This is a genomic window from Micromonospora sp. NBC_00362 (assembly GCF_026342155.1).
GTDB classification, from domain to species: Bacteria; Actinomycetota; Actinomycetes; order Mycobacteriales; family Micromonosporaceae; genus Micromonospora; species Micromonospora hortensis.
The window spans coordinates 1,826,967-2,749,712 of the sequence record NZ_JAPENH010000001.1 but is presented as its reverse complement, the minus strand read 5'-3'; the positions used below and the strand labels follow the sequence as shown (position 1 = coordinate 2,749,712).

The following is a 922,746-nucleotide window of genomic DNA, read 5'->3' as shown; positions in this document are numbered from 1 at the left end:
GTCGCCGGCAGCGCGTCTGGTCAGCTCCGGCACCGGCGGTGTGGACCGCCCGGCGACCAGCACCAGATTGCCGTACCGGCGTCCACGCAGCACCGCCGCGTCCCCGACCAGACAGGCCTGCGGCAGCACCGAACGGACAGTGGCGACCTGCCCGCGAGCGTGCCGCAGCGGCGGACCGTCGGCCAGGTTCGCCAGGTACCAACCGGCGGGGCGGAGCACCCGGGCCACCTCGGCCGCGTACTCCACCGACGTGAGGTGGGCCGGCGTACGCGCACCGGCGAACACGTCGGCGACCACCACGTCGTAGCTGCCCTCCCGGGTGGACGCCAGCACCGCCCGGGCGTCCTCCACCCGGACCCGCAACCGGGCGTCGGACGGCCACGGCAACGCCCGACGGACCAGCTCCACCAGCGCGCCGTCCACCTCGGACACCCGCTGGGTAGACCCGGGTCGCGTGGCGGAGACGTACCGGGGCAGGGTCAGCGCGCCGCCACCCAGATGCAGCACCCGCAGCGGCGCACCGGCCGGCGCGATCAGATCCACTGCGGCGGCCAACCGCCGCACGTACTCGAACTCGAGGTGGGTGGGGTCGGTCAGGTCGACGTGCGACTGCGGCGCGCCGTCCAGCAGCAGCGTCCACGAGCCGGCCCGGTCCGGAGCCGGCACCAGCTCCGCCAGCCCGGTGTCCACCTGCTCGACGACCCGGTCACCCACCCGTTTACGACCCACCGGAACCAGTATCCGCGCTCATCGGGCGGCGCGGGCCGCGGCGGTCAACGCACGGTGCAGCAGCCGGGAATCGCCGAGCAGGGCCCGCAGCCGGCGCTCCAGGCCGGCGATCGGGATCAGGTTCTGCGGGGCCCGCGGATCCTTGTACGGGGTGGAAGCGAAACGCGGCAGTGTCACCAGCGACAGGTCGGCCAGCTCGATCGCCGCCTCGACGGGCAGGTCGGCGGAGCACTCCACCCGAACGACGCCCGCCCACGGCGCGCCGATCGCCACCGGCAGCCGCAAATACCACGACCAACCACCCCAGGCGGTGCCGAGCCGGAACACCGGGGAGCGCTCACCCGACGCCATGCCCGTCACCACAGCGGTCAGCCGGGCATCCAGGTACTGACTGTGCTGCGTCTTGATGTAGCCCAGGGTGCGCGGCAACTGCCGACGACTGCGCAGCGGGCCGTCCACCACCAACAGGTCACCGTCGACCCGGGCGGCGTCGGACACCGCCACCTCCAACGCGGTCAGCGGGCCCTGCACGGCGGCCGGCAGCTTCGCCAGCTCACCGGTGCCACCCACCCGGTGCACCGGGTAACGGATCGCGCCCGCCACCACATCCCGCGCCGACGGGCTCGCCGTGAACAGGCCCCGACCAACCCGGGTGCCCGCCAACTGCGCCGCACCCCGCCCCAGGTCACACCGGACCACGCCGGCCGCGTACGAGGCGGCCAACCCGGGGAACGACAGGCCGTCGGTCTCCGCCGTCCAGATGCTCGCGTCGATGCGGCGAACCCCGTCGACCAGCAACACCACGTCGGGTGCCCGCACCCCGGGGCGTACCCCGATCGCCCGCCAGTCCACGGCGGGCAACTCCACGTCCGCGTCGACCTGCGCGCTGCTCGGCGCGGCCGGCCCGGCGGCGGACGCCTCGAACGACGCCCCGTACGCCGGGTCCCACGAATCCACGAAGAACGCGGGGTCGCTCGCGCTCACCGGGCTGGTCCTTCGTTCGCGGCTGCGGGGCTCCGCTGCGCTGCGCTCCTCGCGCTCACCGGCCCGTCCGCTCCACGCGCGCGGACCGGGCATCCTTGCGCACCTCGAAGCGGACCGGGATCCGCTCGGCCAACGCCGGCACGTGGGTGACCACGCCGACCATCCGATCGCCCCGGGCCGCCAGGTTCTCCAGGGTCGCCGCCACCGTGTCCAGGGTGGCGGCGTCGAGCGTGCCGAAACCCTCGTCCAGGACGATCGACTCCAGACTCGCCGCCGTGGTGGACATCCCCGCCAACTGCTCCGAGAGCGCCAACGCCAGCGCCAGCGACGCCTGGAACGTCTCACCCCCGGAGAGGGTGCGCACGCCGCGACGCAGCCCCGCGTCGTGGTGGTCGACCACCACGAACTCGCCCTTGTCGTGCACCAGCTCGTACTGCCCGGAGGACAACTCGCGCAGAATCCCCGACGCGCCGTCGACCAGCAGGTCCAACGCCTCGGCCAGCAACCACCGCTCGAAGTTGTTGGCCCGAAGGTGCCCGGCGAGCGCGCGCGCCACCTGCGCCTCCCGCTCGTGCCCCGCCCGCTGCTCGCGCAACGTCCCGGCCTGCTCGCGACGCTCGTGCAGCCGCCGCCGGTCGGCGTCGGCCCGCTCCACCGCCACCGTCGCCGCGTGCACCGGATCGTCCCCGACCGGCACGTCGGCGGCGGCGAAGATGCCCGCGATGGCCCGCTGCACCCCGTCGGCCACCGACTCGGCCTCCGCCACAGCGGCGGCCCGACCGGCCCGCTCGGCGCGGCGTCGGTCCGCCTCGGTGGTCGCCCACTCGGTCAGCGCCGCCCACGCGGCAGCCACGTCGTCCCGATCGGTCGCCGGTGGGCCGAACCGCGCCAACCCGTCCCGGGCGGTGTCAAAGGCCCGCCACGCCGCCCGCAGCCGCTCCTCGGCGGCATCCACCCCGGCCCGGGCCTGCCGAGCGGCCTCGCGGCCGGCCCGGACCGCCGTCGCCGCCTCCTCCAACGCGCGTCGCAACCGGGCGTGCTCGGCCAACTCCCGGCGCAACACGGCCGGCTCGGCCGCACCGGAGAGCTGCCCGTCCAGCTCGGCCAGCCGGGCCTCCATCTGCTCCTGCCGGGCTCGCGCCTGCACCAGCAGCCGCTCCAACTCCCGCGCCGCCGTGTCCCGCTCCTGCACCGTCGCCTGCGCGGCCTTTGTCGCGGCCCGCGCGGCCTTGCCCGCCGCCGTCGCGGCGGCCACCGCCGAATCGGCAGGCACCGCCGGCACCTCGGCCACCGGCTGCTCACACACCGGGCACGCGGCACCGGCATGCAGGTGCACCCGCAGACTCACCGCCAGGTCGGTGGCCTTCGCCTCCTCGTGCGCCCGGAAGGCCGCCTCCAGCTCGACGTCGGCCCGCTCGGCGACCACCCGTGCGGCGGCCAACGCCGCCACCGCGGCGGCGTGCTCCTCATTCGCCGCGCGCACCGTCGCCCGGACCGCGTCGGCCTCACCGGACAGCCGATCCCGATCGTCGTACGCCCGCAGTTGCAGCCGCAGCGCGCTCTCGTCACCGGCGGCGGCCAGCTCACCGCGCAGCTTGTCCTCCCGCTCCTCGGCCAGCGACACCCCGGCCGCAGCCGCCTCGGCGTCGGCCCGCGCCGCCGCGACCGCGCGAGCGACAGCGGTCACCCCAGCCGGCGCGCGTACCCCGGTCAGCACTGTCAGCTCGTCGTCCAGCGCGGTCAGCGCCGCGGCGGCCTCCCGTGCGGTGACCCGGGCCGCAGCCAGCTCCGGCACCGCCTCGGCCACCGCGGCCGCCAGCTCGGCCATCCGCTCCACCCGGGCGTCGGCCTCGGCCAACGCCTCGTCGTCCACGCCGGTCAACCCGGCGAGCACCTGATCGACCGCCTCCAGCCGGGCCTCCGCCTGCGCGGCGCGCGCCGTCGCCTTCTTCTGCACGTCCTCGTAGACGCCGAGGCCGAGCAGGTTGACCAGGATCTGTTGCCGAGTCGCCGGCTTGGCGTGCAGGAAGTCGGCGAACTGCCCCTGTGGCAGCACCACGCAACTGGTGAACTGCTCGTACGGCAGCCCGACCGCCTCCAGCACCGCCTGCTCCATCTCGGCGGGGGTGCCGGCCACCACCTCGCCGAGATCGTCCGGGCTCAACCCGGTGTCCAGTTTGGTCACGTCGAAGCCGGCCGGCATGAGCTGCAACCCGGCGTTCGCGGTCTTCACGTTGCCCCGGCCGTCCCGACGGACCACCCGGGTCGCCACGTACCGGGCGCCGCCGGACTCGAAGACCAACCGCACCCGCGCCTCGGTCGCCGACGGCGCGAGCGCGTTCGCCAACCCTCGGGCGCCACCCCAGCGGGGCACCATGCCGTAGAGGGCGAAGCAGATGGCGTCCAGCACCGTCGACTTGCCCGAACCGGTCGGGCCGATCAGCGCGAAGAAGTCGGCGTCGGTGAAGTCGACAGTGGTCTCGTCCCGGAAGACCGTGAACCCGGCCATGTCCAACCGCATCGGACGCATCAGTGCTCGACCTCCTCGAAAAGCTCGTCGAAGAGCTCCCGGACACCCTCGTCGGCGTGGCCCCGGCTGTCCAGGTAGTCGGCGAACAACTCCCGGGGCGAACGCCCCGAGCGCTGGGCGATGCGCGCGCCGCTGCCCGGGGCGGCCAACAGCTCCGGGTCGATCCGGATCTCCAGGGCCCGGGGGAGCAGCTCCTGGATCTCCTCGCGCAGGCCGGCGCGGGGTTGCTCCCGCACGTACACCCGCAGCCACGCGTCCGGTGCCTCGATCTCGGCGAGCTGGGCGAGGGTGCCCCGCACCGTGCGCAGCGCGCTCGCCGCCGTCACCGGCACCTCCCGCACCCGGGCGGCGGTGCTGGCCGTCACCTCGACCATCGTCACCGAGGGGATGTTCTCCTGCTCACCGAAGTCCACAGCGAGCGGACTGCCGCTGTACCGCACCGGGCAGGGGCCCGTGACCCGCTGCGCCCGGTGCAGGTGACCCAGCGCCACGTAGTGCGCGGTGGCCGGAAAGACGGTGGCCGGAACGGCGTAGCCCAACACGGTGTGCGCGTCGCGCTCGCCACCACCGGTGGCCGCGCCGGTCACCGTCAGATGCGCGGTGACCAGGTGCACCCGGTCCGGTTCGGTGAAACCCTCGGTCAGTCGCCCCAGCACCCGGCCCAGGTGGTCGGCGTACGTCTGGTTGGTCTCCGCGGCGGTCAGCTCGTACATCTCCAACGCGCGCACCGCGTACCGCTGGGACAGGAACGGCAACGCGGCCAGCCGCCACCGCTCGCCACCGGCGGTGGTGCCGTCGATGACGTGCTCGTCCGGATTTTCCCGCACCCCGCCGCGCAGGGTGATGCCGGCGGCATCGGCCCACGGGCGCAGCGCGTCCAGCGCCGGGCCGTTGTCGTGGTTGCCCCCGATCGCCACCACGTCCGCGCCGGTCCGCCGCAGCGCCGTCAACGCCCTGGTGACCAGGCGGGTCGCCTCCGAGCTGGGCGCGGCGGTGTCGTAGAGGTCACCGGCGACGATCACCAGATCCGGCTGTTCGGCACGGGCGATCTCGATCACCCCGGCCAGCACGGCCTTGTGCTCGTCGGCCCGGGACTGCCCCTTGAGCACCTTTCCCACGTGCCAGTCGGAGGTGTGCAGGATCTTCATTGCTGAGCTGGCCTTCCGTTCGCGACTGCGGGGCTCGCAAGCTCACTCCTCGCGCTCACCTGTGCCGGCCCTCCCTAGAACGGGATGTCGTCGTCGGTGCCGCCGCCGGAGCCCACCACGGCGAACGGGTCGGCGGACTGGGTGATCGAGCGCAGCGTCTCCGATGGTGCCCGGCCCGCCTCGGAGACCCGGGTGGCCCAGGCCGGGAACGGGAACTCCAGGCAGAGCGGCACCGGGATGTCCGGCTGGTTGACGAACATGGTGCCCGGCTTGGCCAGCAACGCCCGCTGGCGCTGTGCGGGCGGGAGGAAGCCGTACTCCGGGCGGGACGCCTCGGCCGGGTCGAGCCGGCCGACCACCCGGATCGCCGAGTTGGTGACGATCCGCCGCTCCACCTCGCTCGCCGTCTGCTGCGCGCCGATCAGGATCACCCCGAGCGAACGGCCCCGCTCGGCGATGTCCAGAAGGACCTCCTTGATCGGCGAGGAGCCCTCCCGGGGGGCGTACTTGTTGAGCTCGTCGAGGACGACGAAGAGCAGCGGCTTGGCGGTGCCGGACTTCTCCTTGCGCTCGAACTCGCTCTTGAGCGTCACACCGACCACGAACCGCTGCGCGCGGTCGGGAAGGTTGTGCAGGTCGACCACAGTGACCTGGGCCGACTCGCTCGTGTTGATCGAGTGGGGGCGGCGGGTGGCGAGGTCGCCACGGATCAGCCGGGCCAGGTCCTTCTTGCTGCCGATCAACCGCCGGGCGAACGCGTTGACGGTGCCCAGCCCCACCGCGCTGCCCGCCCAGTCGGAGCGGGTCTCGTCGTCGTTGAGCTGATCGACGATGTGGTCGACCAGATCGCCGTAGGAGCCGAGCCGGACCCCGTCGATGCTCACCCCGCCGTCGGCGGGCTGGGCGTAGCGGGCCAGGTGCGCGGCCACCGAGTGGACCACCATCGTGTACTGCTGGCGCTCGTCGTCGGCGTCGGCGAAGACGTACGGCAGCAGGCGGTCGGTGCAGAACTCGCTCAGCGTCCAGTAGAAGCTATCGACGCCGGTGAGCCGGCTGCTCACATCCGGCGTGCCGGCCGAGTCGCCGGGGCGCGGCGGGGCGTACACCCGCACGTCGGGGAACGCGCCGGCGCTCAACCCGAGCTTCGCGTACGCCGCGCGGGTGGGCTCGTCGAGGCGGGTGTTGGGGTGGTCCAGGAAGAGCAGATCCTCACCCTTGACGTTGAAGATCAGCGCCTTGGCGTTGACCGCGTCGCCGCCCAGCACGCCGGAGCGGAACACCGAGTAGAGCAGGAACGTGGCGAAGCTGGTCTTGGTGGCCACACCGGAGATGCCGGAGATGGAGACGTGCGCACCCCGACTGCCGTCGAGGAAGTCGGCGTTGAGGTAGACCGGGACCCCGTCGCGACCCATCCCCATCGGGATGCGCCGCTCCATCCGGTCGAAGTGCAGCGCGCGGGCCCGGGCATCGCCCTCGGCCCGGAACACCACCGCGCCCGGGGTCGGCGGCACGTACAGCTCGGGATCGACCCGGGTGGTGGTGACCTCGGCCGCCTCCTGCACCTGCGCGGGCAGCGTGCCGTCGGCGATGGCGAACACGTCGGAGTCGAACTGGGCGCCCTCGTGCCGAGCGCGGACCTGGGTGACCACCCCGGCGATCGTCACCGGCTCCCGGTCCGGCAGCTCCCGTCGCGTGACCACCACGTCGTCGAGCTGGAGGTAACTGCCGGGCGCCACGGCCGTCCAGAACTGCAACGGGGTGGCGTCGGCGGTGCCCAGCACCCGCCCGACAGCCTCGCCCGGGCTGTCGAGGTCGGCGTCGGTCATCGGGCGACTCGGGTCGGTCGGGCATCACGGTCGGCGCGCATGCCCTGCATCCTGCCCGAGGAGTACGACAGGTCGCCACGCGACGCGGCGGACGACACCATGCGCCGTCACACTCACGACGGTGGGTGTGCGACCGGGCGACGGCGGGTCACGGGCGGGCGTGGCGGAGCAGGAGGACGCCGTCCTCGGCGGCGAGCACGTGGCGCAGTGGCAGGTGCCGGGGCGGTGCGGCGTCGCCGGCGGTGATCCGGCCGGGGCCGGGCCCGGCCAGCAGCGGCGAGACGGTGAGGCACAGCTCGTCCACCAGGTCGGCGGCGGTGAGCGCGCCGAACAGGTGTGGGCCGCCCTCGCAGAGCAGCTGGGTGAGCCCGCGGCGGTGCAGCTCGGCCAGACCGGCGGCCAGGTCGACCCGCTCGGCGCCGCAGCGCAGCACGTCGGCGACGTCGGTCAGCCCGGGCGGCGGATCGGCGTCGGCATGGGTGAGCACCACCGGGCGGGTCGGCGCGTCGGCGAGGGCGGCCTGTGCCGGATCCAGGTCGAGCGAACCGGAGACCACCACCAGCGTCGGGTACTCGGCCAGGCCGTTGGCACGGCGCCAGGCGCGGCGGCGCTCGTTGAGCCGGACCGCCCGGTACTCCTCGTGGCGGAGTGTGCCGGCGGCCACCACCAGGGCGTCGCAGGTCATCCGCAGCAGGCCGAACACCCGCTTGTCCGGTTCGCCGGAGAGCCCGGCCGAGTAGCCGTCCACGGTGACCGCGCCGTCCAGGCTGGTCACGAAGTTCATCCGCAGTCGGGGCTCGTCGGCGCGGCCGTAGAGGGCGGTCAGCGCAGCGTCGTCGAGCGGCTGCGTCGACGGCTCCGGCCAGAGCCGTCGGATCGGAATTCCGACGGTCATTCGCCGGCCGGACCGGTGACCGGAGGGGTGGGTTCGGCGGTACGGTGCTGGCAGTCGCACCAGTTCCGGCCCGGGCAGTCGTCGTGTCGCCGGGCCCGGCACGCTCGGCAGATCATGCTGGCAGCCTAAGCCGCGGGAGGACAGGACAGCATGTCGCGTCAGATCTTCCAGCTGAAGATGTCCCTCGCCGGGAGCCGCCCGCCGGTGTGGCGCCGGGTGCTCGTGCCGGCCGGCTACACGCTGGACCGGCTGCACCGGGTGGTGCAGCACGCGATGGGTTGGCGGGACTGCCACCTGCACTCGTTCGAGATCGACGCGATGCAGTACGGCGAGCCGGATCCGGACGGGGAGTTGGCGTTGCACGACGAGCTGGACGTGCGGCTCGACGCGGTGCTCGGTAAGGGCAGCCGGTTCTCCTACACGTACGACTTCGGCGACTGGTGGGAGCACGACCTGGTCGTGGAGGACGCGTTGACCGCCGACCCCGACGAGCGGTACCCGGTCTGCCTGGCCGGCGAGCGGGCCTGCCCGCCGGAGGGTGTCGGCGGGCCGTTGGGCTACCAGGCGCTCCTGGAAGCCCTGGACGACCAGGACGCCACGGCCGACCCCGCCGGTTCCCGCCACGCGATGCTGCGCGACTGGGCGGGTTCGACCTTCGACCCGTCCCGATTCGACCCCACCCGCGCAACCACCCTCCTGCGCCGCTTCTGCTGACCGCCCCCGCCCGGCCCTCCGGGGCCGGGTGGTTGTTGATCAAGAAGTTTGCGTCAGCGGCGCCACCTTTCCTGACCGAAACCTCTTGATCACCGAGGTGGGGCGGGGGGTGTGGTTGGGGTGGGTGCGATGGGAGTGGTCAGCGGTAACGATCTGGGAACGCTCCCAACGTCCTATTGACACTCCCGTTACCCGCCGGCAATCTCATGGGAGCGCTCCCGGAGGTGGTGTGTGTCACTCACGGACCCCGGCCCGGCGCGATGAGCAACCCCCACCACACACATCAGCCTCACCACCGGAAAGAGGGGTCAGCGAATGAGTGTCACCACGCGGCGTACCCGCCTGGCGGCCGCTGCCCTGGCCGCGATCACCGCGGTCAGCGGTCTCGCAGCCTGTGGCAACGACGACGACAAGCCGGCGGCCGGCGAGAAGCCCGCCAAGCTGGTCGTCGACACCTTCGGCGAGATGGGCTACGACGAGCTCGTCAAGCAGTACGAGAAGGACACCGGCATCAAGGTCGAGCTGCGCAAGACCGCGCAGCTCGGTGAGTACCGGCCGAAGCTGGTCCGCTACCTGGCCACCGGCAAGGGCGCGGCGGACGTCACCGCCCTGGAAGAGGGCATCCTCAACGAGTTCAAGCCCAACGCGCGCAACTGGGCGGACCTCACCCCGCTGGTCGCCGACCACTCGAAGGAATACCTGCCCTGGAAGTGGGAGCTGGGCAAGGCGCCGGACGGCCGGCTGATCGGCCTGCCGACCGACGTCGGCAGCCTCGCCGTCTGCTACCGCAAGGACCTGTTCCAGGCGGCCGGCCTGCCCACCGAGCGCGACCAGGTGTCGGCGCTCTGGCCGGACTGGAAGGGCTTCCACGACGCCGGTCTGAAGTACAAGCAGGGCACCGGCGGCAAGGCGTTCATCGACTCGATCACCGCCGTCTCCAACGGTGTGCTCTTCCAGGGCAACGGTGACCTGTTCTACGACAAGGAAGACAACATCATCGCGGACACCAGCCCCGCGGTGAAGAACGCCTGGGACACCGCCACCTCGATGGCGGACATCTCCGCCAAGGCGTCCACCTGGTCGCCGGAGTGGTCTGGTGGCTTCAAGCAGGGCACCTTCGCGGCCACCTTCTGCCCGTCCTGGATGCTCGGCATCGTGTCGGACAACTCCGGTCCGGCCAACAAGGGCAAGTGGGATGTCGCGTCCGTGCCGGGCGGCGGCGGTAACTGGGGCGGCTCGTGGCTCGCGGTTCCGGCGCAGAGCAAGTACCCGAAGGAGGCGGCGAAGCTCGCCGAGTACCTGACCAACGCGAAGAGCCAGGTCGAGGCATTCAAGCTCAAGGGCCCGCTGCCGACGAACCTGGAGGCGCTGAAGAACGACGCGTTCATCAGCTACACCAACGAGTACTTCAGCAACGCGCCGACCGGCAAGATCTTCGGGGAGAGCGTCGCCAAGATCCAGCCGACCCACCTGGGTCCGAAGCACCAGGCGGTCAAGGAGAACGCACTCGAGCCGGCCCTGCGGGCGTTCGAGAACGGGCAGGCCGACAAGGCGAAGGCCTGGGAGCAGTTCACGAAGGACGCCAAGACTCAGGGTGCCTTCTGAGTGATTCCCTGCCGGTGGCGTTCGGGGTTTCCCGGACGCCACCGGCCGGTCCCCTCCGCGTAGCGCCCTGCGCGAGGGCCCCCGGGCCTCGCCGGAAAAGGAAATTCGCATGAGCCTGTCGGCCACGACGGCACGGCCGTCGCCAGCAGCACCGCCTTCTCCCGACGTCGATCGCCGACGTCGACGGGGAAGGTTACTCAACCGCCTCGATGTCAAGTACTCGCCGTACCTCTACATCGCCCCGTTCTTCCTGATCTTCGGCATATTCGGGCTGTACCCGATGGTGCGTACCGCCTGGATGTCGCTGCACGACTGGGACATGATCGGCGAGCACACGTTCATCGGCTTCGACAACTACACCCGGCTGGTGTCCGACGAGTACTTCTGGAACGCGCTGGTCAACACGTTCGGCATCTTCGCCCTGTCGACCATCCCGCAGTTGTTGCTCGCCCTCTTCCTGGCGAACCTGCTCAACCGGACCCTCCTGCGCGCCAAGACCTTCTTCCGGATGGCCATCTTCATGCCGAACGTGGTGTCGGTGGCCGCGGTCGCGATCGTCTTCGGGATGTTGTTCCAGCGGGAGTTCGGCCTGTTCAACTGGCTGCTCAGCTTCGTCGGTGTCGACCCGGTCGACTGGGACGGGCACCGGTGGAGTTCCTGGACGGCCATCTCCTCCATGGTCAACTGGCGGTGGACCGGGTACAACACCCTGATCCTGCTCGCCGGCATGCAGGCGATCCCGAAGGACCTCTACGAGGCCGCGGAGATCGACGGCGCCAGTCCGTGGCGACAGTTCTGGCAGATCACCCTGCCCATGCTCAAGCCCACCTTCATCTTCGTGGTCATCCTGTCCACGATCGGCGGCATGCAGCTCTTCACCGAGCCCCTGCTCTTCGGCAACGGCAACATCATCGGCGGCAACCAGCGGGAGTTCCAGACGCTGGCCATGTACATGTACGAGATGGGCATCGTGAACCTGAACACCGCCGGCTACGGAGCCGCGGTCGCCTGGGCGATCTTCATGATCATCATCGTGGTGTCGCTGTTCAACTTCCTACTCGTCCGCCGCTCGGCGAAGTGAGGAGAGATCGATGATCTCGGCTTCCCAGCGCCTGTGGCGCACCAGCCCGCTGACCTACGTGGCGCTCGTCCTGGCGGCGCTGCTATCGATCTACCCGTTCTACTACATGCTGGTGATCGGCAGTCGCAGCCTGGACAACATCAACGACGTGCCGCCGCCGCTGACCCCCGGCGGCGCGTTCGGTGACAACTTCGGGCGGGTGCTCGACAACGACGCCGCCAACTTCCTCACCGGCATGATGAACTCAATCATCGTCTCCTCGGTGGTCACCGTGTCGGTGGTGCTCACCGGTTCCCTGGCTGGGTTCGCCTTCGCCAAGCTGAAGTTCCGGGGCAGCAACGTCCTGCTGCTGGCGATCATCGTCACCATGATGATCCCGACCCAGATGGGGCTCATCCCGCTCTGGTCCATGATGCAGGACCTGGGATGGTACGACACCCTCTACGCGGTCACCGTGCCGTTCCTGGTCAGCGCCTTCGGCGTGTTCATGATGCGGCAGTACGCCAGCCAGGCCATCTCCGACGAGCTGATCGAGGCCGGCCGCGTCGACGGGGCGAGCACGTTCCGGATCTACTGGAGCATCGTGCTGCCCGCGCTACGTCCCGCCGCCGGCGTGCTCGGTCTGCTGACCTTCATGGAGACCTGGAACTCGTTCATCTGGCCGTACGCCATCCTCACCCCGGAGAACCCGACCCTGCAGGTCTCGCTCTCCTTCCTCTCGTACGCCTACTACACCGACTACTCCCAGGTGTTCGCCGCCACGGCGATCGGCACCATCCCCCTGGTAATCGTCTTTCTCGTGTTCGGCCGCCAGATCATCGGCGGGATCATGGAAGGTGCCGTCAAGTCGTGAGCAACCCCGCCAGCCCACCCGCCGTCGACGTCCTCGACGAGCGCCCCGGGCTGACCTTTCCACCCGGATTCCTCTGGGGGGCCGCGACGGCGGCGTACCAGATCGAGGGGGCGGCGGCCGTGGACGGCCGCGCCCCGTCGATCTGGGACACCTTCAGCCACACCGAGGGTCGGGTCGTCGCCGGGCACACCGGGGACGTCGCGTGCGACCACTACCACCGCCTCGGCGACGACGTCGCGCTGATGGCCGAGCTGGGCCTGAAGTCGTACCGTTTCTCGGTCTCCTGGTCCCGGGTGCAGCCCACCGGCACCGGCGCGGCCAACCCGGGCGGCCTGGACTTCTACCGGCGACTCGTGGACGAGCTGCTCGCCAACGGCATCGAGCCGTGGCTCACCCTCTACCACTGGGACCTGCCGCAGCCGTTGGAAGACGCCGGCGGCTGGCCGGCGCGGGACACCGCCGCCCGCTTCGCCGACTACACGACGCTGGTGGCCGACGCGCTCGGTGACCGGGTGCGCTACTGGACCACGCTGAACGAGCCGTGGTGCTCAGCGTTCCTCGGCTACGGCTCCGGCGTGCACGCCCCCGGCCGCACCAACGGAGCGGACGCGGTGCGTGCCGGACACCACCTGATGCTCGGTCACGGCCTGGCCGTGCAGGCACTGCGGGCCGCCCGGCCGGCCGCCGAGGCGGGCGTGACCGTCAACCTCTACCCGGTCGACCCGGCCAGTGACAGTCCCGCCGACTCCGACGCCGCCCGGCGGATCGACGGGTTGGCCAACCGGTTCTTCCTGGACCCGCTGCTGCGCGGGTCGTACCCGGAGGACCTGGTGGCCGACCTGAGCACGGTGACCGACTTCGCGCACGTGCGCGACGGCGACCTCGCGACCATCTCCACGCCGCTGGACCTGGTCGGGGTCAACTACTACAGCCGGCACGTGGTCGCCGCGCCGGTCGAGGGCGTGGAGGCCGACCCGGCCCCCTCGTGCTGGCCGGGCAGCGAGGACGTCCGGTTCGTCACCCGTGGCGTTCCGGTCACCGACATGGGCTGGGAGATCGACGCCCCGGGCCTGACCGAGACGCTGCGTCGGGTGAACGGTTACACCGACCTGCCCCTGTACGTCACCGAAAACGGTTCCGCGTTCGTCGACTCGGTGGTCGACGGGCAGGTCGACGACGTCGATCGGCTGGCCTACTTCGACGCCCACCTGCGCGCCGCCCACGAGGCGATCGACGCCGGAGTGCCCCTGCGGGGATACTTTGCCTGGTCGCTGATGGATAATTTCGAATGGGCCTGGGGTTACACCAAGCGGTTCGGCATGATCCACGTCGACTACGACAGCCAGGTCCGCACCCCCAAGTCCAGCGCCAAGTGGTACGCCTCGGTGATCCGGCGCAACGGTCTGGCCGCACAATAGGCTCGGGCCAGCCATCAGGACGGCCCCGGCGTCCACCTCTCGCAGGTGGCGCCGGGTCCGCCCGCCGTCGGAGGAGCAGACGATGACAACGCAGCGCACCCGGTCGCTCGGGCGCCCGACCCTCGACGCGGTCGCGGCGCGTGCCGGCGTCGGTCGGGGCACGGTCTCCCGCGTGGTCAACGGCTCGCCCCAGGTCAGCCCCGAGGCCCGGGCCGCTGTCCAACAGGCCATCGCAGAGCTGGGGTACGTGCCGAACCGGGCCGCCCGTGCGCTCGTCACCCAGCGCACCGACTCCGTCGCGCTGGTGGTCTCCGAATCCGGCGAGCGGGTCTTCACCGAGCCGTTCTTCGCCAGCATCGTGCGGGGGATCAGCTCCGGGTTGCTGGAGACGCCGATGCAGCTCTGGCTGGCCATGGCACAGTCGCCGGTGGAGCGGGAACGGGTCGAGCACCACCTCACCAACCAGCACGTCGACGGCGTACTGCTGCTGTCGTTGCACGACTCCGACCCGCTGCCGACGCTGCTGGAGGAACGTGGCCTGCCCGCCGTGCTCGGCGGTCGGCCCGCCCGGATGCTGCAACCCGGCGCCCAACCGGCCTGGTTTGTCGACGTGGACAACGTTGGCGGGGCCCGGCAGGCGGTGGAGTACCTGGCGAGGCAGGGGCGGCGACGCGTCGCCACCATCGCCGGTCCGCAGGACATGGGTGCCGGCCTGGCCCGGTTGGCCGGCTACACCGACGCGGTCAAGGCCACCGGCGCCAGCGTCAACCCCGACCTGATCGCGTACGGCGACTTCAGCGAGGGCAGCGGCGCGGCCGGAATGCGCCGGCTACTGGACGCCTGCCCGGACTTGGACGCGGTCTTCGTCGCGTCCGACCTCATGGCGTTCGGCGCGCTGCGTACCCTGCGCGAGGCCGGCCGCCGCGTGCCGCAGGACGTCGCGGTGATCGGCTTCGACGACGCGACCATCGCCCGACAGGCCGAACCGCCGCTGACCACTGTCTTTCAGCCGGTGGAGGAGATGGGCCGGCAGATGGCGCGCCTGTTGGTGGCCCGGATCCGTGGCGAGGAGCTACCCGCCTCCCACATCCTCCTGGACACCCAACTGGTCCACCGGGCCTCCGCCTAACCCCCCGGGTACCCCCAGGGGGTTAGGCGAACGGCGCGTGTCGATCATGGGGTTGGCCTGGACGATTCCGGCATGGCGATCCGCCACCATCATGATCAATGAGGTTGGCAGGCAAGATCGCGCTCGATCCTGGATCGAGGGGCCTCCCGGCGACCGCACACCCCCACATCCAGGATCGAGCGCGATCGTGGGGTGTGGGGGTGTGCGGGCCCGGGGTGTGAGTGGGGCAGGTTTTGTTGCCCGGCGGTCAGGCGGGGGTGGGGGCCCAGCGGCGGAGTTCGCGCTTGGCCAGGGAGTTGCGGTGCACCTCGTCGGGGCCGTCGGCGAGGCGCAGGGTGCGGGTTTGCGCCCAGAGGGCGGCCAGTGGCGTGTCCTGGCTGACACCGGCGCCGCCGTAGGCCTGGATGGCCTTGTCGATCACCCATTCCGCCATCGCCGGCGTGCCGATCTTGATGGCCTGGATCTCGGTGTGCGCGCCCCTGTTGCCGACGGTGTCCATCAGCCAGGCCGTCTTGAGCACCAGCAGCCGGGCCTGCTCGATGCGGACCCGGGACTCGGCGATCCACTCCCGGACCACGCCCTGCTCGGCCAGCGGTCGGCCGAACGCGATCCGCCCTAGCGCCCGCCTGCAGAGCAGCTCCAATGCCCGCTCAGCCATTCCGATCAATCGCATGCAGTGGTGGATCCGGCCCGGCCCCAGCCGGGCCTGGGCGATGGCGAAGCCGGTGCCCTCGGCGCCGATCAGGTTCTCCACGGGCACCCGGACGTCAGTGAAGTCGATCTCGGCGTGCCCGCCGTGTGAACCGTCGGTGTAGCCGAAGACGGTCATGCCCCGGCGCACTGTCACCCCGGGGATGTCCCGGGGGACCAGCACCATGCTCTGCTGGCGGTGCCGGTCGGCGGTGGGGTCGGTCTTGCCCATCACGATGAAGATCTCGCAGCGCGGGTCCATGGCCCCGGACGACCACCACTTGCGTCCGTTGATCACGTACTCGTCGCCGTCCCGGGTGATCCGGGTGGCGATGTTCGTGGCGTCGGAGGACGCGACCTCCGGCTCGGTCATGCAGAACGCCGAGCGGATCTCACCCTCCAGCAGCGGCATCAGCCACCGCTTCTGCTGCGCCTCAGAGCCGAACTCGGCCAGCAGCTCCATGTTGCCGGTGTCCGGTGCCGCGCAGTTGACCGCCTCCGGCGCGAGGTGCGGGCTGCGCCCGGTCAGCTCGGCCAGGGGGGCGTACTGGAGGTTGGTCAGGCCGGCTCCGTAGCGCGGGTCGGGCAGGAAGAGGTTCCACAGGCCGCGCTTGCGGGCCTCCGCCTTCAGTTCGGCCAACACCGGGGTACGCGACCACGGGTCCCCGACGGCCACCTGCTCGGCGTGCACGGCCTCGGCCGGGTAGACGTGCTCGGTCAGGAACCGGGTCAGCTCGTCGCGCAGCTCCTCGGTCCGGCTGTCGTATGAGAAGTCCATCACCGCTCCCTGGCGGCGGTCAGCCCGTGCGCGACCAGCGGTGCCACCATCTCGCCGATCCGGTCGAAGCCCTCGCCGAGCGTCTGCCCGAGCGTGTGGCGGTAGTGGATGCCCTCGCAGATGACAGCGAGCTTGAAACAGCCCAGCGCCACGTGCCAGTGCAACGGCCCGACGTCGACATCGCTGCGTCCGGCGTACCTGTCGATCAGCTCGCTGCCGGTGGGGAAGCCGGCGCGCGGGCCGAGCCCGTCGGCGACGGGGTTGCCCGCGGCGGTCTCGCTGCCACCGAGCACGTCCCAGTACGTCAGCAGCAGCCCCAGGTCGGCGAGGGGGTCGCCGAGGGTGGCCATCTCCCAGTCGAGCACCGCGTGCACGGTGACCGGGTCGGCCGAGGCGAGGAGGTTGTCCAGTCGGTAGTCGCCGTGCACGATCCGGCCGGCGTTCGCGCCCTCCGGGGCGGTCGTCGCGAGCAGATCACGCAGCTCGTCGATGCCGGGCAGTGGGCGGCTGCGGGAGCGGTCGAGCTGCCCGGCCCAGCGGCGGACCTGCCGGGCGAGGTAGCCCTCGGGGCGGCCGAAGTCAGCCAACCCGACGCTGGACGGGTCGACGCTGTGCAGCGCGGCGAGCGTGTCCATCATCGCCATCGCGAGGGCCCGGCGGCGCTCGTCGCCCAGCGGGTCGGTCTGCGCGCGGGTGCGGAACACCTCGCCGGGCATCCGCTCCATGAGGTAGAACGGCGCGCCGATCACCTCGGGGTCGGTGCAGAGCAGCAGCGCCCCCGGGACCGGCACCTCGGTCGGTGCCAGCGCCGAGATGACCCGGAACTCGCGCGCCATGTCGTGCGCTGTCGCCAGTACGTGGCCCAGCGGTGGGCGGCGCAGCACCACCTCGCGGTCGCCGAGGCGCAGCAGGTAGGTGAGGTTGGACTTGCCGCCCGCGATCAGCGTGGCACGCAGCGGCCCGACGGCCAGCTCGGGTCGGTGCGTTGCCAGATGATCGGCGAGACGGTCCAGGGCCAGCCCGGCCGGGGAGACGGGAACGGCCCCCGGCCGTGACGCGTCGACGGCCGGATCGCTCATCCGACTAGTTGATGGCAGCCCGCTCACGTTGTCAAGGTCGGAATTTCCGCTCGGGACATGCCCCTGCAACAGGGACGAAATGGTCAACTACCAGGCTGGGTTCAGCCTGCCGGCCGATCTTTGCCGGCCCGCCGAGCGGAGGGACAGACATGTTGCTGCGAGTTCGGGTCACCCTGCCGGACCGTCCGGGCACCCTCGGTCAGGTCGCCCGTACCTTGGGCGTCTCCGGGGCGGACATCGTCCAGGTGGTGGTCCTCGAACGGCTCGGCGGGCGCGCGGTGGACGACTTCACTGTCGTCTGGCCGGGTGCGGCGCGGGTGGAGCGGCTGCTGGCTGGCCTGGCGGCGATACCGGGTGTGCGGGTGGACGGCGTGTGGCGGGCGATCGGCGCGCCCACCACCACCGGCCAGGACGCGGAGCTGCTGGCCCAGGTCGCGGCCAACCCGGCCGACGGGTTGGCCACCCTGGTCGACGCGGTGCCCGGGTTGTTGGCGGCCGACTGGGCCGTGGCCGCCATGGTGCCGGTCGACTGGGCCTCGCGGAGCGGGGGCGGCGGGGCGACTGTGGGGCACGCGAGCTGGCGTGCCCCCGTACCCCCGCGGTTGCCGGAGGTGACCCCGCTGCGGGGACGGTCGATGACCACGCCCGACGGCACCCACCACGCGATCGCGCCGTTCGGCCGGGCGGGTCTGGTGCTGGTGGTGGCCCGCGAACGCAGCGAGACCCTCTCCGCCGCGGCGTTCCACAGCACCGAGGTGGATCGGCTCACCCAGCTCGTCCGCGCCTGCGCGGTGATCCTCGGTGATCGACTCGATCTCGTCGGTGCGCCGCCGGTGGTCGCCGGCCCCTGAGCGGCCCGAGGAGTTCCCGGGCCGACACCGCCGGGCAACCGGGCGGCAACAGGCGGGGGTGAGGCTCTTACCGGGGAAGGGAGCCAACCATGACGTTGTGGCGGATCCGAGCGACTGTGGACGACCGACCGGGTTACCTGTCGGTGCTCACGGCGAGCCTGGCGCTGCGTGGGGTCAACATCCTCACCGTGCAGGTGCAGCCCACCGAGCAGGGCGCGGTGGACGATTTCCTGGTCGACGCGCCGGACGCGCTCGACGAGGCCGAGCTGATCGCCGCGGTCGAGCGTGGTCGGGGCCGGGACTGCTGGGTGGCGCGCAGCGAGGCGCGTGGTCTGGCCGACCAGCCCACCCGGGTGCTCGGGCTGGCCAACCGGTTGGTGCGTGACCCGGACGCGACGGGTGAGGCGTTGCGCACCCTGCTCGCCGCCGACGTCGTCAGTTGGCGGCCGGCGACGGTCGGCGGCGAACGGGGGATCACCGGCGCCACCATGCTGTTGGCCGACCCGGCGGGTGGTTCGTTCGCGCTGCGCCGGGTCGCGCCCGACTTCACCCCGGCGGAGTACGCGCGGGCGCAGGCCCTTGTCGAACTGGCCGCCACAGTGGCGCGCCGGGCCGCCGAACAGGTCACACTGGTGCTGCCCGACGGCGCCGAGGTGGCCGTCCGGCCGGCCAGCGCCCACGATCTGTCCGGCGTGGTGGAGCTGCACGAGGCGTGCTCACCGCGCAGCCGGCAGCGGCGTTACCTGGGTGGGGCGTCGCTGCCGCAGCCGGCCCGCGTGCGTCGACTGCTGGAGCCGAGCCGAGGGCTGACGCTGATCGCCAGCACCACCGGTTCCGACGGCACCGCCGAGTCGGTGGTCGCCATGGCGAACCTGCTCGGCGAGGGCGACGAGGCCGAGGTGGCGCTGCTGGTGCGGGACGACTGGCAGCGGCGTGGGCTCGGCTCGGCGTTGCTGCGCCGGGTGGTCCAGCACGCCGACCGGTCCGGGTACGCGGCGCTGGTGCTGCACGTGCAGGCCACCAACGACCCGATGCTGCGCACGCTGCACCGGCTGGGCCGGCCCGCTGCGGTGGAGCGCGACGGCGGGCTGCTCACCCTCACCGTCCCGCTCGCTGTCGCCGCCAGGGCGGACCGAGAGGACGTGTTCTCCACGCCTGGCGTCTAGGGCCCGACGGGGGCCCCTTGTGCGCGGCGAACGTCCACAAGGGGGCCTCATCCGATGTGACTGTCAGGTGGTGGGGTAGCTGTTGTAGTCGGGGAAGTTGCCGTAGAGCCGGCTGTTCCCGCCGACTGTGACGGCCTGCACCAGCAGGTCACCGCCGACGAACGCGCCCTTCCAGGAGGCCCCCCGGCCGCCGAACGGTTCGTCCCGGTCGCCGCGTGAGCGCGGTTTGTTGATGCCCACCTTGAACGCCTGTAGGTCCACGGCGAGCTTGCCGGCCTCGTCGGTGTCGTCGCAGGCCAGCGAGGCCACCAGCGCGCCGTTGGAGGCGTTCATGGCGGCCAGCAGCTCGTCGGTGGTGTCCACCACGACGATCGTGTCGACCGGCCCGAACGGCTCGGCGTGCATGAGTCGGGACCGTCCGGGCGGGGCGAGCAGCACCGACGGCGCCACGTACGCCGAGGTGTCCTGCCCGGGAAGGAACGGCGCGCCGGAGAGCTTGCCCCGGTGTAGTGGGATCGCGCCGCCGCGGACCGCCTCGTCGACGGTGCGGCGTAGCTCGTCGGCCTTGGCGGCGCTGATCAGCGGCCCGAAGTCCAGCTCGGGCAGCGGGTCACCGGCGGCCCAGTCGTCGCCGACGGCGAGCGGGTGACCGAAGCGGACCGAGCGGACGACCGGCAGGTACATGTCGAGGAACTCGTCGACCAGGTCGCGCTGCACCACGAACCGGGGGTACGCGGTGCAGCGCTGCTTGCCGTACTCGAAGCCCTTCCTGAGGTGAGTGGCGAGCAGGTCCCACTGGGAGAAGTTCCAGATGCCCCAGGCGTTGAGACCCTCCTGTTCGATGAAGTGCCGCTTGTCGCTGTCGAGCAGCGCGGCGGCCACCTTGCCGCCGTTGGACCGGCCGCCGACGAACGCCACCGCGCCGATCTCGGGCGCCCGGACCAGCACCTCGGACAGTTCCCCGCCGCTGCCGGAGACGAGCGTGGCGGGCAGGCCGGCCCGGTGCATCAGCGCGTGCGCGACGGTCAGGCACACCGCGCCGCCCTGGGAGGGGGTCTTGGCGATGACCGCGTTGCCGGCCAGGAGCTGCACCAGTTCGGCGTGCACCAGCACGCTCATCGGGTAGTTCCACGACGCGATGTTGCTGACCGGGCCGGGTAGCGGCTCGCGGCCGTCGGCGAGCATTCGGTCGATCTCGCCCGCGTACCAGCGGACACCGTCGAGCGCCCGGTCCACGTCGGCGCAGGCCAGCCGCCACGGCTTGCCGATCTCCCACACCAGCAGCAGGGCGAGCAGGTCGCGGTGGGCGGTGAGCGAGTCCACTGCCGCGTCGACCCGGGCCTTGCGGTCGGCCAGCGGGGTCTGGGCCCAGGCCCGGTGCGCGTCGGCGGCGTGGGCGACAGCGGCGCGCGCGGTGGCCGCGTCGACCCGGGGCAGGTTGATGAGGATGGTGTTGTCCACCGGGGTGCGGACCGGGGCTGGCTGGCCGACAGCTCGCCATTCGCCCTCGACCAGGTTGTGCAGTGTGGTGACGCCGTCTACCTCGGCGCCGAACGCCTCCGGGGTGGCGGCCACCGCGCGGGCCAGGATGTCGGTCCAGGCGGTGTCGTCGGCGAGTCGTCGTGCCATCGCTTCTCCTCAGGGTTGACCAGGGAGCGGCGGCGTCGACGGCACCGCTGGTGAGCGGTACTGTCTCGCGCTTCGTAGTGGGTCAGCAACAGTACGTTTGTCTGGCTGGCCTTCGAAGCGCTCGAATGGCGCGAGGATTTTTCCGGAGGCTTCCGTCGTGACGTGCGCAAACGTCGAGCACGGATCGACCTGTGTCGATGGTGTGAGATGCTCCGCAATGTTACTCGCTAGTACGAGAGCGGCACGGCGCGTGTCCACCCCGATCGGCGGGCTTCCCAACCGCCGACCCGCCCATTACATTGTCGGTTATCCATGGGAGCGCTTCCATGACCCGTGGTCACACCGCCACCCCGCTGTCGCCGGTGGCCGTGCCGCCCGTACGCCGTCCCGCGTCGGTGCGACCGCCGGCGGCGCCTCCGACAGGAGTCCGCCATGCGCCACCTGACCCGGCCGTTCAGCGGCCAGCCCGGCCGGTCGCCGGCCGCCGACCAGCCCTGGCCGCGGCGGCTGCTGGCCCTCGGCGTCGCGTTGCTCACCGGCGCGTCCCTCGCGGTGACCGCGCCACCGTCCGGGCCTGCCTCGGCCGCGCCTGCGGCCACCTACAACTACGCCGAGGCGTTGCAGAAGTCGCTGCTCTTCTACGAGGCGCAGCAGTCCGGCCGGTTGCCCGACTGGAACCGGGTCTCCTGGCGCGGCGACAGCGCGCTCACCGACGGCGCCAGCGCGGGCGTGGACCTCACCGGCGGCTGGTACGACGCCGGCGACCACGTCAAGTTCGGCTTCCCGATGGCGTTCAGCGCCACGATGCTCGCCTGGGGCGCTGTCGAGTACCGCAGCGGCTACACCTCGTCCGGGCAACTGCCGCACCTGCTCAACAACCTGCGTTTCGTCAACGACTACTTCATCAAGGCGCACCCGTCGGCAAACGTCCTCTACGGGCAGGTCGGCAAGGGCGACGACGACCACAAGTGGTGGGGTCCGGCCGAGGTGATGCAGATGGCGCGGCCCGCGTACAAGATCGATGCGAGCTGCGGCGGCGCGGACCTGGCGGGGGAGACGGCGGCCGCGATGGCCGCGTCCTCGATGGTGTTCCGGCCCACCGACGCCGCCTACGCGGACAAGCTGCTCGGGCACGCCCGGCAGCTCTACACCTTCGCCGACACGGTGCGGAAGGCCTACCACGAGTGCATCACCGACGCCACGAGCTTCTACCGCTCGTGGAGCGGCTGGCAGGACGAGCTGGTCTGGGCCGCGATCTGGCTGCACCGGGCCACCGGCGAGGCCAGCTACCTGACCAAGGCCGAGAGTGAGTACGACAAGCTCGGCACCGAGAACCAGTCCACCACCCGCTCCTACAAGTGGACCATCGCCTGGGACAACAAGCAGTTCGGCGCGTACGTGCTGCTGGCCAACCTGACCGGCAAGCAGAAGTACGTCGACGACGCCAACCGGTGGCTGGACTACTGGACCGTCGGGGTGAACGGGCAGCGGGTTCCGTATTCACCCGGTGGAATGGCGGTGCTCGACTCCTGGGGCGCGCTGCGCTACGCCGCGAACACCTCCTTCGCCGCGCTGGTCTACAGCGACAAGACCACCGACACCACCCGCAAGGCGCGCTACCACGACTTCGCCGTCCGGCAGATCAACTACGCGCTCGGCGACAACCCGCGCAACTCCAGCTACGTCATCGGGTTCGGCGCCAACTCTCCGAAGAACCCGCACCACCGCACCGCGCACGGCTCCTGGTGGGACAGCCAGACCGTGCCGGTGGAGACCCGGCACACCCTCTACGGCGCGCTGGTCGGCGGCCCGGCCTCGGCCAACGACGCGTACAGCGACAGCCGCTCGGACTACGTGATGAACGAGGTAGCCACCGACTACAACGCCGGCTTCACGTCCGCGCTGGTTCGGCTGACCTCCGAGTACGGCGGCACGCCACTGGCGAACTTCCCGGTCGCCGAGACGCCGGACATCGACGAGCTGACAGTGGAGACCACTGTGACGCAGGCCGAACCTCGGGCCACCGGGCTCAAGGTGATGGTCTACAACAAGTCCGCGTTCCCGGCCCGCGCGCTGACCGACGGCCGGTTCCGGTACTACTTCCGGCCCGACGGCACCGGCCCGGTACAGGTCACCGCCGGCTACACCCAGGGCTGCCCGTCCCCGACCACCGCCAAGCAGTTCAGCGGCGACATCTGGTACGTCGAGGTGGACTGCGCCGGGCACACCATCGCCCCGGCGGGCCAGTCGCAGCACCGGATGGAGGTCCAGTTCAAGATCGGCGTGCCCGAGGGCGGCACCTGGGACCCGACCAACGACCCGTCGTACCAGGCCACCGCCGGGCCCAACCGGAAGGTGCCGCTCTACTCCGGCGCCACCCGCGTCTGGGGTGAGGAGCCGGGCCCTGTCGTACCGGACACCACGAAGCCGACCGTCCCGGGTACCCCGGTGGCGTCGAACCTCGGCCCCCGCACCGTCACCCTGACCTGGGCGCCGTCCACCGACAGCGGCGGCAGCGGCCTCGCCGGGTACGACGTCCGCGAGTTCATGGTCGGTAACGACGTGGTGGCGACCCGACGGGTCACCGAGAACTCGATCACCATCACCACCCTGCTACCGGAGCGGACGTTCGAGTACACCATCGTGGCGCGCGACGGCGCGGGCAACGAGTCGGCCGCCTCGCCGAAGCTCAGCGTGACCACGCCACCGGCCGGCACCGCCGACACCACAGCGCCGAGCACCCCCGGCACGCCGGTGGCCTCGGCCGTCACCGCCACCGGGCTCACACTGGCCTGGACCCCGTCCACCGACAACGTGGGCGTCACCGGTTACCGGGTCTACCGTGAGGCTGGCGCCACCGACGCGCTGGTCGGCTCGCCGACCGGCACCACCCAGGCGGTGTCCGGGTTGACCGCCTCGACGGCCTACCAGTTCTACGTGGTGGCCGTGGACGCGGCGGGCAACGCCTCCGCGGCGTCCACGCCGGTCGCGGTGACCACCGCGGCACCGCCGGTCGGCGGCACCTGCACGGTGGGGTACGCCACCACCGACTGGGGCAGCGGCTTCACCGCCAACGTGTCGATCACCAACACCGGCACCACAGCGATCAACGGCTGGGCCCTACGGTTCAGCTTCCCCGGTGGGCAGAGCGTCGGTCAGGGCTGGTCGGCGACGATCAGCCAGAGCGGCGCGGCGGTCACCGCCACGAACCTGTCCTACAACGGCACCATCGCCCCGGGCGCGTCGGTGAGCTTCGGCTTCAACGGCACGTACAGCGGCGCCAACCCGAAACCGACAGCCTTCACCGTCAACAACACCCAGTGCGCCATCGCCTGACCGGTACCGCGACGAGATCGTGGACAGTTGCCGTTCCGCGCGGAACGGCAACTGTCCACGAGCTGCGGTGATGCTTGCCTACGGCAGGTGTTGTGGCACGAGTTGACGCAACCGGTCGTGCAGCCGCGGGGCGAGGCTGCGGGCGTACGTGGCGGTCAGGTGATGCGCGTCCCGGTAGACGAGCAGCCCGTCGATCACCGCGGGGCACGGTTCGGTGGGGCAGATGGCGTCGTTGAGGTCGGCCAGGCGCACGCCGGGCACCGCTGCCGCGGCGCGCTCCTGCGGTATGCCCCAGGTGAGCGCGCGCTCCCGGGGCTGCGCGCAGGCGGTGAGCCGCTCGCGATTCGCCGAGACGCACTCGGCGATGTCCACGGTGAACGACGGGGTGTCCCGGATGACCACCAGCGGCAGGCCGGCCCTGGTCATTTCCGACCACGTCTCCGACAGCGCGGCCGTCTGCGCGTCCGTCGTCGCCGGGCCCGGTGGTGGAGGGCTGCCGTCCACCAGCGGAATCTGGGTCACGCTGGAGACGATGAGCAGCCGAGGCCGTCGCTCGCCGGTGAGCGCGGTGCGGAGATTGCGGTTCCACTCCGTGCAGCTGGGATCCGGCCGCCCGGCGATGCTGATCGGCGCGGTCAGGAAGGAACAGGTCGTCTTGATGTAGGTGACCAGCCGCCAGCCGCGCTCCGCGGCGATGACCTGTAGGGCCGGCACCCAGTGCGCCGCGTGGGAGTCGCCGGCCAGCGCCACTTCGACCGCCGAGTCACTGTCGCCGTAGGTACAGCTGCGCAGGCTTGCCTCCTGCGCCTGCGTGACGCAGTCGTCCCGGTAGACGTCGGGCAGGTCGTCGCGGGCCTCGAGCGGATCGGGTGTGATGCGGGCGAACCGGTCCACCGGTGCCGCTGCCCGCTCGCCTCCGGATGACGCGCCCGGCGGGGCGGCACCGGCGAGTGGTGCCTGGGCCGAGACCGGTGGCCGGACCGCCAGTTGCAACCCGATTCCGGTGAGGACGGTGACGCTGGTGGCTGCCAGTCCCATGCGCAGCACGCGGGCCTTGGAGAACTGCGCGTACCGGAATGGATTCTCCACCAGGTGGTAGGTCAGCACCGCCGGGACGGCCGAACAGAGGATCATCGCGAGGCCGGCGGTGGTTCCCAGCGGCCCCCACCGGGCTTCGGCCACCACCAGCAGCGGCCAGTGCCACAGATACCACGAGTACGACACGGCACCGACCGCGCGCATCGGCCGCCTGTTGAGCAGGAAAGCCGGTCCGTATCGTCCGGCGCCGGGCCCGGCCGCGATGATCGCGACCGCGCCGAGGGTGGGCAGCAACGCCAGATATCCCGGGTAGGCCGCGGTCTCCGGTCGGATCAGCGTCGCGGCGAGGCCGACAGTGGCCATACCGGCCCAGCCGAGCGTTATCGCGGCGGGACGCGGCAGCCGGGACAGGTGTCCACCCAGGATCGCCAGACCGCCGCCCAACGCCAGTTCCCACATCCGGGTGGTGGTGACGAGGTACGCCCGCGCGGGTTCGGTCTGGCTCAGGTGGATCGACCAGGCCAGCGACGGGATGCCGACCAGGGCGAAGGCGGCGAGCAGCCACTGGGACATCCGGTCGCCGAGGAACGGTCTGCGGTGTCGGCCCGGCCGACCGCCCGGGATCGGACGCCGCGCGTCGGCGTGCCGGGACGTGCGGCGCGAAACCTGGAGGGCGACGACGAGCAGGAGCAGCGGCCACACCAGGTAGAACTGTTCCTCCACGGCGAGCGACCAGAAGTGCTGGAGGATGCTGGGGGCCTCCTCGGAGCGCAGATAGTCGGTCGACTGCTCCACCAGACGCCAGTTCATCGCGTAGACGGCGCTGGCCAGGGCGTCCCGGGCAGTCTCGGACCACCGGATCGGGGGCAGGAGGAGGTAGGTGAGCAGGAGGCTCGCCACGAGGACGACGGTGGCTGCCGGCAGCAACCGCTTGGCACGTCGGGCGTAGAAGTCGACGATGCGGATTCCGCCGGTCCGGCGGATCTCGTCGACGAGGAGTCCGGTGATCAGGAACCCGGAGATCACGAAGAAGACGTCAACGGCGACGAACGCGGCGGGGAGCGCGGAGATGCCCGCATGCCCGACCAGCACCAGCACCAGCGCGAGCCCTCGCAGCCCCTCGATGTCGCCACGGAACCGGCCCGCGAGGATCGGGCCGGCGCTCGTGTCTGGTCCCCTCGTCTCCACTCTCACCTCAGGCACGATAAGCCCGATGTGGCTGTTATGGGATAAATGCCGCAAATGGAGCAGTATCGGGCTGCATCCCGGGGCCCGGCCCGCGCCGGCGCAACCCGGGTGGATAGGTTGGCGGGATTTCGGGCACGTCACGATCGTGCGGGAGTTGCTGACCGTCGGGCATGGCGCCGCCGATCGGGGCCGGCTGGGAGAGTTGCTGGCCGGGGCCGGGATCGCCCAGGTGGTGGACGTCCGGCGATACCCGGCCAGTCGCACCAACCCGGATGTCCGCCGTGAGGAACTCGAACTGTGGCTGCCCGAGTGGGGCGTCGACTACCGCTGGGAGCCGCGGCTCGGTGGACGACGGCACGTCCCCGCCGGGGAGCCGGAGCCGGACACCTGGTGGACGGTCGCGGCGTTCCGGGCGTACGCCGCCCACACGCGGACGGCCGAGTTCGACGACGCGCTCGCCGAGGTGCTCGCCGCTGCGGATCGTCGGACCACCGCGATCATGTGCAGCGAGAGCGTGTGGTGGCGCTGCCACCGGCGGTTGATCGCCGACGTCGCGACGCTGGGCGGCGGAGTCCCCGTGGCGCACCTGATGCCGGACGGCCGCCTCAGCCCGCACCGGCCGGCCGAGGGCGCCCGCCGACTGCCCGACGGCCACCTGCTGTGGGACGGCTGAGTCACTCCACCAGGTCGTCGGCGAGCAGGTCCATCAACAGGCCGTCGTGCCAGCGGCCGTCCGCGCCGCGCTCGTAGCGGCGCAGCACCCCCACCGGACGGAAACCGACCTTCGCGTACGCCCGGATGGCGGCGCTGTTCGCCGCGGCCGGGTCGATGGTGAAGCGGTGGTGACCGTACTCGTCGATCAGGTGTCGGGCCAGGGTGCGGATGGCGTCACCGCCGAGACCCGCGCCGCGCTCCGCCGGGTCGAGGAAGACGTCCAGGCTGGCGTGCCGGTAGTCCGGGTCCGCCTCGGCGTACCACTGGATCGCGCCGATCACCCGACCGTCGTGCTCGATCGCGTACACGTGCAGGTCGTCGTCGGCGAGGTCGGCGCGCACGGAGTCGGCCAGGTCGTCGCCGCCCCGCCACCACCGGCGTACCTCAGGGTCGGCCCGGATCGCGGCGAGGGCCGGCACGTCAGCGGCCGTCGCCGGTCGTAGGGTCACCGCCCGCCCTCGCAGCACCGGCTCAGCCCCGGATCTCGCCGTGTTCGACGCAGATTGCCGCCCAGCCCACCGGCAGCACCTGCACCTTCATCCGGCGACGGCAGCGGGGGCAGAACCGGGGCGGCTCCAACTGGCGGGCCGACGCGCAGGCCGGGTGGGCGGTGGCCGTCGTCGACTCACCGCACCGGTCGCACCACAGCTCCGTCGTCGTCATTGTCGTCACAGCGTGGCGGAGAGCGCCTTGACCGGCATCTTCAGCTCGTCCAGCAGCTCCAGGTCGGCCGTCGCCGGTCGACCCAACGTGGTCAGGTAGTTGCCGACGATCACCGCGTTGATGCCGCCGAGCAGACCGTCACGGGTGCCGAGGTCGCCGAGGGTGATCTCGCGACCACCGGCGTACCGCAGGATGGTGCGCGGCATGGCCAGCCGGAACGCGGCGATGGCCCGCAGCGCGTCCTTGCCCTCCACCACCGGACGGTCACCCAGCGGGGTGCCGGGACGCGGGTTGAGGAAGTTGAGCGGCACCTCGTGCGGGTTCAGCTCGGCGAGCTGCGCGGCGAACTCGGCCCGCTGCTCGATGGTCTCACCGAGGCCGAGGATGCCGCCGCAGCACACCTCCATGCCGGAGTCGCGCACCATCCGCAGCGTCTCCCAGCGCTCCTCCCACGAGTGCGTGGTGACCACGTTGGGGAAGTACGACTTGCAGGTTTCCAGATTGTGGTTGTAGCGGTGCACACCCATGTCGACCAGGTCGTCGACCTGCTCCTTGCTGAGCATGCCCAGCGACGCGGCGACCTGGATGTCGACAGCCGCCTTGATGGCGGCGACGCCCTCGCGCATCTGCTTCATCAGCCGGGCGTCCGGACCGCGGACCGCGGCGACGATGCAGAACTCGGTCGCCCCGGTCGCTGCGGTCTGCTTCGCCGCCTCGACCAGCGACGGGATGTCCAGCCAGACCGAGCGCACGGGCGAGGTGAACAGGCCCGACTGCGAGCAGAAGTGGCAGTCTTCCGGGCACCCGCCGGTCTTGAGCGAGACGATTCCCTCGACCTCGACCTCCGGGCCGCACCAGCGCATCCGCACGTCGTGAGCGAGCTGGAGGGCGGCGGGCAGGTGCTCGTCGGGCAGGTTCAGCACGGCGAGGATGCCGGCCTGATCGAGGCCGACACCGTCACCCAGGACCTGGGTCCGGGCCTGGTCGAGGATCTCTGGCATGGCTCGTACCCTACTAGGCCTGTGCGAGAGCCCTCGATCAGCCGGAATGACCTGGCGGCCCGGTCGGCACCTCGCACCGAGTGGAATCGTCGGGCTGGTGGCGGCGGGTGGTAATTTCGCCCGGCGGGTGTCGGGCTGACCGGCACGCACAGCGGGGGAGGGTGACGGTGGCGGACTGGCTGGCGGCGCTCGACCGCCGCGCGGAGCTGCGGGCGAAGGCCGGGCTCACCCGGCGACTGCATCCGCGTCCGGCCGACGATCAGATGACCGATCTGGCCGGCAACGACTACCTCGGCCTGGCCACCCACCCGGACGTCATCGCCGCGGCCACGACGGCCCTGTCGGCGTACGGGCTGGGGGCTACCGGCTCGCGACTGGTTCGCGGCTCCACCGACGCGCACCGGCTGCTGGAGGACGATCTGGCCCGGTGGCTGGGCACCGACGGCGCCCTGGTCTTCTCCTCCGGCTACCTGGCCAACCTCGGCGCGCTGCGGGCGCTCGTCCAACCTCGGACGCTGCTCGTCTCCGACGCGCACAACCACGCGTCGCTGATCGACGGCTGCCGCATCTCCGGTGCGGAGACGGTGGTCACGCCGCACGCCGACGTCGACGCGGTGGCCGCCGCGCTCGCGGCCGCTCCCGGCCGCCCGGCGGTGGTGGTGACCGAGTCGGTCTTCTCGGTCGACGGTGATCTCGCCCCACTGGCTCGGTTGCACGCGGTGGCCCGCCGTCACGGCGCGCTGCTGCTGGTCGACGACGCGCACGCGCTGGGCCTGACCGGCCCGGCCGGCGCGGGCGCGGTGGCGGCCGTCGGGCTGGCCGGCGAGCCGGACGTGGTGGTCACCGCCACCCTGTCCAAGGCGCTCGGTGGCGCGGGTGGCGTCGTCGCCGGCCCGGCCGAGTTCGTCAGGCATCTGGTCGAGACCGGTCGCACGTTCATCTTCGACACGGCACTGCCGCCGGCGGTCGCCGCCGGTGTGCACGCGGCGCTGCGGCTCGCCCAGGCCGGCGACGACCTGCGCGCCGAACTCTCCGACCGGGTGGGACTGGCGGTCGGTCGACTGCGCGCGGCCGGGCTGACCGTCTCCGCCCCGGACGCGGCGGTGATCTCGGTGACCGCCCCGGGGCCGGAGGCGGCGACCGCGTGGGCCGCGGACTGCCGGGACCGGGGCGTCGCGGTGGGCTGTTTCCGGCCACCGTCCACCCCGGACAGCCGGTCCCGCCTGCGCCTCACTGTGAGCGCGGGGGTGACCCGGGCGGCGTTCGAACGGGCGCTGGACGTCATAGTGGACTCTGCGCCGTGAGCGCGAGGAGTGAGCCGGGTTTGCGAGCCCCGCAGTCGCGAACCGAGGTGCCGCTATGACCGGGTGGGCGGGGTCGGTGCTGGTCACCGGGACGGACACCGAGGTCGGCAAGACGGTGGTGACCGCGGCGATCGCGGCCGCCGCGCAGGCGGCCGGGCTGCGGGTGGCGGTGGTCAAACCGGGTCAGACCGGTACGGCTGGCGGTGAGCCCGGCGACGTGGACGCTGTCAACCGGCTGGCTGCGCCGCTGACCGGTCGGACCCTGGCCAGCTACCCGGATCCGCTCGCCCCGTTGGCCGCCGCGCGGGTCGCCGACCTGCCGCCGCTGGAGTTGTACGCGGCGGTGGACGCCGTCCGCGCGGAGGCCGACAAGCACGACCTCGTGCTGATCGAGGGCGCGGGCGGGTTGCTGGTGCCGATGGGGCTGCGACCGTCGGGGGAGCCGTGGACGATGGCCGACCTGGCGGTGTCGCTCGGCGCGCCAGCGGTGGTGGTCGCCCGCGCCGGGTTGGGCACGCTCAACCACACGGCGTTGACTCTGGAGGCGCTGGACCGTAGGGCGGTGCCGGCCGGTGTGGTGATCGGTGCCTGGCCGGCCCGGCCGGAGCTGGTGCACTGGACGAACCTCACCGATCTGGTGCCGAACCTGCTCGGCGCGTTGCCCGATGGCGCCGGCGCGATGGACCCGGGGGTGTTCCGGCGGTCCGCGCCGGGTTGGCTCACCCCGGCCCTGCACGGGGTGCTGGACGACTGGCGGGTCTGGGCCGAGGAGAGCGGCTGAACACCTGACTTTCGTCGGTGTCCGCCCAGGTCGGGCGTGGGTAGCCTGACCGCCGTGCGGATCCTCGACTCCCCGCCGTCGGCTTGGCTGCACCGGCGGCGTCACCTGCTGCTGGACGTGCTGCTCTTTGCGGTGGTGGCCGCCCCGGTCGGCTACGCCGAGGCCAGCCCGCCCTATACGCGGTACACGTTGCCGCTGTTGGTCGGCAAGCTGCTGCTGCTCGGTGTGGCGGTGGCGGCGAGTCGACGTCAACCGTTGGTCGCCCTGGTGCTGGCGGTGCTCGGGTCGTTGGTCGATGGCAACTTCGTGTTCGCCATACCGGTCTTCAGCTATCTCGCCGGGCGGCGCAGCGCCACGGTGGGACCGGCGATCATGGTCTTCGTGCTGATCACGGCCGGTGGCACGGCGCTCAACCTGGGGTTGCTCGGCGCCGGCGCGGCCACCTGGTTCCTGCTCGCCTCGGTGCTGCTCTTCGCCGCCGTGTTCCCCTGGTTGGTCGGCCGGTACCGGCGCCAGCAGCAGGAGTTGACCGACGCCGGTCGCCGGCACGTCGACGCGCTGACCCGCGAGCAACGGGGTGCCGCCGAGCGGATCCGGCTGCGGGAGCGGGCCCGGATCGCCGGGGAGATGCACGACTCGCTCGGTCACGACCTCAGCCTGATCGCGTTGCGCGCCGCCGCCCTGGAGGTCGCCGCCGACCTGGACGACAGGCACCGGGCCGCGGCGGGGGAGTTGCGGGCCAGCGTCTCCGCCGCCACCGAGCGACTGCACGAGATCATCGGGGTGCTCCGCGAGGAGGCTGGCGCGTCGCTGCGTCCGAGCGGGGAGACCGTCGCGGACCTGGTCGACGGGGCCCGGGAGGCCGGCATGGCGGTACGGCTGGACGCCGCCCCGGTGGTCGCGGACCTACCGGCGATGACCGGTCACGCGGCGCACCGGATCGTCCGGGAGGCGCTGACCAACGCGGCCCGGTATGCCCCGGGCGCCCCGGTCGACGTGCGCCTCGCCCGCGACGGTGACCGGGTCGAGGTGACAGTCGTCAACGACGCTCCGCCGGCCGGGCCGCTGCCCGCCCCGCCGTCGCAGGGCAGTGGGCTGCTCGCCCTCGCCGAGCGGGTCCGCCTCGCCGGCGGGACGCTCGACGCCGGCCACCGGGCCGACGGCGGGTTCGCGGTACGGGCGGTGTTGCCGGCCACCGCACCGCCGCCCGAGGCGATCGGGTCGGTGGTCGAGGCCGGGCCGACGCCATGGTCCGACGAGCGACAGGGTCCGGCGGAGCGGCCGGTGGACGCCGAGCGGCGGCTGCACGACGCCCGGCGGCGGGTTCGGCGCAGCCTGCTGGTGGCGCTCGTCGCCCCGGTCGGTTTCGCCCTGGTGCTCTCGTTCGTCTACTACCCGGTGGCGACCGCCGGGACGGTGCTGGACCGGGCCACCTTCGACCAGCTGCGCGTCGGCGCGGCCCGGTCCGAGCTGGTCGGGCTGCCCCGGCGGCAGTTGGAACGCCCGACACCTCTCGACCGGGCCGGCTGCGAGTACTACACCGACGGCAACTTCCCCCTCGCCGCACCGACCTGGCGGCTCTGCTTCACCGACGGCCGACTGGTCAGCAAGGAGTGGATCGCGTAGTGGACACCGACACGACCGGGGCGCCGCCGATCCGGGTGGTGCTGGCCGACGACGAGGCGATGATCCGGGCCGGTGTCCGGGCCATCCTCGCCAGTGATCCCGGCATCGAGGTGGTCGCCGAGGCCGGCGACGGGCACGCGGCGGTGGAGCTGGTCCGGGCCCACCGACCCAGGGTCGCGCTGCTGGACATCCGGATGCCGCGGCTGGACGGGTTGGCTGCCGCCGCCGAGATCCGCCGGGTCGTGCCGGACACCGCGACGATCATGCTGACCACGTTCGGCGAGGACGACCACGTGGCCCGGGCGCTCGGGCACGGTGCCAGCGGGTTCCTGCTCAAGGCCGGCGACCCGCGTGAGCTGATCGCCGGTGTGCACGCCGTCGCCGACGGCGGGGCGTACCTCTCGCCGAGGGTGGCCCGCCGGGTGATCGAGCTTGGGGCCGACCGGCTGGCCCGCCGACCCGCCGCCCGGGAACGTGCCGCCGGGCTGACCGAGCGGGAACGGGAGGTGCTGGCCCTGGTCGGGGCGGGCCTCTCCAACGCCGAGATCGCCCGCCGGCTGCACCTCGTGGAGGGCACGGTGAAGAGCTACCTGACCAGCATCTTCACCCGGCTGGACGTACGCAACCGGGTGCAGGCGGCGATCCTGGCGTACGAGGCGGGGCTGGTCGACGGCTGAGCGGGGACCGGTCGGCCCCCGCCCAGCTCGCCGGCCCTACGCGTCGCGGCGGCGCAGGGCGGCCCGGCCCAGCAGCAGCGCGGCGCCCGCCCATCCGGCGAGCAGGAGCAGCCCGACCACTGGCGGGTACGGCTCGGTGTCGCCGGCCAGGAAGTGCCCGCCGGCCACACCGGGGAACACGTCGGCGATGCGGTTCAACACGTCGATGTCCGGCTCCTGGAGGGACAGCGGCACGATCATCAGGGTGGCGAGAAGCACTGTGAGCGTGAGCACCGCGCTGCGCAGCGCGGCGCCGAGACCCAGGGCGAGCACGCCGATCAACGCCAGGTAGGTCGCCACCGCCACGATGTCGCCGATCGTGTCGGCGGCGGGGGCGCTGCCCCACTCGCCGAGCACCGGTCGGGCGACCAGGGCGCCGACGCCGCCGAGCACCAGCCCGAGCGCGAAGGTGACCGCACCGGCGACCGCGGCCTTGGCCAGCAGCACCCGACCGCGCGACGGGGTGCACTGCAACGTCGTGCGGATGGTGCCACTGGTGAACTCGGCGGTGATCGCCAGCAGGCCCAGCGCCAGCACCACGTACTGGGTCAGCTCGACCGAGTCGATCAGCACGCTGCCGACGGTGACGATCCCCCGGTCGTCGGTCGGGTCGTCGTTCGTGTTGTCGTTGGCGACGTAGATGGCCAGTTGGCCGGCGCTCGCGAACATCACCAGCAGCCCGGCCAGTGCCGTCCACCAGGTGCTCCGCACCGAGGAGAGCTTGGTCCACTCGGCGGCGACAGCCCCCCGGAAGGTGGCCGACGCACCAGCGGCCGGCGTGCTGGCGGGGCGGGTGCCCGCGTCGGTCTGCGTGCTCATCGTTGCCCACCCTCGGTCGGACCGCCGGCGTACTCGACGCTGTCGGCGGTCAACTCCATGAACGCCTGCTCCAACGACGCGGCGTGCGCGCTCAGCTCGTGCAGGCGTACCCCCAGTTCGTGTGCCAGGTCGCCGACCTGGTCGGCGGTGGCGCCGGTGACGGTCAGCGCGTCGCGGTCGGCGCTCTCGACGCTCGCCCCGGCGGCGGTGAGGCGCGCGGCGAGCGCGGCCAGCCCGTCCGGGTACGGGCTGCGGACCCGGACCGCTACCGTGCTGCGGGCGATCACCTCGCCGATCGGCGAGTCGGCGAGCAGTCGTCCCCGGCCGATCACCACGAGCTGGTCGGCGGTGAGCTGCATCTCGCTCATCAGGTGGCTGGAGACGAAGACCGTCCGCCCCTCGTCGGCCAGTGAGCGCGTCAGCTGCCGCACCCAGCGCACCCCGTCCGGGTCGAGGCCGTTCACCGGCTCGTCGAACATCAGCACCGGCGGGTCGCCGAGCAGCGCCCCGGCGATGCCGAGTCGTTGACCCATGCCGAGGGAGAGGGCCCGGCCGGGCTTGCCGGCGGCCCGTCCGTCCAGCCCGACGGTGTCCAGCACCTCGTCGACCCGGCGGGCCGGGATGCCGTTGCTGTGCGCCATGGCACGCAGGTGCGCCCGGCCGGACCGGGCCGGGTGGATGGCCCGGGCGTCGAGCAGCGCGCCCACCTCGTGCAGCGGTCGGCGCAGCTCCCGGTACGCGCGCCCGCCCACCAGAGCCTGCCCGGCGGTGGGACGGTCCAGCCCGAGGATCATCCGCATGGTGGTGGACTTGCCGGCGCCGTTGGGGCCGAGGAAGCCGGTGACCCGGCCGGGCGCGATGTCGACTGTCAACGCGTCGACAGCGACTGTCGGGCCGAACCGTTTCGTCAACCCACGTAATGTGATCATGTGCTGACGCTAGGCGAGCGGCCGGGCGCCCCGCCGCGCCCGAACGGCACCACCCGCCCCTGACTTTCGTCAGGTCGGCGACGGGCCGATCACCGTACGTACTGCTCCAGCAGTGCCGGGGTGAGCCCGGCCCGGTGAATCGCCTTCAGTGCCGCGAGGAGGTCGTCCATCAGCGCCGGGCGAAAGTGCATCAGTAGCACATCGCCGGGTTGGACCACCTTTTCCGGGGTCTGGTAGCGCACCTTCCCCTCGTGGACGGTTTCGGTCCAGTGGAAGACCGCCTTCGCGCCGCAGTCGTGCGCGGCCTTCAGCGTGGTGCTGTCATGCTCGCCGAACGGTGGCCGGAACAGGGTGGGCCGCTTGCCGAACAGCCCCTCCAGCTTGTCGGCGGCGCCGCAGATCTCCTGCTTCTGGTAGTCGTACGACCGGCCGGCCAGCGAGTTGTGCGAGATGGTGTGGTTCTCCACGACCCCGCCCACCGCCTCGATCTGCCGGAAGTAGTCGGTGTGCTCCGCCGCCGCCGGCGAGTTGAGGAACATCGTCACCGGGATACGCGCCTCCCAGATGAAGTCGATCACCCCCGGCGGGCGGGCCAGCCCACCGTCGTCGATGGTGATGAAGGCGACCTTCTGGTCGGTCGGCAGTCGGTGCCAGAACGCCGCCGAACCGGTAGTGGGCAGCGCCACCGGTTGCGGCTGCGGGGCCTCGGGAAACGTCGGCACCTGGGACACGTACCAGGCCAGGCTCTTGAACGCGGGTTTCGCGGTCGGGGACGGCGAGGCCGAGGGGGTGGGTGCCGAGGCGGACGGAGTCGGCTGGGCCGCCGTGACCTGCCGAGCGTGCGCCGGGTGGCTGGGACCGACTGTGCAGGCAGTCAACGCCAGCAGGGCCAGAAGCGTTACGACGGCAGGGATCCGACGGGTGGGGATGGCTGACACGCCCGGAAACATACCGAGCGGATGTCAGGATCCGGTGACCCCGGGGGAGCGGCGGACCACGAACGCGTCCGGCATCCGGAAGGTGAGATTGTCCGGGCACCAGGGCGGACGGAGCACCGTCACCCCGTCCAGCAGCGGCGCGGCCTCGGCCACCACCACGGCCGCCTCCATTCGGGCCAGCACGTCCCCGACGCAGCGGTGCGCCCCCGCCCCGAACGCCAGGTGCCGGCGCGATCCACGCTGACCCGGACGGAACTCGTCGGGCGACTCCACCACCGCCGGGTCCCGACCGGCGCGGCCCAGCCACAGCACGAGACTGCTGCCCGCCGGCACCCGTGTGCCGCCCAGCGTGCTCTCCGTCGTCGCCACCCGCCGCCAGGTGACGATCGGTGGTTCCAGCCGCAACCCCTCCTCCACCACGTCGGCCACCGCTACCTCGCCGCTACGCAGGCCGGCCCGGACCACTGGCTCGCCGGCCAGCCGGTGCAGGAGCAGGGTGAGGAACTGCGAGGTGGTCTCCTGCCCGGCGACCAACAGGAAGAAGAGCGCGCCGACCACCACGTCCGGCGGGTGCCCGGCCGCGCGCAACTCAGCGGCCAGACCGCCACCGGTGGCCGCGAAGTCCCGCAGTACCCGGTGGAACCGGCCGACCTCGGCGGCGAGCGCCACCTGCCGGTCGGCGTCCAGGGGTGCCCAGAACAACTCCAGCGCGGCGCGGGCGAACTCCTTGACCGCGCCGACCGGCGCGTCCGGCAACTCGACAAGCCGGGCCAGCACCAGCAGCGGCAGGTCGGCGGCGAGGTCCGCGTACAGGTCGACCGGTTCGCCGGCGTCGAGCGCGGCGCCGATCCGGGTGACCCGGTCGCGGACCAGTGCGGTGAGCCACTGCCGCTGCGCGGCCACCCGGGCCGGGTGCAACGCCTCCGCGACGATCGCCCGGATCTGCGGATGGCTGACGCCCGAGTTGTTCGCCAGGGTCGGCGGCAACCGGAACCGGTGCCCGGCGAGCACCCGCAGCGCGGTCACCGGCATCGGTGTCACCGCGTCCAGCGCGTTGTCCGGCCGGTAGGTGACCGGGTCGGCGAGGACCTGGCGGACCAGCGCGTGCCGGGTCACGACCAGGTGGGTGCCGCCGACGTGGTCCGGCACCCGGGCCACGTCCGGCCATGCGGGGTCGGCCACCTGCGCCCAGCTGCGGAACAGCACCCGGACACGCTAGCCGGAGGCCCCCGGCAGCCCGGCTCGCAGCCGCCAGACGGTGGTGCGCTTCACCCGCACACTCTCCAGCGCCTCCGGCACCGGCACGTCGTACCCGGCCACCTCGTCGAAGCGGTCCCGGGGCAGGAACGCCCGGCCGGGGTCACCGACCAGCGCCGGCGCGCCGGCCCGGGCGGCGCGCAACAGGAACCGCAGGACCCGGCGGGCCATCGCCTCGCTGTAGAAGACGTCCCCGGCGAGCACCACCTCGGCGTCCCCGGCGTCGCCGTCGAGGATGTCGCCGAACTCGGCGTCGACGCGTACCCCGTTGGCCTCGGCGTTGAGGGCGACGGCCGCCACCGCCAGTTCGTCCACCTCGACGGCCCGCACGGACGCCGCGCCGGCGCGGGCGGCGGCGATGGCCACCAGGCCGGAGCCGGAGGCGAGGTCGAGCACCCGCCGGCCGGCTACCAGCTCCGGGTGGTCGGTGACGTGACGGGCGAGGGCTTGCCCACCGGCCCAGGCGAACGCCCAGAACGGCGGCGGCCGGTCGGTGGAGAACTCGCCCTCGGTCAGCTCCCACAGGCCGATCGGCTCGTCCGCCTGGTGCAGCAGCACCTCGGGAACGAAGGGGACCGGGGCCAGCCGGGCGTGCAGCCGGACGAACGTGCTGGAGAGCTCGGACACGGTGTGATTCTCCCAGCGGCCCGACTCCCGGCGTGTCGCGGGGGAGCGGTGACCGGTTCACCACGGGCGGTGAAAACCCACCCCGTCCTTGCCGTCCGGTGCGAACACACCCGTCTGGTCGGCGCGGTGCCCCGCTTCTAGCGTTGCGGGGTGGAGGCGACCGAACGGCGGACGGCGGTGGTGACGGTGTGGCGGTATGCGCTGAGGGCAGGGGTGGTGCTGGCCTGTCTGAGCGGGGTGGAGCTGGCGGTGGCCGCCCCGGCACAGGCGGCCTTCACCACCGAGATGAGCGGCCTGCCGGGTCGGTTCACCGCCGGTGAGCAGGTGCGGACGATCTCCGCTGTGGTCTCCCAGACGGATCGGCGTGCCAGGTGCGCGAAGGTGCGCTGGTCGATGGTGCTCACCGTGCAGGGCGGCCTCCGGCTCGACCAGGTGAAGATGGATCGGGTGGAGGAGAACGGCGACTTTCCGCTGGAGATCCGTACCGAGGGTGACGTGGCCCGGTTGACCGACCGGCAGCTCGACCCGGGAACGCTCTGCCCCGGCCGCACTGTCACGGCCCGCTACCGGGTGGCCTTCGCCGAGGACGTCACCCAGGGGCGGGTCACCCTCGCGGCCGAGGCGTACGACGCCAACCTGCGCCTGCTGGCCCGGCAGACCGCCACCCGCTCGGTGGTGGGAGTGGGCGGCGCCCCGACCAGTACGCCGAAGCCGACGGCGACCCCGCCGGAGCCCACCGAATCCGCTAGCGCGCCGGCCGAGGGCGAGAGCACGGCGACGGAGGAGCCGGTCGAGGAGTACCCGGCCGACGCCGCGCCACCGGCTGCCAACCGCCCGGTCGCGCAGTCCGGCGCGTTCGGCGTGGTGCAGCTCGCCTTCCTGCTCGGCGGGCTGCTGCTCTTCCTCGGGGTGGGGCTGTTGCTGCGGCTGCGGCACCTGACCCGGGCCGTGGCCGGGGACACCGACGAGGCCGACGACCCCCCGGTGGACCGGCGCTGGGAGCGCCCGGCCGCCGCCGATCCCTGGCGCCGAGCGCACCGCTGATCGAGGGCAGTGGGGCCGGCGGACACCCGCCGGCCCCACTGTGTCACTTCGAGAACGCCTGGAACTCGGCGATCCTGACCTGGCTCCGGGCCGGGCTGGCGGTCGCGCAGTCCGTCGTCGTGGCCGGGTCGTCGTCCTGCTCTCCCGCGTAGTGCGGGCCGCCGGTGCACTGGCTCGCCAGCACCTCGAGGCGCAGGTGGGTGGCGAGGGTGGTGGGTACCGCGAACGTCCGGAGGTTGATGTCGCGGCTGTACGCCCGGTACGCCCCGCCGGGGAACGCGTCCCCCGCACTGGTGTAGATCCGCTGCCAGCGCGTCGCATCCGCGCAGTCGGTGGTCGTCGCGTTGCAGGCGGACACCGCGAACGAGCGCAGGGCAGTGAGCGCGTTCTGGGCGCCGGTGTCGGGGTCGCCGGTGATCGCCGGGCGCAGCATCGCGCTGACGTTCACCCGCTTGACCGTCCGCGGGGCGTCGCCCGGCAGCGCCACCGTGAGCTGCCGGCCGGCGACCCCGTCCAGGGACGCCCAGTTCGTCGCCTCGGTGTCGTCGACGACCCGGTCCAGGTTGACACCGTCGCCGGTGACTGTGGCGCCGGACGCGGCGGAGGCGAGGTTGCGGCTCAACCGCAGGTCGACGTATCCGTCCTGACCGGACTTGGCCACCACGCTGAGCCGCTGGTGCCCGAACCCGGGGGCCACGGCGAGCAGGTCGTACGTGCCGGCCACCATCTCCACGGTGTCCGGGATCGGCGTCGCCGGATCGGTGTCGGCCACCGGCACGGCCCGTGCCTCGTACGCCCCCACGTACAACCGGATCGGCGCTTCGGCGCTGTCCCCGCGCGGGCGCAGGGTGAGCGTCGCGTTGCCGCCGCTCGGTGAGGCGAAACTCGGCGTCGGGTCGGTGTCGCCGGCACCGTTGGTGGCGGCGTCCCGGCCCATGCCGGAGCGCGCGAACTCGGCCCAGATCAGGTCCTGGTTCGCGCCGCCGAAGCGGAGCAGGTCGGCGGTGAGCATGTTGTCGCGCATGTCGAGCATGCTGACCTGGCTGGCGGCCTGGAGCAGGAACGAGTCGAAGACCAGCTGGGACCAGCGCCGGTTTCCCGGGCACTGATCTGCCGCGACAGTGCCCGACGCGCAGTCGAGCTGCCGTTGCGGGGTGCCGAGGCCGTACCGCTTCACCAGGGCGGAGCGGACCCGGAAGTTGGTGGCGCCCCAGATCTCCCCGTCGGCGTGCACGGCCGGGCCGGCGGTGTTGTAGCCGATGTCGGAGTAGTTGAGCGGGCTGCGGCTCAGGTCGTAGTTGCGGATGCCGCTGACCAGGTTGCCGGTGACGTAGCCGCCGGTGATGAAGGGCGTCTCACCGGGCGCGCGCAGTCCGTGCTGGAAGAGGTACTCGGCGGCGAGCAGGTCGCCCCAGGACTCACCCATCGCCCCGCCCTGGTGGCCGCTGATCCCGCTGTCCGGGCCGGCGATCATCCGGTTGGTGATCGCGTGGGTGTACTCGTGACCGATCACCGTCATGTCGTAGTCGCCGTCCACGCACGGCGGGTACGGCCCGCCGGCCTGCGGCTGCCAGAGGTACATGTTGGTGGTCGGCGGCAGCCCGTCGCGCGGAGTGCCCTGGTTGGCGTTGTTCCGGTTGCCGGTCAGCGCGCCCTGCTGGGCGCGGCCCTGCTCGGCGTCACCGCCCAGGCCGGACGGGGTGAGGTTGACCGCCTGGAGGTTCCACGCCGACTCGCTGAAGCCCAGCTGGTACGACCAGTCGTGCATCCGGTTGTGCATGGCGAAGAGGTTGGCGATCGACGCGTCCGCGTCGTTGCGCTGTGCGGAGGTGAACACCCCCGGGTTGCACCGGGCCTGGTGCCACTGGTCGGTGAAGGGGTACTCATAGTGGCGTTCCGGGCTGGTGGGCGCCGGCACGACCGGGGTGCCGGCACCCCAGGACAACACGGTGTTGGCCGAGTTGCCGCGCGAGGTGAAGGTCGGCGTGCCGGTGGCCGCGTCGACGTCCCACGGTTGGCCGGTGGCCGGGTCGCGGAAGGCGGCCTGGCAGCCGGGGGTCGGGTCGCCGCACCAGCGCACCCGGGGGTCCTGCCCGGGGCCGAGGTCGCGGGGCGGGGTGGCCGGGAAGACCGCCCAGCTCGGGTTGTCGGAGTCGAAGTCGACGAGGTCCTCGCGGACCAGCACCTGCCCGGTGCTGCCATCCACGTAGCTGGTGAACGCGGCCGGGTGCTCGGTGTCCGCGCCGATCATGGTCACCTCGTAGGCGGCCCGTGGCCCGTCCAGCGGAGTGGGCACGGCCACCGACCGGATGGTGTGGCTGGCCACCGCGTCGGCGGTCAGTTTGGCGTCGGCGAGCGCGGCGGCGTAGGCCTGCTCGGCGGTGCGGGTGGCCGGCGTCGGCGTGCCGGTGTTGCGGGCCAGCGAGGAGTTGACCGACAGCACCGCGCCGTCGGCGACCGCGAGGGTGACGAGGCCGTCCGGCCCGGCGGGCAGGTCGCCGAAGCGTTGCCGGAGGGTGACCACTGTGCCGTTGCCGATCGGCCGGACCAGCACCCGTTCCATGCTGGCCACCGTGGCGGCGTCCATGCCGAACAGGTGGTGGTTGGCGGCCAGGTAGGCGCGGGCGGCGGCCTCCGGGTCGGCGGGCAGCCCGCTGGCCAGCGGGGTACGGCCGGGGCCGAGCGCCTGCGGGGTGCCGAGCCGGTTCCACCGGACGTCGGGGTCGACGGCGCGGGCCAGGCCGCGTTGGCGGGCGTCGGGTGCCGCCGTACCGGTGCGGTTGTCGGCGTCGGCGGGCGCGTGGCCCTCGGCGAACGGCCCGGACCGGCGCTCGGCGGACGCCGCGCCGCCGGTGGGGGCCGCGGTGCTCACGCCGGTGGGGAGCAGCGCGGCGACCGTCGCCGTCGTCGCCAGGATGGCGATGAGCCGGCGTCGAGGCCGGCTCATCGGGGGTGACCACTCCGGTTGTGGCACGGGACCTCCTCGTGGGAGCGAGGTGGTCGGCCAGTCGCCGACCACAGATGCGCGGTGACGCATGCGCATCTGTGGATATCAGTCTCCCGAGGTCGCGGCAAGGTCCCGAGCCGCTATCGCACCAACAGATCGGAGATTCGCTCAGTCGCTCGGCGCCCAGTCGGGGTCGCGGCCGAACGCGGCCAGCAGGTGGTCCTGCTCGTCGGCGTCGTCGGGCACCCGTACGCCGGTGTGGACCAGCTTGTTGCGCCGGTAGGCGTCGATCTGACCGGCGAACCACTGGGCGGCGGCGTGCACCGCGTCCGGGTCGAGCCGGGGCTGTGCGCCGATGGCCACCGCCACGTCCCAGCCGTGCACGAGGTGCTCGGCGAGGAGTTGCCGCAGGTACTCGGTGGCCGGGGTGTCGCCCGCGGAGAGGTGCACTGTGCGATCGATGGTGCCGGGGTGGGTGGCGGCTATCTCGGCCTGCGCGGCGGCCTCCCGGGCCGTCGCGATCGGGTCGGCGCCGAGTTGGTCACCGTCGAGCCGGTCGCCGACCTCGTCGATGGTCCGGCCGGCGAGCAGCGGAACGCTCCACCGGTCCTCGGTCACCACGTGGTTCACGAGCGTGCGGACGTCCCAGTCCGAGCAGGGTGTCGGATCGGACCACTGGCCGGGCTCGATCTGATCCACCCGGTCGATGAATTCGGCCAGGCTCCGGCGGTACGCCTCCAGGAGGTCCATGCTGCCGATTGTTCCGGTCGACGGGGCGGACTGAGTCCGTTTTGCCCGGCCCGGTGCGGGGGATCGCTGCTGGGTTGCCCAGCTCAGTCCAGGTCGGCCGGGTCCAGGCCGAGCTCTCGGGAGGTGACCAGCCGGACCCACTCGCCGAACTGGCGGCGGGAGATCACCCGGTCGTGCACGGCGAGTTGGACGGCGAGGCCGTCCATCACCGCGCTGATCCGCCAGGCGGCCCCGTCGGGGTCGGCGCACTGGAAGGTGCCGTCGGTCACCCCTGCGGTGATCACCGCGGCCAGGTCCTGCCGCCAGCGCAGGTCGAGCCGCCGGGAGACCTTCTCCAACTCGGGCGTACGCAGCGACTCCGACCAGCCGTCGATCCACATGGACCAGGAGGTCGCCCGCCCAGCCGGGGTGTAGAGCTTGAGGATCCGGCGGAGCTTGGTCAGCGGTGTGGCCGAGGAGCGGGTCACCGCGTCGAGTCGGGCCAGATCCTGCTCGACCGCGTACGCGAAGGCCTGCGCGAGCAGCCGCTCCTTGGTGGCGAAGTGGTAGAAAACCAACGCCTGACTCACGCCCGCGGCATTCGCCACGTCCGCTGTCCGGGTGTTGGCCAGACCGCGCTCCACGATCACGTCGCAGGCGGTGCGCAGCAGGGCATCCAGGCGGATCTCGGCCGCACGTCTCGTCACGACCGTTACCGTAGCCCATCCGAGTGAACACGAACAGTTACCACCACGCGCCGATCCGCGCGGTGACAGTCGGAAGCCGGACACTTCTTTCGGGTGTCGTCTGTCGTTCCACGGAGAGTGTTCATCGAGGTCCGCTGCCCGGTGCCGGGTGGTGGAGACGTCGATGGTCGGGCATGCGACGCGATGATGACGATCATTGCCGAGGAATGTCGGAGTGTGACGGTCCGTGCTGGATTCAGCCATCAGGCCAGCCCCCTAGGAAGCCGGCCGAGAGTGACTCCGCTCCAGCCCCGGCCACCCCTGACGCGCCGAGGCGACCCCGAGTTGGCAGTCAAACACCCACTCGGCTAAAGTTCTCATCCGTCACCCGGGAACGTCCGGGGGCGTGCGGACGTAGCGCAGCTGGTAGCGCATCACCTTGCCAAGGTGAGGGTCGCGGGTTCGAATCCCGTCGTCCGCTCGGAGCTGCCGCCACGTATGACGGGGGCAACCTCGGTGGGGTGGCCGAGAGGCGAGGCAACGGCCTGCAAAGCCGTGTACGCGGGTTCAAATCCCGTCCCCACCTCGGCAACAAGCACGGGCGATTGGCGCAGTGGGAGCGCGCTTCCTTGACACGGAAGAGGTCACTGGTTCAAACCCAGTATCGCCCACCAGCAGGTGAACGGCTCGTTACCGGAAGTCCGGTAACGAGCCGTTCCGTTTGTGTGGCCTTGTGTCGAGAGCCAGTAGACGCCCGATCGAGACGGTTTCGTCCCGACCGGGCGTCCGGCCATCCGGATTATCCGGCCCGGAGGCTCATCGCACCAGCCCGCTGCACTCGAGTGGCCCGCCGTTATGCGTGTCGTCGAAGCACACCGAGAATGTCCAGCCAAGACCCCGGCCGTACATCGAGGTAAATCCGGTTTGACCTCCGAGGAGGTAATCCGATGAGAACTGGTCTTGGATGACGCGGTGCCAGTACCGCTGTATCAGGACCTTTCTGCCAATATTGATTCCCTGGCCGGCTGTCATCCGACCCCAATTGGAATTGCAGGTAGATGAGTAGTGCAGGGTGACCCGACTGCTGTTGACAGTGAAGTCGACTCGAACCTGCGAGACGAGCCCGCACCCCATGGTCTCCGGGTTACGTCCCAGGCAGCTATCCTCGTAACAGCCAGCGTGATAGATCCGCTGAGCGTTGGTCTGGTTGCAGCCCCAGATCTGCAGGATCTGCCCGCTCGAAAAGTTACTGGTCGGGACATCGACGCAGTACTGGTTGTCGCTGTGCGTGACCAGGCCGAAGGCGTGGTCGTACTGGAAACCCTCGTGCCAGCGTTGGGACGCGGAGCCGTTGCAGTTGTTGACCTTGAGGGTTGCTCCGGCCGCCCGGTCGCCGTCGAAGTCGAGGCAGAGCCAACGGTTGAATCCGGGATGCAGGTAGAAGCCGCCCTGGTCGGCTGCCTCCTCCACCCAGACCTGGGTCGGTGCGTTACTGGAAGACCACAGGTGAACAGGCGTTCCATGTCCGCCCCCGTACTGCACGTCCAGGCGCAGGTTCGACGGAATGCCTCCGGCGAAGAGCGCACGCCGGCGCCACTCTGATGGCATCGTCGGATCCCACTCGGCTGCGGAGGCGGGAGGCGCCATCACCGTCAGCCCGGTGATCACCGTGGTGATCACGAGCGTGAGCACCGCCACGACTCTTCGGACCGTTTTGAGCATGATTCTCTCCTCTGGCTGGTTGATCAGCAGACGTAGAAGGTGAACGGCGCCTGGGAGGGCGGGTCGGTGACGATCGGGATGGTCAGATAGCCGCCGCCGACCGTCAGTGGTTGGCCACCGTTCGCGGAGCCGACATATGTTCCGGTCGGTATGCCGCAGGTCGGGTAGAACCACCGCAACGCGCTGCCCTCGGCTCTGTTCTCCGGCGCCGGGATCATCTTGAGTTTCGTCGAGCTGGGTGACGTTTCGCCCTCGATGAAGTCCCATGCGGCGGCGAGCGCGCTGGAGTAGAAGGGATACTCGTCGCACTGGTGGCCGGTGGGCACACGCGGATCCGGGCAGGCGCTCTGGGCATATGGCGCGGAGTCCATCCAGTCCCGGCTCTGCACCTTTTCCATCTCGGTGTTGCTGACGAAGTTGAGGTGAACCCAGGGCGGGTTGGCGACGAGTGCGTCGAGATCATTCTCGGCTGCGCCGGCTGCGTTTCCGGTCGTGGGAAAGATCAGGGGAAGATCCATGCACGGGTCGCCGACGACTCCTCCGTGGGCGCTGAGTCGTAGGCACGTCTCGGCGGCGTGCAGCGCCTGCGCGTCGCTGACCACCCAACGTCCGTTTTTCGGTGTCCGGGTGGCGACGTAGTCGAGGATCCGCTGCTTCACGGTCGCCGCCGTACTCACACCGTTCAGTTGCTTGTTGACGATCGCCGCGAGTTGCTGTTGTCCCTCCGCGGTGGGATGGAAGCTGCCCCTGCCCGGCACCTCCTGGCCACTGCCCGGGGAGGCAGTGGCGATGACGCCGTTGCTCCACTCGATGGTCATGAAGGAGCACGCCCAGTGGGCCACGCCCTCCCGCCAGGTCTGGGTCGAGTTGAGGAATCGGATGTTCACGCCGTCCTGCCGTACCTTCTCGACGGTGTTCGCAATGGCGATGTTGAGCAGGTCGCCGAGGGTGTTGAGGAAGTGCAGGGAGGTCTTCTCGATGCCGATGCAGCCGCTCGAGGCGGGCTTGTCGGGGAAGAGTTGCGGATATCCGAGGACGAGGATCTGCGCGTTGGGGGCCTTGGCGGCGACGGCCCGGTAGGTGGCTTCGAGGTGTTCTCCCAGCCAATCCCGGATGATCTTCTTCCCGTAGACCCGCAGTGCTTCGGGATCGACCTTGCCGTTGCCTCGGGTGAGCTTGTGCGACGGCGAGTAGCAGGAGTCCTGGGATGCGATGCAGCTGCGCATGACCTCGGCGAACCGGGCGTCGTTTCCTCCGATGGTGAGCGTCACGAGGGTGGTGTCGACGTCGAGCCACCCCTGGTCGACCTGGATGACCTCGCCGCTCTTCTGCGACTTGCGCCCCCACGTGCCACCGACGTCACCCCACACCGTGTGCCCAGCGACGTCGCTGGATGCGGGCGGGTCGTTGGCGGCGTCGAGACTGACCTCCGGTGAGATCGCGCCGGAGCAGGCGATGAAGCCGAACGAGGCAGTGCCCTCGGCGGCCTGTTGCGCGATCGTCTTGGTGTGGCCGGGCAGCTTCACCTGGGTGGGAAAGGCCCCGGTCCGAGAGCGGTGGCAGTCGTTCACGTCGCCGTTGGAACGCTTGTAGTCACTGTTGGTGAAGTACGGTGCGACGCCCTCACCGGACGAGTAGGAGTCACCCATCGCCACGTAGTTGGCCAACGGCTTCGTGGTGGGCACGAAAGCGACCGCGTCGAAGGCCACCGCGTCCTCACCGTCACCGTCGACGGTTTCGGTGCTCAGCCGTACCCGGGCATCGCCGGCGAGCGGGAATACCCCGAGGTCGACCCAGGTGAGTGCCTGGACCGCCTGATTCACCACCCGGTGACGGGTCTGCCCGTTCCCGAGGTCGATGACATAGTCGGCCTGCCGGGTCCACGCACCCTGCTGAGGCAGGTGGACCATGACCCGGGTCCAGCCGTGGATCGGCTGGCTGAGTGCCCAGGTGCCGGAGACCTTCTGCTTGCCGTCGCGCATGTCCCGGTGCCGGGTGTGCGCCATCCAGAAGTGGCCGCCGAAGCCACTACCCAACTGGTGGAAGTCCACCTTCGAGGGGAACAACCCTGCGGTGTCCATCGCGAAGTTCAGCGTGAAGGTACCGGCCTGGGGACCCGTACCGGGACAGTTGGGGCGGATGGCGGGGACGTCGGCCGGGACGTCGTCGATGACCAACGCGCCGGTGGGTAGACCGTCACGGGTGCACCGTGGCGGGTAGGAGGTGCCGTCCTCCTGGTAGGCGTATCCCTCGTCGAACCGGATGAACTCGTAGCCGCAGGTGTCGAGGCAGTTCGGCTTCCAGCTGACCGCCTTGTTGTACCAACACTTCAGGTCGAACTGGCCGGCGGCGTTGCGGTGGGCGCACGGCCCCGGCGGTTGCTCTTCGAGGCCGGGCGCGGTCGGTTCGTGCTGCGCGCCGGGCTCGCAGTTGTTCGTGGCATCGCAGAACAGGTTGACCGGCGGCTTGACCCCGCGTCGGTTCACCGGACCGGCGACGGGACCCCCGTTCCACTGCGCCGGGCGGAACTGCGCGACGAGGACGTTCGGGGCCTCCAGCACCTCGTTGGGGCGAGCCGCGAAGCCCAGCACCTTCTCCTGGTAGGGCCATCGCTGTGGGTTGGAGGCGTCGGCCGCCGTCGAGTCCATGAACGGCAGCCGGTTCGCCGGGTAGATCGGGTTCGCCGGGTTGTTGATCCACCCCACTCCCCAGGCGCCGTTGTTCTGGGCGGCAGTGCTCTGTGGGTGGAACCCCGAGTTGTACGCCCACAACGCGAAGAACCAGTTCTCCAGGAAATGCGCCTGGCCGCCGTGGATGATCAGACCGGCTCGCCGGGTCTCGTTCCACTTCTCCTGAACGATTGTCATCCCGGCGGCGATGTTGGCGGCGAAGTCCAACGCGACGGCGCGCTGCGTCTCGTACGGCAGGGCGGGCCCGTCACCAGGTCGTTCCCGACCTGCCCGGCGCATCCGGTCGGTGACCTGCATGACCCCGTACCCGCAGTCGGCCTCGGCGAAGTCGACGTCCCAGTCGTTCCCGGCGTCGTCGTCGTAGACCTGGCGGCCGTAGAAGTTGCCGATCAGGGGATTGCCGGTGACGCCCGGGGCGGTGTTGCTGGACGCCTGCCAGGTGTTGGACTCCTGGGCGGCGATGCCCAGCAGGATCTGCGCGGGTACGGCGCCCCCGCCGTCGAGCGGCACCGGTGGGAACAGCCCCTGCGGCGTGTACGCGGGCATGCCGAGGCTCTTCCAGTTCGCCGGCCGCGCGACAGTGAGTGCGTTCTTCACCGCCTGGTTAGCCGCCCACTCCACCTGGCGTGGCTTGGGCTGGAGCGCCTGGTTGCGTGGATCGTTACGCGGTACCGAGCAGGTCCGCTCCTCCTCGACCGGATTGCTCGGGGAGCCGGCCGCGGTGGTCGTGGACGACTTGCGAGCGTTTGCGGGTTTTCCCGCGACCAGTGACGGGTGCATGTCCCGGCCGGCGGCCGCGGTCCGGTCGGTGCCGGGGTCCACTGTGAACGCGGCCTGTTTGCCGGTGGAGGTGAAGGACAGGGTCAACCCGACCGTACGGGCTGCCGAACTGTCACCACCGTGTTCGGGGGTCCAGGAGTTGGTGATGGTGGCAGCCCCACCGAGGGTGGACAGCTCGGCGCCCTTCGGTACGGGCAGTAGCCGCACCGGGCCTGCGGGACCCGCATCGTCGGGGCGCCGTGCCGCACCTGTGACGAACGTGCGCCCACCGGCTCCCGGCGCCAGGTCGATCTCGGTGAGCCTGCCCCTCGCGACGGTGTGCACTGGTCCTGCGGGACGGCGCTGACCGGCTCTGGCCCGGGTCACGGTGGTGGCGCCCACCCGCCGGACCGAAGCGACGTCGCCCTCGCGGTCGAGGAAGGACACACCCCCGTCCGAACCCGCGACCAGCCGGAACGGCACCCCGCTCGTGCCGGCGACCGCGACCCGTCTACCCGTGCCGTCGATGCGGATCAGCCGATTGGCGTCGACCGCGACGATCTGCCCGTTGGCCATCGGAACGGCGGAGGTCACCTGACCATCCAGGGTCAGTGGCGTGTCGGTCCTCCCACTGGCCGCGTTCACCCGGATCAGCCGCGTCCGGGTGGCGGTGTCTCCGGGTTGGTCGGCCGTACGCGCCTGGGTCAGTACGGCGCTCTCGTCGACCCCGCAGGCCGGGCTGAAGTAGGCAAGCGACGACAGCACCGGCAGCTTCACCACCGCCCCTGTGGTCAGGTCGACCACCGCCGTGAACGCCCCCCGGTCGAACAGCGCCGCCTCGTTGGTGAAGGTGCGTGGCGCGTAGGCCACGACGAGACGCCGGCCGGAGCCGGTCACGCACGCGTTCCCGATCCACCTGTCGGTGTCGAAGCCCGGCTCGGACAAGGTCGCCGCCGTGCGCCAGCGGTAGCCCTCCCGCGCGTCGGCCACCAGGACGTGCAGCCCGTCCGCGTCCCCGGAAGTGACCCAGGCCCGGTCTTTCGAGGTCCGCCACCGCGGCCCCAGGAGTGCGGCGCGTTTGCCGGGGGCCACCTCCGACGGGTCGGCCGCCGGGGAGTCGGGCGCCGGTGGTGGTGCCTTCGGGTCTGCCTGGGTGGGAGTCGCGTGAATCAGGGCGGCGGTGGACAGGAGGACGACCGACGCCGTCAGCGTCGCCAGGAGTCGGCGCCAGCCGGCGCCGCGCGCCACAGTGGTCCGGGCTGCCAACGGCGTGCGTCCCATACGGGTGCCTCCCTCGAGAGTGGTCCCCGAGAGGGCAACGGGCGTTCTGCCCAACCCGTCAGGGGATCAGAGGGATCGTCACGAGCTAGGCCGGGCGCTGGGAAGGGCTCGCCGTTGTTCCGAACAGGACAGTCCTGTCCGGGCTGGTCAAGGCATCGCTCGGACAGGAACTCGAACAGGCGGGTCGGTCGTCGAACAACCGTCCCGGTCCGGAGATCCCCGCCTGGTGGATGAAGGTCGGAGGTTTCACCGGAACGCGTCGGAGGCCCCAGGCCATCAGTCGACGCTGAGCCGGTAGCCGATGCCTCGCACGGTGTGCACGCGCAGTGCGTCGTCGACGGCGTGCAGTTTGCGACGTAACCGCTTCACGGCCGAGTGCAGGATCGACGTGTCGCCGAGGAACGCGCAGCCCCAGACCGATTCGAAGAGCCGCTGGTAGGTCCAGACTCCGACCGGTGCGGTGGCGAGTTGGGTGAGCAGGTTGCGCTCGAGTCGCGTCAGGGCCAGCGGTTGTCCGCGCCACGTCACCCGATGGTCGAGCGGGTCGATGGTGAGGTCACCGAGGTTGATCTGGCCGGCCACGCCGACGGCTGGAGCGGCTGCGGCAGCGGCTGGAGCGGGGGCGGACGCGGTGGTGGGGAGCCTCGCCGGCCCGCTGATGACCGGCCCGGCGATCATCGCCTGCAACTCCGCGAGGTCGGTGCAGATCACCAGGGTGCCGAGTCCGTCCAGGCGCCGCACCATCCGCTCGCGCACCGACACGTCGGCGGTCACACAGAACACGAGGGACACATCGTCGATCACTGTCGTACCTCCCCAGGCGCCAGTAGAAGACAACGCTGTCTGAACCCCGTAGTCAATGGTTTCCGGCGGGCGGCCACCCCGTGATCCACTCGGGCTCGCCGGGTCGTTCGTTCGCTTTCAGAAGGTCAACAGGCGGAACTCGCCCACCGGCCGGAAGCCGAGGCCGTGGTAGACCGACTCGCCGACGGCCGACGAGGTGAGGGCGGCGGTGCGGGCGCCCCGCTCGGCAGCCAGATCGAGCGCCGCCCTGGTCATGGCCGCTCCGATGCCCCTGCGGCGCTGCTCTGGCTGGGTGCCGACGAAGTAGAGGGTGACCAGACCATGGCTGATCCAGGCGACGGCCGTCGCGACGATCCGGCCGTCATCGAGGCGACCGGCCAGGCGCAGCACGGTGCCGTCGCCGGTGAACGCCTTCTCCCGTTCGATCGTCGCCGCCACACCGTCCGCCGGGATTCCGGACACCCTGGCATAGGCCGGGACGAACGCGGCGAGGTCGGTCGTCTCGGCGATCTGCATGCCGGCGGGAGTCGGCACCTCGGCCACCGCCCCGATTCGCACGGTCATGATCGGCATGCGGGCGACCTGCACCGCGCCGAGGGAGACCAGGCCGTCCGCGGTGCCGGCGTCGCTGTCCGGGCCGACCCACCAGATGCGGGGTACGCCGTGCAGGCGCTTCCGGGCTGCGACGAGCGCGTCCCGTGGTGTGCGCCCGACCACCCGCAGCACACCGTTGAGGGGTGCGTGCGGCACGTCACTGCGGTAGGTCGGAAGGTCCGGACCCCCCGCGACACCGATGTTCCAACCGAGCAGGTACGCCCGGTGCGCGGCCAGCACCGTGTCGAGAGGCTCCATGATCTGGATCGTAACGCGGGCCGGCACACCCTTCGGCCAGCGGAAACGGCTCTCGGAGCGGCGGCTGTGACCGGCGGTACTTTGTCGATCGTTCCAGATAGCGGGTAGCGTTCAGCCATGGCCCGCACCCGTGAGTTCGACCTCGACGCCGCAGTCGACGCTGCCATGGACGTGTTCCGGAGCAAGGGCTACGAGGGCACCTCCATGCGGGACCTCTCCGAGGCGACCGGCCTGGGCAGCGGCTCGATCTACGCGGCGTTCGGCAGCAAGGACGGCCTCTACCTGGCGGTGCTCGACCTGTACCGGCAGCGCTACGCCACACCGATGGTCGATCTGCTGCGCTCGGGCAACGACGCGCGGGCGGTCATCCGTGAGGTGTTCATCGGCACGGTGGACGACATCACCGGCGACGGCCGGCACCTCTCCTGCCTCATCGTCGGGGCGTCGATGGAACGGGCGCACCAGGACGTGCGGGTCGCCGAGCGGCTTCGCTCGACCACCCAGTCCCTGGAGTTGGCGCTCTACGACCTGCTCGCCGAGGCGCAGCTGCGGGGGCAGATCACCACCGACCGCAGCGCCACCGACCTGGCCGGCTTCCTGGTCACCAGCCTCCAGGGCCTGCGGGTGATGGGTGCCATCAACCCGGACCGGGCGGCGCTGACGCGTTACGCCGAGGTCGCGCTCACCTGCCTGAACTGACCGCCGGACACGGTGGTCGGCCGTTCACCCGAATGAGGAGTCGAGCATGAGAGCGGTCGGACTGCTGCGCTACGGCGGGCCTGAGGTGCTGCGGGTTGTCGAGCTCCCGACGCCGCACGCGGGCCCGGGCGAGGTCCGCATCCGGGTACGCGCCGCGTCGGTCAACCCGGCGGACACCCTGATCCGGGCCGGTATGACGCCGGTGCGACTGCGCGGCAGCGACCCGCTGCTGCCCGGCCAGGACATCGCCGGCACCATCGACGAGGTGGGTTCCGGCACCAGTGGCGCACTCGCCCCGGGTGACCCGGTGATGGCCATGGTCAACCCGACCCGGGCGGCCGGCGGCGGATACGCGGAATGGGTCGTGCTCCCGGAGTCCTGGGTGGTGCCCGCTCCGGCCGGCATGTCACTCGCCGAGGCGGCCACGCTGCCGTTGAACGGGTTGACCGCCCTGCATGCCCTGGACCAGTTGCGGCTGCCGCCCGGCAGCACCCTCGCGGTGACCGGCGCGGCCGGTGCCGTCGGCGGGTACGCGGTACAGCTCGCCAAGGCCGCCGGTCACCGAGTGTTTGCCGACGCGGCGCCGAATGACGCCGAACTGGTAGCGGCGCTCGGCGCCGACGTGACGGTGACCCGAGGCCCGGGTGTCGCCGACCGCTTCCGGGAGCATGCCCCGGACGGGGTGGACGCCGCTGTCGACACCGCGTTGCTCGGTGGCGCGTTGTTGCCCGCCGTGCGCGAGGGTGGTGCCGTGGCGCTGCTGCGCGGCGGGCCCGATCCGGTGCTGCGGGCGCAGGCCGACCAGCGGAGGATCGACATGGTGTCCGCGTACGTGCACGAGTACGACGGGCGCCGCGACAAACTCGACCTGCTTCGGCGACTCGCCGAGGAGGGTGCGCTGACCCTGCGGGTCGCCGGCCGGTTCCCGCCGCAGGAGGCGGCCCGCGCGCATCAGCTCCTGGAAGCCGGAGGGGTACGCGGCCGGTTGGTCATCGAGTTCTGATTCCACCGGCAACGCCGGAGCGCGATGGTCCACTCACCGGCGGCGGCGACGCCTACCCGGCGTCTGCTGCCTGCGGGGTCACGGGCGCGAGAGGCCGGCCGCCTTCGGCGAGGCGGCCGGCCCGGAATCACTGTGGTCTGGCGGCTCCGCCAGCTGTGGGTCTGGCCGGGTCACAGCGGCGGGGCGATGTCCCGCCGCTCCTCGACCTGGCGGTACTCCACCGGCTGCTCGGTGGTGGTGACGACCTGGCGGCGGCGACCCCAGATCAGCGTGGTCATGATCAGGCCGAGCACGCCGGCGCCCATCAGGATCCAGCCGACCACGTCGAGGTTGATGCCGCCGACGCTCGCGTCCAGTGCGAAGGTGAGGATCGCGCCGAGCGCGATCAGGAAGATGCTGGTGCCGATACCCACGACAGCCTCCTTAAGGGGGTGTGGTGCGCTGTCGAGCCCTTCAGTACCCCGGCGGGGACCAGCGCAACCGCGACCAGTCAGGGTGCCGTTCCAAGCGATCTTGGCATCGGGTAGAGTTCACCTGTCACCGGCGCTTGCCGGAGACGTGCGGACGTAGCGCAGCTGGTAGCGCATCACCTTGCCAAGGTGAGGGTCGCGGGTTCGAATCCCGTCGTCCGCTCGCGATGCGCCCCACGGGGCCGCCACGGGCGATTGGCGCAGTGGGAGCGCGCTTCCCTGACACGGAAGAGGTCACTGGTTCAAACCCAGTATCGCCCACCATCCATGCAAGTGGATCAGAAGGCCCGTTACCGGATCTCCGGTAACGGGTCTCGCCGTTTCTGCTTCCCGCACCGGGAGACCCTCGGTCACTCGCCGGCGCGAAGTACCTCGCTCAGCCGGTCGCGTCGCCGCAGCGCCGACTCGACAGGTACGACGGTGGCGGCCGTCGCCAGCAGTGCCACACTCACCAGACCCAGCAACCACCACGGCAGGACAGCCGTCGGGTCGGCGGCCTGGCCGGTGAGCAGCCGCAGGTCGAGCGGGCCGAGCGTCAGACGTGCGAGCAGGGCCCCGAGTAGCGGGCCACACACCGCGGTGACCACTACCGGCGGCAGTAGTTCTCCGGCGGCGACCCAGCGGGCGTCGCGTGGCCGCAGGCCGAGGGTCCGCAGCCGGGTCAGGGTCTGCCACCGCTGCGACGCACCGGCGGCGGCGGAGAGCGTGAGGCCGAGCAAACCCAGCGCCAGCAGCACCGCGGCGACGGTCCACGCCAGCCGTACCAGCCCCGCCGTCAGCGGAGCCACCCGCTGCGCCCGCAGGACGTCCGCACGCAGCACGACGTCGGAGGCGATTCCGGTGTTCGACACGGCCTGCGCCGCGCCGGGGCCGGTGACCCAGACGGTATTCGGAACGGCGGGCAGCCCGGCGACGGCGAGGGTCGCGGCGTCCACGATGACGACGTCGTCGACGCCGCCGACGGAGGGAGCGGTACCGACGGCGGCGAGACGGATCGCCGGGGCGCCGTCCCGGGGTAGCTGCAGCCGCGTGCCGGTGCGCAGACGGCCGTCAGCCGAGCGGACCAGCGCTGGGACCTCCCCGGGGCCAGGACCGGGTGCCGTGAGCCGGGCCAGCGCCGGCGCGTCGGGCAGCGGAGTGGTGGCCAGCAGGCGCTGGAACGCCGCGGTGTCCACGACGACCAGGCGTGGGGTGAGCAGCGTCGACTCGGTGAAGACGCGTGCGGAGTCGGTCACCTGCGCGACGACGACGTGCCCTACCCCGGGTGCGGCGGCGATGCGCTCGCCGAGCGCGGGCGTGGCGGCCTCGGCGTCGGCGCCGACGTCGAGGCGGGCGTCGGCGCCGACGGTGCTCCACGCGCCGTCGGTCAGGCCTCGGGTGACTGTGGCGCCGAGGATGAGCGCGAACGACGCGAGTGCCGTGGTGCTGACCAGAACCAGCAGCGGCAGCGCGCGCCCGGCCGTTGTGGCCGCCTGGGCGGCACTGAACACGGCCAGCGGGCGGCGCGAGCGTAGGGCCTGTCGGAGCGAGAACCGCGCCCCGAGGGGCAACAGCCGGAGCAGGACGAGCGCGCCGACGAGCGCGCCCAAGGCGAGGGCACTGATCGGCAGGATGAGGTCACCGGTCAGCTCGCCGTTGTCCCCGTCGGAGGCCAGGGGCAGGAGCCCGCGCTGGTGCAGTGTGACGAAGGCGGCGACCGCGGCGATCAGGACGGCGGCCTCCGCTGCGGTGCGGCGCAACTGGCCGGTGGCCCGGATCCAGCGCCGAGCGGCCGGGTTGGCGGGTTGGCGCCGGTCACGGCTGGCGCGGGCGGCGGCGAGGGTGCCGAACGCCGGCCCGGCGACAACACCGGCCAGGACCACGGGAACGGCCCAGGACCAGGAGACGCCCGGGGCGGCCGCGCGGGCGAGCGCGAGCCCGACGGCGGCGGCCGACACTGACACCACTGTGGACTCGATGATCAGTTCCGCACCGAGGTCGGGTAGCGCCGCCCCGCGCTGCCGGGCGGCGCTCAGCACCGGGGTACGGCGGCGGACCAGCAGGTCGGCGGCGAGCAGCAGGACCAGCACCGTGGCGGTCAGTACGCCGGCGAGCAGGACGGCGGCCTGTGTGGAAGCGGCGCTGTTGCGGGCACTTGCCTCGCGTAGGGCGGCGTCGAGCTGCGATTCCCACTTCAGGGATTGCTCGCGGTCGCTCGACGAGCCGGAGGTCGCCTTGAGCTTGACCACCTGGCTGGCGAGCGCCGCGGTGGCGTCCCAGGTGAGCGCGTCGGGGACGGGGGCGAAGTGGATGGTGCGCCGCAGTTGGTCCTCGTCGACGGCGAGCCGGGCGTCCGGTAACGACTCTCGCGACAGGAGGCCGGCGAACCGGGTGGTCCCCACGCCGTCGGCGCCGGGCACGGGGCGCAGGAGCGCCGGGGCGAGCCGCCAGGCTGGGTCGTCGCCGTCCGTGGGTCGGTAGATCCCGCTGATCCGGACGTCCTTGTCGCGACCCCGGCCGTCCTTGAGCGGAATTCGATCGCCGGGACCGAGGTCGAGTGCGGCGGCGTCCGCCTCGGAGAGGCCGACCTGCACCGGCCAGGGCGGCCCGTCGTAGGGGATTTCGACGTACTGGTCGGAGACGGCGGGGCCGGGTGGGCTGCCGGCGATCCAGGTCACGTCCGGGCCGCCGTTGTCGCCGGCCAGGTAGGTGAACTGGAAGGTACGCGGCGCGCTGCCGCCGGTGATGTCGAGGATCGGGCCGTTGGCAGTGGCGAGGGGCGGGAGCAACGCGGCATCGAGATCGGGCCCGAGCTCGGATGTCGCCCGGGCGCGGAAGTTGTCGAGGGCCTCGGCGAGGCTGGGCATCCGGACCCGCCCGCCGGTCGGCCCGTCGTCGCGTTCCCAGTTGGCGTGTACGAGGACGTTCGAGTCGCTGCCGGCGCGGCGGACCGTGTCCTGGACGGCGTTGTCGGCGGCGGCGCGCAGCAGCGGCGGCGCGGCCCCGGCGAGCAGCGCGACGGCTGCGATGACGGCGGCGGTGAGCAGCAACGGTCCGGCGTCGGTACGGCCACGGCCACGGACGCTGGGCCAATGCAGCGCCGGCCGCCAGCGGGTCAGCCACCGGTTCACGGGGCCACCCGCAGGTGCGCGGCGTCGGCCCGGCGGACCTGGACGGTGACCACGATGGCGACCACCAGCATGCATCCGGCCAGCAGTACGGCGAGCAGTGCGGCCTCGGCTGGCCACGGCCAGTGTGGCTGGGTCGCCGGGATCGGCGCGGCACCGGTTTCGGAGCGCACGAGCAGGGGAGCGACGACGCGGGTGGCGAGCGCGCCGACGGCCGCGCCCGCCGCGAGCAGGGGCAGCAGAACGCCGGCGTGCTGGCCGAGCAGCACGGCCCGGATGCCGCGCCGGGTCATCCCCAGGCCGCGCAGTCGCGTCACCTCGACGGCGCGGACCTGGAGGTCACAGGTGACGTGCAGGACGACACCGGCGAGCAGGAGCAGGGCCGCAGCCGGGACGATGAGGCGGAGTGCCGCCGGCAGCCCGGCGAGCAGCGGGCCGCCGGTGAGGCGGGCGGTCTCCGCCTCACGGGTCGCGACGGTGCCCAGGTGCAGGGCGGCGGCCCGCTCGGCGGCACCGGGGCCGGCCGGGTGGCCGACCCACCAGGCGTCCACCGGGAACGTCAGGTCGCCGGTGACGGCACGTGCGCGCGACAGCGTGTCCAAGTCGGCCAGGACGGCGACGGCGCCGGGGGCGGACGGCACGGTCGGCACGACCTCGGTGACGACGACCGGGACGGGCGTGATGCCGACAGTGACGCTGAGCTTGCTGCCGTTCTCGGCGCCGACCTCGCTGGCGAAGCGGGCGGAGACGGCGACGGGCACCGGGCCCGGGTTCGGGAAGGCGGTGGCGACGAGGGTCCGGGCGGCGTCCTCGGCGCCGCCGAGGTCGACGGTCGCGGCCATCCGCAGCGTGGTCCCCGTCGGGGTGGCGGACACCGTGACGGTCGGGTCGCTCAACCTGCTCGGGACCGGCGGCGCGGACGTGGCGGTCCAATCCGATCCGTCAGTGGGCCTCTCGGCCGACCCGGCGGGCGGCACTGTGAGTGTGACGGCGACAGCGACGGGTCCGCCGACCGCGTCGGCGGTGACCGGCAGGGCGACCGCGACGAGGCGCAGCCCGTCAGCCGTCGCGCAGGCGGGCAGCCGGAACTCCTGGCCGTCGAGCGGTATGGCGGGACCGGTGCAGGACGTGCGGAGGCCGGTGGCGTCCTGCAGCATCAGCCGGGGCGTCACGACGAGCGGAATGTCGCCGGCGGCGGTCCCGGTCAGGACGAGTGGGGCGCCCGCCGGAACGGCGAAGCCGTTGACCCGGGTGCGTGGTGCCAGCGTGGCGCCCACGTCCGCCCATCCGCTGTCGTTGTCCAGCCGCCCGCGTAGCAGCGCGTCGGCGCGGGTGGTGTCGACGGCGACCAGGCGCGGCGCGTCGCCGGCGTTGCCGAGCCACTGACCGACGGCGGTGCCACGGTCGAGGGCCGGACTCACGGCCCCCGCGGTGGCCGCGCTGACGATCGCGCCGTCTCCGGCCACCGGCGCCGTGCTGAGGGTGAGGGCCAGGTCGGTGCCGACGGCGAGCGCGGCCTGGTCGCGCTGCGACTGGTGCCACGTGTCGTCGAAGGCGAGACCGAAGGTTCCGGCCGCGCAGGCCAGTCCGACGAGCAGTCCGGCGGCGACCGCCTGTGGCCGGCGGGCGGCCTCGGAGACCGCCAGCGGAAGCGCCAGCCCTCGGGCGCGGTACGCCAGCCGGTCGGCGCCGCGAAGGGCGGGCAGTACCACCCGGAGAGCCAGGGCGGCGCCCGCGATGAGCAGCAGCGCCGGCGCGAGCACCCGGACCGCGTCGGCGCGTGGGCTGGCGGCGGCGGACTGCGCGTACAGCTGCCACCATCCGGCGGCGGCGAACACCGCGAGCATCAGGTCGGCGCCGGATCGGGCCAGCAGTTCGCGGCGGGTTCGCTGGTCGCCGGCTGTCGGGACGGGCCGGATCGCCAGGACGACGAGCACGGCGGCGAGCACCAGCGCGCCACCGGCGACCGCGAGGACCTGGGCACCGGCGATCGCCGGCCGGACGGTAAGGCCGGCGCCGTCCAGAGGCGGCAGGTGGGTCAGGCCGGCGTGCAGGGCCGACGAGGCCGGTATCGCGATCGCGGCGGCGACGGCGGCGACGAGCCCGGCCTCGAGTGTCGCGGTGGCGGCGAGTTGGCGACGGCTGGTGCCCAGGGCGGACCGCAGGGCGGTCTCGTCGGCGCGTATGCCAGTGGTCAGACGGCCGGCGAGGACGAGTGCCGTCGCGGCCAGGACACCGCCGAGGACGGCGATGGCCAGCACGACGGCGGCGGTGACGTGCCGTTGGTCGTCGGCGGCCCGCAGGGTCAGTGGCAGTTCGGAGGCGACACGTGCGAGCCGGACGCGCTCGCCGAGGGTGCCCGCCAGCCGGCCGTCGGCACTGCCGACGGCCCCAGCCACGGTCTCCAGGTCGTGGCGGTTGCTGTCGGACAGGTCCGGATGGGCGGTGACCTCCAGCCGGTCGACCGTGGCGCCGGTGGTGACCAGGTCGGCGAGGTCGACGAGGAACGGGCCGTAGGCGTTGACCGGCTGTTGGAAGCGGCCGTCCCGGTAGCCGGTGGCGGAGCCGGCCGCTGCCAGCGGGTCGCGGTCCCAGCCGCGGCCCGGCAGCGGGCGCACCACACCGACGACGACCACGTCGACGGCCGGGACGGGCGCGTGGGCCAGCTCGGCGCCGAGGCGTACCCGGTCACCGGGGGTGAGGCCGAGCAGTTGTGCGGTGGACTCCAGCAGCACCGCGTCGCCAGGGTGCTGTGGCCAGCGCCCGGTGACCAACTCGGCTCGGGTCGGCAGGTCGTCCAGCCCCGACAGGTACGCCTGGGCCGGCACTGTGGTGCCAGCGGCGAGCGCGGGCGGCAGCGCCCGCAGCACCGTCGACGCCCGCGCGCTTGTCGTCACCGGAAACGGTGCGAGCGTGGAGGCCACCACGGTGCGGGTGTCGGCGGCGACGGACGACGTGTCCCGGCCCTCGACGGTGCCGGTGTAGACGGTCACGTCGACGGCGGCCGGGGCGGCGCGGGCCAGGGCGACCTCCAACGCCCGCTCGGCGGTGTGGGTGACCAACAGGGTGCAGGTACCCAACAGGGTCGCGCCGATCGTGACGACCCCGAGGAGGGCTGCCAGCAACGGCCACTGCGCGCGGGCGCGCCGGCTGACCAGCCTCATCGTCGCGTCACCCGGCGTCTGGCACTGGCGCGTGCGACTGCCCGGCCGCCTGTTCGTCGAGGTGCCCGTCGTGGATACGGATCACCCTGTCGGCCAGGGCCATCATCACCGCGTCGTGCGTCGACACCAGTACGGTGACGCCCTCGGATTCCACTATCCCGCGTAGCAGGGCCATCACCGACAGACCTGTCTCGGCGTCCAGTTGCCCGGTGGGCTCGTCGGCGAGCAGAAGCTGGGGCGAGGCGGCCAGCGCGCGGGCGATCGCCACCCGCTGCTGCTGGCCGCCGGACAGCTCGGCCGGCCGCTGCCCGGCGTGGTCGGCCAGGCCGATCAGCTCCAGCAGCAACTCGACCCGCCGCTCACGCTCGGCCGGGGCGACGCGGGCCATCCGCAGCGGGGCCGCGACGTTCTCCGCGGCCGACAGCACCGGGATCAACCCGAAGCTCTGAAAGACGTACGACACCTTCTCCCGCCGCAGCCGGGACAGGCCATCCTCGTCGAGCGCCGTGACGTCGGTGCCGTCGACCCGCACGGTGCCGGCGTCCGGACGGTCCAGGCCACCGATGACGTTGAGCAGGGTGGTCTTGCCCGAGCCGGACCGGCCGACGAGCGCCACCATCGAACCGGCGGCCACGTCGAACGACACGCCGTTCAGGGCGTGTACGACTGTCGGCCCGGTGCGGAAGCGCCGGTGTACGTCGCGCACGCTCAGCAGTGGCTCGCTGCTCATTCGCCGCTTCCCGAGTCGGGGTGGATCGTGATGTGGTCGGGTTCCAGGGCCAGCCGGACCCGTCGGGTCAGCGCCAGCGCCTCGCGGAACTCGCGGGGCACCTGGACCCGCCCGGCCCGGTCCATCACGGCGTACTCCTCGGCGATCGTGTGCGTGTCGCCCTCCGCGTCGGTGGTGGTGCGGCGCAGCACCTCGCTGCTGGTGCGTCCATCCCGGATCGCGACGGTCCGTTCGACCTGGCCGCTGACCTCCGGATCGTGGGTCACCACGACCACTGTGACGCCGTAGCGCCGGTTGACGTCCCGCAGCACGCCGAAGACCTCCGCGGACGTGGCGGCGTCCAGCTCGCCGGTGGGCTCGTCGGCGAGCAGGACCCGCGGTTGGTTGGCCAGCGCCACGGCGATCGCGACCCGCATCTGCTGCCCTCCGGAGAGTTGCCCGGGGCGGCGATCGGCGCAGTCGGCGACACCGAGGCTGTCCAGCAGCTCGGCCGCGCGTTCCCGGCGCTCCTGCTTCGCGGTACGGGCAGCCGTCATCGGCAGGTCCACCATCTCGCGTGCGGTCAGGTAGGGGATCAGGTTGCTCGCCGTCTGTTGCCGTACGAACCCGACGGTGTGCCGCCGGTAGTCGACCCGGTCCGCGCGGGACATCGCCAGCAGGTTCCACCTGTCGACCCGGACCCGTCCGGCGGTGGGGGCGTCGATGCCGGCCAGGATGGAGAGCAGTGTCGACTTGCCCGATCCGGAGGCACCGACGACGGCGACCAGCTCACCGCTCTCCACGGCCAGGTCCAGGCCCTGCAGTGCCTGGACCTCGATCGAACCGGTCTGGTAGATCCGCACCAGGTTTTCGCAGACGATGAGCGCGTCCCGGCCGAACTCTGGTGCCCGCGCGGTTGGCTGCGGCAGGGACAGCGGTGTGCTGGACATTCCCTGCTCCGTCCGGGTTGTGCTGATGCAGATTGAAGCAGTTTCGCAATCGGCGCCTCCGTTGACCATGCCCGGGGTGGCTTTCCTGCATTCTGGACGAGGGTCTACCGCCGCGACCTCCACCCGCCGGGAGCCGGTTTTCGCTGTGGCGGGTCGTGAACCTGCCGGGCTCTGACGCCGACTGAACAGGCGAAGGAGGGCCGATGAGCGATGAGTTGCTGGTGGTCCGCTGCCAGTTGGGTGAACGGGAGGCGTTCGCCGAGTTGGTGCAGGGCTGGCATCCGGCGGTCGAGCGGTACGTCGGGCGGATGCTCGGTGGGTCCGACGACGATGTGGTGCAGGAGATCTGGTTGGCGGTCTTCAAGGGGCTGCCGAAGTTGCGTCAGCCGGACCGGTTCACCCCGTGGCTGTTCATCATCGCCCGTCGGGCGGTGATGAACCGGTTGCGGGACGCGTACGCCCACCCGGAACCCGAACCGATCGACGACCTGCCGGGCGCCGACGAGGCGGAGGAGGTCGTCAACCGGGAGACGCTGGCCGGGGCGTTGGCGGCGCTTCCCGCCCGGGAACGGGAGGTGCTGCTGCTGTTCCACCTGGAGGATCAGCCGCTGGAAGCCTGCGCGCAGATCTGCGGCATACCCGTCGGCACTGTCAAGTCGCGGCTCAACCGGGCCCGCAGGTTGTTGCGCCACGAACTGGTACGGAAGGGGTACGAGGCATGACTCCGGAAGAGGTGCTGGCGCGACTGGACGCGCCGTTGTCGCTGCGCAGGCGGGTCGGCTATCTGGCACTGGCCTTCACCGGTCTCACCGCGAGCGCCCTGATCGGGCTGCTCTGGGCGACCGAGCCCGGGTTGCCGACGCGTACCAATGTGGCCTTCGCCGTCCTGGTGGTGATCGGCTTGTGCTGGGCGGTGTTCGGTGGTTGGGCCGTGACTCGACGGACTCCGTTGTTCGCCCGGGACCGGGTGGTCGCCGGCTGGCTCGGCGTCGGGGCCTGGCTGGCATTCAGCGGTGGCGCGCTGATCATCAGCCTGCTGCGTCACGAACTGGAGCCGGCGCTGCTGGGCGTTGTGCTCCTGCTCGGCGCGGTGGCGGCCCTGAACCTGCGGGCGGCCCGTCGGGCGCGAGCGGCGCTGCTGCGCCGCAGGAACGTGCTGGCCGGACCGGCGACGGGCAACAGGTGAATGGCGGCACGATCGTGAGGTTCTGCCACGAGCAGATCCGCTGCCGGTGAACAGGGGTGCCCTTGCCCGGTCGACGCCCGCACTGTGGAGCGCATGAGACTGCTGGTGCTGGGCGGTACGGGCTTCGTGGGCGGGGCCGCTGTCGCCGAGGCCGTGCGCCGCGGCTGGTCGGTGACGGTGTTCAACCGAGGGCTCCACGGCACGGTGCCGTCCGGCGTGCTCCGGTTGCGGGTGACCGCACCGCGCCGGACGGCCTGGCCGCGCTGGCCGGCGGCGAGTGGGACGTCGCTGTGGACACCTGGGACGGTGCGCCGCGGGCCGCCGGCGACGCCGCCCGCGCCCTCGTCGACGGGGTCGGCCACTACGTGTACGTGTCCAGCGGCTCGGTCTACACCGACCATGCCGAGGCGGGGTTGCATGAGGACTCCCCGGTGGTGGACGCCGACCCGGGTGCCGTCGACGGCGACTACCCGCAGCTCAAGGCCGGTGCCGAGCGCGCCGTGCGGGAGGTGTTCGGTCGGCGTGCGCTGGTCGCCCGGGCCGGCCTGATCCTGGGCCCGGGCGAGGACATCGGCCGGCTGCCCTGGTGGCTACGGCGCATCGAGCGGGGCGGGGACGTGCTCGCCCCCGCGCCGGCCGACCTGCCGGTGCAGTACGTCGACGTCCGCGACCTGGCGGGGTGGATGCTCGACGCGGGCGCCCGGCGGGTGGGTGGCACGTTCAACGCCGTCGGTCCTCCGGCGCAGACCACGATGGGCGAGCTGCTCGACGGGTGCGTGGTCGCCACCGGCTCGGACGCCCGGCTGCGGTGGACCGATCCGGCGTCGATCCTCGCCGCCGGGGTGCAGCCGTGGAGCGACCTGCCGATCTGGCTGCCGCGCGGGCACCCGTACCGGGGGTTGTTGGAGCAGGACGTGACCCGGGCACTGGCCGCCGGGTTGACCTGCCGGCCGGTGACCGAGACCGTCGGCGACACCTGGCGCTGGCTGCGCGAGGTCGGTGCGGTTCCCCCGCGCGCCGGACGACCGCAGCGCAGCTCGATCGGGCTGGACCCGGCAGTGGAGGCCGCCGTGCTCGCCGCCTGACCGACGCCGCCGTCGGCCGAAGGGCACGTCGTGATCAGCGTTCGCGGACCACAGCGACCGGGCAGTGGGCGTGCTGGATGAGTTGCTGACTGACCGAGCCGAGCAGCATTCCAGCCAGCCCGCCCCGGCCGCGGCTGCCGACCACCACCAGCCGCGCGTCCCGGCTCGCCTCTATCAGCATCGCCGCCGGGTTGGTCGACTCCAGGTCGACGGTCACCGCCAGTCCGGGGAACGTCCGCCGCCACGGCTCCAGCGCCTGCTCCACGGCGGCCCGCTCGTCGGGCACCCCGGCCGCCCCGCCGGGGCCCGGTGTCCAGGCGTGCAGGACGCGCAGCGGCAGCTGCCGCTGCGCCGCCCGTTCGGCAGCGAAGCCGAGCGCCACCAGCGAAGGCTCCGAGCCGTCCACCCCGACCGCCACCGGGCGGCCCGACGCGTCGGTCACGGCGCTGTCGGCCCCGTCCCGGACCACCACGACCGGGCAGTGGGCGTGCGCGGCGACCGACACCGCCGTCGACCCGGCGAGCAGGCCGCCGAACCCGCCGTGACCCCGGCTGCCGAGCACCAGCATCCCGGCGTCCGCCGAGCGTTCCTGCAACACCAGCGCGGGCGGCCCGTCGTACACCTCGCCGGTGATGGTCAGCCCGGGGTTCGCCGCGGTGGCGTCCGCCGCGGCCCTGCGGACCAGGTCCTCGACCTGCCGGCGGGCGGTGTCGTCCGGCCACACGCCGGGGGCCACGCCCGGACCGACCCAACTGGCCACTGTCAGCCATTCGAAGACGTACGCCAGCCGCACCGGCTGGCCGCTGTGCCGCGCCTCCTCCATGGCCCAGTTCAAAGCCACCGAGGCGTCGGTGGAGCCGTCGTAGCCGACCAGGATCTCCGCGTCGCGCACGTCGTCCTCCTTCAGGGGGTGGTCGGGTCGGTTTCGCGGACCCAGCGCCATTCGGCGACCTGTGGGTCGTCCTCGCCGTACTCGCGGGTGTAGTCGCGGGCCGCCTGTCGGGCGTCGACCATTCGTTGGCGCAGGTGCGCGGCGCTGGCGGCCAGCCCGGGCACCCGGTCGATGACGTCGATGACGAGGTGGAAGCGGTCCAGGTCGTTGAGCATCACCATGTCGAACGGAGTGGTCGTGGTGCCCTCCTCCTTGTAACCGCGCACGTGCAGGTTCTCGTGGTTGGTGCGGCGGTAGGTGAGTCGGTGGATCAACCATGGGTAACCGTGGTACGCGAAGATGATCGGCCGGTCCTGGGTGAAGATGGTGTCGAACTCGTTGTCGGTCAGCCCGTGCGGATGCTCGGTGTCCGGCTGGAGTCGCATCAGGTCGACCACATTGACCAGGCGCACCTTCAAGGTCGGCAGGTTCTGGCGCAGCAGCTCGACGGCGGCCAACGTCTCCAGGGTGGGCACGTCCCCGCAGCAGGCGAGCACCACGTCCGGTTCGGTGCCGCCGTCGTTGCTGGCCCATTCCCAGATGCCCAGGCCACGCCGGGTGTGCTGGATCGCCTCGGTCATCGTCAGCCAGTTCGGGGCGGCCTGCTTACCGGCCACCACCACGTTGATGTAGTGCCGGCTGCGCAGGCAGTGGTCCATCGTGGCGAGCAGCGTGTTGGCGTCCGGCGGCAGATAGACCCGCACCACCTCGGCCTTCTTGTTGACGACGTGGTCGATGAAGCCCGGGTCCTGGTGGGAGAAGCCGTTGTGGTCCTGCCGCCAGACGTGGCTGGAGAGCAGGTAGTTCAGCGAGGCGATCGGCTGCCGCCAGGGGATGGCCCGGGTCACCTTCAGCCACTTGGCGTGCTGGTTGAGCATCGAGTCGACGATGTGGATGAACGCCTCGTAACTGGTGAACACGCCGTGCCGACCGGTCAGCAGGTAGCCCTCCAGCCAGCCCTGGCACAGGTGCTCGGAGAGCACCTCCATGACCCGCCCGTCGGGGGAGAGGTGGTCGTCGCCGGGCACCGTGGCGGCCACCCAGGCCCGGTCGGTCACCTCGAACGCCGCACCCAGTCGGTTGGACGCGACCTCGTCCGGGCCGAACAGCCGGAACGTCTGGGGGTTGGCGCTGATGACGTCGCGGATCCAGGGGCCGAGCACCCCTGTCGCGCCGGCGATCGGCGTACCCGGTTCGGGAACCTCCACGCCGTAGTCGCGAAAGTCCGGCAGGGTCAGGTCGCGCAGCACCACGCCGCCGTTGGTGACCGGGTTGGCGCTCATCCGCCGGTCACCGCGCGGCGGAAGCGTCAGCAGCTCCTCCACCGGCGCGCCGGTCGCGTCGAACAGTTCCTCCGGCCGGTAGCTGCGCAGCCAGCGCTCCAGCTCGGCTCGGTGCGCCGGGTTGTCGCGTACGCCCGACAGGGGCACCTGGTGGGCGCGGTAGGTGCCCTCCACCTGGGTGCCGTCGACCTCACGCGGGCCGGTCCAGCCCTTCGGCGTCCGCAGAATGATCATCGGCCAGCGGGGACGTTCGACGTCGCCTCCGGAGCGTGCCCTCCGCTGGATCTCGACGATCTCACCCAGCACACGGTCCAGCGTCGCGGCGAGGGCCCGGTGTACCCGGGCGGGCTCGTCACCGGCCACCACGTACGGCTGGTAGCCCGATCCGCGCATGAGGTCGAGCAGGTCGGCCTCGGGGATCCGGGACAGCACTGTCGGGTTGGCGATCTTGTAGCCGTTGAGGTGCAGGATGGGCAGCACCGCGCCGTCGCGCGCCGGGTTGAGGAAGACGTCGGAGAGCCAACTGCCGGCCAGCGGCCCGGTCTCCGCTTCGCCGTCGCCGATCACGCAGGCCACCAACAGGTCCGGGTGGTCGAACGCGGCGCCGTAGGCGTGGCTCAACGCGTACCCGAGTTCGCCGCCCTCGTGAATCGAGCCCGGCACGTCCGCCGCGACATGGCTGGGGATGCCGCCCGGGAAGGAGAACTGGCGGAAGAGCCGGGACATCCCGGCCTCGTCGCGGGCCACGTCGTGGTAGCGCTCCGACCAGGTGCCCTCCAGCCAGGTGTTGGCCACGATGGCCGGTCCGCCGTGGCCGGGGCCGGTGACCAGCATGGCGTTGAGGTCGCGCGCCACGATCACCCGGTTGAGGTGGGCGTAGATCAGGTTCAGGCCGGGGCTGGTGCCCCAGTGCCCGAGCAGCCGGGGTTTGATGTCGTCGGGGGTCAGCGGCTCGCGCAGCAGCGGATTGTCCAGCAGGTAGATCTGCCCGACGGTGAGGTAGTTCGCGGCGCGCCAGTAGGCGTCCAGCCGGCGCAGCTCGTCGTCGGTGAGGGCGTGGTGCACGTCGAGAGCGGTCTCCATCATGCTGCCTCTCGCGGGTAGGAATGGGGCGTCCGGCGTCCAGCCTGGCCGCTGCGTACGCCACGGGTCAGGGCCGTTGGTCAGGCTCCGGGTGGGCGCCGGGCCCGGTCAGCGGCGCCTCGGCCAGGCCGCGGACGACGACCACCGGGGCCGGGGAGTGGTAGAGCAGGGACTGGGCGACGGCGCCCAGCATGGCCCGGCCCGGTTCGTCGCCGCGGGCGGCGACCAGCGCCACCTGCGCGTTGCGGGACGTGTCGATCAGCACGTCGGCGGGGTCACCGCGTACCACCCGGCACTCGGTCGGCACCGTGTTGTCGCGGCCGGTGTGCCGGTCCAGTGCTTCGGTGAGCTGCTCGGCGACCGCGTCGGTGTCCTCGTCGTACTCCACGACCCGCAGCGCCAGCAGTCGGGCGCCCCGGCGGGCCGCGCACCGCACGGCCCATTGCAGGGCGAGGTGTGAGCTGGGCGAGCCGTCCACGCCCACCAACACCGGGCCCTGCGGCGGCGGCTCACGTCGGACCACCAATAGGGGACAGCCGGCGCGTGCGGCCAACTGCACGGCGGTCGTCTCGGCCGGAACACACTGACCGCTGCCCGCCATGCCGCTGTCGCCGACGGCCAGCAGGAAGGTGCCCTCCGAGCGGCGGATGAGGGTGGGCAGCATCGCGCTCTCGACGATCTCCCCGCGTACGGTCAGCCCCGGCTCGGTCTGGTGGGCGAGTTGCGCGGCGCGGGTGATCAGTTTTTCGGCCTGGTCCCGGGGTGCGGCGACGGTGTCCGCGGCGAAGGCCGCGCGCCAGTCGAAGGTGTGCAGCAGGTGCAGTGGCCGGCCGTGTCCGGCGGCCTCCTGAGCGGCCTGTTCGACGACCGGGAGGTCGAGTTCCGACCCGAGGCCGACCAGCACCGCTGCGTCGGCGGGTGCGGCCATCCGATATCACCTCCCGGGCGTCGCGCCCGGCACGACCAAGCTGTCCCTGACCGAGGGTAGTCGGATGTGCCCGGTGGCGGGTCCGATCCGCCGCGTCCGACGCTCGTCAACCAGGGTTGACAAGCCACCAGTTGTCAACGTATGTTGACGGCATGAGTCAGGCGACAGAACTCGCGGCGGCAGCCGGCAGCACCGACCCCCGGGTCGGGCTGCGTGCCGTCCGCGCGCTACGCCGGCTCCTTGAGCGGCTCGAGGTGGTCCAGGTCGACAACGCCCGACGACAGGGCTGGTCCTGGCAGGAGATCGCCGACACGCTCGAGGTCAGCCGGCAGGCAGTGCACAAGAAGCACGCCGGGCGACCGGCGGTCAACTCATCCTGGGAGGCGTGATGTTCGAACGGTTCACCGACCGGGCGCGCGACGTGGTGAAACGGGCACTGGAGGAGGCGCGGGTCGAGGGCCAGCGGCCGGTCGGCACCGAGCACCTCCTGCTCGCCCTGCTCGCCGACGACGCCGGGCTGGCCAGCCGGGTGCTCGCCGACGCTGGCGTACGCGCCGACGACCTGCGCGAACGCGTACGCCGGCACACCGTCACCGGCGGCGCGGGCCTCGGCGACGCGGACGCCGCGGCGCTGCGGGAGATCGGCATCGACCTGGCCGCGATCGTGGCCCGCATCGAGCAGTCCTTCGGCCCGGACGCGCTACGGGAGGCGGTGCCGGCGCCACGCCGCCGCTGGGGGCGGAAGCGGTACCTCGGCGGGCCGTTCTCGCCCCGCTCGAAGAAGGCGCTGGAGCTGTCCCTGCGGGAGGCCCTGCGCCTGCGCCACCGCCACATCGGCACCGAGCACATCCTGCTCGGGGTGCTCAGGGAGGGCAACGGGCTCGGCGCGTTGGTGCTCACCGAGTCCGGGGTCGACCTCGATGATCTGCGCCGACGGGTGGAGCTCGCCCTGCGGGCGGCGGCCTGACGGGCGAGGCCGGGTTGAAACCTGTCTGTGGCACTTCCGACGCGCGTCGGTCGCCGGGTCGCTGAAGGCGTCCGGGTGCTGCACACTGGCGCCGTGGATGCTGGACAGGACAGGCGGCCCTCGGGCGGCGACGGCGGGTTGCGCTCCGCTGTGGTGGTCAACCCGGTCAAGGTCGACGATCTCGACGAGTTGCGCCGGACCGTCGACGACGCCCTGACCGCGGCCGGCTGGCCCGCGCCGCAGTGGTACGAGACGACAGTCGACGATCCGGGTCGCGGCCAGACCGAGAAGGCCGTCAAGGACGGCGTAGACCTGGTCTTCGCCTGCGGGGGCGACGGCACCGTGATGTCCTGCGTCAGCGGGTTAGTCGGCACCGACGTGGCCCTCGCCGTGCTGCCGCAGGGCACCGGCAACCTGCTCGCCGCCAACCTGGGGCTCTCCACCGACCTGGCCGCCGGGTTGCAGGTCGCCGTCGAACGCGGCCGACGACTGCTCGACGTCGGCGCTGTCGAGGACAAGTACTTCACGGTGATGGCCGGCATGGGCTTCGACGCCCAGATGCTCGAAGCCACCAACGAGACCACCAAGGCCCGCATCGGCTGGCCCGCGTACGTGATGGGTGCCGCCCGCCACCTCCGGGACCGGCCGATGCGGGTGCAGATCCGCATCGACGACCGGCCGCCGGTGCGCCGTCGGGCCCGTTCGGTCCTGATCGCCAACGTCGGCCGGCTGCAGGGCGGCGTGACCCTGCTGACCGAGGCCGAGCCGGACGACGGCTGGCTCGACGTCGCCGTGCTCACCCCGCGCAACCTGCGGCACTGGCTCGCGCTCGGCTGGGCGGTGATCCGCCGCAGCGGCCAGGTGCCGCAGCTCGAGATCTTCCGGGGCCGGCGGGTGGTGGTCACCAGCAACCGGGCGCAACCTCGGGAGTTGGACGGCGACCTGATCTCCCCGGGCCGGCAGTTGCGGGCCGAGGTTCGGCCGCAGGCGCTCTGGCTCTGCGTCCCCCAGCCCGAGGACGCCCCCGACCTGGCCGTCGACGCGCAAGGTGCCGGGGAGCGGGGCGAGCAGCTGATCGAGGAAGCCCGCAGTGAGTAGTACCCGGATCGTGCCGGAGACCCGGCTGATGGCCGACGAGGAGCTGTCCGCCGACGACGCCTGGCACACACTGCGCGGGCAGGGTGGCTGGCACCTGCTGCGGGACGCGTTCATCCGGTTCCGCTACGGCGACGGGTTCAGCCACTCCCGGGCCTTCGCGCTGCAACTCTGCCTCGCCGTGGTGCCGTTCCTGATCGCCCTCACCGGCCTGATCAGCGAGCTGGGCGTCGAGGAGGGCGGCCGGGTGGTCGCCGACACCGTCCTGGCGCTCACCCCCGGCCAGAGTTCGCAGATGGTCGGCGAGCTGCTCGGCGATGGCGAACGCGTCGAGGACGCGGGGGAGCTGGCGCTCACCCTCGGTCTGCTCACCGGCCTGTTCGCGCTCACCACCACGATGGCCCAGATCGAGCGGGGCGCCAACCGCATCTACGGCGTCGAACGGGACCGCCCGGCGCTGCGCAAGTACCTCCGGGCCGCCGTGCTGGCCGTCACCGCCGGCCTGCCCGCGCTCGCCGGCTTCCTGATCCTGGTCGGCGGCGGCGCGATGGGCGACTCGGTCCGCGAACACTACGAGTGGGGCGAACTCGCCAACGGCATCTGGGACGTGATCCGCTTCCCGCTGAGCCTCGGGCTGACCGTCGTCGCCGTCGCCGTGCTGTTCCGACACGCGCCGCGCCGCAACCAGCCCGGCCTGTCCTGGCTGCTGTTCGGCGCCGGCATCGCCACGGCGCTGTGGTGGCTGGCCAGCCTGCTGCTCGCCGCGTACGTGCGGTTCAGCGACGGTTTCGGGCAGACCTACGGCGCCCTGACCGGCATGATGGCGCTGCTGCTCTGGGCCAACCTGACCGGGATGGCGCTCTTCGGCGGGCTGTCCTTCGCCGCCCAACTGGAGGCGCTGCGCATCGGTGCGCGGGAGCCCGCCCAACCGGATCTGTGGGAGCCCGACCCGGACCGCGCCGAGCTGTACGACACCGGGGACATGTCGGCGCTCTAGCGGCACCGGCGTGTACGACGGACGCGGATCGGGTAAAGCGCCTCGCCAGAGTCGACAAGGGAGGTGCGGGGTGACCGCGGTCAAAGAGGTGGCGCACCGTCCGATCGGTCATTTCGCCGAACGGAGCATTGCCGGTCTGGTGGCCGTCACCGGTGCCGGGGTGGCCTTCGGGCTGCTGTTGTTGCTCGTCCGGGTGCGGTGGAGCCCGTTGCAGGATGTCGACCACGGGCTCGCCGAGTGGTTCAACGGGCTCGTCGCCCCGCACCACGCGCTGGTCACAGTGCTCCAGGCGGTCACGGACCTGGGCGGCCGGCCGATCCTCATCTGGCTGGTCACGATCGCCGTGGTCGGGCTGCTGATCCGGCGGCAGCCCCGACTCGCCGTCTACCTGATCATCACGGGGGTCGGTGGCCTGATCCTCGACCCGTCACTGAAGACGCTTGTCGGCCGGCTCCGCCCGGTCGTGGACGTGCCGATCGCCAGCGCGCCCGGCAACAGCTTCCCGAGCGGGCACGCGCTCGGCTCGTTCGTCGCGTACGGAGCGCTGCTGCTGGTGTTCCTGCCGGCGATGGCGCCCCGCTGGCGCAAGCCGGCCATCGTCGGCGTCGGTGTGCTGGTGGCACTGGTCGGGCTGACCCGGATCGCGCTGGGCGTGCACTTCGTCTCCGACGTGCTGGCCGCCTGGCTGCTCGGGGCCGCCTGGCTGGGCGTCACCGCGTACGCCTTCCGGCTGTGGCGGCGGGAGCGGGGGCGGCCGGTGCCGCCGCTGACCGAGGGCCTGGAGCCGGAGGCGGGGCACGACATCGCCCCCGCCCCGGCCGAGGAACACGTGCTGGCCCATCCCCGCTCGGCGGTGGCCGAGCTGCTGGTCGGCTGGGTGATCGTGTTCGGGGCGCTGTACGGCTTCGGCACGTACGTCAGCTACCACGCCAAGGGCACCTTCTTCGACACGCTCGACACGAGGGTGCCGCAGTGGTTCGCCGAGCGGCACACCGAGGTGCTGACCGACGTGAGCTGGTGGTGGAGCAAGTTCGGTGACACCCACGCCATCCTGCTGATCTCGCTGGTGTTCTGCCCGCTGGTGCTGGCGGTGTGGCGGCGCTGGCGCCCGGTGCTCTTCGTGGCGCTGGCGATGGTGGGGGAGTTGACCCTCTTCCTCGCGTCGGCCCGCGCGATCGACAGGCCGCGTCCGCCGGTGGAGAACCTGGACGGGCAGATGCCCACCTCGTCGTTCCCGTCCGGGCACATCGCGGCCACGATCTGCGTCTGGCTGGCGATCACCCTCGTCGTCTTCCCGCGTACCGACCGGTGGTGGCGTTGGATCTTCGTGGGGCTGGCAGTGCTCATGCCGGTCGGGGTGGCCACCTCCCGGATGTACCGGGGGATGCACCACCCGACCGACTTCATGGGCGCGATCCTGCTCTCCGCGCTCTGGATCGGCTTGCTCTACCTGGTGATCCGCCCCAACGAGGACCTGAAGGAAGGCAACCGACCGGCCATCGAGTCGGAGGACGTGGACAGCCTCGACGACGAGCTGGCGCGGGCCGGCCGAGCCGACTAGGCGTCGCCGTCGTGCTGCGGGTGATGACCTGGAACATCCGCACCGGCGGCCGGGATCGCGGCGGCCTCGACCGGCTGGATCAGGTGGTCCAGCTCGTCGACGAGCAGGCACCGGACGTGCTGGCCCTGCAGGAGTTGCGCGGCTTCGACCGGGACGGGCTGATGGCCGGCGTGGCGGGCCGGGTGGGGATGATTCCTCACCTGGCCCGGTCCTGCTTCGGGCAGCCGGTGGCAGTGCTGGTCCGGCCCCCGTACCGGGTCGTCGACGCGGGGTCGGTGCGCCGCCCGTTCCACCACGCCACCGCCCGCGTCGTGGTGGCCACGTCCGCCGGCCCGTTCACGGTGCTGGGGACCCACCTCTACCCGTACTCCGGGGGTCGGCGGCGGATGGAGGTCGACTGGTTGGTCGCCGCGATGCGCCGCGACCGGGGGAAGCTGACGCTGGTCACCGGTGACCTCAACTCGCTCGACCCGACCGTCGACCACACCGCCCGGCTGGCCGGCATGCCCACCCTCTACCGGCGGCGGCACCTGCGTCGCTCCGGTGACGCCGTGGACACCCGCGCTGTCGCCCGGCTGCTCGCGGCCGGCCTCGTCGACCTCTGGCCGGCGGGCAACGTCGGCGCACCGGAGGCCGCCGGCCACACCGTGCCCACCCGGCTCGGCGGGGCCGAGTTCGCCGGGATGAGGCTCGACTACCTGCTCGGCAGCCCGGCGGTGGCGCGGCGCACGCACGGCTGTCGCGTGATCCGCGACGGCGCGGCGGCCACCGCCTCCGACCACTATCCGCTGCTCGCCACGCTGGAGTTGTCTCCCGGCTGACGCCACCCGTCGGCTCGCGCTGCCGGTGCCACCCAGGGCCGTGGCGCGCATCGATTACCGTGCCACAGTGACCGACCGCCGCACCCTCCGTTCACCGCTGCCCGGTCCGCCGAACGATCACCGGGCCGCGCCGGCGAGGGCTCGCTCGGCCGCCGACTCAACGGTCTCGGGCACGGCGCGGCCGGCCGCCGTCGCGCCTCCGCTCGTCGCGGCCGTCGCGCGTGGTGTGGCGCTGGTCGTGGTGCTGCCGGTACGCCTGCTCTGGGAGCTGATCGTGGCTGCCGGCCGACTGCTGCACCGGTACCTGTTCCGCCCGACGGGCCGGTTCCTGCGCCGCTGGCTGCTGGCCCCGCTGGCCTGGGTGCTGCAGCGGCTGGTCTGGCTTCCGCTGGTCTGGTGCGTCCGGCATCTGCTGTGGCTCCCACTGCTGTGGGTCGCCCGCACGGTGATCTGGCCCGTGCTGGTCTGGTTGACCCGTCATGGGCTGCGCCCGGCCCTCGTGGTTCTGGGGCGCGTGCTGATCTGGCTGGCCAAGTACCTGGTCCTGTGGCCGCTGTACTGGGTGGGCACTGTGCTCACGCCCGTCGGTCGGCTGGTCGCCGCCGCGGTGGTCGGCGCGTGGCGGACGGCCGGACGGGTGCTGCGACTGCTTCACCGGCTACTGCTGCGCCCACTCGGGCGAGGCTTGCGCTGGCTGTGGCGGGCCACCGTCACGCCTGCGGCCCGCTGGGCCCGCCGTTCGGTGCTCGACCCGGCCCGGCTGGCTGTCCGGGAGGTGCTCGAAGGCCTGGGCCTGCGCCGTTGAGACGTGCGGGGCTCAGAGCACCAGATTCAGCAGGATGGTCAGCACCACCGACGCCACGATCGAGAAGAGGATCATCAGGAGGCAGCCGAGGCCCCCGCCGAGCGGGCGGATCTCCGTGTTGCCGAAGCGCATGACGTTCACCTGTCCGTGAGTGCGGGATGAGGGGCGAGCAGGTGCCGGATCACGTCCGCGACGGCCGTCGGGGTGGTAGTGACCACGTTGTGCGCGGCACCAGGAACGACCACCAGGGCTGCCTTCGGCACCAGCCGCGTCGCCTCGTCCCGCCACCGTTGCGGCACGACCGGGTCGCGGTCGCCGGTCACGACGACGGTCGGCGCGCTGACCCGGACGAGGTCCGCCTCGATGGCGTTGCGCACCGAGTGCGACAGCGTGGCGAGGACCCGCCAGGGCCGGGCGTTCCAGACGTCCCGCACCAGGATCGGGGCCTGCAGCGGCGCCTCGCGCAGGCTGTCCACCAGCCAACGACCGAACTGGTCCCGTCGGGACCGGGCCGCCGGGTCGCTGGTCGGCCCGGCCAGCACCAGCGCGCGTACGGCGTCGGGGTGGGTCGCGGCGACCGCGGCGGCCACCTCCGCGCCGAACGAGTGCCCCAGCAGGCAGACCGGCGGCAACTGGTACGCGGCCAGCCAGGCGGCCAGGTGGTCGGCGTGCCGGCGGACGTCGTACGCGCCCTGGGAATGTTCGCTGAGCCCGAAGCCGGGCAGGTCCGGCACGTACACCTGATGGGTGGCGGCGAGCGCGACGGCCAGCGGGGTGAGATAGCGGTGCGAGACCGCCAGGCCGTGCACGAGCACCACGGGTGGCGCCCCGGTCCCCGGGTCGGCGCTGCGGCGGGTGTGGGTGCGCAGTCCGTCGACGACCCGCCACTCGCTGGTCAGCCCGCCGGCTGCCCGGGGAGCGGCCATGGCGAGTCGCAGCTCGGCCGGCCCGAACCCGCCGACGGCGCTGCGGCCTGTCGACCCGGGCGGTCGAGGTGCCGCACCTCGGTTCACAGCTCGCGCAGCCGGGGCAGCAGTTGTTCCTGCGCCCAGTCCAGGAACATCGGCTGGCTCTCCCCACCCACCTGGATGATCGCCACGTGGGTGAAGCCGGCGTCGACGAACGTGCGGAACGCCTCGACGTGCGCGTCCACGTCCGGACCGCAGGAGATTCCCTCGGCGACGTCCTCCTCGCGGACGAACTGGGTGGCGGCGGCGAAGGAATCCGGGCCGGGCAGGTCGGCGTTGACCTTCCAACCCATTCCGAACCAGCGGAACTGGTCATGCACGATCTTGCGGCACTCCGCCTCGTCGGGGCCGTAGCAGATGGCCACCTGGCCGTAGCGGGGCTGGCCGGCGCCCCCGGCGTCGTCGTACATCTCGATGATGTGCCGGTCGGGTTCGGTGGAGATGAGGCCGTTGCCGTACTCGGCGGCCAGCGTCGCGGACTGTCGACCGGACGCGGCGATGGCCATCGGCACCGGCCGTTCCGGGCGGTCCCAGACGTAGGCGTCGGGCACGTCGAAGTGGTTGCCGGAGAAGGTCAGCGTCTCCCCGTTGAGCAACGGCCGGATGATCTGCAACGCCTCCTCGAACATCTCGTGCCGCTGCTGGACGTGCGGCCAGCCGCCGACCACGTGCTCGTTCAGGTTCTCCCCGGCCCCCAGGCCGAGGGTGAAACGGCCGTCCGAGAGCGCGCCGATGGTGCTGGCCTTCTGCGCGACAACGGCCGGGTGGTAGCGGCGGATCGGGCAGGTCACGAACGACATCAGCTCCGCGCGGGAGGTGGCGTGGGCGACCGCGCCGAGCACCGACCAGGCGTACGGGGAGTGGCCCTGGGAGTCCAGCCAGGGGTAGTAGTGGTCGGACATCACCAGTTGGTCGAAGCCAGCCGCCTCGGCGCGTACCGCATGGTCCACCAGTTGCTTGGGCCCGGCCTGCTCGCTCATCAGGGTGTAGCCGACGCTGACCATCCTGGTATCCCCTCTCGCTGACGGATCGTTCCCGGGATACCCCGGTGCACGCCGGTCAACCCTCCCGTCCGGTTCGGCTGTCCTCGTGTTTGACGGATCCCAGCCTCCTGCCTACCGTCGCTCTTAACCGGTTAAGAGCCGGGCATGGCGACACATCCTGTGGTGGGGATGACCGCCCCGTGACGGCCCGCGTCCGCGTGGGCCGTTACGGCTGTCCGGGCCGCGGGCCCGTCAACTGAACCGGTTGCGAGGACCAATCCATCGTCCTACGCTGATGCCTGCGCCGGGAGCCGCGCGCGGCTGCCGGGCTGCAGCCGCCTTCCCCTGTCACGTCCCCACCCCTGTCGGGCACCGGGGGTCCTCCCTGAGGAAGGCCATGAAGACTCGACTCTCCGCCGCCGGCGCGACACTGCTCGCGTTGCTCGTCACAGTGCTGGCGTTCGGCCAGCCGGCGCACGCCGCGGCTGGTTTCTCCGTCGCGGGCGGCAAGTTGTACGACGCCAACGGTGCCGAATTCATCATGCGCGGCGTCAACCACGCGCACACCTGGTACCCGCAGCAGACCAGTTCGTTCGCCGACGTGAAGGCGCTCGGCGCGAACACCGTGCGGGTGGTGCTGTCCAGCGGCGACCGGTGGACCCGCAACACCAACGCCGACGTCGCCAACGTCATCTCGCTCTGCAAGGCCAACCGGCTGATCTGCGCGCTGGAGGTGCACGACACCACCGGGTACGGCGAGCAGAGCGGCGCGATCACCCTCGACCGCGCCGTCGACTACTGGCTCAGCCTCGCCGACGTCCTCGCCGGCCAGGAGAGGTACGTCATCGTCAACATCGGCAACGAGCCGTACGGCAACCAGAACTACGCCTCGTGGGCCACCGACAGCGCCAATGCCATCAAGCGCCTGCGGGCCGGCGGATTGACCCACACGATCATGGTGGACGCGCCGAACTGGGGGCAGGATTGGTCGTTCACCATGCGCGACAACGCCGCGTCGGTCTTCGCCGCGGACCCGGCCCGCAACACCGTGTTCTCCATCCACATGTACGGGGTGTTCGACACCGCCGCGGAGATCAGCGACTATCTGGGCCGGTTCCGCGCTGCCGGGCTACCCATCGTGGTCGGTGAGTTCGGCTTCAACCACTCCGACGGCAACCCGGACGAGGACGCCATCCTCGCGTACAGCCAGGCCAACGGGATCGGCTGGCTGGGCTGGTCGTGGAGCGGCAACGGCGGCGGCGTCGAGTATCTCGACCTGGCCACCAACTTCAATCCGGCGAGCTTGACCGACTGGGGACAGCGCCTCTTCAACGGAGTCAACGGCATCCGGCAGACCGCCCGCGAGGCCAGCGTCTTCGGCGGCACCCCACCGCCGACCACGCCACCCCCGACGACGCCCCCGCCAACGACCCCACCGCCGACCACGCCGCCACCGACGACGCCTCCGCCGAACGGTGGCTGCACGGCGACGTACACGGTGACCAACCAGTGGCAGGGTGGCTTCCAGGGTGAGGTACGGGTGACCGCCGGCGCGAGGGCGATCACCGGCTGGACCGCCGGGTGGACCTTCGCCAACGGCCAGCGCGTCACCCAGTCCTGGAATGTGGCCCTCACCAGCAGCGGAACCACGGTGACCGCCCGCAACACGGACTACAACGGACGGCTGGCGGCCGGCGCCAGCGCCAGCTTCGGCTTCCTCGGCAGTTGGACCGGCACCAACAGCCCGCCGGTGGTGAGCTGCACGGCGAGCTGACCGTCGGACCGGTGGCCGGGTCCGCGCCAGACCCGGCCACCGGAAACCGTAGTGCTCAGTGCTCCCCGGCCAGGTTCACGATGACCACCCCGGCAATGATCAGTGCGATGCCGGTGAGCTTGGCGAGCCCCACCGACTCACCCAGGAACACCGCCCCGATCGCCACGATGGCCGCGGTGCCCAGACCCGACCAGAGCGCGTACGCCACCCCCACGGGGATCTCCTTGACGGCCTGGGCCAGCAGGAGGAACGCCAGCGCGTAGCCGCCGAGACACGCCACCGTCGGCCAGAGCCGACTGAAGCCGGCGGTGCTCTTGATCAGGCTGGTAGCCACCACCTCGGCGAGGATGGCGATCCCCAGCAGCACGTACGCCATGCGTCCCCTCGGTCCTTCGTGGTCGATGAAGCCCGTCGCCACACAGGCTAGTGCCGGCGCTGCCTCCGCCCGGCCGGCCCGCCCACGTCCGATCGACGTCGAGTCGACCCGTCGCGCGACGTCGGTGCGGCCCGTGAAGTGGCGTCCGTACGACCTCGGCATCTGTCACAGAACGCCTTTGGAGCTGATGTCACAAACGAATCGGTCGTGGCGACGGATCAGCCTTCGCCAACGACGCAGATCCCCATCGACGAATCAGACTTCGTCATCGGATCGGCCCCGCGCTCCGCGCCCCGCGCTCCGCGCCCCGCGCTCCGCGCCCCGCGCTCCGCGCCCCGCGCTCCGCGCCCCGCGCTCCGCGCCCCGCGCTCCGCGCCCCGCGCTCCGCGCCCCGCGCTCCGCGCCCCGCGCTCCGCGCTCCGCGCTCCGCGCCCCGCGCTCCGCGCCCCGCGCTCCGCGCCCCGCGCTCCGCGCCCCGCGCTCCGCGCTCCGCGCTCCGCGCTCCGCGCCCGGCACCCGGCCTGGTGGATGAATCGTTTACAGCATCAGCTCCAAAGGGCCCAGAACACACACCCACCCACCACCCACCGACACCCGCGCCGCCGCTGCGGGCAGTACCGCCGCCCTCGGCTGTGCCGCCGGTTCCGCGCGCTGTCGCCCCGGTAGAGGCGACGTAGTGGGGCTGGCAGGGTAGATCTTGGACACTTTCCGTTCCGCGCTGACGGGAAGTGTCCAAGATTGCCCGCTGTGGCGGGTGAAGCTGCCGGGGTCGCGCCGCGCGGGACTAGCAGTTGATCTCTTTCGTCACGGGAGATCTACGGGCTCGGCGGCCAGTCGGGCAGCTCGCATGGTCAGGTAGAGCTGCTCGGGGCGGCTGCTCGTGCGGGCGGCGGCGACGCGGTAGTCGACGATCGCCCGGGCCTGGTCACCGGCCATCTCGTGCAGGTGGGCGCGGGCGGCGGTCAGCCGGTGGTGTCCGGCCAACTGCGGGTCGTGGGCCAACGCGTCGAGGGCGGCCAGGCCGGCGGCTGGTCCGTGCACCATGGCCGTCGCCACGGCCCGGTTGAGGGCCACCACCGGGCTGCCGACCAGGCGTTCCAGCACCTCGTAGAGCGCCAGGATCTGCGACCAGTCGGTCTGCTCGGTGCTTGGTGCCTCGTCGTGCAGGGCGGCGATGGCGGCCTGTATCTGGTACGGACCGACCGGCCCGCGTGGCAGGGCTCGGGTGAGCAGTGCGACGCCCTCGGCGATCGCCGTCGCGTCCCAGCGGCTGCGGTCCTGATCGGCCAGTGAGATCAGCTCACCGGAGGGCCCGGTCCGTGCCGGCCCGCGTGCCTCGGTGAGCAGCATCAACGCCAGCAGTCCGGCCGATTCGCTGTCGTTCGGCAGCAGCGTGTGCAGCGCGCGGGTCAGCCGGATCGCCTCCGCCGCGAGGTCGACGCGGCGCAGGTCCGGGCCGGTGGTGCTGGTGTGCCCCTCGGTGAAGACCAGGTAGAGCACCTGTCGTACGGCGACCAACCGGTCCGCCCGCTCCGCCGGCTCGGGCATCCGGAACGGCAGCCCGGACGCCCGGATGCGCTGCTTGGCCCGGCTGATCCGCTGCGCCATCGTCGCCTCGGGTACCAGGAACGCGCGGGCGATCTCGGCGGTGCTCAACCCACCGACGGCGCGCAGGGTCAGTGCCACCGCCGCCGTCGGTACGAGCGCCGGGTGGCAGCAGAGGAAGAGCAGGACCAGCGTGTCGTCCCGCTCGGCGGTCAACTCCTCGTCCGGGGCCGACGCGTACCGCTGGTCGTCCGGATCCTGGCGGGCGACCAGGTCCTCCCGGCGGCGTCTGGCCTGCTCACCGCGGACCAGCTCGATCATCCGCCGGTAGCCGACCTGGATCAGCCAGCCACGGGGGTTCGCCGGTAGCCCCTCGGTCGGCCACTGGGTGGCGGCGCCCAGCAGTGCCTCCTGCACCGCGTCCTCCGCTGTGGCGAAGTCACCGAAGCGACGGCTGAGCACGCCGAGGACCTGCGGCGCCAACTCGCGCAGCAGGTCCTCGATGCGGGGATCGGTGTTCAGCCCTCACAGCTCCTGTGCCGGGGCGGACATCACCGGGTGCACCTCGATCGGCATGTTCAGCGGTCGGCCGCCGGGGCCGGGCGCCGTGGAGATCTGCGCGGCCAGCTCCACGGCCCGCTGCGGGCTCTCGCAGTCGACGATCCAGAAGCCGGCCAGGAACTCCTTCGTCTCGGCGAACGGCCCCTCGGTGACCACCGGCGCCCCGCCCTCACCGGCCCGGACGATCCGGGCCTGCTGCGGGCCGCCGAGGCCCTGCCCGTCGACCCACTCGCCGGCGGCGGTGAGCTTGGCGTTGACCTCGCCCATGAACGCGACGTGCGCCCGGACCTCGTCCTGGGTCCAGGTGTCGATGCTCGGGAAGTCGGTCCCGGTGGTGCTGAACTGCATCAGCAGCATGTACTTCATGGTTGGCTCCTCACGCCTGCGCACCGTCCTCGGTGCCCTCACAGTGAGGTAGAAGCAGGCCCGGCCGTTCTCGACACCCCGGCCGAGGATTCTCCAGAATCTTTTCAGTCGACGGCGTCGACCTCCAGCACCAGGCTCTGCTCCGGGTGCAGCGAGGGCAGCTGCACACCCACGCGGGCCAGCGCCGCCCCGCTGAGGGTGAGACCACCCGCCAGCCAGGTGGGCGGGGACAGGTCGATGCTCGCCGGGGCCGGTACGCCCGACACCGATCGCACCCGGTACCGCCGGCCCGGGTCGAGGCCGGGCAGCCGCACCGCGCCGGGCACCTGCGTCACCGAGGTGGCCAGCCGGGCCACCGCGTACACCGCTCGGGTGTTGTCGTGATCGACCACGCCGTGCGCCCAGACGGCCGGGTCCGGGTGGTCGACCCGGACCACCCGACCAGCGTGCAGCAGCGGGCGAAGCCGCTTGTGCAGCGCCACCCAGGCGGCCAGCTCGGTCTGCTCGGCGGCGCTGATCGACGCGATGTCCCACTCGATGCCGTGGTGGCCGAAGAGCGCCGTCGCCGCCCGGAAACCCAGGTCGTGTACGCGGTTGGTGGTGTGCGAGCGCTCCGGACCGACGTGGGTGCCGATCAGCTCCGGTGGCAGCAACAGCCCCGTCCAGCGCTGGATGCTGAGCCGCTCCAGGGCGTCGTTGCAGTCGCTGGCCCAGACCCGGTCGGTGCGCGCCAGGATGGCCAGGTCCACCCGGGCCCCGCCGGACGAGCAGCTCTCGATCTCCACACCCGGGTGCCGACCGCGCAGCTCGTCGAACAGCCGGTAGACCGCCACTGTCTGCCCATGCACCCCGGGGCGGCCATGGTGTCCGGCCTCGGTGAGGTCGCGGTTCTGGTCCCACTTGAGGTACCGGATGCCGGGGTGGTCGGTGAGCAGCGTGTCGAGACGTTCCAGCACGTAGTCGTACGCCTCGGGGCGGCCCAGGTCGAGCACCTGCTGGTGACGCCAGGCCGGCGGTAGCCGCCCCGGCACGGCGAGCACCCAGTCGGGGTGCGCGCGGAACACGTCCGAGTCGGGGTTGACCATCTCCGGCTCGACCCAGAGGCCGAACTGGAGGCCCTGGCCGGTGACGTGCTCGATCAGCGGTTGCAGGCCGTCCGGCCAGACGCCGTCGTCGACGTACCAGTCGCCGAGCCCGGCGGTGTCGTCGCGCCGGCCCCGGAACCAGCCGTCGTCGAGCACGAACCGCTCCACGCCGATCTGCGCGGCCCGGTCGGCGAGCGCCCGCAGCCGGTCCAGGTCGTGGTCGAAGTAGACCGCCTCCCAGACGTTGAGGGTCACCGGGCGGGGGGAGCGCGGGTGCCCGGGGCGGGCCCGGAGGTGGGTGTGCAGCGCGTCGCTGAGCCCGTCCAGCCCGGCGTCGGACCAGACCGCGTAGAGCAGCGGGGTCTCGTACGACTCGCCGGGGCCGAGCCGGATCTCGCCGGGGGCCAGCAGCTCGCCGCCACCGAGGGTCGACTCGCCGGTGGGCCGACGTTCGGCGAAGGTGACGTGGTCGCCGCTCCACGCGGTGTGCACCGCCCAGACCTCGCCGTGGCCGAACCCGAAACCGGTGGTGCCGGCCACCAGCAGCAGAGTGGCGTCGTGCCCGGTGCGGCCGTGCCGGCCCTCACGGACCCAGGCGCCGTGCTGCCACGGGTGCCGCTGCGGGGACCGTTCCCGACACCATCGGCCGGTCAGGTCGAGCAGCTCGGTGGCGACCGCCGGCACCGGCAGCACCGGCGTCAGCTCCCGCAGCTCGTACGCGCTGTCGCCGTCGTTGCGCAGGCGGTGCCGAACGGTCAGCAGGCCGTACGGGTCGAGCGTGATCTCGATGGTCACTGTCAGCGCGGCGGCCGGGTCCGACGCCCGGACGGTCACCCGCGCCGGACCGTCGGCGGGCTGGTCGACGTCGAGACCGTCCAACCGGAACGCCGTGGACCAGTCGGCCCCGTCGCGGTGCCCGGCCAGGCCGGGCCGTCCACTCCAGCCGGCGCTCGCCTCCGGCAGCACTGACAGCACTGTCGGCTCGTCGAAGCTGCTCGGCACCACCGGCGGTACTGTCGCGTCGGTGAGCTGGCGCAGGCCGTCGTCGTCGAGGTCGCCGACGTCGCCACCCCAGTGCACGACCCGGGGCAGCCCCGGGCCGCGCGCGTCGAGCACCAGGCTGGTCCGCGCGCGGCGCAGGTGCAGGATGGTCATCCTTTGGAGGCTCCCAAGGTCAGGCCCCGAACGAAGTGCCGCTGGAGCATAAAGAAGATCACCAGGGTGGGGATCGCGACGAGCACGCTGCCCGCCGAGACCAGGTTGTTGTCGGTGAAGAACTCACCGCGCAGGTTGTTGAGCGAACTGGTCACCGGGAACTTGTCACCGGTACGCATGAGGACGGTGGCCCAGAAGAACTCGTTGTAGATCCAGGTCACCTCCAACGTCGCCAGCGCGGCCAGGGCCGGCCGGCACAGCGGCATGGTGACCTGCCAGTACTGTCGCCAGATGCTCGCCCCGTCGACCATCGCCGCCTCGTACAGGTCACGGGGCAGCGCCTTCATGTAGTTGCTGAGCACGAAGACACAGAAGCCGCACTGGAAGGCCACGTTGATCAGGATCAGGCCCCAGTAGCTGTCGTAGAGCAGCTCCGAGTCACTCATGAACTCCGGCAGCGGTACCTCGGTGAACAGCCGGAACAGCGGGATGAGCAGCGCCTGCTGGGGCAGCAGGTTGGCCGCTGTGAAGATCCCGAGCAGGACGAGGTTGAGCTTCCAACTGAACCGGGCGATGACGAACGCCACGCAGGAGGCGAGGAAGAGGGTCAGCAGCACCGCCGGCACGGTGATGTACACCGAGTTGAGGAAGTGCTGCCCGAACTCCGCCGTCCGCCAGGCGGTGACGTAGTTGTCGAAGGTCCAGCCGCCGAACGAGACGTAGCCGTTCGCTGCGGTGTAGTCGTACGAGCGCAGGGAGGTCAGCACCGCCCAGGCGATCGGGAAGAGCCAGGCCAGCGAGACGACGATGAGGAAGCCGTGCAGCAGGATCCGTAACGGGGTCAGCTTGCGCCGACGAACCGGAGTGTCCACCCTCATTCCCGGTTCTCCCTCATCACGGTCGCCAGGTAGATGGTGATGAAGACCAGCGAGACGACCAGCATGATCGTTGCCAGTGCCGAGCCGAAGCCGATCCGGCTCGCCTCACCCACCACGTTCTGGGTGACCAGCGCGGAGATCAGCTCCAGCCCGTTGCGGCCCTTGTTGACCACCCAGACCAGGTCGAACGCGCGCAGCGACTCGATCACTGTCACCACCAGCACGATGATGTTGATGGGCCGCATGACCGGGAACACGACCCGGAAGAACGCCCGGCTCTCCGAGGCGCCGTCGACCGCGGCGGCCTCGCGCAGCGACGGATCGACGCCCTTCAGGCCGGCCAGGTAGAGCAGCATGATGTACCCGACGTGTCGCCACCCGGAGGCGACCATCACCGCCCAGATGTTGACGTTCGAGTCGCCGTACCAGTCGATGCTGCTGCCGAAGACGGCGTTGATCAGCCCTTGGTCCCGGGAGTAGAGCAGCTGCCAGACGAAGCCGATCAGCGCCAGCGAGAGCACCACCGGCAGGTAGAGCGCGGTCTGGTAGAAGCGGCTGCCGCGCAACTCCTTGTCTAACAGCACGGCCAGGAACATGCCGAACGGGGTGGCGACCACGAACAGCGCCGCCAGCCAGAGCAGGTTGTGCTGGACCGCCGGCACGAACGGCGGGTAGATGTTCACCACGTCGCTGTAGTTGCGAGCGCCGACGAACTCGATCTCGTTGAGGGGGCCGATGCCGTCCCAGTTGGTGCCGGAGAGCAGCACGGTGGCCGCCGCCGGCATCCAGACGAACCCGGTGACGAGCAGCAGCGGGACGAGCACCATCAGCGTGATGACCACGCGGTCGGTGCGGGACAGGAGCCGTAGCCGCCGACGACGACCACCGGTGGAGGTGGTCGTGGCCGGCGGCGGCACGGCGCGATCCGCTTGGATCAGGGGCAGGTCGGACACGATGTCCTCCCCCTTCCGCCGTCAGTCAGTGAAGATCGACTTCTTCTGGTTCTCGATGGACGAGGTCAGGCCGTCGATGTCCTTGGGGCTCTTGATGAACTGCTGGATCGCCGGGATCATCACCGTGGAGGCGAAGTCCGGCCGGGTGTCCCGGTCGAGGAACTGGGCGATCTCGGTGGCCGACCCGACCAGTTCGGCGGCCTTCTTCTGCAGGGCGGTGTAGCCGCTGACGTCCGCGCTGGTGTTGGCGACCAGGGTGGCCGGGTCGTTCTTGACGGTGATGTCGCCGGCGTCCTTGCCGCCGAAGTACTCCAGCAGCTTGCGCGCGTTGTCCTCGTTCTTGGGCTTGCGGGCCATCATGTAGCCGTCGATCGGAGCGTCCAGCGCCTTGGCGCCGATGGCCGGGTCGATCTCGGGGAAGGTGAAGAAGTCGAGGTCGCTCTGCTCCTCGTTGCTGAACTGCTGACCGACGAAGAGGCCGAGCATGTACATGCCGCTCTTCTTTTGCTGCAACGACTGCGCGGCCTCCTGCCAGGTGCGGCCGAGGCTGTCTGGCTGGTGCAGGGGGAGTAGGCCGGCCCAGGTGTCGAAGACCTTCTTGACCTTGTCGGAGGTCCAGGCTTCCTTGCCGGCCATCAGGTCGACGTGGAACTGGTAGCCGTTGATGCGCAGGTTGAGGATGTCGAAGGTGCCCATCGCCGGCCAGCCGTCCTTGTCGGCGAAGGCGATGGGGATGAGGCCGTCCCTCTTCATCTGCGCGCCGAGAGCGGTGAGCTGGTCCAGGGTGGTGGGCACCTGGTAGCCGTACTGCTGCCAGACCGACTTGCGGTAGAACATCGCCCAGGGGTAGTAGGACGCCGGTACGAAGTACTGTTTGCCGTCGTCGCCGGTGGATGCCTTCTTGAAGGCGTCGGAGTAGCCGGAGAGCTTGCTCCACACGTCGCTGATGTCGCTGGCCAGGCCCTTTTGCGCGAAGAAGCGCATCCGGTAGCCGGCGAACCAGGTGAACACGTCGTCCGGTTTGCCCTGCAGGTAATTGTTGATGTTCTCCTGGAACGTGTTGTGGTCGACCGTATTGACCGCCACCTGCACGCCGGACGAGGTCTTGAAGCCGTCGGTGACCTTGACCAGGACGTCCTTCGGCTTCGGGTCCGACTGGTTCGAGCCGAGCGACACGTCCTTGCTGGACCCCCCGGAGCCGGAGTCGTCGCCGCAGCCGGCGAGCAGGCCGGTGCCGAGCAGCGCGCCCGTACCGGCCGCGCCGGCCAGCAACGATCGTCGGTTGATGCCGGCGACTGAGGGCGGTACGAGCCGAGCCAGGTACTCGGCTTGGGATTGGGGACGGGACATCTGTGCCTCCTGCGAATGAGAAGGAGCTACGCCCAAGGGCCTCAGGGGTGGTGAAGGCAGGTCCAGCGTCGTGATCACACATTGAGATCCACCGAGAATCCACATTGGCGAACACGAACGGCCATTGGGGCCTCAAGCTACCCTGCGGTCGGGCGCTGTCAAGAGGGCAGTTCGCCTCTGATAACCCAGTCGTGACACGGCCGTTACCTGGTAAACGTTGGAAAGAAGCGCGATGTTGGAACCTGTTGACTTTCGCGGTCCGGCGGGTGCACCCTCAGCTGTCATGCGGCGATGGCAGGGTGACAGCATCTATTTCGGCGGCGACTACAACCCCGAGCAGTGGCCCGAGGAAACCTGGTCCGAGGACGTCGACCTGATGCGCCAGGCCGGGGTCAACCTGGTCTCCGTCGGCATCTTCTCCTGGGCGTTGCTGGAACCCACCCCGGGGCGGTTCGAGTTCGGTTGGCTGGACCGGGTGTTGGACCTGCTGCACGACGGCGGCATCCAGGTCGACCTGGCCACCGCCACTGCCAGCCCACCGCCGTGGTTGGCCCGCGCGCACCCGGAGATGCTGCCCCGCCGGGCCGACGGCACGATCCTCTGGCCGGGTGGACGACAGGCGTACTGCCCCAGCTCACCGGTGTTCCGCAAGCGGTCGCTGGAGCTGGTGCGCGCGGTCGCCAGCCGGTACGCCGAGCACCCCGCCGTGGTCATGTGGCACGTCTCCAATGAGCTGGGCTGCCACAACGCGCACTGCTACTGCGACGTCAGCGCCGAGGCGTTCCGTGGCTGGCTGCGGGAGCGCTACGGCGACCTGGACCGGCTCAACGACGCCTGGGGCACCGCGTTCTGGAGTCAGCGCTACGGCGACTGGGCCGAGATCAACCCGCCGCGCACCGTGACGGCCTTCGCCAACCCCACCCAGCAGCTCGACTTCCTGCGCTTCTCCTCCGACGAGCTGCGCGCCCAACTGCGCGCCGAGCGCGAGGTCCTGAAGGCGCTGGTCCACCAGCCGATCACCACCAACTTCATGATCGGCATGGACGTCAAGCACATGGACTACCAGTCCTGGGCCGACGATGTGGACCTGGTCTCCAACGATCACTACCTGACCGCGGCCGACCCGCAGGCGCACCTCGGTCTGTCGCTCGCCGCCGACCACACTCGGGGCGTCGCCGGCGGCGATCCGTGGCTGCTGATGGAGCACTCCACCAGCGCCGTCCAATGGCAGCCGCGCAACGTGGCCAAGCTGCCCGGTCAACTGCGCCGCAACAGCCTCGCGCACGTCGCCCGCGGCGCCGACGGGGTGCTCTTCTTCCAGTGGCGTGCCTCCCGTGCCGGCGCGGAGAAGTTCCACTCCGCGCTGGTGCCGCACGCCGGGCCGGACACCAAGGTGTTCCGCGAGATCTGCCAGCTCGGCGCGGACCTCAAGGCCCTCGCGGAGGTACGCGGCAGCCGGGTGGACGCCGACGTGGCGATCCTGTTCGACTGGGAGGCGTGGTGGGGTGTCGAGTTGGATTCGCACCCCAGCGTCGACGTCACCTACGCCGACCGACTGAACGCCCTGTACGGCTCGCTCTGGCGGGCCGGCGTGACCGCCGACGTCGTCCACCCGTCGACCGACCTCAGCGGCTACCGGCTGGTCCTCGTGCCGACCCTCTACCTGGTCCGGGACGACGACGTCGCCGCGCTGCACCGGTACGTCGAGGCCGGTGGCACGGCGGCGGTCACCTACTTCAGCGGCATCGTCGACGCCGACGACCACATCCGGCTGGGCGGCTACCCGGGCGCGTTCCGGGAGTTGCTCGGCGTTCGGACCGAGGAGTTCTTCCCGCTGCGCGAGGGCGAGCAGGTCCACCTCGACGACGGCAGCGCCGCCGACGTGTGGACCGAGTGGGTGCACGCCGACGGCGCCGAGGTGCTCGCGTCGTACACCGATGGGCCCCTGCCGGGCGTGCCGGCACTCACCCGGCACCCTGTGGGCGACGGCGCCGCCTGGTATGTCGGCACCCGGCTGGACGAGCCGGCCACCGACCGACTGGTGGCCCGGCTGCTCGCCGAGGCCGACGTTCGCCCGGCGGCGTCGGCGCCGTCCGGGGTGGAGGTGGTCCGCCGCCGTGACGGCGACCGGACCTGGCTGTTCGCGATCAACCACACCGACACCGAGGTACGCCTGCCGGCGCGCGGCGTCGAACTGTTGACCGGAGGACACTGCGCCGGTGAGCTGGCACTGCCGGCCGGTGAGGTGGCGGTGGTCCGTGAGGATCGGACCTGATTCTGACGACGGTCACGGCGCGAAGGAGGTTCCCCACATGCTCGCCCAGCAGCGGCAGACCGCCATCCTCGATCTGATCCGCCAACGCGGCGGGGTGCGGGTGAGTCATCTGGTCAGCCGATTCGGCGTGTCCGACATGACGATCCGGCGCGACCTGGAGGTGTTGGCCGAACGCGGCCTGGTCGACAAGGTGCACGGCGGCGCGACCCTCGCCGGGCCCGGTTCGGCCGAGGAACCCGGCTTCGCCGCGAAGTCGATCCGCCAGCAGGCGGAGAAGCGGGCCATCGCCGTTCGGGCCGCGACGATGGTCGAGCCGGGGATGGCCATCGCGCTCTCCGCCGGCACCACCACCGCCGCGCTGGCCACGCTGCTCTCCGACGTACGCGGGCTGACCGTCGTGACCAACTCGATCCCGGTGGCCGACGCGCTCTACCAGAACCCGCGCGCCGACCAGACCGTCGTGTTGACAGGTGGCATCCGCACCCCGTCGGACGCGTTGACCGGGCCGGTGGCCGAGGCGGCGATCAGCGCGCTCAACGTCGACCTGCTGTTCCTCGGTGTGCACGGCCTCAGCCCACGGACCGGGTTCACCACGCCCAACCTGCTGGAGGCCGGCGTCAACCGCTGCCTCATCGGCGCGGCCCGCAGGCTCGTGGTGCTCGCCGACCACACCAAGTGGGAGACGATAGGCATCGCCACCATCGCCCCGCTGGAGGCCGCCGACGTGCTGATCACCGACCGTGGGCTGCCGCCGGAGGCACGCACCACGATCGGTGAACAGGTCGGCGAACTGGTAATCGTGGAACCCGACTGAGCGCCCCCGCGCCCCCGCGCCCCGCGCGCCCCCGCGCCCCGCGCGCCCCCGCGCCCCGCGCGCCCCCGCGCCCCGCGCGCCCCCGCGCCCCGCGCGCCCCCGCGCCCCGCGCGTCCCCGCGCGCCCCGCGCGCCCCCGCGCCCCGCGCGTCCCCGCGCGCCCCGCGCTCCCTGCGGCGATCTTGCGGTTTCGGTTGCCGAGATGCGTGGATCGCCCCTTAAGTCGGGACAGAAAGTGCAAGATCGCGGAAGGCTGCGGTTCGGAGGGTCGAACGTCTGAATCGTTTGCGACATCAGCTCCAAAGGCTGTTCGACGGACACCCGCCCTTCCGCTGACCCAGAACGGGGAGAGGACAAGCTGGGCTGGAAGGGCCGCCGACGTCGACGAGCCCGGGTGCCGGCGCGGCACGACGACGCTGGCGCTTCACAGCCATCTCACAGGGGTGCTGGATAGGGTGCCGTTCGAGTCAACGTCCGACTCCAGCCTGGAGCGGTCGGCGTCGCACAGGAGTTCCGATGGTCTTCAAGAAGATGTTGAGCGCGTTCGGTGTGGGCGGTCCCAGCGTGGACACCGTGCTGACCAACCCCAACACCCGGCCCGGCCTGACCCTCGACGGGCAGGTCAACCTCGTTGGCGGTGACGCTGAGGCAGCCATCGAGCAGGTGGTGATCGGCCTGGTCACCCGGGTCGAGGTCGAGGGACACGACACCGAGTACGCGGGCACCATGGAGTTCCACCGCATGGCGGTCAGCGGGTCGCTCGTGCTCGCCCCGAAGCAGCAGCTCTCGATCCCGTTCCAGTTGCCGGTGCCGTGGGAGACCCCGATCACCGACGTGTACGGCCAGCGCCTGCACGGTATGACGATGGGTCTGCGCACCGAGCTGGCGATCGCCCGCGCTGTCGACAAGAGCGACCTGGACCAGGTGGCGGTGCACCCGCTGCCGGTGCACGAGCGGATCCTGGAGGCGTTCCAGCGGCTCGGCTTCCGGTTCAAGCACGCCGACCTGGAGCGTGGTCACATCCGGGGCGTGCAGCAGACGCTGCCGTTCTACCAGGAGATCGAGTTCTTCGCCTCCCCGCAGTACGCGAGCACCATCCGGGAGGTCGAGCTGACCTTCGTGACCAGCCAGCGCGGTGTGGAGGTCATCCTGGAGTGCGACAAGCGCGGCGGGTTCCTCAGCGCCGGGCACGACGCGTTCGGTCGCTACCAGGTGTCGCACACCGACATTGACCGGGTGGACTGGGCGCAGGTCGTCGACGGCTGGCTGCGCGAAACCACCTCCCGCTATGGCAGCCTGCGCTCCCAGTACGGCCCGAGCCACGGCCACGGTCACAGCCGTGGGCACGGCATGGGCGGCATGGTGGCCGGCGCCGCGCTGGGTGTCGCCGGCGGCATGATCGCCGGCGAGATGATCGAGGAATCGTTCGAGGGCGATTTCGGCGACTTCGGTGGCGACGAGTAACCGCTACAGACACCACAGTGGCCTCCGGGAGGATCTCCCGGAGGCCACTGTGCACTGTCAACGTCAGTGTCGGGCCTTGCGCTCCTCGCCGCTGCGCCAGTTGCTGCCAGCCTTCGAGAGGCCACGGCTACCGAGGTAGCCAAGCGTCAGCAGGGTGATCAGGAACCAGGCGTTGTCGGCCCGGAAGATGTCCACCCCAGCGGAGTTCTTACCGACGACCTGCGACGCGCCCAGTACGGCGGCCACCGCGATCAGGTAGATCCAGAACTCGGTGGTCTTGAACGCCTGCTTGGTCTCCGTACCGGGTGCCTGCATGTCGTTGCGGCGCCCGTCATGCATGACCGGCATCTGCTGGGTCTGCATGTCCCGCATCGACGCGGGGTTCTGCGGGTCGTTCATGGGCCGGTTCATCGGCCGGGTGGAAGCAGCCTGCGTGCTCATCTGGTCCTCCTCAGGATGCGATGAGTCGTACCTGCATTCCCTCGCCCCGCTACCGCGTTTCGGCCACGGCACGGTTCGCTTTCGTGGCGGGGACAACCCCCGACTACCCGAGGCCCGGCAGCAGGTAACACCGATCGCCGGCCGGAAAAGTCCGGCCGGCGATCGGGTGGTCGACGGGTCAGCGCAGGCCGTTGCGGGTCGCCACGCTCACCAGAAGGTCCGGGTCGTCGGTGATGATGCCGTCGACGCCCAGGTCGATGACCCGCTGCATGACCGTCGCGTCATCCACGGTGTACGGGATCACCTTCAGGTCGTACCGCGTCTGCAGGGTCCGAACGTCCGGTCCGTGGAAGTACGCCGGGTTCTCCCGCAGGTACCAGTCGGTCGAGGCGACAGTGCCCTGCTTCGGGTCGTGCACCTGCCAGTTGGCGGAGACCGTGCCAGCGCCCGCGGCCCGGGTCAGCTTGCCCAGGTCCTGGTACTTCCACCAGTCCAGTCCACCGGTCCACGGGCTCTTCACCGACGGGTTGCCGTAGACCGCCTCGAGCGAGCACTCGTCGGCGAGGGTCGCGCACTCGGCCGGACCGTACTGCCAGACCAGGCCGACAGTGCCGATCCGCCGGTCGAGCTGCCGGGCGTACGTGATGGTGCGCCAGTCGAACGACTGGATGGTGGCCCGGCTGGTGAAGCCGGCCCGCTGGATCGCGTCGACGAGCTTGCGGGTGAAGCTGCGGTACGGCTCGGTGTCGTTCACCACCGGGCTGATCTTCGTCTCGATGTTCATTCCGATGTCGGTGCGGCCACTCGCCTTCACCAGGGCGAAGACCTCGTCCAGCGTCGGGATCCGGGCACCGGGCGCGGGCACCTGGGCGGGCAGCTCGGGCAGCGTCTTCGTGCCGCAGTCAACGGTCTTGAGCTGCGCCAGTGTCAACTCGTGCACCGACTTGCCCACGTACGGGAACTTCCGGTCTCCCGGGCGCACCGGGGCGGTGTCGACGCAGTGCGACTCGTTCACTGTGCGGTCGTGCAGCACCACCAGCTTGCCGTCGGCGGTCACGTTGGTGTCCAGCTCCAGGGTGGAGATGGCCCGGTTGGACAGCGCGTTCGCGAACGCCGGCAGGGTGTTCTCCGGTCGGGTGGCCCGACCGCCCCGGTGTGCCTGGATGTCGAACGGCGCTGCGTACGCCTTCGGCAGCCGGTAACCGCGCTGCGCCAGCAGTCCGCGCAACCGGTCCGGGTAGTCGGTGATCATGCCGTCCACACCGTCGTCGATCAGCTTGGTCATGGTCGGCACGTCGTCGACCGTCCACGGGATCACCTTCATCCCGTAGCGGTGCGCCCGGGCGACCATCTCCTTCGTGACGTACGGCTTGTAGCCCGGGTCGGTGACAGTGCCGTTCTGCGGCATCCCGTGCACCGGCGAGAAGGCGCTCGCGCCGAAGCTGCGGATCGCCGTGATCGGGTCGCCGCCGAAGTCGTCGATGTCCAGCCCGCCCAGCCACGGCGACTTACCCGGCTGCCCGGTCTGCAGGAAGTCGTAGTTGGTCAGGGCGACCAGCGGCAGCTTCGGCTCGACCTGACGCATGCGCATCAGCGCGCCCCAGTCGAAGCTCTGGATGGTGACCTGCTTGAGCAGCCCGGCGGCGCGGATCTCGGCCGCGGTGACCCGGACGAACTGCTCGCGGGGGGCGGTCTCGGTCGGCGCGCCAGCCTCGACCTTGGTCTCGACGTTGAGCTTCACGTCCTTCGCCCGGTAGCGGTTGACCAGCGCGAAGACCTCACGCAGCAGCGGCATCCGGGCACCGGGGACGGCGAGCTGGCCGGGCTTGTCCGACAGCGTCTTGGAGCCGCAGTCGAGCGAGCGCACCTGGGCCAGGCTGAGCGTGTTGATGTACTTCCCGACGTAGGGGAACTCCGGGTCGCCGGGCGTCACCGGTGTGGTGTCGACGCACTTGGTGCCGGTGACCTTGCGGTCGTGGGTGACGACGGCCTGGCCGTCCTCGGTGATCTGCACGTCCAGTTCGAGGGTGCTCACCCCGAGCTGGAGGGCGTTGCCGAAGGAGGCGAGGGTGTTCTCCACCCGCAGCCCGAGGCCACCCCGGTGGGCCTGCACGTCGAATGTCCGGTCCGGTCGTGGCTTCGCCTGGGCGGGCACCGCGAGCCCGGTCGTCACCGTCGCGGCCACCAGGGCCGCGACGGCGGTACGGCGTACTGTGCGCACGCTGTCATCCCCTCCTGCCGGCGGGCATCTCCCACCGGTCGCGGGACAGCATGGACATCTCGGGCTGCGGGAAGACGGCCAGCGGGCGGCGTGCCGGTGAACCGCCGTGGACGACCTCCCGGTCACGCCGGGTTTGGTCGGCCGGTGGCCGGGCACGCAGTCAGTTCCACAGCTTCTGCGAGGTGATGGACGTGCGTGAGGACGACATGCGGCAGGATGCCGCCCGCGAGGCCGAGGATCGGATCGCCGGTGGCGTGTACGGCAAGGGCGCCCTCGACGAGGTGACTGTGCCCCGCACCGATGTGGAGAGTCAGATTCAGCGCGATGACCCGTTCGACCCGGCGAAGGAACGGATCGACCCACAGGTGCTGCGCGACGGCGGCCCCGTCGGCGGGCAGGGCGCGGTGACCACCACCGGTGGCACCGCCGGGCCGGCGAGCGTACGCCGGGTGGCGCGACAGCCGGAGCGACACCCGGGCAAGGTAGCGCCGACCACCACCGGTGATGCCACCACCGGCGGCCTCAGCACCCCGATGGGCGGCGGCACCAGCGACCAGTCCACGTCGGCAACCGGCCCCGCGAAGTCCATCAGAGACACATCCAACGACTGACCCCACCCGCCGTCCCCGCCGAGCGACAACTCGGTGGGGACGGCGGGTTTCGTGGTCAGCTCGCCGGGCGGAGGACGCCTAGGCGTTGGGTGGCGCGCGTCAGGGCTACGTACAGGTCGCTGCGTCCGCGTGGGGACTCGGCCACCATCCGGTCTGGGTCTACCACCAGCACCGAGTCGAACTCCAACCCCTTGGCCTGCGCGACGGTCAACACCACCACCCGGCTCTCCAGCTCCGGATGCTCGCCGACGGCGGCCTCGGGCAGGGCGGCGGTCACCGCCGCACCCAACTCGCCGACTCGGCCGGCCGGCACGAGCACCCCGAGCCGCCCCTCGGTCAGCCCGGCCGCCTCCCGGGTGGCCTCGGCGACCAACTCCGCCGCCAACCGGCCGTCGGGCACCGTCCGGTCCCACGGCGGTACGCCGCTCTCCCGCACCGAGCGCGGCGGCCGCAGTGCCGGGTCGATGTCGGCCAGCACCTCGGCGGCGACCGCCATGATCTCGGCGGGAGTGCGGTAGCTGACAGTCAGCTCGGTGAGCCGCCACCGCTGCTCGACGTACGGGGCGAGCGCGTCCGCCCAGGACGGGGTGCCGCTCAGGGCGCCGGTCTGTGCCACATCCCCGACGATCGTCATCGACCGGCTCGGGCAGCGGCGCATCAGCAGTCGCCAGGCCATCGGCGAGAGCTCCTGCGCCTCGTCCACGATCACGTGGCCGAACGCCCAGGTGCGGTCGGCGGCGGCCCGCTGCGCGGTGGTCAGCCGGTCGGCCTCCTCCTGCCGCTCCAACAGCCGATCCGCGTCGATCAGGTCGGTCACGCCGAGGATCTCACCGCCCTCGGCCTCGTCCTCGACGTCGATCGAGCGGGAACCCCTGGCGATCTCCAGCACGCCCTCGGCGTACTCCCGTTCCATCATCCGGATGCGGTCCCGCCGGGCGGCGGCGGCGCGTTCGTCCTCGCCGAGCAGTTCGGCGGCCTCGTCGAGCAGCGGCACGTCGGCCGGCGTCCAGCCACCGCGCTCGCGCCGCAGCAGCGCCCGCTCGTCCTCGCTGAGCATCGGCGCGGCGGCGGCGATCCGGTCCGGGTCGGCGTACAGGTCGGCGAGCAGCCGCTGCGGGGTGAGCACCGGCCACAGCCGGTCCAGGGCGGCCTGGATCTCCGTCTCCTCGCGCAGCTCGCGGCGGATCTCGGCCCGGTCCGCCTCGTCGAGGAGGTTGTCCCCGCCGAGCGGGTCGGCGCCGATCCGCTCGGCCACCTGGTCGGCGAGCGCGTGCACGATCTCCACGTCGAACAGCGCGCGGGACAGGTTGTGCGGTCGGTCGGCGCGGCGAACCCGGTCCCGGGCGGCACGGACGATCTCCGGGTCGAGGGTGAGCGTCTCCCGCTCGACCTCGATCTCCAGCGGCTCGTCCGGCACCCACTGCCGGTCCCTCACGGCCAGCGCCAACACCTCCGCCAGCACCGCCCGGCCCTTGAGCGCGGCGGTCTCGGCCGGCTCGCTCCGTTGGGCGCTCACCCCGGGAAAGAGATCACCCTGGGTACGCAGCAGCACGCCGGTCTCGGCCAGGGTCGGCAGCACCTGGGAGATGTAGCGCAGGAACGTCGCGTTCGGGCCGACCAGCAGCACGCCACGGCTGGAGAGTTCCCGGCGGTGCGTGTAGAGCAGGTACGCCGCCCGGTGCAGCGCGACAGCGGTCTTGCCGGTGCCGGGCCCGCCCTGGACCACCATCACGCCCGGGAGTTCAGCGCGGATGACCTCGTCCTGCTCGGCCTGGATGGTCTCGACGATGTCGCGCATCCGGCCGGTGCGGCCCGCGTTGAGCGCGGCGAGCAGCGACGCCTCACCGGTCAGCTCCTCGTGGGCGCCGGGGGAGGCGCTGTCGATGTCGAGCACCTCGTCGTTGAGCCCGGTCACCTTCCGCTGCCGGGTACGCAGGTGCCGGCGACGGCGTACGCCCTGCGGGTTCGCGGCGGTGGCGAGGTAGAACGGGCGGGCGGCGGGCGCCCGCCAGTCCATCAACAGCGGATCGTAGTCACCACTGGTGTCGAAGATGCCGATCCGGCCGATGTAGTGGCGGGAGTCGTCGTCGCCGTCGAGACGGCCGAAGCAGAGCCCGTTCTCCACGGCGGAGAACTGTTCGACCTGATCGGCGTACATAGCTACCGAGCTGTCGCGCTGCGAGCGGTCCTGGAGCGTGCCGCCGGTGTTGTGCAGCTCGGCGGTGAGCCGGTGGGCAGCCTGTTCACGCAGTTGGTCCAGCCGGTTGTAGAGCATCGAGACGTACTCCTGCTCGCGACCGATCTCGTCGTCGAGCGGCAATTCGCCGGAACCGCCGGAGTGCCTTGACAAGCCGTCTCCCTAAAGATTAGAATCCTTTGCAGGAACGGCTTTTAGCCGTTCTTTTTTGTGCCTTCGAACTGTTGAAGATAGCGCGTTCCGCCGGTTCTCACCAAGCCGTGCGGTCCGGCGCGCCGGTGATCGCGAGGTGGCGGCGGATGATCCTGCGGACCGGGCAACGGGTGGTCTTCATCGGGGACAGCATCACCGATTGTGGTCGACGCGACGTCGCCGCGCCCTACGGCAGCGGATATGTGAGTCTCGTGCGCGCCCTGGTCGACGCCCGGCACCCGGAGCTGGAGTTGGAGTGGGTCAACCGGGGTGTGGGCGGCGACACCGTGCGGGACCTGGCCGCCCGCTGGGAGGACGACGCCATCGCCGAGCGCCCCGACTGGCTCGCGGTGATGATCGGCATCAACGACATCTGGCGGCACTACGGTGACCGGCCGGATGAGGCCGTCGGCATCGAGGAGTACGAGCGCACCCTGCGTGACCTGCTCCGTCGGGCGGTCGACGCCACCGGCTGCCGACTGATCCTCGGTGACCCGTTCTTCATCGAGCCCGACCGGAGCGTCCCGCAACGCGCCGACACGGACCGGTACGCGGCGGTCGTGGCGGTGCTGGCCACCGAGTTCGACGCGGTGCACGTGCCCAACCAGGCGGCGTTCGACCGGGTGCTGGCGGTGAGTCCGGCGACGCGTTGGGCCGACGACCGGGTCCACCCGTACCTGCCCGGCCACGCGGTCCTCGCCGACGCGTACCTCAACGCCCTCGGCGTCTCCTGACCTCGGCCTGACCCACAGCGAAGCGCCGGGCCGACCGTCAGGTCGACCCGGCGCGAACATCGCGGAGATCAGCCGCGCGCGGCCTGGTAGAGCCGCTCCGGCGTCACCGCTCCGGCGAGCACGCGGCCGTCGTCGGTGAGCAGCACGCTGAACAGCTTGCTGGTGAGGAGCCGACCGCTGCCCCAGTCACCACTGACCGCCGGCAGCCCGCCGAGCAGCTTCGACATGTCCAGGTCCGGCTCGGCGCCGGCCGGGGGAGCGGCCGGCTTCGCGGCGGGCTTCCGGCCCGCATCGGCCCCGTCGAGGCGGCCAACCAGCACTGTCGTCCAGCCCTCGCCCACGGCGCGGACCTGCGGGTCACTCGCCGGCTCGACGTGACCGGGCTTGCCCATCGGGCGCTCGGCCTTTTCCTCGTCGACGGTCACGCCGGGCGGCGGGTTGAAGCGGAACTGGTCGGCGTCCGGGCGGCGGTAGTCGACCTGGGTGAAGGCCACCTCGAACGCCGGCCGGTCGCTGCCCTTCGCGAGCACCTCGAAGCGCAGCGGCACGTGCTGCTTGGCGTCGATGGCGATCCGCAGTTGGTGCACCAGGGACTCCTGGTCGCGCGGCTGGAGCACCAACTCGTACGCGTCCTGGCCGGCCACGGTGGCCGACCGGCCCACGCTGACCTCGGTGCTCGGGTCGATCGCGCCCAACGCCAGGTCGGCGGCCTGCTGCGGGGTGGCTGGCAGGCTCGCTGCCGGTTCGGGGGCGGGCTTCCAGGCCCCGGCGTCGCCGCCCAGTGTGCGGTGGGTGGCGGTGTTGCTGCGGCTCTGCCACGTCCACAGGTCCCGGCCGTTGCGGATGATGTCCTGCTCGCCCAGCGTGTCCATCAGCGCGACACGCTGCTGGTCCGGCCCCGAGTACCAGACCCGCAGGGTGTGGGTGCCGGTCAGCAGGGTGGTCAGCTCGTTGCCGGGTACCAGCCCGACGAGGGGCGGCAGGCCGAGGTCGGCGCGTTGCACGACGGTCCCGGACAACCCCTCCAGCCGGGATGTCTGCAGGTCGACCAGGAGCTGAGCGGCGGTTCGGGGCGGCAGGCTCGGCTCGGCCTCGGCGGCGAACGTGCCGATTGCCGCGCCACCGCCGATGACGGTGACGGCCGCGGCGGCCGGAACCAGCCAACGAAGGACGGGACGGCTTCTCAGGACGGACATGGTGGCACCTCCTGCGGCCATCTTGCCTCGTCCGTGCTGTGAACGCGCTGAGGACACCGAACCGCGCCGATTGACCCGGGTGGCACCCTTGAGCTGTGCGAGTGCTAGTGGTGGAGGACGAGGCCCGGTTGGCGGCTGCCCTGCAACGCGGTCTCCAGGCGGAGGGGTTCGCGGTGGACGTGGCGGCAACCGGCCCGGCGGGCCTGGACGCGGCCCGGCACGGCGGGTACGACGCCATGATCCTCGACGTGATGCTGCCCGGCCTCTCCGGGTACGAGTTGGTCCGGCGGCTGCGCGCGGAGCAGCACTGGTTGCCGGTGCTGATGCTCTCGGCCAAGGACGGCGAGTACGACCAGGCCGACGGCCTCGACTGCGGCGCCGACGACTACCTGACCAAACCCTTCTCGTATGTGGTGCTGTTGGCCCGGCTCCGGGCCCTGCTGCGTCGGGGCGCGCCGGAGCGCCCGACCGTGCTGGCGGTCGGTGACCTGCGGCTGGACCCGGCCCGCCGGCGGGTGACCCGGGCGGACGCCGAGGTGGCTCTGACCGCGCGGGAGTTCGCGTTGTTGGACTACCTGATGCGCCGGCCGGGCCAGGTCGTCTCCAAGGTCGAGTTGTTGGACCACGTCTGGGACGCCAGCCTGGAGACCGCGCCGAACGCCGTCGAGGTGTACGTCGGCTATCTGCGCCGCAAGCTCGGCCGGGACCGGCTGGAGACGGTCCGGGGTGCCGGCTACCGGCTGGCGACGTGACCACCGCCGGCCCGGCCCCCGACCGTCGGGCCAGGCCCGGGTGGATGCCGGTCCTGGGGCTGCGCGGGCGGCTCATGGCGATCGGTGTGGTCGGCCTCACCATCGGGCTGGCCGTGGGCGGGGTGGTGCTGCTCGGCGCGCTCGGCTTCGTGCTCCAGCGCACTGTCGACACCGAGGCGTTCCGCACCGCCGACGCGGTCGCCCTGCTCGCCGCAGAGGACGCGCTGCCGGACCCGCTGCCGGTGGCCGGGGGGCAGGTCCGCGTGCAGGTCGTCGACGGGCAGGGACGAATTCGGGCGGCCTCGATCGATGCCGACCGTCTGGTCCCGATGGTCCGCCCGGAGCGGCTCCACCGCGACGGTCGACAGCGGCTGGAGGTGCCGGCCGAGCGGGTCGGGCTCGTCGGCCCGGTCCGGGTGGTCGCCGTACCCGCCGGCACCGCGGCCGACCCGCTCACCGTGCTGGTCGCCCGCTCGATGGCCGACGTGCGGCACAGCACCCATGTGGTGCGGACGATCCTGCTGGTGGCGTTCCCGCTTCTGGTGGCCGTGCTGGCCGGGGTGGCGTGGCGGGTGGTGGGCGCGACCCTGCGGCCGGTCGAGGCGTTGCGTCGAGGTGCCGAGGAGATCACCGGGAGGGCCGGCGCCGGCCGGCTGCCGGTGCCGGCGTCGGCCGACGAGATCCACCGTCTGGCGGTCACCCTCAACGGCATGCTGGGCCGGCTGGAGTCCGCCCGCGTCCGACAGCGGGCCTTCGTCTCCGACGCCGCGCACGAGTTGCGCAGCCCGTTGACCAACATCCGGACCGAATTGGAGGTGGCCCAGCGCCTCGCCGACCGGACGGACTGGACGGCGGTGACCGCCAACCTGCTCGCCGACACCGACCGGTTGAGCCGCCTGGTCGACGATCTCCTGCTGCTGGCCCGCCTGGACGAGACTCCGACGGCCCGGGGGACCGGCCCGGTGGAGCTGGGCGCGTTGCTGACCGAGGTCGCCGCCCGCTACCCGTCACCGCCGGTGCTGGTGACGCCGCCGGCCGGCCCGCTCTGGACGGTCGGCACCGTCGAGGAGTTGCGTCGCGTGCTGGCCAACCTGGTCGACAACGCGGTACGGCACGCGCACGGCAGTGTCATGCTCGCGGCGTCGGCGGCGGCACCGACGGTGGGCTCCACGGTCACGCCTGGCGTCGGGGCGTACCACCTGGTGACGGTGACCGACGACGGCCCGGGGATCGCGGTGGCCGACCGGGAGCGGGTCTTCGACCGCTTCACCAGGCTGGATGACGGACGGGCCCGCGACGACGGGGGCGCCGGCCTGGGGCTGGCCATCGTCCGGGAGTTGGTTCGACGCGCGGGCGGCGGCATCACCCTGACCGACGCGCCGGAGCAGCGAGGGTTACGGGTGTGCCTGCTGCTGCCGGCGTTGCCGGCCGAGGACCCCCCAAGTTAGACGGGCCGTGACGGCGACCTCCCCCCATCGACCACCGATGCCCCCTTTGCTCTGCACCCGCGGATGCGACAGCTACCCAACGTGATGCTCGCCGGCGCGCGCCGAAGCGACGGCCACGACGTTTCATCTGGTCACCCCAAGTGGTGCGTATAGGTAAGCAGAGCAAAGCCTGAAAGGGACCGTGGGCTGGGGCGTCGGGTGTGACCGCGCGTCACGGCAGGTTGGTCAACAGGTACGCCCACGCTGAGTGAGGTCTGTGGGGGTAGCGGCCGGGCGGTGAAGGCGGGGCGTAGCGGGCAAGGGCAGTGGGTGGCAGGCAGTGGCGGGCGGGGGCAAAGCTGGCGGGTCAGCGGCTGGCGGGTCAGCGGCGGCGGGTGCAGACCTGCTTGGAACGCGCCACGGTGTCGGTGGACCAGGCGACGGCGACGGTGAAGCAGAAGTCGTTGGTGCGGTTGAGCGCGTAGATGACGAAGCTGGTGGTGCCGGCGGGCAGCGTCGCGAAGATGTTGTGGGTCTGGCCGGTGCGGCCGCCCGCGATGACCACCGGGCCCTCGCCGCCGGCCGGATAGGTCCAGTTCAGCGCGATGCTGTCCCGGGTGTCGCGCAGGGTCACCGCGCTGGGTGGGGTGCCGGGCGGCGCCGCGGCGGCAGCCGACGTGGGTGCCGAGCCGCCCGGGGCGGGCGCGGCGCTGGCCGGCGCGCCGGTGCTGGGGGAGGCGCTGGCCGGCGGCGGGGTCGGTTCGTCGTCGCCGTCGACCCGGGCCACCCCGGCGATCACCGCTGCCGCGCCGAGGAGCACCACGACCACGCCGGCCACCAGCACCGGGACCAGCCGGTTGCGCTGCTCCGGCGGCGCGCGGTGCACGGGCACCGGCAGCAGCCGCGACGGCGTGTACGGCTCGACCTGCCCGTACGGGTCTGGCCGCGCGTACGGGTCTGGCCGCGCGTACGGGTCTGGCCGCGCGTACGGGTCGGACGGTTGGTGCTGGTCGGACGGCGTGTACGGGTCGGGCGACGTGTACGGGTCGGCGGGTCGGTGCAGTCGGTAGACCCCTGGCTGCTCCTCCGTGCCGCCGGCCAGCCCGACCACCGACGGGGGCACCGGAGGGTCGGTGGGGTGGGGCGACGGCTCGTCCGCCGATTCGGTCGACCACCTGCCGCCCGTCGACCCGACCGCCTCGTCGGAGGGCAGCCGGGGGTTGGGCACCGCCCCGGCGTGGTGGGTTGCGGCTGCCTGCGGGTGGTAGCCGGATTCGGCTGGCCCGTCGCTGTGCGGTGGGACGCGGGCGGCCGGCACTACCGGCGTGTCTCGAGCCGTGGGCGGGTTGTCCGCGCAGGCGTGGTCGGGACTGGCCGCCGCCCGGGCCAGGGCCGCCACCTGGGTGGCCAGCGGGTCGTCGGCGGGCAGGTGCTGGCGACACAGCTCGCGGGCCAGTGCCAGGTTGTCGTGTGCCTCGGTGAACTGCCCGCAGTCGCGCTGCATCGCCCCGAGCCGCGCCAGCATCTTGATGCCGCTGGGGTGCCCGTCGCCGTACACCTCGCGGTGCAGCTCCCAGGCGTCCTGGAGGCGGTCGCGGGCCACAGTGCACTGGCCGCGCGCGTACTCGACGGTGGCCAGGTCGGCGTGCGCGGCGAGCACCCGCAGTGACTCCGGGCCGTCCTGCGCGGTCAGCTCGATGATGACTTCCTGGTAGAGCCGCGCCGCCCGGGAGTGGCTGCCGACCCGGTGCAGCACCGCGGCCAGGGTCGCCGCGGCGGCCACCGTGCGCGGGTCGGCGCGGCCGTGCAGGCGGGTGGTGGCCGCGTACGCGAAAGCTGCCCACCCGCGGGCCGAGTGCGGCTCGCCGAGGGCGATCAGCACCCGCGCCTGGAGGCTGGCCGCCTCGGCCAGCTCGGGGGTGGCGTTGGCCGGGCGGGGGTCGGCGTCGGTGAGCGCGTCGGACAGCAGTTGCTGCGCGCCGGCAAGATCGCCGGAGGACACGAGGTGGTGCGCCTGATCAGTCAGTTCACCGAAGCCGGAAGACACGCCCCATCGTGCTCATCCGACGACGGTAAGTACAAGACCCGCGCCGGTGTCGATTGGTCAGGATCCGGTCAGGTGCTCGGCCAGGGTCTCGCTGATCCGGCGTAGCTGGTCGACCTGGGCGGGGCTCAACGCGTCGAACAGGTGTCGGCGTACCCCCTCGACGTGGCCGGGTGCGGCGGCCGCGAGGGTGGCGAAACCCTCGTCGGTGAGCAGCGCGATCTGCCCGCGCCGGTCGGTGGGGCAGTCCTCACGGCGCACCCAGCCGGCGGCCTCCAGTCGGGCCACGGCGTGCGAGAGCCGGCTGCGCGACGACCCCGCGGCCTGCGCCAACTGGCTCATCCGCAGTTGGCGACCGGGGGCCTCGGAGAGCTGGACCAGGATCTCGTAGTACGCGTGCGGCATGCCCGCGTCGCGTTGCAGCTCACGGTCGAGAGTGTCCATCAGCACCCGGGAAGCGGTGAGGTACGCGCGCCAGGTGCGCTGCTCGTCGGGGTCCAACCAGCGGGTCATGACCGCCATCATACTCCGGATGGTTGAAGGTTCAACTAAACTGCGTTAGTCTCGGGTCATGGGTATCCACCGGCTCAACCACGCGGTCCTCTACGTCAGTGACCTCGCCCGCAGCGTCGCGTTCTACAGCGACGTGCTGGGCTTCCGCCCGGTGGCGATGACCCCGGACGGCTTCCGGGGCGCCACCTTCCTCCAGGCCCCCGACTCCACCAACGACCACGACCTCGGCCTCTTCGAGATCGGCGCGGGCGCCGGGCGGTCGACCGCCGGCCGGTCCACCGTCGGCCTCTACCACCTCGCCTGGGAGGTGGACACGCTCGACGACCTGGCCGCCACCGCCGAGCGGCTCGCCGCGGCCGGCGCCCTGGTCGGCACCTCCGACCACGGCACGACCAAGAGCCTCTACGGCAAGGACCCGGACGGTCTGGAGTTCGAGGTGGTCTGGCTGATCCCGGCCGACCTGCTCGACGACACCGCGCTGGCCGCCCGCAAGCAGATCGGTCGGCTCGACCTGGACGCCGAGCGGCAGCGTTACGGCGGGCAGACCCGGGGCGGGGTGGGGATCTCCGTCCCGGCCTGACCGGCCGTACGGTAGAACGGACCGATGCCGACCGACCGGACCACTGATTTCCTCCGCGACCTGCTGGTCCGCCAGTTGACGACCTGGCTGCCCGCGGCCCTGCACCGCTCCCGGCGGGCCACCATAGCCCTCGCGGGCGCCGACGCGGGCAGCGCGGAGGCCGCGCTACGCCTGGTCGCCACGCACGGCGACCAGGTGCGCGGCCGGCAGGTGACGGTGCTGGTCCTGGCCGACGCCGCCGCCGACCTGCCGGCCCGACTCGGCCCGATCGAGGCGGAGCTGCCCGCCGAGGTCACAGTGCACCTGCTTCCTGGCGAGCCGTATCGGCTGCCGGTCGCGGTGAAGGCCGCCGGGGCGGCCGGCGCGCCGCTGTTCTCCTTCGTCGACCTGCCCGGGGCGGTGACGCCGAAGCTGCTCACCGCCACGACCAACGGCCGGACCGGAGAGCTGCTGCTGCACACCGGCGACAGTGCCCGAGACGTGCTCGTCTCCGCCGGCTTCCCCCTGGTCGCCGAGGTGGCGCCGGTGCTGCCCGGCGGAGAGGCCGCCGGGGTGATCGCGTTCGGTAGCCGCTCCGACCGGAGTCTGGAGGCGGTCCGTGACGCGCTCTGGGCGGTCGGCGCGGACCTCGGCGTGCGCTACCGCGACCCGCTGGACCCGACCGGCACGACTGTCGACGTGGTCGGTGATCCCGACCTCGAACCGTTGGCCCACGAGCTGTTGGCCGAGTTGCGGGCGGGCGGGCCACGGCCGGTGACCGAGCTGCGCCGGCACACCCTCACCGCGACGGTCTACCGTGCCGCCGACGCCAACCAGGCGCTCGTCGAGCTTCTCGACGCCGGCGCCGTGCGACGCGATCGCGAGTCCGGGCGGCTGGCCGGCGACGAGATCATCACCCTGGCGCGCTGAGCGCCCCCCGTCGCGCCCCCCGCCCACGCGATCTTGCACTTTCTGCTCCGGCATAAGGGTTATTCCACGCAAAACAGCGACAGAAACTGCAAGATCGCCGGGGCGGGCCGGGGCCGGGCCGGGCCGGGGCGGGGTGGGGCGGGGCGAAACGCCGAGCGGGGTGCCGGTGAATCACCGGCACCCCGCTCGACTCCCGGGATGCTTACGACCGGGACTTGTCCTGCTTCCAGCTCAGCGGACCCGGCAGGTCGACCCGGTGCGCGCGGGCCTTGGAGTTCCAGGACCAGCGACCGATCTTGATGCTCCACGAGGAGAAGCCGTTCTCGGTGAAGTTCAGGATGATCGGACCGTACTTCTTGCGCTTGCGAAACATGAGGCCCATCGGAGGTCTCCCCTCGTCACCGTTCCCTGCCGTGTCGAGATCGAACATGCCCGAACCGACAACTTTTGAAACCCTCTCACCGTCCGTCCTGGACGGTCGCCCATCGGGCATCGCAATCTCTATCCAACAGATAGGTGTTGCGGCGTGGTAAACACTGGTTGGGGTGCTCCGTAACATCGTCAGCGATAGAAGTCTCATCTTCTGGAAGGCCGTTGACCGCTCGTTCCGATCCCGGGCAGCATGGGGTCATGTCGCAGCGGGATGAGCTACTCCTCACCGCTCGTGTGCACGTCGACCTGGTCCGGCACGCGAGCGCGCTCTGTTGAGCTGACCGGTCCATCCGGCTCGGCTCCAGCGCCGCACTCTCACCGCCCGCCCGCTCAACGCGGAGCAGCGTGCCCGCACGCCCTCATCCGGGCGTCCCCGCTCCCATCGTGGACAGATCAGGAGACTCCTCATGTCCCCACCCCGTCGTGCAATTCTGCGTACCCTCGCCGCCGTTGCCGCGCTGGTAGTGCTCACCGCCACCGCCGGCTGCGGCGGTGACGCGGCAGCCGACGACGCCCAAGCCAGCGAGCTGCGCTACCAGGGCTCGGTCGGTCAGGTCACCCTCCCCGAACTCGCCGCCGACCTCGGCTACCTCGGCGACGTCAAGCTCACGTGGATCGGCAACGTCACCGGTGGTCCGCAGGACATTCAGGCCACCGCCACCGGGCAGAGCGACTTCGGCGGCGCGTTCAACGGCGCCATCGTCAAGCTCTCCACCGCCAACGCCCCGATCACCGCGGTGGTCAGCTACTACGGCTCGGACGCGCAGACCTTCCAGGGCTACTACGTGCTCGACGACAGCCCGATCCGCCGTCCTCGTGACCTGATCGGCAAGAAGGTCGGCATGAACACCCTCGGCGCGCACGCCGAGGCAGTACTCAAGACCTGGCTCGCCCGAGGCGGCCTCACTCCCGCCGAGGTCAAGCAGGTCGAGCTGGTCGCCCTGCCACCGGTCAACACCGAGCAGTCGCTGCGGCAGCGGCAGATCGACGTCGCCGTGCTCGGCGGGGTGATCCGCGACAAGGCGGTCGCCAGCGGCGGCATCCGCACCATCTTCACCGACTACGAGCTGCTCGGCGCGTTCAGCGGCGGCACCTACGTCTTTCGCGACGACTTCATCAAGCGCAACCCGGAGACCGTCAATGCCTTCGTCACCGGGGTCGGCAAGGCCATCGAGTGGGCCCGTACCCAACCCCGGGAGGCAGTGGTCGCCCGGATGCGGGACATCATCGGCAAGCGAGGCCGCAACGAGGACCCGTCCCTGGTCGCGTACTGGAAGAGCAGTGGGGTCGCCGGCCGTGGCGGCGTGATCGGCGAGCAGGAGTTCGGCACCTGGATCGACTGGCTCGCCGCCGAGGGCGAACTCAAGGGCGACCGCCCGAAGCCCGGAGACATCTACACCAACCGATTCAACCCGTTCGTGGACGGGGGGAACGCGTGAGCACCGACAAGATCGTCTTCGATCGGGTGAGCAAGACCTTCCCGGTCCGCGCGAGCCGGCGTGGCGGCGCCGGCGCGGTCACCGCGCTGGACGCTGTCACCCTCGGGGTACGCCCCGGCGAGTTCCTGGTCGTCGTCGGCCCCAGCGGCTGCGGCAAGTCCACACTGCTCGACCTGCTCGGCGGGCTCACCGAGCCGACCGCGGGGCGGGTGCTCGTCGACGGTCGGCAGGTCACCGGTCCCGGCCTGGACCGGGGCATCGTCTTCCAGCAGTACGCGCTGCTGCCCTGGCGCACCGCCGCCGGCAACGTCGCGTTCGGCCTGGAGGCCAAGGGGGTGCCCCGCGCCGAGCGCGCCGCCCTGATCGAGCACCACCTCGACCTGGTGGGCCTGCGCGGGTTCGCCGACCGCTATCCGCACGAACTGTCCGGCGGGATGAAGCAGCGGGTGGCCATCGCCCGCAGCCTCGCGTACGACCCGGACGTGCTGCTGATGGACGAGCCGTTCGCCGCCCTGGACGCGCAGACCCGCGACTCGTTGCAGGACGAGCTGGTGCGGATCTGGGCCCGTACCGGCAAGACCATCGTGTTCATCACCCACGGCATCGACGAGGCCGTCTACCTGGGTCAGCGGGTGGCGGTGCTGACGTCGCGGCCCGGGCGGCTCAAACAGGTCATCGACATCGACCTCGGCGACCGGGACGCGGTCGAGGACGTCCGTTCCACCGACGCGTTCCGCCACCACCGCCACCAGATCTGGACCCTGCTGCGTGACGAGGTGCGGGCTGCCCAGGCGGCCGAGGGCACCGGCGTCCGCCACACCGAGGAGGCCCGCGTTGGTTGACATCGCCGAACGTCCCGCCCGACTCGCCGGACCACCCACCGTGCCCCGCGCTGCGGCCGACAGTGCCGCTCCCGGTCGCGCCGGTCGGCTGTTCGGCATCGGCACGAAGGTGCTGCACCGTACCGTCGCCATCGCCGCGCTGGCCGCGATCTGGGAGGGCGCACCCCGGCTCGGGCTGGTCGACCGGGTCTTCCTGCCCCCGCTGTCGGAGGTGCTGGTGGCCTGGTGGGAGTTGCTGCGCAGCGGGCAGCTCGCCGAGCACGTGGGCGCGAGCCTCACCCGGTCGTTGGCCGGGCTCGGCCTGGCGGTGCTCACCGCCATCCCGCTCGGGTTGCTGATCGGCTGGTACCGGCCGCTCGCCGAGCTGCTCAGCCCGCTGCTGGAGGTGTTCCGCAACACCGCCGCGCTGGCCCTGCTGCCGGTGTTCGTGCTCATCCTCGGCCTGGGCGAGACTTCCAAGATCGCCCTGGTGCTGTACGCGTGCTCCTGGCCGATCCTGCTGAACACCATCGCCGGGGTGAAGGGCGTCGACCCGCTGCTGATCCGGTCGGCCCGCTCGATGGGGCTCAACCACCTGCGGCTGTTCCAGAAGGTGATCCTGCCGGCCGCGGTGCCGACCATCTTCACCGGCGTCCGGCTGGCCGGGGCGTACTCGATCCTGGTGCTGGTCGCGGCCGAGATGGTCGGCGCGAAGGCCGGGCTCGGCTACCTCATCAACTACGCGCAGTACAACTTCGCGATCGCCGACATGTACTCCGGGATCATCACGATCTCCGCCATCGGCCTGGTCGTCAACCAGCTCCTCGTCGCCCTCGAACGTCGCTTCTCCACCTGGCGCGTCGACGTCTCTGCCGGATAGGACGGACACCAATGACCCGCACCCTGCACCTCAACGCGTTCCTGATGGGCGTCGGCCACCACGAGGCCGCCTGGCGGCACCCCCGCACCGACCCGCGTCGGGTCACCGACGTACGGCACTTCCAGGAGCTGGCGCGGATCGCCGAACGCGGCACCCTCGACTCGCTCTTCCTCGCCGACGGTCTCTCGGTCGGCCCGAACCCCCGACACAACATCCAGGCCGTCTTCGAACCGCTGACCCTGCTCGCGTCGCTCGCCGCGGTGACCGAACACATCGGTCTCATCGCGACGGTCTCCACCACCTACAACGAGCCGTTCCACGTCGCCCGCAAGTTCGCCTCGCTGGACCACCTCAGCGGCGGTCGGGCCGGCTGGAACATCGTCACCTCCGCCCAGGAGCGGGAGGCGGTCAACTTCAACCGGGACAGCCACCCCGAACACGCCGACCGTTACCGGCGGGCCGCCGAGTTCGTGGACGTGGCGGTCAAGCTCTGGGACAGCTGGGAGGACGACGCGCTGGTCTTCGACACCACAGCCGGGGTGTTCGCCGACACCGACCGGGTGCACGAGGTGGCGCACCGCGGGCCGGAGTTCCAGGTCCGTGGCCCGCTGAACATTCCCCGGGGGCCGCAGGGCCGACCGCTGCTGGTGCAGGCCGGCTCGTCGCCGGACGGGATAGCCTTCGCCGCTCGCTACGCCGAGGCGGTCTTCACCGCGCAGCAGACCCTCACCGACGGGCAGAGCTTCTACGCCGAGCTGCACCGGCAGGTCACCGCCGCCGGCCGCGACCCGGAGCTGGTGAAGGTCCTTCCCGGCATCGCGCCGGTGATCGGCGGCACCGAAGCCGAGGCGCTGGCGCTCGCCGCCGAGCTGGAGGAGCTGATCGTCCCCGACTACGCAGTGGCCCAGCTCTCCGGGATGCTCGGCATCGACCTGACCGGCCTGCCGCTGGACGGGCCGCTGCCGGAGCTGCCGGCCGCCGGCACCGTGCAGGCCCACCAGAGCCGCTACCAGCTCGTCACCGAGCTGGCCCGCCGGGAACAGCTCACCATCCGCCAGCTGATCGGCCGACTCGGCGGCGGCCGGGGTCACCGGGTCGTCGCCGGCACGCCGGAGCAGATCGCCGACCAGATCGAGTTGTGGTTCACCCAGCGCGCGGCCGACGGGTTCAACATCATGCCGCCGCACCTGCCCGGCGGGCTCGCCGACTTCGTCGACCACGTGGTGCCGGTGCTGCGCTCCCGAGGGCTGTTCCGCGCCGAGTACACCGGTCGGACGCTGCGCGAACACTACGGCCTGCCCCGACCGGCCAGTGCGTACGCCGCGTCGGCCCTGGTGCCGGCGTGACCACCGTGGAGCGCCCCTCGGCGGACATCGCCGAGCTGCGACCGGTGAACCGGGACCTGTTCCGCGCTCTGCTGCGGCGGCAGGCCAGCAGCGTCACGGTGGTCACCGCTGTCGCCCGCGCCACCGACCCCACCTGCCTGGGTGGGATCGGCGCGCCCATCCGGGCGGGCTTTACCGCGACGTCGTTCACGTCGGTGTCGCTGGACCCACCGCTGGTCTCGTTCTGCCTCGGGGTGGCGTCGTCGAGTTGGCCGGTGCTCGCCCGCGCCGAGCACGTCGCCGTGCACCTGCTGGGCGCCGGGCAGCGGGAGGCCGCCACGGTCTTCGCGACCAGTGGCATCGACCGGTTCGCCGCGTACCCGGACTGGACGTCGGGACCGTTCGGGGTGCCGCTGCTCGACGGGGTGCTGGCCCGGCTGCTCTGCCGGGTGGTGCACCGGGTCCCGGCCGGCGACCACACGCTGGTGATCGCCGAGCCGCTGGCGCTCGGCGACTGTGGCGACGGCACGCCACTGGTCCACCACCGGGGCGGCTACACCACCGCCGTCTCCCCGTGAGCGCAGTCACCACGGCCGATCTGCTCGCGTTGGACCGGGCCGCCCAGGACCTGCTGTTCCGGGCGGCCCGCACGGCCAACACGTTCACCGACGAACCGGTCACCGACGCCCAGGTCGCGGCGATCCACGACCTGATCCGGTACGGGCCGACGGCGTACAACGGTCAGCCGTTGCGGGTGCTGCTGCTCCGTTCGGCGGCGGCGCGGGCGCGGCTGTTGCCGTACGTCTCGTCGAGCAACAGGGCGAAGACGGCTACGGCGCCACTGGTGGCGGTGCTCGCCGCCGACGTGGACTTCCACGAACGGCTGCCGGAGCTGTACCCGCACCGGCCGCAGGCCCGCGACTGGCTGAGCGACCGCCCGTCCCGCGCCGAGCAGGCCCGCTTCAGCGCGACCCTCCAGATCGGCTACCTGCTGGTGGGCGTACGGGCCGCTGGGCTGGCCGCCGGCCCGATGGCCGGGTTCGACGCGGCAGGGGTTAGCCGGGAGTTCTTCCCCGACGGCCGGCACGAGGCGCTGCTGCTGCTCAACCTGGGCCGCCCCGGCCCGGACGCCTGGGATCGGCGGCTGCCCCGGCTCAGCACCGAGGAGGTGGTGTGGGCGCTGTGAGCCGACCCGAGGTCAGCGCGGCTCCCACGCGTCGGGCAGTGCGGTGAGCTTGCGGACGTGCGCGGGCAGTCGACCGCTGACGATCTCGGCGAGGCTCACCTCGTCGACGACCCGCCGCACGGCGGCGCGCACGGCCACCCACAGGCCGGGCAGGTTCTCCGCCGACCCCTCGTACCGGGTTTCCTCGGGGCGCAGCCCGCGTACCCCGGCAAGTGGGCCTTCGACGGCGCGCAGCACCGCGCCGACTGTCACCTCGCGTGGTGGACGCGCGAGGGTGTAGCCGCCCTCGGCGCCACGTTGGGCGCGGACGATGCCGGCCCGGCGCAGATCCGCCAGGACCGCCTCCAGGAACTTGCGGGGCATGTCCTGCTCCGCGGCGATGGCCTGGGTGGACAGCAGCGAGGGGTACGCGGTGGCGAGGCTCAACGCCGCCCGTACCGCGTAGTCGCCGCGCGCGGAGATCTGCACAGTGCCATCATGCCCGCCCGGTGCCGCCGGGCCCTCCGGCGGGCGGTCCGGGTCTCGTGGCGTGCCCGCCGTTTGTGGGTTCGCCCGGGGTGCCGGGGCGGAACCAACCGCCGTTGACGCCCGTCGACTCGGCCGGCGGTCGAGGTCGGACCACCCGGCCGGCCACCGGTTGATCCCGGGCGGCCCGGAACGCGCCCGGGCTGACCCCGATCTCGCGGGTGAAGAAGCGGCCGAAGTTCGTGGGTTCGGAGAAGCCGAGCCGCCGGCCGATCTGGGCGATCGGCTGATCCGTCGCGGCCAGTAACCGGCTGGCCTGCAACGCGACCCGCTCGTCGATGACCTGTTTGGCGCTGCGACCGGTAACGGCCAGGCAGGCCCGGGTCAGGGTCCGCACCGAGCAGCCGAGTTCGGCCGCGTAGTCCTCCACCCGTCGGGTGTGCGGGTAGCCATGTTCCACCTCGCTGCGGAACCTGTGGAACGTCTCGTCCTCGGGGCGGGACGGCGACCGGTCGTCGTGGGCCACTGCCAGCCGGAGCAGCAGCACCGCCAGTTGATGCCGGAGCAGCGCGCGGGCGGTCGGGCTGTCGGGGTGCCGCCGACAGTCCACCGCCAACTGGCTCACCTCGCTGATCACCGCGTCCTCGTCCTCACCGGCCAACTGCCGCCAGGTCGCTGTCGTGGTCAGGTCGACGTCGAAGCCGTGCAGCGCCTCGGGCTCCCAGGCGACCACTGTGGCGTCGAACTGGGGGCCGGCGCAGCGCAGCACCTGGCCGGGGCGGACCCGCAACAGCGTGCCGGGCCGGCACGGCAGCAGGTGAAAGTCGAGTTCCGCGTCGCCGTGCCCACGCGTGGTGAGAATCAACAGCTCCCGCTCGACGATCACCGGCCGACGCCAGCCCGGGGCACCGGCAAGATCGGCCAGCGCGAACGTGGCTATCTCGTCGGTGACCGGAGACGCCGTTCCGATCGATGGCGCGGGGGAGGGATCGGTGGAGACCATCGCCTGCGACGGTAGCCCGAACCGCAGGTCACCGCATCCCGATCGACGTTCGCAGCGGAATCCGCGGCAAGCTGCGGGCTTGTCGCGGTCCCGGCGGCCGGGCTACGTTACCCGGCGGTAGCGCCGCCGGTCAGCGGTCCACCCGGTATCCGCCGGTCACCCGACCGGCCGGCGGCACCCGCCGACTCGCGATGGGATGGGCATGACGCAGCTGTTCTCGGTCGAAGGTAAGACGGTCCTGGTCACCGGCGGCTCACGGGGGATCGGGCTGATGATCGCTCAGGGCTTCGTCCGGGCCGGCGCACACGTGATCATCTCGTCGCGCAAGGCGGACGTCTGCGAGGCGGTCGCCACCACCCTGTCCGCCGAGGGCCGCTGCGAGGCAATCCCCGCCGACCTGAGCGACAACGCCGGCGCCGAGGCGTTGGCCGCCGCCGTACGCGAGCGCTTCGGTCGCCTCGACGTGCTGGTCAACAACGCCGGCGCGACCTGGGGCGCACCGCTGGAGGACTACCCCGAGGCGGCGTTCGACAAGCTCTGGGCGGTCAACGTCAAGGCCGTCTTCCGACTCACCACGGCGCTGCTGCCGGCGTTACGCGCCGCCGCCAGCGCCGACGACCCGGCCCGCGTGATCAACATCGGGTCGATCGACGGCATCCGGGTGCCGATGATGGAGGTGTACGCGTACTCGGCCACCAAATCGGCCGTGCACATGATCACCCGCAGCCTCGCCCACCAGCTCGCCGGTGAGCAGATCACCGTCAACGCGATCGCGCCCGGCCCGTTCGAGAGCAAGATGATGGCGTTCGCGCTCGACGACCCGGCGAGCCGGGCCGCCATCGAGCAGCAGGTGCCGCTGGGCCGCATCGGGCGCCCCGAGGACATGGCCGGCACCGCCATCTACCTCTCGTCGCGCGCCGGCGCATACCTCACCGGGGCGGTCATTCCCGTCGACGGCGGCATCACCACGCACGGCTGAGCACCGGCCGACCCGGGGAGCGCAGTGCGCGTACTTCCTGGGTGTGTGCCGGGGCCGCGCGGATTCGGCAGATCCGCGCGGCCCCGGTATGGCCGGTGTTGCAGGTTCGGGCGGTCAGCGACCGGCGAGCAGTCGGTTCACCGCCGTGTCGACGTCCAGGTGCTCGGCCTCACGGCCGCGCGGGACGACGACGTAGGTCCGTCGAAGGAAACGCACCAGGACGCTGCGCGGCACCTCGAAGAGGGCGTTGCCGTCCGGTGACGAGAGGGCCAGCGCGACGAAGTCGCCGCGCGGTGTGGCCCAGGGCCAGACCCGCACATCCCCGATGCCGGCCGGCTCGTCCAGGCCGGTGACCAGAAGTTCGCGAGCGAACGACCAACTCACCGCCTCGCCCCCTGCCGATTCGGCATGGAACAGGACATGGACCGCATACGGGTCAGCAGGGTCGTAACGCAGACTGGCACGCACCGGCAAGGCGGTGGCGTCAGGTGCGACGAGCCTTAGCGACGTCTCGACCTCTACGGTCGTCGGTCGGATGACACTCATGGACGTTCTCCCCCCGGCACCGCTGCGGAACGCGCGTGTCCCGCTTTTCCCATACTCAGGTGCTACTCCTGGCTACGCTCCGCCATACGCTGACTTCACCCAGTGGTGGGAAGGGGGACGGAAAGGCCGCGTGAATGTGAGCATTCATGTAGGATTTCCGGTTCTGCCCAGTGCGTGATCCCGCCCGGTATCGGGTGGCTCAGTCGTCGACTTACTCCGGTAACGTCCAGTCGGCCGTTGCAGTGACGGGCCCGAGCGACACTGGGGGGTGAAATGGTGACGAAGCAATCCTCAGTGGATCCGGCGGCGGCGCCCGGCCCGCCGAACGTCGCGGTCCGAGCAGCCGAAAAGCGGGGGTACGGAGTGCCGATGGAGCAGCCCGAGCGGGCCGGTCGGCCGGCGTCCGACGCCGGTCGTCCCGGTGGTGATGGCACCGATGGTGGCGGCGGCAGCGGTGCTGGTCGCGGCAGCGATGCCGGTGCTGGTCGTGGTGGTGGAGTCGCGGTGCAGGACCCGCCGCGTCGTCCTCGCTGGCGTGAGCGGATCTCGCTGACCCTCGACCTCATCCGCGCCAACCCCACCGGCCGGATCGCACTCAAGATCTTCATCGCGATCGCCGGGGCGCTGGTGGTGACCATCGGCATCGCCCTCATCCCGCTCCCCGGGCCCGGCTGGCTGCTGGTGATCGCCGGCCTGGGCATCTGGGCCGTCGAATACCACTGGGCGCGCCGGCTGCTCGGCTTCACCCGCCGCCACGTCCACGGATGGACACGCTGGGTAACGAGACAGTCGCTGCTGGTGCGAATCGTGCTCGGCTCTGTCGGCCTGGTCTTCGTGGCCACGGTGGTCTGGCTGTCCCTCAAGTACAGCCTCGGCATCGACGTGGTGGCCGAGGCGATGCACTACCTCGCGACCCACTGACCCCGGATTTCCGGTCCGGTTCCACGATCGGGTAGAGTCAGTGGCGCTGAGGGCGATTAGCTCAGTGGGAGAGCGCTTCGTTCACACCGAAGAGGTCGCTGGTTCGATACCAGCATCGCCCACTCTCAGTTTCCGCAAGTCAGAGGCCGCTTCCCGGGTTCGGGAGGTGGCCTTTCTGCTTGTGTGGAGTAGCCGCGGTCAATGTGTCTGTGTGGCGTGGCCGGAGGATGGTGAACGTGACGGACGTGCTGAAGGTTGACGACCTTCGCCGGGTATGCGGCGTGCTGCTGGACATGGTGGAGGAGCGGTTCGGCGCGGAGATCGACCTTGCGAGCGTCGGTGTCGATCTCTACTGGAACGTCGACCTGGAGACCGCGTTCGACCTGAGAGACGTTCCGGGATCGGGAATCGACGTCGGGCAGTGCGGTGACGACGTGGCAGAGCTACATGCACTGCTGCGCCGTCCGGCAGACCCCGTGCCGACGCTCTGGCACGACCTGCAACATCTCGCCGGTGTCCTGAGGCTGCTGGCCTACCTCGACCTGCCAGGTGTCAACGCCAGCGAGAGTTGAAGGAGCACCAGCGGCACCGCTGCCCGGCCTGGCCGACTGGTGTGTCAGTAGCCGAGAGAATCGCCGAGCCGCTTGAGTGCGTCGCGGGTCGCCCTCGACGAGACCTGGTTGCCGCAGGCTGCCCCCACCCGTGTAGGTGTGCGAAACCGGGCCATCGTGGACGGCAATGCTGCGGTGCTGGGCCGCTCAGTGTATTCGGAGAACCGGCACAGCGGCCGGTGCGATCGAGAGCCGGCGGGACGTGACCCGCATCAGCGGCAGGAAGGCCACGCTGGCGTGCTCGACGAGCGCCGGAGTAGCGCCGGGTGCCGACGCGTCATCCGGACGTAACCCCGGAGTCTGAGAGGCCGTGCGGCCAACCAATGACACGCTCGGCGGTGACGCCTCGAAGGTCGGTCCCGTTCCACCGGGCCCCGGTAACGTCCGTTCGTCCATACTCCGGATCGTGCGTCAGGACGTAGCTGAACCGCGCGTAGGACAGATCCGTGTCACGCAGGTCGGCATCCCGTAGATCACAGCCAGAGAAGCTGGCACCGCGGAGGGAGGCGCCCCGGAGGTCGACGCCACGGAAGTCACACAACTTGAATGAGTATCCATCAAGTGTGCGATGCCGAAGATCGCGACCCGCGAACGACTTCTTCGTCGCGCCGGGCAGGATGCTCATCCGCGAACGGTAGCGTGGTCGTCCACTGCCGAACCACCGGCTTTCTATTCACTGACCTGCGAGGCATTCGGCAGGGCAGGCGCCCGCTGGTGTCTAGTCCCACCATGCTCGACAGATCCGTCCCAGCACATACTTTGACGAGGCGCCTAGATCGTTCGGGGGTCACGTCATTGTCGGTAGATGTTCCCGTCGGCCTGAGGGAGGCCGTGATGCCGCTGGATTCTGGCTCGGTCGGTTGCGGGGTGGCGTAGCGACTTGCAGCGCTGGCTCGCCGTCGGGACGTAGGCTCCCGGCGTGACCGTGTACGACATCGCCGCGCGGCTGCCATCCATCGACGTGTTGCGCGAGCGCTGCAAAGCCCTAGCGATGCTCGATGCGATCGTCGAGGGCGACTACTATGCCTACGACCGCGAATGGGGCGAGGACGAGGCAGCGTCGATGCGTAACGGCAGCGGCGAGGAGTACGACATAGTCTTCACCGCCGACGGCGTATTCGTCCGGGGTATCTACCACGAGTCGTCGATGTTCAACTACAGCGACGGGCGGCTGTGGCCGGGCCTCCTCGACGGAATGCCTGAGCAGTTCCAGACGCAGGTACACGAGCCTGCGTTCTGCCGGCAGGACGGCACCCTTGACGCCACCTTCGTCCTCTGGCGGCGCACCAACGACGAGCGGTGGCATGCCGGCAACGACATCGACTTCTCACCTGCCGACGACGATGAGGTCGACCCAGACGGCTCATGGCTGCTCGACATCCTCTGCGACGACATCGTCTCGGAATACATCGAGCACGCCAAGGATGTCTACGAAATTGAACTGGATCACGCTGTGGTTGAACACGTCGTTGCGCTCCGTCCACTGACCGACGCAGCCGTGAGCGCGCTCAACCCGGAAGTTGAACTGGCCGACCTGCGCGAGAAGGCAAAGGAGTACGGCTACCCGACCACGGCGGCGTAGAGCCCCGGGTCAACCCGCACGAACCTGCCGCAATTGCGGTCCTGTCACCGTAGGTGAGGGCTGCGGCCAAGCGGTGGAATCGCCTTTCAAGCACCTGGTGGGACGCCACTGTCAAGCATGTCCCGTGACGAGGCAAACAGCCGCCCGCTGATGTATGGGAGGACTTCTGTACGTCCATCAAGGCGGCCCGAGACGGGCCGCAAGCGCCGCCGCCTGTCGCTCCGCTGGCGCTCCGACTCCGGCCACGCAACATGCCCCGGCGGCTGGCGCGAAAGCGAAGGCTTCAGGGGCTGCCGCGGCACGACAGACCGTTGACGAGCGAGGTGGTGGGCCGTTCGGATCGTCGCGGGCGCCGGCTGGGCCCAAGATCGTGCCGTTTCCAGGCCGTCAGAGGGAAACGGGCGACGCCCAACGTTGAACATCAATGCCAGGCGTAACAGCCGCTCACAAGGCAGAGAGCCCGCTTTGGTCGATTACGCCCCCGCCGCTGATCATCACAACGCCAAGTGTTGAACGCTTACTCCTGTGGCGGGGGAGTGAGCCAGGCCAGGGGTTGTCCGCTGAGGGCGGCGTCGGCAAGGCGGTGGGCGCTGGCGGTCTTTAGCGCGGCTCGTGAGCTGTCGATCCAGCGCTGGACGTTGTCGATGCCTTGGTGGCGGTACTCGACGGCTTGGACGAGGCATTCCAGCTTGTCGGCGTCACGGGCGACGACAGCTTCTAGTGTCTCGCCGGCTTCGTATTCGGCGACTGCGGCGGTGATGACGTCGGCGACGGCTGGGGGGCAGGCGGCGACCTGGTCGGCGGTGACGGCGGTGTTGGGTACGGCGGTGAGGTAGCGCTTGGCGATGTGTGGGATGTCGGTGATTCGGGTTTCCTGGGTGTCGTGCAGGGTGCAGAGCATCGACACTCGGGCTGGGTCGGCGCCCTCCATGGCGGCGAGCATCATTCCGATGAGCGCCGTTCGGAAGGAGTGCTCGGCGATGGATTCGGGTTGCTTAACGCCGGCGAACCACCAGCCGGTGCGGGCGGCGCGTTTGAGGACGCCGGCTTCGAAGATGAAGTTCATCGCTCCGGCGGCGTCGTGGTCGTCGGTCATCTGCCCGTCCCTGTGCCGGTGAGTCCGTCCGCCCGCAGGCTGTAGACGATAGAGGTTAGTTCCTGCCGCGACTGGGCGGAGATCCGGTCACTGTCCAGGAGCGGGACACTGTGGTCGAGGAGTGTTCGAGTCGCGGCGGGGTTGTCGAGAGCGAGACCGCGTCGTGCGGCCAGCAATGCCCAGACGTTGTGGATGTTGAGGTCGACGAAGGGATGCCCTGGATCGATGCGCTCGACCAGGTGCCGAAGAAGGATTGAGCCATGCCAGTCAGCGAGCGTTTCGGGCATGAAGGAGTCGTCGCGGTGGCGGTACGGGATCTCGCCCACCCAGTACGCCGAGTAGTTGAGGGCCGCTCGCTCGCAGGCGTCGTCGGGGTGTGCGCGAGCGATGAAGTCTCGTAACGGTTCCGGGTCTCCCTGGTTGGCGAGGGACGTGACGACGGAGCGGGCGTCGGGCCACAGCGGTGACCAGGTGCGAAAGATGGTCGTGCGGCGTGCTCGGGCGGTGGTCTGGGTCAGCCAACCTGCTGCTGCCCTGGTGGGGTCCATGCCGGCGAGGAAGCAGGCTTGCCGGTGCAGCAGCACATTGCGATGCCGTCCGGCTGCGGCCCGGTCGGCGAGCACCTGGAGGTGAGCGAAGAACGCACGTTGCTCGTCGACGGACAGGCTCGGCCCGGACGCGACGGGACCGCGTCGGGGATGGGCGACGGGTAGCCCCCTGGCGAAGGCCGGTGTCTGCCCGAGAACGGCCCAGAGGATCAAGTCGGTCAGGCGGTGGGTGAGTACGGACCAGCCAAGCGGGTGTTCGGCGATGTCGCAGCGGCCCACATGTTCGTTGAGGACGGCGGCGAGGATGAGATCCGCCTCGGCGGCGTCGTCAAGTGCTGCGAGCAGGAGTGTGTTCGCGCCAAGCCGTCCGAGCCGGCGTCGGACGGCGATCGACTGCCCGAGCGGTACCGCGGTGAATGGCCGGCGCCCGGACTCCCAGCTTTGCACGGTCACGCGATCGACGTTCAGGTCGACGGCGAGCTGCTCCTGCGTGAGCGGGATGGACTCCCGGATCAGCTTGAACAGGTAGCCGGTCACCTCGCCGCGATGCGGTGCTGATCGTCCGTGACCTTTCATGCGTCATCCCTACGTTGACCCGTGGTCGACGTTCCGCTGTGGAACCGATGCTGCGGCAGCTCATCTGGCCTGCTCACTCGTACTGCGGGTGAGTCCCACCGCCGTCGCCGTGATCGTAGCGTCGCAGTTACCGAACGTTCCAGATCCGGTCCCGTCGTTTCGGGGTCGGCCGTGGAGTGCTGCCCAGCGGAGGGAGCCAGTGATGCGGGACAGGACACCACCATGGCGACGAGTGACCTACGACCAGTACCTGATCGCCGTCGCGATGACCCTGGCACGGCGACACCGCCCGGCTTGGTCGTGGCGGAAGTGGAGCTGGGTCTGCCGCTGTGGGGCGGAACTGCCCTGTCGCAGCCGACACCGCATTCCGATCAACCGGGGGCACTGGCCCGCCGAGGAGGAGCAGTGAGCAACGCGGCCGAGCGGCAGATCCTGGTCGTACACCTGCTCGCTCAGGACGGCCTGGGCACCGGTTGCCGGGCGTGGTGGTCGCGGCTCACGCCGTACCCAAGCTGGCAGGTGGACTGGGCGACGAGCCGGCAGGCGCGGTCGATGACGGCGGCGCTGCTTGGAGGCCGCGCATGACCACGCACGGCCCGGTGCTGCCGATCTGGAGCTGCGGCGGCTGCGCCGCGCCCTGGCCCTGCCGCACTCGGCAGCGCGAGCTACGCGCCGAGTTCGACGACGCCCCGATCTCCCTGGCCCTCTACCTCGGTGCGCAACTGGTGCGGGCCTCCGAGGACCTGACCTGGGTGCCGGCGGGTGCGCTGCACAGACGCTTCCTCGGCTGGCTTCGGTGAGCATCCTGCGGACCTACGATCAGTCCTCGTCGTACTCGGACTCGTCGACCAGGCCCATCACGAAGGTCTCGAAGTCGGGGGCGAGGACGGTGATCTGGTAGTTCCACTCCTGGTCGACGTGCACTACGGCAGGCTCACCGGGCGAGCGGTAGTCGAGGGCGATCATGTCGTGACCCGCCGACGGGCAGTCGGCGATGTAGATGCCGATGTCGGGGTAGCCCCATTCCGCCACCCAGAAAGCGCTGCCGATCTCGCCACAGAGGCTGAACCCGGCAGTTCGACCGACCGAAGCCAACGTGTACACGCCAACGTGGTCATCAGCCCAGGAGGTTCGGCTGGGTGCGGGGTAGGCATCACGGGCGAAAGAGCCGCCGTTGTGTCGACGGGCCAGGTCGACGTACGCGGTGGGCAACTGGTAGCCAAGCTGCGCTTCCACCGTCCGCAGAACCTCGTCGGTCAGCGGGGGGCGGAGCGCGGAGTGGGTCAAGGCAGTTCAGTCGTCTCCGTATTCGTCCACGTCCAGCTCGGCCCTTGTGTGGTGTAGGAACTCCAGGGCTCGGCGATCGAGGTGCCAGCCGAGTCGTTGATGCTGGTCGCCATCGTCGTCATTGAAGTAGCGCACCACCTGCAGTGTCGAGGTGATGCCCTCCCCCTCCGCTTCATCGATCACTCTCACGAGGGCCGCGATCTGATCAGCGATAGGCCCAAGGCGGTCGATGATGCGGTCGATCTGCTCATCGACCGTCAAGCCGCTGTCACGACACACAACCCTCCACGAGTGGACGGCCGGCACCGGAGGGTTCTCCCTCTTACTCCCCTTGACGCTGATCTCGTCTGGCTCCATGCCTAACCGTGTCGCCATCTCGCGCGAAGGGAGACGGTCCGAACGCAACGAGAAGTAGACGTACTGATGTACCCGCATGGCCCGATCATGGCAGCGCGCCAGCGCGACAGACCAGCGTCACCCTGGCGACGCGAATTCGCCGTGCAGCCGTCAGTTATCGTCGGAGAACGACCTGAGAGGGAATCGACATGCCTCCGTCTCCAGCGCTGCGATGACCCGGTCCGGACGACATCAGATACTGCGGTGGACGGCCGCTGTGCTCACAGTGCTCGTCGGCGTGGTCCTCGTGGTGACGGTTAGTCGGTTCATTCCGGCCTACCGGGCCGAGCCGACGCTTTCCGGTCAGTCCGGCTACCTGGGCACGATCCTTGGCGCGGTGGCTCTGCTTGTCGTGATGGTGCAGTCCCTGCGCTGGCTGGCCCGTCGAGAGGAGCCACTCGGGCTGCTCGCGCGCCTGCAGTTGAAGGTCGCCAGCGACGTCGCCGCCCGGGCCGCGCAGATGCGCCGGACCGCGGAGGACATCGACCTGGCGTACGGGGCGGGTGGCGAACCCGATACGACGCTGCACGCGCTCGCCGATGGGCTGCGGCACCGGCAGACACGGGTGGTCCTGGTCGCCCACCCCGGCCGCGGGAAGTCGTACAGCACGCTGCGGATCGCGCTGGAGTTGGTGAACGACGATCCGCAGGTGCTTCCACTGGTCGTGCCGTTGAGCCGCTGGACCGGTCAGAGCGACATCACGACCTGGCTGGCCGGCTTCGTCGCTGTCGAACTCAACGTGTCCCGCCGATCCGCCCGGGAGCTGATCGAGTCGGGCGACGTGCTGCCCCTGCTCGACGGACTCGACGAACTCTGCAGCACGGAGGAGGCTGTGGAGCCGGCCGAGTGGTTCCTCCAGCGGCTCGTTGACTGGCGGCTGCGCGGCAAGCGGGCGCCGTTCCTCCTCACCTGCCGTCAAGCCACCTGGCGGGCGATCCGGGCGGACCTGCGCGAGCATCACACCTTGACCTCGTACACGGTTCGGCCGGTCGGCTACGCCGACGCCACCACCTATCTGTCGCGCTCCATCGGCGGCACCGACCGCTTCCCGGTGGCGGAAAGCCTGGCCGAGTCGTTGCGGGACGCCGGCCAGGTGAGGGCGCTGAAAAGCCCGTGGCAGCTGAGCATGGTGGCGGAGTTGGCCCGCAATCGGCGGTCGATCGGCGGTTCATCTGAGCAACTGGTCACCGGCGCGGAGGCGGCTGATGTCCGGTCGCTGGTGGCACGGTACGTGGAGTCGGTCGTCCTGAGCGGCTCGATGTGGCGCCGTCTCCGCAACGTCGCCGACCTGTACTGGCTGTCGCGGTATGCACGCTACTTGGAGCACAATCGCGTGACCCAGGCCAGCTTCGCAGGACGGGCCCTGCCGTCGCACGACATCGTGCTGCACCGACTTTGGCCGATCGCCGGCCGTCGGGTGCCTCGCCTCGTGGACCTCGCCATCTGCGTACTGATGTCGGCGCCCGGCTTCGTCTGGCTGACTCTGTTCCTGTGGCCACGCGGGTGGCTCGGTCGCGGTGTCCTGCTCATCGGCGCTCTGACCTGGGTGGCGATGCTCGCGCGCACGAGCACGAAGCCGTGGGTGCCCGCGGCCACCCCAGACTGGTCCCGCCTGGGCAATCCACGGTTCTTCTTGCCACAGGCAGCAACGGCCCTGCTCATCGGCGCGGCCGCCTGGGTGCTCGTTGACCCGTTGGTCGGGCTGATCGGATTCGCTACGTCGTGGCTCGCGATCGGGCTGACCGTGGGGTTCGGACAGACCCTGGCCACCGATGCCCGCCCGGAAATCGTCGGCCCGCTGGGCGTCCTGCGCCATGAGCGCACGGTATCCCGGCTCTCCGCGGCGGTCGTCTGCCCGGCAGTGGTGTGGGGCTTCAGCTACACGTGGGGTTTGTGGCCCGGCGCGGTGCTGGGTATCGGCTATTGCGTGATCGTCGGCGAGACGGTCGCCTGCGCGCTCTGGCGGCGCTACCTCGCGATGATCGTCGCCTCGGCGTTCCGGATGCCTCCGGCACCGGCCCGCTGCCTGCAGCGGATGTGCGCGTTCGGCTTCCTGCGCCCAGCTGGCATCTCGTATCAGTTCCGCCACGACGACCTGCTGTCGCACTTCGCCCACCGACACGACGCCCGTGAACACCTGAGTCGCGTGAGAGCCGGGGCGGGCGCTCGTCAACAGGCCAGACCGACGGTCGAGTGAGCCAGCGTGATTCCCCAGCGAAAGCTCGAATTCCCCGGCCGCTACGCGCCGCCCTTGACCCCGGATCCCTCTGCTACCCCTCGGGCCAGCGTTGCCGGTAGGCCAGGGCCTGCCCGTGGTGCACGCGCCGCATTCCCACCACTGTCTCATCGTGACGTGCGGCGTCAGTTTTCGCTCGACGTCGACAGGGTCTTCACGACCGCCGCCGCCAGGCTCATTGCCTTCTCCTGAGCCGCTGCGGTGATCTCGGCAGCGGAGTTCTGCTGGCGTGGCCACAGCGCGAGCGCCTCGATGCTGATCAGCAGTGGTCCGTGCGCGAAGACCAGCCGGGCGTCGCCGGGCAGATAATCCACCCCTGCGTCGATTGCCGGGTCTACTCGTTCAACCGTCGCGGTGGTTAGCCGCGCGCTCGTCGAGGCGATGGTCACCGCGCCTGACCCCCACCGTGCAGTCGCCTGGCCGATGTTGAGGCGGAACTCTTCGCTCGGGCAGCGGGCGGCTCGCGCCCTCGTTGCGCCGGCGACGGCAGCAGAGGCATCGGGCAGGTGAAACACCCGGACATTCAAGAGGGTCATCGGGGGCTGGATGTTCTGGAAAGACGGCACGGGGTTGACCTCGAGGCCAGCGGACCACACTGCGTCAAGCTGCAACCCGGTGTTCTTTGCGCGGTCTGGATCGGCGATGAGCAAGTCGCAGGGTTCGTACCACGCCTCGCCGGTCTCGATCTCGCCCTGCCGGATGTCGTCGCCGACACCGGTCTGCTTGACCAGCCCTCCAATAGTCGCCATCAGGGCCTGCGGCTCGTTGGGCAGGGCCGATCGGGTGGCGCTCACCGACGGCGTCGGCGGGGCAGGCTGTTCCACGCAGCCGGCAAGTCCCGCCAATACCAGCACCCCTGCGATAAGAGGACCGCCGCGCATTCGCCCACCGACAATCATTGATACCCCGCTTCCATTCGGGCCGCAGCATAGTGTTCTTCGCCTCCGGCGGCTGCCCGCGCCGAGGCAATGCCTGTGCCCTAGGTGTACTGGTGGGACCAGCGGAGAGCCGAGGGTGATGGCAAGATCGGTCCGTCGCTCGGCGCTTCCCCCTGTCAGCCGAGAAGCCCGTAGGAGGAGTCGTGCCGACCGCGCTGGACTTTCTGGCGGGCCCGCTCTGCCTCGCACTTGGCGTGGTGTTCACGCTGCACGCGGTTCGACGCTTGCGAACAGAGAGGCGGCGGGGCCAGCGGCCGCGTCGCAGAGAACTTCTCAGTGGACGCGAGTTGCTATGGGAGGGCCTCGCGGTCGCCCTGCTCGGGACCGCCAACCTGCTCGATAGACCGTGGACTCTTCTGGCCATTCCAGCCGTGGTCGTGCTCGGGGTGCTCGCGGTGCGCATCCTCCTGCGCTTGATTCGGGAACATCGGTCATAGTGCCTGAAGCGACCCTCGCCCATGGCCGGGACGCCACGTTGGCGCACTCGGCGACTGCGGCCTGCGCACGCAAGCAGTGAGCGCCGGGGACTGTCAGAATCGTGTCGACGGAGCCGATGCGCGGGGCGAGGAGAAGGCATGAGCGACTTCAACGACAAGATCATCGCGGAGTTTCGCGCCAACGGTGGGCAGGTCGGCGGTCAGTTCGCCGGCGCCCCGCTACTGCTGTTGCACACGGTCGGTGCCAAGAGCGGCCAGCCTCGCGTGAGCCCGATGATGTACCAGAAGGTGGACGGCGGCTATGCCGTGTTCGCGTCCAAGGGCGGCGCGCCCAGCAATCCCGACTGGTACTACAACCTGCTCGCTGACCCGAAGGCCCAAGCGGAGATCGGTACGGACAAGGTCGAGTTGGTCGCCAGAGTCGCCGCGGGGGACGAACGGGAGCGGATCTGGAGCGCTCAGAAGGCCGCGTATCCAGGCTTTGCCGACTACGAGCGGAAGACGACCCGCCAGATCCCAGTCGTCGTATTGGAACCCGCGCGGTAGGCACGTGACGTCACGTCGGTGCACCCGCGGGGTGCTCGCCCGCATGGCGTGAGCGATCTCGCCCACCCGCACCAAAAGGTGGCCCGGTCGCCGAAGCGACGTTTCATCCGCGAAAGTGGGCGGCGGCATGCCGCACGACAGTCCATTAGCAACGCATTGAACAGCGTTGACGTAGATCATCTTGCTGACTAGGGTGAGCGCGCTATGACGTTCTGATGATACGGGGGCTGGAATGTTCGTCGGATCAACGTTGGGTGCGCACACCCGTCTCACTCGCCGTGGTGTTGCCGCGTTGGCCGCATCGCTGGCACTGGCCGCCGGTTCGATGCTGGTGGCGCCGCCTGCATCGGCGGCCGTCCGAGGACCGTCCGGGACGAAGGCGCCTCTGCAGCCGGCAATCAGCTTCCCGGGCGGGGACAGCGCCGCCGAAGGTGGCCAGATCGCCATCACGTTCGCCGCGAACGGCGACACCCGGGTGACCAAGTTCCGCTACAGCGTCGACAACACGCATCTGGACGGCGAGGTCCAAGCGGCGTCGGACGGTACGGCCAGTGTGACGATCGACGTAGGCAGCGTGACGGGTGAGCGGCCGGTGTACGCGGTGGCGGTCGACCGCCGCGGCCGGCTGAGCCCCATGACGCAGGGAAGCTTCACGGTGTCTGCCATCTGGAGCCTCCAGGGCCAAGCGTTCGACACCACCACCTGGCTGCCGTTGGAGGGGGCGACGATTCGGCTGGAGCCGGCCGGGATCGAGGTCGTGACTGGCCCCGATGGTGCCTTCCAGTTCGTTGTCGACCCGGGCCTGTACAACCTCATCGGCACGTACGCCGGCCCGCCCAGCCTTTACGGCAGCCAGCAGTTGGAGCTTGACAACCAGGGGATGCGGTTCGACCTTTACCTGTTCCCGGACTCCGGGAGCTGATGTCCCAGCCTCCGCGTGATCGATTGGGAGGCCTGGCCCTGGCGCTCAGCGCCAGGGCCATCTTCCTGCCGCCAGGCTGAGGACAGCGGCTGGACGGCCGAAGCGGACGGCAGTAGCCGGGGTGGGTCTGGCCGCACCACGTACGGGGGACTGGCGGCCTTGTTCTCGCCGGGGGTCAGATCCGACGCGGCGAGTCCGTCGGCGGGGCGAGCTCCCGCCGACGGACCTCAACGTGAGACGCCGCCTACGGTTTGCGGGCGAGGAGCCCGACGAAGGTGTGATAGGTGTCGGTCTGCACCGTAGCCGGTGCGTCCGGCTCTGGGTGCCACTCGGCCAGCGGCACCAGCCCCGGCTCCAGCACCGTCAGCCCGTCGGCGAACGAGAGGATCTCCTCGTCGGTACGCCAGCGGCCGGTGCCCAGCGACTCGTTGAAGACCCGCTCGACCTCGCGGGCCTTGCGGGAGCCCTCCGGGTCTCGCTCGCCCGGGTCGCGGAAGTGCGAGATCGCCACGTAGCTGCCGGAGGGCAACGCATCGATCAACGCGGCCGCCACCGCCTTCGGGTCCTCGTCGTCGCCGAGGTGGTGCAGGATCGCGAAGAGCAGCAAACCGATCGGCCGGTCGAAGTCGAGGAACCGGCGTACGTCAGGGTGGTTGAGGATCGCCTCCGGCTCACGGATGTCCGCCTGGATCACCGTCGCGGTGCCCTCCGCGGCGAGCAGGGCCCGTCCGTGCGACAGAACTATCGGGTCGTTGTCCACATAGACCACCTGAGCCTTCGGGTTCTGCTCGGTGGCGACCTCGTGCACGTTGCCCTGGGTGGGCAGCCCCGAACCGATGTCGAGGAACTGGTCGATGCCGGCCTCGCCGACGAGGAAGCGAATCACTCGACGCAGAAAGGCCCGGTTGGCCTGGCCGGCTGCCGGCCCGTCCGGTGTGATCCGCAGAGCATGCTCGGCGACCTTCCGGTCGGCCTCGAAGTTGTCCTTGCCGCCGAGGAAGAAGTCATAGACCCGGGCCACGCTGGGAATGTTGGGGTCGATACCGGGGGGTGCCGCCTTGTCGCGGGTCACAGGCGTCTCCATTCGATGGGGATTGGCGCAGGTCGAGGTCTGCGGCGGTGCCGGCGTTCCGGCGAGTGTAACGATCGGGAGGGTCGAATTTTGCCCCACTGGTATCGCTCCCAGTGAATCGTCCCCTCGATTTTGGCGACACACCGGGTCGCGGCCGGCAGCCGGCCGCGACCCGCCCCGCCCCGAGCGACGCGGCCCCGGCGTCAGGAGCAGCTCTTGCCCTTGTTGATGCAGGTGGCGATGCGCTGCATCGTCTGGGCGGAGTTGACGTTGACGAAGTCGTTGTGGTCGGAGAAGGGGTTGTGGTTCTCCTCGGGGAAGGAGTCGAGGGCGTACTGGCCCTTGACCTGCACGTCGCGGGCGATGTCGTAGGCCACGGTGATCCGCAGTTGCGGGATCGCCCGGAAGCCCTGTGGGCAGGCGCCGGTGGCCTTGTCGGCGAACGCGACGTGGTTGCGGTGGTTGTCGCTGTCGACGTTCCGGCCGTCCCAGCAGCCGGGGAAGTCGTGGACGCGCTGCACCTGACTGCCGGCGGGGCAGATCGGGTACTTGTCGGAGAGCCGGTCGGTGAAGCCCGAGCAGGTCCAGGTGGCACGGGCGTTGGCCGGGCCACGGCTGGTGGGCTTGGCGTCGCCGGTGAGGGCCCGGAGGAACTTCGGCATCGGCACCACAGCGCTGACGGGGTTGCCGCGGTACTCGATCAGCACCTGCGCCGGGCGGACGATGCCGCCGGTGTTGCCGGGCAGTTCAAGGTTGGGTCCCTGCGGGTCGGGGAGCGCAGCGGCGGCGGTGGTGGGCGCGCTGCTCGGTGCCGTCGGGGTGCTGGGGGCCTGGTCCAGCGTGCAGCCGGCGAGCGCTTCGAGACCCTGCGGGCGAGGGGCCTGCCGCCCGATCGCGGTGGCGATCCGGTTGAGCACGGCGACCCGCTTGGCGCGTAGCGGTCCGAGGATGGCGTTGTCGACGAACGCCGGGCCGCCCTGGCCGCGACTGGTGACGAGGCGTTCGTTGGCTTCGGAGATCTGCCGGTCGAGGTCGTCGAGGTTGCGGTTCACCTCGGCGAGCGCCCGATCGGGTACGCCGGGCAACCTGTCCCGCACGGCCGGGCACTGGATTCGCGGATTCGCGGCCTGGGCTGCCTTGACGCTCTCCCGGTGGGCACTGCCGGGCATCCGGGCGTGCATGTCGTCGTAGCTGACGTCACAGTCGACAAGCGAGACCAGGCCAGGCTGGCTACCGCCGGCGGTGGTGATCGTGGTGCTGATCTGCTTGATCATCGCGGCGCGGCGGGCCCGGAGAGAGTCGATGACCTCCCGGTTGAATGCGGCGTCGATGCGGCCCCGGCTAGCGGTCATCCGCTGGTTCGCGGCGGCCTGCTGGCGATCCAACTCGGCCAGCAGACGGTCGACGGTGCCGCGGGCCCCGATGGGGACGGCCCGCAGCCGTTTGCCGACCGAGGGGCAGACGACCATCGGCTGGGTCTGGGCGAGGGCCTGCTGGACCTGCTTGCCGCCGCGGACGGTCTTGTCGATGCGGACCACCGGCCAGAAGTAGGACGACTTGTCGCCGTTGCGGCAGGTGGTGCCGGAGGCGTCCAGATCGGCGTCGGAGGAGTTCGCGGTGATGGCCAGGTTGCCGACGAAGTCGTGGACGTGTTCGGCGCCGTTGCGGATGCCGGGCTGGGCCACCGGATTGTCCGGGCTGAACTTGCCGTTGCCGTTCGTGCCGCAGTCGACGGTGAACCGGCCGGTCGACGCACCGGCGGCCGGCCTCGGGTTCTGCACGTTCGGCGGCACGTTCTCGATCGACACGAACTGGTCCAGGCTGGTGGCGGCATCCGCGGTGCCCTTGCCACCACTGGAGACGAAGGTGGCGGTGAGCGCGCCGGTGGCCGCCAGCACGAGCGCGGCCATGGCGATTCGGGCCGGCCGGGTCTGGACCAGTGCGGTCCCGTTCTTTCTGCGGTTCATCGGAATCTCCTCAAAGCCGGAAAGGGCTCCGGTGCTGTGCTGTCTCCCCTCGGTACGGGCCAACGGGCGGTCAACGGTCAGCGGTCACCCTGCACGTCATGGTTCGGTAAGAAGTCGGGCATGAGCCGGTCCGGTTGTCGGCCGAGGCGTGAGACACGTTGGCGATCGTCGATGTCTTGCGGCATCGTCGACGTATGACAGGCGTTCGCTCGTCCTCGCCGTTCCGCCGCCTGCGGCCGGGTCTGCTGACCGCCGTCGTGCTGTCGACTGCGGTGCTCGGCACCGCTCTGAGCGTCGCACCGGCGGCCGACGCCGGCATCGTGACGCCCGCCGCGTACCCGGGGGTCGCCCCAGCGCCCGGAGGGGCCGCGGTGTCCGTCGCAGCACCGGCCGGAACCGCGTCGCCAACGCCGTCCAGTACGCCGAGCACCTCGCCCGTCCCGCCGAGTGCGCCCACGAACCTGACCGCCAGCGAGGTCCGGAGCGCGTCGGTCACCCTCACCTGGACGGCCGCCACGTCCGGCTGCTGCGCCATCGCGGGGTACGACATCACGTACTACCAGGAGTTCGGCGACATCGTCTTCAGCGCCAGCGTCGGGGCCGTCACCAGCACCACGATCACCCGCTCCCTCGGGCCGGGCCAGCAGTACACGTTCCGATTGATCGCCCGGGACAGCCTCGGGCAACGCTCGAACTGGTCGAACGCGCTGACAGTGGTCACCCCGGTGACGGACATCAGCCCGGACACCACCCCGCCGACCGCGCCGCAGAACCTGACCGTCGGCGAGGTGACCGCCTCGACCGGCACGTTGTCCTGGTCGCCGTCGACGGACGACGTCGGCGTGCTCGGGTACAACGTCTACCGATTCGACGGCTGGTTCACCTCGCAACTGGTCGCCACCGTGCCGGGTACGACGTACACGACGCCGCTACCTGCGTCGACGCCGCTGCGGAACCTGTACTACGTGCGGGCCCGCGACGCGGTGGGCAACGTGTCGATCGCGTCGAACACTGTCACTCTGCCCACGACGACGACCACTCCGACGCCCCCGCCGCCCTCGACCTGCCGGGTGACCTACCGCAACCAGTCCGAGTGGCAGGGCGGCTTCGTGGCCACGGCGACGGTCCACAACGCCGGGGCGGCACCGATCGACGGCTGGGCCGTCACCTTCAACTTCCCGGGAGACCAGCAGGTCAGCTCGGGGTGGAACGCCACGATCGGCCAGAGCGGGACCACAGTGACCGCTCGTAACGTCGACTGGAACCGCGTCCTCGCGCCGAACGGCTCTGCGACCTTCGGTGTCCAGGGGCGGTGGAGTGTCAGCGACGCGCCGCCGACCGGCTTCTCGCTGAACGGCGCTTCCTGCACAGTGGGCTGAAGGAGCCTCGTGAACACACATCCGGCCACACCCCACCATCGCCGCGCGCGGGCCCTGCTCGGGGCTGTCGCGGCCGGCATCGTCACCGTCGCCACCACGCTCGCCGCTGCGCCCGCGCCCGTCTCCGCAGCGAACACGCTCACCATGCGCGGTGCCGACGTCTCCTCGTTGCAGCGCAGCCTGGATCTCGACGCCAGGTACTACGACGCCGGTGGGGTAGCCCGCGACCCGCTGGACATCCTGAAGTCCGTCGGCGTCAACTACGTCCGGCTGCGCGTCTGGAACAACCCGATCAGTGGCTACAACAACAAGAGCGCGGTGTTGGGTCAGGCGAGGGCGGCCAGGACGAAGGGCCTCAAGGTGCTCGTCGACTTCCACTACTCCGACACCTGGGCCGACCCTGGCAAGCAGTACAAGCCAGCCGCCTGGGCCGGCCACAGCCTGAGCCAACTGCGGACCGACGTCTACACCTTCACCTACGACGTCTGCTCCAGCCTCCGGGGGCAGGGCACCCCACCGGACAGTGTGCAGATCGGCAACGAGATCAACGTCGGGATGCTGTGGAACGAGGGCAAGGTCGTCAACAACGACTTCGCCCCGCTGGCCGGGCTGCTGAAGCAGGGCTACAACGCGACCAAGGCGTGCGGCAGCGCCATCCCGGTGATGATCCATACCGCGAACGCCGACAGCAACGCCAACGCCCGATGGTTCTACGACGGCATCCGCGCCCAGGGTGTGCAGTGGGACATCACCGCCCAGTCGTACTACTGCATGTGGCACGGCAGCCTGGCGAACCTCTACAACACCATCGTCGACCTGCGCGGGCGCTACGGCAAGCCGGTGGTGATCGTGGAGACCGCGTACCCCTTCACCCGCAACAACGCGGACAGCGAGCCGAACGCCATCGGCGACGCGACCTGCGACGGCATCAGCGCGACCTGGTCCGGGCAGGCCCAGGAGTTCGACTGGGTCCAGAACACGGCCCGCAACGCGGGTGCCATCGGCGTCTTCTACTGGGAACCGACCTGGTACGCCGTCCGTGGCAACGGCTGGGACCCGGCCAACATCAACGGCACCGGAAATCAGTGGGACAACATGGCCGTCTTCGACTGGTCCGGGCGGGTGAACCCGGGCGTACGGTGGACGCCCTGACCCTGCACCGGACCTGCGGCGACGGTTCCTGGCTCTGCCAAGACCGCTCGGGCAGCGGCCACGATCCGTCGCCGAGCACCTATCGGGCGGCGGGCGCGAATCAGCAGGTGACTACCGCAAGGAGTGGCGTCCCTAGCTGCGCAGAGGTCGTCACCGGTGAGGCGGATCGAGACGCGCGAGGTGCGTCTCCTGCTGGGTGACAAGGGGGGTACGCACTCGCTCTCTGGCTATCCCGATCGAGCTGACGCGATCCACGGATGCCCGGGGACAACGGCGCTCTCCAGCGTCCGTGGGTCGGTACTCCACTGACCAGCGAGCGTGAGCACGGTTTCCTCATCCGGCCACGGCGAAGTCTCGTCATCGTCGTCCCACGGTTCGTCCTCGTCGGAGACGGCCCCGACTCCGAGCGCTTGCTCCTCCAGCGTGCGTTCGCCGACGTCGAACAGCACCTCGCCGCGCTCGCCGAGGTAGGCGAATGCTCGCTCCACCACGCCGCCCCGGGCGCGCCCCCACCCGTGGTATTCGACGACGCGATGAGTGCCGAAGTACTGCACCTCACCGAGCAACTGGCTGAGCGCCGCCAGCCAAGGGGTGAATCGGTCGTCTTCGGGTACGGGAACATCTCTCGAAGCGGCGAGCGTCCACCGGTCAAGCGGCGGCGTGAGCAGCCACTGGCCTTGGTCGTCATACGCAGCCGTGACCGCATCACGCCAGGTGGCGGGAGTGGGACGGCTGAGGTTCAGCGCGGCCGCGACGGCATCGGCGTCGCGGTCACGTGTGGCGAGCCAATCAATCTTGTAGCCGAAGCCGAGCGCTGCGTCGGGTGCCATCAGCGGTTGAGGTAGGCGGTCAGGCCACCGAGTTCCTCGCTGGCGATGAACACCGACCGCACGTTGAGGATGGCCTCCTCGACGTGGGCCGGGCAGCCCCACGCCGCGTCACCCCACGAATCGGCGATCTTGACCTCGGCCGGCGCGGTGCACCCGGCGGCGCCGCCGAGCTGGCAGTGCTCGGGGTGCGGCGCGGCGGCCTGCGCGGCCGCGGCGGCACGCATCTGGGTGGCGAGTTCCGCGGCGACGGCGGCGCGTTGCTCCGCCTCGGCGCGCAGTTCCCGCTCCACGCGCAGCACCTTGGCCAGTTCGTCGTTGGCCGCTTTGGCGCGTGCCTCGGCGGCGAGCTTCGCCTGCTCGATGTGGTGGCGTTCGATGGCCAGGGCTGCGGTGCCGGCGAAGAGCCGGGTGAGGGCGAGGTCGGTGTCCTGCGGGATGCGCGGGGTGCGGTGATACATCGCGAAGGTGCCCAACAGGCCGCCGTCGCGGGCCAGGATCGGCGTGGACCAGCACGCCGCCAGTCCGGCCTGGTCGGCCAGGTCCCGGAAGTCGTCCCAGAACGGATCGGTGGCGATGTCGGTGACGATGACTGGTTCCCGCCGGTGGGCGGCGGTGCCGCACGAACCGACACCTTCGCCGGTCGCGATGCCGTCGATGGCCTGGTTGTAGAAGTCGGGCAGGCTCGGCGCGGCGCCGTGGCGCAGGTGTCGGGCGTCGGGATCGGCGAGCAGGACGGAAACCAGCACCTCCTGCGGTGCGAGGTTCTCGATACAGCGGGCCATCCCGTCGAGCACCTCGGTCAGGGGTGCCTGACGGGCGATCTGCTCCAGCAGGGCACGGTGTTCGGCCATCAGCCGTTGGGCATGCTTGACCTGTGTGGTCTCCACGCCGAGCACGCGGATCCCGGTCACGTTGCCGTCGGCGTCCCGCCGCGGCTCGTAGGTGAAGTCGAAGAACGCCTCCCGCGCCTGCGGGCCGCTGCCCAGCACGACCCGGACGTCACGGCCGGTGTACGGCTCACCCGTGCGGAAGACCTGGTCCAGGAGCGCGATGAATCCCTGACCGGCCAGTTCGGGCATCAGCTCGGCGATCGCCACCCCGACCCGGGCCCGCTCTTCGCCGATGCTGGCGAAGAACGCCGGGTTCGCCGTCTCCACCAGGTGCGACGGCCCCGCCAGAGACGCGAAGACGGCGATGGACTGCCCGAACAACGCCCGCAGGTCCTCCTCCGCTGCTTGCTCGGCAGCCGCCGAACCCACAGCAGCAGTAGACCGTTGGCCTGGTACGGCGGTCATGGTGTGGGTCTCGCCTCTCGTCTGCGAATACGGGAACGCCGGTGGTGCCACCCGGGCGGTGAGGGTGGCAGTGGTGCGGAGGTGCTTGGCCGAGGCCACCGCCAGTGCAGCGTACCCATCTGCCCGACACTCAGGTCCTACCCACCAACCAGGCACCGCAACCAGGCACTCGAACGGCCACGAGAGCAAGCGAGCCCGGTCCGGCCGGCGGTGTTCGTCAGCCCAACTGAGGTGTGCCCTCTGTCGGGGCGGGATGGGGTTGCTGTTGCCAGGGATCACCGGAGGCGCCGGCGGCGAGGTGCTGTTCGTAGCTGGCCACTTTGCCGTTGATGAGTTCGAGGGTGTCGTGCAGCTGCGTGAGCTGCTCGGTGATGTGGCGCTGATGTTCGCGAAGCAACGTGAGCCGCTCGGCTTCGTTGCCGCTGCCCTCGCGTACGAGCTGGGCCAGGCGGCTGATCGTGGTGAGCGGCATCCCGGAGGCACGGAACTTCACGCAGTTTGCCAGCCACTCGACGTCCCAGGCGCTGTAGACGCGCCTGCCGGACCTGTCGCGCCGCACCTCGCTGGCTAGCAAGCCCTCACGCTCGTAGAGCCGCAGGGTGTGCACGCTCAACCCGGTGCGCTGCGCCACCTGCCCGATGCTCAGGCCGCCGTCCGCCATGGCCTCGACCGTAGCCATTGACCTAGACCTCGGTCTAGCACCTAGCGTCCGCGGCATGACCAGCGAAACGACCCACACCAGGTTCGGTGCCCACAGTACGGCCGGAGACGTCCTCGCCGGGCTCGACCTCACCGGAAAGACCGCCCTCGTCACAGGCGGCTACTCCGGTCTCGGTCTCGCCACAACCCGCGCGCTCGCCCGAGCGGGCGCTCGGGTCGTCGTCCCAGCTCTCCGTCCGAATGCAGCGCAGCAGGCACTCGCCGACGTACCCGGGGTCGAGGTCGACCAGCTCGATCTCGCCGACCTCACCTCCGTCCGCGCCTTCGCCGTACGGTTCCTCCGCAGCCACCCCGCGCTCGACATCCTGATCGCGAGTGCGGGCATCATGGCCTGCCCCGAAACCCGGGTTGGACCCGGCTGGGAAGGGCACTTCGCGGTCAACCACCTTGGCCACTACGCGCTGACGAACCTGTTGTGGCCCGCGCTCACCGCCCCCGACACGGCTCGCGTCGTCTCGGTGGCCTCCGGGCGCAACCCGGCGTGGCGTATCAGGTGGGACGACGTGCAGTTCGAGCGCGGGTACGACAAGTGGGAGGCGTACACCCAGTCCAAGCTCGCGAACATCCTGTTCGCCCGCCACCTCGACCTGCTCGGCAGGCCGCACCGCGTCCGTGCCTTCTCCGTCAACCCCGGCTGGATCCTCACTGCCCTGCAACGGCACCTCGCAGCCGAGGAGATGGTCGCCGCCGGCTGGATCGACGCTGACGGCACTCCCGCGCCGGGCCTGTTCAAGACCGTCGAGCAAGGCGCGGCGACCCAGGTCTGGGCCGCCACGTCACCCCACCTCGACGCGAACGGCGGCGACTACTGCGTGGACTGCCGCATCACCGACGGCAGCCCCACGGACAGCAGCGAGGCAGCCCGCCTGTGGGCGCTGTCGGCGGACCTGACCGGCCTCGATCTCGTCGGGCGAGTCTGAGCGGTGTCGCGGCCACCAATCTCAACCCTGAAGCGCCGCGGTCAGCAGTTCGCACGTGGCGTCGTCGAAGGCGACCCAGGCATGGCTCGACGATGCCACCAGCCGGTCAGACCCCACCCGTCATCCCGGCGCAGCGCCCTTGCCTGCCAGGAGAGCGGTCAGTTGGTGCCGGTCCACATGGTTGACGGCATCCGAGCCGCGACGGCGGCCGACGGTGCCGCGATTTTCGGAGGTCAGATCAGGGCTGCGGCGAGGGCGCGGAACGCGTCGGCGGGGAACGCCGTGTCGTCGCCGCCGTTGAGCACCTGGATCGCCACCTCGTCCGCGCCGGCCTGGTAGTGCTTCTCCAACCCGGCCACCACCTTCTCGACGCTGCCCCACGGGATCAGGGCGTCGACGAGGCGGTCACTGCCGCCGTCGGCGAAGTCCTCGTCGGTCCAGCCGAATCGCCGCAGGTTGTTTGTGTAGTTCGGCAGTGCGAGGTACCCGCTCGTGTACTGGCGGGCGGTGGCGCGCGCGGTGGTGGCGTCCGCGTCGAGGACCACAGCGACCTCGGGGGCGAGCAGCCGGTCGGGCCCGATCGCCGCTCGGGCTTCCGCGGTGTGCTCGGCGGGGACGAAGTACGGGTGCGCCCCGGCGGAGCGGTCGCGGGAGAGTTCGAGCATCCGCGGGCCCAGTGCCGCCAGGATGCGTCGCTCGGGCGACAGCCCGGCCGCGTCGAGGCCGTCGAGGTACTGCACCATCCGCGAGTACGGCTTGCGATAGTCGGTGCCGCCACTTTCCACCACCACCGCGTGGCTGGCGCCGAGACCGAGCAGGAACCGGCCGGGATGCGCCTGCTCCGCGTCCTGCGCGAACGCCGCCGCCTCGGGTGGCGATGAATGCCAGATGCTCAGAATTCCGGTGGCGACCCCGATGCGCGTGGTCCCGTCCAGGAGTTCCCGGAAACGGCTGGCGACGTTCTCGCCGAAACCCCCGGAGAACCAGATACGTGAGTAGCCGAGATCCTCCAACTCGGTCGCGGCGTCGATGGCCGCGCCCCGACTCTCGCTAGCAAGGAAGAACGGTTGCCACACGCTGACGAGTCGTTGTGCCATACGACAACCCTACGACCGATCGGCCGCGACCGCGTCAGCTAGCGCTCCCAGCCCCATGTGAACCGGCCGACAGGGCCGCCGGCAGAGTCTGTGGGCCCCCGCGCCGATCCCTGACTCACGGCGTCAGGCCGGCCTGGATCGCCAGAATGGCGGCTCGTACGCGGTCGCGGCTGCCGGTCTTGGCCAGCACGTTTGTCACGTGGGTCTTGACGGTGCTCATGGACAGGTAGAGGCGCTCGGCGATCTCGTTGTTGTTGAGCCCGGCGCCGATCAGGGCGAGCACGTCGGTCTCCCGAGCGGTGAGCTGGTAGGCCGCCAACTCCACGCGGGTGGCCGGCCCGGTCGCGCGGACCCGGTCGAGTACGGCACCGGTGACCTCGGCGGAGAGGACCGCCTCGCCGGCCGCGACGGTGCGTACCGCGGCGATCAGGTCACGGGCACTGGACCGTTTGAGCAGGAATCCGCGTGCGCCGGCGGCGATGGCGTCCAGGACGTAGGCGTCGTCGTCGAAGGTGGTGACGACGATGACAGCGGGGGCGTGGGGAATCGTGGCCAGCTCGCGGGTGGCTTGCAGGCCGTCGAGCACCGGCATGCGGATGTCGACGAGGGCGACGTCGATGCGGGAGTCGCGACGTACGGCGTCGAGGAACTGCCGGCCGTCGGCGGCCTCGGCTGCTACCTGGATGTCGGGTTGGGACCGCAGGATCAGGCTGAAGCCGTCCCGGACCAGCTCCTGGTCGTCGGCGATAGCGACGCGGATCATCTGGTCGCCACCGGCAGGTCGGCCTGCACCACGGTGCCGCCGCCGGGGCGCTGGCTCAACTCCCAGCTCCCGCCGCGCGCGGCGACGCGCTCCCCGATGCCGAGCAGGCCCGAGCCGCTCGTGGGTGCCCGGGGCGGCCCGACGCCGTCGTCGCTGATCCGCAGGCGGGCGTGGTCGCCGACGCGGACCAACTCGACCCAGGCCTCCCTGGCCTTCGCGTGGCGGGCGATGTTGGTGAGGGCCTCCTGGGCGATGCGGTACGCGGTCAACACACCGATCTCGTCCAGGCCCGGCTCCGGGTCGAGTTGGACCCGCACCGTCACGCCCTGCTGGCGCAGCGGCTGGGCGAGCAGCTCGTCGATGTCGGACAGGCGCGGCGGGGCGCTCACCGCGATCGACGCGTCCGGATCGCGCAGGTGCACGACGAGCGTGTCCAGCTCACTCAGTGCGGTGCGGCCACTGCCGGCGATCGCCCGCAGCGCCGCGCCCGGGTCGTCACTGAGCTGCCCCGCCTCGGCCTGCACCACCATCGCGGTGACGTGGTGGCCGACCACGTCATGCAGCTCACGGGCCAGATTGGTGCGCTGTTCGAGCCAGGCGGCCTGGCCGCGCAGGTCGTCTGTCTCCCGGGTCAGGGCACGGCCGCGTGACCACGACCGCATCAGGATCGCCAGCAGGTAGCCGGCCGTCACGAAGAAGAACGGCTGCTCGTACACCCCGCGCTCGTTCAACAGCGCGGTGGTGAGGGCGCCGGCCGCGCCGATCAGGCCACCCACCCACCCCAGCCACGGGTGTCGGGCCGGATCCTCGCAGACCGAGACGAACACCAGGCCGGCGGCCGCGAGGCCCAGCTGTACCGACTCGCCGGTGCTCACGATCGCCACGAACCCCGCGCAGACCGCGAAGACCGCGGTTCGGTAGCGGGGGCGCAGCGCCGTGGCCCCGAGGCCGACAGGCAGCACCAGCCACGCCCAGCCGGCCGGGACGGACACGCCGTCCTCGACTGTGGTGACCACGGCGGCGATGATCAAACCAACCGCAGCGTACGCGAGCCGGCGCACTCGCTCGGGGTCGCGCAACCGTTCGCGGATTCCAGTCATCACCCGCACAGTCTCCGTGACCAGCCGGAAGGCCGGCCAGTACCCAGGTACCGGATCGGCCGGCACCCCGGTACCGCCCTCGGAACCACTTCGGCACCCTGGCACGTTCCGCGAAAACGCCTGCCGGACGACTCTGCGGAGGTGACTCTCGTCGACTCCCGCGCCGCCATCACCGTCGGCCCGCTTCGTACGGTTCCCAACTACATCACCGCCGTTCGCACGGTCGCCGCCGTCACCGTCGGTATCGTGGCCCTCGTCTCCGGATCGGTGGCATTGATGGCGGTATCGTACGGTATCTACTGGCTCGGTGACGTGCTCGACGGCTGGGCCGCCCGCCGGCTCGGACAGGAGACCCGGGCCGGGGCCGTCTTCGACATCGTGAGCGACCGCGCCTGCACCGCCGTACTCTGCGTGGGCCTGGTCTCCCTCGTGCCGGACGTCGCCGTCGTGGCGGTGGTCTTCCTGCTCTCGTTCCTGGTGCTGGACACCATGCTGTCGCTGGCGTTCCTGTGCTGGCCGGTGCTCAGCCCCAACTATTTCCACCTTGTCGACCGGCGGGTGTGGGCGTTGAACTGGTCGCCAGTGGCCAAGGTCGCCAACACCGCCGGCGTCATCGGCGCCATCGCGTTCGGGCAGTACCTGCTCGCGCTGGGCGTCGCCGTCGCCGTCGTCGTGGTCAAGCTGTGGTCGGTCGCAGCGGTGGTCCGGCTGCTCGAACGGGACGGCCGGGCATGAGCAGCCTCGCCGAGGCGGTGGTGGCGCTCGGCTACGGTGTCGCTTCGGCGCTCGTCCCGATCGTCAACGCCGAGGCCTTCGCCGTGGTCGCCGGGCAACGCGGCGGCCACGCTCTCGTCGCCGTGGTGGTCGCCCTGGCGCTCGGGCAGACCGCCGGCAAGCTGCTGCTGTTCGAGTCGGCGCGTCGCGGGTCGGGGCGACTGGCCCGCAGGGTCGCGAAACGGGGAAAGTCAGGGCGCGCGGCGGCTCGGGCCGCGCGGTGGACCGAACCGATCCGACGCTGGCTCTCCCGCCGCCGCACCGCCCTACCGACGGTGTTGGCCTCCGCGGCGGTGGGGGTTCCACCGTTGGCAGTCGTCAGCCTCGCCGCCGGCACCGCGGGCCTTCGACGCTGGGAGTTCGCCGTCGCCTGCCTCTCCGGGCGGGTGATCCGTTTCGCAGTGCTCGTCCTGCCGGCGGTGCTGGCCTGACCGGCTCCCGGTCAGAGGAGTCGACCGTCGTGGGCGAGCAGGGCGATCTGGGTGCGGTTGTCGAGATCCAGCTTGGTCAGGATGTGCGACACGTGGGCCTTCACCGTCGTCACGCTCATCAGCAGCTCGCTGGCGATCTCGGCGTTGGAGCGCCCCTGCGCGATGGCCAGCACGACGTCGCGTTCCCGGGGTGTGAGCAGTGTCAACCGCTCGTGCGCCTGCTCGTAGGACTCGGCCCCCGACGCGACCCGCTGCATCAGGCGGCGCGTCACGCCCGGAGACAGCATCGGGTTGCCGGCCGCCACCGCACGGACCGCCTGACTGATCTGCTCGGGCGGGGTGTCCTTGAGCAGGAAGCCGCTCGCGCCGGCTCGGAGGGCCCGCACCACGTGCTCATCGGTGTCGAACGTGGTGAGCACGATGATCTCGGGTGGCCGGTGGCGGCGGCGCAGGCGCTCGGTGGCGGTGATGCCGTTGACGCCGGGCATCCTGATGTCCATCAGCACCACGTCGGGCAGGTGCCGGTCCACCGCAGTGATCGCCGTGGCGCCGTCGGCGGCCTCGCCCACCACGACGATCCCGTCGGCGCCGTCGAGCATCAGCGTGAGCATCCCCCGTACGAGGGGATCGTCGTCGACGATGACGACCCGGATCGGACCCGTCACGTCGGCCACGGCAGCCACGCGGTGAGGTGGAACCGGCCCGCGGCGTCGACCTGGTGGGCGACCCGACCACCGGTGAGCGCAGCCCGTTCGGCGAGGCCGATCAGGCCGGTACCGGCGCTACCGGTGGCACCGCTGTCGGGCGTGGTCGGGTTGCTCACCGCGATGCTCAGGCCGGAGCCGGGCGCGCCGCCGAGCACCAGCCGGACCGGCTGACCGGCCGCGTGCTTGCGGGCGTTGGTCAGTGCCTCCTGCGCGATCCGGTACGCGGTGCGGCCGACCGTCGGGGGGATCTCGACCGACGGGCCGAGCGGGTCGTCGACCTCGATCTGTTGCCCGGCGGCCCGCGCCTCGTCCACCAGGCGCGGCAGGTCGGCGAGGGTCTGCCCGGGTGGTGCGTCGGTGGGCGACTCGGTGTCGTCGCTGCGCAGCAGGGTGATGACCTCGCGCAGCTCGTCGAGGGCGTGGTGTGCGCTGGCCCGGATCACCCCGGCGGCCGCGCTGAGCCGCTCGGGCGGCGCGTCCGGTCGGTACTCCATCGCGCCGGCGGCCGCCGCCAGCAGGGACAGCCGGTGGGCCAGCACGTCGTGCATCTCCCGCGCGATCCGGTTGCGCTCCGCCGCCCGCGCCTCGTCGACCCGCCGCTCCTGCTCCTGCTCGGCCCGTCGGGCCCGGTCCCGCAGCGCGGCCAGCAGGGCGTGGCGGGCCTGCGCCCAGGTGCCCCAGCCGAGCAGGGCCGCGTAGGCGATCGTCATCAGCACCAGCCGCCACCCGTACGTCAGGCTGGGCACCGGCCGCCAGAACGCCTGCGCCGCCTCGCCCGCCACGCCGACCGCCGCCACCGCCGCCGCCTGCCGAAACGGCCGGTTGCGGGCGACGAACAGCACCGCGAAGCTGGCCACCGGCGTGGCCACCGGAGACAACGCGACGAGCAGGCCGGCCAGCACGCCACCGACCTGCGGGCGGCGGACGACCACCGGGACGAGGGCCAGGGCGGTCACCGCCAGCGCGACGTCGACGCCGACCAGGCCGGCGGAGCTGGACCGGGTAGCCGACCACAACATGGTCGCGACGAGGACGCCGATCGCCACTGTCGTCACGACCACCGGAACGGAACGCCACGTCCGCGGCGGCTCGACCTCGCACGTCGCCGCATCCACATGGCGCACGCTACTGGGCTCGCGGTCGGCCGGACCACCTCCTTTGGTAGTACGCCGACGCGCCGGCGGACGTACCCGCCGCGGCGTCTGGACCGACGCGTCCGGCCCGGCCCGGTCCACAGACTCAGACCATGACGAACAACCTTTTCCTGGGACGGGCCGCTGTGGCGGCCGGCGCGATAGTGGTGGCGGTGGTCGAGTTCGTGCTCCTGCACTCGGCGGCCGGCGTCGACCTGGCGGTCAGGTCCGCGAACTCGACCCGGCAGGTCACTGTGGCCGCGGTCATCGTGGCCACCACAGTCGCGGCGCTGGCCGGTTGGGCGCTGCTCGCGGTGCTGGAACGCCGTACCAACCGTTCCCGCGTCTGGTGGACCTCGACAGCGGTCGCCGTCCTGCTGCTGTCACTCGTGATTGGGCCGCCGAGTGGCGTCGGCGGGGGAGCGAAGGTGACCCTCGCACTGCTGCACCTGAGCGTCGGCGTCATCCTCATCGTCGGCCTGCCCCGGTCGCGCCCGGCGAGGGCGAGCCGATGACCACGCTGACCGTCCGCGAACAGGACGGGGTCTTCGTCCTCGGGGCTCCGGGCCAGGTGCTCAGACGATGCGACGGAGCACCGTCTCCACGGCGTCGATGAGCGGATCACCATCGGTCCGCGGGTGCCGGGCGAGACCGAACTCGACGTCCGGCAGGACGGGCAGGGCAGCCGTGTCACGGCAGATCATGACCGGTTCGAGGTTCGCGGGCATAAGCGCCGCCACGCCGAGCCCGGCCCGTACCGCGGCGAGCACCCCGACCAGGCTGTTGCTCTCGAAGGCCACCCGCCAACGTCGATCGGCACGCTCTAGCGCGTCCAGCACCGACGTACGCCAGGAGCACGGGTTGGAGAACAGCACCACCGGCAGCGGATCGGCGCTCACGTCCACACCCTGCCCGGTCGCCCAGACCAGCGGGGCGCGCACCGTCCAGCGCGGCGGCCCGGGAATGTCCGGTACCGCGTCGAGCACGAGGTGCACGCGGCCCGCGTCGTAGGCCTCCCGCATGGCGGCGTTGGAGCAGCTGAGCACCTCCAGCGTCGCCCCGGGATGCAGCCGGGCGAGGTCGGCGAGGGCCTGCGGAAGGTGGGCCGCGGCGAGGTCTTCGAGCAACCCGACGCCACAGTGGCCGGTGAGCGCGCGTCCGGTTTCGGCGAGTGCCTGTGCGGAGAGCGAGAGGATGCGTTCGGCGTACGGCAGGAGTTCTTCGCCCGCCCCTGTCGGCGACACACCGGACGACGACCGGTGCAGCAGCGGACGACCGACGACGCCTTCGAGCTTGCGTAGCTGCTGGCTGAGACCGGGCTGGGTCTGCCCGAGAGCGGTAGCGGCACGGCTGATGCTGCCCTCCCGCACGGCGGCGACGAACGACCGCAGCAGGGCGGTCTCCAGGTCCCTTGCCATAAGCAGTCATTATGCCAGCCTCAACGAAATGGCGTCTTCTTATGACGTACGGGCGGAACTAGCGTCAACCGGGTGACCAGCTACCGGCAGGTGCTCGCCGTGCCAGGGATGGCACCGCTGCTGGGTGTCTCGTTGCTCGCCCGCACCGCGATAACGGCCGACGTGATGGCGCTGACCCTCGTCGTCGTCCTCGGCCTGGAGCTGAGCTACGCGGCAGCCGGTGGGGTCGCGGCGGCCCTGACGGCTGGAGTGGCGCTGGGCGGGCCGCTGCTCGGCCGCATGATCGACTCGCGGGGCCTGCGCCTCGTCCTGCTGGTGACCGCCACCGCGCAGGTCGTGTTCTGGCTGGGCGTGCCCGTCCTGCCGTACGGGTTCCTGCTGGTCGCCAGCTTCGCGGCGGGCCTGTTGATGGTGCCGGCCCAGGCGGTGAGCAGACAGGCGATCGCCGCGATGACGACGGCGCAGCAGCGCCGGGCCGCGTTCGCGCTGGAATCGGTGCAGGGCGAACTGTCGTACATCGTAGGGCCCGCGGTGGTGATCCTGGGCGCGGCGACGGTGTCCCCCGACGTGGTGGCGTGGGGGGTCGGCGCCGCGATCCTGGCCGGCGGTGTCGGCATCGCCGTGCTCAACCCACCGATGCGCGCCCAGGACGAGGTGGACGCCGCCGCTGCGGAACGACCCCCACGCCGGCAGTGGCTGGACGCCAGGATGATCGCCGTGCTGACGATGGCGTTCGGGACGACGACGCTGCTCAGCGGCGTCGACCTCGCCATCGTCGCCACCCTGCGGGAGGCAGGTCAGGTGTCCTGGGCCGCCGTGGTCGTCGTGGTGTTCGGTGTCTCGTCGGTCATCGGCGGGCTGATCTACGGCGCGTTGACCCGGCCACTGCCCACCTGGCTGCTGCTCGCCCTGCTCGGCCTCGTGACGATCCCCGCCGGCCTGGCCCACGAGTGGCAGTGGTTGTGCGTGGCCGTCGTCGGCAGCGGACTACTCACCGCGCCGACCCTTGGCACTGTGGCCGACGCGGTGAGCCGCCTGGCGCCGCCCGGTGTGCGCGGCGAGGTGACGGGTCTGCAGTCGTCGGCGCAGAGCGCCGGTTTCGCGCTCGGAGCCCCGCTGGTCGGCGTGGCGATCGACCTCTCCGTGCCGGCGGGCGGTTTCGCGACGGCCGGCCTTGCCGGGCTCGCCGCCGCGGGCACCGGATACCTGCTGTCCCGCCGCTCACCCGCACGGACGTCAGTGCGGTCCTACCACCCGGGCCGGGGCGACGGTCGGCTCCGGCGCGACGACGCGGCCGCGACGCGCGTCCACGGCGAGCAGCGTGAGCGCGGCCAGCGCCAGCAGCCCGCCCGCGAGCGCCAGCGGGCGTGCCCCCGAGGTGGGCAGGAGGGCGCCGCCGAGCAGTGATCCGCCGGCGATGCCGGCGTTGAAGGCGATACTGACTCCGGCCGACGCGATGTCGGTGCTGCCGGGGGCCAGGTGCAGCATCCGGTTCTGCACCGCGGAGCCGAACGCCGCGTACGCGAGGCCGATCCCGGCGAGAAGCGCGACCACACCTGGCTTGAGCGCGCCGAGCGCGTACAACCCGAGCAGCGACGCCGTGCCGATGCTCAGCGGCGTCAGCAGCGAAGCGATCGGTCGGGTGTCCAGAGTCCGGGCCGCGACCAGGGTCCCGACGACGCCGGCCGCGCCGGAGACGAACAGCAGCGGCGCCAGCACCGCGTCGGCGAAGCCGCTGACGTCGAGCAGGAACGGTGTCACGTAGGTCTGCAGGGTCATGAAGCCGCCGATGCCGAGGGCGGTGGCGATCAGCAGGACGGCGAAGCGCCGCCCGTCCGGTGCGGTGCCCCGGGCAGCGCCGCCGGCGGCCGGGGGATAGGAGGGAAGAAGGAGCAGCACAGCGGCGGCGATCGCCACACCGATACCGGCCAGCACCGCGAACGCCGCGCGCCAGCCGGCTTGCTGCCCGAGCCAGGTGCCGAGAGGTACGCCGAGCACCGGGGCGAGCGTCGCCCCGGTCGCGAACAGCGCCACCGCCCGACCGCGCACCGCGACCGGGAACGGACCGATCACTGTCGCCGTGGCGACGGACCAGAACAGCGCCTGGGCGAGGGCGGTCACCAGGCGGGTGCCGGCCAGCACGGCGTACGTCTGCGCGAGCGCGGCGGCGGCGTTCGCGGCGGCGAACAGGAACATCGTGGCGCCGAGCAGGTGCCGCCGGGGCACCCGCTGAGTCAGTCGGGTCAGCGGCACTGACGCCAGCACCACCACGACTGCGTACCCACTGACCAGCAGGCCCACCTGTGAGCGGGACCGGTCCAGATCGGGTGCGATGCGGGTCAGCAGACCGACTGGCAGCAGCTCGGTCGTGATGAACGCGAACGCGGCGAGGGAGAGCGTGACGAGCACGGCCCTGGCCCTTCGCGGCGACACCTCCGGTGTCATGGCCCACCCCCCATTCCAGGGGGTCACCGTAATGGAGGGCCCGACCCCTCACGCCGCGCGTGTGGTCAGGATCGCGTTCGGAACGGGGCCAGGACGGCGCGGATCTGATCGGCCGCGCCCCAGTCGTCGTCGAACTGAGCCAGCACCGCGAGGTGTTGTCGTAGCTGGATGACCGGCATCCGGGCCTCCCAGTCGGCGTCGAGCGAGGTCAGCTCGGCGTAGACCTCGAACATCCGTCGCGCCTCGGGCGGGGGCGAGGTGGACCACACGTGCGCGAGGTCGACCTCGGCCCACACGTACGACACGGCTGGGTCGATCAGCGCCGGCTCTCCGTCCGCGGTGGCCAGGACGTTCTGTGCCCACAGGTCGCCGTGCGTCAGACACGCCGGACGCTCCGGCAGCAGGTCGGGCAGCCGGTCGCAGAGCCGTTCCAACGCCGACCGGTCCTCCGCGTCTAGCGCCGCCTCGACGCGCGGCTCGTCGAGCCACCGCAGCAGCCGGTGCTCTGCGAAGAAGGCGAAGCCGTCGTCGTTCCACGTGTTGACCTGGCGGCGACGGCCCAGCCAGTTGTCGCGGTGCCAGCCGAAACGGGGATGGGTGGTGCTCAGGTGCAGGCGGGCGAGCAGGTGTGCGAACTGCTCCCAGAAGGCCTCGCTGCGCGGCCTCTCGCTCAACACCGACAACACCAGGACGTCCCGATCCGCCAGGATCACCTCGGGTGTCGCCACACCGCCCAACTCGCCCAGGGCGGCCAGCCCTTCGGCCTCGGCGACGAAGACGTCGTCGGCCGGAGGGTCGTCGAAGCCCTTGACGAACACCGGTGGGGCATTGCGGCGGGTGGCGATGCCTGCGAGAGCCGCGAGCCCGCCGGTCACCGGCTGCACCGAGACGACCTCACTCATGCCGGCCAGGTGCAGACGCTCCAGCAGGGTCACCTGACGCTCCTCAGGTCCGGCGTACGAGGTCGCCCGATCCTATGTGCCTGGTCATGGCTCGCCCCGCCGGTGGTGGGGGTGTTGGACACTGCTGGGCATGGGTGACGCGTCGGTGGATCAGCAGCGGCTGGAGCGGATCGTCCGGGAGTTCGGCGCTCGGTGGACGACGGCCGCCGCCGACATCGAGACCTACCAGGCGGCACAGGTCTCCGACGCCAGTCACCGCGAGGTGGTCGGTCCGCTGCTTGCTGCCAGTGGGGCCAGTGGAGTTGTCCGGGTCGGAAATCGGGAGGTCGCGGCCTGGGGCGACCCGGACGTCCCGGAGATGGCGTTCAGCGTCACCAAGTCGGTCGTGTCGGTGGTGGCCGGCCTCGCCTTCGACGACGGGCTGTTGGTGCCGGACCAACCGGTGCACCAGGTCGTCGACGTTCCCGAGTTCCGGGGGCCGCACAACGAGCAGATCACCTGGCGTCATCTGTTGCAGCAGTCGAGCCAGTGGGAGGGCGAGCTGTGGGGTAAGCCGACGGCCGTCGACGCGCAGAGCTTCCGCGAGCGGACCGAGGTGCACGGCACACCCCCGGGCCAGGGATGGGCGTACAACGACGTACGGATGAACCTGCTCGCGTACGCGCTGACGCTGCTGCTTCGCAGGCCGCTGCCGGAGGTGCTACGGGAGCGGATCATGGACCCGGTGGGCGCCTCCGACCGGTGGTCGTGGCACGGGTACCGGACGAGCGTCGTCGACCTCGACGGCCGCCGGGTCGAGGTGGTCTCCGGCGGCGCGCACTGGGGCGGGGGACTGATCGTCCCGGCCCGGGACCTGGCCCTGATCGGGCAGCTCTTCCTGGACCGGGGGACCCATGCCGGGACCCGGCTGCTCAGCGCCGAATGGGTCGACCAGTCCTGGGCCCCGTGCCCGGTCAAACGGGAGTACGGCTACCTGTGGTGGCTCAACGATGAGCAGGTGCCGTGGCCCGGAGCCCCGACGACCGGCCGCAGCGCCCGAGGCAACGGCGGACGACACCTGCTGTGGGTCGACCCGGCCCGGGAACTCGTCCTCGCCTCCCACTGGACCGAAGAACCGCTCGATCTGATCCGGGAGGTCTCCCGTAGCGTCACGAGCCCCACCGGCTGACGGGAGTTGATCCACCGGTGGGCGCCGTCGACAATCGACGTCGTGGATTTGCCTCAGGACTGGGTCTCGCTGCTGGGCGAGCTCGACCGGCAGGTGTCGTCCGGGCGGCTCTCACCGGACACAGCGTCGTTGCCCGAGCTGATGAGCGGCTACGACGTGCCGGGGGTCAGCATCGCCGTCGGCCACGTGAGCGGGCAGGTGTGGGCGGCAGGGTTCGGCGTCACGGCGGTCGGAACGTCGACTCCGGTGACCGCGAGCACCGCCTTCGCGGCCTGCTCGATCAGTAAGCATGTCGCGGCGTTCGGCGCGCTGCTGCTGGTCCAGGGCGGTGCCCTGGATCTCGACGCCGACATCGGCGAGTACCTCACCTCGTGGCACCTGCCCGGCCGCGACGACCAGCAGGAAGTCACGGTACGACAGCTGCTGGCGCACACTGCCGGCCTGTCCGACACCTGGTACCCCGCTGGCCATGGCCGACAGCAGCTTCGACCAGCAGTTTCCGCACCAGCGACCGGATCAGGTGGCGCATGGCCACCACGGCGGCGGCACGAGGATTCCGGACGGCTGGCGAACGCAGCGCCGAGCGTCGGCGTTTCGGTCACACCGGGTCGAACGTCGGTTACACCTGCTTCTCCTACGTGTGGCCCGACAGCGGCGCCGCCGTCGCGGCGATGACCAATTCCGAGGATGGCTGGGAGCTGCTGGTCAGCGTCCGCGCCGCCGTGGACCGTCGGTACGCCATCACGAGGATCACCCCCGCGCCGCCTGCCGACGTGACGGGCCGCTACGTCCTGCGCGACGACTACCCGATCGACATCGCCCTCACCGACGGCCAACTGACCTTCGCCGCCTCGACCCAGCAACCGGTCGTCCTCTCGGCGGCCCCGGACGGTAGCTACCGACACCCGGACCTCGATCTGGAGGTTCGGTTCGTCCAGACCGACGACCAGCCCCACGTCCTCGAACTGCGCCAGGAAGGGGTCACGCAGACCGCGAGGCCAGCGACCGGGCAACCGACGTAACCGGGCCTGTCAGGGCCGATTGTGGATGAACCACGCGTCACCGGCCGGTAGGGCGACGGCGACCTCCCATTGGCTCAGTTCGAGGTCGGGAGCGAGCGCCTTGAGCTGACCAGCGGCAGCCCACGCCTCGTCACCCGGCGTCGGGCGACGGCCCACCTGAAACTGGAGCATGGTGTCCCACGACGCGACCAGGCGGGCGTCCCACCGGTGCCGCCACTGGGCCAGTACCTCGGCGAGCCGCTGGCGGTCCTCCTCGGTGAGCGCACCGTAGAAGTCAACCCAGTACGCCGAGCCGCGGACGTCACTTGTCGGCAGCAACATGAGCAGGACGCTGTCCGGCGTGTACCAGTACTCGGTCTGCGTCACGAGCCGCACGTTGCCAAGCACCTGGGCGTGCAGGTCGGCGTCGGCGAGCAGCCGGTCGTACAGCGCCCGCTCCAGCACCGGGAGTGAGGTCGGCAGCGCCACATCAGGCATCAGGGCGGTCAGGTCGACGCCGGTCGTGCCCCGCGCGTAGAACTCGATCTCGTCCTCGTCGACCTGTTGGTCCTCGCTGTAGTGGCGGTAGGTCAGCCAGGGGTCGGACGATGCCGCCACGTCGACGAAGGCGCGCAGCTCCGACTCCGACGGACCCTGCTCGGGCTCGGACCGGATCGTCAGTGCGTCGTCGAAGTCGTCGGTGACCATGACGGGCCGGCGTCCGATGACCGGCACCAGCGCCTCGGCGGCCCGCCAGACCTCGTGCAGACGGTCGGGGTCGACGTCGGCAACGAGGATGGTGCCCGACGGGCCGTGCCCGAGCGGCAGGCCGGCCAGTGGCGTGCCCAGGAACGCCGCTTCGATCTGGGGGAGGTCGTCTCCTACGCCGACAGTCTTGTCGATCATCAGAACTGGTCGGCCAGCTTCGTCAGCTTGCTGACGTAGGCCGGCCAGTCGTAGTCGTCGGGGATGTTGGTGTTGGTCCGCCGGAGGCCGATCGCCGCGTCGTGCTGTTCGCGCATGATGTCGACGTGACCTGCGTGCCGGGCGAGATCGCAGGTCACGTGGATGATGATCCGTTGTAGCGTCACGTCCTGCCGACCTGGCCGCCACCACGGCACCTGCCCCGGCGCGTCGAGGGGCAACTGGTCGATCGTCTGGTCAACGAACGCGCCAACCCGGCGATACAGGTCGATCAGCCCGTCCTTCGTCTCGTCCTCACGGGCGTACCAGTCCGCCTGCGGGTCCTCGTCGTACGCCGCCAAGGGGACCAGCTCGTCGGGCGTCGGGAATTCGCGACCGAAGGTGGGCCCGAAGTAGCCGGCTTCGACGTTGAGGCAATGCTTGAGCGCACCCAGCAGGTTGTTGCCGGTCGCCGTGCGGGGCAGCCTGACCTCCCGTTCGCTGAGCCCGTCGAGCTTCCAGACGAGGTTTTCGCGGCTTTCCCGGAGGTAGTGGTGAAGCGCGGCCTTCGCATCGCTCAGATCAGCCATGCGCGCCAGTCTTCCCTATCGGCCGTGCCTCGGTGGGCCGGTGCCGGGGCACCGGCCCACCGAACGACTCGATCTGCCGGGGGCGTCAGTTTCCGGTGCAACTCGCTGTGGTTCCGCTGCCGCTGCCGGTGCCCTGGAAGCCGAAACTGGTGGCCTGACCTGCGGCCAGTCGCCCGTTGTAGCTCTGGTTGGCGACCGTGATGGTCCCGCTGGTGCCGCTGCTGACCCCGTTCCAGAGCGAGCTGACCGACGCGCCGCTGGGCAGGGTGAGGGTGACCCGCCAGCCGGTCAGGGCTGTTGTTCCCGCGGTGACGCTGACGTTGGCGACGAATCCGCCGTTCCACTGGTCCTGGACGGAGTAGACAGCGGTGCAGCCGGTGGTACCGGTCGGCGGCGGCGTGGTGGGAGGCGGGGTGGTGGGAGGCGGGGTGCCGTCGTCGAGCGTCAGGTTCTTCTGCTGGACGCTCCACTGGCTGCTACACAGACCGCAGTCGGCGCCGACGAAGGTGCGGCCGGCGGTGGTGTCGCCCTTCAGGCGCCACTTGAGGTAGAGAGTCGCCACCCGGCCGAACTCTCCGCCGTTGGCCTGGTCGTAGGTGCCGCCATGCCCGACGTTCAGGTTGCCCATGAAGGCGGGCAGGCCCGCGGGCAGCTTGCCCCAGTCGTCAATGGCGTTCGGGTAGGCGATGTCGCTGGGCCCGCCGACGAAGTAGGCGATCGGCTTGGTCAGTCTCCTGAGCTGGTAGTCGTCGGCGTCGTTCAGCAGACCGCTGCTGAAGATGCCGGTCGTGGTGACGCGCGGGTCGTTCGAGACGGCGTACGCCTCCAGGCCTCCGCAGGAGAAACCCGCCACAGCGACCTTGCTCGTGTCGATCTTGTTGTAGTACTTGCTGCCCTGCCGGGAGTTCTCCGCGACCGCCCAGTCGATGGACTGGGTGAGCATCTGGGAGGTGGTGGAGCCGGACCCGTTCGGGGCGCCGTTGGCGATGGCGAGGAAGCCGTGGGAGGCGATCTCGCGGAGGAAGTTGCCCTGGGAGAGTCCGTTGGCCGAGCAGCCGCCGTTGCCCCACACGACGATGGGCAGGCGTTCGGACGGGAGGGTCTGCGGCCGGAAGATGGTGTGGTTGGCCAGGGTGGCCGAGGTTTCGTAGTCGGCGGGGTAGGGGCCGGAACCGCCGATCGCGGCGGACGCCGGTGTCCCGCCGAGTGCCATGATCACGGAGGTGACCGGAACGATGGCGGCCAACAGCCCCGCGTAGATCTTTGCTCGCCTTCTCATTGAATCCTCCAGGAACAGTCACTGTGGCGCTCCCAACGGTGGCGGTGGTGTCACTCGCGCCCCGACGAGAGTGCTCGGCGCTGGCCACGGGTGTGGTCGACGTCGGCGCGTCGCCGCCTGAGCGGCGGCCGTGCCCTCGGTCGCCACTGCCCGCCCATTCAGCGCCGGCGACCGCCCGGCCGCGGTCCCTACAGGCGCTCCGATGGGAGCTGTATGCAGTTACTATCACTGTCGCAATGAAAAGTGTCAATGTCTTGCTGGCTCTGACCGGCCGCTCCGTCGTCAGCCGGCGAGTGGGCCGCTGCAGTGCTTTCCGCCGGTCGGCTCCGGCCGCGAGGGATCCCTCGACGCCTGGAAGTGGGTGATCCACGAGGCGGCATCCGGCCAGTGCGGCGTCGCCACCTCGACCAGACGCGCCTGAGCGAGCGAGCCGAGCGTGGTGTGGATGTCCAGGAAGGTCTCCCTGGCCTCCCGGCGAGGCCAGGACCCCGGCAGCAGGTGCGGGGGGAGGTCCGGGTCGATGTCGGCGAACTTCCGCCAGGAATCCATCGCGGAGGTCCGAGCCACCAACGCCCGGGCCGGGTCCACCTCCCCGTTGCGCGCGGCTGTCCGCAGCTCCGCGTACTGCTCGATGAAGCTCGAGTACGCGGACGCGAGACTGGTCAGGTCGTACGCGGAGGCCGGCCCGTGTGGCCCTGCCTCCTCGTCGAACCGGACGTGCAGGACCGACCATCGGGCACCCTCGACGCGGTGCAGCAGGTCGTGCAGCGCCTCCCGCGCCGGCGCGGCGTCGGATCCCGGCCGGATCCACACGCTGTCGTACAGGCCCACGAACCCCAGTGCGGTCAGCGACCTGCGGAGCGCATGACGGGACGCCTGGCCGGTGTTCGGAACAGAGAAGGAGGCCAGCACCCATTCGCCGGTCCAGGGCACTGGGTGAGAGCCGAAGTTCAGGAAGTGCCGCATCCGGGAGCGGTGCTTGGCGATCGCCTGCGGCGTGAGGTGGTAGACCGGCGACCGGCCCTTCCTCCTTGTCGCGATGAGACCACGCTTGACCAGTCGGGACAACGCGGCACGGGCGCTGGACTCGCTGATCCCGAACTCCCGCAGAATCGCGATGACCGCCGTCGACGGCAGGTCGGCGTCGGAGGAGTCGAGGTACTCGCCGAGCACTGTCGTCAGCAGATGCTGCGGGCTCGACCCCGCCTGGGCCCGGGGCACTCGGACGTCGTCGGCGTTCACCTCGTCAGACTGCCGCACCCGGATGCCCTCGCCGTGTCAGGTGGGGCGGGGCAAGGCGCCTTCCGGGGCGGGTGGAGGCACTATCGTTCTGGCGTGCAGATCCGTTTTGACGTCCCCGCCGATCCCGCCTACCCGAGCCGGGTGGCCGCTGCGCTCGGCAACGCCCGGCTCCGCAGATTCGGCTACATCGGGGCGGTCCTGACGGCAGTCGGGGTCATCGGTCTCGTCGTCTCGCGAGGGTTCGGGTGGGGCGAGCGGAGTTCGCCGCTGTGGACCGCGCTGGTCGTGGCCGGCGTGCTGTCGATGCTGTACCGGCCGTGGGTGCTGGCGCGCGCCCGACGCCGCTCCGGTAACTACGCCGTCGAGGGCGCCTACGACATCACCGATGACAACATCATGATGCGCAGCGGCTCGGAGTCCGGCGGCATCGCCTGGGACGGGGTTGCCCAGGTGCGGGAAACCGGAGATTTCTGGGTCGTGTACGTCGGCCGAATGCCCGCGACCGTGATCCCCCGCTGGCTGATGTCCGCCGAGGATGCCGAGACGTTGCGCGCCCACATGACCGATCGAGGGCTGCTGCCTCGTCGGTGACCTCGGCTGCAGCGGGCCGCCGCCGGATCGGACTACCGCGTCCGAGTCGGTCGCGAGGGGGCGCCGAGGAGTACCTCGTACCGGTAGAGATCGTCGTTGGTGCCGGTGTGCCGGAAGCCGGCACGTTCGAGGGTCCGCCGGGAGGCGACGTTGTCGCCGGTGGTCTCGGCGACAACGCAGGACAGCCCGTGCGCGGTCGCGAGGTCGAGCAGGGCGGCCAGTGCCTCCGCCGCGTAGCCGTTTCCCCGGGCTGACGCGGCGAGGCCGTAACCGACCTCGATGCGTCCGTCCTCCGGCTGGCCCTTGAAACCGATTCCTCCGATGGCTTTTCCGTCGGCGGTGCGGGTGATCCGGTAGTGCCCGAACGGACGTCGGTCGCCGTAGGCAGCGGTGGCGGCGAGAAAGCCCCGCACGCCGAGGACGTCGCCGTCGAAAGGGAAGTCCTCGGCCCAGTCGTCCCCGGCCCCGGCGCGCTGCCCGACGATGCGTTCCCCCTCTGCGGTGTCGATGGGGTGCAGGCGCAGTCGCGGCGTACGAAGCTCGGTCACGGGCAACAGCGAAGCAGTCCTCAGGGAACAGCACAAGCCGAATTACGCGCCCGGCACAGGCCCGCTTCGCGGAATCGGACCTCCGTGTCGGCATCCCCGCCCCCGATCGTCTGTGACTCCCTATTCTCGACGGGGATGCACCAATCCGAGTAATGGCCGTCGGCCCGACGGCTAACAGGAGGCCGTCATGAGCACCAAGGATCGACCCGAGGGGATCAGCCCCACGGCGGTGGAGTCAGCACCAGGGCTGTGGCGGATCGATCTGCAACGGCACGACCTCAGCATCCCCGGGCGAGAGGTCATTCAGACGCGGGTGGAGTTCACCCCGGATTCGCCACCGTTCAAGCATTTCCACCCCGGCGAGGAAATCATCTGTGTTCTGCAGGGAACGCTCGAATATCGGCTGGAGGGGCAGCCACCCATTGTGTGCAATCCCGGCGACGCGCTCACGGTCCCGTACGGTGTGCACCACCAGGCCCGCAACGTCGGCGATGGTGTTGCTGTCGAATTGGCCACGTACGTCGTCGAGAAGGGGAAACCACTTCTCACCAAGGTGGAGTGAGATATCCGCAGGCCGTGGTCAGACGGTGGCTGAGTCGCCGGGTCGCAGGTCGACGAGCACGTCCGTCAGGCCCGCGGCCTCGAAGGCCCGCACGACGTCGTCGGCGCCCTGGGTGTAGTGCCCCCAGCCGTCCTGATGGACCGGGATGACCGCCCGGACGCCGAGCACTGTCGCCGCTCGGGCCGCCAGTTCCGCGGTCAGGGTGAGGAACGCCTCGCCGCGGGCCGCGATCTGGGCCGCGCCGAGGTTGAGGATCGCGATCTCTATCGCCGGAAACTGCTCCGCGACGACCGCCACCACATCCAGCGAGGCGTTGTCGCCGCTGACATAGACGGTCGGCCAACCGGCCGCCTCCAACACGAACCCGATCACCGGGCCGTTGACCACGCCGATCTCCGGAGAACCGTGCAGCGCCGGAACCGCTGTGACGCGCACGTCGCCGACCTCGGCGTACTCGAAGGGCCGCAGGCCGGTCGCCAGTGGCCCGAGATTCGGCGCCCCCGCCGTGGTGGTGAACACCCGTCGGGCCCGGCGGGCGTACTCCCGCCCGGAGATGTCGAGGTTGTCGATGTGGTGTTCGTGCGACACGAGCACCACGTCGACCGGGTCGAGGTCCGTGGGCGCTGCGCTCGGGCCGGTGAACTTGGTGGCCGTGACCGGCCCGTTCTGGTACGTCCGCGGATCGTCGAAGGTCGGATCCAGCACGACGCGTTGGCCCGCGTAGTCGAGGACGGCAGTGGGGCCGCCGACGGTGCGTACGGTCAGCTTGTTCATGGTGTTCTCCCTGGTTGTTGACGCGCCTGCTCGCGCAGGGCCTGGTTCTCGGCGCGCAGGCGGGCGAGTTCGTCGCGTACCGGCGCGAGCGCGTCGGAGAGTTCCGCCTCGGTGAAGCGGGGCGTGATGTGTTGGGGGCAGTTCCAGTCGTAGCCCTGCACCGTGACGGTGATCAACCGTTCGACCCGGCCCGCTGGTCCGGGCGCGCTCAGCCTCGCCAGCAGCTCCTCGAACCCGCTGTCCCGCGCGTCGGTGACGTGCGCCGTGCCGATGATTTTGAGCCGGCGCTGGTGGGCGTAGTCCATGAGCAGCAGCGAGACCCGCGGTGACGTGGCGAGGTTGCCGACCGACAGGTACTGCCGATTGCCGCGCAGGTCGGCCCAGCCGAGGACGCTGTGCCCGTCGACGGGGTCGAGGACGTGCAGGAAGCCGGGTGGGCCGCCGCGGTGCTGGAGGTACGGCCAGCCACCCTCGCCGACGGTGCCGAGGTAGAAGTTGTCGCGTTCGGTGATGAAAGCGGCCTCATCGTCACTGAATGTCGCATCCGTGTCCCACCCGGCGGTCATGCGCTGCATGGCGGGCCGGCTGCCGTAGCGCTGTTGCGCGGCGACCACCGACGCGGTGGTCAGTTCCTGCAGGTAGCGGTGTGGCATGACGAGCACCTTCCAGGGGTCACCTAACCATCGTTACGACTTTTACCGGTAAGAAGATACGTCGCGACGACTAACCTGTCAAACGGCGGACGGTGGTAAGGTTGGTGACATGACACGTCGGCCACTGATGGGCGAACCCCTCGCACTGGACCTGGTCAACACCCAGTGGGTCGAGCGGGGCCGCCGGGTCGACCTGTTCGACGAGCCGGACGGGCTGCGGGGATGGCTCGCCGAACACCATCTGGAGGGTGACCCCGCAGCGGTGGAGACCCCGTTACGGGAGACGCGGTCCGCGCTGCGCCGCGTCCTCGAACAGCCCGACGACGCCGCCGAACGGGGGGTCAACGCGATCCTCGCCCGTGGTGCTTCGCGCTACACGCTCCGTGCGGGGGCCGCGCATGAGCAGCCTGACGTCGACCCGGGCTGGCTCCCCTCCTGGCGAGCGGCCATCAACTACCTGGACCTGCTAGGTCAGGAACCCCACCGCATCCGACGCTGCGGTAACCCCGCCTGCGTCCTGCACTTCTACGACACGTCGCGCAACGGCACCCGACGCTGGTGCTCGATGGACGGCTGCGGCGCTCGCGCCAAGGCCGCCCGCCACTACCAACGCCAGCGCGTCACCTCCTAGCACCTGGGGCGCGAGGACAGCGGCGGCAGCACGACTCATAAGGTGAACGGATGTTGGTCAAGCAGGTCCAAGTGACATTCGACTGCGCCGAGCCCGTGCGCGTCGGTCGTTTCTGGTGTGAGGTGTTGGGGTACGTCCCGCCGCCGCCCCCGGAGGGGCTCGCCACCTGGGACGATGTCAGTTTCGAGCAGGGTTCGTGGTTCGCGTGCAGTGACCCGTCGGGGGTGGGCCCACGGCTGTACTTCCAGCGGGTGCCCGAGGGCAAGGTCGTCAAGAACCGGGTGCACCTCGACGTGCGGGTCGTCACCGGGCTCGTGGGCGAAGAGCGCCTGGCCGCCCTCGAGGCCGAATGCGCGCGGCTGATCCCGCTCGGCGCGGTACGCGGGCAGTTGTTGCTCGCCGACGGTGAGAACGAGTCGTGCCTCAACATGCAGGACGTCGAGGGCAACGAGTTCTGCCTCGACTAGTGCCGCCGAGCCTGATGGGGGCCGGGCGAAATCGCCTGGCCCCCACCGTGTGGGCTCGGTCAGCCCAGGTACTTCTCCCACGGACCGGTGATGGCCAGGGTGAGGCCCGGGTCCTGCATGTTGACGAAGAGCACCTTGCCGTCCGCGCTGAAGGTCGGCCCGCAGAACTCCGAGTCGTTGAGCTGGTTGCGGGCGATCGCGTACGTGGGCCCGCCCGGGATCGTGCTGAGCACGTGCGAGGCTCCCGTGCCGTCCTCGGCGAGAACGAGGCTTCCCCACGGGGTGACTGTCACGTTGTCCGGGCCGTCGAAGGTGAGGTCGGTGTACTTGACCGCCGTACCCTCCTCGGAGGCGGTCTGGTGCGGGAAGTACGTCACCAGCTGGATGGTCTGGTTCTTGTAGTTGTAGAACCAGACCATTCCGTCGTGCGGCGCCGCGTCCGCCGGCAGGTCACCCTCGTCCCAGGCGTAGGAGTTGACCACGTACACGCCCTCGTCGGTGGCCCACACGCCCTCGAACTTGCGTCCGCGGGTGACCTGGCCGTCGGCGAACTGCTCGCGTACCGACGTGGTGCGCGCGTCGCGGTCCGGTACCTCGATCCAGCGGACCGGGAAGGGGCGGCCCAGCTGGGCGGAGGTCAGGTAGGCGACGTCCGGCAGCACCGAACCGTCATCCATGATGATCTGCATCGCGGCGAGAACGCCGGCGTTCGGCGCGAGGCGGGTGAGCACGCCCGGGCCCAGCTTGACGCCGTGTGGCGCCGTCCAGCGGTAGAAGAGACCGTTGGGCCCGTCGGCGTCCTCGGAGAGGTAGACCCGGGTGCGGTCCTTGTCGACGGCAAGGGCCTCGTGGGAGTAGCGGCCCAGGCACTTGATCGGCTTCGGGTCGGCGCTGCCGTCGGCCCACACCTCGAAGACGTAGCCGTGGTCCTTCTGGTAGACGCCGGACCGGCCGCCCTCTTCCCACGTGTCGCCGGCCCGGTCCTCGGTCTCCTCGCAGGTGAGCCAGGTGCCCCACTGGGTCGGACCGCCGGCGCAGTTGGAGATGGTGCCGGAGAGCGCCACGAACTCACCCAGGTTGCGGCCGGCGAGGTCGGTCTTGATCACGGTGCAACCGCCGGCGTCGACGGCGCCCGCGTCGTAGACAGTTCCCTTGACGTGCGGCACGCCGAACTCGGCGCCCGGGTCGATCTCGTGGTTCTGGATCAGGGTGTACCGGCCGTGGCCGGCGTCGTAGACGGCCATGCCGTCATGGTCGGACGGGGTGGTGCCCTGGCCGCGGTCGAGCCGGGTGACACCGGTACGCGTGACCACCGTGTAGCTGAAGCCCTTGGGCAGGGCCAGGATTCCCTTGGGGTCGTCCACGAGCGGCGGGAAGGGCACGTTACCGGGCTTCACCGGCGGGTGCGGCCGGGCCGGGCTGGCCTGCGCCAGGGACGGCAGGCCGCCCGCGACGGCAAGGCCGACGCCGGCGGCGGCGCCGCTGGCGAGGAAGGTACGACGAGAGGAAGGCACGTGGATCAACTCCTGGTCAAGACGTAGTGCGACGACTGGCAGCCAACTCCTTCCGGCGGACGGCGACACGTCACCAGTGGGATCGGGTGATGACATCGGAGTTAAGAGTCAGGGTCGCGCACGCGTCTCCGACAGCAGCGCGGGCCAGTCCTGAGCGAGGGCCCAGTCGGCGAAGCTGTGACAGCCGACCTCCGAGTAGTCCCGGTGCAGCGCGGCGACGTCGACGGCCAGACCCACGGTGCTGAAGTAGCCGAACATGGCCGCCAGGTCGGTGGACCGCTTGTCGCACCTGGGCCAGCGGCACCTGCGCGTGAGTGATCAGGCGGCTGATGGTGTCGGCGAGGATCTCGGCCAGCTGGGTGGGTGTGCGTTCGTCGGGGGCGATGTCGACGCGGCGGTCGGCGTGCGCGACGGTGGTCAACACGAGGTGACCGAGGCCGGCGGCTGCCGCGGCGTCAATGAGGGCCCGGCCCTGCCGGACCCCGGTGGCGAGCGCCGGGTGTTGGTCGCCCCGGTCCCGGATCGCCTCGACCGGGTCACCGCGGTCTGGGACGACCTCGGCCAGTCCTGGCAGGCACTCCTCGACGAGCACACCGACGAGGAGCTGGAGGTGATCACGCGCCACATGGACCGAGCGCACGACCTCAGCCACGCCCAGATGCGTCGCCTACGGTCCCAGCCGAAGCCCGACTGAGGCCTGCGGCTTCGGGCTTGACCCTGACGCTGCGTCAACCCTCCATGCTGCCGCCATGAGCAATTCGCACACGCCAGCTCAGGCCGAGCAGCCCGCGATCCACGTGCATGGCCTGGAGAAGTCGTTCAAGCAGCTGACGGTGCTGCGCGGCGTCGACATCGACGTCGCGCTGGGCAGCATCTTCGCCCTGCTCGGCTCGAACGGTGCCGGCAAGACCACAGTGGTGAGGATCCTGGCCACGCTCCTCAGGGCCGACGGCGGGACGGCCCGGGTCGCCGGCTTCGACGTGGCGACCCAGGCCGCCGACGTACGACAGTCGATCAGTCTCACCGGGCAGTTCGCGGCGGTCGACGAGATCCTCACCGGGCGGGAGAACCTGATCCTGGTCGCCCGGCTGCGGCACCTCAAGGAGCCCGGCGCAATCGCGGACGACCTGCTGAGGCGCTTCTCGCTGACCGAGGCGGGCGCCCGGAGGGTGCGGACGTACTCCGGCGGCATGCGTCGCCGTCTCGACATCGCGATGAGCCTGATCGGGAACCCGCCGGTCATCTTCCTCGACGAGCCGACGACCGGGCTGGACCCGGAGGCGCGCATCGAGGTGTGGCAGGCGATCAAGGAACTCGCCCGCGGCGGCACGACGGTGCTGCTCACCACCCAGTACCTCGACGAGGCCGAACAACTCGCCGACCGGATCGCGATCCTCCACGAGGGACGAATCATCGTGAACGGCACCCTCGACGAGCTCAAGCAGCTCCTGCCACCCGCTGAGATCGAGTACGTCGAGAAGCAGCCGACCCTCGAGGACGTCTTCCTCACCCTCGTCGGCGCCAAGACCGAGAAGGAACAACGATGAACAAGCACTTCCTCGGCGACACCACTGTCCTGCTGGGACGCTCACTGCGCCACATCGCCCGCAGCCCGGACACCATCATCACGACCGCCGTCATGCCGATCGCCTTCATGCTGCTGTTCGTCTACGTCTTCGGCGGCGCGATCGAGACCGGCTCCGACTCGTACGTGAACTATCTGCTCCCCGGCATCCTGGTCATCACGATCGCCTCGGGCATCTCGTACACCGCCTTTCGGCTCTTCCTGGACATGCAGGGCGGCATCTTCGAACGATTCCAGTCCATGCCGATCGCACGATCGTCGGTGCTCTGGGCGCACGTGCTGACCTCGCTGGTCGCCAACCTGATCTCGTTGGTCGTCGTCGTCCTCGTCGCACTGCTCATGGGCTTCCGCACCGGAACGAACGTGCTGGGGTGGCTCGCCGTCGCCGGCATCCTGGTGCTGTTCACGCTGGCGCTGACCTGGATCGCCATCATCCCGGGCCTCACCGCCCAGTCGGTGGACGGCGCGAGCGCCTTCTCGTACCCCCTGGTCTTCCTGCCGTTCGTCAGCTCGGCCTTCGTGCCCACCGCGTCGATGCCCGGCCCGGTGCGCGCCTTCGCCGAGCACCAGCCGGTGACCGCCATCGTCAACGCGATCCGAGACCTCTTCGCGCAGAAGCCGGTCGGATCGGGCATCTGGACCGCCCTCGCCTGGTGCGTCGGCATTCTCGTGGTGGCCTACCTGTTCGCCACCCTGACCTACCGCCGCAAGATCTCCTGACCCGATGTCGGCCAGGGCTGGGCAAGGTAAGGGCAGGATCAGGGCATGCTGACGATCAGTCAACTGGCGGCGTACACCGGGGTCACGGTGCGGGCGGTACGGCACTACCACCAGATCGGCCTGCTGCCGGAGCCCGAGCGGGACTCCTCGGGCTACCGGCGGTACAGCGCAGGGGCGGTGGTGTCCCTCATCAGGATCCGGATTCTCGCCAACGCCGGCGTACCGCTCTCCCAGATCGGTCAGATGCTGGACGCCGACGCGTCGACCTTCGCGGCCGCGGTCGAGGAGATCGACAGGCACCTGGGCGACGAGATCGCACGACTGGAGACCAGCCGGAAGCAGATCGCGCAACTCGCCTCCGGGGATCGTCTGGCGCTCGCACCAGAGGTGACCACCTACCTCGACCGGCTCCGGGACATTGGCGTCTCCGAACGGGTGGTGGCGGGTGAGCGGGACAGCTGGATCCTGATGTCGGCTCGCTGGCCCGATCGCGTCCGCGAATGGATGCCCAGCAAGATCGCGCAGCTCGACGACCCGCAACTCATTCGGCTCTATCGGATCCTGTCGGAGGTCTTCGAGAGCGACACCAGCGACGACGCGCGTCTGGTGGAGGCCGCCGACATCTTGGCCAGCCTTGCCGATCAGGCATACCGCTCTGGCGAGATCGACCTCGGTGAGGTGGCGCAGGACGATCTACCGTTCGACCTTCTGGACGCGCTGGCCGTCGAGGCGGACCCGCGGGTGAAGCGGCTGCTGGGTCTGATGCGCGAGCGCGGCTGGGATGGTCTGGCGCGGCTGGAGCGGCTGGCAGGGCCGTCCACCTGATCGACTGTCAGCTCTGTTGGTAGTTGACCGGGACGCTCAGCGTCCCGCTGCCGGGGCCGGCTGAGGTCGACGATCCGTGGACCTGTCGGGTGTGTCGCGCCACCAGCGGCGGGATACCAGCGCCGCCAGCCCGGCACCCGCGGCGTTGAGCAGGACGTCGTCCACCGACGACACCCGGTCCAGCCGCAGGACGTACTGGGCGGTCTCGACCAGGACCGAGCAGCCGGCCGCGAGGGCCAGGATCCGCGGCACCGATGCCAGCGCCGGGAACCGCAGCGGGGCGAAGAACCCCAGGGCCGCGAAGACCAGCAGGTTGCCGACGATCTGGAACGTCGCCGTCACCGGACCCCCGTCGGAGAAGATCGTGAGCAGGTCGCGCAGCGGCACCAGTGTCACCCGGCCGGAGACGGTGCCGGCCTGCTCACCCGGCAACATGATCATCCAGATCCAGGGGACCGTGCCATAGACAATGCCGACGTCGGCCAGCGACGTCCGCCACGCCGACGCGTCGCCGGTGGCACGGCGGCGACGCGCCAGGGCCCACACCGCAAGGGCGGCCAACGGCAGGACGACCACAGTGATGAGGACGACGCCGTTGAACGTACCGAACCAGCCGTGCCAACCCTTGACCATCCGACCCCCGCTTTTCGCCCAGTCCCGAAACCTACCCGGCCCGGGTCGCGGGCGGACGCGGTGTTGAGCGGTATACCTCAGAGGCATATTTATGCCGCTGAGGTATACCGCTCCTCACAGATTGACACTGCGGGCCAGTTGAACGGTGCAGGCCGCCAGGTAGCTCACGGCCGTGCCGCCCACGGCCGCTCAATCGGGTGGTGGGTCAGCTGCGGGTGGACCACCGCTGGTTGGTGCCGCCGTTGCAGGCCCAGAGGATGAGCTTGGTGCCGTTGGCGGTGGCGGCCGCGTTGGCGTCGAGGCAGAGCCCGGACTGGACGCCGGTGATGGTGCCGTTGGAGTTGAGGTTCCACTGTTGGTTGGTGCCGCTGTGGCAGTCCCAGATGATGGCCTGGGTGCCGTTGGCGGTGCCCTGGCCGGAGGCGTCGAGGCACTTGTTGCCGTACACCTGGAGTTGTTTGCCGGCGGTGTAGGTCCAGCGCTGCGCGGTGTTGCCGACGCAGTCCCAGAGTTGGACCTGGGTGCCGTTGGTGGTGCTGCCGTTCGGTACGTCGATGCAGCGGCTGGACTGTGCGCCGACGACCTGGACGTTCTGCTGTGGGTTGCCGCCGCCGGCCGGCGCGTAGGCGGCGGCGTTGATGTTGGCCTGGACGGCGTTCTCGGTGGCCGCCGTCGGGTAGCCGGAGGTCAGTACACCCTCGAAGAAGGTGCCGCGACCGGTGATGCTGTTGTCACCGCCGATGCCGAGCAGGATGGCACCTTCCTTCTTCATCGGGTGGTAGCCGTTGGGGCGTGGCCCGTCGAAGTAGGTCGTCAGGCTGCCCGACTGGGCGTTGCCGCCCCGGATCGCCCAGTGGTTCGGCTCGCCCTTGACCATGGCGGTGACGAAGCGGTGGTTGATCGACGCGATGTTGTTGTAGCCCGCGTTGACGCCGGAGAACAGCCCCCACTCCAGGTCGGCCATGATCCACGGGCCGGCCCCCGCCCCGTAGCCCCACTGCTTGTTGGCGCCGAAGTAGACGGTCTCCATGATGGCGCGCTCGTCGGCGAGGTTGTTGGTCTGCGCGTTGCCGTAGTCGAAGCAGCACCACTGGTTGTAGTGCGTGCCGTCGACGACCGCGTAGATGCCCTCGGGCTGGTCGCCGGTCGCGACGCCGTTGGTGTTGTTGTTGCGGTAGCCGGTGCCGGGGGCGATGTAGACGCCGTACGCCTTCTGGCCGCCGACGGTGACCGGTGCTGCCTTCGCGTCGGCGAGGTTGTCGAATCCGCCGGGAGCGGGGCCGACGAAGTAGCCGGGGGGCGCCTGGGTGAGACGGTTGTTGCGGCCGGACTGGTCGTAGATGATCGTGATGACGCAGTTGGTGTTGGCGCAGAACGTGTCCTGGGTGGCGGCGTTGGCGTAGCCGCCCTCGCTGAGCACGCCGACGTCGCGGGTGGTGTTGTCCGACGATCGTCGGACCTGGTAGAGCGGGCCGTTGTACGCGCCGTACAGCGCGCGGGTGGTGCTGTGCGCGGCCACGCACGGCGTGCCGCCGGAGGCGTAGATGTCACACGGACCCGTGCCGGCGGCGTGGGCGACGCCCGGCGCGTCCGAGACCACATAGGCGCCGGCGCCGACGACGAGGACGAACAGGGTCCCGGCGGCGGCCATCAGGCGACCCAGTTTTCTCTTCACATTCATCGGATCCTTTCGGTTGCGTGGCGGGGTGGGGCGATGGAATTGACGTCACACGTCATACCTGTGACATTAATGGGCGTCCATCTATGAGCGCTAGTTGACACACGTTGGTCATCGATCGATGAGCCTGAGGACGGATATGCTGGTCAGCGGAGCAAGGTGCGTCCCCGTGTCGGGGCAAAAATCGATTCGAGGGCGATTGATGAACATCGGGGAGATCGCTCGCCGGGCGGGGGTGTCCCGCAGCACCGTTTCCTACGTGCTCAGCGGAAAACGCAGCGTGTCGGAGGCGACCCGGCAACGGATCCAGTCGGTCATCGACGAGTTGGACTACCGGCCGAACGCCAGCGCCCGTGCTCTCAAGGAGGGGCGCACCCGCACCCTCGGGCTGGTCATCCCGCCAGCGAGCCAGCGGTTGACCGACATGCAGCTGGGCTTCGTCGCCAGCGTCGTCGAGGCCGCCGCCCGCCATGACCTCGACGTGCTGCTGTCCCCCTCCGGTGGCGACCATGACCGGTCGTTCGAGCGGATCGTCACCGGGCGTCGGGTGGACGGCGTGGTCCTGATGGAGATCCGGTTGGCGGACGACCGGGTGACCCGACTGACCAAGGCCGGGCTGCCGTTCGTCACCATCGGCCGGACCGCCGAGCCGCACGGGATGAGTTGGATCGACATCGACTACGCCGGGCTGATCGCTCGGTGCGTGCAGCACCTGGCCGACCTGGGGCACCGGCACGTGGCACTCGTGAACCGGTCCGCCGAGTTGGTGGCCGCCGGGTACGGCCCCAGCCATCGTGCCCTGACCGGCTTTCGGGCGGCGGCGGCGGAGCGGGGGTTGACCGGCGTGGAGGTCTGCAGCGGCGACGACACCGCCTCCGGCGAGGCGTGCATGGAGCAACTGTTGGCGACGCACCCGGAGGTCACGGCGGTGGCCACCATCAACGAGGCCGCGCTGCCCGGAATGCAGCGCGCGTTGACCGGCGCCGGGCTGTCAGTGCCACGCGACTTCTCCGTCACCGGAGTCGCCGCGCAGCACTGGGCGGAGGATTTTCGTCCGCCGCTGACCGCCGCCGACGTGCCGATGGTCGAGATGGGCGCCGAGGCGGTGTCGCTGCTTCTGGAGATCATCGCGGCCCCCGGCGCCGTGCCACGACACCGCCTCTACAGCCCGCCCATCTCGTTGCGCTCCAGCACCGGCCCCGTCCGCGGCCGCTGATCCGACAGGCTTACCCGCCCCTGACCCGCCGCTCCTCCTGGGCGGCGGCGAGGATGAGATAGCTGCTGGCGGTCCAGGTGTAGGCGCGGTCCCGCAGCCCGGTGCCGGTCTCGGCGTCGAAGTTCTCCGCGAAGCCGGACTTCTCACACAGCGCGAGGAACCGCCGACTGATGTCGTCGGCGATCCTGGTCTGCCCGGCCCGGCGCAGGCCGTCCTCGACCAGGACGGTGGAGGGCGCCCAAATCGGGCCACGCCAGTAGCCGTCGGCGAGGTAGTGGGCCGAGTCGGTCGGCTCGGTGGCCAGCCCGTGCGTGGTCAGGTGGGTTTCGACGCCGCGCGCCAGTGCGGCGGCGACCGGCGCCGGCAGATCGGCCCCGAGCGCGACGGGCATCAGGTCGAGCAGGCTGCGGCTGGGTCGCCGGCGCCCGGTGTGGGGGTCCCGGGCGCAGAAGCGTTCGCCGTCCCACAGGTCGCGCAGCATCGCCCCGTGGATCCGGTCGGCCTCCTCCGACCAGCGGGTGGCGGGCTCACCCAGTTCGGTGGCGAGGTCGGCGAGGCAGCGGAGCTGCGAGACCAGGAACGCGGCGAGGTCAGCCGTTTCGAGGACCCGGTTGTCGTCGAAGGTGGTGGCGTTGTCCCAGCCGCTGTCGTTGCCGTGCTGGTAGTGCGGCAGGTCATGGCCGGGGGCGCGTCGCGCGTCGAGCCAGAACCCGGTCCAGCGGGCGAGCCGGTCGTACGTCTGCGCCAGGGCCGCCCGGTCCGGCGGCTGGGGGAGGCGTCGGCGCAGGTGCCGGAGGGCCCAGCCGTGGATGGGAGGCTTGACATAGTTGTGCAGGACCTCCGAGTGGGTGACCGAGTCGGGGAGGGCCCCGGCCTCGTCCTGGTGGTCGAAGGGCAACTGGAACTGGTGCCAGGCCAGCTCCGGCTCGCCGGCAGCCAGGGCGATCGCGTTGAAGCAGTGGTCCCAGCTCCACACCTTGTCCATCCAGTGCTTGGACATCAGGACGGCCGGCCGGGTGACGAAGCCCGCCGGGGCGACAGTGGCCGACCACAGGACGTACGCGGCCAGTTCGGCGGCCGGGGTGTCCGGGCCGCGCCAGGGCGCGATCGCGTCGACGAACGCGGTGAACTCCGCGAACCGGTCGCGGCACAACTGCTCGAAGGTGACGGAACCGGCGTACGGGCGGCGGGCGGTGGCGTACTCCTCGATCGCGATCTCCCAGGGCTGGTCGCCGGGAAAATCCAGGGAACGGTCGGCGGTGCCGAGCGCCTGCGAGCCGTCGGTCCGCGGCAGTGCGCCGGAGAGCACTGTGATCCGGTATCGGCGACCGGTCTCGTACGAGGTGAACACGTGTGATCCGTCGACCGGGTCGGCGTACAGGTAGGTGCCGCTGAACGGGGTGAGGGTGTGCGCGGCAGCGGCCACCCGCAGGCCGAGCCGGTGGCCCCGGACCCGCAGGGTGTCCGGCCCGTCGTAGACGGCTTCGATCCGGTCGGCCCCGTTGCGCCAGCTCAGCAGGGCGGGCGTGGCGACGACTGTGGTGCCGGCGACGGTGGGGGTGAACCGCAGTACGGGGTGCAGCCCGGTCTGGTGGGAGACCAAATGGAGGTCGTCGGCGTACGTCTTCTCGGCTACCACTGGGGAGATGTTGAACCAGGATCCGCGGTAGCTGAACGGGATGTCCTGGATGGAGAACTCCGGACCGGACGGGGCGACGGTCATGGGTGACGGGTGCCTTTCTGTGGTGCGGGTGGTCAAGCCTCGACCGCCGCGGATGGTCAGTCCTTGACGGCGCCGGCGGTCACACCCATCGAGACGTACCGCTGGGCCAGGATCAGCAGGACTGCGGCGGGGATCGAGGCGACGACGGCGGTGGCCATGATGGCGTTCCACTGCTGGTTGTTGTTGCCGATGTAGTGGTAGATGCCGAGGGTGATCGGCTGGTGGTCGCCGCCGCCGGCCAGGGTCGAGGCGAAGATGAAGTCCGACCAGGACCACAGGAACGCGAAGAGCGACACAGTGACGATCGAGTTGCGGCTGACCGGCAGCACGACCGACCAGAAGGTCCGCAGCCGACCGGCCCCGTCGACCACGGCGGCCTGGAGCAGTTCGTCGGGGATGCCGGACATGAACGCCGTGAAGATCAGGACAGCGAACGGCACCGCGAGCGTCGTGTCGGCCAGGATCAGGCCGGGCAGCGTGTTGAGGACGCCGAGGGTGAGGTAGATGGCGTAGAAGCCCATCGCCATGATGATCCCCGGGATCATCTGCGCGATCAGCAGCAGGAAACTCAGCGCCGGACCGCCGGGTGGCCGGAGCTTCGCCAGCGCGTAACCGGCGGGGGCGGCCAGCGCCACGGTCAGCACCACAGTGCCGAGGCCGACCAGGAAGCTGGTGCCGAGGTAGGGCAGTTGCTGGTCGAGCACCGCCCGGTAGCCGTCCAGGGTGCCGTTTGTGGGGAACAGGTGCGGGGGACTGGCGCGCATGTCCTGGTCCCGGGTGAAGGACACATTGATCATCCAGTAGACGGGGAAGAGCATCAGCCCGGTCAGCACCAGGCCCACGCCGGTCTTCCACCAGGCGCGAGGCGTCGAGGTGGTCATCGCAGCTGCTGCCTCCGCTCGATCCGGATGTAGACGAGGCCGGCGACCAGAGCCAGCACGATGAGCAGGTTCCCGATGGCCGCGCCCGGGCCGAACTCGGGCAGCAGGTTGCCGAAGCCGAGCCGGTACGACCAGGTGGCGAGTGTTGCCGAGGAGCCGGTCGGGCCGCCCTTCGTCATGATCCAGATGATGTCGAAGACCTTCAGCGTGTAGATCAGCCCCAGCAGCAGCGTGATCAGGGAGACGGGGCGCAGCAACGGGAAGGTGATTCCCCAGAACCGTTGCCACCCCGTCGCGCCGTCGAGCGCGGACGCCTCGTACATCTCGGTCGGGATCGCCTGTAGGCCGCTGTAGAGCACCACCAGGTTGAACGGGATGCCGATCCAGACGTTGGCGATGATCACCGACGTGAGTGACCAGCCCGGTGAGGTGAGCCAGTTGACCGGGTCGATCCCGACGACGCCGAGCGCAGCGTTGACCAGCCCCGAGTCGCTGTTGAGCAGCCACGACCAGGTCGACGCGGAGACGATCAGTGGCAGCAGCCACGGTACGAGGATCAGTGCCCGCAGCGTGCGCGACAGCGGGAAGTGCTGGTGGAAGAAGAGGGCCAGGGCCATGCCGATGGTGAACTGGAAGACGAGCGAGGCCGCTGTGAAGACCACTGTGTGCGTCAGTGTCGGCCCGAATGCCGGGTCGGTCAGGACCGTTCGGTAGTTGTCGAGGCCGGCGAAGGGCGCTCCGCCCTGCACGAACGACCGGACTGTGTACTCGCGCAGGCTCAACTCGACGTTGCGGTAGAGCGGGTAGGCGTAGAAGGCCGCCAGGTAGATGGTCACGGGCGCCAGGAAGCCCCACGCCCACCATCGGCTGGGCCGGCGGGCACGGGATGGCGGAGGCCCGGGCGGGACGGCGGTCGCCGCCCCACCCTGGTCTCGTACGGCGGTGGAGGTCTCTGTCGTGGAGGGCATGGTGTCGGTTCGGATCGCTTACCTGGTCGTGGCGGCGGTCTGCGCGGCGGCGAGTGCCTCCTGTGGCGACTTTCCGCCGCTGAGGGCCGACTGCACAGCGGTCCACAGGGCCTCGGAGATCTTCGGGTACTTCGTGCCGAGGTCGTCGCCGGTGCGGCCCTTGGCTGCCCGGACCGCCTCCACCCAGACCTTGAGCTTGGGGTCCGCGGTGGCCTGTCGCTCCTGCACGGCGGCGACGGGCGCGACGTAGGAGAGCGTGGTGTCGGTGGTGAGGAGGTTGTCGGCGTTGGTCAGGCAGGTGACGAGCTTCTGCGACGTCTCGTACCGGCCGGTCTTCTTCTGCACCGGAATGGAGACGAACTCACCGCCGGTGGGCGCCGGGGCCGGGCCGCCCGCACTGGCCGGGATCGCGATGGTGCCGTACGAGAAGCCGAGCTTCTCCGCGTTGGCCAGTTGCCAGGTGCCGTTCTCGGCGAACGCGTAGTCGCCGGTGGCGAACTCCTGCCAGCTCGTGGTCTGGGTGTTGTTGATGACGGAGTTCGGGGCGTGGCCCTGCTTGAGCCAGTCGGTCCAGAGCGCCAGCGCGGACACCGCCTGCGGCGAGTCGAGACTCGTCAGTTGGGCGCCCGATCCCCAGAACCAGGGCAGGAACTGGAAGCTGCCCTCCTCAGTGCCGATCGCGGAGAAGGTGATGCCCTTCTTTCCCTTGGTCTTGACCTTGGTCAGTGCCGCGGTCAGGGAGGTCCAGTCCGTGACGGCGGCGGGATCGACGCCGGCGGCGGTGAGCACATCCTTGTTGTAGTAGAGGGCGAGGGTGTTCGCCCCGATCGGCACCCCGTAGGTCTTGCCGCCGCTCTGGCCGGCGCCGAGCAGGTTCTTCTCCATGGCCGAGACGTCCAGCTTGTTGTCGTCGGTGGTGGTGAGCGCACCGGCTTCGGCCAGAGTGGAGATGACCGGGTTGTCCACGATCAGCACGTCCGGTGAGTTTCCCTGCTGGGCGGCGAGCAGCGCCTTGTTGGTCAGGTCGGTGGTGTCGTAGCCGGTGCGCTCGACAGTCACCCCCGCGGAGGTGCCGCACTTCTTGAGCAGCGCTACCCACTCGGAGTCGTCGGCGAACTGCGGATACGGGTCCCAGACGAGGTAGGCGCCACCGTCGGCGCCACCGTCGGCGGACGACGAGCAGGCGCTGCCCGTCACTGCGGCGAGAGCTATCACGGCGACGGCGGCCAGGCGCCGCCGACGACTGAGTCCGGTCATGTGGTGCCTCACTTCACATCGATCGTCAGGTGGGGTGTGTCGGTTGATCGTCGCGGCGTGGAACAGTCAAACGTGCTGCGAATCGATTCGACGAATCGGTTCGCCCGAAGATAGGTCTGGCCATAGCCGGGGGTCAAGGGTCAGTTGGTCGCGCCGTGAGGATCGCTGGGCAACGTGGACGTCACCGCGCCGTCACTTCATTGACATGGTTCAGTTCCCGGTCCTACGATCCGTGCGAATCGATTCGCAAGTGCTGCCCTCCGGAGAGCGTCCCCCGCGCCCCACCAAGGAGCCGCCCGTGAAAACCCCGTCCCGCAGCAGGTCAGGCCGAGCCCGCGTGTCCGTGGCCCGACTCGTCGTCGGCCTGCTCGCCGCCGCTGCCGCCGTCACCGTCGTCCCGTCCCCCGCCCAGGCCGCCGACGAGTCGATCAGCGTCAACTTCGCCACCACAAACGGTGCGCCGACCTACCGCGCCTCCGGCTGGATCTACGGCATGACCGAGAACGCCAGCGGTCCGGCCGACCACTTCTACCGGGACGTCAAGTTCCAGTACATGCGCGCCGGCGGCGCGCAGCTCCCGGGCAGCGGCTGGGTCGGCGGAACTTACGACCGCCGCTGGAACTCCACACTCGCCCAGGCGCGTCGCACCACAGCCCTCGGCGGGAAGTTCATCCTCCTGCCGCACGACCTCTGGGGTGCCGACGGCGCCGGAATCTCCCGCTTCCCCGGTGACAACGGCAACTGGACCGACTACGACAACTTCCTGACCCGCCTGATCAACGACGTCCGGGCGTCCGGGCTGTCTGTGCAGTGGGACATCTGGAACGAACCCAACATCACCATCTTCTGGAACCGGCCGATCTCCCAGTACCTCGAACTGTGGCGGCGGACCTACCAGCGCATCCGGGCGGAGTTCCCCAGCCAGCTCATCGTCGGGCCGAGCTGCGCCTGCGTGCCGTCGACCAACCACGCCTTCTGGAACCAGTACCTGGACTTCGTCCGCTCGACGAACACGGTGCCGGACATCATCAGCTGGCACTCGCTGCCCGGTGACCCGGTGGCGAACGTCGCTGCCGCCAACGCCACCCTCGACCCGCGTGGCATCGCCCATCCGCGTCCGTACCAGATCAACGAGTACGGCGCGCCCGACGAGCAGAACCCGGCCGACGGCGCCTGGTACATCGCGCGCCTGGAGCGGGCCCGGGCCGACGGCCTGCGGGCGAACTGGGCCAGCGGCGGCAGCCTGCACAACGATCTCGGCAACCTGTTGATCCGTAACTCGGCCGGCCAGCACCAGCCCAAGGGGGAGTGGTGGAACTACCGCTACTACGCCTCCCAGGTCGGGGAGATCGTCGCGGTGACCCCCAGCCAGTCGTACGACGCGTACGCCACGAAGGCCGCCGGGGTGGCGAAGGTGCTCATCGGCGGTGGTCGTACCACCGGGAACCTGACAGTCAACCTGCAACGCCTGGACACCACGAGCGGCATCGTGCAGAACAACCAGGTCCGGGTCCTCACCCAACGCATCCCGCACAACGGTGGCGGCGCGGTGGCGGGGCCGGTCACGGTCTCGAACAGCGTGGTCGGGGTGTCGAACAACAACGCCACGGTGACGGTGCCGTACACCAACCAGACCGACACGTACACCGTCACGCTGCTGCCTCCCTCGGACGGTGGCTTCCAGTCGGTGGCGGTGGCCCAGCACTCCCAGCAGTGCCTGAACAACGCCGGCCTGAGCACCGCCGACGGCAACGTCCAACAGCAGAACTACTGCGACGGTGGTGACCAGCAGCTCTGGAACTTCCGCCCGGTAACCGGAGTGGCGAACACCTTCACGGTGGTCAACCAGCAGAGCGGCAAGTGCCTCGACGTCAGCGGCGTCTCCACCGCCGACGGTGCGGCGGTGCACCAGTGGACCTGCCTGAACAGCCTCAACCAGCAGTTCACGCTGCGAAAGGTGACCTACTCGGGCAACGACTCGCACGACTACCAACTCGTCGCCCGGCACAGTGGCAAGTGCGTCGATGTCAACGCGGTCTCCACGGCGGCCGGCGCGCTGGTCCACCAGTGGACCTGCAGGGCGGTCAATCAGGGCAGCCCGTTGAACCAGACGTGGCGGCTCCTGGGGCGGTAGGCGTCCCGGGGGGAGGTGGCGTGCCGGTCGTCCGCTCAACGGCCAGCGCGCCACCCCGCCACCGCATTCATTGACATAAATTAATTAAAGGTCATACGATTCGCTGCGAATCGATTCGCCATCGCCACCGCCCCCCCTGGCGCGTCGACGAACCCACCGCGCTTCCACGACTTCGAGGAGCCACCTCGTGCGAACCCCGTCCCCCACCGGGCCAGGAACAGCCCGTGATCTCGTCCCGAGACGTCCTCGCACCCGACGTCTGGCCGCCCTGGCGACCGCGCTGGTCGGAGTGCTCGTCGGCGTCGGCGCTCTACAAGGCACATCACTGTCCGCCGCCGCGGCACCCGTCTCGGCTGCCGCCATCGTCGTCGGTCAGAGCACCCCGATCGTCGGTACGCCATCCGGCCGCTGCCTCGAAGTGCCCAACTCCGGCACCACGAACGGCACCCAGACGCAACTCTGGGACTGCAACGGCAGCGCCGGCCAGAGCTGGACCTGGACGTCCACCAAGCAAATCCAGGCGTACGGCAACAAGTGTCTGGACGCCTCCGGCCGCGGCACCGCCAACGGCACCCAGGTGATCATCTGGGACTGCAACGGCCAGAACAACCAACAGTGGAACGTCAACAGCAACGGCACCATCACCGGCGTGCAGTCCGGGCTGTGCCTCGACGCCAACGCCGCCGCCACCGCGAACGGCACCAAAATCATCCTCTGGGCCTGCAACGGCGGCGCGAACCAGCAGTGGGCCTCGCCGACCACCACCCCGCCGCCGACCAACCCGCCGACCGGCGCGCGTCCGTGCGACATCTACGCCTCCGGCGGCACCCCGTGCATCGCGGCGCACAGCACCACGCGGGCGCTCTACGAGGCGTACGCCGGAAACCTCTACCAGGTCCGACGCTCGTCGGACAACACGACCCGCAACATCGGGCTCACGGGCACCGGCGGCACCGCCAACGCGGCGACGCAGGACTCGTTCTGCTCCGGCACCGCCTGCGTGATCACTGTCGTCTTCGACCAGTCCGGGCGCGGCAACGACCTCTGGTACCAGGGTTCGAGCGTCGTTCCGGGCTCCCCGCAGAGCAAGCCGGCGATCGCGACCTCGGAGTCGCTCACCGTGGGCGGCGCCAAGGCGTACTCGCTCTACATCAACCCCGGTAACAGCTACTGGCGCGATGGGCACCTCACCGGCGTGCCGACCGGCGCGGCACCCGAGGGCATGTACATGGTGACCAGCGGAACCCACGTCAACAGCGGCTGCTGCTTCGACTACGGCAACAGCGAGACGACCAGGAAGGCCGACGCCGCCGGCGCGATGGACGCCATCAACTTCGGCAAGCAGTGCTGGTTCGGCGGCTGCTCCGGCAGCGGGCCCTGGGTGCAGGCCGACCTCGAGTGGGGTCTCTTCCCGGGCGGCAGCAGCTCCTGGAACCCGAACCAGCGCGCGTTCACCAGCAAGTTCGTCACCGCGACGCTGAAGAACAACGGCACGACCCGGTTCGCCATCAAGGGCAGCGACGCGCAGGTCGGCAGCCTCTACACGCTGTACGACGGCTCGCTCCCGCCGGGCTACAGCCCGATGAAGAAGCAGGGCGCCATCATCCTGGGCAGCGGCGGTGACTGCTGCAAGCCCGACGGCGGCGCGAACCTGAGCGCCGGCACCTTCTACGAGGGAGCGATGGTCGCGGGCTATCCGTCCGACGCGACCGAGAACGCCGTGCAGGCCAGCGTGGTGACCGCCGGTTACCGCTGATCCCGGCCACGCCGTACGAGTCGTGCGCCGGTCACCACCAGGTGGTGACCGGCGCACGCGCGGGTGGACGTCCACCCGGTCTCAGGCGACAGTGCAGGACGCGCCGTTGAGGGTGAACGACGGCGGTCGGGCGTTGTTACCGGTGTGGGTGGCCTGGAAGCCGAAGCTCACCGAGCCGTTGGCGGGGATGCCGCCGTTGTAGGCGACGTTGCGGGCCGTCACCTGCCCGGAGCTGGGCGAGTAGGTGGCGTTCCAGCCCGAGGTGATGGTCTGCCCGGCCGGCAGTGTGAAGACCACTGACCAGCCGTTGACGGCGCTGGTGCCGGTGTTCGTGACGGTGATGTTCTCGGTCAGCCCGGTGTTCCAGGCGTTGACGTCGACTGTCACCCGGCAGGCGCCGGAACTCGGCGGCGGGGTGGTCGGCGGTGGCGTGGTCGGGGGCGGCGTGGTCGGGGGCGGCGTGGTCGGCGGCGGCGTCGTGGGATCGGTCAGTCCGAAGAACGCGATGGCCGACGCGGCCATGCCACCGGAGGGCAGGCTGTGCCCGGCCCCCTGGATGCTGTACGCCTCGACCTGGACGGTGCCGCCGCTGTCGGCGTACCGGCGGCGGTTCCAGTTGGCCTGGGGCGTGTCGGTGGAGGTGGGTGTCTGGCTCAGCCCGAACACGTTGGTCCACTGCTCGATCGCCTCCTGCAACAGCGAGTACGGCACGAGCGTGTCGTTGGTGCCGTGCCACAGCTGCAAGCGCGGGCGGGGCCCGGAGTAGCCGGGGTACGCCTGGCGGACCGCGTCACCCCACTGCTGCGGCGTCCGGTTCATGTTTCCGCCGGTGCACTGGCTGCTGGTGGGCGGGAAGTCCGCCGCGTTGGCGAAGCAGTTGAACGGCACGCCCATGAACGCGGCGCCGGCCTTGAACAGGTCGGGATAGAGGGCGAGCATGTGGTTGGTCATCATGCCGCCGGACGAGCTGCCGGTGGCGTAGACCCGCTCCGGGTCGGCCGCGTACTGCTGCTGCACGTACCGGACCATCGAGACGATCGACACCGGGTCGCTGCCGCCGCCACGTCGCTTGGCGGCGTCCGACCAGACGTCGAAGCAGTTGCCGAACCCGGCCTGCTGGGTGGCGGACGGGTAGATCACGATGTACCCGTAGCGGTCGGCGAGGCTGGCGAACTCGCTCCCGGAGTAGAAGCCGGGGCCGGACCCGCCGCAACCGTGCATGGCCACCACGACAGCCGGTCGGGTCGGCCGGTTGTCCGGCACGTAGACGTGCATGCGCATCCGGCCCGGGTTGTCACCGAAGCTGGTCACCTCGGTGAGTGACGCCGCGTACGCGGGCCCGACAGTGGGGGCCACCAGGCCGACCGCCACCAGTGCCGTGGCCAGGACGAGTAGCAACTTCCTTCTGATTCTCAACTGACGACTCCTTCGATTGCCTGTGCAGGCTGGATTGACAGTGCGATCCGCTCGCGGTGTGCCCGACTGCCGCGGTGATCGCACGATGCCCGCTACCTGTGGCTCGCCCAGCCCGGCTTCGGATGGCGTCGCGTGGCAGTTAGTGTTCCCTCCGGGCCGGTAAGTGTCAATCGAGGGTTCTCGATTTATAGGGGAGTGGCGGCGGTCCGTCTACAGTCGTCATGCCGTCCCCGAGGAGCGCGGAGCGCCTGTGGCAAGCCCTTTCGACATCGACGAGATCTATCCGGACGACGGAGACCAGCCACTGCGGCTGCCCCGCCGGCAGGTCGGCAACTCGCCGCAGGGTGTCGCGGTGACCCTGTTGGCTGACTACACGCTGCGGACCCGGGTCGCCCTTCCGTCCGCGGCCATCGTCGCGCTGCTCGGCGAGACCGGCGTGACGCCAGCCGGAGCGCGGACCGCGATCAGTCGGCTGGCCCGCCGGGGTGTGGTGGAGGGCAGTCGACTGGGGAGGCGCAGCTCCTACCGGCTCAGCCGCGCCGCCGCCGCCAACCTTTCCGCCGGCGGGCAGTGGATTCTCGCCTCCACCACCTCGACGGCGCTCTGGGACGGGCGGTGGACGATCGTCGCCTTCTCGCTGCCGCAGGATCGCAGTGCGCAGCGCCGGGCCCTGCGGGCGCAACTTCGGTGGCTCGGTTACGCGCCGCTGTACGACGGTCTGTGGATCTCGCCGCTGGAGCTGACGTCAGCGGCTCGGGCTGAACTCGACCGACTCACCCTCGGCGCCGTGACGGTGTTTCGCGGACGGCAGAGCGCGCTCGCCTCGGCCATTCACCGCGCGCCGATCGAGGCCTGGGACGTCGAGGCGATCGGTCGGAGCTACGACGCGTTCCTCCGGCGGTGGACGCCGCTGTCGTCCGAGGTGCTGTCCGGGCAGATCGACGGCGCCGCCGCGGTGCGGGCCCGTACCGAGGTGATGGACACTTTCCGGCGTTTTCCCGTCCTCGATCCGCAGTTGCCAGTGGAGTTGCTTCCACGGGACTGGCTCAGGCGTCCGGCGCGGGAGTTGTTCGCGGCCGTCTACGACGGCCTCGCCACACCCGCCGAGCGACACGTCCGAGCGGTCGTTGAGCGCTTCGCCGACGCCGCGCAGCCCGATATCGCGGCCCACACCACAGCCGACCTGCTCGCCGGGGTACGCGCCGACGTGGATCCGGCGCAGCCGTCTCCGAGTGGCTCGGCCACCGGCTGCTCGTGAACGGCCAAAAGCCGCGGCCACGACTGTGAGCGATAACAGGGTCGCCCTCCGGCGTGGCCCGAGCGGTGCGGTGGTACGACTCTTCCGCTGGTCGCGCGGCGGTTGAGCACTGTTGCTCTGGGCGTTTGGTACCTGGCGAAACGCGGCGTTCCGGGAGATCGGCGTGAACGGCCCGTTACGTCTTGACGAACGGCATGTTATCGCTCACTCTCGATATAGAGGGCGATCGTTCCCGTGGCTCACCGGGCGAGCCGCACGGGTCGTACCTCGGATCACGACGTCCGCAAGGGCATGCGGCCGTCACCTCGGGACCGGCAGTTGCCGGCGACAGCCCTCTCGGACCAACCGCGCGTGCTGATGCCGGGTGGCCAGGAAGACCGTTCCGATCGGTCGCCCCGAGTGAAGTGGCACATCACCACCACCGATGCAACCACTGAAAAGGAACGCCATGAAACCCATGAGAACGATGCTGGCGGCGGCGACCATCGCCGTCGCCCTCACCACCGGTATGACGGTGGCGCTGACTCCCGCATCCGGTGCCGGCACGACCTTGAAGGCGGCCGCCGCCGAGAAGGGCCGTTACTTCGGCGCCGCCGTCGCGACCGGCAAGCTCTCCACCAGCGCCTACACGACGATCTTGAACCGTGAGTTCAACAGTGTCGTGGCCGAGAACGAGATGAAGTGGGACGCCACCGAGCCGCAGCAGGGCCAGTTCCGGTACACCGGTGGTGATCGTCTGGTCAGTCACGCGCAGGCCAATGGCATGAGTGTGCGAGGCCATGCGTTGTTGTGGCACCAGCAGGAGCCGGGCTGGGCGCAGAGCATGTCGGGCAGCGCGTTGCGCAGCGCGATGATCAACCACGTCACCCAGGTCGCCTCGTACTACCGGGGGAAGATCCACTCGTGGGATGTGGTGAACGAGGCGTTCGCCGACGGTGGTAGTGGTGGGCGTCGGGATTCGAATCTGCAGCGCACCGGTAATGACTGGATCGAGGCGGCGTTCCGGGCGGCGCGGGCGGCGGATCCGGGTGCGAAGTTGTGTTACAACGACTACAACACCGACGGGATCAACGCGAAGTCGACGGGGATCTACAACATGGTGCGGGACTTCAAGTCCCGTGGCGTGCCGATCGACTGCGTGGGGTTCCAGTCGCACCTGGGCACCTCGCTGGCCGGTGACTACCAGGCCAACCTCCAGCGGTTCGCCGATCTCGGTGTGGATGTCCAGATCACCGAGCTGGACGTGATGACCGGTGGCAACCAGGCCAACATCTTCGGCGCCGTCACCCGCGCCTGCCTGGCCGTCTCGCGCTGCACCGGCATCACCACCTGGGGCGTACGGGACTGCGACTCGTGGCGTGGCTCGGACAACGCCCTGCTGTTCGACTGCAACGGCAACAAGAAGGCCGCGTACACCGCCGTCCTGGACGCCCTCAACGGCGGCTCGACCCCGCCGCCCACCACGCCTCCGCCGGGCTCCGGGGTGGACACCAGCGCCTGGTACGTGTTGCTGAACCGGAACAGCGGCAAGGCGATGGACGTCTACGCCTCGGCGACCAGCGACGGGGCGCGGATCAGTCAGTGGACGCGCAACAACGGCGTCAACCAGCAGTGGCAGTTCGTCGACTCGGGCGGTGGCTACTACCGGCTGAAGGCGCGCAACTCCAGCAAGGTGCTCGACGTCAGCGGCTTCTCCACCGCCGACGGCGGCGCGATCGTGCAGTGGGCCGACCTCAACGGCACGAACCAGCAGTTCCGACTCGCGAACTCGGCCGACGGCTACGTACGCCTGATCAACCGCAACAGCAACAAGGCCGTCGAGGTGCAGGGCGCGTCCACGGCCGACGGTGGGAACGTCGTCCAGTACGCCGACTGGGGCGGCAACAACCAGCAGTGGCAACTGGTCCGAATCGGCTGACGACCGCCGTCATCGACTCGGGGGAGCGGGAGTTGCCGGCCGTACGGGATCCGGCCGGCGCCTGCCCAGGCGAGGTGTGACGAGCGGCGGCCCGCTCCCTCCGGGGCGGGCCGCCGCGACCGTCGGGTTGCCGCTGCCGGACATCTGCTCGGATCGACGCCAATCGTTTGACGTATGACGTCTTACCCGCTAATTTTCACCCCGCGGGCCACCCGGCCTTCGGGAGCCACGACGTCGCACTGCGGGGGTTCGGCGCGGCCTGCCACGAAGCCCGGATCGTGGCATCGCCATCGCCATCGCCATCGACGTACGCCGTTGGCAGCGGGTTGCCCGCACAACACCCCAGACGTGCTGACGCCACCACCACGACGCCGGCACGCACGCCAGGGCACGCGCGGGCGCTCCCGCTCGTGGGTGACCCCGATCGAAGGAGTGGACCATGGAAGCCCTCGGTGAGGCTCGTCCCGCCTCTCGACAAAGATCTCGCTGGCGGTCAGGGTTGGCCGCGGCGGCGGCCGCGGTCATGGCAGCCAGCACACTCGTCGCCGTCAACGCGGCGCCCGCGTCAGCGGCGACGGTGGACACCAACGCCTCCTACGTGTTGGTGAATCGCAACAGCGGTAAGGCGTTGGACCTGTACGCCTCGGCCACCAACGACGGGGCGCGGATCAGCCAGTGGACGCGTAACAACGGGGTCAACCAGCAGTGGCAGTTCGTGGATTCCGGGGGTGGCTACTACCGGATCAAGTCGCGGCACTCGGGCAAGGTGCTCGACGTCAGTGGTTTCTCCACCGCCGACGGTGGCGCGATCGTGCAGTGGGCTGATCTGAACGGGACGAACCAGCAGTTCCGGTTGGCCGACTCGGACGGTGGCTATGTTCGGTTGATCAACCGCAACAGCAACAAGGCCGTCGAGGTGCAGGGCGCGTCCACGGCTGACGGTGGGAACATCGTGCAGTACGCCGACTGGGGCGGCACCAACCAGCAGTGGCAGCTCGTCCAGGTGGGCGGCAGTAACCCGCCGCCGTCGGGTGGTAGCGGGTGCGGCAAGGCGCCGACGCTGGCCAGCGGCACGCACACGATCCAGAGCAACGGCAAGAGCCGGACCTTCATCCTCCGGGTGCCGGCGAACTACAACAACAGCAACCCCTACCGGCTTATCTTCGCCTTCCACTGGCGCGGCGGCACCATGCAGGAGATCTCCTCCGGCGGCACCAGCGGGACCCCGTGGTCGTACTACGGGCAGCAGGAGCAGTCGAACAACAGCGCGATCCTGGTCGCGCCCCAGGGGTTCGGCAACGGCTGGGGCAACTCCGGCGGTGAGGACATCGTCTTCGTCGACGACATGATCAGCCGGATCGAGAGCAGCCTCTGCGTCAACCCGAGGCAGCGGTTCGCGCTCGGCTTCAGCTGGGGCGGCGGCATGAGCTACGCCGTCGCCTGCGCGCGGGCCAACGTCTTCCGCGCCGTCGCCGTCATCTCCGGTGGGCAGATCAGCGGCTGCAGTGGCGGTACGCAGCCCATCGCTTACTTCGGGCTGCACGGCATCTCGGACAACGTCCTGGGCATCTCGGGTGGCCGGGCGTTGCGCGACACGTTCGTCCGGAACAACGGCTGCACCGCGCAGAGCCCGCGCGAGCCGGCGGCCGGCAGCCGCACGCACGTCACGACCACCTACTCGGGTTGCCGGGCCGGATACCCGGTGCAGTGGGCCGCGTACGACAACGGCCACATGCCCGGCCCGGTGGACGGCACCTACGCCGAGAGCGGCATCACCACCTGGACCAAGGGTGAGATCTGGAGGTTCTTCGCCCAGTTCTCGTGACTCTTGTTGGCCACAGCTGGCGGCGCCTGCTCCCGTACCTCGGGGGCGGGCGCCGTCCGTTGCTCGTGACGGTCAGCGTTCGAGGCGGACCGGGCTCCCCGAGCCACTGCGACGGACCAGCCAGGCCTCGGTGATGTGGGTGAACATCGCCTCGGCGGCGCCGTTGGGGTCGTGGGCCGCGATGCGTTCGTAGATGCGCCGGTGACCTTGGTTGGACGCCACGCACAACGCCCGTTCGGTCCGGCCCATGTACCGGGCGGTGTTGATGACCTGGCTCTCCAGCGCGCGTACGACGCCACGGGCGATCCGGTTCCCGGATGCCTGCATGATCGTGTCGTGGAAGGCCCGGTCGTGGTCGTGGTAGGTGACGTGGTCGTCGACGAGTTCGTCCATCCGGTCCACCATGGCCCGCAGTCGATCGACCGTCCCGCTGTCGGCGAGGCGGGCGGCGACGTTCGCCATGTCGGACTCCAGCACCCGCCGGGTGACGACCAGGTCGTCGAGTATGGCGAGGCTGTCGTCCACGGCGATGGTGGCCGCGAGGACGAGCTCGTCGAGCATGTCCCAGTGTGACGGTGGGGTGACCATGGTGCCGGCGCCCTGACGGACCTGCACCAGCCCCTTCTCCTGCAGGATCTTCACTGCTTCCCGGACGACGGTCCGGCTCACGCCGAAGGTCTCGCAGAGGATCGGCTCGGGAGGCAGGGACGACCCGGACGGGTGTACGCCGCGGACGATGCGCTCCACCAGTTCGGCGGTGACCGCCCTGGCGAGGTTGGTCGGCCGACGCACCCACGCCGGGGTCGCCGGGCTGTTCAGGGCTGTCTCCTGCGGTGGCGTCATGTCCCCCTCCGAATGGCTCGCCGTGGCACGACGTCTGGGTCAGTGTACGGCCGACTGTTGACGTCACACGTCATACGAGTTACCTTCCGGTCAACATTTGGCTCGCGGGACACCCGCCGGCCACCCCCCATATAGAGGTGACAATCGATGAGACAGCGCGCAATATGGTCGGCCGTCCTCGTTGTGGGCCTGGCCCTGGCCGGTTGTGGAAGTGCTAGCGATTCGGGCAAGTCAACCAGCTCGGACGGCAAGTTGGTCGTGTGGGACTGGAAGTCCGGCGAGCCATTCGCCAAATCCTATCTGGAGAAGGCCAAGGCCGACTTCAAGAAGAAGCACGCCGACGTCGAGGTCGAGTTCGTCGCGCAGCCCTTCGACCAGTACTACACCCTGCTCGGTGCGGCGATCCAGTCCGGTAAGGGCCCGGACGTGATGCTGTTCAACGGTGGCGGCCAGATCCGCGACCGGGTGGACGCGCTGGTGCCCCTCGACGACTACGTGGCCGAGGACAGGCAGCGGTTGGCCGGCTGGGAGGCGTTCGGCAAGGACGGCAAGACCTACGCCGTCCCGGTGACGCTGCAGGGCTACCCGATCTACTACAACAAGGCGATCTATCAGAAGGCGAACCTCGACCCGGCGAGCCCGGCCACCACGTGGGACAAGTTCGTCGCCGACTGCGCCGCCATCGCCAAGGCCGGCTCCAAGTGCTTCGCCCTCGGCAACAAGGAAGGCGTCGGCATCCAGTTCTGGCTCTCCAGCCTGGGCTCGACCACCCTCACCGCCGCGGAGTACGACGCCTGGATCGCCGGCAAGCGCGATTGGAACTCGCCCAACGTCAAGCGGATCTTCCAGACCTGGAAGGAGGCCGGCGACAGGAAGATGAACAGCGACGGGGCCAACTCGACCGCCATGTTCAACGACTCCTTCGCGCTCTTCCAGTCCGGTAAGGCCGCCCACGTCATGGGTCTGATGTCGGACGTGGGGCACTGGCAGGACTTCAACGAGTTCCTGACCGCGGAGAAGCTCGGCGTCATGAAGGCTCCCGTCGTCACCGCCGGCACCACCCCGAGCCTCCCGTACGACGGTGGCATCGGCTACGCGGTCGCCAAGTGGACGAAGGACCCGAAGGTGGCCGCCGACCTGGTGCGCTCCCTGAGCTCGGCCGACGCGTTGAAGGCCTTCTACGCCGACGCCGGCGCGATCGCCGCCGACACCACCATCGACGTGTCGCAGGCCGGGCCGGCCGTCGGCACGATCGTCGGTGAGCTGAAGAGTGGCAAGCCCGCTCTGCACGTGGCGCTCTCCTCGAAGACGCTGGACCTGATGGGGCGCCTCTCCCAGCAGCTGCTCAGCGGGTCGATCAGCGTCGACGAGGTGGTGAAGCAGTTGGCCGCTTCCGACCAGGCGGGCTGACCTCGTGCCGATGGGAAACACGCAACCGTCGGTCCGTCCGGCTTCGGCCGGACGGGCCGGCGGGGCGGCGGTCACCCCCGCCGCGCATCGGAGTGGCGCACGACCCCGTCGCACCCGTGGTGGCCTGAGGGCCGAGCGCTACGCCCCCTACATCCTGGTCCTCCCGGCCGTCCTGATCATCGTGTTGCTGCGGCTCTACCCGCTGCTGCTGGGCGTCAACTTCTCCTTCACCGGCGACGGTGAGCAGAACGGGACGGCTGTCGGTTTCGGCAACTACCGTGAGCTCTTCGCCGACCCGTTGTTCCAGACCGCGCTGAAGAACGTCGGACTGCTGGTGCTTCTGCTGCCGGTGGCGGTGGCGATCCCCGGTCTGCTCGCGACGTTCATCTACCTTCGGGTGCCGGGCCACCGCTTCTACCGCAGCGTCTACTTCTTCCCGGCGGTGCTGTCGCCGGTCATCGTCGGTGCGATCTTCAACCTGTTGCTCGCCTTCGACGGCCCGCTCAACGCCGTGCTCGGGTCGTTCGGTGTCGGTCCGGTGGACTGGCTCGGTGACCCGGACATCGCGATGTTCATGGTGGTGGGCGTGCATATCTGGGCCACCTTCGGGATGGCCCTGGTGGTGTTCCTCGCCGGCTTCGCCACGCTGGACGCCGCGCTCCTGGACGCCGCCCGGGTGGACGGGGCGACGCTGCGCCAGGTCGTCTGGCACGTGATCATCCCGGCCCTCTCGCGCACCATCCAGTTCGTCTTCGTGACCACGATGATCGGGATGCTGACCTCGATGTTCGGCCTCCTCTACATCATGACCAGTGGCGGGCCGGAAGGGTCGACGTACCTGCCGGAGTTCTACATCTGGAAGCAGCAGGGCCAGATGAACCGGCCGGCTCTCGCGTCGGCGGCCTCGACGATCCTCTTCATGATCATGCTCGTCGTGGGGCTGTTGCAGATCAAGCTGCTCGAACGATCCGGAAAGGAGGACTGATGTCTCGCCTCCGCCTGGGACGGTGGTTGGTCGCCATCCCCATGTCGCTGCTCGCCCTGGCGACGATCTACCCCCTGCTGTTCACCGCCAACGTCGCGATGAAGACCCGGCGTGACTACATCCTCGACCGGTTCGGCCTGACCGACGCCCTGCGCTTCGAGAACATCAGCACGGCGTGGAACAGCGTCGGCATGGGCCGCTACTTCATCAACTCGCTGTTCGTGGTGACGGTGTCGGTGCTCCTGCTGCTGCTGTTCGGGTCGATGGCCGGCTTCGCCCTGAGCCAACTGCGGTTCCGCGGCTCGTCGGCGTTGTTCCTGGGTTGCCTCGCGGGGCTCTTCATCCCATTCCAGGTGATCATGGTGCCGCTCGCCCGGATCATGGCCGACACCGCGCTCATCGACACGTACCCGGGCCTGATCCTGGTCTACGTGGCCCAGTTCCTGCCCTTCACGGTCTTTCTCATGACGAGTTACTACAAGGGCATTCCGCCGGAGATCGTCGACGCCGCGCGGATCGACGGCAGCACCGTGTACGGCGTGTACCGCCGGATCATGCTGCCGCTGGGCACCCCGGCGCTGCTGTCGGTCGGGATCCTCAACGCCCTGTTCTGCTGGAACGACGTCCTCATGGCGTTGGTGATGATGCCCTCGGCCGATCACCGGACGCTCATGATCGGGGTGACCTCGCTGCGCGGGCAGTACTCCGACAACATCCCCACCTTCGCCTCCGGGGTGCTGATCGCCGCGATACCCGTCCTGTTGGTCTACCTGTTCCTCCAGCGCCAAATTGCCGACGGCGTGGCCGCCGGTTCCACGAAGGGTTGACATGCGGATCACGGGATATCGGACGCTCTCCACGGTCCAGGAATGGGGCCGACCAGTCGGCGACGCCAACGGTGTGTTCGCCGACGGGGTGGTCCCGGTCTCGATCGTCATCGTCGACACCGACGAGGGCATCTCGGGAGTCGGCCTCGGGCCGCACGTCGAGATCGAGCGGATCTTCCCAGCCATCGAGGGTGAAGACCCCCGGGCCGTGACGTCCCTGTACGACCGCATGTTGCGGCACACCTTCAAGGCTGGCCACGCGGGGCCGGTGTTCGGCACCATCGGCGCTCTGGACACCGCGCTCTGGGACATCAAGGCGCAGGCTGCCGGCGAGCCGCTGTGGCGGCTGCTGGGCGGACGGGACCGGCGGGTCACCGCCTACGCGTCCGGGCTGGACATCGGGCTCACCGACGACGAACTCGTCGCGGAGTACGAGGTGTACGCGAGCCACGGCCTGCGAGCGGCCAAGCTCAAGGGCGGCCTCGACATCGAGCGCGATCGGCACCGTCTGGGCCTGGTCAAGGAGGTCCTGACCGAGGCCGGGCACGGTCGACGGCCGGGCCTGATGCTCGACGTCAACGAGGCGTGGACCCGCAAGCAGGCGGTCCGGCATGTCTGCGAGCTGGAACGCACCCTGGATCTCATCTGGATCGAGGAGCCGGTCCGGCGCTGGGACGCCGAGGGTCTCGCGGCGGTCAGCCGAGGCGTGTCCGCGTCGGTCGCCACCGGTGAGAACCTCACCGGGCTCGAACAGTACCGTCCGCTGATCGCCGCCGGCGCGGTCGACATCGTCCAGATGGCGGCCGTCTGGGGGGTCACCCACTTCCTGCGGGCGGCCGCCCTGGCCCACGCTCACGACCTGCCGGTCAGCCCGATCGGCAACAGCCCGGTCGGGCTGCTGCACGCCGCGACCTCGGTGCCGAACCACCTGACCAGCGAATTGCAGGACCTGCACTCACCCGTTGGTGTCTCCATCGACCTGCACGTCGAGGACGGCGCCTTCATCCTCGGCGACGCGCCAGGGCTTGGGGTCCGGGTGGACGAGGAGCGGATCCGGGCGGTCAACCGCCGCCCGCAGGCGCAGACGGCCGACAGCCCCAACGTCCGGCCGGAGCGGGCCGGACGACGGCTGCTGGCCGGAGTCGACGGGGTGATCCCCACCCGCCAGGTGCCCGTCGTGTCGCTGAACTCCCGCAACGAGGTGTCGCCGACCGTACGGCACTGAGCTGACAACCAGAACAGGTGAGGCGTGGGTGCATCGCGACGGCGGTGCACCCACGACCATGCCCGGTCGGCACGATCGACGTACCGACCGTCGAGACGGAGGAACGATGAAGGCAGTCGTCTACCGGGGAGCGCGACACCTCGGAATCGAGAACCGCGACCCGGAGCCACCGGGCCCCGGCCAGGTACGGATCGAGGTGGCGTACACCGGCATCTGCGGTACGGATCTGCACATCTACCACGGGGACATGGACGCCCGGGTTGGTGACTCAGCGATCATCGGGCACGAGATGTCCGGGCGGATCGCGGCCGTCGGCGAGGGCGTGACCGGCTGGAACATCGGTCAGGCCGTCACCGTGATGCCGACCCGGCCCTGCGGGCGCTGCGCCGCCTGCCAGCGGGGCAACTCCCACGTCTGCCACGCGATGAACTTCCTGGGCATCGACTCACCGGGTGCCATGCAGTCCTCCTGGACGGTGCCGGTGGAGCTGGTTCTGCCGCTTCCGGAGGAGCTGCCCCTCGACCACGCGGCGCTCGTCGAGCCGGTGGCGGTCGCCGTGCACGACGTCCGCCGGGGCAACGTGACCGCCGACGACCAGGTGGTAGTGGTCGGTGGCGGGCCGGTCGGCGTCCTCATCGCCACCGTCGCCCGGGGCCGTGGCGCGCGGGTGCTCCTCGTCGAGCCGGACCCGTTCCGACGCGAGGTGGCGGAGGGCATCGGGATCGAGGCCGTCGACCCGCGAGCGACCGACGTCGTGGCGCTGGTCAACGACCGTACCGATGGCGCGGGCGCTGACATCGCCTTCGAGGTGTCCGGTTCACCGGCCGGCGTCACCACGGCGGTCAACGTCCTCACCACTCGTGGGCGGCTGGTCATGGTGGCGATCCATCCTCAGCCCCGCGAGGTCAACCTGCACCGGTTCTTCTGGCGTGAGCTGGAACTCCTGGGCGCCCGGCTGTATCAGCGCGACGACATGGTGGAGGCGATCCGGTTGGTCGCCTCGGGTGCCATCCCGGCAGAGCAGCTGATCTCCCGGGTCGAGCCGGTCGAGGCGGTCAGCGCGGCCTTCGAGGCGCTGGAGGGTGGCGGCGTCATGAAGGTGCTGCTCGATGTGCGGGAGGGTAACCAGTGACGACGTCGTTCGACCTGTCCGGCCAGACCGCCGTCGTGACCGGGGCGCGGCGCGGTATCGGCCTAGCCATGGCCGAGGCCCTGGCACTGGCCGGCGCCGACATCGTGGGGGTCTCCGCCCAGCTCGAGGCGGAGGGCAGCGAGGTCGAACGCCGGGTGCGCGCCACCGGCCGCCGGTTCACCGCGCTGCGGGCGGACCTCGGCGACCGGGCGGCCGTGCACCGGTTGGCCCGCGACATCACCGCTCTTGGGCCGGTCGACATCCTGGTGAACAACGGCGGCACGATCGCCCGGACCCCGGCGGCGGAGCACCCGGACGAGATGTGGGACCACGTGATCGAGGTCAACCTCAGCAGCCAGTTCATCCTCAGCCGGGAGATCGGCCGGACGATGGTCGAGCGCGGCCGAGGGAAGATCATTTTCACAGCGTCGCTGTTGAGTTTCCAGGGCGGCATCACCGTCCCCGGTTACGCCGCGTCGAAGTCGGGCGTGGCCGGCCTCACCAAGGCGCTGGCGAACGAGTGGGCGGCCCACGGAGTGAACGTCAACGCCATCGCGCCCGGCTACATCGCTACCGACAACACCCAGGCGCTGCGCGACGACCCCGACCGCAACCAGGCGATCCTCGGCCGGATCCCGGCCGGGCGGTGGGGCCGGGCCGACGACCTCGGCGGCGCCACCGTGTTCCTGGCGTCGAGCGCGTCGGACTACGTCAACGGCGTCGTGCTGCCCGTCGACGGCGGCTGGTTGGGCCGATGACGGGCGCACAGGAGCCCGGGCGAGCCGGGATCGTCGACGCGCACCACCACCTCTGGGTCCGCGCCCGGCACCCGCAGCCGTGGATCGACCCGGTGACCATGGCGGCCATCGACGCCGATTTCGAACCCGCCGATCTCGCGCCGCTGGCCCGGGCGGCCGGGGTCACCGCGACAGTGGTGGTGCAGTCCATCGCCTCCGACACGGAGACGGTCGACCTGCTGGAAGTTGCGGCCGACGACACACTCGTCAGTGGGGTCGTCGGCTGGGTGGACCTGACCGCCGACGATGTTGCGGAGCGCCTCGACGGTCTGCGGGCAGCCCGAGGTGGGGAACGCCTCGTCGGCATCCGCCACCTCGTGCAGTCCGAGAGCGACCCGGCGTACCTGGACCGTCCCGACGTCCGTCGGGGGATCGCGGCGGTCGGTGCCGCCGGCCTCGTCTTCGACCTGCTGGTACGCCAACACCAGCTCCCCATGGCCGCGCGTCTCACGCGCGACCTGCCCGAGGTGAGCTTCGTCCTCGACCACCTGGGCAAGCCCGCGCTCGGCAGTCCGGAGATGGCCGAGTGGAGCCGGGACCTGCGGTCGTTGGCGGCCTCGCCCAACACGACGGCGAAGCTCTCCGGGCTGGTGACCGAGGTGCCGCTCCCGCACTGGACGCCGGACGACCTCCGGCAGGCCGTCGAGGACGCCCTCGACGCGTTCGGGCCGGATCGACTGATGTTCGGCTCCGACTGGCCGGTCTGTCTGCTCGCCAGTTCGTACCAGCGGTGGGTCGACACCCTGGCGGAGCTGCTGGAGGGCCAGGACGGGACCGGCCGGGCGTCGGTCTGGGGCGGGACGGCACGCCGCGTCTACGGGCTGGGGCCGTCATGATGGCGCGCGCGCTGCCGCGCCGCCCGCAGCTACGGCTCACCGAGCTGGGCTTCGGCGCGGCGCAGGGGGGCAACCTGTACCGGACGACGACAGACGAGGAGTTCGCCTCGGCGGTCGACGCCGCGTGGGAGGCGGGCGTCAGGTACTTCGACACCGCGCCGCACTACGGTCTCGGGCTGTCCGAGCGCCGCCTCGGCGCCGCGCTGCGCCACCGGCCGCGCGACGAGTACGTGGTGTCGACGAAGGTCGGGCGACTCCTGGTGCCGTCGCCCCAGGACGCGCACCTGCGGGACTCCGACGGGTTCGATGTGCCTGCCACCCACCGGCGGGTGTGGGACTTCAGCCGCGACGGCGTGCTCCGCTCCATCGAGGCCAGCCTCGATCGGACCGGGCTGGACCGGATCGACATCGTCTACCTGCACGACCCGGACGACCACTGGGAGCAGGCCGCGCACGAGGCCGTACCCGCCCTGATCGACCTGCGGGACGAGGGCGTCGTGGGTGCCATCGGCGCCGGCATGAACCAGTCGGCGATGCTGGCGCGGTTCGTCCGGGAGACCGACGTCGACGTGATGATGTGCGCCGGGCGGTACACCCTGCTCGAACAGGGCGCGGCGGCCGACCTGCTGCCGGCCGCCGAGAACCGGGGGGTGGGCGTGGTCATCGCGGGCGTCTACAACTCCGGGCTGCTGTCGCGGGACCGGCCGCCGGCCGACGCCGTCTACAACTACCAGCAGGCCCCGGAGGCGCTGATCGAGCGGGCGCGGCGGATCGCCACTGTCTGCGAGGCGTACGGGGTGACGCTGCCGCAGGCGGCCCTCGCCTTCGTCCGCCGGCACCCGGCCGTGGTGTCGACGGTGGTCGGCGTCCGCAACGAGGCGCAGGCGGTCGAGACGGTGCGACGGTCCGGGATCGTCGTACCCGAGGAACTGTGGGATGACCTGGCCGCGGCCGGGCTGCTCGCCGCGCCGCCCGGTCGGCCTGCCTGACCAACGACGACGTCCCGGCCGGGACCGGCTCCGTTACTCGGACACCGGTCCCGACCGGGACGTCAGTTGTTACCGCGACAGCCGCGGGGTCACACCGCGGTGAACCGCCACTGCTGGTTGGCCGCGCTGTGGCAGGTCCACTGCAACAGTCGGGCGCCGTCGGTGGTGGCAGCACCGTTGACGTCCACGCAGAGGCCGCTCAGCACACTCTTCACCGTGTACACGCCGGAGGTTCCCGTCGCGGTGGCGGTGAACTTCTGCTGGTTGCCGTTGTTGCAGGTGGCCTGCTGGAGGAAGGCACCCGCCGCGGTCGAACTGCCGACCACCTCGACGCACTTACCGCTGTGCACCGCCTTCAGGTAGAGCGCGCCGCTACCGGCGTCGACGGCCTGCCACCTCTGGTTGTTGGCACCGGTGTTCGCCCACTGGGTGATCTGGGCGCCGTCGGCGGTGGAGACACCGCTGACGTCCATCAGCTTGTTGCTGTGCTGCGCCGTGACCGTGTAGGTCTTGCCCGCCAGGCCACCGCCGGTGCCGGGCGTGCCGACGCCGTTGCCGCCGAAGGTGTGCGAGTCCAGATCGAACGAGTTGCTGCTGTTCTTGAACACCATGTAGAGCGTCTGTGTCCCGCTGAGCGCGGCGACGCTCACCGGAGTCGTGGACTGGTAGTTGTCCCAGCCGCCCGTATTGGGCACCGTGGTGGTGGCCAGCAGGGTGCCGGTCGGCGAGCCGGCGCGCAGCTCGATCGATCCGCCGCCGGAAGGCGACGACACCCGGTAGCTGACCGTCGAGATGCCCGACAGGTTCATCGGGTTGAACGCGATCCAGTCGTTGGTGGAGATGTCACCGATGCGCTTGGTGCTCTCCGCGGCGGCCTGGTCGACGACCCGGATGCCGGACTGGCTGCTGAAGTACTCGGACTGCTTGTGCTTCGGTTGCAGGATCGCCTGCGCGGTGCCGGTGAGCGGGGACCCGCCTCCCGAGCCGCCGTTGTCGGTGTACCGCGCGTTCAGCACGTAGAACAGGTTGGCGCCATCCGGATGCCCACCGAGCAGGTCGGTGGAGATGGTGCCCGAGCAGCCCGGGTACTCCGTGGTCTCGTGAGCGTGGTCGTCGTGACCCAGCGCCGGATTGAGGATGACCTTCGAGCAGTCGACGGTGCCGCCGTCCGGATCGGTCACGGTGATCTGGTACGACACCTTGTCGCCGAAGGTCAGCATGCCTCCGTTGCCCGGTGTGGTGATGGTGACCACCGGGGCGCTGTTGCCGACGGTGATCGGGACGTTGGCGAAGCCGGTCTTACCGGTGCTGTCGGTGACCTTCAACTGGGCCGTGTAGTTGCCGTTGGAGGTGTACGTCTTCGACGGGTTGGCCGCCGTCGAGGTGGTGCCGTCGCCGAACGTCCACAGGTAGCTCAGCGTGTTGCCGTCCGGGTCGGACGTGCCCGCGCTGCTGAACTGGACGGTCAGCGGCGAGGAGCCGCTGGTGGGTGTGCCGGTGGCCTTGACGATCGGTGACCGGCCGCCCTGGATGTAGTCGATCCGGTAGAGCCCGGAGTCGCTGTTGCCGCCACCGAAGTTGGTGCCCCACTCCAGCAGGTAGAGCGAGCCGTCCTTGCCGAACTCCATGTCCATCGGCTTGTTGAACCCACCGCTGGGCAGGAACGGGTTGGTGCGGGTCACCGCCGTGGAGGAGTCGAAGTGCACCTCCTTGATGTAGTTGCGCGACCACTCGTAGAAGAAGTGCACGCCGTCGTAGTAGGGCGGGAACTTCGTCTGGGACGGGTTCGACGCGTCGTACCGGTAGACCGGGCCGCCCATCGGGGCGGAGCCGCCGGAGCCCAGCTCCGGGAAGGTCGTCGAGGTGGGGTAGCCGTACCAGATGTTCGGCATGACGACCGGCTTCAGACTGGTCAGGCCGGTGTTGTTCGGCGAGTTGTTGACAGGCGCCGAGCAGTTGAACTTCGAGCCGACGACGCCGGTGTCCGGGTTGAACGGCGCGTAGGGCTGGTTGTTGCCGTGGCAGAACGGCCAGCCGTAGTTGCCGGGCGTCTTGATCACGTTGAGCTCGACCAGGCCCTCGGGACCACGGTTGGTGGTCGGCGGGTTGCGGTCCGGTCCGTAGTCCGCCAGGTAGACCCAGCCGTTGGCGGGGTCGATCGAGAAGCGGAACGGGTTGCGGAAGCCCATGGCGTAGATTTCGGGCTTGGTCTGCGCCGTGCCCTGGGGGTAGAGGTTGCCGCTTGGGATGGTGTAACTGCCACTGGCCCCGGGACGGATACGCAGCAGCTTGCCGCGCAGGTCGTTGGTGTTGCCGGCGGTCCGGGCGGCGTCCAGGTTGGACTTGCCCGAGCGCCAGTCCAGCGGGGCGTAGCCCTGCCAGTTGGGGTCGAGGTTCGGCGGCGTGTCGTCGCCGGTGCCGATGTAGAGGTTTCCGTCCGGGCCGAACTCGATGTAACCGCCGGTGTGGCCGGGCTCCGGGAACGTCCGGTCCCGGTACGCCGGGATGTCGATGATCGTCACCCCGCTGGACGTGTTCAGCGTGTCGCCGCTCATCGTGAAGCGGGAGACCCGGTTGACGTCGGTCGAGCTGCTCGCCGGCGAGTGGTAGAGGTACACGTACCCGTTGGTGGCGAAGTTGGGGTCCAGCGCCATGCCGGTGAGGCCGTCCTCACCGCCGGTGTAGACGCTCAGCGTGCCGGCGGTCACCGTGCTGTTCGTGGAGGGCTTGAAGATCTTCAGCTGCCCGCCGCGCTGGGCGTAGAACACGCGCCCGTCAGGGGCCACGGCCATCGCCATCGGGTCGACGGTGTTGTCGTCCAGGGTGCGCTTCTCGAAGTTGCCCCAGACGGTGCCGCCGCAGTCGCCGGCAGCGTTCCCGGCGGCCCACTTGATGCCACCGAGGACGTGGTTCTGGAAGTTCGTCTCGCTGTAGGAGGCGATCGCGTGGCCCATCGCGGTGGCCCACACCCGCCCGCCGCCGGTGTCCCGACACCAGGAGATCGGGTGGTCCGGGCCCATCGCCCGGGATCCCGGGTTGTAGGTGCGCTCGTCGGCGGTCACCAGGACGTGCACCTTGCCGCGCGGGTTGGCGTCGAAGTTGTACCACTCCTCGCTGCGGGTCCACCGATCCGGCAGGCTGGCCGTCGACGGGTGCTTCTTGTCCGCGACGATGGCGGTGCCCTGCAGCACGCCGGGGGAGTGCTCGGGCATGTGGGCGCCGCCGTTGATGGTGTTGTCCCACCACGGGTACTCGGACTCGATGCCCATGTCGGTGGCGTTGTGGACGGCCACGATGCCCTTGCCGCTGGCGAGGTAGCCCTCCACCGCCTGGCGTTGGGCGGCCGAGGTCCAGACCATGCCGGAGGTCTGGAGCATCACGATCACGTCGAAGGTCGCCAGGTTGGCGGCGGTGAAGACGCTCGAGTCCTCGGTCGCCACCACCTCGAAGTTGTTCGCGGCGGCCTGCTGCTGGACCATGGAGATCGCGGCGGGGATCGAGTCGTGCCGGTAGCCGGTGGTCTTGCTGAACACCAGGGCGCGGAAGGCCGGGGCGGCCGACGCGGGTGGAGCGAGTCCGAGCGCCAGTAACAGACCGGCGATCACTGAGATGAGCAATGTGTTACGACGCATGCCGTCTCCTAGTTGGGCGGGCGTTGGGATTGCGGACACGGGTCCTACGACGCGTCAGGTTGACCTGGACACGCGAGGGACACGGGCGCGCTGGTCTGTCCTCATGCCGTTCGCCGCAACGGCAGTCAGACCTGCGGGACGTCACACAGCGTGATGGTGGCTGTGGTTCTTGTCCCGTGGTCCACGAGGTCAGGATGAGCTAGAGATCGAAGACTGTCAATGCACGAAGTAACGTCCGACGTCCTGCCCGGTGGACGGCGGTCGCGCTCGGCCCCTCGTTGCGGCACCGCCCGCCGATCGCAGCCCGGCCTGGCGGTCGGGCTTGATCGAGGATTGCGGAGCCGCATCCAAACATCTATCTTCATACGTGTGATGTTTCGCCGGTGTCAAGGAAATGTTTGCACCGCAAGAACGTAAGCCCTCGCTGTTGGCACGAAAGTTTGTTGTTCAGCGCCTCGAAGCCGCCGTAGTGTGGCATTTAACCTTGTCGATCATTACTGTCTGTGAGGGCTTTCGGGATGTCAGATCCGCCGCCGACGCCGCTTCTCACCCTTCGGGGCATCGGCAAGTCATTCCTCGGAGTCCGTGTTCTCGACGGTGTCGACCTCGATGTCGCGCCGGGCGAGGTGCACGCCGTGGTCGGTGAGAACGGTGCCGGGAAGTCGACCCTCATGAAGATCGTCTCGGGCGGGTACGCCCCGGACGGGGGCACTGTCGAGTTCGCCGGTGCGACGCGTACCTTCCGTGGTCCGCGCGACGCGCAGCGGGCCGGCATCGGCATCATCCACCAGGAGTTCAACCTGCTCCCGGAGCGCACCGTCGCGGAGAACGTCTACCTGGGACACGAGCCGGTTCGACGCGGGCTCGTCGATCGTCGGGGGATGCTCGACCGCACCACTCGGCTGCTCGCCTCGATCGGCGAGACCACGTTGCCGGCCGACGCCCGGGTGGGGCAGTTGGGTGTCGCGCAGCAGCAGGTCGTCGAGATCGCCAAGGCGCTCGCCCTGGACGCGCGGCTGCTCATCATGGACGAGCCGACCGCCGCGCTGGCCGACCACGAGGTCGAGTTGCTCTACGGGCTGGTGCGTCGACTCCAGGAGCGGGGCATCGGGCTGCTGTACGTCTCGCACCGGCTCGCCGAGGTCTTCGACCTGTCCAGTCGGATCACAGTGCTCAAGGACGGCCGACGCGTCACCACAGTGGACACCGCTGACACCACCGCCGACGCGTTGGTGCGGCACATGGTCGGCCGGGAACTGTCCAGTTACTACCCTGACCGGGCCGTCCCGGAGGACCGGGGCCCGGTGCGGCTCAACCTTCGCGACGCCGGAAACCGGAAGCTGCGAGACGTCAACCTCCAGTTGCGCGCCGGCGAGGTGCTCGGCATCGGTGGCCTTCAGGGCTCCGGGCGCTCGGCGCTGGCCCGCGCGATCTTCGGGGTGTCGCCGTTCACGACCGGCGACGTGACGCTCGACGACCGGCCGATCCGACTGCGCTCACCCCGCACCGCCATGCGGGCCGGCATCGCCTACGTCACCGAGGACCGCAAGGGTGAGGGGATCGTCCCCCGGCAGTCGGTGCTGGACAACGCGCTGCTCGCCAGCCGGGCCGTCTTCGCCGCCCGGTCCGGCCGGGCCGCGAGGACCGCCCGCGTACGCGAGCTGCTGGCCGCCGTGGAGATCCGCGGCGCCGGCGACGACCAGGAGATCCGCTTTCTGTCCGGCGGCAACCAGCAGAAGGTCGTGCTGGCCCGATGGCTCGCGCTCAACCCGCGGATCCTGCTCTTCGACGAGCCGACCCGGGGCATCGACGTGGGCGCGAAGTCAGCCATTCACGACCTCGTCCGCCGCCTCGCCCGTGATGGCGCGGCCGTGCTGATGATCTCGTCCGATCTGCCGGAGTTGCTGGGGATGAGTGACCGGATCGTCGTCATGCGGGACGGCCACGTCGCGGGCGAGCTGCCCGCCGGCGCGACCGAGGAGGAGGTCGTCGCGTTGGCGGTCGGCACCGTTCGGGAGACGGCCCAGTGAGCGCGAGGAGTGAGCCGGGTCTGCGAGCCCCGCAGTCGCGAACCGAGGTGGCCCCAGTGAGCGCGAGGAGTGAGCCGGGTCTGCGAGCCCCGCAGTCGCGAACCGAGGTGGCCCAGTGAGCGCTCTGTCGCTTTTGCCCGCCCGGCGTTCCGTACCGGGCGTGTTCGTGGCCCTGACCCTGACCCTGACGATCGGCTGGCTGGTCGTCCTGCTCGACGGGGGTCAGCTCTTCAACCAGTCCACGACGGTGAGTCTGCTGCATGTCGCCGCCGGCCTCGGGCTGGTCGCGGTGGGTCAGACCCTGGTCATCCTGGGGGGCTCGCTGGACCTCTCGGTGGCGTTCGTGATCAGCCTCAGCACTCTCGTCGCGGCCGAGACGATGAACGGCAGCGACGGCGCGGTGCTGCCGGCGATCGGCCTGGTGCTGGTCGTCAGCGCCGGCGTCGGGCTGCTCAACGGGCTCCTCGTCACCAGGTTCCGGGTCAACGCGTTCATCGCGACCCTCGGCGTCGGGCTGCTGCTCAAGGGTTACCTCGACAACGGCTACGACGGCCCGGCCGGCACCACAGCACCCTCACTGGTGCAGGCGCTCGGTTATCAGCGCGTCGGTCCGGTGCCGGTGTCGTTCCTGCTGCTGATAGCGGTCACCGCGGCGGCCTGGTTCGCGCTCTCGCGGACCCGCTTCGGCCACCACCTGGTCGCCGTCGGCGGGGATCCGGAGGTGGCAAGGCTCTCGGGCGTCCGCAACGACCGGGTCCTCATCACCGCCCACATGCTGTGCTCGATGTGCGCGGGGCTCGCCGGCATCTACCTCGCCAGTCGGCTCGGCTCGGGCGCTCCGCGCGTCGGCACCGAGGGCCTCTACGACCTGGAGTCGATCGCCGCGGTGGTGATCGGCGGTACCGCCCTCGCCGGTGGGCGCGGTGGCGTCATCGGCACCGTCGGCGGGGTCCTGCTGCTGGCCAGCATCGACGCCATCTTCAACCAGCTCGAGGTCGACGCCTTCTTCAAGCAGGTGATCCGGGGCGTCATCATCATCGCCGCGGTCGCCGTCTACGCCCGCCGGGCCATGCGAAAGGCGGCCTAGCCATGCAGACCGTCCAGCCCCGTTCCCTGCCGCTGCGTCTGCCGCGGGTGCGTCCCGGTGGTGTCCTGCCGATCCTCGCGATCCTCGCGGTGCTGTTGGTGCTCGTCGGCATCCGGCAGCCCGACTTCCTGGCCCCGCAGTCGCTGATGTCCTTCCTCGGTCGTTCGGCGCCGATCATCCTGCTCGCCGCCGGCCAGTACTTCGTGATCGTGTCCGGCGAGTTCGACCTCTCGGTCGGTTCCCTGGTCACCGCTCAGGTGGTGGTCGCCGCCCGGCTGATCGACAGCGACCCGGCGCGTACCTGGCCGGTGGTGCTGCTCCTGCTCGCCTTCGGCGCACTGGTCGGGCTGGTCAACGGCCTGATCACGACACGGCTGCGGGTGCCGTCGTTCATCACCACCCTCGGCATGTTCCTGATCCTCGTCGGCGCGGTCTACCTGTGGTCCGACGGCGCCCCGAAGGGTGGGCTCTCCGAGGAGTTCCGGCGGTTCGGCCGGCGGGCCTTCGAGGACGTGCCGGTGCTGGGCCGCGTGCCGTACGCGCTGCTGGTCCTGGTGGTCCTGGCGGTGGCGGCCGTGCTGCTGATGCGGTCCGACTTCGGCCGGACGCTGGTCGCCGTCGGCGACAACCCGCGCACCGCCGAGCTCAGCGGCGTACGCGTGTGGCGTACCCGGACCTTCGCCTTCATCCTCAGCGGGCTCGCGGCGGCGGTGGCGGCCATCCTGCTGGGCGGCTACAGCGGCGTGTCGTTCCAGGCCGGCGCTGGTCTGGAGTTCGGTGCGATCACCGCTGTCGTCCTCGGTGGGGTGGCGCTCGGCGGGGGGCGCGGCGCCGTCGTCGGGGCGATGCTCGGCGCGCTGACCCTCGAACTGCTGTTCGCCCTCATGAATTTCTACGGCGTCTCCGGCGCCCTCAGGTCGACCGTCCAGGGCGGGATCATCCTGCTCGCCGTGGCGGTCTCGGCAACGCGTTCTTCTTCGAGATAAAGGGGAAACCATAGTGCGACGTTCCATGGCGGCTCTTGCCGCCGTCACCCTGCTGTCCCTCGCCGCCTGTGCCACCGACGAGCCGGCCGCGAGCCCGTCGGGAAGTGCGTCCGCCGCCACTGGGTCCGGCACCGGGGACCAGTCGAAGTTCTTCGTGCAGGCCGACTACGACGCCGAACTGGCGCTGCTCGACGCGGCACCGACAGGCCCGGCCGACAAGCCGTGGGAGCAGGTGCTCAACCCGACGATGGTCGACACCGCCAAGTTCAAGAAGAGCGGCCCGCACAAGATCTGCTTCTCGAACGCGGCCCTGAACAACCCGTGGCGGCAGGTCGGGTTCAAGACCATGCAGGCCGAGGTCGAGGCGCAGAAGAGCCGCATCAGTGAGTTCGTGCACGTCGACGCCGAGGGCAAGGACCAGAAGCAGATCGCGGACATCAACGATCTGCTCGGCAAGGGCTGTGACGCGCTCATCGTCTCGCCGAACACCACCGCCACGCTCACCCCGGCCGTCGAGGCGGCCTGCAAGGCCGGGCTGCCGGTCGTCGTCTTCGACCGTGGTGTCAACACGAAGTGCCCGGTCACGTTCATCAACCCCATCGGGGGTTACGGGTTCGGGCACGTCGGGGCCGAGTTCGTCAGCCAGAAGATGAAGCCCGGTGGCAAGGTCCTCGCCCTGCGGATCCTTCCCGGCGTCGACGTCCTGGAGACCCGCTGGTCGGCGGCGAAGGTGGCGTTCGACAAGGCGAAGGTCGACGTCGTCGGTGTCGAGTTCACCGATGGCGATCCGGCCAAGACCAAGAAGATCGTCGACGACTACATCCAGCGGTACGGCACGATCGACGGGGTCTGGATGGACGCCGGAGCGGTGGCCGTCGCGGCGGTCGAGGCGTTCCAGGACGCGGGCAAGCCGGTTCCGCCGATGAACGGTGAGGACCAACTCGACTTCCTGAAGATCTGGAAGGACAAGAAGCTCACCGCCATCGCGCCGACCTACCCGACCTACCAGTGGCGTACGCCGGTCATCGCCGCGCTGCGGATCCTCGACGGCCAGCAGGTGTCCAACCCGTGGAAGCTGCCGCAGCCGACAGTCACCCAGGACAACCTGGACCAGTACCTCGACGCGGGCATGCCGCCGCTGCACTACGCGATGTGCGGCTGCACCGACCTGCCCGGTTACCCGCAGCGCTGGAAGTAGGGTCCGATGTACGCCATCGGCGTCAACCCCTGGGTCTGGGCCTCGCCGGTCGACGACAAGGCCCTGGCCGAGCTGATCCCGCGGATCGCCGCGTTCGGTTTCGACGCTGTCGAGTTGCCGATCGAGCAGCCCGGCGACTGGGACCCGATCCGTACCCGGGACCTGTTGGCGGCGCACGGCCTCGTCGCCGCCGGCGTCTGCGCGGTCACCCCGCCGGGGCGGGAACTGGTCGACGCCCCACCAGCGGTCGTCGAGTCGACGGTGGCGTACCTCATGGGTTGCGTGGCGAGCGCGGCGGCCGTCGGCGCTGGTTGCGTCGGCGGTCCCGCGTACGCCTCGGTCGGCCGCACCTGGCGGATGTCGCCGGCGGCTCGGGCGGCCTGCTACGCGGACTTCCGGCGGGCCCTGGCGCCGGTTGCCGACCAGGCCGGCGAGTTGGGCGTGAGCATCGGTGTCGAGGCGTTGAACCGCTACGAGACGAGCGTCGTCAACACGATCGAGCAGACGATCGAGTTGATCGACGGGCTTCCGTCGAACGTCGGCATCATGATCGATACCTATCACATGAACATCGAGGAGGCCGACCCCTACGCGGCCCTCGCGGTCGCCGGCCGACACATCAAGCACGTCCAGGTCAGCGGCACCAACCGGGGCGCTCCCGGTGCTGACCACTTCGACTGGCCCCGCTTCTTCGCCGTCCTGCGGGACACCGGCTACCAGGGCGCGATCTGCATCGAGTCGTTCACCGCGGAGAACGATGCGATCGCCACCGCTGCGGCGATCTGGCGTCCGTTGGCCCCCTCGCAGGACCGTCTCGCCACGGACGGCCTGCGCTATCTCCGGGAGATCCTCGGATGACCGCCTCGACCGGCCACCCCCACGCTGGTCGAGGCCGTTGCACCACCCCCACCCCGTTCTCACGTCAGGAGCACCGTCCCGTGTCCTCGTCCCTTCCGGCGCTGCGCCGACTGCTGGCCGGCGCCGCCGCGACAGCGGTGACCGCAGTGGTCGCGGTAACCGCCTCGGCGTCCCCGGCCCTCGCGGCCACCACCACCCTCTACGCGTCACCCTCCGGCACCGGCACCACCTGTTCCGCCAGCCAACCGTGTTCGCTGAGCGCCGCCCAGACGGCGGTGCGAGCGATCAACAGCACGATGTCCGGTGACATCGTGGTGGAGTTGGCGAACGGCACCTACCGGCTCTCGTCGCCGATGCGGTTCACCGCGGCCGACTCGGGCAACAACGGCTATCAGGTGATCTGGCGGGCCGCCACCGGGGCGCGTCCGACGATCACCGGCGCCCGGGCCGTCACCGGCTGGTCGCTCGTCGACTCCGCGAAGAACATCTGGCGGGCCAACGTCGGCGCCGGGCTCGACTCCCGACAGCTCTACGTCAACGGGGCCGTCGCCACGCGGGCGCGCACCGCTATGACCCGCTCCAACTTCACCTTCACCACGTCGGGCATGCGGTTCACCAACAGCGCGCTCAACTACCTCAACAACCTCGGCAACCAGAACCGGGTCGAGGTGGAGAGCGTCGGCTCGTTCACCGACCGGTACTCGCCGGTGCAGAGCATCAGCGGCAACTTCCTGACGATGCAGCAGCCCGCCTGGAACAACAACACCTTCGGGTTCGACACCCTCTCCAGCCCGCACCGCGCCGGCCCCTTCTACCTGACCAACGCGTACGAGTTCCTGGACTCGGCGGGGGAGTGGTACCTCAACCCCAGCAACGGTCAGCTCAACTACATCCCCCTCGCCGGGCAGAACATGAGCTCGGTCAGCGTCGAGTTGCCGCAGTTGCAGTCCCTGGTCAACGTGGGCGGCACTCTCGACACGCCGGCACACCACATCTCGTTCAGCGGCATCACCTTCACCGGGACCAGCTGGCTCGGCCCGAGCAGCAGCAACGGCTTCGCCGACCAGCAGACCGGTGCCCACATCACCGGCACCTGGTCCCGGCCGTCCGACGCGCTGACCTCCTGCCAGGCCGGCTGCCCCCAGTTCGAGGCCACCCGGCCGAACTGGAACCAGATGCCCGCCGCCGTGCAGGTCTCCGCGGCCAACACCATCACGTTCAGCGACTCCCAGTTCGTCAACCTCGGGCAGACCGCGATCGGCATCGGCAACGACGCCAACGCCCACGCCAGCGGTGTCGGCCTGGGCGCCAGCAACATCACCGTCACCCGCTCCGAGATCGCCCGCAACTCCGCCGGTGGCGTCGTGGTCGGTGGCGTACGCGCCGACGCCCACCACCCCACTGACCAGCGGATGGTCAACCGCAACATCACCATCAGCAACAACCGCGTGCACGATCTCGGCCTGGAGTACCGGGGCGTGGTCTCGATCCTGACCACCTACGTGAACACGGCGACGGTCTCGTACAACGAGGTCTACAACATGCCGTACACCGGCCTGTCGGTCGGCTACGGCTGGGGCGCCAACGACGCCGGCGGCAGCCAGCACTACGCGAACCGGGGTCTGTACAACTACCAGCCGCGCTACACCACGGCGACCACCGCGGCCAACAACCAGGTCATCGGCAACTACGTGCACGACGTGATGCAGCAGATGACCGACGGCGGGTGCATCTACACGCTGTCGGCGAACCCGGGCGGGACCATCAACCAGAACTACTGCCTGCGGACCAACGGCTGGTTCGGGCTCTACTTCGACGAGGGCTCCCGCTACTACACCGCCCGTAACAACGTGTTCTCCTCCACCGGTACCTGGGCCACCGCCAACTACTGGTACGCGGAGAACATGGGCAACTTCACCGTCACCAACAACTGGTCGACGAACAACTCCACGAACGTGACCAACGGCGACCGCGGCAACGTGGTCAACGGCAACGTCACGGTCAGCAACGGCAGTTGGCCGTCGGGCGCCCAGACCGTCATCAACTCGGCTGGCGTGCAGAGCGGTGGCGGCACCAACCCGACGAACGTGCAGATCGTGGGTGCCCAGTCGGGCCGGTGCGCCGAGATCGGCAATTCCAGCACCACCAACGGCACGCAGGCTCAGATCTGGGACTGCATCAGTGCGGCCACCAACCAGCGGTGGACCCACACCGCCAGCCGGCAGCTCATGGTGTACGGCACCAAGTGCCTGGACGCCTCTGGCCAGGGCACCAGCAACGGCACCACTGTGGTGATCTGGGACTGCAACGGCGGCGCCAACCAGCAGTGGAACGTCAACGCCAACGGCACGATCACGGGAGTGCAGTCGGGTCTCTGCCTGGACGCCAACGGCGCCGCAACGGCGAACGGCACGAAGCTGATCCTCTGGTCCTGCTCCGGCGGTACGAACCAGCAGTGGCAGCTGCGTAGCTGATCCATCAGCTGGACATTGACAGGTCCGGGCCGGGCGCGAGACGCCTCGGCCCGGATCTGTTCGCTCTACCCCGCCACGTTCGCCCTCGCCGGGTCCACTGTCAGCCCGGTCGCGGCCTGGTAGCGGACCGGGACGGGATCGGTGAGTTCCCCGACGAACGTCTCGTCGACGTGGTCGAGGAAGCCGATGAGGGACCAGTCGTGGGCGGGGCCGGGGACCAGCCGGGGCGCGTACAGGTGCGGGTGGGCGAACGGCTGGGCGGAGGCGATGTCCCACGGCCCGAGGGTGGTCTCGCCGGTCACCACCCAGATCCGGTGGTCGTCGCGCCGAGCGCTGCCGGTGGCCTCGGCGGAGAAGAGCAGCAGCGGCTGCCCGTCGACCACCGCGACCTGGGGCACCTCCAGGTGACCGAAACCGGCCGGAGTCGACAACGGCGGCGCGACGGTCCAGGTGACGAGGTCGGTGGAGGTGGCGTGGCCGACGACGCCACGGGTGTCCGCCGGACCGGTGTTGGCGCGGGCGGTGATGAGCATGTGCCAACCCTCGCCGTCGGGGTCGGGAAACACCCACGGGTCACGCCACGCCTGCTCGTACCACAGCTCCTTGTCCAGCAGCTCGTACCAGGCGGGGTCCGCCTCGACGATCGGTTCGGTGCCGTGCCGGTGCCAGGTCATGAGGTCGTCGGAGACGGCCAGTCCGATGCGTTGGACGAGCCCGTCCTCCGCACGACCGACGCCGGTGTAGAACAGGTACCACCGTCCGTCATGCCCGCGGACGGTGCAGCCCGTCCAGGTCGCCAGGTCGTCCCAGCTGGGCGCGTCGGCGGGCACCACGGCGTCGGCGACCAGGCGCCACGAGCGCAGGTCCGCCGAGACGGCGTGGCCGATGGTGGCCCGGCGGTGGCGGCGGTGCGGGTCGTGCAGGGCGCGGGACGCGCGCAGGAAGAACACGTGCCAGAGGCCGTTGTCGTCCCGCGCGTACCAGCTGTCCCACACCCAGTGGTCGGGTAGACGAAGCATGGTCGGAAACCTAGCACTAAACCGTTTTAGCGTCGGCCAGTGCCAACCCTGCGGCACGGATCGGAGGGCCTGTGGTCAGCCGGCCGGAGGCGCGAGGGACCGGCGTCGGCGCAGGGGCATCGGAACGAGCGAGGGTTCGGTGGCGCCCCCGTCCAGGAGCAGTTCGACCGCTCGCCGCCCCATCTGCTCGTGTGGCAGCGCCGTGGTGGCCAGGCTCGGACGCAACCAGGCGGCGATCGGGTCGTCGTCGAACGAGATGACCGAGATGTCCTCCGGGACGGTCAGCCCCGCCTCGCCGAGTGCCTGGTAGGCGCCGAAGGCCAGCCGGTCGTTCATGCAGATGATCGCGCTGGGTCGCTTCGGCTTGCTCAGCAGGCTGCGCATGGCGGCGTACCCGTGCTCGGGCAACCACTCGGTGCAGAAACACTCGGCCAGGAGGCCGACCTTCGCCTCGTCCAGCGTCTGCCGGATGCCGTGCAGGCGGGCGCGGGCGGCGAGCGAGACCTCCGGGTCGTCCTCCTTGAGTCGGTTGCGGCCGATGAGCGCGATCGCGTCGCGGTGGCCAAGCTCCAGCAGGGCCGTGGCGACGGAGCGCCCGGCGCCCTCGTCGTCGGGGACCACGCTGGGTAGGCCGTCGGGGCTGGTGGCGTTGAGCAGCACCACCGGGCCGCCGAGGATGGCCGCGGGCACCATCAGCCGTCGGGTAGCCATCGCCGCGTAGATCACCCCGTCGACCTGCCGATCCAGGACGGCCTCGATGGCGTACTGCTCGAAGGTGGCGTCGCCCTGCGTCTCGGTGATGAGCAGGACGTGGTCCCGTTCACGGGCCGCGTCGAGGGCGCCGCGGATGAGGTCGCCGGCGAACCGGGTGGTGGCCACGATGTCGGAGACGAACGCGATGGTGGCCGTCTTGCGGGTGCGCAGGCTGCGCGCGGCGAGGTTGGGCCGGTAGCCGAGCTCCTCGGCGGCGGCGAACACCCGCTGGTGCGCCTCGGCCGAGAGTCGGGTGCCCTCCCTGCCGTTGAGCACCATCGACGCGGCGGTCTTGGACAGCCCGGCTTTCCGCGCGACGTCGGCGAGTGTTGCTCTGTTGCGGCCCATCAGTCCTCCGAATCAGGCGCGGTGCCACAGGCACCGCTCCCGCCCATCATGATGCGTCGCCGCCCGGGATCCAGGACCGGTCGCGTCGGCGTGGTGTGAACCCGACGTTTCCGCACCGTTGCCAAGTTGTCCTTGACAGCTCCCCGTGCCGCGCGCATGCTCTGCTAAATCAGTTTAGCGACCACTTCTGGTGCTTCCAGAGAGGCGCCTTCGGTGGCCGTGCCGGGTTCTTTATCTGCTGACGGTACGGGTGCTGCGCCCGGGCGACAGGTCACGGCGTACGTGTCGTGGCGGCCACCCGGTCGCGGTGGTCCCGGTGGAGCCGTCGCGCGGCCGTGGGTCGCGGGACGCGTGGAGATGTCAAGGAGTCATGAAATGGCAGAATTGCTGACAAAATTTCCGCGACGGAGAACAGTGCTCCTCGCGTCGCTGCTGGCGGTCGGGATGACCGCGACGGCCTGCAGCGCGCCGGGCGAGGACCGGTCGTCGACCCAGAAGTCCGATGCCGCCGTCAAGACGGAGCTGGGCACCGACCCGATCACCCTCGACATGTACGCGGAGACCGGCTTTCCGCTGGCCAAGGCGTTGGCCGACGAGTTCTCCAAGCAGCACTCGAACGTCACGTTCAACATCCGCGAGGACCAGTTCACTGTGATCGTGGAGAACGCGCCGCGGGTGATGGCCTCGGACAACTCGCCGGACATCATCCGGCTCCCGACCATGGTCGACCTGGTCAAGGACGACCTGCTCAAGAACCTCGACCCGTACTTCACCGCGTACGGCTGGGACAAGTTCCCCGCCTCGCAGCTCATGCAGCTGCGCGTCGGCGAGAACACCCGAGGCACCGGATCGCTGTACGGGATGGGGCTCGGCTACAGCGTCACCGGCGTCTTCTACAACAAGAAGCTGGCCAGCCAGATCGGCATGACCCAGCCGCCGGCGACGGTCGCCGAGTTCGAGGAGCTGCTGGCCAAGGCGAAGACCGGCGGGGTCCAGCCGATCATGCAGTTCAACAAGAACACCGCTGGCATCAACTTCCCGCACCAGGCGCTGCAGAACCAGTTCGGCGACCCGACCCAGGTCGCCGACTGGATCTTCCAGAAGCCGGGGGCCACGTTCGACACCCCGGCCGCCCTGAAGGCCACCCAGACCATCCAGAAGTGGGCCCAGGCCGGCTACTTCACCAAGGACGCCAACGCCCTCGACTACGCGGGCATGGTGGGGGAGTTCCAGAAGGGCAACGGCCTGTTCATGTTCAACGGCGACTGGGAGTCGGCCAACCTCGACAAGTCGATGCCCGGCAACGTGGGCTTCTTCCTCTTCCCCACCGAGTCCGCCGGTGGAAAGCACGTGGCGATGTCCGCCCCCAACACCTTCGGCGTCTCCGCCAAGGCCAAGAACCCGGACGCCGCCGCGTACTTCCTGAACTGGGTGCACACCAACGCCAAGGCCCGCGAGATCTCGGTGACAGTCGGCGGCTCCAGCCCCGGCGGCCCGAGTGACCTGCCGGTGCCGAGCGCCACCCCGAACACGGTGCTGGCCGAGACCCTGAAGGCGTCGCAGCAGCTCGGTGCGGAGAACGGCGCTGTGGACTTCACCGCGAACGCGACCGGCGGCATCTTCGCCGCCGCGATCACGCCGGAGATGCAGAAGCTGATCGCCGGTCAGCAGACGCCCGAGGGGTACGTGAAGGCGGTCCAGGCCGAGTATCAGAAGGAACTGTCCCGATGACGTCTGCCCTCGGCAGCGCACCAACCGGGCGCGACGATCGTCGCGCCCGCCCCACCCCGACGCGGGCCCACCGATTCCGGTGGGCCCGCGCGGCCGGGACCGGCTGGTTGTACGTCCTGCCCGCCCTGGTGATGTACGCGGTGTTCGTCCTGCGCCCGCTCGTCCTGACCCTCCAGTACTCGCTCTACGACTGGAACGGCATCGGGGCGGCCCGCTGGGTGGGCCTGGACAACTACCTCACCGTCTTCACCGACAGCGACCTGCTGAAAATCATCGGCAACGCGATGGTGCTGATCGTCTTCTTCAGCTTCATCCCCGTCGCGCTGGGACTGTTGGTGGCGAGCATGGTCCGCCGGATCACGACCGGCGCGTTCGGCACCGTCGTCCGGACCATCCTGTTCCTGCCGCAGGTCATCCCCCTGGTGGCGGCGGGCATCGCGTGGAGCTGGCTGCTCTCGTCGAACGGTCTGGTCAACCAGGCGCTGCGCGCGGTCGGGCTGGGTGGCGTCGCCCGCGCCTGGCTCGGCGACTTCGACACGGCGCTGCCCGCCGTCGGCGTCATCGGGGCCTGGGTCCTGCTCGGCCTCTGCACGATTCTGCTGGTCACCGGCATGAGCAAGATCGATCCGGCGCTGTACGAGGCCGCCCGCCTCGACGGTGCCGGTCCGGTCCGCGAGTTCCTCGCCGTGACCCTGCCCAGCCTGCGCCAGGAAATTGGGGTCTGCCTCACCGTGACGATCATCGCCGCGCTGGCGAGCTTCGACATCGTCTACATCTCCACCAGCGGCGGCCCCGGCCTCCAGACCACAGTGCCGGGCCTGGAGATCTACCGGCTGGCCTTCTCGCAGCGGCAGGTGGGGCTCGCCTCGGCGCTCGCTGTCGTCCTCATGCTGCTGGTGCTGGCGTGCGTGCTGCCCATCCAGCGCCTGAGTCGAGGGGAGAAGCCGTGAACCTGAGCCGACGCGAACAACTGACCGGCCGGGTCTTCCTGATCGCCCTGATCGTCGTCACCCTGCTGCCGTTCGTGAGCATGCTCTCGGCGGCGTTGCAGCCCCGGGGCACGGTGCCCAGCGGGCTCGAGTGGCCGTCCGACCCGCAGTGGGGAAACTTCGCCGACGCCTTCACCGCCGCGAACATGGGCGCCCTGCTCCGCTCCAGCCTGCTCATCGTGGCCGGCGTCGTACCGGTGTCGGTGCTCATCGCGACCATGGCCGGCTTCGGGCTCGGTCAGCTGCGGGTGCCCGGTGGCCGACTCGTCTTCGGTCTCTTCCTGCTGGGTCTGACCCTGCCGTTCGAGGCAGTGGTCACGCCGCTCTACTACCAGATGCAGGACCTCGGCCTGCTCAACACCCGCTGGGCCATCATCCTGCCGCTGATCGGGCTGTACATGCCGTTCGCGGTGTTCTGGATGCGGGCCCACTTCACCAACGTGCCGGTCGAGTTGTCCGAGGCGGCCCGGGTGGACGGCAGCAGCACGTGGCAGTTGTTCTGGCGGGTCCAGGTGCCGCTCGCCCGCCCGGCGATCGCCTCGCTGACGATCCTGATGTTCCTCTGGACGTGGAACCAGTTCCTGCTCGCCATCGTCCTCGTGGACGACGCCACCAAACGCACGATGGCCGGGGCGCTCGGAGCGTTCCAGGGCCAGTGGGGCACCGACCTGGTGCTGCTGTGCGCCGGGTCGCTGCTGATCCTCACTCCGACCCTCATCGTGTTCCTGATCTTCCAGCGACAGTTCATCAAGGCCCTGATCCAAGGGTCAGTGAAGGGGTAGGCAGTGGTCACACAGCCGCAGATCCACGGCGACGTCGACGATCGCTTCGGGCGCGTCGCCGACGTCTTCCGCGACAACTTCACCTCCCGGGGAGAGGTCGGCGCCGCGGTCACCGTCTACCTGCGGGGCAGCAAGGTCGTCGACCTGTACGGCGGGGTGGCCGACACCCGTACCGGGCGGCAGTGGGACGCGCACACGCCGGTCGTCGTCTTCTCCTGCACCAAGGGGATCCTGGCGATCTGCGCCTACCTGCTGGTCCAACAGGGTCGGCTCGACCTCGACGCTCCCGTGACGCGCTACTGGCCGGAGTTCGGACAGCACGGCAAGGCGGGCATCCCGGTGCGCTGGCTGCTCACGCACCAGGCAGGTCTGCCCGCGGTGGACCGACCGCTGACCCTCGACGAGGTGTTGGCGTGGGGTCCGGTCGTCACGGCGATCGAGGAGCAGGCCCCGCTGTGGAAACCGGGCACGGCGCACGGGTACCACTCGATGACCTACGGCTGGCTGGTCGGTGAGGTGATCCACCGCATCACCGGCCAACTACCCGGCGCGTTCTTCGCCGACACCGTCGCGGGCCCGCTCGGGCTGCACACCTGGCTGGGGCTCCCGGCCTCCGAGAGCGACACCGTCGCCTGGGGCCTGGCACCGCCCCCGGACCCTGACCCGTTCGTGGACCCGGTGGCCAAACGGGGCATCACCATGGGGGGTGCTTTCGCCTTCCCCGCCGACGCCGACGGCCTGGTCAGCTTCAACGACGACGCCATTCGGGCCGCCGGTGTTCCCGGCGCGGGCGCGGTGAGCACCGCCGAGAGCCTCGCGCGCCTCTACGCCGCCTGTGTGTCGGAGATCCAGTGTGCACCGCTGCTGACGGCGGCGTCGGTGGACGACGCGGTAGTGGTTCGTTCGCGTGGCCAGCAGCGGCACGGGCCGCCGGACACCGGGCAGCGCTGGGGCACCGGCTTCCTGCTGCACTCGCCACCGGCCCGGCCCCTGCTGGGTGAGCGCAGCTTCGGCCACGACGGCGCGGGCGGGAACCTGGCCTTCGCCGACGCCGAGCATCAGGTGGGCTTCGGCTACGTGGTCAACCAGATGCGCGGGTTGGGCGACGAGCGCGCCAACCGCCTAACGGCCGCCGTCCGCGCCTGCCTGAACGACTGAGGCGCTCGAGCCGCCGCGCTCCCCGGTGATCATGAAGTTATTACCGTCAATGACGGCGTGTCATGGCAATAACTTCATGATCACCGGGGTCGGAGCTGCGGTGTGAGTGTCCACTGTGGAGGGCCGGCGGTGTTACGGGGATACTTCGGGCGCGTTTCATCGATAGTCTTGACAGGGGTTGTTAGCGATAACACGATGGCCTTCACGCCGCTCTCGCGTTTGGAGCTCGCCTTGGTCGTGTCGGTCCGCTCGCGTGTCCTGAACATCGCCCGCGCATCCGCTGTGAACAGCCTGAACGCCGCCGCTCGCCACGCCACCACCACGTTGACCCGCCTGGCGTCCACAGTGCTCCCGGATCGCCTCCGTTCACTGTGTGCGCTCGCATCGGCGGCCGTTCTCGTCGGTGCGGGCCTGGTGGCCACCCCCGCCGCCGCGCACGCCGCCGACGGATGGTCGCCCCGATCGTCGTACACCTCGACCGACACCGGCGCCGGCACCTACTCGGTGCCGCTGCTCAACGCCGACGTGCCGGACATCAGCGTCGAGCGGGTGCCAGCCGCCGAGAACGACGAGGGCCGCGACGTCTACTACATGATCAGCACGACAATGCACCTGAGCCCGGGTGCGCCGATCATGAAGTCGTACGACCTCGTCAACTGGGAGATCGTCAACTACGTCTTCGACCGGGCGAGCATCGGCGACTCCTTCTCACTGCGCAACGGCCAGAACTCGTACGGCCAGGGCCAGTGGGCGTCGTCGCTGCGTTACCACGACGGCACGTTCTACGCCGTCTTCAACACCAACAACCTCAGCGGGGCGTACCTCTACCGCACCGACGACATCGAGAACGGCCCGTGGCAGCGCACCGCCCTCGGCCGTGGCCTGCACGACCCGTCGCTCTTCTTCGACGTCGACGGCACGCCGTACATCTTCTACGGCTCCGGCGGCACCAGCGCCGTCCGCCTCAACGCCGACCTGACGGCCATCGCGCAGGACTACCCGAACATCTTCACCGCCAACAACTACGCCGGTCAGCCGTTCATCGGTGGGCTGTTCGAGGGCGCGCAGGTCTACCACATCGACGGCTGGTACTACGCCGTCATCATCACCTGGCCTTCCGGTCAGGGGCGCCAGGTGGTCATGTTCCGGTCGAAGGACCTGCTCGGGCGCTACACCTCGGCCGGCGGGGTCAACACCTACGAGGCGCGCGGCGTACTCAACTCCAACGGCTTCGCGCAGGGCAGCCTGGTGCCGATCAGCCGCGCGGGCGGCGGGACGGACTGGCACGGCATGTTCTTCCGGGACACGTTCCCGATCGGCCGGATCCCGGCGCTCATCCCCGCCACCTGGCAGAACGGGTGGCCGACCTTCGGCACCAACGGGGTCGTACCGGTCAACGGCCTGTTCGACAAGCCGATCCGGCTCAGCCCGGCCGAGGAGCTGTTCGAGCGGCAGAAGAGCATCGTCGCCTCGGACGACTTCGCCAACGACGCGCCGCACAAGGCGTACCAGGACGAGCAGTGGACCGTCCCCGCGCCGCTCGACCCGGCGGAGATCGCCCCCAACGGCTCACGGCTGGACCTGGCCTGGGAGTGGAACCACGCCCCGGACAACCGGTACTGGTCACTCACCGACCGCGACGGCTGGCTGCGGTTGACGGCCGGCAGTGTGGTCACCGGCCAGTACGTCTACACGAAGCTGTCCAACCGGGCCGAGCTGGCGTGGTTCGAGGAGGCACGCAACACGCTCTCGCAGCGGACGTTCGGGCCACGGCAGTCGGTCCAGACCCGAATGGACGTCTCCGGGATGAAGAACGGCGACGTCGCGGGCCTGGCCGCCTACAACCGCGGATTCTCGTACGTGGCGGTCAAGCGCGTCGGTGACGTGAACACCCTCGGCGTCGTGAACCGGTCGCAGCCGTTCGCTGTCGATCTCGACCAGTCGACGCTGGAGAACTTCATCGCCGGCACGACGGTGTCGCTGGGCGACGCGACCGAGGTGCACGTGAAGGCGGACCTCGACTTCTCCGCGCCGGTCGGCCAGCTGTGGACGACGTTCTACTACAGCCTGGACGGGGTCCAGTGGACCCGGCTGGGCAACCGGGTTGGCCCGCAGGCGCTCGACGGTAGCCTCGCTCACTTCATGGGTCACCGGGTGGGCCTGTTCACCTACGCGACCCAGGAGACCGGCGGCCACGTCGACTTCGACGACTACCTGCTCAGCGACGTGCTGACCGCGCAGGCCCGGCCACTGGACACCACAGCCCTCGACGCGGCCATCGCCCACGCGCAGACTCTCGATCCGCGCCACTACCCGGCCGACGCGTGGGCCGCGACGCAGTCCGCGCTCGCGGCGGCGACGTCGGCACGGGCCGGCCAGTTCGGCACCCAGAACCAGATCGACGCGCCGGAGCGGGCACTCAGCTACCAACTGGCCCGACTCGGAGTGCTGGCGGCGCTGCCCGTGACGGCCACCGCCCAGGTGCGCTGCCTGAGCGGCAAGACGTACCTGGCGGTGCAGGCGCGCAACGACTCGGACGAGCCGGTCGACATCACCGTCGAGAGCCCGTACGGAAACCGGTCATTCACCGCCGTGGCGCCGGGCTCGAACGTCTACCAGTCGTTCAACACCCGCGTGTCGTCGGTGCCGGCCGGCTCGGCGAATGTCCGGGCCACCGGGGCGGTCGCCGGCCGGGACGTGACCACCGTCCACGCCGTCGGGCACCCCGCCAACGCCTGCGGCGGATAACCCGACCACGAGCCCTCGGCCCACCGACCAGCACCACCGGCCACCGGCCGGGCGGCGCGGTACACCCGACCAGCCCCGCGCCGCCGCCCACTCTCGGACCGGCGGCGGCAGTCGACCCCTGATGTCCGGACCACCCACGGAAAGCGCACCCACCGATCCCCCGTACACCGATGACCGCACGTCAGAGATGAAGGAGGATGTCTCGTGGAACAACGAATGCGACGGGCGACCCGAGGACGGGTCGCAGCGCTCGCGACGGTCGGCCTGATGCTGGCCACGGGGTTCGTCGCCCCGGCGTCGCCGGTCCAGGCCGCCGACACGAACCTCGTCGTCAACGGCGGGTTCGAGGACGGGCTGACCAACTGGTTCGTCAACAACGGAAACGCCTCCGACGGCGCCCAGTTGTCGGCCACGTCGGACGCCCACTCCGGCGCGAACGCGGCGCTCGTCACCAGCCGGACGACCGCCGGGTCCGGCCCGATGCAGGACCTCAGCGGCAAGGTGCAGGCCGGGCAGGCCTACACCCTGACGGCCCGCATCAAGTACGAGAACGAGAGCGGACCGGCGACGAAGCAGTTCTTCGCCACGATGCACTACGGCGGTGGCACCTACACCAACCTCGTCAGCGTGACGGCGACGAAGGGCCAGTGGGCACAGTTCAACGGAACGTTCACGATCCCGACGACGCAGAGCGTGTCGACGGCGCGCCTGTTCTTCGAGACCCCGTGGACGAGCGCGCCGTCCACCGACCCGGCTCTGCACCTGATGGACTTCAAGCTCGACGACGTGTCAGTGGTCGGCGCCGCGCCGCCCGCGCCCGCGTCGAAGACCATCGAGGTCGTCGGCAAGCTGCCCGGGGAACACAACCCGTTGATCGGGCACAAGTTCGGGGCTGACGGTTTCGGCCTCGTGCACGACGGCCGGGTCTACATGTACATGACCAACGACACCCAGGGCTACGCGCCGAACCCGACCACTGGCGTCTCACCGGGGATCAACTACGGCGACATCAACCAGATCACGGTGATCTCCTCGGAGGACCTCGTGAACTGGACGGACCACGGTGAGATCCAGGTCGCCGGCCCGAACGGGGTGGCCCCGTTCACCGCCAACTCGTGGGCTCCGGGCATCACCAAGAAGGTGGTGAACGGAGTGGAGAAGTTCTTCCTCTACTACGCCAACGGCGGTGGCTCCAGCAACGTGATCACAGGTGCGTCGCCGCTCGGCCCGTGGACCAGCGAGCGCACCAGCACGCTGATCGACGGCCGTACCCCCGGCGCCGAGGCCGTCGCGTGGAAGTTCGACCCGGCCCCGTTCGTCGACGACGACGGCCAGCCGTACCTCTACTTCGGTGGTGGTCCCGCGTCGACGAGCATGCCGCCGGCCGAGCGCTTCAACAACCCGAAGAACATCAGGTCGATCGAACTCGGCGATGACATGGTCTCGACCGAGGGGACGGCCGCTGTGGTCGACGCCCCGGTCGCCTTCGAGGCGGGCCACGTCTTCAAGCGCCAGGGCAAGTACTACTTCTCGTACTCCTCGCACTTCGGCGGGAACGACTTCGGTGGCAGCCAGCAGCCGCTCCCCGGTTACCCCGGGGGTGGCCAGATCGGCTACATGATCTCCGACGGGCCGATGTCGTGGCCGAAGGAGACCTACGCCGGTGTGCTCTTCCCGAACCAGTCGCAGTTCTTCGGGGCCGGCACCGGTGGCAACAACCACCAGTCGGTGTTCGAGTTCGGGGGTAAGTACTACTTCACGTACCACGCCCCGACGCTGAACAAGCGCATCAACGGCAACACCACCCAGGGATATCGCAGCCCGCACATCCAGGAACTGGCCTTCAACCCGGACGGCACCATCCAGCAGGTCGTCGGCACCTACGCCGGCGTGGACCAGGTCCGCCACTTCGACCCGTACCGCGTCTTCGAGGCCGAGACCTTCGGCTGGAGCAAGGGCGTCGCGACCACGAAGGTCGACGGCGGCTCCGCCCAGTTCGGTGGCGCGGCACCCAACCTCGTGGTCCGCGACATCGACAATGGGGACTGGTCGGCGCTGTCCTCGGTGAACTTCGGCGACAGCGGCGCGCAGAGCCTGACGGCGCGGGTGCGTGCGCTGGCCGGCGGCGGGCAGATCCAGGTACGGCTGGACGACGTCAACGGTCCCGTCGTCGGTACGGCCACAGTGGACAGCCCGGTCGGACAGTGGGCCGAGGTGTCCGCCGAGCTTGACGGCGTCAGCGGCGTGCACGACGTCTACTTCACCTACACCGGTCCGGCCGGTGTCGACCTCTTCGAGATCGACAACTGGGCCTTCGCGGCGGCCAGCCTCGACCTGCCCGTCACGCTCACCGCGTCTGCGCGGTGCGTGGGCGGTAACGCGTACGTGGCGGTGCAGGCGCGCAACGACCACGATGCGCCGGTGGGCATCACCCTCGAGACGCCGTACGGCGAGCGGTCGTTCACTGCCGTCGCGTCGGGCGCGAACGCCTACCAGTCCTTCAACACCCGTGCCGTGTCGGTGCCGGCGGGTTCGGCGACGGTCCGGGTGACCGGGGCGATCGGCGGACACGACGTGACGACAGTCCGCACCGTGCAACACCCCGCCGGCACCTGCGGCGGATAACCCCTGATGGCGGAGAACGGAGATCACATGAACACATACAAACGGCGGCAGACGCTCGCGGCCGGCGTCGTCGGCGCCGTGCTGACCGGGGCGGCGGTGCTGCCGTCGCCCGCACTGGCCGAGCCCGGTGACGACGCCAGCGTGCGGGTCACCGTCGACATCGACGAGATCAGGGAACCGGGCGTGCTCGCCCTGTCGATCGCCGGCGACGCCGTCGCGCTGTCCGAGGACGGCTCGACCCTGCTGGTCCGCCAGTTCGTCGGCACACTGCCGACAGTGACGGTCACCGACACCCGCGTCGCCGACGAGGTCCCCGACGGCGCCAACTGGGCGGTGCTCGGCAGCGCCTCCGACTTCGCGGGCGCCGCCGGCCAGGCACCGATCACCGCCGACCACTTCGGCTGGAAGCCGCGCCTGCTCGACGGCGGGGAGACCGGCCTGGTCACCGAGGGCGAGGAGGTGGTGACCAGCCTGGACGAGGCGACCCAGCCGGGCAACAATGTCGGCCTCGTCGACCAGGAGCTGTTGGTCTCGGCCTTCGACTCCGAGGCCGTCGCCAGCGACTCGTACTCGGTGAACGCCGACCTGTACCTGCGGACCCCCGCGGAGGTCGCCGCAGGCGAGTACAGCTCCACCCTCACGCTCTCACTGTTCGAGTAGTGGCCTGGGCGGGGGCCCGGATCAGGCCCCCGCCCAGCCCCGTGCCGAAAGGCCGTTTCATGACCGTCACCCCGCTGCGCCGCGCGCTCGTCGTCCTCGCCGCCGCGTCCCTCGCGGTTGTGGCCGCGCCGAGCGCGGCGGCGGCGGAACCGGACCCGAAGGCCCTGACCTGGACGGTCCAGCCGGCTACCGCGACCGGGCCGGACCAACGCCGATGGATCAACGCCAGCCTCGACCCGGGGCAGGCCGTCACCGAGCACCTGGCGGTACGGAACTTCAGCCGCACCGCCGTCGCCTTCTCCCTGAAGGCCGCCGACGGCTACCTCACCGACAAGGGCCGCTTCAACATGCTGTCGTCCGACCGGCCCTCGGTCGACGGCGGCACCTGGATCGACGTGCAGGAGAAGGTCACCGTCGGCCCCAACGAGACACGGGTGGTGCCGTTCACGATCACGGTGCCCGTGGACGCCACACCGGGCGACCACCCGGCCGGCATCGCCGCGACCGTCACCAGCACCGGCGGCACTGTCAACGTCGAGAGCCGCGTCGGCTTCCGGGTGATGCTGCGGGTGAACGGCACCGCGCGGGCGGCTTTGGCCGTCCGGGGCCTCGGCGCGACGTACTCCCCGTCGTGGAACCCCTTCGCCGGCGGCACGGTGCGGGTCCGCTACACAGTCGAGAACGACGGCAACGTCTGGGTCAGCGGAACGAGTCGGGTGGCGATGTCCGACCTCCTGGGCCGGAGCAGCCACGACGCCACCAGCGAGGTCGAGGAGTTGCTGCCCGGCGGCGCTCGGACGGTGGAGACCCGGGCCGGCGGCGTCTGGGCCCTGGGGCGCCTCCGCACGACAGTCAGCACGTCGCCGAAGCTGCTCGGCGACGGCCAGGCCGGGGCCGACCTCCGACCGGCCTCCGCGACCGTCACCACCTGGGTCGTGCCGTGGGCGCAGCTCGCACTGTTGGGTCTGCTCGCCGGCCTGCTCCTGGGGCTGCGGGCGGCGGCCCGGCACCGGCGGCGTCGGCTGGCCGGGCTGCTGGCCCGCGCCAGGCAGGAGGGCCGGCAGGAGGGGCAGGAGTCGGTGCTCGTCGGGGGCGCGGCCACTGCTGGCGAGTCCGACGCGGGCGACGCCCGCCGGTGACCGGTCGGCGCGAGGGAGTCGCGCTACCGGATCACGGTGAGGGCGTCGCCCGGCCCCAGCCTCAGGGCTTGGACTGGTTGAGCAGCCACCGCAGGATGCTGGCGTCCTCGTAGGTCGGTCCGAACGCCGCGTGGTAGTCCGGCACCGAGAAGGCAGCGTCGGCGTACTCGGTGTAGCGCACCAGGTCGGCGGTCTGCTCCGGCGTCTTGCCCCGGGCCGCGTACGCCTGCCGCAGCACCGCTGTGGAGTTGCGCGCGCCCGAGACGTTGAGCAGGTGGTCGTGCTCGCCGTGAGTGATCCACACCGGCACCTCGGCCGCCGCGATGGCGGTCGCCTGGGTGGCGTTGACCGGGAACCCACCGGTCACCAACCCGCCGGCGAACAGGTCGGGACGCTTGGCGAACGCCTCCCAGAGCAGCTGCGAGCCGTACGACACGGTGGTCGCGTACACCCGACGGGTGTCCACCGCGAACTGGCCGGCGAACTGGTCGAGCAGCTTGACCAGCAGGTCCGCCTCGGCGACCCCACCGACCCGCTGGTGCTGGGGCGCCAGGACGATGACGTCCTCGGGGGTGCCGGTCCAACTCGGTTGAAGCCACGCGGTCGCCGGGATGTCGGCGGCGAGTTGGACGCCGAGGTTGTCACCGTCCCAGCCCATGCCGTGACCGGGCAGGACGACCATCAGTGGGTACGTGCGGCCCGGCTGGTAGTTCTTCGGCAGGTGGTAGTGGTACGGCAGCACCATTCCGCCACTCAGGAACGAGCCGTAGGTGAACTCGTCGACCAGTTGGTTGACCGGCTTCTCCGTGACGGGACGGGAGTCGCGCGGGGTGGCCCGGGCTAGCACCGGCCCCTTGCCGGCCCCACGGCCGGGCTGGCCGTGCACGTCCTTGCGTTGCACGACCCGGGTCGGCAGCTCGGGGTTGACCTTCACCGTGCAGAGGAACGTCGGGCACTTCGAGACGATGACCGTCGAACCGCCGGTGTCGGCGGGGTCGAGTTCGACGATGACGTACCGGCCCGGCGCCGACCGGTGGTCGGCACGGGTGCCCGGTGTTCCGTTGGTGTACGTGTGGGTGACGGTCCGGTCGGCGAGCTTCGGCAGGTCCTCGATGGGGTTGAAGCGGAAGTTGTAGATGGTGTCCGTCACCGAGAACGTGGCGGTGTCGAGGGTGCGCGGGTTGACAGTGGCCCCGTACTCGATCGCCACCGCCGAGACCTTCTGGCCGTAGGTGTAGACCGTGGTGATCGGGGTGATGCTGCGGATTCCGTCGGTGGCGCCCCGGCTGTCGCTCGCGCTGCCGTACGCCGTGCCGGAGGCGCCGGCCAGGACGAGGGTGGCGGCGAGCGGGATCAGTCCTCTTCGCAGTCTCATGCGTGTCCTTTCTCGGGGGTGGAGCTCTCAGCCAGCGATCCCGCCCGGGGACCGGGAGTGGGACGGGTCGGAGCGAGCCGGTCGCTAAACTGATTTAGCAGAGCATCGATGGCGGGCCTGGCGGTGTCAATACCGAGCACTGCAACAAACCTGCAAGCGTCAGCTATTGCCTTCAGGGAAACCGCTTTCCTACGATTGCGTTACATCGATGTTCCATTTGATGGTCGGGCGAGCGATGGCACCGGGCGCACTCCGCTCGCACGACACAACCCTGCTTCCACCAGGGCACGAGAGACCTCGATGAACTCTTCGCGATTGACTGTCGCCAATTTCTGAATGACGTCCGTCGGTAGGTGTGGTCGCGATGTCCGTCGGGGCGAAGCCTGGAACGAGACGAATGCGAAGGTGAGGCGACATGAGACGACCAGTCGTGCTGCGACGTCAGGCGGTGTTGGCCGCGGCGGCTGCGGCGGCGGTGGCGATCGCGGTCGGGGTGGTCCTACCGACCCCGCAGGCATCGGCGGCGGTCGGCAGCGCCACCGGCTACGCCACCCAGAACGGCGGGACCACCGGCGGCGCGGGCGGGCAGACGGTACGGGCCACCACGGGCACTGCGATCCATGCCGCGCTGTGCGGTCGGACCAGCAGCAGCACTCCGATCACCATCGAGGTGACCGGGACCATCAATCACGGCAACACCAGCAAGGTGTCGGGGTCGAGCTGCAACACCGCCGCGGGCGTGATCGAGCTCAAGCAGATCAGCAACGTCACCATCATCGGGGTCGGTAGCGCCGTCTTCGACCAGCTCGGCATCCACATCCGCGACTCCAGCAACATCATCATCCAGAACGTGACCATCCGGAACGTCAAGAAGTCGGGCTCGCCCACCTCCAACGGTGGGGACGCCATCGGCATGGAGAGCACGGTCCGCAACGTCTGGGTCGATCACGTCACCCTGGAGGCGTCGGGCGGGGAGTCCGAGGGGTACGACGGCCTCTTCGACATGAAGGACAACACCCAGTACGTGACGCTGTCCTACAGCATCCTGCGCAACTCCGGTCGCGGCGGCCTCGTCGGGTCCAGCGAGAGCGACCTGTCGAACGGCTTCATCACGTACCACCACAACCTCTACGAGAACATCGACTCCCGGACGCCGCTGCTGCGCGGTGGGGTCGCCCACATCTACAACAACCACTACGTGAGCCTGCACGAGTCCGGAATCAACTCTCGGGCCGGAGCCAGGGCCAAGGTGGAGAACAACTACTTCCGCAACTCCAAGGACGTCCTGGGGACCTTCTACACCAACGAGCGCGGCTACTGGCAGGTCGCCGGCAACGTCTTCGACAACGTGACCTGGTCCAGCGCCGGCAGCGAGAACTACCCCGCCGGCCCCAACCCGACCTCCACCACCACGGTCAGCATCCCGTACTCGTACAGCCTCGACGGGGCGAGCTGCGTGCCGGACATCGTCCGTCAGACGGTCGGCGCCAACACGGGCCTGAAGGTGTCCAACGGTAGTTGCTCGCCGCAGACCCCGCCGCCCACCACCCCGCCGCCGACCACGCCCCCGCCCACCACGCCTCCGCCCACGACGCCTCCGCCCACCGGCGGGACCAACCTCAGCCTCGGCGCCGGCGCCGACGGCTCCAGCAAGGCCAGCGGAACCAGCTACGGCAACGTGCGCGACGGCAACCTGAGCACCTACTGGTCACCGGCCGGAGCGACCGGCACGATCTCGATCAAGTGGGGCTCCGCGACCCAGGTGTCCCGGGTGGTGATCCGGGAACCGTCCGGCACCCAGGGCTCCATCGGGTCCTGGCAGTTGATCAACAACGACAACGGGGCGGTCCTGGCCGCCGGCAGCGGGGCCGGTTCGATCACCTTCTCGGCAACCGCGACGAGCAAGCTCAACTTCAAGATCAACAGCTCCGGCGGTACGCCACGGGTCGGTGAATTCGAGACGTACGCCAGCTAGGCGAGTGTCGCTCGGCCGATCGCCGTCGGAACCTTCGTCGGGGCGGATGCGGTTCTGAGCGGTATACCTCAGAGGCATATTTATACCTCCGAGGTATACCGCTCCTCGGCGGATCGGCATGGGGAGGCCAGCCGAGCGCGTCCGTCAGGAATCCGTGGACGGCAGGGTGTCCATGAAGGAACTGACCGAGAAGACCGCTCGCCCCGGCCCGGCGGGGCCGTACCCGGGCGGGCTGGACAGACCGTGGGCGTCCATCGTCGCCCGGTAGGCCTCCAACAGACGGACGTGGTATTCGAGCGGCGCGCCCTGCGGGTTCGTCCGGCCCAGCGGGGTGGTGGGCTCCGGGCACCAGGTGGTGAACCGGGGCGTGATCCCCCGGGACATGAAGTAGTCGAGCCCCTCGGTGGTGGAGGCGATTGCCTCGTCGACGCTGGTGAAGCCGTGCGGGGCGGCCATCTCCACGCCCGCCACGAAGTTCGGGATCACGTTGCGCGGGCCGAACACCTCGGCCGAGTCGAGGATGCGGCGGTGCCACTCCTCCCGACCGACGTACCGCTCCTTGCCCGGGCAGTACAACTCGAACAGCCGCTTGTCCCACACCTCGTAGTTGGGGTGGTAGATGCGGATCCCGTAGTCGTGGAACCGCTGCACATCGGCTCGGGGCAGCGCCTGGGCCACGACCTTGCCGATCCACCGACCCGGAAACCGCTCCTCGATCGCCTGCGCGTACTGGCCGTAGAAGTCGGCCTCGGCCAGCCCGTTGACCTGCGAGGTGATGCTGCCACCGGTCAGCGTGTACGCCTGCGACGCGCGATCGACGTCGTGCCGGTTGATGATCTCCAGAGCCTCGAGGACCTCGTCGACCGGCTTGACCCCGGTGTAGGGCCGGCCGGCCTGCTTGTGCTGCCGCCAGTTGTGGTTGATGTCGCAGTACTGGCACTCCTCCTTCGCGCCGAAGTACTGGCAGACCCGGAACGCGGTGAGGTAGATGAGGTAGCCCCACTGGATCGTCGGGGCGACCTCCATCACCGACTTGCCGTTGGCGAGCGTGTGGCGGTAGTACGCCGGCATGGGGGGCAGCCCGACGTCGGCGATCGGCCGTCCGTCCAGGAAGAGGCGCAGTCGACCGTCGTTGTCGGTGCCGACGCGATACGGCGAGCTGGGGTTGGTGCGGACCGAGACGACGGTACGACGCAGGTCGTACGGGCCCCCGGTGAGCACGATCTCCTCCGGTGGCCGGCGCAGCGCCGCCGTCCCCAACTCCGGCAGCGTCCGATGGTCGAAGGAGAAGATGAAGTACGACTTCGGCTTGATGTCGCCGTGCTCGTTGTCGGTCAGTGCCGCGTCGTCGAAGGCGAGGCCGCCCCGCAGCAGGTCCTCCTTGAGGACCGCCTCCTGCGGCACGTGTGGAAAACGGCCCATCAAATCTTCGACGAGGTCGGTGCGCGACGTCATGCGGTTCCTCCCGAACGCGGTACGCCGAACCGGGTGGCGGGTGCCACCCGGTGCCGGCTGATCAGCTCTGCTTGGTCTCCCAGAAGATCTTCGAGATCTCCTCGATCTTGCCGAGGAGCTGCTCGGCGACCGCCGGGTCCGCGGCGCCCTTCGCGCCGCCGGCACCTGCCAGCTTCGTCGCCTCGTTGAAGAGGCCGTGCAGCTGGGGGTACTTCTCGAAGTGCGGCTGCTTGAAGTAGTCGGTCCACAACACCCAGAGGTGGTGCTTCACCAACTCGGCGCGCTGCTCCTTGATGAGCAACGCGCGGGTGCGAAACTCCGGGTCGTCGCTGGCCTGGTACTTCTCGGAGATCGCCTTGACCGACTCGGCCTCGATGCGGGCCTGCGCCGGGTCGTAGACGCCACAGGGGAGGTCGCAGTGCGCGCTCGCGACGGTACGCGGGCGGAGAAGGCGGGACAGGAACATCGGAATCCCTTCGATGGTGGTGCTCGTCTGACGTACGGCCGGGCACTGTCGCCCGGACGTGATCATCTAGGGACGCTAGAACTTCAACCGCACTTCATGTCAAGGTCGGGTCTATCGCGAGCGCTGTTTCCGGATGAGCGTCAGCAGGGCGGCGTGCGTCCGCTCGTCCGCGGCCACGACGAGGCCGTCCCCACCGGCGTGCAGCGGCTGGCCGTCGAGCCCGGTGAGCACGCAGCCAGCCGCCTGACAGAGCGCGATTCCGGCCGCGAAGTGGACGCTGTTCCGCAGGTCGTGACGGTCCGTCACATAGGCGGCGCGGCGACCGGCGGCGACCCAGGCCACGGCCAGGCTGGTGGAGACCACCCGGGGCCGAAACTGTGCGAGAAAGCCCTCGTCGGTGAGCATGCGGGCGGCCAGGAAGACGTCCCGGTTGGGGAAGGGCGGGTCGAGGTTCAGGTCGACAAGCGTCGACTCGGCCGACGGGACGAGTCGCTCGTCCGTCCTCGCGCCCCGGACGTACGCGGCGGTGCCGTCGGTCCAGAACACCTCGGCGGCGAACGGGTCCGCCGAGGCCGCCACTGTGACGTCCGACCCGACCCGCAGGGCGACGTTGACCGAGGCCAGCATGGTCCGCGCGGCGAAGTTCAACGTTCCGCACAGCGGGTCGACCAGCCAGGTGCGCCCGTTGTCGCCGGCACCCGTGCGCCCGCTCTCCTCGGCCACCACGGCGTCCTGCGGACGCGCCGCGCGCAGGACGTCGAGGATGGCCTGCTCGGCCTCGACGTCGGCGGCGGTGGCGAAGTCGCCGGCGGTCTTCATGACGCGCGTCAGTGTTGAGCCGTACCGGGAGCGGACGACTGCGGCTCCCGCTTCCGCCGCCTCGATGGCCAACGCCTGGTCTGTGATCGACATGCCCGAACCCTAGGAGCCGTGGGCAACGTCGATGACGGCCCCGCACCCGGGGGTCACCGGGCAGGTCAGTCCGACAGTTCGATGATCGATAGTTGACTGACGACCGCCGTCATGATCATGGGAGCGTCGCCGTCACACTGGTTGACCGAGACCGCCACCCACCGGCCGTCGGCCACCGTCGGCCCCCAGACGGTCAGGTCGCCGTAGCAGTCCAGGTCGCAGAGCGACTGGAACAGCGCCGGCATGGGTTCACCGGCCTGATCCCGAAACAGCGGCACCCGCATGGAGACCGTGCGGTGCGCGCCCCACCTCTGGTCCAACTCCGCTACGACGAGGGCCAGGTTCGCCTCGGCGGCATCCTCGGCCTGGTTCCACTCGGCACCGTACACACCCGTCAGGGCGTCGCTCTCCCAGAGCGGAACGATCTGGAAGCCCTCGCCTCGGGTGCCCGTCCACTCACCGGTGGCCGGGTCCCCCTCGCTGACCGGTACGCCGCCAGTGGGCAGGTCCGTGGCGAGCAACGACTCGATGTCGGACACCGCCCGACCGGTGTCGAACACCTCACCGGCCCGGCTGGTCATCGGGCGACTCGTCGTACCACCGGAGGCTCAAACCGCATCGTCCCCACCACCTGTCTCCATCGGCTCCGGCCCTCGATCATCGCACCGTGAGCGCGCCGACGAGGGGGCGGGCGTCGGTCAGGAGACCGCTCTCCGCACCAGCTCGGTGATCTTCTTCTCCACGGCCGGGCTCCACTGCTGCAACGCGTACGCCACCGGCCAGAGATCCCCGTCGTCGAGGTTGGCCGGGTCCTGGAAGCCCAGAGTCGAGTACCGGTAGTTGAACTTGCCGGAGTCCTGGAAGAAGACGACGATCTTGCCGTCCTCCTTCGCGTAGGCGGGCATCCCGTACCAGGTCTTCGGCATCAGGCCCGGGGCGGCAGCGGTCACCGTCACGTGCACGCGCTCGGCGAGCGCTCGGTCCTCCGGCTCCATCTGCGCGATCCGGTCGAGGACCGCTTGCAGCCCGTCCGCCTTCTTGGCGCCCTTCTTGCCCTCCGCGCGCAGCTCGTCGGCGCGCTCCTTCATCGCGGCCCGCTCCTCGGGGCTGAAGCCGTCGGACACGGTGGTGGTCTTCGCGGACATTCTCGGGCTCCCTCTCGTCGTCCAGTTCGGCGTGCTGCCGCTCACCTGGGGAAAGGCTAGGCCGCTCGGCCTCTGGCGGGCTTCTCGATTCCTGATCGGTTCGAAGCCGGACAGCAGGTGGTGGTCCTCGCGCCCGTGATTTGCTGGTCAGCGTGATCGGTGGCTAGGTTGACGACCGAAGCAGAACGACCGGTCTAGGGAGTCCCGAAATGAACATCACCGCCGATCGGATGGCGGCGGCGTACTTCGACGCCTTCGAGACCCTGTGCAGGATGACCCCGAAGGGTGGGTACGCCGAGCGGGGCACCGCCCGCGCGGGGGTGACGCAGGCCGGCGTCGCGACGCTCAACGCCGCCTACGACAGGTCCACGGAGCCCGACCTCGGGGCCCTCGACGAGATGGCGACCGAGGTCGGCGGGCAGGCCGCGCAGTGGTCGATCATCGTGAGGGGCGAGGCGGACGATCAGGTCGCTGAGCTCGCCGCCCGGCACGGCCTCCTCGAACGCGCCGAGCTGCCAGTGCTGGCCTGCGCGGCGGACGACCTCACCTTCCGCGCCGGCTCGGCAGAGCGTTCCTTGGTTCGTCAGGTCGGCGCCGCCGAGAACGATCTCTACACCGACGCCCTCACCCGGAGCTTCGAGGTTCCCGAGGGCCTCTTCGGATCGCTGATGGGTGGTGCGGTGCTCGACGCCGACCCCATCACCGGCTACCTGGCCGAGGAGTCGGGCCGGCCCGTCGGCACCGGGCTCGGAATGCGGACCGCCGGGGTGATCGGCGTGTTCAACATCGCCGTCGTTCCGTCCGCCCGGGGTCGTGGCCTGGGCCGGGTGATCACCGAAACGGTTCTGCGGGACGGCATCGCGGCCGGCGCGGACGCCGCCTACCTGCACACCAGCGTGATGGGTCGGCCGCTCTACGAGTCGATGGGCTTCACGCTCGTGGAGACCTGGACCATGTTCCACGCGCGGTGACGGACGATGTCGACCGGGCGGAGTCAGTGACGGGGGAGAGGGTCATGACCTTCAGTGAGAGCGTGCGCTCGGCGTTTCGCCGAGGCGAGACCGACGCCGTGGTGCGGATGAGCGAGGCCGAGATCGAGCGGGCCCAGGCGGCCGGCGATCCGGCGGGCGAGGTGGAGGCCCGGTACAGCCTCGCCCGGGTCGCCATTCGCGGCGGTGACCTGCCGGGCGGAGAGGCACGGGCCCGGGAGGCCCTCGCGGTGGCGCTGCGCTCCGGCGACCGGGCCCTGGAGGAACGACCGCGGCACGTGCTGGCCGGCGTCGCGAGGATGTCCGGTGACCTGCTCCGCGCTCGGGACCTGTACCGCGAGAGCATCGCGCTCAACGAGGCGCTCGGCCAGCCCAAGACGGTCAACTCCGAATATCACAACCTGGCGTTCTGCGAGTTGGGGCTGGGCAACGTGGAGGTGGCCCGGACGCTGTTCGCCGAGAACCGCGAGCGGGTGTTCCGCAACGGCTGGGCGGACTTCGTGCCGTACGTCTGCGTTGCTGGCGCCGCGCTCGCGACTGCCGAGGGGGACCACGCCCGCGCGGCGCGGATGATCGGTGTCGCCGATGCCGCGTTCGCGGCGCTCGGCCAGGTGCCGGACCCGGACGACGCCGCGGACCTCGCCCGGATGCGCGCCGCGGCGACCGAGGCGCTCGGCCCGACCGACTTCGACCGGGAGTACGCCGTGGGCCAGCACCTCGAACCGCGGGCGGCGTTCGGCAACGGCTGAACCGCGGGAACTGTTGCCCGTCGTTCGACAGCGGTCTTCCAGCGTTCGGAACGAATCCGCACTGTTCCGTACACCCTGATGGCTTGTGGGGCTCGAGTGGCGATGATGGGTTCGCCTCATGTCAGTCAAGAGAGCAACGCGACCAGCTTTCATCGTGGCCCTGGCGGCCCTCTTCGTCCTACTCGCCGGCGCGCCGGCCGCGGCTACCATCGCGACGCCGGCCGGCTGGCCGCCCGACGTCGTGGACTGCGTCGACGCGCCGGGCCCTTCCTCCAGTTCGTCGTCGCCAGCCCAAGCCTGCTTCCGGGCCTACGGTGACCAGATCTGGGTCTACGACCGCGACACGCCGTACGCGGCCATCGGGGAATGGCAAAACCAGCTCTACTACGGCGAAACCTGGCACAACTACCGCAGTGGCGACTGCCAGAACCTCGAAGGCGAGGGTGCCTGGGGAGTGTGCAACTACGACTTCTACGAGGACGGCACGACTCACCGCTACCGAGATCAAGGCAGTCGGGTGCGGTTCCGGGCCTGTGGCGCCTGGGGCTGCTCCGGATGGTCGCCCTGGTGGCGTAACAACAACTAGCTCCGGGGCACGATGACGATGATCGGGTCGGCGGGCGGGTTCGGAGACTCCCCGCGACCCGATCATCTCTGACCTGAGCGGCCCCAGGTGACGGCTACGACGCCGTGCGTGCAGCCGTGATGATCCGTCCCCGCTCCGACTCTCCGAAGCGGTCGAGCATGGCGCGTACCTCGTCGGCGCTCACGTTGGCGCCGAACAACTCGCTGCCCGGTTCGAGTCGTACCCCCTCGGCCAGCGGGCCGGCGACGACCGGATCGAAGCCGAGCGCGTCCACCAGGGCCGCGACCTCGGTGAGGTCGGCGTCGTCGTCGCCGGCGACCGCGATGGCCTTGCGGCCTGTCGCCCCCGCCGGCCGGGCCTCGTCCTCCAGGTCGTGATAGCCCATGTGGTTGAACGCCTTCACGACGCGTGAGCCGGACAGGAACGCCTGGACGGTCTCGCTCGACGAGGTACGCGGGTTGGTGAGGTCGTCGCGAATGCCGTCGATCTCCCACCAGTAGTTCATGGCGTCGACCACGAGCTTGCCGCGCAACGCCTCGGCGGGAACGCTGCGGTACTTGCCCAGGGGCAGGGCGAGGATGACGACGTCGGCGTCGGCCGCCGCGTCGACAGCCGTCGTGGCCTCGGCACCCGGGGCGAGGACCTCGACGGTGAGGGCGATCTTCGCCGGGTCGCCGGAGCCGGCCACCCGTACCCGGTAGCCGGCGGCGACGGCGAGCCGGGCGAGCACCGTGCCCACCTTGCCGGCCCCGAGGATGCCGAGGGTCGCCGGCTGGCTCCGGTCGTTGTCGTTCATGTCGTCCTCTCGCTGGGAAAGCGCTGATCAGGCCAGCAGTTCGCGGACCATGGGGATCACCTTCGAGCCGTAGAGTTCCACGGCGCGCATCCGGGCGCTGGCCGGTTGCGCTCCGGCCGAGTAGATGAGGTCGAACCGGCCGACGCCGAGGCTGCGGATCGCACGGGCCATCCGGCGGGCCACCGTCTCCGGTGAACCGATGTAGAGGGAGCCGTTCTCCACCTCGGAGTCGAACTCCTGGCGGCGGATCGGTGGCCAGCCCCGCAGTTTGCCGATCCGGTCTCGCATGATCCGGTAGTGCGGCCAGTAGATCTCCTTGGCCTGCTCGTCGGTGTCGGCGATGAAGCCCGGCGAGTGCATGCCGACGGGGTGCGCGGTCGTACCGAGCTGGTCGGCGGCCCGCCGGTACAGGTCGATGTAGGGCGCGAAGCGCTCGGGTGCGCCACCGATGATGGCGAGCATGAGTGGCAGCCCGTACTGGGCGGTGCGGACGACCGACTGCGGCGAGCCACCCACACCGACCCAGGTGTCCAGGTGACCCGATTCGGTCTTCGGGAACACGTCGGCGTTCTCCAGCGGGGCACGCAGGGTGCCGCTCCAGGTGACCGGCTTCTCGTCCAGCAACTTGACGAACAGTTCGATCTTCTCCTCGAACAGGGTGTCGTAGTCGCGCAGGTCGTAGCCGAACAGCGGGAACGACTCGGTGAACGAGCCGCGACCGAGGATGACCTCGGCCCGGCCGTTCGACAGCGCGTCCACTGTGGCGAAGCGCTGGAACACCCGTACCGGGTCGTCGGAACTCAGCACTGTCACGCCGGAGGCCAACCGGATCCGCGAGGTGCGGGTGGCGATTCCGGCCAGCACCGTCTCCGGTGTGGAGACCGAGTACTCCGGTCGGTGGTGCTCGCCCAGGGCGATGACGTCGACCCCGAGTTGGTCGGCGAGCACGGCCTCGTCGACGACCTGCCGGATCGCCGCCGCGTGGGAGACGAGCTTGCCGTTGTCGTCCTCCGGTACGTCGCCGAACGTGTCCAGGCCGAACAGCAGATCAGACATGGTTGGGCTCCTTAGCCAGCAGCTCCCGGACCCGCGGCGCGACCTCACTGCCGAGCAGTTGGATGGTGCGCGCGCGTGCCTCGCGGGGCAGGTGCATGATGTCGTACTTCAGGTCGAAGCGGCTCAGCCGCAGGTCGCGAGCGACAGTGGCGATCTTCTGCGCCACCGTTTCGGGTGAACCGACGAAGAGTGCTCCGTGGTCGATTTCGGCCTCGTAGCGCGCGCGGTCCGGTTTGTAGAAGCCGCGTTCGGCGGCCAGGGCCGCCACGACCGGCTGCCAGTATCGCCACCACGTCTCCACCGCCTCCTCGTCGGTGTCCGCGACAAGGCCGAGTGAGTGCTGCCCGATTGGCTGCAGGGTATGCCCGAATTGTTCGAGCGCCCTGGTGTACAGGTCGACGTGGCCGGTGAAGCGCTGGGGGCGCCCGCCGATGATCGCGAGCATGAGCGGAAGTCCGTGCCGGGCGGCGCGGATGACCGAGTTCGGGCTTCCCCCGACACCGATCCAGGTCGGGATGCCGCCCGGCTGCATCAGTGGGTGCAGCCGCTGCGCCGTCAGTGGGCTTCGTACCGTGCCGGACCAGGTGACCGGTTCGTCCTGCTGAAGCCGCAGGAAGAGGTCCAGCTTCTCCTCGAACAACCGCTCGTAGTCGGCCAGGTCGTAACCGAACAGCGGGAACGACTCGGTAGCGGACGCGCGTCCGAGGACGATCTGGGCGCGGCCGTCGGAGACGGCGTCGAGGGTGGAGAACTCGTGGTAGAGCCGTACCGGGTCGTTCGTGCTGAGCACTGTGACCGAGGTGCCGAGGCGAATTTTCTCGGTCGCCGTCGCGACCGCGGCCAGCAGCACTGGTGTCGCCGAGTCGTTGTGGCCCTCGCGGTAGTGCTCACCGACGCTGAACACGTCGAGTCCTGCCGACTCGGCGAGCCGTGCCTCGTCCACGAGCAGCCGTACCGTCTCGGCGTCGCTCAGGACCCGGTCGCCGTCGGTGGCCACCTCCCCGAACGAGTTGAGCCCCAGCTCGAAGTCTGCAGCTGCCATCGTCTCCTCCTCGGTGCAATCCGCCGGCGATCCACGGAGAGCGGGACCTACCGGTTGACGTGTCAATGATGCTAACTTCGAGATTGACACGTCAATTCCCAGGAGAGTGAGATGACGGAGGCCACACCCGGCCGGCGGGGCGGACGCCAACTCCCGACCGCCGACGAGCTGCGAATCTGGCGGGACTTCATCGAGACGACGGCAGCGCTCGGCTCCCGGCTCGAGTCCCGCCTACAGGGCGACTCCTCGCTCTCGACCGGGGACTACGCAGTGCTCCTCGCCCTCAGTGAGGCGCAGGGCGAGGTGATGCGGTCGTCCGAACTCGCCTCGCACATCGGGTGGGAGCGGAGCCGGCTCTCCCACCACCTCGGGCGGATGGAGCGGCGTGGCCTCATCCGCCGCCAGGAGTGCGCCACTGTTCCCCGCGGGGCGCAGGTGCTGCTCACGGCGGCCGGCGCCGACGCGTTCCGGGGAGCCACCTTTCCGCACCTGCGCGCCATCCGGGAGCTCTTCGTCGACGCCCTCACGCCGGAGCAGATCGTCGCGGCGGGCGAGATCGCCACGGCGCTGAAAGCGCGCCTCGACGCTCCGCGCACACAGTGACGCACCGGGACGCCTTCACGGCGACATCGCATCGATAACGGCGAGTGTTCGGGCGATTGCCGAGAGCTATCTTCGGGTGGTCCAATCCTCCAGAAAGCCGCCACCCGCCGCCCCGCCAGCCCGGCAGGGAATGGCGACGGCTGCGCCGCCCGGAGGTACGTCCATGAGCGAGACCGCCACCGCAGAGGCTCACCGCACCAATCCCGGCACGCCTCACGCTGGGCGTACGGAGTCGGTGCTGCCGGAGCTGCGGGAGATGTGGTGGGAGACGGGGGTGCGGGCACGGGCGGAGGCCGGCCTCTTCGCCGTCTTCGCTGAACTGCCCAGGCTCGTCCGGACAGCCCTCGGCATCAGTTGGCGCGCGGACCGGTTCCGTACCGGAGTGGTGGCCGCGGCCACTGTCGGCGCGGGGGTGATGGCCGCCTTCGGCCTGCTGGCCACCCAGCGGGTGTTGGTGGAACTGTTCGCCGGTGGACCGACAGCGGACAAGGTGCGGGCGGCCCTGCCCGCGCTGGCCGTGCTGGCGGCGACTGTCGCGCTCCGCGCGGGGATGGGCATCGCCACCGGGTACGCGCAGAACGGCTTGACACCCCGGGTGAGCCGTGAGGTGGAGCGGGGCCTGTTCGAGGTGTCCACAGCGGTCCGGTTGGAGGCGTTCGACGCCGACGCGTTCGCCGACGACATGGAACGCGCCTCGCGCGGCACCGAGTCGACGATCGCGCTGGTGCAGGCGTCGATGAACCTGCTCGCCGGGCTGGCCGGGCTGCTCGCCGTGGCGGCCGCCGTCATCGTCATCCATCCGCTGCTGCTGCTGGCGCTGCTGGTTGCCACTGTGCCCAACGCGTGGGCGTCGCTGCGGGCCGGTCACCTGCGTTACCAGACGTACAACGCCGGGTCGGTGCGCCGACGTCGCCTGTGGTTGCTGCACAAGCTGATGGCCGAACGGGCCTCGGCCCCGGAGTTGCGCTCCTACGGGCTGCGCCGGTTCCTGCTCGACCAGTACGACCGGGTGATGCAGGTGGAGACCGACATCCAACTCGCCCTCGCCCGGCGAGTCACGACGACCACCACTGTCGGAGCCATCGTCGGCGGCCTCGCGACCGGCACCGTCTACGCCCTGCTCGGGTTGCTGCTCCTCGACGGGCAGATCCCGCTCGCCGCCGCGGCGACCTGCGTCATCGCTGTGCAGTCCGCGCAGCGGTCGCTGTCCATCGCCACCTTCCAGGTCGACCACGTCTACACCCAGGGGCAGCACTTCGGCGACTACACCGGTTTCATGGCCCGCGCCGACGCCTACCTACCGACCAGCACCGGACCCGCTGCCGCCGCCGATCCTGACCGGCTGCGGGAGTTGACAGTCAACGAGGTGAGCCTGCGCTACCCCGATCGGGACGACCCCGCCGTCGACGGCGTCACGTTGACGATCACCGCCGGGCAGACTGTCGCGTTCGTCGGGGAGAACGGTTCGGGTAAGACGACCCTCGCCGCGATGATCGCCGGCCTTCGCGCTGCCACCGAGGGCAGTATCGAGTGGAACGGTCGGCCGTTGTCGGACTGGAACGTCGACGGGCTGCGCGCCCGGATCGCCGTGGTGACGCAGGAATACCACAAGTGGCCGTTCACGGCGGCCACGAACATCGCCATCGGCGACGTCGACAGCGACGCCCGGCAGGACCGCATCGAGGCCGCCGCCGGCCGCGCCGTCGCCCACGACATGATCAACGAACTTCCACACGGGTACGAGACGCTGCTCGACCGGACCTTCGCGCGGGGCCAGGACCTCTCCGGTGGGCAGTGGCAGCGCATCACCGCGGCTCGCGGGTTCCTGCGCGACGCCGAACTGCTGATCATGGATGAGCCGTCCTCCGCGCTCGACCCCCGCGCCGAGGACGCGCTGTTCCAGACGATCCGGGACCGCAGAGGTCGTGCCACCACGATCCTCATCACGCACCGGCTCGCCAACGTCCGGCACGCCGACCGGATCTTCGTCCTGCACCACGGCCGGCTCGTCGAGGCCGGCACACACGCCGACCTCGTCGCCACCGGCGGCCGGTACGCCGAACTGTTCGCCCTCCAGGCCGCCGGCTACGACGCGAACCTGGCCGAGGGTCACCGGCACAACCCGACCTCCCGTTGAGGACTCGCACTGGCGGCCTCGGCGCGCGAGCTAGCCGCGCCGCCGTCGGCGCGATCGTCCTGGTCGTGAGCTTCGGCCTGGGCCTCTACCTCGCGTTCGGCCGTTGACCCGACGATGGGGATTCACCCTCTGATCTGGGCTCCAGGATCACCACTGTGGTTTCCGACGATCGCCGCGCCGCGTGGGCGTCGAAGTTCTTGTCGGCCTCGCGCCAGCGTGGCCACAGTCGTGACCGCTCGTCGTCGGTGGCGGCCCGACCGCGCACCAGCCGCCGCCCGTCGGCCAGCTCGACTGACGCGTCCGGGTGGGCCTGGAGGTTGAGCCACCAGGCCGGGGCGCCTTCGCCCCACCCGTTCATCGCCACCCCGGCCAGGTTCGGGCCATCCTCGAAGTACGCGATGATGACACTGCGCTGCTGACCGGTGCGGCGACCGGTCGTGGTCAACCGCAGCGTGCCCCACCGGTGCTCGCGCGGTCGCCACAGCCCAACTTTGCTGCCGGTGACCCGGTACAGGCCCCGGTGCACCGACCAGGCCAGCCGGATGAACCACCGCGGCGGAAGCCACGGCGCCTTCGTTCCCTGACCGTCCGACATGGCGAACCTCCCGTAGCGACGGATGATGATGGGTTGGCGTCACCTGTGACGTGCGGCGTACGCCGCGAAGTGATCGGCCCAGCGGCGGGTGACGACCTCGGCGGGCTCGAGCCACTGGGTTGGTTGAGCGGGCAGTGGTAGGCCGACCGACTCCAGGAAGCACTCGACCGGGATCATCGACCGGGTTCGCGACGTCAGCCGGCTGAGCTCGTCTCGTAGTCGCTCCAGACGGTCCCGGTCGCGGTCGATCAGTGCGGTGCAGGACTCGGCAAGTCCGTAGCGGTAACCGATCTCGCCCATCGACGCCTCGTCCAGGGTTCGTAGCCGGTCGATGGCCAGCGCGATGTCCGTCGGTGCCGAGTGCCCCAGCAGGACAGTGGTCAGCAGCGCCGAGCGGGTAGCTACCAGGTGGCCGGACAGGTCGGCCTGCTCGGCGAAGTCGAGCATCTCGTCGGCGCTCACATCGCCGCGGAAGAACGCCCGCCGCATCAGCAGTGTGCCGACCTCTTCCAGGTACTCCCGCTGGCGACCGGCGCCGCGCAGCTTCGCCATGTTGTCGGAGACCTCGGCGAAGTAGCGTTCCGGCCGGCCATGGGCATACTCGGCCACCCTTGTGATGTGGCTCCGCACCGGGAGCCCGTGCGCGGCCTGGTCGGCATCTGTGAAACGTCGCGCCAGGCTCAGCACCTGTGGACGCTGCCCCAGGTGCAGTGGCGTGGGCTTACGTGCGACCAGCTCGTCGAAGACGGCGAGCGCCTCGTCCCAACGCTGGTGCAGCCGCAGGGTGTAGCCCAGATGCCGGCCCGCGGGCGTCCAGAGCGGGTGATCGGAGTCGAAGATCTCACGGAGCAGACTGAGCCGCTCGTCCACGGGCGTCTCGATGGACTTGGCCGCGATGAAGTTCAGGACCAGGCGGCCGTACCCGGTGCGGCTCGCGGCCGGCACCCGGGACCGTAGGCCCTGCACCGAAGGACTGAACACGATCGCGCGTGACAACCAGTCCGCGTAGTTCTCGCTCGGAGCTGGCTCCAGCGTCGTGCCCTGCTCGCACACCAGCACGACCGCGACACCGATCAGGTCCAGGACCTCGCGATTGTCTTCACGATCCTTGGCGTCGTCATGCAGACGTCGGACCGCCGCTGCGGCCCGGCCGGCGGCCAGTTCCCAGTCGCGCTCGGCCCAGCCGCCGGAGATCTGGTGGTCGGACCGGCGGATCGCCTCCCGGACGGCGTCGTGAATCCGGTACGGGAAGCGGTCGCCGTGGTGGTGGTCGATCATCGGACGCCGAACGGCCCGCTCGGCGCACCCGTGGTCGACGTCCGCCGCGGCCGCCATCAGGTGCGTGTCGAAGACCCGGAACAGGCACGCGGCCCGGATGGCCCGTTGCTCGTCGGCCGGAACGTCGTCGAGGATGCGCATCACCAGCGAACCGAGGGAGCCCGTGACGTCCTGGGCCTTCACCTGGCGTCCAACCCCGGCATCCTTGATCGAGATGGCGACCTGCCGGGCCAGTTCCAGATACTGCGGCAGCCCCGCCGACGATCGGACGAGGTGCTCGACGACGTCGTCGCTCATCGGCAGGTCGAGTCGGGTACGTCCGCGCAGGATCAGCGCCCGGGTGTCCGAGGGGGAGAGGTTGCCCACGAGATGCTGCCGGGGATTGTCCGAGGCTCCCGGCACGAGCCCCGGCCAGGTCCAGGCACCGCGGTGCGGAAGGTCGACGCGGCTCTCGTCGTACCAGTCCAGCAGATCGCGCCCGGTCAGCACGAACAACACGTTCGGCATGCAGTGGATCAGCCGGTTGAGGTGCCCCTCCGAGACCCGTCGCGGGTCCAGGGCGAGCCGCTCGGTCGTGTCGACGAACACCGCCACCAGGGGCGACGGAACGATCTGGGCCAGCTCCCACGACAGAGCCGCGGCGAGTTCGCAGGCCAGGGCCGGCCGAGGCTCGGTGGGGCTCGGCTCGTCGGCGCAGCGGAGCAGGAAATCCTCGAAGCCCGGGAACCCGTCGACGGCGAGCCGCAGATCACGTCGGCGCCGAAGTACGCCGACGACCTTCCGGACACCACGCACTCCGAGCGAGGCGGCCGTGCCACCGGCGAGGTCCGCCAGCGAGCCGAGGTCTTTGAGCACCTCGCCCGCCGTCTCCGCCACGGAGTTCTCCAGCTCGTCCCGCCCTCGGAAGCGTGGCAGCGGCTCACCGGGACGGAGGGCCGACCAGTAGGCGGTGAACGCCAGGTCGAAGACCGGCCAGCGGCGGCGGATGCCGGCCGCACCGGCCCTCAACGCGAGCAGTGCGGCCGGAAGGTCCATTCGACCGGCAGAGCCGTGCAGGTCGATGCGGGCCGTCGCGTCGACGGTGGTGGCCGGAGGTGGACCCCAGCCGTTGACGAGCGGGAGATCGTGACGGACCCAGGCCTCCAACCGTTCCGAGAGAGCGGTCTTGCCGATGCCGCCCAGGCCGTAGAAGGTCAGTACGTTGTGGCGGGCGACCCCGACCTCGTCGTCGCTGTCGAGCAGCTGGCGAAAACGGTTCAGTGTCGACTTGAACGCCTGGGACTCGCTCTCCCGGTCGGTGAACAGCTCGCCGGCGTGCGGTGGACCGTCGCGGTGCTCGCCACTGCCCGGGGGAGAAACCTTCATCAGCCGCCACATCCAGGTCGTCGACGTCACTGTGGACCGAGATCCTCTAGTCTCCGGGCGCGAGGGCGGCTCGGGTCGAGGTGTCCATGATCCGACGGAGAACAGGACCGGTCGGTGGAAGCCGTTGTGGCGGCGGCCTCGGGGTTACCGCTGCCAGGCGTCGATGGTGCCTACGCCGTCGCGGACGACCCGGTCCAGGATGGCGGGGTTGCCGCTGGTGCCCTCCCACCCCTGGTCGTCGAAGACCGTCACCGCGCTGTCGACGCGGGCCACAGCGATCTGGCTGGACGCGGTGCCGCCGGTGCGTTCGCCGTTCAGGCTCGTCTCGGGCCACGTCCGGGTCAGCAGCAACGCCTCGTCGCCGACCCCGGGCAGCGCCTTGCTCTTGACGGTGACGCGGCTTCCGGACTGGTCGTACGAGGGGCACGTCTGTAGGGCGGTGCGGAGCCGGCTCAGGTAACCCGCGGCGCCGTCGCCGTCGAAGGTGAAGATGGTCTGGTGGATCATCCCCTGCGGCACGTTGCTGGAGGGCTCGCCGGCCTTCTGGTAGGTGACTGTCATGGCGGCGCTCGCGGTGACCTGCCGGCCGCCGGTGCCGAACTCGTTGCCGCAGAGCTTCGGCAGGGCCTCCTCGACGGGTGTCGTCCGTCGCGGAGACTTGCGCAGCTCGGCGGGCAGCTCGACGAAGGCCGAGGTCGGGATGGTTACCCGGGTGCTCGCGCTCGGCGATGGCGGGTCTGTCGGGGGCGCTGACGCCGACGCGGTGACCGGTGCGGTGGTTGCCGGGGCCGAGCCGGGCGAATCCTCGGTGGCGGTGCAGGCAGCGGTCAGTGCGACGGTGCCGAGCAGCGCTAGCGCGCGTCGCGTACGGGCCATCGACAGTGGTGTGTATCGGCTCATCATCACCCCTCGTTTGTCCCGAGGACGTTCCCTGCCCCGAGTCGACCGAAACGACAATGGGCCCCTCGGGCATCGGCGGGACCGCGGAATTGGGGTGTCGTCGCCTCGGCCGGGTCGCTAGGCTGCCCCGCATGACCAGCGTGATCGCTCAGTGCACCGGACTGTCGTGTGACGTCCAGGTCGGTGCGGGGCGACGCCGGCGATCCGTCGCCCGCCCGCGCTGACCTGTTTCCTGCGACCGGCGGATCGAGCCGCCGGTTGTTCGCTGGTCGTCCTCGGTCCGCCCGTATCTCCCCGTCAACGGCTCACGTGGCAGCGTGGGTCCGAGCGAGATCGGCGTACTCATGGATCTTGAAAAGTTGTTGTCCGACCGGCTGGCACCGGCGTTCGCGGCGGTGGCCGGCGGCCCGGTCGACCCGCTCGTGCGGCGGTCCCCGCGCGCGGACTTCCAGTCCGACGCGGCGCTGGCGCTGGCCCGGCGGCTCGGCCGCCCGCCGCGCGACATCGCCGCCGCGGTGCTGGCGCACGCGGTGCTCGATGACGTCGGCGTGTCGGCGGAGGTCTCCGGGCCGGGCTTCCTCAACCTGACGGTTACCGACCGGGCCCTGGCCGACCTGGTCGCCGGGCTGGCCGGTGACGCCCGGCTCGGCGTGCCGCCGACCGCGACGCCGCAGACAGTGGTGGTCGACTACTCGGCGCCCAACGTGGCCAAGGAGATGCACGTCGGGCACCTCCGCTCCACGGTCATCGGTGATGCTGCGGTCCGGCTACTGGAGTGGCTCGGACACCGGGTGGTGCGGGTCAACCACCTGGGTGACTGGGGGACACCGTTCGGCATGCTGATCGAACACCTGATCGACCTCGGTGAGGCCGAAGCCGCGCAGAACCTGTCGATGGGGGACCTGGACACCTTCTACCGGGCGGCCCGGGTGGCGTTCGACGCCGACGAGGCGTTCCAGGAACGGTCGCGGCTGCGGGTGGTCGCGTTGCAGGGCGGTGACGAGCGGACCCGCCGGTTGTGGCGGCTGCTGGTGACGCAGTCAGAGCGGTACTTCCTGACCGTGTACGACCTGCTCGACGTGACGTTGTCCGCTGCCGACTTTCGGGGCGAGAGCGCCTACAACGACCTGCTCGCGGGCGTCGTCGACGACCTGGACCGGTTGGGGCTGCTGCTGCCCAGCGGCGGGGCCGAGTGCGTCTTTCCGCCCGGGTTCACCGGCCGCGACGGCGAGCCGTTGCCGCTGATCGTGCGCAAGAGCGACGGTGGGTACGGCTACCCGGCCACCGACCTGGCCGCGCTGCGGCAGCGCGTCGGCGAGTTGGGCGCCACCCGGCTGCTGTACGTCGTCGGCCTACCGCAGCGGCAGCACTTCGCGATGGTGTTCGCCGTCGCCGAGGCGGCCGGCTGGCTCTGCCCGCCGGCACGGGCCGAGCACCTCGGCTTCGGGTCCATCCTCGGTGCCGACGGGCGGATGCTGCGCAGCCGGGCCGGTGAGTCGGTGAAGCTGGTCGGGCTGTTGGAGGAGGCGGTCGCCCGTGCCACCGACCTGGCCCGGAGCAGGAACCCGGATCTGGACGCCGGGACCGCCGAGGAGATCGGCCGCGCGGTGGGCATCGGCGCCATCAAGTACGCCGACCTGTCCGTCGACCGGACCAAGGACTACGTCCTGGACTGGGAGCGGATGCTGGCGCTGGACGGCAACACCGCGCCCTACCTCCAGTACGCGTACGCCCGGATCCGGTCCGTGCTGCGGCGGGCCGGGACCGCCGTGCGGCCGGACGTCCCCATCGTCGTCGCGCAGCCGGCGGAGCGGGCGCTCGCGGTCGAGCTGCTCGGCTTCGCGGCGGTGGTCGGCGAGCTGGAGCAGAGTTTCGAGTTCCATCAGCTCGCCGGTTACCTGCACCGACTCGCGACAGTGTTCAACGCGTTCTACGAGCGCTGCCCGGTGTTGCGTGCCACGGATGAGCTGCGGGAGAGTCGGCTGCTGCTGGCCGAGTTGACCGCCCGGACCCTGCGGCAGGGGCTGCGCCTGCTGGGCATCCGCACAGTGGAGCGGATGTGACGAGCCGCCTTCCGGCCCGGTCAGCGGGCCCTCTTCGTCGCCCGCTTCCTGGGCGGCGTCAACAGGTCGGCGATCTGCGCGATCGCGGAGGGCACCAGGCGGTAGTACGCCCAGACCCCGCGCTTGTCGCGTTCGAGGAGGCCGGCCTCGGTGAGGATCCGAAGGTGATGACTCACCGTCGGCTGGGAGAGGTTGAGCGCCGCGGTGAGGTCACTCACTGACGCCTCACCTTCCGGCGCGGACTGGATCAGGCTGAGCAACCGGAGTCGCGCCGGATCGGCGAAGGCCTTCAGCACCCCCGCTAGCCGTTCGGCATCGGCCCGCTTGATGGGATCGCCGGTGAGCGGCGAGATCGCAGGCATGGCAGTTTTCGCAGTTCCCACGCCTGCCATAGTGACACCAACACCATCAATAAACCGGCAGATCCGGCACCAGCCCTCCGATGGCGTCCGGATGGCGACAGCGGAACCACCGAACGTGAGTCGAACGTCGACGTCCGTGGTGGCACACGGGCCGTGTGGAGCTTCGGGAAGCTCCACACGGCCCTGGGCGTCAGCGGCGGGGTCTGGGTGCGATGCGGGGCAGGACGTACGGCGGCCCTGCGAAGATCAGATCAGACTTCAACTCCTGGTACGCCCGCTTGGGCTGGTAGTTCTCGTCGTAGATGGTGGCCAGGCCCTCCGGCGGGTCGTCGAACCAGCCCGGCACCCACGAATGGTTGTCACTGAAGCCCCAGACGGTGTACGACAGGCAGCTCCGCACGGCGAGGCACGCCTTCATCAGCACGCTGAAGTTCGCGGCCGACGCCTGGAGCCGAGGGTTGATCTCCTCCGCGTTGCCCGCCTGGACGCCCTCGGTCAGCTGGCTGCGGACGTCGACCTCGGTGAACGCTGTCGCGACGCCGAGCCCGCTGAACTTCTTCAGCGCGGCGGTCACCTGGAGGGTGTCGAAGTTGCCGTACTGGGTGCCCAGGTGCCCCTGGGAGCCGACGCCGTCGATCGGGACGCCCTGGGCGCGCAGGCTCTTGGTCATGTCGTACACGAACTGGGTCTTGTCGTCTGCCGGGTTGCCCGAGCCGAAGGCCTCGATGTTGTAGTCGTTGTAGAACAGCAGGGCCTTGGGGTCGGCGGCCCGCGCCCAGCGGAACGCGTCGGCGATGTAGCCGGGCCCGAGGTTCTGCGCCCAGAAGCCCTTGTAGTGCAGGGTCGACGGGGTGTCCCACGGGTCGCTGACCGCCTCGTTGACCACGTCCCACTGCCAGATCTTGCCCTTGTAGCGGTTGACGACAGTGGTGATGTGGTTGCGGAGCAGTTCGCGCAACTCCTGCTTGCTGATGGAGCCGTCGGCGACGCCGCTGGTCAACCAGGCGGGCAGTTGGTTGTGCCAGACCAGCACGTGACCGCGCACGCTCTGTCGGTTGCGCTTGGCGAAGTCGACGAACTCGTCGGCCGGCGCCCAGTTGTAGGCGCCGCGGGTTGGCTCCAGGCTCTCCCACTTCATCACGTTCTCGGCGGTGACCGAGGCGAACTCGGAGGAGGCCAGCTTGCGGTACTGCGGGTCGCTGGCGTCGTTGAGGGCAGCCATGTCGACCGCGGTGCCGACGTGCAGGCCGTGGCGCAGGCCGAGGGTGCCGAGGCTCTGCGTCGTGGGGTCGTACGGTCGACTCGCGGTCGCCGGCACCGTGTTCAGCGTGGCGATGGTCGCGACGGCGACCAGGCCGACGGACGACCACTGTCTTAACTTCATGTGCCTTCCCTTCCAGACGATCAATAGATAGATGTCGATCTAGGAGGTGAGGGTCCGGTGGTGGTCGGGGGAAACGCAAACCGATGGAGGACGCCGGTAGTTCCGGCCGGAAACCGGAAACTTGCTCGAAACGTTAAGCCGATCTATGTCTGGGCGTCAACGCTGAAAACTTCCGGAAATTCATCACATGACCTGCCCAGCGTTGAGGGGCTGGCGGTCGAAACTTTCGGCGGCCGGTTCGCGTGGTGAGGTCACGGCGGCGCACAGCGCAGGCATCGTCGACCCAGTGGCCGACGATGCCTGGTGGCGTTACGGAAGAGCGATCAGCGCAGACCGGCGAAGAGGTCGTCCTCGGGGGTCGGCGCGCCCGTCCGGTCCCGGACCCGTACGAAGGTCTCCACGCCCATCAGCTCGGTGAACCGCTCCTGGCCCAGTTGCAGGAAGAAGATGTTCTCGGTCTGACTGGCGTGCGTGGCCAGCGCGTCGAACTTCTGCGCGCCGTACTTGCTCGTGTCGACCCAGGTGGTGATCTCGTCGTCGGGCAGGCCGAGCTGCGGGCCCGGCTCCGCCGCCGCGTCCGGATCGGCCCACTCGACGCCGAGCTCCTTCATGATCCGGCCGAACTCCGCGAACGCCGTAAGCGGCACAGTGGTCCAGTAGACCTTCGCCGGGACGTCCGTCTGCTCGACGGCGGCCATGGTGATCCGATGGGCCTGGATGTGGTCCGGGTGGCCGTAGAAACCGTTCTCGTCGTACGTGACGATCACATCCGGCTGGTACCGCCGGATCAGCTCGGCGAGTCGGGCCGCCGCCTCCGCCACCGGTGTCGTCCAGAACGCGCCGGGCAGGTCGTTGGTGGGCCAACCCATCATCCCGGAGTCGGCGTAGCCGAGGGTCTCCAGGTGAGTGACGTTCAGCGTGGCGCAGCTGGCCTCCAGCTCGGCCTGGCGCATCGCCACCACAGCGGCCGGGTCGTGCCCCTCCTCGCCCGGCTTGACCCCACCCGGGCCGTCCCCACAGCGCCCGTCGGTGCAGGTCACGAGCACTGTGGTGACCCCCTCGGCGGCATAGCGGGCAAGCACGCCACCGGTGCTCGTCGCCTCGTCGTCGGGGTGGGCGTGCACCGCCATCAGGGTCAGAGGTCGCTCAGCCATGCCATCACCCTACGGTCATCCGGTTACGACCCCACGACCTCCACCGGGAACGTCGCAGGACGTGGTCATCCTAGCCAGTTCGGCATCCGTCGAGCGGTCCTTGTGTGAACGGTGCTCAGGCTCCCGGTGGGTCGTTAGATTCGGGCGTGATCGGCACATCCGAGCAGGTCCGGACGCGGGGAGAAGTCGATGGCAAGGGCTGCTGGCGGGTTCACCGACCTGCGACAGGTCGAGGCCGGAGTGCTGAACGTCGGCTACGTGGACGCCGGGCCGCCCGACGGGGACGCGGTGATCCTCCTGCACGGGTGGCCGTACGACATCCACAGCTTCGCCGACGTCGTACCGCTGCTCACCGCCGCCGGTCACCGGGTCGTCGTCCCGTACCTGCGGGGCTATGGCACGACCCGGTTCCTCTCCGACGACGCCATGCGGAACGGCGAACCGGCGGCCATGGGGCTCGACCTCATCGCCCTGATGGACGCCCTGAACATCGACACCGCGAAACTCGCCGGGTTCGACTGGGGCGCGCGGACCGCCGATGTCGTCGCCGCGCTGTGGCCCGATCGCTGCCGGGGACTGGTCTCGGTCAGCGGTTACCTGATCGACGGGCAGAAGTCGGGCACGGTCCCGCTGCCGCCGAAGGCGGAGTTCGCGTGGTGGTACCAGTACTACTTCGCCACCGAGCGCGGTCGGGAAGGGTACGACAAGAACCGGCGCGACTTCGCCAAGCTGATCTGGCATACCGCGTCGCCCAGATGGACGTTCGACGACGCGACGTTCGACCGCAGCGCGGTGGCGTTCGACAATCCCGACCACGTCGACATCGTCATCCACAACTACCGCTGGCGGCTGGCCCTCGCCGACGGCGAGCCGCAGTACGCGGAGATCGAGGAGCGCCTGGCCGCGAAGCCGACGATCACGGTGCCGAGCATCTCGCTGGAGGGCGACGCCAACGGTGCGCCGCACCTGGAGCCCACCGTCTACGGCAAACAGTTCGCCGGCCCGTACGAGCACCGGACCGTCGGGGGCGGTGTCGGACACAACCTGCCGCAGGAGGCGCCGCAGGCATTCGCGGACGCGGTGCTGGAAGTCTGAGTCGCTGGGCCTCCCGGTCACCGGGGCGTCGGACGTTCCACCCGCACCGGATCGCCACGAACCAGCCCGTCGTGGATGCGCCACCGGGCGGTGGTGACGGCCCGCCGCGCCGCCTCGTCGCCCTGCTCGATGCGTTGGCGCAGCAGGTCCAGGGCGATCCGACGGTTGAGGCTGAACTGCCGCTCCTCGTCCACCACGACCACCAGGCCCGAGGGGCGGTGCGTCGCGCGTACCGCAGTGCTGGCCTTGTTCCGGTGTTGACCACCCGGCCCGCCGGTGCGGCAGGCGACGATGTCGACGTCCACCTCGCGGAATGTCGTCGGCCGAGCGTCGCGCTCGGGCGGCTGGGCGGTGACGTACCAGTTCTTCCGACCGACGCCCGACCGGTACGGGCTCGGGGCCTGCCAGCACAGCGTCCCGGTCCACGAGGCCGCGAACGCCTCGGCGTCGACGCCGGAGATCCGGATCAGCGCCGACCGGTAGGTGCCGGCGGGGTCACCGGGCACCGCCTCGACCTGCTGGACCGTCAGACCTCGGCGGACGCCCTCGTCGCGCAGCCGGTGCAGCAGGTGGCTCAGTGCCCAGGCGCACTCCTGCGGCCCACGCCCGGCCGACAACAGCAGGAACGTGGTCATGAGCGGCCTCGCCGGGCGCGGTGGCCCCGCCGCTGCGGGCGTGCGGCGGACCCGAGGTCGGGCGTCTTGTAGGTGACCACTGGCGTCGTGCTGACCACCGGTGTGGCCAGCCGGTGTTCGACCAGGTCGGCGATCACCTGCTCGATGCGCTTGTACGCCGTGGGTGCCTCCTCGAAGAGCAGTTGCCGGTCACCACACACCACCAGCGAACCCACCGGGGTACGGCGTAGCTCCTCGACCGTGTGCTTGGCCCGGCCCCGCCGCAGGGCGTCGGCGCGCGACATCTTGCGGCCAGCGCCGTGGGCCACCGAATGGTTGGCCTCCGGCCCGGCGTGCGCGGCCACCAGGTAGGACGCCGTTCCCCGGGTGCCGGCGATCAGGACATCGCACCCGTCGCCCGGCGCCGCGCCCTTGCGGTGCAGGTAGACCCCGTCTCGGACCTCGACCAGGTTGTGACACTGGTCGACGATCGGCGCGGTGGGCTCCGCCCCCAACGCGTGCGCCACCCGGGTGGCCAGCACCCGGCGGTTGAGCGAGCCCCAACGCACCGCCTCGTCGTGCATTTCGAGGTAGGCGGCGGGGTCGGGCGCCGCTCCGGCGCCGTGGACCTCGGTGTGTGCCCGCAGAATCCGCTCGCCCAGACCACGGGAACCGCTGTGCACGATGAGCACGAGATCGCCCGCGTCGAGCCCGAGCCGGCCCGCGTGCCGTACGTCGAAGACGGTGTCGACGCGGGCCAGCTCCACGAAGTGGTTGCCCCGGCCCACCGTCCCGAGACCGTCGAGGTGGCCGGCCGGAACGTCACGGTCGACAGCGGCCCAGGCGGGGTCGTCTGCGTCGCGTACCAGGTCGAGCGCCTGGTCGAGGTCGGGGAACCGGGCGGCGAGCCGTTCCGGTACGGCCCGCTTGAGCGTGATCGGAAACACGGCGATGCCGCAGCCGATGTCGGAGCCCACCAGGAACGGGTACAGCACTGTCGACGCCATGGCCGCGCCGATGGGCGCACCCTTTCCGGGGTGCAGGTCCGGCATCGCGGCGACGTGCCGCATGCCGTCCAGGGCGGCGACCTGTTGGCACTGCGCGACCGCATCGGACTCGATCCAGCTCGCGGGAGAGGCGAACACCGTGACGGTGGCCGGGGCGGACGGAGGCAGGGGCTCCCGAGGGAGATGGTGCTGGGACAAGGAGGCTCGTCTCTGGCTGCGAACGTGAAAGCGGACGGCGTCACGGCCCCCGGGAGGCATCACCGGTGGCGCGGAGCAGGGGGTGGAGTCCGTCAGTACGTCATGGACGTCACTCTGGCCGAGGCGCGCCGGGCACGACAACCGATTTTTCTTCACGACGTACGCTGCCGCGATGAGCGCACCGCGTCGCATCCTGGTCTACGGGGTGTACGGCTCCGGCAAGTCCACCCTCGCGGCGCGGTTGGCCGACCACCTCGGACTGCCCTGGTATCCGGTGGACGACCTCCTCTGGCAACCGGGCTGGGTCGAGGTGCCGGTCGCCCAGCAACGCGCCCGGATCGAGGAGGTCTGCCGACGGGACCGCTGGATCATCGACGGGGCGTACCACGGCTGGCGGGACGTCCCGATGGCCCGCGCCGATCTGGTCGTCGGCCTGGACTATCCACGATGGTTGTCGTTCGGGCGGTTGCTCCGCCGTACCGTCCGCCGGGTGGCCACCGGCGAGGTGATCTGCAACGGCAACCGCGAGTCGCTGAGCAGTGTGCTGTCCTCGGACTCGATTCTGGTGTGGCACGTCGCCGCCTTCGGCCGGGCCCGACGGCGGATGCGGGCCTGGCAGGCCGACCCGTCCGCGCCGCCAGTGGTGTTACTGCGCTCCCCGGCGGAGCTGGACGTCTGGCTGGCCGGGCTGCCCCGCCGGTGAGGTCACGCGGACACTCGCCGAACTGAGAGGACCGAGGATGAAGTCGACGGAGACACCGGTACGCGACGAGATCATCGCCTTCCTGCACGACTACGCGAGGGCCGTCGAGACCGGCGACAGCGCCGCCGTTGCCGCGAGCTACGCCGAGACGTACATCGAGGGCGACCCGGGCGGGGCGGCGGCCGTCACCAACGACGCCGGGTACCGGGCCGCTCTCGACGAACGCCACGCGGCGATGACCGAGCAGTTTGGTCTGACCGGAGCGCAGGTGGCGGTTCTGGACGTTCTCGATCTCGCACCGGGGTACGTCCTCGTGCCGACCAGGTGGACGTTGGACTTCGCGCCGCCCCGGGGCACGGCCGGCAGCGCGCAGTTCGCGCAGACCTACGTGGTACGCCTCGGCGACCCCCGGCCCCAGATTCTGCTCTACCTGTCCCACGAGCGGGAGGACGAAGCCATGCGCGGGTTGGGGCTTGTCGACTGACCGTCCATGGCGAACGCGTCGTCGGCCCGCTCCCGGTGGGGAGCGGGCCGACGACGTGACATGGCCCGGCCGGGATCACACCGGCCGGGCCACCGATCAGGACTCCAGGCGTCGACGCCGGGCCAGGAAGAACGCGACAGCGCCCAGCACGACCATCACACTTCCGACGCCGGTCATGGCCGGGATCGCACCGCTGCCGGTGACAGGCAGGATGGGGTGCTTGCCGCCGCCACCAGGTCGACCGGGAGGTCCGGGGGGTCCGGACGGACCGGGCGCTCCGGGGCTACCGGGCGCTCCGGGGCTACCGGGCGCTCCGGGGCTACCGGGCGCGCCAGGGGCTCCCGGCGCTCCCGGCGCTCCCGGGCTTCCGGGCGCTCCCGGGCTTCCGGGCGCTCCGGGGCTGCCGGGTGCTCCGGGGCTGCCGGGTGCTCCGGGGCTGCCGGGTGCGCCGGGGCTACCGGGCGGACCGGTGGGCCCGGGTGGGCCGGTCGGTCCGGGCGGGCCCGTCGGCCCGGCGCAGATCGGTGCGGTGATGGTGTTGGTCTGCAGGGTGACGGCCTCGGTGCGCGCCAACGCCCGGCCCTGGAGGGTCGCTCCCGTGGCCATCGTGATCGCGGCCTGGGCCATGATGGTGCCCACGAAGGTGGTGCCGGTGCCGATCGTCGCCGAGCTGCCGATCTTCCAGAACACGTTGCAGGCCGATGCCCCGTTGATCAGGACGACGCTGCTGTTCGACGCCGTCGTCAGCGAGGAGTCGATCTGGAAGATGAACACGGCCGACGGGTCGCCCTGGCCGTTGAGCGTCAACGGTCCGGTCAGTTGGGCGGCCCCGATCCGGTAGACCCCTTCGTTGAGCGTGTTGCCCCCCAGCTCGGCCGGGAGGTTGGTGAACGGGGTCCGGCCGGCGGCGTCGTTGAAGGCGATGGTCAGGTCGCTCTGAGCTTGGAGCGCGACAGCGTCGCCGAGGTGGATCTCGCCGCCGATGGTTGCCGTTTCGAAGCCGGACGAGGTGTTTCCGGGGAACCGCCCGAGGCTCTGGGCCAGGAAGCTGGGGCCGGTGTTGGTGGGCTCCGCTCCGGCCAGGACGGAGAAGTCGGCCGCCGTCCCCAGGTTAACCGGCGCTTCCTGCGCGTTGGCGGCGGTCGAGCTGAAGAGCAGCAGGCTGGCTGCCACAGTGGCGGCTGCGCCAGCCGCGAGCGACGGCAGGACAACTCGCCGCCGTAGCCAATTCTTGGGTTTAGCTGTCACAGAACACCCTCCGTGGGTACTACTCGCAGGAGACGGCCAGCGAGTGGCGTCCTGCGTGATACGGCCTGTATGGCGCCGATGAGCGCGCTGACCACCACATCACGCCAGGTGTTCAAATGAGAGCAAAACGGGCCAATAGCCAGGTTGCAACTATCTGAATTGGATCGACCTTCGCGTTCGTGTTTCGCCGCTTCCACGGATGGCGGGTGGGCGCGGCGAAGCGGTCGAGCCGATCTCGACCTATTGCCGGACCGTCGGGACCGGCCTGACCGCGCGGCCGAGGACGCAGGGGGAGGAGGGGCTGTTGCTGGTGGCCGGAAAACGGAACCTGCGCAGCTCCTCGACCTCGAAGCCGGCCGCGCCGATGGCCGCGACGGTGTCGCGATTGGTGTGGCAGCCGGCGAACAGCTTCGGCCACAGTGTGGCGTCGAGGAGGCGTTGAGCGCGGTGCAGACCGCTGGCCTCCTCGGCGGCCACGTGCTCGAAGAACCGCACCTCGCCTCCGGGGCGCAGCACCCGGCTGATCTCGGCCAACGCGCTCGCCTGATCGGGCACTGTGCACAACACCAACGCGACCACCGCCGCGTCGAACTCGCCGTCCCCGGCGGGCAGCGCCTCGGCCAGACCGTCGACGACAGTGACCGGAACCGGCGCGGCCGACGCGGCGCGCTCGGCGGCGGCCCGCAGACGCCGCTCCGGTTCGACAGCGAGGACCTCTGTCACCCCCGGCGGGTAGTGGGCGAACATCCGTCCGTTGCCCGCGCCGATCTCGATCACCCGGCCGGAGAGGCCGGCGACCAGGTCCCGCCGGAACGCCGCAGTGCCGGCACGGTCCATCGCGACGCTGAGCCGCTCGTAGACCCGAGCGAACACCGGGTGGGACACCGTGGCCACGTCGACCTCCTGATCTCCGTCGAACTGTTCTCCCGATTGTCCTGCATCCGCGCACGCTTTCCGTCTTACTGGTTGGCAGCACGACTCAACCCAGTGCAGACAGGACGTGGTGCGACCATGAAGATCGTCGTGATCGGGGGCAGCGGCCTCATCGGCTCCAAGCTCGTGGACCGCCTCGGCGCCCAGGGCCACGAGGCGGTGCCGGCATCGCCGAAGACCGGCGTGAACACCCTGACCGGCGAGGGAGTGGCCGGCGCGCTCACCGATGCCGAGGTCGTCGTCGACGTGTCGAACTCGCCATCGTTCGAGGCCGCCGCCGTACTGGAGTTCTTCGAGACCTCGACCCGGACGCTTCTCGCCGCCGCGTCGGACGCCGGGGCGAACCACTACGTGGCGCTCTCCATCGTGGGGTGCGACCGGATCCCGGACAGCGGGTACATGCGCGCGAAGGTCGCCCAGGAGAAGCTCATCGTCGCGTCCGGACTCCCGTACTCGGTGGTGCACGCCACCCAGTTCTTCGAGTTCCTCCAGGGCATCATCGACACCGCCACTGAAGGCGACACCGTGCACCTCGCGCCGGTGCTCATTCAGCCGATGGCCGCGGACGACGTCGCGGCTGCGGTCGCCGAGGTCGCGCTCGGCGCGCCGACGAACTCCGTGGTCGAGGTCGCCGGCCCGGAGCAGTTCCGCCTCGACGAACTGGGCCGCTCCCTCCTCGCCGACCAACAGGACCGTCGTTCGGTGGTGGCCGACCCCGACGCCCGGTACTTCGGCGCCAAGCTGGGCGAACGCTCGCTCGTCCCGGCCGACGGTGCCCGCCTCGCCGGCACCGCCCTGGACGCCTGGCGTACCCGGGCGGGCCGGGAACGCTGAGCCGGCCCGCTACCCCGGCGTCCCGGGCGGGCCGGCCCGCCCACCGAGGCGCTGCACCAACTCCTGCACCGCCTCGGTGAACGGCTCGTCGGACTCGCCCGGCCAGTGCCCGTGGATGGCTGGGGCGACGCTGTCCCCGGGGGGTGTCACCACGTCACAGGGGTCACGCTGTCGACGATCCACAGCGGCGGCCGGGTCACCGGTGGTGGCCGGCCCGGGTGCGGGATGCGGCGAGAAGATCCAGCCCCCGATCGGGTCGGTGTCGCGCCACAGGTTCACCCAGCGCCAACCCACCCGCCGGCCGATCTCGTGCAGTGTCGCATCGTCGACGTAGGCGGGGAAGAGTCGTGCGTAGAGGCGGCGCAGCGGTGATCCGTGGGTGAGCAGGGCGACCCGGTCGCCGACCTGCGGCGGCAGTTGGAGCACAGTGGCGGCGAGCAGGACCGAGCCGTGACTGTGCCCGGTGAGCAGCACCGCGTCGCCGCGCTCGACGAGGTAGGTGATCCGGCGGACCAGTTCCGGCACGGCCCGCTCGGCGTAGCAGGGCGGCGCGAACGGGTGGGCGGCCCGGGGCCAGAAGGTGCCGAGGTCCCAGAGGACACCGATGTGCCGGCGGTACGGCTCGGTCCGGTACGCGAAGATGCCGCCGATGATCAGGCCGAGGATGATCGCCGCGATCACCCAGCTGGCGAACACGATGGCGAACGTGGTCGCCGCCGCCGGCAATCCAATGTTCCGCTCGATGACGTCGCCCGGGAACTGCCCGAGCAGGCCGATCGTGGTGGTGGCCGTGCCGAGTCCGGCGAGGCAGCCGTAGACCACTGCCAACGGCACCAGTTTCTCGGTGAAGCGAGCCCGGGCTATCGCGTCTCGGACCTGCCGCAGTCGGGGCCCTGCCTCGGCCGGCGGGTTCGGGAAATCGCGCGCGACGATCCCCGCGGCGGCCCGGCGTCGACCGCGACGGGAGATCAGGATGACGAGGCCGGCGACGATCGCGGTGATCAGCACCGCGCGGAAGAAGCCGTAGATCGCCCAGACGAAGGCCCGGGGTGGGCCCGCGGCGACGCCCTCCACGGTTGGGGCGTCGCGATCCAGGAAATCCGCCACCCGGCCGACCAGTTCGGCCGAGTACGCCACCGCCATGCTGATCCCGGTGGCGGCGACGACGAGAGCGCCCAGCCCGAACAGCGGGATGGCGCTGCGCTCCCGGCGCTGCTGCCAGAGCAGCACCACGCCCAGCGCGGTCAGCAGCGTCGTCTGGGCCACGAACAGACCAGTCAGCGTCGAGTCGTAGCCGGGGAGCTCCCGCTCCACTGGCCAGGGTTGCGAACTGGTCAGCACGTGCGCCACGACGACCACGGTCAGGATGATGGCAGCGGTCCGGAGGGTGCGGGTGACCCGGTCGAGCCGCCGGTCGTCGGGGGCCCGGTCGATCAGGGGCGGAGTGCAGAGCAGCCCCACGCAGCCCGCCAGGATCACCCCCGTGACCGCGGTCAGCGCGATCGTGGCCGCCGAAGCGCCACTCGCGCCGCGAGCCAGGAGCAGGGCGAGGTCCAGCGTCGCGAAGGCCACCGCGACATGGATGGCGCGCAACCGGCCCACCAGTGGCTCGGCGTCCCACTGACCGAGGGTGCCGAGTCGGGATGTGGAGATGTCCTCATCGGGTGCGCGAAACGCCTCGAACGTCCGCTCCGGTCGGCAGCTGACCCGCCAGATCAGGCCGATCGCGGCGGCCGGGACCAGCGCGAGCACCGCCAGCCGCAGTCCGACCGGCCGTCCACCCAACCAGGACAACCAACTGCGTCCGGCCAGGCAGTCCGGCGACGCCAGACATTTCCATCCGACGAGGTCCAGGGCGACGCCGGCGATGGCGAGCACGTACAGCACTGTGAGCGTGAGTGCCAGCAGCCGGCAGAGGGACTTGACCGTCGCCTCGGCGCCGGGGTTCGCCGGGCGCATCCAGATCGCGACGTTGACAAGCATGAAGGGGAGCAGGAAGACCACCGCCAGGGTGCGGGCCACAGTCCCGGAGGGCAGGTCACCCCAGCGGTACGCCTCACGCGTCACCCCGTGTTCGCCGGTGCTGTCCGAGTACCGGGGGCGCGGCCGGTAGAACCCACCACTGCGGTCACCGGCGACCTGCGCGGTCTGTCCCAGGCCCAGCACCTGTGCGGCGCTCGCGCCGGAGACGCCGTGCACCCGTAGCTCCACGACGCCACCGGAGCTGTCCGCCCCGCTCAACCGCTCTGGCCCATCCCACGTCCCCCCGAGGCGTCTCGCCGTCCGTCCCGCGACCCAGCCTCGACGGCACGCGCCGGGGCCGCCGACCGGGTGACGGCAGCGGGTTCTACCCGAACCGGACCCGCTCAATCTCGACCGGCCGGGGCGCTACCACCCAGGCGGGGCCGGACCGGCGGTCACTGTCGCTTCGGGTAGGTCGTTCCGGCCCTCCCTCGCCAGCTCGGTGCGGTAGGCGCGCGGTGAGAGGCCGGTGGTGCGCTTGAAAGCCACGCTGAGCGCGCTCTCCGAGCGGTATCCGACGGCCTGGGCGATGGTGGCGACCGTGTCGGAGCTGCGCCGGATGCGGTCGGCCGCGAGTTCGATCCGCCACCCGGTCAGGTACTCCAGTGGGCCCACCCCGACGACCTTCTTGAATCGGGCCGCCAGCGTCGACCGGGAGACGGTGGCCGCCCGGGCGACCTCGTCCACCGTCCACGCGTGCGCGGGTCGTGCGTGCATCGCGCGTAGCGCGGGAGCGACCACCGGGTCGGTGAGACCGGCCAGCCACCCCGAGGTGGGCTGTTCGTGGCGGGCCAGGTGCAGCCGCAGGACTCGGATCAACAGGACCAGCGCCAGGTGCTCGGCGACGAGGTGGGAGCCGAGTCGCGTGGATCGCAGCTCCGCGTCGATCTCGCCGAGGGCCCACTGGACGGTACTGGCCTCCGGGGTGTCGGCGGGCACGTGGATGACCGGCGGGAGGTTGTCGAGCAGGAGGCTGCGTGCCCGTCCGCCCAGGGTGAAGGCACCGCCGATGAGGAACACGTCGTCACCGTCGCCGACGTGCGCCACACCGTCGGTGGCGGCCGTGAAGATCGGGTACGCGGGCTGGACCGGCACATCAGGGTCGCTGAAGAGGGTGTAGGCCGCCGGTCGGGTCAGCAGGAAGCAGTCGCCCGTACCGAGGTTGATCGCCTCGGGGTGGCCGTCGACCCGAAGCGAGCATCGGCCCCGACGGACGGCGTTGAACTTGGCCCCCGCCGGTGGTTCGAAACCGACCGCCCAGCGTCCGCCCCCGACCAGGCCGGCGGAGACGTGGCTCGTCGCGCCGAGCAGGGCCAGGACATCCTCCAGCGGATCCATCCCCACCTCTTCTGGACGCTCACGAAAGTATGAAGGACTCCAGGCTATAGGCAGTCTGATCCGAGCGTTCGTAGCCTGGGTTTCATGACAGCGAACCCACGCCTCACCACCCCGTTCCACGCGCGCACCACCGCCGCCGAGGTCCTCGACGGTGTCGACCTCACCGGACAGCGGATGATCGTCACCGGGGGCGCCTCCGGCATCGGTGTGGAGACGGTGCGCGCGCTGGCCGGGGCCGGCGCCGAGGTCACCATCGCGACCCGGAATCCTCGGGCGGCTGACCGGCTCGCCGAGGAGTTCGCCACCGATGCCGCAGTGGGCACCGTCCGGTCGTCCGCCCTCGATCTCTCCGACCTGGCGTCGGTCGACGCCTTCGTCGCGGCCTGGCAGGGCCCGCTCGACGTGCTGGTGGCCAACGCCGGAATCATGGCGATCCCGACCCGCCAGCTGACCGCCGTGGGCTGGGAACTCCAGCTCGCGACGAACCACCTCGGCCACTTCGCGCTGGCCCGGGGGCTGCACGAGAATCTGCGGGCCGCCGAGGCGGCCCGGGTCGTGATGGTCAGCTCCGGGGCGCACCTTGCCACGCCGTTCGACTTCGACGATCCGCAGTTCGAGCGGCGGCCGTACGATCCGTGGTCGGCCTACGGCCAGTCGAAGACCGCGGAGGTTCTGCTCGCGGTCGGCATCACCCGCCAGTGGGCGGGAGACGGGATCACCGCGAACGCCCTGAACCCCGGGTACATCTTCACCAACCTCCAGCGCCACATCGACGACGACACGATGCGGGCGATGGGCGCGATGGACGAAGCGGGCAACCTCATCGAGGCGGAGTACTACAAGAAGCCCGACCAGGGAGCGTCGACCACGGTGCTGCTCGCCGGCTCACCACTGCTCGACGGCGTCGGCGGCCGGTACTTCGACGACAACCAGGAGGCCGAGGTCGTTCCCGGTGGTCCCGACGCCACCGGCGGAGTCGCCGCCCACGCGCTGGACCCGGCCGCGGCCGACCGGCTCTGGGCGTACGCCGAGAAGGCGCTCGCCTCGCGCTGAGGACGGCCGGGCCGTGCCGGCGAGGATTGACCCGGTCGTGGCGGGGTAGGTGCCGCCATGGTCGCTGCCGATCGGCGCGGAGCGGACGCGGGCCCGTCGACCGTCGCCCGGTGGTGGGACCGCTTGGTGGCCGCGCTGCGCGACCGGGTCCGACGAGTACGAACCATCGGTGGCCTGGCCCTGCAGGCCGGCCTGGCCGCGGGGCTGTCCTGGTTCGTGGCGCATTCGCTGCTGCAGGTGTCGCAGCCGGTCTTCGCGCCGATCTCCGCCGTCTCGACGCTCGCCGCGTCGGTTGGTCAGCGGTTGCGTCGCACCGTCGAACTGATCATCGGTGTCACCGTCGGAGTGCTGATCGGCGACCTGCTCCTCCTGGTGATCGGCACCGGGTGGTGGCAACTCGCCCTGATCGTCACGCTGGCGATCGTCGTCGCGCTCTTCCTCGCGGGAAGCGCTGCGGTGGTGGTCCAGGCCGGGGCGACGGCGGTGCTCATCGCCACGCTCAGCCCGGCCGTCCGGGATCTGGAGATCCCCCGGTTCGTGGACGCGCTCGTCGGGGGAGGAGTGGCGCTGCTGGTCACCGCCGTGTTGCTGCCGTTGAACCCGCTGCGCGTGCTCAACCGGGCCGCGCGGCCGGCGTTGGATCTCCTCGCGTCCCAGCTCGACGCCACCGCCGAGGCGTTGACCGAGCGGGATGCCGCTCGGGCCCGTACCGCCCGCAGTGAGCTGCGGCAGAGCGCGGGCCGGTTGAAGGCGTTCGTCGAGGCGACCCAGGGCGCCCGAGAGGCGAGCACCCTGTCGCCGGTGTACTGGCATCAGCGGCACGGGCCGGTGGGCCGCTACGCGCAGGCGGCGGAGCCGATCGACCGGGCGATGCGCAACAGCGGCACCCTGATCCGACGATCGGTGACGCTCATCGAGGACGGCGAGCCGGTGCCGGAGTCGTTGCCGACGGCGGTGGCCGATCTCGCCGAGGCGGTCCGCCTTCTCAAGCGGCAGTTCGCCGCCGGTGCCGAGCCGAACCGGGCCCGGGAGCAGGCGCTACGAGCGGTCCGGACGGCCGGGCACGCCTATCGGGACGGCGTTGGCTTCTCTGGTGCGGTGGTGGTGGCACAGATCCGGACGACCGTCAGTGACCTCCTGGTCGCCTCCGGGCTGAGTCAGGAGGATGCGAATCACCTGGTCAGGAGGATTTTCGGCGACCTCTGAGAGCCAGGTGACCCGCAGTGGAGCCAGGTGGCGGCGTCTTCTTGAGCCATGACTGTTGCACTCTGAGCCAAAGTGGTGCCATGATGGTGCCATGGAGCTGAGGTCATACGTCGAGAACCTGCGTGACGAGTTCGCCGTGGCTGCGGAGGGCGTGGACCCGGAAGCCCGGGCACTGGCCGAACGACTCTTCGCGCAGTTGGAGGCGGCCACCCGTCTCACGCTGCTCGAAGCGCTGTCCGACGCGGCCGACGAGATCACCCGCGACCTCGCACCGGGCTCGGTGCACGTCCGGTTGCGCGGGCGCGAACCCGACTTCGTGGTGACGCCGGCCAGCCCGCCGGTCGAGGTGGCGAGTGAGCCCAGTGGCCCGCCACCGCTGTCGGTGCCGGTGTCCGCGCCCGACGGCGACGAGGGCGGCACCTCGCGCATCAACCTGCGGATCCCCGACCACCTCAAGGCCAGCGTCGAGGACGCCGCCGGCCGCGCCGGGCTCTCGGTCAACGCCTGGCTGGTGCGCGCCGTCGCCGGTGCCATCGGGGCGGGCGACACGCAGCGTCATCCACCACGCCGGGTGGAGCCGACCTCCGGCCAGCACTTCACCGGCTGGGCCCGCTAACTCTCCGTACCCCTTCCACCGCCACGCCGCTGACCAGCGGCGACCTCCGCCGACCACAGTTCGGGAGACCACCATGCCTATTTTCGAGACGCCAGAACCGATTTCCGTCCAGATCGAGCTGCCGATCGGCGATGCCTGGATCGCCGCGAGCGACCGCACCGACACGGTGGTGACCGTGCGGCCCCGCGACCCGTCGAGCAAGGCCGACGTGGGCGCCGCCGAACAGACCACGGTCGAGTACGCCGCAGGGAAACTGCTGATCCGGGTGCCGAAGAGCTGGCGCCGCTACGGGTTCGGCCCCGGGCCGTCGGTCGACGTCCTGATCGAGGTGCCGACCGGGTCGCGACTGCACGCCGAGTCGTCGTGGGCGGCGTTCCGCAGCGAGGGTCGGCTCGGCGAGTGCCTGATCAAGACCGGCAGCGGCATCCGGCTCGACGAGACCGGGCCGTTGGAGATCGACAGTAGCCACGGCGAGGTCACGGTCGAGCGTGTGTTGGGCTCCGCCCGGGTGAAGGTCTCATCCGGCAAGGTGCGCCTCGGCGCGGTCGACGGCACCGTCGAGATCAAGAATTCGTCCGGCGACTGCTGGATCGGCCGCAGCGGCGGCGCGGCCCGGATCAACACGGCCTACGGCGACATCACAGTGGACGCGTCGACGGCCTCGGTGACGGCCCGCACCGCCTACGGGAACCTCCGGCTGGGTGAGGTCGTCCGGGGGGCGGTCGACCTGCAGACCTCCTACGGTGCGATCGAGGTCGGCATCCGTCGCGGGACCGCCGCCTGGCTCGACCTCAGTTCCAAGCACGGCCGCGTGCACAACGCGCTGGAGTCGACCGACAGCCCGGCGCAGACCGACGAGACGGCCGAGGTTCGCGCGAACACCTCCTACGGCGACATCACGATCCGTCGCGCCTGACAACCCGCACGACGACCACAAATGAGGAGACCATGACCAACTCCATGAACCCCGCGATCGTCGCCACCGACCTGCGCAAGTCCTACGGCGACAAGGTCGTGCTGGACGGCATCGACCTGATGATCACCGAGGGCACCATCTTCGCGTTGCTCGGTCCGAACGGCGCCGGCAAGACCACCACGGTGCAGATTCTCTCCACCCTGATCGACGCCGACGGCGGCAACGCCCGCGTCTTCGGCCACGACCTGACCCGGGAACCCGACGCGGTACGCGCCCTGATCGGCGTCACCGGCCAGTTCTCCGCCGTCGACAACCTGCTCACCGGTCGGGAGAACCTGACCCTGATGGCCGACCTGTGCCACCTGGACAGGGCCGCCGGTCGGCGGCGCATCGCCGACCTGCTCGACCAGTTCGACCTGACCGAGGCGGCGGGCAAGCCGGTGTCCACGTACTCCGGCGGCATGCGCCGCCGGCTCGACCTCGCGATGACCCTGGTCGGCGAGCCCCGCGTCATCTTCCTCGACGAGCCGACCACCGGCCTCGACCCGCGCAGCCGCCGGGCCATGTGGCACATCATCCGCGCACTCGCCGCCGAGGGCGTGACCATCCTGCTCACCACGCAGTACCTGGAGGAGGCCGACCAGCTCGCCGACCGGGTGGCGTTCCTCGACCACGGCCGGCTCATCGCCGAGGGCACGCCGCGCGAGCTCAAGCGGCTCATCCCAGGCGGCCACGTCGTGCTGCAGTTCGCCGACCAGGAAGGGCTCGACGTGGCGGCCCGGACGTTCGGGGCCGCCACCCGGGACGACGCGGCCCTCACCCTCCAGGTGCCGAGTGACGGCGGGGTCGGGTCGCTGCGATCCCTGCTCGACCAGCTCGACAGCGCCTCGATCAGCGTGGCGGGGCTCTCCGTGCACACCCCCGACCTTGACGACGTCTTCCTCACCCTCACCGGTCAGCCCGACACCCGGGCCAGCCGACCCGACCACGAAAGGGCTCCCGCGCGATGAGCACCCTCTCCCTCGCCGTCCGCGACTCGAGCACGATGCTGCGGCGCAACCTGCTGCACATGCGGCGGTACCCGTCGATGACGTTCCTGCTCATCGGCATCCCGATCATCATCCTGCTGCTCTTCGTCTACGTCTTTGGCGGCACGCTCGGCGCCGGCCTCGGCCCGTCCGGCGACCGCTCCCAGTACGCCAACTACGTCACCCCCGGCATCCTGCTCATCACAGTGGTCAGCGCCGCGCAGGGCACCGCCATCTCGGTCGCGATGGACATGACCGAGGGGATCATCGCCCGGTTCCGCACGATGTCGATCTTCCGACCGTCGGTCCTGACGGGTCACGTACTGGGCAGCCTGGCGCAGACCCTGCTCAGCCTCGTGGCCGTCACCGTCGTGGCGCTGCTGGTCGGGTTCCGGCCCAACGCCAACGCTGTGGAGTGGCTCGCGGCGATCGGCGTGCTCGCCATGATCACCTTTGCGCTGACCTGGCTGTCCGTCGCCCTCGGCCTGGTCAGTGACAGTGTCGAGACGGCCAGCAACCTGCCCATGCCGCTGATCCTCCTGCCGTTCCTCGGCAGTGGGTTCGTCCCCACCGACTCGATGCCGACCGCCGTGCGGTTGTTCGCGGACTACCAGCCCTTCACGCCCGTCATGGAGACCCTTCGCGGCCTGCTCCTCGGTACCGGGATCGGCGCCAACGGGATCATCGCGGTCGTCTGGTGTGTCGTCATCACGGTGGGCTGCTTCCTGTGGGCCAAGGCCCTGTACAACCGCAACCGGACAGCCTGATCCGACCGGCGCGCTCGGTCCCGCCAACGCAACGAAGAGCCGGCGGCTTGGCCCACAGGGGTCGGGCCGCCGGCTCGTGGCGTCCCCGGGATCCGGCGGCTCGGCGGCGCGAGTGCGTGAAGGGGCGGCGGATTGCCGGTGCGAGTGCGTGATCGACTCAGCTTCGTGACGTCGGCCGATCGCGCCGCCGTGGACCCCGCGACTTCAAGGAACGCGAGTGGATCGTCCGCCCGACGCGTCTTTGGGCGCCGCGGGCCGACCGGGCGGCACGGGCGCGCCAAGACGTTGAATGTTATCGATAACACCGGGCCGCCGTCCGGCTTCGCGCCGGGCGGGTCGCCCTCCGGAGCGCTCAGCCATGAGCCCGCATGGTCGTCGATGGCTGTCGAGTGGATCCGAGCGCGCGACCGCGGCGCCCCGGGAATGTTATCGCTGCCATCATCGCCGGGGGAACAAGTGGTCGCTATCGGACCACGATGCCGCGATGTGCGGCGTCCTGGACCTGTCGCGTCGCCTGTTGACGGGTCTCCGGGCGGCGGTCGTACCGGCCGTGGGCCCCATTCGTCGGATGGCTGCGGCAGTTGAGGCAGAAATCTTGGGGTTTGCACCGGTCCGCTATCTACCCTCCCGAGTCGGTCCGCCTTCCGCGTTCCGTTACGGAGCTGTTGCGGGTAGATGTCTTGACGAGCCTGGATGTGAGCGTTAACACTATCCCCGTTAACGGTGGAGGTGAACATGAACCGTGTGGACGGAGCTAACGACCGCTACGTCGTCGGTGTCGACTACGGCACCCTGTCCGGGCGAGCTCTGGTGGTCCGTGTCGGCGATGGTGCCGAGTTGGGGACCGCGGTGCACGAGTATGGCGATGGCGTGATCAGCACGGCGCTTCCGGGAGGTCGAACCCTGCCCCCGGACTGGGCCCTGCAGAACCCGCAGGACTACCGCGACGTTCTGCGGTACGCCGTCCCGGCGGCGGTATCCGCCGCGGGGGTGGACCCGGCGGCGGTGGTCGGCATCGGCATCGACTTCACCGCCTGCACCGTGCTGCCGACGCTCGCCGACGGCACCCCGCTGTGCGAGACGCCCGAGCTGCGCGACCGACCGCACGCCTGGGTCAAGCTGTGGAAGCACCACGCCGCGCAGCCGCACGCCGACCGGATCAACGCGTTGGCCCATGAGCGGGCCGAGCCGTGGATCGGCCGGTACGGCGGCAAGATCTCCGCCGAGTGGCAGTACGCCAAGGGCCTGCAGATCCTGGAGGAGGACCCGGAGGTCTACGACCGGGCCGAGCGCTTCATCGAGGCGGCCGACTGGATCGTCTGGCAACTCTGCGGCACCGAGACCCGCAACGTCTGCACGGCCGGCTACAAGGGCATCCTGCAGGACGGCCACTACCCCTCCGAGGGCTTCCTGACCGCGCTCAACCCCAACTTCGGCGACTTCGTGGCCAAGCTGGACGGCCCGTTGCTGCCCCTCGGCGCCCGGGCCGGCGCGCTCACCGCCCAGGCCGCCGCCTGGACCGGCCTGCCGGAGGGGATCGCGGTGGCCGTCGGCAACGTCGACGCGCACGTCACCGCTGCGTCCGCGCAGGCGGTGCAGCCCGGTCGGCTGGTCGCCATCATGGGCACCTCGACCTGCCACGTCGTCAACGGCGCGGAGGTCGCCGAGGTGGCCGGCATGTGCGGTGTGGTCGACGGCGGCATCAGCCCCGGCGCGTGGGGTTACGAGGCCGGGCAGAGCGGCGTCGGCGACATCTTCGGCTGGTTCGTCGACCACGCCGCTCCGGCCGGCGTCGACTCGCACGAACGCCTCACCGAGCTGGCCGCGAGTCAGCCCGTCGGCGCGCACGGCCTGATCGCGTTGGACTGGTGGAACGGCAACCGCTCCCTGCTGGTCAACCACGACCTCAGCGGGATGATCGTCGGCATGACCCTGGCCACCCGGCCAGCGGACATCTACCGGGCCCTGCTGGAGTCCACCGCGTACGGCACCCGGATGATCATCGAGGCGTTCGTCGACGCCGGAGTCCCGGTGAACGACCTGGTGATCGCCGGTGGTCTGACAAACAACGCGCTGCTGATGCAGATCTACGCCGACGTGACCAGGCGACCGCTGAACATCATCGCCTCGGCGCAGGGGCCAGCGCTGGGCTCGGCGATCCACGCTGCCGTCGCCGCCGGTGAGTTCCCCTCGATCCACGAGGCGTCGCAGGCGATGGGTCGGGTGCACGAGGCCGTCTACCGTCCGGACCCCGAGCGGGCCCGCGCCTACGACGCCCTCTACGCCGAGTACCGGGCGCTGCACGACCACTTCGGTCGTGGCGGCAACGACGTCATGCTCCGCCTTCGGGCGATCCGCAACGCGGCGGTCGAGACCGCCGCGACCACCCACGAGGCCCCGCTGGAGGTGGTGGCGTGAACGCCGAGGTGACCCGACAGATCGCCGAGCTGCGCGAGACCGTCGCCCGCCTACACGCCGAGCTGACCCGGTACAACCTGGTCGCCTGGACGTCCGGCAACGTCTCCGCGCGGGTCCCCGGCCAGGACCTGATGGTGATCAAGCCGAGTGGGGTGAGCTACGACGACCTCACCGCGGCCACGATGGTGGTGTGCGACCTCGACGGCGTTCTGGTCGAGGGCGACTTCGCTCCGTCCAGCGACACGGCCGCCCACGCCTACGTCTACCGGGCCATGCCCGAGGTCGGTGGGGTCGTGCACACGCACAGCTCGTACGCGACCGCCTGGGCCGCGTGTGGGGAATCGATCCCGTGCCACCTCACCGCCCAGGCCGACGAGTTCGGTGGGGAGATCCCGATCGGCCCGTTCGCGCTGATCGGCGGTGACGACATCGGCAAGGGCATCGTCGCCACGCTCGCCGGGCACCGCTCGCCCGCGGTGCTGATGCGCAACCACGGCGTGTTCACCATCGGCCGCGACGCCCGCGCGGCGGTCAAGGCGGCGGTCATGTGCGAGGACGTGGCCCGCACCGCGCACCTGGCCCACACCCTCGGGCAGCCGGTCCCGATGGCACAGGCCGACATCGACTCGCTCTACGACCGCTACCAGAACGTCTACGGCCAACAACCAGTCGCACCGGCGGGTTCCTGACCCTGCACCGATAAACCGGGACCCGTCGGTCTGCACCACGACGCACCAGCACGCACCACCCGCGTACGCCGCTCTTTCGCACCTCGGCGGTTGGCGCGGTTACCCACCACATCCAGCCAAGGAGATTCGATGGGAAAGATGCGAACGCAGTCCGCTCCGTGGCGCGCTGCCGCGGTCCTCGCCAGCGTGCTGCTGGTCGGCGGCGTGGCGGCCTGCGGCAATAGCGACACGGGCGGCGGCGGCACCAAGGACGACGGCAAGATCACGATGGGCTTCTCCCAGGTCGGTGCGGAGAGCGGGTGGCGTACCGCGAACACCACCTCGATCAAGGAGGCCGCCACGGCAGCCGGGATCGAGCTGAAGTTCGACGACGCTCAGCAGAAGCAGGAAAACCAGATCAAGGCGATCCGCAACTACATCCAGCAGAAGGTCGACGTCATCGCCTTCTCGCCGGTGGTGGAGTCCGGGTGGGACACCGTGCTCAAGGAGGCCAAGGACGCCGACATCCCGGTCATCCTGACCGACCGCTCGGTGGACTCGGCCGACAAGTCGCTGTACAAGACCTTCCTCGGCTCGGACTTCGTCAAGGAGGGCAAGCTCGCCGGTGAGTGGCTGGTCGAGCAGAAGAAGACCGCCTCGGGCCCGGTGAACATCGTCGAGCTGCAGGGCAACACCGGTGCGGCGCCGGCGAACGATCGCAAGAAGGGCTTCGGTGAGGCGATCGCCGCCAACCCGAACCTGAAGATCATCGCTTCCCAGCCGGGTGACTTCACTCGCGCCGGCGGCAAGCAGGTCATGGAGCAGTTCCTCAAGGCCAACAAGAAGATCGACGTGTTGTTCGCGCACAACGACGACATGGGTCTGGGCGCGCTCGAGGCGATCACCGCCGCCGGCAAGGTGCCCGGCAAGGACATCACCATCATCACCGTCGACGCCGTCAAGGACGGCATGCAGGCTCTCGCCGACGGGAAGTTCAACTTCATCGCGGAGTGCAGCCCGCTGCTCGGCCCGCAGCTGATGGACCTGGCCAAGAAGGTCCACGCGGGCGAGGAGGTGCCGACTCGGATCGAGACCGAGGAGACCACCTTCACGACCGAGCAGGCCAAGGAAGCTCTGCCCAACCGTAAGTACTGATCGACGACGGGGTCGCCGCGTTCGCGTGGCGGCCCCGCCGCGTCGCTTTCCTACCCGAAACGGACCGGGCTTGGCCCGCGACGACCTCCGAACCACGCCCGCCCGAGCGGCCCTCCCCAGGGACGACCGGGCGGGCGTGGCGGGAGCGTAGCGGCCCTTCCGTGTCGACAACCCAGAAGAGGTCTGATGGGATGACGGATAGCCGTCCGGTCCTGACGATGACCGGGATCAGCAAGTCCTTCCCCGGGGTGCGCGCACTCCACGACGTCAACTTCCGGCTCTTTCCCGGCGAGGTGCACGCCCTGATGGGCGAGAACGGCGCCGGCAAATCCACGCTCATCAAGGTGCTCACCGGCGTCTACGACACCGACCAGGGCGCGATCACCCTCGACGGCGAGCCCGTGTCGTTCACCGGGCCGATGCAGGCGACCGCCGCCGGTGTCAGCACCGTTTTCCAGGAAGTCAACCTCTGCACCAACCTCTCGGTGGCGGAGAACATCTTCATCGGCCGTGAGCCTCGGGTCTTCGGCGCCGTCCGCTGGGGTGAGGTCCGCCGCCGCGCCCGAGCCCTGCTGGCCCGCCTCGACCTCGACCTCGACGTCAGCGCGCCACTCGGCTCGTACTCGCTCGCGATCCAGCAGATGGTCGCCATCGCCCGCGCCATCGACATCAAGGCCCGGGTGCTGATCCTGGACGAGCCGACGTCCAGCCTCGACGCCGGCGAGGTGGCGCAGCTGTTCCGCATCATGCGGCAACTGCGCGACGAGGGCATCGCGATCCTGTTCGTGACCCACTTCCTCGACCAGGTCTACGAGATCGCCGACCGGATCACCGTGCTGCGCAACGGCGGGCTCGTCGGCGAGTACCTCACCACCGAGCTGCCCCAGCTCTCCCTGGTCGAGAAGATGATCGGCAAGGAACTCGACGTCCTGGAGGGCATCGAGGAGCACTCCCGGCGGGATCTGGCCGCGCTGGAGGAGGGCACCCCCCTGGTGGCGGTGTCGAACTTCGGTCGGTCGGGTGCTGTCGAGCCGTTCAGCCTCACCATCCACGCTGGCGAGGTGGTGGGCCTTGCCGGCCTGCTGGGCTCGGGGCGTACCGAGGTCGCGCGGTTGCTGTTCGGCGCGGACCGGACCGACGGCGGCCAGGTCGCGATCGACGGCACGGCGAGCAGCCTGCGCACCCCGGCGCAGGCCATCGACCACGGTGTGGGCTTCTGTTCGGAGAACCGCCGGGCCGAGGGGATCGTCGCGGACCTGTCGGTCCGCGAGAACATGATCCTCGCCATGCAGGCGGCCCGCGGCTGGCTGCGGCCCATCCCGCGTCGCCGCCAGGACGAGCTGGTCGACAAGTACGTCAAGGCCCTCAACATCCGGCCCGCCGACCCGGAGGTGCCGGTCCGCAACCTCTCCGGCGGTAACCAGCAGAAGGTGCTGCTGGCCCGGTGGCTGATCACCGAGCCGCGACTGCTGATCCTCGACGAGCCGACCCGGGGCATCGACATCGGGGCGAAGACCGAGATCCAGAAGCTCGTGACGCAGCTGTCCGACGGTGGCATGGCGGTGCTGTTCATCTCCGCCGAGCTGGAGGAGGTGCTGCGCCTCAGCCACAAGGTGGCCGTCATGCGGGACCGGCAGATGGTCGCGCAGCTCGCCAACGACGAGAGCCTGGACGCCGACCGCATCATGCAGACCATCGCCAGCGGATCCCACCGGGAGGAGGCAGACCGATGAACGACACCATGAGCCGCTATCGGACGATGATCGGTCACCGGCTGTTCTGGCCCGCCGCCGTGCTGTTCGTCATGCTCGCCGCGAACACGATCTACCGGCCCGGGTTCCTGTCCATCGAGCTCAAGGACGGGCACCTGTACGGCACGCCGGTCGACATCCTGCGGCTGAGCGCACCGCTGATCCTGGTCGCGCTGGGCATGACCCTGGTCATCTCCACCGGCGGCATCGACCTGTCGGTGGGCTCGCTCTGCGCGATCAGCGGCGCGATCGCCTGCATGTACATCAGCAAGCAGCCCGACCAGAACAGCCTCGGCGTGGTGGTGACCGCCCTCGCGATGGCGATGGGCGTCTCGCTGGTGCTCGGCGCCTGGAACGGGGTGCTGGTGGCCGTGATCGGGATCCAACCGATCATCGCCACCCTGATCCTGATGGTCGCCGGGCGGGGTCTCGCCCAGCTGATCACCGAGGGTCAGATCATCACCATCAACTCCGAGCCGTACCGGGCGATCGGCCTGGGCCACGCGTTGACCCTGCCGTTGGCCATCTTCATCGCGCTCGCCGCGGCCCTGCTGGTCGCGGCGTTCACCCGTCGCACCGCACTCGGCATGATCATCGAGTCGGTCGGCGGCAACGCCATGGCCAGCCGGCTCGCCGGTATCCGGTCCGGCCGGGTCATCTTCCTCGCGTACGTGATCAGCGCCGCGTGTGCCGCGGTCGCCGGTTTCATGATGACGGCCAACGTCTCCAGTGCCGACGGCAACGCCGTCGGCCTCTGGGTCGAGCTGGACGCGATCCTCGCGGTCGTCATCGGCGGTACGTCCCTCGCGGGCGGCCGGTTCTTCCTGAGTGGCACGATCATCGGCGCGCTGATCATCCAGACCCTGACCACGACCGTGTACGCCATGGACATCTCACCGCAGACCTCGCTGCTGTTCAAGGCGGTCGTCGTCATCGCCGTCTGCCTGATCCAGGCACCGGCCTTCCGGGCCCGGTTCAGCCGACGGAGGCGTAACGTCCCGCCGCCCGCCACCATCGCCGACAAGCCGAAGGAGCAGGTGCCGGCATGACCACTGGAACGCTTACCGCCGGTCGTACCCGGTTCCGGCTGCCGAGGAAGCAGATACCGGTCCTGGCGACGCTCGCCCTGCTGCTGGTGATGTACGGCATCGGCGTCTCGCAGTACACGGCGTTCTCCAACGTCCAGGTCATCTTCAACGTCTTCATCGACAACAGCTTCCTGCTCGTCGTCGCGGTGGGCATGACCTTCGTGATCCTCACCGGTGGCATCGACCTGTCGGTCGGTTCGGTGGTCGCGATGACGGCGATGGTGTCGGCCGCGCTGCTGCAGGACGGCATGCCGGCGGCGTTGGTGCTGGTCATCGCCCTGCTCATCGGTCCGACGCTCGGCCTGTTGATGGGCTGCGTGATCCACTTCTTCGAGATCCAGCCGTTCATCGTCACGCTCGCCGGGATGTTCTTCGCCCGGGGCATGTGCACCTTCATCTCCGGCGCGTCGGTCCCGATCACCGACGGGTTCTGGACCTCGATGTCGCAGGAGCGGATCGGTAATCCCCAGGGCAACTTCGTGTCGATCAGCGTGCTGATCGCCTTCGTGGTGGTCGCCATCGCCGCGTACACGCTGGCCTACACCCGGCTGGGCCGCAACGTGTACGCCATCGGCGGCAACCCGCAGTCGGCGCTGCTGATGGGCCTGCCGGTGGGGCGGACCCGGATCGCCGTCTACACGATCAGTGGTCTCTGCTCGGCCATCGGCGGCATCCTGCTGTCCTTCTACACCCTCTCCGGTGCGCCGCTGATCGCCGTGGGGATGGAGCTGGACGTCATCGCCGCCGTCGTCATCGGTGGCACTGTGCTCACCGGCGGCGCGGGTTACGTCTTCGGCACGGTGCTCGGCGTGCTGGTCCTCGGCGTGATCCAGACCCTCATCACCTTCGATGGGAGCCTCAACTCCTGGTGGACCAAGATCGTGATTGGTGGTCTGCTCTTCGCGTTCATCCTCCTCCAGCGCCTCATCGGAATCCGTTACAAGTGACCGCCCCTCTCGCGGAAGGCAACTCCATGGCACCACACACCGAACCCGAGATCTGGTTCCTCACCGGCAGCCAAGGCATGTACGGCGAGGAGACGCTCCGCCAGGTGGCCGAGCAGTCTCGCCAGATCGCGGCCGCGCTCGACGACTCGCCGCAGATTCCCGCCCGCGTGGTCTGGAAGCCCGTCCTGACCAACAGCGGTGAGATCCTGCAGGTCTGTCGGGACGCCGCCGCTCAGGGTGCCGTCGGGGTCATCGCCTGGATGCACACGTTCTCACCGGCCAAGATGTGGATCTCCGGTCTGGACGCGTTGCAGACACCGCTGCTGCACCTGCACACCCAGGCCAACGTTCTGCTGCCGTGGAACGACATCGACATGGACTTCATGAACCTGAACCAGGCCGCCCACGGCGACCGCGAGTTCGGGTACATCCAGACGCGTCTCGGTGTGGCCCGCAAGACCGTGGCCGGGCACGTCAGCGACCCGCGGGTGACCACTCGGGTCGGGGCGTGGGCCCGTGCCGCGCTGGGCTGGTCGGCGATGCGGTCGCTGCGCCTGGCCCGCTTCGGTGACAACATGCGCGACGTCGCGGTGACCGAGGGCGACAAGGTCGAGGCCGAGCTGCGGTTCGGGGTCTCGGTCAACACCTACGGCGTCAACGACCTGGTCGAGGTGGTCGGCGAGGTCACCGACGCGCAGGTGGACGACCTGGTCAAGGAGTACGAGGACACCTACCGCATCGTTGGGGAGCTGCTGCCCGGCGGCGAGCAGCACGACTCCCTGCGGTACGCCGCGCGCCTGGAGTTGGGCATGCGCGCCTTCCTGGACGCGGGCGGGTTCCGGGCCTTCACGACGAACTTCGAGGACCTCGGGGGGCTGCGTCAGCTGCCGGGCATCGCCGTGCAGCGGTTGATGGCGGACGGCTACGGCTTCGGCGGCGAGGGCGACTGGAAGACCTCGGTCCTGGTCCGCACCCTCAAGGCGATGTCGGTGGGCGTGAGCGGCGGCACGTCGTTCATGGAGGACTACACCTACGACCTCACCCCGGGCAACGAGTTGGTGCTCGGCGCCCACATGCTGGAGGTCTGCCCGACCATCGCCTCCGACGTGCCCAACGTGGAGATCCACCCGCTGAGCATCGGTGGCCGGGAGGACCCGGTCCGGCTGGTGTTCGACGCCGCATCCGGTCCGGCCGTGGTGCTCGGGCTGTCCGACATGGGCGAGCGCTTCCGGCTGGTGGCCAACGAGATCGACGTGGTGGCCCCGCCGCAACCGCTGCGCCGGTTGCCGGTCGCCCGTGCCGTCTGGCGTCCGCGCCCGGACCTGCCGGTCTCGGCCGAGGCATGGATCACCGCGGGCGCCCCGCACCACACGGTGCTGTCGCAGGCGGTGGGCGTGGAGGAGCTGCACGACCTGGCGGAGATGAGCCGCACCGAGCTGGTCGTCATCGACGCCGACACGGAGCCCCGCCGCTTCGCCGACGAGCTGCGCTGGAACCAGGCCTACCACCGGCTGGCCCGCGGCTTCTGATTCGCGCTGTCGGATCGTACGGAAACGGGTGGTCCATCCCTGCCTGCGGGCGGGGTTGGGCCACCCGTTCGCGTGTGCGCCAGTCGGGCCCCGAGGCGATTGTGTTACGCCTTGACTAACAGCATGTTATCGCTCACAGTCTATAACCAAGATGGTCGATGTCGTTGGCTGGTCCGGCCGCGCGCGCGTCCTAACCCCGCGGTTTCGGCACCTGGTCACCGCGACGGTCGGGCGAGCGGTGTTAGCGATCACATGGCCGGGCATGGTCAGCTCGGTGCCCCGCCCGGTGCCGCGGACGCCGACCCAGACCGCACGGTTCGCGTCAGCAGAGGAGGATCATGCTTTCCATCGGTCGGGTTCCCCGGGGTGCGCCACGACGGCGCGGGTGGCTGTCGAGACTCGCCGTCGCCGCGATGGTGCTGGTGGTCGGCGGCGCGGCTGCGGCCGTCGCCTCGTCGCCGGCGTCAGCGGCCACCGTCGACACCAGCGCCTGGTACGTGTTGGTGAACCGCAACAGTGGCAAGGCCGTGGACGTGTACAACCTGGCCACCACCGACGGTGCGCGGATCACCCAGTGGACGCGCAACAACGGCAATCAGCAGCAGTGGCAGTTCGTGGACTCCGGAGGCGGCTACTACCGACTCAAGTCGAGGTTGTCGGGCAAGGTGCTGGACGTCTCCGGTCGCTCGACCGCCAACGGCGCCAGCGTCGTGCAGTGGAGCGACAACAACGGCACCAACCAGCAGTTCCGGCTGGCCGACTCGGACGGCGGCTACGTCCGGTTGATCAACCGGAACAGCAACAAGGTGATGGAGGTGCAGGGCGCCTCGACCGCCGACGGTGGCAACATCGTGCAGTACGACGACTGGAACGGCACCAACCAGCAGTGGCAGCTCGTCCGCGTCGACGGCGGGACCGACCCCACGACGCCACCCCCGTCGAACGGCACGTACCCGAACCCGGTGGTCTGGCAGGACTTCGCCGACGTCGACATCATCCGGGTGGACAACGCCTACTACATGTCGGCGTCCACCATGCACTACTCGCCCGGCGCGCCGGTCCTGCGCTCGTACGACCTGGTGAACTGGGAGTTCGCCGGCCACTCGGTGCCCAAGCTCGACTTCGGCTCGAAGTACGACATGAGCGGTGGTAACGCCTACGTCGACGGGATCTGGGCGTCGACGCTGAACTACCGGCCGAGCAACAAGACGTACTACTGGGCCGGGTGCATCGACTTCGCCCAGACCCACATCTACACCGCGTCCGCCGTCGACGGCACCTGGAGCAAGCACGCCACCATCCCCAACTGCTACTACGACGCGGGGATGCTGGTCGACGACAACGACACCATGTACGTGGCGTACGGCAACGGCACCATCAGCGTGGCGCAGCTGTCCGCGGACGGGAAGTCCCAGGTCCGCGCCCAGCAGGTGTACCAGACGCCGTCGAGCATCGGGACGCTGGAGGGCGCCCGCTTCTACAAGCGCAACGGCGCCTACTACATCTGGCTCACCCGCCCGGCCAACGGCCAGTACGTGCTGAAGTCGACGAACGGACCGTTCGGCCCGTACGAGCAGCGGCAGGTGCTGCTCAACCTGCCGGGCCCGATCTCCGGTGGCGGTGTGCCGCACCAGGGTGGGCTGGTGCAGACCCAGAACGGCGACTGGTACTACATGTCCTTCGTCGACGCGTACCCCGGTGGTCGGATGCCGGCCATGGCCCCGATCACCTGGACCGGCGACGGCTGGCCGGTGCTGCAGACTGTCAACGGCACGTGGGGCAGCTCGTACCCGAAGCCGAACCTGCCCGCGCCGCCCCGGGCGGTCAAGCCGCTCACCGGCACCGACACGTTCGCCGGCACCACGCTCGGCCCGCAGTGGGAGTGGAACCACAACCCGGACACCAGCAAGTGGTCGGTCAACAACGGGCTGAACCTGCAGACCGCCACAGTCACCGGCGACCTGTACAAGGCGCGCAACACGCTGACCCACCGCATCCAGGGCCCCACCTCGACGGCGACGATCGAGTTGGACTACTCCACCATGCGCGACGGTGATCGCACCGGCCTGGCGGTGCTGCGCAACTCGTCGGCCTGGATCGGAGTCCGACGGGACAACGGCTCCACCCGACTGGTCATGCAGAACGGTCTGACGATGGACGGCAGCTGGAACACCACCAGCACCGGCAGCGAGGTGGCGAGCACCGCCGTCTCCGGTGGCCGGATCTGGTTGCGCGCCAACGCCGACATCAGACCCGGCTCCGGCCGACAGGCCCGTTTCTCGTACAGCACCGACGGGGTGAACTTCACCTCGTTCGGCAATGCCCTGACGCTGGCGAACAACTGGCAGTTCTTCATGGGCTACCGGTTCGCCATCTTCAACCACGCGACGCAGGCGCTTGGTGGCGCGGTCACCGTACGGCGCTTCGACCTGACCACCCCGTGACACCGGTCACACGACTATCGCACTAAGCGGTGGCGCTGGCGACGCAGCCCAGGCGGCATGTGAAGTCCGCGCCACCGCGTCAGGTCCTCGCCGGCCTGTTCCACGCTCTGCCCAGGGGCGAGGGCAGGCCGGCGTACCACATCAGGACCGCGTCCCGTGCCAGTTGGTGCGGGACTCCGAACGGGCACCGCGTTGTACGGCTTCGGCGCCTCGAGCGGTCCCCGCACGGGCGTGCCGTGTTCGGGGCCGTTGCTGGCGTAGACTGTCGGCGATCCAGCGCTGGTCACCTGGGATTCAGCACCGGCGTGGTGACTGAGCGAGGGGGATCGGGCCGGGCCGCTCCAGTCGACGTCGACGGGCCGCGGGCCGGAGATGTAGCGGGGGGAGTGAAATGGCCGTCCACGGTCCCGCGATGACGGACGTTGCTCGTCTCGCCGGTGTCTCCCATCAGACGGTGTCGCGGGTGCTCAACGGGCACCCCAACGTCCGTGAGCAGACCCGGCTTCGGGTACGCGCGGCGATCGCCGAACTCGGCTACCGCCCCAACGGCGCGGCACGTGCCCTGGTGACAGGTCGATCGCAGGTCATCGGTGTGGTCGCGCAGAACACGACGCTCTACGGTCCGGCGTCGCTGCTGGCCGCCCTGGAGCAGACCGCCGCCGAAGAGGGCTTCGCGGTCAGCGTCGGCAGCGTGCGAAACCTGGACCACCGCTCCATCTCGGCGGCCGTCGAGCGGCACCTGTCGCACCGGGTCGCCGGCATCGTGGTCATCGCCCCGGTCGAGTCGGCCGGTGAGGCGCTGGAGCGCCTACCCAAGGATGTCCCGCTGGTCACTGTCGACGGTGACCCGAGTCGGCCGGTGCCGCTGGTGACTGTCGACCAGGTGGCGGGCGCCCGGGCGGCGACGCAACATCTGCTCGACGCCGGGCACCGCACCGTCTGGCACGTCTCCGGGCCGACCGACTGGTTCGACAGCGTGGGTCGGATCGACGGCTGGCGGCAGGCGTTGGTGGCCGCCGGGCTGGAACCGCCGCCGCCGATGCCGGGGGACTGGTCCGCGGCGTCGGGTTACCGGTGCGGGCAGATGTTGGCGCGGATGCCGGAGGTCACCGCCGTCTTCACCGCCAACGACCATCTCGCGCTGGGCGTGCTGCGGGCACTGCACGAGTTCGGTCGACGGGTGCCGCACGAGATCAGCGTGGTCGGCTTCGACGACGTACCGGAGGCGGCGTACTTCATTCCGCCGCTGACCACCGTCCGACCGGACTTCGACGCGGTGGCGCGAGCGAGCCTGCAGATGCTGCTGTCCCAGATCGAGTCGGGCACCAGTGGGGCGCTGCGTCAGACCATCGCCCCCGCTCTGGTCGCCCGCGAGAGCGTCGCTCCACCTCGTCACTGACTGTTGGCGCCACCGGAGGTCGCCCCGCGTGGTGCGGGGAGAAGCCCCGCCACCGCCCCGCCCAGCAGTGAACGCGCGGGTGGGTCCGCCGCGCCAGCGTGCGCCAATTTTCGGCTTCCTCGCCGAATAAGACGCGGCTCGATGGGTTGCTGAGGGTAACTAATCGATGTCGAGCGATACGACGCGGTGAAGGTATTGAACCTCGTGAAATGTCGTCGTAACATGATGGGCGTCTCTGTTAACGCTAACAAAAATTGGCGTCCAACTATCGGCGTACCGACCAGCGATCGTAAACACGGGCGGGCGTCACCGACAAGGAGGCTCGATGAACCGCAATACCCGAGGTCGTCGCTGGGGGAGCGCACTGGCGGCCGGAATTCTGCTCGCCGGCGCCCTGGTCGGCCTTCGCGCCCCGACCGCGCAGGCACTGGACAACGGCGTGGCGCGCACTCCACCCATGGGGTGGAATTCGTGGAACCAGTTCGGCTGCAACATCAACGAGGCGCTGATCCGGCAGACGGCGGATGCGATCGTCAGCACCGGCATGCGGGACCTGGGCTACAACTACGTCGTGGTCGACGACTGCTGGTTCAACCCCAACCGGGACAGCTCCGGCAACATCCAGGGCGACCCGAGTCGGTTCCCCAGCGGGATGAAGGCGCTCGGCGACTACCTGCACGCCCGGAACCTGAAGTTCGGCCTCTACCAGGTGCCGGTCGACAAGACCTGCGCGCAGTACTTCGGCGCCTACCCCGGGGCGACCGGCAGTCGGGGCCACGAGGTGCAGGACGCGCGCCAGTTCGCCGCCTGGGGTGTCGACTTCCTCAAGTACGACTGGTGCTCGCCGGAGGGCAGCATCAACGACCAGGTGGCCACCTTCGCCAAGATGCGTGACGCGCTGGCCGCCACCGGTCGGCCGATCGTCTACAGCATCAACCCCAACAGCATCCACGCCAAGACCGGCCCGCAGCGCAACTGGGGCGACGTGGCGAACATGTGGCGCACCACCGAGGACATCACCAACGCGTGGGACACCGGCCAGACCAACGGCTACCCGATGGGCATCCAGAACATCATCAACGTGACCGTTCCGCTGGCGTCCTACGCGAGGCCGGGTGGGTTCAACGACCCCGACATGATGGAGATCGGCCGCGGCGGCATGAACGACACGGAGATGCGCAGCCACTTCGCGATGTGGGCGATCATGGCGTCTCCGCTGATCGCCGGCAACGACGTGCGGAACATGAACGCGGCGACGCAGACGATCCTCAAGAACGCCAACCTGATCGCGATCAACCAGGACTCGCTCGGGTTGCAGGGGACGCAGGTGTCGTTCGACGGCACGCGTCGGGTGCTGGCCAAGCGGCTCGCCAACGGTGACGTCGCCGTCGCCCTCTTCAACCAGGGCGGCTCGACGACGACGATCTCGACCACGGCCGCGGCCATCGGCAAGTCCGGGTCGTCGTTCACCCTGGTGGACGCGTGGACCGGTGGCACCAGCACCAGCAGCGGGACCATCAGCGCCAGCGTCCCCGCCCACGGCACTGTGGTGTACCGGGTCAGCGGTGGCGGAACGACTCCTCCGACGACGCCGCCGCCGACCACGTCGAGCGCGTACGCCAGCGCCGCCTCCGGTCGCTGCCTCGACGTGCCGAACAGCAACACGACCAACGGCACGCAGCCGGTCATCTGGGACTGCAACGGCGCTGCCAACCAGCGCTGGACCAGCAGCGGTGGGACCCTGCAGGCCCTGGGCAAGTGCCTGGACGCGCCGCCGAACGCCGCGGCCGGCGCCAAGGTGCAGATCTGGGACTGCAACGGCGGGACCAACCAGCAGTGGGCGGTCAACGCCAACGGCACGATCAGCAACACGCAGTCGGGGCTCTGCCTGGACGTCAACGGCAACGCCACCGCCAACGGCACCACGGTGATCCTCTGGACCTGCACCGCGGCGGCGAACCAGCGGTGGTCGCAGCGGTAGCCGACCGGGGCCGCCGACCGCCGAGGTCGCGGCGACCCACCTGATCCGACGGCAGCGCCGGTGCCCGCGGACGACAGATGTCGTCCGCGGGCACCGGTCTGTAGAGTGCTGCGGACGACCACGCTGAGTTGCCGCGTCCTGCCCTTCCGGTGGATCGGCCACATGGCTACGCTCGCCTGGATGCTCCGTTACGAGACCGTGACACCGGTATTTCGGATCTGGTGTTGACGCAATCTATGTGAGCGCTAACACTACCCGAAAGATGACACTTGGCCCCGGCAGTCGGCGGGGGAGTCCAGAGAGGAGAAGCCCGTGGGCAGGAAATTCCTGGTTGCTCTCGGCGGCGCGGCACTCGCGCTGAGTTTGGCGGCGTGCAGCGGCGGGGGTGCGGGCAGCGGTGAGAAGTCCGGTGACGAGAAGCCGAGCGATTTGACCATCGGTGTCTCGATGCCGACGCAGACCTCGGAGCGGTGGATCGCCGACGGCAACGCGGTGAAGTCGAAGCTGGAAGCCAAGGGCTACAAGGTCGACCTCCAGTACGCCGGCGACGACATCCCCACGCAGTCGCAGCAGGTCGACCAGATGATCACCCAGGGTGCCGATGTTCTGGTCCTCGCGGCGATCGACGGCACCGCGCTCAGCAGCCAACTGCAGGCCGCCGCCGCCGCGAAGATCCCGGTCATCTCCTACGACCGACTGATCCGTGGCAGCAAGGACGTCGACTTCTACGTCAGCTTCGACAACTACAAGGTTGGCGTCGCCCAGGGCACCGCGCTGCTCGTCGGCCTCGGCCTGCTGAACAAGGACGGCTCGAAGGGCACGGCCAAGGGGCCGCTGAACGTCGAGCTCTTCGCCGGGTCGCTGGATGACAACAACACCCAGTACTTCTTCGGCGGCGCGATGGACACGCTGAAGCCGTTCATCGAGAACGGCACGCTGGTCGTCAAGTCCAAGCAGACCACTCCCGAGCAGGTAGCCATCCTGCGGTGGCAGCAGGAGACCGCGCAGAAGCGGATGGAGAACCTGCTCACCTCCAGCTACAACGACGGCTCGAAGGTCGACGGGGTGCTCTCGCCGTACGACGGCATCTCCCGCGGCATCATCACCGCCCTGCAGAACGCCGGCTACGGCAAGGGCGCGAAGAAGCTCCCGGTGGTTACCGGCCAGGACGCGGAGATCGCCTCGATCAAGCTGATCAACGACGGCGTGCAGAGCTCCACGGTCTTCAAGGACACCCGGCTGCTGGCCGAGCAGGCCGTGAACGCGGCCGAGGCGTTCCTGCAGAAGAAGCAGCCGCAGGCCAACGACACCCAGACGTACAACAACGGCGTCAAGGTCGTCCCGGCGTACCTGCTGCCGATCGCGACCGTCTACAAGGACGACATCAAGGCGACGCTGATCGACTCCGGCTACTGGACGGCGGAAGAGGTCGCCGCCGGTCAGGCCAAGAAGTAAGCCACTCGTCGGGCCCGGCGGTCACCCGCCGGGCCCGACGCCTGGGCGCGGACACGTCCAGACCTGACGGAGGACAGTGACAATGGACGACACCATCCTCGAGATGCGTCGCATCACCAAGACCTTCCCCGGCGTGACCGCGCTGGAGGACGTCACCCTCGCAGTGCGCCGCGGGGAGATCCACGCCATCTGTGGTGAGAACGGCGCCGGCAAGTCCACCCTGATGAAGGTGCTGTCCGGCGTCTACCCGTCCGGCTCGTACGACGGCGAGATCCTCTTCGACGGCAAGCCGATGCAGTTCCGTGGCATCCGCGACAGCGAGGCCAACGGCATCGTCATCATCCACCAGGAGCTCGCCCTGGTGCCGTACCTGTCGATCGCGGAGAACATCTTCCTCGGCAACGAGCGGCGCGGCCGCAGCGGGCTCATCGACTGGAACTTCGCCAACGCCGAAGCGGCGAAGCTGCTGGCGTCCGTCGGGCTGCACGAGAACCCGGTCACCCCGGTCATCCAGCTCGGCGTCGGCAAGCAGCAGCTCGTGGAGATCGCCAAGGCGCTGTCGAAGAAGGTGCGCCTACTCATCCTTGACGAGCCGACGGCCGCGCTCAACGACATCGACTCGGCGCACCTGCTCGACCTGTTGCGGGCCCTCAAGGAGCAGGGCATCACCTGCATCATGATCTCGCACAAGCTCAACGAGATCACCGCCATCGCCGACTCGACCACCGTCATCCGCGACGGGCGCGCCGTGGAGACCCTCGACATGCGGTCCGACGAGGTGACCCAGCAGCGGATCATCCGGGGCATGGTCGGGCGCGACCTGGACAGCTTCTACCCCGACCGCGAGTCGTCCCCCGGTGACGAGGTCCTGCGCATCGAGGACTGGACGGTGCGGCACCCGGTCCAGGACCGGATGGTCGTCGAGGGCGTCGGGCTGTCCGTACGCGCCGGCGAGGTCGTCGGCATCGCGGGCCTCATGGGGGCCGGGCGGACCGAGCTGGCCATGAGCGTGTTCGGTCGGTCCTACGGGCGTGACATCCGGGGCCGACTCTTCGTCCACGGGCGGGAGGTGCAGGCGCGCACCGTCGCCGAGGCGATCGACAACGGCATCGCCTACGTCACCGAGGACCGCAAGCGCTACGGCCTCAACCTCATCGACGACGTGCGGCGCAACGTGTCCGCCGCCGCGTTGGACCGGCTGTCCCGCCTGGGCTGGGTGAACGGCAACGAGGAGATCAAGGTTGCCGAGGCGAGCCGCAAGGAGATGAACATCCGCACGCCGAGCGTCATGGCGGTGGTCGGCAAGCTCTCCGGCGGCAACCAGCAGAAGGTCGTGCTGTCGAAGTGGCTGTTCACCGACCCGGACGTGCTGATCCTCGACGAGCCCACCCGCGGGATCGACGTCGGCGCCAAGTACGAGATCTACACGATCATCAACCGGCTGGTGGCCGCCGGTAAGGCGGTGATCGTCATCTCCTCCGAGCTGCCGGAGCTGCTCGGAATGTGCGACCGCATCTACACCCTCGCCGCCGGCCGGATCACCGGCGAGATGCCGGTGGCCGAGGCGACTCAGGAGAGCCTCATGGAGCTGATGACCAAGGACAAGGAGCTCGTCGGATGACCAGCATCAAGACCCCTTCGACGGAGCGCCCCACGCCCCCGGACAGCACGCCCACCGCCGCCCTGCACAGCGGGACGAGCGACCTTCGGGCGCTGGTGTTGAACAACCTGCGGCAGAGCGGGATCTACGTCGCCCTGGTCGTCATCGTCGCGCTCTTCGCGGTCCTGACCGACGGGGTGTTGCTGAGCCCCGGCAACATCACCAACATCGTCCTCCAGTACTCGTACATCCTGGTCCTCGCCATCGGGATGGTCATCCTGATCATCGGCGGGCACATCGACCTGTCGGTCGGATCGGTCGTCGCGCTCACCGGAGCGGTTTCCGCCGTCCTGGTGATCCAGCAGGGTCACCCCTGGTGGATCGGCGTCGTGGCCGCGCTGGTCGTCGGCGTCGCGGTCGGCGCGTGGCACGGGTTCTGGGTGGCGTACGCCGGCATTCCGGCGTTCATCGTGACCCTGGCCGGCATGCTGCTGTTCCGGGGTCTGACCCTGCGGGTGCTCGACAACATCTCGCTGTCGCCGTTCCCGTCCGAGTACCAGCAGGTCGCGGCGGGCTTCCTCAACGGCCTGCTCGGTGGGCAGGGCTTCGACGCCTTCACGTTGCTGATCGGCGCTGTCGCCGTGGCCGGCTACGCGGTCAGTGGCTTCCGCACCCGGGTGGCGCGGATCCGCTACCAGCAGCCCGTCGAGTCGTTCCCGCTGTTCGTCGCCCGGGTCGTGCTGGTCGGCGCGGTCCTCATGTACTTCGCCTGGCAGCTCGCGCACGCCCGAGGGCTGCCGATCGTGCTGATCATCCTGGCGGTCCTGGTGCTGGTCTACGGCCTGCTCACCCGGCGTACCGTCTTCGGTCGCCAGGTCTACGCCATCGGCGGCAACCTGTCGGCGGCGGCGCTGTCCGGGGTGAAGGTCCGCACCGTCAACTTCTGGATGTTCGTCAACATGGGCTTCCTGGCGGCGGTGGCCGGCGTCATCTACTCGTCGCGGTCGAACGGCGCCCAGCCCGCCGCCGGCAACATGTTCGAGCTGGACGCGATCGCCGCGGCCTTCATCGGCGGCGCGGCGGTCACCGGTGGCGTGGGCACCGTGGTGGGCGCGATGGTCGGTGGTCTGATCATGGCGGTGATGAGCAACGGCATGCAGCTGATGGGCATCGACCAGTCGACCCAGTCGGTAGTGAAGGGTCTCGTTCTGCTCGTCGCGGTCGCCTTCGACGTCTACAACAAGCGTCGCGCCGGCACCGCCCGCTGACGCCTGAACAGAACGCAGTGGCCCCTGACCGCAGAGCGGTCAGGGGCCACTGCGTTCCAACCGACTCCGCGATCTTGCACTTTGTGTTGACGGTTTGCGGCTTACGCGGCATAAGTCGGGACAGAAAGTGCAAGATCGACGGGGTGGGGGGTGGGGTGGGGTGGGGGTTAGTGGCAGGTGTTGGTGCCGGTGTCGGTGTAGGTCTGGCCGGCTACTGGCACGAACTGCCAGTCGTAGCTGTTGGAGTGCAGGGTGAACTTCAGTAGGCCCCACGCTGAGCTGTTGCGCGCCTCGCTGTTGGGCTGGATGGTGCCGAAGCCGTAGTGGCCGGCGCCGCCCATCCCCGCGACGAAGCTGCGCAGACCCCGGCTGGAGTCGGCGCCACCGGCCGGGTTCATCGGGGCGAACCGCTCGTACACGTGGTTGTGCCCCCAGACCACGACGTCGGCGTTGTAGTCGTAGAGGGCCTGGTACAGCGGACGCGTCGACGTCGACGGCGCGTGGTTGGAGCTGGACGTGAACAGCGGGTGGTGCCAGTACGCGATGGTGCACGGCTTGCTGCTGGCGGCCAGGTCCGCGCGCAGCCACTGCTCCTGAGTCGAGCCGGCCGACATGCTGATGTTGGAGTTCAGCGATACGACGTGCCAGTTGCCGAGGTCGAATGAGTAGTAGCCGCGCCCGCTCGGGCCGGCCGACGTACCGAAGTAGTTGTAGTAGCCGGTCGCGCCCGACGTGTTGTAGTCGTGGTTGCCCGGCGACGGGCGGGTGCGGGACTTGTGTCGACCCCAGGTGGGCTCGTAGTAGCTGGTGAACTGCGACGCCGTCCCGCTGTCGTAGACGTTGTCGCCGGTGGTGAAGACCGTTCCCGGGATGCTGTCGAGCAGCGTCGCGGTGGCGCTGTCGCCGGAGCCGGAGTCGGCGATGTCGCCGGCACCGACGAACACGGGGTCGCCCGACGGGGGTGGCGTGGTGGTCCCGGTGGTGACCACCAGTTGCGGTGCGTCAGCGCCGCTCTCTCGGGTGTCGTAGTAGGCGCCGTCACCGCTGGTCGAGGTGGCACCGAAGCTGTACGTGCCGTTGCCGGTGACAGCGGCCGTGACGTCGACCTCGTACCAGGTGTTGCCGCTGACCGCGCCGATCGTGCCGAGTGTGGCCCCGTCGATGGTCGGCTGGTTGTTCCAGGTGGTGCCGGTCTCCGACCAGGTCGTGTTGGACATCCGGCGGAACGTGCCACCGGCGTCGCTGCCGCTGTTGCCGCTGATCGTGCGCAGTCGCAGCTTGGCGCCGGTCACCGTGCCGCTGACACCGCTCACCGTGAAGCGCAGGAACGAGCGCCGCACGGGCGAGTTGTCGACCACTACCTGCGTGGACGTGCCGTAGTTGGTGGCGGCCGTGTCGCTCTGGACGTAGGTGTCGGCGACCGGCGTGAAGGTCACGCTCGCCGCCGACGCCGCGCCAGCGCCGGTCACGACGACGGCGGCGGTCGCGGCGACGATCACCGTGACCACCCCCAGCGTCACCGGCGGACGGGGGAATCGAATGTCCATCCAGGACTCCTTACCTCGTGGGTAGAGCGCAAGGAATGTAGGAAGGTCGATGAGCCGGCGGGCGACGGGCGGATGAACAGTGCGTCCCGGCAGGCGAACACCTCGGTGTTGGGAGCCCGTTCATCCGACCCTCGCCCGGACGCCATCCGCGGTCCGTTGTGCGACCTCCACTGAGTACGGACGATGGCTGCCCGTCGACCGTCGATCAGAGGAGATGCTCGTGTACCTGTCGACCGTCTCCCGACCGGTCGCCGACCAACCCGGGTCGGGGCCCCGACGCCGCCGGTTCACGATGGTCAGCGGCAACGTCGTCGCGCTCGGCACTGTCAGTCTGATCACCGACGTGTCCGCCGAGATGGTGGCCGCGGTCCTGCCGCTCTATCTGGTGCTGGGCCTGCACCTCAGCCCGGTGACCTTCGGCGTGCTCGACGGCGTCCACACCGGCGCCACAGCGCTGCTGCGGGTCGTCGGTGGCTTCGCCGCCGACCGGTTCCGGCGGCGCAAGCTGATTGCCGGCATCGGCTACACGCTCTCGGCGGTCGCGAAGCTCGGCCTGCTGCTCGCCGGCCGGTCGATCCCGGCGATCGGCGCCGTCATCGCCGTCGACCGACTCGGCAAGGGTGTTCGCAGCGCGCCGCGCGACGCGCTGATCACGCTCTCCACGCCACCCGAGGAGCTGGGTCGGGCGTTCGGGGTGCACCGGGCGATGGACAGCGTCGGCGCGTTCCTCGGGCCGCTCGCCGCGTTCGCGGTCCTGCTGGTCGTCGGGCAGTCGTACGACGCGGTCTTCGTCACCAGCTTCTGCATCGCGGCCCTGGCCGTCGTGGTGCTCGTGCTCTTCGTTCGGGAGCAGCCGCCCGGCGAGGTGGTGGACGGGAAGGCGGCGGACGCGACCAACGATCCGAAGGTCTCCGTCCGCGAGGCGTTCGGGCTGCTGCGCGGCGGACCGGCCCGGCGGTTGGTGCTGGCCGCCGCGCTGCTCGGGCTGGCCACCATCGGCGACGGCTTCGTCTACCTGCTGCTGCAACGCCGGATGGACCTTGGCCTGCGCTGGTTCCCGCTGCTCGCGGTGGGGACCAGCCTGGCGTACCTGCTGCTCGCCGCTCCGCTCGGCGTACTCGCCGACCGGATCGGTCGCCTGCCCGTGGTGATCGGCGGCTACACCGCCCTCGGTGCGACGTACCTGCTGCTGGCCGGCCCGGTCGACGGTTGGCCGCTGATCGCCCTGGCGCTGACTCTGTACGGCGCCTTCTACGCGGCCACCGACGGCGTGCTCATCGCGCTCGCCGGTCCGGTGCTGCCGGCGCGTCTGCGGACCACCGGAATCGCGTTGGTGCAGACCGGGCAGGCCCTCGCGTACCTCGTCTCCTCCGTGCTGTTCGGTCTGGCCTGGCAGGCGTGGGGGCCGGAGAACGCGATCCGCGCGGCGGCCGTGGCCGTCGCCGGCGTCCTGGTCGGCACGCTGCTCCTGCTGGCCTCCCCGTCCCGACTCACCACCCGGAAGGTACCCCGATGACAGCGATGTCGACCCGAGCGAAGCTCGGCGTGGTGGTCGCCTCGGCAGTGCTGTTGGGCGCGGTGGCGGCCGGCTACGCCGCCACTGCCGCGCAGGCTCCCCGGACGCCGCCACCCGCCAGCGGCGAGCAGACGGTCACCCTGGCACCCGGGCCCCGCCTGCTGGCGATCACCGACCGGCACGTCTCCACGGTCGCCGCGACCGACCCCGCCGGGCCGCGCACCGTCGCCGGCCTGGAGTGCCTCCGGGTGTACGCGGCGGCCGGCACCGGGGTCTGTCTGAAGCCGGAGACCGCGTGGTCATACCAGGTTGTCGTGCTCGACGCGACGTTGCGCCAGACGAGGGCGGTCAGTGTGCCGGGGCTGCCGAACCGGGCCCGGGTCTCGGCGTCCGGCCGGATGGTCTCCTGGACGACGTTCGTCGGTGGCGACTCGTACACCTCCAGTGGATTCTCCACCCGCACCGGGATCCTCGACACCCGCACCGGCACCACAGTGGCCTCGCTCGAAGAGTTCGCGATCACCCGGAACGGCCGGAGCTACCGCAACGCGGACGTCAACTACTGGGGCGTCACCTTCACCGCCGACGACAACAGCTTCTACGCGACGATGGCTACCGGTGGTAGGAGGTACCTCGTCCGGGGTGACCTCGCGGCTCGTACGGTCGAGACGCTGAAGGAGAACGTCGAGTGCCCGTCGCTGTCACCGGACGGCACCCGGCTCGCGTTCAAGGAGGCGGTCGACGCCGACCCGACGAAGGGCTGGCGGCTGTCGGTCCTGGACCTGTCGAGTATGCGGGTCACCGCGACCGCCGAGGTCCGCAGCGTCGATGACCAGGCCGCGTGGCTGGACGGCGGAAAGCTGGCCTACGCGCTGCGCCGGGACGACGGCGAGCCCGACGTCTGGAGCGTTCCGGCGGACGGGTCCGGTACGCCGACGCTGGTGATCCCCGGCGCGGAGTCGCCGTCCCCGCTCACCTGACGGTCCGGTTCCCGGCCCGGGTGGTCCGGACACCTGAACGCCTTGACGCGGACAGCATTCCGTCATGTCGGATTCCGCCGCGCAGCCATCGCCGTTCATCGACGTTCCCGAGGCTGTTGACCATGACAAGGCTGAGCCGTCGCATATTCGTCCTCAGTGGACTGGTGACCGCCGGAGTCGCTGTGACACCCCGCCAGGGTGCCCGCGCCGCGGTGCCGTACCCCTTCAAACTCGGTGTGGCGTCCGGTGACCCAGCGCCCGACAGCGTGGTCCTCTGGACCCGGCTGGCACCCTCCCCGCTCAACGCCGACGGGCAGGGCGGCATGGCCAACGCCGACGTGACAGTGGAGTGGCAGGTGTCCACCACCGACCGGTTCACCTCGCTGGTCTCCTCCGGCTCGGTGGTCGCCCGGTACGCCGACGCGCACTCCGTGCACGCCATCGCGGGTGGGCTCGCCGCCGACTCCGACTACTACTACCGGTTCCGGGCCCAGGGGCAGATCTCGCCGGTCGGGCGGACCCGGACCGCCCCGGCGCCCAGCGCCTTCGGCCGCGACCTGGTGATGGCCTTCGCCTCCTGCGCCCACTACGAGGCCGGCTACTACACCGCGTACCGGCGGATGGCCGAGGACAACCCCGGTCTGATCCTGCACCTGGGCGACTACATCTACGAGGGCGGCGTCGGCAGCTCCACGGTGCGGCAGCACGTCGGCGCGGAGATCGTGTCGCTGGCCGACTACCGCCGCCGGTACGCGTTGTACAAGTCCGACCCGGACCTGCAGGCGGCCCACGCGGCGGCACCCTGGCTGGTGGTGCCGGACGACCACGAGGTGGAGAACAACTACGCCACCATGGTCCGCAACGACAGCAGCCCCACGCTGACCGCCGCCCAGTGGACCGCCCGGCGCACCGCCGCGTACCGGGCCTACTACGAGAACATGCCGCTGCGACCGGCGTCCGCCGCCAACGGCAACAGCATTCCGCTGTACCGGCGCATCCGGTGGGGACAACTCGCGACCTTCCACATGCTCGACACCCGGCAGTTCCGCGACGACCAGGCCTGCGGCGACGGGTGGAAGGTCTGCGCCGACGCGGATCTGGCCTCCCGGTCACTGACCGGCGCCACCCAGGAGGCGTGGCTGCTCGACGGGCTGGCCCAGCGCTACGGCACCTGGGACATCCTCGGCCAGCAGGTCTTCTTCGCCCAGCAGCTCGACGCGAACGGGGCGGCGAGCATGGACGCGTGGGATGGCTACCGGGCCTCCCGCAGCCGCATCCAGACCGGCTGGCAGCAGCGCGGGGTGCGCAACCCGCTGGTGCTCACCGGCGACGTGCACCGGTCGTGGGCCAACAACCTCAAGGCCGACTACGCCAACCCCTCCTCGGCAACCGTCGGCACCGAGCTGGTCTGCACCTCGATCAGCTCGACCGGCAACGGCAGCGGCAGCACCACGGTCCCGAACGCGGCGGCCAACCCGCACCTGAAGTTCTACTCGGACCGGCGCGGCTACGTCCGTACCACCATCAGCCGCAGCCAGGTCCGCGCGGACTTCCGCGCGGTGAACTCCGTGACCGAGCACGGCGCGGCGGCGTCCACCGTGCGTTCGTTCGTCATCCTCGACGGCCAGCCCGGCCTGCAGGCCGGGTAAGGGAGAGAGCCACAATGACCGCGATCACCGCACTGCTCACCGCGTCCCTGCTCATCCCGAACGTGGTCCTCGGCCCGACCGCGATGACCGCCGAGGCGGTCACGTGGACCACAGCGAACAGCGTCGCCACCGGCGACCAGGACCTGCCCTCCATCGCCATGAACCGCAACGGTCACGTCGCAGTGGTCTGGGAGGACGACCGGGACGGCACCGCCCCGGAGGACGACACCCACAGCGAGATCTACCTGCGGCTGTTCCGCGACGGCACGCCCGCGTACGAGCTGAAGCTCAGCACCGGGGGGACCAGCGGGGCCGCCTGGCGGCACCTCAGCCCCGACGTGGGGCTCGACGACCGGGGCAACGCCGTGGTGGTCTGGGCCGCCGACGGCGACGGCAACGGCGTCTACAACATCCAGTACCGCGTGGTGTCGCCCGCCGGCGCGGTGCTCGGCTCGGGGCAGGCCAACGCCAGCGACGCCGGGCAGCAGATCTGGCCGAAGGTCTCGGTCGACCCGGACGGCGCGCCCACCAACGCCGCCGCCGTCGGCTTCACAGTGGTCTGGGAGGACGTGCAGGGCACCGCTCCCGCCACCGTCAAGGCCGCCGGCTTCACCGCCGCCACCACCAAGGCGTACGAGGTGACGGCCTCGCAGACGACGGGCACGCACCACCGTCCCGACGTGGCGGTGTCCGCCTCCGGCGAGGCGCTGGTGGTCTGGGACGAGGACGCCGACGCCAACGGCTCGTACAACATCGGGCTGACCCGGCTGGCCCGGCCCAACGGTGCCGTGGCGCTGTCGCGGCGGACGGCCAACGCCCAGAGCGGCGGGCAGCAGCAGCGCGCCTCGGTGGCGGCGAACTTCGCCGGCGACTTCACGGTCGGTTGGGAATCCGACCACACCGGCACCCGGGGTGTCTGGGCCCGATCGTTCACCGCCGCGGGCACGGCCCGGCACGACGAGGTTCCGGTCTCCACCGGCGCCGGCGCCACCGCTCCCGCTGTCGGCATCGACGACCAGGACAACGTGGTGGTGGGCTGGACGGTGTCCGGCGCCAACCCGGACGTCTGGGCGCGGGGCCTCAACCCGGACGGCACGTCCACCGGCCGGCTGGCGGCCCAGGCGCTGAGCCAGACCACGACGGGCCGCCAGGAGCACTTCGCGGTCGCCGCGTCGCCCTGGGGCGAGGTGAGCGTCTGCTACACCGACGACAACGACGGCAACACCTTCGACCAGGTGCTCCTCGGCCTGGGCACGACGAACTCCACCTGGCTGATGTCCGCCGACGAGCTGCGCCGACTGAAGGCGCGGGGCACCAGGGCGAGCTGAACACGTTGACCTGGGTCGTCTGACATCTCCCTGTCGGGGAGGGTCAGTCGGCCCGGGGCAGCCGCTCGTACAGGACCAGGGCGGTGAGGATGGCCGTCAGCAGGCCGAGGGCGGCCAGCGCGGGCAGGATCCGGGACACCGGCAGCAGCAGGAGGACGACGCCGATCGCGGCGAGATGGCCCGGCGAGCCGCCGACGGTCAGCCGGAGGAACAGCAGACGACCGATGAGGTAGAGCGCGGCACCGCCGTAGAGCACTGTCGTCGCCGGCCATCCCATCGGCACCCCGGCGGGGTGCCGAGGCTGATCCGTCAGGCTTGCGAGGATCAGGTGGATGCCCAGGGCGAAGTAGACGACCCCGGCGACCAGCGGCAGGTGCGCCAGCGTGTAAGCGTCCGATGCCAACTGCTGACGGCGTCGGGTACGCGGCGAGGCCGAGGTCAGCACCTTCGCGGCCTCCGGGGCTACGCCCACGAAGTAGAGCCACCACAGGCACACGGTCGCGGCGAAGCCGAACACCGCGGCCACCAGCATCGGCCAGGCGATCATGGCCAGGCCCACGCCGGCCCCGGCCGACAGCAGGGACTCACCGAGCACGATGATCAGCACCAGACCGTGGCGTTCGGCGAAGTGGGCGCCGCTGCGGACCTCGCCGAAGCTGGCGGCGGTGGCGATCCGGCCGCCGCCGTAGTCGACGAGGAACGCCACTGTCCACAGCACGGTCTGCGCGGTCCCGCCGAGGACGGCTCCCACCAGGAGCGGAACCCAGGCGAGTGTGGTGGACACGGCGAAGCGCAGGGTCTGCCGGCGGTACTGCGGGTTGCCGGACGAGGCGTAGGTCATCAGGGCGAGGTGCACCCCGCGGACCACGATGTAGGCGATGGCCAGTGTGAGCGGCGGGCTCAACGCGCCGTCGTGGCGCTGCCATGCCTCCGGGATCACCAGGGCGGCCACGAAGATGGCGGCCATCGCCGCGAGCATTCCGGCCAGCACGGGGCCGTTGTCCGCGCGGACCTGGTTACCCAGCCAGGCGTAGCAGCTCCACGCGTACCAGAACCAGAGCAGGAGCAGCAGGCCCTGGTAGAGGGTGAGCGGTCCCAGCGACTCCGCCATGAAACCGATGAGCCGCGTCAGCGCGAAGACCAGGACCAGGTCGAAGAAGATCTCGAAGGTGGTGGCCCGGTGTGCCTCCTCGACCAGCACCGGCCGGGCCCGGTGGACGCGGCTCATCCGCTCATCCTGGTCCGTGCCGCCCCTCGCCGGGGGGCCAACGGCCAGCTACGACGGGATCAGCCGAAGAGCAGGTCGAGGTGGGCGTCCAGCGCGCCCAGCGCCTGCTCGGCGGTGTACTGCCCGCCCAGCAGGTAGACGCCGAGCCCCTCCATCAGCGCCAGTAGGCCGGCCGCTGCGGCGGCGCCGTGCCGGTCGGGCAGGACGCTGGCGATGAACCCGGTGAACTGCGCGGTGTCCTCGTGCAGGCTGGGCGCGGCCGACGGTCGCACCGCCGTGTAGGCGAGGAACGCGAGCGCCACCCGCCCGTTGTCGCGGGTGGCTTCGTCGAGTGGCAGCAGCGCGGCGAGCATCGTGCGCAGCAGCAGCCGAGGCGAGGGGGTCTCGCCCAGCCCTGCCACCGCCTCGGTGACCCGGAGCTGGCTGCGCTCGCGCACCACGCTCAACGCGAACGCCATCATCTCGTCCTTGGTCCGGAAGTAGTGCTGGACCATCCCGGCGGACACGCCGGCCTCGGCGGCGACGTGTCGGAGGCTGACGGCCTCCAGGCCCTGATCCGCGGCGACCCGCATCAGCGCGTCCGCGATGAGGGTGCGTCGCTCCTGGTGATCGACCTTCTTGGGCATGGCCTCGATCGTTTCACAGTGGGTGGCCCGGAGACTCCGCCAGCGCGGCGGTCACCGGCTGACGGTCTGGCTCGCCGGTGTGCCCCGGGCGCTGCGCAGCAGGCCGTCCGGGTCGTCGGCGTACAGTCGCAGCTCGTTGACCGGTGTGGACCCGGTCTTCGGCAGGTCGAAGGTCAGCGGCCGGCGCAGCAGGACGTCGATGCTGGTCTGGCTGCCGACCGAGATGGACACCACCCGCCGGTCGCCCTCCTGCTCGACCTGCACCGACTTGCTCGACGGCAGCGATCGGTAGCGCTTGCGCAGCGCCTCGACGTCGGTCCACGGGATCCAGACGTCGATGCCCCAGCTGAGCCGCACCCGCAGGCCCCGGTCACCCACGACATGCGGGTGGATCGTCATGCTGGCGAACAGGCCGATCATCCAGAGCAGACCCCAGATGCCGAGGCCCAACACGATCCAGCGGGCGGGCCGCCACGGCACCACGTGGGTGACCACCACGTCGAAGATCGGGATCTCCACGACCGAGAGGCCGATGAAGATGCCCAGGATCGGCCTGACCACGCCGAGGTAGCCGAACGGCTCGTCGCCGGGCCCCAGCGGCAGTGGACGACGCCGCGCCCACACGTACAGGCTGCGCCACGTCGCGGCCTCGGCCTCGGCCGCCCGCCGCAGCAGCGGGCCCACCCGCGCCCTGGTCGGTGTCGTCGTGTCGGTCATTGTCGTCCTTCTCGCTCGGAGGCCGAGGGTCGGTGCAGCGTGACGGTGCCGGCGCCGCCGTCCACCGTGACGAGCTGCCCGGTGGTGATGGTCCGGGTGGCGTCCGGCACGCAGATGACGGCGGGAATGCCGTACTCACGGGCCACCGTCGGGCCGTGCGCCATGATCGCGCCGGTCTCGGTGACGAGCGCCGACGCGGTGAGGAACAGCGGAGTCCAGCCCGGGTCCGTGGTCGCGGCCACCAGGACTTCGCCGGGCTCGACGTGGGCGGTGCTCGGGTCGCGCACCACCCGGGCGGGGCCGGTCACCCGGCCCGCCGACGCACCCACTCCAGCGAGCGTCCCGTCGCCGGTCGATGCCGCCGGCAGGACGGTCTCGACATCCGTACCGTCGGAGAGCAGTGCCACCGGTACCGTCCGACGCCGCAGCTCCCGGCCGTGCACGGCCCGTCGAGCGGTCACGGTGCCGCGCAGATCAACACCCTGGTGTACGACCGTGTGCACCTCGTCGAGGGTCAGGAACATGATGTCGTCGGGCTGGTCCAGCAACCCGTTGGCGTGCAGGTCGGCGCCGATGAGCAGCAGTTGGCGACGGGTCTCGCGCAGCGGGTACAGCCCGGCGAACTTGCCGGCCTCGCGCAGGCCGGCCAACGACCGCGCCCGGCGCAACAGGAAAGCGGCGATCCCGCCCCGCACCGGCCGCCGACGGCGAGCTCGGGTGACCAGTTCCTCCAGCGCTGTCTCCGCCGCTGCGGCGGCCCGCTGGAAGCGCTGGTCGGGACCCTGGTGCGGATCGGTCACCCGCAGGTAGTTGGCGACCGCGGCGAAGACCGGTGTGGGGTCCTCCGCCCAGCGCGGCACTCCGAGGTCGACTTCGGCGACGCCCCGGTGCCCGTAGACGTCCAGGAAGGCCGCCATGCCGATGTCGGGCAGCGTCCCGCGCAGGTGGCGTGCGGCCAACTCGGCCGGCGGGGTGTCCAGGAGAAGCTGCCGGTGGTCGCCCACGCCCTGGGCGAGCCGCCACAGGGCCAGGTCCATCTCGATGGTGACGTTGTGCGGCATGCCGCCGAGCACGGTGTGGATCTCGTCGGGGCCGGCGACGCCCTTGAGCAGCGCGGCCGGTAGGGCGGCGGCGAGCATCCCGGCGACGATCGGCCACATGATCGCGTCGGCGCTGTCATCGGCCTCGGCGTCCTGCGCCTGCACGAAGCGCAGCCGGTCGGCGGTGGTACGCAGCTCGGCGGGGGCTGCTGAGCTCACCCTCAGCTGTTCGATCGCCTCGAACATCCGGGTCCGCGCGGCCTCGGGACGGGCCAGCGCCCGCAGGATGCCCACCACCGCGCGGCGGGCCGTCCGCAGCGACGCGGCGCCCGGCGCCCCACCGCGCCGGGCGCCGCCGCTGGCCGGGGCGAACCGGGGATCGGCCAGCACGTGCTGCATCACCGCCTGGGCGCGCGGCCCGAAGTCGACGGCCAGGAGCTTCACCAGCCGCTTGCGGGACGACCGGTCACGGGCGAGGTCGGTCAGGTCGCCGTAGAGGCGGCCGCCGATGTCGACGATCTCGACCCGCACCCCGAGCGCGGCGAGCATCGCGGCGATCTGCGTCCGCAGAGTCGACATGCCCATCGGGGTGACCGGTTGCAGCATGCCCTGAACGTGCCCGAACTCCAGGTAGACGCGGGGGAGGGGCTTCTCGCTGAGCGGTGGGGCGGGGAACAGGCTGGTGATCGGCCGGGACTGGAGGAGCCACAGCACGTCGTCCGCGTCGATCGCCCACTCGACATCCTGCGGGCAGCCGAAGTGGGCCTGCAACCGTTCGCCGACGGCGCGGAGGCGGGCCAGTTGCGTGGACGTCAGGCATCCGGTCTCGGTGGGCGCGACGTCGTCGAGGACGTAGTGGTCGACGGCGGCGGCGCCGTCCACCACTGTCGTGCCGAGGCCCGCAGCGGCGTCGACGGCCATCTCGTCGCGGCCCCCGGTCAGCGGGTTCGCCGTGAACAGCACTCCCGCCACCGCGGGTGTGACCATGCGCTGCACGACGACGGCCATCCGCACCGTCTGGTGATCGATGCCGCGGGCGTCGCGGTAGGCGGTCGCGCGGTCGCCGTGCAGCGAAGCCCAGCATTTCTCGATGGCGGCGATCAGCTCGGCGGTGCCGGTGACGTTGAGGACGGTGTCCTGCTGCCCGGCGAAGCTCGCGTCCGGCAGGTCCTCGGCGGTGGCGCTGGAGCGCACCGCCACCGGGCCCGCGCCGAGGCGCTGGTACGCGGCGACGACCTCGACCGTGGGGACGACGCCGAGCCGGTGTGCCTCGGTGGTGACGCAGAAACCGTCGGGGACCCGCTCGCCGTGCCGGATCAGCTCGCCCAGCCCGGCAGCCTTGCCGCCGACCAGGGCGGTCATGGCGGCGGTCACCTCGGACAACGCGATCACGTGCATGGGAGCCCACTCTCGTTGCAATACGACTGCATTGTATCCGACGGTATCTCGTTTGCGGTGCGACTGCAATGTCACCGCTGCGGGTGCGTCACCTCGGGATCGGAACGTTGCTGGGATCTGCCATGCTCGGGCCGGTGACGACCGGTCGCCCCACCAGATCCCGCTCCCACCGCCGCCCTCGAAGCCGTGCCATCCGTCTCCTGCTCGCGCTCGTCGCGGCGGCGGCCGTCCTGGGCGTCGCGGTGGTCGCGGTGCCGATGCTGCGACCGGCCGGGCCGCGCCCGCTCTTCCAGATGCCGGTGACCTGCGGCGAGACGTGGCAACTCAGCACCTACCCCGGTCACGACGACTACGACGTCGACTTCTTCCCGGTCGAGGGCGAGACGTGGGGGCGGCCGGTGCTCGCCTCGTACGCCGGCACCGTCACAGTGGCGGGCATCAACGGCTCGTTGGGTGGTCGGAACCCGGAGAACCCGGACGGCCCACGGGGGCGCGGCGGCGGCTACTGGGTGAAGATCGACCATGGCGGCAAGTGGGAGACGCAGTACCTGCACATGCTCGAACCTCCGCTGGTCACCGTGGGTCAGAAGGTCGCCCAGGGTGACCAGATCGGGCGGCTCGGCAGCACCGGCAACTCCGGAGCCCCGCACCTGCACTACGAGCAGCGTCGCGGCTGGGAAAAGGTCGAGACCCACTTCGACGGGACGCCGTCGGGCATCACCACCGACGAACGCGAACAGATCCTGCGGCGGGTGAGCAACAACTGCCCGGCCGTCTCCTGAGGACCGCAGTTTGCCCGGCACGGCTCGCGGGCACTGATTCGGGAGACAGCGCAGACGCAGGGAGGAGCCGGTCATGGCCAAGGGTGACGTCGACACGTACCACGAGGACGGGCAGTGGAAGAACAAGCCGGAGGGCCAGGAGCGGGCCAGCAGCACGCATGACGTGAAGGCTGACGCGCAGGCCCAGGGCCGCGAGATGGCGGCCGACCGCGGCGTCGAACACGTGATCAAGAAGCAGGACGGCACGATCGGGGAGAAGAACACGTACCCCCGCAGCCGCGACCCTCGGGACATCGAGGGCTGACGGCTTCCGTCTCAGCGGACCGACCTCCCCGGCGTGACCGAGGGGGTCGGTCCGCTTTTGCGCGGCCGGGTACCCCAGTCGGCTTTATCCTCGTAAGAGAAATATGGGTGTTTTAGGGGGATATAGTCCAGCTCGGGACTGGAGTGAAAACTGGGAGTGGGCATGTCGTTTCGGGGCCGGCGTCGTCCGAGCAGAATCGCAACGCTGGCGGTAGCCGTGACCGTGGGAGTTCTCGCGGTCGCGCCGCTCCCGGCCTCGGCGGCCGGCTCGGTGCTGTTCGACCAACCCTTCCACAACAACACAGCGAATGGCATCGGCGCGGTGGCGGTGCCAGCAGTGCCCGGTCTCCTCGCCACCAACGCCGCCTGCCTGAGCGCGGCGGGCAACTCCACCATCGGCCCACTGCTCAGTTGCACCACCTCCACCGACCCGCAGGGCTCCGGCAAGCTGCGCCTCACCCCCGCCGCCATCACCCGCCAGGGTGGAGTGTTCGGCGCGGTGAGCGTGCCCACCTCGCAGGGGCTGCACGTCACCTTCAACACCTACCAGTACGGCGGCATCAACCCCGGGGCGGACGGCCTCGCCTTCGTCCTGGCCGCCGTCGACCCGGCCAACCCGAGACCCCCGTCCACCCTCGGCCAGCCGGGCGGCTCGCTGGGCTACTCGGCGGCGTTCAACGGAGTGTCGGCGGGCCTCTCCAACGGCTACCTCGGCATCGGGCTGGACGTCTTCGGCAACTTCAGCAACAGCACCTACCAGGGGACCGGCTGTACGAACCCGCCGTACATCTCGACCACCAACGGCCGGGTCCCCGGACAGGTCGTGGTCCGGGGGCCGGGCCGCAACGCGGTCGGCTACTGCGCGATCAACAGCACCGCCGGAAGCACCTCGTCTCCCGCCCTGCCGCTGCGGGCCGCCACCCGGGCCGCGTCAGTGGTGCCGGTCGAGGTGGTCATCAACACCACCGCCTCGCCGTTCACCACCGACTCCGGAATCACCACTCCCGCCGGCCAGTACCGGATCAGGTTCACCCCGGTCGGGGGTGCCGCCCGCACCCTGGCGGGCGAACTTCCGGTCGTGGCACCGAGCCTGTACCCGTCGCCGACCTGGCTGAACGCCAGCGGTTACCCCCGGCAACTCGCCTTCGGCTGGGTGGGATCGACCGGCTCGGTCACCGACTTCCACGAGGTCGACGACGCGCGGGCGGTCAGCTTCAACCCGGTACCGGACCTGAACGTGACGCAGACCAGCGCGGTCGGCGCCGCCCCGCAGCCCGGAGACCCGGTCACCTACTCGATCACCGCCGGGGTCGATGCCGGCGCCACCGAGACGTCACCGATCTCGGTCACCCAGACCGTGCCCGCCGGTGTCGTCCCACGCGCCGCGTACGGCTCCGGCTGGGTCTGCGCCGCGCCGTCCGGACAGACCATCACCTGCACCAACAGCAACGGCCCGTTCGCCGGCGGCACCTCCCTGCCGCCCATCACCGTCGTCGCGACCGTCACCGGCACCGGCGTGACGCCGACGCAGATCCAGACCGCGACGGTGGCGACCTCGTCGTCGATCGACGCGAACCCGGGCCTGGCCACCAGCACCACACCGGTAGCGCCGGCCACCGCGCCCAGCGGCGTCACAGTCACCCCGGCCCAGAGTTCGGTCTCCGGGGGCATCCCGGTGACCGTCGGCGGCAGCAACCTCACCGGAGCGACAGCGATCACCATCGGTACGGCCGCCGAGCAGCAGGCCGGCACGTCGGTGCTGCTGGTGCCGTGCACCTCCGGCCCGGCCGCCGGTTGCTTCACTGTGAACCCCAACGGCACCCTCGCCATCTCCACCATGCCCGCCCGGTCCAGCCCGGCGACGGTCACCGTCAGCGTCGTCACCCGGGGCTCCGCCGGGTCGGCGAACTTCGTCTACGCGTCCACACCGGGCACACCGACCGCGCCCACAGCGGTCGCGGGCGTCTCCAGCGCCACGGTGAGCTGGACCGCGCCGGCGAACAACGGCAGCCCGATCACCAGCTACCTGATCACCCCGATCCGGGACGGCGTCACCCAACCGACTGTCACCTTCGACGCCTCCACCACCAGCCGCACCCTGACCGGGCTGACTGTGGGCTCGTCGTACACCTTCCGGGTGGCGGCGGTGAACGCGTTCGGGACCGGCGCGGCCAGCCCGCCCTCGGCGGCGGTGGTCCCGTACACGGTGCCGGGAGCGCCGACGAACACAGCGGCCACCGCCGGAACCAATGCCGCCACTGTCAGCTGGACGGCCCCGGCCAACGGCGGATCGCCGATCACCGGCTACACAGTGACGCCGTATATCGGCGCGGTGGCACAGACACCCCGGGTCTTCAGCGGAACCGCAACGACCCAGATCGTCACCGGGCTGACCGCCGGTGCCACGTACACCTTCCGGGTGGCCGCGACGAACGCCGGCGGGACCGGCCCACAGTCGGCCCCCTCCGGGTCGGTGACCGTCAACGCGTCGCCGACGCTGACCTTCCCACCGCCCCCACCCGGCAAGGCGTACGAGCCGTACCAGTACCAGCTCACAGTGACCGGCGGCACCGGCCCGTTCACCTGGTCGGTCAGCGCCGGGAGCCTGCCCGCCGGGCTGACCCTCGACCCGGTCACCGGCCTGCTCTCCGGCACGCCCACAGTGTCCGGGACGTTCCCGTTCACCGTCCGGGTGACCGACTCGTTCGACCAGTCCGCGACCCGACCGGTCGACCTGGTCATCACCCCGCTCGGTGGGCTGTCCATCAGCGTCCCGGCGATCTCGGCGCTCGGCACCGTCAGCTCGGGCACGACCGGGGTATCGGGTCAACTCGGCCCGGTGGCCGTCACCGACGACCGTGGGCCGTTCTCCGGCAACTGGGTCAGCGTCGTCTCCAGCACGAACTTCACCACGGGCTCCGGCTCGGGTGGCGAGACCATCCCCAACAGCAACATCACGTACGCCTCCGGGCCCGTCGTCGCCAGCACCGGGGTCGGATCCTTCGTCCCGCAGCCCGGGGCGGTGCTGAACACGCCGCGTACGGCCGCCGGGTGGTCCGGCCAAACGGGAGGCCCGAATTCCGCCACCTGGAACCCCACGCTGTTCGTGACGCTCCCGTCCGGGGTGGTGGTCGGCGACTACGTGGCGGTCGTGACGCACTCCGTCATCTGAACCCCGGCCCGACACCCCTCGCCCGCCGCCCCGCCTCTTGGATCGTGAAGTTGTGGTGGGGGACAAATCGTTTTGATTGCGCCCAGGTCGGCCAGCACAAGTCCATGATCGACTCGGTCAGACGTCGCTGCCCGGCCGTTCCGGAGGGAACGGCCGGGCAGTCTCTGGTCCGGGGACGTCAGGCCAACTGGGTGCGCTGCCGGCGGACGAGGTACCAGCCGCCGAGGGTGACCAGCACCAGCAGGGCGACCCCACCGACCGTGTAGACCAGCCAACTCGGCCCGCTGGACGTCGCGACAGTCATGGGCGCCGCGACGGGTAGGACGATCTTCCCGGTCGCTGTGCGTTCCACGGTGCCGCTGGCGAGCTTCGCGTGCACGTCCCAGGTCCCGGCGGGCAGGGCCTGGTTGACCTCGATCCGCACCTGACCGCTCTGGCCGGGCAGGATCGTCACGCCGTTTGTCACCTTGAACGGACCGGCCTGCACCGCCGCCTTGTTCAGCGACAGGGTGCCGGTCATGTCCAGCGCGCGTTCGCCGGTGTTGGTGACCTTCGCGGTGACCACTGGGAACTCACCGGTTCCCGGCTCCGCGGCCAACCCTTCGATCCGGAAGTCAGTTGGCGGCTCACCACCCGGGCCGATGTCGAGGTAGACCCGGATGCCCACCCGGTGGATCTGGGTGACGTTGCCGGTGCGTTCCTTCGCGCTGGTGACCTGCGCCCAGATCGCCGCGTACCGCTCGCCCTTCGATGCCTTCCTCGGCACGGCGAGTTCGACCTCGACCGGTTGCCGCTCGCCCGGGTCCAGCTCCATGGTGGCGGTCTTCAGCCGGATCCACCCGCTCAGTTCGTTTCCCGTACGCCCCTCGGGCACCGTGAAGGCGTTGTTCTCGACCGACGCGGCGCCGGAATAGAACTCGATTTTCTGCGTCTCGGCGGAGGTGTTCTGCACCTCGACCCGGCGGTTGATCGTCGTCCCGGGCTTCAGGTGATCCACGATGTAGACCTGGGCCCGGGGGTCCTGCACCCGACTGGCCGGGATGTCCAGCATCCGGATGCTGATCGCGGCTTCCTCGGCCGGCTCCTGTCGCTGCTCCCGCACGGCAACGGCTGGTGCCGCCGAAACCCCGAGCGCCACGAGGGCGACCGAGGCCAGCAGCACCAGCCGGCCGAGCGGCTCAGAACACCGAATGTGTCACCGTCCCCGTGTAGACACCCTGGACGGTGCCGACGGGTACGTCCACCACCAGGGTCGGGTTCCAGGTGGCGAAGTTGTTGCCGGTGCCGCCGGTGTGGGTCATCGCCGTCTGGGGGACGTTGATGATCACTGCCTGGGCGGCGGTGGGCTGACCCGGTGTGAAGGTGCCGCCACCGGCGGTCGCCGTGGCGGGACCGGACCAGTACCGGACGTTGATGTTGGGGATCGTCTCCCCGGAGGAGCCACCACCGGTGACGAAGTCGGTGGAGATGACGTTGGCGGTCCAGTTGGGGGTGAGCGATCCGCGCTGGTCCAGCACGGTGACCGGGCCGAGCTGACCGGAGATGGTCGAGCCCTCCACGCCGTGGCCGATGTTCGCCGTCGCGGGCACGGTGATCGACAGGCCACCGGCGGCGTCGACGGTGAGGGTCACGATCGTGTCGCCCGTGGTGTCCGCGGCGGCCGGTCCGGCGAGCGCGACGACGGCGGCGACGCCGGCCAAGCCCGCGAGAATCTTTCTACGCATCGAGTCTCCTTTGTCCTAAAGAACCCTGGGAAGCACTTAAGAGACTAACTACGCAAAACACCCATCAGGGCGTGAATGACGCGAGCATCACCCGGTGGGCGTTCGATGATCGTGTTCGATCCTGGATGTCGTGGTGTCGTGCGCGCGGCAGGGGCCTCTTTCCTGGATCGAGCGCGATCATGGGTGGCCCGTCCTGCCCGCTCGGCCGTCGTCAAGGGCGCGCACGGCAAGGGCTCGGCGCCGTGTCGGCGGCCGAGCCCTTGCGAGCGGATTCAGGCCGCGACCACGTACGGGAACGTGGCGGAACGGGCGGCCTTGGTGACCTCCGAGGTGAGGCCCGCCGTGGTGCCGGTGTTGAGGACCAGGGAGAACATCACCTCGGCGGCGTTGTCGGCCAGGGTGCGTCCGTTGCGGACCGCGAAGCCGAAGTTCGCGGCCGTGCCGACCTTGTACGACAACACGTCGGGGTAGAGCTGCCGGGCGACGCTCCAGCCGTACGCCTGCGGGTCCGGTGCGGTGCCGTTCGCCTTGACCACCCCGGCGACCGCGTTCGCGATCTCCTCGCCGCCCTCGGTGAGGTCGTTGCTGGGGTGCCGGAAGTTGGCGGGGTTGGAGAAGTCGGTGTCGTGGGGCCAGAAGATCGGCCACATCATGGGGTGGCCGGCGCGGTTGATCTGCCGCCATCCGCCGGCGTCGGTGGCCAGCATGGTGCGACACCACACGCCGATCTCGGTGCCGTCGCGCAGCAGTGGTTCGTCGTGGGAGACCTCGAGGACGATCGACTCGACTGTGGTGCCGGCAAAGCTGTTCTTGGCCTGGTCGACCCGCCACGCGGAGCGGTCCACAGGTGAACCGTTCTTGACCGCGCCGTTGATGGTGGCGAGTTCGTCGAGGTCGACGTAGAAGGGGTCGGTGATCCGGCCGGCCCAGATCCGGACGTTGCCGCCGGTGGTCACCTCGCCGGTGCGCCCCTCGGCGATGGGGGTGCCCATCGCGGCGTCGTCGCGGGCGTCCGCGCCGGTGAGCTCGTACAACTGGAGGGCCTGCCGGGCGTCGCCGTCCGGCTCGCCGAAGGCGAACCGGTAGGTCAGGTCCTCCGCCTCGGTGCCGTTGATGTGGATCTTGATCTCGTAACGCGCCTCGGCGTGGAAGCCGCGCTTGATGTCGGCCTTGGTCACCGAGCTGTTGACGTCCATGACGAACACCGTGGCGCGGTCGCCGTTGAAGACGTAAAGGTCGTCGATGTACAACTGGCCGCCCTGGGCGGCCAGGGGCGTATCGAGGTGGTGCGACATGAGCTCACTCCCGGAACTGCCGGATTCTGGACTAATCCGAACATAGTGGGCGTGGGCCTGGCCTCCCCGCCCATCGAGCTAATCCGGTTCGAGGAGGTGGGTGGAGGCCGCAACGGCGGTGGGCCGCCCGAAGTTCCCCTCGGACGGCCCACGCCTTCGCGCTCGGCTGATCAGATGCGAGACCACTTCTGGTTGGCGGCGCCGAGGCAGTCCCACAGGTGCAGTTTGCCGCCGTTGTTGGGGTTGGCCTCCCGTACGTCCACGCACTTGTTGGCGTTGAGGTTGACCAGGTCGCCGGAGGCGTTGAGGGTGAAGCGTTGCGCCGTGTTGCCGTTGCAGCTGACGAGGTTGACCTCGGTGCCGTTGGCGGTGCCGGCCCAGGCCGGGTCCATGCACTTGCCCATCGCGCGGACGGTCCCGTCGGAGGCGAAGGTCCAGCTCTGGGCCGCCGTGGTGTTGCAGTCCCAGATCTGGAGTTTGGCGCCCTCGACCGGGTTGGCGCCGGGGATGTCGATGCAGCGACCGCTCTGCGCACCCCGGATCCGGTTGGTGCCGGGAGCCGGGTCGCCCCCACCACCCGAGGTGTAGCTGGACACCCGGACGTAGTCGACGAGCATCTGCTGCGGGAACTGGGTCGAGCCGTCCGGGTAGCCGGGCCAGTTGCCACCGACCGCCACGTTGAGAATCATGAAGAAGGGGTGATCGAACACCCAACGGTTGCCGCCGAGCCGAGCGGGATCGACCCGGTGATACTGCACCCCGTCGACGTACCAGGTGATGACGTTCGGTTCCCAGTCCACCCGGTAGGTGTGGAAGGTGTCGGCGAGCGGCGCGCCGAGGGTGCGGCTGCCCGTGATGCCGCCGCCGCCGGAGTAGCCGGGCCCGTGCACGGTGCCGTAGACGGTGTTGGGCTCCCTGCCGATGTTCTCCATGACGTCGATCTCGCCAGCGTCGGGCCACCCGCCGCCGGTGCCGAGCATCCAGAAGGCAGGCCAGATGCCCTGACCACGAGGGACCTTGATCCGGGCCTCGAACCGCCCGTACGTCTGGGTGAAGGTGGCCGCCGTCAGCAACCGTGCCGATGTGTACTCACAGCGCCCGTAGTGGCACTGGTAGTTGGCGGGATTGTCCCGGCGGGCGGTGATGACCAGGTTGCCCTGGCCGTCGTGGACGGCGTTGCTGGTGCTGTTCGTGTAGTACTGCCGCTCGTTGTTGCCCCAGCCGCCACCGCCGGTGTCGAACCGCCACTTGTTCTGGTCGACGGGCGTGCCGGCGGGGGAGTTGAACTCGTCCTGCCAGCTGATGGGGCCGATGGCGGCCTCGGCCCGGTCGGGGTGCGCCGGGACGACGAGCGCTGTCGCGGTCGCGACGAGGGCGGCCGCCAGGAGTACGAGGGGGCGGAAGCGGAGGCTGGGCCGGGATGTGAACACGGGAGGCTCCTCAGCTTGGGGGTGGTGGAGGCGGTTTACCAGGATAGAGAGCGCTCTCTTTAGCGAAGCATGTCGATATCATGTCTTTCTGTCAAGAGTGTTTCCAATATCACGACCGTCCGTTACCGCCCGATGCTGACCAGTGATCGGCGGCGCGCGGACGCCGGTCGTCGCCATCACGCTGCTCGATGCCTCCGAGATGGACGACGCCGACCCATCGACGGAGTTCGGCGCGGCCGAGGGTTACTCGATAGCGGTCGAATCGACCCTTCCTATTGCCGTGGGGCGTCCACGCGGGACAGGATGACGAGGCGTGCCGGAAACTTTCCCGTAACCTGCGCGCTGCTGGTCTCTGTCACAAGGAAGTGGGAGTCAGTCATGAGCGAGGCGTCGACGGCGCTGGGTGTGCGCCTCTACCCGGATCTGGTCGAGCGGGGTGGCCTGGCCCCCGCGCTGATCGAAACCGCTGCCCACCACGGGCTCGACGTCGGTCGGGTGACAGCGCCGGAGCAGGGGCGGGCCCGGTTCACCTGCGCCGAGCTGCACTCCGACGAGGGCGTGGTCTGTGTGGGGCTGGGCTCGCAGGCCCGGTACTTCATGATTGACCTGCGCGTCTCGGGAGAGGTGCTCGCCCGCGGTGACGTCATGGATCTGGTGCAGGTCGCCCAGGTGGCCGCCGCCTGGCGCGCCGGCCTGACGGTCGCCGAGCTGACCGCCCGGTTCCCGTTCATGGAGGAGATCAAGCACCGCCCAGCACCCGTGGCCCAGGTCAGCTAGTCGGCGGGGCCGGGCGGTCAGCAGCGCAGCCGAGGTGGCAGTGGTGACTCCGTACCGGCACCCCGGTTGAGATAGGTCGACTGGACGAAGTCGACGAGGCGCTCCGCGTCGGTCGCGATCGAGGCCAGTCCGAACGAGACGCGGACCGCGCCGCCCGTCGGCAGCCCCAGCGCGTCAAGGTACTGGTCGATCGTGTCGACCCCCGCCAACAGCCGCTGCCGCATCGACGTCCGGCTCATCCCGAACGCGCCCTCGGCCGCGCCCGGGTTGCAGAAACAGCCGGTACGCAGGGACAGACCGGCCGCTGCCGCCTCCCGCGCCACGAGCCGCTCGTCGACCAGCGTGCCGTCCGGGTGACGGAGGTTGAAGGTCACAGTGCCACCGCGCCCCGCACCCGTCGCCGGCCCGTACACCTGGACCAGCGGCCCGCCGGTGTCGTGCCGCAGGGTGGCCAGCCGCTCCAGCAGCCACTCGGTGAGCAGGCCGACCCGGGCATGGACGAGGTCCACGCCGATCGAGTCGAGCCAGCGCAACCCGAACTCCACGTCCGGAATGCTCAGGAAGTTGAGCGTGCCGTCCTCGAACGCCGACTCGTCGTCCATCGGCCGGTGCCAGTCGCCCTGCACGCTCACCGCGCGGATCGTGCCGCCGGCGAACCACGGCCGGCGCAACCGGGCCAGCGCCGAACGGCGGGCCAGCAGCGCGCCGACCCCGGTGGGGTAGCCGAAGAGCTTGTACCAGCTCAGGCAGACGAAATCCGGCCGTACGACGCTGAGGTCCAGGCGGTTCGTCGGCGCGAAGGCGGCAGCGTCGAGCAGCACGTCATAGCCGCGCTGGTGGGCAAGCTCCACCCAGCCCAGCGGGTGTTGCACACCGGAGAAGTTGCTCTGCGCCGGATAGGCGAACAGCCCGCGCCGACCGGGCCGACCCCGGCGACGGGCCAGGCCGCCACTGCCGGCGTCGAGCGCCGCGACCAGGTCCGACTCGGCGACCCGCAGCTCCGGGCCGCTCAGCGGTAGGTAGCGTACGGACGCGCGGGCCGACCGGGCGTACTCGCGGATGCCGTTGACCGAGTTGTGGTTGTCCCAGGTGAGCGTCAGCTTCGCGGTCCGGCCGAAGTCGTACGCCTCGCCGACCAGCCGGCAGGCGCCACTGGCGTTCGGGGTGAAGACGACGGCGTACTCGTCCGGGTCGGCGCGGAAGTAGTCGAGCACCGCGCGTCGCGCCGACTCCACCAGCGACCCCGCCGCCACGCTCGTGGGGTTCTCCGAGTGGGGGTTGCTGTACAGGCCGGCGAGTAACCGGTCGTGGTGATTGCGCACCTGCGCCTGGGCGGCCACCCCGGCTCCGGCGTAGTCGAGGTACACCTGCCCGTCGGTGTCCAGGTGTCGGTACTCGGTGGCCCGCAGCTCGTCGATCCGGCCGGTGGCGGCGTATCCCGGCAGCGCCGTGGGGGAGGCCGGCGGCGTCGGGTCAGGACCCACGACGTGGATCCCGTCGGAGTAGTACCGCCCAGGCCGCGCCCAGGAAGAGCAGGACGAAACCGCCGAGCACCAGCCAGTCGACCCACACCGGCCGAGAGAAGCTGTCGCCGTACGTGGCCAGCAGCGGCGGGCCGAGCGGGGAGCCACCGTCGCGCCAGAGCCGCTCCACACCGGCGGTGTGCCCGAGGCCCTCGAACGCCCAGCGGTTCGACATCGCGTAGCTGAGCCACTGACCGCCGACCGCCATGGCCGGCACCGGCAGGATCGCGCCGACGAACAGCACCTGTGGGAAGCAGAGCATCGGCAGCATGAGCGTCGCCTGGGCCGCGTCGGACACGGCCGCCGAGCAGAGCAGGCCGAGGGCGAGCGCCGCCGTCGAGGAGAGCAGGAGGGTCGCGTACAGGGCGGCGAAGTCGGCGCCGCCGACCGGCGGTAGCCGGTCCATGCCGCGCAGCACCCCGAGCAGGGCCAGGTCCACCAGGGCCAGCAGCGGCAGCAGCACCGCGACCTTCGCCAACAGGTACGGCACCAGCCGGACACCGGCGAGCCGCTCCCGGCGCAGGATCGGCAGCTCGGTGCAGATCTGGAGGAGCCCGTAGGTCAGCCCGAAGAAGAAGCCGCCGAACGCGATCCAGAACAGGATCATCACGGTCACCGTCGGGCTGGGGCTGGTCGGCTCGAACGCTCCCGGGCGGAACAGCAGCGCGAACATACCGAGCACCATCAGCGGCGAGCCGAGCAGGATCGCCAGGGTCAGCCGGTTGCGGACGACGATCTCCGCGTTGCGCGCGGTGAGGACGGCCCACTGGCGCAGCCGGCCGACGCGCCGGGGCGGCGTCGCGGAGACGTCACCGTCGTCGGTGGTACCTGACGGCCCCTCGGTCGCGCGCTGCTCGGCGAAGCGGTCGGGCCACTCGGCGGGTTGCGTCGCTTCGTCGAGCCGGAGGTGCACCTCGGCCAGGGACCGCACGCCGAAGAACTCCCGGGCGGCGGCCGGGGTGCCGGTGAACGCCAGTCGGCCCTGACGGGTCAGCACGACGACCCGGTCGCAGTGGTCCACGTCGGTGATCTGGTGGCTGGTCAGCACGACGGTGGCGCCCGTGTCCGCGAGCGCCCGGAGCACCCGGAGCAGTTCCACGGCGATCGCCGGGTCCAATCCGGAGGTGGGCTCGTCGAGGAAGAACACACCGGGCCGGGTGAGCAGCTCGACGGCGATGCTGGCGCGCTTGCGTTCACCGCCGCTGAGCAGGCCGACCGGCGTGGTGGCCCGGTCGGTGAGTCGCAGCTCGGCGAGCACCTCCGCGACTCGGTCACTGATCTCGGCGGGCCCGGTGGTGGAGGGCAGGCGCAGTCTGGCGGCGTACCGCAGGGTGCGGGCCAGGGGCAGCTCGCGGTGGATGATGTCGTCCTGCGGAACGATTCCGATGGTGCCGGCCGCGGTGGTGCCGTCGTACGTCACGGTGCCCGATGCCGGTTGCTGTACCCCGGCGAGGATCTCCAGCAGGGTGGTCTTGCCGGCGCCGCTGGCGCCGATGATCGCGACCAGCTCGCCCGGCGCGATGCTCACTGAGATGTCGGTCAGGATCCGGCGACCGCTCCGGACGCTCTGACCCAGTCCCTGAGCGGCGATGCCGACACCGGCACGCGGGGGAGACGTGGTCTGCTCGGTCGTCATGTCGAGTGCTCGATCCGGTCGGGGAGGGGTCCGCCTGAATATCGTGCCTCGCCGATGCTACTGAGCGGCCGCGCAGTGCGCCCCGGAGTGGACGGTCAGCGACCGTCGTCCGTTCAGCCGGTGGTGGTCCGCGCCTGGAGGAGGTCGAGGCAGTTGCGCCACAGCGTCTCCAGCTGGGTCGGATCGTTGAGCAACTTCGCGAGAAGGACCCGCCCTTCGATCTGCGCGACGATCGATCGGGCGGCCTCCCGGCTGTCGACCGCCGGGCCCGCCAGGCCGCGCTCCTTCGCCTCGACGACGACCTGCTCGATGAGGCTGATCTGCTCCTCGAAGATCTCCTGGAGCCGGCCGCGGATCTCCTCGGCCTGGTTGCTGAGTTCGAGGGCGAGGTTGCCGAACAGGCAGCCCGCGACCACGCCGGCCTTCTGCTGGCCGACGCGCTGGATCTCCTCGGTGGCCTCGAACAGGTCCCGGAGTCGCTGTAGCGGGTCGCGCTCGCTGCCGAGCAGTTGCTCCCACTGGCGTCGCTGGGTGATCCAGTGCTCGTCGATGACGGCGCGGGCGAGCGCCTGCTTGGACTCGAAGAAGTAGTAGAAGCTGCCCTTCGGCACGCCCGCCGCCGCGCAGATTTCGGCCACGCCGAGCGCCGTGTAGCCGCGCTGCTCGATCAGCGTGGCGGCCGCGTCGAGGATCTTGTTCTTCGCGTCACTGGTTCGACCCATGCCTCGACGATACACGACCGGTCGGCTAGCTTTTAGTAGACCAGTCGTCTAGCGAAGGTGGTTCCCTCATGAACAGCAGTCAGAGCCAGAAGGTCGTCGTTATCACCGGTGCCTCCCAGGGCATCGGCGCCGACCTCGTGGCCGCCTACCGCAAGCTCGGGTGCGGCGTCGTGGCGACCTCGCGCTCGATCGGCGCGTCCGACGACCCGGAGATCGTCACCGTCCAGGGCGACATCGCGGAGGCCGACACCGCCGAGCGGGTGGTACGTGCCGCACTGGACCGCTTCGGGCGGATCGACACTCTCGTGAACAACGCCGGTGTCTTCGTCGCCAAGCCGTTCACCGACTACACCGACGAGGAGTTCGACCTGGTCACCGGGGTCAACCTCGCCGGCTTCTTCCACCTCACCCGCCGCGTCCTGCCGCACCTGCTGGCCGGGGGCTCGGGGCACATCGTCAGCATCACGACCAGCTTCGTCGACCAGCCCAGTTCGCACGTTCCGTCGGTGCTCGCGTCGCTGACCAAGGGCGGCCTCAGCTCGGCCACCAAGTCCCTGGCCATCGAGTACGCGGCTCGGGGCGTACGGGTCAACGCCGTCGCGCCCGGCATCATCAAGACCCCGATGCACCCGGTCGAGACGCACGAGACGCTCGCGGGCCTGCACCCGGTCGGCCGGATGGGCGAGACCAGCGACGTCGTCGACGCCGTCCTCTATCTCGAGTCCGCCCCGTTCGTCACCGGCGAGATCCTGCACGTCGACGGCGGCCAGAACGCCGGTCACTGATCCCGCACACCGAGCGGGCCGCAGACTCCCACCGAGGCAGGATCCGCACCGCCGGTGCGGATCCTGCCCGACGACGACCGGTCAGACACCCCGCGCGGGGGTACGCCTCGTGCGGCGGTGGGTCATATGCGGGACCTGGTCTGTGCCGTCACGAACCGCGCATAAGGGATTTTCGGGCTCTGACCCGTCGTCCGGTGCCCATCGCTCCAGGGTGGTGACCGTCGATGCGTGCGGGCGGTAGAGGCGTGGGTCACATCAGCCGCCAGGGGCTCGCGGTGCGCCTCGCGTACGGCGCTGGGCTGGAGCTCGATTCCCAGTATTCGATGGCGTGACGTGTGCGCTGCGTTACCGGATGCACCGTCCCGGGGGCATCTTGCCTGGTGGGAAAGCTGCGGGAACGGCCGGGGTCGATTGGCGCGTTGTCGCAGGTGGGCGTGGGTGCTGCGGTCAGGCCTCGGGTCCCGGGAGGGACTGTCGTTGCCGCTGTGGTGGACGAACACTGTGCGACATCTATATTGCCGGATTGTTACTTTTTCAACAGTCCCTCGCCTTGCGGATGGCCCTCCGGCCGCAATACGTTGCCGTCAACAACAAAACCAAGTGAAGGTTCAACCTTCCGGAGGCAACCGATGACGTTGGCGAGGTGGTACGAGCGATGAGCGACGTGCCCATCCTCCTTGAGATGCGCTCCATCACCAAGGAGTTTCCCGGAGTCAAGGCCCTCTCCGACGTCAACCTGGTGGTTCGCGCCGGCGAGATCCATGCCATCTGCGGCGAGAACGGCGCGGGCAAGTCCACCCTGATGAAGGTGCTCAGCGGGGTGTACCCCCACGGCACCTACGACGGCAAGATCATCTACCAGGGGTCGGAGAGCAAGTTCTCCGACATCCGGGCCAGTGAGAACGCCGGCATCGTGATCATCCACCAGGAGCTCGCGCTCATTCCAGGGATGTCGATCGCCGAGAACATCTTCCTCGGCAACGAACCGCGCAAGCGGGGGGCGATCGACTGGAAGGCCGCGAACCGGATGGCGCTGGACCTGATGGCCCGGGTCGGTCTGGAAGAGAACCCGGACACCCTGATCAAGGACATCGGGGTCGGCAAGCAGCAGCTCGTCGAGATCGCCAAGGCGTTCGCCAAGGACGTGAAGCTGCTCATCCTCGACGAGCCCACCGCGGCGCTCAACGAGGCCGACTCCAAGCACCTGCTGGACCTGCTGCGCGGGTTCCGCTCCCGTGGCATCACCTCGATCATGATCTCGCACAAGCTGAACGAGATCGAGGCGATCGCCGACCAGATCACCATCCTGCGCGACGGCCGGACCGTGGAGACCCTCGATGTCAAGGCGGACGGGGTCGACGAGGACCGGATCGTGCGGGGCATGGTCGGCCGTGAGCTGAGCAGCCGGTTCCCGGACCACACGCCGAAGATCGGTGACGTCTTCTTCGAGGTCCGCAACTGGAACGTCCGGCACCCGATCTCCGCCGAGCGGCAGGTCTGCAAGAACGAGAGCTTCGTGGTGCGCCGCGGCGAGATCGTCGGCTTCGCCGGTCTCATGGGCGCGGGCCGCACGGAACTCGCGATGAGTGTCTTCGGCCGCTCCTACGGGGTGTTCGAGTCGGGCACGATCATCAAGGACGGCAAGGAGATCGTCCTGAAGTCGGTGGCGGACGCCATCGACAACGGTCTCGCGTACGTCAGCGAGGACCGCAAGGCGATCGGCCTCAACCTGCTCGACGACATCAAGACGTCGACGGTGGCCGCCAAGCTGTCCAAGATCTCGCACCACGGCGTCCTGAACGAGGTCGAGGAATACCAGGCGGCTGAGTCGTACCGCAAGGAGTTGCGGACCAAGGCCCCGACGGTCGACGAGAGCGTCTCCAAGCTCTCCGGCGGCAACCAGCAGAAGGTCGTCCTGGCCAAGTGGATGTTCACCGACCCGGACCTGCTGATCCTCGACGAGCCGACGCGCGGCATCGACGTGGGTGCCAAGTACGAGATCTACGGCATCATCCAGCGGCTCGCCGACCAGGGGAAGGGCGTCATCGTCATCTCCTCGGAGCTGCCTGAGCTGATCGGGCTGTGCGACCGCATCTACACAGTGTTCGAAGGCGCCATCACGGGCGAGATCGCCCGGGCGGACGCCACCCCGGAAACCCTCATGAAGCAGATGACCTCGACGAAGAAGATGGCCACACGATGAGCCGATTGAAGGACCTTCAGAAGAACCTGTTCGGAGGCACCACCTCCAACGCTCGCCAGTTCGGCATGATCTTCACCCTGGTGGCGATCGTCGTCCTGTTCCAGATCCTGACCGACGGGCTCACCCTGCGGTCGGACAACCTGATCGCGCTGTTCCAGCAGAACTCGTACATTCTGATTCTGGCCATCGGCATGCTCATGGTGATCGTGGCCGGACACATCGACCTCTCGGTCGGCTCGGTCGCCGCCTTTGCCGGCATCCTGGTCGCCAAGTCGATGACCGAGTGGGACCTTCCCTGGCCCGCTGCCATCGTGTTCGGCCTCGCCATCGGCGCGGTGATCGGCGCCTGGCAGGGCTTCTGGGTGGCCTACATCGGGGTGCCGGCGTTCATCGTCACCCTGGCGGGCATGCTGCTCTTCCGCGGCGGCAACCAGTTCATCGGTAACGCGAGCACCGTCCCGGTGCCGGAGGGCTTCCGGGAGATCGGCTCCGGCTTCCTGCCCGAGTTCGGTCCGAACACCGGTTACAACAACGCCACTCTGCTGCTCGGCCTGGCCGCGGCGTTGGCCGTGGTGTGGCGCGAGGTCCAGGCCCGCAAGACCCGACGGGCCATGGACGCCGACCCGGCGCCCATGTGGATCTCCATCCTGCGGATGGCCATCATGGTCGGCGTCATCGCCTTCGCGGCGCTGCGCTTCGCCAGCGGTCGCGTCGGCACCAGCTTCCCGATCTCCGGCATCATCCTGCTGGTCCTGGTCATCGCGTACTCCTTCTACACCCGCAACACCGCCGGTGGCCGGCACATCTACGCGGTGGGCGGCAACTCCCGGGCGGCCGAGCTGTCCGGTGTGAAGCTCAAGCGGGTCAACTTCTTCGTCATGATGAACATGTCCGTCCTGGCCGCCCTGGCCGGCATGATCTTCGTGGCCCGTTCGGCGGCCTCCGGACCGCAGGACGGCAACGGTTGGGAGCTGGACGCCATCGCCGCCGTCTTCATCGGTGGTGCGGCCGTCGCCGGCGGTATCGGCACCATCAGCGGCTCCATCGTCGGTGGTCTCGTCATGGCCGTGCTCAACAACGGCCTTCAGCTCATGGGTGTCGGCACCGACCGCGTCCAGATCATCAAGGGTCTGGTCCTGTTGCTGGCCGTCGCGATCGACGTCTACAACAAGAGCCAGGGGCGCTTCTCCATCATCGGGAGCCTGATGCGGCCCTTCCGCCGCGACGACTCCGTCCCACCCGCCTCACCGCCGGACGCGGAGCGCGAGCCCGCCAAGGCAGCGGTGTCCGGCTGACGGCCACCGACCTCTCTACCCGCCTCACCATCTAGAAAGGCAAGTCCTCACCATGCGTAAATTCTTCGGCACGTCGGTGGTGGCCATCAGCGCCGCCGCCATGCTGGCCCTCGCCGGCTGCGGCTCCGGCCGCGACGGCGACACCGGCTCCGGCGGCGAGGCCGCCAAGGGCTTCGCGGCCAACTCGCTGATCGGCGTGGCCCTGCCGGCCAAGACCTCGGAGAACTGGGTCCTCGCCGGTGACCTGTTCAGCAACGGCCTCAAGGAGGCCGGCTTCCAGGGTGACGTGCAGTACGCCGGCGCGTCGACCACTGTCGCCGACCAGCAGGCCCAGATCACCGCCATGGTCACCAAGGGCGCCAAGGTCATCGTCATCGGCGCGACCGACGCCGCGCAGCTGTCGACCCAGGTCGCGGCGGCCCACACGGCCGGCGTGAAGGTCATCGCCTACGACCGGCTCATCACGAACACCCCGGACCTCGACTACTACGTCGCCTTCGACAACTTCAAGGTCGGCCAGCTCCAGGGCCAGGCCCTGCTGGACGGCATGAAGGCCAAGAAGCCGAACGGCCCGTACAACATCGAGCTGTTCTCCGGCTCGCCGGACGACAACAACGCCGGTGTCTTCTTCAACGGCGCGATGGACGTGCTCAAGCCGGAGATCGACAAGGGCAACGTGGTCGTCGCCTCGGGTCAGAAGGAGGTCAAGCAGACCGCCATCCAGGGCTGGAAGGCCGAGGGTGCGCAGGCCCGCATGGACCAGCTGCTGACCTCGACCTACGGCAACAAGGAGCTGGACGGCGTCCTCTCCCCGAACGACACGCTGGCCCGCGCCATCCTGACCTCGGTCAAGGGTGCTGGCAAGCCGACCCCGATCGTCACCGGTCAGGACTCCGAGGTTGAGTCGGTCAAGTCGATCGTCAAGGGCGAGCAGTACATGACGATCAACAAGGACACCCGCAACCTGGTGAAGGAGACCATCAACATGGTCAAGGCTCTCCAGGCCGGCGACAAGCCGCAGGTGAACGACACCAAGTCCTACAACAACGGCAGCAAGGTCGTCGACACGTACCTGCTCCCGCCGGTCGCCGTCACCAAGGCGAACGCGGCTGAGGCGTACGCCACCGACCCGAAGCTCGCTCCGCTCACCAAGTAATCACCGCACGGTAGGTAGTAACGCCGATGGGTCCCGGGTCTCCTCTACCGGGACCCATCGGCGTCCCTGCACCCCCGCACCAACCGGCATCGACCCGGAAGGAGGTCTGACCGTGGCGACACCAGTACGGGCCAGGCCAGCCGGCGTCGGCCGCAACCCCGAATCCCCGCTGCCGTCGGTTCCCGGCGCCAGCCAGGAGGAGATCCGGCGGCAGAACCTCGGCGCTGTGCTGCGCTACGTCCACCTGCATGGACCGACGTCCCGCGCCGAACTGACCAGCCGGCTCGGCCTCAACCGAAGCACCATCGGCGCCCTCGCGGCCGACCTGGTCACCGGCGGCCTGGTCACCGAGGAGGCACCGACCACCGCCCGCCGCGCCGGCCGCCCCTCGCTGGTGGTCAGCCCCCGCTCCGACCGGGTCTACGCACACGCGTTGAGCATCGACGCGGACCGGCTGCGTGCCGCCCGGGTCGGCCTCGGCGGGCAGATCCTCGACCTGCGGGAGATCCCCCGACCCAGCGGCATGTCGGCGATCGAAGCCGTAGGGCCCCTCGCCGACCTCGTCCGCGACATGGAACGTTCGGTGGCCGGCGACGCGCTGCTGGTCGGCGGCGCCGCCGCCGTCACCGACACCACCCGCGATCCGGACGGCAGGCTCCGGATCGCCAGCATCGACGAGACGCTCGGCGCGGCTTTGGAGGCGGAGTTCCGCTGCGGCCCCGGCTTCGTGGCCGGCGACCTGGCCGACATCGCCGGCCTGGCCGAGCATGTCCGGGGCGTCGCGGCCGGCATCGACGACGTCATCTACCTGCACGGCGACCTGGGCATCAGCGCCGGCATCATCGTTGGTGGCCGACTGGTGGTCGGCCACCGGGGTCACAGCGGCAAGGTCGGCCACATGGTCGTCAACCCCAACGGCCTGCCCTGCGGCTGCGGTTCACGCGGCTGCTGGGAGACCGAGATCTCCGAAGCCGCGCTCCTGCGACACGCCGGCCGTGACCCGAGCGACCGCGCGGCGGTGGCCGAGGTGCTGCGCGCCGCGGCGGAGGGCGACCAGACCGCCCGCGCGGCGGTCGAGCAGGTGGCGGACTGGCTCGGCTTCGGCGTGGCGAACCTGGTCAACGTGGTCAACCCGGACGCAGTGGTGTTCGGTGGCTCGCTGCGCGACATCTTCACCGCCGGTGCGGACGTGGTTCGGGATCGGCTCGACACGATGCCGCTGCCCGCGTCCCGCGAGCACCTGCGGTTGCGCGCGGCGGCGCTCGGCCGCGACGCCGTCCTGATCGGCGCCGCCGAGTTGGCGTTCGACAAACTCCTGGCCGACCCGTTGAACGTCGGTGTCGCGGGCCAGGGCGGGACCGCCGAGCCCGAGTAGCCGCGACTGCCCGCCGGTGCCGGCCCGGCTCCGGAGCGGGTGGCGCGTGATCCACAGTGCTTCGTTCTGACCTCACTCACTCTGGCCTTCGTGACGCTTCCCGTACGCGTTATCGTACGCTGTACGGTAGTGCGGACGGACAGTTTCGGGAGGGGAGCGCTCTGATGACAGGAGCCGACGCGATAGTGGCGCAGGGGCTGCGCAAGCGGTATCGGGACCGGTACGCGCTGGACGGGTTCGACCTGCGGGTGCCGCGGGGAACGGTGTGCGGCCTGCTCGGCCCGAACGGGGCCGGCAAGACCACAGCGGTACGGATCCTCGCCACCCTGCTCCGCCTCGACGAGGGTCGCGCCGAGGTGGCCGGCTTCGACGTGACCCGCCAGCCCGACCAGGTGCGTTACCGCATCGGGCTGGTGGGGCAGCATCCCGCGCTCGACGAGGCGCTGAGCGGCCGACAGAATCTCGTGCTCTTTGGCCGACTGTTTCACCTGGGTCGCCGCCGGGCCCGTCAACGGGCGGTCGAGCTGCTGGAACGCTTCGGTCTCGCCGACGCCGCCGAACAGCCGGTCAGCACGTACTCCGGCGGCATGCGCCGACGGCTCGACCTGGCGGCCGGGATGATCCTGGCCCCCGCGGTCCTCTTCCTCGACGAGCCCACCACCGGGCTGGACCCGCGTGGCCGCAACGAGGTGTGGGAGTCGGTCCGGGAGTTGGTACGCACCGGCACCACGGTGCTGCTCACCACTCAACAACTGGACGAGGCCGACCAACTCGCCGATCGGATCTCGGTGGTCGAGGCCGGCCGGGTGATAGCCGAGGGGACTCCGGACGACCTCAAGACCCGGCTCGGCGGCGATCGGATCGAGGTGGTCGTCGCGGCGCCGACCGACCTTGCCGCCGCCGTCACCCAGATACGCCGGGCGGCCGACGACGAACCGACCGTCGACGTGGACCGGCGGATGGTGAGCGTCCGGGTCGGCCACCAGGCCGGCGCGCTCGTCGACGTGCTGCGGGCGCTCGACGCCGTGAACATCCCGGTGGCGGACGTCGCGCTGCGCCGCCCAACCCTGGACGACGTGTTCCTGCACCTCACCGGGCACCGGGCGGCGTCGGCCGAGGTGGCGGCATGAGCGCGGTGAGTATGCCGGCCCCGCCGGTGGACCTGACGCCCGGCCGGCCCACCCTCCTGGCCGACAGCGGCACGCTGATCTGGCGCGGCCTGGCCCGGTGGCGACGCGATCCCGGCCCGCTGATCGCCTCGCTCGGCTTCAACATCCTGATCGTGCTGATGTTCGCCTACCTGTTCGGTGGCGCGTTGCAGGTGCCCGGCGGTGGAAACTACCGAGAGTTCCTGATGCCCGGCATGTTCGTGATGACCATGGTCTTCGGCATCAGTCTCACCACCATCGCCGTTGCCGAGGACCTGGAGCGCGGGGTGACCGACCGGCTCCGATCGATGCCCGTCTCACCGCTGGCACCGCTGGCGGCCCGGGCGGTGGCCGACATGCTGTTCGCGCTGGTCACCCTCGGGGTCCTGCTGCTGACCGGCCTGGCAATCGGGTGGCGGGCACACGGTGGGGTCGGCGCCACGCTGGCAGCGGTGGGGTTGATCCTGCTGCTGCGCTTCGCCCTCATCTGGGTCGGCATCTTCCTCGGACTGGTCACCCGCGGGCAGACGGCAGTGGTGGCCGTGCAGACCCTGGAGTTTCCGCTCGGCTTCCTCTCCAACGCGTTCGTCGCACCGTCCACCATGCCCGCCTGGCTCGGTGCGGTGGCAGCGTGGAACCCGCTGTCGGCGACCGTCGGCGCCACCCGTGAGCTGTTCGGTAACCCCGGTTGGGGCGGCGACTCCTGGGCGGCGCAGCACTACCAGTTGCTGGCGGTGCTCTGGCCACTCGTGCTGGTCGCGGTCTTCCTGCCACTCTCGGTCGCCCGGTACCGGCGGCTGGCCGGCTGAGCCCGCGCGGACGCGGAGTGCGACTCTTGGGCCCGATCGGTGTCGGTGGTCGTCGTCAGGCTCACCGGCGTGGAAGTGCACCGACTCGATCGGGCCGGGGCGGGTGATCGCCGAGGCCCCCGCTCCCCGACGAGCACCCGTCGCCCAACTAGGCGATCCGGCGGACCCGGCGCACCGCCAGGTAGAGCAGGAGCAGGGCGAGGGCGACGAAGATGCCCGTCTCGATGCCCTGGAACAGCCAGAACCGGTCCGCCGGCTGGTAGAGCTGCCAGTTGTACGCGCCCGGTTCGAGGCCCAACTCGGCGCCGCAGACCCGACCCTCCGGCCCCTTACCGCCCGGCGGGCACTGGATCCGACCGCCCTCCGCGATCATCGTGCCGTCGGGGTTCCGGACGCCCTGCGCGAGGATCCAGTCTCCCCGGCTGACCTCCGGTGGCCCTTCCCCCTCGATCGGGAAGGTCTGGGTCCGGGCCGGCTGATAGTGCCGTCGGGCCAGCAGCTCGACCGCCGCCCGTACACCGATGAAGCCGGCGAGGGTGATGCCCATGGCGGGCAGCATCCGCTTCCACACGGTGCCGGCGAAGACGCCCAGCGCCACGGCGAACAGCGTGTACCCGATCGGGACGATGCCCTGCAGGTCGAAGACGATCATGCCGAACCGGCCCTCGTGCGCGGACTTGGTGAGCGGGTCGACCCACCAGGACATGCCCAGCCCGTAGACCGTCGCGAGGATCAGAACGGACCCGCTCACGAGACCGAACTTCACCAGGGCCCAGCGGGTCCGGCCGACGCCCTGGGTCCAGACGAACCGGTGCGTGCCCTGCTCCACCTCGCGGGCGACCAGCGGCGCACCCCAGAAGAGGCCGACCAGCACCGGCAGGGTGATCAGCAGTACGGCCACCAGACTGAGGTTGCCGTACTGGTCGCCGAAGCGCCGATAGCCCGCATCGCACGTGTCCCGGGTTGCCTGCGCCACGTCGGCGCGGGCGAGTTGGTTGGCGCAGTCCGTCAGCCCGAGGTCGGAGAAGGTGTGCCGCATCGCCAGGCCGATGGGCACCAGCAGGGCGGCGAGCGCCGCGAGCCCCAGCAGGGTGTAGAACGCCTGCTTGCGGTGTTGCCGCCAGGTCAACCAGATCATGCCGCTACCCCCCACTCGCTGTGACTGGTCTTCGTGGTGCCGTCGGCCAGGTAGGCCAGCACGACGTCCTCCAGGCTCACCTCGCGGACCGTCCAGGCCGGATCGGTGACCGGCCCGTCGGTGCGGACGAGCAACGTTGACTGCCGGTCGGTGTGGCTGGCCCGGATCACTGCGGCGACGCCCCCGATGACGCCGCCGTCGTGCCGCGGCCCGACGAGCTGCCGGTGCTCGGTGACCAGGTCGTCGACAGCGCCGGTGAGCTGCACCTGGGAGGCGTTCAGCACGATCAGGTAGTCGCAGACGCGTTCCAGGTCGGCCAGCAGGTGCGAGGAGAGCAGGACTGTGGTGCCCGACTCCGCGACGCTGCCCATCAGGGACTGGAGGAACTCCCGTCGCGCCAGCGGGTCGAGGCTGGCGACCGGTTCGTCGAGCAGCAGCAGTCGCGGCTGCTTGGCCAGCGCCAGGGCCAGCGCGACCTGGGCCCGTTGACCGCCGGAGAGCTTGCCGACCGGCTTGTCCGGTGGAATGCCGAGCTGTGCCAGCCGCTGGCGAGCCAACGCCGCGTCCCACCGTTTGTTCAGCTTGCCGCCGGCGATGACCAACTCGGACGCCGTGAAGTCCCGGTACAGCGGGGTGTCCTGGGCGACGAACCCGATGTCGGCCAGTCCCTCCGTGTCACCGTACGGGGATCGACCGAACACCCGGACCGTGCCCGCGTCGGGCTTGAGCAGCCCGACGGCCAGGTGCAACAGCGTGCTCTTGCCCGCGCCGTTCGGCCCGACCAGAGCGGCGATCCGGCCGGCCGGCAAATGCAGCGAGCAGTCCCGCAACGCCCAGGTGCTGCCGTACCGCTTGCCGAGCAGGTCCGCTTCCAAGACCATGTCCATCCCTTGTCCTCTCGTTCCGTTCACGCGATCGCTTCGCGGTCGCGCGAGCGCTTGCGGTGCCTGATGGTTCGTTCGCTCTGCTCGCTCACGCGGGCTCCTTCTGCGGGGCGTCGTCGGCGAGGGTGGCGCGCAACGTCGTCTCCACCAGGGCGATGACGTCCTCGGCCGTGAGACCGGCCGCTTGCGCCCGGTGCAGCCAGGCGACCAGGTCGTCGCGCAGCTCGGCCTGGTTGGGCAGGGACGCGCTGGCCAGCGTGCGCTGGACGAACGTGCCCACCCCGGGTCGGCCACCGACCAGACCCTCGATCTCCAACTCCCGGTACGCCTTCAGCACCGTGTTCGGGTTGATCGCCAGGGATTGCGCGACGTCCCGGACCTTCGGCAACTGGTCGCCCGGCGTCAGCAGGCCGACCCGCAACGCCTGTTTCACCTGCTGCACGAGCTGCATGTAGGTGTTCACCTTCGACCGGCTGTCCAGTACGAACTCGATCACTCCCGATGATCCTTCCTGTTGTCCTACGACAGTAGGACTAATAGACAGCTTCATCGGTGACTCACCCGGCTGTCAAGCCCGCGCGGCAGGTTCTGTTCGGGCACGGCGCGTCTCGTCCGGCGCGCCGCGCGCTCGCTGGCTGCGCATCGGGTCCGTGCCCGGCGTGGCGGGCCGACCCCGGTGGCACCGGCAGGCCACCGGTTGGCACCCAAGGGCCAGCCCGAGGGGAAGGGACCGGCAGCGATCCGCGTGGACGGGGAGGTGTTCGATGGTCACCAACGAACTGACGACGTCGAGGGCGACTCCACTACAGGCCGCCCGTGCCCGGGGCCGCGTACGCGGGCGACTGATCCTGCTCGGCCCGGCGTTCGTCGCCGCCGTCGCGTACGTCGACCCCGGCAACTTCGCCACCAACTCCGCCGCCGGCGCCCGCTACGGCTACCTGTTGGTCTGGGTCGTGGTGGTGGCCAACCTGATGGCGATGCTGGTGCAGACGCTCACCGCGAAGCTGGGTCTGGCCACCGGGCGTAGCCTGCCCGAGCTGTGCCGGGAACGCCTCCCCAAGCCGGTGAACCGGGTGATGTGGGTGCAGGCCGAGTTGGTCGCCATGGCCACCGACCTGGCCGAGGTGATCGGTGGTGCCGTCGCCCTCTACCTGCTCTTCGGCATCCCCCTGCTGCCCGGCGGGATCATCATCGGCACTGCCGCGTTCGCCGTGCTCGCCCTGCGCTCGCGCGGGTACCGCGCCTTCGAGGTCGTCATCGCCGTCCTGCTCGGGGTGATCGTGCTGGCCTTCGCCGCCAACCTGCTGGCCTCCGGCTCCGACCCCGCCTCGGCCATGGCCGGTCTGGTGCCCCGTCTGCAGGGCACGGACAGCGTGCTGTTGGCCGCCGGCATCCTCGGCGCGACAGTCATGCCGCACGTCATCTACGTGCACTCCGCGCTCACCCGCGACCGCATTCCCGCCGCCGACGACACCGAGCGTCGGATCCTGTTCCGCGGCCAGCGCACCGACGTGCTGCTCGCCCTAAGCGCGGCCGGCGCTGTCAACCTCGCCATGCTGCTGATCGCCGCGGCCAGCTTCCGGGGCGGCGGCCCGGGCGGTGCGGACAGCCTGGAGGGCGTGCACGCCGGGCTCGGTCAGACCATCGGGACCGCCGCCGCGTTCGGCTTCGCCGTCGCCCTGCTGGTCTCCGGGCTCGCCTCCACGAGCGTCGGCACCTACGCCGGAGAGGTGATCATGCAGGGCTTCCTGCGTCGGCGGGTACCGCTGCTGCTGCGTCGGATGGTCACCCTGCTGCCCGCCCTGGCGGTGCTCGCCATCGGCCTCGACCCGACCCGGGCGCTCGTGCTGTCCCAGGTCATCCTCAGTTTCGGCATCCCGTTCGCGCTGATCCCGGTGGTCGCCTTCACCCGCCGACGCGACCTGATGGGCAACCTGGTCAACCACCCGCTCACCACCGCCGCCGCGTCACTGGTGGCCGTGCTGGTGGTCGCGCTCAACGCGTTCCTCCTCTGGCAGGTCGTCGCCGGCTGAGGCGGCTTGTCAGCGTCGCGGCTGAGGCGGCTGGTCGGCGTCGCCGGCTGAGCCGGCTGGTCGGCGTCGCGGCTGAGCCGGCTGGTCGGCGCTGCGGGCTGAGCCGGCCGGGGCCGGCGGGAACGGGCGTTGTCAGGTGCGACGCCCCTCGTCGCGGGCCGGGATCTCCTGGCGCTGTTCGAGGGCGTCCGCCGGGTTGGCGTCGGCCGGCAGCGACGTCACCTCCTCGAGCGTGCCCGCCGGGAAGGCGCCCTGCTCGGCCAGGTCGGCCTCGGCCGCCTCCGGGTCCACGTCGCCCGACACCCGGTCCGGCGGCCCGACGTCGAACGCGTCCTGCCGTTGCTCAAGGGCATCCGCCTCCGGCGGAGGGAACGTGTCGCCCTGTTCATCCCGGTACGTGCTCATCGGAGCCTCCCACCCGGCGGGTTTCGACATGCCGCCGGGCCGCTGCCTACCCGCCGGCGCGGCACTCACGCCGCCGCGCCGGCCAAGATCTGGGCAGTTTCCGGGACAGTGCTGCCTCCGCGGCAGCGGAAGCAGCACTGTCCCGGTAGTTGCGCGGACCTTGAGTGGGTCTGGCGTCACGCCCGGCGGCACTGGTCCGCGGTGGGCTTTCGTACCGTGGTGGGCACCCCCAGATCGACCGGGGTCGGGCCACCCGAACAGGCCACCGTGCCCACCTGGCCGCCGGCGAGGATGGGCGCCGACGCGGTACCGGTCAGCGCCAGCGGCCCGGCCACCCGGGCCCCCACCATCGTGACGTGGTCGGTGGTGCCGGTCAGCGCCACCGCGCCGCGTACCTCGGTGTTCAGCACCTCGACGGCAGCGGCGCGCGACGCCGTCAGGTCTCCGGCGATCGAGGAGCCCTGGGCGACCAGGGCGGCGCCGGGCGCGACGGTGACCGGGCCGGTCACCGTGGCCGTGCGCAGGCAGGTGACACCGGCGGTGACGGTCAGCGGGCCGGCGTGCCGGCCGGTGATCACTGTGGTGCAGTCCGGTGGGGGCGGGATCAGCGTGGCCACGAACGCGCGGGCCGGCCCGATGTTGCCGACGGCGTCGATGCCCCGGTACTCGACGCGGTGCCGGCCGTACCCGGGAGTCCGCTCGGCGAACGGGGACACGGACAGGCCGCCCGAGCCGAGGTTGCCGTAGACCAGACCGTCCACGTCGGTGCCGGTGGCGGTGAACAGGAACGGTGATCGGGCGTCGGTGGGCCAACCGTAGTAGTTGTGCCACCCGTCGCCGTCGAGCCGGAACTCCGAGGTGACCTGACCGGTGCCGTCGTCGGTGCCGGTCAACCCCATGCTGAACGGGCCGTTGTACACGTACTCGGTGGGTCGGCCGGGCCGGGTAACGGTGAGCAGCGGCTCGGAGAGGGCGTACGCCACGTCGGGCCGTGTCGCGTCGACCGTCCAGGTGCGGGTCACCGCCTTCCCGGTGGCCGGTTCGCTGACGCGGGCGGTCAGCCGGTGGGTGCCCCGCGACAGGCGCAGGGCGGACAGGTCCACGTCCCGGTCGGTGCCGGTGTCGGCCACCGGCCGGCCGTCGAGGGTCCAGCGCACGCGTGGCGCCCGATCCGTGGGCTGGTTGGTCCGCACGTACACCACATCCTGCGCGCCGACCGGTCGGTCGGTCGCGGTGGACGCGGTGATCGCCAGCGGCGACTCCACCACCGGGGTACGCACCGTGGTGTCCACTGTCCAGGTACGGGTCTGGGTCAGCGCCGGTGAGCTGCGGATCGCCGGGTCGCGGACGAACTCCGTCGGGTCGGTCACCGTGGCGGTCACCGTGTGCCGGCCGGGGGAGAGCCGTAGTTTCCGCAGGTCCAGATGGCGGGCGTTGCCGGTGCGCGGCACCGCACTGCCGTCCACCGACCACGTCACCGTCAGCGCGTGGCTCACCGGGTGCAGGGTGTCCACCCAGAGCAGTCGGTCCGCGCCCACCGCCTGATCGGTGGCCGTGCCGCCCTGCACGATGCCGACCCGGGCGGCGATCCGTTCGGTCATCCGCTCGCGGCCGACCTGGTCGAAGTAGAAGCCCAGCGACTTCATCATCGAGTGCCGGCTCGGTCGCCACACCCCACGCTGGAGGTACAGGCCGCCCTCGTAGCGGCCGATCGTTCCGCCCGACTCGCTCGGCTCACCGAGCCAGCGCCACCACTTGGCCCGGGTGTCGCGCATCTGCCGCTCGGTCAACACGGTGTGGTGCGCCGAGTCCGGTTCCGGCCCGCTGTAGGTGTCGCCCGGCACCCCACGGCCGTAGTAGTCGTACTCGTCCTGCAAGCCACCGAGCGAGTGCCCCAGCTCGTGCGGGCTGATCAGCGCGGAGAGGGCGTTGCCGCCGGAGGCGGTGGCGTTGCTGCCGCCGGCCCCGCCGTAGGTGCCGCTGTTGGCCAGCGCGATCAACTGCCGGTTGCCGGGGTTGGTGCCGCCGGCCAGGTCGGCGTACGCGTTAGCGGCGGTGCCGTCGACAGTGAGCAGGCGTTGCACGCTCGCCGGGTTGCAACCACCCCAGAAGCCCATGCCCAGCGCGGTGTCGCGTCGCGGCGCGGACAGGCCGGGGTCGCAGTCCACCCCGGACTCCGCCGAGACGATCTCCACGGCGTAGACGTTGAAGTAGCTGCGGTAGGACTTGAACGGCTCGATCGTCCACAGGGTGTTGAGGTGCCGGTCCACGTGTGCTCGGAAGGTGGGCAGGTCGGCCTCGGTGTAACCGTCGCCCAGCAGCACCAGGTTGAACCGCGTCGCCGGATCACCGGTGACCTGGATCGGCACCACTGTGGCGCTGGCCACCGGGGCGGCGGCCGGTGTGGCGGCGGCCGGTGTGCCGACCGTCAGTCCCGCCGCGACGAGCGCCGCGACACACAACCCCGCTTTGATCCGCACCCTGCGCCCCTTTCCATGGCCGGCCGGCTTGGCGGCGCCGGGCGCCGGGCCCGGCGGGGGCGCCGTCGTCGGGGCCTGCCGTGACCGTGGACATCTCGGACCGTACCGGTCCGCGCACCGACAGGTAACCCTCGGCGGTCCTCGCTGGACGTCGAGGCCGGTCACACCCCCAGGAGCGTGGCCACCGCCGTGGCGGTGTCGGGGTGCCCGTTCAGCAGGGCTGACAACGCGGATCGGTCAGTGGGCGGATCGGGCAACGGTTGCCACCCGCCCGGACAGCCGAGCAGCGCCGCGACAGCGTCGACCGCCTCCGGGTGGGCGGCGAGCAGCGCGCCGACCGATCGCTGCGGCGCGGCGACGGTGACCGGCCGGGCTGGTGACGAGGGCGCCACCCACGGCGGCACCCAGGAATCCAGCTCGGGCAGCGCGGTCGGGAAGGTGCGCCCCGCCTCGCGGACCAGCAGTGGGACCAGCTCCGGCCCCTGATCCCGCAGGGTCGAGATCAGGGTGGGCAGCCAGGGCAGCAGGACCGGGTCGGGCAGCCGGGCGAAGGCGTTCGACATCGTCTCGACGACGAACGGCGCCAGCCCGGGCACCGGCTCCAGCGCGTGCACGAAGCCGGCCAGATACTGCGGGAAGGCCGGCAGCACCAGCGGATTGCCCAGCAGTTCGGCGCACCGGGCCCGCAGCTCGGCCAGCGGCAGCAGCCCGAGCTGGTGCTGACCCGCCCAGAGCAGGGCGACCTTCGGCGGCGCGATCGGGTGCGCCTGTGCCACCGCCAGCTCCAACTGGGACCGGTCGCAACCCAGCGACAGGGCGAGGCCTTCCATGGAGAACAGGAAGCCGAGCATCGCGGCGACCTGCCGGACCTCCGTCTCCTCGGCGGCGATGGCGGTCGGCAGCAGCGTGCAGTAGTGGGCGTATCCGGTGGTCACGAACGCCTCGCACCAGGCCGGCAGGGTCGACGAGGTGGCCCGGTAGTGGGCCAGCAGGCGACGGACGCGGCGCAGGACGTCCGGGGCGTCGTCGACGGTGCGCTCGGCGGCGAGCAGGTCGACCGCCCGGGCGCCCAACTCGTCGACCAGTCGCGGGCTGTCGAGCAGCCGGATGGCGTCCTCGACGGCCGTGAGCGCACCGGCGGCGGTGGCGTCGGGGCCGCGGACCGCCCGGCGCAGCCGCTGCTCCAGGACCTGCTCGACGGTCACCCCCTCGTAGCCCAGCTCGATCAGCGCGCGCTGGTTGCGGCCGAGTGCCAGGTCCCAGCTCTCCTGGATCGAGCGGTGCCCGAGCCGACGCTCACCCATGATCGGACGGACCGCGTCCGGGGGCAGCAGGTGCCGAAGGATCCACAGAAGGTCCGAGCAGCGGGCCAGCTCCGGCTGGCCGGCCAGATCCAGCAGCGCCCGCTGGACGGTTCGCTTCTCCAGGGCCAGGCCGAGTGGCTGAAGCCGGTCGAGCACGTCGCGGGCCAACGGCGGAAGGGCGTCGTAGCCGACCTGACCGAGCCGGTCGCCGCCCAGCAGGATCTCGCAGAGCCGCCGGACGTCGCGCCGGCCCGGCACCACGTCCTTCTCGATGCAGGTGACCGCCGCGTCGGCGAAGTCGTAGGGGGTGGGTCGGGCCCGGTTGCGCAGCCCGGCCAGCAGGACCGAGGTCTCGAAGACGGCGATCGCGTCGGCGGTGCTGGCCAGGTACCCGTTACGCCGGGCCAACCGGACGATGTCGACGCACCAGCCGCGCAGCTCCGCCTCGTCCAGGCCGTTCAGGTCGGGCGGCGCGGCGAGGAAGCCGGTGAGCCGGTCGCTGACCGGCTCGGCGGCGCGGGAAGGTGTCGCTGGGGCCTGACCCCGCCGCCTCCGGGTGCTCGAGGTGCGCTGGCCGTCCAGCCGGTACGGGGACAGCCCGTGCCGGCTCACCGCCTTCGTCCAGGTCGCCGCCGCGATCGAGACAGAGCCGGGCGCCAGGCCGAACTGCGTTTCGATAGCGGAGTGGCTGGACGGGATGAGCCCGTACCGCCAGCGGGTACCGGTGCGTGGGGTGATCTCGAAATCGTCGGCCGTGGAGCCCAACCCGAACTGCTCGACCCGGCTGGCGGCATGGAACGCGCCGCAGACGTAGAGGCAGTCGGTCGGGTCGACGCCGGAGGTGGCCAGGTGCTGACGCATCCGGGTCCACATGTACCGCTCGCGGTCCTCGTCACGGTCCAGTCGGTCGGAGCCGGCCGGGCGTAGCCGCCGGAACAGGCTGCCGATCAGCACCATCACCTGCCGGTAGGTGTCGTGGTCGGCGTCAGCCAGCGGGCGTTCGATGTACTGGTCCCACCACTCCGACCAGTGCCGCACCTTGCCGTGGTGCAGCAGGTACGCCTCCAACTCCGCGAACCGGGGTCGCAGGTCACCGATCTCCACCCCGACGGCGTCGCCGTGCAGCGCGGACTCCTCGCCGGTGTCCGCGGCCGTCCCGACGTCGCCGCCCTCGGCGGCCGGGCCCGCGTCGGAGGTGGGCTGGTCCCTCGGTGACCACTGGAAGACGTGGTCGGTGGAGCGGTCCACCAGCACCAGTTCGACGCCGGGGGTCTCCAGCGCGTACGCGATGGCCTGGTATTCCGCCGACGCCTCGGTCACCGGCGCGACGACGCTGAGCGGCCCCCAGTCGGCGGGGAAGCCGGACAGCTCCGAGGCGAACGCCTGCACCGCCACCGGGAGGCGGAGTTGCGCAGTTCTCCGAGCAGGGGCTGCAGATCCTCGCACAACTCCAGGTAGATCACCCGGGGCTGCTTGGCCCGCAGCCGGCGCACCATGGCGAGCGCGGAGGCCGGCGAGTGGTGGCAGACCGGGAAGATCTCCAGCCGCTCGCCGAGTGCGCGGTCGACGTCCTCGACCATCCCGGAGAGGATCGCGCCGAGCGCGTCGGGGCTGCCCGCGAATGCCGCGGCCGCGTCGGTGAGCTGCTCGCGCAGCGCGCCGAAGGCACCGGCGACGGTGGGTGCGCTCACGACAGGGACGCGATCGCCTGGCGACCGCCGTCGAGGAAGCCCGCCCACCCGTCGTCGTCCTTGCGCGCCCGCGGCTCGACCACGCCGTGCAGGTACTTGTTGAGGATCGCCAGGTCCTCCGGGCTGCGGCGGGCCAGCGAGCCGACCAGCGACCCGGCGAGGGTCGCGGCGCGCAGTGTGCGGTCGCCGAAGAACTGGCTGTGCAGGATGGCGTCCTCCAGGACACCGATCTGCTCAGCGGTGGACAGCGCCGATTCCAGCTTCTCGTCGTCACTGGTCGCCGAGGCGGCGCCGGCCCGCAGGTCGGCGAAGCTCTGCAACAGGATGTCCAGCAGGGTGGGCGGCACGTCCAGCTCGATGCGGTGCCGGCGCAGCAGCTCCTCGGTGCGGAAGCGGACGATCTCGGCCTCGCTGCGCTTGTTTGTCACCACCGGTATGCGGACGAAGTTGAACCGTCGCTTGAGCGCCGAGGAGAGGTCGTTGACGCCCCGGTCGCGGCTGTTCGCCGTCGCGATGATCGAGAAGCCGGGCTGGGCGAAGACGATGTTGTCCTGGTCCAGTTCGGGGATGGCGACGTACTTCTCGGACAGGATCGAGATCAGCGCGTCCTGGACGTCGCTGGTGGAGCGGGTCAGCTCCTCGAAGCGGCCGACCACGCCGCGCTCCATCGCCGTCATGATCGGTGACGGGATCATCGACTCCCGGGACTGCCCCTTGGCGATCACCATGGACACGTTCCACGAGTACTTGATGTGGTCCTCGGTCGTACCGGCGGTGCCCTGCACGACCAGGGTCGAGTTGCGGCAGATCGCGGCGGCCAGCAGCTCCGCCAGCCAACTCTTGCCGGTGCCGGGGTCGCCGATCAGCAGCAGGCCACGGTCCGAGGCAAGGGTGACGATGGCGCGTTCGACGAAACTGCGGTCGCCGAACCACTTCTGCGGGATCTCCCGGGACAGGCCGTCGGCCCGTTCCGAGCCGAGGACGAACAGCCGGACCATGCGCGGGCTCAGGCGCCACGAGAACGGCTTCGGGCCGGTGTCGACCGACTCGAGGAAATCCAGCTCGTCGGCGTACGTGACCTCGGCGGGGGCGCGCAGCATCTCGGACATGAGGGGTGGGTCTCCTAGGTGAGGAAGTTCTTCAGCTCGACGACGAGCTTGCGGATGTGGCCGGAGATGACCGGGGTGCCCTGGTCTTTGAGGCGCTGCCGAAACCAGGGGTTGACGCTCTGCTGCCCGGAACTGCTGACCGAGCCGACCGGGATGACCCGTGCACCGGAGCGGTGGACGGCCTGCAGACCGTCGAAGACCGCCTGGTTGTTGACCTCGTAGAAGTCGGAGATCCACACCAGCACGGTGTTCTTCGGCTCGGCGATCTTCGGTCGGGCCAGCGCCAGCGCCGCCGTGCCGTCGGTGCCGCCCCCCAACCGGGTACGCAGCAACACCTCGAACGGGTCGTGCACCCACGGGGTGAGATCCAGTGCCCGTGTGTCGTAGGCCACCAGATGCACGTCCACCTTCGGCAGCCCGGCGAAGATCGACGCGAGGATCGTGCAGTTGACCATCGAGTCGACCATGGAGCCGGACTGGTCGACCACGACGATGAGCCGAGCCGGGGTGGTGCGCCGGGCGGTGTGTCGGTAGTAGAGCCTGTCGACGTAGAGTCGCTCGTCCTCCGGGCTCCAGTTGGTCAGGTTCTGCCAGATGGTGCGGTCGAGGTCCAGGTTGCGGAACACCCGCTTGGGTGGCACCGAGCGGTCCAGGGCCCCCACGCTGGTTTGCTGCACCTGCGTCCGGAGCGCTTCGGCGACCTCGTCGACGAAGCGCCGGATCAGCGCCTTGGCGTTGGCCAGGGCCACCCCGGAAAGGTTGGACTTGTCGCGCAGCAGTTGCTCGATCAGTGACATGCTCGGCGTCAGCCTGTTGGCCAGCGTCGGGTTCGCCAACACCTCCCGCAGGTGCATCCGCCGGACCAGGTCGCCCTCCAGCCCTCCCAGGGTGGCAGCCAGTTCGCCGCCCTGGCGGCGGAGGTCACCGGGCTCGCCCCCGAGAGCCTGCTCGAACCAGCCGGCGTCGGACTGCCAACGGGCCAGTTGGGTGGCGCTGACCGGACCGGAGCCGGTGGCGAACACGTTGAGCAGCACCTTCGACACCAGCGCGGCCCGGCGCACCTCGGCCGCACCCGGACGGTAGGCCGTGTCGTCGTCGTCGTCCGTCCGGGCGTCGTCGGGGGTGAGCAGCCCGCGTAGCTCGGCGGTGAGCGCCGGGAAGCGTTGCACGATGGTGTCCACCGAGACCGCCGGGTCCAGCAGTGCGGCTGGCAGATCGAGGTCGTCGACGACGGCCATGCTCGCCGACTCCAGGCTGGGTTGCTCGTCGCTGTCGAACAGGCGGGACAGCAATCGCCAGTAGAGGACCTGGCGGCGATTGGCGTCAGCGAGCCCGCCGGTGGGGATGGGCGCGTTCATCGGCGCAGCAACCGTCCCGCGCGCTCGCGCAGCACGGCCACGGCGTCGCCCGTTCGGGCCTCCTCCTTGGCGATCTTCGGATCCGTGACGCCGCACGCCCAGTCGCCGTTGTGCGCCTGCACGGCCCGCCGCTTCACAGTGGCGGACACCGCCAACGGCTGGAGCTGCCACTGACCGTCGTCCCAGCGCAGCAGACCCAGCAGGGCCGACGCGGCACCGAGCAGGTCGGCGTTGAGCGGACCGGCGGCCGGCAGTCGGTCGACGGCCAGCGAAATCCGTTCGCCGTCCACCTCGACGGCGAGCCCGCCGTCGTCGTCGCGCACCGGGGTGCCCTCGATGAGGACCGGCTCGGCGATGCCCGCCGGGTGGCGATCCAGCGGAGCGGTCGCTGCCGCACTCGCCGCGGGCAACACCACCCGGGCGGTGGCGAACGGGTCGGCAGGCTCGTCGAGCCGGACCCGATCGTCGGCCCAGCCCAGGTCGCCGCCGTGCAGCGGCAGGTCGGTAATGGTCAGTGCCCGCCCCTCGGCCAACGCGGTGAGTAGCGACGGGTGCCCCGAGAGCAGTCGCCAGACTGCCGGACCGATGATGGTGTCCACCTTCGCGGCGGCGACCGCGGTGCGCACCAGCCGCGTCGGTCCGTCGCCTGCCGGTTCCAGGATGGCGTGCAACTGAACCTGCACGGCCGTGTCGTGGGTGTGCACGTCCACACCGAGCGGCAGCAGCCGCCCGGACACCAGTGGCGCTTCCCCGGGCGGCGGCACGCCCTCGGTGAGCAGCACGCCCCGGGCCCAGAGATCGGCCCACCGGCGGGCCGGCACCTCGGTCATGGTGGCGATCGGCACGCAGGCCCGCAGCTCCGCGGCGAAACCGTCGAGCAGTACCGCGATGCGGCGAAGCTCCGGAACGGCCAGGGTCGCCTCGATCACCGTGGCGGCGGCGGAGAGTAGCTCGTCGTCGACGCCGTGCCAGCCAGTGACCGCCACCTCGTGCCACCACGCCCGTGCACCGGCCAGGGCGGACGGGGTCTCGGCGGGCCTGATGCCCGGCGCCGTCCATGGTGAGCGGGCCCGGCCCAGCGCGGTGTCGAGCTGCCCGAGCAGGGCGTCGTGCGCAGCGCCGAGCAACGCCGAACGGGCCCCGGCGAGCGCGGCGATGTGCTCCGGGGTGACCGACCCGGCGACGACCGCGTCGACCGCGGCGGCCACCGGGTCGACGAGCGGGGTGCCGGCCAGCGCGCTGGCGAACGCGGCCAGCGCCGTCGCACCCCGTTCGCCGACTCGGCCGAAGCCGCCCGCGAGAGCGTCGTCGAAACCGGCTACCACCTCGAGCGTGTCGACCAACCCGGCCGGAACCTCGCGCAGCCGTGCGACCTGAACGCCGCGCATCAGCGGCCCGCCCCGGTGGCCGGGAACCAGTGCAGCTCGGGCAGGGTGGCCGTACTCCCCGGCAGCTCCAGATAGGACAGGTGACGCAGGAAGCGACTGAACACCACCGCAGCCGAGGCCGGCTCGGGCTGGCCGTTCAGCCGGGCCAGCAGGTCGGTGCCGCCGGACACCCCGTCGCCGACGTCGACCCGGAGGTAACGGGCGACCCGGTCGACGCCGTATTGGAGCAGAGCCTCATCGGTGAGCGCCTGCAGGTGCTTGCACGGGGCGCCGCGCAGGCCGCCGCAGGGCCGGTTGTTGTTGGTGCTGCACTGGTAGGCGTGGGTGCCGGCGGCGACCGACGAGACGTAGACCCGCTCGACGTCCGACCCGCTGGAGACAACGCCCTGCAACCGCCCGTCGGCCAGCTCGACAAAGGGCACCTTGGTCAGCTTGCGAGGCCGGGCGGGTGGCACCACCGCCAGCACGCTGCGCCGTCGCCATCCGGCGCCGTCGGCGTCCGTCACGTCACGCCCTCCCACCATCGAATCCCCAGGGTGATGCGCATGTCGGCCCCTCCCGGCGCCGCTGCGACGACACGATCATGGACCACGGGTACGACAGCTTCGGTCAGTCGGTCGTCGCCCCGGGGGTGGTGTGCCGGCGGGTGCCAGCGGCCACCCCCAGCGCCAGCAGCACACACACCGCGCCGACCAGGAAGAGCAGCGACGCCGCCGGCTGGCCCAGCCACTCCCAGTACGGGTGCCAGGCCGGGTGTGGCTCGCCGAGGTGGTGGTGCAGCAGCTGTGGTGCGGCCAGCGGCACCGGCAGCCACCACAGCACAGTGGCCACACCGATGAGGCCGTTCACAGTGCCACGGCTACGGCCGCCCTCGGTGCGTCGGGTGACCCAGCCGAAGACCAGCCAACCGGCCACCGCGCCCAGTACCGTGCCGAGCACTCCGGCGGGGACCACGAGGGGCGGTGGCGCGCGGTGCAGCTCGACCGAGAGGTAACTGGCGTCGACGGCTGTCTGCGAGGAGATCGAGGCGTTCAGGATGGTGTCGCCACGTCGGGCGGTCAGCGCGCCGAGTGCGCCGGCGCCGGTGGCGCTCTCCTGATACTCGCCGCCGTCACCGAACACCAGGGTCCGCACGGTCCCCAGGCGCAGCGCGTGCCCGTAGACGACGAAGAGCGCCGGCGGGGTGTCGATCTCGCCGAGGTCGTGGCCGGGAAAGACGTCGGTGAGGATGACGGCGGCCTCGGCCCGGTCGGGTTGCGGTCGGGACGTCTCCCAGGCGGCCCGGCTGGCCAGCGCGCCGGTGAAGAGGCCGCAGACGACCGCGGCGAGCGGCACCCACGCGACGGCGGCGCCACCGGCCGGGCGGCCGAGGCGGCGCAGCAACCGCCGTCCGAACCCTGTGGCCGGCGCGGTGTCGCTCACGGACATGGCCACCCTCCGGCGTGAAGATCAGGCGGAGCGACAGTACATCGACCAGGGAACCCGGCGCGTCCCCCCGATGACCGTCGGCCGTGGCCGGGATCGGCCAGGATGGGCGGGTGGCCGGTCACGGCCACGACGAGGAGGGTGGGCGATGCGGGTACGTGGACGGTTGACCTGGGGGCGGCGCGCTCGTGCGGGGGCGGTGGTGACCGCGATGCTCGCGGGCGTGCTGCCGCCGGCCGTGGTGCTGGCGCCGGGCGCTGCCACGGCGGCCGCCGCGGCGGCGGGGACGCCGGTCTGCCAGGTGCGCGACGACCGGCTGCGCGAGATCTCCGGGATGGTCGCCACCGACGACGGGTACGTGGTGATCAACGACGGGGCCGACGACGAGGCCCGCCGCCGGATCTTCTTCCTCGACCAGCGCTGCGCTGTGGTGCGCGCCGTCTCCTTCCCCTCCCGGCCCCGCGACACCGAGGACCTCGCCATCGGCCGGGACGGCACCGTCTGGGTCGCCGACATCGGCGACAACGACCGCTCCCGGTCGACCGTCGGCGTATGGCGGCTCGGGCCGGGGGCGAAGCAGCCGGTGCTGCACCGGATGACCTACCCGGACCGTCCGCACGACGCCGAGGCGCTGCTGCTCGACGCGTCCGGTCGGCCGCTGATCGTCACCAAGGGCGGCAGCGGCACTGTCTTCCTGTACGCGCCGGCCACCGCGTTGCGGCCGGACGCGTCGACACCGCTGACCGCGCTCGGCCAGGTGACAGTGCCGTCGACCACGACCAGCAACCCGTTCTCGTTCCTGGGGCGCGGGGTGATCACCGGCGCGGCGAGCGCACCGGACGGACGGCGGGTGGTGCTGCGCAGCTACGCCGACGCCTTCGAGTACGACGTGCCCGACGGCGACGTGGTCCGCGCGTTGACCACCGGCACCCCGCGGATCACCCCGTTGCCGGACGAGCCCCAGGGCGAGTCGATCACCTACAGTCGCGACGGCCGGTCGCTGCTCACCGTCTCCGAGTCCGCCGGTCAACCAGCCGGCACCCGCTCGACGATCCTGCGCTACCCGGCCACGGCCACCACACTCACCGCAGCGCCCTCCACGGAGTCCGTCGGCCCGCTGTCGCCCACCGCGGTCCGTCCGGCCGCCGGCGAGGTCGGCGGTGGAGAGGGCGGGCGGACCTGGCCGCTGGCGCTCGGCGCGGGAACGGTGCTGGTCCTGCTCGGGTTGGCCGGCGTGCTGCGGTGGAGGCACACCGCGCGCCGGTGAGCGGACCGGCCCTGCGGCAGGATGGGGGGATGTCCGTCCTGTCCATGTTGCGCCACCCGATCGTCGCCGCCCCGATGGCTGGTGGCCCGTCCACGCCCGCGCTGGTGACCGCCGTGTCCGCCGCGGGTGGGCTGGGCTTCCTCGCCGCTGGGATGATCGACACCGGCCGGCTGGTCGCCGACGTCGCCGAGGTCCGCGCGCGTACCGATCGGCCGTTCGGTGTGAACCTCTTCCTGCCCGACCCCGGCGGCGTCGACGAGGCCGCCGTCCGGGCGTACGCGCAACGGCTCGCCCCGCAGGCCGCGCAACGCGGCGTGAGCCTGGGCGAGCCCGTGGGCGGCGACGACGCGTACCCGGAGAAGCTGGCCGCGCTGCTCGCGGACCCGGTCCCGGTCGTGTCCTTCGTGTTCGGTCTGCCCGACCGGGCGGCGGTGACCGCGCTGCGCGAGCGGGGCACCGAGGTGTGGGCCACAGTCACCCGCCCGGACGCCGCGAGCGCCGCTGCCGACCTGGGTGTGGACGCGGTGGTGGTGCAGGGCACCGAGGCCGGTGGGCATCGCGGCGGCCTGCCGGACGACGACGACTACGGGTTGCTGCCGCTGCTCCGGCTGGCCGCCGCCCGCTGTGACCGGCCACTGGTGGCCGCGGGTGGCCTCGTCGACGGCCCCTCGGTGGCCGCCGCGCTGGCTGCCGGCGCCGCCGCCGCGCAACTCGGCACGGCCTTCCTGCGCTGCCCGGAGGCGGGCAGTTCGCCGATGCACCGGGCCGCGGTGGCCAGTGCCGCGCCGACCGCGTTGACCCGGGCGTTCACCGGTAAGCGGGCCCGTGGCGTGGCCAACGACTTCCTGCGCGAGCACGACTCGGTGGCACCGAGCGGTTACCCCCAGGTGCTGCACCTGACACGTCCCCTGCTCGCCGCCGCCCGGCGCGACGCTGACGCATCGGTGGCCAATCTGTGGGCCGGGCAGGCGCATCCGCTGGCCCGGGACGTTCCGGCTTCGCAGGTGGTCGCCGAGGTCAGCGCCGACGCCCGGGCCGCGCTGGCCACAGTGGTCGAGCGGTCCAGCCGCTGGGGCTGACCAGGACGCCGGCCAGCGGCTCGGGCGGGCGGGACAGGCCGGGCCGGCCACCCGTTAGAGTCTCGCCGTGATCGAGATCGGTGCGCAGGTCGAGCTGTCCCACCCGGCTGAGCGGGTCTGGCGCGCCCTGACCGATCGGGAGTTGCTCGGCCGGTGGTTCGCCGAGGCCGAGATGGTCGAGGGCGTACCGGACCGGATGCTGCTGCACACCGCCGGCCTGCCCGGCTTCGAGGCCAACGTCGAGGTCGAGGTGACCGAGCGGCAGGAGCCGGACCTGCTCGTGCTGGCCTGCGACGAGGCCGGCCGGCTCAGCGAGCTGACCTGCGCGGTCACGACCACGAAGCAGGGCTGCCGACTGGAGCTACGGGAGGTCAGCACGCACGGCGCGTGGTCCGCCGAGCAGCACGAGCCGCGCGAGCAACAGCTCCGCCAGGCGCTGACGGTACGGCTGCCGGCCATCCTCGACTGGCTCGCCTTCCAACAGGTCGACCTGCGCGGGGCCGACGGTGGGATGACCGCGGAACTGCCGCTGATCGGCGTACGCGGCAGGGCCGGCCGCAACCCCCGTCGGCGTCGCACGCTCGTCGCCGTTGTCGCGGGTGCCGTGCTGGTGGCGGGGACGACGGCATGGGTGACGTTGCCGCCCGACCCGAAGCCGGCCGCCGCGCCCGCCCCGACCGCGACCGCGTCGCCTACCGTGACGGCCGGCCCAGTGACAGTCGCCCCCACGGCGACCCCCTCGGCGCGCCCCTCCCGGACCACAGCCTCGGCGACCACCTCGCCGAGTCGGACCCCGTCGGCGAAGCCCTCGCGGACACCCGCGTCGGCCGCGCCACCTCCACCTCCACCACCGGCGCCCGTCACCGCCCGATACGAGACCGACTCCGACCGGCTGTTCGGCTACACCGGCGAGATCGTGGTCCGCAACCCCGGCGGCGCCCCGGTGGCGGACTGGGCAGTGGTCGTCACCCTCGCCGAAGGCACCACGGTCGACGACGTCGACGGCGCGAACTGGCGACAGGACAAACAGGTGATCACCTTCACCGGAGCCGCCGTGGCGGCCGGGGGATCCCAGACGATCAGCTTCGACGTCCGCGACAGCCGGCCCAACGCCCGGGAGCCGGAGAGCTGCACGATCGGCGGGCAACAGTGTGCGGGCCTCTGACTAGGCTGCCGTCATGGCACTGCTGCACAGGGCGACCCTGCACCCCACGAAGTTGGACCTGCTGACGGCCTGGCTGCCCGGCCGGCAGTGGTTCGCCGGACCGACCGGCGTCGAGGTGGTGAGCCGGGGCGCCTACCGCTTCGACGACCCGGCCGGCGAGGTCGGCATCGAGACGATGCTGGTCGGCGCCGCCGACGGGCCGGTCCACCATGTTCCGCTCACCTACCGCGCCGCGCCCCTCGACGGTGCGGACGGCTGGCTGGTCGGCACCACCGAGCATTCGGTGCTCGGCCGGCGCTGGGTGTACGACGGCTGCGTCGACCCGGTGTACGCGGCCGCGCTCGCCCACGCGATCCTCACCGGCAGCGGCCAGGCGGAGCAGTACTTCGAGGTCGACGGTCGGCGTGAGGTGCGTGAGCCGACGGTGACCGTCGTCGTCGACGGGCCCGCCGACGCCCAGGTGCCGGCCGTCGGCGCGGTGCGACGGGTGGTCGACGAGGACCGCACGCTCATCGACACCGACACCGTCGAGCTGGTGGTCGTGCGCCGGCCGGGGGCCGGGGCCGACGGGCCGGCCAGGGGCACGCTGGGCGGCAGATGGCACGGTCAGTCCTCGACCGTGCCGCTGGCGTACGTCAGGACGCGCTGATCTGTGTGCGGTGGGCGGCCCGAGCGATCGGGCCGCCCACCGCTGTCACCACTGCGCGGGAGGCGGGGGCGGCGACACGGGCGGCCGGTCGTCGCAGGTGATGGTGTTGGGCAGCAGCCACGGCGCGAGCCACCCGCCGTCGTTGCCGCCGAGGTCGGTCAGCGTGAACTCGGAACCGGCCGGGGTGAAGTGGAACGATCCGCAGTTGTTGACGCCGACCGCCCCGACGTTGCGGGCGTCCACGTTGGCGAACGAGGCGGACCCGGCGGCGCGGGCGCTGACCACCGAGGTGCCGGTGCCGTCGACCCGGACGTCCCGGAAGCGCGCATCGGAGATCGAGTAGAGATCCTTCACCGGCCAGTCGCTGACCAGCATGATCGCGTTGTACGTGTTGTCCAAGTAGGCGTCGCCGGTCACCTCGATGGGCGCCTCGATGCTGCGATCCAGGGCGAAGACCCAGATCGCGCCCAGCCCGATGTTCCAGTTCAGCTCGTACGTGCCGGCGCGGGCGGTGGTGTTGTTGGTGAAGCGCAGGTGCCCGGTGAACGGCTCCGCGCCGAAGCGGGCCCCGGCGTGCAGGCCGCTGCCCTCGCGTACCGGGTCGGCGACCAGGTTGTGCGAGACGGTGGTGTCGGTGCCGCCGTAGATGGCGATGCCGTTGGCCAGGGTCGGTGACTGCACGGTGTTGTGGTCGAACGTGTTCCGCGCGTTGGCCGTCTTCTCCGACCACATCGCCAGGCCGTCGTCGCCGGTGTTGCGGACGAAGTTGTGCGCGACCAGCGAGTCGGTCACGCCGGTGTGGAAGTTGAGCGCGTCGGCGATCTGGTCGACGATGATGTTGTTGGTGACCCGGACGTTGCGCATCGGGCCGTCGAACCACAGGCCCGCCTTGGTGTGGTGCAGGTAGAGCCCGTCGATGGTGGAGTCGCTCATCGCCCCACCGATCGCGTTGACCTGGTCGGTGTCGATGCGCTCCCGCACGTCGCCCTCGATGGCGAAGCCGGAGAGGTGCACGTTACGGCTGCCGCCGTCGGCGGCGTCCCGCCCGTAGAACCCGACCCCGGTGTGCACCGAGCCGTCCGGTGCGGGGGTCGGCAGGGCGACCTCGCGGCCCTTGATGGTGGTGTGCCAGTTGCCGGCGCCCTCGATGGTCACGTCGTCGACGATGATGTGCCTGTTGACCTGGTAGGTGCCCGGCGGGATGTACACCTTGAGGTGGGCGCGCCGGGCGAAGGTGATGGCCCGGTCCAGCGCGTCGGCGGAGTCCCGCCGGCCGGTGGGGTCGGCGCCGAAGGCGAGCACGTTCGCGGCGAGCAGCCGGACGTGCGGCGGCGCTACCAACTCGGAGTCGAGCAGGTCGATGACGGTCCAGGCGGCGGCGCTACCGGGCGGCGCGGTGAGCCGGACCTTGTCGCCGGCCCGGTAGGTACGTCCGAGCAGCAGCCGCTGCTCGTCGTAGAAGTGGGTGGGCCGGAACGGCTTGTCGATGCTCGGGTACGGCGTGGTGGCCGACGGCACGCACTGGCACTCGGTGATCCACCAGTCCGGGTGCAGCAGCCCGGCCTGCGGGTCGTTGGTGAACGGGTACTGGTTGTAGAGCCACGAGTACTGCGAGGTGAGCGTCATGGTGCGCAGGTGCTTGCCGTTGACGGCGACCTTCAGCGGGGCGGTGATCCCACCGCCCTGCGGCGCGTCCGGGATGCTGTACCGCACGGTGATCCCGTTCGCCGCGCTGGGCAGGACGAACTCCACGTACTCGCCGGGGGTGAGCCGGACCGCCCGGCGGCCGGAAGCTTCCGCGGGCAGCGTGTAGGCGGTCCGGTCGGGTCCGATGATCTCGCCGTTGGTGCGGGCGTTCTCCGCTTCCTGCTCGAGGAAGTCGACGTCCGCGCCGCGTCCGGCGACCAGCGCCGGATCGAGTGCGGCCCGGGTGACCACCGGCTGCGCGCCGGCGGACGCGGGTGGACTGGCGGCGGCCGCGGTGGGCCCGGCGACCAGCACGGCGAGACCGGCCGCGAGCGCGACGGCGGTGCCGCTGGGCCGGCCGGGGCGTCCCCGCGCCGGCGTGAGGCTGCGAAACATCGGTGACCCTCCTGGGTGGGTGGTGGTGGAGGTCCGCCCGGCGTTCCCCCCAACGCCCGACATTGATCGCCATGATGCAGCACCGGACAGGGCACTGCAAGACGCCTATCGAACAACGAAAATAAACGACTATCAGGCCGCAAGAAATGGACGGTCGTCGAGTTGAGGTGTCGCGCGTCGCCCGCCCCGGCCAGCTCATGCCGGGCGTAGGCTGATCCGCGTGGATCAAGAAGACCGGATTGCCCTCTTCCTCGACTACGAGAACCTCGCGTTGGGCGCGCGCGACCATCGCGGCGGCGCGGCCTTTGACTTCCGGCCCATCGCCGACGCGCTGGCCGAACGAGGTCGGGTGGTGGTCCGCCGGGCGTACGCCGACTGGTCCTACTTCGACGAGGACCGCCGGATGCTCACCCGGTCCCACGTCGAGCTGATCGAGATCCCGCAGCGGATGGGCGCGTCCCGTAAGAACGCCGCTGACATCAAGATGGCCGTCGACGCCATCGAGTTGGCGTTCGAACGCGACTACATCTCCACCTTCGTGATCTGCAGTGGTGACAGCGACTTCACCCCGCTGGTGCACAAGCTGCGCGAGCTGAACAAGCGGGTCATCGGCGTCGGGGTCGAGGGTTCCACCTCGGGGCTGCTTCCCCCGGCGTGCGACGAGTTCCTGTACTACGACCGCTTGGAGGGTGTGGACATCCCGCCGGCCCGTGGTCGCCGCGCCCGTCCCGCCACCCGGCAGGCCGGTGCGGAGCAACGTCCACCCGAGCCGGAGCGGGAGCACGAGCCGGAGGTGGACCGCCGGCCGGCGGGGGAGGAGCCCGGCCGCGACGTGGACGCCCTCGCCGTACTCGTCGCCCAGTCGGTCGCCGGGTTGCAGGGCAGCGCCAACGGTGAGGTCACCGCGTCCCGGCTCAAGCGCACCCTGCTGCGCAAGGACCCCACCTTCAGTGAGTCCGACTACGGCTTCCGTACCTTCGGCGAACTGCTGCGCCACCTCGCCGAGCGCAACGTGATCGAGCTGGCCGAGGGCCCGGCGAAGGGTGACCCCGAGGTCTCGCTGCCCGAGCACGGCGACCGCGAGGTGGCATTCGGCCTACTCCGGGGTGTCGTGGCGGACCTGGGTAGCGGCGGCAACCCGGTGGCGTTGTCCGGGTTGAAGAACCAGGTACGCCGGGCTCGCCCCGACTTCAGCGAGAAGAAGCTCGGCTACCGCAGCTTCCTGCAGTTCTGCAAGGCCGCCGCCACCGCCGGCGTACTGGACCTGCGCTGGAGCCCCGAAGCCGACGACTACCTCCTGACAACCCAACCCTGACCGCATCACCCTCGGCGTGTCTCCCGCCCGGCTCGCGTTGATCAAGAGGTTTGCGTCACCGGGAACGCGATTCGTGACGCGAACCTCTTGATCAACAAGGGCTGGGGGCGGGGGTTGCGGGGAGGGGGCACAGTGGGGCGGGGTTCCTGATTCGCAAGTCAGGAGCGGGATAACCGCCCGTTATGGTTTCGAACCGTCAACGGTTGGGCCGAAATGCGCCTGGAATGTCGCTCTTGCCCCGGTCCGGGCATACCTGCGCCGTACCCTCGGCGCGGGAATTGCTATACGGTCGGCGAATGAAGGTGGAGGAACACTGGTGGAACGGAGACACGACCCCGCGCGGGCGCAGGGACGTGTACATCCGTACTGACGGGCAGGGTTGGGAGGTCCGCGCCCAGATCGGTGGGGCGTCGGGTCGTGAGCGGGTGCAGCAGTGCCCCAGCCGGGCCTCGGCGGCCATCCTCGCCGACGCCTGGCGCGGCACCCACCCATCCTGGCGCGAGCTGAAGCAGCGCTGATCCGGCACCGGGCCGGGTCGGCAACGCTCCCGGGCTCCAGCCCGGCGCGCCCGCCGACCGGCCCGGCGCTCGGTACGTTGGTCCGCCGAAAGCGCACAGCGGTTCACGTTCAACTCGCACGTCACCGCTTCTGAAGCATGACGGAAGCAACGTCGGCCAGAAGCGCCAACGCCCAATCCAGTTGCGAGCAGTTGTCGCGACCGTGGCACTCAAGGCAGCCGCCAGCTCGCCATGGCCTCTCGAGTGCCCGAGTCCAGTGGGTATCCAATACACGTTCGGCCGTGAACAACTCGGTCGCCGTGGACGCGGGTTCGTCGATCGCATGATTGGCTCCGTGTCTCCGCCCTCAGGTCGGGTATACGCAGGTCTGCCGGTCGCGCCCGATGGAGGTCCTCATGTCGCACGGTCCCGACGACGAGAGTCCCAGGATCGACGATGAGGCCCGGGAGGCCGAGCGTCGGCTTGCCAACCTGCCCAAGACGTCGGACGACGCGCTCACCGACGACGACGCCCGGACGCCGGACCAGGCTCCCTCCGAGCAGGACGCCGACTAGGGGCCCGCCCGGCGTTCTGCCGGACAGGCCCCGAGGCGGGTCAGCGCTTCAGTGTGAAGGTGAAGTCCCCGGAGAGCTTGCCGCTCAACCGGAACGCCGAAACGACCTTCCCTTCCGCGATCAGTCGGTCGACTTCGCCCCGCGACAGACCGCGACCCACCGCGATCAGTCGGGTCGGTCGGACCGGGATCCGTGCCGCGTTGCGGACCACGACGTCGATCACGTCGAGGTCCAGGTGCTCCGATCCGCCGGTGTCGAAACGCCAGGCGTTGTCCCAGTCCAGGACGAATCGGTTTCGGTGCTGGACGGCCGGATCCTGAAGCAGTTCGGCGGTCAGGCCCGGGTCGTTGGAATGGAGCCGGTCCAGCAGTTCGGGTGGAACGGAACGCACGGTCATCCGTTCCAGGACCGTGAGCTTGGCCGTCTCCCCGCACTCGGTGCAGAGCGCGAGAAGCCAGACGTCGAGGATCTTGTGGTTGGCGTTGACCCGGAACTTGCCGCTCGCCCGAAGGCGTTGGGACGCGCACGCGTGGCAACGGCGGCGGACGATGGGTAGGCAGGTGGGCACGACGGCCCAATTCATGAGCACAGAAGTACACCGGTTTTCAGTGAGAAGTCCGCAGCAAAAAGGAGCGCGGCGCAACTGCGCGACGCGCGACAGATCAGCTCTTGGGAGGTCTCACAGGGTGTACAACGGCACGTCCTTGCCTAGACGACCTGATTGCGCAGCACGGTAACGGCGCACGGTGGCGCCGCTCCACTGGTTTTCGCGTACGCGTCAGGGAGCCCGGGTGGCGGGAGGTGTCGACCGGTCGGGTGTCCGACCCGGTCAGGCGGTCGGAACCGGCAGCACCACGCCCTCGGCCGCCGACCGGTGGGCCAGCTCGATCAACTCGACGGTGTGGACGGAGTCCCGTGGGTCCACCGGCATCGGCGCGCCGTCGCGCAGCGCAGCCGCCACCTGGGCGTAGAAGCTCTGGTACGCGCCGGGTTCGGTCGGCACCGGCCGCAGGTCACCGTCGACGCCGAGCAGGCCGTAGCGGTCCGACGGGACCTCGCCCCAGCCCGGCTGGTCCGGTCGGCCACCGTCGTGCAGCGCCGCCTCCTGGACGTCCAGCCCGTAGCTGGTGTAGCCGGCCCGGTCGCCCAGCACCCGCAGGCGCGGCCCGAGCTGCGCGGTCACCGCGCCCATCCACAGGTGCGAGTGGACCCCGTTGGCGTGGGTCAACGCCACGAACGCGTCGTCGTCGACGGCCGCGCCCGCGCGGCGGCGGTCCACCTCCGCGTAGACCCGTTCGACACTGCCGAACAACTGCACCGCCTGGTCGACGAGGTGGGCGCCGAGGTCGAAGAGGGCGCCGCCGGCCTCCTCCGGACCGGCGAGCTCCCGCCAGCCCGGCTTGATCGTCGGACGGAACCGCTCGAACCGGGACTCGAAGCGCAGCACCTGCCCCAACTCGCCCTGCTCGACCAGGCGGCGGACGGTCAGGAAGTCGCCGTCCCAGCGCCGGTTCTGGAAGACCGTCAGCGGCACCCCCCGCTCGGTCGCCTCGTCGATCAACACGCGGCCCTCCGCGGCGGTCGGGGAGAGGGGCTTGTCGACGACGACCGGCAGGCCGGCGGCGATCGCCGCACGCGCCATCGGCACGTGCTGCCGGTTCGGCGTCGCCACCACGACCAGGTCCAGGGCGTCCGGGGTACGCCACAGCTCGTCGGCGTCGTCGACCAGGCGGGCGTCCGGGAAGTGCTGTCGCGCCTGCTCGCGTCGCTGTGGATCGCGGGTCACGATGGCGTCGAGCCGCAGCCCGGGAGTCGCGGCGATCAACGGCGCGTGGAACACCCGGCCCGCCAACCCGTACCCCAGCAGACCAACCCGCAGCGCCTTTGCCATGCCGTGCCCCCGTCTCCCTGGTCGGCGCCCTGACCTGGCGCCGGTACCGCTGAGAAGAATCTACGCCGGGGGCGGTCGGGCCCGATCTCGGCCCGTCAGCTCACCGGGTCGGCGCGCAGGTAGGTGAGAACCGCGAGCACCCGACGGTTGGTGTCGTCGCTGGGGGGCAGGTCGAGCTTCAGCAGGATGTTGCCGACATGCTTGCCGACCGCCGCCTCGCTGACGTGCAGCCGCCCGGCGATCGACGCGTTGGACCGTCCCTCGGCGAGCAGCGCCAACACCTCGCGTTCCCGGGCGGACAGCGCGGCGAGCGGGTCGCGGGGGCGGTGCAGCAGTTGCCGGACCACGTCCGGGTCGATGGCGGTGCCGCCGTCGGCGACCCGGCGCAGCGTGTCGACGAACTCGGTGACCTCGGCGACCCGGTCCTTGAGCAGGTAGCCCACGCGTTGGCCGTCGCCGCTGTCCAGCAGCGCCGCCGCGTACCCGGTCTGCACGTACTGGCTGAGCACCACGACCGGCAGATCAGGTCGCTCGGTGCGCAGCGCCACGGCCGCGCGCAGCCCGTCGTCGCGGTGGCCCGGCGGCATCCGGATGTCGGTCAGCACCAGGTCCGGTTTGTGGTCGCGGGCCGCCGTCAGCAGGTCCGGTGCGGAGCCGACGGCCGCGCACACAGTGAAGTCGAAGCGGGTCAACAGCGCGACCAGACCCTCCCGCAGCAGCACCTCGTCCTCGGCGAGCACCACCCGGGTCACCGACGACATGGCAACTCCACCCGGACCACTGTAGGCCCGCCCGGCGGGCTGGACAGCAGCAGCCGGCCGTCCACGGCGGCGACCCGGTCGGCGAGCCCGGTCAGGCCGGTACCCCGGGCCGGGTCGGCGTCACCGTGGCCGTCGTCGGCCACCTCGACGACGAGATCACCGCCGGCCCGGGTGAGGCGTACGTCGGCACGGGTCGCCCGAGAGTGCCGGGCCACGTTGCCCAGCGCCTCGGAGACCACGAAGTAGGCGGTCGTCTCCACGATCTCCGGCAACTCGTCGCGCAGGTCGGCGTGCACGACGACCGGGATGGTGGCGGCGTCGGCCAGTTCGCGTACGGCCCCGGCCAGGCCCAGATCGGTGAGGCTCTGCGGGCGGATACCGTGCACCAGCTGCCGCAGCATCACCATCAGCCCCCGGGCCTGGTCGTGCGCCACGGCGAGTGGTCGGGAGGCGGGGGAGTCGTCGGGTACGTCCAGCCGGGCCAGCCCCAGCTGGAGGGTGAGGCTGGTGAGCCGGGGCTGCGCTCCGTCGTGCAGGTCGCGCTCGATGCGGCGGCGTTCGGCCTCGTACGCGCCGACCAGTCGGGTGCGGGAGCGGGTGACCTCGCGCAGCGCCGCCGCGTCCACCGGGTGGGCCAGCAACCACCGGGCCACGGCTGCCTGGACGGCGGCGAGCAGACCGACGGCGTACCAGAGGACCGGGATCAGCAGCACCCCCACTATCGCGTACGGAATGGCCTCCCCGGTGCTGTCGATCGGCTGCCAGATCACGACCGGCTGGTTGGCGTCGCCGGCCAGCCAGGGGCTGGTGATCATCCCGAGGTCGAGCAGCACCAGCACCAGGAACACCCAGTAGGCGACCGGGGCGAACCCGCCCAGCCAGAACAGGTACGCCACCTCCCGCCAGGTCGCGGCGCTGCGGTAGCGGGCGACCAGGCCCGGCCACGGCGACGGTGCCAGCGGACGGCCGTCGACGAGCCCGACGCGCCACCGTTCGACGACGGCCACCGGGAAGCTCACCAGCGGGGCCAACGCCAACAGGGTGAGGCTGCCGGTCGCCAGGAACAGCATCAGCGCGATGCTCGGCGGTCGGCCGTGCAGGCGGAGGCTGTTGGCGGCGGCCAGCAGGGGCGCGCCGATGACGAGCAGCCCGACACCGAGCACGCCGGCGATCGGCACTGTGGTCACCAGGTAGGCCAGCGCGCGCCAGGGCCACGCGGAGATCAGCCAGCGGCGACGGCGCAGCGCCTCGGCCAGGTGCGAAGGGTGTTCCGTGGTCATGCGGAAGACGCTAATCGGGAGCGACCGGGTGCCCCAGCCGTCCAGATCCACTGTTCGGGGTATGCCCAGCACTACCGGCGAACGGGTGTGCCGGGTCCGGAAACGGGAAGAACGCGCCGTCGCGCGGCCCGCGTGACCTGTGCTGGCGGCGGCTGGAGAGACATGGGTGCCAGAACCTTCGTGGTGGTCGGCGGGACCAGCGGTCTCGGCCTCGCTGTGGCCCGACTGCTCGTCGACGAGCATCAGGTGGTGGTGTTCGGCAACGTTCCGGCCGAGGTCGCCGCCGCGACCGACGAGCTGGGTTGCGACGGCGCCGTCTGCGACATCTCCTCCTACGAGCAGGTCCGCGACGGGTTCGCCGAGGTGGTCGAGCGCTACGGCACCATCGACGGGGTGGCGGCCTGCGCCTCCATGTGGGCGGGCGGCGACCTGGGGGACCTGTCGGTGGAACACATCCGCCGGGCGGTGGAGATCAACGTTCTGGGCATCACGTACCTGCTGCGGGAGGCGGTGCAGCACCTGCACCGGCAGGGCCACGGCAACGTCGTCTACATCGGCGCGCTGGCCCTGGCGGCCCCCCGGCCCGGCATCCCCGTCTACCGGGCCACCAAGAGCTACGGCAACAGCCTGGTCGACTCGCTGGCCGAGGCCCAGCACAGCAACCGGGTCAAGGTGATGCAGCTGCATCCCGGGCCGATGCCGACGCGGCTACAGGAACGGGTGGGCGCCGAGTTCCTGGACGAGGTGTACGCCATGCCCGAACAGGTCGCCACCGAGGTCGTCCGGTTGCTGCTGCTCGAACCCGACGACCTCTACGTCTCCGGTGAGCGCGTGCTGCGCGCGGACGGGCGGTGGTGACGGCCGCAGCCGGACCCGCCGACCGTCCGGCCTCTGCCTGGGCGCCGCTGCGGACGGCGGTCTACCGCAACCTGTGGCTGGCCCTGCTCGCCGCCAACATCGGCACCTGGATGCAGACCGTCGGCGCGCAGTGGCTGCTGATCAACCACTCCAACGCCTCCACCCTTGTCGCGTTGGTGCAGACCGCCAGTCTGCTGCCGGTGCTGCTGCTGGCGTTGCCCGCCGGGGTGCTGGCCGACAGCTTCGACCGCCGGCACCTGCTGATCGCCGTGCAGCTGTTCCTGGTGGCGGTGGCGGTGGCGTTGACGCTGCTCACCCTGACCGGTCGGATGCCACCGGCGCTGCTCCTGACCCTCACCTTCGCGTTCGGGGTAGGGCAGGCGCTCACCCTGCCGGCCTGGGCGGCGGTGATCCCGGAGCTGGTGCCGCAGGACCAACTGCGGTCGGCGTCCGCGCTCGGCTCGATAAGCGTGAACGTGGCGAGGGCGGTCGGGCCCGCGGTGGCCGGCGTGCTGATCGCCCGTACCGGCGTCGCCCCGGTCTTCGGTATCAACGCGGTCGCTTTCGGGATCTTCGCGTACGCGTTGTGGCGCTGGCGGCCCGCCAACGCGCGCGCGGTCGAGGTGCCGGAGCGGTTCACCGCCGCGTTGCGCGCCGGCAGCCGCTACGTACGCCACTCGCCGACCGTCCGCCGGCTGTTGCGCCGTGCGCTGGTCTTCGTGGTCCCGGCCAGTGCGCTCTGGGCGTTGCTGCCGTTGGTGGCGAGTCGGCGACTGGGGCTGGGCTCCGGCGGGTACGGGGTACTGCTGGCCGCCCTCGGGGTCGGCGCCATCGCGGGTGGGGTGCTGCTGGCCGTGATCCGCACCCGGCTGTCCGCCAACCAGCTCCTGCTGATCGCCGGGGCGCTGTTCACAGTGGCGCTGACAGTGGTCGGCACCGTGCGGGTGGTGCCGCTGGTGCTGCTGGCCCTGCTGCCCGCCGGGATGGCCTGGGTGACGGTGCTGGCCAACGTCAACGCCGAGATGCAGCTCTTCCTGCCCAGCTGGGTGCGGGCCCGGGGCCTGGCCGTCTACCAGGTCTGCTTCGCCGGTGGGCAGGCCGCCGGCGCGCTGCTCTGGGGTCTGGTGGCCGAGATGGCCGGGTTGCTCCTCGCGTACCTGGCGGCGGCGGCGCTGATGCTCGTCGGCACCCTGACGAGTCGTCTCTGGCCGTTGCCGGACCTGCGGTCGGTGGACCGGGAACCGGCGGCCTACTGGCCGCAACTGCACCTGGCGCACGAGCCGGACCCGGGAGTGGGGCCGGTGCTGGTGACCGTGCAGTACACCGTCCGGCCGGAGCGGACCCAACGGTTCCTCGCGGCGATGGACCTGGTGCGCGGCGCGCGGCAACGGACCGGCGCGATGCGCTGGGGGCTGTTCCGCCCGGCCGAGACGGTGGACCGGTTCGTCGAGGTGTATCTCGTGCCGTCCTGGGACGAGCACCTGCGCCAGCACGGCGGCCGATTGACCGGTGAGGACCGCGCGGCCGAGCAACGGGCCCGGGAACTGACCGACGGGGAGCCGGAGGTCCGACACCTGGTGCCCGCCGCCGCCGGCCCGACGCTGTCCGACGACCGCGAGGCGCTCTGACGCACGCCTTGGCGAGACCGCGGACCCCCGGGAGCGGGCCGGCGCGGCCGTACCGCGTACGGCCTCGTTGTTAGGATGGCCGCACCATGGCGAGTGAGCGCAAGGCGACCGCGGACCCGGCCCGCAGCCTGGCCCTTCTCTGGCGCACCCGGGAGCCGACCAGCCGCAGCGCCGGTCCGGCGCTCAGCGTCGACCGGATCGTCCGGGTCGCGATCGACATCGCCGACGCCGAAGGGCTCGACGCGCTGACCATGCGCCGGGTCGGTGAGGCGCTGGGGGTCGGCACGATGTCGGTCTACACCTACGTGCCGGGCAAGGCCGAACTCGTCGCCGTCATGATCGACACCGCGTACGGCGAGATGCCGCGCCCCGCCGTCGAGGGCGACTGGCGGACCCGGCTGGAACGGATCGCCCGCGACAATCTGGCTCTCTACCAGCGGCATCCCTGGATGCTGCGGGCCGAGACGACCCGGCCGGTGCTCGGCCCGCACCTGATGGCCAAGTACGACTACGAGCTCGGCGCGATCGTCGACATCGGGCTCACCGACGTCGAGGTCGACGCGGTGCTCACCCTCGTGCTGGGCCACGTGAAGAGCGCCGCCCGAGCCGCCTCCGAGGTGGTCGACCTGGAGCGCGAGACCGGCATGACCGACGGTCAGTGGTGGCAGTCGCACGCGCCCTGGCTGGAAACCTTCCTGAAGCCCGGCGCCTACCCGACCGCGTCCCGGGTCGGCACCGCGGCCGGCCAGCAGCACGGCGCCGCGTACGGCCCCGAGTACGCGTTCGAGTTCGGTCTGCAACGTGTTCTCGACGGGATCTCGGTGGTGGTCGCCGAGCGGGCGGCCAACCGATAGTCGGCCCGCTTCGGGAACGGCGACGCTAGGGCGGTGCCGCCCGGCGAGCCAGCCGGGCCAGCGAGCGCGCCGACGGGCTGCCCGGCTCGGCGTGATAGACCACCAGCGACTGGGTGGTGCCGCTGATCGTGAGCTTCTCGTAGCGCAGCGCCAACTCGCCCAGCTCCGGGTGCTGGAACACCCGCACCCCGCCGCCCGCACGGGCCGTGACGTCGTGCCGGGCCCACAACCGCCGAAACCGCTCGCTGCCGGCCGTCAGCTCCTCCACCAGCTCGATGAGGCGGGGGTCGTCCACCTCGGGGCCGACCTGTGCGCGCAGGCCAGCCACCGCGTTGGCCGCGACCGCAGTCAGAGCCGGGTAGAGCGCCGGCACGCTCGGGTCCAGGAAGACCGCGCGCAGCAGGTTCACCCCGGTGGTGAAGATCGGCGCCAGCGCGGTCGCGGCCGGGTTGGCGAACAGCACGTCCAGGTGCCGACCGTGCACGAAGGCGGGCGTCTCGGCCCACGAATCGACCAACTGCCGGATGCCCACCGGCACCCGCTCCGAGGGTCGCGCCGCCCGGCGGGCCGGCACCGGGCGGGCCAGACCGTGCAGGTGCGCCGCGGCGTCCGCGTCCAGCATCAGCGCGCGGGCCAGCGCCTCGACCACCTGCGTCGACGGGTGCCGGTCACGGCCCTGCTCCAACCGCAGGTAGTAGTCGGCGCTGATGCCGGCGAGCAGGGCCGCCTCCTCGCGGCGCAGGCCGGGCACCCGCCGACGGCCATGCGCGGGCAGGCCGACGTCACCCGGCCCGATCAGCTCGCGCCGGGCACGCAGGTATTCGCCCAGCGGGCCGGCCGTGCTCACCCGCCCATCGTAGGAGCCGCCACGGACCGCCCAGCCTGGTCCTGCCACTACCAGGAAAAACAGGGAACCGGCTACCGCCTGCCGCCGGGGTGACAGTGTCGGAGTAAGCGTGATCGGGAGACGGGACAGCAATGACAGAGCGCATCACGACCCCCTTCGGTTTCGCCTCGACCGCCGACGAGGTCATCGCCGGGGTGGACCTGAGCGGCAAGCGGGCCATCATCACCGGCGGCGCCGCCGGTATCGGCATCGAGACGGCCCGTTCGCTCGCCGCCGCCGGCGCCGAGGTCGTGCTCGGGGTCCGCCGGGTCGCGGCGGGCGAGCAGGCCGCCGCCGACATCGCGGCCAGCATCGGCGCGGAGCGGGTCACCGTCCGTGCGCTGGACCTGGCCGACCAGACGTCGGTACGCCAGTTCGTCGCCGGTTGGGACCAGCCGCTGCACATCCTTGTCAACAACGCGGGGATCATGGCGCTGCCCGAGCTGGAGCGCACCGCCGAGGGCTGGGAGATGCAGTTCGCCACCAACTTCATGGGGCACTTCGCGTTGACAGTCGGCCTGCACGACGCCCTCGCCGCGGCCGGCGGCGCCCGGGTGGTGTCGGTCAGCTCCAGCGGCAACCTCTTCTCCCCGGTGATCTTCGACGACCTGCACTTCGCGTTCCGGCCGTACGACCCGTTGCTGGCCTACGGGCAGTCCAAGAGCGCCGAGGCCCTGCTCGCCGTGGAAGCCACCCGCCGCTGGGCCGGCGAGGGCATCTACTCCAACGCGCTGAACCCGGGCGCCATCGCGACCGGCCTGCAGAAGCACACCGGTGGGCTCAAGTCGCCCAAGGAGATGCACAAGACCCCGCAACAGGGCGCCGCGACCTCGGTGTTACTCGCGGCGTCCCCGTTGCTGGACGGCGTCGGCGGTCGCTACTTCGAGGACTGCGCCGAGGCCCCGGTCGTCACCGAGCGGCCCGCCGACTACAGCGGCGTGGCCGCGTACGCGGTCGATCCGGGCAATGCCGAGCGGCTCTGGACCGTGGCGTCCGGCCTGATCGCCTGAAGGATGGCGATGGCCGGCGACCAACCGCGACGAGACGACGTGGTGGAGTTGCGGGTGCACGGCGTGTCCGGGGCGGACCCGACGGTCATCCTCGACCAGCCGCAGGTCCGGCAGGTCGCCGGCGACGGCAGCGGGGGCTTCCACCGCGGCACCCGGTCGGACGGTGTCGGCCCGGACGGGGTGACGCTGGAGGCGTACCGCTGGGGGGACCTGCCCTCGGGCACCGTCGGCCGGACCCTCGCCATGGTCTTCCTCCTGCCGTTCATGCTCAGCAACGTGGCCGTGTGGATGCGCCCGACCGGCCGCCGCCGCGCCGCTGCGGTCAGCGTGCTGTGTCGGCTCCTCGCACTCAACCTCACAGTGCTGTACGTGGTGTCCATCGCCGGAGTCGCCCTCGACCTGCTCGCCTGGCAGTGTCTCGGTGCGGCCCGCTGCCGCCCGCCCTTCGACACCATGGCCGGGCTCGACGGGCGGCACGTCGGGCAGCGACTGGCAGTGCTGGCGCTCCTGCCGATCGCCGCCATAGCGCTCCTGCGCCTGCTCGGCACCCGTCGGTCCGGCCCGGCCGACAACCCACTGTGGGCCGTGGAGCCCCTGGTGCACCGGCTGCGCGCGATCCACGTGGCCGCAGCCCTCGCCGCACTCGATGTCGTGCTGCTCACGGCCCGTCGCGCCAGCGGCGCGACGTTCTCCACGACCCTGCTGCTGGCGCTCAGCGCGGCGGTGTTGCTGACCTGCGTCGGTCTGCTCGCCGCTCCGGGACTGATCGACCGGGCGGGGACCGCGCGAACGGCCACCTGGACCGCCCGCACGGCGGGCGTCGTGGCGGCCGTCCTGAGCGTGGTGACCCTCGCCACGGTGGCGAGCGACCGGCGCGACTGGTCGTCGGCGACCGGGCTTCCCGGCTACGACGGGCTCGCGGCTGTGGCGCTGTTCGGCCAGATGATGTTGCTGGTGCTGCTCAGCGCGGTGGTGCTGTGGCAGCGCGGTCGGGTGGGCGGCCGGTCCGCGCTGCCGGGTGGCCTGGGCGCGGCGGTCCTCGCCGCCATCGCGGTCGGCCTGACCGGCGCGCTCTCCGCCGGTCTCGTCTACCAGACGGGGGAGTTGCTCGGTGGCTACGGCGGTGACGGTGGGCCACCGTCGCCGTACCGCTGGACGCTGCTGGCGTTCTTCCTGCACGTGGTCGCGGCGGTGCTGGTGTGTGGCGCGTTGACGGTCGTGTCGCGGCGGCGCCGGCGGCGTGCGGCGGCGGCGATCACCGCCAGTGACTTCCCGGTCGTGCCGCCGGAGGCGGTCGGGCGGCTACGGCTGGCCACGAAGACGATCGCCCGGGCTCGGTTCACCGAGTGGTTGGGCCTGCTGGCCGCCGCGTACGCGGTGCTCGCGGTGGTCGGACTGGCCACGAGTCTGGTGGGGCGTACCGGGCGCGAACCGGAGGAGTTGACCCGGCAACTGCTCGGGCTGCCGGCCGGCGCCGTCCAGATGGGGCTCAGCGGGGGCAGTTTTCTCCTCGCCGCGTTGCTGCTCACGCTGGTGGCCGGCGGCGTGTTCGCCTATCGGACCGCGTGGTTCCGCCGGCACGTCGGCATCCTGTGGGACCTGGGCACCTTCTGGCCCCGGGCCGCGCACCCGTTCGCACCGCCGAGCTACGCCGACCGCGCGGTGCCGGAACTGGCCGACCGGATCAGCCAACTGGCCGAACGGCACGTCGGTGTGTTGCTCTGCGGGCACAGCCACGGCTCCGCGCTGCTCGCTCTCGCGGTGCTGCGGCTGCCCCCGCGCGTACGTCAACGGGTCGCGCTGCTCACCTACGGGTCGCCGCTGGACCGTCTGTACGCCCGGCTCTTTCCGGCCTACCTCAACGAGGAGGTGCTGCGTGAGGTGGGGGAGCGGGTCGAGTGGCGGTGGCTCAACCTCTGGCGGGACACCGACCCGGTCGGCGGCTGGATCTTCGCCGCGCACCGCCCAGGCGATCCACCCCCGGACCCGGCCGATCCGGCGGGCCAGGTCGACAGGCGGTTGCGGGACCCACCGAACCTGCTGCCCGCGCCGGGGGAGCGGTCTGCGCCGCCGCTGCGGGGGCACCATCCGGGCGAGACCGACCCCGAGTTCCGGGCGGCGGTGCGCCAACTCTCCGAACGCCTTCGTGGCGCTGGCTGAGCCTGCCGGGCAGTGGGCCGGGCGGTGCGGGACACCACTGTGGTCAACGGTCCAACCCGGGAATCCGGTCGGACTCCGCCACCGTCGCACGGACCTTGCGCAGCGTGGCGTCTGGGGCGCGGATCGCAGCGCGCCAGCGGTCCAGCGTCCGGGTGAGCACCCGGACCACGAACTGCAACTGGTTGACCTGCTCGCGGAGCATGCCCAGCTCGGACCGGGCGCTGAACGCCTCGCCCTCCAACTGGGTGATCCGTGTCTGCAACGGCTGCACGAGCGTGAGGGCGGCCTCGGTGAGCGTGTCGGCGGCATCGGCCTTGAACTTGCCGCGCTGCACCACGACGGTGGCGATGGCGGCCAAGCCGGTGCCTCCGCCGAGGATGCCGAGCACGCTGAGCGCCACCTGCACCCAGTGCGGTGCAGCCGGTGCGGGTGCGGTAATCACGTGACACCTGCCTGCAACTGTTCGTAGGTCACAAATTCGCACGCTCGGGCCAGGCGACGCAGATCGATGGCGATCTGCGCGGCCCGCCAGAGCGACCCGACCGTCACCGCGATCACGAACGACGTGGCGACGATGGAATTTCGACCCGACATGACCAACAGGGCTACCGAGTACATGCCGGTGAGCGTGCCGAGCACCAGTACCGACGCGAGTTCGAGGCCGAGCCCGGTGGAGAGCCGGCCGGGCCAGAGGATGCCCAGTAGTCCACCCACGCCCACCGCGATCAGACCCAACTCCCAGGCGACCTGGATGGGATGCGGCATCGACGTCTGTACGGACGTCGGCCGGACGTTGAGGGCCATCATGAGAATGCCGCAGAGCGGTGCGGCGGCCAGCACAGCGATCTCGTACGGCTGGTGGCGGGATCGGATTCGTAGGTTTCCCACGGCAACTCCTTGGTCGAGGACCGGCGTCCGGCAGCGACCGGTGGGCCAGTGCCGTTCGGTGGGTCGCGACTGTGGAGCTGCGGTCCGTGCGGCGGAGCCCAGTGGTGCGGTGCCTGTGGACGGTCGTTGGGCGAGAAGATGGATCGACTCGACGTCGTTGACTGCCGGTATCTGCCTGTGTATCACCGATGGCCGGTTGCCGTCCACCTCGTTCAACGTCGCATTACCGCAGGTCAGAGCCCATTCGTGACCGGTTTTCGAGGCGTGGGGCGGGGTGGGACGCGGCGACCCGGCCGCACGGCCACCCGGTGACAAGGAGTGTCGGATATCTTGCCCAGGGTGACAGTGGTGGCCGGGTCGCCGATCGATCAACGGACGAGCAGGGCGCGCAACGCCCGGAGCACCTCCGCCGGGGCCTCCTCCGCCATGAAGTGTCCGCAGGTCACCGTCTGGTGGTCCAGGCCCGGCGCCCAAGCCCGCCACACCGCCGCCGCGTCGTAGCCCAGCGCCGCGCCCCAGTCCTGCTGGAGCACCGTCACCGGCATCCGCAGCCGGTTGCCGGCCGCCCGGTCAGCGGCGTCGTGGGTCACGTCGATCCCGGCGGATGCCCGATAGTCGGCGACGATCGAGGGAACGGCGTCGCGGGACGCGCGCAGGTACGCGGCCCGCACCTCCGCCGGCAGGGCGCCCGGATCACGGGTCCAGACGTCCAGGAAGTGACCGAAGAAGGCGTCCGGGCTGCCGGCGATCAGCTCTTCGGGCAGGCCGGGCGGCTGCGCCATCAGATAGAGGTGAAATGCCACAGCGGCGCTGGCGCCGTGCAGCACGTCCCACATGTCCAGCGTGGGTAGCACGTCGAGCAGGGCCAGCTGACTGATCGCCGCCGGATGGTCGAGGCCGGCGCGGAACGCGACCAGGGCACCCCGGTCGTGCCCGGCCAAGGCGAACCGATCGTGACCGAGCGCGCCGGCCAGCGCCACGATGTCGGCGGCCATGGTCCGCTTGGCGTACCCCGTGCCGTCGGTGTCGAGGGGCTTGTCGCTGTCGCCGTAACCGCGCAGGTCGGGGCAGATGACAGTGTGGTCGGCGGCCAGATCGGCGGCGACGTGCCGCCACATGAGGTGGGTCTGCGGAAAGCCGTGCAACAGCACGATCGCCGGGCCGGAACCGCCCACGGCGGTGTTGAGCGTCACCCCGTCGGCGACGGTGACACGTCGGTAGTCGAATCCGTTGATCTTCGGGTCCACGGGGAACCTTCCTGGTGAGCAGTGCCGGCGGAGGGCGGTGGCCCGTCGCCGTCGTACCTCACCGAGCCTGCCCGGCGGTGATCAGCAGCCGGTCAGCGTCGGATCAGTGCCGGTCGGGCCACGGGCCTAGATTGGTGCCATGACCAGGCAGCTCACGGCGCCCGTCGCGGTGACCTTCGGCGTACTCGGGCCGGTGACCGCCGCGACCGAGCGCGGCCCGGTCCCCCTGCGGGGACACCGGCAGCGCCTGGTGCTGGGCCGGCTGTTGATCGCCCACGGTCGGGTGGTGCCGGTGGATCGTCTCGTCGACGACCTGTGGGAGGTCGCACCGGACGGCGCGGTCGGCGCGATCCGGACCTTCGTGGCCGACCTGCGCCGGGCCCTGGAACCCGATCGGCCACCCCGCCAGGCACCCCGGATCCTGGTCACCGAGCCGCCCGGGTACGCGCTGAAGGCCGCCCCGGACGCTGTGGACGCCGGACAGTTCGAGGCGGCCGTCGGCGAGGCGGCCCGGCTGCTGGCGGCCGGGCGTCCCGCGCCGGCCCTGGCCGCGCTCGAGTCGGCGCTCGGGCTCTGGCGCGGGCCCGCGTACGCCGACTGCGCCAACGAGTCCTGGGCGGTCGCGGAGATCAACCGGCTGGACGAGCTGCGGATGCTGGCCGTCGAGCGGCGGGCGGAGGCGCTCCTGGCGGTGGGCCGACCGGACGAGGCCGCCGCGGACCTGCCGGCACACCTGGCCAGTCATCCGCTGCGCGAGGACGCCTGGCGGCTGCTCGCGACGGCCCGGTACCGCGCCGGCCGGCAGGGCGACGCGCTGGCCGCACTGCGAGAGGCCCGCCACGTCCTGGTCACCGAGCTGGGCGTGGACCCGGGGCCCGAGCTGCGACGGCTGGAAGCCGACATCCTGGCCCAGGCGCCGCACCTCGCCCCGGCCGCCACCCCCGGGCTCGGGGAACCCGTTCGCCCCGTCAAAGCCGAGCAGCGCCCCTTCGTCGGCCGCGACGCGGAGCTGGAGCGGCTGCGACACTCCGCCGAGGCCGCGTCCCGCCGCCGCCAGCCCACGCTCGCCCTGCTCAGCGGCGATCCGGGCGCCGGCAAGACGGCGCTTGCCGAGGCCCTGACCCGGCGACTCGCCGCCGAGGGTTGGACCACGGCGTGGGGACACAGCCCGGAGTACGACGGCGCCCCACCAGCCTGGCCGTGGACCCAGATCACCGACACGCTCGCCGGGCCCACCGCGCCCGTCGTCGCCCCCGCCGCGCCGGAGGACCGCTCGGCCGACGGTTCGGCTGACCCCGCCACCGTGCGGTTCCGTCGACACCGCGCGGTGGCCTCGCTGATCTCGACGGTCGCCGACCGCGAGCCGGTCCTGCTGGTCCTCGACGACCTACACCGCGCCGACGGCGACACCCTGGACCTGCTGACCGCACTGCTCACCGGCCCGCAGCCGGTCAGCGGGACGGTGCTGATCCTCGGCACCTACCGGGCCACCGAGATCAGCCCGGAGCTGACCGCCGCCCTGGCCCGCGCCGCCCGGCTGGAGCCGGCCCGGGAGTATCTCGCCGGCCTGCCCGCGTCGGCGACCGGTGAGCTGGCCGGCGCCATCGTCGGGGCGGAACTGGAGCCGGCCACCGCCCGGTCGATCCACCAGCGCAGCGGCGGTAACCCGTTCTTCGTCCGCGAGCTGGCCCAGCTCTACGCGAGCACGGGGCCGGCGGGGCTGTCCGCCGTGCCGCCCGGGGTACGCGACGTGATCCGGCACCGGTTGGCGCAGCTACCCGCCTCGACCCGTACCGTGCTGCGGCAGGCGGCAGTGCTCGGTCGGGACCTCGACCCGGACATGCTGGGCACGTTGGCCGGTGACCCGACGACAGCGCTGGACTCCATGGACCGCGCCCTGACGGCCGGGTTCCTCACCGAACGGGAGTCCGACGGGCGGCTGCGCTTCACCCACATCCTGGTCCGCGACACGCTCTACGCCGACCTGTCCGCACCACGCCGCGCCGCCTGGCACGCGGCCGTCGCCGAGGCGCTGCGACAGCGGGAACCCGTCGAGCCGGCGGCTCTCGCGTACCACCTGCTGCGCGCCGGCGGGCCGGTCCACGCCGCCGAGGCGTCGACGTACTCCCAGGTGGCGGCCGAGCGGGCCGAACGGGGCGGCAACCCGCACGAGGCGGCCCGTCTGTGGGGCCAGGCGATCGAGGCGTACGACAGGGCCGGCGGGGTCGAGCCGCGTGGGCGGGTGGCAGCGCTGCTCGGCCTGGGGCGGGCGCTGGCCGTGACGGGCCGACTGGCCGACGCGCGACTACGGCGTGCCGAGGCGATCACCGTCGCCGAGTCCACCGGCGACCCCCTGCTGATCCAGGAGGCCCTGGCGGGCTTCGACGTGCCCGCCAGTTGGACGCGCAACGACGACGACCTGCTCTCCGGGCACATCGTCCGAGCCGCCGAACACGCCCTGACCGCGCTCGGCCCGACCGGCTCGGCGCAGCGCAGCCGGCTGCTGAGCACCCTCGCGCTGGAGCTACGCGGCACCACCACCGATCGTGGCCGCCGCGCCGCCGCCGAGGCCGAGACGATCGCCCGCGACATCGGCGATCCCGGGCTGGTGGCCTTCGCGCTCAACGCCCGCTTCATGCACGCCTTCCACCGCGTCGGTCTGGCCGACACGCGGGCCCGGATCGGCCTCGAACTGGTCGAGTTGGCCGCCCGGCACCACCTGGTGACCTTCGAGGTGCTCGGCCACCTCGTCCTGCTCCAGGCCAACTGTGCGCTGGCCGACCGGCCCGCCGCCGACGCGCACGCCCGCGCCGCCGACCGCCTCGCCGAACGGTACGAGCTGCCGTTGGTCGGTGTCTTCACCCGGTGGTACGCCGCGCTGCGCCTGGCGTTGGGCGGCGACCGGGACGCCGCGGCGACCGCCTACCGTGCTGCCGCCGAAGAACTGCCCGCCGACGGTATGCCGGGACTGGCCCAGGGGTTGCTGCCGCTCGCCCTGCTCGGCCTGCGGCTGGCTGACGCCGTCGGCGACGCCCCGCCGGCAGGTGACGCCGGGCTGGTTCCCGTTCGGCGACCGATTGTCGGGCCGGACGACGAGGACTGGGCGCGGCTGGACTGGGGCCCGCACGAGCCCTGGGTCCGACCACTGCTGCTCGCCGCTGCCGGCGACCGCAGTGGCACCCGGGCGGCGCTGCGGGCCCTGCCGGACGGGCCGCACGACCTGCTGCGGGAGGTGCGGCTGTGCCTCACCGCTCGGGCAGCGCTGGCCATTGACGACCGGTCCACCATGGAACGCGTCGCCGCCGCGCTCCGCCCGGCCGCCACCGAACTGGCCGCCGGGAGTGGAGTGGTCACCGTCGGCCCGGTAGCCGGGCACCTCGCGGATCTGGCCGCTGCTCTGGGCCGCGACGATGAAGCCGCCGAGCACCGCCGGATCGCTCGCGCGCTCACCGCGCGTGTCCGCGCCGGCGACCCGACCTGAGCGTCGTCAGCCAGGGCATGCTGCGCTGACGCCGAGCGGATGTGCGCGGTGGGCAGCACCGTTGGTGACGTACGTCCACCTGGACCATCCCGATCGGCACCTCGACCGCCCCGCCTGGCGGCCGCACCGCTTCAGGGGTCGCGTACCGCGAGATCTTGGACAGTTTCCGTCTTGCGCGAACGGAAAGTGTCCAAGATCTGCGAACAATCGCCGCGCGGTGCCTGTCGCGCGGTGCCTGTCGCGCGGTGCCTGTCGCGCGGTGCCTGTCGCGCGGCGACGCAGACGACATCACGAGGCAGATCGAGTCGGGCGTGGGAAGTAGCCCGTAGCCCTTCTCCCCAGCTCGCGCGTTCTTCCGGTGCCCCTTCTGGTGCCCCACGACACTGCACCCCGCGCTCTGGCTACCCGGCGACTTGCCGGTTTCCACCGGAAGCCACCGGCGGGTGCGGTCAGATGGAACCACCGGCGCGTCCACCGTCGGCCATGGTCCGAGGGGGTGTACGCGTGGAGGCGCTCATCCTGATCGTGCTGCTCGGCGTCACAGTCCTCGTCGGCACCACCCTCGGCGGTCGGTACCGGGTCGCCCCGCCGGTCCTGCTCATCGCGTTGGGCGTGCTGCTCGGGCTCACGCCGCCGCTGTCCGAGGTCACCCTGGAACCCGACCTGGTCCTGCTGATCTTCCTGCCGGCGATCCTTTACCGGGAGAGCCTCACCATCAGCCTGCGCGAGATCCGGGCCAACCTGCCGGTGATCGGGCTGCTCGCCGTGGTGCTGGTGGTGCTCACCATGGTCACCGTGTCGTTCGCCGCGCAGGCGCTCGGCGTGAACCCCGCCGCCGCCTGGGTGCTCGGCGCGGTCCTCGCGCCGACCGACGCCGCAGCGGTCACCGGCCTGGCCAAGCGGCTGCCCCGAAAGCTGCTCACCACCCTGCACGCGGAGAGCCTGATCAACGACGGCACCGCGCTGGTGGTCTTCGCGGTGGCCGTGGGTCTGCTCAGCCACAGCGACAAGCCGGGCGTGCTGGGCATCGGCGAGGAGTTCGTCGGCGCCAGCGTCGGCGGCGTGGTCGCCGGTCTGCTGGTGGGGGCCGCCGTGGTGTTGATCCGCAAGCGGCTCGACGATCCGCTGCGCGAGGGCGCACTCAGCGTGCTGACCCCGTTCGGCGCCTTCCTGCTCGCCGACTCGGTGCACGCCAGCGGTGTGTTGGCGGTGGTGGTCGCCGGCCTGGTGTTGGCCTACGCCGGCCCACGGGTGATCCGCGCCCGGTCCCGGGTGCTGGCGTACGCGTTCTGGGACCTCTCCACGTTCCTGATCAACGGCGGGTTGTTCGTCCTGCTCGGCACGCAGATTCCCCGCGCGGTCCGGAGCATCACCAGCACCTCGCCCGAGCGGGCTCTGGTGATCGTGCTGGTGGTCACCCTGGTGGTGATCGGCACCCGGCTGCTCTTCATCTACCTCACCGCGCAGTCGGCGCGGCTGCGGCGCCGGCGGATGGTGGACGACGACGGCCGAGGTCCCTCCGGCTGGCGGGTGGGGACCGTCGCGGGCTGGTCCGGTTTCCGGGGCGCGGTATCGCTGGCCGCCGCCCTTGCCGTCCCGACGGTGATGGTCGACGGTCAACCGGTGGTCGAACGCGATCTGATCATCTTCGTCACCGCGCTGGTGATCGTACTGATCATGCTGCTTCAGGGCACCACCCTGCCGTTTGTGGTGCGCTGGGCCGGGCTGAGGGGCGACCCGGAACGCGTCGACGAGGCCCGCAACGCCCGGCGGCGGGCCACCGAGGTGGGCCTCGCCGCGCTTCCCCAGGTCGCCGCGGAGATCGGTGCTCAGGACGAATCCGTGCGTCGGCTGGAGGCCGAGTACCGCCGGCATCTGGAGGACCTCGACGAGAGCGGTGGGAACACCGCCGAGGAGCGCCGGCTGGAACGCCGACTGCGCCTTGGCGTCCTCGCCCACAAGAGGCGGGAGGTCACCCGACTGCGCGACAGCCGGGAGATCGACGACCTGGTGCTTCAGGAACTCCAATCCGCGCTGGACAACGAGGAGATCCGGCTGCTGGGGCGTGGGCCCAACGAGTGATCGTCGGCTCAGAGCACCTGGTCGAGGAACCGGCGAAGCCGCGGATGCTCGGCCCGTTCGAAGATCGCCTCGGGTGGGCCGGCCTCCAGCACCACGCCCCGGTCCATGAAGGCGACGGTGTCGGCGACCTGCCGGGCGAAGCCCATCTCGTGGGTCACCACCACCATGGTCATGCCGGCGGCGGACAGGTCGGCCATCACCCCGAGGACGCCCTTGACCAACTCCGGGTCGAGTGCCGAGGTGGCCTCGTCGAAGAGCATCACCTCGGGCCGCAGCGCCAGTGCGCGGGCGATCGCCACCCGCTGCTGTTGACCACCGGAGAGCTGCGCCGGCCGTGAGTTCGCCTTGCCGGCCAGCCCCACCAATTCCAACTGGGCCCGGGCGACGGTCTCCGCCTCGTCCGCACCGAGCTGGCGCAGCCGGCGCAGCGCCAGCGTGACGTTGCGCAGCACGCTCATGTGCGGGAAGAGGTTGAACTGCTGGAACACCATGCCCACCCGCTGCCGCAGGGCGTCCGGGTCGTCGTCCAGCACGCTGCGCCCGTCCAGCAGCACGTCGCCCCGGTCCGGTTCGATCAGCCGATTGATGGTGCGCAGCAGGGTGGACTTGCCCGACCCGGACGGCCCGATGACGCACGCCGTCGCGCCCCGGGGCACCGAGAGGTCGACGCCCCGCAGCACCCGGTTCGGTCCGAAGGCGAGGTGCACATCGCGTACGTCGAGGCTGACCGAGGTCGTCGTGGCGGTGGTCATCGCCGATCTCCTTCCGTCGCGGCGTACGACGCGATGTCGTCGTCCTCTTCGGTCGACGCGGTGGCCGGCCGGCCGTTGCGCAGCCGCCTGTCGATCCAGTTCACGACGTGCGTCAGCGGGACCGTCAACGCCAGATAGCAGAGCCCCGCCAGCAGCAGCGCCGACTCGTTGCCGGTGGTGGCCGCGTAGTCCTGCCCGATCCGGAACAGCTCCCGCTGGCTGGCCACCAGGCCGAGGAAGTAGACCAGGCTGGAGTCCTTGATCAGCGCGATGAGCTGGTTCACCCAGGCCGGCAGCACCCGCCGGATGCCCTGCGGAATGATCACCAGCCGCATCGAGTCTGCCCAGGAGAAGCCGAGCGCCCGCGAGCCCTCCAACTGGGCGGCCTCCACCGACTGGATGCCCGAGCGGAAGATCTCCCCGATGTACGCGGCGGCGATGAGCGACAGCGCCAGGATGCCCAGCGGGTAGGGATCCGGCCCCCAGACCTGCATGCCCAGCGGGGCCAACCCGACGCCGATCAGCAGGATCGTCGCCGCGGCGGGAAGCCCTCGGAACACGTCGGTGTAGACCCGCGCCGGCCAGCGCAGCCAGCGGCTGCGGGAGATCCCGGCGACGGCCAGCAACAGGCCCAGCACCGAGCCGAGCAGGGCGGCGGAGACCGCCAGGATCAGCGTGTTGGGCAACCCGACGGTCAGCATCTCGGGCAGCGCCTCGCGCATCGCGTCCCAGTCGAAGAAGGTCTCCCACAGGGTGCTCAACGGATCCATCGGTCGCTCCTCCTACCGCCCTGCTCGCTCGTCACCGGCTCAGGACGCCGTCGACGCGGACGCCGACGGCGCGACCGACGCGGTGGCTGACGCGGACGGGGCCTTCACAGTGCCGCTGCCCGGCGTGAAGTCCGCCGGGATCGGCCGGCCCGGGTAGTACTGCGCCTGCAACCGGCTCCAGGTGCCATCGGCGATAACCTCGTCGAGGCCCTTGTTCAGCGCCTCGCGCAGCTTGTCGTTCCCCTTGGCCACGGCGTACGCGGTCGGTGCGGGGCTGAGCTGCTTGGCCGCTACGGTGATCTTGCCGTTGCTGTCGGTGGCCGACTTCTCGCCGATCTCCGCCGGGGCGATCCAGGCGTCGGCGGTGCCCGCCTTGAGCTGGTTGATCGCGCCGTTGTAGTCCGGCACCCGCACCGGGTTGAGCTGCTTGCCGGTGGCGTAGTCGTCCTGGACGGTGCCCTGCACCACCACTACCCGCTTGCCGGTGAGCTGGTCGAAGCCGGTGATCGGCGAGCCGGCCGGGACGTCCAGGCCGAAGTAGCCGAAGTCGTAGCCGTTGCCGAAGTCGACTGTCTTCTTGCGGGCCTCGGTGATGGTGATCGAGGAGCTACCCACGTCGAACTTGCGGTTGTTGACCTGGCTGAGTAGCGCGGAGAAGTCGGTGCCGACGAACTCGACGGTGAGGCCGAGCTTGCCGGCCACGGCGGTCAGCAGGTCGTTGTCGAAGCCGGTGAACGTGCCGTCCTTGAGGTACACGTTCGGCGGGGCGTCGGTCAGCGTTCCCGCACGCAGCACACCCGCCTGGGCCAGGCGGTACGGGTTGGCGGTGGCGTCGGACGAACCGTCGTCGCCGCAGGCGGTCAGGGCGGTGGCGGCAAGGATCGTGGCAGCGCCAAGGGCGGCGACGCGGGTCAGGGCAGGAAGGAGTCGCACTGGTGTCTCCGAAGGGTGGTGTCTCGGCGCGCACGGACGTGCGCCACCGACGGCGCGCCCGATGGGCGTACCGGTGGGAAGGAGCTGGGGAAGGGGGTGCTAGAGCGCGGTGCCGCGACGACAGGCGGCGCTGCACATTCGCATCATGTCCACGTGCCGTCGCCGGATCAGTGCGGGCGAGGGCCGACCGGTGCGGGAGTCCGCGACGTCGGTGGGTGGGGTGGTGCTGAGGATGCTCATGGTTCTCCCGGGTCTGTGCTGACCTGGGTGCCAGGCCACGCTTGCACCGACGTCCTGCCGGTGCCTGGTCTTCACCCGGGGCACCCCACCGCGGAGGAGGGTTGCCGGCCAGCGAGCCGGGGCTTCGCGCTGGCACTCATGACCTGCGCCGAGGCTAGCAGCAGGAACGGGTGGATCGTCCAGTCGTTATGACCACGCTCACGGTGCGCGACGGGCTGTCGGCTCGCAGGTCAGCCGGCGTGCACGTGGGGTCGACGGTGCGGGTCGGGCTCCTGGCGGCGCAGGATCTCCCGGGTCACCGAGGCGATGGCGCCCTGTCCGAACGCCAGGTAGCGCAGGAAGTTGCGGGTCGGGCCGCCCTCGGACCACTCGAAGTAGATGTGGGGGCGCCGACGGCTGCGGTCACGGATCTCCAGCAGCAGGGCGGCGAGCGCGGTGGGCACCGATGAGCTGGCCAGGCTGAGCACCGGGAAGCGGCCGTCGACCACACTGCCATGGACCAGCAACTCGGTCTCGAAGTCGGACGGGTCGGTGACAGTGACCTCGACGAAGATGACGTCTCCGTCGTCGGGAAAGTCGTTGTCCGCCATGGTCTGCGCCAGCTTGGCGCGGTACTCCGCCTCGTCGCGCCGGTCGGGTTCGTGCGCGATGAGGCGGATCCGTCGCCCGGCGCGTTCGTCGATCATGCCGGCTGCGGCGTGGTCCAGTTCGACATGGTCGACGCGCAGCTCGTAGGCCCGCATCACCCGGGACAGCACCGACACCAGGATGATCCCGCCGATGAAACAGGCCGCGATCTTGACGCCGTCCGGGCGTTCCACGACGTTCGCCACCGTGGTGTAAACGAAGATCACCGCGATGACTCCGAACGCGATGGTGCGGCCGCGCTGACGCTGACGCTGCGCCGCGAGCGTCACCGCCGTCGCGGCCGAGGTGATCAACACCAGGACCCCGGTGGCGTACGCGCCGCCCTGCGCGTCCACGCTGGCCTCGAAGAGGATCGTGATCAGGAACGCCACGGCGATGAAGACCAGCACCAGCGGCCGGACGGCTCGCGCCCAGGTCGGCGCCATGCCGTAGCGGGGCAGGTAGCGCGGAACGAGGTTGAGCAGACCAGCCATCGCCGACGCCCCGGCGAACCAGAGGATTCCGATGGTGGACAGGTCGTAGATGGTGCCGAACACCTCGCCGAGGTGGGCGTGCGCCAAATAGGCCAACGCGCGCCCGTTAGCCGGCCCGCCCGGCTGGAAGGCCTCCGGCGGAATGAGCACGGTGGTCGTCACGCTGCTGGTGATCAGGAAGACGCTCATGATCACCGCCGCGGTGGTGAGGAGCCGGCGGGCGCCACGGATCCGGCCCAGCGGTCGTGCCTCCGAGTCCTGCGGGTCACCCCGTACGCTCGGCATGACCGCCACCCCGGTCTCGAAGCCGGACAGACCCAACGCCAGCTTCGGAAAGACCAACAGCGACAGCCCGACCACCAGCCACGGATCGCCGTGCCCGGTGGTCAGCATGGTGGTCCAGTCGCCGAGCGCGCTCGGATGCGTCGCCACCCGCCACAGCGCGTCGGCCACCACCACCGCGTTCAGCGTCAGATAGACAGCCACCAGGACGACGGCGATCCCGATGGCCTCGGTGAATCCCTTGAGGAACACCGCGCCCAGCAGCGACACCAGCAGCAGCGTGACCAGCACCTCGTGACCCTTGAGCCCGGTCGGCCAGAACGGGTTCTCGTCGATGTGCGCCGTCGCGTCGGCGGCCGAGAGGGTGATGGTGATGATGAAGTCGGTGGCCGCGAAACCGAGCAGCACCAGCACCAGCAACTTGCCCGGCCAGTAGCTCAGCAGGCGTACCAGCATCGCGATGGAACCCTCACCGTGCGGGCTCTCCACCGCCACCCGCCGGTAGACCGGCAGCGCCCCCAGCAGAGTCACCAGCACCAGCACCAGGGTCGCCACCGGTGAGAGCGCCCCGGCGGCCAGCGCCGCGATGCCCGGCTGGTAACCCAACGTGGAGAAGTAGTCGACCCCGGTCAGGCACATCACCTTCCACCACGGGTGGTGCCGGTGCTCCGGCGGGCGCCCGTGCGGCCCCGGGTGCTGCACGGCCTGGTCGGAGCCGGCGTCGAGCAGCCACCCCCGCAACCGGCCGGCGCGTCTGTCGGCAGTCACCGGCGCGTCCCCCGTCGTCCCGCCCACGGTCACCGTGAGTATCCGCCCGACGGGCCGCCCTCGTCTGCCGGTGCGCGGAACCCAGCCGACGACGCGGCGGGTTTCAGGGCCCGGGACAGCGGGGAAGCAGCGCCCCGGGCTGGTGGGGACGGCACCGGGGGAGGGGACAGGGCATGGTCGGCGGCCGTCGCTTCCGCCCGGGTGGTGGCTTCGGCCGCCAACTCGACGAGTACGAGACGAGAGTCGGTGTGCCGCCGTCCACGGAGTCACCCGCCGCGTCCCACGGCGGCCTGGTGGACAGCGCGGTCTACATCCGAGGGCACCGGTTCGCCTCGCCGTCCGGCCTCGCCGAGACGTACCGCTGCCTCCAGGAGCAGGACGGCGCGATGGCCTGGATCGGGTTGTACCGGCCCGACATCGAGCAGATCACCTCGCTGGCCCGAGAGTTTCGGCTGCACGACCTGGCGGTCGAGGACGCGATCAACGCCCACCAGCGGCCCAAGCTGGAGCGGTACGGGCACACCCTGTTCGTGGTCCTGCGCGCCGCCCGCTACGACGACCTCCGCGAGGAGGTCGAGTTCTCCGAACTGCACCTGTTCATCGGCCCGGGCTTCGTGGTCACCGTCCGACACGGTGAGGCGCCCGACCTGGCCGCGGTGCGGCGGCGGCTGGAGACCGAGGCGCAGATGCTCGCCCGAGGGCCGGAGGCGGTCCTGTACGCGATCCTCGACCAGGTCGTCGACGGGTACGCGCCGGTGGTGGCCGGACTGGAGAACGACATCGACGAGATCGAGACGCAGGTGTTCGGTGGCGACCCGAACGCCAGCCGCCGCATCTACGGGCTCAGCCGCGAGGTCATCCAGTTCCAGCGGGCCGCCCGCCCGCTGCTCAGCGTGCTCGACGCGCTGGCCGACGGCGCCGGCAGCGCCAGCGCCGACGAGGAGCTACGCCGCTACCTGCGCGACGTGACCGACCACCTGACCCAGGTGGTGGAGCGGGTGGACGGTTTCCGGCACCTGTTGCAGAACATCCTCACCGTCAACGCCACCCTCGTCTCGCAGCAGCAGAACGAGGAGATGCGCAGCCTCACCGCGGCCAGCTACAGCCAGAACGAGGAGCTGAAGAAGGTCTCCTCCTGGGCGGCGATCCTCTTCGCTCCCACGCTCATCGGCACCGTGTACGGCATGAACTTCGTCCACATGCCGGAGCTGAACTGGCGCTTCGGCTACCTCTTCGCGCTGCTGTTGATGCTGCTGGTCTGCGGCACCCTCTACGTGATCTTCAAGCGGCGCGGCTGGCTCTGAGCCGTGCGGCCGGGATCACTCGATGCCGCGCAGGATGTGCCGTTCGTCCTCGACGTCGTCGTCGCCGGCACTGATCCGGCCGAGCAGTACGGCGGCCGCCCAGATCGTCAGTGGTGTGGCCGCTCCGGTCATTCCGCCGCCGGTCCGGTCGTCCCGGGTCTGGCTCCGCTCCGTGCGCGGTGGCCTGCGCTGAGCCTGCATGGGCCCTGCCTCTCCTCGTCGAAGCCGCCGTGGGTGGCGCGGGGTGACCTCGCGCCACACCGGCCGGGCGGACCGCCTGTGAGCAGCCCACCACCGGTACGACAGCCACTCGAACCTTCCCACGCCCGGCCGCATCCGCACCGCTTGTTTTCGGGTTTCCGACTGTCGCCCGCCAAACCGGACATTACGCCTCGACGGTCGAGGCGTGGTCAAGGCAGCGGGTGGGCGATGCCACGCGCGTGGTCGGTGAGCGCCGCGCCGACCACTGTCGCGGCCAGCGGCAACACCTCCAGACAGCGGCGCACCGCGGCGGCCATCAGCGTGTTCGGCACGCGCATGGACAGCGTGCAGTGCGGCACCCACCGCCCCGGCTGGTAGTGCGCGGCGAGGGCGATGCCGGCGCCGGCGAGCCGGTCGTGCACCAGCCGGTGGTGCGCCAGCAACTCCGGGGTGGGCGCCGGGCCGAGCCAGAGCACCCGACCGACGAACTGACCGGCGTGCTGGAAGTCGAGCCGCAGCGGGGCGGCCACCACCGTCCCCTGTAGCGCCTCGGCGACCTGCTCCGGATCGAAACGGGGCGCCACCATGAGCGAGACGTGCGGACGGTGGCGCTGCTCCAGCAGCGAGCGCATGCTCTGCACCCCCTCGGCCTCCAGCGCGTCCCAGAGAACCCGGATCCGGCGGGTGGCGTCCGGGTCCAGGTACAACTCCACCGCGGCGACCATTCGATCACCGTAGCGGCCGAGGTTTGCGTGCCCCGGTGCGGCGGTACCTGTTGGAAAACCGACCAGGAAGGCGTACCCGTGGACGTGAGTGACCTGCTGACCGAGGCGTACGACAGGCTGCCCGACCTCGTCCGCGCGGCCGTCGACGGCCTCAGCCCCGAGCAACTGCGCCACCAGCCCGGGCCGGGCGTCAACTCGGTCGGCTGGCTGGTCTGGCACCTCACCCGGGTGCAGGACCACCACGTCGCCGACCTGCTCGACGCCGAGCAGATCTGGGTGAGCGGCGACTGGGCGGGTCGGTTCGGGCTCGCCGCCGACCCCGACAACACCGGCTACGGGCACTCGCCCGCTCAGGTCGCCGCCGTGCGGCCGGAGAGCGCGCAGGCGTTGATCGACTACTACCAGGCGGTCGCGGCGCGTACCGGAAGCTTCCTGGCCGGTCTGGGCCCGGCGGACCTGGACCGCGTGGTCGACGAGGCGTGGGACCCGCCGGTCACCCTCGGCGTCCGGTTGGTCAGCATCGTCGACGACGACCTGCAACACGTGGGCCAGGCCGCCTACGTACGCGGCCTGATCGAGGCCGACTGACGCGCCCCTCACCCTCTTCAGGTGAGCCGGGCTCACCCCGACGCGGGTGATCCTGCGGGAAACCGTGGGGAGGGGACCCGATGGGCGCGACGGCCGAGCAGTACCTGAGACAGCTGGACACCGGTCGGCGGCCCGACCTGCCGGAGACCACAGCCGGGACGCTGCGGCTGGACGTCCGCGACGACGGCAGCACCGATCACTGGCACCTGACCATCGCCGACCAACGAGTCCGGGTGACCCGCTCGGCCGACGACGCCGAGCTGGTGGTGCGAGCTGACCGGGCGGTCTTCGACCGGATGGCCCGTGGTGAGCTGCACCCGGGCGCGGGCCTGTTGCGCAACGAGCTGACGGTGCAGGGCAACATGCAACTGCTGATGCTGCTGCGGCGGATCTTCTCCGGACCGTACGGCGCCCGTCATCCGCACGAGCTGGGCCGTGCCGCGTTGGTTGGCCGGGCCGCGACGACAGCTCGGAACGAGCGGTCGTGAAGCAGGAACAGGTGCACGTCATCGCCGGCAACCTGTTCGCGATCAGCGACGCCCAGGGCGACATCGAGGCCGATCCGCAGGTTCCGCTCGGGCTCTTCGCCTACGACACCCGGTTTCTGTCGCACTGGGTGCTCAGGATCGACGGCGAACGGATCAACGCGCTCTCCCGCGACGACCTCACCTACTTCGAAACCCGGTTCTTCCTGGTCCCCGGTGCGGCGAGTCACTACGTCGACGCCGACGTGTCGATCATCAGGCACCGCTCGGTGCACGACTGCCTCCACGAGAACATCACAGTGCTCAACCACTCGTCGGAGCCCGCCGAGTTCACCGTCCGGGTGGAGATGGCCAGCGACTTCACCGACATCATCGAGGTCGGGCAGCTCCGGCGGCGGGCCGTCGAGGTCAGCGCCGACCCGGCGAGGCAGCGGCTCGTGCTGCGCTACCAGCGGGACCGGTTCGTGCGCGAGACCACAGTGCGCACCACCGTCCCCGCCGAGGTGGACGAGCGGGGGATGACGTTCCGGATCCGGGTCGCACCCGACGGCAAGTGGGAGACCGACCTGCACGTCAGCGTGACGATGGGCGGCGAGGACGGCCGGGATCTCCGCGCCGACCTCCAGTCGCACCAGCAGACCGTGCGGACGGGGATGCGCGAGGACCTGGCGCAGTGGCTGGACCGGGCACCGCAGCTGGTGGCCGAACGCAAGGGCCTGGAGGAGCTCTACCAGGGCAGTCTCGCGGACCTGGCGGCGCTGCGCTACAGGCCGCTGTCGTACCGCGAGCGGGTGCCGATCGGTGGTCTGCCGTGGGCGATGGGGTTGTGTGGGCGGGACGCGATCATCACCTGCCTCCAGACGATGGCCTTCACCCCCGAACTGGCTCCCGCGACGCTACGGATGCTGGCGCTCATGCAGGGCGGGCAACTCGACGACGCGCTGGACGAGGAGCCCGGCAAGATCCTGGCTCAGCTCCGCTACGGCGAGACGGGGGCGTTCAGCGACCGGGCGAGCGCGCTCTACTACGGCGCGGCGGACACCACACCGCTCTTCGTCGTGCTGCTCGACGAGTACGAGCGCTGGTCCGGTGACGCCGACCTGGTCCGCGAGCTGCGCCACCCGGCCCGGATGGCTCTGGACTGGATCGACGAGTACGGCGACCTGACCGGGGACGGCTACCTGCGCTACCAGAGTCGCAACGAGCGCGACGGCACGATCAACCAGTGCTGGAAGGACTCCCCGGACGCCATCGTCGACGCCGAGGGTCGGCAACCCGCCTTCCCCCGCGCCACCTGCGAGTTGCAGGGCTACGCGTACGACGCGAAGCGGCGTGGCGCCCGGCTGGCCCGGGAGTTCTGGGGCGACCCCGCGTACGCCGACCGGTTGGAACGGGAGGCGGCAGCGCTGAAGGAGCGCTTCAACCGGGACTTCTGGCTGCCACACCGGGAGTACTACGCGTTGGCGCTCGACCCGTACGGCGAACCGGTCGATGCGCTGGCCTCCAACATCGGGCATCTGCTCTGGAGTGGGATCGTCGCGGACGACCGTGCGGAGGCGGTCGCCGAGCACCTGGTCGGGCCGCGACTGTTCAGTGGGTGGGGAGTACGCACGTTCGCAGCGGGGCAGCGCACGTACAACCCGGTGGGCACGCACCTGGGCGCGGTGTGGCCGTCGGACAACGCGTTGATCGCCGCCGGGTTGCGCCGCTACCGCCTCGACGCGCAGGCGGCCCGGATCGCGGACGGCATCTTCGACATGGCGCAGACGCTGGGCGGCGCGGCGCCGGGAGTGATCGCCGGTTACGCGCGCGACCTGACGACCTACCCCGTGCAGTTGACGACGAGCTGCCGCCCGCAGGCGTGGGCGTCGGGAGCGTTGCTGATGCTGCTCGGCACCATGCTGGGGCTGCGACCCACCGGCGACAACCTGTTGGTGAACCCGGCGGTGCCGGAGGGTTTCGGTCGGCTGGAGCTGCTGGACATCCCGGGCCGTTGGGGTCACTCCGACGCCTACGCGAGAGATCGGACCACCGAACGCCGGCACCGCCTGCGCTGAGGGGGTGCGGCACCCCTCGGCCCGGCGACGGTCGGCGTCGGAGTCAGCCCATGGTCTTGGCGCCGTCGATCGACTCCCGCAGGATGTCGGCGTGCCCGGCGTGCTGGGCCGTCTCGGCGATTAGGTGCAGCAGCACCCGGCGGACCGTCCAACTCGCTCCCGCCTCGAACCACGGCGCCTGCGGCAGCGGGTGTGCCGCGTCCAGGTCGAGGGTGGCGGTCAACTCGTCGGTCTGGGCGGCCACCTCCTGGAAGCGCGCGACCAGGCCCGCCAGGGTCTCGCCCGGCAACATCTGGAACTGACCGACCCAGTCGATCTCCTCGCGGCCCATCGCCTCCGCGCCACCGACGGCGAAGAGCATCCACCGGTGCTCGACGCCGGACACGTGCTTGACGAGGCCCCCGAGGCAGAGCCCGCTGACGGTGGGCAGGCTCGCCGCCTGCTCGTCGGTGAGCCCGTCGACCGTCTGCAGGAGAAAACCGCGGTGCCTGCGGAGTGCCTGCAGGAGGTCGGCGCGCTCACCGGTGAGCTGCTCAGTGCTGGTCATGCCGCCACCCTTCGTTGATGTCCACCCGGTGCCACCGTAGGGCGATGCACCGACACTTTCCGGGCACGACACCTCCTCGACGGAAGAACCGCCAGCGGTTGCCGATCCGCGCCGGTGGCGGTCCACTGAATGACATGGGTGTGATTAAGGTGGGCACGTCGTCCTGGGCGGACCAGTCCCTACTGCGCTCCGGGTGGTACCCACGCTCGGCCAGCACGCCGGCCCGTCGACTGGGCTTCTACGCCAGCCAGTTCCCGATGGTCGAGGTGGACACGTCCTACTACGCCATCCCGGTGCCGGAGACGACCCAGGGCTGGGTGGACGCCACACCTGACGACTTCACCTTCGACGTCAAGGCGTTCAGCCTCTTCACCGGTCACCCGACACCGGTCGCCGTGCTGCCCCGGGACCTGCGACCGGCCAGCGGCCCGAGCCGGATCCGTCGCCGAGACCTGCCGGAGCCGGCGTACGACGAGCTGTGGGCCCGGTTCCGCGCGGCCCTCGACCCGATCGCGGCGGCCGGCAAGCTCGGTGTGGTGATGTTGCAGTTCCCGCCGTGGCTGGTGCGCAGCCCCGCAGCCGAACGCCGGATCATCGAGCTGGCGCAGCGCTGCCGCCCGTGGCGCGTCGGTGTGAAGCTGCGGCACGGCTCCTGGTTGGACGACGACGCCGCGGGGGACACTCTGGACCTGCTACGTGCCCACGACCTGTCAGTGGTCTGCGTCGACATGCCACAGGGGCACCCGTCGTCGGTGCCGCCGATCCTGACCATGACGGCGGAGCCGGCGATCGTCAGGTTTCACGGTCACAGCGATGCCTGGGGCGAGGGCGACAAGCAGGAAAAGTTCCGGTACGCGTACGCCGAGGACGAGCTGCGGCACTGGGCCGGACGGCTGGCCGAGTTCGCTGATCTCCCCGACGAGCTGCACGTGCTGTTCAACAACTGTTGCGCCGGGCAGGCCCAGCGCGACGCCACCCGGCTGGCACAACTGCTCGCCGAGACGATGCTCGTCGAGCAGGCCGTCCCGGCGACCGGCTGATCGCCGTACCGGTCGCCCGGCCTGACGCCGGTCCGCTCAGGACCGCCGTCCCCGGCTGCGCAGGGCGTCCTGGGTCGACTCGCCGATGTCCGCGTCGTCGGGAAAGCTTCGGCCGCTGGGGGCGGGATCGGGTGGGGCACCCGGTCCGGCCATCGTGGTACGGGTCGGCTCGACCGAGCCGAAACCGTGTCGTCCCGCCGGGTCCGACCGACCCGCCGGAGCACCCGCGCGTCGCTCCCCGCGCCGTCCCTCGGGCACCGCGGTCTCCTCGCTGCCCTCGTCCATCGGTGAGTCGTCGTCAGTGCCCCAGGGCGCGTCGGCGTCGAAGCCGTCGCCGGTGCCCCACGGCTTGGTCGCCTCCGGCTGAAGCCGGTCGTTGTCACCGCTGCGTCCCTTGTGCGCCGTCATGGCCACCCCGCTCGTCGGTCCGCCGCTACGGCGGACGATGTGCCGTCCTCGGGCCGGGACCGCCGGCCCGGGCGCGGCGCACGACCTGTCGCCGGCGCGCCGCCGCGCGCGTGACCCGTCATCGTTCCGGTGCGCGCCGCAGGCCGGCCAGCGCCCCGCCGTCGAAGTGGCGGCGGGACGCCGGCCGGCCCGACGTTCAGCGTCCGGCCATCGCCATCGGCCGCTTGCCGTTGCTCATTCCCGCCATTTTGATCATGCCCTTCGAGGCGCCCTTCATCCCACCGGCGCGACCGAGCATCCCGCGGAACACCTGGCCGGGCTTCTGCTGCTCACCCATGTACGCGGTGACCACGACCAGGGTCCCGGTCAGCGCCGGAATGGCCCACTGGAGCAGCTTCATCTGCCGCTGCGACGAGGCCACGCTGGCCGGAGTCTGGTGATTCGGCTCGGTGGCGCCGCTCACCGACGGACCGCCCGCCTTCTCCAACCGCATGCCGATCAATCGGCTGTAGCCGGTGACCGCCAGCGCGCCGATCGTCAACGCGGTCTTGATGGCGCTGGCCCGGCCCACGCCGGACTGGGCCGCCACCCGTGGGCTCTCGGTCACCAGCTCGCCGACGGCGCCGGCCAGGTGGGCGCCGATCGCGGCCGCGTTGACCGGTGTCCACTTGGACCATCCGGCCGAGGCGACCGGGAGCCGCTGGGTCGAGTCGCTGATTTTCGCAGCTGCGCCGTTGACGCCGAAGGCACCCATGAGGGAGCCCCCGAACCAGGCCGCCAGGCCCAGATCGTGCATCGAGCGCAGTGCGGTATGCCGTTCGGACATGTGATCCCCTTCCGCCGTGTCGGGCGGTGCGGCTTACCCGCCGGTCGGGCGGCTAACCCCGCCCCGGGTGGGCCGCTCCGCGTGGTGGAGGGCCGCTACCGGACATCCGTGGCGTCGGCGGGTCGACCTGCCCCGAGCAGGAGTCGTTCGCCCGGTGGCGGGTAGATCCCGAGCGACGCCGACGAGAGGGGAACGCGATGTCGCAGCCGGACGAGAGCCGGGAGAAGACCCCCAAAACCGACGCGGTGCTCATGCACCCCGACAACGACCCACACCGCAACACCGCAGAGGTCGCACCCCGCAAGGAGCACGCCGAGATCCAGGTGGAACGCGACGGTGAACTGGTGCCGCTGGACCAGGACGAGTGAGCCGACCGGCCGGTACGGCTCAGCGGGGCGGCAGGTCGCCGACGAAACCGGCGATCCGCCGCGCCAGCGGGACGCTGGAGCGGACCCAGGTGAAGTGGTCCAACGTCGTACCGGCCTGCGCCACTGTGTACCGCTCCCTGGTCACCGGCGCGTCGGCGAGCTTCGCGCAGAGGTGGTCCATTGTCTCGTGCGGGGTGAACTGGTCGTCGTCCACACTGACGGCCAGCACCGGGGTCCGCATCGCGCGAACGGCGGCCTCGGTGTCCGTACCGTCGAGCCGGGGGAACCGACCGGTCCGCGCGGTGTGGGCCCAGTCGCGGATCACGCCGCGTGCCTGCCGACCGCCGAAGCCCCAGCCCGGCCAGACCCCGAGCAGCGCCGCCGTGGCGGCGATCCCCTGGGTGTAGGGCAGTACGCCGAGGCCGTGCCGGCCCGGGTAGCTCCGCCAGTACGGGATGCCGACCGCGACCAGCGCCAACCCGTCCACCTCGTCGCTGCCGTGCAGGGCGAGGTGCAGCAGCGCGGCCTGCCCGCCGAGCGAGTGCCCGAGGAGCAGCCGGGTGCGTCCGTCCAGACGTGGTTTGAGGGCGGCCAGGACGGCGCCGACGTCGCTGGCAAGGTCGGCGTAACCGTGCCGGTCCGCCCGACTCGGCGCGGGCGTGCTCGCCCCGGTGCCGCGCAGGTCGGCCACGACCACTGCCAGTCCGGCGGCGCGCAGCGCGGCGGCGAAGGGCCGGTAGTACCGGGCCCGGACCCCCATCGCGGGCCAGATCACCACCACCGGCGCGCCCGGCACCCCGGCCGGCTCCGGATAGACCTGCACACCCAACCGGCCACCGTCGACGTCGACGAACTCCTGCGCGTACTCCGGGTCCCCGTTCACCGGCCCAGCCTACGACCTGACGTTACCGGCGGGTAGCAGTAGGCCGTGGGGGCGACGACAGCGGTGGGCGGACGTGCCGCGCGCTCGACGGACGCGACGGAGGGCCCCGCCGCACGGCGGAGCCCTCCGATGGACGCTGCGGTCAGGAGACCGAGATCGCCCCGTTGCTGGCCCGCACGCAGGCCACCGCACGGGCGCTGGTGGAGGCCGCGCCGCTCAGGCACTGGCCGAGCACCTGGTGCCCGGTGGCGTTCGGGTGCCACGACTCCTGGCAGGTCTGGAAGTAGGTGACGCAGGTGTTGGCGATGCGCTGGATGGCGATCTTGTCCTTGCCGGCCAGGCTGGTGACGAAGGTGCCGCTCGCGCCGTCCTGCAGCCGAATCGGAGTGGCCAGCGCGCCGCTCGGGCTGCTGGTCTGCTCGCAGAGCCGGGCACCGTTGAAGGCCTGCTGCACGCTCAGGTACACCAGGTCGTCGGCGGGGAACTCGGCGGCCAGAGTGTCCCGGGTGGACTTCACGATGCTGCCCAGACCCTGGGAGAAGCGATGCCCCGGCGCCAGGCTGGCCCGGTGGATCGGGCAACCGGCCGCGTACCGCTCGGCACCCAGGTCACGGAACTTGTCCCGGGTGTCGTCCCGGCTGTCCTCCTCGTGGAACTGCTGGTTCAGGTCCAGCGGCAGCGGGTTCGTGTAGTCCTGGAACACCACTCGGTGCTGCCCGTCCGCGTCCACCTGGTCGAGGGTGGTCAGGATCTGGCGTACGGCCGCGGTGGTCTCCGCGGTCGCGGCGCTGAGCTGCGCGGCGGTGGCCAGGTCGGCGTCGCTGCAGGGCTTCTGCTCCACCGGCCCGTTCAGGTACGCCCAGAACTCCCACCAACCGGTCCAGGCGTCGGCGATGAACCGGTTGGCGCACTTCTCGGCGACGCTGCCGAAGGTGAACGAGCTGTTGTTGGAGCCGAGGCCGATCAGCACCAGGTCGATGTCCTGGGTCTGCGCGACGGCGCGCAGTTGGCTGAGCTGCGAGGCGACGGTACGACCGTTCGTGCGCGCCTGGGAGGCGTTGGCGATGTCGTGTGGCTGACCACCGGAGCAGGCCAGGTTGAACCGGTTCTGGATGCCCGGCAGGTTGGCCTGGTTGAGCGAGGCGTTCGCCGAGCGGTGGCAGAAGAACGCGTTGTTGTTCGCCGCGGTCCAACCGGGGAAGCCCTGGCTGACTCCGTTGACGTCGACGACCGGGGTGTACGCCCCGGCGCCCTCGCCACTGATGAAGCTGTCCCCGAGTGCCACCGCGGCGGTGGGCAACGCGGCGGACGCGGGTGCGGGCAGCGCGACGGCGGTCGACAACGCGGCCATGGCGATCGTTAGTCCCGCGGCGAGCGCGGTACGCCGGAACCTGGGCATGGGGCCCCCAACCATCGAAAGATGAAAGATTCTCTGAGAGCGCGATCAGATCACCCCGGCGCGACAGGCGTCAATGGCCCGTAACAGATTCGTTCGACGAAAGACATGCGCCCGTAGGCATGACGGGCTACCGCGTCGAGATCGGACCCGTGCTCCGGGTTGTCGACCGCCCCTCGGCGGGCAGTCAGCGACCGGTCGGGCGGTCGCGGCGGCGCAGCAGGGCCGCGCCCACGGCGTTCCGACCGACACCCCGGATCAGGAGTACGCGCAGCCACCGCACCCACGTCACGGCGCTCGTCCCGCCGGAGACCGGGTGGCGCACGCTGCCGAACGGGGTGAGCCACGGCTGCGCCGGACGGAGCGTTCCGGTGGCGGTGCCTCTGCGTGGTCCCATGATCACCCAGTGGCTGTTCGTTGGCTCACGTCCGGAGGGCCGCGCGCGGCGGGTCGCGTAGGTCCTCCGGTAGTTGTCCTAGCCTCGGGCTAGGCTCGCTGCGGCGCGCCACGCCGGCTGATGTCGCCGGTGACCGGCAGCACACCGCCGAGACCGGGGAGTACGACCAGTTGACCGCAGAGCCTGACACCCTGTACGGGGCCGATGACCTCACCCACCTTGAGGGGCTGGACGCTGTCCGCAAGCGGCCCGGCATGTACATCGGTTCCACCGACAGCCGTGGCGTGGGTCACCTCGTCAACGAGATCCTCGACAACTCCACCGATGAGGGTGTCGCCGGTCACGCCAGCCACGTCGAGGTGATCCTGCACGCCGACAGCTCGGTGCAGGTCGACGACGACGGCCGGGGCATCCCCACCGACGTGCACGCCAAGTCCGGCATCTCCGGCGTCGAGCTGGTGCTGACCCGGCTGCACGCCGGCGGCAAGTTCGGCGGCTCCGGTTACAAGACCTCCGGCGGTCTGCACGGCGTCGGCGCATCGGCGGTCAACGCGCTGTCCCGCCGCTTCGACGTGACCGTCCGCCGGGCCGGCAAGATCCACGCGATGTCGTTCCGACACGGCGTTCCGGGCATCTTCGACGGCGACGGTCCGGACGCCTCCTTCACCGCCGGCCCCGGGCTCCAGGTGACCGGGGCCATGAAGCGCGGCCAACGCACCGGCACCTCGATCCGCTGGTGGCACGACGCCCGCTACTTCGAGACCGGCGCCGCACTCGACGTCGACGCCGTCCGGATGAAGCTGCGCAACACCGCGTTCCTGGTCCCCGGCGTGACCTACCTGCTGCGCGACCTGACCGGCGAGGCGCCCGCCGAGGAGCGGTTCCACTACCCCAACGGGCTCAGCGACATGGTGGAGTTCCTCGCCCCGGCCGGCGACCGGCCGGTCTCCGGCACCCTGCTGGTCAACGGCGAGGGCACCTACCGGGAGAACGCCGCCGACGCCAACGGCGTCATGCAGTCCAACGTGCAGCGGCGCGCCGAGGTCGAGGTGGCGTTCCGGTGGGGCACCGGTTACGAGCGCACCGTCGAATGCTTCACCAACACCATCCGCAACGCGCACGGCGGCACACACCGCAAGGGTTTCGAGCGGGCCCTCGTCCGCGCGCTCGCCGACGCGATCCGCAACACCCGCGGTCTGCTCAAGGCCAAGGAGGAGCCACCCACCCTGGACGACGTCCTGGAGGGGATGACGGCTGTGGTGCACGTGCGGATCCCCGAGCCGCAGTTCACCTCGCAGACCAAGGACGAGCTGTCCACCACCGGCATCACCAAGGTTCTCCAGTCCCTGGTCGACGCGCACATCAAGGCCTGGCTGGAGGACCGGCGCACCAAGGCCGAGGCGCGCACCGTCCTGCAGAAGATCGTCGACGCCGCCCGGGTGCGACTCACCCAGAAGCAACAGAAGGACGCCGCCCGGCGCAAGACCGCCCTGGAGGGCGCGTCCATGCCGCCGAAGCTCGTCGACTGCCGGGCCACCGGCATCGACCGCAGCGAGCTGTTCATCGTCGAGGGTGACAGCGCCCTGGGTACGAGCCGGATGGCCCGTTCCTCGGAATACCAGGCGCTGCTGCCGATCCGCGGCAAGATCCTCAATGTGCAGAAGGCCAACCTCCAGCAGGTTCTGGACAATGCCGAGTGCGCGGCCATCGTGCAGGTCCTCGGCGCCGGTTCGGGGCGCACCTTCGACATCGCCGCGCTGCGCTACGGCCGGGTGCTGATCATGGCCGACGCCGACGTGGACGGCGCCCACATCCGTACGCTGCTGATCACCCTGTTCGCCCGGTACATGCGGCCGCTGATCGAGGCTGGTCGGCTCTACGCCGCGATGCCGCCCCTGCACAAGATCACCACCAAGGGGCGCAGCCCGCAGACCGTCTACACCTACACCCAGGCCGAGATGGAGACGACGGTCCGCAAGCTGGAGAAGGCCGGCAAGCAGATCGTCACGCCCATCCCACGGTTCAAGGGTCTCGGTGAGATGGACGCCGACGAGTTGTGGGACACCACGATGAACCCGGCCACCCGGGCCGTCCGCCGGATCACCCTCGACGACGTCGACGCCGCCGAACGCATCCTCGAACTGCTGATGGGCGAGAAGGTCGAGCCGCGCCGCAACTGGCTCATCGACTCCGCCGACCGCGTCGACCGGGATGCGATCGACGCGTGAGCGAGCGACAGCGAGCGAATCTTCGATGCAGCGCCCGTTCCGTTCCGATGGAGAGCTGAGTCATGGCACGCCGTAAGGAAAACAAGGTCGACCTCTCCTCGTTCGACCAGGCCGGGGCGCGGGTGTTCGACAACCCGCTGGTCACCGAGGTCTCCGACTCCTACCTGGAGTACGCGTTCTCGGTCATCCACTCCCGCGCCCTGCCCGACGCCCGTGACGGCCTCAAGCCCGTGCACCGGCGCATCCTCTGGTCGATGTACGAGCAGGGCTACCGCCCGGATCGCGGGCACGTGAAGTCTGCCCGAATTGTCGGGGATACAATGGGAAAGTACCATCCGCACGGTGACACGGCGATCTATGACGCCATGGTCCGCCTCGCGCAGGACTTCTCGCTCAACGTTCCGCTCATCGACGGGCATGGAAACTTTGGCTCGCCCGACGATGGCCCGGCCGCGTCGAGATACTGCGTTACCGGAGATACCCGCATTCGACTTGTTGACGGCGCCAGCCCTCGAATTGCTGACCTGGTAAGCCTCCCTGCAGACAGCGAAGCCGATGTTGACTTCGAGGTGCTCGACAAAGACGGTAAAGCTGTCCAGGTCGACAAGGTGTTCAACTCCGGCGTCCATCCGACGGTCCGGATCGGCACGGAGGCCGGGTTCTCGCTCCGGGGCAGCGAGAATCACCTCGTGCTCTGTCTTGAGGCGCCCGCGGGCGTTCCCCTCTTCCAATGGCGACGGCTAGACGAGCTTGCAGTTGGTTCGATCGTCTGTGTGGCACGGAACGCTTGGTCCCAGGTCATACCCACCGCTCGTGAATACTCGCTGGGCGTCCTCGGCGGCGCGTGGGCGTCCGAGGGCTTCGCGAGTGAGTCCAGGGCCGGGTTCAACAACACCGACGAGCACTTCTTCGGTGAGGTTCTGCATGCGTACGATCAAGTGGTTGGTGGTCGGCGGTACGTCAGCGAACGGCAGACCCGTCGCGACCGGAAGCGTGTCCAGGAAATCGATGTTCAGATTTATGCCGGCGGTATGGACGCTTTCCGTGCAAGTCCGCTGGCCGAATTCATCGGGCACCAGGCCCGGGACAAGTTCGTACCGCAATTCGTCTGGAACGGTGGCTGGGGTGTTAAGCGCGCCTTCCTCATGTCCCTTTTCGAAGGGGACGGCGGGGTGCGGGTCGCCAAGGACAGCTTTACCATCCAGTACACGAGTTACAGCGAGCGGCTCACCAGGGAGGTCCAGGAGCTGCTCACCGAATTCGGGGTTGTTGCCTGCTGGCGCCGTTACACGCGCCCCAGCGGCTCGGTCGAGCATCGCTTGGTGATTTCCGGCCTGCGAAACATCAAGGCATTCGCCAATCGGGTGGGCTTCCTCCGCACCAAACAGGCAAAGCTGAACAAGGTTCTGCGACACGCGCCGTTGCGCCCACATCGGCTGAGCAAGGACCACGTTCCCTTCGTTGCCAGTTACGTGCGTGACACCTTGGACTTCGACCGTCGTGGTAGCGGCCGCAAGTGGCTGACGACGCACAACTTCGATCGCGTCGAGCGATGGGAGACCGAGCGCCTCCGGATCATCGATCGCATCAAAGAGCCGGAACTTCTGGCGACCATTCTCCCGATCATGGACTCTGGCTACCGGTTCGAGCGCGTCACCGAGGTGACGCCCTGCGAGCCGGCGGAGGTCTACTCGGTTCGGGTCAAGTCCGAGGACCACTCCTTCCTCGCTGGCGGTTTCGTCAACCACAACACCGAGGCCCGCATGTCTCGCGAGGCCATGCTGCTCGTCGGTGAGCTGGGCGAGGACACCGTCGACGTCGAGCCCAACTACGACGGGTCGCTGACCCAGCCGACAGTGCTGCCGGCGGCCTTCCCCAACCTGCTGGTCAACGGCGCGTCCGGGATCGCGGTCGGGATGGCCACCAACATGATCCCGCATAACCTGGCGGAGGTCGTCTCCGCGGCCCGCTGGCTGATCAACCACCCGGACGCCACTCTGGACAAACTCATGGAGTTCGTCCCCGGCCCCGACCTGCCCACCGGTGGGGTGCTGCTCGGCCTGGACGAGGTGCGCCGGGCGTACGAGACCGGGCGTGGTGTGGTGCGGATGCGCGGCAAGGTGGAGATCGGCCCGATCGAGGGCAGCCGGGGCCGTCAGGCGATCACAGTGGTCGAGCTGCCCTACGGCGTCGGCGCGGAGAAGGTCATCGCCGCGATCACCAACGAGGTCACCAAGACCAAGCGGCTGACCGGCATCGCCGACGTCAAGGACCTCACCGACCGGGAGAGCGGCACCCGGCTCGTCGTCGAGTGCAAGGTCGGGGTCAACCCGCAGGCGCTGCTCGCCGACCTCTACCGGCTGACCCCGCTGGAGCAGTCGTTCGGCGTCAACAACCTGGTCCTGGTCGACGGGCAGCCACGCACGCTGGGCCTCAAGGCGCTGCTGGAGGTCTTCCTGGCCCACCGGTACGAGGTGGTCACCCGGCGCACCTCGTACCGTCGGCGCAAGCGCCAGGAGCGGCTGCACCTGGTCGACGGTCTGCTGATCGCGCTGCTGGACATCGACGAGGTGGTCCGGCTGATCCGGGGCAGCGACGACGCGCAGGCCGCGAAGGACGGGCTGATGAGCCGGTTCGGTCTCTCTGACATCCAGGCCACGTACATCCTGGACACTCCGTTGCGTCGGCTGACCAAGTTCGACCGGATCGAGCTGGAGGCCGAGCAGGAGCGGCTGCGCTCCGAGATCGCCGAGCTGAGCAAGATCCTCGACGACGAGCGGGTGCTCCGGAAGGTGGTCTCCGACGAGCTGGCCGCCGTGGTCAAGCAGTTCAGCACCGAACGTCGTACGACGCTTGTCGACGGTGACCTGAAGGAGGTGCTGGCCGCGTCCGCGCCGGCCGGCCCGCTGGAGGTCGCCGACGACCCGTGCCAGGTGATCCTCTCCGCGACCGGGCTGGTCGCCCGGACCGCTGCCGAGTCGGAGGAGAGCTCCGAGGGGCGCCGACGCAACGGCCGGGTCAAGCACGACACGGTACGCGCCATCGCGCACTCCACCGCCCGTGGTCGGGTGCTGCTGTTGACCAGCGCCGGTCGGGCGTTCAAGGTCGACGTCCTGCCGCTGCCGGTGCTGCCCGAGCAGGCGGGCACCGTGTCACTGCGTGGCGGCATGTCCGCGGCCGAGCTGGTGCCGTTGGCGGCGGGGGAGACCGTCGTCGGCCTGGCCCCGCTCGGCGGGCAGGCCGAGGGCTCACCGGGGCTGGCGTTGGGCACCCGGCAGGGCGCTGTGAAGATCTGCTCGCCGGAGTGGCCGGTGCGCTCCGACGAGTTCGAGGTGATCGGTCTGCGCGACGGTGACGAGGTGGTCGGGGCGACCTGGCTGACCGACGGCACGGAGACGCTGACCTTCGTCACCTCGGAGGCGTCACTGTTGCGCTTCCCCGCCGGGTTGGTCCGGCCGCAGGGCCTCAAGGGCGGCGGTATGGCCGGCATCAACCTGCCGGCCGGGGCACGGGTCGCGTTCTTCGGCGCGGTGCGCACCGACGACCCCGGGCACGGCGAGCCGATGGTGGTCACCTCCACCGGCGCGACGGTCAAGGTGACGCCGTTCAAGGCGTACCCGGCAAAGGGCCGGGCGACCGGCGGCGTGCGCGCGCACCGCTTCCTCAAGGGTGAGACGGACGTGGCCGTCGCCTGGGTGGGCCCGCGACCGGTCGGTGCGACCGCCACCGGCGACCCGGTGGAGTTGCCCGCGGCGGACCCACGCCGCGACGGCAGCGGCTTCGCCGTGATGCTCGGCCCAACGGTCGTAGGCCACCTGATCGAACGTGACTGACCCCATCCGCGCTGTCGCGCCGTCACCGGGGCCCGCGCCCTATGGGCGTCCGGTGTTCCTGGCGCGCGGCCGGCGCGGCCGACGCCAAGATCGTGCTCGATCCTGGAGGTAGTGGTTCACCGACGCGGTGATGCCACTCGATCCCGGATCGAGCACGATCATGCGGAGTGGGGCGGCCCGCCAGAGCGGCACGTTGGCGCCCTCTGTTGTCGGTGCGGGTCCGGGTGCACCGCGAAGCACCCTGCACGGTAGGTCCGGACAAGGGTCCCGTCGCGTCCGGACCTACCGTGCAGGTCGCTGGTCACCGCGTGGCTGTCGGGCCGCTCGCGATGGTGCCCCGGTAGGGAGAGGGCTGACCGGGCCAGGTGGCCGGGTAGCGCTGCATCGCCTTCCAGCTGTTGGTCAGCAGGTGCGGGAGTTGTAGGCGGCCCAGTAGGGACCGCTGCCCTGAGGCGGGTAGAAGCGGTAGTTCCCGTCGGGCGAACGCTGCAGGACGAATTGGTGCGAGCCGTACGGGCTCCGGGAACCCGTCGCCCCGTGGTACACCACGTACAGCCATCCGTTCTGGTTGTCGTGCTGCACCAGCTTGTCGCCGGCCTTCGTCCAGCTGTTCCGGCCTGCGGAGCCATCCGCGGAGAGGCCCTTGTCGCGCTGGAAGTTCCTCGTCGCGGCATCGGTCTGGTCGCCGAAGACGCCGTCGACTCCGGACGAGGGCAGGTAGCCGTTCGCCCAGAGAATGGTCTGCCAGAGACAGGCGACGTTCGAGTTGCGGTGCGTGGTGACGTTGGTGACGCCTTCGTCATCGAAGTCGTCAGACACCGCGCCGGCGCCATGGACGAAGGCCCGGCCCGTGTAGGAGCCGCTGGCCGCGGCCGGCGTGGCGATGGTGACGCTGACGCCGATGGCCAATGCCGAGCCGATGGCGGGCGCGGCGACTCTCCGGAGGATGCGGCGGGTGGAGCGGAGCGACGACATGTATCTCCTTTGGTCGGTGATCATGAGGGGGCGACGGTGCTGGGGCGTCGTGCCAGCCGGCGGTGTCAGGCCCGGCACGACGAGACGAGGTGACCTCGCGGCAGGTGTGGACAGACGGTCCCGTTCGACCTCGCCCCGTCGTCGTGCGACCAGGCCAGGCGATTGGTGCTCGTGGATGGGGCGGTGAGGACGGTTCTGCCGTCCTCACCGCTCCGGGTCCCCCGTTGGAGAAGGTACGGTGGGGCCGGTACAACCCCCGCACAACTCACGCACAGGTCATTTGCTCGCCCGGTTGTCCGGGTGTGGTACGCGTGGCGGCACATGGCAGCGCCCACAGGTGAGGTCCCTGGTTGCGTTTCGAACTCCTTGGCCCGTTCCGGGTGTACCGCGACGGCCGGCCGGTTCCGCTGGGCTCGGTGAAGCAGCGTCTCCTGCTGGCGACCCTGTTGCTGCGCCCGAACGAGGTCGTCGGCACCAACGAGTTGACCGCGATGCTGTGGGGTGACGAAGAGCCGGCGTCGGCCGCCGCTAATCTGCGCACCTATGTGCGCGGGTTGCGGCGGTCGCTGGGTGATGGGGCGACCTGGGACGGGATAACCGCTGCGGCCGGCGGCTACCAGCTTCGGGTGGGCCCGGGCGAACGGGACGTGGACCTGTTCGACGCCGCGGCGGCGCGGGGGCGCGAGGCGCTCGCCGCCTCCGATCTGGACCGGGCCGAGGCCGAACTGTCGGCCGCGGTGCGCCTGTGGCGTGGTGCACCGCTGTCGGACCTGCCGCTGCGCTCGACGCTGGCTCGGCGGGTGGCGCAGTTGGAGGAGCGCCGGCTGCTCGTCGAGGAGGACTACGCCGAGGCGGTGCTGGCCCTCGGCGCGTCGGCCGATGTCGTGCACCGGTTGCGCGGCCTGCTCGACCGGCACCCGCTGCGGCAGCGGGCGTGGGGCCAGCTGATGGTGGGCCTGTACCGCATCGGAGACGTAGCTGGCGCACTGGATGCCTTCCGGCAGGCCCGGCAGACGCTAGCGGAGGAGACTGGCCTCGATCCCGCACCTGAGCTCGTCGCGCTGTACGACGACATCCTGCATCACCGACCGGGACTGGCGGCGCAACCGCCAACGGGGTCGGACCGGCCGGTGCCGGATACGGCAGTGGGGCCGCTCACCCAGCGCCCCGAGCAACTGCCGCGTGCGGTGCCGGAGTTCGTCGGACGTAGCGCCGAGCTGGCCAGCCTCGATGGGCTTCTGCGTGGCAGGGCTGAGGCCCCGACGAGCGGCGCCATCTCTGTGGTGTCCGGCATGGCCGGGGTCGGCAAGACGGCCCTGGCGTTGCACTGGGCGCACTCGGTTGCCGACCGCTTCCCGGACGGCCAGCTCTATGTGAACCTTCGCGGCTACGACGAAGCCGGCGTGGTGTCCCCGCCCGACGCCCTGTCCGGCTTCCTCGAAGCGCTCGGGGTGCCCCACGCCCGGATACCCTCCGACATGGAGGCCCGGACTGGTCTCTACCGCAGCCTGTTGGCCTCGCGGCGGATGCTCCTGGTGCTGGACAACGCTCGCGACTCCGCCCAGGTGCGGGCCCTGCTGCCGGGTGCGGGCCGCTGCATGGTCGTGGTGACCAGCCGTGACCGGCTCGGCGGCCTGATCGCCGCCGAATGTGCCACGCCGTTGACACTGGACGTGCTCACGGCGGAGGAGTCGAGGAGCCTGCTCGCCAGACGCCTCGGGGTCAGCCGGATCGCTCCCGAGTCGGTGGCGGTGGCCGACATCATCGAGGCCTCGGGCCGGCTCCCGTTGGCGCTGTCGATAGTGGCGGCGCGCGTCGCGACCCATCCCACCTTTCCGCTCAGCGCGATCGCCGCCGAACTGTGCTCGGCCGAGGCGAGGCTGGACGCGTTGGCCGACGGCGACGTCCGGCGCGTCTTCTCGTGGTCGTTCCTCGCCCTGGGGGCGGACGCGGCCCGGCTGTTCACCCTGCTGGGGCTGCATCCGGGCCCGGACCTGACCACCGCTGCGGCCTCGGCGCTCGCCGGTGTGTCTGCCGCTGTCGTCACACCGATCCTGCGGGAGCTGACCCGGCTCCATCTGCTGGCGGAGCACGCGCCCGGCCGGTTCACCTTCCATGATCTTCTGCGGGCGTACGCGGCCGAGCTCGCACAGTCGTCGGAGCGCGGCGACGACCACGTCGCAGCCCGACAGCGCCTGTACGACCACTATCTGCACGCCGCCTATCCAGCTGCCCGGCTACTCCAGCCGCAGTGGCCCTCGATCGAGCCGGTGGCGCCGCTGCCCGTACCCGCCAGGCGGCCGGTGACTGATCACGACGGCGCGCTCGCCTGGTTCACGGCGGAGCATCGGGTGCTGGTCCGGGTGGTCCGACAGGCCGCCGAGAACGGCTTCGAAACGTACGCTTGGCAGATCGCCTGGGCGCTGACCGCCTTCGTGGCGCCGCGTGGCCTCTGGCAGGACCAGCTCGACATCCAAGAGGTCGCGCTGAGGGCCGCAGAGAAGATCGACGACCTTGCCGGTCAGGCCGTCGCCAACCGGCTGGTGTCCCGCGCGCTGACCCGACTGGGCGACCGCACCACTGCCGAGTCTCGGCTCAAGCGCGCGCTTGAGCTGCACGAACGTCTCGGCGACCCGATCGGCCAGGCTCAGACGCTGCACAACTACTGCGAACTCTGTTACCTGGACGGCCGGCTCGACGACGCGCTCGCGCACGGTCGTGAGGCGCTACGGCTCTATCGGCAGGTCGGCAATCACGCGGGCGAAGCCCGGACCCTGAACGCGATCGGTTGGCTGCTCGCCAGCAACGGCGACTACGTCCAGGCCATCGCCAGCTGCACCGAGGCCCTCGAGCAGCAACGACGGACCGACGACCGCAACGGTCAGGCAGCGACGTTGGACAGCCTCGGCTTCGCCTACGACCGCCTCGGTGAACGCGACCGCGCGGCCGACTGCTACGAGCAGGCGATCACACTCTTCCGCGACTCCGCGGACCGGTATCACGAGGCGGAGACCCTCATCCGACTCGGGGACACCCGGGAAGGGATGGGCGACCGGAACGCTGCCGCTGCCGCGTGGCGCCTGGCGGCGCGGATCTACGAGGACGTGGGCGACCCGGCGGCCGAGGAGGTCCGCCATCGCCTTGAACGTCTGGCTTCTTCTTAGTGCGGGGCCGGAGTCAGGCGACGTTGTGGGGGCGGAACTGGACGCTCACCCGGGGGCCAACAGGTCGGGTGGTCTTGGGGATGGCGTGTTCCCAGGTGCGTTGGCAGGAGCCGCCCATGACGATCAGGTCGCCGTGGCCCACCGGGAAGCGCAGGCTCTCGCCACCGCCGCGTGGGCGCAACAGCAGCGGTCGGGGTGCTCCGAAGGAGACGATCGCGACGACCGTGTCGGTGTGGGCCGAGCGGCCGATGGTGTCGCCGTGCCAGGCCACGCTGTCGCGCCCGGACCGGTAGAGGCACATGCCGGCGGTGACGAAGGGCTCGCCCAGCTCGGGCGCGTAGTGCTCGGTGAGCGCGGCTCGCGCGGAGGTGAGGACGGGGTGGGGGAGTGGCCTGGCGGCGTCGTACCAGCAGAGCAGGCGGGGCACGTCGACCTCGGCGTCATACATGGTGCGCCGTTCGGCACGCCAGGGCACCTCGGTGAGCAGGGTGTCGAGGACGGTGTCGGAGCCGCGCACCCAGCCGGGGAGGTGGTCGACCCAGGCGCCCCGGCTGAGCTGGTGCCGGCGGATCTGGCCGGGCAGTGGCCCCAGGGTCGGCCCGGCGTCGGCCAGGTCGAGCATCGACGGCTGGTAGGCGGCCTGCGTCATGCAGCCACCCTAGCAGCACTTTCGTACACCCGTGCTAGCCCTGGACCGTGGCCTGGCCTGCCGCGGTCAGCCGGGGACGGCGGCGGTGCGTACGGCGTCGAACACCGCGTCCACTACCCGCGCCCGGCCCTGCCCGTCGACGGTGGACCAGGCCCGCTCGGCGAGGGCCGCGCGTCGCTGCGGCGAGCTGAGCAGCCCGTGCAGGGTCCGCGCCGCCGTCGCGCGGGTGGCTCGTCCGGCGACGCCGACGGCGGTCAGCTCCGGCAACTCGCCGAGGCCGGCGGCCAGGCCGTGCCGCACCACCCGGGTGTACGACTCACGTTGGTTGTCGACCACGCAGACCAGTGCGCTGGGTGCGCCGAGGCAGCAGAGTTCCCAGGTGGACGTGCCGGCGGCGCTGACCACGAGGTCGGCTTCGGTGATCAGTGCCGGCAGTGAGGTGGTGGGCGGGACCGGTCGGATGGTCTGCCCCCGGCCGGGAGCGACATCGTCGATCTCCGCCTCGATCTCGGGTCGCCCGACGATGACAGTGAGGTCCATCGGGTGACCGGTGGCCACCAGTACCCGGGTGAGGAGCGGGGCCGCGCCGACGGCGTCGGTGCCGCCGAAGAAGGCCAGTACCCGGGGGCGGCTGACCGCCGTGGTGGGCGGGGCGAGCGGCGGCCGGGCGCTGATCACCGTGTCGCGCAGCAGGGCGTACCCGCTCCCGGCGAGCAGCCGGCCGGGTAGTGCCGCCACGGACCCCGGCCTGGGCAGCTCCGCTCCGAAGTTCTGGTCGACGTAGAGGTCCGCGACCTGGCCCCGGCTGTCGCCGTCGATGATGGCGAGGGTGTAGACGCCGGCGGCGCGTAGGGCGCCGGCCCCGGCGGGGTCCAGTTCGTAGGAGTCGAGGACCAGCACGTCCAGGTGGTGTCGGCGGGCCGCCTCGACCAGTTCGGCCGCCGAGTCCGGGCCGGGGAGCAGGGGGATGCCCCGCGCGGCCAGCTCCGCGGTTGCCCAGTCGAGCCGTTCGACGGCGCCGAACACTGTGACGTCGGCGCCCCGGGCGAGGAACTCCTCGGCGAGCGCCAAGCAGCGGACCAGGTGGCCGACGCCACGCCGTGGCCCGGCGTCGCAGCGCAACCCGACCCGCAGGGTGCTCAGGACTCCTCCAGGTGCTTCTGTCGTACGTCGGCGTTGAGCGCGCGCAGCCGGGGCTGACCGTCGAGCCAGTCGGCGAGCTTGGCCAGCGGCACGCTGACGTCGCCGAAGTGGTCGATGATCGCGCTGACCAGCGCCCAGTCCCGCTCGGTGTCGAGGGTGAGCCGCAGCGCGGAACGGTCCGGGGTGAGCGTCACCCCGAGCACCCGGAACAGCTCCGGATGGGTGTACGCGTACGAGGTGACGTGCACCCGGTGGTGGTCGGTGGCGACCCGGCCCAGGGTGCGCAGCGTCTCCGCTCGGATGATCTCGACGTCCAGTCCTCGGGGCAGGGTCCGGGCGATCGACGTGCTGGCGTAGTCCAGCCCGGGGACCGCCCGGTAGACCGACGCGACCAGTGTGATGATCTCCGGGTCGAGCAGGGGGCAGTCGGCGGTGAAGCGCATGACGGCGTCTCCCGGGCGCGCCGCGAGGGCACCCACGAACCGGTCCAGCACGTCGTCGACCGGCCCGCGGTGGCACGGCACGTCGAGCCGCGCGCACTCGGCGGCCACCGCGTCGTCGACCGCGTCGGTGCTGGTGGCGACGACCAGGTCGGCCAGGACGCCGCTGTCGGAGGCGGCGCGTACGACCCGGCCCAGAACGGACCGTCCGGCGAGCGGGCGGAGCACCTTGCCGGGCAGCCGGGACGAACCCATGCGCGCCTGCACGATGCCGACGATCCGTGGCCCGGCGGCGTCCGTGGCGACCCCGGCGGTCACTGCTGCTCCTCCTGCTTGGGGGCCAACGCCGCGGTGGCTCGACGTTTGGCGGCGCGGGCACCCCGCTTGGCCAGCCGGGCCGGGGTGATGGCGAGCCGGCCCACCCGGTAGCTGAGCGACCCGCTGAGCAGGCCGATCGTCGTCTCGGCCCGGCGCAGCGCCCGTTCCCGCGAGGTGAGCAACTCCTCGGTCCACGCGGTCAGCGCCGCCAACCGGGTGAGTTCCTCGCGCTGGCGCAGCCACGCCTCGCGGAGCTGCTGGTAGCTGTGCCCGCCGACCGGCGGGTCGGTCGGCGTGACGGCCTGCAGTTCGGTGGCGAGGCCGACAGTGGCGCCGGCGTCCAGCCCGTGCAGCGCGGCGGCGATGGCCGCCTCGACCTCGACCGCGTCGCTGACCGTCGCGCGGTCGAGGTCGTGGCCGGCGAGTCCGCCGAGCACCACGGTCAGGCCCGCGATGTCGAGAGTGGACGACCACGGGTGGGCGTACCCGCCGGTGAGCAGGCCCGTGGCGAAGCGCCACAGCCCGCGGGCGAGGACCACGTCGCCGGGCAGCGCGGCGGTGGCCCGCCAGCTGGGGTCGAGCACCGCGTACCGCTCGCCGTCGACCACCACGTTGTCGGTGCCGGCCAGCGCAGCCGCCCCGGCGATCCGGCCGTCCGTGTCGGCCTGGTCGGCGAGCCAGCCCGCGTAACCGCGCAGCAGCGCGCGCAGGGTGGCCAGGTCGCGGCGCACTGCCGCGTCGAGCAGCAGAGTACGCAGCAGCCGGCCGGACGGCACCGGTCCGGACAGCGCGTCCGCGTCGCGGTACGCGGCCTCGCGGCTGGCGAACGGCGCGACGGCCGGCGTCGTCGCGTCGGTGGCTGGGATGAGCCCCCAGCGCCAACCGGAGGGGCCGTGCAGCACCTCCAGCACGCCGATCCCGGGGCGACCGGTCTGCACGAGGGCCACCGGCAGGTCCGCCTCGACGGTCGGCGTGGTCGGGTCCGCGGGGTCGGCGGGTCGGTGGGCGAGGGTCAGCCAGCCCGGTGCGAGGTCGGCGGCCCGCCCGGCGTGCAGGGCGTCCACGGCGAGCCGGGCCGGGTCCTGGAGGACTGTGGCGCTGCTGAAACCCCCGGCGCAGGCGCCGTGCAGCACGGCGTCGAACAGGCCGGAGCCCGCGTCCCGGTCGAGGTGGTCGGCGTCCAGCAGCGCCGTCGGGGTGGTGACACCGGGGTACGCCGCCCAGCACGCGGCCGGCCGCAGCCCCGCCGCGCCGAGCCGCTCACGCAGTTGGTCCCGGTTGGCCGGGTGGGCCCGGTCCAGCACGCCACCGATCACCCAGGCGGAGTCGTCCCGGCGGGCGTACCAGGGGCTGGTGCCGACCAGCCGGTGCAGGCCCAACGGGTTGTCCAGGCGAAGCAGCAACGCGCCGCCCGGTCGCACCGCGGCGACGAGTCGCGCCAGCACACCGTCCCAGCCGAGCCGGGTGCCCTCCACCGACTCCACCGGGTCCAGCCCGGCAGCCGCGATCACCACGTCGTACGTCTCGTCGTCGGGCAGCCCGGCCGGGCCACCCACCACCACGCGGGCGGCCCGGTGCGCCAGCGCCACCGCGTCCGGGTGGCTGCGCAGCAGGCAGGTGACCTCGGCGTGGGTGAGCTGGTCGAGCAGTGCCGGGTCGTGTGGACCGGCCACCAGGACCCGGGCGCCGGGCGGCACCAACCGCGCGGCCAGCGCGGCGAGCGGCCCACCGTCGGCCAGCCGTTCCTGCGGCAGGTCCGACCAGGCCAGCATCTCGCCGCCCGGCAGGGTGATCCGGTCGACGGGTGCCGTCTCAGTCGTCACGGTCTTCCTCTTCCTCCTGGAGGTTCGCCCAACCGAGCAGCTCGCGAAGCTCGGCCGGCGTGCAGCGGTGGTCGGTGCCCAGCTCGGCGCGGGCGATCTCGACAGCTGTGGGCAGGTCGACGGTGGTGCCGTGCAGCTGCGGCCACTGGCGTCGGATCCGAGCGGTGCCGCCGAAGGTGGGGTCCTCGTTGGACAGGATCATCGGGTCGCCGTAGACCGCCGGCTCGCACCCGGCCGCGATGCCGTAGAAGATCGCGCTGGTCAGCCGGTTGGATGCTACCCGGCGGTGACGGCGCAGCTCGGTGAGCTGCCGGTCGAGGAACTCCGGATCGGTGTCCTTCCACCAGTGTCCCCGGTAGCCGTGGCAGATCACCCGGAACCCGGCGCGCTCGTAGAGCCGGCGCACGTTGCGCATCCGGTACTCGTGCCAGTAGAGGCAGACCGTCACCGGGCCGGGTTCGGTGTCCTTGATGAGGGCGATCAGTTTGCGGTGGTCGCCCTTGACATGTTGACCCTCCCAGCCGTGGAACGGGTACCAGATGGTGCCCTCGCGCTCCTCGGCCGGTGGTTCCTCGGGGCGCATGGCCAACAGGTAGCTGAACGGCGCGCCGATGACGACAACGTTGCGTCGCCCCACCGACCAGGCCCGGCGGCGGGTCTGCTCCGACCAGAGCAGGCTGGGGGTGAGCTCGGCGTACGGGTGGCCGGGGGCCAGGCCGTCACCGATGTTCCAGCCGTGCTGCACGTACCCGTTGATCCGGGGTGGGTGCCGGTCGCCGAGGCCGGCGTACCGGGCCAGTACGTGCGCGTGGCCGTAGAAGTGGTTGGCGTGGTGCATCAGGTTCCCATCAGGCGGCGGAACGCACCGGACCGCCCCGCACCGCGGCGGTCAGCGCGTCGATGACGCGGTCCTGGTCGGTGTCGCTGAGCCCCGGGTACAGCGGCAGCGACAGCTGCTGGGCGTAGAACGACTCGGCCACCGGGCAGGACCCGCGCCGGTAACCCAGGTCGGCGAAGGCCGGGTGCCAGTGCACCGGGATGTAGTTGACCTGGACGCCGATGCCGGCGGCCCGCATCCTGTCGTACACCTCGCGGCGGCGCCCGTCGAGCACCCGGATCGGGTAGAGGTGCCAGGCCGGGTCGGCCCACGACCTGCGGTTTGGCAGCAGGACGCCGTCCAGGTCGGCCAGCGCCTCGTCGTAGCGGGCGACCAGGGCGCCGCGGCGGGCCGTGAACTCGCCCAGCCGACGCAGTTGGCTGCGACCCAGGGCGCAGAGCACGTCCGGCAGCCGGTAGTTCAGCCCGAACTCGTGCACCTCCTGGTGCCAGCCGCCCTCGTCCGGGAAACGCAGGTCGTCGCGTTCGCGGACCACGCCGACGCCACGGAACCGGCGGGCCCGCTTCAGGATCGCCGGGTCCAGCGCCGCGACGGCGCCGCCCTCGGCGGTGGTCAGGTTCTTCGTGGGGAAGAACGAGAACGTGGTCAGGTCGGCGAGCGAACCGACCGGCCGACCGTGGTACGTCCCGCCGATCGAGTGCGCCGCGTCGGCGAGCAGCAGCGCGTCGCTGCCCTCGACCGACGTGCGCAGCGCGTCGTAGTCGGCGGGGTGGCCGGCGTAGTCGACAGCGGCGACGACCTTCGTCCGCGAGGTGACAGCGGCGGCGGCCGCCGCCGGGTCGAGGCAGAACGTCTCGTCGTCGACGTCGGCGAACACGATCGTCGCGCCGATGGCGACAGCGCTGCTGGCGGTCGCCACGAACGTCATCGGCGGGACGACCACCTCGTCGCCCGGCCCCACCCCGGCCGCCGCGTACGCCACGTGCAGCGCCGCGGTGCCGTTGGAGACGGCGGCGACACCGACTCCGCCGGTCCACTGGGCGAGGTCGGCCTCGAAGGCGTCCACCTGCGGGCCGGTGGTGAGCCAGTCGCCGCGCAGCACGTCGGCGACGGCGGCGACGTCGTCCTCGCTGATCGACTGCCGGCCGTACGGGAGCATCCCCGTCATCAGTTGATGCCGAGCATGTCGCGCAACTGTTCGACGGTGAGCCACTCGTCGTTGGTGTCCGACTGGTAGGCGAAGCCGTCCGGCACCGGGTCGCAGTCGACCGGGGCCTGGTAGCCCCAGGTGGCGATGGTCGGCTGGACGATGAACCGGCCGTCGGCGCGCAGCGTTCGCCGGCTGTCGTCGGGCGCGATCATCTCCTCGTGCAGCTTCTCGCCGGGCCGGATCCCGATCTCGTGGGTGGTGGCGTCCGGGGCCACGGCCTCGACCAGGTCGAGGATGCGCATGCTCGGGATGCGCGGCACGAACAGCTCGCCGCCCTGCATCTGGTCGAACGAGTCCATGACGAACTGCACGGCCTGGTCCAGGGTGATCCAGAAGCGGGTCATCCGCTTGTCGGTGATCGGCAGGCTCTTGCCCTCGGCGGCCAGCCGGCGGAACAGCGGGACCACCGAGCCTCGGCTGCCCACCACGTTGCCGTAGCGCACCACCGAGAACCGGGTGGGGTGCTGGGCGGCGTAGTGGTTGGCCGAGACGAACAGCTTGTCGCCGACCAGCTTCGTGGCGCCGTACAGGTTGATCGGGCTGGACGCCTTGTCGGTGGAGAGCGCGATGACCTTCTTGACGCCGGCCTCGATCGCCGCGTCGACGACGTGCTGCGAGCCGGTGATGTTGGTGGCGATGTACTCCGAGGGGTTGTACTCCGCGGTGTCCACCTGCTTCAGCGCGGCGGCGTGCACCACGTGGTCGACGCCGTGCATGGCCCGGGTGAGGCGGTGCCGGTCCCGGATGTCGCCGATGAACCAGCGCAACCGCGGGTCGTCGCCGAGTTGCTGGCGCAGCTCGTACTGCTTGAGCTCGTCGCGGGAGAACACCACCACGCGGGCGGGGTCGGCCTCGTTGAGGATGTGCCGGAGGAACGTCCTGCCGAAGGAACCAGTTCCGCCGGTGATCAGAATGGACGATCCATTCAACTCACTCAATGTGGTGCTCCCGTGTTGGTGGATGAACGAGCGGCAGTGGGCCGGCCGACCGGGGTGACACGCTAGCCATGGCGGGTTAACTCCTCGGCGCTCGCGGGTGAACCACAACCTCTGCTCCCGTGAATGCCGAACACCGCGTAGGCGAACACTTCCGACCGCCCCGGATGTGGGCTGACCTGGCCGGATCGGGCCGTTACAGTGACCGCGCGAACGACCCGGCGGCCCGGCGCGCAGCCGGGTCCCCCGTTCACCCGACATCCACACCGGCTCGGTACGAGCGGGCCACCCCGGGCGTCACCGACGCCGGCCGGAGGGCCCGTCGGATCAGCGCGGGCCCGGTCCGGCCGGCAATTCTGGAGGCGTTCATGGCACCCGGTAGTGACGTGATCGAACGACCGGTGGTGGCGGCCGAGACGCCGAGCGGCCCACCCGCCCGGCGTTGGCTGGTGCCGCTGCTGCTGGTCGTCGGTTGGGTGCTCAGCGTGGCCTGGCGGATGTGGTGGTCCCGGCACATCGTGCTGCCGATCGCTCACACCGACGAGGACAGCTACCTGAACACCGCCCGCGCGTTGGCCGGCGGCCCGGGGGGCTTCAGCAGCGAGAACGACCTGCTGCGCCGGGTCGGCTACCCGATGCTGATCTCGCCGGCGTTCCTCGGGGACCGGGACTTCACCGACAGCTACCGGATCGTCCAGCTGATCAACGCGATGGTGAACTCCACGCTGCTGCCGCTGGCGTACCTGTTCGGTCGCCGCCTGTTCGAACTGCGCCGCTCGTACGCGCTGCTCGGCGCCGTCGCGGCGGCGACCCTGCCGGCCACCGCCTTCTACGCGGGCGTCGCCATGATCGACGCGGTGATGGCACCGCTGGTGGTCGCCTGGCTGCTCGCCGTGCACCGTTGGATCACCCGGCCCGGCCCGCTCGCCGCCGCCACAGTGGGCCTGCTGGTCGGCGGGTTCCACCTGCTGCACTCCCGCGGCCTGGTGATCGTGGCCGTGCACGCCGGGCTGGTCCTGCTGCTGTTCGTCCGCCGTCGGATCAGCCCGCCCGTCGTGCTCGCGGCGCTGCTGCCGGTGCTGGCCATGGCGCTGGTCAACGAGGCCGCCATCCGCTACCTCGGCGGCAGGGTCTACCTGCTCGGCAGCACCCCCGGCGGCAGCACGCTCGACGCGATCGCCTCCGTCCAGGGCGTGGTCCGGGTGAGCGCCGCGGTCACCACCCAGCTCTGGTACCTCGTGGTGATCACGTTCGGACTGGCCGGGGTGGCCTGGGCCGGGGCCGTCCGCGAACTGTGGCGCCCCCGGCACGGCGACGCGGCCCGCTGGACGATGGGCGTGGCGCTGGTGGTGACCGTCGGGGTGGCCGGCGGCGCGTCGGTGATCCTGTCCGGCATCACCGGCAAGCCGCTGGACGCGATCTACGGCCGGTACGTGCAGATGCTGGCGCCGTTCTGGCTGCTGGTCGGGCTGGGGGTGCTGTTCACCGCCGGATGGCGGGTGGTGCTGCGCCGGGCTGCCGTCGCGGTGGCGCTGCTGGTCGGTGGCGGCGCGCTGATCGCGGCCCGACTCGCGTACGTGGCCAGCCAGGGCCACCAGCTGCGCTACGGCGGTTTCAGCGCGCCGGACCTGGTGGCGTTGACCGGGGGCTGGCGTGAGCTGCGACCGGTGGTCGGGTCGCTGGTCGGCATCGCCGGCTGTGTGCTGCTCGTCGCCGCGGCCCGGGTGCACCGCCTACGGCTGCCGATCCTCGGCGCCCTCGTGGTGGTCAACCTCGTCACGATGCAGGTGATCGACGAACGGATCGTGCGCCCGGCCGCCGAGAGCACCGCCCCGACGCCCCGGGTGGCCGACGTCGGCGTACGCCCCGGTGAGCGGGTGTGGGCCTCGACCGGCGTGCACTACGTCCTCCGGTTCAACCTCAGCCACCAGGTGACCTGGACCGACGTCCGGTGGTTCGGCGACAAGCAGCCGCCGGCCGCGGCGCAGGTGGTGTTCGCCCGCTGGGCGCCCGGCCAGGTCGACGACTGGAACGGCGCCGCGTACGGCTTCGTCCGACTCGGCGGCAACCCGGAGCAGCACTGGGCGGCCTGGCGGCGCGCCTGACCCACCGCGCCCGGTGGACACCGCTGTCCGTTAACGGCGGATGTCCACCGGGAGCACTGTCGGTTAATGGTTCCCGTCCATTACGGAAAAGTGTCCGCCAATCAGCGCTGGCGGCGGTCCGCCCGAGCCAGGGAAATCGGGACGACGGTGATTTCCCGGCCGTCCGACAGTTCCTGTCGCGGGGTGCCCTCGACGAATCGGAAACGTCGGTTCATCTGCCGTACGACGGTATTGTGGCCGAGCACCTCGCCGTCGAGCCGGTCCAGGTGCAGCCCGTCGAAGGCGTACTCGACGGCCTCCCGCATGACCCCCAGCCAGGCCGGCAGTGTCTCGCCCCGCCCGTCCAGCCCGTCGGCGTCGAGATAGAAGCCCCAGGCGCCGGTGCGGGGGCCGTCCAACCGCAGGTCGAAGAAGGTGACCACACCGCAGGGCCGGTCGTCGCGGACGTACACCAGCACCCGCCGGGACCTGTCGTCGCGGACCGTCGACCACCACCTGGCGTGCTCCTCGACGGTGATCTCGTGACTCGTCTTGCTGACCTGTCGATTGGTTTCCTGATTACGCCAGGACAACATCAGATGAACGTCGTCCGTCGTCGCTTCGCGCAGCACGTGCGTCTCGCTTTCCTAGCCGTTCACATCGGGTTCCGGCACCTTACCCGGGCCTACCGGGAAAGCAGATATGCATTCGTTGGGTTGTAGACTGCGGCGCATGAACGAATTGAGTCGCGTGCAGATCCGCGACCTCATGGCTCAGGTGCTGAAGAATCAGGACAAGGAGCTGCCCGCGGACGACGCGGCGCAGTTGCGGGAGATCGGCTTCCGGTCGCTCGACTTCTCCGAGCTTGCCCTGCGGGTGGAGGACGAGACGGGGGAGGAGCTCAACTTCGACGCCCCCGGGCTGCGTCGCATCGCCACCGTCGGGGACGTCCTCGACTTCCTCGTCGAGCTTCAACACCAGTGACCGTCGCGGCGTCGCGCCCCCCGACCCCCGCCAGCCCGGAGCCGGCCGGTGTCGACAACCGGCTCGTCGTCGGTGGCGCCGCGCTGACCTGGCGTTCACTGCCGATGCCCACGCTGCCCGACCCGGCGGCGGTGCTCGCCCGGTCGGCCGTGCACGCGCTCACCGCGGCGCGGCAGCACGCCGTGTACGGCACCGAGCTGCTGCTCAGCACCGCGAGTCGGGTCGACGCGGTGCTGCGCACCGAGCTGCTGGAGGCCGGGTTCACCGTCGGCGTTCTCGACGACGACGGCGTGCATCCGAGCGCACCGGCCCGGCCGCGAGCCGCCGAGCCGGGCCGGCTCTGGTTACTGACCTCGGGCTCCACGGGGCGTCCGAAGCGGGTCGGGCACACCCTCGACACGCTGACCACAGTGCGGGCCGACCAGCCCGACCGGACCTGGCTCTGCCCGTACGCCCCGGGCACGTACGCCTGGTGGCAGGTCGTCACCCTGTCGCTGACCCAGCCCGGCCAGCACCTGGTGGTGGTCGAGCCCGACGAGTTGGACGACTGGCCCACTGTCGCGTCCACCCACGGGGTGGACGCCGCCTCCGGCACCCCGACCTTCTGGCGGCGCACCCTCTACCGCGACGCCCAGGCCCTCGCTCGGGTGCCGCTGCGCCAGATCACCCTCGGCGGGGAGCCGGTGGACCAGGCGATCCTGGACCAACTGCGGGAGGTCTTCCCGACGGCCCGGATCTCCTGGATCTACGCGTCCTCCGAGGTGGGGGCGTCCATTGTGGTGCACGACGGGCGGGCCGGTTTCCCGGTCGACTGGTTGGACCGGGAAACCCCCGGCCGGCCGACGCTCTCCGTCCGCGACGACGAGCTGGTGGTCACCTCCCCGTACCACGGGGCCGGTCTCGTCGGTCCCGTCCGCACCGGGGACCGGGTGCAGGTGCTCGACGGCCGGGTGCTGATCACCGGCCGACTGGACTCCGACGAGATCAACGTCGGTGGTAGCAAGGTCTCCGCCGGTGTGGTCCGCGGCGTGCTCGCCGGTCACCCGGCGGTGGCCTGGGCCCGGGTGACCGGCCGCCGCGCCCCGGTGCTCGGGCGGATGGTGGTGGCCGAGGTGGTCCTCGCCGCTGCCGACCCGTCCCGCGCGGACACCGGTGTGCCGGACGAGGCCGCGCTGGTCCGCTGGTGCGCCGACCGGCTCCCCGAGCACGCGGTGCCGCGCCGCATTCGCGTCCTGACCGACATTCCCGTCAAGGAGACCCTGAAGAGCGATGTCTGAGCCCGCCGACACCCAGCTCGTCCCGCCCAGCTCCGTGGTCCTCGTCTCCGGTGGTTCCCGTGGCCTGGGCCTGGCCATCGTCACCGACCTGCTCGACGCCGGCGTACGCGTGGCCGCGTTCGCCCGCACCATCACCCCGGAGTTGGAGAAGCTCGCCGCCGAGCACCCCGACCGGGTGCACGTCGGCGCGGTGGACGTCACCGACCTGCGCGCCGCGCAGAGCTTCGTCCGGGAGGTGGAGCAGCGCCTCGGCCCGATCGACGGCATCGTCAACAACGCCGCCATGGGGCAGGACTCCCTGCACGCGCACACCGCCACCGACGACATCGCCCGGATCATCGAGACCAACCTGACGGCCCCGCTACAGCTGACCCGGCTGGTGATCCGCCGGATGCTCGCCAAGGGGCTGCGCGGGCGGATCGTCAACATCACCTCGATCTGCGGGCAACGCGGTTTCCCCGGTCTCGTCGCGTACTCGGCAACCAAGGGCGGCATGGACGCCGCCACCCGCTCGCTCGCCCGCGAACTGGGCGGCCGGATGCTTGTCAACTCGGTGGCGCCCGGCTTCTTCGCCTCCGAGATGTCCGCCGTGCTCGGTCCGACCCAGCTCGACCAGATCGTGCGCCGCACCCCGACCGGTCACCTGACCGAGCCGGTGGAGGTCACCCCTGTCGTGCGGATGCTGCTGCGGGAGCACACCAACATCAACGGCCAGGTCATCGTGGTGGACGGTGCCGCCGCCATCTGACCTGCGGCCGGTCCCGCTCCCGGTGCACCAAGCGCGGCACGGCGGGGCGGCGGCCGTGCCGCCCCTGTCGTCCGGGGCGGGCGGCAGGGCCGTGCCGCGTCCGGTGCCGGGGCTGCTCGCCGCCGCCGAGCGGCACCTGCGCGTCGGCGCCCCCGCCGACCTGGCCGACGCGGTGACCCGTAGCCACCTCGACGACGGCCGCTGCGTCGGCTGGTACGGCCCACCGGCGCCCGGCTGGCAGGTGGCCGTCGACGCGGAACGCGCCGACGCCCCGGTGCCCCCGGCGCTGGCCCGTCGGTTCGGCACGGGTGACTTCTGGGCCCGGTGGACCAGGGCCGAGTGCTGCTGCAAGCTGGCCGACGTGCCGGTGGCGGTCTGGTGGCGGCGTCACGGCCTGGGTGCGCCGGCCGCCGGCTCGGCGGTCTGGCGGACCCTCCGGCTGGCCGACCTGGTGCTCACCGTCGGCTTCGCCCCGACCCTCCCGCCCCGCGATCTTGCACTTTCTGACGCCGAATCGCGGCTTACACGCCTTTCGTCGGGACAGTAACTGCAAGATCGCGGGGTGGGGTGGGGTGGGGTTAGATCTGGTCCCAGCTCAACGGGGTGCCTCGGGGGACGTCGGTGGTGAAGGTGCGGCCCAGGACCCGGTCGATCTCCACGGGCGCCAGCCCGCCGGCCGGCCGGATCGAGCGGACGTTGTGCGCGGTTACCGGATCGCCGGCCCGGACGTCCTCGACCACGAAGAGCGATCGGCGGAACCGCAGGCCCTCCCGCTCCGCGGGGGTCGGTCCGATCGCGGTGCCGCCCAGCGCCTCGTACGCGCGGCCGGACTCGGCGACCAGGGCCGTGAGTTCCGCCGGGTTCAGGGAGAAGTCCGAATCCACGCCGCCGTCGGCCCGGTCCAGCGTCACGTGTTTCTCGATGAAGCAGGCGCCGAGCGCCACCGAGGCGACCGCCACCCCGATGCCGGGGGTGTGGTCGGAGAGCCCGACCGGCACGTCGAACGCCCCGGCCAGCACGGGCAGCCGGCGCAGGTTGCTGTCGGCCGGCGGGGCCGGGTAGGACGCCGTGCAGGCCAGCAGGACGATGCCCGCCGCGCCCCCGGCCCGGGCGGTGCGCACGGCGGCGTCGATCTCGGCGACCGTCGCCATCCCGGTGGAGATCACCATCGGCTTGCCGGTGCTGGCCACCAGTCGGATCAGCGGCAGGTCGACCAGCTCCGACGAGGCGATCTTGTACGCGGGCGCGTCCAGTGACTCCAACAGCTCCACGGCTGTCGCGTCGAACGGGGACGAGAAGACGGTCAGGCCACGCTCGCGGGCCCGCTCGAAGATCGGGGCGTGCCACTCGTACGGGGTGTGCGCGCGTTCGTAGAGGCGGTACAGGTTCTCCCCGCCCCACAGCTCGTGCCCGCTGGAGATTCGGAACGCCGGGGTGTCGACGTCGATGGTGATGGTGTCCGGCCGGTACGTCTGGAGCTTGAGCGCGTGCGCCCCGCTCGCGGCTACCGCGTCGACGATGGCCAGCGCCCGGTTCAGATCGCCGTTGTGGTTGCCGGACATCTCGGCGACCACGAACGGTCGCTCCCCGGCACCGACCGCGTGCGGTCCGATCTTGATTGTCGCTGTCATTCCGACCTCTGCTCGGGTACGCCCGCACCGGGGTGCGGTGATGCTGTCGTCGTCCACCCGGCGGGCGGACGACCTGGGAAATCAGGGCGCCGGGAGCCGCCCCGGCTCCCGGCGTGCTCCGTGGTGGGGTCGATCACGGCAGGCGGCCGACGGCCAGCGCGTCGCGCCGCTCCGGGGCGAGCCCACCGTCGCGCGTCTTTTCGGCGCTCGCCCCTCGCCCCGGGTCCTCGTCGGCGGCGAGCGAACCGCCGTCGGCGCCGCCCACCGGGCCGGAGCGGCGCAGGCGACCAGCGACCCGGTGGGCCTGGCGCAGCGCCGAGTACGCCACCCAGTCACCCCGCCCGACGAGGCGGTGCTTGAGCCCGGCCACGCCGGGGGGCAGCGGGTAGCCGCCGGTGGGCAGGTAGCGACGGTAGTGCGCGGTGGCCCGGTGGAAGAAGTCGCGCCGCAGGTGCGGGTGCAGCCGGCCGTCGTTGCCCACCACCACCAGGTAGTGGCTGATCATCAGCTCGAACAGCTCGGCCTGCAACCGCTCGTCCGGGTGCTTCCGGGCGACCCAGTCCATCAGCCGCTCGTACTGGGCGAAGGCGTCGAAGTGCCGGCCGCTGCGGGTGGAGGTGATCGCGCCCTGGCGGCCCTGGCGGTACAGGTAGCAGACCCGGTCCAGCACGGAGATCTTCTCGGCCCCGATCAGCAGGGGGTGGCTGAACGGGATGTCCTCGTACCAGCCGGGGAAGAACCGCAGCTCCAACTCGTCCATGAAGTCCCGGCGGACCACCTTGTTCCAGGCGGTGTGCTGCACCCGCAGGAGCTGCGGCTGGTCGGCCAACCGGGTCACGCCGGTGATCCCACGCAGCAGCGGGCTGCTCGCGTCGATCTCCCGCCGGCCGTCCTCGTGCACCCGCAGGTGGTCGAGCATCAGCACGTCGGGCTGGTGCTGGCGCAGCCGGTCCAGCACCGCCGCGATCGTGCCAGGTGGCAACCAGTCGTCGCTGTCGACGAACCAGACGTACCGGCCGGTGGCCACGTCGAGCCCGGCGTTGCGGGCCAGCCCCAGACCCACGTTGCTGCTCAGGTGCACGACGCGCACGCCGTCGCGGCTGACCGCGTACGAGCGGAGCATGTCGCCGCAGCCGTCCGGGGAGGCGTCGTCGACGGCGATCAGCTCGACCGCGTCCGACTCGCCCGCCGGGATGTCGGCCCGGATCGACTCGAGGCACTGGTACAGGTACGCCTCGACGCCGTACACGGGCACGACGATGCTCAGCAGCGGTGCGTGCGTCGGCTCATTGACCACGTCCGCCACCTTCGACGACCCGGGTGGCCGGACCCGGAACCTGACGTTGCCGCCGATGGTGGACTCTCTGAACTCCCGCCGAGCGGAAGGTTAACGCCGGGCCGGTGGGCGGTTTCCGGCCCGGGGAACGCGGGCTCGTGGGGCGGGTGGGACGCGTCCGGTTCACCCGGGAGTGACCCGGTAGGGTGCCTCGGTGCGGCCCTGCCGGGTCGTCGTGGGCGTCGCCGTCGCGCCGTCCGACGCCGCGACGAGGAGGCTACGACCGTGCTGGTGACCCTGCCGAGCGCCGGGATCCCGGCATGACGAGCGTCGCCGCGACGTCGGCCGCCCGGCCCGCACCGGCCCTGCCCCGGCTGCCCTCGCTGACCGGACTGCGGTGGATCGCCGCTCTGCTGGTCTTCGGCTTCCATGCCGGCACCATGCGGATCATCGCCGAGCCGGACTACAAGGCCGTCATCGACGCACTGTTCACCCTCGGCCTCTCCGGGGTGCAGTTCTTCTTCATCCTCAGCGGTTTCGTGCTGGTCTGGTCGGCCCGCGAGGGGGACTCCCGGCGTACCTTCTGGCGGCGACGGATCGCCAAGATCTACCCGAACCACCTGGTGCTGTTCGCGGCGACGCTGGTGGTCGCCTGGTGGTTCGCCGACCCGGTCCTGCCGGCGGCGGCGTTGGAGAACCTGCTGCTGTTGCAGGCGTGGGACCCCCGGCCGGGTTGGTTCTACAGCATCAACACCGTCAGCTGGTCGCTGTCCTGCGAGTTCTTCTTCTACCTGTGTCTGCCGCTGGCGCTGCCGCTGCTGCGCCGGGCCCGACCGAAGCTGCTCTGGGCGCTGATCGTCGCGCTGCCGCTGCTGATCCTCGCGCTCTGGCCGGCGCAGGAGCTGGTGCCGGAGGTGAGCCGCTGGTGGTTCACCCAGATATTCCCGCCGGTACGGTCGCTGGAGTTCTGGCTGGGCGCGGTGGCTGCCGAGTTGATGCGCCGGGGGCTGTGGCGCGGTCCCGGTCTGAGGGTGGCCAGCGGGATCTTCCTGGTCACCTGGGTGGCGGCAGCGCAGTGGATCCGTGCCGAGTTGTGGACCACGCTGCTCGCGGTCGCGTACCTGTTGGTGATCACCGCCGCTGCGGACGCGGACGTGCGGGGTCGGCGCTCGCCGTGGCGGTCCCGGCCGCTGGTCTGGCTCGGTGAGGTCTCGTTCGCCTTCTACCTGGTGCACGTGCTGGTGATGACGAGCGTGCTGCGCTGGAGCGGCACCTGGGGGATCGGCTTCGCGGGCTGGCGTGGCCCGGCCGTGGTGCTCGGCTTCCTGGCGGCGAACCTGATCCTCGCCGGGCTGCTGCACCGCTTCGTCGAAACCCCGATGATGCGCCGGCTCGCGCCGCGCCGTGCGGCCCGTCCGGCGCCCGTCCCCCGACAACGGGCGGCCGGCGGCGACGACGCTCGGGATCCCGGAAGCAGCGCCAACGGCACTGTCGACGGACCTGCCGACGAGGTCGGTCAGGCTGGCGGTCGATCACCGTACGTCGACCTGCGCTGACAACGTCCACCCTGGTCAACGGGGTCGGCGCGGCGTGATCCGACACGCCCGTGGTCGGTGCGCCCGGGTCGGCGCGACGGTAGCGTTGGGGCGTGCTTCCGGTCGCGTTCACCTGTCCGCTGTGGTGGGTGGCGCGCTGGGCGACTCGGGTGCTGACCAGCCTCGCCGTCGTCGCGGCCCTGGCGCTCGGCGCAGGCCCGGCCACGGCCGTCACGCCAACACCCGGCCCGGTGCCGACGTCGAGCGCCGTGCCGGCCTCGGCCGCCGCCGGGTCGCTGGCGGCCTCCTACCGGCACTCCTGGGCATCCAGCGCGGCCCGCCCGGCCGCGGCGACACCGCCGGAAGCCGCAGAGGAGTCGGCCCCGACCTGGTCGGTCGACACGCCGGTGGCGCTCCCCGGTGATCAGGGCACCACGGCGGCCGTCGTGCTGCCGGTCGGCGCGGCCGAATCTGACCGGCTGCCCCTCATCGACGGTACGGGCGGTCGGGCTTCGCGGGCCCCACCCGCGCGCTGAGCCACCGGGACGACCGTCCCGCCACAGCGCCCTGTCGACACACCCGCTCCCTGACCCGCCGACCCGTGGCCCACAGTGGCCCGCTGATCGGCGCGGCTCCCCATCGCACTGCTCTCTCCCCGAGGTGCCGACCATGGAGACCGTCGTCTTCTACCAGTTCGTGACCGAGATGCCGCGGGCCGCCGCCATCTGGTCGACGCTGTTCCTGCTGACCCTGGGCCTGCTCACCGTGCTGGCCGCCCGCCCCGAACGGGACCTCCCCACTGACGACCCGCTCCCGGCCGGGCCCACTCGTCGGGAGCTGGCCGCCGCCGAGGCCGTCGACCTGCGCCGCTACGCCGAGGAGGTGGCCGTCGCCGCGGCCCGTGCGGCCATCACCGCCAAGCGGCGGCGCGCCGCCTGGCTGACCGCTCAGGAGCAGATGGAGCAGGCCTGGACCGGGTACGACGAGGCGGACACCGCCGCGCGTCGCTTCGCCGGCGCCGGGGCGCTGCCCACCCCGCAGACCTCGCACACCCCCGCCGAGTACGCCGCCCGGGAACGCTATCTGCACCGGGCGGCGATGGCGGCGTACTGGCGGGGCGACCTGACCATGGCGCAGCTGGGCGACGTGTTCGGGCACCGGCGCGGCTGGGATCCCCGGCGACACCCGGTCGAGCAGGAGGTGCTGATCAGCCGGGTGGTCCGCGATGCGCGGCTGGCCGACTACCAGGTGGCCGCCGACAGTGAGCGGGTCGCCTGGCGCGACGCGGAGTTGGCCGCCTCCTCGGCCCGTGCCCTCGCCGAGGAGGCGTACGCGGCGGCGGCCCGGCTCCGCCCGATCCTGGTCCCCGCGCGCCGCACCGTGGCCGGGGCGTTGCGTCCCGCCGTCGTGGCACTGTGGCGCCCGGCCCGGGTGGGTTGAGCCCAATCCGTGATGTGAGGCCGGTCACCCAATCGGAAAATCCGACGTCCGACGCGTTCGGTGGGATTGTTCCCGCGATTGTGGCCGCGTTCTTTACGGCCTGTCCGGTTGTCGCCCGTAGGCGTCACCGTAACCGGTTGTCCCATCGAGTCACATCAGCGGCAATACGCGCAGAAATTGTCGCGCCAATTGGGGTTTACGCAGGTGAACCTGGCTTGGCAGGGCGTTGAGACGCCAGTAGTGTCGTCCCGTCCGGTGCGGTAACCGATCGCAAGACGCGACGCCGCATCGACCCGCTTAATCGTGATCAACGAACCGGGGACCCACCAGTAAGTCCGGGGTGAATCCGCGAGCCACGGCCCGCGGTAGGGCGTCTTCCCGCCCGAATCCGTCAGCTAACCCGGTAGGCGGTGTCGGAAGGAGTCCCATCCTCGTGCAGCACCTTTCCACCCCTCGGCTGTTCCCTCGCCTCCACGGCGCGGCGGTGCACCCGCTCATTCGTCCCGTGACGGTGAGCTGACCCCCGGGTCATCGCCTTCCCCGCCCGGCCGCGCCGGGCGTTCCCCTGAGCGGTTCACCATCCGCGGACCACGGTCCGCGCGCTGGCGCCTGCCCGGATACCGGTCCGGCCCCGGTGTGCCGCTCTCCCCCCGATCCGTGGAGGACCCCGTGAAGCACACCCTGCAGCGTCAGCTCCGCCGCCTCGCCACCGAGCGCCCGTACCAGATCGTCGCCGCCTCCGCCGCTGCCCTCGCGATCGCCACCACCACCGGCGCCCTGCTCACCACTGCCGACGAAGCCCCGGCCGGCCAGCGCACCGCGACCACTGTCGCCGAGATGCGCAGCGACCTCACCGCCTCCCGCGGCGAGGCTCGGGACGCGTCCCCCTCGGCCAGCGCCGCGCCGACCACTGCCGCGCCGGCCACCAGCGCCGCGTCGCCCGCAGCCAAGGCCAGCAGCAACCCGGACCTCACCCGGAAGCCGGAGCGGCCGAAGCCGCCCGCGACCAAGGTGCTCGACTACGACTACGAGGCGCAGAACACCTACTACAACTGCGGCCCGGCTGCCACCCGGAACGCGCTCAGCGCCGCCGGCATCGACCGCACCCAGGAGGACCTCGGCGCCGAGCTGGGCACCACCGAGATGGGCACCAACTCGGCCGAGGACACCACCCGGGTGCTCAACGCCGAGGTGAAGGGCTCCCCGTACCGGACCCGGATGTTCCCCGGAGCGCCCAGCCCGGCCCAGATGGACCGGCTCCAGGCCGACGTGGTGAAGGCCATCACCGACGGTCGGGGCGTGGTGGCGAACGTCGTCGGGGACGCCACCGACACCGACGGCGGCTGGCACTCCTACGGCGGCGGGCACTACATCGCCGTCGTGGGCTACAAGGACAACGGCCGCACCGTTCGGATCGCCGACTCGGCGAACCCGGCCGACCCGTCGTACTGGATCACCACGATCGACCTGGCCAACTGGATCACCAGCCGGGGCTACTCCGCCTGACCCGGGCACGCTGACCGCCGCGGGCGCCGTCCTCCACAAGGGGCCGGCGCCCGCGGCGTTTGTGCGCGCGGTCCGGCGTCGACGGCTCTCGTACCCGACAGTGAACCGTGGGAGACTGCGGCCGTGGTGGAGAAAACGGGTGGTCACGTCGGCCGCAGGCCGGTCCTGCTGCTGCTGCACGGCATGGGAGCGACCGGGGACGTGTGGTTGCCCTGGGCCCCGTACCTTGAGCAGCACTGGCCCGGTCGGTGGCTGGCACCGGACCTCGCCGGCCACGGCTGGGCGTCGCCGCTGCCGTCGTACTCCTTCCCGGGCTTCGCTCAGCAGATCGCGCAGGCCCTCGCCCCCGATGACCGGCTGGTAGTGCTCGGGCACTCGCTGGGCGGGGTGGTCGGCCTGGTGCTTGCCGCCCGCGACGCCGGAACGCCGGTGGACGCGGTGGTCGGGCTGGGCATCAAGGCACTCTGGTCACCCGCTGAGCTGGCCCGCGCCGCCGAGGTCGCCGCCCGACCGGTGAGCTGGTTCGCCAGCCGCACCGAGGCGGCGCGCCGCTACCTGCGGGTCTCCGGGCTGGCCGGCCTGGTCCCGCCGGACGATCCGGTGGTGGACGCCGGGCTGCGCCAGGTCGACGGCCGGTGGCGCCTCGCCATGGACCCGGCCGCCTTCGCCGTCGGCGAGCCCGACCTGGCCGCGCTCCTGGCGGCGACCGACGTGCCGGTGGTGCTGGCGCGCGGGGAGAACGACCCGATGGTCACCGACGAACAGCTCAAGGAGTACGGCGTACCGGTGGCCACGCTTCCGGGTCTCGGGCACAACGCGCACGTGGAGGACCCGGCGGCGGTGCTGGCGCTGCTCGACCCGTACCGCTGATTCGGTTACGCCGGTGTGGACGCGGCCAGTGTCTGAGCCGGTGTCAGCTCCCGGCGGGCGGCGGTCAGGAACGCCTCGGCGTACGCCTCGGCCGGGAAGTCACCCAGGTAGCGGCGGCGGGTGGCCCAGCGAGCCTCGGCCAGCGGATCGGTGTCCAGCAGGGCGGTCAGCACCTCGTCCACGTTGGACATGTCCCGACGCAGCACGTAACCCGACCCGGCCAGCGGGAACCGCTCCACGAACCGGTCGCCCTCGTCGCCCATGTCGGTGACCGCGTACGGCTTTCCGGAGTAGAGGAAGTCCGAGATCACGCCGGACACGTCGGAGACCAGCGCGTCGGCGGAGTTGACGCACTCGGTCAGACTCAGCTCCCGAGCCGCCGCGCCGACCACGTGCTGGCGGCCGGTGCGGGCCCGGTCGGCGACGAGCAGTTCGGTCAGGCGGCCCAGTTGGCGGGCCGATGCCGGGTTCTGCGTGGTGTACGGGTGGGCTCGCAGGATCACCGTCGCGCCGCGCTCCAACAGTCGGCGCAGCAGGCTTTCGGCCACCGGCAGCGAGCAGTAGTCGGCGTCGGCGTGGTGCCCGGTCCAGGTCGGCGTGTAGAGCACCGTCGGGTGCCCCAACCCTCGTGCGGGTTCTGGGCGTACCTCGATCGACTCGACCTGCGGGCGACCCACCACCACGAACTTGTCAGTCGGGATCTGCACTCCGGCGCGGGCGTACCTGTCGATCGCCGCCTGCCCGGCTACGAAGATCCGGTCGAAGATTCCCGACACCGGGTTCGCGCTCGGCGCCTTGTCGCTGTCGCCGTGGTGCAGCTGGATGTGGGTGAGCTGGGTGAAGCGGACGCAGTGGCTGTTCTTCGCACCGTGGTTGACGTAGAACGCCGCCCGCAGGCTCGGCACCAACGCCTCGTCCATCGCCCCCAGGGTGGGGCAGTAGACCACCGGCGCGTCGGTGGCCGCCGCGATCGGGGCCAGGAACTCCGGCTCACGCAGCACGACCAGGAACGGCCGGCCGATCCGTTGCAGGTACGGCAGCCACATGGTGACCTGGTATTCCGAGCCCGGAGGCGCGGAGAAGTAGAGCAGGAACTCCGGCTGGTGCCGGCGCAGCGCTGCGGCCACCGACCCGCCACCGACGCGCGGCCGGAACCGTCGCCGGGCCAGGTCCAACGCGACCGCACCGGCGCCCGCGCCGACCAGCAGGCTGGCGGCCAGCGCCACACCGGCCGGGAGGGCGAGCGTGGCGGCGAGCGCCAGGGCGGCGAGCAGCCCGAGCAGGGCCGTGCCGAGTTGGTCGGCGATCAGCGGCGTCCAGGCGCGTACCGGCAGATTGGCAGTTCTGATCTCCAGACCGCCGGCGGTGCGCAGCGGCCCCACCAGCAGCACCAGCCCCAGCAGGACCAGCCCGGTGGCGACCAGCGCGAGGTTGAGCCCGTCGTCCAGCCGCCGGGAGTAACCGACCAGGATCGCCGCGGCGATCAACGCGGTCTCCGCCACCAGGTCGGCGCTGGGCCGGATCCGCTGCTCAGCGGCCGAGGCGGCCAGCGCGGCGACGGCCAACGCCAGCCCCCAGCCGGTGGCGCCGGTCAGCGCCAGCACGACGAAGGCCAGCACGGCCAACCCGGTGGTCAGGCACCGGGCGGCCAGCTTTCGGACCAGGTCGCCGCGCAATGTCGCTCCGTTCGTGGTTCGGCAGCCGTCGGCGTCAGTTGGCGGACGTCGCGCCGGCCGGTGCCTCGACCCGACCCGACCCGGACTGCGCCGGCACGCTCGGCGTGGGCCCGTCGCCGGGTGCCCGGCGTACGTCGATCACCTGACCGGTCAGGTCGGAGATCAGCACGTCCAGCGACGACTGGGCGACGGCCTCCGCGGCGAGCAGGGTGTGCTCCGGCTCCTCGCCGAAGGCCCGCGTCCGCATCGGGGTGGCGGTGCGCTCCGGGTTGATGCAGTTGACGCGCACGCCCACGTCGGCCCACTCGTCGGCGAGCGCCTGGGTCAGGTTGACCAGGGCGGCCTTGGTGGCCGAGTAGAGCGCGTAGCGGGCGCGGCCCCGGGTGTAGGAGCTGGACGTGTAGAGCAGCAACTGGCCCTTGGTCTGCTGGAGGTACGGGAGGGCCTGGCGGGCGATGGTCACCGGGCCGACGAAGTTGACCTGGAGCAGCCGGTCCATGGTCTCCTCGTCCATCTCGGCGAGGGCGCCCTTCTCCAGGATGCCGGCGGTCACCACCACGTGGTCGATCCGGCCGGTGGCCTCGAAGGCGGTCGTCAGCGCGGCCTCGACGTCAGCGGCCCGCTCCACGTGGGTGCCGGTGCTGGAACGGCTGAACGGGAAGACCTGGGCGCCGTAGCGGCGGGCCAGCTCGGTCAACTCGTGGCCGATGCCGTAGCTGCCGCCGAACACCACGATGGTGCGGCCGGTCAGCTCCTCGCTGTAGCTGCGGTGGTCGGTCAGTCGGGGGGCCTGCGCGGCGGCGAGCTGGAAGAGCTTGTCCGCCAGGTGTACGTCGACCGGGTGGGTGACCTTGATGTTCTCGTCCGAACCGTCGATCACCTTGATCGGGGTGCCGGGAAGGTAGCGCAGCACCACGCCACAGTCGTCGGTGGCGGCGAAGTCCGGGTCGTCCTCGGCGATCTGGTACGCCGCCCGGATCGTGGGGGAGCGGAACGCCTGCGGGGTCTGACCACGGCGCAGCCGAGAGCGCACCGGGATGTCGGTGATGCAGTCGTTGTCGTCGACCTGGATGATCGTGTCCGCGGAGGGGATGGCCACGTCCACGGCGTCGTAGCTCCAGAGCGCGTTGACGCACTCGCGCACGATCCGGCCGCTGAGCAGCGGGCGCACCGCGTCGTGGAAGAGGATGTTGCAGTCTTCCGGGCCGACAGCGTCCAGGGCGATCCGGGTGGTGGCGTTGCGGGTGTCACCGCCCTCGATCACCTTGGTGACCTTGCGCAGGCCGGCCTTCTCGACGATCTGCTGGGCGTCCTCGACGTGGCCGGTGGCCATCAACACGATGATCTCGTCGATCTCCGGTGCCGCCTCGAAGACCGCCAGGGTGTGCTCGATGATCGGCTTACCGGCGATCTTCAGCAGCTGCTTCGGGATGCCGAGGCCCAGCCGGGTCCCTGTGCCGCCGGCCAGAACCACCGCCACTGTCCGCGAGGGCCGCCACGGCGTCGGGGTCTCCGCTTCGGCGTCCGGGCCAGGGGTCTGGTCCTGCGTCATTGCCGGATCCTCACTCTCAGGGATGCGTTAACGGAAGGTTCCGCCCGAGCGGCGACGGAATGAACCTTAACGCGCGGACCGCGTCGCCCCAACGCGGGCGACGCGGTCCTCAGGTGCATGTCGGTGCCGGACGTTCGCCGGAACTCTACTTGCTGTTCGCGTACGCCTCGTACGCCCGGATGACCTCGTCGGTGGGGCCATCCATCCGGATGACGCCCGATTCCAGCCAGATCGTCCGTTCGCAGGTGTCCCGTACGGAGGAGAGCTGGTGGCTGACCAGGAACACCGTCCCCGCGCCCTCCCGCAGCTCCCGCACCCGCTGCTCGCTGCGCCTGCGGAAGCCCTTGTCGCCGGTGGCGAGCGCCTCGTCGATGAGCAGCACGTCGTGCTTCTTGGCGGCGGCGATGGAGAACCGCAGCCGGGCCGCCATGCCCGACGAGTACGTCCGCATCGGCAGGCTGGCGAAGTCACCCCGCTCGTTGATCCCGGAGAAGTCGATGATCCCCGCGGCCTGCTTGGCCACGTCGTCGGGGTGCATCCCCATGGCCAGGCACCCGAGGACGACGTTGCGCTCCCCGGAGAGGTCGTTGAGCAGGGCGGCGTTGACGCCCAGCAGCGACGGTTGCCCCTGGGTGTGGATGGCGCCCCGGTTCACCGGCAGCAGACCGGCGATGGCCCGCAGGATGGTGGACTTGCCGGAGCCGTTGCTGCCGATCAGCCCGATCGCCTCGCCCCGGTACGCGGTGAACGAGATGCCCTTGACCGCGTGCACCTCCCGGACGTTCGGCGCGTGGGTGCGCTTGACCAGCCGGCGCAGCGCGGCCACCGGCGTGGTGCCACCGGCGGCACCCTGGTGCACCCGGTAGATGATGTGCGCGTCGTCCACGACCACTGTCGGGATGCGCTCCTGGGTTCGGGTCATCGTCGCGCTCGCCTCGGTGGGGGCGTCGAAGTGATCAACCACGGCCGTACTCCTGTTCGCCGCGCCAGAAGTAGATGAAACCGCCGATGCCGGCGACCAGCGCCCAACCGGCGCCGACCAGCCAGAGCTGGGCCAGCGACTCGTTGAGCAACGGCGCCTCCTCGAGCAGCGAGTACCGTGCCAGCTCGATGTAGACCAGCAGCGGGTTGTACTGCACCAGTGTCGTCGCCCAGCCGGGCAGCCGGTCGAAGAGGCTCACGCTGTAGAGGACGCCGGAGCCGTACATCCAGGTCCGCATGATGAACGGCATGACCTGCTTCAGGTCGCTCGACTTGGCGCCCAGTCGGGCCACCAGCAGCACCACTCCGGCGTTGAACACCGCCTGCAGCAGCAACGCCGGCACCAGCAGCAACCACTCCCAGGTGAGTGGCTCGCCGGTGACCAGCACGATGCCGACCAGCACCACCATCGAGGCCAGCAGTTGCTGGAACTGGGTGATCGTGGTGGACAGCGGCAGGCTGGCCCGGGGGAAGTGCAGCGCCCGGATCAGCCCCAGGTTGCTGCTGATCGACTGGGTGCCGGCCAGGACCGCGCTCTGGGTGAAGTTGAAGATGAACAACCCGGTGGTCAGGTAGGCGATGAAGTTCGGGATGCTGTTCTGTGCGAGCACCACCCCGAAGATCAGGTAGTAGACCGCCGCGTTGGTCAGCGGGGTGAGCACCTGCCAGAGCTGACCCAGCTTGGCGTTGCTGTACGAGGCGACGAGCTTGGCATTGGCGTACGCGGCGATGAAGTGCCGGTAGGCCCAGAGTCGGCGGCTGTACTCGACGAGGCTGGGTCGCTCACCGGCGACCCGTAGCCCGTGCCGAGCGGCCAGCTGCGCCTGGGTCAGGCCCGTGTCGGGGTCGACCAGCGCGGTGGTGGCCATGGAAATGGCGCTCCGATCTTTCGTGCAGACGGGGGTTGCTCGCGACGATCGAATCCTAGTGGGAAATATGCGCGGGGCGCCGCCTCGTCGCTGCGAGGACAGTAGTCCGAAACACGTCGGGACGCAACCGTACCGTCGTTGCGCTACGCTGTCCGGCGTGACCTGCGATAAGAGCCCTCGATGACCACCGAAAAGAGGCGGGCACCGGCCGGCGCGGCGGTGCTGCGCGACGAGATCACCACGGCCATCCGCCGGGCGCTGATGCAGGAGCTCGCCGCTGTCGGCTACGGCCGGCTCTCCATCGAGGCGGTGGCCCGGCGGGCCGGCGTCAGCAAGACGGCAATCTACCGACGGTGGAGCTCGAAGCTCGACCTGGTGCTGGAGGTCGTCGCCGCTGCGGCACACGGCAAGCTCCCCGCACTGGACACCGGCACGCTGCGCGGTGACCTCGCGCTGCTGTTCCAGGCGGTGGCGCACGCGCTGCGCCACCCACTGGCGTCGCAGATCATTCCGGATCTCCTGGCCGAGGCCGCCCGCAACCCCAGCATCGACGCGACGCTGCGTCAGGTGCTGCACGCCAGGCAGCAGGAGATCGGCGGTCACCTGGTCACCCGGGCCGTGCAACGTGGCGAACTGCCCGCCGACACGGAGCTGGACGCCGCCGTCGACCTCATCGTGGGGCCGCTCTACTGGCGGCTCGCCATCGCCCGTCTCCCACTCACCGACGGCTACCTGGACCGTCTGGTCGAGTCCGTCGTCGCCGGGATGGGCGCGAACAGGGCCCTGTCGGCCCCGCGAGCGGCTCCGATCTGAGGCTGACCGAGCCCGCGACACCCGCCGAACGGGGGCCCGGAACCCCGGTTCGCCTCCGCTAGGCTGCCCCCTTGACACCCGGCTGTCACCGAGCCGACACCCGCTTTTCGCCCCCTCATCCGCCGCCGGACGACAAGGACGACCCGTGACGAAAGTCGAAGACGCTGTCGTGGCGCCAGCGCCAGCCGACCGAGAGAACGCCCCGACTGCGGACGCCGCAGCGGAGGGCGCCAGCCGATCCGGGCGCGGCCTGAATCTGATCGGGCGACTCAACGCCGGTGTGGCCGCCGCACCCGTGCTGTTCACCGACGCGGCGGTGGTCGCTTTCGCCCTCTGGACTCTGCTCTACCACCTCAACCTCGGCCTCGACCTGCGTCCCTCCGTTGTCTTCCTCGGCTGGGTGGCCCTGCTGCCGATCGTGGCGTACGTGTCCCGGAAGCTCCGGCGGCGTGACACGAGAGGCCGACTCACAGACGACGAGCCGGCGGACACGCCGGCCGAGGCGCCCGCCAACCGGGTAGCGCTGCTGCGCCGGTACGCCCTGCCCATCGGCAGCGCGCTGGGTGCGGCGCTGTTCGCGGCCCTCGGCACCGGCATGGTGACCTGGTGGTTGGCGGCCGCGCTCGGCCTGGTCTCGGTCATCTCGGCGTGGCTGGCCGTGCCCCGTCGCGGTGGGCCGACCGACGCGGGTGCCGCTCCGGTCAGCCGAAAGACCACGCCGAGGCAGGGCTGGGTGGTCCTCGTCGTGTCGCTGGCCGCCGCCTACTTCGCCACGCTCATCGGCCGTGTCTCCCTCGACGACGTCTTCTACGTCGGCAAGTCGGTCTGGGTGGCCGAGCGGGACGAGATCCCCTTCCGGGACTTCCTTTTCACCGAGGGCGTCCTGCCGGCGGGCTCGGCGAACCCGCCACTGCCGTCCTTCGAGGTCTTCATCGGGGCGATGGCGCGCGTCCTGCACGTGCACGCCGCGACCGCGACGTGGTATCTGCTCCTGCCGGTGCTGGCCGTCTTCGCGATCTTCGCGCTGTGGCGACTCGTGCAGCGGTGGGCGCCGCGCCGTCCACTGGTCGCGTTCGGTGTGGCGGCGGCCTACATCCTGCTCGTGGCCTACTACGCCGACTCCCTGAACACCTACCACCTGCCGCGGTTGACCCAGGGCAAGAGCGTCTTCGTGCACGCGCTCATCCCACTGGCCTGGGTGTATCTCACCGACTACCTTGAGCGCCGTTCCCGACGTGCGCTGATCCTGCTCGCCCTGCTCTCCGTGGCCAGCGTCGGCTACACCACCACCGCCGTGATGCTCCTGCCCCTGCTCGGCGCCGCGGCGGCGGTCGTGCTGCTGTTCACCCGGCGAGTGCGGGAGGCCGTCCTGTGCTTCGCGGCCGTGTCGCTCTACCCCGTGTTGTCCGGCGCGCTCGTCCAGGTCCTGCGGGGCGGGATCGAGACGACCGTCGCCACCTATACGCCGCTGCTGCCGCTGCGGACCATCTACGAGCTCACCCTGTGGCTCGGCATCCTCGGTGTCATCGCCGGGCTCGCCGTGTGGTGGTCGCCCCTGGTGCTCCGCGCGGGCGCGCCCCGTCAGCTCGCCGCCGGTGCCGTGCTCGCGGTGACGGTCCTGATGATTCCCGGCCTGCTGAAGCTCGCCGGTGACCTCAGCGGTCTGCGCGCGGTGCTCTGGCGGGTGCCGTGGATCCTGCCGGTGCCGGCGCTCGTCGGCATGCTGGCCGTCATCCGGCTGCCCGGGTTGGCCCGAGTCAATCGCGTCCTGGCCTTCGCGCTCCCCGCCGTGCTGGTGTGCGCCTTCTACACCCAGGGCAAGCCGATGTGGACCGACGACCTGGTCCAGACGAAGCCGACCTGGCGGATGCCGGAGGCCCGTAAGGCCTCGTCCTTCTGGATCAAGAACCTGGACAATCGCCCACCGGGCCTGGTGCTCGCGCCGTCGTCGGTCATGCGGGCACTCCCACAGGTCACGACCGAGGTCCGGGTGGTGCTTCCCCGTGACCTCTACCTCACCGACTACGGGATCGACACGGAGTTCTCCCAGGACCGGCTGCTGCTGGCGAGGTTCGCCGACGCCGATCGGACCGTCTCGATCTACGAGGTGGACGCCGCGATCCGCCGGGTGGGTGTCAGCCTGGTCTGCGTCTGGAAATCCAACACCCTCGTCGCCGACGCCGCGCCGTACCTCGGCCTGGAGCGGATCGCGTCGCGCAACCCACCCGGTGCGATGTACTGCTACCGCACCACCGCGTCCCCGACCGCTGGCCGCTGACCTGCCGGAACATGTCCACACCATGGCCAGGACGCGCGCCGCGTCCGGGCCATGGTGTGTCGGCCCCGGCCCAGCGTGTGGGCGCGCCGGCATCGGTGGCGGGCCGCTCATCGTCTCCACCACCGACGGCTGGCCGCTGTGGACCTCAGGAAGCCCACCGCCGTCGGCGCTTCGGGGTCCGCGCCCGGTACCAGCTTCGGGTCCGCTTCCTCCCGGGTGGCCGGTGCGTCGGTCACCAGGGCGGTTTGTCCTTAAGCTGTGTCGATACCCGAGTGACGCCCGCCCGTCGTCTCGCGTTAAGGTCGCAGTCAGTGACTGGGGCCCGAGCAGACAAGTTCGGTCGCCACTTCCTGACAAACTGCGCTGCGGACCTGGGGCACGGCATGTGACCTGCGCGGAAAGGTCGACCGGCGTCGTCCGGTCGGAGGCTACGCGCCATGCCGGCCGACAGCCCCGGGCCGCAACCGCAGTGCCGCCGAGGTTGACGTCGACCACACCACGGGCTCAGCCCGTCATGGAACTCGTAGGGAGCGAACTCGTTTGTTCGGCACGTTGACAGGACGCCTCGGGGTGGCCGCCCAGAGTGCGCTACTGGTACTGGCCTACCTGGTCATGCTCGTCGGTGGCGTATTCGGTTGGATCGGCCTGTTCGCCGTCGCCGGGTTGGCCGCCATCATCGGCGAGTTCGCCGTCGCCCGCTGGTCACCGCCGTCGCAACTGCTGTTGGAGAAGGTGGGCCTGCACTGGTCGTACCGGCAGCTGACCCGCGACCTCGCCGCCGTGTTGCTGGTCGTCGCCGAGGTTCGGCTCAGCGGCGGCGAGCTGACCCTGCTGCTGGTGCTGCCGGCAGCGGTGTGGGTCGTGTCGGTCTTCGCGGGTGCGCTCTCCACCATGATCGATCGTCGTAACCCGCTCTCCGCCATGGTGCGCAACATCGACCTGGGTCCACTGTCCGGCGCCCCCCAACCGCCTGCCTGGGCGGCGGCGGTCGCCGGTGACCGGATGCCGCTGCTCAACCTGCTGCTGGTGCCGGCCGGCGTGGCCGCCGCGGTGCAGCACGATTCGACGCCGTTCTTCGTGGCCGGCGCGGTGGCGGTCGTGGCGACCGGCCTGGTGGGCGCCATCATCGCGCTGACCTGGCTGCGGGGTCGGGGTGCCGGGCAGGGTCCGTTGCTGCCCGCGGTGCAGCGCTGGCTGGACAACTACCGGCCGGAGGTGGCGCTCTACTTCGCCGGCCCGGCCAAGGACGTCTACCAGGCGAACATGTGGCTCGCCCCGACCGAGGCGCTTCAGCAGCGCGCTGTGGTGCTGATGCGCAGCCGCGAGGCGTTCCTGGAACTGGCCGACACCCGGCTGCCGGTGATCTGCGTACCGGCCGGGGTCGACTTCATGAACCTCGACCTCGGCGGCATCCGCGCGGCGCTCTACTCCGCGAACGTCGGCGCGAACATCCACATGCTCCGCGAGCCGGGTACGAAGCACGTCTTCGTCGGGCACGGCGACAGCGACAAGCAGGCCAGCGTCAACCCCTACAGCAAGGTGTACGACGAGGTCTGGGTCGCTGGCCTGGCCGGCCGGGAGCGCTACGCGCGGGCCGGCGTGGGGGTGCTCGACGCGGACATCGTCGAGATCGGCCGGCCGCAGCTCGCCGGGGTGCACACCTTCGGCGCCGAGTCGGTGGACCGGCCGTTCACGGTGCTCTACGCGCCCACCTGGGAGGGTTGGCTCGACGACGACCCGTACCACACCTCGCTGGTGCTGATGGGTGAGCGGATCGTCAAGGGGCTGCTCGCCACGAATCCGCGGGTCCGCCTGATCTACAAGCCGCATCCGCTCACCGGTTCGCGGTCCAAGGCGGCGAAGGGCGTGCACGACCGGATCGTCACGGCGATCCGCGCGGCCGGCGGCAACCCGGACGCGTCCTCGCTGGACGGCACCGCGCACCTGGTGGTCACCGGCCGCACACCGGGTTTGTTCGACTGCTTCAACCAGACCGACCTGCTGGTCAGCGACGTGTCCAGTGTGGTGTCCGACTTCGTGCAGAGCCAGCGGCCGTACGTGGTGGCCAACCCAGCGGGCCTGTCGGAGGACGATTTCCGCCGCGAGTTCCCGACGGCGCGGGCCGCGTACCTGCTCTCGAAGGACTGCGGCGAGCTGGAGAAGATCGTGTCGGTCACCCGGGCCGGTGACGACCCGATGACCGAGGCCCGCCGGGAGCTCAAGACCTACCTGCTCGGCCCGGCCGAGGCGAACCCGATGGACCGGTTCCAGCAGGAGATCGCCAGGCTCTGCCACTGAGCCCCCGTCCCTTCGGCATCGCGCCCGGCCCGACACTGTCGGGCCGGGCGCGTCCGTGTCAGCCAGCAGAGCGGCCACCGGGTCAACCCAGCAGTGCCGCGACCGGTCAGCCCAGCAGGGCGGCCACCGCGTCGGCGGCCGGAAGGTCCGCCGGCAACGCCCGCGACTCCGCCACCGCCGCGACCGGCAGCGGGCCGTACACGTGCGGGAAGAGCTGCCCGCCGCGCGACGGCTCCCAGCGCAGCGCGTCGCCCAGTCGCTCCTCCTCGACGCTGAGCAGTGTCAACCCGGTCGCCCCGGTGAAGTGCCGCCGCGCCGTCTCGACCACCTGGTCGGCGCCGGAGAGGTGGATGAACCCGTCCTGCCGGTCCACCGCGGAGCCGGTGAAGGCGCCGGCGGCGAGGGCGTCGTCCCATTCGGCGTTCGACAGCAGTTTGTAGATCACCACAGCAGCGTACGGGGCAGTGGTCGGCGCGCCCGCCCGGTTTTCGCCGGTACCGCCGCGCCCGTCGCCTCCCGCCGGGCATGCTCAGGTCACGGGCCGCGGAGGGATGGGCGATGAAGAGCTACGACGATGACTGGACCGACAGCCAGCGCGCGTTGTACGACGAGTGCTACCAGGCCGGCGGTGAGTGGGCCGACGACCCGGACACGTCGTCCGACGACGTGCAGCACGTGATCAACCTGGCCGAGGCGGACGACGACGCCTTCCAGGACGCCGAAATCGACTATCCGGCCCTGGTCGACGCGGTCACCCAGGCCAGCGGGGTCAACGTCACCAGCGTGCCGGCCAGCCACGAGGACCCGGGCTTCCGCGGGTTCACCGACGGCGTCCGGGACGCCACCGCCGACGACACCTTCGGCCTGTAGCGGCCGGCTGCCCGCCCAGCGCGGGTGGGCGGCCTCCCGGTCCGCGCGCACTTCTGCCACCATTCGCAGAACAGCGCTGCGAGGGACGGGGGCACGGGTGCGGATCCTGCTGGTGGAGGACGACCGCCGGGTGGCCGCCGCGCTGTCCTCCGCCCTCACCCGCCGGGGGTACGAGGTCGAGCACGCCGCCACCGTCGCCGCCGCGCTTTCCGCCGCACCCTGTGACCTGGTGCTGCTCGACCTGACCCTGCCCGACGGGGACGGCACTGACCTGTGCCGGGAGCTGCGTCGGCGCAGCAGTCAGCTCGGCATCATCGCGGTGACCGCCCGGGGTGAGGAACGTGACCGGGTGCTGGGTCTGCGCCTGGGCGCTGACGACTACGTGGTCAAGCCGTTCTCGATGGTGGAGTTGCAGGCCCGGATCGAGGCGGTGTTGCGCCGCGCCGCGAACGCGGCGCCCGAGCGGCACCTCATCGAGGCCGGGCCGGTCCGCATCGACGTGGCCGCGCGGACGGTGACCGTCGACGGCCGGGCCGTCACGTTGACCCGCAAGGAGTTCGACGTGCTGCTCTCGCTGGCCCGCCAGCCCGGGGTGGCGGTGCCCCGCGATCGGATCCTGCTCGACGCCTGGGGCACCACCTGGGCCGACCGGCACACCGTCGAGGTGCACGTCGGGTCGCTGCGCGGCAAGCTCGGCGACGCCCGCCTGGTGGAGACCGTGCGCGGCGTCGGCTACCGGCTGCGCGACGCGTGAGGAGCTGACGTGCGCCGTCGCCTGGTGATCAGCTATCTGCTGCTGATGGTCCTCGTCCTCATCGCGCTGGAGACCCCACTGGCCGCCACCATGGCCAGCCGCGAGACCGAACGGGTCCGCGCCGACCGGCTCGCCGACGCCACCCGGTTCGCCTCGCTGGCCGGCCCGGCGCTGCGCGACGGCGGGCCCGGCCCGATCGAGTCGGAGCTGACCAGCTACGACGACCTGTACGCGATCAGCGCCGCGATCGTCGACCGGGACCGGAACATCCCGGTCTCGTCGCCGAGGTGGCAGGCCAGCCCGGGGACCGCGACGGTGCTGGACGTCGCCCTGTCCGGGCAGCAGACCAGCGCCCCCGAGTCGGTCTGGCCCTGGACGACCGACCCGGTGATGGTGGCGGTACCGATAAACGACGGGGGTGAGGTGCTCGGAGCGGTGGTGATCGTGACCCCGGCCGGTCCGATCCGTCGAGCCGTCATCGCGTGGTGGCTGTTGCTCGCCCTGGCCGGTCTGCTCGCCGTGCTGGCCTGCGTGCTCACCGCGTTCGGGCTGGCCGGTTGGGTGCTGCGCCCGGTCACCGAACTGGACGCGGTCACCCACGAGATCGCCGAGGGCGACCGGGGCGCCCGGGTGCAGCACCGGTTGGGACCGCCGGAGCTGCGCCGCCTCGCGGCCAGCTTCAACCACATGGCCGACGTGGTCTCCGACGTGATGGACCGGCAGCGTGCCTTCGTCGCCCACGCCAGCCACCAACTGCGCAACCCGCTCACCGCGCTGCGGCTGCGGGTGGAGGAGTTGGGGCCCAGCCTCACCGACCCGGACGGTCGGTCCGAGCACCGGCTGGCCCTGGAGGAGACCGACCGACTCGCGTTGGTCCTCGACGCGCTGCTCACCCTCGCTCGGGCCGAACGGGAGGAGAACGAGCGCGTCACAGTCGACGCCGCCGCGGTGGCCGCCTCCCGGGTGGCCGCGTGGGCGCCGCTGGCCCGGCACCGGTCGGTCGCGTTGCGGCTGGCCACTACCGACGCCCCGGCGTACGCCCAGACCGTGCCGACCGCCGTCGACCAGGCCCTGGACGCCCTCATCGACAACGCGGTGAAGTTCAGCGGGGCAGGCGGGGCGGTGACGGTGACGGTGGCCAGCCGCGACGGCGGGGTGGCGCTGGAGGTTAGCGACTCCGGCCCCGGCATGACCGAGAGTCAGCTCGGCCAGGCCACCGAGCGGTTCTGGCGGGCCCCGGACGCGCAGAACGTGGACGGCGCTGGGCTCGGTCTGACCATCGCCGCCGTGCTGGTGGACGCCTCGGACGGGCGGCTCACCATGCGCCCGGGGGAGTCGCGGGGGCTGATCGCCGCCCTGTGGTTCCCGACGCCGACCCTTGCGGTGGAGTCGGCGGAGGAGGAACCGGCCGCCGACCTGCGCCCCTCACCGGCACTGTGAGGCCCGGCCGTCACGGTTTGGTGGCGCGGTACCAGGACGCGGCGCCCGGGTGCAGCGACAGCGGCGCGGTGACGATCGCCGAGCGGGGGCTCATCCGGCCCGCCGCCGGATGGGCGGCGGCCAGCTCGGCCCGGCGTTCCATCAGCAGCCGGGTCACCTCCCGGACCAATGGCTCCGGCAGGTCGGCCCGGACGATCAGGTAGTTCGGGTCGGCGACGGTGGTCACCGCGTCCACCCCGTACACCGAGCGGGGGATGTCCCGGGAGACGTAGACCTGGCCGTAGCGCGAGCGCAGCGGCTCGGTCCACTCGCTGAGGTCCACGATCCGGATGGCGCTGGCCTCGGCCAACTCCTCGATGCCCCGGACCGGCAACCCGCCGGAGAAGAAGAACGCGTCGATCCGCCCGGAGCGCAGCGCCGCCACCGAGTCGTCCAGTCCGAGCCGCTCCCGCCGCACCTCGTCACCACCGAGGCGGGCCACCTCCAGCAGCCGGGTCGCGGTGATCTCGGTGCCCGAGCCGGCCGCGCCGACGGAGACTCGCCGGCCGCGCAGGTCGGCGACCGTGCGGACCGGGCCGCCGCTCGTGGTGACCAGGTGCAGTTGGTCGTCGTACACCCGGGCGACGGCGTCGACAGTGGGGCTTCCCGCCGTGCTGGTGGGCAGCACGTCGGCCTGGGTGAAGCCCAGCTCGGCCCCGCCGGCGCCGACGAGTTGAACGTTCTCCGCGGAGGCGGCGGTGATCACCACGCTGGCCCGTACGTCGGGGAGTTCCCGGTTGAGGATGGCCGCCAGGGACTGCCCGAACGCGTAGTAGACAGCTGTGGGGCTACCGGTGGCGATCCGGATCGACGTCGGCTCGGTCGGGGCGTCCCGGCAGCTGGCGACGGCCAGGTTCGCGATCAGCAGCACCGTCGACAGGGCGGCCAGGCCGGCGCGGCGGGACGAGGTACGACTCACGCGGTGCACTGTGCGCCGTCGGGCGGGTGCGCGCAAGCCCGGGTTGGCGAGGTGCCGGACGGTCGGAACCCGCTCAGCAGGCCGCGCGACCTGCCGGCGCCAGGCCCGCGCCCCGCGCCGACGTCGGGGTCACCCCGCGCGTCGTCGCCGTCCCGGGTTCCGCCATCGGGCCGCGCGCCGGCTCCAACGCCGCGCTGCGCAGGATCCGTTGCCGGTCCGGGCCGTCGGCCACGCTGACCAGGAAGCAACCGGTGCCGGGGCGGAGCCGGGCCGGCACGTCGAGCACCGCCGCGCCCCGGATGAGCACCGCGGCCAGCTCCCGGTCGGTGAGCCGGACACCGAGGATGTGCCGGCGGACGTGCCGCCCGGCGGCCAGCAACGCCGAGCGCCAGGCTGCCTCCGCCAGGCGGGTCACCAACCGTCGGCGGGCCGGTGAGGCGCCGGGCAGCGGCCCGCCGAGCAGCTCGCGTCGCCCCTGCCACCAGCCCGCGTCCAACATCCGGGTGTACGCGCCCTGGTGCTCCCGGGGCACCCACAGCCGGTGCAACTCGTAGCGGCGACGCAGGCCGCCGACGGCCACCTCGTGGGTGACCGGGATGTCCAGCCGGTTGAGCAGTTGCCGCATCCGCTGCGCGGCGTCCTCCCTGTTGAACTCCACACCGGCGGTGTGCTCGGCACGGATCGCGTTGGGCCGGGCGGCGGTCGGTGGCGGCGTGCACCGCAGCAGGCAGGCAGCCTCGAACGCGTCGCCCAGTGTCAGCCAGCCCAGCGGGGATGGGGTGGTCGGGGTGTGGGGCCGGTCGAGCACTGCGGGTTCGTGGGTCAACGGAGGCTCCCTTGTCGGAGTCTGGGTTGCCCTACCGTGGCCCCTGCCACGCCGTTACGGAACCGGTCCGGCCCAGCCTTGAGCAAATCTTGCGGCTGCGGCGCCCCTACAGGTCGGTGACCACCAGATCCACCTGCCGCACCCGGCCCGCGGCGGTGGCCTGCTCCAGCACCGTGTGCTTCAACTCCCGCAGGGTGCCCACCAGCTCCGCCGCGGTGCGCGGCCGGGCGCCGGCGACGAGCAGGTCCCGGACCAGACGGCCCTTGGTCGCCTTGTTGAAGTGGCTGACCACCGAGCGGACCAGCACGCCGTCGACCTCCCGTTCGTGCAGAACCCGCACGGTGACAGTGCGTTCGGCCAGCTCGCCGCGCGGCGTCCAGGTGGCGGCGTACGCGCCGGAGCGCAGGTCCAGCACCGGGCCGCGCCCGGCGGCGGCGTCCACAGCGGGCGTCAGCTCCTTGCGCCAGTACGTCGACAGCGCCCCGACGTCGGGCAGGCGGGCGCCGATCGGGCAGCGGTACGGCGGGATCCGGTCGGCCAACCGGACCGCGCCCCACAGCCCGGAGCTGATCAGGATCGACCGGCGGGCCGCCCGTTGCGCGGTGGCCGGCAACGAGGCCAGGTCCAGCGCCTCGTAGAGCACACCGGTGTAGAGCCGCTCGGCCGGTGCGGTGGCCGCTTCCCGCAGTCGGGCGTTGCGCCGCAGCTCGCCCCGCTGGCCCTCGCTGAGGCCGAGTGCCGCTCGCGCGGCCTCCTCGTCCGGCCCGGCGCTCAGCGTCACCAGGGCGTCCAGCACCCGCTCGCGGGCCGGGTTCAGCTCGGGCAGCGAGAGCCGGTCCGGGGCCCAGCGCCGCCCGGTGCCGGCGTCGGCCTTCCCCTCCGAGGGCGGCAACAGGATGAGCATGGGTCTCCTCGACGGGCGAAACGGCGGCGCCCCACGCGCCGGCCCGGCCAGCGTACGACCAGCCCCTACCGCCAGGGCCGCACCGGGGTGTCGGGGTGGTACACGCGATAGCCGCCGACCTCCCGCACCGGCGTGGCGTCGGCCCGGTCGGCGAGCAACCGGCGCAACCGCCGGTCCATCGGCGAGTCGACCTCCACCACGTAGCCCGGTCGCTCGGCCCGCCCCACCTGCCGCCAGTACGGCCGGTAGCGGTTCTGCCCCGGCGACAGGTCCCCGTCGAGCACCCCGCAGACCACCGACTCATCCGTGTTGAAGATCAACCGGTTGCAGGTCCAGTAGTCCCCGTACACCTCGTGGGGTCCGTCGGCGCGCAGCGCGGCGGCCAACTCCCGGGCCTGGCGCTCCTCGGTCCGCGACGGCGCGGTGCCGGTGGTCGCGAACAGCACGGTGATCACCAGGGTGGTCACTGTCAGCGCGGCCAGCACGGCGGCGGACAGCGCGCCGGTGAACCGTCCCAGCACGCTGCTGGTGCCTCGCCAGGCGGTCAGCGCCACCACCCAGAGCGGCCAGAGCACCGCCGGCAGCGACAGTTGCAGCACCGACAGGTACCGGGCGTTGTCCAGCGGGCTGGTAGCGGCGAGCGGACTGCGCACGTACGACAGCAGTGTCAACGCCGCGCCGGCGATCAGCGCGAGCTGCACTACCGGCCCGACCCGCTCCCCGCGCAGCGCCTCGGCCGCGCGTCCGCTCCGCTCCCCGCGCGGCGCCCCGGCGGCGCGACGGTACGCGAGCACGGCGAGTGCCGCGCCGGCCAGCAGCAGCACCGGGTACAGCACGCCGAACCACTGTTGCCAGCGTCCGCAGCCGTCCACCGGGCAGAGCCCGTGCGCGAGCGGCACCCCCTCCAGCAGGCCGCCCCGGACCCGGTCGGACCACGGCGGCTGCGGCCCGGCCTTGGTGCTGACCTCCCGGAACACCGACAGCGAGTCCTCACCGGGCCCGGCCCGCAGGTTGTCGACGATCATCGGGGCCACGCCGACGACCACCCCCGCCACCAGCAGCAGACCGGACCAGCCGAGCAGCTCCCGCCGCACCGCCCACACCAGTGCCAGCCCGGCCACCGCGAGGTACGGCAGGATCAGCCAGTCCGACCAGACGGACAGCCCGACGAGCAGCCCGAACAGGCCGATCGCGAGCCGTCGGCGGTGGACCGTGCCGACGGCCAACCCCACGGTGATCAGCAGCATCAGCAGCACCGCCGGCTTCACCTCCGGCCGCCCACCGACGACGGTGAGCTGGTCGCGCACCACCCGCTCCGGGCCGAGCGCGAGCAGACCCACCACGAAGGCGGCGAACCACGGGGTGCCGAGCCGGCGGGTCAACCGGTGGATCAGGTAGAGGAAGACCGCGTAGAGCGCGAGCATCGGCAGCCGCAGCACCGGCCAGCTCGGCCCGAACACCGCCACCAGGGGAGCGGCCAGGTACGACTCCAACATCCCCATGTAGTGCTGGCCGTAGAGGAACACCGGGTGTTCCCGGCCCTGCCCGATGTGCAGCGCGGCCAAGCCGAAGGTCGCCTCGTCGCTGTTCGACACCGGCACCGTGAACAGCGTCAGGACCAGCCGGTAGACGACCCCGGCGAGCCCGAACAGCAGCGCGACGAGCGCCGGCCGATCGAGTCGCGGGCGCCATCGCCCACGGTGCTGCTCTGGATGCGACACGACCAACGCCCCCGTCGTCGTCCCGACCGGAGTGTTTCACGTTCAGCCGGGTCACCGAGGCGGATCGGCGCAGCGGGGTGGGGCTGGATCGGGTCCACGGTGGCCGGGCCGCACCGGCGCTGCCGGGGTCGGCTCGCGTGGCCGTGGCTGTCGACGTGTGGCAGGGTTGGCGCGTGCCACCCACTCCCGCCGGCCAACTGGCCGTTCCGAACCTGCACCGGGCTGCGCGGATCGAGGACGCCGTGCACCAGCTCGTCGAGCGCCGGCTGCGGCGCACCGGCTGGCGGGTCAACATCGTCGCGTACACCGGCTACGGCGCGCCGGGTTGGGTGCGGGTGATGTGCCGGGTGCTGCTGGGCCGTCCGGACACCCGCCAGCGGGGTCGGCTGGACAAGGTCCGGGGCTGGCGCAGCTTCACGACGCTGCCGAACAAGCACGTCACGGTGACCATCGAGGCCGGCGGGGTGCGGCACGAGACGCGGGCCGACCGCAGCGGCTTCGTCGACACCCTGGTCGAGGCGGACCTGCCGCCCGGTTGGGGTACGGTCCGGCTCAGTGTCCCGGACGCCGAGCCTGTCGACGCGCCGGTGCGCATCCTCGACCCGGAGGTCAAGTTCGGCATCATCTCCGACATCGACGACACGGTGATGGTGACCGCGCTGCCCCGGCCGCTGCTCGCCGCGTGGAACACGTTCGTGCTCGACGAGCACGCTCGCAACGCGGTGCCCGGCATGGCAGTGCTCTACGAGCGGCTGGTCACCGCGCACCCCGGCGCACCGGTCTTCTACCTCTCCACCGGCGCCTGGAACGTGGCGCCCACGTTGACCCGCTTCCTGTCCCGGCACCTCTACCCGGCCGGGCCGCTCCTGCTCACCGACTGGGGCCCGACCGCCGACCGCTGGTTCCGCAGCGGCATGGAACACAAGCGGGTCACCCTCGCACGGCTGTCCCGGGAGTTCCCCGACGTGCGCTGGCTGCTCGTCGGCGACGACGGTCAGCACGACCAGGAGATCTACCGGGAGTTCGCCGCCGCCCACCCGGAGAACGTCGCAGGCGTGGCGATCCGCCGGCTCTCCCCGACCCAGTCGGTGCTGGCCGGCACCCTGCCCGCCCCGGCCGGCCGCCCGTCGTCGGGTCCGGTCGGGCAGAAGTGGCTGTCCGCGCCGGACGGCGCCGGCCTGTGGCAGCTGCTGCGCGACGCCGGCCTGGTCTGACGGCCGATCAGGACGACGGATTCCCGGCCTTCGGTGCGGTGCCGAGGGACCGGCGAAGCATGGTGACCAGTTCCTCGGCTGCGTGCCGGCTGTCGAAGTCGGGGTCGGCCAGGCACTCCGACACGATCGCGTCGATGGCCCCGTTCACGATGACGGCGGTGGCCTGCGGGTCGACGCTGGGCCGGTAGTCGCCGGCCGCCCGCGCCGCGCTGATCAGACCGGCGACCGCCTCCCGCCGACTGCGCGCGTTCGGCGTGTCATTGATGCCGGTGTCCTCGCTCAACGCCTCCACGATCATCCGGGTGTGGTCCGGGTGGTCCCGCAGGTACGCCACCAGGGACCGGACGTAGGCCTCCACCGCGGACGCACCGGATCGTGCTCCGACTTCGGCGCCGACGTACGCGGTGAGGGATTCCAGGACCGAGGCGTAGGCGGTCCGCACGACCGCGTCCTTGGACGGGAAGTGGTAGAGGACGGCGGCCTTGGAGATGCCGGCCCCCTCCGCGATGCGGGCGAGTGAGGTGCCCCGATAGCCGTGCCGGGCAACCAGATCGATTGTCACGCCGATGAGTTGCGCCCGTCGCGCCTGCTCGGTGATCGTGAGTGGCTTGGCGGCGCGGACCTGGGCTGACGTGGCGTCGTTCGGGTGCACCCGCTTACCGTACCGGCCCCTTCGCCTACCACTCTCTGACCTGACGGTTGTATTTTCTACCATGCGGTTAGTAATCTGACCTCATGGTGACGAAGGTCGTGCGGGGGGTGGGCAGATTCCTGCGAGCGCATCGGCGCGGCCTTCTCCGAGCCGCCGCGGTGCTCGCGGTGATCACGGTGGCGATCGCGTACGCGCTGCGCGACCCCGCACCCGTCGGCTACTTCACGTCGACGCAGTCCCACGATCGTTTCGTCGGTGCGTACCGGGAGGCGATGGCGGACCTGCCCGAGCCCGACCGCACCCTCGACGTCCGGACCGGATACGGCGTCGTACGGCTCTACCACTTCAGCGGCGGCACCGACCCGGCGGCCGCGCCCCTGCTGCTTCTGCCCGGCCGGGCGTCGGCGTCACCGGTCTGGGCGGACAACCTGCCGTCGCTGCTGCGGTCGCGCAACGTCTACACCGTCGACCTGCTCGGTGAGCCGGGCATGAGCATCCAGCAGCGCCCCATCACGGACACGACCGCGCACGCGCAGTGGTTGCACGAGGTCCTGCTGGCGCTGCCCGAGCCGACCATCCACCTGGTCGGCGTGTCGTTCGGCGGTTGGACGGCGATGAACCTCGCTGTGCACCGGCCGCAGAAGGTGGGGAGCGTCGTACTGCTCGATCCGGTCCTGGTCTTCGCTGGTCTGTCGACGGAGGTGGTGCTGCGGTCCATCCCGTTGAGCGTCCGCTGGGCACCCCGATCCTGGCGGGACAGCTTCACCAGTTGGACGGCGAACGGCGCCCCGGTGGAGGACGTACCGGTCGCACGGATGATCGAGGCCGGCATGCAGGCGTACGTGATGAAGCTGTCCGCCCCGACCCGGCCGTCCGAGGACCAGCTCGCGGCGGTCGACGTCCCGGTGCTCGTCCTGATGGCGGGAAAGTCCCGCCTGCACGACGCTGGCGAGGCCGCGAAGCTGGCGAAGCGGTCCCTGACCCACGGCACGGTGAAGACCTACCCGGACGCTTCACACGCCATCAACGGCGAATACCCGAACGAGATAGCCGCCGACATCTCCTCGTTCGTCAATTGAGGGGCGAACCCTCGTCGATGTCGGCGGCATGACCCGGCCAGCTCAGCCCTGCCGCAGGCGAACCGCGCCCAGCGGCGGCTCCTGGAGGGCCGCCGACGCCACCGTCCCGTGCCACGGCCTGTCCTCGCGGTGCACAGCCGCCCCCGAGGCCGGGAGCTCGGCCCGCACATGCGAAACCCCCGGACACCGCTTTCGCGGTGCCCGGGGGTTTCGGCCCTTCGGACTACATGAACGACCGTGAGCCCCAGGTGACGGTGCCGGGGGCGCCGTTGCCCGTGTAGAGGTTCAGGGTGCCGTTGCTCCTGCGACGGACCATCAGGTCCATCTTCCCGTCGTTGTTGACATCGCCGAGGCTGCTCATGTCGAAGTCCCGGCACAAGCCGCAGACCAGGACACGGGGGCCCCACACCGGGGCCCCGCTGGCGGCCGTGTTGGGGTAGACCCACATGTCGCCGGTGCCGGAGTTGCGCATGAACAGGTCCGGCTTGCCGTCGTTGTTGGCGTCCTCGATGTGCACGTTGTCGTATCCACCACAGGAGCCGCAGAGCAGAATCCGGTTGCTCCAGGTGATTGCGCCGCCGGTCGGGCCGTTGCCCAGGTACGCGTACATGTCCCCGGTGCTGTTCTCCCGAATGAACAGGTCGGTCTTGCCGTCGCGATTCACATCGGCCAGGTCGGACGTGCCGAAGTTGACGCACTTGCCACAGACCAGCTGGCGGGTGGCCCAGACCGGGTCGCCGTTGGCGACCGTGTTCGGGTAGACGTACATGTCGCCGGTGCTGATCTGGCGCATGAAGAGGTCCAGCTTGCCGTCGTTGTTGGCATCGGCGATGTTGAACGAGTCGTAGCCTCCGCACTTGCCGCAGACCACCACGCCGGCATCGAACGTGAGCGTGTTGTCCAGGTTCGTTCCGCGGCGCAGCAGCACGTCGCCGTTGCTCTGCCTGATCAACATGTCGCTCCGGCCGTCACCGGTGACGTCGCGGACGTTGGGTGCGAGGAGCGTCTGGGCGTAGTTGCCCGGTGCGGTGGCCTCGGCCGGGTTCAACGCGCGGTCCCAGTGCTGCACGTTGCTGACCTGCCCCGAGTAGTACGAACTCGGTGCGCCCCTGTAGCGGTAGTGGCCGATGACGAACCGGCCGGTGCTCGGCCAGGACACGGCGGCGGCGGCGTGCTGTGCCGTGCCGGCGAGGTTGTTGTTGACGTAGAGAGCCATCGTGCTCGTGGTGGCGTTGTAGGTGGCCACCAGGTGCGTCCACACCCCGAGCTGCGCGTTCGGTGCGCTGATGGCCTGGTCGTACGACCAGGCGTCGCTGTCGGATCGGGCCATCCCGAAGCGCCAGGTGTTGTCGCTCTGCTCCTGCCAGAGGATGAACCGAGCGGAGCGCGTTCCCTCCTCGGAGAGGATGATCTTGCCGGCGGTGGTGGGCTTCACCCAGGCGGCGACGCTGAACGACTTGGTGGTGTCGATCAGTACCGGACTGTTGGCGCTGACCAGGCTGCCGGTGCCGTTGGCGTCCACGCCCGTGCCGGTGGCATCGGTGTTGAGCCGCAGGTCCGGGCTGAAGAGGTCACCCTCGTGCCAGTACGCGTTGCCGGTGCCGGTGAGGGTGCTGCCGCCGGAGGTGTCGGCCGCGGTCGCCGCTGTCGCTCCGGCCGCGCCGTCGTTGAGCGCCCAGGTGTGCTTGGCGGTGACCAGGCCCTGCGCCTGTTGGGTGGCGATGGCGGGCGTGCCGCCGAGGCCGGTCACCAGGTACGCCGTGGTCAGGCCGTTGGCGCCGATGGTCCACAGGTCGGGGGTGTCGTCGGAGTTGACGTCGGCGGCCCGCAGGCTCAGTGCGGCGCTGCGGTTCCAGTTGGTCGAGAGCGTGTACGGCGTGTAGGTGAGCTGCTCGGTGTCCTGGTTGTAGGCCAGGTTCGTCCAGAGGTGCAGGGCCCCGGTGCCGCTGTTCCACAGGAACATCGAGGTGCTGCCGTTGACCTGGGCGGTGGAGATGGTCCAGTTGTTCCAGTCCACCCCGCCCGTCGGCGTCGGCGTCTGGGTGCTGGCGCTGTAGTAGTAGAGGCCGGGCGCGGAGGACACCGGGTAGTAGTTGAGGTAGTAACCGTTGGCGGCGTCGCCGCTGGTGCCGATCAGGTCCGGCAGGGTGGATCCGGTGGCACGGGAGTCGCCGGCGTTGGCCAGCTGCAGCGGCGCGTTGCCGTTGCCGTCGAGCAGCAGGTCACCGAGGACGCTGACCTGGTTGTTGTACGGCTGGATGACCGAGCCGTCGCCACTGCCCCGCAGGATGGTTCCGTTGCCGGCGTTGGTGCCCGCCGTGTAGTAGACGAGAACGTCCTGCAGGCCGGACCCGAAGAAGTGACCGGAGAGCACCTGGCCTCCGTTGAAGTCGGACGGGTCCTCGTTGCCGGTGACCCCGTTGCCCCGCGCCCCAATGTCGTTCACAGTGGTGCGCACCGCGCCGCTGTTCATGCCAGTGCCGAGCCAGAGGCCGGAGGGCAGCCCGTTGCGGGCGCCGACGGTCAACAGGTCGGCGACACCGTCACCGGTGAGGTCCGCGTCGGCAGTCGTGGCGGCGGGGTCCGCGTTGAAGGTGACGGTGGCGGTCTCGCCGAAGTTGCCACCGGCCGAGAGGCTGGTCACCGCGAGCGTGTTGGTGAACCGGGTCGGCGTCGTGAGGACGGTGGCAGCGCCGGCCGCGGCGGAGACGGTGACCGGGGGCAGGCCGTTGAGCTGGTAGCTGTAGCTGGTCGGCTGGGTGCCGGTGCTGGGCGGCGTGATGGCGAAGCTGACCTCTTGGCCGATCTTCGACTCGCCCTGCGGCTGGCTGATCTCTGGCGCGCCGGTCCGGGTGGGGTCGAAGGTGAAGTTACAGGTCGCCGACCAGTCGCTGGCGCTCCGGAAGTCGGTCGCCTGGACCTTCCAGGAGAAGTTGGTGATCGTGCCACCGGCGGCGGCGCGCAGCGTGGCGGACGGCACGATCAGCACGCCGGTGCTGCCGGAGGAGTAGGTGAGCAGGTTCGGGTTGGACGACGCCAGGGCGGTCTGCGAGGCGTCGGCGGTCTTCCAGAGCTTGAAGCTCACCCCGAGAGTGCCGCCGTTGGGGTCGGACACCGGAGCGTAGAGGTAGACCGGGTTGTCGCCGACGGTCGACCCACCGGCGCAGGCGGTCCGCGGCGAGGTGGTCATACCGGCCGGCTTGTTCGGCTTGTGGTTGTAGAGGATCTCCAGCGTGGGGCTGGTCTGGAGGAACTCCTTCCAGCTCTGTGCGTCACTGCCCTCGTTGTCGCCGACCAGCCGCAGGGTCCGGGCGGCTGTCCGGTTGCTCGCCAGGTCGGTAGTGATCTGGCTGGTGATGTCGAAGGCAACGCCGGCCGCGGCGCAGCCGCTGTAGCCGTGGGCGAAACTCGCCGACGCCGCGAGCCGGGTGTTGCTCTGCGTCTCCCAGTAGTTCCAGGTGGCGTTGGACTTGGTGAGCACCGTGTTCGGGGCGTAGACGTTCACCCGCTTGGCCGTGCAGGACCACGAGCGGGTGTTGGTGATCTTGAAGATGGCCGAGCTGATTTCGGCACCCTTCAGGGCGCTGTAGGGCACCGGGAAGTTGATCAGCGTGTTCGAGCGCTGCTCACCGGAGTTACCCACCTGCATCCGACCGATCGGGTCGGGGGTGTTGTTCCAGTAGTTGGTGGACTGGTGCTGGTAGGAGATGCTGGCCCAGCCGGACATCCGCGGGCCGGTGGCGCTCCAGTTGAAGCTGGGGTCGATGTAGACCGGGTAGACGGTCGCGGCGTCGGTGAGCAGCTTGCGGTCGGGCTTGAGACCGAGCTTGCCGGGGGCGATGGAGACCCCGATGGCGGCGGTGCGCGCCACCCGGCCGGGAGCAGCGCTCGTCGACGCGGCGCCGCTGCGGGCGGTCGGTCCGTTGGTGCCCGACGCCGAGGAGTCCCACATGAGCGGCGCCGGTGCGGTGATGACCGCGTCGCCAGCCCGGTTCTGCCCGCTGATGTTTCCTGCCGAGTCGGCACCGAGGGTGAAGCCCTTGGTGGCGGTGGCCAGCTCGAGCGTGGCCAGCTTCGGGTTCGCCGCGGCCTTCGCGTCCTTGACCACGAAGACGTGCGAGAAGCCGCCCTGGGCGTTGACGGTCGCGGTCAGGTCCACACCGGGCAGTACGTTGGCGTAGGTGGCCGTCGGCCCGGCAAGCGTGGGCACGGGCAGGGCCACGGGCGCCGTCAGGGTGAGCGAGCGGTCCCCGCTGACCAGGTGTGCCATCGGTCCGGTGCCACCACTGGAGAGCGTGATGTCATGCGTGGTGGTGGTCGCCGTGATGGCACCGTCGGCCCGTCGGACCAGGGTGGGGTCCAGCGCCTTCCAGGTGTCCCCGACACGCTTGCGGGCCGGCATGGCGCTCTGGCTGAGCAGGAGCCGTCCGTCTGGGCGGGCGGTCAGGGTCTCCGTCGAGGTGCCGGCGGCGGTCGCCTCGACCTGCTTGCCGGTCCGCTTGGCGTGGGCCAGCGCCGCGTCCACCCCGAGCGGTCCGGCCGGTTCAGCGGCGGATTTCGGCTTCGCCGGAGCAGCAGCGGCGGCTGGCAGGGTGAGGGGCACTGCGGCCGCGGCGATGGCGACAGCGGCCACCGCAACCGACGCGACGGCGCGTAGGCGCAGTCGTCTCTTGATCATATGTAGTTCTCCCCGTTAGTGACGTGAACGCGAGGGCGCGTCCGACCGAGCGGCCACAGTGAAGCAGTCACGCCGGCCTACGGGGAACGTCTCCGGTCACTAAATGCTGTCCTTTTAGCACTCAGTGAGACGGTTTTGATGGCATCGGAAGCCAATCATCGTTATGACTCCGTGACCTTCTTGGGTGATCAAACATGAAACATTGTTCGCGCCACGGGGGTGCGTGATCGATCACTCTGCGTGGCCCCCATCCCGTCTCGTAGAGCTGAGGTACGCATGGCCGTCCACGGGGGATTACGCCTGCTCACACGTCCCAGACGTCTGGTCGCGGTTGTCGCGGCCGCGTCGCTCGCCGCCAGTCTCCTGTCGGGCGCGCCCGCCCTGGCGAAGCCGAAGGAACCGGAGCTGGCGAAGGCGCCGGCGACGTCGCCGGGACAGTCGGTCAAGGGTGTGAAGCCGCTGCCGACCAAGTTCGTGACGCCGCCGGACGACGCCAAGTCGACGTTCACGCCGACGCGGACGGCGTGGCCGAAGGCCGCCTCGGCGCGGGTGGAACTGGAGGCGGTTCCCGCCGGTGCGCGGGCCGCGTCGCCGGCGCGGGTACGTGCCGCCGGTACACCGGTGTGGGCCGAGTCGGTGGCGGCGAAGGCCGGTGAGTCGGTCGGTGCGCGGCGCCTGGACGTGAAGGTGGCCGACCGCAAGGCCGCCGAGGCCGCTGGGGTGGATGGCGTGCTGCTGTCGGTGTCTCCGGACGCTGGCTCCGGCTCGGTACGGGTTGGTGTGGACTACGCGGGGTTCGCCGAGGCGTTCGGCGGTAACTACGGGTCGCGGTTGCGGTTGGTCCGGTTGCCGGCGTGTGCGCTGACGACGCCGACGCGCAGCGAGTGTCGGACGGGTCAGCCGTTGGCCTCGACGAACGACGCCGGGGCGAGGTCGGTGTCTGCCGAGGTGCCGCTGGCGGCGGATGCGGGCGCTCGGGCGGCCGGCGGCGTGACCGTGCTGGCGGCGGTTGCCGCGGCTGCTGAGGAGGGCGGCAAGGGTGGCACGTACGCGGCCACGGACTTGAAGCCGTCGGGATCGTGGACCGGTGGTGGGAGTACGGGTTCGTTCACGTATTCGTATCCGGTGACGGTGCCGCCGGCGGCGTCGGATCTGGTGCCGACGGTGGCGTTGTCGTATGACTCGGGCAGCGTGGATGGGCAGACCGCGTCGACGAACGCGCAGGCGTCGTGGGTGGGTGACGGTTGGTCCACGCCGCGCTCGTACGTGGAGCAGACGTTCGCGTCCTGCATGGACGAGCCGGGTGGCAGCGCGTCGCCGGTGAAGACCCCGGACCGCTGTTACGACGGCCCGTTGTTGACGTTGTCGTTGAATGGTTCCTCGACGGCGTTGGTGTGGGATGCCGCGAAGAAGGTGTGGAAGCCGGAGTCGGACAACGGTGAGGTCGTCACGCACGTCGAGAACGCGAACAACGGTTCGGGGACGTACAACACCGACTACTGGCGGGTGACTCTGCGCGACGGCACCAGTTACGAGTTCGGTCGTAACCGGTTGCCGGGGTGGGCCTCAGGTAAGGCGGAGACGAAGTCGGTGGACCACTCGCCGGTGTATTCACCGCACTCGGGCGACCCGTGCTACAACTCGGCGGGGTTCTCGTCGTCGGTGTGCACGATGGCGTACCGGTGGAACCTTGACTACGTCACTGACACCAACGGCAACGCGATGGCGTACTACTACAACCAGGCCACCAACTTCTACGGCCGTAACAAGGGCGCGACGGATGTGTCCTACATCCGCGACAGCAACCTGGCGCGCATCGACTACGGGTTCACCGACGGTGGCGCGTACGGCACGGTGGCGAACCAGATCGTCTTCAACACCGGTGACCGGTGCCTGTCGGGGACGTGTCAGCCGTTGAATGCGGCGAACAAGGCGAACTGGCCGGACGTGCCGTTCGACTTGATCTGCGCCTCGGGGGCCGACTGTGACGACTGGAGCCCGTCGTTCTTCTCCACCGTCCGGTTGACGTCGATCGAGGCGAGGCAGTACAACACGGCGACCTCGACCTACGAGAAGGTCGACTCGTACGCCCTGTCACACAGCATGCCGGCCACCGGTGACGGCACGTCGCCGACGTTGTGGCTGACCGGGGTCGTCCGTACCGGTCATGACACCAGCGCGGGTGGGTCGACGGCGGCGATCACGTTGCCGTCGGTGTCGTTCACCGGCATCAAGTTGCCCAACCGGGTCGACACCGCCGGTGGGTTGCCGTCGTTCTACCGGCAGCGCATCGCGACGATCACCACCGAAACCGGATCGGTGATCAGTCCCAGCTACGAGTTGCCGGTGCCGTGCACCGCCCCGGTCACCACCGACCCGGCGGCGAACACGAAGTCCTGCTACCCGGTGTACTGGACCCCGGACGGGTACACGGACCCGTTCAAGGACTGGTTCAACAAGTACGCCGTCACCCGGGTCACCTCCACCGACCCGACCGGCGGCGCCGCTGCCCTGTCGACCAGCTACAAGTACCTCGGCGGGGCGGCCTGGCACTTCGACGAGAACGAGGTCGTCAAGACCAAGTACCGCAGCTACGGGCAGTTCCGCGGCTACGCGAAGGTGCAAACCTTCACCGGCGACGGCGTCAACGACCGCCGTACGCAAGCCGAAACCGCCTACTACCGCGGCATGTCGAAGAACAACAACACGACAGTGGTCAACCTGACCGACTCCGCCGGTGGCCTGCACGAGGACATCGACGAACTCGCCGGCAAGGAACTGGAAACCACCCAGTACCTCGGCGAGAACGGCCGCGTCGACTCCTCCACCATCACCTCGTACTGGGTGTCCGGGGCGACCGCGACGCGTTCCCGCACCGGCTTGCCGGCGTTGACGGCGCAGTGGGTCGCCCCCATCAAGACCTACACCCGTCAGGCCGTCACGAGCAGCGGATCGGTGACGTGGCGCAACACCGGAACGGACAGCAGCTACGACGCGAACACCGCCAGCGCCACCTTCGGTGAACTGAAGAACACCTACACCTACACGGTGCCGGTCGACGCGGCGTACAACCAGTGCACCACCTACACCTACGCCCCGGCCAACACCACCAAGAACCTCGCCGGGCTGGTCAGCCAGACCGAAACCGTCTCCGTGGCCTGCGGCGGGTTCACCCAGGGCAGCCCCGCCTCGGTGCCCGGCAGCGTCAACACCCTCACCGCCCCGGGCAGCGTCAACCGACCCGCCCAGGTGGTGAAGGTCGAACGCAGCTTCTACGACGTGACGGACTTCTCCACCACGTTCCCGCAGGCGGCGGCCCCGTCCAAGGGCAACGTCACGATGACCCAGGTCGCCAAGGACCACACCGGCGGCGCGTACGCTTGGCAGACCACCGGACGGTCGACCTACGACAGCTACGGCCGGGTCACCGACTCGTACGACGCCAAGGGCAACAAGACCACCAGCGGCTACACCATGAACGCCGTCAAACTGGTCACCGCGACCTCCAGCACCAACGCCGCGGGACACGGTGGGTCCGTCACGCTCGACACGAAGCGCGGCATCCCGCTGGTCAGCACCGACGCCAACGGCATCGTCACCACCCAGCACTACGACGCGCTCGGCCGCGCCACGTCGGTGTGGTTGAACTCGCGCGCCACCAGCGTCGCGGCGAACCACAAGTTCGCCTACACCGTGTCGAAGACGGGCGTGTCGGCTACCACCACGCAGACGCTGAACAACTCCAACGGCTATCAGACGTCCGTTGCGATCTACGACGCGTTGCTGCGCACGCGGCAGACCCAGTCGATCACCCCGGCGGGTGGCCGGATGATCACGGACACGTTCTACGACACCCGTGGTGGGACTCGCGCGTCGTACAACGGCTGGTGGGATGACGGGTCGTTGCCGACCGTCAGCACTCCGGTATCGGCTGCGAACCTGGGCAAGCAGGTGCCGAACCAGACCCTCACCACCTACGACGGCCTGGGCAGGGCGGTCGTCGTCACCAACGCGAAGAACGGCGTGACCGTCTCGACGACGACCACCGTGTACGCCGGTGACCGCACGACCGTTGTTCCGCCTACCGGCGGGGTCGTCTCCGCCACCCTCACCGACCCCATCGGTCGCAAGAAGGAACTGCACGAGTACAGCGCTCGTCCGACGGTGACGACGCCGGCGGACACGTTCACCGGGATGTTCACCGTCACCGGTGGTACCGCGACGGTCAGCAAGTACGGCTACGATGAGCACGGCAACCAGTCGACGCTCACCGATGCCAGCAACAACGTGTGGACCTCGACCTACAACCTGCTCGGCCAGGTCGTTAGCAGGGTCGACCCGGATGCCGGCACCAGCAGCATGAGCTACGACGCCAACGGCAACCTCGAGCAGTCCACCGACGGGCGCGGTAAGACCCTGTCGTTCACCTACGACTCCCTCGACCGCAAGATCGGCGAGTTCGCGGCGACGGTGGCGAACCAGTCGACGGCGAACCGGCGGGCGACCTGGGTGTACGACAACAGCAACAGCGTCGCGGGGGTCACCAACGCGCTAGGGAAGCTGACCACCACGACCGCCTACCGTGATGGGCAGGCGTACGTCACCCAGCAGAAGGCGTTCAACGTCTTCGGCAGCTCTCTCGGCACGACGGTCACCGTCCCGGACACCGAGGGCGCGCTCGGTGGGTCGTACGTGTTCGGGCACACCTACTCCTCAGTGCTGGGTCTGCCCCTGACGGACACCTACCCGTCCAAGGGCGGCCTGCCCTCGGAGACCGTTCTGCACGGCTACACCGGTGTGCTGGACCTGCCCACCACGCTCGCCGGTCTCGCCGGATACAGCCAGAGCGTCAGCTACGACGCCTACAGCCGGGTCGACCAGCAGAAGATCGGCTCGGCGAGCAGCCATGCCTTCGTCACCAACACGTACGACCCGCACACCGCCCGGTTGACCAACCAACTCGTCACCCGCTCCACGACGACCCCGACGACTGTGGATGAGCAGGAGTACAGGTACGACCTGGTCGGGAACATCACCCGCAAGATCAGCAAGCGGTTGGGCACCACCACCCCGGCGGAGACGCAGTGCTACGGCTACGACGGCCTGGCCAGACTCACCGAAGCGTGGACCGGCACCGACGCCTGCGCCACCACACCCACCGACACCAACAAGTCAATGGTCGGCAACACCATCGGCGCCGGTAGCGCCTACTGGACCAGCTGGCAGATCGACCCCATCGGCAACCGCACCAAGCAGGTCGAGCACAACCTGACCGGCGGCACCGACACGACCACCACCTACGCCTACAACGGCAACGGTCAGAACAAGCCGCACACCCTGACCTCCACCACCAAGACCGGTGGGTCTACCGGCACCACGTCGTACACCTACGACAACGCCGGCAACACCACCGGCCGCAACGCCGCCCAGGGGAACCAAACCCTCACCTGGGACGACGCCGGCAAGCTCGGCACGGTCACCGGCGGCACCAGCGGCAACAACACCTTCATCTACGACGCCGACGGCAACCTTCTGTTGCAGAAGGAACCCGGCAAGAACACGCTCTACCTGCCCGGACAGCAGCTCACCCTCAACACCGCCAGCAGCGTTGTCACCGGCAGCCGCTACTACGCCCTTCCCGGCGGCGGCACCTGCATCCGCACCGGCAGCACCGCTTACACCTTCGCCATCGCCGACCACCAGGGAACGCCGACCCTCTATCTCGACAACACCGCCCAGAACCCCACCTGGCGGCAGTACACCCCGTACGGCGCTCCCCGAGGCGCCACCGTCGCCGCACCGGACAACCGTGGTTTCCTCAATAAGCCGATGAGCCCGACGGGACTGACCACCGTCGGCGCCCGTTCCTACGACCCGCTCGCGGGCCGATTCATCTCCATCGACCCACTTCAAGACGCGGCTCAGCCGCAGCAATGGAACGGTTACTCCTACGCCAACAACACCCCGGTGACGTCCAGCGACCCCACCGGGATGATCCCCGACGACTGCAAGTACTTCGATTGCTACGGCTACGACGTCAAGAAGGGTTGCCCGGGCGGGTGCGGCTCCACTGACAACGTGAGCTATGGCGAGAAGAACAAGCTAACCAGCACCAAGCAGAAGCGCGGAAAGTACGTGCCGCCGCCCAGCCAAAGCCCGAAGCCAAAGAAGAAGGAGTGCTCGGCTTGGTCCTGGGTGTGCAGTGCGAGCAATAAGGTGCAGAAGGCTTATCATGCGACCGGGGGTTACCTCTCCGAAAATTGGGGGACCATCAGTAAGGGTCTGATCGTTGTCGGAGGTGTTGTTTGCATCGTTGCGTCCGCAGGGGCCTGCACGGTGGTCGCCGGTGCCGTGCTTGCTGGCGGAATATTCGTCGACGGGTATAAAAATGACTGGGAACTTGGCAAGATGGACTGGAAGTCTCACGCGATAGATGCTGCATTTATCGTTGGTGGAGCAGGCCTTGCCCGTGGTGCGGCGGGATCTGGTGCAGCGTTTTGGCGAGAGGTCCCGTGGAAGCTCAATCCGTCAATAGGTGCGAAAATGCCAACCCGTACCAGCGCGCTTGGAGACACCGTGCGGTCCCGAGCACCCGTGCCTCTGATCAACGCAGGTTATATGGCCGACGACGCCATTGCTGCCTTCCCTGCCCTGAGCTACGCTTCCGCTCGAACCAAGCAGATGGTAAACAACTTCGATCTTGGTGCTAGCATGACTGGCCTGTCTGCCAACGCCAGTATGTGGGCCGGAGCGAACGGCGCAGACATCTGGTGAGGAGCTGAGACGCGTATGAGAAACAAGCTGAACTGGGTGGGCGGCTCTCTGATTTGGCTGCTGTTCGGCTTTATGATGCTCATGTTCAGCCTGAATCCAGCGAATGGGTGGAGTGGACTCATCGCTGTCGCCAGCTTTTTCGCGGTGATCTGCTACTTGATCTCGCTGACGACGATGTTCTCTTTCGTTAAGCCGACGCATGAATCGCTTTTGATTGTCAACCCTGGAGTGCGGGTGGTCGTGCCATGGGATCGCGTTAAGGGGGTTGACTCAGGGAACGGTTTAGTGGTCAGTGTGGTAGGTCATCGAGACGTGGCCTGTTACGCCTTCCAGGGCTCACTGTTGGGAAGGCTGTGGGGGAGCCGGAGAAATGTTCGTGCAGCTGATGCTATCGAGGTGTGGAGAAAGAGAAATGCTGGCTCGGCATCTGGCGGCAAAATTTACTCAGAGGTTCCTTGGACGCGCCATCTGATTTGGTTTGCTGCTGGTTGGTCCGTCTTCGCTGGAGGGATCCCGATTCTGGCTCGCCTACCTCAGTCATGAGCCAAGTTAAGAACTGCCTTGCGATGTCCGAGACGTCACGCAATGGAACAGAGTTGCAGCGGGTGGTTCGATTTGCGATTCGCCTGGGTCGAGGTGTGTTGGATCTGCGTTGACAAGTGCCGGCTGTCGCCGGCAGGGACCGAAATTCACCCTGCCGGCGACAGTCGATCCCGCCGTCTTCAAGCTCAACCAAAGAAGTCTGCTAGGTGGGAAGGCTAGAGCGTGGGACCGAAGAGCAGCCTGCCAGCCAGGGTTTTGGACCGTTTTAAGCCGGTGAAATCTAAAGTGCCCATGGTCCTGGCGGCGCCGGTGATTTGACGAGGCGGCAGGGATAGCGAGGAGACGACCGTTGAGCTAAAGGCTTTTGACGGACAAGGTTCTCTGGGCAACGCCTGGGGGTAGATGGCCGTCGACGGGCTGAACGAGGACCTGAAGAGCAGGCGAAACGACAGGGCTCGGCCCTCACAGGTCTCGCCCCTGTCAGCTCTGGCGGAGCCAGACGGCGCCCAGCGGCGGAACCTGAAGTGCCGCAGACGCCACCATCCCGTGCCACGGCACGTCCTCGGCGTGCACCGCCCCCAGGTTGCCCACGCCCGACCCGCCGTAGTGGTGCGCGTCGGTGTTGAGCACCTCCTGCCACGTCCCGCCGGCGGGCAATCCGACCCGGTAGTCGTGCAGTGGCTGGGCGGAGAAGTTCGCCACGCACACCAGCGTCGAGCCGTCCGGGGCGATCCGGACGAACGACACGGTGTTGTTGGCGACGTCGTCGCCGGCGATCCAGCGGAACCCGGCCGGCTCGGTGTCCTGTGCCCAGAGCGCCGGAGTGTCCCGGTAGACCCGGTTGAGGTCACCGACGAGTCGTTGCACGCCGGCGCGGGCCGGGTCGTGCAGCAGGTACCAGTCGAGGCCGCGTTCCTCGCTCCACTCCCGGTCGTCGGCCAGTTCGGAGCCCATGAAGAGCAGTTGCTTGCCGGGGTGCGCCCACATGTACGCCAGCAGCGCCCGTACGTTCGCCAGCCGCTGCCAGGTGTCGCCGGGCATCTTGCCGGCCAGTGAGCCCTTGCCGTGGACGACCTCGTCGTGGCTGATGGGCAGCACGTAGTTCTCGCTCCAGGCGTACGCCAGGGAGAAGGTGAGCTGGTGGTGGTGGTGCTGGCGGTAGATCGGGTCCTTCGAGGTGTAGAGCAGGGTGTCGTGCATCCAGCCCATGTTCCACTTGAACCCGAAGCCCAGCCCGCCGTCGGCGGTGGGGCGGGTGACGCCCGGCCAGGCGGTGGACTCCTCGGCGATCATGACGACGCCGGCGTGGTGCTTGTAGACGGTCGCGTTCACCTCCTGCATGAGCGCGATGGCCTCCAGGTTCTCCCGGCCGCCGTACTTGTTCGGGGCCCACTCGCCGTGATTGCGGGAGTAGTCCAGGTAGAGCATCGAGGCGACCGCGTCGACCCGCAGCCCGTCGACGTGGAACTGGTCGCACCAGTAGAGCGCGTTGGCGACCAGGAAGTTGCGCACCTCGTTGCGGCCGAAGTCGAAGACGTAGGTGCCCCAGTCAGGGTGCTCGCCGCGCCGCGGGTCGGGGTGCTCGTAGAGCGGTGTGCCGTCGAAGCGCGCGAGGGCCCACTCGTCCTTCGGGAAGTGCGCGGGCACCCAGTCCAGGAGTACGCCGATGCCGGCGGCGTGCAGCCGGTCGACGAGGTGGCGGAACTCGTCCGGGTCGCCGAACCGGGAGGTCGGCGCGTAGTAGCCGGTCACCTGGTAGCCCCAGGAGCCGCCGAACGGGTGCTCCATCACCGGCAGGAACTCCACGTGCGTGAAGCCCAGCTCGGTGACGTAGGCGGTGAGTTGTTCGGCCAGTTCGCGGTAGCCCAGGCCGGGCCGCCACGAGCCGAGGTGCACCTCGTAGACGCTCATCGGTTCCTGGTGCGGCTGTCGTTCGGCACGCCGGGCCAGCCAGTCCGCGTCGTCCCACCGGTACGTCGAGTGGTGCACCACCGAGGCGGTGGCCGGGGGCACCTCGGCGTACGCCGCGAGGGGGTCGGCCTTGTCCCGCCACTGCCCGTCGGCGCCCAGCACCCGGTACTTGTAGCGGGCCCCGGCCCGGGCGTTGGGGACGAACAGCTCCCACACCCCGCTGGAGCCGAGCGACCGCATCGGCCAGCCGTCGTCGGGGCCCCAGCCGGTGAAGTCGCCGATCACCCGAACCCCGCGGGCGTTGGGCGCCCAGACGCTGAACGCGACGCCCTCGTCGAAGACCCGGGCGCCGAGCGCCTCCCACAGCCGCTCGTGCCGGCCCTCGCGGATCAGGTGCAGGTCCAGCTCACCGAGGGTTGGCGGGTAGCGGTACGGGTCGTCGTGGGCGGTGCCGTCGACCTCCACCCGGTAGTCGAGCACTGTGCCGTCGACCTGCGCCTCGAAGACGCCCACGTCGTGCACCCGCTTCATCGGGTGCCGCTCGTCGCCGACGAGCAGCGCGACGTCGCCAGCACCACGGCGCATCGTGCGGATCGTCGTCGAGCCTTCGGCGGGGTGCGCGCCGAGCAGCGCGTGCGGGTCGTGCGTCGCGCCGGAGATCAGCTGGTCCATCGGGCGTCCTTCGGAGCGGCGTCGGTCGGTACGGGGGCGGACGGGCGGGTGGCCGCTCGCCGCGGTGGGGTCGGAACCGGGCCCGACCGGCGGGGCGGAGTCGGAACGGGAGCTGTCGACGCAGGAGGCGCCGGCGCAGGAGGTGTCGGCGCAGGAGGTGTCGGGACGGGGGCTGTCGGTGCGGTGCCACCGGACAGGTCGTCCGGCACGTCGGCGACGGTGAGGTCGGCCGGCTCGATGCCCGCCGGCTGCGGCTCGATCGGCGGGGCCGGGCGACGCACCGTCAACACGTGGGCGGGTTGCAGGTACGGGTCGAGCCGTACCGCGTTGCGCTGACCCCAGTCGTAGCTGGTGCCGGTCAGCTCGTCGTAAACGGTGAACCGTTCGTGCCAGTCGAAGCCCAGCGCCGGCATGTCGAGGGTGGTGTTGCCCCACTGCACCTCGCGCGAGTCGAACGAGCAGATCACGAGGACCGTGTTGCCGGTCTCCGGATCGTGCTTCGACCAGCAGAGCAACGCCGGATTGTCGATCTCGTGGAAGACCAGGTTGCGGAGCTGGTGCAGGGCCGGGTTGTCTCGGCGTACCCGGTTGAGGGTGGCCAGGAACGGTGCCAGCGAGCGGCCCTGCGCCTCGGCGCCGGCCCAGTCCCTCGGCCGCAGCTGGTACTTCTCGTTGTCCAGGTATTCCTCCGCGCCCGGTCGGGCCACGTGCTCGAACAGCTCGTAGCCCGCGTACAGGCCCCAGGAGGGGGAGAGCAGCGCGGCCAGCACCGCCCGGATCTTGAACATCGGCGGGCCGCCGTGCTGCAACGACTCGTGCAGGATGTCAGGGGTGTTCGGCCAGAAGTTCGGCCGCATGTAGTCGGCCGCCTCGATCAGCTCCTCGCAGTACGCCCGCATCTCGGCCGCCGTCGTGCGCCAGGTGAAATAGGTGTACGACTGCGTGAAACCGATCTTGCCGAGGCCGTGCATGATGGCCGGCCGGGTGAACGCCTCGGCCAGGAACAGCACGTCCGGGTCGACGGCCTTCACCTCGGCGATCAGCCAGTGCCAGAAGTCGAACGGCTTGGTGTGCGGGTTGTCCACCCGGAAGATCCGGATGCCCTCGCCGACCCAGTGCAGCACCACCCGCAGCACCTCGGCCCGGATGCCCTCCGGGTCGTTGTCGAAGTTGACCGGGTAGATGTCCTGGTACTTCTTCGGCGGGTTCTCCGCGTACGCGATGCTGCCGTCGGCCCGGGTGGTGAACCACTCCGGGTGCTCGGTGACCCAGGGGTGGTCCGGCGCGCACTGCAACGCCAGGTCCATCGCCACTTCCAGGCCCTGTGCCGCCGCCGCCTGGATGAAGGCCCGGAAGTCCGCCGGCGTACCCAGATCGGGGTGGATCGTGTCGTGGCCGCCCTCGGCGGCGCCGATCGCCCACGGTGAGCCCACGTCGGTCGGCCCGGCGGTGAGCGCGTTGTTGGGGCCCTTGCGGTTGACCCGGCCGATCGGGTGGATCGGCGGCAGGTAGAGCACGTCGAAGCCCATCGCGGCCACCCCTGGCAGCCGCTCGGTGGAGGTCGCGAAGGTGCCGGATCGGCCGCCCGCCGCTCCCTCTGAGCGGGGGAAGAACTCGTACCAGGCCGAGTAGAGCGCGCGCTTGCGGTCAACCCAGATCGAGTACGTGTCACCGGCGGTGACCAACTCCCGGACGGGGTGCTCCCAGAGCAGGTCGGCCAGCGCCAGCGCCGGGCCGACCCGCTGCGCCAGCGGCAGGTCGGTGTCGACCAGCGCGGTGAGCGCGTCGGCGACCCGGGGCCGGTCGGCGGTCGGCACGAGGCCCCGGGCGGCGGCGAGCACCCGCGCGCCCTCGGCCAGGTCGTTGGCCAGGTCCTCCGGCCCCTGCCCGGCGGCGATCTTCTTGGTCACCGCGTTCTGCCAGGTCAGGTACGGGTCCTGGAACGCCTCGACGGAGAAGGTCCACGAGCCGACGGCGTCCGGTGCGATGGTGGCGTGCCAGCGGTCCTGGCCGGGCTCGCCGGGGCGCATCCGGGTGAACGGCCGGCTCGCGCCGTCCGGCCCAGCCCACACCACGTTGCAGCCCAGCGCGTCGTGCCCCTCCCGGTAGGCGCGCGCCGACACCGGAATGGGCTCGTCGACCACCGCCTTGGCCGGGTATCGCCCGCACGAGACGACGGGGGAGACGTCTTCGATCGGGAACCGTCCAGTCACCCCGCCAACCTACTGCGCGAGATCCGTTCGCGCGCGGCCAAGCACCCCACCCGCTGCTTACCGCAGTGACATCGCTCAGACCGCGAGTCGGGAAGTGTCACGTATCGTTGGTATTACGTGACGGAGGTTCAGAGCATGCGGTTGAACAGCAAGGGCCAGGTGACGATCCCGGCGGCGCTGCGGGCTCGATACAACCTGCATGAGGGCGACGAGGTTGACGTGGTCGAGGAGGGTGGTGCCCTCCGCATCGTTCGAGTTCACGGTGCCGAAACCCGGGGCCAGCGCCTCGTCGGTCACATGCGGGGCCGGGGCAGCGCCAAGGAGACCGAGCACATGTCCACCGAGGAGCTGATGGAGCTGCTGCGTGGCGAGTGACCGGCTTCGGGCAGTGCCACCACGTCCGCCCGACGCGGTGACGACCCTGGTCGACACCAACGTGCTGCTGGACATCCTCACCGATGACCCCAAGTGGGCCGACTGGTCCGGTAGCGCCCTCGCCGAGGCCCGCGACGCGGGCAACCTGGTGATCAACCCCATCGTGTACGCCGAGGTGTCGGTCCGTTTCGACCGGATCGAGGAGCTGGACGAGGCGTTGCCGGCGAGGGACTTCCTTCGCGAGGAGCTGCCTTACCTGGCGGGCTTCCTCGCCGGCAAGGCGTACGCGCGGTATCGGAGGCTGGGCGGCGTGAAGCGCTCGCCACTTGCCGATTTCTACATCGGCGCGCACGCGGCCGTGTGCCGGTACAACCTGCTGACCCGAGACGGCGCGCGATACCGCACGTACTTCCCGACCCTGACACTGACCACACCGGCCAACTGACCGCCGTTCTCGTCGTCCGGCCGTCGTCCGCTTGCGCGCGGCCAAGCACCTCTCTCCGACCCGCCCCGCCCCGCCCCGCTCCGCCGCGACGATCCGAAAAACTGCAAGATCACGCAGAATCCTGGTTGTAGTGGTGTCGCCGCGTCGGAGATGCCACTAAATCTTGGTTCGAGCGTGACCTTGATGGCGGTGGACACCCCAGGCCCGGGTTCCGGTCTCGGAGGCGGTGTCATCCACTACCGATATCACGCACGGCCTCCGTGACCCGACATCGTCGTGCCGGGAGGAGGCGCAGTTGGACGGGTGTTTGCCGGACGGCTCGTGTACGACATCTTCCGGTGTTGGGGGCACACCACCGAGCCGAGGGTGACGTAGCCTCCGGCCATGATCGAACGGGTGAAGGTCGCGGTTGTCGGTGTCGGTAACAACACCTCCGCACTGGTGCAGGGGCTTGCTCTCTACCGCCAGAGCGGCAGCCTGGTCGGAATCCGCAGGTCGATGATCGACGGGCTCGGAGTGGGGGACATCGACGTCGTGGCGGCCTTCGCCACCTCCGAGGAGAAGATCGGTCGGGACCTGACCGAGGCGATCTTCCTGGCGCCCAACAACTTCCCCCGGCTGGACTGCGACCTGCCCAGAGCGGGTGTGCCGGTCACGAAGGGCCTCGTCGACGCGAGCGAGGTGCGACGGGTGGCAGCGGTCCTGGCGGGGGCGGAGGTGCTGCTCTACTCGGCGCCGAGTGGCCGGCCGGAGACCGCCCGGGCGTACGCGGAGGCAGCCCGCACGGCGGGTGTCGCCTTCATCAACACCACAGCCGACCCGGTCGCCCGCGATCCAGAGCTGCTGGACAGCTTCGAGGCTGCCGGTCTGCCGTTGCTCGGCGACGACCTGGCGAGCCAGTTCGGCACCTCGGTGCTGCACAACGCGCTGCTGCGGCTCCTGAGGGAGCGGGGCCTCACGCTGGTCAGCTCCTACCAGGTCAATCTGGGCGGCACCGAAGACTTCCGCAACCTGGTCGAGAACCCGAACACCAAGAAGCAGTCCAAGCTCAACGCTCTCTCGGAGGCGGACAGCGTCGAGGTGGCCCCGCTCGGGTACCTGCCGCATCTCGCGTCGCAGAAGGTGGCTCACCTCAACCTTGAGGCGCAGGGTTGGGGTGAGACAGCGGTGAGCCTCGACGTGAAGCTGAAGGTGCACGACCCGAGCGGCGCCGCCGGTGTCAACATCGACCTGATCCGCATCGCGGCCAGCGCGTTACGGAACGGGCGTGGTGGTCATGCCGCCGAAGCGACAGCGTTGTTCAAGTCGCCGCCGGGCACGGCGATCTGACGTCCGTCTGCCTCAGGCCGCGCCGACGGAGCGGTAGACCTCCAGTGTCTGGCGGGCGATGGCGTCCCAGGAGAAGTGCTGCACCGCGCGCCGCCGGCCGGCCAGGCCGAACCGCTCGGTGCGCGCCGGGTCGGCGAGCAGCGTGTTGATCGCGGCCGCCAGGTCGGCGACGAAGCGGTCCGGGTCCAGTGGGGTGCCGGAGCCGTCGGTGGCCTGCGCGATCGGCACCAGCAGGCCGGTCTCGTCGTCGGCCACGACCTCGGGGATGCCGCCGGTCGCGGTGGCCACCACTGCCGTCTCGCAGGCCATCGCCTCCAGGTTGACGATGCCCATGGGCTCGTAGACCGACGGGCAGACGAAGACGGTGGCGTGCGTGAGCACCTGGATCACCTCGGGCTTGGGCAGCATCTCGGCCACCCAGACCACGCCGGAACGGTTGGCCCGCAGCTCGGCGACCAACTCCTCCACCTCGGCGGCGATCTCGGCGGTGTCCGGCGCGCCGGCGAGCAGGACGAGCTGGGTGTCCGCCGGCAACTCCCGGGCGGCCCGCAGAAGGTACGGCAGCCCCTTCTGCCGGGTGATCCTGCCCACGTAGACCACGCTGGGGCGGGACGGGTCGACACCGAGTCGGTCGAGGACGTCGGTGCCCTGGTCCGGGGCGTACTGGATGGTGTCGATGCCGTTGTAGACCACCCGGACCCGGTCGGGGTCGATCTGCGGGTATGCGGTGAGCACGTCGTTGCGCATCCCGCCGCTGACCGCGATCACCGCGTCGGCGGCCTCCATGGCGGTGCGCTCGATCCAGGAGGAGAGCGCGTAACCGCCGCCGAGCTGCTCGGCCTTCCACGGCCGCAACGGCTCCAGGCTGTGCGCGGTCACCACGTGCGGCACCCCGTGCAGCAGCTTCGCGGTGTGGCCGGCCAGGTTCGCGTACCAGGTGTGGCTGTGCACCACATCGGTGCCGGCCGCGCCGGCGGCCATCTCCAGATCCACGCCCATCGTGCGCAGCGCGGCGTTCGCGCCGGTCAGGCCCGGCGGTTCGGCGTACGCGGTGACGCCCGGCTCGGTGCGCGGCAGGCCGAAGCAGTGCACCCGTACGTCGGCGAGGCTGCGCAGCTCCCGAGCCAGGTACTCGACGTGCACGCCCGCGCCGCCGTAGACCTCCGGTGGGTACTCGCGGGTGAGCAGATCGACGCGCAGGGATCCGGTGGCCGGGGAGGAGTCGGTCATGTGCGCACCCTAGTGCAGAAGACTCCCCGTACGAGTGGTGAAGTGGGACGCGGGTGGATAGCGTCGGGGCATGGCTGCCAAGGTGCTCGCGATCGTCCTGGCGGGTGGGGAGGGCAAGCGCCTGATGCCACTCACCACGGATCGGGCCAAGCCGGCCGTCCCGTTCGGCGGGATGTACCGCATGGTCGACTTCGTCCTCTCCAACCTGGCCAACGCCGGCTATCTCAAGATCGTCGTGCTGACCCAGTACAAGTCCCACTCCCTCGACCGACACATCACCAAGACCTGGCGGATGTCCACGCTGCTCGGCAACTACGTCACCCCGGTGCCGGCGCAGCAGCGTCGTGGTCCGTGGTGGTTCGCCGGCTCGGCCGACGCCATCTACCAGAGCTTCAATCTGATCAACGACGAGCAGCCCGACTACGTGATCGTCTTCGGCGCCGACCACATCTACCGGATGGACCCGCGGCAGATGGTGGAGGACCACATCGCCTCCGGCGCGGCGGTGACAGTGGCCGGCATCCGCCAGCCGCTGTCGATGGCCGACCAGTTCGGCGTCATCGAGGTCGGCGAGGACGGCAAGCGGATCCGCGCGTTCCGCGAGAAGCCCACCGACGCGGTCGGTCTGCCCGACGCACCGGACGAGATCTACGCCTCGATGGGCAACTACGTCTTCACCACCCGGGCGCTCTGCGAGGCGGTCGAGCGCGACGCGGAAGACAAGTCCAGCAAGCACGACATGGGCGGCAGCATCATCCCGATGCTCGTCGAACGCGGCGAGGCCAACGTCTACGACTTCCGCGACAACGAGGTGCCGGGCAGCACCGACCGTGATCGCGGCTACTGGCGGGACGTGGGAACGCTCGACTCGTTCTACGACGCGCACATGGATCTGATCAACGTGCACCCCGTCTTCAACATGTACAACTTCGACTGGCCGATCTACACCGAGCAGCCGCCGTGGCCGCCAGCGAAGTTCGTGCACCAGTGGGGTGAGCGGGTCGGCCGGGCGGTCGGCTCGATGGTCTCCCCGGGTGTGGTGATCTCCGGCTCGTTGGTGGAGAACTCGATCGTCTCCCCGAAGGTGCGGGTGCACTCCTGGGCGCACGTCGAGGGCTCGGTGCTGATGGAGGGTGTGGAGATCGGCCGGCACGCCGTGGTCCGGCGGGCCATCCTGGACAAGAACGTGTTCGTCCCGGAGGGCGTCGAGATCGGCGTCGACCTGGAGAAGGACAGGCAGCGCTACACCGTTTCCGACAACGGCATCGTGGTGATCGGCAAGGGCCAGAAGGTCGTGCCGTGACCGACCAGCACTTCCTGAGGAGGATCCCGCAGTGACCCACCCCCGTGCCGGCCAGCCCGCCGAGCCCGCCGACCTGGTCGACGTGCCGCGCCTGGTGACCGCCTACTACGCCGAGCATCCGGATCCCGCGGACCCGGCCCAGCAGGTCTCCTTCGGCACCTCCGGCCACCGCGGCTCCAGCCTGCGCAACGCGTTCAACTCCGACCACATCCTGGCGGTCACCCAGGCGCTCTGCGACTACCGGCGCGAGCAGGGGCTGGACGGGCCGCTCTTCCTCGCCCGGGACACCCACGCGCTCTCCGCGCCGGCTGCGGTGGACGCCCTGGAGGTGCTCGCCGCCAACGGGGTCACCGTTCTGGTGGACAGCCGCGACGGTTACACCCCGACCCCGGCGCTGTCGCACGCGATCCTCACGCACAACCGTGGGCGGACCAGCGGGCTCGCCGACGGCATCGTCATCACCCCGTCGCACAACCCGCCCGACGACGGCGGTTTCAAGTACAACCCCACGAACGGTGGTCCGGCCGACACCGACGTGACCCGGTGGATCCAGGACCGGGCCAACGCCATCCTCGCCGCGGGGCTCAAGGAGGTCCGCCGGATCACCTACGCGCGGGCGCGGGCCGCCGACACCACCGGGGAGTACGACTTCCTCGCCAACTACGTCGACGACCTGCCGGCCGCGATCGACATCGACGCCATCCGCGACGCGGGGATCCGTATCGGCGCGGACCCGCTGGGCGGGGCGAGCGTGGCGTACTGGGGTGAGATCGCCGAGCGGCACCGCCTGGACCTGACAGTGGTCAACCCGACTGTCGACCCGACCTGGCGGTTCATGACCCTGGACGGCGACGGCAAGATCCGGATGGACTGCTCCTCGCCGAACGCGATGGCGTCGCTGATCGCCGCCCGTGCCGACTACCAGATCTCCACGGGCAACGACGCCGACGCCGACCGGCACGGCATCGTCACACCGGACGCCGGGTTGATGAACCCCAACCACTACCTGGCGGTGGCAATCCGTCACCTGTTCCGCACCCGCACCGAGTGGGGGCCGGACGCCGCGGTGGGCAAGACCCTTGTCTCCTCGTCGATGATCGACCGGGTCGCCGCCGACCTGGGTCGGCCGCTGCTGGAGGTGCCGGTCGGCTTCAAGTGGTTCGTGCCCGGCCTGCTGGACGGCGCTGTCGGCTTCGGTGGCGAGGAGAGCGCCGGGGCGTCGTTCCTGCGACGCGACGGCTCGACCTGGACCACCGACAAGGACGGCCTGCTGCTCTGCCTGCTCGCCGCCGAGATCCAGGCCACCACCGGCCGCAGCCCGAGCGAGCACTGGGCGGAGTTGGCTGAGCGTTTCGGCGCGCCCGCGTACGCCCGGATCGACGCCCCGGCCACCCGGGAGCAGAAGGCAGTGCTCGGCAAGCTCTCCCCGGAGCAGGTCACCGCCACCGAGCTCGCCGGTGAGCCGATCACCGCGACGCTGACCACCGCCCCCGGCAACGGTGCGGCGATCGGTGGCCTCAAGGTCAGCACCGAGTCCGGCTGGTTCGCCGCGAGGCCCTCCGGCACCGAGGACGTCTACAAGATCTACGCCGAGTCCTTCCAGGGCCCCGACCACCTGAAGCAGATCCAAGAAGAAGCCAAAGCCCTGGTAGACCAAGCCCTAACCCAGTCCTAACCCACCCCACCCCGCCGGCTTATCGCCGTTGATCAAGAGGTTTGCGTCACTCCACCCGGCGTGTCGTGACGCAAACCTCTTGATCAACCCGGACGTCGGGGACGGGTGGACGGGGACGGGTGGGCGGGGTCGGGTGGGCGGGGTCAGCAGGGTGGGGGTATTTCTCGTTGGGCGCGGCGCAGCTCCTCGGGGAGCAGTTCGCGGAGCTGCTCGGGTAGGAACGGCAGGTCGAGCAGCGTCATCTTCAACTGGTTGCGTTCCTGGTAGCGCAGCGGGTCGAAGCGCACCACCAGGCCGGCGTTGCGGCGGTAGCTGATCTCCACAGCTCCCTCGGTGGCCGGGTCGCGGAACACCAACCCGTCCATCTCCACCACCACCGGGGACGAGTCGGGCTCCAGCTCCAGCCGGATCTTCTCGTCCGGTGAGAGCACCACCGACCGGGAGATGCCGGCCATCGGCGCCGACGGCGTGACCACCATCGAGTCCGCCGCCGGGGAGATCAGCGGGCCGCCGGCGGCGTAGCTGTACGCCGTGGAGCCGATCGGGGTGCTGACCACCACGGCGTCGCACCGGTAGTAGCCGTACTGCTGGCCGTCGATGGCGAGTGTGACGTTGACGAAGCCGGAGCCGGGCTGGCGTACGAGCGCGATGTCGTTGAACGCCACCACGTCGTCGCCACACACGTCGCAGGCGAGGCAGGCGTGCGACTCGACGGTGAACTCCTTCGACAGCAACCGGCTCAGCGCCTCAGGCAGCTCCGGCGGCTCGATCTCCACGAGAAAACCCACACGACCCAGGTGTACGCCGAGCACCGGCTTCGGGTCGAGGACGGCGGATCGCAACGCACCCAACATGGTGCCGTCGCCGCCGATGCTGATCAGGGCGTCGGAGCGGGTCGCCACCTCGTCCGCCGGCACCGGCACGATGCAGGACGAGACGCGGTGCTGGTCCTCCTCGCGCACCATCAGCGTCTTGTGGTGACGCGTCGCCCACCGTTCGATGATCCCGACCACCTCGGTGACATCCCGGGTGGGGTGCAGCACAAGTCCCAGCCCCGACACCCGTACAGCTCACCACATCGGCGGCGACCGTACCCGGCGTACACCGAAGGTGCGCCGACGGTCCGCGGGCCGTCGGCGCACCTCGCCGCCATCAGGGGCGGGGCTGCCCGGTGAGGTGGGTCAGTGAGCGGGCGACCAGGTCGTCGCGGGCCGCCGGAGGCAGACCCTCCAACCCGAAGCCCAGATACACGGTGTCCCCGGTGACCACCACCGAGCCCTCCTCGAACGCCTGCTGGCTGCGTGACCAGTCGTTGGCGTTGCCAGCGGAGCCGGGCGGTGGGCCGGCCACCGTCCAGCCACCCAGGTCGGCCGACTCGAACGAGGTCTCCGCCACTGTCGACCCGTCAACCAGCACCCGGGCGTCGTCCAGGAAGACGCCGAGACCCTGGGTGCTCCAGTCCGAGGCGTACGTGATGGACACCTCGACCTGCTTGCCGGCGTAGCCCGACAGGTCGGCCACGAATTCCTTCCAGCCCCCCGACGACCCGCTCGCCGCGTTCCAGCTGCCGGTGCTCCCGGTGGGGGAGCAGTCAGCGCCCTGGTAGTGCGCGAGGAACGGGTGCAACTGCTCCACCCAACCCTGCGTGCAACTGTCCCCGGTGACAGTGCTGGTCTTGCCGTTGGCGTCCGGCAGGGTCGTCCAGTCGTCGCTGCCCACCTCGTGCGCCTCGACGAACATGAAGTCCCAGTCCTGCTCGATCTCGTAGGAGGTGAAGAAGCGCAACTCCCCGCTGCTCGCCCCGGTGAGATCCACAGTGCGCGTGAGGCGCTTGTACGACTCGTCGGTCTGCCCGCTGTACAGGTACCACTCACCCGTACGCGGATCGAACGGCGCGCCGCCCGGTCGGGACCAGCCCACCGGCGCGGAACTGGCGAACTGCGGGAACTCGTCCGGTGGCAGGAAGCTCGACGTGGTCAGGAACGACGCGGTGTGCGCCTGGTTCTCCGCCGAGCCGGAGGCGTTCAGCTGCCCGTCGAAGCCGGTGAACGCCGCGTCGGTCCCGGCGACCGGGTACGGCTCCCCGTCCGGGCTGGTCCCGCCGTCGCTGACATAGGTGTACGCGCCCAGCCAGTACTGCTGGAAGTCGTTCAGCAGCGGCAGACAGCTGGCGGCCTCGGCGTCGGTGCACTCCGGTGGCGCGTCCGGGTGATAGACGTACGACCCGTTGGCGCCCTGCGCGAACAACGCGTACTGGCCGCTGACCAGCAGTTTGCCGCCCTCGTTCAGGTAGTCCCGAACGGCCAGCTCGGTTTCCAGCGCCGCCCTGGCCGTCGTGCCGGCCACCTGACCGGGGGAGCGCAGGATCACGTCGTCGCCGGTCTCCCAGACCACCGCCTCGTAGTGCGACAGCACGCCGAGCGGGTGCGGCGCCTTGCGGCCCATCGCGTCGAAGTCGTACACGTCGCTGCTGCGCCCGGCGGCGCCCAGCGACGCCGCGACCTCGTCGGCGTACTTCGCTGTGGTGCCGGTCTGCGCCGGACTGAGGCCGGTGACGTCCTCCACAGCGAGGACCAGCACGTCGCCGCCGATGTCGTCGTGCACCCGATAGGTGAAGTGTTCGCTGGCCACCACCCCGGCACGCGGCTTGTTCCCGGTGAACCAGACCTCCACCCGGTCGCCCGGCTTCGCGCCGTTGACAGTGCCCCGTAGCTCGGCGTAGTAGTCGTCGTGTGTTTCGCCGTACCGCTCGCCGCCGCGCCACTCGCGGACCGCGACTGTCTTCGGCCGCCCACCGTTGACCGTGTAGTGCATCCGCACGTTCCGCAGCGCCCGACGGGTGATCGCGGCGACCTGCTGGGTGCGCCCGTACGAGGTGTCGAAGGCGTCCACCACGAAGTCCGGAGTGCTCCGACCGACCACCGAGACCGGGTCGTCCGGGTCCGCCGCCGACCGGGCCACTGCCAACGCGAACGGGAGGTTCTTGCTCACCTCGCCGGCGATCAGCGCCTCGTCGTCGGGGAAGATGAAGCCGCTGACGCAGTCCTCCGGGCGCCACTGGTCGTCCGGGTCGACGGCCGAGGCGGCCTCGCAGGTGGACATCTCCGGGGTGAAGCCCAGCGTGCCGTACCTGACGGTGGCGTGACTGTCGGTGTCGCCGTTTGTGGTGTACAGCTCCGCGGAGATGTCCGGGTCGTAGCCGGGCACCGCGGGGTGCGCGTCGTCACCGGCCATCGCCTCGTAGATCACGTCGTCCGGGGTAGGGGTGCTCACCTGCCAGCCGAGGCCGTAGAGCAGCAGTTCGGCCGCCGAGTGGTAGTTGACGAAGAACTCGAACCCGACCCGCTTGAAGAGCCGGTCCAGCGCCTTGGTCTCCGGCTCGGAGTTGGGCCCGGGGCCCCGGTAGGTCTCGCTGTTCGGCTCCGGCGACGAGCCCTCGTTGTCGTAGCCCCACTTGTAGCTGAAGTTGCGGTTGAGGTCGACGCCGTCGGCGGAGCCGATCTGCCCGTCACCGTTGTTGTCCCGCAGGTTCTTGCGCCACAGACGGTTGCCGGCGGTGAATGTGAAGTCGTAGCCGTCCGGGTTGGCGACCGGCAGGAACCACAGCTCGGTCGTGTCCAGCAGGTGGGTGATCTCCCGGTCGGTGCCGTAGCTGTTCAGCACGTGATGCATCAGCCGGCGGGTCATCTCCGGCGTGATCCACTCGCGGGCGTGCTGCGCACCGGCGTAGAGCACCGCCGGTCGCCGGCCGTCAGCGACGGTGCGCGCGTTCTTGGTGACCTTGACCGCGACGATCGGCTGCCCCTGCTGGCTGCGACCGATCGTCTCCACCTTGGTCAGCTTGGGATACCGGGCCGCCGTGGCGTTCAGCTCGTCTCGCAGGCCGCCCGGCTCACCGTAGGGACGGAAGCTCGTCCAGCCGGCCGCGGCCTGCTCCCGCAGCGCCTGCGACGCGTCCTTGCCGCGCACCTTCTTCACCGACAGCGGTACGCCCTTGTCGGTCAACCGCTTCGCCTGCCGTCGGCTGAGGACCGTCTCGACAGTCGTGCGACCGGCCGCGTCCGTCTTCGCGTCGTGGCCGAGGTCGACCCCCGCGGCGCGCAGTTGCTCCCGCTGTTTCGGGTCGACAGTGCCGACGTACACCTCCAGGCCGTCGCGGACGCCCGGGTCGGACGGCGGCCGCGCGCTGGCCGGTGGGGTCAGTGCCAGTGCGCCGAGCAGGGTGACCACGCCGGCGATCGCCAGTCGTCTCGGTCTCATCGCGCCTCCTTGGGTGAAGGACCTTGTAGGCGCGAGCCTTCGGCGTGCCGTGATCGATGTCAATCAGTCGATGGGAGCTTCGTTGCTGACCGTGTCGGCGTTGGTGCCAACTGTGACGCTCGCCGCGACGCGGGCTGCCGGCGCGGGCGGGCGTTCGCCAGGCCACCCCGCGATGCTCAAGGCGGGCCGGCAAGCCGTACCCCGCAGGCGCGTCGAGAATTCATCCCGGACGTCACCTGCGGGGTCGGCGTCGGCTCAGCTCGCGCTGGGCGCCGGAGCTGTCGACTTGACGGTCTGCTGCGCGACGACGCCGGTCGACTGACCGCACAGCCACGCGAGACGGTCGATGATCTTGTCTGGGTCTTCGAACGGGTCCAGCGTGGTGATCTCGATGGGATCGAGTGGGGGCACTGCCACGTGCGAGATGAGCGGGTGCAGCGGGCGAAGGTCCCGCTCGCCAGCACCGATCAGAGCCTCGTGGAGTTTCTCGCCCGGCCGGAGCCCGGTGTAGACGATCTGGACCGGCCCCGGCGCCTGGCTCGCCAACTGGCGAGCGATGTCGTCGATCCGTACCGGCTCGCCCATGTCGAGGACGAGCGCCTCGCCGTCGCGGCCGATGCCGGCGGCCTGGAGCACCAGGTGCACCGCTTCCTGCACTGTCATCAGGTAGCGCGTCACGTCGGGGTGAGTGACAGTGATCGGCAGTCCCGCCTCGATCTGGGCCCGGAACGCCGTGACCACCGACCCTCGGCTGGACAGGACGTTGCCGAAGCGGACGCTGAGGAACGTGCCGCCGTGCGTCGCGGCGGCGTTCGCTGTCAACCGCTCCGTGATCCGCTTGGAGTAGCCGAGAACGCTGACCGGGTCGGCGGCCTTGTCGGTCGAGATGTTGACGAACCTCGCCACGTCGCGGCAGGCGTTGAGCACCGTCTGCGTGCCGAACACGTTCGTCTTGACCGCCTCGCCCGGGTGGCGTTGCAGCAGTGTCAGGTGTTTCAGGGCCGCCGCGTGGAACACGATGTCGGGTCGGCGTTCCGCCATCACGCGCCGGATCCGTTCCTCGTCGCGCAGGTCGGCGAGAATCAGCTCGGGGCTGTCCAACATCGCGCGACCCGACATCGACAGTTGCAGGGCGTGCAGGGCCGACTCGTCGCGGTCGAGCATCATCAGCTCGCCCGGATCGGCCCGCATGATCTGGCGGCACAGCTCGGAGCCGATCGACCCACCGGCGCCGGTCACCAGGATCCGGCGTCCGCGCAGCTGGGACTCCGCATCCCGGAGGTCGCCGATCACCTGTCGTCGTCCGAGTAGGTCCGCCATGTCCGGGTCGCGAACGTCGTTGACGGTGATCCGATGGTCGACCAGTTCCCGTACCGAAGGAAGGATCTTGAACGTCGCTCCGGTCTTCAGCGTGCTTTCGCGGACCTCGTTGATCAGCTCGGAGTCGGCGTTGGCGGCGGAAAAGATCACCATCTTCGCGCCGGTACGCCGCACGACAGTGTCGATGTCAGCGCGGGAGCCGAGCACGCGCACGCCCCCCAGCGACAGGTGGCGTTTCTGCGGGTCGTCATCGATCATGCCGACCGGCAGGAACTGTCCTGCCGGATCGCTCAGCATGGCCCGCAGGAGCCCCTGACCGGCCGAGCCCGCGCCGAAGAGCAGGACCGGTTCCGCTCGGCCGGCGTCCGGGCGCAACGTCCGGTCGCTGCGGCTGCGGTACGCCAGGCGGGTGCCGAGCATGACGGCCAGCGCGATCGCCGCGCCGACGAGGGGCGTGCTCGCGGGCACCGGCCGGGACGTCATGGGCACGAGGGCGATCAGCAGGAGCACGCCGGTGGTCAGGGCCGTGTTGGCGAGCCCCTGCATCTCCTCGACGCTGCCCAGGGGATGCCGGCCGGACAGGTTGCGGCGAACGGCGGACACTGCGACGTGCGCGACCGCGGCGACCACTCCCATGCCGATCGCGCGGGCCAGGGCGGGGCCGGTGAGCGAGAACTCGAAGCGCACCCACGCGGCGACGGCGAAACCCGCGATCCAGGCGAGGGCGTCCCCTGCGAGGAGGCCGCCGGCCAGGCGGAGGCTGCGATGCGACCGACCGGGGCGTGTGGACTCGCTGGGGCTTGTCCCCAAAAGTTGCATGTGGAAACTCCTGCTGCGATAGCGGCCCATCCGGGGGAAACCACCAAATGGTCTTATTTACGTCCTACCAAAACTAATCACTTTATGACTGGTTTTTAGCGGTTTACGAGGTTTGTCCGGCTGCTGACCTGGCCGACTGTCGTGGCACCACCGCCCCCCGCAGCACGTCCTCGAACCGTTCGAACAGCAGGTCGCGGTCGAACTCGTTGGCCGCGACCTGCCGGGCCGCGGCCCGCGCCGTGGCGGTCCTGGCCGGATCGCTGAGGAACGCGCCCACGAGCGTCGCCGCGGCGGCGGGATCTCCCGCGGGCAGCACGAGTCCGGCACCGCTGCGGCGCAGGATGTCGGCGATCCACCCCTCGTGGTTGACCGCTACCGGTCGACCGGCGGCCCACCCGTCGAAGACCTTGTTCGCCGAGTTGGCGTGCAACGCGGGCTCGTCGCGCACCGTCGAGACGGCGAGATCGCACGCACCGAAGAACGCCACCACCTCGGCCTTCGGCACCTGGTCGAACATGAACAGGTTCCGGTCCAGGACGTCGGACGCGGCTGCCTGTGCGCGCACCTGCGCCGTCTCCGCGCCCTGCCCGACGACAGCGATCCGCACGTCCGGGTGGTCCCGACGCAGCGTCGCTGCCATCCGCACCAGATAACCCACGTCGTTGACGAAACCGAGCGTCCCCGCGTAGAGGATCAGAGGACGGTCGCCCAACCACTGCGTGCGATCCCGTAGCGCTCGGCCGGCAGCGTCCGCGTCGGCGAACAACTGACGGTCACAGCCGTTGGGAATGACTGTCACCGCGGCCTCGGGGTGCCGCGCCCGAACGCCCGCCGCCATCCCCGGCGACAGCGCCAGGATGTGCGCGGCGTTGCGGTAGGCCCACCCCTCCAGACCGGTGGCAGCGCGCCGAGTCAGCGGCGACCGCAGCGCGCCCAGCGCGATCGGCACCTCCGGCCAGAGATCGCGTACCTCCAGCACCATCGGCGTCCGGCGGCGGCGGGCGGAGTAGACAGCGGGCAACGCGATGGTCAGCGGCGTGCTGGTAGCGAAGACGACGTCCTGCTCCAGCGACGCCGCTCGCGGAGCTGCCAACCGGGCGAACTGCCCGAAGGCCGAGAGCCGCTCCCGGAAGGACATCGCGTTGCGATAGGGGACGGCCGCCCAGTGCACCACCACACCCGCCTCCACTGTGGTCCGCCAGGTCTTCGCGGCGCCCGACGAGGACTCGGTGTCGCTGGTCACCACGTGCACGTCGTGGCCGTTACGGACCAGACGCCGGGCGAACTCGTAGGACCGGGTGCCACCGGACATGGCCGGTGTGCGGAAGTACTGGTGCAGGTAGACGATCCTCACCGGGCCACCCCGTCCCGACGTTGTCCGGCTCGGTCGGCGCTCAGCCGCCGGTAGCACTCCTGCACGACGGAGACCTGGCGGGACCAGGACTCCGAGGTCTCGATGAAGCGCCGGTTGTGCTGTTGCAGAGTCGGCTCCAGCGGGCGGGCGGCCATGAGCTGTTCCGCCAGCGCGGCCTCCAACGGCCCGGTGAGGATGTCGGCCGCCATGCCGTCCTCGACCATCTCGCGATACGGCGGCAGGTCCGCGAGCAGCAGCCGGCAACCGGCGAGCGCCGCCTCCAGCACCGTGCAACTGCGCTGGTCGAAGCGAGGAACCGAGATGCTCACCTCGCTCGCCCGCATCAGCCGGAAGGTGTCCTCCGGTGTCAGTGACCGGTCCACCACCGTGACTCGTCCGGGTAGGTTCGCGGCGAGTTCGTGGGCTTCGGTGACGCACCGCCGCTGCGCCTGAGCGGCCGCCGCCTCGGCGGGACGGTGCCCGGCCAGGACGACGAGGTGAAGGTCGGGACGAGCGGCGGCCACCCGGGCGAACGCCCGCAGCACCTCGGACGTGCGATAGACGGGACCGGCCGTCCGGGCGGCGAACAGCACCGTCGCGTCGGCCGGGATGCCGAATTCGGCCCGCACCGACGCTGGCGTCACGGTGTCGCGGAGCGCGAACAGCTTGTCGTCCACGCCCCACGACACGGTGCGGCTGCGATCCGCCGGTATCCGGTAGCGCTCGATGATCTCTGTGCGGACCGACTCCGCGGTGGGGAGAACGAGGTCGGAGCGGCGCAGGGCGGCCCGGGCGACCCATCGGCGGACCCGGGACCGACGCGCGGACTGAAGGTCGACCCCCCAGGGCGTGACCACCCGGGCGGGTCGGCGCGAGGCCAGCAGCGACAGCAGACCCGCCATCCCCACCGAGTGCACGTGCAGCACGTCGGGGCGGGCCTCGCGCGTCTGCCGGCGCAGCCACCAGCCGGCGGCGGCGAGCTGCCACACCGCCCCCCACCGCCCGTTGCGGGTCCGGCCGGTCCCGGGCGCCACGCGCAGTTCGACGCCGTCGATCGGCTCCGCGTCGATCCAGCTGACGGCGATGACCGGATGACCGCGTTCCGCCAGCGCGACCGCCCACTTGCGGGCGTGCAGCGAGCTCGCGCCGCAGAGCAACATCACGGACGGAAGTACGGGGGCGGCGGCCGAGCCCGGGACGGCCCGCTGCCGGCGCGGCTGGTCGTGGCTGTCGACCCTCGGTGTGTCGGGACGCGTCGCGGTCACCTTCGTCTCCTTCATGATCACGTCAGGACCTTGTCGGCGGTGGACCGTCCGCGGCGCACGCCGTAGCCGCTCTGGCCGGGCGTCCAGGCCGGTCGGGTCCGCACGGAGTGCTTCGGTCCGGCGGGACGCCTGTCGGTCGCGGGCTCCGGCTCGGCCTGCGAGCGGGCTGTGGCGACGGCCAGGAGGAGCACGAACGGGATGAGCACCGGCAGGGTGAGCAGCGGCTCCCCGAAGAGGCTGCATCCCCCGATCGCGGCCATGCCGAGCACTGCCGCCTCCGCGGTCTGGTCGCCGGCGAGCAGGCGTCGGCGGGCCTGGCGGATCACGATGAACAGGAGGCCGCCCACCAGGAGGACGCCGACCAACCCGGTCTGGGCCAGCACCGTGAGGTAGGTGTTGTGGGCGTGGTTGAGGCTGTCGAGCTGGACGTCGACAGCGGCCACCGTGACCTCGGGCTGGAAGTACTCGGGCAGGTGGGCCCGGAAGTTCTGGAAGCCCACGCCGGCGAGGGGGTGGTCGGCGGCCATCCGCAGGGCACTGAGCCACAGGTCGAGACGTACGCTGCTGGAGCTGTCCAGTCGGCCGTCCACAGTGGTGTACGCGATCCGCTCGGCCACCTGGTCCGGCACCAGTTGAACCCCGGTCAGGCCGACGGTGAGGACGGCGACCATGCCGGTGAGGGCCAGGGCCACCGTGCGTCGTCGCTGGATCACGAAGCAGAGCAGGAGCAGCGCTCCGCCGATGTACGTCGAGCGGCTGTATGACAGCACCACGCTGACGACAACGGCGGCGATCCCCGCGACCGTCAACACGCGGGCCGTGCCCGACACGCCCGGTCGCAGCCTGGCCAGCAGCACCGCCAGCGCCAGCAGCAACATCGGCCCCCACGCGTTGTGGTTCAGGCTGCTCAGGGATTCGGCGAGGGCCGGGTTCTCCTCGGCAAGCACCGGTGTACCGATCAGGGCGAGTGCGGCATGGAACAGGCCGACGCCGGTCGCCGCGACCGCGAACACGAGCAGGACGGACCGTGAGCGGGCTCGGGCGGTGTCGATCAGCGGTATGCAGGCCAGGGGTATCGCGATCGCGGCGACCGACCGGAAGGCCTGGTTGGGTTGGCCACCGACCGTCACGCCGAGAGCGAGCACGCAGGTCAGGCCAGCCACGATGAGGACGGCGGGGGTGCTGCGGCGGGTCGTGCGGCCGCGGAGCAACGTGCCGAGCAGGGTGCAGAGGATCAGCGCCAGCAACGGTGTGGTGCTGCTTGCCGCCGGGGCGATGGGCAGTTGCGACGCGGGCACCGCCAGCGCGATGCAGTAGAGGCCGAAGCCGGGCAGGGTGATGACGAGCACCACCACGGCGAGAGCGGCCAGCCGAAGCAGGAGCGACGTGTCCTGCACCGCCACCACACCGGCCGTCACGCCGGCGACGAGCACGCCGGCTGCTCTTCCCCACGCCGGCAGCAGGGAGTCGCGGTCCCGTGTCGTTGGCCTCGAGTGCCGGCCGCCGCGTTCAGTCGTCATTGTGGTCGGACCGTTTCTCCGGCCCTGGACAGGCCGGTGATCGAGGAAGGCCCAGCCGACGACCAGGCCGTAGAGGACGTATCCGGCCGACACGGCGAAGCCCGCGCCGAGCGTGCCGAAGCGTGGGATCAGGACGACCATGGCGAGCAGCCCGCCGATGGCGGCGCTCACGGCAGCCAGGGTCGGCGGCCCCGGACGGTCGACGGCCGTCAGGTAGCTCTGCGCGGTGCGGGCTACCGCGAGCACGACGAGGCCGGGCAGCATCGCCCAGAGCACCGGTACGGCCTCGGCGAACTGCGGGCCGAAGAGCAGCGGGAAGGCCAGCGGCGCGACAGCTGCCAGCAGTCCCGCCCCGACGGCGGTGATGAGCAGTGTCTGCACCGACATCCGACGGACCGTGTGCCAGTCGGCGCCGCCGTGTGCGAGCGCCGGCACCAGGATGAGGCTGAGCGCCACCGGGAGCACCAGGAGCATCTCGGCGAACGGCACCGCCACCGAGTAGACGCCGACGGCGCCCGCACCGGCCACCAGGTGGATGGCGGGAACCTGGCTGCGCACCATCGCGAACTGGGCCAGGTTGGGTGCGTACACCCGGCGGGCGAACGCCCGGTAGGCGGCCGAGTCCTGGGGTGTGCCGGGGTCGCGGCTCAACGGCAGAGCGCGGACGAGCAGCACCGTCGCGGCGCACACCTGGCCCACGAGGTACGCGCCGATGACGGTGTCGGTGTCCGCGCGGTCGGTCACCGTCAGGGCGACGAGCAGCAGGCCGTAGACGAGCAGCCCTCCGATGACTGTCCAGTTGTAGACCGAGGCGCGACTGCGGCCGATCTCGGCCGTGCCGAGCAGCGAGGAGAGCAGCACCACGGGGCCGAGGCTGAGCGCGAGGGCGAAGGTGACCGGGTCGAGCCCGACCCGAACGGCTGGCCCGACCACCAGCGCCAGCGCCCCCCAGGCGGCTGCCACGCCGACTCCCACCGTTGCGACGTGGCGCAGACTCCACCACACGGTTCGCCGGTGGGCGGCGACCGAAGCCCCCGCGTAGCGGAGGTTGGCCGTCTCCATTCCCACTGTGAGGAGCGCTCCGAAGATCGCCGCGCAGGCGAGCACGACAGCCACCACGCCCCGGTCGTGCGGGCCGAGGACCCGGGCCGCCAACACGCCGGTCGCCAGGCTGATGGCCAGGAGCACGACCCTGGTCCCGACGGACCCGGCGGCGGCGGCCGACACACTCTGCTCCGAGACCCGCGCCGAAGCGCCCGGATCGGTGGTGGGTCGGCCGCTGTCGGCGAGGTCCCGGCCGCTGGTCACCGCCGGCCCGGCGTCGGCACCGGGGCTGGCGCCCGGACCGAGGGGCGGCGTCGCGGCCGTCACCGGGCCGCCTCGGGTAGGCGTCCGGCCTGCGGCAGTGGACGACGGTCGAGCGCCGCCCGGTAGATCGCCTCGACGTCGGCGACCGTCCGTTCGATGTCGAACAGGTCCAGACAGCGGCTGCGCCCGAGCCGAGCCATGGCAGCCCGCCGCTGAGGGTCCTCCAACAGGTCGGCGACGGCGTCGGCCAGCGCGTCCGGGTCTGCCGGAGGCACCAACAGGCCGCTCTCGCCATGTTGCACGGTGTCGGGCAACCCGCCGACGTCGCTGGCCACCACGCCCCGCTCCATCAGCAGCGCCTCGATGGTGGCGTACGACGCGGACTCCTCGAGCGACGGTGTGACCGCCACGTCGAGACCGGCCAGAACGGTCTGCACGTCGCTTCGGCGACCGGTGAAGTGCACGCGCTCGCCCACTCCCAGCCGGACGGCGCGTTCCTCCAGCTCACGCCGGTAGCCCACGTCACCGGTGAACTCGTCGCCGACGACGAAGAGGTGGGCGGCCGGCACCCGGTCCAGCAGGCGCGGGGCCGCGTCGAGGAAGACCTCGTGGCCCTTGAAACCAATGTCCTGGAACGCCTGGAGTCGGCTGCGGTACATGTGCGCGAGCATTCCGACGGTGGGGGTGCCGGCGGCCAGCCCGAACTCCGCCCGGAAGGACTCCCCACTCGCTGTCGGGTCGAGCCGGTGCACGTCGCACCCGTAGTGACTGACCGTCACCGCCCGCGCACCCAAGCGTCGGTACTGTTCGGCGAACGCGTGGCACGACCCGATCAGGACGTCCACCCGGCCCACTGTCGCGCGGTCGATGCGGTTGAACATCGGGCTGCGCAGGTGGACGACGCCGGCGATCTGGTTGACCAGCAGCGGGCGGCGGGCGGCCAGACTGGCCAACCGGCAGAAGATGTTCGCCTTCACCAGATGGCCGTGCACCACATCGGGGTCGAAGCGCCGGACCAGGCGGACGAGACGCAGTTGTGCCGCCGCGACCCGGGGGAGCTGCCCCGGGCGCCAACCTGACATCGACACGATCTCGGTGCGGACCCCGGCCGTCCGGAGGCGGTCGGTGAGCGGACCTTCGCCCGGTACGACAGCGCAGACGTCGTGCCCCAGCCGCGCCAACCCGGTCACCTGGTCGTAGAACCAGTCACCGCCGACGGCTGTGCTCGTCACCTGGAGAACGCGCAGTGGCCTGTTGCTGGCACCGCGGCGGTTTGTGCTCACGTCCTGCTCCTCGTGCCGGACCACAGGGGCGCGCGGCGTCGGTGTCGATCCCGTCTGGTCTCGGTCAGTGCTGGTCAGCGCGCTGGTACGCCCTTGACCACGGCATCGGCGGGAACGTCTCTGGTCACGCAGGCGCCCGCGCCGACGGTGGCGTCGCGACCGATCCGCAGCCCCTGGAGCACCGCGGCGGTGGTGCCGATCAGCACTGCCTCGCCGAGGTGGCAGTCGCCCGATACGGCAGCGAGTGGATTCACCGAGACGAAGTCGGCGAGAGCGCTGTCGTGGCCGACCGTCGCGTTCTGGTTGAGATGCACGTGCCGGCCGATGGCCACGTTGGTGGTGACCCGGGCCCCGGCGAACGCCACGAACCCGCTGCCGTGTTCCGTGTCCGGCCCGACCGTCGCGGCCGGGTGGATGAGGCTGGTCGCCGGCGTGCCGTAGGCGTCGACGCGCTGGGCCACTGCCCGTCGGGTCCGAGGGTCCCCGATGCCGATGACGTGATGGGTGTCGGCAGGGGCGTCGCGCAGCCACGGCAGCCCGCCGAGGTACGCGACGTCCAGTTTCTGCACCCGTTTGAGGTTCTCCTCGCTGGGTCGGTCGTCGACGAAGCCGACCAGGTGCCAGCGTGGCCGGCCCGCGGCGGCGTTCATCGCTCGGGCGATGCTCAGCGCCTCGCGTCCGTGGCCACCGCAGCCGACGATCACCAGTGGAGTCGTCATGCCGCCCGCACCCCGCTGTGGCTGGTCAGGAACTCGTCGATCGCCTCGAAGACGCGCCCGACCTGGTGCTCGGTCAGGGCGCTGCCACTGGGCAGGGCGAGTCCGTGGGTGAAGAGTCGGTCGGAGGCCCCGGTGAGCAGACTCTCGGCGCCGGCGAAGACGGGCTGGCGGTGCATCGGATTCCAGACGGGCCGCGTCTCGATGCTCCGCCCCGCGAGGTGGGCTGCCAGGTCGGCGGCCCGCCAGCCGCAGTGCTCCTCGTCCACTGTGATGACGGTGAGCCAGCAGTTCGAGTCGGTGTCCTCGACGCCGACCAACTCGACACCGGGCACCGGTGCGAACACCTTGGCGTACTGGTCACGTAGCTGACGGCGGCGGGCGATCATCCCGTCCAGCCGGACCAACTGGGCCCGGCCGAGCGCGGCCAGGAGGTTGCTCAGCCGGTAGTTGTAGCCGGTCTCGCGGTGCTCGTAGTGCGGCGTCGGTTCCCGCGCCTGCGTGGCGAGGTGGCGGGCCTTGGCGAGCAGTGCCGCGTCGTCGGAGACGAGCATCCCACCACCGGAGGTGGTCATGATCTTGTTGCCGTTGAAGGAGAGCGCCGCGACCTGCCCGAAGGACCCGGCCGGGCGGCCTCGATGGTGCGAGCCGAGCGCCTCGGCGGCGTCCTCGACCAGCGGGATACCGGCCTCGGCGCAGAGCGGGACGAGTCGGGTGTAGTCGACGCAGCTGCCGAACATGTCGACCGGCACGACAGCGCCGACCCGCTCGCCGCGGGACCGCAGCCGTCGCACCAGGTCGTCGACGAGACCCACGTCGACGTTGCCGGTGCGGGGGTCACAGTCGACGAAGACCGGCCGGGCCCCGGTGTAGCGGACCGCGTTGGCGGTGGCGATGAAGGTCAGAGTGGGCACGATGACCACGTCGCCTGGTCCGACGCCGACGCCGAGCAGCGCCAGGTGCAGGGCGGCCGTCCCGGAGTTGACGGCGACGGCCCCGCCGGTGCCCACCCGCTCGGCGACGTCGTGTTCGAACGCCTGGAGATCGGGGCCGACCGGGGCAACCCACCCCGAGCGGAGGGCGGCGACCAGGTACGACTCCTCCAGCGGCCCGACGTCCGGCGGGGACAGGTAGACGGTTTCACTCATCGGGCACCGCCCGAGCCTGTGGTCGCGGTGTTCGAGTCGCTGCGTGGGGGCGGCGACCAGTGCGGCGTACCCATGAACTCGGGAGCCGTGACGAACCCCGCCGCGGAGATCCCCTCGCGACGCAGCACGGTCCGCACTGTCGCGGCGAGAATCGACAGATCGGTTCTCATGTTGTGGCTGTCCACGTACCGCACGTCGAAGTCCAGCTTCTCGTCCCAGCTGAGGCTGTTGCGTCCTCGCACCTGGGCCAACCCGGTGATGCCGGGCCGCACCTCGTGTCGTCGGGCCTGGTGGGGCGAGTAGCGACCGAGGTACTCGGGCAGCAGTGGCCGTGGGCCGACCAGGCTCATGTCGCCACGCAGCACGTTCCAGAGCGTGGGCAGTTCGTCCAGGCTGCTGGCGCGCAGCCAGCGTCCGAGCGGGGTGAGTCGGTCCCGGTCGCCGAGCAGACCGAGGCTCAGGTTGGGTGGCCGCATGGTGCGGAACTTGACCATCTCGAAGGGCTGGCCGTGCAGTCCGGCGCGGCACTGGCGGAACAGCACCGGGCGACCGAGGCCCACCGCGACCAGCACCGTCACCACGATCAACGCCGGTGACGCCAGGATGAGAAGGACCGCCGCCACGACGACGTCGATGATTCGCTTACCCCGCTCCGGGCTGGTCCGGGGCAGCGACAGGTCGGCGTCGACGAGACCAGGCACCGGCACGTTGTGACCTCCCACGCGATATTTCAAAAAGGTATGTATTCGTCATACCAGGACAGACCGTGCGCCGATGCTGAATAGCGACGGTCGGTCCGCATTCCCCCGATCAACCCCGAAACCCCGTAGTCGGACACGGCCAGATCCGCGGCCTTGTGCAGCTCTTGCGGCCAATAGACCGAGCGGTAGAGTCGCGGCGGCCGGTCGGGCGAGGGAAGAACTGGCCGGTCGGGCGAGGGGGAATGACGTGTTGCACCTGAGGGTGATCGCCCCGGTGGACCGGTCGGTGGAGGTCGTCGACCTGCTCACCGCGGAGGCCGGGGTGACCCATCTGGCCGTGCTGCCCGGTGCTGCCCGGCAGCCATCGGGCGACCTGATCCTCTGCGACGTGGTGCGGGAGAGCGCCGACCGCGTACTGCGGCAGTTGCAGCGGATCGGCGTGGACACCAGCGGCGGCATCGCCGCCGAGGACGTCGAGTTGACCATCTCCGCGTCGGCCGACCGGGCGGCGGACACGGCACCGGGCAGTGGCGCGGACGCGGTGGTCTGGGACGAGATCGCCGCGAAGACCGGCGAGCAGACCGAACTGTCCGGCACCTACCTCGTGCTGATCGTGGTGGCCACCATGATCGCCGGCATCGGTGTGCTGCTGGACCAGCCGATCCTCATCGTCGGGGCGATGGTGGTCGGCCCGGAGTTCGGCCCACTCGCCGCGCTGTGCGTGGCGCTGCTGCGCCGCGAACTCGGGGTGGTCGGCCGCTCGGTGCAGGCTCTCGCGGTCGGCTTCCTGACGGCCATGGTGGCGACCGTGCTGAGCACCTGGGCGCTGACGGCCGTCGGCCTGGTCAGTCGGGAGATGCTGCTCGCCGAACGCCCGCTCACCGACTTCATCTGGCGGCCGGACGCGCTGTCCTGGGTGGTCGGGTTACTCGCCGGTGTCGCCGGCATGCTCTCGCTGACGTCGAAGAAGTCCGGCAGCCTGGTCGGCGTGCTGATCTCGGTCACCACGGTTCCGGCGGCGGCGAACGTGGCGGTAGCGGCCGCCTACGGAGTGTGGGACGAAGCGGGCGGCTCGGCGCTGCAACTGGTGATCAACCTGTCCGCGATCGTCCTTGCCGGCCTGCTCACCCTCGTGGTGCAGCAGGCGTGGTGGTGGAGCCTGGCCCGGCGGTCCCGTCGCCCAGCAGCCGGGTGAGCAGCATCCGCAGCGGGATCGACTCACCGTCGCGGCCCCCCGCTCCGACGACCAACGGCGCCGGGCTGGGCTGCGGATCGACGCCGAACAGCCGAGCCCGCAGACCGCCCGGCACGGTCAGCAGATGGAACCGGCCAGCCACGTCCACCGCCCGGGTCTCGGCCCGGTCGACGTACCAGCCGGTCAACCCGGTCCGGTAGCGCCCACGCCCGTCGTACCCCCGGGCGACCAGCCGGGTGGTGCGCAGCCCCCGCCGGGTCGCCTCGGCCACGAACCAGGCCACCAGCTCCGCCGCCTCCGCGTGCTCGGCGGCCCGCCGCCGCGCGTCCGCGTCGGCGTGCGCCCGCACCGCCTGCCGCTGCCGATCCCGCCACTCCCCGGCGTCTCGCTCACCCACGACGCCGACGGTACGCGAGCCGACTCAGTCGAGCACGGCCCGCAGCGTGTGCCGGGCGATGCCGGCCATCACCGGGTTGGTCTCGACGTAGTAGTGCAGGGCGTTGATCGCCTGCTCCAGGGCCCAGCCGCGCCCCCGCTCCCACGTCGCGTCGTCCACGCCCAGCGCCCGCCGGTACGTCTCGCGGGAACCCGCGTCGAGCAGGTTCCACGCCGGCATCAGGTCCACCGCGGGGTCGCCCACGCCGACCGCGCCCAGATCGATGACGGCGGCCAGCCGGCCGTCACGGACCAGCAGGTTGCCCGGCATCAGGTCGCCGTGGATCCACACGTCGGCGAGGTCGTCGCGGCGTGCGTCCCGGCACCGCTCCCACACCTCGCTGAGCGCGGTCGTGTTGGTGAGCGCGCCACTGAGCGCGAGCGCGGCCCGCACGCTGTCGTCCTCGGCGGCCAGCCGCCCGCCGCGCCCGTCCCCGGACCAGACCCGCCCGCCGGTGTCGATGCCGCGCAGGGCGGTCACCACGCCGGCCAGGTCCCGCGCGAAGACGTCGAGGTCGGCGATCCGGTCGGGCTGGGCCGTCTCGCCCGGAATGAACTGGTACGCCGTCCACGGCCCGGGGTAGCCGTCGCCCGGCTCGCCGAGGCCGAGCGGCTCGGGCACCGCGACCGGCAGGTTCCCGCCGAGCAGCACGGCGTGCGCCTGCTCGCGCCGCAGCTCGGCGCGCAGCTCGGGATCGGTCGAGGGGAGCAGCGGAAACCGCAGCACGATGTCCCGGCCGAGCCGGAACAGGGCGTTCACCGTGCCGGTCGAGGGGAGCGGTCGGACCGGCAGGCCCCGCCACAGCGGAAACTGCTCGGCCACCAGCGCGGAAACCACGTCCACGCTCACGTCCACCTGATCGGCGTGCATCCTCACCGCGAGATCATCACCCCGAACCTCGCGGCCAAGCGAGCGGTTTTCCCACCGCCCCCACCGCCCACGCGGGCCGCCGCCCGCGGTTGGCCCGGTCGGGCTGGGTCAGGGGGTGCGGCACCCGCGCCGATCTTGCACTTTCGGTCGTCGAAATAGGCGGAATGCCAACTTATGTCGGGACAGTAAATGCAAGATCGACGGAGAAGGGTGGATCGGCTTCGTCGATCATGGAGTTGTGGTGCCGGGGCTTGGTGTTATTCGGGCGATTTGTCGCCCGACCACAACTCCATGATCGACGGGACGGGGTTGACGTGCCGAACGGGGTCAGGCCAGTCCGGCGCGGCGCAGGGCTTCGGCCATCGCGTCGTTGGCTGGCGCCGGCGCGCCCTGCCGCTGCTGCCCGCCGCGACCTCCCTGCTGCCCGCCGCCACGACCGCCCTGCTGCCCGCCGCGACCGCCCTGCCCGCCGCGACCGCCCTGTCCGCCGCGACCGCCCTGTCCGCCGCGACCGGCCTGGCCTTCCCGACCGCTCTGGCCGCCGCCTCGACCGTCCTGGCCGCCGCGACCGCCCTGGCCGCCGCCGCGACCGTCCTGCTGTCCGGTGCCGCGACCACCCTGCGGGCCAGCGGATGCGCCCTGCCCACCGCGACCACCCTGCGGCGCGCGCTGCGCCGGGCCGCCACGTCCCTCCTGGTCGGTCCGGCTACCACCACCACCACCACCGCCGGCCGCGGGCTCGTCGTCCAGGCGCAGGGTCAGCGAGATCCGCTTGCGGGGTACGTCCACGTCGAGCACCCGGACCTTGACCACGTCGCCGGACTTCACCACCTCGCGAGGGTCCTTCACGAAGGTCCGGGACATCGCCGAGACGTGCACCAGACCGTCCTGGTGCACCCCGACGTCGACGAACGCGCCGAACGCGGCCACGTTGGTGACCACGCCCTCCAGCACCATCCCCGTCGTCAGGTCGCTGATCTTCTCCACCCCCTCGACGAAGGTGGCGGTGCGGAACTCCGGGCGGGGGTCCCGGCCCGGCTTCTCCAACTCGGCGAGGATGTCGGTGACGGTGGGGAGGCCGAACCGGTCGTCGACGAAGTCGGTGGCCCGCAGCCCGCGCAGAATGCCGCTCTTGCCGATCACCGAGCGCAGGTCCTGCCCGGTGGTGGAGAGGATGCGGCGCACCACCGGGTACGCCTCGGGGTGCACGCTGGAGGAGTCCAGTGGGTCGTCGCCACCGGGGATGCGCAGGAAGCCGGCGCACTGCTCGAACGCCTTCGGCCCGAGCCGGGCCACCTTCTTCAGCTCGGTACGCGTACGGAATGGCCCGTTGGCGTCCCGGTGCAGCACGATGTTCTCGGCCAGGCCGGCGCCGATCCCGGAGACCCGGGTCAGCAGCGGCGCGGAGGCGGTGTTGACGTCCACTCCGACCGCGTTCACGCAGTCTTCCACTACCGCGTCCAGGGAACGGGACAGCTTCACCTCGGACAGGTCGTGCTGGTACTGGCCGACGCCGATCGAGCGCGGGTCGATCTTGACCAGCTCCGCGAGGGGGTCTTGGAGGCGGCGGGCGATGGAGACCGCGCCGCGCAGCGACACGTCCATCCCGGGCAACTCCTGCGAGGCGTACGCGGAGGCGGAGTAGACCGACGCGCCGGCCTCGGAGACCATCACCTTGGTCAGGTTGAGCTGCGGATGCCGGGCGATCAGCTCACCGGCGAGCTTGTCGGTTTCACGGGACGCCGTGCCGTTACCGATCGCGATCAGCTCCACCCCGTGCGCCCCGGCCAGCCGGGCGAGGGTCTCCACCGACGCGTCCCACTGCCGGCGCGGCTCGTGCGGATAGATCGTGTCGGTGGCGAGCACCTTGCCGGTGGCGTCCACCACTGCCACCTTCACGCCGGTCCGCAGGCCCGGGTCCAGGCCCATCGTGGGTCGGGTGCCGGCCGGCGCGGCGAGCAGCAGATCCCGCAGGTTGGTGGCGAAGACCCGGACGGCCTCCTCCTCGGCCGCCTGCCACAGCCGCATCCGCAGGTCCGCGCCGAGGTGGATGAGGATCCGGGTACGCCACGCCCAGCGGACCGTGTCGGTCAGCCAACGATCGGCCGGGCGGCCCGCGTCGGACACCCCGAACCGGCCGGCGATGGCCGCTTCGTACCGGGTCGGGCCGGTCGGTACGGCGTCCGCCTCGCCCGCCTCCTCCGACTCCATGGTCAGGTCGAGCACGCCTTCCTTCTCGCCCCGGAACATCGCCAGGATTCGGTGTGAGGGCAGCTTCGGGTACGGCTCGGAGAACTCGAAGTAGTCGGCGAACTTCGCGCCGGCCGCCTCCTGACCCTCGCGTACCCGGGATACCAGCCGGCCTCGCGACCACATCTGCTCGCGCAGCGTGCCGATCAGGTCGGCGTCCTCCGCGAAGGTCTCGATGAGGATGGCCCGAGCGCCCTCCAGCGCGGCGGCGGCGTCGGCGACGCCCTTGTCCTCATCGACGAAGCCGGCGGCGGTGACCCGGGGGTCCTGACTCGGGTCGGCCAGCAGCGTCTCGGCCAACGGCGCCAACCCGGCCTCGCGGGCGATCTGCGCACGGGTTCGCCGCTTCGGTTTGTACGGGAGGTAGATGTCCTCCAGCCGGGACTTCGAGTCGGCGGCCATGATCTGCGCTTCCAGGGCCTCGTCCAGCTTGCCCTGGCCGCGGATCGACTCCAGCACCGCGGCCCGCCGCTCGTCCAGCTCGCGCAGGTAGCGCAGCCGCTCCTCCAGGGTGCGCAGCTGGGTGTCGTCGAGCAGGCCGGTGGCCTCCTTGCGGTAGCGGGCGATGAACGGCACTGTGGCGCCGCCGTCGAGCAGCTCCACGGCCGCCCGCACCTGACGCTCGGCCACGCCGAGCTCGTCGGCGATCCGCTGATGAACAGACTGGGTCACGATCTCGATCCGCCTTCGGGAGTGGGTACTCCTGCATTCTGCCGGGCGCGCCCTGGTGCTGTCGCCGCGCCCGGCCGGGGCGGGAGAGCGAACCGCGGCGCCCGGCCGGGGTGACCGGCGGCGGTCCCGTCGGGCCTGCGCTAGCGTGGCGATCATGGAATCTGCTGCGGAGCCGCGCGCCCGGCGGCTCTTCGGCGGCAGCGCCCGGGCCCTCGGCGACCTCACGGCCAACCCGTTTCGTGCCGACCGGGACCGGATCGTCGGCTCGCCGTTCTTCGCCCGCCTCGGTGGTGTCACCCAGGTGATCAGCCCGGTCGGCTCGGGGCTGCTGGTGCACAACCGGCTCACCCACAGCCTCAAGGTCGCCCAGGTGGCCCGGGCGGTCGCCGAGCGGTTGAGCGCCGACGAACGGTGGCGTGACCTGCTGGACAAGCTCGGCGGCTGCGACCCCGACGTGGTGGAGGCGGCGGCGCTCGCCCACGACCTCGGCCACCCACCGTTCGGGCACCTGGGGGAGCGGGTGCTGGACCGGCTGGCCCGACAGCGTCTCGGCCTCTCCGACGGGTTCGAGGGCAACGCGCAGTCGTACCGCATCGTCACCAGCACCGAGATCCGCGGCGCCGCCACCACCGGGTTGGACCTGACCGCGGCGGTCCGCGCGGCCATGCTGAAGTACCCGTGGACCCGGCTGGATCACCCGGATCCGCACCCTCGCGCCATGGACCCGCCGCCGCGCGGCGCCACCCCGCCGCCGGACGACCCCGACAGCGGCTCCTCGAAGTTCGGCGCGTACCGGACCGAGCTGGACGACCTGCGGCAGGCCCGGGCACCGTTCGCCGGTCGCATCCCGGACTGGCAGCAGACGGTGGAGGCGTCCGTGATGGACACCGCCGACGACATCGCGTACGCCATCCACGACGTGGAGGACTTCTACCGGGTCGGGGTGCTCCAGCAGGGCTCGGTCTCCGCTGAGTTGATGGCCTGGCAGCGCGAGAGCGGGCAACTGCGGGCGATCACCGACGCGGCGTTGGCCACGGCTGCCCGGCGACCGGGGGCGGCGATCGAGCGGCTACGCCGGCAACTGCACCGCAAGGACGCCTGGATCGCCGACGACGACGCGTTCGCCGCCGCCGTCGAGCACGTCCGCGAGGAATTGGTGGACGGGCTGCTCGCGATGCCGTTCGACGGCTCGATCGAGGCCGAGCAGTACGTGGCCCGGTTCTCTGCCCGCTGGTCCACCCGCTTCGTCGAGGCGATAACGGTCACCGAACAGCCGTCGGTGCGCTCCGGGCACGTGCTGCTGGGCTGCGCCCAGTGGCACGAGGTGCAGGTGCTCAAGTTCGTCCACCACCGGTTCGTGCTGGCCCGCCCGGACCTCGCCCTGCACCAGCGCGGCCAGGCCCGACTGCTGGGCACCCTGGTCGAGGCGCTCTGGGAGTGGCTGCTGGACCCGGAGGAGGAGTCCCGCCTGCCCCGGCGGTTGCACGATCTGGTCGAGTTGGCCGAGGCGGAGCTGCACCCGCGTACCCCGGACCGGATCGGTCGTGCCCGGGGCCGAGCCATCGTGGACTTCGTCGCGCAGCTCACCGACGGTCAGGCGGTGGCCATGCTGGACGCGCTCTCCGGCCGGTCCGGCGCGCTCTGGACCGACGCGTTCGTGCTCTGACCCGAGGTCAGGCGACGGCCCGAGGTCAGGCGACGCGTGCTCGGCCTGACTCAGGCGACGGCCTGCCACCAGCCGTCGACGGCTGGCGGCTCGTCGACCACCACCCGTTCGCCCGGCCGGGGCACGGCGAGCCGCACGTCGCGGGCCTTCGCCTCGGCCCACAGCCGGTCGACGGGCTCGGACCAGTCGTGCAGGGCCAGGTTGAACGTCGCCCAGTGCACCGGCACGAACAGCCCGCCGCGCAGGTCGAGGTGGGCGTCGACCGCCTCCTCCGGGAACATGTGGATCGTCGGCCAGGCCCTGTCGTACGCGCCGATCTGCATCAGCGTCACGTCGAACGGCCCGTGCTCGGCGCCGATCTCGGCGTACCCGTCGAAGTAGCCGGAGTCGCCGGTGTAGAAGACCTTGCGACGCGCCCCGGCCACGACCCACGAACTCCAGAGCGTGCCGTCGCGGCGTAGTCCTCGGCCGGAGAAGTGCTGGGCGGCGGTGGCGGTGATCTCCAGGCCGGCCACCCGGTGCGACTCGGACCAGTCCAGCTCGATGATCCGTTCGGCGGGTACGCCCCAGCGGTCCAGGTGCGCGCCCACGCCGAGTGGCACCAGGAACGGCGCGGACTGCCCGGCGAGCAGGGCCCGCACGGTGGCCATGTCGAGGTGGTCGTAGTGGTCGTGCGAGATCAGGATGGCGTCCAGCGGGGGCAGTTCGTCGATGCCCACCGGTGGCTCGTGCAGCCGGCGTGGGCCGACGAGACCCGAGGGGGAGCACCGCTCGCTCCAGACCGGGTCGAGCAGCACCCGCCGGCCCTCGATCTCGATCAGGGTCGAGGCGTGGCCGTACCAGACGATGTTGAGCTCGTCGGCGCTGTCGGCGGCCTCCGGTCCGCCGGCGCTGGGGCGCAGCAGCGGGACGGCTGTGGTGGGACGCCGCTTCTGCTTGCCGAAGATCAGCTCGCGGACCAGGTTGCGCCCCGGTTCGGCGATCATCGTGCGGGTGCCGGCCCGGTTGTGGAAGGTCCCCTCGCGGAACTGCGGCGAGCGGGCCGCCCGCTCGGCCCGCGCCCCGCCGAGCCGGCCACCCAGCGCCGCCGGCACATCCCGGGCGACCCAGGCCAGGCCGGCCAGCGCGGCCAGGCCAGCGGCGCCCCGCATCCGCCGCCCGAGCGACCGTTCGACGTCCGTGTTCTGCGCTCGTGCCATTGCCGTCCCTCCGACGTGTCCGACCTACACGGTAGTCACCCGGACCGACCCGTGCCTCGGTGGTCGCCACGCCGGGTCGGTCGCCGGCAGCGGCGACCGACCCGGGACGCGCTCAGCGGGTGCCCTAGCCGCCGTTGCTGGGGCGTCGGGCGGTGATCCGGAACGTCTTGCCCACGCCCGCGATCCGGTTCACGGCGGCCAGGAACTTCGGGCCCATGGCGGCCCGGGCCTGCACCGCCGGGTGGGTCGCGCCGAAGTCCTCCGGGTTGGCCTGCCCGTCGGCGAAGAGGGCGTAGGTGAGCACCGCCGCGCCGGAGCGGTCGAAGATCACGCCGGCCTCGTGCCGGGCGTCGGCGTACCAACCGGCCTTGGTGGCGATCCGGGCCCGCTCGTCGGAGGACATGGTGCGCCGGATGCCGTCGGTGAATGCCACCGGGGAGCGCAGGATGCCCAACAGGTACGTCGTCGAGGCGGGGGAGAGCAGCGTGCCAGCGACCAGGGCGCGCAGCAGGTCGTGCGTCTCCCGGGGGGTGCTGGTGCCGAGGAAGAACCGGTTCGGGTTGGCCACCGGCTGCACCTGGGTGTTCGGGAAGCCCTTGGCGACCAGGATGGAGTTGATCTCGGCGGCCGGGGCGACCAGCCCGCACAGCCGCACCGCCGTGTCGTCCGAGACGGTCAGCAGGTTGGCCAGCACGTGCCCGATGGTCACCAGGCTCGGGTACGCGCCGTCCAGGCTGAAGATGCCGTCACCGCCCGGTACGACGATCGCCGCGCTCACCTCGACCTGCTGGTCCAGGGTGAGCAGCCCCCGGTCGACCTTGTCGAGCACCGCCGTGGCGACGGCGATCTTGTTGACGCTGTACGCCTCGATCCGCCGGTCCGCGTCAGCCTCGACCGCGACCACCGGCGCACCGGCCGGGTCGGCGACGCTGACGTACGCCTGCCAGTTTCCGCCGGCCGCGACGCTGTGCTTGGTGAAGACGGAGGCGACCCGAAGGGCGGCCCGAGCAGGGGTGGTCGGCGACGCCTCGGTGGTCTCGGCGGCGCTCGCCGGGGCAGCGGCGCCCAGCACCGTGCCGGCGGTGGCCACCGTGCCCAGTCCGAGTGCCGTTCTGCGGTTCAGTCGCATGGTCAATCGTCTCCCCGATCGTGGTGTGCCTGAGCGCTTGCTGGCCCACCACCCTAGGCGAGTTGATCGACGCACGATGCCCCCGAATATGTCCCGAACAGTCCCGAACAGGTCAACCGAACCGTCGGCGCAGTGCGGCGTGCACAGCTCCGACCGGTCCGAACAGGAGTTGCCGCAGGTCGGGCAGGTGACCGCCACGGACGGCCTCACCGGAGGGGTTCGGAGCGAAGACCGAGCCGTCGTGCGCGGCGACTGACTGTCCACTCAGTCCCGCCGCCCGCATCAGCGGGCCGACGAGGACGTCGTAGACCCCCGGCAGCACTGTGAAGCCGGCCCGCAGCACCACGTTGAGCCGGCCCACCGAGACCTCCCGGCGGGGTCGGTCCACGCAGTCCACGATGGCCCGCGCCACCCGCTGCGGGCCGGCGACCGGCGGCGGAGGCCGCCCGATCCGGCCCAGATAGTTGGCCGCCTGCTGGTACACCGGTGTGTCCACGCTGCCCGGGTTGACCAGACACAGCCGGATCTCCGGGCTGTCACGCAACTCCTGCTGGACCGTCCGGACCAGACCCTGCAACCCCCACTTGCTCGCCACGTACGCGCTCATGTACGGCGCGGTGATGTGCCCGAGCACCGAACCGGTGAGGATCACCGTGCCGGCCCCGGTGGCCCGAAAGTGCCGCAGCGCCACCCGCGCCGAGCCGGCCGCGCCGAGCAGATCCGTCCGTACCACCTGGTCGAAGACCCGTTCCGGCAGCTCGTCGAAGCGCCCGTAGGCCATCACCGCCGCCGTGTGCACCCACACGTCGATGCGGCCGAAGCGGTCGACAGCGGCGCCCGCGAGCGCGTCCAGCGCGTCCGGCTCGGTCACGTCCGTCGGCACGGTCAGCACGTCGACGTCGGCGCACTCCGCGCGTACCTCGGCCAGGGTCGTGGTGGCGCGAGCGGCGAGGACCAGGCGGTCGCCGCGCTCGGCGAACGCCCGGGCCGTCGCCCGGCCGATCCCGCTGCTCGCGCCAACGATCACGACCACCCGGCTCACGGTGCCACTTGAATTCGTGACTGCGGGGCTCGCAACCCCGGCTCACTCCTCGCACTCATGGTTCGAGGACGACCTTGATGCAGCCGTCCTCCTTCTTCTGGAACATCTCGTACGCCTGCGGCGCCCGGGCCAGCGGCACCCGGTGGGTACGCAGGTCCTCCACGCCCAGCGGGTCGTCGTCGCCGGAGAGCAGCGGCAGGATCTCGTCAGTCCACCGGCGCACGTGGCACTGGCCCATCCGCAACTGGATGCCCCTGTCGAACATCTCCATCAGCGGCATCGGGTCCGCCTCGCCGCCGTACACCCCGGAGAGCGACACCGTGCCGCCGCGACGAACCGCCTTGAGCGCGGCGTGCAGCACCGACAACCGGTCCACGCCCGCCCGGTCGGTCATCGTCTGGGCCAGCTTGTCCGGCAACAGCCCGGCGGCGGTCTGGGCCAACTTCCCCGCCGGCGAACCGTGCGCCTCCATCCCGACCGCGTCGATCACCGCGTCCGGGCCGCGCCCGTCGACCAGATCGATCAACGCGCCCGGCACGTCGGACAGCTGGCTCACGTCGAGCACCTCGATGCCGTGCCGGCGGGCCAACTCCAGCCGCTCGGGAACCAGGTCCAGCCCGATCACCCGGCCCGCGCCGAGGTGACGGCCGATCCGGGCACAGAACTGCCCGACCGGGCCCAGGCCGAAGACGGCCAGGGTGCCACCCGGTGGGGTGTCCGCGTACTTCACCGCCTGCCAGGCGGTGGGCAGAATGTCGGACAGGTAGAGGTAGCGCTCGTCCGCGCCGGTCTGCGGGATCTTGATCGGCCCGAAGTGGGCCTGCGGGACGCGCAGGTACTCGGCCTGCCCGCCCGGCACCGAACCGTAGAGCGACGTGTAGCCGAACAGGGACGCGCCCTTGCCCTCGCTGGTGACCTGGGTGGTCTCGCACTGCGCGTAGAGCTGGCGCTGGCACATCCAGCAACTGCCGCAGGCGATGTTGAACGGCACCACCACCCGGTCGCCCGGCTTGAGCCCGGTCACCTCCGAACCGACCTCCTCGACGATGCCCATCGGCTCGTGTCCGAGCACGTCACCCGGCTTCAGGTACGGCCCGAGCACCTCGTACAGGTGCAGGTCGGAACCGCAGATCGCAGTCGAGGTGATCTTCACGATCGCATCGGTCGGCTCCTCGATCCGAGGGTCCGGGACCTCCTCGACCCGTACGTCTCGCTTGCCCTGCCAGGTGAGTGCCTTCATGTCCCTCATCCCTTCTCACTGCCGTCTCGAAAGACTGCTACCCGGGCTCAGGCACTTGAACCGGCCGCCCGTCGCTGGCCTGTGAGTGGTTGCGGTGAGGGCTGGAGGGCGACCTCTTGTCGGTTGCGCTCTTGTCGGTTGCGGTGGGGGTCTGGGGGGCGACCGTCCCCGGCTTCGGGCGGTCAGGCTTGATCCCTACGCCGGGGACGGTCGCCCCCCAGCCCGTGGGTGGCCACTGCCCGTAGCCGGCTCGACCCATCCCGCGGTGTGCCCCGCGTCTCGGCCTGACCCGCGTCTCGGTCTGGCTCGTGTCTCGGTGTGCCCTTGCCCGGTGTGCCCCGTGCCTCGGAGCGAGCCCAACGCGGTGCGCCCGCCGCATCTCCCAAGCGGCACATGATCCACTCGGGTTTCAGGAAATCGGCCTGTCAACGCGCCTCGGATACCGCGACTTCAAGAAACGCGAGTCGATCAACCCCGTGCGCTCCGCGGCCCGGTCTGTGGCCCGGTTCGTGGCCTTGTCTGTGGCCCGGTCTGTGGCCCGGTCTGTGGCCCGGTTTGCGGCCCGGTTCGTGGCCCTGTCCGTGGGCCGGTTTGTGGGCCGGGTTCGGGCCTGTGGCTTGGGTGCATGGATGGCTATTGCTTGTGCGCTTCGCCGGGGGAGTCAACGAGCCAGCGCATCGAGGCGGCGATATGCGCGCCTTAACGGTCTTTGTCGCGCTGCTGTACGGCTCGTCCGGGCCGAGATCGAGCTGATCCACTCGCGTTCCTTGAAGTCGCGGTATCCGGCGCCCGGCAACAGGCCGATTTCCTGAAACCCGAGTGGATCACGCGAGGCGAGGTGAGGCGAGGTGAGGTGAGGCGAGGCGCGGTGAGATGCGGTGCAATGAGGTGAGGCGAGGTGCGGCCATGCGTGGCCATGCGCGCGGCAAGCGCGGCGATGCGCGGCGATGCGCGGCGATGCGAGACGAGGCGAGATAAGGCGAGGGGGCCGGTGGTGCGGACGAGCCGTGACCAGGGTCAGGGCTGGGGCGACCGTCCCCGGCGGAGGGATCAAGCCTGACCGCCCGGAGCCGGGGACGGTCGCCCCAGCCCTCACCGCAACCAAAACCAAAACCAAAACCAAAGCCAAAGCCAAAGAGCCAGAGCCGAACGCCAAACCGCCGTACCCCCTGGGAAAGCGGGATACGGCGGTCGGTACGGCGGGCGTCAGGAACCGGGGGTGTTGTTGGCTCCCTTGGCGGTGGCCGCGAGGTAGTCGCGGTTGAGCCGGCCGATGGTGTTCAGCGGGATGCCCTTCGGGCAGGCCGGGGTGCATTCGCCGGCGTTGGTGCAGCCGCCGAAGCCGGCCTCGTCATGCGCGTCGACCATGCCGATCACCCGGGTGTAGCGCTCGGGCTGGCCCTGCGGCAGCAGCGAGAGCTGGGTGAGCTTGGCGGCGGTGAAGAGCATGCCGGAGCCGTTGGGGCAGGCTGCCACGCAGGCGCCGCAGCCGATGCAGGCGGCCGACTCGAAGGCGGCGTCGGCGTTGGCCTTGGCCACCGGGGTGGAGTGGGCTTCCGGCGCGCTGCCGGTCGGCGCGGTGACGTAGCCGCCGGCCGCGATGATCTTGTCGAAGGCACTCCGGTTGACGACCAGGTCCTTGACCACCGGGAAGGCGCTGGCCCGCCACGGCTCGATGTCGATCGTCTCGCCGTCGGTGAACTGCCGCATGTGCAGCTGGCACGCGGTGGTGCCGCGCTGCGGCCCGTGCGCGTCGCCGTTGATCATCAGGCCGCACATGCCGCAGATGCCCTCGCGGCAGTCGTGGTCGAACGCCACCGGGTCCTCGCCCGCGAGGATCAGCCGCTCGTTGAGCACGTCGAGCATCTCCAGGAACGACATGTCCGGGGACACGTCGTCGACCGGGTAGGTCACCATCCGACCCTTGTCCTCAGGGCCCTTCTGGCGCCAGATGCGCAGGGTCAGGTTCACTTGTAGCTCCGCTGCGTGGGGTGGACGTATTCGAACTTCAGGTCTTCCTTGTGCAGCACCGAGGGCTCGCCGTCGGCGGTGAACTCCCAGGCCGCCACGTACGCGAACCGGTCGTCGTCGCGCTGCGCCTCACCGTCGGGGGTCTGGTGCTCGGCCCGGAAGTGGCCGCCGCAGGACTCCTCGCGGTGCAGGGCGTCGATGCACATCAGCTCGGCCAGTTCGAAGAAGTCGGCCACCCGGCCGGCCTTCTCCAGCGACTGGTTGAGTTCCTCGCCGGTGCCGGACACCTTGACCCGCTGCCAGAACTGCTCGCGCAGGGCACGGATCTCGTCGATCGCCTTGCGCAGCCCGGCCTCGCTGCGCTCCATGCCGCAGTGTTCCCACATGATCTGGCCCAGTTCCCGGTGGAACGAGTCCACGGTCCGGTCGCCGTCGACGGCGAGCAGCCGCTGGACGCGGTCCTCGACGTCGGTGCGCGCCTCGACGGCCGCCGGGTGGCTGGCGTCGACCTTCTCCAGCGGACCGGAGGCCAGGTAGTTGGCGATGGTGGTGGGCAGCACGAAGTAGCCGTCGGCGAGGCCCTGCATCAGCGCCGAGGCGCCGAGCCGGTTCGCGCCGTGGTCGGAGAAGTTCGCCTCGCCGATCACGAACAGGCCGGGGATGTTCGACTGGAGGTCGTAGTCGACCCACAGGCCGCCCATCGTGTAGTGCACGGCGGGGTAGATGCGCATCGGCACCTCGTACGGGTCCTCGCCGGTGATCCGCTCGTACATCTCGAAGAGGTTGCCGTACTTGGCTTCGATGGCCTTGCGGCCCAGCCGGCCGATCGCGTCGGCGAAGTCGAGGTAGACGCCGAGCTTCGTCGGCCCGACGCCCCGACCCTCGTCGCACACGTTCTTGGCGGCGCGGGAGGCGATGTCGCGGGGGACCAGGTTGCCGAAGGAGGGGTAGATCCGCTCCAGGTAGTAGTCCCGCTCGTCCTCCGGAATGTCCTTCGGGCTGCGGTCGTCGCCCTTGGTCTTCGGCACCCAGACCCGGCCGTCGTTGCGCAGCGACTCGCTCATCAGGGTCAGCTTCGACTGGTGGTCGCCGGAGACCGGGATGCAGGTCGGGTGGATCTGCGTGTAGCAGGGGTTGGCGAAGTACGCGCCCTTGCGGTGCGCCCGCCAGGTGGCGGTGACGTTGCAGCCCTTGGCGTTCGTGGAGAGGTAGAAGACGTTGCCGTAGCCGCCGGAGGCGAGCACCACGGCGTCGGCCATCTCGGTGCTGATCTCGCCGGTCACCATGTCCCGGACGACGATGCCCCGGGCCTTGTCGTCGACGAGGACCAGCTCCAGCATCTCGTGCCGGGTGTTCATCTCGACGTTGCCCAGGCCGATCTGCCGCTCCAGGGCCTGGTACGCGCCGAGTAGCAACTGCTGGCCCGTCTGGCCCCGCGCGTAGAAGGTGCGCTGCACCTGGGCGCCACCGAAGGAGCGAGTGTCCAGCAGGCCGCCGTACTCGCGGGCGAACGGCACTCCCTGGGCGACGCACTGGTCGATGATGTTGACCGACACCTCGGCGAGCCGGTGCACGTTCGATTCCCGGGAGCGGAAGTCGCCGCCCTTGACGGTGTCGTAGAAGAGCCGGTGCACGGAGTCGCCGTCGTTGCGGTAGTTCTTCGCCGCGTTGATGCCGCCCTGTGCCGCGATGGAGTGCGCCCGGCGCGGGCTGTCCTGGTAGCAGTAGGACTTGACGTGGTAGCCCTGCTCGGCCAGGGTCGCGGCGGCCGAGCCGCCGGCCAGCCCGGTGCCGACCACGATCACCGTCATCTTGCGGCGGTTGGCGGGGTTGACCAGCTTGGCCTCGAAGCGCCGGGTCTCCCAACGCTTCTCGACCGGGCCGGCGGGAGCCTTGGTGTCGGCGATCGGGTCGCCCTCGGTGAAGAGTTCCATGTCAGGACACCAATCCGGTGAGTACGGCGAACGGGACCACCAGGTACCCGGCGCAGAGCAGCACGGCGAAGATCAGAGCCGCGGTACGCGCCCTGCGCTCGCCGCGCGGCGTCTGCTGGCCGAGGCTGCGGAACGCGCTGAACGCGCCGTGGCGCAGGTGGAAGCCCACCGTGAGGATGGCCAGCGTGTAGAAGAGCGTGACGTACCAGCGCTCCGGGGCGAAGTCGGCGACGACGTTGCCGTACGGCTTGCTCTCGTTGCCGACCGGGTTCAGCGTGCCGGTGGTCAGGTCCAGCAGGTGGTAGATCACGAAGAGCAGGATGATCACTCCACCCCAGCGCATCGTGCGGGCCGCGTAGCTGCCGTTGACCTTCTTGCGGTGGGCGTACTTGACCGGGCGGGCGGCGCGGGCCCGCCGGGCCAGCACGGTGGCGGCCACGATGTGGGCGACGACCGCCACGACCAGCACGGTGCGCAGGATCCACAGGAACCAGACGCCGGGCAGCAGTGGCTTGCCGATGTCGCGCAGCCAGTGCGCGTAGTGGTCGAACGAGGTTTCCCCCGTGAACACCTTCAGGTTGCCGAGCATGTGGGCGATGAGGAACAGCGCCAGCAGGATGCCCGTCACCGCCATGACGGCCTTGAGGCCGACGTTCGAGCGGATGGGCGACCGAGTCTTCGTGATTACCACAGGACCGACGCTAGGAGCACTTCGACCAGTCGTCCAATGCATCAAACTCGCAGTGTTGATAGCCGTAGGCTATGTAGATGCAGCTCCATCAGCTTCGGTACTTCGTCGCGGTGGCCGAAGTACGACATTTCACCCAAGCCGCCGACCTGGTCGGCATCACTCAGCCTTCTCTCAGTAAGCAAATTCACGCTCTGGAGGCCGACCTCGGCGCACCACTGTTCGAGCGGGTAAGGGGCAACATCGCCCTCACCGCGGCGGGTGAGGTGCTGCTGCCGTTGGCCACCCGGATCCTCGCCGACGTGGAGACCGCGACCCGGGAGGTCCAGGAACTGGTCGGGCTGCGCCGGGGCCGGGTGCGGCTCGGGGCCACCCCCAGTCTGGCCACCTCGCTCGCCCCGCCGGTGCTGCGCCGGTTCCGCGACGCGCACCCCACAGTCGACCTCAAGGTCGAGGAGGGTGGCTCGCAGGACCTGGTGCGCGACCTGCTCCGCGGCGATCTCGACCTGGCCCTCATCATCATGCCGGCGCAGGGGGCTGACCCGGGGCTGCGGGTCGACCCGATCCTGCGGGAGAGCCTGGTGGTGGCCTCGGTGGGGGAGGTGCCCACCGCGTCGACGACCGGGGAGCTGCGCATCACCGACCTGCGGGACCAGCCGATGGTGATGTTCCGCGAGGGGTACGACCTGCGCGACGCGACAATCCAGGCGTGTCGGGAGGCGGGCTTCGAACCCACCTTCGCTGTGGACGGCGGCGAGATGGACGCTGTGCTCAGCTTCGTCGAGGCGGGGCTCGGCATCGCCCTCGTGCCCGGCATCGTGCTGGCTCGCCGGCCGGGCGTGCGGATCACACCACTCGCCCCGCCCGGGGTGCGGCGGACCATCGCGGTGGCCCGTCGGCGCGACGTCGTACCCACCCACGCCGGTCGGGAGCTTCGGCGCATCCTGCTCGACTACATCCAGTCGGCGATCGACCTCGGCGAACTGCCCCCGGGCGTCGAGCCACTGACCTGACCCGCCGGGGCCCGCCGGCCGCGAAGAGGCCAGCCGGGGCCGCTGCCGCGAAGAGGCCGGCAGCGGCCCGGCCGTCGGCTCAGCGGCCCTCGGCGTCGTCCATCGCCCGGTAGATCCGCTGCTCGGAGACGGGGTACGGAGTGCCCAGCGCCTGGGCGAAGACGTTCACCCGCAGCTCCTCGATCATCCAGCGGATCTGCCGGACGGCCGACTCCTGACGGCGGGCCGGCGACAGGTTGGCGAGCAGGTCGGCGTACTCCTTCTGCACCACGGCGATCCGGTCCTGCTGCTGGCGGTCCCGCTGCGGGTTGCCGCCCAGCCGCTCCAGCCGACGTTCGATGGCGGTGAGGTAGCGCAGCAGGTCGGGCAGGCGCGCGTACCCGGTCTCGGTGATGAAACCGGCGTGCACCAGCCCGGCGAGCTGGTTGCGGATGTCGGCCAGCGCCGCCACCACGGCGAGGTTGCGGGTCGCACCGAGCCGCTGCTCGACGGCGTACGCGGCGGCGAGAACCTTGCGGACCCGGTCCATCACCTCGACGACGGTGTCGACCAGGTCGGCGTGTACCTTCTCGCGCAGGGCAGCGAAGCCGTCGGCGTCCCACGCCGGCCCGCCGGCCACACCGATCAGCCGGTCGATGGCAGCGCCCGCCGCGTCCTCGATCAGCTCCTGCACGCCGCCGTGCGGGTTGCGACTCAACGCCAGCTTCGCCTCGTTGTCCAGCCGCCCCTGCAGGAACCGCGCCGGGGACGGCACTGTGAGCCGCAGCAGCCGGCGGGTGCCGGCCCAGTGCGCCGCCTCCGCCTCGGCGGGGGAGTCGAACACCCTCACCCCGACCGTGGCGCCCTCGTCGACCAGCGCCGGGTACGCGGTGACCGCGTAACCGGCGCGGACCTGCTCGATGGTCCGGGGCAGCGTGCCGATGCTCCACTCGCGCAACCCGGTGCGGGCCACCTCCGGCGCGGCGGCCGCCACCACCTGGCGTACCTCCTGGCGGAGTTGGCGTTGCAGGGCCGGCAGGTCCTTGCCCTCGGCGACCGGCTTCTCGTCGTCACCGAGGACCCGGAAGGTCACCCGCAGGTGCGCCGGGAGCTTGCCCGGCTCCCAGGCGTCGCGGGGCACTGTCACCCCGGTCATCCGCCGCAGCTGCCGGGTGAGCGCGTCCAGCAGCGACTCCTCGCCGGGGGTGATCGCCGCCAGCGCGGCCCGGGCGTAGTCCGGCACCGGGACGAAGTTGCGGCGGATCGCCTTGGGCAGCGAGCGGATCAGCGCGATCACCGTCTCCTCGCGCAGCCCCGGCACCTGCCAGTCGAAGGTCTCCGCCGGCACCTGGTTGAGCAGCGGCAGCGGGATGTCCACCGTGACGCCGTCGTCCGGCGTGCCCGGCTCGAACCGGTAGGTCAGCGGCAGGCTCACCCCGTCGGCCTGCCACTCGTCCGGGTAGTCGTCCTCGTCCACCCCGGGCCGGCCGTCGTTGATCAGCAGGTCGCGGGTGAAGGTGAGCAGGTCGGGTTGTTCGCGGCGGGTCTTCTTCCACCAGCTGTCGAAGTGCCGGCCGGAGGACACGTCGGCCGGGATCCGCTGGTCGTAGAAGCCGAAGATGGTCTCGTCGTCGACCAGGATGTCCCGGCGCCGGGCCCTGCTCTCCAACTCCTCGATCTCGGCGAGCAGCCGCTTGTTGTCCGTCCAGAACTGGTGGTGGGTCTGCCAGTCGCCCTCGACGAGGGCGTGCCGGATGAACAGCTCCCGGCTCAGCGTCGGGTCGATCCGCCCGAAGTTGACCTTGCGGGAGCTGACCAGCGGGACGCCGTACAGGGTGACCTTCTCGTAGGCCATCACCGCGGCCTGCTTCTTCTCCCAGTGCGGTTCGCTGTAGCTGCGCTTGACCAGGTGCTGCGCGAGCGGCTCGACCCACTCCGGCTCGACCCGGCCGGCGATGCGCCCCCACAGCCGGGAGGTCTCCACCAACTCGGCGGCCATCACCCAGCGCGGCGGCTTCTTGAACAACGCCGACCCGGGGAAGAGGGCGAACTTGGCGCCCCGCGCCCCCAGGTACTCGTGTTTCTGGGCGTCCTTGAGGCCGATGTGCGACAACAGGCCGGGCAGCAGCGACTGGTGCACCTTCGGGGTGTCGATCTCCTCCGGCAGGTCCGCGCCACCCCGGCGGCCCCGGCCGGCGTCCGCGTCGTCCGAGCTGTCGCGTGCCGGCCGCCCGCCACGCCGGTCACCCTCAGACGGGGTACGCAGCACCTGGCGCAGCTGGCTGACGATGTCCTGCCACTCGCGGATGCGCAGGTAGTTCAGGTACTCCGCCTTGCACATCCGACGGAACGCGCTGGAGGACAGCTCCCGCTGCTGCTCGCGCAGGTAGCGCCACAGGTTGAGGAAGGCGACGAAGTCCGACTCCTTGTCGGCGAACCGGGCGTGCGCCTGGTCCGCCTGGGCCTGCTTCTCGGCCGGCCGCTCCCGCGGGTCCTGGATGGAGAGCGCGGCGGCGATCACCAGCACCTCGGTGGCGGCGCCGTTGCGTTCGCCCTCGACCACCATCCGGGCCAGGCGCGGGTCGACAGGCAACTGGGCCAACCGCCGGCCGAGCGCGGTGAGCCGCTTCGCCGGGTCGGCCTCGGTCGGGTCCAACGCGCCCAGCTCGTGCAGCAGGTTGACGCCGTCGGCGATGTTGCGCTTGTCCGGTGGGTCGATGAACGGGAACGCGGCGAGGTCGCCGAGCCCGATCGCTGTCATCTGGAGGATGACCGACGCCAGGTTGGTCCGCAGGATCTCCGGATCGGTGAACTCGGGCCGGGAGAGGAAGTCCTGCTCGTCGTAGAGGCGGATGCAGATGCCGTCCGACGTACGGCCGCAGCGGCCCTTGCGCTGGTTGGCCGACGCCTGGGAGATCGGCTCGATCGGCAACCGCTGCACCTTGAGCCGGCTGGAGTAGCGGGAGATTCGGGCGGTGCCCGGGTCCACCACGTACTTGATGCCGGGCACTGTCAGCGAGGTCTCCGCGACGTTGGTGGCGAGCACCACCCGGCGCGAGGAGTGCGCGGCGAAGACCCGGTGCTGCTCGGCGGAGGAGAGTCGCGCGTACAACGGCAGGATCTCGGTGCCGAGCAGCGAGCGCTTCTTCTGCACCAGCTTGCCCAACGCGTCGGCGGTGTCCCGGATCTCCCGCTCGCCGCTGAGAAAGACCAGGATGTCGCCGGGGCCCTCGGCGGCCAGCTCCTCGACGGCGTCGCCGATCGCCTGGATCTGGTCGCGGACGTTCTCGTCGTCGCCGTCGCCGTCCTCCTCGCCCTCGGCCAGCTCGACGAGGGGCCGGTAGCGCACCTCCACCGGGTAGGTGCGACCCGACACCTCGACCACCGGCGCGGGTACGCCCTCCGGCTCGTCGGCGGTGGGTGGACCGGCGAAGTGCCTGGCGAACCGGTCGGTCTCGATGGTCGCCGAGGTGATGATGACCTTGAGGTCGGGCCTGCGGGGCAGCAGTTCCCGCAGGTACCCGAGGATGAAGTCGATGTTGAGGCTGCGCTCGTGTGCCTCGTCGATGATCAGCGTGTCGTACTGGCGCAGCATCCGGTCGGTCTGCAACTCGGCCAGCAGGATGCCGTCGGTCATCAGCTTCACCAGGCTGCGCTCGCTGACCTGGTCGGTGAAGCGCACCTTGTAGCCGACCACGTCGCCCAACTCGGTGCCCAGCTCGTCGGCGATCCGGTCGGCCACCGTCCGGGCGGCCAACCGGCGGGGCTGCGTGTGCCCGATCAGGCCGTGCACCCCGCGCCCCAACTCCAGACAGATCTTGGGAATCTGGGTGGTCTTGCCGGAGCCGGTCTCGCCCGCCACGATCACCACCTGGTGGTCGCGGATGGCGGCGGCGATGTCGTCCTTGCGCTCACTGACCGGCAAGCCCACCGGGTACGTGATCACGGGCACCGCCGCCTGCCGGGCGGCGAGCCGTTGCTCGGCCCGGACCAGGTCGGCGGTTATCTCGGTCAGCGCCGCCTCCCGACGCTGCGGGTCGCGCAGCTTGCGGGCACCGTCCAGTCGCCGCTGGAGCCGGCGCTGGTCGCGGAACATCAGAGGTGTGAGGCGGCGGTGCAGCTCGCGAACGGGGTCGGACGCGACGGAGGCGGTTGGATTCTGCATGTCGTGCCCAAGGATAGGCAGCCTGGCGGCGCACCGCTCCTGGGTTACCGAGCGGCCGGCTCTCCGACGGCCACCTCCGGTCCGTTGGCGGCCACGAGCGGGCCCTAGAGTTGGCGGCCGACGTCGAGCGCTGGGGGAGCCGGATGGAGATGCGCGACACCGACCGCGCGTTGGTGCAGGCCGCCACCGCGGTCTCCAAGCTGCGCTGCCGCAGCCAGCACCACACTGTCGCGTCGGCGGCCCGGACCGCTGACGGGCGGGTCTTCACCGGCGTGAACGTCCAGCACGCCACCGGAGGGGCCTGCGCCGAGCTTGTCGTGATCGGCACGGCCGCCACGCAGGGCGTCACCGCGCTGGAGACGATCGTCACTGTCGCCGACCGTGGCCGCGAGGTCGTCGCGCCCTGTGACCGGTGCCAGCAGGTGCTGCGGGACTACTTCCCCGAGCTGCGGGTGATCGTCGGCCCGATGGACGCCCTGCGGGTGGTCCCGCTCGGTGAGTTGCCGGCGGAGACCGGCAGCGAATCGGCCGGCTGACCGGGCCCGGGGTCAGTCCCCGGAGGCCGCCTCCAGCATCGACTGCGGCACCGGCACGCTCTCGAACCGCAGGGTGCCCTCCGGAAGCAGCCACGACGTGACCCGCGCGACCAGGCGACCGGCCCGCACGGCGGGGTCGTTGGCGAACAGCGTGCGGGCCTCGTCCGGGGCGATGGACAACACCACGAAGCCCCGCAGCTGCTCGTCGTCGGGGTGCAGAAACGGCCCGGCCGCGAGCACCAGCCCCTGCTGCACGAGGCCCGCCTGGTGGGCCAGGTGCGCGTCCCGCAACCGGTCGATCGCGTCCTGCGGCAACTCCGGCGGATCCGACGGCCGGGTCAGCAGGACGACCGTGTGCTGGTCGAATCGCATGAGCCAACAGTAGGCGCGCGGCTCTCTTCGCGCGGGCGTCTGCCCTGCTCAGCCTCCTGCGGATCGATGAGCGCCAGTTAGGTGACCCTCAACTGAGCGGCTAAGGTTAGGCGAACCTAAGCGTGAACGTGCAGGAGACTCGTGACCACCCTCGCCACCCGGCCGACCCCGGCCCGCAACCGGTCCGGCACCCGCACCGGCCGCCGGGTGGCCGTCACCGTCGCGGCCGCGCTGGTGCTGCTGCTCACCGTGCTGGCCAGCTTCGCGCTCGGCAGCCGACAACTCGGCGTCGACCAGGTCTGGCACGCTCTCGTCGCGCCGGACGGCGGCGACGCCAGCACCATCGTCCGTGAGCTGCGGATGCCCCGGACCGCCCTCGGCCTCGCTGTCGGGCTCGCGCTCGCCGTGGCCGGGGTGCTGTTCCAGGCGCTCACCCGCAACCCCCTCGCCGAGCCGCGCATCCTCGGCATCAGCGCGGGCGCGTCGTTCGGGGTGGTGCTCGCGATCTCCGTCTTCGGCGTCGGCACGCTCGCCGGGTACGTCTGGTTCGGCATCGCCGGGGCCCTGATCGCCGGACTGCTGGTCTTCGCCATCGCCACCCGCGCCCGCGAGGGCGCCAGCCCGGTCACCCTCGCGTTGGTCGGCGCGGCGCTCGACGCCAGCCTGGCCTCCGGGGTGTACGCCCTGCTCAGCATCGACGCCCGCACCTTCGAGGAGTACCGCTTCTGGGTGGTCGGCGGGCTGGCCGGACGGGACCTGTCGGTCGCCGCGCAGGTGCTGCCGTTCGTCCTCGTCGGGTTGGTGCTGGCCGCCCTGGTGGCCCGGGGCCTGGACGCGCTGGCCCTCGGCGACGACGTGGCCCGTGGTCTCGGCCACCGGATCGGTCTGGTCCGCCTCGGTGGTGGCCTCGCCGCCGTGCTGCTGACCGGCGCCGCGGTGGCCGCCGCCGGACCTGTCGCGTTCGTCGGGCTGGCCGTGCCGCACCTGGCCCGCGCCCTGGTCGGCGCGGACCACCGCTGGACCCTCGCCGTCTCCGCCCTGCTCGGACCGGCGCTGCTGCTCGCCGCCGACATCGTCGGTCGGCTCGTCGCCCCGCCCGGCGAGATCCCGGCCGGGATCGTCACCGCGCTGATCGGCGCGCCACTGCTGGCCGTGCTGGTCCGCCGCGCCCGGGTGGTGACCGCGTGACGACCACGCAGCGCCCGGGCACGCCTCGTGCCGATGCGGCTCGGCTGCCCGGACGGTCGCTGCTGCGGATCGGCCCGGTCAGCCTGCTGATCCGCCGCCGCTCGGTGCTGGTGGCCGCCGCGCTGACAGTGCTGCTCCTGCTGGCCGTCGTGCTCAGCCTCTCGCTGGGCACCCCGTACGTCGCCCCGGCCGACGTGCTGCGCGCCCTCTCCGGAGCGGGCACCCCGTACGACCTCGTGGTCTTTGATCTTCGGCTGCCGCGGGTGGTGCTGGCGGCCGTGGCCGGCGCCGCCTTCGGCGTGGCCGGCACGCTGATCCAGAGCGTGGCCCGCAACCCCCTCGCCAGCCCGGACGTCATCGGCATCACCCAGGGCGCCGGCCTCGCCGCGACAGTGGCCCTGACCAGCGGAATGGCCGCGGTGCTGGTAGCGCCCACCGCGCTGGTGGGCGGGCTGCTCGCGGCGGTGCTGCTGTTCGCTCTCGGTGCTCGGCACGGGCTGGCCGCGCAGCGGTTCGTGCTCGCCGGGGTGGCGGTCGCGTTCGGCTTCCGGGCGCTCACCGAGGTGGTCATGCTGACCGCCGATCCGATCGACGGTCTGCGCGCGCAGATCTGGCTGATCGGCACGCTGGCCGGCAAGGGCTGGACCGAGGCCGCCTGGATCGCCGGCACGCTGCTGGTGCTGCTGCCGGTGCTGGCCTGGGCCGGCTGGGCGCTGAACAGCAGCGCCCTGGACGACGACACCGCCCGGGGCGTCGGGCTGCGCCCGGTGGCCCGCCGGATCGGCCTCGCCGGCACCGGCGTACTCGTCGCCGCGATGGTCACCGCCCAGGTCGGCGCCGTCGACTTCGTGGCGCTGGTCGCCCCGCAGGTGGCCCGTCGCCTGGTACGCGCCGAACGACCACCGCTGGTCTGCGCGGCGCTGCTCGGCGCGCTCCTGCTGGTGCTGGCCGACCTGGCCGGCCGGCGCCTGTTCGCACCCACCCAACTACCCGCCGGTGTGCTGACCGCCGCGATCGGCGGCCCGTACCTGATCTTCCTGCTGCTGCGTGGCCGGCGGCGGTCGTCGTGACGCCTCAAGGAGTCGTGTGATGCTCTCCACCCGCGACCTGGTCGCCGGCTACGACGAGCGGACCGTGCTCGACGGGCTCGACCTCGACCTGCCCACCGACGCGTTCACAGTGATCGTCGGGCCCAACGCGTGCGGCAAGTCCACACTGCTGCGCACGATGGCCCGGCTGCTCACCCCCCGCCGCGGCACGGTGCTGCTGGACGGCACCGCCATCCGCGACCTGCCGACCCGGGAGGTAGCCCGCCGCCTCGGCGTCCTGCCGCAGAGCCCGCTGGTGCCCGAGGGCGTCACCGTGGCGGACCTGGTCGGGCGCGGCCGACAGCCCTACCAGCGGTGGTGGCGGCAGTGGTCGTCGGAGGACGGCGCGGCGGTGGACCAGGCGATGGCCCTCGCCGACGTGACCGACCTGGCCGACCGACCGGTGGACAGCCTCTCCGGCGGTCAGCGGCAACGGGTGTGGATCGCCATGACCCTCGCCCAGGACACCGACGCCCTGCTGCTGGACGAGCCGACCACCTTCCTCGACCTGGCCCACCAGGTGGAGGTGCTGGACCTTCTGCACCGGCTGCGCTCCGAGCGGGGCCGCACCGTGGTCGCCGTCCTGCACGACCTGAACCAGGCCGCCCGCTACGCCGACCACCTGGTCGCCATGCGCGCCGGCGCGGTGGTCGCCGCCGGCCCGCCCCGGGAGATCCTCACCGCCGACCTGGTCCGCGACGTCTTCGGGCTGGCCTGCGTGGTCGTGCCCTGCCCGGTGACCGGCGCGCCGCTGGTGGTGCCCGCGTACACCGGCGGCAACGCTCCGGTTCCCGTTGTCGCGTCGGGTGGCCCGGTCGCTTCCTCGGGTGGCCCGGCCGTTGCGCCCGCCGGCGCGAAAGACCCCAATTCGTCGACGGCGTCCGTACCGGACGCCCGACCCGCCACCGGCGACGCGGCCAACCCGCTCGCCGGCTCGCACCCTTCGAAAGGACTCTGATGCGTCGTCTCGTCGCAGCTCTCGCCGCGGCCGTCGCCCTCGGCGCCGGCCTCACCGCCTGCGGTGAGAGCGACCCGGTCGCCGGCTCCACCACCGGGGACACCCGGGAGATCACCCACGCCATGGGCACCACCAAGGTCCCAGCCGAGCCCAAGCGCGTCGTCGTGCTCGACACCGACAAGATCGACACGGCGCTCTCGCTGGGCATCACGCCCGTCGGCGCGGCCACCGCCGGTGAGGCGAAGAGCTGGCCCACGTACTTCGGCGCGGACAAGCTCGCCGGCATCAAGGAGGTCGGGGTGCTCACCGAGCCCGACCTGGAGGCGATCAACGCGCTGAAGCCGGACCTCATCCTCGGCAGCAAGTTCCGCCAGGAGAAGTTCTACGACGAGTTGGCCGCCATCGCGCCGACCGTGTTCACCGAGAAGGTGGGCATCACCTGGAAGGACAACCTCCTCCTCGACGGCAAGGCGCTCGGCCGCGAGCAGCAGGCCAAGGATCTGCTCGCCACGTACGAGAAGCGGGCCAAGGACTTCGGCGCGACGCTCGGCGACGCCGCCGCGCGCAAGGTTTCCATCGTGCGGTTCCTGCCCGGCAACATCCGGGTGTACGGCCCGGACTCGTTCTCCGGCATCGTCATCAGCGACACCGGCCTGGGCCGCCCCGAGCGGCAGCTGCTCGCCAACAAGGAGGACAAGCGCTTCGACCTGGTCAGCCCCGAGCGGGTCAACGAGGTCGACGGTGACGTCATCTTCGTGACCGCGTACGGCGACAAGGCCGCCGCCGAGCAGACCAAGGTCGCCGGTGGGACGCTGTGGAAGGGCCTCGGCGCGGTCAAGGCCGGCAAGGCGTACCCCGTCTCCGACGAGGTCTGGATGACCGGCATCGGCGTCGGCGCCGCCAACAAGATCCTCGACGACCTGGCCAAGTACCTCCCCGCCGCCTGACACCCCACCAGCACCGCCCGCGCGAAGTCACTCGCCCCCGCGCACCCGCGCGAAGTCATCCGCCCCCGCGCACCCGCGCTGAGCGCGCACCACCGCGCCGGCTCATGATCGTGCTCGATCCAGGAAGTAGTGGCCTCCTCGTCCAGGGAGGCCACTACTTCCATGTTCGAGCGCGATCATCGTCACCGGGGGGAGCGCGAGCGTGCCCTCAGGGCGGCTCGGACCTCGGCGAGGAACCCGTCGAAGTCGTCCCGGAGGCGCTTGGCGGTCAGATGCAGCACGATCCAGTCGCCGCCAAGGAGCCGGTTGAGGCGTTGGCGGTCCCGATGGAACTGCTCAGGGTCGTCGTGCCAGAGCCCGTCGTACTCCACCGCGACCTTGAACTGCGGCCAGGCCAGGTCCAGGCGGGCCACGAATCGGCCCTGCTCGGCCACGACCCACTGGGTCTCCGGCCTCGGCAGGCCGGCGAGCACCAGCCCGACCCGGGTGCGGGACTCCTGAGGGGACTCCGCGCCCCCGTCGGCCAGGTCGACCGCGCGTAGCAGCGACCGCCAGCCGCGTCGACCGGCCCGGCTCAGGGCGTACTCGCGCAGGGCTGGAGCGGTTGTGAGCCGGCGAGCCAGCATGGCGTCGATGACGACCACCGCCTCGATCACATCGAGCCACCGGGCCAGGTCCCAGCAGGTACGCGCCGGGCTGGTCACAGTGATCCCGGCCCGGTCCACGGTGTCGCCGGGGTCGATCTCCCCGTGGTGGACCCGGATGCCGGCGGTCGGGCCGATCCGAGTGGCGGTGGGAACGAGGACGTCGACGGGCTCGCTCGCGTTGGGCTCAGCGCAGCCGTAGAGGCCGGCGGCAGCGCGTCCCGCGATGGACGCACCGGGTGGGACAAGCCACCGTCCGACGGCGGTGCATCTGATGGCGTGGGTGACTGCGAGCTGGGCATCGGCGTAGACGTCGCGGAACAGCGGTCGCCACGCCGAGCTGCGTAGCTCATTGCGGGTCAGTAGGCCCCGAGAGACGGCGGTCGAGCCACGGAAGACCCGACCCCGCAACTGCGGCGGCCGACGAGGGACTTTCGGCATGTGCCTCAGGCTGACCGAACCTCGTCGCGTCACGCTGCCCCTGTGGATAACCGCAGCCCCTCACACCGGCGCCGATGCGCGTCTTTATCCCCATGATCGCGCTCGAACATGGATGTAGTGGCCTCCCGAGAAGCGGAGGCCACTACATCCTGGATCGAGCGCGATCTTGCCGGGCGGGTGGGCGGGTGGAGCGCTTGGTGGGTGGGGTGCGTGGTGGTTGGGCTGGGTGGTGCGCGGGGTCCGCAGGGTGCGCGGGGTCCGCGGGGTGCGCGGGGTCCGCAGGGTGCGCGGGGTGCGCGGGGTGCGCGGGGTCCGCGGGGTGCGTGGGTGGGGGGCGTGGAGGGTGGGGGTGGGTTAGGCGGCGGTGGACCAGATGGCGCGGAAGGCGGCGGCTTCGCCGGAGAGCCATCGTTCGATCTGGTCGGGCTTGGCGTCGGTGGGCATGCGGTGGGCCAGGCCGCGGCGGACGTCGACCAGGACCGGCTCGGCGTGCGGAAGCACCGCGTCCATGTGTCGGGCCATCAGGTGCAGGGTGGCGAGCACCGATTCCTCGCTCGGTGGGGCCTCGTCGAAGTGCAGGCGGACCGCTTCGGCGCGGCCGTCGGCGTGGCGTACCCCGAAGTGGGGGTTGATCTTGACGGGCAGATCGCCCAGCATCGCCAGGGCGTCGCGGGTCTGGCCGAGATCGACGGCGGCCGGCTCGCCGAGGGAGTGCAGCCAGGTAGTGGCGCCGGGGACGAGCGTCTGGTAGAGCGGGCGCCATCGTGGCTTCACGATGTCAGCCACCCCGGCCAGGTGGGTGCCGCCGGTGTGGAAGGCGATGTCGGCCTTGAGCGCCTTGACGAACTGGCCGTGCGGGTTGAAGCCGGACCGGCTGGCGCGCTGCTTGCGCAGCCCGCCGACGAAGGTCGCCTTGGTGGGGCCGGTGCGGTCGACGTAGCGGGTGAAACCGAGCAGTGTCGCGTAGGGGGTGAGGGGCGTCGAGGCGGGCGCGGTCACGGGCGTCCTCCCAGGTCAGGATCTTTATTAGTACATACATTCTAATCGACGGGTCTGACATTGCCCAGCGAAGTTGAGAGGGTGTGCCGCCTCCTGGCAACCGGACGAATCGCCCGGCTGGGTGAGTGTCGTGGGGCGCCGCCGGTTGGGGAGGCTGGCTGATCAGAGGAACAGCTGCCCGGAGGGCGGAACGCTGTCTTGCTCGCGTTCGCGATGCTGCGTTATTTGTCGTACTTGTGGCGTTATTGTGCGTTGTGGTCATCGATGAGGCGTCCAGGGTTGTCACCCCTGGCAGGGGTACGGCGGTGCGGACCGTCCAGTCCGCCGACCCCGCAGCCGACCGGGACCGCTACCTGGACCTGCTGCGGACGATCGCCCTCGTCCGCGTCGTGATCTTCCACGTCACCGGTTGGATCTGGCTGAGCCTGCTGGTGCCGGCGATGGGTCTGATGTTCGGCATCGCCGGTTCGATGATGGCGGCGTCACTGGACCGGCACGGCGCATCGGCCGTGCGCCGACGGCTGCGCCGGCTGCTGCTGCCGTACTGGGCGTTCGGCGCGATCGCACTGGCGGTGCTCTCCGCCGGGTGGCGTCCACTGCCGAGTGGCGTGGCCGGCTGGGCTGAACTGCTCTGGTGGGTGCTACCCCTGCGGGTGCCGCCGGTGGGTGGGCAGTCCTGGGCCTGGGTGTTCCACATCGGGCTCTGGTACGTCGTCACCTATCTGTGGTTGGTGCTGCTCTCGCCGGTGCTGCTGTGGCTGTTCCGCCGCTGGCCGTGGCCCAGCATCGGTGTCGCCACCGCGCTGCCGGTCGGGATGCATCTGACCGGTGCGCACGCCGGCTACTTCGTCGCCGCCTACCTGTCCTGCTGGCTGATGGGCTTCGCCCACCATGATCGGCTGCTGCACCGTGTCCGGTGGCGCTGGTATGGGTGCCTCGTGGCCGGTCTCGCCGGGGTGGGCGGCGCCTGGGTGGTGGCCGCCATGGTGACCGGCCGGGCCGTCGACCTCAACCACATCGCGGGCGGCACCACACTGTGGTCGATGGCGCTCGTGGCAGTGCTGCTGAGAGTGCAGCCCCGGCTTGTCGGCCGGGTGCCGCTGGGCGCCGTCCTCCGGGTCGCCAACGCGCGGGCGGTCACCATCTACCTCTGGCACATCCCGGCCAGCCTCGGGATGTTCCTCCTGCTCGCGCCGGTGCTCCCGTACAACTCGGTGGCCTCGATCGCGCTGCGACTGACCGGGGTGTGCCTACTGACCGCCGGGGCGGTGCTGCTGTTCGGCTGGATCGAGGACGTGGCCGCCCGGCGTACGCCGGCACTGTTGGTTCCTCGGCCGAGCGCTGCCGGTCGGCACCGCGCCGATCGACAGGTCAGAGCTGGCCGACGTCGGTGATCCGCACGACCGCCGCGCCGACCTCGTCCGAGGCCGCCAGGTCGATCTCGGCGCTGATGCCCCAGTCGTGGTCGCCGTTGGGGTCGTCGAAGCTCTGGCGGACGGTCCACCGTTCCCGCCCCTGCTCGATCATGAGCAGCGCCGGCCCTCGGGCGTCCGGCCCGACGCCGATCGAGTCGTACTCCTCGAAGTACGGCGCCAGGGCATCGGCCCACGCGTCGTAGTCCCAGCCGTCCTCGGCGTCCAACTCGGCGAGCAGGTCCCAGCGGCGAAGCGCTGCCAACTCGACGCGTCGGAACAGCGCGTTGCGCACCAACACCCGGAACGCCCGCGCGTTGCGGGTCACCGCCGGTGGCCGGTCGGTCAGTGCGGCGTGCGCCTGGGCGACCTCGGCCACGTCGGACGGGTTGCGCAGTCGTTCCCACTCGTCGATGAGGCTGGAGTCGACCTGGCGGACCAGCTCGCCCAACCACTCGATGAGGTCGATCAGCTCCTCGGTCTTGGCGTCCTCGGGCACTGTCTGACGCAGCGTCTTGTACGCGTCGGCCAGGTAACGCAGGACGAGACCTTCCGAGCGGGTCAGCCCGTAGAACTGCACGTACTCGGTGAAGGTCATGGCCCGCTCGTACATGTCGCGGACGACGGCCTTGGGGGAGAGCTGGTGGTCGGCGACCCAGGGGTGCCCCTGCCGGTACATCTCGTACGCGGCCTCCAGCAGCTCGGCCAGGGGCTTCGGGTGGGTCACCTCGTCGAGCAGTTCGAGACGCGCCTCGTACTCGATGCCCTCGGCCTTCATGGCGGCGACCGCCTCGCCGCGCGCCTTGAACTGCTGCGCGGAGAGGATCTGCCGGGGGTCGTCGAGGATCGACTCGATCACGCTCAGCACGTCGAGCGCGTACGACGGGGACTCGGCGTCGAGCAGTTCGATGGTGGCCAGCGCGAGGGGGGAGAGCGGCTGGTTGAGGGCGAAGTCGAGCTGGAGGTCGACGGTGAGCCGGATCCGCCGGCCGGTCTCGTCCGGCTCGGGCAGCTCCTCGACGACCCCGCCGGCACGCAGAGCCCGGTAGATGGCGATCGCGCGTCGGATGTGCCGGCGCTGCGCGGCGGGCTCCTCGTGGTTGTCGGTGAGCAGGTGCCGCATCGCGGTGAACGCGTCCCCGGGCCGACCGATGACGTTGAGCAGCATCGAGTGGCTGACCTGGAAGCTGGACGTCAGTGGCTCCGGCTCGGCGTCGACGAGTCGGTCGAAGGTGGGTTGGCCCCAGCCGATCGAGCCCTCCGGCGGCTTCTTGCGGACCACCTTGCGTCGCTTCTTCGGGTCGTCACCGGCCTTGGCGAGGGCCTTCTCGTTGTCGATGACGTGCTCGGGGGCCTGCACGACGACCCGGCCGATGGTGTCGTAGCCGGCCCGGCCGGCCCGCCCGGCGATCTGGTGGAACTCGCGGTTCTTCAGCAGCCGGGTACGGACCCCGTCGTACTTCGACAGGCCGGTGAACAGCACGGTGCGGATCGGCACGTTGATGCCGACGCCGAGGGTGTCGGTGCCGCAGATGACCTTGAGTAGGCCGGCCTGGGCGAGGGTCTCCACCAGGCGGCGGTACTTGGGCAGCATGCCGGCGTGGTGCACGCCGATGCCGTGCCGGACCAGTCGGGACAGCGTCTTGCCGAAGCCGGCGGTGAACCGGAAACCACCGATCGCCTCGGCGATCATGTCTTTCTCGGCGCGGGTGCAGACGTTGACGCTGGTCAGCGCCTGGGCGCGTTCCAGCGCGGCGGCCTGGGTGAAGTGCACCACGTACACCGGGGCCTGCTTGGTCTCCAGCAGCTCCTCAAGCGTCTCGTGCAGCGGCGTCATCGCGTACGAGAAGATGAGCGGGACCGGCCGCTCCGCAGTGCGCACGACGGCGGTGGGCCGCCCGGTGCGCCGGGTCAGGTCGTCGACGAAGCGGGTGGTGTCCCCCAGGGTGGCGGACATCAGGATGAACTGGGCCTGCGGCAGCTCGATGATCGGCACCTGCCACGCCCAGCCCCGGTCGGGCTCGGCGTAGAAGTGGAACTCGTCCATGATCACCTGGCCGACGTCGGCCTTCGTGCCCTCGCGCAGCGCCAGGTTCGCCAGGATCTCCGCGGTGCAGCAGATGATCGGGGCGTCGGCGTTGACGCTGGCGTCGCCGGTGAGCATGCCGACGTTCTCGGCGCCGAAGACCTCGCAGAGCGCGAAGAACTTCTCCGACACCAACGCCTTGATCGGCGCGGTGTAGAAGGTCGTCCGGCTGTCGGCGAGGGCCGCGAAGTGCGCGGCGATCGCCACCAGGCTCTTACCCGAGCCGGTGGGCGTGTTCATGATCAGGTTGGCGCCGGAGACGATCTCGATGACCGCCTCTTCCTGGTGTGGGTAGAGGTCGAGGCCGCGCTCCTTCGCCCAGCCGGCGAACGCGTCGAAGAGGGTGTCGGGGTCGGCGCTTGTCGGCAGCGCGGCGGTGAGCGTCATAGCCTGTCCATGGTGCCTGGATCATGCCCCGGTACGCCAACCCGGCCCGCACCGGACCCCCGTCCGGGCATCCCGAACGCCCCGCCGCGTTCCGGTTCGGGCGTTTCGTCGGTCACCGTCGGCGGTACAACAGGTCCGCGACCGGCCGACCGGCCGTGATCGCCCGACGCTCGAACTTCGTCACCGGCCGGTGCGCCGGTCTCGGCGCGAAGCCGCCGTACGTGTCCACCAGCTCCGGGTCGGCCTCCAGCGTCTCCCGCATCGCCTCGGCGTACTCGGCCCAGTCGGTAGCGCAGTGCAGCACGCCGCCGGGGCGCAGCCGGGACCGCAGCAGCGCCACGTGCGTCGGCTGGATGATCCGCCGCTTGTGGTGGCGGGACTTCGGCCACGGATCCGGGAAGTAGACGTGCACGGCGTCCAACACGCCCTCGGGCAAGCCTTTGACCAGGGACAACGCGTCGCCCTCCGCCACCCGTACGTTGCGCAGGCCCTCGCGCTCCACCAGGTGGAGCAGGTTCGCGATTCCCGGCGTGTGCACCTCGACCGCCAGATAATCTCGATCCGGGTCGGCGGCAGCCATCGCAGCGGTGCTGTCGCCCATGCCCGAGCCGATCTCCAGCACCACTGGCGCCCGGCGACCGAACAGGTCGGCCAGGTCGACGGGCACGACAGGTCCGTCCGGCACGTCCAGGCCGTACGTGGGCCAGAGCCGGCTCAGCGCGTCGGTCTGCCGGTCGCTCATCCGACCCCGGCGGGGGTGGAACGTGCGGATCGTCCGGCTCGCGGGCGGGACGGCGGGGTCATGGTCGGTGGCGGTCACAGCGACCCGAGCGTACGCGACGCCGCCGGCGGATCGGATGTGATGTGCGACCGGAAATGAGAGGATCCAACTGGTACGGCAGGTCGGGTGCTCCACCGCCCGACCCGGCCGCACGGCGTCGAGAGGGGGCATCGTGGCAATGACCCGCGGCGTCGTGACCCTGTCGCTGGTGACCGTGCTGGCCGGCCCCCTGCTGGCCACCACACCCGCCCTCGCGGCGCCCGAGCGGGCTGTCGCCGTCGCGCCGGCACCGCAGCCCGGAGGGCCGCCCGGCGGAGCGCCTCAACCGACGCCGGCGGTGGACATCTTCGTCGAGGTGAGCCCCAGCACGGTGCAGCCCGGCTACCTGGTCGGCATCCGGGCCAGTTGTCGGGACAACTCGGTGGGCGCCACGGTGGTCTCCGACGCCTTCGGGGCGGTCGGCGTGCAGCCGCAGCGCGGGGTGCTCACCGCCGCGCCGATGGTCCGCGAGCGCACCCGCCCCGGCAACTACCGGGTCAAGCTGGAGTGCCGCGACGGCGAGACCGCCTCGACGATGCTCCAGGTGGTCAAGAAGATCCCCAACCAGCCGAGTCGAGGTCCGGCGACCGGGTTCGGTGGGAGCAGCGGCGGGATCACCGGCAAGCTGCTGCTGCCCGGCGGCGCGGCACTGATCATCAGCGGGCTGATCCTCGCCGTGATGGCGATTCGTCGTCCCCGAGCCGCCACGCGCCGCTGAGGCCCGCCATGACGATCTTCCGCCCCACGCCGCCGCCGGCCGGTTCACGCCCGCCGACGCCCGGTTCACGCCCGCCGACGCCCGGTCGTCCCGCCTCGCCGCCGGACGCTGCCCGCCAGCCGTTCGCCGGCCGTCCCGCCTTGCCGCCCGATGACGTTCGGCTGCCGGTGGACGACGGTTGGCCGGGCTCCGACCGTCCGTCAGGTCCCGAACGCTCGTCGCGTTCCCAGCGCCCGCCGGATCCCGACCGCCCCTCGGTGGCAGCGCGTCCGGCGACCGCCGTCGCCCCCCGGCGTAGTCGTCCCGCTGGCCGCAGCCCCTGGTCCGTACCGTTGGCAGTGGTGTTGGTGTTGGCCGGGGTCTTCGCCACCGGGGCGGGGCTGGGCCGTTCGGTGGGCCCGTTCGACCTGGCCCCGACCGGCGGTGACCGACCGGCCCGCAGTGAGTCGGTCGGGTTGTCGGCCAGTCGCCCGGTGCGCCTCTCCGTGCCGGCGATCAAGGTGACCGCGCCGGTGGCGCCCGTCGGGCAGGCGCGCGACGGCTCGATCGCCGTACCGCCGCTGGAACGGCACAACGAGACCGGCTGGTACGACCGGGGGCCCACCCCCGGTGAGCCTGGCCCGGCGGTGATCGTCGGGCACGTGGACACGAAGACCGGCCCTTCGGTCTTCTACGACCTGGGCAAGCTGCACCCCGGCGACCTGATCGAGGTGGCGCGGGCGGACGAGTCGGTGGTGGTGTTCCGGGTCGACACCGTGGAGCACTTCCCGAAGGACCAGTTGCCCGCCGAGCGGATCTACGGCAACGACGGGCCACCCGGGCTGCGGTTGATCACCTGCGGTGGGCAGTTCATCGGGGGCCGCACCGGCTACGCCGACAACGTCATCGCCTTCGCCACCCTCCAGTCCTCCCGCAAGCCCTGAGATCGACCCCGTCTCGGGCGTCAGGGGGTGCCTGGAGTGCCGCGGTCGCAACGACTGTCCGCAGCTTGACTGGGCTGTCGAGCTGACCGCGGAAATCGTCTCAGTCATTTTCCAGAAGCGGTGACTGTCAAGCCGCCAGGGCAGGCCCGCCCTGGCGGGCACCCCACTGCGTCACCGGGTTCGGTCAAGGTCGTGCTCGAACAAGGATGTAGTGGCCTCGCGGTGGAGAGGAGGGGACTAGATCCAGGATCGAGCGCGATCAAGGCGCCGGGTGCCGCTCGATACCCGCTTCGACGCGCCCGAACCCGTCGTTGCATGGCCAAGATCCGCGTACTTCCGGGGAAACTGCTGCCTGGCGACGTGTCGAGGCGGGGAAATTCGTCCGGGTTTGAGAGGCGGCCGCGAGGCATGCTAGGGCTGGGGGACGTGCAGCGCCACCTCGAACTCCAGCAGGCTGGCGCCGGTGGAGACCGGAGGGCGGGGTTTGTCGCCGGGGGCGGCGGCGTGGGCGGCGCGCGACGGGCCGGCGGCCCACGCCTGGAACGCCTCTTCGCTCTCCCACTTGGTGTAGACGAAGTAGCGGGTCTCGCCGGCCACCGGGCGGAGCAGTTCGAAGCCGAGGAAGCCGGGGGAGTTCTCCACAGTGCCGGCCCGGGCGGCGAACCGCTTCTCCAACTCCGCGCCGCCGCCGGGCGGAACGTCGATTGCGTTGATCTTCACGACTGCCATCTGCCCACCCTAGCCAGCGGACGCGGCACCGGGGCGGCCGCCCGTGGCATCGGACCGGCAGTGGGAACGACCGGGTGGGCTCAGAACGTCTCCACCGCCGGGACCAGGTCCACGTCGACCACGATCGGCGCGTGGTCGGAGGGACCCTTGCCCTTGCGGGCCTCGCGGTCCACGTACGCGGAGCGGACCGCTCGGGCGAACGGCGCGGACGCGTACACCAGGTCGATTCTCATGCCCTTGTTCTGGTGGAACATGCCGGCCCGGTAGTCCCAGTAGGTGAAGGGGTGCGGACCCTTCATCGGGGTCGGGACGACGTCACTGAGGCCCAGGTCGCGCAGCGCCGCGAGGGCTGCCCGCTCGGCCGGGGTGACATGTGTGGAGTGGGTGAAGACCGCCGGGTCCCAGACGTCGGCGTCGGTCGGGGCGACGTTGAAGTCGCCGCAGACCGCCAGCGGCAAGCCGCCCGCCAGTTCGGTGTCCAGTGCGTCGCGCAGCGCCGCGAACCAGGCCAACTTGTACGCGTAGTGCGGGTCGTCCGGCGTCCGGCCGTTGGGCACGTACACCGACCAGACCCGTACCCCGTCGCAGGTGGCGGAGATGGCTCGGGCCTCGGGCTCGGGGAAGCCGGGCTCGTCGGCGAACCCGACCCGGACGTCGCCCAGCCCGACCCGGGACAGGATGGCCACCCCGTTCCACCGGCCGTCGCTGTGGCTGGCCACGGTGTAGCCCAGCGCGCCCACCTCGGTTACCGGGAAGGCGCCGTCGGGGCATTTCGTCTCCTGGAGGCAGACGACGTCCGGCCCGGTGTCGGCCAGCCACTCCAGCAGCCGGGGTAGGCGGGCCTTCACCGAGTTGACGTTCCAGGTCGCCAGGCGCATGCCCCCAGCCTGCCGTATCCGCCGCCGCGACGCCCGGTCAGCTGCCCGGGGTGTCGCCGGGACGGGTCTGTTCGGCCAGGAACCGTTCCAGTTCGGCGCCGAGTTCGTCGGCCGTGGGCAGCGGGCCGGCATCCGGGGCGAGCAGGCTCTTCTCGCCCCGACCTCGGGCGAACGCGTCGTACTGCTCCTCCAGGGCCTGGACCAGGGCCGCGGCGTCCTCGGTCTGCGCGACCTGCCGGTCGATCTCCACCCGGACCACCTCGGCGGCCGAGCGCAGCCCGTCGCCGGGCAGCAGCAGTCCGGTGCTGCGCGACACCGAGGTGAGCAGCACCTCGGCCGCCGCCGGGTATTCGGTCTGGGCCACGTAGTGCGGCACGTGGGCGGCGAAGCCCAGCGCGTCGCGGCCCTGCTCGCCGAGACGGAACTCCAGGAGGTGACCGACGCTGCCGGGCACCTGGACGCGTTGCAACCAGGGCTCGTAGCCGGCGATCAGCTCGGGGCGGGTGGCGTGCGCTGTCACCCCGGTCGGCCGGGTGTGGGGGACCGCCATCGGGATCGAGTTGAGCCCCACTGTGAGCCGGACGTCCAGCCGGGCGGCGAGCCCGGCGACGGCGGCCACGAAACGCTCCCACTGCAGGTCCGGTTCGGGGCCGGTGAGCAGCAGGAACGGGGTCTCGTCGTCGTCCTGCAGGAGGTGCAGCTCCAGCTTGGGCGCGTCGACGCTCTCCCAGTGGTCCTCGACGAAGGTCATCACCGGTCGTCGCGATCGGTAGTCGAAGAGCTGGTCGACGTCGAACGTGGCGATCGGCCGACCCTCCAGCGAGGTGAGTAGCTGCTCACGCGCCAGTCGGCTGGCGTTTCCGGCGTCCACGAACCCGGTGAGGGCCTGGATGAGAACCGGCTGCCCGAGGTCGGGCAGATCGTCGGTGAGCTGGTAGAGCTCGTGTGGGTCGAGCACCGGTGCGGACCTCCCTGAAATGTGCCTGCGGGGCGCCGTCGCGACGGAGGGCACCCGTTCGGGCAACGTACCCGCCATCCTGGTGCATTCCTGCGCCGGGCGATCCGTTGGCCGGAGGACGGGCGTGACCGGACTAATCGTCTGTTTGCGCCGCCAGGCCGAGCCCCTGTGGCCGATCGGCCGAGGGGCCGTTCGGCCCAAAGGCCGAGTTTGTCGATCATGTCAGGCTCGGAGGTCGGATGTCCGGCCCTGTCCCGGGCCGTGCCGGCCCGCGTGCCCCGCCAGCTTCATCCGGTACGCGAGGTTCGTTCCCCGGGCGGGTCGACCCGCCCGGGTCGTCCACCAGTACGGGGCGAATCTGTGTCGAGCACCACGTGATCACCGTGCGTGATCGGGGTTTCCACCTGCCTAGCCTCGGTTGATGCGTGACGACGGCACCCTCGACGACCCGTACGCCCCGAGCAGGCCCACTGCCGATACGGAGGATGGCACCTCAACCGAACGGACAACCACCGCGAGCCGGCTCCGGGCGTACGCCCGGGACCTGACCGGTCGACGCCGGGCACAGCTGGCGCTGGCCACCGGTGTGGTGTGCTGCCTCGGTCTGACCGCCGTCGTCCAGGTTCGCAACGAGGACGCCGACGCCGCGACCCGGAGTGGATCGCTCTCCAGCTCCGAGTTGGCGCAGCGCGCCGAGCAGCAGCGCGCCTCCCGTTCCCTCGACCGCACGGCTGCCCCGAGCACCTCCGCCTCCGCCGCCCAGTCCGCCGCGGCGAGCCCCGCCGATCCGGACACCAGCCCGCCGGCCCGCAAGGTCGCCCCGGCTCGCCCAACCGACCCGGCGCCCGTCGCCGGGCTGGACGACGACCAGATGGAGAACGCCGAGGCGATCGTCCGTACCGGCCGCAAAATGGGTGTGCCGCGTCGGGGTCTGGTGATCGCGGTGGCCACCGCCATGCAGGAGAGCAACCTCTACAACGTGGCCAGCGGTGTGCTGCCCGAGTCGCAGGACTATCCGCACCAGGGCGTCGGCTGGGACCACGACTCGGTCGGGTTGTTCCAACAGCGTTCCAGCAGCGGCTGGGGCCCGGTGGGGCGGCTGATGGACCCCGAGTTCGCCACCCGGCAGTTCCTCAGCGCGCTGGAGCAGGTGCCCGGCTGGCAGCGGATGCGGCTCACCGACGCCGCCCAGGCGGTGCAGGTCTCCGCGTACCCCGAGCACTACCAGCAGCACGAGTGGCGGGCCACCCGGGTCGTTGACGCCATCGTGCCGGCGGGGCGGTAACCTACCGCCCACTATGGACGGTCAGGGTTGAGGCTGTCGCATCCCGGGTACATCTGTTGCGGGTTCGGGGTACACATGAGTACGGAACCATCGACAGGAGGACGCCATGTCACTGATGCAGCGGATCACCACGTTCCTGAGATCGCCGAAGGGCCAGCAGCTGGTCGAGCGAGGTCGTCGAGAGATGGCCAAGCCGGGCAACCAGCAGAAGCTGAAGGGGTTGGCGGCTCGGCTGTCCAACCGCCGGCGCTGACCGCTCCATCGGCCGCCCTGTCCACCGTTTCCACCCCTGGGGAGACCTGGTGACCGACACTCCGCCCGTCGGCGGTCAGCCCGCCGCCCCTACTCCGCAGCCGTCCGCCGACCTGCCGGCCGGGCCGGTGGACGCCCCCGAGGGTCCGCCGGCCCGGCTCTGGGACCGGATGCGTGACGACCCGCAGTACGCGCCGGAGCACCTTGCCCTGGAGGCGGTGCGCCGCCTCGGGCCGGAAGCCGTGCAGTGGGCCGCCCGTGCCCGGGCCGAGCAGCCCGGGGTTTCCACCGACGTCCTGGCCGACCAGGCGGCCCGCAAGTTCGTCAACCTGGCTCGACTGTCCGGCGCGGTCTCCGGCGCGGCCGGGCTGCCCGGCGCCGTGATCGACGTGGGCGTGCTGGCCTGGACCCAGGCGCGGATGGTGCTGCACATCGCCGCCGCGTACGACGTCGACCCCCTGCACAATGACCGGGCCACCGACCTGCTGGTGCTTCAGCGGGTGCACAAGGTCGCCGAGAGCGCCCGGCTGGCGCTCGGCGTGGCCGCCGGGCGGGAACGCGCCGACGCGCTCTTCGGCCTGGGCGGCCAGCGTCCGCTCGGTCGGGTCATGCTGCAACTCGGCATCCGGCTGGCCCAGATGGCCGGCGTCCGGGCCGCGAAGCGGATGGTCGCCAAGATCGTCCCCGGTGCGGCCATCGTGCTCGGCACCTGGGCCAACTCGTCGGCCACAAAGGACCTCGCCCAGCGATCCCGGGCCCTCTATGGCTCCCGCGGCAACGCCGTCCCGGAGCCGCGTCGTCCCTGAGGGCCGGTCGAAGCCGTCAGTTGGCCAGGCCGGAGGAGCGCCACGTCACCTCGGCGATGCGGCCCTGGCCGGTGGCGTTGGGGTGGAACCAGTCCAGCGGGTTGAGCAGGTCCAGGGTGAACCGGACCTTGTGCAACGCGCCGCCGTCGTGCCGGCACCGTGATCCGTACGCCCGGCAGGCCGCCTTCAACTCGGCGTTGTACGCGTCGATCCGGTCCCGGACGGCGGCCCGGCGCGCCCGGTCGGCGGGTGCGGTCGAGGTCGCCTCGGCCAGCAGGGCCGGGCAGATGCCCCGCCGCCACGCGCGGGTCGCCCGGGCGTCGTCGTGCCCGACCTCCCAGAGCCGGTACAGGTCGGGGATGCTCACCACCAGCACCCGTGCCTTCGGCCGGCCGGTCCGCAGGACCCGCAGCCCCCGGTCGACGTCGGCCCGGAACCGCGCCACCGGCGTCATCGCGTCCACCCCGCCCCGACAGGCGTCGTTGGCGCCGATCAGCACCGTGACGTAGTCGACGCGGTCGCGTACCGCCGCCTCGGCCTGACCGGCGAGGGCGTCCGCGCGGGCACCGGGACGGGCATGGTTGTACGTCCGGTCGCGGATCGCCGGGTTCTGTTCGAGCAGCCGCCGGTAGTGGCTCTGCACCCGCAGCCCGTCCCCGGTCGACCAGGAGTTGCGTTCGCAGGAGGTGAGCACCAGGCAGGAGGCGAAGCCGGTGCTGATCGAGTCGCCGAGGGCGGCGATGCCGCCGGGCCCGCTCGACGGCCTGGCGCTCGTGGTGGGGCGGGGTTCCGCGGAGTTGCCGCCCTCGCAGGCCAGTGCGACGAGCGCCGCGAGACAGGCCAGTGCGGCGACCCAGCGTCGAGGCATGACGTCTCTCCCGTTCCCGCAGCACAGAGCGACAGCGCGGTAACTCTATGCGCAGGATGTGGTGGGTCGGGAAGTTGCTGTCGGGTATGCGGCAGAGCGCCGACGCGGAAGCCGTCGGGGTGCTATGCGTCCCGCCACGGTGCCCGCTGACCGTGCAGCCACCAGTGCAACACCCGGGTGATCCGGGGCAGCACCAGATAGGTCATCAGCGGGGTCAGGCAGAGCGTCATCAGCAGCACCCGGGCCGCCAGCGGCACCGCGTCGAGGAAGCGGCTCGTCAGCAGGGTGGCGGTCAGGCTCAGGGGGAAGAACGCCAGCCAGATGGTCACCGCCTGCTTCCAGCGGGGCGGCGAGGCGGGCGGGGCCGGCTCCACCGGGTCCACCGAGTGCTCCAGCGGCGGATCGAACCAGCCCTCGATCCCGGTGCGCCGCTCGACCCGGGTGTGCTCGACGATGCCCTGCGCCGAACTGAGCCACCAGTGCCGCTGCGGCGACTCTTCCCACCGGCGCAGCGTCTCGGCGTCGGCGAAGCGGTAGAGCATGTGCCACTCCGGCGAACCGGGGCCGCTCTGCACCCAGCCGGCGCCGAGAAATCCGGGGAACGCCTCGGCCAGCGCGGTGCCGGCCCGCATCCAGGCCACCATCTCGCTGGCCCGGCCGGGATCGACGCGGCGGGCGATGGAGACGGTCACCGGTACGGCGAGGGTCATTGACATGCGCCCATCCTGCGGTCGACGAGGCCGCGGCGCGAACGGATGTGCCGGAGCACACCGGCGGGGGGCGGGTGCACAGGCGCGCAGTACCGGTTAATCCGGCCGATCGGGGGTAGATCGGTGGGTATGACGAGATCGCAGCCCCGGCGCGCCCGTGGCACGGTCGGCCACGCGAACAGCGCGTTGAACCTTCGGCTCACCCTCGCCAGCTTCGGGCTGGTGATCATGGTGCTCTTCGCGGTGCTGGCGTTCTGGGCCGGCATCGCCTGGCTCGGCGTACTCTGCGCGATCTTCGCCGTGGTCGCCGTGGTCGACCTGGTCGTGATCCAGCGCCGCCGCGCCGCTCGCCGCCGCGAGGAGCCGGGCGTACGACACTCGTTGTTCGAGTGACAGGAGGACGGAATGCCGCACATCGCCACCACCAACCCCGCCACCGGACAGGTGCTCAAGACCTATGAGGCGATGTCCACCGAGCAACTCGACGACGCCATCGAACGCACCGACCTCGCGTTCCACCAGCTGCGGGCGACGACCGTCGGCCAGCGCGCCCAGTGGATGAACGCCGCGGCCGACCTGCTGGACGCCGAGCGCGACGAGATCGCCCGGATCATGACCACGGAGATGGGCAAGACGTACGTCGCGGCGCAGGCCGAGGTGACCAAGTGCGCCTCCGCCGCCCGCTTCTACGCCGACAAGGCCCCCGCGTTCCTCGCCGACGAGCCCGCCGACGCCGACGCCGTGAAGGCCATCCGGGCGTTCATCCGCTACCAGCCGATCGGCGTGGTGCTCGCGGTCATGCCGTGGAACTTCCCGCTCTGGCAGGTGATGCGCTTCGCCGCCCCGGCGCTGATGGCCGGCAACACCGGCCTGCTCAAGCACGCCTCGAACGTGCCGCAGACCGCGCTGCTGCTGGAGGACGTGTTCCGACGAGCAGGCTTCCCCGAGGGGGCCTTCACCACGGTGCTGGTCGACTCGGAGGCCGTCGACCACATCCTCAGCGACCCCCGGGTACGCGCCGCGACGCTCACCGGCAGCGAACCCGCCGGCCGGTCCATCGCGCAGATCGCCGGGCGGGAGCTGAAGAAGACCGTCCTCGAACTCGGTGGCAGTGACCCCTTCGTGGTGATGCCCTCGGCCGACGTGGACCGGGCCGCCGAGGTGGCCACCACCGCCCGCTGCCAGAACAACGGCCAGTCCTGCATCGCGGCGAAGCGGTTCATCGTGCACACCGACGTGTTCGACGCCTTCGCCGAGAAGTTCGCCGCCAACATGGCCGCGCTGCGCGTCGGCGACCCGATGGACCCGAACACCGACGTCGGGCCGCTGGCCAGCGAGCGTGGCCGCGACGAGGTGCACGCCCAGGTCCGCGACGCGGTCGACAACGGCGCGACAGTGCTCTGCGGCGGCGAGCCGCCGAGCGGCGACGGCTGGTTCTACCCGCCGACAGTGGTCACCGACCTCACCCCGCGGATGCGGATGTGGTCCGAGGAGGTCTTCGGCCCGGTCGCCGGCCTGTTCCGGGTCTCGTCGTACGAGGAGGCAATCGAGGTCGCCAACGGCACCAGCTTCGGGCTCGGCTCGAACGCCTGGACGCGGGACCCGGCCGAGCAGGAGCGCTTCGCCACCGACCTGGACGCCGGCAACGTCTTCATCAACGGGATGACCACCTCGTACCCGGAGTTGCCGTTCGGGGGTGTGAAGAACTCCGGGTACGGGCGGGAGTTGTCGGCGCTGGGCATGCGGGAGTTCTGCAACACCAAGACGGTCTGGGTGGGCGAGGGCGCCGCCTCGGCCGGCGCTGGCGCGCACGCGGAGTAGTTCGGGGCGCGGCACGCGTCAGCCGGTGCCGTCGTGGGTAGGAGGTGTGCCCATGACGTCGTTCGGTTTTCACGCCTCGCATGAGCAGATCGGTCCACGCGCCCTCCTGGAGGCGGTGATCCACGCCGAGCGGGCCGGCTTCGACGCCGCCATGTGCTCCGACCACTTCTCCCCGTGGAGCGCCCGGCAGGGCGAGTCCGGCTTCGCCTGGTCCTGGCTGGGCTCGGCGTTGCAGGCCACCGGCATGCCGTTCGGCGTCGTCAACGCGCCCGGTCAGCGGTACCACCCGGCGATCATCGCGCAGGCGATCGGCACCCTGGGCGCGATGTACCCGGGCCGGTTCTGGGCGGCCCTGGGCACCGGCGAGGCCAGCAACGAGCACATCACCGGCGACCCGTGGCCTCGCAAGGACGTGCGCGCCGCCCGGCTGCGCGAGTGCGTGGACGTGATCCGGGCACTGCTGGCCGGCGAGGAGGTCAGCCACGACGGCCTGGTCCGGGTGGATCGGGCCCGGCTGTGGACCCGCCCCGAGCAGCCGCCCGCGCTGGTCGGGGCCGCCGTCAGTGTGGCCACCGCCCGCTGGTGCGCCGAATGGGCGGACGGGCTGATCACCGTGAACGCCCCGGTGGCGCACCTGCGCGAGATGATCGACGCGTACCGGGACGCGGGCGGACGTGGGCCGCTGCACCTCCAGGTGCACGTCTCCTGGGCGCCGGAGCAGGCCCAGGCCGAGGCGCTCGCGTACGACCAGTGGCGCAGCAACGTCTTCGCCCCGCCGGTCTGTTGGGACCTGGAGACCGTCGAACACTTCGACGTGGTCTCCGCCGACGTGCCAGCACGGCGGGTCGCCGAGGTGGTGAACGTGTCGGCGGACCTGGGTCGGCACGTCGGCTGGCTGGAGGAGTACGCGCAGCTCGGCTTCGACCAGATCGCCCTGCACCACGTCGGGCAGGAGCAGCGCGGCTTCATCGACGCGTTCGGCGCGGAGGTGCTGCCGAAGCTGCGCCCGGGCGGCTGATCGAACAGGCGTACCCCTAGGCTCGTACCCCATGGAAAGCCTGTTTCCGGTCGTCGTCTTCCTGGCGATCGCCACCCTGGGCGCCGCGTTGGCCCGCCGGCTCGGTCTGCTCGCGCCTATCGTGCTGGTCGTCCTCGGCCTGGCGCTCTCGTTCGTGCCAGGCTTCCCGCAGGTGGAACTCGACCCGGAGTTGGTGCTGGTCGGCATCCTGCCGCCGCTGCTCTACGTGGCCGCGCTGGAGACCTCGGTGCCGGCGTTCAAGAACAACATCCGGCCGATCCTGCTGCTCGCGGTCGGCCTGGTGTTGTTCACCGCGTTCGTGGTCGGGTTGGTGCTGCACCTGCTGTTGCCGCAGCTGCCGTTCGCGATCTGCCTCGCCCTCGGCGCGGTGGTCGCCCCGCCGGATGCCGTGGCCGCCACGGCCGTCGCCCGTCGGGTCGGGCTGCCCCGCCGGGTCGTCACCATCCTGGAGGGCGAGAGCCTGGTCAACGACGCTACCGCGCTCGTGCTGCTACGGGTCGCGACGATGGCCACCGTCGGCTCGGCCGTCGGCGCCGACAAGATCGCCATCGAGGTATTGCGGTCCACCGGCGGCGGCATCCTGATCGGGGCGCTCGGGGCGCTGGTGTTCGGCTTCCTGCACCGGCGGATCACCGACCCGCTGCTGGACAACGCGCTGTCGCTGATCATTCCGTTCGCTGTGGTGTTCACCGCCGAACACCTGCACGCCTCCGGTGTGGTCGCCGTGGTCGTCACCGGCCTGGTGCTCGGGCACAAGCTGCCCCAGCTGCTGTCGGCGGCGTCCCGGTTGCAGATCGGCGCGTTCTGGCGGCTGGTCCGTTTCCTGCTGGAGGGCCTGGTCTTCCTGTTGGTCGGGCTCCAACTGCGGGAGGTGCTGCGCGATCTCGACGAGCCGATCGGCTCGCTCATCCTGATCACCTTCGCGGTGCTCGCCACCGTCTTCCTGACCCGCTTCGTCTGGCTCTTCCCGGCCACCTACCTGGCCCGGTTGGTCCCCCGGGTCCGCCGCCGTGACGAGCGGCCGTCACCGAAGTTCCCGATCATCATCGGCTGGGCGGGCATGCGAGGCGTGGTGACCCTGGCCGCCGCGCTGGCCCTGCCGCTGACCCTGGCCGGCGACGAGCCGTACCCCAGGGCGTTGTTGATCTGGCTGGCCTTCGCCGTGATCGTTTTCACCCTGGTCGGCCAGGGCGCCACCCTGCCGCTGGTCGCCCGCCGGTTGAAGCTGCCGCAGGACGACCCGGTGCAGGACGCGCTCTCCGCGGCCGCCGTGCAGCAGCAGGCCAGCAAGGCCGCACAGGACCGCCTCGACGAGTTGGCAGACAGCGCACCGGATGCGGTGGTGGACCGGCTGCGCCGAGCGGTGGAAGACCGCACCAACATGGCGTGGGAACGACTCGGCGGCGACGAGCGGGAGACCCCGTCGCAGGCGTACGGTCGGCTGCGGCAGGAGATGATCGACGCCGAGCGGGACGTGTTCCGGGCGGCCCGGGACTCCGGTCGGATCCCTGAGGAAGTGCTGGTGCGGGCCTACCGTGACCTGGACCTGGAAGAGTCGTTGCTGCGAGAGGTTGAGAAGTGAGCTGTCAGCACCTGACCGAGGCCGGTGCCGCCGAGCCGCGTACCCCCGACGAGTGCGCGGACTGCGTCGCCACCGGCGACACCTACTGGGTGCACCTGCGCACCTGTCTGAGCTGCGGGCAGGTCGGCTGCTGTGACTCGTCGCCGAACCAGCACGCGAGCAAGCACTTCGCGTCCACCGGCCACCCGGTGATCCGCTCGGCGCAGCCGGGCGAGGCCTGGCGCTGGTGCTTCGTCGACGAGGAGATCGGCTGATCGTTGGCCGACGTCGGGTCGCCGCACCGTTCGGTGAGCGGTAGCAGCACGTGGGGCCGTGGCGCGACGTAAGCGGCGGCTCAGCCAGAGGGGGTGGCCAACCGATCGCGCCGCCGTCGGTCGCTCGCTCTGGTCACGTCCGTCGGTGGTACTGGTTGCGGCGGGGGAGCTGTTCGGGGTCTAGCCAGGCCGGCGGAATGAACTCGGGGTGGCCGTCACCGCCGAGCCGGACGGTCCATTCGCCACGGTGGACGTGTCGGTGATGGTGGCCGCAGAGCAGCACGGCGTTGGTCAGGCTGGTGTCGCCGCCGTCGGCCCAGTGCCGGATGTGGTGGGCGTCGCACCAGCGCGGTGGGCGGTCGCAGCCGGGGAAGGCGCAGCCTCGGTCACGCAGCACCAGGGCGCGGCGTAGCGGGCCGGTGATGAGCCGGCGTTGTCGCCCGACGTCGAGTGGCTGGCTCGCGCCGCCAAGGACGGCGGGGAGGACGGCGGCGTCGCACGCGAGCCGGCGCACGGCCTCGGGAGTGAGATGCAGGCCGGTGTCGAGAGCGGCGGCGCCGAGCTGCCGCGCCAACCCGTCGTAGCTGGTGGTGACGACGAGTTGGGCAGGATCGCCTCCGTGCTCGGGCAACTCGCCGGTGCGTAGGGCAAGCCGACAAAGGTCGGCGAACGCGTCGTGCCGGCGTTGCCCGGGAGAACGCGGATCGTCTGGGCCGGACGGTGCGGTCAGCGGGTCGATCGCGGCGCGCAGCAGGCCGGCCGCCTCGCCGTCGAGGATGCCGGACAGCCGTAGCCGGCCGTCCCGCAGCTCCGACAGCGTGACATGACGGTCTCGGCAGGCTCGGCGGGCCTCGGCCTCCATCGCCGCCCTGGCGGCGGCATCGGCGACCTCTGGGGCGACGTGGTCGAGGATCTGGGTGCCCAGCTTGCGCAGCAGGGTCGGCTCGAACTGCCCGGCCCACTCGACCAGGACGCCCACTGCCTTCTCGGCCGCCTCGGCACCGGCGGCCGTGTGCACTGTGCTGACCGTGTCGGCGATGACCCGGACCTGCTCCACGTCGACCGCTCCGCCGGCCAGCGCGTCCCGCACACCGGCCGGGGCGGCATCGAGCGTCGCGGCCAATTCGACCAGACGGCGGGCGGCACCAACCCCGAGGCGCAACCGGTCCCGTAGCCACACGGCCGTCGAGGACGCGCCCTGCGCGGTCGCGATGCCTCGACCGTCCAACTCCCGCACGAGGGCCAGCTTGACCGCGGCCAGGCGTTGCTCGAGTCGGTGCGTGGCGTCGAGTGCCGCGACGAGGTCGTGCTCCGGAAGAGCCCACGCCGACGCGTCAACGCAGCCGGCGACTGCCGCCTCCGCCTGCGCCAACTCCTCCAACATGGAACCGACAGTAGAACAGGTGTACGACAGATTCCGGTGGTGAGCGAGGCTTGGCGGCTCAGGCTTGGCGGCTCCGGGCGACGCCGGTGGGCGGCGAGTGTGAGCGGCGAGGGTGGGCGGTGACGATAAGCGGCGAGGGTGGGCGGTGACGATGGGCGGTGACGATGGGCGGTGACGGTGGGCGGCCCGCCCGGGAGCGATAGCTGATCTTCGGAGGCGCCGGTGCGCCGGGCTCAGCGGCTGATGCCGTCGACGAGACGTTCGGTGGCGAGGCAGGAGACGAGACAGCGTTCCTTCGCGTCACCGCTCAGCCGGGCGGTCCAGTCGGTGAGGCCGCCGTCGCCGATCTCCAGGCTGCCGTCCAGGACGGTGATCCGCAGGGCACAGCCCGTGTAGTAGCCGCGACCGCGAGACCGCTCCGGTTCGTCCACGAGCGGCACCACACCTGCGCCGAGGGCCGGTCGGATGGTGTCGGCCAGCCGATCCCGGACGGCATCATCGTCGAAGGTGGTGACGTGCAGCTGCGGCGCGGCGGCCGGTGCCAGCTCGGCGAGGACGGTCCGCCAGTAGGTGAGGTGCCGGACCAGCAGCCGGGCCTGCGTGCCGCCCGAGCCGGTGTCCCGGGCGCTGGACACCAGGGCGAATAGCCGGAAGTGCGCCGACGCGTCGCCGCCGAAGTCCTGCGCCCGCAGCACCCGATGGGCGGCGGCCAGGTGCACCTCACCCTGTCGGCGGCGACGCAAGGCCGCCTCGATGGCGAGGGCGTTTGTGGGATCGCTCAGCACCTCGCTGGCGCGCATCGTGGTGACGATCCTGTTCTGGCTGACCGGTGCGATCGCCGAGCAGGCGCCGACCGGTACGACCGGCGACAGCTCCACCCCGGCGACGTCGGCGGGCAACAGTTGCCACATCCGGGCCTCCACCCGTGCGAGCACGCGCGGATCGGCGCGGGCCGGGCGGACGAAGCGGTCCTCGCGCCAGCGGCGTACCACCTCGGAGGGGCGGATGGTCGCCGCCCGGTCGCGGGCCACGCTCAACAGCAGACTGCGCAGGTCCGCGCCGGACAGCCCGGCAAGAGCGGTCCGCGTCCCCGTCGGCATCTCCGCCCACACCCGACGCTCCGCGCCGGCCAGTTCGCCGCCATCCATGGCATGACCATGGCTCACCCGGAGCGTCGGATCCACCGAGTTTGGTAGCGAGCGGTGCATCGTCTACGGCATCAGCTCGAAAGCACCACCAGGAGAACGGGTCGCCGTATCGGTCATCCGCGGTCGTCCGGCGGCAACTCGGGGCCTCACCATTGGGATGATCGGCATCTATGATCCACCGACATCACGACGGTGACGGGGGATGCGACGTGATTGAGGCGATCTTCTTCGACGTTGGTGGGACCATTCTCGACGAGTCCCACGAGTTCGCTGCCTGGGCCGACTGGCTCGGCGTGCCCCGACACACCTTCTCGGCGATCTTCGGTGCGGTGATCGCCCGGGGTCTGGACTATCAGGAGACGTTCCGGGTCTTTCGGCCCGACTTCGACCTCACCGTCGAGCTGGAGCGTCGGGCGGCTGCCGGCCAGCCGGAGTCGTTCGCCGAGGAGGATCTCTACCCGGACGCGCGGGGGTGCCTGGAGTCCTTGAAGGACCAGGGCATGTTGGTGGGCCTGGCCGGTAACCAGCCAGCTCATGCGGAGGCGACCCTGCGCGATCTCGACCTTCCGGTGGACGTGATCGGCACGTCGCACGGGTGGGGCGTGGCGAAGCCGGCACCGGCGTTCTTCGAGCGGGTCGTCGCAGCGGGCGGCGGTGTCGCGTCGTCGATCCTGTACGTCGGCGACCGGCCCGACAACGACGTGCGCCCGGCCCTGGAGGCGGGCATGAAGACGTGCCTGATCCGACGCGGTCCGTGGGGGCACATCCTCGACCCCTCCACGGTGGCCGAGCGGTGCCTGTTCCGGATCGACTCACTGGACGAACTCCCGAGCCTGGTGGCGAAGCACAACGCGGCCGGCGGTTGACCCGCCGGCCGCGCGTCGTGCGGTCCTGGTGACCGCCCCTCCCCGGGCGGGCACCAGGACGTCGGTCAGGTCAGTGAGCAGGCCGCTCCGTTGACAGTGACCAGGCCGGGGCCCGGGTTGGCGCCGCCGCCCGTCGTCGCGTTGAAACCGAACGTCACAGTGCCGCCGGGTGCGATCTTGGCGTTGTACGACTCGTTGCGCGCGGTCACCGTCGCGCCGGACTGGGCGACCTTCGCCAGCCACGCCTCGCGTACCCGCTGGTCACCGGTGAACGCGAAGCGCACGCTCCAGCCGTTGATGGCCGCGGTGCCCGTGTTCTGGATGGTCAGCTGCCCGGTGAACCCGGTGCCGCCCTGCCAGGCGCCGTAGTTGGTGTAGCGCGCCGTGCAGGTGGTGGCCGGCACCGCGCCGGCGTCACCCTGGTCGGCCAGGAACGAGGAGATCCAGGTCAGCGCCGAGTTCCAGTTGATCGCCACCTCGTTTGTCGAGTACGAGTTGATGTCGTCGACGTAGCAGAACATCGGCTCGCAACCGGCCAGCAGTTGTGCCACGAACGGGTCCTGGAGGGCCGCGTTCGGGCCACCGGCGAGGGAGCCGGCGGGCGGTCGGGGCAGGTTCGGGTCGAGCTGGTGGCCGAAGATCCGACTGTGCTGGTTCTGCGCGGCGTGCTCTCCCCACCCGGTGACGTAGGAGATGTTCAGGGCGTTGCGACCGAGGATGTAGTCCATGGCCTGTACGGCGCCGTCGCGGTAGACGGGGTTGCGGGTCAGGTCGAACGCGGTGGCCAGCACGACGGCGTTGTTGATGACGTTGCTGTTGCCGCCCCAGAAGTAGCTGTTGGCGTCACCGGGCATCGGCAGCCCGTACGCCTGCCGGCGCAGCTCGACGAGGTACGTGTCGGCGGCGGCGGTGACCGAGGCGCGGACCCGGGCCAGGTCGGCGGCGGGTAGCCCGTTCGGCACAGTGGCCAGGTCGAGGCGGCCCAGCGCGGCCACGCTCTGCCAGCCGAAGCCCCGTGCGTCGAACACGTTTCCGGTGTGGTGCGGTGAGGCGGTCAGGTCGGCCAGGTAGTTCTGCGCACCGGTGGTCAGGTACAGCTCGGCAGCCGCCCAGTAGAACTCGTCGGTGACGTTGCTGTCGTCGTACGCGCCGCCGCCGGTGCCGTCGGTCGGGCTGGCGTACACCGCCGGGTGGGCCTTGGCCGCGGCGTAGGCGGTCTTCGCGGCAGTGCCGCAGCGGGTCGCGAACGCCGCGTCGTACGGTGCGAAGAGCCGGGCGCACTGGGCGGCCGTCGCGGCCAGGTTGAGGGTGGCCGCTGTCGACGGTGGGTGCAGCTCGCGCGGCTGCGGGTCGTCCTGCGGCGAGAGGGGCAGCCCGGTCCAGTTCTGATCGTGGATCTTGTGGTGGACCATGCCGGCGAGCGGCTTGCCGGCGGGCACCTGCATGCGCAGCAGAAACTCCAGCTCCCAGCGCGCCTCGTCGAGGATGTCCGGCACCCCGTTGTCGCGCTCGGGCACCCGCAGCGTTCCGTCGGCGAGTTCCGCGCCGCCGTTGGCGGTGGCCGCCGTCCTGGTCCGCTCGAAGGTGTTCAGCAGTTGGTAGGTGGCGATGCCGCCGTTGACCACGTACTTGCCGTGGTCGCCGGCGTCGTACCAACCGCCGCGCACGTCCAGGGAGTAGTCGCAGACACCCGGCTGGCAGGGCACGTTGGTGTCGCCCTGGTTGGGGGCGACGCCGAGGTGGCCGGCGGGCCGGGCGTACTCGTCGCCGATCAGGTCACCGTCGATGGCGATGCCGCTGCGCTGGGCGTAGAAGAACTGCAACGAGTCGGAGCGCAGCTGGTCGTAGAGGGCGCCGGAGATGTCGAACGGGTGGCTCGTCTCGCCGTCCACGGTGAGCGTGAGCCCGCTGCCGGGGGTGCGGTAGCTGGAGAAGTCGACAGTCTGCACGTTCTGCCCGGAGGCGGCGTCGACACCCCGAGCGGTGGTGGTGCCACTGGCCACGACGGCGCCGGCGGCGCTGCGCAGCTGCCAGGGCAGCGCTTCGGTGGCCTCGGTGACGACAGTGGCGTTCTTCGGGCCGCCGGGAAGGTAGCCGACCTGGTTGACGCGCACCCGTGGCCCGGTGTCCGGCTCGTACGGCTCGGGCGGCTCGCCGCCGCGCAGCGAGACGTCGTCCAGGCAGATGGTCTGCGCCTGGGCGGAACCGCCGACCTGGAAGATCAGTTGGGCGCTGGGGTTGTCGTCCGGGACGGTGAAGGTCTGCTCGACCCGCTGGAGGGTGCCGGTCGCTGTGGCGTCCACTGCCGCGTACGTGGTGTACGGGGCGCTGCCGAGCTGCAACACGGCCTTGACCGCGGCGCCGGGGGTGGCGGAGACCGCGAAGCCGAGGGTGTATTCGGCGCCGGCGATCAGCGGCACGCCGTCCTGGCCGATGCCGGCGTCCCACGGGTTGGCCAGCCCGCCCGCGACTGTGGTGCAGAGCTGGCCGTCGGTGACCGCCAGCGCGCCGGTGCCGAAGGAGAACCAGGGGCTCACCCCGGCGCTGAAGTCGCCGTTGTCGATTTGTTCGGGGGCGTCCGGTGGTGGGTCGGCGTGGGCCGCGCCGGCGCCCGCGCCGGTGAGGGCCAGAGTGGTCGCCGCAGCCAACAGGAGGCGGCGTCGGGATGGCGTCACGGGGAGTCCTTCCGGGACGGAAAGTGGGACGTTGGTGGTGGCAGGGTGATGCGACGGAAGCTGGGAGCGCTCCCAGGTATCGGCTCGATGTTTCCAGTGCCGGTACGTCATGTCAATTGATCTGGTTGGATGGGTTTCCGCATCCGACAAGGGCGGTCAGCCCGAGCGGGCACCCTGACGCGCCCCCACCCGGACGTGAGATTGGCCGCGCCACGCGCCGTCGTCCTGATCTCCTAGAGACAACTGCGCCCTTCGCCTGGCAGGCTGCCTCCCATGACCCTGAAGCTGCGTTCCGTGGGAACGAGCGACCGTGGGCTGATCCGCAGCGGAAACCAGGACGCCCTGCACGCCGGCACCTGGCTCGTCGCCGTCGCCGACGGCATGGGCGGAATGGCCGCCGGCGACCTGGCCAGCGCCCTCACCATCGACGCGTTCGCCCCGCTGGACGTGGAGACACCCGAGGACGCCCTGGTGGCCGCGCTCGAAGGTGGCATCGCGCTGGCCACCTCCCGGATCCGACAGGCGGTCGCCGAGGATTCCGAGCGCCAGGGCATGGGCACCACGCTGACCGCCCTGCTCTTCGCCCGTACCGGCAGCTGCCTGGCGCTCGCGCACGTCGGCGACTCCCGGGCCTACCTGTTCCGCGAGGGCGTGCTCAAGCAGGTCACCAGGGACGACACGTTCGTCCAGATGCTGGTGGACCAGGGCGTGATCACCGCGGACCAGGCCAGCAGCCACCCGCGCCGGGCCGTGGTCACCCAGGCGTTGCAGGGCGAAGAGGTCTCACCGTCGTACGCGACAATGGTGCCCCGGGCCGGCGACCGGTGGCTGCTGTGCAGCGACGGCCTCTCCAACGTGGTCCGCCCGGACACCCTCACCGAGGTGCTCAGCGGCTATCCGGACCGGGACGCCTGCGCCGCCAAGCTGATCGACCTGGCCCTGCACGCCGGCGCGCCGGACAACGTCACAGTCGTGGTGGCCGACGTCGTCGAGGAGTAGGCCGGCGCTCAGCGCCGACGTGGCGTGGCGTGCCGGGTGGGTGTCGCCGTTCCCGGATCCTCCGGCCACGGGTGCCGGGGATAGCGCCCGCGTAGCTCGGAGCGGACCTGCGGATAACCGGTACGCCAGAACGACGCCAGGTCGGCGGTGACCGCCACCGGCCGGCCGGCGGGGGAGAGCAGGTGCAGCAGCACCGGCACCCGACCGTCGGCGATGCGGGGGGCCGCCGGCCAGCCGAACGTCTCCTGGAGCTTCACGGCGAGCACCGGCGCGGCCGGGTCGCCGTAGTCCAGCCGGATCCGAGAACCACTCGGCACCTCGATCCGCTCCGGGGCCAGCTCGTCGAGGCGGGCGGCCTGTGCCCAGGGCAGCAGCCGACGCAGCGCCGACGACACGTCCACTCGCGCCAGGTCGGCCCGGCGTCGCCCGGCGGCCAGCTCCGGGCCCAACCACGTCGGCGCGGCGTCGAGCAACGAGTCGTCCCCGACCTCCGGCCACGGCTCGCCCAGGTGGTGCCGGAGGAACGCGAGCCGCTCGCGCAGCGCCCGCGCCGCCGGTGTCCAGGGCACCAGCCCCAGCCCCTCCTGGCGCAGGCCGCTCAGCAGCGCGGCGGCCACCTCCGCCCGGTCCGGCCGGTCCAGCCGTCGCTGCACCAGCTCGATGGCGCCCAGCCGGGTCACCTCCCGGGCCACCACGTCCCCGTCCGACCAGCCGACCTCGCGGTCGGTTCGCAGCAACGGACCGGCCGCCTCCCGGGCCGTCGCCTCGTCCACCGGGGAGGCCCGGCGGATGCGGGCCGACGGCGCGCCGGGGGTGCGGTCCGCGACCGCCACCGCCAGCCAGTCGGACCCGGTCAGCCCCGAGCCGGCCGCCAGCTCCGCGGCGGTCCCGCCGGTCATCAGGTACGCCGAACCGCCCGGCCGCCGTACCCTGGCCAACCGTTCCGGGTACGCCAGACCGACGAGCAGCCCGGCGGCGAGATCGTCGCTCAGTCCACCCGAGTCGGTGCGGCCGGTGGCGTCAGCGCGGCCCTTCGGCGGGGCGCCGGCAGGCAGCGCGGCCCGCAGCCGGCGTACCTCGGTGCGCCAACGGGCCGTCGCGCCCGCGTCCACGCCGGCGCGCAGCCGACGCCAACCGGCGACCAGATCGTCACCGGGGCCGGCCGCGCTCTCCTCGGCGAGCAGGGCGACCACCTCGGCGGCCCGGTCGGCACCGACCCGGCCGGCCCCGTCGAGCAGCGCCCGGGCCAGCCGTGGGTGCGCCCCGGCGGCCGCGATCGACCGCCCCCGCGCCGTGATCCGACCGTCGGCGTCGACAGCGCCCAGGGTCTCCAGGGTTTCCCGGGCCACTGTCATCGCGGCCGTCGGCGGCGCGTCGGGCAACGCGAGCCCGACGCCGTCCGGTCGGCCCCAGGCGGCCAGCTCCAACGCGAAGCCGGTCAGGTCGGCGGTGGCGATCTCCGGCTCGGCACGAGCGGGCAGTCGCTCGTGGGTCGCCGCCGACCAGCACCGGTAGACGTACCCGGGGGCCTCCCGACCGGCCCGGCCGGCCCGCTGGGTGGCGGCGGCGCGGGAGACCGGCACGGTGACCAGCGCACCCAGCCCGCGAGCCAGGTCGATCCGGGGCACCCGGGACAGCCCGGCGTCCACCACGATCCGCACACCCGGCACTGTCAGACTGGTCTCGGCCAGCGCGGTGGCCAGCACCACCCGCCGCCGGTCCGCGCGACGCAGCGCCGCGTCCTGCTCGGCGCCGCGTTGACGACCGTGCAGCGGCAGCAGCGCGACCACGTCCCGCAGGTCGGCCAGCCGGCCGGTGACCGCCGCGATCTCGCCGGCCCCGGGCAGGAAGACGAGCACGTCGCCGTCGTGCTCGCGCAGCGCCCGCCGGACGGTGGCGGCCACGTGGTCGAGCAGGGCCCGGTCCACCGGCCCGGCCCCGGGCGGGGCGATCGGGCGCGCCGGAGGCATCCAGATCCGCTCCACCGGGTGCAAAGCCGAGTCGGCCCGTACCACAGGGGCCGGGGTGGGCCCGCCCAGCAGCGCGGCGAACCTGTCGGTGTCGGGGGTCGCCGACATCGCCAGCAGCCACAGGTCCGGCCGGAGAGTGGCGCGCGCCTCCACTGTGAAGGCCAGCGCGAGGTCGGCGTCGAGTTGGCGCTCGTGGCACTCGTCGAGCAGCACGGCACCCGTGCCGGGAAGCTCCGGGTCGTGGTGCAGCCGGCGGACCAGCAGGCCGGTGGTGACCACCTCGATCCGGGTGGCCGGGCCGACCCGGCGCTCGCCGCGTACCGCGTAGCCGACCCGCTCACCGACCCGCTCGCCGAGCAGCTCGGCCATGCGCCGGGCGGCGGCACGGGCCGCCACCCGGCGGGGTTGGGCGATCACCACCCGACCGGTCACCCGGTCGGCCACGGCCAGCGGCGCGAGGGTGGTCTTGCCGGTGCCCGGCGGGGCCACCAGCACACCGGCGCCGGCCGCGTCGAGTGCCGCGACAAGCGCCGGCAGCACCGGACGGACCGGCAGGTCAACTGTTACGTCGGAGAGCACGGCCCAGTCTCGCACCGGGACGGGTGCGTCAGGAGCGACGGACCTCGCCGACGCCGAGCACGAACGCCCGCCAGGCCGTCGCGCCGAAGGCGAGCACCGGGCCGGAGCGGTCCTTGCTGTCCCGGACGGCGACCTGACCGTCGACTGTCGCGACCTCCACGCAGTTGCCGTTGCCGCTGCTGCGCGTGCTGGTGCGCCAGTCCGCTCGGGTCAGGTCGTACGCCGTCATCCGCGGTACCTCTCGTCTGCGTCGGCGTGCCGCAGAAGCGGTCACGCAAAGTTACGAGAAGCATGCTCAAGACGGGTCAACGACGCCGTCGGATCGAGCGCCATCCGGCACAGCTCCTCGTGCAGAAGGCTATACCCGAGCACATGATCGGCTTCCTCCAGAGCCAGCCCCATCGTGAGGTTATCCAGGTAAACCACTGACGCGTCGGCGGCATCGGCGAAGTTGAGGATCACGTACGGGGTGCTCATCGCGGGATGTCCGCCAGCGGTGAAGGGAAGTACCTGGATTGTCACGTTGGGTAGCTGCGCGATCCGGCTCATGTGGACCAGTTGTTCGGCCATCACGGCGGCGCCGCCGACCGGGCGCAGGAGCACCGCCTCGTTGAGGATCACCGACAGATCGACCGGGTCCTCGCGGCGCAGCACCTCCTGCCGGCGCAGCCGGGCGGCGATCTTGCGCTCCAGACCGTCCTCGCCGGCGGTGCGCCGGAAGATCTCCCGGGCGTACGCCTCGGTCTGCAACAGCCCGGGCACCGACTCGGCCTCGTACGTGCGCAGCGCCGCCGCCTCGGCCTCCAGCCCGACGTAGAACTCGAACCACTCCGGGAGCACGTCGCTGTAGTTCTGCCACCAGCCGCGCTGCTGTGCTCCCCGGGCGATCTCGATCAGCGCCTCGGCATCCGAACCGGTCACCTGGTACAGCGCGAGAGCCGCTCGGACGTCACGCGGTTTGATGCCGATCTGCGCGGTCTCGATGCGGGAGAGGTTGCTCTTCGACATGTCGAGCTGACGGGCCGCCACATCGAGTGTCATGCCCGCGCGTTCCCGAAGTTGGCGGAGTTCCCGGGCGATGCGGCGTCGCCGCACTGTGGGGCTTGCGGCGGGCCGAATGGCGGGAGTGGCGGTCACCGTCCGAGTCTGCCACGACAAGATCCGCAGGTCGCATATGCACGGAGTGCAACTTTCGAATCTGGGAGTTGCGTTGCAGTAGCTGTCGGTGCATCCTTTCCCGGTCGCGATCACTGTGGACACACCTGTGCGGGAGGACCGTTGCTCATCGCCGACGAGTTCTTCCTGATCGCACACAACGACAGTCGCGGCAAGGCCAAGCTGCACCCGGCGGCGACCGGGCTGGGGCTGGCCGGCGGGCTCCTCGGTGAGCTGATCCTCTATGGACATATCACCGTCACGGCCGGGCACATCACCGTCATCGACCGGCGTCCGCCGGCCGATGCCCTGGCGCACACGGTGCTGGACCAGTTGGTCGGTGAGTCCCAGCACCGGGAGCTGCGCACCTGGCTGAGCTTCCTGGCGCAGAGCGCCACGACCTCGGTGGGGGAGCGGTTGGCCCGCGCCGGGGTGCTGCGCCGCCAGGAGAGTCGCCGGCTGCTGCGTACCTCGGTCAGTTACCTGCCGATCGACCTCAACGCGGTGGCCTGGCCGGCCACCCGGCTGCGGGCCCTGCTGGACCGGCCGGACCCGCCGGGCGTGCCGGACGCCCTGCTGCTCGGCCTGGTCGTGGCCGCGGGACTGACCCGCGAGGTGCTGTGGAGCGCCGGCCCCCGCGCGCACCACCGGCTGAACGTCCTCATCCCCGCGCTGCCGGCGCCACTCAAGGAACTCGTCGGGCACACCGAGGCAGCCGTCGGCGCCGCCGTGCTGCGCGGCATTCCCTGATCTCCCTCCGGTAACCCCCAACCCTCCCCTCGTCAATCGGAGTAGTCGTATGCCCCCGACATCGACAGTCGACCGACCCAGCAACGTCTCCGAAGCCCTGGCCCGAGGCCGCCTCGGCATCCCCTCGGTGATCTTCTTCGTCCTCTCCGCCGCCGCGCCGCTGACAGTGGTGGCCGGCGTCGTCACCACCGGCTACGGCGTCATCGGGGTGACCGGCATCCCGCTGGCCTTCCTGCTGATCGCCGCGGTGCTCGCGCTCTTCTCGGTGGGTTACGTGGCGATGTCCCGTCGGGTGGAGAACGCCGGCGCCTTCTACGCCTACATCTCCCGTGGCCTCGGCCGACCGGCCGGCGTGGGCGCCGCCTGGGTGGCGCTGATCGCGTACAACGCGTTGCAGGTCGGGCTGTACGGCACCATCGGCGTGGCGGCCGAGCCGGTGCTCGACCGGCTCTTCGGCGGGCACCCGCACTGGGCGGTAGTGGCCCTGGTGGCGTGGGCGTTGGTCGGCCTGCTCGGCCTGCTCCGGGTCGACCTCAACGGCATGGTCCTGGCCGCGCTGCTGGTCGCCGAGATCGTGGTGGTCCTCGTCTTCGACCTGGGACAGCTCGGCAACCCGGCCGACGGCGGGGTCAGCTTCGCCCCGTTCTCGCCGGACAACCTCTTCGTGCCGGGTGTCGGCGCGGTGCTGGTGCTCGCCGTCCTCGGCTTCGTCGGCTTCGAGTCGGCGGTGGTCTTCAGCGAGGAGAGCAAGGACCCGAAGCGGACGGTGCCGTTGGCCACCTACCTCTCGGTGGCGATCATCGCCGGGCTGTACGCGCTGTCGTCCTGGACCATGACCGTCGCTGTCGGGCAGGACCAGATCGTCGCCGAGGCCGGCGAACAGAGCGTCGGGCTCATCTTCAACCTGGCCGCCGCGCACCTCGGCGACACCGCGGTCACCATCGGGCAGGTGCTCTTCCTGACCTCGGTGCTCGCCGCGATGATCTCGTTCCACAACACCACGGCCCGTTACACCTTCGCGCTCGGTCGGGAGCGGGTGCTGCCGGCGGTGTTCGGGCAGACCTCGGCCCGTACCGGGGCGCCGCGGGCCGCCTCGGTGGCGCAGAGCGTCCTCGGGCTGCTGGTCATCCTGCTGTACGCGATCAACGGCTGGGATCCGGTGGTCCAGCTCTTCTTCTGGGTCGGCACCACCGGCGGCTTCGGTGTCCTGCTGCTGATCGCCACCACCTCGGTGGCGGTGATCGCCTACTTCGCCCGCTCCGCCGGGGGCGAGAACCTCTGGCGACGGGCCATCGCGCCCGGCCTGGCCACCATCGCGCTCTTCGTGATCATCTGGTTGGCCGTGTCGAACTTCGCCAACCTGCTCGGCGTCGCGCCGGACTCGACGCTGCGCTGGGCGCTGCCCGCCGCGTACCCGGTGGCCGCCCTGCTGGGCATCGGCTGGGCCCTGCTGCTGCGCAGCAACCGCCCGGACACGTACGCCCGGATCGGCCTGGGTGCGGCGAGCGCCGCGGCCGCCGTCAAGCCGGAGGCGCCGGCCGCCGTGGAGGTGACCCGATGAGCGTGGTCATCGAGCAACTCGGGCCGGAGGAGACCACCCTCGTGGCGGGTCGGATCGCCGAGGCGTTCACCGTCCTGGAGGTGACGTACTGGCTGGTCCCCGACCCGAGCAAGCGGGAGGCGGTACTGGCCGGCGACTTCGAGATCCTGGTCGGGCACGCGATGCGGCACGGCATCGTCCACGCCACAGCCGACCGGACCTCGGTCGCGGTCTGGTTTCCGTCGGTCGGTGAGCCGGCGCCGCCGCCGGCGGACTACGACGCCCGACTGGCCGCAGCCTGCGGCGAGTGGACCGACCGGTTCCAGCACCTCGACGAGCTGTTCGCGGCGAACCACCCGCATCCGGATCACCACCACCTCGCGTTCCTGGCGACCCGGCCGGACCGGCAGGGGCAGGGCTTGGGGAGCGCGCTGATGCGCCACCACCACGCCTGGCTGGACGCCAACGGGATGCCGGCGTACCTGGAGGCGAGCAGCCCGCGCAGTCGGGACCTGTACGCGAAGCACGGCTACCTGGCCGGCGAGCCGTTCCGGGTGCCCGACGGGACGCCGTTCTGGCCGATGTGGCGCGAGCCGGTCGGGCACTGAGCCGGTCGGTAGACGCGACCAGCACGTCCTGTGGTCGCACTGTCACGCTCGCGTGACAGCACTGACAAAAGCGGAGGGCCGGGTCCAATGGACCCGGCCCTCCGCTCGTCACCTAATCAGTACGTGCCGTCGAGCTGGCCGCGCAGCTTGGTCAGCGCCCGGGTCAGCAGCCGCGATACGTGCATCTGCGAGACACCGATCTGGTCGGCGATCTGCGACTGGGTCAGGTTGCCGTAGAAGCGCAGCGTGAGGATCTTCTGCTCGCGCTCGTCGAGGGTGGCCAGCGCCGGGCCGAGGGCCACGCGCAGCTCAGCCAGCTCGAACTCGCTGTCCTCGCCGCCGAGCATGTCGCCCAGCTCGGTGGCGCGCTCGCCGTCGCCGGTCGGGGTGGACAGCGACACCGCGTTGTACGCGCGGGCGCCTTCCAGGCCCTCCAGCACCTCTTCCTCGGTGAGCTTGAGGTGCGCGGCGATGTCGGCGACCGTCGGCGAGCGGCCGAGGGTCTGCAGGAGCGAGCTGTTGGCGTCGGAGATGGCCAGCCGCAGCTCCTGGAGCCGGCGGGGCACCCGGATGTCCCAGGTGCGGTCCCGGAAGTGCCGCTTGAGCTCGCCGATGATGGTGGGGATCGCGTAACCGGCGAAGTCGACACCGCGCTCGGGGTCGAACTTGTCGATGGCCTTGATCAGACCGATAGCGGCGGTCTGCGCCAGGTCGTCGTTCGGCTCGCCGCGCCCGCTGTAGCGGTGGGCCAGGTGGTTGGCGAGCGGAAGCCAGGCCTCGATCGCCCGGTCCCGCAGAGCGGCGCGCGACGGGTGGTTGGCGGGCAGCGCCGCCATCGCGTTGAGCAGGTCGGCGGCGCTGTCGGTGAGAGCGCGCGGGTCGAGCTTGGTGGTGGCCTTGACGGCGGTGCTCGGCTGCTCGGTGATCGTTGGCGCGGTCATGGGTGGTCCTCCCTGCACCTCGTCCGCTGACTAAAAAGACGTGACGCTTTGGTTTAGCTTCCAATAGGCCGTTCGGGAGTCACCTTAACCTGATCGTCTCCCGGAAATCTAGCCGAAAGGTTGATGTACTTAAGGTGTGTTCGACCATAAAACGGGCATATGGCGCGGAAGTTGGGGTGACTGTGAGGATCCTTACCCGTTGTTCACGCCGCAGCCGCTGCCCAATCGGCCGGCCGCTCCGGCTGATCGGCCCACGGCTCGCGTCGACTGGTCAACAGGAAATCCGACAAGTCGCCAGGAGTGTCGACTATCCGTCCTTGTCCCGCTGGTGGGACCGGCCGTAGCGTCGCGTGTACACACCCGGTTCGGAGGCACCGTGCTCGATCCAGCCGCTCCCCAGCTTGTCGTGAACAGCCGCACCCTCTACTTCAGCTGGCTGCCGGCGGATCCCGACGCGGTCGCCGCGCTGGTCCCGCCGGGGCTCTGCCCCCGTCCCGACCGGCAGGTCTTCCTGAATCAGTACATCGTCGACGACGAGACGCAGACCTCCGGCTTCGGCGCGTACTCACTGACCTACCTCGGCGTCTCGCTGCTGGGCGTCGACGCGCCGGGCGGCCTCAACGCCGGTGGTTGGTGGACCCACTACGTGGCCTCCAGCCGGCGGGTCCGTGAATACGCCGTCGCTCGCGGCGCCCCGGTGCTCGCCGGGCGCACCCGGATCGACGTCAACGGCGAGGACCTGCTCTCCGAGACGGAGATCGACGGCACGCCGTTGGTCCGGGCCCGGTGTCGGGTGGGGGAGACCGGTCACGTCATCAGCAGTGGGCACCACCGATACTTCACCCGGCGCGACGGCCAGCTGCTCAGCTCGGCCTACCCGTTCGTCGCCGAGCCGGTCGCCCCGTTCGAGATCGAGTCGGTGGAGTTCCTCCAGCCCGGCCACCCGATGTACGCGCTGCGCCCGGCCAACCCGCTGACCATCGGCTTCGGCTACTACTCACCGCGCTCGTCGTTCGCCTACCCCGGCGGGCTGAACGTGTACGCGGTCGCCGCGTCGGACCCGGCCCGACCGCATCACCAGGTGCCGGCCAGCCTCGCCCGCAGCGGCCTGCCGTCCGGGTCGTAGACCAGCCGGTACATCGGCAGCGCCCAGGCCCGGGTGTACCACGGCAGCCGCTCGGGGCGGTGCGGGCGCAGCCGCCCGGGCGGCCGTTCTCCCACCTGGCCGTCGTCGTACCACTGCTGTAGCGCGTCGGCGGCGGCCGTGACGGCCGCGACGGCGTCCGCCGGGTCCAACAGGTCGGCGTCGTCCGTGCCGTCCGGGTCGCGGTCCAGGTGCTCGCGCCACAGCCGCAGTCGCAGGTCCCTGGCGAAGCTTCGCGCGCCGTCGCCCCGCCCGGCGGGGTCGGTGGGCTCCCGCTGGTCCGGGGTGTCGTCGAGCACGGCGCAGGACAACTCGCTGTCGTGCGTCCAGGACCGCCGGTTGAAGTTGTCGCTGCCCACGCTGGCCCACACGTCGTCGACCACGCAGACCTTCGCGTGCACGTAGACCGGGTCGCCGGCGTGGTTCTCCACGTCGAACACGTGCACCCGGTCCGGTGCGGCCCGCTCGCACAGCGACAGCGCCTGCTCGCGCCCGACCATGTTCGGCGGCAACGCCAGCTTGCCGTCCACGTCCGGGTGGCGGGGGACGACGGCGATCAGGTGCAGGTCCGGGTTGTCCCGCAGAGCGTGCGCGAAGAGGTCCGCGACCTCGGCCGACCAGAGGTACTGGTCCTCCAGGTAGATGAGCCGGCGGGCCCGGCGTACCGCCTTGGTGTAACCCCGGGCCACGGTCCGCTCCCCGTCCGGTGCGAACGAGTAGCGCGGGCGGACGGCGGGGTAGGTGCGCAGCACCTGGATCTGGTGCGGACCGCAGGGCGGCGGATCGGCCGGCTGTTCGGGCAGCGGGTCGGGGCGCAGGTCCGAGCCGCGCAGCCGGTCCCGCAGGTAGGCCATCGGGTTCTCCGAGTCCAGCGGCATCGGGTCGGTCCAGCGTTCCCGAAACAGGGTGTCCAACGCGCCGACCACCGGGCCGCGCACCGCGAGCTGCACGTCGTGCCAGGGCGGATTGGGTCCGTACCGGGGCGACATTTGCACCGGTTGCGGGTCGCCGTGGTGCGCGGCGTCGTCGCGACGGCTGTGACACAGGTCGATCCCACCGGCGAAGGCGATGTCCCGCTCTGGCGCGCCCTGGTGCCGCAGCACCACGAGCTTCTGATGGTGCGAGCCGCCGCGCCGGACCCGTTGGTCCAGCAGCACCTCGCCACCGGCGGCCGAGATCGTCTCGCTGAGGTCGCGGTTCTCGGCCTCGCTGTAGGCCAGGACGTCGAGGTGCGAGCGCCAGATCAACCCTTTGACCACCACGCCGCGCTGAGCGGCCTGGGCGAAGAGCTGGACCACTGTCGGACCGTCCGGGCGCAGTCGCTGGTCCGGGTCACCCCGCCAGTCGGTGAAGAACAGGTGGTCGCCGGGGCCCAGGGCCTCGACCTCGTCGACCAGTCGGTCGAAGTACGCGACACCGTGAATCAACGGCTCGGCGAGGTTTCCCGTGGTCCATACGGGTATGCCAGAGACCGGGTTGGCGCGTTCCTCCGCGGTGAGGAACCAGTCCTGCAACGGCACCGTCCAGCCCCCCTGGAGGTCGGCAACGTCCTCACGGTAGGACCCCGGAAGCGGGTCCGCACGCCAGGCCCCCAGACCGGTGACCTGGCCGACGCCATCGAAAGCGACGCGACAACAGCCGAGGAGGCCACACTATGCCCCGCGACACGACGAATCCCGTGACCGAGAACCGCGAGCCGGCGGTGGAGAGCGAACGGGGTGCGCTGGTAGCGGTGTTGGTGATGGTGATTCTGGGCGTTGCCGGGATCTTTGCGGTCTCCTGAGGCGGCGCCGACGCCCCCGGGGTGAACCGGAGGCGTCGGCGCCGAACTCAGCGGTCGGCGGTGGTCAGGGCCGGGTGCCCTGGCCGCCGGTGTGCGGGAGCCGCTCGGTGGGGATCACGCCGAGGCGGCCGGCCTGGAAGTCCTCGAACGCCTTGAGCAGCTCGTCCCGGGTGTTCATCACGAACGGGCCGTACTGTGCCACCGGCTCCCGGATCGGCTGACCGCCCATGATGTAGAGGTCCAGTGCCGGGGTGTTGCTGTCCTGCGTGGTGTCGGCGCTGAACCGCAGCGCGTCACCCGGGCCGTGCACCGCGAGCTGACCGGTACGCACCGGCCGCCGGTCGGTGCCGACCGTGCCACGACCGCCCAGCACGTACACCAGGGCGTTGAAGTCGGGTCGCCACGGCAGGTCGACCTGCGCGCCCGGCTGCACCGTGACGTGCGTGATGGTGATCGGGGTGAAGGTCGAACCCGGGCCACGGTGCCCGGCGACCTCGCCGGCGATGACCCGGATCAGCGCGCCACCGTCGGGCGTGGTGAGCAGCGCCGACTCCCGACCCCGGATGTCCTGGTAGCGGGGCGGGTTCATCTTGGCCGAGCGGGGCAGGTTGACCCACAGTTGGGTGCCGTGGAAGAGCCCGCCGCTCATCACCAGGTGCTCCGGCGGCGCCTCGATGTGCAACAGGCCGCTGCCCGCCGTCATCCACTGGGTGTCGCCGTCGGTGATGGTGCCGCCACCGCCGTTGGAGTCCTGGTGGTCGAAGACGCCGTCGATGATGTACGTGACGGTCTCGAAGCCGCGGTGCGGGTGCCACGGGGTGCCTTTTGGCTCGCCCGGCGCGTAGTCGACCTCGCCCATCTGGTCGAGGTGGATGAACGGGTCCAGGTCGGTGGTCGACACCCCGGCGAAGGCGCGACGGACCGGGAAGCCCTCACCCTCGAAGCCGCTGGGCGCCGTGGTCACGGTGCGGACCGGGCGGATCGTGGTGGCCTCGTCGAGCTGGGGCAGGCGGGGCAGGACGAGGACGTTGTCGACGGTGATCGCGGGCATGTCGAGGCTCCTAGCGTGAGGCGGGGGTGGTCGAGCTGACCCGCGATGCCCGCAGGCGCTCGCCGAGCCGGTCGAAGACCCGGGTGAGGCAGGCGACCTCGGCATCGTCGAGGTCGTCCATGAGATGGGTACGCACCGACGCCAGATGGTGGGGTGCGGCTTCCCGCAGGGCGAGCAGCCCGGCGGCGGTGAGCACCGCCTCGCTGCCGCGCCTGTCGTCCGGGCAGGGCTCCTTGCTGACCAGGCCACGACGCTGCATGGAGGAGACCTGGTAGGTGAGGCGGCTGGGCGAGAAGATCAACCGGCCGGCCAGCTCGCCCATCCGTAGCCGCTGCCCGGGTGCCTCGGAGAGCAGGACCAGCACGTGGTAGTCGGCGAAGCTGAGGTCGCTGTCGACCCGCAGGTCCTCTTCCAACTGGGTGTAGAGACGCTGGCTGGCCTCGATGTAGGCGCGCCAGGCGGCCTCTCGGGTGCTGTCCAGGCTCTCGGTCATGCCCACGACGATAGCACTATTTCAAAATTTAAGTACCGACGTTGAAGGTCGTCTGCGTCACTTCCTGGCGTCCGAGCGGCGGATCGTGCAGCTTTGAAGGAAACCTGCGTTAATCCGGCGGCGCGCAGGTCTTGGGTTGTGCCAGACTCCGGCCTCGTGGAACACGTGGAACTCTCCGCCGCCGACCTGTTGCTGCGCCCCTGGCGGGACGAGGACGCCCCGGCGGTGCGCGACGCCCTCCGGGACCCGGCGATCGCCCAGTGGAACCCGCAGGGCGGCGACCCGATCGACGACGAGGTCGCGCTGCTCTGGGTGCGTCGCCGGGCCGACTGGTCCACCGGTGGTCATGCCTCGATGGCTGTCACCGCGGCGGCCGACGGCAAGCTGCTCGGCTCGGTGTCGCTGCACCGCATCCACGACGGCGACGCGTCCATCGGCTACTGGACGGTGCCCGCGGCGCGGGGCCGTCAGGTGGCGGTGCGCGCTGTCGTCCGGCTCACCGACTGGGCGTTCGCGGATCTCGGGCTGCACCGGGTGGAACTGTGTCACGCGGTCGCCAACCCGGCGTCCTGCCGGGTCGCCGACCGCGCCGGCTATCCGGCCGAGGGGACCCTGCGCGAGTCGTACCGGTACGGCGACGGCCGCCGCTACGACGAGCACCTGCACGCCCGCCTGGCCACCGACCGCTAGCCGGAGGCGGGCCGGAGCCCGAACACGCTCCGGCCCCGGCCGCCCAGGTCGTGTCGAACCGTCACTCGGTGACCTTGCGCAGGAATGCCGCGAGGGCGGTCCTGACGCGGTCGATCCGCTCCGGCAGTGGCAGCGGCTCGGGCGCGGGGGGTCCGGCGTGCTTCTTCCCCCGCAGATACAGCGAGCAGGCCAGGTCGGAGCACAGGTACGTGCCCACGGAGTCGCCCTGCCGTCCGCTCGGACCGGCCTTGGGGGCGGTCATCAACGAGACGCCACCACCGAGGTGCGTGGTCAGGCAGAACGAGCACATGCTGTGCCGCACGCGCCCCGTCTGGTGCGTCGCGGCCCGCAGCACCACCCCGGCCAACGTGCCGTCGGTCTCGGCGACCAGGTAGGCCCGCTGCGGCGCGGAGGGATCCCGCCAGCCGAGGAAGTCGAGGTCGTCCCACTGCCGCATTTCAAGATCGTTCGGTACGGCCAGCCGCTTCGCCTCGCCCTTGCTGCAATTGACGAAGGACGCGCGGATGACGGATTCGGTAAGGACCAACATAGGTAGTAGCCTAGCCCTCCTAGGCAAGCGATTATTATGGCTAGGTTTGGAGTGTGCTGCATGGCACGTGCCGGGGTGACCATCGAGCGCCTGACACTGGCGGCGGCCGAGCTGGCCGACGAGGTGGGCGTGGAGAACGTCACAGTCGCCGCGCTCGCACGCCAGTTCGGGGTGAAGGACGCCAGCCTGTACTTCCACCTCAAGAACGCGCACGACCTGCGGGTCAGGATCGCCCTGCTGGCGCTGGCGGAGCTGGCCGACCGGGTCGCCGCAGCGCTCGCCGGCCGGGCCGGCAAGGACGCGCTGGTGGCCTTCGCCAACGCGTACCGCGACTACGCGCGGGAGCACCCGGGCCGCTACGCCGCCATGCAGATCGACCTCGACCCGGAGACCGCCGCGGCGAGCGCGGGCGTCCGGCACGCCGAGATGACCCGGGCGATCCTGCGCGGCTACCGGCTCTCCGAGCCCGACCAGACCGACGCGGTGCGGATGATGCACAGCACGTTCCACGGGTTCGTGAGCCTGGAGAAGACCGGCGGCTTCCGGCACACGCCGCGCCCCACCGACGACTCCTGGTCCCGCACCCTGGACGCCCTCGACGCCGTCCTCACCACCTGGCCGTCGCGCTGAGCTGCCGCAGCACCGGGGCATAGGCTCGGTGGCGTGGATGATCTGGAGTTGGCCGACTGGCGCGAGCGGGTGGCCCGGCTGTACCTGTCCGACGTCGACCTGGCCGGCTTCCGTGCCGGCCGCGACGAACTCTTCGCCACCCACCCGCAGAGCCCGATCCCCGTGGCGGAGCGGCAGGACTTCGCCGGCGTGCGCTACTTCCCGCCCAACCCGGAGGCCGTGGTCGAGGCGTCCCTGCGACCGGCCAGCGGTGAGCTGCGCATCGACACCGGCGGCCCGGACGGGGTGATCGCGTACCGGCGGGTGGCGGTTGCCGAGACGTCCTGGGGGCCGCTGACCCTGTGGTGGATCGAGGCGTACGGGGGCGGGTTGTTCGTTCCGCTGCGCGACGGCACCTGCGGGCGGGAGAGCTACGGGGGAGGCCGGTACCTCACCGACACGGTGAAGGGCACCTTCGGTCGGGGTGTGCAGCTGCTGCCCGGCGACCGGGTCCGGCTGGACGCCAACTACCTCTACAACCCGAGCTGTGCCTATGACGACCGCTGGGCCTGCCCGCTGGCGCCACCGGAGAACCGGGTCGACGTGCCGCTGCGGGCCGGCGAGCTGGCGTACAAAACCTACTGACCGGCTCGATCCCCGTGCGTCGCGCGGCTTGACCTCAAGTTCCGTTCAACGCCTACGGTCGACGTCACCGATCCGTGCGGGGGAGTGGTCTGATGACTGTCAGCTGGGCGTACATCTACGAGCACCCGGGCAGCGACCCCGTCGCCGACCGGGTCGTGCTGGACCGCGACGGCCAACGCACCTACCTCGTGCCCGTGCCCGACCCGGTGATGGCCCCCACCGTGGCGGTGGACCTGCTGGCCGAGGGGGTCGCGCTGATCGAGCTGTGCGGCGGTTTCGCGCTGGCGGCAGCGGCACGGGTGGCCGAGGCCGTCGGCGGGCGGGTGCCGGTCGGGCACGTCACGTTCGCTGTGGACTCGGTGCGCGGCGCCACCCGGTACGGCGAACTGTTCGAGGCTCAGCCCGACTGAACGACGAAACGGCCGCCCGCCCCGGAGTGCTGCCGGGACGGGCGGTCGGTCGTCGGTCAGCGGGCGTTCGCCGCCGAGGTGGGCATCTGCATCCGACCGAGTAGCTGTCGCGCCTGGTCGGCGAGCTGCGCGTCGACGGTCACCGCGTACTGGCCGGCGCGCAGTGAGCTGGCCGAGGTGAAGTCGCGCTGCCCGCCCGTCATGGCGTGCGCGACCGCGCCGAACACGGCACCCCAGATCGCACCGATGACCAGCCCGACCAGGATCACCGCCAGCCAGTTGCCGACGGTGAAGATGCCGAACAACAGGCCGATGAAGAGCCCGAACCAGGCGCCGGTACCGGCGCCGAGCAGACCGGCTCGACCGGTGGTCATTCGCCCGAGCACCGTTTCCACAAGGGCGAGGTTGGTGCCGACGATGGCGCTGTGCTCCACCGGAAAGCGGTTGTCGGCCAGGTAGTCGACGACCCGCTGCGCGGTCGGATAGTCCGGGTACGAGCCGATCGTCACGGTCGGCGGACCAGCCTCCGGCCCGTGGCCGTCCCCGGCCGGTGTCGACAGGCGGCCGGCCGGCCCGGATGGAAGCAGGTCGCCACCCTGTGTGCCGGACCGCCAGGCGGCGGTCGGCCCCGAAGCTGACGTCATGAGCATCCTCCCTCGTCAGCTCGCCGGGTTCCCGTCCAGGCCGACCGGTAACGCGGTCTCCACCGTCGGACAGGAGGGGAATGGGCGCGGGCTGCCCGGGTAGGCAGTCAGGTGGAGAGCGGACAGATCAGCGACTACGGGTTCCTCGCCGACGGCCGCACCGCGGCGCTGGTGGACGCCTCGGGCTCGGTGAACTGGTGGTGCCCCGGCCGGTTCGACGCCCCGTCGGTGTTCGGGCGGCTGCTCGACGACGGTGCGGGGCACTGGTCGATCCGGCCGGAGGCCGATTTCACTGTCGAACGGACCTACCTGAAGGACACCCTGGTGTTGCGGACCGTCTTCCGCACCGCGCAGGGGGAGGTCGCGCTCACCGACGCGCTCGCCTTCGAGCCCGGCTCGCGAGGTCACGACATCGGGATGCACCCACCGCAGGTGCTGGTCCGTAGCGTGCAGGGACTCTCCGGTGCGGTGCCGATGCGGGTGCACTACCGTCCGCGCTTCGAGTACGGGCGCACCATCGCGTACCTGGTCGAGCGTGAGGACATGCTCGAGGCCATCGCCGGGGCCGCGCGGCTCACCTTCCGCAGCAGCGTGCGGTTGGCGTGCGGCGACGACGGCGATGCCGCAGCGACGTTCACCGTCCGCGCCGGCGCGACCCACAACTTCAGTCTCGGGTACGCCCCGACCTACGACGCCCCACTGCCGGAGGTGCCGGACGCCGACCAGACGATCGCCGACACCGTCGCCGGCTGGCGGTCCTGGGCCGCCGAGCACGAGTACCAGGGCCTCTACGCCGAGGAGGTGCGGCGCAGCGGCCTCATTGTGCAGGGCATGACGTACCGGCCCAGCGGTGCGGTGGTGGCCTCGGTGACCACCTCGCTGCCGGAGAAGCTCGGCGGGGACCGCAACTACGACTACCGCTACGTCTGGGTGCGCGACTTCAGCCACACCCTGCGGGCGCTGTGGCGGTCGGCGTGCTTCGACGAGGTGCGGCGGCAGTTCGCCTGGTTGGGCCGGGCGATGGGCCGAATAGGCGACCAGCCGGTGCCCATCATGTACGGGGTGCTGGGGGAGCGGGACCTCACCGAGCACCGGCTGGACCAGCTCGGCGGTTACCGCGACAGCCCGCCGGTGGTGACCGGCAACGACGCGTGGCGGCAGCGACAGAACGACATCTACGGCGCGGCCATGGACGCCGCCTGGCTGATGCGCGACCAGCTCGAACCGTTCGACCCGGACGTCTACCACCTGCTCCGGGTGCTCGCCGATCAGGCCGAGCAGGACTGGAAACAGCCGGACGCGGGGATGTGGGAGGAGCGTGGAGTGCAACACCACCACGTGTCCTCGAAGGTGGAGTGCTGGGTGGCGCTGGATCGGGCGGTCCGCTTCGGCGACCAGCTCGGCGGGCCGCAGGACCTGGCGCGCTGGACGGCTGCCCGCGACGAGGTGCGCGCGGCGATCCTCGAGCGGGGGTGGAGCGACAGGCTCCAGTCGTACACAGGGATTTTTGATTCCGACGAGCTGGACGCGTCGGTGCTGGTGATGCCGCTGGTGGGATTTGTGCGGGCCGACGACCCTCGGATGCGCTCGACGGTCCGCGCGGTGGAGCGGCGACTGTCACACGACGGCCTGCTGCGGCGCTGGGACGGCGATCCCGCGGGCTTCGTCATCTGTTCGTTCTGGCTGGTGAGTTGCCTGGCGTTGGCCGGCGAGCGGGACCGGGCGCACGAGTTGTTTCGCGATCTGGCTGGTCGGGTCAACGACCTGGGCCTGTACGCCGAGCAGATCGACCAGCTGACCGGGGAGCAGTTGGGCAACTTCCCGCAGGCGTTCTCGCACATCGGCCTCATCAATGCCGCCGGTGTGCTGACCGACGTCGAGCAGGACCCGACGTTGCGCGACTGCGGGATGCCCCCGGCGCACTTCACCCCGGCGCGTCGCTGAGGCTGTACTTTCGTGTAAATCTTGACAACTTTCGATCCGACGACGCGAAGTTCTATCGCCTTCCAGTGAAAGACGTTAATGTCCGGGAAACACCGCGGTGCTCCTCCAGTCGGCGGGAGCGGCACCGAGATCCCCCGGACAGCTGGAGGTCTCGTGTCCCGCAATCTGCGTCGACGGCTCGTCAGCGCCACCACACTGCTCACCGTCCTGGTCGCCCTCTGCCTCGTCCCGCAGGCGAGCGTCCTACCGGCAGCCGCGTCCCCGGTCCAGGCCGCCGCCCTCGCGCCGCCCGCCACGGTCGGTTTCGAGAAGGTAGCCCTCGACGGCGGCCTGTCCATGGGTGAACCGATCGAACTGGCCGTCGCACCCGATGGCAAGGTCTTCTACATCAACCGGGGCACCAGTGCCGCCGGTGGGCAGGTCCGCATCTACAACCCGGCGACCAGGTCCACCACGGTGGCCCTGACCCTGGCGCTGGACGCCCGCTTCGAGGACGGCCTGATCGGCATCACGCTGCACCCGAGCTTCGCGACCAACCGCTGGGTCTACCTCTTCTACTCGCCGAAGGTCACCCCACTGGTCAATCGGATCAGTCGGTTCACCTTCAACCCGTCCACCCTGCTGCTCGACGCGGGCAGCGAGGACGTGCTCATCGAGTGGCCCACCGAACGCGATCTCTGCTGCCACTCGGCCGGCTCGATGAGCTGGGACACCGCCGGCAACCTGTACTTCGCCGTCGGCGACAACACCAACTCCGGCGGCGACTCCGCCGGGATGGCCCCGATCGACGAGCGGACGAACCGCAACGCCCAGTACGACGCCCAGCGCACCTCGGGCAACACCAACGACCTGCGCGGCAAGATCAACCGGATCCACCCGGAGAGCGACGGCAGCTACACCGTCCCCGTCGGCAACCTCTTCGCCGCCGGCACCGCGCGCACCCGCCCGGAGATCTTCGTGATGGGCGTGCGCAACCCGTACCGGATCTGGGTGGACCGCACTGCCAGCAACACCCTCTACTGGGGTGAGGTCGGCCCGGATGCCGGCACCGACCTCGCCAACCGCGGCCCGGCGGCCTACGACGAGTTCAACCGGGCCAACGGGCCCGGCAACTACGGCTGGCCGTACTGTGGCGGCCCCAACGTCGCCTACAACGACTGGGACTTCGCCACCGCCACACCGCGCGGCTGGTTCCCCTGCGGCGGCTCGACCGGACCGGTCAACAACTCACCCCGCAACACTGGCGTCCAGCAGCTTCCGCCGACGAAACCGGCACTGGTCTGGGAGCAGCACGGCGGCAGTGAGGACTGGCCGGCGCTGGACAACCCGGGTGGGTGCGGTTCGCCCAACCACGTCGAGGTTTACCACTACGATCCGAACCTCGTCTCGGACGTGAAGTGGCCGGCCTACTACGACAACAAGTGGCTGATCTCCGAGTACTGCCGCAACTGGATCAAGGAGGTCCAGTTCGACAACGGCAACCCGTCCACCGGGTCGCCGACCGTCATCGAGCCGGTGCTCGCCGGCATGAAACTCGTCCACCCGATCGACTGGCAGTTCGGCCCGGACGGTTCGCTCTACCTGCTGGAATACGGCAGCGGCTACTTCTCCGGCGCTGTCGACGCCGGTCTCTACAAGATCAACTATGTCCAGGGTGGCCGGTCGCCGGCTGCCAAGGCCACAGTCAACCGGGACAACGGCCTGGCCCCCCTCTCGGTGACCTTCTCCAGCGCCGGCAGCTCGGACCCGGACGGCGACCCGCTGACGTACGCGTGGGACTTCACCAACAACGGCAGCACCGACTCGACCGCCGCGAACCCGTCCTTCACGTACTCCGCCAACGGCAGCTACAGCGCCCGGCTCACCGTCAACGACGGCACCGGCCGCAGCGCCACCACAGTGGTGTCGGTGGTGGTCGGCAACAGCCGGCCGACTGTCACGTTGACCGGCCTACCCGCCGGCGGGCTCTTCGACTGGGGGCAGGACCTGGCGGTGGGCGCCACGGCCAGTGACCCGCAGGACGGCACGCCGGCCTGCTCGGCGGTGGTCGTCCGGGCCGCGCTGGGCCACCAGGAGCACGCCCACGAGGAGGGGGAGGGGACCGGCTGCGGCGCGACCTTCAACACCGGCCCGGTGCACGCCGGCCCCGACTCGGTGCTGTTCTTCGTCCTGCGGGGCAGCTACACCGATCGCGGCGCGACCGGCTCGGCCGCGCTCACCGGTGAGCAGGAGATCAGCCTCTACCCGAAACAGTGGCAGGCCGAGCACTTCGTCCAGCTCAACGGCCCCAAGGTGATCGACCAGGCGGCGGCCGAGGGTGGCAAGCGGCTGGGTGACGTCCAGAACGGCGAGAGCGTCCGGCACCACGCGGTGAGCCTCAAGGGGATCACCGGCGTCCGGGCTCGCGTTTCCTCCGGTGGCCCCGGCGGCACCCTCTCCTTCCGGTACGACTCACCGACCGGCACCGAGGTCGCCCGGATCGCGGTGCCGAACACCGGCGGCTGGGACAACTACACCGAACTGAGCGCCACGGTGACCAAGCCCGACGACGGCACCCACGACCTGTACCTGGTCGTCACCGGCGGCAGCGGGGCGTTGCTGGACGTGGACAGCTACACCTTCACCGGCCCGGGCGTCGGCACCGGCGGGGCGCGCACCGGTGAGGTCAAGGCCCTCGGCAAGTGCGCGGACATCGCCTCCAGCCAGACCGCGAACGGCACCAGGGTGCAGACCTGGACCTGCAACGGCACCGCCGCCCAGCGCTGGACCCTGCCCGGCGACGGCACGGTGCGGGGGCTCGCCAAGTGCCTGGACGTGAAGGCGAGCGGCACCACCGACGGCACCCTCGTGCAGCTCTACGACTGCAACGGCAGCGGGGCCCAGCAGTGGGCCGCCCAGTCGGACGGCAGCCTGCGCAACCCCCAGTCCGGTCGTTGCCTGGACATCCCCAACTCGGATCTCACCGACGGTCGGCAACTGCGGATCTGGACCTGCAACGGCACCGGGGCGCAACGCTGGACCCTGCCGTGACCGCCCCCTGACCGGCTCGGCTCCCGTACCCGAGCGTCGATGACGCACGGGGCCGGGCGGCGGAGGCGGAGCCCGGCCGCCCACCCACGTCCCCCGGGTGGGCGGCCGGGACTCGGGGCACAATGCCGGTATGCGGCTGGTGCTCACGGCGGACACCCACGTACCGAAGCGGGCCCGGGACCTACCCGGGCCCCTCTGGGCTGCCATCGAAGCGGCCGACGTGGTGGTGCACGCCGGCGACTGGGTGGACGAGGCGTTGCTCGACGCCATGACAGCGCGGTCGCGCCGACTGATCGGGGTGTACGGCAACAACGACGGCCCGGCGCTGCGCGCCCGGCTGCCGGAGGTGGCCCGGGTGGAGCTGGACGGCCTGCGGATGGCGGTGGTGCACGAGACCGGTCAACGGACCGGCCGGGAAAAGCGGTGCGCGGCCCGCTTTCCCGACGTGGACCTGCTGGTGTTCGGGCATTCGCACATCCCCTGGGACACCGAGGCGCCCGGTGGGCTGCGCCTGCTCAACCCCGGCTCACCCACCGACCGCCGCTCCCAACCCCACGCCACCTACCTCACCGCCGAGGTGCACACCGGCACCCTCACCAAGGTCCACCTACACCACCTACCCCGCCCCTGACCCGCCCAGCCCCGGCCCGCCCCGGCCCGCGGCCCGGCCCCGGCCCCGGCGATCTTGCACTTGCTGTCGTCGAATTGCACCTTGTGTGTCGTTTCGTCGCGACAGAAAGTGCAAGATCGCGCGGAGGGTCCTACTGGCCTCGGCCCGTTTCGGCCTGGAGCTCGTCGATGCGCTTGGACGCCTCGGCCTTGGTCAGGTCGTCCGGGAGGTCGGCATGAGCCTCCCGGGCCAGCGTGCTCAGGTACGACTCCTGGGCGGCGGTCGGCGGCTCGTCCCCGGTGACCCACTCGTCCGGGTCCTTGATCGCGGGGTTCTGGTCGGCCTGCTCAATGCGGCGATCCGTCATCATCATCACCCTTCCTTTCGAACAGGTGTGCCAGTACCCCGATCGTCGGTGGTTCATGCCCGAACGCCGCCACCTACGATCATCTGATGACGGAGGACCGGTCGAGCGTGGTGGTGGTCGGGGCGGGCATCGCCGGGGTGGCCTGTGCGGTCGAGTTGACCCGGGCCGGGGTGCCGGTGCAGGTCCGGGAGCGGGGGCACGTCCGCGGTGGCCGGATGGCCAGCAAACGCTTCCAGGGCCGGCCCGCGGACATCGGCGCCGCCTACTTCACCGCCACCGACCCGGACTTCGCCGCGCTGGTCGAGCAGTGGCGTGCCGCCGGGCTGGTCCGCGAATGGACCGACACCTTCCAGGCGTACGACCGGAGTGGGAACCACGAGGTGCCCGGGCCGATGCGCTTCGCCGCCCCCGGTGGGCTGCGCTCGTTGGTCGAGCACCTGGCCGACGCGGTACCGGTGACCGTCGACAGGCTGGTGCTCACAGTGGAACCCGGCCCGGTCGTCGACGGGCAGCCGTGTGCGGCGGTCGCCCTGGCCATGCCGGGTCCGCAGGCCGCCCTACTGCTCGACCCGGCCCTGACCGACGCCACCCGGGTCGTGCAGGCGCAACGCTGGTCGCCGTCGCTGGCCGCGGTACTGCGCTTCCCGACCCGGCGCTGGCCGGACTTCCGGGGCGCGTTCGTCAACGAGCACCCGGTCCTCAACCTCGTCTGCGACGACGGCGACCGGCGCGGTGACGGCGCGCCGGTGCTGGTCGCGCACACCGTGCCGGAGTTCGCGGCCGGGCACCTGGCCCAACCCACCGGGGCCGGCCCGGCGATCGAGCAGGCCGTCCGGGACCTGCTCGGGCTGCCCGAGCAGGCCGTCGACGTGCACGTGCACCGCTGGACGTACGCGAAGCCGACCACCGACGCCGGCGGCGCCACCCACCACCTCGACGCCGACGGAATCGGCCTGGCCGGCGACGCGTTCGGCAAGCCCCGGGTGCAGAGCGCCTGGCGCTCCGGCCGGGACCTGGGCCGTGCGCTGGCCGCCCGCCTGGCCTGAGTCACCCACTCAGGCATGCCCGCTCGGCCCGGGGCCACCCGCTCAGGTGTGACCGGCGGCCGCGACGGGGCGGGCGTCGGCGTCGCGCTCGGCCGGGTCGGAGGTCCGCTCTCCCTCCCGGTCCAGCAGTTGCATGACCGGGGTCGCCGTGATGCCGTGCACCACGACGGAGACGAGCACCACCAGCCCGACGGTCGCCCAGAGCAGCTCGGCCTGCGGGAAGTCGGCCTTGGTGGTGGCGTACGCGAGGTAGTAGAACGAGCCGACGCCACGAATGCCGAACAAGGAGATGACCCAGTGCTCGGCCGGGCGTCCGGGAGCGCCACGCAACGACAACCAGCCGATCAGCGGCCGCACCAGGAACACCAGCGCCAGCCCGACGGCGGCCGCCGGCCAGGTCAGCGGGCTCAGCAGGCCACCCACTATCGCGCCGCCCAGCAGCAGCAACAGCACCAGGGTGAGCAGCCGTTCGACCTGCTCGGCGAAGTCGTGCAGCACCGAGTGGAACTCGTGGGTCCGTTCGGCGGCCCGAATGGCCCGGGCGGCCACGAACACCGCCAGGAAGCCGTACCCGCCGACCACCTCCACCAGCCCGTACGCCAGGAACGTGGCAGCCAGCGCCAGGAAGCCCTCGGCGTGCCGGGCCAGCCGCAGCTCGCTGGGCGCGCGGAAGAACAGCTTGCCGAGCAGCCAGCCGATGAGCAGGCCACCGCCGACGCCGATGCTGATCTTCCAGAGGACGTCCACCGTGAACCACTCGGCCAACCAGTCGCTCGGGGCGAGGCTGGTCGAGGCGATGGCGATGGCCGCGTAGACGAACGGGAACGCCAGCCCGTCGTTCAGGCCGGCCTCGGAGGTCAACGCGAACCGGACCTCGTCCTCGGAATCCTCCACGTCGGTCGGCTCACCGACCTGCACGTCGGCGGCGAGCACCGGGTCGGTGGGTGCCAGCGCGGCGCCCAACAACAGCGCGGCGGCCGGCACCAGCCCCGCCCACCACCAGCCGAGCAGGGCCACCGACGCGATGCACAGGGGCATCGCGATCGCCAGCAGCCGCCAGGTGGACGACCACCGCCGCCAACTCAACGGCCGGTCGATCTTCAACCCGGCACCCATCAGCGCGACGATCACCCCGATCTCGGTGAGGTGGGTGGTCAGCTCCGGGTGGGCCAGGGGGTCCGGCGACGGCAGCCCGACCGGCAGCAGGAACACCAGCATGCCGAGGGCGAGGAAGGCGATGGGCATGGACAGCGGGCGCCTATCCAGCACCCGCGGCAGGATGCCCGCGAGCAGGGCGCCCAGGCCCACCAGCGCGAACGCCACATCTACCGGCTCCACGGCACCACCTTTCCGGCCGCACCCGCGAGGTGCGGGCAGGTGGTGACAGTCCTTGCCCCGCAAGGGCTCCGGCTATGCGCGTCAGTGCCGGTGGACCCGAGTGATCCTCACCGGGGTCGGGCGAGCGGCGAGTCCGCCAACTCGTGCAGCAGCGCGGCCGGGTCCTCGTACACCGCCACGGCACCCGCGCCGGCGAGCTCGCCGCGGCTGGTGCCACCGCAGGTCAGGCCCACGCACGGAATGTTCAGCTTGCCGGCCGCGGCGACGTCCCACACCGAGTCGCCGACGAAGACCACCCGCTCGGCGGCCAACCCGGACTGCTCCAAGGCGGCGATGAGGATGTCCGGGGCCGGCTTGCTCTGCTGGGCGTCCGCGGAGGAGGTGATCGTGTCGATCACGTCATCGGCGGCCAGCGCCCGACGAAGCGCGCCCACCTCGGGTTCCGAGGCGGAGGTGGCCAGCACGACCCGCAACCCCCGATCGGCGCAGGCCCGCAACAGGTCGGCCGCCCGGGGTAGCGGTGTGAGCCGTTCCCAGTACTCGGCGTAGAGGGTGTCGTGCGCGTCGCGCAGCTTCGAGTCGGCGTCGCGGTCCCGCTCCGGGCCGAGGAGATGATCCAGGAGTTTGTCCGAACCCATCCCGATCGAACGGTGCACCACCGCCATCGGCACCGGTTGATCGGTCTGACGTAACGCCTCCCACCAGCTCACCGTGTGCAGGTAGGTGGTGTCGACCAGGGTGCCGTCGACATCGAAGAGGACCCCGGCGGGCCGGTCGGTAGCCATGGGCGTCCTCCTACCCTCGGGCGGCTCAGGGATGCGCGGCCGGCGGCGTGAGGATCTCGAACCAGACCGTGGAGCCCCGGACCGACGGGTCGGTGCCCCAGGCGTCGCTGAGCTCCTCGATCAGGCCGAGGCCGCGCCCGCGACTGCTCAACGTGTCGGTACGGGCCCGGGTCACGGTCCCTCGGGTGCCGGAATCCGCTACCGAGACGAGCAGCCGTTCGGCGCTGAGGTCGATCTCCACGCGGGCGGCCGTGCCGGCGTGCAGCAACGCGTTGGTGGTCAGCTCGCTGGTGCAGAGCACCGCCGCCCCGATCACCGACTCGGGCACCTGCCACTCGGTGAGCTGGCCGGTCAGCCAGTGCCGGACCCGGCTTGGCGCCGTCGGCTCGGCGGGCACCTCCATGCTCGCCGAACGACTCGGTTTGAGCGCGTGCTCGACCGCCAGCACTGCCACGTCGTCCTCCGTGCCGCCCGGGACCGCCGCGGTGGCCACCGCGCAGAGCGCGCGGGGGTCGCCGCTGCCGGCCTTCGCGATGGCGTCGCTCAGCGTGGCCAGCCCGGCGCTCAGGCTCTGCCGGCGACGCTCCACCACCCCGTCGCTGAACAGCAGCAGGGTGTCGCCGGGGCGGAACGGGACGGTCGTGGTGCCCGGCCGGCCGCCCAACCCCAGCGGCGGCCCGGCCGGGACGTCGACGTACTCGGCGTGGAACCGACCATCCGGGTCACCGCGGCGGATCAACGGCGCGGGGTGACCGGCGCTGGACAGGGTCAGCTCCCGCCGCTCCGCGTCGATCACCCCGAACGCCACGGTGACGAACAGCTCGTGGGTGCCGGCCTCCGCGCCGAGGCTGGTCACCAGCCGGTCCAGGCCGGCCAGGACCGCGTCGGGCGTCGGGTCGGCCAGGGCCAGAGCGCGCAACGCTGCCCGGACCTGCCCCATCCGCGCGGCGGCCTGCACGTCGTGCCCGGCGACGTCGCCCAGCACCACGCCGAGTGAGCCGTCGGGCAGCAGGAACGCGTCGTAGAAGTCACCGCCGGCCGCGTTGCCGTCCACGCCCGGGTCGTAGCGCGCCGCGATCCGCAACCGGGGTAGATCCGGCAGGTGCTCCGGCAACATGCTGCGCTGCAACAGTTGGGCAGTGCCGTGCTGCGTCTCGAACCGGCGGGCCCGCTCGGCGGCCTGGCCGATCAGCTCGGCCGAGGCGGCCAGCAGCGCCCGCTCGGCGGGGGACCAGGTGTGCGGAACCTGGTAGCCGACCGCCAGCCCGCCGCGGACCACCGAGGTGCCCAGCGGCAGGGCCGCCACCGCGCGGACCTTCTGGTCGTGGCGGTCCACGGCGGTGTCCCGCAGCGGCTGCCCGTCGCGGGTGAACGACGGGGCGCCGGAGCGGGCCGCCTGCACCACCGGGGCCGACCAGTCCGCCGGTGCGCGCCGCCAGAGCGGGGGAAGCCGCTCGTCGGCCTCGTCCAACAACTCGCCACGGACCCGACGCACCATGCGCCAGCCGCCGCCGCCCTCGTCGACAGCGAACGAGGCCTGGTCGGGGTCGAACGTGGTGATCGCGTACCGCAGCGCCACCCGGGCCACGTCGTCGAGGGTGAGGGTGCCGGCGAGCGCCGCGGCCACCTCGCTGAGGCTCTGCAACTGCTCGGTGACGTGGGTGGTCTCGGCCGCGACAGTCAGCACGCCGACGATCTGCCCGGCGCTGTCGCGCACCGGTGAGTAGCCCCGGGTGAAGACCGCCTGCTCCACCGTCGCGGAGTGCCCACGGACCAGCGGCAGGGTGGACTCCTTCTCCAGGAAGGGCTCGCCCTGCCGGTAGCAGCGCTCGATCACCGCGCCGACGCCGGGCAGCGCCCAGATCTCCGCGAACACCTCGGCGGCCGGACGGCCGAGGGCGCTCGGGTGCTTGGTGCCCAGCAGTTCGGCGTAGCCGGCGTTGTAGAGCAGGACGAGATCGTCGCCGTACGCCAGGGCCATCGGCATCGGCGAGGCGAGGACCAGCTCCACCACTGCCTGGAGGGCGACGTCCCAGTCGTCGGCCGGGCCCAGCGGGGTGTTGGCCCAGTCGTGGGCGAGCACGCCGACGGCCGGGCCGGACCCGGTGGGTCTGCCCGGGCCCGGAGTTGCTGGTGTGGGGACCCGCCCGACCGTTCCTGGCATGTTCGCAGCCTAGTCGGCCGACCGGAAAAGGCATCCGACCACGGCGTCCGGCCGTCGCCGAGTCCCTCGCGGTGGCCGTTCGGGCAGTTCAGGGCCCCTGTCCGGAGGTCTGTCGGGAAAAACGCCGCGCGCTGCGCGGAGTGCCGGACCGGTTGCCGGGTATGCGCCCGGCGCAGTCCATGCGACAGGAGGGACATCATGCTGAAAACCCTCGCGGTCCGGCAGGCCGACATCGGCGATGCCATCGCCGACACCTGGAGGTCGGTGCTGCTCTTCATCCCGAAGGCAGTGGCCTTCATCGTCATCCTCGTGGTCGGCTGGCTCATCGCCAGAGCCGTCCTCAAAATCGTGGATACGGTGCTGGAACGGGTGCGCTTCGACCAGGCGGTCGAACGCGGTGGCATCAAACGGGCCCTGGAGAGAACGAAGTACGACGCCAGCGACATCCTGGCCAGACTGGCGTACTACGCCGTACTGCTGTTCACGCTGCAGTTCGCCTTCGGAGTCTGGGGACCCAACGCGATCAGTGACCTGATCAGCGGCGTGGTGGCCTGGCTGCCGCGCGCGTTCATCGCGATCGTCATCGTGGTGGTGGCGGCCGCGATCGCCAACGCTGTCCGGGATCTGGTCACCGGGGCGCTGGGAGGGCTCTCGTACGGCAAGGTCCTGGCCGATCTGACGGCGATCTTCATCATCGCGCTCGGTGTGATCGCCGCCCTCAACCAGGTGGGTATCGCCACCACGGTGACGACTCCGGTGCTGATCGCGGTGCTCGCCACGGTGGCCGGCATCCTGATCGTCGGCGTCGGCGGTGGTCTCGTGAAGCCGATGCAGAACCGCTGGGACGGCTGGTTGCAGCGGGCGGCCCAGGAGGCTCGGGCGGTGCAGCAGCAACGTCAGGCCGCGTCGGCCGGGCGTAGCGACGTGGAGCGGCAGATGGCCGACCGCGGGGGTGACCGCACCCAGGCCATGCCTCGGGTGGACGAAGCCCAGCAGTACCGCTCGTAGCGGGCGGAACGGCACGACGGGTGGGGAGGGTGTTCCGCGTACGACGCGGGGTGCCCTCCCCTCGCGTGTCAGTGCCGATCGAGTGCGCGAGCCAGCGCGCAGACCGCGACGAGGCGGGTGAGCAGCCACTCCGGCTGGCTCCAGTCCACCGACCCGCTGGGTGGCGTCCACCCGTGCTCCAGGGCGGCGGCGCGCACCCCCTCGGCGTAGCCGGCGAGCGCCGCGGCGCTCAGCGGCGTGCGGTCGCCGTCGAGGCTGTCCCGGACGGCCGCCGCATGCTGGTCGACGAGGGCCAGCAGGCCCGGGCGCGCGGCGGCGGCGGCGAGCCCGACAGTGCCCACGGAGACGGTGAGGGCGGCCAGGGTGGACCGCGCCGAGTCGACGGCGGTACGGGAGGCGACCCGGTTGAACGGCACACGCATGGTGACCGAGGCTAACCGACCAGTGACCGTGTCGACCTCGTCCGCTCGGCGGATGTCGGGTGCGCCACTGAGGCGGTCGACGCTGGCCTGGGGGATTGATCCGGCACAGACGGGGCAGCAGGAGAACACCCAGGAATGACGGCACCCGGCACGGAGGCACGGATGGGACAGCAGGTGGACGGACCCGACGAGCGGCACCGGCGGCCGGACGGCGTCAGCGACGCGACGATTGCCGCGCTCGGCAAGCTCAGCGAGGCGCTGGAGTGTGTGGAGCGGGCCCGGGGGCACCTCTACTCGGTGCACCAGTTGATCGGCCACGCCGACCTGATGCTCGACGACGCGGTGGAGCAGTTTCGCGCCGCTGGGCATCCGCACCTCGCCGACCGGATCGCCACTGAGCTACGCGGCCGCAACGTCATCGCCGGACGGTGGACGTTTCAGATCGTCGAGGACTTCGACGACGGCTACCACGCGCTGTTCCGCGAGTTGGACCAGCAGGCCCGCGACGAGTTGGTGGGTGGGCGGCGCCACCTCTACGAGGCGGAGATGAAGGAACGCCGCCGGAGCCGGGGCCGGCCGGGCCACGAGGCCCGGCCGGGTGGCGAGGGCTAGTCGCTTGTCGCGTCGGCCGGGCGACGCCGTGCCGCGTCGTCAGCGATGATCACGGTGGCCACCATCAGCGCGACGCAGAGGCTGAACAGCCACGACTCGTCGGCGACGAGCCAGGCGGACACGGGTGCCTGGAGCGCGGCGAGCAGGAAGCCGAGCCAGGCGAGTTTGCGCTGACGCGTGGAGAGGATTCCGGAGCCTTGATGCATCCCGAAATTCTTACGCGAACCGGCCGGCTTGCCGTCCTCCGATCGGCCGATTCTGGATGAGCTGTCCGTTTTCTCGACCGTACGGACACGACTTCTTTGCGCCGCGAGCGATCGGGTGCCGACGGCGCTAGGGTGCCCCTGCGGCAGGATGGTGTCTCGTGTCCACCGCGCCCGCGCGTCCCCGCGCCGCACTGCTCCTGCTGTCCTACCTCGCGTTCGTCAGTCTCGGCCTGCCCGACGGCCTGCTCGGCGTCAGCTGGCCCTCGATCCGAGGCGACTTCGACGTACCGACCGAGGCCGTCGGGTGGGTGCTCACCGCCGGCACCGTCGGCTATCTCACCTCCAGCGTGCTGGCCGGCTTCACGCTGGCCCGGGTCGGCGTGGGCGCCCTGCTCGCCGGCAGCACCCTGGTGGCCAGCCTGGCGCTGACCGGCTACTCGGTGAGCCCCGTGCTGGCGGTGCTGGTGGGCTGCGCGCTGCTGCTCGGGCTCGGCTCCGGCGCTGTCGACTCCGGGCTCAACGCGTACGCCGCCGGGGCCTTCGGGCCTCGCCACATGAACTGGTTGCACGCCTTCTTCGGCCTCGGCGTGGCCATCGGCCCGCTGATCATGACCGCGGTGCTGAGCGCCGGGCTGGCCTGGCGCTGGGGGTACGGCATCGTGGCCGCCGCCCAACTCGTCCTCGCCGTCGCGTTCGTGCTCACGGTGCGGGCCTGGCGCCGTGACGCCCCAGCCGGCACCGAAGCGGGCGCGGCGGTCCAGGGCGTGCCCGGCGCCACGGATTCCGGGCCGGCGTCGACCGTCCAGGTTCCGGTTCGGGACACGCTGCGGTTGCCGGCGGTCTGGTCGGGGTTGCTCGCCTTCGCGCTGTACGTGGCCATCGAGGTGTCCGCCGGCCTGTGGGCGTTCCTGCTGCTGACCGAGGGGCGCGGGCTCAGCGCGGCGTTGGCCGGCGGCTGTGTCTCCGCGTACTGGGGCAGTCTCTTCGTCGGCCGGGTCGTGCAGGGTCTGGTGGCCGAGCGCCTGGGGGCGGGGTTGGTGTTGCGGGCCAGCCTGGCCGGAATGGCCGTCGGCGCGGCGCTGATCGCCGTTCCCGGCCCGGCCGCCCTGGCGGTGCTCGGCCTTGTCGTTGTCGGTTTCGCCGCAGCGCCGGTGTTTCCGCTGCTCACCCTCACCACCGCCGAACGGGTCGGCGCGGCGCACGCGGACCGGGCCATCGGGATGCAGATCGGCGCCTCGGGCGTCGGCGCGGCGCTCGTCCCGGCCGGGCTGGGCGTGCTGATCGGCAACACGTCGGTGCAGGTGCTGGGCGCGGCTCTGCTGGTGCTCGCGCTGGCGCTGATCGCGCTCTACGAGTGGGGTGCCCGTCGCTCGACCGGCCAGCCCAGCGGGCGGCCGGCGCCCAGTCAGCCCGGCGGGGAGGGTCAGCCCGCGTCCGGGCCGGTCCGCCCGGTGGTGGACGGGCGGTAGCGGCGCTCCGGATCGGTGTCCTCCCGGCTGTTGCCCTGGGCCTGCCCCTTACGGTCGTCCGCTGCCGGCCCGTGCCCGAACGTCGCCTCTTCCCCCGCGTCGTTTCCGGTCACGTCGTCGGCCTGCCCGTCGAGGCTGGAGCCGGCCACGGCCTGCTCCAGCTCTTCCAACGGAAGCCGTTCCTCGTCCCGCCACACCCTGATGTTGTCGTCGGTCATGTCTTCAGCGGTACCCGGGCGCGATGATCGCAAACGGTGGTGTGCGACAAGGCTCGGATACGGCGATGGCCGCCGGGAATCCCGGCGGCCATCGCAGGTCACTGCTCACCGTCACGGCTGCGGACGGTCCACCTGTCCGCGCCAGGCGCCGGTCTCCTGACCACGCCGCTCGATGTAGGTCTTGAACCGTTCCAGGTCGCCCTTGGCCCGTCGGTCGACGATGCCGAGCTTGTCGCCGGCCTGCTCGACCACGCCGTGCGGCTCGAACTCGAGCTGCAGGGTGACCCGCGTCTTGTCCTGGTCCAGTCGGTGGAAGGTCACCACGCCGGCCTGCTGGGTGCCGTCGGTCGAGCGCCAGGCGACCCGCTCGTCGGGGAGCTGTTCGGTGATCTCCGCGTCGAACTCGCGCTTCACACCGGCGATGTCCACGGTCCAGTGGGTCATCGTGTCGGAGAGCTGCCGGACCTCCTGCACACCCTCCATGAACTCGGGGAACTGTTCGAACTGCGTCCACTGGTCGTACGCGGTGCGTACGGGTACGGAAACGTCCACATGTTCGGTAACGCCACTCATCGGGGAACCTCCTTCAGCCACTGGTGGATTGCCGGATCGGGGGCGATCCTGGTCACCAGCGAGTTGTCTCGTTCTTGTTGCCCAGCGCCGCCCACACCTCGGAGACCGTCTGGTAGACGGTGCCCTCGGGCAGCCGTTCCAGCGACGCCACGATGTCGTCCGGCGCCTCGTTCTCACGGGCGCTGGCAATGAGCACCAGACGGTCGCCCGGCAGCGCGCTCATCGAGATGAACCGGCCGAGCCGGCTGCGCTGCTCGACGTCCGTAGAGCTCATGCCCTGCGGGGTGCCGGTGCGCAGGTCGCCGGCCGGGGCGGTGGTCGTCTCCGGCTGGTCCTCGCCAGCCGGTTCCGGCACCCGCGACTCGTCGACCCGAGAGCCACCGGTCCCCGGCCCCTGTACGAGGCCGCTGACCTCCTGACTCATCTGTTCGTCGATCCTCGGTCCGTGCTTGCTGTTGCCACGCTCCATGCCTTCTGCGCTACCCGGCACCTCACCCGATAAACCGGCACCGGGCCACGAACCGGCCCTCGGTCCGGCGGCGAACCGGACACCGCTGCCGAACGGAGGCCTACTCGTCGGCGGGCTTGCGGGGCGGCAGCACCGGCTCGTCCGGGTTCGGGTCGCCGGCCTGCAACTGCCGCCCGCGCTGCACCTCGGCGTTGATCTGCACGCCCAGCATCAGCGCCGAGTTGGACAGGTAGAGCCAGACCAGGAACGCGATGGCCGCCCCGAGGCTGCCGTAGGTGGTGTTGTACGAGCTGAAGTTGGCCACGTAGAGGCCGAAGCCGAAGGAGGCCGCCGCCCAGGAGATCAGGGCCACCGCGCCGCCGGGGGTGAGCCAGCGAAACCGGGGCTGGCGCACGTTCGGCGCGATCCAGAACAGCAGGGACAGCAGCGCCATCATGATCATGGCGAGGACCGGCCACTTCGCCACGCTCCACGTCGTGCGGGCCAGGCCGCCGGCGTTGACCAGGTCGCCGACCGCATCGGTGACCGGCCCACTGACGATCAGGCCCAGGGCGACGACCGCGAGCAGCACCAGCGTGACCGCCGCCAGACCGATCTGTAGCGGCCGAAGCTTCCACACCGGGCGGCCCTCGGTCACCCCGTAGACGGCATTGGAGGCGCGGGTGAAGGCGCCGATGAAACCCGACGCGGACCAGAGCGCGCCGAGCAGGCCGAAGCTCAGCAGCAGCTTGGGGTTGCTCTGGTCGAGCACCACGGTCTGGAGCACGCCGACCACGCCGCCCTCGTCGTTGGTCAGCACCGAACCGGCGCCCACCTGGTTGGCAAGGTCGACCACAGTGTCCAGGGTCCGCTCCCCGTCAGAGACCAGACCGACCAGCGCCACCACCACGATGGCGGACGGAAAGAGCGCCAGCACCCCGTAGTAGGTCAGCGCCGCAGCCCAGTCGGAGCAGTTGTCGTTGACGAAGTTCTGGACGCTGCGGACCAGCACCCCGCGCCAGGTCCGCCAGCTCAACTGCCGCATCCGTCGGGGCACCCCCCGGGTGCCCGGTGTGCCGTCGAGCGTCGTACCGGGCTCCGTGGTCGTCATGCCCGCTCCCTGCGCCCCGGCCGCCGGATGACCGGTCGTCCGGTCTGGCCTGGCCCGGCGGTACCCGGATGGTGAAATCGACAAACCCACCCGGTACCCGACCGTCGCCGCTATGGTTTGCCGCCCGGTCACCGGGGAACGGTCACAGTGACCCTGTCGACACGGAGGAGGACGAGATGCCCGGGCGCGAAGACCTGCCCAGCACGCTGCGGCGCTCCCCGGAGAAGGCGCAGCGCACCTGGGAAAAGACGCACGACTCGGCGGTCGAGACCTACGGCGAGGGGGAGCGGTCGCACCGCACCGCCTTCGCCGCCGTGAAGCATCAGTTCGAGAAGGTGGGCGACCACTGGGAGCCGAAGGGCCGCAAGGGCCCCAGCGACCAGCAGGCCGCCGGCGGCGGGCCGGAACGACGGGCGCCCACCGCCGGTGGCGTGGACGCCAACGCCACCAAGGACCACCTGATGTCGGTGGCCCGCAAACTCGACGTGCCCGGTCGGTCGAGCATGACCAAACCGGAGCTGGTCACGGCCATCGAGAAGGCCAACGACCGCGCGACCCGCAAGGCCCGCGGCGACTGATCGCCGCCGCACCGGAGCACAACCGACGCGGTACGGGCGGACGCGCCACCCCTGCGTCCGCCCGCGCCGTTCACCAGTGCCCGCCCCCCGGCGCCTCGATGTGCACCGCCTTCGTGGCGGTGAACTCGTCCAGCAGTTCCGGGCCGTACCCGAAGCCCTGTCCGCTGGCCCGGCGCGGGTGCGCGGCGCCCCCCGGCGCACCCCCGAACACCGCGTTGACCTTGACCGTGCCCACCGGCAGCTCCCGCCAGGCCCGCTGCGCGTGACTCATCGACGGGGTCAACACAGTGGCGGCCAGCCCGTACGGGGAGTCCGCCGCGCAGCGCAGCGCCTCGTCGAACGAGTCGACGACCACCACCGGGGCGACCGGCCCGAAGGTTTCCTCCCGGACCAGCGGCATGTCGTGGCGGCAGTCGGTGACGACGGTGGCCGGGTAGAACGCCCCCGGCCCGTCCGGGACCTCACCGCCCACCCGCACCCGTGCGCCGTCCGCCAGCGCGGCCGCCACCTGCCCGTGCACGTGGTCCCGGTGCCGCCGGTCGACCAGCGGGCCCAGCTCGGTGTCCGGGGCCCGGCCCGGCCCGACCCGCAGCGCCGCGGCGCGTCGGACCAGCGCGGCCACGAAGTCGTCGGCCACCTCCCGGTGCACGTAGAGCCGCTCCACCGCCACGCAGATCTGCCCGGCGTTGGCGAACGCGCCGAGCGCGGCCTGCTCCGCCGCCCACTCCGGGTCGACGCCCGCGTCCACGATCAGCGGGTCGCTGCCGCCGTTCTCCAAGAGCACCTTCGCGCCGGTCCGGGCCGCCGCGGCGGCGATCGCCCGCCCGGTCGCTGTGGAACCCACGTGGGCCACCACGTCGACGTCCTGCGCCGCCAGCGCCGCACCCACCTCCGGTCCGCCGGTGAGCAGTGACAACACCCCTGCCGGCAGAGCCTGGTCCAGCGCCCGGGCCAACAGCCAACCCGTCGCCGGTGTCCGTTCGCTCGGCTTGTAGAGCACCACGTTCCCGGTCACCAGGGCAGCGCCGAGCAGTCCACAGGAGACCGCCACCGGGTCGTTCCAGGGGGTGATCGCCGCGACCACGCCGCGTGGCTGTGGGGTGAGGAAGTCCAGCGCGTCGGTGTCGCCGTTCAGCGTGCGCCCGCCGCGCAGCGGCGCCAGTTCCGCATACTGTCGCAGGGTGCCGATCCCCGCCTCGACGCCGCCGCGGGCGTCCGCCAACGGCTTGCCCATCTCCGCGGTGACCGCAGCCGCCAACTCCTCGATCACCGCCTCCACCGCGTCCGCGGCCCGGTGCAGCGCCGCCGCCCGTTCCGCCGGGGCGGTCGCCGCCCACTGGGACGCCGCGTTGCGGGCCGCCTGGGTCGCCTTGCCCACCTCGTCGGCAGTGGCCACCGGCACCGTGCTCACCGGCGCGTCGTCCGCCGGATCACGCACGACCAGTTCGCCGCCGTCGCCGCCCGCACCCCACACCCCGCCCACCAGCTGCGCAACCGTGTACATGCGGCGCTGGATGCCCCGGCCCCGACGAGGCAAACGCGTTTCGCCCGGTTGCGCGCCGGGTAGGCGGATCCGATGACAACCACCACCGCGCAGAGCGCGGACGCCGTCATCGTCGGCGCCGGGCACAACGGCCTGGTGGCGGCGAACCTGCTGGCCGACGCCGGCTGGGACGTGGTGGTGCTGGAGGCGACAGCGGTGCCCGGCGGCGCGGTCCGCTCCGCCGAGGTCACCGCGCCCGGCTACCTCAGCGACCTCTACAGCTCGTTCTACCCCCTCGGGTACGCCTCACCGGTGCTGGGCGGCCTGGACCTGGGTCGACACGGGCTGTCCTGGCGGCACTCGCCGGACGTGCTGGCGCACCTGCTGCCGGACGGTCGAGCCGCGGTGATCAACCGGGATCCGGACGTCACGGCCGCGTCGCTGGAGCAGTTCGCCCCCGGGGACGGTAAGCGCTGGCTCAACGCGTACACCGACTGGCTCGACGTGGCCGAGCCGATGCTGGAGGCGATCACCTCGCCGTTCCCGCCGGTACGCGGCGGGCTGGGTCTCCTGCGTCGGTTGCGCGTCGCCGGCGCGCTGCGACTCGCGCGGCGCCTGGTCGTACCGGTCCGCAAGCTCGGCGACGAACTCTTCGACGGTCCCGGCGGGCCGGCCCTGCTGGCCGGCTGTGCCCTGCACACCGACCTCTCCCCGGAGGAGGCCGGCTCCGGGGTGTACGGCTGGCTGCTGGCCATGCTCGGCCAGCAGGTCGGCTGGCCGGTCCCCGACGGTGGCGCGCAGCGGATCACCAACGCGCTGGTGGATCGGCTGCAGGCGCGCGGCGGGACGATCATCTACGGTGCCCGGGCCGATCGGGTGCTCACCGCCCGGGGCCGGGCGATGGGGGTCCGGACCGTCGGCGGCGCGCTGTGGCGGGCCAGGCGGGCAGTGCTCGCCGACGTGCCGGCGCCGGCGCTCTACCTCGACCTGGTCGGCGCGGCGGCACTGCCGTCCCGGCTGGTGGAGGACCTGGCGCACTTCCGGTGGGACGGCTCCACGCTGAAGGTGGACTGGGCGCTCTCCGCGCCGGTGCCCTGGACGAACCGGCAGTTGGCCGGCGCCGGCACCGTGCACCTCGGCGCGGACCTGAACGGACTCACCCACTACGCCAGCGAGTTGGCCCGTGGCGAGCTGCCCCGCGACCCGTTCCTGCTGGTGGGGCAGATGTCGGTGGCGGACCCGAGCCACTCCCCGCCGGGTACCGAGTCGCTCTGGTCGTACACCCATCTGCCGTTCCGGCGAAACTGGCGGGCCGAGGAGGTAGCCGGGCACGTGCAGCGGATGGAGGACGTGCTGGAGGCGGCGGCCCCGGGTTTCCGAAGCCTGATCGTGGGCCGACACGTGGCCGGACCGGCCGACCTGGAGAAGGGCAACCCGAGCCTGGTCGGTGGCACGCTCGGCGGCGGGACCGCCGCCGCGTACCAGCAGCTCTTCCTGCGCCCGATCCCTGGCCTGGGCCGGGCGGACACTCCGGTGGACCGGCTCTTCCTGGCCAGCGCGTCGGCGCACCCCGGCGGCGGTGTGCACGGCGCGCCGGGCGCGAACGCGGCCCGCGCCGCGCTGGCCCGCGACCGCGCGCTCACCGGCCGCGCCTACGCCGCGGCCATTTCCACCGCCCACCGCGCCATCTACCCCGACCAACCCACCGCCCCGCCCCCGCCTGGCTCTCGGTGATCAAGAGATTTGCGTCAGATCTGCCGGCGCTGACGACGCAAACCTCTTGATCACCCGGGTGTGGGTGGGTGGGAGGGGGCGGGAGGGGGAGGGGGTGGGGTGGGGTTTGGGGTTAGCGGGTGATGTTGCGGTGTTTGCTGCGGAGGCGGAAGGGCATGAGCGCGCTCTCCACCTTGGTCGCGGTGGTCATCTTGGAGACACCGTCGCGCCGCTCCTCGAAGCGGATCGGCACCTCCAGGATGGTGTGCCCCAGCTTGGTGGCGAGGTAGTGCATCTCCACCTGAAAGCTGTAGCCGTTGGACTGCACGCGCTCCAGGTCGATGTCGCGCAGGGCCTCGGCCTGCCAGATCTTGAAGCCGGCGGTGAGGTCCCGGATGCGTACCCGCAGCAGGGTGTGTACGTAGAGGTTGGCCCAGCCACTGAGCGCCCGGCGGTAGAGCGGCCAGTTCTCGTCCAGCTCGCCGCCGGGCACGTACCGGGAACCGATCACCACGCTGGCCTGGGTGGAGAGCAGCGCGCCGAGCATCCCCGGCAGCGCCTCGGGCGGATGCGAGAGGTCGGCGTCCATCTGCGCCACGTACTCGGCGCCGCCCTCGATCGCCCGGGTCATCCCGTCCACGTACGCCCGGCCGAGGCCCTCCTTGCCGGCGCGGTGCACGACCTCGATCCGGTCGGGGTGCTCGATGGCCAGCTTGTCGGCCACCTCCCCGGTGCCGTCGGGGGAGTTGTCGTCGGCGACGAGGATGCGCAGCCCCGGCAGCGGCAGTGCGAGCAGTCGCTCGACCAGCGTCGGGAGGTTGCCCGCCTCGTTGTACGTGGGCACGACGACGGTCAGGCGTGCGTCCCGCCACGGCGACGGCAACTGCACCGGCTTGATCATGTCGGTCATCCTCGGTTTGCGGACAAGGGTCATGGAAAGGGTATCTAGTTCCCGGATTCGGTCCGAGGGAGGCACCCCTTTCGGGCGTTGCGGACCCTCGCCGCCTACCGGGCGCGGGTGTCTAGGCCCTGGTCAAGGGCTTGTGCTGGTCAGCGCCGTCGGCGAGCGACAGCGCTGAGGGCGAGCGCCGCGACGGCGAGCGCGACACCGGAGAGCGCCGGTTTGTGCGTGCCGACCCAGAGCGCCGCGGAACGGTCACGCGCCTGTTCGCGGAAAACACCCGCCGTGCCCCGGTCCGTGTCCGCGTCGCCGGGGTGATCCAGATTGTCCCGCCAGGTCGCTGGATCGATCTTCTGGCCGGTCTGCTGGCTGTCGTAACCGTCGCGGGCCAGCTTGCGGTCCAGCAGGCCGGGGAACAGGGCGTCGCCCACCCGGGCCTGCCAGGTCGGGCCACCGACGTTCAGCTCCCTGGTGCCACGGTCGGCGGCCCAGAGGATGGCCCGAGCGGCCAGTTCCGGCGTGAAGATCGGCGGCACCGGCTGCGGATGCCGGGGCAGCCGGGTGCGGACCCAGGAGAACTGCGGCGTGTTGACGGCGGGTAGCTGCACCATCGACAACTTCACCGCCGGGCAGTCGTGCAGCAGCTCGGCACGCAGCGAGTCGTTGAACCCCTGGACGGCGTGCTTGCTGGCGCAGTACGCCGACTGGAGCGGGATTCCCCGGTAGGCCAACGCCGAGCCCACCTGCACGATCGTGCCCCGCCCGTGCGCCCGCATGTGCCGCAGCGCGGCGAGGGTGCCGTGCACGGTGCCCAGGTAGGTGACCTCGGTGACCCGACGGAACTCCCTCGCCGGAATCTCCCAGGCCGGCGCGAACACCGACGCCATCGCGTTGTTGATCCACACGTCGATGCCGCCCCAGCGGTGCACCACGTCGTCGGCGGCCTGCTGCACCGCGCCCGCGTCGGCCACGTCCACCCGGTACACCCGAACGTCGGTCGCGCCGCGCAGCCGGCACTCCCGCTCGGCGGCGGCCAGACCCGCCTCGCCCCGAGCCAGCAGCGCCAACCGGGCGCCGCGTGCCGCGTACGCGTGGGCGACGGCCCGGCCCACGCCGGCGCTCGCGCCGGTCACCACGACGGTCCGGGTCACGAGGCCCCCTTCTGTCGGGTGGCGATGTCGGCGAGCCGGTCCAGCGTCTCCCGGTTCCGGAGGTGCAGCACCAGATCGTTGATCTTGTTGTGGACCCACCGCAGCGGGCCAGCCGCGAAGTCCTCCCCGAGGCGCACCCGGGTGGCGCTGTCGCCGACCGGCTCCAGGGTGAAGGCCACTATCGCCTCGCCCGCCGGCCAGAGCCCGGCCTTGAGCACGAGCCGGTGCGGCGGCTCGCAGACCAGCACCGTCGAGGCGTCCTGCAAGGAGAGCGGCCACGGCCCGGCACGGTGGTGCAGTTGGCTGCCCACCCGGGGCCAGGCGTCGTCCACGTCCCGCATGTGCGCCGTGCCGACCACCCAGTCGCTGTACGTCCATCCGTCCGCGAGCACGTCGAACACCTGCTGGGGGGAAGCGTCGATCACTTTCTCCACAATCGCCACCGGGATCCCATACCCGGAGCACGGCACGGGCTAACAGCTGACCGGGTTAGCTTCTCTCAGACGGCGGGTAAGGCCGACCCGGGGCATCGCTGGAGGCGCTGGCCCACCCCCTCGACGACGACGTTTACTCCTCGGGGCGCAGGGAACCCGCCGGCTGTGCGACAGGACCAGGAGGATCCGTATCAGCGCAGGTCAGCCCAGGTGTACGCCGCTGCTGACCGCGCCGGTTCCGGGTCTGTCGCAAGCCCGCGAGCGGTGCTCTACGACGCGGTGCTGCTGGACCGTGACGGCACCCTGATCGAGGACGTGCCGTACAACGGCGACCCGGAGAAGGTGCGGCCGGTGCCGGGCGCGCGGGCGGCGCTGGACCGGCTGCGCGCGGCGGGGCTGCGGCTGGCGGTCGTCACGAACCAGTCGGGCCTGGCCCGCGGTTACTTCACCGGTGAGCAGATGCGGGCGGTGCACGCCCGCGTCGAGGAGCTGCTGGGCCGGTTCGACGCGTGGCTGGTCTGCCCACACGACGACGCCGACGGCTGTGGCTGCCGCAAGCCGGCGCCGGGCCTGGTGTACGCCGCCGCCCGCGAGCTGGGCACGACGCCGTCCCGTTGCGTACTCGTGGGCGACATCGGCCGGGACGTCGACGCCGCCATGGCCGCCGGGGCCGCCGGGGTGCTGGTGCCCACCCCGGTGACCCGACCGGAGGAGGTCGCCGCCGCCGGATGGGTGGCCACCGATCTGCCGGCGGCGGTGGCGGAGATCCTGCGCCGCCAACAGGCCGTGCAGCCCTCGAACCCGCCCACCGAACCGGTGCGGACGGCACTCGTGGTCCGCTCGGACTCGGCCGGTGACGTGCTGGTCACCGGCCCGGCGATCCGCGCCGTCGCGGCCGGAGCGGAGCGGGTGGTGCTGCTGTGCGGGCCGCGCGGTCGGGCCGCCGCCAACCTGTTGCCCGGCGTCGACGAGATCATCGAGCATCCGCTGCCGTGGATCGACCCCGACCCGGGGCCGGTCGACCCGGAGGCGATGCGGAGCCTGTCCGCGCGGCTGGGCGCGGTCGGCGCGGACCAGGCGGTGGTGTTCACCTCGTTCCACCAGTCCGCCCTGCCGCTGGCACTGCTGTTGCGGATGGCGGGGATCGACCGGATCGCGGCGATCAGCGACGACTATCCGGGCTCGCTGCTGGACATTCGGCACCGGGTGCCGGTGGGCGTGCCCGAACCCGAACGTGCCCTCTCCCTGGCCGCCGCCGCGGGCCACCGGCTGCCCGACGGCGACGAACCGGTCCTGCGGCTCCGCCGGGACGCCGTGCCGCCGCGTCCGGCCGACCTCGGCGATCCGGGGTACGTGGTGCTGCACCCCGGGTCGGCCGCGTCGAGCCGCGCCTGCCCGCCGGAGGTGGCCACCCGGATCGTCGGGGCGCTGGCCGACGCCGGGCACCGGGTGCTGGTCACCGGCGGCCCGCACGAGCGCGCGGTCACCGCGCGGGTCGCCGCGGCCGGCGGCACCGACCTGGGCGGCCGCACCGACCTGGCCGGGCTGGCCGCGATCGTCGCGGACGCCAGCGCGGTAGTGGTCGGCAACACCGGGCCCGCGCACCTGGCGGCTGCCGCCGGTGTGCCGGTGGTGAGTCTCTTCGCGCCGACCGTCCCGTTCGGCCAGTGGGGGCCCTACCGGGTGCCCACCGTCCGGCTCGGCGACGCCGCCGCTCCGTGCCGGGACACCCGGGCGGCCAGTTGCCCGGTCCCCGGGCACCCCTGCCTCAGCGGCGTCGACCCGGGCGACGTGGTCGACGCGCTCCGGACCCTCGCCGTCAGTGGTGGTGGCGGCCGATGAACATCCTGCTCTGGCACGTGCACGGCTCCTGGACCACGTCGTTCGTGCACGGCGGCCATCGCTACCTGATTCCCACCACACCCGACCGTGGCCCGTACGGCCTCGGCCGGGCCCGCACCTACCCGTGGCCGGACAGCGCGGTCGAGGTCAGCCCGGAGGAACTGCCCAGCGCTGACGTCGACATTGTCATCCTGCAACGCCCCGAGGAGATCGACCGGGCCGAGCAGTGGCTTCGCCGCCGCCCCGGCCGCGACCTTCCCGCGATCTACGTTGAGCACAACACTCCCAAGGGCGACGTGCCGAACACCCGCCACCCGATGGCCGACCGCGACGACCTGCTCATCGCCCACGTCACCGGGTTCAACCAGATCTTCTGGGACACCGGCGCCACCCGCACCACAGTGGTCGACCACGGCATCGTCGCCCCCTCCGCGTCCTACACCGGCGAGCTGGACCGACTCGCCGTGGTGATCAACGAGCCGGTACGGCGAGGTCGGGTCACCGGCACCGACCTGCTGCCCCAGTTCGCCGAGATCGCGCCGCTGGACGTGTTCGGCATGGGTGTCGCCGGCCTGGCCGACCACCTCGGACTGCCCGCCGACCGGCTGACCAGCCACGACGACGTGCCCCAGGAGCGGATGCACGCCGAACTGGCCCGTCGGCGGGCGTACCTGCACCTGTGCCGGTGGACCTCCCTCGGGCTGAGCCTCATCGAGGCGATGTCGATCGGCATGCCGGTCGTCGCGCTCGCCACCACCGAGGCGGTGACGGCGGTGCCCCCGGAGGCGGGGGCGCTCGCCACCCGGACCGACACCCTGCTCGACGCCGCCCGCCGGTTCATCGCCGAACCGGCCACCGCGCGGCAGGCCGGAGCGGCGGCGCGAACCGCCGCGCGCGACAGGTACGGCCTCGACCGTTTCCTCGCTGACTGGGACCGGCTGCTGGAGGAGGAAGTATGCGGATCGCGATGATCTCGGAGCACGCCAGCCCGCTCGCCGTCCTCGGAGGGGAGGACGCCGGCGGCCAGAACACGCACGTCGCGGAGCTGTCCGCCGCGCTCGCCGCCGCCGGGCACGAGGTGCGGGTCTACACCCGCCGCGACGCGCCCGACCTGCCGGTGACCGTTCGCAGCCCGGACGGGTACGACGTGGTGCACGTGCCGGCCGGCCCGGCCGAGCCGGTGGCCAAGGACGCGCTGCTGCCGCACATGCGGGAGTTCAGCACCTGGCTGATCGAGCGCTGGCGCGGCGGTGACTGGGTGCCCGAGGTGATCCACGCGCACTTCTGGATGAGCGGTCTGGCCGGGCTGACCGCCGGCCGGCAGGCCGGGGTGCCGGTGGTGCAGACGTACCACGCGCTGGGCACTGTGAAGCGCCGCTACCAGGGGGTACAGGACACCAGCCCGGCCCGACGGGTCTCCTACGAGCGGGAGCTGGGCCGCTCGGTGGACCGGATCGTCGCGCAGTGCCGCGACGAGGTGGGCGAGCTGGTCCGGATGGGTGTGCCCCGGTCCCGGATGACAGTGGTGCCCTCGGGGGTCAACCTCGCCACCTTCGCCCCGCTCGGGCCGGCAGCCGACCGGGAACCGGGACGGCCCCGCATCCTCACAGTGGGTCGGCTGGTCGAGCGCAAGGGCTTCCAGACCGTGATCCGCGCGATGGCGCTGGTCCCGGACGCCGAGTGCCTGGTCGTCGGCGGCCCACCCGAGGGGCTGTTGGAGACCGATCCGTACGCCCGCCGGCTGCGGGCCCTCGCCGAGTCGTGCGGGGTGGCCGACCGGGTGCACCTGGTCGGCGCGGTGCCCCGGGAGGAGATGGGCCGCTGGTACCGTTCGGCGGACCTGCTGGTGGCGGCGCCCTGGTACGAGCCGTTCGGGTTGACCCCGCTGGAGGCGATGGCCTGTGGGGTGCCGGTCGTCGGCACTGCCGTGGGCGGCATCCGGGACACAGTTGTCGACGGGACGACAGGTGACCTCGTGCCGGCCCGGGACCCGCGCGCGCTGGCCACCGCGATCCAGGGGCTGCTCGACGACCGGATCAGGCGTTTCGCGTACGCGACGGCGGCGCGTGAGCGGGCCCGGGAGCGGTACTCGTGGGCGGCCACCGCCGAGCGGCTTGTCGAGGTCTACAGCGAGGTGGCCGCCGTGCGCCGGCCGACCCGGGTGGTGGCCTGATGCCGACGGGCAGCCTGCTCGACACCCACCTGACGAATCTCGCGGCGGCGCTGGTGCCGTACCGACTGTGTGAGCGACAGTTGGCGCGCTGGGGGGCGGACCTGGCCCACCGGCTGGCGGCCGGGGGGCGCCTGCTGGTGGCCGGCAACGGCGGCAGCGCCGCCGAGGCCCAGCACCTCACCGCCGAGCTGGTCGGCAAGCTGCACGACGACCGTCAGCCGTTGTCCGCGATCGCGTTGCACGCCGAGACGAGCGCGCTCACCGCCATCGCCAACGACTACGGCTACACCGACGTGTACGCCCGCCAGGTGCGCGCCCACGGCCGCCCGGGCGACGTCCTGCTCTTGCTGAGCACCAGCGGAACCAGCCCCAACCTGGTCGCCGCCGCGCAGGCGGCCCGCGATGTCGGGGTGACCACCTGGGCGCTCACCGGCGCCGCCCCCAATCCGCTCGCCGACGCCTGCGACGACGTGCTGGCCGTCGCGTCCCCGGACACCCAGGTCGTCCAGGAGCTGCACCTGGTGACCAGTCATCTGCTCTGCGAGTACCTCGAACAGGAGTTGCCCGCCGCGCTGGCGGCGGTCGCCGATCCGGCGGTCGTCCACCCCGTGCCCGGGGAGCCCGCACCGGCCGGTCGGCTGCCTGCCGCGCCGGTACGCACCGGGGTCGAGGTGGTGCTCGACGGCGGGCCCGGACAGCAGGTCGACGCGTGAGCTGGACAGCAGGTCGACGCGTGAGGATGAGGAGGCAAGCGTGAGGGGACCGGTGGTGGTGCTCGGGGACACCCTGCTCGACCGGGATGTGGAAGGTGTGGTGAACCGGCTCTGCCCGGACTCCCCGGTGCCGGTGCTCGACGAGACCGTGGCCACCGACCGACCGGGGGGCGCCGGGCTGGCGGCGGTGTTCGCCGCCGCGCAGGGCGCCGAGGTGGTGCTGGTGACCGCGCTCGCCGACGACGCCGGCGGGGCCCGGCTGAGCGCTCTGCTCGCCGCCGCCGGGGTGCAGGTGTACCCACTGGCCCTCTCCGGCGCGACGCCGGAGAAGATCCGGCTGCGGGCCCGGGGGCGGGTGCTGCTGCGCCACGACCGGGGCGGCACGTCCGGGGAGCCGGGTCAGCCCTCCGACGAGGTGCTCCGGGTGATCGCCGCGGCGTCGGCGGTGCTGGTCAGCGACTACGGCCGAGGGGTGGCCCGGCAGCCCGCGCTGCGCGAGGCGTTGGCCGCCACCCGCGCGCCGGTGGTGTGGGACCCGCATCCGCGCGGCCCGGCGGCCGTGCCCGGCGTACACCTGGCCACCCCGAACGAGTCCGAGGTGCGCGAGCTGGTCCCCGCGCTGCCCGGCGCCTCCCGACTGGCCACCGCGTCCCGGGGCGCCCAGGGGCTACGGCGGCGCTGGCGGGCCGGCGCTGTCGCCGTGACGCTGGGCGGTGACGGCGCGCTGCTCTGCCACGCCGGGTCGACGCCGCTGGTGGTGCCGACGCCGGGTAGCGCCGAGGGGGACACCTGCGGCGCCGGCGACCGGTTCGCTGCGGCGGCCAGCCTCGCGCTGGCCCAGGGCGCGCTGGTCTCCGAGGCGGTGCAGGTGGCGGTCGCCGAGGCGTCCGCGTACGTGGCCGGTGGGGGAGTGGCCACGGCGCTGCCTCCGTCGGCGCCTACGGTGCGGGCCAGGAGCGCGCCGGGGCCGCGAGCCCTCCAGCCGGTACCACGAGGTGCTGCGCTGGCCGACCGGGTGGGAGTCGCCGCCGTGGCCACGCTCCTGGGTGAGGTACGCGCCGCGGGTGGCACTGTGGTGGCGACCGGCGGTTGCTTCGACCTGCTGCACGCCGGGCACGTGGCCACCCTGGAGGCGGCCCGGCAGCTCGGCGACTGCCTGATCGTCTGCCTGAACTCCGACGCCAGCGTGGCCGGGTTGAAGGGGCCGGATCGGCCGGTGCAGTCCGAAGGCGACCGGGCCCGGCTGTTGGCCGCCCTGAGCTGCGTCGACGCGGTCCTCATCTTCGACGAGCCGACCCCGGAGACGGCGTTGTCCTGGGTACGCCCCGACGTGTGGGTCAAGGGCGGCGACTACGCCACCGGCGGTGGGGACGAGAGCGCCACGCTGCCGGAGGCGGAGGTCCTGCGCCGCTGGGGTGGGAACACGGTGGTGGTGCCCTATCTGGATGGTCGTTCCACCACCGACCTGATCGTCCGCACGCTCGCGGAGCGGACCCGATGACCGCCACGCGGCCCGGCGCCGGGCCCACCGTCCTGGTCACCGGCGGCGCCAGCGGCCTCGGCGCAGCGGTGGTCGCCGCCGTGGCCGCCTCCGGTGGCCGACCGCTCGTGCTGGACCGGCAGCCGCCGGCCGACGGGGTGTCCTGGACCGAGTGCGACCTGGCCGACACGCGAGCCGCCGAAGTGGCCACCCAGCACCTCGCCGAGCAGGCCGGTGGTCTGGACGCCGTGGTGACCGCCGCCGGCACCGACGTGCCGGGCCGACTCGCCGACCTGCCCGGGGAGACCTGGGACCGGATCGTCGCCGTCGACCTGCTGGCCACCGCGGCGGTGATCCGGGCCGCGCTGCCGTTCCTGCTGACCTCCCGGGGCCGCATCGTCACCGTCGCCTCCACCCTGGGCGTCAAGGCGGTCAGCGACGCCACCGCGTACTGCGCGGCGAAGTTCGGCGTGGTGGGGTTCACCCGAGCCCTCGCCGCCGAGCTGGCCGGTCAGGTCGGCGTCACCCTGCTCATCCCGGGTGGGATGCGCACCGCGTTCTTCGACGAACGTGACCCGCAGTACAAGCCGGGGCCGGACGCGAACCTCAACGAGCCCGCCGACACCGCCGCCGCGATCATGTTCGCGCTCAACCAGCCGCCCGGTTGCGCGGTGCGCGAGATGGTGGTCTGCGCCGAGCAGGAGACCTCGTACCCGTGATCCTCGTGCTGCGCGCCCTCGGCGTCGGCGATCTGGTGACCGCGGTGCCCGCGCTGCGGGCGCTGCGGGCCGCGTACCCGTCGCGGGAGCTGACGCTCGCCGCGCCCGGCTGGCTGGCCCCGCTTGTCGACCTGGTCGGTGGCGTCGACCGGCTGGTGGACACCGCAGGGCTGGATCGCCCTCTCCGGGTGGGGTCGGCCCCGCGGGTCGCTGTCAACCTGCACGGGCGCGGCCCGCAGTCGCACCGGCTGCTCACGGCCACACGGCCCGGTCGGCTGCTCGCCTTCGCCAGCCCGGACGCCGGCTGCGCCGACGGCCCGCGCTGGGCCGCCGACGAGCACGAGGTGGACCGGTGGTGCCGGCTGCTGTCCTGGTACGACATCCCGGCCGACCGCGCCGACCTCAGCCTGCGTCGACCCGCTTCGGCAGGGCTGCCCAGTGGTGTCACAGTGCTGCACCCGGGCAGCAAGATCCCGGCCAAGCGGTGGCCCGCCGAGCGGTTCGCCGCGTTGGCCCGGGCACTGACCGACAAAGGACACCGGGTGCTGCTCACCGGCTCGGCCGACGAACGGGCGTTGGCGGCCCGGGTGGCCGAGGCGGCGGGCCTGAGTTCGGAGACCGTGCTGGCCGGCCGGACCGACCTCGGCGCGCTCGCCGCGCTGGTGGCCGACGCCCGGCTGGTGGTCAGCGGGGACACCGGGGTCGCCCACCTGGCCACCGGGTACGGCACCCCGTCGGTCGTCCTCTTCGGGCCGGTGCCACCGGCGCACTGGGGGCCACCACCGGACCGGCCACGACACCGCGTGCTCTGGGCCGGCGAGGCGGATTGGCCCAGGTGGGATGGGGTAGGAAGCCACCCGACAATGGCGGCTCTGCACCTCGACGAGGTGCTGGCCGCCGTGGCCGAGGTGGAGAGGGTGGTGCGGGTCTCCGGTGCGGTTGCGGCGTAGCGACCCGGGTCGACCGGGGTACGGACGGCGTCGGCGCGGACGGGGTTGGCTCTTCCTCGACCCGTCCGGGGCTCCGGTGCGGGATCCGGATGTCCTGACCCGGCTGCGGGAGTTGGTCATCCCGCCGGCCTGGCAGGACGTGTGGATCGCGCCGCATCCGAACGGGCACATCCAGGCGATCGGGATCGACGCGGCCGGACGCAAGCAGTACGTCTACCACCCGCGGTGGCGGGAGAAGCAGGACGAGGCGAAGTTCGACCACATGCTGGAGGTGGCCCGGCGGCTGCCGGCGCTGCGCGAACGGGTGGGGCGCGACCTGGACGGCCGTGGACTGGGCCGGGACCGGGTGCTGGCGACGGTGACCCGCCTGCTGGACATGGGGATGTTCCGGGTCGGCAGTGACCAGTACGCGAACGGCGACGACCCGACGTACGGGGTGTCCACCCTGCGCCCCGAGCATGCCCGGTCCCGGCGCGGCTGCGTGGTGTTCGTGTTTCCCGCGAAGGGGGGCATCGAGCAGGTACGCCGGATCGAGGACCCGGAGCTGTGCCAGGTGCTGGTGAATCTGCGCCGTCGCCGGCGATGGGCGGACCGGCTGTTCGGCTACTGGGACGGCCGGGAGTGGCGCGACGTGCGCAGCGACGAGGTCAACGGATACCTGCGCGACGCCAGCGGTGGGGAGATGACCGCGAAGGACTTCCGTACCTGGCACGCCACTGTGCTCGCGGCCACCGAGTTGGCCACCGCCGGTCCGGCCCGCTCGGTGACCGCCCGGCGTAAGGCGGTGGTCGCCGTGATGCGTGAGGTGGCGGAGCTGCTGGGCAACACACCGACGGTGGCGCGGGCGTCCTACGTGGACCCACGGGTGGTCGACCTCTACCACGACGGGGTGGTGGCGTCGGTGGATCCGCAGACGCCTCGCGAGGAGGCGGAACAGGTCGTCCTGAAGCTGCTGGAGGGGGCCTGACCGGCCCCGTCGGCGGTCCTGGGGGGAAGCGCGACGGGGCCGGAGCCTCGGGCGTCAGCGGGGTGCCACCGGGCGGCCGCCCGCCGCTCGCGCGGCGGGCGCCTCGCCACGGCCCCCGTTGGCGGCAGACCAGTGACGGCCGGCCGCGTTGGGTGTCAGTCTGCCGGCAGCGAGTTGACAGTGGACGCCTGGCGGTTGACGATCCGCGCCAAATCCGAGCCACTGTCGCGGTGGTCCTGCGGGGTGGTGCCGTACGCGGCCCGGAATGCCCGGCTGAAGTGGGCCTTGTCGGGGAACCCCCACCGCGCCGCGACGGTCTGCACGGGCTGATTGCGCAGCGCCGGGTCGGTCAGGTCGCGCCGGCACCGGGCGAGCCGCAGATCCCGGATGTACGACGCCACAGTGGCGTCCTCGGCCTCGAACAACCGGTGCAGGGACCGCACCGAGATGTGGTGGGCGTCGGCGACGACCTGCGGGCCGAGCGTCGCGTCGCCGAGGTGGCGGTGGATGTACGACTGCACCTGGGTGAGCAGCGCGCGGCGGCGGACCTCGGTGGGTACGGCGTCCTCGGCGACGAGGTGCCGGCCGAGCATGGTGGTGGCCAGGTCGAGCCCCACCGCGCCGAGCCGGCTGGCGTCGGCGGCATGGTACTGCTCGGGGTGCCCTGTCACCTGGAGCAGGAACTGCGCCAGCAGCGCCCCGATCCCCTCGCTGCCGGACATCTGGCCCCCGTAGAGCGCGGCCATCCGCTGTGGTGTCAGTGGCAGGGCGGAGTGCGGGATCATCGTGACGATCGAGCTGGCCTGGTCCCGGTCGGGCTCGGTGGCGTGGTGACAGACGTCGTGCGGCCGGGACGCGTCGTAGAAGGTGAAGTTGCCGGCCAGAATCTCGCTGCGGCGGCCGCCCTGGCTGGACGTGCCGATGCCGCCGGTGGTGAGGGCGAGGATGTACAGCTCCGGGTCGGCCTGACGGACCAGCTTCGGGGTCCGGGTGGCATCCAGGGACGGGTATTCGTACTGCACCAACTGGATCGGGCCGAGCGCTATGAAGTCGGCGCGGGCGGCGAAGTCGTCGGTGTGCGCGGACTGCATGCGCAGCGGCACCGAGGTGCGCGCCACCAGGTCCAGCCACATGCCGAACCGTTCGCCCGGTGGCAGGACCCTGGTGTCGATGGTGTCTCTCGGCAGCATGGAACTCCCTCAGCCCGTTCGGCGGCGGATCAGCGCCTCGACGCCGTCGAGGATCCGGTCCAGGCCGAAGGTGAACTCGTCGTCGGGGTCGTCGTCCTGGGCGAGCACGCCGGCGCTCAGCACCCGGTGTAGCGCGGGGAAGCGGGCCGGGTCGATGAGTCGGGCCACCAGCCGGCCGTACGCCGGCATCATCTCGCTGGGCTCGACGCCGGCCGCCCGGCTGCCCTCGGCGACCTGCGAGGTGAGGGTGGCCTCGTTGCGGACGTACCCGGTGATCAGCAGGAGCACCGACATCTTCTCGCCCTCGCCGAGCGCGGTGCCGTCGAGGCAGCGCAGCCCGTCCTCCATCCAGCCGAGCTGCTGCGGGGTGATCGGTGGGCCGCTGATCGGCACGTGCAGCAGCCAGGACCGTTGCCGCAGTGCCTCGTGCTCGGCCCAGGCCCACCGGGTGAGGGCGGCGCGCCAGTCGTCCTCCGGCGCGGGCGGTCCGGGGGGTGGCCCGTACCCGGTGTCCACCATGAGCATGAGCAGCTCGTCCTTCGAGCCGACGTACCGGTAGAGGGCCATGGTCGCGGCGCCCAACTCCTTGGCCACGCGGCTCATCGAGACGGCCGCCAAGCCGTCGGCGTCGGCCACGCGTACGGCGGCGTCCACGATGGTGGGCACGCTCATTCCCGGCCGGGGGCCCTTGGGTGGTCGCTCCCGTAGCCCCCACGCGCTCTCGATGGACGCCGGGAGCACGGGCCCGCTGTCGTCTGTCTTCGCCGCCACATTTCCTCCTTGCCCCGCCATCCTAGTTCTGCGTATGGTCTACGCATAACAGCGTACGACATACGCAGAAGGGGAAGTGACCATGATGATCACCACCACACCGGCACCGCGAGCGGGCCGGCGGGAGTGGATCGGGCTCACGGTGCTGATGCTGCCGCTGCTCCTGGTCTCGATGGACGTGTCGGTGCTCTACTTCGCCGTCCCGTTCATCAGCGCGGAGTTGCGCCCCACCGCCACCGAGCAACTGTGGATCTTCGACATCTACGGCTTCGTGCTGGCCGGGCTGCTCATCACCATGGGCGCCCTGGGTGACCGGATCGGCCGACGCCGGCTCCTGCTGATCGGCGCCATCGCGTTCGGGGCGGCGTCGCTGCTGGCCGCGTACGCCGACAGCACCGCGACGCTGATCGCCGCGCGTGCCGTGCTCGGCGTCGGTGGGGCCACCCTGATGCCCTCGACGCTCGCCCTGGTGCGCAACATGTTCCACGACGCCAGGCAGCGCGGCACCGCCATCGCCATCTGGACCGCCACCCTCACCGGCGGCATCGCGATCGGCCCGGTGCTCAGCGGCATCCTGCTGGAGCACTTCTGGTGGGGCTCGATCTTCCTCATCAACATCCCGGCGATGCTGATGCTGCTCCTGCTCGCCCCCCTCCTGGTGCCCGAGTTCCGCAACCCGGCGACCGGGCGGTTCGACCTGGTCAGCGCCGCACTGTCGCTCGGCGCCCTGCTGCCGGTGATCTACGGCATCAAGGAGATGGCCCGCGACGGCCTCAGCCCGGTGCGGGTGCTCGCCATCGTCGGCGGTCTGCTGGTGGGGGCGCTGTTCCTGCACCGGCAGCGGACCCGGGCGTACCCGATGGTCGACCTCGCGCTGTTCCGCCGTCGCGGCTTCGCCGGGTCGCTCGCTGTGAACCTGCTGGCGATGTTCGCCATCGTCGGCTTTGCCATCTTCACCACCCAGCACCTCCAGTTGGTGCTCGGCCTGAGCCCGCTGCGGGCGGCGCTGTGGAGCCTCGTGCCGTCCCTCGCCGTGGGTGGAATCGTGCCGGCCGCCGCCGCCCTCGCCCAGCGCGTCGAACGGGCGTACCTGATCGGTGCGGGGTTCGGGATCGCCGTGGTCGGCTTCGTGGTCCTGACCCGGGTCACGCCGGAGACGCCGCTGTGGCTGCTGCTCGTCGGCGTCAGTGTCTACGCGGGTGGCCTGGTGATGGTGATGTCCCTCGTCACCGAGCTGGTCCTCGGCGCGGCGCCGCCGGAGCAGGCCGGTGTCGCGTCGGCGCTGACCGAGTCCAGCAGCGAGCTGGGCGGTGCGCTGGGAATGGCGATCCTGGGCAGCGTGGGCGCGGCGGTCTACCGCCGCGAGGTCGTCGACGGCCTGCCGGCCGGACTGCCCGCCGACGCCGGAGCCGCGGCCGAGGAGACCCTGGCCGGTGCGCTCGCGGTCGCCCAGGGGCTGCCGGCGGAGCTGGCCGACGCCGTGCGGCACGCCGCCGCTGTCGCGTTCACCGACGGGCTGCACCTGGCCGCGTACGCCGCCATGGCGGTGATGCTGCTGGGCGCGGTCACCGCGCTGGTCGGGCTGCGCGGCGTCCGACCGGCCGACTCCACGGCGCTCGCCGTCGAGCCGACCGGTCCGGCCGACACGTCGCTGTCGTCGGTCAGTCGATGAGTACGTGCGCGAGCCGGTCGCGGAAACGCCGCTCGGAGTCGCTGACCGACTCGCCGCCGATGCCCAGCAGCCCACCGCTGGACGCGGCGCCCACCACCTGCTCGGCGATCTTCACGAGCCAGTGCTTGTACGCGCCGGCCTCGCCCTCGTCGACCCGCGCGGCCAGCAACGCGCCGGCCTCGCCGGCCCGCAGCAGCACGTCGTCGATGTACGCCCCGGGGTCGGCGGGCGCGATGGCCGGCAACTCCTCGCCGGTGTCCGGGTCACCGACCCGGGTGACGATCTCGCCGGCCACGGCGGCGACCAGCGGGCTGGCCGACTCCCGGCCGGCGGCGATGGTCTCCAGCCCGGCCGCGTTCTCCGCCATGGTCCGGCGGGTGCCGTCGGACTCGGCGGCGCTCGCCGCGGTCAGCACCGACTGCGGCAGGCCGACCAGCAACCCCCACTCCTCGTCGGAGAAACCGAACCCGGTGTACGCCGGCTGCTCGATCACGACAACGCCCCTTCCGCCCTGCTCTGCTTGGTCAATCGATGCTCTGGTTGGTCGATCCACCGGGCCCGAAACCGGCGCCCGGGTCAGGCTAGTCCAGGGTCAGCAGGCCCTGTTCGGACACCACGCGCACCGACAACGTCTTGTACCCGACCTCCTCGAAGAGGACCGTCATCTTGTCCTCCTCGTAGGAGAGCACCATGCCGGACCCCCACTCCGGGTGCCGCACCTGGCTGTGCACCGGGAACGGACCCACAGCGCCCTGGTCGGCCACGCTGGTGCCGTTGTGGCAGTTGTCGCAGTGGCCGCAGACCTGCGTCATCTGCTCGCCGAAGTAGGCCAGCAGGGTCTGCCCCCGGCAGGCCCGGGTCTCGGCGAAGGCCCGCATCATGTCGGTGCGCGACCGGGTCACTGTCTGCTGCCGCTCCGCCTCGGCCAGCGCCGCGGCGGCGGCGTCGGTCGGGGTGGGGGAGTAACGGGGCGCGCCGATGCGCTGTCGTGCGCGCGGTTCGGCCGCCCCGACCTGCTCCAACAGGGAGAGGTACTGGCCAAGCTTGCGTGGCCCGAGGCCGGTGGTCTCGCGCAGTTCGGTCTTGGTGGCCGGCTTGCGGCGCAGCAGCGCGGCGAGGTCGCGCAGCTCGTCGACGTCGGGCAGGCCGCCGCTGAAGAACCGTTGCAGGCCCACGTCCTCGGCCTGCCAGAGCAGCAGCACCCGGGCTGGTTGCCCGTCGCGGCCGGCCCGGCCGATCTCCTGGAAGTAGCTGTCCGGCGAGTCGGGCAGCGCCATGTGCACCACCCAGGCGATGTTCGGCTTGTCGATGCCCATGCCGAACGCCGAGGTCGCCACCATGATGGGGACCTCGTCGGCGAGGAACGCCTCGTGCAGTTCGTGGCGTGCGCCGGCCGCCATCCCACCGTGGTAGAACTGCGTCGGGTAGCCGGCGTCGGTCAACCGGGTGGCCAACTCCTCGGCGGCGCGACGGGTCGGCACGTAGATGATCCCGGGCCGTTCGTCGTCGCTCAGCAGTGCGATCAGTCGCCGCCACCGGTAGTCCTCGGTGGGGCAGTGCGCGACCTCGACGAACAGGTTCGGCCGGTCCAGCCCGGAGACCACCACCTCCGGGTCGCGCAGCCGCAGCCGGGCGACGATGTCGTCGCGTACCGGAGGGGAGGCGGTGGCGGTCAGCGCGACCACCGGCGGTCGGCCGATGCCGTCGATGAGGTGCCCGAGGGCCAGGTAGTCGGGGCGGAAGTCGTGCCCCCACGCGGAGATGCAGTGCGCCTCGTCGATCGCCACCAGGGCCGGCTTCAGCGCGGCGACCTCGGCCATCCGGTCCGGGTTGCTGAGCTGTTCCGGGGTGATGAAGAGGAACTCCGCCCGCCCCTCGCGGATCTCGGTGATCGCCTCCGCCTGCTGGGTGGGCGACTCGTTCGAGCTGATCCGCACCGCCCGCAGCTCCGGGCGTTGCCGCTCGTTGAGGGAGGCGATCTGGTCCTGCTGGAGGGCCAGCAGCGGGGAGATCACCACTGTGGGGCCGGGGATCAGGCTGGCCGGGATCTGGTAGATCGCCGACTTGCCGGCGCCGGTGGGCAACACCACCAGGGCGTCGCGTCGCTTCATCACGGCCCGCATGGCGGCCAGTTGGTTGGGCCGTAGCGCCTTCCAGCCGAAAAGGCTGCGGGCCGCGCGGCGCAACGTCATCGAGTGCGTGGACAGTTTCATCGAGGGCCGGAGGTACCCGAGCCCATGACCGCCGAAACGCATTCGGACAATCATGGGCCCGTTGATCGTCGGCTCAACGCAGGCGGGGCAGGACCTCGCGCTGGTAGAGGTCGAACAGGCCCTGGTAGTGCGGGCCGGTGTTGGCCACGTACACCTCGTCGAAGCCGGCCTTGGCGTACTGGTCGATCATCTCCAGGTGCGCGTCGGCGCTGTTGCCGCAGACGAACGCCTCCTTCAACATCTCCGGCTTGACCAGCTCGGCGGCCTGCTCGAAGTGGCGCGGCGAGGGCAGCACCTGGGACAGCTCACCCGGCACCCCCGCGTTGGGCCAGCGCTCGTACGCGATGCGCATGCCCTCGTCCTCGCTGTCCGCGTACGCCGCCTTGAAGCCGGCCTGGCACGGCTTGTCGCCGCCGCCGTTCTCGCGGAAGCGTCGGACCATCTCGCCGTCGGGCATCGTGCTCACGTAGCCGTCACCGATCCGGGCGGCCAGGTCGATGGCCTTCGGGCCGAAGCCGGAGACGTAGATCGACGGTGGGGTGTCGGGCAGCGTGTAGATCCGCGCGTTCTCCACTGTGTAGTGCTTGCCGTGGTGATTGACGAAGCCGCCGTCCCACAGGGCGCGCAGCACCTCGACGGCCTCCTCCAGCATCTCCAGCCGGACGTCGGCCTGCGGCCAGGCGTCGCCGAAGATGTGCTCGTTGAGCGCCTCGCCGGTGCCGACGCCGAGCACGAAGCGCCCACCGTGCAGCACCGCGCTGGTCGCCGCCGCCTGCGCGATCACGGCCGGGTGGATCCGCACGGTGGGGCAGGTCACCGCAGTGGTCACCGGCAGCGAGCAGACCTGGCTGAGCGCGCCGATCATCGACCAGACGAACGGGCTCTGGCCCTGAGCGTCCACCCACGGGTGGTAGTGGTCGGAGATCCACAGCGCCTCGAAGCCGGCCCGTTCGGCACCGCGCGCCTGCTCCAGCAACTCGGCTGGCGTGAACTCCTCACTGGACAGGAAATATCCGATCTTCATGGCTTACCCCTTCGGCACGCGGACCTGCTGATGGGGAGAGCCGTACCCCGGTCACGGTCGGCCACACCCGGCCGGCCGGGCCCGGGTCGGCCGGGCTCGCTCAGCGTCGACCGAACATCGCCCGGATCGCGGCGAGGAGCAGCAGGGCGCCGACCACCAGGCCGAGCAGGCGTACGCCGGGGATGTCGGCCGGGCTCGTCGCGTCGGCCAGCAGGACGGGATCCATCCCCGCACTCTCCCCGGGGAGCGGGCCGCCAGGCAACTGTAAGGTTTATTGACTATTGAATCGCTCAGTGTGACCATGGCAGGACCGCCTGCCGGTGGCGGTGCGCCGAGGGCGCGCGAGAGATGGGGTACGGGGGCCGCATGAGCGAGCGCAACCAGCGGATCGACGGGGGCGCACCGTCGCCGGTGATCGACACCGATCACTGCAAGGGGGCGGCGTGACACCGACGACCGGACACCTCCCGGCGCTCGCCGCCGCCGTCCTGCAACCCGGCTTCGTCGGCACCACCCCACCACCATGGGTGTGCCGCTGGCTCGGCGAGGGTCTCGGCTCGGTGGTGCTCTTCGCCCGCAACGTCGTCGACACCGAGCAGGTGGCCGCCCTCACCGCGACGCTGCGCGCGGAACTGCCGGACGTCATAGTGGCCATCGACGAGGAGGCCGGCGACGTCACCCGACTGGAGTCGGTGCACGGCAGCTCCCGGCCCGGCAACTTCGCCCTCGGCGCGGTCGACGACCCGGAGCTGACCGAGGCCGTCGCCCGGGACCTCGGCGCCGAGCTGGCCGGGGCGGGGATCACCCTCAACTACGCCCCGGACGCCGACGTCAACTCCAACCCCGCGAACCCGGTGATCGGCGTCCGATCCTTCGGCGCCGACCCGGCGCTGGTCGCGCGACACACCGCCGCCTGGGTCCGCGGGCTCCAGGCCGGCGGCGTCGCGGCCTGCGCCAAACACTTCCCCGGGCACGGCGACACCAGGGTCGACTCACACCACGACCTGCCCCGGATCACCGCCGACCGGGACCGGCTGGACGCCTGCGAACTGGCCCCGTTCCGCGCCGCCGTGGCCGCCGGGGTGCAGGCGGTGATGACCGGTCACCTGCTGGTGCCCGCGCTCGACCCGCACCTGCCGGCGACGCTGAGTCAGCGAATCCTGGGCGGGTTGCTCCGCGACGAGCTGGGCTTCTCCGGCGTGGTGGTCACCGACGCGATGGAGATGCGCGCGGTCGCCGACCGGTACGGCTTCGCCGGGGCGACGGTCCGCGCCCTCGCCGCCGGGGCCGACGCCATCTGCATCGGTGGCGAACGGGCCGACGAGCAGGCCGCCCGCGAGCTGCGCGACGCCATCGTCGCCGCCGTCATCTCCGGTGAGCTGCCCGAGGAACGTCTCGCCGAGGCCGCCAAGCGCGTCGGTCAACTCGCCGCCTGGACGGTGGCCGCCCGCAGCGCCGGCTCGGCCGGAGCGCGCGCCGCCGCCGACGTCGGCCTGGTCGCCGCCCGCCGGGCCGTCCGGGTCACCGCCGCCCCGGGCACGACCGTCGCGCTGCCCCTGACCCGCGCGGCACACGTCGTCGAGTTCGAGCCGCTGCGCAACATCGCCATCGGCGCCGAGACCCCGTGGGGCATCGGCGGACCGCTGACCGAGCTGCTGCCCGGCACCAGCACGGTCCGCTACGCCGAACGCGACGTGCCGGCGGACCCGGGCGCCGGGGCGGGCAGCCGTCCCCTGGTCCTGGTCGTCCGCGACCAGCACCGGCACGACTGGATGCGCGACGCCGTGCACCGCGCGTTGGCAGCCCGGCCGGACGCCGTCGTGGTCGAGTTGGGCGTGCCCGAGCTGGTCACCGGGGCGGTGCACCTGGCCACCCACGGCGCCACCCGGGCCAGCGGGCAGGCCGCCGCCGAGGTGCTCACCGGCGCCCGCTGACGGCCCGCGCTACGGAAGGTCGGCGACCAGGTCGGCGTAGTCGGGGTGCTTGTCGATGAACGCGGCCATGAAGGGGCACTGCGGCACCAGTGTCGTGCCGCGTGCCCGGAGCTGGTCCAGGGTGCCGCGGATCAGCGTGCCGCCCACCCCCTTGCCCTGAAAGCCCCGGTCCACCTCGGTGTGGGTGAAGACCAGGACCTCCCCGCGCGGCAGGTACGCGGTGAAGCCGGCCAGCGCGTCGTCGACAAGGATCTCGAAGCGGTGCTTCGCCGGGTTGTCCTCGACCAGGGTGCTCATCCGGCCATTCTCCCCGCCCGCTCGGCCAGCGCGTCGAGTTCGCCGAGCAACCGATCCACCTCGTCGGCCGTGTTGTAGTGGTAGATGCTGGCCCGCACCGCGCCGCCGCTGTCGCGCAGACCCATCAGCTGGAAGTACTCGTAGGCGTAGTAGTCGCCGACCGAGAGGCAGAACCCGGCGGCGCCCAACGCCTCCTGGGTGGCCGCCGGGGACATCCCGGCGACCCGGAACGAGACGGTCGGGCAGCGCCGCGCCGGCGAGCCGTAGACGGTGATCGCCGGCCGCTGCGCCAGCCCGGCGAGCAGCCGGTCCAGCAGTGCCTCCTCGTGCGCCTGGGCGGCGGCCAGCCCGACCCGCACCCGGGCCCGCCGATCCCCGACCGCGTCCGGGTCCAGCCCCGCCAGGTGATCCACCGCCGCGGCCACCCCGGCCAGCAGCGGGAAGCTCGGCGTGCCGTACTCGAACCGGTCCGGCACCGCGTCGGAGGACGGCACCAGCTTCGCCGGGCGCAACGCCGCCCACCGGTCCGGGTCCGCCACCATCGCCGCCAGGTGCGGGCCGGACCACTTGTACGCGCTGGTGACCAGCACGTCGGCGCCGAGCGAGGCCAGGTCGGTCGGCCCGTGCGGCACCGAGTGCACCCCGTCGACGTGGACCAGGGCGCCGACCGCGTGCGCTGTCTTGGCGATCGCCGACACGTCCGGCATGGTGCCGATGGCGTTACTACCGGCGGTCACCGCGACCAGGCGAGTCCGCTCACCCACCAGGTCCGCGTACTGGGCCGCGGGCAGCTCACCGGTCTGCCGGTCGACCTCGGCCCAGCGCACCGTCGCGCCGGCCGCCTCGGCGGCCTGCACCCACGGCCGCACGTTCGCGTCGTGGTCGAGCCGGGAGACCACCACCTCGTCACCCGGGCGCCAGGCCGCGCCGAGCGTGCGAGCCAGGGTGTACGTCAGCGCGGTAGCGCTCGGCCCGAGCACCACCCCGGCCGGGTCGGCGCCGAGCAGGTCGGCCACCGCCGAGCGGGCCTCGGCGACCAGCTCCAACGACCGGCGGCCCGGGAGGAAGGCGGCGCTGCGGTTGCCGACCGCCGACCGCATGGCATCGGTGACCGCGTCGATCACGCCGGCAGCGGTCTGGGTGCCGCCGGCACCGTCGAAGTGGACGAAGCCCTCGGTCAGAGCGGGGTACGCGGCCCGGGTGCGGGCGATGTCGAACGGCATGTCCGGACCCTAGCCGGTGCTCCTCGTACGCTGGTCGGCCGCCAGGTGATCACCGTTGGGCGGCGACGTCGCGGATGTCTCGTACTCTTGGCGAGGTGACGAACCGACCCGCCACCATGCCCATTCCTTCCGTCCGCCGCGCCGCCGGTCTCTTCGCCGGTCTGGCGCTCGGCCTCGCCGTGCTCGCCGGGTGCAGCTCCCAGGGCGCCTCCACCGACTGTTCGGTGGACGCCTGCACCGTCACCTTCGAGCGGGGTGTCGACGCGAGGACCACCATCCTGGGCGTCGAGGCCAAGTTGGTCGGCGCCGAGGGTGACCAGGTGACCGTCGAGGTCGCCGGTGAGCAGCTCACCCTCACCACCGGGCAGCAGGCCGCCGAGGCCGGGGGCTTCGCTGTCACGCTGGACAGCGTGACCGACCAGCAGGTCAAGATTCGCGTATCGCGCAACCCGGGCAGCTGACCTGGGCGGGCGGCGGTGGCCGACGTTTGGGAATCTTCAGAATCGGAGATTGTGACGCCATGTCACTCACCCGTAGCGCCGAAGCCACCGCCTCCCGTACGGCGGACAGCCGGTGGCTGGAACTCCTCGCCCGGGCCGGCTTCATCGGCTACGGCATCGTCCACCTCCTCTTCGCCTGGTTGGCGTTGCAGATCGCGTTCGGTACGTCGTCCGACGACGGCGACCAGTCCGGCGCGCTGCGTACCCTCTCCGCACAGCCCCTCGGCAAGTTCCTGGTCATCGCCGTCGCTGTCGGCCTGCTCGCGATGGCGATCTGGCAGGCGCTGGAGGCAGCGGTCGGGCACCGCGCCGAGCGCGGCAAGGAGCGGGTCATGGAACGGCTCGCCTCGGCCGGCCGGACCATCGTCTACCTCTACTTCGCCTGGACCGCCTTCAAGGTCTTCAAGGACGCGGGGTCGAACAGCGCCGACCAGCAGGAGGCGTTGACCGGCAAGCTGATGACCTCCAGCGGTGGCCGCTGGCTGGTCGGCCTGGCCGGGCTGGTCGTCGCCGCGATCGGCATCGGTCTGGTGATCTACGGTGCCCGCAAGAAGTTCGAGAAGCACCTCAAGACCGGCGAGATGAGCCCGAAGACCCGCCAGCTCGCCCGCCGGCTGGGCATGGCCGGATACATCGCCAAGGGCGTCGCGTACGGCATCGCCGGTCTGCTGGTCATCGTGGCGGCGGTGAACTACGACCCGGAGAAGGCCCGTGGTCTGGACGCCGCGCTGCACACCCTGCGTGAGCAGTCCTACGGCATGTTCCTGCTGACCCTTGTCGCCCTCGGCATCGCCGCCTTCGGCGTCTACTGCTTCCTCCAGTCCCGGTACCGCAAGGTCTGAACTGGTCGATTCCCGGGCCGTCGGGCACTCTTGGGCTTTTGCCCGAAGTGCCCGACGCCTGGTCGAAGGGGAGCACCGAAGCCGTGCAGAACTATCTCGAAACGGCCGTCGCCGCGCTCGTCGCGGCGGCGGTCGCCCTGTTCCTGGTCGAGATCGTCCACCGGATGACCCGGCGGTTCGGCCGCCGGTCACTGCTGTTGACCGAGTTGACCGACCACGCGCACCGCCCGTTCCAGGTCGCCGGAACGGTCCTCGCCGTGCAGTTCGCCGTCCGCTTCACCACCGGGTACGCGGTCGGCGAGAGCTGGCGGCGGCTGCTGCTGCACCTGCTCATCCTCGGCGTCATCGCCACCCTCGCCTGGCTGGTCGCCTGCCTCCTGGTCGTCGTGGAGGACACCGCGCTGGCCCGGTTCCGGGTCGACGTACCCGACAACCGGCACGCCCGGCGGGTCCGGACCCAGGTGGTGATGCTGCGCCGACTGACCATCGCGGTGATCGTCATCCTGACCGTCGGCGTGATGCTGATGACGTTCCCCAGCGTGCGGGGCATCGGCGCCGGTGTGCTGACCTCGGCCGGTGTGGTCGGTGTGGTGGCCGCGCTCGCCGCGCAGAGCCTGCTCGGCAACGTCTTCGCCGGCGTCCAGCTCGCCTTCAGCGACGCCGTCCGGCTCGACGACGTGGTCGTCGTCGAGGGGGAGTGGGGTCGCATCGAGGAGCTGACCCTCAGCTACGTCGTGGTGCAGATCTGGGACGACCGCCGGCTGATCCTGCCCACCTCCTACTTCACCAGCAAGCCGTTCCAGAACTGGACCCGGACGGAGGCGGCGGTGCTCGGCACCGCCGAGTTCGACGTCGACTGGGCGGTGCCCGTGCAGACCATGCGCGAGGAGCTGCGCCGCCTCGTCGAGGGCACCGAGCTGTGGGACGGGCGGGTCTGCGTCCTGCAGGTCACCGACGCCACCGGCGGGACGGTCCGGTTGCGCGCGCTGGTCAGCGCCGCCGACGCGGGCAGCCTGTGGGACCTGCGCTGCCTCGTCCGGGAGCACCTGGTCGCGTGGATCCGGGACAACCGCCCCACCGCGATGCCCCGGCTACGCGCCGAGTTGGGCGACTCCAGCAGCAACCTGTCCTGGCAGTGGGTGCAGCCGAGGCGGCCGGGCCGCCGCCCGTCCGACACCGAGGCGCCCGACGACGCCCGTGTCTTCGGCGGCAGCGACGACGGCGACGCCCGCAGCGAAGCCTTCGTAGGCCCCGAAGAAACCCGCCCCCAATAGCCCTCGCCCGGCCCGGCCCCGCCCCTGCGTCGCCCTCGCTCGGCCCCGCCCGTCCCGCCCCGCCCCGTCCCGTCCCGCCTCGCCCCGCCTCGCCCCGCAAGATCGTGCAACTTCCTGGTTGTAGTGGCTTCCGTCCGCGTCGAGGCCACTACAACCAGGATCGAGCGCGATCTCGGGCGGTGGACCCCGACGATCATTGACTTGACCGGTGATTTCGCCCGGATTGTCCCCGCCAACCTCATGATCACCGCTGCGGTGGCGGGGAGCGCGGGCGGGCCGGGGGTCGAGGGCCGGGAGCCGGGGCCGAGGTCCGGGGGCCGGGGCCGGGGTCCGGGGGCCGGGGCCGAGGTCCGGGGCCGAGGTCCGGGGCCGGGGGCGGGGGCCGGGGCGGGGGAGGGCGAGTGCGGAGGTTTGGTCGGGCTTGGGTGGGGGATGTGCTGCCGGACGTCTCTGGCGTGATCGCGGCGGCTGGCCGCGTATCGGCGGCGCGGCGTCCGGACAACGGGGACGGTGAGCTGCTTGGCGCGCTTTAGGATTGACGAGCGGCGACTTCGGGCATACAGCGCGGTGATGAGGAAAGGAGGACAGCATGGCTGACGTGGCGAAAGCCCGCACATCCCAGAACGGGAGCGAGCCCTCCACCGCCGAGTTGGTGCAGCGGGCCACTGAGCAGATCTCCCGCCTCGTACGGGACGAACTGACGCTGGCCCGAGCGGAGTTGACCCAGAAGGGTAAGCACGCGGGCATCGGGATCGGCCTGTTCGGCGGCGGTGGCGCGCTCGCGTTCTTCGGTCTGGGTGCGCTGGTCGCCACGGCGATCCTGCTGCTCGACCTGGTGTTGCCCGCCTGGGCCGCGGCGCTGATCGTGGCGGTGGCCTGTTTCCTGGTGGCCGGCATCCTCGCCCTGGTGGGCAAGAAGCAGGTCAGCCGTGCCGTCCCGCCGGTGCCGGCGGCCACGGTCCGTAGCCTCCGGGCAGACATGGACACCGTCACCGCCGCGGTGAAGGACAGGGGGCGGCAATGACCGGTAACGGGACCGGCGACACGGAGGCCCTCCGCGAGGAGATCCGTCGCACCCGGGTCGAGTTGGGCGAGACGATGGAGGCGTTGGCCGCCAAGGCCGACGTCAAGGCGCGTCTGAAGGAGTCCGCCGAGCAGGCCAAGGAGCGGATGCGGGAGCAGGCGGCGCAGACCGTCGCCCGGGTCCGCGGGCAGGCCGCGCGTGGCGCCGGGATGGCGCGGGCGCAGGCGTACGAAAAGGGTGAGCTGGTACGCGCGCAGGCGTACGACAAGGGCGAGTTGGTGCGCCGCAACCCGGTGCCGTGGGCGGCCATCGCGGCCGGCGCGGTGGCCACAGTGGTGGTGCTGATGATCGTGCGGGGGAGGCGTAGGTGAGTAAGAGCATCGGCAGGGTCGCGTACCGGCCGGTCGGCGTGTTGTTGGGTATCGCCGCGGGCACGGTGGCCGGGGCGATCTTCCGGCAGGTCTGGAAGGTGACCGCGGGCGACGGTGAGGCGCCCAACGCGACCGACGAGGATCGAGGCTGGGGCGAGATCCTGGCCGCCGCGGCGTTGCAGGGCGCCATCTTCGCGGTCGTCCGGGCCGCCGTGGACCGGGGCGGCGCGGTCGGCGTACGCCGGATGACCGGCAGCTGGCCGGACTGACCAGCAGCGACTTCAGCCCCCTTCCCGCATCGATGGGAAGGGGGCTTTCGCATGGCATCGCGCGCCGCCCAGCGCACCTGAGGCATCCGTCAGGTCACATGTCGGAGAAATTCGTCGGAGAGGTCGTGACAGACTTTTTACGTCCGTGATTTGCTGGTCCCCGCTGTTGCGAGATGGCGTGGGTTGAGAGAAGTCTCCTTCGTGGGGCTGCCTCAGGCGCCGCTGCTCAAAAACGGCCAATCGGCCGGACGGCGTGCACGGCCGCCAGTTTTTAGAGGGAGAAACACATGGCTCAGGGAACCGTGAAGTGGTTCAACGCTGACAAGGGCTTCGGCTTCATCACCGTCGATGGTGGGGGTGCTGACGTGTTCGTCCACTTCTCGGCCATCCAGACCAGCGGCTACCGCTCGCTGGAGGAGAACCAGCGGGTGGAGTTCGAGATCGCTCAGGGTCAGAAGGGCCCGCAGGCTGAGCAGGTCCGTCCCATCTGAGTAGGACGGCCGGCCCCCGCCGGCCAGTGGGACGATCCGGCTCAAGGGTCACGGTAAAGCCCCGCATCCCGGTTGGGATGCGGGGCTTTCGCCTGCTCGGGTTCGCGGTGCGGCGAGCGGTCAGCCTCAGGCTCGCCGGTGCAGCGGGCGGGTCAGCGTCGACGCGAGCGCAGGCCGAGCCAGAGCACCACCAGCCCGGCCGCCGTCACGAGCGGGCCGATCACCGCCCAGATCTTCTCGTCGGTCATCACGCTGCCGCTGACGTAGCCGAGACCCTGGACCGTCCACACCGCACCGATCACCACGGCCAGTAGGCCGAGGGTGAGCGGAAGCCAACCCCTCATCGCGTCCCCTCTCCGCCGCCCGGGGCGGCGCGCCGCCGTCCAGAATCGCCGGCCGGGCGGCGTGAGGCGAGCACCTCGGGCGCGCGGGTCACCACCGGTCGTGCACCTGCGGGCGGATCAGCTCGTCATAGGTCTCGCGGACGGCTGCCAACTGCTCGTCGGTGAGCGGGGACAGGGCCGCCGCGGCGGCGTTGCGTCGGGCCTGGTCGGCGTCGCGGGCGCCGGGGATGACCACTGTGACGCCCGCCTGGTCCAACACCCAGCGCAGGGCGAACTGCGCCATCGTGCGGTCCGCGTCGACGAGCGGGGCCAGCCGGCGTACGGCGGCCAGACCTCGGTCGAAGTCGACTCCGGAGAACGTCTCGCCGACGTCGAAGGCCGCGCCGTGCCGGTTGTAGTTGCGGTGGTCGTCGGCGGGGAACTCGGTGTGCTCGTCGTAACGACCGGAAAGCAGGCCACTGGCGAGCGGCACGCGGGCGATGATGCCGACACCGGCTGCGGCCGCGGCTGGCAGCACCCGCTCCAGGGGCTTGTGGCGGACCGCGTTGAGGATGATCTGGACGCTCGCCACCCCCGGTCGGGCGATCGCGGTGAGGGCCTGGTCGCAGGTCTCGACGCTGACTCCGTACCCGGCGATGGCCTTCTCGGCGACGAGGGTGTCCAGACCGTCGAAGACCTCGTCGGAGGAGAAGACCTCGGTGGGCGGGCAGTGCAACTGGACCAGGTCCAGGGTGTCCATGCCCAGGTTGGCCCGGGAGCGGTCGGTCCACTGCCGGAAGTTGGCCAGGGTGTACGCCTCCGGGCGCTGCTCGACGCGGCGGCCCATCTTGGTGGCGACGGTCAGCCCGGCGTCGGGTCGGGTGCGCAGGAAGCGGCCGATCAGTTGCTCGCTGCGGCCGTCGCCGTACACGTCGGCGGTGTCGAGGAAGGTGACCCCGGCGTCCACGGCGGCGGCGAGCACCGCCATCGCGTCGTCCTCGCTGACGGTGCCCCAGTCGGCGCCGAGTTGCCACGCGCCCAGGCCGACCGCGCCAACGGTCCGGCCGAGCCGGTTGAAGCTGCGCTGTTCCATGACCCGAGCCTAGTGATCGGGTTGCCACCCTGCCACGCGAGCCGTACCGTTAGCAGTACGGACGTACGGTTTGGAGGCGACCATGTGGGACCCGACGACCTACCTGCGCTTCGGCGACGAGCGATCCCGGCCGTTTCACGACCTCCTCGCCCGGATCCCGGCCGAGCGACCCCGGGCGGTGGTCGACCTCGGCTGCGGCCCCGGCCAGCTCACCGCCGTCCTCGCCGAACGCTGGCCGACCAGCCGGGTGCGCGGCCTCGACTCCTCGCCCGAGATGATCGAGCGGGCGGAGGCCCTCGGCGCGCCGGTCGACTTCGCGGTCGCCGACCTGCGCGACTGGTGCCCGGCCGGCGACGAGGACGTGGTGGTCAGCAACGCGGCCCTGCAGTGGGTTCCCGGCCACCAGCAGCTGCTGCGCCGCTGGGCCACCGAGTTGCCCGCCGGCGCCTGGCTCGCCATGCAGGTCCCCGGCAACTTCGCCGCCGACTCGCACCGTGCCCTGCGGGAGGTCGCCAACCGGCCGGCCTGGCGGGCCGAGGTCGCCCCGCTGCTGCGTGCGGACCCGGTCGACGACCCGGCCGACTACGCGGAGCTGCTGACCGCCGCCGGCTGCGCGGTGGACGCCTGGGAGACTACCTACGTGCACCTGCTGCCGGCTCGACCCGCCGCCGAGCACCCGGTGCTGGCCTGGATGGAGGGCACCGCGCTGCGCCCGGTCCGGGCCGCACTGGACGCCGCCGGCTGGTCCGCCTTCCGCTCCGAGCTGGGAGTACGGCTCACCGTGGCGTACCCGGTGCGGCAGGGTCAGGTGTACTTCCCGTTCCGCCGCGTCTTCGTCGTCGCCCGCACCGGCGACCATGCCCAGGAGAACCAGTGACCGACCTGTCCACCTTCATCGCCGGCCTGCCCAAGGTGGAGCTGCACGTGCACCACGTCGGCTCCGCCCTGCCCCGGATCGTCGCCGAGTTGGCGGCCCGCCACGAGGGGCGCACCCCCGTGCCGGCCGACCCGGACGCGCTCGCCAACTACTTCGAGTTCCGCGACTTCGCGCACTTCATCGAGGTCTACCTGAGCGTCGTGGATCTCATCCGCGACCCGGAGGACGTCTGGATCCTCACCCACGAGGTGGCCCGCGAACTGGCCCGCCAACAGGTCCGGTACGCGGAGCTGACCATCACGCCGTACTCGCACGTCCGACGGGGCATTCCCGCGCCGGCGTTCTGCGAGGCCATCGAGGACGCCCGTAAGCGCGCCCTGGCCGACTTCGGCATCGAGCTGCGCTGGTGCTTCGACATCCCTGGCGAGGCCGGCCTGCCGGCGGCCGAGGAGACGCTGCGCATCGCGCTGGACGAGCGCCCGGACGGGCTGGTCAGTTTCGGTCTGGGCGGTCCGGAGATCGGCGTACCCCGACCGCAGTTCCGGCAGTACTTCGACCAGGCCCGCGCCGCCGGGCTGCGCTCGGTGCCGCACGCCGGGGAGACCACGGGGCCGCAGACCGTCTGGGACGCGCTGAACGAGTTGGGTGCCGAGCGGATCGGGCACGGCATCTCCGCCGCGCAGGATCCCCAGTTGCTCGCGTACCTGGCCGAGCGGCAGATCGGGATGGAGGTCTGCCCGACGTCCAACGTCCGTACCCGGGCGGTGGCCACCCTCGACGAGCACCCGCTGCCCCGGCTGGTCGAGGCCGGGCTGCTGGTCACCATCAACTCCGACGACCCGCCGATGTTCGGCACCACCCTCAACGACGAGTACGCGGTGGCCGCCCGCCTGCTCGGCGTCGGTGCCGAAGGGCTGGCCGGGCTGGCCCGCAACGCCGTGACCGCGTCCTTCCTGGACGCCGCCGGCCAGCAGCGGATCCTCGCCGAGATCGACGCGTACCTCGCCACCGCCGGCTGACCTGATCGGCCGGCTGGGCTGGTCGCCCGCTCGGGTGACCGGTTGCCCGGTTCGTTGAGCAGGGCGCGCGGCGGGAGCGTGGGTGTGGGGGGACCTGTGACTCCCGCCGCGCGCGCGGCTCCACCGGCCGTGGGTGCGTGGTGCGCTCGGCCGGTGGAACTGGTGGGTTCGTGCTGTGATCCTGTCAGCCCGCAGCCGATCCAACGCGGTCGTTAACCGCGATCTAAGGAAGACTTGCGCCGGCGCACAGCCCCGGGTTCGGCCGGGTCAGTCGTCGGTGGGGCGCTGGCGGGGCCAGCGACGTCCGGTGGCCTTCGTGTCGCGGGCGTCGCGGGCCATCCGACCGACCAGACCGAAGCGGCTGACCTGCCGGGGCGTCGCCTCCGGGTCGGCGAGCAGCATCACCACGCTGGCGCCGCCCAGCCGGGCGCGGTCGATGCTCACCGAACCGTTGGCCTGCAACGCGACCCGTTTGGCGATGTCCAGCCCGAGCCCGGTCGAGCCCTGGTCACTGGTGCCCCGGCGCAGCGCCCGGTCCGGGTTGGCGATGCCGGGGCCGGCGTCGTCGATCCGGATCGCCACGTAACCGTCGCGCCGGGACACCGCCACCTCGAACGCGGTGCCCTGCGGGGTGTAGCGGAAGACGTTGCCGATCACCGCGTCCAGCGCGGCGGCCAGTTCGGCCCGCGGCACCGGCGCCGGGATGCGCAGCTGGGCGCCGTTGACCCGGTGCGGCCGGTTCTGGTCGCCGGCCAACGCCGCCCAGAACACCATCCGGTCCCGGACCACCTCGCTGACGTCGCACATCGCCGGCCCGGCCTCGAGCGCCACCGTCTTACGGGTGGTCTTGATCAGCACGTCGATCTCACCCTCCAGGGTGACGATCGCCTGCCGGATCCGCCGGATCCCGCGCAGCCTGTCCAACTCCGCCGGGCTGAACGAACCCACGCTGGTGTCGTCGGACTCCAACGCCTCCGCGTCCAACCGCAGCACCGTCAACGGGGTACGCAGACGATGCGACAGGTCGGCCACGAGCTCCCGCTCGTCGGTCCGGGCGGCGTCCAGGCGGTCGGCCATCCGGTTGAAGGCGTACCCGGCCTCGGCCAGCTCGCGCGGACCGGTCGGCTCGACGCGTACGCCGAGGTCGCCGTCGCCGATGGAGAGCGCGGCCTTGACCAGACCGCGGGTGGAGTCCACCGCGCGGGCGGCGACCCGGTCGACCACCAGCACCGCCGCGCCGGCCATCGCCGCACCGACAGCGAACAGCAGCAACCAGGTGCCGCCGGCGCCCTCGCCCAGCGTCGACTCCGGAAGGAAGACCTCGACCACTGCCGTCCGGTCACCGAGGACGACCGGGTCGAGCCGGGCCACACCCCCGTCGACGTCGACGACCAACGACTGGCGCTCGGAGCGGGCCCGGTCCAGGTCGCTGCCGCTGGCCCGACCAGCGGACTCGTCCAACCCCAACCCGTGCACCACGGGCCGGGTGGGTGCGCCCTCGGCGCTGGCCACCACGGCACGCTCGACGACAGCCGGGTCGGTGCTCACCGCCAGCGCGCCGGTCACCAGGGCGCTGCGCCGCGCCGCGTCGGCGATCGCCTCGTCCCGGCTCTGCTCCCGCAGGCTGAGCCCGAGCGGGATCAGGAACGCGAGCGCCACGAGACTGCACATGCCGGCCGTGAGCAGGGCCAGCGCCGTCCTCAGTCCGGTGCCACCAGCCGGAATCCGACCCCCCGCACGGTGCGCAGGTAGCGCGGCTTCGCCGCGGACTCGCCCATCTTTCTGCGGAGCCAGTACAGGTGAACGTCGATGGTCTGATCCTCGCCGACCGATGGCTGCCGCCATACCTCCTCCAAGAGTTCCCGGCGGGACACTACCCGCCCAGGTCGTGCGGCGAGATACGCCAACAGGTCGAATTCCTTGCGGGTCAGCGCCAGCGGCTCCCCGTCGAGCTGGGCGCTGCGCTCGCCCACGTCCACCCGCAGCCCGCCGACGCTGTGCACCGCGGGTTGCACGGACCGACTGGCCCGGCCGGCCCGGCGCAGCACTGTGGTGATCCGGGCGTCCAGGTGTGCCCCGGTGAACGGCTTGACCATGTAGTCGTCGGCGCCGGCGCGCAGCAGCTTGACCACCGACTGCTCGTCGTCGCGGGCGGTGGCGATGATGATCGGAACGTCGGTGATGCCGCGCAACATCCGCAGCGCGTCCGAGCCGTCCAGGTCGGGTAGGCCGAGGTCGAGCACCACCAGGTCGGGTGTCTCCGCGGCGACCCGACGCAGGGCGTCCAACGCCGTACCCACGGCGTGCACGGCATGCCCCCGGTCGGTGAGGGACCGCAGCATCGCGCCGCGTACGACGTGATCGTCTTCGACCAGGAGCACGGAGGCCACGACAAGACCGTACTTGGCCTGGCAAGTTGATCGCGTTGCGGCGTGCCTGGCGACCGGGCAAGCTGGTACGACGATGTCGTTCACCCTGTTCGCCGATGCCCGCCTGGCGCTCGCCCGGGACAGCCTCGCCGGTCTCTCCACCGGCGACGCGCTCGGCGCGCAGTACTTCCTGCCGGGGCCGGCGCCAGTGGATCTCGCCGCCGACGCGCTGCCGCCGGCGCCCTGGGAATGGACCGACGACACCGAGATGGCCTGCTCGGTCCTCGCCCAGTTGGCCGACTCCGGTGGCATCGACCGGGACCGGCTGGCCCTCTCCTTCGCCGAGCGACGCACTGAGCGCAGAGGCTACGGCGCGGGCGCGATGCTCATCCTGGGGCTGATCCGTGACGGCACCCCGTGGCCGCTGGCCGCCGCCTCCGCCTTCGACGGGCAGGGCTCCTGCGGCAACGGCGCGGCGATGCGGGTCGGCCCGCTGGGCGCGTACTTCGCCGACTCGACAGCGCGCGCCGCGGCACAGGCCCGCGCGTCCGCCGAGGTGACGCACGCGCACCCGGAGGGGATCGCCGGCGCGATCGCCGTCGCCGTCGCCGCCGCGCTGGCCTCCCGGGCCCGCCTCGACGGGCACCGGCCGGCCCCGGAGCGGTTGCTCGCCGGGATCGCCGCCGCACTCGACCCGGGCACCGAGGTGCACCGGTGCGTACACCGGGCTGCCGGGCTGCTCGGCCGGCCGTTGCCCCGGGTGGTGGAGGCGCTCGGCAACGGCTCCCGGGTGACCGCCCAGGACACCGTCGCGTTCACCCTCTGGGTGGCCGCCACCCACCTCGACGACTATCCGGCGGCCATCGAGACGTGCGTACGGGCCGGCGGGGACGTGGACACCACCGCCGCCATCGCCGGAGCGGTGGTGGCGGCGCACACCGGCATCGGCACCCCGGGTGGGGTGCCCGAACAGTGGCTGGCCGCCCGCGAGCCGCTACCTACCTGGCTCCCCTGACGCCCCGGGCTGCCTGGCTCCCCTGACGCCCCGGGCTGCCCTGCCTGCGTCGGGGCTGTCCTGCACCTGCGCTGGGCATGATCGACTCGGCTTCCCGCAAATCGGGGTCATCCGGGCGACGGGGACGCCGCGGTTCCCTGAAAGCCGAGTGGATCACCGCTCGATCGGGCTGTCCGGGCGGCGGGGACGCCACGGTTCCCCGGGAACCCGCGTGGATCACCGCGATGCTGCGGGAACAGCGGGCTGCGGGTCGCTGGCCTGCGGGTCGGCGGATTGCGGGTCGGCGGGCGTCGGGTCTGGCGTCGCGGTGTCGTTCCCGCGGCCGGTTATCTCGGCCAGCGTCGCGGCCTCGTCCGGGCCGCCGGTCACCTCGGCGAGCGCGCTGGCCTCGTCCGGGTCGCGTCGGCGCCAACGGCTGACCAGCCAGCCGATCGCCGCGCCGCCACCGAGCCCGGCCAGCAGGCCGGCGGCCAACATCCCGTCGGCGCTGCCCTCGTCGGCACTGCCCGATCGGGCCGGCGGCGCGGCGTCCACGCCGTTCTGCGCGCCGGCCGGCGCGTCGGCCGCCGGGCCGGCATGCCCGCCGTGTGCGGCCGGGCCCGCCGCGCCGGGCGCCGCCGGCAGCAGGGCGAGCGTCGGGGCCCGGTGCGGGCCGGTGGCGTCCGCCCACCGGACCACGGTGCCATCGGCGTACGTCTGGACGACCTCGAAGGTGAGCCGCTCGGCCTGCGGCATCGGCCCCATGGAGAGCGCCAGCCGAGCCGGGCCGGGGTCACTCTCACCGACCCGGACCCAGGTCACCGCTGTCGTCACGGTGCTCACCCCGGAGGAGTGGATACCGGCCACCGGCTTGTCCAGGGTGCGGGAGCTGATCCGGGGCGCCCAGCCGTTCACCGACATGGGGTAGACCTCGGCGATCGGCGCGTCGGCCGGCAGCCGGACCTCGATCTGGTTGGTCTTCGTGCCGGCCCGTTCCTCCGGAACGCTGAGCTCCAGCCGTACCGCCTCGCCCTGCCGGGCCTCGGTCGGGGTGGTCGTCACGTCCGCCGCGTACGCCGTGCCAGGCCAGAGCAGCAGCCCAGCGGCGGTCACCGCGGTCGCCGCCACGATCCGCCGCAGACGGCCACCGCCGTACGTGCTCGCCATCTCGTGCCCCCATCCGTGTCGACGCGGCCGGCACCGGTTTCCGGCCACACCTTCTAGTTCGGCTGCGAGGCGCGAAAGGTTCAACGTCGGCGGTAAGGAGGTGCCCTTCCCGGTCGCGGGCGGGGCGACCGATAGCATCGGCAGGAGCCGAGGATCGGCACCGTTTCGTACCACTTGGAGGAGTCACCGTGTCCGCACCCCGTACCCCCGCCGTGGCCGACCCCGTCGTCGTCGCCGCCGGGACCACGGCGGCCGACGCGGTGGCCGCGGCCGGACTGCCCGCGAACGGCCCCAAGGCGATCGTCGTGGTCCGCGACCCCGAGGGTCAGCTGCGCGACCTGGACTGGGCGCCGGCCGAGGAGACCGTTGTCGAGCCGGTCAGCCTGGATTCGCCCGACGGGCTCAACGTGCTGCGCCACTCCACCGCGCACGTCCTCGCCCAGGCCGTGCAGGACATCTTCCCCGAGGCCAAGCTGGGCATCGGTCCGCCCATCGAGAACGGCTTCTACTACGACTTCGACGTCGAGAAGCCGTTCCAGCCCGATGACCTCAGCAAGCTCGAGAAGCGCATGCAGGAGATCATCAAGTCCGGGCAGCGGTTCCGTCGCCGCCGCTTCGGCAGCCTGGACGAGGCGCGCTCGGAGTTGGCCGACGAGCCGTTCAAGCTGGAGTTGATCGAGGTCAAGGGCGAGGGCCTGGACACCGCCGAGGTGATGGAGGTGGGCGGCGGCGAGCTGACCATCTACGACAACCTCGACGCCAAGGAGGACAAGGTCTGCTGGTCGGACCTGTGCCGGGGTCCGCACCTGCCGACCACCCGACTGATCGGCGCGTTCAAGCTCATGCGCTCCGCCGCCGCGTACTGGCGGGGGTCGGAGAAGAACCCCCAACTGCAGCGGGTGTACGGCACCGCGTGGCCGACCCGCGACGAGCTCAAGGCGTACCTGAAGCTGTTGGAGGAGGCCGCCCGGCGCGACCACCGCAAGCTCGGCGCGGACCTCGATCTGTTCAGCTTCCCCGACGAGATCGGCTCCGGCCTGGCGGTCTTCCACCCCAAGGGCGGCATCATCCGCCGCGAGATGGAGCACTACTCGCGCCAGCGGCACGAGGCGGCGGGGTACGAGTTCGTCAACACCCCGCACATCACCAAGGCGCAGCTGTTCCAGACCTCCGGTCACCTGCCGTACTACGCGGACACCATGTTCCCGCCCATGCAGCTGGAGGGCGCGGACTACTACCTCAAGGCGATGAACTGCCCGATGCACAACCTGATCTTCAGGTCGCGCGGGCGGTCGTACCGGGAGCTGCCGCTGCGGATGTTCGAGTTCGGCACTGTCTACCGGTACGAGAAGTCCGGCGTCGTGCACGGCCTCACCCGGGTCCGCGGCCTGACCCAGGACGACTCGCACATCTACTGCACCCGTGAGCAGATGGCCGGCGAGCTGTCCACGCTGCTCAGCTTCGTGCTCGACCTGCTGCGCGACTACGGCCTGGACGACTTCTACCTGGAGCTGTCGACCCGGGACGACTCGCCCAAGTTCATCGGGGCCGAGGAGGACTGGGCCGAGGCCACCGAAGCGCTGCGGACCGCCGCGGCGACCTCCGGTCTGGACCTGGTGCCCGACCCGGGCGGCGCGGCGTTCTACGGGCCGAAGATCTCCGTGCAGGCCCGTGACGCCATCGGCCGGACCTGGCAGATGTCCACCATCCAGGTCGACTTCAACCAGCCGGAGCGGTTCGCGTTGGAGTACCAGGCCGCCGACGGCAGCCGGCAGCGGCCCGTGATGATCCACCGTGCGTTGTTCGGGTCGATCGAGCGGTTCTTCGGGGTGCTCACCGAGCACTACGCGGGTGCCTTCCCGGCCTGGCTGGCGCCGGTGCAGGTGGTCGGCATTCCGATCCGCGAGGACCACACCGACTACCTGCACGGCTTCGTCGCGGCGCTGCGCGCCGAGGGCATCCGGGCGCAGGTGGACGCGGGTGACGACCGGATGCAGAAGAAGATCCGGACGGCGCAGCAGCAGAAGATCCCGTTCATGGTGATCGCCGGCGACGACGACGTGGCCGCCGGCACTGTCTCCTTCCGCTACCGCGACGGCTCCCAGCGCAACGGGGTGCCGGTCGCCGAGGCGGTGACCCACGTGCTGGACGTGGTCAGCTCACGGACCAACATCGGTCCGTCCGCCGCCGCCGAGTAGCGGAACCCCCCCCGCGCTCCGCGTGCCGTGGCCTGCTCGCCGCATGATCGTGCTCGATCCAGGAAGTAGTGGCCTCCCCGGTGCTGGAGGCCACTACTTCCATGTTCGAGCGCGATCTTCGCCAGGAGGCCCGCGCGGGAGGGACCGGCGCCGGGAGGCCCGCGCGGGAGGGACCGGCGCCGCGAGGCCCGCGCGCGGTGCGGGGTGTCAGATGCCGCAGTTGGGCGCTGACCAGCCTCCGACCGCCGCCACGTGGGTGTGGTCGTTGTGGTCGGGGTAGCCGGGGCCGAGGATCTGCCCGAAGCCGTGGTTGCGGGCCTGCTGCGCCAGCCGGCAGAAGGACGGGGAGCCGACCAGGTCCACCCCGTCGCCGTACAGGTGTCTGCTGTTCGACGCGCCGCCCACGGCGCTGTTGCAGGCGTAGCTGCGGAAGCTGCTGCTGATCGCGATGGACACGTCGCCGAGGGCGTGCCGCATGGCCTGGAGCTTCCACATCGAGACGAGCGCGTTGAACCGGGCGGTGCTCGCCGAGACCGCGCCGCCGGACCAGTCGCTGTTGCACTTGTTCAGTTCGGGGTAGCTGAAGTTGGCCGGGGTGCAGTCGTCGTCCTGGAGGGCGTAGAGCCGGTTGAACGTCTGGGGGCCGGCGATGCCGTCGGCGGGCAGCCCGTACGCCTGCTGAAAGCGGATCACCGCCGATCGGGTGGCCGGGCCGTACGCGCCGTCGAGGGTGAGCACCGCGCCGTAGCCGGGGTAGCCGGCGACCCGGATCTGGAGTTGTCGGACATCCTCGCCGGACGCCCCCTGGGACAGGGTGCGTCCCCAGGTGTAGCAGCCGTCCGCCTGGGCCGCGCCGGCAGTGAGGGTGACGCCGGCCACTGTGGTGGCGGCGGTCAACGCCAGTGCCGCGAGGAACCTGCCGAGCCGTCGGAACATGGAGCCCTCCATCAATGCATGGAAGTACGTGGATGCATGGAAGTTTCACGCTTCGGTTTTGATCCGTCAAGAACTTGCAGTCCCGGGTTTCCCGAAGGCGGGTGTCGCGGCGTGCCCGCGGGGCTCCGTAGGATCGGCTCGTGACAGGGGCGGAACGGCACACGGACAGTGACGGCATGGCGGACGGCCTGGAGCGGCTCTGGACGCCGCACCGGATGACCTACATCTCCGGCGAGGACCGCCCGGCCGAGGGCTACGAGAAGCCGACCGGGTGCCCCTTCTGCCGGGGGCCGAAGCTGCCCCCGGAGGAGAGCCTGGTGGTGGCCCGGGGCGAGCACGTCTTCGTGGTGCTCAACCTCTACCCGTACAACCCGGGGCACCTGTTGGTGTGCCCCTACCGGCACGTCGCCGACTACACCGACCTGGACGTGCCGGAGACCACCGAGCTGGCGTCGTACACCCAGACCGCCATGCGGGTGATCCGCAAGGTCAGCAACGCCCACGGCTTCAACCTGGGCATGAACCAGGGCGGGGTGGCCGGCGCCGGCATCGCCGCGCACCTGCACCAGCACGTGGTGCCGCGCTGGGGCGGCGACGCGAACTTCATGCCGGTGATCGGCCGCACCAAGGTTCTGCCGCAGCTGCTCGGCGACACCCGCGACCTGCTCGCCCGCGCCTGGCCGTCCTGACCGCCGCCGGCCGCGCCGCGCCGGTCGCGCGGCCTCCACACCGGTCCGGCTAGTCGGCGCGCAACAGCGGGGTCAGCTCCGACCAGCTCTCCACCCGGCGTACGCGGGGCAGCAGCGCGGCGTGTGCCGCGACCTCGGCCTTGCGGGGCCGGAACAGGAAGCGGTGCGGCACCGAGTCGAGATAGCCGAGCACCTCCAGCTTGTCGTCCACGAAGTGGGTCAGGCCGAGGCGCCCGGCGATCGGCGCCTTGTCCGGTCGGGTGCGGCAGAAGTGCACCCGCTCGACCGGGATGCCGGTGCGGGCCGGAAAGTCGTGGTGGGCCAGCCACTCCCGGGTACGCCGCTCGGTGGCCTCCCCGCACTTGGACACCAGGTGTACCTCGTCGAACGTCGGGCCGAGCGCCGCGAGCGCGTCGAACGCCCCGACGACGGCCGGGGTACGCAGGTAGTGCGCGCCGAAGAACGACGTGTCCGCGTCGTCGTCGGCCGGCTCGATGATCACTCCACCGATGTCCACCCCGAGCCGTCGCATGGCGTTGATCATGCCGCACCGTTACCGTCTCCGTGCACCCCCGTGTCCGCCCGCGGATCTGCTACGCCCCGGCCCGCCGAAGGTGGCACGATCGGCCGATGGCAGTCACGACACGGGTGTTGGGGCGCAGCGGCATCGAGGTCAGCGCCCTCGGCATGGGGTGCTGGGCGATCGGCGGGCCCTGGGCGGAGGGCACCCAGCCGCTGGGCTGGGGTGCGGTCGACGACGACGAGTCGGTGCGGGCGGTACGCCGGGCACTCGACCTGGGCATCACGTTGTTCGACACCGCCGACACGTACGGGGCCGGGCACGGTGAGCGGGTGCTCGGTCGTGCGCTCGCCGGTCGCCGCGACGACGCCGTGATCGCGACCAAGTGGGGTTACACCTTCGACGAGGCCGGCCGGCAGGCCACCGGCGAGGACGCCTCGCCCGCGTACCTGCGCAGTGCCGTGACCGCCTCACTGCGCCGGTTGGACACCGACCGGATCGACCTCTATCAGCTGCACCTGGCCGACCTGTCGGTGCCGAGGGCGCAGGCGCTGATCGGGACCTGCGAGGACCTGGTGGCCGAGGGCCTCATCCGCGCGTACGGGTGGAGCACCGACCGCCCCGACCGGGCCGCCGCGTTCGGGCACGCCGCCGCCGGCGCCACCGCCGTGCAACACGCCCTGTCGGTGCTGCGTGACGCCCCCGAGCTGCTCGCCGTCTGCGACAAGTACGACCTGGCCAGCGTCAACACCGGTCCACTCGGGATGGGGCTGCTCACCGGCAAGTACACGGCCGCGTCGACGCTGCCCCGCGACGACGTACGCGGGCTGGCCCCGGGCTGGTTGGAGTGGTTCCGGGGCGGCCGGCCGGCACCGGAGTGGCTGCGCCGGGTCGGCGCGGTCCGTGCCGCGCTCACCGCCGACGGGCGCACCCTCGCCCAGGGCGCGTTGGGCTGGATCTGGGCGCGCAGCGGCCGCACCATCCCGATCCCGGGCTGCCGTACGGTCGCCCAGGTCGAGGAGAACGCCGCAGCCCTGCACCGGGGCCCGCTGCCGGCGGACCAGTTCGTCGAGGTGGAGCGTCAGCTCGCCGCCGTCCGCACCGCGGCCCTGCGCGACGCCGACCGCCCCCACTGGCCCCGCCCGACCCACCCCACCGTCCACCCCTGAGGGCTGTGCCGGCCGGAGCTCTGCGGGCGCCGCGAAGGCCGGATGGCAGCCGGGCTGAGGTCGTCGCCTGCCCGGTCCGATGGCCGTCCCGGCCATCGGACGCAAGCGCAGGAAATTAGATCCCATCGGTCATTCCCGATCGACCATCGGGCATCCATGACCTTGGCGCAATCCTGCATCTACCTGAAATCGGCAAGGATGCATGTCACATCTAGAGAACTGGAGCATGCGTGTCTTCGATGAACAGAAGGAAGCTGATCGCGCTCGGCGCCGGCGCGGTCGCCGCAGTGGCGACCGGCACCGCGGCACAGGCCGCACCGTCCACCGACGGTGCACAGGCCGCCGCCCCGGCCGCCGCCGACCTCGCAGCCACCCTTCCGGGGGGGTTCACGAGCAGGTACGCGGAGGTCAACGGAGTCCGGCTGCACTATGTCGCCGGTGGGCGTGGGGCGCCCCTGATCCTGCTGCACGGCTGGCCGCAGACCTGGTGGGAGTACCACAAGGTGATGCCGGCGCTGGCCACCCGATACCGCGTGATCGCCGTCGACCTGCGCGGTGCCGGCGGCTCCAGCAAGCCGGCGTCCGGGTACGACAAGAAGACCTTGGCGGCAGACATCGCGGCGCTGGCCAGGGCGCTGGGCTACACCAAGGTGAACGTCGTGGGTCACGACATGGGGTCGATGGTCGCCTACAGCATGGCGGCGAACCACCCCACGGTCGTCAACAAGATCGCCATGCTGGACGTGGAACACCCGAACAGCAACTACTACGAGTTCCGGATGCTGCCGGCGCCGGGTGCCCCGTTCCACCCCTGGTGGTTCGCCTTCAATCAGGTGTCACAGCTGCCGGAGCAGCTCATCACGGGCCGGTCCCGCTTCCTCGTCGACTGGATGTTCGACAACCTCCTGGTCAACAAGCAAGCCATAAGCGATTTCGACAGGGCCGTCTACGCCCAGGCGTATTCAACTCCGGACGCCATCCGGGGCGGCAACGGCTGGTACAAGGCGCTGGGCCAGGACATCGTCGACAACGAGACGTACGCGCCGGTGACCGTCCCGGTCCTAGGTATCGCCCACGACATCTTCTACCCGAGCTTTGCCGCGACGCTCAGCCAGCAGGCCACCAACGTGCAGCTGGTACAGATCGCCAACACCGGGCACTACTTCGTGGAGGAGCAGCCCCAGGTGCTCATCCAGCACCTGAGGTCGTTCTTCGGCTGAGCGGGCCGAGCTGAGGTTCCGGGCGGGCCGGGTGGGCGACGGCCGATCGAGCTGTCTCCCACCCGGCCCGCACTCCGCCGAATGCTGTTCGGGCACGGCGTGGGGGTCAGGCGGTGTGTTCCTTGCGGGTCTGGTCGGCCAGGTGGGCGGGCATGGGGTCGTGGCGGACGAAGTGACGGCGGAAGGTGCCGGTGCCGGCCGTCATGGAGCGCAGCTCGACGGCGTACCGAAGCAGCTCGGTGGCCGGCACCTCGGCGCGGACGAGGGTGCGGCCCTCGGTGTCCGGGTCCGGTTCGGTGCCGAGCACCCGGCCGCGTCGGCCGGACAGGTCGCCCATCACCGTGCCCACCGAGCCGTCCGGAACCCGGATGGTGACCTCGTCGATCGGCTCCAGCAGGGCCGGCTGGCCACGCTCGGCGGCGTCACGCAGCGCCAGCGCGCCGGCGGTCTGGAAGGCCGCGTCGGAGGAGTCGACACTGTGCGACTTACCGTCGACCAGGGTCACCCGCAGGTCCACCACTGGGTGCCCGGCGACCAGCCCGCGCTCCAGTTGGGCACGGACGCCCTTCTCCACGGATGGGATGTAGGTGTGCGGCACCGCGCCGCCGACCACCCGGTCGACGAACTCGAAGCCACTGCCGCGGGGTAGCGGCTCGACCTCGATGTCGCAGACCGCGTACTGGCCGTGGCCGCCGGACTGCTTGACGTGGCGACCGTGCCCCTTCGCGGGCACCGTCAGCGTCTCGCGCAGCGACACCTTGACCGGCTCGGTGTCCAGCTCGACGCCGCCGGCGCGCAGCCGGTCGAGCACCACGTCCGCGTGTGCCTCGCCCATGCACCAGAGCACCAGTTGATGGGTCTCCGGGTTGCGCTCCAGCCGCAGCGTGGGGTCGCCGGCGACCAGGCGGGCGAGGTTGCGGGCCAGGGCGTCCTCGTCGGCGCGGCTACGGGCGGCGATCGCCACCGGCAGCAGCGGCTCCGGCATCTCCCAGGGGGCGATCAGCAGCGGGTCGTCAGTGGTCGAGACGGTGTCGCCGGTCTCGGCGCTGCCCGACTTGGTGATCGCGCAGATGTCACCGGCCACGCAGAGCGACACCTCCCGCAGTGTGGCGCCCAGCGGGGTGAAGATGTGCCCGACCCGCTCGTCGGCGTCGTGGTCGGGGTGCCCGCGTCCGGCCATTCCGTGCCCGGAGACGTGCACCCTCTGGTCGGGGCGCAGCGTGCCGGAGAAGACGCGGACCAGCGAGACCCGGCCGACGTGGCGGTCGATGGTGGTCTTGACGACCTCGGCGACCAGCGGCCCGGCCGGGTCGCAGCTCAGCGGCGGACGCGGCGAGCCGTCCACGCCGGTCACCGCCGGCAGCTCGTGCTCCAGCGGCGACGGGAACGCGGCGGTCAGCACCTCCAGCAGCACGTCCAGCCCGACACCGGTCTGGGCGCAGACCGGCACCACCGGGTAGAAGTGGCCCCGGGCGACGGCCTTCTCCAGGTCGTCGATGAGCACCTCGTCGCCGATCTCCTCGCCGTCGAGGTAGCGGTCCATGAGGGTCTCGTCCTCGCTCTCGGCGATGATCCCCTCGATCAGCTCGTCGCGGGACTCGTCGATGGCCCGCTGGTGCTCCGGGTCCGGGTCGCGGACGTCGGCGGGCAGCCCGGCGCTGTAGTCGAAGACCCGACGGGTGATCAGGCCGAGCAGCCCCTCGGTGGAGACCCCGTCGTCGCCGAGCATCGGCAGGTAGAGCGGCATCACGTTGTCGCCGAAGAGGCGTTGGCAGAGCGCCACCGTCTCGTCGACGTCGGCGCGGGGCTGGTCCAGTCGGGCCACCGCGACCGCGCGGGGCATGTCGACGGCGGCGCACTCCTCCCAGAGCGCCACGGTGGCCGCGTCCATGCCGCCCGCGGCGGAGACCACGAAGAGCGCGGCGTCGGCGGCTCGCAGCCCGGCGCGCAGCTCGCCGACGAAGTCGGCGTACCCCGGGGTGTCCAGCAGGTTGACCTTGATGCCGTTGTGCAGCAGCGGCGCGCAGGACAGGCTGACCGAGCGCTGCTGACGTACGGCGGCGGGGTCGTGGTCGCCCACTGTGGTGCCGTCGACGACGGTGCCGGCGCGGCCGATCGTGCCGGTCGCGGCGAGCAGGGCCTCGACCAGTGTGGTCTTGCCCGCCCCGGAGTGCCCGACGAGCACCACGTTGCGAACCCGCTCGGGCTCGGTGACCACCGGCGTGCCGCCGGTGGAACCCTTCTCGTGACTCTTCTGCGCCATGGGGCGCACCTCCCTCAGCCGGTGGTGGTGGCGACCGCCGCGCGACGGGTAGCGGCCCGGGGCGAGTGCGCGGCGATATCCTCCGGTGGTCTGCTGCACAGCGGGAACGGGACGGGCGGACGGGTGAGCTGGCTCACCTCCCGGCTCGATCTCACACCCGTTGCCGGGTAGGCACAAGCCTCCCCCGGGCGGGTCGGCGGTACCGTCCGTATCGCCGGAGCTGGGCGGACCGTTATCGTGGGGACCGCCATGGCGAAGATCTTCCAAGTGTCGGCCCGCGCGGGGATGACCCGCGTCGTCGAGCCGATTGCCCGCGCCCTGCTGCGCGCGGGCGTCACCCCCAATGCCGTCACCGTCGCGGGCACCGTTGGTGTGCTCGTCGGCGCGCTCGGCTTCGGTGCCCGCGGCCACCTGGTCGCGGGCGCGTTGATCGTCACCCTGTTCGCGCTCACCGACCTGCTCGACGGGACGATGGCCCGGATGAGCGGCGGCTCCACCAAGTTCGGCGCGTTCCTCGACTCAAGCATGGACCGGGTCGCCGACAGCGCCGTCTTCGGCGCGGTCGCGTACTGGCTGGCCACGCAGGGCAACTACTCCGGGGTGGCCGCCGCGTTGGTGTGCCTGGCTGCCGGCAGCCTGGTGTCCTACGTCAAGGCCCGTGCCGAGGGGCTCGGCATGACCTGCAACGTGGGCATCGCCGAACGCACCGAGCGACTGCTCATCGTCGGGGTCGGCGGGATCCTCACCGGTGTCGGTCTCGATCCGGCCCTGGAGATCGCGCTCTGGCTGCTCGCCGCCGTGTCGATCTTCACGGTGGGGCAGCGGATGACGCACGTCTACCGCCAGGCCCAGCAGCTCCAGCCGGACGGCCAGGCGTGAGTGGCGTGCCGGCGACCCGGCGTCGAACGACCGGCGGCCGAGTCGCGTGAACCTCACCGAGCTGGGCTACATCGCCGGGTGGCGGGTGGTCCGCGCGCTACCCCGGCCGTTGGTGGCGGCGGCGTTCCAGGCGGGCGCGGACCGCGCCCACCGCGCCGGCGGCGGGGGTACGGCCCGACTGCGCGCGAACCTGCGTCGGGTGGTCGGCCCGGAGCTGCCCGACGCCGAGTTGGACGATCTCGTCAAGCGCGGGTTGCGCTCGTACGCCCGCTACTGGATGGAGGCGTTCCGGCTGCCCGCCCTGAGCCGGTCGCAGATCCTGTCCGGTTTCCGGCTCGACGGCGCCGAGCTGCTCGCCGCCGACGTGGCCGCCGGTCGGGGCGCGGTGGTGGCCCTGCCGCACGCCGGTAACTGGGATGCCGCGGGCGCCTGGGTGGCGGCCACCGGTTGGCCGATCACCACCGTGATGGAGCGGCTCAAGCCGGAGGGCGTCTACAAGCGTTTCCTGGCCTTCCGGGCGAGTCTGGGGATGGAGATCCTGCCGACCCACGGGGGGCCGCGTCCGGCGTTCGACGTGCTGCTGGACCGGGTGCGGGCCGGTGCTGTGGTGCCGCTGCTGGCTGACCGGGACCTCTCCGCCCGCGGGGTGGAGGTGGACTTCTTCGGCGGGAAGACCCGGATGCCCGCCGGGCCGGCGCTGCTCGCGCTGCACACCGGCGCGCCGCTCTACGTGGCCTCGCTGTGGTACGAACCGGACGCCGCCCGCGCCTCGCTGGCTGGTCCGTTGCCGGTGCCGGGCCCCGAGGCGGGACCGCTGGACCAGCGGGTCCGGTCGCTGACCCAGCTGATCGCCGACGGTCTGGCGGCGGGTATCGCCCGCCATCCGGAAGACTGGCACATGTTGCAGCGGATGTGGCTGGACCAGGCGAGGTCGGGGGAGGGCGCGGCGCTGCCCTCGTCGGCCTCCGGCCCGGCCTGAGGAGGTGGGCTGACGGATGCGGATCGGCATCGTGTGCCCGTACTCCTTCGACGTGCCCGGTGGGGTGCAGAACCACGTCATGGACCTCGCCGAGGCGCTGATCGCGCTGGGCCACGAGGTCAGCGTGCTCGCGCCGGCCGACGAGGACTCGCCGCTGCCGGAGTACGTGGTGTCCGCCGGGCGGGCCGTCCCGCTGCCGTACAACGGTTCGGTGGCCCGGATCGCGTTCGGCCCGGTGTCGACCGCCCGGGTGCGGCGGTGGATCACCAACGGCGACTTCGACGTGCTGCACGTGCACGAGCCGCTCACGCTGAGTCTGTCGCTGCTGGCCGTGCTCTCCGCCCGTGGCCCGGTGGTGGCCACGTTCCACACCGCGATGACCCGGTCACGGGTCCTCGCCGCCGCGCAGGGTGTGCTCCAGATCGTGTTGGAGCGGATCACGGCCCGGATCGCGGTGAGCGCGCTGGCCCGCAAGGTGCAGGTCGAGCACATGGACGGCGGTGCGGTGGAGATCCCCAACGGGGTGGCGGTGGCCAAGTTCGCCGACGCCGAGCCGTTGCCGGGCTGGCCGGGGGAGTGCGCGGTCGGCGACGGCGGCACGCTCGGCTTCCTGGGCCGGTTCACCGAGGCACGCAAGGGCTTCCCGGTGCTGCGCGACGCTTTCGTGGCGCTGGCCGCCACCCGGCCCGGCCTGCGGTTGCTCGTCGCCGGCCCGGGTGACCCCGACGACCTGTTCGACCAGTTCCCCGCCGAACTGCACGAGCAGATCACGTTCCTCGGCCTGGTCAGCGAAGCGGACAAGGCGCGCATGCTGCGCAGTGTGCACCTCTACGTCGCGCCGAACACCGGCGGTGAGTCGTTCGGCATGATCCTCACCGAGGCCCTCGCCGCGGGTACGACTGTCATCGCCAGTGACCTGGACGCGTTCCGGCGGGTCCTCGACGGTGGGCGGGCGGGTCGGCTGTTCCCCACTGGCGACCCGGTGGGGCTGCGTGACGTGCTGGCCGAGCTGCTGGACGACCCGGCCGCGCGGGCCACGCTGAGTGCCTGCGGCGATCAGGTGGTCGCGAATTTCGACTGGCCGGTGGTTGCCCGCCGCGTTCTGGAGGTATACGCAGCGGCGATCGAGGCAACCGACGGGCGGGTCATCGACCAGGAATGGGTGGGGCTGAGCTGAGCCGGTGTGACGGATGGTGCGGCGGTGACCGGCGGGACCGGTCCGGCCGCGCCCAATCGGACGAAACGGAGCAGCACTACGATGCCGCACATGTGGTGGGTGGTGGCCGCGAGCGTGGTCGTGGGGCTGGTCGCGGCGTACCTCATCTGGACCGCCGGCCGGGTGGAGCGACTACAGGCTCGCGCGGAGCTGGCGGCGCGGGCTCTCGACGCCCACCTGCTGCGCCGCGCGGCGGCAGCCGCGGTCCTGGCTGAGCGGCGTTTCGGCGTCGAGCTGTACGCGGCGGCCCGGATCGCCCTGGACGCCAGCCCGGACGAGCGGGAGGCGGCCGAGAACGACCTCACCCGCCAGTTGCGCGGCGTCCAGTTGGACCCGGGCGACCCGGACTGCGTGGCGGTCATCGCCGCGAGTCGTCGGCTCGCGTTGTCCCGGCAGGTGCACACGGATCTGGTCCGGGACGCCCGCTCGGCGCGCAGCCGGCCGCTGGTGCGCCTGTTGCGGATGGGGCGGGGCCGGGATTGGCCGCGCTACTTCGACATCGACGACCCGACCCTCGTCGTGCCGGCGGACGTCCCCGCCGCCTGACGTCCTGCTCCCGGATGGGCGCGGGCGAGCCGGTGACCAGCGCCACAGGGCAGGCCACCGGGGGTCTGATTGGCTGTCGGTGCGGCGTTGACCCACGCGTAGCATTTCCGCTGCCACCCCCAGGAGCCCCTTCAAGGAGCGATGACCCGTGCCCGAAAACACCGCCTCGAACACCGGTACCGCCCCCGTCGTCGGCACCGCCCGCGTGAAGCGCGGCATGGCCGAGATGCTCAAGGGCGGCGTGATCATGGACGTGGTCAACGCCGAGCAGGCCAAGATCGCTGAGGACGCCGGCGCCGTCGCGGTGATGGCCCTGGAGCGGGTGCCCGCCGACATCCGCGCGCAGGGTGGGGTGTCCCGGATGAGCGACCCCGACATGATCGACGGGATCATCGAGGCGGTCTCCATCCCGGTGATGGCCAAGGCCCGCATCGGTCACTTCGTGGAGGCGCGGATCCTCCAGTCGCTCGGCGTGGACTACGTCGACGAGTCCGAGGTGCTGACCCCGGCCGACTACGCGAACCACATCGACAAGTGGGCGTTCACGGTGCCCTTCGTCTGCGGCGCGACCAACCTGGGCGAGGCGCTGCGCCGGATCACCGAGGGGGCGGCCATGATCCGTTCCAAGGGTGAGGCGGGCACCGGTGACGTCTCCAACGCCACCACCCACATGCGGAAGATCCGCCAGGAGATCGCCCGGCTGTCCTCGCTGCCGGCCGACGAGCTGTACGTCGCGGCCAAGGAGTTGCAGGCCCCGTACGAGCTGGTCAAGGAGGTCGCCGAGAGCGGCAAGCTGCCGGTGGTGCTGTTCACCGCGGGTGGGATCGCCACGCCGGCCGACGCGGCGATGATGATGCAGCTCGGCGCGGAGGGTGTCTTCGTCGGTTCCGGCATCTTCAAGGCGGGCAACCCGGCTCAGCGGGCCGCCGCGATCGTCAAGGCGACCACGTTCCACGACGACCCGGACGTGCTGGCCAAGGTCTCCCGGGGCCTCGGCGAGGCGATGGTCGGCATCAACGTCGACGAGATCCCGCAGCCGCACCGCCTGGCCGAGCGCGGTTGGTGACTGTCGGCCCGTCAGGGCCGAGGACGGTCGACGCGCCCCGCCGCGGCGGCGTGACACGGAGAGGAACAGTGCGATCATGACGGCACCCGTGATCGGTGTGCTCGCGCTCCAGGGCGACGTTCGTGAGCACGTGGCGGCGCTGGCCGCGGCTGGCGCGGACGCTCGCCCGGTCCGCCGTCCGGCGGAGCTGGCCGCTGTCGGCGGTCTGGTCATCCCTGGCGGCGAGTCCACCACCATGAGCAAGCTCGCCGACATCTTCGAGATGCGCGAGCCGATCGACAAGCGGATCGCCGACGGCATGCCGGTGTACGGCTCCTGCGCCGGGATGATCATGTTGGCGACCGAGGTGCTCGACGGCCGACCCGATCAGCGCGGTTTCGCCGGCATCGACATGACCGTCCGGCGCAACGCGTTCGGCCGGCAGGTCGACTCGTTCGAGGCGCCGGTGACCGTCGTCGGGGTGCCGGGCGAGCCGTTCCACGCGGTGTTCATCCGCGCGCCGTGGGTCGAGCGCGTCGGTGCCGGCGTCGAGGTCATCGGGGTGGTGTCCGACGGCCCGGCCGCCGACCGGATCGTTGCGGTGCGACAGGGCAACCTGGTGGCCACCTCGTTCCACCCGGAGCTCACCGGTGACCTGCGGGTGCACGCGTACTTCGTGGACCTGGTCCGCGCCGCCTGCTGAATGGCGGCCGACCGCGCCGGGCTGTCCATGATGCTCGCCGCTGTCGTTTCCCGGATCCGGGGTTTTTTGTCCCGTCTGCCCTGGTCCGTCGGGGCCGGGCGGTAGTGCCGTGCGCGGTGCATGACAGGGACCCGGGGGACGTCGGTAGGATTGCGGAGATTCGGCAGGGCCATCTGCCCGCCACGGCTTCCACCAGAGCTGACCGGCACCTCCGCGTGCGCCGGCGGGAGCGGGGCGTGTGCGGTGCGGTCGATGCAGACGGCGGGTAGCAACGGAGGTAGAAGATGTCCGGCCACTCAAAGTGGGCGACGACCAAGCACAAGAAGGCCGTCATCGACGCCAAGCGCGGCAAGATGTTCGCCAAGCTGATCAAGAACGTCGAGGTGGCCGCGCGGATCGGCGGCGGCGACCCCACCGGCAATCCGACGCTCTTCGACGCCATCCAGAAGGCGAAGAAGAGTTCGGTGCCGAACGACAACATCGATCGCGCCGTCAAGCGTGGCTCCGGCCTGGAGGCCGGCGGCGCCGACTGGCAGACGATCATGTATGAGGGGTACGGCCCGAGCGGCGTGGCCATGCTCATCGAGTGCCTCACCGACAACCGCAACCGGGCGGCGACCGAGGTTCGGACCGCGCTGACCCGCAACGGCGGCTCGCTCGCTGATGCCGGCTCGGTGTCGTACATGTTCTCCCGCAAGGGCGTGGTGATCGTCCCCAAGGAGGGCACCAGCGAGGACGACGTGATGCTGGCCGTCCTGGACGCCGGCGCCGAAGAGGTCAACGACATCGGCGAGGCGTACGAGGTGGTCTCCGAGCCGACCGACCTGGTCCCGGTGCGCACGGCGTTGCAGGACGCCGGCATCGAGTACGAGTCGGCCGAGTCCTCCCTGATCCCCAGCGTCAACGTGCCGCTGGACGAAGAGGGCGCGCGCAAGATCTTCAAGCTGATCGACGTCCTGGAGGACTGCGACGACGTTCAGAACGTCTACGCCAACTTCGACGTCAGTGACGACGTGATGGCGGCGGTCGACGCCTGACCCCACCCCTTCCCCGCCTCACCCCGCCGCGATCTTGCACTTTCTGACCCGACAGACCGGGTCACGTGGCGCATATCGTCAACAGGAAGTGCAAGATCGCGGCGAGGGAGGGGTGCGGGGTGGTGGAACGGTTCGCGGTTGGCGACACAGTGGTACGGCGCGAGGTGCTGCGGGGTGAGGTCTGGTTCGGCTGCCCGACGATCTGCGTCGAGGACTCGCCTGACCTGCTCGCCCTCTACCTCCCCTCGGGGGCCGAGTTCGGCTTTCCGGACACTGGCGTCTTTCCCTGCGGGCGGCACCCGTGGGAGGCCGCCGGGCACCGCTCCTGGTCCGGGCACGGCAAGCTGATGCTGCAACGCCCCGGTGAGGCGCACTCGATCGACGTGTTCTGGACCGGGCCGGGGCGCGACTTCGCCGGCTGGTACTTCAACCTCCAGGACCCGGTGCGGCGTACCCCGATCGGGGTGGACACCCTGGACCACGAACTGGACCTGTGGTGGGCCGCGGACGCTGACCGCTACGTCTGGAAGGACGTGGAGATGTTCGCCCAGCGCCTCGTCGAGGGGCGCTACCCGGGCATGGGAGACGCCATCCAGGCCGAGGGTGACCGGATCGCCGCCCTGCTCGACGGGGGTGAGCGCTGGTGGGACCCGTCGTGGGCCACCTGGCAGCCCGACCCCGCCTGGACGGCGCCCCCACTGCCCGCCGGCTGGGATCAGGTGCCACCCGCGCGCTGAGCGACGCCGACGTCAGTTCCCGGGCAGCGAGTTGACGAGGAACACCTGATCCGAGCCGCCAGTGCACGGCTCGACCAGCGCCGCGTCGGACACGTCGCTGTCGTCGTCGCGCAGGCCGACGCACAACTCGCTACGGTCGGGCCGGATGCGGTACGCGCCGGGCGTCGCCCCGGCCGGTTCGAAGTGGAACACCTGCTTCGGCCTGTCCGCGCTGCAATCCTTCTCGTTCCAGGGTTCGAGCAGGTCCCGGCCGGGATCCTCCTCGCGGATGGTGAGGCAGCCCTTCCCGAGCACCGGGTGGACCCAGTGGATGAAGAACATTCCGTCGGCCACCGGTTCCAGCGAGGTGTCCGGTGGGGTGGCCTCCGAGCAGGGCCGCTGGACCGCTATCTCCTTGGTGTACCTCCCGGTGCGGTCGCGACCCTCGGTGAGGCAGAGGTGCGGGCTGCGGACGGGGCGGATCTGGCTGAGCCCCGCGCTCGGAAAACGGGCACCGTCACCCGCCGATGCGGGGGCCTTTCCTTGCTCGTCGTCGCGTCGCTCGATCCAGAAGCCCACGCCGAGCGTGGCCAGCAGGGCGGCGACGACGAGTAGCGCCAGCGGCGCGGGCCGCGCGAACCAACGTGGGCGGGCCGGGCCAGAGTGTGCCGGGGCCACTGTCGTGACCGCGTCGGCCGGCGGCGGGTCCGCCGCCGGCGACAGCGGGGCCAACTGACCAGCTGTGAGGCGGTGCCGGGCCCGTAACCACGTCTCGACCTGATCTCCCGCGCCGCAGGCCCGCACGAACGCGGCCACCACCTCGGGGCGCGGCAGTGTGGACCGGCGCAGGATGTCCGCCGCAGTGCTGCGGGCCAGCACGTCGCCCGTCGACGCGGCACGCTGCTCCAGTTGCCGGTAGGTGAGCCCCGACCGGTCCTTGAGCTGGCGCAGCATCTCGACGAATTCGGCCGGGTCGGACGCGTCGTCCGGGCGTAGCTCCCCCGTGGTCATCGCCCGATTCTCCAGACACCGCGCACGCGAGGGCAAATCGGCTCCCGGCGACTGTCCGAGATGGTCGGACAACATCCGGACATGCTGCCCTGAGCTGCCCGGACAGCCCGGCGCGGCGACCAGGGCATTGTCCTGGCCGACCGGGTTACCTAGCGTCTTTCCTCGAGGGCCGCGCCGCTGACCGGTGTACGGCCGATGGGCTCGCGCCGGCACGGGATCGGGCTCGACCACACCAACGACACGGGGAGATTCGATGGATGACGCTGTCCGGGATCCGGTGCCGCAGGCGGCCACGGCGGGGGAGTACGTGGCATTGCTCAGGGAGGTGCGGCGGCGTTCCGGTCTGACCTATCGGGAGCTCGCCCGGCGAGCCTCGGCGGCCGGACACTGGCTGCCGCCGAGCACCCTCGCGACGATGCTGGGCCGGACGACGCTGCCTCGGGAACGCACGGTCGTCGCGCTGCTGGCCGCCTGCGGCACCCCGACGGTCGAGATCGGCAGGTGGCTGGAGACACGGCGGGACCTCGAGGCCCGCCTCGGCGAGCAGGGTCGAGGGGACACTGACGCGGCACCGACCCCTGCCGGCGCGTCCACTACCGTCGCTGCGGACATCCGGCCGAGCGTCGGCTCGGTTCCGCCGCGACCCCAAGCGCCGTGGCCGGCCCGTCGCTGGCTTCGGCTGGCGCTGCTGGCGGTGTTCGGCGTCCTGACGGTCGGGGCGACCGGGGCGCTGCGACCCCTCGTCCCTCCCACGGTGGGCAGCTCGCCGACCGTCGGATGCCCGGAGGTGCTGCGCCAGGGCATGTACGGCCCCTGCGTGCTGAGCCTCCAGGAGCACCTGGTGGCCGACGGACTCACCATCCCGGTCGACGGCTGGTTCGGCCCGGACACCACCAGCCGGGTGATGGTGGCCCAGGCGTTTGGCAGCCTGCCGGTCAGCGGCACCGCTGACGAGCGGTTGCTCGACGAGTTGGCGGGCGATCGCAAGGTGCCCGCCAGCTGGTCGGAGGACCGGATCGGCAAACATCTGCGGCGGACGTTCCCGGAGGACCCGGCCGGGGCGGTGCAGGTGGCGCGCTGCCTGTCCGGGCTGGACCCGTACCGGGTGGAGGTCGTCGAGGACGGATCGCGGCGCTGGGGGTTGTTCCAGTTCAGCGACATGGAGGTGTCCCGGTTCGGCGTCGACCGCCAGACGGCGCTGGACGCGGCCTGGAACATCAGGACGGCACGGGAGGTGTGGTCTCGTACCGGCGACTTCAGCCACTGGAACTGTGCCGCGTAGCGGTCACGCGTGACGCTCCCCGCCCGGTCCGCGAACCGGACGGGGAGCCCTCCGTTATCCCGACTGACGACTCACTGTCGCAGTCGGTTGGCGAAGACGTACGCGCCCACGGAACGGCCGGTGGCGAGCCCGGCGTCCGCGTCGAACCGATAGTGCACGCCGAGGTAGATCCGGCTCAGCGCGTTCTCCTCGGCGGCGTCGTCGAAGCCGGTCATGTGCCGGACCACACCCATGGCGTGCGGATCGTCAGTGGTGGCGTCGAAGGCGATCGCATCGGTGCCGAAGTACCTCTTCATCACCGCGGACCAGGCCCCCGCGAAGGTGGCGTGCCCGGAGATGTAGGCCGGGAACGCCGGCGTGTACGGCACCCCCTCGCGGGTCTTCGACAGCGGCTGCCAACCCTTGCCCTCCGTCGCCTCGATCGCCGTCACCGGCCGCCACAGGTCGATGGGCGTCTGGTATTTGGCGTCCCAGGCGGCGATGGCGGCGTCGGCGAGGGCGAGGGCGACCAGCCCGAAGAGCCGGGCGTTGGCCAGGATGCCGAGCTGACGCTGCTCCGACACGATCCGGGTGTGTGAGAAGAGTTGACCCGGTGGCTTGTACGTGCCCCCCAGGTCGTTGGCCCAGAAGAACGCGATCTGCGTCTGCTCCGGGGTCCGCAGCACCGACCCCTGACCGCCGTAGTCGCGGATCTCCTGCACCTGGGCGCGGTACTCCTGCTTGCCGAGCAGGTCGGCGTACCCGGTGGCGCCGGCCGGTAGGCCGGGCCGGAACTGCTGGCCCGAGGTGAGCGCGAACGGGGTCACCAGTCCCCAGTTCGGGCTGACCGCCGCCTTGCCGTTGGTCGGCCGCCACGCGCCGGGCACGTTCTCCTGCACCGGGTACTCGGTGTCGTCGCCGGAGCCGTCGTTGGCGCGGGCCTGGAGGTTGGCGGCGGCCGCCGCCGCGCCGACGGTGTCACCGCGCGCCTCCTCGGCGTCGTTCACGCCGGACGGCCGGCGCTCGACGGCACCGTTGAGGGCATCGGTGAAGGAACGACCGTGCCGGGTGTACAGGGCGGTCAGCACGTCGTACGCCGCCCGGTCGATGGCCGCGTGCAGGGACGGTGCCACGACGTTGTCCATGGTGCCCGGGTAGCTGACCGGCACTCGTACCCGGTAGGGGTTGCCGACCCCGGTGACCGAGACGGCGGCATCGTGCATCGCCGCGTGCAGGATGGCGGCCTCGCGGGACGAGGAGGTGGGTGGCAGGTCCAGTGCCTTGTAGGTGGACAGCAGGACACCGTTCCAGTACAGGATCGGGTCGGCGGCCGGGTTCACGGCCAGCGGGGTGAGCGAGATGTTGTCCAACCGGACCGTCGAGGCGCTCTGCCCGCCGAAGTGGAACAGCAGCACCGCCTTCGGGTCGCCGAACGGGGACACGAAGTCGAAGGTGAACCGGCCCATCGAGGACGTCAGCGGGACGCTCTGGTCGACGGCGGAGGTGAAGGGCGTGTCCGCCCGGGAGACCGAGACGCGCAGGGAACGGCTGACGTCGGCCGCGGCGTCGAACTGCAACCGGTACGACTGCGCGGCCGTCACCCCGAACTCGAAGTGACCGACCAGGTCCTCCCAGACGGGCTTGCCCACCGTGGCGCTGGTGCGGACGCGCAGTTGCCCGGCGTTGACAGTGGTGCTGGTCGAGGCGAGCCGGGTCCACCAGGGTTGCGTGCTGCCGTTGTCGAAAGTGCCGTTGAGGATGAGGTCACCCGGGGCCGCGGTGGCCGGCGCGGGGCGGACGAGGGCGGTGAGGGTGCTGGCGAGGGCGACCGCGAGCACGACGCTGAGCAGACGGCGCAGGTGCCGTGCGTTGATCGGTGGGGACATCGAGAGCCTTTCCGGTCCGGGAACCGGCGACGACCAGGTCGTTGCCGTGAGGATCGGCTCAACGTAGGAGTGTTCGCGCTGTTCACGGCCACCGAACAGCGCTCGGAACGGTGCCGTACGGCAGCGGGCGCCGGCGTCCGATCAGGACACCGACGCCCGCGCGGGGCCGAGGGCTGGCTCAGCCGATCGTCTCCCGCTCCCGCCAGGCGGTACGCAGCGAGGTCCGACCGTTGGTGCGCAGGAGCGACCCCTCGTACACCCGGGCCCCGGCGAGGAGGAACGCGCCGGCGGCGAGCACCAGGAGGACCAGTGAGACGATCGGCTCCCAACCGGCCGCGTCGCCGGTGAAGAGCCGCAGCGGCATGGCCGTGGGCGACGAGAACGGCAGGTACGACAGCACCCGCATCGCCGTGGCGTTGTCGTTCAGGAAGATCACCGCGAAGAACGGCAGCATGACGGCGAGCTGCACCGGCGTCGAGACGGCGGCGATGTCCTCCTGCCGGTTGGCCAGCGCGCCGGCCGCGGCCCACATGGCGGCGAGCAGCACGAAACCGATCAGGAAGAACGGCACGAACCAGCCGATCGCCGGGGCGAGCAGGCTGAGCAGACTTCCGCTGTCGCCGATCTGCAACCCGATCACCGCCACCACCGCGATCAGGGCGATCTGCGCGAACGCCAGGATGGCCCCGGCCACCACCTTCCCGGCCAGCAGGGCCCGGACCGGCACGGCGGCGACCAGGATCTCCACGATCCGGGTCTGCTTCTCCTCGATGACGCTCTGCGCGATCTGCACACCGAACGTCTGTGAGGTGATGAAGAAGACGAACGCGAAGACGAACGGCACCAGGAACGCCACCACCGGATCGACAGCGTCCGGGTCGAGCAGGCGGACGGTCGGCTGGGTGCTCAGGGCCTTGACCACGTCGTCGGGGGCGTCGTCCATGGCCAGGACGGCCGGTCCGGTGATCACCGCGGCGTCCACGTCGTCGTCGCGGACGGCCTGTTCGGCGGCCCGGTCGTCGGGGACGACCCGGACGTCCAGCCCGGCGGCGCGCAGCGGCGCGGCCAAGCTCTCGGTCACTGCCACCGTGGACGGCCCGCCGGAGAACAGCGGCGGCAGGATGGTGCCGGCCGCGGCGATCAACAGGAAGAACAGCGTGCCGAACAGGAAGGTGCGGTCGCGCAACTTGACCCGGATCTCGCGTTCGGCGACCAGCCGGGTGGCCTGGGTGACGTTCACTGGGTGACCTCTCGGAAGATCTCGGTGAGCGAGGGGCTGACCGGGCGGAAGGCGCGGACCGGGCCGCGCGCGAGGGCCGCCCGCAGCACTGGCTGTTCGTCGGTGCCGGCCGGCAGGTCGAAGACCACCCGCGCGCCGTCCAACTCGACCAGTGTCACGCCGGGGTGGTCGCGTACCCAGCCGGCGTCGTGCTCCACGACCAACTCGAAGCGGGGCACCGTGTACGAGTCGCGCAGCTGCTGCCGGCTGCCGGCGGCCCGGATCACCCCGTCCCCGATGATGACCAGGTCGTCGCAGAGGCGCTCGACGACGTCGAGCTGGTGACTGGAGAAGAGCACCGGCGCGCCGGCCGAGGCCCGTTCCCGCAGCACGGCCACGACGGTCTCCACTGCCAGCGGGTCGAGGCCGGAGAACGGCTCGTCGAGCACCAGCACCTCGGGGTCGTGCACCAGCGCGGCGGCGATCTGGGCGCGCTGCTGGTTGCCCAGCGACAGTGTCTCCAGCAGGTCGTCGCCGCGCTCGCCGAGCCCGACCCGGTCCAGCAGCGCGTCGGTGGAACGTCGTGCCGCGGCGGCGTCCAGCCCGTGCAGCCGGCCCAGGTAGGCCACCTGCTCACGGGTGGTCATCTTGGGGTAGAGGCCCCGCTCCTCCGGCATGTAGCCGAAGCGCCGGCGGTCCTGCCGGGTCAGCGTGGTGCCGCCCCAGCTCACCTCACCCGCGTCGGGGGCGAGCACACCCAGGATGATCCGCATGGTGGTGGTCTTGCCGGCGCCGTTGGCGCCCACGAAACCGGTCATCCGGCCGGCGGACACCTCGAAGGACACGTTCCTGAGCACCTGACGGTCGCCGAAGCTGCGGTCGACGCCGTCGAGGCGAAGCGTTCTGGTCACGCACCCACGCTAGATCGATGACGCCGCCACGCCGTCCGCCCGACGGGTGAGCGGGCGGGTCCACCTCGCGGTGGACGCCGTCACCCGCCGGGGCGGACCACCCCGTTCTCGTACGCGAACACCACGGCCTGCACCCGGTCGCGCAGGCCCAGCTTGGCCAGTACCCGACTCACGTGCGTCTTCACCGTCGCCTCGCCCAGGTGGATGGCCGAGGCGATCTCCGCGTTGCTCGACCCGGCGGCGAGCAGCATCAGCACCTCCCGTTCGCGCGGGGTCAGCTCGGCCAGCGCGGCATCGGCGTCCGGGCCCCGGTGGGCGGTGCCCGCCGGGTCGCCGGGTCGGGCGAAGGTGGAGATCACCCGACGGGTGATCTCCGGGGCGAGCAGACCATCGCCCCTGGCCAGCACCCGGATCGCCTCGATGAGCTCCTCCGGCGTGCCGTTCTTGAGCAGGAAGCCGCTGGCCCCGGCCCGCAGCGCGGCGAACAGGTAGTCGTCGCGGTCGAATGTGGTGAGGATCAGCACCGCGGGCGCCCCGGGGCCGTCGGCGACGATCTGCCGGGTGGCCTCCAGGCCGTCCATCCCGGGCATTTCCACATCCATGAGTACGACGTCGGGGCGGGTGGCTCGGGTCATGGTGACGGCCCGTTCGCCGTCGGCGGCCTCACCGACCACCTCGATGTCGTCCTCCACCTCCAGGATGACCCGGAAGCCGGTACGGACGAGGTGCTGGTCGTCGGCGAGCAGCACCCGCACCGTCGGCCCGGCATCGGGCGTCTGTTGGGCTGCCGCGCTCATGCCGACGGCTCCGCGCCGGCCGCCGCCTGCTGCCTGTCGCTCGGCTCCCGCTGTGGGCCCACCGGCAGGTCCGCCGACGCCCCCAGGGGGAAGCGGGCGCGTACCCGCCAGCCGCCGCCGGCCCGCGGCCCCGCCTCCAGGTCGCCGTCGTGGGCGGTGACCCGTTCGCGCATTCCGATCAGGCCCAACCCGACGGTGTCGGTCCGGCCGCCGCCCCGCCCGTCGTCGGTCACGTCGACCTCCACCTCCCGGGCCAGGTACCGGACCCGCACGTCGAGCAGGGCCGCCTCGGCGTGCTTCAGGGTGTTGGTCACCGCCTCCTGCGTCACCCGGTAGGCAGTCTGGGAGACCGATTCGGGCAACGCGACGGGGTCGCCGTACACCCCGAGGGTGGCCGTCAGCCCGGCGGCCCGTGCCCGCTCGACCAGCTCGTCGATCCGTTCGACGCCGCCGGCCGTCGGCGGCGCGGCGTCGGTGCCGGCGGAGGTCCGCAGCACGCCGAGCATCCGACGCAGCTCGTCGACGGCGGTGCGGGCGCTCTGCTCGATGGCGGTCAGCGCGGTGCGGGCCTTGCCCGGGTCGCGGTCGAACACCCGGCGGCAGGCGGATGCCTGCACGCCCATCACCGACACGTGGTGGGCGACCACGTCGTGCAGCTCGCGGGCGATCCGGACGCGTTCGCCGAGCACCGCCCGTTCCCGGGCCTCGGCCTGCGACCGGCGCAGGTCCTCGGCCTGGGCGCGCAGCTCGTGCTCACGGCGCGCGGCCACCCACGCGGTCTCACCGAAGAAGTACGCGAAACCGAAGACCAGCACGTTGAGCAGCACACCGTTGACCATCGCGGCGAGCACCGGTGGCACCGGCCCGACCGCGTCGGCGAAGGTGTCCGCCGGAATGTGGTCGATCATCACCGCGTAGTAGATCCCCAGCCAGGCGAACATCGTGGCGATCACGCCGATCCGCAGCCGGCGGGACAGTTGGCGGTCCTGCCCCCACGCGCCGACGGTGTAGAGGGCGCAGAACAGGGCCCAGGAGGAGAACTGGCTCTCCGGGGCCGAGCGGGCCTGCGCGGCAATGAACGCCACCGCGACGATGAGCACTGTCGTGGTCGGCCAGCGTCGTCGCCAGATCAACGGGAGGGTCACCGCGACGGTCCAGAACAGCTGCTCCGGCCCGGACGGCGGTGGGCCCAGCAGGAACGCGCCGGTGCTGCGGGCCAGGGTCAAACTGACCAATGCCAGCCCGGTCATGCCCAGGCCGATCCAGAGGTCGTTTCGGCGCTGCTCTGCCGTTGGACCCGGACGACGCCATTCCGGTCGCGGTGCCACTGTCATCCCGGAACGATGCCACGCCGCCCACCAGGCCCGTCGACCGGGCACGCCGCCACGGCCCTGCCGACGGGCGGCGGCCCGGCGCGGGGTACGCGCCGGGCCGCCTACTCTGGTGCGCTCACGCGGTCGTCTGCTGGCGGGTCTTCCGAGCGGTGTCGACCAGGTCCCAGACCACGATCGCGGCGGCGCCCACCGCGATGGCCAGGCCGAGGGAGTTCCGGTTGTCTGCCTCCGCCACCCAGCTCAGGCGCTCGCCGAGGGCCGGGTTGAGCAGTCGGTCGGAGAGCGCCAGCCACGCCAGCGGCACCGAGAAGGCCAGGTTGAGCAGCGCCTTCATGCCGAACAGGGCCCAGGTCCAGCGGTCGATCCGGTACTTGACGACTTCGAAGATCACGCTGAGCGCCAGCACCACGATCAGCGCCGGGAGCCAGAACGACCACAAGGCCGGGTCGAGGATCGGGATGTTCTCGCCGTCGGTGCCACGCACCCAGGAGTGGTAGTGCTGGAACGGCAGGTACGCGATGGTCAGCACCAGCATGATCACCGATGCGATGGTGTCGGCGAGGGGGATGCCTCGTCGCACCGGCGCGTCGGGCAGTTGGTCGACCGTCCACTCCGGCACGTCCACGGCCGTCTGGGTGCGCTCGATGATGGCGAAGGTCACTGTGAGCCAGAAGGTGATCTGCACGGCCACCTGCATCGCCGCGACGAGGCCCGGCCCGATCGCCCCGAAGCCCTTTCCTTCGGCCGCCTCGACCACTGTGACGACGGTGCCGACCAGCGCCGGGATGAAGCTGAGCAGCAGCTTCAGCAGTCGCAGCCAGAGCAGGTAGTAGGTAGGGCCGATGAGCTGCAGCCGGCGGTCGGCGTACCGGGCGGCCAGCACGTCCGGGTTGCCCAGCTCGGTGAGCACCTCCCGCTCGGCGGTGGTCGCGTCCTGTCCTCCATCGGTCCGGCCCTCGATCATGTCGTCGATGGAGGCCCGCAGCTCGTTGGCGATCTCGTCGCGGCGCTGGGTGGGCACCGATCGCAGGGTGGCGGCGAGGTAGCGGTCGGTCAGGGTGTTCATCGGTCCACTCCTTGGATCAGCCCGGTGATGGAGGTCTGCACGGCGGCGAGGTCGTCGAGGAGCCGGTTCAGCATCGACTCGCCCTCGTCGCTGGTCCGGTAGAACTTGCGCGGTCGGCTCTCTTCGGTGTTCCACTCGCTGGTCAGCAACCCCTGGTCCTCCAGGCGGCGCAGCAGCGGGTAGAGGGTGTTGGCGTCGACCGGGAAGCCGTGGTCGCTGAGCCGTTGCAGCAGTGCGTAGCCGTAGTCCGGTCGGCGTAGCGCGACCAGGCTGGCCACCACGACGGTGCCTCGACGCAACTCCTGTAGGTGCGTCCGTAGAACGTCCTCGCTAACCATGTGTCACACCATACTGTGTGGCACACAGTGTTGTCTACACCGACATCATCGTGTCCGCCTAGCCTCCGTCCGGACCGACACGACGTATGGGGCGCCCAGCCGACGCCGGACGCCCCCGCACCTGGGAAAAGTCAGCAGGACACGCCCTGCCGGAAGTTCCGCTCGACGAAGCTTTCCGGGCCGACCTGGAAGTAGCCGACCCCCGGCCGGATCGGATGCCCGGTGAACAGCTCCACCCGCGACCCGACCCGGACCAGGTACGCCTCGGCGTCCCCCGCGTCGTTGCGGATCAGCGACCCCCGCCGGCCGTAGATCGCCTCCAGTTCGTCGAAGGACATGCCGACAGTGGCGCCGGCGGGGGACCGCGGCGGCGCGGTTGCCGTACCGACCTCCACCAGTCGCCCGTCGCGGAAGGCCAGCAGGATCACGCCCGCCCAGGAACCGGTCGCGCCGGCGTGCACCACTCCGCCGCAGGTCGGCACGGTCCAGCCGAGGTGCCCGTTGGTGGTGAGCGACGCCAGGCTGGCGCCGATGCGGTACACGCCGACGCCACCGACGCCGAGCACCTGCGGGTGGGTGTGCCCGGCGGCGGCGAGCGGACCGCGGGCCGAGGCGGGCGCGCCGCCGCCGGCCAGCGGTGCTGCCGCCGCCGGGCCGGCGACGGTCGCCGGGACGAGCGTGCCGAGCGCCAACGCGGCGGTGGTGAGGAGGATCGCGGGACGGTTCATGGTGGCTCCTTCGGTGATGGGTCTCCTGCCCTCTTAGTCACCGCGCCGACGCCAACGGTTCGTCGGAATCACGACCGACCCGGTCTACTGTGCAGAGAAACGCCGGCCGGGGGTGACACCGTGACGGCTCCACTGCGGATCGGGCCCTACGCCGTCGAGCGGCTGCTCGGCGTCGGTTCGTTCGCGACGGTGTGGCTGGGCTACGACCGGGCGCTCGACGCGCACGTGGCGATCAAGGTGCTGGCCGAGAACTGGAGCCACGACCTACGAGTGCGGGAACGCTTCCTCGACGAGGCCCGGTTGCTGCGCCGGCTGGAGGACGAGCGGCTGATCCGGGTGCACGCCGTCGGTGAGCTGCCCGACGGCCGCCCGTACGCGGTCCTGGCCTGGGCGGACGGCGGCAGCCTGCGCGACCGGTTGGCCGCTGACGAGATCCCCACGCCGACGGCGCTGCGGCTGCTCGGCGAGATCTGCGCCGGGGTCGCCGTACTGCACCGGCACGGCGTCGTGCACCGCGATCTCACCCCAGGCAACATCCTGTTCCGCTCCGCCGGACCCGACGGCGCGGAACAGGTGCTGATCGCCGACCTCGGCCTCGCCAAGGCGCTCGCCGCCGCCTCCGGACTGACCGCCCGCGCCGGCACCCCTGGCTACATGGCCCCCGAGCAGGACGATCCGGGCGCGATGGTCGACACCCGCGCCGACGTGTACGGGCTCGGCCGGCTCGGCATCCGACTGCTGGCCGCCGACCCCACCGGCGCGAACCCGACCAGATCAGATCCGCCTCGGCACCCACCGGAACTCCGACTGCGGGACGACGTGCCTCCGGCGGTCGCGGCGGTGCTCGCCCGGGCCACCGCCCACCGCCCGGCCGACCGTTACCCCGACGCCGCGACGGTGCACGCCGCGTTGGTCCGCGCGAGCGCCCCGGCTGCGGCGGCCGGTCCCGTGCGGCGACAGCCGTCACCCCGGGTGAGGGCGCGCCGCCGGTTGCGGCTGGCCGGGGCCGCCGCGGTGGCCGTCGCCGCGGTGGGTGCGGTGGGCGCCGAGGCAGGTGGCGTCGGGTCTGCTCGGCCAGTCATCGGCACGTACACGGCCGGGCCGTTGACAGTGGCGTTGCCGCCCGGCTGGTCCGCCACGGGTGCCACCTGGGCCGGTCAGTACGGTGCCGACGGTGATCCCGAACCGGCGCTGGTGATGTCACCGCAACCCCGTCGGTGGGCCACCGACCCCCGCCTGCCCGGCGCGTTCGTGGGCCTCTCCGCCAGCACGGCGGCACGCACCACGCCGGCCGGGTTCCTGGCCGAGCGCACCCACGGTGACTGCACGTCCGCGCCGCCCCGAATCACCTGGCAGGCGGGCGTCGAGTGGACAGTGGTGGCGTACCGCTGCGACCGGGGTCGTCCGCAGATCATCGAGTCGGCAGCCCTGCACCCCGGCCGACCCGCCCTGGTGTACGTGCAGATCGCCCCGCCCGCGGACGGCGGACCCGCCTTCGTGGACACCCTGCTCGCCGGAGTGCGCCTGCGGTAGGTGCGGCGAACCGGCCCGGCGGTGACCCAGCCGCCGCTGATCCTGGGCACCATGTTCGGCCTGATGCTGTTGGCCGCCGCGCTGCTCACGGCGTTCGGTGACCACGGGTTGATCTTCAGCGGTACCTGGGTCCCACCCGGCCCGGCTGGCGTCGCCGCCGGTCTGGTGCTGCCGGGGGTCGCCGCCGCCGAGTTCCTCCGCGCCCGGCGTCGATCCCGGCTAGCGGACCACCACTGTGATGGTGTGCTCCCGGCCGTCCTTGGGGATCGTGACGGCGACGGTGCCGGCGCGGACGAAGCGGATGTCCACCACGCCCGCCTCGTACTGCTGGGAGACCAATTCCGGGCGGTCGACGGTGACGAGCCCCGGCCCGATGCCCTGGATGCGCAGCACCGCACCGGTGGCGAAGCAGAGCGATTTCAGCAGCTCGATCTCGGTCTCGGCGAGCGGCAGGTCGTAGCGGACAGCGCCCTGACAGGCCGGCGTCGCGTCGGTCGGCGGGGGAGTCGTTCGGGGCGTACCCAGTGTTCTGGTGGGTGCGGGCGGTGCCGGGCGCGCGCTGGCCGGCGGCGGTCGGGATGGCGACCCGGTGGGCGCGGGGATCGGGAGAACCGCGGAGGGGGACGGCGGCGAGAGGGTCGGGGTCGAGAGGGTCGGGCCGGCCGGTTGGACGGGCAGGGGCGAGACGGCGTCGGCGCCGCAGGCGGCGACCCCCACGGTGGCCGCGAGGACGACGACGACCCGGCGGAACGACCTGCGGTTCATTCCGCGCCGAGCCGCTGCCGGACCTGGCGCCGGGCCAGGTGCAACCGGGACTTCACAGTGCCCAGCGGCACGTCGAGCAGGGCGGCGATCTCGGGGTAGCTCAGCCCCAGGACATCGCGAAGGGCGACCACCTCGGCGAGATCGGGATGCACCGAGTCGAAGGCGTCGAGCAGGTCGAGGCGGGTGCCCGCGACCACGCTGGTCCGTCGGGGGTCGGCCTGGTCGGGCAGCGGCACGCCCTCGGCCTCCAGTCGGCAGCGGCGGCGCAGCGTGCGGTACGTGGAGCGGGCCCGGTTGACGGTCAGCCGGTGCAGCCAGGTGCGGAACGAGGAGCGCCCCTCGAACCGGGTGATGCCGCCGGCCAGCGCCAACAACGTGTCCTGGCAGGCCTCCTCGGCGTCCTCCCGGTTGGGCAGAAACCTGGCGCACAGCCGCAACACCTCTGGGCGCACCGCGACCAGCAGGGCGTTGAGCGCGGCCGGGTCGCCGTGCGCGGCGGACCGGGCCAGGGCGTCGATGTCGTCCGCGTCGGGCATGCCGGGTGTCCAATGCTCGCCGGTGCCGATCCCTGAGCGTATGACAGGTGCCGCGGCGGCGGCCCCGTACCGTCCGGCACCCGACCCGAAACCGGCGCGCTACCGAAATGCGAGCTAGTGCACTGCCCTTCAGCCGGGTAGATCGGTTCTTCCCGTCGACCCGTATGTGCTCGGACTGCGGCCGGATCAACGACAAGATGGCGCTCAACGTCCGGACGTGGGGCTGCCCATGCGGCAGCCTGCACGACCGAGACGTGAACGCCGCCAGAAACATCAGGGCCGCCGGACGGGCGGACCTCAGCGACCGTGGAGCGCAGGTAAGACCGGCACCCGTGCCGGCACCGCGCAGCGAAGCGGTAACCCGCCGGGAGCGTGCCCCTTCGGGGGTGCAGCAGACCGGAATCTCCGCCCTTCAGGGTGGAGAGGGCGTCAATCGAAGCGGGACACGTCCCCGGCGCCCCGGCGCAGGATCTCCGGCTCGGGCCCGGACAGGTCGATCACGGTCGTCGGCTCCTTGCCGCAGTCGCCGGCGTCGAGCACCGCGTCGAGCTGGTGGTCGAGCCGTTCCTTGATCTCCCAGCCCTGGGTCATCGGCTCCTCGTCGCCGGGCAGGACCAGCGTGCTGGACACCAGCGGCTCGGCCAGCTCGGCCAGCAGCGCCTGGGTGACCGTGTGCCGGGGTACCCGAACGCCGACGGTCCGCTTCTTCGGGTGCAGCATCCGGCGGGGCACCTCCTTGGTGGCCGGCAGGATGAAGGTGTAGCTGCCCGGGGTGGACGCCTTGACCAGGCGGAAGACCGAGTTGCTGATCTGGACGAACTGACCGAGCTGGGCGAAGTCCCGGCAGACGAGCGTGAAGTGGTGCCGGTCGTCGAGGTGGCGGATCTGCCGGATCCGGTCCAGCCCGTCCTGGTTGCCCAGCTGGATGCCGAGCGCGTAGCAGGAGTCCGTCGGGTAGGCGACCAGCCCACCGCCGCGGATCAGGTCGGCGACCTGCCCGATGACCCGGGGCTGGGGGTTCTCCGGGTGCACGTCGTAGTACCTCGCCATCCTCCGAGCCTAGGCGCACCCCCCGGCGATCAGGAGACGAGGGCCACGACCGTCGGCGCGGACGGTGGAGCCGCCGAGATCACCTCGGTAGGGTAGGTCCCGGTCGGCTCCGACCAACAAGATCCACACCGCCGGGGGGCGCCACGCATGGCCGATTCGTTCGCGCATCTGCACGTGCACACCGAGTACTCGATGCTCGACGGAGCGGCCCGGCTGAAGGACCTGTTCGCCGAGGCCAAGCGGCTGGGCATGTCCGCTGTGGCGATCACCGATCACGGCAACATGCACGGTGCGAACGACTTCTACAACCAGGCGATGGCCGCCGGGATCACCCCGATCCTGGGCGTCGAGGCGTATGTGGCGCCGGAGTCGCGCTACCACAAGGCGCGGGTCAAGTGGGGTCGGCCGGAGCAGAAGAGCGACGACATCTCCGGTAACGGCGCGATCACCCACAAGACGATGTGGGCGAAGGACGCGCGGGGCCTGAAGAACCTGTTCACCCTCAACTCGCGCGCGTCCATGGAGGGGCACTACGTCAAGTGGCCCCGGATGGACATGGAGCTGATCGCCGAGCACGCCGAGGGGATCATGGCCACCACCGGCTGCCCGTCCGGCGCGGTGCAGACCCGGCTGCGCCTGGGCCAGTTCGACGAGGCGCTCAAGGTTGCCGCTAGCTACCAGGACATCTTCGGCAAGGACAACTACTTCCTGGAGATCATGGATCACGGCCTCTCCATCGAGAGCCGGGTCCGCGAGGGGCTCACCGAGATCGCCCGCAAGCTGGACATCCCGCCGGTGGTCACGAACGACTCCCACTACACCCACGAGGCGCAGGCCACCGCCCACGACGTGCTGCTCTGCGTGCAGACCGGCAGCAACATCGACGACCCCAACCGGTTCCGGTTCGAGGGTGGCGGCTACTTCATCAAGAGCGCCGACCAGATGCGCGCTGTGGACTCGTCCGAGCTGTGGCAGGAGGGCTGCCGCAACACCCTGCTGGTGGCCGAGAAGGTCGACCCGAAGGGCATGTTCGAGTTCCACAACCTGATGCCGCGCTTCCCGGTGCCCGAGGGCGAGACCGAGGAGTCCTGGTTCCGCAAGGAGACCTTCGCCGGTCTGGCCCGCCGCTATCCGAACGGCATCCCGGAGGGGCACGTCGTCCAGGCCGAGTACGAGCTGGGCGTCATCAACCAGATGGGCTTCCCGTCCTACTTCCTCGTGGTCGCCGACTTCATCCAGTGGGCCAAGAACCAGGGCATCGCCGTGGGTCCGGGCCGTGGTTCGGCCGCCGGGTCGCTCGTCGCGTACGCGCTGGGCATCACCGACCTGGACCCGATCCAGCACGGTCTGATCTTCGAGCGGTTCCTCAACCCCGAGCGGGTCTCGATGCCGGATGTCGACATCGACTTCGACGAGCGTCGGCGCGGCGAGGTGATCAAGTACGTCACCGACAAGTGGGGCGAGGACAAGGTCGCCCAGATCGCCACCTTCGGCACGATCAAGGCGAAGGCCGCGATCAAGGACTCCGCCCGGGTTCTCGGCTTCCCGTACGCGGTCGGCGACCGGATCACCAAGGCCATGCCACCGGCGGTGATGGGCAAGGACATCCCGCTCACCGGCATCTTCGACAACAAGCACCCGCGCTACGCCGAGGCGGGCGAGATCCGCGGTCTGTACGACTCCGACCCGGACGTCCGCAAGGTGATCGACACGGCCAAGGGCATCGAGGGGCTGATCCGGCAGACCGGTGTGCACGCCGCCGGCGTCATCATGTCCGCCGAGCCGATCATCGAGCACATCCCGTTGACGCGCCGCGACGCCGACGGGGCGATCATCACGCAGTTCGACTACCCGACCTGCGAGTCGCTCGGGCTGCTGAAGATGGACTTCCTCGGCCTGCGCAACCTGACGATCATCGACGACGCGGTCAAGAACATCGAGCTGAACCACGGCCGGAAGCTCGACCTGCTGGGCCTGCCGCTGGACGACAAGGCCGCGTACGAGCTGCTGGCCCGCGGTGACACCCTGGGCGTGTTCCAACTCGACGGCGGGCCGATGCGGTCGCTGCTGCGGTTGATGAAGCCGGACAACTTCGAGGACATCTCCGCCGTCCTGGCCCTGTACCGACCCGGCCCGATGGGCGTCGACTCGCACACCAACTACGCGCTGCGCAAGAACGGCCTCCAGGAGATCACGCCGATCCACCCGGAGCTGGAGGAGCCGCTGCGGGAGATCCTCGCGCCCACCCACGGCCTGATCGTCTACCAGGAGCAGGTGCAGCGCGCCGCGCAGATCCTCGCCGGCTACACCCTCGGTCAGGCGGACCTGCTGCGCCGGGCCATGGGTAAGAAGAAGAAGGAGATCCTCGACAAGGAGTTCATCCCGTTCCGGGACGGCTGCCGCGAGCGCGGCTACTCCGACGAGGCGATCCAGGCGGTGTGGGATGTCCTGGTGCCGTTCGCCGGGTACGCCTTCAACAAGGCGCACTCCGCCGCGTACGGTCTGGTCTCCTACTGGACCGCGTACCTGAAGGCGCACTACCCGGCCGAGTACATGGCCGGGTTGCTGACCAGCGTCGGTGACGACAAGGACAAGATGGCGCTCTACCTGGCCGAGTGTCGCCGGATGCGCATCCAGGTGCTGCCGCCGGACGTGAACACCTCGGCCGGGCCGTTCACCCCGGTCGGCAAGGACATTCGCTTCGGCCTCGCCGCCGTCCGCAACGTCGGGGCGAACGTGGTCGCCTCGATCATGCGCTGCCGGGAGGAGAAGGGCGAGTACGCCGACTTCTACGACTTCCTGTCCAAGGTGGACGCGGTGGTCTGCAACAAGAAGACGATCGAATCGTTGATCAAGGCGGGGGCTTTCGACTCCCTCGACCACCCCCGCAAGGGCCTGCTCGCGGTGCACGCCGACGCGATCGACGCGTACGCCGACGTCAAGCGCAAGGAGGCCGTCGGCCAGTACGACCTGTTCGGCGCCGGCTTCGGTGACGCGGACACCGGCAGCACCACCGTGATGCCGACCATCGGCGACAGCGAGTGGGACAAGCGCGACAAGTTGGCCTTCGAGCGGGAGATGCTCGGCCTGTACGTCTCCGACCACCCGCTGTTCGGTCTGGAGCACATCCTCAACGCGGCAGCCGACACCACCATCGCGTCCCTTGCCGAGGAGGGCGGGGTGCCCGACGGGGCGGTCGTCACCCTCGCCGGCATCCTCTCCGGGGTGCAGCGCCGGGTCACCAAGCAGGGCCGGGCCTGGGCGTCGGCCACCCTGGAGGACCTGGCCGGTGGGGTGGAGGCGCTGTTCTTCCCCAACACCTACGAGGTGATCGGGCAGTACATCGCCGAGGACGCCATCGTCGTGGTCAAGGGTCGGGTGGACCGCCGCGACGACACCCCACGCATCATGGCGATGGACATGTCCATGCCGGACGTCAGCACCAGCGCCACCAACAAGCCGGTCACCCTCACCATCCCTGTGCACCGCTGCACACCACCGCTGGTGGAGAAACTCAAGGAAACCCTGGTGCTGCACCCCGGCGACACCGAGGTGCACGTCAAGCTCCAGAACGGCGGGCGCACCACCACGCTGCGGCTGGGTCCGTTCCGGGTGGCGGCCACGACCGCGCTGATGGGTGACCTGAAGAGCGTCCTCGGCCCGGCCAACGTGAGCTGAGCCGGCCTCGGTCCGGCCGGCGTACGCCGGCCGGACCGCAGGGGCTCAGACCCGCTCGGGGGCGCTGATCTCGCGCAGTTGGCCGTCGGCCAACCGCAACCACCGCTGCACGCCGATCTCGGCGAGGAACCGTTCGTCGTGGCTGACCACCACGAACGCCCCCTGGTACGCCGACAGCGCGCTCTCCAACTGACCCACGCTGACCAGGTCAAGGTTGTTCGTCGGCTCGTCGAGCAGCAGCAGTTGCGGCGCCGGCTCGGCGCAGAGCACACAGGCGAGGGTGGCGCGCAGCCGTTCACCGCCGGAGAGCACCCCGACCGGCAGGTTCACCCGGGCGCCCCGGAACAGGAACCGGGCCAGCAGGTTCATCCGCTTGGCGTCCGGCAGGCTCGGCGCGTACGCGGCGAAGTTCTCCGCCACCGTGCGGTCGAGGTCCAGCAGGTCCAGCCGCTGCGACAGGTACGCGATCCGCCCCTCGCCGCGCTTCAGCTCACCGCCGGACGGTTGCAGGTCACCGTTGACCAGGCGCAGCAGGGTCGACTTGCCGACGCCGTTCGCCCCGGTCAGCGCGATCCGTTCCGGCCCCCGGATCACCAGGTCGGCGCCGTCGCCGCCGAACAGCTCCCGGTCGTCGAAGTGGGCCCGCATCCCCTGGCCGGAGAAGACCGTGCGCCCGCCCGGGACTGTGGTGTCGGGCAGGTCCACGACGATGCGGTCCTCGTCGCGTACCGCCCGGCCGGCCTCGTCGAGTCGGGCCTTGGCCTGACCGAGCCGGGACGAGTGCGTCTCCTGCGCCTTGCCCGCCGACTCCTGCGCGCTGCGCTTGAGCCCACCGGCGACGATCCGGGCCAGGCCGGCGTTCTTCAGGTTCTTCGAGGCGTTGCTGGCCCGCCGGTCGGCCCGCTCCCGGGCCTGCTGCATCTCCCGCTTCTCCCGCTTGACCTCCTGCTCGGCGTTGCGCAGGTTGCTCTCGGCCACCTCCCGCGCCGCCTGCACCGCCTCGGTGTACGCGGTGAAGTTGCCCCCGTACCAGCGGATCTCGCCCTGGTCCAGCTCGGCGATGCGGTCCATCCGGTCGAGCAGTTCCCGGTCGTGGCTGACCAGCAGCAGGCACCCGGACCACTCGGTGAGGACGTCGTAGAGCTTGTGCCGGGCCTCCAGGTCCAGGTTGTTCGTCGGCTCGTCGAGCAGCAGCACGTCCGGGCGGCGCAGCAGTTGCGCCGCCAGGCCGAGGGAGACCACCTGGCCGCCGCTGAGGGTGTGCAGCCGACGGTCGAGCGACAGCTCACCCAGGCCGAGCCGGTCCAACTCCGAGCGGGTGCGCTCCTCGATGTCCCAGTCGTCGCCGATGGTGGCGAAGTGCTCCTCGCTGGCGTCGCCGGCCTCGATGGCGTGCAACGCCGCGATCCGCTCGGCCACGCCCAGCACCTGCGCCACGCTCAGGTCGCCGACCAGCGGCAGCGTCTGCGGGAGGTAGCCGAGCACACCGTCGACGGTGACGCTGCCGCCGCTGGGCCGCAGCTCCCCGGCGATCAGCCGCAGCAGGGTGCTCTTGCCGGCGCCGTTGGGCGCGACCAGGCCGGTGCGACCGCCGGGGACGGTGAAGGACAGCTCCGAGAAGACCGGGGTGTCGTCCGGCCAGGAGAAGGACAGGTTCGAGCAGACAACGAACGCATCAGACATGCGAGTGACCTCAAAGGGTGGGGTGGGCGCGCCTCAGCCGCCCGACGACAAGGGGACCGGTGGAACGACGTCATGGCCACGGCGGCTGCGCCTACGCGCGCCGAACCGGTGGCCGAACATGTCCGGTCTCACCCGGAGATGTCGTCGTCACCCGCCATGTCTGGTCTCCCTGGTCGTACCGCTAACCCAACCCGATGAGTCTAACAACGGATCTCCGCCCCGCCACCGCAATAGGGTGCAACGCGCGGTGTAGAGGCCAGGCCATAGTTGGTCCATGTCTCATGAGCCGCCACGTGGCTAGGCGATCAAGACGACAACGGATGTCCGCGACTGGCTGCGGGAGGGCTGATGGGCGACTTCCATGACTGGAACCACATCCGGGCTGAGCTGCATGACGGGGACGATGAAGCGCTCGACGCAGAGCGTGCTCGTACCGAGGCGTGGATCAGTGCGTTCGGCCTTGCCGAAGAGCGGAAGCGGTTGGGCCTGACCCAGCGGCGGGTGGCCGAGCTGATGGGTGTCACGCCCGGCAGGGTCAGCCAGATCGAGAACGGTGACCTGGAGGCCAACGAGGTCGCGACGCTGAGCCGATACGCACGAGCGCTCGGCGCCCGGATGCGGATCATCTTCGACTACGGTGACGACCTCCGTCAGATCGCCTGACGTACTCGGCGTGGTGCCGGCCTCGCCCCCATTGCGTTCGTCGATCGTGCACTTACTGTTGTGAGAATGTCGCTTTTGGGGTCAATCGTCGCCACAGAAGATGCAAGATCGACGCGGTGGGGCGTCAGCGGGGGCGGTACTCGACCTCGGGGCGGCCGGGGGTGCCGTAGCGGGGGGTGCGGGCGGCGCGTTCGACGGTCACCAGGTACTCCAGGTAGCGGCGGGCGGTCACCCGGGAGATGCCGGTCAGCGCGCTCACCTCGGTCGCGGACAGACCGACCTCGGGGCGGGTGCCGTCGGTGAGCGCGGCGCGTACCCGGTCGAGGGTCTGCGCGTCGAGCCCCTTGGGCAGGCTGTGCCCGGCGGTGCCGCGCAGGGTGGCGAACATCTGGTCCACCTCGTGCTGGGCGGCGACCTCGCCGTCGGCGAGCGCCTGGGCGCGGTAGTCGGCGTACCGCTCCAGCTTGTCGCGGAACGCGGCGAACGTGAACGGCTTGAGCAGGTAGTGGGTCACCCCGAGGGACACCGCGGTGCGTACCACCGCCAGGTCCCGCGCGGAGGTCACCGCGAGCACGTCGACGCTGCTGCCGGCCGCGCGCAGCGCCCGGCAGACGTCCAGGCCGTGCAGGTCGGGCAACCGAAAATCAAGGAGTACGAGGTCCACGTCGCCGCCGTCGTTGGCGCGCAGGGCCGCCATCGCCGCCCGCGCGGAGTGCGCCACCCCGACCACCACGAAACCGGGAACCCGTTCGGTGTACGCGCTGTGCGCCTCGGCCAGCAGCGGCTCGTCCTCGACGACCAGCACCCGGATGGCGGTCATGACCCCTCGATCCTGCCCGGCAGCCGGACGGTGAACAGGCTGCCGCCGTCGTCCGAGCGACAGACCTCGGCGCTGCCGCCGTGGCGGCGTACCACCTGGCCGACCAGCGCCAGGCCGAGGCCGCGGCCGGTGCTCTTGGTGGACCAGCCGCGCCGGAACGCGTCGGCGACCCGCTCCGGTGCCAGACCGGGGCCGCTGTCGGCTACCCGGACCACCAGCTCGTCGTCGGTAGCGCCGACGAACACCCGCACCCGGCGCGGCGGCGGCGTACCGGCCACCGCCTCCAGGGCGTTGTCGACCAGGTTGCCGACCACTGTGAGCAGGTCACCGGTCGGCAGCGGACTGTCGTCGAGGCGGCAGTCCGGCTCGATGACCAGATCCACCCCGCGCTCGCCGGCCTGTGCGGACTTGCCGAGCAGCAGGGCGGCCAACGCCGGCTCGGTCACCGCGCCGACCACCCGGTCGGTCAGCTGTTGGGCGAGCGTCAGGTCCCGGGTGCCGAGCCGGACGGCCTCGTCGGCGCGGCCCAACTCCACCAGGGTCAGCACCGTGTGCAGCCGATTGGCCGACTCGTGGGTCTGCGCCTGCAACGCCTCGGTCAACGCGCGCACCGAATCCAGCTCGCTGGCCAGGGTGCGCAGCTCGGTCTGGTCGCGAAGGGTCAGCACGGTGCCGAGCACCGCGCCCTCGAAGCGGGTGGTCCGCTGGTTGGCGACGAGCACCCGGTCACCGGCGACGATCGGCTCGTCGCGGGCGTCCCGCCCGGAGTCGAGCAGCTCGGCCGCCGCGGGCGGCAGGTCGATCCCGGCCACCGGCTGGTCGATCACCGGCGTGTCCGGGTCGAGCCCCAACAGCCGGCGGCCCTCGTCGTTCACCAGCGCCACCCGACGATCGGTGGTCAGCACGACGAGACCTTCGCGCACCGAGTGCAGAACGGCGTCGTAGTACTCGTACATCCGGGTCATCTGGGCCGGCCCCAGACCGTGCGTCTGGCGACGAAGCCGGCGGCTGAGCAGCCAGGAGCCCGTCGCGGCGAGCGCCAGAGCCGGCGCGACCACACCGAACAGCACCGGCAACTGGCCGAGCAGCTTCTTGTCGATCTCGCGGGTGGTGATGCCCACCGAGACCAGACCGACGAGGCGTCGCTGCTCGTCGTACACCGGAACGACAGCGCGCACCGACTCGCCGAGCGTCCCGACGTTGGTGGTGGTGAACGCGCGGCCCGCCAGCGCGGGCCCGATCTCACCGACGAACGGCTCGCCGATCCGGTCCTGGGTCGGGTGCGAGAAACGGGTGCGGTCGGGGGCCATCACCACCACGAAGTCGGTGCCCGTGGCCTGCCGAGTCGATTCGGCGTACGGCTGGAGGACCGTCGCGGGATCGGCTGTCGTGAGGGCCGCGCGGACGTCGGGGGAGCCGGCCACGGTCTGCGCCACCGCGAGCACCTCCTCCTGCGCGGCCTGGCGGGAGTCGCTGCGGGCCAGCCAGACGGCGCCCGCCGCGCCGGCCAGCACGAGCAGCGTCACCACCATCGCCTGGAGGGCGAAGAGTTGCCCCGCGATGCTCCACTGGCGTCGGGCCACCTCCACCACCTCCCTCGCCGCGCCACCGTTTCTGCCAACGCGGTGAACAGAATGACCGCAAGGCTGTCAACGGGTGAGACGCGGTTCACATTGTCGACATGGACACCACCACACCCGCCGCCACCCCGGCACCGGCGGTCCGCCGGGACCGTACCCGTTACCTGTATCTGGCCGTCATCGTGGCCGTGGTCGCCGGCATCGTGGTTGGCCTGGTCGCCCCCGATTTCGGCAAGGAACTCAAGCCGATCGGCACCGGCTTCGTCAACCTGATCAAGATGATGATCAGCCCGGTCATCTTCTGCACCATCGTGCTCGGCGTCGGCTCCGTGCGGCAGGCAGCGAAGGTCGGCAAGGTCGGCGGCCTGGCCCTCGGCTACTTCCTGACCATGTCGACAGTCGCGCTCGCCATTGGCCTGGTCGTCGGCAACCTCATCCACCCCGGCTCGGGTCTGAACCTCGGCCCGGACCTCGTCGGCTCCGGCAAGGCCGCCGCCGGTGACGAGGCCGCCGGAACGGCCGACTTCCTACTCGGGATCATCCCGACGACACTGCTCTCCTCGCTCACCGAGGGCAAGGTGCTCCAGACGCTCCTGGTCGCCCTGCTGGTCGGCTTCGCCGTCCAGGCCATGGGCCGACGGGGTGAGCCGGTGCTCAGCGCCATCACCGTCATCCAGCGGGTCGTCTTCAAGGTCCTCGCCATGATCATGTGGCTGGCGCCGATCGGCGCGTTCGGCGCGATGGCCGCCGTGGTCGGCGCGACCGGTGTGGACGCCCTCAAGAGCCTCGCCCAGATCATGGTGGGCTTCTACGCCACCTGTCTGATCTTCGTGCTGGTCTTCCTGGGCGCGCTGCTCTGGTTCGTGGCCCGGATCTCGATCTTCTCGCTGCTGCGTTACCTGGGCCGGGAGTTCCTGCTGATCCTGTCGACCTCGTCGTCGGAGTCGGCGCTGCCGCGGCTGATCGCCAAGATGGAGCACTTCGGCGTGAGCAAGCCGGTCGTCGGCATCACGGTGCCGACCGGCTACTCGTTCAACCTGGACGGCACGGCGATCTACCTGACCATGGCCTCGCTGTTCATCGCCGACGCGCTGGGCAAGCCGCTGGCCATCGGTGAGCAGATCTCGCTGCTGCTGTTCATGATCATCGCGTCGAAGGGCGCTGCCGGGGTCACCGGCGCGGGGCTGGCCACGCTGGCCGGCGGCCTCCAGTCGCACCGGCCGGACCTCGTCGACGGCGTCGGGCTGATCGTCGGCATCGACAGGTTCATGTCCGAGGCTCGGGCGCTGACCAACTTCGCCGGCAACGCGGTCGCGACAGTGCTGGTGGGAACCTGGACCGGCGAGTTCGACCGGGAGCGGGCGACAGCGGTGCTGAGCGGCAACGACCCGTTCGACGAGGCCACCATGGTCGACGAGCACGACGACGAGGCGGCGTCCCGCCCCGACGAGAAGGAGGCCACGCCAGCCGGAGCTCCGGCCTGATTCACGGCGTGCACCGGGGTCGCGGCGGCGCTCTGCCGTCGCGACCTCCGCCCGGCGGCGATCCACCGTCAGCGTCGGCGTGCTCGCCACATCGTGTGTTCCCGGGAGATCGCCGTCTCCGTGTCGTTGACGAACCGCGACAGCTCGGCCTCCGAGCCGAGCCGGGTGGCCAGCGACCCCATGGCGGCAAGCTCCTGACTTGCCAGGGCGTAGGCGGTCGCCACCGCGCCGTGTTGCCGGGTCTGCGTCCAGGCCGCGCCGGCCGCGACCGCAGCGGCGGCCACGCCGAGCAGGTCGAGGTCGGTCAGCCCGGCAGCCCGCGATACGGCCAGGGTCACCCCGATGATCTCCAGCACGAGCATGCTGACCGACCAGCGGGTCGCCCGCGCCCGATTCGACAGTGATCGCTCGGCGTACCAGGCTCGCTGAGCCTCCAGACGGCCGGTCAGGTACGCGGCGCGGCGCTCATCGAGGGGTGCGGCCCGTAGTGTCCGCATTCCTTCCGTGATCTGTTGCCCCGCCACCGCGGGTGCCGCCAACGCGGCGGCCGACATGTCCCGGGTCAGGCCCAACAGTCGGTTGGTGAATTCCTCGGCGCTGTCCGAGTCGCTTCGCCCTCGTGGAAAAGGGTCAGCCGCGGTGGTGAATCGCCAGGTGAGCGACTTGATGGATTCGGAGAGGGCTCTGCCGACGTACCACCGTTCACTGGGGCGATTGGTGAGGAGGAAGACCTCGACGATCGAGGTGGCGGCGAAGGCGCCCGCCGCGAGCGCCGGGCCCGGGGCGAAATTGTCGAGCTTCCACGTGGCGACTCCCGCGATCGCGGCCACCAGGAGCAGGGACAGCCGCAGCGCGATCAGGGTGGCGTACACGCGTTGGCCGCGCTGCGACTCGTAGGACACGGCTCGCTGAAACGGGGGAAGATCCTCGGCCTTCAGCATGTCGTTGACCTCTCGACAGAACGTCCAGGGCGTCGGCGGGGCTGAGCAGGGTTCCCGGCGAACAATCGGTACGTCGGCGGTGTAGACAGTAGACCCAGCCGTCCACCCGGACCCGTCCGACCGGGTGGGGCTAGGGCGTGGCGGTCTTGTCGCAGGGGACGCCGATGCCGAGGTTGACGCGGTCGTTCTTCCCGTTCGACGTCACGATGAGCGGTACGCAGCCGGCCCGCGCGACCCAGGTGCCCCCGACGAAGGCCATCCACTGAGCCTGCCCACCCTCCGGCGCGCAGGCGTGCACGGTGACGGTCGGCGCGGGCGGGCGGGTGCCGCCCCAGCCGAGCCGGGCCTTGTCCTGCCAGCCCGGCGCCACCCGCAGGTCGACGACCATGCCGGCGCGGACGACGAGCCCCCATTTGGCGAACAGTCGTGCAGCCGGATCGGCCTCTCCGGAACCTTCCGCCGCCAGCACCGGGGCGTCAGGCACCGCCACGTCCTCGCCCACCAACCGGTAGCCCGCCGGCGGTGCTGACAGCGTGTCGACCGGTGGCGTGCACGGCGGCCCACCAACGCCGGCGCCCGTCGACGGCGCCGCGCTGTCGGCCGGCGGCGTGGCGTGCTGGCGCGAGTCACCTGCCGGCGTGCACGCGGACAGGACCACCACCAGGCACAGGAAGCCCAACCCGGCGATCGGCGTGGTCCGGCTGCCCGCCCCGGGCTCCGGGAGAGCCGGGGCTGGCGGAGGCCGGGTCGCACCGGCATGGGCACTCACCCGATATTCATAGCTGGTGGCCGGACCCGGCGCGACCCTGGACAGCGGGGGTCCGCCGCGGATCCGACCACCGCACCCGGGGCGTCGACTCGACGTGGCGGGCCGACTGAGCGCTGACGGCAGGGGCTGAGGTGGTTACGGTCGTGGATGCCGAGGTTCCCGACCGTTCGAGGAGTGATCGCATGGCCCCCTCTCCGTCCCGGCTCTTCGCCGAGATAGCGACGGCCGAACCACCCGCCGAGACCAGAGTTGTCATGCGACGGGCGGTGGTGCTCGGTGGCAGCATGGCCGGGTTGCTGGCGGCCCGGGTGTTGAGCGACCACGCCGAGGAAGTGCTGATCATCGAACGGGATCCGTCCGATGTCGACGCCGGGCCACGGCCGGGTGTGCCCCAGGGCAGTCAGGTGCACGCGCTGCTGCCCGCCGGTCAGGTCCAGTTGGAGCGCTGGTTTCCCGGCATCGCCGACGAGGCGCTCGCGCTCGGCGCCCCTCCACCACCGCGCGACCCGGGCACGGCGAAGGTCTACGTGAACGGCATGTTGGGTCTGCCGCCCGCAGCGACCGGCACCGGGCCGGCGCTGATCACCACGCGTCCGTTCCTGGAGGCGCTGGTCCGCCGACGCACCCTCGCCGTCGACAACATCCGCATGGCGTACGGCCGGGCGGAGGGTCTGGTCTTTGACGAGCGGCGGGTCACCGGCGCCCGGTACGTGCCCGACGGTGGCACCGAGCCCATTGTCGAAGCGGCGGATCTGGTGGTCGACGCGATGGGGCGGTCCAGCCGGTTGAGCGACTGGCTGGCCGAGCACGGGTGGCCGCGCCCGCCGCTGCACCGCATGCCGATCAAGCTGAACTACGCCACGGCGCTCTTCACACGCGACGAGAAGGTCAGCGACGCCTGGGTGGCGGTCTTCCACACCATGGCGGGCAAGGGGCGAACCGCCCGGATCGGTGGGATCAACTCGGTCGAGGGGGACCGCTGGATCATGCTGGTGGCCGGGTACGACGGGGACCGGCCCAGCCGCGACGTCGCCGACTTCACCGCCCGTTGCCGGGAGCACTACCCGCAGATGTTCGGAGACATCGCCGAACACGGGGAGATGCTCGGCGGGGTGGTCACGTACCACCAGGCGGACAGCCGACGCCGCGACTTCGACAAGCTCGACCGCCTGCCCGCCGGGTTGGTCGCCGCCGGCGACGCGGTCGCCTCCTTCAACCCGGTGTACGGCCAGGGCATGACCTCCGCGACACTGCACGCCTCCTGCCTGTCGAAGTGGCTGCGTTCCGGTCCGAAGCCGCACGACGAACCCGCGCGCGCGTACTTCGACCAGGTCCGCGTGGTGGTCGACGCCGCCTGGCAGATCTCCACCACCGCCGACATCGAGCTGCCGCACGTCGACGGGCCGTACCCGCCCGGCTACAAGGTCACCAAGTGGTTCGGGGACCTGCTCTTCCGGGCCTCCCTGACCGACCCGGTGCTCAACGCCCGGCTGGGGCGGGTCACCACGATGCTCGACCACCCGGCCGCCCTGAGCCGCCCCGGCACCCTGTTCCGGGCCCTCCGGCTCGGCCTGCTCGGCGGCTCCCGGCGGTGATTCGTCGCCAAACCCGCCGCCCAGCGCGGGGCGCGGTGAAGAATGGTGGGCCGGGGAGGAGTGCTGCGACGAACCGGGGGAGCGGTAGTGCTCGGAACCAGCCTCCTTGGCCGGCTTCGCCGCCGTGACCCGGGTGACGCCGTCCTGCGCCGCGCGGCCCGGCTGACGCTCGTCGCGTCCGTCGTCTTCTACGGCTGCCGATACGGCGCGGGCAGCTCGACGCTCGCCACGTACGGGTTGTTCGGCACGATAGCCGCCGGGTCGTTCGCGCAGCTACCTGGTCCGGCGCCGCAACGGGCGCGGATCCTCGTGCTGTCGCTGCCGGTGGTGTGGGCGCTGATCGCGGCGGGCTCGATGCTGGCGTGGAGCACCTGGGCGGCCGCCGGTGGCATGCTGGTCGTCGGCTTCGTGGTGGCGTTCGCCGGGGTCGGCAATCCGCGCCTGGTGGGGTTGGCGAGCGCGTTCCAGCTCTTCTACATCCTGGCGTCGTTCCCCCCGTACCAGCCGGGCGCGCTGCCGGAGCGACTCTGTGGGGTGACCCTCGCCGTCGTGCTGCTCGCCGCGGCCGAGGTGTTTCTCTGGCCCGACCCGGTGCCGGTCTCCTACCGGCAGCGCCTGGCCGAGGCGGCGGACGGCGTCGCCGCATTCATCGACGCCGCCGCCGGGCGGTTGACCGACCCGCACGCCGCTGCGGGTGATCGGGACAGGCGGCGCGAGCGGGCGTACGACGTGGTGGCGGCGATCGAGTTGAACCGCAGCCCTCCGGCGTGGGCGCCCACCGCGGCGGGCGCTCAGGATCGGGCGTTGCGGATCTGCGCTGCCGCGTTACGGGAGGTGCTCGCCGAGGCGGACCGGTTGGCGGCGGACGCCCCACCGGAGCCGATCCCGGACCTGGCGGCGGCGCGTCTGCTGCGCTCGTGCGCGGACACCACCCGCGCGGCCGGCCGGAGCCTGTCACCGGGTGCCCCGGCGGTGGCCCCGGCCGACGTGGACGTGGCGGTCGGACGAGCCGAGGCGGCGTACCCGATGGGATCCGGCCAGGTCCGCGACGCGCCGGACGTACCCCGGTTGTGCCGGGACGCTACCGCGCTGGCCCTCGCGGACCAGGTGCGGGTCCTCGTCGTCGGTTCCCGGGTGGCCACCGGGGCGCGGCTCGGCGGCGACGACGCCTCCTCGGAGCTGTTCGAGTACGCCCGGCGCAGCCCGTGGACGCTGTACTGGTGGCAGTTCCGCTCTCACCTGGCGCCGCGCTCCGCCCACCTGCACAGCTCGCTGCGGCTGGCCGTGGCGCTCGCCATCGCCCGGGTGGCCGCCGGGGTGTTGCAGCTGACCCACGGCTTCTGGGTGCTGCTGGCCACCCTCACGGTCCTGCGCACGTCGGCCGCCGACACCCGCACGGCGCTGCGGCCGGCCGTGCTGGGCACGATCGTCGGTGCGGTCGTCAGCGGCGGGGTGATGCTCGTCGTCGACGAGCCGATCGTGTACGCCGTCGTCCTGCCGATCACCCTGCTGCTGGCCTTCGGCGTCGGCCGCCTGCTCGGTCCGGTGTGGCAGCAGGCGCTGTTCACAGTGCTGCTGACGGTCGTCTTCGCCCAGCTCAGCCCGGAGGGGTGGCGGCTCGCCGAGGCCCGCCTCGTCGACGTGCTGCTCGGCGCGGTGATCGGCGTGCTCGCCGGGGTGGCGATCTGGCCGCGCGGCGCGGGCCACGACCTGCGGCACAACGCCACCCGCTACCTGGCGGCCAGCGCGGACGCTGTCGAACAGACGGTCCAGTCGATGCTCGGCGATGCCCCGCCACCCGCGCGTGCCCTCGCCCGGGTCCGTCGCCGGATGGTCCTGATCGACTCGTCGTACTGCCAGTACCACTCGGAGCGGCACGACCCGCACCGTCAACAGGTGAACTGGGACGCTGTGCTGAGCGCCGGGCACCACGTCGTGCCCGGCGCGGAGTCGCTGCTGCGCCGCAACCCGCCCGGCTGCCTCGCCGGTTGGCCCGGGGCGGCGGCGCTGCTGGGGGACTCCGCCGGGCGCCTGCGATCGGCGTACGACGCCCTCGCCGACGAGGTCGCCCACGGCCGGACATCGGAGCGGGCGTCGGTCTCGAGCACCTGCGTCGACCAACTGGACCGGATCCGTCCGCTCCTCGGCGAGGCCGACCATCAGTCGGTCCGGCACCTGGTGGAGGTCGACAGGTGGCTCGCCGGCCTCGCCGACAGTCTCGCCCGGATCCGCCCGCCCGTTGTCGGCGGGCCGACCGGCCACCGCGACTAGCAATTACGGTGGCCCGGTACACCGAGGCGCGTGCACCCTCGTCTGCGCTCTTCCCGCCCTTGAGCGCAACGGGCTGGGGTTGCGCGCCCGGAATCGTCGATCGACGACATCCTGCGCATGACCTCCGGCGTCAGCACGGTCTCGCATGTTGACGTCGTCCAGCGCGACCGCGTCCCCGGGCTGACCATCGACGGACCGCGAGCTGCCTCTGCTCACTGAGCAACCCATCCGGCCCGGCAGGGTGCTCGTGAGCGTGATGACTGAGAGTCATACCGATGCCTCACCGTCATCACGCTCTTCAGGGACTGATGCCTGCTGACGCGCCTCGGAGCCCTGGGAGCGCCACAGGTCGCGGATTGGCCGTGCCCGTCGCGCGTCGTGCGGCCTAGCGTCGACGGCATGGAGATCGAGCAGGCGCAGAAGCTGTGGCAGCCGGAGCCTGGCTGGTTGAACACCGCCAGCTACGGGTTGCCGCCGGAGCCGGCGTGGGCGGCGTTGCAGGAGGCTCTCGCGGCCTGGCGGGTTGGTCGGACGTCGTGGGAGGGCTGGGGCGAGTCGGTGCACCGGTCCCGTGCGGCGTTCGCCGACCTGATCGGGGTGCCGGTCGGTGACGTGGCGGTCGGCGCGGCGGTGTCGCAGCTCCTCGCGCCGGTCGCGGCGGCGCTGCCGGCCGGTGCCACTGTGGTGGTCCCCGAGGTCGAGTTCACCTCGAACCTCTTCCCCTGGCTGGTGCAGGAGGAGCGTGGCGTCACGGTTCGCACGGTGCCGCTGGAGTCGCTGGTCGACGCCATCGACGCCGATACCGACCTGGTGGCGTTCAGCCTGGTCCAGTCGGCCGACGGGGCGGTCGCGGCGTACGACGAGATCGTGGCCGCGGCCCGCGCGCACGACGCGCTGGTGGCGGTGGACGCTACCCAGGCGTGCGGCTGGCTGCCGTTCGACGGCAGTCGGGCCGACGTGGTGGCGGTGGGCGGCTACAAGTGGCTGATGAATCCGCGCGGGACCGCGTACGCCTATCTGGCTCCCGGGTTGCGCGAGCGGCTGCGCCCCGACGCGGCGGGCTGGTACGCGGGCCGCGACCCGCACGCCTCCTACTACGGCCCGCCGCTGCGGCTGGCCGACGACGCCCGCCGGTTCGACATCTCACCGGCCTGGTTCAGCTGGGTCGGTGCGACACCCGCCCTGGAGGTGGTCGCCGAGATCGGCGTGTCGGCGATCGGGGCGCACAACGTGGCGCTGGCCAACCGGTTCCTGACCGGGCTGGGCCGGGCGCCGGGGGAGAGCGCCATCGTCAGCGTGGACGTGCCGGACGCGGAGCAGCGCCTGGCGGCGGCCGGCATCCGGGCGGCTGTGCGCGCCGGACGGGTCCGGGCCTCGTTCCACATCTACTCCACCGAGGCCGACGTGGACGCCGCGCTCACGGCGTTGACCGGCTGAACCCGGCGCCGAGGACGGCCGGCCGCGCGGCCGGCCGTCCTCAGCGGCATCAGGAGCAGACGCCGAAGGTCGCCGCGGTGTACGAGAGGGGTCGCCACTCCAGGTCGACCCCGAGGCTCATGTCCCACGTGCCGTTGGCGAGGCGCCCGAAGTAGATGAAGTTGCTGCCGAGCCCGTCGTAGTAGAACCAGCTGTCGCCCTCGTACGTGCTGAGGCGGGTTGCTGCCCTGGCTAGGGTCTTGGGACCGACGACGCCGTCGCTCACGAGGCCCCTGTCGCTCTGCCACCGCCTGGTGGCGGCCGTCGTCACCGCACCGAACCTGCAATCGACGCCGGAGGCGGCAAGGTAACCGTCGGCAACCAGGATCTTCTGCCACATGGCGACGACGTTGTTGTACGACCGGGTCGACGCGGAGATGGGCCCTTCGTCGTTCCAGTCGTCGGTCCAGGTGCCCGAGCCCGCGACGTACCCCTGGCTGACGTTGGCCGACGCCGGCGCGGCCGGGATGGCGATGGCGCCGACCGTGGCGACGACGATCGCCGTCGCCACGGCCCTGATTCGTAGGTGCATGGAACATCCCCCTTTTGCTGAGTGGCAGCTGTCATGGGGGTAGATGGCCGGCGGACCTACTTTGTTCACGACGGGCGGACATTCGATGTCAGGCCAGGTGGCCACCGATCTTCGTGTAGCCGCGCAGTAGGTCCCGCGAGATGATCAGCCGCTGCATCTCGTCGGTGCCCTCGAAGATCCGGTAGAGCCGGACCTGCCGGTACCAGCGTTCGATCGGCAGTTCTCGGGTGTAGCCCATGCCGCCGTGGATCTGGAGCACCCGGTCGACCACCCGGTTGACCATGCCGGCCCCGTAGAGCTTGCCCATCGACGAGGCGTGCCGGGGGTCCAGGCCCGCGTCGACAGTCCACGCCGAGCGCAGCACCAACCAGCGGGCCGCCTCCAACTCCGTCTCGGAGTCGGCGATCATCCATTGGATGGCCTGGTTGGCGCCGATCTTCGTGCCGAAGGTTTCCCGGGTGTTGGCGTACTCGATGGCCATCTGCAACACCCGCTCGGCGATGCCGATGGCGTGCGACGGGATGGTGTAGCGCCCCTTGCCGATCCACTCCATGCCGAGCGTGAAGCCCTGCCCGATCTCACCGAGGATGTTGCGGTGCGGCACGCGTACGCCGTCGAAGATGAGTGACGCGGGGCCGCCCTCGCCCATCGTCTGGATGAACTCCGAGCGCCAGCCCATCGACCGGTCCACCAGGAACGCGGTGGCGCCGCCGTTGCGGGCGCCCTTCTCCCGGTCGGTCACGGCGACCACGATGGCGAAGTCGGCGTCGTGGCCGCCGGTGATGAAGGTCTTCTCGCCGTCGAGGATCCAGTCGTCGCCGTCGCGGCGGGCGGACAGCCGGATGTTCGCCGCGTCGGATCCGGCGCCCGGTTCGGTGATCGCGAAGCAGGAGCGTCGCTCGCCCTCGATGGTCGGGATGAGGAACTCCCGCTTCTGCTCCTCGGTGGCGTGGAACAGGATGTTGTCCGCCTCGCCGCCGAAGCGGAACGGCACGAACGTGCGGCCCAGTTCGGTCCAGATCAATGACTGGAGTACGGCTGGCAGGTTCATTCCGCCGTACTCCTCGGGGGTGGCCAGGCCCCAGAAGCCGAACTTGCGCGCCTTGAGTTGCAGTTCGCGCACCTCGGAGTGGTCGAGGCCCGGCTGGTGCGCCCGTTCCCGGCGGAGCACCTCCGCTTCCAGGGGCATCACCTCGCGGGTGATGAACGCGCGCACGGTGTCTCGGACGGCGCGTTCCTCGTCGGACAGTGCGAAGTCCACGGTTCCCCCTCGGTCGGCGTGGTGGTGCGCCGCCACGGACGGTGGCGGTCCCTCATAAACTAGCGGTGTAAGTTTTCATTCGTCCAGACCCCTTCTCCGGCCGACGTGGTGACGCCTGCCCGCAGGCGGTCCCCGATAGGGTGCGTGAACAGGTGGTTCCCACGGGGAGGGACACCGCAGACCGAGGAGTTCCGACGTGCCCCGACCTCGACGGCCTCTGCTCACCCGCGACGGGATCGTCGAGACGGCGCTCGCGCTGATCGACGCCGACGGGCTCGGCGCGCTCTCCACCCGCCGACTCGCCGCCGCGCTCGGCGTGCAGGGTCCCTCGCTCTACAACCACTTCGCCACCAAGGACGAGATCCTCGACGCGGTCGCCGACACTGTCACCGGTGCCGTCGACACCAGCGGCTTCGCCAGCCGGGACTGGCTCACCGCGCTGCGGGACTGGGCCTGGTCGTACCGGCGGGCGCTCACCGCGCACCCGAACATCGTGCCGTACCTGGCGCAGGGGCCGGGTCGTCGGCCGGCAGCCCTCGCCATGGCCGACGCGGTCTACGGCGGGCTGGTCCGGGCCGGTTGGCCGCCGGCCCGCGCCACCCACATCGGCGCGGCGCTGCGGTACTTCGTGGCCGGGTCGGCGCTCGGCTCGTTCGCCCGTGGTTTCGTCGAGGACCCGGAGCTGTACGCGGCGCACTACCCGCACCTGCGTCAGGCCCACCGGCTCGCCGAACACCAGCAGAGCGTGGACGAGGGTGCCTTCGCCCTCGGCCTGGACGCCCTGCTGCACGGTCTGGCCGCCGAGTACACCCGCACCGTCGAGACGGTGGAGTCCGCCCGGCCCAACGGGTAGCGTCCAAACTCCCAGCGCTAGTTTCATCGCCCGTCGCGACCCCACCGCCCACCCCTCGAAGGGACGACATGGACCTCGCCGCCCCGCCGTCGTTGTTGCCCGACTCCCTGCGCCTCCGGCGCCACCTGCACGTCGGCGGGGAGTGGACGCCCCCCGCCGACGCCGGTCTCATCGACGTGGAGAATCCGAGCACCGGGGAGCTGATCGGGCAGGTGCCGGCCGGCACCCCGGCCGACGTGGATCGCGCCGTGGCCGCGGCCCGGGCCGCGTTCCCCGGCTGGTCGGCCGCGACCCCCGCCGAGCGCTCCGCCCACCTCGACCGGCTGCACGCGGCGCTCACCGCCCGCGCCGACGACCTCGCCCGCACCATCGCCGTGGAGCTGGGCTCGCCGCTCAAGCTCGCCACCCGGATGCAGGTCGGGCTCCCACTGACAGTGCTGCGCGACCACGTCGCGCTCGCCGCCCGCGCGCCGGTCGACGAGACGATCGGCAACTCCCTCGTCGTCCGCGAGCCGGTCGGCGTGGTCGGCGCGATCACCCCGTGGAACTACCCACTGCACCAGGTGATGGCGAAGCTCGCACCCGCCCTGGCCGCCGGCTGCACCGTGGTGCTCAAGCCCAGCGAGCTGACCCCGTTGACCGCGTACCTGCTCTTCGACGCGGTCACCGAAGCCGGCCTGCCGCCGGGCGTGCTCAACCTGGTTCCCGGCACCGGGCCGGTGGTCGGCGAGGCCCTGGCCGGGCACCCCGACGTCGACCTGGTCTCGTTCACCGGCTCCACCGCCACCGGCGCGCGGATCATGCGGCTCGCCGCCGACCGGATCGCCCGGGTCGCGTTGGAGCTGGGCGGCAAGTCCGCCAACGTGATCCTCCCCGACGCCGACCTGGGCACCGCGGTCAAGGTGGGCGTCGGCAACGCCCTGCTCAACTCCGGGCAGACCTGCACCGCCTGGACCCGGATGCTGGTGCACAGCGACCGGTACGACGAGGCGCTGCACCTGATCGCCACGGCAGTGGCCGGCTACCGCCTCGGCGACCCGTTCGACCCGGCGACCCGGCTCGGCCCGCTGGTCTCCGGCGCCCAGGCCGAGCGGGTTCGTGGCCACATCGACCGAGCCCTCGCCGACGGTGCCCGGCTTGTCGCCGGCGGTCCCGACGCCCCGGTGCCGACCCGGGGGCACTTCGTCGCCCCGACCGTCTTCGCCGACGTGCGCCCCGACAGCGCGCTCGCCCAGGAGGAGGTCTTCGGCCCGGTGCTCGCCGTGATCCCGTTCGCCGACACCGATGAGGCGGTCGACATCGCCAACAACTCGAAGTACGGGCTGGCCGGCGCGGTCTGGTCCGCCGACACCGACGCGGCGCTCGCTGTGGCCCGGCGGCTGCGCACCGGCGCCGTCGACATCAACGGCGCGCCGTTCAACCCGCTCGCCCCGTTCGGCGGCTACAAGCAGTCCGGCCTGGGCCGGGAGTTGGGCGTGCACGGGCTGGCCGAGTTCTGCGAGCTGAAGGCGATCCAGCGATGACCGATCCCGAGCTGTCCCCGACCGTGCCCGCGGGCCGGCCCGAGCTGTCCTCGTCCGCGCCGGGTGGAGGCGCCGAGCCGGCGTCCGCGCCGGTCATCGTCCGCGCGCTGGTCGCGCGCGGGTCCGGCGCCGAGCTGCGGGTCGAGCGGGTACGCCTGCCCGCGCCCGGCCCCGGCGAGGTGCGGGTGACGATCAGGGCGGCCGGTGTCTGCCACTCCGACCTGTCCATGGTCAACGGCACCCTCGCCGCGAGGTTCCCGCTGGTGCTCGGGCACGAGGCGACCGGTGTGGTGGCCGAGGTCGGGCCGGGCTGTCAGCTGACGGTCGGCACGCCGGTAGTGCTCAACTGGGCACCGGCCTGCCGGGCCTGCTGGTGGTGTCGGCGCGGCGAACCGTGGCTCTGCGCCGACACCACGGCCCCGACAGTGCCGCGCGGTGAGACCGACGACGGGGTCCCGCTGCACCTGACCCTCGGCCTCGGCGCGCTCGCCGAGGCGGTGGTGGTACCCGAGCGTGCCGTCATTCCGATCCCCGCCGGGCTGCCGCCCGAGCAGGCCGCACTGCTCGGCTGTGCCGTGCTCACCGGCGTCGGGGCGGTCCGGAACACCGCCCGGGTGGCACCCGGCGAGTCGGTAGCGGTCGTCGGGCTCGGTGGGGTCGGGCTCGCCGTGCTCAGCGCGGCCCGCCGGGCCGGTGCCACGACGATCCTGGCCATCGACGTCGCCGAGGCGAAGCGGGACCTGGCGCTCGCCGCCGGGGCGACCGACTTCCTGCTCTCCGACGACCGGCTCTCCAAGGAGGTACGGGCGCGCACCGAGAGCCGGGGCGTCGACCACGCCTTCGAGTGCGTCGGTCGGGCCGCCACCATCCGCGCCGCCTGGCGGCTGACCCGGCGCGGGGGAGCGGTGACAGTGGTCGGCATGGGCGCCAAGGACGACATGGTCAGCCTGGGCGCGCTGGACATCTTCCACTCCGCGCGCACGCTGCGCTCCTCGGTGTACGGCTCGTCCGATCCGGACCGGGAGGTGCCGGTGCTCGCCGCCGAGTTGGCCGACAGCGCACTGGATCTGGGTGTGCTGGTCAGCGGGACGGTTCCGTTGGACGAGGCGCCCGCGGCGTTCGACCGGTTGGCGCGGGGCGAGGGCGCTCGCTGGGTGGTCACCCTGGACTGACGCCGGTCACAGCCGGGAACTCAGCGCGTCGACGACGCGCAGTGTCGCCCGTTCCTGGTGGGCGACGACGACTTCGACCTCCGGCACGACGGCCATTGTCGCGTCACGACCACCGCCATCCCAGCGATTTTGGTCGGGGGCGACTGGCGCGGTTGGCCAGGTGCCCTGGGTCGACCCGGGAAGGGCCAACCCTGGGCACCCGGGCGACGAGAGCCGGGCGACTGGTCAGAAGGGTGGGGCGTCCTCGCCCATCAGCGCCAGCACGACGCCGCCCTTGCCGCTCTTGAGGCCCTGGACGACGACCTTGCCGGTGCTGCCGTCGGGCAGCTCCAGGGTGAAGGTCTTGCCGACCGCGTTCTTGGGGCCGTTGCCGGCGCTGTTGGCGGGCCGGAAGTCGCCTGCCCAGGGCGGAATCCCGCCCCTACGGGCCGGCTCGGCGAAGAGCGCGGCGGTGCCGGGGGTCCTGGTGCCGTCTGAGGAAAGGAGCACTGAGGCGCTGCGAAAGGTAGCCATATGCGCCAAGGCTAACCCGGACCACGCCGTTCGCGGCACCACAGCTGCCCGTAACGGCGATTCGGGCGCCCTCTCGTCCCGGACGTTGCGCCAGGAGCGATACCTAGCAGTACTATGCATCGTACCTCTAGGTTTGGGAGCGGGAGGCTTCGTGAAGGTCGCCAAGGATCTGGTCGCCGCCTCGGCGACGCCGATGGTGCTCGGCATCCTGGCGGAGGGTGAGAGCTACGGCTACGCCATCCTCCGGCGGATCAACGAGCTGTCCGGGGGTGAGCTGGACTGGACCGAAGGGCTGCTCTACCCGTTGCTGCACCGGCTCGAGCGCCTCGGTCACCTGGAGTCGAGCTGGCAGGCGGTCGCCGGCGAGCGCAAGCGCAAGTACTACCGCATCACCGACCGGGGACTGGCCGAGCTGGCCGAGCAGCGCCGGCAGTGGGACACCGTGGTGGGCGCGCTCAGGGAAATCTGGCACGACCGCGCGCCGCTGACGGTGCACCCGTTGGAGGGCCTGGCATGACGGCGCGCGAGGAACCGCAGGAGTTGGAAGCGCAGTTCGAGCAGTGGCGTCAGTACGTGCTGCGTCGCCGGGAACTGCAAGCGGTGGACGCCGACGAGCTGGAAGACCACCTTCGTGGCTCCGTCGACGAACTCGTCGCCGCCGGCCTGAGCCCGGACGAGGCGTTTCTGGTCGCCGTGAAACGGATGGGCAGCCTCGACGACCTCTCCCGCGAGTTCGCCCGGGAACACTCCGAACGGTTATGGAAGCAGTTGGTGCTGACCGGCGACCCCGGCAGCGCGGTCGGCGGCACGCGCTCCCGCCGGGACCTGTGGGTCATGCTCGGCTGTGCGGCGGGTGCTGTGGTGTCCGTCAAGGTGCCGGCGCTGTTCGGGCTGAGCTTCGCCGACGACGGCTCGTTCTACGCGCGCAACTTCACACTGTTCGCGCTGCCCTGGCTGGCGGCGTACCTGGCCTGGCGCCGAGGAGCCCGACGGGCGGTGATCGCGGCACTGGCTGTGCTCTTCGTCCTCGGCGCCGTGGCGGCCAACGCCTACCCCCTGGCGGACGATTCGCAGTCAGTTGTCGTCACCAGCATCCACCTGCCCATCGCCCTGTGGCTGGTGGTCGGCCTGGCCTATGTCGCCGACGACTGGCGCTCTTCCCGTCGACGCATGGACTTCATCCGGTTCACCGGTGAGTGGTTCATCTACCTGGTGCTGATGGCCCTCGGCGGCGGCGTGCTCTCCGCGTTCCTGTTCAACACCTTCGCGGCCATCGGAATCGTCCCGGAGGCGTTCATCTCGCAGTGGCTGCTGCCCGGTGGCGCCGCTGCCGCGGTCGTGGTGGCCGGGTGGCTCGTCGAGGCCAAGCAGAGTGTCGTCGAGAACGTCGCGCCGGTCCTCACCCGGCTGTTCACCCCGCTCTTCACCGCCGCCCTGCTCGCCTTCCTCGTCGCTGTCGTCTGGACCAGCCACGGCATCGACGTCGAGCGGGAGGCGCTGCTCCTGTTCGACCTTCTGCTGGTCGTGGTGCTGGGGCTGCTGCTCTACTCACTCTCGGCCCGTGACCCGCTGGCCCCGCCCGGTCCGTTCGACAAACTCCAACTCGCGCTGGTGGTCAGTGCGTTGGCCATCGACGTGCTGGTGCTGCTGGAGATCACCGGGCGCATCACCGACGAGTACGGCGGTACGCCGAACCGGGCGGCAGCGCTCGGCGAGAACGTGATCCTGCTGGTCAACCTCGCGTGGTCGGCGTGGCTGCTGCTGTCCTTCATCCGTCGGCGTACACCGTTCGCGACGCTCGAACGGTGGCAGACCGGCTACCTGCCGGTGTACGCCGCGTGGGCCTGGATCGTGGTCCTCGTCTTCCCGCCGCTGTTCAGCTTCGCCTAGGCGGGTAATTCTCGACGGCGTCCACCGTGCGCTCGGCTGGCTCGCCATGGCGATCTGCCGGTGAGCGGTATACCTCAGAGGCATAAACATGCCTCTGAGGTATACCGCTTGATGCCGCATCCGCCCCGACGAAGGTGACCGACGGCGATCGCCCTGGGGCTGCGGGTCACTTGCCGGTGACGATGCCCGGGTTGATGCAGAGCCCCGGGTTCGCGCCGTTCTTCTCCGCGATCTCCAGACAACGGGTCACCTTGTCGACAGTGGCGTTGGTCTCGGTGATCTGCTTGGAGATCTCGGCGTTCTTGCGGTCCTGCTCCAGGTTGCGGGTTTGCGCCAGCTTGTCCTGGAACGCCTTGATGTTGCCCTCGGTCTTGTCGTCGTGGTTCACCCGGGTGATGGTCACCGAGAGGATGTCCACGTCGGTGGCGAGGCGGGTCTCCGCGCTGGTCTTGATGTTCGCGGCGAACGGCTTCAGGTCGACGTTGAGGTCGCCGGTCTGGGCGTCGATCTTCTCCAGCGGGTTGTACGCGGCGAAGGCGTCGTTGACCGCGCTGTCGAGCTGCACACCCACCCGCTGACCCCGGAAGCTGCCGAAGTCGCCCTTGTAGTCCATGAACTGCTTCGGCGCGTTCTCCGGCTTGACCTGCCATTCGACGAGCACCTCGACGCAGGCGTCGGCGAGGGTGCCGGTGCGCACGCGTACGCAGTTGTCGCCGCCGATGTGGTCGTACTTCTGTCGGCCCGCGTCCCACTCGCCGACCTTCTGCCAGGGCGCCACCCACTTCAGGCCCGAGCCGGTCACCTCGCCGGTGGGCTTGCCGAAGCTGGTGACGATGCCGACCGAGCGGATGGGCACCGAGTGGGCGCTGGAGGCGATGCCGACCACCAGCGTGAGGGCGAGGAAACCGAGCGCCGCGAGGGCGGCCATCCGCTTGAGCGGCCGTGCGGGGGCGACGAGAGCGACGACGGCGCTGACGGCCAGGGCGACGGCGAAGACGATCGCCATGGTGAAGCCGACGGGCATGGGGTGGAGGCCTTTCGGTGGGCTGTGTGGATCATCAACCTAGGGGGTCCGGTCAAGTCGACGGCGCCGGGGAGTGGAGTTCACGCACGTCAACCGCGGGTCGAATATGGAGTCCATCGACATGGTTCGACTCCAGCGGCCCGCCGTAGGTTTCGTCCACGCGACGGGCCTGTGACCACGGTCACCGAACCGACCGTCGCCGCGACGTGCGGAGGATGAGGCGATGGCCGGGCAAGCGCTCCTGTCGGCCCGTGGGCTGACCCGCGACTTCCGGGGCTTCCGGGCGGTCGACGACGTCGACCTCGACGTGGCGTCGGACAGCGTGCACGCGCTGGTCGGCCCGAACGGCGCGGGCAAGACCACCCTGTTCAACCTGCTCACCGGCTTCCTGCGACCCAGTGGTGGCCGGATCGAGCTGGCCGGGCGGGACGTCACCGGGCTGCCCCCCGAGCAGGTGGCCCGGCTCGGCGTGGCCCGTTCGTTCCAGATCACCAGCCTCTTCCCCCAACTGTCCGCACGCGAACACGTCGCGCTGGCATTGCAGTCACCCAGCGGGCTGGGCTGGCGGTTCTGGCGGTCGGCGAAGCTGATGGGCCGCTACACCGAACGGGCCGACGAACTGCTGGCCATGGTCGGGCTCGCCGAGTTGGCGCACGCCCCCTCGGCGTCCCTGGCGTACGGCCGCAAACGCGCCCTGGAGCTGGCCATCGCGCTGGCGCTGGACCCGAAGGTGCTGCTGCTCGACGAGCCGACGGCGGGCATGGGCCTGGAGGACGTCGACCGCACCGTCGAGCTGATCGGTCGGGTCCGCCAGGGCCGGACCGTGGTGATGGTCGAGCACAACATGAGCGTGGTCGGCCGTCTCGCCGACACCGTCACAGTGCTCCAGGCCGGCAAGGTCCTCGTCGAGGGCCCGTACGAGCAGGTCCGCGCCGACGAGCGCGTGATCACCGCCTACCTGGGAGCCGCCGATGCTGCGCATTGAGAACCTGTCCGCCTCCTACGGCGAGGCGCAGGTGCTGCGCGACGTCAGCCTCGAGGTCTCCGCCGGTGAGGTGGTCACCCTGGTCGGCCGCAACGGTGCCGGCAAGTCCACACTGCTGCGCTGCGTGATGGGGCTGCACACCGGTCAGCGCGGCACCGTGGAGTTGGACGGGCGGGACATCACCAGGCTGCCGGCGCACAAGCGGGCCCGCCTGGGTCTGGGCTGGGTGCCCGACGACCGGGGCAGCTACGCCACGTTGACAGTCACCGAGAACCTCATGCTGCCGCCCACCGTCGGCCCTGACCCGTGGTCACTGGAGCGGGTGTACGAGGCGTTTCCGGCCCTGTACACCCGACGGGACTCGGCGGCCACCATGCTCTCCGGCGGCGAGCAGCAGATGCTCGCGCTGGCCCGGGTGCTGCGGATGGGCGCCCGGTTGCTGCTCTGCGACGAGCCCACCGAAGGGCTGTCGCCACTGCTGGTGCAGCAGGTCGGCGATCTGCTGCGCGAGGCCAAACGGCACGGGGTGACAGTGCTGCTTGTCGAACAGAACCTGCACTTCGCCACCGGTGTCGCCGACCGGCACTACCTGCTGGCCGAGGGCCGGGTCGCCGAGGCGATGGACAACTCCGAGGTGCGTTCGCGCGAACGCGAACTGCTCGCGTACCTCGGGATCTGAATTTTCCCAACGACGACCCGCGCGACGCCGCGCGGAATGGATGGAGTGGGCATGCGCAGGACGATGGGTGTGGCCGCGGCGTCGGCCGTGGTGATGCTGGCCGCCGGATGCGGCGGCGGTGGCCCCCAGTCGAGTGGCGACCAGAAGCTGACCGGCGACAAGATCGTGCTGGGCGTGCTCAACGACCAGTCCGGGGCGTACTCGGAGTTGTCCGGAAAGAACTCGGTGGCGGCGGTGGAGATGGCCATCGCCGACTTCACCGCGAAGCACGGTGACAAGGCGGTGACCACAGACATCACTGTGGAGACCGCCGACCACCAGAACAAGCCGGACGTGGCCAACTCCAAGGCCCAGGAGATGTACGACCGCAAGGGCGTCGACCTGATCCTGGACGTGCCCACCTCGTCGGCCGCGCTGAAGGTCGCCGACGTGGCGAAGGAGAAGAAGAAGCTCTACTTCAACATCGGTGCGGCGACCACCGACCTGACCGGCAAGAGCTGCAACAAGTACACCTTCCACTACGCGTACGACACGTACATGCTGGCCAACGGCACCGGAAAGACCACCACCGAGCAGATCGGCAAGAACTGGTACATCCTCTACCCGAACTACGCCTTCGGTCAGGACATGGAGAAGAGCTTCTCCACAGCGATCACGGCGGCCGGTGGCACTGTCGTCGGCAAGGACGGGGCGCCGTTCCCGAACACCAGCGGTGACTTCTCCACCTTCCTGCTCAAGGCGCCGAACCTGAACCCGAAGCCGGACGTGCTGGGCACCATGCAGGCCGGCGCCGAGCTGGTCAACGTGGTGAAGCAGTACAACGAGTTCAAGCTGCGGGACAAGGGCGTCGGCCTGGCGGTGGGGCTGATGTTCCTCACCGACATCCACTCGCTCACCCCGGCGGCGCTGGCCGGCACCACGTACACCGACGCCTGGTACTGGAACTTCGACGCGAAGAACCGGGAGTTCGCCGACCGCTTCCAGCAGAAGGCCGGCACCCGGCCGACCTTCGCGCACGCCGCCAACTACTCCGCGGCGTTGCAGTACCTGGAGGCGGTGCAGGCCGCCGGCACCGACGACGCGGACGCCGTGGTCAAGGGTCTGGAGGGCAAGACGGTCGAGGACGTCTTCCTGCGCAACGGGAAGATCCGCGCCGAGGACCACCGGGTGGTGCACGACGCGTACCTGGCCCAGGTGAAGCCGCAGTCCGAGGTCGCCGAGCCGTGGGACTACGTGAAGGTGCTCAAGACGATCCCCGCCGGGGAGGCGTTCCGCGCGCCCTCGGCGGACTGCAAGCTCTGAGCGCGAGGGCGCTGTGAGCGGATTCGCGCAGAACACGTTCAACGGGTTGGTGAGTGGGGCGTTCTACGCCCTGCTCGCCCTCGGGCTGGCAGTCATCTTCGGCATGCTGCGAGTCGTCAACTTCGCCCACGGCGCGTTCTACATGCTCGGCGCGTTCGGGGCGTACGTGCTGCTCAGCGAGGCGGGCGTGCCGTTCTGGGCCGCCCTGGTGATCATGCCGGTGGGGTTGGGCCTACTCGGCATGGCGTTGGAACGCGCGGTGATCCACCGGCTGACCAAACTGGACCCGCTCTACAACTTCCTGCTCACCTTCGGTCTGACGCTGATCCTTCAGGACCTGGTGAAACTGCGCTACGGCGTGCAGTCCAGCCCGTACGAGACGCCGTCGCTGTTGAGCGGGTCGGTCGACTTCGGGCTGTTCGACTTCCCGACGTACCGGGTGTTCATCCTCGGCTTCGCGGTGCTGCTCTGCGTCGCGGTGTGGTGGGTGCTGACCCGGACCCGGATCGGCATGGTGGTCCGTGCGGCCACCGAACGGCCGGACCTGACCCGTGCCTTCGGCATCGACGTCGGACGGTGGGTGACCCCGGTCTTCGGCTTCGGCATCGGGCTGGCCGGCCTCGCCGGTGTGCTGGCCGCGCCGATGCGCGCGGTCAACCCGCTGATGGGCGCCGACCTGATCATCGTGGTGTTCGCGGTGGTGGTGATCGGCGGGCTGGGCTCGATCTTCGGGTCGGTCGCCGCCGGCTTCGGCATCGGACTCGTGCAGGCGTGGGGTGAGGCGTACCTCTCCAACTTCCCGCTCGTCTCACAGACGATCGTCTTTGTGGTCATGGCCGGCGTGCTGCTCTGGCGCCCGGCCGGCCTGTTCGGTCGGGAGGAGGCCCCCGCATGACCAACACAGTGGACACTCCTACCGACGCGTCCCGCTCGACGCCACCGTCCGGGCTGATCGCTGTGGCCCGGGCCCCCGGCTGGGTCCGGTACGCGCTGCTCGCCGTCGGCCTGGCCGTCGCGGCGTGGCTGCCCAACGGCCTCTACCCGGCGGTCGCTGTGGACATCCTCTGCTGGGCGCTGTTCGCCGTGGCGGTGGACCTGCTGCTCGGCTTCACCGGGCTGATGTCCTTCGGTCACGCCGCGTTCTGGGGCACCTCCGCGTACGTCACCGGGCTGGTGGCCATCCACGTCGGCCTGCCGTTTCCCCTCGCGGTGCTGGCCGGTGCCCTCGCCGCGGCCGTGCTGGCGGTGCCGATCGGGTACCTGGCGGTCAAGCGGACCGGCATCTACTTCGCCATGGTGACCCTGGCCTTCGCGCAGATGGTCTACTACGTCGCCAACGAGTGGCGCTCGGTGACCCAGGGCGAGAACGGCCTCCAGGGGGTACCCCGCGAGCTGTTCGGCCTCGACCTCACCGACGACTACTTCTTCTACTACGCGATCCTGCCGATCGTGCTGCTCGGGCTCGCCGCCGCCTGGCGGATCGTGCACTCACCGTTCGGTCGGGTGCTGGTCGGCATCCGGGACAACCCGGCGCGGGCGCGGGCGCTGGGCTACCCGGTGCACCGCTACAAGCTCACCGCGTTCGTGCTGTCCGGGTTCATCGCCGGCCTCGGCGGCGGGCTGTTCGCTGTCGGCCACCGGTTCGTCTCGCTGGACGTGCTGCACTGGACCACCTCCGGCAAGGCGGTCATCGTGGTGGTGCTCGGCGGGATCGGCACCCTCTGGGGTGGGGTGCTCGGCGCCGCCCTCGTGGTCCGGCTGGAGGACTGGCTGTCGTTCTCCGGGTTCGAGGCGATCGGCCTGGTGACCGGCGGCATCTTCGTCCTCGTCGTGGTGCTGTTCCGGCGCGGCATCTGGGGAAGCGTCGCCGCGTTGGTCCACCGGCTGGCGGCCCGCCGCCGCTGAAAATCCCACGACGGCGCATCCGCCACGCGCCCTTCGAGCGAACCCCCGGGTAGAGAACGTCTACCCGGGGGTACGTCTGGTGCTGACCGATCCGATGCCGGCGGAGGCCGTGGAGATCGCGCACAAGCAGGTTTCGCTGGCGGCCGAGGACCTGGACGCCAACGCTGTCGCGACGCTGGTGCTGGAGGTGGTCGAGGCGTGGGGCGTGCCGGCGCTCTGGGAGCAGGTCTGCCGTCCGCTGCTGGCCCGGCTGTCGGGGCGTAGCGCCGTCGAGATCGTCGTCGAGCACGCGCTCTTCGAGGGCGTCCGGGTCGGGTTGGACGCGTACCGCCGGGAGCCGGGTCGGCCACTGCCCACCGGCGGGGTGCTGCTGGCCGGCGCCGAGAAGGAGGCGCACAGCCTGGGTCTGCTGGCGCTCGCCGCCGCGCTGCGCGAGCAGGGCCGCGGCTGCCTGAACCTCGGCCCGGCGCTGCCCTGGTCCGCGCTCACCAGCGCGGTGTACCGGGCCCGCCCGCGCACCGTCGTGCTCTGGTCGCAGACGCCGCTCACCGGCCGCGCGTACCGCCTGGTGCGCTTCGCCCGGGACTTTCCGCTCCTTCGGGTGTACGGCGCGGGGCCCGGCTGGATCGAGCCGCTCGGCGGTCCGGCGGTCCGTCTCGGCACGTTGACGGAGGCCGTCGACGCCTGCCTGGCGGTCGCGCCCGGGCGTGATGCCCACCACATACGATACGGATCGGTGCCGTATCGTTAATACCCGTCGTAGGCTGACCCACGTTACGAGTCTGACCCGTATCGTATTTCGTCGCGGGTGACCAGCGTGGGGGGAAAGCACGGCATGGAGCTGCACAACAACACCGGACACCCGAGGCGGTGGGCGATCCTGGGGGTGCTGGTGATCAGCCTCCTCGTGGTCGTCCTCGACAACACGATCCTCAACGTCGCCCTGCGCACCCTGGCCGACCCGGTGCACGGTCTCGGCGCCAGCCAGGGCGAGCTGGAGTGGTCCATCAACTCCTACACGCTCGTCTTCGCCGGGCTGCTGTTCACCTTCGGGGTGCTCGGCGACCGCGCCGGTCGCAAGCGCTTCCTGATGATCGGTCTGGTGCTGTTCGGCCTGGCGTCGCTGCTCTCCGCGTACGCCCAGAGCCCCGGACAGCTCATCGCGGCCCGCGCCCTGATGGGGGTCGGCGGCGCGGCCATCATGCCGGTGACCTTGTCGATCATCTCCAACGTCTTCGACCCGCGCGAGCGTGGTCGGGCCATCGGGGTCTGGGCCGGCGCTGTCGGTCTCGCCGTGGCGATCGGCCCGATCCTCGGCGGCGCGCTGCTGGAGCACTTCTGGTGGGGCTCGGTCTTCCTGATCAACGTGCCGGTGGTCGTCGCGGGCGTGGTTCTGGTCGCGCTGCTGGTCCCCGAGTCGCGTGACCCGCGGCCCGGTCGGATCGACGTGCTCGGCGTGCTGCTCTCCGTGGTCGGCCTGGTAGCCCTCTCCTACGGCATCATCGACGGCGGCGAGCACGGCTTCGGCCGCCCGGTGGCCTGGGGCTCGATCCTGCTCGGCGTCGCGGTGCTGGCCTGGTTCGTCCAGCACGAGCGGCGCAGCGACCACCCGTCGCTGGACGTCCGACTGTTCAAGGTGCCCCGGTTCGCCGCGCCGGTCGCCATCGTCGGCCTGGTGTTCTTCGCCGCGATGGGCTCGATGTTCTTCGGCTCGTTCTACCTGCAACTCGTGCGCGACTACAGCCCGTTGCAGACCGGCCTGCTCTTCCTGCCCTTCGCCGGCGCCCAGCTGGTCTTCGCGCCGCGCAGCGCGGCGATGGTCCGTCGCTACGGCGGCAAGGCCGTCGCCACCGTCGGGTTGGTGCTGACAGTGGTGTCACTCGGCGCGTTCGTCTTCATCGGCGCCTCCACCCCGATCTGGATCGTGCTGCTCGTCTTCCTCATCCAGGGCGCCGGGATGGCCAACATCATGCCGCCGGCCACCGAGTCGATCATGTCGGCGCTGCCCCGGGAGAAGGCCGGGGTGGGCTCCGCGGTCAGCAACACCATCCGCCAGGTGGCCGGCGCACTCGGCGTGGCCATCCTCGGCTCGGTGCTCTCCGCCGTCTACCGCAGCGACATCGGTGACGCGCTGACCGGTCTGCCCACGCAGGCCCAGGACGCGGCCAACGAGTCGATCTCCGGTGCGTACGCGGCGGCGGGCCAGCTCGGGCCGGCGGCGCCGGCGCTGATCTCGGCGGCCAACGACGCCTTCGTCACCGCCATGCACTGGGCGGCCGGGCTCTCCGCGGTGATCGCCGCACTCGGGATCATCGTGGTGCTGCGCTGGATGCCGGGCAAGGAGGACACGAGCGTCGCCCCGGCGGTGCCGGTCGCCGAGCCTGAGCTGGCCGGCACGGCATAGGTTCGGGGAGGATGGCGGACATGACGTCCACTGCCGATGCTCCGCGGTCGCCCGGTCGACCGCGGAGCCTCCGCGCCGACGAGGCGATCATCGAGGCCACCCTCGACCTGCTCGCCGAGGGCAGCACCATCGAGGCGCTCTCGATCGAGGCGATCGCCACCCGGGCCGGGGTCGGCAAGGCCACCATCTACCGCCGCTGGGCCGGCAAGGACGCGTTGCTGCTGGACGCGTTGCGCCGCCTCAAGGGCGTCCTGGCCCAGCCGGCGGGTCACTCCGTCCGCGACGACCTGGTGCTGCTGGTCGGCGCGATCGGCAAGAACGTCGACCCGCGAGCGGCCAAGATCATGCCCTGCCTGGCGCCCGCCGTGAACCGCAGCGCCGACCAGTTCCAGCTCTACCAGAACATCATCTCGCCCCGACGGCAGTTGATGCGCGAGGTGCTGCGGCGCGGCATCGACGAGGGGGTGCTCCGGGCCGACATCGACGTCGAGGTGACGATGGCGCTGCTCACCGGGCCGATGCTGATCCAGCGGGTGCTCCAGTGGAACCCGGACCTGGACGAGCAGACCCTCCCCGAGCGGGTCGTCGACGCCGTGCTGGAAGGCATCCAGGCCCGCTGACGCCGAGTGCCCGGTCGGCGGCGTTAGTGCCGCCGGCCGGCTTCGGTCAGCCGGCCGGCGCCCGCAGTCGGTGCAGGCGCAGCGCGAGCTGCACCTCCAACGCCCGCTCGGGCCGCTGCCAGTCGACGCCGAGCAACTGCCCGACCCGCTCCAACCGCTGGGTCACCGTGTTGACGTGCACGTGCAGTTGCTCGGCGGCCCGGGCCAGGCTGCCGCCCACCCCGAAGTACGCCTCCAGCGTCTTCACCAGAGCCGTGCCGCGCCGGGCGTCGTAGTCGAGGACCGGCCCGACGGTGGCGCCGAGGAACTCGGTCACGTCCTTCTCACCCCGGTCACCGACAGTGCCCAGCAACAACCCGACGAAGCCCAACTCCACAGTGCTCGCGCCCTGCCCGGCACGGCCCAGCGCGCCCAACGCCGTCAGGCACCGGTCCGCCTCCTGGAACGTCCGGGCCAGCGCCGCCGGTGTGTCCGACGGGCCACTCGCCCCGGCGGTCACCGGTCGACCTGTCACCCGGGACAGGTCCCGGGCCACCGCGCGGGCGCTGCCGCCCGCGTCCAACCCCGGCAACATCAAAACCACCCGGCCGTCGCGCGCCGCGGCCAGCCCGCCGCGCGCCGACGCGTACGTGGTGGCCCAGGAGAGCACCCGCTGCCGAGCCGAGCCGGTCGCGGCGATCGCGTCGTCGCCCACCGCCACCAGCACGTGCGGCGCGTCCAGGTCCACCCCGAGCCGGCGGGCCCGACTGCGCAGCGCGTCGGTGTCGCGCAGCGGGCGGGCGATCAGGTCGTCCAGCAACTCGCCACGCACCCGCCCCTCCGCCTCCGCGACCGTCCGGCGGAACAGCAGCAGCAGCGCTGTCACCAACGCCGCCCGCTCCAGGATGCGCTGGTCGGCGTCGACCAACTCGTCGTCCGGGCGCAGCACCAGGGCACCCAAATTCTCCGCGCCGGCCACCACCGCCGCGTACCAGAGCGGACCCCGGCGTACGCTGCGCCCCTCGGTCCGGGACGCGGCCACCGCCTCGACGATGTCCGCGCGGTCCGGCTCCTCGATCTCACCCACCCGGGCCAGCAGGCGACCCTCGGCGTCCAACGCCAGCAGCGCGCCGCCCAGCACCTCGGTCACCGCGGCCGCCACGTCCTCCACGCCACCGCCGCGCAGCACCAGCGCTGTCATCCGGTCGTGTGCCGCCGCGGCCCGCTCCACCGAGCTGCTGTGCGCCCGGATGGTGGTGTTCGCCGCCGACAACTCGGCCAACGCCGAACGGGTCTCGGTCAGCAGCCGGGCGGTGTCGATCGCCACCGCGGCGTGCGCGGCCAGCGACACCAGCAGCGCCACCTCCTCCCGGACGAACGGCCGGGCCGAACGGTTGGCCGCGTAGAGCACCCCGATCGAGGTCGAGCCGAGCCGCAGCGGCACCCCCAGGATCGCCACCAGACCCTCCTCGCCCACCCCGGCGTCGATCTCGCCGGTGTGGTGGAAGCGCGCGTCCTCGCCGTAGTTGGCGGTGACATACGGGGCGCCGGACTGGGCCACCAGGCCACCGAGACCAGCGCCCATCGGCAGGCGCAGCCGCTGGAAACGGGCCGAGACCGAGCCGTCGGTCACCCGCATGTAGGTGTCGCCACGTTCGTCGTCGTTGAGCGTCATGTACGCCACGTCCGCGCCGAGCAGGTGACGGGCCCGGTGCACGATCGCCCGCAACACGTCGTCCAGATCGCGCAGCCCAGCCAGGTCGCTGACAGTGTCGTACAGGCCGGACAGCTCGCTCTCCCGGCGGCGGCGACGCTCCAGCAGCGCCCGGACCCGCAACGCCACCGACTTGGCCTGCTCCAACTCGGCCAGCCGGTCCGGCGGCAGCCCGGCGGCCCGCGCGGCCACCAGCGGCCCCTCGAACTCGACCGCCGCGGCCTCTCGGGCGAGCAGCTCCAGGAACTCCACCGGCGAAGACATGGTCGACATTGTGCTCAGCCCCACTAGTTGGCCGTCCAGCCCCCGTCGAGGGCGATCGACGCCCCGGTGATGAACGCCGCCGGCGGCGAGCAGAGGTACGCCAGCAGCTCGGCCACCTCCTCCGGCTCGATCAACCGTTTGATCGCGGCCCGGGCCAGCATGATCTTCTCGATCACCTCGGCCTCGTCGATGCCGTGACTGGCAGCCTGGTCGGCGATCTGGCTCTCCACCAGCGCGGTACGCACGTACGCCGGGTTGATGCAGTTGGCGGTGACCCCGTGCGCGGCGCCCTCCAACGCGACCACCTTCGACAGCCCCTCCAGGGCGTGCTTCGCCGAGACGTAGGCCGCCTTGTACGGCGAGGCACGCAACCCGTGCACCGAGGAGATGTTGACGATCCGCCCCCAGCCCCGGGCGTACATGTGCGGCAGCGCCCGGCGGATCAGCAGGAACGGCGCCTCCACCATCACCCGCTGGATGTACTCGAAACGCTCGACGGGAAAGTCCTGCAACGGCGCGACGTGCTGAAGCCCCGCGTTGTTCACCACGATGTCCACGTCCACGTCGAGCGAATCCACCGCCGCGGCGTCGGACAGGTCCACGCCCTCGGCCCGGCCACCCGCCTCGGCGGCCACCGCCTTGGCCGCCTCCAGGTTGCGGTCCACCACGAGCACCTTGGCGCCGGCCGCGCCCAGCCGCAGGGCACACGCCCGCCCGATGCCGCCGCCGCCCCCGGTCACCAGGGCGGTCCGACCGGAGAGGTCGACCTGTACGACGTGGGGGACCACCACGGGTTCTGCCGTCATGGCGCAAGAAGTTACGAGCTGTGTGCTCCCCGGCACATGGGCCAGCGACACATACTCCGTACCAAAGCTGTGTGGCCCCACCCGCCCCCGCCACCCGCTCCGCTCCCACCCCGCCGTCGCTCCCACCCCACCCCGCTCCCGCCCCACCGCCGCGCCGCGGTCCCACCACTCCTGGTGCCGCCGCGCCTCGCGCTGCAAGATCGCGCAACATCCTGGATGTAGTGGCATCCCGGCTAGTCGTGGCCACTACATCCAGGATCGAGCGAGATCTTGACGGCCGAGGGCGTCGTGGGGCGTGGGGGCGGGGTGCGGAGGGCGTGTCCCGTGGGGCTGGTGGGAACGGCGCCGGTTAGGGTGTCGAACACACGTACTGCTGACGGCTGGGGAGGGGGCGGCGTGCGCGTGCTCGGTGTGGACCCGGGGTTGACCCGGTGTGGGGTGGGCGTGGTCGAGGGTGTGCCCGGCCGGCCCTGCACCCTGGTCGCCTACTACGTGGTCTACACCGACCCGGCCGACGACCTGGCGTTGCGCCTGTTGCACCTGGACCGGTCGCTGAACAAGCTGGTCGCCGAGCACCAACCGGAGAGCGTCGCCGTCGAGCGGGTGTTCAGCCAGCACAACGTTCGTACCGTGATGGGCACCGCGCAGGCCAGTGGCATCGCCGTGCTGGCCGGGGCGCGGGCCGGGCTGCCGGTGCAGACGTACACCCCGAGCGAGGTGAAGGCCGCCGTGACCGGGTCCGGTCAGGCCGACAAGGCGCAGATGACCGCCATGGTGACCCGGTTGTTGCGACTGGCCGAGCCGCCGAAGCCGGCGGACGCCGCCGACGCGCTGGCCCTGGCCATCTGCCACGTGTGGCGCGGCGGGACCCGGTCCAAGATCGCCGCCGCGGCGGACCGGGCACGACGAGGAGGAGCGCGATGATCGCCAGCGTGCGCGGCACGGTGACCGCGACGGGTCCGGACCAGGCCGTGATCGAGGTCGGCGGGGTCGGGCTCGCTGTGCACTGCGCCCCGGGAACCCTCGCGGAGCTGCGGGTCGGCCAGGTCGCCCGGCTCGCCACCAGCTTGATCGTGCGGGAAGACTCGCTGACCCTCTACGGCTTCGCGGACGACGACGCCAAGTCACTGTTCGAGCTGCTCCAGACCGCCAGTGGGGTCGGCCCGCGGCTGGCCCAGGCGGTGCTGGCGGTGCACACCCCGGACGCGGTGCGCAAGGCGATCGCCAACGCCGACACGGCCGCCCTGACCCGCGTACCCGGGATCGGCAAGAAGGGCGCGGAACGCCTGGTGCTGGAGCTACGCGACCGGATCGGCCCGGTGCCGATCGGCGCCGACGGGGCGGCCGGGGTGACCCGCGGCAGCTGGCCCGACCAGGTCCGGCAGGCGCTGGTGGGGCTGGGCTGGACGGCCGGGCAGGCCGATCAGGCTGTCGCCGCGGTGGCGGAGTCGATCGAGGGTGAGACCCCGCCGGTGCCGGTCCTGCTCAAGCAGGCCATCCGACTGCTGGGCCGTACCCGATGACCGCCCGGCCGCAACGGGCGGCGGGGCGATGAGCGCGAGGAGTGAGCCGGATTTGCGAGCCTCGCAGTCGCGAATGAAGAGGGCACGATGAGCGAGACCGAGGGGCTCGTCTCGGCGTACGTCAGCGACGCCGACCGTGACGCGGAGGCCACGGTACGGCCGAGGCGGCTGGCCGAGTTCATCGCCCAGGACCGGGTGCGCGACCAGCTCGACCTGTTGTTGCAGGGCGCGATGCGGCGAGGGTCGCCGCCGGATCACATCCTGCTCTCCGGCCCGCCCGGGTTGGGCAAGACGAGCCTGGCCAACATCGTCGCCGCCGAGCTGGGCGCGGGCATCCGGGTGACCAGCGGCCCGGCGATCGAGCGTTCCGGTGATCTGGCGGCGATCCTGACCAGCCTCGCCGAGGGCGACGTGCTCTTCATCGACGAGATCCACCGGATCGCGCGGCCGGCCGAGGAGTTGCTGTACAGCGCGATGGAGGACTTCCGGGTCGACGTGGTGGTGGGCAAGGGGCCGGGGGCGACGGCGATCCCGCTGGACGTCGAGCCGTTCACCCTCGTCGGCGCGACGACCCGCTCGGGCCTGTTGACCGGGCCGATGCGGGACCGGTTCGGCTTCGTGGCGCACCTCGACTTCTACGCCCCGGCGGATCTGGAGACGCTGCTGCACCGTTCGGCGCGGATCCTGGGGGTGCCGATCACCCCGGAGGGCGCTGTCGAGATCGCCGGTCGGTCCCGGGGCACGCCACGGATCGCGAACCGGCTGCTGCGCCGGGTCCGCGACTACGCCGAGGTCCGGGCGGACGGGGTGGTCGACCTCGACACCGCCCGCGCGGCCCTGATCGTGTACGACGTGGACGCGCTCGGCCTGGACCGGCTGGACCGCGCGGTGTTGACCGCGCTGGTCGACTCGTTCCGGGGCGGTCCGGTCGGGTTGTCCACCCTCGCCGTGGCGGTGGGGGAGCAGCCGGACACTGTCGAGGAGGTCTGCGAGCCGTTCCTGGTGCGGGCCGGGCTGTTGGCCCGTACGCCCAGGGGTCGGGTGGCGACCGAGGCCGCCTGGCGGCATCTGGGGCGCACGCCGCCGAATGGTACATTTGGTGCGGATAGTCCGCCTGTGCCCGACTTGTTCTCCTTGGATGTCGATCAGCCGTGATGTGAACGTGATCTGTGCCGCATTCGGCGTTCTCAGGTGCAGGGTTTAGACTTCGCCGCGGTCTGTACAGGACGTGAGAATCCGCCTCCGCTCCGGCACCCCGGTGCCGGGCAGGTGGCCAATGGGAAGGTCAGTAACCGTGCAATTGGCAGCAGCGGGTGGCGGGGCCGGCGGTATCACGCCGATCCTGATGATCGCCCTGCTCTTCGGTGTCATGTACTTCATGATGATCCGGCCCCAGCAGAAGCGCCGCAAAGAGGCGGAGGCGATGCAGTCCAACCTCGGCCCTGGCGACGAGGTCGTGACCATCGGTGGGCTCTACGGCACGGTCACCGGCATCGAGGACGACACCGTCCTGATCGAGGTCGCCCCGGGCGTGCAGACCCGCTACGCCCGTCCGGCCATCGCGCGGGTGGTCACCCGCGCGGAGCTGCCGAGCGAGCCGGTCACCGAGGACGCGGACACCGTCAAGGACTGACCCCTCCCCTCGGGAGCGGCGATTGCGGCGTACGGCCGGTCGGCCGACTTCCGGGTCGTCGCGCCCGAACGGGGCAGCGGGCGAGACGTGAAAACTGGATAGTTGGGTCGACGCCGGGCGTCGGCACGTTCCCGTGACCGTCGGCGTTCCGCGCCGGGGTGCCCGGTCCTCGTGTCGGCACTCCGTCGGCTCAAGGCAGACCCCGTCGGGCAGGACCCCCGGCCCGACACCGCCGCCGCTGCGACAGCGGCGCGACCGTACAGGGAGACAGGACAGCCGTGGCACCACCTCAGGGACAGATGCGCCCCGGGCGGCAGCTCGCCGTGCTCGGGTTCATCTTCGTGGTCCTCTATCTTTTGGTGTTCTTCGCTGGCGCCAGCGGCAGCTGGAAGGACCGGCTCGAGCCCAAGCTCGGCCTGGACCTCATCGGCGGCACGCGGGTGACACTGGAGGCGACCAACAGCGTCGACGGCAAGCCCCCGACGGCGGAGAACCTCGAGGAGGCCCGCGAGATCATCGAGAGCCGGGTCAACGCGTTCGGCGTGGCCGAGGCCGAGGTGGTCACCGAGGGCAACCGCAACATCGTCATCTCCCTGCCCGGTGAGAACCGGAACCTCGACGACGTGGGCGAAGCGGCTGAGCTGCGCTTCCGCAAGGTGCTCAAGGGCGCCGACGGCAGTGGGACGGCCGCCGTGCCGCCCGCCGCCACGCCGGCCCCGTCCGGTAGCGCGACCCCGACCGGCAGCGCGACCCCGACCCCGACGGGCAGCGCCTCGCCGAAGGTGACCTCGTCGCCCAGCGGCGGTCAGGGCGGAATGGCCCCGGCGTCGCCCAGCGCCACACCGACCCCCTCCGCGTCCGCCACGGCCTCGCCGAGCGCCGCCGCGCCCAGCGCCAGCGCCGAACCGGTGCCGGCCAGTGTCGAGCAGCAGCGCAAGGTCGTCGAGCAGAAGGTCGGCGCCGCCGCGTGGCAGGCCGCCAACGGGTTGCAGGCCCCGGCCGATCTGACCGCCGACCCGTCGCTGGCCGAGAAGCTCAAGCCGTTCGGCACGCTGTCTCCGCAGGAGGTGGCGGTGCTGCCGGCGCAGATGCAGTTCAACGTGCCGACGATCGGCTGCACGCAGCTCGACCAGCGCCCCCCGGCGTCGATCTCCGACCCGAAGCAGCAGGTGGTCTCCTGCGAGGACGGCGCGTCGAAGTACCTGCTCGACCAGGCCAAGGTCGAGGGCACCGACGTGTCCGACGCCGACGCGGTGCTCGACCAGACCAACGCCTGGGTGGTCAGCCTGGACTTCACTGGGGACGGCCAGGGCAAGTGGACCTCGCTGACCCGTGAGGCGTTCAACAACGAGGGCCAGGCCTGCGACGCGACAGCGCTGGGCCAGGACGGCAAGTGCCGAGTGGCCGTCGTACTGGACAACAAGATCGTCTCCTCCCCGGAGATCCAGGGCGTGCTGACCGGCAACTCCCAGATCACCGGCACCTTCACCCAGAAGGACGCCAGCACCCTCGCCGGTCAGCTCCGCTACGGCGCACTGCCGGTGACCTTCGAGCAGCAGGAGGCGCAGAACGTCACCGCCACGCTGGGTGCCAGCCACCTGCGCGCCGGTCTGCTCGCGGCGGGCATCGGCATGCTGCTGGTCATCATCTACGCGTTCTTCTACTACCGGCTGCTCGGCTCGGTGATCTTCCTGAGCCTCATCCTCTCCGCGCTGCTGGTCTTCGGCGCGCTGGTGGTGCTCGGCCGGCAGATCGGCTTCACGCTCACCCTCGCCGGCATCGCCGGAATGATCGTCTCGCTCGGTGTGGCGGCGGACTCGTTCGTCATCTACTTCGAACGACTGAAAGACGAGATCCGGGAGGGTCGCAGCCCGCGTAGCGCGGTGCCCCGCGCCTGGATCCGGGCCCGTCGGACGATCATCTCGGCCAACGCGATCACCCTGCTCTCCGCTGTGGTGCTCTACGTGGTCTCGGTCGGCACGGTCAAGGGCTTCGCGTTCGCGCTGGGCCTGGCCACCGTGCTGGACCTGGTGGTGGTCTTCCTCTTCCGGCACCCGATCATGACGATGTTCGCCCGGACCCAGGCGTTCCTGTCCCCGCGGGTCAGCGGTCTGGGCCGGGCACTGCCGGCCCGCAACCAGCCGACTCAGCCCCGCAACCCGCGCGCCAAGGAGGCCTGAGATGGCTGAAAACGGTCTGGCGAGCCGCCTCTACAACGGCGAGGCCGGTCTCAACATCGTCGGTCGACGCAAGCTCTGGTTCGGCGTCGCCGGGCTCCTGGTCCTGATCGCGATCCTCAGCTTCTCGATCCGTGGGTTCAGCCTGGGCATCGAGTTCGCCGGCGGTAACTCGTTCCAGGTGCCGGCCAGCGTCGGCACCCTGGACGACGCCGAGCGTGAGGTCAACTCGGCCCTCGCCGCCGAGAACACCGGCGTCACGGTGGCCACCACGCAGAAGGTCGGCGGCCCGGGCGGCGACTCCTACGAGCTGCGCACGCCGCAGCTCACCGCCGAGCAGGCCACCGCGGTCAAGGCCCAGATCGCCGAGGACCTCGGCATCAGCGCCGACCAGATCAGCGACAACCAGGTCAGTGAGGCCTGGGGCAGCCAGGTGACCGAGCGTGCCGTACTCGGTCTGGTCATCTTCATCGCGCTGGTGATGGTCTACCTGATCCTGCGCTTCGAGTGGCGGATGGCAGTGGCCGCTGTCGCCTCGCTGATCACCAACCTGATCCTCACCGCCGGCATCTACTCGCTGGTCGGCTTCGAGGTCACCCCGTCGACGATCATCGGCTTCCTCACCATCCTGGGCTTCGCGCTCTACGACGTGGTGGTGGTCTTCGACAAGGTCCAGGAGAACACCCGGGGCATCACCGCCAACAACAACCAGACGTACGCCGAGGCGTCCAACCTGGCCATCAACCAGAGCCTGATGCGGTCGTTGAACACCTCGGTGGTCGCCCTGCTGCCGGTCGGCGGTCTGCTCTTCATCGGTGCCGGCCTGCTCGGCGCCGGCACGCTGAAGGACCTCGGTCTGGTGCTGTTCGTCGGTATGGCGGTGGCGTTCCTGACCTCCATCCTGGTGGCCACCCCGCTGCTGGCGCTGCTGAAGAACTACGACCCGCGGATCCAGGCGCACAACAAGCGCGTCCTGACCCGGCGGGGCGCTGTCGGCCGCGGCGAGGTCACCGGTAAGGGTGCTGCCGCGAGCCCGGTGGCCCAGGCCGACGCGACCGACGAGCCGGTCGACCAGGACGCCGCCGCGTTGGCCGGTGCCGCCCCCAAGGTGGGCGCTCGGCCGACGGGCAAGCGGCCCACCGGCGCCCGGGGCGGTCGCCCGGGTGGCGGCGGCAACCGGCCGGGTGGCGCCAAGCGGCGCTGACCCGACAGGAAACACCCGAACGGCGTCCGGCATGCTGTTGCCGGACGCCGTTCGTCGTCGAAGGAGAGCGAAACAGCCGTGACGGAGACCCACAGCACCGCAGCGCGCGGGGACAGTGGCCCGGAGGTCGCCCGACTGGTCGCCAGTCGGGTGCTGGACGTGCCCGACTTCCCCAAGCCCGGCGTCATGTTCAAGGACCTGATGCCACTGTTCGCCGACGGCAAGGTCTTCCGTGAGGTGATCGACGGGATCGTCGCGTACCACGGGCGGGACGCCTTCGACGTGGTGGTCGGCATCGAGGCGCGCGGGTTCGTCGTGGCGGCGGCCATCGCGTACGCGACCGGGGTGGGCGTGGTGCCGGTGCGGAAGGCCGGCAAGCTGCCCCGCCCGGCGCACTCGGTCTCCTACGAGCTGGAGTACGGCGAGGCCACCCTCGAAGTGCACGAGGACGCCTTCACCGCCGGGCACCGGGTCCTGGTGGTCGACGACGTGCTGGCCACCGGTGGCACCGCCGAGGCGACACTGGACCTGGTCGAGCGGGCCGGCGGCACCGTCACCGGCTTCACGGTGCTGTTGGAGCTCGGCTTTCTGGGCGGGCGCGAGCGACTGGCGCCGCGTCCTGTGCACGCCCTGTTGACCGTTTGAACCGGTCGATACTCTGCTGACCGTTTGATCCGGGACCCGTCGGATGGACCCGGCGCCGACCGTCCGGCGGAGCGGCAGGGGGCCGTCCGTGCGGGTAGCATTGCCCTTTGCTGACGCCGGCGGTATCCCGTCCGGCGAGCGAGACCAGGCCGGCCGATCTTCGGCCGGCGTGTTTCCGGCGAGCGGTGAGGAGGCCGGTGTCCCACGATGTCGTCCCTCCGGCGGAGGGCACGGTGCACCCGACAGGCGACGCTGACGGCTCGGTGACCGACCGGACAGGCGACGCGCCGGCCCGGGTGACGGGCACCGGCAACGGCTCCGGCCGGGCTCCCGGCGAGAGCGCGGTGCGTCCGACCAGCGGCCCGCCGAGCGCCGAGGCGTCCCCCGGCGCCGATGGCGTCGTGGTGCCGTTCCCGACCGACGCGGGCATCGACCCGTCGCCCAGCGGTGGCTTCGGGCTGTCCAACGCGCCCACCGGTCGGCGGGTCCGGGCCAGGCTGGCCCGGTTCAACGCGCCCTGGCAGACCTCCCAGGTCAGCGAGGTGCTGGAGCCGCTCATCGCCAGCCACCGGGACAACCACCCCAAGGCGGACGCCCGGCTGCTCCAGCGCGCCTTCGACACGGCAGCGCGGTGGCACTCCGGGCAGTACCGCAAGTCCGGTGACCCCTACATCACCCACCCGCTCGCGGTGGCGACCATCCTCGGCAACCTGGGGATGGACACCACCACACTGGTCGCCGCACTGCTGCACGACACCATCGAGGACACCGAGTACACCCTCGACCAGATGCGGGCCGACTTCGGTGGCGAGGTCGCCCTGCTGGTCGACGGCGTCACCAAGCTCGACAAGGTCAAGCTGGGCGACGCGGCGAAGGCCGAGACGATCCGCAAGATGGTCGTGGCCATGGCCAAGGACCCGCGGGTGCTGGTGATCAAGCTGGCCGACCGGTTGCACAACATGCGCACCCTGACCTTCCTGCCCCGCCCCAAGCAGGAGCAGAAGGCCAAGGAGACGCTGGAGATCCTGGCGCCGCTGGCGCACCGGCTCGGTATGAACACGATCAAGTGGGAGCTGGAGGACCTGTCCTTCGGCACGCTCTTCCCGAAGCGCTACGAGGAGATCAACCGGCTCATCGGGGAGCACCAGCCGCAGCGTGAGGCGCTGCTGCGGCAGGTGACGCAGAAGGTGCAGACCGACCTGAAGGCCGCCAAGATCAAGGCGGAGACCACCGGGCGGCCGAAGCACCTCTACTCGATCTACCAGAAGATGATCGTGCGGGGTCGCGACTTCAACGACATCTACGACCTGGTCGGTGTGCGGATCCTGGTCGACACGGTTCGCGACTGCTACGCGGCGCTGGGGGTCATCCACGCCAACTGGCAGCCGGTGCCGGGCCGGTTCAAGGACTACATCGCGATGCCCAAGTTCAACATGTACCAGTCGTTGCACACGACTGTCATCGGGCCCACCGGCAAGCCGGTGGAGATGCAGATCCGCACGTACGCGATGCACCGCACCGCGGAGTTCGGCATCGCCGCGCACTGGAAGTACAAGGAGCACAAGGGCACTCAGATCGTCGGCCCGCCCGCGCACATCGACGAGATGACCTGGCTGCGGCAGTTGCTCGACTGGCAACGGGAGGCGGCCGACCCGAGCGAGTTCCTCGACGCGCTGCGCTTCGACCTGTCCAGCCAGGAGGTGTACGTCTTCACCCCGAAGGGTGACGTCATCCCGCTGCCGACCGGGTCGACACCCGTGGACTTCGCGTACGCGGTGCACACCGAGGTCGGGCACAAGTGCATCGGGGCGCGGGTCAACGGCAAGCTGGTGCCGCTGGAGTCGACGCTGTCCAACGGCGACGTGATCGAGATCTTCACGTCGAAGTCCGAGACGGCCGGCCCCACGCAGGACTGGCTGGGCTTCGTCAAGAGCCCGCGCGCCCGGACGAAGATCCGGCAGTACTTCAACAAGGAGCGGCGCGAGGAGGCGATCGAGGCCGGCAAGGACGCGATCGTCAAGGCGATGCGCAAGCAGGGCATGCCGTTGCAGCGGATGCTCACCTCCGACGCGTTGATGTCGATCGCCCGCGACCTGCACCTGGCCGATGTGGCCTCGCTCTACGCGGCGGTCGGCGACAGCCAGGTCTCCGCCCAGTCGGTGGTGCAGAAGCTGATGGCCGCGTACGGCGGCGAGGAGGGCGCGGCGGAGGACATCGCCGAGACCGCCGTCGCCACCCGACCGCCGCGCAGCCGGCAGAGCAGCAGCGACCCGGGCGTGGTGGTCCGGGGCGTCAGCGACGTCTGGATCAAGCTGGCCCGCTGCTGCACACCGGTCCCACCGGACTCGGTGTTCGGCTTCGTCACCCGCTCCGGCGGGGTGAGCGTGCACCGCGACGACTGCGCCAACGCCGAGGACCTGCGCGCGCAGAGCGAGCGGGTCGTCGAGGTGAGTTGGAAGCTCACCTCCGCCTCGACGTTCCTGGTCGCCATCCAGGTCGAGGCCCTGGACCGGCACAAGCTGCTGGCCGACGTCACCCGGGTGCTCTCCGACGAGCGGGTCAACATCCTCTCCGCCACCGTCACCACCACCCGTGACCGGGTGGCCGTGAGCCGGTTCAGCTTCGAGATGGCCGACCCGAAGCACCTCGGCCACCTGCTGGCCACGGTTCGCAAGGTCGACGGCGTCTTCGACGCCTACCGGGTCACCTCCGGGGCCTGACACCCACCGGGTCAGTTCCGCGGCTCGACGCGTACCCCGAGAACGCGACAGCGCCCGCCGGCTCAGCCGGCGGGCGCTTCGTCGTGCGCGCGGGGGGTCAGCCCTGCGGGTTGCTCATCGTGAGGTCCTTGATGATGACCTCCTTCTTCGGGTGGCCGCCGCCGGCCTGCTGGGCGAACGCCCCGTCGTCGCCGGCCTTGGCCACGTCCTTGACCAGGTCCAGGCCGCCGGTGATGGTGCCCAGCACCGTGTACGCCGGGTCCAGGGGCGAGTCGCCGTAGACGATGAAGAACTGGCTGCCGGTGCTGCCCGGCTGACCGGAGTTAGCCATCGCGATGACACCCTCCGGGTACGGCGGGCGCTTGTCGGTGGGCAGGTTCTCCTCGGGCAGGCGGTAGCTCGGGCCGCCCTGGCCGTCGGTGGGGCGCCAGCCGTTGCCGGTGGCGCTGGGGTCACCGCACTGCAACACCTTGATGCCCTCGGTCACCAGGCGGTGGCACTTGGTGTTGTCGAAGAAGTTCTTCTCCGCGAGGTGGGTGAAACTGCCCGCCGTGCACGGCACCAGCGACCTGTCGACCTTGGCGGTGATCGGGCCGAGGTTGGTGTCGATCGTCATGGTCTGGACGCCCTTGGCGGACTGCTGGTTGCTCGGCGAACCCACGTCCTTGATCTGCGGGGGCCGCTGCTCGGTGGGCACCGCGTTGTACACGCACTCGGCCGCGCCCGCCGCCGGCGCGGCGGTGTCGCTCTTGTCGTCGTCGTCGCCGCCGAGGCTCACCGCCAGCCAGACGGTGCCGGCGACCACGAGCACCAGCGCGGCAGCCGCGCTGACGATCGCCGTCGTCTGCCGGCGCTTGCGGGCCTTGGCCGCACGCTCGGCCATCTCCTTCTCGAGCCGGGCGCGTGCCGCCGCGCGCTGCCGCTCTCTGGTGGACGTCACGCCTGGATCCTCCTGGCTGTTTGCTGCTGGGTGCCGCTTGGGTGGGTGGTGGCGTCCGGTCAGCCGGCGCTCGGGCTGCTGGCCGGGGTGCCGGAGGCCGAGGGAGCCGGTGCCGCACCGGTGACCGGCTCACCGACCGTGAGGCTCTGGATCGTCACATCGGTGCTGGGCTTGATCTTCGCCCCGGTCCCATTGTCCACGGTCGGGAGGGCGCCGATCTTCTCCACCACGTCCAGCCCGCCGGTCACCCGGCCGATGACCGGGTACTTCGGGTCGGCGGTGGTGAAGTCCTTGAAGAAGATCAGGAACTGGCTGCCGTTGCTGCCCGGCGGGTTGGAGACCATCGTCACCGTGCCCTTCGGGTAGGTCGGGGGCTGCCCGGGGGCCGGACTGGCCGACGGCGACGCCGACGGCACGGTCGGCACCTCCTCGTCGTAGAACGAGTAGGTCGGCCCGCCAAGACCCGTGCCGCTGGGGTCGCCGCAACGCAGCGCGCCCTCGGCGGTGATCTCGTGGCACTTGGTGTTGTCGTAGAACGACCTGCTCGCCAGGTGGGCGATGCTCGCCGCCGCGCACGGAGAGTTGGTCAGGTTCAGTTCCGTGGTGATCGGAGCGCCCTGGTTGGTGGTCACCGTCATCGCCCGGGTGCCGTCGGTGGGCAGATCCTTGGTGGCCGGAGTGCCGACGTCCTTGAGATTGGTGTTTGCCGTCGCGTCCTGCGGCGTCCAGAGGCAGGTGTCCTCCGCGGCCGTGTTCTGCTTCGGGTCGGAGTCGAACGCCCCGAGCGCCCAGGCTGAGCCGGCCACTACCAACACGAGGATCAGAGCGGCGCCAACTCCGGCCTGGATCTGCCGTCGGCGCCGCGTCGAGGCGGCCCGGCGAGCCAACTGCCGGTCGAGCTTGGCCCGCGCCAGTTTGCGCTGCCGGTCCCTGCTGGAAGCCACTCGTGCTCCCCTTTCCTCTACCTGGTCGTCGCCGGCGGCCGGTCGCCCCGGCCCGTCCGGGCGTCACGTGTGCCGCGCCACACGCCCGCCAGAGTGTACGGCTAGTCACTGAGAATGTGGTGTACGAGGTCCACCCCGTTCCGAGCAGCGCTTATCGGAGGTTGTCACTGTGCCGTGCGGGACCCGTGGGACGGACGCGGCAAACTCGCTCGGCGCGCCCGATAGGCTGCTGTGCAGGACGACAGCTGCTCGACGGAAAGGACAGCGCCCGTGCTCGTGGCCGGCTTTCCCGCGGACGCCTTCGGCACCAACTGCTACGTGGTTGCCACCGCGCCGGGGGAGCAGTGCGTGGTGGTCGACCCCGGCATCGGGGTGCTCGACCAGCTCGACGCGCTGCTCGCCGAGCACCGCCTGCATCCGGCCGCCGTGCTGCTCACCCACGGCCACCTCGACCACACCTTCTCGGTCGCGCCGGTCTGCGGTGCGCGCGGCATCACCGCGTACGTGCACCCCGGTGACCGGGAGATGCTGGCCGACCCGTCCAAGGGCCTCTCGACCGATCTGACGTCGCTCTTCGGCGGCCGGTTGAGCTACACCGAGCCGGAGGACGTGGCGGAGTTGACCGACGGCGCCACCCTCACGCTCGCCGGCCTGGAGATCGCCGTCGACCATGCCCCGGGCCATACCGGCGGGTCGGTGCTGTTCCGGCTGCCGGGCGCCGGGTCGAGCTGGGAGGCTGACGAGCTGTGCCTCTCCGGTGACGTCCTCTTCGCCGGGTCGATCGGCCGCACCGACCTGCCGGGCGGGAGCATGCCGGCCATGCTCACCAGCCTGCGCGACAAGATTCTTCCGCTGGCCGACGACACCGTCGTGCTGCCCGGCCACGGCCCCAGCACCACCATCGGCCGCGAGCGCGCCAGCAACCCGTACCTCATCGAGGTGGCTGGCACGTCGCCGGCCGCTCCCACCCGGGGCCTCTAGATCTTCCGTCCGCGCCGCGCGCGGACCCACGACACCACCGCGCCACGGCGCGGCACCGCAAGGAGTACGCCGATGAGCAAGCCCACGCCCATCTCCGGCTTCCCGGAGTGGACCCCCGGCCAGCGGATGATCGAGCAGTTCGTGCTCGACAAGATCCGGGCCACCTTCGAGCTGTACGGTTTCGCGCCGCTGGAGACCCGCGCCGTGGAGCCGCTGGACCAGCTGCTGCGCAAGGGCGAGACCTCGAAGGAGGTCTACGTGATCCGGCGGCTGCACGCCGACGCCGAGGGTGCCGGTGGTGACGACCAGCTCGGCCTGCACTTCGACCTGACAGTGCCGTTCGCCCGGTACGTGTTGGAGAACGCCGGCAAGCTGAGCTTCCCGTTCCGTCGCTACCAGATCCAGAAGGTGTGGCGGGGCGAGCGGCCGCAGGAGGGCCGTTACCGGGAGTTCGTCCAGGCCGACATCGACATCGTCGACCGGGACACCCTGGCCGCGCACCACGAGGCGGAGATGCCGCTGGTCATCGGGGACGCGCTGCGCTCGTTGCCGATCCCACCGGTGACGATCCAGGTCAACAACCGCAAGATCTGCGAGGGCTTCTACCGGGGCATCGGGCTGACCGACCCGGAGGCGGCGCTGCGGGCCGTCGACAAGCTGGACAAGATCGGCCCGGCGAAGGTGGCCGAGCTGCTGGCCCAGACCGCCGGGGCGAGCGAGGCGCAGGCCAAGGCGTGCCTGGCGTTGGCCGAGATCTCCGCCCCGGACGCCTCGTTCGCCGACGCCGTCCGGGCGCTCGGGGTGAGCGACCCGCTGCTCGACGAGGGCATCGAGGAACTGGTCCGGGTGGTGGACACCGCCGCGGAGCACTCGCCCGGCCTCTGCGTGGCGGACCTGCGCATCGCCCGTGGGCTGGATTACTACACGGGCACCGTCTACGAGACCCAACTGCGCGGCTACGAGCGCTTCGGCTCGATCTGCTCCGGCGGCCGGTACGACAACCTGGCCAGCGCCGGCGCCGTCTCGTACCCGGGGGTGGGGATCTCGATCGGCGTGACCCGGCTGCTCGGGCTGCTCTTCGGGGCGGGGGAGCTGTCGGTCTCGCGGGAGGTGCCGACCGCCGTGCTCGTCGCGGTGACCAGCGAGGAGCACCGCACTGCCAGCAACCGGGTGGCCGAGGCGCTGCGGCGGCGCGGGGTGCCGACCGAGGTGTCGCCGAGCGCGGCGAAGTTCGGCAAGCAGATCCGCTACGCCGAGCGGCGCGGCATCCCGTACGTCTGGTTCCCCGGTGCCGACGGAGCGCCGGACGAGGTGAAGGACATCCGCTCCGGTGAGCAGGTCACGGCCGGTGCGGGGGAGTGGACGCCACCCCTGGGAGACCTCAAACCCACTGTCGGTTGAGTGTCCCCACTGGCGCTGACGGCCGCGGGGACCTACGGTAGCGTAAGTTACGCCACCGTAGGGAGTTTCTCGTGACCGTCAGCACCACAGTGAGCCAGACCGCGCTGCTCGTCGAGTTGGAGCCGGTTGTCGCACGCAACCTGGACCGCCACCTCTCGCTCGCCAAGGAGTGGTTCCCGCACGAGTACGTGCCGTGGAGCGAGGGGCGGACCTTCGACGGGCCGCTCGGCGGCGAGGCGTGGTCACCGACCGACTCCACCATCCCGGACGTGGCCCGCACCGCGCTCATCGTGAACCTGCTGACCGAGGACAATCTGCCCTCGTACCACCACGAGATCGCCACCCTGTTCGGTCGCGACGGCGCGTGGGGCACCTGGGTGCACCGGTGGACCGCCGAGGAGGGTCGGCACGGCGTCGCGATCCGCGACTACCTGACCGTCAGCCGGGCTGTCGACCCGGTGGCGTTGGAGCGGGCCCGGATGACGCACATGTCGGAGGGCTACACCAACGCCCACGGCGACGAGGTGCTGCACTCGCTGGCGTACGTCTCGTTCCAGGAGTTGGCCACCCGGATCTCGCACCGCAACACCGGCAAGGCCACCGGCGACCCCACCTGCGAGGCGCTGCTGGCCCGGGTGGCCGCCGACGAGAACCTGCACATGGTCTTCTACCGCAACCTGCTCGCGGCCGCGTTCGAGCTGGCTCCGAGCCAGGCCATGCGGGCCGTCGCCGACGTGGTGGCCGACTTCCAAATGCCCGGCAGCGGCATCGACGGGTTCGCCCGCAAGTCGGTGGCGATCGCCCTGGCCGGCATCTACGACCTGCGCCAGCACCGCGACGAGGTGCTGCAGCCGGTCCTGCGTCAGTGGGACGTCTTCAACGTGACCGGCCTCAACGCCGACGGCGAGGCCGCCCGCGAGCAGCTCGCCGCCCAGCTGGAGAACCTGGACCGCGCCGCGAGCCGCTTCGAGGAGAAGCGCGACGCCCGAGCCGCCCGCCTAGCCCTCCGCTAACCCACCCTGCGCTAACCCACCCCACCCCCCACCCACCCACCCCACCCCCCACCCACCCCACCCCCCCACCCGCCTTGCTCGCGTTGATCAAGAGGTTTCGGTCACCGGAGGCCGGTTTCCTGACGCAAACCTCTTGATCACCGCAGCGGGGGCCGGGGGAGGGGGCGGGGCGGGAGTCGGGGTTAGGGGAGGGGTGGGGGGAGGGGGAACAGGAGGCAGGTGCTGGTGGCGTGGGCTATCAGGCGGTCGGTGGTGTCGGTGATGCGGGCCTCGGCCAGCGCCGTACGGCGGCCGCGTTGCAGCACCGTCCCCTCGCAGCGCAGGGTGCCGCTGTCGACGGTGACCGGGCGGAGGAACTTCACGTTGAGGTCCAGCGAGGTGTAGCCGACGCCGGCGGGCAGCGTGGTGTGCACGGCGCACCCCGCGGCGGTGTCCAGCACTGTCGAGAGCACGCCACCGTGGACGCTGCCGAGCGGGTTGTAGTGGAACTCCTGTGGAGTCAGCTCGACGACGACCCGGCCCTCGTCGGCTTCCATCCTGCTCATGTCGAGAAGGTGCATCACCGGCGGCGCGGCTAGCTCGCCGGCGATCATCGCCCGGAGCATGTCCAGGCCGCTGCGTCGACCGACCTGGGCGGCGTTGACCGACGGGTCCGCCCAGGTGAAGGTGCGGCTGCGCACTGGTTCCTGCGTCTGCGTCATGGACGCAGCCTGGCAGCAGGTTGCTGAGTCTGTCAACGGGATCTAGCCTGGTCGGATGCGACCCGCGGCTCTTGACTGGTCAGTGGAGAACTGCACCATCGCCCGCGCGATGGAGGTCCTCGGTGAGCGGTGGACCCTGGTGGTGCTCCGCGAGGTGTTCACCGGCGTACGCCGCTTCGACGACATGCGGGTGCGCACCGGTATTCCGCGCCAGGTGCTGACCAACCGGCTCGCCAGCCTGGTGGAGCAGGGTGTGCTGAGTCGCGAGCCGTACCGGGAGCCCGGCAGTCGGCTGCGCCACGAGTACCGGCTCACGGAGAAGGGCTTGGATCTGTGGCCGGTGCTGGTCGCCGTCCTCGGTTGGGGGGACCGGTACCTCGCCGACGCGGAGGGCCCGCCGCTCAGTGTCACGCACCGCGACTGCGGCGCGGAGGTGCGCGCCGAGCTGCGCTGCGCCGACGGGCACGACGTGGGTCGGCCCCGCGACGTGGTGCCCAGTCCGGGCCCCGGCGCCCGTCGCCGTACCTCCTGATCCGAGCCCGCCGCACTCCCTGACGCGCGGCGGCCGCCGCACGCTCCGGCCCGGCCGTGCCCTTCGGCGTGCGGCGGTACACCCGACACCCGGGTCGGGAAGACATCGATGACCGTGCGCGTCGAAAGTGTGGCGGGTGTCGGTTGGGTGTGACGGTGGCTGTTCACCAGCGTGTCGGGGGTGTTGCGGCCGTGCGACCAACCGACATCGGTGAATCCGGGCGAATCCAAGCCTTGTTAATGATCTTAAGTATGTGAATACTTCAGTTTCACCAGGCCGGTTTCCCCAGATCGGCCGGGTTGCCCTCGGGTCAGCCGCCCCCGGCAGACCCGCTCCCCCGCCCAGGAGGTTTGTTACATGCGACCCACGAGGTCCTCATTCCGCGTTGCGGCCACAGTCGCCGTTTCCGGAACCCTGGTTGTCGGCTCGCTCATCGGCGCGCCGGCTCAGGCCGCTCCCGCCGCGTCGCCCGACAGCGCCGCCGCGATCTCCGCGGAACTCGGCGACCGCTCCGCCGGCTCGTACATCGACGCCAGCGGCAAGTCCGTCGTCACCGTGACCGACGCGGCCGCCGCCAGCAAGGCGAGCAAGGCCGGCGCCGTCGTCCGCTACGTCACCCGCGGCGCCGCCGAGCTCAACCGGGCCACGGCCGAGCTGGAGCGCTCCGCCAAGATCCCGGGCACCGCCTGGTGGAGTGACCCGGTCACCAACCAGGTCGTCGTCTCCGTCGACAGCACCGTCACCGGTGCCAAGCTGGAGCGGGTCAAGGCCGCCGCCGCGCGGGCCAACGGAGCGGTCCGGGTCGAGGCCGAGGCGGGCGTGCTGAGCACCCGGATCTCCGGCGGCCAGGCCATCTACGCCGGCGGGGGCGGGCGTTGCTCGCTCGGCTTCAACGTGCGCAGTGGCAGCACCTACTACTTCCTGACGGCCGGGCACTGCACCAACATCTCGGCCAGCTGGTACTCGAACTCCGCCCAGACCTCGCTGCTCGGCTCCCGTACCGGCACCAGCTTCCCGGGCAACGACTACGGCATCGTGCGGCACAACAACTCGGCCAACGCCGCCGGTAACGTCTCCCTCTACAACGGCAGCTTCCGGGACATCACCGGCGCCGGCAACGCCTCCGTGGGCCAGTCGGTGCAGCGCTCCGGCAGCACCACCGGCCTGCGCAGCGGCTCGGTGAACGCGACCAACGCCACTGTGAACTACGCCGAGGGCTCGGTCTCCGGTCTGATCCGCACCAACGTCTGCGCCGAGCCGGGCGACAGCGGCGGCTCGCTGTTCGCCGGCGGCACCGCCCTGGGTCTGACCTCCGGTGGTAGCGGCAACTGCCGCACCGGTGGCACGACCTTCTTCCAGCCGGTCACCGAGGCGCTCAGCCGCTACGGCGTCAGCGTCTTCTGATCCACGCACCGCTCGCGGGCCGCCGGAACTCTCCGGCGGCCCGCGTCGTGTTGACAGCCACCGGACACCGAGCGAACGCGACGACCCTCAGCCGGGCCCGGACGGTAACGGTCGCCGCCGGGAGGCCAGCACGGCAGCCAGCGGTACGCCCGCCTCGGCGGCCGCCGCCAGCCGCTCGGTCAGCCCGATCCACGCCCCGCCTGTGAAGAACTCGACGGCGAACCAGCCGACCAGCGCGAGGAGGACCGCCGCCGCCGCGAGTGCCAGCCGGCGTACGAAAGCCGGCGGGTGGCGGTGCTCCCGGTCGAGGGACGGCCTCGCGCGACGGGGCACCGCCAGGGCCGGCCAGACCGCCAACGCTCCGAACGCCACACCGGCGGCCACGGCGTGTGTCGTCGAGTCACCGGTCGGGCGCTGCGGGAACGCGACCAGGACCAGGGTCGCCAGCCCGCCCAGCGCGAGTAGCGCTCGGCCCGCCGGCGCGGCGCTGACCAGGCCGAGCGCGGTCGTCAGGTGACAGAGGCCCAGGCCGGCCAGCCCGACCGTCATGATCCAGCGATGGTCCGCACCCGTGGCGGCGAGCGCGCTGATGGTCTGCCGCACTGGGTCGAATCCGTCGGACTGGGCCGCCTGCGCCACTGTCCACCCGCCGACGAGGAACAGGGGTGCGCCACCGGCCGACAGCAGGGCCCAACGGGGAACGGCAGACATCGGGCGATCGTAACGATCCGGCCGGCGTGGTTTGCGGGCCGCGTGTTCGGGCGGACCGGCCGACGGTGCGGACGCCGGAGCGGGCGAGGGAGACGAGGAGTTCAGGTGGGACGACGACTCACGGCAGCAGGTCGGGGCGTCCGGGGGTTGGCCCGCTCGGTGGTCCGAGCGGGTCCGGGGGTACGACGCCGATGGTCGGCAGGTCCGGGCCGACGCGTACGGTGCCGCCGGTCGACCAGGCGAGGTGCGCCCGCCGGGCGGAGAGGACGGCCAACAGCGGCCACAGGGAGACGGCCACCGCCGTCACCCGCTCGGCCAGCCCGGTGCGGGACCCGCTGGTCACCTCGAACGCGCACCAGCCGAAGAGCGCGAGCAGCACGAGCGTGGCGCTCAGCCCGACCGCCCGGCGGAACGCCCAGGGCGGCTCCGGTCGGGTGGGGTGCTCGGTGTCGTGACCGCGCGGCAGTCGCAGTGCCGAGCCGGCCGGCCAGAGCACCAGGGCGAGGACGGCCACCGTCGCCGCGACGCCGTGGCTGAGCGAACCGCCGACCGGCGGCCGGGGAAAGGCGACCAGCGCGATGGTGGCCACGCCACCGATCGCGAGCAGGAAGCGGCTGGGAAGCCCGGCCGCGTGCAGGACGGCGGCGACCGACAGGTAACAGCAGCCGAGCAGCACCAGGGCCACCACCATGATCCAGGCGTCGGTGGCGTCCTGTCCTGCCAGCTCGCTGATGGTGTCCCGGACCGGGTCGTACCCGACGGGCTGTCGGGACTCCGCCACCGTCCAACCGGCCACCAGCAGCACGGGCGCCGCCGCCGCCGTGGCGACGGCCCAGTTCGGTACGGGCCGCATTTCGCCACGTTAACCGGCGCGGCCGCCGGGGGAGTCGGGTTCGCCGGTCCACCCCACCAGCGAATCGTGCCGGCCTGCCGGGTGCCCGGAGGCGGGGCGGCCACCCCTGACAGAATGCCTGTGAGGACTGTTCCACGATGAGGAGTTGCCAGCCGTGATCCGTACCCACAATGCCGGAAGCCTGCGCGCCGCGGACGCCGGCTCGACGGTGACGCTCGCCGGCTGGGTGGCCCGCCGCCGCGACCACGGCGGGGTCATCTTCGTCGACCTGCGCGACGGTTCCGGTGTTGTCCAGGTGGTGTTCCGCGAGGAAGATGCGCACGCGCTGCGCAACGAGTTCTGCGTGAAGGTCGTCGGCGAGGTGACCCGCCGCCCGGCCGGCAACGAGAACCCGGAGCTGCCCACCGGCGAGGTCGAGGTGACAGTCGTCGAGCTGGAGGTGCTCTCCGAGGCGGCGCCGCTGCCGCTGCCGGTGGACGACCAGATCGAGGCCGGCGACGACATCCGACTCCGGTACCGCTACCTGGACCTGCGCCGCAGCGGCCCGGCGAACGCGCTGCGGCTGCGCTCGCGCGCCAGCCAGCTCGCCCGGGGTGTGCTGCACGAGCGGGACTTCCTGGAGATCGAGACGCCGACGCTGACCCGCTCGACGCCGGAGGGCGCCCGCGACTTCCTGGTGCCGGTGCGGCTTCAGCCCGGCAGCTGGTACGCGCTGCCGCAGTCGCCGCAGCTGTTCAAGCAGCTGCTGATGGTCGGCGGCATGGAGCGGTACTACCAGATCGCCCGCTGCTACCGCGACGAGGACTTCCGCGCCGACCGGCAGCCGGAGTTCACCCAGCTCGACATCGAGATGTCGTTCGTCACCGAGGACGACGTGATCGACCTCGGTGAGGCGATCGTCTCGACGCTGTGGAAGGACCTGGCCGGGCACGAGATCTCCGGGCCGATCCCACGGATCACCTGGCACGACGCGATGGCCCGGTACGGCTCGGACAAGCCGGACCTGCGGTACGGCGTCGAGTTGACCGAGCTGACCGAGTACCTGCGTGGCACCGAGTTCCGGGTCTTCGCCGGGGCGATCGACGCGGGCGGCTACGTCGGCGCTGTGGTGATGCCGGGCGGCGCGGCGCAGAGCCGCAAGGAGTTGGACGGCTGGCAGGACTGGGCGAAGGCGCGTGGCGCGCGCGGCCTGGCGTACGTGGTGCTGGACGCCGAGACCGGCGAGGCGCGCGGCCCGGTGGCGAAGAATCTCTCCGCCGAGCACCTGGCTGGGCTGGCCGACGCGGTCGGCGCCAAGCCGGGTGACGCGGTCTTCTTCGCCGCGAGCGCCACCACGCGGGAGGCGCAGGAGCTGCTCGGGGCGGCCCGCGTCGAGATCGCCAAGCGGTCCGGCCTGATCGACGAGAGCGCCTGGGCGTTCTGCTGGGTGGTCGACGCGCCGATGTTCGAGCGCACGGACGAGGGCGGTTGGACGGCCGTGCACCACCCGTTCACCTCGCCGAACTCGGAGTGGGTCGACCGGTTCGAGGACGCTCCGGACCGGGCCCTGGCGTACGCGTACGACATCGTCTGCAACGGCAACGAGATCGGCGGCGGGTCGATCCGTATCCACCGGGGTGACGTGCAGAAGCGGGTCTTCGACCTGCTCGGCATCACCCCGGAGGAGGCGCAGGACAAGTTCGGCTTCCTGCTGGAGGCGTTCAAGTACGGCGCCCCGCCGCACGGCGGCATCGCCTTCGGCTGGGACCGGGTCTGCATGCTGCTCGCCGGTGCCGACTCGATCCGTGAGGTCATCGCCTTCCCGAAGACCCGGGGTGGCTTCGACCCGCTGACCAGCGCACCCACCCCGATCACCGCCCAGCAGCGCACCGAGGCCGGCATCGACGCCAAGCCCAAGCCCGCCGCAACGGCCCACACCGGAACGGCCGGCCCCGCCGCCCCGGTGGCAGACCCGGTCTGACCCGCCCGCTCCTGCTTGGTTGATCAAGAGGTTTGCGTCATCATCGCCCCGCGAGATGACGCAAACCTCTTGATCGTCAGTGGGGGAGTGGGCGGGGATGCGGGTGCTTGTTGTCGGGGGTAGTGGGCTACTCGGGCGGTCGGTCTGTCGGCGGGGCCTCGGGGCCGGGTGGTCGGTTGTGGGGACGTTCCACTCCGGTGAGATCGACGTGCCGGGGGTCGCGGCACGACGGCTGGACGTGACCGACCGGTCCGCCGTGCGTGCGCTGGTCGCCGAGGTGCGGCCGGACGCGGTGGTCGGGACCCCCTATCGGTACGGGGACTGGGCGGTCACCGCCGACGGGGCGGCGCACGTGGCGCTCGCCGCCGCCGAGGTGGGTGCCCGGCTGGTGCACGTGTCCAGCGACGCGCTGCCCGATCGACGTCACCGACCTGGCTGACGCCGTGCTGGAGCTGGTCGCCTCGACGTACGCCGGTGTGCTCAACGTGGCCGGCCCGGACGCGGTCAGCCGTGCCGAGCTGGGCCTGCTGGTCGCCGAGCGGTACGGCCTGGACCCGGCCGGGCTGAGGACCACCACCAGCGCGGCCACCGGTCTGGTCCGTCCCCTGGACGTACGCCTGGATTCCGCGCGCGCCGCCGCCCTGCTGCGCACCCGGCTGCGCGGAGTACGCGAACTCCTCGCCCACTGAACGACGCATGCACACTTCTTGTGCATAACTCTTGTGCACAAGAAGTGTGCAGCGATAGTGTGCAGTCATGGAGACCCCTTCACCCAGCGGTCCGGTCGAACCGCGCCGGGTCCATCTGGACAACCAACAGGTCCGCACACTGGCTCACCCGCTGCGGATGAGACTGCTCGGTTCTCTTCGGGTCGATGGCCCAGCGACCGCCACCGCCCTGGCCGAGAAGCTCGGCACCAACACCGGCGCCACGAGTTACCACCTGCGGCAGCTCGCCGAGGTGGGGCTCGTGACCGAGGACCCCGGCCGGGGCACCAGCCGACAGCGCTGGTGGCAGGCGGCGCACGACATCAGCGACTTCGAGCCCACCGACTTCGACGACGATCCGGACGCCCGCGCAGCCGTGCAGTGGATCCAAGCCGACCAGGTGCGGGTGATGGCCGACCTGGCCGAACGGTGGCTGGCCGTCGAGCACCACCAGTCCCAGGCGTGGCGGGACGCAGCTGGCATGAGTGACCTGGTGCTGCCGCTCGATCCGGCCCGGCTGAGGGCCCTCAACGACGAGCTGTGGACGGTGCTGATGCGCTACCGCGACGAAGCCTTGACCGATGCCCCGGACGTCAAACCCGTGCACGTGTTCCTGGCCGGCATCCCGCGTCTGGACGAGCGCTGGTGAGCGCGAGGAGTGAGCCGGGTTTGCGAGCCCCGCGGTCGCGAACGGAGGTGTCGTCGTGAGCGCGCTGACCGTACGCCAGGTTCGGCGTCGTTACCTCACGCTCTACGGTCTGCGCTGGCTGCCCACGGGTCTGATGATCCCGGTGATGATCCTGCTGATGCAGGAGCGCGGCCTGTCGCTGCCGCAGATCGGCCTGGTCTCCACGGCGCAGGGGCTGCTGGTGCTGGCACTGGAGTTGCCCACCGGCGGGCTCGCCGACGCCCTCGGTCGTCGACCGGTGCTGCTCGCCGCCGGGGTGCTGAATCTCGCCTCGCTGGCGCTGTTCGCGGTGGCCGACTCGTTCTGGCTGTTCTTCGTGGTCTGGGCTCTGCAGGGCATCTACCGGGCGTTGGACAGCGGCCCGTTGGAGTCCTGGTACGTCGACGCCACCCTGGCCGCCGACCCGGAGGCCGAGTACGAGCGCGGTCTCGGTTACGCCGGCACCGTCATCGGTGGGGCCATCGCCGGTGGCGCGTTGCTCAGCGGTGGTCTCATCGCGCTCGGCCCGATCGGGCGGGTCAGCGCGCTCACGGTGCCCGTGTTGGCCGCCATCGTCGCGCAGGCGGCGGCGCTCGTCGCGCTGGTCGTGCTGCTGGTCGAGGAGCGCCCGGCCACGGGGTTCGCGGCGCTGCGGGCCTCGGTGGTCCAGGCGCCCCGGATGATCGGCCAGGCCGTCGGCCTGCTGCGTCGTTCCCGGGTGCTGCTGGCGTTGGTGGCCGTCGAGCTGTTCTGGGGCTTCGGCATGGTCACCTTCGAGTCACTGCTGCCGGTGCGGCTCGCCGAGGTGATCGGCGACCCGGAACGCGCCGCGGCGCTGCTCGGGCCGGCGAACTCGGCCGCCTGGCTCGCCTCGGCCGCCGGCGCGGCACTGACCCCACTGCTGCTGCGCTGGCTCGGCGCCGCACCGGGTGCGGCAGTGCTGCGCATCCTCCAGGGCGTGACGGTGGTCGGGATGGGGTTGTTCGCCGGGCCGGTCGGCGTGCTGGTGGCCTACCTGGCCTGCTACGCCGTGCACGGCGCGTCCAACCCGTTGCACAGTGGCCTGTTGCACCGGCAGGTCGACGGCCCGTACCGGACCAGCGTGCTCTCGCTGAACTCGATGATGGCGGCACCGGCCGGCGCGCTCGGCGGGGTGGTGCTCACCGCGCTCGCCGCCGCCACCAGCGTCAGCACCGCGATGGTGGTCGGCGGTGTGGTGTTGGCCGTCGCCGCCCCGCTCTACCTGCCCGCCTGGCTGGCCGGGCGTCGGGCCGCCCCGGCCGTCGAGCCGACCGCTGTTCCGGTACCCGCCGCCGACCGTTGAGGAGTGGGCTCCTGGTCCGCAAGGGGCCCACTCCGCGTCAGGCGAGGCGGATCGTGCTGAGCGGGAGGGTGGTGGTGTAGCCGAGCCGGCGGTAGAGCCGCGCCGCGCCGACATTGTGCGTGTAGACGCCGAGCCCCACCATGTCGTGGCGCGCCAGTAGCGCCCGGGTCATCCCCGCGGTCAGGGACGCGCCCAGCCCTCGACCTCGTTGGTCGGGGGCGACGGTCAGGCCGGCGAGGAAGCCGATGTCACCTTGGCTGCGGTCCGCGCCGCACGCCACCAACCGGTCGTCGGCCCGGATGCCGTACCAGTCGACCACCCGTGGGTCGCCCGGGCGGGAGGTGCTGCTGGGGAACGACTCCTGCACGAGCGCCGCCAGCGCCGGCTGGTCGGCGTCGGTGAGACGTACGACCGGCTGCTCGTCCGGCTGCGCCGGCGGCGCCGTGTCGGTCCAGTGGAAGTCCCAGTCGCTGTGCTCGGCCACCGCCAACCGGTCGGCCAGCCGGCCGCGATCGTGTCGGGGCAGGTGCAGCCGTTGTCCGGGCTGGAGCATTCCGTCGGCGGCGAGCGCGACACAGATCTCCAGCGCCGCTTCGGCCGGGCCGATCGCGCAGCCGGCCGGGCCGTACTCCGGCGGGACCAACCACAGCACGGCGCCATCACGCTGGTACGCGTGCGCCGGCACGGCCCGCCCGAGCGCGTGCCGGGCGAACGGGTGATGGCCGACGGCGGCCAGGACGGCGCTCCGGTCCTGGAGCACCCGGTCGTCGATGATCATGCGGTCCAGCCTAGGAGCCGACCGGCGAATGCCTCCGGCGGACCCTCGTGGCGTAGCCATCTCCACCGTGGAGATTGGCGAGTCGACCGATTGGGTACATCACGCGCCGACCTACTGGGAACCCCCACCGGAGGACCGACATGCTCGCCATTCTCGCGGCCATCGTCTTTGGCTTTGCCCTGCTGCTCGACCTGCTCGACACGGACTTCGGCGCACCCGACCTGTTCAACTGGAACACCCTCGTGCTCATCGGGTTGCTCCTCCTCTCGCTCTACCTGGGCGGCGTGGGCAGCGGCCCGCGCGGCGGCGGCGGCGGTGGCGGCGGCCGTTGGTACCGGGGCCGTCGCCCCGGGCGTGGCTGACCGGAACCGATCACCGGTGGCGGGTCCGCGGCGCGATTCCGGCGTCGTGGGCCCGGCCCGGTACTGTCTTCGTGATGGAGTCCGACGCCCTCTTCTCCCTCGGTGAACCCGCCGGGTCGCGCAGCGCGCCCGACGGTCCCGCCGGTGTCGACGGCTTCACCGCGGTGGCCGACGATTCGCCCCTGCCCGTCCGGATGCGCCCGGTGACCCTCGACGAGCTGGTCGGGCAGGAACACCTGCTCGCTCCCGGCGCACCCCTGCGGCAACTGGTCTCCGGCGGCGCTCCGATGTCGGTGATCCTCTGGGGCCCGCCGGGCAGCGGCAAGACCACCATCGCGCACCTGGTCGCCGGGGCCACCGACCGCCGCTTCGTGGCCATGTCGGCGCTCTCCGCCGGCGTGAAGGACGTCCGGGCGGTGATCGAGGCGGCGCGCCGCCAGCGCCGTTCCGGCGGCCCGCAGACAGTGCTCTTCATCGACGAGGTGCACCGGTTCAGCAAGACCCAACAGGATTCCCTGCTCGCCGCCGTCGAGGACCGCACTGTCACCCTGCTGGCGGCCACCACCGAGAACCCGTACTTCTCGGTCATCTCACCGCTGCTGTCGCGGTGCGTGCTGCTCACCCTGCAACCGTTGGACGACGAGGCGGTGCGAGGGCTGCTGCGCCGCGCGGTCGCCGACAAGCGTGGCCTGGACGGCGCACTGGCCCTGACCACCGAGGCCGAGGACCACCTGGTCCGGCTGGCCGCCGGTGACGTCCGCAAGGCACTCACCGCCCTGGAGGCGGCGGCGGCCTCCGCCACGGCCCTCGGCGGCGGCCGGATCGACCTCGCCACCGCCGAGCAGGCCGTCGACGTGGCGGCGGTGCGCTACGACCGCGACGGCGACGCCCACTACGACGTGGTCAGCGCCTTCATCAAGAGCATGCGCGGCTCGGACGTGGACGCGGCGGTGCACTGGCTGGCCCGCATGCTGGTCGCCGGTGAGGACGCCCGGTTCATCGCCCGTCGTCTGGTCATCTTCGCCAGCGAGGACGTGGGCATGGCCGATCCCGGGGCGCTGAGCGTGGCGACGGCCGCCGCGCACGCGGTCGAGTACGTCGGGTTGCCCGAAGCGCAGCTCAACCTCGCCCAGGCGGTGATCCACCTGGCCACCGCGCCCAAGTCGAACTCGGCCACCACCGCCATCGGCGCCGCCATCGCCGACGTCCGGGCCGGTCGCGGTGGCCCGGTGCCGCGAGGACTGCGCGACGCGCACTACGCCGGTGCCCGAGGGTTGGGCCACGGGACCGGCTACCGCTACCCGCACGACGACCAGCGCGGCGTGGTCACCCAGCAGTACGTCCCGGACGACCTGGTGGGCACCGACTACTACCAGCCCAGCCCGCACGGCGCGGAGCGGTCGGTGGCCAGCCGGTTGCCGCTGCTGCGCCGGATCGTGCGTGGTCTGCCGGCTCCGCCCGCCCGCCCGCAGACGCCGACGGCCGAGCCGTCCGTAACGGCGCAGACCGCGCCAGCGCTATCCCCGGGGGCCGCCCGTCCGACGACGGGCACGGGTGCCGCCGGCACGATGCAGGACAGCGGCACCGACGCCGCAGGAGAGGGTCAACAGTGAGATCGCGTGGTGGGGACCGCCCGGACGAGGGCCCGGACGAGCGGCGCGATCCCCGCGCCAAGACCCGCCGTTGGGGTCGCGGCCGGCCGGCTGAGCCCGAGCCGGAGGAGCCGGTCGCCGGCGAGGAGTTCGGCTGGATCGACGACCTGCGCTCGGCCAAGCAGCAACGGACCGAGCTCGGCCCGGACGGTGCGCCGGCGGAACCGAACCGGCCCCGTGGGGGCATGCCGCCGGCAGAGCCGCCGGCACAACCCACCCCGCGTACGCCGGGGGAGCCGGCCGGTGCGCGCGGTAGCGCGCCGGAGTCCTCGGCGCCGCCGGCTCCGCACCAGAGTGAACTGGGCGGTGCCGCCGCCCGTCGACCGGTCGACGGGCCCTGGCCCGGGGAGACGCCGCCAGCGGCTCGTCGCCCGGACAGCCGGCCACCCGCCGCCAACCCCGCACCCGGGCAGCCGCCGCGCCGCGGCGTGCAGCCGGTGCCCGGCGCCCGCGCCGCCGTGCCACAGTCGCCACCCGCCGCTCGCCCGGGCGGGGGTGACCCGGCCGGCCCGCAGGGGCCTCGTCCGGCACCCGACGCGCCCGGCGGCCCGGCCCGTCCGCGCGGTGCGGCAACCCCTCCCGGCCCACCCGTGGGCCCACCGACCGCAGGCCCCCCGGCCGGTCGTCGTCCGGACGCCCCCGCTTCGCCGGCCCGCCGTCCGGACGCCGCTGTTCCGCCGGGCCGTCACCAGGACCCCGCCGCACCCGGCGGTCATCCCGACGCCATGCCGCCGCTGCGCCGTCCGGATGCCGGTCCGCCGGTCCGCCGACCCGGCCCGGAGCAACCTGTCGAACCCGGCCGTGCCCGGCCGCCCGCCGCCGACGGCACGCCCGCCGGTCGCCGCGCCGCAGGCTCGGCACCCGACCCGACGCGGGCCGCCGCAGCACCCGCCGCCCCCGGGCCGGCCCGCTTCGACGGCGCGCCGGCTGGCGTCGTGCCGCCGACCGCGGACGGCCTGCGGCCCGACCCCGCCATCGACCGTGACCCGCGTACCGCCCGGCGTCGTCCGGGCCCGGCCGACCCCGGTGCGCCCGAGCCCGCCGGGCGCGCGCCCGAGGGGCCTCGTCCGGCAGCCGGCGGGCGTCGCCGCGCCGCGGAACCCGACGAGCCGGTGGTGCCCCGCTCGGGTAACGCGCCACCAGTGCCCCGCTCAGGGAACGCGTCGTCGGTGCCCGAGGCGACCGGCGCGCACAGCGGCGCCCTGCCCACCACCGGCCCCGCCGACGGCACCGGTCGCCGCCGGATCGTCTCCGACCAACCGGAACGCCGAACGCCGCCCGGCGGCGAACCCCGCCCGGACCGGCCGGACCGCCCGGAGCGGCCCGCGGACTGGCTCCGCCAGGCCGGCCGCCTGCCACACACCGACCCCGGCCTGCCGGTCGTCAACCGCCGAGACGGCGGTTCGCCGGCCGGAGGTCGCCGTCCAGCGCCGCCCGCCGGGGCGGGAGACCTCACCGACCAGGCGTCGGGTCGGCTCGCCGTGCCCGACCCGGCCGCGGAACGCACCGCCGCCCGCCGGCCCGCCGGCCCGCCGGTCGACCCGGGCGCGGACGCACCGACCGGTCGTCGCGCCGTCCGGCCCGACGCGTCGGGATCCACCGGAGAGCAGGCCCTGACCTACCCCCCACCGCCCGGTGACCGGCCCGCCCGTGGGCGGGGCGCTGCGGCGGTACCCACTCCGGACCCCACCGGCCAGCGCGGCCGTGCCGTGGCGGCACCCGGCCCGGACGTACCGCCCGCCCCGGATCCGACCGGTCGACGACGGCGTGGACCGGCCGAGCCCGGCTCCGACGGTACGGCTGCCCCCGGTCGACAGGGACCCGCGAGCGACCACGGCGACGACCCGTACGCCGGCGGTCGACCCGGCGCCGGTACCGCTGCTCGGGGCGCTGCCCGCTCCGCCCCACCCGGCCGGGCCCGACCCATCCCCGGCGACGCGCCGGCACCCGGCACCGGGCGCCGTGGCGCCGACGGCCCACTGCGTCCCGGCCCGAGTGGCGAGGCGGCACCCCGGGACGCGACCCGTCCGGATGGTCCGGGTCGCGCGGTGGTGCCGCCGGGTGTGGACGGCCCGCCACGTTCGCGTCCGGACGGTCCGGCTCGCGCGGTGGTGGCGCCGGGTGTGGACGGCCCGCCGCGTCCGCGTCCGGATGGTCCGGCTCGCGCCGCCGTCCGTCCACCCGCCGGGCAGCCGCCAACCGACGACCGGACGACCGGTGAGCCCGGACCGGCCCGTGGTGCCGCGCCGGCCGGGCGAGCCGCGCCGGCCGACCGTGCCGCCGGACGTGCCCTGCCTCCGAATCGGGAACCCGGCCGTGCCGAGCCGAGCGGTGTCGCGCCCGTGCCGCCGCCCGGACGCGCCGGCGAGCCCGTCGGCGTGGCCCGCGCCGCCGCCGCGGTGCCCGCCGGGTCCGGCCCGGTGGACCGGCCGGAAACGGAGCCCTCCGACGGGCCGGCGCTGCGCTCGGCCGGTCAGGACGCGCCGGACGACGACGCCGCACCGGGTGCCCGTTCCGAGGAACGCCGGCAGACCCGTGAACGACGCCGTCTGCGCGCGGCGGTGTTGGTGCTGGTCAGCGTCGTGCTGCTCGGCGCGGTGCCGCTCTTCTTCGGCATCCGGACGCTGAGCCGTGACCCGGTCTTCGACAACCTGGACCAGCTCGGCGTGCCCGCCTGGGCGGCCGCGAAGACTGTCGACGACGTCAGCGGCAGCCGCTGGTGCCTGCTCGACTGCCGGCTGCGCGAGCGCACCGTCACCTCGGAGAAGGCGCCCACGGAGACGGCGCAGGTCTACGAGGACGCGCTGCGCCGCGACGGGTGGCAGCCGTGGAAGGTGAGCCGCTGCCCGGAGCAGCAGACGAAGGGCAGCTACACCTGCTGGCGTCGCGACGAGTTGACCCTCGACCTGTGGGTACGCGACCCGACCTGTGTGCCGCCGCCGGTGGACGGCGAGCCGGCGGTCGTGCCGTCCGGCGACCCGTCGGCCGCTGCGACCGAGTGCACCGGCTCGTTGGTGTCGGTGAAGGTGCGCAATGCGATCGACGACGAGCGGACCAGGCCGCAGCCGACCACCGACCCGTCACTGACCGGTGAGGATCCGTTCCCGACGGTCAGTGCGGATCCGCTGGGCGAGCAGACACCCTCACCGTCCTGAGCCGGTCTCCATCACGGACGGTAGGGTCTGGGGCTGGCGGGCGCGCCCGCTGCCGGTGACCGCCGACGGCTCGGCGGCCGGTACGGGTGGCATGGTTGTGCGTTCCGGGGACGTCGGGTCCTGCGGAACTCTGCTTGAGGAGGACAGGCGTGGGCGACTTTGGAGCGATCGCGGCGCTGATCGCGGCATCCGCGTTCGCGGTGCTGGTGCTCATCCTGACGCTGCCCATCCTGCGGCTGCGGCACACGGTTGACGCCACCACCCGCATGATCAACGACCTGAACGATCGGACCGCGCCGCTGCTCGGTGACGTGAACACCACTGTGAAGAACGTCAACACCGCGCTGGAGCAGGTGCAGACCTCGCTCGACGGTGTGAACCTCCAGCTGGCGAAGGTCGACACCATGACCAGCCACGCGCAGAACGTCACCGCCAACGTCGCCAACCTGGCCACCGTCGTCTCCGCCGCGGCCGCGAACCCCCTGGTCAAGGTGGCCGCGTTCGGCTACGGCGTGCGTAAGGCCGCCGCCGGCCGCCGGCACGCCGAGACCGAGCGCGAGGTACGCGACACCATCAAGCAGCAGCGACGGGCCGCGCGACGCGGCAACAGCTGATCGACCCGGCGCACCAGGAGGTAGCGGGACATGAGGCGCTTGTTCTGGCTCGGCATCGGGGTGGCCGTCGGTGTGATCGTGGTCCGCAAGGCGACCCGGACCGCGCAGGCGTACACGCCGGCGGGGATCGCCAGCTCGCTGACGGAATCCGCTGGCGGGCTCGTCGAGTCGCTGCGTAGTTTCGTGGAGGACGTCCGGGTCGGGATGGCCGAACGCGAGCAGGAGATCCACCACGCGTTCGCCCAGGGCGAGGCGTTCGACGACAAGTTCGCCGACCTGCGGGAAGACCCGCGAATCGGCGATCGAGAAATCTTTCCGGAGGAACACCAGCGATGAAGACGGCGGAGATCAAGCGGCGGTACCTCGCGCACTTCGAGGCGAATGGCCACACCGTGGTGCCGTCCGCTCCGCTGCCCGCCATCAGCGACCCGAACCTGCTGTTCGTCAACGCCGGCATGGTGCAGTTCGTCCCGTACTTCCTGGGTCAGCAGACGCCCGCGTACCAGCGGGCGGTCAGCGTGCAGAAGTGCATCCGTACCCCGGACATCGACGAGGTCGGTAAGACCAGCCGGCACGGCACGTTCTTCCAGATGAACGGCAACTTCTCCTTCGGGGACTACTTCAAGGCCGGCGCGATCCCGCTGGCCTGGGAGCTGTCCACGAAGCCGATCGCCGAGGGTGGTTACGGGCTGGATCCGGAGCGGATCTGGCCGACGGTCTACCTCGACGACGACGAGGCGTACGAGATCTGGCGATCGGTTGGCGTGCCGGCCGAGCGGATCGTGCGCCGGGGCAAGGCGGACAATTTCTGGTCGATGGGCATTCCCGGGCCGTGCGGTCCGTCGTCGGAGCTGTTCTACGACCGGGGCCCGGAGTACGGCCGCGAGGGCGGCCCGGCGGTCGACGAGGACCGGTACATGGAGTACTGGAACCTCGTCTTCATGCAGTTCGAGCGGGGTCCGGGCACCACCAAGGAGGACTACCCGATCCTGGGCGACCTGCCGGCGAAGAACATCGACACCGGCATGGGCCTGGAGCGGATGGCCTCGATCCTGCAGGGTGTCGACAACCTGTACGAGATCGACGAGGTTCGGCCGATCCTGGCCCGGGCGGCCGAGCTGACCGGTAAGCGTTACGGCGCGCACTCCGGGCATGTGGCCAGCGAGTCGCACCCGGACGACGTTCGGCTGCGGGTGATCGCGGATCACGTGCGGACCGCGTTGATGCTGATCGGCGACGGCGTGACCCCGTCCAACGAGGGTCGCGGGTACGTGCTGCGTCGGATCATGCGCCGGGCGATCCGGTCGATCCGGCTGTTGGGCTGGCAGGACCGGGCGCTGCCCGAGCTGCTGCCGGTGGCCCGGGACTGCATGGCGCCGTCGTACCCGGAGCTGGCGACCGACTTCGACCGGATCGCGGATTACGCGTACGCGGAGGAGGAGGCGTTCCTGTCCACTCTGCGGGCCGGCACCACGATCCTGGACACCGCGATCGCGGAGACCCGTACGGCGGGCGGCTCGGCGCTGTCCGGGGCGAAGGCGTTCCAGCTGCACGACACCTACGGTTTCCCGATCGATCTGACCCTGGAGATCGCCGCGGAGCAGGGCCTCACTGTCGACGACGAGGGGTTCCGGCGGCTGATGGCCGACCAGCGGACCCGGGCGAAGGCGGACGCGCAGGCCCGCAAGACGGGGCACGTCGACCTGTCGGCGTACCGGTCGGTGCTCGACGCGGGTGGTCCGGTGACGTTCACCGGGTACAGCGAGGTGTCCCGCGAGTCGACGGTGCGGGCGCTGCTCGGCGTCGACGGCCCGCGTCAGGCGGCGACCGAGGGCGACACCATCGAGCTGGTGCTGGACACCACCCCGTTCTATGCCGAGGGCGGTGGGCAGCAGCCCGACCAGGGCATGATCACTGTTGGTGGCGGGCAGGTCGAGGTCCTCGACGTGCAGCAGCCGGTGCCCGGTCTGATCGTGCACCGCGCCCGGGTCATCCGGGGCGAGGTACGCGCCGGTGAGGCCGGCTTCGCCGAGATCGACACGACCCGGCGTCGGGCGATCTCCCGGTCGCACACCGCCACGCACCTGGTGCACCAGACCATGCGCAACTTCCTTGGTGAGTCGGCCACGCAGGCGGGGTCGCTGAACGCCCCCGGTCGGCTCCGGTTCGACTTCAACACCCCGACCGGGGTGTCGCCGAGCGTTCTGCGCGACGTGGAGCAGCAGGTCAACGAGGTGCTCCTGGCCGACCTGGAGGTGCACGCCTTCATCACCTCGTTGGAGGAGGCGCGGCGCATCGGCGCGATGGCGCTTTTCGGCGAGAAGTACGGCGAGGAGGTGCGGGTCGTCGAGGTGGGTGACTACGCCCGGGAGCTGTGCGGCGGCACGCACGTGGCCCGCTCGGCCCAGCTCGGCCTCGTGAAGATCCTCTCCGAGTCGTCGATCGGCTCCGGTGTCCGCCGGGTCGAGGCGCTGGTCGGCATGGACGCCTTCGGCTTCCTGGCCAAGGAGCACCTGTTGGTCTCCCGGCTGGCCGAGCTGTACCGGGTGCCAAACGATCAGGTCGCCGACCGGGTGGAGCAGACAGTCACCCAGCTTCGTGACGCCGAGAAGGAGCTGGAGAAGCTGCGGGCCCAGCTGGTGCTGGGTGGTGCGGCGGCGCTCGCGGCGCAGGCCAAGGACGTGCGCGGGGTCGCGTACGTGGGCACCGAGGCGCCGGAGGGCGCGGCCGGCAACGACGTGCGCACCCTGGCCCAGGAGATCCGCGGCAAGATCGATCCGGCGCGGCCGGCGGTCGTCGCGGTGGCGGCTCGGTCGAACGGCAAGGCGTCACTGGTGGTGGCGGTCAACGCGGCGGCGCGCAGCCGGGGCCTGGCCGCGTCGGATCTGGTGAAGGCGGCGTTCTCCGGGCGCGGAGGAGGCAGCCCCGATCTGGCCCAGGGCGGCGGTCTGCCCGCAGCCGAGGCGCCGAATCTGCTGCTCACCGTCGAGAAGGCGATCACTGAAGCGTGATAGATCATCACTGTGAGTCAGGGCGGGCCAATTGGTCCGCCCTGGTTCGTACCCGGCCGGTGGTGACCGTCGGTGGCTGAACTGACGCGCGGTGTGCGGATCGGCGTGGATGTCGGTCAGGTGCGGGTGGGTGTCTCCCGCTCGGACCCCGACGGGATCTTGGCAACGCCGCTGGTCACCCTGGCCCGCGATCTCACGGCGGCGCCGGACGCGGTGCCGAGCGACCTCGCCGAGCTGGCCGCGTTGGTGGCCGAGCACGAGGCCGTCGGGGTTGTCGTCGGTCTTCCGGTCAATCTCGCCGGCAAGCATGGTCCTGCGGCCGTCCATGTGAAGGCGTACGCTGACCGACTGGTCGATGTGATAGCGCCTGTCCCGGTAACGCTCACTGACGAGAGGATGTCGACGGTGGTCGCTTCTCGTAGGCTTGCCGAGCGTGGCGTCAGAGGTAAACGTCAACGTGCGGTTGTCGATCAGGCGGCCGCGGTGGAGATCCTGCAGAGCTGGCTGGACGCGCAGCGGAGGCGGACGTAATGATCGACGATCTGGATCTTGGGTTCGACGAGCCGGAGCGGGGGGAGAAGGGTCGGCACCGGCGCGGCTTCCGCAAGGGCAAGGGCAAGGGCGGGTCCGGCGGCGGCCGGGGCAAGACATTCCTGGCTCTGCTGATGGCCCTGCTCCTGTTGGGCGGCATCGGCGGCGGCGCGTTCTACGGCTTCGACCGCATCCAGAACTACTTCGTCACCCCCGACTACGACGGCAGCGGGACCGGTGAGATCACCGTCGAGATCAAGAACGGCGCGCTGCTCGCCGACATGGCCGACGCCCTGGTGGCGGCCGACGTGGTGAAGAGCCAGAAGGCGTTCATCGAGGCGGCCGACGCCAACTCGCGCAGCAAGAACATCCAGCCGGGCACGTACAAGCTGCGCAAGCAGATGAGCGGCGCGAACGCCGTGACAGCGATGCTCGACCTGAAGAACAAGATCGTCAACGGGCTGACCATCCCCGAGGGCCGCACGAGCTTCAACATCTACAAGCTGCTCTCCGAGAAGACCAAGATCCCGGTCAAGGACTTCCAGGCCGCCGCGAAGGACCCGGAAGGGCTCGGCGTCCCGGACTGGTGGTTCAAGCGCGGCGACGGCAAGAAGAGCGTCAAGTCCGTCGAGGGCTTCCTCTTCCCGGACACCTACGAGATCCCGCCGAAGTCCACCGCCGAGAGCATCCTCAAGCTGATGGTGAACCGCTTCCTGTCGGTGACCGGGGAGATGAAGTTCGCCGACCGGGTGCAGGAGGAACGCAAGGTCAGCCCGTACGAGGCGCTGATCGTGGCCTCGCTGGCCCAGGCCGAGGCGGGCAACAAGGACGACCTCGGCAAGGTCGCCAGGGTGGCCTACAACCGTGCGTACGGCGAGTTCGACTGCAACTGCCTGGAGATGGACGTCACTGTCAACTACTACCTGGAGTCGATCGGTAAGCCGACCAAGTCGTCCAAGCAGATGACGGCGGCCGAGCTGGACGACCAGAAGAACCCGTACAACCGCAAGCTGCGGGGCATGATCCCCACCCCGATCAACAACCCGGGTAAGCAGGCCCTGGAAGGGGCGATGGACACGCCGACCGGCAAGTGGCTCTACTTCGTGGCCATCGACGACAAGGGTCACTCCGCCTTCGCTGAGACGTACGAGCAGCACCAGCGCAACGAGGCCAAGGCTCGCGAGGCGGGCATCATCTGATCGGCCGGGTCACGCCGTAAAAGGCTCCCTTCCCATTGCGACCGCAATTATGGTCGCTGTCGGAAAGGGGGCCTTTACGGTTCAGCGTTGACGCGCAATTACCGCGTCATTGTCAGTGACTGGTGCCGGTCCAGGTGCCGGTGCGCGGGTTGAGGAACGTCCACACGCCGTTGCTGTTCTGCTTGCGCAGACCGAACGTGCGGTTGTAGCCGTAGTAGAAGTACCCGGTCTGGGTGCTCGTGTCGAAGCCGGTGTTGCGGTTGACAGCGCCGTACGCCTTACCCCAGGTCTGCGGCCCGACCGACCCGTCGATGCCGACGTTCATCACGTCCTGCCAGGTCCTGGTCTTGGCAGCGGTGTTGGAGCCGAACTCGCCGTCGATGAAGCTCGTGCCGACGTTGCCGCTCAGGTCGTCGGCCCAGACGATGGCCTGCCAGAGCCGCACGATGTTGCCGCTCCGGACGCAGGAGCTGGACTGGCACAGCTGGTGGTTGTCGGACCAGCTGTTGGCTGCGGCGTCCGCCCGCGCGGGTGCGGCGGTCATCAGCGAAAGACTGAAAACCGCAGCAATCGCGATAAGGGCACGGAGAATGCTTTTGTTCAAGGTTTCCCCTTTTTCGATCGGCGCTTCCGTCCCCGGAATGCTTTCACCAACGTCGATGCGGGTCAAGCGATAGCCCGCTCGCCCGGGGTGGCCGCGGAGACGGTTCCCTGGTGCCCGGGCCGGGGTGCTGGGTACTGTCGATTCCGACGTGCGCGGGAGGGCGGGGAAGTGATGTCGACAGTGATCGGGCCACCGGCCGCGACCGGCGGTGACCGTGTCGACCCGTAGGGCGGCGGTGCTGGGCAAGCCGATCGCGCACTCCCTCTCCCCGGTGATCCACACCGCCGGTTACGTCGCCGCTGGGCTGACCGGGTGGTCGTACACCCGGATCGAGTGCGCGGCGGCGGAGCTGCCGGACCTGGTCGCCGGCCTGGGCCCGGAGTGGGCCGGGTTGTCGGTGACCATGCCGGGCAAGGAGGCGGCGCTCGCCGTGGCCGACGCCGCGTCGCCGGTCGCCGCCGCCGTCGGCGCGGCCAACACGTTGGTACGCCGTCCGGACGGCTCCTGGTACGCGGACAACACCGACGTCGCCGGCATGGTGCGGGTGCTTACCGACGCCGGTGTGACCGCCGGTGCCGCCGTGACGGTGCTCGGCGCCGGCGGGACGGCCCGCGCCGCGCTCGCCGCCGCCGCGCAGCTCGCCTGCTCGGCGGTGACGGTGGTGGCCCGCCGACCCGAGGCGGTCGACGAGTTGCGCCCGGTGGCCGACGCGGTGGGTGTCGCCCTGACGCCCGCGCCGTGGGCCGACGCGCCCCGGCAGCTCGCCACCGCCGACGTGGTCGTCTCCACGGTGCCGAAGGGGGTCGCCGACCCGTTGGCCGGCGCGGTGGCCTGGCGGTCGGGCGCGGTGTTCTTCGACGCGCTCTACGACCCGTGGCCGACCCCGTTGGCGACGGCCGCCGACGCGGCCGGTTGCCGGATCGTCTCCGGCCTGGACCTGCTGCTGGCCCAGGCCGTCGGGCAGTTCGAGCAGTTCACCGGCGTCACCGCGCCGAGGGCGGCGATGGCTGCCGCGCTGACTGCCGCTCGCGCCGGCTGACGGACCGGTCAGGCGGTCCGGCCGGGGTCACCGATGGTCGCCACCCGTTCCGGAAGCGCTTGCGACGCGCCCGTTGACTCCGCGCGTGCTGCCCGGGCAAGGTGTGTGGCGGGCTTCGGTCGTGTCTGCGGCCAGAGGCCCTGTTTTCCCGGAGGCGGTTCCTTAGCTGATGGTTAAGACGCGCTTACGGAAAACTGTCCTACCTGCCACATGTCCTGGTCATCGATACGCTGCTCACCGTTACGGACGCAGACACAGGGAGTTTCCTTGACCAGGCACGGACTGCACCGCATCACCCGGTTCCGTACTGGACCCCGGCGCAAGGCGATTGCCATCGGCGTGGTCGGCGGTTCGGTGGTGGCCGGCATCGTGGCGACCATGATGCCGCTGCTGGCCAGCGACGACCTGTCGATCCGGGCGGCGGCCGACACCACCGCCACCGCGGTGTCGCAGGACGGTGACAACGCGGCCAAGTCGACACTGGCCACCTGCGCGACGCGCTGCGACGGCAACCCGCGCGGTGGCCGCGAGGCGGTCATCGAGTTCGCGGTGACCACGGTGCCGTCCACAGCGGTCAACATCCGGGCGACGCTGCGGGTGCACGCCTGGCAGCAGTTCGCCGCCACGGTGACGGCGCACGCCTCGCCGCTGAGCGCCCGCGAGTCGCGGCCGCCGCTGACGTCGACCGGTGCCGCACTGGACAGCGTGACCAGCGTGTCCAAGGGCGTCAACGAGTGGGACGTCTCCAAGCTGGTCACCGGCAACGGCACCTGGACGGTCTCGTTGGCGCAGAGCGGCCTGGAGAGCCGGGTCTACTGGGCGTCGGTCGAGAACCGTAACCCGGACCTTCGACCCAGCCTGCTGATCAGCTACGACCTTGGGGCCCGGCCTTCGCCGGTGACGCCCACCCGGCCGGCGCCGCCGCCGTCTCCGAGCGCGTCGCCGACCACCGCCGCGCCGAAGCCGTCGCCGACCATCGCTCCGACCCGGACGGCGACCCCGAGCCCCAGCGGCACCCTCCCGTCCGGCAAGTGTGGCTCCGTCTCGGACAAGCTCGTCCCGTCCTGTGGCGCCTGGTGGGGCATGTACTCGCCCGCCGGGGCGGCCGGCGGCTGGGACCACGGCAAGGCCGTCACCGACGTGGAGACGCAGGTCGGGCGCAAGTTCGACATCGTGCACCGCTACCACGACTTCTCCAACGCCGGCAGCAACGGTGCCTTCCCCGACGTGTACGAGTCGCAGCAGATGCGCGAAGGCCGGTTGATGTTCTTCGCCTGGGAGTCGCGTGACTTCTCCGCCGGCACCACCCTCAAGTGGTCGGACGTCTACGGCGGCAAGCAGGACGACACCATCGACGCGGTAGCGGGCCGGATCCGCGCCGCGGGCGTCCCGGTCTTCATCGGCTTCGACCACGAGCCGGAGGACGAGCCGGCCAAGGGCAGCGACGCCGACTTCGTCCGGGCCTGGCGCTACGTCCACGAGCGGTTCGCCAACGCCGGCGCGACAAACGCGGTCTGGGTCTGGACGATGATGGGTTGGTCCGGGCACTACTCCCGGTACGCCGGCCTGTACCCCGGTGACCAGTACGTCGACTGGGTGGCCTACGACCCGTACAACTTCCACGTCTGCAACGGCAGCACTGTGTGGAAGAGCCCGAGCACGACGGTCGGTGGCTTCTACCGGTGGCTGGACGACAACGGGATCGGCGCGGGCAAGCCCCGGATGCTCGCCGAGTTCGGCACCAACTTCAACTCCGCCGACCTGGGTGCCAAGCAGCGCTGGTTCCAGGAGTTCCCGGCGGCGCTGAAGGCGCACCCGAAGATCAAGGCGGCGATCTACTTCAACTCGGCCGGTATGACCAGCCGCACGTCGACCTGCGACATGACGATGAACCACGACGCGTCGGCGGTGGCCGGCTTCGCGCAGGCCGGACAGGACCCCTACCTGCGGCAACCCACCGGAGGTAAGCGCTGACGTTCGAAACGGGCTGACCGGACGGCGTTCGTCGGGGGGTCGGACATCCGATCCTCCGGCGTTCTGTCGGCTTGCGGATTCATGCACCGCCCAATCGGCGGATTTTGTTAACCAGGCTGGACGAGGCACGCTACCTCGGGTTCTCATCCAATCTGGAGGCGCAGCGTGCCCAAACTCTCGCACTTGTGGCGTTTTGCAGGACGACGTCGTACTCGGGCGGGGATGGTCGCGTTGGCGATCATCGCCGCAGCTCTGGGCGTGCCCACGACCGCGTCGGCCGCAGTGGTACCGGCCCCGGCCACGGCGACCCTGGTGTCGGCGAACCCCGCCGACGCGACCCCGCACGCCCGAGACGGTGAGACCCGTGCCTTCGCGCAGGTGGGCAACACGGTCTTCGTCGGCGGCAGCTTCACCCAGCTTCGGCAGACCGCCAGTTCCGCGTGGGTCACGCAGCGCTACCTCTTCGCGTACGACCGGACCACCGGCACCATGTCGACCACGTTCCTGCCGGTGCTCGACGGCGCGGTCAACACGCTTCTCGCCGGCCCCGGCGGCACGCTGATCGTCGGCGGCACCTTCAAGAACGTCAACGGCGTCTCCCGGAAGAACCTGGTGGCGCTCAACCCGTCGACCGGCGCGATCATCGACAGTTGGGTCGGGCGTTCCGACGGCGGCACGGTCCGTGACCTGGCGCTGCACGGCAACTGGCTGTACGTGGCCGGTGCGTTCAACTGGCTCAACGGCACCGCGCACGCCGGTCTGGGCCGGCTCAACGCGACCACCGGCGCGATCGACCCGAGCTTCAGCATCGACGCCACGGTGGGACGGCACGGCACCACGTCGTACGTCTGGACCATCGACGTCGCGCCGGACGGCGGCACCCTGGTCGTCGGCGGCAACTTCACGCTCGTCAACGACCTGCCGCGCAACCAGATGGCGTTGGTGGACGTCTCCGGGACTCCCACGCTGCTCGACTGGAGCACCGAAAAGTTCGTCGCGCCGTGCGCCTCGCCGACGACCTTCGTGCACTACGTGCAGGACGTGAAGTTCGGTGGCGACGGCAGCTGGTTCGTGGTCGGCACCAACGGCGGCGCCGGCTGGCCGGCCGCGTACTGCGACGCCCTGGTGCGCTTCGAGACCGCCGCGCGGGGCTCTGGCCTGCTCGCCACCTGGGTCGACTACACCGGTAACGACACCATCACCTCGGTCGAGGTGGCGGACAACGTCATCTACCTGGGCGGGCACTTCCGGTGGGTCAACAACCCGAACGCCAGCGACAACGCCGGCCCGGGCGCTGTCGACCGGCTCGGCATCGCCGCCGTCACTCCGGCGACCGGCATGCCGGTGAACTGGAACCCGCGCCGTAGCGGCAGCGCCTCGATGCCGTCGGGCACCAGCAACTGGGGTTCGTCGGTGCCGGTGCTCTGGCGCGGCTCGGACGGCCTCTACTTCGGGCACAACTCCGATGGCATGGGCGAGGAGTACCACGGCCGGCTGGGCATGTTCCCGCTCGCCGGTGGACGCACCTTCACCCCGAAGAACCCGCCGTCGGCCACCACCGGCAACCTCTACCTCGGCACCGCCTCGGGCACCGTGGCGAAGGTGCCGTTCGACGGCACCGCGCTGGGCACCGCGACCAGTGTCAGCCAGCCCGCGTACACGGCGGCCGGCGCGACCTGGCGGGTGGACGACCGGATCTACTGGTCGCACTCGGTGGCCGGCACGCCCACCGGCAGTCGGATCGACATCTCGCTCTTCAACGGTGGCGCGATCGGCTCGCCGTGGGAGGCGTCCGGCTACAACGACTGGTACAACCCGGCGTTGCTGACCGGCGCCTTCTTCCTCGACGGCCGGCTCTACTACACCCGTACCGGGGCGAACGGCCTCTACTACCGCTACTTCGAGATCGACGGCAACTACCTGGGCGCCACCGAGTTCGCCCTGCCGACGACGGGAGTGACCTGGTCGACGGTGCGGGGCATGGCCTGGGTGGGCGGCCGGATCGTCTACGGCTCCACCGACGGCTCGCTGCGGAGTGTGCCGTTCGACCCGACTGCCGCGCCGAGCGCGGCGGTCGACGGCACCACGGCGACGGTCATCAGCAGCGCAACGCCCGAGTTGTCCTGGTCTACCCCATCGACGTTCTTCTCCGTACAGTAAGGGTCAACCGTTCGTAACGGAGCATCGGTAGATTGTTCACGTTGGGCCGGTGGCGGTACCCACCGCCGCCGGCCCGCGACGGTGGGGGAGGATCGTTGCTCGGCGCCGCTGGCATCCGAACGAGACGCGTGGTGCGTCTGGTCTTCGCGGTCAAACGCGGCTGGTATCAGCTCCGTTACCGACAGTTGACGCTCGGTCGGGACGTGGAGATCCGTGGCCGGATCCGGTTGCGGCGCGGTGTGCGGGTGACCATCGGTGACCGCACCCGCCTGAACAAACTCGTCCGCTTCGCCGGCCCCGGCGAGGTGCGCGTCGGCGCGGACTGTCTGCTCAACGCCACCTGGATCGGCACCTGGACGTCGGTCACCGTGGGGGACCGGTGCCTCCTGTCGGACTGCGAGTTGCTCGACAACGACTTCCACAACCTGCCCCCCGAGCAGCGGCACGCACCGCCCGGCCCGCTCACCCGTGCCCCGATCGTTCTCGAGGACAACGTCTGGGTCGGTGCGCACGCCCTGGTCCTGAAGGGCGTGCGGGTCGGTCGGGACAGCGTCGTCGGCGCGGCGACGGTGGTCCGCACCGACGTACCACCCGGCGTCGTGGTCGTCGGTAATCCTCAACAGACGGTGAAGAAGTTCCATGACTGATGCAGCGCCCGCCCCCTGGCCCACGGACGGCCCGTCCTCCGGCACCTCGCGTGCCGTGACACTGACCGACCTGCTGCGGGTGCCGATGCACCGGTTGCGGTTGGTGGCGGCGGTCGCCATGGTCGGTCTGCTCGCCGCGCTCGGCTACGTGCTGCTGGTGCCGGCGGCGCTGTCGGCGAGCGCCGTGGTAGCGGTCCGGCCGGTGGTGACCGACGCCTTCACCCCCAGCGGCGCGGGCGCCGACCGCGCTGTCAACATGAACGTGGAGAGCGGCATCGCCACCGGCACGGAGGTGGTGCAGCGCCTCGCCGACTCGGCCGGCGGCGACCCCCGTGACATCCGTGACGCGCTCGAGGTCGAGGTGCCCACCGGTGGGCAGATCCTGCGCTTCACCTACCAGGCGCGCGAGTCACAGCGGGCCGTGCAGAGCGCCAACATGGCCGCCGAGGCCTACCTGAGCGTGCGCAGGGCCATGTACGAGCAGCAGCGCGCCGAGATGCTGCGCTCCTACGACGCCAGCATCACCAAGGTCGCCGCCCAGCAGACCGCGTTGCAGAGGCGGGCGAACACCGCCAAGGACACCGCCGCCGGTGACGCGCTGGTGGCCGAGCTGGCCGGCATCAACAACCAGCTCACCCAGCTCAACGCCGCCCGTACCGAGATCGCGGCTGTCGACGTCAACCCCGGCTGGGTCACCCAGACCGCCGAGAAGGCGCTGGTCACCTCCGCCGGGCACCGGCCGCTCTACCTGGTCGCCGGCCTGCTCGGTGGCGCGCTGATCGGCATCGTGCTCGCGTACCTCTGGGAGTCGACCGACCGGCGGGTCCGCTCGGTCGCCGACGGCCGGGAGGCCTCCGGCCTTCCACTGCTCGGCACCGTACGCCGGCCGGGGTTCCGGGGTAGCCCCCGGGCCGTCGACGCCGACGTCCGGTACGTGGCGATGGCGGTCGCCGAGCGGGTCCGGCAGCCGGCCCGGGTGGCGCTGGTCACCGCCCGGGAGGACGCCACAGTGCTCACCGCCGGGCTCGCCGTGGCGCTCGCCGTGGACGGCCGGGAGGTCTTCGTCGCCGACGACAGCGGACGGATCGAACGGCTACGGGCCATCGTTCTCGCCGACCGGGGACGGCTGCCCATCGACCCGTCCCGGCCGCTGGTGCCCAAGCCCCGGCCGGCAGGCAGCACACCGGCCACCGCTGCCACCACGGAGAGCACACCCGCCCGTCGGCCCTCCCCGCACCCGCCCGGCGCCCGCCCGTCGACCGACCCCGACGCCACCCTGACGCTGCCGAGGGTGTCGTCCGCCCGCCCGGAGAACAGTCGCGTCGTCACCCCCGACGAGGTTGTCGTGGGTGTCGGCACTGTCCGGTTCGGCACCTGGCGGCAGGGCGCGGACCACGGCCTGGTCCTGTTCAACGCCCCGCCGGCCGAGTCCGACGAGCGTGGCGTGGCAGTGGCCCGGCAGGGCAGCGCGGTGGTGGTCGTGGAGCGCGACCGCACCCGGCAGAGTGACCTGCGACGCCTGGTGGAGCGGCTGCGCGCCGCCGGCGTCACCCCGCTGGGCTTCGTGCTCACCCGAAACGGTCGGGCCTGAGCGTGTCGGTGACCCGCGCCCCGGCGACCGAACCACCACCCGGAGGCGCTCCGCAGGAGGTCGCTCCGGTGCCGCCGTCCGCGCCGCCGCAACTGCCGCTCTGGCCGCTGTCGATGATGTTCGGCCTGGTGCCGCTCTGGTGGCTGTTCGGTGCGTTCTACCTCGGCTGGCCGCTGCTGGGTGCGCTGCTGTTCGCGTTGCTGCTCACCCGGGGGCGCGTGCCACTGCCGCCGGCGGCCGGCATCTGGCTGCTCTTCCTCGCCATCGTGGTGGTCAGCGCCACCCAGTTGTCGTCGCCCGCCTCGCTGCTCACGTTCGCCCTGCGGCTGGCCTTCTACCTGACCGCGCTGGTGGTCGGTGTCTACGTCTACGCGGCCGCCCGGGAACGCGCCAGCCTGGTTGCGGTGCTCACCCCGCTCTGCGCGTTCTGGTTCGGGCTGGTGGCGCTGGGCTGGCTCGGGGTGCTGATGCCCCGGCTGGCCATGACGACCCCGATGGAGATGCTGCTGCCCGGCGGGGTGGCCGGCACCCCGTTCATCCAGGACATGGTGCACCTCACCACCGCTGAGTACAGCGCCCGCTCGCTCAACCCGATCTATCGGCCGGCAGCGCCGTTCGCGTACACCAACAACTACGGCAGCGCGTACGCGATGACCCTGCCCTGCGTGGTGGCCTTCGCGATGCTGCGCCGACAGGGGCTGCTGCGCTGGGCGCTGCTGGCGTCGCTGCCGCTGTCGCTGGCGCCGGCGTTCCTCACCCTCAACCGGGCGATGTTCCTCAGCCTCGGCGCCGGGCTGGCGGTGCTCGGGGTGCGGGCCAGCCTGCGCGGCAACGTCCGGGTGGCCGCGTCCATCGTCGGGGTGGTGGTGATCGGCGGGTTGGCCACGCTGTTCATCCCGATCACCGAGCTGATCAGCAGGCGGGTCGACTCCAGCGACACCAACACCGACCGCCTCTCGCTCTACACCGAGGTGATCCGCCGCGTGCAGGAGTCGCCCTGGTTGGGCTACGGCGCTCCGGTGAACGTCGACACCGTGTCGGCGGCCGCGCCGATCGGCACCCAGGGGCAGCTGTGGATGGTGCTGTTCAGCCACGGCGTACCCGCGCTCATCTGTTTCCTGGCGTGGTTCGTCGCCGCGGCGGTGATCTGCGCGCGGGCGACGTCGGCGGCCGGGCAGTGGCTGGCGGTGGTGCCGGTGGTCTGCCTCGTGCAGGTCCCGTTCTACGGCATGGCCAACCAGAATCTCGCTGTCGCGTTCTTCGCTGTCGCCTTCGCGATGGCGCTCACCGAACGCGAACGGCTGACCCGGTTGGCCGGGGCGTCGCCGACGCCCGCGCGGACCGCGCCGGTGCCCGCGTGACCGCCGCGACCCGACCGTCGGCCGGTGCCGACGAGGGCCGGCCCACGTCCACTCCCGCCGAGGATCAGGCCGCGCCGTCCGCCGCCGAGAACAGCGGCTCGGCCGAGACCCGCCGCAGCGCGCGCAGCGGCGTGGCCGGGCTGCTCGGCGCGGCCACCAGCGGTCTGTTCGGGTTCGTGCTGGCAGTCGTGATCACCCGAAGCTACGGCCCGGCCGGCGCTGGCGCGTTCTTCGCCGCGATCGGGGTCGTCACGGTGGCCACCGCGATCTGCACGCTCGGCGCGGAGACCGGTCTGATGTGGGCGTTGCCCCGCCGCAGCGCCGGTGTGCGCGGTGACGCCGCCCGGGTGCTCCCGGTGGCGCTGATCCCGCCGCTGGTGACCGGGCTGTTGGTCGCCGGTGCGGGCGTGCTGGCCGCCGACGCCCTCGCGCCCCGGCTGCTGCGCGGCTCCGGCGCGAGCGGGGACGCCCTGCTCACCGTCACGTTCGCCGCGGTGCCGGTGGTGGTCGCGATGACCCTGCTGCTGGCCACGCTGCGCTGCGTGCGGCCCATCCGGGCGTACGTCGGGGTGCAGTTCCTGCTCCTGCCTGTCGCCCGCCCGGTGCTGGTCGGCGCGGCCGCCCTGGCGGGTGGTGGTCTGCTCGCCGGGATGACCGGCTGGTTGGTGCCGGCGGCGTTGGCGCTGCTGGCCTGTCTCACCCTCGTCGCCGGCCCGCTCGGGCTGGGCCGGGGCGCGACGCTGCGTCCGCAGCGCGCCGACTGGTCCACGTTCTGGCGCTTCGCGCTGCCCCGGGCCGCCTCGGCGGCTATCGACGCCGGCAGCATGTGGGTAGGTGTGCTGCTCACCTCGGTGCTGGCCGGGCCGGCGGACGCCGGTGTGTTCGGCGCCGTCGGCCGGTACGTGCTGGCCGGTCAGTTGGCCATGCAGGGACTGCGGGTGGCGGTGTCGCCGCAGCTGTCCCGGCTGCTCGGGCGCGGCGAGCGGGCCGCGGCGGCGGCCGTGCACCGACAGTTGACCACCTGGGGGCTGGTGCTGTCCTGGCCGGTGTACCTGCTGCTGGCGGTCTTCGCGCTGGCCTTCCTCCAACTGTTCGGACCGGAGTTCACCGCTGGTGTGCCGGCGATGACTGTGCTGGCGCTGGCGATGCTGGTCAACACCGGGGTAGGCAACGTGCAGAGCCTGCTCCTGATGGGCGGGCGCAGCGGTCTGCACCTGGTCGCCACAGTTGCCGGGTTGACGGTGACCGTCTCGCTGGGTCTCTGGCTGATCCCCCACTATGGCGCGACGGGAGCGGCGGTGGCCTGGGCGGCCGGCATCGCCACCGAGAACCTCACCGCCGCGGGGTTCGCCCGGTCGGTGGTTCGGGAGCCGCTGTTCGACGCCGCGATGGTGCGTGCCGCGGCGGCCACGATCGCCGGCGTGGGCCTGGCCGCCGGGGCCGGCGTGCTGGTGGGCGGTCGCGGCCTGCTCGGCCTCGCGGTGGCGCTTGCGGTGCTGCTGACCGGCTGCGTCGGCATGTTGACGTTGCCCCGGGTGCGCGCCGGCATCCGGGGGACCATGAGGCAGATCCGTGGAGGGGACAGCGCGGCCACGGCCGCCGAGCCCACCCCGGCATCGACGAGAGGTAGGTGAGGTTCGTCGTGGTGTCCATCCGTAACCGGGTCAAGCAGTTGGTTCCGACCCAGGTGACCACCCGGGTGAAGGAGTCGCTCGTCGACTACGGCGTTCGCACCAGCGACCGCCGGCCGCTGCCGGACTTCCTGATCATCGGGACCAAACGGGGTGGCACCACCTCCCTGTGGAACTACCTCATCCAGCACCCGTTGGTGCCCCGGCTCTTTCCCGCGTGGAACACCAAGTCGGCGCACTACTTCGAGGAGCACTGGGGCCGCGGCGAAGCCTGGTACCGGTCGCATTTCCCGACCGATCGGCAGCGCGAGGCCCTGGCCAAGCGGCACGGTGGGCCGGTCCGGGTCGGTGAGGCCGCCCCGCTGTACATGTTCCATCCGCTCGCCGCGCAGCGGGTCGCCACGCTGATGCCGTCGGTGAAGCTCATCGTGCTGCTGCGGGACCCGGTGGAGCGGGCGTACTCGCACTGGAAGGAACGCCGCACGCACGGCATCGAACCACTGGACTTCGCCGCCGCGCTGGCGGCCGAGCCGGAACGCACGGCGGGGGAGCGGGAGCGGTTGATCGCCGAGCCGGAGTCGTTCAGCGAGCCGTACGACTGGTACACGTACCGGGCCCGGGGGCGTTACCTGGAGCACCTGGAGCCGTGGTTGGAGCGCTTCGCCCGGGAGCAGATCCTCTTCCTGCCCAGCGAGGACCTGTACCGCGACTCGCGGGCGACCTACCGACGGACCTTGGACTTCCTCGGTCTGCCGGCGTACGACCTGCCCAACTTCAAGGTCTACAACGATCGGCGCTCGGCACCGCTGGAGCCGAGCGTGCGCGCTGAGCTGACCGACTACTACCGGCCGTACAACGACGCGTTGCGTCACCGGCTCGGGCTGGACCTCGACTGGGCGGACCGGGCCGCGTGACGACCCGGGTGGGCCCGGCCGCCGACCCGCGTTCACGGGTGGACGGCCTGGGTTGGGTGAGCCGCGCGGTCTTCCCGGACGACCGGGTCGGTCTGACAGTGGACGGCGCCCCGCCTGCCGGTCACCGGGCGGTGGCCCGGTACGCGGTGGTGCCGTCGGTCGCCCGGGCCCGGTTCCTGGTGCCGTTGGGCGCGCCCCGGGCCGGGGCGGCGTCCCTGTTGGCGTACAACGCCCTGCGGCCACCGAAGGTGCGCGCGCTGCGGGCGGTGCTCGGTGGGCTGGCCCGGTTCGGTCGGGTGGGGCTCGCGCCCTTTCCCACGTTGACCGTCTCGGTGCCGGCCGGGGTGCCGGCCGCGGAGTTGCTGCTGAGCGAGCGGCTCTCCGCCGACCTGGGTGACACGCCGCTGCTGGCCGCGTTCGGGGTCCGCCCGCCCGACCCGAACGGCAAGCCCACACTGCAACTCTTCAGTGCCGACGGGCGTCCGCGCGGCTACGCGAAGATCGGCTGGAACGACGCGACCCGTGCGCTGGTCAGCGCGGAGGCGGCGGCGCTGCGGGCGTTGCGCGAGGTGGTCGGCGTCGCCGACCACCCGACGCCGCCGCGGCTGCTCACCGAGACGTCGTGGGCCGGCCAGGTGGTCGCGGTGATCGAGCCGTTGCCCCCGGCGGTACGCGGTGTGCCGGTGGACGACCCGCCCCGGATCGCGGCGCTGCTCGCGGTCGCCCGGCGGGGCGGCCCGGCGGGCACACCTCGACCGCTGGTCGACTCGACCTTCCTGCGCCGGCTGGCCGATCAGGCCGGCCGGGCCGCCGCGACCGAGCCGGCCGGTGCGCGGGCGGTCGCCGCGGTTTCGGCGTTGGCCCGCCGGCATGGCGACACCAGCGTCGAGTTCGGTCACTGGCATGGTGACTGGGTGCCGTGGAACCTGGGCTGGCACGCCGGCCGGTTGGTCGCCTGGGACTGGGAGCACAGCGGGCCGGACGTGCCGGTCGGCTTCGACCTGGCGCACGACGCGTTCCAGCGGGCCCTCGTCCTGCGCGGGGAGCCGGCCGACGCCGCAGCCTCGGCAGTGGACGGATATCTGAGCCGGCACGGTGAGCGGCTCGGCCTCGACGCCGCGCAGCGCCGGCTCGTCGCCGACGCGTACCTGGTGGAGATGTGGTTGCGGACGTGGCGGCTGGCCGACGCGGGCGCGGGCTGGAACGGCGCCCTGCATCCCGCACTCTTGGACGTCATCGAGAAAAGACATAGCGGCTGATCTGGAGGAATCGCGGCGACGACGGTGCGCCGCAGAGTGACGACATAATCGCAGGTGGTGATGACGATCGATGGACCTCGGACGTTCGGTGTACCGCACCGCCCGCTGTGGAGATCGTCATCTCGGCCGGTCGCGCTATTCAACGACCGGGGATCGTGTGATCTGCTTCTGCCTGGCGTGAACTGAAATTCCAAGCGAACTTGTGGGGAGTCGCGTGGACACGAACAACGACGACAGTGGGGCGCCGGTGCTGCTGCTGGTCGGCTCCAGCGGCGGCCATCTGGCCCAACTACTGGCCCTGCGGCCCTGGTACGAACAGTGGCGGCGCTGCTGGGTCACCTTCGACACCCCGGAGGCGGTGTCACTGCTGGCCGGCGAGGATCTGGTACCGGCGCACCACCCGACCACCCGCAACGTGCCGAACCTGCTGCGCAACGCGCTGCTGGCCTGGCGGGTGCTGCGGGCGCGGCGGGTGGCCGCCGTGGTCACCACCGGTGCCGGTGTGGCGGTGCCGTTCGTGGTGCTGGCCCGGCTGCGGCGCATCCCAACCGTCTACATCGAGGTGTACGACCGGATCGACACCCCGACGTTGACCGCTCGGCTCTGCCGGCCCTTCCTGTCCGCGATGCTCGTGCAGTGGGACGAGCAGCGCCGGCAGTATCCCGAGGCGACAGTCGTCGGGACGCTGCTGTGACGGGGGAGACGGGCACCGCCCGGCGTCCGCAACCCCGGCCGGTCACCGAGGCGGCCCGCCTGCCGCGCCAGCGCGACAGCTCGGCCGTCGCCCAGCTCCGGCTGCTGGTCGCGGTGGGCACCGACAAGCACCCTTTCGACAGGCTCGTCGACTGGTTGGCGCAATGGCACGCGCATGCCTCCGGCCCGATCGGGCTGACCATGCAGCACGGGCATACCGCAGCGCCCCAGCTGAGCGGCGCGGTGCCGTTCCTCGGCCACGACGCGTTGCAACAGGCGATGATTGATGCGGACCTGGTCGTCTGCCACGGTGGCCCGGCGACCATCCTGGAGGCCCGCCGGCACGGTCACCTGCCCATCGTGGTGCCCCGCGATCCGGCTCGCGGTGAGCACGTCGACAACCACCAGCTCCTCTTCGCCCGTCGGCTCGGCGCCGCCGGGCTGGTGGCGCTCTGCGAGACCCGGGAGGCCCTGCACGACGCGTTGGCCGCCGGGGTGGCCGACCCGTCCCGGTACGCGGTGGCCGCCGACCCGGAGGCACACGAGGCACGACGGGCGGCGGTGGCCCGGGTCGGGCAGATCGTCGACGACCTGGTGGCCCGTTCGACCCCGCGCCCACCCCGGTGGCGGGCCTGGTCCCGGCCGCGCCCGGGTACGAAGGAGATTCGATGACCCAGCAGCCGACCGTCAGCGTCGTGGTGCCCACCCGGGACCGCCCCGAGCTGCTGCGGGCCGCGGCGCGCGCGATCCTGGCACAGGACTACCCGGCCCTGATCGAGGTCGTCGTGGTGTTCGACCAGTCCGCGCCGGACGAGTCGCTGACCGAGCTGGGGAGCGGCCCGGCCCGCGTGGTGCGGGTGATCCGCAACGCGCGTACCCCCGGGTTGGCCGGTGCGCGCAACAGCGGCACCCTCGCGGCGGAGGGCGAGCTGGTCGCGTTCTGCGACGACGACGACGAGTGGCTGCCCGGCAAGCTGGCCGCCCAGGTCGACGCGCTGGTCGGCGACCCGGCCGCCGAGTTCGTCTGCTGCGGCATCCGGGTCAACTACGACGGGCACACCGTCGACCGGGTGCTCGACAAGGACCGGATCACCCTGGACGACCTGCTTCGCGACCGGATGACGGAGCTGCACCCGTCGACCTTCCTGATCCGCGCCACCGCGTTGCGCAACGGGTTCGGGCTGGTGGACGAGGAGATCCCGGGCAGCTACGCGGAGGACTACGAGTTCCTGCTGCGGGCCGCGCGCAGCGCGCCGCTGATCAACCTGCGGACGCCGTCGGTGCTGGTCCGCTGGCACAAGCGCTCGTACTTCGCGCAGCGTTGGGACACCATCTCGGAGGCGTTGCAGTGGTTGCTGCGGCGCTACCCGGAGTTCGCCAGTCAACCGGCCGGCGAGGCCCGGGTGGCTGGGCAGATCGCGTTCGCCCAGGCCGCCTCCGGCGACCGCCGGGGCGCGCTGCGCTGGGCCCGGCGCACCCTGCGGAGCAACCCCCGCGAGCCGCGCGCCTACCTGGCCCTCGCCGTCGCCGGTCGGGTGGTCCGGGCCGACGCGGTGCTGCGCACCCTGCACAAGCGCGGTCGGGGGATCTGAGCCGCCGCCCGCGTGAGCGGGCGGCGGCGTCCGCTGGGCGGGACGCGACGGGGAGCGCGCCGCGGCGGTGGCCCGCCGTGACAGACTGACCGCTGTGTTGCGCTGGCTGACTGCAGGTGAATCGCACGGTCCCGCCCTCGTCGCGATGTTGGAGGGGGTGCCGGCCGGCATCGAGGTGACCACCACCGAGATCGCCGACGAGCTGGCCCGTCGACGGCTGGGCTACGGGCGGGGTGCCCGGATGTCGTTCGAGCGCGACGAGGTCGAGCTGCTCGGCGGCCTGCGGCACGGCGTGACCCTGGGCAGCCCGGTGGCGATCCGGGTCGGCAACTCCGAGTGGCCGAAGTGGCAGACCGTGATGGCCGCCGACCCGGTCGACCCCGACGAGCTGGCCCGGCAGGCCCGCAACGCCCCGCTGACCCGCCCCCGGCCCGGCCACGCGGACCTGGCCGGCATGCAGAAGTACGGCCACACCGACGCTCGGCCGATCCTGGAGCGCGCCAGCGCACGGGAGACCGCCGCGCGGGTGGCCGTCGGCACTGTCGCCAAGGCGCTGATCCGTCAGGCGCTCGGTATCGAGATCGTCTCGCACGTCGTCGAGCTGGGCCCGGTGGCCGCGAAGCCCGGCCTGCGTCCCACGCCGTCCGACACGGCCCGGATCGACGCCGACCCGCTGCGCTGCCTCGACCCGGAGGCCAGCGCCCTGATGGTCGCCGAGGTCGATGCCGCGAAGAAGGCCGCTGACACCCTCGGGGGTGTGGTCGAGGTGCTGGCGTACGGGGTGCCACCGGGGCTGGGCAGCCACGTGCAGTGGGACCGCAAGCTCGACGCCCGGCTGGCCACCGCGCTGATGTCCATTCAGGCGATCAAGGGCGTGGAGATCGGCGACGGCTGGCAGCAGGCCCGCTCGCGCGGTTCGGAGGCGCACGACGAGATCATCCCGTCGGCCACCGGCGTCCGCCGGGTCACCGACCGGGCCGGCGGCCTGGAGGGTGGCATCACCACCGGTGAGCCGCTGCGGGTCCGCGCCGCCATGAAGCCGATCTCCTCGCTGAACCGGGCGCTGGCCACCGTGGACGTCACCACCGGCGAGCCGGCCACCGCGATCAACCAGCGCTCCGACGTCTGCGCGGTGCCCGCCGCGGCGGTGGTCGCCGAGGCGATGGTGGCGCTGGTGCTGGCCGAGGCGGCCACCGAGAAGTTCGGTGGAGACTCGATCGCCGAGATCCGCCGCAACCTGGCCGGGTACCTCGACGCGTTGGTCATCCGCTGATGGCACCGGTCGTCGTGCTGGTCGGCGCGCCCGGGTGCGGCAAGACCACCGTCGGGCGGGCGCTCGCCGCCACGCTCGGGGTGGAGTTCCGCGACACCGACACCGACATCGAGCAGATGGCCGGCAAGCCGATCCCGGAGATCTTCATCGACGAGGGTGAGGCCCACTTCCGTACCTTGGAACGGGCCGCCGTGGCCGCGGCGCTGGCTGGCGGCACGGGCGTGCTCGCCCTCGGCGGCGGCGCGGTGCTGGCCGAGGAGACCCGGGCGGCCCTGATCGGGCACCGGGTGGTGCACCTCTCGGTCGAGCTGCCCGACGCGGTGCGGCGGGTCGGGCTCGGCGCCGGCCGGCCGCTGCTGGCGATCAACCCACGGGCGACCCTCAAGCACCTGCTGGACCAGCGCAAGCCGCTCTACGCCGAGGTCGCCACCGAGACGGTGGTCACCGATGGCCGAGCCCCGACGCAGGTCGTCGCCGACGTCGCCGCTCTGCTTCCGCGCTGACGCGGACCTGTCGCGCCGATCTTGCACTTACCGTGCCGACGTAGGGGGCGTTTCCCCCCATCTCGGCAACCGGAACCGCAAGATCGGCGCAGAGGGGTGGTCCTCAGCTGCGGGCGATCAGGTCGAGGACGTCGGCCAGAGCCTTCGGCTCGCTGAGCATCGGCCAGTGCCCGGTGGGCAGCTCATGCAGCTGGCCGTCGGCCAGGCCGGTGAAGAACGGATGCTCCTGTTGGATCATCTGCCGCACCACGTCGAGCGGGAACGTGCTGGCGACCAGCGCGGTCGGCACCGGGCGCCCACCGGTGCGTCGGACCGGGTCGGTGGCGGCCCGTAGCGGCTGCGGGGTGGCCCGGGTACGCAGCAGCGCGAGCGTCGGCTCGTCCAGGCCGGCCAGGTTGGTCGGGTCGGCGGCCGGATCCCAGGCCGGCGGCGGCAGCAGGTGTCCGGTGCCGATCGCGGCCCGCAGCCGCTGCTGCTCCTCCGGCGGCAGCGTGTCGAACTGCGCCGTGCCGTCCGGCAACGGCCCGCTCTCCACGTAGACGATCCGGGCGATCCGGTCCGGGATGCGGTCCACCGCCTGGGCGGCCGGCATCCCCCCGCCGGAGTGACCGACCAGCAGTACGTCGCGCAGGTCCTTGACCTCGATCAGTCGGACGATGTCGGTGGTGTGCGTGTCCAGGCTGACCTCCGGCCCGGCGAGATGGTCGCGTTCGCCCACCCCGGTCAGCGTCATCGGATAGACCTCGTGCCCCTGCGACCGCAGCGCGACGGTCACGTCCCGCCACGCCCAGGCACCCAGCCAGAATCCCGGCACCAGCACGAATGTCGCCATCTGTGGCTCCTTCTCTCGGCTACCGACAGACCGTACGATCTATTCCGGACAGGATCCGCCCGGTTTTGAGGAGTGGCCCGTGTCACATCCCGCAGGACGGGTGCTGGCCCTGCTCGAACTGCTGCAGACCCGGCACCGGTCGACGGCCGCCGAACTCGCCGGCCGCCTCGGTGTGGACGAGCGGACCGTGCGCCGGTACGCCACCACGCTTGTCGAACTGGGCATCCCCGTCACCGCCGACCGGGGCCGATACGGCGGCTACCGGCTGCACTCCGGCTACAAGCTGCCCCCGCTGATGCTCACCGACGACGAGGCGGTGGCCGTGCTGCTCGGCCTCGTCGTCGCCGAACGGGTCGGGCTCGCCACCGAACAGCCCGCCACCGCCACCGCCCTGGCGAAGATCCGCCGGGTGCTGCCGGCGGCGCTCGCCGACCGGCTCGCCGCCGTCCAGGAGCACCTGGGCTTCACCCTGCGTCGTCCGGAGCCGGAACGCGGACCGGCGTCGGGCACCCTGCTCGCGCTGGCCTCGGCCACCCGGCACCGACAGCGGGTGGCGCTGGACTACCGCTCCTGGCGCGGCGAGCAGTCGCACCGCGAGCTCGACCCGTACGGGCTGGTCTTCCACTCCGGCCGTTGGTATGTCACCGGCCACGACCACCGACGCGGCGAGATCCGCACCTTCCGACTGGACCGGATCGGCACGGTGACGCCCGGCGCGGCGACGTTCACAGTGCCGGACGGCTTCGAGGCGGTGGCCTGGGTGACCCGGTCGCTGGCCGGCGTGCCGTACACGCACGAGGTGGAGGTCGTGCTGGAGACCGACCTGGTCGCCGCCCGCCGCCGCATCCCGCCCAGCGTCGCCGAGTTGACCGCCACCACCGACGGGGTGCTCCTGCGGGCCCGAGCGGAGAGCCTGCCCGGGATGGCGGCGCTCCTCGCCGGACTGGGGTGTCCGTTCACAGTGCGGCATCCGGACGCGCTGCGCGCCGCGGTGGCCGAACACGCCCGCCGGTTGGCGGACTGGGCCGCTCGGCCAGCAGGTGGACAGCCGCCCTCGCCGCGCCGCCCGCTGGACTAGGCTGCCGGCGATGGACGAGGTGACCCGAATTCCGGTCGGCGGCGAGCGGCCGTACGACGTCTTGGTGGGACGTGACCTGCTGGGTGCGCTGCCCGGCCTGCTGCCCGGCGCGACCCGGGTCGCGGTGTTGCACGCGCCTCCGCTCAAGGCCCTCGCGGACGCGCTCGGCGAACGCCTGCGCGCCGACGGCGTCGAGCCACTGGCGATCGAGGTGCCCGACGCCGAGTCGGGAAAGCACATCGAGGTGGCCGCCTCCTGCTGGGACCGGCTCGGAGCGGCCGGCTTCACCCGTACCGACGCGGTGGTCGGGGTGGGCGGCGGCGCGGTGACCGACCTGGCCGGCTTCGTCGCGGCCTGCTGGTTGCGGGGGGTGCGCTGGGTGCCGGTGGCGACCTCGCTGCTGGGCATGGTCGACGCCGCGGTGGGCGGCAAGACGGGCATCAACACGGCCGCCGGCAAGAACCTGGTGGGCGCGTTCCACCCGCCGGTCGGGGTGTTGGCCGACCTGGCCACTCTGGACAGCCTGCCCGCTGTCGACCTGGCGGCCGGGCTGGCCGAGGTCGTCAAGTGCGGTTTCATCGCCGACCCGACGATCCTGCATCTCATCGAGGACGACCCGGAGGCCGCCACCGACCCCCGAGGCCCGGTGAGCCGGGAGCTGATCGAGCGGGCCATCCGGGTCAAGGCCGACGTGGTCGCCGGCGACCTGCGCGAGTCGGGCCTGCGGGAGGTGCTCAACTACGGGCACACCCTGGCCCACGCCATCGAGCAGAACGAGGGCTACCGCTGGCGGCACGGCCACGCCGTCGCCGTCGGTCTGGTGTACGCGGCCACCCTCGCCCGGCTCGCCGGGCGGCTGGACGCGCCGACCGCCGACCGACACCGGGTCACACTGAGCGCGCTGGGCCTGCCGGTGAGCTACCCGGCCGACGCCTGGCCGCAGCTGTTGGCCGCGATGCGGGTGGACAAGAAGACCCGGGGCAGTCGGCTGCGCTTCGTGGTGCTCGACGGGCTGGCCCGCCCGGCGATGTTGGAGGGCCCCGACGACGCGTTGCTGGAGGCCGCCTACCGCGAGGTGGCAACCGCGTGAAGGTCTACGTCCTGAACGGGCCGAACCTGGGCCGGCTGGGCACCCGCGAGCCCGATGTGTACGGCGCGACCAGCTACGCGGACCTGGTGGCGCTCTGCGAGAGCACCGCTCGGGAGCTGGGGCTGGCGGTGACGGTCCGGCAGACCGACGCGGAGCACGAGCTGCTCGGCTGGCTGCACACGGCGGCCGACGAGGGCGCCGCTGTCGTGCTCAACCCGGCCGCCTGGTCGCACTACTCGTACGCGGTGCGGGACGCCTGCGCCATGCTGCGGGGGCCGCTGCTGGAGGTGCACATCTCCAACATCCACACCCGTGAGGAGTTCCGGCACCACTCGGTGGTCTCGGCGGTGGCGACCGGGGTGATCTGCGGTCTCGGTATCGACGGCTATCGTCTCGCTCTGCAGCATCTGGCCACCCGCTGAGGGCCCACCGACCGGGCGCTCCGAACGGGGGACCGTCCGATTCGACGCAGCTTGTAGACTTGCCAGGTCTGTCCGCCAATTGATGATCAAGGCAGGAAATGGCCTCCACCAACGACCTCAAAAACGGCCTGGTACTCAACCTGGACGGCGAGCTCTGGGCCGTCGTCGAGTTCCAGCACGTCAAGCCCGGTAAGGGTGGTGCCTTCGTGCGCACCACGCTGAAGAACGTGCTGTCCGGGAAGGTGGTCGACAAGACCTTCAACGCGGGCACCAAGGTCGAAACCGCGACCGTTGACAAGCGCACGATGCAGTACCTGTACGCCGACGGTGAGGACTTCGTCTTCATGGATCTGGAGACCTTCGACCAGATCACCGTGCCCGGTGGCACCGTCGGTGAGGCAGCCAACTACCTGCTGCCCGAGGCGGAGGCGACAGTCGCCCAGCACGAGGGTGTGCCGCTCTACATCGAGCTGCCCACCAGCGTCGTGCTGGAGGTCACCTACACCGAGCCGGGCCTGCAGGGCGACCGTTCGACCGGCGGCACCAAGCCGGCGACAGTGGAGACCGGCGCCACAGTGCCGGTTCCGCTGTTCATCACCACCGGCGAGAAGATCAAGGTCGACACCCGCGACGGCCGTTACCTCGGCCGCGCCTGATGGCTGAGGGTTCCAAGCAGCAGATGCCGGCGCGCCGCAAGGCGCGCAAGCGGGCGCTGGATGTCCTTTACGAGGCCGACCTTCGGGACAAGCCTCCGGTAGAGGTGCTCGCCGGCTACGTGCAGCGCATCGAGCAGCCCCGACCGGAGCATCTCGGCTACGCGGTGGGCCTGGTCGAGGGGGTCGCCGAGCACCTCGACCGGATCGACGAGCTGATCGCCAGCTACGCCGAGGGTTGGACGCTGGAGCGGATGCCGGTCGTCGACCGTAATCTGGCCCGGATCGCCGTCTACGAGTTGCTCTACGTCGACGAGATCGACGACGCGGTGGCGATCAGCGAGGCAGTGGAGCTGGCTCGGCAGATGTCGACTGACGATTCGCCGCGCTTCCTCAACGGGGTGCTCGGCCGGATCGCCGAGTACGCCACCCGCTGAGCGTCCCACCGAACACCGCACATCCGAAAAGGGCCCGTGCCAGTTGGCACGGGCCCTTTCGGTGGAGCGGCAGATCAGGTGGAGCGGCAGATCAGGAGGCGAAGAACGCCCGGGGGTCGGCCACCAGCACGCCGTGCTCGGTGAGCCGCTCGATCAGGCCCGACGGTGAGGCGTCGTACACGATCGCGAGCGCCCGCAGGTCGTCGGCGCGGATGGAGAGCACCCGGCCGTTGTAGTCGCCGCGCTGCTGCTGGATGGCGCGGGCGTAGCGGGCGACGTAGGCCAGGTCCTCGGAGGCCTCGTCGTAGAGCCGCTCCAGGTCCAGGACAATCTTGCTGGTGGGCTCGTGGCGGACGCCACTGCCGTCAGGCAGCAGCTCCGAGACGGGTACGCGGTAGAACTCGGCCAACTCGGCCAGACGGGACACCGTCACGGCCCGGTCGCCACGCTCGTACGAGCCGACCACCACGGCCTTCCACCGCCCGTTCGACTTCTCCTCCACACCCTGCAGGGAAAGACCCTGCTGCTGGCGGATGGAGCGCAGGCGGGCGCCCAGAGACTTGGCGTATTCAGAGGGCATTCGGACACTCCCAGTGCTGCTCGGGGTTCTCCCGTCGATCGCTACGGAGCGTGACGGTACGGGGAATGCGACACGTGGTCAAGTGGTCGTGCCCCTCCCGTTGCGGAGCGTCCGGGGAGTTTTCCCCTTTTCCGGTACCTGACCCGGTGGTCAGCGGCCGCCGTCCATCACCCCGGTGACCACTGGTAACGTGGCGGAAGCCCCGGCCCAGGTCTGCTGAGCGGTCCGGCCGGAGGTGCCCGACATCCTTTAACGACCCGTCCCGTGAGGCGGGGAAGGAGGTCCGCCGTGGCATACCCACCGGCTGCCCGCTCGTCACCACCGCAACAACCCTCGGTGAAGGTGATCCTCGCCAGCGCCGACGTGCAACGCGTGGTCGACCGCATCGCCCACCAGATCCTGGAGAAGACCCAGGGCGCCGCCAACACGGTGCTGCTCGGGATTCCCACCCGGGGCACCCCCCTCGCCCGGCGGCTCGCGGACCGGATCAGCACCTTCGAGGACGTCGCCGTTCCGGTCGGTGTGCTCGACATCACCCTGTACCGCGACGACCTCCGTCGGCACGCCACCCGCGCGGTGGGTCCGACCGAGCTTCCCGCCGACGGGATCGACGGCAAACGGGTCATCCTGGTCGACGACGTGCTCTTCTCCGGTCGCACCGTCCGGGCCGCGCTCGACGCGCTCAACGACGTGGGCCGCCCGGCCTCGGTGCAGCTCGCCGTGCTGGTCGACCGGGGCCACCGGGAGTTGCCGATCCGCGCCGACTACGTCGGCAAGAACATCCCGACCTCGCTCGCCGAGAGCGTCAAGGTGACGCTCGCCGAGATCGACGGGACGGACGAGGTCAAGCTCTACGGGGGAACTGCCTCATGATCAAACACTTGCTCTCCGGCGGGGACCTGGACGCCGACACCGCCACCGAGATCCTGGACACCGCCGCCGAGATGGCCACCGTCGCCGGCCGGGAGATCAAGAAGCTTCCCGCGCTGCGCGGACGGACGGTGGTGAACCTCTTCTACGAGGACTCCACGCGTACCCGGATCTCCTTCGAGGCGGCGGCGAAGCGACTCAGCGCCGACGTGATCAACTTTTCCGCGAAGGGGTCCAGCGTCACCAAGGGTGAGAGCCTGAAGGACACCGCGTTGACCCTGCAGGCCATGGGCGCGGACGCCGTCGTCATCCGACACCCCGCCTCCGGCGCACCGCACCGCCTGGCCAACTGGGTGGACGGGTCGGTCGTCAACGCCGGCGACGGCACCCACGAGCACCCCACCCAGGCGCTGCTGGACGCGTACACCATGCGGGCCCGGCTGGGCCGGCTCGCCGGCCTGTCGGTCGCCGTGGTCGGGGACGTGCTGCACTCCCGGGTGGCCCGCTCCAACGTGCTGCTGCTCTCCACCCTCGGCGCCAAGGTCACCCTGGTCGGCCCGCCGACCCTCATCCCGGTCGACATCGCGGGCGCCCTCGCGCCCGGCACCGACGTCTCCTACGACCTCGACGCCGTCCTGCCGAACGTGGACGTGGTGATGATGCTGCGGGTGCAGCGGGAGCGGATGAACGACTCCTACTTCCCCTCCGCGCGCGAGTACGCCCGCCGCTACGGCCTGGACGGGCCGCGGATGCGCCGGCTGCCCGAGCACGCGATCGTCATGCACCCCGGCCCGATGAACCGGGGGATGGAGATCACCCCCGAGGTCGCCGACTCACCCCGCTCCACCATCGTCGAACAGGTCACCAACGGGGTTTCCGTGCGGATGGCTGTCCTTTACCTGCTGCTCGGAGGGAACAACCGGTGACCGCGTACCTGATCACCAGCGTGAGTGTCGTCGGCGCCGCGCCGACCGACCTGCTGATCCGCGACGGCGTGATCGCCGAGGTCGGTCCCGGCCTGACCGCGCCGGACGCCACAGTCGTCGACGGCACCGGCCTGGTCGCCCTGCCCGGCCTCGTCGACCTGCACACCCACCTGCGCGAGCCCGGCCGGGAGGACGCCGAGACCGTCGAGTCCGGTTCCCGGGCGGCGGCGCTGGGCGGCTACACGGCGGTCTGCGCGATGGCCAACACCTCCCCGGTGGCGGACACCGCCGGCGTTGTCGAGCAGGTCTGGCGGCTCGGCCGCGAGGCCGGCCTGGTCGACGTGCAGCCGATCGGCGCGGTCACCGTCGGGCTGGCCGGCGAGCGGCTGGCCGAACTGGGCGCGATGGCCGACTCGGCGGCCCGGGTGCGGATCTTCTCCGACGACGGGCACTGCGTCGCCGACCCGAAGTTGATGCGCCGAGCCCTGGAGTACGTCAAGGCGTTCGACGGGATCATCGCCCAGCACGCCGAGGAGCCCCGGCTCACCGAGGGCGCCCAGATGCACGAGGGCGAGGTCTCCACCCGGCTCGGCCTGATCGGCTGGCCGGCGGTCGCCGAGGAGGCGATCATCGCCCGGGACGTGCTGCTCGCCGAGCACGTGGGCAGCCGACTGCACGTCTGCCACGTCTCCACCGCCGGCAGCGTCGAGGTGCTGCGCCAGGCAAAGGCGCGTGGGGTACGCGTGACCGCCGAGGTGACCCCGCACCACCTGCTGCTCACCGACGAACGGGCGGAAACCTACGACCCGGTCTACAAGGTGAACCCGCCGCTGCGTACCGCCGCGGACATCGCCGCGCTGCGTGCCGCCCTCGCCGACGGGGTGATCGACGTGATCGCCACCGACCACGCCCCGCACGCGGTGGAGGACAAGGAGTGCGAGTGGGCGTACGCCCGACCGGGGATGCTCGGTCTGGAGACGGCCCTCTCCATCGCGCTGGACGTGCTCGGCCCCGAGTGGGACCTGATCGCCGAGCGGATGTCGCGCACCCCCGCACGGATCGCCGGCCTCACCGGGCACGGCGTCGACCCCGCGCCGGGTGTCCCGGCCAACCTGACCCTGATCGACCCGGCCGTCCGCCGCACCATCGAGCCGACGGAGCTGGCCAGTCGCAGTCGCAACACCCCGTACGCCCGCATGACGCTGCCAGGTCGCATCGTGGCGACCTTCCTGCGCGGCGAGCCGACGGTCCTGGACGGAAAGGCTGTCAAGTAATGGTCAAGCGCAGACCCGCAATCCTGGTGCTGGAGGACGGGCGCACGTTCCCCGGCGAGGCGTACGGCAGCGTCGGAGAGACCTTCGGCGAGGCGGTCTTCAACACCGGCATGACCGGTTACCAGGAGACCCTCACCGACCCGTCGTACCACCGTCAGGTGGTGGTGCAGACCGCGCCGCACATCGGCAACACCGGCGTCAACGGCGAGGACGACGAGTCCGGTCGGATCTGGGTGGCCGGCTACGTCGTGCGCGACCCGGCCCGGATCGGCTCGAACTGGCGGGCCACCGGTGGTCTCGAGGACCGCCTCGCCACCGAGGGTGTGGTGGGAATCAGCGGGGTGGACACCCGGGCGCTGACCCGGCACCTGCGCGAGCGGGGCGCCATGCGGGTGGGTATCTCCAGCATCGACAACGACCCGCAGAGCCTGCTGGCCCGGGTCCGCCAGGCGCCGCAGATGGTCGGCGCGGACCTGTCCGCCGAGGTGAGCACCGCCGAACCGTACGTCGTCGAGGCCCTGGGCGAGCACCGGTTCACAGTGGCCGCGCTGGACCTGGGCATCAAGCGCAACGTGCCGCGTCGGCTGGCCACCCGCGGGGTGACCACCCACGTGCTGCCGGCGTCGTCGAGCATCGACCAGATGCTCGCCACCGGCGCCGACGCGATCTTCCTGTCGCCCGGCCCGGGCGACCCGGCCACCGCCGCCGCCCCGGTGGAGCTGGCCCGCGAGGCGCTGCGGCGGCAGGTGCCCCTGTTCGGCATCTGCTTCGGCAGCCAGATCCTCGGTCGGGCGCTCGGCTTCGGCACCTACAAGCTGGGCTACGGCCACCGGGGGATCAACCAGCCGGTGCTCGACCGGGTCACCGGCAAGGTCGAGGTGACCAGCCACAACCATGGCTTCGCCGTGCAGGTCCCCGGCTCGGGCAACGGCGCTGTCGTCCCCGACCAGGTGATCGACACCGACTTCGGGGGCGTACGGGTGTCGCACGTCTGCCTCAATGACAACGTGGTCGAGGGGCTGCGGGCGGTGGACCTGCCCGCGTTCACCGTCCAGTACCACCCGGAGGCGGCGGCCGGTCCGCACGACGCGGACTACCTCTTCGACCGATTCGCCGACTTGATCGAAGGCCGGACCCACAGCAAGGGGCGCAGCAATGCCTAAGCGGACCGATCTCAAGCACATCCTCGTGATCGGCTCCGGGCCGATCGTCATCGGGCAGGCCTGCGAGTTCGACTACTCCGGCACCCAGGCGTGCCGGGTGCTGCGCAGCGAGGGGATCCGGGTCAGCCTGGTCAACTCCAACCCGGCGACGATCATGACGGACCCGGAGTTCGCCGACGCGACCTACGTCGAGCCGATCACCCCGGAGTTCGTGGAGCTGGTCATCGCTAAGGAGCGCCCGGACGCGATCCTGGCGACCCTCGGCGGGCAGACCGCGCTGAACACGGCCGTCGCCCTGCACGAGGCCGGCGTGCTGGAGAAGTACGGCGTGGAGCTGATCGGCGCGAACATCGACGCCATCAACCGCGGCGAGGACCGGCAGCTGTTCAAGGAGATCGTGGCGAAGGCCGGCGTACGCCTCGGTGTCGACGACCCGACCGGGCTGGTGCCCCGCTCGCGGGTCTGCCACTCGATGGACGAGGTCGAGGCGACAGTCGCCGAGCTGGGCCTGCCGGTGGTGATCCGGCCGTCGTTCACGATGGGTGGTCTGGGTTCCGGCATGGCGCACACCCCCGAGGACCTGGCCCGTATCGCCGGCGACGGCCTGTCGGCCAGCCCGGTGCACGAGGTGCTCATCGAGGAGAGCGTGCTCGGCTGGAAGGAGTACGAGCTCGAGCTGATGCGCGACCGGCACGACAACGTGGTGGTGGTCTGCTCGATCGAGAACATCGATCCGATGGGTGTGCACACCGGCGACAGCGTCACTGTGGCCCCGGCCATGACGCTCACCGACCGGGAGTACCAGCGCCTGCGTGACCTGGGCATCGCCGTGCTGCGCGAGGTCGGGGTGGACACCGGCGGCTGCAACATCCAGTTCGCGGTCAACCCGGTCGACGGCCGGATCGTCGTGATCGAGATGAACCCCCGGGTGTCGCGGTCCTCGGCGCTGGCCTCCAAGGCGACCGGCTTCCCGATCGCGAAGATCGCCGCGAAGCTGGCCATCGGCTACACCCTCGACGAGATCCCCAACGACATCACGCTGAAGACCCCGGCGGCGTTCGAGCCGACCCTCGACTACGTGGTGGTGAAGATCCCCCGGTTCGCGTTCGAGAAGTTCCCCGGCGCGGACCCGGAGCTGACCACCACTATGAAGTCGGTGGGTGAGGCGATGAGCCTCGGGCGCAACTTCACCGAGGCGCTGAACAAGGCGATGCGCTCGATGGAAACCAAGTCGGCCGGTTTCTGGAGTGTGCCGGACCCGGCGGGCGTCACCCTGGCCGACACTCTCGCGGCGCTGCGGATCCCGCACGACGGTCGGCTGTACACGGTGGAGCGGGCGCTGCGGCTCGGGGCGTCGATCGCCGAGGTGGCCGAGGCGTCCGGCGGGATCGACCCGTGGTTCCTGGACCAGATCGCCGCGCTGATCGAGCTACGCGCCGAGATCGTCGACGCGCCGGTGCTCGACGCCGACCTGCTGCGTCGTGCCAAGCGGGCCGGTCTGTCCGACCGACAGCTCGCCGCGCTGCGTCCGGAGTTGGCCGCCGAGGATGGCGTACGGACCCTGCGCCACCGCCTGGACGTGCGCCCGGTCTACAAGACAGTGGACACCTGCGCGGCCGAGTTCGAGGCGACCACGCCGTACCACTACTCGACGTACGACCTGGAGACGGAGGTCGTGCCGTCGGACCGGCCGAAGGTGCTGATCCTGGGCTCCGGCCCGAACCGGATCGGGCAGGGCATCGAGTTCGACTACTCCTGCGTGCACGCCGTGCAGGCGTTGCGGTCGGCCGGTTACGAGACCGTGATGGTCAACTGCAACCCGGAGACGGTCTCCACCGACTACGACACCGCCGACCGGCTCTACTTCGAGCCGTTGACCTTCGAGGACGTCCTGGAGGTCTGGCACGCCGAGGACTCGTCCGGTCGGGCGGCCGGCGGTCCGGGTGTGGTCGGGGTGGTCGTCCAGCTCGGCGGGCAGACCCCGCTGGGTCTGGCGCAGCGGCTGAAGAACGCCGGTGTGCCGATCGTCGGCACCTCCCCGGAGTCGATCCACCTGGCCGAGGAGCGCGGCGCGTTCGGCGCGGTGCTGGCCCGCGCTGGACTGCGCGCGCCGGCGCACGGCATGGCCACCTCGTACGACGAGGCCAAGACGATCGCCGACGAGATCGGCTACCCGGTGCTGGTCCGACCGTCGTACGTGCTGGGCGGGCGGGGCATGGAGATCGTCTACGACGACCCGACGCTGCGCGACTACATCGGCCGGGCCACCGACATCTCCGGCGACCACCCGGTGCTGGTGGACCGGTTCCTCGACGACGCCATCGAGATCGACGTGGACGCGCTGTGCGACGCCGACGGCGAGGTCTACATCGGCGGCGTGATGGAGCACATCGAGGAGGCGGGCATCCACTCCGGCGACTCGTCCTGCGCGCTCCCGCCGATCACCCTGGCGGGCTCGCACCTGGTCGAGGTCCGCCGCTACACCGAGGCCATCGCGCGCGGCGTCGGGGTCCGTGGCCTGCTCAACGTGCAGTACGCCCTCAAGGACGACGTGCTCTACGTGCTGGAGGCCAACCCGCGCGCGTCGCGGACCGTCCCGTTCGTCTCCAAGGCCACGGCGGTGCCGCTGGCCAAGGCGGCGGCCCGGATCGCGCTCGGAGCGAGCATCGCCGAGCTGCGCGCCGAGGGCCTGCTGCCGGCGACGGGGGACGGGGGCACGATGCCCGCCGACGCGCCGGTCGCGGTCAAGGAGGCGGTGCTGCCGTTCAAGCGTTTCCGGACCCGCGCGGGCAAGGGGATCGACTCGCTGCTCGGGCCGGAGATGAAGTCGACCGGCGAGGTGATGGGCATCGACACCAACTTCGGGCATGCCTTCGCCAAGAGCCAGTCGGCCGCGTACGGGTCGCTGCCGACCGCCGGGAAGATCTTCGTCTCGGTGGCCAACCGGGACAAGCGCGGCATGATCTTCCCGATCAAGCGGCTGGCCGATCTGGGCTTCGAGATCGTCGCCACCGCCGGCACGGCCGAGGTGCTGCGCCGCCACGGCATCGCCTGTGAACAGATCCGTAAGCACTACCAGGCCGGTGCGGGCGACGACGCGGTGTCGCTGATCGGCGGCGGCCACGTGGCGCTGGTGATCAACACGCCGCAGGGCTCGGGTGCCAGCGCCCGCTCCGACGGCTACGAGATCCGCAGCGCCGCGGTCACCGCGGACATCCCCTGCATCACCACGGTCCCCGGCGCCGCCGCGGCGGTGATGGGCATCGAGGCGCGGATCCGCGGCGACATGCAGGTACGCCCTCTGCAGGACCTGCACGCCATCCTGCGGGCGGCCCAGTGACAGTGTTCGAGCAGGCGGTACGGCCGTTGTTGTTCCGGCTCGGGGGCGGGGACGCCGAGGCGGCGCACGAGTGGACGCTGCGGCGGTTGGCGGCCCTGTCGCGGCGGCCGGCCGCGCTCGCCGCGCTGCGGGCCCGCTACGCGGTCGACGCGCCGCGCACCGTGTTCGGGGTGCGGTTTCCCAACCCGGTCGGGTTGGCCGCCGGTATGGACAAGGACGGCGCGGCGCTGCCGGCCTGGCCGGCGCTCGGCTTCGGTTTCGTGGAGGTCGGCACCGTCACCGCGCACGCCCAGCCGGGCAACCCCCGGCCGCGGCTGTTCCGGCTGCCGGCCAGCGAGGCGGTGGTCAACCGGATGGGCTTCAACAACGCCGGGGCCGCCGCGCTGGCCGCCCGGTTGGCGGCGCTGCCGCGCCCGCTCGGGGTGCCGCTGGGCATCTCGCTGGGCAAGTCCAAGGTGACCCCGCTGGACGAGGCGGTCGAGGACTACCTCGCCTCGTACCGGGCGTTGCGCGGGCACGGCGACTACTTCGCGGTGAACGTGTCCTCACCGAACACCCCGGGTCTGCGGTCGTTGCAGGACCGTGCCCACCTGGACGCGCTGCTCGGCGCGCTGGTGGGGGAGAAGCCGGTGCTGGTCAAGATCGCACCGGACCTGACCGAGGCGGCGATCGCCGAGCTGCTGGAGGTCTGCCTGGCCCGGGGCGCCGCCGGGGTGATCGCCACCAACACCACCCTGTCCCGGGACGGCCTCGCGGGCGTCGACGTCGAGCGCGGCGGGCAGGCCGGCGGCCTCTCCGGTCGGCCGCTCACCGGGCGGGCCCGCGACGTGGTCGCCTTCGTCCACTCCGAGACCGGCGGGCGGCTGCCGATCGTCGGCGTCGGCGGGGTACTGGATCCGGACGACGCGGCGCGGATGTTCGATGCCGGCGCCGCCCTGGTGCAGCTCTACACCGGCTTCATCTACCGGGGACCGGCCCTGGTCCGCGCCGCCGCCCGCGCGGCGGCCGCAACGGCGGCACCGGACCCCGTCGCCGGCCGGTGACCGCCCTCGGCCCGGTGCCGGCCCGGCGCGACCTGGTGCCGAGCCCGCTCCGCGTCGAGGAGCACACGCCCGTTGTTGCCCCTTTGCTCTGCACCCGCGGGTGCACCACCCGGTGCGCGACACCCGGCCACCGGGTGTCGCGTCCGCGGGTGCAGAGCAAAGGCAGCGGAGGAGAGGTTCGACCCGGCCGCAGGACGTCCGCCGTCCGGACCGCTTGAGGCGCAGAGGAGTACGCGTGACACCCGAGGAGATCCTGGCCGCTGACCGGGCGCACGTCTGGCACCCGTACGCCGCGCTGCCGCCGGCCAACCCGCCGTACGTGGTGGGCGGCGCCGAGGGGGTACGGCTCACCCTGGCCGACGGGCGGGAGTTGGTGGACGGGATGTCGTCCTGGTGGGCGGCGATTCACGGGTACCGGCACCCGGTGCTGGACGCGGCGGTGACCGACCAGCTCGGCCGGATGAGCCACGTGATGTTCGGCGGGCTCACCCACGAGCCGGCGGTGCGGCTGGCCCGGACCCTTGTCGAGCTGACCCCGGATGGCCTGGAGCACGTGTTCCTGGCCGACTCCGGCTCGGTCAGCGTCGAGGTGGCGGTGAAGATGTGCCTGCAGTACCAGCGGGCCGTCGGGCGCCCCCAGCGGCGCCGGTTGGCGACCTGGCGGGGTGGCTACCACGGCGACACGTTCCACCCGATGAGCGTCTGCGACCCGGAGGGCGGGATGCACCACCTGTGGGGCGACGTGCTGCCCCGGCAGGTGTTCGCCCCGGTGCCGCCGGGCGGCTTCACCGATCCGCCCGACGACGCGTACGTGGCGGCGTTGGTGGAGACGGTCGAGCGGCACGCCGACGAGTTGGCCGCCGTGATCGTCGAGCCCGTCGTCCAGGGCGCCGGCGGGATGCGCTTCCACCACCCGGGTTACCTGCGGGTGCTGCGCGAGGTGACCCGCGCGCACGGGATCCTGCTGATCTTCGACGAGATCGCCACCGGGTTCGGCCGTACCGGCGAGATGTTCGCCGCCGAGCACGCCGGTGTGACGCCGGACGTGCTCTGTGTGGGCAAGGCGTTGACCGGCGGGTACCTGACCCTCGCGGCGACAGTGTGCACCGCGGAGGTCGCCCGGGGCATCTCGGCGACCGGCGTGCTGGCGCACGGGCCCACGTTCATGGGCAACCCGTTGGCCTGCGCGGTGGCGAACGCCTCCATCGGGCTGCTGCGGGCCGGAGACTGGGCCGGCCAGGTCGCCAGGGTCGGCGCGGGCCTGCGCGCCGGTCTGGAGCCCCTGCGCGGCACGCCGGGCGTGGCCGATGTACGGGTCCTCGGCGCGATCGGTGTGGTCCAGCTCGATCACGAGGTCGACCTCGGCGCCGCGACCGCTGCCGCTGTCGCCCAGGGGGTGTGGCTGCGTCCGTTCCGCGACCTGATCTACACGATGCCGCCGTACGTCACCGACGACGTCGACCTGGCCCGGATCGCGGCCGGGGTGGCGGCGGCGGTGTCGGCGGGCTGAGTCGGCCCGGCCACCGGGTCGACGGGTTACCCGGGCGGGTCGGCCGCCCGGACGAGAAGAGGGGAACACTCCGATGGAGAGCTTCGGTACCCGGCTGCACCGGGCGATCACCGAGCGGGGCCCACTCTGTGTGGGCATCGACCCGCATCCCGGTCTGCTGGCTCAGTGGGGCCTCCCGGACGACGTTCAGGGGCTCGACCGGTTCAGCCGGACCGTGGTGGAGGCCCTCGGTGACCGGGTTGCGGTAGTCAAGCCTCAGTCGGCCTTTTTCGAGCGGTTCGGGTCCCGAGGTGTGGCGATTCTTGAGTCAACTATCCGACAGTTACGAGATGCTGGCTCGCTCGTTCTGCTCGACGTCAAGCGCGGCGACATCGGCTCGACGGTGAGCGCGTACGCCGCCGCGTACCTTGATCCATCCAGCCCTGTGTATGTCGACGCGGTCACCGCGAGCCCTTACCTCGGGGTCGGTTCGCTGGCGCCGATGTTCGAGCTGGCCGCCGAGCACGGCGGCGGGGTGTTCGTGCTGGCCCTCACCTCCAACCCCGAGGGTGCGGCCGTCCAGCGGGCCGTCACGGCCGACGGCCGCACCGTGGCGCAAACCGTGATCGACGAGATTTCCCAGCTCAACAGGGGTGCGTCACCGCTCGGGAGCTTCGGTCTGGTGGTCGGCGCGACCATCGGTGACACCGGTCACGACCTCTCCGGTGTGGGCGGCCCACTGCTCGCTCCGGGGCTCGGCGCGCAGGGTGCCGGCGCCGCCGATCTGCGTACCGTCTTCGGTTCCAGCCTCGCCTCGGTGCTCCCGTCGTACTCCCGGGAAGTGCTCTCGGCAGGCCCTGATGTGGCCGCGCTGCGGGCCGCCGCGGACCGCGTGTTGGTCGACTGCCGGGCCGTCCTGCCTGCCCGGTGACTGACTGACGGGTCGGTCACTCTACGGTGATCATGCGGCCCCCACGTTGCCGAAAGCTCCGTTGGCCGCTAGTTTTCCCCGCGCTGGGAACCATGGACCCCTTGGTTCACAGCGACACCACGTTTCACAGATGCGGCGGTGCGCCCCGCCCGCCGCGATAGGGACCTGAGGAGAACTGGTGCCGCTCCCGTCACTGACCCCCGAACAACGCGCTGCCGCGCTCGAGAAGGCCGCGGAGATCCGCAAGGCCCGTGCTCAGCTGAAGGAGCAGCTCAAGCAGGGCAAGACCACCCTCGGTGCCGTCCTCGAGCGGGCCGAGAGCGACGACGTCGTTGGCAAGCTCAAGGTGTCGGCCGTCCTGCAGGCCATGCCGGGCATCGGCAAGATCCGGGCTACCCAGATCATGGAGAAGCTCAAGATCGCCGACAGCCGTCGCCTGCGTGGCCTCGGCGAGCAGCAGCGCAAGGCACTGCTTGGAGAGTTCGCCGCCAACTAAACCTGGCAGCGTGTAGAAACAAGCAGTGAGCACGGATGACGAGGCGCGCCCGGCGACTCGGCTCACTGTCCTGGCTGGACCTTCGGGTTCCGGCAGGGAGAGTGTCGTCGAGCTCGTCCGGGCGCGTTCTCCGTCCGTGTGGATCCCGGTCGCGGCGACCACCAGGCCGCGCCGGGAGTCGGAGATCGACGGGGTGGACCGCGTCTTCCTCGCCCCCGCCGAGTTCGATCGACGGATCGTCGACGGCGAGCTGCTGGAGTGGTCCCGGATCGGATCGCACCGCCGGGGCACCCCGTACCCGCCGCTGCGCGCCCGGCTCGACGCCGGGCAGCCGGTGCTGCTCCCGCTCGATCTGCGCGGCGTCCCACTGGTCCGGGCGCGCCTGCCCGATGCCCGGCTGGTGTTGCTGAGCCCACCCGGGTACGCGCCCGACGCCACGGTGGCAGCCACCGTCGAGCACGCGCTGGCCCACGACCACACCGAACGGGTGGTCGAGGAGCTGGTAGGCTTACTCGGTTCTTCTTATCCGGATCCGACCTGGTCGCGCCTGCGTGGCTGACGGTCGGCCGCCGTTGAGACTCAGCACCGCGTCCGCGCGGCTCGAAAGACGCAGAGGTTAATTCGTGGGATCCATCGCCAACCCCGAAGGCATCACCAACCCGCCGATCGACGAGCTCCTCGAGAAGACGACGTCGAAGTACGCGCTGGTCATCTTCGCCGCCAAGCGCGCGCGCCAGGTCAACGCCTACTACAGCCAGCTCGGTGAGGGTCTGCTGGAGTACGTCGGCCCGCTCGTCGAGACCACCCCGCAGGAGAAGCCCCTCTCCATCGCCATGCGCGAGATCAACTCGGGCCTGCTCACCGCCGAGCCGACCGACCAGCCGTAAGCCCCCGCTGGCCGATGTCCGCCTCGATCGTCCTCGGGGTCGGTGGCGGCATCGCCGCCTACAAGGCGTGCGAGCTGCTGCGACTCTTCACCGAATCGGGTCACCGGGTTCGGGTCGTGCCAACCGCGTCGGCGCTCCGCTTCGTTGGAGCGCCGACCTGGGCCGCGCTCTCCGGTCAACCGGTCGCCGACGACGTCTGGACCGACGTCCACGAGGTGCCGCACGTCCGCCTCGGTAAGCAGGCCGACCTGGTGGTGGTCGCGCCGACCACCACCGACCTGCTCGCCAAGGCCGCCCACGGCCTCGCCGACGACCTGCTGACCAACACACTGCTGACCGCCCGCTGCCCGGTCCTGCTGGCCCCGGCCATGCACACCGAGATGTGGGAGCACCCCGCCACCGTGGCCAACGTCGCCACGTTGCGCTCCCGGGGGGTCCGGGTCATCGAGCCCGCCGTCGGCCGGCTCACCGGCGCCGACACCGGCAAGGGTCGGCTGCCCGACCCGGCGGAGATCTTCGCCGTCGCCGGTCGGCTCCTGGCCCGCGGTGACTCCGCCCCCGCCGACCTGGCCGGTCGCCGGGTGGTCGTCACGGCCGGCGGCACCCGCGAGCCCCTCGACCCGGTGCGTTTCCTGGGCAACCGCTCGTCGGGCAAGCAGGGGTACGCGTTCGCCCGCGCGGCGGTCGCGCGGGGTGCCCGGGTCACAGTGATCTCGGCAAACGTCGGCCTCGCCGACCCGGCCGGGGTCGACCTGATCCGGGTGGGCACCACCGCCGAGTTGCGGGAGGCGACAGTCAAGGCCGCCGTCGAGGCCGACGCGGTGGTGATGGCGGCGGCTCCGGCCGATTTCCGGCCCGCGACGTACGCGACTGGCAAAATCAAGAAGTCGGACGACGGTGTCGCACCCACCATCGAGCTCGTCACGAACCCGGACATCGCGGCGGAGCTCGGCCAGCGCAAGAGACCAGGGCAGGTGCTGGTGGTGTTCGCCGCCGAGACCGGCGATGCCGAGGCCAACGGCCGGGCGAAACTCGCCCGGAAGCGGGCCGACCTGATCGTGGTCAACGAGGTCGGTCCAAACCTGGTCTTCGGTGCCGACACCAACACGGTGACGGTCATCGGCGCGGACGGCTCGGTCAGTCGGCTGCCCGAGCAGGCCAAGGAAGCCGTGGCCGACGCCGTGTGGGATCTCGTCGTGGCGCGGCTGCCTGGCCGCTCCTGACGGGTGGAACAGGGCGCGACCGATCCCGACACCGGCCGCAGTGGTGATTAGACTGCCGCGGAACGACCTCATACGCTTAGGAGTGCCGTGACACGCCGTCTCTTCACGTCCGAATCGGTCACGGAAGGCCACCCGGACAAGATCGCTGACCAGATCAGCGATGGCATCCTCGACGCGCTGCTGACCGAGGATCCCCACAGCCGTGTGGCAGTGGAGACCATGATCACCACCGGTCAGGTGCATATCGCCGGCGAGGTGACCACCAAGGCGTACGCCGACATCCCGACGATCGTCCGCCGGACCATCCTCGACATCGGTTACGACTCGTCGAAGAAGGGCTTCGACGGCGCCTCCTGCGGGGTCAGCGTCTCCATCGGCGCCCAGTCCGAGGACATCGCGCAGGGCGTGGACAACGCCTTCGAGCTGCGCACCGGGGCGTCGGAGAGCGCGCTGGACGCGCAGGGCGCCGGCGACCAGGGCATGATGTTCGGCTTCGCCTGCTCGGAGACGCCCGAGCTGATGCCGCTGCCGATCGCGCTCGCGCACCGGTTGGCCCGTCGCCTCTCGGCGGTGCGCAAGGACGGCACGATCCCGTACCTGCGGCCGGACGGCAAGACCCAGGTCACCATCGAGTACGAGGGGCTGCGCCCGGTCCGGCTGAACACCGTTGTGGTGTCCAGCCAGCACGCCGCCGACATCTCGTTGGACTCGCTGCTCACTCCGGACGTGCGCGACCACGTGATCGCCCCGGAGCTGGAGAGCCTCGGCCTGGACACCGACGGCTACCGGCTGCTGGTCAACCCGACCGGCCGGTTCGAGATCGGCGGCCCGATGGGCGACGCCGGGCTGACCGGCCGCAAGATCATTGTCGACACCTACGGCGGGTACGCCCGCCACGGTGGCGGCGCGTTCTCCGGCAAGGACCCGTCGAAGGTGGACCGCTCGGCCGCGTACGCGATGCGCTGGGTTGCCAAGAACGTGGTCGCCGCCGGCCTGGCCGAGCGGTGCGAGGCGCAGGTCGCCTACGCCATCGGCAAGGCGCACCCGGTGAGCCTGTTCATCGAGACGTTCGGCACCGAGGCCGTGCCCGTCTCCTCGATCGAGAAGGCCGTCACCGAGGTGTTCGACCTGCGTCCGGCCGCGATCATCCGGGACCTCAATCTGCTCCGCCCGATCTACCAGCAGACCGCCGCGTACGGCCACTTCGGCCGGGAGCTGCCGGACCTGACCTGGGAGAGCACCGACCGGGCCGCCGACCTCAAGTCGGCCGCGGGAGCCTGACCGCCACCAAGCGCAGCGACCGGCGACCCGCGGACGGGTCGCCGGTCGCGCGCGTCTGCGTGGACGTTCCACTGGCGCACCTGGACCGGCCGTTCGACTACCTGGTGCCGGCCGAGCTGGACGAGGTGGCGGTGCCCGGTACCCGGGTGAAGGTGCGCTTCGCCGGGCAACTCGTCGACGGGTGGTTGCTGTCGCGCGCCGACGACTCCGGGCACACCGGCCGCCTCGCGTACCTGGAGAAGGTGGTCTCCCCGGAGCCGGTGCTGGCCCCCGAGGTCGCCCGGCTCGCCCGGGCGGTCGCCGACCGGTACGCGGGCAGCCTCGCCGACGTGCTCCGGCTCGCCGTGCCACCGCGGCACGCGCGGGTGGAGAAGGAGCCCCACGACGAGCCGCCCGCCCCGGCGGCCCCCACCGGGGCGGTCGATCCGCGCGGGTGGCGCGACTACCCGACCGGTCCGGCGCTGCTGCGGGCGCTCGCCGACGGCCGGGCGCCCCGCGCGGTCTGGTCGGCGCTGCCCGGTGAGGACTGGGCGGCCCGTTACGCCGACGCGGTGGCGGCCACCGTCGCCAGTGGTCGCGGCGCGGTGGTCGTGGTGCCCGACGCGCGTGACCTCGACCGCCTCGACGCGGCGCTCACCGGCGTGCTCGGCCCGGGGCGGCACGTCAGCCTCTCCGCCGCGCTCGGCCCGGCCCGGCGGTACCGGGCGTTCCTCGCCGCTCGCCGTGACCAGGTGCCGGTGGTGATCGGCACCCGGGCGGCCATGTTCGCCCCGGTGGCCCGGCTCGGCCTCGTCGCCGTCTGGGACGACGGTGACGACCTGCACTCCGAGCCCCGGGCGCCCTACCCGCACGCCCGCGACGTGCTGCTCACCCGCGCCCACCTCGCCGAGGCCGGCGCGCTGGTCGGCGGGTACGCGCGCACGGCCGAGGCGCAGCTGCTGGTGGAGACGGGCTGGGCCCCGGAGGTGGTCGCCGACCGAGCCACGGTGCGGGCGCGGATCCCGGCCATCGCGCCGACCGGGGACGACCCGCAACTGGCCCGCGACCCCGGGGCCGCCACCGCCCGGCTGCCCAGCCTGGCCTGGACGGCTGCCCGCGACGCGCTCCGCCAGGACCTGCCGGTGCTGGTGCAGGTGCCCCGTCGCGGTTACCTCCCGTCGATCTCCTGCGCCGAGTGCCGCACGCCGGCCCGCTGCGCGCACTGCGCCGGCCCGCTCGCGCTGCCCTCGGCCGGGGGCACCCCGGCCTGCCGGTGGTGCGCCCGGGTGGCTGCCGCGTACGCCTGCCCGGAGTGCGGTGGGCGGCGGCTGCGGGCCGCGGTGACCGGCGCCCGGCGGACCGCCGAGGAGCTGGGCCGGGCGTTCCCCGACGTGCCGGTGCGCACCTCGGGGCGCGAGGAGGTGCTGACCGACGTGCCCGGCGGCGCGGCCCTGGTGGTGGCCACCCCGGGCGCCGAGCCGGTCGCCGAGGGCGGTTACGGCGCGGTGCTGCTGCTCGACTCGTGGGCCCTGCTGACCCGGGCCGACCTGCGCGCCGGCGAGGAGGCGCTGCGCCGCTGGCTGGCGGCGGCGGCGCTGGCCCGCCCGGCGCCGGCCGGCCGGGTGGTGGTGGTCGCCGACGGCGCGCTCGCCCCCGTGCAGGCGCTGCTGCGCTGGGACGCCGGCTGGTTCGCCGGTCGGGAGCTGGCCGAGCGCCGTGAGCTGGGCTTCCCTCCGGCCGTGCGGATGGCGAGCGTCACCGGGGCGGCCGAGGCGGTGGCGGACCTGCTGGCGGCGGCCCGGCTGCCGGACGACGCCGAGGTGCTCGGGCCGGTGCCGGCCGAGGAGGGCCGAGAGCGGATGTTGGTCCGGGTGCCCCGGGCCCGGGCCGCCGCGCTCGCCGAGGCGTTGCACTCGGCCGCTGGCGTCCGGGCCGCTCGCAAGGCGGCCGATCCGGTTCGTCTCCAGGTCGATCCGCTGAGCCTGTTCTGAGGCGTTTCGGCCGGTGCCGACGGTCACGGACCTCGCCTGCTGCCAGGGGCCCTCGCACACCGCGTCCGGCAAAGCGGTGGCGCCCGAGTGGTAGCATCGCCCGTCATGCCAAGGCGTACGACGGGCTCCAGGTTACGAGGGGGCGTCAGCCGCGCCGAGCTGGAGCCGCCGCGGGATGGCGCGACGATGGCGGAAACGCGTCGGTCGGGCGCGAGGTCGATGATGTCAATGAGCCGGTGATCAGGGGTGGACCAGTCGTGACCGTTGGACAATCGATCGTCTTCAACGGCGACCTCGGCAGCGGCAAGAGCACCGTGTCGGTCGAGATCGCCAAGCGGCTCGGCATGCGCCGGGTCAGCGTGGGGGACCTTTACCGGGAGATGGCGCAGCAGCGGCAGATGACCGCGCTGCAGCTCAACCTGCACGCCGAGCTCGACCAGGCCGTCGACGGCTACGTCGACCAGCTCCAGCGGGACATCGCCGCCTCCGGTGAGCGTCTCATCATGGACTCCCGGCTGGCCTGGCATTTCTTCACCGACGCGCTCAAGGTGCACATGATCACCGAGCCGGGTGAGGCGGCCCGCCGGGTGCTCGCCCGCCCCTCCGGGCCGGCGGAGAGCTACGCCTCCCTGGACGAGGCCAAGGCCAAGCTCCGGGAGCGCAGCGCGAGCGAGCGCAGCCGGTTCATCATCCGGTACGGGGTGGACAAGGCCCGGCTGCGCAACTATGACCTGATCTGCGACACCACCCGGGCGTCCGCCAGCGAGGTGATCGAGCACATCGTGGCCGCGTACGAGGGCACGCTCGGCGCCGAGGTGCTGCGCGACGCGCCGCCGCTGCTGCTGCTGGACCCGGCCCGGGTCTACCCGACCGAGGACATCGCCACCCTGCGCGGTCTGTGGGACACCGACTTCGTCGGTGGGGTGGCCGAGGCCGGCGACGAGGCCCTCGAACCGCTGAAGATCGGGTTCACCGGCGAGTACTTCTTCGTCGTCGACGGTCACCGCCGCCTCAGCGCCGCTCTGCAGAACGGGTTCTCGATGGTGCCCGCCCAACTGGTCGCCGAGGTCGACGAGCCGGTAGTGGGCGGGATGAGCGCTATCGACTACTTCGCCGCTCAGGTGCGCCCCGGCCTGATCTACGACTGGGAGGCGGCTCACAAGATCCAACTGCCGCTGCCCGAGCCCGCGCTGCTCCGCGGCGACGCGGTGCTCGCGGGGGACCCGGGCGCCAGCGTCTGAACCCAGCGTGAGGCCGGGCCCACGCGCGGGTGGGCGCGCCGTCTCGGCCACCGAGTCGTACGGCGGTCGCCGAGACGGTTCAGCCGAGGATGACGCCTGAGGCTCAGACTTCGGCCATGCCCTCGTGCATCCGCCAGGCCCAGACCCGACGGGCGGTCACGTCGCCGGTACCGGCGACGTGGAACTGTCATACATTGGCAGCCGTCTATCGAGCCGTGACGGCCCGGAATTACCCTGCCCGTGCGCATCCGGGGGGCCGGATGACCGGGGTGGGGGTCGCATGTCTGAGCAGTGGATACCTTCCGGCACTCATCAGACGTCACACGGGTCACCCGAGCTGGCCCGCGCCGGCACCGAGGTGCGGACACTGCCCGAGTTGGCCGGGTTGCTGCGCCAGCTACGCCGCCGCGAAGCCCGTCAGCAGGGCGAGACCCTGCTGACGTACCGGCAGTTGGCCGCGAAGACCGGCTGGTCGCGAGGGATCATCGGGGAGTACTTCGCCGGCAACGTCCTGCCGCCGCCGGAGCGGTTCGACGCCCTCATCCGACTGCTCGGGGCCACCCCCGCCGAACAGGGAGTGCTGGCCACCGCGCGGGACCGGGTCGAGGAGCGACGTCGACGCCCGAACCGCGACCACGCCACCACCGGGCGGGCGGTGGCACGGGCCAGGGCCGGCGGCCCGCGCGCCGGGGCCACGTCCCTCCGGTTCCCGATACCCCGCCAACTACCCCCGGCGCTGCCCGGCTTCGTCGGACGGGCAGCTCAACTCGCCCAGCTCGATGCCGAATGCGCTCGCGTCGTGGCACCCGGGGACGACGGCGCGGCGTCAGTCACCGTCATGACGTTGTCCGGTACGGCCGGGGTCGGCAAGACGACCCTCGCGGTCACCTTCGCGCACCGGGTCGCCGATCGCTTCCCGGACGGGCAGCTCTACGTCGACCTGCGTGGGTTCGACTCCACCGGAACGGTGGTGACGGCCGTCGAGGCGATCCGAGGCTTCCTGGAGGCCCTCGAGGTACCACCCGAACGCATCCCCACCCACCTGCCCGCGCAGGTGGGCCTCTACCGCAGCCTGCTCGCCGGCCGCCGGATGCTGGTGCTGCTGGACAATGCCCGCGACGCCGACCAGATCCGACCGCTGCTGGTCGGCAGCCCGCACTGCCTGGTCCTGGTGACCAGCCGCAATCGGCTCGCCGGGCTGATCGCCGCCGAAGGCGCCCGGCCGATCGGCGTCGACCTGCTCAGCACCCCGGAGGCCTGGCAACTGTTGGCCCGGCGGCTCGGCACGGACCGGTTGACGGCCGAACCGCAGGCGGTGGACGAGATCATCGAGCGGTGTGCGCGGCTGCCGCTGGCGCTGGCCGTGCTCGCCGCGAGAGGTGCGGAGAAGCCGACGTTCCCGCTGGCCACCCTCGCGGCCGAACTGCGGGCGGCGCCGCGACCGCTGGACTCGTTCGACGGAGGGGACGCCGGCACCGACGTGCAGGCCGTCTTTTCCTGGTCGTACCGGAGCCTGACCCCGGCGGCGGCCCGCCTGTTCCGGCTCTTCGGCTGCCATCCCGGACCGGACATCGGGTTCGCCGCAGCGGCCAGTCTGGCCGGGCTGCCCCGGGCCCGGGTGCCCCGGCTGCTGGCCGAGCTGGCCCACGCGCACCTCGTCACCGAGCACGCCCCCGGCCGGTTCGGCGCCCACGACCTGCTCCGGGCGTACGCGGCCGAGCAGGTCGAACGTCTCGAACCGGAGCACGCCCGGCGGGCCGCGATCCGGCGCGGGCTGGACCACTACCTGCACACCGCCCACGCGGCGGCGCTGCTGCTGCAACCGGGACGGGACCCGGTCACCCTCACCGCCGCCGCGCCGGGTGTGCTGCCCGAGGAGATCAGCGACCTCGGTCAGGCGCTCGCCTGGTTCGGCGTCGAGTATCCGGTGCTGCTGGCGGCGGTCGCCCACGCGAGGCGGGCCGGGTTCGACGGCCACGCGTGGCAGCTGGCCTGGACCCTGGTGGACTTCCTGCAACGCCGGGGGCGGTGGCCGGACCTGGCCGTGGCCCAGCGCAACGCCCTGGCCGGGGCGCAGCGGGCCGGCGACCGACCCGGGCAGGCGAACGCCCACCGCGACCTCGCCCGGGTGCTGTCCCGGCTGGGTCGGGTGAACGAGGCGGCGAGGAACTACCGGCAAGCCCTGGCGATCTTCGCCGAGCTGGGCGACCACACCGGGCAGGCGCGCACCCACCGGGCGTTCGGCGCGATGCTCGACGGGCTCGACCGGCACGCCGAGTCGCTGGAGCAGAGCGAGCGGGCCCTGGCGCTGTACCGGGCCGCCGGGCACGTCGCCGGGGAGGCCAGCGCCCGCAACGCGGTGGGGTGGGCGTACGCCCAGCTCGGCCGGTACGAACCGGCGCTCGGGCACTGCCGGGAGGCGTTGGCGCTGCTGCGGACGACAGGCGACCGGCACGGCGAGGCGAACACCTGGGACAGCCTCGGCTTCATCCACGCCCGACTGGCCGACCACCGAGCGGCGATCCGTTGCTTCCAGCGTGCGATCGGGCTGTACCGGCGGGTCAGCGACCGCTACGACGAGGCGGACACCCTGTCCCGGCTCGGCGAGAGCCGGCAGGCGGTGGGGGACGCGGTCGGCGCCGCGCGTACCTGGCGGCGGGCCCTGGTCATCCTCGACGATCTCGGCCACCCGGACGCCGAGCGGGTACGGGAGCTGTTGACCGGGGAGCCCGGCGGTGACGCTGGGCACACCGTCGGCGGTTGAGCGAGGTGCGCCGCCCGGCGCCCGGCCGGGCACTCCGTAGACTGGTACGGCACCGCTCGTCCGCCCGAAGAAGGAGCCGTCCCGCGTGACCGTCCAGCCCATCCGTCTGTTTGGGGATCCGGTGCTGCGCACGCCGGCCGATCCGGTCGTCGACTTCGACGCCGAGCTACGTCGGCTGGTCGCCGACCTCACCGACACGATGCGTGAGCAGAACGGCGCCGGCCTGGCCGCGCCGCAGCTCGGTGTGAGCCTGCGGGTGTTCACCTTCGACGTCGACGACGTCCTCGGGCACCTGATCAACCCGGTGCTGGAGTTTCCCGACGAGGAGGAGCAGGACGGCCCGGAGGGCTGCCTGTCCATCCCCGGGCTCTACTTCGACACCAAGCGTCGGCAGAACGTCGTCGCCAAGGGCTTCAGCTCGTTCGGCGACCCGATGCAGATCGTCGGCACCGGCCTGATGGCGCGCTGCGTGCAGCACGAGACCGACCACCTCGACGGGGTGCTCTTCCTGGACCGACTGGACCCGGAGGGGCGCAAGGAAGCCATGAAGGCGATCCGCCAGGCCGAGTGGTACGACGCGGCGGCCCCGCCGACTGTCAAGCTCAGCCCGCACATCAGCGACCCCTTCGGTCTGGGGCGCTGACCCGGATGCGCGTGATCTTCGCCGGTACGCCGGCCGTCGCCGTTCCCGCCCTGGCCGCCGTCGCCGCCTCCCGACACGAGCTGGTGGCAGTGGTCACCCGGCCCGACGCGCCCGCCGGGCGTGGGCGGGGCCTGTCCCGCTCGCCGGTCGGCGCGTGGGCCGACGAGCACGGCGTCGAGGTGCTCTCGCCTGCCCGCCCCCGCGAGCCGGAGTTCCTCGACCGGCTGCGCGAGCTGGAGCCGGCCTGCGTGCCGGTGGTCGCCTACGGCGCGCTGGTGCCGCCGGCGGCCCTGGAGATCCCCCAGCACGGCTGGATCAACCTGCACTTCTCCCTGCTGCCCGCGTGGCGTGGCGCCGCACCCGTGCAGCACGCCGTGCTGCACGGCGACGAGCTGACCGGGGCCAGCGTCTTCCAGCTGGAGGAGGGCCTGGACACCGGCCCGGTCTACGGCACGCTGACCGACGAGATCCGCGCCACCGACACCTCCGGTGATCTGCTGGGTCGGCTCGCCGACTCCGGTGCCGGGCTGCTGGTGGCGGTGCTCGACGCGATCGCCGACGGCACCGCCCGCGCCGAGCCGCAGCCGGCCGACGGGGTGTCGCTGGCGCCGAAGCTGACAGTGGACGACGCGCGGGTGCGCTGGAGCGACCCGGCCTTCGCCGTGGACCGGCGGATCCGGGCCTGCACGCCCGCGCCGGGTGGCTGGACCACGTTCCGCGACGAGCGGGTGAAGCTCGGCCCGGTCGTCCCGGTGCCCGACGGCCCCGAGCTGAAGCCGGGGGAGTTGCTGGTGGAGAAGTCCCGGGTGCTGGCCGGTACGGCGACAGTGCCGGTACGTCTCGGCGAGGTCCGCGCCGCGGGCAAACGGGCGATGGACGCGACCGACTGGGCGCGCGGCGTCCGGGTCGGCACTGGAGAGGACTTCGCGTGACGGCACCGGAGGGAACCCGACCGACGCGCTCCGGCCCGTCGACCGGCCGTGGCGGGGATCGCCGCCCGGTCCGACCACCGCTGGACCGACCGCGTCGCGCCGCGTACGAGGCGGTGGCGGCGGTGCATCGGGACGACGCGTTCGCCAACCTGGTGCTGCCCATCATCCTGCGGGAGGAGGGGCTGTTCGGTCGGGATGCGGCCTTCGCCACCGAGCTGACCTACGGCACCCTGCGCCACCTGGGCACGTTGGACGCGATCCTGACCGACGCGGCCGGCCGGGACGTGGCCCGGATCGACCCGCCGGTACGCGACGCGCTGCGGCTCGGGGCGTACCAACTCCTGCACACCCGGGTGCCGCCGCACGCCGCGGTCTCGTCGACTGTGGACCTGGTCCGTTCGGTCGCACCGGGCGCTACCGGTTTCGCCAACGCGGTGCTGCGCGAGGTGTCCACCCGTGACGCGGACGCCTGGGTGGCGAAGCTCGCCCCACCGATGGAGACCGACCCGGTCGGGCACCTCTCGTTGGCGTACAGCCACCCGCAGTGGATCGTGCGGGCGTTCTCCGAGGCGCTCGGCGGCGATCTGGGTGAGACGGAGCGCCTCCTGATCGAGGACAATGAGCGACCGCCGGTGCACCTGTGTGCCCGGCCCGGCCTGATCGACCCGGTCGAGCTGGCCGACCAGGTCGGTGGAGCGCCCGGTGCCTTCTCGCCGTACGCCGTCTATCTGCCCGGCGGGTCGCCGGGCGACATCCCGGCGGTGGTCGACGGCCGGGCCCACGTCCAGGACGAGGGCTCCCAACTGGTGGCCACCGCGCTCGCCGACGCACCGCTGGACGGCCCGGACGGGCGGTGGCTGGACCTGTGCGCCGGCCCGGGTGGCAAGGCCGGGCTGCTCGGCGCGCTGGCCGCGCAGCGGGGTGCCCGGGTGACAGCGGTGGAGGTGGCCGAGCACCGCGCTCGGCTGGTCTCCCTGGCGACCCGGGACCTGCCGGTGGCGGTGCTGACGATGGACGGCCGTGAGGTCGGCGGGGACCCGAAACTGCCGGAGGAGCACTTCGACCGGGTGCTGGTCGACGCACCGTGCACCGGGCTGGGGTCGCTGCGTCGTCGGCCGGAGTCGCGCTGGCGTCGCCAACCGTCGGACCTGCCGCCGCTGACCCGGCTGCAACGGGAGCTGCTCGGCGCGGCGCTGCGGGCGGTCCGCCCGGGTGGCCTGGTCGCCTATGTCACCTGTTCGCCGCACACCGTCGAGACGCACGTGACGGTGACCGAGGCGGCCCGCCGTAGCGGGGTCGCTGTGGACTTCGTGGACGCCCGCCCGCTGCTGCCGGCCGGCATGCCCGGTCTCGGTGACGGGCCGACCGTGCAGCTCTGGCCACACCGCCACGGCACCGACGCGATGTTCCTCGCCGTCCTGCGCCGAGGCTGATCCGTTCCACGCGTCCGGCCGGTCAGCCGACCGGCCGGACGCGGTGCGATCACGCTCGGCTCGACCGCCACGCCCTAGGTGACCGGGAGGCCCTTGGTGCCGGCGTTCTTCATCGAGCGGGTCAGGTTCCGGTCGGAGATCCAGAGGAAGCACTGCACGCCCCGGTTCCCGTTGCGCCACTCCTCCTCGTACGGCTGGTAGTAGATCGTGCCGGCGCGGAAGTCGAGCTGGGAGTTGTCCGGGACCTTGGCGTACTTGGCGATCATCGTCTGGCAGGCCCGGTGGGTCCGCTTGGTGCTGCGGGTGAACTCGGCGTAGCTGGTGTTCGGCGCCTGCCAGACGCCGACGAACTCGGCGTGGTGCTTGGCGGTGCAGGAGACCGGGGCCATCTCGTCGATGTCGTCCTTGACCAGCTTCGGGTTGAAGCAGCGGTACGCCAGCGGGGCCGCTCCGGACAGCGCGCCCTTGAGGCTGCCGGTGCGCAGGTCGACGGCGGTGTCGTCGATGCTGGCGATCTCGGTGACGTCGCAGCGGTACCAGCGGGCCCCGCCCGACCAGGCCTGCGGCGACGGCAGCACGACGGTCAGGCCGAGCCGCCCGGAACGCCAGTCGGCTCCCACCGCCTTGTTGACCGCCGTGTCGCACCCGGTCTGCGCGGCTCGCATGCCGGGCGAGCCGGGCTGCGGGGGCGTGCCACCCTCGGCACCCGGGCCGGTGAGGGTGCCGACGTGCATGGTCTCCACCCGGTGCGCCTCCGTGCACGCCGTCGGGTTGTAGCCAGTCAGGAAGCCGACCTGCTGGGAGCTCTGGTGGCAGACGTCGGCAGCGGGGACGAACTGCTGCGCCGCGACGGGCGCCGGCCAGTCGTCGATGAGGTCACTGTCGACTCCGGCGGGTGCGCCGCACCCGGCCAGCGCCAGGGCCAGCGCCCCACCCCCGGCGAACGCCGCCAACCACCGTCGCATCCCGACCTCCCGCCGCTGCCGGCCCCCGACCGGACCCAGCCGGTCGATAGCGCCACGGCGCAGCAGCATACGGCAACGATGCTCAGATCGCGGGCAGTCCCTCAGGACCGGCGCCGCGCATCGAGCGGGTGAGTTTGCGGTCGTCGCTCCACAGGAAACAGCGCACTCCACGGTCGCCCTCCTCCCACTCCCGTTGCGACGGCGGGTAGTAGATGGACCCGGCCCGGTACGGCAGTTCGCTGTTGTTGGGCACCGCCGCGAACTCGGCGATCAGCGCCATGCAGCGTCGGTGCGCCTGCTCGGCGGACCTGGCGAACTCCGCCCAGCTCATGTCCCGCTCCTCGTAGACGCCCACGAACTCGGCGCGGTGCGGCTCGGTGCAGAGCACCGGCGCCATGTAGTTGAGGTTGTCGCCGATCAGCTTGGGGTCGAAGCAGCGGTGCGTCAGGGGCGTGTCGCCGATCAACGCGCCGCGCAGGCTGCCGGTGCGGTTCACCGGTCGGGTGTTGTCGATGCTGCCGGTCTCACTGAGGTCGCAGCGGAACCAGCGGGCGCCGCCGGCCCAGGCGGGCGCGGACGGCAACGCGAGGGACAGCGCGAGTCGGGCCGTGTGCCAGTCGCCGCCGAGCACCTCCCGGGCCCGCTGGTCGCACTCGGCGCGAGCCGTGCGCAGCGCCGACGATCCGGGTTCCGGTCGGGCCTCGGTCAGCGCGTCGGGCCCGACGAAGGTGCCGACGTGGATGCTCTCGGCCAGGTGGTTGCGCGCGCAGTCCACCGTCTCGTACGTGCTGGCCTGCACGACAGTGGCGATCCGCGGCAGGCAGGTGTCGGTGGCGGGGGTGAACGGCTTCGGAACCCGCAGGGTCGGCCAGTCGTCGGTGAGATCACCGTCCGCGCCTCGCGCCGGCGCGCAGCCGGCCAGCAGCATCGTCGTGACGCTGGCCAGCACCAGCGCAGGAAGCCACCGTCGCATCGTCCGCCCTCCCGGGAGCTGGCGGCCGGTCGCCGCGCCCCGCGGCGAGACCCCGGCGGGCGTGCAGCCTACGGCACCGTCCCGGTTGGAGTGTCGTCGCGTTTCCGTCGATCGGCCAGTGGCTGATGTCTGTTCGTCCGGATTCGGGGGTCCGGAGCGTCCAATTCTGCACCAATGGTCACTGCTGGGTCACAGCGCGTCCCCAAAGGTGGCGCGATGCGGGTGGCGGGTGGCCACGTTCGTACACTGGCCCCGTGACCGTACCGCCGCCGATCGTCGCGCCGAGCATCCTGGCCGCCGATTTCGCCCGCCTCGCCGAAGAAGTCCGCGCCGTCGAGGACGCCGCGGACTGGTTGCACGTCGACGTGATGGACAACCACTTCGTGCCGAACCTGACCATTGGGCTGCCCGTGGTGCAGAGCCTGCGGGCCGTCACGGCGATGCCCTTCGACGTGCACCTGATGATCGAGGACCCGCGCCGGTGGGCCCCCGGGTACGCCGACGCCGGGGCGTACAACGTCACCTTCCACGCGGAGGCGTCCGACGACCCGGTGGCGCTCGCCAAGGACCTGCGTTCGGCCGGCGCGAAGGCGGGCCTGGCCATCGACCGGGACACCCCGATCGAGCCCTACCTGGACCTGCTGCCCAGCTTCGACACCCTGCTGATCATGACGATCAAGGCGGGCTTCGGTGGGCAGCGGTTCATTCCGCAGCTCCTGGAGAAGGTGCGGACGGCCCGGCGGCACGCGTCGGCCGGGCACCTGGAGCTGCGCATCGAGGTGGACGGCGGGATCGCCGCCGACACCATCGAGCAGGCGGCCGCGGCCGGCGCCGACGCGTTCGTGGCCGGCACCGCCGTCTACGGGGCCGCCGACCCGGCGGAGGCGGTACGGCACCTGCGGGCACTGGCGGAACGCGCGGCGCCCGGGGCCTGAGGTGGAGCCCGAGGCCGACCGCAAGGACATCATTCTCGTCGTGGACGACGACGAGGACATCGCTCGGTTCGTCGAGTTCAACCTGCGGCTGCACGGCTTCGAGGTGATCCACGCCAGCGACGGCCAGGAGGCCCTGGAGGTCATCGAGCGCCAGCGGCCGGACCTGGCGGTGGTCGACCTCATGATGCCCCGGATCGACGGGCTGGAGCTGACCCGCCGGCTGCGCGCCGACCCGATGACGTCCGCCCTTCCGGTGATCATGCTGACCGCCAAGGGAATGACAGTCGACAAGGTGCACGGGCTCAGCGCCGGCGCGGACGACTACCTGGTCAAGCCGTTCGACACCGCCGAACTGGTGGCCCGGGTCTCGTCCACGCTGCGCCGCAACAAGGAGTTCCGGGAGGTCTCCCCGCTGACCGGGCTGCCCGGCAACAGCCGGATCCGTCGGGAGATCAGCGATCGGGTCCGAAACGGCGTGGACTACGCCGTCGGCTACGTCGACATCGACCGGTTCAAGAGCGTCAACGACCGGTACGGCTTCGTGCGCGGCGACGACTTCATCTCCGCGCTGGCCCGCAGCCTGCACCGGGCGGTGGTGGGCGTGGGGCTGCCACCGGCCTTCCTCGGTCACGTCGGCGGTGACGACTTCGTCATCGTCTGCGCCCCGGACCAGGTGCGCCCACTGACGTCCCGGGCGGTCGTCGACTTCGAGAACGCCGCCGACACGCTCTACGACCAGACCGACCGGGAGCGCGGCTTCGTCGAGTTGAAGGATCGACGTGGCAACATCCGGCGGGCGGCCCTGGTCACGCTCTCCATCGGGGTGTCCCTCTCCGACGCCGGCAAGCGGTTCACCGACCCGCTCGAAGCGATCGCGGTGGCCTCGGAGATGAAGACGGTGGCCAAGAGTCAACCGGGCTCGTACGTGGCGGTGGACCGGCGTCGCGGCGTCACCTGAGCGTGATAACGCTGTGAAGTAGCTCGCCTAGGTGGCGACGGAGCCGGATCGGCGTGTAAGACTTTCCGGGTACCCACCACGCGCTGGCGGGACTCGGTGAAATTCCGAACCGGCGGTGATCCACGGTCCAACCGTGGTCAGCCCGCGACCCGGACGGCTCTGCCGTCCGGTGGACCTGGTGAAAATCCGGGGCCGACGGTTGGGGGCGGTTCGTCCGCGCCCAGACAGTCCGGATGGGAGACAGCGCGCGGGACGGACGGGTCCGAGCCGGCCGCTGGCTTCAGCGTGCCGTGCCGACCCCCCGGGGGCGGCTGTGCCGTTCCCGGAATCCGCCACCGCCTGCCAGTGGCCCCATGGCCACCGCCTCCCTGACCGCCCGCGCGCGGACCGGGCGAGTGAGAGGGCAGGGGCAGCGCGATGGCCAGCGTCTCCGTTGATGAGGCGATGCGGCGTGCGATCGAGTTGGCAGCGCGCGGGCTCGGCACCACCAGCCCCAACCCCGTGGTCGGGTGCGTGCTCCTCGACGAGGACGGCGAGGTCGTGGGCGAGGGCTTCCACGCGTACGCCGGGGGGCCGCACGCCGAGATCGTCGCCCTGGCGCAGGCCGGGCGGCGGGCCAAGGGCGGCACCGCTGTCGTCACCCTGGAACCCTGCGACCACACCGGCCGCACCGGCCCCTGTAGTTCCGCGCTCGTCCAGGCCGGGGTGGGCCGTGTGGTCATCGCCGTACCTGACCCGAACCCTGTCGCTTCCGGGGGCGCCGCCACCTTGCGCGCCGCCGGGGTCCGGGTGGATCTGGGGGTACGCGGCGAGGAGGCCGAGGCCGGCAACGTCGCGTGGCTGACCTCGATGCGCCGGGGCTGGCCGTACGTGATCTGGAAGTACGCCGCCACGCTCGACGGGCGCTCCGCCGCGGCGGACGGCACCAGCATGTGGATCACCTCGGAGGCGGCCCGGATCGACGTGCACGCGCTGCGCGGCACTGTCGACGCGGTCATCGCCGGGGTGGGCACCGTGCTCGCCGACGATCCCCGGTTGACCGCCCGCAACCTGCGCGACGGCAGCCTGGCCATCCGGCAGCCGCTGCGGGTGGTGGTGGACAGCTCGGGGCGTACCCCGGCTGACGCCAAGGTCCGCGACGGCGCCGCACGCACGTGGATCGCGACCGCCGACGAGGTCGGCGCCGGCCCGGACGGCCGGGTCGACCTGTCGGCGCTGCTCGCGGCGCTGCACCTGCGCGGGGTCCGCGCGGTGCTGTTGGAGGGCGGCCCCCGGCTGGCCGGCGCGTTCCTGAACGCCGGCCTGGTCGACAAGATCGTCGGGTACGTCGCGCCGCGGCTGCTCGGCGCCGGCCCGACCGCGCTGGTCGACGCGGGAGTGACCACCATCGCCGAGGCCATCGATCTGGAGTTCGTCGACGTTACGCAGATCGGTCCGGATCTCCGGATCACCGCTTTGCCCCGCAAAAGGGAGGGCTGAGATGTTCACCGGCATTATCGAGGAATTGGGCGAGATCGTCCGGGTGGAGCCGACGGCAGGCGATTCGGCGCTGGTGGGCGTACGCGGCCCACTGGTCACCTCCGACGCCCGGCACGGCGACTCGATCGCCGTCAACGGTGTCTGCCTGACGGTCGTGGAGGTGGCCGACGGTGTCTTCACCGCCGACGTGATGGGGGAGACGCTGCGCCGCTCCGCGCTGGGCGCGCTGCGCCCCGGCGACCCGGTCAACCTGGAGCGGGCCGCCGCGCTCGGTAGCCGCCTCGGCGGGCACCTGGTGCAGGGGCACGTCGACGGCGTCGGTGAACTCATCTCCCGGGAGCCGGCCGAGCAGTGGGAGACCGTCCGGTTCCGGCTGCCCGCCGCCCTGTCCCGGTACGTGGTCGAGAAGGGCTCGATCACCATCGACGGTGTCTCGTTGACTGTCGCCGCCGTCGGCGCGGACGAGTTCGCCGTCGGGCTGATCCCCACCACGCTCAAGCTGACCACGCTCGGCGCGAAGGGCGTCGGCGACCCGGTCAACCTGGAGGTCGACGTGCTGGCCAAGTACGTCGAGCGGCTCCTCGGCGACCGGCTCACCGACGCCGACGCCAGCGGGCTGGCCGCGAACCCGGGTGGGGTGGCCTGATGGGCCCGCTCAGTTGGCTGCTGGACGCGCAGGTGCACGTCGCCGGCTCGCCGGTGCTGGCCAGGGAGATCGTCGGCAACGCGTTCGGGCTGGTCTCGGCGCTGCTCGGGTTGCGCCGGCTGGTCTGGGCGTGGCCGGTCGGCATGATCGGTAACGCGCTGCTCCTCACCGTCTTCCTCGGCGGGGTGTTCGCCACCCCCCAGGAGCACGACCTGTACGGGCAGGCCGGCCGGCAGGTGTTCTTCTTCGCTGTCAGCGTCTACGGCTGGTGGCGCTGGCAGCGCAACCGTCGCGCCGACGGTGGGCAGGCTGCGGTCGTTCCGCGCTGGGCCACCGGACGGGAGCGACTGATGCTGCTGGTGGCCGCCGTGATCGGCACCGCCGCGGCCTACCCGCTGCTCAAGGCCCTGGGCTCGTGGGGCCCGCTGCCCGACGCCTGGATCCTCACCGGCAGCCTGCTGGCCACGTACGGCATGGCCCGCGGCTGGGTGGAGTTCTGGCTGCTCTGGATCGCTGTGGACGTGGTCGGGGTGCCGCTGCTGCTGCGCGGCGGGTTCTACCCGTCGGCCGTCATGTACCTGATCTACGGCGCCCTCTGCGTCTGGGGCTTCGCCGCCTGGTGGCGCACCTCGCGCGCCGCGGCCACCGTCCGTACGCCCATCTACCGGGAGGCCGTCGCATGACCAGCTTCGGAAGCATTGAGCAGGCGATCGCGGACATCGCGGCCGGCCGGCCGGTCGTCGTGGTCGACGACGCGGACCGGGAGAACGAGGGCGACCTGATCTTCGCGGCCGAGTTGGCCACGCAGGAGCTGATGGCGTTCATGGTGCGCTACACCTCCGGCTACGTCTGCGTGGCGCTGACCGAGAGCGAAGCCGACCGGCTCGACCTGCCGCCGATGCACCACACCAACCAGGACCGGCGCGGCACCGCGTACACGGTGACGGTGGACGCCCGCGAGGGGGTCAGCACCGGCATCTCGGCGGCCGACCGCGCGCACACCAGCCGGCTGCTCGCCGACGCGGCGACCGACCCGACCGACCTGGCCCGCCCCGGGCACGTGGTGCCGCTGCGCGCTCGCGAGGGCGGGGTGCTGCGCCGACCGGGGCACACCGAGGCGGGGATCGACCTGACCCGGCTGGCCGGGCTGCGCCCGGCCGGCGTGCTCTGCGAGCTGGTCAACGACGACGGCACCATGATGCGCCTGCCGGACCTGGAGAAGTTCTCCGCCGAACACGGCCTCACGCTGGTCACCATCGCCGACCTGATCGCCTACCGTCGGCGTACCGAGAAGCAGGTCGAGCTGGTCGCCGACGCCCGGATGCCGACGAAGCACGGGGTGTTCCGGGCGCTCGGCTACCGCGCCGAGCACGACCCGGCCGAGCATGTCGCGATGGTGCTGGGTGACCTCGGTGACGGCCAGGACGTGCTGGTCCGGGTGCACTCCGAGTGCTTGACCGGGGACGTGTTCGGCTCGTTGCGCTGCGACTGTGGGCCGCAGCTGGACGCCGCGCTGGCGCGGGTCGGGCAGGAGGGCCGGGGCGTGGTGCTCTACGTGCGTGGGCACGAGGGGCGCGGCATCGGGTTGCTGCACAAGCTGCAGGCGTACCAGTTGCAGGACCTGGGCCGCGACACCGTCGACGCCAACCTCGACCTGGGCCTGCCGGCCGATGCCCGCGACTACGGCACCGGCGCGCAGATCCTCTACGACCTGGGCGTGCGGTCGATGCGGTTGCTGACCAACAATCCGGCCAAGCGGGCCGGACTGGAGGGGTACGGGTTGACCATCACCGGCCGCGAGGGGCTGCCGGTCGGCGCGCACCCGGAGAACATGCGCTACCTGCGCACCAAGCGGGACCGGATGGGTCACCTGCTGGACGAGTTGGACGAGGTGTCCGAGGCGCCGCTGGGGCGCCCGGTCGCCAACGACGAGATCGGAGCATGACGATGGCGGGTTTCGGTGAGCCGGGAGTCGAGGCGGTCGACGCCACGGGCCTGACCGTCGGGGTCGTTGCCGCCCGCTGGCACGGCGAGCTGACCGACCACATGCTGGAGCGTGCGGTGGCCGCCGCCGAGGCGTGCGGCGCGCGTTCCGTGGTCGCCCGGGTCGCCGGCTCGGTCGAGCTGCCGGTGGTCGCGCAGGCCCTCGCCCGCCGCTGCGACGTGGTGGTCGCCCTCGGCGTGGTGGTCCGTGGGTCCACCGCCCACTTCGACTACGTGTGTCGTTCGGTCACCGACGGGCTGACCCGGGTGGCGCTGGACGAGGGCAAGCCGGTGGCGCACGGGGTGTTGACGGTGGAGACCATCGAGCAGGCCCGCGACCGCGCCGGTCTGCCCGGCTCGGCGGAGGACAAGGGCTGGTCCGCCACAGTGGCGGCGCTCGACGCGGCGCTGGCCGTACGGACGGTGGCTGCGGGCAACGCCCAGCGGGTCGGCTTCGGCGGTTGATGCCTCGGCCGTCTCCGAAGGCCCGCCTTCAGAGACGGCCGGCCTCGATGATCCGGCGCAGGAACTGCCGGGTACGAGGCTGCGTCGGCTCGCCGAGCACCTGCTCGGGCGGGCCGCTCTCGACGACCCGCCCGGCGTCGAGGAAGCACACCTCGTCGGCGACCTCCCGGGCGAAGCCCATCTCGTGGGTGGCCAGCACCATTGTCATGCCGTCGGCCTTCAGGTCGCGGATCATCGCCAGCACCTCGCCGACCAGCTCCGGGTCGAGCGCGGAGGTGACCTCGTCGAGCAGCATCAGTCGCGGTGAGTTGGCCAGCGCCCGGACGATCGCCACCCGCTGCTGCTGCCCGCCGGAGAGCCGGTCCGGGTAGGCGTCCGCCTTGGCGCCGAGCCCCACCCGGTCGAGCAGTTCCCGGGCCTGCGCCTCGGCCTCCGCCCGGCCCCGCCGGTGTACGCGGCGCGGCGCGAGGGTGATGTTGTCCAACACGCTCAGGTGCGGAAAGAGGTTGTACGCCTGGAACACCATGCCGATCCGCCGCCGGACCTGGTCCGGGTCCACCCGGGGATCGGAGATGTCCTCCCCGTCCAACTCGATGGTGCCGTCGTCCAACTCGTCCAGCAGGTTGACGCAGCGCAGCAGTGTCGACTTGCCGGACCCGGACGCGCCGATCAGTGCCACCACCTGATGCTCGGCGACGGTCAGATCGAGGTGGTCGAGCACGGCGTGCCCGCCGTACTCCTTGCGCAGACCCCGACAGCGCAGCAACGCCATGGGTCAGCCTCCCGACTGTCGGCGGGCCGCGCGCAGCGTCACCCAGTCGGTGACCGCGATCAGCGGGATGGCGAGCAGCACGAAGAGCACCCCCGCCACGACGTACGGCGTGTAGTTGAAGGTTTGGGCGGTGGCGATCTGCGCGGCACGGACCGCGTCGATCGGCCCCGCGAGGGAGACCAGCCCCACGTCCTTCTGCAACGCCACCACGTCGTTGAGCAGGGGTGGCGCCACCCGCCGGACGGCCTGCGGCAGGACCACGTGCCGCATCGTCTGCCGGTGGCTCAGGCCCAACGAGCGGGCCGCGGCGAGTTGGCTGGAGTGCACCGACTCGATGCCGGCCCGGAACACCTCGGCGAGGTAGCCGCCGTAGGTGAGGACCAACGCGATCCCACCCAGCACCAGCACCGGCGGCATGCCCTGCAACCGCAGGCCGGGCACGCCGAGGGTGAGCAGGTACAGCACGATGATCAGCGGTAGGCCGCGGAAGGTGTAGGTGTAGCCGGCGGCCAGCGCGCGGACCGGGAAGAAGACCGGCCCGCGCAGCGTCCGCAGCACGGCGATCACCAGCCCGAGCAGCAGCGCGCCGACCGCACAGCAGACCAGCAGCCGTATGTTGAGCCAGAGCCCGCTCAGCACCGTCGGCAGCGCGTCGCGGGCGATCTCCGGATCCAGGAACGACTGCCGGACCCGGTCCCAGCCCGGCGCCCCGGTCACCGCGATCACCAGCAGCGTGCCGAGCGCCGCCGTCGAGGACGCCGCGACGAGCACGCTGTAGACGGTCTGCCGACGCCGGTACGCCGACCGGCGCAGTTGCGCCTCCGAGGGCACATGATCCAGTAGCGTCACCGCAGCTCGGCCGCCCCCGCCACCTGCGCGAGCCACTTCTGTTCCAGCTCCTTCAGCGTGCCCGCCGTGGTGAGCTGACCGACCGCCCCGCTCACGCAGGAGGTCAGTGGGGAGTTCTTGTCCAGCAGCAACCCGAACGCCTCGGGCGTACCGACCTGCGGCACCTGCCCGACGATCGTGGCGTCGGTGATCTCCGCGCCGGTGATGTAGAAGGCGGTTGGAAGGTCCACCACGAGACCGTCCAGCTGCCCGTTCTGAAGGGCCTTCTTGGCGTCGTCGTTGCTGTTGTAGACCTGCGGCTTGGCGGTCGGCTTGATCACGTCGGTGATCGCCTGGTAGCTGGTGGTGCCGACCTGCGCGCCGAGCCGGGCGTCCCGCAGGTCGGCCAGCGACTTCCGGCCGGCGATCTTCGAGGACTTCAACGCGATGACTGTCTGCCGCACCAGGTAGTACGGCGCGGAGAAGTCGACAGCCTGCTTGCGCTCGTCGGTGATGGAGAACTGGTTGATGTCGAAGTCGAAGTCCTTCGGCCCCGGCGCGATGGCGGTGTCGAACTTGACCCTGGTCCAGGTGACGTCGGCGCGGCCGTAGCCGAGCTTCTCGGCCACCGCGTACGCGACGGCGGATTCGAAGCCCTCGCCGCTGTCCGGCTTGTCCTTGGCGAACCACGGTTCGTACGCGGGCTGGTCGGTGGCGATGGTCAGCTTGCCCGGCGTACGCGTGGGCAGGCTGTCCTTGGCGCAGGACGGCGGGGCGGTGACAGTGGGGGTGGGTTTCTCGTCCTGTGGCGCGCATCCGGCGGTGGCTACGACGACGGCGCCGGCGAAGGTGAGCGCGAGGAGACGTGAGCGGCTGGCCATGGCGGACAGCGTAGAGCTCCATGGGCATCGATAGGCAATTGTCCCACCATGTTGGTAGGGAATTGTCCGCTTGCTGGATTCCGACGGACCCGGACGTGGGGTGCCGCGCGGGTGGCTGGAAGAATCGTTCCCCGTGAAGACGTTCGAGGAGTTGTTCGCCGAGCTGCAGGCCAAGGCCGCCGCCGGCACCCCGGGGTCGGGCACCGTCGCCGCGCTGGACAAGGGCGTGCACTTCATCGGCAAGAAGGTCGTCGAGGAGGCGGCCGAGTCGTGGATGGCCGCCGAGCACGAGGGGCCGGAGCGCACCGCCGAGGAGATCTCCCAACTGCTCTACCAGGTCCAGGTGCTGATGCTCGCCAGTGGTCTCGAGCTCAAGGACGTCTACCGACATCTGTGAGTGCCCCCACCCCTGTTGATCGCCAACCGGATCGAAGGAGCACTCCGTCATGCTGCGTGTCGCCATTCCCAACAAGGGCACCCTGGCCGAACCGGCCGCCCAGATGCTGCGTGAGGCGGGCTACCGCCAGCGCACCGACCCCAAGGACCTCGTCTGCCGCGACGAGGCCAACGACGTCGAATTCTTCTACCTGCGTCCGAAGGACATCGCCACCTACGTCGGCTCCGGTGACCTCGACCTCGGGATCACCGGCCGGGACCTGCTGATCGACTCGGCCGCGCCGGCCGAGGAGGTCGTCGACCTCGCCTTCGGCCGGGCCACCTTCCGCTTCGCCGCCCGCCCCGACGACATCGCCTCCGTGCAGGAGCTGGGCGGTCACCGCATCGCCACCGCGTACCCGGGGCTGGTCGAACGGCACCTCGGCGAGGTGGGCGTCAAGGCCGACGTGATCCGCCTCGACGGCGCCGTGGAGAACGCCGTACGCCTCGGTGTCGCTGACGTGATCGCGGACGTGGTGGAGACCGGCGCGACCCTGCGCCAGGCGGGCCTCGTGGTCTTCGGTGAGCCGTTGCTGCGCTCGTCGGCGGTGCTGGTCCGGCGTGCCGGCGCGCCCGCGCAACCGCAGGCCGAGCAGTTGCTGCGCCGCCTGCACGGTGTGCTGGTGGCCCGCCGCTACGTGATGCTCGCCTACGACGTGCCGGCCGGTCTGCTGGACCGGGCCAGCGGGCTCACTCCGGGCATCGAGTCGCCCACGGTGTCGCCGCTGCACCGCGAGGGCTGGGTGGCGGTGCAGGCCATGGTGCTCCGCGACGACGTGCACCGCATCATGGACGAGCTGTACGAACTGGGCGCCCGCGCCATCCTCGTCACCAACATCCACGCCTGCCGCCTCTGACCGTCCCCGGCCGGTGCGGCCCGGCGCACGCGGGACCCGTCCCGCGGCCCCGCCCGGACCGGGAAGATCGCGCTCGATCATGGAAATAGTGGCCTCCAGCTCGGCGGAGGCCACTGGATCCTGGATCGAGCACGATCTTGGGGCGGCTGGCCGCCTGTGGGCTCGGGGTGGTGGCTCGGCGGGTGGTGCGTTCGATGACCGAGCGCGGGTGGCAGACTGGTGGGGTGAGTGAAACCGAACTGGTCCGCCTGAAGCCCCGCCGCATCCGCGTGGTCTGCTGGTCGGCGGCGGCCGCCCTGGTGGTGGTGTTCGGTCTGGTCGCTACCTCGCTGAGTGGCCCGACCGGCGATGGTTACGGCAGCTTCCAGCGCGGCGACCAGATCGCCATGATCGGCCTCGGCATCTTCGGTGCGCTGGGCTTCCTGCTGTTCACCCGTCCCCGGGTGGAGGCGGACGCCCGGAGCATCCGGGTCCGTAACGTCATCAGCTCCTACGAGCTGCCCTGGGAGGTTGTCCGGGGCGTCCGCTTCGACCGGGGCGCGCCGTGGGCCAGCCTGGAGCTGCACGACGACGACCTGCTGCCGATGGTCGCGTTGCAGGCCGCCGACAAGGAGTTGGCCGTCGACGGGGTCCGCGCGCTGCGCCGGCTGCACGAGGCCCACCAGGTCCGCCTCGCCGAACGCGCCGTCGGCCGCTGACCCAGCGCGGCCGACCCGCCGACCTGCCGGGCGTCTTTGAACACCAGGTCGTGCCCGGTTTGGGGGTCGCCGGGGCGCCGGTGTAGTGTTATCGAGTCGACCAGGCTGTCTCCGCGTGCGAGCAGACAGCCTTGAAAGCGGAGCGCCTGCTCCCACCCGAGTCGCCGCTACGGTGGCCGGGTCCGGTCACCGGTTCCGGGCATGTCCCGGTGCCGGGTGCGCGATCCTGGTGATCGCGCTGACCGGTCGAGCGGGCCCTGGCATGCGCCGGGGCCTTCTGCTTTTCGGGTCGGTTCCCTCCCGGGAGCCGCAGGGGTCGGCGAGTGAGCAGAAACGACTCGAGGAGGCCCCATCAGCGTCGAACCACGCGTGAACGAGCAGATCCGGGCACGTGAGGTCCGACTGGTCGGCCCAGAGGGTGAGCAGGTGGGCATCGTCCCGCTGGAGCGCGCTCTTCAGCTGGCCGCGGACGTCGATCTGGACCTGGTCGAGGTTGCGCCGATGGCGCGCCCGCCGGTGTGCAAGCTCATGGACTTCGGCAAGTTCAAGTACGAGAGCGCACTCAAGGCGCGCGAAGCGCGGCGTAATCAGCAGCAGACCGTCATCAAGGAAATGAAGCTTCGGCCGAAGATCGACCCGCACGACTACGAGACCAAAAAGGGTCACGTGGTGCGGTTCCTCAAGGCGGGCGACAAGGTCAAGGTGACGATCATGTTCCGCGGTCGCGAGCAGAGCCGTCCGGAGCTGGGTTACCGGCTCCTGCGCCGGCTCGAATCCGAGATCACGGAACTGGGATACGTCGAGGCCGCTCCGAAGCAGGACGGCCGAAACATGATCATGGTTCTCGCCCCGCATCGGGCCGTCAAGGCCTCCGCGGTCGCCGCTACGGCGTCTCGCGGCGGACCTCGGGACCGGGCAGGGGACGAGTCCGCCGCTCCGGAAGCCGATGAGACCGCAGCGGTCAGCGAGACCGCAGCAGCCGGTGACACCGGCCTCGCCGCCGACACCAGCAGCGAGTAACAGGGGAGAAGACGTTCCACATGCCGAAGATGAAGAGCCACACGGGTATGGGTAAGCGGGTCAAGGTGACCGGCAAGGGCAAGATCGTTGCCCAGCAGGCCGGCCTCCGCCACAACCTGGAGAAGAAGCCCTCCACCCAGACCCGCCGGCTGACCGGCACGGTCGTGCTGGCCAAGGCCGACGTCAAGCGCATCAAGAAGCTGCTCGGCCGCTGACGCGCGCCACCTTTACGTAATTAGGAGTTGAGATGGCACGCGTCAAGCGGGCTGTAAACGCCCAGAAGAAGCGTCGTACCCTGCTGGAGTCCGCGAGTGGTTACCGCGGTCAGCGCTCCCGCCTGTACCGCAAGGCCAAGGAGCAGGTGCTGCACTCGATGCAGTACGCCTACCGGGACCGTCGCGACCGCAAGGGCGACTTCCGGCAGCTGTGGATTCAGCGGATCAACGCGGGCGCCCGGGCCAACGGGATGACCTACAACCGTCTGATCCAGGGCCTGCGTCTGGCCGGCATCGAGGTCGACCGCAAGATCCTGGCCGACATGGCTGTCAACGACGCCGCCTCTTTCGCGGCGATCGTCGAGCTGGCCCGGGCCGCGGTCACGGCCGAGGGCACCGGCGGCGCGGCGGCTCAGGCCGCCTGATCCCCACGCACCAGAGCGAGGCGTCTCCCGTGTCGGCACCGCCGTCCGGGGGGCGCCTCAATCGTGCCGGAGGAGCGCACACCATGGCTTTCACCCCGCGTACCCCCAGGGTCGTCGCCGCCCGCCGCCTGCAACGCCGCCGGGACCGCGACGCCACAGGCCGTTTCCTGGCCGAGGGCCCGCAGGCGGTCCGCGAGGCCCTCGCGCGGCCGGAGGTGGTCACCGAACTGTTCGGTACGACCACCGCGCTCGACAGGTATCCGGAGTTGGCCGCCACGGCGGCCCGCGCCGACGTGCCGGTCTCCGAGGTGACCGACGATGCCCTCGCGGCGCTGACCGAGACCGTCGCCCCACAGGGGTTGGTCGCCGTCTGCCGGCACCTGGACGTCCCACTGGAGCAGGCCCTCGCGGGTGCGCCCCGGCTGGTGGCGGTGCTCGCCGAGATCCGTGACCCGGGCAACGCCGGCACCGTGCTGCGCACCGCCGACGCGGCCGGCGCGGGTGCGGTGATCTTCGCCGGAGACGCCGTCGACCCGTACAACGGCAAGTGTGTGCGAGCCTCTGCCGGCAGCCTCTTCCACGTCGACGTGGTGCGCGCCCCCGACCCGGTCGCGGTGGTCGACGCGCTGCGCGCCGCCGGGCTGTCGATCTTCGCCACCACCGGGTACGGCGACAACGACCTGGACGACCTGACCGACTACGGTCGGCTCGTCGGGCCCACCGCCTGGCTGTTCGGCTCGGAGGCGCACGGCCTGCCCGAGGAGTTGACCGCCGCCGCCGACACCACGGTGCGGGTGCCGCTGTACGGGCGCGCGGAGAGCCTCAACCTGGCTGCCGCCGCGGCGGTCTGCCTGTACGCTTCAGCGAGAGCGCAGCGCTGAGGGTGATTGCCTCCGGCGCGACTGACAGCAGGGGAGAGCGTCCGTCCATGAACGCGACACGGCGTTCGTTTAGCCAGCCCGCCGGTGTCGGCGGGCGGCGGGCCTGACCTGCTCCCTGCGCAACTCCTACCGGCGGGCTGCGGCACAGCCGCGCGTCCGTAGACTCGCCTAGCCGCCCCGGTGAGGGCTGGCGCCGCCGTGAGGGAGTGCCCGTACGCCATGAGCTACCGCAACGATCCGTACGACCCGAAGCAGGTTGCCCTGCTCGACCCCGCCGCCCTGGCCGAGGCCGTCACGGACGCCACGAAGGCGTTCGAGGCCGCCGCCGACCCGGACGCGCTGAGCGCGCTGCGCTCGGTGCACCTGGGTGACCGGTCACCGGTCTCCCTCGCGCGCCGGGAGATCGGCGCGCTGCCGCCGGCCGCGAAGTCCGACGCCGGCAAGCGGGTCAACGAGGCCCGCCGGGCGATCGAGTCCGCGTACGCCGAGCGCGCCGAGGTGGTCGAGCGCGAGCAGGCCGAGCGGGTGCTGGTCGAGGAGCGGGTGGACGTCACCCTGCCCTACGACCGGCGTCCGCGCGGCGCCCGGCACCCGTTGAGCACCCTGATGGAGTCGATTAGCGACCTCTTCGTCGGGATGGGCTACGAGGTGGCCGAGGGGCCCGAGGTCGACCTGGAGTGGGTCAACTTCGACGCGTTGAACATCCCCGCCGACCACCCGGCTCGCGGGCTGATGGACACCTTCCACATCGCACCGGAGGGTTCCGGCCTGGTCCTGCGGACGCACACCTCGACGGTGCAGACCCGCACGATGCTCAGCCGCAAGCCGCCGATCTACGTGATCGTGCCGGGTCGCGTCTACCGCACCGACGAGATCGACGCCACCCACAGCCCGGTGTTCCACCAGGCCGAGGGCCTGGTGGTCGACAAGGGCATCACGATGGCCCACCTGCGGGGCACGCTTGACCACTTCGCCCGGGCGATGTTCGGCCCCGAGGCGAAGACCCGGTGGCGGCCGCACTACTTCCCGTTCACCGAGCCGTCGGCGGAGTTCGACGTGTGGTTCCCGGAACACCGCGACGGCCCGCAGTGGGTCGAGTGGGGTGGCTGCGGCATGGTCAACCCCCGGGTGCTGCGCGCCTGCGGCGTCGACCCGGAGGTCTACTCCGGATTCGCCTTCGGCATGGGCATCGACCGGACCCTGATGGTCCGGCACGGGGTCAGCGACATCCGCCATCTCTTCGAGGGCGACGTGCGGTTCAGCCGCGCGCTCGGGACCGGGGCGTAGGCGATGCGGGTACGAGACACGGGAACGGTGGTCTGAAGTCATGCGAGTTTCTGTCAGTTGGCTGCGGGAGTACATCGACCTCCCCGCCGACCTGCCCACCGGTGACCTGGAGCAGGCCCTGGTCGACCTCGGCATCGAGGTCGAGTCCGCTGTGGACCTGGCCGAGACCGTCACCGGCCAACTGGTCGTCGGTGAGGTCCGCGAGATCGAGGAGCTCACCGGCTTCAAGAAGCCGATCCGGTTCTGCCGGGTCGACGTGGGTGCCGCCAACGGCACCGGTGAGCCGCAGGAGATCGTCTGCGGTGCCCGTAACTTCGCCCCGGGTGACCGGGTGGTGGTGATCCTGCCCGGCGGCGTGCTGCCCGGCGGCTTCGCCATCGGCGCCCGCAAGACGTACGGGCACAACTCGGCGGGCATGATCTGCTCGGCCAAGGAACTGGGCCTGGGCGACGACCACTCCGGCATCATCGTGCTGGGGCCGGACGTGACGGCCAAGCCGGGCGACGACGCGCGCCCGGTGGTGGGTCTCGACGACGTCGTCCTCGATCTGGAGATCACCCCTGACCGGGGGTACGCGCTGAGCCTGCGCGGCCTGGCCCGGGAGCTGTCGCACGCGTTCGACGTGCCGCTGCGCGACCCGGCCCTCACGCCGGCCCCGGGCGGCACCGATACGCCCGCGTACCCGGTGGAGGTCCGCGACACTGTCGGCTGCGACCGGTTCACGGCCCGCCTGGTCCGCGGGGTCGACCCGACCGCTCCCACACCGTCCTGGATGCAGCAGCGGCTCGTCACCGCCGGCATCCGCAGCATCTCGCTGCCCGTCGACATCACCAACTACGTGATGCTGGAGCTGGGCCAGCCGATGCACGCCTTCGACGCCGACCGGATCGCCGGGCCGCTGGTGGTCCGGCGCGCCGAGGCGGGGGAGAAGCTGACCACCCTCGACGGGGTCAACCGGGTGCTCACCGCCGACGACATGGTGATCTGCGATGACACCGGGCCGATCTCCCTGGCGGCGGTGATGGGCGGCGAGACCAGCGAGGTCGTCGCCGGCACCACCACAGTGCTCTTCGAGGCGGCGCACTGGGACCCGGCGATGGTCGGGCGCACCGCCCGCCGGCACAAGCTGTTCAGCGAGGCCGCGAAGCGCTGGGAGCGGGGTGTCGACCCGGCCGTGGCGCTGGTCGCGCTGGAGCGCGCCGTGCGCCTGCTCACCGAGCACGGTGGGGGCACGCCGAGCGCGGAGATCCTGGACATCGACCACGTCCAGCCGCGTACCCCGATCAGTCTTCCGGCGGACCTGCCGACCCGGCGGGTCGGCGTCGAGTACCCGCCGGCGCGGGTGGTCGCCCTGCTGGAGAGGGTCGGCTGCACTGTCGCGCAGGGCGCGGACCGGTTGTCCGAGGACCCGGGCGCGGTCGGCGTGGCCAGCGGCGTTGGGACGGTGCTGAGCGTCACCCCGCCGACCTGGCGGCCCGACCTGACCGACCCGGCCGACCTGGTCGAGGAGGTCGTCCGCCTCGACGGGTACGACCGGGTGCCGTCGGTGCTGCCCACCGCGCCCCCCGGGCGTGGTCTGACGCCGCGGCAGCGTCGCCGCCGGGCCGTCGCCGGTTCGCTGGCCGAGCGGGGGTACGTGGAGGTGCTCGCGCACCCGTTCGTGTCGCCGGAGCTGGCCGACCAGCTCGGCCTGCCGGCCGACGACCCGCGCCGGCCCGCGGTGCGGCTGGCCAACCCCCTGTCCGAGGAGGAGCCGCTGCTGCGCACCACGCTGCTCGGCCCGCTGCTCGGCATCCTCAAGCGCAACCTCGGCCGGGGTCACCGCGACCTCGCCCTCTACGAGATCGGTGCGGTCTTCCACCCGCGCGTCGGCGCCGGCAGCCCGCCGACGATGGGCGTGGACCGGCGCCCCACCGACGAGGAGTTCGCCGCCGCCGACGCGGTGGTGCCGGCGCAGCCGGTGCACGTCGCGGTGGTGCTCTCCGGCGACCTGGACCCCGCCGGCTGGTGGGGTCCGGGTCGACCGGCCGGCTGGGCGGACGCGATCGAGGCGGCCCGTGACGTGCTGGCCGCCGCCGGGATCCCCGACGAGCGGGTCGAGGTGCGCGCCGCCGAGTACGCCCCGTGGCACCCGGGTCGCTGCGCCGAGCTGCGGGTCGACGGCTCGGTCGTCGGACACGCCGGCGAGCTGCACCCGGTGGTGGTCGCGGCGTTGGAGCTGCCCCGCCGCACCAGCGCGATGGAGCTGAACCTCGACACGCTGCCGCCGACCCCGGTGACGCCGGCGCCGACGGTCTCCGGCTTCCCGCCGGCGCTGATCGACGTGGCCCTCGTGGTGGACGACTCGGTGCCGGCGGAGCAGGTGCGCCGGGCGCTGGAGGCGGGCGCCGGTGAACTGCTGGAGGACGTGCGGCTCTTCGACGTGTACTCCGGCGCGCAGCTCGGCGCCGGCCGCCGCTCGCTGGCGTACAAGCTGACCTTCCGGGCACCGGACCGGACGCTCACCGTCGAGGAGGCGGTCGCCGCACGGGACGCGGCGGTCGCCGTCGCGGCGGAACGCCTCGGCGCCACCCTGCGCGGCGCGTAACCGGATCGGCTCGTCCCTGCCCCGCGATCTCTTGGTCCGCGGGTCCGGGGTCCGAGTCGCTGGCGGGGCACCTGCGATCAAAGGCCCTGGCCTGGTGATTTCTCACCAGGCCAGGGCCTTTACAGGCGGTGGATTGAATACGACACCCGACGGAGGTTCTCGTGGGTACCTGCGTGGACGGACTGGCTGGAATGTGTTCGGGTGACCATGGACAAGTGACGCCGCACGGAAGCCCGTTCTCGATGTCATGGCACCGGCAGTTGGTGCCGTGACCAGGGAGATTAGGAGACGTCTCGTAACTCCCAGCGCGGTTCGCCGCCGGATGCGATCCTGGGGGCATGACGGGCCCAGGCCAGGATGACGCCGAGGTGGCATACCTGCGGGAGGTCACCGAGGTCGAAGGTGATCTCGACGACGAGGGGGGTAAGCGTCGTTCTCCCGTCGTGAGAGGCGCGAACGGGAGTCGGGTGAGGTCGATCACGCCGACACCGGGCTCCACACACATTCGCCTCGTGTTGGCCTACGCCTTACCATGCGACGCGCGCGCCGTAGCCCTTCCCACGGCCCGCATTCACCGGTGAGGTCCGCCCCAGCTGCCCCCGCCGGTCGCAGCGGCTGAGGGGCTCTGAGAAGAGGTCTGCCTCGGAGCCTGACATCTTCCTGGCCTGCGTCGTCATATTGGTGAGGGCGGCGACCGGTGCCCCGGGGACGGAGTGAAAAATGAAGATTTTCATCGCTGGTGGGCGCGGCCGTGTCGGCTCCCCCCTTGCTGACAAGCTGGAGGCCAGGGGCATCGAGGTGGTCTCGGGAGGACTTGATGACGGGATCGACGTGATCTCTGGCGAGGGGCTCGCCGAGGCCCTGGTCGGAGTCGACACCATCGTGAACGTCCTGAACACCCCCCGCTTTGATGCGGAGGGGGCCATTTCGTTCTTCGAGGGAGCGATCAACAATCTGAATGCGGAGGGCAAGCGGGCAGGTGTGCGTCACCACGTCCTGCTCTCCATCGTCGGCGTCGGACAAGGAGACGCGTCTGAGGTTGGGTACTACCTCGGCAAGGTGGCGCAGGAGAAGGCCGCACGATCCGGTTCGATCCCCGCAACCATCATTCGAGCCACTCAGTTCCAGAGCTACCTTCCCATCCTCATTGACCAGCACTCTGTGGACGGAAAGGTTTTCGCTCCCAGGTCGGTCATCCAGCCTGTCGAGCTGGACGAGGTCATCGAGCTGCTCGCCGAGGCTGCCACGACATTGGAGCCGGGAAGCGAGGTCGAGATCGCTGGACCCGACCGCTTCTACCACGATGACCTCTTCCGTGCCACGCTGGCTGATCGCGGAGACGACCGCGAGGTTGTGACCGTGGAGGCGGAAGGGGCACCCGATGCGATGGTTCCACGTGGCGCTCACCGGGTAGGCACTGTGAGGTACCCCATTTCAGGAATCCCCCTCGCCTGAAACCACAATAAGGGGACGATGGGACGCTCGGCCGTCAGAGGATAGTTGAGGCATGCCGCGCTCAGGTCGGAAAGGGTGCCCAATGTCGGAAGACTTTCCTGCCGAATCCATAGGGTTTGGAGGAGCCGAGCGTGATGAATCGCGGATTCTCGATTCCGTCGCTGCCGAGCGACACCGTTTGATGTCGCTGGCCTTTCGTATGATGGGCACCCTGGCCGATGCTGAAGATGTTGTGCAAGAGACGTATGTCAGATGGTACCGCCTTGGGGCCGAGGAACGCGAAGCGATTGCCACGCCCGCTGCATGGTTGATGCGAGTTGCGAGCCGTATCTCACTCGACATGCTGGGCTCCGCGCGGGCACGACGGGAGACGTACGTCGGACAATGGCTACCGGAGCCAGTCCCATCTGACCTCTTTGCGGACGCAGCGAAGGAGCCAACGAGCTCCAGTCATATCGCCGCCGATCCGCTCGATCGCGTTTCCCTCGATGATACGGTCAGTATGGCTTTGTTGACGGTCCTCGAGTCCATGACCCCAGCGGAGCGAGTGACGTTCGTACTGCATGACGTATTCGGCGTGCCGTTTGGCGAGATTGCCAGTGTTGTAGGCCGTTCACCAGGAGCCGTAAGGCAATTGGCGACGTCCGCACGTCGGCACGTTCGAGGAGGAAGGCGAGCACAAGTTTCTCCTCAACAGCATGATGGAGTTGTTCGGGCGTTCCGCGACGCAACGGTTGGAGGGAATATTGAAGACCTGTTGCGCGTATTGGCCCCAGATGTCGAACTGCGAGTAGATGGCGGCGGATTCGTCAATGCCGCACCTCAGGTTATCCGTGGTTCGGATCATGTGGCGCGGTGGCTCGTGGGAGTGATGCGTAAGCAACCCGCTCTTCGTTTTGAGCGACGAGACACGGCTGACGGTCTCGGATACATGCTGAGGAATGGGGAGCATCGATATGGGATGGCCACCTTCGACGTCAGTGCTGACTGTGTCACGAACGTGTGGCTGATGCTTAATCCACTGAAACTGACGAATTGGCCACTCGACTAAGGGATTGCAGATCATTAACACGTTGTTTTGATCTTGTTGTCCTCGCCGGTCTGTGCCTGGACCCGGTCCTGGAGGGCGGCGAGGGTCGTGGGCGGAGTTGTCGCCGGTGCGATGGTGATGCCGTGTGCCGCGAGCAGTCGCGGGTTCTTCAGGAGGGTGCGGTGCATAGCGCTGCGGCTGGTGCCGAACAGCACGGCGAGGGGTTCCGCGGCCAGGGTGGCCCGCAGGTGGAGCACGGTGGCCAGGACCTGATCGGTCACGGGTCTCGTCCGGGATGCGCATGCCAGACCAACGAGCCTCAGATCGGGAAGCGATCGGTCGCTTGGCCGGCCCGCCCGATGCACCCGCCCCTACCGGATGACTGAGATCGGCTCTCCACAGCCCGGGGAGCCAAAGCATGATCGTCGGCTGGGGGACACGCCGCCGTACAGTGGATCTGTTCATTACCATGCAGTGTGCTGCATGAACTTGCACTCGTGAGTCGTCCTTGTTAATCTTCGCTGCATAGTCATGCGGAGGTGAGTATGGGGATCCGAGTCGCGGTCGCCGGAGCGAGCGGGTACGCCGGAGGCGAGCTGCTGCGCCTGATCGCCGGGCACCCGCAGTTCGACCTGGTCGCCGCCACCGCGCACAGCCAGGCCGGGCACCGCGTCGACGTGGTGCACCCGCAGCTCACCGGGCTCGACCTGGTGCTCGGCGAGACCGACCCGACGATCCTGGCCGATGCGGACCTGGTCTTCCTGGCCCTGCCGCACGGCCAGTCGGCGGCTCTCGCGGCCCAGCTTCCGGCCGAGGTGCGGATTGTCGACCTGGGTGCCGACCACCGGCTGGCCGACCCGTACGCCTGGGCGCAGTACTACGGCGGCACGCACGCCGGGCAGTGGACCTACGGCCTGCCCGAGTTGCCCGGTCAGCGGGAGCTGATCGCCGGCTCCACCCGGGTGGCGAACACCGGCTGCTACGCCGCCGCGATCACCCTGGCGCTCGCGCCGCTGATCGCCGACGGCGCGGCCAGCCCCGCCGACGTGGTGGTGGTCGCCGCCTCCGGCACCTCCGGCGCCGGCCGGGCGACCAAGCCGCACCTGTTGGCCAGCGAGGTGATGGGCGACCTGTCGCCGTACCGGGTGGGCACCCACCAGCACGTACCGGAGATCAAGCAGGCCACGGGCGCGACCGGCCTGTCGCTCACCCCGGTCCTGGCGCCGATGCCGCGCGGCATCCTGGCCACCGTCACCGCGGTGCCGGCGCGCGGCGTCGACCCGCAGGAGGTGCTGGCGCGGGCGTACGCGGACGCGCCGTTCGTGCACGTGCTGCCGGAGGGCCGTTGGCCGCACACCGCCGCCACCCTCGGCTCCAACTCGTGTCACCTACAGGCCACCGTCGACGTCGACTCGGGTCGTCTGATCGTGCTCAGCGCGTTGGACAACCTGGGCAAGGGCGCGGCCGGTCAGGCCGTCCAGAACGCCAACCTGATGCTCGGCCTGCCGGAGACGACGGGCCTGTCGATCTGGGGAGTCACCCCGTGAGCGCGAGGAGTGCAGCGCAGCGGAGCCCCGCAGTCGCGAACGAGAGGCAGGCGCCGTGAGCGTCACCACCCCTCGGGGGTTCCGGGCGGCCGGTGTGGCCGCCGGCCTCAAGGCCAGCGGCGGCGCGGACGTCGCCCTGGTGGTCAACGACGGCCCAGACGCCGGCGTGGCCGGTGTCTTCACCACCAACCGGGTCAAGGCCGCGCCGGTGCGCTGGACCCAGCAGGTGGTGCAGGGCGGTGTGGTCCGCGCGGTGGTGCTCAACTCCGGTGGCGCGAACGCCTGCACCGGTCCGGCCGGTTTTCAGGACACGCACGCCACCGCCGAGCACACCGCCGCCGCGCTGACCTCGGTCAGCCCTCGGCTGATCCTCGGCGCCGGTGAGGTCGCGGTCTGCTCGACCGGCCTGATCGGTGAGCGGCTGCCGATGCCCAAGCTGCTGCCGGGCGTCCGGTCGGCGATCCGCGGGCTGTCCCGCGACGGTGGCCCGGCCGCCGCCGAGGCGATCATGACCACGGACACCCGGCCGAAGACCACTGTGGCCCGGGGGAGCGGCTGGACGGTCGGCGGCATGGCCAAGGGTGCCGGGATGCTCGCGCCCGGGATGGCCACCATGCTCTGCGTGTTGACCACCGATGCGGTGGCCGGGCCGGCGACGCTGGACGAGGCGTTGCGGGAGGCCACCCGGGTCAGCTTCGACCGGGTCGACTCCGACGGTTGCATGTCCACAAACGACACCGTGCTGCTGCTGGCCAGCGGCGCGAGCGGCATCGAGCCGACACCGGCCGAGCTGGCGGCCGCCGTCACCGCGGCCTGTCACGACCTGGCCCAGCAGTTGGTGGCCGACGCCGAGGGCGCCACCAAGCAGATAGCCATCGACGTGGTCGGCGCGGCGGACGAGGACGAGGCGGTCGAGGTGGGCCGTACGGTGGCCCGCAACAACCTGGTCAAGACGGCGTTGTTCGGCAACGACCCGAACTGGGGTCGGATCCTCGCCGCCGTCGGCACCACCGCCGCCGCGTTCGAGCCGGACGAGGTGGACGTGGCGGTCAACGGGGTGTGGGTGTGCCGGGGTGGCGCCGCCGCCGAGGACCGCTCGAAGGTCGACCTGACCGGGCGGGACGTGACCATCCGGATCGACCTGCACGCGGGTACGTCGGCCGCCACGATCTGGACCAACGACCTGTCCCACGCGTACGTGCACGAGAACTCGGCGTACTCGACGTGAGCGCGAGGAACGCAGCGAAGCGGAGTCCCGCAGTCGCGAACGAAAGGCCAGCGACGTGAGCGCGAGGAACGCAGCGAAGCGGAGTCCCGCAGTCGCGAACGAAAGGCCGGCACGGTGAGTCTCAGCAGCGATTTGGCTCGCGCCCAGGTCAAGGCGGAGACGTTGATCGAGGCGTTGCCCTGGTTGGCGCGCTTCACCGGCTCGACGGTGGTGGTCAAGTACGGCGGCAACGCGATGACCGATCCGGAGTTGCAGCGGGCGTTCGCGGCGGACATGGTCTTCCTGCGCTATGCCGGCCTGAAGCCCGTGGTGGTGCACGGCGGTGGTCCGCAGATCTCCGCGATGCTGGGTCGCCTCGGCATCGCCAGCGAGTTCCGGGGTGGTCTGCGGGTGACCACGGCCGAGGCGATGGACGTGGTCCGGATGGTGCTGGTCGGTCAGGTGGGCCGGGAGCTGGTCGGTCTGATCAACTCGCACGGTCCGTACGCCGTCGGCCTCTCCGGCGAGGACGCCCGGCTGTTCACGGCGGTGCGGCGTCCGGCGTACGTGGACGGGGTGCCGGTCGACGTGGGCCAGGTCGGGGACGTCGAGTCGGTCGACGTGTCAGCGGTGACCGACCTGATCGAGGCCGGCCGGATTCCGGTGATCTCCACGGTGGCGCCGGACGTGGAGGGTGTGCTGCACAACCTCAACGCGGACACCGCCGCCGCGGCGCTGGCCATCGCGTTGCGGGCCCGCAAGCTGGTCGTGCTCACCGACGTGGCCGGCCTGTACGCGGACTGGCCGGACACCACCAGCCTGGTCTCCGAGATCGCCGCGGACGACCTGGCCAAGCTGCTGCCCAGCTTGGAGTCGGGGATGGTGCCGAAGATGGAGGCCTGCCTGCGGGCGGTGCGTGGGGGAGTGCCCGCCGCGCACGTCGTCGACGGCCGGGTGGCGCACTCGACGTTGCTTGAGGTGTTCACCTCGGAAGGGTTCGGAACGATGGTGGTGCCGGGAGACGGGACGGACGCGACATGAGCACGTTGGCGCAGCGGTGGAAGCAGTCCATGATGGACAACTACGGCACACCGCCGATGGCGTTGGTCTCCGGTCACGGTGCTGTCGTGGTCGACGACGCCGGTCGGGAATACCTGGACCTGGTGGGTGGCATCGCTGTCAACGCCCTCGGTCACGCCCACCCGGCGGTGGTGGCGGCGGTGTCGAAGCAGGTCGCGACCCTTGGGCACGTCTCCAACCTCTACGTGGCCGAGCCGCCGGTCGCCCTCGCCGAGCTGCTGTTGGCGCTCGCCGGCCGACCGGGGCGGGTGTTCTTCGCCAACTCGGGTGCGGAGGCGAACGAGGCGGCGTTCAAGCTGTCCCGGCGCACCGGCCGCACCCAGGTGGTGGCCACCAGGGGTGGCTTCCACGGCCGCACCATGGGCGCCCTCGCGCTGACCGGTCAGCCGGCCAAGGCCGATCCGTTCCGGCCGCTGCCCGGCGAGGTGACCCACGTCGACTACGGCGATGTCGCCGCCCTCGACGCGGCCGTCTCCGAGGCCACCGCCATGGTGATCCTGGAACCCGTCCAGGGTGAGAACGGTGTGCTGGTCCCGCCGGCCGGCTATCTCGCCGCGGCCCGTCGGATCACCGCCCGGCACGGCGCGCTGCTGGTCCTCGACGAGGTGCAGACCGGCGTCGGGCGTACCGGGCACTGGTTCGCGCACCAGGCCGAGGGTGTGGAGCCGGACGTGGTCACCCTGGCCAAGGGGCTGGGTGGTGGGCTGCCGATCGGCGCGACGCTGGCCTTCGGCCCCGCCGCGGACCTGCTCACCCCCGGCTCGCACGGCACCACGTTCGGCGGCAACCCGGTCAGTTGCGCGGCGGCGCTCGCCGTGGTGGCGACCATCGCCAACGAGGGCCTGCTCGACAACGTCAAGCGGGTCGGTGAGCGGTTGCGTCGCGGCATCGAGGCGCTGGGCCACCCGCTGATCGGCGAAGTCCGCGGCGCCGGTCTGCTGCTCGGCGTGGCGCTCACCGCGCCGGTCGCCTCGGTGCTGGCCGAGGCGCTGCGGGAGGCCGGTTTCCTGGTCAACCCGGTGCAGCCGGGTGTGATCCGGCTGGCCCCACCGCTGATCCTCACCGCCGCCCAGGCGGACACCTTCCTCGCGGCGCTGCCCGCCGCACTGGACGCGACGGCCCCGGCCGCCGCCGGCGCGCAGAGCGCACCAGCCACAGTGACCACCACGACGGGAACGACTCGATGACCCGGCACTTCCTGCGCGACGACGACCTCTCGCCGGTCGAACAGTCAGCGGTCCTCGACCTGGCGGCGCTGATGAAGGCGGACCGGTTCGGCCACCGGCCGCTGGTCGGCCCCCGCTCGGTGGCGGTGCTCTTCGACAAGCAGAGCCTGCGGACCAGGATCTCGTTCGACGCCGGCATCGCGGAGCTGGGTGGGCACCCCCTGGTGGTGGACACGCAGGTCACCCACTTCGGTCGTGGTGAGTCGCTCGCCGACGCGGGGCGGGTGCTGTCCCGCTACGTCGCGGCGATCGTGCTGCGGACCCACGGTGACGAGCGGATCGCCGAGGTGGCGGCGGGCGCGACGGTGCCGGTGGTCAACGCGCTCACCGACGGTTTCCATCCGTGCCAGCTGCTGGCCGACCTGCTCACCATCCGGGAGCGGTGCGGTGGCACGGCCGGGCGCACCCTGGCGTACGTGGGGGACGGCGCGAACAACATGGCGCAGTCGTACCTGCTGGCCGGGGCGACCGCCGGGATGCACGTGCGGGTCGCCGGCCCGGCCGGGTTCGCGCCGGACGCCGTCGTTGTGGAACGGGCCGGCCAGATCGCCGCGGAGACCGGCGGGTCGGTGCGGGTGCTGACCGACCCGGCCCAGGCGGTACGCGACGCCGACGTGCTGGCCACCGACACCTGGACGTCGATGGGGCAGGAGTCCGACGGGTTGGACCGGATCACCCCGTTCCTGCCGTACCAGGTCAACAAGGAGCTGCTCGGTCAGGCCGCACCGGACGCGATAGTGCTGCACTGCCTGCCCGCACACCGCGGTGAGGAGATCACCGACGAGGTGCTCGACGGGCCGCAGAGCGCGGTCTTCGACCAGGCGGAGAACCGGCTGCACGTGCAGAAGGCGCTGCTGACGTTCCTGCTGGGGGGAACCGCGACGGGAGGCGCCGCGACCGGCGATGCCGCCACCGGGGGCCCGCGATGACCGCGCCGCTGACTCGCGCGGCCCGGCACGCCCGGATCGTGGAGCTGATCCGCGATCGGTCGATCCGGTCGCAGACCGAGCTGGCCGACCTGCTCGCCGCCGACGGGGTCGGCGTCACCCAGGCCACCCTCTCGCGGGACCTGGAGGAGTTGGGCGCGGTCAAGGTGCGCGGTGGCGACGGTCCGGCCGTCTACCTGATCCCCGAGGACGGGCAGCGACCGTTGCGCGACGCCGAGGCCGCGCCGGCCCGGCTGGTACGGCTGCTGCGCGAGCTGCTCAACGGGGTCGACTCCAGCGGCAACATCGCCGTGCTGCGGACACCGCCGGGCGCGGCCCAGTACCTGGCCAGCGCGTTGGACAGGGCGGGCCTGCCCGAGATCGTCGGCACCATCGCCGGCGACGACACCATCCTGGTCGTGGCCCGTGAGGCCGCCGGCGGGGCTGCGCTCGGGGACAAGCTCGCCGGCTGGGCCCGCCGGGACGACACCGCTGAAGGGAACACCACGTCATGACCGAGCGGGTCGTGCTCGCGTACTCCGGCGGGTTGGACACCTCCGTCGCCATTCCGTACCTGTCCGAGCAGACCGGCGCGGAGGTGATCGCTGTCGCTGTCGACGTCGGGCAGGGCGGTGAGGATCTCGACGCCATCCGTCAGCGTGCCCTGGACTGTGGCGCCGCCGAGTCCGAGGTGGTGGACGCGCGCGACGAGTTCGCCGCCGACTACTGCCTGCCGGCGATCCGGGCCAACGCGCTCTACATGGACCGCTACCCCCTGGTGTCGGCGCTGTCCCGGCCGCTGATCGTCAAGCACCTGGTGGCGGCGGCGCGCAAGCACGGCGGCACGATCGTGTCCCATGGCTGCACCGGCAAGGGCAACGACCAGGTCCGGTTCGAGGTGGGCCTGAACGCGCTCGCCCCCGACCTGAAGATCATCGCGCCGGCCCGGGACTTCGCCTGGACCCGGGACAAGGCGATCGCCTTCGCCGAGGAGAAGGGGCTGCCGATCGACGTGTCGGCCAAGTCGCCGTACTCGATCGACCAGAACCTGTGGGGTCGCGCGGTGGAGACCGGCTTCCTGGAGGACATCTGGAACGCCCCCGTCGAGGACCTCTACTCGTACACCTCCGACCCGACCCAGGAGCGCGACCCCGACGAGGTCGTGGTCACCTTCGACGGCGGCGTGCCGGTGGCGATCGACGGTGAGACGGTCACCCCGTACCAGGCGATCCTGGAGCTCAACCGGCGCGCCGGCGCTCAGGGCGTGGGCCGGCTCGACATGGTCGAGGACCGCCTGGTCGGCATCAAGAGTCGGGAGGTGTACGAGGCGCCCGGCGCGATCGCGCTGATCACCGCCCACCAGGAGTTGGAGGCGGTGACAGTCGAGCGGGACCTGGCCCGGTTCAAGAAGGGCGTCGACCAGCGCTGGGGCGAACTCGTCTACGACGGGCTGTGGTTCTCGCCGCTGAAGGCGTCGCTGGACGCGTTCATCGACGACGCGCAGCGGCACGTGAGCGGCGAGGTGCGGATGATCCTGCACGGCGGCCGGGCCACGGTGACCGGCCGGCGTTCCGAGGCGAGCCTCTACGACTTCGGGATGGCCACCTACGACACCGGCGACACCTTCGACCAGTCCCTGGCCAAGGGTTTCGTGCAGCTGTGGGGGTTGCCGAGCCGGATGGCCGCCGCTCGGGACGCCCGGTTGGGCGGTGGCGGACAGTGACAGGTGTAAGCGCGAAGACCGAGCAGGCGCGGCGAGCGGGCCCCGCAGTCGCGAGCGAGAGGCAACCAAGGCAATGATGGGCGACGTGGACGACAAGAGCCTGACCGAGAACAGCGCCGCCACCAACCGGACCAGCCTCTGGGGTGGCCGGTTCGCGGGCGGCCCCGCCGAGGCGCTCGCCCGACTGTCGGTGAGCGTGCAGTTCGACTGGCGCCTGGCCCCGTACGACATCGCCGGTTCCCGGGCGCACGCCCGGGTCCTGGCCGGCGCCGGCCTGCTCGATCCGGAGGAGCTGGGCCGGATGCTGGCCGCGCTGGACGACCTGGAGGCCGCCTGCGCCTCTGGAACGTTCCGCCCCACCATCGACGACGAGGATGTGCACACCGCGCTGGAGCGCGGCCTGCTGGAGCGTCTCGGCAGCCTCGGTGGCAAGCTGCGCGCCGGCCGGTCCCGCAACGACCAGGTCGCCACCGACCTGCGGCTCTACCTGCGCGACCACGCCCGGGGCGTGGCCAGCCGCCTGGTCGAGTTGGCGGAGGCGCTGGTCGAGCAGGCCGAGCGGCACATCGACACCGCCGCGCCGGGCATGACCCACCTCCAGCACGCCCAGCCGGTCACCTTCGGGCACTGGCTGCTCGCCCACGTGCAGCCGCTGCTGCGTGACCTCGAGCGGCTGCGTGACTGGGACCACCGGGCGGCGATCAGTCCGCTCGGCGCGGGCGCACTGGCCGGTTCCGGGCTTCCACTGGACCCGGTGGCGGTGGCCAAGGAGCTGGGCTTCCGTACGTCGTTCGCCAACTCGATGGACGCCGTCGCCGACCGGGACTTCGTGGCGGAGTTCCTGTTCACCACCGCCCTGATCGGGGTGCACCTGTCCCGGCTCGGCGAGGAGGTGGTGCTCTGGACGTCGCACGAGTTCGGCTGGGTGGAGCTGGACGACTCCTTCGCCACCGGCTCGTCGATCATGCCGCAGAAGAAGAACGCGGACATCGCCGAGCTGGCCCGGGGCAAGTCGGGGCGTCTGGTTGGCGGTCTGATGACGGTGCTCACCATGCTCAAGGGCCTGCCGATGACCTACGACCGGGACATGCAGGAGGACAAGGAGCCGGCGTTCGACGCGGTCGACACCCTGGAGCTGCTGCTTCCGGCCCTGGCGGGAATGATCTCCACGATGACGGTGCGGGTGGACCGCCTCGTCGCCGCCGCCCCGGTCGGCTTCTCCCTCGCCACCGAGGTCGCCGACTGGCTGGTCCGACGCAACGTGCCGTTCCGCGACGCGCACGAGATCACCGGTCAGCTGGTGGCGCTCTGCGCGGCTCGGGAGTGCGAGCTGAACGACGTCTCCGACGAGGACCTGGCCGCGATCAGCGGGCACCTCGACCCGTCGGTGCGCGACGTGCTCTCGGTCCGTTCGGCTCTCGCCGCCCGGACCACCCCCGGTTCCACCGGCCCCGGCCCGGTCGCCGACCAGCTCGCCGACGCGGCGGACCGGCTGGCCAGCTGGCGGGAGTGGGCTTCCGAGCGGGTCGTTCCGCGCTGAGCTGTGCCGTGGCGTCGGCGCTGGCCGCCGGCGCCGCGGCGGTTCAGGCCGTCGGTCGCTCCCGCTTGGGGAGCTTGGCCACCACCATGTCGTACGACGAGTCGACGGCCTCGGTCAGCTCCTCGTCGTCGATTCCGCCGTCCAGGCGCAGCGTGTTCCACCCGGACCGGCCGATGTAGGGCATCACGCTGGCGTCGCCGGGGTGTCGGTGCAGCCACTCGTCGGCCACCTCCCGGGTCGCCCCGCACTTGATGCCGACCGTCGCTTTGCCCTCGGCGCTGCCGAGGAAGGCGAAGATCCGGCCGCCCACCTTCACCACCTCGTCGCCCTCCCACGGTTGGTCCAGCCACGCTCCCGGCTTGGCCAGGCAGTACGCCAGCATCTCCGCGCGCTCCATGGGTGCCTCCTCGTCGTGCGCACAGTGTGCCCGCCCGGACGCCGTCGCAAGCGCGGCGTGCCGATCGTCGTCAGGGGGTCTGCTCGGCCGAGCGGGCGGCGACCCGCTCGTAGCGCTGCCGGGCCGCCTGTGCGCTGCCCAACCCCAGCCCGTACGCGATCGCCTGCCAGGTCAGCCCCCGGTCGCGGGCCAGCGTCAGCAGGCCGGCCTCCAGGGCGTCCAGCTCGGCGCGGACGTGGGGCAGCAGGGTCAGCGCGGCGGTCAGGTCGGCGGCGTCGATCGGCTCCTCCGCGGGTTCGCGCTCGGCCCCGCCGGCGGCCAGCGCGGTGACCAGGGCGACCGCCTCCCACGGGTCGAGCACGTACGGGTGGGCCCACCGGCCCCGCCGCGTGTCGGTGCCGGCGTGCCGCTCGCTGATCCGCTGTAACGCCTCGTGGGTGCGGTGGGCGCGGGCCCGGCCCGGGTCCGGCGCGGTGAAGATGTCCTCGGTCGTCATACCCCGAGCACACCGCATGAACGTCTGATTGTCAACAGATTGTTGAAGCCTGGCGGCACGGGCAATGCCGTGCCGCCAGGCGATCTCTCAGAGCGCCAGGTTGAACTTGCGCTCGTCGTGCATCGGTGTGCAGTACGGGTCACAGGGGTTCGCGGTCAGCACGCCGAACGCGACGCCCGCCGCGAACGGACGCTCGACCGGGACCACAGCGATCCGCACCTGCTGGGTGCCCTCCGCGCAGGTGACCCTCCGAACCGTCGTGCCCGCGCGCATGGTCTGGCCGACCGCCTGCGCGACCTTGACCGTGAGGTCGAAGTCGATGGCCTTCGAGCAGGTCACGGTGACCGGCACGATCGCCGCCGCGCCGTTCGCCTCGATCTTGCCCGTCGCGCCGACCACGAACGAGGTCACTGACGCGTTGTCGGCCTGCGCCGCGGCCCGCAGCGGGACGCTCGCGCTGGCCGACGGTGTGAAGGCCAGGCTCGCTGCTGCCGCGACGAGACCGGTGGCGATCAGTGGTCGCCGGATGCTCCGTACGGTCATGGTGATGTCCTCCCGTGATGTCGTCGCTCCCTGCGACGACATCGGGAACACCCCCGAGCCGACGGTCCGGTTTCGCTGTTCGGCCGGCTGTCCGATGTGCGACGTGAGTCTTGTTCGGGCCGGCGCTCAGTGGTCGGCGCGCCCGGCCGGGTGCCGCGGAGGCGGGATGGGTACCGTCGGGGACATGGCCCTGTCGTCCGGTGATCGCAGCTTCGACACCGACCTGGCGGCGCTGGCGGACCTGCTCGCCGGTCCACTGCTGCCGGCGGCGCGCGGGCTGCTGGGCTGCCGGCTGCACGCCGGTGGGGTCACCGTCCGGATCACCGAGGTCGAGGCGTACGCGGGAAGTGGCGGCGATCCCGCCTCGCACGCCCATCGGGGCCGCACCCCGCGCAACGCCGCGATGTTCGGCCCCGCCGGGTACGCCTACGTCTACTTCACCTACGGCATGCACTGGTGCATGAACGTGGTCACCGGGGTCGAGGGGGAGGCCTCCGCCGTGCTGCTGCGCGCCGGTGAGGTGGTCGACGGGCTGGCCACGGCACGGGAGCGCCGGCCGGCCATCCGGCGGGACGTGGACCTGGCCCGCGGGCCCGCCCGGCTCTGCTCCGCGCTCGGCATCGACCGGGAGGCGTACGGGGCGTACCTGCTCGGCGACGGCCCGGTCCGGCTGCGCCTTCCGGCCCGACCGGTGCCGCCGGAGACGGTGGTGGCCGGTCCCCGGGTCGGCGTGACCGGCGCCCACGATCTGCCCTGGCGGTTCTGGCTGGACGCCGACCCTACGGTCAGCGCGTACCGCCGGCACGTGCCGCGCGTCCGCGGCTGAGCGCGTCGTCCGGCGTGTAAGCGGCGGAGCCTGTCGGAGGGTGTGGCCATAATCACCGGACCTGCTCACCGACGGTTCGGAGGACGCCATGGCGACACTGCTCGCGATCGGCACAGCGAAGGGATTGTTCCTTGCCACCAGCACCGACGACCGGCGCAGTTGGGAGATCACCGGTCCGCACTTTCCGATGACCGGTGTCTACGCGGTCGCTGTCGACACCCGTCGTTCCACCCCGCGGCTGCTCGCCGGCATGAGCAGCTCACACTTCGGCCCCAGCGTCGCCACCAGCGACGACCTCGGCGCTTCCTGGGACGAGCCCGACGAGGCGCCGGTCGCGTTTCCGGCCGACACCGGCGTCTCCCTCGGCCGGGTCTGGCAGTTGGTGCCGGCCGGCCCCGACGAGCCGGACGTCGTCTGGGCCGGCACCGAGCCCTCGGCGTTGTTCAGGTCCACCGACGGTGGTCGCAGCTTCGAGTTGGTCCGTTCCCTCTGGGATCACCCGCACCGCCCACAGTGGGAGGCCGGCTTCGGTGGTCAGGCCGTGCACACGGTGCTGCCCCACCCGCGTGACCCGGCTCGGCTGCTGGTCGCGATGTCCACCGGCGGGGTCTACCGCTCGGAGGACGCCGGGGCGAGTTGGGCGCCGGGCAACACCGGCATCCGCGCCTACTTCATGCCCGACGAGTGGCCTGAGTTCGGTCAGTGCGTGCACAAGGTCGCCCGGGACGCCGGCAACCCCGAGCGGCTGTACGCGCAGAACCACCACGGCGTCTACCGCTCCGACGACGACGGCCGCACCTGGTCCTCGATCGCCGACGGGCTGCCCAGCGACTTCGGCTTCCCGATGGTGGCCCACCCCGGGCGTGGCGGCACGGTGTGGACCTTCCCGTTGGTGGCCGACGGCGAGCGGTTCCCGACCGACCACCGTTGTCGGGTGTTCCGCTCGGTCGACGCCGGCGGCAAGTGGGAGCCGCTGTCGGTGGGGCTGCCCGAGGGGCCGTTCTATCCGGCGGTGCTGCGCGACGCGATGTGCGCCGACGACTCCACCCCCGGTGGGGTCTACTTCGGCACCCGCTCCGGCTCGGTCTTCGCCAGCCGCGACGAGGGCGACTCCTGGTCGACTGTCGCGGCGCACCTGCCCGACGTGCTCTGCGTTCGGGCAGCGGAGGTCTGAGCGTGGTGACCGTGCTGCTGCCCGGCCCGCTGCGCGGCGAGGCCGGGGGCGCGAGTCGGCTGAACGTCACCGCCGCCGGGACGCTGCGGGCGGTCCTCGACGAGATGGCCGTCGCGCACCCCCGGCTGGCTCGGCGCATCCGCGACGAGCGCGGCGAGCTGCGCCGCTACGTCAACGTCTTCGTCGACGGGGAAGACTGCCGGCACTCCGGCGGTCTGGCCACCCCGGTCGAGGACGGCGCGGAGGTGCAGGTGCTGCCCTCGGTGGCGGGCGGCTGACCGGGCCGACACCGAGGGGTTCCCGACCCGCTGTCCGGTTGCGGGGATGACCGGCGCCACTGCGAGGCGTCCCGCCGCCGGAATAGTTGCGTCGTCAAATAAGTTGAGAGCTGCGTCCGGGTACCACGACGGCACCCGGTTGACACGCGAGGAGCTGGTCATGCAGTTCGGAATCTTCACCGTCGGTGACGTCACCGTCGATCCGACCACCGGGCGGGAGCCGACCGAGCATGAGCGGATCAAGGCGATGGTCGCGATCGCGTTGAAGGCCGAGGAGGTCGGCCTGGACGTCTTCGCCACCGGCGAGCACCACAACCCGCCGTTCGTGCCGTCGTCACCGACCACCATGCTCGGCTACATCGCGGCGCGTACCGAGCGGCTGCTGCTGTCCACCGCGACCACGCTGATCACCACCAACGACCCGGTGAAGATCGCCGAGGACTACGCGATGCTCCAGCACCTCTCCGACGGCCGGGTGGACCTGATGATGGGTCGCGGCAACACCGGCCCGGTCTACCCGTGGTTCGGCAAGGACATCCGCGCCGGCATCCCCCTGGCCGTCGAGAACTACGACCTGCTGCACCGGCTGTGGCGCGAGGACGTGGTCGACTGGAAGGGCAAGTACCGCACCCCGTTGCAGTCGTTCACCTCGACGCCGCGCCCGCTGGACGGGGTGCCCCCGTTCGTCTGGCACGGCTCGATCCGCAGCCCGGAGATCGCCGAGCAGGCCGCGTACTACGGTGACGGCTTCTTCGCCAACCACATCTTCTGGCCCAAGGAGCACACCCAGCGGATGATCGCGCTCTACCGCCAGCGGTACGCGCACTACGGCCACGGCTCCGCCGACCAGGCCATCGTCGGCCTCGGTGGGCAGGTGTTCATGCGGCGCAACTCGCAGGACGCGGTTCGGGAGTTCCGGCCCTACTTCGACAACGCCCCGGTCTACGGGCACGGGCCGTCGCTGGAGGAGTTCACTCGGGAGACCCCGCTGACAGTGGGTAGCCCGCAGCAGGTCATCGACCGCACGCTCGGCTTCCGGGATTACGTCGGTGACTACCAGCGGCAGCTGTTCCTGATGGACCACGCCGGCCTGCCGCTGAAGACCGTCCTGGAGCAGCTCGACCTGCTCGGCGAGGAGGTCGTGCCGGTGCTGCGCAAGGAGTTCGCGGCGCTGCGTCCGGCGCACGTGCCGGCGGCGCCGACGCACGCCTCGCTGGTCGCCGCCGCGGGCGGTGCGAAGGACAGCACCGTGCACGCCGTCGACGACGTGACGGGCAAGGCGCCGGAGGGGGCGACCCGATGACCCGCCGCACCCTGGCCGTGGTCTCGGCGGGGCTGAGTCAGCCCTCGTCGACCCGGCTGCTCGCCGACCAGCTTGCCGCGGCCACCCGCGACGAGTTGGTCCGGCGCGGCTCCGACGTGGAGCTGCACGTCGTCGACCTGCGCGAGTACGCCCACGACGTGGTGAACAACATGCTCACCGGGTTCGCGCCGGCGGCGCTGCGCGAGGTCATCGACACGGTGACCGGGGCGGACGGGCTCATCGCCGTCACCCCGATCTTCAGCGCCTCGTACAACGGGCTGTTCAAGTCCTTCTTCGACGTGCTGGATTCCGAGTCGCTGGTCGACCGGCCGGTGCTGATCGGCGCGACCGGCGGCACCGCCCGGCATTCGCTGGCTCTGGAGCACGCCGTCCGCCCGATGTTCGCCTACCTTCGGTCGGTGGTCGTCCCGACCGCGGTCTTCGCCGCCCCGGAGGACTGGTCCGACGGCACCGCCGATGGCGCGTTGCGCGCGCGGATCCGGCGCGCCGCCGGGGAGTTGGCCGACCAGATCGAGCGCCGGCCACCGGCCACCGGGCCGGCCGACCCGTTCGCCCTCACCACCGACTTCCTGCAGATGCTCGGGCGAGGCGACGGCGGCGCGCCGGTCAGCTGACCGGGTGGGCGACCAGCACCGGGCAGTGCGCGTGCTGGATCGCCGCCTGACTGACCGACCCGAGCAGCAGCCCGGTGAACCCGGCCCGGCCCCGGGTGCCCACGACCAGCAGCGACGCCGTGCCGCTGGTCTCGATGAGCCCCTGGGCCGCGCCGGCCGCCCGCACCGGATGCTCCCGCACCACCAGGTCAGGGTGTTCGGCGCGCACCACGGCGGAGGCGTCGGCCAGGAGCCGCACCGCCTCCGCCTGGTACGCGGCCTGCGACTCCTCGATCTCCTCCGGCACGGTCCGGTCCCCGTCCGGAGGGCCGACGTGCGCCAGCACCAGCGGCACGTCCCGCAGCGCCGCCTCGTCGGCGCCCACGCCCACGGCGAGCCTTGACGACTCGGACCCGTCCACGCCGACCAGCACCGGGCCGTCCACCGGGATCGGCTGCTCGTCCGGGCGGACCACCAGCACGGGGCAGTGGGCGTGCGCGGCGACCTGCGCGCCGACCGAGCCGAGCAGCAGCCCGGTGAACCCGCCCAGGCCACGGCTGCCCACCACGACCAGTTCCGCCCGGCGGGACTCCTCGATCATGGTGGCTCCCGGGCCCCCGAGGACCTGACGCACCTCGACGGCGAGGCCCGGCCACCGGCCGGTCAGCTCGGCCGCCGTGCGCTCCAACATCTGCTGCGCCTCCTCGGAGGGCGCCGGCACCCCGAGGTCGTACGGGTTGAGCGGCACGCCGTAACCGGACGGATGCAGGTAGCCGTGCACCAGGAGCAGCGGTCGGGACCGGAGCACGGCGGCCCGCGCCGCGTGTTCGGCGGCGACAAGGCTGGACGGCGAGCCGTCCACGCCCACCACGACAGGTCGGTTCATCGGCGCTCCCTGGGTCGGTCAGGTCATTGTCGACCCGTCGGGCGTGCCGGAAGGGCCGGACGCGCCGGTCTCGGCGGTGGGTCGATTCGCACTTGCACGTAACTACGTATGTTCGTAGTATCGTCGCATGAACACCGTGGAAGATCGACTCGCCGCGCTGGAGGCACAGGTTGCCGCGTTGAGCGAACGGCTCGCCGCCGCGCCGCCACCACCACCCGCGCCCGAGGGCACCTTCTGGGCGCTCGACGGCCTCAAACAGCGCCTGCCATCCGACGGGTCGGGTGCGGTGCTCTACACCGGCACCGTCCGCCTCGCCGGCAAGCACTACGACTGGCAGTACGGCCGCACCGTCGACGACCTGCTCGCCGCCGACTGGGAGGAGCTGCCCGGCACCCTCTCCGCGTTGGCCCACCCGGTGCGGCTGCGGCTACTGCGCGAGATCCTCGGCGGCCGGCAGAGCACCAGCGAGCTGGCCGAGATCGAGGAGTTGGGCACCACCGGCCAACTGCACCACCACCTGCGCCAGATCACCGCCGCCGGTTGGCTGCGCAGCGCCGGCCGAGGCCGGTACGAGGTCCCCGCCGAACGCGTGGTGCCGCTGCTGGCCATCCTCACCGCCGCCGGCCGCTGACCAGACGCGGGCTCGGCCACCCATCCGATCACCACACGAAGGAACCACAATGCGCCGGACGACCGTCACCGTCCTCCTCGTCGCGCTGATCGCCGGCCTGGTCGGAGTGGCGTTGATGCCCCGGGTGCCCCGACTCGGCCCCCAGACCACCGGCGATCACGACCTGGCCGCTGCCGCCCGCTCGGCCACGCCCGACCCTTCGGGGCACCGCGGGCTCGCCGTCGCCCTGGTCGAGAACGGCCGGATCCGCACCGCCGGACTGGGTGACCGAGACCTCGACGCTCGACCCGTGGAACCCGGCACCCCGTTCGAGATCGGCTCGGTCACCAAGGCGCTCACCGGCATGCTCCTCGCCGACCAGGTCGCCGCCGGTGTCGTCGGCCCCGACGACCGCCTCGGCGCCACCTGGCCCGAGGTCACCGGCCCCGCCCGCGACGTCACACTCGCCGAACTCGCCAGCCACCGCGCCGGCCTGCCCCGGCTCGCACCCGGCTCCCCGCTGGGGTGGGCGCGCATCCTCTGGTCCAACGTCTCCGGCGGAAACCCCTACGCCGGGCAGGGCGTCGACGCCATCCACAGCGCCACCGACCGGGTCCGCACCGACGACGACGAGCGCGGCGAGGTCCACTACTCCAACCTCGGGCCGTCGGTGCTCGGCCACGCGCTCGCCGCGAAGGCCGGCGTCGCGTACCCCGAGCTGCTGCACGACCGGCTGCTACGGCCGCTCGGCATGACGGCCACCGTCGTCGCCACCCGCGACGACGACCTGCCGGCCGATCGCGCCCAGGGCAGCCGGGCGGGTGGCCGACCGCTCGATCCGTGGGCAGGAGCCGGTTACGCGCCGGCCGGCGCCGGCCCCTGGTCCACGGCCGAGGACCTCGGCCGGCTGCTCGCCGCGACCCTCGCCGGCACCGCACCAGGTGCCGACGCCGCCACCGCGCGCTTCCGCGAGGACGACGACACCCACATCGGGTACGGCTGGTTCACCACCCGGCACGGCGATCGCGAGGTGGTCTGGCACAACGGCGCCACCGGCGGGTTCCGGTCCTACGTCGGCCTCGAGCGGGCAACCGGCCGGGCGGTGGTGGTGCTCGGCAACACCGACAAGGGCGTCGAGCCGATCGGGCTGCGGCTGCTCGGGGTGCCGCCGAAGGAGGCCGACTCGGCGACGTCGATGGTGCTGCCGTGGATCGGCGCCGGCCTCGCGGTTGTCCTCACCTTCCTCGGCGGCCTCTCCCTGCTCGGCACCGCCCGCCGTCGCCAACTGGACCAGGTGACGCTGCTGGCGGCGGCGGTCTGGGCGTTCGCCTATCTCGGGCTGGGGCACCGGATGGGGGACTGGTCGATGGTGCCGGCCTGGCTGTGGCCGCTCGGCGCCGGCCTGTCGGCGGCGGGGGTGGCCCTGGCGGCGACCCGGTGGCGCGCCCTGCCGGTGGTCGACGCGCGGGTGCCGTGGCGTCGACTGCTGTCGGTGGCGAGCTCCGTGGGCGCCGCCGTGCTGGCGGTCGTAGCCGTCGCCGGCTGACTCCGCGCCGCCGCCTCGCGTCACAGCCGTTGCGTACCCTCGGCCGATGACCTCCGATCTGCTGCTGCGTCCGGTCCGTGAGGACGACCTCGTCGAGTTCTTCCTGCACCAGCAGGACCCGGAGGCCAACCGGATGGCAGCTTTCGGCCCCAAGGACCCGACCGACCGGCGGGAGTTCGCCGCACACTGGGCCCGGGTGCTCACCAACCCGGCGAACCTGGTCCGCACCGCCGAGGTCGACGGCGAGGTGGTCGGCTACGTGAGCGCCTGGCCGGCCGAGGGGCAGACCGAGGTCAGCTACTGGATCGACAGGGCGCGCTGGGGTCGGGGCCACGCCACGGCGGCCCTGGCCGCCCTGCTGCGCGAGCTGCCCAGGCCGGTGCACGCCCGCGCCGCCAAGGACAACACCGCCTCCCTCGCGGTGCTCCGCAAGTGCGGCTTCGTGGTGGTCGGCGAAGACTCGGGGTACGCCAACGGCCGCGGCGAAGACGTCGAGGAGTGGCTGCTGGAGCTGCCCGCCGACGGCCCTGACCTGGGCGGGCACTAGTCTCGCGGCGTGAACTGGTTGGATCTCGTCGGCTGGGCCGGCTCCGCGGTGCTGGTCTGGTCGCTGCTGCAGTCGCGCATCCTGCGGTTGCGGGCGCTCAACCTCATCGGCTGCTTCGTGCTGATCGGCTACAACGCCGCGATCGAGGTCTGGCCCGGCGTCGGGCTCAACGTCGTGCTCGCGGTGATCAACATCTGGTACCTGCGCGGCATGCTCGCCACCCGGCACGACGAGAAGACCTACCAGGTGGTGGAGGTCGGCGTCGGCGACCAGTTCCTCGCGCACACGCTGCGGGTGCACGCCGCCGACATCGCCCGGTTCAACCCCGGCTTCCACTGGGACCCGGACGCGTCGGGGCGCTCGGCGTTCCTCGTGGTCACGGCCGACGAGGTGGTCGGCGTGGTCCTGTCGCACGCCGAGGCGCCCGGCGTCGCCCAGATCGACCTGGACTACGTGACCCCGAAGTTCCGCGACTTCACCCCGGGCGAGTTCGTCTACCGGCGCAGCCACCTGTTCACCGAAAGGGGCTTCCACCGGGTGGTCAGCCCGCCCCGGATGGTGGCCCCGTACTACCACCGGCTCGGCTTCCGCCCAGAGGGTGACTCGTACGTCCTCGACCTACCGGCGTCACCGACGCCCCAGTCGGCCTAACTCACCGTCGCTCCAGCCGGCGTTGCGTCACCGACGCCCCGGCCGGCGTTGCGTCACCGTCGCCCCACCCGGCGTAGCCTCACCTCGTCCGATTCGGCGTAGCCTCGCCGGGGCAGGATTCGGCCGGCACCGGACGGGGCAAAGACACGCCTACGCCGGGCGGGCTCGCCGACCGGCGGGTGCCGCGCGTAGCGGCCGGTGCCACCACCACGAGGGAGCGAACCGGGCGTGCAGAGCTACGGGAGCCAACTGGCCCTGGTCGGAGTCCTGGTCGTGATCAACGCGCTCTTCGCGGGCAGCGAGATGGCGTTGGTGTCGCTGCGAGACAGCCAGATCCAGCGGCTGGAGCGCACCAGTCGGGCCGGGCGGGTGCTGGCCCGGCTCGCCAAGGACCCGAACCGCTTCCTGGCCACCATCCAGATCGGCATCACCCTCGCCGGCTTCCTGGCCTCCGCCGCCGCGGCGGTCTCGCTGGCCAAACCCCTGGTGCCGCTGCTCGGCATGTTCGGCGGCGGCGCCGAGACGGTGGCGATCGTGGCGGTCACCCTCGCGCTGACCTTCGTCACCCTGGTCTTCGGTGAGCTGGCGCCCAAGCGGATCGCCATGCAGTCCGCCGAGCGGTGGGCGCTGCTGGTGGCCCGTCCGCTCGACCTGCTCGCCAGCCTCACCCGGCCGGCCGTCTGGGCGCTCGGCGCCACCAGCGACATCGTGGTCCGCCTGGTCGGGCTCAACCCCAAACACCAGCCGGAGGAGATCGGCCCGGACGAGCTGCGCGACATCGTCGCCGGCAACCACGGCTTCACCAAGGAACAGCGCACCATCATCGCGGGAGCGGTGGAGATCGCCGACCGGCGGTTGCGGGCTGTCCTCGTACCCCGGTTGCAGGTCTTCACGCTCGACAGCGGGACCACCGCGGAGGCCGCGCGGCTCGTGCTGGCCGCCACCGGGCACTCCCGGGCTCCGGTCGTGCGCCACGGCGGTCTCGACGACACGGCCGGAGTGATCCACCTGCGCGACCTGGTGGGAGTGCCCGACGACCGCCCGGTGGACGAGATCGCCCGACCGCCGATGCTGCTGCCCGACTCGCTACCGGTCGTGGACGCGCTGCGCCAGTTCAAGGCCGAGCGTCAGCACATCGCGCTCGTCGTGGACGAGCGCGGCGCCGTCGACGGCATCGTGACGCTGGAGGACATCCTCGAGGAGATCGTCGGCGAGATCTACGACGAGACCGACCGGGATGTGCGCTCGGTGCGGCGCGACCCCGACGGTGCGCTGCTGCTGCCCGGCACCTTCCCGGTGCACGACCTGCCGGACATCGGCGTCGAGCTGCCGTCGCGTCCGGCCGGTGACTACACCACAGTCGCCGGGCTGGTGCTGACCCGACTCGGGCACATCCCGACCGTCGCCGGGGAGGACGTCACGCTCGACGGTTGGGTGCTGGTGGTGGCCGGCATCGACCACCGGGCGATCACCGAGGTACGGCTCAGTCGCGTACCCGATGAAGCCGACGGCGACGGCGACACCGACACCGACCAGGCCGCGGAGCCGATGCTGGACGAGGCCCGCAGCTGACCGGTCTGGCGAATGCCGCCGCTCAGGCGGGCGTGAGGTTCTGCAGCCGGACCTGACCACGGGCGACCAGCCGCTCGTCGGCGTCGGTGATCTCCACCTGCCAGAGCTGCTGGCTGCGGCCCCGGTGCACCGGCGTGCCGACAGCGGTCAGCTCGCCGTCCCGGACGGCCCGCAGGAAATCGGTCTGGTTCGACACCCCGACCACGGTGCCCCGGTCGGCCAGCCAGAGGGAGCCACCCACGCTGGCCGCGGTCTCCACGACCGAGCAGTACACCCCGCCGTGCTGGATGCCGGACGGCTGGTGCAGCTCCGGGCGGACCCGCCAGCTGATGACCACCCGGTCGGCGCTGGCCTCCTCGAACTTGAGGCCGAGCAGGGCGACGAAACCGCCCGTCAGATCCGGAATCTCCATGGAAAAGCCCTCCTCGATCAACGGGCGCAAGCCTAGCCGGGGCGGGTTGCGACAAACCCGGTACGGGTTGGTGCCGGCGATGGGGGAGAATCGGTGACCGTGACCGACAGCAACTCTCCGCCGCCCGGGCGGGACTCCCTGACCGACGACCTGCTCTGGCGTGGCCTCATACAGGACTCGACCGGCCTCGACGAGCTGCGCGAGCTGCTCGACGGTGGGAAGTCCGCCACGTACTACGTGGGCTTCGACCCCACCGCGGCGAGCCTGCACGTCGGCTCGCTCATGCAGGTCACCATGGCCCGCCGGCTGCAACTCGCCGGCCACCGCCCGTTGCTGCTGGTCGGCGGGGCGACCGGGCAGATCGGTGACCCGAAGGAGAGCGCCGAGCGGACCCTCAACCCGCCCGACGTGATCGCCGGATGGGTCGAGCGCATCCGTGACCAGCTGGCGCCGTTCGTGTCGTACTCCGGCGACAACGCGGCGCAGCTGGTCAACAACCTGGAGTGGACCGGCGAGATGTCGATCGTCGAGTTCCTGCGCGACGTGGGCAAGCACTTCCCGGTGAACAAGATGCTCGCGCGGGAGGTGGTGCGCGCCCGCCTGGAGACCGGCATCAGCTTCACCGAGTTCAGCTACCAGCTCTTGCAGGCCAACGACTTCTTCGAGCTGCACCGCCGGCACGGCTGTCAGCTCCAGTTCGGCGGCTCCGATCAGTGGGGCAACATCACCGCCGGCGTCGACTACGTCCGCCGACGGGGCGCCGGGCCGGTGCAGGCGTTCACCACGCCGCTCGTCACCAAGTCCGACGGCACGAAGTTCGGCAAGACCGAGGGCGGTGCCGTCTGGCTCGACCCCACGATGACCAGCCCGTACGCCTTCTACCAGTTCTGGCTCAACGTCGAGGACCAGGAGGTCGACCGCTACCTGCGGTACTTCAGCTTCCGCACCCGCGACGAGCTGGAAGAGCTGGCCAAGGCCACCGCCGAACGACCGGCGGCGCGCCTGGCGCAGCGGGCGCTCGCCGAGGAACTGACCACCCTGGTGCACGGCGCCGACGAGACCCGACAGGCGATCGCCGCCAGTCAGGCGCTCTTCGGCCGCGGATCGTTGGACGAGCTGGCACCAGAGACTCTGCGCGCGGCCCTGACCGAGGCGGGTCTCGTACGCCTCACCGGCGAATTGCCGGATGTGGCGGGTCTGCTGCGGGACTCCGGTCTGGTGAGTGGCCTCAAGGAGGCCCGGCGGGTGATCGCCGAAGGCGGGGCCTACGTCAACAACAACCGGGTGACCGCTGTGGACGCCACGGTGTCTCCGGCCGACCTGCTGCACGGGCGATACCTGGTGCTGCGCCGGGGGAAGCGTTCGTTCGCGGGCGTTGAGCTGGGTGAATAGCCACCTGTCGACGATGTGACGGGGGACGCGTCCGGCGGATTTGACGATCATCCCGCCGGACGCGTAACTTTCTCTCTGCCAGCGCGGAACGGACGAAACAGGCGAAAGTCTGAAGCGGCCGGAGCGCCGGCCAACGGCCTGGGGGTCGGGTGGGCACGCCCACCGGAGCCCCAACCGGGAGGTGCCGCCAGAAACGCCGCGAGGCGGATTTGGCGCCGCGAAACCGACCGGGTATGGTTACGAACCGGCAGGGCACCGGGCGGGTCGCGAGAAATCGCGACGGCCGGCCTGCCGAATCCATGACGAGAGCGGCGCAAGCCGGTTGCGACATGGTGCCCGCGTTATCGGGTTGAAGCATGACGAACCGCGAAATATCGGTTTGACACGGCGGAAACGAGCGGGTAACGTAGTAAAAGTGCCTGGCGCTGAAAGCGCCGGGTGTGAGAGCGGGAAATACCCCGGTTGGGGTTCCACGTGGTGGGGCTTCTGGTCGGTGTGTGGTTGTTCTTTGAGAACTCAACAGGGTGCTTGTAAAGCCAGTGCCAATTATGATTTATACCCCGGACTGGTCAGTTTTTGCTGGCTGGTTGGGATTCCTTTGGCAACATTTGTTTGTTGTCAGGATGCTGTTCAACTAATTTTTTGTTGGAGAGTTTGATCCTGGCTCAGGACGAACGCTGGCGGCGTGCTTAACACATGCAAGTCGAGCGGAAAGGCCCTTCGGGGTACTCGAGCGGCGAACGGGTGAGTAACACGTGAGCAACCTGCCCCAAGCTTTGGGATAACCCTCGGAAACGGGGGCTAATACCGAATATTACTTCTGGCCGCATGGCTGGTGGTGGAAAGTTTTTCGGCTTGGGATGGGCTCGCGGCCTATCAGCTTGTTGGTGGGGTGATGGCCTACCAAGGCGACGACGGGTAGCCGGCCTGAGAGGGCGACCGGCCACACTGGGACTGAGACACGGCCCAGACTCCTACGGGAGGCAGCAGTGGGGAATATTGCACAATGGGCGGAAGCCTGATGCAGCGACGCCGCGTGAGGGATGACGGCCTTCGGGTTGTAAACCTCTTTCAGCAGGGACGAAGCGAGAGTGACGGTACCTGCAGAAGAAGCACCGGCCAACTACGTGCCAGCAGCCGCGGTAAGACGTAGGGTGCGAGCGTTGTCCGGATTTATTGGGCGTAAAGAGCTCGTAGGCGGCTTGTCGCGTCGACCGTGAAAACTTGGGGCTCAACCCCAAGCCTGCGGTCGATACGGGCAGGCTAGAGTTCGGTAGGGGAGACTGGAATTCCTGGTGTAGCGGTGAAATGCGCAGATATCAGGAGGAACACCGGTGGCGAAGGCGGGTCTCTGGGCCGATACTGACGCTGAGGAGCGAAAGCGTGGGGAGCGAACAGGATTAGATACCCTGGTAGTCCACGCTGTAAACGTTGGGCGCTAGGTGTGGGGGGCCTCTCCGGTTCCCTGTGCCGCAGCTAACGCATTAAGCGCCCCGCCTGGGGAGTACGGCCGCAAGGCTAAAACTCAAAGGAATTGACGGGGGCCCGCACAAGCGGCGGAGCATGCGGATTAATTCGATGCAACGCGAAGAACCTTACCTGGGTTTGACATGGCCGCAAAACTCACAGAGATGTGAGGTCCTTCGGGGGCGGTCACAGGTGGTGCATGGCTGTCGTCAGCTCGTGTCGTGAGATGTTGGGTTAAGTCCCGCAACGAGCGCAACCCTCGTTCGATGTTGCCAGCGCGTTATGGCGGGGACTCATCGAAGACTGCCGGGGTCAACTCGGAGGAAGGTGGGGATGACGTCAAGTCATCATGCCCCTTATGTCCAGGGCTTCACGCATGCTACAATGGCCGGTACAATGGGCTGCGATACCGCGAGGTGGAGCGAATCCCAAAAAGCCGGTCTCAGTTCGGATCGGGGTCTGCAACTCGACCCCGTGAAGTCGGAGTCGCTAGTAATCGCAGATCAGCAACGCTGCGGTGAATACGTTCCCGGGCCTTGTACACACCGCCCGTCACGTCACGAAAGTCGGCAACACCCGAAGCCGGTGGCCCAACCCTTGTGGAGGGAGCCGTCGAAGGTGGGGCTGGCGATTGGGACGAAGTCGTAACAAGGTAGCCGTACCGGAAGGTGCGGCTGGATCACCTCCTTTCTAAGGAGCACCTTCACCTGAAAGGGTGCAAGGAGCCCGCGGCCCACGAATGTTGGGTCGGGGTGCTCAGATGGCGGAGACACTGGCAAGTTTTGCCCTGGCAACGGCCGGCGGCGCCTAGTACAGCTACTTCGGTGGTGGGAACGGTGGCTTCTGGTGCGGCTGGGGGAGAATGTGAGCACCCTGTTGGGTCCTGAAGGAACAACCATTGGTTGTTGTTTCAGAGACGCGCCGGCCTCCTGTGTGGGGGCTGGAAGTCTGCCAGGCATGGCCTGGCCCCACATACCGTTGGTCCTGAGAGGGGCTGGGTTTGGTGTGGGGCGGATCGGGTTGTGGGTTGGTCGTTTGTTGAGAATTGCACAGTGGACGCGAGCATCTTTGTGGTCAAGTTGTCAAGGGCGAACGGTGAATGCCTTGGCACCAGGAGCCGATGAAGGACGTGGGAGGCCGCGATAGGCCTGGGGGAGCTGTCAACCAAGCTGTGATCCCAGGGTGTCCGAATGGGGAAACCTGGCACCAGTCATGTGGTGTCACCCACACCTGAACACATAGGGTGTGTGGAGGGAACGCGGGGAAGTGAAACATCTCAGTACCCGTAGGAAGAGAAAACAATTTAGTGATTCCGTGAGTAGTGGCGAGCGAAAGCGGATCGAGGCTAAACCGGCTGCGTGTGATACCTGTCAGGGGTTGCGTGGTCGGGGTTGTGGGACCCTGCTGAACAAGCTGACACTTGTTCGAGAAGTTACAAAGTCAGTGGCTAGTCGAACAGTCTGGAATGGCTGACCGTAGACGGTGAGAGTCCGGTAGGTGAAAGTTGCTGACCTTCTGTGGGTGTTCCCGAGTAGCGGCGGACCCCTGAAATCTGCCGTGAATCTGCCAGGACCACCTGGTAAGCCTAAATACTTCCTGGTGACCGATAGCGGACAAGTACCGTGAGGGAATGGTGAAAAGTACCCCGGGAGGGGAGTGAAATAGTACCTGAAACCGTTCGCCTACAATCCGTCGGAGCCTTGCGGGGTGACGGCGTGCCTTTTGAAGAATGAGCCTGCGAGTTAGTGGCATGTGGCGAGGTTAACCCGTGTGGGGGAGCCGTAGCGAAAGCGAGTCTGAATAGGGCGATTCAGTCGCGTGTCCTAGACCCGAAGCGGAGTGATCTAGCCATGGGCAGGCTGAAGCGCGGGTAAGACCGCGTGGAGGGCCGAACCCACCAATGTTGAAAAATTGGGGGATGACCTGTGGTTAGGGGTGAAAGGCCAATCAAACTCCGTGATAGCTGGTTCTCCCCGAAATGCATTTAGGTGCAGCGTCGCGTGTTTCTTGCCGGAGGTAGAGCACTGGATGGTCTAGGGGGCCCACAAGCTTACCGAAATCAGCCAAACTCCGAATGCCGGTAAGTGAGAGCGCGGCAGTGAGACTGCGGGGGATAAGCTTCGTAGTCGAGAGGGAAACAGCCCAGATCACCAGCTAAGGCCCCTAAGCGTGTGCTAAGTGGAAAAGGATGTGGGGTCGCATAGACAACCAGGAGGTTGGCTTAGAAGCAGCCACCCTTTAAAGAGTGCGTAATAGCTCACTGGTCAAGTGGTTCCGCGCCGACAATGTAGCGGGGCTCAAGCACACCGCCGAAGCTGTGGCATTCACATTTTATCCTCGCTTGGACTTGATTCCTTGTGCAGGTGTGTGGATGGGTAGGGGAGCGTCGTGCCGCGAGTGAAGCAGCGGGGTGACCCAGTTGTGGACGCGGCACGAGTGAGAATGCAGGCATGAGTAGCGAAAGAAGGGTGAGAAACCCTTCCGCCGGATGACCAAGGGTTCCAGGGCCAGGCTAATCCGCCCTGGGTGAGTCGGGACCTAAGGCGAGGCCGAGAGGCGTAGTCGATGGACAACGGGTTGATATTCCCGTACCCGCGAAAGAGCGTCCCTGATGAACCTCGTTGTGCTAACCACCCGAACTTGGTGAGGTCTTCGGACTGAGCTGAGGGAGCGTGGGAACCTGATGGGTAGTAGTCAAGCGATGGGGTGACGCAGGAAGGTAGCTGAGCCCGGCCGGTGGTTGTGCCGGGGTAAGCGTGTAGGCCGTGTTGTAGGCAAATCCGCAACACATGAAGGCTGAGACGTGATGCCGAGCCGATTCAGGTGAAGTCAGTGATCCTATGCTGCCGAGAAAAGCCTCTAGCGAGTTCTTAGCGGCCCGTACCCCAAACCGACACAGGTGGTCAGGTAGAGAATACCGAGGCGATCGGGCGAACTGTGGTTAAGGAACTCGGCAAATTGCCCCCGTAACTTAGGGAGAAGGGGGGCCGGAGACGTGAAGCCCCGCGCGGGTGGAGCGTTGTATGGCCGCAGAGAGCAGGGGGAAGCGACTGTTTACTAAAAACACAGGTCCATGCGAAGAAGTAATTCGATGTATATGGACTGACGCCTGCCCGGTGCTGGAACGTTAAGGGGACCTGTTAGCTCTTCGGGGCGAAGCGGAGAACTTAAGCGCCAGTAAACGGCGGTGGTAACTATAACCATCCTAAGGTAGCGAAATTCCTTGTCGGGTAAGTTCCGACCTGCACGAATGGCGTAACGACTTCCCCACTGTCTCAACCACAGGCCCGGCGAAATTGCAGTACGAGTAAAGATGCTCGTTACGCGCGGCAGGACGGAAAGACCCCGGGACCTTTACTATAGCTTGACATTGGTACTCGAATTAGCTTGTGTAGGATAGGTGGGAGCCGGTGAAGTCCATACGCCAGTATGGGTGGAGGCAATCTTGAAATACCACTCTGGTTGATTTGGGTATCTAACTTCGGACCGTTATCCGGTTCAGGGACAGTGTCTGGTGGGTAGTTTAACTGGGGCGGTTGCCTCCTAAAAGGTAACGGAGGCGCCCAAAGGTTCCCTCAGCCTGGTTGGCAATCAGGTGTTGAGTGCAAGTACACAAGGGAGCTTGACTGTGAGACTGACAGGTCGAGCAGGGACGAAAGTCGGGACTAGTGATCCGGCACTTGCGAGTGGAAGCGGTGTCGCTCAACGGATAAAAGGTACCCCGGGGATAACAGGCTGATCTTCCCCAAGAGTCCATATCGACGGGATGGTTTGGCACCTCGATGTCGGCTCGTCGCATCCTGGGGCTGTAGCAGGTCCCAAGGGTTGGGCTGTTCGCCCATTAAAGCGGTACGCGAGCTGGGTTTAGAACGTCGTGAGACAGTTCGGTCCCTATCCGCCGTGCGCGTAGGATACTTGAGAAGGGCTGTCCCTAGTACGAGAGGACCGGGACGGACGAACCTCTGGTGTGCCAGTTGTCCTGCCAAGGGCACGGCTGGTTAGCTACGTTCGGAAGGGATAACCGCTGAAAGCATCTAAGCGGGAAGCCTGCTTCAAGATGAGGTATCCCACCCACTTTGTGGGGTAAGGCCCCCAGCTAGACGACTGGGTTGATAGGCCGGAAATGTAAGCCCGGTAACGGGTTCAGTTGACCGGTACTAATAGGCCGAGGACTTGACTACTAAGCTGCTACGCGTCCACTGTGCAACTCTGAACAAGCGAACACCCGTGAGTGTGTGCCGGGGTTGTTTGATATGTTCATAGAGTTACGGCGGTCATGGCGGAGGGGAAACGCCCGGTTACATTCCGAACCCGGAAGCTAAGCCCTCCAGCGCCGATGGTACTGCACTCGTGAGGGTGTGGGAGAGTAGGACGCCGCCGGACAATCTTCCAGTCGAGGGCCGCCCCATCCGGGTCGGCCCTCGACTGCGTAGCGCCATTGGTGGCGCAATCAGGAAGGATGTACCTGTGAGTTCAGGACCGCAGGGCGGAGACCGTCCCCGTCGTTACGAAGACCGTACTGACGGTGCGGGCGGAAACGACCGCGGCCCGCGCCGCGATGACAAAGGCCGGCCCCCGTACCGGGGAGACCGCGACAGCGGCGGCGCCCGAGGCGGATACGCCGGCGGCCGCGACTCTGGCTCCCGTGGTGGTGACCGGGACAGCTCGCGCTCCAGCGCCCCCCGTGAGGGCGGCTACCGCGGCGGCGACCGCCGCGAGGGCGGTTTCCGTGGCGGCGACCGCGACGGTTCGCGATCCAGCGCTCCGCGCGAAGGCGGCTACCGTGGCGGCGACCGCGATGGGTCCCGCTCGGGTGCCCCGCGTGAGGGCGGTTTCCGGTCCGGCGCTCCCCGCGAGGGTGGCTACCGTGGCGGCGACCGGGACGGTTCGCGTTCCAGCGCACCGCGCGAAGGTGGCTACCGGGGCGGCGACCGCGACGGTGGCTTCCGTGGCGGCGACCGGGACGGTTCGCGTTCCAGCGCACCGCGTGAGGGTGGTTTCCGTGGCGGCGACCGCGACGGTTCGCGTTCCAGCGCGCCCCGTGAGGGTGGCTACCGGGGTGGCGATCGGGACGGTTCGCGTTCCAGCGCTCCCCGTGAGGGTGGTTTCCGTGGTGGTGACCGTCGTGAGGGCGGTTACCAGGGTGGTGACCGCACTCGCTCCGGCCCGCCGCGTGAGGGTGGCTTCCGTGGTGGTGACCGCGACGGTGGTTTCCGTGGCGGCGATCGCCGCGAAGGTGGCTTCCGGGGCGGCGACCGGGACAGCTCGCGTTCCAGCGCACCCCGCGAGGGTGGCTACCGTGGCGGCGACCGGGACGGCTCGCGTTCCAGCGCTCCCCGCGAGGGTGGCTTCCGGGGCGGCGACCGGGACGGTTCGCGTTCCAGCGCCCCCCGTGAGGGTGGCTTCCGTGGTGGTGACCGCGACGGTGGTTTCCGTGGCGGCGATCGCCGCGAAGGCGGTTTCCGCGGTGGCGACCGTGAGGGTGGCTTCCGTGGCGGCGACCGGGACGGCTCGCGTTCCAGCGCGCCTCGTGAGGGCGGTTTCCGCGGTGGTGACCGCGACGGTGGCTTCCGTGGCGGCGATCGCCGCGAAGGCGGTTTCCGGGGCGGCGACCGGGACGGTTCGCGTTCCAGCGCTCCCCGTGAGGGCGGTTTCCGCGGTGGTGACCGCGACGGTGGTTTCCGTGGTGGTGACCGTCGCGAAGGCGGTTACCAGGGTGGTGACCGCACTCGCTCCGGCCCGCCGCGTGAGGGTGGCTTCCGTGGTGGTGACCGCGACGGTGGTTTCCGTGGCGGCGATCGCCGCGAAGGTGGCTTCCGGGGCGGCGACCGGGACAGCTCGCGTTCCAGCGCTCCCCGCGAGGGTGGTTTCCGGGGCGGCGACCGCGACGGCTCGCGTTCCAGCGCCCCCCGTGAGGGTGGCTTCCGCGGTGGTGACCGCGACGGTGGTTTCCGTGGTGGTGATCGCCGCGAGGGCGGTTACCAGGGTGGTGACCGCACTCGCTCCGGCCCGCCGCGTGAGGGTGGCTTCCGGGGTGGCGATCGGGACGGCTCGCGTTCCAGCGCTCCCCGTGAGGGTGGCTTCCGGGGTGGCGACCGGGACGGTTCGCGTTCCAGCGCTCCCCGTGAGGGTGGCTTCCGGGGTGGCGACCGGGACGGTTCGCGTTCCAGCGCTCCCCGTGAGGGCGGCTTCCGGGGCGGCGATCGGGACGGTTCGCGTTCCAGCGCTCCCCGTGAGGGTGGCTTCCGGGGTGGCGATCGGGACGGTTCGCGCTCGGGCGCTCCGCGTGAGGGTGGTTTCCGTGGCGGTGACCGCGAGGGCGGCTACCGGGGCGGAGAGCGTACCGGGGGTTTCCGGTCCGACGAGCGGCCGCGTCGCGAGGGGGAGTTCCGTCGCGATGACCGCGCGGGTGGCTCCGAGTCGTCCGAGGGCGGGCGTAGCTCGGCCCCGGCGCTGCCGGACGACATTGTCGCGACCGACCTCGACAAGGACGTCCGCGCTGAGCTGCTCTCGCTGAACAAGCCGGTCGCCGAGACGGTGGCCCGGCACCTGGTCGCCACTGGGCAGCTGATCGACGAGGACCCGGCCGAGGCGTTGGCGCACGCGCTTGCCGCCCGGCGGCTCGCGTCGCGCATCTCCGCTGTCCGTGAGGCGGTCGGCCTGGCCGCGTACCGCGCGGGGGAGTGGCAGTCGGCAATCGCCGAGCTGCGCACGTACCACCGGATGAGCGGATTGCAGAGCCACCTGGCCGTGCTCGCGGACTGCGAGCGGGCTCTCGGCCGGCCGGAGCGGGCCATTGACCTGTTCCGTGGCGCGGACCGGGAGAAGCTGGACCAGGCCGTGGCGATCGAACTGCTGATCGTCGCCGCTGGCGCGCGGGGTGACCTCGGGCAGAAGGACGCGGCGGTCGCGATGCTCCAGGTCCCGGACCTCACCAACGAGGCCACCGTGCCGTGGACGGCCCGGCTGCGGTACGCGTACGCCGACGCGCTGCTCGCTGTCGGTCGGCGCGAGGAGGCCCGCGAATGGTTCTCCCGCGCTGCCGACGTGGACACCGAGGGCGAGACCGACGCCGCCGAGCGGCTGCTCGAACTCGACGGTGTCGTCATCGAGGGTGACGAGGAGGACGAGGCCGCCGAGGAGATCGCCGCTGGCCCGGGCGCTCCCGGCGCGGTGCCGGCCCGACCCGACGCTGACCTGGCCACCGACACGAACGACGACGACGACGACGACGACGACGACGATGACGATGACGACGACGATGACGACGATGACGACGACGACGACGATGACGACGACGACGACGACGATGACGACGACGACGACGATGACGACGACGACGACGATGAGGACTTCGACGACGACGAGGAGGACGACGCTGTCGGCCCTCCCGCTGACGACGAAGGCTTCGACGACGAGGACGAGGACCGTCACCCCACCGGAACCAGCAACGCCGACGCTGCCACCACTGGCGACAGCGGCGTGACGGACGGGGACGCGGCGAACGGCGACGCGGCGAACGCCGACGGGACCGTCCCGGCCCGGGATGACGAGTCGGGGTCGACGCAGCGGTGAGCGCGGGCGTGGGGGAGCGGCTGGTCGACGGGTACACCCTGGTCGTCTTCGACCTGGACGGCGTGATCTACCTGATCGACCGGCCGATCCCCGGCGCCGTCGACGCAGTGGCCCGGCTGCACGCCGAGGGACGGGCGGTGGCGTACGCCACCAACAACGCGTCCCGCCGGTCCAGCGAGGTCGCGGACCTGCTGACCGGTATGGGCGTGCCGGCCCGACCGGAGGAGGTCCTCACCTCCGCCGCCGCCTCGGCCGAGGTGTTGCGCGACCGGCTGCCCGCCGGCGCGTCGGTGCTGGTGGTCGGCGCGGAGGCGCTGCGCGCGGAGCTGCGCGCGGTCGGGCTGAACCCGGTCACCCAGGCCGATGAGAAGCCGGCGGCGGTCGTGCAGGGGTACGGCCCGCAGGTCGGCTGGGCCGAGCTGGCCGAAGCGTCGGTAGCCGTACGTGCGGGTGCGATCTGGATCGCCACCAACACCGATCGGACCCTGCCCAGTGGGCGGGGACCGCTGCCCGGCAACGGGTCGCTGGTCGCCGTGCTGCGGACGGCACTGGAGCGGGACCCCGACGTGGTGGTCGGCAAGCCGGAGCCCGCGCTGTTCGAGACCGCCGCCAAGCGTAGCGGCGACGGGCGCAGCCTGGTGGTGGGTGACCGGCTGGACACCGACATCGAGGGCGCCCGCCGGGCCGGACTGGACAGCCTGCTCGTGCTCACCGGCGTCAGCGGCGTACCGGAACTGCTGGCCGCCGAGCCGCAGCGACGTCCCACGTACGTCGCGAGAGACCTGGCGGGGCTCTTCGACCCGGCTGCCGCCGTGCGGGTCCCGGGCCCGGCAGACGCTGGCGGCTGGTCCGTGACCGACCGGGACGGCACGCTGGAGCTGGCCGGGGCCGGTCGACCGCTGGACGCCCTCGCGGCGCTCTGCGCGGTGGCCTGGTCGGCGCCGGTTCCGGCGCTGCCGAAGATCCGCCCGGTGGGCCCGGACGCGGCCCACGCGGTGGAGAGTTTCGGTTTGACCTCGGCGGCGTGAGCCGGGCGGTCGTCAGAGCAGCTTGCGCAGCTTGAGCAGGTCGAACGGATTGGCCTTGATCGACACCCGGCGGGAGGTCACCGCGCTGGTGACGTCCAGGTCGCCACGGACCAGGGCGAGTAGGTCGTCGCTGGACGTGCTCAGCGCGATCTTGGCCTTGGGGTCGTCGCCGTCGGTCAGCTCGACCAGTCGGCCGCCGGTGATCCGGCCGTGGAACGCGGTGTCCAGGTCGGTGATTCGGCAGGCCAGCGTCCGGTCCAGGTCGATCCGTTCGCGTACCGTCTCGGCGTTGCGATCCAACCGGGCGGCCAGCTCCTGCAACGCCTGCCGGCACTCGTCCACGCTGGCCACATCTCCCCCTCGCTGATCGCCACGCCGTCCTCGGCACCGTACCGCACGGGTCGGTCGGGGGTGCCCGGTAGCGTGACACCTGCACACCCCGCCCCGTGGAAGGACTCAGGCATGCAGGACGCGTGGCGCGCCTACCTCGAGCTGGCCATGGGCCTTGCGGAGGCGCCCCGGAAGAAGGCCCAGGACGTGGCACGTCGCCTCGTCGGCTCCGGCGGCGCGACCGCCGCCCAACTCCAGGCCCTCGGCGAGGAACTGGTCACCACCGGCGCCGCCAACCGGGAGGCGCTGACCAAGCTGGTCCGCTTCGAGGTCGACCGGGCCCTCGGCGCGGTCGGTCTGGCCACCGCCGACGAGGTGGCCGAGCTGACCCGGCGGGTGCACGACCTGGAGCGGCAGCTGCGGGAGGCGCGGTCCACCGAGCCGGCCGACGCGGCGACCGCCGGCCCCACGCCACAACCCGACCCCACCGTCGCCGCGCAGCCCGGCACCGGTCTCGTGCCGTCCGGCGCCTCGGCCGGCGCCCCGGTCTCCGCGCCGGTGGCGAAGAAGGCCGTCGCTAAGAAGGCCGTGGCGAAGAAGGCTGTCGCCAAGAAGCCGCCGGCGACGATCAGCCCGACGGCCGACGAGGACGTCCCGACGCCGGCTGTGATGCCCGCCAAGAAGGCGGCGATTCGCAGGCAGCGGCCGGACGACGCCGAATGACCCGGCCCGGTCCGCCGCCCGGCGGGTTCCCGGCCCGGCCCGGTCCGCCGGCTGGCGGGTCCTTCCCGGCCCGGCCCGGTCCGCCGGTGGGTGTCCGCCCCGCGCCGCCGCCGGATCTCGGGGACGACGAGACACGGCATCCGGCGGTGGACGCCGCCGTGCGGGCCATCGCCAACGCGGCGACGCTCGCTCCCGCCGACCAGATCGCCCAGTACGAGGCGGCCTACGAGACGCTGCGGGAAACCCTCGCCACCATCGACCAGACCTGAGCGGGACGACCAGGCCTGAGCAGACCGGAGAACCACACGCATGGCACGTCGTAACCGGCTGGACGCCGAACTCGTCCGGCGCGGTCTGGCCCGCTCCCGTGAGCAGGCCGCCGCGTTGGTGGAGGCCGGCCGGGTCCAACTGCGGGGGGTGGTCGCCCGCAAGGCGGCCGCGATGGTCGACCCTGCCGACCCGCTCCTGGTGACCGGTGCGGACCCGGCCGAGGAGTACGTCTCCCGGGGTGGGCACAAGTTGGCCGGCGCGCTGGCCGCGTTCGCCCCCGGTGGGCTGCACGTGGCCGGGCGGCGTTGCCTGGACGCGGGGGCGTCGACCGGTGGGTTCACCGACGTGCTGCTGCGCGCCGACGCGGCCGAGGTGGTGGCCGTGGACGTCGGCTACGGGCAGCTCGCGTGGCCGTTGCGTACGAACGAGCGGGTCCGCGTCCTGGAGCGCACGAATGTCCGTACCCTCGATGCTGACGCGATCGGTGGCCAGGTCGACCTCACGGTGGCCGACCTGTCGTTCATCTCGCTGCGGCTGGTGCTGCCGGCGTTGGCCGGCTGCACCCGCGACGACGGTGACCTGGCGTTGATGGTCAAGCCGCAGTTCGAGGTCGGCAAGGACCGGGTCGGCGCCGGCGGTGTGGTCCGCGATCCGGAGCTGCGCGCCGAAGCGGTGCTGGACGTGGCCGCGGCTGCCGCGAGGCTCGGCCTCGGGCTGGCCGACGTGGCGGCCAGCCCGCTGCCCGGGCCGAGCGGCAACGTGGAGTTCTTCGTATGGTTGCGCCGGGGCGCACCGGCGGCCGACCCGGAGCGGGTGCGGGCCGTGGTGGCGGCCGGGCCGGATGGCTCGACGACGGCCGGCGCGGTGCCGGACGTGGCGGCGGAGGAGGTCGCAGGGTGAACGCGCGCAGTGAGGGCGCCGCAAGGGGCCACGCGGTGACACGCGGCAGTGCCGAGGTGTCGGCGTCGGTGGCGCGACGCCGCCCGGTCCGGCGTGGGCGGGCGGCCCGATGAGCCGGACCGCGCTGCTGGTGACCCACACCGGTCGTCGGCGCAGCACGGAGCACGCCCGGTCGGTCGCCGCCGACCTGATCGACGCCGGTTTCGAGGTACGGGTGGTCGCCGACGAGGCCGACGACCTCGACCTGCCCGGCGTGGTGCCGGTCGCCGGCCCGCAGGCCGCCGAGGGCGCCGAGATCGTCTTCGCGCTCGGTGGGGACGGCACCTTCCTGCGCGCCGCCGAGCTGGCTCGGCCTGCGAAGGCGCCGCTGCTCGGCATCAACCTCGGCAAGGTGGGCTTCCTGGCGGAGGCGGAGATCGACGACTTGGACACCGCCGTCCGGGATGTCGTCGGCCGTAACTACACGGTCGACGAGCGGCTGACCCTGGACGTCACTGCCGAGTTCGACGGTGGGCCGACGATCGAGTCCTGGGCGCTCAACGAGATCAGCATCGAGAAGGGCGAGCGGGCCCAGATGCTCGAGCTGCTCGTGGACGTGGACGGCCGGCCGCTGTCGCGTTACGGCTGTGACGGTGTCGTCTGTGCCACCCCGACCGGCTCCACCGCGTACGCGTTCTCCGGTGGCGGCCCGGTGGTCTGGCCGGAGGTGGAGGCGCTGCTGCTGGTGCCGATCAGCGCGCACGCGTTGTTCAGTCGCCCGTTGGTCACGGCCCCGACGTCCACCTTCGTGATCACCGTCGATCCGTTCACCACGCTCGCGGTGCTCTCCTGCGACGGCCGGCGCGTCTACGACCTGCCGCCCGGCGCGCGGGTGACGGTGCGTCGGGGGGCCCTGCCGGTGCGCATCGTGCGGCTGCGCCCCCGTCCGTTCACCGACCGGCTGGTGGCCAAGTTCGGCCTCCCCGTGCACGGTTGGCGTGGCAGCCGCCGGTGACCGTGGCGCACACGGTCGGTGGATGTCAGTTGTCCACCTGACGACATGTCGCCGCTGCGGCGGCGGGCGACTAGTGACCTGGTGACACGCTCCGACGCAGACTCCGATCGGCCCTCATCTACGGATGGCGGCCTGGAGGAGTAGAGGAGCCCATCGCATGCACTGGTCCCCACGCTGGCTCGCCGTCGGCGTTGTCGGCGCGTTGGTGGTCGGCGTCGCCGCACCGGCGTCCGCCGACCCGCCCGCCCGGCCCACCGGCCCGACGTCGGGCACGCCCGCCCAGCACGCACCCGTCCGCATCACCCTGATCACCGGCGACCAGGTCGAGCTCGCGCCAGCGGCGCCGGGCCGGGTCGCCGCCACTGTCCGCCCGGGACCCGGGCGCGAGCGCGTCATCTTCCAGACCCTGGAGGTCGACGGCCGGCTGCGGGTGCTGCCCAGCGACGCCCTGCCCTACGTTTCGAGCGGGGTTCTCGACGCCAACCTGTTCGACGTGCAGGAGTTGGCCGCCGACGGATACGGCGACGCCGCGCAGGGCGCGTTGCCACTGATCGTGCGTTACCAGGAGCAGGCGGCCGGGCGGGTCACGCCGCTCGCCGGCGCTACCGACGCCCGCCCGTTGGAGAGCATCAACGGCGCGGCGCTGCGGGTCGGCAAGGGGGCCCTCGGCAATTTGTGGACCACGCTCGCCGGTACGCCGGCCAGCCGGACCACGACTGCCGCCGCGCCCCGGCTGGGCGCCGGCATCGCCCGTGTCTGGCTGGACGGGCGGGTCCGTCCGGCGCTGGAGCACTCCGTGCCGCAGATCGGCGCCCCGACGGCCTGGGCGGCCGGGCGCGACGGTGCCGGCGTGACGGTGGCGGTGCTCGACACCGGCGTCGACGCCACCCACCCCGACCTGGCCGGTCGGATCGCCGAGGCGCAGGACTTCTCCGGCAGCGGCAGCGCCCGCGACGGGCACGGCCACGGCACCCACGTGGCCGCCACCATCGCCGGCAGCGGGGCGGCGTCCGACGGGTTGCGCAAGGGCGTCGCCCCGGGCGCGCGGTTGCTGGTCGGCAAGGTGCTCGACGACGGTGGCTCCGGCTACAGCTCGTCCATCATCGCGGGCATGGAGTGGGCGGCCCACTCCGGCGCGAAGGTGGTCAGCATGAGCCTCGGCGGCGACCCCACCGACGGCACCGACCCGATGAGCCAGGCGGTGAACGACCTGACCGCTGAGACCGGTGCGCTGTTCGTGGTCGCCGCCGGCAACTCGGGCGCCGCGCGTACCGTCGGCGCGCCCGGCGCGGCCGCGGCGGCGCTCACCGTCGGTGCGGTGGACCGTGCCGACAACCTGGCGGAGTTCTCCAGCCGGGGCCCGCGTCTCGGCGACAACGGCCTCAAGCCTGAGATCACCGCGCCGGGCGTCGGGATCGTCGCCGCCCGGGCCGCCGGCACCGCCATGGGTACGCCGGTGGACGACGCGTACACGACCGCGTCCGGCACCTCGATGGCCACGCCGCACGTGGCCGGAGCGGCGGCGATCCTCGCCCAGGAACATCCGGACTGGCCGGCCGGGAAGCTCAAGGACGCGCTGGTGAGCACCACGAAGGCGAACCCGGCGCTGACCGTGTTCGAGCAGGGTGGTGGTCGGGTCGACGTGGCGCGGGCGCTCGGCCAGCGGGTGTACGCCTCGGCCACCGCGGACTTCGGTCGGATCTCCACCGGCGGTGCGGCGGTCGAGCGGACCGTGACGTACACCAACGGCGGCACGGCCCCGCAGACCCTGCGGTTGGCCCTGGAGCTGCGCAACCTGGACACCCGTGCGGCCGAGACCGACGGGGTCGCGGTCGGCGGCGCCGAGGTGACAGTGCCGGTCGGCGGCAGCGTCGCCGTGCCGCTGCGGGCGGACCCGGCGAAGCTCGACCGGGGTGTGCACAGCGGCTGGCTGGTGGCGACAGGCGCGGACGGCGTCGCGGTGCGCACCGCTGTCGCGCTCACCGTCAGCGGTCCCGTGCACCACCTCACCATCAAGCTGCTGGACCGGCAGGGTCAGCCGGGCCTCTCGCCGGGGTTGACCGTCTTCGGTGAGCAGCCCGAGTCGGACTTCTGGGGCCTGTGGGGTGGCGAGGGCACCCTGGAGGTCGAGGAGGGCACGTACGTGCTGACCGCGCTGATGACGCACGGCGTTCCCCTGGACGAGCAGATGACCCAGATGATCGAGCCGGAGGTGACAGTCGACCGGGACCTGACAGTGGTGCTCGACGCGCGCAGGGGCACGCCGGTGCGGATCGAGACGCCGAAGCCCAGCGAGCAGCGGGCCACGCTCAGCTACTACGTGCACCGGGTGCTGGGCAATGGCCGGCAGATCGACCACGGCGTGATGGCCTACAGCACCGTTGAGCGGGTCAACGTCACGCCGACCCGCCAGGTGCGCCAGGGCGAGTTCGAGTTCGCCTCGCGGTGGCAGCTCGTCGCGCCCATGGTGGACGCGACGATCAGCGGGGTGTCCGGTCCGTCGGACATCAACCTGCTGGGCACGTCGCCGGCGCCGACCGGTCGGCGGAAGCTGCCGCTGCTCTGGGCCGGCACCGGCGCCCCCGCCGAACTGACCCGGGTGCGGGGCGCCGCCGTGCTGCTCGGCGCCGACCCGAACCGCTCGGAGGAGGAACAGGTGGCCGCCGCCGCGGCGGCCGGCGCCGCCGCGGTGCTGGTCGTCCGGCCGGAGGACCAGAGCGCGTGGACGGTCTGGCGGCCCACCGGAGAGCGGCTGCCGATCCCGTCGATGGTGGTCGCGTACGACGACGGGCAGCGGCTGATCGCGGCGGCGCGCAAGGGTCGGGCGACGCTGGACCTGACGCTGACAGTGGACAGCCCCTACCTGTACGACGTGTGGCAGGTGTCGAAGGGCCGCGTGCCGGAGCGTGTCGTGCACACGGTGACCGCGAAGAACACCGCCGAGGTGACAGCGAGCTACGGCGACCTGGGTGCGGGCTGGGCCACCGAGGAGCGGTTCGGCTGGCGTCCGTGGCAGGAGTACGCCTGGAACGACGACCAGCGGATCGTCCGCAACGGCACCACCCGGCAGGAGTTCGTCAGCTCCGGGGACTCCTGGTGGCAGCAACGGGTGCTGCACAAGCAGATGTTCATGCAGTGGGGGCAGCTGGCCGGTGGTCTGACCCAGCAGCCCCGGCGCTACGCCGCCGACGACCGGGTGACCGAGATCTGGCACGCGCCGGTGCTCCGCCCGGCCGTCCCGGCCCGAGGGGCGCCGGTGCCCACCCGCACCGGTGACATCCTGGAGTTGCGGGTGCCCGAGTTCGTCGACGCCGACGGGCACTACAGCGTGGCCGGCGAGAGCGAGGAGTCGGACACCGTCACGGCGCGGGTCAGCCGCAACGGGCAGCAGATCGCGGACCTCTCCGACGGCTGGGCGTCGGTGCCCACGACCGCCGGGGCCGCCCGCTACCGCCTGGACGTGAGCACCCAGCGGTCCTCGGCCGAGTGGCGTTACGGCACCCGGACCGACACGGCCTGGGAGTTCACCTCGGCCCGACCGGCGGGCGACGCCGCCACGGCATTGTCGTTGCTCCAGGTGGACTACCGGGTGCCGGCCGACCTGGGCGGCACGGTCCGCGGCAACCGGCCGCACCAGCTCGGGCTGACCCTGCGGCAGCCGGCCGGGGTGCCGGCGCCGAGGGGTGCCGGCGTCCGGGTGCAGGTCTCCTTCGACGGGGGCGTCACCTGGCGCAACGCGCCGACCACGGGGTCGGGCACCCGGTACACCGCTACCGTGCCGGCGGGGCGCGGAACGGTGTCGCTGCGGGTGCACGCCGCCGACCGGGCCGGGAACACCGTCGAGCAGACAGTGCTCCAGGCGTACGGGCTGCGCTGATCGGGCGGGGCGGGGCGGCCTGGCCGTCCCGCCCTGCCGGTCGAGGGTCCGCCGTCGGTCGACGGCGGGCCCTCACGCGTCAGAGCCAGCCGCGTCGGGCCACCTGGAACGCCAACCCGGGTCGGGTGTCCACACCGGCGGCGGCCATCAGGTCGGCGATGCGCCGTTGCACGGTGCGCCGGCTCACCCCGAGCTGGGAGGCGATGGACTTGTCCGGTACGCCCGCCACGAACAGCGACAGCAGCCGGGCTTCGTCGGCGTCGGGCTGGTAGCCGTCGCCCGGCTGGTCAGCGGGCTCGGGCCGGCGAGTTTCGGGGGCCGCAACGGCGAGGGGGTCGTCGAGGCGCAGCCGGGTGGCCACCCGCCAGTGGCTCTCGAAGAGGGCGAGCAGCGCGTCGAGCAGTTGACTGCGGCCGATCACGGCGGCGCTCGGTTCGCCGCCGTCGCGGTCGGGCACCAGCGGGCAGATGGCGGTGCGGGCGTCCACGATGGCCAGTCGGACCGGCAGCCGGTCCAGGACGCGGGCCTGCTCCCCGGCGGCGACCCCCTTGGCCAGGTCGGCCAACGCGCCCGGCTCCAGTAGCAGGTCACGTTCGTAGATGGCCCGGTAGCTGACCCCACGGGCCAGCGCGTCGAACTCCTCGACATTCTCCGGGCCGGCCATGGCGAGGGGATTGGCCCGGCAGAACCAGAGCACCTCGGTCCGGGCAGAGTTCTGCAGGTCGCGAAGCCGGTCCCGAAGAACCCGGGCGCCGGTGATCACCTCGACCAGGTGGTCGACGTGGTGTCGGCGCAGTCCGGAGCGGTATTCCTCGGCCAGTTGGGTGACCAGTCGGCGGGCCGACTCCAGGTCCTCCTGACGCCGCAGCAGCGTCGCGCCGAGGGCGACGTCCGGGGCGGTCGGGCGCAGCGGGGCGTCCGGGTCGTTGTCGCTGCGCTGCACGAGGCCCTTGCCCCGCAGTGCCTCGACCTGGGCGATGACCTGCTCACGGGGTCGGTGCAGGCGACCGGCCAACTCGTCGATGCGGGCCGTGGTGAGCTGGAGCAGGCAGCGGTAGAGCTCCTCCTCAGCCGAGGTCAGGCCGATCACGTCCAACACGGGGCAGAACTGTACGTCGGCCGGGTACGGGCCGTACCCGGGCCCGTCGGCTGGTCAAGTGTCGGGCCTCGCGTCTACTGTCGGTGGCTGTGCTGGAAGAGCTGCGCATCACCGGACTGGGCGTCATCGAAGACACCACGCTGCCGTTGACCGGCGGCATGAACGTCATCACCGGCGAGACCGGTGCGGGCAAGACGATGGTGGTCACCGGCCTCGGCCTGCTCTTCGGCGGCCGGGCCGACGCCGGGCGGGTCCGCGCCCAACCCGGTCGTGCGGTGGTGGAGGGGCGGCTGCGGCTGCACGGGCGGGTCGCCGACGCGGTGCACGCGCGGATCATCGAGGCGGGCGGCGAACCCGACGAGGACGGCTCGGTGCTGTTGAGCCGCACGGTGACGGTGGAGGGGCGTTCGCGCGCGCACGTCGGCGGCCGGAGCATGCCGGTGTCGATGCTCGGTGAGGTCGGCGAGCAGGCGGTCGCGGTGCACGGCCAGTCCGACCAGCTGCGGTTGCTGCGCCCGGCCGAGCAGCGGGCCGCACTGGACCGGTTCGCCGGCCCCGCGCACGAGAAGCTGCTCGACGCGCTGCGTGAGGCGTACACGGGGTGGCGTCGGGTCGTCGACGACCTGGCCGACCGTCGGCGCAACGCCCGCGAGCGCAACCAGGAGGCCGACCTGCTGCGGTTGGGCCTCGACGAGATCACCCGGGTCGATCCGCAGCCCGGTGAGGACGACGAGCTGAAGACCGAGGCGCAGCGGTTGGAGCACGCCGAGGGCCTGCGGACGGCCGCGCAGATCGCCCAGCAGTGCGTGGCCGGTGGCGCGGAGGCCGCCGAGGAGACCCCGGACGCGGCGGCGCTGCTCGGCACCGCCCGGCGGACCCTGGAGGCGCAGTCCGGCACCGATCCGGCGCTCGGTGAGCTGGCGGCCCGCCTGGAGGAGGCGGCCACGCTGGTCACCGACGTGTCGGCGGAGCTGTCGGCGTACCTGGCGACGCTGGACGCGGACCCGGCCCGGTTGCAGCACGTCTACGAGCGGCGGGCGGCGCTGCGCGCGTTGACCCGCAAGTACGCCGACGACGTCGACGGGGTGATCGCCTGGGCCGACCGGGCGCGTACCCGACTGTCCGACCTGGACATGTCCGACGACGTTCTCGACGAGTTGGAGCGGGAGGGTCAGCGGCTCGCCGTGGAGGTGGCCGACCTGGCCGGGCGGGTGTCCACGTCCCGGCAGGAGGCGGCGGTCCGCTTCGCCGACCAGGTCACCGTCGAGCTGGCCGGGCTGGCGATGCCGCACGCGCGGATCGAGGTGGCGGTGCTGCCCCGTCCGGCCGGGCGTGCCGAGCCGACGCTTGCGGTCAACGGCGTGGAGGTGGGTGTCACGTCGGACGGCGGTGACGAGGTGGAGCTGCGGTTGCTGGCCCACCCTGGCGCGCCGTCGCTGCCGTTGCAGCGCGGCGCCTCCGGTGGTGAGTTGTCCCGGGTGATGCTCGCCATCGAGGTCGTGTTCGCCGGCTCCGGTGGCCCGCCGACGTTGGTCTTCGACGAGGTCGACGCGGGGGTCGGCGGGCAGGCGGCGGTGGAGATCGGTCGCCGGTTGGCCCGACTGGCCCGCAGCCATCAGGTGCTGGTGGTCACGCACCTGCCGCAGGTGGCGGCGTTCGCCGACCGGCACCTGGTGGTGGCGAAGGACACCGGCGGCGCGGTGACGACCAGTGGGGTGCGGGTGGTGGAGGACACCGAGCGGGCTCGGGAGTTGGCGCGCATGCTGGCGGGTTTGCCCGATTCGGATCTGGGTATCGCTCACGCCGAGGAGCTTTTGGCAGTGGCCGCCAAGGAAAGGCGGTTGTGACGCCGCGTATTGTGAGCGCAAGCACACCGGCTTGTGCCGGTGTGTGCTTCCCTGGGTAGGCGGCCCTGCTCAGGCATGTCGCGACAGAAAAGCCTGCCTCACATGCCAGGATGGTCACGATGCGTCTACCCACGTTGCGCCGGAACCGGAACTCCGAACCGGGCAGAGTCCTCGGCACCGCGCGCCTTGATCGCCGGACGAAACGCCTGGTCGGTCGGCTGCGCCCCGGTGACATCGCGGTCATCGACCACGTCGACCTGGACCGGGTGGCGGCCGACTCACTCGTCGCCGTCGGGGTCGCGGCGGTGCTCAACGCGAAGCCCTCGGTCTCCGGTCGTTACCCGAACCTCGGCCCGGAGGTGTTGATCGCCGCCGGCATTCCGCTCCTCGACGACCTGGGGGAGGGCGTCTTCGAGCGCATCCGCGAGGGCGACCAGGTGCGCATCGAGGGCAACACGGTCTTCGCCGGTGACGAGCCGGTGGCGCACGGCAGCCTTCAGGACGCCGAGTCGGTCGGTAAGGCGATGGCGGACGCCCGGGAGGGTCTGTCGGTGCAGTTGGAGGCGTTCGCCGCCAACACGATGGACTACCTGCGTCAGGAACGCGACCTGCTGCTCGACGGTGTCGGGGTGCCGGACATCGAGACCCAGATGCAGGGTCGGCACTGCCTGATCGTGGTGCGCGGCTACGACTACAAGGCCGACCTGGACGTGTTGCGCCCGTACATCCGGGAGTTCAAGCCGGTGCTCATCGGCGTCGACGGCGGCGCGGACGCCCTGGTCGAGGCCGGCTACACCCCTGACATGATCATCGGGGACATGGATTCGGTCACCGACGACGTGCTGCGCTGCGGCGCCGAGGTGATCGTGCACGCGTACCCGGACGGGCGCGCGCCCGGCCTGCCCCGGGTCAACGGCCTCGGTGTGCCGGCGATCACCTTCCCGGCTGCGGCGACCAGCGAGGATCTGGCCATGCTGCTCGCCGACGAGAAGGGCGCCTCGCTGCTGGTCGCGGTCGGCACCCACGCCACCCTCGTCGAGTTCCTCGACAAGGGCCGCGGCGGGATGGCCTCGACGTTCCTGACCCGGTTGAAGGTCGGTGGCAAGCTTGTCGACGCCAAGGGGGTGAGCCGGCTCTACCGGCAGAGCATCTCCGGTTCGTCGCTGCTGCTGCTGGTGCTGTCGGCGATCGCGGCGATGGCGTCCGCGGTGGCCGTGTCGACAGTCGGGAAGGCGTACCTGGGCGTGGTCGCCGAGTGGTGGGACAATTTCGTGTTCCAGCTGTACCGGCTTTTCTAGTTCCCGACCGATCAAGAGGCTGCAAGCGTGATCAACTTCCGCTACCACGTGGTGTCCCTCACCGCGGTCTTCCTGGCTCTGGCGATCGGCCTGGTGGTCGGCACAGCCGCCCTCAACGGCCCGGTCGCCGACTCGCTCAAGGAGCAGGTCACCGGGCTGCGCAAGGACAACCAGCAGTGGCGTCAGACGGTCAGCAACATGGAGAAGCAACTCGCGCTGGAAGAGGAGTTCGCCGAGCAGACCTCCCAGCTCCTCCTGCCCGGCACCCTCACCGCGCGTCGGGTCGCGGTGCTCAGCCTGCCCAACGGGCGTGACCACACCGAGAGCGTGCTCAAGAAGCTCCAGCAGGCCGGGGCCACCATCACCGGCCAGATCGACCTGCAGGACAAGTTCATCAACCCGGACAACAACTCCAACCTGCTGGAGTTGGCCGTCACCGCCGCCCGCCCGACCGCGCAGACCACCGGCCTGCCGGGCAACGGGCACGGCGTGGAGACCTCCAGCGCGCTGCTGGCCAGTGTCCTGCTGGACCGGCCCCAGGGCGTCGCGCCGGTCAGTGACGCCGACCGTCGGGCGGTGCTTGCCGCCTACAACAACGCCGGCTACCTGACCACCGACAGCAACAAGGTCACCGCCTCGGCGGAGGCGGTCGTCGTGGTCAGCGGTCAGCCGTACGTCGACAAGGACTCCGACAAGCGGGACGAATCGGTGGTCAAGATCGCCGAGCAGTTCGACCGCACCGGGGCGATCGTGGTGGCCGGCAACGGCTCCGTCGGCGGCAACCTGGTCGGTGTGGTGCGCGGCGACCCGGTGCTCGCCCAGACCATCTCCACGGTCGACAACGCCAACACCGTGCAGGGTCAGGTGGTCACCACCCTCGCCCTGGTGCAGCAGCTCACCGAGAAGAAGGCCGGGCAGTACGGCGTCGGCGACAACGCCGCCTCCGGCCTGTTGCCTAGACTGCCCCAGTGAGCGAACGACGTACCCCCGTGTCCGGATCCGACCAGGTGGCGCGTGACCGAGCCAGCGAGGTGACGGCGTGAGCGCCCTGGGCCGGCTGCTGATCGCCGGCGCGGGCGCCGCGGCGGCCCGCTACGTGCTGCGTGAGGCGCGTACCTCGCCGGCCGGGCCCGCGTTGGACCGCACCAACTTCCGTGGCCGCACGGTGAGCCTGGCCGCCGGGCCGGCGCTCGCCGCCGGCGCGGCCGCCGCCGGCGCGTTCGGTGCCACCGGCGGCGCCGCCGGTGGGGCCGCCCTGGTCGCCGGTCTCGGCGCGGGCGGCGTCGGCCTGTACGACGACGTGGTCGGCGCGCGGCCGGAGCAGAAGGCGGCCAAGGGCTTCGCCGGGCACCTCGCCGCGCTGCGCGAGGGGCGGGTCACCGCCGGTCTGGTCAAGGTCGTCGGGGTGGGCGCCGCCGGGCTGGGCGCTGCCGCGCTGCTCGCCGCCGACCCCAGGGTCGCCGCGCACCCGCGCCGGCAGCGGCATCGTGCGTTCGGCCGGGGTGTCGACGTGCTGCTCGGCGCCGGCGTGATCGCCGGCACGGCCAACCTGCTGAATCTGCTCGACCTGCGGCCGGGCCGCGCCCTCAAGTCCGGGCTGCTGCTCGCGGCGCCGCTGACCGGCGGCCCGCAGGGCGGGATCGCCGCGGGCGCTGCCGGCGCCGCCGCCGGCCTGCTCCGCGACGATCTGGCCGAGGACGTGATGCTCGGCGACAGTGGCGCGAACGCGCTCGGGGCGGTGCTCGGTGTCGCGCTCGCCGCCCGTACCGGCCCGCTGGGCCGGGCCGGTCTGCTCGCCGTCCTGGCCGGGCTCACCGCCGCCAGCGAGAAGGTCAGCTTCACCGCGGTGATCCAGCGGACCCCGGGGCTCCGCGACCTCGACGCACTGGGCCGACGCGCCGACTGACGTGACCAGACCGGCACCCCTCGCCGGCGCCGGCCGGCTGGCCGGGGCAGCCGCGCTCATCGCCGTCCTCACCGTGGCCAGCCGACTCGCCGGCTTCGGCCGCACCGCCGTGTTCACCTGGGTGGTCGAGCAGAGCGACCTGGGCGGCATGTACGTCATCGCCAACACGGTGCCGAACATCGTCTTCGAGATCGTCGCGGGCGGGGCGTTGGCCAGCCTGGTTGTGCCACTGCTGGCCGGGGCGGTCGCGGCGGACGACCGGCGGACGGTGGCGGCGACCACCGGGGCCTTGCTCACCTGGACGGTGAGTCTGCTGGTTCCCCTCGCCGTGCTCGTCGTCGTGTTCGCCGACCCGATCATCTCGGTGATCAGCGAGGGACGATCGGCGTCGGAACTCGCCGCCGGCGCCCGGATGCTGCGCGTGTTCGCCCCGCAGTTGCCGCTCTACGGGATCGGCATCGTGCTCACCGGCGTCCTCCAGGCACACCGACGCTTCGCCTGGCCAGTCATCGCGCCGCTGCTGTCCAGCCTCACCGTGGTCGTCGTCTACGTGGCCTTCGGGGCCGCCCAGGGTCGAGGCGTGTCCGTGGCCCAGGTCGGCCGCAGCGGCGAACTGCTCCTCTCCGGCGGCACCACGCTGGGCGTCGTCGTGCTGTCGCTCTCGCTGCTGATCCCGCTGCGGCGGTTGCGGCTACGGCCCCGGTTCGGGTACGCCTTCACCGCCGATGCGCGGGCGCGGATCGGCGGGCTCGCCACTGCCGGCGCGGTGACGGTGGCCGCACAGCAGATCGCGCTCCTGGTGGTCTTGAACCGGGTCTCCGGCGGCCCCACCGGCTCCCCCCAGGTGTTCAACCTGGCCCAGGCGATCTACCTGCTGCCGTGGGCGGTCCTGGCCGTGCCGCTGGCGGTGGCGTCCTATCCCACCCTGGCCGCCGCCAGCGCCGCCGGTGACGAGGACGGTTATCGACGGACCCTCTCCGGCGCGGTGCGTGGGGTGCTGCTTTTCAGTTGCCTGGGCGTCGCGGCGTTGATCGGTACCGCGCAGCCGATCGCCGCCCTCTTCTACCCGGACAATCCGGAGTCCACCGCGGCGGCCATCAGCGGGTTCGCGCCGGGTCTGCTCGGCTACGGCCTGTTCGCAATCCTGTCCCGCGCGCTCTACGCACGCGGCGACACGCGGTCGGCGACGGTGGCGATCACCTTCGGCTGGCTGGTCGTCCCGGCCGTGGCGCTGCCGTTGACGGTGCTGCTCCCCACCGCCGACCGGGTGCTCGCTGTGACCGCCGCGAACTCGGTGGGGATGCTGGTGCTCGGCGCCCTGCTGCTCGTGGCGGTGTTGCGCAGCGCCGGCCGTCCCGCCCTCGCGGGAGCGGCACGGGCCGGAGCGGCCGGTGGCCTCGCCGGTGTGCTGGCCGGGCTCGCCGGGTTGGGCCTCAGCCGTTGGCTCGACCAGTCGGACGGCGGCACCCCGACGACGGCGGCGGCGTTCGGTCAGGGCATGCTGTCCGGGGTTCTGGTTGGGGTGGTGTTCCTCGCCGTGGTCTGGTTCGTCGACCGGCGGGACGTGCAGCCACTGCTCGCCGGGGTGCTGCGGCGTCTGGGCCGGCGGGGGCCGTCCGGCGGTGCGCCGACACCGGGCGCGGGCTCCGCGCAGCGGGGCGACGGGAAGGAGACGGCGACGCATGACTGAGCCAGCTCTGCCTGCCGGCTGGTCGGGCACCGTCGCGTTGGTGCTCGCGTCCAGCACCGGCGGCGTCGGCCAGCACGTCCGTTCGGTGGCTCGTGGCCTCGTCGCGGGCGGCACCACGGTCCTGGTCTGCGGGCCCGCCGCCACCCAGGAGCAGTTCGACTTCACCGGTGTGGGTGCGCGGTTCGAGCCGGTGGAGATCCCGGCCAGCCCGACGCCGGCCGACGCGCGGGCGGTGCTCGCGCTGCGCCGGGCGCTCGCGGCCGCTCACGTCGACGTGGTGCACGCGCACGGCCTGCGGGCCGGGCTGGTCGCCGTGCTGGCCCGTCCGGCCGCCCCGGTGATCGTCACCTGGCACAACGCGGTGCTCGCCGGGGGGCTGCGGGGCGGGGTGTCCCGGCTCGTCGAACGGGTGGTCGCCCGGGGCGTGCGGGTGGCGCTCGGCGCCTCGGAGGACCTGGTGCGACGGGCCGCCGAGGTGGGTGCCGCCGACGCCCGGCTGGCCCCGGTCGCCGCGCCGGCGCTGCCCGCGCCGCGTCGACGCCCGGCGGCGGTACGCGCCGAGTTCGGCGTCCGCCCGGACCAGCCGTTGATCGTCTCGGTCGGTCGGTTGCACCCGCAGAAGCGCTACGACGTGCTGATCGACGCGGCGGCCCGCTGGCGTACGCGTACCCCGCCGCCGGTCGTGGTGATCGCGGGCAGCGGGCCGGCGTATCTGCCGCTCGCCGCGCGGACCTCCGCCGCCCGCGCCCCGGTGACCCTGCTGGGGCACCGCACCGACGTGGCCGACCTGCTCGCCGGCGCCGACCTGGCGGTGGTGACCAGCGACTGGGAGGCGCGACAGCTCTTCGCCCAGGAGGCGCTGCGCGCCGGTGTGCCACTGGTGGCCACCGCTGTCGGCGGGCTCCCGGGCCTGGTCGGTGACGCGGCCACGCTGGTCCCCGCCGGTGACGTGGATGCTGTCGACGCGGCCGTACGCGCGTTGCTGGACGACCCGGCGGCGCGGGCGGAGTTGGGCCGGCGTGGCGCCGAACGGGCGGCGACGTGGCCGACCGAGGCGGACACCGTCGCCATGCTTGCTGCCCTCTACGCCGAGCTGGCCGGGAATCCCGGCGGTCCGGCGGCCGCCCCGGGCTCCGACGCCCCGAGAACGGGACACCGGTGATGCTGCGCCGAATCGCCCCCGCCCTGCTGACAGTGCTCGTGGTGGCGCTGGGTGTCACCGCGCTCGCCGCCCGCCCACCCCAGGGCACCCCGCAACGCACCGCCGACTTCGTGGTGCTCGCCGGGATCGCCGGGCTGCGCTGGGATGACGTGGATCCGCAGAGCACCCCGACGCTGTGGCGGATGGCCCAGGACGGCTCGATCGGCTCACTGTCGGTGCGTTCCGCGCACCGGCCCACCTGCCCGGTGGACGGCTGGCTGACGTTGGGCGCGGGCAGCTTCGCCGCGTGGAACGGCAGCCGGTCGGTCGACGGTTGCCCGTCGGCGGCGGTGACGGTGGAACAGCCGGACGGCATCGGCGCGAACCTGCCCGACCAGGAGAGCGTGGTCCAGTACAACCAGCAGCGGCTGCCCTGGGGCGCCATGCCCGGCTCGTTGTCCGAGTCGGTGCGGTGCTCCGTCGCCGTGGGCCCGGGCGCGGCGGTGGCCGCCGCGCGACCGTTCGGCCGCGTCGACCGGTACGCCTCGGGGCTGCCGGCCGACCCGCGGCCGCTGCTCGGCTCGTGTGTGCTGAGCATCGTCGACCTCGGCACCGTCAAGGGGGCCGACCCGGCCACCCGCGCCGAGGAGGCCCGCGCGGCGGACGCCGAGCTGGCCCGGGTGCTGGCGGCGCGACCCCCACGGTCGTTGGTGCTGGTCGCGGGGATCTCCGACACCACCCAGCCGGCCCGGCTGCACGTGGCGGTCGCCGACGGGCCGGGCTGGGAGCGGGGGTGGCTCACCTCGGCCAGCACCGGCCGGGACGGGTACCTGCAACTTGTCGACCTCGCGCCGACCGCCCTGGCCGCGTTGGGCCGGCCCATGCCGGAGCGGCTCTTCCTCGGCCGTCCGGCGGTCAGCACCGGCGGCCGTCCCGCCGACCTGACTGAGGCCATCAACGCGCCGGCGAACGCCGACCGGGAGGCGGCCGCCCAGCGCTCCGTCTCCGGGGTGTTCTTCGCGCTGCTCGCCGGGGTGCAGGTGCTGCTGGCCCTCGCGATCCTGCCGCTGCTGCGCCGGGCCCGTCCGCACGCCGGCCCGGCCGGCCCGACGCCCGTCTCCGGGCGGATCGTGGCGGTGATGGAGCTGCTGCTGGTGGCCGCGGCGTTGACAGTGCCGGCGGCGCTGCTGACCGACGCGGTGCCCTGGTGGCGCGGTGAGCACCCGGGGTGGATCTTCGCCGGGGTGACCGCGTTGCTGGTGGCCGCCGGCACCGCGGCGGTGCGGTTCGCGCCCGGGTACGCGAACACGCTCGGGCCGCTCGGCGCGGTGGCCGGTCTCACCACGCTCGTGGTGGGGCTGGACGTGCTCACCGGGGCCCGCCTGCAGCTCAATGGCGTGGTCGGCTACTCCGCGTTGCAGGGCGGCCGGTACGCCGGGCTGAGCACCGTGGGGCTGGGAGTGTTCCTCGCCGGTGCGCTGGTCACCGCCGGTTGGTTCGCCCAACGGGTGCACCGTGGCTGGCGGCCGGCGGTGATGGTGGCGGTGGGTGGCCTCGCCGTGGTGGTGGTCGGCAGCCCGTACCTGGGCGCCGACCCGGTCGGCGCGATCGCGCTCACCGCCGGGGTGAGCGTCGCCGCCGTGATCAGCGCCGGCGGCTGGTTGACGATCAGCCGGCTGGCCTGGGCCGCCATGGCCGCGCTGGCGGTCGGTATCGGGTTCGCCGTGGTGGACCTGCGGCGTCCTGCGGCGGAGCGGGGCAGCCTGGGCCGGTTCCTTTCCGCGCTCGGTGACGGCACTGGCGGGTTCGCCGTGCACCGGTCCAGCACGGAGAACTTCGAGACGTTGGTCAACAGCCCGCTGACGGTGCTGGCGTTGGCCGGCGGGTTGCTGGTGTGGTTCGCCCTGTTGCAGCCGTGGGGTGGGCTGATGCGGCTGTTCGGCATCTACCCGGCGGTCCGGGCCGCGATGGCCGGCACTGTGGTCGCCGCGGTGCTCGGTGGTGTGCTCGACGGCGCGGCCCTGGACGTGATGGGCGCTGCCGCCGCCCTGGTGGTGCCGATGGCCGCCCTGGCGTCGCTGCGGGTGCTCGGGCACGCCGCGGACCGGACCCGTCCGGCAGCGGACCGCTCCCGCGCCAACGGCGCCGACGACGACTCGGGGTCCGGCGGGGTCGGCCCGGTCGGTGGGGGCGACGGTCCGACCGGCGGCGGTGGGCCACTGGGTGCCGTGCATCCCCGTCCGATCACCGGGCCGACCCCGAGCGCGCCGGCGAAGGTCGCCCGACCGGCGTCGGACCCTGCGGACGAGCGCCGCGGGGACGCCGACGAACCGGCCGAGCCGACCGCGAGCGGGTCGACGCCGGACGCCGCGCCGACGGTGCCCGTAGCGCCCCGGCAGGTCTCCCGGTCATCGACGGAGGTTGCCGCGTCCTGAGCGCCGGGCCTCGTCCGGATGGCCCGGAGGTGTCGCAGCCGGGGTGCGGCCTGCGGGTACCCGCCCGGGAGGTGTTACCGTCAAATCCCGTGGATCGCGTGATCACTTTGCTGATCAAGCACGGCGGTCTGCATGACCGCGACAGACGACACGGGAGCAGGCCTTGGCCCCATCAGCACGGACGACCAGGCACATTTTCGTCACCGGGGGCGTCGCCTCCTCGCTGGGTAAGGGCCTCACCGCCTCCAGCCTCGGCAACCTGCTGACAGCGCGCGGGTTGCGCGTGGTGATGCAGAAGCTCGACCCCTACCTGAACGTCGACCCGGGGACGATGAACCCGTTCCAGCACGGTGAGGTCTTCGTCACCGAGGACGGCGCCGAGACCGACCTCGACGTCGGGCACTACGAGCGGTTCCTCGACCGGGCGCTGTCCGGCAAGGCGAACGTCACCACCGGTCAGATCTACTCCGACGTGATCGCCAAGGAGCGGCGCGGCGAGTACCTGGGCGACACCGTTCAGGTCATCCCGCACATCACCAACGAGATCAAGTCGCGGATCCTGGCGATGGCCGACCCGGACGAGGACGGCCAGGTCCCCGACGTGGTGATCACCGAGGTCGGTGGCACTGTCGGCGACATCGAGTCGCTGCCGTTCCTGGAGGCGATCCGTCAGGTCCGCCACGATTTGGGCCGCGACAACTGCTTCTACCTGCACGTCTCGCTGGTGCCGTACCTGGCGCCCTCGGGTGAGCTGAAGACCAAGCCGACGCAGCACTCGGTGGCGCAGCTGCGCAACATCGGTATCCAGCCGGACGCGATAGTGCTCCGTTGTGACCGGGAGATTCCGGTGAAGCTCAAGGAGAAGCTGTCGCTCTACTGCGACGTGGACGCCGAGGCGGTCGTCGCCGCCCCGGACGCGCCGAGCATCTACGACATCCCGAAGGTGCTGCACCGGGAGGGGCTCGACGCGTACGTGGTGCGCCGGCTCGGCCTTTCCTTCCGGGACGTGGACTGGGCCAGTTGGGACGATCTGCTGGAGCGGGTGCACCGTCCCCGGCACACCGTCACCGTCGCTGTGGTCGGCAAGTACGTGGACCTGCCCGATGCGTACCTGTCGGTGAGTGAGGCGATCCGGGCGGCGGGCTTCGGCCACCGGGCCCGGGTGCAGCTGCGCTGGGTGCCCAGCGACGAGTGCGTCACCCCGGCCGGCGCCGCCGCGGCGTTGGCCGGCGTGGACGGCATCCTCATCCCCGGCGGGTTCGGCGTCCGCGGCATCGAGGGCAAGATCGGCACCGCCCGGTACGCCCGTGAGGCCGGCATTCCGCTGCTGGGCCTGTGCCTCGGCCTGCAGTGCATGACCATCGAGGTGGCCCGGCACCTGGCCGACCTGGACGGCGCCAACTCGTTGGAGTTCGACGAGCAGGCGGCCCACCCGGTCATCGCCACGATGGCCGACCAGGAGGACATCGTCGCCGGTCGCGGTGACCTGGGCGGCACCATGCGGCTGGGCGCGTACCCGGCGACGTTGACCGAGGGCTCGATCGTCGCCGAGGCGTACGGCAGCACCGAGATCAGCGAGCGGCACCGGCACCGGTACGAGGTGAACAACGCCTACCGGGACGCGCTGACGAAGGCGGGCCTGCACATTTCCGGCACCTCCCCAGACGGCCGGCTGGTCGAGTTCATCGAACTGGACCGGAGCCTGCACCCGTTCTTCGTGGCCACCCAGGCGCACCCCGAGTTGAAGAGCCGCCCGACGCGCCCGCACCCGCTGTTCGCCTCGTTCGTCAAGGCCGCGGTGGCGTACTCGCAGGCCGACCAGCTGCCCGTCGACCTGGACGCGGCGGCGGAGGCCCCGACGACGCGCAAGGCCGCCCGCAACGGCGCCGCGACGAAGGCGTCGTCGGCCTCGTGAGCAACCTTGAGCACCGCTACGAGGTGCGTTCCCGGGAGGAGCGGTACCGGGGGCGGATCTTCGACGTGGTCACCGAGGAGGTGACCATGCCGGGCGGTGGGACCGCGCTGCGGGACCTCGTCCGGCACGTCGGGGCGGTGGCAGTGGTGGCGCTCGACGACGCCGGCCAGGTGGTGCTGATCCGGCAGTACCGGCACCCGGTCGGGCGGCACCTGTGGGAGCTGCCGGCCGGTCTGATGGACGTCTCCGGCGAGGAGTTGCCGGTGGCCGCGCTGCGGGAGTTGGCCGAGGAGGCCGACCTCACCGCCGGGCGGGTCGACGTGCTGGTGGACCTGCACAGCTCGCCGGGGTTCACCAACGAGATCGTGCGGGTGTTCCTGGCCCGCGACCTCGCCGACGTGCCGGCCGACGAGCGGCATGAGCGCCACGACGAGGAGGCCGACCTCCAGGTCGTCCGGATCGACCTGGACGAGGCGGTCGCCATGGTCCTGGCCGGTGAGATCACCAACGCGTCAGCGGTGGCCGGGCTGCTGGCCGCGGCCCGCGCCCGGGACACCGGTTTCGCGCAGCTGCGTCGGGCGGACGCGCCGCTGCCGCGCTGAGCGTCGCCGCCGGTCCAGCACGGTGGGGGAGGACGCACGAGAAGGGGCCCCGCGGTCAGCCGCGGGGCCCCTTCCGTTTGTTGGTCTAGGAGTCGCGCAGCGGACGTCCCTGCGCGTCCGTTCCGCCGTTGACCAGGATGAGAATGCCGTCGACGAGGCCCCAGAGAGCGCCGACGCCGCAGGTCACCAGGCTCACGACGAGCTGGAGAACGGCGATCTTGGTGTGTCCGGTGTAGAACCGACCGGCACCGAAGGTGCCGAGCAGGATGCCGAGGATGCCCGCGACGATCTTGCTCTTGTCGGAGACGCCCTGGGGGTACCCCGGCTGGGGGTAACCGGGCTGGTAAGGAGGAGTGGTCATGGGCGGACACATTAGTGATCCACTCGCCGGCTGTCCGCACCGCCGCCCGGCAGATGGGACGATAATGGTGAAACACTGTCCTGTTGGCTGAGGTGACGCTCGACCGCCGAATGCCGGCGGTGCCCTGACACATCGTCAGGACACCCGGGCACCGGGTGCCACTGTGCTGGCTCGCGGCGGCGCCGGGCGCGCCTAGACTGCCGCCGCAGGACCGGTGTACCGCGATGGCAAAGGGGCCGTCGTGGCACCGAGCAGTCGGGGGAGAGCAGCCCCGAAGAGAGGTGTCTGCATCGTGAAGGTCGGAATCCCACGCGAGGTCAAGAACCACGAGTACCGCGTGGCGATCACGCCAGCGGGTGTCAACGAGTTCACCCGCAGCGGCCACCAGGTCTTCGTCGAGTCCGGCGCCGGGGTTGGCTCCAGCATCACCGACGAGGAGTTCGCCACCGCCGGCGCGACGATCCTCGCCACCGCCGACGAGGTGTGGGAGACCGCCGAGCTGGTGCTCAAGGTCAAGGAGCCGATCGCCGAGGAGTACCACCGGATGCGTGAGGGGCAGGTGCTCTTCACCTACCTGCACCTCGCCGCCTCCAAGGAGTGCACCGACGCGCTGATCGACCGCCGGGTCACCGGCATCGCGTACGAGACCGTCGAGCTGCCCGACCGGTCGCTGCCGCTGCTCGCCCCGATGTCCGAGGTGGCCGGCCGGCTCGCCCCGCAGATGGGCGCCTTCTACATGATGCGCACCGGTGGTGGGCGCGGTGTGCTGCCGGGCGGTGTCTCCGGCGTGTACGCGGCCAAGACCGTGGTCATCGGCGCCGGCGTCTCCGGCATGAACGCCGCCGCCATCGCGCTGGGCCTGCAGTCCGAGGTGCTGCTGCTGGACAAGAACGTCGCCCGGCTGCGGCAGGCCGACGCCATCTACCGGGGCCACCTGCAGACCGTCGCCTCCAACGCCTACGAGGTCGAGCGCGCCGTGCTCGACGCCGACCTGGTCATCGGCGCGGTGCTGGTGCCTGGCACGAAGGCCCCGACGCTGATCTCCAACGAGCTGGTCTCCCGGATGAAGCCGGGCAGCGTGCTTGTCGACATCGCCATCGACCAGGGCGGCTGCTTCGAGGACTCGCGCCCCACCACGCACGCCGACCCGGTCTACAAGGTGCACGAGTCGATCTTCTACTGCGTCGCGAACATGCCCGGCGCGGTGCCGAACACCAGCACCTACGCCCTGACCAACGTCACCCTGCCGTATGCCCTTGAGCTGGCCAACCAGGGCTGGCGCGAGGCGCTGCGCAACGACCCGGCGCTGGCGCTGGGCCTCAACACCCACGCCGGGCAGGTCACCTACGGCCCGGTCGCCGAGGCGCACGGCATGGACGTGCTCCCGCTGGCCGACGCCCTGGCCTGAAGGGTGGCGGGCTGAGCGGCGGCAGGGACTCCGCCGGCGTGGGCACCGCACCCACGCCGGCGCTGCGCCGTGCCGTTCGCGGTTACCTCGACCACCTGACCGTCGAACGTGGCCTGTCCGCGAACACGCTCGCCTCGTACCGTCGGGATCTGGACCGCTATCTCGCCACCCTGGCCGATGCCGGCGTCACCGACCTCGCGTCGGTCGGCGCCGGCCTCGTCGAGTCGCACCTGGCGCGGCTGCGCGCCGGCGACGACGCGCACCCGCCCCTCGCCGTCTCCTCCGCCGCCCGCGCGGCCAGCGCGGTGCGGGGCCTGCACCGCTTCGCGGTGCGCGAGGGCCTGGCCGGCGCCGATCCGAGCCGCGACGTCCGCCCGCCCACGCCGCCCCGGCGGCTGCCCCGGGCGCTACCGGTCGACGACGTGGTCCGGCTGCTGGAGACCGCCGGCCCGATCACCGCGACCGGTGACGACGCGCCCCTCGCGCTGCGCGACCGGGCGCTGCTGGAGTTCCTGTACGGCACCGGCGCGCGCATCTCCGAAGCGGTCGGCGCCGCCGTGGACGACCTCGACACCGACGACGGCACGGCGCTGCTGCGCGGCAAGGGCGGCCGGGTGCGGCTGGTACCCATCGGCGGGTACGCCGTCGACGCCGTGCGCGCCTACCTGGTCCGGGCCCGTCCCGGGCTGGCCGCCGCCGGCCGCGGCACCCCGGCGGTGTTCCTCAACGCCCGGGGCGGCGCGTTGTCCCGCCAGGGCGCCTGGGGCATCCTGCGCCGCGCCGCCGACCGGGCCGGGCTGCCCGTCGACGGGCCGGCCGCGGTCTCCCCGCACACCCTGCGCCACTCCTACGCCACCCATCTGCTCGACGGCGGCGCCGACGTCCGGGTGGTCCAGGAACTGCTCGGCCACGCGTCGGTGACCACCACCCAGGTCTACACGTTGGTCACCGTGGAGCGGTTGCGCGAGGTGTACGCGACCGCGCATCCCCGCGCCCAGGGCTGAACCGGTCGCTGTCGACGCCGACACGCCGGGCCGGTGCCGAACCCCCTGCTGGTCGGTGGCGTACAGTCGGCATCGGCGCGGACCTCCTGGAGCGACACGACCGGGGTGCGCAGCGGCGCCGCGAAGGACGTCGGACGGCTCCGACGCCGGGTGGGTCGTCGGGAGGGGGCAACGAGCACATGGCTGGCAACGGTGACCGTGCCGAGACCTGGACGTCGGAGCTCCGCGAGCAGCAGGCCACGCTCGGCGCGGACCTGGGTCCTGCGGACCCGGCTGCCTACACGATGCGCAAGCCCATCCCGGAGCCGATGCCGACCGATCGGCACGGCCCCGCGCGCATCATCGCGATGGCCAACCAGAAGGGTGGCGTCGGTAAGACGACGACCACGATCAACCTGGGCGCCGCGCTCGCGGAATACGGCCGCAAGGTGCTGCTCGTCGACTTCGACCCGCAGGGCGCGCTCTCGGTGGGCCTCGGCGTCAACCCGCACAACCTCGACCTGTCCATCTACAACCTGCTCATGCAGGACGACATCATCGCCGAGGACGTCGTCATCAAGACCGACGTCGCGGGGCTGCACCTGCTGCCGGCCAACATCGACCTCTCCGCCGCCGAGATCCAGCTCGTCAACGAGGTCGCCCGGGAGATGGCCCTGGCCCGGGTCCTGCGCACGGTCCGCAAGGAGTACGACTACATCCTGATCGACTGCCAGCCGTCACTCGGCCTGCTGGCGATCAACGCGCTGACCGTCGCGCACGGCGTGCTCATCCCGCTGGAGTGCGAGTTCTTCAGCCTGCGCGGTGTGGCACTGCTGCTGGACACCATCGACAAGGTGCGCGAGCGGCTCAACTTCGACCTGGAGCTCGAAGGCATCCTCGCGACCATGTACGACAGCCGCACCACGCACTGCCGCCAGGTCCTCCAGCGGGTGGTGGAGGCGTTCGGCGACAAGGTCTACCAGACGGTCATCACCAAGACGGTGAAGTTCCCCGAGTCCACCGTGGCCGGTGCCCCCATCACGACGATGGACCCGGCCTCCTCCGGGGCACGTAACTACCGTCAACTGGCCCGCGAGGTGATCGCCGCCCAGTCGGAGCGGTAGCCGGAACGCCCATTGCCCGCCTCGTGGACTACGGTCGTCCGGTGACCGCGCCACCCCTCGACCCACCCCAGACCGCCGACGCGGCAGTGGTCGACGGTGCGCAGCCCGCTGACCCGGCTGCCACCGGGTTCACGGTGCGGCTGGCAAACTTCACCGGCCCGTTCGACCTGCTGCTGCAACTGATCGGCAAGCACAAACTCGACGTCACCGAGGTGGCCCTGCACACGGTCACCGACGAGTTCATCGCCTACATCAGGGCGATGGGCGACGACTGGGACCTGGACGAGGCCAGCGAGTTCCTGCTCATCGCCGCGACCCTGCTCGACCTGAAGGCGGCCCGGCTGCTGCCCGCCGCCGAGGTGGAGGACGAAGCCGACCTCGCCCTGCTGGAGGCACGGGACCTGCTCTTCGCCCGGCTGTTGCAGTACAAGGCGTACAAGGAGGCGGCGGCGCACATCGCCGAGCTGGAGGCCGTTGGCGGCCGACGCTATCCGCGTGCCGTGAGCCTGGAGGCCCGCTACGCCGAGGCGCTGCCCGACCTGGTGCTCGGCATCGGCCCCCAGCGGCTGCTGAAGCTGGCCGTGAAGGCGATGACCCCGAAGCCGGTGCCGGAGGTTTCCATCGCCCACGTGCACATGGTCCGGGTCAGTGTCCGCGAACACGCGGCGATCCTCGCCGCCCGGCTGCGCCGGGCCGGCACCGCTACGTTCTCGCTGCTCTGCGCGGACTGCGAGGCCACCCTGGAGGTGGTGGCCCGGTTCCTCGCGCTGCTGGAGCTGTACCGGGAGGGCCTGGTGTCGTTCGTGCAGGAGCAGGCCCTGGAGGAGCTGACAGTGCGCTGGACCGGCCCGGTCGACGGCGACACCGAACTGCACGTCGACGAGTACGCCGGCAACCCGGCCGACCCGGAGTCACCGGAGCCTGAGCCGGAACTGGCGGGGGCTGAGGCTGAGCCGCCGGGGGCTGAGCTTGAGCCGGCGGGGTCTGAGCGTGCCGGGAGTGCGCCTGAGCCGGCGGTGGCAGAACCTGGGCCGGCGAGGGCTGACCCTGTGCCGACGTGGGAGGCCGGCGGGCCGGACGGGACGGGAACGACGGAGGGTGCGCGGGATGAGTGACGAGCAACGTCGGGACTCGCTGGCCGACCAGGCCGCCGCCTGGGTCCCCCCGTGGGACCGCCCCCGCCCGCCCGTCACCGACAGGCCCACGGAGCCGGACGAGTCAGCCGCCCCACCGGAGGCCGAAGCACCCGAGGCGGCAGCGCCTCGCCCGGAACCCGAGGCCGCCGCCAACTCCACCGGGCCGGACGTGGTCGCGTCGGCGTCCGCGCAGGTTGACCCGGATGGGCGGGGCCCGGTCGACGTGAGCCCGGGTGGACCGGGCCCTGTCGAGGTGGCCGCAGACGGGCCAGGCCCTGGTGAGGTCGCCCCGGGTGGGCCCGATCCCCTCGAGGTGGCCGCGGGTGGGCCCGATTCCCCTGGGGTGCCCTCGGACGAGGTGGGCCAGGGTGAGCCAGATCGCGGTGAGGCCGCCCCGGACGGGGTGGGTTCGACGGGGCCGAACCTCGGTGCGGTGACGGACGCCACGGTGGGGGAGTCCGGTGGCGCTGGGGACGTACCCCGGCGGCAGCTGGCGGGGCGGCGGCGGGCGACTGTCGCGCCGGAGCCCGCGCCCGAGCTGTCCGACCCCGAGCTACGCGGCGCGTTGGAGGCGATCCTGCTGGTCGTCGACGAGCCGGTCAGCGAGCTGGTGCTGGCGCAGGTGCTGGAGCAACGCGCCGAACGGGTCGGGCCGATGCTCGACGAGATCGCCGCCGGTTACACCGCCGCCGGGCACGGGTTCGAGCTGCGCCGGGCGGCCGGCGGGTGGCGGCTGTACACCCGGCCGGAATACGCTACGTACGTTGAGCGGTTCGTGTTGGACGGGCAGTCCGTGCGGCTGACCCAGGCGGCGCTGGAGACGCTCGCCGTGGTTGCGTACAAGCAGCCGGTGACCCGTTCGCGAATCTCAGCCATCCGGGGTGTGAACTGCGACGGGGTCATCCGTACGCTGGTCACCCGTGGCCTCATCGAGGAGTGCGGCACCGAAACGGACAGCGGGGCGTTCCTCTACCGGACCACCACGTTGTTCCTGGAGAAGCTCGGGCTGAACACGGTCGCCGAGCTGCCGCCCCTCGCACCCTTCCTGCCCGACGACGTAGAAGAGCTTGCTGATGCGACCCGATAACCGTTCCCCCAAAGCCGACGCGCCCGTCTACGAGGGGGCTGAGCGCCTGCAGAAGGTGCTCGCCGCCGCCGGCGTGGGTTCCCGGCGTGCCTGCGAAGACCTGATCTTCCGCCGCCGGGTCACGGTGGACGGGCGGGTCGCCAAGCTCGGTGACAAGGTCGACCCGGCCACCTCCGTGATCCACGTGGACGGGGAACGCCTCCAGGTCGACATTCGCCTGGTCTACGTGGCGATGAACAAGCCGCGTGGGGTGGTTACCACCATGGCGGACGAAAAGGGACGCAACGAGCTGGCCGACTTCATCGGCGCCCGGCTGGAACAGCGGGTCTACCACGTCGGGCGGCTCGACGCGGACAGCGAGGGCCTGCTGCTGCTCACCAACGACGGCACCCTCGCGCACAAGCTCATGCACCCCTCGTACCAGGTGCTCAAGACGTACCTCGCCGAGGTGGTCGGGCCGATCCCGCGCAACCTGAGCAAGCGGCTGCTGGCCGGCGTCGAGCTGGAGGACGGGCCGGTCAAGGTCGACTCGTTCAAGGTGGTCGACACTCTCGGCAAATCCGCCCAGGTGGAGCTGAGCCTGCACGAGGGGCGCAAGCACATCGTCCGGCGGCTGATGGATGAGGTCGGTCACCCGGTCACCCGGCTGGTCCGTACCTCGATCGGGCCGATCCGGCTCGGTGACCTGCGGACCGGGCGGATCCGGCGGCTGACCAACGCCGAGGTCGCCGCCCTGTTCAACGTGGTGGGTGACTGACCCCCGAGTTCGGGGTACGGCAGCCGGTAGGCTCCACCGATGGCCGGGACACGGCCGCCCCGGGTGGCGTGGGTCGCCTCCGGCGGCGTCGCGCGCGGGTCCGCCAATGGACCCGGGCATGATTGATGACGATTGACAACCGCTTGCGGCGCCAGATCACCGGGCGATCCGTGAGGTACGGGCTGAGGAGGACACGGTGGAGGAAAACGTACGGACCGGGCGATGTGTGGTCGCTGTGGACGGGCCGTCCGGTTCGGGTAAGTCCACCGTGTCGCGGCGGCTCGCCGTCGCGATCGGTGCGCGCTACCTGGACACCGGGGCGATGTACCGGGCGATCACGTTTGCCGTGTTGCGCTCCGGCGTGGACCTCGCCGACGCCGCGTCGGTGGCCAAGGTCGCCAGCGAGGTCAAGCTGCACATCGGCACCCACCCGCAGGGGTACGCCGTGACCGTCGACGGCGTGGGCGTGGACGCGGATATCCGGGGCCCGGAGGTGACCGGTGCGGTATCCGCCGTCGCCGCCGTGCCGGCTGTCCGCGAGCTGCTCGTCGCCCGGCAACGCGAGATGATCGCCAACGCTCGTCGGATGGTGGTCGAGGGCCGCGACATCGGCTCGGTCGTCGCGCCGGACGCCGACCTGAAGGTCTTCCTGACCGCCTCCGAGGCGGCCCGTGCCGCCCGGCGCAGCGCCGAGGACGCCGCCGACGTGGCGGCCACGGCCGCGGATCTAGCCCGGCGGGACCGCCTCGACTCGACCCGCAAGGTCAACCCGCTCGCCCAGGCGCCCGACGCGGTGGTCCTGGACACCACCGAGCTGGGCATCGACGAGGTCGTCGCGCGGCTGCGCGACATGCTCACCGAGCGGGGCGTGGCATGAGTAGCGATGGTGGTGGGTGGGTCGAGCTGCGTGAGCCCGACGTCATCGTCGAGGAACCGAGCGGCCCCCAGCCGGTGGTGGCCGTCGTCGGCCGCCCCAACGTGGGCAAGTCCACTCTGGTCAACCGGATCATCGGCCGCCGGCAGGCGGTCGTCGAGGACGTCCCTGGCGTGACCCGCGACCGGGTCCCGTACGACGCGCAGTGGAACGGCCGGGCGTTCACAGTCGTGGACACCGGCGGTTGGGAACCGGACGCGAAGGACCGTGCCGCGGCCATCGCGGCGCAGGCCGAGACGGCGGTCGTCACCGCCGACGTGGTGCTCTTCGTGGTCGACGCGATGGTGGGCTCCACCGACGTGGACGAGGCCGCGGTGAAGATGCTGCGGCGCAGCGCCAAGCCGGTGATCCTGGTCGCCAACAAGGCCGACAACAACTCCATCGAGATGGAGGCCACCTCGCTGTGGTCGCTCGGTCTCGGTGAGCCGTTCCCGGTGTCCGCGCTGCACGGACGCGGCTCCGGCGACCTGCTGGACGCCATCCTCGCCGCGCTGCCGGAGGCCCCGGCGATCGTGGAGAACCGTCCGCGCGGACCGCGCCGGGTGGCGCTGGTCGGGCGGCCGAACGTCGGCAAGTCCAGCCTGCTCAACCGGTTCTCCGGCGAGGAGCGGGCGGTCGTCGACTCGGTGGCGGGCACCACTGTGGACCCGGTGGACAGCCTGGTCGAGATCGGCGGTCAGACCTGGCAACTGGTCGACACGGCCGGGCTGCGCAAGCGGGTCGGCAAGGCCAGCGGCACCGAGTACTACGCCAGCCTGCGGACCGCCGGCGCGATCGAGGCCGCCGAGGTGGCCGTGGTGCTGCTGGACTCCAGCGAACCGATCAGCGAGCAGGACCAGCGGATCCTGTCGATGGTGACCGAGTCGGGCCGCGCGCTGGTCATCGCGTTCAACAAGTGGGACCTGGTCGACGCCGACCGTCGGTACTACCTGGACAAGGAGATCGACCGGGAGCTGCGGCGCATCCCCTGGGCGATCCGGCTGAACCTGTCAGCGATGACCGGCCGCGCCGTGGACAAGTTGGCCCCGGCCCTGAACAAGGCGCTGGCCAGCTGGGAAACCCGGGTGCCGACCGCGCACCTCAACCAGTGGCTGACCGCGCTGGTGCAGGCCACCCCGCACCCGGTGCGTGGTGGGCGGGCGCCGCGGATCCTGTTCGCGACGCAGGCCGGTGTGGCGCCGCCACGGTTCGTGCTCTTCACCACCGGCCCGCTGGACGCCGGCTACCAGCGCTTCGTCGAGCGCAAGCTCCGCGAGGAATTCGGGTACGAGGGCAGTCCGATCGAGATCTCGGTCCGCCCGCGCAAGAAGCTCGGCCCCGGCGGCCGAGGCAAGGCGCACGGCTGACGCGGTCCAGTTCTGTCAAATGCCGGATGGGCGCCCCGCCCATCCGGCATTTCCCTATCCAACCCCACCCTCCTAGGACGCTTTAGGGGTTGTGCGGTGGCTCCCTGTGGGGTGGTTCGGATGCGTCGCGACGCCGGTGGGGCCTGTGCGGACGGGCCGCAGCTGCTGCGCTAAGCTGTACCGGCTGCCGCGGGGGAAACCGCGCGGAGGCGGGACGTGGCGCAGCTTGGTAGCGCACTTGACTGGGGGTCAAGGGGTCGTCGGTTCGAATCCGGCCGTCCCGACGCAGGTCAGAGGCCATTCGGAATCTTCCGGATGGCCATTTCTGATCTTGTACAGCAGCGAAGTACAGCAACGGCTCATTGATCGAGGCTTTCGCCGAGTCTCCGCAGGGCCTCGCGGGTGGTCTTGGATGAGACCTGGCTGTAGATCTCCATCGTGATCGAGAAGTCCGCGTGCCGCAGGATCGCCATCGCGACCCGGGGGTGCACGTCCAGGTCGACCAGCAGCGAACCGCAGGTGCGTCGGGCATCGTGAACAGTGATCTTCCGGATGCCGGCGCGGGCGATGCGGCTGTCGTAGGAGCGGTTGAAGTTGCGGGGTTCTACCGGCAGCCCGTAGCGGGTCGTGAAGATCATGCCGGTGTCGTGCCAGGCGTCTCCGGCCTTCTCTCGTGCGACCTGCTGTTGTTGGTGACGGTGCCGCAATGCCGCGACGCAGATGGCCGGCAGCGGTAGGGGAGCGTCGGACTCTTCGGTCTTGGTGGCCCGGTGCAGCAGTTGACCGCGTACCCGCTGGAGCTGCTTGTCGATGACGAGGTTGATGTCGTGGTTGTCGCGGCAGTGATCGCAGAACTTCTCGCCGTGGGTGATGCAGGGTTTCTGCCAACCGTCCCAGTTGATGTGCTCCCAGGTGAGGCCGAGAACCTCTCCCTTACGTAAGCCGAGCACGAGGACCAGGACGTAGGCCGCGTAGAGGTAATCGTCGTCGTCGCGGGACGCTTCCAGGAACGCCCGAGCTTCCTCACTGCTCCACGATTTGCCCTTGCGGCTGCGGATCGGTGGCAGCTTCACCAAGGCTGCGACGTTCTTTGCGACCAGTTCCTCCACTTCGGCCTGAGAGAGCGCCGAGCGGAGAACAGCGCGGATTCCCTTGACGGTGCGAGCCGCGGGCAAGTCCTGGCAACACCTGCCAACCGCGCAGCACTTGCGGCTCTTCGGTGGCCGACGGTCGTCTTTCCCCTGAGCACAGCACTGGCAGGTCTTCGCGACCTTGTTGAGCCAGGTCTGAACGTCTCGGACCGACAGCCGCCCGTCGAGCCGCTTGGCGCCGATGCCGGGAACGATGTACAGCCGGCTCAGCGTCTCGTACGTGGCGTAGGTCAGAGGGGCGAGATTTGGCTCCACGACCTCGGCGAGCCAGTACGTCATATAGCTCGCCACCGTGGGGACGTTGGTGGCGACCGGGCCGGCCTTGGCTTGCTGGTGCAGCCTCACCCACTTGTCGTGGACCTCGTCGCGGGTCTTCCCGTAGACGTACTTGCGGTCCCGCTTGCCGTCGGGCTTGGTGACCCAGACGTAGGCGGCGAACCCGTTGCGGTACGGGAAGATGGAGCCTTCGCCGTTGGCGCGTTTGCCGGGCATCAGGCTGCGTCCTGGCGATCGATCTGGGTCTGGATGTATTCATCGATCCACTCCGGCAGGATGCGCCGGTACTTGCCGTCCTTGACCGAGCGCAGTTCCCCGGTGGCAATCTTCATCTTCACCTTCGACAGGCCGTAGCCCAGAATCGCGGCGACCTCAGCCGGAGAATGCCACTTCGGAACGATCGGGACTGGGCTCCTACCCATGTCGTGCCTCCTTCAGGGTGATGGTGATGTAGGTGCGGCTTTCGCCGCTGTAGCCGGCGGGTCGGGTGCTGGTGCGGCAGGTGACCCGGTCGCGGCCGTAGTAGGCGGTGAGTTGGGCCGCGATGGTCGCGGCGTGGGCGGTGACGGTGGCGGTCGGGCCGATGAGTCGGACCGCGACCAGGGGGCGAGGACGTGTGGGCATGGTGTGCTCCTTCCAGGTCGGGCGGGGCGGGTTGTTGCGTGCGCTGTGGAGTTGTCAAGGAACGGCTTCACGGGCGTTGACACGTACGTGTCAAGCGGCCAGGGGTTGGACCGCGCGAGCGGCGGTGAGTTCGTCGGCCAGGGCGTCGATGCCGGCCAGGTGCTGGGCGCGGGCCATGGCGGCGGCGGTGTTGGCGAGCAGTGCGTCGCCGGTGGTGATCCATCCGGTTGCCTGGTAGCCGAGTTCGTAGATGACCCGCTCGGTCTGCTCGTCGTCCCAGGTGTGCGGGTGGCCTTCGGTGCGTCGCCAGATGGTGCGCTGGAAGCGGAGGAAGCCGAGGGTGACGGAGAAGGCGCGGCTTTTGGTGGCGATGTGTCCGCCGTAGCCGAACTGGTGCGCCCAGCGGCGAAGCCGGGCGTAGTTGGGGTGCTCTCCGATGTCCCAGCAGGCGCGGATGAGCCGTCCGAGGTGGGTGCCCGGGTCGCCGTGAACTTCTACGGAGAGGTCGTCGACGCGGCGCAGGCTCAGGCCGGTTACCTCGGTGCTCTTGGTGACGTACTTGGCGATGTACCCGGTGATCTGAGCGAGGTTGACCTCATGGCCGGGTGCGTTGACGTGCTTGAGGTCCAGGCCCTTGTCACCCCACGCGATGTGCCAGCCCTGCCCGCCGTTGTTGGGGTGCGCAGCCGAGGTGTAAGAGGTCTTGACGAACGCGGTTCGGACGGCGGCCTCGAACATGTCCCGGGTGATGGCGCGGGGCGGGGGCACGATGGCCTCGGGGCAGTCGGGGTTGTAGCCGTCGAGGCGGATGAGGGCGTGGTAGTGGATGACGCCGCGTACCTGGAATTCGTAGACCTTGATGTAGCGGCGGCGCAGGTCCACGCCGTGGGCGCGGCCGAGGCGGCGTAGTTCCCGGTCGGCTTGTTGGATGGTGCGGCGCCACAGTTCGGGTGCTTCGTGGTTCCAGACGACTTGGCCGGTGTGGTCGTAGCAGTCCAGGCACAACGGTTGCCCGAGGTGGGTGTCTGCGGCCTTGTGGCGTTGCCCGCAGCGCAGTTCCTGGCCGTGGGGGCAGGTGCGGCCAAAGGGGTGGCAGACCGAGGGCCGGCAGGTGCAGCCGTCCTTCTTGCGGCAGTCCGCTGCGTGGACCTTCACGACCCGGTGGTGCACCGGTCCGAACGAGGGGGCGGTGGCGGTCAGGAAGATGGCGATGTGTTCGTTGAGCGGTGGTAGTCCCCAGCGGTCGCCTTGAAGGCCGGCTTTGATGAGGTGGTAGGTGTCGCGGCGGTACAGCTCGGCGCAGGATGGGCAGACCGAAGCGCGGCGGTTGCCGCAGGGGGTGTAGATCGTGCCGTCGGGCATGTCCTCGGTGTCGACGGTGGCCATGCGGTTGCCGTCGGCGTCGTTGACGTGGATCTGCCCGGCCAGCCGAATCGGGTGCTTGCACGCCGACGCGGCGCGGACGTGGCCGAGCCATTCGGAGTAGTTCGGGTCCTGGGCGCGGGCGCGGCCGGATGCGACGGTGCGGGGGTCGTGGCCGCGTACCCATCCATCGGCGGCAGGGTTGCGCGGGCCGGTGGTGGGGGTAGCCCATGGCCAGTAGGCGGCGGACTCAGCGGAGGCTCCCGTGCCCGAAACCGTGGTGGTTTCGGGCGCGAGAGGCAGCGTCGAGGACGTCACGCGGTGGCTCCAACAGCGGTGCCGTTGTGGTGCTTGTCGTTGGTGCTCGGTTGGGTGTTGAGGGCCGTCAGGATGTCGGCGGCCGTGTGGGTAGGTACGCGCAGTCGCACAGCGAGCTGGCCGGCGGTGATGGGCTCACCGTGGGCCTTCTCGTGGGCGCTGGCGACGATCCGGGCTCCGGAGAGCAGCGCGGGCGCAGGGCCAGCAGTTACCGCAGGCGCGGCGGGTGCCGGGGTCGGGTCCTTCTCGGTGGTGTCCGGGGTGGGCTCGACCGTCGTCGGGGTGTCGGTGTCTTCGCCAGAGGTGGGCAGGGTTGCGGATTCGTGGACAGGTGCGGCGATCTCGGGTGCGGGGTTGGTGGCCGGAGTCGCGGCGGCCGGGCGGACCGTCGGCGAGGCGGGGATGTCGAGTGACGACGCCTCGGCGAGGGTGGCCGGCGCAGGTGCCGGGACAGTTCCAGTGGGCCGGGTGTTGGTGTGTTTGCTGGCGAGCAGGGCGGCGGTGGCCATGAGCATCAGGCCATCGACGGCGACGGGACCGAACCAGATGACGAGGGTTCCTTCGTCGTAGTGACGCAGGAGTCCGGACAGGTGTTGGTAGGACACGAACGCGGCGACCAGGGCGACGGGCGGCATCCCGACCCAGCGCAGTACGTCCCAGCCCCAGCCCGAAGGCCACGGGGTGCGGGCAAGGATCTCAATGGCGATGAACAGGAACAGCGGCCAGACGATCGCGGAGACAACCGCGCCGGGCTCAGGGGTCCAGTCCAGCGGCGCGCCCTTTGGCGGGACAAAGGAATGGGCGATGTTCGCGGCGACGGAGACGAGTCCGCCGAGGATCAAGCCGAGGTAGGCCCAGCGGGTAGGACGAAGGTTCGTCGTGGTCATGAGTTCACCTCAGGGGTGCAGTCGAGGCACGCATTCGTGCGACGGGGGATGTAGTAGGGCTGGACCTGGCCGCAGTCGGGGCAGGTACGCCGCGCGGTGAGCGCTTTGTCGATAGCCGCCAGTTGGGCGGGGGTGGCGGTGCGCTTGGGCATCGCGAGGTCGAGGCGGAACAGGTAGGCGACGCGCTTGCCGCGACGCCAGAGGATTTGCGCGGCGGGGTCTTGGCCGCCGGGGCGCAGGTCGCGGGCACGTAGTTGCCGGCGGGTCAGCAGGTCGCCGGGTGCGAACTTGTAGGGGTAGGTCGGCAGGCCGTAGCGCTCGCCGGTCGGGTCGTAAAAGACCATCGGGTCCTCCGAGTCGTCGTCGGCCTGGTCGTCGCCGGCAGGAGTGCTGCCGGTGGCGAAGGTGGGGTGTTCGTAGGTGTCGCGGTCGATGTCCTCGGGCAGGAACGCCGCCGAGCAGACCGCGCAGACGATCGGGCCTTCCTCGAAGGCGGCGGTGGAGATGCGCAGCTTGCGGGGGCACTCGCATTCGCACGAGGCGCCGTTGTTGTTGTTCGTGCGGGTCTTGCCTTCCCCGGTCGGTTCGGGGTGGCGGTAGAACCGCAGCGCCTCAGTCAGGCCGGTGATGGTGGCCTTGTAGCGGGCGCGGGTGAGGTCGGTCAGGGTGCAGGGCGAGTAGCCGAGCTTGTCGTCCTTGGTCGTGGACAGGCCGAGTTCGGCGGCGAGGGTGGCGAACTTCTTGTTGTGCCAGCGGCCCTGCCGGGAGGTGTCTTGGATGCCTCGCACGTCGGCGAGGGCGTGGGTTGCTTCGTGCAGGAGCGTGGTGAACACGGCTTCCGGTTCGCGGGACAGGCCCTCACCGGAGATGAGGATTTCGGGCAGTTGCTGCTCGCCGGCTTGCCAGCGAAGGGCGGCGAAGTGGCCCCACTTCATGCCCTGGTTCGCTTTGGTGGGGGAGCCGGAGCCGACCACGAGAACAGCGGCCGGAACTTCGGAGTGCTGGTCGCGGATGGCCGCCCAGGCGGCTTCCAGCGCGCCGACGAGTGCGGCGGTGGAGATGTCGTTTTGACACGTACGTGTCATGTCAGTGATCTCGACAGCGGTGTTCATGCGGCCCTCCAAGTGGTTGGGGCGGCGGCGAGGGGACTGGTCGGACGGGCCAGGTCACGGGGCCGGTCAGCGGGCCGCGTAGCGGCGGTGGTGTCGGCGGTGTCCGTGAAGACGGCGGTTGTCCGCCGGTTCGCGCGGGCGGCATACATGGCGAGGTCGGCGTGGTGCAGCCAGACCGTGGCGGGCTGGCCTGTGTGGGCCAGGACCGCGCCGAGAGTCGCGCCGGCGGCCAGGGCTCGGCCGTGGTAGCTGACCGGGGTGGTCAGCCGGTTGTGGATGTGGGTGAGCCAGTCGGCCAGCCAGGTGGCGGCGTCGTCGCGGCGGGTGGCGGGGCCGGTGGTGATGAGGGCGAATTCGTCGCCGCCGAGGCGGGCGCAGATGCCGGCGGGGCCGGCGATGCCGGTCAGCCGGGCGGCGACCGACGTGAGGATGTGGTCCCCGGCGTCGTGGCCGTGGGTGTCGTTGACCTTCTTGAAGCCCACCAGGTCGACCAGGACGACCGCGACAGGGCAGCCGTTGGTGTGGGCGGTGGTGATGAACGAGTCGGCGACGGCCGACAGGCCAGCGCGGTTGGGGATGCCGGTCAGCGGGTCGTGACAGGCGGCGTGCCGGACAGTGGCGAGTTCCGCCCGCAGGCTGTGACGGGCGGTCAGGTAGCCGGCGGTAGCGGCGGCGCTGATGGCGCTGGCGGTGGCCAGGGCGCGCAGTCGGGGAGTCATCGGGTCACCTCCGGAAGGGCGGTCGACAGGCGCTTGCCGGTCAGGTCCAGGAGCTGGTTCGGCGTCAGCGCATCAATCGCGCCAGGGATCTCGTGGCGGCGGCGACGCAGCAGAGGCCGCACGACGGCGGCGCTCGGGCACAGCGGTGCCTTCTCGCTGTAGGGGTGACCGCAGGTCGGGCAGGTCAGCGGAACCGGCAGATTGGCCGGGGTGTGCGCAGCCCAGATGGTGACGAGCTGGGCGACGGTGACGCCCATGCCAGCGGTCAACAGCCGGCGGTCCAGGCGGGCGCTCACTGCGCTGCCCGCCAGACGAGGAACCCGGCGCGGGTCGGCAGCCGTTCCTGGCTGTACTCGTGCTCGGCGTAGGTTTCGAGCTGGTCTTCGGTGGCGTGGGTCCAGTCGTAGTCATCGGCGCAGGCGCGCAAGATGTCCAGGACATCGGCCAGGGTTTGGGAGGCGTCGTCGTTCCAGTCCGCGACGATCGCCGTGTAGGAGTCCGACACCGGGCTGTCGAAGTGGGGCTCGATCGAGTGCCCGCCCTGGCGGAGGAAGTCGGCCAGGCAGATGGCGGTGGTGTCCCAGAGGTCGGCGGCGGCACCGTTGCCGTAGTACCGGTCCTCGATGGCCACGGGACGGCCGTAGACGGCCATGGCGATGGCACCGAGGGTGCAGGCCGGCGGGAACGCCGGGTTCTCGGCCAGCTCGTAGGGGTCGCCCTGGGTCCAGCCTCGAAGTTCGAGGTAGCGGGCGGCGCAGCGCAGGGTGTCGGCCGGGGTCAGGTCGGCCAGCGCGGCGGGGGTGGTGGGCTGTTTTTGGGTAGGGTTCATGGCGGCCACGTCCTTTCGTGGGCGGTGGTTGGGTCGGCGAGCCGGGGTTGCTTCTCAGGGCTGGTCCCGGTTCGTCGGCCGCTTCTATCGGTGGTGCAGGTGGAGCCGAAGAACCACCCGCTGCCTGCCGTCACTGACAAGAGCGGGTGCGGAGCGGAAGACGAGCGCGCCCGACTGGCGGGCGATGACGGTGAGTGCGGCGATGTCCTCGCCCTCGCCGACGAGCACGAGGTCCAGGACCCGGGTCGAGACAGCGGTCCGGGTTTTCATGCCGCGACCTTCGCGGCGGACTCGGCGGGGGCGACGAGGCCGCTACGGCGGCGGGTCCAGGTGGCGTAGTCGGCGACGCGGATGATGTCGGCGTCGGTCATGTAGGCGGCCTTCACGCGGGTGGGGATGCCGCCTTCGGCGATGAGGTAGCCCTCGCCCTGGTTGTTCGGGTCGATGCTGTTGGAGGAGAAGCCGCGGGCGTACCAGCCGTGGCCGAGCACGATGTCGGAGGACACGTCGTTGGTGCAGCGGCCGGCGAACCGCCACGCGAACAGGTCGCGCAGTGACGGCGGGATGATGTCCGAGGACGGGCGCTGCGTGGCGGCGGCGACGATGATGCCCACGGCGCGGCCCCGGGCGACGATGTCGCGCAGCAGCGCGGCGAACAGGTCCTGGTCCTTCTTGTCTCCGGCGGTGGCGGAGAAGTAGGCGATCTCGTCGCAGGCCACGAGGATCTGACCGAACAGATCGTTCGGGCCGATCTTCCGGCGACGCCGGGCCAGCAGGAACGAGTACCGGTTGTCCATCACCACCTGGACGCGGCGCAGGGTGCGGATGGCGTGGTCCATGTCCGGGCCGACGAACACGTCGGCGGCGTCCTTCCACAAACCCAGTTCGACCTGCTTGCCATCCAGCAGGCACAACCGGACGTCCGGGCATAGGGCCGCGTGCCCGACGATGGTGTTCAACAGGCTGGATTTGCCCGCGCCGGGTTCGCCGCCGATGAGGATGTTGCGGTAGATCATCGGCAGGTAGGCCGGGTGGCCGAACTCGTCGATGCCGAGGAAGACCGGGTCGAAGATGGACAGGCCCGCGCCGACCGGCACCGTCTGCGGCGCGTCTGGCTGCGAGGGCAGTTCGATGGTGTCCGTGAGGTCCATGGATGGCTCCCGGGGTCGGTTGACACCTACGTGTCAAAGGCGGGTGGGGGATGGGTGAGGCGCGGACACTTGACCCGTCAGGGGTGCTTGGTCCGCGCCGTCCCGGTGGTTAGGCGTAGTCGGAGGGGTCGAACCCGTTCGGGCTCGTCGTGGTGGTGGGGTTGCGCGGCTTGCGCTGGCGGGGAGTGTCGATCGGGGTGACCGGCACGTCGGGTACGTCGGGCAGGTCCAGGCCGACAGGCGGCATGCCCGGAGAGGTGGGGGCGTTGGCCGGGATGTCCGTGGGGACGTAGTCCGGCAGCGGCGACACAACGGTGTGCGCCAAGGGTTCGCGGCGGGTGATGTCCAGCCGGATGAACGCGGCGTACTTGCGGCCGGCGCGCATGACGCGGACCTCGTTGGCCCAGCACGCCACGGCGAGTTTCTGCATCTGGCCGTCCTGCTCCAGATCCCGCAGAGACAGCCCGGGGCGCAGCCACACCCAGACCCGTTCACCGGCCGGGGTCGGCTTGGCGAGCAGGATCAGCGGCAGCGAGCCGTGCCGGTTCGTGGCGATGAACGCCGCGAAGCACAACCGCAGCCGGTGCCGGACGATCAGGCACCAGATCCAGGCCATGACCCGACGACGAACCGGGCTGATGGCGGCGGGGACGCCGACGACCAGGGCGACGATGAGCAGCGAGCCCCACAGCGGGGTCGACTGCATCAAAGTGGTCCAGCCGTAGACGGCAGCCAGGCCGAGCAGGATCTCCGGCAGCCAGTGCCAGAAGACCCGCAGGACCGGCCACGCCACGATCAGCGCGAACAGCACCGCGCCGAGCACCGCGCCGAGGATGACACCGAGCAGCCCACCCAGGATCGGATGCATGTACTCCGAGGCCACCGTGGCGGCCAGCAGGCCGACCACACCGAGGGTGACCCAGAACGCGATAGTGGCCCGACGACGATACGAGCGGGCAACCGGCGCTTCGATGACAGTGACGTTGTTGCCCCCACGGTTCGACCAGCCGAACGGGGACCTCTGGCTAGACTTGGACACGACAAGTCCTCCCTACCTAGGGACCTTGTTGGACAGGACGCGGGGTCGCAGACGACGCCAATCAACGGCGACCCCGTGTCCACATCTCGCTTCTGTGGAGCCGATCGAGGAACCAGCCGCTAGGCGGCGGTGGTGTCCACCGGCGTCAGGCCCATGGCCCGGAACGCCACACCGTGACGCGCCTTACCGTCGCGCTCGTTGAACCACGGCAGCGCCTCCAGCTCGACCGGGTTGACCGGCTGACGCACCGTGACGGCCGGCATCACCGGGCTGACCACGGTCACCTTGATGACCTCGGCGGCACCCTCCGACAGCGCGTACAGCTCGACCGCCCACATCGGGGCCTTCGTCTCCCGGTCGAACTTCTGCTGACCCGTCTGGTCCAGCTTCGGAACCGGGTTCACCGCGACCTCGTACGACACCCGCGAGGTGTCCAGCAGCAGACGTCCCATGACTGACTCCTTCATCTCGTGAGCTGAGCCCTTACGGCGGGCCAGTCGCGTCCTCTCTGGACGGCAGCTCTTGTGCAATCAGGTTCCGTCGATCGGTAGTGACGAGTTCACCACCAGACATGGACGAGTAGGGACGTCCTTGCTACGCTAAGTCGTCCCCCAAAGTTGTCCCCGACAGTCGATGGGCAGGAGACGCGATGCCGAACGATCGCCTTCGCAACGGGCTGCTCAAGAAGGGCCTCACGTCGGCGATGCTTGCCGACAAGCTGGGTGTTGACCCGAAGACCGTTGAGCGGTGGATCACGCAGATCCGCAACCCGTACCCGCGCTATCGCCGCACCATCGCCGAGCTGCTCGACGAGAGCGAGTCGTACCTTTGGCCGGACGCCCTGCCGACGCAGCGAGCCATGCAGGTCAGCCAGTCAGAGGTCGTCCACATCTACCCGCGCCGCGGAGCCGTCCCCACCGACCTATGGCAGCGGCTCCTGGAACAGGCCACCCGACAGGTCGGCGTCCTCGTCTACGGGGGACTGTTCTTGCCCGAGTTCAACCACCGCTGGGTTCCGACGCTCCGCGAGAAGGCGTTGGCCGGCGCCCAGGTTGAGTTGCTATTCGGCGACCCGGAGGGCGAGCACATCGCCGAACGCGGGGACGACGAGGGCATCGGCCCAGCCATGTCAAACAAGATCCTGAACGCGTTGGCCTTCTATAAAGACCTACGGGACCTGGACAACGTCGGGATCTACTATCACGACACCATCCTCTACAACTCCATCTACCGCTTCGACGACGAGATGCTGGTCAACACCCACCTCTACGGCACACCGGCTGCGTACGCACCAGTGCTGCACCTGCGGCGGCTCGGCGGCGGGGACCTGTTCGACAGTTACGTCGCCAGCTTCAATCGCGTTCTCGGGAAGAAACGGGCCGTCTGGCCTGAACACTGAGCCGCCGGCAGTGAGAGGCTAGAGCCATGGCCCGGATCGAACACTTCAACAACCCGAACGCCCCGAAGCCGAACAGCATCGTCGTAGCCGTGACCGTCTTCGTGCAAGACGAGCAGGGGCGGGTGCTGCTCATTCAACGCACCGACAACGGGCTGTGGGCGCTACCGGGCGGTGCCCAGGACTTCGGCGAGTACATCGCCGAGGCGGCTGTCCGGGAGACGCGCGAGGAGACGGGCATTGTCGTCGAGGTGACTGGCGTGGTCGGTATCTACACCAACCCGAACCACGTTGTGGAGTACAGCGACGGTGAGGTGCGGCAACAGTTCTCGATTTGCTTTCGAGGTCGCTACATGAGTGGGGAGCCCGCGACAAGCGACGAGTCGTCGGCGGTGCGCTGGGTCGGACACGATGAACTTGACGAATTAATGATCCATCCGTCGATGCGACTGCGAATTGATACTGGCTTTGAGCGACGGAGCGAGCCCTACATAGGGTAGGCGGCCATCCGGTCCTGCGTCCGACTAACTGCCTCTAGTAACGCCGGCTCGGCTCTCTGCCAGAACCGTGTGACGATGCTGTCGGGGCCGTACCGTCTACGGATTTCGGCTAGCCTTTCTCCCACCGCGAGGTCCTGGCCGTCCGGTCCTGTCGTCATGTCTGCGTACCACAGAGCGTCGGACGTCGGCGACTCTTCTTGAGGGAACTCCGAGCGTAGGACTTGTCCCAAGCCCCGCTCGTCTGCCTCGTATGAAGCGCAAGAGTGATGGGCGATCAGGCTTGCAAGCCGCCGATCGGCGGCGCCATGGCGCAGTAGCCAACGAGCACCGTCGAGCGAGTGAAAGCCGGTCGCGACGATTTCAGGCGCATAACCCACGTCGTGCAGCCAGGCAGCGGCGATAAGCGTCTCCGCATCTTGACCAACCAACGGGCTGAGCTTCTGAGCCTTCGCAGCAACCGACCGGACATGCTGCCAACGCCGAGGTAACGCAGTTGCGAGGTGTTGTTCAGCCAGCCTGGCCGCCCGCTCGACGGTTCCTACCATGTCGAGAGCCTAGGGCTCGCGGAACTCAGGCGCTAGGTCGATCCCCTCTTCCAAGACGGACAGTCGATACCTAGAGTAGTCGGATCGACAGTTTCCGTAGTGGGCGGAGGTGCCGCGTGGCTCAAGGTGGTCGCTCAGATCAGGCGCGACAGTTGGCGGCGGAACGGCGAGAGGCTGACCGGCTGGCACGGGAAGTCGCCCGTCAGTCCAGAGAGCAGCAAAAGGCTCGACAGGCGGAGCATGTCGCGAAGCAGCAGCGCCTGGCCGAGACGAGAACTTCAGCGGTGGCCAAGGAAATCGAACTACTTGAGAAAATCCTCGGGAATGTACTAAATCTCCCAACGTTGTCTTTTGCCGGACTTAAGGCGAAGTTTGAACCGCCGACTTTTCAGCCAGGGGCCCTGGCAACGCCTCTTGCTGAACCAGTGTGGCAGCAGTATGCCCCTGTCGAGCCCCGAGGTTTTGGACGATTGTTCGGCGGAATGAGCCGGTATCATCGAACCCTCGCCCAAGCGCGACGCTCATTCGAAACTGCAACCGTCGACTTTCAGCGGGCCGAGGGCGAACGTTTGCGTAAGCTGGCGGTGGCCCAAGCTGAGCACCATCGAAAGGTAGAAGACGCCCGCGCCGCTGCTAACCTGTACAACAACAATCTGGATGCTCGTCGACAAGGGTTCGTGCTGGGGGAAGCCGAAGCTGTCGAGTGGTTTGTAGATAAGGTGCTTTGGGCTTCTACGTATCCTAAGAGTTTTCCACGTAAGTGGCAGATTGCGTACCGGCCCGAAAACCGAGACGTGGTTGTTGAGTTCGAGTTGCCAGCGCAGCAGGTTGTGCCGAACGTTCGAGAGTACCGTTTCGTAAAGAGCCGCGATTCTGTGGATCCTGTTCCTAGGCCGGTGACAGAGGTCAAGCAACGGTACGCGCGACTCATCGCGTCTATGGCGCTCAGGACGCTACACGAAATTTTCCGCAGCACGCCGACCGAGGTCGTCGAGGCTGTGGTATTTAACGGTCGCGTAAGCACCACAGACAGAGCCACTGGTAAGAAAGCTCGACCACACCTCATCAGCGTCGAAGCTGAGCGGTCCGCATTCGCCGATCTGAACTTAGCCGAAGTGGATCCTGCTGCGTGTCTCAAGTACCTCAATGCGTTGGTGTCGCCAAACCCGTTTGACCTGGAAGCGGTCGAACCGTTTATTGCCTTTGATCTCAAAAGATTCAGGTTCGTCGACGCTGCAGACGAACTGGCCGGCCTCGACTCTCGGCGGAATCTGTTGAAACTGTCGCCAACTGAGTTCGAGCATTTAGTCAAGGACCTTTTTGCGGCGATGGGGGCAGAGGCTTGGCGGACGGTCCCGTCGAAAGATGGGGGCGTAGACGCCGTCGCAACGAGCAAGAACTTGTTCTTCGGCGGGGTTTGCCTGATACAGGCCAAGAGGTGGACCAAGCTTGTTGGGCTTGACGCTGTGCACGCGCTTACAGGCGTGATGACTGATCACAACGCCACCACCGGTGTACTCGTAACTACATCGTGGTTTAGCCGGACCAGCGAGCAGTTCGCGCAGCGGAACCGAATCACCCTGATCAACGGTGCCGAGCTGAAACACCTAATCAAGGAGCACTTGGGATTTGATGTAATCCCGGGAACAAGTCCGCCAACTAGGATCCGCGCGTCCGACAACAACCAGACTGGCCGGCCCGGACCAGCCGGGTAGATAAGCGTCGAAGCAATTGGGGGGCAGCATGTCCACCGACGCAGCTGGCTGACGCGCGACGAGTGTTCATGTGAGAACTTTCTGTACGAGATCAAGGCGGCCCGCTTCGCAGGCCGCTCGCGCCGCCGACCAGGGGCCGACCCAACCGGGCCGCCGATCGGGGACCCCGCGCCCCTTAGCGCAAGCGCACGGGGCGCACCCCGAACGGTTCCAGCCCCGCCGGCGGCGCGACATACGAAGAAGCCCCGGGCCGCCATGAGTGATGGCAGGTCCGGGGCTTCGCATGTTGAGGGTGACGACCAGGGCGTGCCTCCGGCGGGGCGCTCGCGCGCTCTGGGATGGTTGGCGCCATCCCGGCAACCTTCGTCCGGGCGAAGCCGAGCAGGTGTGGCCTGCCTGGTCAAGGTCGTTCAGACGGTGGGGTGCTCCACCTTGACCAGGCAGGCCACACCTGCTCCAACGGTGTGCGGACGAAGGCCGACGGGATGGTGAGGGGGGTTGATTGAGTCCCCACGGCGGGCAGCGTACTGAAGCTTTAGTCGGCGTCGCGGCGTCTAATTGAGTGCCCTGCCGCCGCTCAGTCTCTAATATCCAGGGCGGGCCTAAAGGCCGGATGGACCGTGAACGCCGAGACTCTGCGCAGATTACTGACGTGGTCGGCAAAACTGGGCTGATCGTTATTGTAAATCGCGGGCTCGTCCACCTGTCGACGTTCAGAACCTATTGCCTCATCTACAGTGGTAATGCACCCGATGAATCCGATGTTGTGAAGAAGTCGAATTAGCGGTTGGTGGACCTCGGCAGCGTCATCCGAGCTGGACGCCGACCAAAGCGGCTCTGCGATGGGAGTTAACCAAATTCGTCCGGGGAAATCGGGCTCCGCAATCAGGACGGCACACTCGGCCAGTCGTTTCCTCATCTCATCCCAATCGAGAGTGTTGGGAGAGCGAGTGAATGCGGCAAGTAGTTCCTCGATGCCGGGATAGGTGGGCTTCCATTCATCCCGTAACGCGAGGAGTCGGTTCTTAGAGTAAGCGGACTCGGCCGACTGGATTGCTGTCCACGTTAGCTTCTCTTTGCCGTTCGAGAGCGTAAAGCATTCGTTCAGGAACGCGATAGCATCACGTGGCCGAAGCAGTGTTCGGTTGAGGATATAGTCTAGTGGGTTTCCTCTAGTGGGGTTCGTGCGGGGAAGAAGCTCATCCATCGACTTGACGTCCGTCAGGCCGTGGCGTTGGGCGGCCGTACTAACACGATTATCTAGAAGGTCGCGCAACTCGTTCTTCGACCATCTAAGCGTGTGGCTGAGGCCGCGGAACTTCTCTTCTTGCCCGCCGGTCCTGCCAAAATCGAGAGCTTCGAAGATGTTTGTCCGAAGTGCGACCAAGATTTTGAGATTTTCAACCCGCTTGAGATCCATTACCGCACGAAAAAGGCACCGTATGAGATCGTTGGTGATCTGCTCGTCCGCCCAATCGCGGTCAAGGTCATCAATGACGATATAAGTGTAATGCTGGGCGGAATCGAGGATGTCCTCGTTTAAGACGCGTTCCATTTTGTTTAGGCGAGGTAACTGTGTTTCATTCACCAGGCGCTGGAAGCGATTGACTAGCTCTCTTCGTTTCTCCCCCGATTCTATCACCGTGTCACCAGCGTTTCCGTTGAAACTCGCCAATCCGGCTCCGATCTTCGCGCCGGCTTCGGCCTTTACTTGCGTTTCGAATTTTTCAATGATCTCCTTGACCCGCTCGTCCGTTTCCTGCCAAAACTTTCCGTCGAAGTCCTCTAGATACTTCAGCGCCTCCTGTTTGCTCTTGTCTCGCTTAATTTTATCCATCAGTCCGTGCAGGAAGCGCTGCTTTGCTTCGGGGGAGTCTACCTGGTAGCGATGTTTGACGATTTCAATTATTAGGACGTGCTTCCAGAGTGCAATAAATAGTGGATCCAGGTGAACGTCCAGCGATTTCAGGAAACGCACTACTTGCAACTCTGCGATGTAAGTCAATGATAGATCTTCTGGGCTTAGCCGAATTAGGTGATCGTTATGTTCGAACTCCATCTGGCGAAAAAGTGCAGACTTGCCGCTTCCGGTGCGTCCAATCAGGAAGCACCGCTGATCATCACGGGACACGATTGCCCGGTATAACCACGTCTCGTAGAACGCCTCACGAAGCAGGCCGTCGTACTCGGCGGCACCCTCACCTAACGTGAACTCGTTTCGAATCCGCCGCTTGGGCTGCCGCATCGCCACTGAGTACCTCCGGAGTCCCCACGTTTTGATAAGAGAGGCAGACGCTATCGGAGATCGCGAGAGCTCAGGAACCCCTCATGCGGTCATACCTGGGTCCACTTCCGACCCCTGGACGCACTGACGGCGGTTATGCAGGCTTGGCCGAAGGTGGCCTCCCAAAAGATCATCTCTTAGAGTCGCAGGTGTATGGGGTTCAGACCGCGCGCCAGTAGAAGCGGTGGCAGGGCTGGCGGGGGAGTGGTGCGACCTCGGGTGACTTTCGGTAGTACAGCAGCGATGTACAGCAACCGACAGAACCACATCGGGCCGCTACAACGTCAACCCGGCTGTCATGCAGCGGTGCGGACCTCACCGGACCACCTTGCCGAGGTCTGGGGGTCAAGGGGTCGTCGGTTCGAATCCGGCCGTCCCGACCGATTGACCTGGGGAGATGAAGATCTTCTCGGGTAACGGCGGTAACATCCGGTAACGGATGATCTTTGGTGGCGGTAACCGGATGGACGGTTGGCCGCCGTCGTGCGTGCCGTAGAGCGCCCTGACCTGCCGTTTCATCCGCGTTCTGGATGGAGCGGCATTCGGTCCCTTGATTCCGTGTTTAGTGCGGAGGTGCCCAGGCGTCGCTGCGGTGGTCATCCGCCTTGAACGGTCCAATCCATCATTGGCAAGCTCAGCCTGCCTGCCTGCCGCCGGGTGGCTTTCTGTCGGTCAAGGCCGTAACGGGCGCTGGCCGAGGTTGGTGGTGCGGCCGATCGTGGATTTGAGGCTGAGAGTTCGGTCGATCCGCCCGGCGGTGTTGATGGCGGTTGCAGCCCGGACGGGTCGCAGGCCCAGTTGCCATCACGTTTTTAGCGGCGGGACCATCGATGCAGCGTTGGCCGCAGGATGTAGTTGGGCTAGATCAACCTACCGTGCGCCGGGTGCGCCACCTCCGACATGCGCCCAAGGCTCTAGTTCTCGCACCCTATAGATGGCTTGATCGCAACGGTGCCAGATGCGTGTCAACGTCGCGGGACTGGGGTCGGTAGGTTGGTGCCACTCAGAACATCGCGAGAGGGCATCCATGTACAACCTGCTTGTGGGCTTTCCTGATGGGACTGCTTTCGGAGGCCGTGTGGTTGAGCACACGGACGATGCCGTTCGGGCCTACATCGCCCCAGTGGGCGCGTAGATACCTCTCGGCTACTGAATCTACCCACCTTGGTGATGCCCGAACTCGGTGACCACGAGCCCCAGGTTGCTCGTGTTGGACACATCGAGAACCTGATATTGTCCGGCAGCGAATACCGCTTTCGATTCGTGCCCAACCCATTAGCCACCGAGATCCCACTCACGCGGATAGAGGAACTAGCGCAATACTTAGGGATCACCGGATGGGAGTTCAACCGGACCCACTGGGCGGTGAAAGACGTGGACCTGTATCGCGTCCTTAACGGCACCGTTGCGGGTGCGGCCCCTGCTCCCAGAGTGTTCCGGCTGCCAACTGAGGTCCGGAAAGAGGCTGACCTGGTTGCCGTTATGATGCCGTTTGACTCACGGTTTGATCGCGTATATGAGACGTTACGCCATGCGGCCGGAGATGCTGGTCTGCGGTGTCACCGTGCTGATGACATCTGGGTTAATGACCACATCATGGATGATGTCATCAGCCTTATCTGGAGGGCGCGGGCCGTGATCTCCGACTTCACCCTGAGAAACGCTAATGTCTTCTATGAGACGGGTATTGCCCATACCTTGGGACGTGATGTCATCCAGATCACCCAGTCGGCCAATGATGTTCCCTTTGATCTGTGCTCTATTCGCTCTGTGCAGTATTTGGACAACGGTGAGGGCCTCTTGCGCCTAAGAGAGCGGGTCGCGGACAGGCTAGGGAATCTCGTCAACCGCGTCGAGGCCTCGTGACCGCGAGGCCCGACGGCCGGGCTGACTCCTGCCAGACGCACACCGAGACCACCACTACGCTCCTGGCATGACGTCGAGCCTTGAGGTTGCTTGGGCGCAACAGAGTGTCTGGTCCGAGACTGCCGACAAGCTTAAGAGGCGGCTGCAGAATGGCCGGCGCGCCGCGCTAGGGCTATCCATCGGCGGCGCCCTGCTGTCCGCCACCGCGGCCACCGTCGGTCTCGCGTCTGCACTCGGCAAGGTTGCCGCCTTCAGCGGCGCAGTGTGCGTCGGGCTTGCCGGGCTCGCCGGGAACGCGGTTGGGCCGCGGACGATGCGTGACTGGACTCGCGCACGGTCCGTCTCCGAGGCGCTCAAGTCTGTGATCTATACGTCGTTGGCCGGCTACCCACCTGCTGATTTCGACAAAGTGGTGCGTGACATTGACGCCGACGCGGCTGATCTCCAGCAGTACCGAGCCGGGGTCGTGCCGAAGCAGCGGCCGCTACCTTCTGTGCACGATCTTCAGTCGTACTTGGAGAACCGGGTCTTCGCGCAGATCACCGTTTACTACCAGAGAAACGCCCGCAGTCTCGTCCGTACGCTCAAACGTTTCCGCCTCATCTCGATGGGACTGGCATTGCTCGGCCTAGTGCTCGGCGTGGCAGCCGGTACCTGGGAGGTCGATCGGCTGGCAGGGTGGGTGCCTGTGGTCACCACGGTCGGTACGGCGGTGGCGACGCACGTGGCAGCTGAGCGGTACTCGTACATGTTGGTCGAATATTCGCGTACCGCCGACGAACTGCAGCGCATCCGCGACCGCAGCGGCCGGATCGCGTCGATGACTGACGAGGAGCTGGTCAAGCACGCCGAGAACGTGATCTCGATTCAGAACGAGGGCTGGATGGCCAAGCTCAACGAGGCAGAGGACTCAACACCCTGAGCAGAGCCTCAAGGATCCGCACGTCCTCGTCGTCGGGCGTGGTTTCGCGCCAGCGCTCGGCAACCGGCGTCATCTTGACGAGCGTAACCTCGACCTGTCAGAACTGTGGCTACACCGAGGCTGGCAAGGCTGAAACTTCGATGGCGACGGATCCTCTCAGGGGATACCGCTAACCTCCATGATCGCGTTTCAGCGCCTGCCCGCGTCGCGAGCCAGCGGCGCCTCACGCCCCACACCAGACCCGTACCGATCCGCCCCTGACACCGGCCGTCGGAGCGTACGTCTGCAGGTTGACCTAGGCAGGCAGCATCCTCATCGCCGGGCCGCTCCTGGTTTGGCAACCGTCCACTCAGCACTGGCGCGGGCCCAGTGACCGAGTCCGGCAGGCCAGGCCAACGATGTCACCGCATCGATCGCCACCACAGCCATCGCGGCGACGACCGCTGATTGCGACGCAACGCACGGAATGACAAGGGCCGCCGCGCTCTGCTGCCGGACAGCCTCCCGCTATGGGGAAGTCATCGTCACGCCTGCGAGTCGTCGGAGGGTGACCACGCGTAGAGAAGTGTGCCGCCACGCGTCAGGTCTGGCGCGACGCTCTCTTCATCCAGGAGGTCCACCCGAACGAGGACGGCGAACTGTTCAGCACCCTCGAAACGTGCGTCGAGGAAGCCCGAGTTTCGCTCTCGCACCAGCGGGTCCGTGAGTGCCCGTATTGCGCTGATGGTGCCGTGCCCGGTTATGCCGCTCACCACGATCAATGTTCTGGCGGGATTCCATGGGTTGGGTGCACGGGCTATCAGGGCGACGTCGCCCTGTCCGGCAGGGTTCTCCACATCTACGCTGGCAGGTCGGTGCTCCGTGACCGCGCCGTCGGACGTGGTGGTTACCCAGAAGCCCTCGTGGGACCGGTGCACAGGGAAGGCCGGGCGATGCAGCAAGGCTGCCGAAAACTCCTCGTATGAGCCGCCCACCAGCAGGATGTGGCGGTACAGATCCTCCTGGCGGACCTCGGACGGGGTGACGATGATGACGAGCCGGTGCGGGGCATACGATCGCAGCGTCGTGATGATCTCGCGGACTGCTACTACGTCGTCGCCTTGATCCAGGACGTCGTCCGACACGGTAGCCGGGATGATGCAGACCCCGTCCGGCGTGGGGTAGTGCAGGAATCCGACATCGGGGGAAGCCGCTGCAACAATCACTTGGTCGATGCGACCCTGCGGAGATGCGGTACCCGGAAGACCGGCAGCTCCCGGACCCGTCAGCGCAATAACCTCGCTGCTAGCGGTTGATATGTGGACTGGACCAGGGCCGACCGGAACGCTGATTGAGCCGCCTTCGGGGATCAGCACCGTCCTCGGCCCCTGAGGCAGGGTGCCCGGCTCGTTCAGAAGAACTATCCGTGGAACAGTCGCCGGCACCAGCAGCGTCCTGTCACCCGCGCCCTGACGGATCGTGATTCCGTCTGCTGACCGCTCTGCGGATAGCTCGACGGCCGGTAGGACATGGGCGATCAGGGCGACGTCCTCTATCGTTAGTTCGCTCGGCTGCACCTCGCCGTCGGAAGCCGGCACCCATTCGTCGCCACACAAGCGGCGCTGACTCCGCACAACCTGCGTGAGCTTCCAGGCCGCAGAGGTCGATCTGGCCTCAGCAGGCAGGCGGTCCCAGGCTCCGGCGAACCAATCGGCAAGGCCGGTCCGCTTCTCCTCGATTAAGGAACGCAACGCGGCGTGCAGCAGACGGTCGGCATGATCGGCCGCCGATGCGGGATCGATGACCGAGAGCCAGGCTATGGACTCCTCGATGCGCAACGGCGGCGGAAGGTGGGCATGCAAGTCGCTGATGATGTCACCGACCCGGCGGATTGGGTCCTGCTGCGTGCTTTCGCGGATGCGCTGCGCCAGCCCTTCGCGTAGGCATTGCAAGCGGTCCGGCTGCAGGCTGATTGCCCCCGGATTCCGTCCCCCTACAAGATCGCTGAACCACAGGTCTGCCTCAGCGCTGCTGTCCAAATGGCCAGCCACCTGCAGGCGGACAGCCCGAATCAGCTCGGGTTCGATCCGCGTCGCGGTGCTTAGCAGCTGTCCAAGCTCTTCGGCTGCCGAGACGGCGCGGACGGCCGGAGCAGCGGTGGTCACCAACGCGTCGGCGGCGACGCAGCGGTAGGCCGGGATCGCCGGTCCCACTGAACGATGTGCACGTGCGAGCGCGCCCATCGCGGCCACCGGGCCAGCGGATAGGGCACCAGCGCGGTGTAGTCGACGCCGGCGGCACGGGCCATGGTGAAGAACCGGTGCCATTCGGCCGCCTGAGCGCGGAATTGGTCCATTGCGAAACCCCCGATCCCGAAGTCGGTGATCAGCAAAATGGGAATCCCTCCCGGCGTGGGTGTGTAGGGCCGCCACCTGCGGGCTGGGCCCGATCCGATACCTCGGGTTGGCACAGCTTCGAAGTAGCGCACCTTCATCCGGTCTGGACCGACGAGCTGGCGGACCACCTCGATCACCGCCTCGTGGTCGCGGGCATACGGCTGCATGCCGGGCCCGCGGTCAATCAGGATTTCCACCCCGAAGCGCAGGGTCGGACGGCGGCGGCGAGGCAGCTCGTCTATGCCCCGGGCCTTGCTCATTCGTCGCACTGCAGATGCAACATCGACGTCGCCCTCCGTGACCATCTGTCGTACGGCCAGGCGCAGGATGGTGGCGGCGTACCGGGGTGCGAGCAACGGGGCGGGGCGAGGTAGCGGACCGGTGCGAGGACGCTGCTTGGGGAGCGGGTCGACGGGCCAATGCAATTCGGGGATAGTGTCCGACTGCAACTGTTCGGCACGGCTAAGCATTTCATTCGGCCTGCGGCTAGGTGAGCCCGTCGGTTTGACTGTGGCCTTCGTGGGAGTTCCATCGGCAGCGGGAGCCTCCTGCGCCGCCGGATCACCGTCGGTCTCCGTAGAAGCGCCTGGGGCGGCTGCGACCTTGCCGCCCATTGAACGGAGATTCAGTAGGCGGGCCACCTGTAGCTGTCTACTCTGGTCCTGCGTATCGACGGCCATGCAGGCACGCACGAAGTCGCCGAGCCAAACCATGCTGGTCACGACCACGGACCCCCTGGTTTGACCATGACAAGTTGCCGCATCTGGTCCCACTGAGGGCTGTCCACAGTAATACCGAGGCTGCGGCAAGCACGAAGGGCATCGAGGAACTCTGCTGTGCTGGGTGCGCGGAGACCCTCCCGATCGGCGTGACTGCGAGCGTTGAGCAAGTCTGCGGCGATGGCGTTCGCCAGCGCCAGGTCCGGCGCGCTCCAGCCACCTTCGTAGGTCTCGAGGTGCATCCGGGCGATGGTCACCAGTCGATCCTGGTCCGGGCGCGGCGCCACAGCGACCACGCACCGGCGAAGGAACGCCTCCGGCAGCGGCCGCTCCTCATTGGTGGTGACCACGATCAGGTACCGGCCGAGCGGACTCTGCCCGGGCTTCGCCGGCGCTTCCTTGCGGATGGTGGTACGGATGTCTGTCACCGTGAACTGGTGAGAGCCGAGCGGCACCAGCAGATTATTCGGTAGGTCCGGTTCTGACTTGTCGATCTCGTCGATCAGGACCACCGCGTGGTCGGTCGACGGCTCATCGCCGTCATGCACCAGCAGCTGCGGATCCTCGGCGGAGGCCGCGCCGGACCCATCGCCCAGCCGTCCCCGGCATGAGGCGGACCGCGGTGCGAAGGCCCACCACAGCACACCCGGCTCCACGTAGTCGTGGTCGTCCAGCTCTCCTGCGGACCGGTTTTGGGCATCAGCGAGCTTCCGGACCGCATCGAATGTCCAGAGTAAGTCCCGCGCCTCGGTGCGTGACGTCACGATGTGCTCGTAGTACCGCCAGGTACGCTGGCGGGCCACGTAGGCGGCCAGTGAAGACTTGCCGGATCCAGGTTCACCGCGCAACAACAATGGCCTCCCGGTAGCCAGCGCGACGTCGACAGCGAGCTTCAGATTGTCGGTGATGGCGTACACCCGGCCATCCCGATGATCCGGGATGTCCGACGACTCCGTCGGGGCAGGCAGGTGCGGTGGTGTCATGCCACGTCTCCCCGCATGCTGGCCGGGAGCAGGCCCAGTAGATCCTCCACCAACCGGTGTGCCTTCAATTCATCCCCATTTCCCAACTCCGGCAGAAGGATAAAAGGCGTCTCGCCCAGCCAGCCCTGCACGGTGTGAGCGTTCATCTGCCCGCGGCCCGCCAGCAGCACAAGCGTCACCCAGTCAAACCGTTTCCGGAACAAAGCCACCGCCGTTCCTACGGTTCCCATGGCAGCAGAGCCCGAGTCCACAATCAGGAAACACGTTTCGCGGGGTCGTTCGAGGTCCTCCAGCGGCTCGTCCTCCGGGTGGTGCACCATCTGTCGCAGACCGCTCTCCATTGCGCCGATCAGGTCCCGCACCGGCTCGTCCCCCGGCACCGCCGCCGCCACCGCGACCCGGTATCCGATGACGGCGCGGCAGGTCGCCCGGTCGAAGTACTGACGCCCGGTGCGGAGCCACCTCGCGTTGAGCACCACCACGGGTCGCGGCTTAGCCCGAGCCGCCATGAGCAGGCGGTGGGCGGCTCCGGCATCTACCCAGCTCGGCAGTACCTCGCCGATAAACCGGCGGAACCGTTCGTCGATCAGCCGCCCGCGCATTCTGGCCGCGGCGCGGTGCACCCTGCCGTCCAGACCCTGATCGATCAACTGATGGGCGAGAAACCTGACCCTCTCGGGACGAACCTTGTAGGACACCCATTTTTTCGATTCGTCCAGTTCGCAGGCGGGCAGGTTGAGGTCATCGTCACTCAGGCTGCCGAGCTCGACGGCGACACGTTCCACCCAGTCGGACATGGGATCGGCCCCAAACGACAACATCTCCGGGATCCGGTCGATCACCTCACTGATCCGGCCCACGGCCTCTTCTAGCCCGTTCGCCGCATTGATGCGTTCGAAGTTCTGCTCCAGGAGGTCGCCGATGCCCGCCGCATGGATCTCGTCGCGAGCCACGCCGTCCAGCAGCACGGGGACGATCGTCAGGTCCGAGCCCAGGGCGAACCGCCAAAGCAAAATGTTAACCTCTTTGATCACCCAGCGTGAGGCGAGTGCAGGGCGATCGATCAGCACTACCGCTGCCCGGCATCCAGCAAGCTCGTTGTTGATGACCGCTCGCCACGGGTCGGACGGTTCGATCACGTCATCGACGAACACCGTGTGGACCTTGAGCGCCGCGGCGATCGCGTCTCGAACCCCTCTCGTTTGCTTGTCGCACCGGCAGTAGCTGACGAACACCCGGGTCAACAGGGATCGGCCTATCGCCGGGTGACGGACGGGAGGAACACCTGGCGCACCTCTGTGTTGTGGTTCGGACTGTTCTGAATTCGAGATTGCCAACCATAACCCCTGGTGGTCAATAGTCCGGTTCGGGAGACAGTGTCAGCTGGTGGGTCGTTCAGAGGCCGTCCACAGCCTGAAGACTGACCCTGTCCCGGCGGGCGAGCTGCAGTACTTGTGGCGGTACACCCTGATCAGGTGTTCACCCGGACGACGAGCGGGGGCGGGCCAGAAGGTGCTGCGGGCGGCCGCGCCCAGCCTGGGTAACCATCCCCGGGTGGGATGCATCAAGTCGCGGCGATGTGGATGGAGCGACACGGCGAACCCTTGACCGTCCGCCGTAACGGAGTCGGTAACGACGACGGCCTTTCCTCGAGGAGTCGCTGACATGAGATGGCATTGAAGCGTGATGCCTGATGCCGCTCTGTCTGCATTTGCGGATATATCAGGCAGTCGTGTTATGCCGTGACAGAATCGTTGTAAAACTGGGGGTCAAGGGGTCGTCGGTTCGAATCCGGCCGTCCCGACAGCGAGAGGGTTTCCACAGGTCAGAGCCTGTGGGAACCCTCTTTTTCGTGTTCATGGTGGTTCGTCGAGGTCGAGCACGCCGCTTATCGACCCCTTGACTCGACGGGTGACCGACATGGCTCTACTGGACCTCACCAAGCTCACGACCGACCTGTCCTCGACCTGGGCGGGATACCTGCGCGACTGGGACCGGACGCTGCGGGCGGGCAACTACCCGGAGACGACGCGGTACAACTACCTCCTCGCCGCCGCGCAACTGGCCCGCTACCTGGCCGAGCACTCGCCCGACCCCGATGCCGCCGACGCCGCGGAGGACCCCACCGAGGTGACCCGGGGACATGCGGAGGCGTTCCAGGCGTGGATGATCGAGACCCGGTCGGCGTCGACCGCGCTGAACAAGCACAAAGGTCTGCAGCAGTTCTTCAAGTGGTTGCTGACTGAGGAGGACATCGACCGCTCTCCAATGGATCGGGTCCGACAGCCCAAGACACCACAGAAGCTGATCCCGATCATCCGCGACGAAGACACGAAGAAGCTTCTCGACGCCTGCAAGGGCAAGACCTTCCCGCACCTCCGTGACGAGGCGATCATCCGCCTGTACTACAACACGGGAGCGCGTCTGTCGGAGGTCGGCAACCTGCTGCTCGATGACGTCGACCTCAACACGGAGTCGGTCCACTACCACGGAAAGGGCGCCAAGGACCGACGGGTCCGATTCGGGCCGAAGACGGCCCGGGCCATCAGCCGCTACCTACGCGCGCGGGTCAAGCACAAGGGATCGGAGCTGCCGGATCTGTGGCTCGCCGACCGTGGCGGCCGGAGGTTGGCGGCCAACGGCATCAAGATTCGTCTGAAGCGGTTGGGTCTCGCCGCTGGTGTGGCGAATGTGCACGCCCACCGCTGGCGGCATAACTTCGCCCACGAGTGGAAGCGTGCCGGCGGAAATACCGGTGACCTGATGCTGTTGTTGGGCTGGACCTCGGAGGACATGCCTCGCCACTACGGCGCCAGCGCGGCGGCCGAACGGGCGCAGGAGATCCAGGTGCAACTGGGCATCGGGGAAGGGGTGTAGACGCGGGCAACACGGTCGGCTGGGCCGGGAGTCGGCCCGGCCGACCGTGTTGCTCTTGTCGTCGATCGGCGGACCTGAGTCGAGTGGGGCTGGGTGCGGCCCACTTGCTCCGGTGCAGATTCCGGTACGACTTGTCGTACAGAGCTGCATCGGGGTAGCTGGCCTCCCGCTGATCGCTTGATCGGCATTCGTGACGCCTGGAGGACCGGCGGACGTTCCGATTGGTGACGTTGCTTAACGGATGGTCTGCCAGCGACGCGCGGCTCGGTGTTCGGATGCCGATGATCACAGATCCGGAAGGGGGAGCCGCTCCTCGCTGACTCGTGCGGGGGATGACAACGATTCCTGTGCGGCCATATCGTGCACTCGATGATCCGACCCGCGTTCCTGGATGCTGCCGAGGCCGCCCTAGCCCTGTTGCGCAATCCGATACTGGCCGAGCAATGGTCCTCGCCCAGCGCCCTGCCGGACTTCTCCACCGGCGGCCTCGCCCGCCATCTGGCCAACCAGGTCACTCAGACCGTGACGCTCCTCGCCGCGCCACCAGGAAAATCGGCGATCTCGGTGCTGGAGCACTTCACCGGCAACGCCTGGGTGACTTCAGGCATGGACAGTGCCGACAACATCGACATCCGGCGCCGCAGCGAGCAGACAGCTACAGCGACGAGCCCCAGGGAACTGGCGGACGCGGTCGATACGGCATTGACCGACCTGGGTGCCACGGTGACAGCGCAACCGCCCGACCGCATCGTGGACCTCGGCGACTGGGGCCTGGAAGTCGACGACTTCCTGCTGACCCGGGTCATGGAGCTGGTCGTGCACACCGACGACCTGGCAGTCAGCCTCGGCTTGCCGACGCCACCGATGCCGCAGACAGCGACTGAAGCGACAATCCAGCTGCTGAGCAGCCTCGCGGCCTGGCGACACGGTTCCCTGAACGTGATACGCGCGCTAGCTCGGCAAGAACGAGCTCCCACCTCCATCTCCGCCCTCTAGCTGGCGGAGCGCTCGCTCTGCACGGTCCTTATCTGCCGCTGTCGCGCGTTGGTAGCGCCTGGAGCCGTGCGCTGTCATGCCGATGACAGTGCATTCGCAGATTCGCCGGATGGGCCCAAGTGACAATCTCTCGGCAGGACGTCACCGGATGTGGCCGGGACGCCCGCCCGACAGCGTTGGCTTCGGCGAAACCGCAGCTGACGCGCTGGGTATCGCACCGCGGTGGGCCGGTGGACTGTCTTGTTAATGGGTCGCCGGTGACGACGCCTACGGCGACGACCGACAACTGGCAGGACGGCCTGCCCTTCGCCCAGTGGCGTGCGCTTGCCGCTCTCGTTGTCGTCGACTAGGGATCGATCATGTCTCAGGGAACGCCGGCGGGCGGCTGGGGCTCAGCTGCCCGGCCGCTCGACGAGCCCGACATGCTCGAAGGCGTCCCACAGTTGCGGATCCTGAATGGTGTGGCCGCGTTCTAGACTCTTGATCTGGACGGTGGCGATGTGCGGCAAGTTGTCGATGTGGAGGGTCTCCCAGCCGCGGCACTTCGCGCATCGGTGGCGGATAAGGAACGGGCGAAGCAGATGCAGACGGCCGTCGTCGGTCGCCAGGTAGAGGCTTCCGGCTTCCAGGTCACTAGACCCGTAGGTCCGCTCCCGCACCGGGACCAGCACGTTGTCTCCGGTCAGTTCCTCGAACTCCACCCGTGCGACCTTGCGGAGAGAGTCCCAGTGAATGCGATTGACATGGACGAGGGGAAGATCGGCGAGGAACGACGCCCGTTGCAGGAGGGTGGTCAGGTCGGCGTGGGCGTCGGCGATGGCGGCGGGCAGATCCTCGACCTCGAGCGCGCAATAGCAGAGCAGGACCTCGGCCGTTTCCAGGATGGCGTAGTACGCCGACCCGTCGGCGCCGTTTGAGAGCAGGACCTGTGCCCTGCTCCAGCGGTAGGCGACGGGGTGCGGGTAGCGGGTTCGTACCTGGTGGCTGAAGTCGTCCAGGAGGCCGGCGGCGTCGGCGCGCATCCGCAGCAGCCGGCCGGACTGCATGACGCGCCGTCTGGCGTCGGCAGCGTTCTCGTCCGTCCGTTGCTCCAGCGTGCGGCTTGCGCAGCGGGGTGCCCGTGTCAGCCGTCGAAACCGCCACCGCCCTGGCCACCCATCGCACTTCGCTGCCAAGCCGGACGAGCTGAATAAACCCAACGGCGTGCGGATGGACCGGCAAACCGCCTCGCACCCGCGTAAGCACCTGGCCCAGCCCGCAGGAATCCGGGTGCTGAGGATGCGTACACATGCTGCGCTACACCTTCGCGGCTATGGCAGACGAGATCGGCTCCACCGGGACGGCAATAACCTGTCCCAACACGGGTTGACTGTCGCTGCTCTCGGTTACCGCACGTAGTCGGCGATGGTGCTACGAGCGGCGTTCGAAGCCGCCCCGCGCGTTGTCTGCGGCATGACCGGATGTTCAATGCCGACATTGGACTGCATCCTCATTCAGTCCGGGGCAGCGTGGGCGATAGCGCGGCTGGGTTCCCGGTGAGTTGGGAGCCTGGCGATGTTGAGCATGAAGCCCGTCCAACCCGCCCCCGTAAGACGATCCGCTACCGGACACGGTGTGCGGTTCACGACGCAGCTCGGAGGGTATCGAGCCGGCGCAGGTCGTCGTCGGACAGGCTTAGGTCGGCCGCGGCGACGTTGGAACGCAGGTGGCGGACGCTGGTGGTCCCCGGGATCGGGATGACCGGCACACCGTGTGCCTGCTGCCGGTGGTGCACCCAGGCCAGTGCGACTTGCCCGCTCGTAGTGTCGTGTCTACTGGCGATTTCGCCCAGTGCGGCGCGTAGGCCGCTCGCTACTTGCTCGTCGGCTGTGCTCAGAGGCTGGTGGAGGAGTCCATGACCGTTTGGGGAGTGGGCCACGATGACCACCCCGAGGTCAACCGCGGTAGGCAGCAGCTCCTGCTCGATGTCGCTCTGCACCAGTGACCACTGCTCCTGTAGCGCCGCGATCGGGTGGACGGCGTGTGCGCGGCGTAGGTCGTCCGCCGTCACGTTGGACAGGCCAAGGGCGCGTATCTTCCCCTGGTTGACCAGTTCGGCCATGGCTTCGACGGTCTCCTCGATCGGGACCGTTTCACTGCGATGGTGCAGGTAGTAGAGGTCGATGACGTCGACACCGAGCCGTCGCAGGCTCGCCTCGCTCGCCTGCCGCACGTACGACCGGTCAGCCCGTACGTCGAAGCCACCGGCGAGTTCACCTCGCCATACCAACCCGAATTTGCTGGCCAGCAGCACCTCATCACGGCGCCCTCGGATTGCCCGGCCGACCAGCTCTTCATTCTGGTAGGCATCTGCGGTGTCCACCATCGTGACGCCCGCATCAAGGGCGGCGTGGACGACCGCCACCGGGTCACGGTCGGTGCCGTCGGCGGTTCCATCGCGCAACCTCATCGCGCCGAATCCCTGGTGGCCGAAAGTATCGCGACCCATGGATAAACGCGTTCCCATCTCGGCACTTGGCATGACCCACACCCTAAAACCTCAACCGCAATTGAGGTCCAGTCCGTTAGCGGTGCCCGGTCTGCGCCATCGGGACCAAGGAACCTCATACGGGACGCCACAGCTCAGATGGCCTGTGCGCGGCAGGACCCGTCCGGTGAGCATTCCCGCACAGGGCCGCCATCCGGGACCCCTACGCTCATTGGCGGCCCAGGGGCGCCGACCGTTCGTCTGGCGTGGCGTGAGAGTCGACGTGTCGGCGGCAGCACTAGGGCGCGTTTCAGATGTCAGCGGCGGCGGAGTAGGCGCCAGCGGCCAAGAGCAGATTGGCCGTCTGTGAGTGGTCGCCTCGTAGCGCCCAGTCCAGGGGTGAGTAGCCGGTTCCTCGGTCTTCGCGAAGGTTCGGGTCTGCGTCGTGGGCGAGAAGTTCTTGCACGACGTCGGTATGTCCCCAGGCCGCCGCAGCGCAGAGGGGCGTGCCCTCCCGGCCGTGCCCGCTTTCGGTGTCCGGCGCAGCGCCAGCGGCAAGAAGGAGCCGCACGAGATCGACCGCGCCGTGCACGGAAGCCTGGTAGAGCGGGGTCGTGCCCTCTCGGTCGGCCGCGTTGGGGTCCGCTCCGACGCGCAGGGCGGCGTTGGCGATCGCTGCGTCTTCGCGGAGCACCGCCTCCATCAGGCGATTGATGAGTTTCTTTCGCTGTCGCTTGTTCACGGTCCTCAGGGTAGGCAAGTTTTGCAGTCCAGCGGGTGGCACGTTCAGAGCCATTCGTTGATCGCGGCGACGTGGAGCGTGGCCTGGTAGCGCACAGCGAGTTTGTCGAATCTGGTGGCCATAGCTCGGTGGCGTTTGAGCTGGTTGATGCCGCACTCGACGGCGTGACGCTGGCGGTAGGCGATGGGGTCGATGGTCGGTGGCCGGCCGCCCTTCGCACCTTTCCTGCGCCGGCTGGCGGCCTGGTCGATCTTGATCGGGATGGTCGCCGGGATGCCACGTCGGCGTAGTTCCGCCCGGGTTGCCGCGTGAGCTGTATGCCTTGTCCGCCAAGACTCGATCGGGTCGGGTGCGGGGTCGGCCGCCGCCTGCCCGAGGGACCCGGATGCAGGCCAGGACCCGGCTGAACTGCGGGCTGTCGCCGCGCTGCCCGCCGGTCACCAGCATCGCCAGGGGTTTGCGGCCCTGCTCGCAGGCCAGGTGCACCTTCGTGGTCCAGCCGCCGCGCGACCGGCCCAGGGCGTGATCAGCGGGCTCGTCCTCGACTCCGCCGGGTGGTTCCTTCTGCCGCTCGGGTTGGGTGCGGGCGCCTGCGGCGTGCTGATGCGCCCGCGCGATGGTCGAGTCGACGCTGACATCCCAGCCGATCAGACCGGCCGCGTCGGCGCGGGTCTGCAGCCCGGCGACGATCCGCTGCCACACCCCGGCGCGTTGCCAGCGACGGAACAGTCCGTAGACCGTCTGCCAAGGTCCGTAGCACTGAGGCACGTCCCGCCATGGCGAGCCCACCCGCACTCGCCACCGGATCCCATCAATGAACTGCCGTTTACTCCACTTCGGCGGCCGACCGGCCTCTTACCCCTGGGAAGCAGCGGCACAAGCGCCGCCCACTGAGCGTCGGTCAGGTCGTGCCGCCTCGTCACCGGTATGGTGGCCACGAGGTCATCCCACTGGTGTGAGGTCAGGCGACCCGACGGCCTGCCGGTGTTCGGCCGGGCTGAGACCGCGTACCCGTTTGAAGGCCGCGCTGAGTGCGAATGAGCTGCCGTAGCCGACCTGGCGGGCCACCGCGCCGACGGTGGCGTCCGGTTCGCGTAACAGATCGGCGGCCAGCGTGAGCCGCCAGTTGGTGAGGTACGCCATCGGAGGCTCGCCGACCAGTTCGGTGAACCGGCGGGCCAGCACCGCCCGCGAGATACCGGTGCCGGCCGCGAGGGTGGCCACCGTCCAGGGCTTTGCCGGCTGGTCGTGCAGCAGCCGCAACGCCCTGCCGACCACCGGATCGGCGTGCGCTCGGTACCAGGCGGGCGCCGCCGCCTCCGGCCGGGAGAACCAGGCCCGGAGTGCGGCGATGAGCAGTAGGTCGAGCAGGCGGTCCAGGACCACCTCCTGCCCCGGCTCGTCCTTGGTCATCTCGTCGCTGAGCAACGGGATGAGCGGGCTGTCCAGTGCTCCGGCCGGCAGCACCAGGAGGTGGGGCAGGACCCTCAGGAGCCGTTGGCTGACCTCGTCCTGCAACTGGTACGTGCCACTGAGCAGCACCGCGGTTCCGTCAGCGCGTTCGCCCCAGGTCCGGATACCCAAGTCCATCACTTCGCACAACTCGTCCCCGGTGGGCGTGGTGCTCTGCTCTCCGGGATGGATCACTGCCTGCGGCGCCGTGGCCGGGTCGTCGGCGATCGTGTATGGCTCCGGGCCACGGATGATCGCGACATCGCCGGGTTGCAGCGGCACCGGAGCACCCCGGTCCGGCACCACCCACGCCGTGCCGCGCAGCATGGTGACCAGGGTGAGGGGCGCGCGATCCTGGATCCGTACCGACCAGGGCGGGTCGAACACCGACCGCATCAGGAACGCGCCGCGCGCCCTCGGCCCGTCCAGCAGCCCCGCGAACGCATCCATGCGCAGAGGTTAGCCCCGTGACGTCGGCGGTCGAGACGCCGGGACATGCGATCGAGAGTCTCGCCCATTCCCGGCGCGCTCGCCCTCGACTTGACTGGTTGGCATGACGAAGAACGTTGATGAGCAGCCAATCCTCGTACTGGGCGGCACCGGCAAGACCGGCCGCCGGGTGGTGGACCGACTCGCCAAACTCGGCCGGCCGGTGCGGGTCGGCTCCCGCGCCGGCGAGCCGCCGTTCGACTGGACCGACCAGCGCACCTGGGCACCCGTACTGGACGGGGTTTCGTCGGTCTACCTGGTGTACTACCCGGATCTGGTCGCGCCGGACGCCCTCGCGACGATCCGCTCGTTCACCGAACAGGCGGTGTCCGGCGGGATCGAACGGTTGGTTCTGCTGTCCGGCCGGGGCGAGGAGGAGGCCAAACTCAGCGAGCGGGTGGTCCAGGACTCCGGAGTGGACTGGACGATAGTGCGGGCGAGCTGGTTCAGCCAGAACTTCAGCGAGGACTTCCTGACCGACTCGATTCGCGGCGGCGAGGTCATCCTCCCGGCCGGGAACGTGCCGGAGCCGTTCGTCGACGCCGACGACATCGCTGACATCGTGGTCGCGGCGCTGACCGAGGACGGGCACGCGGGGCAGCTCTACGAGGTGACCGGCCCGCGGCTTCTCACCTTCGCCGAGGCGACGTCGGAGATCGGCAACGCGCTCGGACGGGAGATCCGCTACCGATCGGTTTCGCCGGAGGAGTACGCCGCCGTGATGGCCGGGTACGACGTGCCGGCGGAGCTCGCGGCGGTGCTGACCGAGCTGTTCGGCAAGGTGTTGGACGGCCGCAACGCACAGCTCGCCGATGGTGTGCAACGGGCGTTGGGCCGCAGGCCGCGCGACTTCACCGACTATGCCCGGGACGCCGCCGCCGCCGGTGCATGGGACACGTCACCCGGTGGAGACTGGGCATGAACGCCACCCTGGCTGCCTGTTCGGCGGCGGTGACCCTAGTGGTGACGGGTGCGATCACCGGTGTGTACTACGCCTTTTCGGTGGCGGTGATGCCCGGTCTGAACGCCGCCGACGCTGGCACCGCGATCCGGGCCATGACGAGCATCAACCAGAGGATCCAGAATCCGCTGTTCTTCGTCACGTTCTTCGGCCCGCTCGTCGCCGCCACGTTGACCGGTGTGTTCCTGTTGATCCTCGGGAAGCGGTCTGCGGGTGTGCTGCTCCTGGTGGCCGCGGGGGTGTACCTGGTGGGCGCGTTCATCCCGACGGTGGTCGTTAACGTGCCGTCGAACGAGACGCTCGACGCCGCAGGCGTGCCGACCGATCCTGCGGAGGCGGTCCGGGTGTGGGCTTCCTACTCGTCCGCCTGGACGTGGTGGAACTCGGTACGGGCCGGTGCCAGCCTGATCAGCCTGTTGCTGGCTGGTCTCGGGGTCTACCTCTCGGGCACGTCCCGATGACGTCGCCGTTCGGTGCGGGCAGGGTGGCCAGTTCCGGGCACCCGGGGGTGTCCCTATGGGTTTCATGAAGGGGGTCACCACTGTGCGTCTAGCTCGGCAAGGCGTCGGCGGAGTTGGCGGGCGTCGTGCCGAGGCGCGGACAATCGCCCGATGTCGCGAACGCTGACAGACGAGGCCGGACGACCTGCACAGGGCTTGTGGGCGTCACGACGACAGTCAGCGCTTGCCCGCTGCGCGGCGGTGGCGTCAGAGCGGTTCGGCGGACTTGTAGCAGGCGGAGTGGACCAGGAGCAGGAGGGCTGTCGGTTCTCTGGTGCCACTCACGGTGAGGGAGTAGTCGTCAGGGGTGGTCGTGGCGGTGATTGTGCCCTCGCTGCCGTTGGGGAAAGTGCGGTCCTCGGTAATGGTCCACCCTTGGGAGCGCCATTGGTCGCGGAAGCGGGCGAGGGTTTCGCACGGCGCGGAGCTGGCGGCGGGATTGGCGAGGGTGCTGCCCGTGGCGGCTGCTACTTGGCCGGCGTATTCGTTCACCCGGCGAGTGATGTCGGCCTCGCTCGCGGTCTGCATGTCGCTCGCCTGGTGACGGCACGCCCCCGATGGTGGGGGAGCGGGGCGCGGTGGAACCCAGCGCTGTCCTGTCGGCCGGCCCCCGTTTACCCCCCGAAAACCCCCGCCTGCCGTTGACAATCAGTGACAAGAAGCGACCATTGCATGATCGTGTCTGTGCAGCTCAACGCCTGCTCTTGACAATCAATGACAAGCTCGATTTGGTTACGGATGGTAACAAGGGGTTTTGACAAGCAATGACAAGCCTTGACGAGGCTCGACGTGAGGTTCTACTGGGTTCAAATCTCCTCGTTCCCCACGAGGGTGGCCTGGCGAAAACCCCGCGGTCACGGTAGCCGATACGTGCAGGAGGAGTCTGGAGGCGTGGAACCGGCGGCTGTAGAAGTCGCAGGTTTCGTGCTGGTAGAGCTTTGTGCGGTAGACGTTCGACGACCAGTGAGTCGTTCGGCTGGGGTGACTGTCTCACTGTTCGGCGGAGCGTATGTGGCTGCGGCGGTCACGACAATTGTCGTACGCCCTCTCACTGGAGACGCCTTGCAGCAGACACCCGATTCGTCGGAGCCACCCGCTCAGCACCCGCCCGGAGTCGACGCGTCGCCGTCTGCTGGGCGGCCCTCGGTGCAGCCGGTGGTCCCGGGGGCCGCGCTTCGGGCGGGCGTGAGGGTGGGAATCGTCCTGTCAGTGGTAGTCGTTGGTGGACTCTTCATGTGCTGTGTCGGTGTGGGCGCTCTTGCCGCTGTCGGTTTGATCATCGGCGAGGCGTCACCTTCTCAATCCGCTCCGACTGTCTCTGCCGCCGGACCGACGCCGTCACCAGCTATCCGAACACCTGAGCCGGCTCGCACCACCGCTCTACCTAGCCAACCGGCCACGCCGTCGGCACAGCCGACTCGCCTACCGACGCCTGGACAGCGCCAACCCGTCTACGACACCTTTGAGCGTCGGGACGTCAGCTCGGGATCCGGCGCTCGCCGTCTGGCCTTGCGGGTCGAACTACGCGTCTTTCCCGTCGACAGTCGGCAGGTCATCGACGTGGCGACGCAGATCGTGGAGAGCCATCGCGGGCAGGGGTGGCAGGCGTTGTCAATCGTTGTCACGTACGACCGACGTGAGGTGGTGCCCAGCTACGCGGTGTTCGAATGGGCGCCCGAGGGGCGCTGGACGGACGCCGCCAACGGAGACGCCGCTTCGTGGCAGGGCTACCGGCTGCATCAGGCCGTCGTTCGCGACAAGCTGTCGCAGCCTGATGAGTGCCAGGTGCCGTCGGAGCAGGCCTATGTGCTCAACGCCGAGTTCAACCAGGCAACCGAGGACAACGTCGACGTCAGCGAAGAAGCAGTGCTCGCGGATATCGCCGAACGGCACAGCATCTCGGCTGCCCGCGCTGAAGAACTGGTCCTGGCTGTCGAGGACTGGACAATGTGCTGAGCCCCAACACGCAGGCCGAGTCCACCCGGCCCTTTAGGGCATCGGTCGATCCCGCGGGCGGGCCGAGCACGAAGATCCACCTCGCGGTCGACGGAGGCGGCCGACCGTTGTCGGTCCTGCGGCGCGATGATCTGGTCGGTCAACTGGGACGTGACGAACGGCAACCGCTTTGCCAACACGGTCGGCCCGCACCTGGACGCGCTGCCCTGAGACCGGCACCGCCGGCACGGATCCCGCAACGGGATCCGTGCCGGGTGGGCCGATCAGATGAACGCGAGCGAGCTGAAGAACGCCGGGTAGCAGTCGACATAGATGTCGTAGACGCCGGGCGGCACGTGCACGGGGCCCAGGGTGGCCCCGTTGGAGCACCGGGCGCTGACCGCGGTCGTCGGCTGGCCGGTGAGGGTGCAGCCCTGGAACACGATCAGCCACGGGTCGACGTACTGCCCGGCGTACGGGCAGGAGCCCGACATCACCGAGAAACCGCCGCCCTTCGCCGGTGAGGCGGCGGCCGCCGTCGACGTCGTGACGCTCAACGTGCCGGCGGAGCTCGCCGATGCCCGCTCGGCTCCGATGGCGGCGACAGCCGCGTCGCCGCTCGGCGCGGGTGCCGCGACCGCCGCGGACGGTGCGGCCATGAACGCGGCGAACATCGCCGTCGCGGCCAACAGCAGACTGGATGCGCGGAGAATGCCGGATCGTGCTCCGGCGGAGGGCCGACTACGCCATGTCATAACCAGAACCACCTCTCGATTGCTGTGCGATCTGCGGATGCCGGGGCGCGTACCTGGTCGCGCCCGAGCAGGCCGGGCCGTCGTCCGACGTCCATGGCGAAGCGTTCCAGGGTGCCGGTGGCCGGGTCTTCGTGACAGAGCGAGAACCGGGTCGCCGGCGTACCCCGGTTCTTGCGAATGTCCGCAAGGCTGTCCGGTCCGCGTCAACCGGGCGGCGTGGCCGGAACGCATCGATTACCGTTGACCGGCATGGGCGGTCTGTTCAGCCTCTGGCGGCAGCGAGTGGCCGACAACGCCCACCGGGCGGTTGACGCCTACCAGGAGGAGCTGCTGGAATACCGCAACCTCGCGGCCATGCCGCAGGTGCGGTCGGAGATGCTCGATTTCGCGGTCTTCCTCCGTCAGCGCACGGTCGACCTCGCGGCGGACAGCGCGCCGTTCCACGTGCAGGATCTGGACCTGATGGCCGCGATGGGCCGCCAGCGCGGCGAGAAGGGACTCACCCTGACCGCGCAGCGGCAGGTGCTGCTCGTGCACACCCGGCTGACGCTGCGCGAGGTGTACGAGGCGGCCGGCCCGAACGACATCGCCGCGACGATGCACACGCTCGCCTGGCTGGCTCCCGCGGGACTGGCCGCCCAGGGCGCGTACACCCGGGGCTGGATCGAGGGGCAGCGGCGCGCGCTGGCGACCGTCGCCCAGGTGCGGCTGCTGACGGTGATGCTGCTGGCCGGCGACGACAGCGCGACCGAGCTGGCGCGCGGCCTGCACATGCCGGTCCCCGACCACGTCGTCGCGACGGTGGTCCGGGTGGCCGGCGGGTCGCCCGGGCCGGACCAGGCGGCGCGGGACGAGTTCGCCGGCGCGCTGCTGAAGACGCACTGGATGCCGCTGAGCTGGCCGGAGCCGCACGAGGTGGTCGCGCTGATCCCCAGCTCGCCGGGCGGCCGGCAGCCGGCGGTCGAGCGCGGGCTCGCGCTGGCCCGCGACGTGGCCTCGATGACCGGCCGGCCGTGCGCGGCCGGCACCGCGCCTGGGCGGGTGCGCGCGTTCGGCGACGCCGTGGCGCTGGCCCGGCAGGTCAGCGAGGTCGCACCGGTGCGGGCCGTGCCGCGCCACGCGTACACGGTCACCGACGTCTTCGCCGAGCTGGGCGCCGCCCGACTGGCGGAGGTCGGGCAGTGGCTCCAGGTGGTCGGAGCCCAACTCGACGCCGGCCCCGACCTGGTCGCCACGCTGGACGCCTACTACCAGCACGACATGAACCGGCTCGACACCGCGGCCGCGCTGTGCATCCACCCGCGCACGCTCGACTACCGGCTGACCCGGGTGCGCGACCTGACCGGGCTGGAGGCGGGCTCGACCCGCGGCGTACGCGTGCTGAGCACCGCCGTCGCCCGGATCCTCGCCGGCTAGATGAGCAGCCGGGTGAGCTCCCTGTTCTTCATACTGATGTAGCTCAGCTTGTTACCGAGACGCATCGAAACCTGTAGCGAGCTGATCATGCCGGACGGGCCTGTGGGGCTCGAGAATCGGGTTACGCCGGCTGAGCTGCAGTTCGCCCGACATCGACCTGGCCGACACGATGAAGGCCATGAGCACATCGCTGATGTACCTGCTGCTTCGCCAGGTTCTACAGATGTTGTCCCAGCTCGCCTGCAATGGTGGGGCCAAGAACGTGGAAATCCTGGTACTCCGGCATCAGGTGGCGGTGCTGCGCCGACAGGTGCACCGCCCAGATCTTCAACCCGCCGACCGGGTGGTGTTGGCGGTGTTGTCGCGGCTGCTGCCCCGCCCGCGCTGGTCGGCGTTCTTCGTCACCCCAGCGACACTGCTTCGGTGGCATCGGGAGCTGGTCGCCCGACGATGGACCTACCCGCATGCCCGGCCGGGCCGGCCGCCCGTCGACAACCGGGTCCGTGGGCTGGTGCTGCGCTTGGCGGCGGAGAACCGACACCGTGCTGTTCAAGCGGGTCTACGTGCTGTTCTTCGTCGAGATCGCCACCCGCCAGGTCCACGTCGTCGGGGTGACCGCCCATCCGAGCGGCGCCTGGGTAGCGCAGCAGGCGCGCCACCTGCTGATGGACCTCGACCAGCGGGTGGCCGAACTGCGGTTCCTGCTCCGCGACCGGGACACGAAATTTACGGCGGCCTTCGACGCGGTGGTCACCGCCGCGCGACTCGGTCGATCGGGATCAGGGGTGCCGTCCAGGATCGCGTACGCGATCCTGGCGATGCGCCGCATGGCCGCGTTCAGGTCCTCGGCCTGCGTGGCGAGCAAGTCGATGGCTTCTCGGACGTACCGCCAGACCGTGGTGACGCTGACCGCGAAGCCGCAGGCCAGTCGAGCGATGGTGTCACCGTTACGCAGATGGGCCAGGGTGAGCAGGGCCTGCCGGCATCAAGACGTCGCCACCGGCCGCGGCGGCGGGTGCGTTCGGCGCGGATGAGGTCGGCCAGGTGGTTCAGAGTGCGGCTGGACAGCGCGACCGCAGACGGTCAAGACAGCACAGCGAGGCTCCCGGTTGGGGCATCGGGTCTTGGTCGACGGCTGTCTTACCGGGAGCCTCGTCCAATGTCGACACACGCTGCCTGCCACCCATCGCGACCAGACCCATCACGATGAAGAGCCCTCAATGCCTGACCCGCGCCATAACATCGCAACGCCGCCATATCGACGCCAAGCTATCGTGGTCTGACCCCTGCAGCGACAGCGCGAAGGTGAGTCATGGACGTAGTCAGCACCACCGAGGTCCCGGTTGAAGACGGGTTCGCCTTCTGGCGCGAGGTAAACTCGAAGCTCTGGGTGCCCTACGATTTACGCTGTGAATCGCAGTGGGAGCCCGGATTTCGGGCTCAGGTCGGAATCAGCGAGTTCGGTCCCGTGCAGGCGACATTAATGACCACGATGCCGCACTCGGTCCACCGTACTCCCAAGCTCATTCGGCAGGCCGATCCCGAGGTGTTCAAGCTGGGTTGCCTTGTGCGCGGTGGCGGCATGATCACGCAAGACGGCCAGCGCACAGATTTCGGCGTGGGGGACCTGATACTGTATGACACCTCCCGGCCCTACGTAGCCGAATTCACCCCGGATGCGCCAGTTAGTCAGCTGCTGCTCCTGCGCTTCCCGCGCTCGTTACTGCCGTTGCCCCCTCGGGAGTTGCGACGCCTGAGCGCAGTTCGCATCCCTGGCGCCCAAGGCATCGGCGCGTTATCTTCACAATTCCTGCTGCGCCTTGCCCGGCACATGGACGAACTCAGTCCGTCGGACGCCGCCCGGCTGTCCACCCTCACCATTGACGTGTTGACAGCGGCACTGGCCAACGCGCTGGACGTCCAAAGCGCGGTGCCCTCCCACACCCAACGGCGAGCGTTGATGGCTCAGATTTACGCCTTCGTCCGAGAGAATCTGGGCGATCCGCGCCTGACACCGGACGCGATCGCCGCAGCGCATCACATCTCGTTGCGATACCTGCACAAGCTGTTCCACGAGGACGGGCGCACGGTCGCCGGCTGGGTCCGCGAGCGTCGCCTGGAGCAGTGCCGACGCGACCTCGCCAACCCCCAACTAGGCGCGCGCCCGATCCACACGATCGCCGCCCAGTGGGGGTTCACCAGCCCGGCGCATTTCAGCCAGGCGTTCCGCAGCGCCTACGGCCTTTCGCCACGCCAGTTCCGCGAGCAGTGCGCGAGAGTACGCGCAGACTAAAGACTTGTGCGCTTACCAGTAACGACAGACCCGGCTGTGGCGTGCACTCTTATCTTAGGAAGTCCGCTCAGTCAGGGTTGAATCTGATTCCGCCTTACGGAAGAAGGTTCACTTGAGCGTGTTACATCGGTCCGTGTTTTCGCGATGGAAGGAGCGCGAGGAAGTACATCGATCACTTCATGCAGCCAGCACCATCATCTAGGCCGCAGCGGCGGCTGACAGGAGACCATTGTGAAAATGTGGTACAGAACGGCGTTTCGGATCTCGGCAGTGACCGCGATCCTCGGCGCACTCACCCTGTCCGGGACCGTGGCACAGGCAAGTCCGGGCGCCGGCTCCCGCCTGTCCCAACCCGAAACCACCGCGGTTTCAGAGCAGGCCAAGCCCGGCAGCGAGGACGTCGCCGCGCAGGTTTGCGGCTACTACGAAGACGCCGTGACGGCCTGGTACAACCACTGCGGGAACACCCATGTGCTCATCTACGTCGACGCGACGTGGCCCCGCGACGACTGGACCTGGTGCATCGGCCCGGGAACGTGGGACATCGGCGGCGCCAACGCCGTATCCAACGCCTGGTACTCGGGTCAAACTTGTTGAACCGCCAGCCAAGCGCTGCGCGATTCTCCACCTGCGTTCGGTGGTTGCGGATCAGGTCAGCGAGGCAAATGAGGGTGCGGTCGGACAGGGGAATCGCGGCAGGGTAGGACAACAGCGAGGCTTCCGGTTGGGGCATCGGATCTTGGTCGACTGCTGCCTTGCCGGGAGCCTCGCCCTATGTCGATCCCTGCCCCCACCCCACCGCCGTGACCAGCCCCGTCACGATGAAAGGGCTCATTGGACCAGCAGCCACCGAGTCGGCCGCCGAAGGTCGTAGACCTGACCACCGCCCGGGTCCAGCGACGCCCAATCCTCGGTGGCCTGATCAACCAGTATTCGCCGGCGGCGTAGCCGAAGCCCGATTTCCGAGCCCGACAGTCACCGACCGGTCGACGACGACCTTGCGCACATCGTCACGTACCGCGTCGGCGTCCCACTTCGCCCCGTAGAGCAGCCGCTGCATCGCGTCCGGACGACCATGCCCGGCCTGCTCGGCCAACTGCCAGCATGTCTTGACTTCGAGGTCGGAGAGGAGGCCGGCAATCTTCGCGCACCACGGTGCGCCTCGAAGACGGCGCCGTGTTGCTTACCTGAACAATTCGGCGTCGGGCAATCAGGATGGCTGGCGGTGCGGCGCAGGCTGGAGGGTGCGGACGCCCGTACCCTCGATTTGTCCGTATCAACAGCCAGGCGGTCAGCCGGCTGCCTTGAGCCAACGTCGCCAACTCGTGCGGGTGGTCCGTTGCTCGCGGTGTGTGGCCACCTGCAGAACAAACTGCGCTCGGATCCGGACCGAGGGGTCATCGGCCGAAGCCAGCATCTCCACCCCGTGGAAGAACAACGGGTCGTCGAGGTGGCGGACCAGGCAGGCGTACATCCAGTCCTTGCACCGATACGGTCGCCGCAACGCGGCAAGGATCAACTCAGCGATTTCCGGCTGGATGTCCTTTGGGCAACCGGCGCGATCGAAACGGCGAAGAACGGCCTCCTTGGTTCCCCAGCGGGACCGCATCCACGACTCCGGCGCTCCCCACTCGTCGGGATATTCCGCCTCCCACCGCAGGGACAGGGCGGCGATCGGTGCCCACAGCGCGCGGGTGGCATCGTCACCGTCCGCGGCGTCCCGGAAAGCGTGGAGGGGCCCGTAGATTGTCTGTTCCTGGTGCCACCGGAAATCGGCGCTCGCCTGGTCCAATGCCGCGCCCAGGCGGGTCTGGCTGGATCTCGACCGGTAATGAGCTGCCCACAGAGCATTCGAGCGGTGCAGCGCGCCGTTCGCCGCGGCGAGCAACGCCTGGTGTCGGGCAAGCGCAAGGTGGCGGATGACCGGATCGGTCGCCACCAGGTCGAACAGCCAGGAGTAGTCGCTGCGCGGCTCTGCAGACACCACAGCAGCCTGCCACTTCGCCCGGGCGTACGCCGACACCAGCCGGCCTGCGGCAGAAGACCTCCTGTTACACGCACGCGGCCCTGCCCTGACGAGTCACCGGTGTGTTGTGCGGAGCGTTCAGCGGAGGCTTCCTCCTGGTCATTCCGCCGACGAGCCACGTCGAGCAGACGGCCGTCGGTCCGGGCCTGACGCTCACCGACGGCACCCGGGTCGATGTCCGGGCATGGATCGGGTGACTGCTGAGCCTGCGGCGGTGCCTCACGAGCCGCTCGTCCGCGCCGAGGCCGCAGTCGTTCACCATGACGAGGTCTGACCGTATCCCCGCAGTCAGGTGGCCGGCCAAGGTCTCGGTACGACGCGGCCCGAATCCGGCCTCCGACAGCGGGGACATGGAAGCCGATGGTCAGCACAATTGCAGGTTTCAGGAGCAATCCTGATCATGTAGTTGGGGTTCATCTCGCCCCACCGACACGACCCCCATGCCTGCGGCCAGCGTGTAGCGAATGGGTAGGAGGCGCACTGCTCCCTTGGTGACGGGCGTTCTGCTGATGGGGGAGCGGGACGCGGTGGACTGGCGACGCCCCTGTCGGCCCCCCGTTTACCCCCGAAAACCCCCGCGCATGGTTGACAACCAGTGACAAGTGACGATCATTGCTGATCACGTCTGCGCAGCTCAATGTCTACTTCAATGGCTGCTGAATCGTTCGCTCTCTGGACCAAGGAGCCGTGCAACTGCGGCGCCGCCCGCGGCCTGCTCGCCGGGCGGCCTTCGGCCGTCTCCGGGCGGCCGCAGCGCTACATGCTGTCGTCCCGAAGGCGGTAAGCGGCGGCGAGGTTGTTCCGTGACGTCAGCGTGTTCGGGTGCTCGTCACCCAGCACTCGTTCGTAGGCGGCCAGCGTCGCCTCGTACAACGGGATCGCCTCACCCAGCCGGCCCGCTGCCTGATAGGCGTAGGCCAGGTTGTTCCGCGACATCAGCGTGTCCGGGTGCTCGTCACCTAGCACTCGGTCACGTACGGAGAGCGTCGCCTCGTACAACGGGATCGCCTCACCCAGCCGGCCTGCTGCCTGATAGGCGTAGGCCAGGTTGTTCCGCGACGTCAGCGTGTCCGGGTGCTCGTCACCCAGCACTCGTTCGTACGCGGCTAGCGTCGCCTCGTACAACGGAATCGTCCCATCCAGCCGGCCTGCTGCCTGGTAGGCGGCAGCCAGGTTGTTCCGTGACGTGAGCGTGTTCGGATGCTCGTCACCCAGCACTCGTTCGCACGCGGCCAGCGTCGCCTCGTACAACGGAATCGCCTCACCCAGCCGGCCCGCTGCCTGATAGGCGTAGGCCAGGTTGTTCCGCGACATCAGCGTGTCCGGATGCTCGTCACCCAGCACTCGCTCACGCACGGAAAGCGTCGCCTCGTACAACGGGATCGCCTCACCCAACCGCCCCGCGGCCCTGTAGGCGGCAGCCAGGTTGTTCCGCGACAACAGCGTGTCCGGGTGCTCGTCACCTAGCACTCGCTCACGTACGGAGAGCGTCGCCTCGTGCAACGGGATCGCCTCACCCAGCCGCCCCGCTGCCTGGTAGGCGGCAGCCAGGTTGTTCCGTGACGTGAGCGTGTCCGGATGCTCGTCACCTAGCACTCGCTCACGTACGGAGAGCGTCGCCTCGTGCAACGGGATTGCCTCACCCAGCCGGCCCGCCGCGTTGTAGATGGTGGCGAGGTTGTTCCGCGACGTCAGCGTGTTCGGGTGCTCGTCACCCAGCACTCGTTCGTAGGCGGCCAGCGTCGCCTCGTACAACGGGATCGCCTCACCCAGCCGGCCCGCTGCCTGATAGGCGTAGGCCAGGTTGTTCCGCGACGTCAGCGTGTCCGGGTGCTCGTCACCTAGCACTCGCTCACGTACGGAGAGCGTCGCCTCGTACAACGGGATCGCCTCACCCAGCCGCCCCGCTGCCTGGGAGGCGTAGGCCAGGTTGTTCCGCGACGTGAGCGTGTCCGGGTGCTCGTCACCTAGCACTCGCTCACGTACGGAAAGCGTCGCCTCGTACAACGGGATCGCCTCACCCAGCCGGCCCGCTGCCTGATAGGCGTAGGCCAGGTTGTTCCGCGACGTCAGCGTGTTCGGATGCTCGTCACCCAGCACTCGTTCGTACGCGGCCAGCGTCGCCTCGTACAACGGAATCGCCTCACCCAGCCGCCCCGCCGCCTGATAGGCGGCAGCCAGGTTGTTCCGCGACATCAGCGTGTCCGGATGCTCGTCACCCAGCACTCGCTCACGCACGGAAAGCGTCGCCTCGTACAACGGGATCGCCTCACCCAACCGCCCCGCGGCCCTGTAGGCGGCAGCCAGGTTGTTCCGCGACATCAGCGTGTCCGGGTGCTCGATACCCATCCTTGCGACGGCAGCGGCGACGACGTCTTCGCCTTGGTCGATAGCCGCCGGATACGAACCTTGAGCGGTGTAATGGTACGTCAAACCATTGTTGACACCGACCACGCGGGCAATCAGGTCTCCGCTCATCTCGGCGATCACACCGAGCGCTACTCTCGCGTGCGGGGCGACCACCTGCCACCCGTTCCAGTCGGCAGGATCAGCCGGATTCAACCGTGCGCTCGCGGCCACGACCATTCCGGCCGCCGCCGCCATCAGCGACGATCGTTGCCCGTCGCGCGCGGCTCGCCATCGGCACACCTCGGCCACCAGCGGATGCACTATCAGCCCATCGCCAGAACCATCCACCCCGGCTGGTGCCCCGTCGACAAGGCCCACCGCCCGCAGGCCCGCCAACCCGGCCGCCATCTCCGCGCCGCCCTCATCCCCATCGGGTAGCAGCCCCGCTTCCGACAACACCGAGGGGTTCAGCATCGGCATCGGCACCACCGAGCCCGGTCCCAGGAACGACAACACGCGCAACAGGGTGCGCGCCCGTACGCGGCCTTGCCGCTCCAACGCGTCCAACGAGATCTCCCACGTCGACATGATCAGCCGACGCGGATCCTGTTCCCCCCACCCAGGCGCGCCCTCATCCACCACGCTCAGCGAGCGATCCGTCAACAGATGCAGGTAGCCGTCCAGCCCTACCACTGCCATGCCCGAACCCAGATACGACCCCGCCAGGTGCACTGCCAACGGCAGCCGGCCTAACCGATCCGCCACCGCCGTCGCCGCCTCAATCAGCTCGGGCTCGTCCGCACGGCCCATCCGGTCCAGCAGCATCAACGCCGCCGCTTGCTGATCCAACTCACCCAGCGAGAACCACCCTGCCCGATGCCCCCACACCGCCCGATCAGTCACTCGGGTGGTCACCACAACGACCCCGGCACCGGCAGACCTCAACCAACCGCTACCACCCGCCACACTCGTACCGCCCGGGGCCAACACTTCAGGCGCATCGGCATTGTCAATGACCAACAACCAGTGGCCGGACAGTCGATTGAGCTGCCCCCATACCACCCCCGCTAACGCCAAATCCGAATCGGCGCTGGTCACCTCCTCTGCCGACGCCCCCGCCTCCCGCGCAACGGCCGACATGCCGGCCACCAATGTCGCCCTGTCCACCGCCGACACCCACCACACCCGCCAGCCGGACGCCTGAGCCTCCCGCGCCGCCGCCAACGCCACAGTGGTCTTCCCGCAACCACCCATCCCCACCAAGACCCGAACCTGCGGCGAATAGGCACCAGGCGGTGCCACGAGGTCACTGACTACACCGTCGCGTCCCCGGACGACGACCGGCAGCTCCCCTAGCGGTGCACCTATCACACCGGTACCGCTGGTTGGCCCACCGTCCCCTGAGGCCGGCGAGGCATCGACAATGGATGTGACCACGGCTGAAGCGCCAGTGGTACGAGCTTCCCGCTCGCGCGGCACCGACACCACCATGATGCTCAACATCGCGAGTACCACCGTCAGGACCAACACCGAAGGGAACGGGTAGTCCTGGATCATGTGCAGGCCCCACGGCCACCGCCGCTCGTCACTGCTCGCCGCGTTGACCGCCAACGCCACCGCCGTGGTCACAACCGCCATCAGAATGAACAACAGGGCCACAAACCACCGCGACCACGGCTGGCCCCGAAAGCTCACCGTCACTCCCTGACGCGACCAAATCACCAAAAGCTGACCGCTCATTGAACCGCATCTCTGAGCAACGGCCCATCCGCCGACAGACCCAGCGAACCCGCCCAACGGCCGACCACCACAAGCAAAATGCCGCCGCGCCGCGTCGCGGCTTGTTGCCGGCAACCAGGGTGCATGCGCGGAGAGCCGGTCACACGGCTTACCGCCCTCAGCCCGAGAAGCCGGGGGCGGTAAGCCGCTTAGCATCCAGGGACCAGGCGGGGACCACACGGCATGCGCGATGACAGCCGGCAGCCACACGGCCTGATCTTCGGGATAGCGAACGTGACGTGCGGGAACGCTTACCAAGACGTCCTGGGGGTCAAGGGGTCGTCGGTTCGAATCCGGCCGTCCCGACAGACAAGGCCCTGACCAGCGGAACGCTGGTCAGGTCTTTAAGTTTGTCTATGAGGTATTGAACCGCCCCCGAAAACTCCCCATTTACCGGGGTCGGCAACCAGGTTCGTCATCCCTGCGCATCGTTTGGCTTCGCGGGTGCGGCCCTGACCCAACCAGGCCGCGGCTTCCGCCCCAGCCGACGGCTTGGACCGTATCTTGCGTCGAGCCGTAGGTGTTCAGCATCGTCATCCGCGGTGGGGCAATCGGTCGTGTCGCCCTGCCAACACCGTCCGCGCGCACCGTGAGCGAACCGTGCTGCGGGATGCAGATGGCAGGCGACGATTGACCACGGTCCTGGCGTGCGCCATGATCTCCCTCAACTTGATACTGATGCCTGTCGCTCGCCCATCCAATGCTGGTGCGGGGCGGCGGTCGCGCGTCGGCGTCTCACGGGGGAGATCGTTGCCGAATGACCATGTCCAGATTCAGGCCTGCCACCACGTCGGAATTCCGGGCGCAGGCGGCCGAGGGCGACACACCGAATGATCGGCCACTGACCGTCGGTCGTCGCCGCCTGCTCACCGGTGGGTCCCTCGTCGCCGCGTCGCTGGTGGGCCAGAGCCTCGTCGGCAGCGCCGCACGGGGTTCGACGGGCACCGAGCTGTCAGTCGGGAAGGTGGAGATCACTCCACCGGCGGGCACGTACCTGGCCGGTTACGGCGTCGACGTGCCCCGCAAGGCGACCGGGACCGCTGCGCCGTTGTTCGCGCGGTGCACGATCCTTTGGCACGCGGGGGTGCCCCACGTCATCGTCACCGTCGACGTCCTCGGTTTCGCGCGTGGCCTGCACCGGTCGATCCGCAGCCAGGTGGTCGCTCTTGGGCTGGCGTCGGAGAACTTCGCGCTGACGGCCACGCACACGCACAACGGCCCGGTGCTCCCCGACAAACTCGACCCGTTCATCTCGTACGCGATGGACTCGGCCCAGCAGGCACAGGTGCGTGCCTACGGCGACCAGTTGGCCGCGCGGATCGTGCAACTGGTCCGAGACACGCTCGACGGTCCGCGGACGCCGTGCACGCTCGACTACCAGGTCGTCGACCAGCACTTCTCGTACAACCGGGAAAGTCTGCCGTACGTCGAGTCGGACGTGCCTGTCCTGACGGCTCGTACGCCGGGTGGTGAGCCGCTGGCCGTGCTGTTCAGCTACGGGTGCCACCCGGTGGTGGCGGGGTCGCAGACCATGTTCGACCCGGACTACCCGGGGGACGCGGTCACCCGGATCGAGAAGGCGACCGGCGCCTTCGCCCAGTTCCTTCTCGGGCCGGCCGGTGACCAGAACCCTGCCGGTGCGCGGGGTTGGGCCCAGCGGAGCCTGCGGGGCGCCGAACTCGCTCAGGCCGTCACGACGGCGTTGTTGCGGCCAGGTCGGCCGGTCGCCGGCCCGACGACGACCCATTACCGGGAGGTGAGCCTGCCGCTGGATGTGACGCTGACCGCGGGCAATCTTCGGAACGTGTCCGCGGCCTACGCCGTGCGGTCGAACAATGTCTCCCTGCCGGGTTACTACCGGCGGCACGCGCGGCAGATGATCGCGCAGATCGACGCCGGCACGTTCGCGACGTCGATCCCGGTGCCCGTCCAGTCCTGGAGGTTCACCGGCAGCCCGGACCTCCGGCTTCTGCTGGCCGGCGGCGAGATCGTTTCCGGATACGCCGTCTACTTCCGGGCGCGATACGGCACGTCGAGCCGGCTGCTGTTCGCCGGCTACGCAAACGAGGTAGGCGCGTACCTCCCCAGTGATGAACTGTTGCGGAGAACGTCGACGTACGCCGGCGGGATCGACAGCGACTTCCCGGGCATCGCCGGCGGCTCGATGACGGTCTACGGCTGGTTGGGGCACCTCAAAGGAAAACCGACAGCAACATCCCCCGACGGCATGGAGCAGATCCTCATCAGCGCGATCGACGCGGCACTGTCGGCGTAGCAGACCTTCGGTCGAGCAAGCGCCCGGATGTGCGAGCCGTCGATCACCGCCCTCGACATGTCCAGCTGATCGGTGGCCCGCAGCTTGCCGAGCAGGATCTCGTGCAGTCGTTGCCATGCTCCGGCGTCGTTCCAGTCCCGCAACCCCCGCCAGCAGGTCTTCCCAAAGCCGAACCCCGACTCCTGAGGCAGGAACCTTCACGGAATCGCGGTGTGAAGCATGGACAGGATTCCGCACAACACTCTGCGGTCGTCGAGGCGCTTACGCCCGGGGAACCGGTGCCGGCGTGGTGGTCGGGGTGGCAACAGTGGTTCGATCTCGGCCCAGAGTTCGTCCGAGACGATCCACGGCGGCTGCTCACCCCTCCTCACGTTCAGACAGAACGATCCTCGTGTCCCGAGGACACGCCAAACAGCGTTTCGTTAGGGGTTCTTGGTGTTGGTGTCGATGGTGAAAACCACGTCTGGCCCGACGTCATGGCGGGTGATGCCGGGTACGTCGGGGACGTCAAGCAGTGGTTCGTACGGGGTACCGTAGACCCGGTCGCGCAGCAGGACGACGCTGCGGATGCCGAGCTGGTGCAACCGATCCAAGGCCGGCTTGCTGGGGAAGGTCGCCATAACGTCGCGGATCGCCTGACGGTTGGGTGTGGTGTAGCTGGCCGCACCGTTGACCATGGTGGGAAAACCGTCGGTCGACCAAAGGAGGACGTGGAGATCGATTCCGTCGTTGGACGGCAATACCATGATGGGAGCGTGCGCGGAGGCTAGCGCCATCGCGGCCGGTTTGGCTGGGGTTTGGGGGTGGTCCAGGTCAGGTAGGCCCTCAGCTAGCACGAGGACCAGCAACGGAACGGTCAGTAGCCGTGGCGCTCTCACCGACCATTTCGGCGTGGCGTCCCTGCGAGCCACCTCGGCCAGGTGGGTGACCAGGCCGGCCGCGAGGATGGCCAGGCAGAGAGTGGGCCACAAGATCAAGCGGCCTGGTGTACGGGATCCATCGAACCCGGGCACGTAGAGATAGAGCAGGCGGTAGATCGGCCCGTTCGTGCCCAGCGCGAACAACACTCCGACGACCGCCCCCAACAGCAGCAGAAGCCGTTGCACCGGTGACCAGCGGGATAGGAACAGGCCGGCGAAGGCCAGTAGATACAGCGCGTACCCGCATAGCAGCACTTTCTCAGTCGGTACGTTACCGAGAGCGGTGCGGGCGTCGTTGTGCAGGGTGCCCCAGGGCAGCGAGGACTGCGGCGCCACGAGAAGTCCGCGCAGTGTCGGGGAGAAATGCGCGACGTAGTCCCAGTCCCGGGTGACCTGTGGGTTGAGCTCGCGCACGTGTTGGTACGCGTACGCGAAGTATCCGGTCACCGCGGTGAAGATCAGCCCGCCGATCAGATCACTGACGATCAGCCGGAGGCTTAGGCGTGGGCGGTGGATCAGCCAGGCTGTCAGTGTGATCAGGCAGAGGGCGGCGAGGACGTATACGAATCCCAGCCCCACGCCGAAGCCTAGGCTGACCTGCCAGGCCGCGACCAGCCAGCCAGCGAACGCCCAGCCCGGCCGGACTCGTTCGGCAAGGTAGCCGCGGGTGAACGAGAGTCCGTGGCCGCGCGCCAGCATCGCCAGGGCCAGAGTGATACCACCGGTGGAGAGAATGTTCAGATGTCCGTCGTGGCCGTAGCGCCAGGGCGCGTAGGCGAGGGCGGCCCCGGCTACCGCGGCGGCGACCTTATTCGCGCCAAGTTGGCGCAGGAGTGCGTAGCCGCCGAGGAAGGCGAGCGCGAATGCCAGCACGAACAGGATGTTGTAGCGCAGCACGGCGCCGACTACACCGTTGCCTATCAGCCCTGCCGGGGCATAGCCGAGCAGGCTGTCGTTCAGGGCTAGGCCGTACGTGTCGGGATAGAAAGCGTTGGTATCCCACAGGCCACGCAGACGGTGGGTGAGCGCGTGGCCACCCCATCCCACCAGCCATGCTTGGGCCGTCGGGTCACCCACGTCACCGACGATGGTGTGGGCCGGGTCGGCGATCGGCACAGTCCTGGCGCCGGCAGTCAGCATGCGAATCGCGTACGGCGGAATCAGCCAGATCATCGCGACAGCGAGGAGCACCGAACCGAGGCTTGCGATACTCAGTTCCCGCCGATGGGCCCTACGTGTCAGCCAGTCCCTCGTGCCTCGACCGGCGCGCGCGAGTCGGCCATTTTTTCCTAGCTCGCTGAGAGTGACGGCTGATGTGGGGCCTCCTGCCGGTGGTTCTCCCTGCGTCATCACATTGACCCTCACTGTTGAACGGCCGCAGTAAATCATGAGCAGGGCGGCGTATAGAGTCAAGACATCGATCAATACCGTTCCGGTAGCCGGGACTGCTTGCGATCGCGGCGGTGGTTTCGGGATCGAGCCGCGTCGTGCTGACGGAACATCACCCTCCCCTTCGGACCGGCCTCGCTATCTGGATGTTGGGCGCGCAACACCCTGCCGCGCGCCCCGCTGATCGCGACCTTCGTCCATGCCTGCGGCCTGGACCATGACACTGCGGACCGGTATCCCTGGACTCGGGCAATGCAACAGCCGCGACCTGGGCCACGGGCATCGTCACGACCGTGGTCGTGAACGTGCCGATCAACCTGTCCACACTGCGCTGGGGCAAGGATTTCCCTCCGGAGCGCCGGCAAGAGCGCCGTAACCGCTGGGAGTGGTTTGCGACCGGCTTGCCGACGGTCAGTCGCGGCCAGTACCCGCCTGGCTTCGGATGCGGTGCCCGTGGGACGAGGTGGCGCGGCCTTCGTGGTCGTCGTCTACCTCGTAATCTTCCTACCAGGACGGCCTGTCATAAGGCGCCTCCTGACACGTCAGCTCAGGAGTTCGCGGGCCAGGGCCTCGGTCCACCAGCGTTCGACTTGATCGGGTTGCCAGCCGCGTTCGTCGGTCAGTGTGGTGTAGACGTCGATGTTGCAGATCGCCGCGTAGATGTCGACGGCCGACGGAATGTCCAATCCTTGCCGGAGAACGCCGCCCGGCCACGACGAGAACACCTGGATCCTCGTCTCGTCCCCCCGCTGACGGCCGTCGCGGTAGGCCGTCGCCAGCTCGGGCTCGGTGCGGCCCGCCTCGCGCACGAGCGCGATGATGTCACCGGCGCGCTCGAAGAGGCGCCGGTCGTAGCCGGCCATCGCCGCGAGTTGCCGCACCGGATCGTTCTCGGCCCCTTCCAGTTCGGCGAGCGACTGCGATGGATCCGCGGCGATGTCTGCCGCGTCGGCCAGGGCCTGGATCAGCCCGGTCTTGTTCCCGTACACCGCGTAGACGGTCGGCACCGAGACCCCGGCCTCCCGCGCCACGTCACGTACCGTGGTCGCCGCCCAGCCGCGGGAGAGGAACAGTCGACGAGCGGCGCTGGCGATCTCACCCCTGGTCTCTGCCGCTTGCGCCGCCCGGCGCAGTGACTCGTACCTGCGCCTGCCTGTCTCGGCGGTCATGACTTGCCCCTTTCGGTTTCCGTGCCTTATATTGAATGCATGTCGCGTAAACTCGGCGTCGGAAGCACCTGGACGTTCTCGCGGATCGCCGGACTCGCCGGACTCGGCTTCGCCATCCTGATCGTCTCCATCAACGCCTTCCTGGTGCCAGCCGGCCTGCCCCATACCGGTGCGGAGACCAACGACGTTGTCCAGTTCTTCACCACCCAACAGGATGCCGTCGGCCTCGCGTCAGCACTCGCACCGATCGCCTGGGTGCTGGCCACCCTCTTCGGCGCCGGCGCGGTCTCCGTGCTGTGGCGAACCGACCGCGAGCAAGGCACAGCCTGGTCCCTGGTCGGATTCGCCGGGGTGATCCTGCAGAACATAACCTTCACCGGCGTGATGGCCGCGCGGCTCGCGCTCGCGTCAACGACCGCGCAGGACAGCAGCACGATCGCCGGACTCTGGGCACTGCACAACGCGCTGTTCATCTTCAACGGCACCTTCTTGGCACTGGCCATGACCGGCCTGTCCATCAGCGGCCGACGCGCCGGCCTGATCCGCCGCTGGCACGGCGGGATCGGCCTGCTGGCCGCCGCGCTCCAGTTCGGCTCGGCCGTGCTGAGCCCCCTGGTCATCGACGACCCCGGTCCGGTCGGTCTCCTCGGCCTTGTCGGCTGGCTGATCTGGGTCGTGTGGATCGTCGCCTACAGCATCACCCTGATCCGCCTGACATCCGATTCCATCCAGGCGATACCGAATGACCGACGCACTGGTCCCGTTGAGTCATTTCGATCAGACCATCGGCAGGCCGATCTGCCCAATGGCCAGCGTCGCCATCCAGCACAGCAGCGCGTCGAACCGCCGGAGAGCGCGCAGGCATAGACATCCGCTCATCGGCGTGAGCGCGCACCGCGTCGCCTCGCGGAGGCGCCTCCGGAGGAGAGGGCTCGTGACAAAGACGGGTTCCGAACGCCTGGCGCCGGACCGAGGTGGGCTGATCGTCAGCTGAGCGGGATGGCGCGGATTAGGCGTATCCCGCGTCGGGCGTCGGTCCGTGGCGGTCCACCGAGACGAACCCCTTGCCCGGGGTAGGCGAGTCGCGACGGGCGGGCGCACGCTGTCTTCTGGTGACGGCACGTCCCCGATGGCGGGGGAGCGGGGCGCGGTGGGACCCAGCAACAGGGCGGTACGTCCTTGGGTTACACCTGAGGGCTGGGGACCACATGGGGACCAGTGGGCGGTGGCGCGGTCTCGAATGATCGTTTGAGCTAAAAGTCGCCCCGTCGCCACCCGCCTGCAGCGCGACCGACGCCGCTCACGGGAAATCGTCGGGGCTGGTACCGGGCAGCGTGGCCAGCAGTTGCCCGGCCAACCAACGGACGGTGTCATCGTCTTCCTGATGGGCGAGGCGTACGAGCACGGTGCGGGTCCGGGGGTCCGCACCGTTGTGGCGCGCCATCGCGAGCAGCGCAGTCCGGCGGATCTCCCAGTCGTCGTGGTCCACCAGCCGAATCAGCAGCTCGCGACCCTCCAGCCAGTCGGTCAGCATGGTCGCCAGCTGCTCCACGGTCCGGCGTCGGACATCGAGGTCCGGGTCGTCGCGGATCAGCCCCACGAGCAGCATGCGCACCTCGGGATCGGTCCCGAAGTGTTCGCCGAGCGCGGCGGCGGTGCGGGCGCGGACGGCCGGGTCGTCGTCGGCCAGGCGGCGCATCAGCCGCGTCCTGACCGCCGCGGCCATTGACGCCAGGTCCGGCTGGGTCAGACGGTGCAGCGCCGCGTCGATCACGGCCGGCTCCGTGTCGGTCTCGATGCACTCCAATAGCACGTCGGTCACCCCGTCAGGGCTCCCGTCCGCGCAGAGGGCCTGCACCGCGGCCAGCCGGCTGCCTGCGTAGCTGTCCCTGCGGGCCCGCCGGCACAGCGTCGCGACCAGGCCGTCGGTGTCGCCGTGGCCGGCGAGGGCCTGTGCGGCCGCGCGCAGCACGTTGGGGTCGGGGTCCCGGCGGACCTGCTCGGCGAGGCATTCCCGCACCTCAGGGTCCGGTGGGTCGGCGAGACGGGCCAGGCTACGGGTGACCCGCAGCCGGACGATGGGGTCCCGCTCCTGGGAGGCTCGGCTGATGAGCAGATCTCGGGTCGCGTGGCCGAACAGCGGTCGCCCGGTGAGCAGGTCGACCGCAGCGAGCCGGACGCTCGCGGTCGGATCGCGTCGGGCGCTCTCCAGCAGCAGTTCCCCGGTGCGGTGGTCGGGGTAGGCCTCGGCGAGCGCGCGCACCGCGGCGAGGCGTACCGTCGCGTCCTCGTCGACGTGAGCCGTGCGGGCCACCACGGTCCACCCGGTGTCGTCGGCGCGGTCCCGGTCGATCAGAGCCGCGACCGCGGCGGCCCGCACGGAGGACTCCCCGTCCTGCTCGATCTGGTCGATCAGTCGGGCCCGGCAGCGCCCCTGCGAGTCGGGTACGAGCGCCAACCGCCGCACGGCCACCGCGCGGACCCGCGCGGACGTGTCCGAGCAGGCCAGCTTCAGCAACAGCTCGGTGTTCTCCGGGCCGGGTCGCTCCGGCAGCAGCTCGGTCAGAATGCAGCATCGGACCTCGTCCGGGGAATGGCCGTTGACCCGCTGCAACGCCGTGGCTCCTGCGGTCTCGGCGTATTGCGGCAGAACCAACAGACCCTTCAGCACGCACTGCACCACACCGGGGTCGGTGTCGGTGGCCAGCAGCCGCTGCATCGTCTCGGGTACGCCCGGCAGGTCGGGCCGCGCGGCGAGTATCTCCGCAGCGGCCCGCCGTACCGTGGCGTCCCGGTCCTCGGTGGCACGCGCCAGTAGCAACTGGCGGATGTCCTCGGACGATTCGACCCCGCCGAGGGACTGGACGGCGATCGCGCGTACCACCGGGTCAGGTGAATCGGCGAGGCCGCGGAGCATGTCGATGAGGTCGGGGTCGGCGCTGAAGTGGGCGACCAATGCCCGTACCGCGGCCTGCCGTACCGCCGTGGAGGCCTCTGCCCGTGCCTGGACGAGCAGTTGGTCCCGACAGTACCGGCGGCCGCGGCTCGTGGTGTCCAGCTGGCCAGCCGCCTCGGCCAGCCCGGCGACCAGTGTGACGCCAGCCTGTCGATCGGGGCTCTGCCCGAGTTCCCTGACCAGCAGCTCCTCCATTTGCTCCTCGGTGGTGGACAGCACCGCGGCGATCCGCGTGGCGAAGGGAGAGCCGGATCGCCAACTGGTCCGGACCCCGCGGCGGCGGTACCAGTGCAGGAAGATCTCCCGGCCGGGCCAACTCGGGCCGAGCGCCCGGATCGGGGACAGCAGCTCCTGCTCAGTGAGGTCCACCAGGTTCGGGTCGTCGGCGGAGATGCCATGCTCGATGAGACGCACGACCTGGCGCAGCACGGCGGTGCCCGCGCCGGCCAGTTCGGCGGGCTGCGGCGCCTCGGCCACGCACTGCGCAGCCAGCACCAGGTTCCACGGCGGCCCGGTCAGGTTCAGCGGCGGCCACGGTTGAGTGGCCTCGGTGGCGAGCAGGGTGACCAGCTTGTTGACGGTCTGGGCGGGCAGGGCACTGGCGACCAGTCGAAGCACCTCCCGCCACGACGGATCGGCCCAGTGTTCGCGGAACAGCGAACGCAGACGATCGAGGTCCCAGGTGGTCGGGTCCTGCTCGCATCTGTCCACGATCTCCTCGGCACAGAAGAACTCCAGGAACGCGCGGTGCACGAACCCGAACAGTCGCAGTCCGTATCGTTCCAGGATGAAGCTCCGCTGCCGCAATTTGTCGATCATCGAGTAGGCCATGGCGAGCGCCCGCTCATTCTCGAATCCGTAGAACGCGACGAGGTGGTCCCGGGAGATGCGCGCGAGTTCGTCGGATTCAATGTAGTTTCCGGCGGGGCCGGACTCGCGGAACTGCATCCAATACGCCAGGTGACGCAGCAGTCGACGCTTCGCCTGCAGGTCCAGCGACGGCACGTCGCCGTGGCTCTCGCGCAGTTGCTTGGTCACATCCCACTCGGAGATCAGTACGTCGGTGACGTGCGCGTAGAGCCGGCGTCGGTTGCGGGGCAGCGGGTGACCCCGGGCGACGATCGCCATGAGCATCAGCAGCAGGGGGTTGCCGGCGATCTCGCGCATCGCTCGAGAACTGCCCACCACGTCGAGGATCTGCCGCCGCTGCCGCTCTGCCTCGACAGCCGGCGTGGGCATCACGTGGCGGTACCAGTTGCCGAGGAACCTCGCGATCTGCTCGTCGTCGAGATCCTCCAGGGTGAAATGGTCGAAGCCCGCGTTGGCAAAGGTGTGCCGCTGGTAGCCGACCGCCCGTGAGGTGACCACTGCCAGCACCCCCGGGTACTCGTTGGCGAACGTGGCGATCTGCGCGGCCACCTCTTCCCGCTGCGCCGGGTCGAACACCTCGTCCAAGCCGTCGAACAGGAACAACGCCTGGCCGCCCTGGCGCAGGTACGCCTCCAGCACGTCCTGGTCGAAACCGGCGAGCCCTTGCTGGTGGCGGTGGCCGACGTAGTCGAGCAAGCCGTCGCACCGGCCGTCCCCGTGATGGGTGGCGTAGGAGCGCAGCTCGATCAGGACGGGTAGATACCGGTCCAGCGCGCTCAGTCGAGGCTCGACGCACACGCCGGCCAATGTCAGCGTCAGGTACCGCGCGGCCGCGGACTTGCCGGAACCGGGGTCGCCCAGCAGCACGATCGTGCGCCTGCCCGGGTCGGACACCACGTCGAACAGCGACAGCTCGTCCTTGGCCGCGTATTCGTCCCAGAGCCGCTCCACATCTTCCGGGTCCACCACGCCGGGCAGCCCACCAGCATCGCCGTCGGATGTGGAACTGGCCCAGCGCCACCAGGCGAGGGGCATCTCCGGCCGGGCATCCTCGTGCACCCGTGGTTCCACGAACACCTCGGGCAGCCCGACGGTGAGGTAGCCGCTGGTGGGTCGCGGTGAGACGGCGTCCAAGGGCATCGCCCCGTACCTCATCGCCAACTGCTGGTAGTACTGGTTGCGTAGGGCCTCCGGCAGGTGGGTGTCCGGGTCGGCGGACTCGCGGCCCGGGGGTCGATGCCTGCGTACGTCGGCCAGTGCGACGGTCACCTTGGCGGCGAGGTCGTCCACGCTGGAGAAGAAGGCGCAGAGATGGCGCTCCTGGAGCTCGCGGCGCAACGCGACGATCCGCTGCCAGTCGGCATCCCGGTCGATCATGTCGACCGGCCAGGGCGTGTCCTCCGCGAGCAGGAAGATCAGGCAGGGCTTGCCGGCGGCGATTGCCTCCCGATACTCGAGTTCGGTGATGGAGGATTCCTGGCCTGGCGGGCGGTACCCGTACCGCCAGGCGAACAGCCCTACGTAGACGTCGCTGCGTCGCACGTCGGCGAGGCAGCGTTCCAGGGGTGACTGGACTTGGGTGCCGTACGCCTCCATGGCCACATCGTCGATCGCCAAACGCCGAGCCGCTGTGTGCACGGCGGCCCGATGGTCCAGTAGGTCCTTCTGGGTAGCCGAAATGTAGACCTTGATCGACGACGCACCCCTGCCGTGCAGGTCGGCCAGCGCGCCCGTCAGCCTGACCGCGGAGTCGTCCGGAAACACGGTCGAGCCGAGCGGGGCAGACGGAAAGATCTTGACCGTGACCGCCTCCCCGGAACGAGCCACGATCGGCCCGGCGGCGCCCTGCTGGCGGCAATCCGCGACCGCCCGGGGAATTCCGGCCCCTTCGCTCTCTACCAACTTGTTCCAGCTCAGCACATGCGCTAGCCAGAAGTTGCGCTGCCGCGACTCGCTGCGCAGCTCGCTGAGCGGGCATTGCTCGTCGTCGGCCAACTCGGCTCCCGCCCAGGTGCCTGGGCTGGTCACCTCGATCCGGTCGGAAAAGACCCGGACGTGTACGCACATCTCGCGCTGCTGGTAGTCGCGGTGGGCGAGCGCGTTTGCGATGATCTCGCGGACGGCAATCATCGGGTAGCGGTAGACCGGCTCGGTGACGGCCGCGCCCGTCGTTGGCACTTCGCCGAGTCGAGCGAGTTCAGCGACGAAGTCACGGGCCTGCTTGATCTGCTCGGGAATCGTCCCTCCCAAGGTGCGCTTGTCCATCGGCGCGTCCTTGCCGGGGCCGTGGTAATGGGTGCACTGGACAGTGGCGGTGGGTACCACCGCGGTCGGATCCTCGCCGAACAGCAGCGCACCGGCCCGGGTCAGCCGGCCCTCGCGCATCAGAAGGGCGGCCCGCATGAAGTCGGCGGCCGACCCGCGACGCGGCACGGAGCGGCCCACATCCTTGCGCATGGCCGCACGGAACCGACTAACCCGCCGCGGGCTGAGGACGGTGGCGGTAGTCGTACCATCCAGGAACGGGTGATCCGAGTCCTCGGGGGGCGTCGAAAGTCGCTCGGCTTCACTGCGCCCGTCGGGCAGGTCGGCGGCGACTGACACGGGCCGCCGGGCGATCGGCACGTTGCCGAACCCGTCGAAGCGGTGCCGAGGCTCCGACGAGCCTCGCACGGCGGCTTGCAGGTACTCATACAGATCAGCGAGATCCACCATGCCGTCGCCGTCCTTGTCGTCGGCACCGTGCAGCAGTCCGTCGACCAGTGCATTGGTGAACGGGCTCGGCAGGTCCTCACCATCGGCGTCAGCAGCCGTCTCTGATGCGGCGGTGGCGGTGAGCACGAACCGGCCCTTGCCGGCTAGCAGCCGCTCGACGGCGACCGGACCCTTGAACGCACCGCTGTGGCAGCAGTCCAAGACGATCACCTTCGCTCGGGCCAATGAATCGCCGATGATGTCGTTGAGCGTGTCGTTGGAGACAGCGGTACCGGGCAGCAGGCTGGACGTTGTGTCCCGGGCACAGAGATAGAGTTTCTGGTTTCGGCTGCGGCCATGCCCGCTGAAGTAGAAGAGCAGCACGTCCTCCGGCTCGGCGTCGCTGAAGAACCGGTTGGCCGCCTCCGCGATCTCGGCGCGTGAGGCATCAAAGAGGATCGTTACGTGCTCTGAGGCGAACACGCCCATCTCGTCGTCGGTCAACGCGGCGCTGAGCAAACGTCCGTCGATGCGGGGGCCGTGCAGGGCATGCAGCTTCGGGTCGGCCTCGTACAGGGAGTTGCACACGAGAAGTGCCCGATACATCGGCGGCTCCTGGCCCACGTTCCTGCGGTGAGTGCCTTACCCTACGGCTAGCTACCGACCGACCACAGTAGCAAGTCCGGAGGTCCCTTTATGCCATCCGCTCGAATCGTGCTGCTTCCCGGCCTGTCCACACTCACACCCGATGACGAGCCGCTGCAAGCGGCGAGCGCCGAATTGGTAATGGATCTGCGCGAGGTGGACGGCCTGCGGGCGACCGAGGAGGGCATCCCGGTGGTCGGCCGCAAGGGTCAGTGGACAGAGCTGGTGATCGCGCTCGGTGGGCCGAGCGTGGTGGCGGGAGCGGTGACCGCGATGCGACTGTGGCTCAGCCGGGACCGGCGCCGGTCGCTTACGCTCACGGCGTCGCGGGCCGGCGAGGATCCGCTGCGGATCGAGATCAGCGGTGACAACGTCGCGGAGAGGACGGTGCACGAGGCGGTCCAACGGCTGCTCTTCGTGACGGGCGCTGCCCTCGGCGACTCGCCGGACGAGAGCCCGAACGCCGGCCCTGACCCGTCGGTGCCCCCAGCGATCACACAGTGACGGATGTCCCGTGACGGGACACCTGAGCCAGCAGTGCCCCCGCGAGAGCTTCCTGTACGGGAAGGTCTCGCAGTCTCAGGTCTAGCGACGTCGTACTTCGGTTGATGCGGTACACGTTGACTCCGCTTGGGATCCGCGGTCCCCGAGCCGCTGGCGACCGACTGTGAACCTTTGGGTGAAGACGCGGATGCGTCAACATTCGCTTCTAGCCGACGAGCGAGCGGCGATCGAATTCCTCCTGGCGGCCGTCGACGTTGGGGCACCGCAAATCGCTTGACTGGTGCAGTCCGCCCGCTATTGGGTGGCGCCGTGAGCAAACTGTGGACCGCACCGGAGGGCGACCCCAGGACCTTCGGTCAACCCGTCGGCGAAAAGGCGACCTACCGGGAGTACCTCGGCAACTACCGTCTGACCATAGAGATGAAATGCGACGGACTGGACGCCGAGCAACTCGGCCGACGCTCGATACCGCCCAGCACCCTGAGCTTGCTCGGCCTGGTGCGCCATTTGGCTCAGGTGGAGAACCACTGGTTCCAGCGCGTGCTGCAAGGGCGGACCGACGCACCGCTCCTCTACCAGCACGAGGACGACCCGGGTGGGGACTTCGGGGGCGCGGTCCCCGACCCAGCAATGGTGAAGGACGCCTTCGCAACCTGGAAGGCCGAGATCGCCAAGGCCGACGAATGGCTCGACGCCCTCGAGGAGGCCGACCTGGGCCGCGAGGTGCCGGTCGACGGTGGCAGCCACGGCACACGCGACGTGCTTGTCCACGTGCTCGAGGAGTATGCGCGGCACGCCGGCCACGCCGACCTCCTGCGTGAGTGCATCGACGGGCGAACCGGCCTGTGACCCTGTCGTAGCTGAAGGCGTTGCCGCAGCCGCCGCCGGGGACACCGAGGCTGCCTCGCGCGGCGCGGTAGAAGCCGTCGCGAGCCTCATCGGCCGGCCGAACCAGTTCCGTAGCGTCAGCGGGCGGACGTCGGTGACCGGCCCACTGAGAGGACCGCGCTGCGAGTCGATGGTGAGACCAAGCGATCGGGCTCAGCAGCGCGGTCACACTCGTTGTGGCAGAGTCACGCGGAGTTGCGCCACTTGCGGCCGTGCCGGCCGATGAGCCGGTCGGCGTCGGTCGGGCCCCAGGAGGCGGCCTCGTAGGTGGGGATCGGCGAGTTGTCCTTCTCCCAGTTGTCGATGATCGGGTCGACGATCCGCCAGCACTGCTGCACCTCGTCGCTGCGGATGAACAGCGACGCGTCACCGATCAGCGCGTCCAGGAGCAGACGCTCGTACGCCTCCGGGGACTCCTCGACGAACGTCTGGTCGTAGGAGAACTCCATCGTGGCGGTGCGGACCCGGAAGGAGTGGCCCGGCACTTTGGCGCCGAAGCGCAGCGAGATGCCCTCGTTCGGCTGGATCCGCAGGATCAGCGCGTCAGCATCGAGGCCGGTGAGCTGGTCGGTCGGGATCGGCAGGTGCGGCGGCCGCTGGAACTGCAGCGCCACCTCGGTGAGCCGGGCCGGCAGGCGCTTGCCGGTGCGGACGTAGAACGGCACCCCGGCCCACCGCCAGTTGTCCACGTTGAGCCGCATCGCGGCGTAGGTCTCGGTCCGCGACAGGGGGTCGACGCCGGGCTCCTCGCGGTAGCCGGCCATCAGCTCCTCGCGGGTGCCGCCCCGGGTGTACTGGCCCCGGACCGCGGCTTCGGCGATGTCCCGGTCGGTGGGGAGCCGGATCGCCTGCAGCAGCTTCACCTTCTCGTTGCGCAGGCCCTCAGCCTCGAATGAGGCCGGTGGCTCCATCAGTGCCAGCGCGAGGACCTGGAGCACGTGGTTCTGCACGATGTCCCGCATCGCGCCGGCGTCCTCGTAGAAGCCGCCGCGGCTGCCGACGCCGAGGGTCTCGGCGACGGTGATCTGCACGTGGTCGACCCAGGAGCGATCCCAGATGGGCTGGAAGATCGAGTTCGCGAAGCGCAGCGCCAGCACGTTCTGGACGGTGTCCTTGCCCAGATAGTGATCAATGCGAAAGACCTGGTGCTCGTCGAACGCGCTGTGCACGACGCCGTCGAGCTCGCGGGCCGTGACCAGGTCGCGCCCGTACGGCTTCTCGATGACCAGGCGGGAGAAGGAGCCTTCGCGTGGCTGGTTGAGCCCCACAGCGGCCAGTCCGTTGATCACCGGCTCGAAGGCCCCGGCCGGGGTGGACAGGTAGAAGAGGCGGTTGCCGGACGTGCCCCGTTGTGTGTCCAACTCGTCGAGGGTCTCCACGAGCCGCTTGTAGGTCTCCGGGTCGTCGTAGCCGCCGGCCACGTACCGCACGCCGCCCTGGAGCTGCCGCTTGCTGGCGAGGGTGCGTTCGCCGAGGGCGCTCTCGGCGAACTGCTCGTCGGTCATCGACGTACGGGCGACGCCGACCACCGCGAACTGGTCCGGGAGCCGCTCGTGCCGAGCCAGGCTCTCGATGGCGGGCAGCAGCTTACGCCGGGTCAGGTCACCGGAGGCGCCGAAGATCACCAGCGTGGCCGGCGGGGCACTCCGCTCCTGGATGAGCTGAGATGCGTGGTCCATGGTCTGCGTTCCTCCGGGCACAAGGGGTGTGGGATCGGGGGCGGCGCTGTCCTGCCAGGGATAGCGCGGGCTGTGGCGGTAGTGTCCGGGGCCACGCGGCGTGCCCCGTTGGTCACGGAGCTTGAGCGTCCCATGCTCGGCTGATGGGTAGGCGATCCGGTGCGGTCTGTCGGCGTACGTGATGGTGGTACGAATGATCGTGGCCAGATAGCCCGCGGAGGTCAACGGTCTCGCCGACGGCGGCGCCGCGGACCGCCAGCGGGCGGTTGCGGCGTTGCGCTGGTCTGGTGGTGGTGGCCCATCCTGATGCCGGTCTCATTGAAGGGCTGTTCGTATCCGCCTGTGACCGGAAGATGACCGGCAGAGTGCTCGCCCCGCAGCACCAGGCCGCAGCGGATTCTTGAGGTGCCCAACGCGAGCGGGAGCGGCGTCGGTGGGCGGTGGGGGACCTCATGCTCGCTGCGTCAGCCAGCTCCACCGCAGCGGTTTTGCCTGCGGCTCTCACCTCGGAATGGGGCGTAGCTCATCATCCCCGGTCTGCTGGTCCTCGCTCGGCGTCCCAGCGCCCGCCGGATCCTCTGGGACTCTGCGACTGGCCCGCGGGTTCTACGGCAGCAGCGGCAGGTGGGGACGTGACGATTGTCAGTCCCCACCGTCATCGCCGTACTCGGAGAATGGAGCGATTCTGCCGGCGTCAGCGCCCGGTGGACACGATGTTTGAGGATTGCCCGTTCTGCTCGTCGCGCTTCAGGCGCTTCGCAGTCTGCTTCTCCTTGATCGTCTTGCCCTTCTTCTTGACGTTCGCCTTGCTCGTCGAGTCCTTGGACATGATCGAACCTCCTGGAGCAGGTCGGTGAACGTGCAGCGTGGTACTCGCCTGATCGCGGCGGCAGGTGACAGGAGACCCGCGGCGGGCGCGAAGTCCTTCTCTGCACGCCGACCCTACGCTGTTCCAGCTCTCGCCGACGTTGGGAAGCGCATCGACGATCGTGGGGCGATAGTTCGTGCCGCCTCACCGCTGCGGTAGGCGGGTCGCGATAGCGCGGCCGGCGCGGCGGTCCTCGCCCACAGGGGCGTATTCCCAGGCTGCCTCCGGCGGGGCGCTTCCTGTCACCGCAGGGCAGGCCCGCTCCACGGTGTGCGGGTCAGCGGCGGACGGGCGGCACGGCCTCAGCCTGCGGCCGCAGCGGTGATGTAGGTGTGGAACGCCGCTACTTGTTCATCAGTGACAACTGGTTCGAAGTCCAGGTGCTCGCTCGGAACGATGCTGGTACCGGTACCGGTGACTGTTACGAACCAGGCACCTTCGTGGCCGAACCAGCGCGCCTGCGCCAGGACACCGATGTCGGCGCTCTCGGAGGGGTCATTCGAATCCGCCACGAAGACGATGCGAACCCACTGCCCGTCCTGGCCGTAGGGCGGCTGGGGGACGTGCAGGGTGAGGTTGTCCGCGCCGAGGCTTTCACCGAACAGGCGAGCTGCACCGGCCCAGGCCAGTGCCCAGAGACCCGCTGTCTTATCAGTGCGGCCTACCTCCACCTCGCCGTCCGGACCCTCGACCAGTACGGCGTATGAGCGGTCAGGCTCGTGCCGCACCCGTGCTCGCACCTGCATCCTGGGGTCGCTCATCAGTCAATGATGCGGCAGTCCCCCCAACGGCAGCGCGCCGCCGTGCAGCTTCTTTCCAGCCATGCCGGTCGACGCTTGCCGGCGGAGGGCGCTATCGGCCGGCGACCGAGCCGCCCAGGAGCACCCGGCCGTAGTTGGTGCCGGTGGACGCTCTCGGTCACGATCGTGCCGGCGTGTCCGCAGTGGTCTTACCGTGGTGCCGGTGGACATCCACCCCCTCGCCGCGGGGTATGCCTTGCGCGCGTCTGCGATCGTTGGCGGCGGATGTGCGGCAGAGGTTGAGTGACGATCGTGGCGGGTCTTGCGGGTCCGCGGCAGGTTTGGATGGTCGATGGTTGTCCTTGCCCAGCAGCTTCCAGCGCTAGTCGGCGTGATCGTGGGAGCCCTCGCCTCTTACCTTGTCAGCAGCGCGGGGGAGCGAGCACGATGGCGGCGCAGCCAGCGGGTCCGTTGGGACGAGAGCCGCATGCGGGTGTATGCCGAATATGGCGGCTCCGTCAAGCGGTGGGCCTACCTGTCGTGTCGCATCGCGGCAGCGCGAGGGTTCGACCACTCCGCGGCCCACCTGACCCCGGAAGAGGGGCTCCCGCTCTTGGCCGCGGCGGAGGACGATCGTGGAGCGCGGTGGGAATCGATGCTGCTATTGGGCAGCCCGGAGGTTGTTGCTGCTGCACGTGATTGGCATCAAGCTGTCCACCGTCTCGATTGGTACGCACGTGGTCGGTTGACGGATGCCGAGCAGTGGCTGCCGGCGATTCGGGAGATGGAGAAGTACCGCGACAAGTACTACGAATGCGCCCGGAACGATCTTGGTGTAGGTGGCGGAACGCTACCGCCGCCGGCATGGCCTCCTCCATGGGTTCCCAAGACCGGGACATGATCCAGCATCCCTAGGCTGGATTGCCGGGAAGGCTTCACCCGAGGAGGGTTGCGACGTCGGGCGCGATGGCGTGGCCGAGCATTCCGACACCCAGAGTGGGGCAGGGAACTCGTCGTCATGTGGAGGAGCTGTCTCTGCTTGGAGTCAGGGCGTGTCGGGTCCGGTCCCCGGTCCAGGCCGCTTCGAGGATCGCGGCCAGGCTGGCGGTGTCGGTCGGGCCCGGATGGTTCTGGATCAGGCGGGTGACGCCACTGGCCATCTCCGCGAAGCGCGGGAGGTCGGCGCGTGCCACGCCGATGTCCGCCAGGGTGCGAGGGATGCCAATGTCGGCAAGGAGCTCGTCGAGCCAGGTGAGGAACGTGTCTGCGGCCTCGGCGTCGGAGGCGTCGGTCACGTCGAGCCCGCACACCCGGGCGAGGATGGCCAGCCGGTCGCTGATCGCATCCCTGGCCGCGTCCAGCGCGTAGGGCAGGAGCAGCCCGACGCCCACGCCATGCGGCGTGTGGGTGGCTGCGCCGATGGGGTATTGGAGAGCGTGCGGGGCCGCGTTGCCCGCGTGGGAGAAGGCGAGCCCGGCGAGCATGGACCCGTAGGACATGTCAGCGCGCGCGTCCGTGTCGCCTCCGTCAGTGACAGCACGGCGCAAGCTACGGGCGATTCGCTCCGCGGCGCGGAGCGCGTAGTGGTCGGTGATCGGGTTGCGGCCGAGGAACACCTGCTCCACCGGGTCGCGCGGTCCGTGGGCCCGGGGTCGCGCGGTGTAGCTCTCCACGGCGTGACAGAAGGCGTCGACGCCGGAGTGGGCGGTGACGGTCGCCGGGCAGGTGTAGGTGAGTTCGGGGTCGACGATGGCGAAGTCGGGCACGATGTGGACGCTGGAGACTCCCACCTTCAGCTCGCGGTCCGGGTCGGTCAACACCGAGACGGGTGTCAGCTCGGAGCCGGTGCCTGACGTCGTCGGGACCGCGACGAGAGGAATCGTCGGTCCCGGCACTCTCGATTCGCCGTAGAAGTCGCGAGGGCTCCCACCGTGGCGGCGGATGACGCCGACGATTTTGGCGAGGTCGATCACCGTGCCACCCCCGATGGCGAGGATCACGTCGGCGTCCACCTCGGCGGCGGCCGAGACGGCCACCGCGACGTCGGAGAGTGGTACGTCCGGAGTCGCGTCGGCGAACACCTCGACGACAGTGACCTTCTCCCGCACGGCGGCCACGATCTCGGCCACGCCCGGCTGCCCCAGAAGAATCTGGTCGGTCACGATGAGGACTCGCGAGCCGCTCTCGGCCACCACTCGTGGGATGTTCTGTGCGACCCCTTCGCCCACTATCAGCTGGCGTGGTCCGCGGACGGTCTCAAGCATGTCGGTGCCTCTCCGGAACGTCGGCGGCGATGAGCGGGGCGGACGTCCAGGTCACCTGCGAGACCGGGACGGCGTCGGCGAGGTTGGCGGCCCGGGTGGCGCAGGCGCGCGCGGCGGGCGCCCGGAGCGGCAGGCCGGTCACGGGAGGTCGATCGCCACGTAGGTGAGGTCGAGGTATTCGAGGATGCCCTCGTGCGACCCCTCCTTGCCGATCCCGGACTGTTTCACGCCGCCGAACGGAGCTGACGGGTCCGATATCAGGCCACGGTTGATGCCGAGCATCCCCGTGTCCAGGCCTTCGGTGAACCGGAGCGCCCGCTGGAGGTCACGGGTGAAGACGTATCCGGCCAGGCCGTGCTCGGTGTCGTTGGCCTTCGCCATCACCTCGTCGTCGGACGTGAACGAGATGATCGGCGCCACCGGGCCGAAGATTTCCGCCTTCAGCATCCGCGCGTCGTCGGGCACGTCGACGAGGACGGTGGGCGGGTAGAAGTGGCCCGGCCCATCCGGACGTTCGCCGCCCACCAGGACCCGGGCGCCGCGATTGACCGCATCGGCGACGAGTTCGTCGATCTTGGTGACCGAGGCCTCGTCGATCAACGCCCCGACGTTCACGCCGTCGTCGAGACCATGGCCCACCGAAAGCGCGCCCATCCGCTCGGCGAAGCGCGCCGCGAACTCCTCGCGTATCGGCTCCTCGACGTAGATCCGGTTGGCGGCGATGCAGGATTCCCCGATGTTGCGCATCTTGGCCACCATGGCACCGTCGAGCGCGACGTCGAGGTCAGCGTCGGCACACACGATCAGGGCCGCGTTGCCGCCCAGTTCCATGGAGGTGCGCAGCACGTTGTCCGCAGCCTGTCGAAGCAGTACGCGCCCGACCTCGGTCGACCCGGTGAACGAGAGCTTGCGGGTCCGACTGTCGGCCAGCAGTGCGGAGACCACCTCGCCGGAACGTTTGGTGGTCACCACGTTGACGACGCCCGGGGGAACGCCGACCTCCTCCATGATGCGGGCCAGGAACAGCATGGTGAGTGGCGTCTGGCCTGCTGGCTTGGTGATCGTCGTGCAGCCCGCGGCCAGCGCAGGAGCGATCTTGCGGGCACCCATGGCCAACGGGAAGTTCCAGGGCGTCACGAAGACGCACGGTCCGACCGGCTTCGGCACGGTGAGGATGCGGTATCCACCTGAGGGAGCGGTGCTGTAGCGACCCTCGACGCGGACCGCCTCCTCGGCGAACCAACGGAAGAACTCGGCGCCGTAGGCCACCTCTCCACGAGCCTCGGCGAGCGGCTTGCCCATCTCGAGCGTGATGAGTCGGGCAACATCCTCGGATCGCTCGGTCAGTGCCCGGTACGTCGCGGTCAACAACTCTGACCGTTTCCGCGGCGGGGTCGCCGCCCACTCCGCCATCGCCGTGCTCGCCGCGTCCACTGCGGCGAGCCCGTCAACGACGTCGGCGTCCGCCACCTCGGCGATGGTCTTGCCGGTGGCCGGGTCCTCGACGGCAAAGGTCGCTCCGCTCGCGGCGTCGCGCCAGGCGTCGCCGATCCGCAGCCGCCGGTGCTCGGGGGCCAGCACGTTCATCGGGTCACTCATCGCGTCGCCTCCTGTGATCTTCTTCGTGATGTCCGGCGTGCCTTTAGCGATCGCGCTGTGTGCGTAGACGGACGGGTCACACGCCCTCGTCGGGGGAGAGGTTGCTGGGCGGGGCGAAGCCCGCGCCGCCGATCGCCTTCGCGGGCCGCTGTCGTCTCAGCGTCGTCAGGCCGTGCTCGCTGGTGAGGGTCCACAGCGGCTCGATCACCGGGTGCGGGCGCATGTCGCCGTCGCCGTCGGGTGCCGTTACCGCCCCGCCTCGGACAGCGACAGCCCGGTGCCCGCATCGAACAGGTGCGCCCGATCCAGGTCGACAGTGACGAGCAGCCGTTCGCCCGGCGTACCGGTGACGGTGGGTCGTGCCTTGACCTTGAGGATCTCCGTCCCCACTCGGACGTCGACCACCGTTCGGTCACCGAGTGGCTCGAGCCCGTAGAGCTCACCCGACAACGACGCGTGCCCACGTTGCTCGACGGACAGGTCCTCCGCCCGCAGGCCCAGCAGCAGCTCACGACCGTCCTCGGCCGTGGTCCAGCGGGGCCGCGGTAGCGTCCAGCCTGCCGCACCGACCAGACGATCTCCCTCGGCGTGGCAGGCGAGCAGGCTGATCGGCGGGCTCCCGACGAATCCCGCGACCCACTGGTTGGCGGGACGCTCGTACACCTCGGTCGGCGTTCCGACCTGTTGCACCTCTCCCTCCTTGAGGACCGCGACCTGGTCGGCCATGGACAGGGCTTCGACCTGGTCGTTCGTCACGTAGACGAAGGTCGCTCCGAGGCTCCGGTGGATGCGGGTGAGCTCGGTGCGCATCTCGACACGGAGCTTGAGGTCGAGGTTCGTCAGCGGTTCGTCCATGAGAAACGCGCGCGGGCGACGGACCAGCGCCCGGGCCAGGGCGACGCGCTGCATCTCACCGCCCGACAACTGGGCGGGACGACGCTGCAGCAGACGTTCGATGTGCAGCAGGCCCGACATCTGCTCCACGGCGGCGGCGATCTCACTTGACGAGCAGCGGCGTGCCCGCAGCGGCGAGGCGATGTTCTCGTACACCGTGTGTCGCGGGTAGAGGGCGTAGCTCTGGAAGACCATGGCCAGGTCGCGGGCGGCCGGGGTGTCACCGGTCGCGTCCCTGCCGTCCAGATGCACCGACCCGGCGTCAAGCTTGTCGAGGCCGGCTATCGCTCGTAGGGTCGTCGTCTTGCCTGCCCCGGAGGGCCCGAGTACGACGAAGAACGAGCCGTCCGGCACGTCCAGCGTCACCCCGTCGAGTGCCTGGACTTTTCCGAAGGACTTGCGCAGCCCGCGCGCGGCAACGGTTCCCATCAGGCCACCAGCTCTTCCGTGCTCACGTCGTAGACCGCCGGGTTCCCGCCGGTGTGCCGCAGCCCGACCGTTGCGTCAGCGGCGAAACGGACAGTCGGTGGCATCCGAACCCGTACGTCGCGCTGGCCGCCGTGGTCGACCACGTAGATGATTTCGTCGCCCAGCCACTCCGCCGAGACCACGCGGGCCGGGACCGACTGTTCCGCCCCTGGTGCGGTGACTTCCAGCGCCTCCGGCCGGACGCCTGCGATCAGGCGACGGTCGCGCGGCAGGCCTGGCGGTGGCGTGAGGGCCAGTCCGCCCTCACCGCGCAGCTTCCCGTCGGCCACCTCCACCTCGATCAGGTTCATCGGCGGGGAGCCGATGAATGCGGCGCAGAAGAGACTCGCGGGACGGTCGTAGACCTCCAGCGGCGTGCCGATCTGCTCGACACGGCCCTTGTTGAGGATGGCGATTCGGTGACCGAGCGACATCGCCTCGACCTGATCGTGGGTGACGTAGACCATCGTCGCCCCCAGCTCCCCCTGCAGGTGCTTGATCTCGGTGCGCATGTCCGCCCTCAGTTCAGCGTCCAGATTGGTGAGCGGTTCATCCATGAGGAAGGCGCGCGGTCGTCGCACCAGGGCGCGAGCGAGCGCGACGCGCTGCTGCTCCCCGCCGGACAGCTGGCGGGGTCGCCGGTCCAGGAGCGGACCAAGCCGCATCAGCCGGGCGGCCTCGGTGACCCGCTCGTGCACCTCCGGCTTGGGCAGTCCCTCTGCCCGCAGCGGGAACGCCAGGTTGTCGCGGGTCTTCAGATGCGGGTAGAGGGCGTAGAACTGGAACACCATGGCGATGTCGCGCTCGGCGGGCGGCAGGTCGTTGACCAGCGTGTCGCCGATGCGGATGTCGCCCGTCGTCTGCTTCTCCAGGCCGGCTATGGCCCGCAGCGTGGTCGTCTTGCCGCAACCCGAGGGCCCGAGCATCACGAACAGCTCGCCGTGGCCGATCGACAGATCCACGTGTTCAACCGCTACCGTCCCGTCCGGGTAGCGCTTGTGCAGGGCGGTCACCTCGATGCCCGCCATCAGCGTCGCACCGCCCCGAGCGTCACACCGGCGATGAGGTGCTTGCGCACCAGGTACGCGAAGACGAGCACCGGCAGGGCGAACACCACGGAGGCGGCGGCCACGAGACCCCAGTCCGTCGTGGTGCCGCCGATGAGGCCGGCGATCGCGGGTGGGGCCGTCCGGACGTCGTCGCTGGAGGTGAGGAAGGTGGCGAACACGAACTCGTTCCACGAGAAGATGAGTGCGAAGACCGCCGTCGCGGCGATGCCGGGCACGAGCAGGGGAAGGGTGAATCGCCGGAACGCCTGCAAACGGGTGTAGCCGTCGAGCATGGCGGCATCCTCGTACTCCGCCGGCACCTCGTCGACGAAGCCCTTCATCATCCAGATCGTGAACGGGACGTTGAACGCGGTGTAGATGAGAATCAGGCCGAGCTTGTTGTCGATGAGTCCGACCTGGCGGTACATGAGGAAGATCGGGACCACGACCACCACGGGCGGCATGAAGCGCGTGGACAGGATGAAGAACAGTTGGTCCTTCTTGGCCTTCACGGCGAAGCGTGAGTAGGCCCAGGCCGCCGGGACCCCCAGCACGGTGGCCAGCACCGTGGAGACCCCGGCGACCACGACGGAGTTGAGGAACGCGACGGACAAGGCTGAGCGACCGCCGCCGGGGTCGACGAACACGTCCTTGTAATGTTCCAGAGTGATCTTGAAGTCGAAGAACTTGGCGGGGATGGCGTAGACGTCCCGGTTCTCCTTGATGGACGTCTCGATCATCCACAGCACCGGAAAGAGCATCACGACGGCCAGCACGGTCAGCAGCGTGACCTCCAGCACGGAGCGACCTCGGCCGCCCAGGCGCCGCGCGGGGGGCGTGTGGTCCCGGGCAGGACCTGTGGACACGGCCTCGTCGACGGAGACGGCCATCAGCCCTCCTTGAGCTTGTTCAGGTAGCGCAGGTAGAACTGCGTGAGGACGATGACGACGAGGACCATGAGGATTCCGTACGCCGAAGCGGTTCCGGTGTTGAAGCCCAGGAACGCGACCTTGTAGATGTGGAACGACAACGTCTCGGTGGAGACACCCGGGCCGCCGTTGGTGAGGATGTAGACGAGGTCGAACAGCCGGAATGCCTCGATGGCCCTGAACATCACGGCAATGAGAAGCAGCGGCCATACCAGCGGAAGGGTGATGGTGCGAAACCGGAACCACTCGGAGGCCCGGTCGATCGAGGCGGCCTCGTAGAGATACTTGGGAACCGCGGTCAGGCCCGCGAGTGCGATGAGCATGATGAACGGCGTCCATTGCCAGGTGTCGACCACGATCAGGGACAGCAGTGCCGTCCGCTGCCGGGTGAGCCACTCCACCTGCCCCAGGCCGAGCGAGCCGAGCATGCTGTTGACCACGCCGAACTGCGCGTCGAGCATGAAGCGCCAGAACAGCCCGACCACGACCGGCGACAGCATCATCGGAACCAGGAACAGCGTGGTCAGCGCTCCTCGCCCGTGCGTGCGCCGTGAGATCAGGTAGGCGATGCCGAATCCGAGCACTGTCTGCAGGCCGACCGCGCCGACCACGTAGATCAACGTCGTCAGGGCCCTCGTGTGGACCTGCGCCGACGTCAGGATGGCGGTGTAGTTGCCGAACCCGATGACAGTGGCGGGCCCCCCGCGGGTGGCCGAGTAGTCGGTGAACGACAGGTACAACGCCCACAGCAACGGGAACACCGACATGGCGAGCAGCAGCAGCATCGCGGGGGAGATGAAGGCCACGGCGAGCCCGCGGTCGCTCAGCCGAGGGGACCGACGCCGGGCAGGCGGCCTTGCGGACGCCACCTGCCCGGGATCGTCGGTCGTCAGAGGGACGGGGTCACTCACAGTCCGCCGCCACCCTTGCGGTTGCTCGAGTCGAGCACGCCCTGCTGCTCCTTGGCGATGTCGTCGAGCGCATCCTTCGGCTTCTTCGCGCCGTTGAGAGCCGCGTTCACGTTGGTGTTCTCGATGTCGACGAGGCGTGCGTACTCGGGCACGTTCCACATGTCCCGCATCCGCGGAACCGAGTCGGTGTACACCTGGTTGAACGGCCCGGCATTGAGGAACTCGGGCGACTCCAGGGCGTCCGTCCGCGATGGCACGCCACCGGCCGCGGCCCACTTCTTCTGGACGTCAGCCCGCTCGAACCACTTCATGAAGTTCAGGGCCTCGGTCTGGTTTGCCGTGGCGGAGTAGGCCGACACGTGCATCCCCATACCGCCGAGAGGGACCAGGTTCGTCTTCTGGCTCGGCAGGGTGGCGAAACCCAGCTTGTCGAGGATCTGCTCCCGGGTGGTGCCGAGCGTCGACTGCTTCGGATCGAGCAGACCGCCGCTCGCGGCGATCCAGTTGAACGCGATGCAGGCCTTGCCCTGGGCGACAGCCGCGTTCACCTCGTCGATGAACCAGTTGCCGGAGCCCTTGGCGGTCAGCGGCTTCATCTTGTTGACCAGGACGTCCATCGCCTCCTGGCCGGCAGCGTCGTTGATGACGCCATCGATCTTGCGCGTCTTGGAGTCCCAGAGGTTGCCGCCGTAGACGCCGTTGACAGTGTTGTAGGTGACGGCCGCGGCGTCGGAGCCGTTGGCCTGGTGGAAAGCCAGCCCGCTGACGCCGGGGTTGTCCCTTTGGCACTTTTCGGCGGCTGCGATCATCTGGTCCCAGGTCTGCGGCGGCTTGTCGCCGATCAGGTCCTTGCGGTAGATCATCGTCCAGGTGTCGCCGAGCAGCGGCAGTCCGTACAGGCTGGCGTTCTCGTCGCGTTTGCCGGTCTCCGCCTGGGGGAACTGGCCGTAGGCCGCCAGGAGGTACGGGTTGTAGGCCGCGACGTCGATGTTTTCCTTGACGAAGTCGGTGAGGTCGAGGATGTTGCCGTTCGTCACGGCCTCGCCGATGTGTTGCGAGTCCAGGATCGCGATGTCGAAGTCGGTCTTGCGCGCCGCGAACTGGGTGAACATCGCGTCGTGCCAGTTCGCGTTCGGCACAGTGTTGACCTTGACGGTCGCGTTCGGCCGTTCCTTCTTGTACTCCGCGTTCGCGAAGGCTTCCAGTGCCTTGGCGGGCGGCCAGTCGAACCAGATGAAGCTGAGGGTCAGCGGATCCGTGGTGAGCTCCGGGATGGTCGCCGGCGCCTTGGGGGCGCTCGCCTTCTCGCCGTCGTCCTTGCCCTCGCCGCAAGCCGTCATGGTCGTGGCCACCAGCAGCATGGCCGCCGTCGCCAGCCGTACCTTTCGGCCGGGGGCGGAAATTCTTCCTATTCGCTTCGGATGGCGCATCTCTAAGCCTGCTTTCTCGGTGGGGACTTCTAGAACCTCGCTATGTGCTTCGCCGAGCAGTTGCTGGGTTGTTCAGGCGTGTCGCCGGGTTGACGCGGGGGCCGACCCGCGGGCCGGCGTCACGAGTACGCAGCGGTGTACCGGGGCTCCCTGCCGTTGAGAAGTCCTTCGGGCCAGCTGCGGGCTGGTGACGAACCGGGCAGGACGTGGAGCATGATCATGGGAGCTCCAGGTGATCGAAGTGGAGCGATGGCGGGCGGTTCCGCGATCGTGCCGGACGGCGAGCATCCGGCACTTTTCCTATACGATCGAGTTGGGGCGTCAGCATGTCGCAGCCTTGTGACTGATGTCAACAGATTCCCGAAGGTGCAAGAAGGGACCTCACGTCACGATGGACGACGACGCGATGATCGCTCGGGGCCGCAGGGCCGTGACGGGCGCAACGCTGCCGGGAAAAGCTGGCGGCCGGCTTGCCGACGAGGTGTACGACACGCTGCTCGAACAGCTCATGTCGCTACGGATCGAGCCTGGCTCCCGCGTCACGATCGACGTCCTGGCGCGGGAGTTGGGGGTCTCACAGACGCCGATCCGAGACGCTCTGAACCGCATGGAGGCCGAGGGCCTGGTCGTGCGCGTACCCCATGCCGGCTACCGCATTCCTCCCCAAATCACCCGTCACCGATTCGAGGACATGCTCGAGGTCCGCCTGCTCCTCGAGCCGGCCGCGGCGCGCAGGTCCGCCGAACGCGCATCCTCGGAGCAGGTGGCCGGTCTGCGACGGATGTTGGAGGAGATGGCGGAGCTGGAGGGAGGCAACGGGCTCATGGCCTATGGCGCCTTCGGTTTACGCGACGCCGCTTTTCACGATCTCGTCGCCCTGAGCGCGGAGAACCAGGTCATCCGTGAGGCGCTGGCTCGCCTGCACAGCCACGTGCACCTTTTCCGGCTTCACCACGACACCCAGGTCACTCACCTGGCCATGGCCGAGCACGAGGAAGTTGTGGCCGCGATCGCCGCGCGTGACCCTGACGCCGCCGCCTACGCGATGCGTCGGCACATCCTGCGGTCCGGCGAGCGTTTTCGACGGTTGTTCGACGAGATCGAGGGCGCGGGCGCAATGGCGGTAGAGGCTTGACGGGCGCGCTGGGCCCAGGAATGCTAACTCAATCCTGATCGGATCGGATTGGATCCACCTCACCCGCCCCCATACGCGAGGAGAAGCAGGTGCCCAGAGCGCTGCTCCTGACCGGCGACGCCGCCGAGGAGCTCGACACCATGTATCCCTACTACCGAGTGCAGGAGGGCGGCTGGGACGTCGACGTCTCGTCACGGACGATGCGCGACGTGCAACTGGTCATCCACGAGTTCGACCCCAACTCCGACGCCTACGTGGAGAAGAACGGCCGCAAGCTGCCGGTCGACGTGCCCTGGTCCCAGGTCGACGTCGAGCGCTACGACGCCCTCATCATTCCCGGGGGACGTGCCCCCGAGTGGATCCGCGTCGACGCCGACGTCAGGCGCATCACCGAGCACTTCTTCGCGCGCAACCTCCCCATCGCGCTGGTGTGCCACGGCGCGCAGGTTCCAGCGGTGTACGGGCTGCTGAAGGGTCGGAAGACGGCGTGCTTCCCCCCCATCACCGGTGACATGGAGAACGCGGGCGCGACGGTCATCGACGCTCCCGACGTCGTGGACGGCAACCTCGTCTCCTGCCGGGGGTGGCCCGACATGCCGCAATTCGGCAGGGCGATGATGGAACTCTTCTCGAAGTCCGTCGACCCCGCGTCGGCATGAGCACACCGGGCCTGCCCTGGTGACCGCACTTCGGACCATCGCAGTCGACGGCTGCCCCGTCCACGTCCTGGAGAGCGGCACGGGACCCGCGGTGCTGATGCTGCACGGCTCCGGACCCGGCACGACCGGGTCCGGAGCCTGGGCAACGACGGCGCAGGCGCTGGACGGGTCCTGGCACCTGATCGCTCCCGACCAGGCGGGGTTCGGCCGTACACCCATCCCGGCGGGCTCCAGGGGTGGGCTGCGACTGTGGACGGAGCAGGCCGCGGGCCTGATGGATGCTCTCGGTATCGAGGACTACGCCGTGGTGGGTCACTCGATGGGCGGTGCTGTGGCGCTGGCGTTGGCGGCCGCGCGCCCCCGGCAGGTCACCCGTGTCGTGGCTGTCTCGACGATGGGCGCCCCCGGGGCGCCGCTGTCCGCCGACCTCGACGCGGTCTGGGCCGCCCCCGCCGGCCCGATCGGGGCACGAGACATGCTGAGTCGCCTCGTCCTCGACCAAGCACTCGTGACCGATTCGGCCGTCGACGCCCGTGCGGCCGCGATGCGAGCGGGGGCGGCCGCATTCGCGTCGTTGTTTCCGCCACCCAGGGCACGATGGGTCGACGAGCTCACCCTCTCGGCGCAAACACTGGCAGCGGTGCGCGCGCCCGTGCTGCTCGTCCACGGCGCCGAGGACCGGGTCACCCCGCTCAAAACGGCAGCCCAGCCCCTGCTCGACCACCTGGCCGACGTCCGTCTGCACGTGTTCGGCCGATGCGGGCACGTGCCGGCGATCGAGCACCCGCACGAGTTCAGGCAACTGCTGTCGTGCTTCCTCCACCCGGACCGAGGTCACTGAAAGTCGCGGCAGGCCGCGCGACTCAGGGCCGAGTGCTCTTGAGCGCCAGGGCGACGACCGTGCGGAGTCACGGCAGGCCATGAGGGCGAGCCCGTGCCCCGCCGACCTGAGGTCGACGGGGCACCGTTGGTGCGGGGAGTAGATCAGGCGACGAAGCGGGTCCTGCGGCGGCGAACCGCCACGAAGACCGCAGCGCCGGCGGCGAGCAGTACGCCACCGATGCCGGCGGTCAGACCGGCCTTGGCACCGGTGATCGGCAGCGAGCCATCGGTGTCCCCGCCTCCCTGGCCGTCATCCCCACCGGGATCCTCGCTCCCGCCGTCAGCGCTCGCGACGATGGTGATCGTCGCGCTGTCGTTGGCTGGGTTGGGATCCACGCCCGCGTCGAAGGTCAGCCGCACCTGGGCGGCCCGGGTGCCGGCCTCGTCGAGGCGCAGCTCGAACTCGTACTCGATCCTCTCGCCCCGCGCCAGGCGTGTGTGCTCGGTGCAGCGGTACTTCTCGGCGCCGAGCTTTCCGGGCACCCAGTCCCCGTAGCTCGAGCAGGTCATCGGAACGCGTACGGCCGTGACGCCACTCGGCAGCGAGAGCACGGTACGGGCCCGGAGATCCTTGGCTCCGTCGACGTTGACGGACGCCGGGCCGTTGTTGATGTAGCCGACCTTCAACGGCACCGTGGCGCCGACCCTTCCGGTCGCGGTCGTCGGCGTCCCGAGCGCCGCCACCTCAGCCCCCTGGTCACCGCTGACCTGGAGTCTCATCACCGTCGTGCCGTTCTGGTCGTTGACGTCTGTCTGCCGCGACCTGCTGTGCGGGCCAACCGGCTCAAGCCTCAGCTCCCCCTCGGTGCCCTGCTGCCCAAGTCGCACTGGGTTGAAGGACTGGGACTCCTCCCAGTCTGCCGGCGTGAACCAGCGCGCCACGCCCGTGTGACCGTTCGGGGCCGGGTCGTCGGCCGGCACGGTGAAACCGAAGCTGGAGTCCAGCCGTGCGGCGCCGCCCGGCTCGATGGTGTTGGGGAACCGACAGGCAAAGGCATGGCGGAAGGAGTCGGCGGGGCTGTACTCGCAGTTCTTGTACCGCTTCGACGGACCGAAACCGTAGCCGCCTTCGAAGAACAGCACCACGCTGTTGACGGCCTTCTCGCCGCGGTTCGTCACTGTGAGCGGGACGCCGAGTGTGCCGCCGAGGGCGCCTGTCAGCTGGAGCCCCTGCTCGATGCCGGCGAGATCCACGCCCTCACCGATGCTGACGCTCGAGTGGTAGGTGGCCGAACCGCCGTCGCCATCGGTGACGGTGAACTTGATGTCGCCCTGCTGGTCGGGCGTGGCGCTCTTCTTCGCCCGCACGACCAGGTTGACCATGGTCATGTACGTGTAATAGTCGTTCTCCTTTGCCACCACCTTGCAGGTGAGGATCGCACCAGACTCGGTGCAGGAGTCAGTACTGCCGTCGATCCTCACGTCGGCGAAGCCAGCGACCGTGCTCCGGTCCACCTTGACTGTGTATTCGCCCCACTCCATCGTGCTGGTGCGGGTGCGGGCAAAGAGGTTCGATCCTTTTGCAGGGCCGTCGGGGGCGACAACCACATCCCTGGCGTAGAAGTCGAGGTCCTTGGCGGCAGGGGCGGCGAAGGCGGGGATGGCGGAGGCGGCGATGAGCGCGCCTACTACCGCGATCCCGGCAAGCCAGCGCCGGGCGAGTTGCTTGGGCATTACCGGGTTCCTCCGTGGGATTGATCAGTAGAGCCCGTGGAGCTTATGAGGCCGTCAGGGCTGATGCCGCCCCGCTCGGGCGCCACCGGCGGATACGGGCCGAACGGAGGGCCGGCACCTCCGTGAGGTCGGGTGCCGCACCAGGGCGATTGCCGTTTTTCTGATCCTCCGGGGTCGAGCCCCTAACATGGCGTCATGACCGTAGATCTGTTCGCGGGCATCCCCGTTCGCGACTACGACGCCGCGGCGGCCTGGTACGAGCAACTCCTCGGCGCCCCGCCGTCGTTCCTACCGAACGACACCGAGGCGGTGTGGGAACTCGCCGAGCACCGGTACGTGTTCATCGAGGTGCGGCCCGACCATGCCGGACACGCCATGCACACCGTCTTCGTCAGCGACTTCGACGCCCGCATCGCCCAGATCGTCGAGCGCGGCCTGGAGCCGGCCGTGCGTGAGACCTACGACAACGGCGTCCGCAAGGCCACCTTCCGCGACCCGGACGGCAACGAGATCGGCATCGGCGGGGAGCCGGTCTGACGGAGGTCCGCGCGGTTCACCACCACGACCAGGCCGTGCCGGCGGGCCACCAGCGAACCGCACCCAGGTTGCCGAAGCGATCGCCGGATACCGGAAGTCACACGCGGCGCGGCGCGGTGTCGTCCTGCCAGCGGTAGAGGTCGCGCAGCAGGGAGATCTCGGCGCCGTGATGGATCAGCTCCCTGTTGACGTGCAGGACGATGCCCTCCATGGGAAACCGTTCGGGACCCACAGTGGGCGGATTCTCCAGGTCGGCGTCCGAGAGTCCGCGGACTCCCGCGTTCCATCTCCCGTACATCTCGTCGAGCTGTCTCAGCGCCTCGTCGGCGGTCCCCGCGTAGGCGAACGTCTGGGAGTCGACGTCCTGGCCGCCGAAGTGCCATCCGACCCGGTAGCCCAGGCAGGAGACGATGATGTGCGCCAGACGCCAGGCAATCGTGGTCACCGGAGCCGGCACCGGGTCAGGGGATGCGAAGTCCATCGTCCATTCCCCTGAACCCGCCGACATCGGTGCGGCCGACGTGCCACGTGGGCGGATGCTCCAGCAGCCCCGCACCGGCTCCCAGAAGTACTCCTCATCGGCGAGACCGTGCAACCGCGGCCGCAGGTTCCTGTGCCAGTGCCGGTCCAACTGGTCCGCGATTCGCTCGCTCCTTGTCATTTCCCGCACGTTACCTACAGCAGAGCGCTGGCTGCGTCCCTCGCGGACGCCGTCAACGGCCGTGGGCCGCGAGCGCATACCGCACCAGGGGATGACGCTGGGGCCGCTGTGCCCTTCGGGCCGCGCCGCGTGAGTGACTGTTGACATTGACAACCCGGCTGGCTGGGTCGGGTTTCCCTGACCCAGGTGTGCCAGTCTCGACCGATGACGCGCATGGCAGACCTGGGAGCGGTCGATTGGCCGCCTGCTCCGATCAGGACCGAGAGGCTCGTGCTCCGTGCGCCCGAGGCCCGGGACGGTGCTGCGTTCATCGAGCTGCTGGCGTCGCCAAAGGTGAACACCTACCTCGGTGGTCCGCGCCTGCCTGGCGAGCTTGAGCGCGAGATGCCCGGAGTGCCCGAGCGGTGGCCCGGGAGCTTTGTCGTTGATCTCGACGGGGCGATGATCGGCCAGATCCTGCTCAGAAGAGCAACGGGCCACCATCGCCCGGCTGCCATGGGGAAGGTCGACCTCGGTTACCTGTTCCTGCCACAGGCGTGGGGATTCGGGTACGCCGCCGAGGCGTGCGCGGCGGCACTCGACTGGCTCGACGGCGTCCTCCCCGGCGATCCGGTGGTGCTCACCACCCAAACCGCCAACGTCGGCTCGATGCGCCTTGCGGCAAAGCTCGGGTTCGTGGAGGTGGAGCGGTTCCACGCCTGGGACGCCGAGCAGTGGCTCGGCCTGCCTGCAACAGAGGCGCTCGAGCCTGCATCGGAGTGAGCCTGGGGACGGCCGCCGAACGCGGCCGTCCCCAGAGGTAGTGCGGGTGTCACCCGAGGTTCAGCGGATCGCCGCCCCGCCGGTGGGGGTCGGCTGGACCCGCTCGAACCGCACCTTGCTCAGCCACCCCGGGAGGTCACTGAGCACGTACAGCTCGCCGTTCACATCGGCGCCGAACGCCGTCGGCTGGGTGGGGAAGGTGCCGATCTCGGCGGTCTCGTAGCCGCCCGTGGACTTGGGACGCACGGCGAAAGCGCGGGTCGAGCAGTAGTCGCTAGCGATGTAGGTGCCCCGCGCCTCCGGGGTAACCGACCCCCGGTACACCAGGCCGCCGATGATGGAGCAGTTCTCCGTCATGTAGTGGTCGTACTCGACGATCGGGTCGGTGAGCCGCACGCCCGGCCGGCACTGCGTCTCGTCGAAGACCGGCGTGCCCTCTCGGCAGGACCAGCCGAGGTTCGCGCCACGCTGCGACGGGCGGACGTGGTTGATCTCCTCGATCAGGCCCTGACCGACATCACCGATCCACAGCGAGTTGTCGGCCGGGTCGATGGAGAACTTCCACGGGTTGCGCAGCCCGTAGACCCAGATTTCCGGCCGCGCGCCCGCCGTGCGGACGAACGGGTTGTCGTAGGGCACGCAGTAGGGCTTCCCCCCGCAGCTGCGGTTGACGTCGATTCGCAGGATCTTGCCGAGCAGGGTGCCGAGGTTCTGGCCGCTCTTGAACGGGTCGTTCGCGAAGCCACCGTCGCCGAGGGACCAGTAGAGGTAGCCGTCGCGGCCGAAGGCCACCTGTCCGCCGTTGTGGTTGCCGTACTCGGCGTGCGCCTGGGTGAGCAGCACCTGCACCCGGTCAGGAGCGTTGATGGACACTCGCGCCAGGGTCAGCGCGCCGGCCGGCAGGCTCGTGTAGGCCACGTAGAGCATGCCGGTCCGCGCGAAGTTCGGCGCCGGAGTGATGCCGAGAAGGCCGCGCTCGTTGTCCGACGCGTCGATCCGGGCGGTCAGGTCGATCACCGGGTCGGGTGCCAGGCCGGTGTCGGGGTGGTAGGCGCGGACGGTGCCGTTCTTCTCCGCGATCAGCATCCGGCCGTCCGGCAGCCCGGTGATCGCGATCGGACGCTGCAGACCGAAAGCCACCCGTTCGGAGACCACGGTCAGCTCAGCGAGTGCCACAGCACGGGGTTTGGATGGGCCGGCCGCGGCGGTGCCGGCCACCGGCGATGGTGGCGACAGAGACGCAGCCAGGGCCAGAACGAGCAACCCGGCCAGCATGGCGGCCGGGCGACGACGTCGTCGTGACATGTTCAGCTCCTCGAGCAGGTGGGTGGTGGACGCGGTCTGGGAGCGTTCCCACGATACATTGGCCTAATTCAATATCCAACCGGCGTCTGCGTGTTGCGGAGCCGGGCCGTCGCGCGACTCCCGGAGCGGGTGACAACGGACGGTAGTGTGAGTCATCGATCAATACGAACGGTGGTGCCGGTGAGTCTGATCCAGGCGGGTGTCACCGCGACGACGACAATGTTGGCCGTCCTGATCGGTGGGTGGCTCACCGTCCGGGCTCAGGATCGGCTGTGGCGGCGCGACCAGGATCGACAGTGGCGAGACATCCGGCTGAACGCGTACACCGACTTCATCGGCGCCGTCCGGGAGTACGTGGCCCACGTCCTCAACCCGGCGGCGCGTATCACCGCGGTGCCGCGCCCGCGCGATCCGGGTGATCTCATGCCGTTCTTCGACGACGAGGGCAGCCGCTACCGGGAGCGACTGGAGAGCACCAAGACCGCGCTTCGGCTGGTGGCCGGCAACGTCGAGGTGGTGAGCGGCTCGTCGGAGCTGGTGCGCCAGGCCCGGCTCCTGGCGGCCACACGAGCGGGTAGCGAGGCCCAGGCGTTGCCCGCGGATCGGTTCGACGCCCTGTGGGAGGCCGAGCGCCGATTCATCGAGGTGGCCCGAGCCGAACTCGGGCTGCCCTCCGCCTTCGTGCCCTGACCGGTCAACGCCCGCCCCGTCACGGTCACGCCAGACGCGCCGCCGTCATTCCAGGCCGAAGTCGGCGGGGCTGTCAGCAGCTCTGGCTCTGAACGCAGTCGCCAGGGGCTCGCCTCGGGGGCCGAGGAGGGTCTCCAGGTCGTCGTCCCGGGAATCGGCGTGGTCACCGTCCAGGTCGTGCTCGATGACGTCTGCTAGCAGCTCGGCGAGTTGCGCCAAACCGAAGTACCGCATCGCGTCCACGGCTCGTCTCAACCGGAAGGGCTCGTTCACCTCAACAGCGAAGCCCAGGCCACCACCCATCACCGAGTTGTAGACGCGTAGCAGGTACGACAGCTGCACGATCCCGGGTGGAGTGCCGTCGGGAGCCTCGCCGTCAGCGCCGTAGTCAGCGGCCCGGTTCCAGATGATGGTCAGGTCATCCAGCTCGGCGTGCGTCCACACCTCCTCCACCTCATCCACCGCGCACCCGGGTCCCCTGCGAGCGGTTTGTGTCATGAGGTGGAGGTCGAAGCACAGACGCAGGGTATCGAGCAGGCAACCCGTCTGGCGGCGCCGCTCGCTGTACAACCAGATCGCCGAGCTGACCAACCGCATCAAACAGACGCACGTGCCCTCGCTCAGCCGCACGATCTGCGTGTCAGAGACAACAGCCACGGTGCCACCCCAGACACCACGTAAGCGTTGTCGCAACTCCGCTGCTGTCCGGCTCGTTGGTAGCCAGGGGGCGGACGGAGGCGGACGATGGCGGCGGGGCGGGGTGCCGAGCTGCTGCGCCCTCCAAGGAGTTCGGGTCGGGCGACGTTCCTGGAGCTGTTCTTCGATCTGGCCTTCGTTGTGGCCCTCACCCGGGTCTCGCAACGATTCGCCGGCTTGGGCGATGACACCGGGTGGACGCTCGTCATGGGGTTCGGGCGTACCCTGCTGCTCTTTCTGGCTCTCTGGTTGATCTGGTCGCACACCGCCTGGATCACCAGCCGGTACGAACCGGAGCAGCCGATCATCCAGGCCGTCGTGGTCGGCACCATGTTCGCCGGCCTGATCATGGCGGTGACGCTGCCCCGCGCCATGGAGGAGCGAGCGCTGCCGTTCGCTGTCGCGTACCTGATGGTGATGGTGGTGCGGCCGCTCGTGGTCGCCGTCGCGCTGCGTGGCCATCCGCGACGGCTGGTGCCCTTCCGGCTTGTCGTGTGGGCTTTGGCGAGCGCGCCGCTGTGGCTGGTCGGCGCGTTGGGCCCGGATCACCTCCGCCTGCCGCTGTGGGTCGTCGCCCTCGCTGTCGACTACCTCGCCTGGACATTGGGCTGGCCGCTACCGTGGCTCGGGGTCTCGAAGGTAGGTCGGTGGCGGATCGCGGGCACCCATCTCGCGGACCGTTACCAGCAGATGGTCCTCATCGCGCTCGGTGAGTCGATTCTGGTTATCGGCGTGGTCTTCAGCGGCGCGGACTACTCCGCCGAGCGGGCAGCCGCCTTCGCGGTCGCGTTCGCCACCAGCGCGCTGCTCTGGCGGATCTACTTCCACCGCGCCGGTCTGCTGCTGACGGAGGCGTTCGACCGGGCGGGTATGCCCGGCCGCCTGGGCGCGGTCTCGGAACGGACGCATATGCTGATCGTGCTCAGCGTGCTCGTCACGGCGGTCGGCTACGAACTGGTGATCGATCATCCGTTCGGGCAGCCTCGACCCAGTTGGCTGCTGTTCGTGGTGGGCGGTCCGATGCTCTTCCTCGTCGCCCGTATGCGGCTGGAATACGAGATCTTCGGCCATGCCTCCCGATCCCAGATCATCGGCTTGGCCGCCCTGCTGCTGTTCACGCCGTTGTTGGCCCGTTGGACGCCGATGGCCGGGCTGAGCGTGGTGGCCGGAGCGCTGGCCCTGGTCGCGCTCCTGGACGCGCTGCGAAGGCGGGGCCGGCCGCTGGAGGTTTCCGCCTCGCCGATCGGTCGGGAGACGTCCGGAGAGCGCGACTCCGAGGCGTGACGCGGCGGTCGGTGGCCCCGATCACCCGTTGGGTCGCGTAAGCGCCCAGCCAGGCACGGACTGCGCTTTCACGTCGAACCGGTGCCTCTCTACCCGGGCAGCAGCGAACGCCACCACGCCGATCACCGCTTCCAGATAGAACGGTCGGTCTTGACGGCGGGGGGCAGAGTCGGTACTGTTCTCACAGACAGAACGTTCGTTCCACCTGGCGCCAGTCTGGTGGACGGTTGTGCCTGAAGGAGAACGCCGTGCCCACCAAGATCACCCTCGTCATCGGTAGCCCCGCCGACCCCGACGAGTTCGAGAAGGTCTTCGCAGACGTACGCCGAGCCGCCGAGACGTTCCCGAAGCTTCAGCGGGTCGAGTCGGCCAAGGTGTGGCCGAAGGAGGACGGCACGCCCACTCCCGCGTACCGGACGCTCGACCTGTACTTCGCCAGCTACGAGGACGCCTCTGCCGCAGTCGCGACGCCCGCCGCCGGTGCCGTCTTCGGTGGGCTCCAGGGCGCCCAGGTGGAGATCACGGGGCTGTTCTCCAACATCGAGTAGCACCGCACTTCCCCTCCCGGCGGCGGCCCCACCCCCGCTGGGCGGCCCTTCACGCTCTGGAATCACCGAGAGGATGACCATGACCACCCTTGCCGTTCCCGGCATCTCGACGACGGCCGCTGCCCTGCGCCGGTTGTACTTCGGTCGCTTCGCCTTCGCCATCGTCTGGGCTGCCGTGACGTTCCCCCTCGCCACGCACCTCAACCCCCTCACCGCCGCGCTGCTCGTGCTCTACCCCCTGTTCGACGTGGCCGCCGCCATCGTCGACGTCCGCGCGTCGCGGGCCACCGGCTCGCCCACCCTGCTGTACGTGAACGTCGCGATCAGCCTGCTCGCCGCGGTGGGCCTGGGCGTCGCCAGCGCGTCCGGTATCCCTGCGGTCCTGCGCGTCTGGGGCGCCTGGGCGGTCGTGGCCGGACTGGTCCAGCTGATCGTGGCCGTCAGCCGCCGCGCGATGGGTGGCCAATGGCCGATGATCATCAGCGGTGGCATCTCCGTTCTCGCCGGTGGGTCGTTCGTCGCGGCCGCCTCCGCGGACAACCCGGCACTGACCAACGCGATCGGCTACGCCATTCCCGGCGCCATCTTCTTCCTCATCGCGGCCATCCGCCTCGGCCGCGCCGCGAAGGGAAACTGACGTGGACAACGCCACGTACGACGTCATTGTCATCGGCGCGGGGCCGGTGGGGGAGAACGTCGCCGACCGCGTCGTGCAGGGCGGCCTGACCGCCGCGATCGTCGAGCGGGAACTGGTGGGTGGTGAGTGCTCGTACTGGGCCTGCATGCCGACGAAGGCGTTGCTGCGCAGTCAGACCGCGCTCCGGGCGGCTCGTCAGCTGCCCGGTGCGCGCGAGGCGGTAACCGGCGAGTTGGATGCGGCGGCCGTGCTGCGCCGCCGGGACGACTTTGCCTCGCACTGGAAGGACGACGGTCAGGTGTCCTGGCTGAACTCCGCGGGCATCGCCCTGTATCGGGGCCAGGGGCGGATCGGCGCCGACCGAATCGTCGAGGTGACCGGCGCGAACGGCGTCACCACCTCGCTCACCGCCCGACACGCGATCGTCATCGCGACCGGAAGTAGCGCACTGGTGCCGGACATCGCCGGTCTGCGCGAGGCGGCACCGTGGACCAGCCGTGAGGCAGCCGCCGCGAGCGAGGTTCCCGGCCGGCTCGCCATCATCGGTGGTGGCGTGGTGGCCACGGAGATGGCGACCGCGTACGCCGGCCTCGGATCGGCGGTGACGGTGCTCGTGCGCGACGGAGTGCTCACGGCGGCGGAGCCGTTCGTCGGCGAGCGGGTCACGCAGTCCCTGCGAGAAGCTGGCGTGTCGGTGCATCTCGGCACCGAGGTCACCTCGGTGAACCGTGACGGGGACGGCACGGTGCACATCACGCTCACCGACGGCGAACAGGTCGAGGCCGACGAGATCCTCGTCGCGATCGGCCGTACGCCGAACACGCACGACGTCGGCCTCGACCGGATCGGCCTGAAGCCGGGCGCCTGGCTCACTGTCGACGACACCCTGCGGGTGGTCGACGGTGCCGGCGGGTTGACCGGCGACGGATGGCTGTACGCGGCCGGGGACGTCAACCGGCGTGTGCTCCTGACCCACCAGGGCAAGTACCAGGCTCGCGCGGTGGGCGACGTGATCGTGGCGCGGGCCCGGGGCGAAGCGGCAGACGACCGCCCGTGGGGTCGGCACGTCGCCACGGCCGACGAGCGTGCTGTGCCGCAGGTCGTCTTCACCGACCCGGAGGTCGCGTCGGTGGGGCTGACCGCAGCCGCCGCCGAGGCCGCTGGACTGCGGATCCGGGTCGTCGACTACGACCTGGCCGCCGTCGCCGGGGCCGCGCTGCACGCCGACGGCTACCAGGGGCAGGCCCGGATGGTCGTGGACGAGGACCGGCGGGTGATCGTCGGCCTCACCCTCGTGGGCCCGGACGTCGCGGAGCTGATCCACGCCGCGACGATCGCCATCGTCGGTGAGGTCCCACTGGAGCGGCTGTGGCACGCCGTGCCCGCGTACCCGACCGTCAGCGAGGTCTGGCTGCGCCTGCTGGAGGCGTACGGCCGCTGACCTGAGCCGTGCCGCCGTCCGCGCCATCGCCGATGAGCTGGGTCATCCCTCACCCGGGGTGACCCAGCTCTTGTCGTGTGGGCTGGTCGCGCAGGGGCTAACCGGCTGACTCCGCCGACTGACGCTCCGAGTTGATTCTGAGGAGCCCTTCCACACCGCGCAGGAAGGTCTCGGACACCAATGTGGGGTCGGAGAGACATCCGGCCGCCATGGCGCCGTCGCGGAGCATGACGAAGTGGCGCGCTGCGGGATCCGCCGTTCCCTCGTGGACCTGTGCCATGAGCGTGGTGATGGTTTCCAGGAACCATTGCCGGTGGGCCATGAGTTCTTGGTGTACGGGATGGTTCGTGTCCGGATATTCCGCCGCGGCGTTCAGGAACGCGCACCCACGGAACCCGGGGGACTGGATGTTCTGGGCGATGGAAGTGGTGATGGCGAGGAGCGGATCGACCGGCGATCGGTTGGCGGCGAGGGCCTCGTCGACCATGCCGCGCTCCAGCTGATGCACCTCCCGCAGGTAGGCCAGGATGAGGTCGTCCTTGCTGGGGAAGTGACGGTAGAAAGTAGCCCTGGTCACCTTCGCCTCGGCAATGATCCGGTCGACGCCGACGGCGTGGATGCCCTCCGCGTAGAAGATCCTGGTCGCCGTCCGGAGAAGCTTGAGGCGTGCCTCAGAGGGCCGGGCAGTGGGTTCGTCGCTCGCCATCCACCTATCTTAGCGACAGAACGTTCGGTCTGATCTGTGCCGGCGGCATTGGGCGCGTCACCCAATTGCCGCGCACCGTGCGGCTCATCTTCTGTCCGAGTCAGATGCCAGCCGGGCGTTTGGCGCTTCGTTCTGCGATCTCGCTGACAGTGGCCTGATCAGTGCCGGATTCTGGATGCTGCAACCCCTTTGGAGCTGGGATCGCGCGGGTTGATTCGCGGTGCCGGGGAAATGCTCCGTCGACCGTCCTCGTCGGTCCGGTCTGCAACCCGCAGGCAGCCGGTCGCGGGCCTCTCGAAAGGAACTCCAGATGAGCGCTGCTTCTGACATGTCTGCCCAGGAGATGCCGACAGTTGTGCTGATCCACGGAGCATTCGCCGGCTCGTCGAGTTGGAATGGGGTGATTGCCGACCTCAAACGTCGCGGGTACCCGGTCATCGCCGTCGCCAACCCGCTGCGCGGTGTGCAGAAGGACGCCGCGTACGTTCGGGCTCTTCTGGACAGCTTGCCCGGACCGGTCGTGATGGCCGCCCATTCCTACGGCGGGCTGGTCATGACCGAGGCCGCGGCCGGTGCCGCCAACGTCAAGGCCCTGGTGTACGTCGCCAGCGTGAGCCCGGACGTAGGCGAAAGTGTGATCGGGTTGCTCACCAAGTACCCCGGAAGTCAGCTCGCCACCAGCATCAACATGGTGCCGATCCCCTCCGACGACGGCGGCACGACAATGGATCAGTACATCTTCCAGGACAAGTTCCCCGAGGTGTTCGCCGCCGATGTCGACCCCGAAACCGCCAAAATCATGGCGGCGACGCAGCGACCCGCCTCGGCGAGCGCCCAGGAGGAGGGCGTGACCAAGGCCGCCTGGAAGACGATTCCCTCCTGGACCTTGATCACCACCCAGGACCAGGGCATTCCGCCGGACCTGCAGCGCTTCCTGGCCGACCGGGCGGGTTCCACGGCAGTGGAGATCGCCGCTTCCCACGCCGTGGCGGTCTCGCAACCCGGCCCGGTCGCAGACCTCATCGACACTGCCGCCCGCGCCACCGCCCGCTCGATGCAGATGTCCAAGAGTCGTCAAGGTTGACGAGGGTTTGCCGAAGCTGCGATGAGCCGTCGGTGAGTCAGTCAGCAGGATTGACGGTGGCGGGCACGCCCGGCCGGCTGGGCGCGGTGTCGGATCAGTGCGGGAAGGCGCGGGGGAGGCGTGCGCCGAGAAGCTCGTCGCGGAACGCTTGGATGCGTGTGATGACCTGGCGTCTGCCGATGGTGTTCTCGATGCGGTCGAGGTAGAGGCATCGGGCCGCGAGTTTGTCGAGATCGACGGTGAAGTAGATCGCCATCAGCGGGTTGACGAACAGGTCCCCGCCGCCGGTGCGTCGGGTGAATCGGACGTCGCCGAACCCGCCGCTGGTGGCGGCGGCGATCTGCCCCTGAACGATGCTCGGCCGCTGCGGGGTAGCCGCCTGGGCGTCAGCGACGGCAGCGCGGTAGAGCTCCGCCTCCCGGCTCGAACCGGGGATGGACAGAGCGCCGAGGTAACCACCGTCGCGGTCGAGCGCGGCGAGGTTCTCCAGCACCTCGACATGGTTGACGCCGTCGTAGGCGTCGATGCCGAAGCCCAGGCTGGTCACGAGCTTGACCGGTACGTCCAGCGCGGCCACGGCGGCCAGGCTGGTCATGTCCTCCACTGGAGTGCCGAGATTGCTTTCATCGCCGCGCAGCAGCACGTCGGTGCCGCCGTCGACCAGCACCACGGCGTCGATGTCGAGGTGTTCCACCAGGTGCCGGTACGCCGTTCGCAGCGGTTGGACACCGAGCGGCGGAAACGCGTACACCGTCGATGGCAGTTCTTGAGCCGCCAGCCATCGGGCGAGCGTCCGCTCCGGGAAGTACCAGTCGGTGCTGGTGGTGTCCGGCCGAACCGCTGCGACGTGCTCCACCATCCACGCGTCCCGGTCGATCAACTCGAGTTCCGAGAAGGAGAGGCTGGCCAGGTGCACCTGCGCGCCAGCGCCCCACAAGGCGAACGCCAAGGGCAGGCCCGCGTACACGTCGAAACCCCCGCCCGCTCCGGCGATGAGGATGTTCCGCGCCGGAGCCAACGCGGCGAACAGTGGCGGAACTGCCAACGAGAACGCACCGGAGTCGGCCGGCGGCGCCACAGGGGTCATCACCGCTCAATGATCACCGAGGCGTGGTGGACACGGCCAACCCTTCTGCCTACGCGGCTAAGCCGCACAGCCTGATCGCTGCGTGAGTGTGAGCTGTCCGAGTTCCTGGGTGCATCGGGTGAGCGCGACGTAGAGGCCGTTCCAGCCGCGCGGTTCGGCGGCGATGCCCTGAGGGTCGATGAGGAGCGTCGCGTCCCATTCCAGTCCCTTGGACTGGGTCGCGGTGAGCACTGGCACATCTCTCAAAACCGCTTGGAGTGTGGGGATGCGGTCCGCGGGGGCGATGACGCCGACAGTGCCGCCGTGCCACCGTTGCCGCAACTGCCGCACCGCTTCCACGGCGGCGTCGGCGAGCTCAGCCGGTGTGATCGTGCGCTCCCAGGGGGCGATGCCGGAGGAGCGTACCGCTCGTGGCGGGGTGTTGTGGCTGCCAGCCTTCGTCAGGACCGGTTCGGTGAGGTCCATGACCTCGCGGGGGGTCCGGTAGCAGATGGTGAGTTCCGCGGCGGTCCAACGGTCGCCGAAGGCAGCCCGTACCGCTTGTGCCCAACTGGTGTGCCGGTGGGCTGCCTCGGCCTGGTCGATGTCGCCGACGGCGGTGATGGAGCGACTGGGACAGCGCCGGAGGACCATCTGCCACTGCATTTCGGACAGTTCCTGCGCTTCATCGACGACGACGTGGCCGTACACCCAGGCGCGCTGGCGGCGAGCGCGTTCGGCGAGGAACTCGCCCTGTGGTTGCGGGGTGTCGACCTCGCCGAGCAGGTCGGCGAGCGCGTCAAGCAGGGGGATGTCGCTTGATGCCCATGGGGTGGGCTCGGCCGCGACGGCGGTGATCTCGTCGGGGGACAGTTGTGGGGCGAACCTGGCCAGCAGGGTGCGGTCGGTCAGGAGGTCACCCAGCAGGGCTTCGGCGTCGAGGGTGGGCCACCATGCCTCGATGAACCGGGCGATGGTGGCGTTCTCGGCGATACGACAACGAAGCTGCTCGACTTCCTCCTCGGAGAGCAACCCGTCGATGTCGCTGCCGGTGGACGTCCGGGTGGAGGCGTGGTCATGCCCCATGCCCTTGTCGACGCGGGCGAGGATGTCCTCGAAGCCTTCCTCCATCTCCGCCATCAGCGCCTCGCGCTGCTCGGCGACGACATCGGCAAGGAGGCGGTGCACCTGCTCGGCGAACGCCGCGCGGGCGCGGTGGTACGGGCGTCCCTGCACCGCCGAGGCGAGCGCCTGCGCCACGGTCGCGGCTGGAACGACGTAGAACTCGCCCTCCCAGCGCAGCTTCAGCTCGCGCGGTCGGGGGAGCAGCGACGCGACGTAGCCTTCGAGCGTGGGCTGCCAGAGAGCGCGACCCTTGATTTCGGCGAGAAGTCGGCTCTCGTCGCGGCCCACCTGAACGTCGGCCAGCAGGGTGTCGCAGGTCGCCGAGGCGACGGCGGTCTCACCGAGCGCGGGCAGCACCTGGGCGATGTACTGCAGGAACCGCGGCGAGGGGCCCAGGACCAGGACCGCCTGGTCGGCCATCTTTCGGTGGGTGAACAGCAGGTACGCGACGCGGTGCAGGGCAACCACTGTCTTGCCCGTGCCGGGACCACCCTGGACGATCAGCGGGCCGGTCGCCTCGGCCCGGACGATGTCGTCCTGTTCGCGTTGCAGGGTGGAGATCGCTGTCGACATGCGACCGGTGCGCCGCTGGTCGAGGGCGGCCAGGAGAGCGCCTTCGCCGACGAGTTCCTCCGTTGCGCTCCCGTCCAGGGGCTCGTCGTCCACGCCGACGACGGCCGATCCCGTCGTACGGATGTGCCGGCGCCGCGCCTGACCCTGTGGGTCGACAGCCGTCGCGGTGTAGAACGGCCGAGCCGCGGGAGCGCGCCAGTCCACCAGCAGTGGCTCAGTGTCGTCGCCGTCATCACGGAGACCGACACGGCCCACGTGGCGCACTGTGCCGTCGAGGCCGTCGAGGCGGCCGAAGACCAACCCCTCATCCGCTCGCCGTAGCTCGTCGTACTGCTGCCGGAGCATGCGCTGCCGGGCCCGCTCCAACGCGTCCATGGGCTCCGACGAAAGTTCGACCTGTAGGTGATCGGCCAGCCTGTCGCGCCGGGCCGTGGCCAAGTCCAGAAACGCCTGTTCCTCGGCGACCGCGGACCGGCGCGCGGCACCCTTTGCGGTAGAGGCCGGCAGTTGGCCGTCAGGTGCTACTTCGCCAACGCCGGCGGTGCCGTTGCTCGGGGCAGACTTCCGGTGCATTCGCAAATCCTTGTATCGGGGTAACCCTCGGCCCGGATGAGCCGCAGCGCATTCGGCGGCAAGCATAGAGTTGGTTGCCCTCAACGGCCACGAAATCCGCCGGCAGAGATCGGAATCTCAATGCCTTGCAGTTCCGGGGATGCTTATGGCCTCACCGGTGCCATTTTCTTATTGACAGTTCAGCCTTCATCTGTTCTGTGGGTGTGTGTTCCGAGTGGTGGGGTGCTCCTCGGACTCACGTCTGGGTGCAGCATGATGGCGGCGTGTCGATGGAACGCGTTGAAGGGCCGGCCACGCTGCTGGCCTGGCTCGCAGACCGTCCCGTTCGGGAGGCAACCACCGGCTACGACGCCGCTGGTTGGCAATCATCGACCTGGGTTCTTCATGCGATGTACGAGAACCCCGGCCTTGCGGATCTCGGTAGTCACGACGAGCTGCGTCGGCGCCGGCTCGAATCTGGCGACCTCGCGCCGGAGATCATCGGAGGCATTAACCTCGACGAGGGCACCACCGACACCGGTATTCCCCTGGGCTTCGTTGTCCGACCGGAGAGTCCGTGGCGACGGACGCTCTGGTCGGACCATCTCACCGAGGGGCAGGCCTCGGATCGGACTTACCCGCCATGCCACCGATGGTTCCCACACCGCAGTTGGCCCGTCGCCGTCCAGCCACCGCCTGAAGGGTCCCTCGACGAGGAGAGCCTGGACGCCCTCCTGGACACCCTGAGCCGGTGTTCGGTCGACGGCGCCAGGACCGACTGCGTCGCCTTCTACGCGTCCTTGCCAGCCGGCAACTTCGACGACCCGCACGTGTGGCGGGGCCCGTTGTCGGCAGTCCCCGACCTGATCGAAGAACGTGGGGGGCCCTACCCGTTCTCACCGACGAATCTGTGGCCCGCGGACCGGTCCTGGTTCGTCTGGACGGATTGGGACCTGCTCGGCACCAAGGTCAGCGGGTCCAGGCAACTGGTCGAGGCAGTCAAGATCCATTCCGCCCTCGAGACGGTGGACTGGCCCGCTCAACCCCGCTAAGCCGATCCACGGCAGACGGTGGCCGAGATCGCCCGGCGCGAGGACGACCACCGCATCGGCGAGGGCCGTTCCGCGCAGGTCAGCTCAATGTGAAGGACACGTCGTCGACGTCGAAGGCGGTGGCGCCGTTGCCAGCCGTCTCGCTGGCGAGGAAGCTGGCCGTCGCGGTGCGCTCGGTAGTGCCCGTTCCGCTCGACATGACGTACTGCCGCCACTGCGCCCCGCCGTCGAAGGCCAGCGAGAACCTCGTCTTCGGGGGTATCCCGGTGACCGCCAGTCCGACGTTCAGGTAGTCGCCACGGCGGGTCTCGGTGGTGGTGGTCCGCACCCAGAAGCGGACCGTCAGGTCGCAGTTGGCCGGCACTGTGACGCTGGTGCGCAGCAGGTCGGCACGCGTCACGTCCAGCCCGGCGAAGGTGGCGTACGCACGGTCGGTGTGTGCGGGTCGGGTCGCGTCGCCGAGCACGACGATGCGGGGGCCGGCCGTCCAGTCGGCGGTGCCGCGCTCGAACCCCGGGTTCGGGTGGATCTGCCCGCTGCAGGGCGGGTCGGCCGCTGGCTGGCCGTGGGATGCGCCGCCCGTGGCCAGGAGCAGCACTGCCGCAACCGAGATGGTGGTGACGAATGCCTTCATCGGTTCCCCCAGCGTCCATACATTCGAGACGGTCTATGTCTATCGACCATGCGCGATGGACGTGGGCGCGTCAAGCCCTTCCCGCCGTCGGCTCCGCCCCGGCGGCGGCTGACCGGACCATGCTGGCGCTACCGGCGGCGGCGGGCGTCGGCCTCGGTGTCGAGAAGGTCGTTGAGCGTCAGCGCCGAGTTGATCAGTGAGAGATGGCTGAACGCCTGGGGATAGTTGCCGATCTGCTCCCCGGTCGCGGCGATCTCCTCGGCATAGAGGCCGAGGTGGTTGCTGAAGGTGAACATCTTCTCGAACGTGAGTCGGGCGTCGTCGAGGCGGCCGGAACGGGCCAGCGCCTCTACGTACCAGAAAGTGCACATGTTGAAGGTGCCCTCGTGGCCCGGGAGGCCGTCGGGGGAGTGGACCGGGTCGTACCGGTGGACCAGGCTGTCGGAAACCAGCTCGCGTTCGATCGCCTGCAGGGTGGACTGCCACAGCGGATCGCTCGGCGTGACGAAACCGACCGCCGGCATGGCGAGCAGCGCCGCGTCCAGCACGTTCTCGTCGTACGCCTGCACGAAGGTGCCGCGGGCCCGGTCGTATCCGCGCTCCATGACCTGGTTGTAGATGCGGTTGCGTTGCTCGGTCCAGCAGGTCATGTCCCCGGGGCGGCCGGTGCGGGTGGCCAGCCGGATGGCCCGGTCCAACGCGACCCAGGACATCACCCGACCGAAGGTGTAGTTGCGGGGGTGGTGGCGGCTCTCCCAGATGCCGGCGTCAGGTTGGTCCCAGTTGTGGCAGAGCCAGTCGACCAGCCGGACGGTGCTCTTCCACACCTGGTGCGAGACGCGGATGCCCTGCTCGTCGGCGAGGTGCATGGCGTAGAGGGCCTCGCCGTGGATGTCGAGCTGGAGTTGGTCGGCGGCGCCGTTGCCGATCCGCACCGGCCGGGAGCCTCGGTAGCCCTCCAGGTGGTCCAGCACCTCCTCGTGCAGGTCGGAGGAGCCGTCCACCCGGTACATGATCTTCAGCGGGTCCTGGTGGTCGCCGGCCTCGCGGATCCGCTCGTCGAGCCAGTTCATGTACCGGCTGACCTCCTCGGTGAAGCCGAGGCCGAGCAGTGCGTGCACGGAGAACGACGTGTCGCGTACCCAGGTGTAGCGGTAGTCCCAGTTGCGGGTTCCGCCGACCAGCTCAGGCAGCGCGGCGGTGGGTGCGGCGATCATCGCGCCGGTCGGCGCGTACGTCATGAGTTTGAGCGTGATGGCCGAACGCTCGACCATCTCCCGCCAGCGGCCGGTGTAGCGGGAACGTTCGAGCCAGCGCCGCCAGTAGTCCCGGGTCCACTCGAACATGCCCTGGATCTCTTCCGGCGCGAAAATACGCGGCTCGGTTCCGCCCGTCTCCAGGACCACCCCGCCGGTGTCGCCCTCGTTCAGCGTGCCGTACGCGACCAGGTCGCCGCCCTCAAGGTGGACGTCACCCTGTTCGGAGATCAGCCGCCGCACGGGGTCGACCGGGTTGAACGTCAGCGTCGCCGACCGGCTGCGGAAGACGTAACCGTTGTGGTGGCGCTCGAGCTGATGCTCTTCGCGGGCGTAGTCGAAGCGCGGGCGGCACTCCACCCGGAAACGCATGCTGCCCCGGACCATGGTGACGGTGCGGACCAGCCGATGCGCGTCGGTGGCCCGCTCGCCGGTGACCGGCATGAAGTCCATCACCTCGGCCACCCCGTCGGCGCTGATGAACCGGGTGATCAGGATGGGCGTGCCGGGGAGGTAGAGCTGCTTGGTCACGTACCGCACGTCGTGCGGCGCGATCTGGAAGTAGCCGCCCTTCTCCTTGTCCAACAGGGCGGCGAAGATGCTCGGCGAGTCGAACCGCGGCGCGCAGAACCAGTCGACGGTCCCGTCACACGTCACCAGCGCGGCGGTCTGCAGGTCGCCGATGAGCCCGTGATCCTCGATCGCCGGATAGCTGTCCACGTCTCTCCCCGGTTCGGCTGCGTCCTGCGCACCGAACCTAGGGGAGGAATTGTCGACTTAGGTGAGATTCACGTTCCGCCACCCTGTCGCGTGCCCGCACGTGCCACGGCGACGGCCGGGGTGCTGCGCCGCCTGGCCCCGGACGTCAGTGCAGCGGGCGGCAGGAGGAACGGATGACCAGCTCGGTGGGGAGCCGGATGTGGGTGTCGCGTTCGACGCCGGCGATCAGGTCGACGAGCAGGCGCAACGCCTCGGCGCCCATCCGTTGCAACGGCTGCATGATGGTCGTCAGCGGCGGGTTGACCAGCGCGGACTCCGGCACGTTGTCGAAGCCGATCACCGACAGGTCGTCGGGCACCGACAGGCCCATGTCGCGGGCCACTGTCATCGTGGAGATAGCGGAGAGGTCGTTGCCCGCGAAGATCGCGCTCGGCCGGTCGGTGAGGGCGAGCAGCTCCGCGGCGGTGCCGGCGGCACTCTCGATCCGGAACCCGCCGACGCGGACGAGCCGCTCGTCCACCGGCACGCCGGCCTCGGCCATCGCACTGCGGAAGCCGGCCTCGCGCAGCTGCGCTGACTTCAGGTCGGTGCGTCCACTGATGTGCCCGATCCGCGTGTGGCCGAGGGACAGCAGGTAGTTGGTCGCCAGCACCGCGCCGGCGAAGTTGTCCGAGTCGACGGTGGGCAGGTCGGACGGCCCGGTGTGTGGGTCGACGGCCACGACGTGGAAGCTGTGTTCGGTCTCGACCACTGTCGGTGTGACGATAACGGCGCCGTCGATGAGTGTGCCGGAGAGCCGGGCGAGCGAGCGCCGTTCCCACCCCACCGCGGCGCCCTCGCCGTCCCCGCTGGAGTAGGCAAGCAGTTGGTATCCGCTCCCGGCGACCTCCTGCGACGCCCCCTTGAGCAGTTCGGTGGAGAACGGCTCGAACTCGGCGACCAGGATGCCGAGCACGTTGGTGCGGTGGCTGCGCAGGCTCTGCGCCCCCAGGCTCGCCTCGTAGCCGAGCTCATGGATGACCCGCTGGACGCGCTCCACGGTCGCCTGGGCCACGCCGTAGCGGCCGTTGACGACCTTCGACACGGTCGCGACCGAGACGCCGGCAGTACGTGCCACATCCGACATCTTGACGCGCTGCTGAAACACCACGTCGATGATGATAGGGCCCCGCCGGGGGCCCGTCGTCAGCGACTCGAAAACGTTATCGATACCGATTGACATCAAGTTACATGACTGTAAAACTTCGCCGCAGGCCGAGTACCGCGACTGACTAGTCGAGGAGACATCGATGGCAACGAAGCGGCGTGCGAGTGCCGTTCTGGCACTGTTAATGACAAGTGTTGTCGTCCTCGCCGGGTGTTCCGGCGGCGGCGAAGAGGCGGCCCCTCAGAGCGAGCTGTACAAGGACCCGGTGACCCTGAGCTGGTGGCACAACGCCTCACAGGACGGGCCCGGCAAGACCTACTGGGAGAAGGTCGCCAAGGACTTCTCCGCACTTCACCCCACCGTGAAGATCGAGATCGAGGCGATCGAGACGAACCAGCTCCAGCGCACCCGGCTCCCTGCCGCGCTGCTGAGCAGCGACCCGCCGGACATCTTCCAGGCCTGGGGCGGCGGCGAGATGACCGAGCAGGTGGAGGCCGACTACCTCAAGGAGATCACCGACCAGACCAAGACCGAGGTCGGCGACATCGGCAGCGCCGCGGAGATCTGGCAGGTCAAGGGCAAGCAGTACGGCCTGCCGTTCCGGATGGGCATCGAGGGCGTCTGGTACAACAAGGAAATGTTCGCCAGGGCGGGCATCGCGGCTCCGCCGACCACCTTCGAGGAGCTCAACACCGCGGTCACCAAGCTCAAGGCGATCAACGTCATTCCGATCGCCGTGGGTGCCGGTGACAAGTGGCCGGCCGCGCACTGGTGGTACAACATGGCGCTGCGCGCCTGCTCGGTCGACGCCCTCAAGAAGGCCTCCGCGGAGAAGAACTTCGACGATCCGTGCTTCGTGAAGGCCGGCCAGGACCTGAAGGCGTTCATCGACACCAAGCCGTTCCAGCCCAACTTCATCGCCACGCCGGGCCAGAACGACCCGACCAGCGCCAACGGCATGCTCGCCAACGGCAAGGCCGCGATGGAGCTCATGGGTGACTGGAACCGCGGCACGCTGGACACCGTCACCACGGACAAGGCGAAGCTCGCGTCGTTCCTCGGCTGGTTCCCGGTGCCGGCGATCTCCGGTTCCCCGGGCGACCCGAAGGCGGCTCTCGGCGGTGGCGACGGGTTCTCCTGCGCCAAGAACGCCCCGGCGGAGTGCGTCGAGTTCCTCAAGTACCTCGTGAGCCCCGAGGTGCAGAGGGGCTACGCCGAGACCGGCACCGGCCTGCCTGTCGTCAAGGGCGCGGCGGACGCCGTGAAGGACCCCGCGCTGAAGTCCATCCTGGAGGCCACCTCCGGGGCGAGCTACGTCCAGCTCTGGCTGGACACTGCGTACGGCAGCACGGTCGGCAACGCGATGAACGACGCGATCGTCGCCATCTTCGCCGGCAACGGGACGCCTGAGAAGGTCGTCTCGGCAATGAAGGCGGCCGCAAGCAAGTGACCTCCGCCAACCAGATCCGTATGCCCGCCGGCGGCGCTTCCGCGTCGCCGGCGGGCCCCCACAAGGCCGGGCGCGACTCCGCCCGCCGAGCCGACAACCGCCGCAAGTGGTACGAGATCATCGGGCTCACCACGCCGGCCGTCCTGATCTACGTGATGTTCGTGCTGGTGCCGATGGGCTTCGCGGTCTACTACAGCCTGTTCCGGTGGCGCGGGGTCGGCCCTCCCACCGAGTTCGTCGGTCTGCGGAACTACACCCTCGCCTTCCAGGATCCGATCTTTCTCGACGCGTTGCGCAACAACGCGATCATCGTCTTCGGGTCGCTGCTGATCCAGGGCCCGATCGCCCTGGGCGTCGCCCTGCTGCTCAACCGTCGCTTCCGTGGGCGGGCAGTGTTCCGCCTGCTGGTGTTCGTGCCGTACGTGCTGGCCGAGGTCACCGTCGGCATCATGTGGAAGCTGCTGCTGACCGGCGAAGGCACTGTCGACGCGCTGCTGCGGTCCCTGGGTATGGGTGGCCTGGTGCAAGCCTGGCTGGCGGACCTGGATGTTGTCATCTGGACCCTGCTGGCCATCCTCACCTGGAAATACGTCGGCTTCGCCATCATCCTGCTCCTCGCCGGACTGTCCAATGTGCCCGATGAGCTGACCGAGGCGGCGGCCATCGACGGCGCGAGCTGGTGGCAGATCCAACGGCACGTCACGATCCCGCTGCTCGGCCCGACGATCCGGATCTGGATGTTCCTGTCCATGATCGGCTCGCTGCAGATCTTCGACATGATCTGGGTGACCTCGGTGCCCGCGGTGCGGTCCCTCGGCGCATCGGCCACCATGGCGACGTACATGGTGGACAACGGGTTCTTCGCCCGGCTGTGGGGCTACGGCAATGCTGTGGCGGTAATCCTGTTCGTCATCTCCTTCGTGGCGGCGCTGCTGTTCCAGCGGTTCCTGCTCCGCCGCGACATCGAGGGCGCCATCACCGGAAGGGCGAAGTGACGATGGCCGTGAACTCGGTTCTCCCCCCGTCCACCGGACGCCGTCAGGTCTCCTGGGGCACGCCGCTCACCTACGCGCTCGCCCTCGCGATCGCGGCGGTGTCGATCGCCCCGGTCATCTACGTGGTCATCGGAGGCTTCCGCACCACCCCGCAGATCGTCGCGGACCCGGCCGGCCTGCCCGACCCGTTCGTCTGGGACAACTACGCCAGGGTGCTGACCCAGAGCAACTTCTGGCAACAGGCGTTCAACAGCGCGGTCATCGCCCTGGGAACCACGCTGGCCGTGGTCGTGCTCGGACTCGCCGCCGCGTTCGTGCTCGCCCGCTACAGCTTCCGCGGGCGGGAAGGGCTCTACACCTTCTTCACCCTCGGTCTGCTGTTTCCGGCCGGGGCGGCGATCCTGCCGCTCTACCTCATGCTGCGTGACCTGAACCTGATCAACTCCTACTACGCGGTGATCCTTCCGCAGGTCGCCTTCTCCCTGCCACTGACGATCGTGATCCTGCGTCCCTTCCTCTCGGCCATCCCGCGAGAGTTGGAGGACGCAGCCGCCATCGATGGCGCGAGTCGACTCGGCTTCCTCTGGCGCGTCGCGATGCCGTTGTCGCGGCCCGCGCTCGTCACCGTTGGCGTCCTGGCGTTCGTGGCGAGCTGGAACTCGTTCCTGCTGCCGCTGCTCGTGCTCAGCGACGTCAACCTGCACACCCTGCCGCTGGGCGTGCAGAACTTCTCCAGCCAGTACACCACCGACACGGCAGGCGTCCTCGCCTTCACCTCGCTGGCGATGCTGCCGGCACTGCTCTTCTTCACGCTCGCGGAGAAGCAGATCGTCGGAGGCCTGCAGGGCGCGGTCAAGGGCTGAGCGGCAGCGGCACGAGCACAACCACAGGAAGGCACAGCATGACTGAGGTCCACACGGTAGTGGGCGGGCCGACGCCGGCTCAGACAGGGCCCGAGCACGGACGACCGGACGCTCGCGACGGCGAGGCCCGCGTCCGCGATCTCCTCGGCCGAATGACGATCGAGGAGAAAATCGCCCAGCTCGTCGGCTTCTGGGAGAAGGAAGACGGCGAGGCGGTGGCCCCTATGCAGGGGGAGTTCGGCGGGAACGCCAAGCTCGAAGAGTTCTCCCGGCACGGGCTCGGTCACCTCACCCGCACCTACGGCACCCGCCCCGTGGACGCGGCCGAACACGCGCCCTGGTTGTGGAAGTTCCAGCGCGACCTGGTCACCGGAACCCGGCTCGGCATCCCGGCGATCGTCCACGAGGAGTGCCTCACCGGGCTGTCCGCGTGGAAAGCAGCCACCTTCCCCACCCCGCTGGCCTGGGGTGCCGCGTTCGACCCCGAACTGGTCACCGAGATGGCCGCGGCGATCGGCGCCTCGATGCGGGCCCTGGGCATCCACCAGGGGCTCTCTCCGGTGCTCGACGTTATCCGTGACCCCCGCTGGGGCCGGGTGGACGAGTGCATTGCCGAAGACCCGTACCTGGTCGGCACCATCGGCACGTCGTACGTGCGCGGTCTGCAGTCGCAGGGGGTGCACGCCACCCTCAAGCACTTCGCCGGATACTCCGCCTCGCGCGCCGGGCGCAACTTCGGCCCGGTGCACATCGGCCGCCGGGAACTGGCCGACGTCCTGCTCCCTCCGTTCGAGATGGCGATCATCGACGGTGACGCCCGCAGCGTCATGCACTCGTACACCGAGATCGACGGGATGCCCGTCGCCGCCGACCCGACCATGCTGACCGGCATCCTGCGCGACCAGTGGGGCTTCGACGGCACGGTGGTGGCCGACTACTACGGGGTCGCGTTCCTGAACCTGTTGCACCACGTGGCGAGCGATCACGCGGAGGCGGCCGGGCAGGCGCTGACCGCCGGCCTCGACGTCGAACTGCCGACCGGAGACGCCTATCTGACCCTGGGGGAGTCGGTGCGGGCGGGCGCCCTCGACGAGGCGCTCATCGACCGCGCGGTGCTACGGGTACTGCGCCAGAAGCTGGACCTGGGTCTGCTCGACGCGACCTTCGACGACGAGCCGCCCCAGGCGATCGACCTCGACTCGCCGGAGCACCGGTCGATCGCCCGCCGGCTCGCCGAGGAATCGATAGTGCTGGTCGCCAACCAGGACGCGCTGCCGCTGCCGTCGGGGCGAAGGGTGGCCCTCATCGGCCCGAACGCCGACCGGCAGAGCGCGCTCTTCGGGTGCTACTCGTTCCTCAACCACGTCCTCGTCCAGCACGCCGGCGTGGAGACCGGCATCGAGGTGTCGACAGTGCTCGACGCCGTGCGGGCCGAGTTCGGCGGCGACCTCGTTACCTGGGCACGCGGCTGCGACGTGGACACCGACGACCGGTCCGGCTTCGACGAGGCCGTCACCACGGCCTCCGACGCGGACGTCGCCGTCCTGGTCGTCGGCGACCACGCCGGCCTCTTCGGGCGCGGCACCGTCGGCGAAGGCTGCGACCGGGACGACCTGGAACTGCCGGGCGTCCAACGCGAACTGGTCGAGTCGGTGCTGGCGACCGGCACACCTGTCGTCCTCGTGCTGCTCACCGGCCGGCCGTACGCGATCGGCTGGGCGCTCTCACGATGCGCGGCGGTGGTGCAGGCGTTCTTCCCGGGTGAGGAGGGCGCCGGGGCGATCGCGGGAGTGCTCTCCGGGCGAGTCAACCCGTCGGGCCGGCTGCCGGTCAGCCTGCCCGGGTCGGCCGGCGCGCAGCCGTACTCCTACCTGCACCCCACCCTCGGCGCGGGGAACGCGGGGACCAACCTGCTGGCGACGCCCGTGGCGCCGTTCGGCCACGGCCTGTCCTACACGACGTTCGCGTACAGCCAGCTCACAGTGCCCGCCACCGTGCCCACCGACGCGGCGATAGGGGTGACAGTGCGGGTGACGAACACCGGCGCGGTCGCCGGCGACGACGTGGTCCAGCTCTACGGTCGCGACCTGGTCGCCTCGGTGACCCGGCCGGTGGCGCAGCTGCTCGGCTACCGGCGAGTCCATCTGGAACCGGGCCAGTCCGTCACTGTCGAGCTGACCGTGCCCACCACCCGTCTGGCCTTCTCCGACCGCACGTTCACCCGCGTGGTGGAGCCCGGCGACGTCGAGCTGTGGGTCGGCACCAGCGCGCGGCGGGACACCCAGGCGGTGACCACGCTGGTCGGTGACACCGTCCCGGTCACCACCGCCTCCCCACGCTGGACCACCACCGACGTCCGCTGACAGCCGGTCCGCCGACTGTCCCCAGCGGGCAGTCGGCGGACCGGTCCCACTCGCACGCCGATCTGCGCGCTGACCTCACACGGAAAGCGAAGGGCCCGGCGCGTGCGAGCCGGCGACGCCAGCACCACGAGGTGTCACTCGGGCACGCGGTCCTGGTGGGGGCCGAGCTGGCTGATCTCGTACCCGTCGGGATAGCTCTTGGCTGTGATCCCGTCGGCGAACAACGCGGTCGTCCGCGGCGCACCGAACCATCGCTGCAACCGCGAGCGCGTCCGCAAGGCCAGGTGCAACCCCGCCCGGACCGGCCAGACCGGCGTGCCGACCCGCGTCGCGCCCCGCAGCGGCGCGTCGTACAGGGCGCTGACCAGTGCGTTTCCCAGTGGGGCGAGCATTCGGGGGATCCGGGTGAGCATCAGCATGCGGGTGGCGCGTTCGATGGCCGCCGCGTCGTCGTTGGGTTGCAGGTGAGCGGCGTCGTACGCGTCGAACCAGGTCTCGAACTCGTCGTACGACCCGGGGATGTCGGTGATGCCCATCCGTCGGCCGAGCTCCCGATAGAACAGGTGCGTGGCGTGACGTTCGTGGCAGCAGGGTGGGCGCCAGCCGTACTCCTGCAACCACCGGGTGGGGATCACGACCAGGCAGCCGAGGACGTAGCGGAAGTCGTCGTTGCTGATGTCGTACCGGCCGTGGATCTGGTTGACGCGCCGCAACGCCTCGCGGCCCCGAGGCTGGTCGAAGCCGTTGAGCACCATCTCGTACATCAGCAGGCCGGTGTCGTCGATCCGCTTCTGGGTGCGTTCGGTCAGCTCGCCCGTGGCGGTGTGCACCGTGGCGATGGCGGGGATGGAGAACGACCGGTTGAAGGCGAGGTTGAGCCCCAGCTTCATGTCCCACGGAAACTCGTAGCGCAGCATGGTCTGGTAGATGACCAGGTGGTCGCGCTCCGGGTCGAGAGCACGGGTGCGGGTCAGGTTGTCGTAGCGGCCTCTCATCGGCGGACCCCCGGGTTCTGGTCATCCATCCAGGTGACGGTTGTCAGCGGGCTGCCACGGGCGGTGCGCCATCAACCGAGTGTACGGGTGGCGGGGTGGGTCAGGTCGGCTCGCCGGTGGTCGGTAGCACCGCGATCAGGTCGAGCACCTCGACGGTGTTGGCCGGGCCGACGGTGTCGGTGAGGATGGCGGTGAACGCCTCGTCGCCGAGCCCGGCCCGCAGTTCGCGCAGCGCGTTGAGGTCCAGCGCCGCGTTCGTCGACCCGATCTGCCGGTCGATGCTCAGTGCCTCGACGATCAGTGGGATGCCCTCCGCCGGGTGGCCCTGCTCGACGCGCAGCTGCCCGATCGCCACCTGGTCCAGTGCCACCTCCTCCCAGTTGCCCTGCTCACGGTCGATCCGCAGGCAGGTCCGGTAGCACCGTTCGGCCAGGACCCGGTCGCCGCGCAGACCGGCCACCCGGCCAAGGTGGAAGGTGCTGTTGGAAACGCCCGACAGGTTCCCGAGCCGCTTCTTGATCGCGATGGAGCGGCGGTAGAACTCATCCGCGTCGGCGAGGTCCTCCTGCTCCTCACAGACCCGGCCGAGCTGGTGCAGGACGATGGCCTGGTTGGGCTCGTGGCGCAGCACGCGGTAGACCTGCAGCGCCTGCTCGTAGCGGGACCGGGCTTCGGCCAGCCGGCGGGTCTCCAGGCCCACCCGGCCGAGGTCCTCGTGGCACTTGGCGACCCCCGCCTGGTAGCCGGCGGCGGCGCAGATCGGCAACGCCCGCAGCAGGCACATCCGGGCGGTGCCGAACTCACCCGCCTGGGCGGCGGTGATGGCGAGCAGGACGTAGCCACTGCCGAGCGGCGTCGGGTGGGAGCCGTCGAACCGGAACCGCAGGTACGCCTCGACCCACTCGGCCCGCTGCGCCGCCTGCCGCCGGTCGAGGTGCCGGGCCAGCAGGTCGGAGAAGGCTCGCGCGCCCAGTTCCAGGCGCTGCACGGCCAGCCATTCCAGTGCCGCCTGGAGCGGCGGCTCGTCGTCCCCGCCGATCGCGTTGAGGGTGTGCGGCACCGCCTCGGCGGCCCGGCCGAGGACTGTTCGGACGCCGCCGAGCAGTTCGTCGCAGCGGCGCAGCAGCGGGTCTTCGCCGAGGGCCGCGACGATCGTCCGGGCGCGGGCGAAACAGCTCTCGGCGAATTCGAGGTCGTCGAGGTCGCGGGAGAGGTGACCGAGCAGCAGCGAGCACTCCGCGATGTGACCGTTGCTGCCGACCTCCTCGAAGATCTTCAGGGCGGCGCGGACCCGCTCCTCGGCGGTCTCGTACGCGAACCTGGCGAGGTCGATCCGCCCGAGCATGACCAGCCCGCTGCCCTGCTGGACCCGGACGCCCAACCGTCCGTAGGCGGTGATCGCCACCTGGATGCACTGCTCGGCCTTCACGAGGTCGCGGGCCTCGAAGGCGAGTACGCCGATCTGGTGGTGGCTCGCCGCGATCCCCTCCAGGTCGTCGAGGTCCCGGGCGATCGCCAGCTCCTCCAGGTAACGCGACATGGCCAGCTTGGCGTCGCCGTTGCCGCGGGCGATGCCGGCGAGCTGGTGCAGGGTCCGGGAGACCGCCGAGCGGTCGTCGAGCCGGCTCAGGATCGTCAACGCCTCCTGGAACAGCCGGTCCGCGGTTGCCCGGTCACCCCGGTTGTCGGCGACCAGGCCCAACTGGTGCAGGAGTTTGCCGACCCCGCTGTCGTCGCCGAGATCCCGGTAGACGGCAAGCGCCGCCTCGTAGCGCTGCGTCGCCTGCGGGTACTCGCCCCGGCTGAGGTGCACGTCGCCGAGTCCCTTCAGGAAGCTCGCCCCGCGCGCCGAGCCGGGGGGCGCCATCGGCAGCAGCTCCCGCCAGATCTTCTCCTCCCAGGCCCAGTGCCCGGCCGCGTGCAACTCCTGGCAGGCCAGTTCGGAGTAGGTGACGACCTCGTCGGTGTCACCCGCCACCAGGTGGTGGTACCGCGCCTCGACGGCCCGGCGGATGTAGTCGTGCTGGTCGGTGCTGGACCGGGCCCGCCAGCCCCAGTAGCGGCCCGCCCGGCGATGCGCGTCCACCACCGCGTCGCGGCCGGCGATCCGCAGCAAACTCGCCGCCGTCCACCGGTGCACCAGGTGGCCCCCGGTCACCGGGGCGAGCAGCCCCAGCTGCGACAGCGTCTCGACCGACTCGTCCAGTCCCGCCGGTTCCGGTGGTGGGTCGTCGCCGTCCGTCGGGTCGGCGAGCTGCCAGGCGAGGCCGGTCCGGTCCGCCGGGGTGCGGTACACCGCCGCGCCGAGCAGCAACCGACGGGCCGCCGGGACGGCCTCCAGGCGGGCGAGCAGCCGGGGCAGCAGCACATCCTCGGCGGCCAGCGCGCCGGCCTCGGCCAGCGGCGTGCCGACCTCGGCCGGCCCGGCGTCCCGGCCACCGCCGGCCGCGGCCAGGCGGCCGGCCACCTCGTCGGATCGCGCGTTGCCGCCGTGCAGCAGGCCGTCGAGGTATTCCAGCGCGCGCGGGTGACCACCCAGCCGGTGCCACATCCGTTGCTGTTCGGCCGGCGCCAGTTGGCCGATGCCCGGCAGCCGCCAGAGCAGCTTGCGGGTCTCCTGCCAGGAGAGCGGACCGAGGTGACAGGTTTCCAGACCGGCGACCGGGAACGGGTGCCGGCTGGTCACGACCAGCTCGTGGTGGGACGCCCAGGCGGCGAGGAACGCGGCCAGGTCCGCGTCGGCCAACCGGTGCTCGGCGTCCAGGGCGTCCTCGGCGTTGTCGAGGACGAGCAGCAGTGCCGGGCCGTCGGTGCCGATCGCGTCCAATCGTCGCCGCCAGTCCTGGCCCGGCGCGGCGAGGGCGACGAGCCATCGCCGCAGCGGGTCGTCCGGTGCCGCCCGGGCGCACCGGCTCTCCACCTGGCGGCGCAGCTCGTCGAGGATCCCGTCGACTGCGGCGTCGCCGTGGGTCGCCACGACGATGCCGCCCGTGTCGCGGAACCGTCGCGCGAGTTCCGCGGCGAGACTCGTCTTGCCGATCCCGCCGATGCCGTGGACGAGCACCCGAAGCTTTCCCCGCGACAGCCGACGCAGGATCTCCCGGCGGCCCACGAAGTCCGTGGGCGCGCGCACCACGCCGTCCCCGACGATCGACTGGACGGGCGGCGCGGCGACGGCAGCGCCGCCCCGTCCGCCGGCCAGCCGCAGCCCGGGATCGGCCAGGAACAGCGTCGGCACCCACCACTCGGCGGCGGTCGGGGCCAGCTCGCGGCGTACGGCGGAGACCTCCGCCAACAGCTCCGGCTCGCTGCTGGCGGCCAACCGCTCGTAGAGCCGAGCGCAGAACTCGATGGTGTACCCGTCGCTGACCGTCCCGTTCATCGCTAGCACCGCCGGCGCGCCGTGGGTCAGCAGCGCGCCGGCCAGTCCGGGCAGCTCCCGTTGATCCTGCCGGGCGGTGGAGCAGCCGGCCAGCACGATCAACGGTACGGTCCGGCCCAGCGGCAGCACCTCGGCCAGGAACCGCGCGGCGTCCACGCGGTCCTCCGTGCCGGTGGGGGTCTCCAGCAGCAGCGCGCCGGGGCGCGCGTGACTGGAGACGTGCAGGACGTGGAAGGGCTCCTCGGCGAGGGCGGCCCGGATCGCGGCGGCGCTGCCCCACTCCAGGACGCGCACCCTCACCCCGTGCCGATGCCCGGGCTCCACAGCGCCGAGGATCCGACCGAGTTCCCGCTCGTGGTCCAGCAGCGGGTGGGTCGAGTCGTCCGGGCTCGCGATCGCCGCGAGCATCCGCAGCGGGCCGTCCACCCGGACCGTGGGTGCCGGTATGTCGGGGCCGATCCGGCAGACGTCGACGTCGGGGCGCAGTGCCAGCGGCAGTTCCTCGCCGGGCAGCACCAGGGTTTCCCAGGGCAGGTCGGCCAGGGCCGGGTCGGCGACCTCGATGCCGAGCCGGTGCCGGCCGGGGCGGTCCAGTTCGGCGCGCAGGGCCGGGCCGGGGGCGTCGAGGAAGCGGCGGCCGAGCACGACGCCGACCTCGTACGACAGCTCCACCGAGGGGCCGCCGCGCAGTCGCCAGAGCAGGTCGGCGCTACGTTGGTCGGCGGGGCCCACCGGGTGCCGACGCCGGTCTCCCCGAACGGCCAGGACCACGTCGGTCGCGCTGACTGTCAACCG

796 protein-coding genes, 7 tRNA genes, 3 rRNA genes, 13 pseudogenes and 3 riboswitches (2 of these 822 running past the window's edge) are annotated in these 922,746 nt (G+C 70.7%); of the genes and pseudogenes, 458 read left to right on the top strand and 361 right to left on the bottom strand.

Annotated features, from left to right (window positions below; all coding sequences use genetic code 11):
* The 6 genes from OG992_RS12460 to OG992_RS12435 form a co-directional block, all read right to left on the bottom strand.
* Positions 1-729: the 5' portion of a spermidine synthase gene (locus OG992_RS12460; protein WP_266303310.1), read on the bottom strand. 129 nt of this gene lie to the left of the window's left edge; 729 of the gene's 858 nt are visible here — the first part of the coding sequence; the start codon lies at positions 727-729; its stop codon lies off the left edge, out of view.
* A gap of 18 nt (positions 730-747) precedes the next feature.
* Positions 748-1,713: a hypothetical protein gene (locus OG992_RS12455; protein WP_238683303.1), complete on the bottom strand. Its 966-nt coding sequence runs from the start codon at positions 1,711-1,713 to the stop codon at positions 748-750.
* A 55-nt stretch (positions 1,714-1,768) separates the two neighbouring features.
* Entirely contained in the window at positions 1,769-4,243 is a 2,475-nt protein-coding gene (locus tag OG992_RS12450) for an SMC family ATPase (RefSeq protein WP_266303309.1), read from the bottom strand.
* Complete coding sequence (locus tag OG992_RS12445) at positions 4,243-5,391, bottom strand: exonuclease SbcCD subunit D (RefSeq protein WP_266303308.1); 1,149 nt, start codon at positions 5,389-5,391, stop codon at positions 4,243-4,245. The genes OG992_RS12450 and OG992_RS12445 overlap by 1 nt, the downstream gene beginning before the upstream one ends.
* 74 nt (positions 5,392-5,465) lie before the next feature.
* Positions 5,466-7,217, bottom strand: a complete 1,752-nt coding sequence (locus OG992_RS12440) for an ATP-binding protein (RefSeq protein ID WP_238683301.1) — start codon at positions 7,215-7,217, stop codon at positions 5,466-5,468.
* 148 nt (positions 7,218-7,365) lie between these two features.
* Positions 7,366-8,112 carry a pyrimidine reductase family protein gene (locus OG992_RS12435; RefSeq protein ID WP_266303307.1) on the bottom strand — a complete coding sequence of 249 codons (747 nt, stop codon included), beginning with the start codon at positions 8,110-8,112 and terminating at the stop codon, positions 7,366-7,368.
* A gap of 150 nt (positions 8,113-8,262) precedes the next feature.
* On the opposite strand from OG992_RS12435, the gene OG992_RS12430 reads away from it, so the two are divergent.
* From OG992_RS12430 to OG992_RS12405, 6 genes are all read left to right on the top strand, one after another.
* On the top strand, positions 8,263-8,826 hold the full coding sequence (locus tag OG992_RS12430) for a plasmid pRiA4b ORF-3 family protein (RefSeq protein ID WP_266303306.1): 564 nt from the start codon (positions 8,263-8,265) through the stop codon (positions 8,824-8,826).
* 315 nt (positions 8,827-9,141) lie between these two features.
* The gene (locus tag OG992_RS12425; protein ID WP_238683298.1) at positions 9,142-10,431 is read left to right on the top strand and encodes an ABC transporter substrate-binding protein; all 1,290 of its coding nucleotides are present in this window, start codon (positions 9,142-9,144) and stop codon (positions 10,429-10,431) included.
* 109 nt (positions 10,432-10,540) lie between these two features.
* A complete protein-coding gene (locus OG992_RS12420; protein WP_238683297.1) occupies positions 10,541-11,512 on the top strand; it encodes a carbohydrate ABC transporter permease in 972 nt (323 codons plus the stop codon).
* Positions 11,513-11,522: 10 nt separating this feature from the next.
* Positions 11,523-12,365 carry a carbohydrate ABC transporter permease gene (locus OG992_RS12415; protein ID WP_238683296.1) on the top strand — a complete coding sequence of 281 codons (843 nt, stop codon included), beginning with the start codon at positions 11,523-11,525 and terminating at the stop codon, positions 12,363-12,365.
* A complete protein-coding gene (locus tag OG992_RS12410; protein WP_266303305.1) occupies positions 12,362-13,783 on the top strand; it encodes a GH1 family beta-glucosidase in 1,422 nt (473 codons plus the stop codon). The genes OG992_RS12415 and OG992_RS12410 overlap by 4 nt, the downstream gene beginning before the upstream one ends.
* Positions 13,784-13,865: 82 nt before the next feature.
* Positions 13,866-14,912, top strand: a complete 1,047-nt coding sequence (locus OG992_RS12405) for a LacI family DNA-binding transcriptional regulator (RefSeq protein ID WP_238683294.1) — start codon at positions 13,866-13,868, stop codon at positions 14,910-14,912.
* Between the two features lie 247 nt (positions 14,913-15,159).
* Here the strand turns inward: OG992_RS12405 and OG992_RS12400 are convergent, their stop codons facing one another.
* Together OG992_RS12400 and OG992_RS12395 are read right to left on the bottom strand one after the other, a co-directional pair.
* Positions 15,160-16,380, bottom strand: a complete 1,221-nt coding sequence (locus tag OG992_RS12400) for an acyl-CoA dehydrogenase family protein (protein ID WP_266303304.1) — start codon at positions 16,378-16,380, stop codon at positions 15,160-15,162.
* On the bottom strand, positions 16,380-17,459 hold the full coding sequence (locus OG992_RS12395; RefSeq protein ID WP_266303303.1) for a phosphotransferase family protein: 1,080 nt from the start codon (positions 17,457-17,459) through the stop codon (positions 16,380-16,382). Before OG992_RS12395 ends, OG992_RS12400 begins: the two co-directional genes overlap by 1 nt.
* 149 nt (positions 17,460-17,608) lie before the next feature.
* On the opposite strand from OG992_RS12395, the gene OG992_RS12390 reads away from it, so the two are divergent.
* The gene (locus OG992_RS12390; RefSeq protein WP_238683291.1) at positions 17,609-18,310 is read left to right on the top strand and encodes an amino acid-binding protein; all 702 of its coding nucleotides are present in this window, start codon (positions 17,609-17,611) and stop codon (positions 18,308-18,310) included.
* A gap of 89 nt (positions 18,311-18,399) precedes the next feature.
* Positions 18,400-19,476 carry a GNAT family N-acetyltransferase gene (locus OG992_RS12385; RefSeq protein ID WP_266303302.1) on the top strand — a complete coding sequence of 359 codons (1,077 nt, stop codon included), beginning with the start codon at positions 18,400-18,402 and terminating at the stop codon, positions 19,474-19,476.
* Between the two features lie 63 nt (positions 19,477-19,539).
* On the opposite strand, the gene OG992_RS12380 is transcribed toward OG992_RS12385, so the two are convergent.
* Entirely contained in the window at positions 19,540-21,105 is a 1,566-nt protein-coding gene (locus OG992_RS12380; protein ID WP_266303301.1) for an aldehyde dehydrogenase family protein, read from the bottom strand.
* A gap of 432 nt (positions 21,106-21,537) precedes the next feature.
* Between OG992_RS12380 and OG992_RS12375 the strand changes: the two genes are divergently transcribed.
* Positions 21,538-24,441 carry a glycoside hydrolase family 9 protein gene (locus tag OG992_RS12375; protein WP_266303300.1) on the top strand — a complete coding sequence of 968 codons (2,904 nt, stop codon included), beginning with the start codon at positions 21,538-21,540 and terminating at the stop codon, positions 24,439-24,441.
* Positions 24,442-24,519: 78 nt separating this feature from the next.
* Here OG992_RS12375 and OG992_RS12370 read toward each other — a convergent pair whose 3' ends face one another.
* A complete protein-coding gene (locus OG992_RS12370; RefSeq protein ID WP_266303299.1) occupies positions 24,520-26,673 on the bottom strand; it encodes an acyltransferase family protein in 2,154 nt (717 codons plus the stop codon).
* Positions 26,674-26,812: 139 nt separating this feature from the next.
* On the opposite strand from OG992_RS12370, the gene OG992_RS12365 reads away from it, so the two are divergent.
* Complete coding sequence (locus OG992_RS12365; protein WP_266303298.1) at positions 26,813-27,340, top strand: DUF488 family protein; 528 nt, start codon at positions 26,813-26,815, stop codon at positions 27,338-27,340.
* 1 nt (position 27,341) lies between these two features.
* On the opposite strand, the gene OG992_RS12360 is transcribed toward OG992_RS12365, so the two are convergent.
* Genes OG992_RS12360 through bioB form a run of 3 tightly spaced genes read right to left on the bottom strand, consistent with a single transcriptional unit; the run spans position 27,342 to position 29,045 of the window.
* Positions 27,342-27,848: a GNAT family N-acetyltransferase gene (locus OG992_RS12360; RefSeq protein ID WP_238683285.1), complete on the bottom strand. Its 507-nt coding sequence runs from the start codon at positions 27,846-27,848 to the stop codon at positions 27,342-27,344.
* Between the two features lie 4 nt (positions 27,849-27,852).
* Entirely contained in the window at positions 27,853-28,044 is a 192-nt protein-coding gene (locus tag OG992_RS12355; RefSeq protein WP_238683284.1) for a hypothetical protein, read from the bottom strand.
* Between the two features lie 5 nt (positions 28,045-28,049).
* On the bottom strand, positions 28,050-29,045 hold the full coding sequence (gene bioB / locus OG992_RS12350; RefSeq protein WP_238683283.1) for a biotin synthase BioB: 996 nt from the start codon (positions 29,043-29,045) through the stop codon (positions 28,050-28,052).
* Positions 29,046-29,212: 167 nt separating this feature from the next.
* Between bioB and OG992_RS12345 the strand changes: the two genes are divergently transcribed.
* From OG992_RS12345 to OG992_RS12330, 4 genes are read left to right on the top strand one after another with little or no spacing between them, the layout of a single operon-like run.
* Positions 29,213-30,349 carry an 8-amino-7-oxononanoate synthase gene (locus OG992_RS12345; protein WP_266303297.1) on the top strand — a complete coding sequence of 379 codons (1,137 nt, stop codon included), beginning with the start codon at positions 29,213-29,215 and terminating at the stop codon, positions 30,347-30,349.
* Between the two features lie 55 nt (positions 30,350-30,404).
* Positions 30,405-31,130, top strand: a complete 726-nt coding sequence (gene bioD, locus OG992_RS12340; protein ID WP_091400737.1) for a dethiobiotin synthase — start codon at positions 30,405-30,407, stop codon at positions 31,128-31,130.
* A 54-nt stretch (positions 31,131-31,184) separates the two neighbouring features.
* Entirely contained in the window at positions 31,185-32,756 is a 1,572-nt protein-coding gene (locus tag OG992_RS12335) for a sensor histidine kinase (RefSeq protein WP_266303296.1), read from the top strand.
* Complete coding sequence (locus OG992_RS12330; protein WP_112585029.1) at positions 32,756-33,433, top strand: response regulator transcription factor; 678 nt, start codon at positions 32,756-32,758, stop codon at positions 33,431-33,433. Before OG992_RS12335 ends, OG992_RS12330 begins: the two co-directional genes overlap by 1 nt.
* A 36-nt stretch (positions 33,434-33,469) precedes the next feature.
* Here OG992_RS12330 and OG992_RS12325 read toward each other — a convergent pair whose 3' ends face one another.
* The 5 genes from OG992_RS12325 to OG992_RS12305 form a co-directional block, all read right to left on the bottom strand.
* Positions 33,470-34,291 (bottom strand): ABC transporter permease subunit, encoded by an 822-nt coding sequence (locus tag OG992_RS12325; RefSeq protein ID WP_238683280.1) that lies wholly within the window; start codon positions 34,289-34,291, stop codon positions 33,470-33,472.
* Positions 34,288-35,220, bottom strand: coding sequence for an ATP-binding cassette domain-containing protein (locus OG992_RS12320; RefSeq protein WP_266303295.1), 933 nt, complete (start codon positions 35,218-35,220; stop codon positions 34,288-34,290). Before OG992_RS12320 ends, OG992_RS12325 begins: the two co-directional genes overlap by 4 nt.
* Positions 35,221-35,309: 89 nt before the next feature.
* Entirely contained in the window at positions 35,310-36,158 is an 849-nt protein-coding gene (locus OG992_RS12315) for a polysaccharide deacetylase family protein (RefSeq protein WP_238683278.1), read from the bottom strand.
* 24 nt (positions 36,159-36,182) lie between these two features.
* Positions 36,183-37,364, bottom strand: coding sequence for a cytochrome P450 (locus OG992_RS12310; protein WP_238683277.1), 1,182 nt, complete (start codon positions 37,362-37,364; stop codon positions 36,183-36,185).
* 9 nt (positions 37,365-37,373) lie between these two features.
* Complete coding sequence (locus tag OG992_RS12305; protein ID WP_238683276.1) at positions 37,374-38,042, bottom strand: methyltransferase; 669 nt, start codon at positions 38,040-38,042, stop codon at positions 37,374-37,376.
* A gap of 150 nt (positions 38,043-38,192) precedes the next feature.
* Between OG992_RS12305 and OG992_RS12300 the strand changes: the two genes are divergently transcribed.
* Complete coding sequence (locus OG992_RS12300; protein WP_266303294.1) at positions 38,193-39,086, top strand: hypothetical protein; 894 nt, start codon at positions 38,193-38,195, stop codon at positions 39,084-39,086.
* A 43-nt stretch (positions 39,087-39,129) separates the two neighbouring features.
* On the opposite strand, the gene OG992_RS12295 is transcribed toward OG992_RS12300, so the two are convergent.
* From OG992_RS12295 to OG992_RS12285, 3 genes are all read right to left on the bottom strand, one after another.
* Positions 39,130-42,060, bottom strand: coding sequence for a M36 family metallopeptidase (locus OG992_RS12295; protein WP_266303293.1), 2,931 nt, complete (start codon positions 42,058-42,060; stop codon positions 39,130-39,132).
* Positions 42,061-42,201: 141 nt separating this feature from the next.
* Positions 42,202-42,783 (bottom strand): TIGR03086 family metal-binding protein, encoded by a 582-nt coding sequence (locus tag OG992_RS12290; RefSeq protein ID WP_238683274.1) that lies wholly within the window; start codon positions 42,781-42,783, stop codon positions 42,202-42,204.
* An 83-nt stretch (positions 42,784-42,866) separates the two neighbouring features.
* Positions 42,867-43,469, bottom strand: a complete 603-nt coding sequence (locus OG992_RS12285; protein ID WP_266303292.1) for a TetR/AcrR family transcriptional regulator — start codon at positions 43,467-43,469, stop codon at positions 42,867-42,869.
* A 387-nt stretch (positions 43,470-43,856) separates the two neighbouring features.
* On the opposite strand from OG992_RS12285, the gene OG992_RS12280 reads away from it, so the two are divergent.
* From OG992_RS12280 to OG992_RS12270, 3 genes are all read left to right on the top strand, one after another.
* Positions 43,857-43,929: transfer RNA gene (locus OG992_RS12280), tRNA-Gly, on the top strand.
* A 34-nt stretch (positions 43,930-43,963) separates the two neighbouring features.
* Positions 43,964-44,034 (top strand) — tRNA-Cys (locus OG992_RS12275).
* Positions 44,035-44,047: 13 nt separating this feature from the next.
* A tRNA-Val gene (locus OG992_RS12270) sits at positions 44,048-44,122 on the top strand.
* A 142-nt stretch (positions 44,123-44,264) separates the two neighbouring features.
* On the opposite strand, the gene OG992_RS12265 is transcribed toward OG992_RS12270, so the two are convergent.
* The 4 genes from OG992_RS12265 to OG992_RS12250 all read right to left on the bottom strand — a co-directional run bounded on the left by OG992_RS12265 (position 44,265) and on the right by OG992_RS12250 (position 51,556).
* Positions 44,265-45,170, bottom strand: coding sequence for a ricin-type beta-trefoil lectin domain protein (locus tag OG992_RS12265; RefSeq protein ID WP_238683273.1), 906 nt, complete (start codon positions 45,168-45,170; stop codon positions 44,265-44,267).
* Positions 45,171-45,193: 23 nt separating this feature from the next.
* Entirely contained in the window at positions 45,194-49,900 is a 4,707-nt protein-coding gene (locus OG992_RS12260; protein WP_266303291.1) for a hypothetical protein, read from the bottom strand.
* Positions 49,901-50,176: 276 nt separating this feature from the next.
* On the bottom strand, positions 50,177-50,662 hold the full coding sequence (locus tag OG992_RS12255) for a winged helix-turn-helix domain-containing protein (RefSeq protein WP_266305195.1): 486 nt from the start codon (positions 50,660-50,662) through the stop codon (positions 50,177-50,179).
* A 159-nt stretch (positions 50,663-50,821) separates the two neighbouring features.
* Positions 50,822-51,556, bottom strand: a complete 735-nt coding sequence (locus tag OG992_RS12250; protein ID WP_266303290.1) for a GNAT family N-acetyltransferase — start codon at positions 51,554-51,556, stop codon at positions 50,822-50,824.
* A 117-nt stretch (positions 51,557-51,673) separates the two neighbouring features.
* Between OG992_RS12250 and OG992_RS12245 the strand changes: the two genes are divergently transcribed.
* Together OG992_RS12245 and OG992_RS12240 are read left to right on the top strand one after the other, a co-directional pair.
* A complete protein-coding gene (locus OG992_RS12245) occupies positions 51,674-52,255 on the top strand; it encodes a TetR/AcrR family transcriptional regulator (protein ID WP_112585044.1) in 582 nt (193 codons plus the stop codon).
* Positions 52,256-52,301: 46 nt separating this feature from the next.
* On the top strand, positions 52,302-53,258 hold the full coding sequence (locus OG992_RS12240; RefSeq protein WP_266303289.1) for an NADP-dependent oxidoreductase: 957 nt from the start codon (positions 52,302-52,304) through the stop codon (positions 53,256-53,258).
* A gap of 170 nt (positions 53,259-53,428) precedes the next feature.
* Here OG992_RS12240 and OG992_RS12235 read toward each other — a convergent pair whose 3' ends face one another.
* A complete protein-coding gene (locus OG992_RS12235; protein ID WP_091400768.1) occupies positions 53,429-53,671 on the bottom strand; it encodes a DUF6458 family protein in 243 nt (80 codons plus the stop codon).
* Positions 53,672-53,818: 147 nt separating this feature from the next.
* Here OG992_RS12235 and OG992_RS12230 point away from each other — a divergent pair.
* Both OG992_RS12230 and OG992_RS12225 read left to right on the top strand, forming a co-directional pair.
* Positions 53,819-53,891, top strand: a tRNA-Gly gene (locus OG992_RS12230).
* A gap of 26 nt (positions 53,892-53,917) precedes the next feature.
* A tRNA-Val gene (locus OG992_RS12225) sits at positions 53,918-53,992 on the top strand.
* A gap of 86 nt (positions 53,993-54,078) precedes the next feature.
* Here OG992_RS12225 and OG992_RS12220 read toward each other — a convergent pair.
* The 4 genes from OG992_RS12220 to OG992_RS12205 are packed head-to-tail and all read right to left on the bottom strand — an operon-like array spanning position 54,079 to position 61,658.
* Entirely contained in the window at positions 54,079-56,838 is a 2,760-nt protein-coding gene (locus OG992_RS12220) for an ABC transporter permease (RefSeq protein ID WP_266303288.1), read from the bottom strand.
* Complete coding sequence (locus tag OG992_RS12215) at positions 56,835-59,999, bottom strand: permease (protein ID WP_266303287.1); 3,165 nt, start codon at positions 59,997-59,999, stop codon at positions 56,835-56,837. The genes OG992_RS12220 and OG992_RS12215 overlap by 4 nt, the downstream gene beginning before the upstream one ends.
* 7 nt (positions 60,000-60,006) lie before the next feature.
* Positions 60,007-60,729 (bottom strand): ABC transporter ATP-binding protein, encoded by a 723-nt coding sequence (locus OG992_RS12210; protein ID WP_266303286.1) that lies wholly within the window; start codon positions 60,727-60,729, stop codon positions 60,007-60,009.
* Complete coding sequence (locus OG992_RS12205) at positions 60,726-61,658, bottom strand: ABC transporter ATP-binding protein (protein WP_238683266.1); 933 nt, start codon at positions 61,656-61,658, stop codon at positions 60,726-60,728. Before OG992_RS12205 ends, OG992_RS12210 begins: the two co-directional genes overlap by 4 nt.
* 203 nt (positions 61,659-61,861) lie before the next feature.
* Here OG992_RS12205 and OG992_RS12200 point away from each other — a divergent pair, with 203 nt between their 5' ends.
* From OG992_RS12200 to OG992_RS12190, 3 genes and pseudogenes are all read left to right on the top strand, one after another.
* Complete coding sequence (locus OG992_RS12200) at positions 61,862-62,380, top strand: RNA polymerase sigma factor (RefSeq protein WP_266303285.1); 519 nt, start codon at positions 61,862-61,864, stop codon at positions 62,378-62,380.
* Positions 62,377-62,844 (top strand): hypothetical protein, encoded by a 468-nt coding sequence (locus OG992_RS12195; protein ID WP_266303284.1) that lies wholly within the window; start codon positions 62,377-62,379, stop codon positions 62,842-62,844. The genes OG992_RS12200 and OG992_RS12195 overlap by 4 nt, the downstream gene beginning before the upstream one ends.
* Positions 62,845-62,937: 93 nt before the next feature.
* Positions 62,938-63,929 (top strand): annotated as a pseudogene (locus tag OG992_RS12190) (NAD-dependent epimerase/dehydratase family protein).
* Positions 63,930-63,963: 34 nt separating this feature from the next.
* Here the strand turns inward: OG992_RS12190 and OG992_RS12185 are convergent.
* The 3 genes from OG992_RS12185 to OG992_RS12175 all read right to left on the bottom strand — a co-directional run bounded on the left by OG992_RS12185 (position 63,964) and on the right by OG992_RS12175 (position 68,154).
* A complete protein-coding gene (locus OG992_RS12185) occupies positions 63,964-64,821 on the bottom strand; it encodes a universal stress protein (protein ID WP_266303283.1) in 858 nt (285 codons plus the stop codon).
* Between the two features lie 11 nt (positions 64,822-64,832).
* On the bottom strand, positions 64,833-67,226 hold the full coding sequence (locus OG992_RS12180; RefSeq protein ID WP_266305194.1) for a phosphoketolase: 2,394 nt from the start codon (positions 67,224-67,226) through the stop codon (positions 64,833-64,835).
* Between the two features lie 67 nt (positions 67,227-67,293).
* Complete coding sequence (locus OG992_RS12175; RefSeq protein ID WP_266303282.1) at positions 67,294-68,154, bottom strand: universal stress protein; 861 nt, start codon at positions 68,152-68,154, stop codon at positions 67,294-67,296.
* Between the two features lie 152 nt (positions 68,155-68,306).
* Here OG992_RS12175 and OG992_RS12170 point away from each other — a divergent pair, with 152 nt between their 5' ends.
* From OG992_RS12170 to OG992_RS12140, 7 genes are all read left to right on the top strand, one after another.
* Complete coding sequence (locus OG992_RS12170; protein WP_030336062.1) at positions 68,307-68,543, top strand: HTH domain-containing protein; 237 nt, start codon at positions 68,307-68,309, stop codon at positions 68,541-68,543.
* On the top strand, positions 68,543-69,121 hold the full coding sequence (locus OG992_RS12165; protein ID WP_238683386.1) for a Clp protease N-terminal domain-containing protein: 579 nt from the start codon (positions 68,543-68,545) through the stop codon (positions 69,119-69,121). The genes OG992_RS12170 and OG992_RS12165 overlap by 1 nt, the downstream gene beginning before the upstream one ends.
* Positions 69,122-69,214: 93 nt before the next feature.
* The gene (locus tag OG992_RS12160) at positions 69,215-70,219 is read left to right on the top strand and encodes a diacylglycerol kinase family protein (protein ID WP_238683263.1); all 1,005 of its coding nucleotides are present in this window, start codon (positions 69,215-69,217) and stop codon (positions 70,217-70,219) included.
* Entirely contained in the window at positions 70,212-71,213 is a 1,002-nt protein-coding gene (locus OG992_RS12155; protein ID WP_238683262.1) for a YihY/virulence factor BrkB family protein, read from the top strand. The genes OG992_RS12160 and OG992_RS12155 overlap by 8 nt, the downstream gene beginning before the upstream one ends.
* A 70-nt stretch (positions 71,214-71,283) precedes the next feature.
* Positions 71,284-72,774, top strand: a complete 1,491-nt coding sequence (locus OG992_RS12150) for a phosphatase PAP2 family protein (protein ID WP_266303281.1) — start codon at positions 71,284-71,286, stop codon at positions 72,772-72,774.
* A gap of 11 nt (positions 72,775-72,785) precedes the next feature.
* Positions 72,786-73,595 carry an endonuclease/exonuclease/phosphatase family protein gene (locus tag OG992_RS12145; RefSeq protein ID WP_266303280.1) on the top strand — a complete coding sequence of 270 codons (810 nt, stop codon included), beginning with the start codon at positions 72,786-72,788 and terminating at the stop codon, positions 73,593-73,595.
* 67 nt (positions 73,596-73,662) lie between these two features.
* Positions 73,663-74,400 (top strand): hypothetical protein, encoded by a 738-nt coding sequence (locus OG992_RS12140; protein ID WP_266303279.1) that lies wholly within the window; start codon positions 73,663-73,665, stop codon positions 74,398-74,400.
* A gap of 137 nt (positions 74,401-74,537) precedes the next feature.
* On the opposite strand, the gene OG992_RS12135 is transcribed toward OG992_RS12140, so the two are convergent.
* A complete protein-coding gene (locus OG992_RS12135) occupies positions 74,538-75,326 on the bottom strand; it encodes an alpha/beta fold hydrolase (protein ID WP_238683258.1) in 789 nt (262 codons plus the stop codon).
* A gap of 83 nt (positions 75,327-75,409) precedes the next feature.
* Positions 75,410-76,372: a TIGR03557 family F420-dependent LLM class oxidoreductase gene (locus OG992_RS12130; protein ID WP_238683257.1), complete on the bottom strand. Its 963-nt coding sequence runs from the start codon at positions 76,370-76,372 to the stop codon at positions 75,410-75,412.
* A 376-nt stretch (positions 76,373-76,748) separates the two neighbouring features.
* Between OG992_RS12130 and OG992_RS12125 the strand changes: the two genes are divergently transcribed.
* Positions 76,749-78,125, top strand: a complete 1,377-nt coding sequence (locus tag OG992_RS12125; protein ID WP_266303278.1) for a cellulase family glycosylhydrolase — start codon at positions 76,749-76,751, stop codon at positions 78,123-78,125.
* 55 nt (positions 78,126-78,180) lie between these two features.
* Here the strand turns inward: OG992_RS12125 and OG992_RS12120 are convergent, their stop codons facing one another.
* The 7 genes from OG992_RS12120 to OG992_RS12090 all read right to left on the bottom strand — a co-directional run bounded on the left by OG992_RS12120 (position 78,181) and on the right by OG992_RS12090 (position 86,394).
* Positions 78,181-78,501: a multidrug efflux SMR transporter gene (locus tag OG992_RS12120; RefSeq protein ID WP_112585076.1), complete on the bottom strand. Its 321-nt coding sequence runs from the start codon at positions 78,499-78,501 to the stop codon at positions 78,181-78,183.
* 804 nt (positions 78,502-79,305) lie between these two features.
* Positions 79,306-80,568 (bottom strand): RNA polymerase sigma factor, encoded by a 1,263-nt coding sequence (locus OG992_RS12115; protein ID WP_266305193.1) that lies wholly within the window; start codon positions 80,566-80,568, stop codon positions 79,306-79,308.
* 3 nt (positions 80,569-80,571) lie between these two features.
* Entirely contained in the window at positions 80,572-80,973 is a 402-nt protein-coding gene (locus tag OG992_RS12110) for a YciI family protein (RefSeq protein ID WP_266303277.1), read from the bottom strand.
* Between the two features lie 104 nt (positions 80,974-81,077).
* The gene (locus OG992_RS12105; RefSeq protein ID WP_266303276.1) at positions 81,078-83,213 is read right to left on the bottom strand and encodes an alpha-galactosidase; all 2,136 of its coding nucleotides are present in this window, start codon (positions 83,211-83,213) and stop codon (positions 81,078-81,080) included.
* Positions 83,210-84,091, bottom strand: a complete 882-nt coding sequence (locus OG992_RS12100; protein WP_266303275.1) for a carbohydrate ABC transporter permease — start codon at positions 84,089-84,091, stop codon at positions 83,210-83,212. Before OG992_RS12100 ends, OG992_RS12105 begins: the two co-directional genes overlap by 4 nt.
* A complete protein-coding gene (locus tag OG992_RS12095) occupies positions 84,088-85,044 on the bottom strand; it encodes a carbohydrate ABC transporter permease (protein ID WP_238686595.1) in 957 nt (318 codons plus the stop codon). The genes OG992_RS12100 and OG992_RS12095 overlap by 4 nt, the downstream gene beginning before the upstream one ends.
* A 21-nt stretch (positions 85,045-85,065) precedes the next feature.
* Complete coding sequence (locus tag OG992_RS12090; RefSeq protein WP_238686594.1) at positions 85,066-86,394, bottom strand: ABC transporter substrate-binding protein; 1,329 nt, start codon at positions 86,392-86,394, stop codon at positions 85,066-85,068.
* Between the two features lie 283 nt (positions 86,395-86,677).
* On the opposite strand from OG992_RS12090, the gene OG992_RS12085 reads away from it, so the two are divergent.
* The 3 genes from OG992_RS12085 to OG992_RS12075 all read left to right on the top strand — a co-directional run bounded on the left by OG992_RS12085 (position 86,678) and on the right by OG992_RS12075 (position 90,946).
* Positions 86,678-88,669: a beta-galactosidase gene (locus tag OG992_RS12085; RefSeq protein ID WP_266303274.1), complete on the top strand. Its 1,992-nt coding sequence runs from the start codon at positions 86,678-86,680 to the stop codon at positions 88,667-88,669.
* Between the two features lie 37 nt (positions 88,670-88,706).
* On the top strand, positions 88,707-89,483 hold the full coding sequence (locus tag OG992_RS12080) for a DeoR/GlpR family DNA-binding transcription regulator (RefSeq protein ID WP_266303273.1): 777 nt from the start codon (positions 88,707-88,709) through the stop codon (positions 89,481-89,483).
* Positions 89,484-89,998: 515 nt separating this feature from the next.
* The gene (locus OG992_RS12075; RefSeq protein ID WP_266303272.1) at positions 89,999-90,946 is read left to right on the top strand and encodes a sporulation protein; all 948 of its coding nucleotides are present in this window, start codon (positions 89,999-90,001) and stop codon (positions 90,944-90,946) included.
* A 63-nt stretch (positions 90,947-91,009) separates the two neighbouring features.
* Here the strand turns inward: OG992_RS12075 and OG992_RS12070 are convergent, their stop codons facing one another.
* Both OG992_RS12070 and OG992_RS12065 read right to left on the bottom strand, forming a co-directional pair.
* Entirely contained in the window at positions 91,010-91,387 is a 378-nt protein-coding gene (locus tag OG992_RS12070; RefSeq protein WP_266303271.1) for a hypothetical protein, read from the bottom strand.
* Positions 91,388-91,565: 178 nt separating this feature from the next.
* Positions 91,566-93,608, bottom strand: coding sequence for a glycerophosphodiester phosphodiesterase family protein (locus OG992_RS12065; protein WP_266303270.1), 2,043 nt, complete (start codon positions 93,606-93,608; stop codon positions 91,566-91,568).
* Between the two features lie 191 nt (positions 93,609-93,799).
* Between OG992_RS12065 and OG992_RS12060 the strand changes: the two genes are divergently transcribed.
* Positions 93,800-94,219 carry a hypothetical protein gene (locus OG992_RS12060; protein ID WP_238686588.1) on the top strand — a complete coding sequence of 140 codons (420 nt, stop codon included), beginning with the start codon at positions 93,800-93,802 and terminating at the stop codon, positions 94,217-94,219.
* Between the two features lie 55 nt (positions 94,220-94,274).
* On the opposite strand, the gene OG992_RS12055 is transcribed toward OG992_RS12060, so the two are convergent.
* The gene (locus OG992_RS12055; RefSeq protein ID WP_238686587.1) at positions 94,275-96,569 is read right to left on the bottom strand and encodes an ATP-binding domain-containing protein; all 2,295 of its coding nucleotides are present in this window, start codon (positions 96,567-96,569) and stop codon (positions 94,275-94,277) included.
* Between the two features lie 146 nt (positions 96,570-96,715).
* Here OG992_RS12055 and OG992_RS12050 point away from each other — a divergent pair, with 146 nt between their 5' ends.
* Entirely contained in the window at positions 96,716-97,342 is a 627-nt protein-coding gene (locus OG992_RS12050) for an SGNH/GDSL hydrolase family protein (RefSeq protein ID WP_238686586.1), read from the top strand.
* Positions 97,343-97,410: 68 nt separating this feature from the next.
* Here the strand turns inward: OG992_RS12050 and OG992_RS12045 are convergent, their stop codons facing one another.
* On the bottom strand, positions 97,411-98,538 hold the full coding sequence (locus OG992_RS12045) for a sigma-E factor regulatory protein RseB domain-containing protein (RefSeq protein ID WP_266303269.1): 1,128 nt from the start codon (positions 98,536-98,538) through the stop codon (positions 97,411-97,413).
* Between the two features lie 95 nt (positions 98,539-98,633).
* Between OG992_RS12045 and OG992_RS12040 the strand changes: the two genes are divergently transcribed.
* Both OG992_RS12040 and OG992_RS12035 read left to right on the top strand, forming a co-directional pair.
* On the top strand, positions 98,634-99,290 hold the full coding sequence (locus OG992_RS12040; protein ID WP_238686584.1) for a response regulator transcription factor: 657 nt from the start codon (positions 98,634-98,636) through the stop codon (positions 99,288-99,290).
* Positions 99,291-99,364: 74 nt separating this feature from the next.
* Positions 99,365-100,738, top strand: coding sequence for an ATP-binding protein (locus tag OG992_RS12035; RefSeq protein ID WP_266305192.1), 1,374 nt, complete (start codon positions 99,365-99,367; stop codon positions 100,736-100,738).
* A 361-nt stretch (positions 100,739-101,099) separates the two neighbouring features.
* Here the strand turns inward: OG992_RS12035 and OG992_RS12030 are convergent, their stop codons facing one another.
* Entirely contained in the window at positions 101,100-102,764 is a 1,665-nt protein-coding gene (locus OG992_RS12030) for a tetratricopeptide repeat protein (RefSeq protein WP_266303268.1), read from the bottom strand.
* A gap of 57 nt (positions 102,765-102,821) precedes the next feature.
* Positions 102,822-103,283 (bottom strand): MarR family winged helix-turn-helix transcriptional regulator, encoded by a 462-nt coding sequence (locus tag OG992_RS12025; RefSeq protein ID WP_030333595.1) that lies wholly within the window; start codon positions 103,281-103,283, stop codon positions 102,822-102,824.
* Between the two features lie 49 nt (positions 103,284-103,332).
* On the opposite strand from OG992_RS12025, the gene OG992_RS12020 reads away from it, so the two are divergent.
* Both OG992_RS12020 and OG992_RS12015 read left to right on the top strand, forming a co-directional pair.
* Entirely contained in the window at positions 103,333-103,854 is a 522-nt protein-coding gene (locus OG992_RS12020; RefSeq protein ID WP_238686582.1) for a VOC family protein, read from the top strand.
* Between the two features lie 24 nt (positions 103,855-103,878).
* Positions 103,879-104,763: a hypothetical protein gene (locus tag OG992_RS12015; protein WP_238686581.1), complete on the top strand. Its 885-nt coding sequence runs from the start codon at positions 103,879-103,881 to the stop codon at positions 104,761-104,763.
* A gap of 202 nt (positions 104,764-104,965) precedes the next feature.
* Here the strand turns inward: OG992_RS12015 and OG992_RS12010 are convergent, their stop codons facing one another.
* Positions 104,966-105,145 (bottom strand): DUF4236 domain-containing protein, encoded by a 180-nt coding sequence (locus OG992_RS12010; RefSeq protein ID WP_030333600.1) that lies wholly within the window; start codon positions 105,143-105,145, stop codon positions 104,966-104,968.
* Positions 105,146-105,393: 248 nt separating this feature from the next.
* Between OG992_RS12010 and OG992_RS33905 the strand changes: the two genes are divergently transcribed.
* The 7 genes from OG992_RS33905 (at position 105,394) to OG992_RS11980 (ending at position 110,846) form a co-directional block, all read left to right on the top strand.
* A complete protein-coding gene (locus OG992_RS33905) occupies positions 105,394-105,471 on the top strand; it encodes a putative leader peptide (protein ID WP_349881247.1) in 78 nt (25 codons plus the stop codon).
* Positions 105,472-105,602: 131 nt separating this feature from the next.
* On the top strand, positions 105,603-106,634 hold the full coding sequence (locus OG992_RS12005) for an ABC transporter substrate-binding protein (protein WP_266303267.1): 1,032 nt from the start codon (positions 105,603-105,605) through the stop codon (positions 106,632-106,634).
* Positions 106,631-107,476 carry an ABC transporter ATP-binding protein gene (locus OG992_RS12000; protein WP_266303266.1) on the top strand — a complete coding sequence of 282 codons (846 nt, stop codon included), beginning with the start codon at positions 106,631-106,633 and terminating at the stop codon, positions 107,474-107,476. The genes OG992_RS12005 and OG992_RS12000 overlap by 4 nt, the downstream gene beginning before the upstream one ends.
* Positions 107,469-108,335: an ABC transporter permease gene (locus tag OG992_RS11995; RefSeq protein WP_266303265.1), complete on the top strand. Its 867-nt coding sequence runs from the start codon at positions 107,469-107,471 to the stop codon at positions 108,333-108,335. The genes OG992_RS12000 and OG992_RS11995 overlap by 8 nt, the downstream gene beginning before the upstream one ends.
* An 11-nt stretch (positions 108,336-108,346) precedes the next feature.
* Positions 108,347-109,681: an LLM class flavin-dependent oxidoreductase gene (locus tag OG992_RS11990; protein WP_266303264.1), complete on the top strand. Its 1,335-nt coding sequence runs from the start codon at positions 108,347-108,349 to the stop codon at positions 109,679-109,681.
* Positions 109,678-110,238 (top strand): flavin reductase family protein, encoded by a 561-nt coding sequence (locus tag OG992_RS11985; protein ID WP_238686576.1) that lies wholly within the window; start codon positions 109,678-109,680, stop codon positions 110,236-110,238. The genes OG992_RS11990 and OG992_RS11985 overlap by 4 nt, the downstream gene beginning before the upstream one ends.
* A complete protein-coding gene (locus OG992_RS11980) occupies positions 110,235-110,846 on the top strand; it encodes a malonic semialdehyde reductase (protein ID WP_238686575.1) in 612 nt (203 codons plus the stop codon). Before OG992_RS11985 ends, OG992_RS11980 begins: the two co-directional genes overlap by 4 nt.
* A gap of 12 nt (positions 110,847-110,858) precedes the next feature.
* Here the strand turns inward: OG992_RS11980 and OG992_RS11975 are convergent, their stop codons facing one another.
* Together OG992_RS11975 and OG992_RS11970 are read right to left on the bottom strand one after the other, a co-directional pair.
* On the bottom strand, positions 110,859-111,314 hold the full coding sequence (locus tag OG992_RS11975) for an Rrf2 family transcriptional regulator (RefSeq protein WP_030333674.1): 456 nt from the start codon (positions 111,312-111,314) through the stop codon (positions 110,859-110,861).
* A gap of 7 nt (positions 111,315-111,321) precedes the next feature.
* Positions 111,322-112,314 carry a helix-turn-helix transcriptional regulator gene (locus OG992_RS11970; RefSeq protein WP_266303263.1) on the bottom strand — a complete coding sequence of 331 codons (993 nt, stop codon included), beginning with the start codon at positions 112,312-112,314 and terminating at the stop codon, positions 111,322-111,324.
* 202 nt (positions 112,315-112,516) lie between these two features.
* On the opposite strand from OG992_RS11970, the gene OG992_RS11965 reads away from it, so the two are divergent.
* Complete coding sequence (locus OG992_RS11965; RefSeq protein ID WP_238686573.1) at positions 112,517-113,293, top strand: glucose 1-dehydrogenase; 777 nt, start codon at positions 112,517-112,519, stop codon at positions 113,291-113,293.
* A gap of 114 nt (positions 113,294-113,407) precedes the next feature.
* Here the strand turns inward: OG992_RS11965 and OG992_RS11960 are convergent, their stop codons facing one another.
* Positions 113,408-113,839 (bottom strand): SsgA family sporulation/cell division regulator, encoded by a 432-nt coding sequence (locus tag OG992_RS11960; protein ID WP_007457244.1) that lies wholly within the window; start codon positions 113,837-113,839, stop codon positions 113,408-113,410.
* Positions 113,840-114,112: 273 nt separating this feature from the next.
* Here OG992_RS11960 and OG992_RS11955 point away from each other — a divergent pair, with 273 nt between their 5' ends.
* The 3 genes from OG992_RS11955 to OG992_RS11945 all read left to right on the top strand — a co-directional run bounded on the left by OG992_RS11955 (position 114,113) and on the right by OG992_RS11945 (position 115,332).
* Positions 114,113-114,760: a PGPGW domain-containing protein gene (locus OG992_RS11955; RefSeq protein WP_266303262.1), complete on the top strand. Its 648-nt coding sequence runs from the start codon at positions 114,113-114,115 to the stop codon at positions 114,758-114,760.
* 50 nt (positions 114,761-114,810) lie between these two features.
* Positions 114,811-114,882: transfer RNA gene (locus OG992_RS11950), tRNA-Val, on the top strand.
* 105 nt (positions 114,883-114,987) lie between these two features.
* Positions 114,988-115,332 carry a hypothetical protein gene (locus tag OG992_RS11945; RefSeq protein ID WP_266303261.1) on the top strand — a complete coding sequence of 115 codons (345 nt, stop codon included), beginning with the start codon at positions 114,988-114,990 and terminating at the stop codon, positions 115,330-115,332.
* A 316-nt stretch (positions 115,333-115,648) separates the two neighbouring features.
* Here OG992_RS11945 and OG992_RS11940 read toward each other — a convergent pair whose 3' ends face one another.
* On the bottom strand, positions 115,649-115,996 hold the full coding sequence (locus tag OG992_RS11940; RefSeq protein WP_238686570.1) for a pentapeptide repeat-containing protein: 348 nt from the start codon (positions 115,994-115,996) through the stop codon (positions 115,649-115,651).
* A 294-nt stretch (positions 115,997-116,290) separates the two neighbouring features.
* On the opposite strand from OG992_RS11940, the gene OG992_RS11935 reads away from it, so the two are divergent.
* Positions 116,291-116,953 (top strand): hypothetical protein, encoded by a 663-nt coding sequence (locus tag OG992_RS11935; RefSeq protein WP_238686569.1) that lies wholly within the window; start codon positions 116,291-116,293, stop codon positions 116,951-116,953.
* Between the two features lie 517 nt (positions 116,954-117,470).
* On the opposite strand, the gene OG992_RS11930 is transcribed toward OG992_RS11935, so the two are convergent.
* Entirely contained in the window at positions 117,471-118,049 is a 579-nt protein-coding gene (locus OG992_RS11930; RefSeq protein WP_112671432.1) for an HD family hydrolase, read from the bottom strand.
* Entirely contained in the window at positions 118,046-119,173 is a 1,128-nt protein-coding gene (locus OG992_RS11925; protein WP_238686568.1) for a DNA-binding transcriptional regulator, read from the bottom strand. The genes OG992_RS11930 and OG992_RS11925 overlap by 4 nt, the downstream gene beginning before the upstream one ends.
* Positions 119,174-119,405: 232 nt before the next feature.
* Between OG992_RS11925 and OG992_RS11920 the strand changes: the two genes are divergently transcribed.
* Genes OG992_RS11920 through OG992_RS11910 form a run of 3 tightly spaced genes read left to right on the top strand, consistent with a single transcriptional unit; the run spans position 119,406 to position 119,973 of the window.
* The gene (locus tag OG992_RS11920) at positions 119,406-119,582 is read left to right on the top strand and encodes a hypothetical protein (protein WP_238686567.1); all 177 of its coding nucleotides are present in this window, start codon (positions 119,406-119,408) and stop codon (positions 119,580-119,582) included.
* Positions 119,579-119,758, top strand: coding sequence for a hypothetical protein (locus OG992_RS11915; RefSeq protein WP_238686566.1), 180 nt, complete (start codon positions 119,579-119,581; stop codon positions 119,756-119,758). Before OG992_RS11920 ends, OG992_RS11915 begins: the two co-directional genes overlap by 4 nt.
* A complete protein-coding gene (locus OG992_RS11910) occupies positions 119,755-119,973 on the top strand; it encodes a hypothetical protein (RefSeq protein WP_238686565.1) in 219 nt (72 codons plus the stop codon). Before OG992_RS11915 ends, OG992_RS11910 begins: the two co-directional genes overlap by 4 nt.
* Before the next feature lie 19 nt (positions 119,974-119,992).
* Here the strand turns inward: OG992_RS11910 and OG992_RS11905 are convergent, their stop codons facing one another.
* Complete coding sequence (locus OG992_RS11905; protein WP_266303260.1) at positions 119,993-120,460, bottom strand: SMI1/KNR4 family protein; 468 nt, start codon at positions 120,458-120,460, stop codon at positions 119,993-119,995.
* Between the two features lie 6 nt (positions 120,461-120,466).
* Positions 120,467-120,895, bottom strand: a complete 429-nt coding sequence (locus OG992_RS11900) for a DUF4279 domain-containing protein (protein WP_266303259.1) — start codon at positions 120,893-120,895, stop codon at positions 120,467-120,469.
* A 178-nt stretch (positions 120,896-121,073) separates the two neighbouring features.
* Here OG992_RS11900 and OG992_RS11895 point away from each other — a divergent pair, with 178 nt between their 5' ends.
* On the top strand, positions 121,074-123,053 hold the full coding sequence (locus tag OG992_RS11895; RefSeq protein WP_266303258.1) for an NACHT domain-containing NTPase: 1,980 nt from the start codon (positions 121,074-121,076) through the stop codon (positions 123,051-123,053).
* A 164-nt stretch (positions 123,054-123,217) separates the two neighbouring features.
* Here the strand turns inward: OG992_RS11895 and OG992_RS11890 are convergent, their stop codons facing one another.
* The gene (locus tag OG992_RS11890; protein WP_266303257.1) at positions 123,218-123,946 is read right to left on the bottom strand and encodes a hypothetical protein; all 729 of its coding nucleotides are present in this window, start codon (positions 123,944-123,946) and stop codon (positions 123,218-123,220) included.
* A gap of 227 nt (positions 123,947-124,173) precedes the next feature.
* Here OG992_RS11890 and OG992_RS11885 point away from each other — a divergent pair, with 227 nt between their 5' ends.
* From OG992_RS11885 to OG992_RS11875, 3 genes are all read left to right on the top strand, one after another.
* On the top strand, positions 124,174-124,467 hold the full coding sequence (locus OG992_RS11885; protein ID WP_238686559.1) for a hypothetical protein: 294 nt from the start codon (positions 124,174-124,176) through the stop codon (positions 124,465-124,467).
* Between the two features lie 138 nt (positions 124,468-124,605).
* On the top strand, positions 124,606-125,013 hold the full coding sequence (locus OG992_RS11880; protein ID WP_238686557.1) for a nitroreductase family deazaflavin-dependent oxidoreductase: 408 nt from the start codon (positions 124,606-124,608) through the stop codon (positions 125,011-125,013).
* 292 nt (positions 125,014-125,305) lie between these two features.
* Positions 125,306-125,935, top strand: coding sequence for a carboxypeptidase-like regulatory domain-containing protein (locus OG992_RS11875; RefSeq protein ID WP_238686556.1), 630 nt, complete (start codon positions 125,306-125,308; stop codon positions 125,933-125,935).
* A gap of 244 nt (positions 125,936-126,179) precedes the next feature.
* Here the strand turns inward: OG992_RS11875 and OG992_RS11870 are convergent, their stop codons facing one another.
* Positions 126,180-127,007: an SAM-dependent methyltransferase gene (locus OG992_RS11870; protein ID WP_238686555.1), complete on the bottom strand. Its 828-nt coding sequence runs from the start codon at positions 127,005-127,007 to the stop codon at positions 126,180-126,182.
* A gap of 203 nt (positions 127,008-127,210) precedes the next feature.
* Positions 127,211-128,974: a DUF1996 domain-containing protein gene (locus tag OG992_RS11865; RefSeq protein WP_266303256.1), complete on the bottom strand. Its 1,764-nt coding sequence runs from the start codon at positions 128,972-128,974 to the stop codon at positions 127,211-127,213.
* Between the two features lie 194 nt (positions 128,975-129,168).
* Here OG992_RS11865 and OG992_RS11860 point away from each other — a divergent pair, with 194 nt between their 5' ends.
* Both OG992_RS11860 and OG992_RS11855 read left to right on the top strand, forming a co-directional pair.
* A complete protein-coding gene (locus OG992_RS11860; RefSeq protein ID WP_266303255.1) occupies positions 129,169-130,353 on the top strand; it encodes a cellulose binding domain-containing protein in 1,185 nt (394 codons plus the stop codon).
* Between the two features lie 9 nt (positions 130,354-130,362).
* Positions 130,363-131,505 carry a glycosyl hydrolase 53 family protein gene (locus tag OG992_RS11855; protein ID WP_266303254.1) on the top strand — a complete coding sequence of 381 codons (1,143 nt, stop codon included), beginning with the start codon at positions 130,363-130,365 and terminating at the stop codon, positions 131,503-131,505.
* A 227-nt stretch (positions 131,506-131,732) separates the two neighbouring features.
* Here OG992_RS11855 and OG992_RS11850 read toward each other — a convergent pair whose 3' ends face one another.
* From OG992_RS11850 to OG992_RS11840, 3 genes are all read right to left on the bottom strand, one after another.
* Positions 131,733-132,335: a hypothetical protein gene (locus OG992_RS11850; RefSeq protein ID WP_266303253.1), complete on the bottom strand. Its 603-nt coding sequence runs from the start codon at positions 132,333-132,335 to the stop codon at positions 131,733-131,735.
* Entirely contained in the window at positions 132,335-133,729 is a 1,395-nt protein-coding gene (locus OG992_RS11845; protein WP_266303252.1) for a GAF domain-containing protein, read from the bottom strand. The genes OG992_RS11850 and OG992_RS11845 overlap by 1 nt, the downstream gene beginning before the upstream one ends.
* 118 nt (positions 133,730-133,847) lie before the next feature.
* Positions 133,848-134,309: a MerR family transcriptional regulator gene (locus tag OG992_RS11840; RefSeq protein ID WP_266303251.1), complete on the bottom strand. Its 462-nt coding sequence runs from the start codon at positions 134,307-134,309 to the stop codon at positions 133,848-133,850.
* Between the two features lie 37 nt (positions 134,310-134,346).
* On the opposite strand from OG992_RS11840, the gene OG992_RS11835 reads away from it, so the two are divergent.
* A complete protein-coding gene (locus tag OG992_RS11835; protein ID WP_266303250.1) occupies positions 134,347-135,270 on the top strand; it encodes an oxidoreductase in 924 nt (307 codons plus the stop codon).
* A 233-nt stretch (positions 135,271-135,503) separates the two neighbouring features.
* On the opposite strand, the gene OG992_RS11830 is transcribed toward OG992_RS11835, so the two are convergent.
* The 3 genes from OG992_RS11830 to OG992_RS11820 all read right to left on the bottom strand — a co-directional run bounded on the left by OG992_RS11830 (position 135,504) and on the right by OG992_RS11820 (position 138,230).
* A complete protein-coding gene (locus tag OG992_RS11830) occupies positions 135,504-136,367 on the bottom strand; it encodes a TIGR03620 family F420-dependent LLM class oxidoreductase (protein WP_266303249.1) in 864 nt (287 codons plus the stop codon).
* Between the two features lie 115 nt (positions 136,368-136,482).
* Positions 136,483-137,130 carry a response regulator transcription factor gene (locus OG992_RS11825; protein ID WP_112585182.1) on the bottom strand — a complete coding sequence of 216 codons (648 nt, stop codon included), beginning with the start codon at positions 137,128-137,130 and terminating at the stop codon, positions 136,483-136,485.
* Positions 137,127-138,230: a sensor histidine kinase gene (locus OG992_RS11820; protein WP_238686534.1), complete on the bottom strand. Its 1,104-nt coding sequence runs from the start codon at positions 138,228-138,230 to the stop codon at positions 137,127-137,129. Before OG992_RS11820 ends, OG992_RS11825 begins: the two co-directional genes overlap by 4 nt.
* Positions 138,231-138,371: 141 nt before the next feature.
* Between OG992_RS11820 and OG992_RS11815 the strand changes: the two genes are divergently transcribed.
* Together OG992_RS11815 and OG992_RS11810 are read left to right on the top strand one after the other, a co-directional pair.
* On the top strand, positions 138,372-138,965 hold the full coding sequence (locus OG992_RS11815; protein ID WP_266303248.1) for a CDP-alcohol phosphatidyltransferase family protein: 594 nt from the start codon (positions 138,372-138,374) through the stop codon (positions 138,963-138,965).
* The gene (locus OG992_RS11810; RefSeq protein ID WP_266303247.1) at positions 138,962-139,435 is read left to right on the top strand and encodes a VTT domain-containing protein; all 474 of its coding nucleotides are present in this window, start codon (positions 138,962-138,964) and stop codon (positions 139,433-139,435) included. The genes OG992_RS11815 and OG992_RS11810 overlap by 4 nt, the downstream gene beginning before the upstream one ends.
* 11 nt (positions 139,436-139,446) lie before the next feature.
* Here the strand turns inward: OG992_RS11810 and OG992_RS11805 are convergent, their stop codons facing one another.
* Both OG992_RS11805 and OG992_RS11800 read right to left on the bottom strand, forming a co-directional pair.
* Positions 139,447-140,109: a response regulator transcription factor gene (locus OG992_RS11805; RefSeq protein ID WP_266303246.1), complete on the bottom strand. Its 663-nt coding sequence runs from the start codon at positions 140,107-140,109 to the stop codon at positions 139,447-139,449.
* A complete protein-coding gene (locus tag OG992_RS11800; protein WP_266303245.1) occupies positions 140,097-141,257 on the bottom strand; it encodes a sensor histidine kinase in 1,161 nt (386 codons plus the stop codon). Before OG992_RS11800 ends, OG992_RS11805 begins: the two co-directional genes overlap by 13 nt.
* 131 nt (positions 141,258-141,388) lie before the next feature.
* On the opposite strand from OG992_RS11800, the gene OG992_RS11795 reads away from it, so the two are divergent.
* The gene (locus tag OG992_RS11795; RefSeq protein WP_266303244.1) at positions 141,389-141,790 is read left to right on the top strand and encodes a DUF6069 family protein; all 402 of its coding nucleotides are present in this window, start codon (positions 141,389-141,391) and stop codon (positions 141,788-141,790) included.
* A gap of 60 nt (positions 141,791-141,850) precedes the next feature.
* On the opposite strand, the gene OG992_RS11790 is transcribed toward OG992_RS11795, so the two are convergent.
* Positions 141,851-142,693, bottom strand: a complete 843-nt coding sequence (locus OG992_RS11790; protein WP_238686517.1) for a LysR family transcriptional regulator — start codon at positions 142,691-142,693, stop codon at positions 141,851-141,853.
* Positions 142,694-142,801: 108 nt separating this feature from the next.
* Here OG992_RS11790 and OG992_RS33795 point away from each other — a divergent pair.
* Positions 142,802-143,626 (top strand): annotated as a pseudogene (locus tag OG992_RS33795) (MFS transporter); the annotation flags it as partial.
* A gap of 303 nt (positions 143,627-143,929) precedes the next feature.
* On the opposite strand, the gene OG992_RS11785 reads toward OG992_RS33795, so the two are convergent.
* Together OG992_RS11785 and OG992_RS11780 are read right to left on the bottom strand one after the other, a co-directional pair.
* The gene (locus OG992_RS11785; RefSeq protein WP_266303243.1) at positions 143,930-145,138 is read right to left on the bottom strand and encodes an MFS transporter; all 1,209 of its coding nucleotides are present in this window, start codon (positions 145,136-145,138) and stop codon (positions 143,930-143,932) included.
* A gap of 65 nt (positions 145,139-145,203) precedes the next feature.
* Positions 145,204-146,073: a fructosamine kinase family protein gene (locus OG992_RS11780; protein ID WP_266303242.1), complete on the bottom strand. Its 870-nt coding sequence runs from the start codon at positions 146,071-146,073 to the stop codon at positions 145,204-145,206.
* Positions 146,074-146,170: 97 nt separating this feature from the next.
* On the opposite strand from OG992_RS11780, the gene OG992_RS11775 reads away from it, so the two are divergent.
* The 3 genes from OG992_RS11775 to OG992_RS11765 are packed head-to-tail and all read left to right on the top strand — an operon-like array spanning position 146,171 to position 148,230.
* Positions 146,171-147,208: a serine hydrolase gene (locus OG992_RS11775; RefSeq protein ID WP_266303241.1), complete on the top strand. Its 1,038-nt coding sequence runs from the start codon at positions 146,171-146,173 to the stop codon at positions 147,206-147,208.
* A gap of 42 nt (positions 147,209-147,250) precedes the next feature.
* On the top strand, positions 147,251-147,883 hold the full coding sequence (locus tag OG992_RS11770; RefSeq protein WP_266303240.1) for a serine hydrolase: 633 nt from the start codon (positions 147,251-147,253) through the stop codon (positions 147,881-147,883).
* Positions 147,880-148,230, top strand: a complete 351-nt coding sequence (locus OG992_RS11765; RefSeq protein ID WP_266303239.1) for a hypothetical protein — start codon at positions 147,880-147,882, stop codon at positions 148,228-148,230. The genes OG992_RS11770 and OG992_RS11765 overlap by 4 nt, the downstream gene beginning before the upstream one ends.
* Positions 148,231-148,239: 9 nt before the next feature.
* On the opposite strand, the gene OG992_RS11760 is transcribed toward OG992_RS11765, so the two are convergent.
* The 4 genes from OG992_RS11760 to OG992_RS11745 all read right to left on the bottom strand — a co-directional run bounded on the left by OG992_RS11760 (position 148,240) and on the right by OG992_RS11745 (position 152,223).
* A complete protein-coding gene (locus OG992_RS11760) occupies positions 148,240-149,115 on the bottom strand; it encodes a DUF4253 domain-containing protein (RefSeq protein ID WP_266303238.1) in 876 nt (291 codons plus the stop codon).
* Entirely contained in the window at positions 149,115-149,702 is a 588-nt protein-coding gene (locus tag OG992_RS11755; protein ID WP_266303237.1) for a DinB family protein, read from the bottom strand. The genes OG992_RS11760 and OG992_RS11755 overlap by 1 nt, the downstream gene beginning before the upstream one ends.
* 85 nt (positions 149,703-149,787) lie before the next feature.
* Positions 149,788-150,981 carry a cellulose binding domain-containing protein gene (locus OG992_RS11750; RefSeq protein WP_266303236.1) on the bottom strand — a complete coding sequence of 398 codons (1,194 nt, stop codon included), beginning with the start codon at positions 150,979-150,981 and terminating at the stop codon, positions 149,788-149,790.
* A 282-nt stretch (positions 150,982-151,263) separates the two neighbouring features.
* Positions 151,264-152,223: a PaaX family transcriptional regulator C-terminal domain-containing protein gene (locus tag OG992_RS11745; protein ID WP_266303235.1), complete on the bottom strand. Its 960-nt coding sequence runs from the start codon at positions 152,221-152,223 to the stop codon at positions 151,264-151,266.
* A 93-nt stretch (positions 152,224-152,316) separates the two neighbouring features.
* On the opposite strand from OG992_RS11745, the gene OG992_RS11740 reads away from it, so the two are divergent.
* A complete protein-coding gene (locus tag OG992_RS11740) occupies positions 152,317-152,814 on the top strand; it encodes a YcxB family protein (RefSeq protein WP_238686504.1) in 498 nt (165 codons plus the stop codon).
* Positions 152,815-152,846: 32 nt separating this feature from the next.
* On the opposite strand, the gene OG992_RS11735 is transcribed toward OG992_RS11740, so the two are convergent.
* A complete protein-coding gene (locus OG992_RS11735; RefSeq protein WP_238686502.1) occupies positions 152,847-153,362 on the bottom strand; it encodes a GNAT family N-acetyltransferase in 516 nt (171 codons plus the stop codon).
* A gap of 187 nt (positions 153,363-153,549) precedes the next feature.
* Here OG992_RS11735 and OG992_RS11730 point away from each other — a divergent pair, with 187 nt between their 5' ends.
* Complete coding sequence (locus tag OG992_RS11730) at positions 153,550-153,924, top strand: cupin domain-containing protein (protein ID WP_238686500.1); 375 nt, start codon at positions 153,550-153,552, stop codon at positions 153,922-153,924.
* Positions 153,925-153,942: 18 nt separating this feature from the next.
* Here OG992_RS11730 and OG992_RS11725 read toward each other — a convergent pair whose 3' ends face one another.
* Together OG992_RS11725 and OG992_RS11720 are read right to left on the bottom strand one after the other, a co-directional pair.
* The gene (locus tag OG992_RS11725; RefSeq protein ID WP_238686498.1) at positions 153,943-154,698 is read right to left on the bottom strand and encodes an MBL fold metallo-hydrolase; all 756 of its coding nucleotides are present in this window, start codon (positions 154,696-154,698) and stop codon (positions 153,943-153,945) included.
* Complete coding sequence (locus OG992_RS11720; protein ID WP_266303234.1) at positions 154,695-155,351, bottom strand: pyridoxamine 5'-phosphate oxidase family protein; 657 nt, start codon at positions 155,349-155,351, stop codon at positions 154,695-154,697. The genes OG992_RS11725 and OG992_RS11720 overlap by 4 nt, the downstream gene beginning before the upstream one ends.
* Before the next feature lie 109 nt (positions 155,352-155,460).
* Between OG992_RS11720 and OG992_RS11715 the strand changes: the two genes are divergently transcribed.
* Together OG992_RS11715 and OG992_RS11710 are read left to right on the top strand one after the other, a co-directional pair.
* Positions 155,461-155,982 (top strand): CGNR zinc finger domain-containing protein, encoded by a 522-nt coding sequence (locus tag OG992_RS11715; protein ID WP_238686496.1) that lies wholly within the window; start codon positions 155,461-155,463, stop codon positions 155,980-155,982.
* A gap of 50 nt (positions 155,983-156,032) precedes the next feature.
* The gene (locus OG992_RS11710) at positions 156,033-156,449 is read left to right on the top strand and encodes a VOC family protein (RefSeq protein WP_266303233.1); all 417 of its coding nucleotides are present in this window, start codon (positions 156,033-156,035) and stop codon (positions 156,447-156,449) included.
* A gap of 59 nt (positions 156,450-156,508) precedes the next feature.
* Here OG992_RS11710 and OG992_RS11705 read toward each other — a convergent pair whose 3' ends face one another.
* Both OG992_RS11705 and OG992_RS11700 read right to left on the bottom strand, forming a co-directional pair.
* Positions 156,509-157,963, bottom strand: a complete 1,455-nt coding sequence (locus OG992_RS11705) for an alkaline phosphatase PhoX (RefSeq protein WP_266303232.1) — start codon at positions 157,961-157,963, stop codon at positions 156,509-156,511.
* Positions 157,964-158,071: 108 nt separating this feature from the next.
* Complete coding sequence (locus tag OG992_RS11700) at positions 158,072-158,221, bottom strand: hypothetical protein (RefSeq protein ID WP_266303231.1); 150 nt, start codon at positions 158,219-158,221, stop codon at positions 158,072-158,074.
* Here OG992_RS11700 and OG992_RS11695 point away from each other — a divergent pair.
* Genes OG992_RS11695 through OG992_RS11680 form a run of 4 tightly spaced genes read left to right on the top strand, consistent with a single transcriptional unit; the run spans position 158,220 to position 161,093 of the window.
* Positions 158,220-158,657, top strand: a complete 438-nt coding sequence (locus OG992_RS11695) for a hypothetical protein (protein ID WP_266303230.1) — start codon at positions 158,220-158,222, stop codon at positions 158,655-158,657. The genes OG992_RS11700 and OG992_RS11695 overlap by 2 nt on opposite strands.
* 55 nt (positions 158,658-158,712) lie before the next feature.
* Positions 158,713-159,510 carry an ABC transporter ATP-binding protein gene (locus tag OG992_RS11690; protein ID WP_266303229.1) on the top strand — a complete coding sequence of 266 codons (798 nt, stop codon included), beginning with the start codon at positions 158,713-158,715 and terminating at the stop codon, positions 159,508-159,510.
* Entirely contained in the window at positions 159,507-160,268 is a 762-nt protein-coding gene (locus OG992_RS11685; RefSeq protein ID WP_238686489.1) for an ABC transporter permease, read from the top strand. Before OG992_RS11690 ends, OG992_RS11685 begins: the two co-directional genes overlap by 4 nt.
* A 45-nt stretch (positions 160,269-160,313) precedes the next feature.
* Entirely contained in the window at positions 160,314-161,093 is a 780-nt protein-coding gene (locus tag OG992_RS11680) for a MerR family transcriptional regulator (protein ID WP_266303228.1), read from the top strand.
* Between the two features lie 36 nt (positions 161,094-161,129).
* Here the strand turns inward: OG992_RS11680 and OG992_RS11675 are convergent, their stop codons facing one another.
* Together OG992_RS11675 and OG992_RS11670 are read right to left on the bottom strand one after the other, a co-directional pair.
* Positions 161,130-161,726: a VanZ family protein gene (locus tag OG992_RS11675; protein ID WP_266303227.1), complete on the bottom strand. Its 597-nt coding sequence runs from the start codon at positions 161,724-161,726 to the stop codon at positions 161,130-161,132.
* A gap of 205 nt (positions 161,727-161,931) precedes the next feature.
* The gene (locus OG992_RS11670; protein WP_266303226.1) at positions 161,932-163,407 is read right to left on the bottom strand and encodes an arabinofuranosidase catalytic domain-containing protein; all 1,476 of its coding nucleotides are present in this window, start codon (positions 163,405-163,407) and stop codon (positions 161,932-161,934) included.
* 199 nt (positions 163,408-163,606) lie between these two features.
* Here OG992_RS11670 and OG992_RS11665 point away from each other — a divergent pair, with 199 nt between their 5' ends.
* Entirely contained in the window at positions 163,607-164,620 is a 1,014-nt protein-coding gene (locus OG992_RS11665; RefSeq protein WP_091401000.1) for a LacI family DNA-binding transcriptional regulator, read from the top strand.
* Positions 164,621-164,630: 10 nt separating this feature from the next.
* Here OG992_RS11665 and OG992_RS11660 read toward each other — a convergent pair whose 3' ends face one another.
* From OG992_RS11660 to OG992_RS11645, 4 genes are all read right to left on the bottom strand, one after another.
* Complete coding sequence (locus OG992_RS11660) at positions 164,631-166,343, bottom strand: amylo-alpha-1,6-glucosidase (protein WP_238686479.1); 1,713 nt, start codon at positions 166,341-166,343, stop codon at positions 164,631-164,633.
* Between the two features lie 56 nt (positions 166,344-166,399).
* A complete protein-coding gene (locus OG992_RS11655) occupies positions 166,400-167,224 on the bottom strand; it encodes a carbohydrate ABC transporter permease (RefSeq protein WP_266303225.1) in 825 nt (274 codons plus the stop codon).
* Positions 167,221-168,060 (bottom strand): carbohydrate ABC transporter permease, encoded by an 840-nt coding sequence (locus OG992_RS11650; RefSeq protein WP_238686476.1) that lies wholly within the window; start codon positions 168,058-168,060, stop codon positions 167,221-167,223. Before OG992_RS11650 ends, OG992_RS11655 begins: the two co-directional genes overlap by 4 nt.
* Positions 168,061-168,210: 150 nt before the next feature.
* Positions 168,211-169,449, bottom strand: coding sequence for an extracellular solute-binding protein (locus tag OG992_RS11645; RefSeq protein ID WP_238686474.1), 1,239 nt, complete (start codon positions 169,447-169,449; stop codon positions 168,211-168,213).
* Positions 169,450-169,786: 337 nt separating this feature from the next.
* On the opposite strand from OG992_RS11645, the gene OG992_RS11640 reads away from it, so the two are divergent.
* Positions 169,787-171,583, top strand: coding sequence for an RICIN domain-containing protein (locus tag OG992_RS11640; RefSeq protein WP_266303224.1), 1,797 nt, complete (start codon positions 169,787-169,789; stop codon positions 171,581-171,583).
* Positions 171,584-171,770: 187 nt separating this feature from the next.
* Positions 171,771-173,339, top strand: coding sequence for an arabinofuranosidase catalytic domain-containing protein (locus OG992_RS11635; protein WP_266303223.1), 1,569 nt, complete (start codon positions 171,771-171,773; stop codon positions 173,337-173,339).
* Positions 173,340-173,420: 81 nt separating this feature from the next.
* Here the strand turns inward: OG992_RS11635 and OG992_RS11630 are convergent, their stop codons facing one another.
* Positions 173,421-174,755, bottom strand: coding sequence for a PHB depolymerase family esterase (locus tag OG992_RS11630; RefSeq protein WP_266303222.1), 1,335 nt, complete (start codon positions 174,753-174,755; stop codon positions 173,421-173,423).
* Positions 174,756-175,005: 250 nt separating this feature from the next.
* Here OG992_RS11630 and OG992_RS11625 point away from each other — a divergent pair, with 250 nt between their 5' ends.
* From OG992_RS11625 to OG992_RS11615, 3 genes are all read left to right on the top strand, one after another.
* Entirely contained in the window at positions 175,006-176,013 is a 1,008-nt protein-coding gene (locus OG992_RS11625) for a PaaX family transcriptional regulator C-terminal domain-containing protein (protein WP_266303221.1), read from the top strand.
* A gap of 457 nt (positions 176,014-176,470) precedes the next feature.
* The gene (locus OG992_RS11620) at positions 176,471-177,931 is read left to right on the top strand and encodes an endo-1,4-beta-xylanase (protein ID WP_238686612.1); all 1,461 of its coding nucleotides are present in this window, start codon (positions 176,471-176,473) and stop codon (positions 177,929-177,931) included.
* A 439-nt stretch (positions 177,932-178,370) separates the two neighbouring features.
* Positions 178,371-179,756, top strand: coding sequence for an RICIN domain-containing protein (locus OG992_RS11615; protein WP_266303220.1), 1,386 nt, complete (start codon positions 178,371-178,373; stop codon positions 179,754-179,756).
* 72 nt (positions 179,757-179,828) lie between these two features.
* Here the strand turns inward: OG992_RS11615 and OG992_RS11610 are convergent, their stop codons facing one another.
* Entirely contained in the window at positions 179,829-180,599 is a 771-nt protein-coding gene (locus tag OG992_RS11610; protein ID WP_210781643.1) for a FadR/GntR family transcriptional regulator, read from the bottom strand.
* Between the two features lie 258 nt (positions 180,600-180,857).
* On the opposite strand from OG992_RS11610, the gene OG992_RS11605 reads away from it, so the two are divergent.
* The 8 genes from OG992_RS11605 to OG992_RS11570 all read left to right on the top strand — a co-directional run bounded on the left by OG992_RS11605 (position 180,858) and on the right by OG992_RS11570 (position 188,800).
* Positions 180,858-182,009, top strand: coding sequence for an ABC transporter substrate-binding protein (locus OG992_RS11605; protein WP_266303219.1), 1,152 nt, complete (start codon positions 180,858-180,860; stop codon positions 182,007-182,009).
* Between the two features lie 10 nt (positions 182,010-182,019).
* Positions 182,020-182,994: a carbohydrate ABC transporter permease gene (locus tag OG992_RS11600; protein WP_238686464.1), complete on the top strand. Its 975-nt coding sequence runs from the start codon at positions 182,020-182,022 to the stop codon at positions 182,992-182,994.
* On the top strand, positions 182,994-183,821 hold the full coding sequence (locus tag OG992_RS11595) for a carbohydrate ABC transporter permease (RefSeq protein WP_112601630.1): 828 nt from the start codon (positions 182,994-182,996) through the stop codon (positions 183,819-183,821). Before OG992_RS11600 ends, OG992_RS11595 begins: the two co-directional genes overlap by 1 nt.
* A 1-nt stretch (position 183,822) precedes the next feature.
* On the top strand, positions 183,823-185,046 hold the full coding sequence (locus tag OG992_RS11590; RefSeq protein ID WP_238686463.1) for a mandelate racemase/muconate lactonizing enzyme family protein: 1,224 nt from the start codon (positions 183,823-183,825) through the stop codon (positions 185,044-185,046).
* A 106-nt stretch (positions 185,047-185,152) separates the two neighbouring features.
* The gene (locus OG992_RS11585; protein ID WP_266303218.1) at positions 185,153-186,178 is read left to right on the top strand and encodes a zinc-binding dehydrogenase; all 1,026 of its coding nucleotides are present in this window, start codon (positions 185,153-185,155) and stop codon (positions 186,176-186,178) included.
* Positions 186,175-186,936: a 2-dehydro-3-deoxy-D-gluconate 5-dehydrogenase KduD gene (kduD, locus tag OG992_RS11580; protein ID WP_266303217.1), complete on the top strand. Its 762-nt coding sequence runs from the start codon at positions 186,175-186,177 to the stop codon at positions 186,934-186,936. The genes OG992_RS11585 and kduD overlap by 4 nt, the downstream gene beginning before the upstream one ends.
* On the top strand, positions 186,933-187,811 hold the full coding sequence (locus OG992_RS11575; RefSeq protein WP_266303216.1) for an amidohydrolase: 879 nt from the start codon (positions 186,933-186,935) through the stop codon (positions 187,809-187,811). The genes kduD and OG992_RS11575 overlap by 4 nt, the downstream gene beginning before the upstream one ends.
* Positions 187,808-188,800, top strand: a complete 993-nt coding sequence (locus tag OG992_RS11570; RefSeq protein WP_266303215.1) for an aldo/keto reductase — start codon at positions 187,808-187,810, stop codon at positions 188,798-188,800. Before OG992_RS11575 ends, OG992_RS11570 begins: the two co-directional genes overlap by 4 nt.
* An 89-nt stretch (positions 188,801-188,889) precedes the next feature.
* Here the strand turns inward: OG992_RS11570 and OG992_RS11565 are convergent, their stop codons facing one another.
* Positions 188,890-192,432: a ThuA domain-containing protein gene (locus OG992_RS11565; RefSeq protein ID WP_266303214.1), complete on the bottom strand. Its 3,543-nt coding sequence runs from the start codon at positions 192,430-192,432 to the stop codon at positions 188,890-188,892.
* Between the two features lie 518 nt (positions 192,433-192,950).
* Here OG992_RS11565 and OG992_RS11560 point away from each other — a divergent pair.
* The 6 genes from OG992_RS11560 (at position 192,951) to OG992_RS11535 (ending at position 201,065) form a co-directional block, all read left to right on the top strand.
* Positions 192,951-194,462, top strand: a complete 1,512-nt coding sequence (locus tag OG992_RS11560) for a sugar ABC transporter ATP-binding protein (protein ID WP_266303213.1) — start codon at positions 192,951-192,953, stop codon at positions 194,460-194,462.
* A 115-nt stretch (positions 194,463-194,577) separates the two neighbouring features.
* Entirely contained in the window at positions 194,578-195,549 is a 972-nt protein-coding gene (locus tag OG992_RS11555; protein ID WP_238686447.1) for an ABC transporter permease, read from the top strand.
* Positions 195,550-195,551: 2 nt separating this feature from the next.
* Positions 195,552-196,535, top strand: coding sequence for an ABC transporter permease (locus tag OG992_RS11550; protein ID WP_091401048.1), 984 nt, complete (start codon positions 195,552-195,554; stop codon positions 196,533-196,535).
* A 25-nt stretch (positions 196,536-196,560) separates the two neighbouring features.
* Positions 196,561-197,733 carry a substrate-binding domain-containing protein gene (locus OG992_RS11545; RefSeq protein WP_238686446.1) on the top strand — a complete coding sequence of 391 codons (1,173 nt, stop codon included), beginning with the start codon at positions 196,561-196,563 and terminating at the stop codon, positions 197,731-197,733.
* 6 nt (positions 197,734-197,739) lie between these two features.
* Positions 197,740-198,591 (top strand): sugar phosphate isomerase/epimerase, encoded by an 852-nt coding sequence (locus OG992_RS11540; RefSeq protein ID WP_266303212.1) that lies wholly within the window; start codon positions 197,740-197,742, stop codon positions 198,589-198,591.
* 80 nt (positions 198,592-198,671) lie between these two features.
* On the top strand, positions 198,672-201,065 hold the full coding sequence (locus OG992_RS11535; RefSeq protein WP_266303211.1) for an RICIN domain-containing protein: 2,394 nt from the start codon (positions 198,672-198,674) through the stop codon (positions 201,063-201,065).
* Between the two features lie 65 nt (positions 201,066-201,130).
* On the opposite strand, the gene OG992_RS11530 is transcribed toward OG992_RS11535, so the two are convergent.
* Entirely contained in the window at positions 201,131-202,141 is a 1,011-nt protein-coding gene (locus OG992_RS11530; RefSeq protein ID WP_266303210.1) for a family 43 glycosylhydrolase, read from the bottom strand.
* Positions 202,142-202,159: 18 nt separating this feature from the next.
* Positions 202,160-203,185: a LacI family DNA-binding transcriptional regulator gene (locus tag OG992_RS11525; RefSeq protein ID WP_238686438.1), complete on the bottom strand. Its 1,026-nt coding sequence runs from the start codon at positions 203,183-203,185 to the stop codon at positions 202,160-202,162.
* A gap of 414 nt (positions 203,186-203,599) precedes the next feature.
* Between OG992_RS11525 and OG992_RS11520 the strand changes: the two genes are divergently transcribed.
* The 8 genes from OG992_RS11520 to OG992_RS11485 all read left to right on the top strand — a co-directional run bounded on the left by OG992_RS11520 (position 203,600) and on the right by OG992_RS11485 (position 215,017).
* Positions 203,600-204,916: an ABC transporter substrate-binding protein gene (locus OG992_RS11520; RefSeq protein WP_266303209.1), complete on the top strand. Its 1,317-nt coding sequence runs from the start codon at positions 203,600-203,602 to the stop codon at positions 204,914-204,916.
* The gene (locus OG992_RS11515; RefSeq protein WP_238686434.1) at positions 204,913-205,866 is read left to right on the top strand and encodes a carbohydrate ABC transporter permease; all 954 of its coding nucleotides are present in this window, start codon (positions 204,913-204,915) and stop codon (positions 205,864-205,866) included. The genes OG992_RS11520 and OG992_RS11515 overlap by 4 nt, the downstream gene beginning before the upstream one ends.
* Positions 205,863-206,687: a carbohydrate ABC transporter permease gene (locus OG992_RS11510; protein WP_124860646.1), complete on the top strand. Its 825-nt coding sequence runs from the start codon at positions 205,863-205,865 to the stop codon at positions 206,685-206,687. Before OG992_RS11515 ends, OG992_RS11510 begins: the two co-directional genes overlap by 4 nt.
* Positions 206,688-206,690: 3 nt before the next feature.
* Complete coding sequence (locus OG992_RS11505) at positions 206,691-207,845, top strand: serine hydrolase domain-containing protein (RefSeq protein WP_266303208.1); 1,155 nt, start codon at positions 206,691-206,693, stop codon at positions 207,843-207,845.
* A gap of 282 nt (positions 207,846-208,127) precedes the next feature.
* On the top strand, positions 208,128-210,593 hold the full coding sequence (locus OG992_RS11500; protein ID WP_266303207.1) for a glycoside hydrolase 43 family protein: 2,466 nt from the start codon (positions 208,128-208,130) through the stop codon (positions 210,591-210,593).
* Between the two features lie 204 nt (positions 210,594-210,797).
* Positions 210,798-213,218: a family 43 glycosylhydrolase gene (locus OG992_RS11495; protein WP_266303206.1), complete on the top strand. Its 2,421-nt coding sequence runs from the start codon at positions 210,798-210,800 to the stop codon at positions 213,216-213,218.
* 27 nt (positions 213,219-213,245) lie between these two features.
* Positions 213,246-213,878, top strand: a complete 633-nt coding sequence (locus OG992_RS11490; RefSeq protein ID WP_266303205.1) for a hypothetical protein — start codon at positions 213,246-213,248, stop codon at positions 213,876-213,878.
* Positions 213,879-213,937: 59 nt separating this feature from the next.
* Positions 213,938-215,017, top strand: coding sequence for a hypothetical protein (locus tag OG992_RS11485; protein WP_266303204.1), 1,080 nt, complete (start codon positions 213,938-213,940; stop codon positions 215,015-215,017).
* Positions 215,018-215,078: 61 nt separating this feature from the next.
* On the opposite strand, the gene OG992_RS11480 is transcribed toward OG992_RS11485, so the two are convergent.
* Positions 215,079-216,392 (bottom strand): hypothetical protein, encoded by a 1,314-nt coding sequence (locus tag OG992_RS11480; protein ID WP_266303203.1) that lies wholly within the window; start codon positions 216,390-216,392, stop codon positions 215,079-215,081.
* A 415-nt stretch (positions 216,393-216,807) separates the two neighbouring features.
* On the opposite strand from OG992_RS11480, the gene OG992_RS11475 reads away from it, so the two are divergent.
* Complete coding sequence (locus tag OG992_RS11475; RefSeq protein ID WP_266303202.1) at positions 216,808-218,367, top strand: polysaccharide lyase family 1 protein; 1,560 nt, start codon at positions 216,808-216,810, stop codon at positions 218,365-218,367.
* A gap of 144 nt (positions 218,368-218,511) precedes the next feature.
* Here the strand turns inward: OG992_RS11475 and OG992_RS11470 are convergent, their stop codons facing one another.
* From OG992_RS11470 to OG992_RS11450, 5 genes are all read right to left on the bottom strand, one after another.
* Positions 218,512-219,822 (bottom strand): radical SAM protein, encoded by a 1,311-nt coding sequence (locus OG992_RS11470; RefSeq protein ID WP_266303201.1) that lies wholly within the window; start codon positions 219,820-219,822, stop codon positions 218,512-218,514.
* Positions 219,823-219,883: 61 nt separating this feature from the next.
* Positions 219,884-220,288 carry a superoxide dismutase, Ni gene (gene sodN, locus OG992_RS11465; RefSeq protein WP_238686611.1) on the bottom strand — a complete coding sequence of 135 codons (405 nt, stop codon included), beginning with the start codon at positions 220,286-220,288 and terminating at the stop codon, positions 219,884-219,886.
* A 111-nt stretch (positions 220,289-220,399) separates the two neighbouring features.
* Complete coding sequence (locus OG992_RS11460; RefSeq protein ID WP_238686420.1) at positions 220,400-221,200, bottom strand: inositol monophosphatase; 801 nt, start codon at positions 221,198-221,200, stop codon at positions 220,400-220,402.
* A gap of 65 nt (positions 221,201-221,265) precedes the next feature.
* Positions 221,266-221,781 (bottom strand): hypothetical protein, encoded by a 516-nt coding sequence (locus tag OG992_RS11455; protein ID WP_266303200.1) that lies wholly within the window; start codon positions 221,779-221,781, stop codon positions 221,266-221,268.
* Positions 221,782-221,898: 117 nt separating this feature from the next.
* Positions 221,899-222,345, bottom strand: a complete 447-nt coding sequence (locus OG992_RS11450; protein ID WP_238686416.1) for an iron chaperone — start codon at positions 222,343-222,345, stop codon at positions 221,899-221,901.
* A 209-nt stretch (positions 222,346-222,554) separates the two neighbouring features.
* Between OG992_RS11450 and OG992_RS11445 the strand changes: the two genes are divergently transcribed.
* The 3 genes from OG992_RS11445 to OG992_RS11435 all read left to right on the top strand — a co-directional run bounded on the left by OG992_RS11445 (position 222,555) and on the right by OG992_RS11435 (position 224,669).
* Positions 222,555-223,316: a GNAT family N-acetyltransferase gene (locus OG992_RS11445; protein ID WP_266303199.1), complete on the top strand. Its 762-nt coding sequence runs from the start codon at positions 222,555-222,557 to the stop codon at positions 223,314-223,316.
* 44 nt (positions 223,317-223,360) lie between these two features.
* On the top strand, positions 223,361-224,083 hold the full coding sequence (locus OG992_RS11440; RefSeq protein ID WP_266303198.1) for a tetratricopeptide repeat protein: 723 nt from the start codon (positions 223,361-223,363) through the stop codon (positions 224,081-224,083).
* 118 nt (positions 224,084-224,201) lie between these two features.
* Positions 224,202-224,669, top strand: a complete 468-nt coding sequence (locus OG992_RS11435) for a hypothetical protein (RefSeq protein WP_266303197.1) — start codon at positions 224,202-224,204, stop codon at positions 224,667-224,669.
* A 94-nt stretch (positions 224,670-224,763) separates the two neighbouring features.
* Here OG992_RS11435 and OG992_RS11430 read toward each other — a convergent pair whose 3' ends face one another.
* From OG992_RS11430 to OG992_RS11420, 3 genes are read right to left on the bottom strand one after another with little or no spacing between them, the layout of a single operon-like run.
* Positions 224,764-225,465, bottom strand: a complete 702-nt coding sequence (locus OG992_RS11430) for an NADPH-dependent F420 reductase (protein WP_238686412.1) — start codon at positions 225,463-225,465, stop codon at positions 224,764-224,766.
* A 27-nt stretch (positions 225,466-225,492) separates the two neighbouring features.
* Positions 225,493-226,521, bottom strand: a complete 1,029-nt coding sequence (locus OG992_RS11425; RefSeq protein ID WP_238686411.1) for an LLM class flavin-dependent oxidoreductase — start codon at positions 226,519-226,521, stop codon at positions 225,493-225,495.
* Positions 226,514-227,563 (bottom strand): LLM class flavin-dependent oxidoreductase, encoded by a 1,050-nt coding sequence (locus OG992_RS11420; RefSeq protein WP_266303196.1) that lies wholly within the window; start codon positions 227,561-227,563, stop codon positions 226,514-226,516. Before OG992_RS11420 ends, OG992_RS11425 begins: the two co-directional genes overlap by 8 nt.
* Positions 227,564-227,674: 111 nt before the next feature.
* Between OG992_RS11420 and OG992_RS11415 the strand changes: the two genes are divergently transcribed.
* Complete coding sequence (locus OG992_RS11415; RefSeq protein ID WP_266303195.1) at positions 227,675-228,166, top strand: MarR family winged helix-turn-helix transcriptional regulator; 492 nt, start codon at positions 227,675-227,677, stop codon at positions 228,164-228,166.
* Between the two features lie 163 nt (positions 228,167-228,329).
* Complete coding sequence (locus OG992_RS11410) at positions 228,330-230,303, top strand: ABC transporter ATP-binding protein (RefSeq protein WP_266303194.1); 1,974 nt, start codon at positions 228,330-228,332, stop codon at positions 230,301-230,303.
* 85 nt (positions 230,304-230,388) lie between these two features.
* Here the strand turns inward: OG992_RS11410 and OG992_RS11405 are convergent, their stop codons facing one another.
* From OG992_RS11405 to OG992_RS11395, 3 genes are all read right to left on the bottom strand, one after another.
* Positions 230,389-230,898 carry a nitroreductase/quinone reductase family protein gene (locus OG992_RS11405; protein WP_266303193.1) on the bottom strand — a complete coding sequence of 170 codons (510 nt, stop codon included), beginning with the start codon at positions 230,896-230,898 and terminating at the stop codon, positions 230,389-230,391.
* 39 nt (positions 230,899-230,937) lie between these two features.
* Positions 230,938-233,571 carry a hypothetical protein gene (locus tag OG992_RS11400; protein ID WP_266303192.1) on the bottom strand — a complete coding sequence of 878 codons (2,634 nt, stop codon included), beginning with the start codon at positions 233,569-233,571 and terminating at the stop codon, positions 230,938-230,940.
* A 114-nt stretch (positions 233,572-233,685) separates the two neighbouring features.
* Complete coding sequence (locus tag OG992_RS11395) at positions 233,686-234,444, bottom strand: hypothetical protein (protein WP_266303191.1); 759 nt, start codon at positions 234,442-234,444, stop codon at positions 233,686-233,688.
* 341 nt (positions 234,445-234,785) lie between these two features.
* On the opposite strand from OG992_RS11395, the gene argS reads away from it, so the two are divergent.
* On the top strand, positions 234,786-236,504 hold the full coding sequence (gene argS / locus OG992_RS11390) for an arginine--tRNA ligase (RefSeq protein ID WP_266305191.1): 1,719 nt from the start codon (positions 234,786-234,788) through the stop codon (positions 236,502-236,504).
* Positions 236,505-236,524: 20 nt separating this feature from the next.
* Here the strand turns inward: argS and OG992_RS11385 are convergent, their stop codons facing one another.
* The 3 genes from OG992_RS11385 to OG992_RS11375 form a co-directional block, all read right to left on the bottom strand.
* Positions 236,525-236,866 carry a helix-turn-helix transcriptional regulator gene (locus OG992_RS11385; protein ID WP_238686609.1) on the bottom strand — a complete coding sequence of 114 codons (342 nt, stop codon included), beginning with the start codon at positions 236,864-236,866 and terminating at the stop codon, positions 236,525-236,527.
* A gap of 190 nt (positions 236,867-237,056) precedes the next feature.
* Positions 237,057-238,250, bottom strand: coding sequence for an endo-1,4-beta-xylanase (locus OG992_RS11380; protein WP_266303190.1), 1,194 nt, complete (start codon positions 238,248-238,250; stop codon positions 237,057-237,059).
* A gap of 323 nt (positions 238,251-238,573) precedes the next feature.
* Positions 238,574-239,404, bottom strand: coding sequence for a PIG-L family deacetylase (locus OG992_RS11375; RefSeq protein WP_238686400.1), 831 nt, complete (start codon positions 239,402-239,404; stop codon positions 238,574-238,576).
* Between the two features lie 189 nt (positions 239,405-239,593).
* Here OG992_RS11375 and OG992_RS11370 point away from each other — a divergent pair, with 189 nt between their 5' ends.
* The gene (locus OG992_RS11370; protein ID WP_266303189.1) at positions 239,594-240,499 is read left to right on the top strand and encodes an alpha/beta fold hydrolase; all 906 of its coding nucleotides are present in this window, start codon (positions 239,594-239,596) and stop codon (positions 240,497-240,499) included.
* 17 nt (positions 240,500-240,516) lie between these two features.
* Here the strand turns inward: OG992_RS11370 and prfH are convergent, their stop codons facing one another.
* Both prfH and OG992_RS11360 read right to left on the bottom strand, forming a co-directional pair.
* Positions 240,517-241,134, bottom strand: a complete 618-nt coding sequence (prfH, locus tag OG992_RS11365; protein ID WP_266303188.1) for a peptide chain release factor H — start codon at positions 241,132-241,134, stop codon at positions 240,517-240,519.
* The gene (locus OG992_RS11360) at positions 241,131-242,318 is read right to left on the bottom strand and encodes an RNA ligase RtcB family protein (RefSeq protein ID WP_266303187.1); all 1,188 of its coding nucleotides are present in this window, start codon (positions 242,316-242,318) and stop codon (positions 241,131-241,133) included. Before OG992_RS11360 ends, prfH begins: the two co-directional genes overlap by 4 nt.
* A 172-nt stretch (positions 242,319-242,490) precedes the next feature.
* On the opposite strand from OG992_RS11360, the gene OG992_RS11355 reads away from it, so the two are divergent.
* Positions 242,491-243,021, top strand: a complete 531-nt coding sequence (locus tag OG992_RS11355; protein ID WP_238686396.1) for an adenylate kinase — start codon at positions 242,491-242,493, stop codon at positions 243,019-243,021.
* 37 nt (positions 243,022-243,058) lie between these two features.
* Entirely contained in the window at positions 243,059-243,505 is a 447-nt protein-coding gene (locus OG992_RS11350; RefSeq protein ID WP_266303186.1) for a hypothetical protein, read from the top strand.
* Positions 243,506-243,601: 96 nt separating this feature from the next.
* On the opposite strand, the gene OG992_RS11345 is transcribed toward OG992_RS11350, so the two are convergent.
* Entirely contained in the window at positions 243,602-244,753 is a 1,152-nt protein-coding gene (locus OG992_RS11345) for an ice-binding family protein (RefSeq protein ID WP_238686394.1), read from the bottom strand.
* A 240-nt stretch (positions 244,754-244,993) separates the two neighbouring features.
* Positions 244,994-245,647, bottom strand: a complete 654-nt coding sequence (locus OG992_RS11340) for a class I SAM-dependent methyltransferase (RefSeq protein WP_266303185.1) — start codon at positions 245,645-245,647, stop codon at positions 244,994-244,996.
* Between the two features lie 117 nt (positions 245,648-245,764).
* Between OG992_RS11340 and OG992_RS11335 the strand changes: the two genes are divergently transcribed.
* The gene (locus OG992_RS11335; protein WP_266303184.1) at positions 245,765-246,520 is read left to right on the top strand and encodes an SDR family oxidoreductase; all 756 of its coding nucleotides are present in this window, start codon (positions 245,765-245,767) and stop codon (positions 246,518-246,520) included.
* 9 nt (positions 246,521-246,529) lie between these two features.
* Here OG992_RS11335 and OG992_RS11330 read toward each other — a convergent pair whose 3' ends face one another.
* Positions 246,530-248,731, bottom strand: a complete 2,202-nt coding sequence (locus OG992_RS11330; RefSeq protein ID WP_266303183.1) for a hypothetical protein — start codon at positions 248,729-248,731, stop codon at positions 246,530-246,532.
* A 177-nt stretch (positions 248,732-248,908) separates the two neighbouring features.
* Positions 248,909-249,880 carry an AraC family transcriptional regulator gene (locus OG992_RS11325; protein ID WP_266303182.1) on the bottom strand — a complete coding sequence of 324 codons (972 nt, stop codon included), beginning with the start codon at positions 249,878-249,880 and terminating at the stop codon, positions 248,909-248,911.
* A gap of 84 nt (positions 249,881-249,964) precedes the next feature.
* On the opposite strand from OG992_RS11325, the gene OG992_RS11320 reads away from it, so the two are divergent.
* From OG992_RS11320 to mmsB (OG992_RS11230), 19 genes are all read left to right on the top strand, one after another.
* Positions 249,965-250,933 (top strand): SDR family NAD(P)-dependent oxidoreductase, encoded by a 969-nt coding sequence (locus tag OG992_RS11320; RefSeq protein WP_266303181.1) that lies wholly within the window; start codon positions 249,965-249,967, stop codon positions 250,931-250,933.
* 57 nt (positions 250,934-250,990) lie between these two features.
* Positions 250,991-252,139: an FUSC family protein gene (locus tag OG992_RS11315; protein WP_266303180.1), complete on the top strand. Its 1,149-nt coding sequence runs from the start codon at positions 250,991-250,993 to the stop codon at positions 252,137-252,139.
* A 91-nt stretch (positions 252,140-252,230) separates the two neighbouring features.
* Positions 252,231-252,755, top strand: a complete 525-nt coding sequence (locus OG992_RS11310; RefSeq protein ID WP_238686387.1) for a hypothetical protein — start codon at positions 252,231-252,233, stop codon at positions 252,753-252,755.
* Positions 252,756-252,828: 73 nt separating this feature from the next.
* The gene (locus tag OG992_RS11305; protein ID WP_266303179.1) at positions 252,829-253,671 is read left to right on the top strand and encodes a DUF4097 family beta strand repeat-containing protein; all 843 of its coding nucleotides are present in this window, start codon (positions 252,829-252,831) and stop codon (positions 253,669-253,671) included.
* Between the two features lie 32 nt (positions 253,672-253,703).
* A complete protein-coding gene (locus OG992_RS11300; protein ID WP_238686385.1) occupies positions 253,704-254,681 on the top strand; it encodes an ATP-binding cassette domain-containing protein in 978 nt (325 codons plus the stop codon).
* On the top strand, positions 254,678-255,466 hold the full coding sequence (locus tag OG992_RS11295) for an ABC transporter permease (protein WP_238686384.1): 789 nt from the start codon (positions 254,678-254,680) through the stop codon (positions 255,464-255,466). Before OG992_RS11300 ends, OG992_RS11295 begins: the two co-directional genes overlap by 4 nt.
* 735 nt (positions 255,467-256,201) lie before the next feature.
* Entirely contained in the window at positions 256,202-257,884 is a 1,683-nt protein-coding gene (gene araB, locus OG992_RS11290; protein ID WP_238686383.1) for a ribulokinase, read from the top strand.
* Positions 257,881-258,573: an L-ribulose-5-phosphate 4-epimerase gene (locus OG992_RS11285; RefSeq protein ID WP_238686382.1), complete on the top strand. Its 693-nt coding sequence runs from the start codon at positions 257,881-257,883 to the stop codon at positions 258,571-258,573. The genes araB and OG992_RS11285 overlap by 4 nt, the downstream gene beginning before the upstream one ends.
* Before the next feature lie 138 nt (positions 258,574-258,711).
* On the top strand, positions 258,712-259,707 hold the full coding sequence (locus OG992_RS11280; RefSeq protein ID WP_238686608.1) for an ABC transporter substrate-binding protein: 996 nt from the start codon (positions 258,712-258,714) through the stop codon (positions 259,705-259,707).
* A 191-nt stretch (positions 259,708-259,898) separates the two neighbouring features.
* Entirely contained in the window at positions 259,899-261,440 is a 1,542-nt protein-coding gene (locus OG992_RS11275) for a sugar ABC transporter ATP-binding protein (RefSeq protein WP_238686381.1), read from the top strand.
* Entirely contained in the window at positions 261,437-262,507 is a 1,071-nt protein-coding gene (locus OG992_RS11270) for an ABC transporter permease (RefSeq protein ID WP_238686380.1), read from the top strand. The genes OG992_RS11275 and OG992_RS11270 overlap by 4 nt, the downstream gene beginning before the upstream one ends.
* On the top strand, positions 262,504-263,493 hold the full coding sequence (gene yjfF / locus OG992_RS11265; protein ID WP_238686379.1) for a galactofuranose ABC transporter, permease protein YjfF: 990 nt from the start codon (positions 262,504-262,506) through the stop codon (positions 263,491-263,493). The genes OG992_RS11270 and yjfF overlap by 4 nt, the downstream gene beginning before the upstream one ends.
* Positions 263,494-263,519: 26 nt before the next feature.
* Positions 263,520-265,022 carry an L-arabinose isomerase gene (gene araA, locus OG992_RS11260; protein WP_238686378.1) on the top strand — a complete coding sequence of 501 codons (1,503 nt, stop codon included), beginning with the start codon at positions 263,520-263,522 and terminating at the stop codon, positions 265,020-265,022.
* A 338-nt stretch (positions 265,023-265,360) separates the two neighbouring features.
* On the top strand, positions 265,361-267,466 hold the full coding sequence (locus tag OG992_RS11255; protein WP_266303178.1) for a family 43 glycosylhydrolase: 2,106 nt from the start codon (positions 265,361-265,363) through the stop codon (positions 267,464-267,466).
* Between the two features lie 412 nt (positions 267,467-267,878).
* A complete protein-coding gene (locus tag OG992_RS11250) occupies positions 267,879-268,865 on the top strand; it encodes a LacI family DNA-binding transcriptional regulator (protein WP_238686376.1) in 987 nt (328 codons plus the stop codon).
* 325 nt (positions 268,866-269,190) lie between these two features.
* Positions 269,191-270,846, top strand: coding sequence for a glycoside hydrolase family 27 protein (locus OG992_RS11245; RefSeq protein WP_238686375.1), 1,656 nt, complete (start codon positions 269,191-269,193; stop codon positions 270,844-270,846).
* Positions 270,847-271,158: 312 nt separating this feature from the next.
* Positions 271,159-272,301: a multiple monosaccharide ABC transporter substrate-binding protein gene (chvE, locus tag OG992_RS11240; RefSeq protein ID WP_091401170.1), complete on the top strand. Its 1,143-nt coding sequence runs from the start codon at positions 271,159-271,161 to the stop codon at positions 272,299-272,301.
* Positions 272,302-272,383: 82 nt separating this feature from the next.
* A complete protein-coding gene (mmsA, locus tag OG992_RS11235; RefSeq protein ID WP_112585361.1) occupies positions 272,384-273,922 on the top strand; it encodes a multiple monosaccharide ABC transporter ATP-binding protein in 1,539 nt (512 codons plus the stop codon).
* Positions 273,919-275,169: a multiple monosaccharide ABC transporter permease gene (mmsB, locus tag OG992_RS11230; RefSeq protein ID WP_238686374.1), complete on the top strand. Its 1,251-nt coding sequence runs from the start codon at positions 273,919-273,921 to the stop codon at positions 275,167-275,169. The genes mmsA (OG992_RS11235) and mmsB (OG992_RS11230) overlap by 4 nt, the downstream gene beginning before the upstream one ends.
* A gap of 167 nt (positions 275,170-275,336) precedes the next feature.
* On the opposite strand, the gene OG992_RS11225 is transcribed toward mmsB (OG992_RS11230), so the two are convergent.
* Positions 275,337-276,716: a DNRLRE domain-containing protein gene (locus OG992_RS11225; RefSeq protein ID WP_266303177.1), complete on the bottom strand. Its 1,380-nt coding sequence runs from the start codon at positions 276,714-276,716 to the stop codon at positions 275,337-275,339.
* A gap of 220 nt (positions 276,717-276,936) precedes the next feature.
* On the opposite strand from OG992_RS11225, the gene OG992_RS11220 reads away from it, so the two are divergent.
* From OG992_RS11220 to OG992_RS11205, 4 genes are all read left to right on the top strand, one after another.
* Positions 276,937-278,232, top strand: coding sequence for an MFS transporter (locus OG992_RS11220; protein WP_238686372.1), 1,296 nt, complete (start codon positions 276,937-276,939; stop codon positions 278,230-278,232).
* The gene (locus OG992_RS11215) at positions 278,229-279,212 is read left to right on the top strand and encodes a hypothetical protein (RefSeq protein ID WP_238686371.1); all 984 of its coding nucleotides are present in this window, start codon (positions 278,229-278,231) and stop codon (positions 279,210-279,212) included. Before OG992_RS11220 ends, OG992_RS11215 begins: the two co-directional genes overlap by 4 nt.
* Before the next feature lie 122 nt (positions 279,213-279,334).
* Positions 279,335-280,861, top strand: coding sequence for an alkaline phosphatase (locus tag OG992_RS11210; RefSeq protein WP_238686370.1), 1,527 nt, complete (start codon positions 279,335-279,337; stop codon positions 280,859-280,861).
* 14 nt (positions 280,862-280,875) lie between these two features.
* On the top strand, positions 280,876-282,189 hold the full coding sequence (locus tag OG992_RS11205; RefSeq protein ID WP_266303176.1) for a hypothetical protein: 1,314 nt from the start codon (positions 280,876-280,878) through the stop codon (positions 282,187-282,189).
* A gap of 43 nt (positions 282,190-282,232) precedes the next feature.
* Here the strand turns inward: OG992_RS11205 and OG992_RS11200 are convergent, their stop codons facing one another.
* From OG992_RS11200 to OG992_RS11185, 4 genes are read right to left on the bottom strand one after another with little or no spacing between them, the layout of a single operon-like run.
* Positions 282,233-283,417: a low temperature requirement protein A gene (locus tag OG992_RS11200; RefSeq protein ID WP_266303175.1), complete on the bottom strand. Its 1,185-nt coding sequence runs from the start codon at positions 283,415-283,417 to the stop codon at positions 282,233-282,235.
* A gap of 59 nt (positions 283,418-283,476) precedes the next feature.
* Positions 283,477-284,043 carry a TetR/AcrR family transcriptional regulator gene (locus OG992_RS11195; protein WP_238686367.1) on the bottom strand — a complete coding sequence of 189 codons (567 nt, stop codon included), beginning with the start codon at positions 284,041-284,043 and terminating at the stop codon, positions 283,477-283,479.
* A gap of 51 nt (positions 284,044-284,094) precedes the next feature.
* Positions 284,095-284,760 (bottom strand): hypothetical protein, encoded by a 666-nt coding sequence (locus OG992_RS11190; RefSeq protein WP_238686366.1) that lies wholly within the window; start codon positions 284,758-284,760, stop codon positions 284,095-284,097.
* Positions 284,757-287,198 carry a PEP/pyruvate-binding domain-containing protein gene (locus OG992_RS11185; RefSeq protein WP_266303174.1) on the bottom strand — a complete coding sequence of 814 codons (2,442 nt, stop codon included), beginning with the start codon at positions 287,196-287,198 and terminating at the stop codon, positions 284,757-284,759. The genes OG992_RS11190 and OG992_RS11185 overlap by 4 nt, the downstream gene beginning before the upstream one ends.
* 122 nt (positions 287,199-287,320) lie before the next feature.
* On the opposite strand from OG992_RS11185, the gene OG992_RS11180 reads away from it, so the two are divergent.
* From OG992_RS11180 to OG992_RS11170, 3 genes are all read left to right on the top strand, one after another.
* Entirely contained in the window at positions 287,321-287,980 is a 660-nt protein-coding gene (locus tag OG992_RS11180) for a M23 family metallopeptidase (protein WP_238686364.1), read from the top strand.
* Between the two features lie 73 nt (positions 287,981-288,053).
* Entirely contained in the window at positions 288,054-288,284 is a 231-nt protein-coding gene (locus tag OG992_RS11175) for a DUF2188 domain-containing protein (protein ID WP_091401205.1), read from the top strand.
* 216 nt (positions 288,285-288,500) lie between these two features.
* A complete protein-coding gene (locus OG992_RS11170) occupies positions 288,501-291,455 on the top strand; it encodes a fibronectin type III domain-containing protein (protein WP_266303173.1) in 2,955 nt (984 codons plus the stop codon).
* Between the two features lie 178 nt (positions 291,456-291,633).
* Here the strand turns inward: OG992_RS11170 and OG992_RS11165 are convergent, their stop codons facing one another.
* The 4 genes from OG992_RS11165 to OG992_RS11150 form a co-directional block, all read right to left on the bottom strand.
* Positions 291,634-292,557 (bottom strand): hypothetical protein, encoded by a 924-nt coding sequence (locus OG992_RS11165; RefSeq protein ID WP_266303172.1) that lies wholly within the window; start codon positions 292,555-292,557, stop codon positions 291,634-291,636.
* A 76-nt stretch (positions 292,558-292,633) separates the two neighbouring features.
* Entirely contained in the window at positions 292,634-293,179 is a 546-nt protein-coding gene (locus tag OG992_RS11160; RefSeq protein ID WP_238686361.1) for a hypothetical protein, read from the bottom strand.
* A gap of 272 nt (positions 293,180-293,451) precedes the next feature.
* Positions 293,452-294,474, bottom strand: a complete 1,023-nt coding sequence (locus OG992_RS11155) for a DUF4331 family protein (protein WP_266303171.1) — start codon at positions 294,472-294,474, stop codon at positions 293,452-293,454.
* A gap of 170 nt (positions 294,475-294,644) precedes the next feature.
* Positions 294,645-295,904, bottom strand: coding sequence for a family 16 glycosylhydrolase (locus OG992_RS11150; RefSeq protein ID WP_266303170.1), 1,260 nt, complete (start codon positions 295,902-295,904; stop codon positions 294,645-294,647).
* 378 nt (positions 295,905-296,282) lie between these two features.
* Here OG992_RS11150 and OG992_RS11145 point away from each other — a divergent pair, with 378 nt between their 5' ends.
* Positions 296,283-296,681, top strand: coding sequence for a hypothetical protein (locus OG992_RS11145; protein ID WP_238686358.1), 399 nt, complete (start codon positions 296,283-296,285; stop codon positions 296,679-296,681).
* Positions 296,682-296,698: 17 nt separating this feature from the next.
* Here OG992_RS11145 and OG992_RS11140 read toward each other — a convergent pair whose 3' ends face one another.
* The 3 genes from OG992_RS11140 to OG992_RS11130 all read right to left on the bottom strand — a co-directional run bounded on the left by OG992_RS11140 (position 296,699) and on the right by OG992_RS11130 (position 300,562).
* Complete coding sequence (locus OG992_RS11140) at positions 296,699-298,165, bottom strand: aminotransferase class V-fold PLP-dependent enzyme (RefSeq protein WP_266303169.1); 1,467 nt, start codon at positions 298,163-298,165, stop codon at positions 296,699-296,701.
* Entirely contained in the window at positions 298,155-299,840 is a 1,686-nt protein-coding gene (locus OG992_RS11135) for an ATP-binding cassette domain-containing protein (RefSeq protein WP_266303168.1), read from the bottom strand. Before OG992_RS11135 ends, OG992_RS11140 begins: the two co-directional genes overlap by 11 nt.
* A 113-nt stretch (positions 299,841-299,953) precedes the next feature.
* A complete protein-coding gene (locus OG992_RS11130; protein WP_266303167.1) occupies positions 299,954-300,562 on the bottom strand; it encodes a TetR/AcrR family transcriptional regulator in 609 nt (202 codons plus the stop codon).
* A 68-nt stretch (positions 300,563-300,630) separates the two neighbouring features.
* Here OG992_RS11130 and OG992_RS11125 point away from each other — a divergent pair, with 68 nt between their 5' ends.
* The 7 genes from OG992_RS11125 to OG992_RS11095 all read left to right on the top strand — a co-directional run bounded on the left by OG992_RS11125 (position 300,631) and on the right by OG992_RS11095 (position 309,333).
* Positions 300,631-301,347 carry an SDR family NAD(P)-dependent oxidoreductase gene (locus tag OG992_RS11125; protein WP_266303166.1) on the top strand — a complete coding sequence of 239 codons (717 nt, stop codon included), beginning with the start codon at positions 300,631-300,633 and terminating at the stop codon, positions 301,345-301,347.
* A gap of 655 nt (positions 301,348-302,002) precedes the next feature.
* Entirely contained in the window at positions 302,003-303,550 is a 1,548-nt protein-coding gene (mmsA, locus tag OG992_RS11120) for a multiple monosaccharide ABC transporter ATP-binding protein (RefSeq protein WP_266303165.1), read from the top strand.
* Entirely contained in the window at positions 303,547-304,845 is a 1,299-nt protein-coding gene (mmsB, locus tag OG992_RS11115) for a multiple monosaccharide ABC transporter permease (RefSeq protein ID WP_238686352.1), read from the top strand. Before mmsA (OG992_RS11120) ends, mmsB (OG992_RS11115) begins: the two co-directional genes overlap by 4 nt.
* Positions 304,846-304,897: 52 nt before the next feature.
* On the top strand, positions 304,898-306,001 hold the full coding sequence (locus OG992_RS11110; RefSeq protein WP_238686351.1) for a sugar-binding protein: 1,104 nt from the start codon (positions 304,898-304,900) through the stop codon (positions 305,999-306,001).
* 112 nt (positions 306,002-306,113) lie between these two features.
* Positions 306,114-307,376: an ROK family transcriptional regulator gene (locus tag OG992_RS11105; RefSeq protein WP_238686350.1), complete on the top strand. Its 1,263-nt coding sequence runs from the start codon at positions 306,114-306,116 to the stop codon at positions 307,374-307,376.
* Between the two features lie 164 nt (positions 307,377-307,540).
* Positions 307,541-308,506 carry an ATP-binding cassette domain-containing protein gene (locus OG992_RS11100; protein WP_266303164.1) on the top strand — a complete coding sequence of 322 codons (966 nt, stop codon included), beginning with the start codon at positions 307,541-307,543 and terminating at the stop codon, positions 308,504-308,506.
* Positions 308,503-309,333, top strand: a complete 831-nt coding sequence (locus OG992_RS11095) for an ABC transporter permease (RefSeq protein WP_266303163.1) — start codon at positions 308,503-308,505, stop codon at positions 309,331-309,333. Before OG992_RS11100 ends, OG992_RS11095 begins: the two co-directional genes overlap by 4 nt.
* Positions 309,334-309,481: 148 nt before the next feature.
* Here OG992_RS11095 and OG992_RS11090 read toward each other — a convergent pair whose 3' ends face one another.
* From OG992_RS11090 to OG992_RS11080, 3 genes are all read right to left on the bottom strand, one after another.
* On the bottom strand, positions 309,482-310,471 hold the full coding sequence (locus OG992_RS11090; RefSeq protein WP_266303162.1) for an ABC transporter permease: 990 nt from the start codon (positions 310,469-310,471) through the stop codon (positions 309,482-309,484).
* Positions 310,468-311,358, bottom strand: a complete 891-nt coding sequence (locus OG992_RS11085; protein WP_238686346.1) for an ABC transporter ATP-binding protein — start codon at positions 311,356-311,358, stop codon at positions 310,468-310,470. The genes OG992_RS11090 and OG992_RS11085 overlap by 4 nt, the downstream gene beginning before the upstream one ends.
* 85 nt (positions 311,359-311,443) lie before the next feature.
* Positions 311,444-311,851: a GntR family transcriptional regulator gene (locus tag OG992_RS11080; RefSeq protein WP_112678633.1), complete on the bottom strand. Its 408-nt coding sequence runs from the start codon at positions 311,849-311,851 to the stop codon at positions 311,444-311,446.
* A gap of 268 nt (positions 311,852-312,119) precedes the next feature.
* Between OG992_RS11080 and OG992_RS11075 the strand changes: the two genes are divergently transcribed.
* Positions 312,120-313,388 (top strand): Nramp family divalent metal transporter, encoded by a 1,269-nt coding sequence (locus OG992_RS11075; RefSeq protein WP_238686344.1) that lies wholly within the window; start codon positions 312,120-312,122, stop codon positions 313,386-313,388.
* Between the two features lie 132 nt (positions 313,389-313,520).
* Here the strand turns inward: OG992_RS11075 and OG992_RS11070 are convergent, their stop codons facing one another.
* The 8 genes and pseudogenes from OG992_RS11070 to OG992_RS11035 all read right to left on the bottom strand — a co-directional run bounded on the left by OG992_RS11070 (position 313,521) and on the right by OG992_RS11035 (position 324,545).
* Complete coding sequence (locus OG992_RS11070; protein ID WP_238677066.1) at positions 313,521-313,793, bottom strand: hypothetical protein; 273 nt, start codon at positions 313,791-313,793, stop codon at positions 313,521-313,523.
* 176 nt (positions 313,794-313,969) lie between these two features.
* Positions 313,970-316,273 carry a M64 family metallopeptidase gene (locus OG992_RS11065; RefSeq protein WP_266303161.1) on the bottom strand — a complete coding sequence of 768 codons (2,304 nt, stop codon included), beginning with the start codon at positions 316,271-316,273 and terminating at the stop codon, positions 313,970-313,972.
* A gap of 161 nt (positions 316,274-316,434) precedes the next feature.
* A pseudogene (locus OG992_RS11060) lies at positions 316,435-319,268 on the bottom strand (DUF5682 family protein).
* Positions 319,265-320,377, bottom strand: a complete 1,113-nt coding sequence (locus OG992_RS11055) for an AAA family ATPase (protein ID WP_091401268.1) — start codon at positions 320,375-320,377, stop codon at positions 319,265-319,267. The pseudogene OG992_RS11060 and the gene OG992_RS11055 overlap by 4 nt, the downstream one beginning before the upstream one ends.
* Positions 320,378-320,391: 14 nt before the next feature.
* On the bottom strand, positions 320,392-321,735 hold the full coding sequence (locus OG992_RS11050) for a VWA domain-containing protein (protein WP_266303160.1): 1,344 nt from the start codon (positions 321,733-321,735) through the stop codon (positions 320,392-320,394).
* Positions 321,732-323,123, bottom strand: coding sequence for a hypothetical protein (locus OG992_RS11045; protein ID WP_266303159.1), 1,392 nt, complete (start codon positions 323,121-323,123; stop codon positions 321,732-321,734). The genes OG992_RS11050 and OG992_RS11045 overlap by 4 nt, the downstream gene beginning before the upstream one ends.
* Positions 323,123-323,590, bottom strand: a complete 468-nt coding sequence (locus tag OG992_RS11040) for a hypothetical protein (protein WP_266305190.1) — start codon at positions 323,588-323,590, stop codon at positions 323,123-323,125. Before OG992_RS11040 ends, OG992_RS11045 begins: the two co-directional genes overlap by 1 nt.
* 142 nt (positions 323,591-323,732) lie before the next feature.
* Entirely contained in the window at positions 323,733-324,545 is an 813-nt protein-coding gene (locus OG992_RS11035; protein ID WP_266303158.1) for a hypothetical protein, read from the bottom strand.
* Between the two features lie 151 nt (positions 324,546-324,696).
* Here OG992_RS11035 and OG992_RS11030 point away from each other — a divergent pair, with 151 nt between their 5' ends.
* From OG992_RS11030 to OG992_RS11015, 4 genes are all read left to right on the top strand, one after another.
* A complete protein-coding gene (locus OG992_RS11030) occupies positions 324,697-325,815 on the top strand; it encodes a hypothetical protein (RefSeq protein WP_266303157.1) in 1,119 nt (372 codons plus the stop codon).
* 29 nt (positions 325,816-325,844) lie between these two features.
* The gene (locus tag OG992_RS11025) at positions 325,845-326,894 is read left to right on the top strand and encodes a nitronate monooxygenase (protein ID WP_266303156.1); all 1,050 of its coding nucleotides are present in this window, start codon (positions 325,845-325,847) and stop codon (positions 326,892-326,894) included.
* 67 nt (positions 326,895-326,961) lie between these two features.
* Positions 326,962-328,059, top strand: coding sequence for an SRPBCC domain-containing protein (locus OG992_RS11020; protein WP_238686336.1), 1,098 nt, complete (start codon positions 326,962-326,964; stop codon positions 328,057-328,059).
* A gap of 13 nt (positions 328,060-328,072) precedes the next feature.
* On the top strand, positions 328,073-328,708 hold the full coding sequence (locus OG992_RS11015; protein ID WP_238686335.1) for a hypothetical protein: 636 nt from the start codon (positions 328,073-328,075) through the stop codon (positions 328,706-328,708).
* A gap of 45 nt (positions 328,709-328,753) precedes the next feature.
* Here the strand turns inward: OG992_RS11015 and OG992_RS11010 are convergent, their stop codons facing one another.
* A complete protein-coding gene (locus OG992_RS11010) occupies positions 328,754-330,790 on the bottom strand; it encodes a glycosyl hydrolase family 28-related protein (protein WP_238686334.1) in 2,037 nt (678 codons plus the stop codon).
* Positions 330,791-331,010: 220 nt separating this feature from the next.
* Between OG992_RS11010 and OG992_RS11005 the strand changes: the two genes are divergently transcribed.
* The 3 genes from OG992_RS11005 (at position 331,011) to OG992_RS10995 (ending at position 333,177) form a co-directional block, all read left to right on the top strand.
* Positions 331,011-332,105, top strand: coding sequence for a PIN domain-containing protein (locus tag OG992_RS11005; RefSeq protein ID WP_238686333.1), 1,095 nt, complete (start codon positions 331,011-331,013; stop codon positions 332,103-332,105).
* A gap of 296 nt (positions 332,106-332,401) precedes the next feature.
* On the top strand, positions 332,402-332,623 hold the full coding sequence (locus OG992_RS11000; protein WP_030335934.1) for a hypothetical protein: 222 nt from the start codon (positions 332,402-332,404) through the stop codon (positions 332,621-332,623).
* A 395-nt stretch (positions 332,624-333,018) separates the two neighbouring features.
* A complete protein-coding gene (locus OG992_RS10995; RefSeq protein ID WP_266303155.1) occupies positions 333,019-333,177 on the top strand; it encodes a hypothetical protein in 159 nt (52 codons plus the stop codon).
* 40 nt (positions 333,178-333,217) lie between these two features.
* Here OG992_RS10995 and OG992_RS10990 read toward each other — a convergent pair whose 3' ends face one another.
* The 4 genes from OG992_RS10990 to OG992_RS10975 form a co-directional block, all read right to left on the bottom strand.
* The gene (locus OG992_RS10990; protein WP_266303154.1) at positions 333,218-333,760 is read right to left on the bottom strand and encodes a DUF1062 domain-containing protein; all 543 of its coding nucleotides are present in this window, start codon (positions 333,758-333,760) and stop codon (positions 333,218-333,220) included.
* Between the two features lie 246 nt (positions 333,761-334,006).
* Positions 334,007-335,068 (bottom strand): Gfo/Idh/MocA family oxidoreductase, encoded by a 1,062-nt coding sequence (locus tag OG992_RS10985; RefSeq protein WP_238686330.1) that lies wholly within the window; start codon positions 335,066-335,068, stop codon positions 334,007-334,009.
* A 95-nt stretch (positions 335,069-335,163) separates the two neighbouring features.
* Complete coding sequence (locus tag OG992_RS10980; protein ID WP_238686329.1) at positions 335,164-335,829, bottom strand: response regulator transcription factor; 666 nt, start codon at positions 335,827-335,829, stop codon at positions 335,164-335,166.
* On the bottom strand, positions 335,817-337,109 hold the full coding sequence (locus tag OG992_RS10975; RefSeq protein ID WP_266303153.1) for a sensor domain-containing protein: 1,293 nt from the start codon (positions 337,107-337,109) through the stop codon (positions 335,817-335,819). The genes OG992_RS10980 and OG992_RS10975 overlap by 13 nt, the downstream gene beginning before the upstream one ends.
* Before the next feature lie 162 nt (positions 337,110-337,271).
* Here OG992_RS10975 and OG992_RS10970 point away from each other — a divergent pair, with 162 nt between their 5' ends.
* The 3 genes from OG992_RS10970 (at position 337,272) to OG992_RS10960 (ending at position 340,449) form a co-directional block, all read left to right on the top strand.
* Entirely contained in the window at positions 337,272-337,967 is a 696-nt protein-coding gene (locus OG992_RS10970) for an SDR family oxidoreductase (protein ID WP_266303152.1), read from the top strand.
* Complete coding sequence (locus tag OG992_RS10965) at positions 337,961-339,595, top strand: MFS transporter (RefSeq protein ID WP_266303151.1); 1,635 nt, start codon at positions 337,961-337,963, stop codon at positions 339,593-339,595. Before OG992_RS10970 ends, OG992_RS10965 begins: the two co-directional genes overlap by 7 nt.
* 86 nt (positions 339,596-339,681) lie before the next feature.
* Positions 339,682-340,449, top strand: coding sequence for a TetR/AcrR family transcriptional regulator (locus OG992_RS10960; RefSeq protein WP_266303150.1), 768 nt, complete (start codon positions 339,682-339,684; stop codon positions 340,447-340,449).
* 25 nt (positions 340,450-340,474) lie between these two features.
* On the opposite strand, the gene OG992_RS10955 is transcribed toward OG992_RS10960, so the two are convergent.
* Complete coding sequence (locus tag OG992_RS10955; protein ID WP_266303149.1) at positions 340,475-341,296, bottom strand: helix-turn-helix domain-containing protein; 822 nt, start codon at positions 341,294-341,296, stop codon at positions 340,475-340,477.
* 131 nt (positions 341,297-341,427) lie between these two features.
* On the opposite strand from OG992_RS10955, the gene OG992_RS10950 reads away from it, so the two are divergent.
* Together OG992_RS10950 and OG992_RS10945 are read left to right on the top strand one after the other, a co-directional pair.
* On the top strand, positions 341,428-342,345 hold the full coding sequence (locus OG992_RS10950) for an SDR family NAD(P)-dependent oxidoreductase (protein WP_238686323.1): 918 nt from the start codon (positions 341,428-341,430) through the stop codon (positions 342,343-342,345).
* Between the two features lie 9 nt (positions 342,346-342,354).
* Complete coding sequence (locus OG992_RS10945) at positions 342,355-344,505, top strand: hypothetical protein (protein WP_266303148.1); 2,151 nt, start codon at positions 342,355-342,357, stop codon at positions 344,503-344,505.
* A gap of 43 nt (positions 344,506-344,548) precedes the next feature.
* On the opposite strand, the gene OG992_RS10940 is transcribed toward OG992_RS10945, so the two are convergent.
* From OG992_RS10940 to OG992_RS10930, 3 genes are all read right to left on the bottom strand, one after another.
* The gene (locus OG992_RS10940) at positions 344,549-344,947 is read right to left on the bottom strand and encodes a hypothetical protein (RefSeq protein WP_238686321.1); all 399 of its coding nucleotides are present in this window, start codon (positions 344,945-344,947) and stop codon (positions 344,549-344,551) included.
* A complete protein-coding gene (locus OG992_RS10935; RefSeq protein WP_266303147.1) occupies positions 344,944-345,393 on the bottom strand; it encodes a hypothetical protein in 450 nt (149 codons plus the stop codon). Before OG992_RS10935 ends, OG992_RS10940 begins: the two co-directional genes overlap by 4 nt.
* A gap of 368 nt (positions 345,394-345,761) precedes the next feature.
* Positions 345,762-346,640 carry an alpha/beta fold hydrolase gene (locus tag OG992_RS10930; protein WP_266303146.1) on the bottom strand — a complete coding sequence of 293 codons (879 nt, stop codon included), beginning with the start codon at positions 346,638-346,640 and terminating at the stop codon, positions 345,762-345,764.
* Between the two features lie 139 nt (positions 346,641-346,779).
* On the opposite strand from OG992_RS10930, the gene OG992_RS10925 reads away from it, so the two are divergent.
* Positions 346,780-350,121, top strand: coding sequence for an AfsR/SARP family transcriptional regulator (locus tag OG992_RS10925; protein ID WP_266303145.1), 3,342 nt, complete (start codon positions 346,780-346,782; stop codon positions 350,119-350,121).
* A 504-nt stretch (positions 350,122-350,625) separates the two neighbouring features.
* The gene (locus OG992_RS10920) at positions 350,626-352,203 is read left to right on the top strand and encodes a Na+/H+ antiporter (protein ID WP_238686317.1); all 1,578 of its coding nucleotides are present in this window, start codon (positions 350,626-350,628) and stop codon (positions 352,201-352,203) included.
* A gap of 8 nt (positions 352,204-352,211) precedes the next feature.
* On the opposite strand, the gene OG992_RS10915 is transcribed toward OG992_RS10920, so the two are convergent.
* The 5 genes from OG992_RS10915 to OG992_RS10895 form a co-directional block, all read right to left on the bottom strand.
* Complete coding sequence (locus OG992_RS10915; RefSeq protein ID WP_238686316.1) at positions 352,212-352,955, bottom strand: amino acid ABC transporter ATP-binding protein; 744 nt, start codon at positions 352,953-352,955, stop codon at positions 352,212-352,214.
* The gene (locus OG992_RS10910) at positions 352,952-353,725 is read right to left on the bottom strand and encodes an amino acid ABC transporter permease (RefSeq protein WP_266303144.1); all 774 of its coding nucleotides are present in this window, start codon (positions 353,723-353,725) and stop codon (positions 352,952-352,954) included. The genes OG992_RS10915 and OG992_RS10910 overlap by 4 nt, the downstream gene beginning before the upstream one ends.
* A gap of 39 nt (positions 353,726-353,764) precedes the next feature.
* Complete coding sequence (locus OG992_RS10905; RefSeq protein WP_266303143.1) at positions 353,765-354,658, bottom strand: ABC transporter substrate-binding protein; 894 nt, start codon at positions 354,656-354,658, stop codon at positions 353,765-353,767.
* Positions 354,659-354,757: 99 nt separating this feature from the next.
* The gene (locus OG992_RS10900; protein WP_266303142.1) at positions 354,758-354,898 is read right to left on the bottom strand and encodes a hypothetical protein; all 141 of its coding nucleotides are present in this window, start codon (positions 354,896-354,898) and stop codon (positions 354,758-354,760) included.
* A 32-nt stretch (positions 354,899-354,930) separates the two neighbouring features.
* Positions 354,931-355,042, bottom strand: a riboswitch (SAM riboswitch).
* Between the two features lie 86 nt (positions 355,043-355,128).
* Complete coding sequence (locus tag OG992_RS10895; protein ID WP_238686312.1) at positions 355,129-357,069, bottom strand: amino acid transporter; 1,941 nt, start codon at positions 357,067-357,069, stop codon at positions 355,129-355,131.
* A gap of 173 nt (positions 357,070-357,242) precedes the next feature.
* Between OG992_RS10895 and corA the strand changes: the two genes are divergently transcribed.
* Positions 357,243-358,373 (top strand): magnesium/cobalt transporter CorA, encoded by a 1,131-nt coding sequence (corA, locus tag OG992_RS10890; RefSeq protein WP_238686311.1) that lies wholly within the window; start codon positions 357,243-357,245, stop codon positions 358,371-358,373.
* A 15-nt stretch (positions 358,374-358,388) separates the two neighbouring features.
* Here the strand turns inward: corA and OG992_RS10885 are convergent, their stop codons facing one another.
* Together OG992_RS10885 and OG992_RS10880 are read right to left on the bottom strand one after the other, a co-directional pair.
* Positions 358,389-358,574: a hypothetical protein gene (locus tag OG992_RS10885; protein ID WP_238677098.1), complete on the bottom strand. Its 186-nt coding sequence runs from the start codon at positions 358,572-358,574 to the stop codon at positions 358,389-358,391.
* Between the two features lie 209 nt (positions 358,575-358,783).
* Positions 358,784-359,299, bottom strand: a complete 516-nt coding sequence (locus OG992_RS10880) for a 2'-5' RNA ligase family protein (RefSeq protein ID WP_266303141.1) — start codon at positions 359,297-359,299, stop codon at positions 358,784-358,786.
* A 78-nt stretch (positions 359,300-359,377) separates the two neighbouring features.
* Here OG992_RS10880 and OG992_RS10875 point away from each other — a divergent pair, with 78 nt between their 5' ends.
* The 3 genes from OG992_RS10875 (at position 359,378) to OG992_RS10865 (ending at position 362,429) form a co-directional block, all read left to right on the top strand.
* Positions 359,378-359,887, top strand: a complete 510-nt coding sequence (locus tag OG992_RS10875; protein ID WP_266303140.1) for a DUF664 domain-containing protein — start codon at positions 359,378-359,380, stop codon at positions 359,885-359,887.
* A gap of 80 nt (positions 359,888-359,967) precedes the next feature.
* Positions 359,968-360,375, top strand: coding sequence for an SCP2 sterol-binding domain-containing protein (locus OG992_RS10870; protein WP_238686308.1), 408 nt, complete (start codon positions 359,968-359,970; stop codon positions 360,373-360,375).
* Positions 360,372-362,429, top strand: a complete 2,058-nt coding sequence (locus tag OG992_RS10865; RefSeq protein WP_266303139.1) for a glycogen debranching N-terminal domain-containing protein — start codon at positions 360,372-360,374, stop codon at positions 362,427-362,429. Before OG992_RS10870 ends, OG992_RS10865 begins: the two co-directional genes overlap by 4 nt.
* A gap of 43 nt (positions 362,430-362,472) precedes the next feature.
* Here the strand turns inward: OG992_RS10865 and OG992_RS10860 are convergent, their stop codons facing one another.
* The gene (locus OG992_RS10860) at positions 362,473-362,976 is read right to left on the bottom strand and encodes a DinB family protein (RefSeq protein WP_238686306.1); all 504 of its coding nucleotides are present in this window, start codon (positions 362,974-362,976) and stop codon (positions 362,473-362,475) included.
* Positions 362,977-363,110: 134 nt separating this feature from the next.
* Between OG992_RS10860 and OG992_RS10855 the strand changes: the two genes are divergently transcribed.
* Positions 363,111-364,016, top strand: coding sequence for a DUF72 domain-containing protein (locus OG992_RS10855; protein ID WP_266303138.1), 906 nt, complete (start codon positions 363,111-363,113; stop codon positions 364,014-364,016).
* Positions 364,017-364,052: 36 nt separating this feature from the next.
* Here the strand turns inward: OG992_RS10855 and OG992_RS10850 are convergent, their stop codons facing one another.
* Positions 364,053-364,424 carry a hypothetical protein gene (locus OG992_RS10850; protein ID WP_210784096.1) on the bottom strand — a complete coding sequence of 124 codons (372 nt, stop codon included), beginning with the start codon at positions 364,422-364,424 and terminating at the stop codon, positions 364,053-364,055.
* Positions 364,425-364,620: 196 nt separating this feature from the next.
* Positions 364,621-365,250 carry a hypothetical protein gene (locus OG992_RS10845; protein ID WP_210784097.1) on the bottom strand — a complete coding sequence of 210 codons (630 nt, stop codon included), beginning with the start codon at positions 365,248-365,250 and terminating at the stop codon, positions 364,621-364,623.
* 197 nt (positions 365,251-365,447) lie between these two features.
* Between OG992_RS10845 and OG992_RS10840 the strand changes: the two genes are divergently transcribed.
* On the top strand, positions 365,448-365,618 hold the full coding sequence (locus OG992_RS10840) for a hypothetical protein (RefSeq protein ID WP_158629581.1): 171 nt from the start codon (positions 365,448-365,450) through the stop codon (positions 365,616-365,618).
* 19 nt (positions 365,619-365,637) lie between these two features.
* Here OG992_RS10840 and OG992_RS10835 read toward each other — a convergent pair whose 3' ends face one another.
* From OG992_RS10835 to OG992_RS10825, 3 genes are all read right to left on the bottom strand, one after another.
* Positions 365,638-366,501 (bottom strand): alpha/beta fold hydrolase, encoded by an 864-nt coding sequence (locus OG992_RS10835; protein ID WP_266303137.1) that lies wholly within the window; start codon positions 366,499-366,501, stop codon positions 365,638-365,640.
* A 142-nt stretch (positions 366,502-366,643) separates the two neighbouring features.
* Entirely contained in the window at positions 366,644-367,900 is a 1,257-nt protein-coding gene (locus OG992_RS10830) for a hypothetical protein (protein ID WP_238686303.1), read from the bottom strand.
* A 184-nt stretch (positions 367,901-368,084) separates the two neighbouring features.
* Positions 368,085-368,294 (bottom strand): hypothetical protein, encoded by a 210-nt coding sequence (locus tag OG992_RS10825; RefSeq protein WP_266303136.1) that lies wholly within the window; start codon positions 368,292-368,294, stop codon positions 368,085-368,087.
* 170 nt (positions 368,295-368,464) lie between these two features.
* On the opposite strand from OG992_RS10825, the gene OG992_RS10820 reads away from it, so the two are divergent.
* The 4 genes and pseudogenes from OG992_RS10820 to OG992_RS33780 form a co-directional block, all read left to right on the top strand.
* On the top strand, positions 368,465-370,522 hold the full coding sequence (locus OG992_RS10820) for a type IIA DNA topoisomerase subunit B (protein WP_266303135.1): 2,058 nt from the start codon (positions 368,465-368,467) through the stop codon (positions 370,520-370,522).
* 62 nt (positions 370,523-370,584) lie between these two features.
* Positions 370,585-370,986 (top strand): annotated as a pseudogene (locus OG992_RS33790) (DNA gyrase subunit A); the annotation flags it as partial.
* Between the two features lie 12 nt (positions 370,987-370,998).
* Positions 370,999-371,880 (top strand): annotated as a pseudogene (locus OG992_RS33785) (LAGLIDADG family homing endonuclease); the annotation flags it as partial.
* A 393-nt stretch (positions 371,881-372,273) separates the two neighbouring features.
* A pseudogene (locus tag OG992_RS33780) lies at positions 372,274-374,355 on the top strand (DNA gyrase subunit A); the annotation flags it as partial.
* Positions 374,356-374,757: 402 nt separating this feature from the next.
* On the opposite strand, the gene OG992_RS10810 reads toward OG992_RS33780, so the two are convergent.
* Complete coding sequence (locus tag OG992_RS10810) at positions 374,758-375,354, bottom strand: peptidoglycan-binding protein (protein WP_266303133.1); 597 nt, start codon at positions 375,352-375,354, stop codon at positions 374,758-374,760.
* 326 nt (positions 375,355-375,680) lie between these two features.
* Here OG992_RS10810 and OG992_RS10805 point away from each other — a divergent pair, with 326 nt between their 5' ends.
* A complete protein-coding gene (locus tag OG992_RS10805; RefSeq protein WP_266303132.1) occupies positions 375,681-378,494 on the top strand; it encodes a BTAD domain-containing putative transcriptional regulator in 2,814 nt (937 codons plus the stop codon).
* A gap of 13 nt (positions 378,495-378,507) precedes the next feature.
* On the opposite strand, the gene OG992_RS10800 is transcribed toward OG992_RS10805, so the two are convergent.
* The 7 genes from OG992_RS10800 to pseB all read right to left on the bottom strand — a co-directional run bounded on the left by OG992_RS10800 (position 378,508) and on the right by pseB (position 385,853).
* On the bottom strand, positions 378,508-379,143 hold the full coding sequence (locus tag OG992_RS10800; RefSeq protein ID WP_238686297.1) for an alpha-ketoglutarate-dependent dioxygenase AlkB: 636 nt from the start codon (positions 379,141-379,143) through the stop codon (positions 378,508-378,510).
* A gap of 66 nt (positions 379,144-379,209) precedes the next feature.
* Entirely contained in the window at positions 379,210-380,286 is a 1,077-nt protein-coding gene (locus tag OG992_RS10795; RefSeq protein ID WP_238686606.1) for a PseG/SpsG family protein, read from the bottom strand.
* Complete coding sequence (locus OG992_RS10790; protein ID WP_266303131.1) at positions 380,283-381,044, bottom strand: glycosyltransferase family protein; 762 nt, start codon at positions 381,042-381,044, stop codon at positions 380,283-380,285. The genes OG992_RS10795 and OG992_RS10790 overlap by 4 nt, the downstream gene beginning before the upstream one ends.
* Positions 381,041-382,867 (bottom strand): class I SAM-dependent methyltransferase, encoded by a 1,827-nt coding sequence (locus OG992_RS10785; protein WP_266303130.1) that lies wholly within the window; start codon positions 382,865-382,867, stop codon positions 381,041-381,043. Before OG992_RS10785 ends, OG992_RS10790 begins: the two co-directional genes overlap by 4 nt.
* Positions 382,857-383,705: a hypothetical protein gene (locus OG992_RS10780; protein ID WP_238686295.1), complete on the bottom strand. Its 849-nt coding sequence runs from the start codon at positions 383,703-383,705 to the stop codon at positions 382,857-382,859. The genes OG992_RS10785 and OG992_RS10780 overlap by 11 nt, the downstream gene beginning before the upstream one ends.
* A 10-nt stretch (positions 383,706-383,715) precedes the next feature.
* The gene (locus tag OG992_RS10775) at positions 383,716-384,873 is read right to left on the bottom strand and encodes a DegT/DnrJ/EryC1/StrS aminotransferase family protein (protein WP_266303129.1); all 1,158 of its coding nucleotides are present in this window, start codon (positions 384,871-384,873) and stop codon (positions 383,716-383,718) included.
* Positions 384,873-385,853 (bottom strand): UDP-N-acetylglucosamine 4,6-dehydratase (inverting), encoded by a 981-nt coding sequence (gene pseB / locus OG992_RS10770; RefSeq protein ID WP_238677116.1) that lies wholly within the window; start codon positions 385,851-385,853, stop codon positions 384,873-384,875. Before pseB ends, OG992_RS10775 begins: the two co-directional genes overlap by 1 nt.
* Positions 385,854-386,218: 365 nt before the next feature.
* Between pseB and OG992_RS10765 the strand changes: the two genes are divergently transcribed.
* A complete protein-coding gene (locus OG992_RS10765; RefSeq protein ID WP_266303128.1) occupies positions 386,219-387,955 on the top strand; it encodes a hypothetical protein in 1,737 nt (578 codons plus the stop codon).
* A 101-nt stretch (positions 387,956-388,056) separates the two neighbouring features.
* Here the strand turns inward: OG992_RS10765 and OG992_RS10760 are convergent, their stop codons facing one another.
* Positions 388,057-388,566: a GNAT family N-acetyltransferase gene (locus tag OG992_RS10760; RefSeq protein ID WP_238686292.1), complete on the bottom strand. Its 510-nt coding sequence runs from the start codon at positions 388,564-388,566 to the stop codon at positions 388,057-388,059.
* Positions 388,567-388,666: 100 nt separating this feature from the next.
* On the opposite strand from OG992_RS10760, the gene OG992_RS10755 reads away from it, so the two are divergent.
* Genes OG992_RS10755 through OG992_RS10740 form a run of 4 tightly spaced genes read left to right on the top strand, consistent with a single transcriptional unit; the run spans position 388,667 to position 391,490 of the window.
* Complete coding sequence (locus OG992_RS10755; RefSeq protein WP_238686291.1) at positions 388,667-388,918, top strand: acyl carrier protein; 252 nt, start codon at positions 388,667-388,669, stop codon at positions 388,916-388,918.
* Entirely contained in the window at positions 388,915-390,195 is a 1,281-nt protein-coding gene (locus OG992_RS10750) for an AMP-binding protein (RefSeq protein WP_266303127.1), read from the top strand. The genes OG992_RS10755 and OG992_RS10750 overlap by 4 nt, the downstream gene beginning before the upstream one ends.
* Complete coding sequence (locus OG992_RS10745) at positions 390,188-390,943, top strand: SDR family NAD(P)-dependent oxidoreductase (protein ID WP_238686289.1); 756 nt, start codon at positions 390,188-390,190, stop codon at positions 390,941-390,943. The genes OG992_RS10750 and OG992_RS10745 overlap by 8 nt, the downstream gene beginning before the upstream one ends.
* Positions 390,944-390,998: 55 nt before the next feature.
* Complete coding sequence (locus OG992_RS10740; RefSeq protein ID WP_266303126.1) at positions 390,999-391,490, top strand: hypothetical protein; 492 nt, start codon at positions 390,999-391,001, stop codon at positions 391,488-391,490.
* Between the two features lie 31 nt (positions 391,491-391,521).
* Here the strand turns inward: OG992_RS10740 and pseI are convergent, their stop codons facing one another.
* Both pseI and OG992_RS10730 read right to left on the bottom strand, forming a co-directional pair.
* The gene (pseI, locus tag OG992_RS10735; protein ID WP_238686287.1) at positions 391,522-392,574 is read right to left on the bottom strand and encodes a pseudaminic acid synthase; all 1,053 of its coding nucleotides are present in this window, start codon (positions 392,572-392,574) and stop codon (positions 391,522-391,524) included.
* A 133-nt stretch (positions 392,575-392,707) separates the two neighbouring features.
* Positions 392,708-393,871 (bottom strand): glycosyltransferase, encoded by a 1,164-nt coding sequence (locus tag OG992_RS10730; RefSeq protein ID WP_266303125.1) that lies wholly within the window; start codon positions 393,869-393,871, stop codon positions 392,708-392,710.
* Between the two features lie 299 nt (positions 393,872-394,170).
* Between OG992_RS10730 and OG992_RS10725 the strand changes: the two genes are divergently transcribed.
* The 5 genes from OG992_RS10725 to OG992_RS10705 all read left to right on the top strand — a co-directional run bounded on the left by OG992_RS10725 (position 394,171) and on the right by OG992_RS10705 (position 399,201).
* Positions 394,171-395,406, top strand: a complete 1,236-nt coding sequence (locus OG992_RS10725; protein ID WP_266303124.1) for an acyltransferase — start codon at positions 394,171-394,173, stop codon at positions 395,404-395,406.
* Between the two features lie 92 nt (positions 395,407-395,498).
* The gene (locus OG992_RS10720; protein ID WP_266303123.1) at positions 395,499-395,921 is read left to right on the top strand and encodes a hypothetical protein; all 423 of its coding nucleotides are present in this window, start codon (positions 395,499-395,501) and stop codon (positions 395,919-395,921) included.
* A 133-nt stretch (positions 395,922-396,054) separates the two neighbouring features.
* The gene (locus OG992_RS10715) at positions 396,055-396,825 is read left to right on the top strand and encodes a hypothetical protein (protein WP_266303122.1); all 771 of its coding nucleotides are present in this window, start codon (positions 396,055-396,057) and stop codon (positions 396,823-396,825) included.
* 284 nt (positions 396,826-397,109) lie between these two features.
* A riboswitch (cyclic di-AMP (ydaO/yuaA leader) is annotated at positions 397,110-397,250 on the top strand.
* Between the two features lie 232 nt (positions 397,251-397,482).
* Positions 397,483-398,331: a C39 family peptidase gene (locus tag OG992_RS10710; RefSeq protein WP_238686282.1), complete on the top strand. Its 849-nt coding sequence runs from the start codon at positions 397,483-397,485 to the stop codon at positions 398,329-398,331.
* Positions 398,332-398,454: 123 nt separating this feature from the next.
* A complete protein-coding gene (locus OG992_RS10705) occupies positions 398,455-399,201 on the top strand; it encodes an alpha/beta fold hydrolase (RefSeq protein ID WP_266303121.1) in 747 nt (248 codons plus the stop codon).
* A gap of 5 nt (positions 399,202-399,206) precedes the next feature.
* On the opposite strand, the gene OG992_RS10700 is transcribed toward OG992_RS10705, so the two are convergent.
* From OG992_RS10700 to OG992_RS10685, 4 genes are all read right to left on the bottom strand, one after another.
* Positions 399,207-400,877, bottom strand: a complete 1,671-nt coding sequence (locus OG992_RS10700; RefSeq protein WP_266303120.1) for a CDP-glycerol glycerophosphotransferase family protein — start codon at positions 400,875-400,877, stop codon at positions 399,207-399,209.
* Positions 400,878-400,911: 34 nt separating this feature from the next.
* Positions 400,912-402,429, bottom strand: a complete 1,518-nt coding sequence (locus OG992_RS10695) for a bifunctional cytidylyltransferase/SDR family oxidoreductase (protein ID WP_266303119.1) — start codon at positions 402,427-402,429, stop codon at positions 400,912-400,914.
* Positions 402,430-402,574: 145 nt separating this feature from the next.
* The gene (locus OG992_RS10690; RefSeq protein ID WP_112585647.1) at positions 402,575-403,351 is read right to left on the bottom strand and encodes an ABC transporter ATP-binding protein; all 777 of its coding nucleotides are present in this window, start codon (positions 403,349-403,351) and stop codon (positions 402,575-402,577) included.
* Positions 403,352-403,385: 34 nt separating this feature from the next.
* Positions 403,386-404,279, bottom strand: a complete 894-nt coding sequence (locus tag OG992_RS10685; protein WP_266303118.1) for an ABC transporter permease — start codon at positions 404,277-404,279, stop codon at positions 403,386-403,388.
* Between the two features lie 180 nt (positions 404,280-404,459).
* Here OG992_RS10685 and OG992_RS10680 point away from each other — a divergent pair, with 180 nt between their 5' ends.
* From OG992_RS10680 to OG992_RS10670, 3 genes are all read left to right on the top strand, one after another.
* Positions 404,460-405,092: a TetR/AcrR family transcriptional regulator gene (locus OG992_RS10680; protein ID WP_238686278.1), complete on the top strand. Its 633-nt coding sequence runs from the start codon at positions 404,460-404,462 to the stop codon at positions 405,090-405,092.
* Positions 405,093-405,237: 145 nt separating this feature from the next.
* Positions 405,238-407,370, top strand: coding sequence for a DUF6077 domain-containing protein (locus tag OG992_RS10675; protein WP_266303117.1), 2,133 nt, complete (start codon positions 405,238-405,240; stop codon positions 407,368-407,370).
* Positions 407,371-407,910: 540 nt separating this feature from the next.
* Entirely contained in the window at positions 407,911-409,668 is a 1,758-nt protein-coding gene (locus OG992_RS10670; RefSeq protein ID WP_238686276.1) for a CDP-glycerol glycerophosphotransferase family protein, read from the top strand.
* 106 nt (positions 409,669-409,774) lie between these two features.
* On the opposite strand, the gene OG992_RS10665 is transcribed toward OG992_RS10670, so the two are convergent.
* Entirely contained in the window at positions 409,775-410,113 is a 339-nt protein-coding gene (locus tag OG992_RS10665; protein ID WP_238686275.1) for a DUF952 domain-containing protein, read from the bottom strand.
* Between the two features lie 113 nt (positions 410,114-410,226).
* On the opposite strand from OG992_RS10665, the gene OG992_RS10660 reads away from it, so the two are divergent.
* The 3 genes from OG992_RS10660 to OG992_RS10650 all read left to right on the top strand — a co-directional run bounded on the left by OG992_RS10660 (position 410,227) and on the right by OG992_RS10650 (position 412,732).
* Complete coding sequence (locus OG992_RS10660) at positions 410,227-410,538, top strand: hypothetical protein (RefSeq protein WP_238686274.1); 312 nt, start codon at positions 410,227-410,229, stop codon at positions 410,536-410,538.
* Between the two features lie 97 nt (positions 410,539-410,635).
* Positions 410,636-411,292: a response regulator transcription factor gene (locus OG992_RS10655; RefSeq protein ID WP_091401433.1), complete on the top strand. Its 657-nt coding sequence runs from the start codon at positions 410,636-410,638 to the stop codon at positions 411,290-411,292.
* Positions 411,293-411,301: 9 nt separating this feature from the next.
* Entirely contained in the window at positions 411,302-412,732 is a 1,431-nt protein-coding gene (locus tag OG992_RS10650; protein ID WP_266303116.1) for a HAMP domain-containing sensor histidine kinase, read from the top strand.
* 10 nt (positions 412,733-412,742) lie between these two features.
* Here OG992_RS10650 and OG992_RS10645 read toward each other — a convergent pair whose 3' ends face one another.
* The 4 genes from OG992_RS10645 to OG992_RS10630 all read right to left on the bottom strand — a co-directional run bounded on the left by OG992_RS10645 (position 412,743) and on the right by OG992_RS10630 (position 417,141).
* Positions 412,743-413,699 carry a TAXI family TRAP transporter solute-binding subunit gene (locus OG992_RS10645; RefSeq protein ID WP_266303115.1) on the bottom strand — a complete coding sequence of 319 codons (957 nt, stop codon included), beginning with the start codon at positions 413,697-413,699 and terminating at the stop codon, positions 412,743-412,745.
* A 64-nt stretch (positions 413,700-413,763) separates the two neighbouring features.
* Entirely contained in the window at positions 413,764-414,516 is a 753-nt protein-coding gene (locus tag OG992_RS10640; protein ID WP_266303114.1) for a hypothetical protein, read from the bottom strand.
* Between the two features lie 106 nt (positions 414,517-414,622).
* Positions 414,623-415,420 carry a peroxide stress protein YaaA gene (gene yaaA, locus OG992_RS10635; RefSeq protein WP_238686270.1) on the bottom strand — a complete coding sequence of 266 codons (798 nt, stop codon included), beginning with the start codon at positions 415,418-415,420 and terminating at the stop codon, positions 414,623-414,625.
* A gap of 65 nt (positions 415,421-415,485) precedes the next feature.
* On the bottom strand, positions 415,486-417,141 hold the full coding sequence (locus OG992_RS10630) for a glycosyltransferase family 39 protein (protein ID WP_266303113.1): 1,656 nt from the start codon (positions 417,139-417,141) through the stop codon (positions 415,486-415,488).
* A gap of 173 nt (positions 417,142-417,314) precedes the next feature.
* On the opposite strand from OG992_RS10630, the gene OG992_RS10625 reads away from it, so the two are divergent.
* Complete coding sequence (locus OG992_RS10625) at positions 417,315-418,355, top strand: App1 family protein (RefSeq protein WP_238686268.1); 1,041 nt, start codon at positions 417,315-417,317, stop codon at positions 418,353-418,355.
* 7 nt (positions 418,356-418,362) lie between these two features.
* Here OG992_RS10625 and OG992_RS10620 read toward each other — a convergent pair whose 3' ends face one another.
* On the bottom strand, positions 418,363-419,007 hold the full coding sequence (locus OG992_RS10620; protein ID WP_238686267.1) for a TetR/AcrR family transcriptional regulator: 645 nt from the start codon (positions 419,005-419,007) through the stop codon (positions 418,363-418,365).
* A gap of 83 nt (positions 419,008-419,090) precedes the next feature.
* Between OG992_RS10620 and OG992_RS10615 the strand changes: the two genes are divergently transcribed.
* Positions 419,091-420,086, top strand: a complete 996-nt coding sequence (locus tag OG992_RS10615; RefSeq protein WP_238686266.1) for an alpha/beta fold hydrolase — start codon at positions 419,091-419,093, stop codon at positions 420,084-420,086.
* Between the two features lie 223 nt (positions 420,087-420,309).
* On the opposite strand, the gene OG992_RS10610 is transcribed toward OG992_RS10615, so the two are convergent.
* The gene (locus tag OG992_RS10610) at positions 420,310-424,764 is read right to left on the bottom strand and encodes a LamG-like jellyroll fold domain-containing protein (RefSeq protein WP_266303112.1); all 4,455 of its coding nucleotides are present in this window, start codon (positions 424,762-424,764) and stop codon (positions 420,310-420,312) included.
* A gap of 276 nt (positions 424,765-425,040) precedes the next feature.
* Between OG992_RS10610 and OG992_RS10605 the strand changes: the two genes are divergently transcribed.
* Together OG992_RS10605 and OG992_RS10600 are read left to right on the top strand one after the other, a co-directional pair.
* On the top strand, positions 425,041-431,538 hold the full coding sequence (locus tag OG992_RS10605) for an RHS repeat-associated core domain-containing protein (RefSeq protein ID WP_266303111.1): 6,498 nt from the start codon (positions 425,041-425,043) through the stop codon (positions 431,536-431,538).
* Positions 431,539-431,553: 15 nt separating this feature from the next.
* On the top strand, positions 431,554-432,081 hold the full coding sequence (locus OG992_RS10600) for a hypothetical protein (RefSeq protein WP_266303110.1): 528 nt from the start codon (positions 431,554-431,556) through the stop codon (positions 432,079-432,081).
* 480 nt (positions 432,082-432,561) lie between these two features.
* On the opposite strand, the gene glgB is transcribed toward OG992_RS10600, so the two are convergent.
* Together glgB and OG992_RS10590 are read right to left on the bottom strand one after the other, a co-directional pair.
* Positions 432,562-434,664 carry a 1,4-alpha-glucan branching protein GlgB gene (glgB, locus tag OG992_RS10595; protein WP_266303109.1) on the bottom strand — a complete coding sequence of 701 codons (2,103 nt, stop codon included), beginning with the start codon at positions 434,662-434,664 and terminating at the stop codon, positions 432,562-432,564.
* On the bottom strand, positions 434,652-436,877 hold the full coding sequence (locus OG992_RS10590; protein WP_266303108.1) for an alpha-1,4-glucan--maltose-1-phosphate maltosyltransferase: 2,226 nt from the start codon (positions 436,875-436,877) through the stop codon (positions 434,652-434,654). Before OG992_RS10590 ends, glgB begins: the two co-directional genes overlap by 13 nt.
* A gap of 117 nt (positions 436,878-436,994) precedes the next feature.
* On the opposite strand from OG992_RS10590, the gene OG992_RS10585 reads away from it, so the two are divergent.
* The 3 genes from OG992_RS10585 (at position 436,995) to OG992_RS10575 (ending at position 439,026) form a co-directional block, all read left to right on the top strand.
* Positions 436,995-437,252: an AbrB/MazE/SpoVT family DNA-binding domain-containing protein gene (locus OG992_RS10585; protein WP_238686261.1), complete on the top strand. Its 258-nt coding sequence runs from the start codon at positions 436,995-436,997 to the stop codon at positions 437,250-437,252.
* Positions 437,242-437,697, top strand: coding sequence for a type II toxin-antitoxin system VapC family toxin (locus OG992_RS10580; RefSeq protein ID WP_266303107.1), 456 nt, complete (start codon positions 437,242-437,244; stop codon positions 437,695-437,697). Before OG992_RS10585 ends, OG992_RS10580 begins: the two co-directional genes overlap by 11 nt.
* 384 nt (positions 437,698-438,081) lie before the next feature.
* A complete protein-coding gene (locus OG992_RS10575; protein ID WP_266303106.1) occupies positions 438,082-439,026 on the top strand; it encodes an inositol-3-phosphate synthase in 945 nt (314 codons plus the stop codon).
* A 12-nt stretch (positions 439,027-439,038) separates the two neighbouring features.
* Here the strand turns inward: OG992_RS10575 and glgA are convergent, their stop codons facing one another.
* Positions 439,039-440,256 (bottom strand): glycogen synthase, encoded by a 1,218-nt coding sequence (glgA, locus tag OG992_RS10570; protein WP_266303105.1) that lies wholly within the window; start codon positions 440,254-440,256, stop codon positions 439,039-439,041.
* Positions 440,257-440,326: 70 nt separating this feature from the next.
* On the opposite strand from glgA, the gene glgC reads away from it, so the two are divergent.
* Together glgC and pgm are read left to right on the top strand one after the other, a co-directional pair.
* A complete protein-coding gene (gene glgC / locus OG992_RS10565) occupies positions 440,327-441,559 on the top strand; it encodes a glucose-1-phosphate adenylyltransferase (RefSeq protein ID WP_091401467.1) in 1,233 nt (410 codons plus the stop codon).
* 31 nt (positions 441,560-441,590) lie between these two features.
* Positions 441,591-443,234: a phosphoglucomutase (alpha-D-glucose-1,6-bisphosphate-dependent) gene (gene pgm, locus OG992_RS10560; RefSeq protein WP_266303104.1), complete on the top strand. Its 1,644-nt coding sequence runs from the start codon at positions 441,591-441,593 to the stop codon at positions 443,232-443,234.
* Positions 443,235-443,377: 143 nt separating this feature from the next.
* Here pgm and OG992_RS10555 read toward each other — a convergent pair whose 3' ends face one another.
* The 10 genes from OG992_RS10555 to OG992_RS10510 all read right to left on the bottom strand — a co-directional run bounded on the left by OG992_RS10555 (position 443,378) and on the right by OG992_RS10510 (position 458,934).
* Entirely contained in the window at positions 443,378-444,295 is a 918-nt protein-coding gene (locus OG992_RS10555; protein WP_238686257.1) for an NAD(+)/NADH kinase, read from the bottom strand.
* A 91-nt stretch (positions 444,296-444,386) separates the two neighbouring features.
* Entirely contained in the window at positions 444,387-447,494 is a 3,108-nt protein-coding gene (locus OG992_RS10550; protein WP_266303103.1) for a M14 family metallopeptidase, read from the bottom strand.
* Between the two features lie 255 nt (positions 447,495-447,749).
* A complete protein-coding gene (locus OG992_RS10545; RefSeq protein ID WP_266303102.1) occupies positions 447,750-449,633 on the bottom strand; it encodes a nucleoside-diphosphate sugar epimerase/dehydratase in 1,884 nt (627 codons plus the stop codon).
* Positions 449,634-449,736: 103 nt separating this feature from the next.
* Entirely contained in the window at positions 449,737-450,987 is a 1,251-nt protein-coding gene (locus tag OG992_RS10540; RefSeq protein WP_266303101.1) for a glycosyltransferase family 4 protein, read from the bottom strand.
* A complete protein-coding gene (locus OG992_RS10535) occupies positions 450,984-452,252 on the bottom strand; it encodes a glycosyltransferase family 4 protein (RefSeq protein WP_266303100.1) in 1,269 nt (422 codons plus the stop codon). The genes OG992_RS10540 and OG992_RS10535 overlap by 4 nt, the downstream gene beginning before the upstream one ends.
* A 17-nt stretch (positions 452,253-452,269) precedes the next feature.
* Positions 452,270-455,143 carry an O-antigen ligase family protein gene (locus OG992_RS10530; RefSeq protein WP_266303099.1) on the bottom strand — a complete coding sequence of 958 codons (2,874 nt, stop codon included), beginning with the start codon at positions 455,141-455,143 and terminating at the stop codon, positions 452,270-452,272.
* The gene (locus tag OG992_RS10525) at positions 455,140-456,363 is read right to left on the bottom strand and encodes a glycosyltransferase family 4 protein (RefSeq protein WP_266303098.1); all 1,224 of its coding nucleotides are present in this window, start codon (positions 456,361-456,363) and stop codon (positions 455,140-455,142) included. Before OG992_RS10525 ends, OG992_RS10530 begins: the two co-directional genes overlap by 4 nt.
* Positions 456,364-456,437: 74 nt before the next feature.
* On the bottom strand, positions 456,438-457,082 hold the full coding sequence (locus tag OG992_RS10520; RefSeq protein WP_238686250.1) for an acetyltransferase: 645 nt from the start codon (positions 457,080-457,082) through the stop codon (positions 456,438-456,440).
* Complete coding sequence (locus tag OG992_RS10515; protein ID WP_238686249.1) at positions 457,079-458,227, bottom strand: DegT/DnrJ/EryC1/StrS aminotransferase family protein; 1,149 nt, start codon at positions 458,225-458,227, stop codon at positions 457,079-457,081. Before OG992_RS10515 ends, OG992_RS10520 begins: the two co-directional genes overlap by 4 nt.
* Positions 458,224-458,934: a sugar transferase gene (locus tag OG992_RS10510; RefSeq protein ID WP_323181837.1), complete on the bottom strand. Its 711-nt coding sequence runs from the start codon at positions 458,932-458,934 to the stop codon at positions 458,224-458,226. Before OG992_RS10510 ends, OG992_RS10515 begins: the two co-directional genes overlap by 4 nt.
* Positions 458,935-459,175: 241 nt before the next feature.
* On the opposite strand from OG992_RS10510, the gene OG992_RS10505 reads away from it, so the two are divergent.
* Positions 459,176-460,123 (top strand): DUF389 domain-containing protein, encoded by a 948-nt coding sequence (locus tag OG992_RS10505; RefSeq protein ID WP_266303097.1) that lies wholly within the window; start codon positions 459,176-459,178, stop codon positions 460,121-460,123.
* Here OG992_RS10505 and OG992_RS10500 read toward each other — a convergent pair.
* The 3 genes from OG992_RS10500 to OG992_RS10490 form a co-directional block, all read right to left on the bottom strand.
* The gene (locus OG992_RS10500) at positions 460,053-460,520 is read right to left on the bottom strand and encodes a hypothetical protein (protein ID WP_266303096.1); all 468 of its coding nucleotides are present in this window, start codon (positions 460,518-460,520) and stop codon (positions 460,053-460,055) included. The two genes, OG992_RS10505 and OG992_RS10500, sit on opposite strands and share 71 nt — an antisense overlap.
* A gap of 24 nt (positions 460,521-460,544) precedes the next feature.
* On the bottom strand, positions 460,545-461,429 hold the full coding sequence (locus OG992_RS10495; protein WP_266305188.1) for an aminoglycoside phosphotransferase family protein: 885 nt from the start codon (positions 461,427-461,429) through the stop codon (positions 460,545-460,547).
* A gap of 327 nt (positions 461,430-461,756) precedes the next feature.
* Positions 461,757-464,351, bottom strand: coding sequence for a Tex family protein (locus OG992_RS10490; protein WP_266303095.1), 2,595 nt, complete (start codon positions 464,349-464,351; stop codon positions 461,757-461,759).
* A 154-nt stretch (positions 464,352-464,505) separates the two neighbouring features.
* On the opposite strand from OG992_RS10490, the gene dgt reads away from it, so the two are divergent.
* Positions 464,506-466,017, top strand: coding sequence for a deoxyguanosinetriphosphate triphosphohydrolase family protein (gene dgt, locus OG992_RS10485; RefSeq protein WP_266303094.1), 1,512 nt, complete (start codon positions 464,506-464,508; stop codon positions 466,015-466,017).
* 50 nt (positions 466,018-466,067) lie between these two features.
* Here dgt and OG992_RS10480 read toward each other — a convergent pair whose 3' ends face one another.
* From OG992_RS10480 to OG992_RS10450, 7 genes are all read right to left on the bottom strand, one after another.
* Positions 466,068-467,216, bottom strand: a complete 1,149-nt coding sequence (locus OG992_RS10480) for an MBL fold metallo-hydrolase (RefSeq protein ID WP_266303093.1) — start codon at positions 467,214-467,216, stop codon at positions 466,068-466,070.
* 124 nt (positions 467,217-467,340) lie between these two features.
* Positions 467,341-468,345 (bottom strand): serine hydrolase, encoded by a 1,005-nt coding sequence (locus OG992_RS10475; RefSeq protein ID WP_266303092.1) that lies wholly within the window; start codon positions 468,343-468,345, stop codon positions 467,341-467,343.
* 112 nt (positions 468,346-468,457) lie between these two features.
* Positions 468,458-469,387, bottom strand: a complete 930-nt coding sequence (locus OG992_RS10470; protein ID WP_266303091.1) for an SDR family NAD(P)-dependent oxidoreductase — start codon at positions 469,385-469,387, stop codon at positions 468,458-468,460.
* Between the two features lie 55 nt (positions 469,388-469,442).
* Positions 469,443-470,627, bottom strand: a complete 1,185-nt coding sequence (locus OG992_RS10465) for a zinc-dependent alcohol dehydrogenase (RefSeq protein ID WP_266303090.1) — start codon at positions 470,625-470,627, stop codon at positions 469,443-469,445.
* Between the two features lie 1,206 nt (positions 470,628-471,833).
* The gene (locus tag OG992_RS10460; protein ID WP_238677177.1) at positions 471,834-472,598 is read right to left on the bottom strand and encodes a succinate dehydrogenase/fumarate reductase iron-sulfur subunit; all 765 of its coding nucleotides are present in this window, start codon (positions 472,596-472,598) and stop codon (positions 471,834-471,836) included.
* Entirely contained in the window at positions 472,595-474,532 is a 1,938-nt protein-coding gene (locus OG992_RS10455) for a fumarate reductase/succinate dehydrogenase flavoprotein subunit (protein ID WP_238686240.1), read from the bottom strand. The genes OG992_RS10460 and OG992_RS10455 overlap by 4 nt, the downstream gene beginning before the upstream one ends.
* A gap of 1 nt (position 474,533) precedes the next feature.
* Entirely contained in the window at positions 474,534-475,265 is a 732-nt protein-coding gene (locus tag OG992_RS10450; RefSeq protein ID WP_266303089.1) for a succinate dehydrogenase cytochrome b subunit, read from the bottom strand.
* A gap of 35 nt (positions 475,266-475,300) precedes the next feature.
* Between OG992_RS10450 and OG992_RS10445 the strand changes: the two genes are divergently transcribed.
* Positions 475,301-476,233 carry a LysR family transcriptional regulator gene (locus OG992_RS10445; protein ID WP_238686239.1) on the top strand — a complete coding sequence of 311 codons (933 nt, stop codon included), beginning with the start codon at positions 475,301-475,303 and terminating at the stop codon, positions 476,231-476,233.
* Between the two features lie 79 nt (positions 476,234-476,312).
* On the opposite strand, the gene hrpA is transcribed toward OG992_RS10445, so the two are convergent.
* Entirely contained in the window at positions 476,313-480,377 is a 4,065-nt protein-coding gene (hrpA, locus tag OG992_RS10440; protein WP_266303088.1) for an ATP-dependent RNA helicase HrpA, read from the bottom strand.
* Positions 480,378-480,520: 143 nt separating this feature from the next.
* On the opposite strand from hrpA, the gene OG992_RS10435 reads away from it, so the two are divergent.
* Complete coding sequence (locus tag OG992_RS10435) at positions 480,521-480,913, top strand: cytidine deaminase (RefSeq protein ID WP_266303087.1); 393 nt, start codon at positions 480,521-480,523, stop codon at positions 480,911-480,913.
* Positions 480,914-480,925: 12 nt separating this feature from the next.
* Here OG992_RS10435 and OG992_RS10430 read toward each other — a convergent pair whose 3' ends face one another.
* The gene (locus tag OG992_RS10430) at positions 480,926-481,285 is read right to left on the bottom strand and encodes a YciI family protein (protein ID WP_266303086.1); all 360 of its coding nucleotides are present in this window, start codon (positions 481,283-481,285) and stop codon (positions 480,926-480,928) included.
* A gap of 141 nt (positions 481,286-481,426) precedes the next feature.
* Here OG992_RS10430 and OG992_RS10425 point away from each other — a divergent pair, with 141 nt between their 5' ends.
* From OG992_RS10425 to OG992_RS10410, 4 genes are read left to right on the top strand one after another with little or no spacing between them, the layout of a single operon-like run.
* Complete coding sequence (locus OG992_RS10425) at positions 481,427-482,473, top strand: iron ABC transporter permease (protein WP_210781359.1); 1,047 nt, start codon at positions 481,427-481,429, stop codon at positions 482,471-482,473.
* Complete coding sequence (locus OG992_RS10420) at positions 482,470-483,543, top strand: iron chelate uptake ABC transporter family permease subunit (RefSeq protein WP_266303085.1); 1,074 nt, start codon at positions 482,470-482,472, stop codon at positions 483,541-483,543. The genes OG992_RS10425 and OG992_RS10420 overlap by 4 nt, the downstream gene beginning before the upstream one ends.
* Positions 483,544-483,562: 19 nt before the next feature.
* A complete protein-coding gene (locus OG992_RS10415) occupies positions 483,563-484,519 on the top strand; it encodes an ABC transporter ATP-binding protein (protein WP_308193732.1) in 957 nt (318 codons plus the stop codon).
* A complete protein-coding gene (locus tag OG992_RS10410; RefSeq protein WP_266303084.1) occupies positions 484,519-485,466 on the top strand; it encodes an ABC transporter substrate-binding protein in 948 nt (315 codons plus the stop codon). Before OG992_RS10415 ends, OG992_RS10410 begins: the two co-directional genes overlap by 1 nt.
* A 182-nt stretch (positions 485,467-485,648) precedes the next feature.
* On the opposite strand, the gene OG992_RS10405 is transcribed toward OG992_RS10410, so the two are convergent.
* Both OG992_RS10405 and OG992_RS10400 read right to left on the bottom strand, forming a co-directional pair.
* Entirely contained in the window at positions 485,649-486,551 is a 903-nt protein-coding gene (locus OG992_RS10405) for an endonuclease domain-containing protein (protein ID WP_266303083.1), read from the bottom strand.
* 354 nt (positions 486,552-486,905) lie between these two features.
* Positions 486,906-487,550: a hypothetical protein gene (locus OG992_RS10400; protein ID WP_266303082.1), complete on the bottom strand. Its 645-nt coding sequence runs from the start codon at positions 487,548-487,550 to the stop codon at positions 486,906-486,908.
* A gap of 305 nt (positions 487,551-487,855) precedes the next feature.
* Here OG992_RS10400 and OG992_RS10395 point away from each other — a divergent pair, with 305 nt between their 5' ends.
* Positions 487,856-488,944 carry an acyltransferase gene (locus tag OG992_RS10395; RefSeq protein ID WP_266303081.1) on the top strand — a complete coding sequence of 363 codons (1,089 nt, stop codon included), beginning with the start codon at positions 487,856-487,858 and terminating at the stop codon, positions 488,942-488,944.
* On the opposite strand, the gene OG992_RS10390 is transcribed toward OG992_RS10395, so the two are convergent.
* On the bottom strand, positions 488,922-491,435 hold the full coding sequence (locus OG992_RS10390; RefSeq protein WP_266303080.1) for an RNA helicase: 2,514 nt from the start codon (positions 491,433-491,435) through the stop codon (positions 488,922-488,924). The genes OG992_RS10395 and OG992_RS10390 overlap by 23 nt on opposite strands.
* A 112-nt stretch (positions 491,436-491,547) precedes the next feature.
* Positions 491,548-492,177 (bottom strand): tRNA (guanosine(46)-N7)-methyltransferase TrmB, encoded by a 630-nt coding sequence (gene trmB / locus OG992_RS10385; protein ID WP_266305187.1) that lies wholly within the window; start codon positions 492,175-492,177, stop codon positions 491,548-491,550.
* 217 nt (positions 492,178-492,394) lie between these two features.
* Between trmB and OG992_RS10380 the strand changes: the two genes are divergently transcribed.
* Together OG992_RS10380 and OG992_RS10375 are read left to right on the top strand one after the other, a co-directional pair.
* Positions 492,395-492,973 carry a hypothetical protein gene (locus OG992_RS10380; protein WP_266305186.1) on the top strand — a complete coding sequence of 193 codons (579 nt, stop codon included), beginning with the start codon at positions 492,395-492,397 and terminating at the stop codon, positions 492,971-492,973.
* A gap of 257 nt (positions 492,974-493,230) precedes the next feature.
* Positions 493,231-493,896, top strand: coding sequence for a class F sortase (locus OG992_RS10375; RefSeq protein ID WP_266303079.1), 666 nt, complete (start codon positions 493,231-493,233; stop codon positions 493,894-493,896).
* A 411-nt stretch (positions 493,897-494,307) separates the two neighbouring features.
* On the opposite strand, the gene OG992_RS10370 is transcribed toward OG992_RS10375, so the two are convergent.
* The 3 genes from OG992_RS10370 to OG992_RS10360 form a co-directional block, all read right to left on the bottom strand.
* Positions 494,308-494,625, bottom strand: coding sequence for an antibiotic biosynthesis monooxygenase (locus OG992_RS10370; protein ID WP_210781367.1), 318 nt, complete (start codon positions 494,623-494,625; stop codon positions 494,308-494,310).
* 80 nt (positions 494,626-494,705) lie between these two features.
* A complete protein-coding gene (locus OG992_RS10365) occupies positions 494,706-495,503 on the bottom strand; it encodes an exodeoxyribonuclease III (protein WP_238682886.1) in 798 nt (265 codons plus the stop codon).
* Between the two features lie 37 nt (positions 495,504-495,540).
* Positions 495,541-496,461: a proteasome assembly chaperone family protein gene (locus OG992_RS10360; protein WP_091401570.1), complete on the bottom strand. Its 921-nt coding sequence runs from the start codon at positions 496,459-496,461 to the stop codon at positions 495,541-495,543.
* Between the two features lie 421 nt (positions 496,462-496,882).
* Between OG992_RS10360 and OG992_RS10355 the strand changes: the two genes are divergently transcribed.
* From OG992_RS10355 to OG992_RS10345, 3 genes are all read left to right on the top strand, one after another.
* Entirely contained in the window at positions 496,883-497,746 is an 864-nt protein-coding gene (locus OG992_RS10355; RefSeq protein WP_266303078.1) for a peptidase M23, read from the top strand.
* 106 nt (positions 497,747-497,852) lie between these two features.
* On the top strand, positions 497,853-497,999 hold the full coding sequence (locus OG992_RS10350) for a hypothetical protein (RefSeq protein ID WP_167457721.1): 147 nt from the start codon (positions 497,853-497,855) through the stop codon (positions 497,997-497,999).
* A gap of 49 nt (positions 498,000-498,048) precedes the next feature.
* The gene (locus OG992_RS10345) at positions 498,049-498,804 is read left to right on the top strand and encodes an EcsC family protein (RefSeq protein WP_238682888.1); all 756 of its coding nucleotides are present in this window, start codon (positions 498,049-498,051) and stop codon (positions 498,802-498,804) included.
* Positions 498,805-498,820: 16 nt separating this feature from the next.
* On the opposite strand, the gene OG992_RS10340 is transcribed toward OG992_RS10345, so the two are convergent.
* Complete coding sequence (locus tag OG992_RS10340) at positions 498,821-499,672, bottom strand: GDSL-type esterase/lipase family protein (protein ID WP_266303077.1); 852 nt, start codon at positions 499,670-499,672, stop codon at positions 498,821-498,823.
* A 122-nt stretch (positions 499,673-499,794) separates the two neighbouring features.
* Positions 499,795-500,388, bottom strand: a complete 594-nt coding sequence (locus OG992_RS10335; protein WP_266303076.1) for an antibiotic biosynthesis monooxygenase — start codon at positions 500,386-500,388, stop codon at positions 499,795-499,797.
* A 123-nt stretch (positions 500,389-500,511) separates the two neighbouring features.
* Between OG992_RS10335 and OG992_RS10330 the strand changes: the two genes are divergently transcribed.
* Genes OG992_RS10330 through OG992_RS10310 form a run of 5 tightly spaced genes read left to right on the top strand, consistent with a single transcriptional unit; the run spans position 500,512 to position 505,078 of the window.
* Positions 500,512-500,775, top strand: a complete 264-nt coding sequence (locus tag OG992_RS10330; RefSeq protein WP_091401582.1) for a DUF6343 family protein — start codon at positions 500,512-500,514, stop codon at positions 500,773-500,775.
* Positions 500,776-500,787: 12 nt separating this feature from the next.
* Complete coding sequence (locus OG992_RS10325; protein WP_266303075.1) at positions 500,788-502,203, top strand: NADP-dependent succinic semialdehyde dehydrogenase; 1,416 nt, start codon at positions 500,788-500,790, stop codon at positions 502,201-502,203.
* Between the two features lie 52 nt (positions 502,204-502,255).
* Entirely contained in the window at positions 502,256-503,221 is a 966-nt protein-coding gene (locus OG992_RS10320; RefSeq protein ID WP_266303074.1) for a TIGR03885 family FMN-dependent LLM class oxidoreductase, read from the top strand.
* Positions 503,222-503,252: 31 nt separating this feature from the next.
* Positions 503,253-504,824, top strand: a complete 1,572-nt coding sequence (locus OG992_RS10315) for a Na+/H+ antiporter (protein ID WP_238682893.1) — start codon at positions 503,253-503,255, stop codon at positions 504,822-504,824.
* Positions 504,821-505,078, top strand: coding sequence for a UBP-type zinc finger domain-containing protein (locus OG992_RS10310; protein WP_238682894.1), 258 nt, complete (start codon positions 504,821-504,823; stop codon positions 505,076-505,078). The genes OG992_RS10315 and OG992_RS10310 overlap by 4 nt, the downstream gene beginning before the upstream one ends.
* Positions 505,079-505,211: 133 nt before the next feature.
* On the opposite strand, the gene OG992_RS10305 is transcribed toward OG992_RS10310, so the two are convergent.
* Complete coding sequence (locus OG992_RS10305; RefSeq protein ID WP_266303073.1) at positions 505,212-506,462, bottom strand: HNH endonuclease signature motif containing protein; 1,251 nt, start codon at positions 506,460-506,462, stop codon at positions 505,212-505,214.
* Positions 506,463-506,695: 233 nt separating this feature from the next.
* A complete protein-coding gene (locus OG992_RS10300; RefSeq protein ID WP_266303072.1) occupies positions 506,696-507,610 on the bottom strand; it encodes a hypothetical protein in 915 nt (304 codons plus the stop codon).
* Between the two features lie 209 nt (positions 507,611-507,819).
* Between OG992_RS10300 and OG992_RS10295 the strand changes: the two genes are divergently transcribed.
* On the top strand, positions 507,820-508,476 hold the full coding sequence (locus tag OG992_RS10295; RefSeq protein WP_266303071.1) for an HAD family hydrolase: 657 nt from the start codon (positions 507,820-507,822) through the stop codon (positions 508,474-508,476).
* A 65-nt stretch (positions 508,477-508,541) separates the two neighbouring features.
* Here the strand turns inward: OG992_RS10295 and OG992_RS10290 are convergent, their stop codons facing one another.
* Positions 508,542-511,151, bottom strand: coding sequence for a glycoside hydrolase family 9 protein (locus tag OG992_RS10290; protein WP_266303070.1), 2,610 nt, complete (start codon positions 511,149-511,151; stop codon positions 508,542-508,544).
* 273 nt (positions 511,152-511,424) lie between these two features.
* Between OG992_RS10290 and OG992_RS10285 the strand changes: the two genes are divergently transcribed.
* Positions 511,425-512,150, top strand: a complete 726-nt coding sequence (locus OG992_RS10285) for a PP2C family serine/threonine-protein phosphatase (protein ID WP_238682898.1) — start codon at positions 511,425-511,427, stop codon at positions 512,148-512,150.
* Between the two features lie 8 nt (positions 512,151-512,158).
* Here OG992_RS10285 and hrpB read toward each other — a convergent pair whose 3' ends face one another.
* From hrpB to OG992_RS10270, 3 genes are read right to left on the bottom strand one after another with little or no spacing between them, the layout of a single operon-like run.
* Positions 512,159-514,699: an ATP-dependent helicase HrpB gene (gene hrpB / locus OG992_RS10280; RefSeq protein ID WP_266303069.1), complete on the bottom strand. Its 2,541-nt coding sequence runs from the start codon at positions 514,697-514,699 to the stop codon at positions 512,159-512,161.
* Between the two features lie 28 nt (positions 514,700-514,727).
* Entirely contained in the window at positions 514,728-514,928 is a 201-nt protein-coding gene (locus tag OG992_RS10275; protein WP_112678514.1) for a DUF397 domain-containing protein, read from the bottom strand.
* Between the two features lie 41 nt (positions 514,929-514,969).
* Positions 514,970-515,794, bottom strand: a complete 825-nt coding sequence (locus tag OG992_RS10270) for a helix-turn-helix transcriptional regulator (RefSeq protein WP_266305185.1) — start codon at positions 515,792-515,794, stop codon at positions 514,970-514,972.
* 183 nt (positions 515,795-515,977) lie between these two features.
* On the opposite strand from OG992_RS10270, the gene OG992_RS10265 reads away from it, so the two are divergent.
* Genes OG992_RS10265 through OG992_RS10255 form a run of 3 tightly spaced genes read left to right on the top strand, consistent with a single transcriptional unit; the run spans position 515,978 to position 518,752 of the window.
* Positions 515,978-516,604, top strand: coding sequence for a GPP34 family phosphoprotein (locus OG992_RS10265; RefSeq protein WP_266303068.1), 627 nt, complete (start codon positions 515,978-515,980; stop codon positions 516,602-516,604).
* Positions 516,605-516,653: 49 nt separating this feature from the next.
* The gene (locus OG992_RS10260) at positions 516,654-518,165 is read left to right on the top strand and encodes an APC family permease (RefSeq protein WP_238682901.1); all 1,512 of its coding nucleotides are present in this window, start codon (positions 516,654-516,656) and stop codon (positions 518,163-518,165) included.
* Entirely contained in the window at positions 518,162-518,752 is a 591-nt protein-coding gene (locus OG992_RS10255; RefSeq protein WP_238682902.1) for an N-acetyltransferase, read from the top strand. Before OG992_RS10260 ends, OG992_RS10255 begins: the two co-directional genes overlap by 4 nt.
* A gap of 116 nt (positions 518,753-518,868) precedes the next feature.
* On the opposite strand, the gene OG992_RS10250 is transcribed toward OG992_RS10255, so the two are convergent.
* Positions 518,869-519,693, bottom strand: a complete 825-nt coding sequence (locus tag OG992_RS10250; RefSeq protein WP_266303067.1) for a SigB/SigF/SigG family RNA polymerase sigma factor — start codon at positions 519,691-519,693, stop codon at positions 518,869-518,871.
* 376 nt (positions 519,694-520,069) lie between these two features.
* Here OG992_RS10250 and OG992_RS10245 point away from each other — a divergent pair, with 376 nt between their 5' ends.
* Positions 520,070-520,819, top strand: coding sequence for a hypothetical protein (locus OG992_RS10245; protein WP_238682903.1), 750 nt, complete (start codon positions 520,070-520,072; stop codon positions 520,817-520,819).
* On the opposite strand, the gene OG992_RS10240 is transcribed toward OG992_RS10245, so the two are convergent.
* A complete protein-coding gene (locus OG992_RS10240; RefSeq protein ID WP_238682904.1) occupies positions 520,768-522,357 on the bottom strand; it encodes a phospholipase D-like domain-containing protein in 1,590 nt (529 codons plus the stop codon). The genes OG992_RS10245 and OG992_RS10240 overlap by 52 nt on opposite strands.
* 134 nt (positions 522,358-522,491) lie before the next feature.
* On the opposite strand from OG992_RS10240, the gene OG992_RS10235 reads away from it, so the two are divergent.
* A complete protein-coding gene (locus OG992_RS10235; RefSeq protein ID WP_256441970.1) occupies positions 522,492-522,620 on the top strand; it encodes a hypothetical protein in 129 nt (42 codons plus the stop codon).
* Positions 522,621-522,684: 64 nt separating this feature from the next.
* Here OG992_RS10235 and OG992_RS10230 read toward each other — a convergent pair whose 3' ends face one another.
* On the bottom strand, positions 522,685-523,671 hold the full coding sequence (locus OG992_RS10230) for a pirin family protein (protein WP_238682905.1): 987 nt from the start codon (positions 523,669-523,671) through the stop codon (positions 522,685-522,687).
* 10 nt (positions 523,672-523,681) lie between these two features.
* Entirely contained in the window at positions 523,682-524,164 is a 483-nt protein-coding gene (locus tag OG992_RS10225) for a MarR family winged helix-turn-helix transcriptional regulator (protein ID WP_238682906.1), read from the bottom strand.
* Positions 524,165-524,320: 156 nt separating this feature from the next.
* Here OG992_RS10225 and OG992_RS10220 point away from each other — a divergent pair, with 156 nt between their 5' ends.
* The gene (locus tag OG992_RS10220) at positions 524,321-524,854 is read left to right on the top strand and encodes a GNAT family N-acetyltransferase (protein WP_238682907.1); all 534 of its coding nucleotides are present in this window, start codon (positions 524,321-524,323) and stop codon (positions 524,852-524,854) included.
* Positions 524,855-524,915: 61 nt separating this feature from the next.
* On the opposite strand, the gene OG992_RS10215 is transcribed toward OG992_RS10220, so the two are convergent.
* On the bottom strand, positions 524,916-525,404 hold the full coding sequence (locus tag OG992_RS10215) for an FBP domain-containing protein (RefSeq protein WP_238682908.1): 489 nt from the start codon (positions 525,402-525,404) through the stop codon (positions 524,916-524,918).
* A 60-nt stretch (positions 525,405-525,464) separates the two neighbouring features.
* Between OG992_RS10215 and OG992_RS10210 the strand changes: the two genes are divergently transcribed.
* From OG992_RS10210 to OG992_RS10200, 3 genes are all read left to right on the top strand, one after another.
* On the top strand, positions 525,465-526,034 hold the full coding sequence (locus OG992_RS10210) for a TetR/AcrR family transcriptional regulator (RefSeq protein WP_266303066.1): 570 nt from the start codon (positions 525,465-525,467) through the stop codon (positions 526,032-526,034).
* Positions 526,035-526,067: 33 nt separating this feature from the next.
* Entirely contained in the window at positions 526,068-526,658 is a 591-nt protein-coding gene (locus OG992_RS10205; protein ID WP_266303065.1) for a DUF1684 domain-containing protein, read from the top strand.
* A 92-nt stretch (positions 526,659-526,750) separates the two neighbouring features.
* Positions 526,751-527,068 (top strand): DUF6506 family protein, encoded by a 318-nt coding sequence (locus OG992_RS10200; protein WP_238682911.1) that lies wholly within the window; start codon positions 526,751-526,753, stop codon positions 527,066-527,068.
* A gap of 56 nt (positions 527,069-527,124) precedes the next feature.
* On the opposite strand, the gene OG992_RS10195 is transcribed toward OG992_RS10200, so the two are convergent.
* Positions 527,125-527,712: a general stress protein gene (locus OG992_RS10195; protein ID WP_238682912.1), complete on the bottom strand. Its 588-nt coding sequence runs from the start codon at positions 527,710-527,712 to the stop codon at positions 527,125-527,127.
* A gap of 111 nt (positions 527,713-527,823) precedes the next feature.
* Here OG992_RS10195 and OG992_RS10190 point away from each other — a divergent pair, with 111 nt between their 5' ends.
* From OG992_RS10190 to OG992_RS10180, 3 genes are all read left to right on the top strand, one after another.
* Positions 527,824-529,656 (top strand): glycoside hydrolase family 15 protein, encoded by a 1,833-nt coding sequence (locus OG992_RS10190; RefSeq protein WP_266303064.1) that lies wholly within the window; start codon positions 527,824-527,826, stop codon positions 529,654-529,656.
* A 153-nt stretch (positions 529,657-529,809) separates the two neighbouring features.
* Positions 529,810-532,686: a ricin-type beta-trefoil lectin domain protein gene (locus tag OG992_RS10185; RefSeq protein WP_266303063.1), complete on the top strand. Its 2,877-nt coding sequence runs from the start codon at positions 529,810-529,812 to the stop codon at positions 532,684-532,686.
* 130 nt (positions 532,687-532,816) lie between these two features.
* Positions 532,817-533,317, top strand: coding sequence for a metallophosphoesterase (locus OG992_RS10180; protein WP_266303062.1), 501 nt, complete (start codon positions 532,817-532,819; stop codon positions 533,315-533,317).
* A gap of 130 nt (positions 533,318-533,447) precedes the next feature.
* On the opposite strand, the gene OG992_RS10175 is transcribed toward OG992_RS10180, so the two are convergent.
* A complete protein-coding gene (locus OG992_RS10175) occupies positions 533,448-533,666 on the bottom strand; it encodes a DUF3072 domain-containing protein (protein ID WP_238683025.1) in 219 nt (72 codons plus the stop codon).
* A gap of 104 nt (positions 533,667-533,770) precedes the next feature.
* On the opposite strand from OG992_RS10175, the gene OG992_RS10170 reads away from it, so the two are divergent.
* A complete protein-coding gene (locus tag OG992_RS10170) occupies positions 533,771-534,709 on the top strand; it encodes an NAD(P)/FAD-dependent oxidoreductase (protein ID WP_238683026.1) in 939 nt (312 codons plus the stop codon).
* Positions 534,710-534,751: 42 nt separating this feature from the next.
* Here OG992_RS10170 and OG992_RS10165 read toward each other — a convergent pair whose 3' ends face one another.
* From OG992_RS10165 to OG992_RS10155, 3 genes are all read right to left on the bottom strand, one after another.
* Positions 534,752-536,047 (bottom strand): sodium:proton antiporter, encoded by a 1,296-nt coding sequence (locus tag OG992_RS10165; protein WP_266303061.1) that lies wholly within the window; start codon positions 536,045-536,047, stop codon positions 534,752-534,754.
* 107 nt (positions 536,048-536,154) lie between these two features.
* Positions 536,155-536,832, bottom strand: coding sequence for an HAD family hydrolase (locus OG992_RS10160; protein ID WP_266303060.1), 678 nt, complete (start codon positions 536,830-536,832; stop codon positions 536,155-536,157).
* A 25-nt stretch (positions 536,833-536,857) separates the two neighbouring features.
* The gene (locus OG992_RS10155) at positions 536,858-538,996 is read right to left on the bottom strand and encodes a SpoIIE family protein phosphatase (protein WP_266303059.1); all 2,139 of its coding nucleotides are present in this window, start codon (positions 538,994-538,996) and stop codon (positions 536,858-536,860) included.
* A 198-nt stretch (positions 538,997-539,194) separates the two neighbouring features.
* Here OG992_RS10155 and OG992_RS10150 point away from each other — a divergent pair, with 198 nt between their 5' ends.
* A complete protein-coding gene (locus OG992_RS10150; RefSeq protein ID WP_238682919.1) occupies positions 539,195-540,004 on the top strand; it encodes a hypothetical protein in 810 nt (269 codons plus the stop codon).
* A gap of 68 nt (positions 540,005-540,072) precedes the next feature.
* On the opposite strand, the gene OG992_RS10145 is transcribed toward OG992_RS10150, so the two are convergent.
* Complete coding sequence (locus tag OG992_RS10145) at positions 540,073-540,426, bottom strand: DUF6401 family natural product biosynthesis protein (protein WP_238682920.1); 354 nt, start codon at positions 540,424-540,426, stop codon at positions 540,073-540,075.
* A 162-nt stretch (positions 540,427-540,588) separates the two neighbouring features.
* Between OG992_RS10145 and OG992_RS10140 the strand changes: the two genes are divergently transcribed.
* The gene (locus OG992_RS10140; protein ID WP_238682921.1) at positions 540,589-541,038 is read left to right on the top strand and encodes a hypothetical protein; all 450 of its coding nucleotides are present in this window, start codon (positions 540,589-540,591) and stop codon (positions 541,036-541,038) included.
* Here OG992_RS10140 and OG992_RS10135 read toward each other — a convergent pair.
* Positions 541,035-541,244 (bottom strand): hypothetical protein, encoded by a 210-nt coding sequence (locus OG992_RS10135; protein WP_210787345.1) that lies wholly within the window; start codon positions 541,242-541,244, stop codon positions 541,035-541,037. The two genes, OG992_RS10140 and OG992_RS10135, sit on opposite strands and share 4 nt — an antisense overlap.
* A 158-nt stretch (positions 541,245-541,402) precedes the next feature.
* On the opposite strand from OG992_RS10135, the gene OG992_RS10130 reads away from it, so the two are divergent.
* Positions 541,403-542,713, top strand: a complete 1,311-nt coding sequence (locus tag OG992_RS10130) for a sugar MFS transporter (protein WP_266303058.1) — start codon at positions 541,403-541,405, stop codon at positions 542,711-542,713.
* Here OG992_RS10130 and OG992_RS10125 read toward each other — a convergent pair.
* The 4 genes from OG992_RS10125 to OG992_RS10110 all read right to left on the bottom strand — a co-directional run bounded on the left by OG992_RS10125 (position 542,668) and on the right by OG992_RS10110 (position 545,063).
* Positions 542,668-542,931: a hypothetical protein gene (locus OG992_RS10125; RefSeq protein WP_266303057.1), complete on the bottom strand. Its 264-nt coding sequence runs from the start codon at positions 542,929-542,931 to the stop codon at positions 542,668-542,670. The genes OG992_RS10130 and OG992_RS10125 overlap by 46 nt on opposite strands.
* Before the next feature lie 111 nt (positions 542,932-543,042).
* A complete protein-coding gene (locus OG992_RS10120; protein ID WP_238682924.1) occupies positions 543,043-543,504 on the bottom strand; it encodes an SRPBCC family protein in 462 nt (153 codons plus the stop codon).
* 52 nt (positions 543,505-543,556) lie between these two features.
* A complete protein-coding gene (locus OG992_RS10115; RefSeq protein ID WP_238682925.1) occupies positions 543,557-543,973 on the bottom strand; it encodes a DUF2795 domain-containing protein in 417 nt (138 codons plus the stop codon).
* 100 nt (positions 543,974-544,073) lie between these two features.
* Positions 544,074-545,063 carry a YihY/virulence factor BrkB family protein gene (locus tag OG992_RS10110; RefSeq protein ID WP_266303056.1) on the bottom strand — a complete coding sequence of 330 codons (990 nt, stop codon included), beginning with the start codon at positions 545,061-545,063 and terminating at the stop codon, positions 544,074-544,076.
* Positions 545,064-545,239: 176 nt separating this feature from the next.
* On the opposite strand from OG992_RS10110, the gene OG992_RS10105 reads away from it, so the two are divergent.
* A complete protein-coding gene (locus OG992_RS10105; protein WP_210785235.1) occupies positions 545,240-545,641 on the top strand; it encodes a ChaB family protein in 402 nt (133 codons plus the stop codon).
* A gap of 70 nt (positions 545,642-545,711) precedes the next feature.
* Here OG992_RS10105 and OG992_RS10100 read toward each other — a convergent pair whose 3' ends face one another.
* Positions 545,712-547,145, bottom strand: a complete 1,434-nt coding sequence (locus OG992_RS10100; RefSeq protein ID WP_266303055.1) for an aldehyde dehydrogenase — start codon at positions 547,143-547,145, stop codon at positions 545,712-545,714.
* 72 nt (positions 547,146-547,217) lie between these two features.
* On the opposite strand from OG992_RS10100, the gene OG992_RS10095 reads away from it, so the two are divergent.
* The gene (locus OG992_RS10095; RefSeq protein WP_266303054.1) at positions 547,218-548,858 is read left to right on the top strand and encodes an NAD(P)/FAD-dependent oxidoreductase; all 1,641 of its coding nucleotides are present in this window, start codon (positions 547,218-547,220) and stop codon (positions 548,856-548,858) included.
* 112 nt (positions 548,859-548,970) lie between these two features.
* Here OG992_RS10095 and OG992_RS10090 read toward each other — a convergent pair whose 3' ends face one another.
* From OG992_RS10090 to OG992_RS10080, 3 genes are all read right to left on the bottom strand, one after another.
* A complete protein-coding gene (locus OG992_RS10090) occupies positions 548,971-549,738 on the bottom strand; it encodes a polyprenol monophosphomannose synthase (RefSeq protein WP_238682929.1) in 768 nt (255 codons plus the stop codon).
* A 149-nt stretch (positions 549,739-549,887) separates the two neighbouring features.
* Positions 549,888-550,889: an SDR family oxidoreductase gene (locus tag OG992_RS10085; protein WP_266303053.1), complete on the bottom strand. Its 1,002-nt coding sequence runs from the start codon at positions 550,887-550,889 to the stop codon at positions 549,888-549,890.
* Positions 550,886-551,314, bottom strand: a complete 429-nt coding sequence (locus OG992_RS10080) for an SRPBCC family protein (RefSeq protein ID WP_308193616.1) — start codon at positions 551,312-551,314, stop codon at positions 550,886-550,888. The genes OG992_RS10085 and OG992_RS10080 overlap by 4 nt, the downstream gene beginning before the upstream one ends.
* Before the next feature lie 174 nt (positions 551,315-551,488).
* Here OG992_RS10080 and OG992_RS10075 point away from each other — a divergent pair, with 174 nt between their 5' ends.
* The 8 genes from OG992_RS10075 to OG992_RS10040 are packed head-to-tail and all read left to right on the top strand — an operon-like array spanning position 551,489 to position 560,167.
* Positions 551,489-553,165, top strand: coding sequence for an HAD-IIIA family hydrolase (locus tag OG992_RS10075; RefSeq protein WP_266303052.1), 1,677 nt, complete (start codon positions 551,489-551,491; stop codon positions 553,163-553,165).
* Positions 553,162-554,136, top strand: coding sequence for a glycosyltransferase (locus tag OG992_RS10070; protein WP_266303051.1), 975 nt, complete (start codon positions 553,162-553,164; stop codon positions 554,134-554,136). The genes OG992_RS10075 and OG992_RS10070 overlap by 4 nt, the downstream gene beginning before the upstream one ends.
* Positions 554,121-555,338 carry a glycosyltransferase gene (locus tag OG992_RS10065; RefSeq protein ID WP_238682934.1) on the top strand — a complete coding sequence of 406 codons (1,218 nt, stop codon included), beginning with the start codon at positions 554,121-554,123 and terminating at the stop codon, positions 555,336-555,338. Before OG992_RS10070 ends, OG992_RS10065 begins: the two co-directional genes overlap by 16 nt.
* Positions 555,335-556,051, top strand: a complete 717-nt coding sequence (locus OG992_RS10060; protein ID WP_238683027.1) for an SIS domain-containing protein — start codon at positions 555,335-555,337, stop codon at positions 556,049-556,051. The genes OG992_RS10065 and OG992_RS10060 overlap by 4 nt, the downstream gene beginning before the upstream one ends.
* A gap of 40 nt (positions 556,052-556,091) precedes the next feature.
* Positions 556,092-557,552 (top strand): PfkB family carbohydrate kinase, encoded by a 1,461-nt coding sequence (locus OG992_RS10055; RefSeq protein ID WP_238682935.1) that lies wholly within the window; start codon positions 556,092-556,094, stop codon positions 557,550-557,552.
* Complete coding sequence (locus OG992_RS10050) at positions 557,549-558,250, top strand: SDR family oxidoreductase (RefSeq protein ID WP_210785226.1); 702 nt, start codon at positions 557,549-557,551, stop codon at positions 558,248-558,250. The genes OG992_RS10055 and OG992_RS10050 overlap by 4 nt, the downstream gene beginning before the upstream one ends.
* Complete coding sequence (locus OG992_RS10045) at positions 558,247-559,200, top strand: glycosyltransferase family 9 protein (protein ID WP_238682936.1); 954 nt, start codon at positions 558,247-558,249, stop codon at positions 559,198-559,200. Before OG992_RS10050 ends, OG992_RS10045 begins: the two co-directional genes overlap by 4 nt.
* A complete protein-coding gene (locus OG992_RS10040) occupies positions 559,184-560,167 on the top strand; it encodes a DNA topoisomerase IB (protein WP_238682937.1) in 984 nt (327 codons plus the stop codon). The genes OG992_RS10045 and OG992_RS10040 overlap by 17 nt, the downstream gene beginning before the upstream one ends.
* Before the next feature lie 155 nt (positions 560,168-560,322).
* Here OG992_RS10040 and OG992_RS10035 read toward each other — a convergent pair whose 3' ends face one another.
* Positions 560,323-561,357 carry a helix-turn-helix domain-containing protein gene (locus OG992_RS10035; protein WP_238682938.1) on the bottom strand — a complete coding sequence of 345 codons (1,035 nt, stop codon included), beginning with the start codon at positions 561,355-561,357 and terminating at the stop codon, positions 560,323-560,325.
* A 9-nt stretch (positions 561,358-561,366) separates the two neighbouring features.
* Positions 561,367-562,128, bottom strand: a complete 762-nt coding sequence (locus OG992_RS10030) for a TetR/AcrR family transcriptional regulator (RefSeq protein WP_238682939.1) — start codon at positions 562,126-562,128, stop codon at positions 561,367-561,369.
* Between the two features lie 82 nt (positions 562,129-562,210).
* Here OG992_RS10030 and OG992_RS10025 point away from each other — a divergent pair, with 82 nt between their 5' ends.
* A complete protein-coding gene (locus OG992_RS10025) occupies positions 562,211-563,800 on the top strand; it encodes an MFS transporter (RefSeq protein WP_266305184.1) in 1,590 nt (529 codons plus the stop codon).
* Here OG992_RS10025 and OG992_RS10020 read toward each other — a convergent pair.
* The 4 genes from OG992_RS10020 to OG992_RS10005 all read right to left on the bottom strand — a co-directional run bounded on the left by OG992_RS10020 (position 563,790) and on the right by OG992_RS10005 (position 567,263).
* Positions 563,790-564,293, bottom strand: a complete 504-nt coding sequence (locus tag OG992_RS10020) for a hypothetical protein (protein WP_238677252.1) — start codon at positions 564,291-564,293, stop codon at positions 563,790-563,792. The two genes, OG992_RS10025 and OG992_RS10020, sit on opposite strands and share 11 nt — an antisense overlap.
* 88 nt (positions 564,294-564,381) lie before the next feature.
* The gene (locus OG992_RS10015) at positions 564,382-566,013 is read right to left on the bottom strand and encodes an ATP-dependent DNA helicase RecQ (RefSeq protein ID WP_238682940.1); all 1,632 of its coding nucleotides are present in this window, start codon (positions 566,011-566,013) and stop codon (positions 564,382-564,384) included.
* 73 nt (positions 566,014-566,086) lie between these two features.
* Positions 566,087-567,037 (bottom strand): TIGR03557 family F420-dependent LLM class oxidoreductase, encoded by a 951-nt coding sequence (locus tag OG992_RS10010; protein WP_238682941.1) that lies wholly within the window; start codon positions 567,035-567,037, stop codon positions 566,087-566,089.
* A 100-nt stretch (positions 567,038-567,137) separates the two neighbouring features.
* Positions 567,138-567,263 carry a hypothetical protein gene (locus tag OG992_RS10005; protein ID WP_255750123.1) on the bottom strand — a complete coding sequence of 42 codons (126 nt, stop codon included), beginning with the start codon at positions 567,261-567,263 and terminating at the stop codon, positions 567,138-567,140.
* A gap of 217 nt (positions 567,264-567,480) precedes the next feature.
* Here OG992_RS10005 and OG992_RS10000 point away from each other — a divergent pair, with 217 nt between their 5' ends.
* On the top strand, positions 567,481-568,971 hold the full coding sequence (locus tag OG992_RS10000; RefSeq protein ID WP_266303050.1) for a glycoside hydrolase family 3 protein: 1,491 nt from the start codon (positions 567,481-567,483) through the stop codon (positions 568,969-568,971).
* A gap of 9 nt (positions 568,972-568,980) precedes the next feature.
* Here the strand turns inward: OG992_RS10000 and OG992_RS09995 are convergent, their stop codons facing one another.
* Both OG992_RS09995 and OG992_RS09990 read right to left on the bottom strand, forming a co-directional pair.
* A complete protein-coding gene (locus tag OG992_RS09995) occupies positions 568,981-569,268 on the bottom strand; it encodes a GNAT family N-acetyltransferase (protein ID WP_266303049.1) in 288 nt (95 codons plus the stop codon).
* Complete coding sequence (locus OG992_RS09990) at positions 569,265-570,491, bottom strand: cysteine desulfurase-like protein (RefSeq protein WP_266303048.1); 1,227 nt, start codon at positions 570,489-570,491, stop codon at positions 569,265-569,267. The genes OG992_RS09995 and OG992_RS09990 overlap by 4 nt, the downstream gene beginning before the upstream one ends.
* A 95-nt stretch (positions 570,492-570,586) precedes the next feature.
* Between OG992_RS09990 and OG992_RS09985 the strand changes: the two genes are divergently transcribed.
* From OG992_RS09985 to OG992_RS09955, 7 genes are all read left to right on the top strand, one after another.
* On the top strand, positions 570,587-570,952 hold the full coding sequence (locus OG992_RS09985; protein ID WP_238682945.1) for a hypothetical protein: 366 nt from the start codon (positions 570,587-570,589) through the stop codon (positions 570,950-570,952).
* 59 nt (positions 570,953-571,011) lie between these two features.
* Positions 571,012-571,833 carry a DUF1206 domain-containing protein gene (locus tag OG992_RS09980; protein WP_238682946.1) on the top strand — a complete coding sequence of 274 codons (822 nt, stop codon included), beginning with the start codon at positions 571,012-571,014 and terminating at the stop codon, positions 571,831-571,833.
* A gap of 83 nt (positions 571,834-571,916) precedes the next feature.
* Positions 571,917-573,107, top strand: coding sequence for a mechanosensitive ion channel family protein (locus tag OG992_RS09975; RefSeq protein ID WP_238683029.1), 1,191 nt, complete (start codon positions 571,917-571,919; stop codon positions 573,105-573,107).
* 589 nt (positions 573,108-573,696) lie between these two features.
* The gene (locus tag OG992_RS09970) at positions 573,697-574,131 is read left to right on the top strand and encodes a phage holin family protein (protein WP_030338239.1); all 435 of its coding nucleotides are present in this window, start codon (positions 573,697-573,699) and stop codon (positions 574,129-574,131) included.
* A complete protein-coding gene (locus OG992_RS09965) occupies positions 574,128-574,502 on the top strand; it encodes a DUF3618 domain-containing protein (protein ID WP_196927356.1) in 375 nt (124 codons plus the stop codon). The genes OG992_RS09970 and OG992_RS09965 overlap by 4 nt, the downstream gene beginning before the upstream one ends.
* Positions 574,499-574,771, top strand: coding sequence for a DUF4235 domain-containing protein (locus OG992_RS09960; protein WP_130400249.1), 273 nt, complete (start codon positions 574,499-574,501; stop codon positions 574,769-574,771). The genes OG992_RS09965 and OG992_RS09960 overlap by 4 nt, the downstream gene beginning before the upstream one ends.
* 287 nt (positions 574,772-575,058) lie before the next feature.
* Complete coding sequence (locus OG992_RS09955; protein ID WP_030338233.1) at positions 575,059-575,262, top strand: cold-shock protein; 204 nt, start codon at positions 575,059-575,061, stop codon at positions 575,260-575,262.
* A 152-nt stretch (positions 575,263-575,414) separates the two neighbouring features.
* Here the strand turns inward: OG992_RS09955 and OG992_RS09950 are convergent, their stop codons facing one another.
* Positions 575,415-575,606: a hypothetical protein gene (locus OG992_RS09950; protein WP_238671989.1), complete on the bottom strand. Its 192-nt coding sequence runs from the start codon at positions 575,604-575,606 to the stop codon at positions 575,415-575,417.
* 88 nt (positions 575,607-575,694) lie between these two features.
* Complete coding sequence (locus OG992_RS09945; RefSeq protein ID WP_091401706.1) at positions 575,695-576,678, bottom strand: aldo/keto reductase; 984 nt, start codon at positions 576,676-576,678, stop codon at positions 575,695-575,697.
* An 82-nt stretch (positions 576,679-576,760) separates the two neighbouring features.
* On the opposite strand from OG992_RS09945, the gene OG992_RS09940 reads away from it, so the two are divergent.
* Together OG992_RS09940 and OG992_RS09935 are read left to right on the top strand one after the other, a co-directional pair.
* Complete coding sequence (locus tag OG992_RS09940; protein WP_238682948.1) at positions 576,761-577,555, top strand: trans-aconitate 2-methyltransferase; 795 nt, start codon at positions 576,761-576,763, stop codon at positions 577,553-577,555.
* Positions 577,552-578,574, top strand: a complete 1,023-nt coding sequence (locus OG992_RS09935) for an adenosine deaminase (RefSeq protein WP_238682949.1) — start codon at positions 577,552-577,554, stop codon at positions 578,572-578,574. The genes OG992_RS09940 and OG992_RS09935 overlap by 4 nt, the downstream gene beginning before the upstream one ends.
* 267 nt (positions 578,575-578,841) lie before the next feature.
* Here OG992_RS09935 and OG992_RS09930 read toward each other — a convergent pair whose 3' ends face one another.
* Together OG992_RS09930 and OG992_RS09925 are read right to left on the bottom strand one after the other, a co-directional pair.
* A complete protein-coding gene (locus OG992_RS09930; protein WP_238682950.1) occupies positions 578,842-580,245 on the bottom strand; it encodes a HAMP domain-containing sensor histidine kinase in 1,404 nt (467 codons plus the stop codon).
* Between the two features lie 29 nt (positions 580,246-580,274).
* Positions 580,275-580,964 carry a response regulator transcription factor gene (locus OG992_RS09925; protein WP_091401712.1) on the bottom strand — a complete coding sequence of 230 codons (690 nt, stop codon included), beginning with the start codon at positions 580,962-580,964 and terminating at the stop codon, positions 580,275-580,277.
* A 73-nt stretch (positions 580,965-581,037) separates the two neighbouring features.
* On the opposite strand from OG992_RS09925, the gene OG992_RS09920 reads away from it, so the two are divergent.
* The gene (locus OG992_RS09920; protein ID WP_266303047.1) at positions 581,038-581,958 is read left to right on the top strand and encodes an ADP-ribosylglycohydrolase family protein; all 921 of its coding nucleotides are present in this window, start codon (positions 581,038-581,040) and stop codon (positions 581,956-581,958) included.
* 216 nt (positions 581,959-582,174) lie between these two features.
* Here the strand turns inward: OG992_RS09920 and OG992_RS09915 are convergent, their stop codons facing one another.
* Positions 582,175-583,104, bottom strand: coding sequence for a DUF1775 domain-containing protein (locus tag OG992_RS09915; protein ID WP_266303046.1), 930 nt, complete (start codon positions 583,102-583,104; stop codon positions 582,175-582,177).
* 188 nt (positions 583,105-583,292) lie between these two features.
* On the opposite strand from OG992_RS09915, the gene thrS reads away from it, so the two are divergent.
* Positions 583,293-585,302, top strand: a complete 2,010-nt coding sequence (gene thrS / locus OG992_RS09910) for a threonine--tRNA ligase (RefSeq protein WP_266303045.1) — start codon at positions 583,293-583,295, stop codon at positions 585,300-585,302.
* A gap of 207 nt (positions 585,303-585,509) precedes the next feature.
* On the opposite strand, the gene OG992_RS09905 is transcribed toward thrS, so the two are convergent.
* Entirely contained in the window at positions 585,510-586,238 is a 729-nt protein-coding gene (locus OG992_RS09905; RefSeq protein ID WP_238682954.1) for a D-Ala-D-Ala carboxypeptidase family metallohydrolase, read from the bottom strand.
* 176 nt (positions 586,239-586,414) lie between these two features.
* On the opposite strand from OG992_RS09905, the gene OG992_RS09900 reads away from it, so the two are divergent.
* Positions 586,415-586,927 (top strand): HIT domain-containing protein, encoded by a 513-nt coding sequence (locus OG992_RS09900; protein WP_196930193.1) that lies wholly within the window; start codon positions 586,415-586,417, stop codon positions 586,925-586,927.
* A 49-nt stretch (positions 586,928-586,976) separates the two neighbouring features.
* Here the strand turns inward: OG992_RS09900 and OG992_RS09895 are convergent, their stop codons facing one another.
* On the bottom strand, positions 586,977-587,471 hold the full coding sequence (locus OG992_RS09895) for a hypothetical protein (RefSeq protein ID WP_238682955.1): 495 nt from the start codon (positions 587,469-587,471) through the stop codon (positions 586,977-586,979).
* Between the two features lie 86 nt (positions 587,472-587,557).
* Here OG992_RS09895 and OG992_RS09890 point away from each other — a divergent pair, with 86 nt between their 5' ends.
* Both OG992_RS09890 and OG992_RS09885 read left to right on the top strand, forming a co-directional pair.
* Positions 587,558-588,616, top strand: a complete 1,059-nt coding sequence (locus tag OG992_RS09890) for an aldo/keto reductase (RefSeq protein ID WP_266303044.1) — start codon at positions 587,558-587,560, stop codon at positions 588,614-588,616.
* Between the two features lie 239 nt (positions 588,617-588,855).
* A complete protein-coding gene (locus OG992_RS09885; RefSeq protein WP_238682957.1) occupies positions 588,856-589,836 on the top strand; it encodes an alpha/beta fold hydrolase in 981 nt (326 codons plus the stop codon).
* 106 nt (positions 589,837-589,942) lie between these two features.
* Here the strand turns inward: OG992_RS09885 and OG992_RS09880 are convergent, their stop codons facing one another.
* Positions 589,943-592,099 (bottom strand): elongation factor G-like protein EF-G2, encoded by a 2,157-nt coding sequence (locus OG992_RS09880; RefSeq protein WP_266303043.1) that lies wholly within the window; start codon positions 592,097-592,099, stop codon positions 589,943-589,945.
* Between the two features lie 249 nt (positions 592,100-592,348).
* Here OG992_RS09880 and pgsA point away from each other — a divergent pair, with 249 nt between their 5' ends.
* From pgsA to OG992_RS09840, 8 genes are all read left to right on the top strand, one after another.
* Positions 592,349-592,978: a phosphatidylinositol phosphate synthase gene (gene pgsA / locus OG992_RS09875; protein WP_238682959.1), complete on the top strand. Its 630-nt coding sequence runs from the start codon at positions 592,349-592,351 to the stop codon at positions 592,976-592,978.
* Between the two features lie 46 nt (positions 592,979-593,024).
* Entirely contained in the window at positions 593,025-593,957 is a 933-nt protein-coding gene (locus tag OG992_RS09870) for a phosphatidylinositol mannoside acyltransferase (protein ID WP_238682960.1), read from the top strand.
* A 16-nt stretch (positions 593,958-593,973) separates the two neighbouring features.
* A complete protein-coding gene (locus OG992_RS09865) occupies positions 593,974-595,134 on the top strand; it encodes a glycosyltransferase family 4 protein (RefSeq protein WP_266303042.1) in 1,161 nt (386 codons plus the stop codon).
* An 81-nt stretch (positions 595,135-595,215) separates the two neighbouring features.
* A complete protein-coding gene (locus OG992_RS09860) occupies positions 595,216-595,719 on the top strand; it encodes a hypothetical protein (RefSeq protein ID WP_238682962.1) in 504 nt (167 codons plus the stop codon).
* A 148-nt stretch (positions 595,720-595,867) separates the two neighbouring features.
* Complete coding sequence (pdxS, locus tag OG992_RS09855) at positions 595,868-596,785, top strand: pyridoxal 5'-phosphate synthase lyase subunit PdxS (protein WP_266303041.1); 918 nt, start codon at positions 595,868-595,870, stop codon at positions 596,783-596,785.
* 76 nt (positions 596,786-596,861) lie between these two features.
* Positions 596,862-597,467, top strand: coding sequence for a pyridoxal 5'-phosphate synthase glutaminase subunit PdxT (pdxT, locus tag OG992_RS09850; RefSeq protein ID WP_238682963.1), 606 nt, complete (start codon positions 596,862-596,864; stop codon positions 597,465-597,467).
* A 284-nt stretch (positions 597,468-597,751) separates the two neighbouring features.
* On the top strand, positions 597,752-598,504 hold the full coding sequence (locus tag OG992_RS09845; protein ID WP_238682964.1) for a YebC/PmpR family DNA-binding transcriptional regulator: 753 nt from the start codon (positions 597,752-597,754) through the stop codon (positions 598,502-598,504).
* A gap of 122 nt (positions 598,505-598,626) precedes the next feature.
* Positions 598,627-599,241, top strand: a complete 615-nt coding sequence (locus OG992_RS09840; RefSeq protein ID WP_266303040.1) for a DUF402 domain-containing protein — start codon at positions 598,627-598,629, stop codon at positions 599,239-599,241.
* 12 nt (positions 599,242-599,253) lie between these two features.
* Here OG992_RS09840 and OG992_RS09835 read toward each other — a convergent pair whose 3' ends face one another.
* Positions 599,254-600,231: a helix-turn-helix transcriptional regulator gene (locus tag OG992_RS09835; RefSeq protein WP_266303039.1), complete on the bottom strand. Its 978-nt coding sequence runs from the start codon at positions 600,229-600,231 to the stop codon at positions 599,254-599,256.
* A 253-nt stretch (positions 600,232-600,484) separates the two neighbouring features.
* Between OG992_RS09835 and OG992_RS09830 the strand changes: the two genes are divergently transcribed.
* A complete protein-coding gene (locus OG992_RS09830) occupies positions 600,485-601,513 on the top strand; it encodes a helix-turn-helix domain-containing protein (protein WP_238682967.1) in 1,029 nt (342 codons plus the stop codon).
* A 71-nt stretch (positions 601,514-601,584) separates the two neighbouring features.
* On the opposite strand, the gene OG992_RS09825 is transcribed toward OG992_RS09830, so the two are convergent.
* The 8 genes from OG992_RS09825 to OG992_RS09790 all read right to left on the bottom strand — a co-directional run bounded on the left by OG992_RS09825 (position 601,585) and on the right by OG992_RS09790 (position 609,771).
* Positions 601,585-603,378, bottom strand: coding sequence for a carbohydrate binding domain-containing protein (locus OG992_RS09825; RefSeq protein ID WP_266303038.1), 1,794 nt, complete (start codon positions 603,376-603,378; stop codon positions 601,585-601,587).
* A 178-nt stretch (positions 603,379-603,556) separates the two neighbouring features.
* Entirely contained in the window at positions 603,557-604,618 is a 1,062-nt protein-coding gene (locus OG992_RS09820) for an ABC transporter permease (RefSeq protein WP_266303037.1), read from the bottom strand.
* Positions 604,615-605,508, bottom strand: a complete 894-nt coding sequence (locus OG992_RS09815; protein WP_112583369.1) for an ABC transporter ATP-binding protein — start codon at positions 605,506-605,508, stop codon at positions 604,615-604,617. The genes OG992_RS09820 and OG992_RS09815 overlap by 4 nt, the downstream gene beginning before the upstream one ends.
* 80 nt (positions 605,509-605,588) lie before the next feature.
* Complete coding sequence (locus tag OG992_RS09810) at positions 605,589-606,305, bottom strand: response regulator transcription factor (protein WP_238682970.1); 717 nt, start codon at positions 606,303-606,305, stop codon at positions 605,589-605,591.
* A complete protein-coding gene (locus OG992_RS09805) occupies positions 606,302-607,639 on the bottom strand; it encodes a sensor histidine kinase (protein ID WP_266303036.1) in 1,338 nt (445 codons plus the stop codon). The genes OG992_RS09810 and OG992_RS09805 overlap by 4 nt, the downstream gene beginning before the upstream one ends.
* A 115-nt stretch (positions 607,640-607,754) precedes the next feature.
* Entirely contained in the window at positions 607,755-608,705 is a 951-nt protein-coding gene (locus OG992_RS09800; protein ID WP_266303035.1) for a permease prefix domain 1-containing protein, read from the bottom strand.
* Complete coding sequence (locus tag OG992_RS09795; RefSeq protein WP_091401756.1) at positions 608,702-609,043, bottom strand: PadR family transcriptional regulator; 342 nt, start codon at positions 609,041-609,043, stop codon at positions 608,702-608,704. Before OG992_RS09795 ends, OG992_RS09800 begins: the two co-directional genes overlap by 4 nt.
* A 131-nt stretch (positions 609,044-609,174) precedes the next feature.
* Positions 609,175-609,771: a hypothetical protein gene (locus OG992_RS09790; RefSeq protein ID WP_266303034.1), complete on the bottom strand. Its 597-nt coding sequence runs from the start codon at positions 609,769-609,771 to the stop codon at positions 609,175-609,177.
* Positions 609,772-609,891: 120 nt separating this feature from the next.
* On the opposite strand from OG992_RS09790, the gene OG992_RS09785 reads away from it, so the two are divergent.
* Positions 609,892-611,304: a serine/threonine-protein kinase gene (locus tag OG992_RS09785; protein ID WP_266303033.1), complete on the top strand. Its 1,413-nt coding sequence runs from the start codon at positions 609,892-609,894 to the stop codon at positions 611,302-611,304.
* A gap of 219 nt (positions 611,305-611,523) precedes the next feature.
* On the opposite strand, the gene OG992_RS09780 is transcribed toward OG992_RS09785, so the two are convergent.
* Entirely contained in the window at positions 611,524-612,069 is a 546-nt protein-coding gene (locus OG992_RS09780; protein WP_238682974.1) for a hypothetical protein, read from the bottom strand.
* The gene (locus OG992_RS09775; RefSeq protein WP_238682975.1) at positions 612,066-612,605 is read right to left on the bottom strand and encodes an RNA polymerase sigma factor; all 540 of its coding nucleotides are present in this window, start codon (positions 612,603-612,605) and stop codon (positions 612,066-612,068) included. The genes OG992_RS09780 and OG992_RS09775 overlap by 4 nt, the downstream gene beginning before the upstream one ends.
* Positions 612,606-612,712: 107 nt before the next feature.
* Here OG992_RS09775 and OG992_RS09770 point away from each other — a divergent pair.
* Positions 612,713-612,871, top strand: a pseudogene (locus OG992_RS09770) (zinc ribbon domain-containing protein); the annotation flags it as partial.
* 163 nt (positions 612,872-613,034) lie between these two features.
* Here the strand turns inward: OG992_RS09770 and OG992_RS09765 are convergent.
* Positions 613,035-613,655, bottom strand: a complete 621-nt coding sequence (locus OG992_RS09765; protein ID WP_266303032.1) for an L-threonylcarbamoyladenylate synthase — start codon at positions 613,653-613,655, stop codon at positions 613,035-613,037.
* 147 nt (positions 613,656-613,802) lie between these two features.
* On the opposite strand from OG992_RS09765, the gene dnaE reads away from it, so the two are divergent.
* On the top strand, positions 613,803-617,333 hold the full coding sequence (dnaE, locus tag OG992_RS09760) for a DNA polymerase III subunit alpha (RefSeq protein ID WP_266303031.1): 3,531 nt from the start codon (positions 613,803-613,805) through the stop codon (positions 617,331-617,333).
* Between the two features lie 45 nt (positions 617,334-617,378).
* Here the strand turns inward: dnaE and abc-f are convergent, their stop codons facing one another.
* Positions 617,379-619,016: a ribosomal protection-like ABC-F family protein gene (abc-f, locus tag OG992_RS09755; protein ID WP_266303030.1), complete on the bottom strand. Its 1,638-nt coding sequence runs from the start codon at positions 619,014-619,016 to the stop codon at positions 617,379-617,381.
* Between the two features lie 348 nt (positions 619,017-619,364).
* On the opposite strand from abc-f, the gene OG992_RS09750 reads away from it, so the two are divergent.
* On the top strand, positions 619,365-619,679 hold the full coding sequence (locus OG992_RS09750) for a helix-turn-helix transcriptional regulator (protein WP_266303029.1): 315 nt from the start codon (positions 619,365-619,367) through the stop codon (positions 619,677-619,679).
* 124 nt (positions 619,680-619,803) lie between these two features.
* On the opposite strand, the gene OG992_RS09745 is transcribed toward OG992_RS09750, so the two are convergent.
* The gene (locus tag OG992_RS09745) at positions 619,804-620,499 is read right to left on the bottom strand and encodes a response regulator (RefSeq protein WP_238682980.1); all 696 of its coding nucleotides are present in this window, start codon (positions 620,497-620,499) and stop codon (positions 619,804-619,806) included.
* The gene (locus OG992_RS09740) at positions 620,496-622,082 is read right to left on the bottom strand and encodes a sensor histidine kinase (RefSeq protein ID WP_266303028.1); all 1,587 of its coding nucleotides are present in this window, start codon (positions 622,080-622,082) and stop codon (positions 620,496-620,498) included. The genes OG992_RS09745 and OG992_RS09740 overlap by 4 nt, the downstream gene beginning before the upstream one ends.
* A 98-nt stretch (positions 622,083-622,180) precedes the next feature.
* On the opposite strand from OG992_RS09740, the gene OG992_RS09735 reads away from it, so the two are divergent.
* Positions 622,181-623,563: a cation:dicarboxylase symporter family transporter gene (locus tag OG992_RS09735; protein WP_266303027.1), complete on the top strand. Its 1,383-nt coding sequence runs from the start codon at positions 622,181-622,183 to the stop codon at positions 623,561-623,563.
* A 68-nt stretch (positions 623,564-623,631) separates the two neighbouring features.
* On the opposite strand, the gene OG992_RS09730 is transcribed toward OG992_RS09735, so the two are convergent.
* Positions 623,632-624,504 carry a DUF4231 domain-containing protein gene (locus OG992_RS09730; RefSeq protein ID WP_266303026.1) on the bottom strand — a complete coding sequence of 291 codons (873 nt, stop codon included), beginning with the start codon at positions 624,502-624,504 and terminating at the stop codon, positions 623,632-623,634.
* Between the two features lie 130 nt (positions 624,505-624,634).
* Positions 624,635-625,273 carry a hypothetical protein gene (locus tag OG992_RS09725; protein ID WP_266303025.1) on the bottom strand — a complete coding sequence of 213 codons (639 nt, stop codon included), beginning with the start codon at positions 625,271-625,273 and terminating at the stop codon, positions 624,635-624,637.
* 182 nt (positions 625,274-625,455) lie between these two features.
* On the opposite strand from OG992_RS09725, the gene OG992_RS09720 reads away from it, so the two are divergent.
* The 3 genes from OG992_RS09720 to OG992_RS09710 all read left to right on the top strand — a co-directional run bounded on the left by OG992_RS09720 (position 625,456) and on the right by OG992_RS09710 (position 630,576).
* Positions 625,456-626,868: an NAD(P)/FAD-dependent oxidoreductase gene (locus tag OG992_RS09720; RefSeq protein WP_266303024.1), complete on the top strand. Its 1,413-nt coding sequence runs from the start codon at positions 625,456-625,458 to the stop codon at positions 626,866-626,868.
* An 87-nt stretch (positions 626,869-626,955) separates the two neighbouring features.
* Positions 626,956-629,139, top strand: a complete 2,184-nt coding sequence (locus OG992_RS09715; protein ID WP_266303023.1) for an FUSC family protein — start codon at positions 626,956-626,958, stop codon at positions 629,137-629,139.
* 399 nt (positions 629,140-629,538) lie between these two features.
* Positions 629,539-630,576 (top strand): aminotransferase class V-fold PLP-dependent enzyme, encoded by a 1,038-nt coding sequence (locus tag OG992_RS09710; protein ID WP_266303022.1) that lies wholly within the window; start codon positions 629,539-629,541, stop codon positions 630,574-630,576.
* Between the two features lie 49 nt (positions 630,577-630,625).
* Here OG992_RS09710 and OG992_RS09705 read toward each other — a convergent pair whose 3' ends face one another.
* Complete coding sequence (locus tag OG992_RS09705; protein WP_238682991.1) at positions 630,626-631,147, bottom strand: peptidoglycan-binding protein; 522 nt, start codon at positions 631,145-631,147, stop codon at positions 630,626-630,628.
* An 88-nt stretch (positions 631,148-631,235) separates the two neighbouring features.
* Positions 631,236-632,408: an acyl-CoA dehydrogenase family protein gene (locus OG992_RS09700; protein ID WP_210784959.1), complete on the bottom strand. Its 1,173-nt coding sequence runs from the start codon at positions 632,406-632,408 to the stop codon at positions 631,236-631,238.
* A 196-nt stretch (positions 632,409-632,604) separates the two neighbouring features.
* Between OG992_RS09700 and OG992_RS09695 the strand changes: the two genes are divergently transcribed.
* The 3 genes from OG992_RS09695 to OG992_RS09685 all read left to right on the top strand — a co-directional run bounded on the left by OG992_RS09695 (position 632,605) and on the right by OG992_RS09685 (position 635,956).
* Positions 632,605-633,261, top strand: coding sequence for a TetR/AcrR family transcriptional regulator C-terminal domain-containing protein (locus OG992_RS09695; protein WP_238682992.1), 657 nt, complete (start codon positions 632,605-632,607; stop codon positions 633,259-633,261).
* A 68-nt stretch (positions 633,262-633,329) separates the two neighbouring features.
* Positions 633,330-634,784 carry an aldehyde dehydrogenase family protein gene (locus OG992_RS09690; protein WP_266303021.1) on the top strand — a complete coding sequence of 485 codons (1,455 nt, stop codon included), beginning with the start codon at positions 633,330-633,332 and terminating at the stop codon, positions 634,782-634,784.
* Positions 634,781-635,956: an alcohol dehydrogenase catalytic domain-containing protein gene (locus OG992_RS09685; protein ID WP_238682994.1), complete on the top strand. Its 1,176-nt coding sequence runs from the start codon at positions 634,781-634,783 to the stop codon at positions 635,954-635,956. Before OG992_RS09690 ends, OG992_RS09685 begins: the two co-directional genes overlap by 4 nt.
* Before the next feature lie 225 nt (positions 635,957-636,181).
* Here OG992_RS09685 and OG992_RS09680 read toward each other — a convergent pair whose 3' ends face one another.
* Positions 636,182-636,445, bottom strand: a complete 264-nt coding sequence (locus tag OG992_RS09680; RefSeq protein WP_091402229.1) for a hypothetical protein — start codon at positions 636,443-636,445, stop codon at positions 636,182-636,184.
* Between the two features lie 175 nt (positions 636,446-636,620).
* On the opposite strand from OG992_RS09680, the gene OG992_RS09675 reads away from it, so the two are divergent.
* Positions 636,621-636,986, top strand: coding sequence for a PadR family transcriptional regulator (locus OG992_RS09675; protein WP_238682995.1), 366 nt, complete (start codon positions 636,621-636,623; stop codon positions 636,984-636,986).
* Positions 636,983-638,359, top strand: coding sequence for a permease prefix domain 1-containing protein (locus OG992_RS09670; RefSeq protein ID WP_266303020.1), 1,377 nt, complete (start codon positions 636,983-636,985; stop codon positions 638,357-638,359). The genes OG992_RS09675 and OG992_RS09670 overlap by 4 nt, the downstream gene beginning before the upstream one ends.
* 166 nt (positions 638,360-638,525) lie before the next feature.
* Here OG992_RS09670 and OG992_RS09665 read toward each other — a convergent pair whose 3' ends face one another.
* Positions 638,526-639,383, bottom strand: a complete 858-nt coding sequence (locus OG992_RS09665; protein ID WP_210784954.1) for an SPFH domain-containing protein — start codon at positions 639,381-639,383, stop codon at positions 638,526-638,528.
* A gap of 223 nt (positions 639,384-639,606) precedes the next feature.
* Between OG992_RS09665 and OG992_RS09660 the strand changes: the two genes are divergently transcribed.
* The 8 genes from OG992_RS09660 to OG992_RS09625 all read left to right on the top strand — a co-directional run bounded on the left by OG992_RS09660 (position 639,607) and on the right by OG992_RS09625 (position 647,278).
* Positions 639,607-640,368: an ABC transporter ATP-binding protein gene (locus tag OG992_RS09660; protein WP_091401800.1), complete on the top strand. Its 762-nt coding sequence runs from the start codon at positions 639,607-639,609 to the stop codon at positions 640,366-640,368.
* On the top strand, positions 640,355-641,047 hold the full coding sequence (locus OG992_RS09655; RefSeq protein ID WP_266303019.1) for an ABC transporter ATP-binding protein: 693 nt from the start codon (positions 640,355-640,357) through the stop codon (positions 641,045-641,047). Before OG992_RS09660 ends, OG992_RS09655 begins: the two co-directional genes overlap by 14 nt.
* A gap of 63 nt (positions 641,048-641,110) precedes the next feature.
* Positions 641,111-642,349, top strand: coding sequence for an ABC transporter substrate-binding protein (locus OG992_RS09650; protein ID WP_238683031.1), 1,239 nt, complete (start codon positions 641,111-641,113; stop codon positions 642,347-642,349).
* Positions 642,350-642,362: 13 nt separating this feature from the next.
* A complete protein-coding gene (locus OG992_RS09645; RefSeq protein ID WP_112583340.1) occupies positions 642,363-643,244 on the top strand; it encodes a branched-chain amino acid ABC transporter permease in 882 nt (293 codons plus the stop codon).
* Positions 643,241-644,254, top strand: a complete 1,014-nt coding sequence (locus tag OG992_RS09640; RefSeq protein WP_266303018.1) for a branched-chain amino acid ABC transporter permease — start codon at positions 643,241-643,243, stop codon at positions 644,252-644,254. The genes OG992_RS09645 and OG992_RS09640 overlap by 4 nt, the downstream gene beginning before the upstream one ends.
* Before the next feature lie 79 nt (positions 644,255-644,333).
* Positions 644,334-645,005 (top strand): transcriptional regulator, encoded by a 672-nt coding sequence (locus tag OG992_RS09635; protein WP_266303017.1) that lies wholly within the window; start codon positions 644,334-644,336, stop codon positions 645,003-645,005.
* Positions 645,006-645,089: 84 nt separating this feature from the next.
* Complete coding sequence (locus OG992_RS09630; RefSeq protein WP_238683032.1) at positions 645,090-646,658, top strand: MFS transporter; 1,569 nt, start codon at positions 645,090-645,092, stop codon at positions 646,656-646,658.
* A gap of 11 nt (positions 646,659-646,669) precedes the next feature.
* Positions 646,670-647,278 carry a TetR/AcrR family transcriptional regulator gene (locus tag OG992_RS09625; protein WP_238683001.1) on the top strand — a complete coding sequence of 203 codons (609 nt, stop codon included), beginning with the start codon at positions 646,670-646,672 and terminating at the stop codon, positions 647,276-647,278.
* A gap of 46 nt (positions 647,279-647,324) precedes the next feature.
* On the opposite strand, the gene OG992_RS09620 is transcribed toward OG992_RS09625, so the two are convergent.
* A complete protein-coding gene (locus OG992_RS09620) occupies positions 647,325-649,244 on the bottom strand; it encodes a helix-turn-helix domain-containing protein (RefSeq protein ID WP_266303016.1) in 1,920 nt (639 codons plus the stop codon).
* A gap of 14 nt (positions 649,245-649,258) precedes the next feature.
* Positions 649,259-650,041, bottom strand: coding sequence for a 3-hydroxybutyrate dehydrogenase (locus tag OG992_RS09615; RefSeq protein WP_124817383.1), 783 nt, complete (start codon positions 650,039-650,041; stop codon positions 649,259-649,261).
* A 396-nt stretch (positions 650,042-650,437) separates the two neighbouring features.
* On the opposite strand from OG992_RS09615, the gene ruvC reads away from it, so the two are divergent.
* The 8 genes from ruvC to OG992_RS09575 all read left to right on the top strand — a co-directional run bounded on the left by ruvC (position 650,438) and on the right by OG992_RS09575 (position 659,943).
* Entirely contained in the window at positions 650,438-650,965 is a 528-nt protein-coding gene (ruvC, locus tag OG992_RS09610) for a crossover junction endodeoxyribonuclease RuvC (protein WP_091401816.1), read from the top strand.
* Positions 650,962-651,564 carry a Holliday junction branch migration protein RuvA gene (ruvA, locus tag OG992_RS09605; RefSeq protein ID WP_210784947.1) on the top strand — a complete coding sequence of 201 codons (603 nt, stop codon included), beginning with the start codon at positions 650,962-650,964 and terminating at the stop codon, positions 651,562-651,564. The genes ruvC and ruvA overlap by 4 nt, the downstream gene beginning before the upstream one ends.
* 87 nt (positions 651,565-651,651) lie before the next feature.
* On the top strand, positions 651,652-652,719 hold the full coding sequence (gene ruvB / locus OG992_RS09600) for a Holliday junction branch migration DNA helicase RuvB (RefSeq protein ID WP_238683003.1): 1,068 nt from the start codon (positions 651,652-651,654) through the stop codon (positions 652,717-652,719).
* Positions 652,720-652,858: 139 nt separating this feature from the next.
* Positions 652,859-653,197, top strand: coding sequence for a preprotein translocase subunit YajC (yajC, locus tag OG992_RS09595; protein ID WP_266303015.1), 339 nt, complete (start codon positions 652,859-652,861; stop codon positions 653,195-653,197).
* A gap of 278 nt (positions 653,198-653,475) precedes the next feature.
* Complete coding sequence (gene secD / locus OG992_RS09590; protein WP_238683005.1) at positions 653,476-655,377, top strand: protein translocase subunit SecD; 1,902 nt, start codon at positions 653,476-653,478, stop codon at positions 655,375-655,377.
* A gap of 1 nt (position 655,378) precedes the next feature.
* A complete protein-coding gene (secF, locus tag OG992_RS09585) occupies positions 655,379-656,578 on the top strand; it encodes a protein translocase subunit SecF (RefSeq protein ID WP_238683006.1) in 1,200 nt (399 codons plus the stop codon).
* Positions 656,579-656,656: 78 nt separating this feature from the next.
* Positions 656,657-657,223, top strand: a complete 567-nt coding sequence (locus OG992_RS09580; RefSeq protein ID WP_238683007.1) for an adenine phosphoribosyltransferase — start codon at positions 656,657-656,659, stop codon at positions 657,221-657,223.
* Between the two features lie 197 nt (positions 657,224-657,420).
* The gene (locus OG992_RS09575; protein WP_112584552.1) at positions 657,421-659,943 is read left to right on the top strand and encodes a bifunctional (p)ppGpp synthetase/guanosine-3',5'-bis(diphosphate) 3'-pyrophosphohydrolase; all 2,523 of its coding nucleotides are present in this window, start codon (positions 657,421-657,423) and stop codon (positions 659,941-659,943) included.
* A 97-nt stretch (positions 659,944-660,040) separates the two neighbouring features.
* On the opposite strand, the gene OG992_RS09570 is transcribed toward OG992_RS09575, so the two are convergent.
* Both OG992_RS09570 and OG992_RS09565 read right to left on the bottom strand, forming a co-directional pair.
* On the bottom strand, positions 660,041-660,883 hold the full coding sequence (locus OG992_RS09570) for a peptidylprolyl isomerase (protein WP_238683008.1): 843 nt from the start codon (positions 660,881-660,883) through the stop codon (positions 660,041-660,043).
* Between the two features lie 59 nt (positions 660,884-660,942).
* Positions 660,943-661,827: a peptidylprolyl isomerase gene (locus OG992_RS09565; RefSeq protein WP_238683009.1), complete on the bottom strand. Its 885-nt coding sequence runs from the start codon at positions 661,825-661,827 to the stop codon at positions 660,943-660,945.
* A gap of 270 nt (positions 661,828-662,097) precedes the next feature.
* Here OG992_RS09565 and OG992_RS09560 point away from each other — a divergent pair, with 270 nt between their 5' ends.
* From OG992_RS09560 to OG992_RS09550, 3 genes are all read left to right on the top strand, one after another.
* Positions 662,098-662,808, top strand: coding sequence for an MBL fold metallo-hydrolase (locus OG992_RS09560; RefSeq protein WP_030488361.1), 711 nt, complete (start codon positions 662,098-662,100; stop codon positions 662,806-662,808).
* Positions 662,809-662,880: 72 nt separating this feature from the next.
* On the top strand, positions 662,881-664,209 hold the full coding sequence (gene hisS / locus OG992_RS09555) for a histidine--tRNA ligase (RefSeq protein ID WP_266303014.1): 1,329 nt from the start codon (positions 662,881-662,883) through the stop codon (positions 664,207-664,209).
* Positions 664,210-664,280: 71 nt separating this feature from the next.
* Positions 664,281-665,222, top strand: coding sequence for an acyl-ACP desaturase (locus OG992_RS09550; RefSeq protein WP_181518646.1), 942 nt, complete (start codon positions 664,281-664,283; stop codon positions 665,220-665,222).
* 182 nt (positions 665,223-665,404) lie between these two features.
* Here OG992_RS09550 and OG992_RS09545 read toward each other — a convergent pair whose 3' ends face one another.
* On the bottom strand, positions 665,405-665,923 hold the full coding sequence (locus OG992_RS09545; RefSeq protein WP_266303013.1) for a PaaI family thioesterase: 519 nt from the start codon (positions 665,921-665,923) through the stop codon (positions 665,405-665,407).
* Between the two features lie 55 nt (positions 665,924-665,978).
* Between OG992_RS09545 and OG992_RS09540 the strand changes: the two genes are divergently transcribed.
* Entirely contained in the window at positions 665,979-666,455 is a 477-nt protein-coding gene (locus tag OG992_RS09540) for a helix-turn-helix domain-containing protein (RefSeq protein ID WP_266303012.1), read from the top strand.
* Between the two features lie 357 nt (positions 666,456-666,812).
* The gene (locus OG992_RS09535; protein ID WP_238683013.1) at positions 666,813-667,859 is read left to right on the top strand and encodes a S1 family peptidase; all 1,047 of its coding nucleotides are present in this window, start codon (positions 666,813-666,815) and stop codon (positions 667,857-667,859) included.
* Positions 667,860-667,946: 87 nt separating this feature from the next.
* Here OG992_RS09535 and OG992_RS09530 read toward each other — a convergent pair whose 3' ends face one another.
* Positions 667,947-668,570, bottom strand: a complete 624-nt coding sequence (locus OG992_RS09530; protein ID WP_266303011.1) for a DUF998 domain-containing protein — start codon at positions 668,568-668,570, stop codon at positions 667,947-667,949.
* Between the two features lie 118 nt (positions 668,571-668,688).
* On the bottom strand, positions 668,689-669,423 hold the full coding sequence (locus tag OG992_RS09525; RefSeq protein ID WP_238683015.1) for a DUF998 domain-containing protein: 735 nt from the start codon (positions 669,421-669,423) through the stop codon (positions 668,689-668,691).
* A gap of 154 nt (positions 669,424-669,577) precedes the next feature.
* On the opposite strand from OG992_RS09525, the gene aspS reads away from it, so the two are divergent.
* From aspS to OG992_RS09505, 4 genes and pseudogenes are all read left to right on the top strand, one after another.
* Positions 669,578-671,383 (top strand): aspartate--tRNA ligase, encoded by a 1,806-nt coding sequence (gene aspS / locus OG992_RS09520; RefSeq protein WP_266303010.1) that lies wholly within the window; start codon positions 669,578-669,580, stop codon positions 671,381-671,383.
* Positions 671,384-671,480: 97 nt separating this feature from the next.
* Positions 671,481-672,072: pseudogene (locus tag OG992_RS09515) on the top strand (sugar nucleotide-binding protein).
* A 67-nt stretch (positions 672,073-672,139) separates the two neighbouring features.
* The gene (locus tag OG992_RS09510) at positions 672,140-672,739 is read left to right on the top strand and encodes a helix-turn-helix domain-containing protein (RefSeq protein WP_266303009.1); all 600 of its coding nucleotides are present in this window, start codon (positions 672,140-672,142) and stop codon (positions 672,737-672,739) included.
* Between the two features lie 55 nt (positions 672,740-672,794).
* Positions 672,795-674,081, top strand: a complete 1,287-nt coding sequence (locus OG992_RS09505; RefSeq protein WP_266303008.1) for an MFS transporter — start codon at positions 672,795-672,797, stop codon at positions 674,079-674,081.
* Positions 674,082-674,118: 37 nt separating this feature from the next.
* Here the strand turns inward: OG992_RS09505 and OG992_RS09500 are convergent, their stop codons facing one another.
* Positions 674,119-674,859, bottom strand: a complete 741-nt coding sequence (locus OG992_RS09500) for a GNAT family N-acetyltransferase (protein ID WP_266303007.1) — start codon at positions 674,857-674,859, stop codon at positions 674,119-674,121.
* 140 nt (positions 674,860-674,999) lie between these two features.
* On the opposite strand from OG992_RS09500, the gene OG992_RS09495 reads away from it, so the two are divergent.
* The 8 genes from OG992_RS09495 to mltG all read left to right on the top strand — a co-directional run bounded on the left by OG992_RS09495 (position 675,000) and on the right by mltG (position 685,383).
* A complete protein-coding gene (locus OG992_RS09495) occupies positions 675,000-675,221 on the top strand; it encodes a hypothetical protein (RefSeq protein WP_238683020.1) in 222 nt (73 codons plus the stop codon).
* Between the two features lie 74 nt (positions 675,222-675,295).
* Positions 675,296-676,834 carry a replication-associated recombination protein A gene (locus OG992_RS09490; RefSeq protein ID WP_238683021.1) on the top strand — a complete coding sequence of 513 codons (1,539 nt, stop codon included), beginning with the start codon at positions 675,296-675,298 and terminating at the stop codon, positions 676,832-676,834.
* A gap of 2,498 nt (positions 676,835-679,332) precedes the next feature.
* The gene (locus OG992_RS09485) at positions 679,333-680,028 is read left to right on the top strand and encodes a hypothetical protein (RefSeq protein ID WP_238686232.1); all 696 of its coding nucleotides are present in this window, start codon (positions 679,333-679,335) and stop codon (positions 680,026-680,028) included.
* A 149-nt stretch (positions 680,029-680,177) separates the two neighbouring features.
* Positions 680,178-680,642 (top strand): DUF948 domain-containing protein, encoded by a 465-nt coding sequence (locus OG992_RS09480; RefSeq protein ID WP_091401858.1) that lies wholly within the window; start codon positions 680,178-680,180, stop codon positions 680,640-680,642.
* 30 nt (positions 680,643-680,672) lie between these two features.
* Complete coding sequence (locus OG992_RS09475; RefSeq protein WP_091401860.1) at positions 680,673-680,978, top strand: hypothetical protein; 306 nt, start codon at positions 680,673-680,675, stop codon at positions 680,976-680,978.
* Positions 680,975-683,653: an alanine--tRNA ligase gene (alaS, locus tag OG992_RS09470; RefSeq protein ID WP_238686228.1), complete on the top strand. Its 2,679-nt coding sequence runs from the start codon at positions 680,975-680,977 to the stop codon at positions 683,651-683,653. Before OG992_RS09475 ends, alaS begins: the two co-directional genes overlap by 4 nt.
* Positions 683,654-683,725: 72 nt before the next feature.
* A complete protein-coding gene (gene ruvX, locus OG992_RS09465; RefSeq protein WP_112677948.1) occupies positions 683,726-684,184 on the top strand; it encodes a Holliday junction resolvase RuvX in 459 nt (152 codons plus the stop codon).
* Positions 684,184-685,383 carry an endolytic transglycosylase MltG gene (mltG, locus tag OG992_RS09460; protein ID WP_238686227.1) on the top strand — a complete coding sequence of 400 codons (1,200 nt, stop codon included), beginning with the start codon at positions 684,184-684,186 and terminating at the stop codon, positions 685,381-685,383. The genes ruvX and mltG overlap by 1 nt, the downstream gene beginning before the upstream one ends.
* A 112-nt stretch (positions 685,384-685,495) precedes the next feature.
* Here the strand turns inward: mltG and OG992_RS09455 are convergent, their stop codons facing one another.
* Positions 685,496-685,927 (bottom strand): peptidoglycan-binding protein, encoded by a 432-nt coding sequence (locus tag OG992_RS09455; RefSeq protein ID WP_238686226.1) that lies wholly within the window; start codon positions 685,925-685,927, stop codon positions 685,496-685,498.
* Between the two features lie 268 nt (positions 685,928-686,195).
* On the opposite strand from OG992_RS09455, the gene OG992_RS09450 reads away from it, so the two are divergent.
* From OG992_RS09450 to OG992_RS09385, 14 genes are all read left to right on the top strand, one after another.
* Positions 686,196-687,026 (top strand): shikimate dehydrogenase, encoded by an 831-nt coding sequence (locus OG992_RS09450; RefSeq protein WP_266303006.1) that lies wholly within the window; start codon positions 686,196-686,198, stop codon positions 687,024-687,026.
* 267 nt (positions 687,027-687,293) lie between these two features.
* A complete protein-coding gene (locus tag OG992_RS09445) occupies positions 687,294-689,000 on the top strand; it encodes a glycosyl hydrolase (protein WP_266303005.1) in 1,707 nt (568 codons plus the stop codon).
* 222 nt (positions 689,001-689,222) lie between these two features.
* Positions 689,223-691,160, top strand: a complete 1,938-nt coding sequence (locus OG992_RS09440) for a hypothetical protein (RefSeq protein WP_266303004.1) — start codon at positions 689,223-689,225, stop codon at positions 691,158-691,160.
* Between the two features lie 128 nt (positions 691,161-691,288).
* Positions 691,289-691,807, top strand: a complete 519-nt coding sequence (locus tag OG992_RS09435) for a DapH/DapD/GlmU-related protein (RefSeq protein ID WP_238686223.1) — start codon at positions 691,289-691,291, stop codon at positions 691,805-691,807.
* A complete protein-coding gene (locus tag OG992_RS09430) occupies positions 691,800-693,398 on the top strand; it encodes a lipopolysaccharide biosynthesis protein (protein WP_266303003.1) in 1,599 nt (532 codons plus the stop codon). Before OG992_RS09435 ends, OG992_RS09430 begins: the two co-directional genes overlap by 8 nt.
* Before the next feature lie 68 nt (positions 693,399-693,466).
* Positions 693,467-694,759, top strand: a complete 1,293-nt coding sequence (locus OG992_RS09425; RefSeq protein ID WP_266305183.1) for an O-antigen ligase — start codon at positions 693,467-693,469, stop codon at positions 694,757-694,759.
* On the top strand, positions 694,756-696,393 hold the full coding sequence (locus OG992_RS09420) for a lipopolysaccharide biosynthesis protein (protein WP_266303002.1): 1,638 nt from the start codon (positions 694,756-694,758) through the stop codon (positions 696,391-696,393). The genes OG992_RS09425 and OG992_RS09420 overlap by 4 nt, the downstream gene beginning before the upstream one ends.
* 8 nt (positions 696,394-696,401) lie before the next feature.
* Positions 696,402-697,304 (top strand): sulfotransferase domain-containing protein, encoded by a 903-nt coding sequence (locus tag OG992_RS09415; protein ID WP_238686229.1) that lies wholly within the window; start codon positions 696,402-696,404, stop codon positions 697,302-697,304.
* Entirely contained in the window at positions 697,301-698,563 is a 1,263-nt protein-coding gene (locus OG992_RS09410) for a hypothetical protein (protein ID WP_238686220.1), read from the top strand. The genes OG992_RS09415 and OG992_RS09410 overlap by 4 nt, the downstream gene beginning before the upstream one ends.
* Positions 698,564-698,777: 214 nt before the next feature.
* Positions 698,778-699,257, top strand: coding sequence for a UDP-N-acetylglucosamine--LPS N-acetylglucosamine transferase (locus OG992_RS09405; RefSeq protein WP_124821238.1), 480 nt, complete (start codon positions 698,778-698,780; stop codon positions 699,255-699,257).
* A complete protein-coding gene (locus OG992_RS09400; RefSeq protein WP_266303001.1) occupies positions 699,254-699,928 on the top strand; it encodes a glycosyltransferase in 675 nt (224 codons plus the stop codon). Before OG992_RS09405 ends, OG992_RS09400 begins: the two co-directional genes overlap by 4 nt.
* Positions 699,925-700,848 (top strand): glycosyltransferase family 2 protein, encoded by a 924-nt coding sequence (locus tag OG992_RS09395; RefSeq protein ID WP_266303000.1) that lies wholly within the window; start codon positions 699,925-699,927, stop codon positions 700,846-700,848. The genes OG992_RS09400 and OG992_RS09395 overlap by 4 nt, the downstream gene beginning before the upstream one ends.
* 94 nt (positions 700,849-700,942) lie before the next feature.
* Entirely contained in the window at positions 700,943-702,121 is a 1,179-nt protein-coding gene (aroC, locus tag OG992_RS09390; RefSeq protein WP_091401884.1) for a chorismate synthase, read from the top strand.
* A complete protein-coding gene (locus OG992_RS09385) occupies positions 702,121-702,624 on the top strand; it encodes a shikimate kinase (RefSeq protein WP_266302999.1) in 504 nt (167 codons plus the stop codon). The genes aroC and OG992_RS09385 overlap by 1 nt, the downstream gene beginning before the upstream one ends.
* Positions 702,625-702,727: 103 nt before the next feature.
* Here OG992_RS09385 and OG992_RS09380 read toward each other — a convergent pair whose 3' ends face one another.
* The gene (locus tag OG992_RS09380; RefSeq protein ID WP_266302998.1) at positions 702,728-703,456 is read right to left on the bottom strand and encodes an alpha/beta fold hydrolase; all 729 of its coding nucleotides are present in this window, start codon (positions 703,454-703,456) and stop codon (positions 702,728-702,730) included.
* Between the two features lie 79 nt (positions 703,457-703,535).
* On the opposite strand from OG992_RS09380, the gene OG992_RS09375 reads away from it, so the two are divergent.
* The 5 genes from OG992_RS09375 to nusB all read left to right on the top strand — a co-directional run bounded on the left by OG992_RS09375 (position 703,536) and on the right by nusB (position 707,136).
* The gene (locus tag OG992_RS09375) at positions 703,536-704,534 is read left to right on the top strand and encodes a YafY family protein (RefSeq protein ID WP_238686215.1); all 999 of its coding nucleotides are present in this window, start codon (positions 703,536-703,538) and stop codon (positions 704,532-704,534) included.
* A gap of 10 nt (positions 704,535-704,544) precedes the next feature.
* A complete protein-coding gene (aroB, locus tag OG992_RS09370; protein ID WP_238686214.1) occupies positions 704,545-705,624 on the top strand; it encodes a 3-dehydroquinate synthase in 1,080 nt (359 codons plus the stop codon).
* A complete protein-coding gene (aroQ, locus tag OG992_RS09365; RefSeq protein WP_266302997.1) occupies positions 705,621-706,046 on the top strand; it encodes a type II 3-dehydroquinate dehydratase in 426 nt (141 codons plus the stop codon). Before aroB ends, aroQ begins: the two co-directional genes overlap by 4 nt.
* 98 nt (positions 706,047-706,144) lie before the next feature.
* Positions 706,145-706,702, top strand: a complete 558-nt coding sequence (gene efp / locus OG992_RS09360) for an elongation factor P (RefSeq protein ID WP_007458344.1) — start codon at positions 706,145-706,147, stop codon at positions 706,700-706,702.
* A 23-nt stretch (positions 706,703-706,725) separates the two neighbouring features.
* A complete protein-coding gene (nusB, locus tag OG992_RS09355; protein ID WP_208641306.1) occupies positions 706,726-707,136 on the top strand; it encodes a transcription antitermination factor NusB in 411 nt (136 codons plus the stop codon).
* Between the two features lie 91 nt (positions 707,137-707,227).
* On the opposite strand, the gene OG992_RS09350 is transcribed toward nusB, so the two are convergent.
* The gene (locus OG992_RS09350) at positions 707,228-707,716 is read right to left on the bottom strand and encodes a transcriptional regulator (protein ID WP_007458348.1); all 489 of its coding nucleotides are present in this window, start codon (positions 707,714-707,716) and stop codon (positions 707,228-707,230) included.
* A 288-nt stretch (positions 707,717-708,004) separates the two neighbouring features.
* Between OG992_RS09350 and pyrR the strand changes: the two genes are divergently transcribed.
* The 19 genes from pyrR (at position 708,005) to OG992_RS09255 (ending at position 731,622) form a co-directional block, all read left to right on the top strand.
* On the top strand, positions 708,005-708,589 hold the full coding sequence (gene pyrR, locus OG992_RS09345) for a bifunctional pyr operon transcriptional regulator/uracil phosphoribosyltransferase PyrR (RefSeq protein WP_266302996.1): 585 nt from the start codon (positions 708,005-708,007) through the stop codon (positions 708,587-708,589).
* Positions 708,586-709,512, top strand: a complete 927-nt coding sequence (locus OG992_RS09340; RefSeq protein WP_238686211.1) for an aspartate carbamoyltransferase catalytic subunit — start codon at positions 708,586-708,588, stop codon at positions 709,510-709,512. Before pyrR ends, OG992_RS09340 begins: the two co-directional genes overlap by 4 nt.
* Positions 709,509-710,786: a dihydroorotase gene (locus OG992_RS09335; RefSeq protein ID WP_238686210.1), complete on the top strand. Its 1,278-nt coding sequence runs from the start codon at positions 709,509-709,511 to the stop codon at positions 710,784-710,786. Before OG992_RS09340 ends, OG992_RS09335 begins: the two co-directional genes overlap by 4 nt.
* Entirely contained in the window at positions 710,786-711,949 is a 1,164-nt protein-coding gene (carA, locus tag OG992_RS09330; RefSeq protein WP_266302995.1) for a glutamine-hydrolyzing carbamoyl-phosphate synthase small subunit, read from the top strand. Before OG992_RS09335 ends, carA begins: the two co-directional genes overlap by 1 nt.
* Positions 711,942-715,289 carry a carbamoyl-phosphate synthase large subunit gene (carB, locus tag OG992_RS09325; RefSeq protein WP_238686208.1) on the top strand — a complete coding sequence of 1,116 codons (3,348 nt, stop codon included), beginning with the start codon at positions 711,942-711,944 and terminating at the stop codon, positions 715,287-715,289. The genes carA and carB overlap by 8 nt, the downstream gene beginning before the upstream one ends.
* Positions 715,286-716,332 (top strand): quinone-dependent dihydroorotate dehydrogenase, encoded by a 1,047-nt coding sequence (locus OG992_RS09320; RefSeq protein WP_238686207.1) that lies wholly within the window; start codon positions 715,286-715,288, stop codon positions 716,330-716,332. The genes carB and OG992_RS09320 overlap by 4 nt, the downstream gene beginning before the upstream one ends.
* Before the next feature lie 235 nt (positions 716,333-716,567).
* Positions 716,568-717,842: an adenosylmethionine--8-amino-7-oxononanoate transaminase gene (locus tag OG992_RS09315; protein ID WP_266302994.1), complete on the top strand. Its 1,275-nt coding sequence runs from the start codon at positions 716,568-716,570 to the stop codon at positions 717,840-717,842.
* A gap of 73 nt (positions 717,843-717,915) precedes the next feature.
* Positions 717,916-718,752, top strand: coding sequence for an orotidine-5'-phosphate decarboxylase (pyrF, locus tag OG992_RS09310; protein ID WP_091401910.1), 837 nt, complete (start codon positions 717,916-717,918; stop codon positions 718,750-718,752).
* Between the two features lie 178 nt (positions 718,753-718,930).
* Positions 718,931-719,248, top strand: coding sequence for an integration host factor, actinobacterial type (gene mihF, locus OG992_RS09305; RefSeq protein ID WP_030335662.1), 318 nt, complete (start codon positions 718,931-718,933; stop codon positions 719,246-719,248).
* Positions 719,249-719,273: 25 nt separating this feature from the next.
* Positions 719,274-719,807 (top strand): guanylate kinase, encoded by a 534-nt coding sequence (locus OG992_RS09300; protein ID WP_238686205.1) that lies wholly within the window; start codon positions 719,274-719,276, stop codon positions 719,805-719,807.
* A gap of 64 nt (positions 719,808-719,871) precedes the next feature.
* Complete coding sequence (gene rpoZ, locus OG992_RS09295; protein ID WP_030335666.1) at positions 719,872-720,135, top strand: DNA-directed RNA polymerase subunit omega; 264 nt, start codon at positions 719,872-719,874, stop codon at positions 720,133-720,135.
* A 14-nt stretch (positions 720,136-720,149) separates the two neighbouring features.
* Complete coding sequence (gene coaBC, locus OG992_RS09290; RefSeq protein ID WP_238686204.1) at positions 720,150-721,358, top strand: bifunctional phosphopantothenoylcysteine decarboxylase/phosphopantothenate--cysteine ligase CoaBC; 1,209 nt, start codon at positions 720,150-720,152, stop codon at positions 721,356-721,358.
* An 87-nt stretch (positions 721,359-721,445) separates the two neighbouring features.
* Entirely contained in the window at positions 721,446-722,639 is a 1,194-nt protein-coding gene (gene metK / locus OG992_RS09285) for a methionine adenosyltransferase (RefSeq protein WP_266302993.1), read from the top strand.
* 59 nt (positions 722,640-722,698) lie between these two features.
* Complete coding sequence (locus tag OG992_RS09280; RefSeq protein WP_323181815.1) at positions 722,699-724,609, top strand: primosomal protein N'; 1,911 nt, start codon at positions 722,699-722,701, stop codon at positions 724,607-724,609.
* 257 nt (positions 724,610-724,866) lie between these two features.
* On the top strand, positions 724,867-725,850 hold the full coding sequence (locus OG992_RS09275) for an AAA family ATPase (protein ID WP_238686781.1): 984 nt from the start codon (positions 724,867-724,869) through the stop codon (positions 725,848-725,850).
* A 280-nt stretch (positions 725,851-726,130) separates the two neighbouring features.
* Positions 726,131-728,614, top strand: a complete 2,484-nt coding sequence (locus OG992_RS09270) for a tetratricopeptide repeat protein (protein ID WP_266302992.1) — start codon at positions 726,131-726,133, stop codon at positions 728,612-728,614.
* Between the two features lie 85 nt (positions 728,615-728,699).
* A complete protein-coding gene (def, locus tag OG992_RS09265) occupies positions 728,700-729,257 on the top strand; it encodes a peptide deformylase (protein WP_091401921.1) in 558 nt (185 codons plus the stop codon).
* Between the two features lie 5 nt (positions 729,258-729,262).
* Entirely contained in the window at positions 729,263-730,189 is a 927-nt protein-coding gene (gene fmt, locus OG992_RS09260) for a methionyl-tRNA formyltransferase (protein WP_266302991.1), read from the top strand.
* An 80-nt stretch (positions 730,190-730,269) separates the two neighbouring features.
* On the top strand, positions 730,270-731,622 hold the full coding sequence (locus OG992_RS09255; RefSeq protein WP_323181948.1) for a transcription antitermination factor NusB: 1,353 nt from the start codon (positions 730,270-730,272) through the stop codon (positions 731,620-731,622).
* Between the two features lie 74 nt (positions 731,623-731,696).
* Here the strand turns inward: OG992_RS09255 and OG992_RS09250 are convergent, their stop codons facing one another.
* Together OG992_RS09250 and OG992_RS09245 are read right to left on the bottom strand one after the other, a co-directional pair.
* The gene (locus tag OG992_RS09250; RefSeq protein ID WP_238686784.1) at positions 731,697-732,587 is read right to left on the bottom strand and encodes a septum formation family protein; all 891 of its coding nucleotides are present in this window, start codon (positions 732,585-732,587) and stop codon (positions 731,697-731,699) included.
* 82 nt (positions 732,588-732,669) lie between these two features.
* Positions 732,670-733,560 carry a septum formation family protein gene (locus tag OG992_RS09245; RefSeq protein ID WP_266302989.1) on the bottom strand — a complete coding sequence of 297 codons (891 nt, stop codon included), beginning with the start codon at positions 733,558-733,560 and terminating at the stop codon, positions 732,670-732,672.
* A gap of 254 nt (positions 733,561-733,814) precedes the next feature.
* Here OG992_RS09245 and rpe point away from each other — a divergent pair, with 254 nt between their 5' ends.
* From rpe to ribH, 7 genes are all read left to right on the top strand, one after another.
* A complete protein-coding gene (gene rpe / locus OG992_RS09240; RefSeq protein WP_238671589.1) occupies positions 733,815-734,495 on the top strand; it encodes a ribulose-phosphate 3-epimerase in 681 nt (226 codons plus the stop codon).
* A gap of 1 nt (position 734,496) precedes the next feature.
* Complete coding sequence (locus OG992_RS09235; protein ID WP_238686775.1) at positions 734,497-735,453, top strand: response regulator; 957 nt, start codon at positions 734,497-734,499, stop codon at positions 735,451-735,453.
* A gap of 78 nt (positions 735,454-735,531) precedes the next feature.
* Positions 735,532-735,702, top strand: a riboswitch (FMN riboswitch).
* Positions 735,703-735,870: 168 nt separating this feature from the next.
* On the top strand, positions 735,871-736,932 hold the full coding sequence (gene ribD / locus OG992_RS09230; protein ID WP_238686774.1) for a bifunctional diaminohydroxyphosphoribosylaminopyrimidine deaminase/5-amino-6-(5-phosphoribosylamino)uracil reductase RibD: 1,062 nt from the start codon (positions 735,871-735,873) through the stop codon (positions 736,930-736,932).
* Position 736,933: 1 nt separating this feature from the next.
* Positions 736,934-737,578, top strand: coding sequence for a riboflavin synthase (locus OG992_RS09225; RefSeq protein WP_238686773.1), 645 nt, complete (start codon positions 736,934-736,936; stop codon positions 737,576-737,578).
* Entirely contained in the window at positions 737,578-738,261 is a 684-nt protein-coding gene (gene pnuC, locus OG992_RS09220) for a nicotinamide riboside transporter PnuC (protein ID WP_266302986.1), read from the top strand. The genes OG992_RS09225 and pnuC overlap by 1 nt, the downstream gene beginning before the upstream one ends.
* A complete protein-coding gene (locus tag OG992_RS09215; RefSeq protein WP_238686771.1) occupies positions 738,258-739,523 on the top strand; it encodes a bifunctional 3,4-dihydroxy-2-butanone-4-phosphate synthase/GTP cyclohydrolase II in 1,266 nt (421 codons plus the stop codon). Before pnuC ends, OG992_RS09215 begins: the two co-directional genes overlap by 4 nt.
* Positions 739,524-739,525: 2 nt before the next feature.
* Positions 739,526-740,026, top strand: a complete 501-nt coding sequence (ribH, locus tag OG992_RS09210; RefSeq protein WP_266305181.1) for a 6,7-dimethyl-8-ribityllumazine synthase — start codon at positions 739,526-739,528, stop codon at positions 740,024-740,026.
* Positions 740,027-740,054: 28 nt separating this feature from the next.
* Here ribH and OG992_RS09205 read toward each other — a convergent pair whose 3' ends face one another.
* From OG992_RS09205 to OG992_RS09195, 3 genes are read right to left on the bottom strand one after another with little or no spacing between them, the layout of a single operon-like run.
* Positions 740,055-740,798, bottom strand: a complete 744-nt coding sequence (locus OG992_RS09205; RefSeq protein ID WP_274531639.1) for an amino acid ABC transporter ATP-binding protein — start codon at positions 740,796-740,798, stop codon at positions 740,055-740,057.
* 3 nt (positions 740,799-740,801) lie between these two features.
* Positions 740,802-741,647, bottom strand: a complete 846-nt coding sequence (locus OG992_RS09200; protein WP_266302985.1) for an amino acid ABC transporter permease — start codon at positions 741,645-741,647, stop codon at positions 740,802-740,804.
* Entirely contained in the window at positions 741,644-742,507 is an 864-nt protein-coding gene (locus tag OG992_RS09195) for an ABC transporter substrate-binding protein (protein ID WP_266302984.1), read from the bottom strand. The genes OG992_RS09200 and OG992_RS09195 overlap by 4 nt, the downstream gene beginning before the upstream one ends.
* A 133-nt stretch (positions 742,508-742,640) precedes the next feature.
* Between OG992_RS09195 and OG992_RS09190 the strand changes: the two genes are divergently transcribed.
* The 11 genes from OG992_RS09190 to sigJ all read left to right on the top strand — a co-directional run bounded on the left by OG992_RS09190 (position 742,641) and on the right by sigJ (position 753,418).
* The gene (locus OG992_RS09190; protein WP_030335709.1) at positions 742,641-742,904 is read left to right on the top strand and encodes a phosphoribosyl-ATP diphosphatase; all 264 of its coding nucleotides are present in this window, start codon (positions 742,641-742,643) and stop codon (positions 742,902-742,904) included.
* Positions 742,905-742,953: 49 nt separating this feature from the next.
* Entirely contained in the window at positions 742,954-743,799 is an 846-nt protein-coding gene (hisG, locus tag OG992_RS09185) for an ATP phosphoribosyltransferase (protein WP_030488425.1), read from the top strand.
* A gap of 224 nt (positions 743,800-744,023) precedes the next feature.
* On the top strand, positions 744,024-744,497 hold the full coding sequence (locus OG992_RS09180) for a PH domain-containing protein (protein ID WP_238686768.1): 474 nt from the start codon (positions 744,024-744,026) through the stop codon (positions 744,495-744,497).
* Between the two features lie 369 nt (positions 744,498-744,866).
* Positions 744,867-745,517, top strand: a complete 651-nt coding sequence (infC, locus tag OG992_RS09175) for a translation initiation factor IF-3 (protein WP_238686767.1) — start codon at positions 744,867-744,869, stop codon at positions 745,515-745,517.
* A 20-nt stretch (positions 745,518-745,537) separates the two neighbouring features.
* Positions 745,538-745,732, top strand: coding sequence for a 50S ribosomal protein L35 (gene rpmI, locus OG992_RS09170; RefSeq protein ID WP_007458415.1), 195 nt, complete (start codon positions 745,538-745,540; stop codon positions 745,730-745,732).
* A 32-nt stretch (positions 745,733-745,764) separates the two neighbouring features.
* Positions 745,765-746,157 (top strand): 50S ribosomal protein L20, encoded by a 393-nt coding sequence (gene rplT, locus OG992_RS09165; protein WP_030488429.1) that lies wholly within the window; start codon positions 745,765-745,767, stop codon positions 746,155-746,157.
* Between the two features lie 29 nt (positions 746,158-746,186).
* The gene (locus tag OG992_RS09160; protein WP_238686766.1) at positions 746,187-747,038 is read left to right on the top strand and encodes an RNA methyltransferase; all 852 of its coding nucleotides are present in this window, start codon (positions 746,187-746,189) and stop codon (positions 747,036-747,038) included.
* A gap of 219 nt (positions 747,039-747,257) precedes the next feature.
* The gene (pheS, locus tag OG992_RS09155) at positions 747,258-748,325 is read left to right on the top strand and encodes a phenylalanine--tRNA ligase subunit alpha (protein WP_238686765.1); all 1,068 of its coding nucleotides are present in this window, start codon (positions 747,258-747,260) and stop codon (positions 748,323-748,325) included.
* Between the two features lie 40 nt (positions 748,326-748,365).
* Positions 748,366-750,912: a phenylalanine--tRNA ligase subunit beta gene (gene pheT, locus OG992_RS09150; RefSeq protein ID WP_266302983.1), complete on the top strand. Its 2,547-nt coding sequence runs from the start codon at positions 748,366-748,368 to the stop codon at positions 750,910-750,912.
* Between the two features lie 720 nt (positions 750,913-751,632).
* Positions 751,633-752,367, top strand: coding sequence for an SDR family oxidoreductase (locus OG992_RS09145; RefSeq protein ID WP_238686763.1), 735 nt, complete (start codon positions 751,633-751,635; stop codon positions 752,365-752,367).
* Positions 752,368-752,449: 82 nt separating this feature from the next.
* Positions 752,450-753,418, top strand: coding sequence for an RNA polymerase sigma factor SigJ (sigJ, locus tag OG992_RS09140; protein WP_266302982.1), 969 nt, complete (start codon positions 752,450-752,452; stop codon positions 753,416-753,418).
* A gap of 14 nt (positions 753,419-753,432) precedes the next feature.
* On the opposite strand, the pseudogene OG992_RS09135 reads toward sigJ, so the two are convergent.
* A pseudogene (locus OG992_RS09135) lies at positions 753,433-753,672 on the bottom strand (ISAzo13 family transposase); the annotation flags it as partial.
* Between the two features lie 270 nt (positions 753,673-753,942).
* On the opposite strand from OG992_RS09135, the gene argC reads away from it, so the two are divergent.
* From argC to argH, 8 genes are all read left to right on the top strand, one after another.
* Positions 753,943-754,944, top strand: a complete 1,002-nt coding sequence (gene argC / locus OG992_RS09130) for an N-acetyl-gamma-glutamyl-phosphate reductase (RefSeq protein ID WP_238686761.1) — start codon at positions 753,943-753,945, stop codon at positions 754,942-754,944.
* Positions 754,945-754,999: 55 nt separating this feature from the next.
* Positions 755,000-756,172, top strand: coding sequence for a bifunctional glutamate N-acetyltransferase/amino-acid acetyltransferase ArgJ (gene argJ / locus OG992_RS09125; RefSeq protein ID WP_266302981.1), 1,173 nt, complete (start codon positions 755,000-755,002; stop codon positions 756,170-756,172).
* 114 nt (positions 756,173-756,286) lie between these two features.
* Positions 756,287-757,192: an acetylglutamate kinase gene (argB, locus tag OG992_RS09120; RefSeq protein ID WP_091402003.1), complete on the top strand. Its 906-nt coding sequence runs from the start codon at positions 756,287-756,289 to the stop codon at positions 757,190-757,192.
* Positions 757,189-758,418, top strand: a complete 1,230-nt coding sequence (locus tag OG992_RS09115; RefSeq protein ID WP_238686759.1) for an acetylornithine transaminase — start codon at positions 757,189-757,191, stop codon at positions 758,416-758,418. The genes argB and OG992_RS09115 overlap by 4 nt, the downstream gene beginning before the upstream one ends.
* Positions 758,415-759,386: an ornithine carbamoyltransferase gene (gene argF, locus OG992_RS09110; RefSeq protein WP_238686758.1), complete on the top strand. Its 972-nt coding sequence runs from the start codon at positions 758,415-758,417 to the stop codon at positions 759,384-759,386. The genes OG992_RS09115 and argF overlap by 4 nt, the downstream gene beginning before the upstream one ends.
* On the top strand, positions 759,383-759,898 hold the full coding sequence (locus OG992_RS09105) for an arginine repressor (RefSeq protein ID WP_238686757.1): 516 nt from the start codon (positions 759,383-759,385) through the stop codon (positions 759,896-759,898). Before argF ends, OG992_RS09105 begins: the two co-directional genes overlap by 4 nt.
* Positions 759,895-761,106, top strand: coding sequence for an argininosuccinate synthase (locus tag OG992_RS09100; RefSeq protein WP_266302980.1), 1,212 nt, complete (start codon positions 759,895-759,897; stop codon positions 761,104-761,106). Before OG992_RS09105 ends, OG992_RS09100 begins: the two co-directional genes overlap by 4 nt.
* 76 nt (positions 761,107-761,182) lie before the next feature.
* Positions 761,183-762,646: an argininosuccinate lyase gene (argH, locus tag OG992_RS09095; RefSeq protein WP_112668626.1), complete on the top strand. Its 1,464-nt coding sequence runs from the start codon at positions 761,183-761,185 to the stop codon at positions 762,644-762,646.
* A 43-nt stretch (positions 762,647-762,689) separates the two neighbouring features.
* Here argH and OG992_RS09090 read toward each other — a convergent pair whose 3' ends face one another.
* From OG992_RS09090 to OG992_RS09080, 3 genes are all read right to left on the bottom strand, one after another.
* Entirely contained in the window at positions 762,690-763,043 is a 354-nt protein-coding gene (locus OG992_RS09090; protein WP_238686754.1) for an MmcQ/YjbR family DNA-binding protein, read from the bottom strand.
* A gap of 70 nt (positions 763,044-763,113) precedes the next feature.
* Positions 763,114-763,539, bottom strand: a complete 426-nt coding sequence (locus OG992_RS09085) for a DNA-binding protein (RefSeq protein ID WP_210786251.1) — start codon at positions 763,537-763,539, stop codon at positions 763,114-763,116.
* A gap of 87 nt (positions 763,540-763,626) precedes the next feature.
* A complete protein-coding gene (locus OG992_RS09080; RefSeq protein WP_238686753.1) occupies positions 763,627-764,082 on the bottom strand; it encodes a hypothetical protein in 456 nt (151 codons plus the stop codon).
* A 184-nt stretch (positions 764,083-764,266) separates the two neighbouring features.
* On the opposite strand from OG992_RS09080, the gene OG992_RS09075 reads away from it, so the two are divergent.
* From OG992_RS09075 to OG992_RS09055, 5 genes are all read left to right on the top strand, one after another.
* Positions 764,267-764,908, top strand: a complete 642-nt coding sequence (locus OG992_RS09075) for a DNA-3-methyladenine glycosylase (RefSeq protein WP_266302979.1) — start codon at positions 764,267-764,269, stop codon at positions 764,906-764,908.
* Between the two features lie 88 nt (positions 764,909-764,996).
* On the top strand, positions 764,997-766,082 hold the full coding sequence (locus OG992_RS09070; protein ID WP_238686751.1) for an exo-alpha-sialidase: 1,086 nt from the start codon (positions 764,997-764,999) through the stop codon (positions 766,080-766,082).
* A 2-nt stretch (positions 766,083-766,084) separates the two neighbouring features.
* Entirely contained in the window at positions 766,085-766,360 is a 276-nt protein-coding gene (locus tag OG992_RS09065) for a ubiquitin-like small modifier protein 1 (RefSeq protein ID WP_196922357.1), read from the top strand.
* Between the two features lie 160 nt (positions 766,361-766,520).
* The gene (locus OG992_RS09060; RefSeq protein ID WP_238686750.1) at positions 766,521-767,663 is read left to right on the top strand and encodes an LLM class flavin-dependent oxidoreductase; all 1,143 of its coding nucleotides are present in this window, start codon (positions 766,521-766,523) and stop codon (positions 767,661-767,663) included.
* Positions 767,660-768,298, top strand: coding sequence for an FMN reductase (locus tag OG992_RS09055; protein ID WP_238686749.1), 639 nt, complete (start codon positions 767,660-767,662; stop codon positions 768,296-768,298). Before OG992_RS09060 ends, OG992_RS09055 begins: the two co-directional genes overlap by 4 nt.
* On the opposite strand, the gene OG992_RS09050 is transcribed toward OG992_RS09055, so the two are convergent.
* Positions 768,291-769,163: a universal stress protein gene (locus OG992_RS09050; protein WP_266302978.1), complete on the bottom strand. Its 873-nt coding sequence runs from the start codon at positions 769,161-769,163 to the stop codon at positions 768,291-768,293. The genes OG992_RS09055 and OG992_RS09050 overlap by 8 nt on opposite strands.
* 127 nt (positions 769,164-769,290) lie before the next feature.
* Between OG992_RS09050 and OG992_RS09045 the strand changes: the two genes are divergently transcribed.
* The 5 genes from OG992_RS09045 (at position 769,291) to OG992_RS09025 (ending at position 774,089) form a co-directional block, all read left to right on the top strand.
* The gene (locus OG992_RS09045) at positions 769,291-769,794 is read left to right on the top strand and encodes a helix-turn-helix transcriptional regulator (protein ID WP_266302977.1); all 504 of its coding nucleotides are present in this window, start codon (positions 769,291-769,293) and stop codon (positions 769,792-769,794) included.
* A gap of 49 nt (positions 769,795-769,843) precedes the next feature.
* Positions 769,844-771,319: a serine hydrolase gene (locus OG992_RS09040; RefSeq protein WP_266302976.1), complete on the top strand. Its 1,476-nt coding sequence runs from the start codon at positions 769,844-769,846 to the stop codon at positions 771,317-771,319.
* Positions 771,320-771,365: 46 nt separating this feature from the next.
* Complete coding sequence (locus tag OG992_RS09035) at positions 771,366-771,866, top strand: GNAT family N-acetyltransferase (RefSeq protein WP_238686745.1); 501 nt, start codon at positions 771,366-771,368, stop codon at positions 771,864-771,866.
* Between the two features lie 9 nt (positions 771,867-771,875).
* On the top strand, positions 771,876-772,517 hold the full coding sequence (locus OG992_RS09030) for a YgjV family protein (RefSeq protein WP_238686744.1): 642 nt from the start codon (positions 771,876-771,878) through the stop codon (positions 772,515-772,517).
* Positions 772,518-772,745: 228 nt separating this feature from the next.
* Complete coding sequence (locus OG992_RS09025) at positions 772,746-774,089, top strand: hemolysin family protein (RefSeq protein ID WP_238686743.1); 1,344 nt, start codon at positions 772,746-772,748, stop codon at positions 774,087-774,089.
* 22 nt (positions 774,090-774,111) lie between these two features.
* Here the strand turns inward: OG992_RS09025 and OG992_RS09020 are convergent, their stop codons facing one another.
* Positions 774,112-774,501, bottom strand: coding sequence for a PaaI family thioesterase (locus OG992_RS09020; RefSeq protein ID WP_238686742.1), 390 nt, complete (start codon positions 774,499-774,501; stop codon positions 774,112-774,114).
* 99 nt (positions 774,502-774,600) lie between these two features.
* On the opposite strand from OG992_RS09020, the gene tyrS reads away from it, so the two are divergent.
* The 4 genes from tyrS to rrf all read left to right on the top strand — a co-directional run bounded on the left by tyrS (position 774,601) and on the right by rrf (position 781,743).
* Complete coding sequence (gene tyrS / locus OG992_RS09015; protein ID WP_266305180.1) at positions 774,601-775,893, top strand: tyrosine--tRNA ligase; 1,293 nt, start codon at positions 774,601-774,603, stop codon at positions 775,891-775,893.
* A 642-nt stretch (positions 775,894-776,535) separates the two neighbouring features.
* Positions 776,536-778,050, top strand: a 16S ribosomal RNA gene (locus tag OG992_RS09010).
* Between the two features lie 382 nt (positions 778,051-778,432).
* A 23S ribosomal RNA gene (locus OG992_RS09005) occupies positions 778,433-781,541 on the top strand.
* An 85-nt stretch (positions 781,542-781,626) separates the two neighbouring features.
* Positions 781,627-781,743 (top strand): 5S ribosomal RNA (gene rrf, locus OG992_RS09000).
* The 16S, 23S and 5S rRNA genes sit together here, the layout of an rRNA operon.
* Before the next feature lie 90 nt (positions 781,744-781,833).
* On the opposite strand, the gene OG992_RS08995 is transcribed toward rrf, so the two are convergent.
* Positions 781,834-783,909, bottom strand: a complete 2,076-nt coding sequence (locus tag OG992_RS08995; RefSeq protein ID WP_266302975.1) for a hypothetical protein — start codon at positions 783,907-783,909, stop codon at positions 781,834-781,836.
* Here OG992_RS08995 and OG992_RS08990 point away from each other — a divergent pair.
* Together OG992_RS08990 and OG992_RS08985 are read left to right on the top strand one after the other, a co-directional pair.
* Positions 783,898-784,935, top strand: a complete 1,038-nt coding sequence (locus OG992_RS08990; protein WP_266302974.1) for a lipopolysaccharide assembly protein LapB — start codon at positions 783,898-783,900, stop codon at positions 784,933-784,935. The genes OG992_RS08995 and OG992_RS08990 overlap by 12 nt on opposite strands.
* Complete coding sequence (locus tag OG992_RS08985; RefSeq protein WP_266302973.1) at positions 784,932-785,963, top strand: HAD-IIA family hydrolase; 1,032 nt, start codon at positions 784,932-784,934, stop codon at positions 785,961-785,963. The genes OG992_RS08990 and OG992_RS08985 overlap by 4 nt, the downstream gene beginning before the upstream one ends.
* A gap of 12 nt (positions 785,964-785,975) precedes the next feature.
* Here OG992_RS08985 and OG992_RS08980 read toward each other — a convergent pair whose 3' ends face one another.
* Positions 785,976-786,314, bottom strand: coding sequence for an SCP2 sterol-binding domain-containing protein (locus OG992_RS08980; RefSeq protein ID WP_088947517.1), 339 nt, complete (start codon positions 786,312-786,314; stop codon positions 785,976-785,978).
* Positions 786,315-786,425: 111 nt separating this feature from the next.
* On the opposite strand from OG992_RS08980, the gene OG992_RS08975 reads away from it, so the two are divergent.
* The 5 genes from OG992_RS08975 to OG992_RS08955 all read left to right on the top strand — a co-directional run bounded on the left by OG992_RS08975 (position 786,426) and on the right by OG992_RS08955 (position 793,057).
* Entirely contained in the window at positions 786,426-787,016 is a 591-nt protein-coding gene (locus OG992_RS08975; RefSeq protein ID WP_266302972.1) for a phasin family protein, read from the top strand.
* The gene (locus tag OG992_RS08970; RefSeq protein WP_266302971.1) at positions 787,013-787,285 is read left to right on the top strand and encodes a hypothetical protein; all 273 of its coding nucleotides are present in this window, start codon (positions 787,013-787,015) and stop codon (positions 787,283-787,285) included. The genes OG992_RS08975 and OG992_RS08970 overlap by 4 nt, the downstream gene beginning before the upstream one ends.
* A 40-nt stretch (positions 787,286-787,325) precedes the next feature.
* Positions 787,326-788,186, top strand: a complete 861-nt coding sequence (locus OG992_RS08965) for a TlyA family RNA methyltransferase (protein ID WP_238687127.1) — start codon at positions 787,326-787,328, stop codon at positions 788,184-788,186.
* Positions 788,187-788,295: 109 nt separating this feature from the next.
* Entirely contained in the window at positions 788,296-789,180 is an 885-nt protein-coding gene (locus tag OG992_RS08960; protein ID WP_091407282.1) for an NAD kinase, read from the top strand.
* 157 nt (positions 789,181-789,337) lie between these two features.
* The gene (locus tag OG992_RS08955; protein ID WP_238687126.1) at positions 789,338-793,057 is read left to right on the top strand and encodes a S8 family serine peptidase; all 3,720 of its coding nucleotides are present in this window, start codon (positions 789,338-789,340) and stop codon (positions 793,055-793,057) included.
* A 79-nt stretch (positions 793,058-793,136) separates the two neighbouring features.
* Here OG992_RS08955 and OG992_RS08950 read toward each other — a convergent pair whose 3' ends face one another.
* Positions 793,137-794,156 (bottom strand): helix-turn-helix domain-containing protein, encoded by a 1,020-nt coding sequence (locus tag OG992_RS08950; RefSeq protein ID WP_238687125.1) that lies wholly within the window; start codon positions 794,154-794,156, stop codon positions 793,137-793,139.
* Between the two features lie 89 nt (positions 794,157-794,245).
* Between OG992_RS08950 and recN the strand changes: the two genes are divergently transcribed.
* The 9 genes from recN (at position 794,246) to OG992_RS08905 (ending at position 806,990) form a co-directional block, all read left to right on the top strand.
* Complete coding sequence (recN, locus tag OG992_RS08945; protein WP_238687131.1) at positions 794,246-796,003, top strand: DNA repair protein RecN; 1,758 nt, start codon at positions 794,246-794,248, stop codon at positions 796,001-796,003.
* 119 nt (positions 796,004-796,122) lie between these two features.
* Complete coding sequence (gene steA, locus OG992_RS08940) at positions 796,123-797,301, top strand: putative cytokinetic ring protein SteA (RefSeq protein WP_091407271.1); 1,179 nt, start codon at positions 796,123-796,125, stop codon at positions 797,299-797,301.
* A gap of 27 nt (positions 797,302-797,328) precedes the next feature.
* The gene (locus tag OG992_RS08935; protein WP_238687124.1) at positions 797,329-798,273 is read left to right on the top strand and encodes a copper transporter; all 945 of its coding nucleotides are present in this window, start codon (positions 797,329-797,331) and stop codon (positions 798,271-798,273) included.
* A 67-nt stretch (positions 798,274-798,340) separates the two neighbouring features.
* Positions 798,341-799,207 carry a hypothetical protein gene (locus OG992_RS08930; protein WP_266302970.1) on the top strand — a complete coding sequence of 289 codons (867 nt, stop codon included), beginning with the start codon at positions 798,341-798,343 and terminating at the stop codon, positions 799,205-799,207.
* Between the two features lies 1 nt (position 799,208).
* Positions 799,209-800,897 carry a murein biosynthesis integral membrane protein MurJ gene (murJ, locus tag OG992_RS08925; RefSeq protein WP_266302969.1) on the top strand — a complete coding sequence of 563 codons (1,689 nt, stop codon included), beginning with the start codon at positions 799,209-799,211 and terminating at the stop codon, positions 800,895-800,897.
* Positions 800,890-802,059 carry a glycosyltransferase family 4 protein gene (locus OG992_RS08920; RefSeq protein ID WP_266302968.1) on the top strand — a complete coding sequence of 390 codons (1,170 nt, stop codon included), beginning with the start codon at positions 800,890-800,892 and terminating at the stop codon, positions 802,057-802,059. Before murJ ends, OG992_RS08920 begins: the two co-directional genes overlap by 8 nt.
* Positions 802,059-804,473 carry a hypothetical protein gene (locus tag OG992_RS08915; protein ID WP_238687180.1) on the top strand — a complete coding sequence of 805 codons (2,415 nt, stop codon included), beginning with the start codon at positions 802,059-802,061 and terminating at the stop codon, positions 804,471-804,473. Before OG992_RS08920 ends, OG992_RS08915 begins: the two co-directional genes overlap by 1 nt.
* 163 nt (positions 804,474-804,636) lie before the next feature.
* Positions 804,637-806,388 carry a CTP synthase gene (locus OG992_RS08910; RefSeq protein WP_091407255.1) on the top strand — a complete coding sequence of 584 codons (1,752 nt, stop codon included), beginning with the start codon at positions 804,637-804,639 and terminating at the stop codon, positions 806,386-806,388.
* Positions 806,385-806,990 (top strand): NUDIX hydrolase, encoded by a 606-nt coding sequence (locus OG992_RS08905; protein ID WP_266302967.1) that lies wholly within the window; start codon positions 806,385-806,387, stop codon positions 806,988-806,990. The genes OG992_RS08910 and OG992_RS08905 overlap by 4 nt, the downstream gene beginning before the upstream one ends.
* 85 nt (positions 806,991-807,075) lie before the next feature.
* Here the strand turns inward: OG992_RS08905 and OG992_RS08900 are convergent, their stop codons facing one another.
* A complete protein-coding gene (locus OG992_RS08900) occupies positions 807,076-807,351 on the bottom strand; it encodes a TM2 domain-containing protein (RefSeq protein ID WP_238687158.1) in 276 nt (91 codons plus the stop codon).
* 292 nt (positions 807,352-807,643) lie between these two features.
* Here OG992_RS08900 and ald point away from each other — a divergent pair, with 292 nt between their 5' ends.
* The 9 genes from ald to OG992_RS08855 all read left to right on the top strand — a co-directional run bounded on the left by ald (position 807,644) and on the right by OG992_RS08855 (position 816,410).
* Positions 807,644-808,759, top strand: coding sequence for an alanine dehydrogenase (gene ald / locus OG992_RS08895; RefSeq protein ID WP_238687159.1), 1,116 nt, complete (start codon positions 807,644-807,646; stop codon positions 808,757-808,759).
* A gap of 38 nt (positions 808,760-808,797) precedes the next feature.
* Positions 808,798-809,763 (top strand): site-specific tyrosine recombinase XerD, encoded by a 966-nt coding sequence (locus tag OG992_RS08890; protein WP_238687160.1) that lies wholly within the window; start codon positions 808,798-808,800, stop codon positions 809,761-809,763.
* Between the two features lie 179 nt (positions 809,764-809,942).
* A complete protein-coding gene (locus tag OG992_RS08885) occupies positions 809,943-810,866 on the top strand; it encodes a ParA family protein (protein WP_030487987.1) in 924 nt (307 codons plus the stop codon).
* A 41-nt stretch (positions 810,867-810,907) separates the two neighbouring features.
* A complete protein-coding gene (locus OG992_RS08880; protein ID WP_238687161.1) occupies positions 810,908-811,981 on the top strand; it encodes a ScpA family protein in 1,074 nt (357 codons plus the stop codon).
* Positions 811,974-813,089 (top strand): SMC-Scp complex subunit ScpB, encoded by a 1,116-nt coding sequence (gene scpB / locus OG992_RS08875; protein WP_266302966.1) that lies wholly within the window; start codon positions 811,974-811,976, stop codon positions 813,087-813,089. The genes OG992_RS08880 and scpB overlap by 8 nt, the downstream gene beginning before the upstream one ends.
* A complete protein-coding gene (locus tag OG992_RS08870; protein ID WP_210784817.1) occupies positions 813,076-813,846 on the top strand; it encodes a pseudouridine synthase in 771 nt (256 codons plus the stop codon). Before scpB ends, OG992_RS08870 begins: the two co-directional genes overlap by 14 nt.
* A 196-nt stretch (positions 813,847-814,042) precedes the next feature.
* Positions 814,043-814,723, top strand: coding sequence for a (d)CMP kinase (gene cmk / locus OG992_RS08865; protein WP_238687163.1), 681 nt, complete (start codon positions 814,043-814,045; stop codon positions 814,721-814,723).
* Positions 814,720-816,126, top strand: a complete 1,407-nt coding sequence (der, locus tag OG992_RS08860) for a ribosome biogenesis GTPase Der (protein WP_238687164.1) — start codon at positions 814,720-814,722, stop codon at positions 816,124-816,126. Before cmk ends, der begins: the two co-directional genes overlap by 4 nt.
* A gap of 210 nt (positions 816,127-816,336) precedes the next feature.
* Positions 816,337-816,410, top strand: a tRNA-Pro gene (locus OG992_RS08855).
* 75 nt (positions 816,411-816,485) lie between these two features.
* On the opposite strand, the gene OG992_RS08850 is transcribed toward OG992_RS08855, so the two are convergent.
* The 13 genes from OG992_RS08850 to OG992_RS08790 form a co-directional block, all read right to left on the bottom strand.
* Positions 816,486-817,769, bottom strand: coding sequence for a tyrosine-type recombinase/integrase (locus OG992_RS08850; protein ID WP_266302965.1), 1,284 nt, complete (start codon positions 817,767-817,769; stop codon positions 816,486-816,488).
* Entirely contained in the window at positions 817,769-817,975 is a 207-nt protein-coding gene (locus tag OG992_RS08845; protein ID WP_266302964.1) for an excisionase family DNA-binding protein, read from the bottom strand. The genes OG992_RS08850 and OG992_RS08845 overlap by 1 nt, the downstream gene beginning before the upstream one ends.
* Entirely contained in the window at positions 817,968-818,177 is a 210-nt protein-coding gene (locus OG992_RS08840; protein WP_266302963.1) for a hypothetical protein, read from the bottom strand. Before OG992_RS08840 ends, OG992_RS08845 begins: the two co-directional genes overlap by 8 nt.
* Positions 818,178-818,267: 90 nt before the next feature.
* The gene (locus OG992_RS08835; protein WP_266302962.1) at positions 818,268-819,857 is read right to left on the bottom strand and encodes a replication initiator; all 1,590 of its coding nucleotides are present in this window, start codon (positions 819,855-819,857) and stop codon (positions 818,268-818,270) included.
* Positions 819,854-820,744, bottom strand: a complete 891-nt coding sequence (locus OG992_RS08830) for a hypothetical protein (RefSeq protein ID WP_266302961.1) — start codon at positions 820,742-820,744, stop codon at positions 819,854-819,856. Before OG992_RS08830 ends, OG992_RS08835 begins: the two co-directional genes overlap by 4 nt.
* Positions 820,741-821,088 carry an RRQRL motif-containing zinc-binding protein gene (locus OG992_RS08825; RefSeq protein ID WP_266305179.1) on the bottom strand — a complete coding sequence of 116 codons (348 nt, stop codon included), beginning with the start codon at positions 821,086-821,088 and terminating at the stop codon, positions 820,741-820,743. The genes OG992_RS08830 and OG992_RS08825 overlap by 4 nt, the downstream gene beginning before the upstream one ends.
* A 764-nt stretch (positions 821,089-821,852) precedes the next feature.
* The gene (locus tag OG992_RS08820) at positions 821,853-822,575 is read right to left on the bottom strand and encodes a GGDEF domain-containing protein (RefSeq protein WP_266302960.1); all 723 of its coding nucleotides are present in this window, start codon (positions 822,573-822,575) and stop codon (positions 821,853-821,855) included.
* Positions 822,572-822,871, bottom strand: a complete 300-nt coding sequence (locus OG992_RS08815) for a hypothetical protein (RefSeq protein ID WP_266302959.1) — start codon at positions 822,869-822,871, stop codon at positions 822,572-822,574. Before OG992_RS08815 ends, OG992_RS08820 begins: the two co-directional genes overlap by 4 nt.
* Complete coding sequence (locus OG992_RS08810) at positions 822,868-823,404, bottom strand: hypothetical protein (RefSeq protein WP_266302958.1); 537 nt, start codon at positions 823,402-823,404, stop codon at positions 822,868-822,870. The genes OG992_RS08815 and OG992_RS08810 overlap by 4 nt, the downstream gene beginning before the upstream one ends.
* 84 nt (positions 823,405-823,488) lie before the next feature.
* Positions 823,489-823,674, bottom strand: a complete 186-nt coding sequence (locus OG992_RS08805) for a hypothetical protein (protein WP_266302957.1) — start codon at positions 823,672-823,674, stop codon at positions 823,489-823,491.
* Positions 823,671-824,555, bottom strand: a complete 885-nt coding sequence (locus tag OG992_RS08800; protein WP_266302956.1) for an FtsK/SpoIIIE domain-containing protein — start codon at positions 824,553-824,555, stop codon at positions 823,671-823,673. Before OG992_RS08800 ends, OG992_RS08805 begins: the two co-directional genes overlap by 4 nt.
* Positions 824,556-824,664: 109 nt before the next feature.
* Entirely contained in the window at positions 824,665-825,594 is a 930-nt protein-coding gene (locus OG992_RS08795; protein ID WP_266302955.1) for a hypothetical protein, read from the bottom strand.
* Positions 825,595-825,713: 119 nt separating this feature from the next.
* Positions 825,714-826,046 (bottom strand): hypothetical protein, encoded by a 333-nt coding sequence (locus tag OG992_RS08790; RefSeq protein ID WP_266302954.1) that lies wholly within the window; start codon positions 826,044-826,046, stop codon positions 825,714-825,716.
* Positions 826,047-826,243: 197 nt separating this feature from the next.
* Here OG992_RS08790 and OG992_RS08785 point away from each other — a divergent pair, with 197 nt between their 5' ends.
* Positions 826,244-826,993, top strand: coding sequence for a helix-turn-helix transcriptional regulator (locus OG992_RS08785; protein ID WP_266302953.1), 750 nt, complete (start codon positions 826,244-826,246; stop codon positions 826,991-826,993).
* A gap of 26 nt (positions 826,994-827,019) precedes the next feature.
* The gene (locus OG992_RS08780; RefSeq protein ID WP_266302952.1) at positions 827,020-827,490 is read left to right on the top strand and encodes an NUDIX hydrolase; all 471 of its coding nucleotides are present in this window, start codon (positions 827,020-827,022) and stop codon (positions 827,488-827,490) included.
* On the opposite strand, the gene OG992_RS08775 is transcribed toward OG992_RS08780, so the two are convergent.
* A complete protein-coding gene (locus tag OG992_RS08775; RefSeq protein ID WP_266302951.1) occupies positions 827,478-828,035 on the bottom strand; it encodes an HD domain-containing protein in 558 nt (185 codons plus the stop codon). The genes OG992_RS08780 and OG992_RS08775 overlap by 13 nt on opposite strands.
* Before the next feature lie 116 nt (positions 828,036-828,151).
* Here OG992_RS08775 and OG992_RS08770 point away from each other — a divergent pair, with 116 nt between their 5' ends.
* Positions 828,152-829,750, top strand: coding sequence for a restriction endonuclease (locus OG992_RS08770; RefSeq protein WP_266302950.1), 1,599 nt, complete (start codon positions 828,152-828,154; stop codon positions 829,748-829,750).
* Positions 829,751-830,327: 577 nt separating this feature from the next.
* Here OG992_RS08770 and OG992_RS08765 read toward each other — a convergent pair.
* Positions 830,328-831,995 carry a hypothetical protein gene (locus OG992_RS08765; RefSeq protein WP_266302949.1) on the bottom strand — a complete coding sequence of 556 codons (1,668 nt, stop codon included), beginning with the start codon at positions 831,993-831,995 and terminating at the stop codon, positions 830,328-830,330.
* 1,209 nt (positions 831,996-833,204) lie between these two features.
* On the opposite strand from OG992_RS08765, the gene OG992_RS08760 reads away from it, so the two are divergent.
* Positions 833,205-833,900 (top strand): hypothetical protein, encoded by a 696-nt coding sequence (locus tag OG992_RS08760; protein WP_266302948.1) that lies wholly within the window; start codon positions 833,205-833,207, stop codon positions 833,898-833,900.
* A 67-nt stretch (positions 833,901-833,967) separates the two neighbouring features.
* Positions 833,968-834,822 (top strand): DUF4231 domain-containing protein, encoded by an 855-nt coding sequence (locus OG992_RS08755; RefSeq protein ID WP_266302947.1) that lies wholly within the window; start codon positions 833,968-833,970, stop codon positions 834,820-834,822.
* Positions 834,823-835,346: 524 nt separating this feature from the next.
* Here the strand turns inward: OG992_RS08755 and OG992_RS08750 are convergent.
* The 4 genes from OG992_RS08750 to OG992_RS08735 form a co-directional block, all read right to left on the bottom strand.
* On the bottom strand, positions 835,347-836,966 hold the full coding sequence (locus tag OG992_RS08750) for a hypothetical protein (RefSeq protein ID WP_266302946.1): 1,620 nt from the start codon (positions 836,964-836,966) through the stop codon (positions 835,347-835,349).
* Positions 836,963-837,457 carry a hypothetical protein gene (locus OG992_RS08745; protein ID WP_266302945.1) on the bottom strand — a complete coding sequence of 165 codons (495 nt, stop codon included), beginning with the start codon at positions 837,455-837,457 and terminating at the stop codon, positions 836,963-836,965. Before OG992_RS08745 ends, OG992_RS08750 begins: the two co-directional genes overlap by 4 nt.
* A 458-nt stretch (positions 837,458-837,915) precedes the next feature.
* Positions 837,916-838,899, bottom strand: a complete 984-nt coding sequence (locus OG992_RS08740) for a MoxR family ATPase (RefSeq protein ID WP_266302944.1) — start codon at positions 838,897-838,899, stop codon at positions 837,916-837,918.
* Positions 838,896-840,134 (bottom strand): toll/interleukin-1 receptor domain-containing protein, encoded by a 1,239-nt coding sequence (locus OG992_RS08735; RefSeq protein ID WP_266305178.1) that lies wholly within the window; start codon positions 840,132-840,134, stop codon positions 838,896-838,898. The genes OG992_RS08740 and OG992_RS08735 overlap by 4 nt, the downstream gene beginning before the upstream one ends.
* Positions 840,135-840,819: 685 nt before the next feature.
* Here OG992_RS08735 and OG992_RS08730 point away from each other — a divergent pair.
* Positions 840,820-841,776, top strand: coding sequence for a tyrosine-type recombinase/integrase (locus OG992_RS08730; protein ID WP_266302943.1), 957 nt, complete (start codon positions 840,820-840,822; stop codon positions 841,774-841,776).
* Positions 841,777-842,145: 369 nt separating this feature from the next.
* Positions 842,146-842,772 carry a maleylpyruvate isomerase N-terminal domain-containing protein gene (locus OG992_RS08725; protein WP_266302942.1) on the top strand — a complete coding sequence of 209 codons (627 nt, stop codon included), beginning with the start codon at positions 842,146-842,148 and terminating at the stop codon, positions 842,770-842,772.
* A gap of 392 nt (positions 842,773-843,164) precedes the next feature.
* On the opposite strand, the gene OG992_RS08720 is transcribed toward OG992_RS08725, so the two are convergent.
* The 5 genes and pseudogenes from OG992_RS08720 to OG992_RS08700 form a co-directional block, all read right to left on the bottom strand.
* Entirely contained in the window at positions 843,165-843,818 is a 654-nt protein-coding gene (locus tag OG992_RS08720) for a hypothetical protein (protein WP_266302941.1), read from the bottom strand.
* 575 nt (positions 843,819-844,393) lie between these two features.
* Positions 844,394-845,293: an aldo/keto reductase gene (locus tag OG992_RS08715; protein WP_266302940.1), complete on the bottom strand. Its 900-nt coding sequence runs from the start codon at positions 845,291-845,293 to the stop codon at positions 844,394-844,396.
* A gap of 256 nt (positions 845,294-845,549) precedes the next feature.
* A complete protein-coding gene (locus tag OG992_RS08710) occupies positions 845,550-845,981 on the bottom strand; it encodes an ankyrin repeat domain-containing protein (protein ID WP_238687175.1) in 432 nt (143 codons plus the stop codon).
* A gap of 44 nt (positions 845,982-846,025) precedes the next feature.
* Positions 846,026-846,946: pseudogene (locus tag OG992_RS08705) on the bottom strand (IS5 family transposase).
* Positions 846,924-847,883: an AraC family transcriptional regulator gene (locus OG992_RS08700; protein ID WP_266302939.1), complete on the bottom strand. Its 960-nt coding sequence runs from the start codon at positions 847,881-847,883 to the stop codon at positions 846,924-846,926. Before OG992_RS08700 ends, OG992_RS08705 begins: the two are co-directional and overlap by 23 nt.
* A gap of 103 nt (positions 847,884-847,986) precedes the next feature.
* Between OG992_RS08700 and OG992_RS08695 the strand changes: the two genes are divergently transcribed.
* A complete protein-coding gene (locus OG992_RS08695; RefSeq protein ID WP_266302938.1) occupies positions 847,987-848,844 on the top strand; it encodes an NAD(P)H-binding protein in 858 nt (285 codons plus the stop codon).
* Positions 848,841-849,344 carry a DUF1772 domain-containing protein gene (locus OG992_RS08690; protein ID WP_266302937.1) on the top strand — a complete coding sequence of 168 codons (504 nt, stop codon included), beginning with the start codon at positions 848,841-848,843 and terminating at the stop codon, positions 849,342-849,344. Before OG992_RS08695 ends, OG992_RS08690 begins: the two co-directional genes overlap by 4 nt.
* A gap of 246 nt (positions 849,345-849,590) precedes the next feature.
* On the opposite strand, the gene OG992_RS08685 is transcribed toward OG992_RS08690, so the two are convergent.
* A complete protein-coding gene (locus OG992_RS08685) occupies positions 849,591-849,911 on the bottom strand; it encodes a hypothetical protein (protein ID WP_238687179.1) in 321 nt (106 codons plus the stop codon).
* A 1,032-nt stretch (positions 849,912-850,943) separates the two neighbouring features.
* On the opposite strand from OG992_RS08685, the gene OG992_RS08680 reads away from it, so the two are divergent.
* Positions 850,944-851,339 carry a hypothetical protein gene (locus OG992_RS08680; protein WP_238685096.1) on the top strand — a complete coding sequence of 132 codons (396 nt, stop codon included), beginning with the start codon at positions 850,944-850,946 and terminating at the stop codon, positions 851,337-851,339.
* A gap of 263 nt (positions 851,340-851,602) precedes the next feature.
* Here OG992_RS08680 and OG992_RS08675 read toward each other — a convergent pair whose 3' ends face one another.
* Positions 851,603-852,073: a hypothetical protein gene (locus tag OG992_RS08675; RefSeq protein ID WP_266302936.1), complete on the bottom strand. Its 471-nt coding sequence runs from the start codon at positions 852,071-852,073 to the stop codon at positions 851,603-851,605.
* 249 nt (positions 852,074-852,322) lie between these two features.
* Here OG992_RS08675 and OG992_RS08670 point away from each other — a divergent pair, with 249 nt between their 5' ends.
* Positions 852,323-853,489 carry a CdaR family transcriptional regulator gene (locus OG992_RS08670; protein ID WP_238685094.1) on the top strand — a complete coding sequence of 389 codons (1,167 nt, stop codon included), beginning with the start codon at positions 852,323-852,325 and terminating at the stop codon, positions 853,487-853,489.
* Between the two features lie 759 nt (positions 853,490-854,248).
* Here OG992_RS08670 and OG992_RS08665 read toward each other — a convergent pair.
* Positions 854,249-854,557: pseudogene (locus tag OG992_RS08665) on the bottom strand (transposase family protein); the annotation flags it as partial.
* 244 nt (positions 854,558-854,801) lie between these two features.
* Between OG992_RS08665 and OG992_RS08660 the strand changes: the two are divergent.
* Together OG992_RS08660 and OG992_RS08655 are read left to right on the top strand one after the other, a co-directional pair.
* Positions 854,802-855,782 carry a helix-turn-helix domain-containing protein gene (locus OG992_RS08660; protein WP_266302935.1) on the top strand — a complete coding sequence of 327 codons (981 nt, stop codon included), beginning with the start codon at positions 854,802-854,804 and terminating at the stop codon, positions 855,780-855,782.
* A gap of 270 nt (positions 855,783-856,052) precedes the next feature.
* Complete coding sequence (locus OG992_RS08655; RefSeq protein WP_196930466.1) at positions 856,053-856,379, top strand: DUF6355 family natural product biosynthesis protein; 327 nt, start codon at positions 856,053-856,055, stop codon at positions 856,377-856,379.
* A gap of 31 nt (positions 856,380-856,410) precedes the next feature.
* Here OG992_RS08655 and OG992_RS08650 read toward each other — a convergent pair.
* The 4 genes and pseudogenes from OG992_RS08650 to OG992_RS08635 form a co-directional block, all read right to left on the bottom strand.
* Positions 856,411-856,494, bottom strand: a pseudogene (locus OG992_RS08650) (IS5/IS1182 family transposase); the annotation flags it as partial.
* Positions 856,495-856,785: 291 nt separating this feature from the next.
* Positions 856,786-856,923, bottom strand: a pseudogene (locus tag OG992_RS08645) (IS701 family transposase); the annotation flags it as partial.
* 150 nt (positions 856,924-857,073) lie between these two features.
* Positions 857,074-857,766 (bottom strand): hypothetical protein, encoded by a 693-nt coding sequence (locus OG992_RS08640; RefSeq protein WP_238685090.1) that lies wholly within the window; start codon positions 857,764-857,766, stop codon positions 857,074-857,076.
* Positions 857,767-858,564: 798 nt separating this feature from the next.
* A complete protein-coding gene (locus OG992_RS08635; RefSeq protein ID WP_266302934.1) occupies positions 858,565-861,897 on the bottom strand; it encodes a tetratricopeptide repeat protein in 3,333 nt (1,110 codons plus the stop codon).
* A 796-nt stretch (positions 861,898-862,693) separates the two neighbouring features.
* On the opposite strand from OG992_RS08635, the gene OG992_RS08630 reads away from it, so the two are divergent.
* Positions 862,694-864,211, top strand: coding sequence for a hypothetical protein (locus tag OG992_RS08630; protein WP_266302933.1), 1,518 nt, complete (start codon positions 862,694-862,696; stop codon positions 864,209-864,211).
* Positions 864,212-864,408: 197 nt separating this feature from the next.
* On the opposite strand, the gene OG992_RS33900 is transcribed toward OG992_RS08630, so the two are convergent.
* The 3 genes from OG992_RS33900 to OG992_RS08620 all read right to left on the bottom strand — a co-directional run bounded on the left by OG992_RS33900 (position 864,409) and on the right by OG992_RS08620 (position 867,689).
* The gene (locus OG992_RS33900) at positions 864,409-864,582 is read right to left on the bottom strand and encodes a transposase (protein WP_353962153.1); all 174 of its coding nucleotides are present in this window, start codon (positions 864,580-864,582) and stop codon (positions 864,409-864,411) included.
* Between the two features lie 51 nt (positions 864,583-864,633).
* Entirely contained in the window at positions 864,634-866,322 is a 1,689-nt protein-coding gene (locus tag OG992_RS08625) for a hypothetical protein (protein ID WP_266302932.1), read from the bottom strand.
* A 740-nt stretch (positions 866,323-867,062) separates the two neighbouring features.
* Positions 867,063-867,689 carry a TetR/AcrR family transcriptional regulator gene (locus OG992_RS08620; RefSeq protein WP_266302931.1) on the bottom strand — a complete coding sequence of 209 codons (627 nt, stop codon included), beginning with the start codon at positions 867,687-867,689 and terminating at the stop codon, positions 867,063-867,065.
* Between the two features lie 39 nt (positions 867,690-867,728).
* Between OG992_RS08620 and OG992_RS08615 the strand changes: the two genes are divergently transcribed.
* Positions 867,729-868,556, top strand: coding sequence for a hypothetical protein (locus tag OG992_RS08615; RefSeq protein WP_266302930.1), 828 nt, complete (start codon positions 867,729-867,731; stop codon positions 868,554-868,556).
* A 433-nt stretch (positions 868,557-868,989) separates the two neighbouring features.
* Here the strand turns inward: OG992_RS08615 and OG992_RS08610 are convergent, their stop codons facing one another.
* The gene (locus tag OG992_RS08610; RefSeq protein ID WP_266302929.1) at positions 868,990-874,815 is read right to left on the bottom strand and encodes a HEAT repeat domain-containing protein; all 5,826 of its coding nucleotides are present in this window, start codon (positions 874,813-874,815) and stop codon (positions 868,990-868,992) included.
* 90 nt (positions 874,816-874,905) lie between these two features.
* Between OG992_RS08610 and OG992_RS08605 the strand changes: the two genes are divergently transcribed.
* Entirely contained in the window at positions 874,906-875,358 is a 453-nt protein-coding gene (locus OG992_RS08605; RefSeq protein ID WP_266302928.1) for a hypothetical protein, read from the top strand.
* A gap of 309 nt (positions 875,359-875,667) precedes the next feature.
* Positions 875,668-876,207, top strand: a complete 540-nt coding sequence (locus OG992_RS08600) for a DinB family protein (protein WP_266302927.1) — start codon at positions 875,668-875,670, stop codon at positions 876,205-876,207.
* A 224-nt stretch (positions 876,208-876,431) separates the two neighbouring features.
* Here the strand turns inward: OG992_RS08600 and zwf are convergent, their stop codons facing one another.
* From zwf to OG992_RS08585, 3 genes are all read right to left on the bottom strand, one after another.
* Positions 876,432-877,925: a glucose-6-phosphate dehydrogenase gene (zwf, locus tag OG992_RS08595; RefSeq protein WP_266302926.1), complete on the bottom strand. Its 1,494-nt coding sequence runs from the start codon at positions 877,923-877,925 to the stop codon at positions 876,432-876,434.
* 694 nt (positions 877,926-878,619) lie between these two features.
* Positions 878,620-878,754, bottom strand: coding sequence for a hypothetical protein (locus tag OG992_RS08590; RefSeq protein WP_258395732.1), 135 nt, complete (start codon positions 878,752-878,754; stop codon positions 878,620-878,622).
* Positions 878,755-879,095: 341 nt separating this feature from the next.
* Positions 879,096-879,554: a hypothetical protein gene (locus tag OG992_RS08585; protein ID WP_266302925.1), complete on the bottom strand. Its 459-nt coding sequence runs from the start codon at positions 879,552-879,554 to the stop codon at positions 879,096-879,098.
* Positions 879,555-880,020: 466 nt separating this feature from the next.
* On the opposite strand from OG992_RS08585, the gene OG992_RS08580 reads away from it, so the two are divergent.
* Positions 880,021-880,434 (top strand): hypothetical protein, encoded by a 414-nt coding sequence (locus tag OG992_RS08580; protein WP_266302924.1) that lies wholly within the window; start codon positions 880,021-880,023, stop codon positions 880,432-880,434.
* Positions 880,435-880,549: 115 nt separating this feature from the next.
* Here OG992_RS08580 and OG992_RS08575 read toward each other — a convergent pair whose 3' ends face one another.
* From OG992_RS08575 to OG992_RS08535, 9 genes are all read right to left on the bottom strand, one after another.
* On the bottom strand, positions 880,550-881,797 hold the full coding sequence (locus tag OG992_RS08575) for an iron-containing alcohol dehydrogenase (protein ID WP_266302923.1): 1,248 nt from the start codon (positions 881,795-881,797) through the stop codon (positions 880,550-880,552).
* On the bottom strand, positions 881,790-881,939 hold the full coding sequence (locus tag OG992_RS08570) for a hypothetical protein (RefSeq protein WP_238685077.1): 150 nt from the start codon (positions 881,937-881,939) through the stop codon (positions 881,790-881,792). Before OG992_RS08570 ends, OG992_RS08575 begins: the two co-directional genes overlap by 8 nt.
* On the bottom strand, positions 881,936-883,396 hold the full coding sequence (locus tag OG992_RS08565) for an NAD-dependent succinate-semialdehyde dehydrogenase (RefSeq protein ID WP_266302922.1): 1,461 nt from the start codon (positions 883,394-883,396) through the stop codon (positions 881,936-881,938). Before OG992_RS08565 ends, OG992_RS08570 begins: the two co-directional genes overlap by 4 nt.
* Before the next feature lie 76 nt (positions 883,397-883,472).
* A complete protein-coding gene (locus OG992_RS08560; RefSeq protein WP_266302921.1) occupies positions 883,473-883,619 on the bottom strand; it encodes a hypothetical protein in 147 nt (48 codons plus the stop codon).
* A 23-nt stretch (positions 883,620-883,642) separates the two neighbouring features.
* Entirely contained in the window at positions 883,643-884,719 is a 1,077-nt protein-coding gene (locus OG992_RS08555; RefSeq protein ID WP_266302920.1) for an ABC transporter ATP-binding protein, read from the bottom strand.
* Positions 884,719-885,786 (bottom strand): ABC transporter ATP-binding protein, encoded by a 1,068-nt coding sequence (locus tag OG992_RS08550; protein WP_266302919.1) that lies wholly within the window; start codon positions 885,784-885,786, stop codon positions 884,719-884,721. The genes OG992_RS08555 and OG992_RS08550 overlap by 1 nt, the downstream gene beginning before the upstream one ends.
* Entirely contained in the window at positions 885,786-886,697 is a 912-nt protein-coding gene (locus tag OG992_RS08545) for a carbohydrate ABC transporter permease (protein WP_266302918.1), read from the bottom strand. The genes OG992_RS08550 and OG992_RS08545 overlap by 1 nt, the downstream gene beginning before the upstream one ends.
* Positions 886,697-887,542, bottom strand: coding sequence for a carbohydrate ABC transporter permease (locus OG992_RS08540; protein ID WP_238685072.1), 846 nt, complete (start codon positions 887,540-887,542; stop codon positions 886,697-886,699). The genes OG992_RS08545 and OG992_RS08540 overlap by 1 nt, the downstream gene beginning before the upstream one ends.
* A 101-nt stretch (positions 887,543-887,643) precedes the next feature.
* Entirely contained in the window at positions 887,644-889,077 is a 1,434-nt protein-coding gene (locus OG992_RS08535; RefSeq protein ID WP_266302917.1) for an extracellular solute-binding protein, read from the bottom strand.
* A gap of 391 nt (positions 889,078-889,468) precedes the next feature.
* Here OG992_RS08535 and OG992_RS08530 point away from each other — a divergent pair, with 391 nt between their 5' ends.
* The 3 genes from OG992_RS08530 to OG992_RS08520 all read left to right on the top strand — a co-directional run bounded on the left by OG992_RS08530 (position 889,469) and on the right by OG992_RS08520 (position 891,712).
* Complete coding sequence (locus tag OG992_RS08530) at positions 889,469-890,212, top strand: GntR family transcriptional regulator (RefSeq protein ID WP_238685070.1); 744 nt, start codon at positions 889,469-889,471, stop codon at positions 890,210-890,212.
* 89 nt (positions 890,213-890,301) lie between these two features.
* Positions 890,302-890,871, top strand: a complete 570-nt coding sequence (locus OG992_RS08525; protein ID WP_266302916.1) for a DJ-1/PfpI family protein — start codon at positions 890,302-890,304, stop codon at positions 890,869-890,871.
* A 19-nt stretch (positions 890,872-890,890) separates the two neighbouring features.
* On the top strand, positions 890,891-891,712 hold the full coding sequence (locus tag OG992_RS08520; RefSeq protein WP_266302915.1) for an alpha/beta fold hydrolase: 822 nt from the start codon (positions 890,891-890,893) through the stop codon (positions 891,710-891,712).
* A 143-nt stretch (positions 891,713-891,855) separates the two neighbouring features.
* On the opposite strand, the gene OG992_RS08515 is transcribed toward OG992_RS08520, so the two are convergent.
* Positions 891,856-893,427: an LPXTG cell wall anchor domain-containing protein gene (locus OG992_RS08515; RefSeq protein WP_266302914.1), complete on the bottom strand. Its 1,572-nt coding sequence runs from the start codon at positions 893,425-893,427 to the stop codon at positions 891,856-891,858.
* Positions 893,428-893,622: 195 nt separating this feature from the next.
* On the opposite strand from OG992_RS08515, the gene OG992_RS08510 reads away from it, so the two are divergent.
* Positions 893,623-893,964, top strand: a complete 342-nt coding sequence (locus OG992_RS08510; RefSeq protein ID WP_238685067.1) for a VOC family protein — start codon at positions 893,623-893,625, stop codon at positions 893,962-893,964.
* A gap of 97 nt (positions 893,965-894,061) precedes the next feature.
* Here the strand turns inward: OG992_RS08510 and OG992_RS08505 are convergent, their stop codons facing one another.
* On the bottom strand, positions 894,062-894,625 hold the full coding sequence (locus OG992_RS08505) for a DinB family protein (RefSeq protein ID WP_266302913.1): 564 nt from the start codon (positions 894,623-894,625) through the stop codon (positions 894,062-894,064).
* A gap of 204 nt (positions 894,626-894,829) precedes the next feature.
* On the opposite strand from OG992_RS08505, the gene OG992_RS08500 reads away from it, so the two are divergent.
* A complete protein-coding gene (locus OG992_RS08500) occupies positions 894,830-895,387 on the top strand; it encodes a GNAT family N-acetyltransferase (protein ID WP_266302912.1) in 558 nt (185 codons plus the stop codon).
* A 60-nt stretch (positions 895,388-895,447) separates the two neighbouring features.
* On the opposite strand, the gene OG992_RS08495 is transcribed toward OG992_RS08500, so the two are convergent.
* Entirely contained in the window at positions 895,448-896,692 is a 1,245-nt protein-coding gene (locus OG992_RS08495) for a sorbosone dehydrogenase family protein (RefSeq protein WP_266302911.1), read from the bottom strand.
* A 180-nt stretch (positions 896,693-896,872) separates the two neighbouring features.
* Between OG992_RS08495 and OG992_RS08490 the strand changes: the two genes are divergently transcribed.
* A complete protein-coding gene (locus OG992_RS08490) occupies positions 896,873-897,382 on the top strand; it encodes a hypothetical protein (RefSeq protein WP_238685064.1) in 510 nt (169 codons plus the stop codon).
* A gap of 45 nt (positions 897,383-897,427) precedes the next feature.
* Here the strand turns inward: OG992_RS08490 and OG992_RS08485 are convergent, their stop codons facing one another.
* Positions 897,428-897,844, bottom strand: coding sequence for a hypothetical protein (locus tag OG992_RS08485; RefSeq protein WP_238685063.1), 417 nt, complete (start codon positions 897,842-897,844; stop codon positions 897,428-897,430).
* A 282-nt stretch (positions 897,845-898,126) separates the two neighbouring features.
* Between OG992_RS08485 and OG992_RS08480 the strand changes: the two genes are divergently transcribed.
* The 4 genes from OG992_RS08480 to OG992_RS08465 all read left to right on the top strand — a co-directional run bounded on the left by OG992_RS08480 (position 898,127) and on the right by OG992_RS08465 (position 901,988).
* Complete coding sequence (locus OG992_RS08480; protein ID WP_266302910.1) at positions 898,127-899,362, top strand: low temperature requirement protein A; 1,236 nt, start codon at positions 898,127-898,129, stop codon at positions 899,360-899,362.
* A gap of 248 nt (positions 899,363-899,610) precedes the next feature.
* A complete protein-coding gene (locus OG992_RS08475) occupies positions 899,611-899,910 on the top strand; it encodes a hypothetical protein (RefSeq protein ID WP_266302909.1) in 300 nt (99 codons plus the stop codon).
* 79 nt (positions 899,911-899,989) lie between these two features.
* Positions 899,990-900,547, top strand: coding sequence for a hypothetical protein (locus OG992_RS08470; protein ID WP_238685060.1), 558 nt, complete (start codon positions 899,990-899,992; stop codon positions 900,545-900,547).
* Position 900,548: 1 nt separating this feature from the next.
* Positions 900,549-901,988 carry an NAD(P)/FAD-dependent oxidoreductase gene (locus OG992_RS08465; protein WP_238685059.1) on the top strand — a complete coding sequence of 480 codons (1,440 nt, stop codon included), beginning with the start codon at positions 900,549-900,551 and terminating at the stop codon, positions 901,986-901,988.
* Positions 901,989-902,085: 97 nt separating this feature from the next.
* Here OG992_RS08465 and OG992_RS08460 read toward each other — a convergent pair whose 3' ends face one another.
* Positions 902,086-902,694 carry a TetR/AcrR family transcriptional regulator gene (locus tag OG992_RS08460; RefSeq protein ID WP_238685058.1) on the bottom strand — a complete coding sequence of 203 codons (609 nt, stop codon included), beginning with the start codon at positions 902,692-902,694 and terminating at the stop codon, positions 902,086-902,088.
* A 310-nt stretch (positions 902,695-903,004) separates the two neighbouring features.
* Between OG992_RS08460 and OG992_RS08455 the strand changes: the two genes are divergently transcribed.
* On the top strand, positions 903,005-903,778 hold the full coding sequence (locus OG992_RS08455; protein ID WP_238685057.1) for an alpha/beta hydrolase: 774 nt from the start codon (positions 903,005-903,007) through the stop codon (positions 903,776-903,778).
* 94 nt (positions 903,779-903,872) lie between these two features.
* Here the strand turns inward: OG992_RS08455 and OG992_RS08450 are convergent, their stop codons facing one another.
* Both OG992_RS08450 and OG992_RS08445 read right to left on the bottom strand, forming a co-directional pair.
* The gene (locus OG992_RS08450; protein ID WP_266305177.1) at positions 903,873-904,865 is read right to left on the bottom strand and encodes a DUF1152 domain-containing protein; all 993 of its coding nucleotides are present in this window, start codon (positions 904,863-904,865) and stop codon (positions 903,873-903,875) included.
* A gap of 57 nt (positions 904,866-904,922) precedes the next feature.
* Positions 904,923-907,115: a UvrD-helicase domain-containing protein gene (locus OG992_RS08445; protein ID WP_266302908.1), complete on the bottom strand. Its 2,193-nt coding sequence runs from the start codon at positions 907,113-907,115 to the stop codon at positions 904,923-904,925.
* A 263-nt stretch (positions 907,116-907,378) separates the two neighbouring features.
* On the opposite strand from OG992_RS08445, the gene OG992_RS08440 reads away from it, so the two are divergent.
* Positions 907,379-908,146: a hypothetical protein gene (locus OG992_RS08440; protein WP_266302907.1), complete on the top strand. Its 768-nt coding sequence runs from the start codon at positions 907,379-907,381 to the stop codon at positions 908,144-908,146.
* A gap of 79 nt (positions 908,147-908,225) precedes the next feature.
* Here OG992_RS08440 and OG992_RS08435 read toward each other — a convergent pair whose 3' ends face one another.
* The 3 genes from OG992_RS08435 to OG992_RS08425 form a co-directional block, all read right to left on the bottom strand.
* On the bottom strand, positions 908,226-908,780 hold the full coding sequence (locus OG992_RS08435) for a hypothetical protein (RefSeq protein WP_266302906.1): 555 nt from the start codon (positions 908,778-908,780) through the stop codon (positions 908,226-908,228).
* Between the two features lie 128 nt (positions 908,781-908,908).
* Entirely contained in the window at positions 908,909-910,756 is a 1,848-nt protein-coding gene (locus OG992_RS08430; protein ID WP_238685054.1) for a glycoside hydrolase family 15 protein, read from the bottom strand.
* Between the two features lie 145 nt (positions 910,757-910,901).
* The gene (locus tag OG992_RS08425) at positions 910,902-911,906 is read right to left on the bottom strand and encodes a LacI family DNA-binding transcriptional regulator (RefSeq protein ID WP_238685053.1); all 1,005 of its coding nucleotides are present in this window, start codon (positions 911,904-911,906) and stop codon (positions 910,902-910,904) included.
* 181 nt (positions 911,907-912,087) lie between these two features.
* On the opposite strand from OG992_RS08425, the gene OG992_RS08420 reads away from it, so the two are divergent.
* From OG992_RS08420 to OG992_RS08405, 4 genes are all read left to right on the top strand, one after another.
* Complete coding sequence (locus OG992_RS08420; RefSeq protein ID WP_238685052.1) at positions 912,088-913,353, top strand: extracellular solute-binding protein; 1,266 nt, start codon at positions 912,088-912,090, stop codon at positions 913,351-913,353.
* The gene (locus OG992_RS08415; protein WP_238685051.1) at positions 913,350-914,348 is read left to right on the top strand and encodes a carbohydrate ABC transporter permease; all 999 of its coding nucleotides are present in this window, start codon (positions 913,350-913,352) and stop codon (positions 914,346-914,348) included. Before OG992_RS08420 ends, OG992_RS08415 begins: the two co-directional genes overlap by 4 nt.
* A 2-nt stretch (positions 914,349-914,350) precedes the next feature.
* A complete protein-coding gene (locus OG992_RS08410) occupies positions 914,351-915,211 on the top strand; it encodes a carbohydrate ABC transporter permease (RefSeq protein ID WP_181539431.1) in 861 nt (286 codons plus the stop codon).
* Positions 915,212-915,363: 152 nt separating this feature from the next.
* A complete protein-coding gene (locus tag OG992_RS08405) occupies positions 915,364-917,574 on the top strand; it encodes a glycoside hydrolase family 3 N-terminal domain-containing protein (protein WP_266302905.1) in 2,211 nt (736 codons plus the stop codon).
* A gap of 134 nt (positions 917,575-917,708) precedes the next feature.
* Here the strand turns inward: OG992_RS08405 and OG992_RS08400 are convergent, their stop codons facing one another.
* Positions 917,709-918,569 carry an oxygenase MpaB family protein gene (locus OG992_RS08400; RefSeq protein WP_266302904.1) on the bottom strand — a complete coding sequence of 287 codons (861 nt, stop codon included), beginning with the start codon at positions 918,567-918,569 and terminating at the stop codon, positions 917,709-917,711.
* Positions 918,570-918,669: 100 nt separating this feature from the next.
* Positions 918,670-922,746, bottom strand: partial view of a tetratricopeptide repeat protein gene (locus OG992_RS08395; protein ID WP_266302903.1) — the 3' portion only. The gene runs 6 nt beyond the window's last position; only the last 4,077 of its 4,083 coding nucleotides appear in the window; the start codon falls outside the window, past its right edge; the stop codon is at positions 918,670-918,672.

Coding starts and splice junctions, on each gene's coding strand:
- OG992_RS12450 (WP_266303309.1), bottom strand. CDS start 4,243: ATGCGTCCGATGCGGTTGGACATGGCCGGGTTCACGGTCTTCCGGGAC.
- OG992_RS12445 (WP_266303308.1), bottom strand. CDS start 5,391: ATGAAGATCCTGCACACCTCCGACTGGCACGTGGGAAAGGTGCTCAAG.
- OG992_RS12440 (WP_238683301.1), bottom strand. CDS start 7,217: ATGACCGACGCCGACCTCGACAGCCCGGGCGAGGCTGTCGGGCGGGTG.
- OG992_RS12435 (WP_266303307.1), bottom strand. CDS start 8,112: ATGACCGTCGGAATTCCGATCCGACGGCTCTGGCCGGAGCCGTCGACG.
- OG992_RS12430 (WP_266303306.1), top strand. CDS start 8,263: ATGTCGCGTCAGATCTTCCAGCTGAAGATGTCCCTCGCCGGGAGCCGC.
- OG992_RS12425 (WP_238683298.1), top strand. CDS start 9,142: ATGAGTGTCACCACGCGGCGTACCCGCCTGGCGGCCGCTGCCCTGGCC.
- OG992_RS12420 (WP_238683297.1), top strand. CDS start 10,541: ATGAGCCTGTCGGCCACGACGGCACGGCCGTCGCCAGCAGCACCGCCT.
- OG992_RS12415 (WP_238683296.1), top strand. CDS start 11,523: ATGATCTCGGCTTCCCAGCGCCTGTGGCGCACCAGCCCGCTGACCTAC.
- OG992_RS12405 (WP_238683294.1), top strand. CDS start 13,866: ATGACAACGCAGCGCACCCGGTCGCTCGGGCGCCCGACCCTCGACGCG.
- OG992_RS12400 (WP_266303304.1), bottom strand. CDS start 16,380: ATGGACTTCTCATACGACAGCCGGACCGAGGAGCTGCGCGACGAGCTG.
- OG992_RS12395 (WP_266303303.1), bottom strand. CDS start 17,459: ATGAGCGATCCGGCCGTCGACGCGTCACGGCCGGGGGCCGTTCCCGTC.
- OG992_RS12390 (WP_238683291.1), top strand. CDS start 17,609: ATGTTGCTGCGAGTTCGGGTCACCCTGCCGGACCGTCCGGGCACCCTC.
- OG992_RS12385 (WP_266303302.1), top strand. CDS start 18,400: ATGACGTTGTGGCGGATCCGAGCGACTGTGGACGACCGACCGGGTTAC.
- OG992_RS12380 (WP_266303301.1), bottom strand. CDS start 21,105: ATGGCACGACGACTCGCCGACGACACCGCCTGGACCGACATCCTGGCC.
- OG992_RS12375 (WP_266303300.1), top strand. CDS start 21,538: ATGCGCCACCTGACCCGGCCGTTCAGCGGCCAGCCCGGCCGGTCGCCG.
- OG992_RS12355 (WP_238683284.1), bottom strand. CDS start 28,044: ATGACGACGACGGAGCTGTGGTGCGACCGGTGCGGTGAGTCGACGACG.
- bioB (WP_238683283.1), bottom strand. CDS start 29,045: ATGCCAGAGATCCTCGACCAGGCCCGGACCCAGGTCCTGGGTGACGGT.
- bioD (WP_091400737.1), top strand. CDS start 30,405: ATGACCGGGTGGGCGGGGTCGGTGCTGGTCACCGGGACGGACACCGAG.
- OG992_RS12325 (WP_238683280.1), bottom strand. CDS start 34,291: ATGAGCACGCAGACCGACGCGGGCACCCGCCCCGCCAGCACGCCGGCC.
- OG992_RS12320 (WP_266303295.1), bottom strand. CDS start 35,220: ATGATCACATTACGTGGGTTGACGAAACGGTTCGGCCCGACAGTCGCT.
- OG992_RS12290 (WP_238683274.1), bottom strand. CDS start 42,783: ATGGACCTCCTGGAGGCGTACCGCCGGAGCCTGGCCGAATTCATCGAC.
- OG992_RS12265 (WP_238683273.1), bottom strand. CDS start 45,170: ATGCTCAAAACGGTCCGAAGAGTCGTGGCGGTGCTCACGCTCGTGATC.
- OG992_RS12260 (WP_266303291.1), bottom strand. CDS start 49,900: ATGGGACGCACGCCGTTGGCAGCCCGGACCACTGTGGCGCGCGGCGCC.
- OG992_RS12250 (WP_266303290.1), bottom strand. CDS start 51,556: ATGGAGCCTCTCGACACGGTGCTGGCCGCGCACCGGGCGTACCTGCTC.
- OG992_RS12245 (WP_112585044.1), top strand. CDS start 51,674: ATGGCCCGCACCCGTGAGTTCGACCTCGACGCCGCAGTCGACGCTGCC.
- OG992_RS12240 (WP_266303289.1), top strand. CDS start 52,302: ATGAGAGCGGTCGGACTGCTGCGCTACGGCGGGCCTGAGGTGCTGCGG.
- OG992_RS12215 (WP_266303287.1), bottom strand. CDS start 59,999: ATGAGGCTGGTCAGCCGGCGCGCCCGCGCGCAGTGGCCGTTGCTGGCA.
- OG992_RS12210 (WP_266303286.1), bottom strand. CDS start 60,729: ATGAGCAGCGAGCCACTGCTGAGCGTGCGCGACGTACACCGGCGCTTC.
- OG992_RS12205 (WP_238683266.1), bottom strand. CDS start 61,658: ATGTCCAGCACACCGCTGTCCCTGCCGCAGCCAACCGCGCGGGCACCA.
- OG992_RS12200 (WP_266303285.1), top strand. CDS start 61,862: ATGAGCGATGAGTTGCTGGTGGTCCGCTGCCAGTTGGGTGAACGGGAG.
- OG992_RS12195 (WP_266303284.1), top strand. CDS start 62,377: ATGACTCCGGAAGAGGTGCTGGCGCGACTGGACGCGCCGTTGTCGCTG.
- OG992_RS12180 (WP_266305194.1), bottom strand. CDS start 67,226: ATGGAGACCGCTCTCGACGTGCACCACGCCCTCACCGACGACGAGCTG.
- OG992_RS12175 (WP_266303282.1), bottom strand. CDS start 68,154: ATGGCCGCACCCGCCGACGCAGCGGTGCTGGTCGGCCTCGGGTCGGAA.
- OG992_RS12170 (WP_030336062.1), top strand. CDS start 68,307: ATGAGTCAGGCGACAGAACTCGCGGCGGCAGCCGGCAGCACCGACCCC.
- OG992_RS12165 (WP_238683386.1), top strand. CDS start 68,543: ATGTTCGAACGGTTCACCGACCGGGCGCGCGACGTGGTGAAACGGGCA.
- OG992_RS12135 (WP_238683258.1), bottom strand. CDS start 75,326: ATGGCCGCTCCCCGGGCAGCCGGCGGGCTGACCAGCGAGTGGCGGGTC.
- OG992_RS12130 (WP_238683257.1), bottom strand. CDS start 76,372: ATGGTCAGCGTCGGCTACACCCTGATGAGCGAGCAGGCCGGGCCCAAG.
- OG992_RS12125 (WP_266303278.1), top strand. CDS start 76,749: ATGAAGACTCGACTCTCCGCCGCCGGCGCGACACTGCTCGCGTTGCTC.
- OG992_RS12120 (WP_112585076.1), bottom strand. CDS start 78,501: ATGGCGTACGTGCTGCTGGGGATCGCCATCCTCGCCGAGGTGGTGGCT.
- OG992_RS12110 (WP_266303277.1), bottom strand. CDS start 80,973: ATGAAGTACATGCTGCTGATGCAGTTCAGCACCACCGGGACCGACTTC.
- OG992_RS12105 (WP_266303276.1), bottom strand. CDS start 83,213: ATGACCATCCTGCACCTGCGCCGCGCGCGGACCAGCCTGGTGCTCGAC.
- OG992_RS12100 (WP_266303275.1), bottom strand. CDS start 84,091: ATGAGGGTGGACACTCCGGTTCGTCGGCGCAAGCTGACCCCGTTACGG.
- OG992_RS12090 (WP_238686594.1), bottom strand. CDS start 86,394: ATGTCCCGTCCCCAATCCCAAGCCGAGTACCTGGCTCGGCTCGTACCG.
- OG992_RS12085 (WP_266303274.1), top strand. CDS start 86,678: ATGCGGCGATGGCAGGGTGACAGCATCTATTTCGGCGGCGACTACAAC.
- OG992_RS12080 (WP_266303273.1), top strand. CDS start 88,707: ATGCTCGCCCAGCAGCGGCAGACCGCCATCCTCGATCTGATCCGCCAA.
- OG992_RS12075 (WP_266303272.1), top strand. CDS start 89,999: ATGGTCTTCAAGAAGATGTTGAGCGCGTTCGGTGTGGGCGGTCCCAGC.
- OG992_RS12070 (WP_266303271.1), bottom strand. CDS start 91,387: ATGAGCACGCAGGCTGCTTCCACCCGGCCGATGAACCGGCCCATGAAC.
- OG992_RS12050 (WP_238686586.1), top strand. CDS start 96,716: ATGATCCTGCGGACCGGGCAACGGGTGGTCTTCATCGGGGACAGCATC.
- OG992_RS12045 (WP_266303269.1), bottom strand. CDS start 98,538: ATGTCCGTCCTGAGAAGCCGTCCCGTCCTTCGTTGGCTGGTTCCGGCC.
- OG992_RS12035 (WP_266305192.1), top strand. CDS start 99,365: ATGGCGATCGGTGTGGTCGGCCTCACCATCGGGCTGGCCGTGGGCGGG.
- OG992_RS12025 (WP_030333595.1), bottom strand. CDS start 103,283: ATGGCGGTCATGACCCGCTGGTTGGACCCCGACGAGCAGCGCACCTGG.
- OG992_RS12020 (WP_238686582.1), top strand. CDS start 103,333: ATGGGTATCCACCGGCTCAACCACGCGGTCCTCTACGTCAGTGACCTC.
- OG992_RS12015 (WP_238686581.1), top strand. CDS start 103,879: ATGCCGACCGACCGGACCACTGATTTCCTCCGCGACCTGCTGGTCCGC.
- OG992_RS12010 (WP_030333600.1), bottom strand. CDS start 105,145: ATGGGCCTCATGTTTCGCAAGCGCAAGAAGTACGGTCCGATCATCCTG.
- OG992_RS33905 (WP_349881247.1), top strand. CDS start 105,394: ATGTCGCAGCGGGATGAGCTACTCCTCACCGCTCGTGTGCACGTCGAC.
- OG992_RS12005 (WP_266303267.1), top strand. CDS start 105,603: ATGTCCCCACCCCGTCGTGCAATTCTGCGTACCCTCGCCGCCGTTGCC.
- OG992_RS11990 (WP_266303264.1), top strand. CDS start 108,347: ATGACCCGCACCCTGCACCTCAACGCGTTCCTGATGGGCGTCGGCCAC.
- OG992_RS11970 (WP_266303263.1), bottom strand. CDS start 112,314: ATGGTCTCCACCGATCCCTCCCCCGCGCCATCGATCGGAACGGCGTCT.
- OG992_RS11965 (WP_238686573.1), top strand. CDS start 112,517: ATGACGCAGCTGTTCTCGGTCGAAGGTAAGACGGTCCTGGTCACCGGC.
- OG992_RS11960 (WP_007457244.1), bottom strand. CDS start 113,839: ATGAGTGTCATCCGACCGACGACCGTAGAGGTCGAGACGTCGCTAAGG.
- OG992_RS11955 (WP_266303262.1), top strand. CDS start 114,113: ATGGTGACGAAGCAATCCTCAGTGGATCCGGCGGCGGCGCCCGGCCCG.
- OG992_RS11945 (WP_266303261.1), top strand. CDS start 114,988: ATGGTGAACGTGACGGACGTGCTGAAGGTTGACGACCTTCGCCGGGTA.
- OG992_RS11940 (WP_238686570.1), bottom strand. CDS start 115,996: ATGAGCATCCTGCCCGGCGCGACGAAGAAGTCGTTCGCGGGTCGCGAT.
- OG992_RS11930 (WP_112671432.1), bottom strand. CDS start 118,049: ATGACCGACGACCACGACGCCGCCGGAGCGATGAACTTCATCTTCGAA.
- OG992_RS11925 (WP_238686568.1), bottom strand. CDS start 119,173: ATGAAAGGTCACGGACGATCAGCACCGCATCGCGGCGAGGTGACCGGC.
- OG992_RS11910 (WP_238686565.1), top strand. CDS start 119,755: ATGACCACGCACGGCCCGGTGCTGCCGATCTGGAGCTGCGGCGGCTGC.
- OG992_RS11900 (WP_266303259.1), bottom strand. CDS start 120,895: ATGCGGGTACATCAGTACGTCTACTTCTCGTTGCGTTCGGACCGTCTC.
- OG992_RS11880 (WP_238686557.1), top strand. CDS start 124,606: ATGAGCGACTTCAACGACAAGATCATCGCGGAGTTTCGCGCCAACGGT.
- OG992_RS11865 (WP_266303256.1), bottom strand. CDS start 128,974: ATGAACCGCAGAAAGAACGGGACCGCACTGGTCCAGACCCGGCCGGCC.
- OG992_RS11860 (WP_266303255.1), top strand. CDS start 129,169: ATGACAGGCGTTCGCTCGTCCTCGCCGTTCCGCCGCCTGCGGCCGGGT.
- OG992_RS11850 (WP_266303253.1), bottom strand. CDS start 132,335: ATGGCACCCGACGCAGCGCTCGGCTTCGGCTACAAGATTGATTGGCTC.
- OG992_RS11840 (WP_266303251.1), bottom strand. CDS start 134,309: ATGGCTACGGTCGAGGCCATGGCGGACGGCGGCCTGAGCATCGGGCAG.
- OG992_RS11835 (WP_266303250.1), top strand. CDS start 134,347: ATGACCAGCGAAACGACCCACACCAGGTTCGGTGCCCACAGTACGGCC.
- OG992_RS11830 (WP_266303249.1), bottom strand. CDS start 136,367: ATGGCACAACGACTCGTCAGCGTGTGGCAACCGTTCTTCCTTGCTAGC.
- OG992_RS11825 (WP_112585182.1), bottom strand. CDS start 137,130: ATGATCCGCGTCGCTATCGCCGACGACCAGGAGCTGGTCCGGGACGGC.
- OG992_RS11820 (WP_238686534.1), bottom strand. CDS start 138,230: ATGACTGGAATCCGCGAACGGTTGCGCGACCCCGAGCGAGTGCGCCGG.
- OG992_RS11810 (WP_266303247.1), top strand. CDS start 138,962: ATGAGCAGCCTCGCCGAGGCGGTGGTGGCGCTCGGCTACGGTGTCGCT.
- OG992_RS11795 (WP_266303244.1), top strand. CDS start 141,389: ATGACGAACAACCTTTTCCTGGGACGGGCCGCTGTGGCGGCCGGCGCG.
- OG992_RS11790 (WP_238686517.1), bottom strand. CDS start 142,693: ATGGCAAGGGACCTGGAGACCGCCCTGCTGCGGTCGTTCGTCGCCGCC.
- OG992_RS11785 (WP_266303243.1), bottom strand. CDS start 145,138: ATGACACCGGAGGTGTCGCCGCGAAGGGCCAGGGCCGTGCTCGTCACG.
- OG992_RS11775 (WP_266303241.1), top strand. CDS start 146,171: ATGGGTGACGCGTCGGTGGATCAGCAGCGGCTGGAGCGGATCGTCCGG.
- OG992_RS11765 (WP_266303239.1), top strand. CDS start 147,880: ATGACCAATTCCGAGGATGGCTGGGAGCTGCTGGTCAGCGTCCGCGCC.
- OG992_RS11760 (WP_266303238.1), bottom strand. CDS start 149,115: ATGATCGACAAGACTGTCGGCGTAGGAGACGACCTCCCCCAGATCGAA.
- OG992_RS11755 (WP_266303237.1), bottom strand. CDS start 149,702: ATGGCTGATCTGAGCGATGCGAAGGCCGCGCTTCACCACTACCTCCGG.
- OG992_RS11750 (WP_266303236.1), bottom strand. CDS start 150,981: ATGAGAAGGCGAGCAAAGATCTACGCGGGGCTGTTGGCCGCCATCGTT.
- OG992_RS11730 (WP_238686500.1), top strand. CDS start 153,550: ATGAGCACCAAGGATCGACCCGAGGGGATCAGCCCCACGGCGGTGGAG.
- OG992_RS11725 (WP_238686498.1), bottom strand. CDS start 154,698: ATGAACAAGCTGACCGTACGCACCGTCGGCGGCCCCACTGCCGTCCTC.
- OG992_RS11720 (WP_266303234.1), bottom strand. CDS start 155,351: ATGCCACACCGCTACCTGCAGGAACTGACCACCGCGTCGGTGGTCGCC.
- OG992_RS11715 (WP_238686496.1), top strand. CDS start 155,461: ATGACACGTCGGCCACTGATGGGCGAACCCCTCGCACTGGACCTGGTC.
- OG992_RS11710 (WP_266303233.1), top strand. CDS start 156,033: ATGTTGGTCAAGCAGGTCCAAGTGACATTCGACTGCGCCGAGCCCGTG.
- OG992_RS11695 (WP_266303230.1), top strand. CDS start 158,220: ATGGCCGCCAGGTCGGTGGACCGCTTGTCGCACCTGGGCCAGCGGCAC.
- OG992_RS11700 (WP_266303231.1), bottom strand. CDS start 158,221: ATGTTCGGCTACTTCAGCACCGTGGGTCTGGCCGTCGACGTCGCCGCG.
- OG992_RS11690 (WP_266303229.1), top strand. CDS start 158,713: ATGAGCAATTCGCACACGCCAGCTCAGGCCGAGCAGCCCGCGATCCAC.
- OG992_RS11685 (WP_238686489.1), top strand. CDS start 159,507: ATGAACAAGCACTTCCTCGGCGACACCACTGTCCTGCTGGGACGCTCA.
- OG992_RS11680 (WP_266303228.1), top strand. CDS start 160,314: ATGCTGACGATCAGTCAACTGGCGGCGTACACCGGGGTCACGGTGCGG.
- OG992_RS11675 (WP_266303227.1), bottom strand. CDS start 161,726: ATGGTCAAGGGTTGGCACGGCTGGTTCGGTACGTTCAACGGCGTCGTC.
- OG992_RS11670 (WP_266303226.1), bottom strand. CDS start 163,407: ATGAATGTGAAGAGAAAACTGGGTCGCCTGATGGCCGCCGCCGGGACC.
- OG992_RS11665 (WP_091401000.1), top strand. CDS start 163,607: ATGAACATCGGGGAGATCGCTCGCCGGGCGGGGGTGTCCCGCAGCACC.
- OG992_RS11660 (WP_238686479.1), bottom strand. CDS start 166,343: ATGACCGTCGCCCCGTCCGGTCCGGAGTTCTCCATCCAGGACATCCCG.
- OG992_RS11655 (WP_266303225.1), bottom strand. CDS start 167,224: ATGACCACCTCGACGCCTCGCGCCTGGTGGAAGACCGGCGTGGGCCTG.
- OG992_RS11645 (WP_238686474.1), bottom strand. CDS start 169,449: ATGACCGGACTCAGTCGTCGGCGGCGCCTGGCCGCCGTCGCCGTGATA.
- OG992_RS11620 (WP_238686612.1), top strand. CDS start 176,471: ATGAGAACGATGCTGGCGGCGGCGACCATCGCCGTCGCCCTCACCACC.
- OG992_RS11615 (WP_266303220.1), top strand. CDS start 178,371: ATGGAAGCCCTCGGTGAGGCTCGTCCCGCCTCTCGACAAAGATCTCGC.
- OG992_RS11610 (WP_210781643.1), bottom strand. CDS start 180,599: ATGACGCCACCGCAGGAGACAGCCCTGAACAGCCCGGCGACCCCGGCG.
- OG992_RS11600 (WP_238686464.1), top strand. CDS start 182,020: ATGGGAAACACGCAACCGTCGGTCCGTCCGGCTTCGGCCGGACGGGCC.
- OG992_RS11595 (WP_112601630.1), top strand. CDS start 182,994: ATGTCTCGCCTCCGCCTGGGACGGTGGTTGGTCGCCATCCCCATGTCG.
- OG992_RS11590 (WP_238686463.1), top strand. CDS start 183,823: ATGCGGATCACGGGATATCGGACGCTCTCCACGGTCCAGGAATGGGGC.
- OG992_RS11585 (WP_266303218.1), top strand. CDS start 185,153: ATGAAGGCAGTCGTCTACCGGGGAGCGCGACACCTCGGAATCGAGAAC.
- OG992_RS11575 (WP_266303216.1), top strand. CDS start 186,933: ATGACGGGCGCACAGGAGCCCGGGCGAGCCGGGATCGTCGACGCGCAC.
- OG992_RS11570 (WP_266303215.1), top strand. CDS start 187,808: ATGATGGCGCGCGCGCTGCCGCGCCGCCCGCAGCTACGGCTCACCGAG.
- OG992_RS11565 (WP_266303214.1), bottom strand. CDS start 192,432: ATGCGTCGTAACACATTGCTCATCTCAGTGATCGCCGGTCTGTTACTG.
- OG992_RS11560 (WP_266303213.1), top strand. CDS start 192,951: ATGTCAGATCCGCCGCCGACGCCGCTTCTCACCCTTCGGGGCATCGGC.
- OG992_RS11550 (WP_091401048.1), top strand. CDS start 195,552: ATGCAGACCGTCCAGCCCCGTTCCCTGCCGCTGCGTCTGCCGCGGGTG.
- OG992_RS11545 (WP_238686446.1), top strand. CDS start 196,561: ATGGCGGCTCTTGCCGCCGTCACCCTGCTGTCCCTCGCCGCCTGTGCC.
- OG992_RS11540 (WP_266303212.1), top strand. CDS start 197,740: ATGTACGCCATCGGCGTCAACCCCTGGGTCTGGGCCTCGCCGGTCGAC.
- OG992_RS11525 (WP_238686438.1), bottom strand. CDS start 203,185: ATGGGCCGCAACAGAGCAACACTCGCCGACGTCGCGCGGAAAGCCGGG.
- OG992_RS11515 (WP_238686434.1), top strand. CDS start 204,913: ATGACGTCTGCCCTCGGCAGCGCACCAACCGGGCGCGACGATCGTCGC.
- OG992_RS11490 (WP_266303205.1), top strand. CDS start 213,246: ATGAACACATACAAACGGCGGCAGACGCTCGCGGCCGGCGTCGTCGGC.
- OG992_RS11485 (WP_266303204.1), top strand. CDS start 213,938: ATGACCGTCACCCCGCTGCGCCGCGCGCTCGTCGTCCTCGCCGCCGCG.
- OG992_RS11480 (WP_266303203.1), bottom strand. CDS start 216,392: ATGAGACTGCGAAGAGGACTGATCCCGCTCGCCGCCACCCTCGTCCTG.
- OG992_RS11475 (WP_266303202.1), top strand. CDS start 216,808: ATGAGACGACCAGTCGTGCTGCGACGTCAGGCGGTGTTGGCCGCGGCG.
- OG992_RS11470 (WP_266303201.1), bottom strand. CDS start 219,822: ATGACGTCGCGCACCGACCTCGTCGAAGATTTGATGGGCCGTTTTCCA.
- sodN (WP_238686611.1), bottom strand. CDS start 220,288: ATGTTCCTGTCCCGCCTTCTCCGCCCGCGTACCGTCGCGAGCGCGCAC.
- OG992_RS11460 (WP_238686420.1), bottom strand. CDS start 221,200: ATGTCGATCACAGACCAGGCGTTGGCCATCGAGGCGGCGGAAGCGGGA.
- OG992_RS11455 (WP_266303200.1), bottom strand. CDS start 221,781: ATGACCAGCCGGGCCGGTGAGGTGTTCGACACCGGTCGGGCGGTGTCC.
- OG992_RS11450 (WP_238686416.1), bottom strand. CDS start 222,345: ATGTCCGCGAAGACCACCACCGTGTCCGACGGCTTCAGCCCCGAGGAG.
- OG992_RS11445 (WP_266303199.1), top strand. CDS start 222,555: ATGAACATCACCGCCGATCGGATGGCGGCGGCGTACTTCGACGCCTTC.
- OG992_RS11440 (WP_266303198.1), top strand. CDS start 223,361: ATGACCTTCAGTGAGAGCGTGCGCTCGGCGTTTCGCCGAGGCGAGACC.
- OG992_RS11435 (WP_266303197.1), top strand. CDS start 224,202: ATGTCAGTCAAGAGAGCAACGCGACCAGCTTTCATCGTGGCCCTGGCG.
- OG992_RS11430 (WP_238686412.1), bottom strand. CDS start 225,465: ATGAACGACAACGACCGGAGCCAGCCGGCGACCCTCGGCATCCTCGGG.
- OG992_RS11425 (WP_238686411.1), bottom strand. CDS start 226,521: ATGTCTGATCTGCTGTTCGGCCTGGACACGTTCGGCGACGTACCGGAG.
- OG992_RS11420 (WP_266303196.1), bottom strand. CDS start 227,563: ATGGCAGCTGCAGACTTCGAGCTGGGGCTCAACTCGTTCGGGGAGGTG.
- OG992_RS11415 (WP_266303195.1), top strand. CDS start 227,675: ATGACGGAGGCCACACCCGGCCGGCGGGGCGGACGCCAACTCCCGACC.
- OG992_RS11410 (WP_266303194.1), top strand. CDS start 228,330: ATGAGCGAGACCGCCACCGCAGAGGCTCACCGCACCAATCCCGGCACG.
- OG992_RS11405 (WP_266303193.1), bottom strand. CDS start 230,898: ATGTCGGACGGTCAGGGAACGAAGGCGCCGTGGCTTCCGCCGCGGTGG.
- OG992_RS11395 (WP_266303191.1), bottom strand. CDS start 234,444: ATGATGAGCCGATACACACCACTGTCGATGGCCCGTACGCGACGCGCG.
- argS (WP_266305191.1), top strand. CDS start 234,786: ATGGATCTTGAAAAGTTGTTGTCCGACCGGCTGGCACCGGCGTTCGCG.
- OG992_RS11385 (WP_238686609.1), bottom strand. CDS start 236,866: ATGCCTGCGATCTCGCCGCTCACCGGCGATCCCATCAAGCGGGCCGAT.
- OG992_RS11380 (WP_266303190.1), bottom strand. CDS start 238,250: ATGAAGTTAAGACAGTGGTCGTCCGTCGGCCTGGTCGCCGTCGCGACC.
- OG992_RS11375 (WP_238686400.1), bottom strand. CDS start 239,404: ATGGCTGAGCGACCTCTGACCCTGATGGCGGTGCACGCCCACCCCGAC.
- OG992_RS11370 (WP_266303189.1), top strand. CDS start 239,594: ATGGCAAGGGCTGCTGGCGGGTTCACCGACCTGCGACAGGTCGAGGCC.
- prfH (WP_266303188.1), bottom strand. CDS start 241,134: ATGACCACGTTCCTGCTGTTGTCGGCCGGGCGTGGGCCGCAGGAGTGC.
- OG992_RS11355 (WP_238686396.1), top strand. CDS start 242,491: ATGAGCGCACCGCGTCGCATCCTGGTCTACGGGGTGTACGGCTCCGGC.
- OG992_RS11350 (WP_266303186.1), top strand. CDS start 243,059: ATGAAGTCGACGGAGACACCGGTACGCGACGAGATCATCGCCTTCCTG.
- OG992_RS11335 (WP_266303184.1), top strand. CDS start 245,765: ATGAAGATCGTCGTGATCGGGGGCAGCGGCCTCATCGGCTCCAAGCTC.
- OG992_RS11325 (WP_266303182.1), bottom strand. CDS start 249,880: ATGGATCCGCTGGAGGATGTCCTGGCCCTGCTCGGCGCGACGAGCCAC.
- OG992_RS11320 (WP_266303181.1), top strand. CDS start 249,965: ATGACAGCGAACCCACGCCTCACCACCCCGTTCCACGCGCGCACCACC.
- OG992_RS11315 (WP_266303180.1), top strand. CDS start 250,991: ATGGTCGCTGCCGATCGGCGCGGAGCGGACGCGGGCCCGTCGACCGTC.
- OG992_RS11310 (WP_238686387.1), top strand. CDS start 252,231: ATGGAGCTGAGGTCATACGTCGAGAACCTGCGTGACGAGTTCGCCGTG.
- OG992_RS11305 (WP_266303179.1), top strand. CDS start 252,829: ATGCCTATTTTCGAGACGCCAGAACCGATTTCCGTCCAGATCGAGCTG.
- OG992_RS11300 (WP_238686385.1), top strand. CDS start 253,704: ATGACCAACTCCATGAACCCCGCGATCGTCGCCACCGACCTGCGCAAG.
- OG992_RS11295 (WP_238686384.1), top strand. CDS start 254,678: ATGAGCACCCTCTCCCTCGCCGTCCGCGACTCGAGCACGATGCTGCGG.
- araB (WP_238686383.1), top strand. CDS start 256,202: ATGAACCGTGTGGACGGAGCTAACGACCGCTACGTCGTCGGTGTCGAC.
- OG992_RS11280 (WP_238686608.1), top strand. CDS start 258,712: ATGCGAACGCAGTCCGCTCCGTGGCGCGCTGCCGCGGTCCTCGCCAGC.
- OG992_RS11275 (WP_238686381.1), top strand. CDS start 259,899: ATGACGGATAGCCGTCCGGTCCTGACGATGACCGGGATCAGCAAGTCC.
- OG992_RS11270 (WP_238686380.1), top strand. CDS start 261,437: ATGAACGACACCATGAGCCGCTATCGGACGATGATCGGTCACCGGCTG.
- yjfF (WP_238686379.1), top strand. CDS start 262,504: ATGACCACTGGAACGCTTACCGCCGGTCGTACCCGGTTCCGGCTGCCG.
- araA (WP_238686378.1), top strand. CDS start 263,520: ATGGCACCACACACCGAACCCGAGATCTGGTTCCTCACCGGCAGCCAA.
- OG992_RS11255 (WP_266303178.1), top strand. CDS start 265,361: ATGCTTTCCATCGGTCGGGTTCCCCGGGGTGCGCCACGACGGCGCGGG.
- OG992_RS11250 (WP_238686376.1), top strand. CDS start 267,879: ATGACGGACGTTGCTCGTCTCGCCGGTGTCTCCCATCAGACGGTGTCG.
- OG992_RS11245 (WP_238686375.1), top strand. CDS start 269,191: ATGAACCGCAATACCCGAGGTCGTCGCTGGGGGAGCGCACTGGCGGCC.
- mmsA (WP_112585361.1), top strand. CDS start 272,384: ATGGACGACACCATCCTCGAGATGCGTCGCATCACCAAGACCTTCCCC.
- mmsB (WP_238686374.1), top strand. CDS start 273,919: ATGACCAGCATCAAGACCCCTTCGACGGAGCGCCCCACGCCCCCGGAC.
- OG992_RS11225 (WP_266303177.1), bottom strand. CDS start 276,716: ATGGACATTCGATTCCCCCGTCCGCCGGTGACGCTGGGGGTGGTCACG.
- OG992_RS11215 (WP_238686371.1), top strand. CDS start 278,229: ATGACAGCGATGTCGACCCGAGCGAAGCTCGGCGTGGTGGTCGCCTCG.
- OG992_RS11210 (WP_238686370.1), top strand. CDS start 279,335: ATGACAAGGCTGAGCCGTCGCATATTCGTCCTCAGTGGACTGGTGACC.
- OG992_RS11205 (WP_266303176.1), top strand. CDS start 280,876: ATGACCGCGATCACCGCACTGCTCACCGCGTCCCTGCTCATCCCGAAC.
- OG992_RS11200 (WP_266303175.1), bottom strand. CDS start 283,417: ATGAGCCGCGTCCACCGGGCCCGGCCGGTGCTGGTCGAGGAGGCACAC.
- OG992_RS11195 (WP_238686367.1), bottom strand. CDS start 284,043: ATGCCCAAGAAGGTCGATCACCAGGAGCGACGCACCCTCATCGCGGAC.
- OG992_RS11190 (WP_238686366.1), bottom strand. CDS start 284,760: ATGACCGACACGACGACACCGACCAGGGCGCGGGTGGGCCCGCTGCTG.
- OG992_RS11185 (WP_266303174.1), bottom strand. CDS start 287,198: ATGCACGTGATCGCGTTGTCCGAGGTGACCGCCGCCATGACCGCCCTG.
- OG992_RS11180 (WP_238686364.1), top strand. CDS start 287,321: ATGCTCGGGCCGGTGACGACCGGTCGCCCCACCAGATCCCGCTCCCAC.
- OG992_RS11175 (WP_091401205.1), top strand. CDS start 288,054: ATGGCCAAGGGTGACGTCGACACGTACCACGAGGACGGGCAGTGGAAG.
- OG992_RS11160 (WP_238686361.1), bottom strand. CDS start 293,179: ATGCGTAGAAAGATTCTCGCGGGCTTGGCCGGCGTCGCCGCCGTCGTC.
- OG992_RS11155 (WP_266303171.1), bottom strand. CDS start 294,474: ATGTCGCACCACCTCGATACGCCCCTGGCCGCCCAGGGCGGCCAGTTG.
- OG992_RS11145 (WP_238686358.1), top strand. CDS start 296,283: ATGAGCGAGGCGTCGACGGCGCTGGGTGTGCGCCTCTACCCGGATCTG.
- OG992_RS11135 (WP_266303168.1), bottom strand. CDS start 299,840: ATGACGACCGAGCAGACCACGTCTCCCCCGCGTGCCGGTGTCGGCATC.
- OG992_RS11130 (WP_266303167.1), bottom strand. CDS start 300,562: ATGGGTCGAACCAGTGACGCGAAGAACAAGATCCTCGACGCGGCCGCC.
- OG992_RS11125 (WP_266303166.1), top strand. CDS start 300,631: ATGAACAGCAGTCAGAGCCAGAAGGTCGTCGTTATCACCGGTGCCTCC.
- mmsA (WP_266303165.1), top strand. CDS start 302,003: ATGAGCGACGTGCCCATCCTCCTTGAGATGCGCTCCATCACCAAGGAG.
- mmsB (WP_238686352.1), top strand. CDS start 303,547: ATGAGCCGATTGAAGGACCTTCAGAAGAACCTGTTCGGAGGCACCACC.
- OG992_RS11110 (WP_238686351.1), top strand. CDS start 304,898: ATGCGTAAATTCTTCGGCACGTCGGTGGTGGCCATCAGCGCCGCCGCC.
- OG992_RS11100 (WP_266303164.1), top strand. CDS start 307,541: ATGACAGGAGCCGACGCGATAGTGGCGCAGGGGCTGCGCAAGCGGTAT.
- OG992_RS11095 (WP_266303163.1), top strand. CDS start 308,503: ATGAGCGCGGTGAGTATGCCGGCCCCGCCGGTGGACCTGACGCCCGGC.
- OG992_RS11090 (WP_266303162.1), bottom strand. CDS start 310,471: ATGATCTGGTTGACCTGGCGGCAACACCGCAAGCAGGCGTTCTACACC.
- OG992_RS11085 (WP_238686346.1), bottom strand. CDS start 311,358: ATGGACATGGTCTTGGAAGCGGACCTGCTCGGCAAGCGGTACGGCAGC.
- OG992_RS11075 (WP_238686344.1), top strand. CDS start 312,120: ATGGTCACCAACGAACTGACGACGTCGAGGGCGACTCCACTACAGGCC.
- OG992_RS11070 (WP_238677066.1), bottom strand. CDS start 313,793: ATGAGCACGTACCGGGATGAACAGGGCGACACGTTCCCTCCGCCGGAG.
- OG992_RS11055 (WP_091401268.1), bottom strand. CDS start 320,377: ATGTCCGAGATGCTGCGCGCCCCCGCCGAGGTCACGTACGCCGACGAG.
- OG992_RS11050 (WP_266303160.1), bottom strand. CDS start 321,735: ATGAACGCGCCCATCCCCACCGGCGGGCTCGCTGACGCCAATCGCCGC.
- OG992_RS11045 (WP_266303159.1), bottom strand. CDS start 323,123: ATGCGCGGCGTTCAGGTCGCACGGCTGCGCGAGGTTCCGGCCGGGTTG.
- OG992_RS11030 (WP_266303157.1), top strand. CDS start 324,697: ATGCGGGTACGTGGACGGTTGACCTGGGGGCGGCGCGCTCGTGCGGGG.
- OG992_RS11025 (WP_266303156.1), top strand. CDS start 325,845: ATGTCCGTCCTGTCCATGTTGCGCCACCCGATCGTCGCCGCCCCGATG.
- OG992_RS11015 (WP_238686335.1), top strand. CDS start 328,073: ATGGCACTGCTGCACAGGGCGACCCTGCACCCCACGAAGTTGGACCTG.
- OG992_RS11010 (WP_238686334.1), bottom strand. CDS start 330,790: ATGTTTCGCAGCCTCACGCCGGCGCGGGGACGCCCCGGCCGGCCCAGC.
- OG992_RS11000 (WP_030335934.1), top strand. CDS start 332,402: ATGAAGGTGGAGGAACACTGGTGGAACGGAGACACGACCCCGCGCGGG.
- OG992_RS10995 (WP_266303155.1), top strand. CDS start 333,019: ATGTCGCACGGTCCCGACGACGAGAGTCCCAGGATCGACGATGAGGCC.
- OG992_RS10990 (WP_266303154.1), bottom strand. CDS start 333,760: ATGAATTGGGCCGTCGTGCCCACCTGCCTACCCATCGTCCGCCGCCGT.
- OG992_RS10985 (WP_238686330.1), bottom strand. CDS start 335,068: ATGGCAAAGGCGCTGCGGGTTGGTCTGCTGGGGTACGGGTTGGCGGGC.
- OG992_RS10980 (WP_238686329.1), bottom strand. CDS start 335,829: ATGTCGTCGGTGACCCGGGTGGTGCTCGCCGAGGACGAGGTGCTGCTG.
- OG992_RS10975 (WP_266303153.1), bottom strand. CDS start 337,109: ATGACCACGGAACACCCTTCGCACCTGGCCGAGGCGCTGCGCCGTCGC.
- OG992_RS10970 (WP_266303152.1), top strand. CDS start 337,272: ATGGGTGCCAGAACCTTCGTGGTGGTCGGCGGGACCAGCGGTCTCGGC.
- OG992_RS10960 (WP_266303150.1), top strand. CDS start 339,682: ATGGCGAGTGAGCGCAAGGCGACCGCGGACCCGGCCCGCAGCCTGGCC.
- OG992_RS10950 (WP_238686323.1), top strand. CDS start 341,428: ATGACAGAGCGCATCACGACCCCCTTCGGTTTCGCCTCGACCGCCGAC.
- OG992_RS10945 (WP_266303148.1), top strand. CDS start 342,355: ATGGCCGGCGACCAACCGCGACGAGACGACGTGGTGGAGTTGCGGGTG.
- OG992_RS10925 (WP_266303145.1), top strand. CDS start 346,780: ATGACCAGGCAGCTCACGGCGCCCGTCGCGGTGACCTTCGGCGTACTC.
- OG992_RS10915 (WP_238686316.1), bottom strand. CDS start 352,955: ATGACCACCGCCACGACGACCTCGGTCAGCCTCGACGTACGCGATGTG.
- OG992_RS10910 (WP_266303144.1), bottom strand. CDS start 353,725: ATGGATCCGTTGAGCACCCTGTGGGAGACCTTCTTCGACTGGGACGCG.
- OG992_RS10900 (WP_266303142.1), bottom strand. CDS start 354,898: ATGAGCATCCTCAGCACCACCCCACCCACCGACGTCGCGGACTCCCGC.
- corA (WP_238686311.1), top strand. CDS start 357,243: ATGGTCGGCGGCCGTCGCTTCCGCCCGGGTGGTGGCTTCGGCCGCCAA.
- OG992_RS10885 (WP_238677098.1), bottom strand. CDS start 358,574: ATGCAGGCTCAGCGCAGGCCACCGCGCACGGAGCGGAGCCAGACCCGG.
- OG992_RS10880 (WP_266303141.1), bottom strand. CDS start 359,299: ATGGTCGCCGCGGTGGAGTTGTACCTGGACCCGGACGCCACCCGCCGG.
- OG992_RS10870 (WP_238686308.1), top strand. CDS start 359,968: ATGGGCGCGACGGCCGAGCAGTACCTGAGACAGCTGGACACCGGTCGG.
- OG992_RS10860 (WP_238686306.1), bottom strand. CDS start 362,976: ATGACCAGCACTGAGCAGCTCACCGGTGAGCGCGCCGACCTCCTGCAG.
- OG992_RS10855 (WP_266303138.1), top strand. CDS start 363,111: ATGGGTGTGATTAAGGTGGGCACGTCGTCCTGGGCGGACCAGTCCCTA.
- OG992_RS10850 (WP_210784096.1), bottom strand. CDS start 364,424: ATGACGGCGCACAAGGGACGCAGCGGTGACAACGACCGGCTTCAGCCG.
- OG992_RS10845 (WP_210784097.1), bottom strand. CDS start 365,250: ATGTCCGAACGGCATACCGCACTGCGCTCGATGCACGATCTGGGCCTG.
- OG992_RS10840 (WP_158629581.1), top strand. CDS start 365,448: ATGTCGCAGCCGGACGAGAGCCGGGAGAAGACCCCCAAAACCGACGCG.
- OG992_RS10830 (WP_238686303.1), bottom strand. CDS start 367,900: ATGCCCAGGTTCCGGCGTACCGCGCTCGCCGCGGGACTAACGATCGCC.
- OG992_RS10825 (WP_266303136.1), bottom strand. CDS start 368,294: ATGGGACCACGCAGAGGCACCGCCACCGGAACGCTCCGTCCGGCGCAG.
- OG992_RS10810 (WP_266303133.1), bottom strand. CDS start 375,354: ATGATCACCGACCAAAGGAGATACATGTCGTCGCTCCGCTCCACCCGC.
- OG992_RS10800 (WP_238686297.1), bottom strand. CDS start 379,143: ATGACGCAGGCCGCCTACCAGCCGTCGATGCTCGACCTGGCCGACGCC.
- OG992_RS10780 (WP_238686295.1), bottom strand. CDS start 383,705: ATGCACCACGCCAACCACTTCTACGGCCACGCGCACGTACTGGCCCGG.
- OG992_RS10775 (WP_266303129.1), bottom strand. CDS start 384,873: ATGACGGGGATGCTCCCGTACGGCCGGCAGTCGATCAGCGAGGACGAC.
- OG992_RS10765 (WP_266303128.1), top strand. CDS start 386,219: ATGGCACCCGGTAGTGACGTGATCGAACGACCGGTGGTGGCGGCCGAG.
- OG992_RS10755 (WP_238686291.1), top strand. CDS start 388,667: ATGAACGAATTGAGTCGCGTGCAGATCCGCGACCTCATGGCTCAGGTG.
- OG992_RS10745 (WP_238686289.1), top strand. CDS start 390,188: ATGTCTGAGCCCGCCGACACCCAGCTCGTCCCGCCCAGCTCCGTGGTC.
- pseI (WP_238686287.1), bottom strand. CDS start 392,574: ATGACAGCGACAATCAAGATCGGACCGCACGCGGTCGGTGCCGGGGAG.
- OG992_RS10725 (WP_266303124.1), top strand. CDS start 394,171: ATGACGAGCGTCGCCGCGACGTCGGCCGCCCGGCCCGCACCGGCCCTG.
- OG992_RS10715 (WP_266303122.1), top strand. CDS start 396,055: ATGGAGACCGTCGTCTTCTACCAGTTCGTGACCGAGATGCCGCGGGCC.
- OG992_RS10695 (WP_266303119.1), bottom strand. CDS start 402,429: ATGACGCAGGACCAGACCCCTGGCCCGGACGCCGAAGCGGAGACCCCG.
- OG992_RS10690 (WP_112585647.1), bottom strand. CDS start 403,351: ATGACCCGAACCCAGGAGCGCATCCCGACAGTGGTCGTGGACGACGCG.
- OG992_RS10685 (WP_266303118.1), bottom strand. CDS start 404,279: ATGGCCACCACCGCGCTGGTCGACCCCGACACGGGCCTGACCCAGGCG.
- OG992_RS10680 (WP_238686278.1), top strand. CDS start 404,460: ATGACCACCGAAAAGAGGCGGGCACCGGCCGGCGCGGCGGTGCTGCGC.
- OG992_RS10660 (WP_238686274.1), top strand. CDS start 410,227: ATGAAGAGCTACGACGATGACTGGACCGACAGCCAGCGCGCGTTGTAC.
- yaaA (WP_238686270.1), bottom strand. CDS start 415,420: ATGCTCATCCTGTTGCCGCCCTCGGAGGGGAAGGCCGACGCCGGCACC.
- OG992_RS10615 (WP_238686266.1), top strand. CDS start 419,091: ATGGTGACGAAGGTCGTGCGGGGGGTGGGCAGATTCCTGCGAGCGCAT.
- OG992_RS10610 (WP_266303112.1), bottom strand. CDS start 424,764: ATGATCAAGAGACGACTGCGCCTACGCGCCGTCGCGTCGGTTGCGGTG.
- OG992_RS10605 (WP_266303111.1), top strand. CDS start 425,041: ATGGCCGTCCACGGGGGATTACGCCTGCTCACACGTCCCAGACGTCTG.
- OG992_RS10600 (WP_266303110.1), top strand. CDS start 431,554: ATGAGAAACAAGCTGAACTGGGTGGGCGGCTCTCTGATTTGGCTGCTG.
- glgB (WP_266303109.1), bottom strand. CDS start 434,664: ATGGACCAGCTGATCTCCGGCGCGACGCACGACCCGCACGCGCTGCTC.
- OG992_RS10575 (WP_266303106.1), top strand. CDS start 438,082: ATGATCGAACGGGTGAAGGTCGCGGTTGTCGGTGTCGGTAACAACACC.
- glgA (WP_266303105.1), bottom strand. CDS start 440,256: ATGACCGACTCCTCCCCGGCCACCGGATCCCTGCGCGTCGATCTGCTC.
- glgC (WP_091401467.1), top strand. CDS start 440,327: ATGGCTGCCAAGGTGCTCGCGATCGTCCTGGCGGGTGGGGAGGGCAAG.
- OG992_RS10550 (WP_266303103.1), bottom strand. CDS start 447,494: ATGAGACCGAGACGACTGGCGATCGCCGGCGTGGTCACCCTGCTCGGC.
- OG992_RS10545 (WP_266303102.1), bottom strand. CDS start 449,633: ATGCAACTTTTGGGGACAAGCCCCAGCGAGTCCACACGCCCCGGTCGG.
- OG992_RS10520 (WP_238686250.1), bottom strand. CDS start 457,082: ATGACGACTCCACTGGTGATCGTCGGCTGCGGTGGCCACGGACGCGAG.
- OG992_RS10515 (WP_238686249.1), bottom strand. CDS start 458,227: ATGAGTGAAACCGTCTACCTGTCCCCGCCGGACGTCGGGCCGCTGGAG.
- OG992_RS10495 (WP_266305188.1), bottom strand. CDS start 461,429: ATGCACGCCGATCAGGTGGACGTGAGCGTGGACGTGGTTTCCGCGCTG.
- dgt (WP_266303094.1), top strand. CDS start 464,506: ATGGAATCTGCTGCGGAGCCGCGCGCCCGGCGGCTCTTCGGCGGCAGC.
- OG992_RS10480 (WP_266303093.1), bottom strand. CDS start 467,216: ATGGCACGAGCGCAGAACACGGACGTCGAACGGTCGCTCGGGCGGCGG.
- OG992_RS10475 (WP_266303092.1), bottom strand. CDS start 468,345: ATGCGACTGAACCGCAGAACGGCACTCGGACTGGGCACGGTGGCCACC.
- OG992_RS10465 (WP_266303090.1), bottom strand. CDS start 470,627: ATGAAGGCACTCACCTGGCAGGGCAAGCGAGACGTACGGGTCGAGGAG.
- OG992_RS10455 (WP_238686240.1), bottom strand. CDS start 474,532: ATGGAACTCTTCACCGAGGGCGACCCGATCGCCGACACCAAGGCTCCC.
- OG992_RS10450 (WP_266303089.1), bottom strand. CDS start 475,265: ATGCATTGGACGACTGGTCGAAGTGCTCCTAGCGTCGGTCCTGTGGTA.
- OG992_RS10445 (WP_238686239.1), top strand. CDS start 475,301: ATGCAGCTCCATCAGCTTCGGTACTTCGTCGCGGTGGCCGAAGTACGA.
- hrpA (WP_266303088.1), bottom strand. CDS start 480,377: ATGCAGAATCCAACCGCCTCCGTCGCGTCCGACCCCGTTCGCGAGCTG.
- OG992_RS10435 (WP_266303087.1), top strand. CDS start 480,521: ATGGAGATGCGCGACACCGACCGCGCGTTGGTGCAGGCCGCCACCGCG.
- OG992_RS10430 (WP_266303086.1), bottom strand. CDS start 481,285: ATGCGATTCGACCAGCACACGGTCGTCCTGCTGACCCGGCCGTCGGAT.
- OG992_RS10415 (WP_308193732.1), top strand. CDS start 483,563: ATGCTCTCCACCCGCGACCTGGTCGCCGGCTACGACGAGCGGACCGTG.
- OG992_RS10410 (WP_266303084.1), top strand. CDS start 484,519: ATGCGTCGTCTCGTCGCAGCTCTCGCCGCGGCCGTCGCCCTCGGCGCC.
- OG992_RS10405 (WP_266303083.1), bottom strand. CDS start 486,551: ATGCCGAAAGTCCCTCGTCGGCCGCCGCAGTTGCGGGGTCGGGTCTTC.
- OG992_RS10390 (WP_266303080.1), bottom strand. CDS start 491,435: ATGACGCTCACCGCCGCGCTGCCGACAAGCGCCGACCCCGACACCCTC.
- trmB (WP_266305187.1), bottom strand. CDS start 492,177: ATGAGCGACCGGCAGACCGACGCGCTGAGCCGGCTCTGGCCCACGTAC.
- OG992_RS10380 (WP_266305186.1), top strand. CDS start 492,395: ATGACCCGCGGCGTCGTGACCCTGTCGCTGGTGACCGTGCTGGCCGGC.
- OG992_RS10370 (WP_210781367.1), bottom strand. CDS start 494,625: ATGGCAGTCGTGAAGATCAACGCAATCGACGTTCCGCCCGGCGGCGGC.
- OG992_RS10365 (WP_238682886.1), bottom strand. CDS start 495,503: ATGCGCCTGGCGACCTGGAACGTCAACTCGGTGAAGGCCCGCCTACCC.
- OG992_RS10355 (WP_266303078.1), top strand. CDS start 496,883: ATGCGTGACGACGGCACCCTCGACGACCCGTACGCCCCGAGCAGGCCC.
- OG992_RS10350 (WP_167457721.1), top strand. CDS start 497,853: ATGTCACTGATGCAGCGGATCACCACGTTCCTGAGATCGCCGAAGGGC.
- OG992_RS10340 (WP_266303077.1), bottom strand. CDS start 499,672: ATGCCTCGACGCTGGGTCGCCGCACTGGCCTGTCTCGCGGCGCTCGTC.
- OG992_RS10335 (WP_266303076.1), bottom strand. CDS start 500,388: ATGTCAATGACCCTCGCCGTACCGGTGACCGTCTCCATCGCCCGCCGC.
- OG992_RS10330 (WP_091401582.1), top strand. CDS start 500,512: ATGACGAGATCGCAGCCCCGGCGCGCCCGTGGCACGGTCGGCCACGCG.
- OG992_RS10325 (WP_266303075.1), top strand. CDS start 500,788: ATGCCGCACATCGCCACCACCAACCCCGCCACCGGACAGGTGCTCAAG.
- OG992_RS10320 (WP_266303074.1), top strand. CDS start 502,256: ATGACGTCGTTCGGTTTTCACGCCTCGCATGAGCAGATCGGTCCACGC.
- OG992_RS10315 (WP_238682893.1), top strand. CDS start 503,253: ATGGAAAGCCTGTTTCCGGTCGTCGTCTTCCTGGCGATCGCCACCCTG.
- OG992_RS10305 (WP_266303073.1), bottom strand. CDS start 506,462: ATGTTGGAGGAGTTGGCGCAGGCGGAGGCGGCAGTCGCCGGCTGCGTT.
- OG992_RS10300 (WP_266303072.1), bottom strand. CDS start 507,610: ATGGATGGCGGCGAACTGGCCGGCGCGGAGCGTCGGGTGTGGGCGGAG.
- OG992_RS10285 (WP_238682898.1), top strand. CDS start 511,425: ATGACCCTGAAGCTGCGTTCCGTGGGAACGAGCGACCGTGGGCTGATC.
- OG992_RS10275 (WP_112678514.1), bottom strand. CDS start 514,928: ATGACGGCGTACGACCTGACCCGAGCGGACTGGCGCACCAGCACGCGC.
- OG992_RS10260 (WP_238682901.1), top strand. CDS start 516,654: ATGCCCCCGACATCGACAGTCGACCGACCCAGCAACGTCTCCGAAGCC.
- OG992_RS10255 (WP_238682902.1), top strand. CDS start 518,162: ATGAGCGTGGTCATCGAGCAACTCGGGCCGGAGGAGACCACCCTCGTG.
- OG992_RS10250 (WP_266303067.1), bottom strand. CDS start 519,693: ATGACCGCGCCAACGATCACCGAGCAGCCGAGCACCGCCGTCAAGGCC.
- OG992_RS10235 (WP_256441970.1), top strand. CDS start 522,492: ATGCCCCGCGACACGACGAATCCCGTGACCGAGAACCGCGAGCCGGCG.
- OG992_RS10230 (WP_238682905.1), bottom strand. CDS start 523,671: ATGCCCGCGATCACCGTCGACAACGTCCTCGTCCTGCCCCGCCTGCCC.
- OG992_RS10225 (WP_238682906.1), bottom strand. CDS start 524,164: ATGACCGAGAGCCTGGACAGCACCCGAGAGGCCGCCTGGCGCGCCTAC.
- OG992_RS10215 (WP_238682908.1), bottom strand. CDS start 525,404: ATGTTGGTCCTTACCGAATCCGTCATCCGCGCGTCCTTCGTCAATTGC.
- OG992_RS10210 (WP_266303066.1), top strand. CDS start 525,465: ATGGCACGTGCCGGGGTGACCATCGAGCGCCTGACACTGGCGGCGGCC.
- OG992_RS10200 (WP_238682911.1), top strand. CDS start 526,751: ATGACTGTCAGCTGGGCGTACATCTACGAGCACCCGGGCAGCGACCCC.
- OG992_RS10195 (WP_238682912.1), bottom strand. CDS start 527,712: ATGACGTCAGCTTCGGGGCCGACCGCCGCCTGGCGGTCCGGCACACAG.
- OG992_RS10180 (WP_266303062.1), top strand. CDS start 532,817: ATGCGGCTGGTGCTCACGGCGGACACCCACGTACCGAAGCGGGCCCGG.
- OG992_RS10175 (WP_238683025.1), bottom strand. CDS start 533,666: ATGATGACGGATCGCCGCATTGAGCAGGCCGACCAGAACCCCGCGATC.
- OG992_RS10160 (WP_266303060.1), bottom strand. CDS start 536,832: ATGGCTACCGACCGGCCCGCCGGGGTCCTCTTCGATGTCGACGGCACC.
- OG992_RS10155 (WP_266303059.1), bottom strand. CDS start 538,996: ATGCCAGGAACGGTCGGGCGGGTCCCCACACCAGCAACTCCGGGCCCG.
- OG992_RS10150 (WP_238682919.1), top strand. CDS start 539,195: ATGCTGAAAACCCTCGCGGTCCGGCAGGCCGACATCGGCGATGCCATC.
- OG992_RS10145 (WP_238682920.1), bottom strand. CDS start 540,426: ATGCGTGTGCCGTTCAACCGGGTCGCCTCCCGTACCGCCGTCGACTCG.
- OG992_RS10140 (WP_238682921.1), top strand. CDS start 540,589: ATGGGACAGCAGGTGGACGGACCCGACGAGCGGCACCGGCGGCCGGAC.
- OG992_RS10135 (WP_210787345.1), bottom strand. CDS start 541,244: ATGCATCAAGGCTCCGGAATCCTCTCCACGCGTCAGCGCAAACTCGCC.
- OG992_RS10125 (WP_266303057.1), bottom strand. CDS start 542,931: ATGACCGACGACAACATCAGGGTGTGGCGGGACGAGGAACGGCTTCCG.
- OG992_RS10120 (WP_238682924.1), bottom strand. CDS start 543,504: ATGAGTGGCGTTACCGAACATGTGGACGTTTCCGTACCCGTACGCACC.
- OG992_RS10115 (WP_238682925.1), bottom strand. CDS start 543,973: ATGGAGCGTGGCAACAGCAAGCACGGACCGAGGATCGACGAACAGATG.
- OG992_RS10110 (WP_266303056.1), bottom strand. CDS start 545,063: ATGACGACCACGGAGCCCGGTACGACGCTCGACGGCACACCGGGCACC.
- OG992_RS10105 (WP_210785235.1), top strand. CDS start 545,240: ATGCCCGGGCGCGAAGACCTGCCCAGCACGCTGCGGCGCTCCCCGGAG.
- OG992_RS10100 (WP_266303055.1), bottom strand. CDS start 547,145: ATGTACACGGTTGCGCAGCTGGTGGGCGGGGTGTGGGGTGCGGGCGGC.
- OG992_RS10095 (WP_266303054.1), top strand. CDS start 547,218: ATGACAACCACCACCGCGCAGAGCGCGGACGCCGTCATCGTCGGCGCC.
- OG992_RS10090 (WP_238682929.1), bottom strand. CDS start 549,738: ATGATCAAGCCGGTGCAGTTGCCGTCGCCGTGGCGGGACGCACGCCTG.
- OG992_RS10070 (WP_266303051.1), top strand. CDS start 553,162: ATGAACATCCTGCTCTGGCACGTGCACGGCTCCTGGACCACGTCGTTC.
- OG992_RS10065 (WP_238682934.1), top strand. CDS start 554,121: ATGCGGATCGCGATGATCTCGGAGCACGCCAGCCCGCTCGCCGTCCTC.
- OG992_RS10050 (WP_210785226.1), top strand. CDS start 557,549: ATGACCGCCACGCGGCCCGGCGCCGGGCCCACCGTCCTGGTCACCGGC.
- OG992_RS10035 (WP_238682938.1), bottom strand. CDS start 561,357: ATGCTGCCGAGAGACACCATCGACACCAGGGTCCTGCCACCGGGCGAA.
- OG992_RS10025 (WP_266305184.1), top strand. CDS start 562,211: ATGATGATCACCACCACACCGGCACCGCGAGCGGGCCGGCGGGAGTGG.
- OG992_RS10015 (WP_238682940.1), bottom strand. CDS start 566,013: ATGAAACTGTCCACGCACTCGATGACGTTGCGCCGCGCGGCCCGCAGC.
- OG992_RS10010 (WP_238682941.1), bottom strand. CDS start 567,037: ATGAAGATCGGATATTTCCTGTCCAGTGAGGAGTTCACGCCAGCCGAG.
- OG992_RS10005 (WP_255750123.1), bottom strand. CDS start 567,263: ATGGATCCCGTCCTGCTGGCCGACGCGACGAGCCCGGCCGACATCCCC.
- OG992_RS09995 (WP_266303049.1), bottom strand. CDS start 569,268: ATGAGCACCCTGGTCGAGGACAACCCGGCGAAGCACCGCTTCGAGATC.
- OG992_RS09990 (WP_266303048.1), bottom strand. CDS start 570,491: ATGCCGTTCGACATCGCCCGCACCCGGGCCGCGTACCCCGCTCTGACC.
- OG992_RS09980 (WP_238682946.1), top strand. CDS start 571,012: ATGTCACTCACCCGTAGCGCCGAAGCCACCGCCTCCCGTACGGCGGAC.
- OG992_RS09970 (WP_030338239.1), top strand. CDS start 573,697: ATGGCTGACGTGGCGAAAGCCCGCACATCCCAGAACGGGAGCGAGCCC.
- OG992_RS09965 (WP_196927356.1), top strand. CDS start 574,128: ATGACCGGTAACGGGACCGGCGACACGGAGGCCCTCCGCGAGGAGATC.
- OG992_RS09955 (WP_030338233.1), top strand. CDS start 575,059: ATGGCTCAGGGAACCGTGAAGTGGTTCAACGCTGACAAGGGCTTCGGC.
- OG992_RS09950 (WP_238671989.1), bottom strand. CDS start 575,606: ATGAGGGGTTGGCTTCCGCTCACCCTCGGCCTACTGGCCGTGGTGATC.
- OG992_RS09945 (WP_091401706.1), bottom strand. CDS start 576,678: ATGGAACAGCGCAGCTTCAACCGGCTCGGCCGGACCGTTGGCGCGGTC.
- OG992_RS09940 (WP_238682948.1), top strand. CDS start 576,761: ATGTGGGACCCGACGACCTACCTGCGCTTCGGCGACGAGCGATCCCGG.
- OG992_RS09930 (WP_238682950.1), bottom strand. CDS start 580,245: ATGTGCAGTCTCGTGGCGCTCGCGTTCCTGATCCCGCTCGGGCTCAGC.
- OG992_RS09920 (WP_266303047.1), top strand. CDS start 581,038: ATGTCGTTCACCCTGTTCGCCGATGCCCGCCTGGCGCTCGCCCGGGAC.
- OG992_RS09915 (WP_266303046.1), bottom strand. CDS start 583,104: ATGGCGAGCACGTACGGCGGTGGCCGTCTGCGGCGGATCGTGGCGGCG.
- OG992_RS09905 (WP_238682954.1), bottom strand. CDS start 586,238: ATGTTCCGACGGCTCGGCAGGTTCCTCGCGGCACTGGCGTTGACCGCC.
- OG992_RS09900 (WP_196930193.1), top strand. CDS start 586,415: ATGGCGGACGGCCTGGAGCGGCTCTGGACGCCGCACCGGATGACCTAC.
- OG992_RS09895 (WP_238682955.1), bottom strand. CDS start 587,471: ATGATCAACGCCATGCGACGGCTCGGGGTGGACATCGGTGGAGTGATC.
- OG992_RS09890 (WP_266303044.1), top strand. CDS start 587,558: ATGGCAGTCACGACACGGGTGTTGGGGCGCAGCGGCATCGAGGTCAGC.
- OG992_RS09885 (WP_238682957.1), top strand. CDS start 588,856: ATGAACAGAAGGAAGCTGATCGCGCTCGGCGCCGGCGCGGTCGCCGCA.
- OG992_RS09880 (WP_266303043.1), bottom strand. CDS start 592,099: ATGGCGCAGAAGAGTCACGAGAAGGGTTCCACCGGCGGCACGCCGGTG.
- pgsA (WP_238682959.1), top strand. CDS start 592,349: ATGGCGAAGATCTTCCAAGTGTCGGCCCGCGCGGGGATGACCCGCGTC.
- OG992_RS09865 (WP_266303042.1), top strand. CDS start 593,974: ATGCGGATCGGCATCGTGTGCCCGTACTCCTTCGACGTGCCCGGTGGG.
- OG992_RS09860 (WP_238682962.1), top strand. CDS start 595,216: ATGCCGCACATGTGGTGGGTGGTGGCCGCGAGCGTGGTCGTGGGGCTG.
- pdxT (WP_238682963.1), top strand. CDS start 596,862: ATGACGGCACCCGTGATCGGTGTGCTCGCGCTCCAGGGCGACGTTCGT.
- OG992_RS09845 (WP_238682964.1), top strand. CDS start 597,752: ATGTCCGGCCACTCAAAGTGGGCGACGACCAAGCACAAGAAGGCCGTC.
- OG992_RS09835 (WP_266303039.1), bottom strand. CDS start 600,231: ATGACCACGGGGGAGCTACGCCCGGACGACGCGTCCGACCCGGCCGAA.
- OG992_RS09830 (WP_238682967.1), top strand. CDS start 600,485: ATGGATGACGCTGTCCGGGATCCGGTGCCGCAGGCGGCCACGGCGGGG.
- OG992_RS09825 (WP_266303038.1), bottom strand. CDS start 603,378: ATGTCCCCACCGATCAACGCACGGCACCTGCGCCGTCTGCTCAGCGTC.
- OG992_RS09810 (WP_238682970.1), bottom strand. CDS start 606,305: ATGAGCGCGGCAGCCCAACAGACGCCCGATGCCGGGCCGACGGTGCGG.
- OG992_RS09805 (WP_266303036.1), bottom strand. CDS start 607,639: ATGACAGTGGCACCGCGACCGGAATGGCGTCGTCCGGGTCCAACGGCA.
- OG992_RS09800 (WP_266303035.1), bottom strand. CDS start 608,705: ATGAACACCCTGACCGACCGCTACCTCGCCGCCACCCTGCGATCGGTG.
- OG992_RS09795 (WP_091401756.1), bottom strand. CDS start 609,043: ATGGTTAGCGAGGACGTTCTACGGACGCACCTACAGGAGTTGCGTCGA.
- OG992_RS09790 (WP_266303034.1), bottom strand. CDS start 609,771: ATGAACCGTCCCGCGATCCTCCTCACCACCGCCGCGTTGGCGCTCGGC.
- OG992_RS09780 (WP_238682974.1), bottom strand. CDS start 612,069: ATGAACCGCAGGTCGTTCCGCCGGGTCGTCGTCGTCCTCGCGGCCACC.
- OG992_RS09775 (WP_238682975.1), bottom strand. CDS start 612,605: ATGCCCGACGCGGACGACATCGACGCCCTGGCCCGGTCCGCCGCGCAC.
- OG992_RS09765 (WP_266303032.1), bottom strand. CDS start 613,655: ATGGCGAGGTACTACGACGTGCACCCGGAGAACCCCCAGCCCCGGGTC.
- dnaE (WP_266303031.1), top strand. CDS start 613,803: ATGGCCGATTCGTTCGCGCATCTGCACGTGCACACCGAGTACTCGATG.
- abc-f (WP_266303030.1), bottom strand. CDS start 619,016: ATGTCTGATGCGTTCGTTGTCTGCTCGAACCTGTCCTTCTCCTGGCCG.
- OG992_RS09750 (WP_266303029.1), top strand. CDS start 619,365: ATGGGCGACTTCCATGACTGGAACCACATCCGGGCTGAGCTGCATGAC.
- OG992_RS09745 (WP_238682980.1), bottom strand. CDS start 620,499: ATGACCGCCATCCGGGTGCTGGTCGTCGAGGACGAGCCGCTGCTGGCC.
- OG992_RS09735 (WP_266303027.1), top strand. CDS start 622,181: ATGGACACCACCACACCCGCCGCCACCCCGGCACCGGCGGTCCGCCGG.
- OG992_RS09730 (WP_266303026.1), bottom strand. CDS start 624,504: ATGCTGAAGGCCGAGGATCTTCCCCCGTTTCAGCGAGCCGTGTCCTAC.
- OG992_RS09720 (WP_266303024.1), top strand. CDS start 625,456: ATGGCCCCCTCTCCGTCCCGGCTCTTCGCCGAGATAGCGACGGCCGAA.
- OG992_RS09710 (WP_266303022.1), top strand. CDS start 629,539: ATGGAGATCGAGCAGGCGCAGAAGCTGTGGCAGCCGGAGCCTGGCTGG.
- OG992_RS09705 (WP_238682991.1), bottom strand. CDS start 631,147: ATGCACCTACGAATCAGGGCCGTGGCGACGGCGATCGTCGTCGCCACG.
- OG992_RS09690 (WP_266303021.1), top strand. CDS start 633,330: ATGGACCTCGCCGCCCCGCCGTCGTTGTTGCCCGACTCCCTGCGCCTC.
- OG992_RS09685 (WP_238682994.1), top strand. CDS start 634,781: ATGACCGATCCCGAGCTGTCCCCGACCGTGCCCGCGGGCCGGCCCGAG.
- OG992_RS09670 (WP_266303020.1), top strand. CDS start 636,983: ATGACGGCGCGCGAGGAACCGCAGGAGTTGGAAGCGCAGTTCGAGCAG.
- OG992_RS09665 (WP_210784954.1), bottom strand. CDS start 639,383: ATGCCCGTCGGCTTCACCATGGCGATCGTCTTCGCCGTCGCCCTGGCC.
- OG992_RS09660 (WP_091401800.1), top strand. CDS start 639,607: ATGGCCGGGCAAGCGCTCCTGTCGGCCCGTGGGCTGACCCGCGACTTC.
- OG992_RS09655 (WP_266303019.1), top strand. CDS start 640,355: ATGCTGCGCATTGAGAACCTGTCCGCCTCCTACGGCGAGGCGCAGGTG.
- OG992_RS09650 (WP_238683031.1), top strand. CDS start 641,111: ATGGGTGTGGCCGCGGCGTCGGCCGTGGTGATGCTGGCCGCCGGATGC.
- OG992_RS09640 (WP_266303018.1), top strand. CDS start 643,241: ATGACCAACACAGTGGACACTCCTACCGACGCGTCCCGCTCGACGCCA.
- OG992_RS09630 (WP_238683032.1), top strand. CDS start 645,090: ATGGAGCTGCACAACAACACCGGACACCCGAGGCGGTGGGCGATCCTG.
- OG992_RS09625 (WP_238683001.1), top strand. CDS start 646,670: ATGGCGGACATGACGTCCACTGCCGATGCTCCGCGGTCGCCCGGTCGA.
- OG992_RS09620 (WP_266303016.1), bottom strand. CDS start 649,244: ATGTCGACCATGTCTTCGCCGGTGGAGTTCCTGGAGCTGCTCGCCCGA.
- OG992_RS09615 (WP_124817383.1), bottom strand. CDS start 650,041: ATGACGGCAGAACCCGTGGTGGTCCCCCACGTCGTACAGGTCGACCTC.
- ruvA (WP_210784947.1), top strand. CDS start 650,962: ATGATCGCCAGCGTGCGCGGCACGGTGACCGCGACGGGTCCGGACCAG.
- ruvB (WP_238683003.1), top strand. CDS start 651,652: ATGAGCGAGACCGAGGGGCTCGTCTCGGCGTACGTCAGCGACGCCGAC.
- secF (WP_238683006.1), top strand. CDS start 655,379: ATGGCTGAAAACGGTCTGGCGAGCCGCCTCTACAACGGCGAGGCCGGT.
- hisS (WP_266303014.1), top strand. CDS start 662,881: ATGAGCAAGCCCACGCCCATCTCCGGCTTCCCGGAGTGGACCCCCGGC.
- OG992_RS09545 (WP_266303013.1), bottom strand. CDS start 665,923: ATGACGCAGACGCAGGAACCAGTGCGCAGCCGCACCTTCACCTGGGCG.
- OG992_RS09540 (WP_266303012.1), top strand. CDS start 665,979: ATGCGACCCGCGGCTCTTGACTGGTCAGTGGAGAACTGCACCATCGCC.
- OG992_RS09535 (WP_238683013.1), top strand. CDS start 666,813: ATGCGACCCACGAGGTCCTCATTCCGCGTTGCGGCCACAGTCGCCGTT.
- OG992_RS09530 (WP_266303011.1), bottom strand. CDS start 668,570: ATGTCTGCCGTTCCCCGTTGGGCCCTGCTGTCGGCCGGTGGCGCACCC.
- OG992_RS09525 (WP_238683015.1), bottom strand. CDS start 669,423: ATGCGGCCCGTACCGAACTGGGCCGTCGCCACGGCGGCGGCGGCGCCC.
- OG992_RS09510 (WP_266303009.1), top strand. CDS start 672,140: ATGGAGACCCCTTCACCCAGCGGTCCGGTCGAACCGCGCCGGGTCCAT.
- OG992_RS09500 (WP_266303007.1), bottom strand. CDS start 674,859: ATGATCATCGACGACCGGGTGCTCCAGGACCGGAGCGCCGTCCTGGCC.
- OG992_RS09495 (WP_238683020.1), top strand. CDS start 675,000: ATGCTCGCCATTCTCGCGGCCATCGTCTTTGGCTTTGCCCTGCTGCTC.
- OG992_RS09490 (WP_238683021.1), top strand. CDS start 675,296: ATGGAGTCCGACGCCCTCTTCTCCCTCGGTGAACCCGCCGGGTCGCGC.
- OG992_RS09475 (WP_091401860.1), top strand. CDS start 680,673: ATGAGGCGCTTGTTCTGGCTCGGCATCGGGGTGGCCGTCGGTGTGATC.
- alaS (WP_238686228.1), top strand. CDS start 680,975: ATGAAGACGGCGGAGATCAAGCGGCGGTACCTCGCGCACTTCGAGGCG.
- mltG (WP_238686227.1), top strand. CDS start 684,184: ATGATCGACGATCTGGATCTTGGGTTCGACGAGCCGGAGCGGGGGGAG.
- OG992_RS09455 (WP_238686226.1), bottom strand. CDS start 685,927: ATGACCGCCGCACCCGCGCGGGCGGACGCCGCAGCCAACAGCTGGTCC.
- OG992_RS09440 (WP_266303004.1), top strand. CDS start 689,223: ATGGTCGCGTTGGCGATCATCGCCGCAGCTCTGGGCGTGCCCACGACC.
- OG992_RS09430 (WP_266303003.1), top strand. CDS start 691,800: ATGACTGATGCAGCGCCCGCCCCCTGGCCCACGGACGGCCCGTCCTCC.
- OG992_RS09395 (WP_266303000.1), top strand. CDS start 699,925: ATGACCCAGCAGCCGACCGTCAGCGTCGTGGTGCCCACCCGGGACCGC.
- OG992_RS09385 (WP_266302999.1), top strand. CDS start 702,121: ATGGCACCGGTCGTCGTGCTGGTCGGCGCGCCCGGGTGCGGCAAGACC.
- OG992_RS09380 (WP_266302998.1), bottom strand. CDS start 703,456: ATGGCGACATTCGTGCTGGTGCCGGGATTCTGGCTGGGTGCCTGGGCG.
- aroB (WP_238686214.1), top strand. CDS start 704,545: ATGGACGAGGTGACCCGAATTCCGGTCGGCGGCGAGCGGCCGTACGAC.
- efp (WP_007458344.1), top strand. CDS start 706,145: ATGGCCTCCACCAACGACCTCAAAAACGGCCTGGTACTCAACCTGGAC.
- nusB (WP_208641306.1), top strand. CDS start 706,726: ATGCCGGCGCGCCGCAAGGCGCGCAAGCGGGCGCTGGATGTCCTTTAC.
- OG992_RS09350 (WP_007458348.1), bottom strand. CDS start 707,716: ATGCCCTCTGAATACGCCAAGTCTCTGGGCGCCCGCCTGCGCTCCATC.
- OG992_RS09340 (WP_238686211.1), top strand. CDS start 708,586: ATGATCAAACACTTGCTCTCCGGCGGGGACCTGGACGCCGACACCGCC.
- carA (WP_266302995.1), top strand. CDS start 710,786: ATGGTCAAGCGCAGACCCGCAATCCTGGTGCTGGAGGACGGGCGCACG.
- carB (WP_238686208.1), top strand. CDS start 711,942: ATGCCTAAGCGGACCGATCTCAAGCACATCCTCGTGATCGGCTCCGGG.
- pyrF (WP_091401910.1), top strand. CDS start 717,916: ATGGAGAGCTTCGGTACCCGGCTGCACCGGGCGATCACCGAGCGGGGC.
- coaBC (WP_238686204.1), top strand. CDS start 720,150: ATGTCCGCCTCGATCGTCCTCGGGGTCGGTGGCGGCATCGCCGCCTAC.
- OG992_RS09270 (WP_266302992.1), top strand. CDS start 726,131: ATGTCTGAGCAGTGGATACCTTCCGGCACTCATCAGACGTCACACGGG.
- fmt (WP_266302991.1), top strand. CDS start 729,263: ATGCGCGTGATCTTCGCCGGTACGCCGGCCGTCGCCGTTCCCGCCCTG.
- OG992_RS09250 (WP_238686784.1), bottom strand. CDS start 732,587: ATGCGACGGTGGTTGGCGGCGTTCGCCGGGGGTGGGGCGCTGGCCCTG.
- OG992_RS09245 (WP_266302989.1), bottom strand. CDS start 733,560: ATGCGACGGTGGCTTCCTGCGCTGGTGCTGGCCAGCGTCACGACGATG.
- ribD (WP_238686774.1), top strand. CDS start 735,871: ATGGCCAGCGTCTCCGTTGATGAGGCGATGCGGCGTGCGATCGAGTTG.
- OG992_RS09225 (WP_238686773.1), top strand. CDS start 736,934: ATGTTCACCGGCATTATCGAGGAATTGGGCGAGATCGTCCGGGTGGAG.
- pnuC (WP_266302986.1), top strand. CDS start 737,578: ATGGGCCCGCTCAGTTGGCTGCTGGACGCGCAGGTGCACGTCGCCGGC.
- OG992_RS09215 (WP_238686771.1), top strand. CDS start 738,258: ATGACCAGCTTCGGAAGCATTGAGCAGGCGATCGCGGACATCGCGGCC.
- ribH (WP_266305181.1), top strand. CDS start 739,526: ATGGCGGGTTTCGGTGAGCCGGGAGTCGAGGCGGTCGACGCCACGGGC.
- OG992_RS09205 (WP_274531639.1), bottom strand. CDS start 740,798: ATGGCGTTGCTGCGCTGTCGGGGTCTGCGCAAGGAGTACGGCGGGCAC.
- OG992_RS09195 (WP_266302984.1), bottom strand. CDS start 742,507: ATGGCCAGCCGCTCACGTCTCCTCGCGCTCACCTTCGCCGGCGCCGTC.
- hisG (WP_030488425.1), top strand. CDS start 742,954: ATGCTGCGTGTCGCCATTCCCAACAAGGGCACCCTGGCCGAACCGGCC.
- rpmI (WP_007458415.1), top strand. CDS start 745,538: ATGCCGAAGATGAAGAGCCACACGGGTATGGGTAAGCGGGTCAAGGTG.
- rplT (WP_030488429.1), top strand. CDS start 745,765: ATGGCACGCGTCAAGCGGGCTGTAAACGCCCAGAAGAAGCGTCGTACC.
- pheS (WP_238686765.1), top strand. CDS start 747,258: ATGAGCTACCGCAACGATCCGTACGACCCGAAGCAGGTTGCCCTGCTC.
- pheT (WP_266302983.1), top strand. CDS start 748,366: ATGCGAGTTTCTGTCAGTTGGCTGCGGGAGTACATCGACCTCCCCGCC.
- OG992_RS09145 (WP_238686763.1), top strand. CDS start 751,633: ATGAAGATTTTCATCGCTGGTGGGCGCGGCCGTGTCGGCTCCCCCCTT.
- sigJ (WP_266302982.1), top strand. CDS start 752,450: ATGTCGGAAGACTTTCCTGCCGAATCCATAGGGTTTGGAGGAGCCGAG.
- argC (WP_238686761.1), top strand. CDS start 753,943: ATGGGGATCCGAGTCGCGGTCGCCGGAGCGAGCGGGTACGCCGGAGGC.
- OG992_RS09115 (WP_238686759.1), top strand. CDS start 757,189: ATGAGCACGTTGGCGCAGCGGTGGAAGCAGTCCATGATGGACAACTAC.
- argF (WP_238686758.1), top strand. CDS start 758,415: ATGACCCGGCACTTCCTGCGCGACGACGACCTCTCGCCGGTCGAACAG.
- OG992_RS09105 (WP_238686757.1), top strand. CDS start 759,383: ATGACCGCGCCGCTGACTCGCGCGGCCCGGCACGCCCGGATCGTGGAG.
- OG992_RS09100 (WP_266302980.1), top strand. CDS start 759,895: ATGACCGAGCGGGTCGTGCTCGCGTACTCCGGCGGGTTGGACACCTCC.
- argH (WP_112668626.1), top strand. CDS start 761,183: ATGGGCGACGTGGACGACAAGAGCCTGACCGAGAACAGCGCCGCCACC.
- OG992_RS09090 (WP_238686754.1), bottom strand. CDS start 763,043: ATGGAGCGCGCGGAGATGCTGGCGTACTGCCTGGCCAAGCCGGGAGCG.
- OG992_RS09085 (WP_210786251.1), bottom strand. CDS start 763,539: ATGACGACCGAGGACATCTTCACCGCGCCGGACCCGGGCCGGGCCCGC.
- OG992_RS09080 (WP_238686753.1), bottom strand. CDS start 764,082: ATGACCGTACGGAGCATCCGGCGACCACTGATCGCCACCGGTCTCGTC.
- OG992_RS09075 (WP_266302979.1), top strand. CDS start 764,267: ATGGCCCTGTCGTCCGGTGATCGCAGCTTCGACACCGACCTGGCGGCG.
- OG992_RS09070 (WP_238686751.1), top strand. CDS start 764,997: ATGGCGACACTGCTCGCGATCGGCACAGCGAAGGGATTGTTCCTTGCC.
- OG992_RS09060 (WP_238686750.1), top strand. CDS start 766,521: ATGCAGTTCGGAATCTTCACCGTCGGTGACGTCACCGTCGATCCGACC.
- OG992_RS09055 (WP_238686749.1), top strand. CDS start 767,660: ATGACCCGCCGCACCCTGGCCGTGGTCTCGGCGGGGCTGAGTCAGCCC.
- OG992_RS09050 (WP_266302978.1), bottom strand. CDS start 769,163: ATGAACCGACCTGTCGTGGTGGGCGTGGACGGCTCGCCGTCCAGCCTT.
- OG992_RS09045 (WP_266302977.1), top strand. CDS start 769,291: ATGAACACCGTGGAAGATCGACTCGCCGCGCTGGAGGCACAGGTTGCC.
- OG992_RS09040 (WP_266302976.1), top strand. CDS start 769,844: ATGCGCCGGACGACCGTCACCGTCCTCCTCGTCGCGCTGATCGCCGGC.
- OG992_RS09035 (WP_238686745.1), top strand. CDS start 771,366: ATGACCTCCGATCTGCTGCTGCGTCCGGTCCGTGAGGACGACCTCGTC.
- OG992_RS09020 (WP_238686742.1), bottom strand. CDS start 774,501: ATGGAGATTCCGGATCTGACGGGCGGTTTCGTCGCCCTGCTCGGCCTC.
- OG992_RS08975 (WP_266302972.1), top strand. CDS start 786,426: ATGCAGGACGCGTGGCGCGCCTACCTCGAGCTGGCCATGGGCCTTGCG.
- OG992_RS08970 (WP_266302971.1), top strand. CDS start 787,013: ATGACCCGGCCCGGTCCGCCGCCCGGCGGGTTCCCGGCCCGGCCCGGT.
- OG992_RS08965 (WP_238687127.1), top strand. CDS start 787,326: ATGGCACGTCGTAACCGGCTGGACGCCGAACTCGTCCGGCGCGGTCTG.
- OG992_RS08960 (WP_091407282.1), top strand. CDS start 788,296: ATGAGCCGGACCGCGCTGCTGGTGACCCACACCGGTCGTCGGCGCAGC.
- OG992_RS08955 (WP_238687126.1), top strand. CDS start 789,338: ATGCACTGGTCCCCACGCTGGCTCGCCGTCGGCGTTGTCGGCGCGTTG.
- steA (WP_091407271.1), top strand. CDS start 796,123: ATGCGTCTACCCACGTTGCGCCGGAACCGGAACTCCGAACCGGGCAGA.
- OG992_RS08920 (WP_266302968.1), top strand. CDS start 800,890: ATGACTGAGCCAGCTCTGCCTGCCGGCTGGTCGGGCACCGTCGCGTTG.
- OG992_RS08915 (WP_238687180.1), top strand. CDS start 802,059: ATGCTGCGCCGAATCGCCCCCGCCCTGCTGACAGTGCTCGTGGTGGCG.
- OG992_RS08900 (WP_238687158.1), bottom strand. CDS start 807,351: ATGACCACTCCTCCTTACCAGCCCGGTTACCCCCAGCCGGGGTACCCC.
- OG992_RS08885 (WP_030487987.1), top strand. CDS start 809,943: ATGGCTGGCAACGGTGACCGTGCCGAGACCTGGACGTCGGAGCTCCGC.
- scpB (WP_266302966.1), top strand. CDS start 811,974: ATGAGTGACGAGCAACGTCGGGACTCGCTGGCCGACCAGGCCGCCGCC.
- OG992_RS08870 (WP_210784817.1), top strand. CDS start 813,076: ATGCGACCCGATAACCGTTCCCCCAAAGCCGACGCGCCCGTCTACGAG.
- der (WP_238687164.1), top strand. CDS start 814,720: ATGAGTAGCGATGGTGGTGGGTGGGTCGAGCTGCGTGAGCCCGACGTC.
- OG992_RS08850 (WP_266302965.1), bottom strand. CDS start 817,769: ATGCCCGGCAAACGCGCCAACGGCGAAGGCTCCATCTTCCCGTACCGC.
- OG992_RS08845 (WP_266302964.1), bottom strand. CDS start 817,975: ATGGGTAGGAGCCCAGTCCCGATCGTTCCGAAGTGGCATTCTCCGGCT.
- OG992_RS08840 (WP_266302963.1), bottom strand. CDS start 818,177: ATGCCCACACGTCCTCGCCCCCTGGTCGCGGTCCGACTCATCGGCCCG.
- OG992_RS08830 (WP_266302961.1), bottom strand. CDS start 820,744: ATGACCACGACGAACCTTCGTCCTACCCGCTGGGCCTACCTCGGCTTG.
- OG992_RS08825 (WP_266305179.1), bottom strand. CDS start 821,088: ATGGTCTTTTACGACCCGACCGGCGAGCGCTACGGCCTGCCGACCTAC.
- OG992_RS08820 (WP_266302960.1), bottom strand. CDS start 822,575: ATGACTCCCCGACTGCGCGCCCTGGCCACCGCCAGCGCCATCAGCGCC.
- OG992_RS08810 (WP_266302958.1), bottom strand. CDS start 823,404: ATGAACCCTACCCAAAAACAGCCCACCACCCCCGCCGCGCTGGCCGAC.
- OG992_RS08805 (WP_266302957.1), bottom strand. CDS start 823,674: ATGAAAACCCGGACCGCTGTCTCGACCCGGGTCCTGGACCTCGTGCTC.
- OG992_RS08800 (WP_266302956.1), bottom strand. CDS start 824,555: ATGGACCTCACGGACACCATCGAACTGCCCTCGCAGCCAGACGCGCCG.
- OG992_RS08790 (WP_266302954.1), bottom strand. CDS start 826,046: ATGGGACGTCTGCTGCTGGACACCTCGCGGGTGTCGTACGAGGTCGCG.
- OG992_RS08785 (WP_266302953.1), top strand. CDS start 826,244: ATGCCGAACGATCGCCTTCGCAACGGGCTGCTCAAGAAGGGCCTCACG.
- OG992_RS08780 (WP_266302952.1), top strand. CDS start 827,020: ATGGCCCGGATCGAACACTTCAACAACCCGAACGCCCCGAAGCCGAAC.
- OG992_RS08775 (WP_266302951.1), bottom strand. CDS start 828,035: ATGGTAGGAACCGTCGAGCGGGCGGCCAGGCTGGCTGAACAACACCTC.
- OG992_RS08765 (WP_266302949.1), bottom strand. CDS start 831,995: ATGCGGCAGCCCAAGCGGCGGATTCGAAACGAGTTCACGTTAGGTGAG.
- OG992_RS08760 (WP_266302948.1), top strand. CDS start 833,205: ATGCCCGAACTCGGTGACCACGAGCCCCAGGTTGCTCGTGTTGGACAC.
- OG992_RS08755 (WP_266302947.1), top strand. CDS start 833,968: ATGACGTCGAGCCTTGAGGTTGCTTGGGCGCAACAGAGTGTCTGGTCC.
- OG992_RS08745 (WP_266302945.1), bottom strand. CDS start 837,457: ATGAGCAAGGCCCGGGGCATAGACGAGCTGCCTCGCCGCCGCCGTCCG.
- OG992_RS08740 (WP_266302944.1), bottom strand. CDS start 838,899: ATGACACCACCGCACCTGCCTGCCCCGACGGAGTCGTCGGACATCCCG.
- OG992_RS08730 (WP_266302943.1), top strand. CDS start 840,820: ATGGCTCTACTGGACCTCACCAAGCTCACGACCGACCTGTCCTCGACC.
- OG992_RS08725 (WP_266302942.1), top strand. CDS start 842,146: ATGATCCGACCCGCGTTCCTGGATGCTGCCGAGGCCGCCCTAGCCCTG.
- OG992_RS08720 (WP_266302941.1), bottom strand. CDS start 843,818: ATGCAGTCCGGCCGGCTGCTGCGGATGCGCGCCGACGCCGCCGGCCTC.
- OG992_RS08715 (WP_266302940.1), bottom strand. CDS start 845,293: ATGCCAAGTGCCGAGATGGGAACGCGTTTATCCATGGGTCGCGATACT.
- OG992_RS08700 (WP_266302939.1), bottom strand. CDS start 847,883: ATGGATGCGTTCGCGGGGCTGCTGGACGGGCCGAGGGCGCGCGGCGCG.
- OG992_RS08695 (WP_266302938.1), top strand. CDS start 847,987: ATGACGAAGAACGTTGATGAGCAGCCAATCCTCGTACTGGGCGGCACC.
- OG992_RS08690 (WP_266302937.1), top strand. CDS start 848,841: ATGAACGCCACCCTGGCTGCCTGTTCGGCGGCGGTGACCCTAGTGGTG.
- OG992_RS08685 (WP_238687179.1), bottom strand. CDS start 849,911: ATGCAGACCGCGAGCGAGGCCGACATCACTCGCCGGGTGAACGAATAC.
- OG992_RS08675 (WP_266302936.1), bottom strand. CDS start 852,073: ATGACATGGCGTAGTCGGCCCTCCGCCGGAGCACGATCCGGCATTCTC.
- OG992_RS08670 (WP_238685094.1), top strand. CDS start 852,323: ATGGGCGGTCTGTTCAGCCTCTGGCGGCAGCGAGTGGCCGACAACGCC.
- OG992_RS08660 (WP_266302935.1), top strand. CDS start 854,802: ATGGACGTAGTCAGCACCACCGAGGTCCCGGTTGAAGACGGGTTCGCC.
- OG992_RS08635 (WP_266302934.1), bottom strand. CDS start 861,897: ATGAGCGGTCAGCTTTTGGTGATTTGGTCGCGTCAGGGAGTGACGGTG.
- OG992_RS08630 (WP_266302933.1), top strand. CDS start 862,694: ATGACCATGTCCAGATTCAGGCCTGCCACCACGTCGGAATTCCGGGCG.
- OG992_RS08620 (WP_266302931.1), bottom strand. CDS start 867,689: ATGACCGCCGAGACAGGCAGGCGCAGGTACGAGTCACTGCGCCGGGCG.
- OG992_RS08615 (WP_266302930.1), top strand. CDS start 867,729: ATGTCGCGTAAACTCGGCGTCGGAAGCACCTGGACGTTCTCGCGGATC.
- OG992_RS08610 (WP_266302929.1), bottom strand. CDS start 874,815: ATGTATCGGGCACTTCTCGTGTGCAACTCCCTGTACGAGGCCGACCCG.
- OG992_RS08605 (WP_266302928.1), top strand. CDS start 874,906: ATGCCATCCGCTCGAATCGTGCTGCTTCCCGGCCTGTCCACACTCACA.
- zwf (WP_266302926.1), bottom strand. CDS start 877,925: ATGGACCACGCATCTCAGCTCATCCAGGAGCGGAGTGCCCCGCCGGCC.
- OG992_RS08590 (WP_258395732.1), bottom strand. CDS start 878,754: ATGTCCAAGGACTCGACGAGCAAGGCGAACGTCAAGAAGAAGGGCAAG.
- OG992_RS08585 (WP_266302925.1), bottom strand. CDS start 879,554: ATGAGCGACCCCAGGATGCAGGTGCGAGCACGGGTGCGGCACGAGCCT.
- OG992_RS08580 (WP_266302924.1), top strand. CDS start 880,021: ATGCGGGTGTATGCCGAATATGGCGGCTCCGTCAAGCGGTGGGCCTAC.
- OG992_RS08575 (WP_266302923.1), bottom strand. CDS start 881,797: ATGCTTGAGACCGTCCGCGGACCACGCCAGCTGATAGTGGGCGAAGGG.
- OG992_RS08565 (WP_266302922.1), bottom strand. CDS start 883,396: ATGAGTGACCCGATGAACGTGCTGGCCCCCGAGCACCGGCGGCTGCGG.
- OG992_RS08560 (WP_266302921.1), bottom strand. CDS start 883,619: ATGCGCCCGCACCCGGTGATCGAGCCGCTGTGGACCCTCACCAGCGAG.
- OG992_RS08555 (WP_266302920.1), bottom strand. CDS start 884,719: ATGGGAACCGTTGCCGCGCGCGGGCTGCGCAAGTCCTTCGGAAAAGTC.
- OG992_RS08550 (WP_266302919.1), bottom strand. CDS start 885,786: ATGGCGGGCATCGAGGTGACCGCCCTGCACAAGCGCTACCCGGACGGG.
- OG992_RS08545 (WP_266302918.1), bottom strand. CDS start 886,697: ATGGCCGTCTCCGTCGACGAGGCCGTGTCCACAGGTCCTGCCCGGGAC.
- OG992_RS08535 (WP_266302917.1), bottom strand. CDS start 889,077: ATGCGCCATCCGAAGCGAATAGGAAGAATTTCCGCCCCCGGCCGAAAG.
- OG992_RS08530 (WP_238685070.1), top strand. CDS start 889,469: ATGGACGACGACGCGATGATCGCTCGGGGCCGCAGGGCCGTGACGGGC.
- OG992_RS08515 (WP_266302914.1), bottom strand. CDS start 893,427: ATGCCCAAGCAACTCGCCCGGCGCTGGCTTGCCGGGATCGCGGTAGTA.
- OG992_RS08510 (WP_238685067.1), top strand. CDS start 893,623: ATGACCGTAGATCTGTTCGCGGGCATCCCCGTTCGCGACTACGACGCC.
- OG992_RS08505 (WP_266302913.1), bottom strand. CDS start 894,625: ATGACAAGGAGCGAGCGAATCGCGGACCAGTTGGACCGGCACTGGCAC.
- OG992_RS08500 (WP_266302912.1), top strand. CDS start 894,830: ATGACGCGCATGGCAGACCTGGGAGCGGTCGATTGGCCGCCTGCTCCG.
- OG992_RS08495 (WP_266302911.1), bottom strand. CDS start 896,692: ATGTCACGACGACGTCGTCGCCCGGCCGCCATGCTGGCCGGGTTGCTC.
- OG992_RS08480 (WP_266302910.1), top strand. CDS start 898,127: ATGGCGGCGGGGCGGGGTGCCGAGCTGCTGCGCCCTCCAAGGAGTTCG.
- OG992_RS08470 (WP_238685060.1), top strand. CDS start 899,990: ATGACCACCCTTGCCGTTCCCGGCATCTCGACGACGGCCGCTGCCCTG.
- OG992_RS08460 (WP_238685058.1), bottom strand. CDS start 902,694: ATGGCGAGCGACGAACCCACTGCCCGGCCCTCTGAGGCACGCCTCAAG.
- OG992_RS08455 (WP_238685057.1), top strand. CDS start 903,005: ATGAGCGCTGCTTCTGACATGTCTGCCCAGGAGATGCCGACAGTTGTG.
- OG992_RS08450 (WP_266305177.1), bottom strand. CDS start 904,865: ATGACCCCTGTGGCGCCGCCGGCCGACTCCGGTGCGTTCTCGTTGGCA.
- OG992_RS08445 (WP_266302908.1), bottom strand. CDS start 907,115: ATGCACCGGAAGTCTGCCCCGAGCAACGGCACCGCCGGCGTTGGCGAA.
- OG992_RS08435 (WP_266302906.1), bottom strand. CDS start 908,780: ATGAAGGCATTCGTCACCACCATCTCGGTTGCGGCAGTGCTGCTCCTG.
- OG992_RS08420 (WP_238685052.1), top strand. CDS start 912,088: ATGACAAGTGTTGTCGTCCTCGCCGGGTGTTCCGGCGGCGGCGAAGAG.
- OG992_RS08410 (WP_181539431.1), top strand. CDS start 914,351: ATGGCCGTGAACTCGGTTCTCCCCCCGTCCACCGGACGCCGTCAGGTC.
- OG992_RS08405 (WP_266302905.1), top strand. CDS start 915,364: ATGACGATCGAGGAGAAAATCGCCCAGCTCGTCGGCTTCTGGGAGAAG.
- OG992_RS08400 (WP_266302904.1), bottom strand. CDS start 918,569: ATGAGAGGCCGCTACGACAACCTGACCCGCACCCGTGCTCTCGACCCG.